Source organism: Mycolicibacterium obuense (assembly GCF_055397605.1).
Genome location: NZ_AP043663.1, coordinates 2784404 through 3696703, shown reverse-complemented (window position 1 = coordinate 3696703; position 912300 = coordinate 2784404). Strand labels below are relative to the sequence as shown.

849 protein-coding genes, 9 tRNA genes, 1 other RNA gene and 7 pseudogenes (2 of these 866 only partly in view) are annotated in these 912300 nt (G+C 68.3%); 498 read left to right on the top strand and 368 right to left on the bottom strand.

Annotation, left to right across the window (positions count from 1 at the left end; translation table 11 throughout):
* The 3 genes in view from ACZ50N_RS17535 to ACZ50N_RS17525 are tightly spaced (at most 15 nt apart) and all read left to right on the top strand, a layout consistent with a single transcriptional unit that may run on beyond the window.
* On the top strand, positions 1 to 150 hold the end of the coding sequence (locus ACZ50N_RS17535; protein WP_464473417.1) for an acyl-CoA dehydrogenase family protein. Its footprint begins 2091 nt before the window's first position; only the last 150 of its 2241 coding nucleotides appear in the window; its start codon lies beyond the left edge, outside the window; its stop codon occupies positions 148 to 150.
* Between the two features lie 15 nt (positions 151 to 165).
* Positions 166 to 1374: a thiolase family protein gene (locus ACZ50N_RS17530; protein WP_046364598.1), complete on the top strand. Its 1209-nt coding sequence runs from the start codon at positions 166 to 168 to the stop codon at positions 1372 to 1374.
* Positions 1375 to 1379: 5 nt separating this feature from the next.
* The gene (locus ACZ50N_RS17525; protein WP_046364597.1) at positions 1380 to 1787 is read left to right on the top strand and encodes a Zn-ribbon domain-containing OB-fold protein; all 408 of its coding nucleotides are present in this window, start codon (positions 1380 to 1382) and stop codon (positions 1785 to 1787) included.
* On the opposite strand, the gene ACZ50N_RS17520 is transcribed toward ACZ50N_RS17525, so the two are convergent.
* Complete coding sequence (locus ACZ50N_RS17520; protein ID WP_046364596.1) at positions 1759 to 3087, bottom strand: MFS transporter; 1329 nt, start codon at positions 3085 to 3087, stop codon at positions 1759 to 1761. The genes ACZ50N_RS17525 and ACZ50N_RS17520 overlap by 29 nt on opposite strands.
* A 70-nt stretch (positions 3088 to 3157) precedes the next feature.
* Between ACZ50N_RS17520 and ACZ50N_RS17515 the strand changes: the two genes are divergently transcribed.
* On the top strand, positions 3158 to 4303 hold the full coding sequence (locus ACZ50N_RS17515; RefSeq protein WP_048423777.1) for a thiolase family protein: 1146 nt from the start codon (positions 3158 to 3160) through the stop codon (positions 4301 to 4303).
* Positions 4304 to 4307: 4 nt separating this feature from the next.
* On the opposite strand, the gene ACZ50N_RS17510 is transcribed toward ACZ50N_RS17515, so the two are convergent.
* A complete protein-coding gene (locus ACZ50N_RS17510) occupies positions 4308 to 5606 on the bottom strand; it encodes an acyl-CoA dehydrogenase family protein (RefSeq protein ID WP_048423776.1) in 1299 nt (432 codons plus the stop codon).
* A 94-nt stretch (positions 5607 to 5700) separates the two neighbouring features.
* Here ACZ50N_RS17510 and ACZ50N_RS17505 point away from each other — a divergent pair, with 94 nt between their 5' ends.
* Complete coding sequence (locus tag ACZ50N_RS17505) at positions 5701 to 6378, top strand: IspD/TarI family cytidylyltransferase (protein WP_464473416.1); 678 nt, start codon at positions 5701 to 5703, stop codon at positions 6376 to 6378.
* Here the strand turns inward: ACZ50N_RS17505 and ACZ50N_RS17500 are convergent.
* Positions 6344 to 7060 (bottom strand): IspD/TarI family cytidylyltransferase, encoded by a 717-nt coding sequence (locus ACZ50N_RS17500; RefSeq protein ID WP_464473415.1) that lies wholly within the window; start codon positions 7058 to 7060, stop codon positions 6344 to 6346. The two genes, ACZ50N_RS17505 and ACZ50N_RS17500, sit on opposite strands and share 35 nt — an antisense overlap.
* 116 nt (positions 7061 to 7176) lie before the next feature.
* On the opposite strand from ACZ50N_RS17500, the gene ACZ50N_RS17495 reads away from it, so the two are divergent.
* A complete protein-coding gene (locus ACZ50N_RS17495) occupies positions 7177 to 8394 on the top strand; it encodes a low temperature requirement protein A (RefSeq protein ID WP_052765141.1) in 1218 nt (405 codons plus the stop codon).
* Here the strand turns inward: ACZ50N_RS17495 and ACZ50N_RS17490 are convergent.
* Positions 8384 to 9640: an MFS transporter gene (locus ACZ50N_RS17490; protein WP_046364590.1), complete on the bottom strand. Its 1257-nt coding sequence runs from the start codon at positions 9638 to 9640 to the stop codon at positions 8384 to 8386. The two genes, ACZ50N_RS17495 and ACZ50N_RS17490, sit on opposite strands and share 11 nt — an antisense overlap.
* A 353-nt stretch (positions 9641 to 9993) precedes the next feature.
* Between ACZ50N_RS17490 and ACZ50N_RS17485 the strand changes: the two genes are divergently transcribed.
* The 4 genes from ACZ50N_RS17485 to ACZ50N_RS17470 all read left to right on the top strand — a co-directional run bounded on the left by ACZ50N_RS17485 (position 9994) and on the right by ACZ50N_RS17470 (position 22329).
* Complete coding sequence (locus ACZ50N_RS17485) at positions 9994 to 10725, top strand: MerR family transcriptional regulator (protein ID WP_046364589.1); 732 nt, start codon at positions 9994 to 9996, stop codon at positions 10723 to 10725.
* 538 nt (positions 10726 to 11263) lie between these two features.
* The gene (locus tag ACZ50N_RS17480; protein ID WP_464473414.1) at positions 11264 to 20530 is read left to right on the top strand and encodes a fatty acid synthase subunit beta domain-containing protein; all 9267 of its coding nucleotides are present in this window, start codon (positions 11264 to 11266) and stop codon (positions 20528 to 20530) included.
* 22 nt (positions 20531 to 20552) lie between these two features.
* Complete coding sequence (gene acpS / locus ACZ50N_RS17475) at positions 20553 to 20945, top strand: holo-ACP synthase AcpS (protein WP_110797910.1); 393 nt, start codon at positions 20553 to 20555, stop codon at positions 20943 to 20945.
* Between the two features lie 19 nt (positions 20946 to 20964).
* Positions 20965 to 22329 (top strand): dipeptidase, encoded by a 1365-nt coding sequence (locus tag ACZ50N_RS17470; RefSeq protein ID WP_048423770.1) that lies wholly within the window; start codon positions 20965 to 20967, stop codon positions 22327 to 22329.
* On the opposite strand, the gene bcp is transcribed toward ACZ50N_RS17470, so the two are convergent.
* Positions 22306 to 22779, bottom strand: a complete 474-nt coding sequence (gene bcp / locus ACZ50N_RS17465) for a thioredoxin-dependent thiol peroxidase (protein WP_048423769.1) — start codon at positions 22777 to 22779, stop codon at positions 22306 to 22308. The genes ACZ50N_RS17470 and bcp overlap by 24 nt on opposite strands.
* Before the next feature lie 110 nt (positions 22780 to 22889).
* On the opposite strand from bcp, the gene ACZ50N_RS17460 reads away from it, so the two are divergent.
* The 3 genes from ACZ50N_RS17460 to htpG all read left to right on the top strand — a co-directional run bounded on the left by ACZ50N_RS17460 (position 22890) and on the right by htpG (position 26020).
* Positions 22890 to 23114 (top strand): DUF3618 domain-containing protein, encoded by a 225-nt coding sequence (locus ACZ50N_RS17460; protein ID WP_048423768.1) that lies wholly within the window; start codon positions 22890 to 22892, stop codon positions 23112 to 23114.
* A gap of 520 nt (positions 23115 to 23634) precedes the next feature.
* Positions 23635 to 24018 (top strand): hypothetical protein, encoded by a 384-nt coding sequence (locus ACZ50N_RS17455; RefSeq protein WP_046365966.1) that lies wholly within the window; start codon positions 23635 to 23637, stop codon positions 24016 to 24018.
* Between the two features lie 46 nt (positions 24019 to 24064).
* Positions 24065 to 26020: a molecular chaperone HtpG gene (gene htpG, locus ACZ50N_RS17450; RefSeq protein WP_464473413.1), complete on the top strand. Its 1956-nt coding sequence runs from the start codon at positions 24065 to 24067 to the stop codon at positions 26018 to 26020.
* 46 nt (positions 26021 to 26066) lie between these two features.
* Here htpG and ACZ50N_RS17445 read toward each other — a convergent pair.
* A tRNA-Lys gene (locus tag ACZ50N_RS17445) sits at positions 26067 to 26142 on the bottom strand.
* 192 nt (positions 26143 to 26334) lie between these two features.
* On the opposite strand from ACZ50N_RS17445, the gene ACZ50N_RS17440 reads away from it, so the two are divergent.
* Positions 26335 to 27555, top strand: a complete 1221-nt coding sequence (locus ACZ50N_RS17440) for a L,D-transpeptidase (RefSeq protein WP_046365968.1) — start codon at positions 26335 to 26337, stop codon at positions 27553 to 27555.
* Between the two features lie 57 nt (positions 27556 to 27612).
* Here ACZ50N_RS17440 and ACZ50N_RS17435 read toward each other — a convergent pair whose 3' ends face one another.
* A complete protein-coding gene (locus ACZ50N_RS17435; RefSeq protein ID WP_048423766.1) occupies positions 27613 to 27804 on the bottom strand; it encodes a hypothetical protein in 192 nt (63 codons plus the stop codon).
* Between the two features lie 246 nt (positions 27805 to 28050).
* Here ACZ50N_RS17435 and ACZ50N_RS17430 point away from each other — a divergent pair, with 246 nt between their 5' ends.
* Positions 28051 to 29259: an IS110 family RNA-guided transposase gene (locus ACZ50N_RS17430; protein ID WP_464473412.1), complete on the top strand. Its 1209-nt coding sequence runs from the start codon at positions 28051 to 28053 to the stop codon at positions 29257 to 29259.
* 184 nt (positions 29260 to 29443) lie between these two features.
* Positions 29444 to 30625, top strand: a complete 1182-nt coding sequence (locus ACZ50N_RS17425; protein WP_083614603.1) for an ATP-binding protein — start codon at positions 29444 to 29446, stop codon at positions 30623 to 30625.
* Positions 30626 to 30693: 68 nt separating this feature from the next.
* On the opposite strand, the gene ACZ50N_RS17420 is transcribed toward ACZ50N_RS17425, so the two are convergent.
* A tRNA-His gene (locus ACZ50N_RS17420) sits at positions 30694 to 30766 on the bottom strand.
* A gap of 28 nt (positions 30767 to 30794) precedes the next feature.
* Positions 30795 to 31430: an oligoribonuclease gene (gene orn, locus ACZ50N_RS17415; protein ID WP_046363925.1), complete on the bottom strand. Its 636-nt coding sequence runs from the start codon at positions 31428 to 31430 to the stop codon at positions 30795 to 30797.
* Between the two features lie 43 nt (positions 31431 to 31473).
* Here orn and ACZ50N_RS17410 point away from each other — a divergent pair, with 43 nt between their 5' ends.
* Entirely contained in the window at positions 31474 to 33066 is a 1593-nt protein-coding gene (locus ACZ50N_RS17410; protein WP_073683421.1) for a helicase HerA-like domain-containing protein, read from the top strand.
* An 8-nt stretch (positions 33067 to 33074) separates the two neighbouring features.
* Here ACZ50N_RS17410 and cmrA read toward each other — a convergent pair whose 3' ends face one another.
* Positions 33075 to 33881, bottom strand: a complete 807-nt coding sequence (gene cmrA / locus ACZ50N_RS17405; RefSeq protein ID WP_046363921.1) for a mycolate reductase — start codon at positions 33879 to 33881, stop codon at positions 33075 to 33077.
* A 26-nt stretch (positions 33882 to 33907) separates the two neighbouring features.
* Between cmrA and ACZ50N_RS17400 the strand changes: the two genes are divergently transcribed.
* Positions 33908 to 35227, top strand: a complete 1320-nt coding sequence (locus ACZ50N_RS17400) for an MFS transporter (protein ID WP_464473411.1) — start codon at positions 33908 to 33910, stop codon at positions 35225 to 35227.
* On the opposite strand, the gene ACZ50N_RS17395 is transcribed toward ACZ50N_RS17400, so the two are convergent.
* Positions 35224 to 36003 (bottom strand): MmpS family transport accessory protein, encoded by a 780-nt coding sequence (locus ACZ50N_RS17395; RefSeq protein WP_464470427.1) that lies wholly within the window; start codon positions 36001 to 36003, stop codon positions 35224 to 35226. The two genes, ACZ50N_RS17400 and ACZ50N_RS17395, sit on opposite strands and share 4 nt — an antisense overlap.
* A gap of 123 nt (positions 36004 to 36126) precedes the next feature.
* On the opposite strand from ACZ50N_RS17395, the gene ACZ50N_RS17390 reads away from it, so the two are divergent.
* From ACZ50N_RS17390 to ACZ50N_RS17380, 3 genes are all read left to right on the top strand, one after another.
* Positions 36127 to 37953 carry an alpha/beta hydrolase family protein gene (locus ACZ50N_RS17390; RefSeq protein WP_048423761.1) on the top strand — a complete coding sequence of 609 codons (1827 nt, stop codon included), beginning with the start codon at positions 36127 to 36129 and terminating at the stop codon, positions 37951 to 37953.
* 99 nt (positions 37954 to 38052) lie between these two features.
* Positions 38053 to 38256, top strand: a complete 204-nt coding sequence (locus ACZ50N_RS17385) for a hypothetical protein (RefSeq protein ID WP_046363917.1) — start codon at positions 38053 to 38055, stop codon at positions 38254 to 38256.
* A 29-nt stretch (positions 38257 to 38285) separates the two neighbouring features.
* Positions 38286 to 38441, top strand: a complete 156-nt coding sequence (locus ACZ50N_RS17380) for a DUF6131 family protein (RefSeq protein ID WP_162938518.1) — start codon at positions 38286 to 38288, stop codon at positions 38439 to 38441.
* Positions 38442 to 38444: 3 nt separating this feature from the next.
* Here ACZ50N_RS17380 and ACZ50N_RS17375 read toward each other — a convergent pair whose 3' ends face one another.
* Entirely contained in the window at positions 38445 to 39101 is a 657-nt protein-coding gene (locus ACZ50N_RS17375) for an SACE_7040 family transcriptional regulator (RefSeq protein WP_464473410.1), read from the bottom strand.
* A 99-nt stretch (positions 39102 to 39200) separates the two neighbouring features.
* Between ACZ50N_RS17375 and ACZ50N_RS17370 the strand changes: the two genes are divergently transcribed.
* The 5 genes from ACZ50N_RS17370 to ACZ50N_RS17350 are packed head-to-tail and all read left to right on the top strand — an operon-like array spanning position 39201 to position 45231.
* The gene (locus tag ACZ50N_RS17370) at positions 39201 to 40751 is read left to right on the top strand and encodes a carboxyl transferase domain-containing protein (RefSeq protein ID WP_464473409.1); all 1551 of its coding nucleotides are present in this window, start codon (positions 39201 to 39203) and stop codon (positions 40749 to 40751) included.
* 7 nt (positions 40752 to 40758) lie between these two features.
* Positions 40759 to 42750, top strand: a complete 1992-nt coding sequence (locus ACZ50N_RS17365) for an acetyl/propionyl/methylcrotonyl-CoA carboxylase subunit alpha (protein ID WP_464473408.1) — start codon at positions 40759 to 40761, stop codon at positions 42748 to 42750.
* The gene (locus ACZ50N_RS17360) at positions 42747 to 43907 is read left to right on the top strand and encodes an acyl-CoA dehydrogenase family protein (protein WP_464473407.1); all 1161 of its coding nucleotides are present in this window, start codon (positions 42747 to 42749) and stop codon (positions 43905 to 43907) included. The genes ACZ50N_RS17365 and ACZ50N_RS17360 overlap by 4 nt, the downstream gene beginning before the upstream one ends.
* A complete protein-coding gene (locus ACZ50N_RS17355) occupies positions 43904 to 44386 on the top strand; it encodes a MaoC family dehydratase (RefSeq protein ID WP_046363912.1) in 483 nt (160 codons plus the stop codon). The genes ACZ50N_RS17360 and ACZ50N_RS17355 overlap by 4 nt, the downstream gene beginning before the upstream one ends.
* Positions 44386 to 45231 carry an HpcH/HpaI aldolase/citrate lyase family protein gene (locus tag ACZ50N_RS17350; protein WP_046363911.1) on the top strand — a complete coding sequence of 282 codons (846 nt, stop codon included), beginning with the start codon at positions 44386 to 44388 and terminating at the stop codon, positions 45229 to 45231. The genes ACZ50N_RS17355 and ACZ50N_RS17350 overlap by 1 nt, the downstream gene beginning before the upstream one ends.
* Here ACZ50N_RS17350 and ACZ50N_RS17345 read toward each other — a convergent pair.
* On the bottom strand, positions 45216 to 45596 hold the full coding sequence (locus ACZ50N_RS17345) for a hypothetical protein (RefSeq protein WP_048423756.1): 381 nt from the start codon (positions 45594 to 45596) through the stop codon (positions 45216 to 45218). The two genes, ACZ50N_RS17350 and ACZ50N_RS17345, sit on opposite strands and share 16 nt — an antisense overlap.
* 105 nt (positions 45597 to 45701) lie before the next feature.
* Here ACZ50N_RS17345 and ACZ50N_RS17340 point away from each other — a divergent pair.
* From ACZ50N_RS17340 to ACZ50N_RS17325, 4 genes and pseudogenes are all read left to right on the top strand, one after another.
* A pseudogene (locus ACZ50N_RS17340) lies at positions 45702 to 45815 on the top strand (CoA ester lyase); the annotation flags it as partial.
* A 100-nt stretch (positions 45816 to 45915) separates the two neighbouring features.
* On the top strand, positions 45916 to 46995 hold the full coding sequence (gene pdhA / locus ACZ50N_RS17335) for a pyruvate dehydrogenase (acetyl-transferring) E1 component subunit alpha (protein WP_464473406.1): 1080 nt from the start codon (positions 45916 to 45918) through the stop codon (positions 46993 to 46995).
* A 1-nt stretch (position 46996) separates the two neighbouring features.
* Positions 46997 to 48016 (top strand): alpha-ketoacid dehydrogenase subunit beta, encoded by a 1020-nt coding sequence (locus tag ACZ50N_RS17330; protein WP_464473405.1) that lies wholly within the window; start codon positions 46997 to 46999, stop codon positions 48014 to 48016.
* Entirely contained in the window at positions 48013 to 49146 is a 1134-nt protein-coding gene (locus tag ACZ50N_RS17325) for a dihydrolipoamide acetyltransferase family protein (protein WP_464473404.1), read from the top strand. The genes ACZ50N_RS17330 and ACZ50N_RS17325 overlap by 4 nt, the downstream gene beginning before the upstream one ends.
* A gap of 3 nt (positions 49147 to 49149) precedes the next feature.
* Here the strand turns inward: ACZ50N_RS17325 and ACZ50N_RS17320 are convergent, their stop codons facing one another.
* Together ACZ50N_RS17320 and ACZ50N_RS17315 are read right to left on the bottom strand one after the other, a co-directional pair.
* Positions 49150 to 49902, bottom strand: a complete 753-nt coding sequence (locus tag ACZ50N_RS17320; protein WP_046363907.1) for an enoyl-CoA hydratase — start codon at positions 49900 to 49902, stop codon at positions 49150 to 49152.
* A gap of 4 nt (positions 49903 to 49906) precedes the next feature.
* Positions 49907 to 50437, bottom strand: coding sequence for a hypothetical protein (locus tag ACZ50N_RS17315; protein WP_464473403.1), 531 nt, complete (start codon positions 50435 to 50437; stop codon positions 49907 to 49909).
* Between the two features lie 94 nt (positions 50438 to 50531).
* Here ACZ50N_RS17315 and ACZ50N_RS17310 point away from each other — a divergent pair, with 94 nt between their 5' ends.
* The gene (locus ACZ50N_RS17310) at positions 50532 to 51611 is read left to right on the top strand and encodes an acyl-CoA dehydrogenase family protein (RefSeq protein ID WP_464473402.1); all 1080 of its coding nucleotides are present in this window, start codon (positions 50532 to 50534) and stop codon (positions 51609 to 51611) included.
* Positions 51612 to 51618: 7 nt separating this feature from the next.
* Here the strand turns inward: ACZ50N_RS17310 and ACZ50N_RS17305 are convergent, their stop codons facing one another.
* The 5 genes from ACZ50N_RS17305 to ACZ50N_RS17285 all read right to left on the bottom strand — a co-directional run bounded on the left by ACZ50N_RS17305 (position 51619) and on the right by ACZ50N_RS17285 (position 56805).
* Entirely contained in the window at positions 51619 to 52473 is an 855-nt protein-coding gene (locus tag ACZ50N_RS17305; RefSeq protein ID WP_236694275.1) for an IclR family transcriptional regulator, read from the bottom strand.
* A 109-nt stretch (positions 52474 to 52582) separates the two neighbouring features.
* Positions 52583 to 53869, bottom strand: a complete 1287-nt coding sequence (locus tag ACZ50N_RS17300) for a histidine phosphatase family protein (protein WP_464473401.1) — start codon at positions 53867 to 53869, stop codon at positions 52583 to 52585.
* A 93-nt stretch (positions 53870 to 53962) separates the two neighbouring features.
* Positions 53963 to 54715, bottom strand: coding sequence for an acyl-[acyl-carrier-protein] thioesterase (locus tag ACZ50N_RS17295; protein ID WP_464473400.1), 753 nt, complete (start codon positions 54713 to 54715; stop codon positions 53963 to 53965).
* 168 nt (positions 54716 to 54883) lie between these two features.
* On the bottom strand, positions 54884 to 55480 hold the full coding sequence (locus ACZ50N_RS17290; protein ID WP_464473399.1) for a class I SAM-dependent methyltransferase: 597 nt from the start codon (positions 55478 to 55480) through the stop codon (positions 54884 to 54886).
* 5 nt (positions 55481 to 55485) lie between these two features.
* Positions 55486 to 56805, bottom strand: coding sequence for a PE-PPE domain-containing protein (locus ACZ50N_RS17285; RefSeq protein WP_464473398.1), 1320 nt, complete (start codon positions 56803 to 56805; stop codon positions 55486 to 55488).
* A gap of 273 nt (positions 56806 to 57078) precedes the next feature.
* Between ACZ50N_RS17285 and ACZ50N_RS17280 the strand changes: the two genes are divergently transcribed.
* The gene (locus tag ACZ50N_RS17280) at positions 57079 to 59667 is read left to right on the top strand and encodes a CocE/NonD family hydrolase (protein WP_464473397.1); all 2589 of its coding nucleotides are present in this window, start codon (positions 57079 to 57081) and stop codon (positions 59665 to 59667) included.
* Between the two features lie 13 nt (positions 59668 to 59680).
* Here the strand turns inward: ACZ50N_RS17280 and ACZ50N_RS17275 are convergent.
* Positions 59681 to 59753: transfer RNA gene (locus tag ACZ50N_RS17275), tRNA-Arg, on the bottom strand.
* Between the two features lie 81 nt (positions 59754 to 59834).
* On the opposite strand from ACZ50N_RS17275, the gene ACZ50N_RS17270 reads away from it, so the two are divergent.
* The 5 genes from ACZ50N_RS17270 (at position 59835) to ACZ50N_RS17250 (ending at position 67922) form a co-directional block, all read left to right on the top strand.
* Positions 59835 to 60269, top strand: a complete 435-nt coding sequence (locus ACZ50N_RS17270; RefSeq protein WP_046365315.1) for a group I intron-associated PD-(D/E)XK endonuclease — start codon at positions 59835 to 59837, stop codon at positions 60267 to 60269.
* A 91-nt stretch (positions 60270 to 60360) separates the two neighbouring features.
* A complete protein-coding gene (locus ACZ50N_RS17265) occupies positions 60361 to 61851 on the top strand; it encodes a wax ester/triacylglycerol synthase family O-acyltransferase (protein WP_464473396.1) in 1491 nt (496 codons plus the stop codon).
* A 17-nt stretch (positions 61852 to 61868) separates the two neighbouring features.
* Positions 61869 to 63518, top strand: coding sequence for an HAD-IB family hydrolase/lysophospholipid acyltransferase family protein (locus tag ACZ50N_RS17260; protein WP_464475666.1), 1650 nt, complete (start codon positions 61869 to 61871; stop codon positions 63516 to 63518).
* On the top strand, positions 63515 to 65863 hold the full coding sequence (locus tag ACZ50N_RS17255) for a glycerol-3-phosphate 1-O-acyltransferase (RefSeq protein ID WP_046365318.1): 2349 nt from the start codon (positions 63515 to 63517) through the stop codon (positions 65861 to 65863). Before ACZ50N_RS17260 ends, ACZ50N_RS17255 begins: the two co-directional genes overlap by 4 nt.
* A 34-nt stretch (positions 65864 to 65897) precedes the next feature.
* Positions 65898 to 67922, top strand: a complete 2025-nt coding sequence (locus ACZ50N_RS17250; RefSeq protein ID WP_464473395.1) for a bifunctional copper resistance protein CopD/cytochrome c oxidase assembly protein — start codon at positions 65898 to 65900, stop codon at positions 67920 to 67922.
* A gap of 9 nt (positions 67923 to 67931) precedes the next feature.
* Here the strand turns inward: ACZ50N_RS17250 and ACZ50N_RS17245 are convergent, their stop codons facing one another.
* Positions 67932 to 68822, bottom strand: coding sequence for an allophanate hydrolase-related protein (locus ACZ50N_RS17245; protein ID WP_464473394.1), 891 nt, complete (start codon positions 68820 to 68822; stop codon positions 67932 to 67934).
* A 167-nt stretch (positions 68823 to 68989) separates the two neighbouring features.
* Between ACZ50N_RS17245 and ACZ50N_RS17240 the strand changes: the two genes are divergently transcribed.
* The 5 genes from ACZ50N_RS17240 to ACZ50N_RS17220 all read left to right on the top strand — a co-directional run bounded on the left by ACZ50N_RS17240 (position 68990) and on the right by ACZ50N_RS17220 (position 77281).
* Positions 68990 to 69478, top strand: a complete 489-nt coding sequence (locus tag ACZ50N_RS17240) for a single-stranded DNA-binding protein (RefSeq protein WP_464473393.1) — start codon at positions 68990 to 68992, stop codon at positions 69476 to 69478.
* A gap of 99 nt (positions 69479 to 69577) precedes the next feature.
* On the top strand, positions 69578 to 71251 hold the full coding sequence (gene ettA, locus ACZ50N_RS17235) for an energy-dependent translational throttle protein EttA (RefSeq protein WP_046365896.1): 1674 nt from the start codon (positions 69578 to 69580) through the stop codon (positions 71249 to 71251).
* Between the two features lie 88 nt (positions 71252 to 71339).
* Entirely contained in the window at positions 71340 to 76208 is a 4869-nt protein-coding gene (locus ACZ50N_RS17230; RefSeq protein WP_464473392.1) for an NAD-glutamate dehydrogenase, read from the top strand.
* A gap of 18 nt (positions 76209 to 76226) precedes the next feature.
* Positions 76227 to 76643, top strand: coding sequence for an acyl-CoA thioesterase (locus tag ACZ50N_RS17225; protein WP_073684810.1), 417 nt, complete (start codon positions 76227 to 76229; stop codon positions 76641 to 76643).
* Entirely contained in the window at positions 76631 to 77281 is a 651-nt protein-coding gene (locus tag ACZ50N_RS17220; protein ID WP_464475665.1) for a DUF8010 domain-containing protein, read from the top strand. The genes ACZ50N_RS17225 and ACZ50N_RS17220 overlap by 13 nt, the downstream gene beginning before the upstream one ends.
* A gap of 15 nt (positions 77282 to 77296) precedes the next feature.
* Here ACZ50N_RS17220 and ACZ50N_RS17215 read toward each other — a convergent pair whose 3' ends face one another.
* From ACZ50N_RS17215 to ACZ50N_RS17205, 3 genes are read right to left on the bottom strand one after another with little or no spacing between them, the layout of a single operon-like run.
* Positions 77297 to 77686 (bottom strand): globin, encoded by a 390-nt coding sequence (locus ACZ50N_RS17215; RefSeq protein WP_046365899.1) that lies wholly within the window; start codon positions 77684 to 77686, stop codon positions 77297 to 77299.
* 39 nt (positions 77687 to 77725) lie between these two features.
* Positions 77726 to 80320 (bottom strand): helix-turn-helix transcriptional regulator, encoded by a 2595-nt coding sequence (locus tag ACZ50N_RS17210; protein ID WP_464473391.1) that lies wholly within the window; start codon positions 80318 to 80320, stop codon positions 77726 to 77728.
* Positions 80321 to 80372: 52 nt separating this feature from the next.
* Positions 80373 to 81539, bottom strand: coding sequence for a catalase family protein (locus ACZ50N_RS17205; protein ID WP_073685219.1), 1167 nt, complete (start codon positions 81537 to 81539; stop codon positions 80373 to 80375).
* Positions 81540 to 81829: 290 nt separating this feature from the next.
* Between ACZ50N_RS17205 and ACZ50N_RS17200 the strand changes: the two genes are divergently transcribed.
* The 3 genes from ACZ50N_RS17200 to ACZ50N_RS17190 are packed head-to-tail and all read left to right on the top strand — an operon-like array spanning position 81830 to position 83085.
* Entirely contained in the window at positions 81830 to 82363 is a 534-nt protein-coding gene (locus ACZ50N_RS17200; protein WP_464475664.1) for an HNH endonuclease, read from the top strand.
* A gap of 25 nt (positions 82364 to 82388) precedes the next feature.
* On the top strand, positions 82389 to 82622 hold the full coding sequence (ctaJ, locus tag ACZ50N_RS17195; protein WP_236694132.1) for an aa3-type cytochrome oxidase subunit CtaJ: 234 nt from the start codon (positions 82389 to 82391) through the stop codon (positions 82620 to 82622).
* Complete coding sequence (locus ACZ50N_RS17190) at positions 82609 to 83085, top strand: DUF5130 domain-containing protein (protein WP_464473390.1); 477 nt, start codon at positions 82609 to 82611, stop codon at positions 83083 to 83085. Before ctaJ ends, ACZ50N_RS17190 begins: the two co-directional genes overlap by 14 nt.
* 17 nt (positions 83086 to 83102) lie before the next feature.
* Here the strand turns inward: ACZ50N_RS17190 and ACZ50N_RS17185 are convergent, their stop codons facing one another.
* Both ACZ50N_RS17185 and pepN read right to left on the bottom strand, forming a co-directional pair.
* Positions 83103 to 83492 carry an HNH endonuclease gene (locus tag ACZ50N_RS17185; protein WP_073685221.1) on the bottom strand — a complete coding sequence of 130 codons (390 nt, stop codon included), beginning with the start codon at positions 83490 to 83492 and terminating at the stop codon, positions 83103 to 83105.
* A 56-nt stretch (positions 83493 to 83548) separates the two neighbouring features.
* The gene (gene pepN / locus ACZ50N_RS17180) at positions 83549 to 86134 is read right to left on the bottom strand and encodes an aminopeptidase N (protein WP_464473389.1); all 2586 of its coding nucleotides are present in this window, start codon (positions 86132 to 86134) and stop codon (positions 83549 to 83551) included.
* Positions 86135 to 86219: 85 nt separating this feature from the next.
* Here pepN and ACZ50N_RS17175 point away from each other — a divergent pair, with 85 nt between their 5' ends.
* From ACZ50N_RS17175 to ACZ50N_RS17145, 7 genes are all read left to right on the top strand, one after another.
* Positions 86220 to 86828, top strand: a complete 609-nt coding sequence (locus ACZ50N_RS17175) for a mycothiol-dependent nitroreductase Rv2466c family protein (RefSeq protein ID WP_046364514.1) — start codon at positions 86220 to 86222, stop codon at positions 86826 to 86828.
* Between the two features lie 66 nt (positions 86829 to 86894).
* Positions 86895 to 88280 (top strand): purine-cytosine permease family protein, encoded by a 1386-nt coding sequence (locus ACZ50N_RS17170; protein ID WP_046364515.1) that lies wholly within the window; start codon positions 86895 to 86897, stop codon positions 88278 to 88280.
* Positions 88277 to 88720, top strand: a complete 444-nt coding sequence (locus ACZ50N_RS17165) for a nucleoside deaminase (protein ID WP_046364516.1) — start codon at positions 88277 to 88279, stop codon at positions 88718 to 88720. The genes ACZ50N_RS17170 and ACZ50N_RS17165 overlap by 4 nt, the downstream gene beginning before the upstream one ends.
* On the top strand, positions 88717 to 89676 hold the full coding sequence (locus ACZ50N_RS17160) for an isopenicillin N synthase family dioxygenase (protein WP_464473388.1): 960 nt from the start codon (positions 88717 to 88719) through the stop codon (positions 89674 to 89676). Before ACZ50N_RS17165 ends, ACZ50N_RS17160 begins: the two co-directional genes overlap by 4 nt.
* 15 nt (positions 89677 to 89691) lie before the next feature.
* Positions 89692 to 90165, top strand: a complete 474-nt coding sequence (locus ACZ50N_RS17155; protein WP_073683550.1) for a ribose-5-phosphate isomerase — start codon at positions 89692 to 89694, stop codon at positions 90163 to 90165.
* 100 nt (positions 90166 to 90265) lie between these two features.
* Positions 90266 to 91066 carry an Fpg/Nei family DNA glycosylase gene (locus ACZ50N_RS17150; protein WP_464473387.1) on the top strand — a complete coding sequence of 267 codons (801 nt, stop codon included), beginning with the start codon at positions 90266 to 90268 and terminating at the stop codon, positions 91064 to 91066.
* A 42-nt stretch (positions 91067 to 91108) separates the two neighbouring features.
* On the top strand, positions 91109 to 92797 hold the full coding sequence (locus ACZ50N_RS17145; protein WP_073683548.1) for a cation:proton antiporter: 1689 nt from the start codon (positions 91109 to 91111) through the stop codon (positions 92795 to 92797).
* Here ACZ50N_RS17145 and ACZ50N_RS17140 read toward each other — a convergent pair.
* From ACZ50N_RS17140 to ACZ50N_RS17130, 3 genes are all read right to left on the bottom strand, one after another.
* Positions 92794 to 93627 carry a DUF1542 domain-containing protein gene (locus ACZ50N_RS17140; RefSeq protein WP_464473386.1) on the bottom strand — a complete coding sequence of 278 codons (834 nt, stop codon included), beginning with the start codon at positions 93625 to 93627 and terminating at the stop codon, positions 92794 to 92796. The genes ACZ50N_RS17145 and ACZ50N_RS17140 overlap by 4 nt on opposite strands.
* Positions 93628 to 93737: 110 nt before the next feature.
* Positions 93738 to 94784, bottom strand: coding sequence for a hypothetical protein (locus tag ACZ50N_RS17135; protein ID WP_464473385.1), 1047 nt, complete (start codon positions 94782 to 94784; stop codon positions 93738 to 93740).
* Between the two features lie 236 nt (positions 94785 to 95020).
* Positions 95021 to 96214, bottom strand: coding sequence for an FAD-dependent monooxygenase (locus ACZ50N_RS17130; RefSeq protein WP_464473384.1), 1194 nt, complete (start codon positions 96212 to 96214; stop codon positions 95021 to 95023).
* Between the two features lie 72 nt (positions 96215 to 96286).
* On the opposite strand from ACZ50N_RS17130, the gene ACZ50N_RS17125 reads away from it, so the two are divergent.
* The 4 genes from ACZ50N_RS17125 to ACZ50N_RS17110 all read left to right on the top strand — a co-directional run bounded on the left by ACZ50N_RS17125 (position 96287) and on the right by ACZ50N_RS17110 (position 100318).
* Entirely contained in the window at positions 96287 to 96850 is a 564-nt protein-coding gene (locus ACZ50N_RS17125) for a TetR/AcrR family transcriptional regulator (RefSeq protein WP_464473383.1), read from the top strand.
* A gap of 91 nt (positions 96851 to 96941) precedes the next feature.
* Complete coding sequence (locus tag ACZ50N_RS17120; RefSeq protein WP_464473382.1) at positions 96942 to 98255, top strand: DUF1800 domain-containing protein; 1314 nt, start codon at positions 96942 to 96944, stop codon at positions 98253 to 98255.
* Positions 98256 to 98266: 11 nt separating this feature from the next.
* Entirely contained in the window at positions 98267 to 99454 is a 1188-nt protein-coding gene (locus tag ACZ50N_RS17115; RefSeq protein WP_464473381.1) for a DUF1501 domain-containing protein, read from the top strand.
* A 15-nt stretch (positions 99455 to 99469) separates the two neighbouring features.
* On the top strand, positions 99470 to 100318 hold the full coding sequence (locus tag ACZ50N_RS17110) for an NAD(P)-dependent oxidoreductase (protein ID WP_464473380.1): 849 nt from the start codon (positions 99470 to 99472) through the stop codon (positions 100316 to 100318).
* 17 nt (positions 100319 to 100335) lie between these two features.
* On the opposite strand, the gene ACZ50N_RS17105 is transcribed toward ACZ50N_RS17110, so the two are convergent.
* A tRNA-Gly gene (locus ACZ50N_RS17105) sits at positions 100336 to 100409 on the bottom strand.
* A gap of 152 nt (positions 100410 to 100561) precedes the next feature.
* Here ACZ50N_RS17105 and ACZ50N_RS17100 point away from each other — a divergent pair.
* The 4 genes from ACZ50N_RS17100 (at position 100562) to ACZ50N_RS17085 (ending at position 103510) form a co-directional block, all read left to right on the top strand.
* Positions 100562 to 100638, top strand: a tRNA-Pro gene (locus tag ACZ50N_RS17100).
* A gap of 40 nt (positions 100639 to 100678) precedes the next feature.
* On the top strand, positions 100679 to 102121 hold the full coding sequence (gene tig / locus ACZ50N_RS17095) for a trigger factor (protein WP_464470459.1): 1443 nt from the start codon (positions 100679 to 100681) through the stop codon (positions 102119 to 102121).
* Positions 102122 to 102236: 115 nt separating this feature from the next.
* Positions 102237 to 102848 carry an ATP-dependent Clp protease proteolytic subunit gene (locus ACZ50N_RS17090; RefSeq protein ID WP_111509492.1) on the top strand — a complete coding sequence of 204 codons (612 nt, stop codon included), beginning with the start codon at positions 102237 to 102239 and terminating at the stop codon, positions 102846 to 102848.
* Positions 102845 to 103510, top strand: coding sequence for an ATP-dependent Clp protease proteolytic subunit (locus tag ACZ50N_RS17085; RefSeq protein ID WP_046364528.1), 666 nt, complete (start codon positions 102845 to 102847; stop codon positions 103508 to 103510). The genes ACZ50N_RS17090 and ACZ50N_RS17085 overlap by 4 nt, the downstream gene beginning before the upstream one ends.
* Positions 103511 to 103513: 3 nt before the next feature.
* Here the strand turns inward: ACZ50N_RS17085 and ACZ50N_RS17080 are convergent, their stop codons facing one another.
* A complete protein-coding gene (locus ACZ50N_RS17080; protein WP_464470461.1) occupies positions 103514 to 103957 on the bottom strand; it encodes a TIGR03618 family F420-dependent PPOX class oxidoreductase in 444 nt (147 codons plus the stop codon).
* A gap of 95 nt (positions 103958 to 104052) precedes the next feature.
* Here ACZ50N_RS17080 and ACZ50N_RS17075 point away from each other — a divergent pair, with 95 nt between their 5' ends.
* Entirely contained in the window at positions 104053 to 104322 is a 270-nt protein-coding gene (locus ACZ50N_RS17075) for a hypothetical protein (protein ID WP_046364530.1), read from the top strand.
* A gap of 272 nt (positions 104323 to 104594) precedes the next feature.
* Positions 104595 to 105875 carry an ATP-dependent Clp protease ATP-binding subunit ClpX gene (gene clpX / locus ACZ50N_RS17070; protein ID WP_046364531.1) on the top strand — a complete coding sequence of 427 codons (1281 nt, stop codon included), beginning with the start codon at positions 104595 to 104597 and terminating at the stop codon, positions 105873 to 105875.
* 71 nt (positions 105876 to 105946) lie between these two features.
* Here the strand turns inward: clpX and fdhD are convergent, their stop codons facing one another.
* A complete protein-coding gene (gene fdhD, locus ACZ50N_RS17065; RefSeq protein ID WP_464470462.1) occupies positions 105947 to 106771 on the bottom strand; it encodes a formate dehydrogenase accessory sulfurtransferase FdhD in 825 nt (274 codons plus the stop codon).
* A gap of 191 nt (positions 106772 to 106962) precedes the next feature.
* On the opposite strand from fdhD, the gene ACZ50N_RS17060 reads away from it, so the two are divergent.
* Entirely contained in the window at positions 106963 to 109140 is a 2178-nt protein-coding gene (locus ACZ50N_RS17060) for a glutamine synthetase III family protein (RefSeq protein ID WP_046364533.1), read from the top strand.
* An 83-nt stretch (positions 109141 to 109223) separates the two neighbouring features.
* On the opposite strand, the gene ACZ50N_RS17055 is transcribed toward ACZ50N_RS17060, so the two are convergent.
* A complete protein-coding gene (locus ACZ50N_RS17055; protein WP_464473379.1) occupies positions 109224 to 110312 on the bottom strand; it encodes a Vgb family protein in 1089 nt (362 codons plus the stop codon).
* 123 nt (positions 110313 to 110435) lie between these two features.
* Here ACZ50N_RS17055 and ACZ50N_RS17050 point away from each other — a divergent pair, with 123 nt between their 5' ends.
* Entirely contained in the window at positions 110436 to 111461 is a 1026-nt protein-coding gene (locus tag ACZ50N_RS17050; protein WP_464473378.1) for a Gfo/Idh/MocA family oxidoreductase, read from the top strand.
* Positions 111462 to 111484: 23 nt separating this feature from the next.
* Here the strand turns inward: ACZ50N_RS17050 and ACZ50N_RS17045 are convergent, their stop codons facing one another.
* From ACZ50N_RS17045 to iolC, 5 genes are read right to left on the bottom strand one after another with little or no spacing between them, the layout of a single operon-like run.
* Positions 111485 to 112984 carry a CoA-acylating methylmalonate-semialdehyde dehydrogenase gene (locus tag ACZ50N_RS17045; protein ID WP_464473377.1) on the bottom strand — a complete coding sequence of 500 codons (1500 nt, stop codon included), beginning with the start codon at positions 112982 to 112984 and terminating at the stop codon, positions 111485 to 111487.
* 19 nt (positions 112985 to 113003) lie between these two features.
* Entirely contained in the window at positions 113004 to 114956 is a 1953-nt protein-coding gene (gene iolD, locus ACZ50N_RS17040; RefSeq protein WP_464473376.1) for a 3D-(3,5/4)-trihydroxycyclohexane-1,2-dione acylhydrolase (decyclizing), read from the bottom strand.
* Positions 114957 to 114959: 3 nt separating this feature from the next.
* Positions 114960 to 115829, bottom strand: coding sequence for a 5-deoxy-glucuronate isomerase (gene iolB, locus ACZ50N_RS17035; protein WP_464473375.1), 870 nt, complete (start codon positions 115827 to 115829; stop codon positions 114960 to 114962).
* Positions 115826 to 116707, bottom strand: a complete 882-nt coding sequence (locus tag ACZ50N_RS17030) for a Cgl0159 family (beta/alpha)8-fold protein (protein ID WP_464473374.1) — start codon at positions 116705 to 116707, stop codon at positions 115826 to 115828. The genes iolB and ACZ50N_RS17030 overlap by 4 nt, the downstream gene beginning before the upstream one ends.
* The gene (iolC, locus tag ACZ50N_RS17025; protein ID WP_464473373.1) at positions 116700 to 117683 is read right to left on the bottom strand and encodes a 5-dehydro-2-deoxygluconokinase; all 984 of its coding nucleotides are present in this window, start codon (positions 117681 to 117683) and stop codon (positions 116700 to 116702) included. Before iolC ends, ACZ50N_RS17030 begins: the two co-directional genes overlap by 8 nt.
* 151 nt (positions 117684 to 117834) lie before the next feature.
* Here iolC and ACZ50N_RS17020 point away from each other — a divergent pair, with 151 nt between their 5' ends.
* On the top strand, positions 117835 to 118566 hold the full coding sequence (locus ACZ50N_RS17020) for a GntR family transcriptional regulator (RefSeq protein WP_046364021.1): 732 nt from the start codon (positions 117835 to 117837) through the stop codon (positions 118564 to 118566).
* 1 nt (position 118567) lies between these two features.
* Here the strand turns inward: ACZ50N_RS17020 and ACZ50N_RS17015 are convergent, their stop codons facing one another.
* On the bottom strand, positions 118568 to 119350 hold the full coding sequence (locus ACZ50N_RS17015; protein WP_464470469.1) for a TIM barrel protein: 783 nt from the start codon (positions 119348 to 119350) through the stop codon (positions 118568 to 118570).
* A 174-nt stretch (positions 119351 to 119524) separates the two neighbouring features.
* On the opposite strand from ACZ50N_RS17015, the gene ACZ50N_RS17010 reads away from it, so the two are divergent.
* The 4 genes from ACZ50N_RS17010 to ACZ50N_RS16995 are packed head-to-tail and all read left to right on the top strand — an operon-like array spanning position 119525 to position 122923.
* Entirely contained in the window at positions 119525 to 120514 is a 990-nt protein-coding gene (locus tag ACZ50N_RS17010) for a substrate-binding domain-containing protein (RefSeq protein WP_046364009.1), read from the top strand.
* Entirely contained in the window at positions 120514 to 121572 is a 1059-nt protein-coding gene (locus ACZ50N_RS17005) for an ABC transporter permease (protein WP_464473372.1), read from the top strand. The genes ACZ50N_RS17010 and ACZ50N_RS17005 overlap by 1 nt, the downstream gene beginning before the upstream one ends.
* A 4-nt stretch (positions 121573 to 121576) precedes the next feature.
* Entirely contained in the window at positions 121577 to 122401 is an 825-nt protein-coding gene (locus ACZ50N_RS17000; protein WP_046364007.1) for an ATP-binding cassette domain-containing protein, read from the top strand.
* Positions 122402 to 122443: 42 nt separating this feature from the next.
* On the top strand, positions 122444 to 122923 hold the full coding sequence (locus ACZ50N_RS16995; RefSeq protein ID WP_046364006.1) for an SRPBCC family protein: 480 nt from the start codon (positions 122444 to 122446) through the stop codon (positions 122921 to 122923).
* Positions 122924 to 122935: 12 nt separating this feature from the next.
* Here the strand turns inward: ACZ50N_RS16995 and ACZ50N_RS16990 are convergent, their stop codons facing one another.
* Complete coding sequence (locus ACZ50N_RS16990) at positions 122936 to 124201, bottom strand: DUF445 domain-containing protein (RefSeq protein ID WP_073683557.1); 1266 nt, start codon at positions 124199 to 124201, stop codon at positions 122936 to 122938.
* A 10-nt stretch (positions 124202 to 124211) separates the two neighbouring features.
* Positions 124212 to 124910 carry an Abi-alpha family protein gene (locus ACZ50N_RS16985; protein ID WP_046364005.1) on the bottom strand — a complete coding sequence of 233 codons (699 nt, stop codon included), beginning with the start codon at positions 124908 to 124910 and terminating at the stop codon, positions 124212 to 124214.
* Between the two features lie 137 nt (positions 124911 to 125047).
* Here ACZ50N_RS16985 and ACZ50N_RS16980 point away from each other — a divergent pair, with 137 nt between their 5' ends.
* Positions 125048 to 125197 carry a hypothetical protein gene (locus ACZ50N_RS16980; RefSeq protein WP_157850923.1) on the top strand — a complete coding sequence of 50 codons (150 nt, stop codon included), beginning with the start codon at positions 125048 to 125050 and terminating at the stop codon, positions 125195 to 125197.
* Positions 125198 to 125222: 25 nt separating this feature from the next.
* On the opposite strand, the gene ACZ50N_RS16975 is transcribed toward ACZ50N_RS16980, so the two are convergent.
* The 4 genes from ACZ50N_RS16975 to ACZ50N_RS16960 are packed head-to-tail and all read right to left on the bottom strand — an operon-like array spanning position 125223 to position 129218.
* Positions 125223 to 126185 (bottom strand): Gfo/Idh/MocA family protein, encoded by a 963-nt coding sequence (locus ACZ50N_RS16975; protein WP_073683533.1) that lies wholly within the window; start codon positions 126183 to 126185, stop codon positions 125223 to 125225.
* Positions 126182 to 127054, bottom strand: a complete 873-nt coding sequence (locus ACZ50N_RS16970; protein WP_048422770.1) for a sugar phosphate isomerase/epimerase family protein — start codon at positions 127052 to 127054, stop codon at positions 126182 to 126184. Before ACZ50N_RS16970 ends, ACZ50N_RS16975 begins: the two co-directional genes overlap by 4 nt.
* On the bottom strand, positions 127051 to 128067 hold the full coding sequence (locus ACZ50N_RS16965; protein WP_073683532.1) for a Gfo/Idh/MocA family protein: 1017 nt from the start codon (positions 128065 to 128067) through the stop codon (positions 127051 to 127053). The genes ACZ50N_RS16970 and ACZ50N_RS16965 overlap by 4 nt, the downstream gene beginning before the upstream one ends.
* On the bottom strand, positions 128064 to 129218 hold the full coding sequence (locus ACZ50N_RS16960) for a phytanoyl-CoA dioxygenase family protein (protein WP_073683531.1): 1155 nt from the start codon (positions 129216 to 129218) through the stop codon (positions 128064 to 128066). The genes ACZ50N_RS16965 and ACZ50N_RS16960 overlap by 4 nt, the downstream gene beginning before the upstream one ends.
* A 174-nt stretch (positions 129219 to 129392) precedes the next feature.
* Here ACZ50N_RS16960 and ACZ50N_RS16955 point away from each other — a divergent pair, with 174 nt between their 5' ends.
* The 6 genes from ACZ50N_RS16955 (at position 129393) to ACZ50N_RS16930 (ending at position 136387) form a co-directional block, all read left to right on the top strand.
* Complete coding sequence (locus tag ACZ50N_RS16955) at positions 129393 to 130403, top strand: LacI family DNA-binding transcriptional regulator (protein ID WP_046364000.1); 1011 nt, start codon at positions 129393 to 129395, stop codon at positions 130401 to 130403.
* Positions 130404 to 130665: 262 nt separating this feature from the next.
* Entirely contained in the window at positions 130666 to 132690 is a 2025-nt protein-coding gene (locus tag ACZ50N_RS16950; RefSeq protein WP_236728534.1) for a 2-oxoacid:acceptor oxidoreductase subunit alpha, read from the top strand.
* A complete protein-coding gene (locus ACZ50N_RS16945) occupies positions 132687 to 133763 on the top strand; it encodes a 2-oxoacid:ferredoxin oxidoreductase subunit beta (protein ID WP_046363999.1) in 1077 nt (358 codons plus the stop codon). The genes ACZ50N_RS16950 and ACZ50N_RS16945 overlap by 4 nt, the downstream gene beginning before the upstream one ends.
* Before the next feature lie 46 nt (positions 133764 to 133809).
* Positions 133810 to 134433 carry a molybdenum cofactor guanylyltransferase gene (gene mobA, locus ACZ50N_RS16940; protein ID WP_464473371.1) on the top strand — a complete coding sequence of 208 codons (624 nt, stop codon included), beginning with the start codon at positions 133810 to 133812 and terminating at the stop codon, positions 134431 to 134433.
* A gap of 860 nt (positions 134434 to 135293) precedes the next feature.
* Positions 135294 to 135629: a transglycosylase family protein gene (locus tag ACZ50N_RS16935; protein WP_046363998.1), complete on the top strand. Its 336-nt coding sequence runs from the start codon at positions 135294 to 135296 to the stop codon at positions 135627 to 135629.
* A 224-nt stretch (positions 135630 to 135853) separates the two neighbouring features.
* Positions 135854 to 136387: a transglycosylase family protein gene (locus ACZ50N_RS16930; protein ID WP_464473370.1), complete on the top strand. Its 534-nt coding sequence runs from the start codon at positions 135854 to 135856 to the stop codon at positions 136385 to 136387.
* A gap of 6 nt (positions 136388 to 136393) precedes the next feature.
* On the opposite strand, the gene ACZ50N_RS16925 is transcribed toward ACZ50N_RS16930, so the two are convergent.
* Positions 136394 to 137554, bottom strand: a complete 1161-nt coding sequence (locus tag ACZ50N_RS16925; protein WP_464473369.1) for an FAD-dependent oxidoreductase — start codon at positions 137552 to 137554, stop codon at positions 136394 to 136396.
* A 39-nt stretch (positions 137555 to 137593) separates the two neighbouring features.
* On the opposite strand from ACZ50N_RS16925, the gene ACZ50N_RS16920 reads away from it, so the two are divergent.
* The 12 genes from ACZ50N_RS16920 (at position 137594) to proB (ending at position 153134) form a co-directional block, all read left to right on the top strand.
* The gene (locus ACZ50N_RS16920) at positions 137594 to 139573 is read left to right on the top strand and encodes a prolyl oligopeptidase family serine peptidase (RefSeq protein WP_464473368.1); all 1980 of its coding nucleotides are present in this window, start codon (positions 137594 to 137596) and stop codon (positions 139571 to 139573) included.
* An 11-nt stretch (positions 139574 to 139584) separates the two neighbouring features.
* The gene (locus tag ACZ50N_RS16915) at positions 139585 to 140841 is read left to right on the top strand and encodes a saccharopine dehydrogenase family protein (protein WP_464473367.1); all 1257 of its coding nucleotides are present in this window, start codon (positions 139585 to 139587) and stop codon (positions 140839 to 140841) included.
* A 45-nt stretch (positions 140842 to 140886) separates the two neighbouring features.
* A complete protein-coding gene (locus ACZ50N_RS16910) occupies positions 140887 to 141480 on the top strand; it encodes a DUF937 domain-containing protein (RefSeq protein ID WP_464473366.1) in 594 nt (197 codons plus the stop codon).
* A gap of 27 nt (positions 141481 to 141507) precedes the next feature.
* Complete coding sequence (locus ACZ50N_RS16905) at positions 141508 to 144174, top strand: valine--tRNA ligase (protein ID WP_464473365.1); 2667 nt, start codon at positions 141508 to 141510, stop codon at positions 144172 to 144174.
* Positions 144171 to 145589 (top strand): bifunctional tetrahydrofolate synthase/dihydrofolate synthase, encoded by a 1419-nt coding sequence (gene folC, locus ACZ50N_RS16900; protein ID WP_464473364.1) that lies wholly within the window; start codon positions 144171 to 144173, stop codon positions 145587 to 145589. Before ACZ50N_RS16905 ends, folC begins: the two co-directional genes overlap by 4 nt.
* Entirely contained in the window at positions 145586 to 145984 is a 399-nt protein-coding gene (locus ACZ50N_RS16895) for a DUF4233 domain-containing protein (RefSeq protein ID WP_046363991.1), read from the top strand. The genes folC and ACZ50N_RS16895 overlap by 4 nt, the downstream gene beginning before the upstream one ends.
* A gap of 32 nt (positions 145985 to 146016) precedes the next feature.
* The gene (ndk, locus tag ACZ50N_RS16890) at positions 146017 to 146427 is read left to right on the top strand and encodes a nucleoside-diphosphate kinase (RefSeq protein ID WP_046364016.1); all 411 of its coding nucleotides are present in this window, start codon (positions 146017 to 146019) and stop codon (positions 146425 to 146427) included.
* A gap of 310 nt (positions 146428 to 146737) precedes the next feature.
* Positions 146738 to 149731 (top strand): ribonuclease E, encoded by a 2994-nt coding sequence (rne, locus tag ACZ50N_RS16885; RefSeq protein ID WP_464473363.1) that lies wholly within the window; start codon positions 146738 to 146740, stop codon positions 149729 to 149731.
* Positions 149732 to 149891: 160 nt separating this feature from the next.
* On the top strand, positions 149892 to 150215 hold the full coding sequence (rplU, locus tag ACZ50N_RS16880; RefSeq protein WP_046366659.1) for a 50S ribosomal protein L21: 324 nt from the start codon (positions 149892 to 149894) through the stop codon (positions 150213 to 150215).
* A gap of 17 nt (positions 150216 to 150232) precedes the next feature.
* Entirely contained in the window at positions 150233 to 150499 is a 267-nt protein-coding gene (gene rpmA / locus ACZ50N_RS16875; RefSeq protein ID WP_043410731.1) for a 50S ribosomal protein L27, read from the top strand.
* Between the two features lie 95 nt (positions 150500 to 150594).
* On the top strand, positions 150595 to 152037 hold the full coding sequence (obgE, locus tag ACZ50N_RS16870) for a GTPase ObgE (RefSeq protein ID WP_046366658.1): 1443 nt from the start codon (positions 150595 to 150597) through the stop codon (positions 152035 to 152037).
* Positions 152034 to 153134 carry a glutamate 5-kinase gene (gene proB, locus ACZ50N_RS16865; protein ID WP_464473362.1) on the top strand — a complete coding sequence of 367 codons (1101 nt, stop codon included), beginning with the start codon at positions 152034 to 152036 and terminating at the stop codon, positions 153132 to 153134. The genes obgE and proB overlap by 4 nt, the downstream gene beginning before the upstream one ends.
* On the opposite strand, the gene ACZ50N_RS16860 is transcribed toward proB, so the two are convergent.
* The 3 genes from ACZ50N_RS16860 to ACZ50N_RS16850 are packed head-to-tail and all read right to left on the bottom strand — an operon-like array spanning position 153131 to position 155164.
* Complete coding sequence (locus ACZ50N_RS16860; protein ID WP_236694156.1) at positions 153131 to 153754, bottom strand: hypothetical protein; 624 nt, start codon at positions 153752 to 153754, stop codon at positions 153131 to 153133. The two genes, proB and ACZ50N_RS16860, sit on opposite strands and share 4 nt — an antisense overlap.
* Positions 153751 to 154587 (bottom strand): NAD-dependent protein deacetylase, encoded by an 837-nt coding sequence (locus ACZ50N_RS16855; protein WP_464473361.1) that lies wholly within the window; start codon positions 154585 to 154587, stop codon positions 153751 to 153753. Before ACZ50N_RS16855 ends, ACZ50N_RS16860 begins: the two co-directional genes overlap by 4 nt.
* Positions 154588 to 154621: 34 nt before the next feature.
* On the bottom strand, positions 154622 to 155164 hold the full coding sequence (locus tag ACZ50N_RS16850; RefSeq protein WP_073684746.1) for a cysteine hydrolase family protein: 543 nt from the start codon (positions 155162 to 155164) through the stop codon (positions 154622 to 154624).
* 54 nt (positions 155165 to 155218) lie between these two features.
* On the opposite strand from ACZ50N_RS16850, the gene ACZ50N_RS16845 reads away from it, so the two are divergent.
* A complete protein-coding gene (locus ACZ50N_RS16845) occupies positions 155219 to 157261 on the top strand; it encodes an NAD(+) synthase (RefSeq protein WP_464473360.1) in 2043 nt (680 codons plus the stop codon).
* Here ACZ50N_RS16845 and ACZ50N_RS16840 read toward each other — a convergent pair.
* On the bottom strand, positions 157258 to 158115 hold the full coding sequence (locus ACZ50N_RS16840) for a ribokinase (RefSeq protein WP_464473359.1): 858 nt from the start codon (positions 158113 to 158115) through the stop codon (positions 157258 to 157260). The genes ACZ50N_RS16845 and ACZ50N_RS16840 overlap by 4 nt on opposite strands.
* 23 nt (positions 158116 to 158138) lie before the next feature.
* Between ACZ50N_RS16840 and ACZ50N_RS16835 the strand changes: the two genes are divergently transcribed.
* Genes ACZ50N_RS16835 through ACZ50N_RS16825 form a run of 3 tightly spaced genes read left to right on the top strand, consistent with a single transcriptional unit; the run spans position 158139 to position 161749 of the window.
* A complete protein-coding gene (locus ACZ50N_RS16835) occupies positions 158139 to 159410 on the top strand; it encodes a glutamate-5-semialdehyde dehydrogenase (protein WP_464473358.1) in 1272 nt (423 codons plus the stop codon).
* Between the two features lie 15 nt (positions 159411 to 159425).
* Positions 159426 to 160313 (top strand): AAA family ATPase, encoded by an 888-nt coding sequence (locus tag ACZ50N_RS16830; RefSeq protein WP_046366644.1) that lies wholly within the window; start codon positions 159426 to 159428, stop codon positions 160311 to 160313.
* Positions 160313 to 161749 carry a vWA domain-containing protein gene (locus tag ACZ50N_RS16825; RefSeq protein ID WP_048422786.1) on the top strand — a complete coding sequence of 479 codons (1437 nt, stop codon included), beginning with the start codon at positions 160313 to 160315 and terminating at the stop codon, positions 161747 to 161749. The genes ACZ50N_RS16830 and ACZ50N_RS16825 overlap by 1 nt, the downstream gene beginning before the upstream one ends.
* Before the next feature lie 3 nt (positions 161750 to 161752).
* On the opposite strand, the gene ACZ50N_RS16820 is transcribed toward ACZ50N_RS16825, so the two are convergent.
* From ACZ50N_RS16820 to ACZ50N_RS16805, 4 genes are read right to left on the bottom strand one after another with little or no spacing between them, the layout of a single operon-like run.
* Complete coding sequence (locus tag ACZ50N_RS16820) at positions 161753 to 162991, bottom strand: NAD(P)/FAD-dependent oxidoreductase (protein ID WP_464473357.1); 1239 nt, start codon at positions 162989 to 162991, stop codon at positions 161753 to 161755.
* Positions 162988 to 164373 carry an NAD(P)/FAD-dependent oxidoreductase gene (locus ACZ50N_RS16815; RefSeq protein ID WP_464473356.1) on the bottom strand — a complete coding sequence of 462 codons (1386 nt, stop codon included), beginning with the start codon at positions 164371 to 164373 and terminating at the stop codon, positions 162988 to 162990. The genes ACZ50N_RS16820 and ACZ50N_RS16815 overlap by 4 nt, the downstream gene beginning before the upstream one ends.
* Entirely contained in the window at positions 164370 to 165791 is a 1422-nt protein-coding gene (locus ACZ50N_RS16810) for an FGGY family carbohydrate kinase (protein ID WP_464473355.1), read from the bottom strand. Before ACZ50N_RS16810 ends, ACZ50N_RS16815 begins: the two co-directional genes overlap by 4 nt.
* The gene (locus ACZ50N_RS16805; protein WP_464473354.1) at positions 165788 to 167317 is read right to left on the bottom strand and encodes an amino acid permease; all 1530 of its coding nucleotides are present in this window, start codon (positions 167315 to 167317) and stop codon (positions 165788 to 165790) included. Before ACZ50N_RS16805 ends, ACZ50N_RS16810 begins: the two co-directional genes overlap by 4 nt.
* A 111-nt stretch (positions 167318 to 167428) precedes the next feature.
* On the opposite strand from ACZ50N_RS16805, the gene ACZ50N_RS16800 reads away from it, so the two are divergent.
* From ACZ50N_RS16800 to ACZ50N_RS16775, 6 genes are read left to right on the top strand one after another with little or no spacing between them, the layout of a single operon-like run.
* Positions 167429 to 168157 carry a GntR family transcriptional regulator gene (locus tag ACZ50N_RS16800; protein ID WP_046366204.1) on the top strand — a complete coding sequence of 243 codons (729 nt, stop codon included), beginning with the start codon at positions 167429 to 167431 and terminating at the stop codon, positions 168155 to 168157.
* A gap of 33 nt (positions 168158 to 168190) precedes the next feature.
* On the top strand, positions 168191 to 168835 hold the full coding sequence (gene nadD / locus ACZ50N_RS16795) for a nicotinate-nucleotide adenylyltransferase (protein ID WP_073685540.1): 645 nt from the start codon (positions 168191 to 168193) through the stop codon (positions 168833 to 168835).
* Positions 168819 to 169190, top strand: a complete 372-nt coding sequence (rsfS, locus tag ACZ50N_RS16790; protein ID WP_046366207.1) for a ribosome silencing factor — start codon at positions 168819 to 168821, stop codon at positions 169188 to 169190. Before nadD ends, rsfS begins: the two co-directional genes overlap by 17 nt.
* A complete protein-coding gene (gene gpgP, locus ACZ50N_RS16785) occupies positions 169187 to 169864 on the top strand; it encodes a glucosyl-3-phosphoglycerate phosphatase (protein WP_464473353.1) in 678 nt (225 codons plus the stop codon). Before rsfS ends, gpgP begins: the two co-directional genes overlap by 4 nt.
* Positions 169854 to 170606, top strand: a complete 753-nt coding sequence (octT, locus tag ACZ50N_RS16780; protein ID WP_464473352.1) for a diglucosylglycerate octanoyltransferase — start codon at positions 169854 to 169856, stop codon at positions 170604 to 170606. Before gpgP ends, octT begins: the two co-directional genes overlap by 11 nt.
* Positions 170603 to 171457 carry a DegV family protein gene (locus tag ACZ50N_RS16775; RefSeq protein WP_464473351.1) on the top strand — a complete coding sequence of 285 codons (855 nt, stop codon included), beginning with the start codon at positions 170603 to 170605 and terminating at the stop codon, positions 171455 to 171457. The genes octT and ACZ50N_RS16775 overlap by 4 nt, the downstream gene beginning before the upstream one ends.
* Here ACZ50N_RS16775 and ACZ50N_RS16770 read toward each other — a convergent pair.
* Positions 171435 to 172484 carry an NAD(P)H-dependent amine dehydrogenase family protein gene (locus ACZ50N_RS16770; RefSeq protein WP_464473350.1) on the bottom strand — a complete coding sequence of 350 codons (1050 nt, stop codon included), beginning with the start codon at positions 172482 to 172484 and terminating at the stop codon, positions 171435 to 171437. The two genes, ACZ50N_RS16775 and ACZ50N_RS16770, sit on opposite strands and share 23 nt — an antisense overlap.
* Positions 172485 to 172515: 31 nt before the next feature.
* Here ACZ50N_RS16770 and ACZ50N_RS16765 point away from each other — a divergent pair, with 31 nt between their 5' ends.
* Positions 172516 to 173328 carry an SDR family NAD(P)-dependent oxidoreductase gene (locus ACZ50N_RS16765; RefSeq protein ID WP_048422792.1) on the top strand — a complete coding sequence of 271 codons (813 nt, stop codon included), beginning with the start codon at positions 172516 to 172518 and terminating at the stop codon, positions 173326 to 173328.
* Here ACZ50N_RS16765 and ACZ50N_RS16760 read toward each other — a convergent pair.
* Genes ACZ50N_RS16760 through ACZ50N_RS16750 form a run of 3 tightly spaced genes read right to left on the bottom strand, consistent with a single transcriptional unit; the run spans position 173318 to position 176114 of the window.
* Positions 173318 to 174310: an acyl-CoA dehydrogenase family protein gene (locus ACZ50N_RS16760; RefSeq protein WP_464473349.1), complete on the bottom strand. Its 993-nt coding sequence runs from the start codon at positions 174308 to 174310 to the stop codon at positions 173318 to 173320. The genes ACZ50N_RS16765 and ACZ50N_RS16760 overlap by 11 nt on opposite strands.
* Positions 174307 to 175446: an acyl-CoA dehydrogenase family protein gene (locus tag ACZ50N_RS16755; protein WP_464470496.1), complete on the bottom strand. Its 1140-nt coding sequence runs from the start codon at positions 175444 to 175446 to the stop codon at positions 174307 to 174309. Before ACZ50N_RS16755 ends, ACZ50N_RS16760 begins: the two co-directional genes overlap by 4 nt.
* Positions 175446 to 176114: a hypothetical protein gene (locus tag ACZ50N_RS16750; protein WP_464473348.1), complete on the bottom strand. Its 669-nt coding sequence runs from the start codon at positions 176112 to 176114 to the stop codon at positions 175446 to 175448. Before ACZ50N_RS16750 ends, ACZ50N_RS16755 begins: the two co-directional genes overlap by 1 nt.
* Before the next feature lie 109 nt (positions 176115 to 176223).
* On the opposite strand from ACZ50N_RS16750, the gene ACZ50N_RS16745 reads away from it, so the two are divergent.
* From ACZ50N_RS16745 to holA, 3 genes are read left to right on the top strand one after another with little or no spacing between them, the layout of a single operon-like run.
* Positions 176224 to 177069 carry a ComEA family DNA-binding protein gene (locus tag ACZ50N_RS16745; RefSeq protein WP_464473347.1) on the top strand — a complete coding sequence of 282 codons (846 nt, stop codon included), beginning with the start codon at positions 176224 to 176226 and terminating at the stop codon, positions 177067 to 177069.
* A gap of 12 nt (positions 177070 to 177081) precedes the next feature.
* Positions 177082 to 178545 (top strand): ComEC/Rec2 family competence protein, encoded by a 1464-nt coding sequence (locus ACZ50N_RS16740; protein ID WP_464473346.1) that lies wholly within the window; start codon positions 177082 to 177084, stop codon positions 178543 to 178545.
* On the top strand, positions 178542 to 179495 hold the full coding sequence (holA, locus tag ACZ50N_RS16735) for a DNA polymerase III subunit delta (RefSeq protein ID WP_073683995.1): 954 nt from the start codon (positions 178542 to 178544) through the stop codon (positions 179493 to 179495). Before ACZ50N_RS16740 ends, holA begins: the two co-directional genes overlap by 4 nt.
* Before the next feature lie 35 nt (positions 179496 to 179530).
* Here the strand turns inward: holA and rpsT are convergent, their stop codons facing one another.
* Entirely contained in the window at positions 179531 to 179791 is a 261-nt protein-coding gene (gene rpsT / locus ACZ50N_RS16730) for a 30S ribosomal protein S20 (protein ID WP_046364935.1), read from the bottom strand.
* Positions 179792 to 180004: 213 nt separating this feature from the next.
* Here rpsT and ACZ50N_RS16725 point away from each other — a divergent pair, with 213 nt between their 5' ends.
* The 3 genes from ACZ50N_RS16725 to ACZ50N_RS16715 are packed head-to-tail and all read left to right on the top strand — an operon-like array spanning position 180005 to position 183492.
* A complete protein-coding gene (locus ACZ50N_RS16725) occupies positions 180005 to 181663 on the top strand; it encodes a circularly permuted type 2 ATP-grasp protein (RefSeq protein ID WP_464473345.1) in 1659 nt (552 codons plus the stop codon).
* 12 nt (positions 181664 to 181675) lie between these two features.
* Positions 181676 to 182650: an alpha-E domain-containing protein gene (locus ACZ50N_RS16720; RefSeq protein ID WP_046364936.1), complete on the top strand. Its 975-nt coding sequence runs from the start codon at positions 181676 to 181678 to the stop codon at positions 182648 to 182650.
* Positions 182651 to 182652: 2 nt separating this feature from the next.
* Positions 182653 to 183492: a transglutaminase family protein gene (locus ACZ50N_RS16715; protein WP_046364937.1), complete on the top strand. Its 840-nt coding sequence runs from the start codon at positions 182653 to 182655 to the stop codon at positions 183490 to 183492.
* On the opposite strand, the gene ACZ50N_RS16710 is transcribed toward ACZ50N_RS16715, so the two are convergent.
* Together ACZ50N_RS16710 and ACZ50N_RS16705 are read right to left on the bottom strand one after the other, a co-directional pair.
* Positions 183476 to 184336 carry a ribonuclease Z gene (locus ACZ50N_RS16710; RefSeq protein WP_464473344.1) on the bottom strand — a complete coding sequence of 287 codons (861 nt, stop codon included), beginning with the start codon at positions 184334 to 184336 and terminating at the stop codon, positions 183476 to 183478. The two genes, ACZ50N_RS16715 and ACZ50N_RS16710, sit on opposite strands and share 17 nt — an antisense overlap.
* 41 nt (positions 184337 to 184377) lie before the next feature.
* A complete protein-coding gene (locus ACZ50N_RS16705) occupies positions 184378 to 185385 on the bottom strand; it encodes an aldo/keto reductase (protein WP_464473343.1) in 1008 nt (335 codons plus the stop codon).
* 115 nt (positions 185386 to 185500) lie between these two features.
* On the opposite strand from ACZ50N_RS16705, the gene ACZ50N_RS16700 reads away from it, so the two are divergent.
* Both ACZ50N_RS16700 and ACZ50N_RS16695 read left to right on the top strand, forming a co-directional pair.
* Positions 185501 to 185929 carry a CBS domain-containing protein gene (locus ACZ50N_RS16700; RefSeq protein ID WP_046364953.1) on the top strand — a complete coding sequence of 143 codons (429 nt, stop codon included), beginning with the start codon at positions 185501 to 185503 and terminating at the stop codon, positions 185927 to 185929.
* Positions 185930 to 185947: 18 nt separating this feature from the next.
* Positions 185948 to 186553 (top strand): GNAT family N-acetyltransferase, encoded by a 606-nt coding sequence (locus tag ACZ50N_RS16695; RefSeq protein WP_464473342.1) that lies wholly within the window; start codon positions 185948 to 185950, stop codon positions 186551 to 186553.
* 13 nt (positions 186554 to 186566) lie between these two features.
* Here the strand turns inward: ACZ50N_RS16695 and ACZ50N_RS16690 are convergent, their stop codons facing one another.
* Positions 186567 to 187178, bottom strand: a complete 612-nt coding sequence (locus ACZ50N_RS16690) for a type II toxin-antitoxin system PemK/MazF family toxin (protein WP_464473341.1) — start codon at positions 187176 to 187178, stop codon at positions 186567 to 186569.
* Between the two features lie 68 nt (positions 187179 to 187246).
* On the opposite strand from ACZ50N_RS16690, the gene lepA reads away from it, so the two are divergent.
* The 6 genes from lepA to ACZ50N_RS16660 all read left to right on the top strand — a co-directional run bounded on the left by lepA (position 187247) and on the right by ACZ50N_RS16660 (position 191940).
* Positions 187247 to 189133 carry a translation elongation factor 4 gene (gene lepA, locus ACZ50N_RS16685; RefSeq protein ID WP_464475663.1) on the top strand — a complete coding sequence of 629 codons (1887 nt, stop codon included), beginning with the start codon at positions 187247 to 187249 and terminating at the stop codon, positions 189131 to 189133.
* A 9-nt stretch (positions 189134 to 189142) separates the two neighbouring features.
* Positions 189143 to 189781: a sensor domain-containing protein gene (locus ACZ50N_RS16680; RefSeq protein ID WP_464473340.1), complete on the top strand. Its 639-nt coding sequence runs from the start codon at positions 189143 to 189145 to the stop codon at positions 189779 to 189781.
* 148 nt (positions 189782 to 189929) lie between these two features.
* Positions 189930 to 190226, top strand: a complete 297-nt coding sequence (locus tag ACZ50N_RS16675) for a WhiB family transcriptional regulator (protein ID WP_464473339.1) — start codon at positions 189930 to 189932, stop codon at positions 190224 to 190226.
* Positions 190223 to 190390 carry a hypothetical protein gene (locus ACZ50N_RS16670; RefSeq protein ID WP_464473338.1) on the top strand — a complete coding sequence of 56 codons (168 nt, stop codon included), beginning with the start codon at positions 190223 to 190225 and terminating at the stop codon, positions 190388 to 190390. Before ACZ50N_RS16675 ends, ACZ50N_RS16670 begins: the two co-directional genes overlap by 4 nt.
* A 98-nt stretch (positions 190391 to 190488) precedes the next feature.
* Positions 190489 to 191214 (top strand): sensor domain-containing protein, encoded by a 726-nt coding sequence (locus tag ACZ50N_RS16665; protein WP_464473337.1) that lies wholly within the window; start codon positions 190489 to 190491, stop codon positions 191212 to 191214.
* An 18-nt stretch (positions 191215 to 191232) separates the two neighbouring features.
* The gene (locus ACZ50N_RS16660) at positions 191233 to 191940 is read left to right on the top strand and encodes a sensor domain-containing protein (protein WP_464473336.1); all 708 of its coding nucleotides are present in this window, start codon (positions 191233 to 191235) and stop codon (positions 191938 to 191940) included.
* Positions 191941 to 192220: 280 nt separating this feature from the next.
* Here the strand turns inward: ACZ50N_RS16660 and ACZ50N_RS16655 are convergent, their stop codons facing one another.
* Positions 192221 to 194239, bottom strand: coding sequence for a glycoside hydrolase family 15 protein (locus ACZ50N_RS16655; protein WP_048422814.1), 2019 nt, complete (start codon positions 194237 to 194239; stop codon positions 192221 to 192223).
* Between the two features lie 78 nt (positions 194240 to 194317).
* Between ACZ50N_RS16655 and ACZ50N_RS16650 the strand changes: the two genes are divergently transcribed.
* The 6 genes from ACZ50N_RS16650 to ACZ50N_RS16625 all read left to right on the top strand — a co-directional run bounded on the left by ACZ50N_RS16650 (position 194318) and on the right by ACZ50N_RS16625 (position 198635).
* Positions 194318 to 194533: a hypothetical protein gene (locus ACZ50N_RS16650; RefSeq protein ID WP_464473335.1), complete on the top strand. Its 216-nt coding sequence runs from the start codon at positions 194318 to 194320 to the stop codon at positions 194531 to 194533.
* A 121-nt stretch (positions 194534 to 194654) separates the two neighbouring features.
* The gene (locus tag ACZ50N_RS16645; protein WP_353960632.1) at positions 194655 to 194747 is read left to right on the top strand and encodes an Ms4533A family Cys-rich leader peptide; all 93 of its coding nucleotides are present in this window, start codon (positions 194655 to 194657) and stop codon (positions 194745 to 194747) included.
* A 127-nt stretch (positions 194748 to 194874) separates the two neighbouring features.
* Positions 194875 to 195903: a sulfate ABC transporter substrate-binding protein gene (locus tag ACZ50N_RS16640; protein ID WP_464473334.1), complete on the top strand. Its 1029-nt coding sequence runs from the start codon at positions 194875 to 194877 to the stop codon at positions 195901 to 195903.
* Complete coding sequence (gene cysT, locus ACZ50N_RS16635; RefSeq protein ID WP_048422817.1) at positions 195900 to 196748, top strand: sulfate ABC transporter permease subunit CysT; 849 nt, start codon at positions 195900 to 195902, stop codon at positions 196746 to 196748. The genes ACZ50N_RS16640 and cysT overlap by 4 nt, the downstream gene beginning before the upstream one ends.
* Entirely contained in the window at positions 196745 to 197557 is an 813-nt protein-coding gene (gene cysW / locus ACZ50N_RS16630; RefSeq protein WP_464473333.1) for a sulfate ABC transporter permease subunit CysW, read from the top strand. The genes cysT and cysW overlap by 4 nt, the downstream gene beginning before the upstream one ends.
* A 31-nt stretch (positions 197558 to 197588) precedes the next feature.
* On the top strand, positions 197589 to 198635 hold the full coding sequence (locus ACZ50N_RS16625) for a sulfate/molybdate ABC transporter ATP-binding protein (RefSeq protein WP_046363766.1): 1047 nt from the start codon (positions 197589 to 197591) through the stop codon (positions 198633 to 198635).
* Here ACZ50N_RS16625 and ACZ50N_RS16620 read toward each other — a convergent pair whose 3' ends face one another.
* From ACZ50N_RS16620 to ACZ50N_RS16585, 8 genes are all read right to left on the bottom strand, one after another.
* Positions 198636 to 198911 (bottom strand): metal-sensitive transcriptional regulator, encoded by a 276-nt coding sequence (locus ACZ50N_RS16620; RefSeq protein WP_464473332.1) that lies wholly within the window; start codon positions 198909 to 198911, stop codon positions 198636 to 198638.
* 41 nt (positions 198912 to 198952) lie between these two features.
* Positions 198953 to 199810, bottom strand: coding sequence for a sulfite exporter TauE/SafE family protein (locus ACZ50N_RS16615; protein WP_048422819.1), 858 nt, complete (start codon positions 199808 to 199810; stop codon positions 198953 to 198955).
* 3 nt (positions 199811 to 199813) lie between these two features.
* On the bottom strand, positions 199814 to 201214 hold the full coding sequence (locus ACZ50N_RS16610) for an MBL fold metallo-hydrolase (RefSeq protein ID WP_464473331.1): 1401 nt from the start codon (positions 201212 to 201214) through the stop codon (positions 199814 to 199816).
* Positions 201215 to 201305: 91 nt separating this feature from the next.
* Positions 201306 to 202310 carry a hemolysin family protein gene (locus ACZ50N_RS16605; RefSeq protein ID WP_464473330.1) on the bottom strand — a complete coding sequence of 335 codons (1005 nt, stop codon included), beginning with the start codon at positions 202308 to 202310 and terminating at the stop codon, positions 201306 to 201308.
* A complete protein-coding gene (locus ACZ50N_RS16600; protein WP_464473329.1) occupies positions 202303 to 203685 on the bottom strand; it encodes a hemolysin family protein in 1383 nt (460 codons plus the stop codon). Before ACZ50N_RS16600 ends, ACZ50N_RS16605 begins: the two co-directional genes overlap by 8 nt.
* 93 nt (positions 203686 to 203778) lie before the next feature.
* Positions 203779 to 204498, bottom strand: coding sequence for a sirohydrochlorin chelatase (locus ACZ50N_RS16595; protein WP_464473328.1), 720 nt, complete (start codon positions 204496 to 204498; stop codon positions 203779 to 203781).
* Positions 204495 to 205190, bottom strand: coding sequence for a phosphoadenylyl-sulfate reductase (locus ACZ50N_RS16590; RefSeq protein WP_464475662.1), 696 nt, complete (start codon positions 205188 to 205190; stop codon positions 204495 to 204497). Before ACZ50N_RS16590 ends, ACZ50N_RS16595 begins: the two co-directional genes overlap by 4 nt.
* A gap of 18 nt (positions 205191 to 205208) precedes the next feature.
* Positions 205209 to 206894: a nitrite/sulfite reductase gene (locus ACZ50N_RS16585; RefSeq protein WP_464473327.1), complete on the bottom strand. Its 1686-nt coding sequence runs from the start codon at positions 206892 to 206894 to the stop codon at positions 205209 to 205211.
* A 311-nt stretch (positions 206895 to 207205) separates the two neighbouring features.
* Between ACZ50N_RS16585 and hemW the strand changes: the two genes are divergently transcribed.
* Positions 207206 to 208396 carry a radical SAM family heme chaperone HemW gene (hemW, locus tag ACZ50N_RS16580; protein ID WP_464473326.1) on the top strand — a complete coding sequence of 397 codons (1191 nt, stop codon included), beginning with the start codon at positions 207206 to 207208 and terminating at the stop codon, positions 208394 to 208396.
* 12 nt (positions 208397 to 208408) lie between these two features.
* Here hemW and ACZ50N_RS16575 read toward each other — a convergent pair whose 3' ends face one another.
* A complete protein-coding gene (locus ACZ50N_RS16575; protein ID WP_464473325.1) occupies positions 208409 to 209269 on the bottom strand; it encodes an LLM class F420-dependent oxidoreductase in 861 nt (286 codons plus the stop codon).
* Between the two features lie 84 nt (positions 209270 to 209353).
* Here ACZ50N_RS16575 and ACZ50N_RS16570 point away from each other — a divergent pair, with 84 nt between their 5' ends.
* On the top strand, positions 209354 to 210223 hold the full coding sequence (locus ACZ50N_RS16570; protein ID WP_236694159.1) for a 1-acyl-sn-glycerol-3-phosphate acyltransferase: 870 nt from the start codon (positions 209354 to 209356) through the stop codon (positions 210221 to 210223).
* Positions 210224 to 210227: 4 nt separating this feature from the next.
* Here the strand turns inward: ACZ50N_RS16570 and ACZ50N_RS16565 are convergent, their stop codons facing one another.
* Positions 210228 to 210542, bottom strand: coding sequence for a type II toxin-antitoxin system VapB family antitoxin (locus tag ACZ50N_RS16565; protein ID WP_046363794.1), 315 nt, complete (start codon positions 210540 to 210542; stop codon positions 210228 to 210230).
* Between the two features lie 154 nt (positions 210543 to 210696).
* On the opposite strand from ACZ50N_RS16565, the gene hrcA reads away from it, so the two are divergent.
* The 14 genes from hrcA to ACZ50N_RS16495 all read left to right on the top strand — a co-directional run bounded on the left by hrcA (position 210697) and on the right by ACZ50N_RS16495 (position 223389).
* Positions 210697 to 211728: a heat-inducible transcriptional repressor HrcA gene (gene hrcA / locus ACZ50N_RS16560; protein WP_046363776.1), complete on the top strand. Its 1032-nt coding sequence runs from the start codon at positions 210697 to 210699 to the stop codon at positions 211726 to 211728.
* Positions 211729 to 211780: 52 nt separating this feature from the next.
* Positions 211781 to 212923, top strand: a complete 1143-nt coding sequence (dnaJ, locus tag ACZ50N_RS16555; RefSeq protein WP_048422824.1) for a molecular chaperone DnaJ — start codon at positions 211781 to 211783, stop codon at positions 212921 to 212923.
* A gap of 8 nt (positions 212924 to 212931) precedes the next feature.
* Complete coding sequence (locus ACZ50N_RS16550) at positions 212932 to 213672, top strand: 16S rRNA (uracil(1498)-N(3))-methyltransferase (protein WP_464473324.1); 741 nt, start codon at positions 212932 to 212934, stop codon at positions 213670 to 213672.
* A 51-nt stretch (positions 213673 to 213723) separates the two neighbouring features.
* Positions 213724 to 214761, top strand: a complete 1038-nt coding sequence (locus ACZ50N_RS16545) for a PhoH family protein (protein ID WP_464473323.1) — start codon at positions 213724 to 213726, stop codon at positions 214759 to 214761.
* An 8-nt stretch (positions 214762 to 214769) separates the two neighbouring features.
* On the top strand, positions 214770 to 215324 hold the full coding sequence (ybeY, locus tag ACZ50N_RS16540; RefSeq protein ID WP_048422827.1) for an rRNA maturation RNase YbeY: 555 nt from the start codon (positions 214770 to 214772) through the stop codon (positions 215322 to 215324).
* Positions 215321 to 216625 (top strand): hemolysin family protein, encoded by a 1305-nt coding sequence (locus ACZ50N_RS16535; RefSeq protein WP_046363781.1) that lies wholly within the window; start codon positions 215321 to 215323, stop codon positions 216623 to 216625. Before ybeY ends, ACZ50N_RS16535 begins: the two co-directional genes overlap by 4 nt.
* Positions 216618 to 216935, top strand: coding sequence for a cytidine deaminase-like protein (locus ACZ50N_RS16530; protein WP_046363782.1), 318 nt, complete (start codon positions 216618 to 216620; stop codon positions 216933 to 216935). The genes ACZ50N_RS16535 and ACZ50N_RS16530 overlap by 8 nt, the downstream gene beginning before the upstream one ends.
* Positions 216932 to 217843, top strand: a complete 912-nt coding sequence (era, locus tag ACZ50N_RS16525) for a GTPase Era (protein ID WP_046363783.1) — start codon at positions 216932 to 216934, stop codon at positions 217841 to 217843. Before ACZ50N_RS16530 ends, era begins: the two co-directional genes overlap by 4 nt.
* 36 nt (positions 217844 to 217879) lie before the next feature.
* Positions 217880 to 218557, top strand: a complete 678-nt coding sequence (locus ACZ50N_RS16520; RefSeq protein WP_046363795.1) for a TetR/AcrR family transcriptional regulator — start codon at positions 217880 to 217882, stop codon at positions 218555 to 218557.
* A gap of 103 nt (positions 218558 to 218660) precedes the next feature.
* Positions 218661 to 219554 carry an ABC transporter substrate-binding protein gene (locus ACZ50N_RS16515; RefSeq protein WP_236694160.1) on the top strand — a complete coding sequence of 298 codons (894 nt, stop codon included), beginning with the start codon at positions 218661 to 218663 and terminating at the stop codon, positions 219552 to 219554.
* 6 nt (positions 219555 to 219560) lie between these two features.
* Positions 219561 to 220361: an amino acid ABC transporter permease gene (locus ACZ50N_RS16510; protein WP_046363784.1), complete on the top strand. Its 801-nt coding sequence runs from the start codon at positions 219561 to 219563 to the stop codon at positions 220359 to 220361.
* Positions 220358 to 221122, top strand: a complete 765-nt coding sequence (locus ACZ50N_RS16505) for an amino acid ABC transporter ATP-binding protein (protein WP_046363785.1) — start codon at positions 220358 to 220360, stop codon at positions 221120 to 221122. Before ACZ50N_RS16510 ends, ACZ50N_RS16505 begins: the two co-directional genes overlap by 4 nt.
* A 9-nt stretch (positions 221123 to 221131) precedes the next feature.
* Positions 221132 to 222727 (top strand): gamma-glutamyltransferase family protein, encoded by a 1596-nt coding sequence (locus tag ACZ50N_RS16500; RefSeq protein ID WP_464473322.1) that lies wholly within the window; start codon positions 221132 to 221134, stop codon positions 222725 to 222727.
* Positions 222724 to 223389, top strand: coding sequence for a YoaK family protein (locus tag ACZ50N_RS16495; RefSeq protein WP_236694161.1), 666 nt, complete (start codon positions 222724 to 222726; stop codon positions 223387 to 223389). Before ACZ50N_RS16500 ends, ACZ50N_RS16495 begins: the two co-directional genes overlap by 4 nt.
* 4 nt (positions 223390 to 223393) lie before the next feature.
* Here ACZ50N_RS16495 and ACZ50N_RS16490 read toward each other — a convergent pair whose 3' ends face one another.
* Positions 223394 to 224893: an amidase gene (locus tag ACZ50N_RS16490; RefSeq protein WP_048422882.1), complete on the bottom strand. Its 1500-nt coding sequence runs from the start codon at positions 224891 to 224893 to the stop codon at positions 223394 to 223396.
* Between the two features lie 63 nt (positions 224894 to 224956).
* On the opposite strand from ACZ50N_RS16490, the gene recO reads away from it, so the two are divergent.
* Genes recO through ACZ50N_RS16470 form a run of 4 tightly spaced genes read left to right on the top strand, consistent with a single transcriptional unit; the run spans position 224957 to position 227216 of the window.
* Positions 224957 to 225781, top strand: coding sequence for a DNA repair protein RecO (gene recO / locus ACZ50N_RS16485; protein WP_133413908.1), 825 nt, complete (start codon positions 224957 to 224959; stop codon positions 225779 to 225781).
* Positions 225726 to 226610 carry a decaprenyl diphosphate synthase gene (locus ACZ50N_RS16480; protein WP_048422831.1) on the top strand — a complete coding sequence of 295 codons (885 nt, stop codon included), beginning with the start codon at positions 225726 to 225728 and terminating at the stop codon, positions 226608 to 226610. Before recO ends, ACZ50N_RS16480 begins: the two co-directional genes overlap by 56 nt.
* The gene (locus ACZ50N_RS16475; RefSeq protein ID WP_048422832.1) at positions 226610 to 227020 is read left to right on the top strand and encodes a hypothetical protein; all 411 of its coding nucleotides are present in this window, start codon (positions 226610 to 226612) and stop codon (positions 227018 to 227020) included. Before ACZ50N_RS16480 ends, ACZ50N_RS16475 begins: the two co-directional genes overlap by 1 nt.
* Positions 227021 to 227030: 10 nt before the next feature.
* Complete coding sequence (locus ACZ50N_RS16470) at positions 227031 to 227216, top strand: hypothetical protein (protein ID WP_073685469.1); 186 nt, start codon at positions 227031 to 227033, stop codon at positions 227214 to 227216.
* On the opposite strand, the gene ACZ50N_RS16465 is transcribed toward ACZ50N_RS16470, so the two are convergent.
* Positions 227213 to 227611, bottom strand: coding sequence for a Fur family transcriptional regulator (locus ACZ50N_RS16465; protein ID WP_046366633.1), 399 nt, complete (start codon positions 227609 to 227611; stop codon positions 227213 to 227215). The two genes, ACZ50N_RS16470 and ACZ50N_RS16465, sit on opposite strands and share 4 nt — an antisense overlap.
* Complete coding sequence (locus ACZ50N_RS16460; RefSeq protein ID WP_046366634.1) at positions 227608 to 227973, bottom strand: ArsR/SmtB family transcription factor; 366 nt, start codon at positions 227971 to 227973, stop codon at positions 227608 to 227610. The genes ACZ50N_RS16465 and ACZ50N_RS16460 overlap by 4 nt, the downstream gene beginning before the upstream one ends.
* Positions 227974 to 228060: 87 nt before the next feature.
* On the opposite strand from ACZ50N_RS16460, the gene ACZ50N_RS16455 reads away from it, so the two are divergent.
* On the top strand, positions 228061 to 229449 hold the full coding sequence (locus ACZ50N_RS16455) for a glycine--tRNA ligase (RefSeq protein WP_464473321.1): 1389 nt from the start codon (positions 228061 to 228063) through the stop codon (positions 229447 to 229449).
* A 90-nt stretch (positions 229450 to 229539) separates the two neighbouring features.
* On the opposite strand, the gene ACZ50N_RS16450 is transcribed toward ACZ50N_RS16455, so the two are convergent.
* Positions 229540 to 230421 (bottom strand): type IV toxin-antitoxin system AbiEi family antitoxin, encoded by an 882-nt coding sequence (locus ACZ50N_RS16450; RefSeq protein ID WP_046366636.1) that lies wholly within the window; start codon positions 230419 to 230421, stop codon positions 229540 to 229542.
* A 144-nt stretch (positions 230422 to 230565) separates the two neighbouring features.
* The gene (locus ACZ50N_RS16445) at positions 230566 to 232551 is read right to left on the bottom strand and encodes a TPM domain-containing protein (protein WP_464473320.1); all 1986 of its coding nucleotides are present in this window, start codon (positions 232549 to 232551) and stop codon (positions 230566 to 230568) included.
* Positions 232552 to 232593: 42 nt separating this feature from the next.
* Between ACZ50N_RS16445 and ACZ50N_RS16440 the strand changes: the two genes are divergently transcribed.
* The 3 genes from ACZ50N_RS16440 to ACZ50N_RS16430 are packed head-to-tail and all read left to right on the top strand — an operon-like array spanning position 232594 to position 236161.
* On the top strand, positions 232594 to 233862 hold the full coding sequence (locus tag ACZ50N_RS16440) for a deoxyguanosinetriphosphate triphosphohydrolase (protein WP_046366749.1): 1269 nt from the start codon (positions 232594 to 232596) through the stop codon (positions 233860 to 233862).
* Between the two features lie 4 nt (positions 233863 to 233866).
* Positions 233867 to 235813: a DNA primase gene (gene dnaG / locus ACZ50N_RS16435; protein ID WP_277242621.1), complete on the top strand. Its 1947-nt coding sequence runs from the start codon at positions 233867 to 233869 to the stop codon at positions 235811 to 235813.
* Positions 235814 to 235873: 60 nt separating this feature from the next.
* Complete coding sequence (locus ACZ50N_RS16430) at positions 235874 to 236161, top strand: DUF7155 family protein (RefSeq protein ID WP_046363588.1); 288 nt, start codon at positions 235874 to 235876, stop codon at positions 236159 to 236161.
* Here ACZ50N_RS16430 and ACZ50N_RS16425 read toward each other — a convergent pair.
* Positions 236158 to 236421 carry a hypothetical protein gene (locus ACZ50N_RS16425; RefSeq protein ID WP_046363587.1) on the bottom strand — a complete coding sequence of 88 codons (264 nt, stop codon included), beginning with the start codon at positions 236419 to 236421 and terminating at the stop codon, positions 236158 to 236160. The genes ACZ50N_RS16430 and ACZ50N_RS16425 overlap by 4 nt on opposite strands.
* A 179-nt stretch (positions 236422 to 236600) precedes the next feature.
* Here ACZ50N_RS16425 and ACZ50N_RS16420 point away from each other — a divergent pair.
* Positions 236601 to 236673 (top strand) — tRNA-Asn (locus tag ACZ50N_RS16420).
* Position 236674: 1 nt separating this feature from the next.
* Here the strand turns inward: ACZ50N_RS16420 and ACZ50N_RS16415 are convergent.
* The gene (locus ACZ50N_RS16415; protein ID WP_464473319.1) at positions 236675 to 237634 is read right to left on the bottom strand and encodes a hypothetical protein; all 960 of its coding nucleotides are present in this window, start codon (positions 237632 to 237634) and stop codon (positions 236675 to 236677) included.
* A 107-nt stretch (positions 237635 to 237741) separates the two neighbouring features.
* Between ACZ50N_RS16415 and ACZ50N_RS16410 the strand changes: the two genes are divergently transcribed.
* Both ACZ50N_RS16410 and ACZ50N_RS16405 read left to right on the top strand, forming a co-directional pair.
* Positions 237742 to 238314 (top strand): dihydrofolate reductase family protein, encoded by a 573-nt coding sequence (locus tag ACZ50N_RS16410; protein WP_464473318.1) that lies wholly within the window; start codon positions 237742 to 237744, stop codon positions 238312 to 238314.
* Positions 238315 to 238324: 10 nt separating this feature from the next.
* Positions 238325 to 238789: an LppP/LprE family lipoprotein gene (locus tag ACZ50N_RS16405; RefSeq protein WP_464473317.1), complete on the top strand. Its 465-nt coding sequence runs from the start codon at positions 238325 to 238327 to the stop codon at positions 238787 to 238789.
* Between the two features lies 1 nt (position 238790).
* On the opposite strand, the gene ACZ50N_RS16400 is transcribed toward ACZ50N_RS16405, so the two are convergent.
* Positions 238791 to 240752, bottom strand: a complete 1962-nt coding sequence (locus ACZ50N_RS16400; RefSeq protein ID WP_046363583.1) for an acyl-CoA dehydrogenase family protein — start codon at positions 240750 to 240752, stop codon at positions 238791 to 238793.
* 114 nt (positions 240753 to 240866) lie between these two features.
* Between ACZ50N_RS16400 and ACZ50N_RS16395 the strand changes: the two genes are divergently transcribed.
* Positions 240867 to 241589, top strand: a complete 723-nt coding sequence (locus ACZ50N_RS16395; RefSeq protein WP_046363598.1) for a VIT1/CCC1 transporter family protein — start codon at positions 240867 to 240869, stop codon at positions 241587 to 241589.
* 4 nt (positions 241590 to 241593) lie between these two features.
* Here the strand turns inward: ACZ50N_RS16395 and ACZ50N_RS16390 are convergent, their stop codons facing one another.
* Entirely contained in the window at positions 241594 to 242808 is a 1215-nt protein-coding gene (locus ACZ50N_RS16390) for an MFS transporter (protein WP_464473316.1), read from the bottom strand.
* A gap of 101 nt (positions 242809 to 242909) precedes the next feature.
* On the opposite strand from ACZ50N_RS16390, the gene ACZ50N_RS16385 reads away from it, so the two are divergent.
* Together ACZ50N_RS16385 and ACZ50N_RS16380 are read left to right on the top strand one after the other, a co-directional pair.
* Complete coding sequence (locus tag ACZ50N_RS16385; protein ID WP_464475661.1) at positions 242910 to 243695, top strand: recombinase family protein; 786 nt, start codon at positions 242910 to 242912, stop codon at positions 243693 to 243695.
* 29 nt (positions 243696 to 243724) lie between these two features.
* Positions 243725 to 244138, top strand: coding sequence for a hypothetical protein (locus ACZ50N_RS16380; RefSeq protein WP_464473315.1), 414 nt, complete (start codon positions 243725 to 243727; stop codon positions 244136 to 244138).
* A 10-nt stretch (positions 244139 to 244148) separates the two neighbouring features.
* Here the strand turns inward: ACZ50N_RS16380 and ACZ50N_RS16375 are convergent, their stop codons facing one another.
* Positions 244149 to 245522, bottom strand: a complete 1374-nt coding sequence (locus ACZ50N_RS16375; protein ID WP_464473314.1) for a hypothetical protein — start codon at positions 245520 to 245522, stop codon at positions 244149 to 244151.
* A gap of 106 nt (positions 245523 to 245628) precedes the next feature.
* Here ACZ50N_RS16375 and ACZ50N_RS16370 point away from each other — a divergent pair, with 106 nt between their 5' ends.
* The 3 genes from ACZ50N_RS16370 to ACZ50N_RS16360 all read left to right on the top strand — a co-directional run bounded on the left by ACZ50N_RS16370 (position 245629) and on the right by ACZ50N_RS16360 (position 247866).
* On the top strand, positions 245629 to 246432 hold the full coding sequence (locus ACZ50N_RS16370; RefSeq protein ID WP_464473313.1) for a hypothetical protein: 804 nt from the start codon (positions 245629 to 245631) through the stop codon (positions 246430 to 246432).
* Between the two features lie 322 nt (positions 246433 to 246754).
* Positions 246755 to 247213, top strand: a complete 459-nt coding sequence (locus ACZ50N_RS16365) for a hypothetical protein (RefSeq protein ID WP_464473312.1) — start codon at positions 246755 to 246757, stop codon at positions 247211 to 247213.
* A gap of 47 nt (positions 247214 to 247260) precedes the next feature.
* Complete coding sequence (locus tag ACZ50N_RS16360; RefSeq protein ID WP_464473311.1) at positions 247261 to 247866, top strand: hypothetical protein; 606 nt, start codon at positions 247261 to 247263, stop codon at positions 247864 to 247866.
* A 220-nt stretch (positions 247867 to 248086) separates the two neighbouring features.
* Here ACZ50N_RS16360 and ACZ50N_RS16355 read toward each other — a convergent pair whose 3' ends face one another.
* On the bottom strand, positions 248087 to 248263 hold the full coding sequence (locus tag ACZ50N_RS16355) for a hypothetical protein (protein WP_464473310.1): 177 nt from the start codon (positions 248261 to 248263) through the stop codon (positions 248087 to 248089).
* 212 nt (positions 248264 to 248475) lie between these two features.
* On the opposite strand from ACZ50N_RS16355, the gene ACZ50N_RS16350 reads away from it, so the two are divergent.
* From ACZ50N_RS16350 to ACZ50N_RS16340, 3 genes are all read left to right on the top strand, one after another.
* On the top strand, positions 248476 to 249525 hold the full coding sequence (locus ACZ50N_RS16350) for a hypothetical protein (protein ID WP_464473309.1): 1050 nt from the start codon (positions 248476 to 248478) through the stop codon (positions 249523 to 249525).
* A 70-nt stretch (positions 249526 to 249595) separates the two neighbouring features.
* Entirely contained in the window at positions 249596 to 250681 is a 1086-nt protein-coding gene (locus tag ACZ50N_RS16345) for a hypothetical protein (RefSeq protein WP_464473308.1), read from the top strand.
* Between the two features lie 499 nt (positions 250682 to 251180).
* Positions 251181 to 251711, top strand: coding sequence for a hypothetical protein (locus ACZ50N_RS16340; protein WP_464473307.1), 531 nt, complete (start codon positions 251181 to 251183; stop codon positions 251709 to 251711).
* A 183-nt stretch (positions 251712 to 251894) separates the two neighbouring features.
* Here ACZ50N_RS16340 and ACZ50N_RS16335 read toward each other — a convergent pair whose 3' ends face one another.
* Entirely contained in the window at positions 251895 to 252344 is a 450-nt protein-coding gene (locus ACZ50N_RS16335; protein WP_046363582.1) for a MarR family winged helix-turn-helix transcriptional regulator, read from the bottom strand.
* Between the two features lie 65 nt (positions 252345 to 252409).
* Between ACZ50N_RS16335 and ACZ50N_RS16330 the strand changes: the two genes are divergently transcribed.
* The 8 genes from ACZ50N_RS16330 (at position 252410) to ACZ50N_RS16295 (ending at position 262531) form a co-directional block, all read left to right on the top strand.
* Positions 252410 to 254479, top strand: a complete 2070-nt coding sequence (locus ACZ50N_RS16330) for an ATP-binding cassette domain-containing protein (protein ID WP_464473306.1) — start codon at positions 252410 to 252412, stop codon at positions 254477 to 254479.
* Positions 254476 to 255312 (top strand): CbiQ family ECF transporter T component, encoded by an 837-nt coding sequence (locus ACZ50N_RS16325; RefSeq protein ID WP_464473305.1) that lies wholly within the window; start codon positions 254476 to 254478, stop codon positions 255310 to 255312. The genes ACZ50N_RS16330 and ACZ50N_RS16325 overlap by 4 nt, the downstream gene beginning before the upstream one ends.
* 18 nt (positions 255313 to 255330) lie before the next feature.
* Entirely contained in the window at positions 255331 to 256848 is a 1518-nt protein-coding gene (locus tag ACZ50N_RS16320) for a TldD/PmbA family protein (RefSeq protein WP_464470529.1), read from the top strand.
* Positions 256849 to 256879: 31 nt separating this feature from the next.
* Positions 256880 to 258253, top strand: a complete 1374-nt coding sequence (locus ACZ50N_RS16315; RefSeq protein WP_046363579.1) for a metallopeptidase TldD-related protein — start codon at positions 256880 to 256882, stop codon at positions 258251 to 258253.
* A gap of 10 nt (positions 258254 to 258263) precedes the next feature.
* On the top strand, positions 258264 to 259106 hold the full coding sequence (locus ACZ50N_RS16310; RefSeq protein WP_073682207.1) for a carboxymuconolactone decarboxylase family protein: 843 nt from the start codon (positions 258264 to 258266) through the stop codon (positions 259104 to 259106).
* A gap of 30 nt (positions 259107 to 259136) precedes the next feature.
* Positions 259137 to 259210 (top strand) — tRNA-Ile (locus ACZ50N_RS16305).
* Between the two features lie 97 nt (positions 259211 to 259307).
* A complete protein-coding gene (locus ACZ50N_RS16300; RefSeq protein ID WP_046363577.1) occupies positions 259308 to 259907 on the top strand; it encodes a molybdopterin-dependent oxidoreductase in 600 nt (199 codons plus the stop codon).
* Positions 259907 to 262531 (top strand): ATP-binding protein, encoded by a 2625-nt coding sequence (locus ACZ50N_RS16295; RefSeq protein ID WP_464473304.1) that lies wholly within the window; start codon positions 259907 to 259909, stop codon positions 262529 to 262531. The genes ACZ50N_RS16300 and ACZ50N_RS16295 overlap by 1 nt, the downstream gene beginning before the upstream one ends.
* Here ACZ50N_RS16295 and ACZ50N_RS16290 read toward each other — a convergent pair.
* The 4 genes from ACZ50N_RS16290 to ACZ50N_RS16275 form a co-directional block, all read right to left on the bottom strand.
* Positions 262507 to 263283, bottom strand: coding sequence for an ABC transporter permease (locus tag ACZ50N_RS16290; RefSeq protein ID WP_464470532.1), 777 nt, complete (start codon positions 263281 to 263283; stop codon positions 262507 to 262509). The two genes, ACZ50N_RS16295 and ACZ50N_RS16290, sit on opposite strands and share 25 nt — an antisense overlap.
* A gap of 74 nt (positions 263284 to 263357) precedes the next feature.
* Positions 263358 to 264122, bottom strand: coding sequence for a malonate transporter subunit MadM (gene madM, locus ACZ50N_RS16285; protein WP_073682210.1), 765 nt, complete (start codon positions 264120 to 264122; stop codon positions 263358 to 263360).
* A gap of 1 nt (position 264123) precedes the next feature.
* Positions 264124 to 264525 carry a malonate transporter subunit MadL gene (gene madL / locus ACZ50N_RS16280; protein ID WP_073682229.1) on the bottom strand — a complete coding sequence of 134 codons (402 nt, stop codon included), beginning with the start codon at positions 264523 to 264525 and terminating at the stop codon, positions 264124 to 264126.
* A gap of 25 nt (positions 264526 to 264550) precedes the next feature.
* The gene (locus ACZ50N_RS16275) at positions 264551 to 267361 is read right to left on the bottom strand and encodes an AMP-binding protein (RefSeq protein WP_464473303.1); all 2811 of its coding nucleotides are present in this window, start codon (positions 267359 to 267361) and stop codon (positions 264551 to 264553) included.
* A 149-nt stretch (positions 267362 to 267510) separates the two neighbouring features.
* Between ACZ50N_RS16275 and ACZ50N_RS16270 the strand changes: the two genes are divergently transcribed.
* Positions 267511 to 268173: a GntR family transcriptional regulator gene (locus tag ACZ50N_RS16270; protein ID WP_073682231.1), complete on the top strand. Its 663-nt coding sequence runs from the start codon at positions 267511 to 267513 to the stop codon at positions 268171 to 268173.
* Between the two features lie 34 nt (positions 268174 to 268207).
* Positions 268208 to 268984: an SDR family NAD(P)-dependent oxidoreductase gene (locus ACZ50N_RS16265; protein ID WP_464473302.1), complete on the top strand. Its 777-nt coding sequence runs from the start codon at positions 268208 to 268210 to the stop codon at positions 268982 to 268984.
* On the opposite strand, the gene ACZ50N_RS16260 is transcribed toward ACZ50N_RS16265, so the two are convergent.
* The 3 genes from ACZ50N_RS16260 to ACZ50N_RS16250 are packed head-to-tail and all read right to left on the bottom strand — an operon-like array spanning position 268965 to position 271331.
* On the bottom strand, positions 268965 to 270152 hold the full coding sequence (locus ACZ50N_RS16260) for an MFS transporter (RefSeq protein ID WP_464473301.1): 1188 nt from the start codon (positions 270150 to 270152) through the stop codon (positions 268965 to 268967). The two genes, ACZ50N_RS16265 and ACZ50N_RS16260, sit on opposite strands and share 20 nt — an antisense overlap.
* Before the next feature lie 2 nt (positions 270153 to 270154).
* On the bottom strand, positions 270155 to 270757 hold the full coding sequence (locus tag ACZ50N_RS16255; RefSeq protein WP_464473300.1) for a phosphatase PAP2 family protein: 603 nt from the start codon (positions 270755 to 270757) through the stop codon (positions 270155 to 270157).
* A gap of 28 nt (positions 270758 to 270785) precedes the next feature.
* Positions 270786 to 271331: a Chromate resistance protein ChrB gene (locus ACZ50N_RS16250; RefSeq protein WP_046363570.1), complete on the bottom strand. Its 546-nt coding sequence runs from the start codon at positions 271329 to 271331 to the stop codon at positions 270786 to 270788.
* A gap of 128 nt (positions 271332 to 271459) precedes the next feature.
* Here ACZ50N_RS16250 and ACZ50N_RS16245 point away from each other — a divergent pair, with 128 nt between their 5' ends.
* The 4 genes from ACZ50N_RS16245 (at position 271460) to ACZ50N_RS16230 (ending at position 275477) form a co-directional block, all read left to right on the top strand.
* A complete protein-coding gene (locus ACZ50N_RS16245) occupies positions 271460 to 271672 on the top strand; it encodes a heavy-metal-associated domain-containing protein (RefSeq protein ID WP_046363569.1) in 213 nt (70 codons plus the stop codon).
* Positions 271673 to 271683: 11 nt separating this feature from the next.
* Entirely contained in the window at positions 271684 to 273735 is a 2052-nt protein-coding gene (locus ACZ50N_RS16240) for a heavy metal translocating P-type ATPase (protein ID WP_464473299.1), read from the top strand.
* Positions 273736 to 273876: 141 nt separating this feature from the next.
* The gene (locus tag ACZ50N_RS16235; protein ID WP_052765236.1) at positions 273877 to 274551 is read left to right on the top strand and encodes a hypothetical protein; all 675 of its coding nucleotides are present in this window, start codon (positions 273877 to 273879) and stop codon (positions 274549 to 274551) included.
* A gap of 281 nt (positions 274552 to 274832) precedes the next feature.
* On the top strand, positions 274833 to 275477 hold the full coding sequence (locus ACZ50N_RS16230) for a DUF305 domain-containing protein (protein WP_464473298.1): 645 nt from the start codon (positions 274833 to 274835) through the stop codon (positions 275475 to 275477).
* Here ACZ50N_RS16230 and ACZ50N_RS16225 read toward each other — a convergent pair.
* The 5 genes from ACZ50N_RS16225 to ACZ50N_RS16205 all read right to left on the bottom strand — a co-directional run bounded on the left by ACZ50N_RS16225 (position 275374) and on the right by ACZ50N_RS16205 (position 279821).
* Entirely contained in the window at positions 275374 to 276582 is a 1209-nt protein-coding gene (locus ACZ50N_RS16225; protein ID WP_082133389.1) for a sensor histidine kinase, read from the bottom strand. The genes ACZ50N_RS16230 and ACZ50N_RS16225 overlap by 104 nt on opposite strands.
* A gap of 20 nt (positions 276583 to 276602) precedes the next feature.
* Positions 276603 to 277328 (bottom strand): response regulator, encoded by a 726-nt coding sequence (locus ACZ50N_RS16220; RefSeq protein ID WP_046363565.1) that lies wholly within the window; start codon positions 277326 to 277328, stop codon positions 276603 to 276605.
* A gap of 94 nt (positions 277329 to 277422) precedes the next feature.
* Entirely contained in the window at positions 277423 to 278076 is a 654-nt protein-coding gene (locus tag ACZ50N_RS16215; protein ID WP_464473297.1) for a DedA family protein, read from the bottom strand.
* 7 nt (positions 278077 to 278083) lie between these two features.
* Positions 278084 to 278881, bottom strand: a complete 798-nt coding sequence (locus ACZ50N_RS16210) for a L,D-transpeptidase (RefSeq protein WP_464473296.1) — start codon at positions 278879 to 278881, stop codon at positions 278084 to 278086.
* Positions 278882 to 278993: 112 nt separating this feature from the next.
* The gene (locus ACZ50N_RS16205; RefSeq protein WP_464473295.1) at positions 278994 to 279821 is read right to left on the bottom strand and encodes an adenylate/guanylate cyclase domain-containing protein; all 828 of its coding nucleotides are present in this window, start codon (positions 279819 to 279821) and stop codon (positions 278994 to 278996) included.
* Positions 279822 to 280046: 225 nt separating this feature from the next.
* Between ACZ50N_RS16205 and ACZ50N_RS16200 the strand changes: the two genes are divergently transcribed.
* The 6 genes from ACZ50N_RS16200 (at position 280047) to ACZ50N_RS16175 (ending at position 284470) form a co-directional block, all read left to right on the top strand.
* On the top strand, positions 280047 to 280343 hold the full coding sequence (locus ACZ50N_RS16200) for a hypothetical protein (protein ID WP_464470541.1): 297 nt from the start codon (positions 280047 to 280049) through the stop codon (positions 280341 to 280343).
* Between the two features lie 108 nt (positions 280344 to 280451).
* Positions 280452 to 281987 carry a S53 family peptidase gene (locus ACZ50N_RS16195; protein WP_464473294.1) on the top strand — a complete coding sequence of 512 codons (1536 nt, stop codon included), beginning with the start codon at positions 280452 to 280454 and terminating at the stop codon, positions 281985 to 281987.
* Positions 281984 to 283177 carry a zinc ribbon domain-containing protein gene (locus ACZ50N_RS16190; RefSeq protein ID WP_464473293.1) on the top strand — a complete coding sequence of 398 codons (1194 nt, stop codon included), beginning with the start codon at positions 281984 to 281986 and terminating at the stop codon, positions 283175 to 283177. Before ACZ50N_RS16195 ends, ACZ50N_RS16190 begins: the two co-directional genes overlap by 4 nt.
* Complete coding sequence (locus tag ACZ50N_RS16185; RefSeq protein ID WP_046363560.1) at positions 283174 to 283893, top strand: hypothetical protein; 720 nt, start codon at positions 283174 to 283176, stop codon at positions 283891 to 283893. The genes ACZ50N_RS16190 and ACZ50N_RS16185 overlap by 4 nt, the downstream gene beginning before the upstream one ends.
* Positions 283823 to 284125, top strand: coding sequence for a DUF7160 family protein (locus ACZ50N_RS16180; RefSeq protein ID WP_423797674.1), 303 nt, complete (start codon positions 283823 to 283825; stop codon positions 284123 to 284125). The genes ACZ50N_RS16185 and ACZ50N_RS16180 overlap by 71 nt, the downstream gene beginning before the upstream one ends.
* 72 nt (positions 284126 to 284197) lie before the next feature.
* A complete protein-coding gene (locus tag ACZ50N_RS16175) occupies positions 284198 to 284470 on the top strand; it encodes a DUF732 domain-containing protein (protein WP_048422857.1) in 273 nt (90 codons plus the stop codon).
* Between the two features lie 25 nt (positions 284471 to 284495).
* Here the strand turns inward: ACZ50N_RS16175 and ACZ50N_RS16170 are convergent, their stop codons facing one another.
* Positions 284496 to 284987 carry a DUF427 domain-containing protein gene (locus ACZ50N_RS16170; RefSeq protein ID WP_464473292.1) on the bottom strand — a complete coding sequence of 164 codons (492 nt, stop codon included), beginning with the start codon at positions 284985 to 284987 and terminating at the stop codon, positions 284496 to 284498.
* 24 nt (positions 284988 to 285011) lie between these two features.
* Here ACZ50N_RS16170 and ACZ50N_RS16165 point away from each other — a divergent pair, with 24 nt between their 5' ends.
* Positions 285012 to 286466, top strand: coding sequence for a peptide MFS transporter (locus ACZ50N_RS16165; protein WP_464473291.1), 1455 nt, complete (start codon positions 285012 to 285014; stop codon positions 286464 to 286466).
* Here ACZ50N_RS16165 and ACZ50N_RS16160 read toward each other — a convergent pair.
* Complete coding sequence (locus ACZ50N_RS16160; protein WP_464473290.1) at positions 286438 to 288099, bottom strand: alkaline phosphatase D family protein; 1662 nt, start codon at positions 288097 to 288099, stop codon at positions 286438 to 286440. The two genes, ACZ50N_RS16165 and ACZ50N_RS16160, sit on opposite strands and share 29 nt — an antisense overlap.
* A gap of 69 nt (positions 288100 to 288168) precedes the next feature.
* Here ACZ50N_RS16160 and ACZ50N_RS16155 point away from each other — a divergent pair, with 69 nt between their 5' ends.
* Positions 288169 to 290277, top strand: a complete 2109-nt coding sequence (locus ACZ50N_RS16155) for a M4 family metallopeptidase (RefSeq protein ID WP_464473289.1) — start codon at positions 288169 to 288171, stop codon at positions 290275 to 290277.
* On the opposite strand, the gene ACZ50N_RS16150 is transcribed toward ACZ50N_RS16155, so the two are convergent.
* Entirely contained in the window at positions 290263 to 291252 is a 990-nt protein-coding gene (locus ACZ50N_RS16150; RefSeq protein ID WP_464473288.1) for an alpha/beta fold hydrolase, read from the bottom strand. The genes ACZ50N_RS16155 and ACZ50N_RS16150 overlap by 15 nt on opposite strands.
* Positions 291253 to 291300: 48 nt before the next feature.
* Between ACZ50N_RS16150 and ACZ50N_RS16145 the strand changes: the two genes are divergently transcribed.
* From ACZ50N_RS16145 to ACZ50N_RS16135, 3 genes are read left to right on the top strand one after another with little or no spacing between them, the layout of a single operon-like run.
* Complete coding sequence (locus ACZ50N_RS16145) at positions 291301 to 291960, top strand: AzlC family ABC transporter permease (RefSeq protein ID WP_048422861.1); 660 nt, start codon at positions 291301 to 291303, stop codon at positions 291958 to 291960.
* Positions 291953 to 292282: a branched-chain amino acid transport AzlD family protein gene (locus tag ACZ50N_RS16140; protein WP_464470551.1), complete on the top strand. Its 330-nt coding sequence runs from the start codon at positions 291953 to 291955 to the stop codon at positions 292280 to 292282. Before ACZ50N_RS16145 ends, ACZ50N_RS16140 begins: the two co-directional genes overlap by 8 nt.
* A 45-nt stretch (positions 292283 to 292327) precedes the next feature.
* On the top strand, positions 292328 to 293752 hold the full coding sequence (locus ACZ50N_RS16135) for an HNH endonuclease signature motif containing protein (protein WP_464473287.1): 1425 nt from the start codon (positions 292328 to 292330) through the stop codon (positions 293750 to 293752).
* On the opposite strand, the gene ACZ50N_RS16130 is transcribed toward ACZ50N_RS16135, so the two are convergent.
* On the bottom strand, positions 293731 to 294951 hold the full coding sequence (locus ACZ50N_RS16130) for a cytochrome P450 (RefSeq protein WP_464473286.1): 1221 nt from the start codon (positions 294949 to 294951) through the stop codon (positions 293731 to 293733). The genes ACZ50N_RS16135 and ACZ50N_RS16130 overlap by 22 nt on opposite strands.
* Before the next feature lie 187 nt (positions 294952 to 295138).
* Between ACZ50N_RS16130 and ACZ50N_RS16125 the strand changes: the two genes are divergently transcribed.
* Entirely contained in the window at positions 295139 to 295699 is a 561-nt protein-coding gene (locus ACZ50N_RS16125; RefSeq protein WP_464473285.1) for a TetR/AcrR family transcriptional regulator, read from the top strand.
* Here ACZ50N_RS16125 and ACZ50N_RS16120 read toward each other — a convergent pair.
* From ACZ50N_RS16120 to ACZ50N_RS16100, 5 genes are read right to left on the bottom strand one after another with little or no spacing between them, the layout of a single operon-like run.
* The gene (locus tag ACZ50N_RS16120) at positions 295666 to 296406 is read right to left on the bottom strand and encodes an SDR family NAD(P)-dependent oxidoreductase (RefSeq protein WP_464473284.1); all 741 of its coding nucleotides are present in this window, start codon (positions 296404 to 296406) and stop codon (positions 295666 to 295668) included. The genes ACZ50N_RS16125 and ACZ50N_RS16120 overlap by 34 nt on opposite strands.
* Positions 296407 to 296428: 22 nt before the next feature.
* Entirely contained in the window at positions 296429 to 298033 is a 1605-nt protein-coding gene (locus ACZ50N_RS16115; RefSeq protein ID WP_464473283.1) for an ABC transporter ATP-binding protein, read from the bottom strand.
* On the bottom strand, positions 298030 to 298908 hold the full coding sequence (locus tag ACZ50N_RS16110) for an ABC transporter permease (RefSeq protein WP_464470557.1): 879 nt from the start codon (positions 298906 to 298908) through the stop codon (positions 298030 to 298032). Before ACZ50N_RS16110 ends, ACZ50N_RS16115 begins: the two co-directional genes overlap by 4 nt.
* Entirely contained in the window at positions 298905 to 299873 is a 969-nt protein-coding gene (locus tag ACZ50N_RS16105; RefSeq protein ID WP_464473282.1) for an ABC transporter permease, read from the bottom strand. The genes ACZ50N_RS16110 and ACZ50N_RS16105 overlap by 4 nt, the downstream gene beginning before the upstream one ends.
* Entirely contained in the window at positions 299870 to 301411 is a 1542-nt protein-coding gene (locus tag ACZ50N_RS16100) for an ABC transporter substrate-binding protein (protein ID WP_464473281.1), read from the bottom strand. The genes ACZ50N_RS16105 and ACZ50N_RS16100 overlap by 4 nt, the downstream gene beginning before the upstream one ends.
* A gap of 103 nt (positions 301412 to 301514) precedes the next feature.
* On the opposite strand from ACZ50N_RS16100, the gene ACZ50N_RS16095 reads away from it, so the two are divergent.
* Positions 301515 to 302036 (top strand): hypothetical protein, encoded by a 522-nt coding sequence (locus tag ACZ50N_RS16095; protein WP_052765228.1) that lies wholly within the window; start codon positions 301515 to 301517, stop codon positions 302034 to 302036.
* Positions 302037 to 302106: 70 nt separating this feature from the next.
* On the top strand, positions 302107 to 303135 hold the full coding sequence (locus ACZ50N_RS16090) for an NAD(P)H-dependent amine dehydrogenase family protein (RefSeq protein WP_464475660.1): 1029 nt from the start codon (positions 302107 to 302109) through the stop codon (positions 303133 to 303135).
* A 2-nt stretch (positions 303136 to 303137) separates the two neighbouring features.
* On the opposite strand, the gene ACZ50N_RS16085 is transcribed toward ACZ50N_RS16090, so the two are convergent.
* Complete coding sequence (locus ACZ50N_RS16085) at positions 303138 to 304220, bottom strand: class I SAM-dependent methyltransferase (RefSeq protein WP_048424038.1); 1083 nt, start codon at positions 304218 to 304220, stop codon at positions 303138 to 303140.
* Between the two features lie 79 nt (positions 304221 to 304299).
* Between ACZ50N_RS16085 and ACZ50N_RS16080 the strand changes: the two genes are divergently transcribed.
* Positions 304300 to 305040, top strand: a complete 741-nt coding sequence (locus ACZ50N_RS16080; protein WP_464473280.1) for an SHOCT domain-containing protein — start codon at positions 304300 to 304302, stop codon at positions 305038 to 305040.
* On the opposite strand, the gene ACZ50N_RS16075 is transcribed toward ACZ50N_RS16080, so the two are convergent.
* Positions 305034 to 305657, bottom strand: coding sequence for an MBL fold metallo-hydrolase (locus ACZ50N_RS16075; protein WP_464473279.1), 624 nt, complete (start codon positions 305655 to 305657; stop codon positions 305034 to 305036). The genes ACZ50N_RS16080 and ACZ50N_RS16075 overlap by 7 nt on opposite strands.
* A complete protein-coding gene (locus tag ACZ50N_RS16070; protein ID WP_464473278.1) occupies positions 305654 to 306739 on the bottom strand; it encodes an S-(hydroxymethyl)mycothiol dehydrogenase in 1086 nt (361 codons plus the stop codon). Before ACZ50N_RS16070 ends, ACZ50N_RS16075 begins: the two co-directional genes overlap by 4 nt.
* Before the next feature lie 49 nt (positions 306740 to 306788).
* Here ACZ50N_RS16070 and ACZ50N_RS16065 point away from each other — a divergent pair, with 49 nt between their 5' ends.
* Positions 306789 to 307613 (top strand): serine hydrolase domain-containing protein, encoded by an 825-nt coding sequence (locus ACZ50N_RS16065; RefSeq protein ID WP_464473277.1) that lies wholly within the window; start codon positions 306789 to 306791, stop codon positions 307611 to 307613.
* Between the two features lie 119 nt (positions 307614 to 307732).
* The gene (locus ACZ50N_RS16060; RefSeq protein ID WP_046363431.1) at positions 307733 to 308245 is read left to right on the top strand and encodes a DUF3145 domain-containing protein; all 513 of its coding nucleotides are present in this window, start codon (positions 307733 to 307735) and stop codon (positions 308243 to 308245) included.
* Here the strand turns inward: ACZ50N_RS16060 and ACZ50N_RS16055 are convergent.
* Positions 308226 to 309128, bottom strand: a complete 903-nt coding sequence (locus tag ACZ50N_RS16055) for a diacylglycerol kinase (protein ID WP_046363411.1) — start codon at positions 309126 to 309128, stop codon at positions 308226 to 308228. The genes ACZ50N_RS16060 and ACZ50N_RS16055 overlap by 20 nt on opposite strands.
* Positions 309125 to 310705 (bottom strand): FAD-binding oxidoreductase, encoded by a 1581-nt coding sequence (locus ACZ50N_RS16050; protein WP_464475659.1) that lies wholly within the window; start codon positions 310703 to 310705, stop codon positions 309125 to 309127. The genes ACZ50N_RS16055 and ACZ50N_RS16050 overlap by 4 nt, the downstream gene beginning before the upstream one ends.
* Before the next feature lie 53 nt (positions 310706 to 310758).
* Here ACZ50N_RS16050 and ACZ50N_RS16045 point away from each other — a divergent pair, with 53 nt between their 5' ends.
* Both ACZ50N_RS16045 and ACZ50N_RS16040 read left to right on the top strand, forming a co-directional pair.
* Entirely contained in the window at positions 310759 to 311337 is a 579-nt protein-coding gene (locus tag ACZ50N_RS16045) for a TetR/AcrR family transcriptional regulator (protein ID WP_046363409.1), read from the top strand.
* Positions 311334 to 312878 carry a glycerol-3-phosphate dehydrogenase/oxidase gene (locus ACZ50N_RS16040; protein ID WP_464473276.1) on the top strand — a complete coding sequence of 515 codons (1545 nt, stop codon included), beginning with the start codon at positions 311334 to 311336 and terminating at the stop codon, positions 312876 to 312878. Before ACZ50N_RS16045 ends, ACZ50N_RS16040 begins: the two co-directional genes overlap by 4 nt.
* Positions 312879 to 312885: 7 nt before the next feature.
* On the opposite strand, the gene ACZ50N_RS16035 is transcribed toward ACZ50N_RS16040, so the two are convergent.
* The 7 genes from ACZ50N_RS16035 to aceE all read right to left on the bottom strand — a co-directional run bounded on the left by ACZ50N_RS16035 (position 312886) and on the right by aceE (position 322422).
* Positions 312886 to 314316: an acyl-CoA carboxylase subunit beta gene (locus ACZ50N_RS16035; protein WP_464473275.1), complete on the bottom strand. Its 1431-nt coding sequence runs from the start codon at positions 314314 to 314316 to the stop codon at positions 312886 to 312888.
* 15 nt (positions 314317 to 314331) lie between these two features.
* Entirely contained in the window at positions 314332 to 315585 is a 1254-nt protein-coding gene (kasB, locus tag ACZ50N_RS16030) for a 3-oxoacyl-ACP synthase KasB (RefSeq protein WP_464473274.1), read from the bottom strand.
* A 36-nt stretch (positions 315586 to 315621) separates the two neighbouring features.
* Positions 315622 to 316872, bottom strand: a complete 1251-nt coding sequence (kasA, locus tag ACZ50N_RS16025) for a 3-oxoacyl-ACP synthase KasA (RefSeq protein ID WP_046363405.1) — start codon at positions 316870 to 316872, stop codon at positions 315622 to 315624.
* On the bottom strand, positions 316869 to 317165 hold the full coding sequence (acpM, locus tag ACZ50N_RS16020) for a meromycolate extension acyl carrier protein AcpM (protein ID WP_046363404.1): 297 nt from the start codon (positions 317163 to 317165) through the stop codon (positions 316869 to 316871). Before acpM ends, kasA begins: the two co-directional genes overlap by 4 nt.
* 70 nt (positions 317166 to 317235) lie before the next feature.
* Entirely contained in the window at positions 317236 to 318159 is a 924-nt protein-coding gene (locus ACZ50N_RS16015) for an ACP S-malonyltransferase (protein ID WP_464475658.1), read from the bottom strand.
* Between the two features lie 143 nt (positions 318160 to 318302).
* Positions 318303 to 319592 carry a PucR family transcriptional regulator gene (locus ACZ50N_RS16010; RefSeq protein WP_464473273.1) on the bottom strand — a complete coding sequence of 430 codons (1290 nt, stop codon included), beginning with the start codon at positions 319590 to 319592 and terminating at the stop codon, positions 318303 to 318305.
* Positions 319593 to 319632: 40 nt separating this feature from the next.
* Positions 319633 to 322422 carry a pyruvate dehydrogenase (acetyl-transferring), homodimeric type gene (aceE, locus tag ACZ50N_RS16005; RefSeq protein ID WP_048424047.1) on the bottom strand — a complete coding sequence of 930 codons (2790 nt, stop codon included), beginning with the start codon at positions 322420 to 322422 and terminating at the stop codon, positions 319633 to 319635.
* A 176-nt stretch (positions 322423 to 322598) separates the two neighbouring features.
* Between aceE and ACZ50N_RS16000 the strand changes: the two genes are divergently transcribed.
* From ACZ50N_RS16000 to ACZ50N_RS15985, 4 genes are all read left to right on the top strand, one after another.
* Complete coding sequence (locus ACZ50N_RS16000; protein ID WP_046363401.1) at positions 322599 to 323177, top strand: Rv2240c family protein; 579 nt, start codon at positions 322599 to 322601, stop codon at positions 323175 to 323177.
* Between the two features lie 114 nt (positions 323178 to 323291).
* Positions 323292 to 323720, top strand: a complete 429-nt coding sequence (locus ACZ50N_RS15995; RefSeq protein WP_046363400.1) for a DUF3052 domain-containing protein — start codon at positions 323292 to 323294, stop codon at positions 323718 to 323720.
* A 6-nt stretch (positions 323721 to 323726) separates the two neighbouring features.
* Entirely contained in the window at positions 323727 to 324188 is a 462-nt protein-coding gene (locus ACZ50N_RS15990) for a peroxiredoxin (RefSeq protein WP_048424048.1), read from the top strand.
* A 47-nt stretch (positions 324189 to 324235) separates the two neighbouring features.
* Positions 324236 to 324310: transfer RNA gene (locus tag ACZ50N_RS15985), tRNA-Val, on the top strand.
* A 3-nt stretch (positions 324311 to 324313) separates the two neighbouring features.
* Here the strand turns inward: ACZ50N_RS15985 and ACZ50N_RS15980 are convergent.
* Positions 324314 to 325564 carry an MgtC/SapB family protein gene (locus ACZ50N_RS15980; RefSeq protein ID WP_048424049.1) on the bottom strand — a complete coding sequence of 417 codons (1251 nt, stop codon included), beginning with the start codon at positions 325562 to 325564 and terminating at the stop codon, positions 324314 to 324316.
* A 16-nt stretch (positions 325565 to 325580) separates the two neighbouring features.
* A pseudogene (locus ACZ50N_RS15975) lies at positions 325581 to 327251 on the bottom strand (amidohydrolase).
* A 75-nt stretch (positions 327252 to 327326) separates the two neighbouring features.
* Here ACZ50N_RS15975 and ACZ50N_RS15970 point away from each other — a divergent pair.
* Positions 327327 to 328292: a cobalamin biosynthesis protein gene (locus ACZ50N_RS15970; RefSeq protein WP_464473272.1), complete on the top strand. Its 966-nt coding sequence runs from the start codon at positions 327327 to 327329 to the stop codon at positions 328290 to 328292.
* Here the strand turns inward: ACZ50N_RS15970 and ACZ50N_RS15965 are convergent.
* From ACZ50N_RS15965 to ACZ50N_RS15955, 3 genes are read right to left on the bottom strand one after another with little or no spacing between them, the layout of a single operon-like run.
* The gene (locus tag ACZ50N_RS15965) at positions 328246 to 329052 is read right to left on the bottom strand and encodes an SURF1 family cytochrome oxidase biogenesis protein (protein ID WP_046366446.1); all 807 of its coding nucleotides are present in this window, start codon (positions 329050 to 329052) and stop codon (positions 328246 to 328248) included. The genes ACZ50N_RS15970 and ACZ50N_RS15965 overlap by 47 nt on opposite strands.
* 3 nt (positions 329053 to 329055) lie before the next feature.
* Positions 329056 to 329550 (bottom strand): low molecular weight protein-tyrosine-phosphatase, encoded by a 495-nt coding sequence (locus ACZ50N_RS15960; protein ID WP_046366447.1) that lies wholly within the window; start codon positions 329548 to 329550, stop codon positions 329056 to 329058.
* Positions 329543 to 330220: an HAD-IA family hydrolase gene (locus ACZ50N_RS15955; RefSeq protein WP_464470725.1), complete on the bottom strand. Its 678-nt coding sequence runs from the start codon at positions 330218 to 330220 to the stop codon at positions 329543 to 329545. Before ACZ50N_RS15955 ends, ACZ50N_RS15960 begins: the two co-directional genes overlap by 8 nt.
* A gap of 88 nt (positions 330221 to 330308) precedes the next feature.
* Between ACZ50N_RS15955 and ACZ50N_RS15950 the strand changes: the two genes are divergently transcribed.
* From ACZ50N_RS15950 to ACZ50N_RS15940, 3 genes are read left to right on the top strand one after another with little or no spacing between them, the layout of a single operon-like run.
* On the top strand, positions 330309 to 331439 hold the full coding sequence (locus ACZ50N_RS15950) for a Nif3-like dinuclear metal center hexameric protein (RefSeq protein ID WP_464473271.1): 1131 nt from the start codon (positions 330309 to 330311) through the stop codon (positions 331437 to 331439).
* Positions 331429 to 332166, top strand: coding sequence for a zinc ribbon domain-containing protein (locus ACZ50N_RS15945; RefSeq protein ID WP_464470573.1), 738 nt, complete (start codon positions 331429 to 331431; stop codon positions 332164 to 332166). The genes ACZ50N_RS15950 and ACZ50N_RS15945 overlap by 11 nt, the downstream gene beginning before the upstream one ends.
* The gene (locus ACZ50N_RS15940; protein WP_464473270.1) at positions 332163 to 333224 is read left to right on the top strand and encodes a bifunctional RNase H/acid phosphatase; all 1062 of its coding nucleotides are present in this window, start codon (positions 332163 to 332165) and stop codon (positions 333222 to 333224) included. The genes ACZ50N_RS15945 and ACZ50N_RS15940 overlap by 4 nt, the downstream gene beginning before the upstream one ends.
* On the opposite strand, the gene ACZ50N_RS15935 is transcribed toward ACZ50N_RS15940, so the two are convergent.
* Positions 333215 to 333799 (bottom strand): helix-turn-helix domain-containing protein, encoded by a 585-nt coding sequence (locus ACZ50N_RS15935; protein ID WP_046366452.1) that lies wholly within the window; start codon positions 333797 to 333799, stop codon positions 333215 to 333217. The genes ACZ50N_RS15940 and ACZ50N_RS15935 overlap by 10 nt on opposite strands.
* A 47-nt stretch (positions 333800 to 333846) precedes the next feature.
* On the opposite strand from ACZ50N_RS15935, the gene ACZ50N_RS15930 reads away from it, so the two are divergent.
* The 4 genes from ACZ50N_RS15930 to rnpB all read left to right on the top strand — a co-directional run bounded on the left by ACZ50N_RS15930 (position 333847) and on the right by rnpB (position 337253).
* Entirely contained in the window at positions 333847 to 334764 is a 918-nt protein-coding gene (locus ACZ50N_RS15930; RefSeq protein ID WP_464473269.1) for an NAD(P)/FAD-dependent oxidoreductase, read from the top strand.
* On the top strand, positions 334761 to 335399 hold the full coding sequence (locus ACZ50N_RS15925) for a class I SAM-dependent methyltransferase (protein WP_464473268.1): 639 nt from the start codon (positions 334761 to 334763) through the stop codon (positions 335397 to 335399). Before ACZ50N_RS15930 ends, ACZ50N_RS15925 begins: the two co-directional genes overlap by 4 nt.
* Before the next feature lie 46 nt (positions 335400 to 335445).
* Positions 335446 to 336756: an HNH endonuclease gene (locus ACZ50N_RS15920; RefSeq protein WP_464473267.1), complete on the top strand. Its 1311-nt coding sequence runs from the start codon at positions 335446 to 335448 to the stop codon at positions 336754 to 336756.
* Positions 336757 to 336824: 68 nt separating this feature from the next.
* Positions 336825 to 337253, top strand: an RNA gene (rnpB, locus tag ACZ50N_RS15915) — RNase P RNA component class A.
* A 12-nt stretch (positions 337254 to 337265) separates the two neighbouring features.
* Here the strand turns inward: rnpB and ACZ50N_RS15910 are convergent.
* Complete coding sequence (locus ACZ50N_RS15910; protein WP_464473266.1) at positions 337266 to 338747, bottom strand: CYTH and CHAD domain-containing protein; 1482 nt, start codon at positions 338745 to 338747, stop codon at positions 337266 to 337268.
* Between the two features lie 152 nt (positions 338748 to 338899).
* Here ACZ50N_RS15910 and ACZ50N_RS15905 point away from each other — a divergent pair, with 152 nt between their 5' ends.
* Together ACZ50N_RS15905 and ACZ50N_RS15900 are read left to right on the top strand one after the other, a co-directional pair.
* The gene (locus tag ACZ50N_RS15905) at positions 338900 to 340681 is read left to right on the top strand and encodes a fatty acyl-AMP ligase (protein WP_464473265.1); all 1782 of its coding nucleotides are present in this window, start codon (positions 338900 to 338902) and stop codon (positions 340679 to 340681) included.
* A gap of 25 nt (positions 340682 to 340706) precedes the next feature.
* Positions 340707 to 341486 carry an enoyl-CoA hydratase/isomerase family protein gene (locus ACZ50N_RS15900; RefSeq protein ID WP_464473264.1) on the top strand — a complete coding sequence of 260 codons (780 nt, stop codon included), beginning with the start codon at positions 340707 to 340709 and terminating at the stop codon, positions 341484 to 341486.
* 3 nt (positions 341487 to 341489) lie between these two features.
* Here the strand turns inward: ACZ50N_RS15900 and panB are convergent, their stop codons facing one another.
* Positions 341490 to 342332 (bottom strand): 3-methyl-2-oxobutanoate hydroxymethyltransferase, encoded by an 843-nt coding sequence (gene panB, locus ACZ50N_RS15895; RefSeq protein ID WP_073682966.1) that lies wholly within the window; start codon positions 342330 to 342332, stop codon positions 341490 to 341492.
* 157 nt (positions 342333 to 342489) lie between these two features.
* On the opposite strand from panB, the gene ACZ50N_RS15890 reads away from it, so the two are divergent.
* The 8 genes from ACZ50N_RS15890 to ACZ50N_RS15855 all read left to right on the top strand — a co-directional run bounded on the left by ACZ50N_RS15890 (position 342490) and on the right by ACZ50N_RS15855 (position 353436).
* Entirely contained in the window at positions 342490 to 343887 is a 1398-nt protein-coding gene (locus ACZ50N_RS15890) for a WS/DGAT/MGAT family O-acyltransferase (protein WP_464473263.1), read from the top strand.
* 56 nt (positions 343888 to 343943) lie between these two features.
* A complete protein-coding gene (locus ACZ50N_RS15885) occupies positions 343944 to 345479 on the top strand; it encodes an alpha/beta hydrolase (RefSeq protein WP_464473262.1) in 1536 nt (511 codons plus the stop codon).
* Positions 345473 to 345919 carry a GNAT family N-acetyltransferase gene (locus ACZ50N_RS15880; protein WP_464473261.1) on the top strand — a complete coding sequence of 149 codons (447 nt, stop codon included), beginning with the start codon at positions 345473 to 345475 and terminating at the stop codon, positions 345917 to 345919. Before ACZ50N_RS15885 ends, ACZ50N_RS15880 begins: the two co-directional genes overlap by 7 nt.
* Before the next feature lie 107 nt (positions 345920 to 346026).
* Entirely contained in the window at positions 346027 to 347481 is a 1455-nt protein-coding gene (locus tag ACZ50N_RS15875) for an alpha/beta hydrolase (protein WP_464473260.1), read from the top strand.
* Positions 347482 to 347526: 45 nt separating this feature from the next.
* Positions 347527 to 348867 (top strand): type I glutamate--ammonia ligase, encoded by a 1341-nt coding sequence (gene glnA, locus ACZ50N_RS15870; protein WP_464473259.1) that lies wholly within the window; start codon positions 347527 to 347529, stop codon positions 348865 to 348867.
* A 30-nt stretch (positions 348868 to 348897) separates the two neighbouring features.
* Positions 348898 to 351882 carry a bifunctional [glutamine synthetase] adenylyltransferase/[glutamine synthetase]-adenylyl-L-tyrosine phosphorylase gene (locus ACZ50N_RS15865; protein ID WP_464473258.1) on the top strand — a complete coding sequence of 995 codons (2985 nt, stop codon included), beginning with the start codon at positions 348898 to 348900 and terminating at the stop codon, positions 351880 to 351882.
* Positions 351883 to 351940: 58 nt separating this feature from the next.
* The gene (locus ACZ50N_RS15860; RefSeq protein WP_046362826.1) at positions 351941 to 352579 is read left to right on the top strand and encodes a PaaI family thioesterase; all 639 of its coding nucleotides are present in this window, start codon (positions 351941 to 351943) and stop codon (positions 352577 to 352579) included.
* Positions 352576 to 353436, top strand: coding sequence for a TIGR03619 family F420-dependent LLM class oxidoreductase (locus ACZ50N_RS15855; protein ID WP_046362827.1), 861 nt, complete (start codon positions 352576 to 352578; stop codon positions 353434 to 353436). The genes ACZ50N_RS15860 and ACZ50N_RS15855 overlap by 4 nt, the downstream gene beginning before the upstream one ends.
* Here ACZ50N_RS15855 and ACZ50N_RS15850 read toward each other — a convergent pair.
* The 4 genes from ACZ50N_RS15850 to ACZ50N_RS15835 form a co-directional block, all read right to left on the bottom strand.
* A complete protein-coding gene (locus ACZ50N_RS15850) occupies positions 353425 to 355971 on the bottom strand; it encodes a cadherin-like domain-containing protein (RefSeq protein ID WP_464473257.1) in 2547 nt (848 codons plus the stop codon). The two genes, ACZ50N_RS15855 and ACZ50N_RS15850, sit on opposite strands and share 12 nt — an antisense overlap.
* A gap of 160 nt (positions 355972 to 356131) precedes the next feature.
* Positions 356132 to 356581, bottom strand: a complete 450-nt coding sequence (locus ACZ50N_RS15845) for a DoxX family protein (protein ID WP_464473256.1) — start codon at positions 356579 to 356581, stop codon at positions 356132 to 356134.
* Positions 356582 to 356590: 9 nt separating this feature from the next.
* Complete coding sequence (locus tag ACZ50N_RS15840) at positions 356591 to 358744, bottom strand: MDR family MFS transporter (RefSeq protein ID WP_464475657.1); 2154 nt, start codon at positions 358742 to 358744, stop codon at positions 356591 to 356593.
* Positions 358745 to 358839: 95 nt separating this feature from the next.
* Positions 358840 to 359823, bottom strand: coding sequence for an NAD-dependent epimerase/dehydratase family protein (locus tag ACZ50N_RS15835; protein WP_464473255.1), 984 nt, complete (start codon positions 359821 to 359823; stop codon positions 358840 to 358842).
* Between the two features lie 65 nt (positions 359824 to 359888).
* Here ACZ50N_RS15835 and ACZ50N_RS15830 point away from each other — a divergent pair, with 65 nt between their 5' ends.
* Positions 359889 to 360737, top strand: coding sequence for a carbon-nitrogen hydrolase family protein (locus tag ACZ50N_RS15830; RefSeq protein WP_464473254.1), 849 nt, complete (start codon positions 359889 to 359891; stop codon positions 360735 to 360737).
* 55 nt (positions 360738 to 360792) lie between these two features.
* Here the strand turns inward: ACZ50N_RS15830 and glnA (ACZ50N_RS15825) are convergent, their stop codons facing one another.
* Positions 360793 to 362229: a type I glutamate--ammonia ligase gene (gene glnA, locus ACZ50N_RS15825; RefSeq protein WP_464473253.1), complete on the bottom strand. Its 1437-nt coding sequence runs from the start codon at positions 362227 to 362229 to the stop codon at positions 360793 to 360795.
* 144 nt (positions 362230 to 362373) lie between these two features.
* Between glnA (ACZ50N_RS15825) and ACZ50N_RS15820 the strand changes: the two genes are divergently transcribed.
* The gene (locus ACZ50N_RS15820) at positions 362374 to 362838 is read left to right on the top strand and encodes an RDD family protein (protein ID WP_464473252.1); all 465 of its coding nucleotides are present in this window, start codon (positions 362374 to 362376) and stop codon (positions 362836 to 362838) included.
* On the opposite strand, the gene ACZ50N_RS15815 is transcribed toward ACZ50N_RS15820, so the two are convergent.
* The 6 genes from ACZ50N_RS15815 to sucB all read right to left on the bottom strand — a co-directional run bounded on the left by ACZ50N_RS15815 (position 362835) and on the right by sucB (position 369865).
* A complete protein-coding gene (locus ACZ50N_RS15815) occupies positions 362835 to 364658 on the bottom strand; it encodes an amidohydrolase (protein ID WP_464473251.1) in 1824 nt (607 codons plus the stop codon). The two genes, ACZ50N_RS15820 and ACZ50N_RS15815, sit on opposite strands and share 4 nt — an antisense overlap.
* Positions 364659 to 364740: 82 nt before the next feature.
* A complete protein-coding gene (locus tag ACZ50N_RS15810) occupies positions 364741 to 365493 on the bottom strand; it encodes a DUF4191 domain-containing protein (RefSeq protein ID WP_046362832.1) in 753 nt (250 codons plus the stop codon).
* 13 nt (positions 365494 to 365506) lie between these two features.
* Positions 365507 to 366451, bottom strand: a complete 945-nt coding sequence (gene lipA / locus ACZ50N_RS15805; protein ID WP_046362833.1) for a lipoyl synthase — start codon at positions 366449 to 366451, stop codon at positions 365507 to 365509.
* On the bottom strand, positions 366448 to 367134 hold the full coding sequence (gene lipB / locus ACZ50N_RS15800; RefSeq protein WP_048424066.1) for a lipoyl(octanoyl) transferase LipB: 687 nt from the start codon (positions 367132 to 367134) through the stop codon (positions 366448 to 366450). The genes lipA and lipB overlap by 4 nt, the downstream gene beginning before the upstream one ends.
* Positions 367135 to 367144: 10 nt before the next feature.
* Positions 367145 to 368056, bottom strand: coding sequence for a TIGR01777 family oxidoreductase (locus tag ACZ50N_RS15795; protein ID WP_046362841.1), 912 nt, complete (start codon positions 368054 to 368056; stop codon positions 367145 to 367147).
* Positions 368057 to 368068: 12 nt separating this feature from the next.
* Positions 368069 to 369865: a 2-oxoglutarate dehydrogenase, E2 component, dihydrolipoamide succinyltransferase gene (gene sucB / locus ACZ50N_RS15790; RefSeq protein WP_464473250.1), complete on the bottom strand. Its 1797-nt coding sequence runs from the start codon at positions 369863 to 369865 to the stop codon at positions 368069 to 368071.
* A gap of 166 nt (positions 369866 to 370031) precedes the next feature.
* Here sucB and ACZ50N_RS15785 point away from each other — a divergent pair, with 166 nt between their 5' ends.
* Both ACZ50N_RS15785 and ACZ50N_RS15780 read left to right on the top strand, forming a co-directional pair.
* Positions 370032 to 370382 (top strand): hypothetical protein, encoded by a 351-nt coding sequence (locus ACZ50N_RS15785; RefSeq protein WP_046362842.1) that lies wholly within the window; start codon positions 370032 to 370034, stop codon positions 370380 to 370382.
* A 4-nt stretch (positions 370383 to 370386) separates the two neighbouring features.
* Complete coding sequence (locus ACZ50N_RS15780) at positions 370387 to 371742, top strand: SDR family oxidoreductase (RefSeq protein ID WP_133413865.1); 1356 nt, start codon at positions 370387 to 370389, stop codon at positions 371740 to 371742.
* 21 nt (positions 371743 to 371763) lie between these two features.
* Here ACZ50N_RS15780 and ACZ50N_RS15775 read toward each other — a convergent pair whose 3' ends face one another.
* Positions 371764 to 373284 carry a leucyl aminopeptidase gene (locus ACZ50N_RS15775; protein WP_464473249.1) on the bottom strand — a complete coding sequence of 507 codons (1521 nt, stop codon included), beginning with the start codon at positions 373282 to 373284 and terminating at the stop codon, positions 371764 to 371766.
* 40 nt (positions 373285 to 373324) lie between these two features.
* On the opposite strand from ACZ50N_RS15775, the gene gcvT reads away from it, so the two are divergent.
* Positions 373325 to 374422: a glycine cleavage system aminomethyltransferase GcvT gene (gene gcvT, locus ACZ50N_RS15770; RefSeq protein ID WP_464473248.1), complete on the top strand. Its 1098-nt coding sequence runs from the start codon at positions 373325 to 373327 to the stop codon at positions 374420 to 374422.
* A gap of 32 nt (positions 374423 to 374454) precedes the next feature.
* Positions 374455 to 375558, top strand: coding sequence for a branched-chain amino acid aminotransferase (locus ACZ50N_RS15765; RefSeq protein ID WP_046366479.1), 1104 nt, complete (start codon positions 374455 to 374457; stop codon positions 375556 to 375558).
* Here ACZ50N_RS15765 and ACZ50N_RS15760 read toward each other — a convergent pair.
* The 3 genes from ACZ50N_RS15760 to ACZ50N_RS15750 are packed head-to-tail and all read right to left on the bottom strand — an operon-like array spanning position 375555 to position 378021.
* Entirely contained in the window at positions 375555 to 376286 is a 732-nt protein-coding gene (locus tag ACZ50N_RS15760; RefSeq protein ID WP_048424069.1) for an adenosylcobinamide-GDP ribazoletransferase, read from the bottom strand. The two genes, ACZ50N_RS15765 and ACZ50N_RS15760, sit on opposite strands and share 4 nt — an antisense overlap.
* 2 nt (positions 376287 to 376288) lie before the next feature.
* On the bottom strand, positions 376289 to 377332 hold the full coding sequence (cobT, locus tag ACZ50N_RS15755) for a nicotinate-nucleotide--dimethylbenzimidazole phosphoribosyltransferase (protein ID WP_464473247.1): 1044 nt from the start codon (positions 377330 to 377332) through the stop codon (positions 376289 to 376291).
* Positions 377333 to 377340: 8 nt separating this feature from the next.
* Positions 377341 to 378021 carry a DUF3043 domain-containing protein gene (locus ACZ50N_RS15750; protein WP_464473246.1) on the bottom strand — a complete coding sequence of 227 codons (681 nt, stop codon included), beginning with the start codon at positions 378019 to 378021 and terminating at the stop codon, positions 377341 to 377343.
* A gap of 80 nt (positions 378022 to 378101) precedes the next feature.
* Between ACZ50N_RS15750 and ACZ50N_RS15745 the strand changes: the two genes are divergently transcribed.
* Together ACZ50N_RS15745 and ACZ50N_RS15740 are read left to right on the top strand one after the other, a co-directional pair.
* A complete protein-coding gene (locus ACZ50N_RS15745; RefSeq protein ID WP_464473245.1) occupies positions 378102 to 379187 on the top strand; it encodes a glycerate kinase family protein in 1086 nt (361 codons plus the stop codon).
* A gap of 108 nt (positions 379188 to 379295) precedes the next feature.
* Positions 379296 to 379673 carry a HesB/IscA family protein gene (locus ACZ50N_RS15740; protein WP_046366532.1) on the top strand — a complete coding sequence of 126 codons (378 nt, stop codon included), beginning with the start codon at positions 379296 to 379298 and terminating at the stop codon, positions 379671 to 379673.
* A 1-nt stretch (position 379674) separates the two neighbouring features.
* Here ACZ50N_RS15740 and ACZ50N_RS15735 read toward each other — a convergent pair whose 3' ends face one another.
* Positions 379675 to 380319 (bottom strand): Rv0361 family membrane protein, encoded by a 645-nt coding sequence (locus ACZ50N_RS15735; protein ID WP_046366533.1) that lies wholly within the window; start codon positions 380317 to 380319, stop codon positions 379675 to 379677.
* 192 nt (positions 380320 to 380511) lie between these two features.
* On the opposite strand from ACZ50N_RS15735, the gene ACZ50N_RS15730 reads away from it, so the two are divergent.
* Entirely contained in the window at positions 380512 to 381486 is a 975-nt protein-coding gene (locus ACZ50N_RS15730) for a carbohydrate kinase family protein (RefSeq protein WP_046366534.1), read from the top strand.
* Here the strand turns inward: ACZ50N_RS15730 and asnB are convergent.
* Positions 381483 to 383414, bottom strand: a complete 1932-nt coding sequence (gene asnB, locus ACZ50N_RS15725; protein WP_464473244.1) for an asparagine synthase (glutamine-hydrolyzing) — start codon at positions 383412 to 383414, stop codon at positions 381483 to 381485. The two genes, ACZ50N_RS15730 and asnB, sit on opposite strands and share 4 nt — an antisense overlap.
* 168 nt (positions 383415 to 383582) lie before the next feature.
* Here asnB and ctaC point away from each other — a divergent pair, with 168 nt between their 5' ends.
* From ctaC to ACZ50N_RS15705, 4 genes are all read left to right on the top strand, one after another.
* Positions 383583 to 384617: an aa3-type cytochrome oxidase subunit II gene (gene ctaC / locus ACZ50N_RS15720; RefSeq protein WP_046366536.1), complete on the top strand. Its 1035-nt coding sequence runs from the start codon at positions 383583 to 383585 to the stop codon at positions 384615 to 384617.
* Positions 384618 to 384625: 8 nt separating this feature from the next.
* Positions 384626 to 385045 carry a cytochrome c oxidase subunit 4 gene (locus ACZ50N_RS15715; RefSeq protein WP_046366537.1) on the top strand — a complete coding sequence of 140 codons (420 nt, stop codon included), beginning with the start codon at positions 384626 to 384628 and terminating at the stop codon, positions 385043 to 385045.
* 178 nt (positions 385046 to 385223) lie between these two features.
* Positions 385224 to 386090: an MmpS family transport accessory protein gene (locus ACZ50N_RS15710; protein WP_073685412.1), complete on the top strand. Its 867-nt coding sequence runs from the start codon at positions 385224 to 385226 to the stop codon at positions 386088 to 386090.
* A gap of 5 nt (positions 386091 to 386095) precedes the next feature.
* Positions 386096 to 386701, top strand: coding sequence for a DUF2561 family protein (locus tag ACZ50N_RS15705; protein WP_464473243.1), 606 nt, complete (start codon positions 386096 to 386098; stop codon positions 386699 to 386701).
* A gap of 86 nt (positions 386702 to 386787) precedes the next feature.
* Here ACZ50N_RS15705 and qcrB read toward each other — a convergent pair whose 3' ends face one another.
* From qcrB to ctaE, 4 genes are read right to left on the bottom strand one after another with little or no spacing between them, the layout of a single operon-like run.
* Positions 386788 to 388497, bottom strand: a complete 1710-nt coding sequence (gene qcrB, locus ACZ50N_RS15700; protein WP_046366382.1) for a cytochrome bc1 complex cytochrome b subunit — start codon at positions 388495 to 388497, stop codon at positions 386788 to 386790.
* Positions 388494 to 389714: a cytochrome bc1 complex Rieske iron-sulfur subunit gene (qcrA, locus tag ACZ50N_RS15695; RefSeq protein WP_046366381.1), complete on the bottom strand. Its 1221-nt coding sequence runs from the start codon at positions 389712 to 389714 to the stop codon at positions 388494 to 388496. The genes qcrB and qcrA overlap by 4 nt, the downstream gene beginning before the upstream one ends.
* Positions 389711 to 390523, bottom strand: a complete 813-nt coding sequence (gene qcrC / locus ACZ50N_RS15690) for a cytochrome bc1 complex diheme cytochrome c subunit (RefSeq protein ID WP_046366380.1) — start codon at positions 390521 to 390523, stop codon at positions 389711 to 389713. The genes qcrA and qcrC overlap by 4 nt, the downstream gene beginning before the upstream one ends.
* A 47-nt stretch (positions 390524 to 390570) precedes the next feature.
* A complete protein-coding gene (ctaE, locus tag ACZ50N_RS15685; RefSeq protein WP_073685159.1) occupies positions 390571 to 391182 on the bottom strand; it encodes an aa3-type cytochrome oxidase subunit III in 612 nt (203 codons plus the stop codon).
* Between the two features lie 68 nt (positions 391183 to 391250).
* On the opposite strand from ctaE, the gene trpD reads away from it, so the two are divergent.
* Positions 391251 to 392333, top strand: coding sequence for an anthranilate phosphoribosyltransferase (trpD, locus tag ACZ50N_RS15680; protein WP_236694067.1), 1083 nt, complete (start codon positions 391251 to 391253; stop codon positions 392331 to 392333).
* Here the strand turns inward: trpD and ACZ50N_RS15675 are convergent.
* Positions 392271 to 394073, bottom strand: a pseudogene (locus ACZ50N_RS15675) (DEDD exonuclease domain-containing protein); the annotation flags it as partial. The gene trpD and the pseudogene ACZ50N_RS15675 sit on opposite strands and share 63 nt — an antisense overlap.
* Before the next feature lie 117 nt (positions 394074 to 394190).
* Between ACZ50N_RS15675 and ACZ50N_RS15670 the strand changes: the two are divergent.
* The 4 genes from ACZ50N_RS15670 (at position 394191) to ACZ50N_RS15655 (ending at position 397696) form a co-directional block, all read left to right on the top strand.
* Positions 394191 to 394472: a hypothetical protein gene (locus tag ACZ50N_RS15670; protein ID WP_046366377.1), complete on the top strand. Its 282-nt coding sequence runs from the start codon at positions 394191 to 394193 to the stop codon at positions 394470 to 394472.
* 152 nt (positions 394473 to 394624) lie between these two features.
* Positions 394625 to 395767, top strand: a complete 1143-nt coding sequence (gene ripC, locus ACZ50N_RS15665) for a peptidoglycan hydrolase RipC (protein WP_464473242.1) — start codon at positions 394625 to 394627, stop codon at positions 395765 to 395767.
* Entirely contained in the window at positions 395736 to 396554 is an 819-nt protein-coding gene (locus ACZ50N_RS15660) for a peptidase (protein WP_464473241.1), read from the top strand. The genes ripC and ACZ50N_RS15660 overlap by 32 nt, the downstream gene beginning before the upstream one ends.
* Positions 396551 to 397696 carry a glycosyltransferase family 4 protein gene (locus ACZ50N_RS15655; RefSeq protein ID WP_464473240.1) on the top strand — a complete coding sequence of 382 codons (1146 nt, stop codon included), beginning with the start codon at positions 396551 to 396553 and terminating at the stop codon, positions 397694 to 397696. Before ACZ50N_RS15660 ends, ACZ50N_RS15655 begins: the two co-directional genes overlap by 4 nt.
* On the opposite strand, the gene ACZ50N_RS15650 is transcribed toward ACZ50N_RS15655, so the two are convergent.
* Positions 397693 to 399492: an AMP-dependent synthetase/ligase gene (locus ACZ50N_RS15650; RefSeq protein ID WP_464475656.1), complete on the bottom strand. Its 1800-nt coding sequence runs from the start codon at positions 399490 to 399492 to the stop codon at positions 397693 to 397695. The two genes, ACZ50N_RS15655 and ACZ50N_RS15650, sit on opposite strands and share 4 nt — an antisense overlap.
* A 95-nt stretch (positions 399493 to 399587) precedes the next feature.
* Here ACZ50N_RS15650 and ACZ50N_RS15645 point away from each other — a divergent pair, with 95 nt between their 5' ends.
* The 5 genes from ACZ50N_RS15645 (at position 399588) to ACZ50N_RS15625 (ending at position 402973) form a co-directional block, all read left to right on the top strand.
* The gene (locus ACZ50N_RS15645) at positions 399588 to 399977 is read left to right on the top strand and encodes a polyketide cyclase / dehydrase and lipid transport (RefSeq protein WP_046365843.1); all 390 of its coding nucleotides are present in this window, start codon (positions 399588 to 399590) and stop codon (positions 399975 to 399977) included.
* 99 nt (positions 399978 to 400076) lie between these two features.
* Positions 400077 to 400514, top strand: a complete 438-nt coding sequence (locus ACZ50N_RS15640) for an SRPBCC family protein (RefSeq protein WP_046365842.1) — start codon at positions 400077 to 400079, stop codon at positions 400512 to 400514.
* Complete coding sequence (locus ACZ50N_RS15635) at positions 400507 to 401784, top strand: ArsA family ATPase (RefSeq protein ID WP_082133517.1); 1278 nt, start codon at positions 400507 to 400509, stop codon at positions 401782 to 401784. The genes ACZ50N_RS15640 and ACZ50N_RS15635 overlap by 8 nt, the downstream gene beginning before the upstream one ends.
* Positions 401781 to 402170 (top strand): hypothetical protein, encoded by a 390-nt coding sequence (locus tag ACZ50N_RS15630; protein WP_048422723.1) that lies wholly within the window; start codon positions 401781 to 401783, stop codon positions 402168 to 402170. Before ACZ50N_RS15635 ends, ACZ50N_RS15630 begins: the two co-directional genes overlap by 4 nt.
* Before the next feature lie 77 nt (positions 402171 to 402247).
* Positions 402248 to 402973, top strand: coding sequence for a lysophospholipid acyltransferase family protein (locus ACZ50N_RS15625; protein WP_046365840.1), 726 nt, complete (start codon positions 402248 to 402250; stop codon positions 402971 to 402973).
* Positions 402974 to 403025: 52 nt separating this feature from the next.
* Here the strand turns inward: ACZ50N_RS15625 and ACZ50N_RS15620 are convergent, their stop codons facing one another.
* On the bottom strand, positions 403026 to 404297 hold the full coding sequence (locus tag ACZ50N_RS15620) for a glycosyltransferase 87 family protein (RefSeq protein WP_048422628.1): 1272 nt from the start codon (positions 404295 to 404297) through the stop codon (positions 403026 to 403028).
* Between the two features lie 95 nt (positions 404298 to 404392).
* Between ACZ50N_RS15620 and ACZ50N_RS15615 the strand changes: the two genes are divergently transcribed.
* Genes ACZ50N_RS15615 through ACZ50N_RS15605 form a run of 3 tightly spaced genes read left to right on the top strand, consistent with a single transcriptional unit; the run spans position 404393 to position 407162 of the window.
* The gene (locus ACZ50N_RS15615) at positions 404393 to 405265 is read left to right on the top strand and encodes a hypothetical protein (protein WP_464473239.1); all 873 of its coding nucleotides are present in this window, start codon (positions 404393 to 404395) and stop codon (positions 405263 to 405265) included.
* Complete coding sequence (locus ACZ50N_RS15610; protein ID WP_046365837.1) at positions 405265 to 405753, top strand: polyadenylate-specific 3'-exoribonuclease AS; 489 nt, start codon at positions 405265 to 405267, stop codon at positions 405751 to 405753. Before ACZ50N_RS15615 ends, ACZ50N_RS15610 begins: the two co-directional genes overlap by 1 nt.
* A 20-nt stretch (positions 405754 to 405773) precedes the next feature.
* Positions 405774 to 407162 (top strand): class II 3-deoxy-7-phosphoheptulonate synthase, encoded by a 1389-nt coding sequence (locus tag ACZ50N_RS15605; protein WP_046365836.1) that lies wholly within the window; start codon positions 405774 to 405776, stop codon positions 407160 to 407162.
* On the opposite strand, the gene ACZ50N_RS15600 is transcribed toward ACZ50N_RS15605, so the two are convergent.
* Entirely contained in the window at positions 407159 to 408373 is a 1215-nt protein-coding gene (locus ACZ50N_RS15600; RefSeq protein ID WP_464473238.1) for a protein kinase domain-containing protein, read from the bottom strand. The genes ACZ50N_RS15605 and ACZ50N_RS15600 overlap by 4 nt on opposite strands.
* 84 nt (positions 408374 to 408457) lie before the next feature.
* Here ACZ50N_RS15600 and ACZ50N_RS15595 point away from each other — a divergent pair, with 84 nt between their 5' ends.
* Positions 408458 to 408862, top strand: a complete 405-nt coding sequence (locus ACZ50N_RS15595) for an Rv2175c family DNA-binding protein (RefSeq protein WP_046365834.1) — start codon at positions 408458 to 408460, stop codon at positions 408860 to 408862.
* On the opposite strand, the gene ACZ50N_RS15590 is transcribed toward ACZ50N_RS15595, so the two are convergent.
* From ACZ50N_RS15590 to ACZ50N_RS15575, 4 genes are all read right to left on the bottom strand, one after another.
* Positions 408783 to 410333, bottom strand: a complete 1551-nt coding sequence (locus tag ACZ50N_RS15590; RefSeq protein WP_464473237.1) for an alpha-(1->6)-mannopyranosyltransferase A — start codon at positions 410331 to 410333, stop codon at positions 408783 to 408785. The two genes, ACZ50N_RS15595 and ACZ50N_RS15590, sit on opposite strands and share 80 nt — an antisense overlap.
* A gap of 2 nt (positions 410334 to 410335) precedes the next feature.
* A complete protein-coding gene (idsA2, locus tag ACZ50N_RS15585; RefSeq protein ID WP_046365833.1) occupies positions 410336 to 411448 on the bottom strand; it encodes a bifunctional (2E,6E)-farnesyl/geranyl diphosphate synthase in 1113 nt (370 codons plus the stop codon).
* A gap of 78 nt (positions 411449 to 411526) precedes the next feature.
* Positions 411527 to 412216, bottom strand: coding sequence for an LppM family (lipo)protein (locus ACZ50N_RS15580; protein ID WP_046365832.1), 690 nt, complete (start codon positions 412214 to 412216; stop codon positions 411527 to 411529).
* A gap of 38 nt (positions 412217 to 412254) precedes the next feature.
* Complete coding sequence (locus ACZ50N_RS15575) at positions 412255 to 412839, bottom strand: GNAT family N-acetyltransferase (protein ID WP_046365831.1); 585 nt, start codon at positions 412837 to 412839, stop codon at positions 412255 to 412257.
* 229 nt (positions 412840 to 413068) lie between these two features.
* On the opposite strand from ACZ50N_RS15575, the gene ACZ50N_RS15570 reads away from it, so the two are divergent.
* From ACZ50N_RS15570 to ACZ50N_RS15470, 21 genes are all read left to right on the top strand, one after another.
* Positions 413069 to 413485, top strand: coding sequence for an SCO2097 family morphological protein (locus ACZ50N_RS15570; RefSeq protein WP_046365830.1), 417 nt, complete (start codon positions 413069 to 413071; stop codon positions 413483 to 413485).
* Between the two features lie 305 nt (positions 413486 to 413790).
* Positions 413791 to 414225 carry a division/cell wall cluster transcriptional repressor MraZ gene (locus ACZ50N_RS15565; RefSeq protein ID WP_046366858.1) on the top strand — a complete coding sequence of 145 codons (435 nt, stop codon included), beginning with the start codon at positions 413791 to 413793 and terminating at the stop codon, positions 414223 to 414225.
* On the top strand, positions 414200 to 415300 hold the full coding sequence (rsmH, locus tag ACZ50N_RS15560) for a 16S rRNA (cytosine(1402)-N(4))-methyltransferase RsmH (RefSeq protein ID WP_082164008.1): 1101 nt from the start codon (positions 414200 to 414202) through the stop codon (positions 415298 to 415300). The genes ACZ50N_RS15565 and rsmH overlap by 26 nt, the downstream gene beginning before the upstream one ends.
* Before the next feature lie 5 nt (positions 415301 to 415305).
* The gene (gene ftsL, locus ACZ50N_RS15555) at positions 415306 to 416313 is read left to right on the top strand and encodes a cell division protein FtsL (protein WP_277242737.1); all 1008 of its coding nucleotides are present in this window, start codon (positions 415306 to 415308) and stop codon (positions 416311 to 416313) included.
* A complete protein-coding gene (locus ACZ50N_RS15550) occupies positions 416310 to 418283 on the top strand; it encodes a peptidoglycan D,D-transpeptidase FtsI family protein (RefSeq protein WP_464473236.1) in 1974 nt (657 codons plus the stop codon). Before ftsL ends, ACZ50N_RS15550 begins: the two co-directional genes overlap by 4 nt.
* 52 nt (positions 418284 to 418335) lie before the next feature.
* On the top strand, positions 418336 to 419880 hold the full coding sequence (locus ACZ50N_RS15545) for a UDP-N-acetylmuramoyl-L-alanyl-D-glutamate--2,6-diaminopimelate ligase (protein ID WP_464473235.1): 1545 nt from the start codon (positions 418336 to 418338) through the stop codon (positions 419878 to 419880).
* The gene (locus ACZ50N_RS15540; protein WP_464473234.1) at positions 419877 to 421352 is read left to right on the top strand and encodes a UDP-N-acetylmuramoyl-tripeptide--D-alanyl-D-alanine ligase; all 1476 of its coding nucleotides are present in this window, start codon (positions 419877 to 419879) and stop codon (positions 421350 to 421352) included. The genes ACZ50N_RS15545 and ACZ50N_RS15540 overlap by 4 nt, the downstream gene beginning before the upstream one ends.
* On the top strand, positions 421349 to 422428 hold the full coding sequence (gene mraY / locus ACZ50N_RS15535; protein WP_046366717.1) for a phospho-N-acetylmuramoyl-pentapeptide-transferase: 1080 nt from the start codon (positions 421349 to 421351) through the stop codon (positions 422426 to 422428). The genes ACZ50N_RS15540 and mraY overlap by 4 nt, the downstream gene beginning before the upstream one ends.
* 1 nt (position 422429) lies before the next feature.
* The gene (murD, locus tag ACZ50N_RS15530; protein ID WP_464473233.1) at positions 422430 to 423872 is read left to right on the top strand and encodes a UDP-N-acetylmuramoyl-L-alanine--D-glutamate ligase; all 1443 of its coding nucleotides are present in this window, start codon (positions 422430 to 422432) and stop codon (positions 423870 to 423872) included.
* Positions 423873 to 423881: 9 nt separating this feature from the next.
* Positions 423882 to 425411 (top strand): putative lipid II flippase FtsW, encoded by a 1530-nt coding sequence (gene ftsW, locus ACZ50N_RS15525; RefSeq protein WP_464473232.1) that lies wholly within the window; start codon positions 423882 to 423884, stop codon positions 425409 to 425411.
* Positions 425408 to 426532, top strand: a complete 1125-nt coding sequence (murG, locus tag ACZ50N_RS15520) for an undecaprenyldiphospho-muramoylpentapeptide beta-N-acetylglucosaminyltransferase (RefSeq protein WP_464473231.1) — start codon at positions 425408 to 425410, stop codon at positions 426530 to 426532. The genes ftsW and murG overlap by 4 nt, the downstream gene beginning before the upstream one ends.
* Positions 426529 to 427941 (top strand): UDP-N-acetylmuramate--L-alanine ligase, encoded by a 1413-nt coding sequence (gene murC, locus ACZ50N_RS15515; RefSeq protein WP_464473230.1) that lies wholly within the window; start codon positions 426529 to 426531, stop codon positions 427939 to 427941. Before murG ends, murC begins: the two co-directional genes overlap by 4 nt.
* A complete protein-coding gene (locus tag ACZ50N_RS15510) occupies positions 427938 to 428801 on the top strand; it encodes a cell division protein FtsQ/DivIB (RefSeq protein ID WP_464473229.1) in 864 nt (287 codons plus the stop codon). The genes murC and ACZ50N_RS15510 overlap by 4 nt, the downstream gene beginning before the upstream one ends.
* A gap of 184 nt (positions 428802 to 428985) precedes the next feature.
* Complete coding sequence (ftsZ, locus tag ACZ50N_RS15505) at positions 428986 to 430152, top strand: cell division protein FtsZ (RefSeq protein ID WP_464473228.1); 1167 nt, start codon at positions 428986 to 428988, stop codon at positions 430150 to 430152.
* 19 nt (positions 430153 to 430171) lie between these two features.
* Positions 430172 to 430885 carry a peptidoglycan editing factor PgeF gene (gene pgeF / locus ACZ50N_RS15500; protein WP_464473227.1) on the top strand — a complete coding sequence of 238 codons (714 nt, stop codon included), beginning with the start codon at positions 430172 to 430174 and terminating at the stop codon, positions 430883 to 430885.
* Positions 430882 to 431706 (top strand): YggS family pyridoxal phosphate-dependent enzyme, encoded by an 825-nt coding sequence (locus tag ACZ50N_RS15495; RefSeq protein WP_464473226.1) that lies wholly within the window; start codon positions 430882 to 430884, stop codon positions 431704 to 431706. Before pgeF ends, ACZ50N_RS15495 begins: the two co-directional genes overlap by 4 nt.
* On the top strand, positions 431703 to 432371 hold the full coding sequence (locus tag ACZ50N_RS15490) for a cell division protein SepF (protein ID WP_464473225.1): 669 nt from the start codon (positions 431703 to 431705) through the stop codon (positions 432369 to 432371). Before ACZ50N_RS15495 ends, ACZ50N_RS15490 begins: the two co-directional genes overlap by 4 nt.
* Before the next feature lie 93 nt (positions 432372 to 432464).
* Positions 432465 to 432755 (top strand): YggT family protein, encoded by a 291-nt coding sequence (locus ACZ50N_RS15485; protein WP_046363238.1) that lies wholly within the window; start codon positions 432465 to 432467, stop codon positions 432753 to 432755.
* Between the two features lie 167 nt (positions 432756 to 432922).
* On the top strand, positions 432923 to 433747 hold the full coding sequence (wag31, locus tag ACZ50N_RS15480) for a DivIVA-like cell division protein Wag31 (protein WP_046363239.1): 825 nt from the start codon (positions 432923 to 432925) through the stop codon (positions 433745 to 433747).
* Positions 433748 to 433758: 11 nt separating this feature from the next.
* Entirely contained in the window at positions 433759 to 434079 is a 321-nt protein-coding gene (locus ACZ50N_RS15475; RefSeq protein WP_464473224.1) for a DUF308 domain-containing protein, read from the top strand.
* A gap of 111 nt (positions 434080 to 434190) precedes the next feature.
* A complete protein-coding gene (locus ACZ50N_RS15470) occupies positions 434191 to 435552 on the top strand; it encodes a TIGR01777 family oxidoreductase (protein ID WP_464473223.1) in 1362 nt (453 codons plus the stop codon).
* Here the strand turns inward: ACZ50N_RS15470 and ACZ50N_RS15465 are convergent.
* Together ACZ50N_RS15465 and ACZ50N_RS15460 are read right to left on the bottom strand one after the other, a co-directional pair.
* Entirely contained in the window at positions 435522 to 436253 is a 732-nt protein-coding gene (locus ACZ50N_RS15465; protein ID WP_464473222.1) for a type 1 glutamine amidotransferase, read from the bottom strand. The two genes, ACZ50N_RS15470 and ACZ50N_RS15465, sit on opposite strands and share 31 nt — an antisense overlap.
* Positions 436253 to 436864 carry a TetR/AcrR family transcriptional regulator gene (locus tag ACZ50N_RS15460; protein ID WP_464473221.1) on the bottom strand — a complete coding sequence of 204 codons (612 nt, stop codon included), beginning with the start codon at positions 436862 to 436864 and terminating at the stop codon, positions 436253 to 436255. Before ACZ50N_RS15460 ends, ACZ50N_RS15465 begins: the two co-directional genes overlap by 1 nt.
* 120 nt (positions 436865 to 436984) lie before the next feature.
* Here ACZ50N_RS15460 and ACZ50N_RS15455 point away from each other — a divergent pair, with 120 nt between their 5' ends.
* Entirely contained in the window at positions 436985 to 438040 is a 1056-nt protein-coding gene (locus ACZ50N_RS15455) for an MBL fold metallo-hydrolase (RefSeq protein ID WP_464473220.1), read from the top strand.
* On the opposite strand, the gene ACZ50N_RS15450 is transcribed toward ACZ50N_RS15455, so the two are convergent.
* The gene (locus tag ACZ50N_RS15450; protein ID WP_464473219.1) at positions 438027 to 438983 is read right to left on the bottom strand and encodes an amidohydrolase family protein; all 957 of its coding nucleotides are present in this window, start codon (positions 438981 to 438983) and stop codon (positions 438027 to 438029) included. The genes ACZ50N_RS15455 and ACZ50N_RS15450 overlap by 14 nt on opposite strands.
* Positions 438984 to 439008: 25 nt before the next feature.
* Positions 439009 to 440319, bottom strand: coding sequence for an amidohydrolase family protein (locus tag ACZ50N_RS15445; protein WP_464473218.1), 1311 nt, complete (start codon positions 440317 to 440319; stop codon positions 439009 to 439011).
* A gap of 28 nt (positions 440320 to 440347) precedes the next feature.
* Between ACZ50N_RS15445 and ACZ50N_RS15440 the strand changes: the two genes are divergently transcribed.
* The 3 genes from ACZ50N_RS15440 (at position 440348) to ACZ50N_RS15430 (ending at position 443090) form a co-directional block, all read left to right on the top strand.
* On the top strand, positions 440348 to 440500 hold the full coding sequence (locus ACZ50N_RS15440) for a hypothetical protein (RefSeq protein ID WP_464473217.1): 153 nt from the start codon (positions 440348 to 440350) through the stop codon (positions 440498 to 440500).
* Between the two features lie 385 nt (positions 440501 to 440885).
* Positions 440886 to 442403, top strand: a complete 1518-nt coding sequence (locus ACZ50N_RS15435) for a GMC family oxidoreductase (protein WP_464475655.1) — start codon at positions 440886 to 440888, stop codon at positions 442401 to 442403.
* A 15-nt stretch (positions 442404 to 442418) separates the two neighbouring features.
* On the top strand, positions 442419 to 443090 hold the full coding sequence (locus tag ACZ50N_RS15430) for a GntR family transcriptional regulator (protein ID WP_048422646.1): 672 nt from the start codon (positions 442419 to 442421) through the stop codon (positions 443088 to 443090).
* Here the strand turns inward: ACZ50N_RS15430 and ACZ50N_RS15425 are convergent.
* Entirely contained in the window at positions 443072 to 443740 is a 669-nt protein-coding gene (locus tag ACZ50N_RS15425) for a response regulator (RefSeq protein WP_464473216.1), read from the bottom strand. The genes ACZ50N_RS15430 and ACZ50N_RS15425 overlap by 19 nt on opposite strands.
* On the bottom strand, positions 443733 to 445289 hold the full coding sequence (locus ACZ50N_RS15420; protein ID WP_464475654.1) for a sensor histidine kinase: 1557 nt from the start codon (positions 445287 to 445289) through the stop codon (positions 443733 to 443735). The genes ACZ50N_RS15425 and ACZ50N_RS15420 overlap by 8 nt, the downstream gene beginning before the upstream one ends.
* Positions 445290 to 445486: 197 nt before the next feature.
* Between ACZ50N_RS15420 and ACZ50N_RS15415 the strand changes: the two genes are divergently transcribed.
* From ACZ50N_RS15415 to ACZ50N_RS15400, 4 genes are read left to right on the top strand one after another with little or no spacing between them, the layout of a single operon-like run.
* A complete protein-coding gene (locus tag ACZ50N_RS15415) occupies positions 445487 to 446428 on the top strand; it encodes a Bug family tripartite tricarboxylate transporter substrate binding protein (protein WP_464470730.1) in 942 nt (313 codons plus the stop codon).
* Complete coding sequence (locus ACZ50N_RS15410; protein WP_464473215.1) at positions 446425 to 446952, top strand: tripartite tricarboxylate transporter TctB family protein; 528 nt, start codon at positions 446425 to 446427, stop codon at positions 446950 to 446952. Before ACZ50N_RS15415 ends, ACZ50N_RS15410 begins: the two co-directional genes overlap by 4 nt.
* On the top strand, positions 446953 to 448494 hold the full coding sequence (locus tag ACZ50N_RS15405) for a tripartite tricarboxylate transporter permease (RefSeq protein ID WP_046363248.1): 1542 nt from the start codon (positions 446953 to 446955) through the stop codon (positions 448492 to 448494).
* Positions 448491 to 448883: a universal stress protein gene (locus ACZ50N_RS15400; RefSeq protein WP_464473214.1), complete on the top strand. Its 393-nt coding sequence runs from the start codon at positions 448491 to 448493 to the stop codon at positions 448881 to 448883. Before ACZ50N_RS15405 ends, ACZ50N_RS15400 begins: the two co-directional genes overlap by 4 nt.
* Positions 448884 to 448887: 4 nt before the next feature.
* Here the strand turns inward: ACZ50N_RS15400 and ACZ50N_RS15395 are convergent, their stop codons facing one another.
* From ACZ50N_RS15395 to ACZ50N_RS15380, 4 genes are all read right to left on the bottom strand, one after another.
* Positions 448888 to 450537: an HNH endonuclease signature motif containing protein gene (locus ACZ50N_RS15395; protein WP_464473213.1), complete on the bottom strand. Its 1650-nt coding sequence runs from the start codon at positions 450535 to 450537 to the stop codon at positions 448888 to 448890.
* Positions 450538 to 450666: 129 nt separating this feature from the next.
* On the bottom strand, positions 450667 to 450972 hold the full coding sequence (locus ACZ50N_RS15390; protein WP_073682315.1) for a Rieske (2Fe-2S) protein: 306 nt from the start codon (positions 450970 to 450972) through the stop codon (positions 450667 to 450669).
* A gap of 28 nt (positions 450973 to 451000) precedes the next feature.
* Positions 451001 to 453466, bottom strand: coding sequence for a nitrite reductase large subunit NirB (gene nirB / locus ACZ50N_RS15385; protein ID WP_464473212.1), 2466 nt, complete (start codon positions 453464 to 453466; stop codon positions 451001 to 451003).
* 3 nt (positions 453467 to 453469) lie between these two features.
* On the bottom strand, positions 453470 to 453823 hold the full coding sequence (locus ACZ50N_RS15380) for a molybdopterin oxidoreductase (RefSeq protein ID WP_073682317.1): 354 nt from the start codon (positions 453821 to 453823) through the stop codon (positions 453470 to 453472).
* Positions 453824 to 453976: 153 nt separating this feature from the next.
* On the opposite strand from ACZ50N_RS15380, the gene ACZ50N_RS15375 reads away from it, so the two are divergent.
* The 7 genes from ACZ50N_RS15375 to ACZ50N_RS15345 all read left to right on the top strand — a co-directional run bounded on the left by ACZ50N_RS15375 (position 453977) and on the right by ACZ50N_RS15345 (position 463300).
* Positions 453977 to 455425 (top strand): nitrate/nitrite transporter, encoded by a 1449-nt coding sequence (locus ACZ50N_RS15375; protein WP_464473211.1) that lies wholly within the window; start codon positions 453977 to 453979, stop codon positions 455423 to 455425.
* A 2-nt stretch (positions 455426 to 455427) separates the two neighbouring features.
* On the top strand, positions 455428 to 459363 hold the full coding sequence (locus tag ACZ50N_RS15370) for a bifunctional nitrate reductase/sulfite reductase flavoprotein subunit alpha (RefSeq protein WP_464473210.1): 3936 nt from the start codon (positions 455428 to 455430) through the stop codon (positions 459361 to 459363).
* Between the two features lie 21 nt (positions 459364 to 459384).
* A complete protein-coding gene (locus ACZ50N_RS15365; RefSeq protein WP_110797965.1) occupies positions 459385 to 459750 on the top strand; it encodes a (2Fe-2S) ferredoxin domain-containing protein in 366 nt (121 codons plus the stop codon).
* 221 nt (positions 459751 to 459971) lie between these two features.
* On the top strand, positions 459972 to 460121 hold the full coding sequence (locus ACZ50N_RS15360) for a hypothetical protein (RefSeq protein ID WP_464473209.1): 150 nt from the start codon (positions 459972 to 459974) through the stop codon (positions 460119 to 460121).
* Positions 460105 to 460329: a ribosome modulation factor gene (locus tag ACZ50N_RS15355; RefSeq protein WP_464473208.1), complete on the top strand. Its 225-nt coding sequence runs from the start codon at positions 460105 to 460107 to the stop codon at positions 460327 to 460329. The genes ACZ50N_RS15360 and ACZ50N_RS15355 overlap by 17 nt, the downstream gene beginning before the upstream one ends.
* A 110-nt stretch (positions 460330 to 460439) precedes the next feature.
* Positions 460440 to 462218 carry an Eco57I restriction-modification methylase domain-containing protein gene (locus ACZ50N_RS15350; RefSeq protein ID WP_464473207.1) on the top strand — a complete coding sequence of 593 codons (1779 nt, stop codon included), beginning with the start codon at positions 460440 to 460442 and terminating at the stop codon, positions 462216 to 462218.
* Positions 462215 to 463300, top strand: a complete 1086-nt coding sequence (locus tag ACZ50N_RS15345; protein WP_464469558.1) for a BsuBI/PstI family type II restriction endonuclease — start codon at positions 462215 to 462217, stop codon at positions 463298 to 463300. The genes ACZ50N_RS15350 and ACZ50N_RS15345 overlap by 4 nt, the downstream gene beginning before the upstream one ends.
* Before the next feature lie 21 nt (positions 463301 to 463321).
* Here ACZ50N_RS15345 and ACZ50N_RS15340 read toward each other — a convergent pair whose 3' ends face one another.
* The 10 genes from ACZ50N_RS15340 to ACZ50N_RS15295 all read right to left on the bottom strand — a co-directional run bounded on the left by ACZ50N_RS15340 (position 463322) and on the right by ACZ50N_RS15295 (position 468508).
* Positions 463322 to 463837 (bottom strand): hypothetical protein, encoded by a 516-nt coding sequence (locus ACZ50N_RS15340; protein ID WP_464473206.1) that lies wholly within the window; start codon positions 463835 to 463837, stop codon positions 463322 to 463324.
* Between the two features lie 652 nt (positions 463838 to 464489).
* Positions 464490 to 465272: an aldehyde dehydrogenase gene (locus tag ACZ50N_RS15335; protein WP_464473205.1), complete on the bottom strand. Its 783-nt coding sequence runs from the start codon at positions 465270 to 465272 to the stop codon at positions 464490 to 464492.
* Positions 465273 to 465305: 33 nt separating this feature from the next.
* The gene (locus tag ACZ50N_RS15330) at positions 465306 to 465599 is read right to left on the bottom strand and encodes an RNA polymerase subunit sigma (protein WP_464469561.1); all 294 of its coding nucleotides are present in this window, start codon (positions 465597 to 465599) and stop codon (positions 465306 to 465308) included.
* Positions 465596 to 465985 (bottom strand): hypothetical protein, encoded by a 390-nt coding sequence (locus ACZ50N_RS15325; protein WP_464469562.1) that lies wholly within the window; start codon positions 465983 to 465985, stop codon positions 465596 to 465598. Before ACZ50N_RS15325 ends, ACZ50N_RS15330 begins: the two co-directional genes overlap by 4 nt.
* Positions 465982 to 466317: a hypothetical protein gene (locus ACZ50N_RS15320; RefSeq protein ID WP_464473204.1), complete on the bottom strand. Its 336-nt coding sequence runs from the start codon at positions 466315 to 466317 to the stop codon at positions 465982 to 465984. Before ACZ50N_RS15320 ends, ACZ50N_RS15325 begins: the two co-directional genes overlap by 4 nt.
* The gene (locus ACZ50N_RS15315; protein ID WP_464473203.1) at positions 466314 to 466985 is read right to left on the bottom strand and encodes a hypothetical protein; all 672 of its coding nucleotides are present in this window, start codon (positions 466983 to 466985) and stop codon (positions 466314 to 466316) included. Before ACZ50N_RS15315 ends, ACZ50N_RS15320 begins: the two co-directional genes overlap by 4 nt.
* 2 nt (positions 466986 to 466987) lie before the next feature.
* Positions 466988 to 467236 (bottom strand): hypothetical protein, encoded by a 249-nt coding sequence (locus tag ACZ50N_RS15310; RefSeq protein ID WP_464473202.1) that lies wholly within the window; start codon positions 467234 to 467236, stop codon positions 466988 to 466990.
* Complete coding sequence (locus ACZ50N_RS15305; protein WP_464469566.1) at positions 467233 to 467907, bottom strand: hypothetical protein; 675 nt, start codon at positions 467905 to 467907, stop codon at positions 467233 to 467235. Before ACZ50N_RS15305 ends, ACZ50N_RS15310 begins: the two co-directional genes overlap by 4 nt.
* Before the next feature lie 182 nt (positions 467908 to 468089).
* Positions 468090 to 468305, bottom strand: a complete 216-nt coding sequence (locus tag ACZ50N_RS15300) for a hypothetical protein (protein WP_464473201.1) — start codon at positions 468303 to 468305, stop codon at positions 468090 to 468092.
* On the bottom strand, positions 468302 to 468508 hold the full coding sequence (locus tag ACZ50N_RS15295; RefSeq protein WP_055580690.1) for a helix-turn-helix transcriptional regulator: 207 nt from the start codon (positions 468506 to 468508) through the stop codon (positions 468302 to 468304). Before ACZ50N_RS15295 ends, ACZ50N_RS15300 begins: the two co-directional genes overlap by 4 nt.
* Before the next feature lie 30 nt (positions 468509 to 468538).
* Between ACZ50N_RS15295 and ACZ50N_RS15290 the strand changes: the two genes are divergently transcribed.
* Both ACZ50N_RS15290 and ACZ50N_RS15285 read left to right on the top strand, forming a co-directional pair.
* Positions 468539 to 469252, top strand: a complete 714-nt coding sequence (locus tag ACZ50N_RS15290) for a hypothetical protein (RefSeq protein WP_464473200.1) — start codon at positions 468539 to 468541, stop codon at positions 469250 to 469252.
* Positions 469239 to 470387: a site-specific integrase gene (locus ACZ50N_RS15285; RefSeq protein ID WP_464473199.1), complete on the top strand. Its 1149-nt coding sequence runs from the start codon at positions 469239 to 469241 to the stop codon at positions 470385 to 470387. The genes ACZ50N_RS15290 and ACZ50N_RS15285 overlap by 14 nt, the downstream gene beginning before the upstream one ends.
* A gap of 23 nt (positions 470388 to 470410) precedes the next feature.
* Here the strand turns inward: ACZ50N_RS15285 and ACZ50N_RS15280 are convergent.
* Positions 470411 to 470499, bottom strand: a tRNA-Leu gene (locus tag ACZ50N_RS15280).
* Between the two features lie 75 nt (positions 470500 to 470574).
* Between ACZ50N_RS15280 and ACZ50N_RS15275 the strand changes: the two genes are divergently transcribed.
* On the top strand, positions 470575 to 471909 hold the full coding sequence (locus ACZ50N_RS15275; protein WP_048422655.1) for a M20/M25/M40 family metallo-hydrolase: 1335 nt from the start codon (positions 470575 to 470577) through the stop codon (positions 471907 to 471909).
* Between the two features lie 26 nt (positions 471910 to 471935).
* The gene (locus ACZ50N_RS15270; protein WP_048422656.1) at positions 471936 to 472475 is read left to right on the top strand and encodes a YbhB/YbcL family Raf kinase inhibitor-like protein; all 540 of its coding nucleotides are present in this window, start codon (positions 471936 to 471938) and stop codon (positions 472473 to 472475) included.
* Here the strand turns inward: ACZ50N_RS15270 and ACZ50N_RS15265 are convergent.
* Genes ACZ50N_RS15265 through ACZ50N_RS15255 form a run of 3 tightly spaced genes read right to left on the bottom strand, consistent with a single transcriptional unit; the run spans position 472472 to position 474877 of the window.
* Positions 472472 to 473545, bottom strand: a complete 1074-nt coding sequence (locus ACZ50N_RS15265; protein ID WP_048422657.1) for a quinone-dependent dihydroorotate dehydrogenase — start codon at positions 473543 to 473545, stop codon at positions 472472 to 472474. The two genes, ACZ50N_RS15270 and ACZ50N_RS15265, sit on opposite strands and share 4 nt — an antisense overlap.
* Positions 473545 to 473808, bottom strand: coding sequence for a DUF5703 family protein (locus tag ACZ50N_RS15260; RefSeq protein ID WP_046363262.1), 264 nt, complete (start codon positions 473806 to 473808; stop codon positions 473545 to 473547). Before ACZ50N_RS15260 ends, ACZ50N_RS15265 begins: the two co-directional genes overlap by 1 nt.
* A gap of 28 nt (positions 473809 to 473836) precedes the next feature.
* Entirely contained in the window at positions 473837 to 474877 is a 1041-nt protein-coding gene (locus ACZ50N_RS15255) for a YncE family protein (protein ID WP_419196960.1), read from the bottom strand.
* A gap of 132 nt (positions 474878 to 475009) precedes the next feature.
* On the opposite strand from ACZ50N_RS15255, the gene ACZ50N_RS15250 reads away from it, so the two are divergent.
* The 10 genes from ACZ50N_RS15250 (at position 475010) to ACZ50N_RS15205 (ending at position 483772) form a co-directional block, all read left to right on the top strand.
* Entirely contained in the window at positions 475010 to 475321 is a 312-nt protein-coding gene (locus tag ACZ50N_RS15250; RefSeq protein ID WP_046363275.1) for a hypothetical protein, read from the top strand.
* A gap of 44 nt (positions 475322 to 475365) precedes the next feature.
* On the top strand, positions 475366 to 476196 hold the full coding sequence (locus ACZ50N_RS15245) for an undecaprenyl-diphosphate phosphatase (RefSeq protein ID WP_048422659.1): 831 nt from the start codon (positions 475366 to 475368) through the stop codon (positions 476194 to 476196).
* Positions 476193 to 476903, top strand: a complete 711-nt coding sequence (locus ACZ50N_RS15240) for a histidine phosphatase family protein (RefSeq protein WP_046363265.1) — start codon at positions 476193 to 476195, stop codon at positions 476901 to 476903. The genes ACZ50N_RS15245 and ACZ50N_RS15240 overlap by 4 nt, the downstream gene beginning before the upstream one ends.
* Before the next feature lie 27 nt (positions 476904 to 476930).
* Complete coding sequence (locus tag ACZ50N_RS15235) at positions 476931 to 477518, top strand: Rv2134c family protein (protein WP_046363266.1); 588 nt, start codon at positions 476931 to 476933, stop codon at positions 477516 to 477518.
* Positions 477502 to 478317 (top strand): Rv2133c family protein, encoded by an 816-nt coding sequence (locus ACZ50N_RS15230; RefSeq protein ID WP_046363267.1) that lies wholly within the window; start codon positions 477502 to 477504, stop codon positions 478315 to 478317. Before ACZ50N_RS15235 ends, ACZ50N_RS15230 begins: the two co-directional genes overlap by 17 nt.
* On the top strand, positions 478317 to 479102 hold the full coding sequence (locus ACZ50N_RS15225; protein WP_046363276.1) for a 3'(2'),5'-bisphosphate nucleotidase CysQ: 786 nt from the start codon (positions 478317 to 478319) through the stop codon (positions 479100 to 479102). Before ACZ50N_RS15230 ends, ACZ50N_RS15225 begins: the two co-directional genes overlap by 1 nt.
* Positions 479103 to 479172: 70 nt before the next feature.
* Positions 479173 to 480411, top strand: a complete 1239-nt coding sequence (gene mshC, locus ACZ50N_RS15220) for a cysteine--1-D-myo-inosityl 2-amino-2-deoxy-alpha-D-glucopyranoside ligase (RefSeq protein WP_046363268.1) — start codon at positions 479173 to 479175, stop codon at positions 480409 to 480411.
* A gap of 40 nt (positions 480412 to 480451) precedes the next feature.
* Positions 480452 to 481333, top strand: a complete 882-nt coding sequence (locus ACZ50N_RS15215) for an SDR family oxidoreductase (protein ID WP_048422661.1) — start codon at positions 480452 to 480454, stop codon at positions 481331 to 481333.
* On the top strand, positions 481330 to 482769 hold the full coding sequence (locus ACZ50N_RS15210; RefSeq protein ID WP_464473198.1) for a DUF1254 domain-containing protein: 1440 nt from the start codon (positions 481330 to 481332) through the stop codon (positions 482767 to 482769). Before ACZ50N_RS15215 ends, ACZ50N_RS15210 begins: the two co-directional genes overlap by 4 nt.
* Positions 482770 to 482779: 10 nt before the next feature.
* Positions 482780 to 483772, top strand: coding sequence for a patatin-like phospholipase family protein (locus tag ACZ50N_RS15205; protein ID WP_082164012.1), 993 nt, complete (start codon positions 482780 to 482782; stop codon positions 483770 to 483772).
* Positions 483773 to 483775: 3 nt separating this feature from the next.
* On the opposite strand, the gene ACZ50N_RS15200 is transcribed toward ACZ50N_RS15205, so the two are convergent.
* The gene (locus ACZ50N_RS15200; protein ID WP_464473197.1) at positions 483776 to 484654 is read right to left on the bottom strand and encodes a PAC2 family protein; all 879 of its coding nucleotides are present in this window, start codon (positions 484652 to 484654) and stop codon (positions 483776 to 483778) included.
* Positions 484655 to 484901: 247 nt separating this feature from the next.
* On the opposite strand from ACZ50N_RS15200, the gene metH reads away from it, so the two are divergent.
* On the top strand, positions 484902 to 488687 hold the full coding sequence (metH, locus tag ACZ50N_RS15195; RefSeq protein WP_082164014.1) for a methionine synthase: 3786 nt from the start codon (positions 484902 to 484904) through the stop codon (positions 488685 to 488687).
* 4 nt (positions 488688 to 488691) lie between these two features.
* Positions 488692 to 489267 (top strand): pyridoxamine 5'-phosphate oxidase family protein, encoded by a 576-nt coding sequence (locus ACZ50N_RS15190; protein WP_133413830.1) that lies wholly within the window; start codon positions 488692 to 488694, stop codon positions 489265 to 489267.
* On the opposite strand, the gene ACZ50N_RS15185 is transcribed toward ACZ50N_RS15190, so the two are convergent.
* From ACZ50N_RS15185 to ACZ50N_RS15170, 4 genes are read right to left on the bottom strand one after another with little or no spacing between them, the layout of a single operon-like run.
* Positions 489255 to 489920, bottom strand: coding sequence for a nitroreductase (locus tag ACZ50N_RS15185; protein ID WP_269083508.1), 666 nt, complete (start codon positions 489918 to 489920; stop codon positions 489255 to 489257). The two genes, ACZ50N_RS15190 and ACZ50N_RS15185, sit on opposite strands and share 13 nt — an antisense overlap.
* A gap of 8 nt (positions 489921 to 489928) precedes the next feature.
* Positions 489929 to 490351 (bottom strand): cupin domain-containing protein, encoded by a 423-nt coding sequence (locus tag ACZ50N_RS15180; RefSeq protein WP_464473196.1) that lies wholly within the window; start codon positions 490349 to 490351, stop codon positions 489929 to 489931.
* 53 nt (positions 490352 to 490404) lie between these two features.
* Positions 490405 to 491853: an ATP-binding protein gene (locus ACZ50N_RS15175; RefSeq protein ID WP_464473195.1), complete on the bottom strand. Its 1449-nt coding sequence runs from the start codon at positions 491851 to 491853 to the stop codon at positions 490405 to 490407.
* Positions 491850 to 493025: an NAD(P)/FAD-dependent oxidoreductase gene (locus tag ACZ50N_RS15170; protein WP_464473194.1), complete on the bottom strand. Its 1176-nt coding sequence runs from the start codon at positions 493023 to 493025 to the stop codon at positions 491850 to 491852. The genes ACZ50N_RS15175 and ACZ50N_RS15170 overlap by 4 nt, the downstream gene beginning before the upstream one ends.
* Before the next feature lie 167 nt (positions 493026 to 493192).
* On the opposite strand from ACZ50N_RS15170, the gene ACZ50N_RS15165 reads away from it, so the two are divergent.
* The 8 genes from ACZ50N_RS15165 to ACZ50N_RS15130 all read left to right on the top strand — a co-directional run bounded on the left by ACZ50N_RS15165 (position 493193) and on the right by ACZ50N_RS15130 (position 500216).
* Complete coding sequence (locus ACZ50N_RS15165) at positions 493193 to 493870, top strand: HAD family hydrolase (protein ID WP_046365501.1); 678 nt, start codon at positions 493193 to 493195, stop codon at positions 493868 to 493870.
* A gap of 88 nt (positions 493871 to 493958) precedes the next feature.
* Positions 493959 to 495431 (top strand): sugar porter family MFS transporter, encoded by a 1473-nt coding sequence (locus ACZ50N_RS15160; protein ID WP_046365502.1) that lies wholly within the window; start codon positions 493959 to 493961, stop codon positions 495429 to 495431.
* Positions 495432 to 495480: 49 nt separating this feature from the next.
* Complete coding sequence (locus ACZ50N_RS15155) at positions 495481 to 495762, top strand: phosphoribosyl-ATP diphosphatase (RefSeq protein ID WP_464473193.1); 282 nt, start codon at positions 495481 to 495483, stop codon at positions 495760 to 495762.
* Position 495763: 1 nt separating this feature from the next.
* On the top strand, positions 495764 to 496609 hold the full coding sequence (gene hisG, locus ACZ50N_RS15150; RefSeq protein WP_046365504.1) for an ATP phosphoribosyltransferase: 846 nt from the start codon (positions 495764 to 495766) through the stop codon (positions 496607 to 496609).
* Between the two features lie 38 nt (positions 496610 to 496647).
* Positions 496648 to 497136, top strand: a complete 489-nt coding sequence (locus tag ACZ50N_RS15145) for a DUF4126 family protein (RefSeq protein WP_464473192.1) — start codon at positions 496648 to 496650, stop codon at positions 497134 to 497136.
* Entirely contained in the window at positions 497133 to 498500 is a 1368-nt protein-coding gene (locus ACZ50N_RS15140; RefSeq protein WP_464473191.1) for an FAD-containing oxidoreductase, read from the top strand. Before ACZ50N_RS15145 ends, ACZ50N_RS15140 begins: the two co-directional genes overlap by 4 nt.
* A gap of 68 nt (positions 498501 to 498568) precedes the next feature.
* Entirely contained in the window at positions 498569 to 499285 is a 717-nt protein-coding gene (locus tag ACZ50N_RS15135) for a TetR/AcrR family transcriptional regulator (RefSeq protein WP_237165544.1), read from the top strand.
* On the top strand, positions 499278 to 500216 hold the full coding sequence (locus ACZ50N_RS15130) for a R2-like ligand-binding oxidase (protein ID WP_048422668.1): 939 nt from the start codon (positions 499278 to 499280) through the stop codon (positions 500214 to 500216). The genes ACZ50N_RS15135 and ACZ50N_RS15130 overlap by 8 nt, the downstream gene beginning before the upstream one ends.
* A gap of 9 nt (positions 500217 to 500225) precedes the next feature.
* Here ACZ50N_RS15130 and ACZ50N_RS15125 read toward each other — a convergent pair whose 3' ends face one another.
* Genes ACZ50N_RS15125 through ACZ50N_RS15115 form a run of 3 tightly spaced genes read right to left on the bottom strand, consistent with a single transcriptional unit; the run spans position 500226 to position 502382 of the window.
* Positions 500226 to 500651 (bottom strand): pyridoxamine 5'-phosphate oxidase family protein, encoded by a 426-nt coding sequence (locus ACZ50N_RS15125; RefSeq protein ID WP_048422669.1) that lies wholly within the window; start codon positions 500649 to 500651, stop codon positions 500226 to 500228.
* 46 nt (positions 500652 to 500697) lie between these two features.
* Positions 500698 to 501495: a thioesterase family protein gene (locus tag ACZ50N_RS15120; RefSeq protein WP_048422670.1), complete on the bottom strand. Its 798-nt coding sequence runs from the start codon at positions 501493 to 501495 to the stop codon at positions 500698 to 500700.
* The gene (locus ACZ50N_RS15115) at positions 501492 to 502382 is read right to left on the bottom strand and encodes a RecB family exonuclease (RefSeq protein WP_277242760.1); all 891 of its coding nucleotides are present in this window, start codon (positions 502380 to 502382) and stop codon (positions 501492 to 501494) included. The genes ACZ50N_RS15120 and ACZ50N_RS15115 overlap by 4 nt, the downstream gene beginning before the upstream one ends.
* Before the next feature lie 84 nt (positions 502383 to 502466).
* On the opposite strand from ACZ50N_RS15115, the gene ACZ50N_RS15110 reads away from it, so the two are divergent.
* On the top strand, positions 502467 to 503306 hold the full coding sequence (locus ACZ50N_RS15110; RefSeq protein ID WP_046365510.1) for a tRNA (adenine-N1)-methyltransferase: 840 nt from the start codon (positions 502467 to 502469) through the stop codon (positions 503304 to 503306).
* Between the two features lie 3 nt (positions 503307 to 503309).
* On the opposite strand, the gene ACZ50N_RS15105 is transcribed toward ACZ50N_RS15110, so the two are convergent.
* Genes ACZ50N_RS15105 through ACZ50N_RS15095 form a run of 3 tightly spaced genes read right to left on the bottom strand, consistent with a single transcriptional unit; the run spans position 503310 to position 504709 of the window.
* On the bottom strand, positions 503310 to 503606 hold the full coding sequence (locus ACZ50N_RS15105) for a DUF503 domain-containing protein (protein WP_046365511.1): 297 nt from the start codon (positions 503604 to 503606) through the stop codon (positions 503310 to 503312).
* A gap of 2 nt (positions 503607 to 503608) precedes the next feature.
* Positions 503609 to 504172: a lipoprotein LppK gene (gene lppK, locus ACZ50N_RS15100; RefSeq protein ID WP_464470731.1), complete on the bottom strand. Its 564-nt coding sequence runs from the start codon at positions 504170 to 504172 to the stop codon at positions 503609 to 503611.
* Between the two features lie 48 nt (positions 504173 to 504220).
* Positions 504221 to 504709, bottom strand: a complete 489-nt coding sequence (locus ACZ50N_RS15095; RefSeq protein ID WP_046365512.1) for an MTB12 family secreted protein — start codon at positions 504707 to 504709, stop codon at positions 504221 to 504223.
* A gap of 147 nt (positions 504710 to 504856) precedes the next feature.
* Here ACZ50N_RS15095 and arc point away from each other — a divergent pair, with 147 nt between their 5' ends.
* On the top strand, positions 504857 to 506677 hold the full coding sequence (arc, locus tag ACZ50N_RS15090; protein WP_046365517.1) for a proteasome ATPase: 1821 nt from the start codon (positions 504857 to 504859) through the stop codon (positions 506675 to 506677).
* Here the strand turns inward: arc and ACZ50N_RS15085 are convergent.
* The 3 genes from ACZ50N_RS15085 to ACZ50N_RS15075 are packed head-to-tail and all read right to left on the bottom strand — an operon-like array spanning position 506674 to position 509623.
* Entirely contained in the window at positions 506674 to 507285 is a 612-nt protein-coding gene (locus ACZ50N_RS15085; RefSeq protein ID WP_464473190.1) for a hypothetical protein, read from the bottom strand. The two genes, arc and ACZ50N_RS15085, sit on opposite strands and share 4 nt — an antisense overlap.
* The gene (locus tag ACZ50N_RS15080) at positions 507282 to 508427 is read right to left on the bottom strand and encodes a hypothetical protein (protein ID WP_464475653.1); all 1146 of its coding nucleotides are present in this window, start codon (positions 508425 to 508427) and stop codon (positions 507282 to 507284) included. The genes ACZ50N_RS15085 and ACZ50N_RS15080 overlap by 4 nt, the downstream gene beginning before the upstream one ends.
* Positions 508428 to 508444: 17 nt before the next feature.
* Positions 508445 to 509623, bottom strand: coding sequence for a hypothetical protein (locus ACZ50N_RS15075; protein WP_277242765.1), 1179 nt, complete (start codon positions 509621 to 509623; stop codon positions 508445 to 508447).
* A 95-nt stretch (positions 509624 to 509718) separates the two neighbouring features.
* On the opposite strand from ACZ50N_RS15075, the gene dop reads away from it, so the two are divergent.
* The 8 genes from dop (at position 509719) to ACZ50N_RS15035 (ending at position 519689) form a co-directional block, all read left to right on the top strand.
* Positions 509719 to 511227, top strand: coding sequence for a depupylase/deamidase Dop (gene dop / locus ACZ50N_RS15070; protein ID WP_048422673.1), 1509 nt, complete (start codon positions 509719 to 509721; stop codon positions 511225 to 511227).
* Between the two features lie 114 nt (positions 511228 to 511341).
* Complete coding sequence (locus ACZ50N_RS15065) at positions 511342 to 511536, top strand: ubiquitin-like protein Pup (RefSeq protein ID WP_046365221.1); 195 nt, start codon at positions 511342 to 511344, stop codon at positions 511534 to 511536.
* A complete protein-coding gene (gene prcB, locus ACZ50N_RS15060; RefSeq protein ID WP_464473189.1) occupies positions 511533 to 512471 on the top strand; it encodes a proteasome subunit beta in 939 nt (312 codons plus the stop codon). The genes ACZ50N_RS15065 and prcB overlap by 4 nt, the downstream gene beginning before the upstream one ends.
* Complete coding sequence (gene prcA / locus ACZ50N_RS15055) at positions 512468 to 513202, top strand: proteasome subunit alpha (protein ID WP_111510284.1); 735 nt, start codon at positions 512468 to 512470, stop codon at positions 513200 to 513202. Before prcB ends, prcA begins: the two co-directional genes overlap by 4 nt.
* Positions 513203 to 513294: 92 nt before the next feature.
* Positions 513295 to 514800 carry an aldehyde dehydrogenase family protein gene (locus ACZ50N_RS15050; RefSeq protein ID WP_464473188.1) on the top strand — a complete coding sequence of 502 codons (1506 nt, stop codon included), beginning with the start codon at positions 513295 to 513297 and terminating at the stop codon, positions 514798 to 514800.
* 15 nt (positions 514801 to 514815) lie between these two features.
* A complete protein-coding gene (locus ACZ50N_RS15045; protein WP_046365217.1) occupies positions 514816 to 516351 on the top strand; it encodes an APC family permease in 1536 nt (511 codons plus the stop codon).
* Entirely contained in the window at positions 516344 to 517867 is a 1524-nt protein-coding gene (locus ACZ50N_RS15040; protein ID WP_464473187.1) for a GMC family oxidoreductase, read from the top strand. Before ACZ50N_RS15045 ends, ACZ50N_RS15040 begins: the two co-directional genes overlap by 8 nt.
* Positions 517842 to 519689 (top strand): putative nucleotidyltransferase substrate binding domain-containing protein, encoded by a 1848-nt coding sequence (locus ACZ50N_RS15035; protein ID WP_046365215.1) that lies wholly within the window; start codon positions 517842 to 517844, stop codon positions 519687 to 519689. Before ACZ50N_RS15040 ends, ACZ50N_RS15035 begins: the two co-directional genes overlap by 26 nt.
* 11 nt (positions 519690 to 519700) lie before the next feature.
* On the opposite strand, the gene ACZ50N_RS15030 is transcribed toward ACZ50N_RS15035, so the two are convergent.
* The 3 genes from ACZ50N_RS15030 to ACZ50N_RS15020 all read right to left on the bottom strand — a co-directional run bounded on the left by ACZ50N_RS15030 (position 519701) and on the right by ACZ50N_RS15020 (position 523403).
* Positions 519701 to 521245, bottom strand: a complete 1545-nt coding sequence (locus tag ACZ50N_RS15030) for an LCP family protein (RefSeq protein ID WP_464475652.1) — start codon at positions 521243 to 521245, stop codon at positions 519701 to 519703.
* A 299-nt stretch (positions 521246 to 521544) separates the two neighbouring features.
* Positions 521545 to 523131, bottom strand: a complete 1587-nt coding sequence (locus ACZ50N_RS15025; RefSeq protein WP_464473186.1) for an alpha/beta hydrolase — start codon at positions 523129 to 523131, stop codon at positions 521545 to 521547.
* Complete coding sequence (locus ACZ50N_RS15020; RefSeq protein WP_464473185.1) at positions 523128 to 523403, bottom strand: DUF7162 family protein; 276 nt, start codon at positions 523401 to 523403, stop codon at positions 523128 to 523130. The genes ACZ50N_RS15025 and ACZ50N_RS15020 overlap by 4 nt, the downstream gene beginning before the upstream one ends.
* Positions 523404 to 523506: 103 nt before the next feature.
* Here ACZ50N_RS15020 and pafA point away from each other — a divergent pair, with 103 nt between their 5' ends.
* Positions 523507 to 524865 (top strand): Pup--protein ligase, encoded by a 1359-nt coding sequence (gene pafA / locus ACZ50N_RS15015; protein WP_110797983.1) that lies wholly within the window; start codon positions 523507 to 523509, stop codon positions 524863 to 524865.
* A gap of 8 nt (positions 524866 to 524873) precedes the next feature.
* Here pafA and ACZ50N_RS15010 read toward each other — a convergent pair whose 3' ends face one another.
* Complete coding sequence (locus tag ACZ50N_RS15010; protein WP_046365211.1) at positions 524874 to 525461, bottom strand: class I SAM-dependent methyltransferase; 588 nt, start codon at positions 525459 to 525461, stop codon at positions 524874 to 524876.
* A 71-nt stretch (positions 525462 to 525532) separates the two neighbouring features.
* Between ACZ50N_RS15010 and ACZ50N_RS15005 the strand changes: the two genes are divergently transcribed.
* The 6 genes from ACZ50N_RS15005 to ACZ50N_RS14980 all read left to right on the top strand — a co-directional run bounded on the left by ACZ50N_RS15005 (position 525533) and on the right by ACZ50N_RS14980 (position 532373).
* On the top strand, positions 525533 to 526534 hold the full coding sequence (locus ACZ50N_RS15005; protein ID WP_110814731.1) for a helix-turn-helix transcriptional regulator: 1002 nt from the start codon (positions 525533 to 525535) through the stop codon (positions 526532 to 526534).
* A complete protein-coding gene (locus ACZ50N_RS15000; protein ID WP_046365210.1) occupies positions 526531 to 527505 on the top strand; it encodes a helix-turn-helix transcriptional regulator in 975 nt (324 codons plus the stop codon). Before ACZ50N_RS15005 ends, ACZ50N_RS15000 begins: the two co-directional genes overlap by 4 nt.
* A 30-nt stretch (positions 527506 to 527535) precedes the next feature.
* Entirely contained in the window at positions 527536 to 527781 is a 246-nt protein-coding gene (tatA, locus tag ACZ50N_RS14995) for a Sec-independent protein translocase subunit TatA (RefSeq protein ID WP_046365209.1), read from the top strand.
* 75 nt (positions 527782 to 527856) lie between these two features.
* Positions 527857 to 528804, top strand: coding sequence for a twin-arginine translocase subunit TatC (tatC, locus tag ACZ50N_RS14990; protein ID WP_046365208.1), 948 nt, complete (start codon positions 527857 to 527859; stop codon positions 528802 to 528804).
* A gap of 1 nt (position 528805) precedes the next feature.
* Positions 528806 to 531544, top strand: coding sequence for a DEAD/DEAH box helicase (locus tag ACZ50N_RS14985; protein ID WP_236694078.1), 2739 nt, complete (start codon positions 528806 to 528808; stop codon positions 531542 to 531544).
* 49 nt (positions 531545 to 531593) lie between these two features.
* Positions 531594 to 532373, top strand: a complete 780-nt coding sequence (locus ACZ50N_RS14980) for a DUF4333 domain-containing protein (RefSeq protein ID WP_046365242.1) — start codon at positions 531594 to 531596, stop codon at positions 532371 to 532373.
* 22 nt (positions 532374 to 532395) lie between these two features.
* On the opposite strand, the gene ACZ50N_RS14975 is transcribed toward ACZ50N_RS14980, so the two are convergent.
* Positions 532396 to 533349 carry a 5'-3' exonuclease gene (locus ACZ50N_RS14975; protein WP_464473184.1) on the bottom strand — a complete coding sequence of 318 codons (954 nt, stop codon included), beginning with the start codon at positions 533347 to 533349 and terminating at the stop codon, positions 532396 to 532398.
* Positions 533350 to 533490: 141 nt separating this feature from the next.
* Here ACZ50N_RS14975 and ACZ50N_RS14970 point away from each other — a divergent pair, with 141 nt between their 5' ends.
* Entirely contained in the window at positions 533491 to 534618 is a 1128-nt protein-coding gene (locus ACZ50N_RS14970; protein ID WP_133413811.1) for a M24 family metallopeptidase, read from the top strand.
* Positions 534619 to 534622: 4 nt separating this feature from the next.
* On the opposite strand, the gene ACZ50N_RS14965 is transcribed toward ACZ50N_RS14970, so the two are convergent.
* Positions 534623 to 535036, bottom strand: a complete 414-nt coding sequence (locus ACZ50N_RS14965) for a TIGR03618 family F420-dependent PPOX class oxidoreductase (RefSeq protein WP_464473183.1) — start codon at positions 535034 to 535036, stop codon at positions 534623 to 534625.
* Positions 535037 to 535071: 35 nt separating this feature from the next.
* On the opposite strand from ACZ50N_RS14965, the gene ACZ50N_RS14960 reads away from it, so the two are divergent.
* Entirely contained in the window at positions 535072 to 535833 is a 762-nt protein-coding gene (locus ACZ50N_RS14960) for a decaprenylphospho-beta-D-erythro-pentofuranosid-2-ulose 2-reductase (protein ID WP_464473182.1), read from the top strand.
* Positions 535830 to 537017 carry a precorrin-6y C5,15-methyltransferase (decarboxylating) subunit CbiE gene (cbiE, locus tag ACZ50N_RS14955; protein WP_464473181.1) on the top strand — a complete coding sequence of 396 codons (1188 nt, stop codon included), beginning with the start codon at positions 535830 to 535832 and terminating at the stop codon, positions 537015 to 537017. The genes ACZ50N_RS14960 and cbiE overlap by 4 nt, the downstream gene beginning before the upstream one ends.
* Here the strand turns inward: cbiE and ACZ50N_RS14950 are convergent.
* The 5 genes from ACZ50N_RS14950 to ACZ50N_RS14930 are packed head-to-tail and all read right to left on the bottom strand — an operon-like array spanning position 536980 to position 542307.
* Entirely contained in the window at positions 536980 to 538059 is a 1080-nt protein-coding gene (locus ACZ50N_RS14950) for a phosphotransferase family protein (RefSeq protein ID WP_464473180.1), read from the bottom strand. The genes cbiE and ACZ50N_RS14950 overlap by 38 nt on opposite strands.
* 14 nt (positions 538060 to 538073) lie before the next feature.
* Positions 538074 to 539588 (bottom strand): precorrin-2 C(20)-methyltransferase, encoded by a 1515-nt coding sequence (locus ACZ50N_RS14945; RefSeq protein WP_046365238.1) that lies wholly within the window; start codon positions 539586 to 539588, stop codon positions 538074 to 538076.
* On the bottom strand, positions 539585 to 540211 hold the full coding sequence (locus tag ACZ50N_RS14940; protein WP_464473179.1) for a precorrin-8X methylmutase: 627 nt from the start codon (positions 540209 to 540211) through the stop codon (positions 539585 to 539587). Before ACZ50N_RS14940 ends, ACZ50N_RS14945 begins: the two co-directional genes overlap by 4 nt.
* 9 nt (positions 540212 to 540220) lie before the next feature.
* Positions 540221 to 541357, bottom strand: a complete 1137-nt coding sequence (gene cobG / locus ACZ50N_RS14935; RefSeq protein WP_464473178.1) for a precorrin-3B synthase — start codon at positions 541355 to 541357, stop codon at positions 540221 to 540223.
* A 35-nt stretch (positions 541358 to 541392) separates the two neighbouring features.
* Positions 541393 to 542307, bottom strand: coding sequence for a TauD/TfdA dioxygenase family protein (locus tag ACZ50N_RS14930; RefSeq protein ID WP_046365235.1), 915 nt, complete (start codon positions 542305 to 542307; stop codon positions 541393 to 541395).
* Between the two features lie 186 nt (positions 542308 to 542493).
* Between ACZ50N_RS14930 and ACZ50N_RS14925 the strand changes: the two genes are divergently transcribed.
* From ACZ50N_RS14925 to ACZ50N_RS14875, 11 genes are all read left to right on the top strand, one after another.
* Positions 542494 to 543150, top strand: coding sequence for an ABC transporter permease (locus tag ACZ50N_RS14925; protein WP_048422686.1), 657 nt, complete (start codon positions 542494 to 542496; stop codon positions 543148 to 543150).
* Positions 543147 to 544310, top strand: a complete 1164-nt coding sequence (locus ACZ50N_RS14920; protein ID WP_133413806.1) for an ABC transporter ATP-binding protein — start codon at positions 543147 to 543149, stop codon at positions 544308 to 544310. Before ACZ50N_RS14925 ends, ACZ50N_RS14920 begins: the two co-directional genes overlap by 4 nt.
* Positions 544307 to 545092, top strand: a complete 786-nt coding sequence (locus ACZ50N_RS14915; RefSeq protein WP_464473177.1) for an ABC transporter permease — start codon at positions 544307 to 544309, stop codon at positions 545090 to 545092. The genes ACZ50N_RS14920 and ACZ50N_RS14915 overlap by 4 nt, the downstream gene beginning before the upstream one ends.
* Positions 545089 to 546063 carry a glycine betaine ABC transporter substrate-binding protein gene (locus tag ACZ50N_RS14910; RefSeq protein ID WP_133413805.1) on the top strand — a complete coding sequence of 325 codons (975 nt, stop codon included), beginning with the start codon at positions 545089 to 545091 and terminating at the stop codon, positions 546061 to 546063. Before ACZ50N_RS14915 ends, ACZ50N_RS14910 begins: the two co-directional genes overlap by 4 nt.
* A gap of 313 nt (positions 546064 to 546376) precedes the next feature.
* Positions 546377 to 549955: a cobaltochelatase subunit CobN gene (cobN, locus tag ACZ50N_RS14905; protein WP_464473176.1), complete on the top strand. Its 3579-nt coding sequence runs from the start codon at positions 546377 to 546379 to the stop codon at positions 549953 to 549955.
* Positions 549956 to 549988: 33 nt separating this feature from the next.
* Positions 549989 to 550369 carry a PPOX class F420-dependent oxidoreductase gene (locus ACZ50N_RS14900; protein WP_464467884.1) on the top strand — a complete coding sequence of 127 codons (381 nt, stop codon included), beginning with the start codon at positions 549989 to 549991 and terminating at the stop codon, positions 550367 to 550369.
* Positions 550370 to 550372: 3 nt separating this feature from the next.
* A complete protein-coding gene (locus tag ACZ50N_RS14895) occupies positions 550373 to 550768 on the top strand; it encodes a PPOX class F420-dependent oxidoreductase (protein ID WP_046365228.1) in 396 nt (131 codons plus the stop codon).
* 33 nt (positions 550769 to 550801) lie between these two features.
* On the top strand, positions 550802 to 551311 hold the full coding sequence (locus tag ACZ50N_RS14890; protein ID WP_048422692.1) for an FxsA family protein: 510 nt from the start codon (positions 550802 to 550804) through the stop codon (positions 551309 to 551311).
* Between the two features lie 44 nt (positions 551312 to 551355).
* Positions 551356 to 552894 (top strand): amidohydrolase, encoded by a 1539-nt coding sequence (locus ACZ50N_RS14885; protein WP_464475651.1) that lies wholly within the window; start codon positions 551356 to 551358, stop codon positions 552892 to 552894.
* Positions 552887 to 554596, top strand: a complete 1710-nt coding sequence (lnt, locus tag ACZ50N_RS14880) for an apolipoprotein N-acyltransferase (protein WP_464473175.1) — start codon at positions 552887 to 552889, stop codon at positions 554594 to 554596. The genes ACZ50N_RS14885 and lnt overlap by 8 nt, the downstream gene beginning before the upstream one ends.
* Positions 554593 to 555390, top strand: a complete 798-nt coding sequence (locus tag ACZ50N_RS14875; RefSeq protein WP_046365693.1) for a polyprenol monophosphomannose synthase — start codon at positions 554593 to 554595, stop codon at positions 555388 to 555390. Before lnt ends, ACZ50N_RS14875 begins: the two co-directional genes overlap by 4 nt.
* Here the strand turns inward: ACZ50N_RS14875 and rbpA are convergent, their stop codons facing one another.
* Positions 555391 to 555726: an RNA polymerase-binding protein RbpA gene (gene rbpA, locus ACZ50N_RS14870; RefSeq protein ID WP_046365694.1), complete on the bottom strand. Its 336-nt coding sequence runs from the start codon at positions 555724 to 555726 to the stop codon at positions 555391 to 555393. It lies immediately after the preceding gene.
* A gap of 177 nt (positions 555727 to 555903) precedes the next feature.
* Here rbpA and ACZ50N_RS14865 point away from each other — a divergent pair, with 177 nt between their 5' ends.
* The 6 genes from ACZ50N_RS14865 to ACZ50N_RS14840 all read left to right on the top strand — a co-directional run bounded on the left by ACZ50N_RS14865 (position 555904) and on the right by ACZ50N_RS14840 (position 560583).
* Positions 555904 to 556209, top strand: a complete 306-nt coding sequence (locus tag ACZ50N_RS14865; RefSeq protein WP_046365695.1) for a hypothetical protein — start codon at positions 555904 to 555906, stop codon at positions 556207 to 556209.
* Positions 556210 to 556280: 71 nt separating this feature from the next.
* The gene (locus ACZ50N_RS14860) at positions 556281 to 557087 is read left to right on the top strand and encodes an ABC transporter permease (RefSeq protein WP_110798050.1); all 807 of its coding nucleotides are present in this window, start codon (positions 556281 to 556283) and stop codon (positions 557085 to 557087) included.
* Positions 557084 to 557836, top strand: a complete 753-nt coding sequence (locus ACZ50N_RS14855) for an ABC transporter ATP-binding protein (protein ID WP_464473174.1) — start codon at positions 557084 to 557086, stop codon at positions 557834 to 557836. The genes ACZ50N_RS14860 and ACZ50N_RS14855 overlap by 4 nt, the downstream gene beginning before the upstream one ends.
* Positions 557837 to 557859: 23 nt before the next feature.
* Positions 557860 to 558876 carry an ABC transporter substrate-binding protein gene (locus tag ACZ50N_RS14850; RefSeq protein WP_046365698.1) on the top strand — a complete coding sequence of 339 codons (1017 nt, stop codon included), beginning with the start codon at positions 557860 to 557862 and terminating at the stop codon, positions 558874 to 558876.
* 6 nt (positions 558877 to 558882) lie between these two features.
* On the top strand, positions 558883 to 559977 hold the full coding sequence (locus ACZ50N_RS14845) for an LLM class flavin-dependent oxidoreductase (RefSeq protein WP_046365699.1): 1095 nt from the start codon (positions 558883 to 558885) through the stop codon (positions 559975 to 559977).
* 27 nt (positions 559978 to 560004) lie between these two features.
* Positions 560005 to 560583, top strand: a complete 579-nt coding sequence (locus ACZ50N_RS14840) for a hypothetical protein (RefSeq protein WP_464473173.1) — start codon at positions 560005 to 560007, stop codon at positions 560581 to 560583.
* A gap of 4 nt (positions 560584 to 560587) precedes the next feature.
* Here the strand turns inward: ACZ50N_RS14840 and ACZ50N_RS14835 are convergent, their stop codons facing one another.
* Complete coding sequence (locus ACZ50N_RS14835) at positions 560588 to 561268, bottom strand: hypothetical protein (protein WP_464473172.1); 681 nt, start codon at positions 561266 to 561268, stop codon at positions 560588 to 560590.
* 73 nt (positions 561269 to 561341) lie between these two features.
* Between ACZ50N_RS14835 and ACZ50N_RS14830 the strand changes: the two genes are divergently transcribed.
* From ACZ50N_RS14830 to ACZ50N_RS14820, 3 genes are read left to right on the top strand one after another with little or no spacing between them, the layout of a single operon-like run.
* Positions 561342 to 562859, top strand: coding sequence for a carboxylesterase/lipase family protein (locus ACZ50N_RS14830; protein ID WP_464473171.1), 1518 nt, complete (start codon positions 561342 to 561344; stop codon positions 562857 to 562859).
* A gap of 18 nt (positions 562860 to 562877) precedes the next feature.
* The gene (locus ACZ50N_RS14825; protein ID WP_464473170.1) at positions 562878 to 564896 is read left to right on the top strand and encodes a primary-amine oxidase; all 2019 of its coding nucleotides are present in this window, start codon (positions 562878 to 562880) and stop codon (positions 564894 to 564896) included.
* A gap of 5 nt (positions 564897 to 564901) precedes the next feature.
* Positions 564902 to 565228: a YnfA family protein gene (locus tag ACZ50N_RS14820; protein ID WP_048422739.1), complete on the top strand. Its 327-nt coding sequence runs from the start codon at positions 564902 to 564904 to the stop codon at positions 565226 to 565228.
* A 4-nt stretch (positions 565229 to 565232) separates the two neighbouring features.
* Here the strand turns inward: ACZ50N_RS14820 and ACZ50N_RS14815 are convergent, their stop codons facing one another.
* Positions 565233 to 566129 (bottom strand): SCO6745 family protein, encoded by an 897-nt coding sequence (locus ACZ50N_RS14815; protein WP_046365705.1) that lies wholly within the window; start codon positions 566127 to 566129, stop codon positions 565233 to 565235.
* Between the two features lie 62 nt (positions 566130 to 566191).
* Between ACZ50N_RS14815 and ACZ50N_RS14810 the strand changes: the two genes are divergently transcribed.
* On the top strand, positions 566192 to 566935 hold the full coding sequence (locus ACZ50N_RS14810) for a DUF4333 domain-containing protein (protein ID WP_236728590.1): 744 nt from the start codon (positions 566192 to 566194) through the stop codon (positions 566933 to 566935).
* 2 nt (positions 566936 to 566937) lie between these two features.
* Here ACZ50N_RS14810 and ACZ50N_RS14805 read toward each other — a convergent pair whose 3' ends face one another.
* Positions 566938 to 567639, bottom strand: coding sequence for a FadR/GntR family transcriptional regulator (locus ACZ50N_RS14805; RefSeq protein ID WP_464473169.1), 702 nt, complete (start codon positions 567637 to 567639; stop codon positions 566938 to 566940).
* Between the two features lie 154 nt (positions 567640 to 567793).
* Here ACZ50N_RS14805 and ACZ50N_RS14800 point away from each other — a divergent pair, with 154 nt between their 5' ends.
* Positions 567794 to 568306: a gluconokinase gene (locus ACZ50N_RS14800; protein WP_111512651.1), complete on the top strand. Its 513-nt coding sequence runs from the start codon at positions 567794 to 567796 to the stop codon at positions 568304 to 568306.
* Positions 568306 to 569727: a GntP family permease gene (locus ACZ50N_RS14795; RefSeq protein ID WP_464473168.1), complete on the top strand. Its 1422-nt coding sequence runs from the start codon at positions 568306 to 568308 to the stop codon at positions 569725 to 569727. The genes ACZ50N_RS14800 and ACZ50N_RS14795 overlap by 1 nt, the downstream gene beginning before the upstream one ends.
* Before the next feature lie 13 nt (positions 569728 to 569740).
* Here ACZ50N_RS14795 and ACZ50N_RS14790 read toward each other — a convergent pair whose 3' ends face one another.
* Together ACZ50N_RS14790 and ACZ50N_RS14785 are read right to left on the bottom strand one after the other, a co-directional pair.
* Complete coding sequence (locus tag ACZ50N_RS14790; protein WP_464467892.1) at positions 569741 to 570229, bottom strand: RDD family protein; 489 nt, start codon at positions 570227 to 570229, stop codon at positions 569741 to 569743.
* Positions 570230 to 570304: 75 nt separating this feature from the next.
* Entirely contained in the window at positions 570305 to 571192 is an 888-nt protein-coding gene (locus ACZ50N_RS14785) for a DoxX family protein (protein ID WP_048422742.1), read from the bottom strand.
* Between the two features lie 70 nt (positions 571193 to 571262).
* Between ACZ50N_RS14785 and xylB the strand changes: the two genes are divergently transcribed.
* Positions 571263 to 572657: a xylulokinase gene (xylB, locus tag ACZ50N_RS14780; RefSeq protein WP_048422702.1), complete on the top strand. Its 1395-nt coding sequence runs from the start codon at positions 571263 to 571265 to the stop codon at positions 572655 to 572657.
* 4 nt (positions 572658 to 572661) lie between these two features.
* On the opposite strand, the gene ACZ50N_RS14775 is transcribed toward xylB, so the two are convergent.
* The gene (locus ACZ50N_RS14775; protein ID WP_046365621.1) at positions 572662 to 573588 is read right to left on the bottom strand and encodes a LysR family transcriptional regulator; all 927 of its coding nucleotides are present in this window, start codon (positions 573586 to 573588) and stop codon (positions 572662 to 572664) included.
* Between the two features lie 35 nt (positions 573589 to 573623).
* On the opposite strand from ACZ50N_RS14775, the gene ACZ50N_RS14770 reads away from it, so the two are divergent.
* The gene (locus ACZ50N_RS14770; protein ID WP_464473167.1) at positions 573624 to 575114 is read left to right on the top strand and encodes an FGGY-family carbohydrate kinase; all 1491 of its coding nucleotides are present in this window, start codon (positions 573624 to 573626) and stop codon (positions 575112 to 575114) included.
* Between the two features lie 6 nt (positions 575115 to 575120).
* Here ACZ50N_RS14770 and ACZ50N_RS14765 read toward each other — a convergent pair whose 3' ends face one another.
* Together ACZ50N_RS14765 and ACZ50N_RS14760 are read right to left on the bottom strand one after the other, a co-directional pair.
* Entirely contained in the window at positions 575121 to 575876 is a 756-nt protein-coding gene (locus tag ACZ50N_RS14765; RefSeq protein ID WP_464475650.1) for an SDR family NAD(P)-dependent oxidoreductase, read from the bottom strand.
* Between the two features lie 32 nt (positions 575877 to 575908).
* Positions 575909 to 576952 carry a sugar-binding transcriptional regulator gene (locus tag ACZ50N_RS14760; RefSeq protein ID WP_464473166.1) on the bottom strand — a complete coding sequence of 348 codons (1044 nt, stop codon included), beginning with the start codon at positions 576950 to 576952 and terminating at the stop codon, positions 575909 to 575911.
* A 116-nt stretch (positions 576953 to 577068) separates the two neighbouring features.
* Here ACZ50N_RS14760 and eltD point away from each other — a divergent pair, with 116 nt between their 5' ends.
* The 8 genes from eltD to ACZ50N_RS14720 all read left to right on the top strand — a co-directional run bounded on the left by eltD (position 577069) and on the right by ACZ50N_RS14720 (position 585915).
* Positions 577069 to 578157 carry an erythritol/L-threitol dehyrogenase gene (gene eltD / locus ACZ50N_RS14755; protein WP_464473165.1) on the top strand — a complete coding sequence of 363 codons (1089 nt, stop codon included), beginning with the start codon at positions 577069 to 577071 and terminating at the stop codon, positions 578155 to 578157.
* Positions 578158 to 578221: 64 nt separating this feature from the next.
* Positions 578222 to 579601 carry an extracellular solute-binding protein gene (locus ACZ50N_RS14750; protein WP_162231996.1) on the top strand — a complete coding sequence of 460 codons (1380 nt, stop codon included), beginning with the start codon at positions 578222 to 578224 and terminating at the stop codon, positions 579599 to 579601.
* A gap of 14 nt (positions 579602 to 579615) precedes the next feature.
* Positions 579616 to 580572 carry a carbohydrate ABC transporter permease gene (locus ACZ50N_RS14745; protein WP_464473164.1) on the top strand — a complete coding sequence of 319 codons (957 nt, stop codon included), beginning with the start codon at positions 579616 to 579618 and terminating at the stop codon, positions 580570 to 580572.
* 6 nt (positions 580573 to 580578) lie between these two features.
* Complete coding sequence (locus ACZ50N_RS14740) at positions 580579 to 581460, top strand: carbohydrate ABC transporter permease (RefSeq protein WP_046365626.1); 882 nt, start codon at positions 580579 to 580581, stop codon at positions 581458 to 581460.
* Complete coding sequence (locus ACZ50N_RS14735; protein WP_046365627.1) at positions 581460 to 582566, top strand: ABC transporter ATP-binding protein; 1107 nt, start codon at positions 581460 to 581462, stop codon at positions 582564 to 582566. The genes ACZ50N_RS14740 and ACZ50N_RS14735 overlap by 1 nt, the downstream gene beginning before the upstream one ends.
* On the top strand, positions 582563 to 583690 hold the full coding sequence (locus ACZ50N_RS14730) for an ABC transporter ATP-binding protein (protein WP_133413798.1): 1128 nt from the start codon (positions 582563 to 582565) through the stop codon (positions 583688 to 583690). Before ACZ50N_RS14735 ends, ACZ50N_RS14730 begins: the two co-directional genes overlap by 4 nt.
* A complete protein-coding gene (gene derK, locus ACZ50N_RS14725) occupies positions 583687 to 585438 on the top strand; it encodes a D-erythrulose 4-kinase (RefSeq protein WP_464473163.1) in 1752 nt (583 codons plus the stop codon). The genes ACZ50N_RS14730 and derK overlap by 4 nt, the downstream gene beginning before the upstream one ends.
* 6 nt (positions 585439 to 585444) lie before the next feature.
* Positions 585445 to 585915 (top strand): ribose-5-phosphate isomerase, encoded by a 471-nt coding sequence (locus ACZ50N_RS14720; protein ID WP_046365630.1) that lies wholly within the window; start codon positions 585445 to 585447, stop codon positions 585913 to 585915.
* 1 nt (position 585916) lies between these two features.
* On the opposite strand, the gene ACZ50N_RS14715 is transcribed toward ACZ50N_RS14720, so the two are convergent.
* On the bottom strand, positions 585917 to 586507 hold the full coding sequence (locus ACZ50N_RS14715) for a TetR-like C-terminal domain-containing protein (protein WP_464473162.1): 591 nt from the start codon (positions 586505 to 586507) through the stop codon (positions 585917 to 585919).
* Positions 586508 to 586589: 82 nt separating this feature from the next.
* Here ACZ50N_RS14715 and ACZ50N_RS14710 point away from each other — a divergent pair, with 82 nt between their 5' ends.
* Entirely contained in the window at positions 586590 to 587831 is a 1242-nt protein-coding gene (locus ACZ50N_RS14710) for an FAD-dependent monooxygenase (RefSeq protein WP_464473161.1), read from the top strand.
* Positions 587832 to 587840: 9 nt separating this feature from the next.
* On the opposite strand, the gene ACZ50N_RS14705 is transcribed toward ACZ50N_RS14710, so the two are convergent.
* Both ACZ50N_RS14705 and ACZ50N_RS14700 read right to left on the bottom strand, forming a co-directional pair.
* On the bottom strand, positions 587841 to 588209 hold the full coding sequence (locus ACZ50N_RS14705; RefSeq protein WP_464473160.1) for a DUF1330 domain-containing protein: 369 nt from the start codon (positions 588207 to 588209) through the stop codon (positions 587841 to 587843).
* Between the two features lie 74 nt (positions 588210 to 588283).
* The gene (locus ACZ50N_RS14700; protein WP_464473159.1) at positions 588284 to 589543 is read right to left on the bottom strand and encodes an HNH endonuclease signature motif containing protein; all 1260 of its coding nucleotides are present in this window, start codon (positions 589541 to 589543) and stop codon (positions 588284 to 588286) included.
* 174 nt (positions 589544 to 589717) lie between these two features.
* Between ACZ50N_RS14700 and ACZ50N_RS14695 the strand changes: the two genes are divergently transcribed.
* Together ACZ50N_RS14695 and ACZ50N_RS14690 are read left to right on the top strand one after the other, a co-directional pair.
* Positions 589718 to 590584, top strand: coding sequence for an EamA family transporter (locus tag ACZ50N_RS14695; protein ID WP_464473158.1), 867 nt, complete (start codon positions 589718 to 589720; stop codon positions 590582 to 590584).
* A gap of 18 nt (positions 590585 to 590602) precedes the next feature.
* Complete coding sequence (locus ACZ50N_RS14690; protein WP_464473157.1) at positions 590603 to 590959, top strand: hypothetical protein; 357 nt, start codon at positions 590603 to 590605, stop codon at positions 590957 to 590959.
* Positions 590960 to 590961: 2 nt separating this feature from the next.
* On the opposite strand, the gene ACZ50N_RS14685 is transcribed toward ACZ50N_RS14690, so the two are convergent.
* From ACZ50N_RS14685 to ACZ50N_RS14670, 4 genes are all read right to left on the bottom strand, one after another.
* Positions 590962 to 591819: an ABC transporter permease gene (locus tag ACZ50N_RS14685; RefSeq protein ID WP_048422715.1), complete on the bottom strand. Its 858-nt coding sequence runs from the start codon at positions 591817 to 591819 to the stop codon at positions 590962 to 590964.
* Entirely contained in the window at positions 591816 to 592691 is an 876-nt protein-coding gene (locus tag ACZ50N_RS14680; RefSeq protein WP_464473156.1) for an ABC transporter permease, read from the bottom strand. The genes ACZ50N_RS14685 and ACZ50N_RS14680 overlap by 4 nt, the downstream gene beginning before the upstream one ends.
* A gap of 4 nt (positions 592692 to 592695) precedes the next feature.
* Positions 592696 to 593880, bottom strand: a complete 1185-nt coding sequence (locus ACZ50N_RS14675; RefSeq protein ID WP_073684058.1) for a polyamine ABC transporter substrate-binding protein — start codon at positions 593878 to 593880, stop codon at positions 592696 to 592698.
* A gap of 73 nt (positions 593881 to 593953) precedes the next feature.
* Positions 593954 to 594982: an ABC transporter ATP-binding protein gene (locus ACZ50N_RS14670; RefSeq protein WP_236728332.1), complete on the bottom strand. Its 1029-nt coding sequence runs from the start codon at positions 594980 to 594982 to the stop codon at positions 593954 to 593956.
* A 471-nt stretch (positions 594983 to 595453) separates the two neighbouring features.
* Here ACZ50N_RS14670 and ACZ50N_RS14665 point away from each other — a divergent pair, with 471 nt between their 5' ends.
* Positions 595454 to 595882, top strand: a complete 429-nt coding sequence (locus ACZ50N_RS14665; RefSeq protein WP_046361319.1) for a type II toxin-antitoxin system Rv0910 family toxin — start codon at positions 595454 to 595456, stop codon at positions 595880 to 595882.
* Between the two features lie 11 nt (positions 595883 to 595893).
* On the opposite strand, the gene ACZ50N_RS14660 is transcribed toward ACZ50N_RS14665, so the two are convergent.
* Entirely contained in the window at positions 595894 to 597324 is a 1431-nt protein-coding gene (locus ACZ50N_RS14660) for an MFS transporter (RefSeq protein WP_464473155.1), read from the bottom strand.
* 111 nt (positions 597325 to 597435) lie between these two features.
* On the opposite strand from ACZ50N_RS14660, the gene ACZ50N_RS14655 reads away from it, so the two are divergent.
* Both ACZ50N_RS14655 and ACZ50N_RS14650 read left to right on the top strand, forming a co-directional pair.
* Positions 597436 to 598845 (top strand): purine-cytosine permease family protein, encoded by a 1410-nt coding sequence (locus ACZ50N_RS14655; RefSeq protein ID WP_046361317.1) that lies wholly within the window; start codon positions 597436 to 597438, stop codon positions 598843 to 598845.
* A 42-nt stretch (positions 598846 to 598887) separates the two neighbouring features.
* Entirely contained in the window at positions 598888 to 599367 is a 480-nt protein-coding gene (locus ACZ50N_RS14650) for a TspO/MBR family protein (protein ID WP_046361339.1), read from the top strand.
* Here the strand turns inward: ACZ50N_RS14650 and ACZ50N_RS14645 are convergent.
* Together ACZ50N_RS14645 and panD are read right to left on the bottom strand one after the other, a co-directional pair.
* On the bottom strand, positions 599364 to 600674 hold the full coding sequence (locus ACZ50N_RS14645; protein ID WP_046361316.1) for a lysine N(6)-hydroxylase/L-ornithine N(5)-oxygenase family protein: 1311 nt from the start codon (positions 600672 to 600674) through the stop codon (positions 599364 to 599366). The two genes, ACZ50N_RS14650 and ACZ50N_RS14645, sit on opposite strands and share 4 nt — an antisense overlap.
* Positions 600674 to 601081, bottom strand: coding sequence for an aspartate 1-decarboxylase (gene panD, locus ACZ50N_RS14640; RefSeq protein ID WP_046361315.1), 408 nt, complete (start codon positions 601079 to 601081; stop codon positions 600674 to 600676). Before panD ends, ACZ50N_RS14645 begins: the two co-directional genes overlap by 1 nt.
* A 216-nt stretch (positions 601082 to 601297) precedes the next feature.
* On the opposite strand from panD, the gene ACZ50N_RS14635 reads away from it, so the two are divergent.
* Positions 601298 to 602287: an iron-siderophore ABC transporter substrate-binding protein gene (locus ACZ50N_RS14635; protein ID WP_236694102.1), complete on the top strand. Its 990-nt coding sequence runs from the start codon at positions 601298 to 601300 to the stop codon at positions 602285 to 602287.
* 50 nt (positions 602288 to 602337) lie between these two features.
* Here the strand turns inward: ACZ50N_RS14635 and ACZ50N_RS14630 are convergent.
* The 4 genes and pseudogenes from ACZ50N_RS14630 to ACZ50N_RS14615 all read right to left on the bottom strand — a co-directional run.
* Positions 602338 to 627999, bottom strand: a pseudogene (locus ACZ50N_RS14630) (non-ribosomal peptide synthetase); the annotation flags it as partial.
* A gap of 42 nt (positions 628000 to 628041) precedes the next feature.
* The gene (locus ACZ50N_RS14625) at positions 628042 to 629814 is read right to left on the bottom strand and encodes an ABC transporter ATP-binding protein (RefSeq protein WP_464473154.1); all 1773 of its coding nucleotides are present in this window, start codon (positions 629812 to 629814) and stop codon (positions 628042 to 628044) included.
* Positions 629811 to 631511 carry an ABC transporter ATP-binding protein gene (locus ACZ50N_RS14620; RefSeq protein WP_464473153.1) on the bottom strand — a complete coding sequence of 567 codons (1701 nt, stop codon included), beginning with the start codon at positions 631509 to 631511 and terminating at the stop codon, positions 629811 to 629813. The genes ACZ50N_RS14625 and ACZ50N_RS14620 overlap by 4 nt, the downstream gene beginning before the upstream one ends.
* Complete coding sequence (locus tag ACZ50N_RS14615; RefSeq protein ID WP_046361310.1) at positions 631508 to 631747, bottom strand: MbtH family protein; 240 nt, start codon at positions 631745 to 631747, stop codon at positions 631508 to 631510. Before ACZ50N_RS14615 ends, ACZ50N_RS14620 begins: the two co-directional genes overlap by 4 nt.
* A gap of 141 nt (positions 631748 to 631888) precedes the next feature.
* Here ACZ50N_RS14615 and ACZ50N_RS14610 point away from each other — a divergent pair, with 141 nt between their 5' ends.
* Positions 631889 to 632833 carry a methionyl-tRNA formyltransferase gene (locus tag ACZ50N_RS14610; protein WP_046361337.1) on the top strand — a complete coding sequence of 315 codons (945 nt, stop codon included), beginning with the start codon at positions 631889 to 631891 and terminating at the stop codon, positions 632831 to 632833.
* Here the strand turns inward: ACZ50N_RS14610 and ACZ50N_RS14605 are convergent.
* The 4 genes from ACZ50N_RS14605 to ACZ50N_RS14590 are packed head-to-tail and all read right to left on the bottom strand — an operon-like array spanning position 632817 to position 636554.
* Positions 632817 to 633623 carry an ABC transporter ATP-binding protein gene (locus ACZ50N_RS14605; protein ID WP_046361309.1) on the bottom strand — a complete coding sequence of 269 codons (807 nt, stop codon included), beginning with the start codon at positions 633621 to 633623 and terminating at the stop codon, positions 632817 to 632819. The genes ACZ50N_RS14610 and ACZ50N_RS14605 overlap by 17 nt on opposite strands.
* Positions 633624 to 633626: 3 nt before the next feature.
* The gene (locus ACZ50N_RS14600; RefSeq protein WP_048424309.1) at positions 633627 to 634679 is read right to left on the bottom strand and encodes a FecCD family ABC transporter permease; all 1053 of its coding nucleotides are present in this window, start codon (positions 634677 to 634679) and stop codon (positions 633627 to 633629) included.
* Positions 634676 to 635698 (bottom strand): iron chelate uptake ABC transporter family permease subunit, encoded by a 1023-nt coding sequence (locus ACZ50N_RS14595; RefSeq protein WP_464475649.1) that lies wholly within the window; start codon positions 635696 to 635698, stop codon positions 634676 to 634678. The genes ACZ50N_RS14600 and ACZ50N_RS14595 overlap by 4 nt, the downstream gene beginning before the upstream one ends.
* A 43-nt stretch (positions 635699 to 635741) precedes the next feature.
* Entirely contained in the window at positions 635742 to 636554 is an 813-nt protein-coding gene (locus ACZ50N_RS14590; RefSeq protein WP_046361307.1) for a siderophore-interacting protein, read from the bottom strand.
* Between the two features lie 193 nt (positions 636555 to 636747).
* Between ACZ50N_RS14590 and ACZ50N_RS14585 the strand changes: the two genes are divergently transcribed.
* Positions 636748 to 637965, top strand: coding sequence for an ankyrin repeat domain-containing protein (locus ACZ50N_RS14585; RefSeq protein WP_464473152.1), 1218 nt, complete (start codon positions 636748 to 636750; stop codon positions 637963 to 637965).
* Here ACZ50N_RS14585 and ACZ50N_RS14580 read toward each other — a convergent pair.
* From ACZ50N_RS14580 to ACZ50N_RS14570, 3 genes are read right to left on the bottom strand one after another with little or no spacing between them, the layout of a single operon-like run.
* Positions 637943 to 638923 (bottom strand): SIS domain-containing protein, encoded by a 981-nt coding sequence (locus tag ACZ50N_RS14580; RefSeq protein ID WP_133414125.1) that lies wholly within the window; start codon positions 638921 to 638923, stop codon positions 637943 to 637945. The two genes, ACZ50N_RS14585 and ACZ50N_RS14580, sit on opposite strands and share 23 nt — an antisense overlap.
* Before the next feature lie 2 nt (positions 638924 to 638925).
* Positions 638926 to 640128, bottom strand: coding sequence for a glucosamine kinase (locus ACZ50N_RS14575; RefSeq protein WP_277243780.1), 1203 nt, complete (start codon positions 640126 to 640128; stop codon positions 638926 to 638928).
* Complete coding sequence (locus ACZ50N_RS14570) at positions 640125 to 641429, bottom strand: glycosyltransferase (protein WP_464473151.1); 1305 nt, start codon at positions 641427 to 641429, stop codon at positions 640125 to 640127. The genes ACZ50N_RS14575 and ACZ50N_RS14570 overlap by 4 nt, the downstream gene beginning before the upstream one ends.
* A 170-nt stretch (positions 641430 to 641599) precedes the next feature.
* Between ACZ50N_RS14570 and ACZ50N_RS14565 the strand changes: the two genes are divergently transcribed.
* Positions 641600 to 642424, top strand: coding sequence for an alpha/beta fold hydrolase (locus ACZ50N_RS14565; protein ID WP_048424303.1), 825 nt, complete (start codon positions 641600 to 641602; stop codon positions 642422 to 642424).
* Between the two features lie 31 nt (positions 642425 to 642455).
* The gene (locus tag ACZ50N_RS14560) at positions 642456 to 643172 is read left to right on the top strand and encodes an alpha/beta hydrolase (RefSeq protein ID WP_464473150.1); all 717 of its coding nucleotides are present in this window, start codon (positions 642456 to 642458) and stop codon (positions 643170 to 643172) included.
* Positions 643173 to 643176: 4 nt separating this feature from the next.
* Here the strand turns inward: ACZ50N_RS14560 and ACZ50N_RS14555 are convergent, their stop codons facing one another.
* Positions 643177 to 644001, bottom strand: a complete 825-nt coding sequence (locus tag ACZ50N_RS14555; protein ID WP_053079422.1) for a PHP domain-containing protein — start codon at positions 643999 to 644001, stop codon at positions 643177 to 643179.
* Positions 644001 to 644417, bottom strand: a complete 417-nt coding sequence (locus ACZ50N_RS14550) for a nuclear transport factor 2 family protein (protein ID WP_464467909.1) — start codon at positions 644415 to 644417, stop codon at positions 644001 to 644003. The genes ACZ50N_RS14555 and ACZ50N_RS14550 overlap by 1 nt, the downstream gene beginning before the upstream one ends.
* A 60-nt stretch (positions 644418 to 644477) precedes the next feature.
* Between ACZ50N_RS14550 and ACZ50N_RS14545 the strand changes: the two genes are divergently transcribed.
* Positions 644478 to 644618 (top strand): hypothetical protein, encoded by a 141-nt coding sequence (locus ACZ50N_RS14545; RefSeq protein ID WP_464473149.1) that lies wholly within the window; start codon positions 644478 to 644480, stop codon positions 644616 to 644618.
* A gap of 65 nt (positions 644619 to 644683) precedes the next feature.
* Complete coding sequence (locus ACZ50N_RS14540) at positions 644684 to 645004, top strand: hypothetical protein (protein WP_464475648.1); 321 nt, start codon at positions 644684 to 644686, stop codon at positions 645002 to 645004.
* Positions 645005 to 645083: 79 nt separating this feature from the next.
* On the opposite strand, the gene ACZ50N_RS14535 is transcribed toward ACZ50N_RS14540, so the two are convergent.
* Both ACZ50N_RS14535 and ACZ50N_RS14530 read right to left on the bottom strand, forming a co-directional pair.
* Entirely contained in the window at positions 645084 to 646691 is a 1608-nt protein-coding gene (locus tag ACZ50N_RS14535; protein ID WP_464473148.1) for a phytoene desaturase family protein, read from the bottom strand.
* Positions 646681 to 647160: an SRPBCC family protein gene (locus ACZ50N_RS14530; RefSeq protein WP_046361297.1), complete on the bottom strand. Its 480-nt coding sequence runs from the start codon at positions 647158 to 647160 to the stop codon at positions 646681 to 646683. The genes ACZ50N_RS14535 and ACZ50N_RS14530 overlap by 11 nt, the downstream gene beginning before the upstream one ends.
* Before the next feature lie 89 nt (positions 647161 to 647249).
* Here ACZ50N_RS14530 and ACZ50N_RS14525 point away from each other — a divergent pair, with 89 nt between their 5' ends.
* Positions 647250 to 648077, top strand: a complete 828-nt coding sequence (locus ACZ50N_RS14525; RefSeq protein ID WP_048424297.1) for a peptidoglycan recognition protein family protein — start codon at positions 647250 to 647252, stop codon at positions 648075 to 648077.
* Positions 648078 to 648083: 6 nt separating this feature from the next.
* Here ACZ50N_RS14525 and ACZ50N_RS14520 read toward each other — a convergent pair whose 3' ends face one another.
* A complete protein-coding gene (locus tag ACZ50N_RS14520) occupies positions 648084 to 649073 on the bottom strand; it encodes an NAD-dependent epimerase/dehydratase family protein (protein ID WP_046361334.1) in 990 nt (329 codons plus the stop codon).
* Positions 649074 to 649234: 161 nt separating this feature from the next.
* On the opposite strand from ACZ50N_RS14520, the gene ACZ50N_RS14515 reads away from it, so the two are divergent.
* Positions 649235 to 651214 carry a DUF7064 domain-containing protein gene (locus ACZ50N_RS14515; RefSeq protein WP_464473147.1) on the top strand — a complete coding sequence of 660 codons (1980 nt, stop codon included), beginning with the start codon at positions 649235 to 649237 and terminating at the stop codon, positions 651212 to 651214.
* A 16-nt stretch (positions 651215 to 651230) separates the two neighbouring features.
* Here ACZ50N_RS14515 and ACZ50N_RS14510 read toward each other — a convergent pair whose 3' ends face one another.
* Positions 651231 to 651836 carry a TetR/AcrR family transcriptional regulator gene (locus ACZ50N_RS14510; protein WP_464473146.1) on the bottom strand — a complete coding sequence of 202 codons (606 nt, stop codon included), beginning with the start codon at positions 651834 to 651836 and terminating at the stop codon, positions 651231 to 651233.
* A 9-nt stretch (positions 651837 to 651845) separates the two neighbouring features.
* On the opposite strand from ACZ50N_RS14510, the gene ACZ50N_RS14505 reads away from it, so the two are divergent.
* The 3 genes from ACZ50N_RS14505 to ACZ50N_RS14495 are packed head-to-tail and all read left to right on the top strand — an operon-like array spanning position 651846 to position 654760.
* A complete protein-coding gene (locus ACZ50N_RS14505) occupies positions 651846 to 653717 on the top strand; it encodes an ABC transporter ATP-binding protein (protein ID WP_464473145.1) in 1872 nt (623 codons plus the stop codon).
* Positions 653714 to 654292 (top strand): hypothetical protein, encoded by a 579-nt coding sequence (locus ACZ50N_RS14500; RefSeq protein ID WP_464473144.1) that lies wholly within the window; start codon positions 653714 to 653716, stop codon positions 654290 to 654292. Before ACZ50N_RS14505 ends, ACZ50N_RS14500 begins: the two co-directional genes overlap by 4 nt.
* A gap of 51 nt (positions 654293 to 654343) precedes the next feature.
* Positions 654344 to 654760 carry a DoxX family protein gene (locus tag ACZ50N_RS14495; RefSeq protein ID WP_464473143.1) on the top strand — a complete coding sequence of 139 codons (417 nt, stop codon included), beginning with the start codon at positions 654344 to 654346 and terminating at the stop codon, positions 654758 to 654760.
* Between the two features lies 1 nt (position 654761).
* On the opposite strand, the gene ACZ50N_RS14490 is transcribed toward ACZ50N_RS14495, so the two are convergent.
* Positions 654762 to 655385: a flavin reductase family protein gene (locus ACZ50N_RS14490; RefSeq protein ID WP_464473142.1), complete on the bottom strand. Its 624-nt coding sequence runs from the start codon at positions 655383 to 655385 to the stop codon at positions 654762 to 654764.
* A gap of 73 nt (positions 655386 to 655458) precedes the next feature.
* Between ACZ50N_RS14490 and ACZ50N_RS14485 the strand changes: the two genes are divergently transcribed.
* Entirely contained in the window at positions 655459 to 656298 is an 840-nt protein-coding gene (locus tag ACZ50N_RS14485; protein ID WP_464473141.1) for an alpha/beta fold hydrolase, read from the top strand.
* Positions 656299 to 656300: 2 nt separating this feature from the next.
* Here the strand turns inward: ACZ50N_RS14485 and ACZ50N_RS14480 are convergent, their stop codons facing one another.
* Positions 656301 to 657323 carry a zinc-binding dehydrogenase gene (locus tag ACZ50N_RS14480; RefSeq protein ID WP_464473140.1) on the bottom strand — a complete coding sequence of 341 codons (1023 nt, stop codon included), beginning with the start codon at positions 657321 to 657323 and terminating at the stop codon, positions 656301 to 656303.
* 138 nt (positions 657324 to 657461) lie between these two features.
* On the opposite strand from ACZ50N_RS14480, the gene ACZ50N_RS14475 reads away from it, so the two are divergent.
* On the top strand, positions 657462 to 658340 hold the full coding sequence (locus ACZ50N_RS14475) for an alpha/beta fold hydrolase (protein ID WP_464473139.1): 879 nt from the start codon (positions 657462 to 657464) through the stop codon (positions 658338 to 658340).
* 1 nt (position 658341) lies between these two features.
* On the opposite strand, the gene ACZ50N_RS14470 is transcribed toward ACZ50N_RS14475, so the two are convergent.
* A complete protein-coding gene (locus ACZ50N_RS14470) occupies positions 658342 to 661107 on the bottom strand; it encodes an ATP-binding protein (protein WP_464473138.1) in 2766 nt (921 codons plus the stop codon).
* Between the two features lie 96 nt (positions 661108 to 661203).
* On the opposite strand from ACZ50N_RS14470, the gene ACZ50N_RS14465 reads away from it, so the two are divergent.
* Positions 661204 to 661923, top strand: a complete 720-nt coding sequence (locus ACZ50N_RS14465) for a hypothetical protein (RefSeq protein ID WP_464473137.1) — start codon at positions 661204 to 661206, stop codon at positions 661921 to 661923.
* Positions 661924 to 661976: 53 nt separating this feature from the next.
* Positions 661977 to 662435: a winged helix-turn-helix transcriptional regulator gene (locus tag ACZ50N_RS14460; protein ID WP_277243744.1), complete on the top strand. Its 459-nt coding sequence runs from the start codon at positions 661977 to 661979 to the stop codon at positions 662433 to 662435.
* 219 nt (positions 662436 to 662654) lie between these two features.
* On the opposite strand, the gene ACZ50N_RS14455 is transcribed toward ACZ50N_RS14460, so the two are convergent.
* The gene (locus ACZ50N_RS14455; protein ID WP_464473136.1) at positions 662655 to 663278 is read right to left on the bottom strand and encodes a TetR/AcrR family transcriptional regulator; all 624 of its coding nucleotides are present in this window, start codon (positions 663276 to 663278) and stop codon (positions 662655 to 662657) included.
* A 124-nt stretch (positions 663279 to 663402) separates the two neighbouring features.
* Between ACZ50N_RS14455 and ACZ50N_RS14450 the strand changes: the two genes are divergently transcribed.
* Positions 663403 to 664140: a hypothetical protein gene (locus ACZ50N_RS14450; protein ID WP_464473135.1), complete on the top strand. Its 738-nt coding sequence runs from the start codon at positions 663403 to 663405 to the stop codon at positions 664138 to 664140.
* Between the two features lie 7 nt (positions 664141 to 664147).
* On the opposite strand, the gene ACZ50N_RS14445 is transcribed toward ACZ50N_RS14450, so the two are convergent.
* From ACZ50N_RS14445 to ACZ50N_RS14430, 4 genes are read right to left on the bottom strand one after another with little or no spacing between them, the layout of a single operon-like run.
* Positions 664148 to 665002 (bottom strand): SDR family NAD(P)-dependent oxidoreductase, encoded by an 855-nt coding sequence (locus ACZ50N_RS14445; RefSeq protein WP_464473134.1) that lies wholly within the window; start codon positions 665000 to 665002, stop codon positions 664148 to 664150.
* The gene (locus tag ACZ50N_RS14440; protein ID WP_464473133.1) at positions 664999 to 666501 is read right to left on the bottom strand and encodes a flavin-containing monooxygenase; all 1503 of its coding nucleotides are present in this window, start codon (positions 666499 to 666501) and stop codon (positions 664999 to 665001) included. Before ACZ50N_RS14440 ends, ACZ50N_RS14445 begins: the two co-directional genes overlap by 4 nt.
* Before the next feature lie 45 nt (positions 666502 to 666546).
* On the bottom strand, positions 666547 to 667170 hold the full coding sequence (locus ACZ50N_RS14435; RefSeq protein ID WP_277243737.1) for a TetR/AcrR family transcriptional regulator: 624 nt from the start codon (positions 667168 to 667170) through the stop codon (positions 666547 to 666549).
* A gap of 60 nt (positions 667171 to 667230) precedes the next feature.
* Positions 667231 to 667650 carry a hypothetical protein gene (locus tag ACZ50N_RS14430; protein WP_464473132.1) on the bottom strand — a complete coding sequence of 140 codons (420 nt, stop codon included), beginning with the start codon at positions 667648 to 667650 and terminating at the stop codon, positions 667231 to 667233.
* 1262 nt (positions 667651 to 668912) lie between these two features.
* Between ACZ50N_RS14430 and ACZ50N_RS14425 the strand changes: the two genes are divergently transcribed.
* The 4 genes from ACZ50N_RS14425 (at position 668913) to ACZ50N_RS14410 (ending at position 672816) form a co-directional block, all read left to right on the top strand.
* A complete protein-coding gene (locus tag ACZ50N_RS14425) occupies positions 668913 to 669287 on the top strand; it encodes a hypothetical protein (protein ID WP_052764966.1) in 375 nt (124 codons plus the stop codon).
* Entirely contained in the window at positions 669284 to 670432 is a 1149-nt protein-coding gene (locus ACZ50N_RS14420; RefSeq protein ID WP_464473131.1) for a PrsW family intramembrane metalloprotease, read from the top strand. The genes ACZ50N_RS14425 and ACZ50N_RS14420 overlap by 4 nt, the downstream gene beginning before the upstream one ends.
* Before the next feature lie 316 nt (positions 670433 to 670748).
* Positions 670749 to 671249: a DUF2510 domain-containing protein gene (locus tag ACZ50N_RS14415; protein ID WP_133414108.1), complete on the top strand. Its 501-nt coding sequence runs from the start codon at positions 670749 to 670751 to the stop codon at positions 671247 to 671249.
* Positions 671250 to 672285: 1036 nt separating this feature from the next.
* Positions 672286 to 672816, top strand: coding sequence for a DinB family protein (locus ACZ50N_RS14410; protein ID WP_464473130.1), 531 nt, complete (start codon positions 672286 to 672288; stop codon positions 672814 to 672816).
* A gap of 53 nt (positions 672817 to 672869) precedes the next feature.
* Here the strand turns inward: ACZ50N_RS14410 and ACZ50N_RS14405 are convergent, their stop codons facing one another.
* Positions 672870 to 673886: a hypothetical protein gene (locus tag ACZ50N_RS14405; protein WP_464473129.1), complete on the bottom strand. Its 1017-nt coding sequence runs from the start codon at positions 673884 to 673886 to the stop codon at positions 672870 to 672872.
* 139 nt (positions 673887 to 674025) lie between these two features.
* Positions 674026 to 674352: a GNAT family N-acetyltransferase gene (locus ACZ50N_RS14400; protein ID WP_464473128.1), complete on the bottom strand. Its 327-nt coding sequence runs from the start codon at positions 674350 to 674352 to the stop codon at positions 674026 to 674028.
* A gap of 252 nt (positions 674353 to 674604) precedes the next feature.
* On the opposite strand from ACZ50N_RS14400, the gene ACZ50N_RS14395 reads away from it, so the two are divergent.
* The gene (locus ACZ50N_RS14395; protein WP_464473127.1) at positions 674605 to 675120 is read left to right on the top strand and encodes an AAA family ATPase; all 516 of its coding nucleotides are present in this window, start codon (positions 674605 to 674607) and stop codon (positions 675118 to 675120) included.
* A gap of 64 nt (positions 675121 to 675184) precedes the next feature.
* Here ACZ50N_RS14395 and ACZ50N_RS14390 read toward each other — a convergent pair whose 3' ends face one another.
* From ACZ50N_RS14390 to ACZ50N_RS14375, 4 genes are all read right to left on the bottom strand, one after another.
* The gene (locus ACZ50N_RS14390; protein WP_464473126.1) at positions 675185 to 675391 is read right to left on the bottom strand and encodes a hypothetical protein; all 207 of its coding nucleotides are present in this window, start codon (positions 675389 to 675391) and stop codon (positions 675185 to 675187) included.
* Positions 675392 to 675932: 541 nt separating this feature from the next.
* Positions 675933 to 676646: a cation efflux transmembrane domain-containing protein gene (locus ACZ50N_RS14385; RefSeq protein WP_464475647.1), complete on the bottom strand. Its 714-nt coding sequence runs from the start codon at positions 676644 to 676646 to the stop codon at positions 675933 to 675935.
* Positions 676646 to 676969 (bottom strand): ArsR/SmtB family transcription factor, encoded by a 324-nt coding sequence (locus tag ACZ50N_RS14380; protein ID WP_464473125.1) that lies wholly within the window; start codon positions 676967 to 676969, stop codon positions 676646 to 676648. Before ACZ50N_RS14380 ends, ACZ50N_RS14385 begins: the two co-directional genes overlap by 1 nt.
* A gap of 128 nt (positions 676970 to 677097) precedes the next feature.
* Positions 677098 to 678060 carry an AraC family transcriptional regulator gene (locus ACZ50N_RS14375; RefSeq protein WP_464473124.1) on the bottom strand — a complete coding sequence of 321 codons (963 nt, stop codon included), beginning with the start codon at positions 678058 to 678060 and terminating at the stop codon, positions 677098 to 677100.
* A 160-nt stretch (positions 678061 to 678220) separates the two neighbouring features.
* Here ACZ50N_RS14375 and ACZ50N_RS14370 point away from each other — a divergent pair, with 160 nt between their 5' ends.
* From ACZ50N_RS14370 to ACZ50N_RS14360, 3 genes are all read left to right on the top strand, one after another.
* On the top strand, positions 678221 to 678985 hold the full coding sequence (locus ACZ50N_RS14370; RefSeq protein WP_464473123.1) for an NAD(P)H-dependent oxidoreductase: 765 nt from the start codon (positions 678221 to 678223) through the stop codon (positions 678983 to 678985).
* Between the two features lie 108 nt (positions 678986 to 679093).
* Positions 679094 to 679426, top strand: a complete 333-nt coding sequence (locus tag ACZ50N_RS14365; RefSeq protein WP_464475646.1) for a type 1 glutamine amidotransferase domain-containing protein — start codon at positions 679094 to 679096, stop codon at positions 679424 to 679426.
* The gene (locus ACZ50N_RS14360) at positions 679354 to 679836 is read left to right on the top strand and encodes a type 1 glutamine amidotransferase family protein (protein ID WP_464475645.1); all 483 of its coding nucleotides are present in this window, start codon (positions 679354 to 679356) and stop codon (positions 679834 to 679836) included. The genes ACZ50N_RS14365 and ACZ50N_RS14360 overlap by 73 nt, the downstream gene beginning before the upstream one ends.
* Before the next feature lie 275 nt (positions 679837 to 680111).
* Here ACZ50N_RS14360 and ACZ50N_RS14355 read toward each other — a convergent pair whose 3' ends face one another.
* The 6 genes from ACZ50N_RS14355 to ACZ50N_RS14330 all read right to left on the bottom strand — a co-directional run bounded on the left by ACZ50N_RS14355 (position 680112) and on the right by ACZ50N_RS14330 (position 684760).
* Positions 680112 to 680801 carry a hypothetical protein gene (locus ACZ50N_RS14355; protein WP_464473122.1) on the bottom strand — a complete coding sequence of 230 codons (690 nt, stop codon included), beginning with the start codon at positions 680799 to 680801 and terminating at the stop codon, positions 680112 to 680114.
* A gap of 429 nt (positions 680802 to 681230) precedes the next feature.
* The gene (locus tag ACZ50N_RS14350) at positions 681231 to 681446 is read right to left on the bottom strand and encodes a DUF6461 domain-containing protein (RefSeq protein WP_464473121.1); all 216 of its coding nucleotides are present in this window, start codon (positions 681444 to 681446) and stop codon (positions 681231 to 681233) included.
* Positions 681421 to 681927, bottom strand: coding sequence for a DUF6461 domain-containing protein (locus ACZ50N_RS14345; RefSeq protein WP_464473120.1), 507 nt, complete (start codon positions 681925 to 681927; stop codon positions 681421 to 681423). The genes ACZ50N_RS14350 and ACZ50N_RS14345 overlap by 26 nt, the downstream gene beginning before the upstream one ends.
* Positions 681928 to 681984: 57 nt before the next feature.
* Positions 681985 to 682407, bottom strand: a complete 423-nt coding sequence (locus ACZ50N_RS14340; RefSeq protein ID WP_464473119.1) for a RidA family protein — start codon at positions 682405 to 682407, stop codon at positions 681985 to 681987.
* Positions 682404 to 683435 (bottom strand): acetamidase/formamidase family protein, encoded by a 1032-nt coding sequence (locus ACZ50N_RS14335; protein WP_464473118.1) that lies wholly within the window; start codon positions 683433 to 683435, stop codon positions 682404 to 682406. Before ACZ50N_RS14335 ends, ACZ50N_RS14340 begins: the two co-directional genes overlap by 4 nt.
* Before the next feature lie 143 nt (positions 683436 to 683578).
* Complete coding sequence (locus tag ACZ50N_RS14330; protein ID WP_048422474.1) at positions 683579 to 684760, bottom strand: benzoate/H(+) symporter BenE family transporter; 1182 nt, start codon at positions 684758 to 684760, stop codon at positions 683579 to 683581.
* 62 nt (positions 684761 to 684822) lie between these two features.
* Between ACZ50N_RS14330 and ACZ50N_RS14325 the strand changes: the two genes are divergently transcribed.
* The 4 genes from ACZ50N_RS14325 (at position 684823) to ACZ50N_RS14310 (ending at position 691558) form a co-directional block, all read left to right on the top strand.
* Positions 684823 to 685350 (top strand): type II toxin-antitoxin system RelB family anti-toxin, encoded by a 528-nt coding sequence (locus tag ACZ50N_RS14325; RefSeq protein ID WP_046361263.1) that lies wholly within the window; start codon positions 684823 to 684825, stop codon positions 685348 to 685350.
* 434 nt (positions 685351 to 685784) lie between these two features.
* On the top strand, positions 685785 to 688916 hold the full coding sequence (locus tag ACZ50N_RS14320; RefSeq protein WP_464473117.1) for a hypothetical protein: 3132 nt from the start codon (positions 685785 to 685787) through the stop codon (positions 688914 to 688916).
* A gap of 155 nt (positions 688917 to 689071) precedes the next feature.
* Positions 689072 to 690748, top strand: a complete 1677-nt coding sequence (locus ACZ50N_RS14315; protein ID WP_464475644.1) for a GMC family oxidoreductase — start codon at positions 689072 to 689074, stop codon at positions 690746 to 690748.
* A gap of 216 nt (positions 690749 to 690964) precedes the next feature.
* Complete coding sequence (locus tag ACZ50N_RS14310; RefSeq protein WP_236694012.1) at positions 690965 to 691558, top strand: TetR/AcrR family transcriptional regulator; 594 nt, start codon at positions 690965 to 690967, stop codon at positions 691556 to 691558.
* Positions 691559 to 691650: 92 nt separating this feature from the next.
* On the opposite strand, the gene ACZ50N_RS14305 is transcribed toward ACZ50N_RS14310, so the two are convergent.
* The 3 genes from ACZ50N_RS14305 to ACZ50N_RS14295 all read right to left on the bottom strand — a co-directional run bounded on the left by ACZ50N_RS14305 (position 691651) and on the right by ACZ50N_RS14295 (position 694966).
* Positions 691651 to 692415, bottom strand: coding sequence for a hypothetical protein (locus tag ACZ50N_RS14305; protein WP_131705506.1), 765 nt, complete (start codon positions 692413 to 692415; stop codon positions 691651 to 691653).
* Positions 692412 to 694031 carry a phytoene desaturase family protein gene (locus ACZ50N_RS14300; protein WP_046362604.1) on the bottom strand — a complete coding sequence of 540 codons (1620 nt, stop codon included), beginning with the start codon at positions 694029 to 694031 and terminating at the stop codon, positions 692412 to 692414. The genes ACZ50N_RS14305 and ACZ50N_RS14300 overlap by 4 nt, the downstream gene beginning before the upstream one ends.
* A gap of 344 nt (positions 694032 to 694375) precedes the next feature.
* Positions 694376 to 694966, bottom strand: a complete 591-nt coding sequence (locus ACZ50N_RS14295) for a TetR/AcrR family transcriptional regulator (RefSeq protein ID WP_464473116.1) — start codon at positions 694964 to 694966, stop codon at positions 694376 to 694378.
* A gap of 93 nt (positions 694967 to 695059) precedes the next feature.
* Between ACZ50N_RS14295 and ACZ50N_RS14290 the strand changes: the two genes are divergently transcribed.
* From ACZ50N_RS14290 to ACZ50N_RS14280, 3 genes are all read left to right on the top strand, one after another.
* Positions 695060 to 696109 (top strand): aldo/keto reductase, encoded by a 1050-nt coding sequence (locus ACZ50N_RS14290; RefSeq protein WP_464473115.1) that lies wholly within the window; start codon positions 695060 to 695062, stop codon positions 696107 to 696109.
* Positions 696110 to 696692: 583 nt separating this feature from the next.
* Positions 696693 to 697601, top strand: a complete 909-nt coding sequence (locus ACZ50N_RS14285; protein WP_133414084.1) for an LLM class flavin-dependent oxidoreductase — start codon at positions 696693 to 696695, stop codon at positions 697599 to 697601.
* Positions 697602 to 697736: 135 nt separating this feature from the next.
* Positions 697737 to 699227 carry a multicopper oxidase family protein gene (locus ACZ50N_RS14280; RefSeq protein ID WP_464473114.1) on the top strand — a complete coding sequence of 497 codons (1491 nt, stop codon included), beginning with the start codon at positions 697737 to 697739 and terminating at the stop codon, positions 699225 to 699227.
* Here the strand turns inward: ACZ50N_RS14280 and ACZ50N_RS14275 are convergent.
* Both ACZ50N_RS14275 and ACZ50N_RS14270 read right to left on the bottom strand, forming a co-directional pair.
* Entirely contained in the window at positions 699212 to 699847 is a 636-nt protein-coding gene (locus tag ACZ50N_RS14275) for a response regulator (RefSeq protein ID WP_464475643.1), read from the bottom strand. The genes ACZ50N_RS14280 and ACZ50N_RS14275 overlap by 16 nt on opposite strands.
* Positions 699829 to 700908, bottom strand: a complete 1080-nt coding sequence (locus tag ACZ50N_RS14270) for a sensor histidine kinase (RefSeq protein ID WP_464473113.1) — start codon at positions 700906 to 700908, stop codon at positions 699829 to 699831. Before ACZ50N_RS14270 ends, ACZ50N_RS14275 begins: the two co-directional genes overlap by 19 nt.
* 119 nt (positions 700909 to 701027) lie before the next feature.
* Here ACZ50N_RS14270 and ACZ50N_RS14265 point away from each other — a divergent pair, with 119 nt between their 5' ends.
* Complete coding sequence (locus tag ACZ50N_RS14265; RefSeq protein ID WP_164481781.1) at positions 701028 to 701177, top strand: hypothetical protein; 150 nt, start codon at positions 701028 to 701030, stop codon at positions 701175 to 701177.
* Between the two features lie 39 nt (positions 701178 to 701216).
* Here ACZ50N_RS14265 and ACZ50N_RS14260 read toward each other — a convergent pair whose 3' ends face one another.
* From ACZ50N_RS14260 to ACZ50N_RS14250, 3 genes are all read right to left on the bottom strand, one after another.
* Positions 701217 to 702530, bottom strand: coding sequence for a sensor domain-containing phosphodiesterase (locus ACZ50N_RS14260; RefSeq protein WP_464467934.1), 1314 nt, complete (start codon positions 702528 to 702530; stop codon positions 701217 to 701219).
* A 193-nt stretch (positions 702531 to 702723) separates the two neighbouring features.
* Entirely contained in the window at positions 702724 to 703422 is a 699-nt protein-coding gene (locus tag ACZ50N_RS14255) for a GntR family transcriptional regulator (RefSeq protein WP_464473112.1), read from the bottom strand.
* Positions 703419 to 703892 (bottom strand): HD family phosphohydrolase, encoded by a 474-nt coding sequence (locus ACZ50N_RS14250; RefSeq protein WP_464475642.1) that lies wholly within the window; start codon positions 703890 to 703892, stop codon positions 703419 to 703421. Before ACZ50N_RS14250 ends, ACZ50N_RS14255 begins: the two co-directional genes overlap by 4 nt.
* Before the next feature lie 163 nt (positions 703893 to 704055).
* On the opposite strand from ACZ50N_RS14250, the gene ACZ50N_RS14245 reads away from it, so the two are divergent.
* From ACZ50N_RS14245 to ACZ50N_RS14220, 6 genes are read left to right on the top strand one after another with little or no spacing between them, the layout of a single operon-like run.
* A complete protein-coding gene (locus tag ACZ50N_RS14245) occupies positions 704056 to 705171 on the top strand; it encodes a TIGR03364 family FAD-dependent oxidoreductase (protein ID WP_464475641.1) in 1116 nt (371 codons plus the stop codon).
* Positions 705171 to 705854, top strand: coding sequence for a phosphonatase-like hydrolase (locus ACZ50N_RS14240; protein ID WP_046362594.1), 684 nt, complete (start codon positions 705171 to 705173; stop codon positions 705852 to 705854). The genes ACZ50N_RS14245 and ACZ50N_RS14240 overlap by 1 nt, the downstream gene beginning before the upstream one ends.
* Before the next feature lie 3 nt (positions 705855 to 705857).
* The gene (locus ACZ50N_RS14235; RefSeq protein ID WP_046362593.1) at positions 705858 to 706898 is read left to right on the top strand and encodes a 2-aminoethylphosphonate ABC transporter substrate-binding protein; all 1041 of its coding nucleotides are present in this window, start codon (positions 705858 to 705860) and stop codon (positions 706896 to 706898) included.
* A 1-nt stretch (position 706899) separates the two neighbouring features.
* Complete coding sequence (locus ACZ50N_RS14230; protein WP_046362592.1) at positions 706900 to 708069, top strand: ABC transporter ATP-binding protein; 1170 nt, start codon at positions 706900 to 706902, stop codon at positions 708067 to 708069.
* Positions 708066 to 708950, top strand: a complete 885-nt coding sequence (locus tag ACZ50N_RS14225; RefSeq protein WP_464473111.1) for a 2-aminoethylphosphonate ABC transporter permease subunit — start codon at positions 708066 to 708068, stop codon at positions 708948 to 708950. The genes ACZ50N_RS14230 and ACZ50N_RS14225 overlap by 4 nt, the downstream gene beginning before the upstream one ends.
* Positions 708925 to 709722, top strand: coding sequence for an ABC transporter permease (locus ACZ50N_RS14220; protein WP_464473110.1), 798 nt, complete (start codon positions 708925 to 708927; stop codon positions 709720 to 709722). Before ACZ50N_RS14225 ends, ACZ50N_RS14220 begins: the two co-directional genes overlap by 26 nt.
* Before the next feature lie 20 nt (positions 709723 to 709742).
* Here ACZ50N_RS14220 and ACZ50N_RS14215 read toward each other — a convergent pair whose 3' ends face one another.
* The 7 genes from ACZ50N_RS14215 to ACZ50N_RS14185 all read right to left on the bottom strand — a co-directional run bounded on the left by ACZ50N_RS14215 (position 709743) and on the right by ACZ50N_RS14185 (position 715534).
* Entirely contained in the window at positions 709743 to 710240 is a 498-nt protein-coding gene (locus ACZ50N_RS14215; protein ID WP_277243896.1) for a GAF domain-containing protein, read from the bottom strand.
* Positions 710241 to 710309: 69 nt separating this feature from the next.
* On the bottom strand, positions 710310 to 710666 hold the full coding sequence (locus ACZ50N_RS14210) for a VOC family protein (protein WP_464473109.1): 357 nt from the start codon (positions 710664 to 710666) through the stop codon (positions 710310 to 710312).
* A 111-nt stretch (positions 710667 to 710777) separates the two neighbouring features.
* A complete protein-coding gene (locus ACZ50N_RS14205; RefSeq protein ID WP_464473108.1) occupies positions 710778 to 713015 on the bottom strand; it encodes a catalase in 2238 nt (745 codons plus the stop codon).
* Positions 713016 to 713117: 102 nt separating this feature from the next.
* Positions 713118 to 713519 (bottom strand): VOC family protein, encoded by a 402-nt coding sequence (locus tag ACZ50N_RS14200; protein ID WP_464473107.1) that lies wholly within the window; start codon positions 713517 to 713519, stop codon positions 713118 to 713120.
* Positions 713473 to 714309, bottom strand: coding sequence for an AraC family transcriptional regulator (locus ACZ50N_RS14195; protein WP_464475640.1), 837 nt, complete (start codon positions 714307 to 714309; stop codon positions 713473 to 713475). The genes ACZ50N_RS14200 and ACZ50N_RS14195 overlap by 47 nt, the downstream gene beginning before the upstream one ends.
* A gap of 108 nt (positions 714310 to 714417) precedes the next feature.
* Positions 714418 to 715110 carry a helix-turn-helix transcriptional regulator gene (locus ACZ50N_RS14190; RefSeq protein ID WP_048422458.1) on the bottom strand — a complete coding sequence of 231 codons (693 nt, stop codon included), beginning with the start codon at positions 715108 to 715110 and terminating at the stop codon, positions 714418 to 714420.
* 19 nt (positions 715111 to 715129) lie between these two features.
* Entirely contained in the window at positions 715130 to 715534 is a 405-nt protein-coding gene (locus ACZ50N_RS14185) for a nuclear transport factor 2 family protein (RefSeq protein WP_073684134.1), read from the bottom strand.
* Between the two features lie 85 nt (positions 715535 to 715619).
* On the opposite strand from ACZ50N_RS14185, the gene ACZ50N_RS14180 reads away from it, so the two are divergent.
* The 6 genes from ACZ50N_RS14180 to ACZ50N_RS14155 all read left to right on the top strand — a co-directional run bounded on the left by ACZ50N_RS14180 (position 715620) and on the right by ACZ50N_RS14155 (position 721578).
* Positions 715620 to 716339, top strand: coding sequence for a VOC family protein (locus ACZ50N_RS14180; protein ID WP_464473106.1), 720 nt, complete (start codon positions 715620 to 715622; stop codon positions 716337 to 716339).
* Positions 716340 to 716370: 31 nt separating this feature from the next.
* Positions 716371 to 716721 carry a nuclear transport factor 2 family protein gene (locus ACZ50N_RS14175; RefSeq protein WP_464473105.1) on the top strand — a complete coding sequence of 117 codons (351 nt, stop codon included), beginning with the start codon at positions 716371 to 716373 and terminating at the stop codon, positions 716719 to 716721.
* Between the two features lie 337 nt (positions 716722 to 717058).
* Positions 717059 to 717868 (top strand): LLM class F420-dependent oxidoreductase, encoded by an 810-nt coding sequence (locus ACZ50N_RS14170; RefSeq protein ID WP_046362583.1) that lies wholly within the window; start codon positions 717059 to 717061, stop codon positions 717866 to 717868.
* A gap of 144 nt (positions 717869 to 718012) precedes the next feature.
* Positions 718013 to 719290: a sensor domain-containing phosphodiesterase gene (locus tag ACZ50N_RS14165; protein ID WP_048422456.1), complete on the top strand. Its 1278-nt coding sequence runs from the start codon at positions 718013 to 718015 to the stop codon at positions 719288 to 719290.
* Between the two features lie 41 nt (positions 719291 to 719331).
* Entirely contained in the window at positions 719332 to 720171 is an 840-nt protein-coding gene (thiD, locus tag ACZ50N_RS14160) for a bifunctional hydroxymethylpyrimidine kinase/phosphomethylpyrimidine kinase (RefSeq protein ID WP_073684131.1), read from the top strand.
* 120 nt (positions 720172 to 720291) lie between these two features.
* Entirely contained in the window at positions 720292 to 721578 is a 1287-nt protein-coding gene (locus ACZ50N_RS14155; protein ID WP_083614731.1) for a S1C family serine protease, read from the top strand.
* A 2-nt stretch (positions 721579 to 721580) separates the two neighbouring features.
* Here the strand turns inward: ACZ50N_RS14155 and ACZ50N_RS14150 are convergent, their stop codons facing one another.
* Positions 721581 to 722630: an alcohol dehydrogenase catalytic domain-containing protein gene (locus ACZ50N_RS14150; protein ID WP_464473104.1), complete on the bottom strand. Its 1050-nt coding sequence runs from the start codon at positions 722628 to 722630 to the stop codon at positions 721581 to 721583.
* A gap of 31 nt (positions 722631 to 722661) precedes the next feature.
* Complete coding sequence (locus tag ACZ50N_RS14145) at positions 722662 to 723126, bottom strand: SRPBCC family protein (RefSeq protein WP_464473103.1); 465 nt, start codon at positions 723124 to 723126, stop codon at positions 722662 to 722664.
* A 61-nt stretch (positions 723127 to 723187) separates the two neighbouring features.
* Here ACZ50N_RS14145 and ACZ50N_RS14140 point away from each other — a divergent pair, with 61 nt between their 5' ends.
* A complete protein-coding gene (locus ACZ50N_RS14140) occupies positions 723188 to 723745 on the top strand; it encodes an FKBP-type peptidyl-prolyl cis-trans isomerase (RefSeq protein ID WP_464473102.1) in 558 nt (185 codons plus the stop codon).
* A gap of 7 nt (positions 723746 to 723752) precedes the next feature.
* On the opposite strand, the gene ACZ50N_RS14135 is transcribed toward ACZ50N_RS14140, so the two are convergent.
* From ACZ50N_RS14135 to ACZ50N_RS14125, 3 genes are read right to left on the bottom strand one after another with little or no spacing between them, the layout of a single operon-like run.
* Positions 723753 to 724046: a DUF1905 domain-containing protein gene (locus ACZ50N_RS14135; protein WP_046362579.1), complete on the bottom strand. Its 294-nt coding sequence runs from the start codon at positions 724044 to 724046 to the stop codon at positions 723753 to 723755.
* Positions 724047 to 724056: 10 nt separating this feature from the next.
* The gene (locus ACZ50N_RS14130) at positions 724057 to 725112 is read right to left on the bottom strand and encodes an agmatine deiminase family protein (protein WP_464473101.1); all 1056 of its coding nucleotides are present in this window, start codon (positions 725110 to 725112) and stop codon (positions 724057 to 724059) included.
* A gap of 2 nt (positions 725113 to 725114) precedes the next feature.
* A complete protein-coding gene (locus ACZ50N_RS14125) occupies positions 725115 to 725885 on the bottom strand; it encodes a TetR/AcrR family transcriptional regulator (RefSeq protein WP_464473100.1) in 771 nt (256 codons plus the stop codon).
* Between ACZ50N_RS14125 and ACZ50N_RS14120 the strand changes: the two genes are divergently transcribed.
* Both ACZ50N_RS14120 and ACZ50N_RS14115 read left to right on the top strand, forming a co-directional pair.
* Positions 725879 to 727900 (top strand): amidase, encoded by a 2022-nt coding sequence (locus tag ACZ50N_RS14120; protein ID WP_464473099.1) that lies wholly within the window; start codon positions 725879 to 725881, stop codon positions 727898 to 727900. The genes ACZ50N_RS14125 and ACZ50N_RS14120 overlap by 7 nt on opposite strands.
* A 100-nt stretch (positions 727901 to 728000) precedes the next feature.
* Positions 728001 to 730883: an aminotransferase gene (locus ACZ50N_RS14115; RefSeq protein WP_464473098.1), complete on the top strand. Its 2883-nt coding sequence runs from the start codon at positions 728001 to 728003 to the stop codon at positions 730881 to 730883.
* Positions 730884 to 730898: 15 nt separating this feature from the next.
* On the opposite strand, the gene ACZ50N_RS14110 is transcribed toward ACZ50N_RS14115, so the two are convergent.
* Both ACZ50N_RS14110 and ACZ50N_RS14105 read right to left on the bottom strand, forming a co-directional pair.
* Positions 730899 to 731765, bottom strand: a complete 867-nt coding sequence (locus tag ACZ50N_RS14110) for a MurR/RpiR family transcriptional regulator (protein ID WP_048422435.1) — start codon at positions 731763 to 731765, stop codon at positions 730899 to 730901.
* Between the two features lie 5 nt (positions 731766 to 731770).
* A complete protein-coding gene (locus tag ACZ50N_RS14105; RefSeq protein WP_046362611.1) occupies positions 731771 to 732565 on the bottom strand; it encodes a class II glutamine amidotransferase in 795 nt (264 codons plus the stop codon).
* Between the two features lie 124 nt (positions 732566 to 732689).
* Here ACZ50N_RS14105 and ACZ50N_RS14100 point away from each other — a divergent pair, with 124 nt between their 5' ends.
* The 7 genes from ACZ50N_RS14100 to ACZ50N_RS14070 are packed head-to-tail and all read left to right on the top strand — an operon-like array spanning position 732690 to position 740547.
* Positions 732690 to 734015 carry a type I glutamate--ammonia ligase gene (locus ACZ50N_RS14100; RefSeq protein ID WP_464473097.1) on the top strand — a complete coding sequence of 442 codons (1326 nt, stop codon included), beginning with the start codon at positions 732690 to 732692 and terminating at the stop codon, positions 734013 to 734015.
* A 16-nt stretch (positions 734016 to 734031) separates the two neighbouring features.
* Positions 734032 to 735537 (top strand): APC family permease, encoded by a 1506-nt coding sequence (locus ACZ50N_RS14095; RefSeq protein ID WP_464473096.1) that lies wholly within the window; start codon positions 734032 to 734034, stop codon positions 735535 to 735537.
* On the top strand, positions 735534 to 736841 hold the full coding sequence (locus tag ACZ50N_RS14090; RefSeq protein ID WP_464473095.1) for an aspartate aminotransferase family protein: 1308 nt from the start codon (positions 735534 to 735536) through the stop codon (positions 736839 to 736841). The genes ACZ50N_RS14095 and ACZ50N_RS14090 overlap by 4 nt, the downstream gene beginning before the upstream one ends.
* Positions 736828 to 738003 carry an amidohydrolase family protein gene (locus ACZ50N_RS14085; RefSeq protein WP_464473094.1) on the top strand — a complete coding sequence of 392 codons (1176 nt, stop codon included), beginning with the start codon at positions 736828 to 736830 and terminating at the stop codon, positions 738001 to 738003. Before ACZ50N_RS14090 ends, ACZ50N_RS14085 begins: the two co-directional genes overlap by 14 nt.
* A complete protein-coding gene (locus tag ACZ50N_RS14080) occupies positions 737993 to 739462 on the top strand; it encodes an aminotransferase class I/II-fold pyridoxal phosphate-dependent enzyme (protein WP_464473093.1) in 1470 nt (489 codons plus the stop codon). The genes ACZ50N_RS14085 and ACZ50N_RS14080 overlap by 11 nt, the downstream gene beginning before the upstream one ends.
* Before the next feature lie 3 nt (positions 739463 to 739465).
* Positions 739466 to 739945, top strand: a complete 480-nt coding sequence (locus ACZ50N_RS14075) for an ATP-binding protein (protein ID WP_236728467.1) — start codon at positions 739466 to 739468, stop codon at positions 739943 to 739945.
* Positions 739942 to 740547, top strand: coding sequence for a hypothetical protein (locus ACZ50N_RS14070; protein WP_464467954.1), 606 nt, complete (start codon positions 739942 to 739944; stop codon positions 740545 to 740547). Before ACZ50N_RS14075 ends, ACZ50N_RS14070 begins: the two co-directional genes overlap by 4 nt.
* On the opposite strand, the gene ACZ50N_RS14065 is transcribed toward ACZ50N_RS14070, so the two are convergent.
* A complete protein-coding gene (locus ACZ50N_RS14065; RefSeq protein ID WP_048422429.1) occupies positions 740534 to 740971 on the bottom strand; it encodes a VOC family protein in 438 nt (145 codons plus the stop codon). The two genes, ACZ50N_RS14070 and ACZ50N_RS14065, sit on opposite strands and share 14 nt — an antisense overlap.
* 41 nt (positions 740972 to 741012) lie before the next feature.
* Here ACZ50N_RS14065 and ACZ50N_RS14060 point away from each other — a divergent pair, with 41 nt between their 5' ends.
* On the top strand, positions 741013 to 741783 hold the full coding sequence (locus ACZ50N_RS14060) for a hypothetical protein (protein ID WP_464473092.1): 771 nt from the start codon (positions 741013 to 741015) through the stop codon (positions 741781 to 741783).
* Here the strand turns inward: ACZ50N_RS14060 and ACZ50N_RS14055 are convergent.
* Positions 741770 to 742387: a dihydrofolate reductase family protein gene (locus ACZ50N_RS14055; protein WP_464473091.1), complete on the bottom strand. Its 618-nt coding sequence runs from the start codon at positions 742385 to 742387 to the stop codon at positions 741770 to 741772. The two genes, ACZ50N_RS14060 and ACZ50N_RS14055, sit on opposite strands and share 14 nt — an antisense overlap.
* Positions 742388 to 742457: 70 nt before the next feature.
* A complete protein-coding gene (locus ACZ50N_RS14050; RefSeq protein ID WP_464473090.1) occupies positions 742458 to 743471 on the bottom strand; it encodes a permease in 1014 nt (337 codons plus the stop codon).
* 162 nt (positions 743472 to 743633) lie between these two features.
* Here ACZ50N_RS14050 and ACZ50N_RS14045 point away from each other — a divergent pair, with 162 nt between their 5' ends.
* Positions 743634 to 744818, top strand: coding sequence for a lycopene cyclase family protein (locus ACZ50N_RS14045; RefSeq protein WP_464473089.1), 1185 nt, complete (start codon positions 743634 to 743636; stop codon positions 744816 to 744818).
* Between the two features lie 6 nt (positions 744819 to 744824).
* Here the strand turns inward: ACZ50N_RS14045 and ACZ50N_RS14040 are convergent, their stop codons facing one another.
* Positions 744825 to 746267, bottom strand: coding sequence for an HNH endonuclease signature motif containing protein (locus ACZ50N_RS14040; protein WP_464473088.1), 1443 nt, complete (start codon positions 746265 to 746267; stop codon positions 744825 to 744827).
* 44 nt (positions 746268 to 746311) lie between these two features.
* Positions 746312 to 747130: a YihY/virulence factor BrkB family protein gene (locus ACZ50N_RS14035; RefSeq protein ID WP_133414070.1), complete on the bottom strand. Its 819-nt coding sequence runs from the start codon at positions 747128 to 747130 to the stop codon at positions 746312 to 746314.
* Between the two features lie 45 nt (positions 747131 to 747175).
* Between ACZ50N_RS14035 and ACZ50N_RS14030 the strand changes: the two genes are divergently transcribed.
* The gene (locus ACZ50N_RS14030) at positions 747176 to 747865 is read left to right on the top strand and encodes a CDP-alcohol phosphatidyltransferase family protein (RefSeq protein WP_464473087.1); all 690 of its coding nucleotides are present in this window, start codon (positions 747176 to 747178) and stop codon (positions 747863 to 747865) included.
* Here the strand turns inward: ACZ50N_RS14030 and ACZ50N_RS14025 are convergent.
* The gene (locus ACZ50N_RS14025) at positions 747816 to 749312 is read right to left on the bottom strand and encodes a phytoene desaturase family protein (RefSeq protein WP_464473086.1); all 1497 of its coding nucleotides are present in this window, start codon (positions 749310 to 749312) and stop codon (positions 747816 to 747818) included. The two genes, ACZ50N_RS14030 and ACZ50N_RS14025, sit on opposite strands and share 50 nt — an antisense overlap.
* Positions 749309 to 750442 carry a glycosyltransferase family 2 protein gene (locus ACZ50N_RS14020; RefSeq protein WP_464473085.1) on the bottom strand — a complete coding sequence of 378 codons (1134 nt, stop codon included), beginning with the start codon at positions 750440 to 750442 and terminating at the stop codon, positions 749309 to 749311. The genes ACZ50N_RS14025 and ACZ50N_RS14020 overlap by 4 nt, the downstream gene beginning before the upstream one ends.
* 88 nt (positions 750443 to 750530) lie before the next feature.
* On the opposite strand from ACZ50N_RS14020, the gene ACZ50N_RS14015 reads away from it, so the two are divergent.
* The 3 genes from ACZ50N_RS14015 to ACZ50N_RS14005 all read left to right on the top strand — a co-directional run bounded on the left by ACZ50N_RS14015 (position 750531) and on the right by ACZ50N_RS14005 (position 754052).
* Positions 750531 to 751355, top strand: a complete 825-nt coding sequence (locus ACZ50N_RS14015) for a carotenoid biosynthesis protein (RefSeq protein ID WP_464473084.1) — start codon at positions 750531 to 750533, stop codon at positions 751353 to 751355.
* The gene (locus ACZ50N_RS14010; protein WP_464473083.1) at positions 751348 to 752907 is read left to right on the top strand and encodes an FAD-dependent oxidoreductase; all 1560 of its coding nucleotides are present in this window, start codon (positions 751348 to 751350) and stop codon (positions 752905 to 752907) included. Before ACZ50N_RS14015 ends, ACZ50N_RS14010 begins: the two co-directional genes overlap by 8 nt.
* Positions 752908 to 753092: 185 nt before the next feature.
* Positions 753093 to 754052, top strand: a complete 960-nt coding sequence (locus ACZ50N_RS14005; RefSeq protein ID WP_073682901.1) for an esterase family protein — start codon at positions 753093 to 753095, stop codon at positions 754050 to 754052.
* 54 nt (positions 754053 to 754106) lie between these two features.
* On the opposite strand, the gene ACZ50N_RS14000 is transcribed toward ACZ50N_RS14005, so the two are convergent.
* A complete protein-coding gene (locus ACZ50N_RS14000; protein ID WP_277244101.1) occupies positions 754107 to 754391 on the bottom strand; it encodes a hypothetical protein in 285 nt (94 codons plus the stop codon).
* Positions 754392 to 754451: 60 nt separating this feature from the next.
* The gene (locus ACZ50N_RS13995; protein WP_046364217.1) at positions 754452 to 754718 is read right to left on the bottom strand and encodes a hypothetical protein; all 267 of its coding nucleotides are present in this window, start codon (positions 754716 to 754718) and stop codon (positions 754452 to 754454) included.
* Positions 754719 to 754847: 129 nt separating this feature from the next.
* Here ACZ50N_RS13995 and ACZ50N_RS13990 point away from each other — a divergent pair, with 129 nt between their 5' ends.
* Positions 754848 to 755192: a DUF3253 domain-containing protein gene (locus tag ACZ50N_RS13990; protein WP_073683893.1), complete on the top strand. Its 345-nt coding sequence runs from the start codon at positions 754848 to 754850 to the stop codon at positions 755190 to 755192.
* A 4-nt stretch (positions 755193 to 755196) separates the two neighbouring features.
* Positions 755197 to 755742: a methyltransferase domain-containing protein gene (locus ACZ50N_RS13985; protein WP_046364215.1), complete on the top strand. Its 546-nt coding sequence runs from the start codon at positions 755197 to 755199 to the stop codon at positions 755740 to 755742.
* Here ACZ50N_RS13985 and ACZ50N_RS13980 read toward each other — a convergent pair whose 3' ends face one another.
* From ACZ50N_RS13980 to ACZ50N_RS13970, 3 genes are read right to left on the bottom strand one after another with little or no spacing between them, the layout of a single operon-like run.
* Positions 755743 to 756132 carry a DUF4267 domain-containing protein gene (locus ACZ50N_RS13980; RefSeq protein WP_048422489.1) on the bottom strand — a complete coding sequence of 130 codons (390 nt, stop codon included), beginning with the start codon at positions 756130 to 756132 and terminating at the stop codon, positions 755743 to 755745.
* Entirely contained in the window at positions 756129 to 756497 is a 369-nt protein-coding gene (locus ACZ50N_RS13975) for a SpoIIAA family protein (protein ID WP_048422419.1), read from the bottom strand. The genes ACZ50N_RS13980 and ACZ50N_RS13975 overlap by 4 nt, the downstream gene beginning before the upstream one ends.
* 55 nt (positions 756498 to 756552) lie before the next feature.
* A complete protein-coding gene (locus ACZ50N_RS13970; RefSeq protein ID WP_133414066.1) occupies positions 756553 to 757434 on the bottom strand; it encodes a TIGR03854 family LLM class F420-dependent oxidoreductase in 882 nt (293 codons plus the stop codon).
* A 69-nt stretch (positions 757435 to 757503) separates the two neighbouring features.
* Here ACZ50N_RS13970 and ACZ50N_RS13965 point away from each other — a divergent pair, with 69 nt between their 5' ends.
* Positions 757504 to 758256: an alpha/beta hydrolase family protein gene (locus tag ACZ50N_RS13965; protein ID WP_046364212.1), complete on the top strand. Its 753-nt coding sequence runs from the start codon at positions 757504 to 757506 to the stop codon at positions 758254 to 758256.
* A 50-nt stretch (positions 758257 to 758306) separates the two neighbouring features.
* On the opposite strand, the gene ACZ50N_RS13960 is transcribed toward ACZ50N_RS13965, so the two are convergent.
* Complete coding sequence (locus ACZ50N_RS13960; protein ID WP_464473082.1) at positions 758307 to 759731, bottom strand: hypothetical protein; 1425 nt, start codon at positions 759729 to 759731, stop codon at positions 758307 to 758309.
* Between the two features lie 197 nt (positions 759732 to 759928).
* Between ACZ50N_RS13960 and ACZ50N_RS13955 the strand changes: the two genes are divergently transcribed.
* Positions 759929 to 760363 carry an MOSC domain-containing protein gene (locus tag ACZ50N_RS13955; protein ID WP_046364211.1) on the top strand — a complete coding sequence of 145 codons (435 nt, stop codon included), beginning with the start codon at positions 759929 to 759931 and terminating at the stop codon, positions 760361 to 760363.
* Positions 760364 to 760367: 4 nt separating this feature from the next.
* Here the strand turns inward: ACZ50N_RS13955 and ACZ50N_RS13950 are convergent, their stop codons facing one another.
* Positions 760368 to 760862, bottom strand: a complete 495-nt coding sequence (locus tag ACZ50N_RS13950; protein WP_464470742.1) for a hypothetical protein — start codon at positions 760860 to 760862, stop codon at positions 760368 to 760370.
* A 168-nt stretch (positions 760863 to 761030) separates the two neighbouring features.
* Between ACZ50N_RS13950 and ACZ50N_RS13945 the strand changes: the two genes are divergently transcribed.
* Entirely contained in the window at positions 761031 to 761561 is a 531-nt protein-coding gene (locus ACZ50N_RS13945; protein WP_464475639.1) for a YdcF family protein, read from the top strand.
* Between the two features lie 12 nt (positions 761562 to 761573).
* Here the strand turns inward: ACZ50N_RS13945 and ACZ50N_RS13940 are convergent, their stop codons facing one another.
* From ACZ50N_RS13940 to ACZ50N_RS13925, 4 genes are all read right to left on the bottom strand, one after another.
* A complete protein-coding gene (locus ACZ50N_RS13940) occupies positions 761574 to 763394 on the bottom strand; it encodes a fatty acyl-AMP ligase (protein WP_464473081.1) in 1821 nt (606 codons plus the stop codon).
* A 55-nt stretch (positions 763395 to 763449) separates the two neighbouring features.
* The gene (ripD, locus tag ACZ50N_RS13935; RefSeq protein ID WP_046364209.1) at positions 763450 to 764079 is read right to left on the bottom strand and encodes an NlpC/P60 family peptidoglycan-binding protein RipD; all 630 of its coding nucleotides are present in this window, start codon (positions 764077 to 764079) and stop codon (positions 763450 to 763452) included.
* A 198-nt stretch (positions 764080 to 764277) separates the two neighbouring features.
* Positions 764278 to 764775, bottom strand: a complete 498-nt coding sequence (gene tpx, locus ACZ50N_RS13930; RefSeq protein WP_046364208.1) for a thiol peroxidase — start codon at positions 764773 to 764775, stop codon at positions 764278 to 764280.
* A gap of 42 nt (positions 764776 to 764817) precedes the next feature.
* Positions 764818 to 765507 (bottom strand): DUF899 domain-containing protein, encoded by a 690-nt coding sequence (locus ACZ50N_RS13925; RefSeq protein ID WP_046364207.1) that lies wholly within the window; start codon positions 765505 to 765507, stop codon positions 764818 to 764820.
* Positions 765508 to 765592: 85 nt separating this feature from the next.
* Between ACZ50N_RS13925 and tenA the strand changes: the two genes are divergently transcribed.
* Genes tenA through aceA form a run of 5 tightly spaced genes read left to right on the top strand, consistent with a single transcriptional unit; the run spans position 765593 to position 771781 of the window.
* On the top strand, positions 765593 to 766309 hold the full coding sequence (gene tenA, locus ACZ50N_RS13920) for a thiaminase II (protein WP_464467971.1): 717 nt from the start codon (positions 765593 to 765595) through the stop codon (positions 766307 to 766309).
* Between the two features lie 49 nt (positions 766310 to 766358).
* Positions 766359 to 767594: a GTP cyclohydrolase II gene (locus ACZ50N_RS13915; protein ID WP_048422413.1), complete on the top strand. Its 1236-nt coding sequence runs from the start codon at positions 766359 to 766361 to the stop codon at positions 767592 to 767594.
* Positions 767591 to 768814, top strand: a complete 1224-nt coding sequence (locus ACZ50N_RS13910) for a URC4/urg3 family protein (protein WP_464473080.1) — start codon at positions 767591 to 767593, stop codon at positions 768812 to 768814. The genes ACZ50N_RS13915 and ACZ50N_RS13910 overlap by 4 nt, the downstream gene beginning before the upstream one ends.
* Positions 768815 to 769456 carry a uracil phosphoribosyltransferase gene (gene upp, locus ACZ50N_RS13905; protein WP_046364203.1) on the top strand — a complete coding sequence of 214 codons (642 nt, stop codon included), beginning with the start codon at positions 768815 to 768817 and terminating at the stop codon, positions 769454 to 769456.
* Between the two features lie 36 nt (positions 769457 to 769492).
* A complete protein-coding gene (aceA, locus tag ACZ50N_RS13900; RefSeq protein ID WP_048422411.1) occupies positions 769493 to 771781 on the top strand; it encodes an isocitrate lyase ICL2 in 2289 nt (762 codons plus the stop codon).
* Positions 771782 to 771784: 3 nt separating this feature from the next.
* Here the strand turns inward: aceA and ACZ50N_RS13895 are convergent, their stop codons facing one another.
* Positions 771785 to 772555 (bottom strand): O-succinylbenzoate-CoA synthase, encoded by a 771-nt coding sequence (locus ACZ50N_RS13895; RefSeq protein ID WP_133414060.1) that lies wholly within the window; start codon positions 772553 to 772555, stop codon positions 771785 to 771787.
* A 35-nt stretch (positions 772556 to 772590) separates the two neighbouring features.
* Between ACZ50N_RS13895 and ACZ50N_RS13890 the strand changes: the two genes are divergently transcribed.
* Positions 772591 to 773328 carry a glutamine amidotransferase gene (locus tag ACZ50N_RS13890; protein ID WP_133414059.1) on the top strand — a complete coding sequence of 246 codons (738 nt, stop codon included), beginning with the start codon at positions 772591 to 772593 and terminating at the stop codon, positions 773326 to 773328.
* Here ACZ50N_RS13890 and ACZ50N_RS13885 read toward each other — a convergent pair.
* From ACZ50N_RS13885 to ACZ50N_RS13875, 3 genes are all read right to left on the bottom strand, one after another.
* Entirely contained in the window at positions 773325 to 773615 is a 291-nt protein-coding gene (locus ACZ50N_RS13885; RefSeq protein ID WP_048422408.1) for a Dabb family protein, read from the bottom strand. The genes ACZ50N_RS13890 and ACZ50N_RS13885 overlap by 4 nt on opposite strands.
* A gap of 20 nt (positions 773616 to 773635) precedes the next feature.
* A complete protein-coding gene (locus tag ACZ50N_RS13880) occupies positions 773636 to 774325 on the bottom strand; it encodes an Rv0518 family GDSL lipase (RefSeq protein ID WP_048422407.1) in 690 nt (229 codons plus the stop codon).
* A 63-nt stretch (positions 774326 to 774388) separates the two neighbouring features.
* Positions 774389 to 775591 carry an acyltransferase family protein gene (locus tag ACZ50N_RS13875; RefSeq protein WP_048422406.1) on the bottom strand — a complete coding sequence of 401 codons (1203 nt, stop codon included), beginning with the start codon at positions 775589 to 775591 and terminating at the stop codon, positions 774389 to 774391.
* Positions 775592 to 775861: 270 nt separating this feature from the next.
* Here ACZ50N_RS13875 and ACZ50N_RS13870 point away from each other — a divergent pair, with 270 nt between their 5' ends.
* From ACZ50N_RS13870 to yaaA, 6 genes are all read left to right on the top strand, one after another.
* A complete protein-coding gene (locus ACZ50N_RS13870; RefSeq protein WP_133414150.1) occupies positions 775862 to 777034 on the top strand; it encodes a PP2C family protein-serine/threonine phosphatase in 1173 nt (390 codons plus the stop codon).
* A gap of 31 nt (positions 777035 to 777065) precedes the next feature.
* Positions 777066 to 778640, top strand: coding sequence for a sensor histidine kinase (locus tag ACZ50N_RS13865; protein ID WP_464475638.1), 1575 nt, complete (start codon positions 777066 to 777068; stop codon positions 778638 to 778640).
* Positions 778637 to 779077: a response regulator gene (locus ACZ50N_RS13860; RefSeq protein WP_046364196.1), complete on the top strand. Its 441-nt coding sequence runs from the start codon at positions 778637 to 778639 to the stop codon at positions 779075 to 779077. The genes ACZ50N_RS13865 and ACZ50N_RS13860 overlap by 4 nt, the downstream gene beginning before the upstream one ends.
* Complete coding sequence (locus ACZ50N_RS13855; protein ID WP_464473079.1) at positions 779078 to 780223, top strand: alkaline phosphatase family protein; 1146 nt, start codon at positions 779078 to 779080, stop codon at positions 780221 to 780223.
* A 162-nt stretch (positions 780224 to 780385) separates the two neighbouring features.
* A complete protein-coding gene (locus ACZ50N_RS13850) occupies positions 780386 to 780928 on the top strand; it encodes a peptidoglycan endopeptidase (protein WP_464473078.1) in 543 nt (180 codons plus the stop codon).
* Between the two features lie 24 nt (positions 780929 to 780952).
* Complete coding sequence (gene yaaA, locus ACZ50N_RS13845) at positions 780953 to 781699, top strand: peroxide stress protein YaaA (protein WP_464473077.1); 747 nt, start codon at positions 780953 to 780955, stop codon at positions 781697 to 781699.
* 7 nt (positions 781700 to 781706) lie between these two features.
* Here the strand turns inward: yaaA and ACZ50N_RS13840 are convergent, their stop codons facing one another.
* Positions 781707 to 782204: a hypothetical protein gene (locus tag ACZ50N_RS13840; protein WP_046365786.1), complete on the bottom strand. Its 498-nt coding sequence runs from the start codon at positions 782202 to 782204 to the stop codon at positions 781707 to 781709.
* 117 nt (positions 782205 to 782321) lie between these two features.
* Between ACZ50N_RS13840 and ACZ50N_RS13835 the strand changes: the two genes are divergently transcribed.
* From ACZ50N_RS13835 to ACZ50N_RS13825, 3 genes are all read left to right on the top strand, one after another.
* Positions 782322 to 782573, top strand: coding sequence for a hypothetical protein (locus ACZ50N_RS13835; protein ID WP_464473076.1), 252 nt, complete (start codon positions 782322 to 782324; stop codon positions 782571 to 782573).
* A 72-nt stretch (positions 782574 to 782645) separates the two neighbouring features.
* Positions 782646 to 784112: an amidase gene (locus ACZ50N_RS13830; RefSeq protein ID WP_464473075.1), complete on the top strand. Its 1467-nt coding sequence runs from the start codon at positions 782646 to 782648 to the stop codon at positions 784110 to 784112.
* A gap of 31 nt (positions 784113 to 784143) precedes the next feature.
* Complete coding sequence (locus tag ACZ50N_RS13825; protein ID WP_046365798.1) at positions 784144 to 785076, top strand: alpha/beta fold hydrolase; 933 nt, start codon at positions 784144 to 784146, stop codon at positions 785074 to 785076.
* Here ACZ50N_RS13825 and ACZ50N_RS13820 read toward each other — a convergent pair whose 3' ends face one another.
* From ACZ50N_RS13820 to ACZ50N_RS13805, 4 genes are all read right to left on the bottom strand, one after another.
* Positions 785077 to 785301, bottom strand: a complete 225-nt coding sequence (locus tag ACZ50N_RS13820) for a hypothetical protein (RefSeq protein ID WP_046365799.1) — start codon at positions 785299 to 785301, stop codon at positions 785077 to 785079.
* Positions 785302 to 785311: 10 nt separating this feature from the next.
* Positions 785312 to 786580, bottom strand: coding sequence for a competence/damage-inducible protein A (locus tag ACZ50N_RS13815; RefSeq protein ID WP_464473074.1), 1269 nt, complete (start codon positions 786578 to 786580; stop codon positions 785312 to 785314).
* 22 nt (positions 786581 to 786602) lie between these two features.
* On the bottom strand, positions 786603 to 789326 hold the full coding sequence (locus ACZ50N_RS13810; protein WP_464473073.1) for a glycoside hydrolase family 2 protein: 2724 nt from the start codon (positions 789324 to 789326) through the stop codon (positions 786603 to 786605).
* A gap of 95 nt (positions 789327 to 789421) precedes the next feature.
* Complete coding sequence (locus ACZ50N_RS13805; RefSeq protein ID WP_046365790.1) at positions 789422 to 790168, bottom strand: glucose 1-dehydrogenase; 747 nt, start codon at positions 790166 to 790168, stop codon at positions 789422 to 789424.
* An 80-nt stretch (positions 790169 to 790248) separates the two neighbouring features.
* On the opposite strand from ACZ50N_RS13805, the gene ACZ50N_RS13800 reads away from it, so the two are divergent.
* Complete coding sequence (locus ACZ50N_RS13800; protein WP_464473072.1) at positions 790249 to 791322, top strand: NAD(P)H-dependent amine dehydrogenase family protein; 1074 nt, start codon at positions 790249 to 790251, stop codon at positions 791320 to 791322.
* Between the two features lie 3 nt (positions 791323 to 791325).
* Here ACZ50N_RS13800 and ACZ50N_RS13795 read toward each other — a convergent pair whose 3' ends face one another.
* A complete protein-coding gene (locus ACZ50N_RS13795; protein WP_464473071.1) occupies positions 791326 to 791772 on the bottom strand; it encodes an ATP-binding protein in 447 nt (148 codons plus the stop codon).
* A gap of 45 nt (positions 791773 to 791817) precedes the next feature.
* Positions 791818 to 792204: an STAS domain-containing protein gene (locus tag ACZ50N_RS13790; RefSeq protein WP_048422398.1), complete on the bottom strand. Its 387-nt coding sequence runs from the start codon at positions 792202 to 792204 to the stop codon at positions 791818 to 791820.
* Positions 792205 to 792407: 203 nt separating this feature from the next.
* Here ACZ50N_RS13790 and ACZ50N_RS13785 point away from each other — a divergent pair, with 203 nt between their 5' ends.
* From ACZ50N_RS13785 to ACZ50N_RS13770, 4 genes are all read left to right on the top strand, one after another.
* Positions 792408 to 793172 (top strand): HAD family hydrolase, encoded by a 765-nt coding sequence (locus tag ACZ50N_RS13785; RefSeq protein WP_073684839.1) that lies wholly within the window; start codon positions 792408 to 792410, stop codon positions 793170 to 793172.
* 53 nt (positions 793173 to 793225) lie between these two features.
* The gene (locus ACZ50N_RS13780; RefSeq protein WP_464473070.1) at positions 793226 to 794359 is read left to right on the top strand and encodes a nitronate monooxygenase; all 1134 of its coding nucleotides are present in this window, start codon (positions 793226 to 793228) and stop codon (positions 794357 to 794359) included.
* Positions 794360 to 794447: 88 nt separating this feature from the next.
* Positions 794448 to 795041: a TetR/AcrR family transcriptional regulator gene (locus ACZ50N_RS13775; protein WP_048422395.1), complete on the top strand. Its 594-nt coding sequence runs from the start codon at positions 794448 to 794450 to the stop codon at positions 795039 to 795041.
* Positions 795038 to 797287 carry a molybdopterin-dependent oxidoreductase gene (locus ACZ50N_RS13770; RefSeq protein ID WP_464473069.1) on the top strand — a complete coding sequence of 750 codons (2250 nt, stop codon included), beginning with the start codon at positions 795038 to 795040 and terminating at the stop codon, positions 797285 to 797287. Before ACZ50N_RS13775 ends, ACZ50N_RS13770 begins: the two co-directional genes overlap by 4 nt.
* A 3-nt stretch (positions 797288 to 797290) precedes the next feature.
* On the opposite strand, the gene ACZ50N_RS13765 is transcribed toward ACZ50N_RS13770, so the two are convergent.
* A complete protein-coding gene (locus ACZ50N_RS13765) occupies positions 797291 to 797806 on the bottom strand; it encodes a hypothetical protein (RefSeq protein WP_464473068.1) in 516 nt (171 codons plus the stop codon).
* 152 nt (positions 797807 to 797958) lie between these two features.
* On the opposite strand from ACZ50N_RS13765, the gene ACZ50N_RS13760 reads away from it, so the two are divergent.
* Positions 797959 to 799215: a cytochrome P450 gene (locus ACZ50N_RS13760; RefSeq protein ID WP_048422393.1), complete on the top strand. Its 1257-nt coding sequence runs from the start codon at positions 797959 to 797961 to the stop codon at positions 799213 to 799215.
* Positions 799216 to 799240: 25 nt separating this feature from the next.
* On the opposite strand, the pseudogene ACZ50N_RS13755 reads toward ACZ50N_RS13760, so the two are convergent.
* A pseudogene (locus tag ACZ50N_RS13755) lies at positions 799241 to 799522 on the bottom strand (hypothetical protein); the annotation flags it as partial.
* A gap of 85 nt (positions 799523 to 799607) precedes the next feature.
* On the opposite strand from ACZ50N_RS13755, the gene ACZ50N_RS13750 reads away from it, so the two are divergent.
* Entirely contained in the window at positions 799608 to 800384 is a 777-nt protein-coding gene (locus ACZ50N_RS13750) for an MmyB family transcriptional regulator (RefSeq protein WP_464473067.1), read from the top strand.
* Positions 800385 to 800449: 65 nt separating this feature from the next.
* Complete coding sequence (locus tag ACZ50N_RS13745) at positions 800450 to 800875, top strand: lipoprotein LpqH (protein ID WP_048422390.1); 426 nt, start codon at positions 800450 to 800452, stop codon at positions 800873 to 800875.
* Here ACZ50N_RS13745 and ACZ50N_RS13740 read toward each other — a convergent pair.
* The 5 genes from ACZ50N_RS13740 to ACZ50N_RS13720 all read right to left on the bottom strand — a co-directional run bounded on the left by ACZ50N_RS13740 (position 800860) and on the right by ACZ50N_RS13720 (position 804743).
* On the bottom strand, positions 800860 to 801024 hold the full coding sequence (locus ACZ50N_RS13740; protein WP_164481780.1) for a hypothetical protein: 165 nt from the start codon (positions 801022 to 801024) through the stop codon (positions 800860 to 800862). The genes ACZ50N_RS13745 and ACZ50N_RS13740 overlap by 16 nt on opposite strands.
* A gap of 74 nt (positions 801025 to 801098) precedes the next feature.
* Positions 801099 to 801899: a L,D-transpeptidase gene (locus tag ACZ50N_RS13735; RefSeq protein ID WP_464473066.1), complete on the bottom strand. Its 801-nt coding sequence runs from the start codon at positions 801897 to 801899 to the stop codon at positions 801099 to 801101.
* 44 nt (positions 801900 to 801943) lie between these two features.
* Positions 801944 to 802483, bottom strand: a complete 540-nt coding sequence (locus ACZ50N_RS13730) for a Pr6Pr family membrane protein (RefSeq protein WP_464470745.1) — start codon at positions 802481 to 802483, stop codon at positions 801944 to 801946.
* 52 nt (positions 802484 to 802535) lie between these two features.
* On the bottom strand, positions 802536 to 803738 hold the full coding sequence (locus ACZ50N_RS13725; protein WP_464473065.1) for a DUF7159 family protein: 1203 nt from the start codon (positions 803736 to 803738) through the stop codon (positions 802536 to 802538).
* Between the two features lie 57 nt (positions 803739 to 803795).
* Entirely contained in the window at positions 803796 to 804743 is a 948-nt protein-coding gene (locus tag ACZ50N_RS13720; protein ID WP_048422389.1) for a threonine ammonia-lyase, read from the bottom strand.
* 35 nt (positions 804744 to 804778) lie between these two features.
* Here ACZ50N_RS13720 and ACZ50N_RS13715 point away from each other — a divergent pair, with 35 nt between their 5' ends.
* On the top strand, positions 804779 to 805210 hold the full coding sequence (locus ACZ50N_RS13715) for an acyl-CoA thioesterase (RefSeq protein WP_464473064.1): 432 nt from the start codon (positions 804779 to 804781) through the stop codon (positions 805208 to 805210).
* Between the two features lie 58 nt (positions 805211 to 805268).
* Entirely contained in the window at positions 805269 to 806273 is a 1005-nt protein-coding gene (gene speB / locus ACZ50N_RS13710; RefSeq protein WP_048422480.1) for an agmatinase, read from the top strand.
* 1 nt (position 806274) lies between these two features.
* Here the strand turns inward: speB and ACZ50N_RS13705 are convergent, their stop codons facing one another.
* Entirely contained in the window at positions 806275 to 807159 is an 885-nt protein-coding gene (locus ACZ50N_RS13705) for a cyclopropane mycolic acid synthase family methyltransferase (RefSeq protein WP_046363317.1), read from the bottom strand.
* 207 nt (positions 807160 to 807366) lie between these two features.
* On the opposite strand from ACZ50N_RS13705, the gene ACZ50N_RS13700 reads away from it, so the two are divergent.
* The 3 genes from ACZ50N_RS13700 to ACZ50N_RS13690 all read left to right on the top strand — a co-directional run bounded on the left by ACZ50N_RS13700 (position 807367) and on the right by ACZ50N_RS13690 (position 809380).
* Positions 807367 to 807573, top strand: a complete 207-nt coding sequence (locus tag ACZ50N_RS13700) for an Rv3202a family protein (protein ID WP_464473063.1) — start codon at positions 807367 to 807369, stop codon at positions 807571 to 807573.
* Between the two features lie 78 nt (positions 807574 to 807651).
* A complete protein-coding gene (locus ACZ50N_RS13695) occupies positions 807652 to 808047 on the top strand; it encodes a hypothetical protein (RefSeq protein WP_046363315.1) in 396 nt (131 codons plus the stop codon).
* A gap of 19 nt (positions 808048 to 808066) precedes the next feature.
* Complete coding sequence (locus ACZ50N_RS13690) at positions 808067 to 809380, top strand: cytochrome P450 (RefSeq protein ID WP_464473062.1); 1314 nt, start codon at positions 808067 to 808069, stop codon at positions 809378 to 809380.
* 5 nt (positions 809381 to 809385) lie between these two features.
* Here the strand turns inward: ACZ50N_RS13690 and ACZ50N_RS13685 are convergent, their stop codons facing one another.
* The 4 genes from ACZ50N_RS13685 to ACZ50N_RS13670 all read right to left on the bottom strand — a co-directional run bounded on the left by ACZ50N_RS13685 (position 809386) and on the right by ACZ50N_RS13670 (position 812498).
* Positions 809386 to 809877 carry a hypothetical protein gene (locus ACZ50N_RS13685; protein ID WP_464473061.1) on the bottom strand — a complete coding sequence of 164 codons (492 nt, stop codon included), beginning with the start codon at positions 809875 to 809877 and terminating at the stop codon, positions 809386 to 809388.
* Between the two features lie 96 nt (positions 809878 to 809973).
* Positions 809974 to 810366 (bottom strand): hypothetical protein, encoded by a 393-nt coding sequence (locus ACZ50N_RS13680; RefSeq protein WP_133414042.1) that lies wholly within the window; start codon positions 810364 to 810366, stop codon positions 809974 to 809976.
* A gap of 38 nt (positions 810367 to 810404) precedes the next feature.
* Positions 810405 to 811511 carry a glycosyltransferase gene (locus tag ACZ50N_RS13675; RefSeq protein WP_046363311.1) on the bottom strand — a complete coding sequence of 369 codons (1107 nt, stop codon included), beginning with the start codon at positions 811509 to 811511 and terminating at the stop codon, positions 810405 to 810407.
* Positions 811512 to 811592: 81 nt separating this feature from the next.
* Complete coding sequence (locus ACZ50N_RS13670) at positions 811593 to 812498, bottom strand: dienelactone hydrolase family protein (protein WP_464473060.1); 906 nt, start codon at positions 812496 to 812498, stop codon at positions 811593 to 811595.
* 107 nt (positions 812499 to 812605) lie between these two features.
* Here ACZ50N_RS13670 and ACZ50N_RS13665 point away from each other — a divergent pair, with 107 nt between their 5' ends.
* From ACZ50N_RS13665 to ACZ50N_RS13655, 3 genes are read left to right on the top strand one after another with little or no spacing between them, the layout of a single operon-like run.
* Positions 812606 to 814396 carry an N-acyl-D-amino-acid deacylase family protein gene (locus tag ACZ50N_RS13665; RefSeq protein WP_464475637.1) on the top strand — a complete coding sequence of 597 codons (1791 nt, stop codon included), beginning with the start codon at positions 812606 to 812608 and terminating at the stop codon, positions 814394 to 814396.
* Between the two features lie 16 nt (positions 814397 to 814412).
* Positions 814413 to 814829: a nuclear transport factor 2 family protein gene (locus ACZ50N_RS13660; protein ID WP_464475636.1), complete on the top strand. Its 417-nt coding sequence runs from the start codon at positions 814413 to 814415 to the stop codon at positions 814827 to 814829.
* A 12-nt stretch (positions 814830 to 814841) separates the two neighbouring features.
* Complete coding sequence (locus ACZ50N_RS13655; protein ID WP_048422379.1) at positions 814842 to 816605, top strand: N-acyl-D-amino-acid deacylase family protein; 1764 nt, start codon at positions 814842 to 814844, stop codon at positions 816603 to 816605.
* Here ACZ50N_RS13655 and ACZ50N_RS13650 read toward each other — a convergent pair.
* From ACZ50N_RS13650 to bfr, 5 genes are read right to left on the bottom strand one after another with little or no spacing between them, the layout of a single operon-like run.
* The gene (locus tag ACZ50N_RS13650) at positions 816602 to 817087 is read right to left on the bottom strand and encodes an SRPBCC family protein (RefSeq protein ID WP_073684882.1); all 486 of its coding nucleotides are present in this window, start codon (positions 817085 to 817087) and stop codon (positions 816602 to 816604) included. The genes ACZ50N_RS13655 and ACZ50N_RS13650 overlap by 4 nt on opposite strands.
* Positions 817088 to 817089: 2 nt before the next feature.
* The gene (locus ACZ50N_RS13645; protein ID WP_073684879.1) at positions 817090 to 817461 is read right to left on the bottom strand and encodes an ArsR/SmtB family transcription factor; all 372 of its coding nucleotides are present in this window, start codon (positions 817459 to 817461) and stop codon (positions 817090 to 817092) included.
* Between the two features lie 40 nt (positions 817462 to 817501).
* A complete protein-coding gene (locus ACZ50N_RS13640; RefSeq protein ID WP_048422479.1) occupies positions 817502 to 818854 on the bottom strand; it encodes a type I glutamate--ammonia ligase in 1353 nt (450 codons plus the stop codon).
* Positions 818855 to 818883: 29 nt separating this feature from the next.
* Positions 818884 to 819366, bottom strand: a complete 483-nt coding sequence (locus ACZ50N_RS13635) for a carboxymuconolactone decarboxylase family protein (RefSeq protein WP_046363304.1) — start codon at positions 819364 to 819366, stop codon at positions 818884 to 818886.
* A gap of 20 nt (positions 819367 to 819386) precedes the next feature.
* Positions 819387 to 819878, bottom strand: coding sequence for a bacterioferritin (gene bfr, locus ACZ50N_RS13630; protein ID WP_046363303.1), 492 nt, complete (start codon positions 819876 to 819878; stop codon positions 819387 to 819389).
* Positions 819879 to 820084: 206 nt separating this feature from the next.
* Between bfr and ACZ50N_RS13625 the strand changes: the two genes are divergently transcribed.
* A complete protein-coding gene (locus ACZ50N_RS13625) occupies positions 820085 to 820285 on the top strand; it encodes a (2Fe-2S)-binding protein (RefSeq protein ID WP_046363302.1) in 201 nt (66 codons plus the stop codon).
* Here the strand turns inward: ACZ50N_RS13625 and ACZ50N_RS13620 are convergent.
* On the bottom strand, positions 820269 to 821018 hold the full coding sequence (locus ACZ50N_RS13620; protein ID WP_048422377.1) for an enoyl-CoA hydratase/isomerase family protein: 750 nt from the start codon (positions 821016 to 821018) through the stop codon (positions 820269 to 820271). The genes ACZ50N_RS13625 and ACZ50N_RS13620 overlap by 17 nt on opposite strands.
* A complete protein-coding gene (locus ACZ50N_RS13615) occupies positions 821015 to 821725 on the bottom strand; it encodes an EthD domain-containing protein (RefSeq protein WP_464473059.1) in 711 nt (236 codons plus the stop codon). Before ACZ50N_RS13615 ends, ACZ50N_RS13620 begins: the two co-directional genes overlap by 4 nt.
* A gap of 33 nt (positions 821726 to 821758) precedes the next feature.
* On the opposite strand from ACZ50N_RS13615, the gene ACZ50N_RS13610 reads away from it, so the two are divergent.
* From ACZ50N_RS13610 to ACZ50N_RS13580, 7 genes are all read left to right on the top strand, one after another.
* Positions 821759 to 823747 carry an FUSC family protein gene (locus ACZ50N_RS13610; protein ID WP_046363299.1) on the top strand — a complete coding sequence of 663 codons (1989 nt, stop codon included), beginning with the start codon at positions 821759 to 821761 and terminating at the stop codon, positions 823745 to 823747.
* Between the two features lie 76 nt (positions 823748 to 823823).
* Positions 823824 to 825305 (top strand): FAD-dependent monooxygenase, encoded by a 1482-nt coding sequence (locus ACZ50N_RS13605; protein WP_464473058.1) that lies wholly within the window; start codon positions 823824 to 823826, stop codon positions 825303 to 825305.
* Between the two features lie 223 nt (positions 825306 to 825528).
* Complete coding sequence (locus tag ACZ50N_RS13600; protein WP_464473057.1) at positions 825529 to 826887, top strand: HNH endonuclease signature motif containing protein; 1359 nt, start codon at positions 825529 to 825531, stop codon at positions 826885 to 826887.
* An 80-nt stretch (positions 826888 to 826967) separates the two neighbouring features.
* Positions 826968 to 827657: a GntR family transcriptional regulator gene (locus ACZ50N_RS13595; RefSeq protein WP_464473056.1), complete on the top strand. Its 690-nt coding sequence runs from the start codon at positions 826968 to 826970 to the stop codon at positions 827655 to 827657.
* Between the two features lie 64 nt (positions 827658 to 827721).
* Complete coding sequence (locus ACZ50N_RS13590) at positions 827722 to 829122, top strand: allophanate hydrolase (protein ID WP_464473055.1); 1401 nt, start codon at positions 827722 to 827724, stop codon at positions 829120 to 829122.
* Positions 829119 to 829808: a cysteine hydrolase family protein gene (locus tag ACZ50N_RS13585; protein WP_046363294.1), complete on the top strand. Its 690-nt coding sequence runs from the start codon at positions 829119 to 829121 to the stop codon at positions 829806 to 829808. Before ACZ50N_RS13590 ends, ACZ50N_RS13585 begins: the two co-directional genes overlap by 4 nt.
* Positions 829809 to 829817: 9 nt before the next feature.
* Entirely contained in the window at positions 829818 to 831401 is a 1584-nt protein-coding gene (locus ACZ50N_RS13580) for a SulP family inorganic anion transporter (RefSeq protein WP_464473054.1), read from the top strand.
* A gap of 19 nt (positions 831402 to 831420) precedes the next feature.
* On the opposite strand, the gene ACZ50N_RS13575 is transcribed toward ACZ50N_RS13580, so the two are convergent.
* Complete coding sequence (locus ACZ50N_RS13575) at positions 831421 to 831804, bottom strand: cupin domain-containing protein (protein WP_048422478.1); 384 nt, start codon at positions 831802 to 831804, stop codon at positions 831421 to 831423.
* 71 nt (positions 831805 to 831875) lie between these two features.
* Between ACZ50N_RS13575 and ACZ50N_RS13570 the strand changes: the two genes are divergently transcribed.
* From ACZ50N_RS13570 to ACZ50N_RS13560, 3 genes are read left to right on the top strand one after another with little or no spacing between them, the layout of a single operon-like run.
* Positions 831876 to 833537: a tetratricopeptide repeat protein gene (locus ACZ50N_RS13570; protein ID WP_464473053.1), complete on the top strand. Its 1662-nt coding sequence runs from the start codon at positions 831876 to 831878 to the stop codon at positions 833535 to 833537.
* Positions 833538 to 833546: 9 nt separating this feature from the next.
* The gene (locus ACZ50N_RS13565; protein WP_046363291.1) at positions 833547 to 834026 is read left to right on the top strand and encodes a nucleoside deaminase; all 480 of its coding nucleotides are present in this window, start codon (positions 833547 to 833549) and stop codon (positions 834024 to 834026) included.
* Positions 834023 to 835327, top strand: coding sequence for an alpha-amylase family protein (locus tag ACZ50N_RS13560; protein WP_464473052.1), 1305 nt, complete (start codon positions 834023 to 834025; stop codon positions 835325 to 835327). Before ACZ50N_RS13565 ends, ACZ50N_RS13560 begins: the two co-directional genes overlap by 4 nt.
* An 18-nt stretch (positions 835328 to 835345) precedes the next feature.
* Here the strand turns inward: ACZ50N_RS13560 and ACZ50N_RS13555 are convergent, their stop codons facing one another.
* Complete coding sequence (locus ACZ50N_RS13555) at positions 835346 to 835777, bottom strand: DUF1810 domain-containing protein (RefSeq protein WP_073684092.1); 432 nt, start codon at positions 835775 to 835777, stop codon at positions 835346 to 835348.
* 192 nt (positions 835778 to 835969) lie between these two features.
* On the opposite strand from ACZ50N_RS13555, the gene ACZ50N_RS13550 reads away from it, so the two are divergent.
* Both ACZ50N_RS13550 and ACZ50N_RS13545 read left to right on the top strand, forming a co-directional pair.
* Positions 835970 to 836965: an esterase family protein gene (locus ACZ50N_RS13550; RefSeq protein ID WP_046363288.1), complete on the top strand. Its 996-nt coding sequence runs from the start codon at positions 835970 to 835972 to the stop codon at positions 836963 to 836965.
* Positions 836966 to 837136: 171 nt separating this feature from the next.
* The gene (locus ACZ50N_RS13545) at positions 837137 to 837268 is read left to right on the top strand and encodes a hypothetical protein (RefSeq protein WP_464473051.1); all 132 of its coding nucleotides are present in this window, start codon (positions 837137 to 837139) and stop codon (positions 837266 to 837268) included.
* Between the two features lie 44 nt (positions 837269 to 837312).
* Here ACZ50N_RS13545 and ACZ50N_RS13540 read toward each other — a convergent pair whose 3' ends face one another.
* Together ACZ50N_RS13540 and ACZ50N_RS13535 are read right to left on the bottom strand one after the other, a co-directional pair.
* The gene (locus ACZ50N_RS13540) at positions 837313 to 838590 is read right to left on the bottom strand and encodes an ATP-binding protein (protein ID WP_046363287.1); all 1278 of its coding nucleotides are present in this window, start codon (positions 838588 to 838590) and stop codon (positions 837313 to 837315) included.
* A gap of 88 nt (positions 838591 to 838678) precedes the next feature.
* Positions 838679 to 839422, bottom strand: coding sequence for an SDR family oxidoreductase (locus ACZ50N_RS13535; protein ID WP_046363286.1), 744 nt, complete (start codon positions 839420 to 839422; stop codon positions 838679 to 838681).
* Between the two features lie 62 nt (positions 839423 to 839484).
* Here ACZ50N_RS13535 and ACZ50N_RS13530 point away from each other — a divergent pair, with 62 nt between their 5' ends.
* The 5 genes and pseudogenes from ACZ50N_RS13530 to ACZ50N_RS13510 form a co-directional block, all read left to right on the top strand.
* A complete protein-coding gene (locus ACZ50N_RS13530; protein ID WP_464468016.1) occupies positions 839485 to 839955 on the top strand; it encodes a nucleoside deaminase in 471 nt (156 codons plus the stop codon).
* 81 nt (positions 839956 to 840036) lie between these two features.
* Positions 840037 to 842358, top strand: coding sequence for an endopeptidase La (lon, locus tag ACZ50N_RS13525; protein ID WP_464473050.1), 2322 nt, complete (start codon positions 840037 to 840039; stop codon positions 842356 to 842358).
* Between the two features lie 86 nt (positions 842359 to 842444).
* Positions 842445 to 843467 (top strand): LLM class flavin-dependent oxidoreductase, encoded by a 1023-nt coding sequence (locus ACZ50N_RS13520; RefSeq protein WP_464473049.1) that lies wholly within the window; start codon positions 842445 to 842447, stop codon positions 843465 to 843467.
* A 43-nt stretch (positions 843468 to 843510) separates the two neighbouring features.
* Positions 843511 to 843843: a TfoX/Sxy family protein gene (locus ACZ50N_RS13515; protein WP_073684098.1), complete on the top strand. Its 333-nt coding sequence runs from the start codon at positions 843511 to 843513 to the stop codon at positions 843841 to 843843.
* Between the two features lie 36 nt (positions 843844 to 843879).
* Positions 843880 to 844245: pseudogene (locus ACZ50N_RS13510) on the top strand (endonuclease); the annotation flags it as partial.
* A 9-nt stretch (positions 844246 to 844254) separates the two neighbouring features.
* Here the strand turns inward: ACZ50N_RS13510 and ACZ50N_RS13505 are convergent.
* The 5 genes from ACZ50N_RS13505 to ACZ50N_RS13485 form a co-directional block, all read right to left on the bottom strand.
* Positions 844255 to 845184, bottom strand: coding sequence for a sugar-transfer associated ATP-grasp domain-containing protein (locus ACZ50N_RS13505; RefSeq protein ID WP_464473048.1), 930 nt, complete (start codon positions 845182 to 845184; stop codon positions 844255 to 844257).
* A gap of 241 nt (positions 845185 to 845425) precedes the next feature.
* Positions 845426 to 846097: a hypothetical protein gene (locus tag ACZ50N_RS13500; protein WP_464475635.1), complete on the bottom strand. Its 672-nt coding sequence runs from the start codon at positions 846095 to 846097 to the stop codon at positions 845426 to 845428.
* 52 nt (positions 846098 to 846149) lie between these two features.
* Positions 846150 to 846560, bottom strand: a complete 411-nt coding sequence (locus ACZ50N_RS13495; protein WP_464473047.1) for an NUDIX hydrolase — start codon at positions 846558 to 846560, stop codon at positions 846150 to 846152.
* Positions 846561 to 847234: 674 nt separating this feature from the next.
* Complete coding sequence (locus tag ACZ50N_RS13490) at positions 847235 to 847981, bottom strand: MBL fold metallo-hydrolase (RefSeq protein WP_464473046.1); 747 nt, start codon at positions 847979 to 847981, stop codon at positions 847235 to 847237.
* Positions 847982 to 848013: 32 nt separating this feature from the next.
* Positions 848014 to 849168, bottom strand: coding sequence for a hypothetical protein (locus tag ACZ50N_RS13485; RefSeq protein WP_464473045.1), 1155 nt, complete (start codon positions 849166 to 849168; stop codon positions 848014 to 848016).
* Between the two features lie 653 nt (positions 849169 to 849821).
* Here ACZ50N_RS13485 and ACZ50N_RS13480 point away from each other — a divergent pair.
* The 3 genes and pseudogenes from ACZ50N_RS13480 to ACZ50N_RS13470 all read left to right on the top strand — a co-directional run.
* Positions 849822 to 850082 (top strand): annotated as a pseudogene (locus ACZ50N_RS13480) (endonuclease); the annotation flags it as partial.
* A gap of 51 nt (positions 850083 to 850133) precedes the next feature.
* The gene (locus ACZ50N_RS13475; protein WP_464473044.1) at positions 850134 to 850736 is read left to right on the top strand and encodes a hypothetical protein; all 603 of its coding nucleotides are present in this window, start codon (positions 850134 to 850136) and stop codon (positions 850734 to 850736) included.
* Positions 850737 to 850750: 14 nt separating this feature from the next.
* The gene (locus ACZ50N_RS13470; protein WP_464473043.1) at positions 850751 to 851740 is read left to right on the top strand and encodes a malate dehydrogenase; all 990 of its coding nucleotides are present in this window, start codon (positions 850751 to 850753) and stop codon (positions 851738 to 851740) included.
* On the opposite strand, the gene ACZ50N_RS13465 is transcribed toward ACZ50N_RS13470, so the two are convergent.
* Together ACZ50N_RS13465 and ACZ50N_RS13460 are read right to left on the bottom strand one after the other, a co-directional pair.
* Positions 851741 to 853216 (bottom strand): acetyl-CoA acetyltransferase, encoded by a 1476-nt coding sequence (locus ACZ50N_RS13465; RefSeq protein ID WP_464473042.1) that lies wholly within the window; start codon positions 853214 to 853216, stop codon positions 851741 to 851743.
* Between the two features lie 3 nt (positions 853217 to 853219).
* Positions 853220 to 855589 carry a CaiB/BaiF CoA transferase family protein gene (locus tag ACZ50N_RS13460; protein WP_464473041.1) on the bottom strand — a complete coding sequence of 790 codons (2370 nt, stop codon included), beginning with the start codon at positions 855587 to 855589 and terminating at the stop codon, positions 853220 to 853222.
* 115 nt (positions 855590 to 855704) lie between these two features.
* Between ACZ50N_RS13460 and ACZ50N_RS13455 the strand changes: the two genes are divergently transcribed.
* Together ACZ50N_RS13455 and ACZ50N_RS13450 are read left to right on the top strand one after the other, a co-directional pair.
* Complete coding sequence (locus ACZ50N_RS13455) at positions 855705 to 858182, top strand: phosphoketolase family protein (protein ID WP_464473040.1); 2478 nt, start codon at positions 855705 to 855707, stop codon at positions 858180 to 858182.
* 51 nt (positions 858183 to 858233) lie between these two features.
* Positions 858234 to 858992, top strand: coding sequence for a CPBP family intramembrane glutamic endopeptidase (locus ACZ50N_RS13450; protein WP_073684106.1), 759 nt, complete (start codon positions 858234 to 858236; stop codon positions 858990 to 858992).
* Positions 858993 to 859008: 16 nt separating this feature from the next.
* On the opposite strand, the gene ACZ50N_RS13445 is transcribed toward ACZ50N_RS13450, so the two are convergent.
* Together ACZ50N_RS13445 and ACZ50N_RS13440 are read right to left on the bottom strand one after the other, a co-directional pair.
* On the bottom strand, positions 859009 to 859329 hold the full coding sequence (locus ACZ50N_RS13445) for a GlsB/YeaQ/YmgE family stress response membrane protein (protein ID WP_046366435.1): 321 nt from the start codon (positions 859327 to 859329) through the stop codon (positions 859009 to 859011).
* 126 nt (positions 859330 to 859455) lie between these two features.
* Positions 859456 to 860457, bottom strand: a complete 1002-nt coding sequence (locus ACZ50N_RS13440) for an APA family fibronectin-binding glycoprotein (RefSeq protein WP_464468024.1) — start codon at positions 860455 to 860457, stop codon at positions 859456 to 859458.
* 321 nt (positions 860458 to 860778) lie between these two features.
* Between ACZ50N_RS13440 and ACZ50N_RS13435 the strand changes: the two genes are divergently transcribed.
* The 3 genes from ACZ50N_RS13435 (at position 860779) to ACZ50N_RS13425 (ending at position 864016) form a co-directional block, all read left to right on the top strand.
* Positions 860779 to 861450, top strand: a complete 672-nt coding sequence (locus tag ACZ50N_RS13435) for an SDR family oxidoreductase (protein ID WP_046366626.1) — start codon at positions 860779 to 860781, stop codon at positions 861448 to 861450.
* A gap of 113 nt (positions 861451 to 861563) precedes the next feature.
* Complete coding sequence (locus ACZ50N_RS13430) at positions 861564 to 862493, top strand: LLM class F420-dependent oxidoreductase (protein WP_464473039.1); 930 nt, start codon at positions 861564 to 861566, stop codon at positions 862491 to 862493.
* 155 nt (positions 862494 to 862648) lie between these two features.
* Positions 862649 to 864016: a type II NADH:quinone oxidoreductase Ndh gene (locus ACZ50N_RS13425; protein WP_046366622.1), complete on the top strand. Its 1368-nt coding sequence runs from the start codon at positions 862649 to 862651 to the stop codon at positions 864014 to 864016.
* Here the strand turns inward: ACZ50N_RS13425 and ACZ50N_RS13420 are convergent.
* The 9 genes from ACZ50N_RS13420 to ACZ50N_RS13380 form a co-directional block, all read right to left on the bottom strand.
* The gene (locus ACZ50N_RS13420) at positions 864013 to 864870 is read right to left on the bottom strand and encodes an LLM class flavin-dependent oxidoreductase (RefSeq protein ID WP_464473038.1); all 858 of its coding nucleotides are present in this window, start codon (positions 864868 to 864870) and stop codon (positions 864013 to 864015) included. The genes ACZ50N_RS13425 and ACZ50N_RS13420 overlap by 4 nt on opposite strands.
* Positions 864867 to 865493 carry an urease accessory protein UreD gene (locus ACZ50N_RS13415; protein ID WP_464473037.1) on the bottom strand — a complete coding sequence of 209 codons (627 nt, stop codon included), beginning with the start codon at positions 865491 to 865493 and terminating at the stop codon, positions 864867 to 864869. The genes ACZ50N_RS13420 and ACZ50N_RS13415 overlap by 4 nt, the downstream gene beginning before the upstream one ends.
* Positions 865494 to 866180, bottom strand: a complete 687-nt coding sequence (ureG, locus tag ACZ50N_RS13410) for an urease accessory protein UreG (protein WP_464468028.1) — start codon at positions 866178 to 866180, stop codon at positions 865494 to 865496.
* Between the two features lie 15 nt (positions 866181 to 866195).
* Positions 866196 to 866834 carry an urease accessory protein UreF gene (locus ACZ50N_RS13405; RefSeq protein WP_464473036.1) on the bottom strand — a complete coding sequence of 213 codons (639 nt, stop codon included), beginning with the start codon at positions 866832 to 866834 and terminating at the stop codon, positions 866196 to 866198.
* On the bottom strand, positions 866834 to 868555 hold the full coding sequence (locus tag ACZ50N_RS13400) for an urease subunit alpha (RefSeq protein ID WP_464473035.1): 1722 nt from the start codon (positions 868553 to 868555) through the stop codon (positions 866834 to 866836). The genes ACZ50N_RS13405 and ACZ50N_RS13400 overlap by 1 nt, the downstream gene beginning before the upstream one ends.
* Positions 868552 to 868869 carry an urease subunit beta gene (locus tag ACZ50N_RS13395; protein ID WP_046366699.1) on the bottom strand — a complete coding sequence of 106 codons (318 nt, stop codon included), beginning with the start codon at positions 868867 to 868869 and terminating at the stop codon, positions 868552 to 868554. Before ACZ50N_RS13395 ends, ACZ50N_RS13400 begins: the two co-directional genes overlap by 4 nt.
* A complete protein-coding gene (locus tag ACZ50N_RS13390) occupies positions 868866 to 869168 on the bottom strand; it encodes an urease subunit gamma (protein WP_046366698.1) in 303 nt (100 codons plus the stop codon). Before ACZ50N_RS13390 ends, ACZ50N_RS13395 begins: the two co-directional genes overlap by 4 nt.
* A 65-nt stretch (positions 869169 to 869233) precedes the next feature.
* A complete protein-coding gene (locus ACZ50N_RS13385; RefSeq protein ID WP_046366697.1) occupies positions 869234 to 869644 on the bottom strand; it encodes a PaaI family thioesterase in 411 nt (136 codons plus the stop codon).
* Between the two features lie 180 nt (positions 869645 to 869824).
* Positions 869825 to 870643, bottom strand: coding sequence for a hypothetical protein (locus ACZ50N_RS13380; protein ID WP_048424219.1), 819 nt, complete (start codon positions 870641 to 870643; stop codon positions 869825 to 869827).
* A gap of 210 nt (positions 870644 to 870853) precedes the next feature.
* Between ACZ50N_RS13380 and ACZ50N_RS13375 the strand changes: the two genes are divergently transcribed.
* The 4 genes from ACZ50N_RS13375 (at position 870854) to ACZ50N_RS13360 (ending at position 875271) form a co-directional block, all read left to right on the top strand.
* Positions 870854 to 871270, top strand: coding sequence for a BlaI/MecI/CopY family transcriptional regulator (locus ACZ50N_RS13375; protein ID WP_046366696.1), 417 nt, complete (start codon positions 870854 to 870856; stop codon positions 871268 to 871270).
* Between the two features lie 14 nt (positions 871271 to 871284).
* Positions 871285 to 872220 carry a M56 family metallopeptidase gene (locus ACZ50N_RS13370; RefSeq protein WP_464473034.1) on the top strand — a complete coding sequence of 312 codons (936 nt, stop codon included), beginning with the start codon at positions 871285 to 871287 and terminating at the stop codon, positions 872218 to 872220.
* Between the two features lie 44 nt (positions 872221 to 872264).
* Positions 872265 to 873725, top strand: coding sequence for an NADP-dependent phosphogluconate dehydrogenase (gene gndA / locus ACZ50N_RS13365; RefSeq protein WP_046366838.1), 1461 nt, complete (start codon positions 872265 to 872267; stop codon positions 873723 to 873725).
* Positions 873726 to 873825: 100 nt separating this feature from the next.
* On the top strand, positions 873826 to 875271 hold the full coding sequence (locus ACZ50N_RS13360; RefSeq protein ID WP_464468033.1) for a GuaB1 family IMP dehydrogenase-related protein: 1446 nt from the start codon (positions 873826 to 873828) through the stop codon (positions 875269 to 875271).
* On the opposite strand, the gene ACZ50N_RS13355 is transcribed toward ACZ50N_RS13360, so the two are convergent.
* From ACZ50N_RS13355 to ACZ50N_RS13345, 3 genes are read right to left on the bottom strand one after another with little or no spacing between them, the layout of a single operon-like run.
* Positions 875224 to 876273 (bottom strand): ABC transporter ATP-binding protein, encoded by a 1050-nt coding sequence (locus ACZ50N_RS13355; protein ID WP_464473033.1) that lies wholly within the window; start codon positions 876271 to 876273, stop codon positions 875224 to 875226. The genes ACZ50N_RS13360 and ACZ50N_RS13355 overlap by 48 nt on opposite strands.
* Positions 876266 to 877798: an ABC transporter permease gene (locus tag ACZ50N_RS13350; RefSeq protein ID WP_166429209.1), complete on the bottom strand. Its 1533-nt coding sequence runs from the start codon at positions 877796 to 877798 to the stop codon at positions 876266 to 876268. Before ACZ50N_RS13350 ends, ACZ50N_RS13355 begins: the two co-directional genes overlap by 8 nt.
* A complete protein-coding gene (locus ACZ50N_RS13345; RefSeq protein ID WP_464473032.1) occupies positions 877795 to 878841 on the bottom strand; it encodes an iron ABC transporter substrate-binding protein in 1047 nt (348 codons plus the stop codon). The genes ACZ50N_RS13350 and ACZ50N_RS13345 overlap by 4 nt, the downstream gene beginning before the upstream one ends.
* 299 nt (positions 878842 to 879140) lie before the next feature.
* Between ACZ50N_RS13345 and ACZ50N_RS13340 the strand changes: the two genes are divergently transcribed.
* The 7 genes from ACZ50N_RS13340 (at position 879141) to ACZ50N_RS13310 (ending at position 889663) form a co-directional block, all read left to right on the top strand.
* Positions 879141 to 880517, top strand: a complete 1377-nt coding sequence (locus tag ACZ50N_RS13340; RefSeq protein ID WP_464468036.1) for a hemolysin family protein — start codon at positions 879141 to 879143, stop codon at positions 880515 to 880517.
* Positions 880510 to 881571: a hemolysin family protein gene (locus ACZ50N_RS13335; RefSeq protein WP_046362923.1), complete on the top strand. Its 1062-nt coding sequence runs from the start codon at positions 880510 to 880512 to the stop codon at positions 881569 to 881571. The genes ACZ50N_RS13340 and ACZ50N_RS13335 overlap by 8 nt, the downstream gene beginning before the upstream one ends.
* A complete protein-coding gene (locus tag ACZ50N_RS13330; RefSeq protein ID WP_110797960.1) occupies positions 881571 to 882482 on the top strand; it encodes a 3-methyladenine DNA glycosylase in 912 nt (303 codons plus the stop codon). Before ACZ50N_RS13335 ends, ACZ50N_RS13330 begins: the two co-directional genes overlap by 1 nt.
* A gap of 69 nt (positions 882483 to 882551) precedes the next feature.
* Positions 882552 to 884738, top strand: a complete 2187-nt coding sequence (locus ACZ50N_RS13325; RefSeq protein ID WP_464473031.1) for a malate synthase G — start codon at positions 882552 to 882554, stop codon at positions 884736 to 884738.
* A 36-nt stretch (positions 884739 to 884774) separates the two neighbouring features.
* Entirely contained in the window at positions 884775 to 886667 is a 1893-nt protein-coding gene (locus ACZ50N_RS13320) for a substrate-binding domain-containing protein (RefSeq protein ID WP_464475578.1), read from the top strand.
* Between the two features lie 40 nt (positions 886668 to 886707).
* The gene (locus tag ACZ50N_RS13315; protein ID WP_464475577.1) at positions 886708 to 888312 is read left to right on the top strand and encodes a peroxidase family protein; all 1605 of its coding nucleotides are present in this window, start codon (positions 886708 to 886710) and stop codon (positions 888310 to 888312) included.
* Positions 888313 to 888484: 172 nt separating this feature from the next.
* Complete coding sequence (locus ACZ50N_RS13310; RefSeq protein WP_046362919.1) at positions 888485 to 889663, top strand: alkane 1-monooxygenase; 1179 nt, start codon at positions 888485 to 888487, stop codon at positions 889661 to 889663.
* Here the strand turns inward: ACZ50N_RS13310 and ACZ50N_RS13305 are convergent.
* Both ACZ50N_RS13305 and ACZ50N_RS13300 read right to left on the bottom strand, forming a co-directional pair.
* Positions 889646 to 890497, bottom strand: coding sequence for an SDR family NAD(P)-dependent oxidoreductase (locus ACZ50N_RS13305; protein ID WP_046362918.1), 852 nt, complete (start codon positions 890495 to 890497; stop codon positions 889646 to 889648). The two genes, ACZ50N_RS13310 and ACZ50N_RS13305, sit on opposite strands and share 18 nt — an antisense overlap.
* Before the next feature lie 29 nt (positions 890498 to 890526).
* Positions 890527 to 891870 carry a PE-PPE domain-containing protein gene (locus tag ACZ50N_RS13300; protein WP_464475576.1) on the bottom strand — a complete coding sequence of 448 codons (1344 nt, stop codon included), beginning with the start codon at positions 891868 to 891870 and terminating at the stop codon, positions 890527 to 890529.
* 1010 nt (positions 891871 to 892880) lie between these two features.
* Here ACZ50N_RS13300 and ACZ50N_RS13295 point away from each other — a divergent pair.
* From ACZ50N_RS13295 to ACZ50N_RS13275, 5 genes are all read left to right on the top strand, one after another.
* Positions 892881 to 894089, top strand: coding sequence for a PE-PPE domain-containing protein (locus ACZ50N_RS13295; protein ID WP_046362917.1), 1209 nt, complete (start codon positions 892881 to 892883; stop codon positions 894087 to 894089).
* A 175-nt stretch (positions 894090 to 894264) separates the two neighbouring features.
* Positions 894265 to 895746 carry a flavin-containing monooxygenase gene (locus tag ACZ50N_RS13290; RefSeq protein ID WP_464475575.1) on the top strand — a complete coding sequence of 494 codons (1482 nt, stop codon included), beginning with the start codon at positions 894265 to 894267 and terminating at the stop codon, positions 895744 to 895746.
* A gap of 59 nt (positions 895747 to 895805) precedes the next feature.
* A complete protein-coding gene (locus tag ACZ50N_RS13285) occupies positions 895806 to 896468 on the top strand; it encodes a cutinase family protein (protein ID WP_464475574.1) in 663 nt (220 codons plus the stop codon).
* A gap of 191 nt (positions 896469 to 896659) precedes the next feature.
* A complete protein-coding gene (locus ACZ50N_RS13280; protein WP_464475573.1) occupies positions 896660 to 897880 on the top strand; it encodes a PE-PPE domain-containing protein in 1221 nt (406 codons plus the stop codon).
* Positions 897881 to 897908: 28 nt separating this feature from the next.
* On the top strand, positions 897909 to 898736 hold the full coding sequence (locus tag ACZ50N_RS13275; protein ID WP_464475572.1) for a class I SAM-dependent methyltransferase: 828 nt from the start codon (positions 897909 to 897911) through the stop codon (positions 898734 to 898736).
* Here the strand turns inward: ACZ50N_RS13275 and ACZ50N_RS13270 are convergent.
* The 4 genes from ACZ50N_RS13270 to ACZ50N_RS13255 all read right to left on the bottom strand — a co-directional run bounded on the left by ACZ50N_RS13270 (position 898733) and on the right by ACZ50N_RS13255 (position 904401).
* Positions 898733 to 900103, bottom strand: coding sequence for a cytochrome P450 (locus tag ACZ50N_RS13270; protein ID WP_464475571.1), 1371 nt, complete (start codon positions 900101 to 900103; stop codon positions 898733 to 898735). The genes ACZ50N_RS13275 and ACZ50N_RS13270 overlap by 4 nt on opposite strands.
* Positions 900104 to 900179: 76 nt before the next feature.
* Positions 900180 to 901664, bottom strand: a complete 1485-nt coding sequence (locus ACZ50N_RS13265; RefSeq protein WP_082133347.1) for a flavin-containing monooxygenase — start codon at positions 901662 to 901664, stop codon at positions 900180 to 900182.
* A gap of 57 nt (positions 901665 to 901721) precedes the next feature.
* Entirely contained in the window at positions 901722 to 903263 is a 1542-nt protein-coding gene (locus ACZ50N_RS13260) for a hypothetical protein (RefSeq protein ID WP_464475570.1), read from the bottom strand.
* 355 nt (positions 903264 to 903618) lie between these two features.
* Positions 903619 to 904401 (bottom strand): alpha/beta hydrolase, encoded by a 783-nt coding sequence (locus tag ACZ50N_RS13255; RefSeq protein ID WP_046362911.1) that lies wholly within the window; start codon positions 904399 to 904401, stop codon positions 903619 to 903621.
* Positions 904402 to 904479: 78 nt separating this feature from the next.
* Here ACZ50N_RS13255 and ACZ50N_RS13250 point away from each other — a divergent pair, with 78 nt between their 5' ends.
* Positions 904480 to 905661, top strand: coding sequence for an LLM class flavin-dependent oxidoreductase (locus tag ACZ50N_RS13250; protein WP_464475569.1), 1182 nt, complete (start codon positions 904480 to 904482; stop codon positions 905659 to 905661).
* 327 nt (positions 905662 to 905988) lie between these two features.
* Complete coding sequence (locus ACZ50N_RS13245) at positions 905989 to 907293, top strand: hypothetical protein (RefSeq protein ID WP_464475568.1); 1305 nt, start codon at positions 905989 to 905991, stop codon at positions 907291 to 907293.
* Positions 907294 to 907348: 55 nt separating this feature from the next.
* On the opposite strand, the gene ACZ50N_RS13240 is transcribed toward ACZ50N_RS13245, so the two are convergent.
* The 4 genes from ACZ50N_RS13240 to ACZ50N_RS13225 are packed head-to-tail and all read right to left on the bottom strand — an operon-like array spanning position 907349 to position 909875.
* A complete protein-coding gene (locus ACZ50N_RS13240) occupies positions 907349 to 907957 on the bottom strand; it encodes a maleylpyruvate isomerase family mycothiol-dependent enzyme (RefSeq protein WP_464475634.1) in 609 nt (202 codons plus the stop codon).
* Between the two features lie 21 nt (positions 907958 to 907978).
* Complete coding sequence (locus ACZ50N_RS13235) at positions 907979 to 908689, bottom strand: nitroreductase family protein (protein ID WP_464475567.1); 711 nt, start codon at positions 908687 to 908689, stop codon at positions 907979 to 907981.
* A gap of 2 nt (positions 908690 to 908691) precedes the next feature.
* A complete protein-coding gene (locus ACZ50N_RS13230; protein WP_464475566.1) occupies positions 908692 to 909201 on the bottom strand; it encodes a DUF2505 domain-containing protein in 510 nt (169 codons plus the stop codon).
* The gene (locus ACZ50N_RS13225) at positions 909201 to 909875 is read right to left on the bottom strand and encodes a flavodoxin family protein (RefSeq protein ID WP_236694311.1); all 675 of its coding nucleotides are present in this window, start codon (positions 909873 to 909875) and stop codon (positions 909201 to 909203) included. The genes ACZ50N_RS13230 and ACZ50N_RS13225 overlap by 1 nt, the downstream gene beginning before the upstream one ends.
* A 73-nt stretch (positions 909876 to 909948) precedes the next feature.
* Here ACZ50N_RS13225 and ACZ50N_RS13220 point away from each other — a divergent pair, with 73 nt between their 5' ends.
* Positions 909949 to 910773 carry a class I SAM-dependent methyltransferase gene (locus ACZ50N_RS13220; protein ID WP_048424195.1) on the top strand — a complete coding sequence of 275 codons (825 nt, stop codon included), beginning with the start codon at positions 909949 to 909951 and terminating at the stop codon, positions 910771 to 910773.
* Here the strand turns inward: ACZ50N_RS13220 and ACZ50N_RS13215 are convergent.
* Complete coding sequence (locus ACZ50N_RS13215) at positions 910770 to 912020, bottom strand: phthiocerol/phthiodiolone dimycocerosyl transferase (RefSeq protein ID WP_464475565.1); 1251 nt, start codon at positions 912018 to 912020, stop codon at positions 910770 to 910772. The genes ACZ50N_RS13220 and ACZ50N_RS13215 overlap by 4 nt on opposite strands.
* A 45-nt stretch (positions 912021 to 912065) precedes the next feature.
* Positions 912066 to 912300 carry the 3' portion of an ABC transporter permease gene (locus tag ACZ50N_RS13210; RefSeq protein ID WP_046362904.1) on the bottom strand. Its footprint extends 626 nt past the window's final position, so only the last 235 of its 861 coding nucleotides appear in the window; its start codon lies beyond the right edge, outside the window; the stop codon is at positions 912066 to 912068.

The following is a 912300-nucleotide window of genomic DNA, read 5'->3' as shown; positions in this document are numbered from 1 at the left end:
CCTGCCGGACTTCTGGAGGATGACGGAATCGACGGCGCATCGCTGATCGAGCAGTACTTCCAGCTGCCGGCCGAACTGATCGGCGGCGGTACCAAGGAGATCCAGCTCAACATCATCGCCCAGTTCATTCTCGGGCTCCCTCGTCCCTGATCGACAGGAGTGCACATGGGTCTGCGTGGCGAGGCCGCCATCGTCGGCTACGTCGAGCTGCCGCCGGAACGGATGAAGGGGGCGACGCCGGCACCGTTCATGATCGAGCAGTGGGCGGAGCTCGCCGGCGCGGCCCTGGCCGACGCCGGACTGTCCGGTGACGACGTCGACGGCATCGTCACCACCCATCTCGCCGAGTCGGAGATCTTCGTCCCGTCCACGGTTGCCGAATACCTCGGTGTACGAGCCAACTTCGCCGAGTTGGTCGACCTCGGCGGCGCGAGTGCCGCGGCGATGGTGTGGCGCGCCGCGGCCGCAATCGAGCTCGGCATCTGTGACGTGGTGGTCTGCGCGATCCCGGCGCGTTATCTGACTCCGATGTCGCAGCGACGCCCGCGACCGCTGACCGACGCCGTGTTCTTCGGCGCGTCGAGCAATCAATACGGCTCGCCGCAGGCCGAATTCGAGATCCCGTACGGCAATCTCGGGCAGAACGGGCCCTACGGCCAGGTGGCCCAGCGTTACGCGTCGGTGTACGGCTACGACGAACGTGCGCTGGCGAAGATCGTCGTCGACCAGCGCGTGAATGCCAACCACACCGACGGCGCGATCTGGAAGGACACGCCGCTGACCATCGACGACGTGCTGGCCAGCCCGGTGATCGCGGATCCGTTGCACATGCTCGAGATCGTGATGCCCTGCCTCGGTGGTGCTGCGGTCGTGGTGGCCAATGCCGACGTCGCCGCGCGCGCGGCGCGCAGACCGGTGTGGATCAAGGGCTTCGGCGAGCAGGTGCCCTTCAAGACGCCCACCTACGCCGAAGATCTGCTGCACACGCCGATCATCCGCGCCGCCGAGACGGCGTTCGCGATGTCGGGTCTGACCCGCGCGCAGATGGACATGGTGTCGATCTACGACTGCTACACGATCACCGTGCTGCTCAGCCTCGAGGACGCCGGCTTCTGCGAGAAGGGCGCCGGCATGCAGTTCGTCACCGACCACGACCTGACCTTCCGCGGTGATTTTCCGCTCAACACCGCGGGCGGACAGCTCGGTTTCGGTCAGGCGGGCAACGCCGGCGGCATGCACCACGTATGCGACGCGGCGCGTCAGATCATGGGCCGTGCCGGGGCGGCGCAGGTGCCCGGGTGTGACCGCGCGTTCGTCTCGGGCAACGGCGGCATCCTGTCGGAGCAGACGACCCTTGTCCTGGAAGGAGATTAGGGAAGATGACCTTCGAGCGGCCGATGCCGGTGAAGACGCCGACCACCGCACCCTTCTGGGACGCGTTGGCCGAACACCGGGTGATGATCCAGTACTCGCCGTCGTCTCAGTCGTATGTGTTCTATCCGCGAGTGCGTGCCCCGCGCACGCTCGCCGACGATCTGGAATGGCGCGAGATCTCCGGGATGGGCACGCTGTACACCTACACGGTTGCGCGCCGGCCCGTCGGTCCGCACTTCGCCGACGCGGTGCCCCAGCTGCTGGCAATCGTGGAATGGGATGAGGGACCGCGGTTTTCGACCGAGCTGGTCAATGTCGAGCCGACGGACATCACGATCGGCATGCGCGTGCGGCCGGTGTTCTGCGACTACCCCGAGCACGAGGTCACGATGCTGCGGTACGAGCCGGCGTGACGGCCACCTTCTGCAGCGGACGGCGCGCGGTCTCGGCCATGGTCAGCACCGTCAGCAAGGTGACCACCGCCGCACCGATCACGTAGTAGGCCGGCGCGATGTCGTTACCGGTGCGCGCCACCAGCCAGGTCGCCACATAGGGTGCGGTGCCACCGAAGAGCGCCACCGAGATGTTGTAGCCGATCGAATAGCCGCTGGATCGCACCCGGGTGGCGAACAGTTCGGCGCCGGCTGCCAGCGCGGTGGAGGCGAACACGGCCTCGATGGCCGCCAGCGCGGCGTGTGCAGTGATGGCCGCGGCCAGTGAACCGCTGGTCAGCAGCAGGAACAGCGGGTAGGTGAACACGGTGAACAGGATCGAGCCGGCGATCAGCAGCGGTTTGCGCCCGACCCGGTCCGACAGCGCGCCCAGGGGAGGGATCAGCGCGATCGCGACGAGGCTGGCCACCGTGATGGACACGAACGAGTCGGTCTTGCTGAATACCAGCGTCTTGGTGAAATAGCTGGGTAGGAACGTGAACACGACGTAGAAGCCGACGTTGTGGATGACGACCAGCCCGATGATCTGCAGAATGGGCCGCCATGCGTGGGTGAACGCCTCCCTCAGCGGTGACGACGACACCTCGCCCTCCTCGCGCAGCGCGGTGAATTCCGGCGTGTCGCCCAGCCGGGTGCGGATGTAGAGGCCGACGGCGCCGAGCAGTCCGGCGATCAGGAACGGTATCCGCCAGCCGTAGGCGTCCATCGCGGCTTCCGAGAGCAGGGCTTCCAGTGCGGTCACCGTCACCGAGCCGAGCAGGAAGCCGACGACGACGGACCAGACGAGGAAGGACACCACGAAGCCGCGATGCCGGTTGCTGGCGTACTCGGCGAGAAAGCATGCCCCACTGCCGTATTCACCACCCGCGGAGAAGCCCTGCAGGCAGCGCAGGAGCAGCAGCAGGATCGGGGCGAACACGCCGATGGTCTGGTAGCTCGGCACCAACCCGATCGCGAACGTGGACGCCGACATCACCAGGATGACCACCGCCAGCACGCGCTGGCGGCCGATCCGATCGCCCAGGGGGCCGAAGAAGAACCCGCCGAGCGGTCGCATGAAGAACGCCGCGGCGAAGACTGCGAACGTATTGAGCAGCGCGGCGGTCTCATCGCCGGGCGGGAAGAACTTCTCGGCGATGTAGGTCGCGAGGAAGCCGTAAATCGCGAAGTCGAACCACTCGACGGCGTTGCCGATCGCGGCCCCGCGCACGGCCTTGGCGACGGGGACGTGTGCGGCGGGCGCAGGGTCAGCGCTGGGCATGCGCGAGCATTCCCGTTTCCCGGCCCGAACTAACGCCGGTGGGGTCAGGCCGGGGTGTAGGTTCGAGGCCATGCGCGAGACCGTCATCGTCGGCGCGGTACGCACACCCGTCGGCAAGCGCAACGGCGGTCTGTCCGACCAGCACGCCGCCGACCTCTCGGCACTCGTGCTCAACGAACTCCTCGAGCGCACCGGTGTGGACGTCGATCTCGTCGACGACGTCGTGTGGGGTTGCGTGTCTCAGGTGGGCGACCAGTCGAGCAACATCGGGCGGTTCGCGGTGCTGGCCGCGGGCTGGCCGGAACGCATTCCCGGCACCACCGTGAACCGGGCCTGCGGATCCAGCCAGCAGGCACTGGATTTCGCCGTCCACGCGGTGATGTCCGGCCAGCAGGACGTGGTGGTGGCCGGGGGAGTCGAGGTGATGAGCCGCGTCCCGCTGGGCGCCGCGCGCGCCACCGGCATGCCCTACGGGCCCAAAGTGCTTGCCCGATACGACGACTTCTCGTTCAACCAGGGCCTCTCGGCAGAGATGATCGCCCGCCGCTGGAACCTGTCTCGCGCGCGGCTCGACGAGTACTCGGCGCGCTCGCACGCGCTGGCCGCCGCCGCGCAGGACAGCGGCGCCTTCATCGACCAGATCATGCCGGTCTTCACCGATGACGACGTGATCTCCGTCGATGAGGGCATTCGGCGTGGCACCACCGCCGAGAAGCTGTCGGCGCTCAAGCCCGCATTCGCCGACGACGGGGTGATCCACGCCGGTAACTCCTCGCAGATCTCCGACGGCGCGGCCGCATTGTTGGTGACGACGGCGGAGAACGCAGTGCACCTGGGTGTGACGCCGCTGGTGCGCTATCGCGCCGGGGCCGTCACCGGGGCGGATCCGACGTTGATGCTGACCGCCCCGATCCCTGCGACGGAGAAGGTCCTGCACAAGGCCGGTCTCGAGTTGGGCGACGTCGGAGTGTTCGAGGTCAACGAGGCGTTCGCACCGGTGCCGCTGGCGTGGTTGGCGGACACCGGGGCCGACGAGGCGAAGCTCAATCCGCTCGGGGGAGCCATCGCTCTGGGCCATCCACTGGGCGCATCGGGTGCGGTGCTGATGACGCGGATGATCCATCACATGCGCGACAACGGTATTCGCTACGGGCTACAGACGATGTGCGAGGGTGGCGGCACCGCCAACGCCACCGTGGTCGAACTCGTCCAGTGACGGTTCACAGATTCCCGATGTCGAGTTCGAGATGGTCGGCAAAGCGTGCTCGCGCCGCTTCCCGTTTGCGCGGCAGCCATTCTGACGGCCAGACGTCCTCGCTCGCGGAGTAGCCCCGCAGTATCTGCTTGGCCACGGTCGTCTTGTGCACCTCGGTCGGGCCGTCGGCCAACCCCAGTACCGCCGCGCCGGTCACCATGGCCATCAGCGGCATCTCGTTGCTGACACCCAGTGCGCCGTGCACCTGCATGGCGCGCCACGCGATGTCGTGCAGCACCGTCGGCATCACGACCTTCACCGTGGCGATGTCCTTGCGTACCACCTTGTAGTCGTTGTACTTGTCGATCTGCCAGGCCGTGTAGAGCACCAGTAGGCGGAACTGCAGCAGTTGGGCGTAGCTGTCGGCGATGTAGGCCTGCACCGTCTGTTTGTCGGCGAGCAGGCTGCCCGCGGTCCGGCGGCTCAGTGCCCGCTCGCACATCATGTCGATCGCCTTGCGGGCCAGCCCGATCGTGCGCATCGCGTGGTGGATGCGGCCCCCGCCGAGGCGGGTCTGGGCGATCACGAAGGCCTGCCCTTCGCCGCCGAGCACAGCCGAATCCGGTACGCGCACATCGCGATAGTGGATGAGCGCGTGGCCGCCCTGCCCTTCCGGTTCGCCGTGCAGGCCGACGTCGCGGACGATCTCCACCCCCGGAGTGTCGGTCGGCACCAGGAACATCGACATGCCCTGATACGGGCTCACATCCGGGTTGGTCACCACCATCACGATCAGGAACGACGCGGTGCTGGCGTTGGAGGAGAAGTACTTCCACCCGTTGATCACCCAGTGGTCCCCGTCGCGGACGGCACGGGTGGTGAACTGCGTCGGGTCGGCGCCACCCTGGGGTTCGGTCATCGAGTAGCTGGAGAACAATTCTCCGTCGAGCAGCGGACGTAGGTAGCGCTCCTTCTGTTCGGGTGTGCCGTAGTGGGCCAGGATCTCCGCGTTGCCGGTGTCGGGGGCCTGGCAGCCGAAGATGACCGGCGCCCATGACGAGCGGCCGAGGATCTCGTTGAGCAGCGCCAGCTTCAGCTGCCCGTAGCCCTGACCGCCCAGGTCCGGACTCAGATGCGTCGCCCACAGGCCTTTCGCGCGCACCCGCTGCTTGAGGTCGTCGACAACGGTGCGGCGCGCCGGGGTCAGCGGGGTGTACTGCAGGTGCGGCCAGACCAGATCGAGCGGCTCGACCTCGTCACGGACGAACTCATCCGCCCAGTCCAGCACCTGCTGGTAGTCGGGGTCGGTGGCGAAATCCCACATGCGGTCTCCTCGTCGTGAAGCGCTTCCCCCCACCCTGTCTCCGGGGGTGCTGGCGGCGGAGCGTTTTCGTGTTCTTCGGTATAGCCTCGGCCGCGTGGACGTGACCGCGATTCTTCCCGTGCCGGCTCACCTGGCCGACCGGGCCGACACCGTGCTGTCGCCCGTGGCGGGTGAGTCCGCTCTGATCCGCGGCGTGCGGGCGCTCACCGAGGTCGCGTCCGTCATCGTCGCCGCCGCACCGATGCTGGCCGGTCCGGTCCGCGAACTGCTTGTGCAGCAGGGTTTTTCGCAGACGAGGGTGGTGACGGCGACGGCGCCCGGGGATGCCGCGCGGTGCGTCGCGGCGGCACTGGCCGACGATCACGTCACCGATGAGATTCTCGTGCACGACGTCGGGTGGCCGCTGGTCGACCCCGACGTCGTGGCGCGGCTGACTGCGGCCCTGCGGGGCGGCGCGCAGTGGGTGGCGCCGGCGCGGCCGGTCACCGACAGCATCAAGGCCGTCGACGCCGACGGAGCCGTTGTCGCGACGCTGGACCGCGCGGAGCTCGAGGTGATGCAGTATCCGCGCGGTTTCGCCGCCGACGTGTTGCGGCGCGCGCTGAGCGGCGTCGCGGCCGACCGGTTCGACGATCTCGACGTCGTGCTGTCAGCCCACGCGCATCTGCAACTCGTCGCGGGAGATCCGCATGCGTTCGGCGTGGAACTGCCGCGCGACGCCGACTATCTCGCGGCGGTCATGGCGAGCCGGCAGCCCGATTCTGCGCGGTGAGCAGATGGTGGGCCACCGCGACGTCGCCGGGATAGGTCACCTTCAGGTTCGCCGCGCTGCCGGGGAAGGTTCGGACGCGGATGTCGGTGTAGCGCTCGACGCACGACGAGGTGTCCGTGCCCTCGAAGCCGTCGCGCTCGGCGAGGCGGTATGCCTCGAGCACGTCGCGGGCGCGGAACGCCTGGGGTGTCTGAACCCGCACGACGTCCTCGGTGAGCGGAGCCGCGTCGCCGCCGCTCACCCGAGCCAGACCGGTGACGGGAAGTGCGGGCAGTGCTCCACCGACGTCGCGTGCCAGGGTGATCGCCATGGTGAACATCCCGGCATCGGCGAGCGGGCGGGCGGCGTCGTGGATCAGGATCACGTCGACCGCACCGGATTCGATGTCGCCGGACAGATGGCGCAGGACGTTGCGCTCGGATTGGTGCCGGGTGGGCCCGCCCTCGACGAACTCGACAGCGGCGCCGGGCAGTTCGCGGGCGACGGTCCTGCGCGCCAGCTCGGACTCGCCTTGCCGGAACACGAGCACGGTTCGGGCCACCTCCGGTATCCGGACCGCAGTGTCGAGCGACCACACGAGCATGCTGCGGCCGTCGAGCGTCAGGTAGGCCTTGTTGCCGTCGGCGCCGACGCGGGAGCCGCTCCCTGCGGCCAGGACCACGGCCACCGCGTCGGAATGCATGCACGCACAGTAACTCCGGTACGGTCCACTCCCAGCGTCCAAGGGGGTAGCCGGTGACCGAACAGCCACATGCGCCGAGTGCCGGCGTGCAGACCGGAGCGCATCGCGTCCGGAAGATGATCGGGCGCGATCCGCATGAGTCCCATCGGGTCGCGACGCCGCTGGAATTGCTCTTCGACCTGACTTTCGTCGTGGCGTTCGGCATCGCGGCGTCTCAGCTCGCCCATCTGTTCGCCGCCGGGCATGTGCTCGCCGGACTTGCCGCGTTCTTCTTCGCGACGTTCGCGGTGAGCTGGGCGTGGATCAACTTCAGCTGGTTCGCCTCGGCCTTCGACACCGACGACTGGGTGTACCGGCTGACCACCATGGTGCAGATGGTGGGGGTGATCGTGCTGGCCCTGGGGATTCCGCAGATGTACAGCTCGATCGAGCACGGCGAGCACGTGGACAACGCCGTCGTGGTCGCCGGCTACGTGGTGATGCGGGTGGCGATGGTGACGCAGTGGCTGCGGGCCGCCCGCCAGGATCCGGCCCACCGTCGGGCGTGTCTGACCTACGCGCTGTGGATCACATTGGCGCAGGCAGGGTGGATCGCCGCGATCTTCGTCCACACCTCCCTCGCTGTCACCGCGGCGATCGTCGTCGGTCTGGTGCTGGTGGAGATGATGGGCCCGGTGCTGGCCGAGTCGAAGGGCGGCGGCACGCCGTGGCACGCGCATCACATCGCGGAGCGGTACGGGCTGTTCACGATCATCGCGCTCGGCGAAGGGGTGGTCGGCACGGTCGCCTCGCTGACGGCGGTGGTGGAGGCCCAGGGCTGGACGTTCGACGCGGCGTTCGTCGCGGTGGCCGGTATCGGGCTGACGTTCGGTATGTGGTGGACCTACTTCGCGCTGCCGCAGGCCGAGATCCTGCACGTGCGCCGGGAGCGCTCGTTCTGGTTCGGCTACCTGCACATCGTGGTGTTCGGGGCGATCGTCGCGACCGGCGCGGGTCTGCACGCAGCGGCGTATTACCTGGAGCACCATTCGGAGCTCGGTTCGGTGGCGACGGTGGCGACCGTGGTCGTGCCGGTCGGCGTGTACCTGGTGATGGTCTACGTGCTGGGGGCGGTGCTGACGCGTACGTTCGCGCTCTTCCACGCGGCGGTGATGCTGGTGACCGTGGCGGTGTTGGCGACGGCGGTGGTGCTCGCGGCGGCCGGGATCTCGATGGCCAACTGCCTGCTGATCGTGACGCTCGCTCCCGTCGTCTCGGTGGTGGCACACGAGGTCCGCGGGCACCGGCACACCGCGGCCGCGGTTGCGCAGGCCGTCGATGCGGCTAGCCGTTGATGCCCTCCAGCAGCATCCGGTCGTCCTGCTGCGCCAGCAGACGGCGGGCTTTGCGGCGGGTGATCAGGATGCCGGTGACCGCCAGCGCCCAGACCGCGTACTGAAGTGTCCAGGCCCACCGGAACGACTCGAAGGACAGTCCGCCGGTGGCTTGCAGGATCACGCCCATCATCTGCATGAGCACCAGCGAGGCCAGGAAACCGCCCATGTTGACCATGCCCTGCGCGGTTCCGAGGGTGTGGCTGGGATTGAAGGTCCGCGCGAAGTCGAAGCCGACCATGGAACCCGGTCCGCCGACGGAGATGACGACGATGAGGACCACGAGCAGCCACACCGGTGCTCTGTGGGGGAGGGCCAGCACGACGGTCCAGATCGCGGCGTTGCTCGCGATGATCCAGAGCACCAGACGTGAGCGACGGTGCGGAAACCGTCCGGTGAGCACGCCGATGACCAGTCCAGCACCGATCGCGGCGACGACCGAGATGGTCAGCAGTGTGCCCGCCGCCGTGGCGGACAGGCCCTGGGCCACCGTCAGGTAGGGCACCCCCCACATCAGCGCGAAGACCGTGACGGAGAACTGCGTGCCCATGTGGGTGAAGAAGCCGAGGCGGGTGCCCGGCCGCAGCCAGACCGTCTTGACGCTGGCCAGTGTCTCCCGTACGCCCAACGTCTGCGCGCTGACCGCGACGCCGTCGGGCGCGTTCTTGACCAGCGCCGCGACCAGCACGAGGACGAGTGCGCCCAGCGCGGCGGCGGACGTGTAGGCCGGGGTCCACCCGGACCCGGACAGCAGGGCGAGGAACGGCACCGCGCTCAGCACCTGTCCCAGTTGGCCGCAGATGCCGGTCAGTTGCGTCACCAGCGGCACCTGTCGCGCCGGAAACCACCGGGGCACCAGGCGCAGGACGGAGATGAACGTCATCGCGTCGCCCAGCCCCACGACTGCGCGCGCGGCGATGGCGAGCGGTAGCGACGTCGTCACAGCCAGCACCAGCTGGCCGGTGGCCATCAGCGTGGCTCCGGCGAGGATGAGGGCACGCGATCCGTACCTGTCGAGCAACAGCCCTGCGGGGACCTGTGCGCCGGCGTAGACGACCACCTGCAGCACGACGAACGTCGAGAGGAGGCCGGGGCCGGCAGCAAATCGCTCGGCGGCGGGCAGGCCGGAGACGCCCAGGGTGGTGCGATCGAGAACAGCCACGATGTAGGCGAGAAGTCCGGTCGCCCAGATGATCCAGGGGCGCACGATGCAACCTCTCGGTGCGAATCTCGACGGGGACGGGTGGCTCGGCGCGGCCGGACCACCCGTCCATGGTCTCGCATCACGCTGTGCCGATGCCAACCGCTTTCCTGACGATTCGGTCACTCGATCCCCGCGCGGCGGGCAAACATGTTGGCTGAAACTGCACGGCAATGACGTGTGTATTCCGTCGATGTGATCGATCGTTGCAGCTGAAGCGCCGTGTCAGGGGAACTTACTCGTCGGAAAGGTAGGGCGGGAATACTTCGCTCACGCGGTAGCCGGGCGCGTTACAGTGGAGCACGAGCTGCGCAGGCCATCGTCTGGCCTCTTACCGGCAGCGTCGAGGGGGTGTCGCTGTGGCTGAATATCGGCTCGAGGATCTGGCCCGGGAATCCGGGGTCAGTACCCGCAACATCCGCGCCTATCGGGAACGTGGGCTGCTGGATCCGCCGCGCCGGGTGGGTCGCTCCGCGCTGTACGACGACTATCACCTCTCGCAGCTGAACACGATCAGCCAGTTGCTGCGTAAGGGGTACAACTCGGCCCACATCGCCGAGTTCTTCACCAGCATGCGTGAGGGCGAGGACCTCGCCGACATCCTGGGTCTGCAACGGGCGGTGCTCGGCCCGGACGGCGACGATCAGCACGGCCCCGCCCTGCCGATCGAGCCCGACTCGCCGGAGGCGAGCGCGTTGATCGCCCACGGCCTGGCGGAGGTGAAGGGGCGCAAGCTGGTGCTCGTCGACACCGATGCCGCCGAGATCCTGGCTCGCTCCCACGACCACACCGTGTACGTCCGGACGCTTCTGCGATTCGTCGAGGCCGCTGACAAGTCGGTGGAGGATCTGGCGGAGGCGTTCGTGAACAGCCTGGTGGAGCTGTATCAGGCGGAGGTCGGACAGTCGTATCTGCCGAAGCCGGACGAGATGGGCCGGCTTCGCCAGATCGTCGAGGACTACCGCCTGCTGGGCAAGAAGGTGATGGCGTCGCGGTTCGATCTGGTGACGCGCCGGCTGATGTCCTCGTCCGGGTCGGATTACACCGCGGGCATCCTGCTCACCGGGGTCTGGGAGCGCCCGACAGGCTAGCGGTCGGGGCGCCGCCGTCAGACTTACTGATGAGTAAGGTTTTGCAGCAAACACCTGTCCAGTCCGCGAATGCGTGGCCGTACAGTTCGCGCACGACCGTCAAACCCGCCCGCCACGCCGGGACTGCATCTGAGAACTGGTGTTTTCAGATAACGATTGCATAACAATGCGGCTTTGAACTGCGCTTCTACCTTACTGAACCGTAACCACCCGCCAGCAGGACGTTTGTCCCGGAAGCCGGCCAGGCATCTTCGGCCGGGTGTTACGCGCAGTTCTGTTACCCGTGCGTAGAACTCGCCAGTAACCATTTCAGGCATCAAAATCGAGTCGTCTCTTATGACACTCTTAGTACGGCTGCAGTGTCCGCCGCAGTGCCTCGTGCGTTCGAGGCGCCGTGGTCGAGACCAGCCGGATTCGACGCCGAATCGCCCAGGCCCACGACGCGGGCTCGCCTCCCGTCGACGACGAGCTATCCGCCGCACACGCACGACGCGCCCTTCAAGAGCCGCGCAACGCACCACTGAGGAGAACACACCACGTGACGATCAACGACCAGGACCGTGCGACCACCAGTTCCGACTCCGAGGGCGGACAGACTTTCGAACCCCTCGTCGGGGCGCACGCGCTCGTCGATCGGCTGCACGCCGGCGAGCCCTATGCCGTCGCGTTCGGCGGCCAGGGCGGACCGTGGCTGGAAAATCTGGAAGAGCTGGTCAACTCCGCGGGTATCGAGTCCGAGATCAGCCAGCTGGTCGCTGAGGCCGAGCTGCTGCTCGAGCCGCTGGCCCGCGAGCTCGTGGTCGTCCGGCCGATCGGCTTCGAACCGATGAAATGGATCCGCGCGCTGGCTGCCGACGAGCCGCTGCCGTCGGTCAAGGACCTCACCACCGCCGCCATCTCCGGCCCCGGCATCCTGCTCACGCAGATGGCCGCCCAGCGCGCGCTCAAGCGCCAGGGTCTGGACCTCGAAGGACATCCGCCCGTGGCGATCGCCGGGCACTCGCAGGGCATCACCGCCGTCGAGTCGCTCAAGGCCCACGGCACGCGCGATGCCGAGTTGCTCGCGATCGGTCAGCTGATCGGCGCGGCAGGCTCGCTGGTGTCGCGCCGTCGCGGCATGGTCGGTCGCGGCGACAAGGCGCCGATGGTGTCGGTCACCAATGTCGACCCCGACCGCATCGCCGCGCTCCTCGACGAGTTCGCCCAGGACGTCCGTACGGTCCTCGCGCCCGCCCTGTCGATCCGCAACGGACGTCGGTCCGTCGTCATCACCGGCACCCCAGAGCAGCTGGCCCGTTTCGAGCTCTACTGCGAGAAGATCACCGAGCGCGAAGAGGCCGAGCGCAAGAACAAGACCCGCGGCGGGGCGATCTTCCGTCCGGTGTTCAACCAGCTCAACGTCGAGGTCGGCTTCCACACCCCGCGACTCGCCGACGGCGTCGACCTGGTCGAGGAGTGGGCAGCGCGGACCGGCCTGGACCGCGACCTCACCCGCATGCTCACCGAGCACATCTTCATCACGCCGGTCGACTGGGTCGCCGAGGTCGAAGGCCTCGCCGCAGCCGGCGCCAAGTGGATCGTCGACCTCGGGCCGAGCGACACCGTCACCCGCCTCACCGCCCCGGTGATCCGCGGGCTCGGTATCGGCATCGTCGCTGCCGCCACCCGCGCGGGCCAGCGCAGCCTCTTCACGGTCGGCGCCGCCCCCGAGGTCGCCCCGGCGTGGTCGAGCTACGCGCCGACGCCGATCACCCTGCCCGACGGTTCGGTCAAGGCGTCGACGAAGTTCACCCGCCTGACCGGCCGGTCCCCGATCCTGCTCGCCGGCATGACCCCCACCACAGTCGACGCCAAGATCGTCGCTGCCGCGGCCAACGCCGGGCACTGGGCCGAGCTGGCCGGTGGCGGCCAGGTCACCGAGGAGATCTTCGACGGCCGCATCCAGGAGCTGACGCAGCTGCTCGAGCCGGGCCGTGCCGTGCAGTTCAACTCGCTGTTCCTCGACCCCTACCTGTGGAAGCTGCAGGTCGGCGGCAAGCGCCTGGTGCAGAAGGCCCGTCAGTCCGGCGCGCCCATCGACGGCGTCGTCGTCACCGCGGGCATCCCCGACCTGGAAGAGGCCGTCGACCTCATCGAGGAGCTCAACACCGTCGGCATCACCCACGTCTGCTTCAAACCCGGCACGGTCGACCAGATCAAGTCGGTCATCAAGATCGCCACCGAGGTGCCGACGCGCGACGTCATCGTGCACATCGAGGGCGGCCGCGCCGGCGGTCACCACTCGTGGGAGGACCTCGACGACCTCCTTCTCTCCACCTACGGGGAACTGCGCAAGTACCGCAACATCACGATCTGCGTCGGCGGCGGTATCGGCACGCCGGAGCGCGCTGCCGACTACCTCTCCGGCGACTGGGCCACGCCGTACGGCTTCCCGCAGATGCCGGTCGACGGCATCCTCGTCGGCACCGCTGCGATGGCCACCAAGGAGGCCACGACCTCCCCGGCGGTCAAGCAGATGCTGGTCGAGACCACCGGCACCGACACCTGGGTGGGTGCCGGCCACGCCATCAACGGGATGGCCAGTGGCCGTAGCCAATTGGGCGCCGACATCCACGAGATCGACAACGCCGCCTCCCGGTGCGGCCGTCTGCTCGACGAGGTCGCCGGTGACGCCGACGCCGTTGCCGAGCGCCGCGACGAGATCATCGCGGCGATGGCCGGAACCGCCAAGCCGTACTTCGGCGACATCAGCGACATGACCTACCTGCAGTGGCTGCAGCGCTATGTCGAGCTGGCCATCGGTGACGGTGACAGCACCGCCGACACGGCCGCGCCGGGCAGCCCCTGGCTGGCCGACACGTGGCGGGACCGCTTCGAGGAGATGCTCAAGCGTGCCGAGGCTCGGCTGTCGGAGAAGGACTTCGGTCCGATCGACACGCTCTTCGGTGCCGACGGTGCGGCCCTGCTCGAGCAGCCGGAACAGGCGATCGCCGCACTGCTCACCCGCTACCCCGACGCCGAGGCAGTGCGCCTGCACCCGGCCGACGTGCCGTTCTTCGTGACGCTGTGCAAGAAGCCGGGCAAGCCGGTGAACTTCGTGCCGGTCATCGACAAGGACGTCCGCCGGTGGTGGCGCAGCGACTCGCTGTGGCAGGCCCACGACGCCCGCTACACCGCCGATCAGGTGTGCATCATCCCGGGCACCCAGGCGGTCGCGGGGATCACCCGCGTCGACGAGCCGGTCGGCGAATTGCTCGACCGGTTCGAGAAGGAGATCGTCGACCGCGTGCTGGCCGCCGGCGAGCAGCCGGTGCCGGTGGTGTCGCGCCGCCAGGCGCGCGCCGATGTCGGTGGCCCGCTCGCCGTGGTGCTCGATTCGCCCGACGTCCTGTGGGCCGGCCGCACCGCCATCAACCCCGTCCACCGCATCGGTGCGCCGAGCGAGTGGCAGGTCAACGACGTGCCGGGCAAGCCGAGCGCGACACATCCGAATACCGGTGCGCGCCTTGAGCAGTCGACCGACGAGACCGGCAAGGTCTCGGTGACGCTGAGCGTCCCGCTGTCCGACATCTGGATCGACATCCGCTTCACGCTGCCCTCGACCACCGTCGACGGCGGCATGCCGATCGTCACCGTGGAGGATGCGTCGACGGCGATGCGGGCGGTGCTCGCGATCGCCGCCGGCGTCGACGGGCCGGACGCCCTTCCCGCCGTCGTCGACAACACCTCGACCGTGACCGTGGAATGGGATCCGGAGAAGGTCGCCGACCACACCGGCGTGACCGCCACGTTCGGTGCTCCGCTGGCGCCCGGCCTCACCCTGGTTCCCGACGCCCTGGTCGGCCTGTGCTGGCCCGCGGTGTTCTCGGCCATCGGATCCGCCCTCACCGAGGACGGCTTCCCCGTCGTCGAAGGTCTGCTCAGCCTGGTTCACCTCGACCACGCCGCCCACCTGTTGGCGCAGATGCCCGATGGCAAGACTGAATTGACGGTCACCGCAACGACTCTCGCGGCGAACGACACCGAGGTCGGGCGAGTCGTCCCGGTCGAGGTGTCGATCGCGGACTCCGAGGGCACCGTGCTGGCGACGCTCGAGGAGCGCTTCGCCATCCGCGGCCGCACCGGTGCCGCCGAGCTGACCGATCCGCCGCGTGCCGGTGGAGCGATCACCGACAACGCCACCGACACCCCTCGCCGTCGCCGGCGTGACGTGGTCGTCACCGCGCCTGTCGACATGAGTGCGTTCGCCGTGGTCTCGGGTGACCACAACCCGATTCACACCGACCGGGCGGCCGCGCTGCTGGCCGGCCTGAAAACGCCCATCGTGCACGGCATGTGGCTCTCGGCCGCCGCTCAGCACGCGGTCACCGCCACCGACGGCCGGGCCACTCCGCCCGCGCGTCTGGTCGGCTGGACGTCGCGCTTCCTGGGCATGGTGCTGCCGGGTGACGAGATCGAGTTCCGCGTCGACCGAGTCGGCATCGACCGTGGTGCGGAGATCATCGAGGTGTCGGCCAAGGTTTCCGGTGAGCTGGTGATGGCCGCCACCGCGCAGCTCGCCGCGCCCAAGACCGTCTACGCCTTCCCGGGCCAGGGCATCCAGTCCAAGGGCATGGGTATGGACGTGCGGGCACGCTCCAAGGCGGCCCGCAAGGTGTGGGACATCGCCGACAAGTTCACCCGCGAGACGCTCGGCTTCTCGGTGCTGCACGTGGTGCGTGACAACCCGACCAGCCTGATCGCCTCCGGTGTGCACTACCACCACCCCGAAGGTGTGCTGTACCTGACACAGTTCACGCAGGTTGCCATGGCGACGGTCGCGGCGGCCCAGGTCGCCGAGATGCGGGAGCAGGGTGCCTTCGTCGAAGGCGCGATCGCGTGCGGTCACTCCGTCGGTGAATACACGGCGCTGGCATGCGTTTCCGGCGTGTACCCGCTCGAAGCTCTGCTCGAGGTCGTCTTCCACCGCGGGTCCAAGATGCACGACATCGTGCCGCGTGACGCCCAGGGCCGGTCGAATTATCGGCTGGCCGCCATCCGGCCGTCGCAGATCGATCTCGACGACGACGATGTCAAGGCGTTCGTCGCGGAGGTCTCCGAGCGCACCGGTGAATTCCTGGAAATCGTGAACTTCAACCTGCGTGGTGCGCAGTACGCCATCGCGGGCACGGTCGCGGGTCTGGAGGCGCTCGAGGAGGAGGTCGAGCGGCGCCGCGAGATCTCCGGCGGCAAGCGGTCTTTCATCCTGGTGCCCGGCATCGACGTGCCGTTCCACTCCTCGGTGCTGCGGGTCGGTGTCGCCGACTTCCGCCGTGCCCTCGAGCGGGTCATGCCGGACGACGCCGATCCAGAGCTGTTGATCGGCCGCTACATTCCGAACCTGGTGCCGCGACCGTTCACGCTGGACCGCGACTTCGTGCAGGAGATCCGCGATCTGGTGCCCGCCGAGCCGCTCGACGAGATCCTGGCCGACTACGACACGTGGCGCAACGAGCGTCCGCGTGAGCTGATGCGCAAGCTCGTCATCGAGCTGCTGGCCTGGCAGTTCGCCAGCCCGGTGCGCTGGATCGAGACCCAGGATCTGCTGTTCATCGAGGAGGCCGCAGGCGGCCTCGGGGTGGAGCGTTTCGTCGAGATCGGTGTGAAGAACGCGCCGACCGTGGCCGGGCTGGCCACCAACACGCTGAAGCTGCCGGAGTACTCGCACAACACCACCGAGGTGCTCAACGCCGAGCGTGACGCCGCGGTGCTGTTCGCGACCGACACCGATCCCGAACCCGAGATCGAGGACACGCCTCCGCCGCCGGCGTCGGCCGAATCAGCCGCAGCGCCGGTCGAGGCGGCGCCTGCTGCACCGGCACCGGCCGCTGCTCCCAGTGGCGGACCCCGTCCGGACGACATCACGTTCGACGCGGCCGACGCGACGATGGCGCTGATCGCGCTGTCGGCGAAGATCCGTATCGATCAGATCGAAGCGCTGGATTCGATCGAATCCATCACCGACGGTGCGTCCTCGCGACGCAACCAGATGCTCGTCGACCTGGGGTCTGAGCTGAACCTGGGCGCGATCGACGGTGCCGCAGAAGCCGATCTGGCCGGCCTGAAGGGTCAGGTCACCAAGCTGGCCCGGACCTACAAGCCGTTCGGACCGGTGCTCTCCGATGCGATCAACGATCAGCTGCGCACGGTCCTCGGGCCGTCGGGCAAGCGCCCGGCCTACATCACCGAGCGTGTCGCCAAGACGTGGGAACTGGGTGAGGGCTGGGCCAAGCACGCCACCGTCGAGGTGGCGCTGGGAACCCGCGAGGGGTCGAGCGTTCGTGGCGGGGCCCTCGGCGGCCTGCACGACGGTGCGCTGGCCGACGCGGCCTCGGTCGACAAGGCGATCGACGCGGCGGTGGCCGCGGTGGCGGCGCGCCGCGGCGTGTCGGTGTCGCTGCCCTCCGCCGGCGGCGCCGGTGGCGGCGTCGTCGACTCGGCGGCGCTCGGCGAATTCGCCGAGCAGGTCACCGGACCCGACGGCGTGCTGGCGTCGGCGGCCCGCACGATCCTCGATCAGCTGGGCCTGGGGGCACCGCTGGTGACCCCGGATGCAGCGGCCGACGCAGAGCTCATCGATCTGGTCACGGCCGAATTGGGTTCGGACTGGCCGCGTTTGGTGGCGCCGTCGTTCGACGCCCGCAAGGCGGTCCTGCTCGACGACCGGTGGGCCAGTGCGCGTGAGGATCTGGTCAAGATCTGGCTGATGGACGACGACGAGGTCGACGCGAATTGGGCGCGCCTCTCCGAGCGGTTCGAGGGCGCGGGTCACGTGGTCGGCACGCAGGCGACCTACTGGCAGGGCAAGGCCCTGGCCGCCGGACGTAACGTCCACGCCTCGCTGTACGCCCGTGCGGCGGCGGGCGCGGAGAACCCGGGCAAGGGCCGCTACAGCGACGAGGTCGCGGTCGTGACCGGCGCGTCGAAGGGCTCGATCGCGGCGTCGGTGGCGGCACAGCTGCTGGCCGGTGGTGCGACCGTGATCGCGACCACGTCGAAGTTGGACGATTCGCGACTGGCCTTCTACCGCAACCTCTACCGCGACAACGCCTGCTTCGGCGCCAAGCTGTGGGTGCTGCCGGCGAACATGGCCTCCTACAACGACATCGACGCACTCGTCGAGTGGGTCGGCAACGAGCAGACCGAGAGCCTCGGGCCGAAATCGATCCACGTCAAGGACGCGCTGTCGCCCACGCTGCTGTTCCCGTTCGCGGCGCCGCGGGTCGGTGGCGACCTGTCCGACGTCGGCGCGCGTGCCGAGATGGAGATGAAGGTCCTGCTGTGGGCCGTGCAGCGGCTGATCGCCGGGCTGTCCCACATCGGGGCGGACCGCGACATCGCGGCACGCTTGCACGTGGTGCTCCCGGGCTCGCCCAACCGCGGCATGTTCGGCGGTGACGGTGCCTACGGCGAGGCGAAGGCGTCGCTCGACGCGCTGGTGTCGCGCTGGAAGGCCGAGACGTCGTGGGCGCAACGGGTCAGCCTGGCGCACGCGCTGATCGGCTGGACCCGGGGCACCGGGCTGATGGGCCACAACGACGTCATCGTCGACGCGGTCGAAGAGGCGGGCGTCACCACCTACTCGACCGAGCAGATGGCCTCGATGCTGCTGGATCTCTGCGACGTCGAGACGCGGGTCGCGGCGGCGCGGGAACCCGTCGAGGCCGACTTCACCGGCGGTCTCGCCGACGCCGATCTCGACATGGCCGAGCTCGCCGCCAAGGCGCGCGAGGAGGCGACGGCCGCACCGGCCGACGACGATGCCGAGGACGAGGTTGCCGCGCAGACGATTTCGGCTCTGCCGTCGCCGCCTCGCGCGGTGACCGGTGCGCCGGTGCCGGAGTGGGCCGATCTCGACGTCGACCCGGCGGATCTCGTGGTCATCGTCGGTGGCGCCGAACTCGGTCCGTACGGTTCGTCGCGCACCCGATTCGAGATGGAGGTCGACAACGAACTGTCGGCAGCCGGTGTGCTCGAATTGGCGTGGACGACCGGCCTGATCACGTGGGAGGACGATCCGCAGCCGGGTTGGTACGACACGCAATCCGGTGATCTGGTCGAGGAATCCGAGCTCGTCGAGCGCTACCACGACGCGGTCGTGGAGCGCTGCGGCATCCGGGAGTTCGTCGACGACGGCGCGATCGATCCCGATCACGCGTCGCCGCTGCTGGTGAGTGTGTTCCTGGACAAGGACTTCCGGTTCGTGGTGTCCAGCGAGACCGACGCGCGCGCATTCGTCGCGTTCGATCCCGAGCACACCGTGGCCCGGCCGATCCCGGACTCCGGCGACTGGGAGGTGATCCGCAAGGCGGGCACCGAGATCCGCGTTCCGCGCAAGACCAAGCTGTCGCGGACCGTCGGCGCCCAGATCCCGACCGGCTTCGATCCGACCGTGTGGGGTGTGAGCCCCGACATGGCGACCTCGATCGACCGGGTGGCGCTGTGGAACATCGTCGCGACCGTCGATGCGTTCCTGTCGTCGGGCTTCACGCCGTCGGAGCTGATGCGGTGGGTGCACCCGAGCCTGGTGGCCTCCACCCAGGGCACCGGCATGGGCGGCATGACCTCGATGCAGACCATGTACCACGGCAACCTGCTGGGCCGCAGCAAGCCGAACGACATCCTGCAGGAGGTGCTGCCGAATGTTGTTGCAGCGCATGTCATGCAGTCCTATGTCGGCGGCTACGGCGCGATGGTGCACCCGGTGGGTGCCTGCGCGACCGCGGCGGTCTCGGTCGAGGAGGGCGTCGACAAGATCAAGCTCGGCAAGGCCGAGCTCGTGGTCGCGGGTGGCTTCGACGACATGACGCTGGAAGCGATCACCGGCTTCGGTGACATGGCGGCCACCGCCGACACCGAGACGATGCGCGCCAAGGGCATCAGCGACTCCAAGTTCTCCCGCGCCAACGACCGGCGCCGGCTCGGCTTCCTGGAAGCCCAAGGCGGCGGCACGATCCTGCTGGCGCGCGGCGATCTGGCGCTGCGGATGGGTCTGCCGGTGCTCGCGGTGGTCGGCTACGCGCAGTCGTTCGCCGACGGTGTGCACACCTCGATCCCGGCTCCCGGACTGGGTGCACTGGGTGCCGGCCGCGGTGGCCGTGACTCGGTGCTGGCCAGCTCGCTGAACAAGCTCGGCGTGGGTGCCGACGACATCGCGGTGATCTCCAAGCACGACACCTCGACGCTGGCCAACGACCCCAACGAGACCGAGCTGCACGAGCGCCTGGCGGCCTCGCTGGGCCGCTCGAAGGGTGCGCCGCTGTTCGTCATCAGCCAGAAGAGCCTCACCGGCCACGCCAAGGGCGGCGCCGCGGTCTTCCAGATGATGGGCCTGTGCCAGGTCCTGCGCGACGGCGTCATCCCGCCGAACCGCAGCCTGGACTGTGTCGACGACGAGCTGGCCACCTCGGCGCACTTCGTGTGGGCGCGCGAGACGCTGCGGCTCGGCGACAAGTACCCGCTCAAGGCCGGTCTGGTGACCAGCCTCGGATTCGGGCACGTGTCGGGTCTGATCGCGCTGGTGCACCCGCAGGCGTTCCTGGCGACGCTGACCCCGGAGCAGCGGGCGACCTACACCGCCCAGGCTCAGGAGCGCACGCTGGCCGGTCAGCGCAGGCTGGCCTCGGCGATCGCGGGCGGACGGCCGATGTACGAGCGGCCCGAGGGACGTCGCTTCGACCACGATCAGCCCGAGAAGGCGCAGGAGGCGGCCATGCTGCTCGACACGGCGTCGCGTCTCGGCGAGAACGGGATGTATCAGCGGTGATCCGTGGGATAGCGTGCTGGCCGTGGGCATCGTCGGGATAGGTATCGACCTCGTCTCCATTCCCGACTTCGCCGAGCAGGTGGACAGGCCGGGCACGGTGTTCGCGGAAACGTTCACGCCAGGGGAGCGGCGCGACGCCGCCGACAAGAGTTCGTCGGCGGCGCGCCACCTGGCGGCGCGGTGGGCGGCCAAGGAGGCCGTGATCAAGGCGTGGTCGGGATCGCGGTTCTCCAAGCGGCCGGTGCTGCCCGAGGCGATTCACCGCGACATCGAGGTGATCACCGACATGTGGGGTAGGCCCCGCGTCCGCTTGACGGGCGCGGTGGCCGAGCACCTCAAAGAGGTGACCATTCATCTTTCGCTGACGCACGAGGCGGACACCGCGGCCGCGGTGGCTGTCCTGGAGGAGCGGTAGCGGCACTACCCTCGTCGCTATGAGTGATCTCGTTCAGCGGGTCCGCGACGTACTGCCCTCGGTCCGGGCCGATCTCGAGGATCTGGTCCGCATCCAATCCGTCTGGGCGGATCCGCAACGCCGCGACGAGGTGACGCGCAGCGCCGACGCCGTGGCGAAACTGTTGTCGGAGGCGGGTTTCAGTGACGTCCGCATCGTCTCCGAGGGTGGGGCGCCTGCGGTCATCGCCCACCATCCCGCACCCGAGGGAGCGCCGACGGTGCTGCTGTACGCCCACCACGACGTCCAGCCCGAAGGCGATCCGGCTGCCTGGGACAGTTCGCCGTTCGAGCCGACCGAGCGCGGTGGTCGGCTCTACGGGCGCGGTACGGCCGACGACAAGGCAGGCATCGCAACGCATCTGGCGGCTTTCCGGGCGCATGGCGGCACGCCGCCCGTCGGGGTGACGGTGTTCGTCGAAGGGGAGGAGGAATCGGGCTCACCCTCGCTGTCGCGCCTGCTGGCGGCGCACAAAGACGCTCTGGCCGCCGATGTCATCGTGATCGCCGACTCCGACAACTGGAGCACCGACACCCCGTCGCTGACCGTGTCGCTACGTGGCCTGGCCGACTGCGTGGTCGAGGTCTCCACTCTCGACCACGGCCTGCATTCCGGCATGTGGGGCGGTGTGGTGCCCGACGCGCTCATGGTGCTGGTGCGGCTACTGTCCAGCCTGCACGACGACGACGGCAACGTTGCGGTCGCGGGCCTGCAGGAAGCGACGGCGGCAGACGTCGACTACACCCCCGAGCGGGTGCGCGCCGACACCGGGGTGCTCGACGGCGTCGACGAGATCGGTTCTGGCGCAGTAGCGCAACGACTCTGGGCCAAACCGGCGATCACGGTCATCGGGATAGACACCACGCCGATCGCGAAGGCATCCAACACGTTGATCCCGTCGGCGCGGGCCAAGGTCAGCATGCGGGTGGCCCCCGGCGGCGATGCCGGCGAGCACCTGGCCGCCCTGACCCGGCACCTGGAACAGCACGCGCCGTGGGGTGCCCGGGTGACGGTGACGCCCGGCGACGTCGGCCAGCCCTACGCCATCGACGCCACCGGCCCGGTCTACGACGCAGCGCGCGAGGCGTTCCTGCAGGCCTGGGGACAGGATGCGGTCGACACCGGCGTCGGGGGCTCGATCCCGTTCATCGCTGTCTTCGCCGCCGCGTTCCCCGATGCCAAAATTCTGGTCACGGGCGTCGAGGATCCGGACACCCAAGCGCACAGCGTCAACGAGAGCCTGCACCTGGGTGTGTTGGAGCGGGCCGCGACAGCAGAGGCGCTGCTGTTGGCCAAACTGGGGGTGCTGGCCGCACTGGGATCAGATGGACAGATCCCGACGTAGCTTCGCAACGTGGCCGGTGGCGCGCACGTTGTATTGCGCCACCTCGATCGTGCCGTTCTCGTCGACGACGAACGTCGAGCGGATCACGCCCTGCACGGTCTTGCCGTACATCGTCTTCTCGCCGTAGGCGCCCCACGCCTCGAGCACCTTCCGGTCGGGATCGGACAGCAGCGGGAACGTAAGGCCTTCCTTGTCCCGGAACTTCGCGAGTTTCTCAGGCTTGTCCGGGGAGATGCCGACGACGTCGAGACCGGCGTCGCCCAGCTCGGCCAAGTTGTCGCGGAAGTCGCACGCCTGTTTCGTGCAGCCGGGGGTGGAGGCGGCGGGGTAGAAGTAGACGACGACCTTTCGGCCCTGAAAGTCCGACAGCTTGACGGTGTTGCCGTCGGCGTCGGGGAGGCTGAACGCGGGGGCTTTGTCGCCCACCTCGAGGCGGGGAGTCTGCGGCATGGCTGGTGGCTCTCCTTCGATCCGTGGCATCGATGCGCGACCGGGCGCTGCGCGCAGCGCCCGCTGAACTAGGGTAGTGCGGCAGGACCGACAGACGACCGGAGGCATACGTGGCGGATCGTGATCCCGACACCATCAAGGCCGAGATCGATCAGGCGCGCGATCAGTTGGCTCTGACTGTCGACTCGTTGACTGCGCGGGCCAATCCGCGGCGGCTGGCCGACGATGTCAAAGCAGGTGTGGTGCGCTTCGTGACGAAGCCGCCGGTGATGGCTTCGCTGGCTGGCGTCGGCGTGCTGGTGCTCGTGGTGGTCGTGCGGCGCGCGCGCCGCTGACTAGTCACCGCCGGCGAGCCGAGCGGAACCAGTTCGAGAAGGAAAAACCGGGCGGGTTGGCGACGCGGCCTAGCCGGCTGCAGCTGTGGACGAGAACCGGATGCTGCGCGGCAGCGTCCGGGCCAGAGCTTTCTGTTGCTGTCGTCGTCGTCGACGGCTCCATCAGCCCTGACATCAGCTAAGTTCCTCGTTTCCCGTCACGGTCCGCGGATTTCTCGCGTTCCGTTGTGATCAGCTAACGGCACCTTAACACCCGATGTGCCCTATGCCCAGCGCAATCGTTATCCGGACGGCGAAGCGAGGAAATGTTCGGACCGATCCGAAGAGTTGACGCACCGGTCGATTTTGCTCCGAAGGGGTGTCTCGTAGCACATCATCCGGCACACGTCTTCCCGAACGCGAAAATTATGCGCGAACGTCAAAAATGTGGCCGCGACGGCGCCTGCAGACAGGGGCGGCGGCGCGGGTCCCGGGTCATCTACGCTGACGGCTGACCCACCACGAGCAAAGGAGACACGCGATGGCGTGGTTTCTCGCCCTGCAGGGCCCGTCCCAACCCAGCCACCAGGCGTCGGTGTACGAGTTGCAGGATCTGACCGACGTCGACCAGCTCGCGCAGGAACTCGTCAGCGCTGTGACGCTGGATCGCGTGGTGCCGATTCCGGCAATGCTGCCGCAGAACAACCGCAAGCGTCAGAAGGTCACGCTGTACGTCCGGCCCGCGGCCTGGGCGATGTGGACCTTCTACGAGCTCAGCGACGACGACCGCCGTGCGTTGATGAAGGAGAATCCGCTCGTGCAGGCGATGCAGGCACATCAGCAGCAGCACCATCCGGGGCAGCCCGGCGCCGGCGCCCCCAACCCGTTGATGGGTCAGCCCGGTCCAGGTGCGCCCCGGCGCTGACCCCCCCCACGATCACACTGCGCAGCCATCAGAAGGAGGAGACGTCATGAGCGCGGATGTGGAGCAGTTCGAGTTCCAGGCCGAGGCCCGGCAGCTCTTGGATCTGATGATCCACTCGGTGTACTCGCACAAAGAATCCTTTCTGCGCGAGCTCGTCTCGAACGCCTCGGATGCCCTGGACAAGCTCAAGCTCGAGGCATACCGCAACAAAGATCTCGACGTCGACACCTCGGACCTGCACATCGAGCTGGTCACCGACAAGCAGGCCCGCACCCTGACCGTGCGTGACAACGGCATCGGGATGAGCCGCGACGAGGTGGTCGAACTCATCGGCACGCTGGCCAAGTCCGGCACCGCCCGCATGCGTCAGCAGCTGCGCGAGTCCGAGGGCGGGGACGCCGGCGATCAGCTGATCGGCCAGTTCGGCGTCGGCTTCTACTCGGTGTTCATGGTGGCCGACCGGGTCGAGTTGCTCACCCGCAAGGCTGGGGAGAGCGACGCCACCCGCTGGGAGTCCAGTGGCGACGGCACCTACACGATCGCCGCGGTCGCCGATGCGCCGCAGGGGAGTTCGGTCACTCTGCACCTCAAACCCGCAGACGCCGAGGACGAGCTGGGTGACTACACCGCGGAGTGGACGCTGCGGAACCTGGTCAAGAAGTACTCCGACTTCATCTCCTGGCCCGTCCGCATGCAGGTGGAGCGGCGGGTCCCTTCCGCAGAAGGCCCAGGCGGCGAGGACGCGAAAGACTCAGTCACCATCGAGACCGAGACGCTGAACTCGATGAAGGCCCTGTGGTCACGCTCCAAGGACGAGGTGACCGCCGAGGAGTACACCGAGTTCTACCGCCACATCGCCCGCGCCTGGGACGAACCGCTCGAGGTCATCGCGATGAAGGCCGAGGGCACATTCGAGTACCAGGCGCTGCTGTTCATCCCGTCCCACGCCCCGTTCGATCTCTTCGAGCGCGATGCGCACGTCGGCATCCAGCTCTACGTCAAGCGCGTGTTCATCATGGGCGACTGCGACGAGTTGCTGCCGCAGTACCTGCGCTTCGTCAAGGGCGTGGTGGATGCACAGGACATGTCGCTCAACGTGTCTCGCGAGATCCTCCAGCAGGACCGCCAGGTGACGGCGATTCGTCGACGGCTGACCAAGAAGGTCCTCTCGACCATCGCCGAGCTGCAGACCGAACGCCCGGAGGACTACCGCACGTTCTGGACGCAGTTCGGCCGCGTCGTGAAGGAGGGTCTGCTCTCCGACGCCGACAACCGCGATGCGTTGCTGCGGATCGCGTCGTTCGTGTCGACGCGGGACGGCGCCGAGAGTGACCCGGAGCCCACCACGCTGGCCGGCTACGTCGAGCGCATGAAGGACGGGCAGGAGCAGATCTTCTACGCCACCGGTGAGACGCGGGAGCAGATCCTCAAGTCGCCGCACCTGGAGGCGTTCAGGGCCAAGGGCTACGAGGTGCTGCTGCTGACGGACCCGGTCGACGAGGTCTGGGTGCAGAACGTGACCGAGTTCGACGGTAAGCCGCTGCAGTCGGTGGCCAGGGGCGAGGTGGACCTGGAATCCGACGAGGAGCGTTCGGCGCGGGAGGCCGAGCGCGAGGAGCAGGGCAGGGCGTTCGCCGAGCTGATGGGCTGGTTGAAGGAGACGCTCGACGAGCACGTCAAAGAGGTGCGGCTCTCGGCGCGGCTGACCGAATCGCCGGCCTGTCTGATCACCGATGCGTTCGACATCACCCCCGCCCTGGCCCGGTTGTACAAGGCGTCGGGGCAGGAGGTGCCGGTCGCCAAGCGCATTCTCGAGCTGAACCCGGAACACCCGCTCGTCACCGGGCTGCGTCAGGCTCATCAGGATCGTCCCGACGATCCGGCGATCGCCGAGACAGCCGAACTCCTTTACGGCACAGCGCTTCTGGCCGAGGGCGGGGCGCTCAATGACCCGGCGCGCTTCGCCGATCTGCTCGCCGCGCGCCTGGCGCGCACGCTCTAGAGCATCAGAGACGAGAAAGGCCCCGCCGCGGCGGGGCCTTTCTTGGTGGTGCGCCGTCAGGGTTTCGAACCCCGGACCCGCTGATTAAGAGTCAGCTGCTCTACCAACTGAGCTAACGGCGCGCGTGGGAGACAATAACAGGCCCGCGGCATCGGATGGAAATCGTCTACGAAACCGCTCGTCACAGGCACTTCCCGATCGCAACGCCGCGTTCACGCGCGCACTCGAAACGCCCCGTAGAATCGGCGTCAACAATCCTGGGAATCCGCTGTCAGTATTCCTGTCAAGAGCCTGTAGAAGATGTGGAGTGACGTATGGCGCAGGGCAACACGGCGAGGCGTGCGCGGCGTGGGCGGGCCTGGTTGGCCGCCGTCGTACTCGTTCCCGCGATGGCGCTGGCGATGACAGCGTGCGGGAGCGGCACCGACACCGCGGCACCTCAGGTCATCGACGAGAAGGGCACACCGTTCGGTGACCTGCTGGTGCCCAAGCTGACGTCTTCGGTCAAGGACGGGGCGGTCGGGGTGAGCGTGGATTCGCCGGTGTCTGTGAGCGCGGAGTTCGGGGTGCTGGGCGCCGTGTCGATGGTGAACCAGAGCGGCAAGCCCGTGCAGGGCCGGTTGTCCGACGACGGCTTGACGTGGGAGACGGTGGAGCCGCTCGGTTACAACAAGCGCTACACGCTGACCGCGGAGTCGCTGGGTCTCGGTGGGGTCGCCAAGCGGCAGATGTCGTTCGAGACGCATTCACCGGAGAACCTGACGATGCCCTACGTGCTGCCCAACGAGGGCGAGGTCGTCGGAGTGGGGCAGCCGGTGGCCGTCCGGTTCGACGAGAACATCACCAATCGTCTTGCGGCGCAACGTGCGATCACGGTGAAGACCACGCCTGAGGTTGAGGGTGCCTTCTACTGGCTGAGCAATCGCGAGGTGCGGTGGCGGCCCGCTGAGTACTGGAAGCCTGGCACCAAGGTCGAGGTCGCGGTCAACACCTACGGTGTCGATCTCGGGGACGGCCTGTTCGGCCAGGAGAACGTGTCGACCTCGTTCACGATCGGTGACCAGGTCGTCACGACCGTCGACGATGACACCAAGACGTTGACGGTGAAGCGCAACGGCGAGGTCGTCAAGTCGATGCCCGTGTCGATGGGCAAGAACAGCACGCCGACCAACAACGGCACGTACATCGTCGGTGACCGTCGGGCGCACATGGTGATGGACTCGTCGACCTACGGTGTCGCTGTCGAATCACCGAACGGCTATCGCACCGAGGTGGATTGGGCGACGCAGATCTCGTACAGCGGCATCTACGTGCACGCCGCTCCGTGGTCGGTGGGCAGTCAGGGCTACAGCAATGTCAGCCACGGCTGCATCAACGTGAGCACGAGCAACGGCAAGTGGTTCTACGACAACGCCAAGCGCGGCGACATCGTCGAGATCGTCAACACCGTGGGGTCGCCCCTGCCGGGGACCGACGGCCTCGGGGACTGGAACATCCCGTGGTCGCAGTGGAAGGCCGGCAACGCCAACATCTGACGCCGATCGCCCCGCCGGCCGCCGGCGGGGTGATGTCAGGTCGATGACGGGCCGACGTCACTCCCGGGGCTGCTGCGCCTCAGAGTGATTGACGTAGCGTTGGATGAACGCTGCGAACGTGAGGCCGGCGGCGACGCCGATGACGTCCCACAGCGCGATCTGGAAGAGCAGCGAGCCGAACAGGACGTCGTAGCTCAGCGTCAGGTACAGCGAGTTGACGTGCTGCTCGAGGGCGGCGGGGAGCTTCATGGGGTGTCCTTAAGTTCGTAGGTGCAGTTACTTCGTGTTGTTACGTTGTGCTGTGACCCGGGTGGGTCGGGTGAGGCTGTGTGGGTGTAGCCGGCCCTGGTGGTGCGGCTTGAAAGGACTGGCCGCCCGGCCTGCCTGGACTTCTCTGGCCGCTGATTGAGATCTGCGATGTGATCGCTTGTTTAAGGAAATGCTGGCGGGGTTGTCCGTGGGAATGATGTTGGCAGACAAACGAAAAGAGAATCGATGACAACGGACCAGTTGTGGGCTGGTGTGGATGTCGGTAGGGAACATCATTGGGTGTGTGTGGTCGACACCACCGGGACAGTGGTGCTCTCGCGCAAGCTGGTCAACGACGAGCAGTCCATCCGCGAGCTGATCACGCAGGTCGACGGGTTGGGGCCGCGGGTGTCCTGGACGGTGGACCTGACCATGACCTACGCCACCCTGCTGTTGACGGTGCTGGCCGACGTTGGCAAGTCGGTGCGCTATCTGGCGGGCCGAGCGGTGTGGCAGGCCTCGACGGTTTATCGCGGAGGTGAGTCCAAAACAGACGCTAAAGATGCCCGCGTGATCGCTGATCAATCGCGGATGCGCGGGCAGGATCTGCCGGTCTTGCATCCCGACGACGACCTGGTCACCGAACTTCGGATGCTGACCGCTCATCGCGCTGATCTGGTGGCTGATCGCACCCGCACCATCAACAGGCTGCATCAGCAACTGATCGCCATCTGCCCAGCGTTGGAACGGGTCGCCGAACTCAGCTCCGACCGCGGCTGGGTGGTGCTGTTGGCGCGCTACCAACGACCCAAAGCCATTCGGCAGAGCGGTGTTTCGCGACTGACGAAGATACTGTCCGATGCTGGAGTCCGTAACGCGTCGACCATCGCCGCCGCTGCTGTCTCGGCCGCCAAGGCCCAAACAGTCAAGCTGCCCGGCGAGGAGGTCGCCGCCACCCTGGTCTCTGAACTGGCCCAGGGGGTGATCGCCCTCGATGACCGCATCAAGACCACTGACGCCAACATCGAGGGCCGATTTCGCCGCCATCGGCTGGCCGAGGTGATCACCAGCATGCCCGGTATCGGATTCCGACTCGGCGCCGAGTTCCTGGCCGCAGTCGGTGATCCCGCGCTGATCGATTCGGCCGACCAACTCGCTGCCTGGGCCGGCTTGGCCCCGGTGTCTCGAGATTCGGGAACGCGGACCGGAAACCTGCGCACCCCCAAGCGCTACAGCCGTCGTCTGCGTCGAGTCATGTACATGTCGGCGCTGACCTCGATACGTTGTGACGCCGACTCTCGGGCCTACTACCAGCGCAAACGAAACGAAGGAAAGCGTCCGGTCCCGGCCACCATCTGCCTGGCGCGACGCCGCACCAACGTCCTCTACGCACTCATCCGCGACAACCGCACCTGGCAACCTGATTCACCCCCCGTCACCACAACGGCGGCTTGACTTCTCCATTGAGAGTCCTTTCGACGTGTGTTCCGCGGTTGCGTTCGAGACACAGTCAAAAGCGGCGGGTGCGCTACCGATCCCGAGATCGGGGCTCGTCAGTTCGCATGCATCTGCCAGGGTCCCCCGTATGCTTCTTTATAAATAGCCCCGATAGCGCCGAAACTATAAGAAGGTATACAGCGTGGTGTCCCAGCAGCGAAGCCCGTTCACTCCGGGTTCGATCGCCCACAGTCTGCCAGGCCGCGACGTCCATCGGAATCGGATCAACGTCAGCTTGACGAATCTGAGCGTGTACCGCGAGCTCGACGGTCGCATCCACGTGTTCGTGGGGCCGCGCGGGATCGGCAAGACCAGCTTGTTGCGTGTCGCTCAAAAAGACGCAGAGACAAGAACTTTCACTACAGTGTGGGCGACCGGGGGTGACTCTGTGTCCCTCTGCGTGGATCTCGCCAACGAGCTGGGAAAGCTCGTGACGGAGAAATGGACGACCACGGCGAAGGCAGGCTTGCTGGAAACTCTGAAAACCATCCGGCTCAACTTCGGGGTCGCCTCCGTAGCGCTCTCGGCAGTCGGGGGCCAAGACACCCCCGAATTCGTCGGGGCGGCCAGGGCTCTGCAGGCAGGACTCACCGCGGCCGCTCGCGGAGTGATGGATGCAGGCGGTGTGGGGCTCGTCGTCTTCATCGACGAGTTGCAAGCCGCTGACCCCGTCGGCATTCGTGCGCTCGCGTACGCCTGGCAGCACATGCAGGCGGAGGCGGCTGACCTGCCCGCAGCGGTGTTCGCCGCCGGACTGAGCCATACGCAGGACACGGTGGCCAAGGCGGTGACCTTCGGCGAACGTTTCGAGTATCGGCACCTCAACAACCTGTCTCACGACGATGCGGTGATGGCGCTGGTCGAGCCGGCGCGAGCGTGCGGAGTCGGGTGGGAACTACCTGCGCTGGAGGCAGTGCTCGCAGAGACGCAGGGTTACCCGCATTTCCTGCAGGAGTTCGGCGACAAGATGTGGGAAGCGGCCGGTTACCCGGGCCCCGGTGGCGCACTGACCATGCACCACCATCCGGCGGCACGCGATGAGTACCGCATCGCGCGAGATGCGCTCTTTCGTTCGCGGTGGACGCAAGCGACTCGCGTCGAAGCAAAATTCATCACCGCGATGGCGTCTCTCGGGGATGGCGATGTCAAACGAAAAGACGTCGCGGCGGGAATGGGAACCACCTCGACCGCGATCAGCATGGCGCGGCAATCACTCATGGACAAGGGACTCATCGCGCCGTCGTCTCACGGAAAGATGCGCTTCACCGCGCCTGGATTCGCCGAGTACGTCCGAGAACACGCCGACATCGACGACGCCGAGTGACTCGAGACTCCCCGCGAAAGAGCATCGCCCCATCCGCGGATGCAGATGGGGCGATGTACCCAACCTCGGGTGGCTGACGGGACTCGAACCCGCGACAGCCAGGATCACAACCTGGTGCTCTACCAACTGAACTACAGCCACCATTGCCGCTTACGCGGCGTCGTCGATACTAGCCGGTGGATCCCCCGGGAGCCGAATCAGTTGTCGAATCCGGCCCCAGGGTGGCCGCGATCGCCGCGATCTCGCTGGTCGCGGGTCCGGGCGGCGGCACGAACGCGGTCTGGCGGTAGTACTTCAGCTCGCGGATCGACTCGTGGATGTCGGCGAGCGCGCGGTGCGCCAGTCCCTTTTCCGGCTGGCCGAAGTAGATGCGGGGATACCAGCGGCGGCACAGTTCCTTGATCGAGCTGACGTCGATCATCCGGTAGTGCAGGTAGTCGTCGAGCTTGGGCATATCCCGGGCCAGGAAGCCGCGGTCGGTGGCGATCGAGTTACCGCACAGCGGCGCCGTCTTGGCCTGTTTGACGTGCTCGCGGATGTAGTCCAGCGCCATGGTCTCGGCGGTGGCGAGATCGATCGTCGACGTCCGGACCTCGTCGATCAGCCCCGACTTCGTGTGCATCTGGGTGACGACGTCCACCATCGACGTGAGCGCGTCCTCCTCGGCGTGGATCACCACGTCGATCCCGTCGCCCAGGATGTTGAGCTCCGAGTCGGTCACCAGGACCGCGATCTCGATGAGCCGATCGGTGCCCAAATCGAGGCCGGTCATCTCACAGTCGATCCACACCAGTTCGTCACGCACAGCGATCCACACTAATTCCTCGCACCCCACTAAGGTGCGACGCATGGCAACGGAGTCGCCCAGCAATGCAGCGCAGCAGATCGCGGCGGGCTATGCCGGTGAGGGTCCCGCACTCGAACTCGGCTCGGTCGTCATCGACGGGGCCAGCGATCCGACCGCGCTCGTGCGGATCCCGATGGCGACGCTCAACCGCCACGGACTGGTCGCCGGTGCGACGGGCACCGGCAAGACCAAGACGCTGCAAATGCTGGCCGAGCAACTGTCGGCGGCCGGTGTGCCGGTGCTGATGGCCGACGTGAAAGGCGACCTCTCCGGGTTGTCCCGGCCGGGTGCCGTCAGCGACAGAGTCACCCAGCGCGCCGCCGACACCGGCGACGCGTGGACGCCGGAGTCTTTTCCAGTCGAGTTCCTGTCGCTGGGCACGTCGGGCTCAGGGGTGCCGGTGCGCGCGACCATCAGCAGCTTCGGACCGATCCTGCTGTCGAAGGTGTTGGGCCTCAACCAAACTCAGGAGTCGACCCTCGGGCTGATCTTCCATTGGGCCGATCAGCAGGGGCTGCCGCTGCTCGACGTCAAGGATCTGCGGTCGGTGATCCAGTTCCTGACGAGCGAGCAGGGTAAGCCCGAACTGAAGGCGCTGGGTGCGGTGTCGACGACCACCGCCGGGGTGATCCTGCGTGCCCTGGTCAATCTGGAGGCCGACGGCGCCGACACGTTCTTCGGTGAACCGGAGCTCGAGCCCGCCGATCTTCTGCGCGTCGACCCGTCCGGCCGCGGCGTGATCTCGCTGCTGGAACTCGGCGCGCAGGCCACCCGGCCGGTGATGTTCTCGACGTTCCTGATGTGGGTTCTCGCCGACCTGTTCACGACGCTGCCCGAGGTCGGCGACGTCGACAAACCCAAGCTGGTGTTCGTCTTCGACGAGGCCCACCTGCTGTTCACCGACGCGTCGAAGGCGTTCCTGGCCCAGGTCGAGCAGACCGTCAAGCTCATCCGCTCCAAAGGTGTGGGCGTGTTCTTCTGCACCCAGCAGCCGACCGATGTGCCCAAGGACGTGCTCAGCCAGCTCGGGGCCCGCATCCAGCACGCGCTGCGGGCGTTCACCCCGGATGACGAGAAGGCGCTGAACAAGACGGTGCGGACGTACCCGAAGACCGACGTCTACGACCTGCAGTCCACGCTGACCTCGTTGGGTATCGGGGAGGCAATCGTGACGGTGCTGTCAGAGAACGGGGTGCCGACACCGGTGGCGTGGACGCGGGTGCGTGCGCCGCGCTCGCTGATGGACACCATCGGCACCGACGCGATCAGGGCGGCCGCGGCAGCGAGCCCGCTGCAGGCCGAATACGGCCAGACCGTCGACCGGGAATCGGCCTACGAGCGGCTGGCGGCGAAACTGGCCCCGCCCGCCGAAGTGCCGCAGGCGCAAGCCCCTGCGCCGCAACAGGTTCCGATGCCGCAGCCGTGGGATCTACCGCCGATGCCGGAGCCGGTGCAGCCACGCGAACCCGGCTTCCTCGACACCGTGATGGACAGTCCGGCCTTCAAGAGCGCGATGCGCTCGGCGGGCACGGTGATCGGCCGCGAGATCACCCGCAGCATCTTCGGCACCGGACGCCGCCGGCGGCGCCGCTAGTCAGCCAGCTAGTCCCCGCCGAGCTTCTTGTACACCGCACCCACGATCGGCGCGACGATCGCGCGCGGTGCGTAGCCACTGGCCGCCGACATCGCCTTCGACGTGACGCCGGGGACGACGCGCATCTTGTTGCGGTCCAACCCGTCCAGCGACACCTTCGCCGTGTACTCGGTGTCGATCCACAGGAAGTCGGGGATCAGTCGCTCGACCAGCGACTGCTCGTCCGGGTTGGGCAACTCGGTGCGCACCGGCCCGGGTGCGAGCACGGTGACGTGCACACCGGCGGATTTCACCTCGCCGCGCAGCGATTCGCTGAAGGTGTTGGCGAACGCCTTGGTCGCCGCGTAGGTGGCGTTGTTCGGGATGGGGGAGTTGCCCGCCGCGGAACCAGAGATGAGGATGCCGCCGGCGCGCCGGGCGACCATGCCGGGCAGGACCGCGAGCACCAGATCGTGCACCCCGAGCACGTTGAGCTGCACCTGTTTGCGTTCCTCGGCCGGGTCCAGCGTCACCACCGGCCCGAACGTGGCGGTGCCGGCGTTCGCGCAGAGGATCGAGATCTCGCGGTCGGCCAGCTCCGTGCAGAGCTCGGCCCGGGCGGCCGGGTCGGCCAGGTCGACCGCGCGAACCTCCACGGTGACGCCGTACTGGCTGCGGAGACGTTCGGCGAGAGCCTCGAGCACCTCTCCGCGCCGAGCGGTGATGATCAGGTGGTGGCCGCGGGCCGCGAGCTCGACGGCCAGCGCCTCGCCGATGTTCTGGGACGCGCCGGTGACGACCGCGCGCGCCTGCGCACTGGGTCCGGGAACGGGCATGGGCGCTGACTATATCGTGGGCGTCCATGAGCGAGTCGTCTCCGGTCCAGGCTCCCGTCGCCGGTCCGGTGCGCTCCCGCGTCGCGGCCTGGGTGCTGTGGGATTTCGGCGCCACCCCGATCAACGCGATCGTCGTGACGTTCGTCTTCTCGGTGTACCTGACCAATGCGGTCGGCGACGACCTGCCCGGCGATGTCAGTCCTGCGAGCTGGCTGGGTCGCGCGCTGGCGGTGGCCGGGCTGATGGTGGCGGTGTTCGCGCCGGTGACCGGGGTGTGGGTGGACGCGCCGGGCCGGCGGCGCCGGGCGCTGGCGCTGCTCACCGGGGCGATGGTGGTGCTGACCGCGTCGATGAGTCTGATTCGCGACGATCACCGCTTCCTGCTCCCCGGGTTGGTGATGCTCGCCGTCACCGCGGCGCTGAGCGAGCTCGCCACGGTGCCCTACAACGCGATGCTGCGCGAGTTGTCCACTCCGCAGACCGCCGGCCGGGTGTCCGGATTGGGTTTGGCCGCAGGCTATGTCGGCAGCGTGATGGTGTTGGTCATCGTCTACGTCGGCTTCGTGGCGGGAACCGGTGACACGCGCGGGCTGCTGGCGCTGCCCACCGCCGACGGGCAGAACGTGCGCGCTGCGATGTTCCTGGTGGCCGCCTGGTTCGCGCTGTTCGCACTGCCGCTACTGCTCCGCGGACCCGCGGGCGCGGGTGCGTTGCCGCCGCGAGTGGGCTTCGTCGGTGCGTATCGACGCATCTGGCGGGAGATCCGGCAGGAATGGCGCCGCGACCGCAACGTCATCTACTACCTGGGGGCCAGCGCCCTGTTCCGCGACGGACTGACCGGTGTGTTCACCTTCGGTGCCGTGCTGGGTGTGCAGGTCTACGGAGTCTCGTCCGCCGATGTGCTGTTGTTCGGGATCGCGGCCTGTGTGGTCGCGGCCGTCGGCGCGGTGATCGGCGGTTTCGCCGACGACCGGCTGGGTGCCAGGCGCGTCATCATCACGTCGCTGGTGGCGATGATCGCCGTCGGGCTGACGCTGCTGACGGTGTCCGGTCCGTTGGCGTTCTGGATCCTGGGACTGGCGTTGTGTCTGTTCATCGGCCCCGTGGGCGCCTCGGCGCGCACGCTGATGATGCGGATGGCGATGCACGGCAAGGAGGGTGTGACGTTCGGCCTGTACGCCACCGCCGGGCGCGCCGCCACCTTCCTCGCACCGTGGCTGTTCTCGGCGTTCATCGACATCTTCGACAGCGATCGCGCCGGCCTGGGCGGCATCCTGGTCGTCCTGGTGCTGGGCCTGGTCGCGTTCGCGTTCGTGCGGGTGCCCGGCAGGCACGTCGACGCTTAGCGCCGCCCCGCCGCGCAGACGGTGAGGCCGGCGCCGTCGCGCTGCTGCACCAGGGTGTCGTCGACGGTGATCGAGCACGTCACTCTGCGACCCACGTTGATGATGCTGACGCTGGCCGAGCGCTCGGCGGGCTCCGGCAGCGACACCTCGCGGGTCCAGGGCAGCATCACGTTGAACTCGGTCTGCAGCAGACCGCCGGTGTCGACGTAGGTGATGTTGAGGGCGCGGCCGGTGCCCGACACCGTGTAGACGACGGTGTCGGTGGCCCCGGGGGTCGCCGGCTCTGTGGTGGTCGGCAGCGAAGGCTCTGTGGGTGCCGGCAGGACCGATGTGCGTGGGGTGCGGGACGTGGTCGTCGGCGTGGGCCGGGTCGAGGTGACGGTCGGTTCCGGGGCGGCCGGTGCCGGCGCCATGACGGTGTCCTGTCGCGAGCTGTTGACGATCACGAGCGCGATGACGAGGCCGATGATCGTCAGGACGGCGAGCCCGGCGACCACCCAGAGCCATCGCGGCGGCTTGGGATCTTCCGGCGGTGGCGGTGGTTCGCTGCCGTAGGCGGTGCCGGGACCGTACTGGTGCGCACCGGTGGCGTACGGGTCGTAGCCGTAGGACGAGTACGGGGGGAGCTGCTCGGTCGGGCGCGGCGGTGGCTGGTAGGGCGGCCCGTACGGGGCCTGACCGGCGTAGGCGGGGTCGGTGTAACCGGGATAGGTGGGGTAGCCGCCGCCGAAGGCCTGCGTCGGTTCGTCACGACGTCTGTCGGGGGAATCCGTCATACCCACCTCATGGCTGCAGGGTACCTGTGGCGGCGAGCCGGTGGCCCGAGGCGCCGGCCGGGGCCGACCGTGTGAGAATCGAGCACCGTGGCACAGCAGGTTCGTCGGGTTTACGGGGCGTCGATGTCGCCCGACGCGACCGCCTTCGCTCATCTGGTCGACGACGGGGGATACCCGCGGGCGGTGCAGCGGTTCCTCCGGGGCTGGCGAGCCAGCTCGTCGCGCGACGTGGAACTGCCCGTCGACGGGCCGGTGACCAGGGTCCTGCATTCGGCCGACGGCCACTGGTTGGCCTGTCAGGTCGCACCCGAGGGTGGTACCCGAAGCCAGATCTGGGTTGTCACAACCGATCCCGACGACCGTGCGGCACGGCGCATCGATCATTGGCCGTCGGGAGCCGACGGCACCGCTGAGCTGATCAGCTGGGACGGCACCCGGGTCGCGGCGATCCTCACCGGCGAGGACGGTGTGGGCAGCTCGTGTCTGATCGATCCGTCGGACGGTTCGACGATCGTGCTCGACAGGCGCTCGGCGGGCCGCCTGGTCGACGCGTGGTGCGGCGCGTCGCTGGTGCGGGTGGGACCCCGCGGCTACCGCGATCTCATCATGCTGCGCGGACTCACCGAGACCGGCCTGCTGCCTTTCGATCCCGGCTCCACCACCGACACCGGCATCATCCTCGATGATCACAGTCCGCGGCGGCTGCGCTACGGGCCGGAGGGCGAACAGACCAAGCTCTATCACCCGGCGCGCGACTACGACGTGAACAGCACGGAAGGGTACGTGCGCGCTCTGATCCGCAGCGAGAACGGCACCGAGTACGCGCGTCTGCTCGAGGTGACCGTCACTGCCGACGGCGTCGCCTACCACGTGGTGGCCGAGCGGGCCGGCTGTGAACTCGACGAGTTCACCGTCAGCGATGACCTGTCCACCGTGGCGATGCTGTGGAATCGCCACGGCGCCAGCGAGTTACAGATCCTCGAGTACGCCGACTACACGCTCTACGATCCGATCCCGTTGCCCGGCATGGTCGCCAGTGAACTCTCGATCAGCGCCGGCGGATCGATGCTGGCGCTGACGGTCGAGGGGCCGTCGATGCCGCCCACCGTCGAGCTCGTCGATCCGCGGACGCGTGAGTGGGAGCCGGTGGACCGCCAGCCGAGCAGCGGCCCGGTGTCGGCAGACCCGACGTTGGAGACCGTCACCGCGCGCGACGGTCTGGAATTCACCGGCTGGCTGTTCCGTCCGCCGCCTGGGGTGGCGACCATCGGCGCGATGCTGTTCCTCCACGGTGGTCCCGAAGGACAGGGCAGGCCGGGCTACAACGAGTTCTTCCCCGGGTTGCTCGAGGCGGGCATCTGCGTGTTCCTCCCGAATGTGCGCGGTTCCGGCGGCTTCGGCCGGTCGTTCATGCACGCCGACGATCGGGAACGGCGGTTCGCCGCGATCGATGACGTCTCCGACGCGGTGCGCTTCCTGGTCGACCACGAGTACGCGCCCGACGGTTGCGTCGCGTGCTGCGGCTGGTCCTACGGCGGATATCTCACCCAGGCCGCGCTGGCGTTCCATCCCGACGACTTCGCCGCCGGCATCAGCATCTGTGGGATGAGCGATCTCAACAACTGGTATCGCACCACCGAGCAGTGGATCGCCTCGGCCGCCTACCCGAAGTACGGCCACCCGGTCAGCGATCAGGATCTGCTCGAACAGCTCTCGCCGCTGCCGCGCGCGGACGCGATCACGGCTCCACTTCTGTTGGTGCACGGCCTCAACGACACCAATGTGCCGCCGAGTGAGTCGCAGCAGATGTACGAGTCGTTGGTGGCGCAGGGTAAGCAGGCTGAACTCCTGCTCTTCGACGACGACGGACACGAGATCGACAAGCGCGAGAACCGTGCCGTACTGCTCAAGGCGATGACGAGTTGGTTGACGGCCGCGTTCTCGAGCTGAGCCGACCCTGAGCCGACCCGGCGGCGGTGTTTACCGTAATTATCCGCCGGGTAAACCCGACTGCGCGCCAAGTGGGCGCGATGACGGAGGAGGCAGGGCATGCGAGGAATTCTCGGCGTCATTGTGCTCGTCTGGTTGTTGATCGGGGTGTTCGCCGCCTATCAGCGTGACTACTTCACCGGGGGCGAGGCCAACTGCGCCACCGCCGGGAGCATCGCGCTGACGGTCGTGGCCGGACCGCTCAACTACGCGGGTGTCAATCCGAAGGTCACGGATTGCAATGTGCCGCAACCGAGTCAGTAACCGCTGATCTTTCTGGGATTGGAGGAGTCATGATCGTCCTGGGCGTGATCCTGTTGCTTCTGGGCTGGTTCTTGCACATCTCGACAGTGCTCTACATCGGCGTGGTGCTGCTGGTGATCGGTGCTGTCTTCTGGGTGCTCGGGTCCATCGGTCGCCCCGTGGGTGGCCGGCGAGCCTGGTACTGACGCTCAACTGATTTCGATCTCGGCCGAGGTCAGCGCTGCGACCGTCATTGCGCGCAAGACGGTTCGCAGCGTTGCCTCGGTCGTTTTGATGGCCGATTTGGTGGTCGCTGGTTTGACGGTGTGAGCCGTCGAGTTCAGCAGGCCGAACGTCGCGTGCGCCATCACCCGGGCTGACGGCTCGGACAGGTTCGGCTGGCGGCGGCGCAGCACCCCGACCCAGACTTCCACGTACTGACGCTGCGCCCGGCGGACCTGACGCTTGGCGGTCGCGGGCAGACTGTTCAGGTCGCGATCCTGAATGCGGATCAAGTCGGACTCGCCGAGGGCGAAGTCGAGGTGGAAATCGATCAGGGCCGCCAGCGCGTCATCGGGGTCAGGTGTGGCGTCGGCGACCTCGGACGCACCCGCCAGTAGCCGGGTGCTGATGCCGACCAACAATTCGGCCAGTAGCGCTTCCTTGTTGGGGAAGTGCCGATAGATGGCCGGTCCGCTGACACCTGCCTCGGCGCCGATGTCTTCCAGTCGAACCGCGAGGTAGCCGTGCTCGGCGAAGAGATGCTCAGCCGCCGCGAGCAGTTGGCTGCGCCGGTCTGACTTAGCCCGGCTGCGCCGGGAGGTGGCGTCGTTTCTGGTTGCGGCGGTGGTCGCGGCGTCGGTCATGGCGCATCCTGTCGATCCGATCGTGGACAACGCGAGTTAATTGCGATTAACATACCACCAGTTAGTCGCCATTAACTCTAGTTGAGGTGGATTCCGAGGATGCCGACGCGGACATCACATCGTGACGACCATGCCGAACTGGTCGAGCAGTTGCGGGAAAAGTTGGCCGCCGCGGCTCTCGGCGGCTCGCAGCGCGCTCGCGATCGGCACGTCGCGCGAGGAAAATTGCTGCCCCGCGACCGCGTGGACGGGCTGCTCGATCCGGGTAGCCCCTTTCTCGAGATCGCTGCGCTGGCAGCCAACGGCATGTACGACGACGAGTGCCCGGGCGCCGGCATGATCGCCGGCATCGGCCGGGTGTCCGGCCGCGAATGCATGATCGTCGCCAACGACGCCACGGTCAAAGGCGGCACCTATTACCCGGTGACGGTCAAGAAACACCTTCGCGCGCAAGAGATCGCGCTGCAGAACCGGCTACCGTGCCTCTACCTGGTGGACTCCGGCGGCGCATTCCTACCGCGGCAGGACGAGGTCTTCCCCGATCGCGACCACTTCGGGCGCATCTTCTACAACCAGGCGACCATGAGCGCCAACGGAATTCCCCAGATCTCCGCGGTCATGGGATCGTGCACCGCGGGCGGCGCCTACGTGCCGGCGATGAGCGACGAATCGGTGATCGTGCGCAACCAGGGCACGATCTTCCTCGGCGGACCGCCTTTGGTGAAGGCCGCGACCGGAGAGGTCGTCACCGCCGAGGAACTCGGGGGCGGCGACTTGCACGCCAAGGTGTCCGGGGTCGCCGACCATCTCGCCCACGACGATCGCGATGCGCTGCGCATCGTCCGCCGTATCGTCAGCACCCTGGCGCCGAAGGCCGACGCGCCCTGGGACGTCGCCGACGTCGTGGACCCGGTGGCTGACCAGACCGAGCTCTACGACGTCGTCCCCGTCGATCCCCGGGTGCCCTACGACGTCCACGAGGTGATCAGCCGCATCGTCGACGGTGGTGAGTTCGCCGAATTCAAGGCCGCTTACGGCACCACGTTGGTCACCGGCTTCGCGCGCATCCACGGCCATCCCGTCGGCATCGTCGCCAACAACGGGGTGCTGTTCGGCGAATCCGCGGTCAAGGGTGCGCATTTCATCGAGCTGTGCGATCAGCGCAAGATCCCGCTGCTGTTCCTTCAGAACATCTCCGGCTTCATGGTCGGCCGCGATTACGAGGCAGGCGGCATCGCCAAACACGGCGCCAAGATGGTCACAGCGGTCGCCTGTGCCCGGGTACCCAAGCTCACGGTGGTCATCGGTGGGTCCTACGGCGCCGGAAACTACTCGATGTGTGGGCGCGCGTATTCGCCTCGCTTCCTGTGGATGTGGCCCAACGCCAGGATCTCGGTGATGGGCGGCGAGCAGGCCGCGGCGGTGCTCGCCACCGTTCGCAGTGACATGACCGCGGACGAGGAAGAGGCGTTCAAGGCGCCCATCCGCGCCCAGTACGAGGCGCAGGGCAATCCGTACTACTCCACCGCCCGGCTGTGGGACGACGGCGTCATCGATCCCGCTGACACGAGAACGGTTGTCGGACTGGCTCTCTCGGTTGCCGCCCAGGCGCCGCTGAACCCGGTCTCCTACGGCGTCTTCAGGATGTGACCTCCCCATGACAAAAAGCTTCGATACGGTTCTGGTGGCCAACCGCGGGGAGATCGCGGTCCGCGTCATCCGCACGCTGCGGGCGATGGGGATTCGGTCGGTCGCTGTGTTCAGCGACGCCGATGCCGGTGCCCGGCATGTCGCGGAGGCAGACGTCGCGGTGCGCCTGGGCCCGGCGCCGGCTCGGCAGAGCTATCTGTCGATCGACGCGTTGCTGTCCGCGGCCGAGCGCACCGGCGCCCAGGCGGTGCACCCCGGATACGGGTTCCTCTCGGAGAACGCCGCATTCGCCCACGCCCTCGATGCCGCGGGGATCACGTTCATCGGACCGCCGACCGCCGCGATCCGCACCATGGGGGACAAGATCTCTGCGAAGGCCACGGTGTCGGCCGCTGGAGTTCCGGTGGTCCCGGGCATCTCGCGGCCCGGCCTCACGGATGACGACCTGATCGCGGCGGCCCCGCAGATCGGGTTCCCCGTACTCGTGAAGCCCTCGGCGGGCGGTGGCGGTAAGGGTATGCGCGTGGTGCACGAGGCCGGCGAACTGCCCAGCGCGTTGGCCAGTGCGCGTCGGGAGGCATCCTCGGCGTTCGGCGACGACACCCTGTTCCTCGAGCGGTTCGTGCTCAATCCGCGCCACATCGAGGTGCAGGTCCTCGCCGACACCCACGGCGGCGTCGTGCATCTGGGGGAGCGCGAGTGCAGCCTGCAACGCCGGCACCAGAAGGTCATCGAGGAGGCGCCCTCACCGCTGCTCGATGCGGCGACGCGGGCGCGCATCGGCGCTGCGGCGTGCGACACGGCGCGTAGCGTGGCTTACACCGGTGCCGGGACGGTGGAATTCATCGTCTCGGCCGATCGGCCCGACGAGTTCTTCTTCATGGAGATGAACACCCGGTTGCAGGTGGAGCATCCGGTGACCGAGATGGTGACGGGCCTGGATCTCGTTGAGCTGCAGGTGCGTATCGCCGCGGGAGAGGAACTGCCCGTCGGCCAGGACGACATCGCGATGCATGGACACGCGGTCGAAGCGCGGATCTACGCCGAGGATCCGGCTCGCGGATTCCTGCCGACCGGCGGCACGGTGCTGACGCTGCGTGAACCGGCCGGCCGGGGAGTCCGGGTGGATTCGGGGCTGGCCGCTGGCACCGTCGTCGGCAGTGACTACGACCCGATGCTGGCAAAGGTGATCGCCCACGCCGAGGACCGGACCAGCGCGCTGCGATCACTGGATGCCGCGCTCGCCGACACCGTGGTCCTGGGGCTGACCACCAACGTCGACTTCCTGCGATTCCTGGTGGCCGACCCCGACGTGGCGGCAGGCCGACTCGACACCGGGCTGCTCGATCGTCGCCTCCCGGACTACGCACCGACGCCGCCGCGGGAGGACGACCTGATCGCCGCCGCCGCGTACCGGTGGCTGACGAGCTGGCCGGCGCAGCCCGAAAGCCCCTGGGCGGTGCCCTCGGGCTGGCGCATCGCGCATCGCGCGCCGATACCGATCCGGCTGCGTGCGGGCGACCGCACCGACCACGTCTGGCTGACCGGCGTGCCGGAGGCGGCGACCGCGACCGTGGAGAACGGCGAAACCCGCTCACTACGGGCGCTTCTCGACGACTCGAGACTCGACGTCACGATCGACGGTCTGCGCGTCGAGTACCTCGTCGCCGACGAGGGCGGGTCGATATGGCTCGCCACCGAGGGCCGGGTGAGCGTGGTCGAGGAGGTTCGCGAAGAGCCGGTGCGGCCGGACGACGCACACAGCGGCGACGCCGAGCTGACGAGCCCGATGCCCGGCGCGGTCGTGGCGGTCGGCGTCGAGGACGGCGCCCCGGTCACCGCGGGCACCGTCGTCGTCACCGTCGAGGCGATGAAGATGGAACATGCACTCACCGCGCCGGTCGACGGAGTGGCCGAACTCCTCGTCGGTGCGGGCGAACAGGTGAAAGTGGGCCAGGTGCTGGCCCGTATCACGGCGACCAAGGAGCAACCGCAATGACAGACTTCCTCTCGACCGGCACGCTGCCCGACGACTACGCGCAGTTGGCCAAGACAGTCCGCGACTTCGCGCAGAGCGTCGTCGCTCCCGTGGCGGCCAAGCACGACGAGGAGCACTCGTTCCCCTACGAGGTCGTGGCCGGCATGGCCGACATGGGTCTGTTCGGGCTGCCGTTCCCCGAGGAGTACGGGGGTATGGGGGGTGACTACTTTGCGCTCTGCCTCGCGCTGGAGGAACTCGGAAAGGTCGACCAGAGCGTGGCGATCACGCTGGAGGCAGGGGTCTCGCTAGGAGCAATGCCGGTCCACCGGTTCGGCACGGAAGAGCAGAAGCAGGAGTGGCTGCCGCTGCTGGCATCGGGAAAGGCGTTGGGCGCGTTCGGTTTGACCGAGGCCGGCGGCGGCAGCGACGCCGGTGCCACGAAGACCACCGCACGCCTTGACGACGGGCACTGGATCATCAACGGCAGCAAGCAGTTCATCACCAACTCGGGTACCGACATCACCAAACTCGTGACCGTCACGGCGGTCACCGGAGACAACGGCGGTAAGAAGGAGATCAGCTCGATCCTGGTGCCGGTGCCCACGCCCGGTTTCACGGCCGAACCGGCGTACAACAAGGTGGGCTGGAACGCCTCGGACACCCATCCGCTCAGTTTCGACGACGTGCGGGTGCCGCAGGAGAACCTGCTGGGGGAGCGGGGCCGCGGGTACGCGAACTTCCTGCGCATCCTCGACGAGGGGCGCATCGCGATCGCCGCCCTGTCGGTGGGTGCCGCCCAGGGGTGCGTCGACGAGTGCGTGAAGTACTCCAAGGAACGGCATGCCTTCGGGCGCGCGATCGGCAGCTACCAGGCCATCGCGTTCAAGATCGCCCGGATGGAGGCCCGCGCGCACACCGCTCGCGCGGCGTACTACGACGCGGCCGCGCTGATGCTTTCCGGCAAGCCGTTCAAAAAGGCTGCGGCCGTGGCCAAGCTGGTGGCCAGCGAGGCGGCGATGGACAATTCGCGTGATGCCACCCAGATCTTCGGTGGCTACGGTTTCATGAACGAATACCCGGTCGCGCGCCACTATCGCGACAGCAAGATCCTCGAGATCGGTGAGGGCACAACGGAAGTCCAGCTGATGCTGATCGGACGGGAGCTGGGCCTGTGAACCGGGTGGTCGTGCAGCGGGGTCTGTGGTTCGAGGAGTTCGACACCGGTGTGCTGTACCAGCATCGGCCGGGTCGCACGATCACCGAGGCCGACAACGTCTTGTTCACGACGCTAACGATGAACACGCAGGCGCTGCATCTGGATGCCGCGTTCTCCGACGCGCTGCCGCCGTTCCATCAGCGCCTGGTCAATTCGATGTTCACGCTGTCGACCCTGGTGGGTCTGTCGGTGGCGCAACTGACGCAGGGCACGATCGTCGGCAACCTCGGGTTCGGTGAGGTGGCTTTCCCGAAGCCGCTGTTCCACGGGGACACGCTGTACGCCGAGACCCAGGTGACCGACAAGCGGGAGTCCAAGAGCCGCCCCGGTGAGGGGATCGTGACGTTCGCGCACACCGGCCGTAACCAGCACGGTGACATCGTCGCCACCGCGTCACGCAAGACCATGGTGCGCAAGCGTCCTGACGGGGAGGCGTGATGCTCGCCGCTCCCGGTCCGGGCTGGCTGTTCTGCCCGGCCGATCGCCCGGAACGTTTCGAGAAGGCTGCGGCGGCAGCCGATGTCGTGATCCTCGACCTCGAGGACGGCGTCGCGGGGAAAGACCGTACGGCGGCCCGGGCCGCGCTGATCGAGACCCCACTGGATCCGGCGCGCACCGTGGTGCGCGTGAATCCGGTCGGCACGGCGGATCACGCCGAAGATCTCGCAGCGCTCGCCGAAACCGACTACAGCACCGTCATGCTGGCCAAGACCGAAACGGCCGAGCAGGTGGCCTCATTGGCGCCCCGCGACGTCGTCGTCCTCGTCGAGACGCCGCTGGGCGCCCTCGCGGTGACCGAGACCGCGCGGGTCGAGAACACCTACGCGCTGATGTGGGGCGCGGAGGACTTGTTCGCGGTGACCGGGGGAACCGCCAACCGCCGGCCCGACGGCTCCTACCGCGACGTGGCCCGCCACGTGCGCTCGCAGACCCTGCTCGCCGCCAAGGCATATGGTCGCCTTGCGCTGGACTCGGTGTACCTCGACATCAGAGACCTCGACGGGCTGCGCGCCGAGAGTGATGACGCTGTCGCGGTCGGGTTCGACGCCAAAGTCGCGATCCATCCGACGCAGGTCGCGGTCATCCGGGCGGCCTACGCGCCCACCGAGTCGCAGATCGACTGGGCGCACAGGGTCCTCGACACCGCGCGCACCCAACGCGGCGTCTTCGCGTTCGGCGGCCTCATGGTGGATGCCCCAGTGTTGCGGCGGGCGGAGCGCATCGTCGCGTTGGCTGCCCACCCCGGGGGTTCCGACGCAGGCGCCGTTCAGGGGAACGTGTAGATGCAGTGCCCGCTGCCACCGATCGGCGCAAAGGCCACGACCGCGTCGTCCAGCGTGATGGAGCAGCCCGGCCCCGGCACGTCGCGGCCGGTGGCCACTACTTGGAGCATCGTGGTGTCAGGACCGATGTCGATCGCCTGGGTGAACGGCAGCGGTGTGTGATCAGGCACCAGGCCGGTGTCCGGATCGGTGACGATGCTGAACACCTCCCCGCTGCCGAATGCGGAGAAGACCACGTGATGGGTGCCAGGGGCGTAGGGCAGGGGTTCGGCAACGGCGGGCGCCGCTAGGGCCAAGCCGAGCGCCCCGATGAGCGGCACGACTGTGGACGCCGCCAGTCTGGTCTTGTGCAGGGTGAGGATCATTCGGTGTTCGCCTTCTGAGGAAAGTGGGCTGATGGGATAGCAGTCGCCACTCTGACGGGCCGCGATGGCTGTGGCGCGAGTAGTCCACTACCCGATTGCTCGGGGGACACGGCCCGAACGCGACCGGGCGTCTTCGCTGTCGGTGGCATCATGGTGAGTGCCCCAGTGCTTCGGCGGGCGGAGCGCATCGTCGCGTTGGCGCCCCACCCCGGCAGCTGACGGACAGACCTCCCACGAGAGGTCAGCACCGACCGCCTTTGCGCTGAGCACCTCAGTCGACTGCCGGCGCGATCCGCCGGCAGTGACCCTAGGAGGCGGTATGGCCGGTGTTGTGGAACCGATTTCGCTCGTTGCGCCCGATGGCGCGCCGACGGCGGAGACCCGATACCGAAGACAGCTGCCGCCCGAGACCCTGGCCTGGCTCTACGAGTCGATGGTCGTCACTCGCGAGCTCGACACCGAGTTCGTCAACCTGCAGCGGCAGGGCGAGCTCGCGCTCTACGCGTCGTGTCGCGGTCAGGAAGCGGCGCAGGTCGGCGCGACCGCCTGTCTGCGCAAGACCGATTGGCTGTTCCCGCAGTACCGCGAACTCGGCGTGTTCCTGGTGCGCGGGATCTCCCCGCCGCAGATCGGCGCCCTGTGGCGGGGCCGGTGGCACGGTGGCTTGGGCTTCACCGACAGGTGCTGCGCCCCGATCTCGATTCCGATCGGTACGCAGGGTCTGCACGCCGTCGGTGCCGCGATGGCCGCGCAGCGGCTCGGGGAGGACAGCGTGACCGTCGCGTTCCTCGGTGACGGCGCGACCAGCGAAGGCGATGTGCACGAAGCGCTGAACCTCGCGTCGGTGTACCGAGCGCCGTGCGTGTTCTTCGTGCAGAACAACCAGTGGGCGATCTCCGTGCCGGTGCACCGCCAAGTGGCCGGGCCGTCGATCGCCCAGCGCGCCGACGGCTACGGCATGCCCGGTGTGCGCGTCGACGGCAACGACGTGCTCGCCTGCTTCGCGGTGATGGCCGAGGCGGCTGCCCGCGCCCGCGCCGGCGGGGGACCGACGCTGATCGAGGCGGTTACCTACCGGATGGGTCCGCACACCACCTCCGATGATCCGTCCCGCTACCGCGACGCCGACGAGGTGGAGCACTGGCACGCACGGGATCCCATCGCCCGGTGCGGCACCTATCTCAACGGCGAGGGCATGTGGACGCAGCGCTTGGAGGACCGCGTCGCGCACCGGGCGCAGCGGTTGCGCAGTGAGCTGCGGGAGGCCGTGCTGAGCGAGCCGGACGCCGCGATCGAGGAGGTGTTCGACACGGTCTATCACCGCATCACACCCGATCTGGCCCGCCAGCGCGACGCGTTGATCGCCGAACTGGCAGCCGACACTCTCGAGGAGGCCTGACATGACGCAGCTGATCGAGCGGCCCTTCGGGTTCGACGACGACGTGCCGGAGGTGGAGAACCTCTCGATGGCAGAGGCCATCAATCGAGCCCTGTCGGATGCGATGCTCGCCGACGACCGGGTGGTGGTGTTCGGGGAGGATGTCGCCACGCTGGGCGGTGTTTTCCGCGTCACCGACGGATTGGCCCGCAGATTCGGTGACAGCCGATGTTTCGACACCCCGCTCGCCGAGTCCGCGATCGTGGGCATCGCGATCGGGATGGCGATCCGTGGATTCGTGCCCGTGCCGGAGATCCAATTCGACGGTTTCGCCGCGCCCGCGTTCGACCAGATCGTCAGCCACCTCGCGAAGTACCGGATGCGCACCCACGGCGACGTCGACATGCCCGTGACCATCCGCATCCCGTCGTTCGGCGGAATCGGTGCGGTCGAACACCATTCGGAGTCCACCGAGACCTACTGGTTGCACACGGCCGGGTTGAAGGTGGTCGTCCCGTCCACGCCGGCGGATGCGTACTGGCTGCTGCGGTACGCGATCGCCGAACGCGATCCGGTGCTCTTCCTGGAACCCAAACGCCGCTACTGGGCCCGAGAAACCGTCGACACCCGCAATCCGGCGGAACCGCTGGGCCGCGCGGTGATTCGCCGAGCCGGTCGGGATGTCAGCGTGATCACCTACGGCCCGCTGGTCGCCACCGCGCTCACCGCAGCGGAAACAGCCACTGCCAGCGTCGAAGTCATCGATCTTCGGACGCTCAATCCCTTGGACATGGCCACGGTGGCCGCGTCGGTGCGACGGACCGGACGCGCCGTGGTGATGCACGAAGGTTCGCGCACAATGGGTTTCGGGGCCGAACTGGCGGCCCGCATCCAGGAGGAGTGTTTCTACGAACTGGAAGCTCCGGTGCTGCGTGCCACCGGATTCGACACGCCGTACCCACCGGCCCGGCTGGAACGACTGTGGCTACCCGGCGTCGACCGGCTCCTCGACTGCGTCGACGACGCGATGAGCCGGCCATGAGCACCGCGCGGGACTTCCTGGTACCCGATCTCGGTGAGGGTCTCGAGGACGCCACGATCACCGGCTGGGCCGTCGCCGTCGGCGACGAGGTGGCGCTGAACCAGACGCTCTGCACCGTCGAGACCAACAAGGCCGAGGTGGAGATCCCCAGCCCCCATGCCGGTCGGGTCGTCGAACTCGGTGGCGCCGAGGGGCAGACGCTGCCGGTCGGTGCGCTGCTGGTGCGGATCGAGACCGACGGCTCCGCGCCGAAGCGCACGCCCGTCCTGGTCGGCTACGGCGCCGATGACGCGCTCGACGGCAGTCGCCGGCGCGCCAGAGCCAAGCCGCCGGTCCGAAAGCTGGCCGCTGACCTCGACGTCGACCTCGGCCGCGTCGACGGGTCCGGACCCGAGGGCATCGTCACGCGCGCCGACGTGCTCGTCGCCGCGGGGCCGGCCGCCGATGCTCCGGTCACTGGGGTACGGCTCGCGATGGCGCGGCGAATGGCACTGTCGCGCAGTGAAATTCCCGACGCTCATGCGTCGGTGGAGGTCGACGGCACCGCGTTGCTCCGGCTGCGTGAACACTGCGTGTCCGCCGGCGCGACATCGGTCACCCCGTTCGTCCTGGTGCTGCGGCTCACCGTCGCTGCGTTGCGCAGACATCCCGAGCTCAATGCCACTTGGCTCGACACCGTCGACGGGCCCCGCATCCATACACACTCGGCGGTCCACCTGGGCGTCGGGGTGGCCGCGCCGCGCGGGCTACTGGTGCCGGTGGTTCCCGACGCCCACAACCGGACCACCCGGCAGCTCGGCGACGACGTGGCACGGCTCGTGGCGGCGGCCCGCGAGGGCACGATCGCACCGTCGCAGATGCAGGGCTCGACGTTCACGGTGTCGAACTTCGGGGCACTGGGACTCGATGACGGGGTGCCGGTGATCAACCACCCCGAAGCCGCGATCCTTGGCGTGGGCACCGTGAAGCCGCGCGCCGTGGTGGTCGACGGCGAGGTGGTGGCGCGGTCGACGATGCGACTGACGTGCGCGTTCGATCATCGGGTCGCCGACGGTGCCCAGGTGGGTGCGTTCCTGTCCGAGCTGCGGTCGTCGATCGAGACGCCGGCGACGGCGCTGCTCGATCTGTAATGGCTAGCGGCGCTTGGCGGCGGCCAGGCGTTCGGCGAACTCGGGAGACTCGATCGAGCGGGCCTGCGGTCCGATCTCGACATCCACGGCCATGTGGTGCTGATGCATGTCGGTGATCCCGGGGTTGAACGTCGCGCGCATCGACGCCTTGGTCGCGACGACCACGTCCCGCGGCGCCGCCGCCGGTCCGGCGGCCAGGGCGCGTGCCGCCGCCACCGGATCGTCAGCGATCTCGAGCGCCAACCCGTGTCGCACGGCAGTCTCGGCGTCGAAGCGCATCCCGAACAGCAGCGCGGCGCGCGCTGCCTGTGGCCCGATGGCGCGCTGCAGCATGAACGTCGCGCCGCCACCGGGATGGATGCCCAGCTTCTGGAACCGCGGATCGAACAGCGCCCCCGGGCCGGCGATCCGCACGTCGGCGGCCAGCGCGAGGTTCAGACCTGCGCCGACAGCGGGTCCGTTCACCGCGGCGATGGTCGGCAGACTGCATTCCGCGACGGCGAGAAAGCCGTCGTAGATCACCCGGAGCCCGTCCTCGGTGGCCTTGCCGAGCGCGGTCAGGTCAGCCCCCGCGCAGAACGCTTTCCCCGCGCCCGTGACGATCACCGCGTGTACACCGGGGTCGGCCTCGGCGGCCTCCACGGCGGTGCGCAACGCGGCCGAGCTCTCGGCGGTGACGGCGTTGCGGCGATCGGGGTCGTTGACGGTGATGAGTGCCACGCGGTCGGTGACCTCGCTGAGTACCAGATCGGACATCCGCTCAGCGTAGCGAGGCGGCGATGTCGTCGAACAAGTGAACGGCCAGCCGTGCACCGGCGTCCACCTCACCCCACCGCCGCGTCGCGGGGTCGTCGGCGTCGAGTGCGTGCCTGCTGTGTTCGAGTAGCCGGTCAGCGGCTGCTCGAGCGCGGGCCACGACCTGGCGGCACACCATCACGACCTGCTCGAGATCGGCGTGCGCGATGGCGAATTCGGTGAGCTGGAGTTCGGCGGCGTCGATATCGGATGCGGCCCGCGCGACCTGCGCGGCATCGGAATCCGCGGTCGTGCCGCCATGGTGGGCCGCGAGATGGCTCCGCAATTGCTCGACATGTCGAAGCCACATGCCGTGGGCCGATCCGACCACCACCGCGGTCGCCCCGGTGACGGCGCGGATCGACCGGCTGCGGTCGAGGGGACGTTCGTCGCCCGCGTCGAACGTCGCTTCGAGCCACGCTCGGGAACTGTCGGCGACGGCGAGTTCGCGGATGCGGGAGACGAATTCGCGAATGGGCCTTTCCGGACCGGTCATACCGACCTTTCTCACGGGAGGTGGTAAGCATGATCGTGGCACGAAGAACAGGTCGGTGATGTCGAGTCCACCTACCCGATCTGTTCTCGACGCGGTGCGATCTCTTCTGCCTGCCATCGCGGACGCCGCGGCCGATGTCGACCGGCACGGCGCGGTGCATTCGGATGTCATCGATGCGCTGCACGACGCGGGTTATTTCGCGCTTCTGCAGTCGCAGGCCGTCGGCGGCCTCGACGCTGATCTCGAGGTGTACCTGGCCGCGACTCGCGAACTCTCGACGGCATGTACGTCCACAGGGTGGCTGGCCGGGTGGCTCGGCGTGAACAGCTGGGGGCTGTCGATGCGCGACCCGCGAGTGCTCGGCGAGATCTGGGGAACCGATCGCCGTGCGCTGCTGTGCTCGTCGTATGCCCCGACGGGTCGTCTGCATCGGCGTGACGGCGGCTTCTGGCTGTCCGGCCGGTGGTCGAGGTGCACCGGCGCCAGACATTCGTCGTGGTTGAGCGCTGCGGCGCTGCGGGTCGGCGCCGACGGTGCGGCGCAGGACTTCATGGCCGTGCTGGTGCCCAGAGCCGACTACGTCGTCGAACCGACGTGGAACGGCTTGGGTCTGAGGGGGATCGGCGCCGACGACGTGGTGGTGGCCGGTGCCTTCGTACCGGATCATCGGGTGTTCAGCTGGCTGCACCTCGACCCCGAGGTGTCCGCGACGGCACTGGATCGGCTACCGCAGCCGACGGTGTTCACGCTCGCCGGAACCATGCCGCTGCTGGGTGCCGCCCAGCGCGCCGTGCAGAGTGTGGGAGGGGGCGAAGGACGCCCGGCGTTGAGTGCTATCGCCATGGCGGCCACGGACATCGAGCTGTCGCTGCTCCAGATCCAGCGGGATGTGGCCGATCTCGTCCGGTGTGTCGAGGACGGAGGGCAGCCCGATACCGCGTTGGTGCTGCGGACCCGACGCGATCAGGTGATGGCGTGCGAACGGGCGGTCACCGCGGTGCGAGCGGTCGTGCAGGACGTCGACCGGTACGAGGGCCACGACGAGGCGCTGACGGAACGGCTGTGGCGCGATATGCAGACGGCACGCAAGCACGTGTCGAGCAATGTGGAGCAGGTGCTGTCCGTCGCCGGCCGATCTGCGTTGGGGCTCACCGTCGATGACCTGATCTGGTGATCGGTGCTCACACCCAGTCGTCGGAGGACAGCGTGCGCAGCACGCGGGACAGCATGTCGTCGGTGACGGCGGCCAGATCTGCCTGCACACCCGTGGGGGCGACGGTGTCGCCCAGTCGGTCGGCGATCCCGCGAGCGGCGCGGGTCAAAAACGGTGCCACTCTTTTCAACCGCTCGGCGGGGGCGGGGCCGGTCAGAGAGATTCCGGCGATGTGGCCGGCCGGCGTGCGAATCGCGGCAGCGACGCTCGCCAGCCCCACCGTGAGTTCCTGATCGTCGTAGGCGAGTCCGTGCCGTGCGCGAATTCGTGTCAGCTCTTGATGCAGGGTGGGGAGGTCGCCGATGGTGGCCGGGGTGATCTTGCGGAGCGTCGCATCGAGGAGGGCATCGACGTCTTCGGCAGTCATCATCGCCAGCGCGGCCTTGCCCAGTGCGCTGGCATGGGCGGGAATGCGCCCGCCGACGCCGACGGGAACCACGACTCCGCCGCCGCCCGAGATCTTGTCGAGGCAGGAGATCTCGGCGCCGTCGAGGACGCCCAGATGCACGACCAACGTGGTGTCGTTCTGCAGGCGCTCCAGGACAGGCGAGGCCACCCGGCGCAGGGCCTGATGATCGTCGGAGACCGGCAGCGATGCGGCGGTGCGACAGTAGCCGTCGGCGCGGTGCTCCAGCAGTCCGGCGTCGTGGAGCTGAGTCAGGATGCGGTGGGTGGACGAGCGGGGGAGCCCGGTTCGGGATGCGATCTGATCGAGCCGCAGCAGAGTGGCTGCCGAGTCGAACGCGGTGAGAATCAGCGACACCCGGGCCACCATCGACGCAGGTGCACCGTCGGTGTCGATACCTGTCTGCCGCGCCACCACCTCGGTCACGGTAGCGGCGGCGGGCCGGCGGCGGTGCGGATTCGCGACACGATCAAGCCCCTCCGCTGTCCGGCGGAGGGGCTGATCGGCGATCCTTCCTAGTGGCGTGTCACGCCGCGGCGTCGTGGGTTCCTGCACCCTTGCCCGCGTTGTCTGCGCCGGCATCCGCTGTGGTGGAGGCTGTGCCGCGGCGCTTGCCGAACGGCTTCGAGGCCTTCCTGGTGGTGTCGGCCGTGGCGTCGACTGTTACCTCGTCGCGCGCCTGCGCAGCCTCGATCTTTCTGATCCGGTTGCGTTTCGGTGTCCGCGTGGCTGTGTCGTCGGACGCCTCGCTGGCTTCGGTCTTCTCGGCCTTGATGACCTGCGCCCGGGACACGTCGGACTTCTCGGCGGACTTCTCGGCGGCGGGCACGAGGGCGGGCGCCGGGTCGGCCTTCGTGCCGAGTCCTGCGATGATCTTGGCCCGGACCGCGCGGTGATACTTCGAGATCGAGAACGCCGCGTCGGTGACGCTGTGGTTGAGCGCGGTCGCGATGGTGGCGAGGTCGCGAGACTGGAACGAGGCGACGAACTCCTGTGCGCTCGCGGCGAGTTGACGATTCAACGTTCGTCTCTGGCGCTGCACCTCGGCGACGAAGGTCGGCTCCTGCGCGAACAGCTTGCCGTTCCAATTGACCAGGGTCCAGCCGTCCTCGGCGTTTCCTTCCACGATCACGTACTGGGCGTTGCCCAGAGGTGCAGTTCGCAGGAGGTCGATCTTCTGTGCGGCCGTGAGGTTCTGGGCGTTCATCATCGTCCAGAACATGATGGCGCCGCCGTGGGAGAAGACGGCAGCGTTGCGGTCGCCGTTGTCGTAGATCGTGGCGAGCGCCTGGTCGACGCGAGCATCGAATTCGTTGCCGTCGATCGAGCCGGGGATGCGCAGGTTGCGATTGCCCTGGACAGCCCAGGCCAACGGGTAGAGGCCGTAGCCGCTGGATGCCTGGCTCTCGGGCGTCCCTTCGAACACGCCCGCTTCGATCTCCTGCAGACCGGGCAGAACCTGGATGGGCAGCCTCAGGTCCCGGGACATCGGCGCCGCAGTGAGTTGCGTCCGGACCATCGTGGAGGCGTAGATGCCGTCGTAGTTGTTGTCCTCGAGCAGCGCTGCCACGGCCTCGGCTTGCAGCTGGCCCTTGGCGGTCAGCAGCGGCCCGGGCGTCGAGGTGTCGATATTGCCCGACGCATTGCCCGCCGACTCTCCGTGCCGGATGAAGGTCACCCTCATCAGTTCGGCGGCGCTCGCCGGCACTGCGGCGCCGATCAGCAGGCCGGTGACGGCCAATGCGACTCCGAGCAGGTGACGCACCGTGCGTCGCTGCCCGTGGGACGCGTCCGGAACAGACGCCTGTTTCATGAGGGGTTCCTCCCGCCGTTGGTCAAGGTCGTGTTCACCGTGATCAACGGGTCAGGTGGGAACAAGGCGCAGTCCCACTGATCGAGACCGGAGTCAGAGACTCCGAAGCAGTGCCGCGGCGCGGACCTCGTCGTCTACGGTCAGCGCGATGTGGACGTCGTCACCCTGGCGGGTCCATCCGAGGGTGACGTCTTCGCCGTACTTGATCGGCTTCCGGTACTCGACGACGGCTCGGTAGGGCGGCGCGCACACCTCTGGCGCCAGCGCCATCACCTCGTGGATGGCATGCCAGTAGGCAGTGTTGGTCACGTGCTCGAACAGGTCGATGTCCGTGCGCCGCAACGCAAATGGCGTGGTGTGTTCGATCGTCTCCGGGTTCTTCAGCCACGGCCGCCATTTGAGGCGGTGCTCGGAGGTGGTGGTGCCGAACTTCTCCAGCAGGGTGTCGGTGGCGCGCTGCGGTGTCAGCGTCTTGGCGTTCATCGCGATCCAGAAGCCCTCGGTCTCGATGCGGCCGCCGTCGCTGCCGACGAGATCCACCCGCATGGTGCACCAACGCAAAGACAGGGCCGAGCACCATCGGCTGAAGGTCACCTCGTTGGGGAATTCGATCGGTTCGATGACGTCGATGACCGTGCGCTGCACCAGCCAGTGCGGATGCTCTTCCGCTTCGCCCGCGTCGACGAGGTTTTCTGCACCCACCTCCTGGATGTAGCGGGCCACGCCGTCGAGGCGCAGGTTGAGGTCGTCGCCGACGTCGCCCGTCGCGACGCGCCACCCGGTTCGATAGACGTATCCGGACTCGGGCAGCGGGCTCAGTCGGCGGTCGACGTCTTCAGTGCTCATCGCCGGTCAGCCTACGGTCCGTGGTCGTCATCGGGCAGGAGGTGGCGTTCTCCGGTGGTGGTAGCCGTTCACGCGGCGTCGGCCGTCCCCCGCAAGCGGGTGGTGCCCCCAGTCGAGGTCGGGTGGGGGTAGCCATTCGGTCTGGCCGCGGTTCGACCCACCGACAAGTCAGGTCTCGTGTCTCTTCTGCCACCGCATCAGGTAGCGGTAATACAGCGCGCGGCGGATCCGGACGCCCGGCAGGACCTCCTCGGCCACCTGCCGGATCTCGGTCAGGCCTTCGCGTGGTTCCGCGACGGCCACGCCGATGTCCCGCGTCTCGCGGTGCCACCGCGAGCCCAGACGCACCGCGGGTAGATACAGCGCCGACCACACCCAGTCGGCCACGGTCGTGTTCGCGCTCAGTCCGACCACGGCGAGTTCGCCACCGGGCCGCAGCATGCCCTTCGCGGCAGTCAGCGCCTCGCGCAGATCCAGGTGGTGCAGGCTCGCGACGAAGGTGATGAGGTCGAATCGTGGTGTGTCCGAGGCGTAGTCGGCAAAGGTGCTCTCCATGACCGACACCCCGTCGACGTCAGACAATCGGGCGCGCGCTCGCCGAACGACCGTCGGGTCGGGATCGATTCCCACGACCGAGCGTGCGAGCGGCGCCAGGCGTTCGACGAGCAGGCCCTCACCGCACCCGACGTCCAGAACGTCGCGGCCGCGCGCGAGTGCCAGCACCCACGGGTGATATGCGGTGTTGTGGTTCCAGTAGTCGGCCATACGCCTCAGTCGGCGGTGTCGGCGCCATCCGCAGCTGCAGCGTCACGCGAGCTGTCCGAGTTCGATTCCTTCTTCTGCTCAACAGCTTTCGACTGCGAAGCCTCCTCGCGTGCGGCGGCGCGCGCCCGGATTCGCTCCTGCCGACGCTCGCGCCGCGTCTCTTTCGGAGTGGCGGCGTCGTCGGCCTTCTCGGTCTCGGCCTCGTCGGCGACCTTCGCCACCTGGTCAGCGTCAGAATCTCTGTCCGACAGCGCCTTCAGGCCGTCTCGGATGGCTCCGGGCACCTTGGACACAGTTTCTGCGAACTCACCGACCGTGGGCATCAGCCGCGCTGGGCGGTAGCGACTCGGGTCGGAAGGGATCGGGTTGTTGTCGTAGTAGGCCGAATCGACGATGACCTTCAGCAGTGGCTCGCTGACGTCGGCGATCGCGTCGCCGAACGGCACCACGTCGCGGATCAACCGCGCCAACGGCACCTCCTCCGTGGTGTAGGTGACGTAGGTGGTGTTCCCGCGGGTGGTCACGTACGCGAGCACCCGGTCACCGTCGGGAGCGTCGCACCTGGCGTCGTTGCACGGCAGCGCCTCGGCTCCGCTGGCCAGCATCGCGCACGTGTTCGCGCCGCCGCAGGAGACGGTCGGCCGGCCCTCGTTGTCGACGGGTAGATCGATCTGATCCTGCTCGCGGTAGCCGTAGAGGTACGCGACCAGAGAGTTCACGTGCGCGACGAGGTTGAGTAGATCCGCCGGCGCGTTCGAGTTGTAGTTGTACTGATACGCGATGTCGACCACCGCGGCGGCGGCCGTGTCCGTCGGCGACGGGAACGGGTTCACCCCGATCAGCGAGAACCACGGATAGCGCGTACCGAAGCCGCCGTCGGGCCGGGAGACGTTGTTGTCGAGAACGAACACGGTCGACGGCAACATCGGATCCGCGGCGCCGTCGAGGCGGGAGAGCACCAGGCTGGCGTTCGCCGCGCCCCAGCCCGACGACAGCACCGCGTTGTCCTCACCGGAGTGGGCCCGCAGCGCGGCGTCGATTGCGCGCGGCCCGCCACCGAACGGGACGCCGACCAGATCGGGACCCGGTTGGCCGCCGGGGTTGTACGGCGCCTGGTTGAACAGCCCGCCGAAGAAGTTCTCGTTGCCGCTGCCGTCGGGGTGCGTCGAGCTGCCCACCACGATCAGCGCGGACAGGTCCACCGGCAGCGCCGAAAGCGCCGTCGGCTGCACACCCGTCACCGCACCGATCGATGCGACGACGCCTGCCGCGGCTGCGCTGACGACGCTAGCCCTGGCTCGATTCGCCGTGCGATGTGTCCCCATGTTCGTCGATTCCTCCCGAGACGCTCCGGGTCACCGTAGCCCAGAGCGCGCAGCTTCGGGTTTGCGGAGAACCCCCGTCGAGGTTCGCTGTGCTCGCCGCGGCGCGAAGCACTCTGAAGCCGGCCCGCCTCAATGACGTTGCGGCCGAAGCGTGACCTGGCAGTCCCGGTCAATTGTCACCGTCAAGAATTCTTGGCCGAATTTCGCCGTGATCATGGTTTTCTCGGCGTAGTGTCTGCCCAGTTTCCGGTCGTGACGGCGGAGGTTCGGGTCATGAGTGCTGCAAGCTATATCGGTCGAGTCGGCGGGTTGGCGATCGCCCTGGGAGTGGGGACCGCGATCATCACCGGGCAGGGCGTGGCCTATGCCGACGACACCGGGACGTCCGTCTCACGCCCGTCCCAGTCCCAGACGGATTCCCCCCGTGGCGACTCGGCCACGCTCGACAAGCGGCCGCTGGGCAAGCATCGGAGCACCGAGCGCACGACGCTGTCGGACACCGTCAAAGGTATTGCCGACCGGGTGGCCGAGGAACGGCAGAAGCGCGCCGAGGCCAGAGCGGACGACGCCGACTCGGTTGACGAGTCTCCCCGTAGCAGGGCCGGTGATCGCCGCCAGAAGCGTACTGAAACTGTTGCTGGTCAACAGGACCCGGCCACGACCGAGGACGTCTCGGCGCCGGCCGCCGATCCTGAGCCTGCTGCTGCGAAGCCTCGGGTGCTGTCCTGGCTCCAGAGTCCGCGCGCAGTCGCGGGCCGTCAGCAGGCCGCCGAACCGCAGGTGCAGACCACGCTGTGGACTCCTCCCGACCGGGCAGCGCAGGATGCCCCGGCGCGCACTGTCGTGGCCGGCCTGCTGACTGCCCTCGACCGGGCGTTCAGTCCCGCGTCGTCGGGGAACGGATCGGCGCCGGTCGGTGGGTCGCTGTCGGATCTGCTGCTGCTCGCCGGCGCCCGGCGTGAATCCACACTCGCGGCCATCGACGACTACTCGGTCGGAGTCGTGCAGGGCGTGATCAGCGGCTGCGTCGTCGGCACCACATGCACGACCGCGGACGGCTCGACCTACACCGTCATCGACCGTCCCAGCAACGGCGGCAAGCTGACCCTGGATGCCACGACAGGGGCGTTCCGCTTCCTGCCCTACGCGGACGAGAACGCGACGAACGGGCCGACCGGCACCGAGACGTTCTCGGTGCTCGTCGCTCAGAACACGAAGTTCACCACGGTGATGACCGGTCTCCCGATCGTCGGATCGTCGCTGATCACACCGGTCGTGCAAAGGCTGCAGCAAGCGGGTGTCCTGTCCGGCCTTCTCGGTACCGCTGAGCTGCAGGACATTTCGGTGGACATCACCGGTTTGCGCGACGGAGCGCCCATTGCGTTCACCACGTTCGTGACGTCCTGGGACAACACGAAGATCAGCACCAATTTCTTCCCGGCGCTGGCGGGCTCTCCGGATCTCGGGAATCCGGGTTACGAGACCATCTTCAACGGGCCCGGGTTGGCGCAGCCGGGCGCGACCGATCCGGCCGATCCGTTCGTCTCGACGTTCCGCTCCTTGGGTTACAACGTCGTCACGTGGGATCCCCGCGGCGAATTCGCCTCCGGCGGTGTGTTGCAACTCGACAGCCCGCAGTACGAAGGCCAGGACGTCTCCGAGCTGATCAGCTGGGTGGCGACGCAGAGCGGTGTCCAACTCGACAAGGCCGGCGATCCCACGATGGGCATGGTCGGCGTCTCCTACGGCGGTGGCATTCAATTCGTCACCGCCGCAGGCGATGACAGGGTCGACGCCATCGCGCCGGGGTGGGCCTGGAACACGCTGCCCGATTCGCTGTACCCACACAGCGCGTTCCGCACCTCCTACGCCGGTCTGCTGCTGCTCGGACTGATCGAGACCGGGGCGCGGATCAACCCGCAGATCTACGGCGGCATCCTCACCGGCGCCTCGCTGGGCATCCTCACGCCTGCCCAGATCCAACTGCTGCAGACCAGCGGCCCGGGCCAGACGGTGCGCAACATCGACATCCCCACCCTGATCATCCAGGGCACCGTCGACGTTCTGTTCCCGCTGCATCAGTCACTCATCAACATGGGCTACATGGCCAACAATCCGAACGTGAAGCTGATCTGGTACTGCGGTGGCCACGGCACCTGCCTGCCGGGACAGGGCAACGGCGAGGCTGACGACGTGTGGTTCCTCACCGAGACCGCCGTGTGGATGCAGCGCTACGTCAAGGACCTTCCCATCCCGGCTGATCCGTATGCGTTCGAGTGGACCGATCAGAACGGCGACCGGTGGGCATCGGTCACCCGCCCCACTGCCGACGGCTTCTACGACGACGAGAGCAAGGTGCCGGCGACGGTGTGGAACACCGGCAAGACGCTGCCGATCATCCCGTTCATCGGCGGGTCGGGCCCCAGCCCGGATGTGCCACTGCCCTATGGGTTGGGTGACGGCTCGGTGGCGACCAACGCGGTCACGATCCCGCTCACCAATCCCGCGGGCGAGGCGAACGTCGTCGGCGCGCCGCATGTGGTGATCAACTACAGCGGGCTGGGCAGCAGTCGCCACATCTACGCCCAGGTCGTCGACAAGAGCACCGGACTGGTGGTCGGCAACATCGTCTCGCCGGTGCCGGTGACCCTCAACGGTCGCGATCAGGTCGCCGAGATCGACCTCGAGGACATCGCGTACACGATGACGCCCGACAGTGACCTGGAGCTGCAGATCTTCACCACCGCAACGCCGTTCCTGAACTTCACGCAGTTCGGCTTCGTGCACATCGACAGCGTGGAGGTGACGCTGCCGACCACGTCGGCGGGCGTGAACCAGGGGCCGAACCTCGTGGCGGTCTAGCAACGGCCGAGAGCGCCCCCGGCAGGGATCGAACCTGCGGCCAACCGCTTAGAAGGCGGTCGCTCTATCCACTGAGCTACGGAGGCAGTGCCCGAGGAGTGTATCGCGCGCACGCCCCAGCTCAATTGATGTATTGATGGTGCGCTGTCACCTCCTAACCTGGAGGCGTGCCCAGGCATCATACGAAGGACAAGGGCGACTTGGGAGTCGCGAAGGTTCACGCTGATCTGGCCGCGAAGGGATTCACAATTCTTTTTCCGGCTACCGAGCACGCTCCGTTCGACCTCGTGGCCTACGAGGCGGGAAAGTTCACGCGTCTGCAGGTGAAATTTCGCTCGATGCGGGCGGGCGCCCTAACGGTCAAGTTCCGATCGAGTTGGGCGGATAGGGCGGGCACGCATTCGACGCCGATCGACAAGACGTCAATCGATGCGGTCGCCATCTACTGCCCGGATACTGATCAGTGCTACTACGTCGATCCCTTGGCGCACGGATCCTCCGTAACTCTCCGCACGGTTCCAAGTAGGAACGGGCAGCAGGCCGGAGTACTAGACGCCGTCGCTTACCGCGAATTACCTCCCGCAGGGTCCCGTTCATCCTGACTCTCGCTGTCACGCTCGACTGCTGTGTGCCTGTCGCGCACACGCTCTAAAGCCGCTCCGCGTCACAGGGTGGCCGACTAGCGTGGTGGCCATGACTGATCCGCGGTACCTGGACGCGGCTGGACTGCCCGAAGAGCTCAGCCCCCTCGACCAGATCCTGCACCGCGGCGAGGCCAACCCGAGGACGCGCTCCGGCATCCTGACCGTCGAACTGCTCGACACCACTCCCGACTGGAACACCTTCCGCGCGCGGTTCGACACGGCGTCCCGCAAAGTGCTGCGGCTGCGCCAGAAGGTCGTGATACCCACGCTGCCGACCGCGGCCCCACGCTGGGTCGTCGACCCGGACTTCAACCTCGATTTCCACCTCCGCCGCGTGCGGGTGCCCGAGCCGGGCAGCTTCCGGCAGGTGATGGATCTGGCCGAGGTGGCGGCGCAGTCACCGCTGGACATCTCCCGCCCGCTGTGGACGGCCACGTTGATCGAAGGGGTGCACGACGGTCAGGCCGCGCTGATGGTGCACCTCAGCCACGCCGTCACCGACGGCGTGGGTGGGGTCGAGATGTTCGCGAATCTGTACGACCTCGAACGTCATCCGCCCGAGCAGCCGGTTCCGCCGCTGCCCATCCCGGCCGATCTGTCTCCCAACGACCTGATGCGCCAGGGACTCAATCGCCTGCCCAGCACGATCGCCGGCGGGGTGCGCGACGCGCTGTTCGGTGCGGCGCAGGCCGTCGGTCACGTCGTGCGCGACCCGGTCTCGCGGCTGGGCAGCGCGGTCGACTACGCGATGTCGGGTGCCCGCGTGATCGGGCCGGTCGCCGATCCGTCCCCACTGCTACGCCGACGTTCCCTGTCGAGCCGAAGCGAGGCCATCGACATCGCATTCGGTGACCTGCACCGCGCGGCCAAGGCCGCCGGTGGCTCCATCAACGACGCCTATCTCGCGGGTCTGTGCGGAGCGTTGCGGCTCTACCACCAGGCCATGGGTGTTCCGGTCGACACGGTGCCGATGGCTGTGCCGGTGAATCTTCGTTCCGAGGCGGACCCGGCGGGCGGGAACAGGTTCGCCGGCGTCAACCTCGCCGCCCCGATCGGACGCACCGACCCGGCGGTGCGCATCCGTGACATCAGGACGCAGATGACCCGTAAGCGCGACGAGCGCGCGCTCGACATGGTCGGTGCGATCGCACCCGTCGTGTCCCTGCTGCCCGACAGTGTGCTGGAGTCGATGGCCGGGTCGATCGTGAACTCCGACGTGCAGGCCAGCAACGTGCCGGTCTATGCGGGCGACACGTTCATCGCCGGGGCTCAGGTGCTGCGCCAGTACGGCCTCGGCCCGCTTCCCGGAGTGGCGATGATGGTGGTGCTGATCTCCCGCTCCGGCTACTGCACGGTCACCGCGCGCTACGACCGCGCCGCGATCACCGATCCGGCGCTGCTGGCGCGATGTCTGCTGGCAGGCTTCGATGAAGTCCTCGCACTCGGCGGCGACGGACGTGCCCACCCGGCAACGTTCACCGCCGAGACCTCGACGCCCCTGTCCCATGCCGTCTCGACGAAGGGAAGTGCCGCACAGTGAGCCCTGACAACCCCCAGATGCGCCTACCGGGTTCGGTCGCCGAGATCGAGGCGAGCCCGGAAGGGCCCGAGATCGGCGCGTTCTTCGATCTCGACGGCACCCTGGTCGCAGGGTTCACCGGGGTGGTGATGACGCAGGACCGGCTGCGTCGGCGCCAGATGTCGGTCGGTGAGTTCATCGGCATGGTGCAGGCCGGGCTGAATCATCAACTGGGGCGCTCGGAGTTCGAAGACCTCATCGGCAAGGGTGCCCGGATGCTGCGCGGCAATTCCGTGGACGACATCGACGAGCTGGCCGAACGGCTGTTCGCGCAGAAGATCGTCGGCCGCATCTATCCCGAGATGCGCCAGCTGGTGCGGGCCCACATGGCGCGTGGCCACACCGTGGTGCTCAGCTCGTCGGCGCTCACGGTGCAGGTGGAGCCCGTCGCCCGGTTCCTGGGCATCGAGAACGTGCTGAGCAACAAGTTCGAGACCGACGAGGACGGCTTGATCACCGGCGAGGTGGAGCGGCCGATCATCTGGGGACCGGGGAAGGCCCGGGCCGTGCAGGAGTTCGCCACCGCCAACGGTGTGGACCTGTCGAAGAGTTACTTCTACGCAGACGGGGACGAGGACGTCGCGCTGATGTACCTCGTCGGCAACCCTCGGCCCACCAACCCCGCGGGCAAGATGGCCGCCGTGGCCGCCAAGCGGGGCTGGCCCATCCTGCGGTTCAGCAGCCGCAGCGGCGCCAACCCCGTCGCACAGGTGCGGACCGTGGCCGGCATCGCGTCGATGGTGCCGGTGGCGTGGGGAGCGCTCGGCGTCGGACTGCTGACCCGCAACCGGCGTAGCGGCGTCAACTTCTTCACGTCCGTGTTCAGCCGGACATTGATGACTGCGGTCGGTATCAACATCAACGTGCTCGGTGAGGAGAACCTGACCGCGCAGCGGCCGGCGGTGTTCATCTTCAACCACCGCAACCAGGCCGACCCGATGATCGCCGGGCGGCTCGTCAGCGACAACTTCACCTCGGTCGGCAAGAAGGAACTCGAGAACGATCCGATCGTCGGGACGATGGGCCGGATCATGGACGCCGCGTTCATCGATCGCGACGATCCGCAGAAGGCCGTCGAAGGTTTGAAGAAAGTCGAAGATCTGGCCCGCAAGGGCATCTCCATCCTGATCGCGCCGGAGGGGACACGGCTGGACACCACCGAGGTGGGGGAGTTCAAGAAGGGGCCGTTCCGTATCGCGATGTCGGTGGGCATCCCGATCGTGCCGATCGTGATCCGCAACGCCGAGGTCATCGCGGCCCGCGACTCCAGCACCTTCAACCCGGGCACCGTGGATGTCGTTGTCTATCCGCCCATTTCGGTCGACGGGTGGACTCACGACAACCTGACCGAGCGCATCGCCGAGGTGCGTCAGCTCTACCTGGACACCCTCAAGGACTGGCCGTACGACGAGTTGCCCGAGCCCGAGCTGTACCGCCGCCAGGGCACGTCGGACAAGGCTGCCACGAAGGCGCCGGCCAAGAAGGCGCCCGCCAAGAAGGCCCCGGCGAAGAAGGCCCCGGCGAAGAAGGCCCCGGCGAAGAAGCAACCGGCGAAAAAGGCGGCAGCCGAGGAATCTCCGGCCGCGAAGCAGCCCGCGAAGAAGACCGCCGCAAAGGGCCGGCCGTGAAGGTCCGCGCCGCCGACATCACGGCGTTCACCGCTGTCGACGACACCCTGGTCCTCGCGTCGGTGTCGTCGCCGGCGGAAGAGTCGCTGCTCGCCGATTGGCTGCACCAGCAGCGCAGTGCGCACCCGGAGAGCAAGATCGAGGTGCTCAAGCTCCCCGCCGACGACGATCCGCCACCTGCTGTCCTCGCCCGGCTCGTCGAGATGCTCGAAGCCGACGAGGACCGCTCGGTCGTCCCGGTACGCGTCTTCTGGGTGCCCGGCGGGTTGCCGACCCGCTCGAAGGTGGTGGCGCTGGTCTCGGGACGAGACACGTACTGCCCGCCGCGGGTGCTGCAACGCAGCATCCTCAAGCGTGACCCGTCGCGCGCCCGCGTGGTCGCCGGCGAACCGGCGAAGGTGTCCGAGCTGCGGCAGAACTGGAGTGAGAACACCACTGCCGAAAACCCCAGAGAATTCGCGCGTTTCGTGCTTCGACGGGCGATCCTGGCCATCGAGCGCGTGGAGTTGCGGCTGCTCGGACCCGAGTACAAGTCGCCCCGGCTGATCAAACCCGAGGTGCTCTCGTCGGCGCGGTTCCGGCAGGGGCTCGAGCAGATCCCCGGCGCCACCGTCGAGAAGGCCGGCGAGATGCTCGACGAGTTGGGGACCGGGTGGAGCCGTTTCTCGGTCGACTTGATCCCGTCTCTGGGTAGGGCCATCTTCAGTCGGGGCTTCGACCCGAACATCGACTACGACCGCACCGAGGTCGAGGCGATGCGTCATGCGCTCGAGGCCCACCCGGCCGTCCTGCTGTTCTCGCACCGCTCCTATCTCGACGGTGCGATCGTGCCCGTCGCGATGCAGGAGAACCGACTCCCGCCGGTGCACACCTTCGCGGGCATCAATCTGTCGTTCGGCGCGATGGGACCGCTGATGCGCCGCTCCGGCGTGATCTTCCTGCGCCGCAAACTCGACGACCCGCTGTACAAGTACGTGCTGCGTCAATTCGTCGGCTACATCGTCGAGAAGCGGTTCAACCTCGCCTGGGCGATCGAGGGCACCCGGTCGCGCACCGGAAAGATGTTGCCGCCCAAGCTCGGTCTGCTCGCCTACGTCGCCGACGCGTACCTCGACGGCCGTAGCGACGACATCTTGCTGCAGCCGGTGTCGATCAGCTTCGACCAATTGCACGAGACCGCCGAGTACGCGTCCTATGCGCGGGGCGGGGAGAAGACCCCCGAGGGGCTGTCCTGGCTCGTCAATTACATTCGCGCGCAAGGGGAACGCAACTACGGGAAGATCTACGTCCGATTCCCGCGCGCAGTGTCGATGCGCGAGTACCTCGGCGAGCCGCATGGCCCGATGACCACCGACGAGGCCGCCAAACGCCTTGCCCTGCAGAAGATGGCGTTCGAAGTGGCGTGGCGCATCGTGCAGGTGACCCCGGTCAACGCAACGGCCTTGGTGTCGGCGCTGCTGCTGGCCACCCGCGGTGTCGCACTCACCCTCGACCAGTTGCACCACACGCTGGGCGATTCGCTGGACTACCTCGAGCGCAAACAGACCCCGATGACCAACAGCGCGTTGCGGTTACGTACCCCCGACGGCGTCCGTGCCGCCCTGGACGCGCTCTCGGGTGGGCACCCGGTGACTCGCGTGGACGGTGGCCGCGAGACCGTGTGGTACATCGCGCCGCAGGACGAGCTCGAGGCGGCGTTCTACCGCAACTCGCTGATCGACGCGTTCCTCGAGACGTCGCTGGTCGAACTGGCCTTGGCGTATGCCGCCCGCAGCGACGGCGATCGGGTCCAGGCGTTCTGGACGCAGGTGATGCATCTGCGCGATCTGTTGAAGTTCGACTTCTACTTCGCCGACTCGGCGGCGTTCCGCGCGCACGTGGCGGAGGAGATGTCCTGGCACGACGACTGGGAGAGCGACGTCGCCGCGGGCGGCGAGCGGATCGACGCCGTGCTGCGGGTCAAGCGGCCGACGATCGCCGGCCCGCTGCTGCGGCCCTTCTTCGAGGCGTACCAGATCGTCGCCGACGCGCTGATCGACGCCCCTGCCGACATCTCGGAGAAGGACCTCACCGCCAAGGCGCTCGGGCTCGGCCAGCAGTACGTGGCGCAAGGCCGAGTCCAGAGCAACGAGTCGGTGTCGGCGCTGCTGTTCACCACCGCGCGCCAGGTCGCTGCCGACCACCATCTGCTCGAGCCGGCTGCCGATCTCGAAGACCGGCGCACAGCCTTCCGTAACGAGCTGCGCGGCATCCTGGCCGACATGAACACCGTCGACCGGTACGCCCGCAAGCAGTTCGTCGCGCGGGAGCGCAGCCGCCGCCAGCTGCGCGAGCGGGCGGTGTGATGGGTCACCCGCGGGCAGGTCATACGCTGGACGCATGACTCTTGCCGGCTCCGCCGCGCCCGTGCGGGCGCGCCGCGCTGCGGTGTGGCCGCTGCTCTACGGTGTCGCGGTGCTGGCGGGTCTGACCGCGGCAGCGCTGTCGGCGCTGTCGCTGGCCGAGGCGCTCACCGCGACCGGCCTGCCCGACCCGGGTCCCGTGACCACCTACGGACTGCCGTTCGTGAAGGCGGCCGGCGAGATCGCCGCAGTGGTCGCTACCGGGTCGTTCCTGTTCGCGGCGTTCCTGGTGCCGCCGCAGACGACCGGGGTCCTCGATGTCGACGGGTACCGGGCGTTGCGGGTCGGCACCGCCGCGGCGGGGTTGTGGACCGTGTGCGCGGTGCTGATGGTTCCGCTGACCGTCTCCGACATCAGCGGTCAGCCCCTGGTGACGCGCCTGAGCCCGGCCGACATCTGGTCGGTGGCCGACCTCATCGACATCGCAGGTGCCTGGCGGTGGACGGCACTGTTCGCTGCTGTCGTGACCGTGGTCAGCATCCCGGTGTTGCGCTGGTCGTGGACGCCGGTGCTGTTCGCCGGGTCGCTGGTGACGTTGCTCCCGCTGGCCCTGACCGGACACTCGTCCTCGGGCGGATCACACGACGTCGCGACCAACAGCCTCCTGGTGCATCTGATCGCCGGCGCGGTGTGGGCCGGCGGACTGCTGGCGCTGCTGGTGCATGCGCTGCGCGGCGGCACCGGAGCGCACGATCACCTGGCCGCGCGACGCTTCTCGACCGTGGCGCTGTGGTGCTTCGTCGCGATGGCGTTCAGCGGTGTCATCAACGCGCTGGTGCGGGTGCGGCCGGAGGACCTCGTCCACACCCGGTACGGCTGGTTGCTGCTCGCCAAGTCAGCCGCACTCGTGACCCTGGGAATCCTCGGGTGGCAGCAGCGTCGCCGCGGAGTCGCCGCGTTGGCCGGGGATCGGCCGGAGCGCGGCGCGCTGATCCGGCTGGCGCTGGTGGAAGCGGTGGTCTTCGGGCTTACCTTCGGGGTGGCCGTCGCCCTGGGCCGGACTCCACCGCCGCCACCGCTGGAGACCAATCTGTCCATCCCCGCGGTCGAGATCGGCTACGACCTGGCCGGCCCGCCGACGGTGGCCCGGCTCCTGTTCGACTGGCGGTTCGACCTGGTCTTCGGCACCGCCGCGGTGCTGTTCGCCGCGCTGTACCTGGCCGGGGTCCGGAGGTTGCGCCGGCGGGGCGACGCGTGGCCGGCCGGCAGGGTGGTGGCCTGGCTGCTGGGCTGTCTGCTGCTGCTGTTCACGACGTCGTCGGGTCTCGGCCGCTACATGCCGGCGATGTTCAGCATGCACATGATCGCGCACATGCTGCTGTCCATGCTGGTGCCGATCCTGTTGGTGCTCGGCGCCCCGGTCACGCTGGCGCTGCGCGCGTTGCCGGCCGCCGGCCGGGGTGCCCCGCCCGGCCTGCGGGAGTGGCTACTCGCGGCGCTGCATTCGCGGGTGTCGCGGCTGCTGACCAATCCGTTCGTGGCGACAGCTCTGTTCATCGTCGGCTTCTACGGGCTCTACTTCGGCGGCATCTTCGACGCCGTGGTCGGCAGTCACGCCGCGCACCTGGCGATGAACGTGCACTTCCTGCTCAGCGGCTACCTCTTCTACTGGGTCGTGATCGGCGTCGACCCGACGCCGCGGCCGTTGCCGCCGATCGCCAAGCTCGCCATGGTGTTCGCCTCACTCCCGCTGCACGCGTTCTTCGGCGTCGTGCTGATGGGGACCAACACCGCGATCGGGGGCGACTTCTACCGCTCCCTGGCCCTGCCGTGGCACACCGACCTGCTGGCCGACCAACGTCTGGGCGGGGCCATCGCCTGGGCGGCCGGCGAGGTGCCGCTCGTGGTGGTGTTGATCGCGCTGTTCGTGCAGTGGCGGCGCACCGACGACAGGACCGCACGCCGTCTCGACCGCGCCGCCGACCGCGACGACGACGCGGACCTGGCCGCCTACAACGCGATGCTCGCCGAGCTGGCGCGCCGCGACCGCGCCGACAGCTGACGCGCGCGACTACACCGCCCCGGCGGCGACCGCGGCGGGCCAGCTTCCGTACGCGGTGACGTCCACGCCGGCGGCGGCGGACGCATCGCAGCCGAATCCGGTGCGCCAGGACCCGTCGGCGCACTCGACCTTGCCCAGCTGCATCGGCGGCGGCAGCGCCACCAGGAATCGGCCCAGCGCGGCCGCCGACATCAGCCACCGCTGCCCGTACAGCGCCGCCCCGGTGGCGCCCTCGGCCACCCGACTCACGGCGGGCTTGGTGGGGGAGGACGGCACCACCGTCATGCGGTAGCGCGGGGCAGTGGTGATCTCGCCGGCCCAGCGCGCGCCGAGGTCGGTCAGCTGGTGGGCCAGCGGTCCGCCCCGCAGATGTGCGCCGAAGACCACCAACTCGACCGGGCCTGCGACGGCGAGCGGCCACACGTCGGTCCACTCACGTCCCAGCAGTGTGGCGGCGAGGTCGAGCGCGACGGCGTCGTCGAAAGGACGGGCCAGCACCCAGACAGAGGTGTCGGCCACGCGTACCGCGACGCCGCAGAAGTCACCGCGGCGAAACTCGGTCGTCACGATCGCGTCCACCCCGTCGGGCACGGCGGTCGGCACTTCGGGCAGTGAGTGGATCGTCGGTAGCGCCCGGCGCACCTCGGCCGGCAGCGCCGAGCCGGCGCCGATGACCGCATGCGGGGGCGCGGCGAACCGGACGTCGGTCGGCCACCGACCGCGGTGCGGGTCCCCCGCGAGTGCCGGCATCGCCCGGTCGGCGGTGTCCAGGTCCGGCGCCAGAACCACGACCGGGTCGGGAACCACCGCCGCGGTCGGCATGATGCCGACGGCGTCCGGCGGTACCTGCGTACGAGGAACGAGGCGTACCCCGGGCAGCGAGGTCAGGTCGGCGGCCATCCGCCCAACTTAAGGGCCGTCATCCCCAGAGCGCGTTTCATCCACAGCCTTGCCGCTCGGCGAGCCCGGGAGCGGCTGCGGTGTCGGTACCTCCGCCGTCAATGGACGTGTCATCGACGGCGCGGGCGCCGTGCCCGTGCCGCAGCCTAGAGAGAAAGAGAACCACCATGTTCGAGACACCGATCACCGTCGTCGGCACCATCGTCACCAGCCCCGAGCGCCGCTGGGTGGGCGATCAGGAGCTGTTCAAGTTCCGCGTCGCGAGCAACTCGCGCCGCCGCACCGCCGACGGCACATGGGAGCCGGGCAATTCGCTCTACGCGACGGTCAACTGCTGGGGGCGCCTGGTCACCGGTGTCGGTGCGGGCCTGGGGAAGGGAGACGCGGTGATCGTTGTCGGCAACGTGTACACCAGCGAATACGAGGACCGCGACGGCAACCGCCGCTCGTCGCTGGAGATCAGGGCCACCTCCGTGGGTCCGGACCTGGCGCGGTGCATCGCCCGCATCGACAAGCGCAGGCACTCCGAGCAGCCCGCCGAGGCCGGCCCTGACACCAGTCCCGACACCGACACCGACACCGTCACCGCGAACAGCGACGGGCCATCCACGGAGGCGAGCGTCGACGACAGCGACGCACTGGCGCTCAGCGCATAGCGCCGAACGCCGCCACCCTCACCCGGCATCGTGGCCGCGCCTAGGATGGGCCCGGGCTCTCGCAGATCGCGACGACCTGAGAAAGGCGATATCAGAGGCATGGCCGAATTCATCTACACGATGCGGAAGGTCCGCAAGGCGCACGGCGACAAGGTCATCCTTGACGACGTCACCCTGAATTTCCTTCCGGGCGCGAAGATCGGCGTCGTCGGCCCCAACGGGGCCGGTAAGTCGAGCGTCTTGCGGATCATGGCCGGTTTGGACCAACCCAACAACGGCGACGCGTTCCTGGCGCCTGGCGCCACCGTCGGCATCCTCATGCAGGAACCCCAGCTCGACGAGACGAAAACCGTTCGCGAGAACGTCGAAGAGGGCGTGGCCATCAAGGCCAAACTCAACCGGTACAACGAGGTCGCCGAGCTGATGGCGACCGACTACACCGATGAGCTCATGGAGGAGATGGGCGCGCTGCAGGAGGAGCTCGACGCCGCCGACGCGTGGGACATCGACAGCCAGCTCGAACAGGCGATGGACGCGCTGCGCTGCCCGCCCGCCGACGAGCCGGTGACCCACCTCTCCGGTGGTGAGAAGCGCCGCGTCGCGCTGTGCAAGCTGCTGCTGTCCAAGCCGGATCTGCTGCTGCTCGACGAGCCGACCAACCACCTCGACGCCGAGAGCGTGCTGTGGCTCGAGCAGCACCTCGCCGAGTACCAGGGCGCGATCCTGGCCGTCACGCACGACCGGTACTTCCTGGACAACGTCGCCGAGTGGATCCTCGAACTCGACCGCGGCCGCGCCTACCCGTACGAGGGCAACTACTCGACCTACCTGGAGAAGAAGGCCGAGCGCATCGCCGTGCAGGGCCGCAAGGACGCCAAACTGCAGAAGCGACTCAAGGACGAACTGGAGTGGGTGCGTTCGGGCGCCAAGGCTCGCCAGGCCAAGAGCAAGGCCCGTCTCTCCCGGTACGAGGAGATGGTCGCCGAGGCCGAGAAGACCCGCAAGCTCGACTTCGAGGAGATCCAGATCCCCGTCGGCCCGCGGCTGGGCAACGTCGTGGTGGAGGTCGAACACCTCGACAAGGGCTTCGACGGCCGACAACTGATCAAAGACCTGTCGTTCACCTTGCCTCGCAACGGCATCGTCGGCGTGATCGGACCCAACGGTGTCGGTAAGACCACGCTGTTCAAGACGATCGTCGGGCTCGAGCAGCCCGACAGCGGGACCGTCAAGGTCGGTGAAACGGTCAAGCTGAGCTACGTCGACCAGAGCCGCGCCGGTATCGATCCCAAGAAGACCGTCTGGGAGGTGGTCTCGGACGGCCTGGACTACATCGAGGTCGGCCAGAACGAGATCCCGTCGCGCGCCTACGTGTCGGCCTTCGGCTTCAAAGGCCCGGACCAGCAGAAGCCCGCGGGCGTGCTCTCCGGTGGTGAACGCAACCGGCTGAATCTGGCGCTGACGCTCAAAGAGGGCGGCAACCTGATCCTGCTCGACGAGCCCACCAACGATCTCGACGTCGAGACGCTGAGCTCGCTGGAGAACGCGCTGCAGCAGTTCCCCGGGTGCGCCGTGGTCATCTCCCACGATCGGTGGTTCCTGGACCGCACCTGCACGCACATCTTGGCGTGGGAGGGCGACACCGACAACGAGGCCAAATGGTTCTGGTTCGAGGGCAACTTCGGCGGTTACGAGGAGAACAAGGTCGAGCGGCTCGGCGCCGAGGCGGCCCGTCCGCACCGGGTCACCCACCGCAAGCTCACGCGGGGATAGTCTCGTCGTGCGGACCACGTGACCGACCGCTCCTGCGGCCGGTCGCAGCCAACGGCGGCCGGTGCGCATGTGACTGGAGGAGCGGCGGATGTCGTTGAATCCCGGTGCGATCGGGGCGGCGGAGAAGCACCTGACCCCTGAGGTGATCGATCGTCTGATCCCCGCGTACCTGCAGACCTATCGTGGTCCTCACGGCGGTGCGCCCGGCTCGGAAGGCGCCGTCACGGGCCCGTTGCGGCGCCCGTCGGACGGCTCCGAGGCGATGGTCGAAGCACAGTACCGGTTGGGCCGGCAGCGTTCCGCCGGAGCGACGCTGGTCGCCGTCTACGGCGCCGACGAGCCCGGCGGGTTCGGTCCGGCGCTGCAGGTGATCACCGACAACGCGGCGATGCTGATGGACTCGGTGACGGTGCTGCTGCACCGCGTCGGGGTCGCCTACAAGGCGATCATGAACCCGGTTTTCCGGGTGCGCCGCGGCGCGGGCGGCGAACTGCTCGACATCGTGCCGTCCTCGGAGGCGACGTTCGGCGACGGTGTCGACGAGACGTGGGTGCACGTCCAACTCTCCAGCGCGGTCGATCGGCGGGCGCTCGCCGAGGCCGAACGCCTGCTGCCGCGCGTGCTGGCCGACGCTCGCCAGGTAGCGCTGGACTCGCAGAGCATGGGCGCGACGCTGCGCGGGCTGGCCGCCGAACTCGACAGCGACACCGGTCGGCGCTTCCGCAGTGCCGACCGCAAGGACGTCGCGGCGCTGCTGCGCTGGCTCGCCGATGGGCACTTCGTGCTGCTGGGCTACCAGCGCTGCCCCGTGCGCGACGGGCAGGCCACCGTCGATGCTGCGAGCCGGCTCGGAGTGTTGCGGTTGCGCCAGGACGTGCTTCCGCAGCTGACCAACAAGGACGAACTGCTCGCGTTGGCTCAGGCGACGATCCCGAGCTTCCTGCGCTACGGCGCCTACCCGCAGATCGTGGTCGTGCGGGAGCAGGCGGGGGACGGCGCTGAATCCAGTGCCCAAGACGGGGCGATCGAGCACCGCTTCGTCGGACTGTTCACCGTCGCCGCGATGAACGCCAACGTGCTCGAGATCCCGTTGATCTCGCGGCGGGTCAACGACGCGCTCGCGATGGCGCACCGCGACCCCAGTCACCCGGGTCAACTGTTGCTCGACATCATCCAGACCATCCCGCGCTCGGAACTGTTCGCGCTGTCGGCACGCGCGCTGCTCGACATGGCGATGGCGGTCGTCGACCTCGGCTCGCGCCGACGCACCCTGCTGTTCATGCGGGCCGATCCACTGGCTCACTTCGTCTCCTGCCTGGTGTATCTGCCGCGAGACCGCTACACCACCGCCGTGCGCCTGGAGATGCAGGACATCCTGGTGCGCGAGCTCGGCGGGGTGAGCATCGACTACTCCGCGCGGGTCAGCGAATCACCCTGGGCACTGGTGCATTTCACGGTCCGGCTGCCCGAGGGATCGCGCGTCGCCGATGTCGACGTGTCCGACGAGAACGAATCGCGCATCCAGGATCTGCTCACCGAGGCCGCGCGCACCTGGGCCGACCGGATGCTCGGCGCGGTCCGGACGGCGTCGACCGACCAGACCATCGCCGAGCACTACGCCGCATCCTTCCCCGAGGTCTACAAGCAGGCCGTCACGCCGCTGCACGCCCTGGCCGACATCGAGATCATCGAGCAGTTGGAGGACAACTCCGTCAAGCTGGTGCTCGACGACACCGAGAACACGGCCGTCGACGGCATCTCGACGTTGATCTGGTACCTCGGCGGGCAGTCCGCGTCGCTGAGCCGATTGCTCCCGATGCTGCAATCGATGGGCGTGACGGTGCTCGAGGAGCGCCCCTTCACCGTCACCCGGCCCGACGGCCTGCCGGTGTGGATCTATCAGTTCAAGGTGTCGCCGCACCACGGCATTCCGATGACCGGCCCCGGACCGGAACGGCACGCCACGGCAGAGCGGTTCGCCGACGCCGTCACCGCGATCTGGCATGGCAACTGCGAGATCGACCGGTTCAACGAGCTGGTGCTGCGGGCCGGTCTGACGTGGCAGCAGGTGACAGTGCTGCGGGCGTACGCGAAATACCTGAAGCAGGCCGGCTTCTCGTACAGCCAGTCCCACATCGAGGACGTGCTGAACAACAACGCGGGTACGGCCCGTTCGCTGGTCGAACTGTTCGAGGCCCTGTTCTGTCCGTCCGAGAACCAGACGGGCGTCCGCCGCGACGCCCAGGCTGCCGCCGCCGCGGTGGCGGCGGACATCGATGCGCTGGTCAGCCTCGACACCGACCGGGTGCTGCGGGCGTTCGCCTCGATGATGCAGGCGACGTTGCGCACGAACTACTTCGTCACCCGCGCGGGATCGGCGCGGGAACGCAATGTCCTGTCACTGAAGATGAACTCAGAGCTGATCGACGAATTACCGCTGCCGCGGCCCAAATTCGAGATCTTCGTGTACTCGCCGCGGGTCGAGGGTGTGCACCTGCGCTTCGGGTTCGTCGCCCGTGGCGGGCTGCGCTGGTCGGACCGGCGGGAGGACTTCCGCACCGAGATCCTCGGCCTGGTGAAGGCGCAGGCGGTGAAGAACGCGGTGATCGTACCGGTCGGCGCCAAGGGCGGATTCGTGGTCAAGAGGCCGCCGGCGCCCACCGGTGATGCCGCCGTCGACCGCGACGCCACCCGCGAGGAGGGCGTGGCCTGCTACCGCTTGTTCATCGCCGGGCTGCTCGACCTGACCGACAACGTCGACAAGTCGTCGGGGGCGATCGTCACCCCCGAGGGTGTGGTGCGCCGCGATGGCGACGACGCCTATCTCGTCGTCGCCGCCGACAAGGGCACCGCGACGTTCTCGGACATCGCCAACGACGTCGCCAAGTCCTACGGCTTCTGGCTGGGTGACGCGTTCGCGTCGGGCGGCTCGGTCGGCTACGACCACAAGGCGATGGGCATCACCGCCAAGGGTGCCTGGGAGTCGGTGAAGCGCCACTTCCGCGAGATGGGAGTCGACACTCAGAGTGAGGATTTCACCGTCGTCGGCGTGGGGGACATGAGCGGCGATGTGTTCGGCAACGGCATGCTGCTCTCCGAGCACATCCGACTGCTCGCCGCGTTCGACCATCGGCACATCTTCATCGATCCCGACCCCGATGCCGCGCGGTCGTGGCAGGAGCGCAAGCGCCTGTTCGATCTGCCGCGATCGTCGTGGGAGGACTACGACGCCTCGCTGATCAGCCGCGGTGGCGGCGTCTACAGCCGCGAGCAGAAGTCGATCCCGATCAGCGCGGAGGCTCGCGCGGCGCTGGGCATCGACGACGGCGTCACCGAGTTGACGCCGCCCGCTCTGATGCGGGCGATCTTGAAGGCGCCGGCGGATCTTCTGTTCAACGGGGGCATCGGCACCTACGTCAAGGCCGAAACCGAGTCCGATGTGGGCGACCGGGCCAACGACGCGGTGCGCGTCAACGGAAACCAGGTGCGCGCCAAGGTGATCGGCGAGGGCGGCAACCTCGGTGTGACGTCGCTGGGTCGTATCGAGTTCGATCTCGTCGGTGGCCGGATCAACACCGACGCGCTGGACAACTCCGCGGGCGTCGACTGCTCCGACCACGAGGTGAACATCAAGATCCTCATCGACTCGCTGGTCACCGCCGGCCAGGTGAGCGCCGAGGATCGCACCGACCTGCTGCTGTCGATGACCGACGAGGTGGGCCGACTCGTCCTGGTGGACAACGAGAGTCAGAACGATCTGATGGGCACCAGTCGCGCGAACGCCGCCAGCATGCTGTCGGTGCACGCGCGGATGATCAAGGACTTCGTCGACGAGCGTGGCCTCAATCGCGAACTGGAGGCGCTGCCGTCGGAGAAGGAGATCCGGCGCCGCGCCGAAGCCGGGATCGGGCTCACCTCACCGGAATTGGCGACGCTGATGGCGCACGTCAAGCTCGCACTCAAAGACGATCTGCTCGCCGGTGATCTGCCCGATCAGGAGGTGTTCGCGTCTCGGCTGCCGTCGTACTTCCCGACGACGCTGCGGGAGCGCTTCGCCACCGAGATCCGATCCCATCAGCTGCGCCGCGAGATCGTCGCGACGATGCTCGTCAACGACGTGGTCGACACCGCAGGCATCTCGTTCGCCTACCGCGTCGCCGAGGACGTGGGGGTCTCGTCGGTCGACGCGGTGCGCAGCTTCGTCGCCGTCGACGCGATCTTCGGGGTCGGGCAGGTGTGGCGGCGAATCCGCGCCGCCGGCGTCGACGGCGTGTCAGTGGCCGTGACCGACCGGATGACACTGGACCTGCGCCGGCTGATCGACCGTGCCGCCCGCTGGCTGCTGAACTACCGGCCGCAGCCGCTGGCGGTGGGTGCCGAGATCAACCGCTTCGCCGACAAGGTCTCGGCGCTGACCCCGCAGATGTCGGAGTGGTTGCGTGGCGACGACCGGGCGATCGTGATGAAGGAGGCCGGCGAGTTCAGCGGGCAGGGCGTGTCCGAGGAGCTGGCGTTCCAGGTGGCCACCGGCCTGTACCAGTTCAGCCTCCTCGACGTCATCGACGTCGCCGACATCGTCGACCGCGACCCGGCGGAGGTGGCCGACACCTACTTCGCGCTGATGGATCATCTCGGTACCGACGGCCTGCTCACCGCGGTGTCCCGGCTCTCCCGGGATGATCGCTGGCATTCGTTGGCGCGGTTGGCGATTCGTGATGACATCTACGGCTCGCTGCGCGCGCTGAGCTTCGATGTCCTGGCCGTCGGCGAACCCGAGGAGAACGGCGAGGAGAAGATCGCCGAGTGGGAGATGACGAACAACAACCGGGTCACCCGCGCCCGTCGCACGTTGACCGAGTTGTACGAAAGCGGTGAGCACGACCTGGCGACGCTGTCGGTGGCGGCTCGCCAGATCCGCAGCATGACCAGGACGAGTGGAACGGGAACTTCGGGGTGATTCAGGGATGACACAGAGGTGACACAGCAGGGCTTCACAGCGCCGGTGCACGTGCGCTGGTCGGACATCGACATGTACCAGCACATCAACCACGCGACGATGGTCACGATCCTCGAAGAGGCGCGAATTCCGTTCCTGCGGGAACCATTCGAAGCGGACATCACCACGATCGGTCTGCTCATCGCCGATGTGAAGATCGCCTACAAGGCGCAGCTGCGGCTGATCGACTCGCCTCTGCAGGTGACGATGTGGACCACCCGGGTGCGCTCGGTCGATTTCACGGTCGCCTACGAGGTGCGCAGTGTCGGCGCCGCGCCCGATTCCCGACCCGCCGTCATCGCCGAGACCCAGCTGGCCGCGGTACACATCGAGGAGCAACGGCTACAACGACTCTCGGCTGCGCAGCGGGAGTATCTGCAGCACTGGGCCCGATGAGCGAACGCGGTCTCTGGCTCGACCCCGCGCACCGGGACGACCTCGCGGCCTTCGCCGAGCGGGCCCGCAGCGTGGACGAGGCCGCGGTGGTACGGCTACGCGAGCGCCCCGGCGGTCTGGTGGCGGCCTGGGTCTCCACCGGGTTCGACGTGCTGGCCAGCCGGACGGTCAGGGGACGGCTGCGGCCGGCCGACCTGTCCGTCGCGGCCGACGCGCTGCTGGCCGGGCTCGCGGCGATGACGCCGGACGGCCACGTGGATCCGGGGTTCGCGATGGACTCGGCGTGGCGGGGCGCCCTGCCCCCGGAGGCCGGGTTCGTCCACCTCGATGACGTCCCCGCCCGCGAGGTGTTCGCGCTGGCCCAGCGCGGCACGGCGCTGGCCCGCGAGCACACCGGCGGGCACGGCCCGCCCACGTCGCTGCTCGACCAGGACGTGGTCGAGGTTGCTTCGGGGGAGCAGCGGGTCGGCGTCCCGATGCGCTGTGTGTTCGCGCTGACCGCGATGGGCTTCGTTCCCGACGGTGCGGGTGACGACGAGGTCGTGCGGGTGCGCACGACGGCGACGTGGTTGCGGGTCGACGCGCGCTTCGGCACGGTGTACCGCCGGCGCGGCGACCCCGCCGTGGTCCTGCACTGACCTCTGCCGCTGGAGTCAGAAGGGGGAGTTCACCATCGACTGGGCGGCCATCTCCAGGTAGGCGAGGAGTTCGCCGCGATGCGCGTCGTCGAGGGTCTGCGAATCGATCTCGGCGACCGCGGTGTGCATACAGCGCAGCCAGGCATCACGCTCGAGATAGCCGATCCGGAACGGCGCGTGCCGCATCCGCAGCCGGGGATGGCCGCGCTGCTCGGAATAGGTGCGTGGCCCGCCCCAGTACTGCTCGAGGAACAGCAGCAACCGCTCCTCGGCCGCCTCCAGTTCGTCTTCGGGGTAGAGCGGACGCAGGATCTCGTCGTCGCGCACCTGCTCGTAGAACCGTGACACGATCCGCTGGAACGTCTCGTGGCCGCCGACCGCGTCGTAGAACGATTGTTGATCCATCACCGCCCATTGTGGGCCATGCCCGAGGGTGGCCGACGGTCAGGACTTCCTGCGGATCAGCCGGGCCAGTTCGTCGCGGTCGGCGACGTCGAGTTTGAAGCAGGCGCGGTACACGTGGCCCTCGACGGTGCGCACCGACAGCGTCAGCGCCTCGGCCACCTCACGGTTGGACAGGCCCGCCGACACGAGCTCGGCGATCTCGCGCTCCCGCGGGGTCAGGGGTAGGGGGCGGGCCGCGGTCTTGATGGCGGGAGTCGATGCCCCGCCGCACGCCTCGGCCAGCCTCAGCGCGGCAGCCCCCGATTCGGTGGTCCGTCGCCGATCGCCTGCGGCGTCGTGCAGAGGTGCGGCCTGTGCGGCCGCGTCGGCGGCCGACAGCATCAGGCCGGCACGCTCGAAGTCGGCGCTGACGGCGTCCAACGCTGCGGCATCACCGGCGGCGACGGCCGCGGCGTGGCGGGCGAACAATGGCACCAGGGTTCCGTGCACGAGTTCGGCGAGTTCGGCGAGTCGATCGGCCGTGCTGCGATCCCCGAACCGGGTGGCGTGGTGCAGCGCCTCGGCCTCCAGCGCGAACTGGCCGGATCGCCGCGCGTTGTCGGCGGCGGCCCTGGCCAGTTCGACGGCATTGCGCTCCATGCCTTTGGCCGCGGCGTACCAGGACCGCGAGATCAGCCGCTGCGGTTCGTGCAGCGCCATCGACGGGCCGGAGTGCTCGGCCGCGTCGGTGAGGACGCGCTCGGCCTCGCCGACGCGTCCGAGGGCGGCGTAGGCGCGGGCCAGCAGCAGCCGTCCGGGCAGCTGCCAGGGGAGTGGGCTCTCCGCCGACAGCGCCGCCAGCGCCTGCTCGATCGACGACACCACCTCCGGGAAGTCGCCGCGCGCGGTCGCGACGACTCCGGCCATGATCTTGGCGATCGCCCAGGCGAGGAACTGGCCGACGGAAGAGAAATCCGCGTAGCGCAGCGCGCGTTCGGCGGCGGTCTCGAAGTCACCCATGTGGGTCAGCGCCAGCACGTCGCAGTAGCGGACCATCACGCGGATCATGCCGTCGGTGTGCTTCTGATCGGCGCGGCAGCGCGCGGCGATCGGCTCGAACTCGTCACCCCGTCCCGCAACGGGCATCGCCAACCCTGCGGCGAAAGCGGCGAACTCGACCGCCTGCTCGGGGGCCTGCGGGTCTGCCAGCACCGCCAGCGCCTCGTCGATGCCTTCGCTGATCCTGTTCTCGTGCACCGCCATTGCCGCGGCGGTCGCGCGCAGGATCAGCTCGAGGATCGGAATCCGCACCCGCTCGCGGACCAGTGCAAGTACTTCGTGTGCCTTGGCCACCTCGCCCATCGACCAGAACAGCGTCGACAGCCGCGGCACACCCCACTGCACCAGCTGCACCTCGTCGAGCTCGTCCGGGGTGAACTGGGCGAGAATCGCGTCGGCGTCGGCGGGCATGCCCTGCCAGAGCAGCGCCCGAGACAGCAGCGCGCCGGAAGCGAGGCTGCCGGTCCGTTCGAATGCGCTGCGGGCCAGCCGTTCTCCGAGAGGCAGGTTGGACAGGAAGATCGCGTCCTTGGCGGCCGCGGTGAGCAGGTCGATGTCGACGCTCTGATCACTGTCGATCGACAGGTTCGCCATCCGGATCCGGCTCGCGGCGGTGGAGAGTTCGCGGCGCCGCAGGATCTGCACCACCTGGCCCTTGAGCCGACGTTCGGCGGCCCGGCCGATCTTGGTCCGCACGACGTCACCGACGAGCGGGTGGCTGAAGCGGGCGTTCAGAGTGGGGCCGTCCTCGGTGAAGCGGATCAGCCCTCGCATCTCGGCCTCGTCGACCGCGGCGTCGCCGACCAGTTCGGTGAGCGCGTCGGAGTCCAGCGGTTCGCACAGCGCCAGCAGCTTCAGCGCGGTCATGACCCCGTCACCGGCGGTGTCCAGTCGCGTTTCCAGCAGCGCGACCAAACCCGACGGTACGGCCGTCGGGCCGCGCAGCTGCCACACGTCGCCCGTTCTGCGCAGCGTCCCCGCATCGATGGAACCTTCGACCAGATGGCGCAGGAACAGTGGATTGCCGCCCGAGGATTGCCACATCAGGTCGGCCGACAGCCCCTCGAGCCGTCCGCCGATCACCGATTCGACCAGCTTGATGCTCTGGGCCTTGGTGAACGGCTGCAGTTCGATGCGGCGCAGATAGCCGTCCTTCCACAGCGAGGTCACGGCGTCGGGCACCGGCTCTCCGCTGCGCACCGTGGCCAGGATTCGGCCGGACTGGTCGACGGCGAGCTGGTGCAGCAGCGTGGCCGAGAGCTCGTCGAGCAGATGCGCGTCGTCCACGCCGACGATGCTGTTACCTTGTGCGACAAGCGATTCGCGGGCACAGGCGAGGAGCGCAGTGGCGTCGCGGGATGTACTGGAACCCACCAGGTGGGCGAAGACGCCGAGCGGAATGCTGCGCGACGACTGCGTCGACGCCACCCAATGCACTTCTGAGCGCACCGATTCCGTCACCATCCGGGCGAGCGTGGTCTTGCCGACGCCGGCATCGCCGACGAGTACAGCGCCGTACGAATCGGCTCCCGTCAGCGCGGACCGCACGGCGTCGAACTCCGCAGGACGGTCGAGCAGCTGCCAACCATGCGGCATGTTCGGTGAGTCTAATGGGCAGAGACCGCCAGTTCTCGCTAATGGCGCTCAGTTAGCGGGCGGGCGCGACCCCCTCGAATGCCGACAGGTCGGTCGGTTCCGTGGGGGGAACGCCGTTCTTGGCGTGCCGGTATTCGCTCGAGGCCTCGTACACGCGCAGCTTCAAGCGGTTGATCGACCCGAGCGGGCGGTGCTCGGCGATGCCGCGCCATGAGTTGAATGCCAGTGCGTCGTCGGCGAAATCACGCAGGACCTCGTCGTATCCGGTTTGCTCGGGAAAGCGGATGGTCGCCACTGGCCGATACGGTGAGACGGCCTCGGGCCACTCCACCGTGGCATCTTCGAGCGGCATTCGGGTCTCGTCGGTGCACAGCTGCACCGCCACCTCGTACTCGGCTGGTTTGCTCGCGAAGTACGACGCGACCGCCCGCGAGGCGGCGTCGTAGTGGCCGTCGTCGATCGTCGCCGGAACCGCGCCGGCAACGGTGGCCGGCGTCGGGGCCACCCGCAGCTTTGCCACGTGATCACCGAACCGCACCGGCGCGGCGGTGTAGAACGTCTGCCGCAACGGGTGGTGATTGGGTTCGGCGAACACGCGCAGCTTGGCGGGCAGGTCACGTCCGGCGCGCTGCGCGACGCGTCGCACCGCCCGCAGCACACGATTGATCGCCAGCATCCCGGGGTCGGGCAGCGCAGTCAGGATTCGGGCGGTCCGCATGCCGGCCTTCGCGTAGTCGGCGGCGTCGCGGAACAGGAACGCCGGTTCGGTCACGAACACGAAGTCCTGGTTGTCGTCGGGGAAGCGGGCCTCGGCGCGCTCCCCGCTCGGGCCCCTCACGCCGAGGATCTTCAGCCCGAGGCCACGCACGCCGCGCACCTGGTCGGAGCGGATGGCCCCCGAGGTCTGGGAGATCCGGGCGATCACGTCGAACGTCGCTCCCGGTTCGGCGAACATGCCCTGGCGCAGGGTCGGGTCGAGGTCGGAGTGCACGGTCAGCTGCCCGGCCAACACCGCGCAGCTCTTGGCGTGCGCGTCGCGGATGGCGTGCGGTCGGCCGTGCCTGCGGTACTTCGCGAAGCAGCGGCTCTTCAGGTACTGGAACTGGTTGTTGCGGTGCAGATCGGCCACCAGGGCCGAGATCAGCTGCTCCTCGCCCGGTGGAAACGCGGCCAGGGCGGGCTCGTAGCGCAGAAAAGTGTGTGTTCCCCCGTCGGTCATGGGCCCAGTCTGAAGCCATCGGCCGATACCGGCACGAGTAATGCGCTACCTGCAATCAGCGGGCGGTCACGAGATGTTCACCGGACTGACCAGCGAACACGACCAGAATTGTCGTGCGATCTCCGGTGATCCGTGGTGGACTGTCGAGCGGAGGACGTATGGCGCAGCGCAGAAATGTTCGCGGCCACCGGCACCACGGGACCGCGACGAGTTCTACCGGGTCGATAGCGACTGCCCCTGCGCGCGCTCTGCACAGCCTCACCGCGGGGGCGGACGCCCTGACCCCGGTGATGCCGGAGCCGTCGATCTGGGGTCGCCGCCGGGTCCTGCTCCTCAACTCCACGTTCGAACCGTTGACCGCGCTGCCGATGCGGCGGGCCGTCGTCATGCTGATGTGCGGCAAGGCCGACGTGGTGCACGACGATCCGCTGGGGCCGGTCATCCACTCGGCGAGCCGCACGATCGTCGTCCCGTCGGTGATCCGGCTGCGCACCTACGTGCGGGTGCCGTACCGGGCGCGGGTGCCGATGACGCGGGCAGCGCTGATGCACCGCGACAGGTTCCGGTGCGCGTACTGCGGCGCCAAGGCGGACACGGTCGACCACGTGATTCCGCGCAGTCGCGGCGGCGGACACTCATGGGAGAACTGCGTGGCGGCGTGCTCGCCGTGCAATCACCGCAAAGCCGATCGGCTGCTGAGCGAGCTGGGCTGGACACTGCGCGCCACCCCGGTACCGCCGAAGGGGCAGCACTGGCGATTGCTCTCCAGCGTCAAAGAACTCGACCCGGCGTGGGTGAGATACCTGGGTGAGGGCGCGGCCTGACCGGCGCGTGCGTTACGGTTTGCCCGTGAACAACACTGCTCTGTTGCACGCGAGCTTCCTGCTGATTCCGCTCGCTCTCGCCGGCATCCTGGCGTTGTTGATCTACCGCAAGAAGGGGCCGCACCCCGCGACGTACAACCTCGCGGAGACGTGGACCCACGAGCCCATCCTGTGGGCGGCGGACGAACCAGCGGACCACGGCCACGGTGGCCACGGTTCGCACGTGACGATCGGAGGCGGCGCAAGTGGCAACTGGTGAGATCACCCGGGCCGGAGCCCTCGACCTGGCGGAGCTTCCGTACGGCTCGGTCGTCACCGCGAGCGGACGGATCTCCGGGGTCACCGAGCCCGGCGAGCTGTCCGTGCACTACCCGTTCCCGACGCGGGACCTGGCGGTTCTCGACAATGCGCTGAAGTTCGGGTCGCGGGCGGCGAAGGCCCGGTTCGCGGTCTACGTCGGCGACCTCGGCGCGGACACCGCTGCGACGGCGCGGGCGATCCTGGGCCGCGTGTCGACCCCCGACAATGCCGTGCTTCTCGCGGTGTCGCCTAACCAGCGGGCCATCGAGGTCGTCTACGGCGCGAAGGTCAAGGGCCGGGGCATCGAAGAGGCCGCCCCGCTGGGCGTGTCCGCGGCCGCCGCGTCGTTCCGCGAGGGCAACCTGATCGACGGCTTGATCAGCGGCATCCGCGTGCTGTCGGCGGGCGTCTCCCCGCGCTGATTTTCACGAAAGTGCACTCACGGTAGTTGAGCCGCGTCAGCGACTACGGTGAGTGCACTTTCGGCGTTTGCGGCCAGGAGGGTGGCGCGGATCGCCACGTAGCGCTCCAGGAACAGCCGCTCGTCGAGCCGCTTGCGACGCAGCCAGCCGGTCACTTCGTCGTTGCACTTGCTGGCATTGCACGGCCCGCACGCGGGGACCACGTTGTCCACGGTGTAGCGCCCGCCGCGCGAGATCGCCATCACGCAGTCCCGCTGCAGCGAGGCCGTCGTCGCGCCGCAGTAGGCGCACCCGTTCCAGGCCGCCTTGATCGCCGTCCACTGGGCGTCGGTGAGGTCGTTCACGACGGCAGCGACGCGGCGCTTGCGCCGACGCGCCGCCCTCGCCCTGCGACTGTTGACCGCCACCGCGTGAGCGTATGCGCGCGAGTGGGCGCGGAGTCCCGTCCGCGAGCGGCGTGTCGCTACCCGGCGTCGAACTCGCGGGCGCGCAGCGACCGCTCCACCCCGGCCCGGCCTTCGAGCACCAGCCGGCGCAGCGCCGGCGGCACCTCGGGATCGGACAGGAACCGGTCGGCGGCCTCGAGCGCGTCGTCGCTGATGTCCCACGATGGGTACAACCCGACCACGACCGTCTGCGCCACCTCGCTGGACCGCCGCTCCCACACTCCGGAGATCGCCTCGAAGTAGCGGTCCCGGAACGGAGCCAGCACCTCACCCTGCCCGAGGCCGGCGAAACCGCCGATGATCGCCCGCGCGGTGATGTTGGCCAGCGTGTCGTCCTCGACCACCTGCTGCCACGCCGCCTCCTTGACCGCCGCCTGCGGGCGCGCCGCCGCGGCGGCAGCGGCCTGGCGCCGGCCCGCGGCGGTCGGATCGTTCGCGGCTTCGGCGTCGATCATCGGGGTCTCCGTGCCGTCGGCGTCGAGCACGCCGGCGCGCGCCAGCGCGGTCACCACCCGCCACCGCAGATCGGTGTCGACCACCAGACCCTCGAGGTTCACCGCGGCCGGCTCGTTGTCCAGCAGCGTCTCGAGTACCGCGACGTGGTTGGGGGCGAGCACCGACGAGCACAGCGCGTTGACGAACGCGAGCTGGTGATCTGAGCCGGGCGCCGATTCGCGGGCCAGGTCCAGCAGTGTGTCGCCGAAGGCGGGCCAGCCGTTCTCCGCGGCCCACTGCGGGTTCGCGTAGGACGCCAGAGCGGTCTGCGCCTGCAGCACGAGCCGTTGCGCCACACCGACTTCCGATTCTGCGTGCAGGCCGCTCATCACCAGTGCGACGAAGTCGCGGGCGCGCAGCTCGGCGTCGCGGGTCATCTCCCACGCTGCAGACCAGGCGAGCGTGCGGGGGAGTGGTTCGGCGATGTCGGCAATGCGGGCGAGCACCGTCTGCAGGGAGTCGGGGTCCAGGCGCAGTGAGCAATAGGTGAAGTCGTCGTCGTTGACCAGGATCAGCTTCCCGCGCTTCACGCCGGTCAGGCCGGGCACCTCGGTCGTCGACCCGTCGACGTCGAGCTCCTCACGGTGCACCCGGACCAACTTGCCCGACGCGTCGTCGTCGTAGATGCCCACCGCGAGCCGGTGCACCCGGGTCTCGCCGGCGCCAGGTTTGGCGCCACCCTGTTCGATCGCGAACCGGGTGAACGTGCCGTCGGCGTCGACGTCGAAGTCGGGCCGCAGCGTGTTCAGGCCGGTTGTCTTGAGCCACTGCCGGCCCCAGCCGGACAGATCGCGGCCCGACGACTTCTCCAGCGCGCCCAGCAGATCACCGAAGGTCGCGTTGCCGAAGGCGTGGTCGCGGAAGTAATCCCGCAGGCCTGCGAGGAACGCCTCGAGACCGACGTAGGCCACCAACTGCTTGAGCACGCTGGCGCCCTTGGCGTAGGTGATGCCGTCGAAGTTCACCTCGACGGCGTGCAGATCGGGGATGTCGGCGGCCACGGGGTGGGTCGAGGGCAGCTGATCCTGACGGTATGCCCAGGACTTCTCGACGTTGGCGAACGTCGTCCAGGCCTGGTCGTACTCGGTGGCCTCGGCCTGGCACAGCACCGAGGCGAACGTCGCGAAGGACTCGTTGAGCCACAGGTCATCCCACCACTGCATGGTGACGAGGTCGCCGAACCACATGTGCGCCATCTCGTGCAGCACGGTCTCGGCGCGGCGCTCGTAGGAGTAGCGGGTCACCTTGGACCGGAACACGTAGTCCTCGAGGAACGTCACCGCACCGGCGTTCTCCATGGCGCCCGCGTTGAACTCGGGGACGAACAGCTGGTCGTACTTGCCGAAGGCGTACGGGACGCCGAAGTTGTTGTGGTAGAAACCGAATCCCTGTTTGGTCTCGGTGAACAGCCGGTCGGCGTCCATGTACTCGGCGAGTGACTTGCGGCAGAAGATGCCGAGCGGGATGTCGCCGTGGTCGTCGGTGTACACGTCGTCCCAGCGGGCGTAGGGCCCGGCGATCAACGCGACCAGGTAGGTGCTCATCCGCGGGGTGGCCTTGAACGTGTGCTTCTTGGCGCCGTCCTCGTCGGTGGTCTCGACGGTCGCCCCGTTGGAGATCACCTCCCAGTGCGCGGGTGCGGTGACGGTGATGTCGAAGGCGGCCTTGAGGTCGGGCTGGTCGAAGCAGGCGAACATCCGCTTCGCGTCGGCGGTCTCGAATTGCGAGTACAGGTACACCTCGTCGTCGACGGGGTCGACGAAACGGTGCAGTCCCTCACCGGTGTTGGAGTAGCGGCAGTCCGCGTCGACGACGACGACGTTGTGCTCGGCGAGACCGGTGAGTGGGATTCCGGTCGACTCGTCGTAGCCGGACACGTCGATCTCGGTGCCGTTGAGCGTTGCGCTGCGGATCGAGGCCGCGGCCAGGTCGAGGTAGGTGTCGGCGCCGGCGGTTGCATCGAATTCGACGGTCGTCATCGAGCGGAAGGTCGTCTCGCTGGGTGAGCCCTCGCCGTCGGTCAGGTCGAGGGCGACGCGGTAGCTGTCGACGGTGATCAGGGCGGCGCGTTCGGCAGCTTGGTCGCGCGTGAGATTAGGAAGGGCCACGCTCGTCAACACTAGTCTCAACCCGGGAAGACACGACGGGTCCAGTTGGTTGACCCGGTCAACACCGACTCGAAGAGGAGACCTCATGGCCGAGAAGTCCCGCGCCGATTTCTGGTTCGACCCGCTGTGCCCCTGGTGTTGGATCACCTCGCGCTGGATTCTCGAAGTGGAGAAGGTCCGCGACATCGACGTCAACTTCCACGTGATGAGCCTCGCGGTGCTCAACGAAGGCAGGGACCTGCCCGAGGAGTACCAGGAGATGATGAAGAAGGCGTGGGGTCCGGTGCGCGTCGCGATCGCCGCCGAGCAGGCCCACGGTGCCGACGTGCTGGGGCCGCTGTACACCGCGATGGGTACGCGGATCCACAACCAGGACAACAAGGACTTCGCCGTGGTGATCGCGGAGTCCCTGGCCGAGGTGGGGTTGCCGGCCGAACTCGCCGAGGCCGCCGACTCCGACGCCCATGACGAGGCGCTGCGCAAGAGCCACCACGAGGGTATGGACGCCGTCGGCGACGACGTCGGTACGCCCACCATCCACGTCAACGGGGTGGCGTTCTTCGGACCGGTGCTGTCGAAGATCCCGCGCGGGGAAGAGGCCGGAAAGCTGTGGGACGCCTCGGTGACGTTCGCGGCCTACCCCCACTTCTGGGAGCTCAAGCGCTCCCGCACCGAGGCGCCGACGTTCGACTGAGGGCTGTTTGTTTCCGGCAGGTTGCCTCCGGTTGCGCGGTGACGACGGCACCCTCACCGTAGATCGGTGACAGTCACCGAACGCAGCACCGATGGCTCCTACCGGGACCGTGTGGTCGCCGTCGAGCCGGGCGGCACCGAGTACATCTCCGAGGCCGACCGGCACGGGAAACCGAGCCAGCTGTTCTGGACGTGGACGTCGCCGAACCTGGAGTTCGCGACGATCTTCGTCGGCATGCTCGCGGTGCTCGCGTTCGGGATGACGTTCTGGCAGGCCGTGGCGGGCATCGTGCTCGGTACCGGCCTGGGCGCGATCGCCCACTACTTCTTGTCGGCGCGCGGTCCGTTGCACGGTGTGCCGCAGATGGTGTTGGGCCGCTTGGCGTTCGGTTTCAAGGGCAACGCGGTGCCTTCGGTGCTGATGTCGGTCACCGCGGGGGTGGGCTGGTTCGCGACCAACAGCGTCAGCGGCGCTTTCGCGCTGTCCACGCTGTTCGGTATCGGGCCGCTGCTGGGCCTGGTGATCATCGTGGCCGCGCAGACGGCATTGGCGTTCTTCGGCCACAACCTGGTGCAGGCGTTCGAGCGGTATTCGTTCCCGGTGCTGGCGGTGGTGTTCCTCGCGGCCTCGGTGGCGATCTTCGCCCACGCCGACATCGGGAACGCCGCACCGGCCGCTGACGGGGTGGGCGGCCTGGGTGGCTTCCTGCTCACTGTCGGCACATCGTTCGGCTACGCGGCCGGCTGGACGCCGTACGCCGCCGACTTCACCCGCTATCTGCCCGCGACGGTGTCCGGGCCGCGCACCGGATTCTTCGCTGCGGCTGGGCTTTTCACCGCATGCGTGGTTCTCGAGGTGGTGGGCGCGGCGTCGGTGACGACGGGGGAGGCGTCGCTGGCCGATCCGACCGGCTCGTTCACCGCCGAGCTGGCCTCTCCTCTGGCCAAGGCCACGCTGCTGGCGATCGCGGTCGGGGCGATCGCGGCCAACGCGATCAACGTCTACTCGGGTGCGATGGCGTTCGTCTCGACTGGCATCACCCTGCCTGCGCATGTGGCGCGGGCGCTGGTGACGGTGTTCTTCGGCGTCGCAGGCTTCCTCGTCGCATGGTGGGCGTTGCCCGACGCCGCGCACAGCTATGAGGCGTTCCTGCTGATCATCGCCTACTGGGTGGGGCCGTGGCTGGGTGTGGTGTTCGCCGATCAATATCTTCGGCGCGGACGGCCCGTCGCGCATCTGCTCTACGACCGCTCGTACACGAACTGGGGCGGGCTCGTGGCGTTCCTGATCGGGCTGGTCGTCTCCGTGGTGCTGTTCGCCAATCAGGAGAAGCTGGTCGGTGTCGTCGCGGCGGCCGCGCCGCAGCTGGGTGACATCACGTTCTTCGTCGGTTTCGTGCTCGCCGGGGCCGCATACTGGGTGCTGTGCCGACCAGCGATCACCAAGCAATGACATCAGCGCAGGACATGCTCGACACGGCCGTCGAGGAGGCGCGAAAAGGATTGGCGGAAGGCGGCATACCCATCGGTGCTGCCCTGTTCGCCGCCGACGGGACGCTGCTGGGCAGCGGGCACAACCAGCGGGTGCAGCGCGACGATCCGTCGATCCATGCGGAGACCGACGCGTTCCGCAACGCGGGCCGGCAGCGCGGCTACGCCTCGACGACGATGGTGACCACGCTGTCGCCGTGCTGGTACTGCAGCGGACTGGTACGGCAGTTCAACATCGGGGCGGTGGTGATCGGCGAGAGCACGACCTTCACCGGTGGGCACGAGTGGCTGGCCGAACACGGCGTGAAGGTCACCGTGCTCGACGACGAGAGGTGCGTGTCGATGATGACGGACTTCATCGCGGCGCATCCCGAACTGTGGGCGGAGGACATCGGCGAGTGAGTGTGATTGCCAGCATCGATCTTTCACGATGGCGACAGGGTGGCGCCGACGCCGAGGCGGTGGCTGCCGAGGTGGACGAGGGTCTGCAGCGGGCCGGTTTCATCCTGGTGACCGGGCATGGCGTCGACGCCACACTGGCAGCCGACGTGCGGGCTGCGGCGCGGGAGTTCTTCGCGTTGCCCGCGGCAGTGAAGAGTCGGTACGCCGTGCCGGTCGGCGGGCACGGATGGATAGGTCCGGGCGCGGAGGCCAACGGTTACGCGGAGGGCACCGAGACCCCGCCCGATCTGAAGGAGAGCTTCAGCCTGGGCGCGGAGACCGCCACCGGGGACCCCGAGGTCGATCGAATCTGGTTCGCGCCCAACGTGTGGCCGTCCGAGGTCCCCGCACTGCACCGGCTCGTCGACGAGTACACCGCGCAGATGCGCCGTGTCGCCGATGATCTGCTGGCGCTGTTCGCGCACGCACTTCGCCTGCCGCTCAATCCTTTTGCCGAGCTGGCGAGTATGCCGACGTGGACGATGAACATCAACCACTATCCGCCCGTCAGCGTGGTCGGGGAACCGGAGCCGGGGCAGTTCCGCATCGGCCCGCACACCGACTTCGGCACCGTGACGATCCTCGATCGCGAGCCGGGCGCCGGCGGTCTGCAGGTCTACAGCGAGCAAGGCGGCTGGGAGGACGCGCCCTACGATCCGGCAGCCTTGACCGTCAACATCGGCGATCTGCTCGAATACTGGAGCGGTCGGCGCTGGCCGTCGGGCCGGCACCGGGTGCTGCCACCGCAGCCGCACGCTCCCGAAGAGGATCTGGTGTCGCTCATCTACTTCTACGAGGCCAACCACGATGCGGTCGTGACGCCGCTCGCACCGCCCGTCGGCCGGGTGGCGGGGCTGACCCCGGTGACGACGTCGGACTTCATCAAGGAACGCCTCGACGCGATCACCATCGGCTGAGCTACGGTATCGGCCATGCGTGTCTACCTCGGAGCCGATCATGCCGGATACGAGCTCAAGCAGGCCGTCATCGAGCACCTGAGCGCGGCCGGGCACGAGCCCGTCGACTGCGGCGCCTTCACCTACGACGCCGAGGACGACTACCCGGCGTTCTGCATAGCCGCGGCCGAGAAGACCGTCGCCGACCCGGGAAGTCTCGGCATCGTCATCGGGGGCTCCGGCAACGGTGAGCAGATCGCCGCGAACAAGGTGCCCGGCGTCCGGTGCGCGCTCGCGTGGAGCACCGAGACGGCCCAGCTGGCCCGCGAGCACAACAACGCCCAGGTGATGGGCATCGGCGGCCGTATGCACACCACCGAGGACGCGCTCGCGATCATCGACGCGTTTCTGGCGGCGAAGTGGTCGGAAGCGCCGCGTCATCAGCGCCGTATCGACATCCTCGCCGAGTACGAGAAGACGCACATCTCGCCGCCCGTTCCCGGAGCCTGAGCCTCGAGGATGTGACGAATCGGGCGCAAGCGCCGATGTCAGTCATTACGGCGTCCGGCCGGTTGCGCGCGCCGCAGGTACTGTGCCGCAGACTTGTCCGATGCCCGAAGGTCACACCATTCACCGCCTGGCGCGGCAGCACCAGCGGATGTTCAAGGGTCAGCGCGTAGCGGTCAGCAGTCCGCAGGGTCGGTTCATCGAGGGTGCCGATGCGGTCAACGGCAAGATCTTTACCAAGGCCAGCGCCTACGGCAAGCACCTGTTCCACCACTACGACGGCGGCCGTATCGTGCACGTGCACCTCGGTCTGTACGGCAAGTTCGGGGTGTTCGATGCCACCGACGGTGTGCCCGATCCGGTCGGCCAGGTGCGGATGCGCATGATCGGCACGCAGAAAGGCACCGATCTGCGCGGCCCCACGGCCTGCGAGGTGGTCACCGAAGCCGAGGTCTCGGAGATCCTCGCCCGGTTGGGTCCCGACCCGTTGCGCAAGGATGCCGACCCCGGCGCGGCGTACACGCGAATCCACAAGTCCCGCAGGGTGATCGGGGCACTGCTGATGGACCAGTCGGTACTGGCAGGTGTCGGCAACGTGTACCGCAACGAACTGCTCTACCGGCACCGCATCGACCCGCACCGCCCGGGGACCAAGGTCGACGAAGCCGAATTCGACGATGCCTGGACCGACCTCGTCGAGTTGATGAACGTCGGGGTGCGCAAGGGCCGCATCATCACGATCCGCCCCGAAGACGACCACGGTCTGCCCTCGTACGGGGCGCGGCGGCCGCGCACCTACGTGTATCGCCGCGCGGGCGATCCGTGCCGGATCTGCGACACACCGATCCGCACCGAGGTGCTCGAAGGGCGCAACCTGTTCTGGTGCCCCACCTGCCAGACCTGATTCCGGCGGGCGCCCGGCCCGCCCACCCGGGAGAATCACCGGGTGGAATTGATCCTGGTCGTCGTCGGAGCCATCGTCGTCACCGCGGTGGCGCACCGCCGTGGGCTCGAACCCGCCCTGATCATCGTCGTCGTCGGCATCGCTGTGTCGTTCCTGCCCGGTTTCCGAGCACCTGAACTCGACTCCCACATCCTGCTGTCGGTGGTGCTGCCGCCGCTGCTGTATTCAGCCGCCCTGGACTTCTCGTTCCCGACGTTCCTGCGCAACATCAAGCCGATCCTCGGGCTCGGGGTCGGTCTGGTCGTCGTCACCGCGTTCACCGTCGCACTGGTGTCGTCGTGGCTTGTCGTCGTGCCGTTGACGTTCGGCACGGCGCTGGTGCTCGGTGCCGTCGTCGCCCCGCCGGATGCGGTGACCGCCGTGGCGGTCGGACGCAAGCTCGGACTCCCCAAGCGAGTCATGTCGATCCTCACCGGGGAGAGCCTGATCAACGATGCGGCCGCGCTGGCCCTGTTCTCCGTAGCGGTCGCGCAGGTCGCAGGCAGCCACACCTTCATCGAGAACCCGGTGTTGCTGTTCGGCTACAGCGCGGTCCTCGGGCCGCTGGTCGGGGCGGCGCTCGGTTACATCACGCTGTGGATCCGGCGGCGCCTGGCCAACCCCGCCTTGGAGACGGTGCAGGGGCTGATGGTGCCGTTCGCGGCGTTCATCGTCGCCGAGGAGCTGCACGCCTCAGGAGTGCTCGCCGTGGTGGTGGCCGGGTTCGTGGTGGGCAGCGGAACCGTGGACGCGGGCTACCAGACCCGCCTGCAGGAGCGCTACGTGTGGAATTCGGTGGACGTGCTGCTCGAGGCGTTCGTGTTCGCCTACATCGGGCTGCATCTGCGCTTCGTGCTCGAGGATCTGCGCCAGGCCCACGAATCGCTGATCGAGGTCGCGGTCGCGTCGGCGATCGTGCTGCTGATCGTGCTCGTCATCCGGCCGCTGTCGGTGTTCGCGATGTTCAGCAGGGGAGTGCTGTCCCGGCAGGTCGAGAAGCGGCTCAGCGTGCCGGTTCCCGAGCAGGGTGGACGTGGCGCACTGGGCACCCGGCGGCGTGCCGCGGTCCCGCCGCGATGGCGGTCGCGCATCGACAACCGGGCGCTGAGCTGGCAGGAGAACGTCGTGGTGTCGTGGACCGGCATGCGCGGGGTGGTCACCCTTGCGGCGGCTGCGGCGATTCCGCTGACGACGGCGGCGGGTGACCCGTTCCCGGAACGGGCCACCATCCAGGCCATCGCCTTCGTCGTCAGCGTCGGAACGCTTCTGCTGCAGGGGGCTACGCTGCCGCTGCTGATCCGCCGCCTCGAGCTGTCCGCCGACGCCGATCAGGCCTACACCGCGGCCGAGACCGAGAAGGCCGAGCAGGTGGTGCATGCCGCCGCAGCGTCGGTGCTCGGCGAATTCCGGGCGAACCCGCCCGCCGGTCTCGATCCGCGGATGCTCGCCGAGATCCGCGGGGTCGTCGCCAGGCATGCCCAGGACGCCGACGAGATGCCGGACCCGGATGCCCACACGCCGCGGGCCGAAGTGTTCGCCCAGCTCTACCGCGACGTGCTCTCCGCTCAGCGGCACGCGCTGATCGCCGAGCGCGATGAGGGGCGTATCGACGACGAGGCGGTGCGGGCGATGCTCGAACGCCTCGACCTGCAGGAGGCCGGGGTGTCGGCCCGTCTGGAGAGCCGGTTCTAGAAGTCGAACCCGCCGCCGCCGAAATCGCCCCCGCCGAAATCGCCGCCGCCCCAGTCTCCGCCGCCGTTGTCCCAGCCCCCACCGTCCCAGCCGCCGCCGGTGTCGGCTCCGTCGAAGCCCCCGCCGTCTGCGCTGCCGCCGTCGAGCTGGCCCTGTTCCATCCCGTCGGCGAACCCGTCGCCGTAGCCGTTCTCGAAAGCGTTCGCGTCATAGCCGACTCCGGCCATCCCGGAGAACAACGAGCTGAACAGCAATGCCGAGCCCACGCCCCAGGCGCCCGCCACCAGCGCCGGCTTCCACCACGGCTCGGAATACCAGCCCGCAGGCACCGGACGTCCGGCGACCCGGCCACCGGGGTAGTAGTTGGGCGTGCGCTGCGATGGTGTCGGCGATGCCTCGATCTGCCGGCCGTCGAAGTCGACGCGGCGATCCTCGGTGACGGCACCGGCCGATCGCTGACCGGACAGCGTCTCCAGATCCGGCCCCGGGTCCATACCCATCGCGGTGCGCGCCGCGCGCACGTAGTACAGCCCTTCGACGGCGCTCTCCTTGGCCAGTGCCGCCTGCTTCACGGTGGTGGCCTGGTCGATCTGCGAGGACGCCGCGGTGTACCGCTCGGATGCGTCGGCCAGCGCTTGCTTCGAGGCGTCCTCGGTTCCGCTCAGCCCGTACACCTGCCCGCCGAGACGCTCGATGAGACGACGGGCGTCGGCCTTGGCGTCGGCCAGTGAGGCAGCGCTGCGCTGACCGGACGCCTTGGACGATGCGTACACGGCGGTGCCGATCGCCGCGACCACCAGCACGATGAGGAGTAGGAGAACGCCTTCCATGGTTCACAGCGTACCGACAGGCCGCCGGTGAGCCCGGTGTCGTTTCAGGCCCTCACTGCGGCTGGTGAGGTGTCGACAACGGACCGTGCAGTGGAGACGGTCCGCAGCTCCTAGTCGTCCGATTGCGCCGCGGCGCGCTTGGCCTTGCGCTCGGAGACCTTGTCGCGCAGGGCTGCAAAGGGTTTCTTCTTCGCGGTCGGCTTGTCGGCGGTTGTGCTGGCGCCGCTGTCGGCAGCCGTACCGGCTGCTGTGTCGGCGCCTGCCTTCTCGGACTGGGCCGCCTGCTTGCGCTCTGAGATCTCGGCGAAGACCTTCCGCAGACCCCGCGGTGAATCTGTGGTGGCGGCTGTCTTGTCCACCGTGGCGGTCGCGGTGGTCGACGGTGCCGGGTAGGTGGGCGAGGGGAGGACCACCGGCCGCTGGACCTTGCCCGGCACGTAGTACTGGCTCTCGATGCCCGGTCGCAGCGCCTTGTCCTGGGCAGCGATCTGCTCCGGTGTCTTCCAGCCCGGGTTGATCAAGGGCAGCGGATAGGTGAGGAAGTACTGGGTGGTGGACCCGGTTCGCGGGTCCGTGTAGGAGACCGCCGGGTTGGAGAGGTCGAGGCCGTTGTATCCGTCGCGGTGGACTCTCTGACTGATGTTGTACCGGGCGAAGTTCCTGGTCCCGGCCGGAACGTCGGCGACGATGTCGTACTGCCGCAGGACGAAGGTCGCGTTGGCGCCGACGCCGTCGGCCAGCGTTGGATGGCGACTGAAGAAGCTGAAGGGGCTGAAGTTGCCGGGCGTACTCGGTGCGCCGAGCAGATAAAACCGAGTGGTGGTGTCCTCGGGGTGGGTGTTCAGATACTCGATGGCGGCGTCGGTGGAGTCGGAGTAGGTCCAGATCGTGTTCTCACCGGGGTGTGCGGCGACGTAGTCCTCGATCGCTTGGACACCCCGCCGCAAGCTTGCCGCGTTGACGCTGAAATTGGCGTACGGAATCAGATCGCAGCCCGCGCCCGGATCGCAGCCCTGCCCGGCCGGCGCGTTGATGCTGGCGTAGTCCACAGTGGCGCCGAACAATCCGGTCATGTAGGCGACGTCTGCGACAGCAGGTGTCGCGGACAACACCGCTGCGGCCGCCACCATCGGAACTGCGGCGATCAGTTTGTTCATGGTTGCCCCCTCGTGGCTGTGCGCTAGCGGCACCCACCGCTCGAGCTGGAGGTTTGCCCGATTTGCTCAGGTCTAATCCGTTTTCGCGCGACATTCGGAGCCCGCGCAGTTGCTCGGCGACAGATGGTCCCCCCATTGGACGTTCGCGACGCTACCCGTGCGGCGAGGAAGTGTCACCGGTAATCCCGGAAGTGTCCGGCGCCCGTAATGATTTGCTGTCTTTGCGGCGATATCGATCAGGCCGCCGAGAGCGCTGCGCGCGCGACGCTTTGCGCGTCGTAGGAGTTCACGGCGATCCGGTCGAAGATGGCTTCGATGCGGTCGGCCCGCTCGTGCGGTGTGAGCTCAGTCGAGCGGTAGGTGCGTCCTGCTTCCCGGGCGCCGTCTCGGACCTGGCGGGTTCGTGCCAACCGGAGATCTTGGTAGAGCCGGAGCCGGGAAGGCAGATCGGCTCGGGAGCATCCCTGCAACACGGTCGCCAGCGTGGCGGCGTCTTCGACGGCCTGGTTGGCGCCCTGGCCCAGGTGGGGGACGACGGCATGGGCTGAATCGCCGAGCAGGGTGACGTGACGTCCCGACCAGTTCGCGAGCGGCTCGCGATCGTAGATGCCCCAGCGGAACGTCTCGTCCATCCTGCCGATGATGTCGAGCACGGGTTGGTCCCACCCGGCGTAGGCGGCGGCGAGTTCGCGCACATCGCCCGGTGCGGTCCACGATTCGGTGACATCGAGGTCGGTCGGCACGAAGGCGACAACGTTGAGCAGTCGGCCCGCGGAGACGGGATAGACCAGGAAGCTGCGGCCCGGGCCCATCCACATCGCGCAGGCATTCATCGCGGCGATCGGCTCGATGCCCTCGAGTCGGTCGGCCGGAATCAGCCCGCGGTAGGCCATGATTCCTTCGCTGACCGGCTGGGCTGGTTCACTGACCAGGCCTTGCAGGCGCGAATGGATTCCATCCGCGGCGACCAGCAGATCAGCGTCGACGGTACTGCCGTCGGCGAACCGCACCGTCACCCCGTTGTCGCCATCGCGCGCCTCGATCACTTTGTGCCTCAACCGGATTGCCGAGTCGGGGAGTGCGCCGGAGAGCACCGCCTGGAATTCGCCGCGGTGCAGGAACATCGTCCGCTGCGGATCGCCGAAGGAGAGGCGGGACGGCTCACCGGCGACGGGCCGGCCGTCGGCGGTGCGGAACACGTAGTGCGAGTAGTGACCGGCGACTGCGCGCAACCGCTTTCCGACGCCGAGGCCGTCGAACACCCTCGCTCCGTTGGGGGCGATCGACACCCCGGCGCCGAGGGCGCGCAGTTCCGTTGCCTGCTCGTACACCCGCGCATCGATTCCCTGGGCGCGCAGCGCCAGGGCTGCCGTCAGTCCGCCGATGCCGGCTCCGACGATCGCGACCCGCAGTGTCTTCCCATCCGTCATCGTCCACTCCTTCATTCGTGTACCGATCGGCACACCATTGACGATAGACGTACCGATCGGTACGTTCAAGTGATGCCGCGCACTGCCGATCCCCAGCGTCGGGCCGAGCTGCTCCGCGCCGTCGTGGCCTACCTCGAGGAGCGGGGAGTCGCCGACATCTCATTGGCGCCCATGGCCGAGGCGCTGGGGACGAGCAAGCGCATGCTGCTCTACTACTTCGGCGATCGCGGGGAGCTCGTGGCGCAGGCGATGGCCGCGAGCCGTCCGAACGCCGGCGAGATCTTCGACGGGGTGGCTTCTGCGGACGACTTCGTCGTCGCTGCACACACCCTGTGGCGAGCCATCACCCGCGGGCGGCAGCGCCGCAGTGTCGCACTGCTGTTGCAAGTGCTGAGCCTGGCGATCACCGATCCGGACACCTACCAGCCCTACGCCGACGATGCCGTGACCGTGATGCTCGACCCGATCGCCGCCGCACTGATGGGTCTGGGCTTCGAGAAAGCCGACGCCAGGGCACGGGCGACGCTGGTCGTGTCCGGGTTGCGTGGACTGTGCCAGGACGGACTTGTCACCGGTGACCGGTCGCGCGTCGACGCCGCGGCAGAGCGCGTGATCGCGGCGGCCGTCGCACCGTGAGGATGCCGAGCGTGTTCTGACCGGCGACTCAGCACATCTCCAGGTTCTGCGGTGACAGTGGGTACATGTCCGAGTCTCGCGGAGCCTGACCATGCCGAGTCAATCCGCGCAGTGGGTCGTCACGGCCCGCCTGCTGCGGCGGATGGGCTTCGGCGTCACCGGTGCCGCGGTGGACGCCGCTGTCGGCGACGACTGGGCCACCCACGTCGAGCGCGCGCTCGCGGCCGATCCGGAGGCCGATCCTGGTGCGGTGACCACCCCGATGCCGATGTTCGACACCCCTGAGCCGCCGGGGAAGTCGGCATCGGCGAACGCGCACAAGCAGTACCAGCACGCCCTGAGTCGGCAGCTCGACCAGCTCGCTCAGTGGTGGCCCGCCCGTATGGCCGCGGTCCACGAGCCCGTCGTGGAGAAGCTGACCCTGCTGTGGCACAACCACTTCGCCACGTCGGCGCAGAAGGTGCGCATCGCGGCCTGGATGGCCGCGCAGAATCAGACGCTGCGCACGTTGTGCCTCACCGACTTCCGGACGCTGTCCTATGCGATGTTGACCGATTCGGCGATGATGCAGTGGCTCGACGCGCAGACCAACACCGCCCGCTCGGCCAACGAGAACCTGGCGCGGGAGTTCATGGAGCTGTTCGCGCTGGGCCACGGCAACGGCTACACCGAAGACGACGTGCGCTCTGGTGCGCGGGCATTGACGGGTTGGGTACTGAACCGGGGCGGGCCACCGTCTCTGGTGGCCAAACGGCACGACGGCGGGGTCAAGACCTTTCTCGGCGTCACCGGCAACCTCGACGCCGCACAGTTCTGTGATGCGGTTCTGGCGCAACCTCGTTCGCCGGCCTATGTCGCCGGGCGGTTGTGGAGTCAGCTCGCCGGAAGCGAGCCCTCGCCGGCGGCCTCAGCGCGGCTGACGGCTTCCTACGGGCAGGCGCGCGATCTGCGTGCGCTCACCCGGGCCGTTCTCACCGACCCAGAGTTCGTCAGCGCCCCGCCCGCCAAGGTGAACACTCCCGTCGAGTGGCTGGTAGGGGTGGCGCGGTCACTCGGGGTATCACTGGCGACGGAAAAGACAGCTGCGCACACGAGATCGGCGTTACGGACACTCGGCCAGCAGCCCTTCTTCCCGCCCGATGTCGGGGGATGGCCGCACGGTCAGGTGTGGCTGTCGACAGCCAGCACGTCCGTGCGGTTCTCGACGGCGGAGGCCCTGGCGGCAGGCGCCGACCTGTCGACCGTCGAGCAGGCCGCACCCCGCGACCGGCTCGACGCGGTGGGCTATCAGATCGGCATCGGTGACTGGACCGACAGGAGTGCCCGTGCTCTGTCACCGCTGACGGTGAACCCGCGCCGGCTCGTCGCGGCCGCGGTCAACACCCCCGAATACCTGACGTCCTAGGGAAACCGGAGATGCCTGACATCAACCGCAGGAAGTTCCTGCTCGCGAGCGCCGGCGTCGGTGCGCTGGGGCTGCTGTCCGGAGCGGCGGCCGTCGACTGGCCCGACCTGATGGCTGCGGCACGCCGCCAACCGCTGGCGCAGGGGAGCGGCATCGCCGTTATCGTGACCCTCTACGGCGGCAACGACGGCATCAACACGCTGATCCCGTACGGCGACAACGCTTATCACGACGCACGGCCTGAGCTGGCCTACGCGCCGGCCGACGTGCTGCACCTCGATGATCGGCTGGGCCTCAATCCCGCGATGACCGGTCTGCACGGCCTGTGGCAGGACGGTCGCCTCGCGATCGTGCGCGGCGTCAGCTACCCCAAGCCCGACCACAGCCACTTCCGGTCCATGAACATCTGGCAGACGGCCTCGCCAGACGAACCGGTGAGCACCGGGTGGGTGGGTCGCTGGCTCGACAGCACCGGCGACGACCCGCTGCGGGCCGTCAACGTCGGCGCGGTCCTTCCGCCGATGGCCGTCGGGGAACGAACCACCGCCGCGGCGCTGACCACGACACGGTCTCGCGGCGGCGACATCGACTCCGTCGTCGCCGCGTTGAGCGCACCCGATCCCCGCGACACCGACGTCATGGCCGCAGTGGCTGCCTCCTACCGCGCGACCGGCACGGCGGACCGGACCTTCACCCATCTCGGTCACACCCGCTCCGCAGACGGTTCTTCGCTGGGCGCTCAACTCGACACGGTGGCCGCAGCGATCAGCGCCGGCGTCCCGACCCGGCTCTACATGGTCTCGCTCGGCGGGTTCGACACGCACGCCGATGAGCGCGGCACCCAGGAGCGGCAGCTGCAGACCCTGGACCGGGCGCTGACCCCGTTCTTGCGCCGGATGTCCTCCGACCAGCACGGCCGCAACGTCGTGGTGATGGCCTACTCCGAATTCGGGCGTCGCGTCCGCGCCAACGCATCACAGGGCACCGACCACGGAACCGCTGGACCGGTGTTCGTCGCCGGCGCGCCGGTCCGCGGTGGCTTCTACGGCGACGAACCCAGCCTGACCGACCTCGATGACGGAGATCTCAAGTACACGACTGATTTTCGAGACATCTACCAGGATCTGCTGGTCCGTGTCCTCGGCGCCGACCCGACGCCGGTCATCGGCGGCGGGCGCAGCGGCCTACGGCTCGTATGACGCAGAATGGCCACCATGCGGATCGCGGTGTTGGGAACGGGCGCCATGGGCGCCGGGATGGCGCAGTCACTGCTGCGCGACGGCTTCGACGTCACGGTGTGGAACCGCACGCCCGAACGGGCCGAGCCGCTGACCGACGACGGTGCCGTGGTCGCGCTCGACCCGGTGGCGGCGGTCGCCGATGCGGACGTCGTGATGGCGATGCTCTTCGACACCGAGTCGACGCTGTCGGTGATGGAGACCGCGCTGCCGCACCTCGGCGACGGCGCCGTGTTCGTGCAGTGCGCGACGGTCGGGGTAGAAGGTGCGGCGCAGACCGCGTCGCTGGCCGCCACGCACGGGGTGGCGTTCCTCGACTGCCCGGTGCTGGGCACGAAGGCGCCCGCGGAGCAGGGCAAGCTCGTGATGCTGGCCTCTGGCGACCCCGCCCTGCGGGACCGGGTGCAGCCGGCCTTCGACGCCGTCGGGTCCAAGACACTGTGGGTCGGCGAGGAGCCCGGGGCGGGCTCGCGACTGAAGCTGGCGTGCAACGCGTGGATCGCCTCGATCGCGGCGGCGACCGCGCAGTCGATGGCCCTGGCCAAGGGTCTCGGCGTGGATCAGCGCCAGGTGCTGGAGGCGCTCGACGGGTCGGCGGCCAACTCGGCCTACCTGCAGATGAAGGGCGCGGCGATCATCGAGGATTCCTACGCGCCGCAGTTCAGCGTGGACGGCGTGCGCAAAGACACGGGTCTGATCCGGACCGCACTCGCCGACGCCGGGGTGTCGACGGACCTGATCGACGGCGTCCGCGCGGTGTTCGACAGTGCGAGCTCAGCCGGCCACGGCGGCGACGACATGGCCGCGGTGTACTTCGGGTTCTGAACGGTGGCCCGAGTGGGTGGAGCGGGCGACGGGAATCGAACCCGCGTAATCAGTTTGGAAGACTGAGGCTCTACCATTGAGCTACGCCCGCGTGTCGCTGCAGCGCCGCTGCAGTACCGCCAGAGGATACCGGCCCCGCCCCCCGAGAATCCAATCGCCATCTGGATGTGGCTTCGCTGAGGTCAGGACGTAGGATCGCCGGTGGTCTGACGCTGCGCGTGAGCGTGAGGCGGCAGCGACGACCGGGGTGTAGCGCAGCTTGGTAGCGCATCCGCTTTGGGAGCGGAAGGCCGCAGGTTCAAATCCTGTCACCCCGACCAGTTCGACCCATCAGACGAAAGCAATAAGAGGAGTACCGAAGTGAAGAGCACCGTCGAGAAGCTGAGCCCGACCCGGGTGCGCATCAACGTGGAGGTGCCCTTCACCGAACTCGAGCCAGAGATCGACAACGCCTTCAAGCAGCTGGCCAAGCAGGTCCGGCTGCCCGGCTTCCGCCCGGGCAAGGCGCCGCGCAAGCTCCTCGAGGCGCGCGTCGGCCGCGGTGCGGTGCTCGAGCAGGTCGTCAACGACGCGCTGCCCACCCGCTACAGCGAGGCCATCACCTCGGAGTCCCTGCAGCCCATCGGCCAGCCCGAGATCGAGGTGACCAAGCTCGAGGACAACGAGGAGCTGGTGTTCACCGCCGAGGTCGACATCCGTCCCGAGATCGACCTGCCCGACCTGAGCACCCTCAAGGTCACCGTCGACCCGATCAGCGTCGAGGACTCCGACGTCGAGGCCGAGCTGGACTCGCTGCAGAAGCGCTTCGGCACCCTGACCGGTGTCGAGCGCGCCGCGGAGAACGGCGACTTCGTCTCCATCGATCTGTCGGCCACGGTCGACGGCGAGGACGTGCCGGAGGCCAAGACCGAGGGCCTGTCGCACGAGGTCGGCTCCGGTCAGCTCATCGACGGCCTCGACGAGGCGATCGTCGGGCTCAAAGAAGGCGAGTCCGCGACGTTCACCACGACGCTGGTCGCCGGCGAGCACGCCGACCGGGAGGCTGAGGTCACCGTCACGGTGAAGTCGGTCAAGACCCGTGAACTGCCCGAACTGGACGACGAATTCGCGCAGCTGGCAAGCGAATTCGACACCATCGACGAACTCAAGGCCGACCTCCGCGAGAAGGTGGCCCGCGTCAAGCGCGTGCAGCAGGCCGAGGCCATCCGCGACAAGACCATCGAGGAGCTGCTCACCCAGGTCGAGGTGCCGCTGCCCGAAGCCGTCGTGCAGGCCCAGGTCGACGACACGCTGCACAACGCCATCCACGGCCTCGACCATGACGAGGACAAGTTCGCCGAGTCGCTGGCCGAGCAGGGCAGCAGCCGCGAGGAGTTCGACACCGACAACCGCACCAACGCGGAGAAGGCCATCAAGACCCAGCTGCTGATGGATGCGATCGCCGACAAGCTGGACATCCAGGTGGGGCAGAACGACATCACCGAGCGGCTGGTGCTGATGTCGCGCCAGTACGGCATCGAGCCCCAGCAGCTGATCCAGATGCTGCAGCAGAACAATCAGCTGCCGGCGATGTTCGCCGATGTGCGTCGCGGTCTGACCGTCGCGGCCGTCGTGCACGGGGCGACCGTGACCGACACCGACGGCACCGAGATCGACACCACCGAGTTCTTCGGGCCCACCGGTGACGCGGCTGTCGTGGACGACGAGATCGAGGCCGGCGACGAGGCAACTGCCGAGACAGACACCGAGAACGCCGACAACACCGACGCCGCCGAGACATCCGGGGACGACGACACCAAGTGATGCTCTGAGCGAACGCGCGGCGTCTGGGGACTCCCCAGCGGCGCGGGTTGGTTAGTGTCGTCCGTAAGACCGGTCACCGCGTCGGAAGTACACAGAAGAAAGCAGGTATCCAGTCGTGACTGACATGCGTGGCGCCTCCTCGGGCCTCAACCTTGTCGACTCGGTGTATGAGCGATTGCTGGCCGAGCGCATCATCTTCCTGGGCTCCCAGGTCGACGATGACATCGCCAACCGGCTGTGCGCCCAGATCCTGCTGCTGTCGGCCGAGGATCCCACCAAGGACATCCACCTCTACATCAACTCGCCCGGCGGCTCGATCAGCGCCGGCATGGCGATCTACGACACCATGGTGCTGGCCCCGTGCGACGTGGCGACCTACGCCATGGGCATGGCCGCGTCGATGGGCGAGTTCCTGCTCGCCGCCGGCACCAAGGGCAAGCGCTACGCCCTGCCGCACGCCCGCATCCTGATGCACCAGCCGCTCGGCGGCATCACCGGCGGCGCCGCGGACATCGCGATCCAGGCCGAGCAGTTCGCCAGCATCAAGAAGGAGATGTTCCGCCTGAACGCGGAGTTCACCGGGCAGAGCATCGAGCGCATCGAGGCCGATTCGGACCGTGACCGATGGTTCACGGCGCAGGAAGCACTCGAATACGGCTTCGTCGATCACATCATCACCAGCGTCACTCTCAACGGCGACGGACCAGGAGCAGGAATCGACAAATGACCGATAACTCGTCTATTCACCCGTCGCTGGACTCCCGCGTGCAGCCGCAGGCCCGCTACATCCTGCCGTCGTTCATCGAGCACTCCAGCTTCGGCGTCAAGGAGTCGAACCCGTACAACAAGCTGTTCGAGGAACGCATCATCTTCCTCGGCGTGCAGGTCGACGACGCGTCGGCGAACGACATCATGGCCCAGCTGCTGGTGCTCGAATCGCTCGATCCCGACCGCGACATCACGATGTACATCAACTCGCCGGGCGGTTCGTTCACCTCGCTGATGGCGATCTACGACACCATGCAGTACGTGCGCGCCGACATCCAGACGGTGTGCCTCGGGCAGGCCGCCTCGGCCGCCGCGGTGCTGCTGGCCGCGGGCACTCCGGGCAAGCGCCTGGCCCTGCCCAACGCACGCGTCCTGATCCATCAGCCCGCCCTCGGCGGCGTGATCCAGGGCCAGTTCTCCGATCTGGAGATCCAGGCCGCGGAGATCGAGCGCATGCGCACGCTGATGGAGGAGACCCTGTCGCGGCACACCGGCAAGCCTGCCGACGTGATCCGCAAGGACACCGATCGCGACAAGATCCTCACCGCCGAGGCAGCCAAGGACTACGGCATCATCGACACGGTGCTGCAGTACCGCAAGCTCTCCGCGCAGAACGCCTGACGCTCAGCCGTTGCTGTAGACCCTTGTCGGGGTCACCAGCACGGCTGTGCGGCGCTGCTCGCGCATCGTCGCGTCGTAGGCGTCCCAGTCGTCGTGGGTTCCGCCCGCCGCGGTGAAGATGTCACGGAGCAGCTGCGCGAGCATCTGCTCCGACTCCAGCCACGGCTGCGCGTCGTCGGGTCCGGCCAGCTCGGCCCGCCCCTCCACTGTCGCCCACTGCCATCCCTTCCTGAAGGTGATCGCAGTCTGCGGGCGGGCCCGCAAGTTGGCCAGCTTCACTCGTCCGTAGGTGACGTAGCCCAGGACCGGCTCGGTGGAGGCGGGGTGCGGGAGGACGCCGGCGTTGATCAGCGATGCCTGAATGGTGTGGTCGGCCCGCAGCGTCGACACCACCGCGAGCCCGTTGTCCGACTGGGCCAGCGCGACGGCGTCGGTGAGAGAGGTCACCCTCGAAGGCTACGGCGAGCAAAAGAACCACGGGTCGATCGCGGACGTGCCACGCTCTTGATCTACGTGGTCGTCAATATTCGAGGAGGATCGCCATGGGGAAGATGCTGTTGCTGGCCGTGGCCGCCGCGGGGGCTGCCTTCACGTATGGCGTCGCGCACGCCCAGGAACCGGTGTGCCCGGCGGGCACGTACTGGGACGCCGCGACCGTCCAGTGCGTCGCGGTGAACGTCTACGTCAACCCACCCAACCCGGTCGTCGGACCCGTCGGGCCCGTCGGGGTGGGTGGCGTCGTCGGGCCCGTCGGACCCGGTCCGGTCGGGCCCGGACCTGTCGGACCCGGGCCTCTCGGTCCCGGTCGCTGACGACACAGACGGCGCGCCGACCGTCCTTCCCACGGATAGGTACTCTCGGTCGAGTAACAGCGGCGACACGCCAGAGACTCGGTGGTGCGTTCCAGGGCCATCGGCGCGCGGTCAGGCGATATGTTGTCGCAACCACACGTGAATATCAGCGGCGCTATTCGGCCTCATCGGTCGCCCCGGGCCGGAAGATGCGGGTAGCGTCGGAAACGTTGCGGTGCGACCCACCGAATCGATCGATGTGCAACAGCAACAGGAAGTAGGACCCCTGCACCATGGCACGCATTGGAGACGGCGGTGACCTGCTGAAGTGCTCGTTCTGCGGCAAGAGTCAAAAGCAGGTGAAGAAGCTCATCGCGGGACCGGGCGTCTACATCTGCGACGAATGCATCGATCTGTGCAACGAGATCATCGAAGAAGAACTGGCCGACGCTGACGACGTCAAGCTCGACGAGCTGCCCAAGCCTGCGGAGATCCGCGACTTCCTCGAGAGCTACGTCATCGGTCAGGACACCGCGAAGCGCACGCTCGCCGTCGCGGTCTACAACCACTACAAGCGCATCCAGGCGGGGGAGAAGAGCCGCGATTCGCGCTCGGAGCCCGTCGAGCTCGCCAAGTCCAACATCCTGATGCTCGGGCCCACCGGCTGCGGCAAGACCTACCTCGCCCAGACGCTGGCCAAGATGCTCAACGTCCCGTTCGCGATCGCCGACGCCACGGCGCTGACCGAGGCCGGCTATGTCGGCGAGGATGTCGAGAACATTCTGCTCAAGCTGATTCAGGCCGCCGACTACGACGTCAAGCGCGCCGAGACCGGCATCATCTACATCGACGAGGTCGACAAGATCGCCCGCAAGAGCGAGAACCCGTCGATCACCCGCGACGTCTCCGGGGAGGGTGTGCAGCAGGCGCTGCTGAAGATCCTCGAGGGCACGCAGGCGTCGGTGCCGCCGCAGGGCGGTCGCAAGCACCCGCACCAGGAGTTCATCCAGATCGACACCACGAACGTGTTGTTCATCGTGGCCGGTGCGTTCGCGGGGCTCGAGAAGATCGTCTCCGACCGGGTCGGTAAGCGTGGTCTGGGATTCGGTGCCGAGGTGCATTCGAAGGCCGAGATCGACACCCAGGATCACTTCGCCGAAGTCATGCCCGAGGACCTGATCAAGTTCGGGCTGATCCCGGAGTTCATCGGTCGTCTGCCGGTGGTCGCCTCGGTGACCAACCTGGACAAGGAATCGCTGGTGTCGATCCTGTCGACGCCGAAGAACGCCTTGGTCAAGCAGTACACCCGGTTGTTCGAGATGGACGGCGTCGAGCTCGAATTTGCCGAAGACGCGCTGGATGCGATCGCCGATCAGGCCATCCACCGCGGTACCGGCGCTCGTGGCCTGCGCGCCATCATGGAAGAGGTCCTGCTGCCGGTGATGTACGACATCCCCAGCCGCGACGACGTCGCCAAGGTGGTCGTGACCAAGGAGACCGTCGAGGACAACGTCCTGCCGACGATCGTGCCGCGCAAGCCTTCTCGCACGGAGCGCCGCGACAAGACCGCCTAGTTTTTTCGCCACGAGAGTGCCCTGGCGGTTGTTCGATCAGCTGATTGGCGACCGCCAGGGCACTTTCGCGGTCAGTTGATGACGCGGTCCGGGCGGGTGTAAACGTTCATCGACTCACCCCGCAGGAAGGCCACCAGGGTCAGCCCCGACTGCGCGGCCAGATCCACCGCCAGTGACGATGGCGCCGACACCGCAGCCAGCATCGGGATGCCGGCCATCACCGCCTTCTGCGTGAGCTCGAACGACGCCCGACCACTCACCAGCAGCACCGTGCCGCCCAGCGGTACCCGATGCTGTTCGAGCGCCCAGCCGATCACCTTGTCGACGGCGTTGTGCCTGCCGATGTCCTCGCGGACGACCAGCGCATGGCCGGCGGCATCAAACAGTCCCGCGCCGTGCAGGCCTCCGGTGGCGGCGAACACCTTCTGCCGGCGGCGCAGCTCCGCGGGCATCTCCGCCAGCACGTCCGCCTCCACTGTCAGCGGGTCGTCACCGGGGGCGTGCTTGCTGACCAACCGCACCGCCTCCAGCGAGGCCTTACCGCACACCCCGCACGACGAGGTCGTGTAGAAGTTGCGCGTCGGATCGACGTCGGGCGGCGCGACGCCGGGTGCCAGCGTCACGTCCAGGACGTTGTAGGAGTTCACCCCGTCCTCGTCGGCGCCGCGGCAGTAGCGCACCGAGGCGATGTCTTCTCGGCCCGCGACCACGCCCTCGGTGAGCAGGAAACCCTGCGCGAGCTCGACGTCGGAGCCGGGGGTGCGCATCGTCACCGTGAGGGGGTGGCCGTCGACGCGGATCTCCAGCGGTTCCTCGACGGCCAAGGTCTCAGCCCGGGCGGTCGCACCCCCGGCCGTCAGATGGTGCGCTCGTCGACGGGAGGTCACTCGGCCCACGGAAACGCCTCTCGTCGCGACATCTGTCCCATTGTGGTCTGTTCGGCCGTCGGCGGCCACGACGGCTGCCCGTAACCCGCGTCTTGCGACGTTGACGCTCGCGTAACAGGATCGGCATCGGATGTTCCTACTGTTGGCCGGTCAATCGTCTGTGAAACAGAAGCGGACGACGCAGCGGATAAGGAAGTCCAGTGAGCGGTAACTCGGTACGCCTGCAGGCGATCAACAATGTCGAAGCGTATGTCCCGCCGGCAATCAGCTTCGATCCGACGGAGGCACCCGGTGAGGTGTTCGGCTCGAACGTGTTCACCAAGGCGGAGATGCAGTTGCGGCTCCCCAAGTCGGTGTACAAGTCGGTGGTCGCCACCATCGAGAAGGGCGCCAAGCTGGACCCGGCCGTGGCCGACTCGGTCGCCTCGGCGATGAAGGACTGGGCGCTGTCCAAAGGCGCCACCCACTACGCGCACGTCTTCTACCCGATGACCGGGCTCACTGCCGAGAAGCACGACAGCTTCCTCGAACCCGTCTCCGACGGCCAGACGCTGGCCGAGTTCGCCGGCAAGACCCTGATCCAGGGCGAGCCCGACGCGTCCAGCTTCCCGTCGGGCGGTCTGCGCAGCACGTTCGAAGCGCGCGGCTACACCGGGTGGGACGTCACCAGCCCGGCCTACATCTTGGAGAACCCCAACGGCAACACGCTGTGCATCCCCACGGTGTTCGTGTCGATGACCGGTGAGGCGCTGGACTACAAGACGCCGCTGCTGCGCAGCCAGCAGGCAATGGGCACTCATGCCGAGCGGATCCTGAAATTGTTCGGCCACAAGAACTTCGACCACATCGTGTCCTTCTGCGGTCCGGAGCAGGAGTACTTCCTCGTCGACCGGCACTTCTTCCTGGCCCGTCCCGACCTGATCAACGCGGGCCGCACCCTGTTCGGCGCCAAGCCGCCCAAGGGGCAGGAGTTCGACGACCACTACTTCGGCTCGGTGCCCGAGCGGGTGCTCGGCTTCATGATGGACACCGAGCGTGAGCTGTTCAAACTCGGCATTCCGGCCAAGACCCGGCACAACGAGGTCGCCCCCGGACAGTTCGAGATCGCGCCGATGTTCGAGCGGGCCAACATCGCCGCCGACCATCAGCAGTTGCTGATGACGATCTTCCGCAACGTCGCCAAGAAGCACGGCATGGAGTGCCTCTTCCACGAGAAGCCGTTCGCCGGCGTCAACGGTTCGGGCAAGCACGTCAACTTCTCCATGGGCAACTCACAATTCGGCAGCCTGCTGGTGCCCGGCGACACCCCGCACGAGAACGCCCAGTTCCTGGTGTTCTGCGCGGCAGTCATCCGCGCGGTGCACAAGTTCGCGGGCCTGCTGCGGGTGTCGGTTGCCTCGGCCACCAACGATCACCGGCTGGGCGCGAACGAGGCTCCGCCGGCGATCATCTCGATCTTCCTCGGTGCACAGCTGGCCGACGTGTTCGAGCAGATCGCCAAGGGCGCCGCGACGTCGTCGAAGGGCAAGGGGTCGATGATCATCGGCGTCGACACCCTGCCCGAATTGCCGACCGATCCGGGTGACCGCAACCGCACCAGCCCGTTTGCGTTCACCGGCAACAGGTTCGAGTTCCGTGCGCCGGGCTCGGGCCAGACGATCAACGTGCCGATGATCATCTTGAACACCATCATGGCCGATTCGCTGGACTACATGGCGACGGTGCTCGAAAAGGCAGTCGGCGAGGGCGAGGACTTCGACCAGGCCGTGCAGAAGTTGCTGACCGAGATCATCACCGATCACGGCGCGGTCGTGTTCAACGGTGACGGCTACTCGGAGAACTGGCAGATCGAAGCCGCCGAGCGTGGCTTGCCGAACCTGAAGACCACGCTCGACGCGATCCCGGAGCTGATCAAGCCCGAGGCCGTCGAGGTGTTCGAGCGCTACGGGGTGTTCAACGAGCGGGAGTTGCACAGCCGCTACGAGGTTCGACTCGAGCAGTACGCGCTGACGATCGGCGTCGAGGCCAAGCTCGCGCTGGAACTCGGCACGACGGTGATCCTGCCTGCCGCGGTGCGCTACCAGACCGAGCTGGCACAGAACGTGGCCACACTGAAGGCCGCGGGGGTGACTGCCGATACGACGATGCTGGAAGCGGTGTCGGCTCCGATCGCCGACCTGACGGCGGCGTTGGCATCGCTGAAAGCGGGTCTGGCGGATCATTCCGCGGAGTCCGCGCTCGACGAGGCCACGCATGCGCAGACGGTGCTGCTCCCCGCGATGGAGGCCGTGCGTGCGGCCGCCGACGCTTTGGAGGGCGTGGTCGCCGATGACCTGTGGCCACTGCCGACCTACCAGGAGATGCTCTACATCCTCTGAAGCCGGTCGCGATTGTGCGGTTTCATCCGCAATACGCCGCGTGGCGCGGATGAGATCGCACAATCGGGGCGGCCCCGGGTGGCTCAGCCGGGGTCGATGATCTGCACGACCCCGGCGGTCGCGCCGGCGACGAAGAGCCGGCCGGTCTTCGAGTCCACGCCGAGGGTGTACGGATTCTGCACCGTCGCAAACCTTTTGACTTCGCGGGGCATCGGGTTGGCCATGTCGTAGCCGACGACTTCGTTGGTCCCCGACGATGCGACCCACAGCACGTCGCGCGTGGAATCGTAGGTGATCCCGTAGGGGCCACCGGGCTGCGCGATCTCCGCGAGCTGGCGGGGCGAGGTGTCGAAGACGCGGACCGCATTGCCGCGGGTGTCGGCAGCGATCATCCGGCCGTGCTTGTCGGCGACAAGGTGCGTGGGACCTTCTCCGGCGGGTGTCGAGCCCACGATCGTCAGATTCGCGGTGTCGTAGATCGTGAGGTCGTTCTTGCGGACGTCGAGCAGGCCCATCCGGTCGCCGACCGGCGCCAGGCCGGCCGGTTGCACGCTGTCGGTGAACACCTTGACGATGTCGTCGCCCCGAAGCGCGGTCACCGTCCCTCCGAGCTCGTTGGCGACGAACACGGTGCCGTCCGGCGCCTCCGACGCGTCGTGAGGAACGGTGCCGGTGACGATCTGGGCTTCGGCGCGTCCGTCGGGAAGGTCGACGCGCACCAGCGCGTTCGCACTCTCCACCGGAACCAAGACGGGCCCACCCGGTTTCGCCAGCTGCAGATGCCTGGCGACGCCCGGTAATGGTGTGCGCCCGGTGATCTCGCCGGTGTCGACGTTGATCAGCACGAGTTCGTTCGGTCGGCGAGCCGCAACCGCCACGGTGCGGGTCACTGCGTCGACGACCACGCCTTCAGGCGCCGACCCCACCCGGATCTGACGGCCGGGCGGCGGTTGCTGAGGCGCCGGAGCGTTCTGGGGTTCCGCTGCGGGCGGCAGGCTGTCAGTGGGTGGGCGGGTGCCTTCGGTCGGAGCGCCAGGGGGGATCAATCCCGTCGTCGTCGGGGTGCTCGTGGGCGCCGAGGGCGTGGTCGACGGGGCGGCCTGATCGGGTGGTCTGCTCTCGCACGCCGCGACAAGACACGTCAACGCCAGGACCGCCCACAGTTTGTTCACGGTGACCGGGTACCCGCTGCGACGGCCAGCGTACATACCGTCATAACAGCTGTTCAGAGATTTTGTCTTGACGTATGCACAAAGCCTTTACACCGGTCTGGGCGGATCGTAGGCTCGGCCTTCGTGACCGCCTCTGACCTCGGGTCCTATGTGCCGCACTCTGACGTGATTCGTGTGGGTGTGATCGGCGTCGGGGTGATGGGGGCGGATCACGCCCGCAAATTGTCGCGGGTTGTCTCGGGGGCGACGGTGACCGCGGTCGCCGACTTCGATTCCCGGGTCGCGGCCACACTTGCCGACGAGGTGGGAGCGACGGCTCTCGAGGACGGCGTCGCCGTGATCGACCATCCGGCGGTCGACGCGGTCGTCGTCGCCACCCGCGATGACACCCACGCCGATCTCGTGCGGGCGGCGATCCGTGCACGCAAGCCGGTGCTGTGCGAGAAGCCGCTGGCGCCAACGGCTGCCGAGTGTCGCGAGCTCGTCGGCGAATGCGCTTCGGCCGGTGCGTCCGATCTCGTCACGCTGGGTTTCATGAGGCGGTTCGACCCGTCCTACGTCGCGCTGCGCGATCGCATACGCGAAGGAGATTGCGGCGCACCGCTGCTCGCCCACTGCGTCAGTCGGACGGTGCAGAGCTACCCGGGCGGGGATTCGGCGGCCACGATCACCAATTCGGCTGTCCATGAGCTCGACGTCATGCCGTGGCTGCTCGACTCGCCGATCGTGGAGGTCAGTTGGCAGCACGGCCGGTCAGCCGCGCATGTGGCCGATCGGCAGGACCCTCAGCTCTATCTGCTGCGCACTGAATCCGGTGTGCTGATCACCTCGGAGCTGTTCCTCAACGCCCGCTACGGCTACGACATCCGGTGCGAGGTGGTGATGGAGACCGGTGTTTGTGCGCTGACGCAGCCCACGCACATCGTCTCGGATTCGCAGCGCACGCGTTCGGTTGACTATGCGGCGGATTGGATTCCGCGGTTCGGCGACGCCTACCGGCTCGAACTGCAGGAGTGGATCGACTCGTTGCGCCTCGGCCGGCCGTCGACCCTGGCCGGCGTGACCGATGGTCTGCGGGCGGCCGTTGTCGCCGACGCCCTGATCGCGTCGATGAACTCCGGTGGAGCCTGGGTCGCAGTACCGGACTGAGGGACTCCGCAGTCTCGGTGGAGTCAGTTGGTGGGGAAGCCGAGGTTGATGCCGCCGTGGCTGGGGTCGAGCCAGCGGGTGGTGATGGCTTTTTGGCGGGTGAAGAAGTGGACGCCGTCCATGCCGTGGGCGTGGCTGTCGCCGAAGAGGGAGGCTTTCCAGCCGCCGAAGCTGTAGTAGGCCATGGGGACCGGGATGGGGACGTTGATGCCGACCATGCCGACTTCGACTTCGTTTTGGAAGCGGCGGGCGGCGCCGCCGTCGTTGGTGAAGATCGCGGTGCCGTTGCCGTAGGGGTTGGAGTTGATCAGGTCGAGGGCTTGGTCGTAGGTCTCGACGCGCACGACCGACAGGACGGGTCCGAAGATCTCGTCGGTGTAGACGCTCATGTCGGGGGTGACGTTGTCGAGCAGGGTGGGGCCGAGCCAGAAGCCGGCTGGATCTCTTTCCGAGCCGACCTCGGCTGCTACCGTGCGTCCGTCGACGACGACCTTCGCGCCGGCATTCTCGCCGGCGTCGATGTAGGAGGCGACTTTGTCGCGGTGGGCTTGGGTGACTAGGGGGCCCATGTCGGAGTCCTTGGTGCCGTCACCGATCTTCAACGGTGTTGTGCGTTCGGCGATCTTGGCGACCAGGTCGTCGGCGATGGGGCCGACGGCCACGCATGCGGAGATGGCCATGCAGCGTTCGCCGGCGGAGCCGAAGCCGGCGTTGACCATGGCGTCGGCGGCCAGGTCGAGGTCGGCGTCGGGCAGGATGACGGCGTGGTTTTTCGCGCCGCCGAGGGCTTGGACGCGTTTACCGGCGGCGGTGCCGGTGGCGTAGACGTACTGGGCGATCGGGGTGGAGCCGACAAAGCTGACGCTTTTGATCTTGGGGTTGGTGAGCAGTTCGTCGACGGCGGTCTTGTCGCCTTGGAGGACGTTGAACACTCCGGCGGGCAGGCCGGCTTCGGCCCACAGCGCGGCCAGCCACAGGGCGGCTGAGGGGTCCTTTTCGGAGGGCTTGAGCACGACGGTGTTGCCGCAGGCGATGGCGACGGGGAAGAACCACATCGGGACCATCGCGGGGAAGTTGAACGGGGAGATGATGCCGACCGGACCGAGGGCCTGGCGGATGGAGTGCACGTCGATGTTGGTGGAGGCGTTCTCGGTGAATCCGCCCTTGAGCAGGTGGGGGATGCCGCAGGCGAACTCGACGACTTCCTGGCCGCGGGCGACTTCGCCCAACGCGTCGGAGACGACTTTGCCGTGTTCGCTGGTGATGATCTCGGCGAGTTCGCCCTTGCGGTCGTTGAGCAGTTCGCGGAACCGGAACAGCACCTGGGTGCGCTTGGCCAGGCTGGTGTCGCGCCAGGCGGGGAACGCCGCAGTCGCGGCGTCGATGACCGCACGGGCGTCCTCCACAGACGCCAACGCGACCTGACCCGTCACCTCACCCGTCGCCGGATTCGTCACCGGCGCCGTGGAACCACCGGCGCCGCTGAAGATCTCGTTGTTGACCCAATGCGAAATGGTGTTCATGTGCGCTCTTTCTCGGTGTTCAGGGGCGGTCGGACGGAGTGATCAAGGGACGCTGGACCTTCTTCCAGTCCGCGTAGCGCTGATAGGCCTGCTGTGTCGAGTCGAGCGTCGACACCTCGCTGACCGGAACGTCCCACCACGAGTGGCTGTCCGGTGCGTAGACACGAGGGTCGGTTTCGACATAGATGACCGTGGTGCGGTCGCTGGCTTTGGCGAGTTTCACCGCATCGGTGAACTCCGCAGCCGTGGTCGCCCGGATGACGTCGGCGCCCAGACTCGCGGCGTTGGCTGCCAAATCGACGGGAAGAGTGTCGCCGTCGAGCCGGCCGTCCTCACTGCGGTACCGGTACGCCGTGCCGAAGCGTTGCGAGCCCAGCGATTCCGACAGCCCGCCGATCGAGGCGAAACCGTGGTTCTGCACCAGCACCGGGATGACTTTGACGCCTTCCTGCACGGCAGTCACCAGCTCGGTGGCCATCATCAGGTACGAGCCGTCGCCGACCATCACGAACACGTCGCGGTCAGGAGCGGCCATCCGTACGCCGATGCCGCCGGCGATCTCGTAGCCCATGCACGAAAAGCCGTATTCGACGTGATAGCCCTTGCGGTCACGCATGCGCCACAGCTTGTGCAGGTCGCCCGGCATTGATCCGGCCGCGCACACGACGACATCGCGCGGATCGGAGAGCGAGTTCACCAGACCGATGACCTGGTTCTGGTTCAGCGGGTCACCGTCGTCGGTGCGATACGCCTGCGACACGGTGTCGTTCCACTCCGCCGCGAGATCAGCTGTGCGCTGACGGTATTCGTCACTGACCGTGTAGTCGCCGACCGCGCGGGCCAGCTCCTCGAGCGCCTCACGCGCATCGGCGACCACGCTGATCCCGCCCTGCTTCACAGCATCGAAGGATGCGACGTTGATGTTGACGAACCGGACATCGGGGTTGTTGAACGCGGTGCGCGACGCCGACGTGAAATCGCTGTATCGCGTACCGATCCCGATGACCACGTCGGCCTCGCTGGCCAACGCATTGGCCGCTGTCGTGCCCGTCGAACCGACCGCGCCCACGGATTGCGGGTGCTCGTGCAGCAGGGAGCCCTTGCCGGCCTGGCTCTCACACACCGGGATACCGGTCTGGGAGGCGAACGCGGCGAGCGCATCGTTGGCGCCGGAGTAGATGATGCCGCCGCCGGCGACGATCAGCGGCGTGCGCGCCGACCGGACCACCTCAGCGGCGCGGGCGATCACCGATCGCTCGGGCAGGGGCCGTGCGATGTGCCAGGTGCGTTCGGCGAACAGCGATTCCGGCCAGTCATGAGCCTCGGCCTGCACATCCTGGGGCAGCGAAACGGTGGCGGCGCCCGTCTCGGCGGGATCGGTGAGCACCCGCATCGCACCCAGTAGTGCGGCGGGCAACTGCTCGGGACGCCACACCCGGTCGAAGTACCGCGACAGTGGCTTGAATGCGTCGTTGACCGTCACGTCGCCGCTCGAGGGCAGCTCGAGTTCCTGCAGCACAGGCGAACTCACGCGGGTCGCGAAGGTGTCGGACGGCAACAGGAGAACCGGCAACCGGTTGATGGTGGCCAACGCCGCGCCGGTGAGCATGTTCGTCGATCCCGGACCGATGCTGGCGGTGACGACCCAGGTCTGCAGACGATCCTGTTGGCGGGCATAGGCCACCGCGGTGTGCACCATGGCCTGCTCGTTGCGGCCGAGCACGTACTTCAGGCCGGGGTCGACACCGGCGGCGTGCGCGTCGACCTCGTCCTGAAGCAGGGCTTGACCGACGCCGGCGACGTTGCCGTGGCCGAAGATGCCGAGGCACCCGGCGAAGAACCTCTGCCGCTGCCCATCCCTCTCGACGTACTGGTTGGCCAGGAACCTCACCGTCGCCTGCGCGACGGTGAGCCGCACCGTCGGTTCGGTGTCGGTGAGCTTCTCGGTGGACTTCGGTGCAGTGGAAACCACGGGTCACTCTCCTCGACTCGGGGTGAACGGCAAGCGGGGATCGATCTGCTGGTGCTCCCAGCTCGCGCGCAGCCAGGTGTGGGCAGGGTCGTCGCAGATGAGCCAGGCGCGGTTCGGGCCCGAGCCGGCCATCACGTTGAGGTAGTACATGTGGTGGCCGGGCGCTGCGATGGACGGGCCGTGGTAGCCGTGCGGTACCAGGACGACGTCGCCGCTGCGGACTTCTTCGAGCACCTCGATGGGACGCTCCAGGGTGCCGTAGACCCGGTGGTAGCCGAAACCTGGTGTGCCGGCCGGACTGTCGTCGATCTCGAAGTAGTAGATCTCTTCCAGCTGGGTTTCGACGTCGGTGTTTTCGTCGTGCTTGTGCGCCGGATAGGACGACCAGTTGCCGCCGGGAGTCAGGACTTCGCACGCGATCAGGGAGTCGGCCTCGAATGTCGTTGCTGTGCCGAAGTTGTGGACCTGTCGGCTGCAGTTGCCGGCGCCCCGCAGCTCGACCGGTACGTCGGAGGCCGCCACCCGACGGTTCGGGAAGGACGTCGCTGCCCGGGCTCCGCAGATCGCGATCCGGCCGCGGCCCGACAGCGTGTAGTGCTGCCCGATACCCAGATAGACCATGTCGGCGGGCCCGTCGAACACCGAGACGCGAGGCGACAGCGCAAATGCCTCACCGCCGCACTCGACGGTGGCGGCACCGGCCAGCGGAAGGATCATCACCTCGGTCTCGCCGGTGCTCATCGACACCTCGTCGCCATCGCCGAGATCGACGACGTGCAACGATGATTCGCTCCATCCGGCATCCTCCGGCGTGATCGCGACGGTGAACGGTGCGGGGGCACTGCCCGCGGGCACGTACAGCGTGGAATTCATCGGACCATCGCCACCGCGGTCGCGACGGCCGAGGCGACGTCGTCGTCGGGCGGATAGAGCAGGGCGCGGCCGACGATCAGACCGCGCACCGAGGGCAGGGCCAACGCCTTCTCCCAGCTGGCGAACGCTTCGTCGGGATCTGTCGGATCTCCGCCCAGGAGCAGGGTGGGCATCGTCGTGGATTCCATGACGCGGTCCATCTCGTCGACGACGGGCAGCTTCATCCAGGTGTAGGCCGACGTCGAGCCCAGTCCCTGTCCGATGTGCACCGACTTGATGACCGCATCCGGTGACAGATCGTTGCGGACCTTGCCGTTCACCCGAGACGACATGAAGGGTTCGAGCATCGCGATCAGGCCGTGGGCGGCGAGTTCGTCGACGGCCTGGGCGCAGGCGGCGAGGGTGGCGACGGTGCCCGGATCGTCGAGATCGATGCGGCACAACATCTTTCCGCCGTTCATCCGGGCCGCCGCGGTGGAGGCTGCGGTGGCGCCGGTCATCCGGTCGTCGAGCTCGAACGACGATCCCGCCAGCCCGCCCCGGTTGAACGAGCTGAACACCACCTTGTCCTCGAGCGCGCCGAGCAGCAGCAGGTCATCGAGAATGTCGGCGGTCGCGAGTACCCCGTCCACACCGGGGTCGGCGAGCGCGGCGCAGAGCCGGTCGAGGAGATCGGTGCGGCTGTTCATCGCGGTCGGGCGGGTACCGACGGCGAGCGCGCCGCGAGCCGGGTGATCGGCGGCCACGATCATCAGGCGGCCGTTACCGCGGATCGTGGGTCGGGTGGTTCGGTTCTGCCAGGCACGCGCGACGGCGCCGGGATCGGTGGCCCGCAGATCGGTGATCGCCGCGTGATCCCGGCACAGTGCATCAGACATTGACGGCCTCCACAGCGGTCTGTTCGGCCAGTTCGGCGACCTCGCTGGCCGTCGGCATGGCGGTCGAGCATTCGAGTCGTCCGGCGACGATGGCGCCGGCGGCGTTCGCGTAACGCAGCGTCTTTTCCAAGGGCCAGTTGTGCAACAGTCCGTGGCACAGGCTGCCGCCGAACGAGTCGCCCGCACCCAGGCCGTTGACGACGTCGACCTCGTTGGGAGGCACGGTCACCGATGATCGGCGGCTCTTGCCGAGCACACCGCGCGGACCTTGCTTGACGATGGCGAGTTCCACGCCCAGATCGAGCAGCGCGTCAGCGGCTTTGTGGGGGTTGGACTCGCCGACGGCGATCTCGCATTCTTCCCGGTTTCCGACGGCGACGGTCACGTGCGCAAGTGCCTTGCGGACCTGCTCGGTGGCCGCGGCGGGGGAGTCCCAGAACATCGGCCGGTAATCGAGGTCCAACACGGTCAGCGGTCTCCGCTCTCGTGCGTGCCACGCCGCGAAATGCGCACCGCGGCTTGGCTCTTCGGACAGCCCGGTGACCGTCGCCCAGAACAGCCGGGCATTGCGCACTGCGTCGGCGTCGATGTCGTCGACGGTGATCTGCAGATCGGGCGCGCTCGGCTTGCGGTAGAAGTACAGCGGGAAGTCGTCGGGCGGGAAGATCTCGCAGAACGTGACCGGCGTCGGGAACTCGCCATGGGTCGCGACGTAGCGGTTGTCCACGCCCAGGCGTTCGAGTTCATTCCGGACGAACCTGCCGAACGGGTCGTCGCCGGCGCCTGAGATCAACGCGGTGCGGTTGCCGAGCCGGGCCGCGGCGACGGCGACGTTGGCCGCACTGCCCCCGAGGAATTTGCCGAAGGTCTCGACGTCCTCGAGACCGACGCCGACCTGCAGGGGGTACACGTCGACACCGCTGCGCCCGATGGCGAGGACATCGTATTGCAGGACATCGTATTGCTCAGAATTCATCACAAGTCATTCCGACGAGAAGGGTGTGGGTGGCTGCCTCTGACTGTGCCCCTGGACACATTGCAATGTCAAGACTTTGTCCTGACATTCTATCTTTGTGCCATTCGGTGTTAGGCTGCAACGGTCCGGCAAACTCGAGATCGGAGCCGACGTGCCGCTGACCGTGGAGCTCGACAGGTCAAGCCCTGTGCCTCTCTACTACCAGCTCGCGCAAGCAATCGAGGCTGCGATCCGCGATGGCGAACTGGCTCCGGGGGACCGCTTCGAAAACGAACTCGCGCTCGCCAAGCGGCTGGCGCTGTCGAGGCCGACGACGCGGCGAGCCATCCAGGAGCTCGTCGACAAGGGCCTGCTCGTCCGCAAGCGCGGCGTCGGCACGCAGGTGGTCCAGAACCCTGTGCATCGGCGCGTCGAGCTGACCAGCCTGTTCGACGACCTCGCGCGAGCCGGACAGGAGCCGACCACCACGTTGCTCGACTACCGGGTCGGGCCGCCCGACGAGGACGTCGCGCGCGAGCTGAACCTGGCCCTCGATCGCGAGGTGGTGTCGATTCACCGGCTGCGGTGCGCCAACGGCGAACCACTGGCGGTGATGACCAACCACCTGCCCGTCGAAATCGCGCCGGACGCAGAGGAATTGGAGAAGAACGGGCTCTATCAGTCGCTGCGGGCGCGAGGCGTTCACATTCGGCTGGCGCGCCAGCGGATCGGGGCGCGCGGCGCCACCCGCGCCGAGGCGCACCTGCTCGACGAGAAGCCGAACGCGCCGCTGCTGACGATGGCGCGCACCGCATTCGACGATTCCGGCGCCGCGGTCGAGTTCGGCATCCACGGTTATCGCGCGTCGCGCTACTACTTCGATACGACGCTGGTCGACCGCTGACTCAGGCGAACGCTGCGCGGAACGCGTCGAGCGCCATCTCGCTCCCGGTCTCGCCTGCGCCGGACGCCCACGCTTCCATGCCGACCGTCCCGGTGTAGCCGTTCTCGCGCAACGCCGCTGCGACCGCCGGGTAGTTGATCTCGCCGGTACCGGGCTCACACCGTCCCGGTACGTCGGCCACCTGAATTTCGCCGATCGCATCGCCGCAGCGGCGCACGAGCTCGATCAGATTCCCCTCGCCGATCTGGGCGTGGTAGAGGTCGAGCATCATCTTCACGTTCGGATGCGCGACGCCTTCCACCAGTGCGAGAACATCTTTGGCGCGGGCCAGGGGTACTCCGGGGTGATCGACGATGGTGTTCAGGTTCTCCACCACGAAGGTCACGCCCGCCGCCGCGCCCAACTCGCCGAGGCGTGCCAAGGTGCGTGAGGCGGTCAGCCACATCTGACCCGAGGCCCGCCCGCGGGGACGTGCGGCCTGCCCGTCGACCAGTTCGGCGGTGTGCAGGTTCAGCCGTGTGATGCCGAGCGCCGCCGCGGCGTCGAGGCTCTGTTCCGCGGTGCGCACGACGTCGTCGCAGCTCGCCGGATCGACCAGATCACCGCGCAGGTAGCCGGTCATCGACGTGAACGTCGCACCGGTGCGGGCCAGTGCTGCGAGATCCTTGTCGTGCCAACTCCAGATCTCCACACCGAAGCCACGCTCGTGAATCCGCTTGACACGCTCGATGATCGGCAGGTCGCGGAACACCATCTCGGCGCACACGGACAGCTGGAAGGTCATGGCGGTACCCCTCTCCTCGTACCGACACTATGACATGCAGTCCTAATGTCAGGACAAAGTATTGACTTTCCGCTGTGAGCCGTATTACATCGACTCTGAGGCGTGGCGCCAGGCACATCTTCACAGATGTCCGGCTCCGCATGGTCTCCACGACCTGAACAGCAAGGAGATGTGATGACGTTCAAGCGGCTCGCGACGCTGGCCGGAACCGGCGTTCTGGCGATCGGACTCGTAGCGTGCTCGTCGACGGGCGGAAAGCCTGCCGGCTCGGGCGAGGGCGGTGGAGGCGGAGGCACCGTCGACACCCCGCGCAAGACGATCGCGATGATCACCCACGAGGTCCCGGGCGACTCGTTCTGGGACCTGATCCGCAAGGGTGCCGAGACCGCGGCCAAGAAGGACAACATCGAGCTGCGCTACTCCAACGACCCGGAGGCGCCCGGTCAGGCCAATCTCGTACAGACCGCGGTCGACAGCGGCGTCGACGGGATCGCCGTGACACTGGCCAAACCCGACGCCATGCAGGCCGCGGTGAAAGCAGCCGAAGCCAAGGGGATTCCGGTCGTGGCGTTCAATGCCGGCGCGGATGCCTGGAGCGCGATGGGTGTCAAGGAGTTCTTCGGGCAGGACGAGTTCATCGCGGGTCAGGCCGTCGGTGAGCGTCTGACCGGCGAGGGCGCCAAGAAGGCGATCTGCGTGATCCAGGAGCAAGGGCATGTCGGGCTGGAATCCCGCTGCGCCGGAGTCAAGGACAAGTTCCCCGCCACCGAGACCCTCAATGTGAACGGCAAGGACATGCCGTCGGTCGAGTCCACCATCACCGCCAAGCTGCAGCAGGACCCCGCCGTCGACTACGTCGTCACCCTGGGCGCCCCGTTCGCGCTGACCGCCGTACAGTCGGCCGGCAATGCCGGCAGCAAGGCGAAGATCGGCACGTTCGACACCAACGCCGCCCTGGTGGGAGCTATTCAGGACGGCACCGTGCAGTGGGCCATCGATCAGCAGCCCTACCTGCAGGGCTACCTCGCCGTCGACTCGCTGTGGCTGTACCTGACCAACGGCAACGTGATCGGCGGCGGGCAGCCGACGCTGACCGGGCCCGCGTTCATCGACAAGTCGAACATCGACGCGGTGGCCGACTATGCCAAGGGCGGTACGCGCTGATGACCACTCAAGAGGCGCTCGACGTCGGCAACCACAAGGTGGTGCGCGACGAACGGGTCAAGGAACGGAACCGGCTGCAACGCATCCTGATTCGACCGGAGATGGGTGCCGGCATCGGCGCGATCGGCATCTTCGTGTTCTTCCTCGTCGTCGCCGCACCGTTCCGCGAGGCGGCGTCGCTGGCCACGGTCCTCTACGCCAGCTCCACGATCGGGATCATGGCGTGCGGGGTGGCACTGCTGATGATCGGCGGCGAGTTCGACCTGTCCTCAGGTGTCGCCGTCACGTTCAGCTCGCTGGCGGCCTCGATGCTGGCCTACAACCTGCACCTCAACCTGTGGGTGGGTTCGGCCCTGGCGCTGCTCCTTTCGCTGGCCGTCGGCTTCTTCAACGGCTGGCTGGTCATGCGGACCAAGATCCCCAGCTTCTTGATCACGCTGAGTACGTTCTTCATGCTGGCGGGCATCAACCTGGCCGTCACGAAGCTGGTCGCCGGCCAGGTGGCCACCCAGAGTGTCAGCGACATGGCCGGTTTCGCTTCCGCGCAGAAGGTGTTCGCGTCGTCGTTCACACTGTTCGGCGTCAGCATCCGCATCACCGTGGTGTGGTGGCTGATCTTCACCGCGATCGCGACCTGGGTCCTGTTCAAGACGAAGGTCGGCAACTGGATCTTCGCCGTCGGTGGTGATGCCGACAGTGCTCGCGCCGTGGGTGTTCCGGTCACCAAGGTCAAGATCGGGCTGTTCATGTTCGTCGGTTTCTGCGCCTGGTTCGTCGGCATGCATCTGCTGTTCGCCTTCAACACCGTGCAGTCCGGTCAGGGCATCGGCAACGAGTTCTTCTACATCATCGCCGCCGTCATCGGTGGCTGCCTGCTCACCGGCGGCTACGGCACGGCCATCGGCGCCGCGATCGGCGCGTTCATCTTCGGCATGACGAACCAGGGCATCGTCTACGCCGGCTGGGACCCCGACTGGTTCAAGTTCTTCCTCGGCGCGATGCTGCTGTTCGCGGTCATCGCCAACAACGCCTTCCGCAACTACGCCGCAAAGAAGTGATGAGATGACCATCTCCATGGAGAAGCCCAGCAGCGAGACCCCGTCCGGCGGAAAGGTGCCGCTGGTCGAGTTGCGAAACGTCGGCAAGTCCTACGGCAACATCACCGCGCTCAAAGACATCTGTCTGCGCGTGCACGCCGGCGAGGTGACCGGCATCCTCGGTGACAACGGTGCCGGAAAGTCGACGCTGATCAAGATCATCGCCGGGTTGCATCAGCAGACCGAAGGTGAACTGCTCGTCGACGGTGAGCCGACGAAGTTCGCGTCACCGGCCGAGGCGCTGGGCAAGGGTATCGCCACGGTGTACCAGAACCTGGCGGTCGTGCCGCTGATGCCGGTGTGGCGCAACTTCTTTCTCGGCCAGGAACTGCGGCGCAAGACGTTCCCGTTCTCGTTGGACGCCAACGCGATGCGGGCGACCACGCTGACCGAGCTGTCGAAGATGGGCATCGATCTGCCCGATGTGGACGTACCCATCGGCTCTCTGTCGGGCGGGCAACGCCAGTGTGTGGCGATCGCTCGTGCGGTCTTCTTCGGAGCGCGGGTGCTGATCCTCGACGAGCCGACGGCGGCGTTGGGCGTCAAGCAGTCCGGAGTGGTGCTCAAATACATCACCGCGGCCAAGGAGGCGGGCTTCGGCGTGGTGTTCATCACGCACAACCCCCACCACGCCCACATGGTCGGTGACCACTTCGTCCTGCTCAACCGTGGCCGGCAGAAGCTCGACTGCACGTATGACGACATCACACTCGAGCACCTGACCCAGGAGATGGCGGGCGGTGACGAACTCGAGGCGCTGTCGCACGAGCTGCGTAGCGCCAAGGGCTGACCTGACCGATTGACCACCCCGTGCCGTGGGTATGACGCCGACATGGCTACGACGACACCGGTCAAGAAAGAAGACGCCGGCCCCCACACGGTGAGCCGCAGTGTTCAGGTCAGCGCCCCGGCGGCGGAGATCTTCGCGCTGCTGGTGGACCCGCACCGGCATCACGAGGTCGACGGGTCGGGCACCGTGCGCGACGCCGAGGTGAAGGGGCCGCACCGGTTGAGCGCGGGCGACAAGTTCACTGTCGGGATGAAGCAGTTCGGCGTGCCCTACCCGATCACCTCGACCGCCACCGCGGTCGAGGATGATCATCTCGTCGAATGGCAGCATCCGCTCGGTCACCGCTGGCGCTGGGAACTCGCCGCAGTCGGGCCGGGAGTGACCAAGGTGACCGAGACGTTCGACTACTCCACCGCCAAGCTGCCGATCGTCATCGAGTTGACGGGCTACCACAAGAAGAACGCCCAGGGCATCGAGTCCACGCTCTCCGGGCTGGCCGCCCGGTTCGCCGACCGTCTCTGACTCACCTGTGGTTCAGCGGGTGACGAGTTCGATGATCTGAACCTGGAGTTCGCCGACCACGCCGCCGAGTACGGCACCGACTGCGATCATCAGGGGCTCGTCGTCCTTGAACACCGGCCGCAGGATCGACTCGTATTCCTCGTTGGTGAGCCGACTCATCTTGTCGACGATCGTGTTCTCCAGATCGATGACCTCGGCCGCATATCCTTGCGCCTCGGACAGCGTCGACGGGAGGCGCTCGAGGACGAGCGTCACCACTCTGTCTTTCATGGCTCGGTACCGCTTCGTGCCGACGGCCAGTGCGACGATGGGTGCGGCTACCCCGCCGGCCTGCCTGTCGATCGCCGCCTCGATTTCGCGGGTGACGAGCGCGAAGAGTTTGTCCGAGCCGGGCCCCTTGATCAGTGCGTCGAAGAGGAGGTCCGGCGCGAACAGATCGTCGGCCAGGATCTTTGCGTAGTCGCGGGTGATCTTCTCTCGCTGCGCATGAAGTAGCCCCTGGAAGGTGAAGAAGCCCAGATATTTTCGTGGATAGATGGGCCGGAAGAGCATGTTCAGGGCGATGTAGTCGCTGATGAATCCGACCGCGAACCCGAAAGCCGGCATGATCCAGGGGTTCTGGAACAGCGCCCAGGCCACCATCTGGACCAGGCCGATGACGAAGCCGAAATAGATGCCGCTGCGGCGGACGAACGCCATGGCGTCGGTGCTGACGCTGCGCATCAGCTTGACCAGCTTCTCCTTGTTGCGCACCAGAGTCGTCACAGAGAGGAACTGGATGTCGAGGTACCGGGGGAGATCGGACTTGATCTCGGTCATCAGATTCTGGGTGAGCGCGGGGATCTGAGCGACGATCCGATCGCGCACAGCGCGGCGACCGGCCTCGGGCAGGCTGTCCCAGAGTCCGGGCCGTACCTCTTCGGCCAGGTCCCGGATGATCTCTTCGATCGCCGCGTTGAGTGGCTCCTGCAGTCGATCCAACGCGTCGTCGACATCGAACCGGTCGAGGAGTTCTTCGGGCTTGAGCAGATTGGAGGTGAGCAACTGGATTGTCGTCGAGCCGACCTTGCCGGCTCGACGTGGCACGATGCCCTGCCAACCGAAGATTCCCCAACCCTTGAAATCCAATGGCCGGTAGAGCATCTCGACGGCGACCAATTTCGTGCTCCAGCCCACGAAAGCCGCGATGAGTGGCATCGACAGATAGATCCACCAGTAGGTCGAGACGTCGGTGGTGATCTCGCTCCAGCTCGCGATCGCCTGATGGGTGGTCGTCATCGCCGGCACATCACCGGCCCTCGCCGGTCGCCGCTGCCCAGAACTCGTTGCCCAGGGCGGACATCGACAGGGTTGCCCGCTCGACCTTGGCCGGGATCGGCCCACGGGCACCGCTTTTGACCGCGGCCAGTACCGAGGTCTCCGCCATCAGCAGTTCGTACTCCGTCTCCAGTTCGCGATCCTCCGGTCCGATGTCGACCAGGCCCAGCGACAGCAGATGAGTGACGTACTGCGGAACCATCTCCGGCAGCGCGACATTGGCCGTCCGGCCGATCAACGACGCGTTCTGCAGCACGGGGCGCGACGATGCACGCGACTGACCCCACACCGAGATGGTGACGACCGGTGACCGTGACCCGTCCGAGAGCGCGCCGAGGATCCGTGCCTCGTCGGCGACCAACTGGTCGAGGAGCCGGTGGAAGAATTCGGTCCGGCTCCCGCGGGTGTTCTGATCCAGGGCGCGCTCCAGCAGATGGCTCAACTTGCCGCCGAGCGAATCCGGTGAGGATCTGGTGGTGTCTGCCGAGGTGTTCTCTTCGGCGGCCGGTGGTGTCGTCGTCGGTGTCGAATCGGTTCCGTCGAGGGCGTCGAGGCTGTGTCGTAGCGCCTCGACGATCTGCTTCTCGGTCCAGCTGTAGACGTCGAGTCCGACACGAACCGCGCCGACGGCGTGGCTCAGCAATTCTCGCGGGTCGTACGGCTTGGGCATACGGAGAAACTAGTCGTACCGCACAGCGCTGAACTCAGGGATGGCCAAAGCCCGTCTGCCAACATTCACATGATCGACACCGTTTCGCCGCTCGCTGCGGCGAGCCCCTACCGATTCATCGGAGCACAATGGTGGGTATGGACAGGGAACTCGAGGCACCGGCGGGCGTTCCGGCGTGGCGCGATCCGCTGTCGGCGGGATGGCGTGCGCACCGCGGTCTTCTGATCTTGCGTCTGCGCTGGTACGAGCGCCGCGGCACCGCGGCCGATCGCGCCGGCGCCGCCTGACTGCGTATTCCGCTATCGACGTCGTTCAGCGCGGTGTCATGCCCGCCGCTCGGTAGGTGTCGTCGATCAGAGCCATGTTCGCCACCGCGTCGGCGAGGTCCAGCAGCAGCGCGTCGCCGCGTTCGACGTGGGCGGCGAAGGCCTCCAACTGGTAGGTGTAGGACGCGCGGGTGCCCAGGTGTTCCACGGTTTCGCCGCGTGCGGTGGTGATCGTCAGCCGGTCGTCGCGGCGCGGGTTGATGAAATCGTGCACCAGCACCTCCCCGTGTGACCCGACCACCCGCAGAGTGAACGAGTACTCGTCGTCGACCATCGAGTTCGTCGTAGATGCTGTTGCGCCCGAGTCGAACACGAACTCGGCATCGAAACGCTCGTCCACTCCCGGCGCGCGCTCCACGGCCGTTGCCGACACCACGCGCGGGGTCCCGAAGCGCCGCATGATGTGCAATGCGTAGCACCCCAGATCCATCAACGCCCCGCCGGCCATGTCCAGTGACCACCGCGGATCCCCCGGTGCCGGCTCGGGCATGCCCATGGCGACCTCGATCCGCGCGAGCTCACCGAGGGTGCCGTCGCCGGCCAGCTCGAGCGCCCTGCGCATCACCGGGTGGAACAGGTAGTGGAAACCCTCCATGACGGGCACGCCCGCCGCTTCGGCTGCCGCCGCGACCTTGGCTGCTTCGGCACGGTCGCGAGCGAACGGCTTCTCGGTGAGCACCGGCTTGCCCGCGGCGATCGCGGCAAGATTCCACGGCGCGTGCAAGGCGTTGGCCAACGGGTTGTAGACGACGTCGACGTCGGGATCGTCGATCACATCCTGGTAGGAGTCCAGGACCCGCTCGACGCCGAATTGCTCGGCGAACACGCGGGCACGCAGGGGATCCCGGGCGGCGACAGCGACAAGGCGGTGTCCCAGTTCGCGGGCCGGGCCGACGATCGCGTTCTCGGCGATCCGGGACGCGCCGAGAACGCCTATCCGCAGGCTCACGCCGTGACGCCCGCGACGACCCCCGTCACGAAGGCCACGCTGGCGCGGACATCGGCAAGCGGTCCTTCGCCCTCGGGTTCCCCGGTGAGTATGGTGTCCTGCTCCATCACGTACCAGCCGTCGAAACCGCTGTCCTGCAACGCCGTGACGATGCCGGCGATGTCGACGTCGCCCTGCCCCAGCGGCACGTACATGCCGGCGGCGACGGCCTCGGTGTAGGTCAGCTCGCCGGCCTGGACCCGCGCTGCCAATGCCGCGTCGACGTCCTTGAGATGGCAGTGCTGGACGCGTTCGGGGACCTGGCGGGCCAGCTGCAGCGGGTCCGTGCCACCGATGAGAAGGTGTCCGGTGTCCAGGCACAGCGGGATGCGGGAACCGGCGAGCACTCGATCCACCTCGGCGCGGTTCTCGACCATGGTTCCGACGTGCGGATGCAGCACAGCTTTCAGGCCCCGTTCGGCGACCACCTCGGTCAGCCGGTCGAGGTTCGTCAGCAGTGTCTCCCACTGCCGCTCGGACAATTCCGGGCGGGCGTCGTACCCGTCGGCTCCGGTGGCCGCGGCGAGCACGACCACGCCCGCTCCGGCGGCAACCAGGGAATCGAGGGGGCCGGCGAGGTCGTCGACCGGGTCGTGGCTCTCGTCGAACAGCACCACGGGCACGAAGCCGCCGACACACCGAAGGCCGAACCGGTCGAGGGTGTCCACGAGCTCCGCGGTGTCCGACGGGAGGAATCCCTCGGGGCCGAGTTCTGTGGCGGTCAGACCCGAGCCGGCCATCTCTGCGAGCACTCGCTCCGGCGGGAGTTGATGACCCCAACCGGGTACCTCACACACGCCCCAGGAGATCGGGGCTCCTGCGAGTTTCACTGCTGTGCCTCCTTTTTCACGGTGTCGATGGCGACCGGGACGCCGCGGCGCAGCGACTCCGTGGCCGCCTCCGCGATCCACGCCACCTCGACGGCATCGGCGACTGTTGCCCCTCGGATCGGCGCGCCACCCACGACGTCGACGAACGCGCTGAGCTCGGCCTGGAACGCCTGAGTGAACCGGTCCATGAAGAAATGGTGCGGCTGTCCGGTCGGGAACGACGTGTTCGGATCACCGTTGAGGACCGGGGCGCCCTCGTCCCAGCCGGCGACCATGGTGTCGTCGAAACCGTGCACCTCGAGTCGGCAGTCGTAGCCGCGGCCGTTGTAGCGGGCGGCGGACACCACGCCGAGCGCGCCCCCGTCGAAGCGCACGGTGATGACGGCGGTGTCGACGTCCCCGTACTCGGCGAACAACGGGTCGCCCTGGACGCTACCTGTGGCGTACACCTCCACGACCTCCTGACCGGTCACCCAGCGGATCGCGTCGAAATCATGCACGGCGCAGTCCCGGAAGATGCCGCCGGACCCGCGGATGTAATCCATCGGCGGGGGAGCGGGGTCCATCGTGGTGCTCCGCACCGTGTGCAGCCGTCCCAATGTGCCGGCGTCGACACCCTGCTTGACCGCGGCGAACGCGGCGTCGAAGCGTCGCTGGTACCCGACCTGTACCGGGACTCCGGAGCGGGCGATGATGCCGGCGACCCGGGCGCTCTCGGCCGCGGTGGACGCGATGGGCTTCTCGCAGAACGTCGGCAGGCCCGCGTCGACCGCCGCCAGTGCGAGCTCGGCATGGGCCGGTGTCGCCGCGGCGACGACGACGCCGTCCACTCCCGCCGACAGCAGGTCGGCCACTGAATCTGCCGGCGTGGCACCGTATTTGGTGGCGACTTCGGCGACGACGTGGGGCCGCTCGTCGGTGACGACGAGACGCTCCACATTCGGCAGGTTCGTCAAGGTCTCGGCGTGGAAGGCGCCGATGCGGCCGAGGCCGATCAGACCCAGGGTGGTCATGGCATTCTCCGATCGTGGTGGTCGTTCAGCGCGGATTCGAGCTGTTCGTCGGTGAGGTCCTCGTGCAGGGCGTCGATCACGATGTCGACCTGGCTGCGCGGCGCCAGACTGCCGACCGGGGGATCGCTGTCGAGGTTGGTGGGGAACGCGTAGCCCTCGGCGGTGGCGACCACGACGTTGCGCACCTCGTGGGCGGGCCGGCCGGCGGCGCGCATCCGGCGCAGTGCCGGGTAGACCGCGCGCACCATCGCAGTGCGGTCGAGCACCTCCATGGCCCGCCCGAACGGTGAGCTGACCTGCAGCAGATTGGCGATGCGCCGGATATCGCGCGAAACATTGGCTCCCGCGCCGTGATAGAGGGCGGGGTTGAAGAACACGGCGTCGCCGGTGCTCAGCGGGATCTGCACGTGATGGCGCGTGAAGTAGTCGATGAACTCCGGTCGGTGGAACGCGAGGTAGCCGCCGGCGAAGCGTTGCGAGAACGGCAGCAGCATGGTCGGACCGCTGTCGATCGGCATGTCGCAGTGTGCGACGGCGCCCTGCAGCGTCAGGGCCGGCGACATGCGGTGCAGGTGGGCCGGATACTGCTCGAGCTGCTCGACGGGAACGAAGCCGAGGTGGTAGTCCCGGTGCGGAACCTGCGCTGCGCCACCGGGGTTGACGATGTTGACCTGCGAGGTCACCTGGTAGCGAGGTCCGAGCCACGCCTGGCACACCAGCGCCAACGTGTCGTTGGCGTAATAGTCGGCGTATGTCTGCGGATCGCGGAGCGCGAGCTTCTGGGCTGCGTTCCAGATGCGGTCGTTGGCTCCCGGCGCGCCGAAGTGGTCACCGGCGGTGCGGTCGTCGCCGCGCTCGTGTTCGACGATCGCGAAGAACGCGTCGTTGGCCTTCGTGACCACCTCGCCGCTGAAGGCCCCGGTGAACACGACGACCCCGGGCCCGTCGGTGAGGGCGCGGATCACCTCGGCCTGCAGGGCCCGCCGATCGCCGGACACGGCTTCTGCGGCGTACACGAGGACATTGCTGCGTACCTCGGCGGCATGCGGGTAGTCGGCCGGGTCGGTCTGCTGCTCGACACATGCGCGGAACTCGTCGAGGTCGCAGTCCGCCTCGCCGAGCCATGCGGCTGGGTGCAGGGAGGTGGCCATGTCGTTTAGTCTTGCTGTGATCGGCACCGCAATCAACGGCAAAAAACCATCAAAAACACCTCACGAAATCCGGTGACCGAACGCAAACTCGAGCAACACGCCGCGGATTCACTCGAGATCACGTCTGTCCCCTACTTCGTGGGGGCCCACGCGGGGAGGAACAGGGGCACTTCGGTGGCGCATCGGTACAAGATCCGGGAGATCGCCCAGCAGAGCGGGCTCAGCGAGGCGACGGTCGATCGCGTGCTCAATCGGCGACCCGGCGTCCGGGAGACCACCATCGCCGAGGTCGACCAGGCGATCGCCGACCTCGACAAGCAGCGCGCCCAGCTGCGGCTCAACGGTCGGCGCTACCTGATCGACGTGATCATGCAGACGCCGCGGCGGTTCTCCGACGCGTTCCGCGCCGCGGTCGAGGCCGAGCTGCCGGCGTTCGCGCCGGCGATGCTGCGGGCACGCTTCCATCTGTGGGAGGCCGGCTCCACGGCGCAGATGGTCGACACCCTGGGTCGGATTCGCGGCAGCCACGGGGTGATCCTCAAGGCGCAGGACGAGCCGCACGTCGCCGAGGCGGTCGATCGGCTGGTGGATTCCGGGGTCCCCGTGGTGACCTACACGACCGACATTCCGGCCAGCACGCGCAGCGCCTACGTCGGCATCGACAACCACGGCGCGGGCGTCACGGCGGCCTATTTGGTGCAGCAGTGGTTGGGCGACTCGCCGTCGGGCGTGTTGATCACCCTCAGCCGTGCGGTGTTCCGTGGCGAAGGGGAGCGCGAGGTGGGCTTCCGATCCGCCCTGCGGGGATCCGGCCGGACGATCGTCGAGGTCAGCGGCAGCGACGGCATCGACGCCAGTAACGAGCGGTTGGTGCTCGACGCGTTGGCTTCCAACCCCGGAATCGAGGCGGTGTACTCCGTCGGAGGTGGCAACGTGGCGACGGTCGCGGCGTTCGAGAAGCTCAACCGCCCGTGCCGGGTCTTCGTCGCACACGATCTCGACGCCGACAACCGCCGCCTGCTGGGCGAAGGGAAGCTGTCGGCGGTGCTCCACAACGATCTGCGCGCCGACGCGAGGCTGGCGCTGCGGCTGATCCTGCACGAGCGCGGTGCTTTGCCGGCCGAAGCCGCCCGGCCGGTACCCATCCAGGTGATCACTCCCTACAACCTGCCCGCGCAGGGGTAGCTGATCGCTACTGATGAGTAACCTTTCTTAAGAGACTGGCCGGCGGTCGAATCGCCCTGAATGACGTGACCAAGACCACATTCGCCGATGGTCAGTGCGCTTGAGATCCTGTCTGAGCTGTGCGTTCGCCGGGCCGCAACCTGCACGTCATCTGCGGACCTGGTGTAGGCGGCCCTAAGAGAAGTGCCATAATCGGTACTGCCAGTGACACCAACTTCTTGACAGGTGTCCATTGACGGCGCACCGCATCGGTGGCGACTCGATGGACATTCGCCCGAAGCCTCACTGGAGTGCGGACGAGAAGGCCGACGAGAAGGACACGGAAGGCGAGCGAGTGGCAGACAACGGCATCGAGACCGGCCCGGTGAGTGCGAGCGCGTCAGGCGCGCCCCGGCAGAAGCTCGAAAAGGTCGTCATCCGTTTCGCCGGTGACTCCGGCGACGGCATGCAGCTGACCGGCGACCGATTCACCTCGGAAGCCGCCCTGTTCGGCAACGACCTTGCGACGCAACCGAATTACCCCGCCGAGATCCGGGCCCCCCAGGGCACGCTGCCGGGGGTCTCGTCGTTCCAGATCCAGATCGCCGACTACGACATCCTCACCGCGGGCGACCGGCCCGACGTGCTGGTCGCGATGAACCCGGCGGCCCTCAAGGCCAACGTGTCCGACCTGCCGCGCGGCGGGCTGATCATCGCCAACTCCGACGAGTTCACCAAGCGCAACCTGGCGAAGGTCGGGTACGACGCCAACCCGCTCGAGACCGACGAACTGTCCGACTACGTGGTGCAGGCCGTGGCGATGACCACGCTGACGCTGGGTGCCGTCGAGTCGATCGGAGCCAGCAAGAAAGACGGTCAGCGCGCGAAGAACATGTTCGCGCTCGGTCTGCTGTCGTGGATGTACGGCCGCGAGCTGGAGCACAGCGAGGCGTTCATCCGCGAGAAGTTCGCCCGCAAGCCCGAGGTGGCCGAGGCCAACGTGCTGGCGCTCAAGGCCGGCTGGAACTACGGCGAGACCACCGAGGCGTTCGGCACCACCTACGAGGTCGCCCCGGCCAAGCTGAAAAGCGGTGAGTACCGGCAGATCTCCGGCAACACCGCGCTGGCGTACGGCATCGTCACCGCCGGTCAGCTGGCCGATCTGCAGGTGGTGCTCGGCACCTACCCGATCACCCCGGCGTCGGACATCCTGCACGAGCTGTCCAAGCACAAGAACTTCAACGTCCTGACCTTCCAGGCCGAGGACGAGATCGCCGGCATCGGCGCGGCGATCGGCGCCTCCTACGGTGGGGCCATCGGCGTCACCAGCACCTCCGGACCCGGCATCTCGCTCAAGTCGGAGGCCATCGGCCTCGCGGTGATGACCGAGTTGCCGCTGCTCGTGATCGATGTCCAGCGCGGCGGCCCGTCGACCGGTCTGCCCACCAAGACCGAGCAGGCTGATCTGCTGCAGGCCATGTTCGGCCGCAACGGCGAATCGCCGGTGGCCATCCTCGCGCCCCGCTCACCGTCGGACTGCTTCGACATCGCGGTCGAGGCGGTGCGCATCGCGATCAACTACCACACGCCGGTGATGATCCTGTCCGACGGCGCGATCGCCAACGGCTCGGAGCCGTGGCGCATCCCGGACGTCAGCACCTACGAACCCATCGAGCACACCTTCGCCAAGGAAGGCGAACCGTTCCAGCCCTACGCCCGCGACCCCGAGACGCTGGCCCGGCAGTTCGCGGTACCCGGCACCCCCGGTCTGGCGCACCGCATCGGCGGGCTGGAGTCGGCCAACGGGTCGGGCAACATCTCCTACGAGCCGAAGAACCACGACCTGATGGTCCGGTTGCGCCAGGAGAAGGTGGCCGGCATCGACGTGGCGGATCTGGAGGTCGACGATCCGACCGGTGACGCCGACCTGCTGCTCCTCGGATGGGGCAGCAGCTACGGACCCATCGGTGAGGCGTGCCGGCGCGCCCGGCGCAAGGGCATCAAGGTCGCCCACGCGCAACTGCGCCATCTCAACCCGTTCCCCGCGAACCTGGGTGAGGTGCTGGGCCGCTACTCGCGCGTCGTCCTGCCGGAGATGAACCTCGGTCAGCTGGCCCTGCTGCTGCGCGGCCAGTTCCTCGTCGACGTGCAGTCGGTGACCAAGGTCGAGGGCATGGCGTTTCTGGCCGACGAGGTCGAAGGCATCATCGATGCCGCGCTGGACGGGACACTGGCCGAGAAGGAAAACGAGAAAGCCACGTTCGCGCGGTTGGCGGCGGCCACTGTAGAGACTGGAGTGAACGCATGACGGACACGATCGGTACCGACCTGGGGCTGACGCCGCTGACCAAGATGAGCCTGGTCCCGACGACGGACGAGCCGCAGAAGGCCAAGGACTTCACCAGCGACCAAGAGGTCCGCTGGTGCCCGGGCTGCGGTGATTACGTCATTCTCAACACCATCCGCAATTTCCTGCCCGAGCTGGGTCTCAAGCGCGAGAACATCGCGTTCGTCAGCGGCATCGGTTGCTCGAGCCGGTTCCCGTACTACCTGGAGACCTACGGGTTCCACTCGATCCACGGCCGGGCACCGACGATCGCGACCGGGCTGGCACTGGCGCGCGAAGATCTCTCGGTCTGGGTGGTCACCGGTGACGGCGATGCGCTGTCCATCGGTGGCAACCACCTGATCCACGCGCTGCGCCGCAACGTCAACCTGACGATCCTGCTGTTCAACAACCGGATTTACGGCCTGACGAAGGGGCAGTACTCGCCGACGTCCGAGGTCGGCAAGGTCACCAAGTCGACGCCGATGGGCTCGCTGGACTACCCGTTCAATCCGGTGTCGCTGGCGCTGGGTGCCGAGGCGACGTTCGTGGGTCGTGCGCTGGACTCCGACCGCAAGGGCCTCTCCGAGGTTCTTCGCGGCGCAGCCGAGCATCGCGGCGCCGCCCTGGTCGAGATCATGCAGGATTGCCCGATCTTCAACGACGGATCGTTCGACGCGCTGCGCAAGGACGGCGCCGAAGAGCGGCTGATCAATCTGCGCCACGGCGAGCCGATCACCTTCGGCACCGACGGTGAGTACAGCGTCGTCAAGTCCGGCTTCGGCCTCGAGGTCGCCAAGACCGCCGACGTCGCGGCCGACCAGATCGTGGTGCACGACGCAGGTCTGGAAGACCCCGCATACGCGTTCGCTCTGTCGCGGCTCTCCGAGCAGAACCTCGACCACATGGTGATGGGGATCTTCCGCAAGGTCAGCAAGCCCACCTACGACGATGCGGCGCGCCAGCAGGTCAGCGCTGCCCGCGAGGCCCGTGCACACGACACCGCGGCGCTGCAGGCACTCTTGCGCGGTAAGGACACCTGGTCGGTCGACTGATCGGTCTTCGGGCATCTGGCCGCGGTGCTGAGCTAACGTCACCAGTGTGACGTCACCGCTGCCGTTGGCCGCTGTCATCCTCGCCGGTGGGGCTTCCCGCCGCATGGGCCGAGACAAGGCCACCGTGGCCATCGATGACCCGGCTGGTCCCAGCGGGCAGACCACGCTTCTCGAGCGCGTGGTGTCGATCGTGAGTCGCCGTTGTTCACCCGTTTTCGTGATCGCGGCCCCGGGCCAGGCGCTGCCCGCTGTGGACGCCACGGTGCTTCGCGACGAGGTGCGCGGTGTCGGCCCGCTGCTGGCCACCGGGCGTGGCCTGCGGGCGGCGGCCGACGCGGGCGTCGAGCATGCGTTCGTGTGTGCGGTGGACATGCCCGACCTGACGACCGAGATCATCGACACCCTCGCCGGTCCCGCGCAACGGCTCGGTGTCGACGTCGTGCTGCCGTGGGACGGCCGGGACCACTATCTGGCCGGCATCTACCGGACGGGATTGCACGGGGTCGTCGATCGGTTGATCGACTCGGGTCAACGAAGCATGCGCGCGCTCGTGGATTCTGTCGACACCCAGCGGATCGTGATGGCGGAGCAGGCGGCGCTGACCAACGTCAACACCGAGGCCGACCTCTCAGCGCTGATTCCGCCAAAATTCTCCCAGCGAATTCAGTGAGAATTCCGTCGAATTGCGACGGGGAAACAACGTAATTCGCGGCACGCAATTCGAACGTCTTTCACTGTGAATATGCACCGCGCGTCCGTCTGCCATCTGTCGCTGTCCGGGCCGCGGCGTCGGTGCAATCGATCTCAAATATGTTGCTGTGCAGTGTGATTGGTAGTGGTAGTGCCGAGAAGCGGAGCGCCGGAACGATGTTGAGTTGAGCTAAGTACTGGCTGCGCGGCCTGCCGCAATGGCCGTCGAAATGGTCGATGCGTGTAAAAGCGTGGTCTCTCTAGAATGTGCTCGCGCTAACTCGAGTTCGGTTGTGCCGCAGCCATACCCGATACCGACTGCCGCGGGGGAGTGACGAACGGCGGGTCCGTTGCGGGCTCGGGGCTCCGGGCGGTCACGGTGCGCGCCGACGGCCGCGACGGAGGGGTTGCGGCGACGTGTCGGGGGTCACAAAAACGTCGTGATTTGGCTCACGCGATTGGCCTCTCGCGAAACTTCTGGCGTCGACGTCAAACGTCATCACTACCAGCGTGAACGCTCGGATATCGCGTCGTGATCGTTTCGTGATCTGCCGGCAATTCATCCGTCGCCGAAGATGACTTTGGGTTTCCAGGTTTGTACGGTCCCAAACAGCTTCTCAGCGAAGCCATAACTCAAAAACCACGAACCAGCGTGTGTGTGGGCCACGAGAGGCGCGTCAGCCTCTATCGGCGCCGGACATCTCCGGCGAGATCGACTCGATCTCCCCCAGTCGCACCCGACCGAGACGGTGCGACCCGACATTCCCCGCCTGTGAACAGGCAGCACAGCCGTGCCTCCGCACGGCGTGTTTCGGCGCGCGCTCGGCGAAAGGACAGAAGTTGAAGAACATCCGCAAGACGTTTGGGCTGGCCACCATCGCCGGCGCGCTCGCCGTGGCACCCATGGCAGCAGTCACGGGTTTTGGGGCCGGAACCGCGAATGCGGACAGCGTCAACTGGGATGCCGTCGCGGCCTGCGAGTCGGGCGGCAACTGGGCCATCAACACCGGTAACGGTTACTACGGCGGCCTGCAGTTCACGATGAGCACCTGGAAGGCCAACGGCGGCTCGGGCTCGCCGCACGGCGCCAGCCGCGAAGAGCAGATCCGCGTGGCTGAGAACGTGCTGCGCTCGCAGGGGATCGGCGCGTGGCCGGTGTGCGGTCGCCGCGGCTGACCGCCTTATCACGCTTCGTGCGGGGCGGTGTCGATTTCGGTCGACACCGCCCCGTTTTTCTCAGCTTTCTCACAGGTCTCTTACACCAGATAAGTAACGTCTAAAACTTCATTCTCATCGGTAACAGGTGATGTTCATCACCCGACAGACCGGGCAGCCGCAGCGTGAGACGCCTTCGTCGCATGCGGGCCTTGGGTCACAACGGTCGGGGAAGGACCGCAAAGATGAACGTTCGCAGCATTGTCAGCAAGGGTCTGATGGCCGCCGCGCTCTCCGGAGCCTTCGCCGCCGTGCCGATGGCACTCGACGGCGCCGCCGCGACGGCGCATGCCGACTCGGTCAACTGGGACGCCATCGCGCAGTGCGAGTCGGGCGGCAACTGGAGCATCAACACCGGCAACGGGGCCTACGGCGGCCTGCAGTTCAAGCAGGCCACCTGGAGCTCCAACGGTGGCACCGGGAGCCCGGCCACGGCCTCGCGCGCCGAGCAGATCCGCGTCGCCGAGAACGTGCTGCAGAGCCAGGGCCTCAAAGCATGGCCCAAGTGCGGCGCCGCGGGCATGAGCGCCGCGCAGGTCTGGGGCAACCCCGCCACTGCCGCGCCCGCACCGGCCGCTGTGCCCGCCACCGCTGTGCCCACAGCTGCTGTGCCCACAACTGCAAAGGGCTGCGCGAACCTCCCCACCTCCGCGCTGGGCGGCTTCGTCGACCTGCGCAAGATGTGCACGGCGATCTTCACCCCGCGCACCGCGCGCTGACCCCGCTCAGTCCGGCTGTGTGCAGGGGAGGGTGAACGCCGACCGCGCCGCGATCGAGGCCAGGTGAGCGGACACGACACGCTCCGGCAGCAGCGCCGTACCCCAGCTCGCGGCCGCACCCAGTGCGACGGGCCGGGCGTTCAGGACGCGTCCGATGGTCGCTGCCTCGAGAACCAGCGCGCGCACCCGCCGCCGGCGGAACGCCGCGAATGAGGCAAAGGCGCGCGAAAGATCCGGTGCCTGCGCCACGCAGCGCGCCAACACGGCCGCGTCTTCGATGCCCTGACAGCCGCCCTGCCCGAGATGCGGCCGCATCGGGTGCGCGGCGTCGCCGACGATGACCATCGGCCCGCGAGACCAATGTCGGGGTGCGGCGCGATCGTAGAGGTCGTTGCGCAGCAGGTTCGCCGGCGACGTCGCGGCCAGCAGTGCCGGGATCGGCGCTGCCCACCCGGCCAACAGGCGGGCCAGGTGGGCCTTCTCGCCGTCGGGCGCGCGACCGCCCTCCGCCGTCCGCTCCGTCGCGAACCAGTACGTGTGCTCATCACCCAGCGGTACGTGACCGACCTGCACGCCCGGGCCGAGGGTTTCGCCGGCGAGGTCTGGATCCATCGGGATGTCGGCGATACCCCGCCAGGCGGTGTACCCGACATAGCGGTTCGGCAGGTCGCCGTTGAGGGTGCTCGCGACGACTGAACGGACACCGTCCGCGCCGATCACCGCGTCGGCCTCGAGGATGTCGCCGTCAGCCGTGGTCACCGCAACGCCCGCCGCCGTCGTCGACACGGCCGTCACCGATACCCCGGTCGCGACCGCGCCCGCCGGCAGTGCCCCGGCCAGCAGGTCGGTCACCGTCGAGCGGCGCACCACCACCAGCGGCTCCCCGAGCGCGGTGACCATGCGCTGCCCGGCCGGCCGCCGCAACCACCGCCCGCTGCGCCAGCGGATCGCGCCGGCGGTGACCCTCCCGCCCGCATCGCGGACGGCATCGCCGACTCCGATCTGATCGAGTGCGGCCAGTGCGTTGGGCCAGATGCTGATACCCGTGCCCGCCCCGAGGTCGGTGCGCTGCTCGAGCACGCGGACCTCGTGACCGTCGCGGCTCAGGGCGACGGCGCTCGCCAGTCCGGCGATGCCGGCGCCGACGACGATGAATCGCGCTGGCATGGGCTGACCCTAACTGTCCGGCTGTGTTACGAAATGGGCATGGCCCCTCACACGCCGTTCGATGATCTGGACACCTATCTGTCGCTGCCTCGGGTGAGCGGCCTGGCCATCACTCCCGACGGTTCGCGCGTCGTGACGACGGTATCCCGATGCAACGACGACCGCACGGAATTCACCACTGCGATATGGGAACTGGACCCCGAGGGGCACGCCGCGGCGCGCCGCATCAGCCATGGTCGCACCGGCGAATCGGCGCCCGTCTTCACCGCGGACGGCGATCTGCTGTTCCTCGCCACACGAGCCGCCGAGGGCGACTCCAAGGATGCGGAGCCGTCCAAGGCGCTGTGGCGCCTGCCTGCGACCGGGGGAGAGGCCATCCGGGTCGCGACGTTCCCAGGGGGCGTCGATGCCGCGATGGCGGCACGCGCGGCTGACGCCACCGTCGTCACCGCACCCGTTCTGCGGTCTGCGCGCGACCTCGACGACGACCTCCGGCTGCGTGACATGCGCTCGAAAGCCAAGATCTCGGCCGTGCTGCACACGGGTTATCCGGTGCGGCACTGGGACCACGACCTCGGACCGGACCAACCCCACCTCTTCACCGGGCGCCGCGACCTGACGCCGGATCCGGGCGGCGCGCTGCGCGACGCGCACATCGACGTCTCCGCGGACGGGACCTTCCTCGTCACGACATGGCAGATTCCCGCCCCCGGCGCTGCCCTGCGAACCACGTTGGTACACATCGACATCGCCACCGGGCAGCGTTCGACGCTCGTGGACGACCCCGACGCGGACCTCGGAATGCCCGCGATCTCGCCGGACGGCTCCGCGGTCGTCTTCACTCGCGAGACGTTCTCCACGCCGACGCAGGCGCCACGAACAACGCTGTGGCTGATGCGCTTCGGGTCGCCGGCGACCGAACTCACCGGCGACTGGGACCGGTGGCCCACATCGGTCGCCTGGGCGCCCGACGGCGCGTCGGTGTTCGTCACGGCCGATGAGTCGGGCCGCGGCCCGATCTTCACCGTCGACGTCGCGACGTCCGCCGTGCGGCCGTTCGTCGCCGACGACTTCACCTACACCGACCTACGCGTCGCGACGACCGGAGTGGTGTTCGCGCTGCGCAGTTCCTATGCCGCGCCGCCACATCCGGTGCGCATCGATCCCGACGGCACGGTGCTGCCCCTGCCGTGCGTCGATATGCCCGCTCTGCCCGGCACCCTGACCGAGGTGACCGGCCACGCAGACGACGGCGTGCCGGTGCGATCCTGGCTGGTGCTGCCCGAGGGCGACACCGCCGCGCCGCTCGTGTTGTGGATCCACGGTGGGCCGCTGGCGAGCTGGAACGCCTGGCACTGGCGGTGGAATCCGTGGCTGATGGTGGCCCGCGGATACGCCGTCCTGCTGCCCGACCCAGCGCTGTCGACCGGCTACGGCCAGGACTTCATCCAACGAGGCTGGGGCGCATGGGGATTCGCGCCCTACACCGATCTGATGGCGGCGACTGACGCGGCGTGCGCGCATCCCCGCGTCGACGCGACCCGCACCGCGGCCATGGGCGGTTCCTTCGGCGGTTACATGGCCAACTGGATCGCCGGACACACCGACAGGTTCGCTGCGATCGTCACGCATGCGAGCCTGTGGGCACTCGACCAGTTCGGCGGCACCACCGACGGCGGCTACTGGTGGTCGCGGGAGATGACACCGGAGATGACCGCGGCCAACTCCCCCCATCGGTTCGTCTCCGACATCACGACCCCGATGCTCGTCATCCACGGCGACCGCGACTACCGCGTGCCGATCGGGGAGGCGTTGCGGCTCTGGTACGACCTGCTCAGCTCCTCAGGTCTGCCCGCGGCGCCCGACGGCACGACCGAGCACCGCTTCCTCTACTTTCCGTCGGAGAACCACTGGGTGTTGAGCCCGTCGCACGCCACACTCTGGTACCAGGTGGTGTTCACTTTCCTGGCTCATCACGTCCTCGGGGAGGACACCGAACTGCCCGAGGCGCTCGGGTAGCGTCGGCCCATATGAGCGCATCGGACCGCGAATACGACATCGTCCTGTACGGCGCGACAGGTTTCGTCGGCAAGCTGACCGCCCTGTATCTCGCCTCGGCAGCGGGGAACGCCCGCATCGCGCTGGCGGGCCGCTCGGCCGACCGCCTGCTCGCCGTCCGCGAGACGCTGCCGGCGACGGCGCAGTCGTGGCCGCTGATCACCGCAGACGCGTCCGACCCGTCGTCACTGGCCGCCATGGCCGCCAGCACGCGGGTCGTGATCAGTACCGTCGGCCCCTACCTGCGCTACGGACTGCCGCTTGTCGCCGCCTGCGCGGCGGCCGGCACCGACTACACCGACCTCACCGGCGAGCCGCTGTTCATCCGCCGGGCCATCGACGAGTACCACAAGCAGGCGGTCGACACCGGCGCCCGCATCGTGCACTCCTGCGGGTTCGATTCCATCCCCTCGGACCTCACGGTTTTCGCGCTGTACCGCCAGGCGGAGCGGGACGGCGCGGGCGAGCTGGGCGACACCAACTTCGTCGTGCGGCGTTTCGCCGGCGGAATGTCCGGGGGCACCATCGCGTCGATGACGGAGCTCGCCCGGGAGGCCGCCGAAGACCCGGAGAGCCGCAGGCTCCTCAACGATCCGTACACGCTCTCGCCGGACCGCGGCGCCGAACCCGAACTCGGCGGCCAGCCCGACGCACGCTGGCGGCGCGGCCGCGACATCGCCCCTGAGCTCGACGGCTACTGGGTGGGCGCGTTCGCGATGTCGGTACCCAACACCCGCATCGTGCGACGCAGCAACGCGCTGCTGGAGTACGCCTACGGCCGGCGGTTCGAATACGCCGAGCAGATGAGCCTCGGCAAGTCCCCGCTCGCCCCGCTGGCCGCGGCGATGACCACCGGCGGGAACATCGCTGCCATCGAACTGGGCAGCCGGTTCCTCAACCGGGTGCCGCGCGGCGCGCTGGAACGCATCCTGCCCAAGCCCGGCACCGGCCCCAGCGAGCAGACCCGCGAGAGCGGCCACTACACCGTCGAGACCTACACCACCACCTCGTCGGGCGCCCGCTACGTGGCGCGGATGTCGCAGCAGGGCGACCCCGGGTACAAGGCGACGTCGGTGCTGCTCGGGGAGAGCGCGCTGGCCCTGGCGCTCGACCGCGACAAGCTCTCCGACCTGCTGGGCGTGCTGACCCCGGCCTCGGCGATGGGTGACGCGCTGCTGGCCCGGTTCCCGGCCGCCGGGGTGAGCCTGGACGTCACCACACTGGCCTGACCGAACGCCGGTCGAAGCGCCCGGCCCGGGTCTACGCTGACGCTCATGAGCGGCCTCGATGACCTCTACAGCCAGATTCCCGTTCAGCAGATCGCCGGCAGGTTGGGCGTCGACGAGGGCGAGGTTGACCGCGCCGTCAAGACACTGGTGCCCGTCCTGGTCGGCGGCCTGCAGCGCAACGCCGAAGATCCCGACACCGCCCAGGGCATCGCGTCGGCTGCCGACTCGCACGCTCGCAGCGGCCTGCTCGACGGTGGGGTCAGCGTCGACCAGGTCGACGAAGCCGATGGATCCCGCGCGATCGCGAAGATCTTCAGCGGTAACGACACCGGGCAGGTGGCCTCCGCGCTGTCCGGGGGCGGGGCAGGAAACAGCGATCTGATCCAGAAGCTGCTGCCGATCCTCGCGCCGATCGTGCTGGCCTACATCGGCAAGCGGCTCTCGGGTGGCCAGGCCCAACAGGTGCCCGGCCAATCCGATGGTGGCGGCATCGGCGACATCCTGGGCAGCATCCTCGGCGGCGGCGCCAAGCCCGGCGGGAACAACCCGCTGGGCAGCATCCTGGGCTCCATACTGGGCGGCGACAAGGCCGGCGGGATGGGCGACATCCTCGGCGGGCTTCTGGGCGGGAAGAAGTAGCCCGCGGCGGCTTCCTAGAATGGCTCGGTGACCTCCCAGCCGCTCGCCAACACCGAACCCTCCGGGCTCGATGCCCTGCCCAAGTCGTGGGAGCCCTCGGCTGTCGAGAGCGATCTGTACCAGAGCTGGGTCGATGCCGGATACTTCACCGCCGACCCGGCCAGCGACAAGCCCGCCTACTCGATCGTGCTGCCACCGCCGAACGTGACGGGCAGCCTGCACATGGGTCACGCACTGGACCACACGCTGATGGATGCGCTGACCCGCCGCAAGCGCATGCAGGGCTTCGAGGTGCTGTGGCTGCCCGGTATGGACCACGCCGGGATCGCCACCCAGAGCGTCGTGGAGAAGCAACTCACCGCCGACGGGAAGACCAAAGAGGACCTCGGGCGTGAGGCGTTCGTCGAGAAGGTGTGGGACTGGAAGCGCGAATCCGGCGGCACCATCGGTGCGCAGATGCGCCGCCTGGGCGACGGCGTCGACTGGAGCCGCGACCGGTTCACCATGGACGACGGCCTCTCCCGCGCCGTCCGCACCATCTTCAAGCGGCTGTTCGACGCCGGCTTGATCTATCAGGCCGAGCGCCTGGTCAACTGGTCACCGGTGCTCGAGACCGCGATCTCCGACCTGGAGGTCAAATACTCCGACATCGAGGGCGAGCTGGTCTCGTTCCGCTACGGGTCGATGTCCGACGACGAACCGCACCTGGTCGTGGCCACCACCCGCCTCGAGACGATGCTGGGGGACACCGCGATCGCGGTGCACCCCGACGACGACCGGTACCGCCACCTGGTCGGCACGACACTGCCTCATCCGTTCCTCGATCGCCAGGTCGTCGTCGTTGCCGACCACCATGTCGATCCCGAGTTCGGCACGGGTGCAGTCAAAGTCACCCCGGCCCACGATCCGAACGACTTCGAGATCGGCCTGCGGCATCAGCTTCCGATGCCCACGATGCTCGACACGAAGGGCCGCATCGCCGACACCGGCACGCGCTTCGACGGGATGGACCGGTTCGAAGCGCGGGTGGCGGTGCGCGAGGCGCTGGCCGAAGAAGGCCGCATCATCGCGGAGAAGCGTCCGTACCTACACAGCGTCGGGCACTCGGAGCGTAGCGGCGAACCGATCGAGCCGCGGCTGAGCCTGCAGTGGTGGGTCAAGGTCGAGTCGTTGGCCAAGGCCGCAGGCGACGCAGTGCGGGGCGGCGACACCGTGATCCACCCGCCGAGCCTGGAACCGCGATGGTTCGCCTGGGTGGACAACATGCACGACTGGACGATCTCGCGCCAACTCTGGTGGGGCCATCGCATCCCGATCTGGCACGGCCCGAACGGTGAGACGGTGTGCGTGGGCCCGGACGAGACACCGCCGGCGGGCTGGGAACAGGATCCCGACGTGCTCGACACGTGGTTCTCCTCCGCGCTGTGGCCGTTCTCGACCATGGGGTGGCCCGACCGCACTCCCGACCTCGAGAAGTTCTATCCGACAACGGTTCTGGTGACCGGGTACGACATCCTGTTCTTCTGGGTGGCTCGGATGATGATGTTCGGGACCTTCGTCGCCGGCGACCCGGCCATCACCCTCGACGGGCAGCGGAGCGCCCCGGTGCCCTTCGAGAACGTCTTCCTACACGGCCTCATTCGTGACGAGCACGGCCGCAAGATGAGCAAGTCCCGCGGCAACGGCATCGATCCACTGGACTGGGTGGAGAAGTTCGGCGCCGACGCGCTGCGTTTCACACTGGCCCGTGGCGCGAGCCCGGGGAGTGACCTGGCCATCGGCGAAGACCACGCCCGCGCCTCGCGCAACTTCGCCACCAAGCTGTTCAATGCCACGCGGTTCGCACTGCTCAATGGCGCCAGCCCGGCTCCGCTGCCGCCCATCGACACGCTGACCGACGCCGACCGCTGGATTATCGGAAGACTGGAAGAGGTTCGCGCCGAAGTGGATTCGGCGTTGGACGCCTATGAGTTCAGTCGCGCGTGTGAAGCGCTCTACCACTTCGCCTGGGACGAGTTCTGCGACTGGTACGTCGAGTTGGCCAAAGTCCAGCTCGGCGAGGGTGTTTCACACACGACGGCGGTGCTCGCGGCCGTCCTCGACACGCTGCTCAAGTTGCTGCATCCGGTGATGCCGTTCGTCACCGAAGTGCTGTGGAAGACGGTGACCGGAGGCGAGTCCCTGGTCATCGCCGAGTGGCCCGCGGCCAGTGGCGTCACCCTCGACACCGCTGCAGCGCAACGGATCACCGACATGCAGAAACTGATCACCGAGGTGCGCAGGTTCCGCAGCGATCAGGGGCTGGGCGACCGGCAGAAGGTGCCCGCGCGGTTGTCCGGCATCGACACCGCCGGCCTCAGCGCCCACGTGCCGGCCGTCACCGCGCTGGCCTGGCTCACCCCGCCTGCCGACGACTTCACCGCGTCGGCGTCGGTGGAGGTCCGGCTCTCCGGCGGCACCGTGCTCGTCGAGGTGGACACGTCGGGCACCGTCGACGTGGAGGCCGAGCGGCGCCGGCTGGAAAAGGACCTGGCCGCAGCCCAGAAGGAGCTGGCCGGCACCTCGGCCAAACTGGGCAACGAGGCGTTCCTGGCCAAGGCGCCCACAGACGTCGTTGACAAGATCCGGGCGCGCCAACAGCTCGCCGGCGAAGAGGTCGAACGCATCTCGGCGCGGTTGGCCGCCCTGACGTGAGCACTCCCGAACCCGCACCCGACGAGATCGCAGCGCTGCTGCAGGTCGAGCACCTGCTCGACCAGCGGTGGCCGGAAACCAAGATCGAGCCCAGCACGGCCCGAATCTCTGCGCTGCTGGAACTCCTCGGGTCGCCGCAGAACGGCTACCCGTCGATCCACATCGCCGGCACGAACGGCAAGACGTCGGTGGCCAGGATGGTCGACTCGTTGCTCACGGCGCTGCATCGACGCACCGGCCGAACCACCAGCCCGCACCTGCAGTCGGCCGTCGAGCGGATCTCCATCGACGGGCGGCCGATCAGCCCGGCCGCCTACGTCGACACCTATCGGGAGATCGAACCGTTCGTGGAGCTGGTCGATCGGCAGTCCGAGGCCGGGGGAGGTCCGCGCTGCTCGAAATTCGAGGTGGTGACCGCGATGGCCTTCGCCGCGTTCGCCGACGCCCCGATCGACGTGGCCGTCGTCGAGGTCGGTCTCGGCGGCCGGTGGGATGCGACCAATGTGGTCAACGCGCCCGTCGCGGTGATCACGCCGATCGGCATGGACCACACCGATTATCTGGGTGACACCATCGCCGAGATCGCCGGCGAGAAGGCGGGCATCATCACCCGCCAGGCCGACGATCTGGTACCGACGGACACCGTCGCGGTGATCGGCCGCCAGGTGCCGGAGGCGATGGAGGTGCTGCTGGCCGCCGCGGTGCGCGCCGACGCAGCGGTGGCGCGCGAAGACTCCGAGTTCGCGGTGCTCGATCGCCAGGTGGCGATCGGCGGGCAGATGCTCGAACTGCAGGGGCTCGGTGGCCGCTATTCGGAGATCTTCCTGCCGCTGCACGGTGAACACCAGGCGCACAACGCCGTTCTCGCGCTCGCCGCCGTCGAGGCGTTCTTCGGCGCCGGCGCGGACCGGCAGCTCGACGTCGACGCGGTGCGCGCCGGGTTCGCGGCCGCCGCATCGCCGGGTCGGTTGGAGCGGATGCGCAGCGCTCCAACGGTTTTCATCGATGCCGCGCACAACCCGGCGGGAGCGGCGGCGTTGGCCTCCGCGCTCGCCGAGGAGTTCGACTTCCGCTTCCTGGTCGGGGTCGTGTCGGTGATGGCCGACAAGGACGTCGACGGAATCCTGGCGGCCCTCGAGCCCGCCTTCGACCAGATCGTCGTCACCACCAACGGCTCACCGCGCGCGCTGGAGACCGACGCCCTGGCCGTCAAAGCCGAGGAGGTCTTCGGCCCCGAGCGGGTCGTCATCGCGGCCACGCTGCCCGACGCGATCGAGACGGCCACCGCGCTGGTCGAGGACTCGGGTGGTGACGTCGAGGGCGCCGGCGGCATGAGCGGCGCCGGGATCGTGATCACCGGATCCGTCGTCACCGCCGGGCTGGCGCGCACGCTGTTCGGGAAGGACCCGGCATGAGCACCCCCACCCCGCCCGATCCGTGGAAGAGCTTCCGCGGCGTCATGGCCGGCATCCTCATCCTCGAGGCCATCGTGGTGCTGCTCGCGCTGCCGGTGGTCGGTGCCGTCGGTGGCGGCCTGAGCGGGCCCTCGATCGGTTATGTGGTCGGCGTGGCGGTGCTGCTGCTGCTGATGGCCGGCGTGCAGGGCCGCCCCTGGGCCATCTGGGCCAACCTCGGGGTGCAACTCCTGCTGGTGGCCGGCTGGCTCCTCTACCCGGGAATCGGCTTCATCGGTCTGCTCTTCGTGGTGGTGTGGCTGCTGATCGCCTATCTGCGGGCCGAGGTGCTGCGCCGCCAGAGGCGGGGCCTGCTGCCCGGGCAGCAGCGCGACCTCGAACACGGCACGGAGTAGATCGCCCGAGGCGTATGGGTAGGCTGTCGGCCGTGACAGAGCGAACCCTCGTCCTCATCAAGCCCGACGGCGTGGCCCGCCGGCTCATCGGCGAGATCATCAGCCGGATCGAAGCCAAGGGACTGACCGTCGCTGCGCTCGAGCTCAAGAACGTCGACGACGCGCTGGCGCGCGCCCACTACGCCGAGCACGACGGCAAACCGTTCTTCGACTCGCTGCTGGAATTCATCACGTCCGGCCCGGTCGTGGCGGCCGTGCTCGAGGGGCCGCGCGCGATCGCCGCGTTCCGTCAGCTGGCCGGTGGTACCGATCCGGTCGAGAAGGCCGTCCCGGGCACCATCCGCGGTGATCTGGGCCTGGAGACGCAATTCAACCTGGTGCACGGTTCCGATTCCCCGGAGTCCGCCGCGCGCGAGATCGAGCTCTGGTTCCCCGCCAGCTGAGCGGCTCGCCGACCCGCTGACGCCGCGTTTCGGGTTCCTCCGCAGTGATGTGGGATACTGGGCGCGAGCGACTGGCCTGACTACCCCGGGTTGGTCACTCGGATGAAGACTTCGACGACTGCGACCATCGCTACCCCGATGTGGCGCCGACCGTCCAGCCATCATTCAGACCGGCACCGAGAACTTCCCGTCGGGATGTCTCGGAGCGAGACCAACAACAGTTCGGGCTCAAGTGGCCCGGACCCAATAGTCAGAAGCCCTCGCGTGGCCGCGTCAGCAAACGACGCGCCCGGGGGCTTGAGGAGAATACGTGGCCGACAATGACCATCTGGGTGACAATCTGCACGACCCCGCCACTGCTCCGCCCGAAGAGGCGCAGCCGACCGAGTCGGCCACTCCTGCACCTCCGACACCCGAACGCCTGAGGGTGCACTCCCTGGCCCGGGTGCTGGGGACGACGAGCAGGCGCATCATCGATGCGCTCGTCGAGCTCGACGGGCGCACCCGCAGCGCACACTCGACGATCGGCCGCGAGGAGGCCGACCGGGTACGTGCGGCGCTGGCCGAGCCTGAGCCGGCAGCCGAGCCCGAGGCCGTCGAACCAGCCCCCGAACCAGCGCCGGAACCGGCCCCGGTTGCCGAGCAGCAGCCCGACGCGCCCGCCGAGGAGGAGCCGGAGTCGCGGCTGATCCTGGAGACGCCGCCCGCGGCCGAGGCCGAACCGGCCTCGGTCGAGGCCGAACCGGCCGACTACCTGCCGCTGTTCGTCGCGCCGCAACCGGTGGTGCGCGCCGCCCGCGCCGACCGCAGCAGTAGCGACGACGACGAGGACGGGGACGACACCGCCGCAGAGTACGACTCGGTGTCCGACGCGGACCAGGAATCGGACACCGACACCGACGATGACTCGTCCGGCCGGCCGTCGGCCAAACGCCGGCGCCGGGGCCGTCGCGGCCGTGGCCGTGGCCGTGGTGAACAGAACGGTGACGAGTCGGGCAGCGACGACGACGAGCCGTCGGCCGAGTCCGGGGAGACCGCCGAATCCGACGCTGACGCCGATGACGCCGACGACGACAGCGCTGAGGACGACAACGGCACGGAGGGTGCGACCCGTCGCCGCCGTCGCCGTCGCCGCCGCAAGTCCGGCGCCGACAACGACAACGACAGCAGTTCGTCGCCCGACGATCCGCCCAACACGGTCGTCCACGAGCGCGAGCCGCGCGGCAAGGCCGCGAAGGGCTCGTCGGACTCCGAGATCCAGGGCATCAGCGGCTCCACCCGCCTGGAGGCCAAGCGTCAGCGCCGTCGGGACGGCCGCGATGCGGGCCGGCGTCGCCCCCCGATCCTGTCCGAGGCCGAGTTCCTCGCCCGGCGCGAGTCCGTCGCACGCACGATGGTGGTGCGGGACAAGGTCCGCAGCGAGCCGCCGCACGAGGGTGCTCGCTACACCCAGATCGCGGTGATGGAGGACGGCGTCGTCGTCGAACATTTCGTCACCTCGGCGGCGCAGGTGTCCCTGGTCGGCAACATCTACCTCGGCATCGTGCAGAACGTGCTGCCGTCGATGGAGGCGGCGTTCGTCGACATCGGTCGCGGCCGCAACGGTGTGCTCTACGCCGGTGAGGTGAACTGGGAGGCTGCCGGTCTCGGCGGCGCCCAACGCAAGATCGAACAGGCGCTCAAACCCGGCGACTACGTGGTCGTGCAGGTCAGCAAGGATCCGGTCGGACACAAGGGTGCCCGGCTGACCACGCAGGTCTCCCTTGCCGGCCGCTACCTGGTCTACGTGCCCGGCGCCTCCTCCACCGGCATCAGCCGCAAGCTGCCCGACACCGAACGGCAGCGGCTGAAGGAGATCCTGCGCGAGGTGGTGCCGTCCAACGCCGGCGTGATCATCCGGACCGCATCCGAAGGCGTCAAAGAAGACGACATCCGCAGTGACGTCGAGCGGCTGCAGCAGCGGTGGACCGAGATCGAGGCCAAGGCCACCGAGATCACCCAGAAGAAGGCCGGCGCGGCCGTGGCGCTCTACGAAGAGCCCGACGTGCTGGTCAAGGTGATCCGAGACCTGTTCAACGAGGATTTCTCCAAGCTGATCGTGTCAGGAGACGACGCCTGGAAGACGATCAACGACTACGTCACCGGCGTCGCTCCGGAACTGCTGGCCCGGATGGAGCGTTACGAGCCGGCCGGTTCCGACGGGCCCGACGTGTTCGCGGTGCACCGCATCGACGAGCAGCTGGCCAAGGCGATGGACCGCAAGGTGTGGCTCCCGTCGGGCGGCACCCTGGTGATCGACCGCACGGAGGCGATGACGGTCGTCGACGTCAACACCGGCAAGTTCACCGGATCGGGTGGCAACCTCGAGCAGACGGTGACCCGGAACAACCTGGAGGCCGCCGAGGAGATCGTGCGGCAACTGCGACTGCGCGACATCGGCGGCATCGTGGTCATCGACTTCATCGACATGGTGCTCGAATCGAACCGTGACCTGGTGCTGCGCCGGCTGACCGAGGCGCTGGCCCGTGACCGTACCCGGCACCAGGTGTCGGAGGTGACGTCGCTGGGGCTGGTGCAGCTGACCCGTAAACGGCTCGGCACCGGCCTGATCGAGGCGTTCTCCACCACGTGCGCGCACTGCGGCGGGCGCGGCATCATGCTGCACGGCGATCCGGTCGACACCGCCTCGGGCGGCGGTCGCAGGGCGGACTCCAACGGCGGCGGCAACGGCAATGCCAATGGCAGCGGTGGCGGCGGTGGCCGGCGCGGCAAGCGTGGCAAGCGCGGTGCCGCGCAGCAGGAAGTCCAGGTCGCCAAGGTGCCCGCGCATTCGCCCGGCGAGCATCCGATGTTCAAGGCGATGGCCGCGGCCAACGGCAAGGACGACGAGCACGACCACGATCAAGACCTCGACGGTGAGGCCACCGATACCCCCGACGAGGTCGCCGAGCTCGATCCGGACACCATCCGGGCCGCGGTCGTCGACTCCGAGGACGAGGAACTCGACGACGACTTCGACGACTCGGATGATGACGAGGACTCCGAAGACGACGACATCGACGTGCTCGACGACGAAGACGATGATGACGACGACGACGAGGATGCCGACGACTTCGACGATGACTCGGATGATGACTCCGACGAGGACTCGGATGATGACGATTCGGACGACGACTCCGACGAGGACTCGGACGATGACGACTCCGACGACGAGGAGGAGCAGCCCGCTGCCGTCGCTCTCCGGCCCGTCCGGCAGCGTCGCCGCGCCGCTGCACGACCGGCGGGGCCGCCCAGTAACGACTGAGCGGTTTGACCCTCAACCCGCTGCTCACGTAACCTTGAGCAGTTGTCTCCAGGGCCTGCCCACAGCCGGCCCGAGGCAGGGATGCCAGATCCCGCACCAAGATCCGCACGCAGACCGTCAGGTGATGCGCGCCCGCACGCGAAGTAGAGGATGACCAACGATGGCAGCGCAGAAAGCCACGTACGCGATCGTCAAGACCGGTGGCAAGCAGTACAAGGTCGCCGCCGGTGACATCGTCAAGGTGGAGAAGCTCGACGTCGAGCCCGGTGGCACGGTGTCGCTGCCCGTGGCGCTCGTCGTCGACGGAGCCGATGTGACCACCGACGCGAAGGCGCTGGAGAAGGTCGCGGTCACCGGCGAGGTCCTCGAGCACACCAAGGGTCCGAAGATCCGCATCCACAAGTTCAAGAACAAGACCGGTTATCACAAGCGCCAGGGGCACCGTCAGCAGCTGACGGTTCTCAAGGTCACCGGCATCAAGTAACGACGGGAGCGACAGACATGGCACACAAGAAGGGCGCTTCCAGCTCACGCAACGGTCGCGACTCAGCCGCCCAGCGGCTCGGCGTCAAGCGTTTCGGCGGGCAGGTCGTCAAGGCCGGCGAGATCCTGGTCCGTCAGCGCGGCACTCACTTCCATCCCGGCGTGAACGTCGGCCGTGGCGGTGACGACACCCTGTTCGCGACCGCGCCCGGCGCAGTCGAGTTCGGCACCAAGCGCGGGCGTAAGTACGTCAACATCGTGCGGGTCACCCGCACCGACGCCTGACCTCTTTCTCCATCGTCGAGATCGACGTTCGGGCGCCACGCACTCGCACTTTGGCGCCCAGACGTCGATTTCGGCACTGAGAGAGGAGAACATCGATGACCCGCTTCATCGACCGCGTGGTGATTCACGCACGGGCGGGTAACGGCGGCAACGGCTGCGCATCGGTGCACCGCGAGAAGTTCAAGCCTCTCGGCGGACCGGACGGCGGCAACGGCGGACGCGGCGGAAGCATCGTGTTCGTCGTCGACCCGCAGGTGCATACGCTGCTCGACTTCCACTTCCACCCGCACGTGGTCGCTCCGTCCGGAAAGCAAGGTGCCGGCAGCAACCGAGACGGGGCCGCAGGCGCCGATCTCGAGGTCAAGGTGCCCGACGGAACTGTCGTCCTCGACGAGCAGGGGCGGTTGCTGGCCGACCTCGTCGGCCCGGGCACGCGCTTCGAGGCGGCTGCGGGTGGCCGCGGCGGACTCGGCAATGCGGCGTTGGCGTCGCGGGCGCGCAAGGCGCCCGGATTCGCGCTGTTGGGCGAGAAGGGTGAGATCCGCGACCTCACGCTCGAACTGAAGACCGTCGCCGACGTCGGCCTGGTCGGGTTTCCGTCCGCAGGCAAGTCCTCACTCGTGTCCGCGATCTCGGCGGCCAAGCCGAAGATCGCCGACTATCCGTTCACGACGCTCGCGCCGAACCTCGGCGTCGTCTCCGCAGGCGACCACACGTTCACCGTCGCCGATGTTCCCGGACTGATCCCGGGCGCCTCTGAAGGCCGCGGGCTGGGGCTGGACTTCCTGCGCCACATCGAGCGCTGCGCGGTGCTCGTGCACGTGGTCGACTGCGCGACGCTGGAACCCGGTCGCGATCCGATCTCCGACATCGAGGCGCTCGAGGCCGAGATCGCCGCCTACACCCCGACACTGCAGGGTGACACCACGCTCGGTGACCTCGCCGAGCGCCCGCGCGCGGTGGTACTCAACAAGATCGACGTACCCGAAGCCCGCGAGCTCGCCGACTTCGTGTCCGAGGAGATCGCTTCGACATTCGGCTGGCCGGTCTTCGAGGTGTCCACTGTCGCTCGAGAAGGCCTGCGGCCGTTGACGTTCGCACTGTGGGACATGGTCGCGGCCTACCGCGCGGCGCAACCCGAGGTGGTCCCTCGGCGCCCGGTGATCCGGCCCGTGCCGGTCGACGAGACCTCGTTCTCCGTCGAACCGGACGGCCAGGGCGGCTTCGTCGTCCGCGGCACCCGCCCGCAGCGCTGGGTGGCGCAGACGAACTTCGAGAACGACGAAGCCGTGGGCTATCTCGGTGACCGGTTGGCGCGCCTGGGCGTCGAAGACGAACTGCTCAAACTCGGCGCGCGGCCGGGCTGCGCGGTGACCATCGGCGACATGACGTTCGACTGGGAGCCGCAGACGCCCGCCGGCGTCGACGTGCACCTGTCCGGCCGCGGCACCGACATCCGGCTCGAACAGAGCGACCGGGTGTCGGCCGACGAGCGCAAGGCGGCGAGGAAAGCGCGTCGAGAGAGTGCTCCCGAATGAGCTTTCACCGCGAGGCGGTTCGCACCGCCCGATCGGTGGTCGTCAAGATCGGTACCACCGCGTTGACCACGCCGACAGGCGAATTCGACAGCGGCCGGCTGCATCACCTGGTCGACGCGATAGAGGCGCGGATGAAGGCCGGCTCGGATGTGGTGATCGTGTCCTCGGGTGCGATCGCCGCCGGCATCGAGCCGCTGGGCCTGACCCGGCGGCCCACCGACCTGGCGACCAAGCAGGCCGCCGCGAGCGTCGGTCAAGTGGCGCTGGTCAATTCGTGGAGTGCGGCGTTCGCGCGCTATCAGCGCACCGTCGGGCAGATCCTGCTCACCGCGCACGACATCTCGATGCGGGTGCAGCACACCAACGCCCAGCGCACCCTCGACCGGCTACGCGCGCTGCACGCCATCGCGATCGTCAACGAGAACGACACCGTGGCCACCAACGAGATCCGGTTCGGTGACAATGACCGGCTCTCCGCGCTCGTCGCGCACCTGGTGGGGGCCGACGCACTGATCCTGCTCTCCGACGTCGACGGTCTCTACGACAGTGATCCGCGAAAAGCGGACGCGCGCTTCATCTCCGAGGTCGCCGGGCCCGACGACCTGACCGGGGTCTCGGCGGGGCGCGGCAGTCACCTCGGGACCGGCGGCATGGAGTCGAAGCTGTCGGCGGCGCTGCTGGCCTCTGATGCCGGGGTTCCGGTCCTGCTGGCCGCGGCGGCCGATGCCGCTACCGCGCTCGACGACGCGTCGGTGGGCACCGTGTTCGCCCCCCGTGCCGAGCGGATGTCGGCCCGCCGCTTCTGGGTGCGCTACGCCGCCGAGTCGGCCGGGGCGTTGACGCTGGACGACGGCGCGGTCGACGCCGTCGTGCGGCGGCGCCGCTCACTGCTCCCGGCCGGGATCACAGCGGTGACGGGCCGGTTCTCCGGCGGCGACGTCGTCGAGCTTCGCAGCCACGACGCGACGATGGTGGCCCGGGGTGTGGTGGCCTACGACGCTGCCGAACTGTCGACCATGCTGGGCCGGTCGACCTCCGATCTGCCCGCCGAGATGCGGCGTCCGGTCGTGCACGCCGACGATCTGGTCGCTGTCTAGAACCGGTCCTTCAGCCAGTTCTCCAGCCACTGTGCCCGGCGCTCGGCCGCGTCGATCGCGTCATTGTCGGCGTGCCGCAGCGGCACGCCGTGCGCGGACGCGGTCTCGACGACCGCGGCGCGCACGTCCGGATCGGCCAGCAGCAGCGTGGCGATCATGCTCGCCGACAGCGTGCGGTTGCGCAGCCTGCCGCGGTAGTTCACCTCGGTGGGAACGCGGATGTCCAGGAGGCCGGACAGCGGGCCGCCGGCTGCGGCCACTGCCGCGGTAAGCACGGCATCGGAGGCCAGGCCGATGATGCGCCCGCGGAACGGAAAGCGCGGCAACGGAAGTCGGCCGACCTGTGCCTGCAACCCATCCGCCAGCAGATAGCCGACGAGGCTGTGGGTTTCGATGTCGGTGACATCGGACCAGTGGACGGAGTCGCCGTCGAACTCCACCTCGTCACCGCTGACCGCGAGCCCGCCGACATGGTTGAGCAACCGGATCACCCGTTGCAGTGGGTCGGGCAGACGGGTGAGCGCGGCCACCGCGTCGCCGACACCGAGTCCCCAGCGCTGCGACGCCGGTCCGCTCGGCGGCGGCGGCACACCCGGCAGGCGCGAGATCACCCCGCTCACACCGGGCTCGCCATCGTCGGTAACTCGTCGGCGAGCAGCGCCAGTATCGGTGAGCACCCGTTGTCGATCTTCACCGTGGCCAGGTCGTCGCCGCGGGTGCGACCCCGGTTGACGATCGCGATCGGGATGCCGCGCGCCGCCGCGTGCCGGACGAAGCGATAGCCGGAGTAGACCGTCAGCGATGACCCGGCGACCAGTAGCGCGTCGGCGTAGTCGACCATCGCGTACGCCTCGTCCACTCGCGCTTTCGGCACACTCTCGCCGAAGTACACGATGTCGGGTTTGAGCATGCCGCCGCAGCGGGGGCAGTCGATGATCCGGAACTGGGATGTGTCGCCGACAACGGCGTCGGCGTCCGGCGCGACGGCGATGCTGTCGAGCTTCGCCACCCGTTCGCGGAAACCGGGATTGGCCGCTTCGAGCATGTCGTCCAGCGCAGCGCGGGACATGCCGTGCCCGCACTGCAGGCACACCACGTGCACGTAGGTGCCGTGCAGATCGATGACGGCGCGGCTACCCGCCTTGGTGTGCAGCAGGTCGACGTTCTGGGTGATCAGACCGGTGACGACCCCGACGCGCTCCAGCGCGGCCAGCGCGCGGTGCCCCGCGTTCGGCCGGCGTTCGTCCATGTGGCGCCACCCCACGTGGTTGCGGGCCCAGTAGCGCTGCCGGTACACGGGGTCGGAGGTGAACTGGCGGATGGTCATCGGGTTGGCCGGCGGCGAATCGGGCCCGCGGTAGTCCGGGATCCCGGAGTCCGTCGACATGCCGGCGCCGGTGAGCACCGCGATGCGGCGACCGCGAAGCGCGGTGATCAGTTCGGGGGACTCCACGACACGAGGATAGGCGTATCCGAATCGGTGCTGGTCAGCGCAGACACTCCGCGGCGCCGTCGAGGATCTCGGCCTTCATGTTCTGCTCCATCATCTGCAGCGCTGCTTGGCCGAGATCCGGATCGATGTGGGCGACGGCGTCGCGGGGGACCACGACCGGGAAGTGGCGAACGTAGGCGTCGAGCGCGGTGTAGAGGACGCATTGCTCGGTGACCTGACCGGTCAGCACGAGCCGCTCGGGTTTCAACTGCGTCAGTAGATAGGCCAGCGAGGTGGCGTAGAACGCGCTGTGGCGCACCTTGGTCATCACCGGTAAACCGTGCTTCGGCACGATCGGCTCCACCAGGTCGGGGCGCTCGCCGTCGAGTGCGCTGCGGACGATGTCGCTGAACTCGGCACTGAAGTCGCCGTAGTTGTCGTTGACGTAGATCAAGTCCATGTCGTCGCGATCCTGCGCCGCTGTGACGAGTTCGCTCAGCGGCTCGACGATCGGCTCGACGTGCGGGATCAGCTTGTCGGCGTCGGGATGCCGATAGGTGTTCATCATGTCGATGACGAGGATTGCGGACGCGCTCATGGGGGCGTTGATACCCACCGATTGAACGCGGACACATCGGGGACACAATGAACCATGAACTTTTACTCGGCGTATCGGCAGGGGTTCGTCCGTATCGCCGCCTGTACCCATCACACGACGCTGGCCGACCCGGTCGCGAACGCCGAATCGGTGCTGCGCATCGCCCGCCAGTGCCACGACGGCAACGTCGGCCTCGCGGTGTTTCCCGAGTTGACGCTGTCGGGGTACTCGATCGAGGACATCGTGATGCAGGACGCTCTGCTGGAGGCCGTCGACACCGCGGTCGGTGAGATCGCGGCCGGCTCTGCGGCACTGCTGCCGGTGCTCGTCGTCGGAGCGCCACTGCGGCACCGCAACCGCATCTACAACACCGCGATCGTGATCCATCGCGGTCAGGTGCTCGGCGTGGTGCCGAAGTCGTATCTGCCCACCTACCGCGAGTTCTACGAGAAGCGTCAGATCGCCGCCGGCGACGACGAGAGCGGCGACATCCGGGTCGGGGGAGTCGACGTCCCGTTCGGCCCCGATCTCCTGTTCGCTGCGCAGGATCTGCCGAATTTTGTTCTGCACGTGGAGATCTGCGAGGACATGTTCGTTCCGGTACCGCCGAGCGCCGAGGCTGCGCTGGCCGGCGCGACGGTGCTGGCCAACCTCTCGGGCAGCCCGATCACGATCGGCCGTGCCGAGGACCGTTCCCTGCTCGCACGCTCGGCGTCGTCGCGCTGCCTGGCGGCCTACGTGTATGCCGCTGCGGGAGAAGGGGAATCGACCACGGATCTGGCGTGGGACGGACAGACCATGATCTGGGAGAACGGGGTGTGTCTGGCGCAGTCCGAGCGTTTCCCCAAGGGGGAGCGGCGATCCGTGGCCGACGTCGACCTGCAGTTGCTGCGCAATGAGCGGGTCCGGATGGGCACGTTCGACGACAACAGGCGGCACCACCTGATCGACGACGACTCCTACCGGCGTATCGAATTCACGCTGAACCCGCCCGACGGCGACATCGGGCTGCGTCGTGAGGTGCAGCGATTCCCGTTCGTGCCCAACGATCCGGCCCGTCTGGAACAGGACTGCTACGAGGCCTACAACATCCAGGTCTCCGGCCTCGAACAACGGCTGCGGGCGCTGAAGTATCCGAAGGTGGTGCTGGGTCTGTCGGGCGGACTGGACTCCACGCATGCGCTGATCGTCGCCGCGCGCGCCATGGATCGCGAAGAACGGCCGCGCAGTGACATTCTCGCCTACACCCTGCCCGGGTTCGCCACCGGGGAACGCACCAGGAACAACGCCACCCGGCTTGCCGACGCGCTCGGCGTCACGTTCGAGACCATCGACATCAGGGCCACCGCGGAGTTGATGCTCAAGGAGATGGACCACCCGTTCTCCCGTGGCGAGAAGGTCTACGACGTCACGTTCGAGAACGTGCAGGCCGGGTTGCGTACCGATTACCTGTTCCGGCTGGCCAACCTCCGCGGTGGGATCGTGCTGGGCACCGGTGACCTCTCCGAGCTGGCGCTGGGCTGGTCCACGTACGGCGTGGGCGACCAGATGTCCCACTACAACGTCAACGGCGGTGTGCCCAAGACATTGATCCAGCATCTGATCCGCTGGGTCATCTCGTCGGCACAGTTCGACGACTCGGTCAACGAGGTGCTCGCTGACGTCCTGGACACCGAGATCAGTCCGGAACTGGTGCCCGCCGGTGAGGACGAGGAGATCCAGAGCAGCCAGGACAAGGTGGGTCCCTATGTGCTGCAGGATTTTTCGCTTTTCCAGGTGCTGCGCTACGGCTTCCGGCCGTCGCGGGTGGCGTTCCTGGCCTGGCATGCGTGGCGCGACGCCGAGCGTGGGGACTGGCCGGTCGGCATCCCCGAGGACGAGCGTCCGTCGTTCGAGATCGGCGAGATCCGGCACTGGCTGGAGGTTTTCGCGCAGCGTTACTACTCGTTCAGCCAGTTCAAACGCTCGGCACTGCCCAACGGTCCGAAGGTGTCGGCCGGCGGGTCGCTCTCTCCGCGCGGTGATTGGCGGGCGCCGTCGGACATGTCGGCGCGCACCTGGCTCGACGAGATCGAGCGCTGCGTCCCGCAGGCTTAGCCCTGCAGGAGGTCGTCGATCGCCTCGCGGGTCGGAGCGCAGTCACCGGCACCGGGGACCAGCGTCGCCAACGCGCCCGCGGCGCAGGCGCGGCGCAGTGCCGTCTCGGCGCCCGTCGGCCAGGCCCCGGCCAGCACGCCGGCGAACACGTCACCCGCGCCGGTGGTGTCGACCGGCTCGACCGCCGGGGCGGGCACGTCGTGCGTCGAGCCGTCAGTCACATACCGTGCGCCGTCGGGGCCTCGCGTGATGACCAGGTGGGCCACCCCGGTGTCGTGCCAATCGGAGGCCTCGGTCGCATTGACCACGACGACGTCGGCGCGATCGGCCAGCCGCCTGCGGTGCTCTGGATCGGTGAGCGTGGGGGAGGCGTTGACCATCACGACCGCGCCGGCCTCGCGGGCCACTGCGGCCGCATCGAGGGCCGTGGCTATCGGGATCTCCAACGAGATCAGCACGACGTCGCTGTCAGCGATCACCGACTGGACGTGCGCCGGCGTCACACTCAGGTGCGCATTGGCGCCGGGGGCCACCACGATGCAGTTCTCCGCGCCGGCGTCGACGAGGATCGCGGCCGATCCGCTCGGCCCAGGCACGTCGGTCACGGCCTGCAGGTCGACGTCGTTGCGGGTCAGATGTGCGCGCAGTTCGGCGGCCGCTGCATCGGTGCCCACGGCCGCGACGAGGCGCACTGACGCGCCGGACCGCGCCGCCGCCACGGCCTGGTTTCCGCCCTTGCCGCCGGGGCTGGTCGCCAACGAGGAAGCCAGCACCGTCTCGCCGGGCTCGGGGAGCGCCTCGACGGTGAAGGTGAGGTCGGCATTGACACTGCCCACCACGCAGATCCTCGCCACCGCGGCAACGCTACGCTGGGCGAATGAGTCTGCACGCACCGGAGCGAAGTGTGGGCACGCCCGGGGCTTCCGGCGACCTGCGCGGGCAGGTACACGACGCCGCCCGCCGCGCCCGCACGGCGTCGCGCGACCTGGCGACGCTGAGCACCGAGACGAAGAACCGGGCGCTGCACACCGCCGCTGACCACCTGCTGCTGAACACCCGCGCGATCCTCGACGCCAACGAGGCGGACCTGGCCGCCGCCCGTGACGCCGGCACCCCGGACGCCATGCTCGACCGGCTGGCACTGACCCCGGCCCGGGTGAACGGGATCGCCGACGGGCTCCGGCAGGTGGCCGGGCTGCCCGATCCGATCGGTGAGGTGCTGCGCGGGCGGACGCTGCCCAACGGGCTGCAACTGCGTCAGCAGCGCGTGCCGCTCGGCGTCGTCGGCATCGTCTACGAGGGCCGCCCCAACGTCACCGTCGACGCCTTCGGTCTGACGCTGAAGTCCGGTAACGCCGTCCTGCTGCGGGGTAGCTCGTCGGCCGCCCGGTCGAATGCAGCCCTGGTCGAGGCGCTACGCGCAGCTCTGGAGGCCGAGGGGCTCGATGCCGACGCGGTGCAGTTGCTGCCCAGCGCCGACCGCGCCAGCGTCACGCACCTGATCCAGGCGCGCGGCCTGGTCAACGTGGTGATCCCGCGCGGCGGGGCCGGACTGATCGACGCGGTCGTGCGCGATGCGCAAGTGCCCACCATCGAGACCGGCGTAGGCAACTGCCACGTCTACGTGCACGCCTCGGCTGATCTGGACATGGCCGAATTGATCGTGCTCAACGCCAAGACCCGTCGGCCCAGCGTCTGCAACGCGGCCGAGACCCTGCTGATCGACGCGGCGGTCGCCGACGTCGCGGTGCCCCGCCTGACGGGTGCGCTGCAGGCCGCCGGGGTCACGGTGCACGCCGACCCGTCAGAGGACGAGCTGCGCGCCGAGTTCCTGTCGATGGACATCGCGCTCGCTGTCGTCGACGGTGTCGATGCCGCGATCGAGCACGTCAACACCTATGGCACAGGCCACACCGAGGCCATCGTGACCACGGATCTGGCTGCCGCGCAACGCTTCAGCGAACGCGTCGACGCCGCCGCGGTGATGGTGAACGCCTCGACCTCGTTCACCGACGGGGAGCAGTTCGGCTTCGGCGCCGAGATCGGTATCTCGACACAAAAGCTGCACGCCCGGGGACCGATGGGGCTTCCCGAGCTGACCTCGACCAAATGGATCGTCTGGGGCGACGGTCAGACCCGTCCGGCCTGAGCAAGGAGAACCACTGTGAGTGTCCCCGCGCGCCCGGCGCCGCTGTTCGCCGACATCGACGATGTCGCGCGCCGGCTGGCCGAGACCGGATACCTGCCCGACACGGCGACCGCGACCGCGGTCTTCCTCGCCGACCGGCTGGAAAAGCCCCTGCTGGTGGAGGGGCCCGCCGGCGTCGGCAAGACCGAACTGGCGCGCGCCATCGCCCAGGCCACCGGATCGGGGCTGGTGCGGTTGCAGTGCTACGAGGGCGTCGACGAGGCGCGGGCGCTCTACGAGTGGAACCACGCCAAGCAGATCCTGCGCATCCAGACCGGCAGCCAGGGTGGTCAGGGCGACTGGGATCAGACCAAGACCGACGTCTTCTCCGAAGAATTCCTGCTGTCCCGCCCGCTGCTGACCGCGATCCGGCGCACCGAGCCGACCGTGTTGCTGATCGACGAGACCGACAAGGCCGACATCGAGATCGAAGGTCTGCTGCTGGAGGTCCTCAGCGACTTCGCGGTCACGGTGCCGGAGCTCGGCACGATCGTCGCCGAGCGCAAGCCGCTGGTGGTGCTGACCTCCAACGCCACCCGCGAGCTGTCCGAGGCGCTCAAGCGCCGCTGCCTGTTCCTGCACATCGATTTCCCCGACCCCGACCTGGAACGTCGCATCCTGCTCTCGCGGGTGCCGGAGCTGCCCGAGCGGCTGGCCGAGGAGCTGGTGCGCATCGTCGGCGTGCTGCGCGCGATGGCGTTGAAGAAGGTGCCGTCGGTGGCCGAGACCATCGACTGGGCGCGCACAGTGCTCGCGCTGGGACTGGACACCATCGACGACGAGGTGATCGCCGCGACGCTGGGCGTGATCCTCAAGCACCAGTCCGATCAAGTGAAGGCCGCCGGGGAGCTGAGGCTCAACTGATGGCCCCGCGTCGTACGCGTCCGCCGCAACCGCTTGCCCCGCATGGGATTCCGGGGCATCTGGTCGAGTTCGTCGAGGCGCTGCGCTCTGCGGGTATTGCGGTCGGACCCTCGGAAACCGTCGACGCCGGACGGGTGATGACCGTGCTCGGGATGGCCGACCGGCCGGCGCTGCGGGAAGGTATCGCGTGTGCGGTGCTGCGCCGCCCCGACCACCGCGACACCTACGACGCGCTGTTCGATCTGTACTTCCCGGCCGCGCTGGGCTCACGCACGGTGCTCGCCGACGAGTCGGCGGACAGCCAGAGCGTGCCGCCCGACGACGCCGAGGCGATGCGGCAGGCCCTGCTCGACCTGCTCTCCGACAACGAGGACGCGGGTCAGCTCGATGACCGGCTCGCGGCGATGATCGCCCAGATCGTCGAAGCCTACGGCCGCTACAACTCCAGCAGGGGTCCGTCGTATTCGTCGTATCAGGCGCTCAAGGCGATGAGCCTCGACAGCCTCGAGGGCCGGTTGTTGGCCGGCCTGCTGGCACCCTACGGCGAGGAGCCGACACCCACGCAGGAGCAGATCGCCAAAGCTCTTGCCGCGCAGCGCATCGCACAACTGCGGAAGATGGTGGAGGCCGAGACCAAACGGCGGACTGCCGAACAGCTCGGGCGTGAGCACGTGCAGACCTACGGCGTGCCGCAATTGTCCGAGAACGTCGAGTTCCTGCGTGCCTCAGGTGAACAGCTGCGCCAGATGCGGCGGGTGGTGGCGCCGCTGGCGCGCACCTTGGCGAGCCGGCTCGCGGCTCGGCGGCGACGCTCTCGCGCCGGAGAGATCGATCTGCGCAAGACATTGCGCAAGTCGATGTCCACGGGGGGCGTGCCGATCGATGTGGTGCTGAAGAAGCCGCATCCGGCCCGGCCCGAGCTGGTGGTGCTGTGTGACGTGTCGGGTTCGGTCGCGGGGTTCAGCCATTTCACGCTGCTGCTGGTCCACGCTCTGCGGCAACAGTTCTCCCGGGTTCGGGTGTTCGCCTTCATCGACACCACTGACGAGGTGACCGAAATGTTCGGTCCCGACGCCGATTTGGCGGTGGCCGTGCAGCGCATCACCCGGGAAGCGGGCGTGTACACCCGCGACGGGCACTCCGATTACGGCCACGCGTTCGTGTCGTTCATGGACAAGTATCCGAATGTGCTCTCGCCGCGCAGCTCGCTGCTGGTGCTCGGCGATGCCCGTAACAACTACCGCAATCCCGAATCCGATCTGCTGGCTCACATGGTCAACGCCAGCCGCCACGCGCACTGGCTCAACCCCGAGCCGAAGCATCTGTGGGGCAGCGGCGACTCCGCGGTGCCGCGATACACCGATGTGATCGCGATGCACGAGTGCCGGTCGGCCAAGCAGCTGGCCTCGGTGATCGACTCGCTGCTCCCGGTCTAGCGGTCAGGCGAAGGAGACCGTGACGTCGCCGCCCTTGGGGTCCGCCTTCGCGACCAGCGACCACGGCGCCCGGTACACCCGCCCCGGCGCCGCCGGCCACGGCGTGCGGGCGGTGCCGACGACGCGACCGTCCTGCACCGCGCGCAGCGCGGGTAGCCGGCGGTACTCGTCGGTCCACAGCAGCAGATCGTCTCGCGGGGCGCTGCCGCCGGCTGTCGAGACACGTTGCGGCGCAGCCCAGGCCAGCGGGGCCTCGGCCCGGATGTGAGCCGCGCTGTGCACGGGCTCGGCCGTGCCGCCGGTGCGCAGCCAGTCCCGCACGGCCGCGGCGACGTGGCGGCCGTCCAGTGCGGCGCCGTCGGCAGTGTCCACCGGATGCAGCAGGTTGCCGACCGCGAACACGCCGGGCCGGCTGGTGCGCAACGCGGCGTCGACGGCCGGGCCGCGGGTGCCCGGGTCCATCTCGACCCCACCCGTGCGTGCCAGCTCGTGATCGGGGATCCAGTCGCCGGTGAAAACGACAGTGTCGCAGGCGATATCGTGGCGTGTGCCGTCGCGTTCGACGGTGACCGACGACACCCTGCCCTTCCCGTTGACGGCGACGACCCTGCTGTTCGTCAGCACCGGACCGGCCAGCAGCGCGCGGCCGGCAACGCGGAAGGCCGTGTAGGCCTCGGCGCGCGGATGACGGCTGACCATGGCGACCGTCGCGCAGCCTGCTTCGCGCAGCGTCAGCACTGCCGACCAGCTGACCAGTTCGGCGCCCACGATGACGGCCCGGGTGCCGACCCGTCCGTGGTGCAGGTGCACGAGGTTCTGCAGCTGCCCGGTGGTGAACACGCCGTCGGGCCGGTCACCGGGGACCAGACGTGCGGGGCGGGGCCGTTCTCGGGCGCCCGTTGCGAGGATCACCGCGTCGGCGGCGACGGTTCGCACGCCGCGTGGGGACGTGATCGCGAGGGTGCGCTCACCCGCCCAGCCGGTGACCATGGCTTCGGTCTCGAGCGTCGCACCTGCCTCGGCGGCCATCGCCGTCAGCCGCCGCGCATAGGTCGGCCCCGAGACGAACCGGTGCAGATCCCGCAGCCCGTAGCCCAGATGGTCACTGTGGCGGGGGATTCCGCCGGTGTGGCTTTCCCGTTCCAGCACCAGCACCTCGCCGTCCACGGTGGGCGCCAGCGCCGCGGCAGCGGTCAGCCCCGACGGGCCGCCGCCGATGATCGCGACCGCGACCCGGCTCATCGCGCCACCCCCTCGGCGAGCAGCTCCGCGGTGTGCGCGCCGCAGTAGAAGCCCTGGCACCGCCCGTTCATCACCCGGGTGCGGCGCCGCAGACCGTCGAGATCCGCTGGGGGGATGGGGGAGTCGAACGCATCGCGGATCTCACCGACACTCACGCGCTCGCAGAAGCAGACCAGCCGGCCGTAGTCGGGATCGGCGGCGATGCGCTGCTCGTCCTGATAGGGCCGCACCCCGATCTCGCCGATGTTCGGCATCCTCGGCGGGGGTGGCAAACCGTCCCGCTCGGCGACGTCGACACCCGCCTCGGAGAGCAGTTCGGTCACGTATTCGGCCACCGCCATGCCCGACGTCAGCCCCGTGGAGCGGATGCCGCCGACCAGGACGTAGCGCGCGGCGGCGTTGAGGTCGATCACGTAATCGTCGTGGTTGCTCGCCGCGCGCAACCCGGCGTACGTCGCGGTGACCTCTTCGTCGAACAGGGCGGGCATCAATGCCCGGCCCTTCGTCACCAGGAAGTCCAGGCCCTTCTCCGAGGTTCCGGTCGCCGTCCGGTCGGTCAGGTTCTCCGAGGTCGGGCCGACCATCACGTTGCCGTAGATGGTCGGGCTGACGAGCACACCCTTGCCCCGCGAGGACGGCACGGCCAGCACGATCACCGGCACCATTGGACGCGCGAGCTTGTCGAACACCAGCAATTCGCCGCGCCGCGGGGTGACGGTCAGTCGCCCGTATCCGAACTGCGCGTCGAGGTGATCGGCGCCGAGCCCGGCGGCGTTGATCACCCAGCGGGCTCGCATCTCGCCGGCGCTGGTGTGCAGGGTGGTGTATTCCGCGCCGGGCGTCACCGCGGTCACCCGCGCGCCCCGCACGAGCGTCGCGCCACGGGCCACCGCGTCAGTGGCCAGCGCGAGATTCGTGGTCCACGTGCAGATGATCGACTCGCCGGGAACGCTCAGCCCCGCCATCGCCCCGGGGCCGAGGGCCGGTACCCGGCGGTAGACCTCGTCGGCACTGAGTAGCTCGGTGTCGCGGTAGCCGTTGCCTTCGGCCTTGACCATCAGGCCTGGCAGCGCGTGGACCTCCTCCGTGGTCCAGGCGACGAGCATGGCTCCGGTGCGTTCGACCGGGATGCCGGTCTGTTCGGCATAGTCGCCGAGCAGGTCGTAGCCTCGGGCGACGAGCCGGGACTCCACGGTGCCGGGGGTGGCGTCGAACCCGGTGTGCAGCAGCGCGGTGTTGGCCTTGCTGGTGCCGTCGCCAACGTCGTCGCGGGCTTCCACGAGCGTGACGGACAGCCGGGTGCCGGCGAGCGCCCGGGCGATCGCCGCGCCGACGATGCCGGCGCCGACGACCACGACGTCGACGACGGTTTCGGAACTCATTTCGTGGTCTCCTCAACGATGCGGCGCCAGCGCGCCAGGAAGTCGGCGGCGCGCTCGGCCGGCCAGTGCGGATCGTAGGTGCGTTGCGGCGTCCAGGCGCCGACGGCGTCGCCGACGGCCAGGCTGGGATCGATGGCGAGGCGGGCACATGCGGCTGCGCCGAGTGCCGTGGCGTGCGCCGACGGGTAGACCTCGACCGGGAGCTGCGCGAGATCGGCCTGGGCCTGCATGAGCACCTCGGACCGGGTCAGGCCCCCGTCGACGCGCAGCCGGTTCAGTGGTCGGCCGATGTCGGCGGACACGAGTCCGGTCAGTGCGGTCACCTGTGCGGCCACGCCCTCGAGCAATGCCCGGACCAGGTGCCCGCGGGTGCTCGACAGCGTCATGCCGGTGAAGCTGGCGGTGGCCGCCGAGTTCCACCAGGGCGCGGCGAGTCCGGCGAGCGCAGGCACGCAGATCACTCCGTCGCTCGTGTCGGCGGCGACGGTGTCGAGTTGGTCGGCGGCGGGCGCCAGACCCAGCTCGACGGCCCACCGCACCGCCGACGCCGCGGTGTACACCTGGCCGTCGACGCAGAACGCGGTCTCGTCACGCAGCCGCCAGGCCACCGACGTCGTCAACCCCCACCGGGACCGGACCGGCTCGGTGCCCAGCTGGGCGAGAAGGAACGCGCCGGTTCCGTATGTGCACTTCGCCGAGCCGGGTTGCAGGCAGCTCTCGGCGAGCAAGGCGGCCTGCTGGTCGACGATCAACCCGCCGATCGGCAGCGTCGGCCCGAACACGTCGGTGTGTCCGACGATCTGATCGCAGGCCACGATCTCCGGCATCGGCTCGCCGTCGAGCCCGAACACGGCGGCGAGCTCTGAGTCCCATCCTGGCTCGTCCAGCGACGTCAGCAAGGACCGGCTCGCCGTCGCCGCGTCGGTGACGAATGCGCCGCACAACCGGTGAAGCAGCCACGTGTCGGTGGTGGTGACGACGCCGTCGCGGGTCAGGTTCTGCCGAATCCACGCCATCTTGGGCGCCGAGAAGTACGGGTCGAGGACGAGGCCGGTGCGTTCGGCGATCCGTGTGCCGTGCCCCGCGAGCGTTCCGCACAGCGCCTCGGCGCGCCGGTCCTGCCAGACGACGGCCCGGGTGAGGGGAGCTCCGGTGGCGCGGTCCCATGCCAGCACGGTCTCGCCCTGATTGGCCAGCGCCACCGCCGCGACAGGTACGCCCGCCTCGGCGAGCGCCTGGCGGCCCGCGGTGACGACGCTGGCGAACAGCGCCTCGGGGTCCTGTTCGACGCCGCCGCCGGGTAGGTAGTCGGGCCGCAATGACACCTCGGCGGTCGCGCACACGGCACCGCGGCCGTCGACGACGACGGCCTTGGTGCCGGAGGTGCCCTGGTCGATCGCCAGGATCGCTTCGCTCACTCCCGCAGCTCGGCGTCGATGGAAGCCATGTCGGGCATCGTCAACCCCGCCCGGCCGTGCCGGACCAGCAGGTAGATCAGGTAGGCCGCGCCGATGGCGACCATGGCCAGCACGTACGCCCACGCCTGCTTGAACGAGGCGTCACGGAACAGGGCCAGCTCGAAGGCCAGCCAGACGACTGCCACCACGAGGATCGGGATCTCCCACTTTCCGAGGTCGAACTTGCCGTTCACGGGAAGCGACGAGCGCTTGACCAAGTACAGCACCACTGTCGAGGCGTACATCACGGCAGGCAGCAGTGTCGCGGCGCTGAAGAGTGTGAACAGAGCGGTCTCGGAGTGCGCGAAGATCGCCAGGATCAGCTGCGCCAGCGCGAAGTACAGCAGGGTCGCCTTGAACGGGGTGTGGAAGCGCGGCGAGATCTGGTTCCACTGCTGCCACCCGGGAAAGCGCCGATCCCGGGACATCGCCCAGGTCAGCCGCACACCGGTGATCATGATGACCAGACCGCACGCGAAGATCGCGAGCACGACCATGAGCAGGAGCAGCGTGGCCACCACCGAGCCGAGCGTGGTCTTGATGACGTCGGCGATCGGGGTGCCGGATTCGGCCAGTGCGACGGGATCGCCGGCGGCCAGCGTGACCGCGATGAGGAACACGAAGCCGAGCACGCCGGAGGCCAGCACCGCATTGCACATGGCCCGCGGCACCACGCGCTCGGGGTCGTGGGTCTCCTCGGCCAGGTTGGCGGCCGACTCGAACCCGACGATCGTGAACGCGCCCAGCAGGAAGCCCAGCATCCACGGGCCGGCCGAGGTCCAGTCGCCGAAGCTCCAGAAGCCCTCGGATGCCACCGCGCCCTTGCTGAACAGGTTGCTCACGTCCATGTCGCCGCGCACCGCGGCGACGACGAGCAGCAGCACCGTCAGCAGCGCCATGCCGATCAGTTCCAGCGTCACCAGGCCGTTGTTCACCCTCTCGGCCCACGGGGTGGACAGCGCCACCAGCGCGGCCTGCAGGACCAGGACCCCGGCGGTCATGACCCACGCGATCGTCGCGGTGCTCTCGTAGTTGAGCAGGACCGGCAGGATCGTCGACGCGATCGTGTAGTCGACCGCGACCACGACGATCGCCAGGAACGTGAACGAGATCCAGCCGATGATCCAGCCGAGGATGGGGTTCGCCAGCCGTGACATCCACTGGTAGTGGTAGCCCGTGACCGGGATGCGGGAGGCGAGCGCGCCCAGCACGAACGCCACCGCCAGCTGTCCGATCACGGCGATCGGCCAGGTCCAGATGCCGACGGGGCCGGAGCTGTTCAGCACCGCTCCGTAGGTGGTGAAGATGCCCGTGGCGATCGAGACGAACGCGAACGCGACGGCGAAGGATGCGAAGCGGCCGGTCCGCCGCTCGAGCGACTGGGTGTAGCCGAATTGGGCGAGCTCAGCCGAGTCGCTGGAGTCGGGGCGGGTCACGGGGGCCTCCTGGCCGTCTGTGGGGTGCAACGGTGGGTTGGTATAGACCATGTGGTTGAACCAAAGTATCAGCGTTGATGTGACGCCCGTCAATCCGGAAACCGACTTTTTACCCGGTCGTCACACGCGTCGAAGCGCAGCTCGCGGCGCTAATCTGGCGGGATGGCTTCGGGCACGCCGCTGTACATGTCGATCGCCGCGGATGTGCGCGACCGGATCGCCACCGAGCAGTTGGGTCCACACACCCTGTTGCCATCCGAGCGGGAACTGGCCGAACAGCACGGCGTCAGCCGGATGACCGCCCGCCAGGCCTTGTCGCTGCTGGAGAGCGAAGGAGCGGTGTACCGCAAGCCGCCGCGCGGCACCTTCGTGGCCGAACCCCGCGTCCGGTTCCACGTCGGCAGCTTCTCGGAGGAAGTGGCGCGGATGGGACGACGCCCGGCCGCCAAGCTGCTGTGGGCCGAACACCAGACCGCCAAGCCTGCGGTCCGGCGCGCGCTGGACCTTCCCGAGGGCGCCGCGGTGCACGTGTTCTATCGCCTGCGCAGCGTGGATGACGTGCCGTTCGCCCTCGAAACCACCTACCTGCCGGCCGACCTGACACCGGGAATCCTGGACGAACCCGACGGCGGTTCGCTGTGGGCGCTGCTGCGCTCCCGCTACGGGCTCGACCTCGCGCGGTCCACCGCGGTGCTGGAATCGATCGTGCTCGACGACGCGTCCAGCGTGCAGCTCGGCGTGCGGGCCGGGTCGGCGGGAACGCTGCTGACCCGCAGCACCCGCGACACCGCGGGCCGGTGCGTCGAGTACGCCCGCGACGTCTACCGCGCCGACCGTGCGGCCTTCGAGGTGTCCGAGGAACTGGGCGCCCATCGACTCTCGTCCGTCTGACCGCCGCTTTTCGGTCCCGTAAGCTCGCTAGTCGTGCAAGCGCGACGGCGGCTCGGGGTGATGGGCGGAACATTCGACCCCATCCACCACGGGCACCTCGTCGCGGCCAGCGAGGTGGCCAACCTGTTCGATCTCGACGAGGTGGTGTTCGTCCCCACCGGACAGCCGTGGCAGAAGCGCAGCCGAGCCGTCACCCCCGCCGAGGACCGCTACCTGATGACCGTCGTGGCCACCGCATCGAATCCGATGTTCTCGGTGAGCCGGGTCGACATCGACCGCGGCGGACCCACCTACACCAAGGACACTCTGCGGGACCTGCGTGCGCTCAACCCCGACGCCGACCTGTACTTCATCACCGGCGCCGACGCGCTGGCGTCGATCCTGTCGTGGCAGAACTGGGAAGAGATGTTCTCGATCGCGCGCTTCGTCGGGGTGAGCAGGCCGGGCTACGAGCTGGACGGGAAACACATCTCGGCGGCCATGGCCGAGTTGCCCGACGATGCTCTGCACCTGGTCGAGGTGCCGGCGCTGGCCATCTCGTCGACCGACTGCCGCGAGCGCGCCGAAGCCTCGCGGCCGATCTGGTACCTGGTACCCGACGGTGTCGTGCAGTACGTCGCCAAACGACATCTCTATCAACCGCATTCGAAGGAGACCGCTCCTGACCGCCACACCTGAAGCCATCCACATGGCCGAGATCGCCGCGCGTGCGGCCGCGGCCAAGCTCGCCGACGACGTCGTCGTCATCGACGTGTCCGAGCAACTCGTCATCACCGACTGCTTCGTCATCGCCTCGGCATCCAACGAACGTCAGGTCAACGCGATCGTCGACGAGGTCGAGGAGAAGATGCGTCAGGCCGGCTACAAGCCTGCGCGCCGCGAAGGTACCCGCGAAGGTCGCTGGACCCTGCTCGACTATGTCGACGTGGTGGTGCACATCCAGCACCAGGACGAGCGGAACTTCTACGCCCTGGACCGCCTGTGGCGCGACTGCCCGCTGGTGCCGGTGGAGCTGACCGGAGACGACGCGTGACGGTGCGCAAGCTGGTCATGCTGCGGCACGGACAGACCGAGTACAACGCCGGCAGCCGCATGCAGGGTCAGCTCGACACCGACCTGTCGGACCTTGGCCGCGAACAGGCCGTCGTCGCGGCCGAGGCACTCGCCAAACGCCAACCGCTGCTGATCGTCTCGTCGGATCTGCGCCGCGCGCTCGACACCGCGGTCGCGCTCGGCGACCGGTGCGGCCAGCAGGTGTCGGTCGATGCCCGGCTGCGGGAGACACACCTGGGCGACTGGCAGGGGATGACCCACCTCGAGGTCGACGAGGTGGCCCCCGGTGCCCGGCTGGCGTGGCGCGACGACGCGCGCTGGGCCCCGCACGGCGGGGAGAGCCGCGTCGACGTCGCCGACCGCAGTCTTCCGCTGGTGCGTGAACTCGTTGCCGACCAACCAGAGTGGGGTGCCGACGCTGCGGACCGGCCGGTGGTGCTGGTGGCGCACGGCGGGTTGATCGCCGCGCTCACCGCGGCGCTGCTGGACCTGCCCGTCGACACCTGGCCCGTGCTCGGCGGGCTCGGCAATGCCAGCTGGGTGCAGTTGGCCGGTCACACCCGCCGCGACGGCGATCCGGCGATCCTGGCCGACATCCGCTGGCGCCTCGACGTGTGGAACGCTTCGGCGCAGGTCGCCAGCGATGTCCTCTGAGTCGCGCGCCGGGCGTACCACCCTGCTCGTCTTCTGCGACTCGCTGTCGTACTACGGCCCGACCGGCGGGCTGCCCGCCGACGACCCCAGAATCTGGCCCAATCTGGTTGCCGCTCAACTCGACTGGGACGTCGAGGTCATCGGGCGAATCGGGTGGACCAGCCGTGACGTGTGGTGGGCGGCGACACAGGACCCGCGGTCGTGGGCGGCGCTGCCCCGCGCCGGCGCGGTCGTCTTCGCGACGTCCGGCATGGACTCGCTGCCGTCGGTGCTGCCCACCGCGCTACGGGAACTCATCCGCTATGCCCGGCCCCCACAGCTGAGGCGTTGGGTGCGCGACGGGTACAGCTGGCTGCAGCCGCGGCTCTCGCCGATCGCGCGGTCGGCGCTACCCCCGCATCTGACCGTCGAATACCTCGAGATGACCCGCGCCGCCATTGATTTCAACCGCCCCGGCATACCGGTGGTGGCGTCGCTGCCCTCGGTGCACATCGCGGAGTCCTACGGCAACGCCCACCATGGCCGACCCGGTACCGTTGCCGCGCTCACCCGCTGGGCCGACGAGCACGGGGTCCCGCTGGTCGACCTCAAAGCCGCTGTCGCGGAGGAGATCTACAGCGGTCGCGGCAATCCTGACGGAATCCACTGGAACTTCGAGGCGCACCGGGCAGTCGCTGACCTGATGCTCAAAGGACTTGCCGAAGCCGGTGTCCCGATCCCGGATTCGCGCAGCCGTCCATGACAGTGGTGGTGGTCAGCGACTCCTCGGCGCGCCTGGGAGACGCGGCGGGGCGCTGGGGAATCCGCGAGGTGCCGCTGCACGTGCTCGTCGACGGCGCCGATCTCCGCGACGGCGTCGATGACGTCCCGCACGACGTGCACGACCGGCCCAAGGTCACGACGGCCGGTGCGGCGCCGGCCGAATTGGCCGAGCACTACCGCCGCGCCCTGGCCGACAGTGACGGCGCCGGTGTGCTCGCCGTGCATCTGTCGGCGGCACTGTCGAGCACCTACAGCGCCGCGGTGACGGCGGCCCGTGAGTTCGGTTCAGCTGTGCGGGTGGTCAATTCGCGCTCGGCCGCGATGGGTACCGGGTTCATCGCCCGCGAGGCCTCGCGGTGCGCCGCCGGCGGCGCTGATCTCGACGCGGTCGCCGACGCGGCTCGAGCGGCGCGGGAACGAACCCAGGTGTTCCTCGTCGTGCACCGGTTGGACAACCTGCGCCGCAGCGGTCGCATCGGCACCGCGTCGTCGTGGCTGGGCACCGCGCTGTCGCTCAAGCCGCTGCTGAAACTGGATGTGGACGGCAGGCTCGTGCTCGACCAGCGCATCCGCACCGTGAGCAAAGCGCATGCGGCACTGGTGGATCGCGTTGCCGACATGGTCGGCACGAAACCGGCCGATGTCGTGGTCCACCACGTCGACAATCACGACGGCGCAGACCAACTCGGTGCAGCGCTCACTCAGCGGCTACCCCAGTTGTCGTCGTTGAGCGTTGAGGACATGGGTCCGGTGCTGTCGGTCCACGTCGGCGGGGGAGCGGTCGGGGTGGCCGTGCAGGTCTGCGAGGTCAGCCCGCGAACCGGCCCGTGATCGGCGGCAGGTCGGCCAGCGTCACGATGCCCGGCGGCGCCGCCACCACCGCCGGCACCGCATTGGTCACCGGCAGCGCGGTGTAGATCATGCCCAGGCCCATGAATCCGGGCTCTGTCCAGTCTTTCGGCGGCAGGCAGTGCACCACGGTGCGCATGTTGGGCACCCCGAACACCTGCACGACGTGGCCGTGTTCGAGGGGCTTGGGCGGGGTGACGTGGCTGCCCATGATCCAGTTGAACCCGACGCTGACCACGTTGCGCTCACCCACCCAGCCGCGGTGGTAGCCGTGGACGCCGGCGACGGTGCCGGCGGGGATCTGCATGAACCCCAGGTCGCTGTCGCCGGTGGCGGTGGTGAAGGTGACGTCGAAGGTGATGCGATCCAGCGTCGCCCCGATCGCGTCGGCCATCATCGCCGCCGATTCGGCGAACACCTCGCTCTCGCGGCGCACGCTCTCGGCCAAGCCGGGAGTGTCGGGATCTTGTGAGAAGCCCATCGCGGTCTGCGTGCCGGCCGACTCGTAGGTCGAGCAGTCCACCGACTCGGTGATGCGGATCTCGTCGACCCGCTCGCAGGCACCGCTGAGCACCATGCCCACCAGATTCGACATCCCCGGATGGGCGCCGCTGCCGAAGATCGTCGAATTGCCTGTCTCGCAGGCTTTTCGGATACGGTCGAGATCTTCGGGCGACTGCTTGCCGCCGGTGATCCATGCCGCCGACGAGCACACGTTGATGCCGGACTCGAGCAGCCGGACCAGCTCGTCGATACTCGGCCACAGCGGGTTGTAGCAGCAGGCGTCCGGGCGCAGCGCGACCAGCGCCTCGATGTCGTCGGTCGCGGTGACCCCGGTGGCCTCGGGCCAGCCGGCCAACTCGGCGGCGTCGACGCCGACCTTGTCCGCGCCGTGGGCGTACACGCCGACCAGTTCCATGTCGTCGCGCCCGATGATCGCGTGCAGCGACCGGCGGCCGATGTTCCCGGTGGTCCACTGGATGACCCGCAGGGGATTGTCGGTCGGCATGGCGTCAACCTACCGCCTCTAAGGTGGCCGCATGGGTGAGTCGACGATGCCGGTGGCCGTGGTGACAGGCGCCAGCCGGGGAGCCGGGCGGGGTATCGCCGCGGCTCTGGCGAGTCACGGGTGGCGGGTGTACGGGACCGGCCGTGGCATCGATGCGGCGCCGGACTGGGGTGTCGGGGTGCAGGTGGATCACCGAGACGACGACGCGGTGGGTGAGTTCTTCGACCGGCTCACGCGCGACGAGGGGCGGCTGGACCTGCTGGTCAACAATGCCGCGGCGATCTCCGACGATCTCGTGGGGCCGGAACCGTTCTGGCGCAGGCCCCGTGCCCTGGCCGATGTCCTCGACGTCGGATTGCGGTCCTCCTACGTCGCGGCCTGGTATGCCGCCCCGCTGCTCGTCGAGCAGGACCGCGGCCTCATCGCGTTCACGTCCTCGCCCGGGTCGGTGTGCTACATGCACGGGCCCGCCTACGGTGCGCAGAAGGCGGGTACGGACAAGATGGCCGCCGACATGGCGGTCGACTTCGGCGGCACCGGGGTGGCGACGGTGTCCATCTGGATGGGAATTCTGCTCACCGAACGCATGCGCGACGCCTTCGACGGGGCTCCCGACGCGCTCGCCTCTTTTGCCGCGCACGCCGAAACGCCGGAGTTCACCGGTCATCTCATCGACGCACTGTTCTGTGACCCCGAGCTCCCCGCTCGCAGCGGACGCACCGTGATCGCGGCCGAGCTGGCCCGCGAGTACGGGATCACCGACGACGGCGGCCGCGTGCCACCGTCGCATCGGGACATGCTCGGCGCTCCCCGCGAACCCAGCACGGTGGTCGTCAGGGGCTGATCAGCGACCAGAGACCCTGCGGGGCGGCCTGTATCGCCATGTCGGTGAGCCGGTCGTCCCAATGCCTGGTCGAGCCGAACTCCGAACGCCACGCCAATGCCGCCCGGGTGACGTGGTGCAGGCTGTGTTCGACTGTGGTGCCGATCGCACCGTGCACCTGATGGGCATTGCGGACCACCACCGAGGTCGCATGGCCCACGCACGATCGAGCCGCGGCGACGAGGAATTCCAGATGTGGCGCCGTCCAGTCGGTGGCCGTGGCCGTCGACAGCGCCGCTTCGGTGGCCGACCGGGCCAGCGCGGCCTCGCACGCGATGTCGGACACCAGGTGCTGGACGGCCTGGAACGTGGCCAGCGGCCGGCCGAACTGGTGGCGCGTCGTCGTGTGCTCGACGCAGGACTCGAGCGCATGGTCCAGCGCGGCGCAGATCTGCACGGCGCGCACGAGCGCACCTTTGAGGCGCAGCGTGTCGACGAGCTCATCGGGGATCGCGACGCCGGAGAGCGCCGAGATGTCGGCCTCGACGGTGTCGCGGGGCTCGCCGATCATGTTGGCGCCGCCTGTGATCGACACATCTGAGGGGTCGACGTCAGACACCCGGTAGCCGTCGTCCTGCCGCCAGACCAGCACGATCCGGCGTGCGCTCGACGCCCACGGCACACCGGTGGCCCGGCCCTGATCATCGAGTAGCGCAACGGTGCGTTGCCGGGCATCGGCGGAAAGGCCTGCGGCCTCGAGAAGCCAGCAGGTCAGAAGGTCGTGCTCGGCCAACGGGATTCGGGCGCCGTGGCGCACCGCGGCCGACATCAGCTCGGCGGCCTCCGGCCATCCCGCACCGCTACCGCCGGAGTCTTCGGCACCGGTGAGCCGGACCAGGCCAAGCGCGTCGAGACGGTCCCACAGATCGCCGTCGCTGCCGTGTTCGGCGAACACGGCAGCCATCATGTCGGTCAGCGCGGGGTCGACATCGAATGTGGTCATCGCAGCCCCAATCCGCGTGCGATCACACCGCGCAGCACCTCATTGGTGCCCCCGCGGATGGTGAAGCCCGGCCGTTGGTCCACCGCGGTGTCGGCCAGCGCGGCGAACTGCGCGCCGGGTTCGGTTGCCAAATGGCCGAATTCGGCGATGTCGCCCTCGGTGGTGGTGCCCAGCACCTTCATGACGGCGGCGGGCACGTCCGGCGATTCCCCGCGTTGCAGGGCGCCGGCCACGGCGGACGACATCTGGTGCAGGCCGGCGATGCGACCCACCAACCGGCCCAGATTCGTGTCGCGCGGAATCTCGTTGTCGCTCATCGCCTGAGCCATCGCGTCAAGCAGCACGAACGTCGACAGCACCCGTTCGGGTCCGCTGCGCTCGAAGGCCAGCTCGGAGGTGACCTGCTGCCATCCCGCACCGATCTCGCCGAACACCATGTCGTCGGGCACGAAGGTGCCATCGAGGATCACCTCGTTGAAATGGTGGGCGCCGTTCATCGACGTGATCGGCCGGATCTGCACATCCGCGCCGCGCAGATCCACGATGAACTGGCTCAGTCCGGCGTGCCGGTGGGCGGGATCGACCGGCGCGGTGCGGACCAGCGCGATGAACGCGTGGGCCAGATGCGCGCCCGAGGTCCACACCTTCGTCCCGGTGAGCCGCCACCCGCCCTCGACCCTCTCGGCGCGGGTCCGGACACTGGCCAGGTCCGAGCCGGAATCGGGCTCACTCATCCCGATGCCGAAAAAGCATTCGCCGGCAACGATTTTCGGCAGGAAGAGTGCCCTCTGCTTCTCGGTGCCGTACTTGAGCAGCGATGGCACGATCTGCCTGTCGGCGATCCAGTGGGCGGCCACCGGAGCGCCCGCGGCGAGCAGTTCCTCGGTCACGACGAAGCGTTCGAGGAACGAGCGTCCTGGCCCGCCGTACTCGACGGGCACCGTCATGCCGAGCCAACCGCGGGCGGCCAGCGCCGCGGTGAACGCCTCGTCCCAGCCGGAGAGCCACACGTCGACCGACGGGCGGAAGGTGCCGGCGCTTCGCTGCTCGGCGAGGAAGCGGCGAACCTCGGCCCGCAGCTCCTCGGTGCTCGTGTCGTCGAGGCTCGACTGCGGTACCAGGCGGGGGAGCGCCATCAGTCTCCTACGGGTTCGTGGGCGTGTTCGGGGCTGTCGTCTGTGTCCGCTGTCTGTTCGGTGTCGTCACGGGCGGACGCGGTGTCCGGAGCGGCAAGGGCGAATCCGAGGCCGGCGACGAAGACCACCGACAGCAGGCCGCCGACATAGTGGTTCATCGGGCCGCCGGGGGAGATGAAGCTGCCGGGAGGTCCGATGACGGTGATGGTTTCGATCAGCTGCTCCACCGTGAACACGGCGGCGAGCACGCCGAGCCACCGCGGCAGCCGGCCCTCGTTGGCGTGCAGCAGGATCGGTGTCGCCACCAGGATGTTGGCGATGGTGGCCACGGGTAGCCACATCGCCCCGACATCCTCGATCGCGCGTGCGGTGGCGACGGCGGTCTGGCCCGGGCGCAGCGAGAGACCGCCGGCGAACCAGACCGCGACGCACAGCTGGGCCACCAGCAGGGTCGACCCGAGCGTGAACAGGCGGGCGGGTGGTCCGCTGAGCCGATCGCGCGCGACGGCCAGCACGACAGCGAGCGCCAGCGCCGCGAAGGTCAGCAGCAGCGCCTGCACCCGGGTGACGCCGGGATCAGCGCCGGGCAGGGCGTGGAGGGCGATGACGGCCGTGGCGTACAGCACCGCGAACGCTGCGCCGGCGATCATCGGGGCTCGACCGTTCATTGGCGGTCATGCTATCCCGCTGTCCCCAGAGCCGAGTTCATCCACAGGCCGGGCAGGCTGACGCGGCGCATCGCCATGTCCCGTCGGCCGGGATGCCTACGGTCGCGGTATGTCGACAGAACTGCCCGGTGAGCGGCTCCGGCGGCGCCTGGGTTCCGGCCTCATGCAGGACGACGAGGAGCTCGACGACGACGGCGCTGACGCCGCGCTGTCGCGCTGGCTGCCGGAGCAGAGCGCGGACCGGGGACCGGCCTGGCTGGCCCGCGTGCGTGCGGACCCGGGGCGCGCGGGTGTCGTCGCCCTCGGTGTCGTCGGCCTGGTCGCCGTGCTCGTCACCGTGGTCAGCCTGGTGCGTGACCAACCACCCGCCGTGGTGTCGGCCAAGCTCCCGCCTGTCGAGATGGCAGCCTCTGGGGTTCCCGCCCCGGCGCTGAGCAGCTCGGCGCCCGGCCCCGTCGTGGTCAGTGTCGTCGGACTGGTGCAACGACCCGGTCTGGTGACCCTCGCACCGGGCGCCCGCATCGCCGATGCGCTCGAGGCTTCCGGCGGTGCACTCGACGGTGCCGACGTCCTCGGGCTGAACATGGCGCGCAAGGTCGCCGACGGGGAACAGATCGTCGTGGGCATCGGGGCAGCGCCCGGTCAGCCGGCCGAGATGGGCAGCTCCGTGGTGTCGGACACGACCGCGTCACCGGGGTCGTCGGGGTCACCGGGTGCGCCCCCATCGGCCGGCGCGCCATCAGGTGAGGGCGGTGCGCAGGCGCCGGTCGATCTGAACTCCGCGACTGCCGAGCAACTCGACGCCCTGCCAGGCGTCGGTCCGGTGACGGCCGCGGCGATCGTCGCGTGGCGCGACGCGCACAGCCGCTTCGGCAGTGTCGATCAGCTCGCAGACGTGGACGGGATCGGTCCGGCGCGGTTGGACAAGCTTCGCCCGCTCGTCACAGTGAGATGACCGAGCAGTGAGATGACCGATCTTCGACTCATCCCCGCCGCGCTGACCGCGTGGGCGGTGACGGCCGCCGGGATCGGCTGGGGGTATGCGGCCGCGGGTGCTGCCGTGCTGGTCGGGGTTGCCGCGACGGTCGGGGTGGGTTGGTGGGCGAGCCGCACGCGGGTCCCGGCCGGGCGGCGTCCGATCCTGATCGCCGCGGCCGCGGTGGCGCTGGTGGGCGGCGGCTTCGCGATCGCGGTGTGCCTGCGTGTCGATGCCGTGCGACATCATCCGGTGACGACGCACGTCGGATCGGTCGTCGAGGTCGTGGTCACGCCCGACGAGACGCCCCGTGTACTCGAGGGTGGCCGCACGATGTTCCGGGCGACGCTGGCCCGCCTCGACGGGGTCCGGTCCTCCGGCGCGGTGCTCGTGTTCGCATCCGGCGCCGACTACGCCGCGCTGCAGGCAGGCCGGCCAGCGGGCTTCCGCGCCCGGGTGGGCCGCCCGAGCCGCAGCGACCTGTCGGTTGCCGTGCTGTCGGCGACCGGGAGGCCGCGCCTCGGCGTTGCGGCGCCGGTGTATCGGCTGGCCCACGGGATTCGTGCGGGGTTCGCCGACGCGGTGCGTCTCGTGCTGCCGGCAGAGCAGGCGGCGTTGTTGCCTGCGTTGGTGCTCGGGGACACCTCGGCGGTGGCGGCGCAGACCGCGAAGGATTTCCGGACCGCCGGGCTGACTCATCTGATGGCGGTGTCGGGCGCGAACATCACGATCGTCTGCGGCGCGATGCTGCTCAGCGCTGCGCTCGTGGGACCGAGGATCGCGGTCGTGCTGGCCGCGTTGACGCTGGCCGGTTTCGTCGTGGTGGTGCAGCCGTCGGCGAGCGTGCTGCGGGCCGCGGTCATGGGTGCGATCACGCTGCTGGCTGTGCTCACCCACCGACGGCGACAGGCGCTACCTGCGTTGGCCGCCGCGATCATCGTGCTGATGATCGCCACGCCACAGCTCGCGGTGGACGTCGGTTTCGCGCTGTCGGTGTCGGCCACCGCGGGCCTGATCGTGGTCGCGCCGGTGTGGTCACAACGGCTGGTACGCCGCGGATGGCCGCGCCCGCTGGCCGACGCGGTCAGCGTGGCGCTGGCGGCCCAACTGGTCACCGCGCCGCTCGTGGCGGGGGTGTCGGGATCGGTCAGTCTCGTCGCCGTGATCGCCAATCTGATTGTCGCGCCGGTCATTCCGCCGATCACGCTGATCGGGACAGCGGCCGCGGCGCTGTGTCCGCTGTGGCCGGCGGGTGCGCAGCTGCTCATCCGGTTCACCGGTCCGGAGGTGTGGTGGCTGGCCAGTGTGGCCCGCTGGGCGGCTGCGGTGCCGGTGGCGGCACTGCCCGTACCGTCGGGGCTCGCGGGGGTGGCTGTGGTCGCGGCGGGCTCCTGCATCGTCGCGGCGGTGTGGCATTGGGGGCTGTCGGGCCGGCGTGACACCATCGTCCGGTGAGCACCGGTCTGCACCTGATCCTCGGTGACGAGGAGCTGCTCGTCGAACGCGCTGTCGCGACGGTCCTGGCCCAGGCGCGCGCATCAGCGGGCACCAGCGATGTCCCGGTCGACCGCCTGCGGGCCGGGGAGGTCAGCGTCAGCGAGATCGCCGAGCTGCTCAGCCCGTCGCTGTTCGCCGACGAGCGTGTCGTCGTCCTGGAATCGGCCGCCGAGGCGGGCAAGGACGCGGTGGCCCTCATCGAGGGGGCGGCGGCTGACCTCCCCGAGGGCACACTGCTGGTGGTCGTCCATTCCGGCGGCGGGCGGGCCAAGGCCCTCGCCGATCGGCTGAAGAAACTCGGCGCCGAGGTGCATCCCTGCGCTCGCATCACCAAGGCCACCGAGCGCGCGGACTTCGTCCGCAAGGAGTTCCGCGCCCTGCGCATCAAGGTGAGCGATGACACAGTGACCGCGGTGATCGACGCGATCGGCTCGGATCTGCGGGAGTTGGCTTCGGCGTGCTCACAGTTGGTCGCCGACACCGGCGGGGTGGTCGACGCCGCAGCGGTACGGCGCTATCACTCCGGAAAAGCTGAGGTCAAAGGCTTCGACATCGCGGACAAGGCCGTGGTCGGCGATGTGGCCGGGGCGGCAGAAGCCCTGCGCTGGGCGATGATGGCGGGCGAACCGCACGTCGTGCTGGCCGACGCGCTCGCCGAGGCGGTGCACACGATCGCCCGGGTCGCGCCGCTGTCAGGAGATCCGTACCGGCTGGCCGGAGAGCTGGGCATGCCACCCTGGCGCGTGCAGAAGGCGCAGAAGCAGGCGCGACGGTGGTCGCGGGATTCCGTGGCCGAGGCGCTGCGCCTGGTGGCGGCGCTCAATGCCGACGTCAAGGGCGCGGCGGCGGACGCCGACTACGCGCTGGAGAACGCGGTGCGCTCAGTCGCCTCACTGGTGGGCGACTGACGCGGCGCGTCACACCTGGTACTGAGCTCGGCGCGTCAGATCTTGTTGAGCGCCTTGGCCAGCGCCGACTTGCGGTTGGCGGCCTGGTTCTTGTGGATGACGCCCTTGCTGGCGGCCTTGTCGAGCTTGCGGCTGGTCGCGACCAGCAGCTCGCCGGCCTTGTCCTTGTCGCCGGCCTCGACGGCCTGCCGGAATCCGCGGACCGCCGTGTGAAGCGACGACTTCACCGACTTGTTGCGCAGTCTGCGGCGCTCGTTGGTGCGGTTCCGCTTTTCCTGCGACTTGATGTTGGCCACGCGTGTAATTCCTTCGGCAATCTCGACGGGTTGGGTTGAGTCTGTGGGGCGCCCGCGGGGGGCAGCGACTGTTCAGGTTAGCAGCGAGCGAGTCCATCACCCAAAACGGAAGCCACTGGCCTGCCGAAACGACGGAAATGCTGCAGCATGGCAAGGTGCGTGTCTGGAGCGCATGCATGGTGCACGTCCGCGTACGGGAGGAGCAGGAGAGCTTTGCCGACAGAAACTGCACGGACCACACGTACGACCAAGCCGGCCCGACGGCACGAGGGCATTTTCGGCGGATACAACCGGCTCGGTACGTACGCCCAGGCGTTCGACGAGATGTTCGACGCCAACGGCAACGTGCGCGGCCCCTACAAGGGAATCCACAAGGAGCTGGGCCCTGCCGACGTTTCTGACCTCGAGGCCCGCTCCGACGCACTGGGCCGCGCCTTCATCGACCAGGGCATCACGTTCTCGCTGTCGGGGCAGGAGCGACCCTTCCCGCTGGATCTCGTCCCGCGGGTCATCTCGGCGGCCGAGTGGACCCGGCTCGAGCGCGGCATCCGTCAGCGCGTGCAGGCCCTGGAGATGTACCTCGACGACATCTACGGCGAGCAGGAGATCCTGCGCGACGGGGTGATCCCGCGCCGGCTCGTCACCTCCTGCGAGCACTTCCACCGCGAGGCCGTCGGCATCACCCCGCCCAACGGGGTGCGCATCCACGTCGCCGGCATCGACCTGATCCGTGACGCGCAGGGGACCTGGCGGGTGCTGGAGGACAACCTGCGCTCGCCGTCCGGGGTCTCCTACGTCATGGAGAACCGCCGCACGATGGCCCGGGTGTTCCCGAACCTCTTTGCCACGCACCGGGTGCGCGCCGTGGGCGACTACTCGTCGCATCTACTGCGTGCGCTGCGCAACGCCGCGGCCAACAACGTCGCGGATCCCACCGTCGTCGTGCTCACCCCCGGCGTGTACAACTCGGCGTACTTCGAGCATTCGCTACTCGCCCGGCAGATGGGCGTCGAGCTCGTCGAGGGCCGCGATCTGTTCTGCCGCGACAACACTGTGTACATGCGCACCACCGAGGGCGAGCGCCAGGTCGATGTGATCTACCGCCGCATCGACGACGATTATCTCGATCCGATGCAGTTCCAGCCGGATTCGGTGCTGGGGGTGGCGGGCATCCTCAATGCGGCCCGCGCCGGCAACGTGGTGATCTCCAGCGCCGTCGGCAACGGCGTCGGGGATGACAAGCTCGTGTACACCTACGTTCCGACGATCATCGAGTACTACCTCGGCGAGAAACCTCTGCTGGCCAACGTGGACACGTTCCGCTGCTGGCTCGACGAGGAACGTGAAGAGGTGCTCGACCGGGTCGACGAGCTGGTCATCAAACCCGTCGAGGGCTCTGGCGGCTACGGGATCGTGTTCGGCCCCAACGCCTCACCGAAGGAGCTGGCGACAATCAGCCGGAAGATCAACGCCGATCCCCGCGGCTGGATCGCCCAGCCGGTGATGCAGCTCTCGACCGTGCCGACGCAGATCGACGACGAGCTCGCCCCCCGCCACGTCGACCTGCGCCCGTTCGCCGTCAACGACGGGGACGACGTGTACGTGCTGCCCGGCGGGCTGACCCGGGTGGCGCTGCCCGAAGGATCGCTGGTGGTGAACTCCAGTCAGGGCGGTGGCTCGAAGGACACCTGGGTGCTGGCGTCGCGGACGTCGGTCGCCGACCGCGAACTGGGCGCCGCTGAAGTGGTGCGCTCCCTGCCCAAAGCGGCGAGCGCTGCCAAGAACGGCAGCCGCAACGGCAAGGCGGAGTCCAGTAACGATCAGCAACAGCAACAGCAACAGCAACAGCAGCAACAGCAACAGCAGCAGTAGAGGAGAGTGACGATGCTGGCCAGAAACGCCGAATCTCTCTACTGGATCGGGCGCTACGTCGAACGCGCCGACGACACCGCGCGCATCCTCGATGTCACGGTGCATCAGCTGCTGGAGGATTCCAGCGTCGATCCTGACCAGGCTTCACGCACCCTGCTGCGCGTGCTGGGCATCGATCCGCCCGACGAGGTCCTCGACGTGTGGTCGCTGACCGACCTCGTGGCGTTCAGCCGCGAGACCTACGGCGGCTGCTCGATCGTCGAGGCAATCTCGGCCGCACGCGAAAATGCCCGTGGCGCACGCGAAGTGACCTCGACCGAGATCTGGGAGTGCCTGAACACCACCTACAACGCACTCGCCGAACGGGAGCGCGCCGCCAAACGGCTCGGTCCGCACGAGTTCCTGTCCTACGTGGAGGGGCGCGCCGCGATGTTCGCCGGGCTGGCCGACTCCACACTGTCGCGCGACGACGGCTACCGCTTCATGCTGCTGGGTCGTGCCCTGGAACGGGTCGACATGACGGTCCGGCTGCTCTTGTCCCGGGTCGGGGACAGTGCGTCGTCGCCGGCGTGGGTCACTCTGCTGCGTTCTGCGGGTGCTCATGACACCTACCTGCGGACCTACCGCGGTGCCCTCGACGCCGGCCGGGTCGTGGAATTCATGCTGCTGGACCGGCTCTTCCCGCGGTCGATCTTCTACTCGCTACGGCTGGCCGAACACAGCCTCGACGAGCTGATGAACCGGCCGCATGGGCGCCTCGGTGCGACCGCCGAAGCGCAGCTCCTGCTGGGCCGCGCGCGCAGTGAACTGGAGTTCCTGCGGCCCGGGGTGCTGCTCGAGTCGCTCGAGCAGCGGCTGGCTGCACTGCAGACGACCGTCTTCGATGTCGGAGAATCGTTGGCGCTGCAGTACTTCCACTCCGCGCCGTGGGTGGCGTGGACGGATGCGGGACGCAACGCACTGGTGATCGAAGAAGGGGAGATTTAGGCATGTGGCGGATGCGCGTGGTCCATTCGACGGGCTATGCCTACAAGTCCCCGGTCACCGCGTCGTTCAACGAGGCGCGGCTCACCCCGCGGTCGGACTCCCGGCAGAACGTGATCCTCAACCGGGTCGAGACGGTTCCGGCGACCCGGTCCTACCGCTACGTCGACTACTGGGGAACCGCGGTGACCGCGTTCGACCTGCACGCCCCGCACACCGAACTCGAGGTGACCGCGTCGTCGGTGGTGGAGACGGACCGACCCGAGGCACCGGTAGAGAAGGTGGCCTGGGCCGACCTCGCCGGTGAGGCGGTCATCGACCGCTACGACGAGGTGCTGGCGCCCACCCACTACGTGCCGGCCAGCAAGCGGATCGAGCGCGTGGGCCGGCGTATCGCCAAGTACCACGAGCCCGCCGAGGCGGTGATCGAGGCGGCGCGCTGGGTGCAGGGCGAACTGCAGTACGTCCCCGGCACCACCGGCGTGCACACCTCAGGTGTCGACGCGCTGCGCGAAGGCAAGGGGGTGTGCCAGGACTTCGCACATCTGACCTTGATGTTGTTGCGCGGCATGGGTATTCCGTCGCGATACGTGTCGGGGTATCTACACCCGCAGCGCGAGGCGAAGATCGGCGAGACGATCGACGGGCAGAGCCATGCGTGGATTCAGGCGTGGACGGGCGAGTGGTGGCACTACGACCCCACCAACGACACCGAGATCACCGAGCAGTACATCAGTGTCGGTGTGGGCCGGGACTATTCGGACGTGACCCCGCTCAAGGGCATCTACTCGGGCGAGGGTTCCACCGATCTGGACGTGATCGTGGAGATCACCCGGTTGGCTTGACGCAGACGCCCGGGTGCACTTCGACCCGGTGCAGATCGTCGCCGAGTTCGATCTGGCGATCGAACGCCGTCGCTGCCAGCGCCCGCCACTCGTCCTCCTGGCCGGGCACCAGCGCCGGCACGTAGTGCGTCAGGATCAGGATGCCGACCCCGGCGCGCGTCGCGGTCGCGGCCGCCTGCTGCACCGAGGAGTGGTAGTCGCAGATGTCCCGGATGCGTTGCATCGGCATCGCGTCGATCAGATCTTTGCGGATCACCGTGTGCACCAGTGCGCCTGCGCCAGAGGCCAACTCGTCGAGACCCCGGCACGGCACACTGTCTCCGGCCAGCACCACCGAGGCGCCGTCGTGCTCGACGCGGAACCCGATCGTCGGGGCGACCGGGCGATGATCGGTGGGGCCCACGACGATCCGCACTCCGTCCCGGCCCCACACCACCCCGCCGGTCACCTCCTCGACCTCCACCGGCGGCGGCGCGGTCAGGTCGGCGTGGTGGGCGATGCGGTAACCGATGTCGAACTGCAACGCCTCCAGCGTCTTCTGCACCACTTCGGCCGTGCCGGGCGGGCCGACGATCGGCAACGGCGTCAGGTCCGGGGCGAAATTGCCCACCCAGCGGCTGATGAGGACGTCGCCCAAGTCGGTGATGTGATCGCTGTGCAGATGGGTGAGCAGCAGCGCGGTCAGGTTGCTCGCGCTGACCCCGACCGCCGCGGCCCGCTGCAGAACGCCACGGCCGCAGTCGACGAGAAAGGTCTGGCCGCCGGCGCGGACCAGGGTCGAGGGCCCCGCACGGCGCGGGTCGGGGATGGGGCTACCGGTGCCGAGCAAGGTCACTTCGATCATGGGCACAGGTATACCGCCAGGACCGCTCTGGCGCGGCGCAATCACGCGTCGCGGCTCGACCGTACCGCCGCGGTGTCGCCGTACCGATTGCCGGTCACGGCGTCTCCTGCGCGCCCGAGCGCACTGACCTGCTCCGGGGTCAGCTGGACCGACAGCGAGGCCAGGTTCTCGTCGATGCGCGCGGCACGCCGGGTCCCGGGGATCGGCACGCTCGCCACACCGAGGTCGTCCGCGCGGTGACGGAGCCAGGCGAGCGCCACCTGGGCCGCGGTGGCGCCGACCTCGCCGGCCACCTGCTCGACGGCGTCCACGACGCGCTGGTTGTCCTCCAGCGCTCCGTCGGCGAACCGCGGCATCGTGCGGCGGAAGTCGGTGTCGGAGATGTCGGCGGCCGAACGGACCGACCCGGTCAGGAACCCCCGCCCCAACGGTGAGAACGGGACCAGTCCGACACCCAGTTCTGCGGCCGCCGGTGCGATCGAGGCCTCGACGTCGCGGGTCCAGATCGACCATTCGCTCTGCAGCGCCGCGATCGGATGGACGGCGTGAGCCGCGCGCAGTTCCTCCGCCGACACCTCGGAGAGCCCGAGATGGCGGACCTTTCCGGCGCGCACCAGCTCGGCCATCGCGCCGACGGTCTCTTCGATCGGCACGGCCGGATCCCGCCGGTGCAGGTAATACAGGTCCACGACGTCGGTCTGCAGGCGCTGCAGGCTCTCGTCGATGCACTGCTGCACGTACGCGGCGTCGCCACGCACACCGATGCGACCCTGGGTGCCGGCCGGATTGGCGACGATGCCGAACTTCGTCGCGAGGGTGACCTCGTCGCGGCGGTCCGCGAGCAGCCGGGCGATCAACCGTTCGTTGTCGCCCGAACCGTAGATGTTGGCGGTGTCGATGAACGTGACGCCGACGTCCACGGCGTGGTGCAGCGTGGCCAGCGACTCGGTGTCGTCGACGGCGCCGCCGTACACGGGCGTCAGCGCCATCCCGCCAAATCCCAGAGCGCTGACGGTCAGATCGTCGCCCAGCAGGGTCGTGCGTGACATGGCGTTCCTCTCGGTCGGGTGTGCGTCCTGGAGTAGGCAACCGGTCTGCCGAGGCATTCTGTTCCGCCGCTTCCTGGGAGTACGCTGATGTGAGCTCCATCACAAGGAGGTGGTGATGCGGATTTCCGATGTGCTGCGCGTCAAAGGCGCATCCGTCGCGACGATCACGCCGGAGACGTCGGTGGCCGGTCTGCTGACCGAGCTGGCGGTGCACAACATCGGCGCCATGGTGGTGGTATCAGCCGACGGGCTGCAGGGCATCGTCTCGGAACGCGACGTGGTGCGCGGTCTGCACGAGGTCGGCGCCGATCTGCTGCGGCGGCCCGTGGCCGACATCATGACCACCGTGGTGGCCACCTGCGCGCCGGATGACTCCGTCGACAGCCTGAGTGCGTTGATGACGACCAACCGCGTGCGCCACGTTCCTGTCGTCGTCGACGGTCGCCTGCGTGGGATCGTCAGTATCGGCGACGTGGTCAAGACGCGGATGGAGGAGCTCGAGCGCGAGCAGCAGCGTCTGCAGGACTACATCACCCAGGGATAGCTGAGTAGCATTTCCTCGGTGCGTATCGACGTCACCGCGGCTCGCCGGGCAGAGGTCAAGTCACTGTCGAAAGTGCTCGGACGCGCGTTCTTCGACGACCCTGTGATGCAGTGGATGATGCCCGACGACGCGCGTCGGGCGAAGGCTCTGCCCCGGATCTTCGCCGCGATGACCCGCCATCACTTCCTCGCCGGCGACGCGGTCGAACTCGCCAGGCGTGACGGCGGTCTCGGCGCGGCCGCGCTGTGGGATCCGCCGGGGCGGTGGCAGACCACCACCCGCGAGGACCTGGCGATGCTGCCGACCTTTCTGCTGGCGATGCGGGGTGAGTCCAAGCGCGGCATGGAGGTCTCGGAGCTGATGAAGCGTCATCACCCGGAGGAGCCGCACTGGTATCTCGCCGTGATCGGCAGTGATCCCGACGTGCGGGGCGCGGGCTTCGGGCAGGCGCTGATGGCATCGCGGCTCGACCGCTGCGACGCCGAGGGCGCGCCGGCGTACTTGGAGTCGACCAAGGAGTCGAACGTGCCCTACTACCTGCGATTCGGCTTCGAGGTCACCGGTGAGCTCGTGGTCCCCGGCGGCGGTCCGACGATGTGGCAGATGTGGCGAGCGCCGCGCTGATGTGGTGCTGGACTCAACTCCAGCTGAAATCGGCGCGCAGGCGTGCCGCCACCGCCTCGAACGTCCCGCGTTCGAGGATCGCGCCCTCTCGCCGGATGCCTTCCTCGGGCACGTCGAGAACCCGGTCGAGCCGCACCCAGCTGGCCCGGCCCTCGTAGTCCCACGTGCCGCTGCCGATGCCGATCCAGTTCGGGTCGCCCCGGTGGTGGTCCTGGCTCGACAGCATCAGCCCGAGCAGGGTGTCGCGGTCCCGGCCGACCACCAACACCGGACGGTCCTTGCCGCGCGTCGGGTCGTCCTCGTAGACCACCCAGGTCCACACGATCTCGCCCGGATCAGCGCGACCGTCGAGATCCGGGGCGTAGATCACCCTGCGGGCGCGGTGCGCGGTCGGCACGAACGTGTTCGACACCGGCCGGCCCGCGGGGAGCGCAGGGGTCGGCGACGCCTGGGTCCCGGCGATGACCTCCAGCCCCAGGCGCAGGCCCTGCTGGAGCCCGTACTGGATGCCCTGCTGGATTCCGCGCTGCAGCGAGTCCGACCGCTGGATGTGCCGAACCAGCTTGGGAGCTTCGGAGAACACCAGCCTCTGGAACGTCTTGAAGGGCGAGGACGATGACGCCATGACCCCCACTGTAGGCGGTCGCCGCGACGCTCGATTGTGTCGCGCGGGCCGGTGCTCGTTACTCTGGACTGGCCGTTTCCGGCACCCGTATCGCGCTCACCAGGAGAAATTCCATTAGCAGCTTCGCCGACAAGACCTTCACCGCGCCGGCGCAGATTCGGAACTTCTGCATCATCGCTCACATTGACCACGGCAAGTCCACGCTGGCCGACCGGATGCTGCAGCTCACCGGCGTGGTTTCCGACCGCGACATGCGGGCGCAGTACCTCGATCGGATGGACATCGAGCGGGAACGCGGCATCACGATCAAGGCGCAGAACGTGCGTCTGCCCTGGAAGGTCGGTGATCAGGAGCACGTCCTGCACCTGATCGACACGCCCGGCCACGTCGACTTCACCTACGAGGTGTCCCGCGCGTTGGAGGCCTGCGAAGGCGCCGTGCTGCTGGTCGACGCCGCCCAGGGCATCGAAGCGCAGACGCTGGCCAACCTCTACCTGGCCCTCGACAGGGACCTGACGATCGTCCCCGTCCTCAACAAGATCGACCTGCCTGCCGCCGACCCGGACCGCTACGCCGGCGAACTCGCTCACATCATCGGCTGCGAACCCTCCGACGTGCTGCGGGTGTCCGGCAAGACGGGCGAGGGGGTGGCCGAGCTGCTCGATGAGGTCGTGCGTCAGGTGCCGGCCCCCACCGGTGACGCCGACGCGCCGGCCCGGGCGATGATCTTCGACTCCGTCTACGACATCTACCGGGGCGTCGTCACCTACGTGCGCGTCGTCGACGGCAAGATCACCCCCCGCGAGCGCATCAAGATGATGTCGACCGGCGCGACCCACGAACTTCTCGAGGTCGGCATCGTCTCGCCCGAGCCCAAGGCCTCCGACGGCCTGGGCGTCGGGGAGGTCGGTTATCTCATCACCGGCGTCAAAGACGTCCGCCAGTCCAAGGTCGGTGACACGGTGACCTCGGCGCGAGGCGGTGCCACCGATCCGCTCACCGGTTACCGCGAACCCCGGCCCATGGTCTATTCCGGCCTCTACCCGGTCGACGGCTCGGACTACCCGGTGCTGCGAGAGGCGCTCGACAAGCTGCAACTCAACGACGCGGCGCTGACCTACGAACCGGAGACGTCGGTGGCGCTGGGCTTCGGGTTCCGCTGCGGGTTCCTCGGGCTGCTGCACATGGAGATCACCCGGGAGCGGCTCGAGCGCGAATTCAACCTCGATCTGATCTCCACCTCGCCCAACGTCGTGTACCGCGTGGTCAAGGACGACGGCACGGAGATGGTCGTCACCAACCCCTCGGATTGGCCTGAGGGCAAGGTCCGCGAGGTGTACGAGCCGATCGTCAAGACCACGATCATCGCTCCCAGCGAGTTCATCGGCACGATCATGGAGCTGTGCCAGTCGCGGCGCGGCGAACTCGGCGGAATGGACTACCTGTCGCCCGAGCGCGTGGAGCTGCGCTACACGATGCCGCTGGGTGAGATCATCTTCGATTTCTTCGACTCGCTGAAGTCACGCACCCGCGGCTACGCGAGCCTGGACTACGAGGAGGCCGGCGAGCAGGAGGCCGCGCTGGTCAAGGTCGACATCCTGCTGCAGGGCGAGGCTGTCGATGCGTTCTCGGCGATCGTCCACAAGGACGGGGCGAGCGCGTACGGCAACAAGATGACCACCAAGCTCAAAGAACTCATCCCGCGTCAGCAGTTCGAAGTGCCGGTGCAGGCGGCGATCGGCTCGAAAATCATTGCGCGCGAGAACATCCGGGCCATTCGCAAGGACGTGCTCTCCAAGTGCTACGGCGGTGACATCACCCGTAAGCGCAAGCTGCTGGAGAAGCAGAAGGAAGGAAAGAAGCGGATGAAGACCATCGGTCGGGTCGACGTCCCGCAGGAGGCGTTCGTCGCGGCGCTGTCCACCGAAGCGACCGCGGACAAGGCGAAGAAGTAGGCCGGCCCGATGCGACGCTGGCTGGTTGTCGCGCTGGCTGTGCTCGTGACCGGGTGTGGTGGGGGCGTTGCGGGCACCGCGGTGCCTGCCCCGACGGGTGGATTGGACTCGGTGTTGCTCAGCGATGTGGAGCTCGATGAACTGGTGCACACCAGTGGTTTTCACAGCGATCCGGACGGTAAAGAATTCACCGACGAGCTGGCGAAGGGCACCAGGCCGCCGGGGTGTGTGCACACCGTCGACGTCGCCGATCGCAACATCTACGAGCACGCCGGCCCGACCGCGGTACTGACCCGGACGTCGGAGTCGCCCTCCGGCTCAGTGGATCAGAGCGTGGTGGTCGTCCGCTCGGTCAAAGAGGCGCAGGGCATCGTCGACATGTCGAAGCTGTCGTGGAATGCGTGCGCCGGTTTCTCGGTGACGACCGGCGGGAGTGCGCCGGCCACCTGGCGGCTCGAGCCGGTGGAGTTCGCCGACGGCATCCCCACCCAGCGCGCCACGCGCTCGGACCGTGTGGGGGAGCAGTGCCAACACGCCATGGGGGTCGCGGTCGCCACCGTGGTCGAGGCGCTGGTGTGCGGCCCCGGTGTGACCAACGAGGCGTTCACGGTGGTGGCGAAGATGGTCAGGAACGCCGACCGGACCTGAACTTGCCGCGTGGATCGCGAGCGTGCGCACAATGCCTGTACTGATCGGCGCGCCGCGTGCGAACGCGCACGTTCGCCGGGCTGACGACAATTCTTCACGGCGAGCGCATCTCTGGGCTCGACGCCGCGACGTCGGCAACCATCCGACGATGACCGCGGCACTACCGATCGACCCACCCGACGGAAACGAGTACTGGAGTTGGCAGTTTCAGGGCAGGTGCCTGGACTTTCCTTCGGATCTGTTCTTCCCCGAGAGTGAGCGGCCCTCCGTGCGCAGGCGGCGGGAAGAGGAAGCCAAGCGCATCTGCCGGACCTGCCCGGTCCTGATGCGCTGCCGCGAGCACGCTCTGAGCGTTCCCGAACGTCACGGCGTCTGGGGCGCGACGACGCCGCGGGAACGCGGCATCGCACCGGCGCATCGCAAAGTCAGGGGGAGTGTGCGATGACCCGGACAGCACCGGCCACTGCGGCCGTCGACGAACTGAACCGAGTTATCGCCGACGTCACCCTGACCGAGATCGAGGTGGCCTCAAGCGATGCTTTCAGACACGTCAGCGACTGGGAGCGCCGGCGCTACTCGAGCACCGCGCCCATCCGTCGCGTTGGGTGACGACACACCGCGTGGGAGCGCCCGGTGTGTCGATATGGGCGCAGGTGCTTCTGGGCGAACCGGTCGCGCGGGGACGCCGGCCGTGCTATCGAAGGGGGGTGTCCACCAAACTCGCGGCGGTTGCCGGCGCCTGCCTCGTTCTGGCCGGCTGCGCCGGCGCGCCGGTGGACGACAGACCCGTGGTGCGTATTGCCGAGGCGGCTGCGCCGACCCCGGCGATCCCGCTCGGTGGATTCCTCCCGACGACGCCGGAGTTGGCGGCGCACCTCGGCACCCCGCCCATCGGCTTCGCCGGCCACCTCGTCGAGGGTGGGGCGGACATGCTGCTGCGCAGTGTCGGCGTCGGTGAAGCGTCCCCGGCGGACTGCCTGGGTGCGGCGTACCGGCTGCAACAGGCGGTGTACGACGGCAGCCCCGTGCAGTCGGTGGCCACCAACTCGTGGGCGGGCGGCAGCTTTGACGGGCCACCGGTGAGCGCGTTCTTCGGTGTTGTGCAGATGAGGAACCCGTCGGCCGCGCAGATGTTCTTCGCGGCCACCAGCCAGCAGTGGCGCCGGTGCAACGGCGAAACGGTCGCCCGCGATCAGGGCGGTGCCGGCGAGCTCAGCCGCATCGCCGACGTCGCGTTCGGTGAAGATGTCGTGTCCGCCAGCGTGCTGCACACGTCGGCGGGCACCGCGTCGCCGACTGCCCAGCGGGCGGTCGCTCTGGCCGGGGACTGCATTGTCGAGGTGGAGGTCAGCGACCCCCGCCCGGGCGGACAGGCCCAGCCCGCGGTGGACGTGGCCGAACTGATCGCGAACAAGATCACCGCGCACCGCTGACGGTGCGAGAATGGCGCGGTGAAACCTGCGCCGAAGTGGTGGGTGAGCAGCCTCGCGGTCGTCGCGTCGACCGTGCTGGCCGGGTGCGTCAGCACGGTCGAGGGTGCCGCCGTCCGCGCCAGCGGGCCGGGAGGTGACCTACCCGTGCTCGACGACGCCGCGCTGGGCCGGCTTCTTCTCAACATCGGTGAGATCAACGGGATCATGGGCAGCACCGGGATGCAGGTCGCCGGCGATGTCGACGAGATGACCGACCACTCCGACAGCGTGTCCGACGTCGACTGCCTCGGTGCGGTGTACGCAGCGGAAAAACCCGTCTACGCCGACACGGGCTGGACCGCGGTGCGTGACCGGGTGGCCCGCGAACCGGGCGACGACAACCAGCACTGGGTCGAAGAGACCGCGGTGCTGTACCCGGCGGCCCGCGATGCGCAGGCGTTCTTCGACTCGTCGTCGCAGACCTGGCAGGGCTGCGCGAACCAGTCCATCGGCACCAACGACGGTGACTACAGCTGGGCGCTGGGCGACGTCGACGTCGACGTGACCGACGGCGGCGCACCTCTTCTCACCCAGGCCGCCGAGCAGGACGACTCCGGGGGCTGGCAGTGCCAGCACGCACTGTCCGTGGTGTCCAACGCGACTGTCGAAGCGTGGGCCTGCGGCTATCGCATCGATGGTGAAGCGGCCGAGATCGCGGCCGCGATGGTCGTCAAGGCCGGACCGTGATTTCTCGGAAAGGTATGTGGCGCAGAACTATTCGGCTACCTTGAGGGTGACATTCGGGCGCCTCGCCGCGATCGCCGCGCCTGCGGCGAACACCACGACGCTGGTCGCGATCAGCAGGATGCGGATGCCCACCCGGTCGGCCTAGTCGTCGAAAGTTTGCAGGGCAGAATGGAACTCGTCGAACGCTTCCGTTCGGGAATGGCCCCGTACGATGGTCAGCCCTCACGTGGTCCCGCGAAAAGCATTGCGCGCAGGCAGAAGCAAAATCGCGACCCTCTTGTTACACGGGCCCGTTCGCCGGCTGGAAGACCCCGGAGCTGTCGGCTTCCTCTTCGGCGCGGATCACGTGCACGACCGCGTTGATCAATGCCAGGTGGGTGAACGCCTGCGGGAAGTTCCCGAGGTGTCGGCCGGTGCGCGGCTCGATCTCCTCGGCGTAGAGGTGCAGCGGGCTGGCGAACGACAGCAGGCGCTCGCACAGGTGCCGGGCCTGGTGGATCTCACCGATCTCCACGAGCGCGGACACCAACCAGAACGAACAAATAGTGAAGGTGCCCTCTTCGCCGGCCAGGCCGTCGTCGGTTTCCTCGACGCGGTAGCGCAGGACGAGGCCGTCCTCGGTCAACTCCTCGGCGATGGCCAGCACGGTGGCCCGAATCCGCGGATCCTCCGGCGGCAGGAACCGGGTCAGCACCGCGAGCAGCAGGGAGGCGTCGAGTGCGTCGTCCCCGTAACGCTGGGTCAGCACGCCCCGGGAGTCGACGCCGTGGGCGAGGATGTCGTCCTTGATCTCCTCGGCGATGGCCCGCCACTGCTGGGCGTAGGACTTCTCGCCTTCCAGCTCGGCCAGTTTCGATCCGCGGTCCAGCGCCACCCAGCACATGATCTTGCTGGAGGTGAAGTGCTGCGGCTCGCCGCGCACCTCCCAGATGCCGCGGTCGGGCTCCCGCCAGTGCTTGATCGCCTCCTCGACCTGTTCTTTGAGTACCGGCCACAGTGTTTCGGGGATCTGCTCGCGGGACTTGGTGTGCAGGTACACCGAATCGAGCATGGTGCCCCAGATGTCGTGCTGCATCTGGTCGAAGGCGCCGTTGCCGATGCGCACCGGCCGGGCGTTGTCGTATCCGGAGAGGTGGTTGAGTTCTTCTTCGACGAGGCTGCGCTCACCGCCCACGCCGTACATCACCTGCAGCGGATGCCGCTGACCGTTGTTGGCACCCGACACGTCGGCGATGAACGCGAAGAAGTCGTCGGCTTCGCGATCCAGACCCAGTGTGTACAGGCCCCAGAGGGCGAACGTCGAATCGCGCACCCAGGCGTAGCGATAGTCCCAGTTACGTTCTCCCTGAGGGGTTTCCGGCAGGGAGGTGGTGGGCGCGGCGAGCAGCGCGCCCGTGGGGGAGTAGGTGAGGCCCTTCAGCGTGAGCGCGCTGCGCTGCAGATACGACCGCCACGGATGATCGGGGAAATCACCGACGTTGATCCACTGCCGCCAACACTCACTGGTCTGCCACATCTTGTCGGCGGCCTCGTCGAACGTCTGCGGCGCCGGATGACCAGACCAGCTCAGGGCGACGAACACCTTGTCGCCCTCCTTGAGCCGGGTCCGAGCGCGGGCCTCCCGGCCCTCCAGGCCGATCCGCAGATTCGTAGTCAACCGCAGCGTCGGATGAGAGTCGGGGTTCTTCGTGGCCCGGGCGATCGCCTCCCCGTAGGCCTGCGCGGAGTACTCCCAGCTGGCACTCGTGCGGTGGTAGTCAAACGACGGCTCGCAGTTCATCACCAGCTCGACGGTGCCGCTCACGCAGCGCACCGTGCGCAACAGGATGTGCTCGGCGTCCCAGTCCATCGGGGTGCGACGGTGTGTGCGCGATCGCCGTTCGAGATCGTGCCAGGGGCCCATCACCAGCGCGTCGCGCACGATCAACCAGCCGGTGTGGGTCTGCCAGGTGGTCTCCAGGATCAGGCTGCCCGGCAGATAGCGACGAGCGGCGGGGACCGACACCCCGTAGGGGCCCAGCCGGAAGTGGCCCGCTCCGCGATCGAGGAGTGCGCCGAAGACGCTCGGGGAGTCCGGGCGCGGGACACACAACCACTCCACGGACCCTGCCGACGAGATGAGGCACGTGTTCTCGCAGTCGGACAGGAAGGCGTAGTCCGCGATCGGCGGGAACGGATTGCGCAGCGGAGCGGAGCTGGCGTACGACGGCGCGGTGGCCAGGGCGAACGCTGACGACTCTCCATCGACGCTGACAGTGTCGGTCAGGGAGTCGGATACGGCCTCGCTGGGCTGGGACATTCGCTCATCATCGACTGCGCGGCGCCCTGTCGTCTACTCAAAGCCCGCTACTGAAACCGATGCGCCTAGTCTGGGCCGGTGGGCGGATTCCTCGGCTGGTGGGACGGAGTCGAACTCTGGCTGACCGGGTTGCCGTTCGTGCTGCAGACCGTGGTGGTGATGCCGGTCGTGCTGACGCTGGCCTACGGGGCGGCAGCCGCGCTCGATGCCGTGGTCGACGGCGGCACCAAACTGCGGGCCCACCTGCGCCCCCCGCCGACAGAATCGACAAACGAGAGCGAGGAGGGCCGGTGAGCGGTATGCCGCGGTCGCGGGTGACGTTGGCGCTGATCGCGCTCGTCGTGCTGGTGATCCTGATGTGGCTTCTCACCCGCTGACCACAGACTGACACGCCGTCGGTGTTATTCTTCGCGCCATGCAGACGGCGGTCGGCGTCAACGGGGGTCACATCGTGGCCCTCATCGCCGTCGGGTTCTTTGCCGTCGCTGACGTTTGTTGTTGTTGCTGACTCCTCACCCCGTTCGGCGGTCAGGTGTTCGGCAACCATGTCTCGTGCCGTTCGTGCACGGTTTGCCCCCCACCTTCCGCGTGATCGGACCCCGCCTCACGTTCGTTCAAACCCGGAAAGGTCGTCCATGAACCTCCCCACTCGATGGCGCGCGGTAGCAGCGCTGGCTCTGAGCACCTCGCTCGTCGCGGCGTGCGGCGGCGGTGGGTCCAGCGATGTCGCCGGCGACAGCGGCGGATCGAACGCGGAGACGACGCTCACGCTGGTCGGGTACGCGGTGCCCGAGCCCGGGTGGAGCAAGATCATCCCCGCGTTCGCGGCCACCCCCGAGGGCAAGGGCGTCGCGGTGACGACGTCCTACGGCGCCTCCGGCGACCAGTCCCGTGCCGTTGTCGACGGCAAGCCCGCCGACATCGTGAACTTCTCGGTCGAGCCCGACGTCACCCGCCTGGTCAAGGCTGACAAGGTGGCCAAGGACTGGAACGCCGGCGCCACCAAGGGCATCCCGTTCGGCTCGGTGGTCTCGCTCGTGGTGCGCAAGGGCAATCCCAAGAACATCCGGGACTGGGACGATCTGCTGCAGCCCGGTGTCGAGGTCGTCACGCCCAGCCCGCTGAGCTCCGGCTCGGCCAAATGGAACCTGCTCGCGCCGTACGCGGCCAAGAGCGACGGCGGCAAGAATGCCCAGGCCGGCCTCGATTTCGTGAACAAGCTGGTCACCGAGCACGTCAAGACCCGGCCCGGCTCGGGTCGGGAGGCCACCGACGTGTTCCTGCAGGGCACCGGCGACGTCCTGATCTCGTATGAGAACGAGGCGATCAACGTGGAGCGGCAGGGCAAGCCCGTCGAGCACGTCAACCCGCCGCAAACGTTCAAGATCGAGAACCCGGTGGCCGTCACCACGACCTCGCAACACCAGCAGCAGGCCAACGCTCTGAAGAACTTCATCTACACCCCCGAGGGCCAGAAGCTGTGGGCCGAGGCCGGCTTCCGTCCGGTCGATCCTGCGGTGGCTGCCCAGTTCGCCTCCGACTTCCCGACGCCGCAGAAGCTGTGGACGATCGCCGACCTCGGCGGCTGGGGCGACGTGGATCCGGCGCTGTTCGACAAGGACAACGGCTCGATCACCAAGATCTACAAGCAGGCCACGGGATGACTTCGATCGCCGTCGAGCCGGCGGCACCGGAAGCGCCCCGCCGGGGGCGTAACCGGCACGGCAGTACGTCGCTGCGCGTCGGCGCCGCGACGCTGTGGTTGTCGGTCATCGTGCTGCTCCCGCTCGCGGCGATCGTCTGGCAGTCCGCGACGGGCGGGTGGCACGCCTTCTGGCTGGCCGTCACCTCGAACGCGGCGATCGAGTCGTTCAAGGTGACGTTGACGATCTCGGTGGGCGTGACGCTGATCAACGCGGTGTTCGGGCTGATCGTCGCGTGGGTGCTCACCCGCGACGATTTCCCGGGCAAGCGTCTGGTCGACGCGGTGATCGACCTGCCGTTCGCGCTGCCCACGATCGTGGCGAGCCTGGTGATGCTGGCACTGTACGGGCCGAACAGCCCCGTCGGGCTGCACCTGCAGCACACCAAGTGGGGTGTGGGTATCGCGCTGCTGTTCGTCACCCTGCCGTTCGTGGTGCGATCGGTGCAGCCGGTGCTCCTCGAGCTCGACCGTGAGGTGGAGGAGGCGGCCGCGTCGTTGGGCGCCGACAACCGCGTCATCTTCACCAGGGTCGTCCTGCCCGCGCTGCTGCCCTCGCTGCTGTCCGGCGCGGGCCTGGCGTTCTCGCGGGCGATCGGCGAATTCGGGTCCGTGGTGCTCATCGGTGGCGCGATACCCGGCGAGACCGAAGTGTCCTCGCAGTGGATTCGCACGCTCATCGAGAACGACGACAAAGTCGGTGCCGCGGCGATCTCCATCGTGCTGCTGGCGGTCTCGTTCGTCGTGCTGTTCGTGCTGAGGGCGCTTGGGGCGCGGGCGGCCAAACGGGAGGAGCTCGCACCGTGATCCTGTCCCTGGCGGTCAAGCTCCTGCTGCGTTGGGTGGCGATCGCCTACATCGCGATCCTCGTCCTGGTGCCGGTCGGCCTGATCCTGTGGCGCACCTTCTCCCCGGGGATCGGCGAATTCTTCGCCTCCGTCGGCACGCCGGCGGCGATCTCGGCGCTGCAGCTGTCCCTGCTGGTGGTCGCCATCGTGGTGCCGCTCAACGTGCTGTTCGGGGTTCCCACCGCACTGGTGCTGGCGCGCAACCGCTTTCGCGGCAAAAGCATCCTGCAGGCCGTCATCGACCTGCCGTTCGCGGTGTCGCCGGTGGTGGTCGGCGTCGCGCTCATCCTGCTCTGGGGATCGGCGGGGCTGTTCGGCTTCGTCGAGAACGACTTCGGGCTGAAGATCATCTTCAGCTTCCCCGGCATCGTGCTGGCCAGCGTCTTCGTCACCGTGCCGTTCGTCATCCGCGAGGTCGAACCGGTGCTGCACGAACTCGGCACCGACCAGGAGGAGGCGTCGGCGACGCTGGGAGCGCAATGGTGGCAGACGTTCTGGCGCATCACGCTGCCGTCGATCCGCTGGGGCCTGACCTACGGGATCGTGCTGACCGTCGCCCGCACCCTGGGTGAATTCGGCGCGGTCATCATGGTGTCGTCGAATCTTCCGGGTCAATCGCAAACCCTGACGCTGCTGGTCGCCGACCGCTACAACCGCGGTGCCGAATACGGCGCCTACGCGATCGCCACACTGTTGATGAGCGTCGCCGTCCTCGTGCTGATAGCCCAGGTCATCCTCGACGCCCGCCGGGCCAAGGCCGCACAATGAACACCGACCACGACCCGGGAGTCACACCCTCATGACCCACGCGATCACCGTCTCCGGCGCCAACAAGCGCTACGGCGATTTCGCCGCCCTCGACAACATCGACTTCGTCGTGCCCGCCGGGTCCCTGACCGCACTGCTCGGGCCCAGCGGGTCCGGAAAGTCGACCCTGTTGCGCGCCATCGCCGGCCTCGACGAACCGGACTCCGGCACGATCACGATCCACGGCCGCGATGTCACGGACGTGCCGCCCCAGAAGCGCGGCATCGGGTTCGTGTTCCAGCACTATGCGGCGTTCAAGCACCTGACCGTGCGGGAGAACGTCGCGTTCGGGCTCAAGATCCGCAAGCGGCCGAAGTCCGAGATCAAGGACAAGGTCGACAATCTGCTCGAGGTGGTCGGACTCGCCGGGTTCCAGACCCGCTATCCGAACCAGCTCTCCGGCGGGCAGCGTCAGCGCATGGCGCTGGCGCGTGCGCTGGCGGTGGATCCGCAGGTGTTGCTGCTCGACGAGCCGTTCGGCGCGCTCGACGCGAAGGTGCGAGAAGACCTCCGCGCCTGGCTGCGCCGCCTGCACGACGAGGTGCACGTGACGACGGTGCTGGTCACCCACGACCAGCAGGAGGCGCTCGACGTCGCCGATCGGATCGCTGTGCTCAACAAGGGCCGTATCGAGCAGGTCGGGTCGCCCACCGACGTCTACGACCGGCCGGCCAACGCGTTCGTGATGGGTTTCCTCGGTGCGGTGTCCACGCTCAACGGAGCGCTGGTGCGCCCCCACGACATCCGCGTGGGCCGCAATTCGGACATGGCGATCGCCAGCAGTGACGATTCCGTGCAGTCCGCCGGTGTCACCAAGGCCGTCATCGACCGCATCGTGATGCTCGGGTTCGAGGTGCGGGTCGAGCTCACCAACTCCGCCACCCACACGCCGTTCACGGCGCAGATCACCCGCGGCGACGCCGAGGCGTTGGGCCTGAAGCCGGGCGACACCGTTTTCGTCCGCGCCACCCGCGTGCCGCAGCTGCCGGAGGAGGCGACAACGAACTCCGCAGTCGCCGAGCCCGCGCAGATCTCGTAGTCAGGCCAACGCGAGGAACAGCTTCTCGAGCTCGTCGACACCCATTTTGCGCGTGCCGCCGTCGGACGCCGTGCCCTCGGTGACGCATTCGCGCAGACCCGTCGCGACGATCTTGAACCCGGCGCGATCGAGTGCACTTGACACCGCGGCGAGCTGCGTCACCACGTCCTTGCACTCCCGGCCCTGCTCGATCATCGAGATCACACCGGCCAGCTGGCCCTGCGCGCGGCGGAGCCTGTTCAAGACAGCGCCGATGGCTTCTTCGTCACCGACCATGGTGATTCCTTTCCGCACGGTGTTCGCGAGTGTCCGCGATCTTACCCACGGGGGTATAACGCGCGGAGTGGACAGAAGTATCCCAGTCGGCAGGACGCGTAGAGGACGCCCGACAGCGCCGTGAGCGTCGCGGTCAGCGCGCCGACGAGCGGGTGGATCTCCTGGGCGAGAATGACCGATGCCATCGCGAGGACGAACCATCCGAAGCCGATGCGCAGGGCCGCGACGCTGAACCGCTCGGTCAGCCGTGCCCCCGCGAGAGCACCCACCACCGCCGCGCCGGTGACCGCCGCGGCGAGCCGCCAGTCGATCGCGGCGGCGGACAGGTGACCTGCCAGCCCCGCGAAAGAGTTCATCGCGATCACCATCAACGAGGTGCCGATCGCGGTCGCCATCGGCAGGCCGGCGAGCAAGGCCAGCGCCGGCACCACCAGAAATCCGCCCCCGGCACCGACCAGTCCGGTGACGAGGCCGACGGCCGCCCCCTGCAACACGAGGGTGACCGGCCGACCGGTGGGGGATTGCACCGAACCGACGGCCTCTGCCGTGCGGCCGCGCAGCATCGCGATGGCCGCGCTGATCATCACCGCGGCCAAGCCGACCAGCAGTAGGGACCCGGGCAGGAACTGGCTGATCCAGCCGCCGGCGTAGGCGCCGACCATGCCGGCCGCGCCGAACATCAGTCCTGTCCGCCATTGCACGTGTCCGGCGCGCGCGTGGGACACGGCACCGACGACGCTGGTGACGCCGACCACGAGCAGTGACGTGGCGATCGCGTGAGCGGCGTCGAGGCCGGCCACGTAGGCCAGCAGCGGCACCATCAGGATCGAACCGCCGCCGCCCAGCAGACCCAGCGACAGCCCGACACCGAGGGCGAGCAGGACGGTCAGCGTGATCACGGGTCAGGCGTTCTGAGTGATCTCGACCCAGGCGCCGAACCCGCCCAGGATGTCGCTGACATCGGCGAAACCGTTGCGGCGCAGCATGCTTGCTGCGACCGAGGAGCGGTATCCGCCCGCGCAGTACACCACTGTCGGCGCGTGCGAATCCAATTCGGCCAGCCGGTCGGGCAATTGACCGACGGGGATGTTGACCGCGCCGGGAATCGTGCCGGCCTCGGCCTCACCCGGATTGCGGACGTCGACGATCTGCAGACCGGGAACGCTGGCTGCGCGCTGATCGAAGTCCTTGGCGGACAACCGTGATGCGATCTGCACCTGGTCGGGGTGGGACAGCATCGCCTGCTCGGGATTCTCCAGATGACCGATCACGCGGTCGAACCCGATGCGGGCCAGTCGATTCTTGCCCTCGAGCTCGTAGCCCGGATCGGTGATCAAGACGATGTCGCTGTCGGGTGTGACCACCGAGCCCGCGAATTCGGCATAGCGTCCCTCGAGTCCGATGTTGATCGCCGCGCGAAAGTGGCCCTGCGCGAACTCGATCGGACTCCGGCCGTCGACCAACACCGCGCCGGCGGCCAGTCTGTCCATCACCTGCGGGTAGCTCAACGCCGGGGGCATCTCGTCCTCGTCGAGCAGCGCGCGGTTCTTGCGGTTGAGGGTCGCGTCGTAGGCGAAGTAGCCCGGCGCGGGAGGTTGGCCTTCGGTGACCAGGGCGATGAACGTTTCCCGGTCGGGTGCGTTCAACGCGTAGTTCCACCGCTTCTGATCACCGATCGTCGACGACAGCTCCGTGGAGAGGTTCTTGCCGCAGGCCGAGCCGGCGCCGTGAGCCGGGTAGACACGGGTCTCATCCGGCAGTGTCATCAGCTTCTGGTGCAGCGAGTCGTACAGCATCGCAGCCAGTTCCTCGCGCGAGTAGCCGATGGATGCGAGTAGGTCGGGTCGGCCGACGTCGCCGATGAACAAGGTGTCGCCGGTCAGCACGCCGTAGGGCGCCCGGCCGCATCCTTCAGCGTCCTCGGGGTGTTCGTAGACCACGACGCTCATCGACTCCGGGGTGTGGCCGGGCGTGTGCCGGAACTCGAGCGTGACGCCGGCGGTGTCGAGGGAGTACCGCTGCCCGTCCTCGACGCCGAGGTAATCGAACTCGGGCGTGGCCACCGACGAGTACACGACCGTGGCTCCGGTGGCATCGGCGAGCTCGAGATGGCCGGACAGGAAGTCGGCGTGGAAGTGGGTCTCGATCACCAGGTCGATGTGCAGGCCCAGTTCGGCTGCGTCGGCGAGGTATTCCGACACGTCGCGCTGGGGGTCGACGACGACTGCGCGGCCCGAGTTCTCGTCGCCGATCAGGTACGACGCGTGGGACAGGCAGTCGAGGTAGTACTGGATGAACTTCATCGCTCGTCTCCTTTATACCCTAGGGGGTATCTCTTCGATATCACGAAGGTATACCCCCATAGGTATGTGGTCAAGGAGGGGAGTGTGTGAGCTACGCCGCGTCGATGGCCAGCAGCCGGTGCATCACGTCGGTCAGCGTCAACACCTCGACGCCGCCATTCCCGGCCACCACGGCGAGGTGCGTGCGCGTGCTCTTCATCAGCTGCAATGCCTCGTAGATCGGCGTGACCGCCGACAGTGTCACGGCGGGGCGCATGAGATCGCGAGCGCGCGCCGTCGAGGCGAGACCGTCGCGCACATGCACGACGCCGAGCACGGTGCCGCTACCGGCATCGCCCACCAGCAGGCGCAGGTGACCGGATTCTTGTGCAGCAGAACGGATCTGCGCGGTATCGGCCTCGGGGGAGACCCAGCCGCTCGGCGATGCCGGACGAGCCAGCTGTTCGACCCGCAAGCCGTTCAACTCCAGAGCGCTCGACAGGTTGGCGTGATAGACGGCATCGAGCGTGCCTGCGGCGGCGGAGTGCTCCACCAGCTGACGCAGGGTCTGCGGGTGCTGGCTGTCGGCGAGTTCGTCGACCGGGACGACGCCGACGCGACGCAGGCACCAGTTCGCCGCCTGGTTCAGCGCGTGCAGCAGGGGGCGGGTGACGAACATGAACCCGCGCATCGGTCCGGCCAGCAGCGCGGCGGACCGCTCCGGGTGGGCGATCGCCCAGGACTTGGGCGCCATCTCGCCGATCACGAGGTGCAGGAACGTGACGATGACCAGGGCCAACATGAAGCCGCCGGCGTCGGCGAGCCAGGAGGGCGCGCCGATATCCCTCAACCACGGCGAAAGGGCATAGTGCACAGCCGGTTTGGTGACTGCGCCGAGCAGCAGGGTGCAGGCGGTGATCCCGAGCTGTGCTCCGGCCAGCACCACCGACAGCTCCGCCGCGCTCCGCAGCGCCGCCCGGGCGCCACGGCTGTCGGCGGCCGCGTCCTCCAGCCGGCTTCGCCGTACGGCGATCAGCGAGAACTCGACAGCGACGAAGAAAGCACTCAGCGCGATCAGCACCACCGTGATCGCGACGATGGACCAGGGATCAGACATCGTTCTCCACTCGTGACGTCGGTTCGGCGACGGTCACGCTCAATTGGACGCGCGCCGGCACGCGCCGCCGGACGGCGCGGATCTCGGCGTCGAGGGCCCGCTCAGCGGGCGGTTGCGCGCTCAGGAAATCGGCCGGTTCGGCGGGCAGCGGCACCGACACGCGGTCGCCGACGGCCGGCAACCCGTCGGCGTGCGCGATCACCATGCCCGCAACCGTTTCGTAGTCACCGGTCGGCAGGGTCACGCCCAGCAATCGCTCCGCCTCGTCGACGGGCAGATCACCGGCCACCAGCCAGCCGTCCCCGACCTCGGTGACGGCCTCATGCTGCTGAGCGCCGTCATGCTCGTCGTCGATCTCGCCGACCAGCTCTTCGGCCAGATCCTCCATCGTGACGATCCCGGCGAATCCGCCGAACTCATCGATGACCACGGCCATCTCTTCTCGCGAATCAGCAAGAGAACGAACCACATTCGGTAGCGGCAGGGTCTCGGGCACGACCACGGCCTGTCGGCAGTGGTCCGCGGCCGTTCCCGACGGTCCGTCGAGTGAGAGCAGGTCGTGTAGGTGGATGACGCCGACCACCTCGTCGCGGTCGGCGGCGACCACCGGATAGCGCGTGTGCGCAGACGCCATGCGCGCCAACACATCGGCGACGGGCTCGGTGTCGAGCACCGTGTCGACGCGGGCACGCGGGATCATCGCGTGCCGGGCTGTGGACGTGGGGAAGTCGAGGATCCGGTCCAACAGCGTCGAGAGTTCCGCCGGAATCTCGCCCGCGGCACGCGATGTCGCGACGATGTACTCCATGTCGCGCGGGGTGGCGGAGTGCTCGACGTCGTGCACCGGTTCGATGCGCAGCGCGCGCAACAGCAGGTTCGACGATTGATCGAACAACCAGATCAGCCAGCCGAACAGCGTCAGGTAGGCGGTGGTGGACCAGGCCAGACGTCGCGCCAGCGCTTCGGGCTTGGCGAGCGCGAGGTTCTTGGGGAACAGCTCTCCGAACAGCATCTGGATCACCGTCGAGACGCCGATCGCGGCCACGCCGCCGATCGCCACGGCGATCGCCATCGGAAGCCCCGAACCGCCCAGCAGGGTCTCGAGGCCGCGGCCGATCAGCGGTTCGGCCGCGTAACCGACGAGCAGTCCGGTGACGGTGATGCCCAACTGGGCGCCCGAGAGCATGAACGACGTTCGTCGGGTCACCGTGAGCGCGCGTTCGGCGGCGCGATCACCGGCGTCGGCGCGGGCCTTCAGGCGGGAGCGGTCCACCGCCATGTAGGCGAACTCCTGAGCGACGAAATATCCCGTCGCCACGGTGATCGCGAAAACCACGACAAGGCCCAGCAGAATTGCAGCAACGGCGGTCAACACGTGACCGCCTCGGGTCTATGGGGGTGCATCGAGTCCTTGCTCGTAAGCCGTCAGGGTGGCCCCGAGCATACCTGGCTCAAGGGTTTGTGCTGGTCAGGCCGCTGCGTGGACCGAACGAGCGGCGTCGAAGCGGTCCAACACCGTTGCTGCTACCTGGCGGTGGGCGCCCAGCGGGGCCGACATCGGGATGCCCTCCTCGCGCGCGAACGCCGCGACGCGGTCGGTGATGCGGCCCGGCGCGAGGAACCACGGGGCGATCACCAGACGCGTCGCCCCGCGGCTGCGAAGCTCGGCGACCGCCTCGGCGGGAGATGGCGAGGGGCCGGTCGCGAACGCGGTGGTGGCCGTCCATCGGGTCGTCAGCACCAGGTCGCGCGCCACGGCACCGGTGCGAGAGTTGGCCTGCGCGTGCGACGATCCGACCGCGGTGACGATCACACCGACGTCAGGATCAAGGCGCGATACGCCTGCGTGCTCGAGACGCTGCCGCAGCACCGAGATCAGTCGGTCGTCCTCGCCGAGGACCTCGGCCTGACGCGCCTGCGACCCGGACTCGGCGATCATCGCCGGGATGTCCACGCGCGCGTGATAGGCGTCGGCCAGCAGCAGGGGCACCACCACGGCACGACCCCGCGGCAGGGCTGTGAGGACGTCGACGAGATTCGGTGCGTTCTGCTCACAGAACGCAACGCGGGCGTCGAGCCCCGGACGTAGCTGGCTGATGCTGTCGACGATCGCCTGCGCCGTCGCCGCCGAGCGGGGATCGGCGCTGCCGTGCGCCGTCAGCACCAGCGAATCCGCCAGGGGAGTCACGAGGCGTGTAGCCCGCACTCCGTCTTGGACTGCCCGGCCCACCGCCCGCTGCGCGGATCGGCGCCCGCGATCGGCTTGGCCGTGCACGGTGCGCAACCGATCGACGGATAGCCCTCGTCGACCAGCGGATTCACCAAGATGCCGTGCGTGTCGATGTAGTCCTGCATCTCGTCGTCCGTCCACGCCGCCAACGGGTTGATCTTCACCAGGCCGAACGCCTTGTCCCAGCTGATCAACGGGGCATTGGCCCGCGTCGGCGCCTCGACCCGGCGGATACCGGTGACCCACGCGGAGTAGCCGGCCAACGCCTTCGACAGCGGCTCGACCTTGCGCATCCGGCAGCACTCGTTGGCGTTGCGCTCGAACAGGTTCTTGCCGAACAACGCATCCTGCTCGGCGACGGTCTTCTCCGGCCGCACGTTCACGACGTTCACGTCGTAGACCGCCTCGACCGCGTCGCGTGTGCCGATCGTCTCGACGAAGTGGTATCCGGTGTCGAGGAACAGCACATCGACCCCCGGGCGCACCGCGGCGGCCATCTCGACCAGAACGCCGTCCTGCATGTTCGACGCCACGATGTAGTCACCCGCGAAGTTCTCGTCGGTCCATCGCAGCAGGTCCACGGCCGATGCGTGCGGGCCCAACTCCGCCGCGCCACGCTCGGCCAACTGCTGCAGGTCCGTCTCTGTCATCACGTCGGTCACGTCACATCACCTCAAGTCCGCATCGTCTGCTCGTAGTGCCCACGTAGCGAAACGCTCGCCCTGCTCTCGTTGTTTCACGAAATTGCGAACGACCCGCTCGATGTAGTCACCGAGCTCCGTGGCGACCACCTTGTGCTGGCGCAGCTTGCGGCCGAAGCCACTGTCCAGACCCAGACTTCCCCCCAGGTGAACCTGGAAACCCTCCTCGGGACCGTCGCCATCGTCCACCATCTGGCCCTTGAACCCGATGTCGGCGACCTGGATGCGGGCGCACGAGTTCGGGCAGCCGTTGATGTTGATCGTGATCGGCACGTCGAGCTGGCTGTTGATGTCCTCGAGCCGCTTCTCCAGCTCCGGCACCAGCACCTGCGAGCGGCTGCGGGTCTCGGCGAAGCTCAGCTTGCAGAACTCGATGCCGGTGCAGGCCATCAGGTTGCGCCGCCAATGCGACGGGGTGGACGGAAGATTCAGCGCGTCGAGGCCGGTACGCAGCTCGTCGAGCTTGTCGTCCGGGACGTCGAGGATGATCAGCTTCTGGTACGGCGTGAACCGGATGCGGTCACTGCCCGCCGCCTCGGCCAGATCGGCGACCTTGGTCAGGATCGTGCCCGACACCCGGCCGGCGATCGGGGCGACGCCCACGGCGTTGAGCCCGTTCTTGAGCTTCTGCACCCCGACGTGGTCGATGGGACGGGTCACCGGGTCGGGAGCCGGACCGTCGAGCAGCGGTCGCTTCAGGTACTCGGTTTCCAAAACTTCCCTGAATTTTTCTACACCCCAGTCCTTGATCAGGAACTTCAGCCGTGCCTTGGCGCGCAGGCGCCGGTAGCCGTAGTCACGGAAGACGCTGACCACGCCCTCCCACACGTCGGGCACCTCGTCGAGCGGCACCCAGGCGCCGACCCGCTGTCCCAGCATCGGGTTGGTCGACAGGCCGCCGCCGACCCACAGGTCGAAGCCGGGTCCGTGCTCGGGATGTTCGACGCCGATGAACGCGACGTCGTTGACCTCGTGCACGACGTCCTGCAGGCCCGAGATCGCGGTCTTGAACTTGCGCGGCAGGTTGGAGTACTCGGGCTTGCCGACGTAACGCTTGACGATCTCGTTGACCGCCGGCGTGCCGTCGATCACCTCCACGAGTGACTCACCGGCCAGCGGCGATCCGAGAACGACGCGCGGGCAGTCGCCGCATGCCTCGGTCGTCTGGAGTCCGACCTCGTCGAGGCGGCGCCAGATCTCCGGCATGTCCTCGACGCGAATCCAGTGGTACTGGACGTTCTGGCGGTCGGAGATGTCGGCGGTGTCCCTGGCGAATTCGGTCGAGATCCCGCCGAGGGTGCGCAGCGCGGCCGCGGTCAGCGCGCCGCCGTCGCTGCGGACCCGCAGCATGAAGTACTCGTCCTCGAGCATGTCGGTGTTCTCGTCACCGGTCCAGGTGCCGTCGTAGCCGGGCTTGCGCTGGGTGTAGAGCCCCCACCAGCGGAAACGACCGCGCAGGTCACCCTTGTCGATCGACTCGAAGCCGCCCTTGGCGTAGATGTTCTCGATCCGCTCCCGAACGTTGAGCGGGTTGTCGTCCTTCTTGGCCTGCTCGTTGGCGTTGAGCGGCTCGCGATACCCGAGCGCCCACTGGCCTTCGCCGCGGGGCCGCTTGGCGGGCTTGGGTGTTGCTTTCGGTGATGCTGATGTCATCTTGGCTCCTGGATCGGAGCCGGCCTTCGTCACTGCGCGAAATCACCGGGGCTGTCCGGCGACGCAGATCCGGCGGCCAGCTGAAAAGTGCAGGTGGGCAGGTCTACGAAGTCACAGGGGACAACAACAGCTGCTGCACACACGCTTGAAGTCGACGTGACGACGAATCACCAGCGTTACGCGGGTGGGCACGATGCCGGCATCGATCACCCGGCCATTGTGCCATGAAGGGGCCCACCGGTCCCAACCGGCACAGATTTACGCTCACCGCGAGCAAAAGTCCGCCTCGCCCCACCTGGGACACTGATCGCATGCCCGTCCTACCCGCCCAGCCCGCGCAGCTCCCGGAGCTGATGCCGGCCCCGGGGGCGCCGTTCGGGCTCTACATTCACGTGCCGTTCTGCGCCACCCGCTGCGGATACTGCGACTTCAACACCTACACGCCCGCCGAGCTGGGCGGTGCTTCCTCCGGTGCCACACCGGCGGGCTGGCTGGCGGGACTGCGGACCGAGCTCGCGCTCGCCGCGGCGCGGCTCGGGACCGCCCCGCCGGTATCGACGATCTTCGTCGGCGGTGGGACTCCGTCACTGCTGGGTGCCGCCGGTCTTGCCGAGGTACTCGATGCGACCCGCGAACACTTCGCCCTCTCGAGCGATGCGGAGGTGACCACCGAAGCCAACCCGGAATCGACGTCGCCGGCGTTTTTCGACGGGCTGCGCTCGGCCGGGTACACGCGCGTCTCGCTGGGCATGCAGTCCACGGCGCCCCACGTGCTGGCGACATTGGATCGGGTGCACTCGCCGGGCCGTCCGCTGGAGGCGGCGCGGGAAGCCCGTCGGGCGGGCTTCGAGCACGTCAACATCGACCTGATCTACGGCACGCCGGGAGAGAGCGACGACGACCTGCTGCGCTCCGTCGACGCCGCGATCGAGGCGGGCGTCGACCACGTATCGGCCTACGCGTTGATCGTCGAAGACGGCACCGCGCTGGCCCGCAAGGTGCGCCGCCACGAGCTGCCCGCCCCTGACGACGATGTGCTGGCCCGCCGCTACGAGCTGCTCGACCAGCGGCTCGACGCGGCCGGGCTGCGGTGGTACGAGGTGTCGAACTGGAGCAGACCCGGCGGGGAATGCCGGCACAACCTGGGGTACTGGGCGGGCGGTCAGTGGTGGGGTGCAGGCCCCGGCGCCCACGGCTATGTGGGCGGCACCCGGTGGTGGAACGTCAAACACCCCAGCGCCTACGCGGCCGTCCTGGCAGACCGGCGCCTGCCGGTGGCCGATTTCGAGACCCTTGACCGCGACACCTCACACGTCGAGGACGTGATGCTGCGGGTGCGGCTTCGCGCCGGTCTGCCGACCGCGCTGCTGGGCGACGACGAGCGTGCCCGCGCGGCCCGCATCGTCGACGACGGCCTGCTGCGTGCCGACGGTGATCGGCTGGTGCTCACCGATCGGGGCCGGCTGCTGGCCGACGCAGTGGTGCGGGACCTGCTGGTCTGACCAGGCCGGCGCTCAGGAAAGGGCAGCTGCCAAGCGGCGCCACTGCTCCCGGGGGAACTCGCGGGCGTCGGCCGTCAGCACCTGCACGCAGACATGGTCGGCGCCGGCGTCGAGGTGTTCGTTGACCCGCCGCAGCACGGTCTCCTCGTCACCCCACGCGATCAGAGCGTCGAACAGCCGGTCGCTGACCGTGCTGATGTCCTCCTCGGTGAAGCCGCTGCGCAGGATGTTGTTCGCATAGTTCGGCAGCCCCAGGTACGAGCGCAGCCAGTCCGTGCCGATCGCGCGCGCATCGTCTCTGTTGTCGACGAGTAGCACGCTCTGCTCGGGTAGCAGCATCGGTGCGTCACCCAGCAGTTCCCGCGCCGAGCGAGTGTGATCGGGCGTGCTCAGATACGGATGCGCGCCGGCGGCCCGGGTCGCCGACAGCTCGAGCATCTTCGGGCCCAGTGCCGCGAGCACCCGATTGCCGGTGGGCACCGGGGTGGGCGATGCGTCGATGCAGTCGAGGAACGCCTTCGTGGCGGCCAGCGGTTTGCGGTAGCGCCCTGGCTCCTGCGAGTCGATGAGCGGGGCATGGCTGACACCGATGCCGAGCAGGAAGCGCTCACCATGGGTTTCGGTGAGGGTGGCGTACCGCGCGGCCACCTCGGCCGGCTCGTGCATCCACAGGTTCAGGATGCCAGTGGCGATGACTGTCTTCGACGTCGCGGACAGCAGGTTGTCGACAGCGTCGAGCACCGGCCCGCCGACGTCGGGGATCCACAGCGCCGGGAATCCGAGCTCGTCGAGCTCGGCGGCCGCCTCGGCCGCCTCCCCGGCATTGCCATACCGCAACTGCGAACTCCACAACCCGACACCTGTCAATTTCATAGCTCTACTCATACCGTGCGCGCACTCGGCTCCGCCAGCGCCGGGCGTGTGCTTCGATAACCGCGACCGGGAGGGGACGCCGCTGTGGCCGATGCGGGTGAGCGGGGACGGCTGGAAAGCCTCGCCGACGGAATCCTGTCCGCGCTCGACGGCGTCGCCGAGAGCCTGGGCGGTGAACCCGTCGTCGACGACGCGATCGCCCGCGCCATGGCGGCCGTCGCCGCCGTCGGGGACGAGTTCGTGCGGCGCTACCACCGGCTCGACATCGACTCGACGATCGAGACGCCCACCGACCCCGTTCTGTTCGTCGCCAACCACGGCTTCGGCGGCGTCGTCGACCTCAACGTCTTCGCCGTCCGGGCGGCCCTCGATGAGCTGCACCTCGATCGCCCGCTGACGATCCTCACCCATCAGCTCGCCTGGACGCTCGGGGTCGGACGCCTCTTCGAACCTCTCGGAGCGCGTCCGGCCAGCCGGGACAGCGCCGTCGAGGCCTTCGAGGCGGGCCACCACGTCCTGGTGTTCCCCGGCGGCGACAAGGACGCGGCGAAGACGTTCGAGGAACGCAACCTCGTGAAGTTCGACGGGCGCACCGGCTTCGCGAAACTCGCCCTCGAGCAGAAGGTGCCCATCGTACCGGTCGTCACCGCCGGGGCGGGGGAGTCGCTACTCGTGCTGTCCAGCGGCGAGCGGCTGGCGCGGGCGCTGCGTCTGGACAAGATCCTGCGGGTCAAGGCACTGCCGGTGAGCGTGTCGGTGCCGTGGGGCCTCAACGTCGGTGCGGTGGGCATGCTGCCCTATCTGCCGCTGCCGACCAAGCTCGTGACCCGCGTGCTCGCCCCGATGATCGCCGCCGACGACGAGACCGCCGAGCAGTTCGCGGGCCGGGTCGAGTCCGCGATGCAGGACGCGATGACTGAGCTCACCCGGGACAGGAAGCCGCTGCTGGGGTGAGCGGTCAGCCCGGCTGCGGCGCGGGCATGTCCATGTCGAACACCCGGGCATGCAACACCGTGCGATTACGCAGCGCCGCCCGCACCGCCCGGTGCAGCCCGTCCTCGAGGTAGACGATGCCGCGCCAGCGCACCGCGTGCGGGAACAGGTCGCCGTAGAAGGTCGAATCCTCGGACAGCAGCCGGTCCAGGGCCAGCACCGTCGTGGTCATCACGAGCTCGTCGAGGCGGATCTGGCGGGGAGGAATCTGAGCCCACTGCCGGTGGGACAGACCGTGGTCCGGGTACGGCCTGCCGTCGCGGACACCCTTGAAGATCATCGACGCGCCTTTGCTTGCCCACCATTGCATTTGCTTAGCCCTGCAAGGTTAACCCGACGGTCGGGGGTGCGCCGGACCGCTCGCACGAGATCGCTGCTGATGATGACCGTAAAATGGGCCGACAGGTCCCGTGCGAGATGAAGTGGGGTGAGCAATGGGCAGCGCCGACGACCGTCGATTCGAAGTGCTCCGTGCGATCGTCGCCGATTTCGTCGCGACGAAGGAGCCCATCGGCTCCAAGACCCTGGTCGAGCGGCACAACCTCGGAGTGTCGAGCGCGACCGTACGCAACGACATGGCCGTGCTGGAGGCCGAGGGCTACATCACCCAGCCGCACACCAGCTCCGGCCGGGTTCCGACCGAAAAGGGTTACCGCGAGTTCGTCGACCGCCTCGACGACGTCAAGCCGATGTCGGGCGCGGAGCGACGCGCGATCCTGTCCTTCCTCGAATCCGGGGTCGACCTCGACGACGTGCTGCGGCGCGCGGTCCGGCTGCTGGCGCAGCTGACCCGTCAGGTCGCGGTCGTGCAGTACCCGACGCTGTCGACGTCGTCGGTGCGCCGCCTCGAAGTGGTCGCGCTGACCCCGGCCCGGCTGCTGCTGGTCGTCATCACCGACTCCGGGCGCGTCGACCAGCGCATCGTCGAGCTCGGCGACGGCATCGACGATGCCCAGCTGTCGCAGTTGCGGGATCTGCTGGGTCAGGCGCTGGAAGGCAAGCCGCTCGCGGCCGCCTCGATCGCGGTGTCCGATCTCGCGTCGCACATCACCGGCCAGGGCGGACTCGCCAATGCCGTCGGCCGGGCGGCGACCGTGCTCGTCGAGACGCTCGTCGAGCACACCGAGGAGCGATTGCTGCTCGGGGGCACGGCCAACCTGACCCGCAACACCGCCGACTTCGGGGGCTCGCTGCGCTCGGTCCTCGAAGCGCTCGAAGAACAGGTCGTCGTGTTGCGGCTGCTGGCCATGCAGCAGGAGGCCGGCAAGGTGACGGTGCGGATCGGGCACGAGACCGAGGCCGAGCAGATGGCGGGCACCTCGGTGGTCAGCACGGCCTACGGTAGTTCCGGCAAGGTGTTCGGCGGCATGGGTGTGTTGGGTCCCACACGGATGGACTATCCGGGAACCATCGCCAACGTCGCCGCAGTTGCTCTCTATATTGGCGAAGTCTTAGGTAGCCGCTGATTCGTGCTGTCCTGGGTATTCAGCACGAATCGACGGGTGGGAGAGGTTGAGCGTGGCACGCGACTATTACGGCTTGCTGGGAGTGAGCAAGGGCGCCGGCGACACGGAGATCAAGCGCGCCTATCGCAAGCTGGCCCGTGAGCTGCACCCCGACGTGAACCCCGACGAAGAGGCGCAGGCGCGCTTCAAGGAGGTCAGCGCCGCCTACGAGGTGCTCAGCGATCCGGAGAAACGCCGCATCGTCGACATGGGCGGGGATCCGTTGGAGTCGGCCGGCGCCGGCGGCGGGTTCTCGGGCTTCGGCGGTCTCGGTGACGTCTTCGAGGCGTTCTTCGGCGGCGGCACCACGTCCCGCGGTCCGATCGGCCGGGTCCGGCCGGGGTCGGACTCGCTGCTGCGGATGCGCCTGGATCTCGAAGAATGCGCGACCGGGGTGACCAAGCAGGTCACGGTCGACACGGCGGTGCTGTGCGATCTGTGCCACGGCAAAGGCACCCACGGCAACTCGACGCCGGTCGTGTGCGACACCTGTCACGGCCGCGGCGAGGTGCAGACCGTGCAGCGTTCACTGCTCGGCCAGGTGATGACGTCGCGGCCCTGTCCGGTGTGCGGCGGTGTCGGCGAAGTGATCCCCGATCCGTGCAACCGGTGCGCCGGTGACGGCCGGGTGCGGGCGCGCCGGGAGATCAGCGTCAAGATCCCCGCCGGCGTCGGCGAAGGCATGCGGGTGCGGCTGGCCGCCCAGGGCGAGGTCGGCCCCGGCGGGGGGCCCGCCGGTGACCTCTACGTGGAGGTTCACGAGAAGCCGCACGACGTGTTCGTCCGCGACGGCGACGACCTGCACTGCACGATCTCGGTGCCGATGGTCGACGCCGCGCTGGGCACCTCGGTGTCGGTGGACGCGATCCTCGACGGTCCGACCGAGATCACGATCGGTGCGGGCACGCAGCCCGGGTCGGTGACCACGCTGCGCGGCCACGGGATGCCGCACCTGCGGTCCGGCGTGCGCGGTGATCTGCACGCCCACATCGACGTCGTGGTGCCGTCGCGTCTGGACCACGACGACATCGAGCTGTTGCGCACCTTCAAGGAACGCAGTCGCGACACCGCGCAGGTGCGCACCTCGCAGTCCACCGCGACCAACAACGGTGGCGGTCTGTTCTCCCGGTTGCGCGAGACGTTCACCGGTCGCTGACATCTGCCGTGCGGGCCCTCTTCTACGTCGATGCGGTTCCCCCGGTCGGTGACCTGGCCGTCGTCGACGGCGACGAGGGACACCATGCGGCGACGGTCTGCCGGACCCGGGCGGGAGAGCACCTCGATCTGTCCGACGGTGCCGGCGTGGTCGCGCACTGCATCGTCGATGACGTCGCGAAGGGACGCCTGACGGCGCGCGTCCAGGACCGTCGCGTCGTCGAACCGCCGGCGCCGACAGTGACCGTCGTGCAGGCGCTGCCGAAATCGGAACGTTCCGAGCTCGCGATCGAACTCGCGACCGAGGCGGGTGCAGATGCGTTCGTGCCGTGGCAGGCCGCACGGTGTGTCGCCCGCTGGGAAGGTGCCGCGAAGGTCGACAAGGGTCTGCGCCGGTGGGCCGCAGTGGCGCGGTCGGCAGCCCGCCAGTCGCGGCGGCCTCACATTCCCGCCGTGCACGCTGTGGTGTCCACGGCGGGGTTGGCCGACCTCGTGCGCGACGCGGCTCCCGGACCCGTTCTGGTGTTGCACGAATCGGCTGATCGACCGCTGACCGAGATTCCCCTGGCGGACTCCGCCGCGGTGACGCTGGTCGTCGGCCCCGAGGGCGGCATCACCGACGCCGAACTGGACGCGCTGACCGCAGCGGGTGCACTCACCGTGCGCCTGGGCCCCTCGGTGCTGCGCACCTCGACGGCGGCGGCCGTCGCACTCGGAGCACTCGGGGTGCTGACCCCCCGCTGGGCCTGACGCTAAACTGGTCAGCATCCATCAGCACAGGAAGCAGGCAGAAAACCCCACGTGACGCCCCGCGAGACGAACGCAGGCTCGGACAGTTCGCAGGTCCGCAGCAGCATCACCGTTCCGCCCGACCTCGTGGTGGGCCTGCTCGGCCGCTCCGACGAGAACCTTCGGGCGCTGGAATCCCTGCTCACCGCCGACATCCACGCCCGCGGCAACGCGCTGACGGTAGCGGGTGAGCCGGCCGACGTGGCACTGGCCGAGCGGGTGATCTCCGAACTCCTCGAGATCCTCGGCAGTGGTCAGCGGCTCACGCCAGACGTGGTCCGGCACAGCGTTGCGATGCTGACCGGGGCCGGCGACGAATCGCCGGCCGATGTGCTGACGCTGGACATCCTGAGCCGCCGCGGCAAGACCATTCGCCCCAAGACGCTCAACCAGAAGCGCTACGTCGACGCGATCGATCATCACACCATCGTCTTCGGCATCGGCCCCGCGGGCACCGGCAAGACCTACCTCGCGATGGCCAAGGCGGTCAGTGCGCTGCAGTCCAAGCAGGTCAGTCGCATCATCCTGACCCGCCCCGCGGTCGAGGCCGGCGAACGTCTCGGGTTCCTGCCCGGCACGCTCAGCGAGAAGATCGATCCCTACCTGCGCCCGCTGTACGACGCGCTGCACGACATGATGGATCCCGAGCTCATCCCGAAACTGATGAGTGCCGGCGTCATCGAGGTCGCCCCGCTGGCCTACATGCGCGGACGTACGATCTCAGACGCGTTCATCATCCTCGACGAGGCGCAGAACACCACCGCCGAACAGATGAAGATGTTCCTGACCCGGCTGGGCTTCAACTCGAAAATCGTTGTCACAGGCGACATCACGCAGGTCGATCTGCCCGGTGGGGCGCCTTCGGGGCTCAATGCGGCGATGCGGATCCTCGACGGCATCGACGACATCCACTTCTCCGAACTCACCAGCGCCGACGTGGTTCGCCACCGCTTGGTCTCCGAGATCGTGGACGCCTACGCCAAGTTCGAGGAGCCGACTCTGATGAACCGCGCCCAGCGCCGCTCGGGCACCGGACGGCCGAGGCGGTAACGACACCCATGACCATCGAGGTGTCCAACGAATCGGGCATCGACGTGTCCGAGTCCGAACTCGTCAGCGTCGCACGCTTCGTGATCCGCAAGATGGACGTCAACCCTGCCGCGGAACTGTCGATGGTGCTGCTGGATTCGGCAGCCATGGCCGATCTGCACATGCGGTGGATGGATCTGCCCGGCCCCACCGACGTGATGAGCTTCCCGATGGACGAGCTCGAGCCGGGCGGGCGTCCCGACGCTCCTGAGCCGGGCCCGGAGATGCTCGGTGACATCGTGCTGTGCCCCGAGTTCGCCGCCACGCAGGCCGCCGACGCGGGCCACACGCTCGGACAGGAGCTGGCGCTGCTCACCGTGCACGGCGTGCTGCACCTGCTGGGCTACGACCACGCCGAGCCCGACGAAGAAAAAGAGATGTTCGCCCTGCAGCGCGAGCTGCTCGAGGAGTGGGTGGCCGAGCAGGTCGAGGCCTACCACCAGGACCGGCAGAGCGAGAAGGACCGCCGGCTGCTCGACGAGTCGCGCTACTTCCACGAACCTCCCCGCGGCGACACTCCGTGACCGGCCTCGGCCAGCTCGTCGGGGCGATCCTGTTGATCGCCTCCGCGGGCCTCTTCGCCGCGATCGACGCCGCCGTCAGCACGGTGTCGATGGCCCGTGTCGAAGAACTGGTACGCGACGATCGCCCCGGCTCGGTCCGGCTCCTGCAGGTCATGCGGGATCGGCCCCGGTACATCAATCTCGTTGTGCTGCTGCGCATTGCCTGCGAGGTGAGTGCGACCGTGCTGCTGGCCGCCTACCTCGACGACTATCTCGGTGTGAGCGGCGGCCTGATGACGGCCGCGGCCATCATGACGGTGATCAGCTTCGTCGCGATCGGCGTGGGTCCGCGCACCGTCGGCCGGCAGAACGCCTACACGATCTCCTTGATCGCGGCGCTGCCACTACAGGCCATCTCGGTGGTGCTCACCCCGGTGAGCCGGCTGCTGGTGCTGCTGGGTAACGCGCTCACCCCCGGCCGCGGCTTCCGCAACGGACCGTTCTCTTCCGAGATCGAGCTGCGCGAGGTGGTCGACCTCGCCCAGCAGCGCGGGGTGGTGGCCGACGACGAACGTCGGATGATCCAGTCGGTGTTCGAACTCGGCGACACCCCGGCGCGCGAGGTGATGGTGCCGCGCACCGAGATGGTGTGGATCGAATCGGACAAAACAGCCGGTCAAGCCACATCTCTGGCGGTGCGCAGCGGGCATTCCCGAATCCCGGTCATCGGCGAGAACGTCGACGACATCGTCGGCGTGGTCTACCTCAAAGATCTTGTGCAGCGCACGTATTCGTCGCGTAACGGCGGCCGGGACACCACGGTGGCCGAGGTGATGCGGAAACCGGCGTTCGTGCCGGATTCCAAACCGCTGGATGCGCTGCTGCGCGAGATGCAGCTCGATCGCGTGCACATGGTGCTGCTGGTCGACGAATACGGCGCGATCGCGGGCCTGGTCACGATCGAAGACGTGCTGGAGGAGATCGTCGGTGAGATCGCCGACGAGTACGACGTCGACGAGGTAGCACCCGTCGAGGATCTGGGCGACGGGCGGCACCGGGTGTCGTCGCGGCTGCCCATCGAGGACCTCGCGGAGCTCTACGATCTGGAGCTCTCCGAAGACCTCGACGTGGACACCGTCGGTGGACTGCTGGCGCTCGAGCTCGGCCGGGTTCCCCTGCCCGACGCCGAGATCGCCTGGGACGGGCTGCTGCTGCGTGCCGAGGGCGGTCCTGACCCCCGGGGTCGGGTGCGGGTCGGCACCGTGCTCGTCAGTCCCATCGAGCCGGAACCCGAGGACACGGAGGACAGCGCGCATGAGTGAACTCGATGCTGAAGACGCCAAGTTGGTGGTGCTCGCCCGCGGTGCCATGGCTCGTGCCGAGGCCGCCAGTGGCGCGGCCGTGCGCGACGCCGACGGCCGCACGTACGCCGGCGCCCCCGTGGCGTTGACGGCTCTGGAGTTGACGGCACTTCAGGCCGCCGTCGCGGCCGCGGTGTCCAGCGGCGCGACCGGTCTCGAAGCCGCGGTGCTGGTGGGTGGCGGCCCCGACGATCCGGGTGTCGCCGCAGTGCGGGAACTGAGCGCCGATGCCGCGGTCATCGTCACCGACCGGTCCGGCACTCCGCGATGACCGACGAATTCCGCTCGGGCTTCGCATGTTTCGTCGGCAGGCCGAACACGGGCAAGTCCACGCTGACCAACGCGCTGGTCGGCGCCAAGGTCGCCATCACGTCGAACCGTCCGCAGACCACCCGGCACACGATCCGCGGGATCGTGCACCGCGACAGCTTCCAGATCGTGCTCGTCGACACCCCGGGCCTGCACCGGCCCCGCACCCTGCTGGGACAGCGGCTCAACGATCTGGTGAAGGACACCTACTCCGAGGTCGACGTCATCGGGCTCTGCATCCCCGCCGACGAGAAGATCGGGCCGGGTGACCGCTTCATCTACGAGCAGATCCGCGCGGTGGCGCCCAGGACCACGCTGGTCGCGATCGTCACGAAGATCGACAAGGTCAGCAGAGACGCTGTGGCACAACAGCTGATGGCGGTCAGTGAGCTCGTCGGTCCCGACGCCGACATCGTGCCCGTCTCGGCGACCAAAGCCGAGCAACTCGACGTGCTGACCGACGTCATCGTCTCGCATCTGCCGCCCGGCCCTGCGTTCTATCCGGACGGGGAGCTCACCGACGAGCCCGAAGAAGTGTTGATGGCCGAGCTGATCCGGGAGGCCGCGCTCGAGGGCGTCCGAGACGAGCTGCCGCATTCGCTGGCCGTCGTCATCGATGAGATCGAGGAACGCGAGAGCCGCGACGATCAGCCGCCGTTGATCGCAGTGCACGCGATTCTCTATGTCGAGCGGGATTCACAGAAGGGCATCGTGATCGGCAAGGGCGGCGCCCGGCTACGCGAGGTCGGCACCGCGGCGCGCACGCAGATCGAGAAGCTGCTCGGCACCAAGGTCTATCTCGATCTGCGGGTCAAGATCGCGAAGAACTGGCAGCGCGACCCGAAACAGCTCGGGCGGTTGGGGTTCTGATCGGGTGACCCGCTCGTGCTGTGTCAGAGTGGTTCGGTGAAGTACGGGCAGGAGTGGCAACCACCGGCGGTGGACTGGTCCTCGACCCGTGGGCGCATTCTGCTGGCGGCGTCGGTGTTGTTCGCCCAGCGGGGGTTCTTCGGCACGTCGACCCGTGACATCGCCGAGGCCGTGAACATCCGGCAGCCGTCGCTGTTCCACCACTTCGAGGCCAAGCACGAGATCTTCCGTACGCTCGTCGAACTCGATCTCGGCCCGTCGATCACGCGGATGGATCAGCGTCTGAGGGAGACGTCGAGTTGGGCCGAGAAGCTGCATCTGGCCATCGCCTGCGATGTGCGGGAGATTCTCGCGCAGCCGTTCGACGCGCGCGGGCTCTACCAGGACGCGGTGCTGGCACTCGACGAATTCGACGCGGAGCGCCACGGCATCGAGATCTTCCACCGCCAGATCGAACGCGTCGTCACCGGCGGCAGGCGTGCCGGCGAATTCGCATCGTTCGAGCCGTCGTTCGTGGTGCGCGCCACCAACGGTGTGCTGTTCGAGACGCTGCGGGAACAGGGCGGCCCCGCGGGCCCGGTGCATCGGCAGCGCCCGATCCAGGCTGCCGATTTCGTGGTCCGCTCGTTGTTGACCGACCAGGCCCGCCTTGACGACATCCGTGCCGTGACCCGGCGCCGTCTGAAGGAATTGGCCTCCTCACGCGCCAGCTGATCGCCCGGGTTCTCGACACGGTCTCTGTGACATCCAGGTAAAAGATCTCACCGATCCATCGCCTATCGATCGATAGTGTCCTATCGTCCGATAGGTAGATCGGGTGGCGTGGTCCACCCGGCACGATGTCTGGGAGGACCCGATGGCACGCTGGAAACGCTCACTCGTCGCCGTACTGGCCGCTTCGCTGAGCGCGGGGCTGGGCGCCTGCTCGTCGGATGATTCGTCGACCGCCGAGCCCACCGGACCGGCGAAAGTCCAGCCGCCCGCCATCCTGCAGGCCGGCACATTGAAGATCTGTGCCCCCAACGACGGGACACCCCCCAACGTCTACCACGACGAATCCGGGGAGTTGGTCGGCAGCGAGGTGGACCTGGGCAAGGCGCTCGCCACACAGATGGGACTCAAACCCCAATTCGTCGAATCCTCCTTCGCCGCAGTCATTCCGACGTTGCAGGCCAAGCAGTGCGACGTGATCATGGCACAGCTCTACATCAAGCCCGAACGTGAGGCTGTCGTCGACTTCGTGCCCTACGTCTATTCGGGCACGGGTATCGCGGTGGCCAAGGAGAAGCCTGCCGACGTCACCGGACTCGATGACAGCCTGTGCGGCAAGAAGGTCATGGTCGCCGTCGCGACCACGGCGGAGTCCCTGGCGATGGAGCAGTCCGACAAGTGCACGGCCGCAGGCAAGCCGGCCGTCGACGTCAACCGCAGTAATCAGGCCGACGTGTCGCTGCAGCAGCTGCAGAACGGACAGGTCGACGCGTTCATGGACACGGCCGAGACGCTCGGCTACTACCAGACGAAGACCGGCGCGAAGATCCAGACGGTCGGTGCACCGTTCGGCACGATCAAGATCGGCGCTGCCACGCTGAAGGGCAACACGGCGCTCCACGACGCGATTGCCGCGGCGCTCGGCGAACTGGAGAGCAACGGCACCTACGGCAAGATCCTCGACGAGTGGGGCATGTCCGACCTCAGCATCCAGAAGTAGACGCCGATGCAATTCGACTGGCAGTTCTTCTGGAAATCGCTGTTCACCCCGAGCGATGCGTTCCTGGAGGGGTTGACGCTGACGATCGTGGTGTCGGTCGTCGCGATGGTGCTCGCCACCGTCGTCGGACTGGCCATCGCCCTGATGCGGCGATCCCCGTACGCGGTCATCCGGTGGTGCGCCAGCATCTACATCTGGGTCATCCGCGGCACGCCCCTTCTGGTGCAACTGGTGATCATCTACACCGGGCTGGCCGCGGTGGGGCTCTACCAGTTCCACGACGTCTCGCTGCTGGGCCTGTCGGTCAAGGCCGCGGTGCAGGCTGCCATCGTCGGGTTGACGATCAACGAGAGCGCCTACATCGCCGAGATCATCAGGGCCGGACTCGATTCGGTGGCGAAAGGGCAGTTCGAGGCGGCCGCCTCCCTGGGTATGACGACGACGAAGTTGATGCGCTGGATCATCGTGCCGCAGGCGTTGCGGGTCATGGTGCCGCCGCTGGGCAACTCCTTCAACGGTCTGATGAAGACCACGTCCGTACTGTCGGTGATCGGTGTGAGCGAGATGTTCCTCGTCACCCAGTCGATCAGCTCCGCCACCTTCCACACGTTCGAGATCTTCATCGTCGCGGCGATCTACTACCTCGCGCTGACCACGGTGTGGACCTACATCCAGGCATGGATCGAGAACCGGCTGTCCCGCCAGCTCGGAATCGAGGCGCGGGTCAGCCTGACACAGCGGCTCCTGGGTGCCCGCAGGCCGGGGGCGCCGGTGGCCGAGCCGCTCGAGCTCAAGGAGGCGCGATGACGCAGTCGGCGGTTCCGGTGGTATCGGTGCGCGCGGCGTGCTGTTCGCTGGGCGGACGCCGCGTCCTCGACGATGTGAACCTCGATGTGCAGCGCGGTGAGGTGGTGGTGCTCATCGGCCCGTCAGGTGCGGGCAAGACGACACTGCTGCGATCGCTGAATCACCTCGAGACGCTGGAGCGCGGTGAGGTTCTGATCGGCGGCGAGTCGATCGCGCACGGCACGGGCGGACGTCGGATCGGCAAGGCCGAGTTGGCCCGCCGGCGGCGCGAGATCGGCTTCGTCTTCCAGCATTTCAACCTCTTCCCGCACATGAGCGCACTGGAGAACGTGTGGAACGGGCCGGTGCGCGTGCTCGGTCAGCCGAAGGCCAAAGCGGCAGAGGATGCGCGCGCCCTGCTCGAACGTGTCGGTCTGGCCGACAAGGCGCAGGCGCGACCCAGCCAGCTGTCGGGCGGTCAGCAGCAGCGGGTCGCGATCGCGCGGGCGCTGGCGATGCGGCCGAAGGTCATGCTGTTCGATGAGCCGACCAGCGCGCTCGACGTCGAGATGGTCGGCGAAGTGCTGCAGGTGATGCGCGAGCTGGCCGCAGAGCAGATGACCATGGTCATCGTCACCCACGAGATGCGTTTCGCCCGTGATGTCGCCGACCGCATCGTGGTGATGGACTCCGGCCGAATCATCGAAGACGCCGCGCCCGCCGAGTTGTTCGCCAACCCCCGCAGCGAACGCACGCGCACGTTCCTGTCCACGATTCACTAGGAGTCCTCCGTGCCCACGCCCAGCGGCCCGACATCGTCGACCGGCGCCGTCGCCACACCGCACCGGCTGGCCACCGACGCTGCCGCCGAGGTGTACCGCGACGGCGGAACCGCCATCGACGCGGCGATCGCCGCCGCTGCGGTTCTCACCGTCGTCTATCCACACAACGTCGCGCTCGGCGGGGATCTCATCGCGCTGGTGCGCACCCCCGACGGCGCCATCTCGTGCGTCAACGCCTCGGGGTGGGCCGGTGCCGCGGCGGATCCGGTCGCGATGCGCGCCGTCCACGGGGACCGGTTGCCCGACCGTGGTGTGGACACGGTGACGGTGCCGGGCGGGGTGCGCGGGTGGGAAGCGTTGCGGGGCTTCGGTAGTCGTCTGCGCTGGAGCAGGTTGCTCGAACCGGCCGAACGAGTCGCCCGCAGCGGGGTGCCGGTGGCCCCGTCGGTCGCCGCCCACCTCGACGATGCCGAGAACGCCGATCTGGCGGGCATCATCGACTTCGACAGAGTGTTCCGCCCCGGCGGTCGGTCGCTGAGGGAAGGCGAGATCTTCCGCCAGCAGGCGCTGGCCGACACGTTCGCCGCGTTGCGGTTCGGCGGACCCGACGAGTTCTACACCGGAACGCTGGGGCAGCGCACGGTGGCGTACCTGCGCTCGCGCGGGTCGGTGCTGCAGGACGCCGACTTCGCCGACTTCGCCGCCGAGGTCACCGAGCCGTTGTCCGTGCAGTTCCGCGGCCTGACGGTGTGCACCAGCCCGCCCAACACGCACGGCTTCGTGATGCTGCGGGCGCTGCGGGCTCTCGAGACGCTGGGCGTGCGTGCACCTCTCGGCGACGACCTGCCGACACTGATGCAGATCTTCGGGCACGCCAACCTGCTGCGGACCGCGCATCTGGCGGACCCTCGACAGGCCGATGTGGACGTCGCCGCCCTCGTGCACGGCGACGTGGGCGCGCGTGCGACGCTCGCGGGCGCTCGCGACATGACGGGTTCAGTGCCCGCGGGCGACACGGTCGGTGTGGCGGCGGCCGACGGGCAGGGCTTCGCCGTGTCGCTGATCCAGAGCGTGTACCACGCTTTCGGCTCGGGACTGATCGATCCGCAGACCGGCATCCTGTTCCACGACCGCGGAACGAGTTTCGACCTCACCCCCGAGTCCCCGAACGTGTTGGCACCGCGCAAGCGGCCTCGCCACACGCTGATGCCCGCGCTCACCACCGAGGACGGTAAGCTCCGGCACGTGCTGGCCACGATGGGCGGGCAGGGCCAACCGCAGATCCTCGCCGAGATCCTGCTGCGGATGCTCGACGGCGCCGCCCCAGCCGATGCGGTGGCGGCCCCGCGGGCGATCGTCGGGCGTCAGACCCATCTCGCCGGTGCCGACACGGTGTCCATCGAGGACGGCTTCGACGCATCCGCCCGGGCGGCGATGGCCCAGTCGGATCTCGACGTGATGCAGCTGCCGGCCCACAGTGAGTCCTGCGGTCAGGCGAATGTCGTTGCCGCCCATGCGGACGGATCGTTGGTGGCAGCGAGCGATCCGCGCTCGGACGGCTCTGCCGCCGTCGTACACCACGTGCGTCTTCCGGCTCGCCCGTGATCCGTCATCTGCGGGTCGGCATGATGCTGGCGCTGACCGCGGTGACGGGCGCGCTCGATGCGGTGGGCTACCTGAGTCTGGACCGGGTGTTCACCGGGAACATGACCGGCAACGTGGTGATCCTCGGGATGGGCATCGCGTCGGAGGAGGGTCTTCCCGTCGCGGGCCCGCTGATCGCACTGGGCGGCTTCACCCTGGGCGCGATGGTGGCCGGCCTGCTCACCCGCGGTCGAGCAGCCGGCTGGAATCGCGTCGTCACCCTGACCCTGTGGACCAACGTCATCATCCTCGCCGCAGTCGCGACGGTGTTGACGATCGCCGCGCCGGCCGGGGGATCGGTGGGCGGAATCGCCTGTGCGACAACGCTCGCTGTCGTGATGGGAATGCAGGCCGCGATTGCGCGATTCCTCGCCGTGCCGGACATGACCACCGTCGTCGTCACCTCGACCATCACGTCGTTCGCCGGCGAGACGCTGCTGGCGGGCGGCCTGGGGTGGGTCGCCCACCGGCGACTGTGGGCCGTCGTGCTGATTTTCGCCGGCGCCCTCGTGGGCGCGTTGCTGACCAGGGCAGGCGTCGGCGTGCCGGTCTATGTGGCCGCGGCGGTGGTACTCGTCTGCGCGGTGGTGGGGCACCGATACTGGAATCGCGTGCCCCACTGAGGCGTCATGCGACCCCGACGGCCACGGAGTCCGGAGCAGACGATCTCGCCGACGGCTCGGCGGGCAGTCGGGTGTCCCACCAGTTGTCGGGTTGAGCGGTGGCCCACCCGTTGATCGCCTCGAGTGCGGCGGCCAACGACACCAGCAACGGTTCGCTGTTCGCCGGGCCCATCAACTGCACGCCGATCGGCAACCCGTCGGAGGTGAACCCCGCCGGCACGTTGATCGACGGCCAGCCCAAGAGGTTCCACGGCCAGGTGGCCGGGCACGCCCGGATCATCGCACGGTCGGTGGCCAGCCCGCTCAGACCGTCGAACGCATCGATGCGCGGAGGGGGAAGCGCGGTGGTCGGGGCGAGCACCACGTCGGCGATGTTGAAGATCCAGCCGACCCGCTGCCGGGTGACGGCCTCGTGGGCGCGGGCCTTGCGCAGGATGTGCTCGGAGAGCACCCGACCGGTCCGCGCGTTGGCCCGCGTGCGCGGATCCCAGCGGGGGCCCGGCCCCAGCCGGTCCATCCACTGCGGGATCCCCGCGGTGGAGCGTGCGAGGAAGTTCCACGACATGCGAAGGTCGTAGTCGGGGTCCGCGGCGATGACCGTGTGGCCGAGTTCGGTGAGTTGCCGCGCGACCGATTCCATCGCCGCCCGGATCTCGGGGTGCAGGCTGGCCCGGAAGACCGTGAACGGAAACTTGGTCGACATCGCCACGCGCAGCGGCCCGGGTGCACGCGACACGTGGTCGGACACCGTCACCGGCGGCGGGGTGTGCAGGTCGCCGGGGGCGTTGCCCGACGCCGCGTCCAGCACCAGCGCGGCGTCGCCGACGGTGCGGGCCAGCACGCCGTTGACGGTGATGCCGTTGAACGCCTCGGCCAGCGGGGAGGTGGAGATCCGCCCGCGCTGGGGTTTGATGCCGACCAGATGGGTCCACGCGGCGGGGATGCGGACACTTCCCGCCCCGTCCGAGCCGATCGCGGCCGCGACCAGGCCGGCCGCGACGGCCGCTGCGCTGCCGCCCGACGAACCGCCCGGGGTGTGGTCGCGGGACCACGGATTGCGGGTGTGCCCGAACGCGGGCCCGCTGGTGAATGGCCACTGGCCCAGTTCGCAGGTGTTTGTCTTGCCGACGATCACCGCGCCTGCTGCGCGCAGCCGGCGGACCACCTCCGCGTCGGCGGTGGCCTCGGGGACGTCGCCGTCCGCGCCGAACCGGGTCGGCACGCCGGCGACGTCCACGTCGTCCTTGACGGCGATCGGGATACCGAGCAGGGGGAGGGTCGAATGATCCTGTCCCGCAGCACGTTTGCGGTCGGCGACCGCAGCTTCGGCGAGCGCGGACTCGCGCAGCACCACCCGGAAGGCGTTCAGGGTCGGTTGGCTGGCCTCGATCGCATCGAGGGAGCGCCGCACCAACTCGACCGACGTCACGCTGCCGCTGGCAAGCGCGAAGAGCTGATTGCCGAGAGTGGGAAATCGAGTACCGGGGGCGGGAGGTGCGACCATCAGTGACCAGAGTATCGGCGCTGCGAACCCGATATCCATCCCGAACAGTGGAAGACTGGTCGGATGCGTCTGTACCGGGACCGAGCGGTGGTGCTCCGTCAGCACAAGCTCGGGGAAGCCGATCGCATCGTGAGCCTGCTCACGCGCGATCACGGGCTGGTACGCGCGGTGGCCAAGGGGGTGCGGCGCACCCGCAGTAAGTTCGGGGCGCGGTTGGAACCGTTCGCGCACATCGACGTTCAGCTCTATCCCGGCCGCAATCTCGACATCGTCACCCAGGTGCAGGCGATCGACGCGTTCGCCTCCGACATCGTCAGTGACTACGGCCGCTACACCTGCGCGTGCGCGATGCTCGAGACGGCTGAGCGGATCGCCGGTGAGGAGCACGCGCCGGTGCCCGCGCTGCATCGCCTCACCGTCGCCGCCCTGCGTGCGGTCGCCGACGGGGCCCGGCCGCGCGACCTCGTGCTCGACGCCTATCTGCTGCGCGCGATGGGCGTCGCCGGGTGGGCGCCGGCACTGACCGAATGCGCCCGGTGCGCCACGCCGGGTCCGCACCGGGCCTTCCACGTCGGTGCAGGCGGCAGCGTGTGCGTGCACTGCCGGCCGTCGGGTTCGGTCACGCCGCCCCAGGGTGTGCTGGATCTGATGGCCGCCCTCTACGAGGGCGACTGGGAGCACGCGCAGACCTCCACCGCGGCGCACCGCAGCCAGGCCAGCGGACTGGTGGCAGCGCACCTGCAGTGGCATCTGGAGAGACAGTTGCGAACACTGCCCCTCGTGGAGCGGGTGGACAGAAAGAGCGGGCAGACCATCAGGCAGGATATGGCGCATGGCAAGCAAGCGAGCGGGGAAGAACAGCTACCCACAGCTGCCCCCGGCGCCTGAGGACTATCCGACGTTTCCGGACAAGTCCTCCTGGCCGGTGGTCTTCCCCGAATTGCCGCCCCGCACCAACGGCAAGTTCGCCCGCCCTCCGCAACACACGTCCAAGGAGGCCGCCCCGCAGATCCCGGCCGACCAGGTGCCCCAGCACGTCGCGGTGGTGATGGACGGCAACGGCCGGTGGGCCACCCAACGTGGACTGGGCCGCACCGAAGGCCACAAGATGGGCGAAGCGGTGCTGATCGACATCACCTGCGGTGCGATCGAGCTGGGCATCAAGCACCTCACCGTGTACGCGTTCTCCACCGAGAACTGGAAGCGCAGCACCGAAGAAGTCCGCTTCCTCATGGGCTTCAACCGCGAGGTGGTGCGGCGTCGCCGGGAGAACCTCAACGACATGGGCGTGCGCATGCGCTGGGTGGGGTCGAGGCCCCGGATGTGGCGCAGCGTGATCAAGGAGTTCGACATCGCCGAGGAGATGACCGTCGACAACGACGTCATCACGATCAACTACTGCGTCAACTACGGCGGGCGGACCGAGATCGTCGAAGCCGCTCGTCAACTGGCCCAGGAAGCGGTGGACGGCAAGATCAATCCGAGCCGGATCACCGAGGCCGGCTTCGCCAAGCATCTGCACCGCGCCGACATCCCCGACGTCGACCTGTTCATCCGCACCTCGGGGGAGCAGCGGGCCAGCAACTTCCTGCTGTGGCAGGCCGCCTACGCCGAGTACGTGTTCCAGGAGAAGTTGTGGCCCGACTACGACCGCCGCGACCTGTGGGCGGCGTGTGAGGAGTACGTCCAGCGCAACCGACGCTTCGGCAGAGCCTGATGGAGCTCGTCGAGCGGCTCCCGGTGGTGTTGGCGGACGTCCTGCCGGTGCAGCGCGAGGACGACGGCGCGGTCACCGTGCCGCACGAGCAGACGTTCGCATCGCTGCGGGTGGTGACGATCGCCGAGGGTCTCGAGCTGGTGTCCCTGACGCAGGTGCTGGCCTGGGATCTGCCGCTGACCGCCGCGGTGCGGGCCGAGGTCGCCAAGCATGCCCAGGACACGCTGCTCGGCACGGTGTCGCTGGTCGAGAAGATCGGCGCGAAGGGCGCGGGCGGCGCGCGCAAGACCGGGGACGTGCTGCTGCGCTACAACTTCCCGGCGGCCGGGCTGACCGACGACGCGCTGCGCACGCTGATCCTGATGGTGCTGGCCACCGGCGCCGACGTCCGGCGCGCGCTCGTGGCCTAGTGTCGCCTCTGTGCGCATAGTTCTGCTCTTCGTCGGCGTCGTCGTCGCGCTGTTCGGCACCCTGTTCTTCCTGCAGGGGATCGGCGTGGTGGGCGGCAGCCCGATGACCAACACCACCACGTGGTCGGTGCTCGGTCCGATCATCGCGCTGGTCGGGATCGTGATTGCCGTCCTCGGGTGGCGCCGCCGCGGTTAGCGACGGGCGGCCCGGCAGCGGTCGCACACCCCGAAGATCTCGATCGTGTGGGTGACATCGGAGAAGCCGTGGTTGCGCGCGATCTCGGCCGCCCACGTCTCGACCTCGCCCGCGGAGATCTCCACGGTGGAACCGCACTCCCGGCACACGAGGTGATGGTGGTGGTGCTGCGAGCACAAGCGGTACACCGATTCGCCGGTGTCGGTGCGCAACGTGTCGACCGCGCCTGCGGCGGCCATCTGCTGCAGCGTGCGGTAGACCGTGGTCAAGCCGACGCCCTCGCCCCGTTTGCGGAGTTCATCGTGCAGCTCCTGCGCCGATCGGAAGTCGTCGAGGTTCTCCAGCAGGGCGGCCAAGGCGGCGCGCTGGCGCGTCGAGCGAACGGCGCCGGTCACGGTGCCTGCTCCTCGTCTTCGGCCGCGTGCGTGACGGCGGCGACGACGATCTCGGCGAGATGGTCGTCGACGAGGCGGTAGAGCACCTCGCGGCCGGACCGTTCGCCGGCGACCACGCCGGCAGACTTCAGGATGCGCAAGTGCTGGCTCACCAACGGCTGCGGCACATCGAGCGCGTCGACCAGCTCGTGGACGCATCGAGCTTCTCGGTGCAGTTGCAGCACGATCGCGATACGGACCGGAGCGGCCAGCGCCCGCAGCAGATCCCCGGCCGTGTCGAGGACCGCCCGGGACGGCAGATCGGAAGGTGGGGTGCCGGTGTGGTCGTGCTGCTCACCACCGATACTGGAAACGGTTTTCATTAGGCCCCACGATACATGCAGACCCGTGCATGTCAATCGGATCCCGTCGCGCAAGGCGGGGTCCCGACCTCGCTACGCTGTGAACCCGTGGCTCCGACTTCGATCATCGACACTGTTGCAAACCTGGCCAAGCGGCGCGGTCTGGTCTTCCAGTCCGGTGAGATCTACGGCGGGACCAAGTCGGCATGGGACTACGGCCCGCTCGGCGTCGAGCTCAAGGAGAACATCAAGCGGCAGTGGTGGAAATCTGTCGTGACGGCTCGAGATGATGTTGTGGGGCTGGATTCCGCGATCATCCTGCCGCGCCAGGTGTGGGTCGCCTCCGGCCACGTCGAGGTGTTCAACGATCCGCTGGTGGAGTGCATGAACTGCCACAAGCGGCACCGGCAGGACCACCTTCAGGAGGCGTACGCGGCCAAGAAGGGCGGCTCGCCCGACGACGTTCCGATGAGCGAGATCGTCTGCCCGGACTGTGGCACCAAGGGGCAGTGGACCGAGCCGCGCGACTTCAACATGATGCTCAAGACCTACCTCGGCCCGATCGAGTCGGAGGAGGGTCTGCACTATCTGCGGCCGGAGACCGCCCAGGGCATCTTCGTCAACTTCGCCAACGTTGTCACCACCGCCCGCAAGAAGCCGCCGTTCGGTATCGGCCAGATCGGCAAGAGCTTCCGTAACGAGATCACCCCGGGCAACTTCATCTTCCGCACCCGCGAGTTCGAACAGATGGAGATGGAATTCTTCGTCGAGCCGTCGACCGCGCCCGAGTGGCACAAGTACTGGATCGAGACCCGCCTGCAGTGGTACATCGACCTCGGCATCCGGGCGGAGAACCTGCGCCTCTACGAGCACCCGCTGGAGAAGCTGTCGCACTACAGCGCCGGCACCACAGACATCGAGTACAAGTTCGGGTTCTCGGGCAACCCGTGGGGCGAGCTCGAAGGCGTGGCGAATCGGACTGATTTCGACTTGTCCACGCACGCACAGCATTCCGGTGCAGATCTGACGTTCTACGACCAGGCCAGCGACACCCGGTACACGCCGTACGTCATCGAGCCGGCAGCCGGTCTGACCCGCTCGCTGATGGCGTTCCTCGTCGACGCCTACACCGAGGACGAGGCGCCCAACGCCAAGGGCGGTGTCGACAAGCGCACGGTGCTGCGGCTGGACCCGCGGTTGGCGCCGGTCAAGGTGGCGGTGTTGCCGCTGTCGCGGCACGCGGATCTCTCGCCCAAAGCGCGGGATCTGGCCGCCGAGTTGCGGCGTTCGTGGAACGTCGAATTCGACGACGCGGGCGCCATCGGCCGCCGCTATCGCCGTCAGGACGAGATCGGCACCCCCTACTGCGTGACCGTCGACTTCGACTCGTTGGAAGACCACGCTGTGACGATCCGTGAGCGGGACGCCATGACGCAGGAACGGGTGGCGCTGTCCGGGGTGTCGGACTACCTGGCCGTCCGCCTCAAGGGCTGCTGACGCTCTTCCCGCGAGCTGGGGGTACCTCCCGCTTGCGGGGGAGCGTGTCTGCAGCCGACACACCGGCATCTTCGTGAACAACACGCACGCTCACGCCGCCTGGGCGCGCTCCAGCGCGGTGTCTATGCGCCGCAGCATCGCTGCCGGGTGTTCCCGGACATCGTCGAACACCACCGAGATCAGCGTCCACCTCATCTCGTTCAACGCGGCGCGTTTCTGCCTGTCCCGCTGGAACTGATCGCGATCGCTGTGCCAGTCGAAGCCGTCGTACTCGACCGCGACGCACTGATCGGGCCAGGCGAAATCCAGTCGCCACGTTCGGCCGTGGAGGTCGACGATCTCGTACTGCAGTTCCGGAGTCGGCAAGCCGCTGTCGTGCACCACCAGACGCACTTCGCTTTCCATTGGGGACTCGGCCCGCGGGTCGGCCAGCGGAATGAGGTCGCGCACCGCGACGATGCCGCGGCGGCCCGACTGTCGTGCCGCCGCCGTGATGAGCTGGCGGCGATCGCAGGTGCCTGTACGCAGCGCGGCGTCGAGCGTGGCCAGCGCACGCGGCCGGCGAAGTGACCTGGCCACCTCGACGGCCGTCCACGCAGGCGTCGTCGCATAGCGTCCGTCGACGATCGTGAGTGGAGCGCCGTGTCGCCGATGCACGATGAGGCCGTCGGAGTTCCGCAGCTGGTGTCCTGGCGGCGTGAGTACGTGCAGGTCGCCGGTGTCCTGAATATCGAAGCCGTAGGCCGCGGCAGCGGTGTTCAGGCAGATCGCGACAGGTGCTCCGGCGCGAAGGTCGAGGCCGCGCAGTCTCAGGATGGTGTCGGGTTCGTTGCGGCTGTAGACACCCGGCCACACCTTGATCAGGTGACCTCCGCGGATGTCGCGGTCCAATCGACTGCGACTGAGATGCTCGAGCAGTTGCGCGGACGTGGCCACGCCGCCTTGAGCAGTGAACAGAACTTCCAGTGACATGGCGACGATCGTGTCCCCGCCAGCGGGAGGGGTGATGCACCATTCGCGTCTTCTGGGGATGAACGCCGGGTTGGGGATGACGAGCGTGCGCGAAGTTGGCTCAGAACCCGGAGTGTCGGGTGCAGACACGCACGCTCGGCAGGGTCAGAAGCGGCCGCCGCCGCCGCTCATGCCGCCCCCGCCGCCGCCAAAACCCCCGCCGCCTCCAAAACCGCCGCCAAACCCGCCGCCGCCGAAGCCGCCGCGCATCGCCCCGGAGAGCACGTTGCCCAGGATGATGCCGCCGATCACCGCGCCCATCTGGCCACCGCTGCCACCGCCGCCGTAGGGCCCGTTGAAATGTTGCTGCGCGGCCAGCACATCGTTGTTCGCCAACTGCTGTGCCTGCGCGGCGAGCATCGCCGCCCCGTTCGCATGCGCGATGGCCTCGTTCAGGTTGCCGGCTCGCTTGTCCTGCGCCGCTTGCAGTTGCCGCACCGCCTCCGACAGCCGGGTGCGCGCTTCGGGGCCGATGACGCCGCGCCGGGTGTCGATGTAGTCCGACACCGCCCGCACCCGCGACTGCGCCGTGAACAGTGCCTGATCGTAGGTCCGCGTCAAGCGCGCGATGGTCTCCCGCTCCTCGGCGACGTCGGCGAGCAACCGGTCGAGTTCGGCGTCGGCCTGGGTGAGCCGGGTGAACGTGCCCAGGGGATCACTGGCGCCGTCACTCTGCGCGTGCGCCACCGCCGCCACCGCCGCGTCGCGGGCGGCACCGAGCTGGGTGGCGACAGCGATGTTGCCTTGCGCCAGTTGGGTTCCTGCAGCCGTGATGCCGTTCTGCGCATCGGCGATCGCGGCGGGCAGACCCGCCACCGCCCGGTTGATGTCGGTGGCTGCGCTGTCGACCGCATCGAGCAGTGTGCGCGCCTGGCCCAGTGCGGCCTCGGCGGCGTGTATCGCATCGACGAGCCCGCCCTGCCGGTCCGCGGGCCGGGCGACCAGGGCGCGCCCCGAGTCGATGTTCTGTTCGGCGAAGGTCAGCCGCTGTCGTGCCTCGTCGATGTTGTCGGCCACCGACGCCAGCGCGGTCTCGGCGAATTGGGTTTTCAGTCCGGTCAGGGTCTGGTTCGCCGGCTCGATGCGCGCGGTCAGATCGACCACCTGCTGGGTGAGGGTATCGAGCCGGCTGGGGGCGTTGATCACCAGATCGCGCAGCTGTGCAAACGCCTCGCGCTGGGCTTCGAGTTCGCGGTCGGCCTTGGCGGCGGCGACGACGACGCGAGTCAGTAGATCGCGCTGCTGCTGGGGCGTCTCGGGGATGGCGTCGTCGAGGATGTGGCGCACGTTGAGCGCCTGCGCCAGCGTGGTCTTGGCCGCGGCCACCGCAGCCGTGAACGCGGCGGTGTCCTGCTCGCCGAATTCCTCCACGGCGAGCGCCAATTCGCTCTCGCTGGTGCGCACGGCGTTGTCGACCTCGACCACGATGCGGCGAGACAGGTCGTCGAGTGCCTCCAGCGAGACACCGGCGAGCGCCGCCGGATCGGACGGGTCGACGCGCTGCGCGGCGGCGATCTCGGCCTCGCGACGCTTCGCCCGCCGCCTGCGCTGCCACAGCACGAGGATCACGACGCCCAGCGCGATGACGCCCAGCGCGATCACCAGGCCCAGCCAGCTGCTGCCGGAGGTGCCGCTGGCGGCGAGCCCGTTCGCGGCGGCCACCGCAGCACCGGCCCAGTCCTGTGTGCGCAGCAGCGGTTCGACGTCGTTGCGGCGCAGCGTGTCGACGTCCACGCTGCCTACCGCCTCGGTCGGGGCGAGCAGCGCGTAGGCCCGGTCTACGGTGGCCACCGCAAGAATCGCGTCGGAACTTCCCAGATCACTCTGTCGGTAGGTCGCCTGTGCCCAGCTCTGCGCGTCCTGACCCGAGAAGTTGTCGACGTAGACCACCCACAGCCGGATCCGCCGATCGTTGTAGAGCCGGTCGATCGCGTTCTGCACCTGCGTCGTCTGCGCGGGATCGAGCGCGCCGGCCTGATCGGTCAGGTAGGTCGGCAGGCGCAGCGGTGCGGTGGCGCTCGCCGCCGGCGCCAGCAGGCCCGCCGCGATCCACAGGACGGCGAGCAGGCCGAGCGAACGAGCAATGCGCATGCCCTCAATCTAGTGCTCGCAGGGCTGGCAGACTGTGGCCCGGTGAACCGAACAGAACGCTACGACGCGGCGGACCGGGAGCGGCGGGTAGCCGAGCCCGCGAAGAGCGCCGCGCTGCCCGGAACCGACTCCGAGCACCGCTCGGATTTCGCCCGCGACCGCGCCCGCGTTCTGCACTGCGCTGCGCTGCGCCGGCTGGCCGACAAGACCCAGGTGGTGGGTCCCCGCGAGGGAGAGACGCCGCGCACCCGGCTGACCCACTCACTGGAAGTGGCGCAGATCGGCCGCGGGATGGCGATCGAACTCGGCTGTGACCCCGACCTGGTCGATCTCGCGGGGCTGGCCCACGACATCGGTCATCCGCCGTACGGGCACAACGGCGAACGCGCCCTCGACGAGATCACCAAGACGTTCGGGGGTTTCGAGGGCAACGCGCAGAACTTCCGGATCCTGACTCGGCTGGAGCCCAAAGTCCTTGACGCACAGGGGCGCAGCGCCGGCCTCAACCTGACCCGCGCGTCCCTCGACGCGGTCACCAAGTATCCGTGGCCGCGGATCGGGGAGCGCCGCAAGTTCGGTTTCTACGGCGACGACATGGCCGCCGCGGAGTGGGTGCGAGCCGGGGCGCCTGCCGAGCGGCCGTGCCTGGAGGCCCAGGTGATGGACTGGGCCGACGATGTCGCGTACTCGGTGCACGACGTCGAGGACGGGGTGATGAGCGGGCGTATCGACCTGCGTGTGCTGGCCGACCCCGATGCCGCCGCGTCGCTGGCCCATGTGGGCGCGGGGTCCTTCCCGGCGCTGACGCCGGACGACCTGATGGCCGCCGCCGAGCGGCTGTCCCGGGTCCCGGTGGTGGCGGCGGTCGGCAAGTTCGACGGCACTCTGGGCGCGTCGGTGGCGCTGAAGACCCTGACCAGCGAGCTGGTCGGCCGGTTCGCGAATGCGGCCGTCACGGCCACGACGGCGACGGCGGGGCCTGGTCCGCTGCAGCGCTTCTCCGCAGATCTCGAGGTGCCTGTCCTGGTGCGCGCCGAGGTGGTGCTGCTGAAGACCCTTGCACTCCAATTCATCATGTCGGACCACCGGCATCTGCAGATCCAGTCCGATCAGCGCATCCTGATCCAGGAGGTCGCGTTGGCGTTGTGGGGGCAGGCCCCGGGCAGCCTCGACCCGCAGTTCGCCGCCGAGTTCGTCGCCGCCGACGACGACGGTGCGCGGCTGCGGGTGGTGGTCGACCAGATCGCCTCGTACACCGAAGGACGGTTGGAACGAGTGCACGAAGCCCGGACCCCGCGCCCTCTAGACTGACCGCGTGGCGGGCGACGGTACGCGGGGACGGGGCAGGATCCCCGATCGCGACATCGCCGCCATCCGGGAGCGCGTCAACATCGACGACGTCGTCGGTGACTACGTGCAGTTGCGCCGCGCCGGTGCGGACTCGCTCAAGGGTTTGTGCCCCTTCCACGACGAGAAGTCGCCGTCGTTCCACGTCCGCCCCAATCACGGGCATTTCCATTGCTTCGGCTGTGGTGAGGGCGGCGACGTCTACGCGTTCCTGCAGAAGATCGAGCATGTCAGCTTCGTCGAGGCCGTCGAACTGCTCGCCGACCGGATCGGCTACACCGTCACCTACACCGGCGCGTCGACGACCAACGTGCAACGCGACCGGGGGAGCCGCAGCAGGCTGCTGGCCGCCAACTCGGCCGCGCAGGAGTTCTACGCCGAGGCGCTGCAGAGCGCTGAAGCCGCACCGGCCCGCCAGTATCTCATCGACCGCAACTTCGACGCCGAGGCCGCCGCCAGGTTCGGCTGTGGCTTCGCCCCGTCGGGCTGGGACACGCTGACCAAGCATCTGCTGCGCAAGGGCTTCGAGTTCAAGGAACTCGAGGCCGCGGGTCTGTCGCGGGAGGGTCGCCGCGGCCCGATGGATCGGTTCCACCGCCGGCTGCTGTGGCCCATCCGCGCCGGCGGCGGGGAGGTGATCGGCTTCGGGGCGCGTCGGATCTTCGACGACGACCAGATGGAAGCCAAGTACGTCAACACCCCCGAAACCGTGCTGTACAAGAAGTCAGGCGTGCTGTTCGGGCTCGACCTGGCCAAGCGGGACATCGCGAAGGCGCATCGCGCCGTCGTCGTCGAGGGCTACACCGATGTGATGGCCATGCATCTGGCGGGGGAGACCACCGCGGTCGCGTCGTGCGGCACAGCCTTCGGCGACGGCCATCTGGGGCTGCTGCGCCGGTTGATGATGGACGACAACTGGTATCGCGGCGAGTTGATCTTCGTCTTCGACGGGGACGCGGCGGGGCAGGCGGCCGCGCTGAAGGCCTTCGACGGGGATCAGCAGGTGTCCGGAAAGTCCTTCGTCGCAGTGGCTTCCGACGGGATGGACCCCTGCGATCTGCGGTTGAAATCCGGCGACGCGGCGCTGCGTGATCTGGTGGCTCGGCGCATCCCGATGTTCGAGTTCGCGGTCCGCAGCCTGATCCCGGCGGGGGACGTGCTCGACAACGATCCGCAGGCGCAGGTCGACGCCCTGCGCCGGTGCGTGCCGCTGGTCGCCCGCATCCGGGACTACGCGCTGCGAGACGAGTACGCGCGGCGGTTGGCGGGCTGGACCGGGTGGCTCGACGAGGCGCAGGTGCTCGGCCGGGTGCGCGAGGAAGCCGCCAAGCGGGGGATGCCGGACCGGTCGCGCCGCCGCGCAGCGACGACGGCTGAGCCGGCGGCTGCGAGCCGGCCACGCCCGGCCGACGGCGCCACCCGGCCTAACCCGGCCGATCCGACGCTGTGGCCGCAGCGCGAGGCCCTCAAATCCGCACTGCAGTATCCGGCGCTGGCCGGTCCGGTGTTCGACTCGCTGGCCGCGGAGAGTTTCACCCATCCCGGGTACACCGCGGTGCGGGCCGCGATCGAGGCTGCGGGTGGCACCGCGGGTGGTCTGACCGGGGCCCAGTGGATCGAAGCTGTCCGCGAACACGCAGCCAGTCCGGCAGCGGCGAACCTGGTCAACGAGCTCGGGGTGGAGGCGATCAACGCCGACGACGAGCGGCTGCCCCGCTACATCGGGAGCGTGCTGGCTCGGCTGCAGGAAGTGTGGATCGGCCGCCAGATCGCCGAGGTCAAATCGAAACTGCAGCGGATGTCGCCGGTCGAGCAGGGCGACGAGTATCACGCGCTGTTCGGGGACCTGGTCGCGATGGAGGCCTACCGGCGCAGCCTGCTCGAACAAGCAAGTGGTAACGACCTGACTGCATGATCGGGCGCGCCGGGTTATGGTGTGTGCGTCAGCAGTCGGGGAGAAGGCGAGTTGTCTGTGATGTCCGTGCCCACCATTCGCACCCACGCAGCGCGACTGATCGTCGGCGCCGTTGCCGCCGCGGCTGTCGCCGTCCCGATGTACGCCTCGCTGACCAGCCCCGAGGCCACTGCGCAGGCCGGCCCGAAGTGTCTCGCCTGGTTCGGCAATCAGGAAGACGGCCACTGCCTCGGCTACTCGAACGGCACCCCCGCGGCGATCGGCACGCCGGGCGTCGCGTTCGGTAACGGCGGCATCACCACCGGGCCGCTGCTGCCCGGGACGTCGTTCAACTCCAACTTCGGCTAGCGCTTTTCGCCTGCCGCTCGCCGCTCGACCTGCCCCGGCCCGTACACCTCGGTGCCGGGGTCGATCGGCGTGACTTCCACCATCGTCGGATCGGGTGACACCCGTTCGGCGATCTTGCGCCGTCCCGCGTCGATCACCGCGCGGGCGGCGGGGCTGCCCGTGACGGCACGGTAGGTGCCGGCGAGCTGTTCGTATCGCTGCCGTCCGGCCTTGGTGCCCAACACGTAGCCGACGGCCGCAACGGCCACATACCCGATCACAGGACTCCTCCACAGCACTCTCGCAAGGCGGCGCACTACCCGTTCCGCGCCACTCGTCTGGTGTCCATCCTGCCTCACGAACGGGGCTGCGCGCCGGTCCGGCAACGCATTGGCAACCGCGGCCCGCCGTAGGCTAGAGTGCTCTCTGGCCCGCGGCGCACCATCTGCGGGAGGTGCAATCCCCTGTAGCTCAATTGGCAGAGCATTCGGCTGTTAACCGAAGGGTTGCTGGTTCGAGTCCAGCCGGGGGAGCTCACAGCGTCACAGCGTCACCGGTGGCCGGCTCGGATGAGGACATCTTCGCCAGCATCAGCCAGACCATCGTGGTCAACGCCATGAACACCGCCTGCAGGGTGACGGTGAATGCGACATATTCATGCCACCCGGTCAGCACATCGTCGCAGCCGCTGCCATCGAAGGGCAGCGTGGACAGCGCGAGCACCAGCGCCAGACACATCACTGACACGGTCACCAGCGTCGAGACCCGCTGCACGGGGTCCCGCAGGAAGGTGCCGAAGAAGTTGAACTCCACGCCGAGCGTCAGCAGCAGCACGGGAAGCGCCTCGGCGATGTGTTGGAAGTACGCAGGATTGACGCCTTCGGAGCACAGCTGCGCCAGCGCCGTGTGCTGCTCGTACAACGGCAACTGCGCGATCTCCCGCAGGATCTCCGGTGCCGCGACCCGCACCGCGTTCGGCTCGAAGTAGTTCGTCCAGACAGCGGCGCCAAGACAGGCGGCGCAGCTCCCGACGATCAGCGGTACGGTCGCGCTGACCCGCTGCCAGTCGGTCGGCATCGCTGCGCGAGCCCGCGAACTGAACAGCGTCCGAGGATCGGCGTTGACCGAGGACATCATCAAGACAGCCACTGCGGCCACCAAGGCCGCCGCGGATACGGCATCCACCGCCGCGGCCGCGTCGCCGACCACGATGTAGAGCCCGTCGACGCCGCACGCGATCGCGAACCCGGTCCACCACCATCCCCACAGGCGGCTCGACCCGCCCTCGATGCGTCCGATCTGACGCTTCAGCGATGCGACGCCCGTGAGGACCACGACGTCCGCGACGAGGACACCGGCTCGCCACAGGGGCGACGCGGATCTCCCGACGACGTCGAAGACTCCACCCGCGATCAGGTCGCTGCTCGCGAGGACCACGGCGAGCAGGATCACGACGCCAACCACCTCGCGGTCGATGCGTCGGGTCGTCGCCACGGCGCGACAGTAACCGGTCGGTGATCATGGCTTGCGGCTTTGTCCAAACGCGTGCACGCATGGTCGGCCTTGCGATGAATGCGGCGCCGCAGGGCAGTCTGACATCCATGGGAAAACTCATCTACGGCTTCACCGTCTCGGTGGACGGCTACATCGCCGACGCACACGGCTCGATCGACTGGAGTACGCCGAGCGACGAGCTGCACCAGTACTGGAACGACTTCGAACGCGAGACCGCACTGTCGTTCTACGGGCGACGGCTCTACGAGCTGATGTCCGCGTACTGGCCGACTGCCGACGAGGCCCCGGACGCGGAGCCTCTGATCGTCGACTTCGCCCGTGTCTGGCGGGCCATGCCCAAGGTGGTGTTCTCCCGCACCCTGGCATCCGTCGACTGGAATTCCCGCCTGGAGCGCGGTGACCCGGTCGAGGTGGTCCGCCGGCTGAAGGCGGACACCGACGGTCAGATGGAGGTCGCCGGTGCGACGCTGGCCGCGCCGGTGGTGCGGGCGGGCCTGGTCGATGAGTTCCGGATCGTCGTCGCACCCGTCGCCGTGGGCGGCGGCACGCCGTTCTTCCCGACCCTGCCGTCATGGATCTCGCTGCGGCTGCTGGAGAACCGGACATTCCCGGGCGGCACCGTGCTGCTGCGCTACGAGGCTACCGGCGACAGGCGATAACTTTGACGCCATGCGTGTGTCGACTGCCCTCGTCGTGGTGACTGCGGCAGTGACCGCCGCATGCGGCTGGAGTCCGCCCAGCCCGGCGCCGACGACCACTCAGGCCTGCGGACCCGGCCCGGACGCGCAAGCGGTCGCCACGGAGATCTCGATGTTGCCGCAGGCGTTCTGGACCGAAAGCGCGCGCGGGCACGCGGCGGACTGCCGGCTGAACTGGGTGGTGGTCAGCTCCGGCGCCGCATCGGACAGCCCGCAGCAGGTGCTGTTCTTCGATGGCGACAAGGGCATCGGATCCCCGACACCGGAGCCGCGGCCCTACATCAGCGTCGCCGCACAGGGCGATCACGATGCCCGCGTGCAGTATCAGTGGCGGCAGGGCTCCGATGCGGCGTGCTGCCCCACCGGAGTGGGGACAGCACGCGTCACGCTCGAAGAGGGCCGGCTGACGATTCTCGACCCCATCCCCGGGCCCTGACTCAGATCACGCCTGCAGACGTCGCATCCTGACGGGTGTGCTCGTCGGCGTCCGGGATGTGTTCGGGGTGCAGCATCTCGGCGTACCGCAACTGCTCGGGGATGCCGAAGCCGTCGACCAACAGTTCGGCGTAGGGCCGAAGCCGCTTGCAACGGTCGTTGATCGCGCGGGTGACGGCCTTGGCGCGTTCGGTGGACAGGTAGCGGTGCTCGACGAACCACGACTTGTCCTCTTCGATCACGGTCAGTGCGTACAGGTCGCACACCAGGCCGAGGATCTCGCGCGCGGTCCGGTCGTGGCAGGAGTCGATGCCGGCCACGAACGCTTCGAACACGATGCGGTCGATGTGGGCCTGCGCCACGTGAAGCACGTGGTCCTGCACGGAGTTGAACGCCTCGAACGCGCTCATCTCCTTGGACTTGCTCTGCAGCCGCCGCGCCACCGATGAGGTCATGTACTCCTCACGGTCCTCGAGCATCTTGGCCTGGGTGCCGCGGTTGAAGAGGCTGCCCTCTTCCTCGTTGTCTTGGCGGGAATCCAGGACTGTTTGCATGATCGTCTGTGCCGCAGTGCGTTTGAGCACCCGCTCCCCGGCGAATCGGGCCGCGAAGCCGACCCACTCGACCGGGCTCATGCCCTTGATGTCGTCGGCGTAGGCGGTCAGCAGTTCCTTGGCCACCAGCTGGAACAACACGTGGTTGTCACCTTCGAAGGTGGTGAACACGTCGGTGTCGGCCTTGAGCGCGATCAGGCGGTTCTCGGCGAGATAGCCGGCGCCACCGCATGCTTCACGCGCCTCCTGGATGGCGCGGGTCGCGTGCCAGGTGTTGGCGGCCTTCAGGCCCGCGGCCCGGGATTCGAGCTCGCGCTGCTCTTCGGGGTCCGGGTCGTCGGCGGTCTGCAGCTCGTGGCACTTGGCCACCAGCTCGTTCTGCGCGAACTGCAGCGCGTACGAGCGGGCGATCAACGGGAACAGCCGGCGCTGGTGGATGAGATAGTCCATCAGCAGCACCTCGCCGCCGTCGGGGTCGGAGAACTGGCGTCGTTGCAGCGCGTAGCGCGTTGCGATGTCGAGCGCGACGCGGGCGGCGGCGCCGGCGCTGCCGCCGACGGTCACACGGCCGCGGATCAGCGTGCCGAGCATGGTGAAGAAGCGCCGGTTCGGGTTCTCGATCGGGGAGCTGTAGGTCCCGTCCGCTGCGACGTCGGCGTACTTGTTGAGCAGGTTGTCGCGGGGAATGCGCACGTTGTCGAACTGGATGCGGCCATTGTCGACACCGGGCAGGCCGCCCTTGTAGTGGCAGTCCGACGTCGTGACACCGGGCAGGTCCTCACCGGCCTCGTCGCGGATGGGTACGACGAAGCAGTGCACGCCGTGACCTTCGCCGTCCGGGGTGATCAGCTGTGCGAAAACCGTTGCGAATCGCGCGGTTTGAGCTGCGCCGCCGATGTAGTCCTTGCGCGAGGACGGCGTGGGGGAGTCGATGACGAACTCTTCGGTGGCCGGGTCGTAGGTGGCCGTCGTCTCGAGGGACTGGACGTCGCTGCCGTGGCCCGTCTCGGTCATCGCGAAGCAGCCGAGCACCTCGAGGTCGATGAGCTTCTTGACGTAGGCCTCGTGATGACGCTCGGTACCGAGGTTTTCGATCGCGCCGCCGAACAGGCCCCACTGCACGCCTGCTTTGACCATCAGCGACAGATCGCTCATCGCGAGCATCTCGATCTGCGTGACTGCGGCTCCGACGTCGCCGTTGCCGCCGTGCTCCTTTTTGAAGCCGTCCTCGGCGGCGCCGCGCGCGGCCATGATCCGCAGCTGCTCGGCGACCTTGGTGCGAGCGATGACGGTGTTGGGGGTGTAGTGCGGTCGGAAGACGTCGTTGCTGAGTTCCTTGCGCACCTTGTTCTTGGTGTCGCGCCAGCGGCCGTCGAGGCAGTTCCGTAGATGCTCCGCAGTGGTGGTCATATGTCGACGGTAGCCCGCGAAACCGTCGGACAAACTGTGATGTCACAAACCCGTCCGAAGCCGGTCCGAACCCTCCGGTGACTCGAGCCCGGGCCGGGGCGTTCAATGGTCGCCATGACCGAGTCACCGGGGGAGCAGGCGGGAGTGCACGTCGAGGATCATCGGCACGCCGATGTGACCGGCGGGTGGCTGCGCGCCGCCACGTTCGGAGCGATGGACGGGCTGGTGAGCAACACCGCGCTGATCGCCGGTGTGGCCGCCAGCGCCTCGGCGCACACCGTCGTGATCAGCGGCGTGGCGGGGCTGCTGGCCGGCAGCTTCTCGATGGCGCTCGGCGAGTACACGTCGGTCACGACGGCCAACGAGCAGATCGACTCCGAGGTGCATGTGGAGCGGAAATCCTTTGCGCGTCAACCCGAGGCGGAGCAGGCGGAGCTGGTGGCCAAGCTCGTCGCGCTCGGGATGTCCGCCGAGACCGCTGCCAAGGCGTCGGAGGAGATCCACCAGGACGATCACAAGGCGATCAACTTCCACCTGATCCAGGAGCTCGGAGTCGACCCCCAGGACAAGCCGTCACCGTGGCTGGCGGCCGGCTCCTCGTTCGTGATGTTCGCGATCGGGGCGATCATCCCGCTGATCCCGTATCTGCTCGGCTACGAATCGCTGTGGGCCGGACTGGCTTTCGGCGGAGTGGGGCTGCTGCTGGCCGGAGCCGCAGCAGCCCGCATCACCCGCCGGTCACCGATCGTCGGCTCGGCGCGGCAGTTGACGTTCGGCGCGGTCGCGATCGGCGCGACCTACCTCGTCGGGCACCTGATCGGCGTCGCCGCGACCTGAACGCTCAGCTCTCGTTGCCTACGGTGACGGCCTGGGCCTCGTCGCGCAGCTCCTCGAGCTCGGTTTCCTCGTCGTCGATGTGGGTGAGATGCCGCCGCGATGCGGTCAGCACCAGCGCGCCCAGCAGGACCGCTCCCGCGCCGACCCAGAACGGCAGGTGCACGCTCACCTGCTCGCCGAGCACGCCGGCGAGCCACGGGGCGACGGCGGCGCCGGAGAACCGCATGAAGCTGTAGGCGGCCGACGCGACTCCGCGTTCCACCGGGGCGGCCTTCATCACGGTCTCGGTGATGAGTGTGTTGTTGATGCCGATCCACAGCCCCGCCACGACGACGCAGGCAGCCAGGACGGCCTTGTGGTCGGTCCACACCGCCATCGCGGCCAGCGTGACGGTCATCAACAGCAGGTTGACCACCAGCGTGCGCACGGTGCCGAAGCGGTGCTGCAGCCGTGGGGCCACGAACACCGAGGTGAAGGCCAGGGCTAGGCCCCAGCCGAAGAAGATCAGCCCGATCTCCTGTGCGCCCATGTCGAGGGGGAACGGGGTGAACGCCAGCAGCGTGAAGAAGCCGAAGTTGTACAGCAGTGCGGTGACCGCGACGCCGAGTAGGCCCCGGTGCGCGAGCGCCCGGAACGGATCGGCCAGCGTGGTGGCCCGGGCTGCCGGCGGCGTGGCGGGCAGCAGGAACGTGGTCACCACCAGCGCGATGGCCATCAACACCGAGACTCCGAAAAACGGCCCACGCCAGGAGATCTCACCGAGGACACCGCCCACGAGCGGGCCGACGGCGATGCCGAGACCCAGCGCCGCCTCGTAGAGGATGATCGCCTGGGCCACCGATCCACGCGCCGAGCTGACGATCGTGGCCAGCGCGGTCGCGATGAAGAGCGCGTTGCCCAAGCCCCACAGTGCCCGCCACCCGACGATGCCCATCACGGTGTCGGAGAGTCCGGCCAGCCCCGCGCCGGCGATGATGATGACCAAACCGATCAGCAGCGTGCGCTTGGGGCCGATCCGGCTGGACACCACGCCGGTGATCAGCATCGCGACACCCATCACGGCCATGTAGCTGGTGAACAGCAGGGAGACCTGGGACGGGGAGGCGTTCAGGTTGTCGGCGATGGGCTTGAGGATCGGGTCGACGAGACCGATCCCCATGAACGCGACGACGGACGCGAACGCGACGGCAAGGGTGGCGCGGTTTAGTGAATGGCGCATCCAAAAACTGTATAGAAAACCTATGGACAATCTCAAGCTGCTCAGCGGTGGCTATCGCCACCCTCGTCTGGGGAATACCGTGTGGTCTGGCATGGCTCAACATGTGGATCGCTTCAGTTATGGCCATGGGGCCGAGAATAGCCATCTACCTGCGACAATCGCATGATCACAATGATGACGAGAAGGCCGCCCGGCGTCACCGTAAAGAGTGTCGCCAACTCGCCGCTACGCGCGAGTGGGTGGACCTGGTCGAATACGTGGACAACAACACGTCGGCCAGTGATCGAAGCAAGGCGCGCCCGGCGTACCGGCGCATGGTTGTCGATATTGAGGCCGGACATGTCCAGGGCATCATCGCGTGGGATCTAGACCGGCTGTACCGCCAGCCGCCTGAACTGGAAGACCTCATCGACCTGGCTGATGATCGTGACCTTCTTTTGGTCATAGCCACCGGCGACGCGGACTTGTCGACTGACAACGGTCGAATGTTTGCGTGCATAGAGGGTGTGATGGCCAAAGCTGGAGGCGAGCGGAAAGCTGCCCGATGGAAATTGGTTCATGACGGTCACGTGTGCACGCCGCGCCGTAGCAGAGGCGGCGGGCATCTCAGAGTGGAATGCGAAGCAGGTGCTGGCTTCTCTCACCGCGAAGGGCTACCTGACCCAGGCCTCACCGGGACGAGGCGGCAGCGCAGCCAACCGCCGCGCAGCCATCTACAGGCTCGCGCCCGTCAGCCACCACCCATATACACACCGGGGGGTTTTTATGGGTGGTGGGACCGAGAAGCGTGGGGCTGGTGGCCGTTGTGGCGGCTATCGGCTCTCGTGCCAAAACCGTGTGCCGAGAAGCTTCCTGCGCTTCGTGTGCGCATCGCGTGTCGGCAGTGAAAGACATTGGCGCGCAGTAAACTCAAGCCATGGCCAGCGGCAGGGAACCGGCCCAGCCGAAGAACTCCAGGAACAACACTGTGAAGGACTTCGGCGATAAAGCTCTCGCAAAGGCGAAGAACATCAACGAGGATCGAATGATGGCGCTGGCCCTGCTGCTGCCTAGCGTCATTGGTGACGATGCCGACGACATCGTCATTGAGGTCATGAACAAGATCATCAAATCGGGGCGTGCACCGCAGGTCATGGCCAGCCTGGCCGCGCAAACTGGCCACCTCCTCCGTCTCGAATGGGGGAAGACCATGCCGAGCAGATCATGGAGGACTGGTGTAACCAGGTCTCAGAGGCAAATCGCTCAGAGCTCCTCGTTGAGCTCTTCCTGGACCGCCTGTTCTCATGACGGTGATTCTTGGACCCCTCGCGAGGCCTACGCGAACCCCTAGCCTGGGTCCGTCAAGCGCCTGGCTGCTCGTCAGGCGGTACCAAGTCCTCCACGTACCAGACGTTGTCGGACAACGGGAGTGATTTCGGGACAGTCTTCGAGCCAGATCGATCCATAGACCGCCCGACCAGCTCAATGTCGATCGTGTCCTCGACACGGGGGCCGACGATTAGAGTGATCGGACCGAAGGCGCGCGTCTCACCAGGGGTGAGATCGCCTATCCCGACGGTAATTTCGCTCCCTGTATCAGTCCTCTCGGTCCTCACCGATGGACCTCCACGCAGGGGTGGCGGCGGCAGCGCCGTCCGACTTAAGTTGGGGAGTTCGTAGGGGTCGACTGACGGTATACCCAGACTCGAGGGCCACTGCGGAAAACTGGGTAGTGACTTCGGCTCGGCGCTGTCGACGATGGCCAGACTTCCGCGAGGCACCCTGATGACCAACTGCACATCCTTCGCCGACTTAGCGGTGGTGTTCTTGACCAAGAAGCTGACCTTATTGCGGCCGGTCTCGACGATGCGGTAGGTGACGATGTCAAGGAGGCGGCGACGGGCGGTTGAGAGATGTTTCCGGACCAGCCCCTCGAACTCCTCAGCCTGACCGGGCTTTTGATAGTAGCGCCGACGAAACCATTCGTCGGCCTTCTCCTCGGTCGATAAGTCGGCTACGGGCTCATGCGTCGAGCGGTCAGGACGCGTCAGCGGAGGCTTTTCTACTGTTTCTTGGATAGCGGCCTCTCGTCGAGACATCCATTGCTGTAAGGCATCCGCGTCGATCTGGAGTCGCCACAGCAGGGGGGCGCCGGGCCTGACGTCAAGGTCCAGGTCGAACTCGGTTTCCCGGCCTCCTTTGAGCAAGCGCTTTTGGAGCATCTGCATCGCGTCGTACTTGGCCTGCTCGGTCCCCGCGTGTCGCCGGTGGAACACCGTTCCGTCCTGGGACTTGTCGAAAGCTCTCTTGAGAGCGTGGATTGGGTCTCCGTCGCGGGGTGCCTCGACCACGACCACGAGGACATGTACACCGTCATGGTCAACATCGAAGGCGGTCCAGCGGGGGCCGTCGTCAAGGTAAGCACTGAGCTTCTGGCTCAGGGTTGCGTGGTCCATCGGTGTGGTTCCCGGCGCGTTCTGCGGCTCGGCCCCGATGACCATGTACGCGACCCCCTGGCACGCCGCCGCAGCGATCTCGGGAGACCTATTACTGAAGCCGAGGATGGTCCTGGCCACGGCGTGCTTGTCCTTGGGGGTATCGAGGTCGAGCCTGACCTTCCACTCGATCCAGTTGGCCTCGTTTGTGCCCTCCGTGGCCTCAGCAACGGCTCTGACGAGGCCGGCGAGTTCATTTGGTGTCCGGAACGCGCGAGTGGTGTCGACCCTCAACGACATGACTGGGCACGTTACGCCCAGGGTGTGACGCCGTCCGGGCATCGGCTCGGGGCCGGGGGTGGAATTGTCGTTGATCAGTGCACGAGACTGCGGCACGCTGATCACCGTGGGAACACTAGACAGCGCGTACGCGAAGGCTGAGCAGGCCAAATTGCACCTCGACCGGCTGCAACAGTCGATTGAGGATTACCGCGCCGCTGACCCCTACGAGTTCACCAGCGAGGTCGTTGACCACCTCCTGCAGCCCGAGATGGTCGTGGTCAAGTTCCGCGTCAAGATCAAGCAACCCCAGCCCGGTGACTGGGGGCTGATCGCTGGTGACGTCCTGAGCAATCTGCGCGCGGCGCTGGACCACGCGCTGTTCGGCCACGCCGCCTCTCGGCAGACGTTGACTGAACCCCAAGAACGCAAGCTCCAGTACCCGTTGATCACAGATGCGACCAAGTGGCCCGCTGCGCAGGCCAGCCTCGCGACCTTCGTGGACCCGGCTGTCCTCCAGGTCATCGAGGACTCGCAGCCTTTCAAGTCCGTGGGTCAGGCGGACTGGCACTCGCTCGCCCTTTTGAACGTGCTGGTCAATCGGGACAAGCATCGGCAAGTCCGCGTGGTCAACTACAACAACGAGCTGTTTAACGTCACTGAGTCCGACGCCGACGTCGTGAGTCTCGACGATGCGCCGCGCCAGTTGGTCGACGGTGATGTAGTCGCATCCCTGGTGCTCCGCCGTCCGGATCGAGTGCCGGGCATGCCTCCTCGTGACGTGTCGTCGCGCTTGGGTGTTGAGTTCGGCTATACCGAGAACCTGGAACTGCCAGTCGTCAACGTATGGAGGTCCGTGACCGTCGTCCTACCGACTCTCCACAAGAACGTCGTTCAGGCCCTCGACGAAATGAAGCGCGTAGGTGCTTGACTTCGCGTAATCGGCTCCGGTGCAACGTCTTCCACCGCACGCGGTGGTAGTTGATAGTTAGCTAAACGATGCGTGCCGCTCTGCGCGTATCACTTGACTAACTCTCTGACCTGGTCGTCAATCGAAGACGTCTGGCAAAGCTGTGTCCAATTCCGGCTCAGGTCAGCACAATCCCTAGTGCGACGGCTTTTGCCCAAGGGGGAGAGCCTGTCTCAGCTACAGGAACTCGATCAACGCTTCAAAGGCGCTGCCGCCTCCCTAGCCAGCGCTCGGCAGCGGGGGACGGCAGGTCCCCGCCCACCACCACCTACGGAGGACGCTCATGCCTGCGCTTACCTACTTCACCGCGCGACTCATCTACCGGGCCATCACTGCCGATGCGCCGGAAAAGACTGGCGGAGACGTTAACACCGATCCGGAACCAAAGGGCATCCACAGCGGCGTCACCATCACGCTATCCATCAAGAACTCAACATCTATTGACGTCAACGACATTCAGGCCGCGACGCTTAGCCCCGACATCGCCATGCTGTTCTTGGCGCCCGTACGCGCGCGCCTCGACAACGGCCAGCTAAAGGTCGCCGCAGAGCAGCCTGACGTGCGACTCGTCGCGCAGACGCCGGTCCTGGGTCTGCCCGCAGAGGCCCTGCTGTGCTACCACTTCGACTTCTTCAGCGTCACGTTTAACGGCGGTCCCCAGGAGTTGGTGAGCTTCGCGGTTGCGACGCTCACCACTGACACCGTGCTCAATCTCGCTACCGCCACTCGCATCCCGCTGTAAACAACCTGCTCGCAGCGCGGCGGGTGGGCCGTGCATGATCCATACCCATGGCGCAGGCACAAATTAAGCGGGTGGTTCGGGGGAGCCTGCCGCTGCTGTGTGCCTACATCACCGGGGCGCTAGTTCGCTTCCGAGACGATCTGACGCCAGCGGAGTGGTCCACCACGGTCCAGCTGGTGGGGACGGTGATGACGTTCGCCGGCCTGTTGTGGGCCTACGCTCGGGCGTCGAACTTGTGGTCGCGGATCAAAGATCGGGTCCGCTACTGCATTCACGGCCCGCAGGGGCAGGTTATAACGCCGGGCGCGTACCACTTCCAGCTCACCGGTAATACTCCGAACGTCTGGGCACAAATCGGATTTCCGCCGGGCCTCTCACTCCAAGAAAAGTTCGACCGCATCGAGGAGTACCTCAACGGGTACCTGAAGAATCGGGTGACCGCTGCCGAGCAAGCCGTCGTAGAGCTCAAAGATCAATTGGCAGCAGCGCGGACCGCGTCGGAGGAGTCAGCGCGGGAAGCGCTGAACGACATGAGAGCCGAACTCGCACGCCTGACTGAGCAAGCCAACCGCACGCAGGTCTTGGACCTGCGCTTCGCCATCCTCGGTCTGGCGGTCACCGGCGTAGGTACCTGCCTGAGCTACTGGGCGTAACAGCAGACGTTCGTAAGCAGCCGATCGACCACACTTTGAGATGGGTTACCGCCAAGGGCCTTAATGGCGAGACGGACCGCGCTCAACAGCCGCAACTCTGCATCCAGCTCGCGGTTCCTTGATGCAGATCAACTCTAGATCCGCCTGTAGCGGTCCACGCTTACCAAACCCCCGGTCTGCATAGCCATGCGGGCCGGGGGTTTTCGTGCTTTTTGGGGCTCTACGAGCAGTTTTGTGTCATGGCGCTGTAGGGCAGTTTCGGCGCGGGGGTCTTGGCCTTGCTGCCGATCTCTGTCACTGACGCGGCGGTCTCGCGTGCCCGCTTGGCCGGTGCCTTCTTGGCAGGTTCAGCAACCTTGTCGGTTGCAGCGGCGCTGGCGGCTTCGGGGGTCGTCATCTCTAGCTCCTTGGTCGTGTGCTGGTCCTCTAGCTGCACGTATGCGTCAAGTTAGTGTCACGAAGCCCAGGGTGCTACATTCGTGTCGAACAAGTGTTCTGAACTACTCAGCGAACTTATGACACGCCCTAACAGATGTGTCTCAGCGCGGTGGCGTGGGGTTAGGCTCGCGGTCAACGCTTGGGGGTAGCAGTTTGACGAACTTTGAAGACATGAAATCGCAGCGGGTCTCCCCGCTGTGGCCGTTACGCGTAGGTGCCGAGCCCGATCCGAGCCTGGATGCGCTGTTGGTGGCGCTTGCGGAGCTTTCCGGGCGTCTTGGCGCCTCTGTACCCCTGAACATGCCCGCGAAAGTTGTAGAGGAAGTTAACGACGTTCAGACGCTCCTGAGAGATCTCGCAAGGATTCTTAATGAGTCCATCCGGGTGCAGGCCAGCGTTGGCAGAACGGGAGTGGTCGAATTCAAGCTCGGGCATCTAATTGATCGCCGCGAACTAGAATCTTTGCGAGAGATTGCTGGGCTAATTCAGCCGAACCCAGACGTCCAGCCGTCTCGATTCCTCGAGAACGTGCGTCAATTGATGGCCCACATCAATACTTGGCGAGACCTGAACGTCAACCAAGCCATAGACGACCTGGCCGATCTTGAGGTTAATGAACCAAACGCACTCTCCTTCTCAGAGGACGTTCGGCAAGCCATCTGGGGCAGGCGCGCCCAGCGAATGCAGAAGCTCGAAGACCGCGCCCAGAAGTCCGTTGAGAACATCAGCGAAGCAGCGCGCGAAACAGGCAAAGCCCTCCTATCCGGAACTTTCGATGACCTTGCCAACGCCGAAGCTCTGCGGGCATCCAACTGGAACAAGTTGGTGATGTTGTTCGTCGGGATCGCGGCTCTGTTGTCACTCGCAGGGGTGTGGCTCAACGAAATCGACGTCATCGACATCAACGGGGTCCCGGGCCTTCTGCAGAAAGCTCTTGTGGTCGTCCCGTTCCTGGCTCTGGCGACTTATGCAGGTCGCATCTCTGCTCAACATCGGAAGGTGGCGCAATACCTTTGGCTGCTTGGGGTCCAAGTCGATTCCATTCGCGGCTTCATAGACGGTCTCCCGCAGCGTGTTCAGGATGAGGTCATCTTGGTACTGGGACGCCGCGCATACTCAGAGCCCGGCGTTGTGAACTCAATGGACGGCTCGGTCGGGGTACCACCTGAGCAGCTCGGACCAATCATCGAGAAGGCCGTCGAGGCTGCCCGCAGATCCTAGACGACCTCCCCTTCATGAATCTCAGCGCGCGGTGGCGTGCCGTTAGGCTCAGCGGCATGCGGGGGTTGATATGACCGACGGCGGGCGAGACGCGGCAACAGATACGCCGTTGAGGCGGCTGATGCGAGGCGAGGCGGCCGACACCCAAGCCAAGGCCTACGACGCGGCGATGACGGCGCTGACCGGGCTCATTCCCGTTCTTGAGCGGGGGAGTGGTGATCAAACCCTCTCCCCACAAGAAGCGAACGCTTTCCATGGGGCTGCCGTCGGGGCTGCCGGATTGCAGGACCTTTTGAGCGAGCCCATCTATATCGAAGCCCCTGCCGGTGGAGCATCGAACGGCACCAGTATCGAGTTCGGGCTTCTCATCGACGAGGACGCTCTGGCTTCCTTGGCGAGTTTTGTGCATCGCATTTCTCCGTCATTCGAGCGGTACAACCTAGGGGCAGAGTTTTTTTCCGAAGGAGCGCTGCGTGAGGTAATCGCTTACCTCGACATGTTCAACGGACGCGCTGTCGCCGAAGCGCTGGATGACTTGGCGGCTGGGCAGCGGCGTCGGGCGTGGATTATTAGGCCTAGCGACACACTTGAAGAGCTACTTAGGTCACGACGGGCCGAGCGTTTGGCGGAGCAAGACCAAGAGGCTGATAATCTCGTTGAAGATCTCAGAAACCTCGGCAACCGAGGCGCATCGGAGCGACTCGCTCAAACCTTTTCGGACCGCGCTGACGATGAAGCATCGTCCGCTCTGAAATGGACCTGGCTGGCGATCGTCTTCGTCGTTCTCGGCATCGTCTTACCGGTCGTCGCACTCTCACTCGAAGACCGTTTCCTGGTGCAGTTGACCGGCAACACTGGGGCAGTAATCAAGGCCCTGATCGGTGCACCGTTCTTCGTGCTCAGCGCCTACTCCGCCAAAGTTGCCTCCGAGCGCCGTCGCATGTCGGCTCACATGCGCACGCTGACCAACCAGATCGACACCGTTCGGCTATATGTTGCTGCTCTACCTAAGCCGATTCAAGAAGAAATCATTGCGGCCCTTGGACGCCGCGCGTTCTCCGAACCGGGCATCACGGCCGGCGACTCGTCGGACATCTCCACTGAGAAGCTTTTAGACAAGGTGTTGGCAGTGGTAAAAGAGGTTCGAAAACCCTAGGCGTCACCTCTGGCGACGTGCAGCTCGGGGACGTCTATTGGGATGGCCGCGCATGGGTCGTCGCCGCGCCCAGCAGCTGCCCGCTAGGCCACCCACCTCGTCTCGGTCAGGCGCTCGTCGGCAACATGCCTTGCGGCTGCGAACATCGCGGCCACGTCACGTGGTCCTGCCGGCGATGTTGGAACACGCGGTATGGCCCACCGCTGCTGCCGGGTTGCACACACCTTGTTGGACCGGCTGATTGACGTGGTGACCCATGGCGGACTGCGAATCGGCGAACCTGCTGACCGGAGCCGACACCTGCGAAGTACGTAATTCGCCGTACCGCTGTTCAGAGGAGTCTTGTGGATATTGGTAGCGAATACTCAGACCTAGACGCCTGAGCGACGGCATGCCGACAGTTATCGTCCCGCCGTCATATGGTCGGCATGTGTTTCCGGAGCAGCCACCGCCAATCGAGGTAGTAGTGCAAACGACTACACCTACGTGGCTGGTTGTCTTGCCGATCGCAATCTCGCTGGTATCGCTCGCTGTCAGTCTGTCGCAATTTGCGATCAACCGAGCGGAGCGGAAGCGCATCATGCCGAAGCTCAAGATTCGCGTCGCCTTCTGGGACAAGAAGTACTTGCCCCCACGAGCCGAACGAAATCTCGATCAGCCGGCCCACCGTCTGATTCAGGTAGTAATCACCAACACAGGACGGGACTCTACAAATCTCATTGAGGTCCTCTTGCACACCGGGACGCGGTATTTCAGCCTGCGCGACCATCTCCTCGACAGGCGAGGAAACCTGGTTCATCCCGACCTAATTGCGCGGGAGATTCCCGGGTTCTCAGCACTGACCGTCCATTTCGACGCCTCGTTCCTTGCGCGCAATGACGTTGGGGTGTGCGTGGAACTGGGGCATGGTGTGAAGCAGCACTTTTACCTAGGACCCGGCGGGTCTCGGCGGATGTCGTTCTTCCGCATGTCTAGGCGTCTGCGGCGGACGAGCACCGTTTCCGACGCGTCTCTTGAGACTGCCGAGTAAAAGAGTGCGACCACCCTTCAGTAGTCGTGCACACCACAGCAAAGCGAATAATCCCAGCTAGACGGTGAAGCGTTAGGGCCGCCGTGCTGCCAACGCGACGGCCCAGACGGCCTTGGGTTGACGCCACATCGATGTATCGGCAGACACGGGTGAATCACTCCTTCGATCGGTGAGAAATCAGAATCAGTGCGACTTCTGTGCGGTGGGGGAGGCGGACGTGGCCTCGTCGATCAGACGGTGCATGACGCGGACAGCCTCGGTCAGGCAGGCGCGGTCGGCCTCGCCGAGTTGCTCGAGATAGGGGTCGACGGCCGCGCCGCGATCGGCACGCGCCTGACGCAGGGTGTTCCTGCCGTGCTCGGTGATCCGGATCAGGACGGCCCGCGCGTCGTGCGGGTCTGTGGTTCTGGTCACCATGCCGGCGTCTTCGAGACGGCGCACCTGCGTCGTCATCGTGGGCTGCGAGCAATGGTCGAGCGCGGCCAGGTCGGAAATCCGTGCCTCGCCGCGATCGTCGATCGTGGACAGCAGGCGGGCCTGGGCGAACGGGAGGGGGATGCGAACCCGCTGGTTGGCCATCCGGTTGAGCCGTGCCACCACCGAGAGCAGGTCGGAACCGAGCGTGGAGGACATCCATCCATGATTGCATAGAATCCCTATGCATTCCACCAGGGGGCACCGACTGGCAGAATCGTGAAATGACCACGGCCGCCCCGCAGCGCACGCCGCGACGGTCGGGCTCTCTCCAACCGGTCGAGCTCGCGCAGGCCGCGGTGATGGCGGCCTTGTGTGCGGCCATCGCCATCATCGCGGTGGTCGTCCCGTTCGCGGCAGGTCTGTCACTGCTCGGCACCGTCCCGATGGGGCTGCTGGCCTACCGGTACCGCCTGCGGGTCGTGCTGACTGCGACGATCGCCGGTGGGCTGGTGGCCTTCCTGATTGCCGGCATGGGCGGCTTCATGACCGTCGTGAACTGCGCCTACATCGGCGGGCTCACGGGCATCGTCAAACGGCGCGGACGCGGCACGCCCACCGTCGTGGCCGCCTCGCTCGTCGCAGGCGCCGTGTTCGGACTGTTCATCGTTGGCGCCCTGTCCGTGCTGAGCCGGCTGCGCACCCTCATCTTCGACTCCGTCACCGCGAACATCACCGGGGTCGCGGCGATCATGCGCCGGATCCCGCAACTCGAGGACGCCGCAGCGCGCCTCGAGCGGGATTTCGCCACCGCGCTGCACTACTGGCCGCTGCTGTTCTTCGTCATGGGTGTGTTCTCCATCACCTGGGTGAGCCTGGTCGGCTGGTGGGCGCTGTCCCGAGTGATGGCGCGGCTGATGGGCGTACCGGACGTGCACAAGCTCGAGACGCCGGCGGACAACGGCCCCGTCGGGCCCATCCCGTTGCAGCTGCGCGACGTCCGGTTCCGATACCCCGACACCCACCGCGACGCGCTGGGGCCGGTGTCCATGGCCGTCGAACCCGGCGAGCACGTCGCCGTGACCGGGGCCAACGGATCGGGCAAGACGACGCTGATGCTCGTGCTGTCCGGTCGCGAACCCAGCGCGGGCACCATCGAGCGGCCGGGAAGCGTCGGACTGGGCAAGCGCGGCGGCACCGCGGTCGTGATGCAGCACCCCGAGAGTCAGGTACTCGGCACCCGGGTCGCCGACGACGTGGTGTGGGGCCTGCCTCCCGGTGCGACGACCGACGTCGACCGTCTGCTCGGCGAAGTGGGCCTCGACGGCTTCGGCGAACGCGACACCGGCGGGCTGTCCGGCGGCGAACTCCAGCGGTTGGCCGTGGCGGCCGCGCTGGCCCGCGAGCCCGCGCTGCTGATCGCCGACGAGGTGACCAGCATGGTGGACCAGCAGGGCCGCGACGGCTTGATGTCGGTGCTCTCAGGGCTCACCCGCGCGCACAGCACTGCTCTGGTGCACATCACGCATTACAACGACGAAGCCGAGGCCGCCGACCGCACGGTGGCGTTGACCGGCAACGGCGCGAACGCCGACAACGTCTCCGGGCCCGAGATGGTCGAGACCGCAGAGGTGCACGCACCCCGCCCCGACGCCGAGATCGAGGCAGACCATCGCTCCGACCCACCGGTGCTCGAGCTACGCGGCGTCAGCCATGTCTACGGTGACGGAACGCCCTGGGCCAAGCCCGCGTTGACCGATATCGACTTCGCGGTGCACGAGGGCGACGGGGTGCTGATCCACGGGCTCAACGGATCCGGCAAGTCCACCCTGGCCTGGATCATGGCCGGGCTGACGGTGCCGAGCGACGGAGCCTGCCTGCTCGACGGCAAGCCGGTGTCCGAACAGGTTGGCGCCGTGGCGATCTCTTTCCAGGCGGCCCGACTGCAATTGATGCGCAGCCACGTCGCGCTGGAGATCGCCTCGCTGGCCGGGTTCTCCAAGTACGACCAGCGGAAGGTGAGCGAGGCGCTCAACACCGTGGGTCTGGACCCGACGCTGGCGGCGCGGCGCATCGATCAGCTCAGCGGCGGGCAGATGCGGCGGGTGGTGCTCGCCGGGCTCCTCGCCCGGTCCCCGCGCGCGCTGATCCTCGACGAACCGCTGGCCGGGCTCGATGCGGCCTCCGCCCAGGGCTTGGTGCGCCTCCTCGAAGATCTGCGCCGGCGGCGACGGCTGACGGTCGTGGTGATCTCCCACGATTTCGCGGGTCTGGAGAACCTGTGTCCGCGCACGCTGCACCTGCGCGACGGGCAACTGGCGACCGTGCCCACCGCGGCGGGAGGAATGGCGTGAGCACGGCCCGCCCCCGGCGTCAGGTCGTGTTGCTGCGGCCGGTGCCGGGCCGCACCGTGATCCACGACCTCTGGGCCGGCGCGAAACTCATCATCGTCGGCGCGATCGGCGTTCTGCTCACGTTCTATCCGGGCTGGCTTCCGATCGCTGCGGTTGCCCTCCTGGTCCTGGTGTCGGCCAGGCTCGCCCGCATCCCGCGCGGGGTGCTGCCGTCGGTCCCGCGGTGGCTGTGGTTCCTGCTGGCACTGGGCGGGCTGACCGCCACGTTCGCCGGCGGTAGCCCGGTGCTGTCGGTGGGTTCCATGGAGATCGGTTTCGGTGGCCTGCTGAACTTCCTGCGCATCACCGCACTGTCGATCGTCCTGCTCGGCCTCGGCGCGATGATTTCCTGGACCACCAACGTGGCCGAGATCGCCCCTGCCGTCACCGCGCTCGGCCGGCCGCTGCGGCCTCTGCGTGTTCCCGTCGACGACTGGGCGGTGGCACTTGCGCTGTCGCTGAGGGCCTTTCCGATGTTGATCGACGAATTCAGCGTGCTCTACGCGGCCCGCCGGTTGCGCCCGCCGGACGTGGACGCCCACCGTCGCGGCCGGGGAAAGCGATGGGCGGCGGAACTGATCGATCTGCTCGCCGCGGCCATCACCGTCGCGCTGCGCCGCGCCGACGAAATGGGCGATGCGATCACCGCACGCGGTGGCGCGGGCCAGATCTCGGCGGTGCCGTCGAAGCCCGCCCGCCGCGACTGGGTGGCCTTCGCGATCGTCGCCGTCGTGTGTGGCGCCGCGCTGGCACTCGAGCTGACGGTCCTTCCCACCAGTAGCGCCCGCAGCTGACCCACTACGGTGAAGGGCGTGAGCGCGCCCCGAACCATCGACGCAGACTTCCTGGCGCTGCCCCGGCAGACACTCGCTGACGCGGCACTGGCCGCAGCGGTGCAGGCCGGAGCCAGCTACGCCGATCTCCGCATCCACGCCATCACCACCGAGACCATCGCGCTGCGGGATCACGATGTGGAGAATGCTGTCGTCGACAGCGAGATCGGGCTGGCGGTCCGGGTGATCGTCGACGGCACATGGGGGTTCGCCTCACACGCCGAGCTGAGCCCGGAGGCGGCCGCGGACACCGCCCGCCGCGCCGTCCGCGTCGCGACGACGCTGGCCACGCTCAACGCCGAACGCATCGAGCTCGCACCCGAGCCCGTGTACAAGGACATGACGTGGGTGTCGAGCTACCGAATCGACCCGTTCGAGGTGCCCGCCGACGAGAAGATCGCCGTGCTCGGTGACTACGCGGGCCGGCTGCTCGCCTCCGACGGCGTGGATCACGTGTCGGCGTGGCTGCACGCCGCCAAGGAGCAGACCTTCTACGCCGACACGTTCGGCTCGGCGATCACCCAGCAGCGGGTGCGGATTCTGCCCACTGTCGAGGCCGTCGCCGTCGACACCGCGGCCGGCTCGTTCGAGACCATGTCCACGCTGGCCCCGCCGACCGCACGCGGCTGGGAAGCCGTTGCCGGCGACGACATCTGGAACTGGTCCGAGGAACTCGCCCTGCTCCCGGTGTTCCTGGCCGAGAAGGTGAAGGCCCCCACCGTGGTCGCAGGCCCCACCGATCTGGTGATCGATCCGACCAATCTGTGGCTGACCATCCACGAATCGATCGGCCACGCCACCGAATACGATCGCGCCATCGGCTACGAAGCGGCCTACGCGGGCACGTCGTTCGCGACGCCGGACAAGCTGGGCCGTATGGTCTACGGCTCGCCGGTGATGACGGTGACCGCCGATCGGACCGCCGAATTCGGTTTGGCTACGGTCGGTTTCGACGACGAGGGAGTGCGTGCGCAGAGCTGGGACCTGGTGCGCGACGGCCTCTTCGTGGGCTATCAGCTCGACCGGGTGTTCGCACCCCGGCTCGGGGTGGGCCGCTCGAATGGCTGCAGCTACGCCGATTCGGCGCACCACGTGCCGATCCAGCGGATGGCCAATGTGTCGCTGCAGCCGGCCGCCGAAAACGTCAGCACCGACGACCTGATCGCGCGCGTCGAGGACGGCATCTACATCGTCGGCGACAAGAGTTGGTCGATCGACATGCAGCGCTACAACTTCCAGTTCACCGGGCAACGTTTCTTCCGGATCCGCGACGGGAAGCTCGACGGTCAGGTGCGCGACGTCGCCTACCAGGCGACCACCACGGATTTCTGGGGTGCGATGGAAGCCGTTGGCGGACAATCGACATGGCGTCTCGGTGGCGCGTTCAACTGCGGCAAGGCCCAGCCCGGTCAGGTCGCGGCCGTCAGCCATGGCTGCCCGTCGGCGCTGTTCCGGGGCATCAATGTGCTCAACACCCGAGCGGAGGCCGGCCGATGAGCGCAGCGAAGAAGCCAATGGGGGCGGGCCGATGATCTCCGCACAGCAGGTGGTGGACACCGCGCTGGCCGAAGCGAGCCGCCTCGGTGGCGCCGACGAGACCGTTGTCATCGTGACCGACCGCGTCGACGCGTCGTTGCGGTGGGCCAACAACACGATGACCACCAACGGTGAATCCACCGGCCGCACCACCACGGTGATCTCCGTCGTACGCCGCGGCGACAACGCGCACGTCGGCTCGGTGCGCTCCAGCGCCGTGGACCCGTCGGTCATCGCCGGACTCGTCGCGGCCTCGCAGCAGGCGGCCGCGACGGCTCCACCGGCTCGAGACAACGCCCCCGCACTGCCCGCGACCGACGTGCCGGCCGACTGGGAAGCGCCCATCCCCGCCACCGGCGCCGACGTCTTCGCCGGCGTCGCGGCAGACCTGGCCCGCGGATTCCGCGGCAAGGACACCCTGTTCGGGTATGCGCGCCACGTCGTCGAGACGACGTTGGTGGCGACTTCGGGCGGGGTGCGGCGTCGCTTCACCCAGCCCACCGGCTCCGTCGAGATCAACGCCAAACGTGATGGGGCGAGCGCATGGGCCGGCGTCGGCACCCCCGATTTCGCGGACGTGTCGACCGACGCGCTGCTGGCCGAGTTGGACACCCGCCTGTCGTGGGCGCACCGCACCGTCGATCTGCCCGCGGGTCACTACGAGACGTTGCTGCCGCCGTCGACGGTGGCGGACCTGATGATCTACCTGGCCTGGACGATGGGCGGTCGAGGAGCGCAGGAGGGCCGTTCGGCGCTGTCGGCACCCGGCGGGGGCACGCGCGTGGGGGAGAAGCTGACCGATCTCCCGCTGACGCTGTTCTCCGATCCGGATGCGCCCGGACTGGAATGTGCCCCGTATGTGGCGGTCGCGACGTCGTCGGAGCGGGCATCGGTCTTCGACAACGGCATGGCGATCGATCGGGTCGACTGGCTGCGCGACGGCGTCATCAACGCGCTGGCCTACCCGCGCGCCACCGCGGCGGAGTTCGGCGCGCCGGTCGCGGTGGGGGCGGACAACCTGCTGATGACCGGCGGGACAAGCTCCCTGCAGGAGATGATCGCCGCCACCGAACGCGGCTTGCTGCTCACCACGCTGTGGTACATCCGCGAGGTCGACCCGTCGGTGCTGCTGCTGACCGGGCTGACCCGAGACGGGGTGTACCTGGTCGAAGACGGTGAGGTCACCGCCGCGGTGAACAACTTCAGGTTCAACGAGAGCCCGCTGGACCTCCTGCGGCGGGCCACCGAGGCGGGCGTCAGTGAGGTCACGCTGCCGCGCGAGTGGGGTGACTGGGCCACGCGGGCGCAGATGCCGTCGCTGCGAATTCCGGACTTTCACATGTCTTCGGTCAGTCAGGCGCAATAAGCTCACCAGCGTGAGCGACCGCGCCCTGCCCGAACGGTTGGCCGAGCTCGTCGCGCTGTCCTCGGGGGACAGCCGCGCCGACACCGTGCTCCGGCTGACGTGCGGGCGGGCGCTGTCGCTGCCGCCGTTGCCGATCCCGGTCGATCTGACCGACGGCCGCTCGGACGAAGAGGCGGTGCTGGCGGCGTTCGCCGAGCAGTTCAGCACCGACGTCACCGGAGTCGGCGACAACCAGCGCCAGTGCTTTCTGAACGCGTTCGGAGACAGAGCTTTTCGTGTCGTCGTCGCGGTATTCATCGCCGACTTCGTACCCCGGGTCTGGGCGGGCTGCGACGCGCTCGGCCTCGGTAAGCCCGGGGTGGTGTCCGAGGTGGCCTGGGACGCCGACGGCGATCCGGTGGAGAAGCTGCTGGGTGGGTTCGTCCCGGCGGTGGCTCGGCTGCGTGAACTCGACCCGGTCACCACGGAGGTGGTGCGACTGCGAGGCGCTGCCGCCCACAACTGCCGGCTGTGCAAGTCGCTGCGGGAGAGCCACGCCCTCGACGAGGGCGGTTCGGAGGATCTCTATCGCCAGATCGCAGACTTCGAGTCCTCTGAGGAGCTGACCAAGGCCCACAAGGCGGCGCTGCGCTACGTGGATGCGCTGATCTGGACGCCGTCGGACATCGGCGAGTCGGTGGTGCATGGAATCCAGAAGCACTTCTCGGAGAAGCAGGCGTTCGAGTTGACTCTCGACGTGATGCGCAACGCGGCCAACAAGATAGCCGTGGCGCTTGGTGCCGACGCACCGCGGGTCACCGACGGCACCGAGCGCTACGAGGTCGACGAGGCGGGGCAGACAGTTTTCGCGTGACCCGGCGTATGCGACCATGGTGCGGCGCGAGGGGCGGTAGCTCAGTCGGTTAGAGCCGTGGACTCATAATCCATTGGTCGCGGGTTCGAGCCCCGCCCGCCCTACTTCGACAGCCCTACCAGCACCGGTGTGCCTCGGCTGAGGCGGTTTCGGCCCCTCGAATCGGCGTATCGACGAGGCAAAACTGAGTATCGTCTCGTCATGCACAACCGTCTCGCAGTCGGTGCAGGTGGGCTGGTCGCCCTCCTTGTCCTCGCCGCATGCGGAGGCGATCCCGGCTCCGCCCCGTCCTCCCCGTCGCCGTCATCGTCTGCCGGCGCCGCCACCCAGACCGGCCCGTCCACCACAAACCCCTACGGGGCGCCCGCCATCGATCCGGCGGGACCCGATGAACCGATCCTGAAGGTCGACGGCGGCAGCACACCCCTCGCGCTGACCATGGACCAACTCAACGCACTGGGCAGTACTGAGATAACCATCGACGAACCCTTCGTCAAGAAGCGCCAGACCTTCCGCGGCGTGCCTCTGGCCACTGTCCTGCAGAAAGCGGGGGTCCCCGACACCGCGACCATCGACACGGTCGCCCTCAACGACTATCGCTACGCCAGCGCTGTCGCGCCGATGATCGGATCGCAGGCGTTGATCGCGACGGAACGTGACGGGGCGCCGATTCCCTACGACCAGGGTGGACCGATCCGGATCGTGTTTCCCGACGGGACCCCGCTGTCCACGGTCCTCGACGCGTGGAACTGGAGCCTGGCGTCGATCACCGTGGCGAATCGACCGACACCCGGATCCTGATGACGAGGACGCGGGTCGACTCGCCTGATCTGCGCCTCCGCCTCAATCGCGGACAGTGGGCGTTGGTCGCACTGCTGGTGCTGTTGATCGGCGCTCTCATCGTGAACAACTACGCCGTGACAGTCGAGCACCGCCGGTATTCCGAGGCTGTCGCCCGCACGGAAACCGCCGGCAACAACATGTTCTACACGTTGAGCGAAACTCTCAGTTACGTCGACGAATTCGATCGCTACCTGTTGGGGGTCGCATCGCGGCGGGATGTACAGGTCAAGCGCGCCCTGTTGGCGCAGCGGCTGGCAGTCGTGGGCGGAAACGGGATCACCGCCGGTGATTCCACGTCACCCGAGTACCGGGCCAAGCTGACTGAACTGGACGACGTGCTGCGGCAGGTGCCCGCCGGAGTCCTACCGGCCGATCAGCGCGACGACTGGGGCCGCGTCGTGCTGCCACGATCCGACGCCCTGTCCGAAACGTCGCGTCGCATGGCGGACAGCGCGACAGCTGAACTGCACATGGATGCGCGAAGCAGCAGCCAGAATCTCCTCGAAGGGCGGGTCATCCAACTCGGCTTGCTCCTGGCCACTCTCGCGATCGCCACGCTGCTTCTCGGCTGGGTGGCGACGAACGTCGTGCGGCAGTACCGCCATGCCCGGGATGTGCTCGATAGGGAGCGAAAAACGCTCGAGAGCACCGAAAGTGCGCTCGCGCGTGTGTCGTTTCTGGACCGCGGACAGGCTCAGGTGTTGGAGCGGATCGCCACCGGCGACGAGCTGCCGGCGGTGTTGCGCCAGATCGGAGAGCTCACCATCGGGGCATCCGGACAGAACGCGGTGCGCATCAACACGGACACCCTGTCCATCATCGTTCCCTCCGATGTCGAGGTCTCGGGGGCACCGGCGTGGAAGCAGACGTTCCAGTCGAGCACGACGGACACCGCCGGGACACTCGAGGTGTTCGGGGATCCCGACATGCTCGACGACATGGCGTGCACAGCGTTTCTGCGTTGTTGCGACCTGGCATCCCTTGCGCTCGAACACGAGGATGCCCAGCGTGCGGCGCTCACTCTTGCGGAGGAGAAGTCGAACTACGTGGCGACGGTGAGCCACGAGATCCGCGCGCCGCTGCACGCCATTCTCGGATTCTCCGAACTCACCGAGAATCAGATGTCCTCGGAAGGACGAAAGGAGATCGCGGAGTGGTCCCGCCGGGTGAGGACCGAGGCGGACCGTCTGACTCGACTCATCGACGACCTTCTCAACCTCTCGCGGCTCAATGCCGGCAGGACCAAGATCGCCTCCACGCCGTTCCGCCTACGAAAGTTGCTCGACGACGTGATCGAGAGTTCCCGCATCACGGCCGAGTCGAAGGGTTTGACGGTGAGCTCGTCGGTCGACCCGTCGGTCGCGGATTGGCGGAACGGCGATCCGGACAGAGTGCATCAGGTACTGCTGAACCTGGTCTCCAACGCGACGAAGTTCACGCGCGTGGGTCACATCGACATCGAGATATCGTCGGCTGCCACGGAGACGGCCCCCGATCTCGTGCGATTCGCCGTCAACGACACCGGACCCGGCATCCCCCGCGAGGAGATCGATCGAATCCTGCAACCGTTCGCGCAGGTGTCCGGTGCCGATTCCGACCGCGGCAGCGGGCTGGGGTTGGCGATCTCCGACGGGATCGTCAAGGCGTTGGGCGGCGACGGGCTTGCCGTGGTGAGCCTCGAAGGGCACGGTTCCACCTTCCACTTCACGCTTCCGCTGCCGGAGACGGCGCCCTCCGAGCCTGCCGCACACTCGGAGACCGAGCCCAGCGCGGCCGGTTCGTTGGCGACGATCCTGGTGGTCGACGACAATCCGACGAACCAGTTGCTGGTCGAGGCGCAACTGAAGAGTCTCGGTTATGCGTGTGAGGCCGCTTTCGACGGGGCGGAAGCGTTGCAGCGCTTGGCTTCGGCCAGGTTCGACGCCGTGTTGATGGACTGCAACATGCCGGTCATGGACGGATACATGGCGACTCGACGTATTCGGGCGGAGGAACGCGGCAGTGGCGTTCACATCCCCATCCTGGCACTCACGGCATCGACGATGGACGGCAACCGCGATGCGTGCGAGAGGGCCGGGATGGACGGCTTCCTTACCAAACCCCTTCACCTCGCCGATCTTTCGCGGGAGCTCGGCCACGTCCTCGGAGAGGACCCAGCGCGCCCGGATCGCGAAGCGTGGAGAGCCACGCCAGTCCAGACGGCGCGCGACGCTCCTCTGATCGACGACGTGAGGATCGATCGGATGCTCGCCGAACTCGGACCGGTTCCGCTGCAGAAGGTCGCCCTGTCCTTCATCGCCGAGATGCCACGACGTCTGGACGACCTCCGACGCGCGGCAGCCGAGGCAGACCGAGAGGCCGTCCGGCGCAGTGCACACGCCATTCGGTCACCCGGTGCGATGCTCGGTGCTGCCGCGTTGGCCGAACGTTTCAAGGCCATCGAGGAATCGCAGGATCCGGTCGCAAGTCTGGACGAGGAGCCCCTCGAGGACATCGTCGACGCCACGATCGAGGCTCTGCGCACGAAACTCCTCATGTCCGCGCACTCCCGGAACGGCTACGGATCAGACGCTCCCACGTGAGCCGCGGGTCGACGGCGGGCGATGTTTCCGCGAGCGACCAATTCGCCGGTGACCGCAACACCGCAGGCCTGCGCGAGGAGCAGGGCGATCAAGACCATCACCTGGACCGCGCCCGCCTGCGTCGCGGAGCCCGTCGCCAGCAGCACACCGACGAACGCGCCGGGCAGGGTGACGAGGCCGGCCGTACGCGCCTGATCCAGATTCGGGATCAGAGCATCGGCGAGTGGCCGCTCGATGACCAACAGGCGCGAGTCACGTTCAGAAATACCAAGACTCAACGCTGCCTCGACTTCGCCTACTCGCTGGGACAAGGCGTCGAGTGCGCGACGCGCAGCGACCGCCGCGGCGGTCATCGTGCCGCCCAGCACGATGCCGAACACCGGGACCAGTGCAACACCGGTCAGCGGCACCACGTGGCTCAGCAGCAGAAGTGGGATGACGGATGCCATTCCGGCCCCGAGCGACGCGGCCAGCCACAGCGAGCCGTGGTTGGCCTCGCTGCGCCGCGCCGCAGTGAAGGTGGCCACCGCGAACATCACCACCAGCACCAGCATGGATGACCACAGCCGTGACATCGCTGCTGCCAGTACGGTGGCCACCGCGGCCAGCTGAACCGCGGCGCGGACAGCGGCGCCGGGAACCGGCCAGAACGAGCCGCGCAGGACGAACCGTGAGATCAGTCCTGCCGCCACCGCCATCACGACGCACACCCCGATGAGTCCCGGGCCGAGCAGCGGTTCACTGTTGGTCACGGCCTCAGTGTCGCAGCGCCCCTCATCTGTCTGCTCAGAGCCGAATCGATTCGTGAGCTGTTAGCTCCAGGCCTCTACCCGCCGACGATGGCCCGCAGCGCCACGTAGAACAGCGACGGTCCGAGCAGGCAGCCGATTCCGGTGTAGAACGTCGCGGTCATGGCGCCGTAGGGAACCAGCCGCTTGTCGGTGGCGGCCAGCCCGCCGGCCACTCCCGACGTCGTGCCCATCAGGCCGCCGTAGGCCATCGCCGATTTCGCGTTGTTCAGACCGATGACTTTGGCGATCATCGGCGTACCGACCATCACCACCACGGACTTCACCAGCCCGGCTGCGACCGACAGCGCGATCACCTCCGACGACGCGCCCACCGCGGTTCCGGTCACCGGCCCGACGATGTAGGTAGCCGCACCCGCCCCGATGGTCGCCAGCGACTCGGCGTCGCGGTAGCCGAATGCCGCGGCCACTGCGGCTCCGACGATGAACGACACCACCACGCCGAGAATGATCGACAAGGCGCCGGCCAGTCCGGAGCGCTTGATCTCCTGGAGGTCCACCCCGTAAGCGGTGGACACGATCGCGAGGTCCCGAAGCATCGCACCACCCATCAGCGCCAGCCCGGAGAACACCGCGAAATCGGCCAGCCCGTGCTCGCCTCCCGTGGCCGCGCCGCCCCAGTAGGCCAGCGCCAGACCCAGGACGATGGCTATCGCGGAACCGTGCACCCGGCCCCGAGTCAGTGATTTCGACAGCCAACCCGACAACAGCATCAGCGCGCCGACCACGACGAAGGCGACCAGCAGATTGTTCTTCTGGAAAAGTGAGCTCAGCAGTTCCATGTCACACCGCCTGCTTCTCGTCTTCGGTCAGCGGGGGCAGCGGCTCGGCGGGTTCGCCGATCCGCGCCACCACGGGCACCAGCGCGGCCCCCGCGACCAGCGCGCCGAGGCCCGCCAGGAGTGCCATCGGCCCACCGGTGATGGCTTTGAACACGTTCTGGGTCGAGGCCATCGCGACCACGATCGGGATGTACATCGCGCTCCAGAAGAGCACACCCTCTTCACTGGGCTTGGGGAACTTGCCTTTTCGGCGCAGCCAGTCAGTGGCGACGATGAGCATGATCATCGCGAAACCGACGCCGCCGACATTGGCGTCGACGCCCAGCAGGACGCCGAGGACTTCGCCGACGACCATGCCCGTGAGCATGCAGAGCGCCAGCGCAGCAACTCCATACAGAACCATCATGTACTCCTGAGATGAGAAGGGATCACACGTCCACGCCGGTGAACAGCTCGGCGTAACGCGTGCGAAGTTCGGCTTTCTGCACTTTCCCCATGACGTTGCGGGGCAGTGCGTCGACCACGCGTACCGCGCGTGGCTGTTTGAAGCGCGCGAGGTCGCCGGCGATGTGGTCCAGCAACTCGCGTTCGGTGGGCTGCTCACCCACGCTGGGAACGACAACGGCCACCACGGTCTCGCCGAACTCCGGATGGGGCACTCCGATCACGGCGGACTCCAGGACCTTGGGGTGGTTGTCGAGCAGTTCCTCGATCTCCTTGGGGTAGATGTTGTAGCCCCCGGAGATCACCAGGTCTTTGTCTCGCCCGACGATGCAGAGGTAGCCGTCGTCGTCGATGCGGCCCAGGTCTCCGGTGATGAAGAAGCCGTCGGCTCGGAACTCCGAGGCCGTCTTCTCGGGCATCTGCCAGTAACCGGAGAACACATTGGGCCCCCGAACTTCAATGCTGCCCACGTCGCCGTCGGGCAAGGGCTCCCCGGTCTCCCGATCGACGACTCGTATTTCCGTCCCCGTCAGCGGTTTTCCGACAGTGCCGGGCTTGCGGGGTCCGTCGTCATACGGGTTCGTGGTGTTCATGCCGGTCTCGGTCATCCCGTAGCGTTCAAGAATGGCGTGACCGGTGCGGGCGGCGAAGGCCTCGTGGTCGCTCGCGAGCAGCGGAGCTGATCCCGACACGAAAAGTCGCATCGCCGAACAACTCTCGGGAGTGAGCCGGTCACTCTTGAGCAGCCGGGTGTAGAACGTCGGGACGCCCATCAGCACGGTGGCCCGCGGCAGCAGCTCGATGATCGCGTCGGTGTCGAACTTGGTCAGGTAGTACATGGACGCCCCGGCGACCAACGTCATGTTCACCGCCACGAACAGGCCGTGGATGTGGAAGATCGGTAGCGCGTGGATCAGCCGGTCGTCGGCGGTGTAGCGCCAGGCGTCCAGCAGCGCTCGGCAATTGGCGGCGAGGTTGCCATGTGTCAGCACTGCCCCTTTGGAGCGCCCGGTGGTGCCGGAGGTGTAGAGGATGGCGGCCGGGTCGGCGGCGGTGGCGTCGAAGACCTGGTCGTGGCGGTCGTCGCCGCGCAGCAGGGTGCCGTCGCCGTCGGCGCCGAGGGTCTCGATGACGAGACCGTCGGCAGAGTCGGCCTCGTCGGCCTGCCGGTCGGGCGAGCACACGAGGACCCGCGGCTTCGCATCACCGAGGAAATACCGCATCTCTGCACCGGTGTAAGCGGTGTTGAGCGGTAGGAAGACGCCGCCGATCTGCAGCGTGGCCAGATACAGCGCGACGGCCTCGGGGGATTTCGGTACCTGCATTGCCACGCGGTCCCCGGGCGTGACTCCGTCGGCAACCAGGCGGGCGGCGATCCGATGAACGGTGTCCGCGGTGTCGCGATAGGTGATCGTCCGTCCGTCCGGCAGTTCGAACAGCGCTTTGTCCGGGTGTCGTTGCACCTGCTCGGTGAACGAGCGATAGATGGTGGGGTAGGGCGCCATCGGCGGTGTTCCTTTCATGTGGTCCGGCGTGGGCAGGGACGAGGCAATGTGGCGAAGCGGCGCGCCGACGGCGACGATGCGTCGACGGACGAAGTTCTCGTGACGGCGTTCGAGCTGGCCGGGTTCGTAGAGGTAATTGACCATCGCTCCGTAGGACTGGTGCCAGGCGTCCGGCGATGTGTTTGCGGGCCAGTGCAATTGCCACACGGTGGCACCGTTGCCGAGATGGAACCGGGCCACCGGATCCAGCGGGCGCCCGTCTTCACGGCGCTCGGCGGTGAGGTACGACAGCAGCACGGGTAGCAGATGAGCGCGTAGCCGGGCCTGCGCGGCGTCGCTCCGCGTCGGACCGTGCGCAGCGTGCAATTCTGCTGTGAGACGGCGCAATTCAGCGTCATCCTGCGCTCGGGCGTCGAGCCAGCGCCGAAAACCGGGGATCGGCGAGAGCGTGACGAACTGGTGCAGATGCGGCAGTTCACGGCCGACCTGCTCGATGACCTGCTTGATCAGAAAATTGCCGAACGAGACCCCGGCCAAGCCGTCGAGCGCGTTGTTGATCGAATACAGCGCTGCGGTGTCCGCGAGCGGCGGGTCGAGCGCTGAAGCCGGCTCCAGCAGCGGGCCGATGCGATCGGGGATGCCGCGCACCAGGGCCACTTCGACGAAGATCAGCGGCACGTCACCGGTCGCGGGGTGGAAGAACGCGTAGACACGGCGATCCTCCGGTTGGACGCGGCGACGGAGTTCCGCCTCGGTCGCCATCGGATGCACCGTTTCGTGGCGCATCAGGTGCTTCAGCAGTTCGCGCGGCGAGTCCCAGGTCACCTCGGCCATCCGCAGGAAGCCCCGGTTGAACCAGGAGGTGAGCAGATGGTGGAAGTCGTGGTCGAGGGCGCGCAGCTGCGGGTGATCGCTCATCAGCCGCCGCAGATCCGCGCGCATCTCGACCAGGGCGAGGGTGGCTCCTGGGGCGTAGTTGATGCGCCGCAGCAGCTGCTGGCGCGCCGGTTCCACCACGCTGAACAGTCGGACGAGTTCATCGCCGGCGTCAGAACCCTTGTCGTGCACAGCGTCCCACTGCTGGAATGCGGCGCGCACCTGGTCGGCGTCGACATCGTAGGCGGTGAGCACGTGACGGAAGAAGCGGAGCTTTTCCTCGTCGTCGAGCTCGGCGTAATCGCTGAGCACCCGGGTGGCGACGGCGCGCATCGACGCCTCGCCCACATCGCTCATCAGGACCCCGCAGGCGTCGAGCACCCGATCCAGCGGCGGGCTCTCGCCGTATTCCATTTGATGTCTCCTCACGTCACCCGGCCTGTGGCCACTGTGGTCCAGCACATATACCTAGCCGGTCGTGATATATATAACAGCCACCGTAGTGCATTAAAGTGAGCTGCACCACCCCCCAAGCCGGATAATCGGGAGCCGAGGAGGTGTCCATGGCTCGAGTTCCAGAAGCCCAGCGCGTGCGTGACGCTCTGGAGACCGCCGTGCTCGACGGCCACTACCGGCCCGGTGAGCGGCTGGACCCGACCCAGCTGGAGAAGGAATTCGGGTGCTCACGCACGCCGATTCGCGAAGCGCTGCAGGCACTGGAACGGTCGGGACTCGTGCAGATCCGGCCCAAGCAGGGCACATTCGTCACTGAGCTCGGCATCTCGGAGGTCGCCGAGCGCTTCGAGGTGATGGCCGAGTTGGAAGGGATGGCCGCGCGGCTCGCCGCCGGTCGCATCGGCCGCGAAGCGCTGGCCGAACTGGAATCGGCGCTGCAGGAGTGCGAAAGCCACGCGGTCGACGACGATGCCGACGCCTACTACTACGCGAACGCTCGCTTCCACGGCATCGTCTACGACTCGTCCGGTAACGACTACCTGCGTCAGCAGGCCCACGCGCTCAAGCGGGTCCTGCAGCCCTATCGCCGTCTGCAGCTTCGCGTACCCGATCGGATGAGACGGTCACTCGCCGAGCACCGCATAATCGCCGACGCGATCGCCCGAGGGGACGCGCCGGTCGCCGAGCAAGCGGCGCGGGATCACGTACTGGTCCAGGTCAAGGAATTCAGTCACCTGGTGCGCACCTGGCGCCAGCTGTCGGCCAGCTGACCTTCCGTCTCACCGGCTGTCCTACACTCCGGCTGTGGACGTCAACGGAACCAGCGCAATTGTCACCGGCGGAGCCTCAGGCATCGGCGCCGCCACCTCCCGCCTCCTCGCATCGAAGGGTGCTCGGGTCGTCATCGCCGACCTGCAGGCCGAACGCGGGCAGGAACTGGCCCACGAGATCGGTGGCGCGTACGTCAGCGTCGACGTGACCGACACCTCCCAGATCGAAGACGCGGTGAACACCGCCGTCGATCTCGGCCCGCTGCGGACGCTGGTCAACTCGGCCGGAATCGGTTGGGCGCAAAGGACGATCGGTAAGGACGGCGAGTTCGCGTCGGCCCACAGTCTCGACGCCTACAAGAAGGTGCTCGCGATCAACCTGGTGGGCACCTTCGACTGCATCCGGCTCGCGGCGACGGCCATGAGCCGCTTGGATCTCACCGACTCCGGTGAGCGCGGCGCGATCGTCAACATGACCAGCGTCGCCGCGTTCGACGGCCAGATCGGCCAGGCGGCGTACTCCTCGTCGAAGGGTGGTGTCGTCGGGTTGACCCTGCCGGTGGCCCGTGACCTGGCCGCGGTCGGGATCCGCGTCAACACCGTCGCACCCGGCCTGATCGACACGCCGATCTACGGCGAAGGCCCCGAGTCGGAGGCGTTCAAGGCCAAGCTCGGCGAATCCGTCCTCTACCCGCACCGCCTCGGCAAGCCCGAGGAGCTCGCGTCGATGGTGGTCGAACTGCTCACCAACTCCTACATGAACGCCGAAGTCGTCCGCGTCGACGGCGGCATCAGGATGCCTCCGAAGTAGGCGGATCGCCGGCCTGCCCGGCCCCTGTCGAGACAACGGCCACCGCGGCCATGAGTGCCGCCGCTGCGACGCATCCCATACCGAGCGTCGCGGCGGCGGCCACCGCGCCGACGAGTATCGGGCCCCCGGCATCTCCGAGCTCGCGACCGACCTCCGCTGATCCCATCGTCTCGCCGAGTCGTTCCGGCGGTGCCGAGGCGGCCAGGGCGGCGAAACCCAGTGGTGTCAGCACACCGGCGCCCAGCCCGATGGCGATTGCGCCGACGATCAGTCCAGCCGGTCCGGCGAGCAGCCCGGCCAACAGGAAACCGAAGGCGCAGAGCGTCAATCCCACCAGGGCGCCCGCCCGGTAGGTGATGCGGCGGGCGTCCAGCGCGCGGCCCGCCCACGGTTGTGACAGTGCCGCGCAGGCGGACAGGGCCGATACCAGAGCCCCGCTGAGCAGGGCGTTGGCCCCGGCAGACGCCGCGAGGATGGGGAAGAAGCCCACGCCGATGGACAATGCGGCGGTCGACGCGGCGAGTATCACTGTGGGAACGACGAACGCGCGTCGAGTCAGGCGACGCGCCAGGTCGACCACGGTCGACCGTCGGCGCGGCAACGGTTCCGTCCGGGGCACCACCCATGCGACCCACGCCGCGACGACCAGGGCGAGCACACCCAGGCAGGTGAACAGCGTGCCGTACCCGCCGATGGTCACCAGCGCGCCTCCCAGCAGCGGTCCCAGCGTGTACCCCAACCCTTTCCACGCTCCGTAGCTTCCGAAGCGCCGCGCGTGACCGCCGGGGGACTGCAGTCGGGCGACCAGTGTGGACGCCGCGGGTGAGAACGCCGCGGCGGCCGCCCCCTGCCCGAAGCGGGCGACGCCGAGCAGTCCGGGATCTCCAGCCGCGACGAATGCCGCTGACGCGCAGGCGAATCCGATCAGACCGCCGAGCAGAACGGGCCGTGGGCCGACTCGATCGACCAGCGTGCCGAAGACGGGTTTGAGGACGACTTCGGCGGCGTCGTAGACGGCGAGCAGCAGTCCGATCGTCAGCAGACTGACGTGCTGCTGCTGTCCGTACGTACCCAGATTGGCGGCAATGGAATGCGCGCCGAACGCGGTGACGAATCCCGCGCCGTAGAGCGGCCAGTATCGGTGAGCTGGATGCTCGAGCTCCGTCATCGTCACTTCGCGGCGACGGCGTTGTGTCCGGTTGTCAGGGTGTGCAGACGTGAATTGCCAACCCGCTCAACCGCTGTGGTGAGCGGGCGGCGGGCGATGAGCCAACCGACGAGCGCGACGGTGATTCCCAACCCGAGTCCGGCAAGCACGTCGACCGGGTAGTGCGCAGCGATGTAGACGCGGGCGAACGCCATCAGCACGGCGGCGACGGTGGCGAGGTAGCCGAGCAGCAGATCGACGCCGAAGAGCGCCGCTGTCGCGGCTCCCGCCGCGACGGCGTGGTCGCTCGGAAACGACGGGTCGGTGCTGCGGTGGGCGAGAACGAGGATGCCGGCCAGGGACGTGTAGGGGCGGGGTTCGGCGACCAGGGCGGCGATGGGCTGATTGATGGTCACCGCGAGAACGGTGGCCACGGGTGCCCACAGTGCGGCGGCCATGACGGCGGAATCGGTGCGACGGCGTGCCCGCCACCATCCCAGCAGCATCAGGACCGCGAAGACCGCGATGCCGTACGTCGCCCAGGCGCTGACCACAGGCTGAAGCCAGCCAGTGGAGCGGGCGAAATCGTTGATGTGCAGGAACAGTTGCCGATCAAGAATGTTCACGGTCCGGGGTCCTCACGTGCGGCGCGTTTCAGTTGGTGTGCAGAGCGGCGAAGACTCGCTCGGTGTAGTCGGCCAGCCGCTCCTGGCAGTGCTTCAGCATGTGGTCGGCGTGCGCCGAGGACGGGGCGCCGAAGATGTCGCGCGACTTGATCGTGCGATGCCAGCGCCGTAGCCGTTCGAGGCTCTGTTCTTCCTCTTCGAGTTCGGCCATCGTGAACTTCGACTGTTCGATCTCGCGGTCGATCTCGGCGTCGAATTTGCCGCAGTCCGCGATGAACTCGGACCATTCTTCCTCGCGTTCCCCGGTGAAGAGAGCGACGAGTCGTTCGTCATCACGATCGGAGCGCGCCACCGCCGACAACACGACGACCTCACCGTCGCCGCGTTCGGCCATCTCGACGGCACGGTCGATGCCGTCGGTGAACGCGGAGACCTCGGGCACCGCCCATGACCCCTGTCCCAGGGGCATGGCGCCGGTCCGCCGCAACTCTCGCCACACCGCCACGCGATGCCGCGATGGTTCTGAGGGGAGCCGCACGAAGAGCACAAGCCACCGCACGTCGTTCTTTGCCACAGTCGGCACTGTAACAATCGTTACTGGGAAGCTGGTTCGAGCGACCTGCTAGCTATATACCCCATGGGGGTATAGACTCCGGTAGTGATACCCCGCGGGGGTATCAGGCTTGGGGGAGAGGGGCCGAGATGATTGCCAGGACCTTCCGCGTGACGGGAATGACCTGCGGGCACTGCGAGCGCTCGGTGCGAGAAGAAGTCGGCGAGGTTGCCGGGATACGGTCTGTCGATGTCGACGCCCGGTCCGGCACGCTCGTCGTGACTTCGGACGTACCCGTCGATGATGCAGTCATCGTCCACGATGTGGGCGAGGCCGGCTACTCCGCGGTTCGCGTCGCGTGATCGGGACGAACATGACCCACGATCGCGACCACGAGTCTCACGCCGCCCCTGACAGTCACACAGCTCATGGCGGACACGCCGGCCATGGCGATCATGTCGCGCAGTTCCGAAAGCTGTTCTGGGTGAACCTGATCATCGCCATCCCGGTCGTCGTGTTCTCGACCATGTTCGCGATTCTGCTCGGTTACCAGGTGCCTGATGTACCCGGTGCTCGCTGGATCGCGCCACTGCTGGGCACGATGATGTACATCGTCGGCGGGCGGCCGTTCCTCACTGGCGCGCTCAGCGAGATCCGTTCTCGCAAGCCAGGAATGATGCTGCTGATCGGCCTGGCCATCACCGTCGCCTTCATTGCCTCGTGGGGCGCGAGCCTGGGCCTGCTCCACCACGAACTGGAGTTCTGGTGGGAACTGGCCCTGCTGATCGTCATCATGCTGTTGGGCCACTGGGTCGAGATGCGCTCACTCGCGCAGACCACGTCCGCGCTGGACTCGCTGGCCGCCCTGCTCCCGGACGAGGCCGAGAAGGTCGACGGCGACAGCACTGTCATGGTCGCGCCCGCCGACCTGCGGGTGGGCGACGTGGTAGTGGTCCGACCCGGTGGCAGCGTGCCCGCGGACGGCAGGATCGTCGACGGGCGCGCGGACATCGACGAGTCGATGGTGACCGGCGAGTCGAGACCGGTGGCCCGAGCTGTCGGGGACGCGGTGACGGCTGGGACGGTAGCCACTGACTCCGGACTGCGGGTCGAGGTCACCGCCACCGGCGACGACACCGCGCTGGCCGGTATTCAGCGTCTCGTCAGTGACGCGCAGAACTCGTCGTCGCGGGCTCAGCGCCTTGCCGACCGGGCTGCCGGCTGGCTGTTCTGGTTCGCGTTGATCACCGCGGCTGCCACCGCGCTCGCGTGGTCGATCGCCGGATCCCCCGATGCGTCCGTCGTGCGGGCGATCACGGTGCTCGTGATCGCGTGCCCGCATGCGCTGGGCTTGGCTATTCCCCTGGTGGTGTCCATCGCGACCGAACGGGCCGCGCGGGGCGGTGTGCTGATCAAGGACCGTCTGGCACTAGAGGGGATGCGCACCGTCGACGCCGTGTTGTTCGACAAGACCGGCACCTTGACCAAGGGCGAACCGACCGTGACGGCGATCCAGACCGTCGCCGATGCAGACGAGGACACTGTGCTCGCTCTGGCCGCCGCTGCCGAGTCCGACAGCGAGCATCCTCTGGCGCGGGCGATCGTGAGGGCTGCCGAGGAGCGCAGCCTCACCGTGCCCCAGGCGTCGGGGTTCTCGTCCTCGCCCGCGGTCGGAGTATCGGCGACCGTCGCCGGGCGCCAGATCCAGGTGGGCGGCCCCCGCCTTCTCGAACAGGTTGGCGCACAGGAGATCGGTGCCGCCGCGGCATGGCGCGACGATGGCGCCATCATCCTGCACCTCGTCCGCGACGACGAGGTGCTCGGCGGCCTCCGCCTCGCCGATGAGATTCGACCCGAATCCCGCGACGCCGTCGATGCCTTGCACATGCTCGGCGTTGAGGTCGTCATGATCACCGGCGATGCCCACTCCGTGGCGCGCGCGGTGGGCGACGAACTCGGCATCGACCGGGTGTTCGCCGGAGTGCGCCCCGAGGACAAAGCCGCCACAGTCGCCGCTCTGCAACAGGAGGGCAAGAAAGCGGCCATGGTCGGCGACGGCGTCAACGACGCGCCCGCGCTGGCTCAGGCCGACGTCGGTATCGCCATCGGCGCCGGCACTGATGTCGCGATGGCCTCGGCCGGAGTGATCCTCGCGAGCTCCGACCCGCGCTCCGTACTGTCGGTCATCCAGCTGTCCCAAGCCACCTACCGCAAGATGAAGCAGAATCTCTGGTGGGGTGCCGGTTACAACCTTGTCTCGGTCCCGTTGGCCGCCGGCGTCCTCGCGCCGCTCGGGTTCGTGCTTCCCATGTCCGTCGGTGCCATCCTGATGTCGCTGTCGACGGTCGTCGTCGCGCTGAACGCACAGCTGTTGCGGCGCCTCGATCTCAGCCCGGAGGCGAGTACGCGCGCCGTCCTCGGGTGAGCCTCAGGCTCCGTAGCCGATCCGGCACCGGACCGTGATGTACTGCTGCTCGTCCCGTCCCCGATCCGATGGCAGTGTCAGTGTGTGGTTTCGCACCGGGCAGGCAGGACCGACAGTAGGCTCGCCGCGCGGTGCGCAGGGGTGGCCTCCGTCGGCGCGGCGGTGATCCACGTCGCCATGTCCCCGGCGCACTGGAACGACTGGATGCCGTCCGGGGTGTTCTTCGCCGCGATCGGTGCCTTCCAGCTTCTCTGGGGTTTTCTCGCGTGGTGGCGTGCGAGCACCCTGCTGCTCCTCGCAGGTGTGGCGGCCAACCTCGGGTCGGCCGCGCTCTGGGTCATGTCGCGCACGGCGGGAGCGCCGTTCGGACCCAACGCAGGCGAAACCGAGGCCGTCGAGGCGGCCGGCATCTCTGTCATGCTGCTGCAGTGCTACGTCGTCATGGGCGCAGGGTGGGCCCTCTACCGGCGCCGTCGCGCGGAGGAGGTATCCGCATTCGGGCGGTCTCTGGTCCTCATGGGCGCCACGACGATCATGGCTGCAGCGGTCACGGTCGGTCTCGCATCCGGGCTGCAGGGCCACCACCATCACCACGGTGTCGAAGTCGAAGCCGAATCGGGGCATGGCCCGACAGGGGACGATCATGGTCACGGTGATCGCGGCCAGCCCGCTTCACCCGCGCAGAGCGGGGCTACGCCCTACGGTCATCACTCGGGATCTTCGGTAGAGCAGGGGGTCGCTGCCGTGCCGCAGACGGCTCCGGCGTCCTCACCTACACCGGACGCTGGCGGTCACCAGCACGACCACCACGACTGACTCATCTCGGCGACACCGTTCAGTGTTCGTACCCCAGGAGAACAACGGTGTGTCGGCGGCCTGCTCATGGTTGAGGACTCCCGCGGAGAGGGTGATTGCCGCTACGGGCCGCACCCAGTGCCGCCAAACCTGCGAGGACCATCAGTCGGCCCGATGCTCGCACAACGAGATCGAGTGCCCGCACTTCTTCAACGAATCTTCACAGAACGACTAGAGCATGCCTACCGAACCTCGGAACGCTGGCCTGTGCAGGCAAAGACCCACCGAGGGAAGGACACGATGTGAGTAGGACAAGGGCGGTTGTCACCGGGGTGGCCGCGCTGGCCGCGGTGGCCGCCATCGGCGCGTGTAGTAACTCGGCGACTGAGCAGTCACCGTCGGCGTCGGCGTCATCGGCGGCACCGGCCCAGAGTTCGGCCGCGGCACCGGCGGCCGCGCACAACCAGGCCGACATGATGTTCGCGCACATGATGATTCCGCACCACCAGCAGGCCGTCGAGATGAGCGACATGATCCTGGCCAAGCAGGGCATCGATCCTCGGGTGATCGACCTGGCCAACCAGATCAAGGCAGCCCAGGGGCCGGAGGTCACGAAGATGCAGGGTTGGCTTCAGCAGTGGGGGATGCAGATGAGCGGTATGCCCGCGTCACCGGGAATGGGCGGTATGCCGGGAATGGACGACATGCCCGGCATGCAGGGGATGATGTCGCCGGCAGACATGCAGGCGCTGCGGAGCGCCCAGGGCGTGGAGGCCAGCAGGCTGTTCCTCACCCAGATGATCGAGCACCATCGGGGTGCGATCACGATGGCGCAGAACGAGATCAAGAACGGTCAGTCTCCTGACGCGATCGCCCTGGCCAAGTCGATAGAGACGAGCCAGCAGAAGGAGATCGACACGATGAACCAGATCCTGAGCTCCTTGTAGGACGCTCGACGGACAGCGGTTGCACCGAAGCCGCGACGGGGAACGCTGCAGTGAAGGTGCTGCCGTGACCCGGTCCGGGACTCGTCACGCCGACGTGCCCGCCGTGGGCTTCGGTGAGCGCCTTGACAATTGCCAAGCCGATGCCCGAGCCGCCCCGCATGCGGTCGCGCGCCGAGTCCGCGCGGTAGAAGCGTTCGAAGACATGTGGGAGTCGCCCCTCGTCGATGCCGTCACCGTCATCGGTGACGCTGAGTTCCACGTTGTCCTGGACGCGCGAGACCGCGAGGGTGACGTGTCCTCCCGGCGGCGTATGGCGCAGAGCGTTGTCCAGGAGATTCCCGGCCACCTGCGCCAGCCGTTGGCGGTCCGCCCACAGGCGGGTGTCCCCGTCGGTCGAGAGGTGCAACGCGACGTTCTTCGCGGCGAAGCGATCAGCGATCGCCGCGGCGGATGTCCTTCCCGCATCGCCGGCGTCGATCCATGCCGGTGCGATCGTGGCGTGCGCCTCCTCGGCTTGGGCCAGCGCGGCGGCGTCGGCCGAGAAACGCACCAGTCGGCCGGTCTGTTCGCGCAGCACCGCTATGGTGGGTGGGTCCAGCGTCTTCACGCCGTCCTCCACTGCCTCGAGGTATGCCTCCAATACCGCCACCGGAGTGCGGATCTCGTGGGCAAGATCACCGAAGAGCTGTTGTCGCGTCGACTCCACCGCCTGCAGCCGATCAGCCATCCTGTTGAAAGCCACTGCAAGGTGATCGAATTCATCACCGAGCCCGGGTGATTCGACTCGGACGTCGTAGCGGCCCTCGGCGATCTCCGCTGCGGCGGCCGACACGTCGGCGATCGAGTGTTGTAGCCGTCGACTCAACACGATGGTGACGATGAGAGCGGTGATCGCGGCGACGCTGATCGCGACCCCGATGGACAGGGCTGTGGCGTGCTGGTAGGCCTGCTCGGCGTGATACTGCTCGCTCGAGTCATGGGCGACTCCGGCCATGTGCAGGTGCTCGCGGAACAGCGGTGGGCCGACCAGCGACGCGACCACCCACGTGGTCGCTCCACCGGCGACGAGCACCATCGTCTGCGCCAGGAGCAATCGGCGCCGCATTCCGAATTTCTGGAGCACGCTCACCGGCCTGCTCCCATCCGATAGCCCACACCGCGCACGGTCAGAACGAACTTGGGATCGCCGGGATTGTCGCCGAGTTTACGGCGCAGGTGTCCGACGTGAACATCGACGAGATGATCGTTGCCCACCCAGGGTTCGCCCCACACCGCGTCGATCAGCTGGCGGCGGCTCCACACCACCCCGGGCCGTGACGACAACGCAGCGAGGATGTCGAATTCTGTGCGCGTCAAAGGAACAACGTCCGCGGCCAGCAGGACCTCGCGGCCCGCCGGGTCGATCGACAGAGGGCCGAACACCCGCCGTGGCGGCACGTCGGCCGAGGGATTCGAGGCGGCGGGCGCGCCGACGATGCGCGGACGGCGCAGCATGGCTCGGATCCGGGCGACCAGCTCGCGCGGGCTGAACGGTTTGGTCACATAGTCGTCTGCTCCCACCGACAGCCCCACGATGGTGTCCACCTCGGTGTCGCGTGCGGTCAGCATCACCACGTAGGCGTCAGAGAACGTCCTCAACTGGCGGCATACCTCCAGGCCGTCGATCCCGGGCAGGCCCAGGTCGAGCACCACCACATCGGGGTCGACCTGGCGGGCGGCGCTCAGTGCATCGAGCCCGGTATGGCACACCGTGACCTCGAAGTGCTCGCGTTGCAGGTAGCTGGCCACCACCTCGGCCAGCGGTTCCTCGTCATCGACCACCAGGGCGCGATAACCCGGGTCAGCATCCATGACTTCATCGTGCCGTGCGGGCACGTCGCCATCCGTTTTTGAGCAGATCTTCACAGAACCAACATCGGTTCTTCGTGACATTCGCGCGACCGCGCTAGTGGCGGCGCAGCGTCTCCCAGTCGTTCTCGGCCTCCAGCTGGGCGATCAGACGCGACGTCCGTTCGCGCATCAGCAGTGTCGCGCCGATGCCGATCAGGACTGCTGCGACCAGCGCGATCCACGAGAACCGGGACAGCCAGCGCTCGGCCGCCATGCCCGCGTAGTAGACGACGGCGACGGTGCCGCCGGCCCACACGATCGCGCCGCTGGCGTTGGCGGCGAGGAAGCGCGGGTAGCGCATCCGCATGGCACCGGCGAGCGGCCCCGCGAAGATCCGCAGCAGCGCGATGAACCGGCCGAAGAACACCGCCCAGACGCCCCACCGCTGGAAGAGTTGCTTCGCCAGTGCGACATGCCCGGGGCCGAAGTGTTTCGGGAAACGCTTACCGAGCCGTTCGAACAACGACATCCCGTAGCGCCGCCCGATCGAGTAGCCGATCGTGTCGCCGATGATGGCGCCGAGCGCGGCCGCCCCCGCGACACCGATCGGACTGATGTCAAGGCTGTGGCGTGACGACAGGAGCGCCGCGCTGACGAGCGCGATCTCGCCGGGCAGGGGAACGCCGAGACTCTCGATGCCGATGACCGCGCCCACCAGGATGTAGACCGCGATCGGCGGGATCGTCTGCAGGATGGCTTCGACGTCCATGCCGGGCTCAGAGCTGCCAGTCGTTGGAGCCGTCGTGGCGTGAATAGGTGCCGCCGCCGGAGTTCTTCACGACGATGGGGTCGCCGGCGCCGAAGTTGTCGTAGAACCACTGCGCGTTGGCTGGGCTGATGTTGATGCATCCGTGGCTGACGTCGCGCTTGCCCTGATCGGCGACCGACCATGGCGCGCTGTGGACGAAGTCGCCGCTGTCGTCGAAGCGGACGGCCAGCTCCACCGTGGTCTTGTACCCGTACGTCGAATCCACAGGGACGCCGTAGGTCGAGGAGTCCATCACCACCGACGGCATCTTCTCCTGCACGTAATAGGTGCCGTTCGGCGTCTGGTGGCCACCGGCGGCCATCCCCATCGACATCGGAATGGTCTTCTCCACCACCCCGTTACGGGTGACGGTCAACTGGTGGGTCGTGTCGTCCGCGGTGGCGATGAGGGTGTCACCTGTCTGAAAACTGGACACCGCGCCGCCGGCGTCGACGGTCACCGTGGTGTGCGCGGGCCAGAAATCCAGTGGGCGCCAGCGCAGCTGGGTCGGTGTCATCCAGTAGAACTTGCCGGGCACCGGCGGGACCGAAGAGACGTGCACGGCGTTCTCGGCGGCGACGGAATTGTCGACGAGGCCGGGGAAGTCGATGATGATCGGCTGCCCGACGCCGACGGTGGCACCGTTGACCGGAGCCACTTTCGGCGGACCGAACGGTGCCACCCCGACGAACGGCGTCGGGTCCTGTCCGGCGACCGGCTGGGCGAGTGCGGGTGCTGAACCCGCCATCACGACCGAGCCCGCCATCGCGGCAACACCGACTGCCCTGAGTGTTCTGAACGTCCAGTACGACATACGCATCCTTCCGTTGCGGTGACAGTGTTGCACTACGACCTGGGTTCCACGGGGACCTGGGATGTCAGGGCACGAGGCTGACCGACGACACCGACTGGGTGCCGCGCAGTCCCTTGAGTTCGACCTCGACGGGATCGTCGAACACGATGCCGTCGGCCCCGCCCGCCGACTCCCGCACCTCATCGCTGACGAGGATCTCGCCTCCCGCTGCGAGATCTGCGATGCGTGCCGCCATCGCGACGTTGCGGCCGAACAGATCGTCGCCCCGGCGCACCGACGTACCGACGTGGATGCCGATCCGCACCCGAATGGCGTCGTACCGCTCGGATTCGGACTGAAGGGCTCGCTGGATCGCCACACTGCACCGGATCGCATCGACGGGCTCGGCGAAGGCGATCATGAAACCGTCCCCCTGGTTCTTGACCACGACGCCATGGTGCTGGGCAACTTTGCGCTCCACGAGTCGGTTGTGCCGCTCGAGCAGCGACACCCAGGCCTGGTCTCCGAGCGTCTCATTGCGCTCCGTGGACCCCTCGATGTCGGAGAACATCAACACGACCCGTCCGTCGGAGGTGAGGCGCGCCAGATCCGGTCGTTCCACCCGCGCCCATGCGGCGAGGTCGTCGATCGAGCTTCGGACGGTGCCCACGGTGCCGGCAAGGCCGTGCCGGATCAGCGCGTCGGCGCTCTTGACGGTGTACGCGACAGTCCTGACCGCCAGGGGCGCAACCCCCGGCCGTCGTCTGCGCGCCCCGCGGGGAAGGCGCTCGCGCTGACGTCGCAACTCCTTTCGGGCGGTCGTGAGTTGGCGGCGCGACACGGTCAGCAGCACACCGAGGGTGATCACCGCCGCCGACAGGATCAGGGTCACGATCAGCAGCGCGGTGTCCACGCAGCCAGTATGGCCAGCGCCAGCCCGGTGTAACGCTGCACGGCTTCGCCGACACTACGCACCGTGCGGTTGTCACCGGGGCCGGCTCGCGCGTCGGACCGATTGACAGCGGCTACACAGGAAAACGCTCCTGCGCTGGTCGAGACGACGGCAAAATGTGAAGATCTAGTCGCTACCCAGGAATCTGGGAAGGCATGCGGCTCGACGAACAGATGGGAACGCAGTATGAGATCAAGGACCAGTCGCTTCTCGCTGGTTGCCGGCGGTGTCGCCCTCTCGGCGATGACGTGGCTGGCTGTGGGGTGTAGCTCCAACGAGGGCAACGCCCCGGAGACCTCCACCACCACGACGACGACCACGACGACGACCACGACGCCGCCGGCCACCACCCCGGCTACGCCGCCTCCGGCGTCGCCGACGGAGAACGTGCCCCGCACCGCCGGTGGCAATCCGTTCACCTCGATTCCGCCCAACGCCAACGACAACGGCAGGAACCCGGGGGCACCCCGCGCGCCGCACTGACAGTGGTGAGCCATCGTCACTGATGTTCGTGCGCCTGCATTCCGCGTCGCGGGCCTGACGGCACTGGTGGTGGGGGTCCTGGTACTCCTCACCACCAGTGTCGCCCCGATGCGGCCGACGTCCGCCGGTGGGCCGGGCCAGCTGATCGGTGGGCCGTACGCCGCCCTGCTGGCCCACTCGGTCGATCTCGGTCCCTCGCACGACCGCTCCGCCCAACTCGTCGTCGAGCTGCGCGATGCCGCCGAGCCCACCGCCCTGACCCGATGGGCCGACAGCCAGACGCTTTCGGTGCATTGGCAACCGGGGCAGCGCTGGGCGGTCGTCGAGGGCGGCGCCCAAGCCGTTGCCCGTGCGTTCCGCGTCGACGTGCACGACTACCGCGAGCGCCACGGCACGGTCTTCTATGCCTCCCGCCGCCAGCCTGCCGTCCCGGACGCGGTGACCGAGGACGTCGGGGCCGTGGGCCGCATCCTCGGCTACACCCCCTTCCGGGACAACCAACCTCGGCAATTGCCTCTGGACGTGCCCGAATTCGGGCTCACCCCCGCGGCCCTACGCACCACCTACGAATCCGATGGGCTCGTCTCAGACGGCTACACCGGCAAGGGTCAGACCGTCGCTATCTTCGCCTTCGGTGGATTCCGGCAGTCCGACCTCGATGCGTTCAGCACGAGCAACGACCTTCCGGCCTTCACGCCGACCGTGTTCGGCGAAGCGTTCGACGAGCCGAGCGCCGAGACCACCATGGATCTGTCGGTCGTGCACGCCATCGCCCCCGACGCGCGCACGATCGTGGTGAACGCGCGGCCCACCGTGGAAGGTGACGGCGCCTACGTCAAGATCGGGCAGCTGATGTCCGATGTCGACCAGCAGTTCCCCGGCGCAATCTGGAGTTTCTCGATCAGCTGGGGGTGCGACAAGCTGCTCACCGCAACAGATCTCGCACCGGCACAGTCGGCTTTGGTGGCCGCGGCGGCCCGCGGTACCACTGCGTTCATGGCCAACGGGGATCTCGCCGGACTGGAGTGCAAGAGTGGAGACGAGTGGTCGTCGGCGCCCGAGCAGGACAGCATCGGGCTGAATTCCGTTGCCTCCCTTCCGGAGATGGTCAACGTCGGCGGTACCACGCTGTCGACCACCGCGACCGGCGCCTGGTTGGGGGAGCAGTCCTGGTACGACGTGCCGCTGTCGCTGGGCACCAGTGGCGGCGTCTCGGAGCTGTTCGACCTGCCGCCGTGGCAGCGCGGTGTGCAGGGTGCCGTCCCGTCGGGCCGCGCCACCGGGAGGCGGCTGACACCCGATGTGTCCGCGGTGGCCGACCCCTTCACCGGGGTGAGCTTCATCCTCGACGGCCAGCCGACGATCGGCGGCGGCACCTCGCAGGCTGCGCCCATCTGGGCGGGCCTGGCCGCAGTGATGAACGACTATCTGGTCTCCACCGGCGGGCGCCCGCTCGGAGACCTCAACCCACTGCTGTATCGGATCGCCGCCGGGGCGCGGCTGCCGGCGTTCCGTGATGTGACGCTGGGCGGCAACGCCGTCGACGACGCCACGCCCGGCTACGACCTCGTCACCGGCCTGGGCACCCCACGGGCGGGCAACCTCGTGCGCGACGTCGCCGATGTGCAACAGGAGAACTCATGAGCGACGAGAGTCCCTTCCCGACCACGGAGTGCCGCATCTGCCGTATCGACGTGCCCGACGGCGAGTTCTGCGGGCTCTGCGGGTGTCATCTGACGCCTCGCAAGTTCGAAGGCCCGGACTGGTTGCGCTTCCGCAACTTCGGTGCCGCGCCGGGGGAGAACGTGCTGACCCCCTCGTTGCTGAGTTCGCTGTTCCCGCATCTGGCGCACCGCGGCGCATTCCGGGTGGCGTTGGGGGTCATGCTGGTCGCTCTGGTGGCCTTCGCGCTGCTGCGGATGCCTGCGGCCTTGATCTCGGTCGGCGTGCTGGGGCTGCCTGCGCTGTTCCTCGTGTACCTGCGCGAGGCCGACGCACTGCGCGATCTGCCGGCGCGCCTCCTCGCGCTGACGATCGGGCTCGGTGTGGTGCTCGGGGTCGGGTTCGTCCTGGTGGCCGGCGCGGCCTTTAATCGCTCCTCCGGTGCCGCCGTCGGGGTGGGCATGAGTAATGGGCAGATGATCCAGGAGGGTGCGGCGATCCCGCTCGTCGGCGCGATCCTGATGCTGGTGCCCGTCATCGTGGTCCGTCTGATAGGCCCCCCAACCCGAGAGTCGTTGGAAGGGTTCATGATCGGTGCACTCGGTGCACTGAGTTTCACCGCCGCGGCGATGATGACGCGGCTGGTGCCGCAGCTGGACACCGGCCTGGTCAGTGACGCCCCACTGACGTTCTATCTGGTCGAGGCCGGCATCCGGGGCGTCGCGGCACCGCTGATCGCCGCGGCCACCGGTGGCCTGGTGGGCGTCGCGCTGTGGTTCACCCGCCCCGAGAGCAAGAAGGATCAACGGCCCGGCCTGGTCCGATTCGTGATGGTGGCGTTCGCGGTCGCCGTACTCGCGTTGTCGATCGCGCTGGGAATGGTCGACATCTCCCGCTCGCGGCAGTTGTTGATGCTGGCCCTGTACGCGGTGGTGGCCGCGGCGGCGCTGTTCCTGCTGCGCATCAGCCTGCACTTGGCGCTGCTGCACGAGGCGCACGACGAGACGGTCGGCGACGAACCCGTCGTCTGCCAACACTGCGGCCACGTGGTGCCCGACATGGCCTTCTGTCCGGTGTGCGGAGTGGCCGCCCGGGCGTCCTCGCGGTCGTCGCGCGCGCAGCGCCGCAGTGCTCGGCCTCAGCGCATCGACACCGACGGCGAACAGTCTTGACCACCACGACGTTCTTCCCCGGCTACTCCGTCAGTGGCGGACACGCCCCGGCGGTGGGCCGGCCCTCGCACCGAATGGTGTTGCTGCTGTGGCTCATTCCGGTGATTCTGGTGGGCGCGGTGCTCGCGGTGATCTCCTCCCGGGTGACCACGCCGCCGGTCCGCTTCGTCTGTCCCCCCGACTGCGGACGCCCACCGATCGGCACCCCGGTGGCGATCAACCCGCGGTTCACCGCGCCGGACGGGTCCTTCTCGGTGTCGTATCCGGCGGCCGGTTCGTCCTACCGCATCACCACCGGCGACGACGGTGTGGTCGCCGAGTTCACCGGCGGGGAGGGCGGCACGCTGCGGCTCTCCAGCCAACCCGCCGCGGGCAGGGCGGCCCGTCAGATCGTCGACGACCTGAAGGCACAGCATGTCCCCGACGGACGTGTCGTCTACGAGATCCCCAATGCGATGGTCGGGTACCAACCCGGCTTCGGCGAGGCCATCGACTACTACCCACAGGGCTCCACGAGCAGCTACACCCGCATGCGGGTGCTGGTTCTGGCCGCGGTGAAGAACGATCTCGCGCTGATCGCCTCAGTGGTCGGCCCGTACCACCAGTTCGGGCCGGACTTCGGGCCAGGCAAACCCTCGGGAGCCAATGTGCAGCTTGCACTCGATATGGGCAAATACGTCAACAGTTTTGCGTGGCGGGGTGATCCGCCGCGCTGAGTTCTCAGGCCCGTCGAAGGCTCGTCAAAAGCTGGTCAACGGCGGTACCAGCGGTTACGTTCGACGGGTGAACGTCCCGATCGAAGCGATGTGCGGCAAATGCGGTCACTGCGCTCCGGTCGTCTCTTCCCAGCCCACGTGGTCTGCCGGCTCCGACCGCGTCACGCGCTGGTTCCTTGATGTCGACTGTGCCGACTGCGGACGGCAGTACGGCTGGCTCTCCGACAAATGACCCCCCGCGCGGTACGTCCCGCGGCATAGGATGTGCTCGACGACAGGGGGCGAGACGGTGAACCGAGCACACGTGGGTCTGAGCGTTGCCGGTGCGGTCGCGGCGATGATGACGCTGGCAGCACCCGCTACGGCGGACACGGCCGGCTATCTCGAGGGCCTGGAGCCGGTGTACACGTCGCTGACCCGCGACCAGTTGCTCACCGCGGGCTCGATGGCCTGCGCGATTCTCGGCAGCGGACAGCCGGCGCCGGTCGCGGTCAATGCGCTCTACAAGCAGATGGGCATTTCGCTGGCCGCCGGCAACAGCATCGTCACCGGAGCCGTCATCGACCTGGGCTGCTGACGGACTGGGCTGCTGAGCCCGCCCCTCACCACCCCATCGAGCCGGGCACACCCTTGAAGGGGCCGGCGATCCAGCTGGTGATCCACCCGCCGTAGAACCCGCCGGGTTGTGGGACGACCTCCTCACCGTTGACGGTGCAGCGATCCACGGCCGCCGCCATCACGGCCACCGCACCGGCGATGGCGGCGAACCCCGGGGTGGGTCGCGGGTAGGTCCACGCCGCACGCGGTGCCACCGCCGACGGCGTCACCAGGTCGAAATAGCTTGCCTGGCCCTTCCATTCGCACCACGAGGCGCCCTCGGCCTTCCGCAGCACCCCGTCGGCGAAACTGCTCGCCGGGAGGTAGTACGTCGGGGGGTGGCTGGTCTCGAGCACCCGCCAGGCGCGCTCGGTGGAGGCGATCACCTGCCCGCCGAGTTCGACAGTGATCGACCCGGCGAAGTCTTCGAGTCGGGGCGGGCGAGGGTAGTCCCACACCGATTCCTGGCCAGGTTTCGGGGTCTCGGGTACCGGCATGCAGCCGAGTGTAAGGGTGGTCCCATGACAATCCGAGACGACAACAGTGCGCGGACGTTCTTCGGGCATCCGATCGGGCTGACCAACCTGTTCGGAGTGGAGCTGTGGGAACGGTTCTCCTTCTACGGGATGCTCACGATCCTGGCCTACTACCTGTACTACTCGGTCACCGACGGCGGGCTGGGCCTGCCGCAGAGCACGGCCACCGGAATCGTCGGCGCCTACGGCGGTCTGGTGTACCTGTCGACGGTGCTGGGCGGCTGGATCGCCGACCGGGTACTCGGCATGGAGCGCACCGTGTTCTACGGCGGCGTGGTCGTGATGATCGGCCACATCGCCCTGGCGATCCTGCCGGGGCTGGCCGGAGTCGGCGTCGGCCTCGTGTGCGTCGCCCTTGGCTCCGGCGCGCTGAAAGCGAACGCCTCGTCGCTGCTGGGCACGCTCTATGACAAGGGCGACGCACGCGCCGACGGTGGCTTCACGCTGTTCTATCTGGGCATCAACCTCGGCGCGTTCATCGGGCCGCTGATCACCGGGCTGCTGCAGACCCACGTCGGCTTCCACTACGGCTTCGGGGCGGCCGCGATAGGCATGGCGCTCGGTCTGGCGCAGTACGTGGCGTTCCGTCGCAACCTCGGCGGGCACGGGCGTGAGGTCCCGAACCCGTTGCCGCGCAGCGCTGTCGGCAAGACCGCAGCCGTCATGATCGGCGCCGTGGTGGTGATCGGCGTGGCCATCGCGCTGCGGCTGGTCACCCTGGCCAACCTCTCTCAGGTGACCACCGGCGTCATCGTCGTCGCATCGGTGGCCTACTTCGCGATCATGCTGCGCAGCCCGAAGGTGGACGGCGAGGAGCGGGTCCGGGTGCGCGCATTCATCCCGCTGTTCGTCGCGAACGCGGTGTTCTGGTCCCTGTTCCAGCAGATCTTCACAGTCCTCGCCGTGTACTCCGACGAACGGATGAACTGGTCGATCTTCGGCTGGACGGCGCCGTCGAGCTGGATCGGTTCGATCGAGCCGGTGTGGATCATCCTGCTCTCCCCGCTGTTCGCGCTGCTGTGGACGCGCCTCGGCAACCGCGCGCCCACCACCCCGCGCAAATTCGCCTACGGCGTGATCGGTATGGGCCTGGCGTTCCTGTGCTTCGTACCGCTCGCCGGCGGTACCGGCCGCAGCACCCCAGCGCTGCTGGTGATGGCGATCATGGCCGTGTTCGCGGTCTCCGAACTGCTGCTGTCGCCGATCGGCCTGTCGGTGACCACCAAGCTGGCGCCGGAGGCGTTCCGCGCGCAGATGATGGCGCTGTACTTCTTCTCCGTCGGTCTGGGCACCGCGATGTCCGGGGTGCTCGCGGGCTACTACGACACATCCAACGAGGCCGCGTACTTCGGCATCCTCGGTGCGGTGGCCGTGGTGGCGGGTGTCGTGGTGTTCGTGATCTCGCCGTGGATCAGCCGCCAGATGGAAGGGGTGCACTGAGTGTACTGAGCACGATGGTTGCCGCCTCGGTCAAGGTGCCGTCGTCACGGGGCTGCTCGAACACCACGTCGGCCCCGCGGCCGACGGCGATCAACGAGGCGATCGTGTTGCCGAACAGCGGCCCGCTGAGGTTGTGCCACGACACCGGCAGCTCCGGCGAGCCCGCCCTGCGCGCCCAGCGGCGCGCGAGGCGGGCCGCTGGTGCCGACCAGCCGAGCTTGAACGCGGGTTTGACGTAGGCGGGCACGTAGTTGTGCACCGGCGAGCAGACCAGTTGGTGCACCTGCGCACCGCTGGGTTCACCGAAATCGGCGCGGGCGGCGTAGCTGTGGTGCACGTCGCCGGAAAGCACCGAGATGGTCGCCGGGCCGTCAGGGCGCGGGCGTGCGGCGTCGGCGATCATCGTGCTGAGCCGCACGAACGAGGCGAAGAAAGCCGGCCAGTGCTCGAGATCGGCGCCCTGCCTGATCTTCTCGCCGAGTCGCCCACGCAACCCCTGGCGGCCCGCGGCGATCTCGTTCACGATCTGCACATCGCCGAGGGCCGGCGGCAGCAGCCACGGCAACGACGACCCGATGATCAGGTGATCGACGCCCGACAGATCGCTGACCTGTTCCTCGACCCAGGCGAACTCGCGGTCGCCCAACATCTTTCGCTCCCCGCCGTCGAGAATGCGGGCGTTGCGTGAGTCGACCATGACGAGCCGGCTGCGGCCCAGATCCCACCGGAAGCTGAACCGCAGGCCCTTGTCCCCGTCGACCTCGCTGTCGGCCCGGTCGGCGAGCTCGGCCAGCAGCGGCCAGCAGTCGCCATCGGCGGCGAGCACCTTCTGGTAGTCGTCGTCGCTGTCCAGCTCGGTGGGGCTGAGATTGCCCAGGTGCTGATACACCCAGTACGAGGCCAGCCCGGCGCGGATGCGGTCCCGCCACCACGGCTGGGCGTTGATCTCGGCGCGCCATGTCGCCGACGTGTTCCAGTCGTCGCGGATGTCGTGGTCGTCGAAGATCATCGCCGTCGGCAACGTCGAGAGAATCCAGCGGATCTCAGGGTCACCCCAGGTGTGCCGGTAGAGGCCGACGTACTCGGAGAACGACACCACCTCGTCGGGCGGCCGGCGGTTGGCCGAGCGCTTGCCCGCCGAGCGGCGGCCGGACAGGTGTTGGCGCGCCTGCGGGGTCAGCTCGTCGGCGTACACCTGATCGCCGAGCAGGAGCAGGGCATCCGGCCATTCCGACACGGGTAGGTCGGTGAGCCGGGTCGCGTAGCAGTCCAGGGCGTCGAGCCCGAGCTTGCGATCGAGCTTCTCCTCGCCGGTTTTGGGGTAGCGGCACGAGCCGAAGATGACCCGTAGCCGATCGGCGGTCTCCGGTCCCCGCGTCCTGATGACGCTGGGTGGGAACGACGAATCCGGCTCCGGCCAGCACGTCGCGCCGTCGACACGCACCTCGTAGGGGGTGACGGTGTCGGGGGTCAGCCCGCTGACCGGGACGAGCGCGTAGTGACAGCCCTGCACTTCGAAGGTGCGGGCCCGGCAACCGAGCACCTCCACTTCGGCCGGCGCGTCGGTCTGCACCCAGACCGTCGCGGTCGTCTCACCGACATGGCGCAGCACCGGACCAAGCAGAAGACTCACCGTGCCAGCCTAGTGCGCGCGTCGGCTTGTGGTCAGTGCCGTCGGAGATGACGGTGTCGCTGCCTGTCGGTGGTAAGTTCCGGCACGAGCACCGTCGCCGAGGGGGTCACCGTGGTCAGTTGTCATCGAGCGCCCACCGGTGTGTGGACCGGGGTGGCGGTCCTGGGATTCGGTGTCGGTGTGCTGATGGCGCCGGGCGTCGCATCGGCTGCGCCCTCGGACGGGTCCGACGCTACAGCGACGCAGTCCACCGCCCGCAGTGCGAACACGGCGACGCCGCGGGAGCGGCGCGCCGCGCGGATCGAAGCGCGTCGAGAAGCGGCTCAGCAGCGCCGCTACACCCTGCACAACCGGCGGCCGACGGCAGATCCCGAGACGGCTGAGCCGACAGAGGACGGTGCCGTCCGCGGCAACCTGAATGCCTCCGACCGTGACGACACCGACCTCACCTACACCGTCAGCTCGGGCGCCGCCTGGGGATCGGTGGCCATCGATGCCGACGGCGGGTTCGTCTACACGCCGGCCGCCGGAAAAGCAGGTCGGGCAGACAGTTTCACGATTGCCGTCGACGACGCGCCGGGCAATCCCTTCCACCTGCACGGGCTGCTGGGTGGACGCCGACCGACCGAGGTGACCATCGCCGTGCCGGCGGGCGCCGCCGCCGCAGACCCCGCTGCGGATCCTGTGCGCACCATCGACGGCAGGTTCGACGATCGGGCTGTGACCGGTGTGGCCGATGCTGCGGCGGTGATGAACGGTGTCGCGCAGACGTTGGGCATCCGTGAGGGGTTCGCCGATGCACGTGGCATCACCGTGTCCACCGCCGGCAGCGGGGACGACGCCGAAACCTACTATCGCTTCGCCGAGACCATCGCCGGTGTGCCCGTGCTCGGCAGCGACGTCATCCTGGTGACCGACGCGGCCGGCGCGGTGACCGGGCTGGTCAACCACTACCGCGGACTGTCCGATTCGTTCGACGTCACGCCCGACGCTGCGCCACCGCGGTTGCGGCGGATGGCCGCCCAGCAGCTGGTGGTGTACGCCCCCGACAACAAGACGGCGCCGATCCTGGCCTGGCAGGTCGTCGGTGCGGTGCCCGGGATCCGCTTCTCCCGCCCGGGCAGCACTGTGTTGATCGGTGCCGACGGTGCTGCTGTCGGCGACGTCGTCGTCGCGCGTGCCACGGCGGACCCGGTCTCGGCCAGAGACGTCGCCAAAGACTGGCTCGGCCAGCGGCGGACCATCATCATCGACGTTCGCACCTCGCCGTGGTCCACGGTCTCGCGGTTGATCGACGCCGGCCGCGACATCACGACCTACAAGACGTCCTTCCCTTACTTGGGCCTGCTGGGTGGTTTCCTGCCGGGCACGGTGGTCAAGCGGGGGTGGCTCGGATGGAGCGACGACGCGGTGTCCGCGCATGCCAACATCGCAGAGGTCTTCGACTATTACCGCGACGTGCTGGGGCGGACATCGTTCGACGGGAGCGGGGCGCCGGTTCTGGTGAGCATTCGCTACAACCCGGGCCGACCGAACGGCGGGTATCAGAACGCGTTCTGGGATCCCAGCATCGGCCAGTTCGCGTTCGGCGACGGTGGGCACCTCGAGGCGGCGGTCGATGTCATCGGCCACGAGTACACCCACGCCGTCGTCACCTATGTGGTCGGTGGCCCGACGGGTGGCGTCTCGGTGCTGGACTACGGCGAATCCGGTGCCCTCAACGAAGCGTTGGCCGACATCATGGGGACGCTGATCGAGAACGATTCCGGAAGCGACCGTTGGCTTCTCGGTGAGGACTCCGGCCTCGGTGCCATCCGCGATCTCGCCGACCCGGCGTCGATCAGCACCTCGCTCGGGCCCCACCGTGTCACCTACGCGACTCGCTACCAGGGGACCCTCGACGATGGGGGCGAGCACGTCAACAGCACGATCTTCAGCCATGCCGCCTACCTGATGATGACCGACCCGGCGACTGCGGGAATCTCGAATGACACCTGGGCCGAGGTCTTCTACCGCGCACTGTTCCGGTTGAGTGCGGGGTCGGTTTTCAGCGACGGACGCGCCGCGGTGCAGAGCGCGGCGCAGGCGGTCGGCCTGACCGCCGCCCAGCAGGCGGCGATCGCCAAAGCGTTCGATGCCGTCGGAATATCCAGTGCTGCAACGTTAACGGTGGTCTGACTGGTCGATGAGCACCGCTCCGTCGGGGCGGTCGCCGAGCGTCTGCAGCGCGATGGCGTCCCCGGTCGAGGTGAGTCGGATGATCTGCGCGAGCTCTGCCGGTGCGTCGCACTGCACATAGTGGTCCGCGGTGGGAACCACCCAGAAGCGGTTGCGGCCGGGCTTCGACCTCAGGTAGGTCTGCCAGACGTGGGTGGCGACCCGCAGGGGCGCGACGCTGTCGTGGAGGCCCCAGATCAGCGTGGTGTCGACGTCGATCGTGGAGAGGCGCTCGAGCCAGCCCTGTTCGTCGGCGGCCCGCTCGTGCAGATAGCGAATCGTGTCGGGCAGCAAGGCGATCCCGTCGTCGTGAGCGAAACACTGCGCCAGCGCAGCGATCTCGGGGTCTGACAGATCGCGACGCGGCATGAACGTGGTCGCGCCGAGCCCGGCGGCGAGCATCTGCGGCGTCGTCGCCGCCGCGGTGGCCCGGCCGGTCGCGTCGTCGAGCAGCGCCACCTGGAACGCGGTCAGGTTGGCCAGGGGCAGGAAAATGTTGGCATTGGTCAGGAACACCTCCTGCGGCATGGGGGCGTCGGCGTCGGCGAGCATCGCCAGCGCGATCATGCCGATGCTGCTCCCTCGGTCATGGGTGATCATCCGGTAGTCGCCGAGCCCCCACACCTCGGTGATCGCGTGCATCAGTAGTCGCGCATCGTCGTAGAGGGAATAGGCGTAGGGTGCCGATGGCTTCTCCGAGAGCCCGTAACCCGGGAAGTCGAGCGTGAAGATCTCGACGTCTTCGGACAGTTCCCCGGCGAGCGCGCGGAAGTCGATGCTCGCCGTCGGAAATCCGTGCACGCAGACCAGCGCCGGTGCACCCGGTGTGCCGGCCCGGCGCGCGAACACCTCGACCTGCTGGCCGGTGTTGGCGGGCGTGGTCGATGCCCAGGTGAAAGTCGTTCCGCCGCGTCGCCATTCATCGAAGACATCCACGCATGACAAGCTAGCGTCTCGAAGACGGGTCGGAGGAGGTGTTCGGCGATGCGGCGGGTGCTGACGTTGGTCGCGCCGCTCGGTCTGGCGTTCATCCCGCTGGGCATGGCGCTGGGCTTCCTGGTGGTGCACGCCGGGTTGGCGTGGTGGTGGGCGCCGGTGTTCGCCGGGGTGATCTACGCGGGGTCGCTCGAGTTCCTGATGGTGGCACTGGTGGCGGGCGGCGCGCCGGTCGCGACCGTCGCACTGACGACGCTGGTGGTCAATTCGCGGCACATCTTCTACGCGCTGTCGTTCCCGCTGCACCGGGTTCGCGGTGTCGCGGCGAAGCTCTACAGCACGTACACGCTGTCCGACGAGGCGTATGCGGTCGGGGTCAGCCCGCAGGCGCAGGGGTGGACCACCCGCCCGATCCTGTTCATGCAGTTGATGTTCCACCTGCTGTGGGTGACCGGTGCAGCTCTGGGCGGCGTGCTGGGCGAGGTGCTGCCGATCGACCGGCTCGTCGGCCTGGACTTCGCGCTGACCGCGCTGTTCGTCGTGCTCGGCATCGAGGCGTACCGGCAGCGGCCCGATCCGCTGACGGCGGTGCTGGCGGTGCTGTGCGCCGTCGGGGCGTGGCTGGTGGTGCCGGGGCAGATGCTGGTGTGCGCATTCGCTGCCTTCACCGCGATGTTGCTGCTGCGACGACGGACCCGGCATGCCTGACACCGGGTACATGGCGCTGCTCGTCGGCGTGAGCGCCGCAGTGACGTGGGCGCTGCGCGCGCTGCCGTTCGCGGTGCTGGCGCCGATGCGCGACAGCGCCGTGGTGCGCTATCTCAGCGTGCACATGCCCGTGGGCGTGATGGCGATGCTGGCGCTGTACTCGGTGAAGACGGTCGTGGGGGACACCGCGCTCCAGCTGTTGTGGCTGGTGGTGGCCGTCGCGGTGACGGCGGGGCTACAGCTGTGGCGTGGGCGGGCGCTGCTGAGCATCCTCGTCGGGACCGCGTGCTACGTGACGCTGATGACGGTGTGGGGCGGCTGAAGTCGAGCGGCAGTCTTGTCGGACCCCACCGGTAGTATCGAACACATGTTCGAGTCCGCGGAGGCTGTCGATTGCGTCCTCGCAATGGGGTGCGCCACCCGCGCTGAGTCGCGGGCAATCGCCGAGCGCCTCGCCGCGGTGGCCCGGCTCCACGCGCTGCGTACTCGTGAACACCCGGGGGCGGAGCACTGGGTTGTCGACGTCACCGAGGCGGTGGCCGCGGAAGTGTCCGCGGCGCAGAACATCAGTCGATGGCGCGCCGGAAGCCAGGTCCGCATGGCGGTGTCGCTGCACTCACGTCTCCCCGCGGTCGCGGCCGTCTTCGCGCGCGGGGAGATCGATCTGCGCATGGTACGGATCGTGCTCAATCGGACCGACAACGTCGAAAGCGACATCATCGCCGCGCTCGATGCCACCCTCGCGCCGAAGCTGATCGGCTGGATGCGCTTGTCGGAGAACACGTTGAAAGACCGCGTGGATCAATGGGTCGCAACAATCGACCCGGCCGGGGTTCGAGTCCCGCCGGACGTCCGCGACAACCTGTATTTCACCGTCGAATCCCATCAACCCGGTACGGCATTCGCCGGCGGGTTGCTCGACGCGCTGGATGCCGCGGCGCTCGACAAGCGCCTCGACGCGCTGGCCGCCACTGTGTGCGAGGCCGATCCTCGCACCCCCATGCAACGGCGGGCAGCCGCGTGCGGTGCACTCGGCCGCGGCGAATCGACGTTGGCGTGCTGCTGTGGGTCGCAGGACTGCCCGGCTGCGGCGCTCGAGGCCTCGGCCGCCCGCGTCGTGGTGCACATCCTCGCCGAGCAGGCGACCGTCGACGGGCGCAGTGACGCACCCGGCTATCTGGACGGGTTCGGAATCCTGCCCGCCGAGTCGGTGCGTGATGCCGCTGCGGCGGCCGACATGCGTCCCGTCGACAGGCCCGGTGACGACGCGGAGTGCGGATATCGGCCGTCGCGCCGGCTTGCGGATTTCCTGCACTGGCGGGACCTGACGTGTCGCTTCCCCGGTTGTGATGCTCCGGCGCGGAGGTGCGACGTCGACCACACGACACCGTGGCCCGCGGGTCCCACCCATCCGTCGAACACCAAGCTGTACTGCCGTGTCCACCATCTGATCAAGACCTTCTACACCGGCCTCAACGGATGGCGTGACGAGCAGCGGCCCGACGGCACCGTTGTACTCATCGCTCCCACGGGGCTGGTCTATCTGACCGATCCTCATGGCGGACAACTCTTTCCGTCTCTCGCGTCGTCGACGGGCGGCCTCCCTGATCGCACGAATGCCCCGGACGGGTCGGACAAGACTGCGATGATGCCGCGTCGGACCACGACTCGCGAGCAAGATCGCCGCGACCGCGTGGCCCGCGAGCGCAGGCAGCGCGCGGAGCTCGACGCACAACGCGACCGCGAGCATCGGGCGTGGCTCGCCGAAACCTACGAACCCCCGCCGTTCTGAACTGCCAGGGGCAGCGATTCCAAGCGTCGCACCAGCAGGCTCGGCAGCCACCGGGCCGGCCCCCCGGCGCGCACGTCGTCCGTGCGTCTCAACAGGTGCTCGAGTACGAGACGAGTCTCGAGTCGCGCCAGCGACGCGCCGACACAGAAGTGCGCGCCCCGGCCGAACGCTATGTGGCTCTTCATGTCTCGGCGATCGATGCGGAATTCGTCAGGTGTGTCCACATGGTCCGGGTCACGATTGGCGGCCCCCCACAGCAGGACCAGGCGCGCGCCGGCGCGCAGCCGATAACCGTGGAGTTCGCAGTCGCGCACCACGTGGCGGTAATGCCCGCGGAACGGCGGCTCGACGCGCAACACCTCTTCGATGAATGGCGTGATGAGCGCAGGGTCGTCGCGGAGCCGGCGCTGCAGCTCGGGGCGGCTCGCCAAAACATATGCGGCCGAACCGATCAGCGATGCGGTCGATTCACCGCCTGCGCTGAACAGTGTCACCATGATCACCTGCGCGGTGACCTCGTCGACATCGCCCGCTGCGCACGCCGAAGCCAGATCCGCCAGCAGAGTGCCCGGCGGTGCGGGCCGGTCGAGCAGGCCCGCGATGTAGGCCACCAATTCTCCGACGGCCGTGCTCGCCGCGGCCAGTTCGTCAGCACCGACCAGACCTTCCAGCAACTGCGTGCTGGCATAGCCCCACTCCGTCAACCGGTCGACGTCGTCCTCGGGGACCCCGATCAGCCGGCACACCACCATCATCGGTAAACGGTTGGCGATCGCCGACATCCAGTCGATCCGGTCATGCACCAGCGTCTCGTCCCACAGCCGCGCGACCGTGTCGGTGACGAACGACTCGAGCTCACGGATGCGTTTCGCCGCCAGGTGGGGAAGCAGCAGCTTGCGGTGGGCCGCGTGGATGGGATCATCGGCGATTGCGAGCACCTGGGTCGGGCCGCCCAATTCGTCCATGTCGAACACGCCGACCGTGCCGTCGGGCCGGTACGTCATCGTGCCGGTCAGATTCGACGAGAAGTCTTCCGTCCGGCCCACCGCATCGATCACCGCATCCCACGAACAGACCGCGTGGAAATCCGAATCTCCGATTCGGTGCACCGGGCCCGCTCCGTGCATTCGGGCGTACAGCGGGGCCGGATTCTGGATTGCCTCTTCGCGCAGCAGCGCCGCGCCGAGTTCGCCAGTCACGCTGTCAGGGTGGGAGGCGGTCGGCGTGGTGGTCAAGAGCGGCCGACCAAGTCGACACGGCAGCCGGGGCTGCGCCGCCGTCGCTGTCTCACCGCGATGGCCTGACCTGCTGCGGCCCGCCAGTACGCCATCCGCTTGCGTCTCACCGTGAGACCATGACGGGCAGAACACTCACGAGGGCGGGACGATGGCGAACGACTGGCTGGTGGGCGATCGGCGTGTCGCGGCAGCCGAACGCATCTACGCCGCAGCGGCCGAGATCATCGCCGCCGACGGGATCGACGCCTTCGACATGACGGCCCTCGAGGCCCGGGTGCACTGCTCGCGGGCGACCATCTACCGCCACGCCGGCGGCAAGAACCAGATCCGGGACGCGGTACTCGCCCGCAGCGCCGAGCAGATCGTCGCGCACGTGCGGTCTGCCGTCGACGGTCTGGAGGGTGCGGAGCGCACCGTCACCGCGGTCGCCGTGGCTTTGGACCATATTCGTGCAGACCCCCTGGGGCGGGCGCTGATCGCATCGGTGGGCAACGGTGGCCGCATCGGCTGGCTCGTCGAATCATCTCCGCTGGCCGCGATCGCCGCCGAACTGACCGGCCACGCCGACGACGACGTCGCCGCCTCGCAGTGGATCGTGCGTGTGGTGCTGTCGTTCGTCGTCTGGCCTCCCGCCGACCCGGAGCTCGAACGAGAGATGCTGCGCCGCTTCCTGGCTCAGCCCGCACCCTTGCCGTTGTCGACGCGATAGACCGCGCCGTGGATCGCGGCGGCGTCGTCGCTGGCCAGAAATGCGATCACCTTCGCCACGTCTTCGGTGGCCATGAATCCGCGCGGCGACGCGATCCGCATGATCAGATCCCAGTCGGCGTTCTCGGGCGCTTCGAACTCGGTGGTCTGCGCGGTCGGCATACCGCCGGGGCACACCGCGTTGACCCGCAGTCGCTCCTTGGTGAACTCGACGGCCAATGCCCGCGTCAGGCCGACCAGCCCGTGCTTGGCCGCGCAGTACCCGGCCGAGTACACCTCGCCCTCGACGCCCGCGATCGACGACACGTTGACGATGTTGCCGCCCGACGCCAGCAGATGAGGGAGCGCGGCCCGGCACAGTGCGAACGGCGCAGTCAGGTTGACCGCCAGGTCGACGTCCCAGTCGTCGTCGGTCATCGACGCGGTGTGCCGCATCCGGTGAAAGCCCGCGATGTTGGCGAGCACATCGAGGCGGCCGAACCGCTCGACGCAGTCCGCGACCGCCGCGGCGCACGCCTCACGGGAGGAGATGTCCACCGAGGCGACCGCGCCGCCTGGGACGTCGGCGAAGACCTGCGCCATTTTCGTTGCGTCCCGGGCGATTCCGAACACCGTCGCACCCCGCTCTGCGAACAGCCGCGCGGTGGCCGCACCCAACCCCGCCGAGGCTCCCGTGACCAACGCGACCTTGCCGCTGAGCTGACTCATGATTGCACCCTCTCACGGGCGCTCACACGGCAGCGCGCGGGCGCACCGGCGGCACCGCCGCCAGCAGCGCCCGGGTGTATTCGTGCTCGGGGTTGGTGAACAACTGCTCGGCCGGCCGGTTCTCCACCACCGCGCCGCCCCGCATCACCGCGACGTCGTGGCTGAGCTTGCGAATGACCGCCAGGTCGTGGCCGATCAGCAGATACGCCAATCCGAGTTCCTGCTGCAGGCGGGCCAGCAGATCGAGAACGCGCGCCTGCACCGACACGTCCAGCGCGGCGGTGGCCTCGTCGAGGATCAGCAGATCCGGCTCGGCGGCGAGCGCGCGGGCGATGCTGACCCGCTGCCGCTGCCCGCCGGACAGTTCGTGGGGATAGCGCTGCGCGAATTCGGTCGGCAAGCCGACGAGGTCGAGCAGCTCGGCCACCCGCTTCTGGCGCGCGGCGCCACCGTCGACCAGCCGGTGCACCGTCAGTGGCTCGGCGATCGACGTCTCCACGCGCGCACGCGGATTCAGCGACGAGAACGGGTCCTGGAACACCAGTCCGATCCGCCGGCGGAGCGCCTTGACCTCCGAGCGCTTGACGTTCAGGATGTCCGCCCCGGCGAGTGTGGCGCTGCCGCTGTCGGGGGTCACGAGACCGGTCAAGGCCGCCGCGACGGTCGACTTGCCGGACCCGGATTCTCCGACCAACCCCAGCGTGGTGCCACGCCGAATCCGCAACGAGACGTCATCGACGGCGTGCACGGTGGACTTGCCCACCGGGGTGGTGACCGTAAACGAGACGTCGAGGCCGTCGACCTCGAGCAGCGGTTCGGCATCCGGATTCGCTTGCGGGCCAGCGACATCGAGGTTGGGACGCGCAGCCAGGAGGTCACGTGTGTAGTCGTCACGGGGTCGATCGAAGACGTCGAGGATCGGCGCCTGTTCCACGACCGCGCCGTCGCGCAACACGGTCACCGTGTCGGCCACCTGACCGATGACGCCGAGATCGTGGCTGATCCACACGACCGCGGTGCCGAAGTCCCGCTGCAGAGTCCGCACCAGCTCGAGGATCTGTGCCTGCGTCGTCACGTCGAGCGCGGTGGTCGGCTCGTCGGCGATGAGCAGTTCCGGGTCGCACGCCAGCGCGATCGCGATCATCACACGCTGTCGTTGGCCGCCGGAGAGCTGGTGTGGGTAGGCATGCAGACGTGTCGCCGGATCGGGCAGCCCGACGGCCTCGAGCAACTCCAGAGCCCGCGACTGCGCCTCCCGGCGCGTCACCCGGCGGTGCGTCTCGAGCGACTCGGTGATCTGACGTTCCAGCGTGAGCAGGGGATTGAGGGACGTGCCGGGGTCTTGGAACACGAACCCGATGCGCGAACCGTGCACGCGGCGAAGGTCTTTGGCGCGGGCGCCGACGAGCTGCATCTCGGGCTCACCGGCGAGCGTGCTCGATCCCGAGACGCGTGCCCCCGGCGCGTCGAGCAGGCCGGTGGCCGCCAGCACCGTCATGGTCTTGCCCGACCCCGATTCCCCGACGATGCCCACCGTCTGGTCCCGGGCCACCGAGAACGAGACGCCGTCGACGATCGTGCGCGCACCGATGCGCACGCCCAGATCGGCCACCGCCAACACGGTCATCGTTGCACCCCTCGTGCCTCGGCGCTGGTGCGGCGTTTCGGGTCGAGCACGTCCCGCAGCCCGTCCCCGAGCAGGTTGAAGGCCAGCACGATCACCACGATCGCCGCACCCGGGAACACGGCCATCCACCACGCCATCGTGACGAATCCCTGCGAGTCGAAGATCATCCGGCCCAGCGACGGCTCCGGCGGCTGGATGCCCAGACCGAGGAACGACAGCGCCGCCTCGGACAGGATCGCGAACGCCAGGGACAGCGAGGTCTGCACGATCAGCGGGCCGGCGATGTTGGGCAGGATGTGCCGGCGCAGGATCATGTGATCGGGCGTGCCCATCGCATGCGACACCGCGACATAGGGTTCCGTGCGCACGCCCAGCGTGCTGGCCCGCGCGACCCTGGCGAAGATCGGGGTGTAGACGATGCCGATCGCGAGGATCGTCGTCGTCAGTCCCGGCCCCAGGATCGCGACCACGGCCAGGGCGAGCAGCAGGACCGGGAACGCGAACATCACGTCCACCAGGCGCATGAGCACGGTGTCCAGCCAGCCGCCCCGGTAACCGGCCAGCACTCCGACCGTCACCCCGACCACGACCGCGAACGCGACACTGATCACTGCGACACGCATCGAGGCCTGCGTCGCCACGAGCACGCGGGAGAGCACGTCACGGCCGAGCTCGTCGGTGCCGAACCAGTGTGCGCCGCTCGGCGGCTGCAGCGCGTCGGGCACGTCGACATCGTTGACGCCATGCGGCGCAATCGCGTTCGCGAACACCGCGATGACGGCGACGGCGAGCAGCACCAGCGCACTGACCGCGGTGACCGGGTTGCGCGCCAGAATGCGCCAGGACGAGACGCGGGTGGGCTCGGTGGTCGTCATGCCAGCCGGATCCTCGGATCGACCACTGCGTAGAGCACGTCCACGATCAGGTTGATCGCCAGGAACAGCGCCGCGATCAGCAGCACCGCGCCCTGGATGACCGGGTAGTCGCGGGCGGCCACCGCGTTGTAGACGAGCCGGCCCAGGCCCGGCCACGCGAAGACCACCTCGACGACGATGACGCCGCCCAGCAGCGTGGCGAGCTGGATTCCGGTGATGGTCAGGATCGGCACCAGCGCGTTGCGCACCGTGTGCCGGAACGTGACGACGCGCGGCGAGAGCCCCTTGGAGCGTGCGGTCCGCACATGACCCATGGCGGCGACGTCGAGCACCGCGGCGCGCACGTAACGCGTCATGATCGCAGCGGCGACGACGCCGACGGTGAGCCCGGGCAGGATGATGTGGCTCAGCCAGCCCGCCGGATCGGTGAACAGCGGCCGGTACCCCGAGGTGGGCAGCCAGCCCAGCGTCGTCGAGAACAGGCCGATCAGCAGGATGCCCAGCCAGAAGTCGGGGATCGAGACGCCGAACTGGCTCGTGACCCGGACGATGGCGTCGCTGAGGCGGCCTTCCCGCAGCGCCGAGTACGTGCCGGCGGGCAGCGCGATCAGCGCGGCGATCACGATGCCGGCCGCGGCCAGCGACAACGTGGCGGGCAGCCGCTCCATCAGCGTCACGGTCACCGGGTCGCCGTTGCGGAAGCTGACGCCGAGATCACCGGTGAGCGCCGAGCCGACATAGCCGAAGAACTGCGAGAGGATCGGCCGGTCCAGCCCGCTGGCGCTGCGCAACGCCTCGTACGCCTCGGGGGTGTAGCGGGTGCCCAGCGCGATGCGGACCGGGTCACCGGGCACCAGGTGCACGAGCGCGAACACCACCACGGTGACGCCCAGCAGAACGATCAGCGAATACAGCACCCGGCGTGCGACGAACCGAATGATCGGATGCGACAGGACCCTCGTCATGACGCCTCCCCACCCTTGTCCAGCGCCGCGTGCCGGAATCGCACGGCGCCGTCGCGGCGGGCCTCGTATCCCGTCAGCGCCGGGTTCCAGGCCTGGATCACCGAGGAGTTGTACAGGTAGATGTAGCTGACCTTGTCGGCGATCAGCGTTGCGGCGCGGGCATAGTCGGCCTTGCGGGCGGCGGGGTCGGTTTCGACGCGGCCGGCGTCGAGCAGCCGGTCCACCTCCGGGTCGGAGAACTTCTGCGCGTTGCTCGAGCCGTCGGTGTGGTGCTGGGCGTAGTAGAAGTCGTCGGGGTCGATGTTGCCCAGCCAGCCGAGCATCAGCATGTCGAAGTTGCCGGAGTTCTGCTCGTCGAGCCAGGTCGCGAAATCGACGGTGCGGATGTTCACCGTGAAGCCCAGCGGCGCCAGGTTGTCGGCGATGATCTGCGCCGCCGTCACGGTCTCCGGATATTCGGTGGTCACCAGCATGTCGAGATCGCCCGGCGTGACGCCGGCCTCGCTCAGCAGCTCACGTGCCTTGTCCAGCCCTCCGCTGCGGTAGCGGTCGTAAGGGGTGTACCAGGGGTTGCCCTCGGGGATCGCGAGCTCGTTGACCTTCGCGGTACCGTAACTGGTCGCGGCGACGATCGCGTCGCGATCGATGGCGTACGCGATCGCCTGGCGTACCCGCACGTCGTTCCACGGTGCCTTCGCTTCGTTGAGCGCCAGATACCAGTAGTCGTTGCTCGGGGTCACTGCCAGGCGGAGCGACTCGTCATCGGAGAGTTGGCGGACACGTTGCGGCGGAATCGAATCCGTCCAGTCGATCTCACCCGCCTGCAGCGCAGAGAGCGCCGTCGACGGTTCGGAGATGAACCGGAACGTCACCCCGGGCACGCCGGGCGGGCCGTCCCAGTAGTCGGGGTTGGCGACCAGTGAGATCGAGTCGCCGCTCTTGCGGCCGGCGAAGCGGAACGGGCCGGTGCCGATGGGGTTGGTCGCGATCTGCCCGCTCTCGACGTTGCGCCGCGACACGATCGCCATGCCCTTGAAGCCGCCGATGTTGGTCAGCATGTTCGGCGTCGGCCGGCTCACGCGGAGCACCACCGTGGCCGGATCGGGGGCTTCGACCGCGGTGACCGCGCTGAATTTGTCGGAGTTGGCGAGCTTTTCGTCGATGATGCGGCGGTAGGAGAACACCACGTCGTCGGCCGTGAGCGGGCTGCCGTCGTGGAATTTGACGCCGGGGCGCAGATGGAACGTCCAGGTGCGCTGGTCGGGGGAGACCTCCCACGAGGTCGCCAGGGCGGGCCGCATCTGCAGGTTCTCGTCGGGTTCGACGAGGGTGTCGAACACGTTCTCCAACACCTCGAACGAGAAGTAGGCGGTGGTCTTGTGCGGGTCGAGCTGATCGGGCTCCCCGGCGATCGCGGCGATCAGCGATCCGGCAGCTCCTTCGCCGAGATCGACGCGATTGCCCGTCGAGCAGCCAGTCAAGGACGCGACGAGCACGAAAATGACGAGGACAGCGGTCTGCACCGCCGTCCTCGCCATATTTCACCACCCCGGATACTCGAGCCAGTTGAAGTGCGATTACCCGGTGCCGCGAATAGGCAAACCCGTGACTTTGTCTACTCCGGGCTGAAATACTCGCGGCGTGACGATGATGCGCACCCTGGCCGCGTTCCTGCTCGGTGTCTGCGCACTGGTGGGCGCCGCCGCCCCGGCTCAGGCCGACCAGGTCATGGAAGGCGTCTTCACCATCACCCCGGAAGGCGGCAAACCGGGCACCTGGACGATCTTCCCGTCGTGCGTTCCGGTGGTCGGCGACCTCCGGGAGGCGCTGTACCTTCCCGTCGGCTGCCGCATGCACGTGCAGGCGAGCGCCGGCCTCGTCGGCGGCGACGCGGTGCTCACCGGCGGTCAGTGGGCCTACACGACGCCGACCGACCGGGGGATGCAGTGCCCGGACGGCTCGTGGGCGCCGACCGTTGACGTCGTGAAATTCGACGACGTGACGATGACGGGTACCCGCCAGACACAGCACAACGGCAACTGCGGTCTGCCGCCGGGCATCATCACGACGAGGTTCACGATGGCCTACAAGGAACCGCTCGCGACCCCCGTCGACCGATATCCGCTGATCTGCGAACCCGGTGGCCTACGGCGCTGCTTCTAGCCGGGGGATCGCCGTGACACGCGAGGACGCGAAACGGATCGTCATCTGGGGGACCGGGTTCGTCGGCAAGATGGTGATCGCCGAGGTCGTCGACCATCCCGGCTTCGAGCTGATCGGGGTGGGCGTCAGCAACCCGGACAAGGTGGGTCGCGACGTCGGTGAGATCTGTGGCCTGTCGGCACCGCTGGACCTGAGCGCCACCGATGACATCGACGCGCTGGTCGCGCTCGAGCCCGACGCCCTCGTGCATTACGGCCCGACTGCCGCGCATGCCGACACCAACATCGAGGTGATCACCCGGTTCCTGCGCGCCGGGATCGACGTGTGCTCGACGGCGATGACGCCCTGGATCTGGCCGACCATGCACCTCAATCCGCCCAACTGGATCGAACCCGTCACGGTCGCTTGTGAACTGGGGGAGTCGTCGTGTTTCACCACCGGCATCGACCCCGGCTTCGCCAACGATCTGTTCCCGATGACGTTGATGGGCCTGTGCTCCGAGGTTCGCACCGTGCGCGCCTCGGAGCTTCTGGATTACACCAACTACACCGGTGACTACGACCGGGAGATGGGGATCGGCAGGCCGCCGGAGTACACGGCGATGCTGGAGAACTCCGACATCCTCGTGTTTGCCTGGGGTGCAACGGTTCCGATGATCGCCCATGCGGCCGGCATCATGCTCGACGAGATCACCACGACGTGGGAGAAGTGGGTGACGCCGGTGGATCGGCCGACCGCCAAGGGCGTCATCGCGGCGGGCAACGTTGCCGCGGTGAGGTTCACGATCAACGGCGTGTACCGGGGAGAAACGCGTATCCAGCTCGAGCATGTGAACCGGATCGGCAACGACGCCGCACCGGACTGGCCGTCGGGCACCGAGAACGACGTGTACCGCGTCGACATCGAGGGCACGCCCAGCATCAGCCAGGAGACGGCTTTCCGCTTCACCGACGGCTCCGGCCGGGACGCCGCGGCCGCCGGGTGTCTGGCCACGGGTTTGCGCGCGCTGAACGCGGTCCCGGCGGTCAATGCGCTCTCACCCGGCTGGGTGACCGCGTTGGATCTGCCGCTGATCCCCGGGGTGGGAACCATCCGCTGAACTCAGCGGCGTTTCTCGAGCACCACGTAGGCGAGCGGGATCTGGGTGCGTTCCGGGGCCGCGGCCAGCCGCTCGGCGATGCCCTTCTCCAGCCGCTCGTGCAGATCGGCGCAGCGGGGGTTCGCGAGGCCCCCGTCCAGCGCCGCACTGAGGGCGGCGAACAGCGAGGCGCGCGCGAAGCCGGCCCAGCGCGCTCCGAAATCCACGGCGTCCTTGTCGGCTTGATACCGGTCCCAGAACCGGTCCTGCGCATCGACGATCTCCAGGTGCGCGATCGACAGCCGCTCGAAGACCCCCGACGGCGCGAAGGGCGCCGTGACATCGGCGGCCGTCCGGGCCACGGTCGGGATGCACATCCGCGCGGCCTCGTCGGCGGAGATCACCCCGGCGGCCGTCACCTCGGCGAGCGCATCCGCGATGGCGGTGAGCAGCGGACGGAACCCCGCCTCGCCGTCGTCCCCGATGCCCATGGTGGTCACGACGAGCCGGCCGCCGGGACACAGCTCGCGGCCGCGGAACGCGACGAACTCGTGCCAGTCCCGCGCTGCCTGCTTGGCGTAGGCCGCCTGTAATTCGTCGTCGCCGCACGTGGCCACCTGTAAGTGCGGGCCGTGGACCGGCGCGGGCACGTGGCTCAGCCACTGGATCGCCCACGCACTCCACCCGAGATTGACGCTGTTCGACGGCAGGATCTGCGAATAGAAGGAGCGTCCGACCGCGGAGGCGAAGGCCGCCTTGTCCTTGTGCAGGTACGTGTCCGGGTCCTCCTCCAGCGTCCGGAACAGCGCCGTGAAATCGTTGTCCGGTCGGTCGGTGTGGGCGACCAGCACCGAGTGTTCCGGCCGGGTTCTGTTGCGCAGCACCGAGATCGCCGCGCCCATCGGCAACAGCGCATTGTGTCCCGTTGCCGCACCGTAGTCGGCCAGGACGATCGGCTGCGGCGGGGTGGGCAGGGGCACTGCGGCGGCGGCCTCGGCGAAGATCTCGGTGGCGCGCGTCAGCCCGGCGGCCTGCAGCCGCGACGCGGCGGTGTAGGTGCCGCTGTCGACCGGTTCCGGTCGCACCACGATGCTCGACTCGGGCATCTTCGAGACGGTAGTACCTGTGCGCGGTCCGCGCCGACGAAAAGCCCGGCGTGCAACCCGGCGTGCGACACTGACGCGCGTGACCGCTCGGACCGGCCCCAAGATCGCGGTGGTCGCCGCAGTGATGACATTGATCGCGGGCGTGGCGGGCCTGATCGTGACGCTCGTGCTCAGCGCCGTGGTGTTCGACGACTTCGACGCCTACGGCGAGATCCCGGTGCCCGGGTCGGGGCGGGTGCAGCTGCCCGCAGGTGAGGTGACGGTCAACTTCCACACGTCGGTCACGGGAGGGATCGACGGGGGATTCCCGGTGCCACCGCTCGAGATCGGTATCAACGCCCCCGACGGCCTGCCCGATCCCGTGCTGACCGAAGACATCGGATCGACGACATCGGTGAACAACGATGTGCGCGTCCGCATCTGGACCCTTCGGGTCGCCCAGAGCGGGGTGTACGACGTCCGGACGGACGGATCGGTGGGCGGCTACATCAATCCGCGACTGGCCTTCGGCAAGGACAGCTCACCCGGCTGGGTGCTGTGGGTCTGCGGCGGGCTGATCGCGCTCGGACTCCTCGAGCTCGCCGCGGCGATCACGTGGTGGGCCCGCTCCGGGCGCCGGCCCCGACCGACGCCCGGCCCGATCGTCCTCGACGACGCGCAGTGGCCCGGCCCCGTCCCGCCGCCGGTGCACAGTTACCAGCCCACTGACGAGGCGGTGCGTCTGCGGCAGCTCGAGACGCTTGCGGCTTTGCGCGATTCGGGGGCGCTGTCCGACGCCGAGTTCGAGGCCGAGAAGCGTCGGATCCTCGACACTCAGTGACCGCGGGCGACCCACTCGTCGTAGTGCACGATCTCGTCGCCCACGGTGGTCGTATCGCCGTGGCCGGTGTAGACGACGGTGTCGGCGGGCAGGGCGCCCAACCGTCCCGAGATGGATTCCAGGATGGTGGGGAAGTCGGAGAAGGAGCGCCCGGTGGCACCCGGACCGCCGGAGAACAGCGTGTCACCGCTGAACACCGCGGTCAGCTCCGGAGCGTGCCAGCAGACCGAGCCCGGGGAGTGGCCTGGGGTGTGCAGTGCGCGCAGTTCGATACCGGCCACGGTCAGTGCGAGACCGTCCTCCACCGCGCGAAAATCGCTGTCCGGGTGCGTCATCCGCCACAGGACGTCGTCGGCGGGATGCAGCAGGACCGGAGCGTCGAGAGCCTTGCCCAGCTCGGGGGCGACGGTCACGTGATCGTTGTGGCCGTGGGTGCACACCACCGCGATCACGTTCCTGCCGCCGACCGCCTCGATGATCGGCGCGGCGCTGTGCGCGGCGTCGAACACCACGACGTCGTTGTCATCACCGACGAGCCAGATGTTGTTGTCGACATCCCAGCTGCCGCCGTCGAGTTCGAACGTGCCGCTGGTGACCAGCCGCTGGATGGCGTTCACAGGACCACCACCGAGCGGAGCACCTCTCCGGCGTGCATCTTGTGAAAAGCGTCTTCGATCTGGTCGAGTCCGATCCGTTCGGAGACGAACTTGTCGAGCGGGAACCGCCCCTGCAGGTACAGCGAGATCAGCGTCGGGAAGTCCCGTTCGGGTAGGCAGTCGCCGTACCACGACGACTTCAACGACCCACCGCGAGAGAAGAAGTCGATCAACGGCATCTCCAGCGTCATATCGGGGGTGGGCACGCCGACCAGGACCACGGTGCCCGCGAGGTCGCGCGCGTAGAACGCCTGCTTCCACGTCTCGGGCCGTCCGACCGCGTCGATCACGACGTCGGCACCGAACCCGTCGGTGAGGTCCTGGATCGTTTCCACGGCGTCGAGTTCCTTGGCATTGATCGTGTGCGTGGCGCCGAATTGCCGAGCCCACTCCAGCTTTCGGTTGTCCATGTCGACGGCGATGATGCGTTTCGCGCCGACGAGCGCGGCGCCGGCGATCGCGGCGTCACCGACACCGCCGCAGCCGATGACGGCGACGGTGTCGTCGCGGTTGATCGCCCCGGTGTTGATGGCCGCGCCCACACCGGCCATCACGCCGCAGCCGAGCAGGCCTGCCGCGGCGGGGTCGGCGGCCGGATCGACCTTGGTGCACTGACCTTCGTGGACCAGGGTCTTGTCGGCGAACGCGCCGATGCCGAGCGCGGGGGTCAGCTCGGTGCCGTCGGTCAGCGTCATCTTCTGCGCGGCGTTGTGGGTGTCGAAGCACAGGTGGGGGCGGCCGCGTTTACAGGCCCGGCACTGACCGCACACCGCGCGCCAGTTCAGGATCACGAAGTCACCGGGCTCGACGTTGGTGACACCCTCGCCGACCGTCTCGACGATGCCGGCCGCCTCGTGGCCGAGCAGGAACGGGAATTCGTCGTTGATGCCGCCCTCGCGATAGTGCAGATCGGTGTGGCACACCCCGCACGCCTGGATGTCGACCACGACCTCACCCGGCCCCGGATCGGGGATCACGATGTCCACCACCTCGACCGGCTGGCCCTTCGAACGGGAGATCACGCCGCGCACCGTCTGAGTCATGCCTGAACCCTAATATGTGGCCCCGGCGTCGTCGCTAGGCTCATCACCGATGAGCGCACTCGACGCCCTGGCCGACTGGCCCGTCCCGACCGTCGCCGCCGCGGTCGTCGACCGCAATGGAACGCTGGCCCACCACGGCGACCAGACGCAGACCTTTCCGCTCGCCTCGGTGACCAAACTGCTCGCCGCGCGCGCGATCCAGATCGCGGTCGAGGAGGGCGTGTTCGACCTCGACACCCCGGCCGGACCGCCGAGCGCCACGATCCGCCACCTGCTGGCACACACGGCGGGCTACGAGATGACCTCGGAGAAGGTGCTCGCCGCACCGGGCACGCGGCGGATCTACTCCAATCACGGGTTCGCCGTCGCGGCCGAGGTGCTGGAGCGCGAGTCGGGCATCCCGTTCACGGACTACCTGACCGAATCGGTGTTCGACCCCCTGCAGATGTCGGACACCACCCTGGACGGGGGCGCACCGGCGGCCGGCTACGGCGCCACGTCGACGGTGGCCGATCTGACGGCGTTCGCCGGTGAGCTGTTGACGCCGGCCCTGGTGTCGGAGCGGATGCACGAGGCCGCCACGTCGGTGCAGTTCCCCGGCCTCGACGGAGTGCTGCCTGGCTTCGGTAGGCAGCGGCCCAACGACTGGGGACTGGGCTTCGAACTGCGGGACGGCAAATCACCGCACTGGACCGGAGCGCAGAACTCGCCGCGGACCTACGGGCACTTCGGCCAATCGGGGACGTTTCTGTGGGTGGACCCCGACGCCGCGTTGGCCCTGGTCGTGCTCACCGACCGGCCCTTCGGCGACTGGGCGCACGACGTGATGCCCGCCCTGTCTGATGAAGTTCTGAGAGATTACAGGGCGGACTAGCGCAACACGCGTCTCACAAGGCACAATTACCTCGAAATAAACAATTTCATCTGCTGACTCACTCGGAAACCACCAGGTCGTTGGGGAAGACGTCCCTCGTGGAGCCGAAGGAGCAACAGATGCGTGCAGCGAATCAATTCGCCGACACGACGACGGGTGTGGTGTACGTACATGCCTCACCCGCGGCGGTGTGCCCGCACGTCGAGTGGGCGTTGTCGTCGACCCTCAACGCGAGGGCGAATTTGAAGTGGACGCCGCAACCGGCCATGCCCGGGCAGCTGCGTGCCGTGACGAACTGGGTGGGACCCGTGGGCACCGGCGCTCAACTGGCCAATGCCCTGCGGTCCTGGTCGGTGCTGCGGTTCGAGGTCACCGAAGACCCGAGCCACGGCGTCGACGGGCACCGCTGGTGCCATACCCCCCAGCTCGGCCTGTGGAGCGGCGCGATGAGCGCCAACGGCGACGTGATGGTCGGGGAGATGCGGCTGCGCACCCTGATGGCCTCCGGTGCCGACATGCTGGCCGCCGAACTCGACTCCGTCCTCGGCACCGCGTGGGACGAGGCGCTGGAGGCCTACCGCGACGGCGGAGTGGGCGCCGAAGTCAGCTGGCTCAGCCGCGGGGTCGGGTAGCGGGTCCTGACACCCGCAACGCGCCCGGCACCACGGTGAGCTCCACGGGCAGCGGACACACGTACTCGCCGTCGGCGTAGGCAGTGATTCCTGGTGACTCGACCGTGATCGTCGCGGCCCGCCGGGTCGTCACCTCCGGCAGGTTCACATGAGTCCCCTTGAACACGGTCGGAAACAGCCGGATCAGCCGCGAGCGGGATGCTGACGCAACCATCGTGACATCGAGCAGCCCGTCGGTCGGGTCGGCGCCGGGACAGATCAGCATGCCGCCGCCGTAGCTTCGGGTGTTGCCGAACGCGGCCAGCGTGAGTTCGGTCTCGACCTCGGTGCCGTCGAAGGTGAGCCGGAACGGCAGCAACCGCAGCTGGGAGATCTCGGCCAGCATGGCCAGGTTGTAGCGCATGCGCCCGTGCGGCCAGCGCATCCGGTTGGTCCGATCGGTGACCAGGGAATCGAAACCCGCCGCCATCACCGTGCCGAACCACCGCCGGGTGCCGTCGGCGCCGGTGATCAACCCCAGGTCGTAGGTGCCGATCTCGCCGTCGACGACCGCGTCGGCGGCCGCCTCGGGCCCGGTGGGGATGCCGAACGCGCGCGCGTGATCGTTGCCGGTGCCGGCCGGGATGATGCCCAGTGGGGTCGGCGTCTGCGCGAGGATCTGCAGCGCGAGCGAGACGATGCCGTCGCCGCCGACCACCACCAGCGCGTCCATACCGCGTTCCAACGCGCCCTCGACGAGTTCGCGTGCATGGGCGGGGTCACGGCCGACGAGTGCGACGACGTCGACGCCGCGTTCCTGGAATCGGCTGATCGCCCGTTCGGCGGCGTGGCGGGCATTGCCGTGCCCGGAGGCCGGGTTGGTCAGGACGACGATCCGGTTCACGGAATCAGCTTGCCCGGGTTCATGATTCCGGTGGGGTCGAGGGTCGACTTCACGGCACGCAGCACGGCGACGCCGAGGTCGCCGACCTCGTCGCGCATCCAGGGGCGGTGGTCGGCCCCGACCGCGTGGTGGTGGGTGATCGTCGCGCCGACGCGCACCATCGCTTCCGAGGCGGCGGTCTTGGCGGCGCGCCACTGCTCGATCGGGTTGCCGCGCTGGGCGGCCACGACGGTGAAATAGAGCGACGCGCCGGTGGGGTAGACGTGCGAGATGTGGCACATCACTAGCGCAGGCGTCCCCGAATCGGCCAGCGAGCGGGTCAGTGCGTCGGTGACGGCAGCCTTGAGCGTCGGGACGTTCGACCACGTCGTCGCGGTCTCCAGCGTCTCGCACAGCGCACCCGCCGACAGCAGCCCGTCCCGCAGGTAGGGGGCGTTGAACCGGCCGTGCTCCCACGCGCGTGCCGGGCCCTCGCCCAGTGACGTTCCACCGTTGGCGCTCAACAGGTCTCGCGTCTCGGCGTGGCGGCTGACGACGTGGGCCTCGGTGCCCTCGAAGGCCGTGATGGCCAGACAGCCGCCGGTGATCTGGATCTCGCCGATGCTGTCGGCGGTGGCCAGGTTGACGCCGGTCTCCGCCTCGTCGGAAAGCCGGATCACCGTCGGTCCGGCACCGGTCTGCGCAACGGCCCGGAGCGCGGCCGCGCCGGTGGCGAAGTCGGGAAACGACCACGCCTCATAGCGCGTGGTCTCCGGCACCGGATGGACGCGCACCCGGACTTTCGTGATGACGCCGAACGTGCCCTCGGAACCGAGCAGAAGCTGCCGCAGATCCGGTCCCGCGGCCGATGCGGGTGCGCGGCCCGCATCGAACACTCCCGCCGGCGTCACGGCACGCAGGCCGCGCACCATGTCGTCGAAGCGGCCGTAGCCCGCGGAATCCTGGCCCGACGAGCGGGTCGCGGCGAACCCGCCGATCGTGGCGAAACAGAAGCTCTGCGGGAAATGGCCGAGTGAGAAGCCGCGCTCGTTCAGCAGCTGCTCGGCCTCCGGCCCGGTCAGGCCGGCGCCCAGCTCGGCCTCCCAGGAGACGTCGTCGAGCGTGTGCAGCTCGTCGAACCGGCGCAGGTCCACCGACACCACGGCCTTGAAGTCGCCCCGCAGCGGGTCCAGGCCACCGACCACGCTGGTGCCACCGCCGAACGGAACGACCGCGATGCTGTGGTCGGCGCAGAATCGCAACACGGCGGCCACCTCGTCGTCGTCGCCGGGCACCAGCACCGCGTCCGGGCCGTCCTGCACACCGAAATCCCTGCGGCGCAACAGGTCCAGCGTCGACTTACCGCCGGCGCGGAGCAGCCGGTCGCGGTCCTCGACGAGAACGTTCTCGGCGCCGACGATCGCGGCGAGCCCCTCGCGGTCACTCGGCGACAGAGCCGATGGGCGGACCCTGACCTCTTCGAGGGTGGGCTCTGCTGTCGGCTCGGCGTCGATGCCCAGGGCCTGGCTGAGAAGGGAGCGGATACCGGGCGACAGCGGCTTCGCTGCGGCGGGATCACCCCAGGCGTTCCATGCCATCGGAGGTCGTGTGGGCTGGCCAGCAAGCGAAGACATGCGTTACAGTATTACAGATGGTGTCAATCCGTAACTCCGATTCGAGTGTCGAGAAGCGCATTCTCGACGCCGCGGCGGCGTGCATCCTCGCCTACGGCGTCGAACGGACGACCATGACCGAGATCGCGCGGCGCGCCCGAGTCAGTCGCCCCACCATCTATCGGCGCTGGCCCGACATCCGCTGGGTGATCGCCGAGCTGCTCACCGTGCGCATCTCCGGGGTGCTCGAGCAGGTGCCCGATCGCGGCGCCGGCCGAGAGGCGACGGTCGAGCGCGTGGTGGCGGTCGCCGAGCACCTGCGCAATGACGACGTCGTGCAGTCGGTGATCCGCAACGCCCCCAACCTGGCGATGGTCTACATCGCCGAACGCCTGGGCACCAGCCAGCAGATCCTCATCGACGCGCTCGCCGAAGCGATCAGGGCCGGCCAGGCCGAAGGCAGTGTGCGCCAGGGTGACCCGCACGAGATGGGTGCGATGTGCCTGCTGATCACACAGTCCACGATCCAGTCCGCGCAGATGGTGGAGAAGCTGCTCGACGCCGACGCCATCAACGTCGAACTCGCCCGCGCGCTCAACGGATACCTCGCCTCATGAGCGGCTCCTCGACAACCGCGCTGAACGCCGCCCGGCGCACCGCCGAGCTACAGGAGCTCGGCGACGGCGCACCGCTGGACCTGCTCGTGATCGGCGGCGGTATCACCGGTGCCGGTATTGCGCTCGACGCTGCGACGCGTGGGCTGTCGGTGGCGCTGGTCGAGAAACACGATCTGGCGTTCGGCACCAGCCGGTGGAGCTCCAAGCTCGTGCACGGCGGCCTGCGATACCTCGCCAGCGGCAATGTCGGCATCGCCCGGCGCAGCGCGCTCGAGCGCGGAATCCTGATGACACGCAACGCCCCACACCTCGTGCACGCGATGCCGCAACTTGTGCCGCTGCTGCCCGAGATGAACCGCGCATCGCGGGCGCTCGTCCGGTTCGGTTTCGCGGCCGGTGACGGTCTGCGAGCCCTCGCGCGCACGCCCGCATCGGTGCTGCCGCGATCGCGTCGCATCGATGCCGCGGCGGCAATCGCATTGGCGCCGACGGTGCGTCGCGACGGCCTGGACGGGGCGCTGCTGGCCTATGACGGTCAGCTCATCGACGACGCGCGACTGGTCACCGCGGTGGCACGCACCGCCGCGCAGCACGGCGCCCGCATCCTCACCCGCGTCGAGGCACGTGCCGCGTCGGGAACGTCGGTGACGCTCGCCGACACGCTGACGGGGGAGACGCTCGAGGTGTCGGCACGAGCGGTGGTGAACGCGACCGGCGTCTGGGCCGGACAGGTCGACGCCTCGCTGCGGCTGCGGCCCAGCCGCGGCACCCACCTGGTGTTCGACGCATCGGCATTCGGCAATCCCACTGCGGCGCTGACGATTCCGATACCGGGCGAGATCAACAGGTTCGTGTTCGCCATGCCGGAACAGTTGGGCCGCGTCTACCTGGGACTGACCGACGAAGACGCCCCCGGGGCGATACCCGATGTGCCCGAGCCGACCGCGCAGGAGGTGACGTTCCTGCTCGACACCGTCAACACGGCACTGGCGACCTCACTCCGACCGGACGATGTCGTCGGCAGCTACGCCGGGTTGCGGCCCCTGATCGACACGGGTGCGGGTCGCACCGCGGACGTGTCGCGAGAGCATGCGGTCACCGAGTCGCCGGACGGCGTGCTCAGCGTGATCGGCGGCAAGCTGACCGAATACCGGTACATGGCCGAGGACGTCGTGGATCGCGCTGTCGCGCTGCGCGGGCTCGCCGCCGGTCTGTGCCGCACCCGTGATCTCCCGCTGATCGGTGCGCCGTCCAATCCCGGTGCGGTGCACAGTGTTTCAGGTGACCTGCCGAAGTCGCTGGTGGCCCGCTACGGCGCCGAAGCGCCCGACGTCATCGCGGGTGCCTCATGCTCACGGCCCACCGAACCCGTCGCCGAGGGCATCGATGTCACGCGCGCGGAATTCGAATACGCCGTCACACACGAGGGCGCATCGAGCGTCGACGACATCCTCGACCGGCGCACCCGGATCGGCCTGGTCGCCGCGGACCGCGAGCGCGCGCTGCCCGCGGCTGAGGAGATGCTCGCCCTCAGCCGCTGAGCGGGGCTTACAGCGGGATGTTCTTGTGGCGGCCGCGGCGCATCGGCGCCTCGGCGAGCGCCTGCGTGAGCACGCTGCGGGTGTGCGCGGGATCGATCTTCGCATCCACGACACCGATCTCGATGGCGGAATCGACACCGCCGGCGATCTTCTCGTGCTCGATGGCCAGCGCCTCGTGCAGCGACTCGCGCTCCTCGGGGGCGGCGGCAGCCAGCTTCTTCTTGTGCAGGATGCCGACGGCTGCCTTGGCGCCCATGACGGCCACCTCGGCGTCGGGCCACGCGAACACCTTGGTGGCGTTCAGGGACCGCGAGTTCATCGCGATGTACGCACCGCCGTAGATCTTGCGGGTGACCAGCGTGACGCGGGGTACCGAGCTCTCACCGAACGCGTGCAGCAGCTTGGCGCCGCGACGGACCACGCCGCCCCACTCCTGGTCCACGCCCGGCAGGTAGCCCGGCACGTCGACGACCACGACCAGCGGGATGCCGAACGCGTCGCACAGTCGCACGAAGCGAGCCGACTTCTCGGCGCTCTCGGAGTTCAGGCAGCCCCCCAGGCGCAGCGGGTTGTTGGCGATGACACCGACGGTGCGGCCGGCCAGCCGGCCCAGACCGACGACGATCGACGGGGCCCAGCGGGACTGGAACTCCTCGAACGGGACACCCTCGTCGAGCAGCGCCTCGACCAGCGGGTGCACGTCGTAGGCACGGCGCGCCGACTCGGGCAGCAGTGCCTTGAGGTCGGTGTCGCCGGCCTCGGCCTTGGTGCGGTCGAAGTGGCCCTGCTGGCAGAACAGCCCGACCAGACGGCGGCCGCGCTCATAGGCGTCGAGCTCGTCGTCGGCGACGATGTGGCACACACCGGACTTCTTGTGGTGCGCCTCGGGTCCGCCGAGCGAGACCATGTCGACGTCCTCGCCCGTGACACTGCGCACCACGTCAGGTCCGGTGACGAACACCTTGCTGTCGGGCGCCATGATGATGACGTCGGTCAGCGCGGGGCCGTAGGCGGCGCCGCCGGCGGCGAAGCCGACCACCACGGAGATCTGCGGGATGTAGCCGGACGCGCGGATCATCGCCTCGAAGACCAGGCCGACCGCGTGCAGCGCCTTGACACCCTCGGCCAGCCGCGCACCGCCGGAGTGCCAGATGCCGACGATGGGGCTCTGCTCGTCGATCGCGACGTCGTAGGCATCGACGATGTGCTTGCAGCCGTCGACGCCCATCGCGCCACCCATCACGGTGCCGTCGGTGCAGAACGCCACCGTGCGGACACCGTTGACGGTGCCGGCGGCGGCCAGCACACCCGACTTGTCGCGCTCGTGCAGCAGCTCGACGCTGCCATCATCGAAGAACGTCGCCAACCGCAGCATCGGGTCGCGCGGATCGAGGGACTCGTTGACGTTGGTGGCGGGGCGATTCTCGATGGTGGTCATAGATGTCTCCTGCTTTCAGTATTTGCCGAAGGCGAGTGCGACGTTGTGCCCGCCGAAACCGAACGAATTGTTGATGGCGTAGGTGTAGTTGCCCCGCCGAGGCTCGCCCGCGACGACGTCGAGGTCGATCTCGGGGTCGAGGTTCTTCAAATTGAGTGTGGGGGGAATGACGCCGGTGCGCAGCGCCTGGACGGTGAGGATGGACTCGACCGCGCCGACCGCACCGACCGAATGGCCGAGAGCGGACTTCGGTGCGTAGACCGCGGGCCGATGCCCGCCCATCGCCTTGTTGATCGCCTTGCCTTCGGCGACATCGCCGACGCTGGTGCCCGTCGCGTGAGCATTGATGTGGTCGATGTCGCTCGGCTGCAGCCCCGCCAGCTGGATGGCGCGCGTCATCGCATAACCGGCCTGCTCACCGTTGGGGTCGGGAGCGACCATGTGGTAGCCGTCGGAGGTGACGCTTGCGCCCATCAGACGCGCGAGGATCGTGGCGCCGCGCGCCTTGGCGTGCTCTTCGGTCTCGATGACCATCAGTGCAGCGCCTTCGCCGAACACGAAGCCGTCCCGGTCACGGTCGAACGGGCGGCAGGCGCCGGCCGGATCGTCGTTGTTGGTCGACATCACGATGCGCATCTGGGCGAAACCGGCGATCGGCACGGCTTCGATGCGTTGCTCGACGCCGCCGCAGATCGCGATGTCGGCCTCGCCGAGCACGATGTTGCGCCACGCCTGCGCGATGCCCTCGGAGCCGGACGCGCACGCCGAGACCGGGGTGACCACCCCGGCCTTGGCGCCACGATCCAGACCCACCACGGCCGACGGGCCGTTGGGCATATACATCTGCACCGCAAGCGGGGACACGGCGTCGACGCCGCTGTCCCGCATGCCGTCATAGGCGAACACCAGCGCCTCGGCACCGCCGAGGCCGGTCCCGATCGACACCATCAGACGGTTGGTGTCGACCTCGGGGGACCCGGCGTTGCGCCAGACACGACGTCCGAGCACGGTGGCCATCTTCTGCGGGTACGACATCCGACCGTTCTCGGCCTCGGTCAGTTCCCCGTCGAAGTCCTCCAGCAGATGGCCGCCGATCTTCACCGGCAGGTCGAACTCCTCGACGAAGGGGTCATCGAGACGGCGGATGCCGCTCTTGCCCTCCAGCAGCGCCGCCCACGTGCCTTCGGCATCGGTGGCGACGCTCGTCGTCATGGCCATACCGGTCACGACGACGTCGGGGAGTCCGTTCCCTGTTGTCGGTGCAGCCATGCTCAGACGCGTGTCCTCTCGGTGTTCCTGTGCGGCCTAGTAGCGGCCGAAGGCCAGAGCCACATTGTGGCCGCCGAAACCGAACGAGTTGTTGATGGCGTACTGATAGTCGCCATACCGTGGCTCGCCCGCGACGACGTCGAGATCGATCTCCGGGTCCGGCGTCTCGTAGTTGAGCGTCGGAGGGATGACACCGTCACGCAGGGCCAGCACCGTCAGTGCCGACTCCAGCGCACCCACGGCGCCGATCGAGTGGCCCAGCGCCGACTTCGGCGCGTAGACCGCGGCGTGCTCCACTCCGGCGACGCGGATGGCGTTGGCCTCCGCGGTGTCACCGATCGGCGTTGCGGTGGCGTGCGCGTTGACGTGCGAGATGTCCTTGGGGGACAGGCCCGCGGTCTCCATCGCCCGCTTCATCGCGTGACCGGCCCGGCTGCCGTCGGCGGCCGGGGCCACCATGTGGAACGCATCGGAGGTGATGCCCGCGCCCATCAGGCGGGCCAGCGGCGTGGCGCCGCGGGCCAGGGCATGCTCCTCGGTCTCGATGATCATCATCGCGCCCGCCTCGCCGAAGACGAAGCCGTCCCGGTTCTTGTCGAACGGCCGTGACGCGCGCTCCGGCTCGTCGTTGCGGGTCGACATGGCGCGCATCATCGAGAACGCCGCGATGGGCAGTGCCTCGATGCCGCCTTCCACGCCACCCACGACGGCGAAGTCCGCGTCGCCCATGACGAGCTGGCGCCAACCGTGGGCGATGGCCTCCGAGCCCGACGAGCACGCCGACACCGGGGTGATGACCCCGGCGCGGGCGCCCAGTTCGAGACCGGCGACCGCCGCCGCACCGTTGGGCATGATCATCTGAACAGCGAGCGGGGACACCTTGCGGGGCCCGCCCTCGTTCATCGCGTCATAGGTCTCGACGATCTTCTCGCCGCCGCCCAGACCGGTGCCGATGATGACGGCGAAGCGGTCCGGGTCGACCTCGGGCGTGCCCGCGTTCTCCCAGAGTCGCTTCGACAACAGCTTCGACATGCGCTGCACGTAGGACATGCGGCGCATGTCGATGCGGGTCATGTGGCTGTCGACGTCGTCAACCAGGTGACCGCCGATACGCACCGGAAGGTCCCACTTGGTGACGAACTCATCCTCGAGGACGCGGATGCCGCTGTCGCCTGCCAGCAGGCCCTTCCACGTGCTCTCGATGTCGCCCGCGAGAGACGTGGTGGCCTCGATGGCGGTCACCACGACATTCGGGAACCCGCCGTTAGCAGTGGAAGGACGTGTCATTCTGCGGAGAACTTCTCGCGCAGAGCGGCAGCAGCCTCGGGGTTCTCTTCCTCGAGCTTCTGGATGTAGGCGACGACGTCACCGACGGTGCGCAGACCGGCGAGGTCCTCGTCGGGGATCTTCACGCCGTACTTGTCCTCGGTCTGCACGGCGATCTCGACCATCGACAGCGAGTCGATGTCCAGGTCGTCGACGAAGCTCTTCTCCGGGGTCACTTCAGACGGCTCGATGCCGGTCACTTCTTCGATGATCTCGGCGAGACCGGAGATGATTTCTTCCTGAGAGGCGGGCACTGTGGCTCCTTCTATTTATCGGGTGTTACCTGGGGTGAAACGTCTTCTTGTGTGTCGCGCGGTCGTGGGCTCAGACGGCGCGCAGTGCTTCTGCCAATCCGTCGAGATCGGCCGGGCTCTTGATGGGGTGGGTCGGGGTGCCCTTGAGTTCGCGCTTGGCGATGCCCGACAGCGTGCCCGCGGGCGGGAACTCCACGAGTGCGTTCACGCCGAGCTCGCGCATGGTGGCGGTGCACAGATCCCAGCGCACGGGGCGCGTCATCTGGGCGACCAGCTTGGTCATCGCGTCGTGCGCCGAGGCGACCGGCCGGCCGTCGGCGTTGGAGAGCAGCGTCACCGACGGCTCCGCCGGGGTGATCCGGTCCGCGACGACGGTGTACTCGGCCAACGCGGGCTCCATGTAGCGCGTGTGGAACGCGCCGGCGGTGGCCAGCGGGCGGACCCGGGCGCGGGCCGGCGGATCCTCGGCGAGCTTCTCGAGCGCGGCGGTAGCGCCGGCGGCGACGATCTGCCCGGCGGCGTTGCGGTTGGCCGGAACCAGGTCGAGGGCTTCGAGCCGGGCGAGCACCTCGGCCTCGTCGCCACCCAGCAGGGCCGACATCCCGGTCGGTTCCACGGCGCACGCCTTGGCCATCTCACGGCCGCGGGTCGCGGCCAGGGACACGGCCTCGTCGGCGGTGATGACTCCGGCGATCGCATATGCCGCGATCTCACCGACCGAGTGTCCGGCGGCGACGATCTGCTCGTCGCCGGTCAGCACGTCGCGGCGCGTCAGCTCCTCGTAGGCCAGCAACGTGGCGGCGACGACGAGGGGCTGGGTCACCGCGGTGTCGGTGATCTCCTGCGCGTCTGCGGTGGTGCCCAGGCGGGCCAGGTCCAAGCCGCTGATCTCCGACCACGCTGCGATGCGCGCCGACGCACCCGGCAGCTCCAGCCACTCGACGAGCATGCCGGGAGTCTGGGAGCCCTGTCCGGGCGCGAGGAATGCAAGCACAGTCTTGTCAGGCACGTCTCTAAGAAAACATTGTGAAGACGGTTTTGCGCCGTGTAAGAGACTATGAACTCTTTCTTAGGTTTTTGTGGACTGCCCACAAATCCGCATGTGATGGGACGTCATCGAGACCCAAGCGCAACGTGTCACCTCGGCGGACGTGCGCCCGGTGTGATGGAGGCAACAGCGTCGACCTGGCCGGATCCTTGCGTCGACGAGGTGCTGGACGGGCCCTGACGGCGCAATCGGCCGACCGTCGATGCGACGCGCAGCACATAGGCGTCTCGTGGAACGGTGGCGTCACGGCCGGTGAAATCGCCGATTCGTTTGAGCCGGTAACGGACCGTATTTGGATGAACGAACAATTTGCGAGCGCACGCTTCGATCGCGCCCCCCGAGTCCAGGTAGGCGTCCAGCGTCTCCATCAGCGTGGGACCGGCATCGGCCAGCGGCCGCATCACCTCCGCTTCCAGGGCGGCCGCTGCGCTCGCGTCACCCAGCAGCGCGCGCTCGGGAAGCAGTTCGCGCGCCGCCACCGGCCTCGGCGCACCGGCCCACCCGGCGACGGCGTTCATCCCGGCGATGGCCTCGGTGGCGCTCAGATGTGCCGCACCCAGGGTGGGTGCCATTGGCCCCACCACCACGGGGCCGTCGCCGAACACTGTCATCAGCTCTGCAAGGAACCGGTCGGTGTGCGACACCCCGCCGGATACCACGGTCACCAACCAGGTGCCGTGCACGTCGGCCAGCGCCGCGCGACCGTTGCGGGCCGCGACGTCGTGCACGTCCTCGGCCGTCAGATCGAGCCGGTCGGGACGCGGCACGCCGACGATCACCGTCGCCGCCGCGGTGGCATCCCAGTTCAGCGCCGCGGCCTGCGATTGCAGGTCGGGGCCGATGTCGCCGCGCACCACGGCGTCGATCAGGTTGGCCTCCATGCGGGTGTCCCACGCCCCGCGGGCCTCGGCCTGATCGGCGTACGCAGTGGCCGCGGCGAACGCCAGGTCGCGGCTGTAGCGCAGGATCCCGGCGGTCAGCGCGGCCAACTGCTTCTCGTCGCGGGCGAGCAGCGGCACGACCTCCTCGAAGAACTCCATCGTCACCCGCACCATCTCGACCGACTGCCGCAAGGCGATGCGACGGCGCAGATCCTGCGGCACCACCTCGAATGCCTGCGCGGTGTAGCTCACGTCGCTGTCGGGGTGGCGCATCCACTCGACGAAGTTCACCACCGCGGTCTGCACCACCAGCTGCACGCTGGCGCGCTGGGACGCCTCGAGTTCGGCGAAGAAGGGCAGTCGCTCACCCAGCGCCTGCACCGCTTCGGTGGCGAGCCGGCCCGAGTACTGACTGAGCCGGCGCAGCACCGAGTCTGGGACGTTCTCCAGCACCTCGACGGTCGAGGGAGGCGGGATGAACCGATTGTTGTCGGCCATCCCTAAAACCTACGCCTCTGTTTGTAGGGAACTTCCAGATCTACGCGACTCCGGGGTCCGACGTCTGTTCCGGCGCCGCCATCACGTTGTCGATCTCGTACTTGCGCGCCGCCTCGACCGCCTTCTCCATGTCGATGTTGCCGTCGCGGGCCAGGCCCTCCAGCACCGCGACGGTGATCGACTCGGCATCGGTGTTGTAGTACCGCCGCGCCGCGGGCCGGGTGTCGGAGAATCCGAACCCGTCGGTGCCCAACGTGATGTAGGTGCCGGGCACCCAGGGCCGGATCTGCTCGGGGACCGCCCGCATCCAGTCCGACACGGCCACCACCGGGCCTTCGGCGTCGGCGAGCGCCTGCGTCACGTACGGCGTGCCGGCGGGCCGGTCCGGATGCCGCAGCGCCTCCTTCTCGATGGCCACACCGTCGCGGTTGAGCTCACCCCAGCTGGTCACCGACCACACATCGGCCGCGACATCCCACTCCTCGGCGAGCATCTCGGCCGCCTTGAGCGCCGACGGCATACCGACGCCGGAGACCAGGATCTGGGCACGGTGACTCTTCTTCTCCGACGCCTCCTGGTAGCGGTAGATGCCGCGCAACAGGCCCTCGACGTCGACGTTCTCCGGCTCGGCCGGCTGAACGTAGGGCTCGTTGTAGATCGTCATGTAGAAGTAGATGTTCTCCGGGTTCTCGCCGTACATGCGGTGCAGACCGCTCTCGATGATGTAGGCGATCTCGTAGGCGAACGCGGGGTCGTACGCGACGACGGCGGGGTTGGTCGCCGCCAGCAGCAGCGAGTGGCCGTCGGCGTGCTGCAGGCCCTCGCCGACCAGCGTGGTGCGCCCGGCCGTCGCCCCCAGCACGAAGCCGCGCGCCATCTGATCGGCCGCCGCCCACAGGCCGTCGCCGGTGCGCTGGAACCCGAACATCGAATAGAAGATGTAGATCGGGATCATCGGCTCGTTGTGGGTGGCATACGACGTGCCGACCGCGGTGAACGACGCGGTCGAGCCGGCCTCGTTGATGCCCTCGTGCAGGATCTGGCCGACCTCGCTCTCCTTGTAGGCGAGCATCAGTTCCGCGTCGACCGAGGTGTAGAGCTGGCCGTTGCGGTTGTAGATCTTGAGGCTGGGGAACCAGGAGTCCATCCCGAAGGTGCGCGCCTCGTCGGGGATGATCGGCACGATTCGCTTGCCGATTTCCTTGTCCCGCAACAGTTCCTTCAGCGTACGGACCGTCGCCATCGTGGTGGCGACCTCCTGCTTGCCCGAGCCCTTCTTCAGCGCCTTGTAGGCGTCGCGGCCGGGCAGCGTGAGCGCCTTCGTCTTGGTGCGGCGTTCGGGCAGGGAACCGCCGAGGGCGCGGCGCCGGTCGAGCATGTAGCGGATCTCGGGCGCCTCCGGGCCGGGGTGGTAGTACGGCGGCAGGTAGGGATCGTTCTCCAGCTGCTCGTCGGAGATCGGGATGCGCTGAGCGTCGCGGAAATCCTTGAGGTCTTGCAGCGCAAGCTTTTTCATCTGGTGCGTGGCGTTGCGGCCCTCGAAGTGCTTGCCCAGCGTGTAGCCCTTGATGGTCTTGGCCAGGATGATCGTCGGCTGGCCCTTGTGCTCCATCGCGGCGTGGTAGGCCGCGTACACCTTGCGGTAGTCGTGGCCGCCGCGCTTGAGGTTCCAGATCTCGCGGTCGGTCATCGGCTCGACCAGCGCCTTGGTTCGGGGGTCGCGGCCGAAGAAGTGGTCGCGCACGTAGCTGCCGTCGTTGGCCTTGTAGGTCTGGTAATCACCGTCAGGCGTCGTGTTCATCAAGTTCACCAGGGCGCCGTCGCGGTCGGCGTGCAGCAGCGCATCCCACTCGCGGCCCCACACCACCTTGATGACGTTCCACCCGGCGCCGCGGAAGAACGACTCGAGCTCCTGGATGATCTTGCCGTTGCCGCGCACCGGGCCATCGAGGCGCTGCAGGTTGCAGTTCACGACGAAGGTGAGGTTGTCCAGCGCCTCGTTCGCGGCGACCTGGATCAGCCCGCGGCTCTCCGGCTCGTCCATCTCGCCGTCACCGAGGAACGCCCACACGTGCTGGTTGGACGTGTCCTTGATGCCGCGGTCGTGCAGGTAGTGGTTGAAGCGGGCCTGGTAGATCGCGTTCATCGGACCGATGCCCATCGACACCGTGGGGAACTCCCAGAAGTCCGGCATCAGGCGCGGGTGCGGGTAGGACGGCAGGCCGCCGCCGGCGTGGCTGTGCTCCTGGCGGAAGCCGTCGAGTTGGTCGGTGCTGAGTCGTCCCTCCAGGAACGCACGCGCATAGATGCCCGGTGACGCGTGGCCCTGGATGAAGATCTGGTCGCCACCGCCCGGGTGGGCCTTGCCGCGGAAGAAGTGGTTGAAGCCGACCTCGTAGAGGGCCGCCGATGACGCGTAGGTGGAGATGTGGCCGCCGACGCCGACGCCGGGCCGCTGCGCGCGGTGCACCATGATGGCGGCGTTCCAGCGGATCCAGGCGCGGTAGCGGCGCTCGACGTCCTCGTCGCCCGGGAACCACGGCTCGAGTTCGGTGGGAATGGTGTTGACGTAGTCGGTGGAGGTCAGCGACGGGATGGCCACCCGCTGCTCCCCGGCGCGCTCGAGCAGGCGCAGCATCAGATACCGAGCCCGGGACGGGCCGGAGCGTTCGAGCAGATCGTCGAACGACTCCAGCCATTCGCTGGTCTCGTCGGGGTCGATGTCGGGCAGATACGACGCGACCCCCTCCCGGATGACACGAACACGATCGTGTTCGCCTGTGCTGCTGGAGTTTTGGGCCAGGTCCTGGCGCACGAACTCGGTGGTCAACTGCCGCTCCTTGTCAGGCGGTGGAGCACACGCGGTCCGTCGAGTGGGTCTGCTCGCTTCGCGCCGTGCACGGTGGGTTACATCCTCGTACCATCCTGCCGCAAGTGCAGGGCCGCACGCGAACGGTTGCATTTAGTACACCCAGCCCAGCGGTTGGCCGGTAACGTCTGCAGACCGTGCGTATCGGTGGGCGACGGGCTGCGCCGTTGCGGCTGTCCGCCCTCGCCATCGGCAGCGCCGCGGCGCTGGCGATGATCGTCGTCGGCTGCACCAACGTCACCTCCGGTGAGCCGTCGGCCCCCCAGGGGGAGGCGCCGCTCTATCGGGCGTCGGTGTCGGCCTCGCTCCAGGAGTCTGCGGCGAGTTCGTCGGCACGCGAGTCGGAGCGTCAGACGTCGATGACGACGCAGGCGGTGCACACGTCCTGTGAGGCGATGAGCACCAGCAGCGCTGATGCGATCGGTGCGGTCAACACCTACGTCGACGCGTTCAACTCCGATCCTGCCGGTGCGGCGGGCAAAGGTCAGGCGGCGGTCGATGCGCTCAACCAGAGTGCTGACCTGGTCTCCGGCAGCTTCACCGACACGCTGCCCCCGGAGCTGCGCGACGCGCTCAACGGGTGGGTCGACGCTGCTCGCGGGGTTGCGACCGCGATAGCGGGGAACTATGGGGCCGAGGAATTCAACGCAGCGATCGCGGCGCTGAACGACTCGAAGACCACCGCGCTGGACCGCTGCGATGCGGCGTATCGGTGACGGCTCGACATCGGATGTGCCCGGGCGGGTTGCCGTGACCCCCCGGCGTGCGACGATACTGAACAGACGTGGCACAGCGCACAGCGTGCCGACTAGGCGCAAGGAGGACTGACCGTGGTGTCGGCGGGTGACCCCCCGAACTACGCCCGCATGCTGGGCATCCAAAAAGATCAGGTTGTGCAGGAACTGGGCTGGGACTCCGACGTCGACGACGACATCCGCGCCGACATCGAAGACGAGTGCGGTGGTGAGCTCCTCGACGAGGACGCCGACGACGTGGTCGACGTCGTGTTGCTGTGGTGGCGCGACGACGACGGCGATCTGGTGGACAGGTTGATGGACGCCATCACGCCGCTGGCTGACGACGGCGTCGTCTGGGTGGTGACGCCGAAGACCGGCAAACCCGGCCACGTCCAGCCCGCCGAGATCGCCGAGTCCGCGCCGACGGCCGGGCTGATGCAGACCTCGTCGGCGAATCTGGGGGACTGGATCGCGAGCAGGCTGGTGCAACCGAAGGCAAAAGCGATCACGAAGCAGCGATGAGCGCCGGTGCTCGCGGTCGGTGACCTCGCGCCGGACTTCACGCTCGCCGATCAGAACAACCAGCGGGTGACGCTGAGCGCGTTCCGTGGCGCCAAGAACGTGCTGCTGGTGTTCTTCCCGCTTGCGTTCACGGGGATCTGTCAGAAGGAACTCGACGAGATCCGCGATCATCTCGACGACTTCGTGAACGAGACGACGGCCACGCTCGCGATCTCGGTGGGTCCGTCACCGACGCACAAGGTGTGGGCGACCCAGCGCGGGTTCACGTTCCCTGTGCTGTCGGACTTCTGGCCGCACGGCGCGGTGAGTCAGGCCTATCGGGTCTTCAACGACGCATCCGGTTTCTCGAACCGGGGCACGTTCGCCGTTGATCGTGCCGGCGTCGTGCGCTTCGCGGACTGCAAGGAGCCGGGAGAGGCACGCGATCAGGCGGTGTGGAGCGCGGCGCTGGCGACAGTTCGCGACTGAACGCGGATTTCGGGTTCGTCGCCGTCGCCGATATGCTGCCCGGGATCGGGCGCGTAGCTCAGTGGTAGAGCTCTGGTTTTACACACCAGCGGTCGGCGGTTCGATACCGTCCGCGCCCACCAGAATCAGGCCGTGACGGAACCGGCCGCCAGCACGAGGCCGAAGACCAACGCCGGCAAGGCCATCCCGGCCATGAACCGCAGGCCGAACCGACGGCCGCCGGCGGTGAACGCGAGCACGACCTTGACGAGCAGGTTCGAGCCCAGCGCGGCGGCGATCGCGAGAAGGGCCGTGTCGACGGTGACAGCTCCCTTGGCCGCGAGGCTGGCGGCGGCCACCGCGCCGGCGTGGGCGTCGGCCAGGCCCGCGGCGAACGCAGCAAGCACCGCGCCCTGGGCGCCGAGGACGGCGGCTCCCCACCGGGCAACGAGCAGAGCGGCGGTCAGCACGGCGGCCAGGATCAGGGCCGGCCGTAGGGCGAACGGTCGCGTGCGGGGCATCGCGGCGGCCTCGTCGCCGTCGCTGTTCTGCTGCGAGTGCGCGCCGCCCCGGTAGACGACTGCGGCAATCGCCACCAGCACGACTGCTGCCGCGACCATGGGTGGCCACAGACGACGGAGCACATCGACGTCGACCAGACCGATGACGATGAGCATCTGCAGGATCGTGGCGAGGCTGGCGAGCAAAGCGCCGGCCAGCGGTGCCCGGATGCCGGTGGCCGTCCGGGCCAGCCGGCCCATCGAAGCCGTTGTCGCGCTGGCAGACACGAAGCCGCCTGCGAGGCCGGCGACGAGCAGACCGCGCTCGGGCCCCAGGGCACGCACACCGACGTAACCGAGCCAACCGATCCCCGTCAGCAAGACGACGAGAAGCCAGATCTTCTCGGGATTGAGCACGCCGTACGGTCCCAGTGGCCGGTCGGGTAGCAGCGGCAGGATCACGAACGCCACGACCAGGAACTTGATCGCGTCTTCGACTTCGATCTCGCTGATGATCTGCCGGGCGAAGCGATGGATTCTGGCTTTGGACACCAGGAGTCCGGCGACGATGACGGCCAGGGCCACGGCCACCGTCGGGCGGGTGTAGGACAGCGCACCGAGCATGTATGCGAGGAGGGCGGCGATCGCCGTCGTGGTGCCCGGGTCCTCCTCGCTGGTGCGAAAGTACGCCAACGCCGAGATGGCGCTGACACCGGCAAGTCCTAGGACGACGACCCATGGGCCGAAACCGGCCGCGACGGCTCCGCCCAGCGACAGCAGTGCGAAGGACCGTGATCCGGCCGGCAGCTTGCGACGGTGGCTGCGTTCTCGCTCGAAGCCGAGCAGAAGGCCGATGGCCAGCGCCACGAGGAACGGCTGGATCTCCTGCCAGCTCACGGCGCTCCTCCTTACGTCAGCAGCAGCCGGTGGTCTTCCGCTCGGCCAGATGCGCGTGTTCGGCGTTGTCGCCGCCCCGAACCGCCGCGACGAACTCGTCGAGGTCGATGCGTCGCCCGCCCAACCAGGTGCCCGTCACCTGCACCGTGTCGATCAGCGCAGTCGGTTCGACCTGCCACGGGTCGGCCGTCAACTCCACGAAATCGGCCAGCTTGCCGGGGCTGATCGATCCGACGAGCTGGTCGCGACCGAGCGTGCGGGCGGCGTCGATCGTCTGCGCGCGCCACGCCTGGTCCAGCGAGATCGCCTGCTCCGCACAGTGCACGGTGCCGTTGCGCGTACGCCGGGTCACCGCGGTGGCGATGTTGACGATCGGCGTCGGCGGCGACACCGACCCGTCGTTGTGCAGCGACACGCACGCCCCCGAGTCGACGGCGTCGGCGAACGCCGCCCACCGCGCCCCGTGTTCGGGGGAGAACATCGCGCCGTCGAGCAAGTCGCCCCAGTAGTAGTACTGGAACGGCGCCATCGACACGTGCACCCCGAGCCGCGCCGCGCGATCGAAGTGCGCCCGGGTGCCCGCCCCGCAGTGCTCCAGCCGCCAGCGGTGATCGGTGCCGAGCAGGCCGTGGCGCGCCAGCGCGTCCTCGTAGGCGTCGAGCGCGAGATCCAGTGCCAGATCGCCGTTCGCGTGGAACGCCATCTGCCATCCCGCCGGCGCCGCTTTGTCGAGGATCGCGTCGAGTTGTTATCGGCTATAGTTCATCGAGTGCGCCCCGCCCGCCACCGCGGGATCGATGCCGGCGGTGCGGGTGGCCTCGGTGTCGAGGTAGGGAAACGAGATCGCGATGTTGCCCACCCACGGCGAGCCGTCCGTCCAGAGCTTCACCCCGGTCTTGGTCAGCCACTCCTCACCGGCAGTGAATGTGGTTGGTTCCCAATAGGTGTCGGTGACCGACATCTCCCACATGCTCACCCGCAGAGGGCACGACGGCGCGGTCGCCAGCGCCTCGTATCCCGCCGCGAACTTCGGGTCGTACGTCATGTCCGACGTCGAGGTGTAGCCGCCGCGCGCCATCAGCGCGTAGTAGCTCGCGGCCGACACCAGCGGGTCACCCATCTGCGACATCAGCGGCATGGTCACCGCGGTCACGACGGGGAGTTCGAACCCCTGCCCGTTCAGCGACCCGTCGGCGTTGCGGCCGAACTTGCCGGCGATCGGATCGGCCGGTGGATCGGCATCCCAGCCGTTTTCGCGGATCAGTGCGGAGTTGAAATACACGCCGTGCCCGGAGTTGTCGGTGACGACGGCGATGCGGTCACCGAAGATCTCGTCGAGTTCCTCGGCTTTGGGCGACGGATGTCCCTGTAGCAGTGCGTCGTAACCCGCGAACCACAGCGGGGTCTCGGGGTCGCTGTGGGTCAGCGCATCGGCGAAGATCTGCTGCACCTCGGACCACGACGCCGCGACCCACGGCGCGATCGAGCGGGCCGGGGCTTCGGTGGCGATTCCGCTGATCAGCGGATGGCTATGCGGCTCAACGAATCCCGGCGCCAACACCGCTGCGCCGGAGTCGATCTCCTCCGCTCCCGGCAGCGCGGTGCGGCACTCCTCGACGCTGCCCACCGCGACGATCCGTCCGTCGGACACCGCGACGGCCTCCGCGCGCGGCACGGCCGCGTCCATGGTGATGACGGTTCCTGCGGTCACGATCACGTCGGCCATGGGCACAGTCTGACACCGATGTGACAAGCTGCCGTGGTGTTCGCAGCAGTTCATCGGCGCCGCGCCGCCGGGATCGCGCTCGGCCTGCTCGCCGACGCGGCATTCGGTGATCCGCAGCGCGGCCACCCGGTGGCGGTGTTCGGCAGCGGCGCTGCCGCGCTCGAGCGCCGGTGCTACGCGGACAGCCGCGCCGCGGGCGTCGGGTACGCCGGCACGCTGCTCGCGGCGGTGACGCTGACGGCTGCCGGCGTGGGGCGACTGGGCCGGCGCAGCGCGCTCGCCGAGGTGGCGTGGATCGCGGCGGCGACATTCACCGCGCTGGGCGGCACGTCGCTATCCCGCACCGGAGATCGGATGGCCGACCTGCTGGGCGCGGGTGACCTGGCCGCGGCGCGCGACCTGCTGCCGTCACTGTGTGGCCGCGACCCCTCAGTGCTCGACAGCGCGGGACTTGCGCGCGCCGCCCTGGAGTCGATCGCGGAGAACACCTCCGACGCTCAGGTGGGGCCGCTGCTGTGGGCGGCCCTCGGAGGTGCTCCCGGCGTGCTGCTGTACCGCGCGGCCAACACGCTGGACGCGATGGTGGGCAACAAGTCGCCGCGGTATCGGCGATTCGGCTGGGCGGCAGCCCGATTCGACGATTTGCTGAATCTCGCCGCGGCCCGGCTGACCGGTCTGCTCGTCGTGGTGTGCGCACCGCTGGTGGGAGGCTCACCCGTCGGCGCGATCCGGGCGTGGCGCAGCGATGCCGCCCGCCATCCGAGCCCGAACGCCGGTGTCGCCGAGGCGTCGTTCGCCGGGGCGCTCCGGATTCGACTCGGCGGGCCCACCCAGTACGCCCACGAACTGGAGATCCGCCCCACCCTCGGTACCGGACGGCCACCCGGTGCCGGTGACCTCCGACGAGCGGTCAGGCTGTCGCGGGCCGTTCAGGTCGCGGCCGCGGCGGCCGCCGTCAGCGTCGCCTGCCGTATCGGTCGGCCAGTTTGTCCTCAGGCGTGACCGGCTCGGCGGGTACGGCCTTCTCCCGGCGCCTGGCCTGCACCTCGGCGTAGACGAAGTAGCCCACCCCGATGGGGGCGATGATGCCGAACGCGATCCACTGGATGCCATAGGACAGGAACGGACCGGCCTCCAGGCGCGGCAGCGGGACGACGCCGAGGCCGCCCGGTTGGTCCTCGACCAGCTGCAGATAGGCCCCGGCGAGCGGAACCCCGACCAGCGCGGAGATCTGGCCGGGATTGATCGAATACACCTGCTGCACACCGGCGTCGCGGAACGGGTCCTTGCCGACGGCGACGGGTTCGGGGTCGCGCAGCCGGGCGGTGATCGTGACGCGCCCGGTCGGGGCGGGAGCGATGTCGGGAACCGCGGAGCCGGTCGTGGGCTTCACATAGCCGCGATCCACCAGCACGGTCGGGCCGCCGTCGACGGCGAAGGGCACCAGCACCTCGAACGCCGGATCGCTGTCGATCACGCGCAGCCTGGCCACCACCTGCGCATCGGTCAGGTACCGCCCGGTCGCCGTCACGCGCTTCCACTGGTCGTCTGTGGTTGTCGAATCCTGCTGCGGCAGAAGCGTCGTCAACGGCACCGCATCGGCGTTCAGCGACGCCGAGATCTGGGCGTTCTCCCGGGACGTCTTCGTGTTCTTGTGCAGCTGCCAGGGCGCGAGCACGGTGAAGCACAGGTAGGCGAACGCGATCACCACCACGTAGAGCGCCAGCCACTGCGGGCGCAGGAGGAAGGCGAGACGGCGCATACCTCAGCCCGCCTGCCGCCGCTCGGCGAGCTGCTCGTCGACCCAGGCGTGTAGACCGGGCAGGGCGGCGTCGATCACCGCGAACACCGCCTCGAAATCGTCCTGCGTGCCGTAGTAGGGATCGTCGACGTCCAGCGCGTGCTTGCCCGAGCGCGGGTCGAACGAGCGCAGCATCCGCAGCCGGTCGGTCGGCACGCCGCGTTCGGAGAGCATGCGCAGATGGTTGCGGCCCAGCGCCACCACCAGATCGGCGTCGAGATGGTCCTCGGTCATCTGGGCGGCCCGGTGCCCGCTCGGGTAGCCGTGCTCACGCAGCGTCACTCCGGCACGACGGTCCGCCGGCTCACCCTCGTGCCAGTGCCCGGTGCCCGCGCTCGTGACCCGCACCGCGTCGGCCAGGCCGCGCTCGCTCAGTTGGTGGGCGAACATCTTCTCGGCCATCGGGCTGCGGCAGATGTTGCCCGAGCAGATGAAGGTGACGTGCAGCTGGTCAGACACCCAGCACCTCACGCAGCGCTGCGACGTCGGCCACATGGGCCAGGGCGGGGCTGGGCGAGGCCGAGAAGTCGGCGCGTCCGTAGCCCCAGTCGACGACGATCGTGCCGATTCCATGGGCGGCGGCGCCCTCGACGTCATGGGAGCGGTCGCCGACCATCACGACGCGGTCGGGGAGCGGCGCCAACTGTGCGAGTGCATGGGCCACCACGTCGGCCTTGCGGGCCCGGCTGCCGTCGACGCTGGCGCCGGCGATCACCTCGAAGAAACCGTCGAGTTCGAAGTGCGCCAGGATGCGTTGCGCGGTGGGTTCGGCCTTCGAGGTGGCCACCGCCAACCGGACACCCGCGCTGGTCAGGTCGATGAGCAGGTCGGGCACGCCCGCGAACGGACGGTTCATCGACCAGCCCCGGGTCGTGTAGTCGGCGCGGTAGGCGGCCATCGCCTCGCCGGCCTGCTCGCCCAGACCCATCGACTCCAAGGTGTGCCGCATCGGCGGACCGACGATGCGGCTCACCAGGTCGCCCTCGGGTACCGGGGCGCCGATCGCGGCCAGGGCGTGCCGGAAGCTGGCGACGATGCCCTCGGCGGAATCGGTCAGCGTGCCGTCCAGGTCGAAGATGACCAGATCGCCGCGGCGGACCCGGGTCACCCGAGCCGCGCTGTCCACCATGTCCGTCACGCGACCCATTGTCCCTGATGCCCGGAGTGGCTGGACCCGCGCACTACTGTCGTGATGTGGCATGTCCCGAGGTGATGCGATGACGGTGCGTCTCGCCGACGTCATCGAGGTACTCGACGCGGCCTATCCGCCCCGCCTCGCGCAGAGCTGGGACTCCGTCGGCCTGGTGTGCGGAGATCCGGGCGAGGTGATCGAGTCCGTCACCATCGCCGTCGACGCGACGGCCGAGGTGGTGGCGACGGTGCCGGAGCGCGGGCTGCTGCTCGCGCACCATCCGTTGCTGCTGCGCGGCGTGGACACCGTGGCCGCCGACACCGCCAAGGGATCGCTGCTGCACGCGATGATCCGCACCGGTCGCGCGCTGTTCACCGCGCACACCAACGCCGACAGTGCGGCACCGGGAGTCTCCGATGCCCTCGCCGAGGCGCTGGGTCTGACGGTCACCGACGTGCTCTCGCCCGAGCCGAAGACCCCGGCGCTGGACAAGTGGGGCGTCTACGTCCCGCGCCAGAGCGCAGCGGCGGTGCAGACCGCGATGTTCGATGCCGGGGCCGGTCAGATCGGCGACTACGCGCAGTGCAGCTGGAGCGTGTCGGGGGTCGGGCAGTTCCTGCCACTCGCCGGCGCGTCACCGGCCATCGGAGAGGTCGGCAGCGTCGAGCACGTCGACGAGGACCGCGTGGAGATGGTGGCGCCCCGCGCTCGCCGCGCGGCGGTGCTCGCCGCCCTGCGCGCGGCACATCCGTACGAGGAGCCCGCGTTCGACGTCGTCGCCGTCGCACCGGCACCCGACGGCACCGGGTTGGGCCGCATCGCGGCGCTGGCCGAGCCGGAACCGTTGAGCGTGTTCGTCGCCCGGGTGCGTCGCGGTCTGCCGGCCACCACGTGGGGAGTGCGCGCCTCCGGAGATTCGGACGCGATCGTGTCCAGTGTCGCGCTGTGTGGGGGAGCCGGGGATTCGCTGCTCGCCGAGGTCGACCGTGCGGGCGTGCAGGCGTACGTGACCGCGGATCTGCGCCACCATCCCGCCGACGAGCATCGGCGGTCATCGGGCGTCGCGCTCGTCGACGTCGCGCACTGGGCCAGTGAGTTTCCGTGGTGCGGCCAGGCGGCCGCCCTCTTGCGTCAACACTTCGCCGATCTGCCCGTCACCGTGTCCCCGGTGCGCACCGACCCCTGGAATGTCGAGGAATGTTCTCATGAAAGCTGATGTGGCACAGCAACGTCTGGTGCTCGAGCTCGCGGAACTCGACGCCGAGATCGGTCGGCTCGACCACCGACTGAAGAACCTGCCCGAACAATCCAAGCTGGAGGCCGCGCAGAGCGCCCACCACGAGGCGAACGACCGGCTGGCCGTCGTCCAGTTGGCGCTCGCCGACATCGACGCGCAGATCGCCAAGTTGGAGAGCGAGATCGACGGCGTGCGTCAGCGGGAGGACCGCGATCGTCGCCTGCTCGAGGGCGGCACCGTGGACGCTAAGCAGCTCACCGAAATCCAGCACGAACTCGACACGTTGGAGCGGCGGCAGGCCAGTCTCGAGGATTCCCTGCTCGAGGTGATGGAACGGCGCGAAGAGCTGGCCGGCGATCAGGATCGGGAACTGGCCGGGATCGACGACCTGCAGAGCGCGATGACCGATGCGCAACGCAACTGTGAATCGGCGCGCACGCATCTCGCCCAGCTTGCACATCAGGCACGTTCGCGGCGTGAGGAACTGGTCGCCACGATCGATGAGTCGCTGGTGTCCATGTACGAGCGTCAGCGCGCCCGTGGCGGGACAGGCGCCGCCACCCTGCAGGGCCGGCGGTGCGGGGCGTGCCGGCTCGAGATCGACAGGGGTGAGTTGGCGCGGATCGCCGCCGCGCCGGACGACGACGTGCTGCGGTGCCCTGAGTGCTCGGCAATCCTGCTGCGGATCAAGGGATCCGGGGCGTGAAGGTCCTCGTCGAGGCCGACGGGGGATCGCGCGGTAACCCCGGTCCGGCCGGGTACGGCGCCGTCGTGTGGTCGGCAGATCGCACGGAGGTGCTCGCGGAAGCCAAGGAGGCGATCGGTCGCGCCACCAACAACGTGGCCGAATACCGTGGGCTGATCGCAGGTCTGGAGACGGCCGCGGGTGTCGGCGCGACCGACGTCGAGGTCCGGATGGACTCGAAGCTGGTCGTGGAACAGATGGCCGGGCGGTGGCGGGTCAAACACCCCGATCTGGCTGCGCTGCACCAGCAAGCACGTGAACATGCCGCTGCGTTCGAGCATGTCGCCTACACCTGGGTTCCCCGCGAGCAGAACAGCGCCGCCGATGCGCTGGCGAATCAGGCGATGGATGCCGCGGCGGAATCGGAGGCTGTGAAGGCGAATCCGGCCGGATGGACGGGTGCGACCGGCGCGCCCACCCGCCTCCTACTGCTGCGCCACGGCCAGACCCCGCTGTCGGTGGAACGTCGCTATTCGGGGCGCGGCAACCCCGATCTGACCGAACTCGGCGTGCGCCAGGCCGCCGCCGCGGCCGGCTATCTGTCCCGCATCGGCGGGATCGACGCGGTGGTGTCCTCCCCGCTGCAGCGGGCGCGCGACACCGCCTCAGCGGCCGCGGGTGCGCTCGGCCTCGACGTCGAGGTCGACGACGACCTGATCGAAACCGACTTCGGCGCATGGGAGGGGCTGACGTTCCGCGAAGCTTCCGAGCGGGATCCCGACCTCCATCGACGCTGGCTGGCCGACACCGCCGTCGCCCCGCCGGGGGGCGAGAGCTTCGATGCCGTCGCGCGCAGGATCACCCGCGCGCAGCAGCGTCTGCTCGCCGAACGCGCCGGCCAGACGGTGCTGCTCGTCTCCCACGTGACGCCGATCAAAACGCTTCTGCGCGTTGCCCTGGACGCCGGCCCGGCGATTCTCTACCGGCTGCACCTGGATCTCGCGTCGCTGTCGATCGCGGAGTTCTATCCCGACGGTGCGGCGTCGGTGCGACTGGTCAACCAGACCGCCTATTTGTGATCGGTGTGCAGGTGCACGCGTTCGCCGTGGAGGCCGAAGAGAGCGAGTGCCTCCACCGGGCCGTCGACGGTGCCGAACCAGTGCGGCGTCCACGTCGAGAACTCCACGGCCTCACCGGGTTTGATGGTGAAATCGCGATCGCCGAGGAGTAGGCGCATGCGACCGGACAGCACGTACATCCAGTCGTGGCCCTCGTGGACCGGAAGCTGCTCCGGCGGGGTGCGCCGTCGTGCGCTGATCCGGATCTTGTAGGCGTGTAGGCCGCCGGCGGGACCCTGACCGGTCAAGGGCCAGAACGTGATCAGATGACTCGTGTGGGCGGTGCCGCGCACCCTCGGATCATCGACCTCGGGTTCGCGGAGCAACTCGTCAGTGCTGACCGAGAGCGCCCGGGCCAGCCGCGGAAGATGGTCGAGCGCCAATCGGCGCTTCCCGGATTCCAGCCGGCTCAACGTGGAGACGTCGATGCTCGACCGGGACGCCACATCGTCGAGCGTCATGCCCCGCTGGGTGCGCAGTTCGCGGAGTCGCCGCCGCACCCGGGCGTCGACCCCGTCGTCGTCTTTTGCCTGCATGGCAAAAGAGCTTGGCAGATCGCCGCCAGGGCGAGCAAGGTGGTGACATGAGTGAGAGATGGGACTGTGTGGTGATCGGCGGTGGCGCCGCGGGGCTGAGCGCCGCGCTGGTGCTGGGCCGGGCTCGGATGCGCACGCTGGTGGTTGACTCCGGGGCGCAGAGCAACCTTGCCGCGCACGGCATCGGCGGACTCCTCGGTTTCGACGGGGTGCCGCCCGCGCAGCTGTATGCGAGGGGCCGCGACGAGGTCACCCGATATCCGTCGGTCGAGGTGCTCGACGGCGAGGTCGCGTCGGTGATTGCACACGAGGGTGGCTTCACGGTCGGGCTGGCCGGCGGTCGCGCCGTCGAGGTGCGGCGGGTTCTCCTGGCGACCGGTATGCGCTACGCATTGCCCAGTGTCACAGGGCTCGACCAGTTCTGGGGTGGCTCGGTGTTCCACTGTCCGTTCTGCCACGGCTGGGAGATGCGCGAGCAGCCCCTCGGGGTGATCGCACAGGGGGAGCGGGCGGTCCACATGGCGACGCTGCTGAGTCAATGGAGTGACGACGTCGTGGTGCTGTCCAACGGGCCTGCCGAGGTGAGTCCCGCCGGCCTGGAGCGTATGACGGCGCGCGGGATCGCGGTCGACGAGCGTCAGATCGCGCGAGTGTCGGGTGCTGACGGACAGCTGGACACCGTGGTGTTCGCCGACGGCACGACGCTGAGCCGGCGGGGCTTGCTGGTGGCGAGCACGCTGTACCAGCGCAGCGGGCTGGCACGAGCGCTCGGGGTGGCTTTCGCCCCACCCAGTCCGTTGTCGGAGGAAGCCATCGCGGTGGACGCGATGTGGCAGACCTCGGTGCCGGGTGTGTTCGCGGCCGGGGATGTGAGCGTGCCCATGCCTCAGGTGGCTGCCGCGGTGGCCTCGGGGTCGGCGGCCGGCGCAGCAATTGTTCGCAGTGTGGCGGAGGGAGACGTATGAGTACCTATGACGAGCAGGACGTGAAGGCGCACTGGGAAGCCAGATACGGCGAACGGGAACGTGTGTGGAGCGGGCGGGTCAATCCGTGGGTCGCGGAGGTGGCGGGTTCGCTGCCGCCCGGCCGGGCGCTCGATCTCGGCTGCGGTGAAGGTGCAGATGCCGTGTGGTTGGCGGAGAACGGATGGCACGTCGTCGGGGTCGACATCTCCGAGACGGCGCTGCAGCGCGCGACCGAGGAAGCGGCCCAACGGGATCTGTGCGATCGGACGGACTTCGTTCAGATGAACCTCTCCAAGGATTTTCCGGAGGGGACCTTCGATCTGGTCTCGGCCCAGTTCCTGCAGTCGATGGTGCAGCTGGACAGGGAACGCATCTTCGCCGCGTCGGCGCGGGCCGTCGCGCCAGGCGGGGTGTTGATCATCGTGGACCACGGCGCAGCTCCGCCCTGGGCGAATCTGAAGCACGATCACGAGTTCCCGACGGTGGAGGGTGTGCTGGCTCAGATCGACCTGGATCCTGGGCAGTGGGAAACGCTGCGTGCGGCGCCTGTGGAGCGGAATGCGGTCGGGCCCGACGGCCAACAGGCGGTGCTGATCGACAACCTCATCGTGCTCAGGCGCCGAGCCGACGGCTGAGTTGTGGCAGGTCGAGTTGTCGGTGGCGCGGTGTAGCGTCGGGATCATGTTCGCACAGGTGTTCGATTTCGATGGTTCGGCCTCGGAGGCTGAGCTGCGCGAGATCGTGACCCGGTGCGAACAACTGAAAGCCCAAGCTGCGGCGGCGCAGGCCCGCGCGACCGCATTATGGGCCGAGAAACGCCGCGCCGCCGAGGCTGAGGCGGGGATGCCGTTGCGGCGGCGCGGCCGGGGGTTGGCTTCGGAAGTGTCGTTGGCACGGGCGGATTCGCCGGCCCATGGCGGGCGACACCTGGGGTTCGCCCAAGCCTTGGTGCACGAGATGCCTCATACCTTGGCCGCGCTGGAGGCCGGGGTGTTGACCGAATACCGGGCCACGCTGATCGTCAAACAATCCGCCTGCCTGATGGTCGAAGACCGGCGGGCGTTGGATGCCGAATTATGCGCTGATGAGGCGGCTTTGGTCGGGTTGGGCAACACCCGCATCGAGGCCGCCGCCGCGGCGATCGCCGCGCGCCTCGACGCCGCCGCCGTCGTGCAACGCAAAGAACGCGCAGCGGCATCCGCGCGGGTGTCGACCCGGCCCGCACCGAACGGCATGGTGCAGCTGACCGCGGTGATGCCGCTCTCCCAAGGCATCGGCGTGTATGCCGCCCTGCGCCGGGAAGCCGATCTGTGCGGCGACGGGCGTGCGCGTGGACAGGTCATGACCGACACCCTCTACCACCGAGTGACCGCCCGCCCGGCCGAGACACCGGTGCCGATCGCGGTCAACCTGGTGATGGCCGACACCACCCTGGTCGGTGACGACGACAGTCCCGGCTGGGTCGAGGGTTACGGGCCTGTCCCGGCCGCGGTCGTGCGGGATCTGGTGTCCGATACCGTCACCGACGAGTCGGCGAAAGCGACGCTGCGGCGGCTCTACCGGCATCCGAGTTCCGGCCAACTGGTCGCGATGGAATCCCGGGCCCGGATCTTCCCGAAAGGGTTGGCCGCGTTCATCGGGCTGCGCGATCAGACGTGTCGCACCCCCTACTGCGACGCCCCGATCCGCCACCACGACCACGCCACCCCCGCCCGCCGGGGAGGGAAGACGTCTGCTCTGAACGGGCTCGGCACCTGCGCAGCCTGCAATTACGCCAAAGAAGCCCCCGGCTGGACCGTCACCACCCGCGAGGCCGAGGGCCGCCACACCGCCGACTACACCACCCCCACCGGCGCGACCTACCACTCCACCGCACCACCCCTGCCCGGACCCTCGGTACGCCGCCGCTACAGCGTCATCGAAGGGGGGCTCAGCATCGACATCGTGGAATTGGGCGTCGAACTGAGTGCTCACCTGAAGCGGTCCGCGTGACCGAGCCTCGTCACCGAAGGCATTCGTTTCCGGAATCGCCGCGGCAGGCGCTACGTTGTCAGGGCGGATGAGCTGGCCGGGCGGCCGCGGACCACACCAGACCGGACAGGGGTACGGCCGAGGTGGTTCGAGGAAAGTCCGGACTTCGCAGAGCAGGGTGATTGCTAACGGCAATCCGAGGTGACTCGCGGGAAAGTGCCACAGAGAGCAGACCGCCACACCGGGTCTTCGGACCAGGGGTGGTAAGGGTGAAACGGTGCGGTAAGAGCGCACCAGCGCTCCGGGTGACCGGAGTGGCTAGGCAAACCCCACCCGAAGCAAGGCCAAGAATGTCGCGTGGGGGGCGCGGCAGCGCAGACGCCCGAGGGCTGCTCGCCCGAGTCTGCGGGTAGGCCGCTCGAGGCACCCGGCGACGGTGTGCCCAGATGGATGGTCGCCGCCGCCCCGCCAGACATGGTGGGGCGGAACAGAATCCGGCTTAGAGGCCAGCTCATCCGCCCCCGACGGGTTCAGGCCTTCTTGACGGCCTTCGCCAATTGCTCCAGGGCGTCGGCCACCTGATCTTCGCAGCGCACCGCCAGGTCGTGTTCCTGCTGGTACAGCAGCCCGTAGGTGAACGTGTCCTCGCCGGCGGCGTGCGCCTGCTGGGCCTGCCGGCTCAGATGGGCCCTGCTCACCACGCTGTCCTGATGATCGCCCAGCAGCGACTGGATGGCTTTCGCCCGATCGGCCACCTTGGCTTTCCCGGTGGCCGCGGCCGTGTACCGCAGCTGCTTGGCGCGCTTGCGGATCTTGTGCAACGCCTCGTCGGCGTGCTCGCCGCCCTCCTCGGCGGTCGCCTTCTTCGCCGCTTTGCGCACCCGCTTGTAGGCCGAATCGATGGTCACCTCGGCGGGTTCTTCGCCGGGTGCGAGCGAGGGCTCGGCCGTCGTCAATTCCTCCAGCGCATCCAACAACCGGAAATACCTGGGTGTGCGCATCGCCGCCAACGAGCGCTTCCACCCGGTCTCGTATCGCTTCTTCGCGCCCTCGACCAGCCGCTCGCGCACCGGTCCCCGTACGAGGTCGTCAGGCAATCCATCCAATGCGCGCTCATACCGCTCGGCCAGGACCTCCGCATCCCGCGCCACCCCGAGCACACCGGCCAGTTCGCGTAGCTCCGCGAGCACCCACGAGTCGTCGTCGATGCCGAACGCGCCCTCCGACGACTGCAGCAGGCTGCGGATCTTGCGCGTCGTCACCCGCATCTGATGCACCGAGTCGTACACGTCCGCTCGCACGGCGCGGTCCCATTCGACCAGTTGGGCGACCTGCTCAGCCACCGCGCGGTGCACCGGATCGTCGAGCGCCGCCGGATCCTCACCGGCGGGGGTCGCCAGAACCCGAGCCAACTTAGAGCCGTGCCCGGCCGCGCGGGCCCCGGCATCGAGCAGACGACGCGTCAACGGCTTGAACAATCCGCGATCTGCGCCTTCGGCGAGCTCGAGCTCCCACTCCCGCCAGTGCTGCTCCTCGCCGCCCACCGCGCCCGCGGCCACGTGGTCGTCGCAGAATTCGGCCACCTCGGTCCCGTCGGCGCCGTAGAGCGTCGTCACCTCGCGCACGGTGCTGATCCGCGCGACCGGAGCGAGCCCGTGATCCCTGACGATCGCGAGGACGACGTCGCGCAGCCTATCGGGCACCTGCGGATGCGCCGGCGTGCCGTCCTCGAGGGGAAGCCGGACCTCGGTGCGGCTGTCTGGACCTGCCGGCAGTTTCAGATGCCACCCCGCGTCCGTGCCGCCGGTGCGGCGACGCAGCGTGATGCGGTGGCGCGCCAGGTCATGGGCCGATGTGTCGTAGTAGACAGCGTCGAGAGACTGTGACGGCGACCGCTCTACACGAGACACCGCAGCCAAACCGTCGAACGACGGGGACACCGTCGCATCGTCGACGTCGAACTTGCGCTCAGTCTCGGTGTACCTGGACATATCGGACGGTCGGCCGGGCATGGACACCTTCGTTTCGGCGGGATCGGGGCCACAAGACTGCCACACGGAGGTGAACCGCAAACCCGGTCGCCGTTATCGAACCGGAACCCACTCGACATCAGACTCGCCGGACGGGTGTACACGACAACTTAAGTAACTCTTACAATTCTCTCATGAGTCCAGAGATGAGGCTCGAGGATTATCTCGACGCCGAAGGCAACATCGAGATTCCTGTCGGAGTCACGCTGACGTCGTTCATGGATCGCCACGCTGAGCAGTCGGGTGAGGCGCCGGCCTACCGCTACCTCGACTACGAGCGCGACTGCACGGTCGAGTTGAGCTGGTCGCAGATGCGCACCCGACTCCGCGCCGTCAGTGCCCGGCTCCAGCAGATCACCGACTCCGGCGACCGCATCGCGATCCTCGCCCCGCAGGGCGTCGAGTACGTGGTCGGGTTCTTCGCCGCCATCCAGGCCGGCGGCATCGCCGTCCCGCTGTTCGCCCCCGAACTGCCCGGGCACGCAGAGCGTCTCGACGCCGTACTGGGAGATGCGCAACCGACCGTCGTGCTGACCACCACTGCGGCCGCCGCGGCGGTGCGCGACTTCCTGCGCACCATCCCGCGCGACCGACGGCCGCGGATGATCGCCGTCGACGCCGTTCCCGACGCCGTCGGCGAGCACTTCACACCGGTCCACATCGACACCGACGACATCGCGTACCTGCAGTACACCTCCGGATCCACGCGCACGCCGGCCGGCGTCGAGATCACCCACCGCGGCGCCGCGACCAACGTGGTGCAGATGATCGAGTCCGTGGGACTGGACTGGAACACCCGCAGCGTGAGCTGGCTGCCGCTGTTCCACGACATGGGTCTGTTGATGATCATGTTCCCTGCACTGGTCGGCGCGCACATCACCCTGATGTCACCCGTGGCCTTCGTGCGGCGGCCCTACCGCTGGATCCGCGAGCTCGGCGCATCGGATGCGCCCACGTTCGCGGCGGCCCCGAACTTCGCGTTCGAACTCGCCGCCCAGCGCGGCCGCCCGCCGGCCGGCGAGACGCTCGACCTGACCAACGTGGCCGGCCTGATCAACGGCTCCGAGCCGGTCAGCATGGCATCGGTCGATGCCTTCGTCGACGCGTTCGCGCCGTACGGACTCGACCCCGCAGCGATCAAACCGTCCTACGGAATGGCCGAGGCGACGCTGTTCGTGTCGACCACCGAGTCCGGATCTGCGCCGAAGGCTGTGCACCTCGACCGGCAGGCATTGGGCGGGGGAGACGTCGTCCAGGTCGACGCCGATGATCCCGACGCCGTGATGAGCGTGTCGTGCGGTCAGGTCGCGCGCAGTCAGTGGGCGGTGATCGTCGACCCGCAGACCGAGGCCGAGCTGCCCGACGGGCGAGTCGGTGAGATCTGGTTGCACGGCGACAACATCGGCCGCGGGTACTGGAACCGCGCCGACGAAACCGAGCTGACCTTCCACAACAAGCTGCAGTCGCGCTTGACCGACCGGAGCCACGCCGCCGGCGCGGCCGAGAGCGCCCTGTGGCTGCGCACCGGTGACCTGGGCGTCTACATCGACGGCCAGCTGCACATCACCGGGCGCGTCAAGGATCTGGTGATCGTCGACGGTCGCAACCACTATCCGCAAGACATCGAGGCGACGGTCTCCGAGGCCTCCACAGCGGTGCGGTCCGGCTTCGTCACCGCGTTCTCCGTGCCCGGTGCGGGACGCGAAGAGGTGGTGATCGTCGCAGAACGTGCCCCCGGCGCCGGACGCGCGGACGCCGCCCCGATCGTCGAAGCCATCCGCGCTGCCGTGTCGCGACGCCACGCCATCCCGCTGGCCGACATCAAACTCGTTGCGGCAGGGGTGATCCCGCGGACCACGAGCGGTAAGTTGGCGCGCCGGGCCTGCCGGGCGCGCTACCTCGACGGCACCCTCTGAACCGCGGCGCGATAGCGTCGCCGGTGTGAGCGACTTCCACACCATCGACGTCCACCGCAGCGAGGGGCTGGTGCGGCTGACGCTGAACCGGCCCGACGCGGCCAACGGCATCAACGCCGAGATGGCGCGTGAGCTCGCGGCGGCCGCCGCCGCATGCGACGACCCGACCGTGAAAGTCGTCGTCATCACCGGCGCCGGCCGCTTCTTCAGCGCCGGAGGGGATCTCAAGGACTTCGCCTCCGCGCCGCACCGCGGCCGCCACCTCAAGGGCGTCGCCGACGACCTGCACCGCGCGATCTCGACACTGGCGCGCTGCGACGCCGTCGTGATCACCGCGGTCAACGGTGCCGCGGCGGGCGCCGGGTTCTCGCTGGCGGTGCTCGGGGATCTCACCCTCGCCGCGGAGTCGGCCTCCTTCACGATGGCCTACACCCGAGTCGGATTGACGCCGGACGGCAGCGCCACCTATCTGCTGCCGCGCCTGGTGGGGATGGCGCGCGCCAAGGAACTGATGCTGACCAATCGCAGGCTGTCGGCCCAGGAAGCGCTGCAGTGGGGTCTGGTCACCGAGGTGGTCGCCGACGACGCACTGGCGACGCGCGCCGACGAGCTCGCCACCGCAATGCTGGCCACCTCCGGCGGAGCCAACGGTGGCGTCAAGGCGCTGCTGCACGACAGTTTCGGCAACGGGCTAGAGGCCCAGATGGAGGCCGAAGGTCGGTTGATCGCCCAGCGCGCCGAGTCCGCCGACGGCCGCGAAGGTGTGGATGCGTTCCTGGCGAAGCGGACCCCCGACTTCGCCTGACGGTCAGAAGGAGTGTTCCTCGGCGGGGAACACTCCGGTGGCCACCTCGGCTGCGTATTGTGCTGCAGCGCGGCGCAATTCATCGCCCACGGCGCCGAACTTCTTGACGAACTTCGCGGTGCGGCCGCTGGTCATGCCGGCCATGTCCTGCCAGACCAGCACCTGGCCGTCGCAATTCGGGCCGGCGCCGATGCCGACGGTCGGGATGGTCAGCTTACCGGTGATCTGCGTGGCAAGCTCGGCGGGAACCATCTCCATCACCACCGCGAACGCACCGGCTTCCTGCACGGCGATCGCGTCGTGGATGGTCTGCTCGGCGCCGTCACCGCGGCCCTGCACCTTGAACCCGCCCAGGCCGTTGACGCTCTGCGGGGTGAAGCCGATGTGGGCCATCACCGGGATTCCGGCCGACGACACGGTGGCGATCTGCTCCGCCATCCGCTCGCCGCCCTCGAGCTTCACCGCATGTGCCCCGGTCTCCTTCAGGAACCGGGTGGCCGTCGCCAGAGCTTGCGCCGGACCGGCCTCGTAGCTGCCGAACGGCAGGTCGGCCACCACCAGCGCGTGCGGTGCACCCCGGACGACGCCACGCACCAGCGGGATCAGCTCGTCGATGGTCACCGGGACGGTGGTGTCGTAGCCGTACACGACGTTGGCCGCCGAGTCGCCCACGAGGAGCACCGGAATCTCGGCCTCGTCGAAGACCCTGGCGGTCGAGAAGTCGTACGCGGTCAACATCGCCCACCTGTGGCCTTCTTGCTTCCACTTGGCGAGGTGATGAGTGCGGATCTTGGTCCGCGGAGCAGCGGTGTGGGTGGCAGCCCCGTACACACTCTGTTCAGACATCGATGTCTCCAGATGGGTGGTCGTTTCGAATCCTCGAGGCCACTCGGGGTCCCCGGGTTCCGCTGACCCGTCAAGTCTGCCATCACGTCACCAGAAGTTGAACAACGCGTTAAGTGGATTTGCTCACATCCACCTGCGGCGCGCTTACGATCGGCGGATGCAACGGCTCAGCGGGCTCGACGCCAGTTTCCTGTACCTCGAGACCGCGGCGCAGCCGTTGCACGTGTGCTCGATTCTCGAGCTGGACGCCTCCACGATGCCCGGCGGCTACTCGTTCGCCAAGCTGCGTGACCTCCTGGCCGAACGCATCCGCGCGATGCCCGAGTTCCGGGAACGGCTGGCCGACAACCGATTCAACCTCGACCACCCGGTGTGGGTGGACGACAAGGACTTCGACGTCGACCGGCATCTGCACCGGATGGGCCTGCCGTCCCCGGGTGGCCCGCGCGAGCTGGCCGAGATCTGCGGACACATCGCGTCCCTGCCGCTGGACCGCACCCGCCCGCTGTGGGAGATGTGGGTGATCGAGAACCTCGGCAGCGACCCCGACGATGGCAGCGCAAGTCAGCGCATCGCGGTGATGACGAAGGTGCACCACGCCGCCGTCGACGGCGTGACGGGCGCGAACCTGATGTCGAAGCTGTGCACCACCGAGCCCGATGCCCCCGCCCCGGAGCCCGTCGCCGGTCCCGGCGGCGGAAGTGATCTCGAGATCGCCCTCAGCGGCGCCGCGCGCTTCGTGAGCCGGCCGCTGGGCCTGGTCAACGCGGTGCCGAACACCCTGACCACGGTGATCGACACCGTCCGCCGGGTTCGCAGCGGGCAGACGATGGCGCCGCCGTTCATCGCGCCGAAGACCGCGTTCAACGCCAACGTGACCGGGCATCGCAACGTGGCGTTCGCCCATCTGGATCTCGACGACATCAAGACCGTCAAGAACCACTTCGGGGTCAAGGTCAACGACGTGGTGATGGCCCTGGTCTCAGGGGTGCTGCGCACGTTCCTGCTCGACCGGGGTGAACTGCCGGACAACTCGCTGATCGCGATGGTGCCGGTGTCGGTGCACGAGAAGTCCGACCGGCCCGGCCGCAACCAGGTGTCGGGGATGTTCGCCCGGCTGGAAACCAACATCGCCGACCCCGTCGAGCGGCTCAAGGCCATCGCGGAAGCCAATACCGTTGCCAAACAACACAGTTCGGCGATCGCAGCCACCTTGCTGCAGGACTGGACGCAGTTCGCCGCGCCCGCGGTGTTCGGCGCGGCGATGAGGGTCTACGCCAGCAGCAGGCTCAGTGGTGCTCGTCCGGTGCACAACCTGGTGGTGTCGAATGTGCCGGGACCCCAGGGCAGGCTCTACATGCTGGGCTGCGGCGTGGAAGGGATGTACCCGCTGGGGCCGATCTTCCACGGGTCCGGGCTGAACATCACCGTGATGTCGCTGTCGGGCAACCTCGACGTCGGCATCGTGAGCTGCCCCGAGCTGCTGCCCGACCTGTGGGACATGGCCGATGACTTCGACGTTGCGCTCGAAGAGCTGCTCAACGCGACCAAGTAGGCGCTCCGACCGCGCCTTGCCAGCGCAGATGCCGGTTCATGGCAGCATGTGTTGCCATGAAGCTCATGACCGGGATCGCGAGATCCGGCCTCGTCCTCGCGGCGGTCATGCTGCTCGTTGCCGGTTGCAGCAAGGTGGTCGACGGCCGTGCCCTGCTCGCGGTCCCGCGCCCCGGCTCGCCGATCCAGTGGAGCGCATGTAAGGCCGTCGGGCCGTCCGATCGCTCCCGCATCCCCACCGGTGCCGAATGCGGGCTGCTCTCTGTCCCGGTGAACTGGGACAACCCCGACAGCGCCGAGGGCGCGGTCGCCCAGCTCGCCGTGGTGCGGTTCAAGGCCACCGGTCAGAAGATCGGCTCGCTGATCATCAACCCTGGTGGACCCGGTGAATCGGGGGTCAACGCCGCCGCCAACATGCTCGCGACCATGCCCGAGGCGTTGCGCGAGAAGTTCGACCTGGTGGGCTTCGACCCGCGCGGCGTCGCGAATTCCTCACCCGCGGTGTGGTGCAACAGCGACGCCGACAACGACCGGCTTCGCGCCGACAACGTGGTGGACTACACCCCCGACGGCGTGGCGCACATGGAGAAACTGACCAAGGAGTTCGTCCAGCGCTGCGTCGACAAGATGGGCAAGGACTTCCTCGCCAACGTCGGGACGGTCAGCGTGGTCAAGGACCTCGACGCGCTGCGCCAGGCCCTCGGCGACGAGAAGCTGACCTACCTGGGGTACTCGTACGGCACCCGCATCGGCGCCGGCTACGCCGAGGCCTACCCGGACAAGGTGCGGGCGATGATCCTCGACGGTGCGGTCGACCCGAACGCGGACCCGCTCGAGGCCGACATCCGCCAGGCCGCCGCGTTCCAGAAGGCCTTCGACGATTACGCCGCAGACTGCGCCAAGGACGAGAACTGCCCGCTGGGCACCGACCCGGCCAAGGCCGTCGAGGTCTACCAGTCCCTGGTCTGGCCGCTGGTCGACAAGCCCGCCGCCACCGCCGACCCCCGTGGCCTGAGCTACTCCGACGCGGTGGTCGGCACGATCCTGCCGCTCTACTCGCCGAACCTGTGGCGGCACCTGACCCAGGCGCTGACCGAGATCAAAGAGGGCCGCGGCGACACCATGCTCTCGCTGGCCGACCTGTACATGGGCCGCGACGCCCAGGGCCACTACAACAACTCCACCGACGTCCGCGTCGCCGTCAACTGCGTCGACAAACCCGCGATCACCGACCGGGCCACGCTCGTCGACCAGGACCGGCGACTGCGTGACGCCGCGCCCTTCATGAGCTACGGCACGTTCACGGGATACGCGCCGTTGGGCACATGCGCGATGTGGCCGGTGCCGCCCACCAGTCAGCGCCACGAGATCAAGGTCAACGGGCTGCCGCCGGTCCTGGTGGTCTCGACGACCAACGATCCCGCGACCCCGTACCAGGCCGGTGTCGACCTGGCCAAGCAGCTCGGCGGGAGCCTCCTGACCTATGAGGGCACCCAGCACACGGTCGCCCTGCAGGGCAACGCCTGCGTCGACGACATCGCCACCCAGTACCTGCTCGACCTGACTGTGCCGCCGGCCGGTGCCCGATGCTGACGATCACCGTCGTGGGCGAATCCGACCTGCCCGACCTGATGCCGCTGATGCGCGGGTACTGCGACTTCTACCGTGTCGATCCCGCCGACGCCGACCTCACCGCGATGATGCGGGCCCTGATCGCCGACCCGCGAGAAGGTCTGCAGCTCATCGCTCGTGACGAGGCCAGAGCCGCAGTGGGTTTCGCGACGGTGTTCTGGACGTGGCAGACGCTCTACGCGGCCCGCGTCGGAGTGCTCAACGACCTGTTCGTGACCGAGCAGACCCGGGGGACCGGTGCCGGTCGGGCGCTGATCGACCGCTGTCTGCAGCTGTGCCGCGAGCGGGGAGCCCAGAAGCTGGTGTGGGAGACGGCGCCGGACAACGTCACCGCCCAGCGTCTCTATGACGGCATCGGGGCCGAGAAGTCCAGCTGGCTGACCTACGAGCTGGACGCCTGATAACAGCCCGGTCACCGTTGGGCCCCGTCCGAAGCCGCGCGCGGCATCGCGTGACAGCATGGACTCCCATGTGGCGGGTGGGACGGGCGATAGCAGCTGTGTGCGTCATGACGGCTGCTCTGTGCCCGCCCGCGGCCGCGCAGCCATCCGCAGCGCCGGCGGTGTCGTGGGGGACGTGCGCCGACGTCGTCAAAGACGCCTCCCGCATCCCCACCGCTCGATGCACCACCATCTCGGTACCGGTGGACTACGCGAAACCCGATGGCGCACAAGCGCAATTGGCGGTCATCAAAATTCCAGCCAGCGGCCGGCGCATCGGTCCGCTGCTGGTGAACCCGGGCGGACCGGGCGCCTCTGCCGTCGACACCGTCGCCGACATGGGCGCATCCCTGGCCGGCTCGCCGATCGCGGAGCAGTTCGACCTCGTCGGTATCGACCCCCGCGGCGTCGGACACTCGACTCCGCAGCTGCGCTGCCGCACCGACGCGCAGTTCGACGCCTACCGGGCCCAGCCGATGACCGACTACAGCCCCGCCGGCGTCGCCCAGATCGAAGGCGTGCTGCGTGATTTCGCCGGCCAGTGCCTGTCCGCCATGGGCGCCGACTACCTGGCCAACATCGGCACCGCCGTCGCCGTGCGCGACATGGACACCGTCCGCGAAGCACTCGGCGACGCGCAGATCAACTATCTCGGCTTCTCCTACGGCACCCAGCTCGGCGCCCTCTACGCGGGCCGCTACCCCGACCGGGTGCGCGCCATGGTCCTCGACGGTGCGGTGGACCCCAGCCTCGATCCGATCACCGCGAGCGTCAACCAGATGGCCGGCTTCCAGAAGGCCTTCGACCGGTACGCCGCCGACTGCATGTCCGACGCCGACTGCCCGCTGGGCACCGATCCGGCTCAGGCCGTCACGCGCTATCACCAGCTGATCGACCCGCTGGCCGCCCGGCCGGCCGCCACGTCGGACCCGCGGGGACTGAGCTACCAGGACGCGTTCACCGGAACCGTCTCGGGGCTGTACTCACCGCGCTACTGGCCCTACATCACCAGTGGCCTGCTCGGGCTGTCCCGCGGCACCGACCCCGTCGACCTGCTCCTGCTCGCCGACGACTACCAGCAGCGCGACCGCACCGGCCACTACAGCAACCGGCAGGACGCGTTCACCGCGATCCGCTGCCTCGACTCGGTCTATCCGGCCGATCCGGCCGTGTGGGCCGACGCGGACAGGCGCATCCGCGCCGCGGCTCCGTTCTCGTCGTTCGGACAGTTCACCGGCTTCGCCCCGCGCAACACGTGCGCGCTCTGGCCGGTGCCGCCCACCCCGGTCGTCGGCGCCGCCACCTCACCCGGGCCCGGCAAGGTCGTCGTCGTGTCCACGACGGGCGACCCGGCCACGCCGTACCAGGCAGGGGTCGATCTGGCCCGGCAGTTGGGCGCCCCACTGGTCACCTTCGACGGCCCGCAGCACACCGTAGTGTTCAACGGCGACCGGTGCGTCGACACCACCGTCGTCGACTACCTCACCGCGCTCACGCCGCCGCCCGCCGGTTTGCGCTGCTAGCCGCGTCGTAACACAGAATTAACAGGCGGAAATTAGGCTTCGGTCATGGATCGGCAGAAGGAATTCGTGCTGCGCACGCTGGAAGAACGCGATATCCGCTTCGTCCGGCTGTGGTTCACCGACGTGCTCGGATACCTCAAGTCGGTCGCGATCGCTCCCGCCGAGTTGGAGGGCGCGTTCGAGGAGGGCATCGGCTTCGACGGATCGTCGATCGAAGGCTTCGCCCGGGTGTCCGAAGCGGACATGGTGGCCCGGCCCGACCCGTCGACCTTCCAGGTGCTGCCGTGGACGTCCAGCGCCGGTGAGCACCACTCGGCGCGCATGTTCTGCGACATCACCATGCCCGACGGATCACCGTCGTGGGCCGACTCCCGGCACGTCCTGCGTCGCCAGCTGTCCAAAGCCAGCGACCTCGGCTTCTCCTGCTACGTGCACCCCGAGATCGAGTTCTTCCTCCTCAAGCCCGGCCCCGACGACGGCACCCCGCCGGTGCCCGCGGACAACGGCGGCTACTTCGACCAGGCCGTGCACGATTCGGCCCCGAACTTCCGCAGGCACGCCATCGACGCCCTGGAGCAGATGGGCATCTCGGTCGAATTCAGCCACCACGAAGGCGCCCCCGGCCAGCAGGAGATCGACCTGCGATACGCCGACGCGCTGTCGATGGCCGACAACGTGATGACGTTCCGCTACGTCGTCAAGGAGGTCGCCCTCGCCGACGGTGTGCGCGCCTCGTTCATGCCCAAGCCGTTCGCCGAACACCCGGGCTCCGCGATGCACACCCACATGAGCCTGTTCGAGGGCGACAACAACGCCTTTCACAGCCCGGATGACCCGCTGCAGCTCTCCGAGGTCGGAAAGTCGTTCATCGCAGGCATTCTCGAGCATGCGCAGGAGATCAGTGCCGTCACCAACCAGTGGGTGAACTCCTACAAGCGGCTGGTGCACGGCGGTGAGGCGCCGACCGCGGCGTCCTGGGGCGCAGCGAACCGTTCGGCTCTGGTGCGGGTGCCGATGTACACGCCGCACAAGGCCTCGTCACGCCGCGTCGAGGTGCGCAGCCCCGATTCGGCCTGCAATCCTTACCTCGCATTCGCCGTCCTGCTGGCCGCCGGCCTGCGCGGCATCGAGAAGAACTACGTACTGGGTCCGCAGGCCGAGGACAACGTGTGGAGCCTGACACCCGAAGAGCGGCGGGCGATGGGCTACAAGGAGCTGCCCGGCAGCCTCGGCGTGGCGCTGACCGACATGGAGAACTCCGAGCTGGTCGCCGAGGCACTCGGCGAGCACGTCTTCGACTTCTTCCTGCGCAACAAGCGCGCCGAATGGGAGAACTACCGCAGTACCGTCACGCCGTTCGAGCTGAAGAACTACCTGTCGCTCTAACTGCGAACGGGCCGGGCTAGATTCACCGGTATGGCCAAACCCGCGACGCAGCGTCCCAAGCTGCCCGGTGTCGGCCGACTCGGGCTCGTCGAGAAGACCGCGCAGGCCGATCTCGATCAGCTCGGCTGGAACACCGACGCCCACGTCGAGCTGCTGTGGTCGCTCTCCCGGGCACCGGACGCCGACAGCGCCCTGCGCACGGTCGTGCGGCTCTCCGAGGCGCTCGGCCGCGACTGGGCCGAGCTCGACGCCGCGCTGCTGACCGACAAGCCGCTGCGCGGCCGGTTGTTCGCCGTGATCGGTTCCTCGCTGGCGCTCGGCGATCACCTGGTGGCCAACCCGCACTCGTGGCGCCTGCTGGCCGGCCGGGTACGTCTGCCGAGCATCGCCGAGTTGGCGCGGATGTTCGCCGACGCCTCCGAAAAGGTAAGCGGCGCAACGGCTGCTGCGCCGGCGCTGCGCACCCTCTACCGGGATCGGCTGCTCGTGCTGGCCGCCCTCGACGTGGCGCCGACCGTCGAGAACGAACCGGTGCTGCCGTTCACCGTCGTCGCAGAGCACCTGTCCGACCTCGCCGACGCGGCGTTGCAAGCGGCGCTGACCGTCACCACCCGCGCGGTGTGCGCGGAGCGAAAAGAGGAGGCCCCGCCACCGCTCGCGGTGATCGCGATGGGCAAATGCGGCGCGCGAGAACTGAACTACGTCAGCGACGTCGACGTCATCTTCGTGACCGACGACGGTTCGCACAGCCGGCTGGCGCTGGCCACCCGCATCGCCGGGGAGATGATGCGGCTCGCGTCCGACGCGTTCTTCGAAGTCGACGCCGCGCTGCGGCCCGAAGGCAAGCAGGGTCCGCTGGTGCGCACCCTGGATTCCCACGTCGCCTACTACGAGCGGTGGGCCAAGACCTGGGAGTTCCAGGCCCTGCTCAAGGCGCGGCCCGCCGCCGGTGATGCCGACCTCGGTCGCCGCTACGTCGAGGCGCTGATGCCGATGGTGTGGACGGCCAGCGAGCGTGAGGCCTTCGTGCCCGACGTGCAGGCCATGCGCCGCCGTGTCGTCGAGCTGGTGCCCGCCGGAGTGCGCTCCCGTGAGCTGAAGCTGGGCACCGGCGGGCTGCGCGATGTCGAATTCGCCGTACAACTCCTGCAATTGGTGCACGGCCGGCTCGACGAGTCGCTGCACGTGGCGTCCACCGTGAACGCGCTGGCCGCCCTCGGCGACGGCGGCTACATCGGACGTGACGACGCGGCCAACATGACGGCGTCCTACGAGTTCCTCCGATTGCTCGAACACCGCCTGCAGTTGCAGCGGCTCAAGCGCACCCACCTGCTGCCCGAGGACGACGACGACGAGGCGATGCGCTGGCTGGCGCGCGCCGCGCACGTGCGGCCCGACGGCCGTCACGACGCGCTCGGGGTGCTGCGCGAGGAACTGAAGCGGCAGAGCCACCGGGTGTCGCGGCTGCACGCCAAGCTCTTCTACCAGCCGCTGCTGGAGTCCGTCGGCGAGACGGCACTCGGACTTTCCGAGGTGATGAGCGCCGAATCGGCCGAAAGGCAGCTAGCCGCACTGGGTTACGAGGGGCCGCAGAGTGCGCTGACCCACCTGGCGGCCCTGACCAGCAGCGGCGGCCGGCGGGGCCGGGTGCAGCAGGTGCTCCTGCCGACCCTGCTGGACTGGCTCTCCGACACCCCCGATCCTGACGCCGGTCTGCTGAACTACCGCCGGCTCAGCGACCAGATGGCCGACCAACGGTGGTATCTGGCGACGCTGCGCGACGAGGGCGCCGTGGCCAAGCGACTGATGCACGTGCTGGGCACCTCGGCGTACGTGCCGGAGCTCCTCATGCGGGCACCCGAGGTGATCCAGCTCTACGCCGACGGACCGAACGGGCCCAAGCTGTGCGACGTCGACACCGACGGGGTGGCCCGCTCCCTGGTCGCCTCGGCCGCTCGGCACAGCGACCCGATTCGCGCGATCTCCGCGGCGCGCTCCCTGCGCCGCCGCGAACTGGCCCGCATCGCGTCTGCCGATCTGCTCGGCATGCTCGACGTCACCGAGGTGTGCGCGCAGCTGACGTCGATGTGGGTGGCGGTGTTGCAGGCCGCCCTGGATGCGGTGATCCGGGCGAACGCCCCCGCCGGCGGGCCGCCGGCGCGCATCGCGGTGATCGGGATGGGGCGCCTCGGCGGACGCGAACTCGGCTACGGCTCGGACGCCGACGTGATGTTCGTGTGCGAACCGCGCGACGGCGTCGAAGAATCCGTCGCGGTGAAATGGTCGGCCACCGTGGCCGAACAGGTGCGTGCCCGGCTCGGCACGCCGGGCGCCGACCCGCCGCTGGAGGTCGACGCGAACCTACGGCCCGAGGGCCGCTCGGGGCCTCTGGTGCGCACGTTGGCGTCTTATGAGGCCTACTACTCACAGTGGGCGCAGGCGTGGGAGATCCAGGCGCTGCTGCGCGCCCACCGGGTGGCCGGCGACCTGGAGCTGGGGGAGCGCTTCCTGCTGATGATCGACAAGACCCGCTATCCCGAGGGTGGCGTGTCGGCCGAGGCGGTGCAGGAGATCCGCCGCATCAAGGCACGGGTGGACGCGGAGCGGCTGCCCCGCGGCGCCGACCCGAACACGAACACCAAGCTGGGCCGGGGCGGGCTCGCCGACATCGAGTGGACGGTGCAGCTGCTGCAGTTGCGGTTCGCGCACAAGATCCCGGCGCTGCACACCACCTCGACGCTGGACACGTTGAACGCGATAGGGGCCGCTGAGCTGATCGCCGAGGGCGACATCGAGCTGCTGCGCGATGCGTGGCTGACCGCCACGCGGGCCCGCAACGCCCTGGTGCTGGTGCGCGGCAAGCCCACCGATCAATTGCCCGGGCCGGGCAAGCTGCTGGGCGCCGTCGCGGTGGCCGCCGGCTGGCCCGAGGGCGACGGCGGCGAATTCCTCGACAACTACCTGCGGGTCACCCGGCGTGCGAAGGCCGTGGTGCGCAAGGTGTTCGGGGGCTAGCGCGGCGTCTGCCCGGCCCGGCCGCTGGACACCAGTCCAGCAATGCTAAGAAACATAGATGGACTTGACGTTCGACACGATCAGCGCGGAGGAGTACGACGAACACCGCCGTCGGTTCGATCCGCTGACCGACGCGCTGCGTGCCCTCATCGACGTGGGCATCCACACCGACGTCGACGATTCGACCGTCCTGCTCGCACTCGAACACCTCGAAGAGGCGCACGCACTGCTCGAGCAGAAGGTGCGCACCACGCGATCGACGCTTCGGCACGCCGACACCGGCCGCGCCGTCGTCTGGGGCAACCCCGCGATCGGGCTCCGAAACGCCATCGCGCCACCGATGGAGGTGCACCGCGAACCCGACGGCTCCTGCTGGAGTGAGTTCACCCTCGGCCCCATGTACGAGGGTCCGCCGGGGCGGGTGCACGGCGGTATCTGCGCGCTCCTCCTCGACCATCTGCTCGGGGAAGTGGCCAGCGAGGGGTTGAACCTGCCGAAGTTCACCGGCACCATCAGCCTGCGCTACGTGCGCGGTACCCCGCTGGGACCGTTGCGGGCGGAGGGGTTCGTCGAGCGCAGCGAGGGGGCGAAGACCTTCGCCCGCGGCTATCTCAAGGACGCCGACGGGGCCACCGTCGAGGCCGAGGGCGTGTTCATCATGCCGGCCTGGGCGCGGGACGCCGGCAGATCCGCATGAAGGTATACGTGTCGATCGCCTTCCAGGAAACCTCCGACGCGATCGAATTGGCCCGCGCCGCAGACGAACTGGGGTACGACGGCATCGGCATTCCCGACCACGTCGTGAATCTGGAGACCCTGCAGACGCCGTACCCCTACACCGCGGACGGCAGCCGGCGCTGGGAGGCCTTCACCGACTGGCCCGACCCGTGGGTGATGATCGGCGCCATCGCCCTACAAACCGCTCGTCTGCGCTTCGTCACCACCGTGTACCTGCCTGCGATGCGCGACCCCTACTCGGCGGCCAAGGCGATCGGCACCGCGGCCGTGCTGGCCGGCGGCCGCCTCGAGCTCGGCATCGGAGTGGGTTGGTGCCGTGACGAATTCGAGCTGCTCGGCCAGCAGTTCGAACGACGCGGCAGACGTACCGACGAGATGCTCGAGCTGATGAAGGCGCTGTGGGCGCCCGGCTGGACCGAGCACTCCGGCGAGTTCTACACCGCACCCCGCCTCGAGATGGAACCCACGCCGCCGCCGATCCCCGTCTACGTCGGCGGGTTGTCCGACATCGCGCTGCGCCGCGCCGCGCGGCACGACGGCTGGATCGGCGATCTGATCACCACCGACCAGGCCCTCGAGCGAATCGCCACGCTGCGCCGAATTCGTGCCGAAAACGGCTCGGACATGGCCGGTTTCGAGGCGATCACCCCGCTCAGCGACGCCTTCACCCCCGAGCACTACGCGCGCGCCGAGGCGGGCGGTGTCACCGGCATCATCACGATGCCGTGGATGTTCTACAGCGGTCCGGCCGCCACGCTCGAGCAGAAGATCGACGGCATGCGCCGCTTCCGCTCGGACATGGGGCTAGAGGACTGACGTCACCGTCGTCGGTACGATCGTGACGCGCACCGTGATGTCCGACGTGCCCCCGTGGCCGTCGTCGACGGTGACGGTGAACGCATCACGGCGGTCCGACAGCGGCGCCTTCGGTGCACCGGCCGCTGCGCGCGCAGCGTCGGTCGGCACGTAGGTGAATCCGCCGGTGCTGGTGACGACCACGCTGCCCTTCTCGGTCACCGCGGTGCCCCGGTAGGTGAGCAGATCCCCGTCGGCGTCTTTGGCGGACACCTGCCCGCTGACCAGACCCGTGGCGTCGTCGGTGGTGCTGGTGTAGGACAGCTGCGACGGCGCGCGATTCGCCGACGGCTTGATCGACACCGTCACCGGGACCGCCAGGGTGCCACCGAAACCGTCGGACGCGGTGACGACGAACGTGTCCACCTTGTCCTGTTCGGTGGCGTTGTCCGCACCGGCCTGGTGACGTGCCGCAGCGCTCGGGGTGTAGGTGAACGTGCCGTCGGCGTTGACGACCACGCTGCCCTTGGGGGTGAGCCCGGTTCCGCTGTAGGACAACGAGTCCTGGTCCGGATCGGTGGCCGTCACCGTTCCGGTCACCTTGCCGGTGAACACGTTCGGTGCGCCCGCGGTGAACGTGCCGTCGACCGGCGCATGGTTGTCCCCGCCCAGCGGCGCGATGCCGACCCGTACCGTCAGCGTGGTGGTGCCGCCATGGCCGTCGTCGATGGTCACGCGGAAGCTGTCGATCTTGGCGCTGCGCGGTGCGAACGGCCGACTCGCCTGTGCCCGAGCCGCTTCCGAGGGTGTGTAGACGAACGTGCCGTCCTCGGCGACCGAGACCGTGCCCTTACGGGTCGTGGACGCAGAGCGGTAGGTGAACGAGTCCCCGTCGGCGTCGACGGCGGTGACCGCACCGGTGACCACGCCGGTGTTCGGATTGGTGAACACGTCCTTGACCGACGCCGACGTGGGTGCCACGTTGGCGGGCTTGACCGCAACGGTGACAAGGGTTTTGGTGACACCCCCGTGATCGTCGGTGACGGTGATGACGAAGCTGTCCTGCTTGTCCAGCTGCGAGGCGTTGTCGGCAGCTGCCGCATGCCGGGCCTGCGGAGACGGTGTGTAGGTGAACCGGCCCCGCTGGTCGATCACCACGGTGCCGCCCTTGTTGGTGTCGCCCACCTCGTAGGTCAGCGGATCGCCGTTGGGGTCCTTCGCGATGACCACGCCGGTCACCGTGGAGCGCAACGGCGATGTCCGGGTGCGGACCTTGACCTCGGGATCGATGTTGTCGGGCTTGATCGGCACCGTGACCGTCACGACCGTCACGCCGCCGTATCCGTCGGCGACCGTCACGGTGTAGGTGTCGGTCTTGTCCGCCTCGGTGGCGTTGGAGGCACCCGCGGCGTGCCGCGCCTCGTCGGTGGGCAGGTACGACATGTGCCCGTCCTCGTCGATGCTGACCGTGCCGCCCTTGGCCGTCGGGGACAGCGTGAACGTGTAGGCGTCACCGTCGGCGTCGCGGACGCGAATCGAGGAGCGGACCTCCGCGCTCCCGAAGGGCGACAGACGCGGCTTCGTCAGCTGGATGGTGGGCGGGGTGTTGGCCGGTGCGATCTCGACGGTGATCGGCACGGTGGTGATGTCGCCGGAGCCGTCGACGACGGTGAGCACGAAGCTGTCGGCCTTGAGCGCGGGGTCGGCCCCCACAGCGGCCGCGGCGTGGCGCGCCTGCTTGGTCGGGGTGTAGGTGAAGGACACCGTGTCGCCGCTGACCGACACCACGACGGTGCCCTTGCTCGGGCCGCTGGCCACGGCGGTGTCGGCGTCGGGGACGACGACCTCTCCGGTGACCACGCCGGCATCGTCGGGCGGGTTGACGACCGGTTGCTCTGCGACCACGGCTGATCGCAGGCTCGCCATGGTCACCTGGTCGGTCTGACCCAGTTGACGCCGCGCGGCTGCGGCCAGCAGCCACATCGCCGGCGAGGCCACCGGCGCGACCGGGGCGTCCTTCGGGTTCAGGACGGAGGAGAGCAGTTCGCCGAGCCGGACCCGGGTGGTCGCGGTGGCCCGTTGGGCGGTGTCGTTCGCTGGGGCGATGACATCGGCCGGTACGACATGGACCTCCGCAACGGCGGCGACGACCTTCGCCGGCGCCGGGGTGACCGTCGCCGCGGGGCCCGCGTCGTCGTCCGGCTCGGTACTGCGCACGCGGGTCCGTTCGACCTTCGGGGTCTTCACCGGCGCGTCCTCGCGGACCGTGCGCAGCGGACGGTGCCGCGACGGCGTATCTGCATCGGTGTCGGTATTGGTGTCGGCGTCGGTATCGGCTCTGCCGGCCCTCTTCGACTTCCGCGCAGGCTTCTGGTCGTCGGTCTTCGTGTCCTTCGCCGCCGATGCCGTCGACTCCGCGTTCGAGCTCACCGATGGCGTGCTGTCCCCGGAGTCGTCGGCCCAGGCCACGCCCGGAGTGGCGCCGATCCCGATCCCGACACCCAGCGCGAACGCGAGTGCGCCGATCCTGCCGACGTGCTTAGAAGAAGACCCCACAGTGCTACCCCCCGACAATTGCCAACACGGTCAATATCGGGTCATCCTAGGGACCTCAGCAACGAAAAAGAGTGGCGTTCAGCGAATCTTTTCCTCGTGTCTGCAAACTCGGATGCCAGCAGCGTTCGCTAGCGGGGTGCGGTCAGGAGCAAAGGCGACGTCAGCGCCGTGCGACCACTGTGCCCCGTCGTCGCCCGTCGACCGACCAGGCACCCCCGCCGGTCGTTGCCAACAGCAGGAACGCGAAGCACAGCAGCACCGCCAGTTCACCGCCGTTGCCGCCCATCTGCGGGTCGAAGGGCCAGAAACTCGCCGGCGCCCCGCTGAACAGCGCCCAGTGTTGCCAGAAGTAGGCGACCGCCATCTCGCCGGAGGCGATGAACGCGGCGATCCGCGTCAAGAATCCGACCGTGATCAGGGCGCCGAGGGCGATTTCCAGGATTCCGGCGAACCAGAACGGCCACGTGCCCGCCGGGACCGCCGTGCCCAGCGGCCAGCCGAACACCTTCATGGTGCCGTGCAGCAGCAGCACCACGCCGGTCACGATGCGGAAGATGCTCAGGACAGGGGAGGAGTACGCGGACAGTCGGGCGTCGAGTCGTTGCGTCATGCACGCAGACTAACGGAGCGGACCGCGGTCCGGATGACGTACGGGTGGGCGATCCTGCATCGTCGCGTGTGAGCGGAACGGGCGGGTGGGTGGCTCGGCCGCCGGCGGTGCCGACAGCGCACGCATCCTGGTGGTCTGCAGATCGGACACCGGCGGCCGCGGCGGTGAGCCCAACTTCATCGGACGCGTCTCCGCCCGCGGGGATTGACGTTCCAGCAGCACGCTGCGGGCCAGGCGGTCCAGCGCCCCCTGCACCTGCAGGCGATCGGGACGGCCCTCGAACTCCGGAGACTGGGCCAGCATGTCGGTGATCCACGACGCGATGACGTCGCGGGCGCTGTTCACCTCGGCCGCACCCGCGGCGGTCAGCGAGTACGCGCCGCCGACCCGGGTGGCGAAGCCGTCGGCGACGAGACGGTTGAACGTGGGTTCGAGAATCTGGGGCGGCACGCGCCGCTCCTCGGCGATGTCGTCCAGATGGGCCGCGCCCGTCGCGGCGGCGTACCGGTAGACCTGCATCGTGGCCCACAGCCGGGGCACATCGAGGCGGCTGTGTGCGGCCCGGGCCACCGCGTCGAGATCCACGCCGTGGCTGCGCTGCAGCAACCGGCCGACCGCCACTTCGAGCAGCTTCTCCGGGGTCGCGGTCGTCGGCATGCCGAACCCCTCGCCCAGGTCGGTGCTGCCGGCCGCGGCGGCGTCGCGCAGCGGCACCTGCTTGAGGAACAACGCCAGCACCAGTCCCACCACAGCGAACGGCGCCGCGAACAAGAACACGCGGCTCAGCGAATCCGCGTAGGCGTCGATGATCGGGCCCGCCACCTCCTGGGGCAACCGGTGCAACGCCTGCGGGGAGGTCGCGGCCTCCGCAGGCGCCCCGCTGCGCGCCATCGCCGCGGGCAGACGGTCGTCGAGGAAGTTCGCGAACAGCGATCCGAAGATCGCGGCGCCGAACGAGCTGCCGATGGTGCGGAAGAACGTGACGCCCGAGGTCGCGACCCCCAGATCGGTGAAGTCGACGGTGTTCTGCACGACCAGCACCAGCACCTGCATGCTCATGCCGATGCCCGCACCCAGCACGAGCAGGTACAGCGACTCCACGAGCGTCGACGTGTCGGCCTCCATGCGCGAGAGCAGCACGAAACCCAGCGCCATGGTGGCGGTGCCCGCGATCGGGAAGATCTTGTAGCGCCCGGTCCGGCCGACGATCACACCGCTGCTCAGCGAGGTGACCAGCAGGCCGAGCACCATCGGCAACGTTCGCAAGCCGGACTCGGTCGCGGAGACGCCGTCGACGAACTGCATGAACGTCGGCAGGAACGTCAACGCGCCCAGCATCGCGAAGCCGACCACGAACGACAGCACGCAACTGACCGTGAACACCGGGTTGCCGAACAGCCGGATCGGCAGTATCGGTTCGGCCGCGCGGCGTTCGACGAACACGAACGCGACCAGCGCCGCCACCGACACCACGAACAAGCCGATGATCGTCACCGACCCCCAGGCGTAGGTGGTGCCGCCCCAGCTGGTCGCCAGCGTCAATCCGGCCGCGCCGAGACCGACCAGCACGATGCCGGCGTAGTCGAGCACGGGCCGCGCGGTGCGGGCGAGCTCAGGGATGGCCACCGCCGCGATACCGAGGACCACGACCGCCACCGGCACGTTGATCCAGAAGGCCCAGCGCCAGGTGAGGTGGTCGGTGAACAGCCCGCCCAGCAGCGGGCCGATGACCGTCGTGACGCCGAACACCGCGCCCAGAGCGCCCTGATAGCGACCGCGTTCGCGTAGCGGGATGACCTCACCGATGACGGCGACCGCGGTCACCGTGATCGCGCCGCCACCCATACCCTGCAGCGCGCGCGAGGCGACGAGCATGCCCATCGACTGGGCCAGTCCGCACAGCACCGAACCGACCAGGAACAGCAGCACGGCAACCTGGAAGATCCGCTTGCGGCCGAAGATGTCGCCGAGCTTGCCGACCACCGCGGTGACGATCGTCGACGCGAGCAAATAGCTGGTGACCACCCAGGCCTGATGGCCGGCGCCGCCGAGATCGGCGACGACGGTCGGCAGAGCGGTGGCGACGATCGTCTGGTCGAGCGCAGCCAGCAACATCCCGAGGACGACCGCGGTGAACACCAGGTTGCGGGAGCGGACGTCCATCTGCTCGGGCGGACTCACCTTCTCGGCTACATCTGTCACCGCTCGGTTCTACCCGAAGCGGCTTTGATCGACACCAGATCGAGCTGTGAGGATGTTCAGCGCAGCGCGCTGGCAAGGGCTGCGAGCGTCTCCGCCGAGGTGTAGCGAGGGTGCCATCCCAGCTCCGACTTCGCCTTCTCGGTGTCCATCACCACTGAGGTGCGTCCGGCGTGCAGCCACTCCAGCGCCGAGGGCACGAAGGGCAGGGCCGAGAGGACCTCGGACGTGACGACCGCCGCGGCCCGGGGGACCTTGATCGGCAACGCGCCGAATGCCTCACCGACCTGCGACATCGACACCACACCGTCGCCGGCGATGTTGTAGGCCCCGGGCGGCGCCGTCCGCGTCGTCACCGCCAGTGCGATGGCCGCGGCGACATCGTCGTGGTGCACGAGCTGCAGCGGGGTGCCCGGATCGGGGAACGGCCGCAATACCGGCAGGGCCTGCGAGATGCGCCGGACCGGCCCGGGCAGCTTGTTCCACGGCATCGCATCAGCCAGGGCCGGCGCGTGCGGACCGGCGACGATGCACGGCCGCAGCACGAAGACCTCGAGATCGGAACCGGACGTGATCTCGGTCAGCGCCGCTTCGCACGCAGCCTTCTGCTCGGAGTAGTAGTGCTCGGCCGACCCGCGGGGCGCCACGTCCTCGGTGATCGGCACGGGGTTGTCGGCGTGGTAGCCGTAGGTGGCCACCGACGAGGTGTAGACGAGCCTGCGGGGCCGGGCGGCGGCCACGGTGGCCTCGAACACGTTGCGGGTGCCGGCCAGGTTGACCCGCGCGCTCTCGGCGCGGCTGCCCATGATGATGAAGGCCAGGTGGACGACCACGTCGACGTCGGCGACGAGCGCGTCGACGGCGTCGCGGTCGAGGATGTCGCCCTGCCGGTAGGTGGTCTTCGTCCACTGATGTGCGGCCGGATCGAAGGGACGGCGGGCCATGCCGACGATGGCCTCGACGCCCGCGTGCTCCTCCAAGGCCGCGATGGCCGCCTTGCCGATCTCACCGGTGGGTCCCGTCACGCCGACGCGCAGAGCCATGCCGGGCAGATTGCCGCTTCGTCGGGGTTCGAAACCGCATCTGAGTCACGACCACAATGGATGCCATGTCACGAGAACTGTCCCTGGCCCTCGTCCAGCACGACGCCGCAACGACCGCTGCCGACTTCGGTCGCGATCTGCGGCTGCTGACCCGCCAGTACCCGGCGACGTCGCTGTTCGTGTTCCCCGAGCAGCATCTGCTCGGAGACTGGGACCCGTGGGACCCGGCCAGCACGGAGAGCCACGCGCAACCGCTCGACGGGCCGCTGTGCCGCGCCGTCGGCGAACTGGCCGGGGAACTCGGTGTGTGGGTGGCCCCCGGCAGCATCCTGGAACGCTCCGACGACGGCCGGATCCACAACACGATGGCGGTGTTCGCGCCGACCGGTGAGCTGGCGGCCGTCTATCGCAAGGCCTTCCCATGGCGCCCTGTCGAGACCACCGAGCCGGGTCGGGAATTCGTCACCCTGCCGATCGAGCAGGGCACCGTCGGGCTGACGGTCTGCTACGACGCATGGTTTCCCGAGGTGTCGCGCCAACTGTCCTGGATGGGTGCCGAACTCCTGCTCAACGTCGTGCTCACGCCGACCGCGGACCGCGCGCAGGAAGTGGTGCTGGTCCAGGCCAACGCGATCGTGAACCAGGTGTTCGTCGCGAGCGTGAACGCGGCGACGCCACGCGGGCAGGGTCGCAGCCTGCTCGTCGACCCGCAGGGGCGCATACTCGCGGCCGCGGTGGGCGCCGAGCCGACCGTGCTCGCCGCGACCATCGACCTCGACGAGGTGGACCGCACCCGACGCCACGGCACGGCCGGGGTGACGCGACCGTGGTCACCCTTCACCGAGACAGACGTGCCGATCGAGCTGCCGGTCTACGGCGGCAGGATCGACCCGGCGACGTGGACGCCGCAATGAGAAACGCCCGCCCGGTCGGTGACCGGGCGGGCGAATCGTATTGCCTTACAACGATTTACACGTCGTAGTAGAGCGAGAACTCGTACGGGTGAGGACGGATCTGGACCGGCAGGATCTCGTTCTCGCGCTTGTACGAGATCCAGGTCTCGATCAGATCCTCGGTGAACACGCCGCCCTCGGTGAGGTACTCGTGGTCCTCTTCGAGCTTGTCGATCACCGCCGCCAGCGACGTCGGCGCCTGCGGGATGTTGGCGGCCTCCTCCGGGGGAAGCTCGTAGAGGTCCTTGTCGACCGGCGACAGCGGCTCGATCTTCTTCTTGATGCCGTCGATGCCGGCCATCAGCATCGCCGCGAACGCCAGGTACGGGTTGCCCGAGCTGTCCGGGCAACGGAACTCGAGGCGCTTGGCCTTCGGGTTGTTGCCGGTGATCGGGATACGCACGCACGCGGAGCGGTTGCGCTGGCTGTACACCAGGTTGATCGGCGCCTCGTAGCCCGGCACCAGACGCTTGTAGGAGTTCACCGTCGGGTTGGTGAACGCCAGCAGCGACGGCGCGTGGTGCAGGATGCCGCCGATGTAGTGGCGCGCCATGTCCGACAGGCCGGCGTATCCGGACTCGTCGTGGAACAGCGGCTTGCCGTCCTTCCACAGCGACTGGTGGGCGTGCATACCTGAACCGTTGTCGCCGAACAGCGGCTTCGGCATGAACGTGACGGTCTTGCCGTTCTTCCACGCCGTGTTCTTGATGATGTACTTGAACAGCAGCACATCGTCGGCCGCGTGCAGCAGCGTGTTGAACTTGTAGTTGATCTCGGCTTGACCGGCGGTGCCCACCTCGTGGTGACCACGCTCGAGCACGAACCCGGCGTTCTGCAGGTTGGTGGCCATCTCGTCGCGCAGGTCGACGTAGTGGTCATACGGGGCGACGGGGAAGTAGCCACCCTTGGGACGCACCTTGTAGCCCAGGTTCGGGCTGCCGTCGGACTCGAACGGCTCCCCGGTGTTCCACCAGCCCGACTCCGAGTCGATCTCGTAGAACGTGCCGTTGATCTTCGAGTCGAAGGTCACCGAATCGAAGATGTAGAACTCGGCCTCGGCGCCGAAGAAGCAGGTGTCGGCGATCCCGGTGCTGGCGAGGTAGTTCTCTGCCTTGCGGGCGACGTTGCGCGGATCGCGCGAGTACGCCTCACGGGTGAACGGATCGTGGACGAAGAAGTTGAGGTTCAGCGTCTTGGCGGCGCGGAACGGGTCGATCTGCGCGGTCGCGGGGTCGGGCAGCAGCATCATGTCCGACTCGTGGATGGACTGGAAGCCGCGCACCGACGAGCCGTCGAACGCGAGACCGTCCTCGAACACGCTCTCGTCGAACGCCGAGGCCGGGATCGAGAAGTGCTGGACGACGCCGGGCAGATCGCAGAACCGAATGTCGACGTACTCGACCTTCTCGTCCTTGATCAGCTTGAAGATGTCGTCTGAGGTCGTTTCTGCCACTGAGTGCTCTCCTTCACTTGGTAACCCGCTGGTGACGCTATGGACGCGATGTTGCACGGCCGTCAAGCACATGTTGCGTGGACGTTACGCGTGCCGTCTCGGCCGCCGGGGCGGTGCCTGCCGCCGCGACACTATCCTGGCGATATGGCACGCACGTCCGGTTCCGGTCTCGGCTCGTGGCTGTCCGGAGCGGGAACACCCGAGCCCGGCAGCTATCCCGGCGAGCGGTTGGGCCTGCCCAAGGACGGCCCGGGCTCGATCGCCCGCTTCGGCCGCCGCATCGCAGCGCTGATCGTCGACTGGGTGATAGCCCTCGGTCTCGCCGCTCTGGTGGTGGCAGTCGGTTCGCTCACCGTGCCGGTGCAAACGGTCCAGCTCGTTGTCTGGTTCGTGCTGGGCGTGGCCTCGGTGCGTCTCTTCGGGTTCTCACCCGGCCAGCTGGCGCTCGGCCTGAAAGTGGTTCCGGTCGACGGCCGGATGCACGTGGGCGCCGGCCGTGCGCTGGGGCGCGGTCTGCTGATCAGCCTGGTGATCCCGGCGCTGTTCACCGATTCCGATCTGCGGGGCCTGCATGATCTGGCGACCAAGACCGCGGTGGTGAAGCGCTAACCCTGGTGGACGACCTTGCCGTTCATCATCGTCATCGCGACGGTGGCGGTGTGGATGTCGTGGGGGTCGACCTCGAGGATGTTCTTGTCGAGGACGATCAGATCGGCGCGCTTGCCCACTTCCAGTGAGCCGACTCTGTCGTCGAGCCGCAGCTGGTAGGCCGCGCCGAGCGTGTTGGCGTGCACCGCCTCGGCGACCGTGAGTTTCTGGTCGACCGGGACGAGGACCGGGGCGTCCGGCTCGCCGATCAGCTGGCGCGTCACCCCGATCTGGATCGAGTCGAGTGGCTTGTAGGTGGAAAAATAGCCCGCAGCCGGCCAATCGGTGCCCAGCGAGATGCGGCCGCCAGAGCGCAGCACCTCCTGTGCGCGATACATCAGGTCAGCGCGGGGCTTGCCGTACCGGACGGCCATGTTCTGCAGAGTGTCGGGATCCCCTGACATCCAGTTCGCCGAGAACTGCGCGACGACACCGAGCGGACCGAACCGCTGATTGTCGGGATCTTGGACGTACACCAGGTGCGCGATCGTGTGCCTGCGGTCGCGCGGTGGATTGGCCGCGATCGCCGCCTCGACCGCGTCGAGCGCCGTGCGCACGGTGCGTTCACCGCAGGCGTGGACGTGCACGTCGAAGCCGGCGGCGTCGACCTCGCCCACCAGTTGACGCCACTGCGCCTCGGTGAACGGCGACGCGCCGATGGAGTCCGGTTTGTCGGCGTACGGCTCGATCAGCCAGGCCGTGTACCCGCCCTGGGTGCCGTCGCCGATCACCTTCACGACCCCGACGCTGACCAGATCGGTGGAGATGCGGTCCCGGATGCCGGTCAGCTCGGCGACCGCATTGTCGACCGGTGGTCCCTTGACGCTGTAGGAGGCCACCACCCGGAACGGCAGGTTGCCCTGCTTCTCCACGTCGGTGTAGAGCGCGATCAACGCACCCTGATCGTCGCCGATCGGCGGCACCCCGGCGTCGAACACCGTGGTGATGCCGGCGGCCGACGCCTTCGGCAGCCAGTCGATGAGCAGCGTCTTCATGGTGTCCGGCGAGATCGGTTCGATCGCGTTGACGATGCCGAGCACCGCCGTCACCTCCAGCACGTAGCCGGTCGGTTCGCCGTTCTCGTCGCGCGCGTAGTAGCTGAACCCGGGGATGGGGTCCTGCGTGTCGCGGGTCACCCCGGCGATCTCCAGCGCCTTGCTGTTCGCCCACAGGCTGTGCCCGTCGATGGCGAAGAAGAATCCCGGCCGGTCGGGCAGCACCCGGTCCAGATCGGCGCGCGTCGGCCCCTCGGGGCCGAACATGTCCACCCGCCAACCGAATCCGCGTATCGGCCCGTTGGGATGAGTCTTCGCGTAGGCGGCGATCGCGTCCAGCGCGTCCTGCCCGGTGGGCACCTGCAGGTCGACGCCGGTGGTCAGGAACGCGCCCAGGAACGGGTGGATGTGGCCCTCCACGAAGCCCGGCATGACGAACCCGCCCGCCAGGTCGACGACCGTGGTGTCCGGTCCGGCCATCGCCTTGGCCCCGGCGCTGTCGCCGACGTAGCTGATCACCTCACCGGTGACCGCGACCGCTTCGGCCCACGGCTGCGCTGTCGCGACGGTATAGATGCGGCCGTTGTGGAACACCGTGTCGGCCTTGCGCTCGGCACTGGCGGTGGTGGTGGCCGGTGCCTGGGACCCGGTCCCGCACGCGCTCGCGGTCACGGCCGCGGCCGTCGTCACCGCGGCAACGCGAAGGACCGACCGGCGCGTCAGGGACGGCGAGCTCGTCCTGCCGTACGCAGCAAAATGCGGCGCCCACTCACACGCAGTGCACATGGCCCGTCCCCCCTTGGGCGCGACGGCCCGCAGCGAATTGTCGCCGCCGTCGACGGGCGTGGCAAGTGTGGCGCGCGGGGCGTCAGCGTCGGCGCACGGTGCGCTGCACTCCGCGCATCTTCGCCTGTGCGGGCAGCGGACCCTTCGGCATCGCCGCCGGGCCGATCTTGGAGCCCAGCGCAGCCAGCCTCGACTCCAGCGAATCCATCTGCTTGACCGTGATGTTGGCCGGCAACTTGCGCATGTGGCGCTCGAGCTTCGACAGCGGCACCTCGCCGTCGCCGTTGCCGATGATCACGTCGTAGATCGGGACATCGCCGACCAGGCGGGCCGTGCGCTTCTTCTCCTGTGCCAGCAGCGGCTTGAGCCGGTTCGGTGCACCCTCGGCCACGAAGATCACCCCGGGCCGGCCGATCACCCGGTGCACGGCATCGAAGTGTCCGGTCGCGGCGACTCCGGGCGTCACCCGCCACTGGCCGCGCAGGTTGTCCAGTGCCCACGCCGCCGCCCCGGTCTGCCCCTCGGCCTTCGTGTACACCGATTTCTGCGCGCGCCGGCCGAAGATGATGAACGCCACCAGCGCGCCCAGCACGATGCCCAGCGGGATCAGCATGAACATCGTGAAGCCACCCGCATAGACACCGGCCGCCACAGACGCCGCCACGATCAGCACGAACGCGCCGATCATGTACGGCAGTAGCCGCTTGTCCTCTTTGCGCTGGATCTGGAACGCCTGCCACAGCTGGCTGCGCCGCTGCTTCGATGCGGCCTTGCGGGCGGCCTTCGCCTCCGCCTTCGCGGCCTTGACCTCAGCGGGGTTACGCGATTTCGCCATACGTTGAGGATATCTATGGCGTGGGCGTCGGTTGCGCGGACCGCGACGCAATTGTCTGCGCGTACAACTTGCCCGCCCGGTACGACGAGCGGACCAGCGGTCCGGCCAGCACACCGGCGAAGCCGAGTTCGGTGGCGAACTGCTGATGCTCGACGAACTCGTCGGGATGCACCCAACGCTCGACGGGGTGGTGCCGCGCCGACGGCCGCAGGTACTGGGTGATCGTGACGATGTCGCAGCCCGCGTCGTGCAGATCGCGCAGCGCGGTGCGCACCTCCTCCGGTGTCTCACCCATGCCGAGGATCAGGTTGCTCTTGGTCACCAGATCGTCTGCGCGCGCCATCGTCAGCACCGACAGGCTGCGCTCGTAGCGGAACGCCGGCCGGATTCGCTTGAAGATGCGGGGCACCGTTTCGACGTTGTGCGCCAACACTTCCGGCCGCGTCTCGAACACCTGCGCCAGCTGCTCGGGGTCGGCGTTGAAGTCGGGGATGAGAAGTTCCACGCCGGTGTTCGGGTTGAGCAACTTGATCTGGCGGACCGTCTCGGCGTAGAGCCACGCGCCGCCGTCGGGCAGATCGTCGCGCGCCACACCCGTCACCGTCGAATAGCGCAGCCCCATCGCCTGCACGCTCTCGGCGACGCGGCGCGGCTCGTCGCGGTCCAGATCGGCGGGCTTACCGGTGTCGATCTGGCAGAAGTCGCAGCGACGGGTGCACTGTTCGCCGCCGATCAGGAAGGTGGCTTCGCGGTCTTCCCAGCACTCGTAGATGTTGGGGCAGCCTGCCTCTTCGCACACCGTGTGCAGGCCTTCGCGGCGGACCAGAGACTTCAGCTCGGTGTACTCGGGGCCCATCTTGGCGCGGGTCTTGATCCACGGTGGTTTGCGCTCGATCGGCGTCTGCGCGTTGCGCACCTCGAGCCGGAGCAGTTTGCGGTTACCGGGATCGACACTCACTGCATCGATGCTACTGCGTGAGCCGCCACGGCGAGCCGGCCGTCGAGCACGTCACAGACCGCGTCGGCCACCGGGCTGAGGACGTCGTCGACGGCGACGCGGCGGCCGAGCTCGGCGGTCAGCGACGTGACACCCGCGTCGGCGATGCCGCACGGCACGATCGAGCCGTAGGCGCCGAGATCGCAGTCGCAGTTCAGCGCGAACCCGTGCTGGGTGACCCCGCGCGCCACCCGGATGCCGATCGCGGCGATCTTGCGCTCCGGGCGCGGCCCGTCGGCGGCCAGCCACACGCCGGAGCGACCCTCGACGCGGCCCGTCTGCAGGCCGAAGCCGGCGCACACCGTGATCAACGCCTCTTCGAGACGGCGCACGAAGTTGACGACGTCCATCGGCTCCGCGAGCCCGACGATCGGGTAACCCACCAGCTGGCCGGGACCGTGCCAGGTGATCTTGCCGCCGCGGTCGGTGTCGACGACGGGCGTGCCGTCCGCAGGACGTTCCTCGGGAAGCGTGCGCCGACCCGCCGTGTACACCGACGGATGCTGCAGCAGCAGCAACTCGTCGGGGCCGCCGTCGACCCGGGCCGCGACGATCTCGCGCTGCAGATCCCACGCCGTCTGATAGTCGAGCGTGCCGAGCTTGCGCACCACGACTGCGTCGCTGCTCGAGCGGATCGACCCCATGGAATCGACGTTACTCACGGCTGCCGGCGGTGGCGAACCGCAGTGCCTCGCCGATCGTGTTGTGGTGGAAGCGGAAGCCGGCGTTCTCGAGTGCGGCCGGGATCGCGCGCTGACCGCCGAGTACCCCCTCGTCGGCGAACTCGCCCAGCACGGTGCGCAGCGCGAACCCGGGCACGACGAACGGTGTCGGCCGGTTCACCGTGCGCCCGAGCGCCGTGGTGAACTCCGCGTTGGTGACTGGCGCCGGGCCGGTGAAGTTCACCGGGCCTGCCAGCTCGTCGTGGGTGATCGAGAACAACAGTGCGCGGATCTGGTCCTCCAGGCTGATCCACGACATGTACTGACGTCCGTTGCCCAGCCGTGCGCCCAGCCCCAGCGAGAACAGCGGCCGAATCCGCCCGAGCATCCCGCCCGACGGCGACATCACCAGACCGGTGCGGGGGAGGACGACGCGCACCCCGGCCCGGGCGGCGACCGTCGTCGCGGCCTCCCAGTCCACGGTGAGCCGCGCCAGGAACGTGCTCCCCGGCGCGTCCGTCTCGTCCACCGGCCGGGAGCCGGTGTCGCCGTAGTAGCCGACGGCGCTGGCGTTTACCAGCACGGGGACCCCCGCGTCGACGACGGCGCGCGACAGCACCTCGGTCGGGCCGATCCTGCTGTCGCGCAGGCTCTGCTTGAACGCGCCAGACCACCGCTTCTCGCCGACGTTGACACCGCACATGTTGACCACGGCCGACACACCCTGAAGGGCGCTCGCGTCGAACTCACCGGTGTCGGGGTTCCAGTACACCTCGTCGGCGTTGGAGGGGGCGCGCCGCACGATGCGGATCACCCGGTGATCGGTGGAGCGCAGCGCGTAGACCAGCGCCGTCCCGATCACACCGGATGAACCCGCGATCGCGATGACCGAATCGGGTGGCATCGACACCGTCGTCTACAGCCCCAGGTCGGCCTCGAAGGCACCTTCTTCGAGGCGACGTTTGATCGTCGTGACGAATCGGCCGGCGTCGGCGCCGTCGATGAGGCGGTGGTCGTAGGTCAACGGCAGGTAGCTGACCGAGCGCACGCCGATCGACTCGTTTCCGAACTCGTCGACGATCACCCGCGGCCGCTTGACGATCGCGCCCGTGCCCAGCATCGCCGCCTGCGGCGGCACCAGGATCGGGGTGTCGAACAGCGCGCCCTGGCTGCCGATGTTGGTGATCGTGAACGTGCCGCCGGACAGCTCGTCGGGCTTGAGATCACCCGAGCGGGCGCGGGCGGCGATGTCGGCGATCGCCCGCGCCAACCCACCCAGCGACAGGTCCCCGGCGTTCTTGATCACCGGCGAGAGCAGACCCTGGTCGGTGTCCACCGCGAAGCCGAGGTGCTCGGCGTCGTAGTAGGTGATCTGCTTGGAGTCCTCGTCATAGCTGGCGTTGACGTTCGGGTGCAGCTTCAGCGCGTCGATCACCGCGCGGGCGATGAACGGCAGGTAGGTCAGGTTGACGCCCTCCCGCTCGCTGAAGCCTGCCTTGGCCTTGGCCCGCAGCGCCACGATCTTGGTCATGTCGACCTCGTGGACCTGGGTGAGCTGCGCCGTCGTCTGCAGCGACTCCCGGGTCTTCTTCGCGGTGATCTGCCGGATGCGGTTCGCCTTCTGCGTGGTGCCGCGCAGATGCGCCAGGGCACCCTCGGGCGCCGGAGCGGGTGTGCTCGTCTTGCCGGGCGCCTCGGCGGCGGGTGCCGGCGTCGACTCCGCGGCCGGCTTCTTGGCTGCCTCCGCGGCGGCCAGCACGTCCTGCTTGCGGATGCGGCCGCCGACGCCGGTGCCCTTCACCGAGGACAGGTCGACGTTGTGCTCGCCGGCGAGCTTGCGCACCAGCGGGGTGACGTAGGGACCCGAATCGCCGGACGACGAGCCGGCCGATGCCGGCTCCGGTTCCTTCTCGGGCTCGGGCTTGGATTCTTTCTTGGGCTCCGGCTTGGGCTCGGGCTTCGATTCCTGCTTCGGCTCTTCCTTGGCCTCGGGCTCGGGCTCGGGCTCGGGTTCCGGCTCCGGCTCCGGCTCGGGCTCTGGCTCGGGCTCCGGTTCCGGCTCGCTGTCGGCCTCACTGGCGTCGCCGATCTTGGCCAGCTCACCGCCGACCTCGACGGTGTCGTCCTCCTCGGCGGTGATGGACAGCAGCGTGCCGGCCACGGGCGAGGGGATCTCGGTGTCCACCTTGTCGGTGGAGACCTCGACGAGCGGCTCGTCGACCTCCACGCTGTCGCCGACCTCCTTGAGCCAGCGCGTCACGGTGCCCTCGGTGACGGACTCGCCGAGCTCGGGCATCAGCACCGGTGTGGACTTCCCGGAGCCGCCCGAGGACTTCTTGGGCTCGGGCTTGTCCTCCGGCTCGTCCGCGGACTCCTCCTCGTCGGCGCTGTCGTCGGACTCGGCCTCGGGCTCGGGTTCTTCGGCCGGCTCCTCGGCCGGTTCCTCGTCGTCGCTACCGCTGTCATCGGACTCGTCGGCGTCACCGATCACGGCGAGTTCGCCGCCGACCTCGACGGTGTCGTCCTCTTGAGCCACGATCTTCTTCAGCACCCCGGATGCGGGGGACGGAATCTCGGTGTCGACCTTGTCGGTCGACACCTCCAACAGCGGCTCGTCCTCCTCGACCGTGTCACCCTCCTGCTTCAGCCAGCGGGTGACAGTCCCTTCGGTCACGCTCTCTCCGAGGGCGGGCATCTGGACGGAGATGGCCATAGTGTCGTGGCTCCCTTGCACGGTCGTTCGTGGTCGATTTCACGGTCTCGAGGTGTCGGTTCCCCATCCTGTCACGTCCGATGCGACGTTTCGCCGCAGACGCGTGCACCGAGCGCTCTGGCACTATCGAAGCGAGGGGTTCGGCAGTCGGAAGGAGCGACCCCAGGTGGGACTGTTCGACGCGCTCAGAGGCCGGCGTCGTGGCGGGCGTGCCGGTGCCGATCCTGCGGCGGATCTGCGCTACCTGCAGCAATGGGTCGCCGAACACGTCGGTGTCGAGGCCTTCGTGGAACCGAAGACGACGGTCACCGACGTCACCGTGGTGCTCGTCGCCGCCGACGGTGAGTGGACCAGACGCCGCGCGGGCGGTTACGCCGGCGCACGCAAGTTGTCCGACCGCTTGAAGATCCCCGTCTACGACGTGCAGAAGGTCGGCTACCCGCAGCGCATGCGGGACTACGACGAGCGCCGTCGCATCGAGCGCAAGCGCGCCGCCCGCGAGGAGTTGGACCGCTAGTAGCGTGCGGCTCGTGAACACCGACGGGCCGACCATCGTGGCGGTGCATGCCCACCCTGACTCGCCGCAGATCTGGACGAACGTGGCGGCGTTGCTCGACGGCGCGCGCGTCGTCCACACCGACCCGGCCGGACTGTCCGCCGCGCTGACCGGGGACCGCCCCGTCCACGTGGTCGCGCACGGGCCCGCGGTCGCCGCGGTGTGGGACGCGCTGACGCGGCCCGGCGCCGCCGTCGCGTCGGTGACGCTGTCACCGCCGGTTCACCGGCGACGGCGTCGGCGGCGCCCGTTCGGGCCCGCGCAGCGTGTCGACGTGCCGGTGCAGCTGATCGTCTCGTCGGATCGCGCGGCCGGCCGTCGCGACGATCTCCCCGCGACACTGCCGCGCCTGTGGCGGCGCGAGGTCGCGACCGGGCAGCCCGCCCCCGACACCCACCCGGAGCTGTACGCCCGGGCGGTGCGCCAGTTCGTCGAGCACCTCGACGGTGCCCCCGCGGCCCGGGAGTTGCGACGCGCCGAGATGCGACGGGAGCGGCGACCGTTCGGCGACACGCTGGTGTCGGTCACCGGTGCCGGCAGTGGCATCGGACGCGAGACCGCGTTGGCGTTCGCGCGCGACGGGGCCGAGCTGGTGATCAGCGACGTCGACGGCGACGGGCTGGCTGAGACCGCTCGCCAGCTCGCTGACGTGGGCGCGACCGCGCACCGCTACGTCGTCGACGTGGCCGACGCCGCCGCCGTGGAGTCCTTCGCCGAGGAGGTCTGCGGCGAGCACGGGGTGCCCGACATCGTGATCAACAACGCCGGCGTCGGGCATGCCGGCTACTTCCTCGACACGCCCGCCGACGAGTTTGACCGCGTGCTCGACATCAACTTCGGCGGAGTGGTCAACGGCTGCCGGTCCTTCGGCCGGCGCCTGGTCGAGCGCGGCACCGGCGGACACATCGTCAACATCGCCTCGATGGCGTCCTACACGCCGGTCAACATGATGAACGCCTACTGCACGTCGAAGGCGGCCGTCTTCATGTTCTCCGATTGCCTTCGCGCAGAGCTGGATTCGGCCGGCGTCGGGGTGACCACCATCTGCCCCGGGGTGATCGGCACCAACATCGTCGACACCACCCGCTTCTCACTGCCCGAGTCCAGGAACGCCGACGCCGAGAAGCTGCGGGCGCGGGCCCGCCGCGGCTTCTCGCTGCGCCGCTACGGTCCCGACAAGGTGGCCCGCGCGATCGTCAGCGCGGTGTCCAAGAAGAAGGCGGTGCGTCCCGTCACACCGGAGGCACATGTCGTCTACGCGATCGCCCACGCCGCCCCGGCGGCGATGCGCAGCGGGGCGCGCGGCGGCAAGTTCGTCTGATCCTGCTCAGCCGTTGACCGCTCAGCCGTTGACTGCGATGTCCTCCAGGACCGCGAACATCGTGCGCGTCGGCACGCCTGTGCCGCCCTTGGGGGTGTAGCCCCACGGCCCGCCCGAGTTGTAGGCCGGCACCGCGATGTCGATGTGCGCCCAGGCCACCCCGTCGGCGACGAACTCACGCAGATACGTGCCCGCGACCAGCATGCCGGCGTTGCGCGAGGCGCTGACGTTCGCCAGGTCCGCCACCGTCGACTTGAGGTCGTCCTTGAGCTCCTCGGGAAGCGGCATGGCCCAGCCGTTCTCGCCGACGGACTGCGAGATCTCGGCGACGCGGTCGCGGAACTCGTCGCTGCCCATCACCCCGGGGGTGCGCGCACCGAGCGCGACCATCTGCGCACCGGTCAGGGTCGACGTCTCGATCAGGTAGTCGGGATCGTCCTCGCACGCCCGCACGATCGCGTCGGCCAGGATCAGCCGGCCCTCGGCGTCGGTGTTGAGCACCTCGACGGTGATGCCGCCGTACTGCGTCAGCACGTCGCCCGGCCGCTGCGCGGTGCCCGACGGCATGTTCTCGGCCATCGGCACCGTCGCGATCACGTCGATAGGCAGCTTGAGGCGGGCCGCCAGCACGACGGTCGCGATCACCGCGGCGGCGCCACCCATGTCGGAGGTCATGTGGTGCATGTTCGCCGCCGGCTTGATCGAGATGCCGCCGGTGTCGAACGTGATGCCCTTGCCGACGAGCGCCACGGTCTTGGCCTTGCGGCCCTTGCCGCCGCGGTGGGCCAGGCGCACCAGCCGGGGCAGGCGCGACGAGCCCTTGCCGACGCCGATGATGCCGCCGTACCCGCCCTTGGTCAGCGCCTTGTCGTCGAGCACCTCCACCTCGAGGCCCGCATCCTCGCCCAAAGCCTTTGCGCGCTTGGCGAATTCGTCTGGGAAGAGATGGCTCGGCGGGGTGTTGACGAAGTCGCGGGCCGTGGCGACTGCCGTCGCGATGGCCTCACCGCGGGCCGCAGCATCCTTGGTGGCGGCCTTCGTGTCCGCGGTGATCGCGGTGATCTTGCGCAGGCCGGCGTCCTTGGGCGCGGTCTTGCCGCTGCGGAACTCGGTGAAGCGGTAGGAGCCCAGGATGAGGCCTTCGACGGCGGCCTCGGTGTCCAGCACCGACAGTGTGGTCAGCACCGACTCCACCCCGTTGAGTGAGCGCGCGGCCGATCCTGCGGCGCGCCGGATCGTCTCGGCCGAATACTCGTCGCGGCTCTTGCCCAACCCGACCGCGAGCACGCTGCCCACCGGCAACGACGCCACCGGCACACGGGTGACCTGCTCCGCGCCGCCCTTGGCGCCGAGCGCGGCCAGCGCGGCTTCGATCTCGGCCACCGAACCCGCGTCGAGGTGGTCCGCGGCGACCACGCTGGCCCGTGGCTCGTCGCCGACACTCACGACCGGCACGATCAGCACCGACGACTCGACTTTGCGCTTGGGCAGCGCGCTGGCGACGGTGACGGCGGGGGACTGGTAACCGGCTGGGGTGCTCACGGGGATTCACCCTAGCCACTGCCTACTAGTGTGGGTCGGCGTGAGTGACACACCGTTGACCGGCCCGCTCGAAGACCGGCACCGCGAGCTCGGGGCCACCTTCGCCGAATTCGGGGGCTGGCTGATGCCGGTGTCGTACGCGGGCACCGTTGCCGAGCACACCGCCACCCGCACGACGGTCGGTCTGTTCGATGTCAGCCATCTGGGCAAGGCGCTGGTCACCGGTCCTGGTGCAGCCGACTACGTCAACGCCGCCTTCACCAACGACCTGGGCCGCATCGGTCCGGGCAAGGCGCAGTACACGCTGTGCTGCACCGACGACGGTGGGGTGATCGACGACCTCATCGCCTATTACGTCTCCGACGACGAGATCTTCCTGGTGCCCAACGCGGCCAACACCGCTGACGTCGTCGCCGCGCTGATCGAGCGCGCACCCGCCGGGGTGACGGTCACCGACGAACACCGCTCACGCGCGGTGCTCGCCGTGCAGGGACCTCGGGCGGCCGATGTGGTCGGCGGGCTCGGACTGCCCACCGACATGGACTACATGGGTTACGCCGACGCGGTGTTCGACGGTGTCGACGTCCGGGTCTGCCGCACCGGCTACACCGGCGAGCACGGCTACGAGCTGCTGCCGACCTGGGATCACGCCGCGGTGGTGTTCGACGCCCTGGTCGAGAAGGTGCGCGACGCGGGCGGTGAGCTCGCCGGCCTCGGCGCCCGCGACACGCTGCGCACCGAGATGGGTTATCCGCTGCACGGTCACGAACTCTCGCGCGACATCTCACCGCTGCAGGCGCGCTGCGGCTGGGCGGTCGGCTGGAAGAAAGACGCCTTCTGGGGGCGTGACGCGCTGCTCGCCGAGAAGGAGGCGGGACCGCGACGCACGCTGCGCGGGTTGCGCGCCGTCGGTCGCGGCGTGCTGCGCGGCGAGCTCACCGTGCTCGACGGCGACACCCCCGTCGGTGTCACCACCTCCGGAACGTTCTCTCCCACACTCAAAGTCGGTATCGCGCTGGCGCTCATCGACACCGCCGCCGGCGTCGCCGACGGAGCCCGCGTCACGGTCGACGTGCGGGGCCGCGCCGTCGAGTGTGAGGTGGTCAAACCGCCGTTCGTGGACACCCGCACGCGATAAATCCCTTCCCAGGCGGTTATACAATCGCCTGCATGACTGAAGGCCTCTCGTTCACCGTCGATCGCGCTGCGAATCCGGCGAGCGATGAGGTACGCGCCCAGGTGCTCGGCAACCCGGGCTTCGGGAAGTTCTTCACCGACCACATGGTGTCGGTCGACTACACCGTCGACCAGGGATGGCATGACGCGCGGGTGCTGCCGTACGGACCGATCGAACTCGACCCGTCGGCGGTCGTCCTGCACTACGCGCAGGAGATCTTCGAAGGGCTGAAGGCCTACCGCTGGAACGACGGGTCCATCGTGTCGTTCCGGCCGGAGGCCAACGCGGCGCGGCTGCAGACCTCGGCGCGCCGGCTCGCGATCCCGGAGCTGCCGACCGAGGTGTTCCTCGAGTCGCTGCGTCAGCTGATCGCCGTCGACGGACAGTGGGTGCCGCCGGCCGGCGGTGAGGAGTCGCTCTACCTGCGGCCGTTCATCATCGCGACCGAGCCGGGGCTGGGGGTGCGTCCGGCCGACCGGTACCGCTACCTGGTCATCGCCTCACCTGCCGGCGCGTATTTCCCGAGGGGCATCAAGCCGGTCAGTGTGTGGCTGTCCCACGAGTACGTGCGCGCATCGCCGGGCGGTACCGGTGCGGCAAAGTTCGGTGGCAATTACGCGGCGTCGCTGCTGGCTCAGGCCGAGGCCGCCGACCACGGGTGCGACCAGGTGGTGTGGCTCGACGCCATCGAGCGCCGCTACGTCGAAGAGATGGGCGGGATGAACCTGTTCTTCGTGTTCGGCAGCGGCGGCACCGCGCGGTTGGTCACCCCCGAGCTGTCGGGGTCGCTGCTGCCCGGCATCACCCGGAACTCGTTGCTGCAGTTGGCCACTGACGCCGGCTTCGCGGTCGAGGAGCGCAAGATCGACGTCGACGAGTGGCAGAAGAAGGCCGCCGCCGGCGAGATCACCGAGGTGTTCGCCTGCGGCACCGCCGCCGTCATCACCCCGGTCTCCCACGTCAAGCACAGCGACGGCGAGTTCACGATCGCCGACGGCGAACCGGGCGAGATCACGATGGCGCTGCGCGACACGCTCACCGGCATCCAGCGCGGCACCTTCGCCGACACCCACGGCTGGATGACGCGACTGGGCTAACGGATCGCCAGGCCCACCGCCGCGATCGTCGTCGTCACCTCGACCGCGGCACCCAGCACGTCGCCGGTGATACCGCCGAACCGGCGTACGCAGTGGGCGACGAGCAGGGTGCTGCACGCGATCGCCGCCAGCACCGCCAGCGCCCCCTGCCACGGCCGATCACACACCAGCGCCGCCGCCGCGGCCGCAGCCACAGCCCACAGGCCCGGCACCCAGACTGGCTGCGTCCCCGCGACCGCGCCGCCCAGCGAGCTACCCCGCGCCGCGGGCACGCCGCGCCGGCATGCCATCACCGCTGCGACCCGGCCGGCCACGACGGCGACCAGTACGCCGGCCCACCCCGCCTGCGCGAAACCGAGCGTCTGGATCAGGACCGTCGCCGCGACCGCCGCCACCCCGAACGGACCGGCCGTACCTTCCCGCATCACGGCCAGCGCACGCTCCGGCGGGCCGTAGCACCCGAGAGCGTCCGTGGTGTCGGCCAGGCCGTCGATGTGCAGGCCGCGGGTGGCCAACAGCAGCGTCGCCACCGCCAGCGCGCCGGCGAGCGGGGCGCCCGGGCCGAACGCCCAGAATCCCGCCGCCAGCACCGCTGCGGCCACCCCGCCCAGCGCCACGCCGGCGACCGGCAGCGCGCTGACCACACCCCGACCCACGAGCGCAGTGCGCGACGCCGGCACCGGCAGTACCGTCGCGAACGCGAAAGCGCCTGCCAGTGAACGGATCACGGTCAGCCCCCGGAGATCCCGGCCTCTTCGAACGTGGCCATCGACGTGAGCGTGGCGACGGCGGCGCGCAGCACCGGCAGCGCGACCAGCGCGCCGGAGCCCTCGCCCAACCGCATCCCGAGATCGATGATCGGGGTCAACCCCAGCTCCGTGAGCGCCATCCCGTGCGCCGGCTCGGTGGACCGGTGTCCCGCCTGCCACCACAGCCGGGCGCCCGGCGCGAGCCGCTCGGCGGCCAGCGCCGCAGCGGTCACCACGACGCCGTCGAGCAGCACCGGGGTGCGTCGCAGCGCAGCCTGGGCGCAGAACCCCGTCATCGCCGCCAGATCGGCGCCGCCGCAGATGCGAAGCAGCGCAATCGGATCCGCTGACAAGCGTTTGGTGCGGTAGAGCGCGTCGCGGATCGCGGCGGTCTTGCGCTTCCAGCCCTCGTCGTCGATGCCGGTGCCCCGACCCACCACCGCAACCGGTTCGGCCCCGGTAAGTGCCGCCACCAGCGTGGTGGCCGGGGTCGTGTTGCCGATACCCATGTCGCCGGCGATCAGCAGGTCGGCGCCGGCGTCGACTTCCTCGTCGGCGATGCGGCGGCCCGCCTCGACGGCCGCGACCACCTCGTCGGGACCGAGCGCGTCTTCGACGGCGATGTTGCCGCTGGAGCGGCGCACCTTGTGGGCGCCGATGTCCGGCGACAGCGGCTCTTCGGTGTCGACGGCGATGTCGACGACGCGCACTCCCGCGTCGGCGAGCGAGGCGAGCACGTTGACCGCGGCGCCGCCGGCGGCGAAGTTGGCCATCATCGCCGCGGTGACCTCGGCAGGGTAGGCCGACACTCCCGCCGCCGTGACACCGTGGTCACCGGCGAACACGACCACCCGCGCATGCTCGAATTGCCGTGGGGGACATGTGCTTTGGCACGACGACACCCACACCGAGAGGTCTTCGAGGCGGCCCAGCGCGCCCGCGGGTTTGGTCAGCTGCGCCTGCCGGGCCCGCGCGGCGGCGGCGGCGGCGGGGTCGGGCGCGGCGATCTCAGGGAAGTAGGACACCGACGGCGTCAGTCGATTGTCGCGCCGCGCTCGACCTGCGGGCGCGGTGCGCGCATCCGCCGCAGCTGCGACGCACGGCTGGCGGCGTAGAAGCCGAGCTTCCATCCGGATTCGGTGTTGGCGGGGAACTTCTGGTCGACCCGCCGGTTCGCCCGACGCCCCAGGAAGAAGCCGTCGACGATCATGATCAAGACCAACACGAGCATCGCCGGGGAGATCAGCTGCTGCACCTGGACCGAGGGCACCGCCAGCATGACCAGGATCAGCCCCAGCGCCGACGGCATGAACAGCCCCAGCACGTTGCGCCGCGAATCGACCAGATCACGCACGTACCGGCGCACCGGGCCCTTGTCGCGCGGCAGCAGGTAAGCGTCGTCGCCGGCCATCATCTTCTCGCGGCGTTCGGACATACTGGCGCGGCGCTCGAGCTTCTCGGCCTTGCGCTCCTCACGGGAGAGCTTCGGTCCGCGCAGCTCCTTGCGGCGTCGACGCGCCTCGGCAGTGGTCATCGGCGCGGGCGCGACCGGGCCACGGCGGCGGCTCGCCTCGCTGCGCTTCGGAGTGGGCCTGCCCTTGGGCGCGGTGGTCACCCGGGCGCCGGCCGTCGCGTCATCGATCGGCTCGTCGGTGGCGGTCGAACCGGGCCGATCGTCCCCGGAGTCTTCGTTCTTGCGGCCCAGCAGCTTCACATGTGCCAGGTTACTTCCCGGCTGTGGAAACGACGCAGCCCGCCGTGCGGCACCCCCGCGTGCGACTTAATCTTCCAAAGATGTCTACGGCGAAGAACCGGACCGTCCTCATCGCGCCGGACTCCTTCGGTGACAGCCTCACCGCCGTCGCAGCGGCCCGCGCCGTCGCAACCGGGTGGGGCAGCGTCCGGCCGCAGGATCGGCTGATCCTGGCGCCGCAGTCCGACGGCGGCCCCGGCTTCGTCGACGTTCTGGTCAGCCGGCTGGGTGAGCGGCGCGAGGAGCGGGTCAGCGGACCACTGACCGCCGACGTCGACGCGGAGTGGGTGTTCGACCCGGGCCCCCCGGCGACCGCCTACATCGAATGCGCGCAGGCCTGCGGGCTGGCGCTGCTCGGCGGCGCGCCCACGGTGCGCACGGCCGTCGACGCCCACACGAGTGGGGTCGGGGCGCTGATCGCCGCCGCGCTGGACGCCGGCGCCCGCCGCATCGTCGTCGGACTCGGCGGCAGCGGCAGTACCGACGGCGGCCGCGGCATGGTCGAGGCGCTCGGGGGTCTTGCCGCTGCCCGCGATCTGCTGGCCGGCGTCGAGCTGATCGCCGCCAGTGATGTCGAACACCCGCTGCTCGGCCCGCGGGGCGCGGCGGCGGTGTTCGGGCCCCAGAAGGGTGCCGACCCCGCCACCGTCGAGGCACTCGAAGAGCGGCTGACGGCGTGGGCTCGGCACCTGGACGACACGGCTGGCCGATCGGTGCGCGACGAGCCGGGGGCCGGTGCTGCCGGCGGTCTGGGTGCGGCGCTGCTGGCTCTGGGGGCACGCCGCGAATCCGGGGCGGCAATCATCGCCGAGCACACCGGACTGGCCGACGATCTGGCCGCCGCGGACCTCGTGATCACCGGCGAAGGGCGCTTCGACGATCAATCGCTGCACGGCAAGGTGGTCAGCGCGCTGGCCGCGGGGGCGGGCCGGCGGGGCGTGCCGGTGCTGGTTCTGGCCGGTCAGGTGACCCTGTCGGAGCAGGAGCGGGCCGCCGCGGGCATCGCGGCCGCCCACTCGATCGCCGACCACGCCGGCTCGGTGCGCCGGGCCATCGACGAGGCCGACGAGCAGCTCACCAGCCTGGCCGCCGAGGTCGCGGCGGCATGGACGTGGGTGCAGGCATAGCCGGGAATGGGGTCGGACCGCGGGAATACCGTTCGAACGAGGTACCGTTGAACACGTGGGGTCACGGCGTTGTTGGCCCTACCCACGAACATCCACACAGGAGTATTCATGACTGTTCAGGACGAGTCGGCAGTGCAGGCAGGACAGGCCACCGACGCCCAACACGGCGTGATCCTGACGGAGGCCGCGGCGACCAAGGCGAAAGCGCTGCTCGATCAGGAGGGCCGGGACGATCTGGCGCTGCGGATCGCGGTCCAGCCCGGCGGCTGCGCGGGTCTGCGCTACAACCTGTTCTTCGACGATCGCACCCTCGACGGTGACCTGACCGTCGAATTCGGCGGGGTCAACCTGACGGTGGACCGGATGAGCGCCCCCTACGTGCAGGGCGCGTCCATCGACTTCGTCGACACCATCGAGAAGCAGGGGTTCACCATCGACAACCCCAACGCCACCGGCTCCTGCGCCTGCGGCGACTCCTTCAACTGAGCTAGTACTGGCCTGCCGTACGCGGCAGGTAGGAGCACACCAGCACGTCGTTGTCGACCGAGACCAGCTGAGCGATCGCTTGCTCGTCGGCGTCGGCGGGCTGTGTGCGTGAGGAACGGCTCTGCGGCGTCACTTTCATCGTGAACAGCACCTGGGCCTGCGTCGGCGACGACAACACCATCTTGTCCACCGACGTCACCTGCGCGCTGCTGTACTGCTTGCGGAACGCATCGCTGGACAGGCTCGCCAACGCGAGGTCCGAACGGCGTTCCTTCACCGCGTCGAACAATCCGCACAGGCTGTGCCGCGCCACGGTCTCGGCGTCGCCGTTGGTCAGCGCGTCGAGGTAGTTCTGGATCGCGGTGCGCGCAGACGCCTCGGTCAGCGCACCGTTGCCCGAGCTGTCAGCCTCGCCGCGGGTCAGGGCCACGGCCGTGATGACGCCGGCCACCGCGAGAACGGCGATGATCGCCACCGCGATCGCGATCCAACGACGCCGCCGCGGCGGGTAGGGCACCGGCGGCGGCAGCGTGCCCGGATAGGCGGCGGTGAACTGCTGACCGTACGGCTGTTGCCCGTAACTTCCGGGATAGTCCTGCGGTCCGGCTGGTCCAGCTCCGTAGTGGGGCGGGTAGGGACCAGTCATACATGAGCTCCCGGGCAGGTCGGTGGATTCGGGTCCGTGGATTGCGATTGTCGATTGTGTTGCCTCTACAGTGGCCCAGTAGGGGCACTCATAGGCAGGTTAGCGCACGTGCGCAGGCTGCCCCGGCCGGCGAAGAGAGCGACGGCGGGGCCCAGCTAGGGTGTCTGACGACTTCACGAAGGGTGTGACTGCGTGACCATTGCCGTGACCGGATCGATCGCCACCGATCATCTGATGCGCTTCCCCGGCCGCTTCTCCGAGCAATTGCTGGCCGACCACCTGCAGAAGGTGTCGCTGAGCTTTCTCGTCGACGATCTGGTGATGCACCGCGGCGGTGTCGCCGGCAACATGGCCTACGCGATGGGCGTGCTGGGCGGCCGCCCGACGCTGATCGGCGCCGTCGGCGCCGACTTCGACGACTACCGTGAGTGGCTGACCGGGGCCGGCGTGAACTGCGACGCGGTTCTGGTGTCCGACTCCGCCTACACCGCGCGGTTCGTGTGCACCACCGACGAGGACATGGCGCAGATCGCGTCGTTCTATCCCGGCGCGATGTCGGAGTCTCGCAACATCAAGCTCGCCGACGTCGTGACGCGCACGGGCACACCGGATCTGGTGATCATCGGCGCCAACGATCCCGAGGCGATGTTCCTGTACACCGAGGAATGCCGGGCGCTGGGGCTGTCGTTCGCCGCGGACCCGAGCCAGCAGTTGGCGCGCCTGTCCGGCGACGAGATCCGGCGGTTGATCGACGGCGCCACCTACCTGTTCACCAACGACTACGAGTGGGACCTGCTGCTGCAGAAGTCCGGGTGGTCGGAGGCCGAGGTCATGCAGCAGATCCAGCTGCGCGTCACCACGCTGGGGGAGAAGGGCGTCGACCTGGTGGGCCGCGACGGGACGTTCGTCCACGTCGACGTCGTGCCGGAGCGGCGTCGTGAGGATCCGACCGGTATCGGCGACGCGTTCCGTGCGGGCTTCCTGACCGGCCGCGACGCGGGGCTGCCGCTGGAGCGGGCCGCGCAGCTGGCCTCGCTGGTGGCGACGCTGGTGCTCGAGGCGCCCGGTCCGCAGGAGTGGACGTGGGATCGGGACGACGCGATCACGCGGCTGACCGATGCCTACGGCGACGAGGCAGGCCGCGAGATCGCCCAGGCGCTCGGCTAGAGCTGGACCGGGTAGGTCGGCTCGCTGATCGTCGGCGTCACGCTGCCCTCGATGAAGATCGCGTGCCACAGCAGGAAGATCAGCACCGTCCACAGTCGGCGGCTGTGATCGGCGCCGCCCGCGCGGTGGTCGTCGAGCATCGACCGTACTGCCACGAGATCGATCAGATCGCCGGCGCCTGAGGCCGCGATCGTCGTGTACGCCCAGTCCAGCAGCTCGCCCGCGCGCAGCCAGTGCCGGATGGGCACCGGGAAGCCCAGCTTCGGTCGGTGCAGGACATGCGGCGGGATGATCGGCTCCAGCGCCTTGCGCAGCGCGTACTTCGTCGTCGCCCGGGTGATCTTCTCCTCATACGGCAGCCGGGAGGCGACCGCGAACACCTCGGGGTCCAGGAACGGCACCCGCAGCTCCAGCGAGTTCGCCATCGTCATCTTGTCGGCCTTGACCAGGATGTCGCCGCGCAGCCACGTGAACAAGTCGATGTGCTGCATCCGCGCCACCGGATCCCAGCCCGCCGACTGCGCGTACACCGGCGCGGTGACGTCGGTGTGCGTCCACTCCGGGCGGAACCGCGCCAGCACCGCGCGCAGCTGCGCGTCGGAGAAGCTGCGGGCGTTGCCGTAGTAGCGCTCCTCCAGCGTCTGCGAGCCGCGGTGCAGCAGGCTCTTGCCCCGCATCCCCTCGGGCAGCGGCCCGGCCATCCGGCCGACCGACTTGCGCACGCCGCGGGGCAGATAGTCGAACGGCTTCAACGACAACGGTTCCCGATAGATGGTGTAGCCGCCGAACAACTCGTCGGCACCCTCACCCGAGAGCACCACCTTGACGTGCTTGCGCGCCTCGCGGGCGATGAAGAACAACGGCACCAGCGCCGGGTCGGCGACCGGCTCGTCGAGGTACCAGACGATCTCGGGCAGCGCCTCGACGAACTCGGCCTGGCTGACGACCTTGGTGACGTGCCGGGCGCCGATCGCCTCGGCCGAGGCGACCGCGACGTCGACCTCGGAGAAGCCGGCCCGCTCGAAACCCGTGGTGAACGTGATCAGCCGCGGGTTGTGCCGCATCGCGAGCGCCGCGATGGCCGTGGAGTCGATGCCGCCCGACAGGAACGACCCGACGGTGACGTCGGCGCGCATGTGCTTGGCCACGGAATCCTCGAGCACCGCGGTGATCTCGTCGTAGCGCGACTGCTCGCGTCCCGCCACGAAAGCCACCGGGGCGAATCGCGGGGTGAAATAACGCGTCACCTCGGTTGTGCCGCCGGGGCGCACACGCGCACAGCTGCCCGACTCCAGCCGGCGAATGCCGTGCTGCAGTGTCTCGGGCTCCGGCACGTACTGCAGCACGGTGTAGTGCTGAACGGCGCGCTCGTCGATGCTCAGATCGATGCCCAACTGGCCGGCGACGTCGAGCAGACACTTCTTCTCGCTGCCGACAGCGGTGCCACCCGGCCCGGTGGCCATGTAGAGCGGCTTGATGCCGAACGGGTCCCGGGCGCAGAACAGTTCCTCGCTGACGGTGTCCCACAGCGCGAACGCGAACATGCCCCGCAACCGGCCGAGAGCCTCGGCGCCCCAGTAGTGATAGGCGGCGACGATCGCCTCACCGTCACCGTCGGTGTGGAACACCGCCCCGTGCTCGGCGCGCAGCGCCTCCCGCAGCTCCAGATAGTTGTAGATCTCACCGTTGAACACCAGCGCGTAGCGCTCCGGCGCCTCGGCCGGTCCCCACCGCAGCGGCTGATGGCTGTGGGCGATGTCGATGATCGAGAGGCGGTTGAACCCCAGGACCACGCGGTCGTCGTTCCAGGTGCCGGGCTCGTCAGGGCCTCGGTGACGCATCAGATGGCTGGCGCCCGACACGGCGTCGACGAGGCTGGGGGAGACCTCATGGGCAGGATCGGTCACCAACGCCAGCAGTCCGCACACGGCGTCAGTATGTCTGATCCACCGCCGTGCCCCCGAAAGCGGCGGGAGCAACTCCTGACATTGGCCCGGTCGCATGGAACTGCTCGGGAAGCGTGGTCTACGCTGCGTAGTATTCAATGCAGCCGTCTGACCGTCCGGCGGTCGATCGACTTGGTAGGAGGCGCCAACGTGCCCGCTCGCGGCCTGAAGTTGGTGGCATTGTCCCTGCTCCTGGGAGGGACGACGGTCCTGCTCAGCGGATGCAGCTGGTCCGATGCTCTCGCCCTGGGATGGCCCAAGGGCATCACCCCGGAAGCTCACGCGAACCGTGAACTGTGGATCGGTTCGATGATCGCCGCGCTCGTCGTCGGCGCCATCGTCTACGTCATGCTGTTCTGGACCGTGGTGTTCCATCGCAAGAAGAAGGGCGAGCAGGAGCTGCCCCGCCAGTTCGGCTACAACATGCCGCTCGAGCTGGCCCTGACGGTCACCCCGTTCCTCATCATCTCGGTGCTCTTCTACTTCACCGTCGTCGTGCAGGAGAAGATGCTGCACAAGGACCCCAATCCCGAGGTCGTCGTCGACGTCACCGCGTTCCAGTGGAACTGGAAGTTCGGCTACCAGAAGATCAACTTCGGTGACGGCACCTTCACCTACGACGGCGTCGACAACGCACGCAAAGAGGCCATGACCTCCAAGCCGGAGGGCACCTACGAGAACGGCGAGGAGCGCGTCGGCGCGATCCGCGGCCTCAACCCCGAGGACCGCACCTACCTGAACTTCGACAAGGTCGAGACACTCGGCTCGTCGGAGGAAATCCCGGTGCTGGTGGTGCCGGCCGGCAAGCGCATCGAGTTCCAGATCGCCTCGGCCGACGTGATCCACGGCTTCTGGGTGCCGGAGTTCCTGTTCAAGCGCGACGTCTTGCCGGACCCGAAGGCGAACAACTCCGACAACATCTTCCAGGTCAGCGAGATCAACCAGACCGGCGCCTTCGTGGGCCGCTGCACCGAGATGTGCGGCACCTACCACTCGATGATGAACTTCGAGCTGCGCGTCGTGGAGCCCAACGATTTCAAGGCCTACATGGATCAGCGCATCGCCGGCAAGACCAACGCCGAGGCGCTGCAGGCGATCAACCAGTCACCGGTCGCGACCACGACCAAGCCGTTCGACACGCGCCGCGGTGAGCAGGCACCCATGGCGCCCCAGGCGAGCAGGTAGGACAGCAGATGCACATCGAAGCCCGGTTGTTCGAGTTCCTCACGGCGTTCTTCGCGCTGGCGACAGTGGTGTACGCGGTGCTCACCGCGCTGTTCGCCACCGGCGGGGTGGAGTGGGCCGGTACCACGGCGCTTGCTCTGACCACGGGTCTGACGCTGATCACCGGCACGTTCTTCCGCTTCGTCGCACGCCGGTTGGACACCCGACCCGAAGACTACGAGGACGCCGAGATCGCTGACGGCGCCGGTGAACTGGGCTTCTACAGCCCGCACAGCTGGTGGCCGGTGATGATCGCGCTGTCCGCGTCGATCACCGCGGTCGGCATGGCGATGTGGCTGCCGTGGCTGATCGTCGCCGGTGTCTGCTTCGTGCTCACCACGGTGTCCGGCCTGGTCTTCGAGTACCACACCGGGCCCGAGAAGCATTAGCCGCCGACGTCTGTCGGCGCCGCGGCCCGGGCAAGGTCACAATCCGGCATGAGTTGCCCGGCGACGGTCTTCCTGCCCCTGTTCGCGGCGTCGCCGTTGGGTAGTGTTGCCGGCGCACCGCGAGCCGCCATCGGCGGTGACCGGAGCCCGAGAAGCCGGCTGAGAAGGATTGACGCACATGAGCGGGCCTAGAGGCGACGAGCCGGGCGACCGGTCTCCAGCCGATGAACCGACGCAGGAGGTGTCGGGTCTCACCCCGGACAGCGACCCCGGTGCTCCCGGGACCGAGGCCACCGACCACTACTCGCGGGCGTACTCCGCGCCCGAATCCGAGCAATTCGTCCCGCCCGCGTACGTCCCCGCGGAATCGTCGCCCTACGACTACGACAACTACGACGCAGCCGCCGAGGCGGGGGAGACCCCCGAGCCGCCACGCTGGCCCTGGGTGGTCGGTGTCGTCGCGATCGTCGCCGCGATCGCGCTGGTGGTGTCGGTGTCGGTTCTGGTGACCCGCACCGACACCGACAACCTCGCGACGCCGGAGACCACCACCAGCGCGCCGCCTCCCGTCCAGGACGAGATCACCACCACGACGCCGCCACCCCCGCCGCCTCCACCGCCGACCACCGAGGAACCGCCTCCGCCCCCGCCGGAGACCGTGACGGTGACCGAGCCACCTCCGGAACCGCCCCCCAGCGAGGCGCCGCCCCCGCCGCCTCCGCCGACCACGACCGAGGCACCGCCCCCACCGCCCACCACCACCACGCGGTCGGGCCCACGTCAGGTCACCTATTCCGTGACAGGGACCAAGGCGCCCGGCGACATCATCACGGTGACCTACACCGATGCCTCCGGCCGCAGCCGCACCCAGCGCAACGTCTACATCCCGTGGTCGCTGACCGTCACCCCGATCTCCCAGTCCGAGGTCGGCTCCGTGCAGGCGTCCAGCCTGTTCCTGGTCAGCCGGCTGAACTGCTCAATCACCACCAGCGACGGCACGGTGTTGTCCTCGAACACCAACAACACCGCCCAGACCAACTGCTAGCCGGTATGACGACCTACATTCCGGACCGGACGGATCGCATCCTGCTCGGCGGCTGCGCTGCCGCCTGGCTCGCCGCGTTGGGGGCCGGTGTCGCCGCGACGGTGGCACTCGTCGACCTCGGCAGCGGCCACACCGCCTCCTCCGGGCACTCCGGCACGCCCTGGTTCCTCTATGTCGTGATCGGGGTGTCGGCGGCGGTGATCATCGCCGCGGTACCGCTGCTGCTGCGGGCCCGCCGCGACGCGCGCGGTGACGCCGCGCCCGCTCCGCGCCCGGCGGCCCCGGCCGGTGGGCAGGGGAGCGCGGCGCCGCGGGTGACCGAGGCGCCCACCGAGAAGATCCGCGCCGTCGCGCCGGCCTCGGCGGTCGCCGCCCCCAGCCGGTCCGTTTCGCCCGTCGTCGAACAGCTCACGCTGCGCTGCGCCGCCTCGATCGGCTGCGCGATGGGCGTCGCGTACGTGCTGATCGGCACGGCGACCTACCTGATGGCCGTCGACAGCGACGTGGCGTCCTGGGTCTTCTACGGCGCCGCCGGCGTCGTCACCGCCGCCATGATCGGCCTCCCGGTGTACTTCCTGCGCGAGCTGCGCAGCCATTCCGACGAAGCCTGACAGCGGCCTGACAGCGGTCTGCGAGCACACAGAAAAACAACCGCCCCGGCCGAAGCCGGGGCGGTTGTTTCTTCGTACGTGATCGGTCAGTGGTGACCGTTGTCGGATGACCCGTTGGAATGGCCGTTCGACGAACCGTGACCGTTGGAGCCGTGGCCGTTCGAGCCGTGGCCGTTCGAGCCGTTGTGGCCGACCCGCTCCCGCAGCGCGGTGATGGCCCGGTGCTCGGCCGCATGCGCCGCCTCGGCGAGCGCATCACGCTCGGACGCGGGGTCCGCGCTGAGGAAGCTGCCCGAACCGGGAGCGCCGGCCGAGCCCAGCTTGTTCATGCGCTTGGGCAGAGCTGCACCCTGGTATTCGAGCGGGATGGCGTGGCCGTGCTCGTCGACCGGACCCAACGGCTGGTGCAGCTCGATGTAGGCACCGTGCGGCAGCCGCTTGATGATGCCCGTCTCGATCCCGTGCTCGAGCACCTCACGGTCGCTGCGCTGCAGCGACACCGCCCAGCGGTAGGCGATGTAGTACACGATCGCAGGCAACACGACCATGCCGATGCGGCCGATCCACGTCGTCGCGTTCAGCGAGATGTGGAACTTCAGCGCGATGATGTCGTTCATGCACGCGAAGGTCAGCAGGATGTACAGCGAGATGGCCGCCGCCCCGATCGCGGTACGCGTCGGTGCGTCACGCGGGCGCTGCAGCAGGTTGTGGTGGGCGTCGTCACCGGAGAACTTCTTCTCCAGGAACGGGTAGGCGATCAGCAGCATGAAGATCACGCCCATGCCGACGGCCACCCACACGCCCTGCGGGATGGTGTGGCCGAACGGGTAGAACTCCCAGGCCGGCCACAGCCGGATCAGGCCGTCGGTCCACATCATGTAGAAGTCGGGCTGGCTACCCGCCGACACTTGAGATGGCTTGTAGGGCCCCAGCACCCAGATCGGGTTGATCTGCAGCAGACCGCCCATCAGGCCGAGGATGCCGACGGTGACGGCGAAGAACGCGCCGGACTTGACCGCGAACACCGGCATGACGCGCACGCCGACGACGTTGGTCTCGGTGCGTCCGGGGCCGGGGAACTGGGTGTGCTTCTGGAACCACACCAGCGCGAGGTGCACGCCGATCAGGGCCAGGATGATGCCCGGGATCAGCAGGATGTGCAGCGCGTACAGGCGCGGGATCAGGATCTCGCCCGGGAAGTCACCGCCGAACAACGCCCAGTGCATCCAGGTGCCGACGACGGGGATGCCCATCGTGATGCCCGACAGGGCCGCACGGATGCCGGTGCCCGAGAGCAGGTCGTCGGGCAGCGAGTAGCCGAAGAAGCCCTCGAACATCGCGAGGATCAGCAGCAGCGAGCCGATCACCCAGTTCGCCTCGCGGGGGCGGCGGAACGCGCCGGTGAAGAAGATGCGGGCCAGGTGGACCATGATCGATGCCGCGAACAGCAGCGCCGCCCAGTGGTGCACCTGCCGGACGAACAGACCGCCGCGGATCTCGAAGCTGATGTCGAGCGCCGTCTCGTACGCCCGCGACATACCGACGCCGCGCAGCGGCTGGTAGACGCCGTCGTAGGTGACGTGCGACATCGACGGATCGAAGAACAGGGTCAGCCACACGCCGGTGAGCAGCAGCACGATGAAGCTGTACATCGCGATCTCACCGAGCAGGAACGACCAGTGGGTGGGGAACACCTTGTTCAGCTGGCGGCGCACCGCAGCCGAGGGGTGGTACCGCGAGTCGATGGCGTCGCCCTGCTTGGCGGCGATCTCGGCCATGTTGGGTCGTGGGCTCATGACTTGCGCTCCCAGAATGCCGGTCCGACGGGTTCGATGAAATCACCGTTAGCTACAAGGTAGCCCTCTTGATCGATGGTGATCGGTAGCTGCGCCAACGCGCGGGCCGCCGGACCGAAGATGGGCCGGGCGAAGTGCAGCGCGTCGAACTGCGACTGGTGGCACGGGCACAGAATGCGGTAGGTCTGCTGCTCGTACAGCGAGGACGGGCAGCCCAGGTGCGAGCACACCTTCGTGTAAGCGAACAGCTCACCGAAGTTGAAGCTCTCCTGGCCCTGCCGCTTCACCACGCGCGACATGTCGCCGGGCCGGATGCGGATGAGCATGACCGGGTTGCGCACACCCATCGCGATCTCGGTGAGCTTGTGCTCGGACTCGACGGTGGTGCCGTCGCCGTCGGATTCGCGCCACGGGAACACGGTCTCCATGCCGCCCGCGTCGATGTCCTCCGGGCGCATCTTGACGAACGGAGACTCACCGGGCTGGCCGGTTGCGCGGGCCAGGTAGATCGTCTCGCCCGTGAAGCGCGGCGTCCAGCCCGAGGTCCACAGCACGGCCTTCATACCCTCGGCCGTCGGCACGACGGGCTTCCACGGATTCTTGATCAGACCGCCGAGGAACGCGACCAGCGTGCCGAGCCCGAAGGCGCCGAACCCGATGCCCAGCGAGAGCCCGATCAGCTTGCGCCGCTTGAGCGTCGAGCCGTCCAGCGCATCGCCGAGGTTGGCTGCCACGGTCCGGCGGTGCAGTTCGGGGGAGGCGCCGTCGTGGCGGTCCTGGATCGAGATCTCTTCGGGGATGAACTTCTTCTGGAACAGCACCGCGCCGATACCGATGGAAAGAACCGACAGGCCGAACGTCAGGCCGTACAGCGGCGTCGCCAGCGCGTAGAGCCATTCGCCCTCGGAGCCGAACGGCTTGTACTCCCACGGCCAGAACAAGAAGATCAGCAGCAGCGCCAGACCCGAAACACCGGCCAGCAGAAGCCAATACGCGACGGTGCGCTCGGCGCGCTTTTCGGCCTTGGTGCCCGGGACGGGCCAGCGGGGCTCCTTGAAGACGATCTCGACACCGTCGAGCTTGCCGCCGAGTTCGAGGAGTTCCTCCTGCGACATCTCGCGGAGCTGGGCGTCGGTCGGCTGCCCGGACTCACCTGTCTGACCCGGGGAGTCGGTGCCCTTCTCCGTGCCGGTCCCGGTTCCCGTGGCTTCGCTCATGCTCGTGCTCCGATCCAGAGGGCGGCCGCGATGATGGCCACCATGCCGACGATCCACGCGACCATGCCCTCAGAGGTGGGGCCGAAGCCGCCCAGTCCCAGACCGCCCGGCGTCGGCGTCTCGGCCGCTTCCTTGACGTAGGCGACGATGTCGCGCTTCTCCTCGGGGGAGAGCTGCCGGTCGGAGAACTTCGGCATGTTCTGCGGGCCGGTCAGCATCGCGGTGTAGACCTGCGCGGGCACCGCTGCAGCTTCACCGAGATCGGGCGCGTACTTGCCCGACGACAGGGCGCCGCCCTTGCCGGTGAAGTTGTGGCACGACGCGCAGTTGAGCCGGAACAGGTCGCCGCCGCGGGCGACGTCGTTGCCGATCAGCGACTGCGAGGCGATCGCGCCGTTCTCGTCGCGCGGGACGACGGGGCCGCCGCCGTTGGCCTGGATGTACGCGCCGAGTGCGTCGATCTGTGCTTCGTCGAAGGCCGGGTCCTTGCGCATGGCCTGGGCTTCACCGCGCATCGCGGGCATGCGGCCCGTCGACACCTGGAAGTACACGGCGGCCTCGCCGACACCGATGAGGCTCGGTCCGCGGTCGGCCACACCCTGCAGGTTGGCGCCGTGGCATGTGATGCATGCGGTGTCGTAGAGCTGCTCTCCGGTGCGCAGCATCGCCGAGGCCGACTCGTCGGCGACCGCAACCTGCGGCGTCGGCGTGAACGTGGCCGCCAGGCCGCCGGCCACTGCCAGTCCGATCAGCAGCAACAGTGCCGCCGAGACGCGCCGGCGCAACCGGCGCTTGGACTTGCTTGTCATCGAACCCCTTCTTTTCTTCGGGCTGCCCGGCGTGGTCGTCGATTCCGTCATCGGACGAAGTAGATGACGGCGAACAGGGCGATCCAGACGATGTCGACGAAGTGCCAGTAGTACGAGACCACGATCGCGGCGGTCGCCTGTGCGGGCGTGAACTTGCTCATCCGGGTGCGCAACAGCAGCAGGATGAACGCCACCAGACCACCGATGACGTGCAGGCCGTGGAAGCCTGTGGCGAGGTAGAAGACGGTGCCGTACGCGCTGCCCGGGATCGTCGTGCCCTCGTGCACCAGGTGGTAGTACTCGTAGCCCTGGCCGGCGACGAAGAAGGCGCCCATCGCGAAGGTCAGCAGGTACCAGCGGCGCAGACCGAAGACGTCGCCGCGCTCGGCTGCGAACACCCCCATCTGGCAGGTGAACGACGAGGCGATCAGCACCAGCGTCACCGGCACTGCGAGGTAGAGGTTCAGCTCGGTGGGGTGCGGGGGCCAGTCACCCTGAGCCTGGGCGCGGGCCGTGAAGTACATCGCGAACAGGCCAGCAAAGAACATCAACTCGCTGGAAAGCCACACGATCGTGCCAACACTGACCATGTTCGGACGGTTCAGCGAATGCACTCGCGATGTGATGGCGGTTCCCGAAGTCCCTACAGCGCTCGTCACAGGTGCAAGTATGACGCTTTGTAGTTGTCTAACTCCACCCGGGTCGAGCAATTCGTCATAATCGCGTCGTGACTCCTGCTTCTGCTGCGCACGACCCGTCTGTGGCCGCTCCGACGTGGTCGGTGGTCCTCGGCCGACTGACCACCAATCAGTCCCTCCTGCCGGGGCAGGCGGCGTGGGCGATGGACGAGATCATGACCGGCGCCGCCACGCCGGCGCAGATCGCCGGTTTCGGCGTGTCGATGAAGATGAAGAAGCCCACCTCGGCCGAGGTGGGTGAGCTCGCCGACATCATGCTCAAACACGCCCATCGGGTGCCGACGGAGACGTTCGGCACCGACACCGTCGATGTGGTGGGCACGGGTGGGGACGGCGCGAACACCGTGAACCTGTCGACGATGGCGTCGATCGTGGTGGCCGCCGCCGGAGTGAAGGTGGTCAAGCACGGCAACCGGGCGGCGACGTCGCTGTCGGGGGGCGCGGACACGCTCGAGGCGCTCGGGGTGCGCATCGATCTGGGGCCCGAGGACGTCGCGCGCTGCGTCGCCGAGGTCGGCATCGGGTTCGCCTTCGCCCCCCAGTTCCATCCCTCGTATCGACACGCCGGGGTGGCGCGCCGCGAGATCGGCGTCCCGACGGTGTTCAACCTGCTCGGCCCGCTCACCAACCCGGCCGGACCGCGGGCCGGATTGATCGGCTGTGCGTGGGCCGAGCTGGCCGAGGTGATGGCCGAGGTGTTCGCCACCCGCGGCTCCAGCGTGCTGGTGGTGCACGGCGACGACGGCCTCGACGAGCTGACCACCACGACGACCAGCACGATCTGGCGGGTGCAGGCGGGCACCGTGGACCGGCTGCGATTCGACCCGGCGGCATTCGGCTTCGCCCGCGCGCACATCTCCGAGCTGGTCGGCGGGGACGCCGAGTCCAACGCGGCCGAAGCGCGCGCGGTGCTGGGCGGGGCGACGGGCCCGGTGCGCGACGCCGTGCTGCTCAACGCCGCCGGTGCGCTGGTGGCTCACGCCGGCCTATCCAGCGACGCCAAGTGGGTTCCCGCGTGGGAGTCCGGGCTCGCGCGGGCCAAGGAGGCGATCGACTCCGGGGCGGCCGAACAGCTGCTCTCGCGTTGGGCCCGGTTCACCCAGGAGCTCTGAGGCGGCCAGCTGCTCGTCGAGCTGAACGGCTGCGACGCGGGCCGAGCGGGCCGACGCCGCCCACGCCGCCCAGCGCCCCGCGGCGCCGATCGGTGAGCAGTAGCCGTCCTCGGATTCGGAGCTGGTGCGCACGATCCGCACGCCCGGGTGGGTCAGCCATCGCGCGATGAGCGCGATCTCCTCGATCAGCGCGCCGCCGTGGGGCGCGGCGCTGGGCAGCACCGTCTGCGCGGCGGCGCACAGTGCATCCACCACCGGCATCGGTGGGACGCCGCGGGGTGCCACCCCGGCGGCGGCGAGTTGGCCGTGCCGGATCACGGCCAGGTGCCAGCCGCGCTCACCGTCGGGGCGGGCCGCGATCAGCTCGCCGATCACCGAGAGCGCCCGCAGCCGCTGACCGCGCCAGAGCACGTCGATGGTCGCCGACGCCCGGTCCCGCATCCGGGCCGCCGTCTCGTACCGGTGCCGCTGCGCCAGATCGTCGATGTGGGCCAGCATCGCGCTGAGTGCCTGGCCGCTGTGCCCGTCGATCAGTGCGTGAGCGGCGGCGACAGCGGCGGCGTAGTCGGCGGCGCCCAGTCCTCGCTCGGCGGGGCAGGGGGACACCTCGACGTCAGGGCATGCAGAGCCGTGCACGGCGCTGCGCGAGATCCGTTTGGTGCAGGTCCGGATGCCGGTGAACCTGGCGATCAGGGCGGCCGCGTCGAGGGCGTCGGCGCGGGCGCGGAACGGCCCGATGGCGTGCTCGGTGCGCGGGCTGCGGACGGCCGAGAAGCGGGGGAAGGCCTCGTCGGTCAACGCCACCCACCACCAGCGGTGCGGGAACTTCGAGCGGCGGTTGTACGGGGGTGCGTGGGCGGCGAGCAGGCGCAGTTCGCGGACGCCGGCTTCCAGATCGTGGGCGCACTCGACGTGGTCGACGCCCGTCGCCAGCGATGCCATCTCCTTCATCCGGGTGCGGGGGTCCGCCCCGTTGAAGTACTGGTTGACCCGGCGTCTCAGATCCTTCGCGGTGCCCACGTAGAGCACTTCCTGCGACGGTCCGCGAAACAGGTACACCCCGGGTGCGTGCGGCACAGACGTGGCCAGGTGGCGGTTGCGGCGTTGCGCAGGGGTCACGTCGGGCAGGTAGGACCGCAGCTCGGTGTAGGTCTGCACGCCCTGGTTGCCCACCCGCTCGATGAGGCCGTGCAGCACGTCGACGGTGGCGCGGGCATCGGCCAGCGCCCGGTGGTTGGGTGTGGTGGCAGCGCCGAACAGCTGCGCGAGCGCCGAGAGGCGCACGCTGGGCGCCTCGTCACGGGTCAGGACCCGGCGCGCCAACCGCACCGTGCACAGCACGGGCGGCTTGGGCCAGGCGATGTGGTTGCGCTCGGCGGCCGCACGCAGGAACCCGATGTCGAAGCCGGCGTTGTGGGCGACCAGCACCGCGCCGCGGGCGAACTCCAGGAACGCCGGCAGGACCTCCTCGATGCGCGGCGCGTCGTACACCATCGCGGTCGTGATGCCCGTCAGCGCGACGATCTGCGGTGGGATGGCCCGCCCCGGGTCGACGAGGGTGGCGAACTCGCCGAGGATCTCGCCCCCGCGTACTTTCACCGCGCCGATCTCGGTGATCTGGTCGTGCCGCTCGCCGCTGGACCGCCCTCCCGTGGTCTCCAGGTCGACGACGACGAAGGTGGTCTCGCGCAGCGTCAGGTCGGCCGCCGGATCGACGTCGGCGAAGCTCAGCTGACCCATGCGCAGACCGTAGGACGACGGGCCGACAAGTCCTCGGCAGCCACGCGGAGTCGCGCGATCAGGACTTGTCGGTCGCTGTCGATACCGTGCCCTCGACTGCGACCGAGAGGACAGAGCATGCGCTATCACGAGGCACACGACCAGGCACGACAGGACGAGGACACCGGAGATCCCGGCGCCGATACTGGCGCCGATTCCGAAACGCTGACCATCGACTGCGACGACTGCGCAGTGCGCGGACCGGGCTGTCAGGACTGCGTCGTCAGCGTGCTTCTCGGAATTCCCGAAACTTTGCTGGTAGACGAGCAACGCGCCTTGGAAGCACTGGCTGACGTGGGCCTGGCGCCGCGGTTGAGGCTGGTGCCGCTGCATCGGCACGGGACGCCGGGCGTTGCCTGAGGACACCCGGCGTCACCGCTGTCCCATCTTTCACAGGAGCAACTGTTAAATTTGCGTCTCCTGTTGGACAAGGCCGATGCCGTTTCGTAACCTGTCTGAGACCTAAGAGAGTTCGAGACGGCTCGTTACGGCAGTTGAAGGACGCATAAATCTTGACGCTCGACCGCGCGCATCGGAGCATCAGCCGTTTCTGGCGACCCGCAATCAGTGCCCTGGCCTCAGTGGCCGTCATTGGCGCCCTCGCCGCCGGTACCGGGTACGCCGACCCGGCCAGCGATGCGCTGACCAAGCTCAACGAGCTGTCGCGCCAAGCCGAGCAGACGACGGAGGCCATGCACTCTGCGCAGCTCGACCTGAACAAGAAGCTCGAGATCCAGCAGGCCGCAGAAGTCAAGCACGCCAACGATGTTGCGGCGGTGGACTCCGCGAAGACGCAACTCGCCGACTTCCAGAAGAAGGTCAACGACCTGGCCGCCGCCCAGTACATGGGTGGGCGGCCGTCCGGTGTTCAGGCCATGCTGACGGCGTCGTCGCCGCAGGGCCTGATCGACCAGCTGTCGATCCAGCGCATGATGGCCCACGAGATGTCGGCGCAGATGTCGCGGTATCTCGAGGTCGGCAAGCAGGCCGAGGCTGCCGAGCAGGCCTCCGCGGCGTCGGCCTCGGAAGCCAAGACAGCCGCCGAGCAGGCCGCCGCGGTGCGTGCCGACCTGCAGTCGAAGCAGAGCCAGCTGCAGGTGCAGATCGCCGTCGTCAAGTCCCAGTACGACACGTTGACCCCGCCTCAGCGTGAGGCGTTGGCCGCCATGCCGCCTGCCCCACCCGTTCCGCCGGCTCCCGCGGCACCTGCCCCGCCGGCACCCGGCCAGGACCCGGCCGTTCTGGCCGCGCCGCCTGCACCGCCGTTGCCAGGAGTGATCCCGCCCGGCGATGTCGCCCCGCCGGGATCTCCCGAAGCGACCACCGTGATCCAGGCGGCACTGAGCCGCATCGGCTCGCCGTACTCGTGGGGCGCTGCCGGTCCGAGCGCCTTCGACTGTTCCGGTCTGGTGATGTGGGCCTTCCAGCAGGCGGGGATCTCACTGCCGCACTCCAGCCAGGCGCTGGCCGCAGGCGGTCAGCCGGTGTCGCGCGACCAGATGCAGCCCGGCGATCTCGTCACCTACTACTCCGATGCCTCACACGTCGGCATCTACATCGGTGACGGCATGATGGTGCATGCGTCCACCTACGGCACGCCGGTGCGAGTCGCTCCGGTGGACAATGCGCCGATCTACAACGTCCGCCGCTACTGATCGGGCCCGCTCCCGGCATCGCCTCGCCGCGCTGCTGGGCGCCGAAGCTCTCTGTGCCGTCCTGGTGATCGGCGGTGCCTACCCGACCGCTCCCGGTGCGCCGGCATTGGCGGCTGCGCCCCAGCAGACCGCCAGCGAGCCCTCGGCCGGCGCCCCGGCGCTGCGCACTCTCACCACGCCGGACGGTCGCCGCGCCCAACTGATCGACCTCGGCGGCAGCGCCGCATCGCTGCTCGACCGGATCTCCGCCGAACTCCCCGCCGCCGAGCAGGCCGTGACGGCGTTCTGGGGGCCGCAGTGGCCCAGGGACATCCCGGTCGTCGTGACCAGCTCGCCGGAGCAGTTCGCCGCGCTGGCCGGGGCGGGGTCCGACACCGCTGCCACCACCACCGCCGAGCGCATCACGTTCTCCCCGGCGGCGAGCGCCATGGACGCCGATGATCTGCGAATCGTGCTGCGCCACGAACTCTTTCACTACGCGGCGCGTGCAACGACGGCCGCGGATGCGCCGGTGTGGCTGACCGAGGGCGTCGCCGACTATGTCGGGCGGCCCGCTCCGGCCGGCAGGGTCGAGGTGCCCGCGCGGTTACCCACGGACACGGAGCTCGCCACGCCGGGCCCCGGGCGGTCACAGGCGTATGACCGGGCATGGGAATTCGCCACGTTCGTCGCGCAGACCTACGGCCCACACCGGCTGCGGGAGCTCTACGTCACGGCGTGCGCGCCCGGCCATCCGGACGCCGCCACCGCGGTGCGCACAGAGCTCGGGATCGACCTACCCGGATGAGCCGGGTCCTGCTCGTCACCAATGACTTTCCGCCGCGTCGCGGGGGCATCCAGTCCTACCTGGAGGCGCTCGTCGACCATCTCGTCGCAACGCCCGGGTCCGCCGTGGACGCGTTGACGGTCTACGCCCCCACCTGGAAGGGCGCCGAGGACTACGACGCGGTGGCCGCGGCGTCGGGCTACCAGGTGGTACGTCACCCGACGACGCTGATGCTGCCCGAGCCGAGCGTGGCGTGGCGGATGCGCCGCCTGATCGCCGAGCGCGACGTCGACACCGTCTGGTTCGGTGCGGCAGCACCGCTCGCGCTGCTCGCGCCGTTGGCGCGCGCCGCCGGGGCACGCCGCGTCATCGCCAGCACGCACGGACACGAGGTCGGCTGGTCGATGCTGCCGCTGGCGCGAACGGCATTGCGCCGCATCGGAAACGACACCGATGTGGTGACCTACATCAGCTCCTACACCCGACGCAGGTTCGCCTCGGCATTCGGCCGTGACGCCGCCCTCGAACACGTACCGCCCGGTGTGGACGTCGAGCGATTCGCCCCGAACGAGGTGGCCCGCGCCGAACTGCGCGCGCGATACGGCCTCGGCGACAGGCCCGTGGTGGTGTGCGTCTCGCGACTGGTGCCGCGCAAGGGGCAGGACATGCTGATCCGGGCGCTGCCGACGATCCGGGACCGGGTTCCCGGCGCTGCACTGGTGATCGTCGGTGGCGGGCCCTACCGCACCTCGCTGCAGCGGCTGGCCCACAGCTTCGGGGTGGCCGAGCACGTGGTGTTCACCGGCGGGGTGCCGGGGGAGGAACTGCCCGACCACCACGCCATGGCCGACGTGTTCGCGATGCCGTGCCGCACCCGCGGTGCCGGCCTCGACGTCGAGGGGCTGGGCATCGTGTACCTCGAAGCATCCGCGACCGGCGTGCCGGTCGTGGCCGGCCGCTCGGGTGGGGCGCCGGAGACCGTCGTCGACGGCGAGACCGGGCTGGTCGTCGACGGCCGGGACGTCGGTGCGATCGCCGCGGCGGTCGGGGATCTGCTCGCCGACCGCACCAGGGCCGCGGCGATGGGCGCCGCCGGCCGCACCTGGGCCGTCGAGAACTGGCAGTGGCAGATGCAGGCCGCGCGCCTGGCGCGGCTGCTCTAGTCCTTGGAGTAGAGCGCCTCGATCTCCGCGGCGAACTTGTCGGCGACGACCTTGCGCTTCACCTTCAGCGTCGGGGTGAGCTCACCGGTCTCGACGGTGAAGTCGACCGGCAGGATCGTGAACTTGCGGATCGCCTCGGCCTTCGACACCGCCTTGTTGGCGGTCTTCACCGCGGCGTCGATCTCGGCGGTCAGGTCGGGGTCGTGCGCCAACTCGCCCACCGACGCCCCCGCCGGCTTGCCGCGATGCTGCTTCCACCCCTCGAACGCCTCGGGATCGATCGCGATCAGCGCCCCGATGAACGGCTTGGCGTCGCCGACGGCCATTGCCTGACTGATCAGCGGATGGGCACGGAGTTGATCTTCGAGCACCGCGGGGGCGACGTTCTTGCCGCCGGCGGTCACGATGATCTCCTTCTTGCGGCCCACGATCGAGAGGAACCCGTCACCGTCGACGCTGCCGAGGTCCCCGGTGTGGAACCAGCCGTCGACGATCGCCTCGGCGGTCGCGGTCTCGTTGCGCCAGTAGCCGTCGAACACCACTCCGCCGCGCACCAGCAGTTCACCGTCCTCGGCGATCGCCATGCTGTTGCCGGGCAACAGCTTTCCGACGGTGCCGACCTTCAACTGACCGATCCGGTTGGCGGTGATCGCCGCGCTGGTCTCGGTCAGGCCGTAGCCCTCGTAGATCGTCAGACCGATGCCGCGGTAGAAGTGGCCCAGTCGCGCTCCCAGGGGTGCACCACCGGAGATCGACGCCGTGCAGTCCCCGCCCATCGCCGCCCGCAGTTTCCCGTAGACCAATCGGTCGAACAGCGCGTGCTTGGCGCGCAGCAGCAGGCCGGCCCCGCCGGTGTCCTGCGCTGTGCTCCACTCGATCGCGGTTTCGGCGGCACGGGCGAAGATCGCGCCCTTGCCGCTGTCGCTGGCGTTGAGTTCAGCGGTGTTGTAGACCTTTTCGAACACCCGGGGAACCGACACGATGACCGTCGGCTTGAACTGGCCGAACATCGGCACCAGGTTCTTGATGTCGCTGGTGTAGCCGATGGTGACACCGTTGGCGAAGGCGGTCATCGACAGGGCCCGCGCCAGCACGTGAGCCAGCGGCAGGAACACCAGCAGCCGGCCGCCCTTGCGCAGCAGGCTGGGGAAGCAGTGGGTCGCGCCTCGCGTCTCGGACAGCAGGTTGGCGTGGGTGAGTTGGCAACCCTTGGGTCGGCCGGTCGTGCCCGACGTGTAGATCAGCGTCGCGGGATCGCTGGAGGCGATGGCGTCGCGCCGGCGATCGACCTCCGCGGCGTCGGTGGCCGCGCCGGCCTCGGCCAGTGCGTCGAGCGCCGACGGGGCCGCGTCGATCGTGAAGACTGTCCGTAGGTCGGGGAGGCCGGCATGCAGCTCCTTGACCATCTGCGCGTGCGCGTCGGTCTCCACGAAGGCCAGCACTGCACCGGAGTCCTCGAGCACCCAGCGCACCTGATCGGCGGACGACGTCTCGTAGATGGGAACCGTCACCGCGCCGATCGACAGGATCGCGTAGTCGAGGATCACCCACTCGTAGCGGGTGGCCGACAGCACCGCGACCCGGTCGCCTGGCTGCACGCCCTTTGCGATCAAACCCCTTGCGGTCGAACGGATTTGATCGGCGGCCTGGCGGCAGGTCACATCCGTCCACCGACCGCCGACCAGACGCTGGAAGATCACGTGGTCGGGGTCGCTCTTCTCGTGCGCGTAGACGGGGGCCGCCACGTTGTCGTGTTCGCCGATGGTGAACGATGCCGGTTCGGTGTACTCGCGCACGATGAATGCCCTCTCGCTTGACACGCCGCTATGCCGTGTACAGCGTAGTCGGCCCGACTGCGGCGCAACCGGAGCATGTGTGAAGGTAAGCAGTCATGAACAGCATCCAGATCGCGGACGAGACGTTCGTCGCGGCGGATCCGGCGGCAGTGGGTGCCGCGGTCGCCGATCCGGCGAGCTGGGCCCGCTGGTGGCCGGATCTGCGACTCACCGTGGTCGAGGATCGCGGCGAGCTGGGGCAGCGCTGGACAGTGACGGGCGCGCTCGCGGGGTCCATGGAGATCTGGCTGGAGAAGGTGCTCGACGGCGTGGTTCTGCACTACTTCATGCATGCCGAGCCGTCCGGTGTGGCGGCCTGGGAGTTGAAGAAGATGAACCTGGCGAAGATGAATCATCGCCGGCGCGTGGCGGGCAAGGCGATGGCGTTCGAAGTGAAACAGAAGCTGGAGTCCGGCCGCCCCGTCGGCGTGTCGCGGTTGGCCTGAGCGATACCGGCTATACCAGGCGCCAGGAGGGTAGATTCGCCGCCAACAGCGGGGGATGTGCGGCTCGGCTCAGCACGGGAAGGACTGGAGAAGACTTCAGTGGCGGACAAGACGGCTCAGACGATCTACATCGACGCCGATCCCTCGACGGTGATGGATGTCATCGCCGACATCGGGTCCTACCCCGACTGGGTGAACGAGTACAAGGAAGCCGAGATCCTCGAGGCCGACGACGAGGGGTATCCCCTGGTGGCGCGGCTGGTGCTCGACGCCGCGGTGCTCAAGGACGCGATGGTGCTCGCCTACCGGTGGCCGGCCGACCATGCGTCGGTCACGTGGTCGCTGGTGTCGAGCACGCTGCTCAAATCGCTGGAGGGTGCATACCGATTGGCGCCGAAGGGATCCGGCACCGACGTCACCTATGAACTGTCCGTCGATCTGATGATCCCGATGATCGGTCTGCTCAAACGCAAGGCCGAACGCAGGTTGACCGACACCGCCCTGAAGGATCTGAAGAAACGAGTCGAGGCTGACTGAGCGCTCGGACGCCACCCCGGCGTCCGGGGCGACCCGGATCAGTCTGTTCGTCGGCAAGGGTGGCGTGGGGAAGTCGACACTGGCGACCGCGACGGCTGTGCGCGCAGCGCGGGCGGGGCTGCGCGTGCTGATCGTGTCGACCGATCAGGCGCACTCCACCGGCGACGTGCTCGGCGTGGCGATCACCCCCACGGGCGAGCGGGCTCCCACTCGAGTGCTCGCCGACCTCGACACCGCCGATGGAGGCGGAGGGGTGCTCGACGCACTGGCACTGGACACGCTGGCGCTGCTGGCGGCCCACTGGCGGGAGACAGCCGGTCTGCTCGCGGGTCGCTTCCCGGAATCGGATGTGAGCGACCTTGCGCCCGAAGAGCTTTCGGCCCTTCCCGGAGTGCAGGAGGTGCTCGGCCTGCATGAGGTGGCCGAACTGGCCGACTCCGGGCGCTGGGACCTGGTCGTCGTCGACTGCGCCTCGACCGCCGACGCGATGCGCATGCTCACCCTGCCCGCCACGTTCGGGCTGTACCTCGAGCGGGCCTGGCCCCGGCACCGCCGGCTGTCCACGTTCGACGATCCGCGGTCGGTGGCGGTGGTGGGACTGCTGGAGCGTATCGGTGCGAGCACCGATCGGCTGGGCACGATGCTGACCGACTCGGCGCGGGTCGGCGCGCATCTGGTGATGACGCCGGAGCGGGTGGTGGCCGCCGAGGCGGCCCGCACGCTCGGTTCGCTGACCCTGATGGGTGTCCAGGTCACCGAGCTGATCGTCAATCAGGTTCTGGTGCAGGACGATTCGTTCGAATACCGCAACCTGCCGGAGCATCCCGCGTTCGACTGGTACGCCGAACGCATCGGGGAGCAGCGCGCGGTGCTCGACGAACTGGATCGGGTGATCGGCGACGTCGCGCTGGTTCTGGTGCCGCACCTGGCGGGTGAGCCGATCGGTCCGAAGGCGCTCGGCGAGCTGCTCGACAACGCGCGCCGGCGGGACGGTTCGCCGCCGCCGGGTCCGCTGCGGCCGGTCGTCGACAGGGAGTCCGGCACCGGTGTGGATGCGGTGTACCGGCTGCGGGTGGACCTGCCTCAGGTGGATTCGACGTCGCTGTCGTTGGGTAGGGTCGATGACGACCTGATCATCGGCGTCGGCGGGATGCGGCGCCGGGTGCGTCTGGCCTCGGTGCTCCGCCGGTGCATCGTCGTCGACGCCCAGCTTCGCGGCACCGAGCTCACGGTGCGTTTCCGACCCAACCCGGAGGTGTGGCCAGCATGAGTGGCACTCACCCTGACCCGGGCCCGGAACTGCGGGCGCTCGCCCAGACGATCCTCGACCGGCTGGAGCCTGCCATCCGGTTGGCCGCAGCGCGTGCGGCCAGTGCCCCCGACAACCCCGGTCGCTGTCAGCAGGTGTGGTGCCCGGTGTGTGCACTCGCGGCGCTGGTGTCCGGCGAGCAGCACCCCCTGCTCTCGGTGGTCGCCGAGCACAGCGTCGCGCTGCTCACGGTGGTGCGCGCGATCGTCAACGACCAAGCCGAGCGGGCCGAAACAGCCGATCAGGCCGGTGCCGGTGGCGGTGCCGCCCCCGATCCCGAGCCTCCGCCGGACGCGCCGCCGCCCCCGGGCCGCTATCAGCACATCCCGGTCACAGTCGAGGAGTAGGCGTCAGCTGTGGTCGGCGGCACACGGCGTGGGTAAGGTTGGCGCAGAGCGTCGCGGTCGGGTGAACTGGAGGGTCCATGTGGTACTGGCTGTTCAAGTTCGTCTTCATGGGGCCGTTGTTGACATTGCTCGGCCGGCCCAAAGTGGAAGGCTTGGAGCATGTTCCGGCCAACGGTGCGGTGATCCTGGCCAGTAACCACCTGGCGGTGGCGGACAGTTTCTACCTGCCCCTGGTGGTGAACCGGCGGATCACGTTCCTCGCCAAGGCCGAGTACTTCACCGGAACGGGGCTCAAAGGGTGGTTCACCCGCTGGTTCTACACGGTGGCCGGGCAGGTGCCGATCGACCGCACCGACGCCGACAGCGCCCAGAGCGCGCTGACCACCGCCGAGCGCATCGTGAGCCAGGGCAAACTGCTCGGTATGTATCCGGAGGGCACGCGCTCGCCAGACGGCCGGCTCTACAAGGGCAAGACGGGTCTGGCCCGGCTCGCGCTCGAGACGCAGGTGCCCGTGATCCCGGTCGCGATGATCGGTACCGACGTCGTCAACCCGCCGGGCAGCAAGATGTGGCGCTTCGGCCGGGTGACGGTTCGCTTCGGCGCCCCGATGGACTTCTCCCGCTTCGAAGGTCTTGCCGGTAACCGGTTCATCGAGCGTGCGGTGATCGACGAGGTCATGTACGAGCTGATGCGCCTGTCCGGCCAGGAGTACGTCGACCTCTATGCGGCCGACATCAAAGAGGGAAAAGGTGAGGCGGCCGGGAAGCCGCCGACCCGCCTTCCGGAATCTGCCGCCGGCTGATTCCGGCGTGTCGCGCGCCCGGTGAGAAGCCGTGGCTGCGATCGGCGTCAGATCACAGCCCGGAATGCGCTTCCGCGGTCAGTGGGCTCACGGCAGCCGTCCGGCTACGCGCCGCGGCGGTCGTGATGGTCCCGGCGACGACGATCGTCGCCAGCGCCCACCACAGATAGGACGCGCCGGCCAGCTGCCGCCACAGCGAGGCCGTGGTCTCACGGTGCTCGGGCAGCAGCGTGATCGGCGTCCACACCATCAGCGGCAACCCGACCACGAACACCGCCGCCAGACCCACGTGCCGCAGCCGCACCGCGAGCACGGCCGTCGTCACCATCACCGGAAGCGTCCACACCCAGTGGTGTGACCACGACACCGGGGACACCGCCAGGCCGAACATCGCCACGCACATCAACGCCAGGACGGGCTGCTCGGCGCGCAGCGTCCGGCGCACCGCCCACACCGTCAGCGCCAGCACCGCGAAGCACAACACCGTCCACAGCACGAAGCGCACGTCCTCGCCGAGGCCCAGCCGGGCCAGCGCGCCCGCGATGTTCTGATTGGTGTTCAGCGTCGCGGTCCCGATCCGGTCGGTGTTGCGCACGGTTTCGGTCCAGTACTCCCACGAGTCCCGCCACGCGAACGCGAAGCCCAGCAGCGTCGCCCCGATCGTCGAGGCCACGGTCACCAGCAGCGCCCGGGTGTCGCGGCGCAGCAGGAAGTACAGCAGGAACACCGCAGGGGTGAGCTTGAGCGCGATCGCCACGCCCAGCAGCAGACCCCGCGGCCAGGGGGTGCGCCGCGGCACGCAGTCGGCGATCACCAACGTCATCAGCACGACGTTGATCTGGCCGAAGTCGAAGTTGGCGCGGATCGGCTCCAGGTAGATCACCGCGGGCGCGACGATCGCCGCGGCCAGCCACGTGCGGCGCAGCCAGGCCGGCTCACCGGTGAGCTGCGTCGTCGGCCACACGTCGAGGCGCGTCAGCAGGATCACCGTCGACACCACCAGCAGGATCAGCGTGGTCACGGTGATCGCCACGCTGGCGGCTTCCAGGCTCAGCAGCGCGAACGGTGCGAACACCACGGCGGCCAGCGGGGGATAGGTGAAGGGCAGGTCGATGCCGCCGCGGGTGTGGAACATCGCGCCGTCGGCGTAGAGGGGTTGGCCGTCCAGCCAGGCCCGTCCGCCCATGCGGTACACGTCGATGTCGATCCGGTACGGGGTGTGGCCGAGCAGCCGCCAGGCCACCCCGACCAGCGCCATCACCGCCAGCAGGCAGAACAGCCGCCAGGCCAGCGTCGGCATCCAACCCGCCCGCAACGTCCTCATATCGCCGACCAGACTATCGGTGCGCACCGCGGCGCAGGCGCGACCCCGGGCCCGACACGCGCAGGTCGACGGGACTTTTGGCGTACGTTCTCCTCGTGCACCCGACCCTGGACATCGACTTCGGGTTACCCGATGGCATCCCGTACTCCCGGTTACCGCTGGTGTGCTGCCTGGTCGCGTTCATCCTGACGTTCTTCGTGACCCGCACGATCGTGCGGTACATCCGCAGCCACGCCGACAGCGATGCCCCTCGTAAGTGGTGGCAGCCGCGCAACATCTCCGGCGGCGGCGGGCTGCACATCCACCACGTGGTGATCGGTGTGATCCTGGTCATGGTCTCCGGGGTCGCGATGGTCACGTTGGCTGTCGACGGCGGTGTACCCGAGTTCACCGCGGCGTCGATGGTCTTCGGGATCGGCGCGGCGTTGGTGCTCGACGAGTTCGCGCTGATCCTGCACCTGTCCGACGTCTACTGGTCCGAAGACGGCCGGGCATCGGTGGACGCGGTGTTCGTCGCCGTCGCGGTGGCGGGCCTGCTGATCCTGGGCTTCAATCCGCTGTCGTTCTTCGACGTCACCATCTGGCGTGACGACGACTCCGTGGCGGCGCGCGTGCTGGTGATCGGCACGGCGGTGCTGACGTTGGCGCTGGCAGTGATCGTGCTGCTCAAAGGGAAGGTGTGGACGGGGTTGGTCGGCATGTTCATCACCCCGCTGCTGGTCGTCGGTGCGATCCGGCTCTCGCGCCCCCACGCGCCGTGGGCCCGGTGGCGGTACACGAACCGGCCCCGCAAGATGCATCGCGCGCTGGAGCGGGAACGCTGGCTACGCCGGCCGGTCATCCAGGCCAAACTCTGGCTGCAGGACGCGATCTCGGGCATGCCGAAGTTCCCGGACGACAAGCTGGTGGATCAGGAACTCGATCGCGAGATCCACGCTGCGCCCGCGCCCAGCAGGGACGTCGCGTAGTGCGCTACTTCTACGACACCGAGTTCATCGACAACGGCCGCACGATCGAGCTGATCTCGATCGGCGTCGCCGCCGAGGACGGCCGCGAGTACTACGCGATCTCGACCGAGTTCGACCCCGAGCGGGCCGGCCGGTGGGTGCGCAAGAACGTGCTGCCCAAGCTGCCGTCGCCGGCGTCGAAGCTGTGGCGGTCCCGGCGCCAGATCCGCTCGGAGCTGGAGGATTTCTTCGGCGTCGACGGTGACGAGCCGATCGAGCTGTGGGCCTGGGTCGGCGCCTACGACCACGTGGTGCTGTGCCAGCTGTGGGGTCCGATGACGGATCTGCCGCCGGCGATGCCGCGGTTCACCCGGGAGTTGCGCCAGTTCTGGGAGGACCACGGCAGCCCGCGGATGCCGCCCCGGCCGCGGGACGCCCACGACGCGCTCGTCGACGCCAAGCACAACCTGGTCCGCTACCAGCTGATCACCGGCGAAAAGCGGTTTTGACCCGCCGTTACCATGGGTGGGTGAACTGGACCGTCGACGTACCCATCGACCAGCTGCCTCCGCTGCCTCCGCTGCCCGAGGATCTGCGTGCGCGCCTGGATGCGGCGCTGGCCCGCGAGGCGCTGCAGCAGCCGAGCTGGGACGCCGGGCAGGCTGCCGCGATGCGGACCGTGTTGGAGAGCGTGCCCCCGGTGACCGTGCCCTCGGAGGTCGAGAAGCTCAAGGCCCAGCTGGCCGATGTGGCGCGGGGTAAGGCGTTCCTGCTGCAGGGCGGCGATTGCGCCGAGACGTTCGTCGACAACACCGAACCGCACATCCGCGCCAACATCCGCACGTTGCTGCAGATGGCGGTGGTGCTGACCTACGGCGCGAGCATGCCCGTGGTGAAGGTGGCCCGTATCGCCGGCCAGTACGCGAAGCCACGGTCGTCGGACACCGACGCGCTGGGTTTGAGGTCCTACCGCGGCGACATGGTCAACGGGTTCGCCCCCGATGCTGCGGTGCGCGAGCACGATCCGTCGCGACTGGTGCGCGCGTACGCCAACGCTAGCGCTGCGATGAATCTGGTGCGGGCGCTGACCTCGTCGGGGATGGCGTCGCTGCATCACGTCCACGAGTGGAACCGCGAGTTCGTCCGCACCTCGCCCGCCGGGGCGCGCTACGAGGCGCTGGCCGGCGAGATCGATCGTGGGATGCGGTTCATGAGTGCCTGCCGGGTCGACGACCGCAACCTCGACACCGCCGAGATCTTCGCCAGCCACGAGGCGCTGGTGCTCGACTACGAGCGCGCGATGCTGCGGATGGACACCGAGTCGACCACCGGGCCGAAGCTCTACGACCTGTCCGCGCATTACCTGTGGATCGGCGAGCGCACGCGCCAGCTCGACGGCGCTCATGTCGCACTCGCAGAGGTGATCGCCAACCCCATCGGCATCAAGATCGGGCCGTCGACGTCGCCGGAGCTGGCCGTGGAGTACGTCGAGCGGCTGGACCCGAACAACGAGGCCGGCCGTCTCACGCTGGTCAGCCGGATGGGCAACCACAAGGTCCGCGACGTGCTGCCGGCGATCATCGAGAAGGTGCAGGCCTCGGGCCATCAGGTGATCTGGCAGTGCGATCCGATGCACGGCAACACCCACGAGTCGTCGACGGGGTACAAGACGCGGCACTTCGATCGCATCGTCGACGAGGTGCAGGGCTTCTTCGAGGTGCACCATGCGCTGGGCACCCACCCGGGCGGCATCCACGTCGAGATCACCGGCGAGAACGTCACTGAGTGTCTCGGTGGCGCGCAGGACATTTCGGACACCGATCTGGCCGGTCGCTACGAGACGGCGTGCGATCCGCGACTGAACACGCAGCAGTCGCTGGAGCTGGCGTTCTTGGTCGCGGAGATGCTGCGCGATTAGAGCAGATTGTGCAGGTTGGTGCCGAGCGTCCACGCGCCGGCACCGGCCAGCGCCGCCAGCGTCAGCACGGCGATGACCCAGAACAGCAGCACGCGCCGGGCACGCTGGCGGGCCCAGTAGAACTCCTCGAGGTCGATTCCGGCGAATCGCCCTGTCGCCGGCCAATGTTCGTCGTCGAAATCTGAGTCGCCGTCCGCGTCATCGGGTTCGGGTGCGGGCGCCTCGTCGCGTTCCATGACTCGGGTGTGCCGCGGGCCGGCGACGTTCGTCGTCGGTGCGTCGACGACGGACGCCGACTGGTGCATCGCGGAGTTGCGCGGGGAGGGCACCGTGAATCGGGGTAGCCCGAGTTGGACGGCGATCGCGTCGAGTTCCTCGCCCATCTCGGCCGCGTCGGCGAAGCGGCCCGCCGGGTCGCGCGATGTTGCGCACGCCACGAGTTCGTCGAATTGCCGTGGCACACCGGCGATCCGGCTGCTCGGCGGGGGTACGTCGTGGTCCAGCCGCTGGTAGGCCACGGCGAGGGGGTTGTCGCCGGTGAACGGTGTGCTGCCGGTGAGCAGTTCGAAGACCAGGACGCCGGCGGCGTACACGTCGCCGCGGGCGTCGGTGTCGCCGGCCGACACCTGCTCGGGCGCCAGATACGCGGCGGTGCCGAGGATCACACTGGTCGCGGTGATCTTGGCCTCGGCCAGGGCTCGCACCAGGCCGAAGTCGGCGATCTTGACCTCGCCGTCGTCGCTGATGAGCACGTTCTCGGGTTTGACGTCGCGGTGCACCAGTCCGGCCCGGTGGGCGGCGGCCAGCCCGGACAGTACGGGCCGCAGCACCGCGGCCACCGCGTGCGGCGGCATCGGGCCGCGCTCCCGCAGCAGCTCGCGCAGCGTGCCGCCGTCGACGAGTTCCATCGCCAGGTAGGGGGGTTCGCCGCCGCGGGTGCCGCCGCCCTGGTCGTACACCGAGACCAGGCCGGGGTCCTTCAACCGGGCGACGGCCCGGGCTTCACGCTGGAACCGGGTGAGGAACTGTTCGTCGCCGGCGTAGCGGCTGTCCATGACCTTCAACGCCACCGGGCGGTCCAGCCGCATGTCCACGCCGCGGTACACCGCGGACATGCCGCCGGTGGCGATCAAGGCGCCGACGCGGTAGCGGCCGTCCAGCACTGCGCCGGTGAGCCCGCCGGTCGGCTGGAAGGTTTCCATCGGACTCATGGTACGAGCCAGTGGTACGAGCCAGGGCGCTGCCGACCCGCCAAGCGGCGTCGCCCGGTGCTGCGACCGCCTAGACTCTGTGCGATGAGCAGCATTCCGACTGCCGAGGACGTGTTGTCTCCCGATGAGGACGTCTACGACCTGCCCACAGTCGCCCGCCTGTTGAAGGTTCCGGTCAGCAAGGTGCATCAGCACCTGCGGGAAGGACAGCTGGTCGCCGTGCGCCGCGGCCGGGAGGTGGTGGTCCCCAAGGTCTTCTTCGACGAGAAGGGCCACGTGGTCAAACCGCTGCCGGGTCTACTCGTCGTGCTGCGCGACGGCGGGTATCACGAAACCGAGATCGTGCGGTGGCTGTTCACCCCGGATTCGTCGCTGACGATCCGGCGTGATGGGGCGAGCGACGGGCTGGCTAATGCGCGCCCGGTGGACGCGCTGCATTCGCATCAGGCTCGAGAGGTGGTTCGCCGAGCGCAGGCGATGGCGTACTAGACGGTGCGCGGTGCAGCCAGTACCAGGCACCCACCGCGCAAGCGGTCGCGAGCGCGACGTGGAACCACGAGTACATGCCGTGGGCGCCGTCGGGCCGCCAGATCACCGTGATCCACGTCGAGAAGCCGGCGATCAGCGCGATGGCCCGTGGCGACTGGGCGAGGGCGGCCATCACCGCGAGCGGCCAGGTGTAGTACCACGGCAGCGCCGCAGGCACGAACAGCACCACGATCACCATCAGCATGGCGATGCCCATCAGTGCGTCGCGATCGGTGCGCCGGTATCTCCACCACAGCACCGGCGCCGACACGGCGATGATGCCGATCCCGATGATGCGCAGGATGTCCAGCACCGCATAGAAGTTCACGGGGATGACGAGCCCGATCACCGCGTTGGTGAAGTTCGCGATGGCCGTGGGGATCGTCAGCCAGTTGATGATCTTGACCGACCCGGCCAGCGCCGTCAGCCAGCCCAGCCCCACACCGGCGGCCAGGGACAGTACTGCGAACACCGCCGCGAACACGACCACACACGAGGCGGTGGCGACCAGGAACGCCTTGCCCGGGGAGAAGCCGCGTCGCTGCTGCAGACCGCGCGCCCACACCCACACCATGAACGGAAGGGCCAGGCCTGCGGTGGCTTTCACCGCGACGGCGACCCCGATCAGGGTCACCCCTGACACGCAGCGGCCGCCGAAACACAGCGCGATGCCGGCCATCATCAGCCCCACCATCAGCATCTCGTTGTGCACGCCGCCCATCAGCTGGATGATCACCAGCGGATTGAGCACGCAGATCCACAGGGCGGCAGCTGTGTTCGCGCCGACATGGCGGGCCACCCGCGGGACCGCCCAGATCAGCAGGGCCAGGCCGGGCAGCATGCACAGCCGCAGCAGCATGGTGCCGGCGACGACGTCGTTGCCGACGAGCATCGTGACGAACTTCGCGACCAGGATGAAGGCGGGCCCGTACGGGGCCGTCGTCGTGGTCCAGATGGGACTCACGTTGTCCAGCAACGAGTTCGGATTGTCGATCGGTCCGACCAGATACGGGTCGAACCCGTCGCGCAGCAGCGCGCCCTGGGCGAGGTAGGAGTAGGTGTCGCGGCTGAACAGCGGAACGCTGAGCAGCAGCGGCGCCAGCCAGAAGCCGGTGGTGACCACCATCGTGTAATGCGTTGCGGTCCGTGCGATCACGTGCCGGCCGAGCCAGAGCCAGGCGAGCAGCATCAGGGCCACACCGCTCCACAGCAGCAGCGACGAGAGCACCAGGCCGTGCCCGAACCTCAGCCACGACAGGTGCATCGACTCGAGTACCGGGTCGTGCAGCCGGGTGCTGCCGGCGCCGAGGCCGCCAGCGGTGACGAGGACCGCCCCCAGGGCCCCGACCCAGGCGGGTTTGGCCGCCGGTGATGCCGCGAAGGCGCGGAACCGCGGCAGCGGCGGTGCGGGGGAGAGCGCGGGTGTCGTCATGCCTACGCGGTACGGTTCGCGGCCAATCTGGCGAGCTCGGTGAGCCCCGCACGGGCCTGCGCGTCGATGGGTGCGGAGTCGAGAGTGCCGATCGCGGTGGCGGTCAGCGTCTCGATGCGATTCTCGACGGCGGCCAGCGCTCCGACGGATTCGATGAGGGCGCGCAGCTCGGTGACGGCGTCGTCCGAGAGATCCGTCCCGATGGAGGTGCGCAGCAGAGTGGCGCCCGCAGGGTCCCGCTGTTCGGCCAGCGCGATCGCCTCGGCCAGTAGCACGGTGCGCTTGCCGGAGCGCAGATCGTCACCGGACGGTTTTCCGGTGACCGCCGGATCGCCGAACACGCCGAGCACGTCGTCGCGCAGTTGGAATGCGATCCCGAGGCCGGTGCCCACCTCGTGGAAGGCGTCCTGGATCTCCGGGCGGTCCGCGGCGGCCGCGGCGCCGAACTGCAGCGGTCGCGAGATGGTGTAGGAGGCTGTCTTGTAGGTGTTGACGGTCAACGCCGCGGCCACCGTGTCGGCGCCGCTGGCCTCGTTGACGATGTCGAGGTACTGGCCCCCGAGTACTTCGGTCCTGATCGCGGCCCACACCCGCTGCACCCGGGCCCGCGCGTCGGCTCCGATGGGTGCTGTGGTGACGATGTCGTCGGCCCACACCAGGGACAGATCGCCGAGCAGGATGGCCGCTGACAGGCCGAACTGGTCGGGGGAGCCGTGCCAGCGCTGCTCGCGGTGCCGGTCGGAGAAGATGCGGTGGACGGTGGGCAGTCCGCGCCGGGTCGCCGACGCGTCGATCACGTCGTCGTGCACCAGCGCGCACGCATGCAGCAGTTCCAGCGCCGAGAACAGGCGGAGCACCGTGGCATCGGGCTCGGTGCCGGCCACCGCGCGCCATCCCCAGTACGCGAACGCCGGGCGCAGCCGCTTGCCGCCGCGCAGCACGAATTCTTCGAGTGCTTCGGTCAGTACCGCGTAGTCGGCGCCGATGTAGGCCGCGTCACGGCGCCGCTCCTGCAGGTAGCCGCGGAGCTGTTCGGTGACGGCCGCGGCCAGCTCGACCGCTGACGGTGCCGCAGCGCCGTCGGCGGTGGCACTGGAACTGGCATTGGCATCCACGCTCAGCGGGCGCCCCTTTCTTCCGTTGGTCCGGTGCTCAGCGTAGAGCCTGCCTCCGGTCGATGGTCGTTGCAGCGCCTAGCGGGGCTGTTCTTCGGGTTGCCCGGGCTTGGCCGTCTGGTCGCGGGTGCGGTAGGCCAGCCATCCGATGATGCCGGCGACGACGAGCGATGCGACGCCGAGCCAGATGGCGGCGCCGGTGAACGAGCGCGCGCTGGGGTCGGTGTAGCGGGCCTGGGCGTTCATGGTGCTGACCACGCCGGGCCGCAGTTTCCATTCGACCACCTCGGAGGACACCCGATCGCCGTTGGTGGAGGTGACCTCACCGGGGAACGACACCGACAGAGAGACGTCGGCTTCCGGATCGCTGAGTGAGGTGAGGTCGGCGCGGCCCTCGAGGATGACCAAGTCGCCGGCGCGGCGTAGTGAGATGTCGACGCCGGCGGCGTCGCGGTTCATCCCGGCGAGCTGGGGCAGCTCGGCGAAGGTGAGGTCGGAGAAGACGGCCTGGGAGCCGACGTAGTCGTCTCGGTCGTAATCCGACACCGCGACCTTCTGCGCGAACGGCAGGTTGTTGAGCAGTTGCGGACCTCGGTCGCTGTCGTCGCGCGGTTTCGCCGCCGCGACGATCTGGCCGGACACCCGGTCGTCGGGGGAGACCGTCAGCGAGGTGCGCACCCGGACGCACCCGATCAGTGACGGCGCCAGCACCAACAGCAGCAGCAGTATCGTGAGGACACGCCGGGAGGTCCGGTGGCGGTTGAGCACCCGGTCATCGTGCCAGACCTCACATCGGCGCAGGCGTTCTACAGCGGAAGGGCGCGGCCGAGGATCGCGAAGGCCCGCGGATCTCCGGAGAAGTGGTAGCCGCGGATGACATCGCTGAACCCGAGCCGCCGGTAGAGCCGCCAGGCCCGGTTGGCCTCTCCGTTGATCTCCGGAGTGGACAGCAGCACGTGGTCTTCGCCGCGGCCGGCCAGCAGCTGGCGGATCAGCGCCTCGCCCAGCCCGCGGCCCTGGGCCGGTGGCAGGATGTGCAGCTCGGTCAGCTCGAAGTAGCTGGTCATCAGCGCTGTGATGTGGGCGGCGTCGGCGCCGCTGCGGCGCAGTCCGGCGACCACCTGCTGCTGCCACCACTGATCGGGTGCCCCGCAGTATCCGTAGGCGATACCGACCATGGGCGCCTCGGTCGGATCCTCGCCGGGCTCGTCGCTGGTCTGGACGGCGGCCACCGCTTTCCAGCCGTGTCTGCGGGTGTGCTCGACCCACATCGAGGCGCGCTGCTCCTCGGTGCCTCGGGGGTAGTGCATGGCATCGACGTAGATGGACAGGGCGTCACTCAGACGGCGCTGCATATCGACGGGCGACAGCTCGATCAGATGCGTCGCCAAGTATCTGCCTTTCCCTGCGGGGACCCGGTGGCCGCCACCATTATCGGACTGAACGCAGCGAACCATGACGCGCGGCATCCGCCGACAGCCCCTCGTCATAGAATCAGGGACCGAAGTAGGTGGTACGGCTCAGATTCTGCTCGTATCATTGACGTTGCGTGCCCGTCCACACGGGCACACCCTGATGTTTGAACGACTGAGACGCCCCCACGGCAAGAGGGAGGGACGAATGCCACTCTCCGATCATGAGCAGCGCATGCTCGATCAGATCGAGAGCGCGCTCTATGCCGAGGACCCCAAGTTCGCGTCCAGCGTTCGTGGCGGGACCCTGAGGGCGCCGTCGACGCGGCGCCGGCTGCAAGGCGGCGCGCTGTTCGTGGTCGGCCTCGCGATGTTGGTGTCGGGTGTGGCGTTCAAGGCGACGATGATCGGCAGCTTCCCGATCCTGTCGGTGATCGGCTTCATCGTGATGTTCGGCGGTGTCGTCTTCGCGATCACCGGTCCGCGGGTCGGTGTGGCCGGGGAGCGCCCGGCGGCCGGCAGTGGCCCCGGTGGCGCGGCGAACAGGCAGAAGCGCGCCAAGGGTGGCGGTGGTTCGTTCACGAGCCGGATGGAAGACCGGTTCCGCCGCCGCTTCGACGAGTAACGGTCCGCAGTTTCAGGGGCAGCCCGCCAGGGCTGCCCCTCTTTTTTTGCCCCACCACCCCCCACCGTGCTCCCGCAGGACGGATGTCATGCGGTTGAGCTCGGGTTTCATCGGTTCTTGTGAGGCCTTCGTCGGCTTCCGTGCGCCTTCTTCTCGGCGTCTTCTCGTTGACGACCTGCACGTCGTGGGGGACGCGCGCGAAATGCCAGCGGTGGTTCGGCGCAAAGTGGGGGATTGTGGGGTAAAGTGGCGGACAACGGAGCGACCGGAGTTCCGCCAGGGCGAGGTCTGAGCGAGGTGGCGAGATGTTCTTCGGCACCTACACGCCCAAGCTCGATGACAAGGGGCGGCTGACGCTGCCCGCCAAGTTCCGCGACGCACTGGCAGGAGGATTGATGGTCACCAAGAGTCAAGATCACAGCCTGGCTGTCTATCCGCGGGCGGAGTTCGAGGAGATGGTCACCGAGATCTCCGGCCGGGCCAAGCGGGGCAATCCGCAGGCACGCGCATACCTGCGCAACCTGGCCGCCAGCACCGACGAGCAGTATCCGGACGCCCAGGGCCGCATCACGCTGTCCGCCGAGCACCGCCGCTACGCGAACCTCAGCAAGGAGTGCGTGGTCATCGGCTCGATCGAATTCCTCGAGATCTGGGACGCCCAGGCATGGCAGGACTACCAGGAGCTTCACGAAGAGAACTTCTCCGCGGCCAGCGATGAAGCACTCGGCGACATCATTTGACCTGGCCCCGCAGGCCCGTGCGGCGCGGCCTCTGTCCGAACCGACCCTGACGTACTTCCCCGACGTCAGGTCCGGGCTCTCGGACAGGGACCACGCCGCAGGGGCCGCCCCGATCGCTGAGGCTGCTGCGATGACCCAAGAGCCCCACGTTCCGGTTCTGCTGGACCGCTGCGTCGAACTTCTCGCCCCCGCATTGACCCGGCGCGGTGACGACGGTGCCGGCGCGACGCTCGTCGACGCCACCCTGGGTGCCGGCGGGCACACCGAACGCTTCCTGACCGATTTCCCCGCGCTGCACGTCGTCGGGTTGGACCGCGATCCCGCAGCCCTGCGGATCGCCGGCGAGCGGCTCGCGCGCTTCGGCGACCGGTTCACCGCGATACGCACCCGCTACGACGGGTTCGAGCTGACCGACATCGATGCGTTCCTGTTCGACCTGGGCGTGTCCTCGATGCAGCTCGACCAGCCGGAGCGCGGGTTCTCCTACTCGACGGACGCACCGCTGGACATGCGGATGGATTCCGACGCCCCGCTGACCGCCGCCGACATCCTCAACACCTACGAGGAGAAGCAGATCGCGCGGATTCTGCGCGAGTACGGCGAGGAGAAGTTCGCCGGACGCATCGCCGCGCACATCGTGCGTCGCCGCGCGGTCACGCCGTTCACGACGACGGGCGAGTTGGTCGAGCTGCTCTACCAGGCGATCCCGGCGCCGGCGCGGCGGACCGGCGGGCACCCCGGCAAGCGGACCTTTCAAGCGCTGCGCATCGCGGTCAACGCCGAGCTCGACGCGCTGCGGCTGGCCATCCCGAAGGCGTTGCGTGCGTTGCGATCCGGTGGGCGGATCGCCGTGATGGCCTACCAGTCGCTGGAAGACCGCATCGTCAAGGGAGAGTTCGCCGCGGCGACTGCGTCGCGGACCCCCGCCGGTCTGCCGGTCGAATTGCCCGGCCATGGGCCGGAATTCGTCGCCCTGACCCGGGGTGCTGAACGCGCGAGTGCGCAGGAGATCGATCGCAATCCCAGAAGCGCTCCGGTTCGGTTGCGCGCGTTGGAGAAAGTTGGGGGGCAGTAGCACTCATGAAGACCCAGAGGACACCCAAGGCCGGCCCGAAGGCAGGCAAGAACGAGAAGGCTCGCACCTCGTCCCGCGCAGCGGCGGGCAAGCCGAAGAAGGCCGGCCGCCGCCCGGTGCGCGACGCCGGCCGTGCGCCCGTCGACGCCTCTCCGCGCGCACGTGCCGCCGACCGGAGCAGGCCCGCCCCGCGCACCACACCGATCCAGCGGCTCACCGACACCCCGGCCCGGCCGAAGACCGCGAGCCAGGCCAAGGCCCGCGCGAAGGCTCGGAAGGCCAAGGCGCCCAAGATCGTCCGGCCGCCGCTGCGGGAGCGCCTCCTCGTTCGCCTCGCGTCGATCGATCTCAACCCGCGCCGGCTCGTCGCCCGGGTCCCGTTCGTGGTCCTCATCATCGGCTGCCTGGGCCTGGGATTGGGCGTCACGCTGTGGCTCTCCACCGACGCGGCCGAACGGTCGTATCAGCTGGGCCATGCCCGCCAGATCAATCAGGCCCTGCTGCAGCAGAAGGAAGCGCTCGAGCGCGATGTGCTGCAGGCGCAGGCGGCGCCCGCACTGGCCGAGGCCGCCCGCAATCTCGGCATGATCCCGTCCCGCGACACGGCCCACCTGGTGCAGGACGCCTCGGGCAACTGGGTCGTCGTCGGCACCCCCAAGCCTGCCGAGGGCGTACCGCCGCCCCCGCTCAACGCGCCGCTGCCCGAGCCGGCTCCGCCCGCGCCGCCCGCCCCGCGCGTCGTAACGCCGTCCGAGGTCCCGGTCCGGCTACCGTCGCAGACCATGCCCCTCACCGCGCCGCTGCTCCCGGGTCAGGCGCCGCTGCTCCCGGGTCAGACACCCATGCTCGCGGGCCAGGTGCCCGGCGCTCCCCAGCCGGCCGAGGTGCCGCATGCGGTCGCCGGTGCGCTGCCCGGCCCGATTCCGGCGCCCGTTGATCCGGCCGCCCCCGTCGTCCAGCCCGCCCCTGCTCCCGTCGATCCCGCCGCACCGGTGCCGGGCCCGCCGGCATGAGTCGCAAGGCGCAGCCTGCGCGACGGACCACGCGCGCGGCCGGTGCCGAACGCTCGGCCCGGTCGCGCCGGGTGCGTCAGCCCAGTCAATCCACGGCGAACAGCGGGCTGCGCAGCGCGTCCTTCGTCTTCCGGCACCGCACGGGCAACGCGGTGATCTTCCTGCTGATCGTCCTCGCCGCAGCCCAGCTGTTCACACTGCAGGTGCCGAAGGCCGACGGGCTGCGTGCCGAAGCCGCCGGGCAGCTCAAGGTCACCGACATCGATGCCGCGCTGCGGGGCTCGATCGTGGACCGCAACAGCGACAAGCTGGCCTTCACCATCGAGGCCCGCGCGCTGACGTTCCAGCCCGTGCGGGTGCGCAAGCAGTTGCAGGAGGCCTACGAGAAGGCCACCGAGAAGGCCACCGAGAACGCCAAAGCCGCGAGCAATGAGACCGGCGATGCGGGCGATGCGGTGCCGGCACCCGATGCGCGCCTGCAGCAGATCGCCGACGGTGTGGCGAAGCGTCTGGGCAACAAGCCGGACAGCGCCACCGTGCTCAAGAAGCTGCGCAGCAACGAGACGTTCGTGTACCTGGCCCGCGCGGTCGATCCCGCGATCGCCGACGCGATCACCACCGATTTCCCGGAGGTCGGCGCCGAACGTCAGGATCTGCGGCAGTATCCGGGCGGGTCGCTGGCGGCCAACATCGTCGGCGGCATCGACTGGGACGGCCACGGCTTGCTCGGCCTGGAGGACTCGCTGGACTCCGTGCTCGCCGGCACCGACGGTTCGGTCACCTACGACCGCGGCTCCGACGGCGTCGTGATCCCGGGGAGCTACCGCAACCGGCATGACGCGGTGAACGGGTCGACGGTGATGCTCACCCTGGACGACGACATCCAGTTCTACGTCCAGCAGCAGGTCCAGATGGCCAAGGAGGCCTCGGGCGCCAAGAACGTCTCCGCTGTCGTGCTCGACGCCAAAACCGGTGAGGTGCTGGCGATGTCGAACGACAACACGTTCAACCCCGCGCAGGACGTCAGCAAGCAGTCCACTCGCGAGCTGGGCAATCTGTCGGTGTCCTCGCCGTTCGAACCGGGTTCGGTCAACAAGATCATCACCGCTGCGTCGGTGATCGAGAACCACCTGTCCACCCCGGACGAGGTGTTGCAGGTTCCCGGTTCCATCGACATGGGCGGGGTCACCGTCCGCGACGCCTGGAACCACGGCACGATGCCGTACACCACCACCGGCGTGTTCGGGAAGTCCTCCAACGTGGGCACGCTCATGCTGGCGCAGCGCGTCGGGCCGCAGAAGTATGCCGAGATGCTGCGCAAGTTCGGGCTCGGTCAGCGCACCGGCGTCGGCTTGCCCGGTGAGAGTGCGGGTCTGGTTCCTCCCATAGACCAGTGGTCGGGCAGCACGTTCTCGAATCTTCCGATTGGCCAGGGTCTTTCGATGACCCTGCTGCAGATGTCGGCGATCTATCAGACCATCGCCAACGACGGGGTACGCATCCCGCCGCGCATCCTCAAGGCGACGATCGCCGCCGACGGCACCCGCACCGACGAGCCGCGGCCCGACGGCATCCGGGTGATCTCCCCGGAGACGGCGCGCACCGTGCGCGACATGTTCCGCGCGGTGGTGCAGCGCGATCCGATGGGGATCCAGCAGGGCACCGGTCCCGCCGCGGCGGTCGAGGGATACCAGATCGCCGGCAAGACCGGCACCGCCCAGCAGATCAACCCGGCCTGCGGCTGCTACTACGACAACGTCTACTGGATCACGTTCGCCGGCATGGCCCCGGCCGACGATCCGCGCTATGTGGTGGGCGTGATGATGGACGCGCCGCACCGGGCCGCCGACGGCTCGCCAGGGTCCTCGGCCGCGCCGCTGTTCCACAACATCGCCTCGTGGTTGCTGCAGCGGGAGAACGTGCCGCTGTCCAAGGATCCCGGAGCGCCGCTGACCCTCCAGGCGGGGTGACGCTCGCGGGCGGCCACGGCCTGGATGCGGGGCTGGGTACTGTGGCATGGCCATGAATCTGCGCCCCCATCACCCCGAAGGCCTGTCGCTGGAGGACGTGGCCCGGCTGATCTCCGCCGTGCACGCCGAGGTCGAGCCGCTCCCGCAGGTGCATCTGACGGGAGTGACGCTTCGGGGCCAGGACGCCCAGCCGGGTGACCTGTTCGCTGCCCTTCCGGGTGCGCGCTCTCACGGGGCCCGCTACGCCGCCGACGCGGTGGCGCGGGGTGCTGTGGCGGTGCTGACCGATCACGACGGGCTGGCTGAACTCTCGGCCGCCGGTGGGGTCGGTGTGCCGGTGCTGCTGCACGCGCACCCGCGCACGGTGCTCGGCGAGGCGGCCGCCGCGGTCTACGGCCATCCGTCGCGTCGGCTGCGTGTCATCGGCGTCACGGGTACCTCCGGCAAGACCACCACCACCTACCTGATCGAGGCCGGTCTGCGCGCGGCCGAGCGGGTGGCCGGGTTGATCGGCACCGTCGGGGTGCGCATCGACGGCCGCCCCGAGGCAGGCAGCCTGACCACTCCCGAGGCGCCCGACCTGCAGGCGCTGTTCGCGGTCATGCTCGAACGCGGGGTCGACACGGTGGTGATGGAGGTGTCCAGCCACGCGCTGACGCTGGGCCGGGTGGACGGCACGGCGTTCGCCGTCGGCGGTTTCACCAATCTGTCGCGGGACCATCTCGACTTCCATCCCACGATGGAGGACTACTTCGACGCCAAGGCCAAGCTGTTCGATCCCGCCTCGCCGACGCATGCCGCGCAAGCGGTGATCTGCGTCGACGACGAATGGGGTCGCGCGATGGCGCGTCGCGCCGACACCGCGGTCACCGTCGCGGTCGAGGGCACCGCCGACTGGACGGTCGAGCAGGTCCGCTCACAAGGTGACGGGGTGCAGGATTTCGTGGCGATCGACCCCGCGGGGGTGCACCACGGCATCGAGATCGGCCTGCCGGGCCGCTACAACATCGCCAACGCGGCGTTGGCGCTGGCGTTGCTCGATGCGGTGGGGGTCTCGCCCGAGCAGGCGGTGCCCGGTCTGCGGGCGGCGACGGTGCCGGGCCGGTTGGAAAAGGTGGACCGCGGGCAGCCGTTCCTGGCGGTCGTCGACTATGCGCACAAACCGGGAGCACTGAAGGCTGTGCTGGACACGCTGCGCAGCCAGTGCACCGGCCGGGTCGCCGTGGTGTTCGGTGCCGGCGGAAACCGGGATGCCGGCAAGAGAGGGCCGATGGGGGAGGTCGCCGCGGAACTGGCCGACCTGGTGGTGGTCACCGACGACAATCCGCGCGACGAGGAGCCGGCCGAGATCCGGGCCGCGATCGTGGCCGGTGCGCGGGGCGCGCAGGACAACCGTGCCGAGGTGGTCGAGATCGGGGAGCGCCGCGCTGCCATCGACCATGCGGTGTCATGGGCACGCGAGGGCGATGTGGTGCTGATCGCCGGTAAGGGCCATGAGACGGGCCAGACCAGCCGGGGTGTCACCCGGCCGTTCGACGACCGCGCCGAGCTCGGCGCCGCGCTCGACGCGCTGACCGCGGAGACGGAGAGCCGATGATCGATCTGTCGCTGGCCCAGATCGCCGAGATCGTGGGTGGCCGGCTCGCCGATGTGAGCGCCGAGGAGGCGGCGGCCCTGCGCGTCACCGGAACGGTCGAATTCGATTCGCGCGCAGTCGGTCCGGGCAGCCTGTTCCTCGCGCTGCCGGGTGCGCGGTCCGACGGGCACGACTTCGCGGCGGCGGCGGTCGACGCGGGCGCGGTCGGGGTGCTCGCCGCACGCCCGGTCGGGGTGCCCGCGGTCGTGGTGGACCCGGTCGCCGCCGAGGACGGTGCGGCCGGCGTGCTCGAGCACGACACCGACGGCTCCGGCGCGGCGGTGCTGGCGGCTCTGGCGAAGCTGGCGGCTGCGGTGGCCACCGAGCTGGCCGCCGGTGGCCTGACGATCATCGGGATCACCGGCTCCTCGGGCAAGACATCGACCAAGGACCTGATCGCCGCGGTCCTCGCCCCGCTGGGCGAGGTGATCGCCCCGCCCGGGTCGTTCAACAACGAGCTCGGTCACCCCTGGACGGTGTTGCGGGCGACCGCCGACACCGATTTCCTCGTCCTGGAGATGTCGGCGCGGCACCGCGGCAACATCGCCGCGCTCGCGCGGATCGCGCGGCCGTCGATCGCTGCGGTGCTGAACGTCGGCACCGCCCACCTCGGCGAGTTCGGCTCCCGCGAGGCGATCGCAGAGACCAAATCCGAACTGCCGCAGTCGGTTCCGGCATCCGGGGTGGTGATCCTCAACGCCGACGACTCGGTGGTGGCGAAGATGGCCGAGGTGACAGAGGCGCGGGTCGTGCGCGTCGGGCGGTCCGCATCCGAGCGCGACGTGTGGGCCGATGACGTGAGGCTGGACGAGCTGGCGCGCCCGGAATTCACGCTGCACACCGCCGACGGGCAGATCGGGGTGTCGCTGTCGGTACACGGTGACCATCAGGTCTCCAACGCGCTGTGCGCGGCCGCCGTCGCGCTCGAGTGTGGCGCCACGCTGGAGCAGATCGCCGACGCGTTGGCCAACGCCGGACCGGTGTCGCGGCAGCGGATGGCCGTCACCACCCGCGCCGACGGCGTGACGATCATCAACGACGCCTACAACGCCAACCCCGACTCGATGAGCGCGGGCCTCAAGGCGCTGGCGTGGATGGGCCGTGAGGGGCGCACCTGGGCGGTGCTCGGCGAGATGGGCGAACTTGGCGAGGACTCGATTACCGAGCACGACCGCATCGGTCGGTTGGCCGTGCGCTTAGATGTCTCTCGACTCGTTGTCGTCGGAACCGGGAGGCCTATGAGCGCCATGCTGAACGGGGCCGTGATGGAGGGCTCCTGGGGTTCGGAGGCCACGCCGGTCGCCGACGCCGATGCCGCACTGGAGCTGTTGCGTGCGGAACTGCAGCCCGGCGACGTCGTGCTGGTCAAGGCGTCCAATGCCGCCGGCCTCGGCGTGGTCGCCGACGCGCTGATCGCCGAGGACGGCGCATGAGGCAGATCCTGATCGCGGTCGGGATCGCTCTGGCGGTGTCGATCCTGCTCACCCCGGTGCTGATCCGGCTGTTCACCCGGCAGGGTTTCGGCCACGAGATCCGCGAGGACGGCCCGCCCAGCCACGCCAAGAAGCGGGGCACCCCGTCGATGGGGGGCGTGGCGATCGTCGCCGGCATCTGGGCCAGCTACTTCGGCACGCATCTTGTCGGGGTGGTGATCGACGGCAAGGGGCCATCGGCGTCCGGGCTGCTCGTGCTCGGACTGGCCACTGCGCTCGGCGTCGTGGGGTTCACCGACGACCTCATCAAGCTGCGCCGGGCCCGCAACCTGGGGCTCAACAAGACCGCCAAGACCGTCGGCATCCTCGTCGCCGCGGTGCTGTTCGGTGTGTTGGCGCTGCAGTTCCGCAACGCCGACGGGCTGACCCCTGGCAGTGCCGAGCTGTCCTACGTGCGCGAAATCGCGACCGTCACGCTGGCGCCGTCGATCTTCGTGCTGTTTTGCGTGGTGGTGGTCAGCGCCTGGTCCAACGCGGTGAACTTCACCGACGGCCTGGACGGGCTGGCCGCCGGCGCGATGGCGATGGTGTGCGCCGCCTATGTGCTGATCACGTTCTGGCAGTTCCGCAACGCGTGCGCCACCAGCCCCGGCCTCGGCTGCTACAACGTCCGGGATCCGTTGGATCTGGCGATCATCGCCGCGGCCACCGCCGGCGCCTGCATCGGCTTCCTGTGGTGGAACGCCGCGCCGGCCAAGATCTTCATGGGTGACACGGGGTCGCTCGCGCTGGGCGGCGTCATCGCCGGACTGTCGGTGACCAGCCGCACCGAGATGCTCGCCGTGGTGCTCGGCGCGCTGTTCGTCGCCGAGGTCACCTCGGTGGTGGTGCAGATCATGGCGTTCCGCACCACCGGGCGGCGCGTGTTCCGGATGGCGCCGTTCCACCACCATTTCGAGCTGGTGGGGTGGGCGGAGACCACGGTGATCATCCGGTTCTGGCTGCTGACCGCGATCGCCTGCGGCCTCGGGGTGGCGCTGTTCTACAGCGAGTGGCTCACGACCGTCGGTGCGTGACGTGAGCGACGTGATCGCGCCCGGCGCCGCCGTGCTGGTCGTCGGGGCCGGGATCACCGGACGGGCGGTGCTGGCCGCGCTGACCCCGCTGGGCGCGCGGGCCACCCTGACCGACGACAGCCCCTCGGCGCTGACGGCCTACGCCCAACAGGGTGGCGCGGTGATCGACCCGGCGGGTGCCGCCGCGACGATCGCCGGGTTCGACCTCGTCGTCGTGAGCCCCGGTATCCCGCCCGATGGCGCGGTGCCCACCGCCGCCGCGGCGGCCGGCGTGCCGGTGTGGGGGGACGTGGAGCTGGCCTGGCGGCTGGACCGGGCCGGGCACTACGGGCCGCCGAAGACGTGGCTGGTGGTGACCGGGACGAACGGAAAGACCACGACGACGTCGATGCTGCACGCGATGCTGTGCGCGGCGGGCCGACGCGCGGCGCTGTGCGGCAACATCGGCGAACCCGTGCTGGCCGTGCTGGACCAGCCGGTCGACGTGCTGGCCGTCGAGCTGTCGAGCTTCCAGCTGCACTGGGCGCCGTCGGTGCACCCGGACGCCGGCGCGGTGCTCAACGTGGCCGAGGACCATCTGGACTGGCACGGTTCGCTCGATGCGTACGCGGCGGACAAGGCCCGTGCGCTGACGGGCCCGATCGCGGTGGGCGGCGTGAACGATCCGACCGCGGCTGCGCTGCTGGCCGATTGCGCCGCACCGACCCGGGTCGGCTTCCGGCTCGGCGAGCCGGGCCCCGGCGAGCTGGGCGTGGTCGACGGCCGGCTGATCGACAACGCGTTCGCCGATGGGCTGGTGCTGGCCGAAACGGCAGGGGTTCCGGTGGCAGGTCCGGTGGGTGTGCTCAATGCGCTGGCAGCCGCCGCGCTGGCGCGTGCCGTCGGGGTGCCCGCCGATGCGGTGGCGGGTGCGCTCGAGTCGTTCGCGGTGGGCCGGCACCGGGCCGAGGTGGTCGCCGCTGCCGACGGGGTGACCTACGTCGACGATTCGAAGGCCACCAACCCGCATGCCGCCCGCGCATCGATCAGCGCGTACCCGCGGGTGGTGTGGGTCGCGGGCGGTCTGCTGAAGGGCGCGTCCGTCGATGATCTGCTGGTCGCGGTGGCGAACCGCCTGGTCGGCGTCGTCCTGCTGGGCCGCGACCGGGCGGTCGTGGCCGAGGCGCTCGCACGACACGCACCGGATGTCCCCGTCGTCGAGGTGCTGACGGGGGAGGATTCTGGGGTGGTTGAGAAAGCTGTGACAGGTGTGACTCACGCTCGGGCGGGTGACGGTCCGGTGGCCGACGCCGTCATGGCGGCCGTCGTCGACGCTGCACGCGGCCTCGCCGGGCCCGGCGACACGGTGCTGCTGGCACCGGCAGGCGCCTCCTTCGACCAGTTCCGCAGCTACGGGCACCGGGGCGACACGTTCGCCGCGGCCGTACGCGCAGCGATCCGGTAGCGGTCACCGATGAGCACGATCCTCGCCCGGCTGCGCCACCGGCGCGCCAACCCCGCGGCCGATGACGCCGGGGCCGCGCTGCCGGCCCTGACCTCGTCGTCGAAGTCGTCCTCACATGACTCCGGCGGCGCCGCGACCGCCCCGCGCACCCGTGTCGGGGCCTGGCTCGACCGACCGATGACGTCGTTCCACCTGATCATCGCCGTCACCGCGCTGCTCCTGACGATGGGCCTGACGATGGTGCTGTCGGCGTCCGGCGTCTACTCCTACGACATGGACGGCTCGCCGTGGGCGGTCTTCGGCAAGCAGGTGCTGTGGACGTCGATCGGCCTGCTCGCGTTCTACATCGCGATGCGTACGCCGGTCGCGCTCATGCGCCGCTTCGCGTTCAGCAGCTTCGCGTTCACGATCGTGCTGCTGGTGCTGGTCCTCATCCCCGGGATCGGCAAGGAGGCCAACGGTTCGCGCGGCTGGTTCGTGATCGCCGGGTTCTCCATGCAGCCGTCGGAACTGGCCAAGATCGCGATGGCGGTGTGGGGCGCGCACCTGCTGGCGGCGCGCCGCATGGAGCAGGCCTCGCTGAAAGAGATGCTGGTGCCCCTGGTGCCGGCCGCGGTGATCGCGCTCGCCCTGGTGGTGGCCCAGCCCGACCTCGGGCAGACGGTGTCGATGGGCGTCATCCTGCTCGGTCTGCTCTGGTACGCCGGTCTTCCGCTGCGCGTGTTCCTCACCTCGCTGGGCGCGGTGGTGGTCTCGGGTGCGATCCTGTCGGTCTCGGTCGGCTACCGGTCGGCGCGCGTGCAGGCCTGGCTCAACCCGGGCGCCGACGCGCAGGGCATGGGGTACCAGTCCCGGCAGGCCCGGTTCGCGCTCGCCAACGGCGGTGTCTTCGGTGACGGTCTGGGTCAGGGCACGGCCAAGTGGAACTACCTGCCCAATGCCCACAACGACTTCATCTTCGCGATCGTCGGCGAGGAACTCGGGTTCATCGGGGCTGCCGGGCTGCTGTGCCTGTTCGGGCTCTTCGCCTACACCGGCATGCGCATCGCCCGGCGGTCCGCCGATCCCTTCCTGCGGCTGCTCACCGCGACCGCCACGCTGTGGGTGCTCTCGCAGGTCTTCATCAACGTCGGCTACGTCGTCGGCCTGCTCCCGGTCACCGGGTTGCAGCTGCCGTTGATCTCCGCCGGCGGTACCTCGACGGCCACCACGCTGCTGATGATCGGGATCATGGCCAACGCCGCGCGTCACGAACCGCAGGCGGTCGCCGCGCTGCGCGCCGGCCGCGACAACCGAGTGAACCGGCTGCTGCGCCTCCCGCTGCCCGCCCCGTACGTGCCGACCCGCGCGGAGGCGGTGCGTGACCGGCTGAAGACCCGCTCGAACCGGGCCGCCACGGTCGACACCAAAGCCAAGCCCGCGCGGTCGCGTTCGGGCAAGCGCCCGGTGCGCTCGGCCACCCCACCCGTCGGATATGGTGCTGGCCAGCGCAATCAGGGCCGACGGGCCCGCACACTGGAAGGTCAACGTCACGGGTGAGCGGTATCTCGGTCGTTCTCGCCGGTGGAGGCACGGCCGGTCACGTCGAACCCGCGATGGCCGTCGCCGATGCGCTCACCGCGCTCGACCCGAACGTCCGGATCACCGCGTTGGGTACGGCACGCGGCCTGGAGACCCGGCTGGTCCCTGAGCGTGGCTACCGGCTCGAGCTGATCACCCCGGTGCCGCTGCCCCGCAAGCCGTCGCCCGATCTGGCGCGGCTGCCGTTGCGCGTGCGCCAGGCGGTCCGGCAGACCCGGGCGATCTTCGACGACGTCGCGGCCGATGTCGTCGTCGGCTTCGGCGGCTACGTCGCCGTCCCGGCCTATCTCGCGGCGCGCAGCGTGCGTCCGGGACGGCGTATCCCGGTCGTCGTGCACGAGGCCAACGCGAGCGCGGGCTGGGCCAACAGGGTCGGCGTCCGCTCGGCGGCCCGTGTCCTCGCCGCGGTGCCCGACCCGGGGCTGGGCCCCGTCGAGGTCGTCGGGGTGCCGGTCCGCGACACCATCACCTCGCTGGATCGCGCGGCCGTGCGTGCGCAGGCGCGCGCGTTCTTCGGCTTCTCCGACGACGACACGGTGCTGCTGGTCTTCGGGGGCTCGCAGGGCGCCCAGTCGTTGAACCGCGCGGTGGCCGGGGCTGCGGAAGCTCTTGCCCACCAGGGGATTGCGGTGCTGCACGCGCACGGACCGAAGAACACGCTCGAACTACCGGCCCCGGCGCCCGGGGCTCCGCCGTATGTCGCGGTGCCGTACCTCGACCGGATGGATCTGGCGTATGCGGCCGCCGACCTGGCGATCTGCCGCTCGGGGGCGATGACGGTCGCCGAGGTCAGCGCGGTCGGCCTGCCTGCCGTGTACGTTCCGCTGCCGATCGGCAACGGGGAGCAGCGGCTCAACGCGCTGCCCGTGGTGACCGCCGGTGGCGGACTGCTGGTCGAGGACCGCGAGCTCACCCCGGATCTGGTCGCCACGACGGTGGCCGGCCTGCTCACCGACCGGACCCGGCTGGCCGCGATGACGGCGGCGGCGAAACTGGCGGGTCACCCGGACGCAGCGCGGAGGGTCGCCGAGGTCGCACTCGAGGTGGCCTCGGCAGGGCTCGGGCGGGCACGGCGATGAGCTCCGAGCAGCTGCCCGCCGAGCTGGCGCGGGTGCACATGGTGGGCATCGGTGGGGCCGGCATGTCGGGCATCGCACGGATTCTGCTGGACCGCGGCGGCCTGGTGTCCGGGTCGGACGCCAAGGAGTCGCGCGCGGTGGTGGCGTTGAAAGCGCGCGGCGCCCAGGTGCGCATCGGGCACGACGCGTCGGCCCTGGACATGCTGCCGGGCGGCCCGACCGCGGTGGTCACCACGCACGCCGCGATTCCGAAGACCAACCCGGAGCTGGTCGAGGCCCGCAGGCGCGGGATTCCGATCATCCTGCGCCCCGCCGTGCTGGCCGAGCTGATGGCCGGGGACACGACGCTGATGGTGACCGGTACCGCCGGGAAGACGACGACGACGTCGATGCTCATCGTGGCGTTGCAGCACTGCGGATTCGATCCGTCGTTCGCCGTCGGCGGCGACCTCGGCGAGCCCGGCACCAACGCCCACCACGGCAGCGGCGCCTATTTCGTCGCCGAGGCCGACGAGAGCGACGGCTCGCTGGTGCAGTATCGGCCCGATATCGCCGTGGTCACCAACATCGAGGCAGACCACCTGGACTTCTTCGGGTCCGAAGAGGCCTACGTCGCGGTCTTCGACGCGTTCGCCGAACGGTTACGCCCCGGCGGGGCGGTGGTGGTCTGCACCGATGATCACGGTGCCGCGGCGTTCGCCGAACGCACTGAGGCGCTGGGCATTCGGGTGCTGCGCTACGGCTCGGGAACTACCGACGACCTGGCCGGGGCACTGCTGGAGTGGCAGCAGCGCGGCACGGGCGCGGTGGCCACGGTGGCGCTGGCGGGGGAGAGCGGGCCGCGGACCATGCGGCTGTCCGTACCGGGCAGGCACATGGCCCTCAACGCGCTGGCCGCCCTGCTGGCCGCCACGCACGTGGGTGCCGACCCCGACCAGGTTCTCGATGCACTCGCCGAATTCGAAGGTGTGCGGCGGCGTTTCGAGCTCGTGGGCACCGCGGCCGGGGTGCGCGTCTTCGACGACTACGCCCACCACCCGACCAAGGTGACGGCGGCGCTCACCGCGGTGCGTGCGCTGGTGGACGAGGCCGGCGGCCGCTCGGTGGTGGTGTTCCAGCCCCACTTGTATTCGCGTACAGCCACTTTCGCACGCGAGTTCGGTGAGGCGCTGAGCCTCGCCGACGAGGTGTTCGTGCTCGACGTGTACGCCGCCAGGGAGCAACCCCTGGCCGGGATCAGCGGCGCGACGATCGCCGAGCACGTCACCGTGCCGGTGCACTACCTGCCCGACTTCTCCACCGTCGCAGCGGCGGTGGCTGCGGCCGCCCGGCCCGGCGACGTCGTCGTCACCATGGGCGCGGGTGACGTGACGCTGCTGGGTAACGAGATCCTGGCCGAACTGCGATGACCGAGCCGACCGACGACGAACCCGCCACGCCCGAACCCGCCGACGTCGAGGGACCGCGCCGGCGCGCCCGCCGTGAGCGCGAGGAGCGTCGCGCGGCGCAGGCGCGGGCCACGGCCATCGAGGAGGCCCGCCGCGAGGCGAAACGGCGCACGCTCACCGCGTCGCCGGCCGAGACCACCACGTTGGGCCGCGGCACCGTCCGCGGGCTCAAGCTGCTGCTGTGGAGCGCCGGCGTCGCGGTGGTGGTCGTCGGCATCGGCCTGTTGCTGTACTTCACGCCCATCATGTCGGCGCGCGACATCGTCGTCGTCGGGTTGGGCGCGGTGACCCAGGACGAGGTCGTCGCGGCGGCCGGGGTGCCGCCGGGCAGGCCGCTGCTGCAGGTCGACACCGACGCGGTGGCCGAGAAGGTCGCCGAGATCCGCCGGGTCGCCAGCGTCCGGGTGCAGCGGGAGTATCCGTCGACGCTGCGGATCACCGTGGTCGAGCGCGTGCCGGTGGTCGTCCGTGACTATCCCGACGGGGTGCACCTGTTCGACAGGGACGGCGTGGACTTCGCGACGGGTCCGCCCCCGCCGGGCATCCCGTATCTCGACGTCGAGAACCCCGGGCCCGACGATCCGGCCACCAAGGCAGCGCTCGAGGTGGTGACGTCGTTGCGTCCGGAGGTGGCCGCCCAGGTCGGCCGGGTGTCGGCACCGTCGGTCGCCGCGATCACGCTGACGCTGATCGACGGGCGCACCGTGGTGTGGGGGACCACCGACCGCACCGAGGAGAAGGCCCTCAAACTCGGGGCGCTGCTCACCCAGCCCGGCAAGACCTACGACGTGTCGTCGCCGGACCTGCCCACGGTCAAGTGACGCCGGCGGCGAAAATTCGTTTCCGACACGCGGCGCGCCTGCTCGGCATGTGCGTGACCCGGCCCTACCGTTCTGCATGTACGGAACAACTTGACATAACTCTAAGCCTCTAGTTGAGATTGAGGGTTTGTCGCAGCGGTTATCCGTGTCAGGACAGACGACAAGGGCAGGAAAGGGCGATGCGATGACCCCCCCGCATAACTACCTCGCTGTGATCAAGGTGGTCGGCATCGGTGGTGGCGGCGTCAACGCCGTCAACCGGATGATCGAGCAGGGTCTCAAGGGCGTCGAGTTCATTGCGATCAACACCGACGCGCAAGCGCTGTTGATGAGCGATGCCGACGTGAAACTCGACGTCGGGCGCGATTCGACGCGCGGACTCGGCGCGGGGGCGGACCCCGAGGTCGGCCGCAAGGCCGCCGAGGACGCCAAGGACGACATCGAGGAGCTGCTGCGCGGCGCCGACATGGTGTTCGTCACCGCGGGTGAGGGCGGCGGTACCGGCACCGGCGGCGCGCCCGTGGTCGCCTCGATCGCCCGCAAGCTCGGCGCGCTGACCGTCGGTGTGGTGACCCGTCCCTTCTCCTTCGAGGGCAAGCGGCGCAGCAACCAGGCAGCCGACGGCATCCAGTCGCTGCGGGAGAGCTGCGACACGCTCATCGTGATCCCCAACGACCGGCTGCTGCAGATGGGCGACGCTGCGGTCTCGCTGATGGATGCGTTCCGCAGCGCCGATGAGGTGCTGCTCAACGGTGTGCAGGGCATCACCGACCTGATCACCACCCCCGGTCTGATCAACGTCGACTTCGCCGACGTCAAGGGTGTGATGAGCTCCGCGGGCACGGCCCTGATGGGCATCGGTTCGGCTCGCGGTGACGGCCGCGCGCTCAAGGCCGCGGAGATCGCGATCAACTCCCCGCTCCTCGAGGCATCGATGGAAGGCGCCCAGGGCGTGCTGCTGTCGGTTGCCGGTGGCAGCGATCTGGGCCTCTTCGAGATCAACGAAGCGGCCTCGCTCGTGCAGGAAGCCGCCCACCCCGACGCGAACATCATCTTCGGCACGGTCATCGACGACTCGCTGGGCGACGAGGTGCGTGTCACGGTCATCGCCGCGGGCTTCGACGCCGCCGGCCCGGGCCGCAAGCCCGTCACCGGTGAGACGGCCGCCGCGGCAGCGGCCCAGCCGATCGCACCGGGCAAGGCGGGCCGCGTCGGTTCGTCGCTGTTCGACACGGCCGATCCGGCGAGTGTCCCCGCGGCGCACACCAACGGCGCGACGGTGCGCATCGGCGGCGGCGATGACGGCATCTCCGACGACGATGTCGACGTGCCGCCGTTCATGCGTCACTGACCCGACGTACGTTTCGCACGTGATGTTCCGTGTGCGTCGTGTCACCACCACGCGAGCCGGTGGGGTGTCCAAACCGCCCTATGCCACGTTCAACCTGGGTGACCACGTCGGCGACGATCCCGCTGCGGTGGCGGCGAACCGCCGCCGGTTGGCCACCGCCACCGGACTGGGCACCGACGGCGTGGTGTGGATGAACCAGACGCACAGCACTCGGGTGGCCGTGGTGGATCACGGTGGCGACATCGTCGACGACACCGACGGGCTGGTGACGACGACGCCGTCGCTCGGCCTGGCGGTGGTGACCGCCGACTGTGTCCCGGTGCTGATGGCCGATGCCCGGCACGGGGTGATCGGGGCCGTGCACGCGGGGCGGGTCGGTGCTGCGGGCGGCATCGTGCCGCGCGCCGTGCAGGTCATGGTCGATGCGGGCGCACAGGTCCCTGACATCTCGGTGCTGCTGGGGCCTGCCGTGAGCGGGCCGAATTACGAGGTGCCCGAGCAGATGGCCGACGAGGTGGAACGGCTGCTGCCCGGCAGCCGCACCCGAACCCCCCGCGGTACGTCGGGCCTGGACCTGCGGGCGGGCATCGCCCGGCAGCTGCGCTCGCTCGGGGTCACCGCGATCGACGTCGACCCGCGCTGCACGTATGCCGATCCGAATCTGTTCAGCCATCGCCGCGGCGCGCCGACGGGTCGGTTGGCGTCGCTGATCTGGCTGGAGCCGGCGCCGTGACCGTCGACCGCGAGCAGCAGCTCCATGACAACCTCGCGCAGCTGCGAGACAGACTCACCCGTGCCGCGGAGGCGGCGGGCCGTCGATCCGATGAGATCGAACTGCTGCCGGTGACCAAGTTCTTCCCGGCCTCCGACATCGCCACGCTCTATCGCCTGGGCTGCCGGTCCTTCGGCGAGTCACGCGATCAGGAGGCCACCGCCAAGATCGCCGAGCTGGCCGAGCTGTCGGAACTCGCGGGGGACATCCGCTGGCACATGATCGGCCGCATCCAGCGCAACAAGGCCCGCTCGATCGGCACCTGGGCTCACACGGCGCACTCCGTGGACAGCCCCAAAGTGGTTGCCGCACTGGCCCGCTCGGCGCAGGAGTCGCTCGACAACGCGGCGCGCAACGCGCCGCTGAAGGTGTTCGTGCAGGTCAGCCTCGACGGCGACGAGAGTCGGGGCGGTGTCGACGTCGACGCGTCGGAGCGGCTCGATGCACTCTGCGCGGCCGTCGAGGACGCGCCGGCGCTGACGCTGGTGGGCCTGATGGCGATTCCGCCGGTCGACGCCGACGCCGACGCCGCCTTCGCGCGGCTGGCGCAGGAGCGCGAGCGGGTGCAGCAGTGGTGCGGGCGGCAGCTCGAGCTGTCGGCGGGCATGTCCGGCGACCTCGAAGCCGCCGTGCGACACGGATCTACGTGTGTGCGTGTCGGTACCGCGCTCATGGGCGCCCGACCGCTAACGTCACCACCAGAAGTCACACGAGTCACACCTTCATCACAGACAACAAAGCCCGGCCACAGGTCATCACCGCACGAGGGGTCCTCACAATGAGCACACTGCACAAGGTCAAGGCCTACTTCGGTATGGCCCCGATGGACGATTACGAGGACGACTACTACGAGGACGACGAGCGCGGTCCCGCCCGCAGCTACCGTCGCCCCCGCGAAGACCGATTCGAGGACGAGGGCTACTCGCGCGGCTACGACGACCTGCCCGAGGGTCGGCGCCGCGAGTACGACGAGCCGGCGGCCTACCGCGGTGGCATGCCCGGCGGTTTGCCCGGCGGCTTCGACGACGGCCGGTTCGAGCCCCGGATGCGCTCGCCCCGCGAGTTCGACCGCACCCCACCGCGTTTCGGTGCGACGCGGGGTTCGACCCGTGGCGCGCTGGCAATGGACCCGCGCGGTATGGCCGAGTTGTTCGAGGCGGGAAGCCCGCTGGCGAAGATCACCACGCTGCGTCCCAAGGACTACAGCGAGGCCCGCACGATCGGTGAGCGGTTCCGCGACGGCACCCCGGTGATCATGGACCTGGTCTCGATGGACAACGCCGACGCCAAGCGGCTGGTCGACTTCGCCGCCGGCCTCGCGTTCGCTCTGCGCGGTTCCTTCGACAAGGTGGCCACCAAGGTCTTCCTGCTGTCCCCGGCCGACGTGGATGTCACCGCCGAGCAGCGTCGCCGGATCGCCGAGGCGGGGTTCTACGCCTACCAGTAGGCGCGGGTAGGCTGGCGGCGCCGGTTCGCTCTCGTCATCTGCGACTGCAGACCGGCTCTTTCCGTCACATCTGCCTAGTGAGGTCACCTTCCGTTGGGGCTCTTCTTCGAGATCCTGGGTTTCGCGCTGTTCGTGTTCTGGCTGCTGCTGATCGCCCGGGTCGTGGTCGAGTTCATCCGCTCGTTCAGCCGGGACTGGCATCCCCGCGGGGCGACCGTGGTGGTGCTCGAAGTGATCATGACGTTGACGGACCCGCCGGTGAGGTTGTTGCGCCGCATCATCCCGCAACTGACGATCGGGGCGGTGCGCTTCGACCTGTCCATCATGGTGCTGCTGCTGGTGGCGTTCGTCGGCATGCAGCTGGCATTCGGCGCGGCGGTCTGAGGTCCGCCGCAGGCCTGGTCGCCGCAGGTGAAGGTGGAGATTCGATGTATTTATCGCCCTCGACTGCAACCGCAGGGTCTGGTGTGACAGGATGGACGCCAGTTACCTTCAAGCCAGGCTTTACACTGTGAGATCGTTCTGACGATCCAGACTCAAGGGGGCAGACGATGCCGCTCACTCCTGCCGACGTGCACAATGTTGCCTTCAGCAAGCCACCCATCGGCAAGCGCGGCTACAACGAGGACGAGGTCGACGCGTTCCTCGATCTCGTCGAGAACGAGCTGTCCCGCCTGATCGAAGAGAACGCCGACCTGCGGCAACGGGTCGCCGAGCTCGACTCCGAGCTGTCGTCTTCGCGCTCGGGTGGGGCTGCGGCCGCCGCCCAGCCGACTCAGACGCTGCCGGTGTACGAGCCGGAGCCCGAACCCGAGCCCGAGCCGGCTCCGCAGGCCGTGTACGAGGCGCCCGCCCCGCAGCAGGCCGCGCCTGCCTCCGAGGATCAGCACCTGCGGGCGGCGAAGATCCTCAGCCTGGCACAGGACACCGCGGATCGCCTGACCGACGGCGCGAAGGCCGAGTCCGAGAAGATGCTCTCCGATGCGCGCTCGCAGGCGGACGCGATGGTCGCCGAGGCGAGGCAGACCGCGGAGACCACGGTCACCGAGGCGCGTCAGCGTGCCGACGCGATGCTCGCCGATGCGCAGAGCCGCTCGGAGGCGCAGCTGCGTCAGGCGCAGGAGAAGGCCGACGCCCTGCAGGCGGACGCCGAGCGCAAGCACTCCGAGATCATGGGCACGATCAACCAGCAGCGCACCGTGCTCGAAGGCCGGTTGGAGCAGCTCCGGACGTTCGAACGCGAGTACCGCACCCGCCTGAAGACGTACCTGGAATCGCAGCTCGAGGAGCTCGGGCAGCGCGGTTCGGCAGCACCGGTCGACTCGGGCGCTAATAGCGACGGCGGATTCAACCAGTTCAACCGGGGTAACAACTAACCTCGCATCTCATGCTCATCGTTGCGCTCGTCCTCGCCGTCATCGGCCTCGCAGCCCTGGTGCTCGCGGTGGTCACCAGCAATGCGCTGATCGCCTGGGTCTGCATCGCGGCCAGCCTGATCGGGGTGATCCTCCTGATCGTCGATGCGCTGCGGGATCGGTCGAAGGGCTCCGCCGAGGAGGAGGCCGATCAGCTCGACGAGGATTCCGCGCAGGAGGATGTCGAGGACTATCCCGACGAGTCGCCTGTCGCGTCCGGGGCCGACGACCTCCCCGACGAGGAATCCGTCCCAGCCGCCGAGCGCTCCGACGAGGGTCCGGCCAAGAGCTGAATCGCGTTGTCCTACAGCACTCCTCGCCGCGCTGATCATGGGTGACCGAGCGGGGCAATCCGGACCCGCCACGGCGCCGAATCACTGATCGACGACGAGGCAGGGAGGGTCATGGGCATCGACTACGAGAGCGTGGTGGAGCATCCGCTGCGTGACGTGTGGCAGTGGCATGCGCGACCGGGTGCGATGCGTCGCCTCGTTCCGCCGTGGCAGCCGATGACCGTGGTCTCCGAAGCGCAGTCCCTGGCCGACGGCGTGGCGGTGCTGGGTCTGCCGGGCGGTCTGCGCTGGGTGGCCCGCCATCAACCCGACGCGTACGTCGACGGTCACCGCTTCGTCGATGAGCTCTCCTCCGACGGCGTGACGTCCTGGCCGCCGCGTCTGGCCGGGCCGTGGCGGCACACCCACACGTTCGAGCAGGATGGTTCCGGCACGCGCATCCACGACCGCGTCGAGGCGGCGGTGCCTGCAGCATTTCTGCGTCCGATGTTCGCCTACCGGCATCGGCAGCTGATCGGCGATCTCGCGGCGCACCAGCGCGCGGAGGTGGCCGGCGTACAGCCGCTCACGGTTGCCGTCACCGGCGCGTCGGGACTGGTCGGCGCGGCTCTGTGCGCCTTCCTCACGACCGGCGGGCATCGGGTGATCCGGCTGGTGCGGCGGCCCGCCCAGAACGCCGACGAACGCCAGTGGGATCCGGACGCCCCCGCCGCGGATCTGCTGCGGGGCGTCGATGCGGTCATCCATCTCGCCGGTGAATCGATCGCCGGCCGCTTCACCGACTCGCACCGAAAGGCCATCCGCGACAGCCGAATCGAGCCGACTCGCCGGCTGGCCGAAGCGGCTGCCACGACCGAGGGCGGCCCGTCGACGTTCATCTGCGCGTCGGCCATCGGCTACTACGGCTACGACCGGGGCGATGTCACGCTGACCGAGGACGCGTCACGCGGCGACGGTTTCCTGGCCGAGGTGGTCACCGACTGGGAGGCTGCGACTGCGCCTGCCGCCGATGCCGGGCTGCGTGTCGTGCTCGTGCGCACGGGGATCGTGCAGGCCGCGGCGGGCGGGACGCTGAAGCTGCTGCGGCCGCTGTTCGCGGCGGGCCTGGGCGGGCGACTCGGTGACGGGAAGCAGTGGCTGTCGTGGATCGGGTTGGACGACCTCGTCGACGTCTACCACCGGGCTCTGTACGACCCCGAGCTCCAAGGACCCGTCAACGCGGTGGCGCCGGAGCCGGTGCGCAACACCGAGTACACGAAAGAGCTTGCGCGCGTGCTGCATCGGCCCGCGCTGCTGCCGGTGCCGAGTATCGGGCCCCGCGTCCTGCTCGGGGCACAGGGCGCCCGCGAACTCGCCGAGGCGAACCAGCGGGTACTGCCGACGAAGCTGCTCGCCGCAGGGCATCCGTTCCGGCACACCCACGTCGCCGAGGCGCTGGCCCATCAGCTGGGGCGCGATGTCCCCACTACGTGAGTGACGAACCCGGACACCAACGCCCGGATTCGTGGGGCGACGTCACCGGCGAGATCGGTTGTGCGCGCCAGTAGTTGGTCGTGATCGAGGCCGGCGGCCGCGACATCACCGTCGCGGTCGTCAGCCAGCCATCCCCGCAGCAGATCGGTGTCGATCTCGGGGTGGAACTGCAGGCCGAGTGCACGGCCGAGGACGAACGCCTGCGAGGCATTCGGCGTTCGGGCCAGTTCGGTGGCGCCGGGTGGCAGCGTCCAGCGGTCGAAATGCCACTGGAACCACGGCCCGCCGGGCACGATGTCGGGGCGATCGCTGAGGACGTCGTACCAGCCGATCTCCGGCCGCGGGGAGCGCGCCACCGAGCCGCCGAAGGTCTGTGCCAGCAGCTGACCGCCGAAGCACACGCCGAGCAGCGCAACCCCGGCGTCGGCGGCATCGCGCAGTAGCGCCATCTCGGCCCCCACCCAGGTCTCGCGCAGTGCCGGGTCGTAGACCGGCCACCGGGCGCCGAGCGGCACGATCACGTCGTATGCGGTCGGGTCGGGGAAGGCGACCTCGACGGCGGGGGAGTCCACCTGGTCAGGGGGCACCACCTGGAAGTGCTCGACGTCGAAGCCGCTGTCGGTGAACGCCTCACCGAGGAGTGCCTCGGTGGCCATGTGCTCGTTGCGCAGAAACAGAACCTTGGGTGCCACGCCGGTCATTATCTGCTGCGCTGGGTCCGTGCGCGACGTTTGACGGGGGTTGGCGAGACCCTGACGGAGCGAAGTGCCTCGAATGCGTCTCGCAACGTGGTGGTTTCACCGTCGAAGCGGCGGTGGATGTTGAGGCCCAGTGTCAGCGCACGCAACGCAGTGGCGGCGTCGGCGGGGTCGGTTCCGTCGGCCACCAGACCGTGGTCGGTGATGTAGGCGGCATAGAGGTCCCGGATTCTGCGGTGACCCCCTGCGAAGGCCACCGCCACGGGCCCGTGGTCGGCGACGGTCTCCAGCGCGAGCGTTCCGAAGATGCGGAACCGCTCATCGCTGAGTACCACCGACTGCGCGCTCAGCACCGCATCCCAACCGGGCACATCTGCCGAATCGAAAGCAGCGCCGATGTTCTCCGCGAGTACATCGAAGGCGCTCGTGACCACGGCGACGATCAACCCCTCCTTGGAGCCGAAGTGCCAGCTGATGGAGCCACGGCTGATGCCGGCGCGTTCGGACACCGCTTGCACCGTCATTGCCCTGGTGCCGCCTTCGGCGAGCAGTTCCCAAGCAGCCGTCAACAACCGGGCGCGGCTCTCGGCGCTGATCTCGGCTTGACGGCTCATAGGGCAACCCTAGCGGAGTGCGGGCGCAAATCCGGTGATCGGACTGTCGTCCTGTGCCGAACGTCCAATGTTATGATGGATGTACTAGTTCTCTGGTGCGAGTGGCGAGGGAGTGACAGCATGCCGGTGACGTCATGGAGGGCTCGTGCGCTGGCCGGCGGGGTGGTGCTCGGCGCAACGATCGTGGTGGTCGGAGTGGTCGGATATCTCAACCAGGACTGGTTGATCGACCGCGCCATCCGTCATCGGTTGGCCCACGTCTCCGACCACTCGTTCGTCAACGATCCCGCGCAGTTCCAGGTTCTGTTGTGCGGGACGGGTTCTCCTGAGCCCAGTGCTGCCCGAGCGCAGGCCTGCACCATGGTGTCGGTCGGTGGAAAGTTGTTCGTCTTCGATGCCGGGGAAGGTGCCTCGAAGTCCCTATCGGACTGCGGTGTCGCCCTCGACGACATCGAGCGGGTGTTCCTCACGCATCTGCACTCCGACCATTTCAACGGGCTCGGCGCGTTGATCAATCAGGGGTGGATCTGGGGGCGATCGCAACCTCTTGATGTCGCAGGCCCCACCGGCACCGCGGCGGTCGTCGGGGCGCTCAACGACGCCTACGCGATCGACAACGGGTTCCGGATGGCGAACATGCCGGAACTCGATTCGAAAAGAGCTGCAGCGCGGGCTGATCCGGTGGACATCGTCATTCCGCTGCAGGCGCCGTCGGTGCGGGTCTACGACGCCGGCGGTGTCACCGTGGATGCGTACCGCGTCGTCCACGATCCGGTCGAGCCCGCATTCGGTTACATCATCCGAAGTCACGGCAAGAAAGTGTTCATCAGCGGTGACACCGAGGTGAGCCCATCGAACCTGCCGGCGATGCAGGACGCCGATCTCGTGGTGCACGAGGCATACGCATCTCATCTGGTGCGTCGCGCGATCCCGATCATGCGTGAGGCGGGCATGCAGCACGACGCTGAGATCGCCGAACGAACCATCGCCTACCACGCCGACACGATCGCTTTGGCGAAACAAGCTGAGCAGGCAGGAGTCAAGCATCTCGCGCTCACCCACCTCACCCCGTATCCCGACACTGCGATCAAGCGACACGTCTTCAGCAAGGGGATGAGCGAGTACTACGGGGGCAGGCTCACGGTGGGGACCGACGGCTTGGTCATCCTCGTGTGAGTCTGGGGAACAGGGATGCACCTGCTGAACCGGGTGCGAGGGTGAAGTCGGCCGTCCTAGCTGCCGGATCGCCGTCGAGCGCATGCGCCAGCGCGGCCACCGCGGGTGCGGGGGTGAACGGAAAGTCGCTGCCGTAGAGGAGATGATCGGACGAGACGACCTTCACGAGCGCGTCGAGGGCGACTGGTAGCGGGAGGCCGGCGACGTCGTAGTAGAGCGTGGCAAGCGCCCCGGGCACATCTACCATCGGGCCGGTAGCCGCCGAGATCGCTGCGACCCGGTGCGCGACGACGGGCAGCACCGCCCCGGCGTGCGGCACTATCCAGCGGATCGACGGATGCCGGGTCAGCGTTCCGGTGAGGATGAGATCGAGGACGCATCGGGTGGTGTCGAAGAGAAACTCCACCATCGGTCGAGGCCGTCCGAATGCGGTCGCCTGCCAGTCCGGTGGAGACGTCGGATGCAACAGAACAACGGCGGCGCGCGCGTCCAGTTCCTCCAGAACCGGGGCGAATGCCTGATCCGTGAGGTACCTGCCGTGATAGTTAGTCAGCAGTGCGACGGCATCGGCACCGAGATCGTCGCCAGCACGGGCCAATTCGGCCAGGGCTCCGTCCACATCGGTGAGCGGAAGGGCTGCCGCGAACCCGAACGTCGCGGGCCGGTCGGAAACCAGCTGTGCACCGAAATCATTGACATGGGCGGCGAGGGCGCGGGCTGCGGCGTTCGCCCCCAGCGCGTCATCGCCGAAGTGAACGCCCGGTGAGGACACCGACAACACCGCGGCCCTGACGCCGGTGCGGCTCATCACGTCGAGCGCCGCGTCCACGCTCCAGCCGGGCAGCCCCGGCATCCCGTCCGGGCGAACATGCCCGGCGGCAACACATTCGCCGCGGTACCTCGTCGTCACGTAATGCGCATGAACGTCCAGCCAGCCTGACATCACGACACCTTTCCGAGGGCGGCACTCATTGTGCGAGCTGATCGATCACCGATCGAATCTCGTCCCCGGCGATGAAATGGCCGTCTCGGACCACCGCGGCGACACGCGTCAGGTGCTCGACCGATGTGAGTGGGTCTGCGTCCAGCAGAACGACGTTCGCCGACATCCCGGTGTCCACGGCTCCCATTGTCCCCGTCCGACCGAGGTAGGACGCGGGAACGGTCGTCGCCGAGCGCAGGACCTCGAGCGGTCCGAGTCCTGCCGCCGCCAGTTCGCGGAATTCCGACGCCAGGTCCTGCCCCGGTGTCGCACCGGTGCCGTCGGTGCCTGTCATGAGCGTGACTCCGGCGGCGTGCATCATCCCCACCAGTCGCAGCGACATGTCGTAGCAGTCGTGGTAGGTCGCTCTGGTCGCGTCCGGCAGGTCGAGGAATCGCTGTCGTGTGTCGTCGTAGTCGCGGCGGTCGTTCTCGCGCAGGAGCGACACCCAGGGATGTGTGGCGTAGGCAGGGTCATCGGCGCGGTACTGCGTGCGCAGACGCACGAGAGTCGGCGTGTGCCAGGTATTCTGCCGAGCGAACGTCTCGACGAGGCGATGGGCGGCATCGTCGTCGAAGGTGTCGATCGCCCGCCGCAGCCGTGAGACGGCCTCTGTTGAGTCGGAGAGCACTGGGTTCAGAAGCATCTTCTTGACGCGCGTCTGGACGAACGTGGTCGAGAAGAGCTGCTCGGCGAACGGAAGGTGACCGAGCCATCCGGCAGTCGGGCTCGAATCGGAATTCAGCGCCTCGGTACGCAAAGCTGCACCGTCGGTGGATGTTTCGAACCACACCCGACCGCCGGCACCCAGGTGCTCAATGCAGTCCATGCCTGCGTCGGCCGCCTCTTCCAGAGTGACGGACGGAGGAAGGTGGCCCGCGATCCGCAATGTGTTGTCGTGTGCGGCATCGACCGCGGCGAAGAACACCTCGCGATCGAGGTCGATCACCTTGATGAAGTCCGCTCCCTGATGCTTCTGATCCGCGATCAGGCGGTGGACGTCGGTCACACTGCGTGCGGTGAACGGCATCAGCGGTGATCCGGGCATCTCGAGCAGCGTGGGCGCGTGCAGCGGCACACCGAGCCGCGACTGCGCTCGGGCCACGAGCAAATCGGGGCTGCCGGCCATCTGCCGCATGCCCGTTGTTCCCTCCGAGAGCATCATGGCGAGGGGCATATCGGGTCCGTCGGACTGCAGCGCATGAGTGTGCATGTTGTTGTAACCGGGCACGGCGAATCGGCCGCGCCCGTCGATCGCCCACTCGTCGAAGTCGGGTGGACGTTCGTTTGCGGTCACGGAAACGATGTTCCCGTCGCGTATCCGGATGGACACATCTTCCCGCCGACTTCCGTCCCGGGGGTCGATCACGGTGACATGGTCGATTCGCAACGGCGCCGCGATGGGTATGGGTGGGGGGGCGTCGAACCGGCTGCTCGCGTGCCGACTGCGTCACGGCGACCGCACCACCGAGAGCTGAGAATCCGGCGACCCCCATTCCGAAGCGTCGCAAGATCGAGCGCCGCGTCATCCCCGGCCGCGCTTGCTGCTCGTTCGGCACCTCTTCGTCCACAGACTCACCCACTCGTCGGAGCGCGCACCGGCAGTGCTTTTGCACAGCCGGACATCGCCAACGTACCAAACCTATGCTGAGCGTCCAATTGTAATCCGGTCTGCCAAGAGCGCGCGCGTCTCGGCGTTGACCTTGCCCCTAGGGGAATCGTCACCATCGAGTGGCGTTCGGCGATCACTTGTCGATGGGCAGTTGCCATGTCCAATGTGCAATATATTGCGGTTCGTCAGTGTTGTGCCCTCCGGTGGAACGCCACCGATCGCACGACATCGAGATGAAGTGAGGGCACGTGATGGAGAACTACGACTACATCGTGGTCGGTGCGGGATCGGCAGGATGCGTGCTCGCCGCGCGCCTGTCCGAGGTTTCGGGTGTGCGGGTGCTGGTGCTGGAGTCCGGTGGCGAGGACAGCCACCCGCAGATCGCGACCCCGCCGCTGTGGCCCACCCTGTGGGGCAGCGACGTCGACTACGCCTACGACACCGTCGCCCAGCGCGGCGGCCTGCGTCACGCATGGCCACGCGGGCACACCCTCGGTGGCAGCGGCAGCATCAACGCAATGGTCTATCTGCGCGGACATCCGAGCGACTTCGACCACTGGGCTGCGCAGGGGTGTACGGGCTGGGATCACGCATCGGTGCTGCCGTACTTCATGCGGATGGAGAGCGTTCCGGCGGGCGATCCGGATCATCGCGGGCGGGGCGGACCGCTGCGTCCGGCACCGGTCGCCCGGGCGGAGGCAAACCCGCTGTCGGAGGTCTTCGTCCACGCCGCCGCCGCTGCCGGCCATCCGGTGACCGAAGATTTCAACGGTGCCCGGTCCGACGGTGCTGGCTGGCATGACCTGTCGATCACCGATGGTCGACGGCAGAGTGCCGCGCTGGCGTATCTGCACCCGGCGCGAACCCGGAACAACCTCACGGTGGCGACGGGAGCGCGAACGCACCGACTCCTCTTTCGGGGACACCGCTGCGTCGGTGTCGAATACCGGCAGGGTGGCCGCACGCACCGCGCCCATGCGGGCGCGGAGGTGATCCTGAGCGCCGGAGCGGTGGACTCGCCCCGATTGCTTCTGCTCTCGGGGGTAGGTCCGGCCGCTGAACTGGCCGAGGTCGGAATCCCGGTTCACCACGATCTTCCCGGCGTCGGGCGCAACCTGCACGACCACCCCCTGTGTGGCGTGGTGTGCGAGGCCGCGCAACCGATTCCCGCGGGGCGGACCAACCTCGCGGAGACCTCGATGGCCTTCCGTAGCGATCCGGCCCTCGACGGCCCCGACATGCAGCTGATGTTCATTCACGTGCCATTCCACCTACCGCATCTGGCCGCGCCGGCCAACAGCTTCACCGTGGCCGTGACGATGGTGCCGGATTCCCGCGGGACCATCCGGCTCGCGGGACCGGACCCGCAGACCCCGCCGCTGATCGACCCCGCCTACCTCGCCGAGGAATCGGACGTCGAGAGGATGCTGTACGGCCTGGATGTCGCGCGTCAGATCCTTGCCACGACACCGTTTCGTGACTGGCATGCCGGCGAGATACTCCCCGGCGCTGCCGTCGTCGATCGGAAAGAGCTGCGCGACCATGTGTTTCGAGCCACCGGTACCTACTACCATCCGGTCGGCAGCTGCGCGATGGGCACCGGCGCCGAGGCGGTGGTCGATCCCGAGCTCGCCGTGCACGGGCTCGAGGGGCTGCGCATCGCGGACGCGTCGATCATGCCGCGCATCGTCGGCGTCAACACCAACGCCGCGACCATGATGATCGCCGAGAAGGCGGCCGCGATGATCACGGAGGCTGGCAAAGGCTGATATACGATACTTCGCATGCCGGTACCGGTCGAGCGAGGGAGACACCGCCGATCGCTGCTGCGTGAGCAGGCCTACGAGTCGTTGCGTGACGCCATCGTCGACGGCACGCTGGCACCCGGAGAGAAGCTGCGGGATCCGGAACTCGAAGAGTGGCTGGGGGTCAGTCGGACGCCGATCCGGGAAGCGCTGGCCCGGTTGGAAGCCTCGGGACTGGTGCACACGGTCCCCGGTCGGTCGACGGTGGTCTCGGCGATCGAAGATCGTGCGGTGCTCAACGCCCAGGACGTGGCGGCCGCAATGCATGCACTCGCGGTACGCACCGCGGTCCCGCTGATGGGCAAGGCCGACTACACCCAGATGGCCAGGGCCAACGAGGATTTCGCGGCGGCTCTGGCGACGGGGGATGCCGATGCGGCGATTCGCGCCGATGACGAGTTCCACGGGGTCGCGGTGCGCGCGAGCGCCAACCCGGTGATCGCCCAGGTCCTCGACCAGGTGACCCCGGTGCTGCGGCGTCTGGAACACCTGCGCTTCTCGTCACTGTCGGGCCGGAACTCGATCGCCGAACACAAGCGGATCCTCGCGCTGTGCCGCAAGGGCGACGCCGACGGTGCGGCCGCGGCGACCCAGCACAACTGGCTGACGCTCTCGCAGGTGGTCGACGCGGCTCACCGAGCGAGCCGGTAGCGCCGCTCCGGGCGACCCACGCCGTACTGCAGCCGCAGCTCCACCGTCCCGGCGCTCAGGTAATGCTCGAGGTAGCGTCGCGCGCTGACCCGCGAAATGCCCACCACATCAGCGCATTCGGCGGCGGAGACCTCGCCGGCGTCGCGCACCGCGGCCAGGACCAGCTCGCCGGTCTCCGCGCCGAGGCCCTTCGGCAGCACCTTCGTGGCGGGGGTTGCCGCTTGTCCTCCGAACAGCGAATCGATCAGCGACTGGTCCACCCCGGCCGCGGATTCCAGTGCGTCGGCGCGTGCCGCGAACGCGAGCAGCTTGGTCTGCAGCTGATCGAACTCGAAGGGTTTGATCAGATAGTCGGCGGCACCGCCGTCCAGCGCGCCGCTGACGGTGTCGAGTTCGCGCGCCGCGGTGATCATGATGACCCCGACCCTGTCGCCATCGGCCCGCAGCCGCTGCAGCACCTCCAGACCCGTCATGTCCGGCAGGTAGACATCGAGCAGGATCAGGTCGGGGCCGAGTTCATGCGCGGCGGTCAGCGCCTCGCCGCCGGTGCGCGCCACTCCGACGACTCGGAAGCCGTCCACCCGCTCGACGAAGCGGCGGTGGATCTCGGCGACCATGAAGTCGTCGTCGACGACCAGCACGTCACGCATCGGTGCGGACCCCCTGCAGGCGCACGGTGAACTCGGCGCCGCCGTCGGGAACATCGCTGACGCCGACGGTTCCGCCGTGCGCGGCGGTGACCAGGCGCACCAGAGCCAGGCCGATACCGCGTCCACCGGGGACGTCGGGTTTCGAGGTGACTCCGCGGGCGAAGATCGCTTCCCGAAGGTGTTCGGGCACTCCGGGTCCGCTGTCGCGCACGATGATCTCCAGTCCGTCGCTGTCGTCGATCTCCACCGTCACACCGGGCTCTGGTGCTCCGACCGACACGTCGACCGCGTTGTCGATCAGGTTGCCCAGCAGCGTGATCACATCGGTGGCCAGTGCGGGGTCCAGCGGTGCCAGGTGCGATTCCGGGGCCAGCGCGAGCGCGACTCCGCTCTCGGCGGCCAGTGAGGTCTTGGCGATCAAAAGTGCCGCCACCGCGGGGTCCGAAATGCGTTGCGTCACCGCGTCGCTGATCTCCGCCCGGCGGCGAGTCAACGTGCCGACGAGGTCACGCACGGCGTCGTACTCGCCGAGCTGGACCAAGCCGGAGATCGTGTGCAGCTGGTTGGCGAACTCATGGGTCTGCGCCCGCAGAGTGTCGGTGACGCTCTTGTGAGAGGACAGCTGCCCCTGCAGCGCAGCGAGTTCGGTGCTGTCACGCATCGTGGTCACCGTACCGATCCGCTCGCCGCCGCTGGTGGCGGCGCGACGGCTCAACGCCAGAACTCGAGTCCGCGTCGCGATCACTCGATCTTCTGCGGATCGGCTCGCCCCGCCCGGGACGAGCAGCGCCACCACCGCAGGATCGATCCCCACCCGGTCCACCCGCTTGCCGACCGCGTCGGCGCCCACCCCGAGCAACTCCTGGGCGCTGTCGTTGAGGACGGTGATCTCATCGTCGTTGTTGACCGCGATCACGCCTTCTCGGATGCTGTGCAGCAACGCTTCCCGGTGATCGGCGAGGCTCGCGATCTCCGTCACCTCCAGGCCGCGGGTGTGCCGCTTGATCCGGCGGGACAACAGATAGGAGGCGATCAGGCCGAGTCCGGCGCCGAGGCCGAGGTAGATCAGCAGCCGTTCCCCCGCGCCGGACAGCAGCGCCCACACCGAGGGATAGCCTTCGCTGACCGAGGCGACGGCCAGGACGTCACCGTCGGGGGACAGGATCGGCACCTGCCCGACCAGGCTGTGCCTGGCGTCGACGTCCGCGTCGCCGTACCAGGCCCGGCCTTCGTCGGCGCGGCTCGGCCCGAGATCCACCCGGGCCCCGACTCGCGAGGGAGCCGAGGACACCCACACCGTGCCGTCCGGGGCGAGGATCTCGGCCAGTGTGGCGCCCGAGAGGGCGACGGCGCGGTCGACCTCGGGAGCCAGGATGCGGCTGGCGAACGGATCCGCAGGCGCGCGCTCGATGCGTTCCCGCACGATGGGGGTGGAGGCCATGTTCTCGGCCACTGCGATCATCCTGGTTCCGCGCGCCTCCCGGAACTCGCTGGTCGACTGGGCCACCGAGACCGCCGCCACCGCGATCAGCACGACCGCGACGACCATCAGCTGGAACGCCAGGAACTGCGCGGCGAGGCTGCGGGCGAGCGGGATGTTCTTAATGACCAGAATTTCCTTTGCGTTCTTATGCGTGACCTGAGTCACTGCCGGGGTCCAGTATTGCTGAGCATCACAACCAATTGATGGGGGACGACATGTTCGCATCGGGCCGGCGCACGCCGGTCGCCGGCATCGTCCTCGCCATGATCGCCGCACTGCTGCTCTCAGCGTGCGGTGTGACCCGCGGCGAGGACTCCGGGCTGCACCGGCTCCGCATGATGGTGCCCAACAGCCCGGGCGGCGGATACGACCTGACTGCACGCACCGCGGTCAAGGTCATGGAAGACGAGAAGATCACCGGCCGCGTCGAGGTCTTCAACGTGATCGGCGCCGGCGGCACCGTCGCGATGGCCCGCCTGATCAACGAAAAAGGCAACGGCGACCTGATGATGATGATGGGTCTCGGCGTGGTGGGCGCGACGTTCACCAACGGTTCGAAGGCCCGGGCGTCCAACGCCACCGCGCTGGCCAAGATGGTCGAGGAGCAGGAGGGCATTTTGGTCCCAGCGTCCTCACCGTTCAAGACCGTCGCCGATTTCATCGCGGCGTGGAAGGCCGATCCGGCCAAGGTCACCGTCGGCGGCGGCTCGAACCCGGGCGGTCCTGACCATCTGTTCCCGATGGAGACCGCCAAGGCGGCCGGCGTCGATCCGACGAAGGTCAACTACGTGTCCTACGACGGCGGTGGTGATCTGCTGACGGCGCTGCTGGGCAACAAGATCGCCGCGGGCACCTCCGGTCTCGGCGAGTACGTCGATCAGATCGAATCAGGCCAGGTGCGGGTGCTCGCAGTGTCGGGTGACGAGCGGGTGGAGGGTGTCGACGCACCCACGCTGAGGGAGGCGGGGATCGACCTGACTTTCACCAACTGGCGCGGAGTGCTTGCCCCGCCGGACATTTCCGACGAGGACCGGGACGCGATGATCAAGGTGCTGGAAGAGATGCATGCCACCGACGCCTGGAAAGAGGCGCTGGTGAAGAACGGGTGGACCGACGCCTTCATGACCGGGCAGCCGTTCGAGGACTTCCTCGACGAGCAGGACCGGCGGGTGGAGACGACGCTGACGGATCTGGGGCTGGTATGAGCGACACCGGACAGACAGAACAGAACACGACAGCGCCGGCTCGCCCGGACTACGCGCAGTACGTCGTCTGCGCGGTGATGGTGGTCGTCGGCGCATTCCTCGTCTTCAACGGCGTGACGATGCCGGGCGGCTACGCGAAGGTCGATCCCGTTGGGCCCCGGCTGTTCCCGATCGCCATCGGGATCGGGCTGCTGGTGATGGCGGTGGTGCTGGCCATCGCCATTCCCCGCGGGTCCCGCGGTGAAGCCGATGCGGGTGAGGACATCGACCCGGACATGCCCAGCGACTGGCGCACGGTCGGGCTGCTCGTCGGTCTCTTCATCCTGCTGATCCTGCTCGTGCAGCCGCTCGGCTGGGCTGTCGCCGGCGCCCTGTTCTTCGCCGGGTGCGCCACCGTGCTCGGCAGCAAGCATTACGTGCGCAACATCGCGATCGGTGCCGTACTGGCCGTCGCCAGCTTCTACGCGTTCTACTCCGGGCTCGGAATCCCGCTGCCCGCAGGCGTTTTGGATGGGATTCTGTAAATGGGAAACTTCGACTGGCTCCTCCAGGGCTTCGCCGAGGCCGCCACCCCGATGAACCTGCTGTACGCCGTGATCGGCGTGCTGCTGGGCACTGCGGTCGGCGTGCTGCCGGGCATCGGGCCCGCCATGACGGTGGCGCTGCTGCTGCCGATCACCTACAACGTCAGCCCCAGCGCGGCGTTCATCATGTTCGCCGGCATCTTCTACGGAGGCATGTACGGCGGCTCCACCACCTCGATCCTGTTGAACACCCCGGGCGAATCGTCGTCGGTGATCACGGCGATCGAGGGCAACAAGATGGCGAAAGCGGGGCGGGCGGCGCAAGCCCTTGCCACAGCAGCGATCGGATCGTTCGTCGCGGGGTCGATCGGTACCGCGCTGCTGGCCGCGTTCGCGCCGGCGATCTCGCGCTTCGCGGTCACGCTCGGCGCGCCGTCGTATCTCGCGATCATGCTGTTCGCGCTCGTCGCCGTCACCGCGGTGCTCGGATCATCGAAGATGCGCGGGTTGATCTCTCTGTTGCTGGGCCTGGCGATCGGCATCGTCGGCATCGACTCGCTGACCGGACAGCCGCGCGCCACGTTCGGCATCCCGCTGCTCGCCGACGGGATCGACATCGTCGTGATCGCGGTCGCGGTGTTCGCCCTCGGCGAGGCGCTGTGGGTGGCCGCGCATCTGCGTCGCCGGCCGGCCGATGTGATCCCGGTGGGACGTCCGTGGATGAGCAAGCAGGACTGGGGCCGCTCGTGGAAGCCGTGGCTGCGCGGCACCGCGTTCGGGTTCCCGTTCGGTGCACTGCCCGCCGGTGGTGCCGAGCTGCCGACGTTTCTGAGCTACATCACCGAGAAGAAGCTCTCCAAGCATCCCGAGGAGTTCGGCAAGGGCGCCATCGAAGGCGTCGCCGGGCCGGAGGCGGCCAACAACGCTTCGGCGGCAGGCACGTTGGTGCCGATGCTGTCTCTCGGGCTGCCGACCAACGCCACCGCTGCGGTGATGCTGACGGCGTTCGTGTCCTACGGCATTCAGCCGGGGCCGACGCTGTTCGAGAAGGAGCCGCTGCTCATCTGGACGCTGATCGCCAGCTTGTTCATCGGCAACTTCCTCCTGCTGGTGCTGAACCTGCCGTTGGCGCCGCTGTGGGCCAAGCTGCTGCGCACGCCGCGGCCGTACCTGTACGCCGGCATCCTTTTCTTCGCCACGCTCGGTGCTTTCGCCGTCAATCTGCAACCGCTGGATCTGGTTCTGCTGCTGGTGTTCGGCTTGATGGGTCTGATGATGCGGCGCTTCGGTCTACCGGTGCTGCCGCTCATCATCGGGGTGATCCTGGGGCCGCGTATCGAACGCCAGCTCCGGCAGAGCCTGCAGCTGGGTGGCGGTGACTGGGGCAATCTGTTCACCGAGCCGGTCGCGATCGTCACCTATGTGCTGATGGCGCTGCTGCTGCTGGCGCCGCTGGTGCTGCGGCTGATGCACCGCAGCGAGGAGACGCTGCTGGTGGTCGAGGACGACAAGGACCAGAAGGAAAAGGCGGGTCAGCTGTGATCGTCGTGGGATACACCGCGGACCGGTTCGGCCAGGCGGCGCTCGAGCACGGCATCTCCGAGGCCGAGCTGCGCGGCACCGACCTGTTCGTCATCAACGCGACATCCGGTGAGTCCTACGTGGATTCGCGGTTCGCCGGCGAAGAGCAGGTGCACGATGTCGAGGCGCGGCTGCAGGAGTGCGGCCTGGCCTACCAGCTGACTCAGCCGGTGGGTGTCGACGCCGCCGACGAGCTGCTGTCCGCCATGGAGCGCGACGACGCGCAGTTGCTCGTGGTGGGCATCCGCCACCGCAGCCCGGTGGGCAAGCTGCTACTCGGCAGCGTGGCCCAGAAGCTGATCCTGGAATGCCCGAAGCCGGTGCTGGCGGTCAAGCCTGCCGAGGAGTGATCCGCTAGAACGCCGGGACCGACTCTCGCACATACTGCTCGGCCCACGGCGCGTTGCGTTGTCGCTCCGCTTCGACGCGTTGTCGACGCGCCTGCATGCGGGTGATCCGCCGCTTCGGCATCGTGAGGCTGGCGCTCAGCTTCGGGGGCGGGGCGGCGCACACGCGGACCGGCGCGGTGGGTTCGGACAGCTCAGGGAACAGCAATCGGCTGCCCGGGTAGCTCGTCGAGGCCTGGCCGTCAGGATCGGTGACCACGATCGTCCCGTCGGGATACTGCACGGTGGACCAGCCCGGCCAGAAGGTCTTCAGCAGGTGGTGGTGACGGCAGTAGCCGGCCAGGTTCGACGCGCACGTCGGTCCCCAGGGGTAGGGGATCGTGTGGTCGAGGTCGTCGATCGGCCGGGTACAGCCGGGGTGACGGCAGGTCAGGTCTCGGGACCGCACGAAGTCGGCCAACGTTCGCGAGGGCCGGTAGCGCGGTTCCGGTGAAGTTTGGCCCGGAAGGATCAGCCTCGTGCTCCAGGCGTGCATCGCGAGTTGAGCGACGACTGCCGCGGGCAGCACCGGTCCGCCGACGATGATTCCGGGCGACGCCGCACTGAACTCGCCGGGGCCGGCGCTCAATTCGGCCATGAGCTCAGCAACAGTGTGATCGCGCAATGGTTTCGACAACAGCGGCGGCGGCTCGCCCGTCAGGGCACGCCGTTGCGCGAAGAGATGGCCCGTTGATGGCTTCGGCGGCGGCGAGACCGCAACGGCGGCGGGCCCCCGTTGGGGATCTGGTGGTGCCAGCGGTCTGGACTCTTGGCCCGGATCCGGCGTCGCGGCACCTGCAGCACAGTTCATTCCGTCCCCGACCGCGTCCTCACGGGCGATGACGTGAATGACGACCCCACCGACCGGCGGTCTGGCGGCGGCGTCGCAATCGGCACCCTCACACATGCAGGGCAACCGGTCCCAGCCGAAGCCCATCGCTCCCAACGCGGCCGCGCGGCGCTGATCCAGCGTGCGCGGATCCCGATCGCACACCGTGCGTGCCAGCAGGTCGGCGCGCCGGTCGAATGCCGCACCATCCGTGGCGGTGACGGTCGCGTCCACATGTGCGACTCCGGTGGCGCCATCGGTGTGCACGGTGACTCCGGTCGTGCGCACCACTTCCTCGGCCCGGCGCACCGCATACGGGTCGTGGCGCAGCACAAGCGTGTCGATGTCAGCATCGGTCTGACTCAGCGACTTCGCACCCCACGTACGTAGCTGCTCAGCCAACTCGGCATCGATTGCCCGCAGCGCGGCGGCATCCTGCACCAGCGCGGTCCGTTGACAGATGGTGCGCACCAGCAGGTAGGTGATCAGCCCCTCGGCGAAGACCGCAGCGACCTTGGGCAGCCGATCCCGAAGGACCACCGCGTTGGTCAACAGCGCGTTGACCATTCCGTTGGTCAATGTCTGTGCCGCACCGATCTGCGCGCACACCGAGGACCAATTGTCGCAACGCCACTGCTCCCGTTGGGCCGAGCCCGACGCGGCGTAGGCCCGCTCGAGCAGATCGGCCATCGCCGACAACCGGGCTGCGCAAGCGGCGTTCTCGACACGTGCATACGCCCGCACCCGCTCGCCGGGGGTCGTGGCGCCGGTGACGAAACGTTCGAACATACCGTCGAATCTATGCGTCTACCGCTGCTCTCCGCCGCGGCATCCCCGGTCACCTGTGGATAACGGCCACGCTGTGAATAAACCTATCGCACAGCATGATTTGTGTCAGACCCGTGTGGTAGCCCGCCGCTACAGCGTGACCTGGATGGCCCCGTCGACTGCCTCCACCACATAGCTTCGCACCGCGAAGTCGGCGCCGGACACCTCGGTGCCCGTCGACATGTCGAAGGTGTGCCCGTGCAGCGGGCACACCACCACACAGTCGTCGGTGAGCCCGTCCGCGAGTGGCCCACCTCGGTGCGGACACACCGCGTCGAGCGCGCGCAGCGAGTCGTCACGCAGCCGGAACACCGCCACCTGGCGCCCGTCGACCGCGAAGGTGCGTCCTTCGCCGACCGGGATCTCGTCGAGCCTGCCGACCTCGCAAGCGCTCATCGGTGGACTCTGCTCTTCGCGCAAGCGCTCATCGGACGGGCACCTGGGGGAGCGGCAGCAGCGGCAGCGACGTGCGAAACTGACCCTCCGTCTGAGGTTCTCGGCCGTCGCTCCACGGATCGCGATAGGCGGCAACCGACTTCTGCATCCGCTCGTCCAGCCCCGCGGCCAACCCGTCGGCGTCCTCGACCACCACCGCCCGGATGTGCTCGATCCCGAGCCGCGGCACCCACTTGTACGTGCGTTCCAGCCAGTTCGCGCTCTCCCGGTAGTACTGCAGAAACCGGCCCGTCAGCGTCATCACCTCCTCGGCGGAATCCACCGTCGCCAGCAGGTCACCCTTGCGGATGTGCGCCCCGGCCGCCCCGCCGACATAGATCTCCCAGCGGCCGCCGTCCACGGCGACGACCCCGAGGTCCTTGCACAGCGACTCGGCGCAGTTGCGCGGACAGCCTGTGACGGCCAGCTTCATCTTCGCCGGGCTGGCCAGCCCCTGGTACCGCTCTTCGATCGCGATGCCCAGCGCTGTGGAGTCACCCACGCCATAGCGGCAGAAGTCGCTGCCCACACAGGTTTTCACGGTCCGGAAGCTCTTGCCGTAGGCGTAACCGGACGGCATGTCCAGATCGGCCCACACCGCGGGCAGATCCTCCTTGCGCACCCCGAGCAGGTCGATGCGCTGACCACCCGTGCACTTGATCATCGGGATCTCGTACTTCTCTGCCACGTCGGCGATCTTGCGCAGTTGCGCGGCGCTGGTGACCCCGCCCTTCATCTGCGGCACCACCGAGAACGTGCCGTCACGTTGGATGTTGGCGTGCACCCGATCGTTGATGAACCGGGCGTCGCGCTCGTCGACGAATTCGTCGGCCCACATCATCTCCAGCAGCGACGCCAGCGCCATCTTCGAGCCGGCATCGGGCTTGCCGTCGGGGGCCAGGGCGGCGAACACCGATGAGACCGAATGCAATTGGAGCTCACGAATGTGGTGCATCAGTGTCGGTTTGTCATAGGGGACGGCGGGCACATACCAGGACGCCGACGTGTCCTCGGTGACGGCGCCACCGGCGGCCCACTCCACGACCTGGCAGACCAGCTCCTTGCAGGAGCCACATCCCTTGCCGGCCTTGGTCTTCGCCATCACGCCCGCCACCGAAGTCTCGCCGTCGCGCACGCACGCCACGAGCGCGCCCTTGGAGACGCCGTTGCAGTTGCAGACCTGCGCATCGTCGGCCAGTTCGCTGATACCGACGCCGACGTCGGGGGTCCCGATGTCGAACATCAGCGCCACCCGTTCGTCGGGCAGCGGGAGCCCACTGTCGAAGGCCTGGGTCAGGAACGACACCTTCGAGACGTCACCGACGAGCGTGGCGCCCACCAGCTTGCCGTCCCGGATCACCACCGTCTTGTAGACGCCGTGCTTGGGTTCGCTGTACTGCACGAACTCGTCGTCGGGGTGCTCGGGTGCCTTGACGCCCATCGAAGCGACGTCGACGCCGGCGACCTTGAGCTTCGTCGCCACCCGGGACCCGTGGTAGGCGGCGGTGACGTCCGCACCGGTGAGGTGGTCGGCCAGCACGCGCGCCTGCTCCCACAGTGGTGCGACGAGGCCGTAGACCTGGCCGCGATGCTGGGCGCACTCACCGACGACGTAGACGTCGTCGTCATCCACCGACCGCATGTGGTCGTCGGTGACGACGGCGCGTTCCACCGTGAGCCCGGCCCGTTGGGCCAGGCCGACATTCGGCCGGATACCCGCCGCGATCACCAGCATGTCGCAGTCCAACTGGGAGCCGTCGGCGAACCGGATGCCCGTCAACCGGCCGTCGGTCACCAGCACCTCGCTGGTGCGCTTCTCGGTGTGCACACCGATGCCGAGTGACTCCACCGACGCCCGCAGGATCGCCCCGGCGGGGTCGTCGAGTTGAGCGTTCATCAGAGTGGGTCCGGCGTGCACGACATCCACTGTGAGGCCGCGGTTCTGCAGTCCGCGCGCAGCTTCCAGGCCCAGCAGACCGCCCCCGACGACGACCGCCGTCGTGCGGTGCGCCGCTTCGGCGATCATCGCCGCGGTGTCGTCGAGCGTGCGGAACCCGAACACACCGTCGGCCAACGTCTTGTTGTCCGCCCACAGCCCGGCCATCGGCGGGAAGAACGAGCGACTGCCCGTCGCGAGGATGAGTTTGTCGTAGTGCAGGGTGGTGCCGTCGTCGGCGTGCACCAGGTGGGCGAACGTGTCCAGCCGCACGACGCGCACCCCCGCGCGCAACTCGATGTCGTTGTCGGCGTACCAATCCAGCGTGTTGAGGTAGATGTCGGTCGGATCGTCGGCGCCGGCCAGCACATTTGACAGCAGGATGCGGTTGTAGTTGCCGTACGGCTCGTCGCCGAACACGGTGATCTGGAACTGGTCCCTGCCGCCGCGAGCGAGGATCTCCTCCAACGCGCGAATGCCGGCCATTCCGTTGCCGACGACGACGAGCCGCTGCGCCACCGTCTACACCTCGACCAGACCGAGATCGACGACGACCGTGCCCTCTAGCCCGTCGGGTGCGGCCACGTAGATCTCGAGCACGGTGTCGGCGAGCAGATCCTCGACCACCCGCAGCGCCACGTGGGTCGCTCCCTTGGCGGCGATCGGGAAGTACCGCATCGGCGCTCCGTCGCGGAACAACACGACGCTGACCATCTCGTCGGCCGAGTTGCCCCCGCGGAAATAGACCGGCTGCGCGATGGCGCCCGCGGGCACCTGATATCTGAGCGAGGCGTCCACGGGCAGGGGCGCGTCGTAGCCCTTGCCCACGAAGGTGAAAGTGCCTTGCAGGAATTGCGGACTGCTTCCGTCGGACATGCTGGGAAAGGTATGAGCCGCGTGTTTCCGGGCGGTTTCGTCGATGCTGCGCCCATGGATACCCCCGCTCACATCGCGGCTGCCTCACGGTGAGCCGGCCCGCGCTGTGAGGGTGAGTTTTCACTTGCGTCATCGAGGTGCAACGGGTCGGGAATGACCGGCGCTTTCACTGGGTGCATGGCAACAGGGACAGCGGGCACGCACGACATCGAGCATTGGGACCCCGAAGACGTCGAGGCGTGGGAAGCAGGCGGCAAGACCGTTGCCCGCCGCAACCTCATCTGGTCGGTGATCGCCGAACACGTCGGCTTCTCGGTGTGGTCGATCTGGTCGGTGATGGTGCTGTTCATGCCGCAGAACGTCTACGGGATCGACGCCGCCGGCAAGTTCTACCTGGTCGCGGTGCCGACGCTGGTCGGCGCGTTCATGCGCATTCCCTACACGATCGCACCGGCCCGGTTCGGCGGACGGAACTGGACGATCGTCAGCGCGCTGCTGCTGCTGATACCCACCCTGCTGACGCTGTACTTCATGAAGAATCCCGCGTCCTACACCACCTATCTGGTCGTCGCCGCGTTCGCCGGTCTCGGCGGCGGCAACTTCGCCTCGTCGATGACGAACATCAACGCGTTCTACCCGCAGCGGCTCAAGGGCTGGGCGCTCGGGCTCAACGCCGGCGGCGGCAACATCGGCGTCCCCGTCATCCAGCTCATCGGCCTGCTCGTGATCTCCACGGCGGGGAACATGCGGCCCGAGATCGTCTGTGCCGTCTACCTGGTGGCGATCAGCGTGGCGGCCGCGGGCGCGGCGGTGAAGATGGACAACCTGCGCAACCAGAAGTCGAACCTCGGTGCGCTGGTGGAAGCCCTGCGGTTCAGGCATTCCTGGGTGATGAGCTTCCTCTACATCGGGACCTTCGGCTCGTTCATCGGGTTCTCGTTCGCATTCGGCCAAGTGCTGCAGATCAATTACCTCGCCGGTGGTGACACCCCGGCGCAGGCATCGCTGCACGCCGCCCAGATCGCCTTCCTCGGGCCGCTGCTCGGCTCCATCGCGCGTCCGTTCGGCGGCAAGCTCGCCGACCGCATCGGCGGGGGCAAGATCACGCTGTACACGTTCATCGCGATGATGTTCGCCGCCGGCATCCTCATCGTGGCGGGCACTCTCGACGACGCGCAGGCCGGCGCGGCCACCGGCGGTCAGATGGCCGGCTTCGTCATCGGATTCATCCTCCTGTTCGTGCTCTCGGGCATCGGCAACGGCTCGACCTACAAGATGATCCCGTCGATCTTCGAGGCCAAGGCGCAAGGCCGCGACGACCTCGACCGAGAGCAGAAGGCCGCCTGGTCTCGGTCGATGTCGGGTGCGCTGATCGGATTCGCCGGTGCGGTCGGCGCGCTGGGCGGCGTGTTCATCAACATCGTGCTGCGGGCCTCCTACGTCGGCGACGCGAAGTCGGCGACCAACGCCTTCTGGGTGTTCGGGCTGTTCTACGTGGTGTGCGCGGTGGTGACGTGGGTGGTGTTCCTGCGGCTGCGGGAGCATCAGGCGCGTAGCGGGGAACACCTGGGGCGGTCGGCCACCCCGGTTCCCACCGGATAGCCATGACGCGTACAGCCTGTTCGTACTGCGGTGTCGGGTGCGGGATCTCGGTCCAGACCCGCTCCGACCCCGCGACCGGTGCGCCGGTCATCGTGACGGTGTCCGGGGACACCCTGCACCCGACGAACGCGGGCCGGCTGTGCACGAAGGGAGCGACGCACGCGGAGTTGATGGCCGCCACCGACGGTCGGCTGACGACGGCGCTGCTGCGACCTTCGCGAGGGGCCGATCCGGTGGCCGTCGACGTCGACGACGGGATTGCCGAGGCAGGTCGCCGCTTGCGGGCGATCGTCGACGAGCACGGACCCGATGCCGTGGCCATCTACGTGTCCGGTCAGATGTCGATCGAATCGCAGTACCTGGCCACCAAACTCGCCAAGGGTTTCCTGCGGACAGTGCATCTGGAATCCAATTCGCGGCTGTGCATGGCCAGCGCCGGTGTCGGCTACAAGCAGTCGCTGGGCGCCGACGGACCCCCGGGGTCCTACAGCGACTTCGATTGCACCGACCTGTTCTTCGTGATCGGGTCCAACATGGCCGACTGCCACCCGATCCTGTACCTGCGAATGGCCGACCGCCTCAAGGCCGGTGCGAAGCTCATCGTCGTGGATCCGCGTCGCACCACCACCGCGGACCGGGCCGACCTGTACCTGCAGATCCGGCCGGGCACCGATCTCGCCCTGCTCAACGGCATCCTGCACCTGCTCGTCACCGACGGTGCGATCGACCAGCAGTTCATCGCCGAGCACACAGATGGCTGGGAGGCGATGCCGGCCTTCCTCGCCGACTACCCGCCGCACCGTGTCGCCGAGATCACCGGGCTCTCCGAATCCGACATTCGCACCGCCGCGACGATGATCGCCGAGGCGGGGGAGTGGATGACCTGCTGGACCATGGGTCTGAACCAGAGCACCCACGGAACGGCCAACACCACCGCGATCTGCAACCTGCATCTGGCCACCGGCGCGATCTGCCGCCCCGGCAGCGGACCCATGTCGCTGACGGGACAGCCCAACGCCATGGGCGGGCGGGAAATGGGCTACATGGGGCCCGGTTTACCGGGGCAGCGCGCCGTGCTGTCTCCGCGGGACCGCGCATTCGTCGAGGAGCAGTGGGGACTCGAGCCGGGCACCATCCGCACAGACGTGGGTCCGGGCACCGTCGAGATGTTCCGCAGGCTGGCCGACGGCCACATCAAGGCCGTGTGGATCATCTGCACCAATCCCGTTGCCAGCGTTGCGAATCGCGCGACGGTGCTCGCGGGACTGGAGGCTGCCGAGCTGGTGATCGCGCAGGACGCGTACGCCGAGACGGCCACCACCCGCCACGCCGACATCGTGCTGCCGGCCACGCTGTGGGCCGAGGCCGACGCGGTGATGGTCAACTCCGACCGCACGATGACGCTGCTGGCACAGACCATTCCGCCGCTGGGGCAGTCCCGACCGGACTGGGAGCTGATCTGCGGGGTGGCCCGCCATCTCGGCTTCGGCGACGACTTCGACTACAAGTCCAGCGAGGCGATCTTCGACGAGATCCGCCGATTCTCCAACCCGGACACCGGCTATGACCTACGTGGCATCACCTACGAACGCCTGCGCGACACGCCTGTGCAATGGCCGTGCCCGCCCGAGGACACCGCCGGCGGATCGCCGGACCGCAACCCGATTCGCTACGTCAACGACGGTGTCTCACAGACCCTCGTCGTCGACACGAACGGTCACCGACCGCGCCTGGCCTTCCCGACGCCGTCGCGGCGCGCCGCGTTCCATCCGCGGCCGCACGTCGACGCCGCGGAACAACCTGACGGCGACTACCCCGCGGTGCTGAACACCGGCCGGCTGCAGCACCAATGGCACACGATGACCAAGACCGGCAAGGTCGCCAAGCTCACCAAGCTGAATCCGAAACCGTTCATCGAGATCCATCCCGACGACGCGGAAGCCGCGCAGATCGCGAACGGCAGCGCGGTCGAGGTGGTGTCCCGGCGGGGCCGTGCGGTGCTGCCCGCCCTTCTCACCGATCGCGTCAGACCGGGGAACACGTGGGTGCCGTTCCACTGGAACGACGAACACGGTGAGGATCTGACCGTCAATGCTCTCACCAACGACGCAGTCGACCCCTTCTCGCTGCAGCCGGAGTTCAAAGTCAGTGCGGTGGCCTTGCGGCCGCTACCTGCTCAGGAGCTGACCGAGCACGAGAAGCTCTATGTCCAAGGCTTTCTGGCCGGCGTCGAGCAGGGGAGACCAGGCATTCCGGTACTGCCCTCTGACGCTCCGCTCGGTATGCGGACCCGGCTCCTCGTCGAGGGCATGCTGGCCGGCCGCTACTCCCGCGCTCCTGAGACGTCAGCTCCGGCAGGGCGGTTGGTGCTGTGGGCATCGCAGACCGGGAACGCCGAGGAGTTCGCGGGCAAGATCAGTGGGCGGCTCGGCGAGGCGCGTCTGGCGGCCATGGACGACGTCGACGTCGGAGAGCTGTCCGATGCGGGTGAGGTCGTCATCGTCACCAGTACGTTCGGCGACGGGGGCCCACCCGACAACGGTGCGGTGTTCTGGGAGCGGTTGGCCGCCGAGGATGCGCCGGCGCTCACCGGCGTGCGCTATTCGGTGCTGGGGCTCGGCGATCGCTCGTACGGCAACTTCTGTGGGCACGCGAAGTCTCTGGATGCGCGGCTGACCGCGCTCGGTGCGACGAGGGTGCTCGACCGCGCCGACTGTGAAGTGCACGACCAAGCGCCGATGACGCGGTGGGCCAACGCGGTCGTCGAGACACTGACCGGTGCGGCTCCGGAAACCGAGGCTGCGCCACCCCCCGATCCGGCAGCGTTCACGCGCGCGCAGCCGATATCGGCGCCACTGTGCCGCAATGTGCTGCTGACGCCGTCGGGCGCCGCCAAGGAGGTGCGTCAGTTCGGCTTCGACATCAGCGCCTACGACGTCTCCTACGCGGCGGGTGATTCGCTGGGTGTCTATGTGCGCAACACGCAGGGTGCTGTCGAGACATGGCTGCAAGCAACGGGATTCGGCGGCGATGAGGTCGTCGTCGTCGACGGTGTTCCGATGTCGCTGCGGGAAGCTCTAGCTGGGCGTTACGACGTGTGCAAGGTCACCGCAGACCTGGTCGACTTCGTCGCCGAGCACAGCCGAGACGGTTCGTCGGTGCGGCGGCTGCGCACGGATCGGCGCGAGCTGGACAGGTGGCTCGCCAACCGGAACGGCCTCGATCTGGTCGCAGAATTCGGCGCCCGTGCCGACATCGAGTCGTGGCAGGAGGTGTTGGTGCGGCTCACCCCGCGGCAGTACTCGATTTCGTCGAGCCCGCTGGTGAGTCCCCACGAGGTGCAGCTGACGGTGTCGGTGGTGCGCTATGCGAACCCGGGCGGTGAGCCGCGCGGCGGGGTCGGCTCGACCCATCTGGCCGATCTTGCCGACGGCACAACGGTTCCGGTGTTCCTGCAGAGGTCGCCGCACTTCCGGCCGCCGACGGACCCGCAGACGCCGATGATCATGGTCGGCCCGGGAACCGGTGTCGCGCCGTTCCGCGCCTTCCTGCAGGACCGTCGGGCACGCGGCCACACCGGGCCGAACTGGCTGTTCTTCGGCGATCAGCACCGGGCGCAGAACTTCTACTATCGAGAAGACCTGCAGGACATGGTGTCTGACGGATTCCTGAATCGGCTCGATCTCGCATTCTCCCGCGACCAGGCCCAGAGGATCTACGTGCAGCACAAGATGCTCGACTACGGCGCTGACGTGTGGCGGTGGCTCGAGGACGGCGCGCACGTCTACGTCTGTGGGGACGCGACGCGGATGGCCAAGGACGTCGACGACGCGCTCACCGTGATCATCCGGACGCACGGCGGCATGAACGACGAGGCCGCGCGGGCGTACAAGCGAGAGCTGGTGGGGGAGAAGCGCTACGTGCGCGACGTCTACTGATCACCTGGCAGGATCGCGACCGTGGCCCTCGACCGAACGAAACCCACCGTGACTCTGTGCCGTGGGTGCTGCTGCGGCACGTCCAAGAAACACCCCGACTATGACCACGACGCTCAGGTCAGCTCGCTGAGCGCCCTGTTGGTCGGCGTCGCCGACCTCCGGATCACCGACTGCCTGGGACCCTGCGAGCGGTCGAATGTCCTGGTGGTCACACCGTCAGCGGATGGGCATCGGGGCGGCGGACGATCGACCTGGCTCGGGTACGTCTTCGACGAGACGGCGGGATCGGCCATCGCGGAGTGGCTGTGCGACGGTGGGCCCGGCGTGTCGGAATTCCCGCGCAGCCTCCGGCGGCACCGCTTCAACCGGCCGAGAAAGCGACGCTGAAATCTGTCGGTGGTCGAATCGATGGGCGACAGATGGGCGACAAGGACCCGCCGAACGAAAAGATCCCGGCCGAAGCCGGGAACCGTGCTGAGTGTCCGAGGGGGGACTTGAACCCCCGCAGACCTCCCAGGTCAGGGCACCGAAACCGGTTTGAGCTGCTGAAATACATCACGGTAGTTCACGCGAAGTAGCTGCAACTGGTGGAAGTTTGTGTCCAAACGGTGTCCACGGCCGTCGGGCAACCGGCGCGCGGACGGGCCCGCCGGCCGGCCGGCCGCGGCGACGTCGTGGTCCTGGTCCTCGCGCTCGGCGTGGGTCCGACGTTCCGGGCGTCCGCGGCTGCATGCTTGGCCGGTGTCAAAGCGCTCTGAGTACATGTTCGCGCTCTACTCGGGCTCGCTCGCCGAGCCGGGGGACCGCAACCCGTACGCCGGCGGCGAGTCGCTGGTGCTGCCGAAGCTGTGGCTTCGCGGGTACCAGCGGATGATCCGCGTTCGGACCGAGACCGGGCCGGCCATGCAGAGGTACCGCGAGGCGCGCGGCGCCGCTGACGGTGCGCGGGGCGCGTCAACGAACTGACCGCGGGGTTTCCCAGTGCCGGCCGACAAATCGGGCCCGCGTCGGTGTGTGGCGAGCGCGTCTGACAGACGTGTTTGCGACACTGTGCGCATGACTTTCGGGGGGATCAGGTGACGGCGCTCCCGGAGCCCATGCCGGCGCGGTCGACGCGTCTCAACCGGGCCGCGGCCAGTCCCGACCTTCCACGCGCGCTCACGCCGGCGGCAGCGTCGGTGCTGGCCGGCGTCCCGGAGTGGTGGGCTGCTCGCGCCCGCGCGGCCGGCCTGTCGGGGCAGTGGCTCGAAGTCGACTGGGCGATCGCCGGCGCCGTGATGCCGGACTGGATCGGCGCGACGTCGCAGCTGGACTTGGCCGGCGCCGCGGCCGAGGAACTGGGCATGTTGCCGTTGAACCTGGCCGGCACGACGGCCGGCACGACGGCTGAGGAACTGGGCATGCTCTACGTGTCTCAGCTGGACCCGAGGGAGCGCGCGCAGCATGGCCGGCACTACACGTCGAAGGTGCTCGCGGAGAACCTGTGGGCGATGACGAAGCGGGCCCTCGGGTGGAAGCGTCCGCAAGCGCTGAGCGGGCTTGTGCGTGACCCGGCGTGCGGCGCCGGCGCGCTGCTGCTGCCGATCCTGCGCGAGCACCTGGGCGCCGCTGCCCGCGTGGACGCGCAACTCGCGCTCGCCGGCCTGCCGAACGTGATCGCCGGCACCGACACCGACGAGAACGCCGTCTGGCTCGCGAACGTCCTCCTTGCGTCGGAGATGCTGCCGATCCTGGCTCGCACGCCGCGAGCGCGCCGGCGCCCGCTGCCCGCCCTGGCCGCGGTCGGTGACGGGCTGGCGCCGGCCGACGTTCCGACGCTCGCAACGGTGATGAATCCGCCGTACGGCCGCGTCCGGCTCGGGCCCGCCGAGCGGGAGCGCTTCGCCGCGTCGCTCTACGGGCACGCGAACCTGTACGGCCTGTTCATGGCGACCGGGATCGACGCGATCGCCGGCGACGGCGTTCTGTCCGCTCTCGTCCCGACGTCGTTCCTGGCCGGCCGCTACTTCGAGAACCTGCGCCGGGTGCTCGCCGAGCACGCGCCGCTGCGCGAAATCGCGTTCGTCGCCGACCGCAGCGGATCGTTCGGCGGTGTCCTGCAAGAGACCTGCCTCGCGACGTTCAGCAGTAAGCGGGTCCGCCGCGTCACCATTTCGACGATCGGGCCGCAGACCAGCGAGGTCGCGACCGTGCGATCCCCTCGCGGGGTGCTGCCGTGGCTGCTGCCCCGTCACTCCGACGACGCGCCGACCGCGGCGGCGGCTATCGGCATGCAAACGAACCTCCGATCGGTCGGCTGGCGGGTGTCGACGGGCCCGCTCGTCTGGAACCGGCGCAAGACCGACCTCGGGCCGCGACCGGGCGCCGGCCGCGTGCCGGTGCTCTGGGCCGCTGACATCGACGGCGGCAAGGTTCATCGCGACCAGGCGCGGGATGCGACGCGGTACCTGACGCTGCGCGGCAACGACGAACACGTGATGGTGCTTACCGAGCCGGCCGTGCTGGTGCAGCGCACGACGGCGCCCGAGCAGACGCGCCGGCTGGTGACGGCCCACTTGACCGCGGACGTGCTCGCCGAATGGGGCGGTCGCGTCGTCGTCGAGAACCACGTGAACGTGATCCGCGCTGCCCGCGGCCAGTCGCAGGCGGTGCCGGCCGAACTGCTCGCCCGCCTGCTCGCGACCGTCACGACGGACCGTGTTCTTCGGTGCCTGTCCGGCAGCGTCGCAGTGAGCGCGTACGAGCTGGAAGCCCTGCCGCTGCCCGACCCCGACGTCGTGACCGGATGGGCAGACCTTGGCGACGCTGAGTTCGACGCCGCGGTCGCTCGCGCGTATCGGCCGGTGACGTCGTGACCACGCTGCGCCCGGTCCTCGATCGCGAAGCGGTGCGCGAACGGCTGGTGAAAGTGTTCCCGCCGGACGCGTTCGACGCGGTGCTGTCCAACCCGCTCGCCGCGGCCGGCGTCGCCGCGATGATCTACGTCGGCTCGGTCGTCGCCGACGAGGGCGACCCGGAACCGGAGAACGTGTGGAGCCGGCCCTCGACGGTCCTGTGGCTGTCGGACGTGATTCACGCTCACGCCGCCGACGACGAGCGCCTGGCCTACGCCACGGCCGCAGCGGTCAGCAAGAAGCGGATCGAGCAGCTGCTCGAAGGGTGGGGCGCCAGTCACCATCCCTGGTACGCCGATACGACCCGCGAGACGCTGCGCGATGAGATTTGGCCGAAGTGGAGGGAGAACGGCGCCGCCCGCATGCGAGCAGGGATCGCGACGAGCAGTTCGGCGCCGCGGTGGGCTCTGACCGCATCGTTCGCGGACCTGTTTGATCCCGCGCTCGACGGCGACGAACTCGACGCTGCGATCGCCGACTGGCAGGACGCACACCTGAACCCCGGCGCGAAGCTGAAACTTCACTACGCGAGCCAGCTCGCCGGCGCGGAGCACGAAGTCACCGTGCAGCTTCCGGGCTACGGACAACGGGTGCTCGACCCTGGCGTGTCGTCGATGATCCTCAAGGGCGTGATCGAGCAGTGGGCGCCCGCGCGCCTGGACACGCCGGTCGTGCTCGCGATCAGCCAGTCCGGCGACAAGCTGTACGTCGTGGATCAGGCCGTATTGACATCGATCGGCATCTCGATCAACGTCTCGTCCGTACTGCCCGACGCGATCGTGGTCGACGTCGGCGTGACGCCGGCGACGTTCTGGATCATCGAAGCAGTCGCGACCGACGGCGAAATCAGCGAGGCGCGCAAAGAGAACCTGATCGCGTGGGCGGTCGAGCAGTACATCGCGCCCGAGCAGCTGCAATTCCTGTCCGCGTTCGCGAGCCGCAACGCACCGACGATCCGCCGGCGCCTGAAAGACATTGCGAGCGGGACGTATTGCTGGTTCCTCGACGAGCCCGGAAACGAACTCTCCTGGCGTGAGATTTGACGCCGGACGCTTCGTGACCCGTCAGCGCTTCGGATGCGAGTTCGGGTGGGCGTCGATCCACTCAAGGTAGGCCGGGATCACATCATCGGGAGTGTCGCCGACGGGCTTGACGAGCCGGCGCAGCATGCGGGCGTCGTTGGTCGAGACTCTCAGCGCTGGTCGCCGCATGAACCACGACCACGCCCGCTTGTTCGGGAACGCGTCCAATTCCTCTACAAGCGGCGGCAGCTCGACTCCAACGCGGAACGGTGCCAGCGTCTCGATGTCGAGGTCGAAGCCGCGATCGAAGGTCCGGCCGGCGAGTTTCAGCGGCTTCTCCAACCGAGCCACGGCCGACCCGGTGCGAGCGATTCCGACTATCCGACTGCGATCAGCAGATGGATTGCCGAAGCAGTTACGCGTTGTCACGAAGAACAATTCGTCGCCTTCGTCGATATCGGCCTTGCGACTTCGCGCGGGGAACGCCATCTTTCGTTCCCGCAATATCCACGCGAGCCCGCGAGAGTCACCGATTATCAGCAGGAAGGACGACGCCACTCCGAGAGAGTAGCGATCGGATGCCCTGTGGGCCGGACGGCGCGGGCTTTGCTCAGTCGCTCGACTCGTTCGACATCGCGGCGATCGCGTCCCGCGTGCCGCGGCCGTACTTCGAGCGCAAGCCGGTACCAGTGCGCTCACGGTACGCAGCCCGATAGGCCCGAGCCTCGGCCGCAGCCCACGCGCGGCACCTGTTGCAGCGACAGCGCTCCCGCTCGTATCCCGTCCGGGTGCCGTGGTCCCACCGCGCCGCGTCGGCGTGGACGCAGGATCGGCAGCGGCGCCGACCTGGCGGCGCGCTATCGCGATACGTCGGCACCAGCCGGCCACAACGGATGCACGGAACGTCAGCACGACGGGGCACGCGCAGCTCCTTTCAGCCGAGTTTTTTTGTGAAAACCAAACCGGAGGGGGACACGCATATGCCGTGAGGGGCGCTGCGGTACCCCCCGATGGGCACCCCGCCCTGGGTGCCTGTGCGCCACATGGCGGGCAGGTGTGGGCGGCGTCGCGCGTCGCGTTGTCGGCGCTGGGCTCGCCCTGCTCGATCACGGCCTGGTCCTCGTCGTCGTGGTGGTGGGCCCTCGGCCGGCGCGCCAGGAAGGTACCGGGACTTCCGTCCCGCGCCGGCCGAGGGTGATCGTGGGTCGCGCTACCGCCGGTTGAAGCCGGCAGCGTTCGCGCGTGCAGCGTGCTCGCGTGCCGCGGCTTGGGCGTCCGCCTTCATCTGCTCGGCCCGACGGGTGAACTCGTCGAGAGTGGCGAGCTTCAACGGAAGGCCACTGCGCGCCAGAATCCACACGCCGACCTCGCGGGCGCGTTCGTCGCGGGCCAGCTCGTACGCGGGTGCCAGGTCGGCGAGCCGCGCGGGCGTCAGGACGGTCGCCGAGTCCGCATTGATCCTGACGCCGGCGGCGGCAGCCAGCGCGTAGAAGCCGTTCGTCGCCGTGTTCCACGCCCTGATGGCGACCTGCGCGTTATGCAGGTGGGTCATCATGGCGCCGCCGCGGGCGACCGCGCCGGCGGCATCGTTCAGATTCACGCCGGCGTTTGCGGCGGCGGCGAGCTTCGCTGAGTGCTCATCGAGCGCGTCGGCCCACCCGTCGAGAATGTCGCCGGCGTGGTCTGCGAGTGCGGCAAACATCAGCTGCTCGCTGCGGCTGCGTGCGGAGGCCAAGATGTTCTGCGACGTGAGTTGCGCATTGAGCGCCATCCGCTGGATCACCGGGTCGGCGAGGTAGTCGCGGCCCTCCTGGATGGCGTCGAGAACGACACGGTGCAGGGTTTCCTTCTGGCAGACCGTCTGGTTGGCCGCTTCTGCGAACGCTTCGGCCTCGGCGAACTGTTCGACGTAGGCGGGGGGCAGCGCGACGTGGAGCGTGTCGGCGGCGTTGGTGACGGCTTGGGCGCGGGTGCGCGCCGAGATTCGCATCATGAGGGTGGATTCCTTTTCGTGTGTGGGTGGCGGTCAGGGTGTCGTGCGGAAGGTGTTTCGGCCGTTCGAGAGGCCGGCGAAGCCGTCGTTCTCGTCGTCGAGGGTGGCGAAGAGTTCTCGAGCCCATTGCCGCTGTTCGTCGGTGTACTCGCCGTCGTCCTGGTCGTCGTCGTCCTGGTCGCTGGCGTCGTTCGATCCGGTGAACAGGTTCTTCGCGAACCGCTTGTCGGCGTCGCGCGCGCCGGGGTCTTCCATGCGTCCGCGGAGTTGTCGAAGCTCGTCGTCGGTCAGGCTCGCGATGAAGCGGGCGCGCTCTTGTCGGTTCATTTCTTCCCTTCGGTGTGTTGGCGTAGCGCCAGTTCGTCGACGAACCAGCGGCCGGCGATCAACCGGCCTCCGAGCTTCGGAGCCAGTCGGCGCGCCTGCCTGACCGAGATACCGAGGCGGGCAGCGGCTTCGGTGATCGGCACGGTCGGTTGTTCATCCACGCCGGCAGCCTTGCCGACGGCCGGTGAGGGGACGTCCGATTGACCGGCTGCGGCCATCGTTGCGTTGAGTTCGCAGGCCAGGGCTTCGTACGCCTGGTACGGAACGCCGGACAGTTTGCGGTGCTTGACCGCGATCAGGGCGCAGTCACGCGCCGCTCGCAGCGCCGCCCCGGAGAGGACCACGACGCCGCCGGCTCGAATCAGGCCGGACTCTGCGGCGGTCATGATTCCGCCCCGGAGGAGGGGAGCGTGGCCGGCGTCGCGGTCTTCGCCGGCGTCCCGCCGGCCGTGATCACCACGCCGGCGACGACGCCTGCTGGGCGCCGTGTGACCCCTAACCCGTCCAGCCATGTCCGACAGGCCATGAGTGCCGGACAGACGCGGCAGACCCGGAGAGCTTCGCGGCGGGCGTCGTCGACTTCGGTCTTGGTCAGCCGGCCGGTCATGCGGTGCTCGCCGACGGTCCGCTCGAACAAATCACTGCGCCCTTTGCACCGCGCACCCGGCAGCGCGGGGATGCCGGCGAGCAGCGCTCGCATGGTCGACCAGTCGCTCATGCTTCGGGCTCCCGGTGGTGTCCCTGGCCGGCTTCGAGCGCCGTCGCGGCTTCGAGCAGAGCCGCGGCGACTCGGCGCGCGTCGTCGGCTGTCATCGCGTCGAGGTCGGGACCGTCGAGTTCGATGCGCCACTCGCGAAGTGCGCCGGTCTCGGTCTGCACGACGTACAGCTCGACCGTGGAGCCGCTGCCGCCGCCTGGCCTGTCACCGGCCGCGTCCCAGCCGCCCATCGTGAGGTAGCGCGTGTACATGCCCAGGTCGCGGTCCCAATCCCATTCGCTTGGGTCACCGATGACTCCTGGCGGTGCGGGGATCAGGGCGAGCCGTGCGTCGTCGGCGGCTTGAGCGGCGAGAGCGGCGTCGTCGTCGGCCAGCGTCCAGTACGGGCGCATGGTCGCCAGATCGAACGCGTCACACGCGCCGTCCTCGTCGAGGGCGCACCCGGTGTCGGCGGGGCAGCGGCACACCCAGAAGGTGTCCCAGGCGCGGACGCGCTCGGCGAGTACCCGCGAAATCATCTCGTCGGCGAGGCCGAGGGCCCCGGATTCGTCGAGGGGGTCGTCGGTGCCGAACACGCAGGCGGGTCCGGTGCCGGGGCCGTCGGCGAAGACATGCCAGTGCGCAGGCTGGCTGGTCGCGGGCTGGTCGGTGAACGGCTCGATCGTCATGGTCACTCCTGGTCGTCGTCGGGTTGATAGATCGGCTCGCTGAACGAGCGGGTCGGCTGGGCCGGCGCGGCGTGGTGCGCGACCTCGGGCGGGCTCGGGCTCGGTGGGCAGCGGCGGACGCATGGCACCCGTCGCCGTCGCGGGCCGTGGCGGTCGTCGTCGATGAGGCAGAACTCGCCCGGTTCGGCGCCGCACGTCGGGCACGGTGATTCGATGGCGTCGCGGTACGCCGCTGGGATCGGCCGGCTCATGCGGACTTCCTGGCAGCGATCGCGGCGTCCTGGCAGCGTTCGCACTCGGCGGGTGCGGTCTTGTGGTGGCCGTGGGCCCGACAGCGCGGCCCGAAGGGTCCGCGAATCCACGACGGCGGTTTGCGGTTCGCCGGTTGCCGATCCGCCGATTCCGTCGTCTCGTCCGTCGACTGGTCGCGCAGCCCTGGTGACGTACCCGGCTGAGGCGACAACCCATTGGTATTACTGGATTGGTGTTCTGGATTGGTGGGCTGCACGGTGGTGCGGGTTGAAAGCTCGTGTCGTGCGGGTAGAAACGCCGATTCGTGCGGGTTGAAATCTGTGTTTGTCGGAGTGTCTACCCGCACGGTGGCGCGGGTTGAATCGGTTTCAACCTGCACGGTGGTGCGGGTTGAAAGTAGGCAATAGCACGCTGCGAGTCCCGCTTTTGGGTTTGCTCGGGAGGTCTGATCAATGAGCTTGAGTTGCCTTCCGAGAGCCAGTGCCTCCTCGACGATTCGCGTCTTGAGGCCGCACATTTCGGTCAGATTCTTGACACCCGGTCGAGCGTTCGTCCCGGCCGGATAGTCGGCGTACGTTTCCAGCGCCAGGAGGACGAGCTTCACGGCTGGCGACAGGTCGGGGTGGCCGAAAACTTCGGTGCGCCAGGCACGGCGCTGCGCGGGCGTCATGGTGCGCTCGCTCTATCCCGGTGGTGCCGGGTCCGCTCGCCCGCGCGTGTGTCAGCGACCGCGACCCAGCAGCCGGCGCTCCGTACCCAGTCGACCGGGACGAACACGTCCCACTCGCCGCCTGCCATCACGCACCCTTCGCTTCATCGTTCGTAGAAATCTGATCCCGGTGGCCGCGGCGCCTACGGGCCCGCGGCGACCTGTTGAAGGACGGCTCGGTATTCGCGCTTGGCTCGGCCCATGTGGTCCGTCACTACGACGGTGATCACGTCGCCGTCCGCGGTGACGCGTGCGGTCGAATCCCAGTCGTCGGCCTTCTGGATCGGGAACACTTCGCTCGCTCCCGCGAGGCGTGCGGCGATCACGTGCGCTTCGATGACGAGCGGCGTCGGAGTCACGCTCCGACGCCGGTCTGAGTGGTGGTGTTCGCGTCGAGATAGGCGTTGACGTCCGACCAGCGGTACAGCACCCTTCGGGCGCCCACGCGGGTGAATTTCGGGCCGGTCCCGCGGTAACGGAGTTGAGCCAGCGCCTCTTCCGACATGTACAGGGCCGCGGCAACCTGCTTCGGAGTGGCGGTATCGGGTGGCAGTTCGGACATCAGATCTCCTCAAGCCTCGGAATTACAAGCATGGGATTCAGTCTGAACATTACGGGCGGCTGCTGTCAAGCCTTGTTAAATCGAGTACAGTCATGTGCCGTGACTGATGCAGACGACGCGGTGCCGCTGCGCAACGTGATCGGCGAGAACGCACGGCGATTGCGCGGCGACGCCACGGCCGATGACGTCGCGAAGGCTGCACGCCGGTACGGGCTGAATTGGGGGACCGGCCGGATATCCGACCTAGAGCACGGCCGAGTGTCGCCGACGCTTCCGACACTGGCGGCGCTGGCCCTGGCGCTCGGCGACGTCCGCGACGCAAAAGTCACACTCGGCGAACTCATTGCTAGCGACGAAACCATTTCCCTTACAACAGCTTTGAACATCACCAGCGATCAACTTCGGCGCTTCCTTGCCGACGGAGACATGTTCGAGTTCGCGCTCGCCAGTCCGAGAGATTGGATCGCGGGACTACGCGACCAGTGGCCGGTTCGGCTGCGCGAAGTGCCCGCCGGCGCAATCATGCGACTGCTCGGCGACTTCGGAGAACCGGAGGAAAGACTCGCGCGCGACTTCGGGCTCGACCGCGAACGGCTCGCTGCCGAGATGGCGGCGCTGTGGCGGCGCTCGTATCACGCTGAGCGCGACCGGCGCGCGGGTGTCGACGCGAACCCACAGAAGAAGGGCCGCGTAGCCCGCGAACTCAAAGCCGAACTGAGGACGGTGCTCGATGGCGACGATTAAGCGCTACCCGACGGCCGCGGGCGAACGGTGGGAAGTCCGCTACCGGCAGCCGAACGGCGCCACCAGTCGCAAGCGTGGGTTCACGACGAAGCGTGACGCGTCGGCGTGGGCGTCGAAGGTCGAGACGACGAAGGCCGAAGGCGCCTACGTGTCGCCGGCGCGCGGCCGGGTGACGGTCGGCGACCTGTCAGTCGGATGGCTGGCACGGCAGGAACAGACGCTCTCGCCGTCGTACTACCGGACCATCGCGTACGCCTTCGGCAAACACATCGAGCCGAAGTGGGCTGGCGTCCCGGTGGGCAAGGTCGACACTCTGGACGTGAAGGCGTGGGCCGCGGCCATGACCCGCGACGGGTCCAGCGCGACCGTCGTCAACCGCGCGGTCGGCATCCTGGCCGGCATCCTCGACGACGCGATCGAGCACCGTGCGCTCGCGTTCAATCCGGCCCGCCGGTTCAAGCGCGGCGAGAAGCCGACGAAGGCGCCGAAGCGCCACGTCTACCTGACGGAGGCGGACGTGTGTCGGCTCGCCGAAGAGTCCGGCCGCTACGCCGATCTGGTGCTGACGCTGGCGTTCACCGGCCTGCGATGGGGTGAGGCGATCGCGCTGACTGTCGCCGACGTCGAGTTCTTGAAACGTCGAATCTCGGTGCACCGCAACGCAGTTCAGGTCGGGCAACAGTTCGAGGTCGGGCAAACGAAGGGCAAGGAGAACCGGATGGTGCCGGTAGCGGCGTCGGTGCTGTCTCGGCTGGCGGTCCGGTGCGAGGATCGCGGCGCCGACGATCTGCTGTTTCCGGCGCGCGGCGGCGGCTACTTGAAACGGCCAAGCTATGACACGACGGGATGGTTCAACAGAGCCGTCGAGCGCGCCGAAGTGCAAACCATCACGCCGCACGATCTGCGGCACACGTGCGCGAGCCTGGCCGTCAGTTCCGGCGCCAACGTGCTGGCGGTGTCGCGGATGCTCGGCCACAAAGACCCGAGCGTCACGCTGCGCATCTACGCCGACCTGTTCGACAGCGACCTCGACGCGGTGGCCGTCAATCTGGACGCCAGAATTTCGGGGAGTGTCCAAACCGTGTCCAAGGCGCCCGTCGACCGTCGCCGACCGCGCCGCATAACCGCCGTCTAGCTGCGGCGATGCGTACTGCTGTGTGGTGTCCGAGGGGGGACTTGAACCCCCACGCCCGTTAATAGGGCACTAGCACCTCAAGCTAGCGCGTCTGCCATTCCGCCACTCGGACCTGTTCGAAGGCAGCTTAGGTTAACGGATCGGTGGCCTCGGACCCAAACCGGGAGCGGGTGGTAGGAAAGGGAGCGTGAGCGGTCCCCTGACACCCAGCGACGAGGTCGTGGACCTCGTCAGTTCCCTGATCCGCTTCGACACGTCGAACACCGGTGAGCTCGCCACCACCAAAGGGGAGGCCGAGTGCGCCCGCTGGGTCGCGAGTCAGCTCGAAGAGGTGGGCTACACCTGCGAGTACATCGAGGCAGGTGCGCCGGGCCGGGCCAACGTGTTCGCCCGCCTCGAGGGCGCCGACCGCTCCCGGGGCGCCCTGATGCTGCACGGGCACCTCGACGTGGTGCCGGCCGAGGCGTCCGACTGGAGCGTGCACCCCTTCTCCGGCGCCGTCGAGGACGGCTACGTGTGGGGCCGCGGTGCGGTCGACATGAAGGACATGTGCGGGATGATCATCGCGGTCGCCCGCCACTTCAAGCGGGCCGGCATCACCCCGCCCCGCGACCTGGTGTTCGCGTTCGTCTCCGACGAGGAGGCCGGCGGCAACTACGGCTGCAAGTGGCTGGTGGAGAACCGCCCCGATCTGTTCGAGGGCGTCACCGAGGCTGTCGGCGAGGTCGGCGGCTTCTCGCTCACCGTGCCGCGCCGCGACGGCGGCGACCGCCGCCTCTACCTCATCGAGACCGCCGAGAAGGCGATGATGTGGATGCGGCTGACCGCCCGCGGCCGCGCCGGGCACGGTTCGATGGTGCACGACGACAACGCCGTCACCGCCGTCGCCGAGGCCGTCGCCAAACTCGGCCGCCACCAGTTCCCGATCGTGTTGACCGAATCGGTCGAGCAGTTCCTCGCCGCTGTCAGCGAGGAGACCGGCTACACCTTCGACGCCACGTCGCCCGACATCGAGGGAGCGGTGGCCAAGCTCGGCGGCATCGCCCGCATCGTCGGCGCCACACTGCGCGACACCGCGAACCCGACGATGCTCAAGGCCGGTTACAAGGCCAACGTCATCCCCGCCACGGCCGAGGCCATGGTCGACTGTCGCGTGTTGCCCGGGCGGCTCGCCGCGTTCGAAAAAGAGGTCGACGAGATCATCGGCCCCGACGTCAAGCGTGAGTGGGTCACCGAATTGCCTTCGTACGAAACACCGTTCGACGGTGAGCTGCTCGAGGCGATGAACGGTGCCATCCTGGCCACCGATCCTGACGCGCGCACCGTGCCCTACATGCTCTCCGGTGGCACGGACGCCAAACACTTCGCCCGGCTGGGCATCCGCTGCTTCGGGTTCGCGCCGCTGCGGCTGCCGCCGGATCTCGATTTCGCCGCGTTGTTCCACGGCGTCGATGAACGGGTACCCGTCGACGCGTTGACCTTCGGCGCGCAGGTGCTCGAACACTTTCTCCTGCACAGCTGACAACCGACTGAAAGGACGCCTCTCGCATGGCTTTTGACTACGATCCCTACTCGTTTCTGCCTGAGCTGCCCACCTTCACGCTCACCTCGCAGTCGTTCCGAGACGGCGACACCTGGGGAAACGATCAGGTCAGCGGGATCATGGGCGCCGGCGGTGACGACGTGTCGCCCCAGCTGAGCTGGTCCGGCTTCCCCGAGGAGACCCGCAGCTTCGCGGTCACCGTCTACGACCCCGACGCGCCGACGGGCTCGGGATTCTGGCACTGGGCGGTGTTCAACCTGCCCGCCACGGTCACCGACCTGCCCGCCGGTGTCGGCGACGGCAGCAGCCAGGGTTTCCCCGGCGACGCGGTCACGCTGTCCAACGACGCCGGCCTCAAGCGCTTCATCGGTGCCGCCCCGCCGCCCGGACACGGACCCCACCGCTACATCGTCGCCGTGCACGCCGTCGACGTCGAGAAGCTCGATGTGCCCGAGGACGCCACGCCCGCCTATCTGGGCTTCAACCTGTTCAGCCATGCGATCGCGCGCGCGCTGATCACCGGCACCTACGAGAACGAGGGCTAACCCGTCCCTGAGTCGGCCCCAGAGCCGACGGCCTCGCTGAGGCTGCTGAAACCGTTGCGATGCAAGCGTTCTGCAACCCCGCGGTTGACCGATGCGGCCCACGAGCCGCCGCCGTAGACGAAGCCGGTGTAGCCTTGCAGCAGCGAGGCGCCCGCGGTGATGCGCTCCCACGCATCGTCGGCGGTCTCGATCCCGCCGACGCTGATCAACACCAGGGACTCGCCGACCCGCCGGTGCAGCCGCCGCAGAATCTCCAGAGAGCGGTGTGCCACCGGCGGTCCGGACACCCCGCCGGCTCCCAGCTCCGCGACCCCGGGCGTGCGCAAGCCGTCGCGCGAGATCGTGGTGTTGGTGGCGACGATCCCGGCGAGGCCGCAGGTCACGGCCAGATCGGCGACGGCATCGACGTCGTCGTCGGCGAGGTCGGGCGCGATCTTGACCAGCACCGGCGTCGACGTGGCGGCGACGACCGCGGTCAGGATCGGGCGCAGCGACTCGACCGACTGCAGGTCCCGCAGCCCGGGTGTGTTCGGTGAGCTGACGTTGACCACGAGGTAGCTGCCCAGCGGCCCGAGCAGCCGCGCGCAGTCCGCGTAGTCGTCGACCGCCTTCTCCGGCGGCGTCGTCTTGTTCTTGCCGATGTTGATCCCGATGGGCACCTGCGGGGTGGCCCGCGCCAGGGTGCGCACCAGTGCCGAGGCCCCCTGGTTGTTGAAGCCCATGCGGTTGAGCAACGCCCGATCCTCGGGCAGCCGGAACAGTCGCGGCGCCGGGTTGCCCGGCTGCGGTCGCGGCGTCACGGTACCGAGCTCGGCGTGGCCGAACCCCAGCGCGCCCCACGTGTTCGCGCCCAGCCCGTCCTTGTCGAATCCGGCGGCCAGCCCGAGCGGCGCGGGGAAGCGCACCCCGAACACCGTGCTCGCGAGTGCGGGATCATAGTCGGAGTACTTGCGCGCCACCATGTGTCGAGTGGCGCGAGGGGTGGTGGCGGCTCGGAGTGCGGCGAAGACGACGTGGTGGATCCGCTCGGGCGGAACCAGGAACATCGCGCGCCGCAGCGCTGCGTACATCACAGGGCCGGCTGATCGGGATTCTGCGTGGCGTCGCCACGCTTCTTTCGGCGCAGCAGCACTCGTCTGCTGCCGTCGGTGTAGAGCCGCACCCGGGTCAGCTCCCACCCGCGGTACTCCGCCTCGATCGACAGCCGCACCGACGCGCTCACCCTGGTCACATCGGGTGGCAGTCGCAACGGAATCCATTCGTATTCACCGGAATCCTCCGCGACGGCTTGACGCCACGTCGCCGGCATCCTGCCGCGTGAACCGGTGCTCATCGCTGCCCTCTGCTCTTCGCGCAAGCGCTCATCGCGCCGCCCCCGGGATCACCTGGACACCGCCACCCGTGCCGGACACCACGTAGAGGGTGTCCGACGCATCGTCGAAAGCCAGCGTGTTCGGTTGCTGCACGGTTCGATATCGCACCTTCTCGACGGGAATCCCAGTCGCCAGATCGTATCCAACGACCGTGTTGGTCGCCGTCTGGGCAACCCACGCGAGTCCCACTTTCTTCCCGCCCGACGCGGTCAGACCGTAGGGCGAGTCCGGCACCGGATAGCGCTGCCGCAACATCAGCGGGTCGACCCCGTAGACGAGCAGCTCGCCGCCCCGGGTGTCGGCGACCAGGACCCGACCGTTGGGGTCGGCGACCATCGTGGTGGCGCCGTCGCCGGCCCGCAGGGCCAGGTCTGCGCTGGTTCCCTCGGCGTTGAGACTGGTCACCGAGGTCTGCCCGCGGTCGAGCACCACCGCGGTGTCACCCTGGGTGACGATGCCGTCCACCCGGGCGAAGATCTTCAGCGACGCGGCGACCGTGTTGTCGGCGGCCAGCGTGTACACCGTCCCGCCGGCATCGCCGAGCACCATCCGGCCGTCGCCGCGCCGAGCGATCGCGGTGAACTCCGCGTCCTCGCGGCCGCTGACCGCGACGCGGGACAGCGCACGCGCCGCCACGTCCAGTACGGCGTAACCCCCGCGCACTGCCACCGCCACCCGCCCGGGTCCGTCGGCGGTCATCGCGGTGGCCCCACCGGGGAGCGGAACCGGGGCCTGCGCGCCGTTCGGGTCGATGATCGTCACCGTCGCGTGGTCCGGACGGTCGGCGCTCAGCACGACCAGCGCCCGAGTGGCCGGGTCGACGACGGCGGCAAATGCGCCGACAGGGGACGGCCGCACGGTGCCCGCGGGGGCTGCGGTCACGGTGGGCGAGTCGGCGGCGGCGGCCGGTGCGATGGTCGGCGGGGGCGCCTCCGACTTGTCGGACGAACATGCGGTGACCAGCAGGATTGCCAGCGTCACCACTGCGTGACGAAACGGCTGAGAAAGACGGTTTGAACGGCGCTGCAAGGGGTAGCTCTCCGTGGTGCGTTCAGATCTTGATCGAACAGCCAGTGTAGGCGCCGAGAAATTCGGGCCCGAAAAGGACTTTCGGCCCTATCCGCACGGTGCGAACGGCTCGGCGAGCGTATGGTACAGACCATGACGCTGGCCATGGATCGCGATGCGAGCCTTGACGGCTTCGTGCTCGAGGACATCATCACCGGGGTGCACGCCAGTGGCTACGGCCAGGTGGGCGACGGGCGCACCTTCTCGTTCCACCTCGAGCGCCTGTGGCTGGTCGTCGAGGTGTACCGGCCGCGGTTGCGCGGTCTGGTCCCGTCGAACGACGACATCGTCGCGATGGCCACCCGCAAGCTCACCGACATCGATCTGACGGATGAGCGGAGCATGACCGCGGCGGTGCGCGACGCCGTAGCCGGAGCGCGCCCGGTGGCGCGGAACGGACGCTGAGCCCGCTCCACGGTACGGTCTTCGACGTGACTGACGTCCCCGCCATGTCGTGGCTTCAGGTCGTTGTCCTCTCGGTCCTGCAGGGCCTGACGGAGTTCCTGCCGGTCTCCTCGTCGGGGCATCTGGCCATTGCGTCCCGGGTCTTCTTCGACGACGACGCCGGCGCCTCGTTCACCGCGGTGAGCCAGCTCGGGACCGAGGCGGCGGTGCTGCTGTACTTCGCCAAGGACATCGGGCGCATCCTGAAGGCCTGGTTCAACGGCCTCTTCGTCGCCGCGCATCGCAGCGCTGACTACTGGCTCGGCTGGTGGGTGATCATCGGCACGCTGCCGATCGGCATCATCGGCCTGCTGTTCAAGGACCAGATCCGCACCGGGGCGCGCAACCTCTGGCTGGTCGCCACCGCGCTGATCGTCTTCTCCGTCGTGATCGCCGCGGCGGAGTACTACGGCAGGCAGACCCGGCGGGTGGAACAGCTCACCTGGCGCGACAGCGTGATCGTCGGTCTGGCCCAGTGCCTCGCGTTGGTGCCGGGTGTCTCGCGCTCCGGTGCGACCATCAGCGCCGGCCTGTTCCTCGGGATGGACCGCGAACTGGCCGCGCGCTTCGGCTTCCTGCTCGCCATCCCCGCGGTGTTCGCCTCCGGGCTGTTCTCGCTGCCCGACGCGTTCGAGCCGGTGAGCGAGGGGATGAGCGCCACCGGCCCGCAGCTGCTGGTCTCCGTCCTGATCGCGTTCGTGGTCGGGTTCGCCGCGGTGGCCTGGTTCCTGCGGTTCCTGGTCCGCCACAGCATGTACTGGTTCGTGGGCTACCGCGTGGTGCTGGGCACGGTGGTGCTGATCCTGCTCGGTACCGGGGTGGTGGCAGCGACATGACGGTTCTGCTGCTGCGGCACGGGCGATCGACGTCGAACACCGCGCACACGCTGGCCGGCCGGTCCGAGGGCGTGGATCTCGACGATCGTGGCCGGGAGCAGGCGCAGGCGCTGGTCGAGCGGCTCGGTGAGCTGCCCATCCGCGCGATCGTGCGCTCGCCGCTGCTGAGGTGCGAGCGCACCGTCGAGCCGCTGGCGGCCGCGTTGGGCCTCGAGCCGGTCGTCGACGAGCGGATCGTCGAGGTCGATTACGGCTCCTGGACGGGGCGCACGATCGGCGAACTGGTCAAGGAGCCGTTGTGGGCGGTCGTGCAGCAGCAGCCCAGTGCGGCGGTCTTCCCCGACGGGGAGGGTCTGGCGTCGGTGCAGGCGCGCTCGGTGGCCGCGATCCGGGACCACGATCGCCGGCTGGCCACCGAGCACGGCGCCGACGTCCTGTGGGTGGCCTGCACGCACGGTGACGTCATCAAGTCGGTGTTGGCCGATGCGCTCGGCACGCACCTGGACAGCTTTCAGCGCATCAACGCCGACCCCGCGTCGGTCAGCGTCGTGCGGTACACGACGATCCGGCCGTTCGTGATCCACGTCAACCACACGGGCCCGGCGTTGAACTCGACGCTGACGGCGCCGCCGGCGTCGGACAAAACCGACGGGGAGAAGCCCGACGTCCCCAGTGGTGACGCCGTGGTCGGCGGTTCAGCGGGATGACCCGCGCAGGGTATTTTGGGCAGAGACATGTCCCGTGAAATCCACGTCTTCCGCACCCCCGACCGCTTCGTGGCCGGGACCGTCGGCGAACCCGGAAACCGGACGTTCTACCTGCAGGCGGTGCACGACACCCGTGTGGTCTCGGTGATGCTGGAAAAGCAGCAGGTGGCTGTGCTGGCCGAACGGATCGCGGCACTGCTGCTGGAGATCAACCGCCGCTTCGGCACGCCGATCCCGCCGGAGACCGGTGAGGTCGACGACCTGAGCCCGCTCGTGACGCCGGTGGATGCCGAGTTCCGGGTCGGCACGATGGGGTTGGGCTGGGATTCGGAGGCCCAGACGGTCGTCGTGGAGTTGCTCGCGGTCTCCGACACGGAGTTCGACGCGTCGGTGGTCCTCGACGACGCGGAGGACGGACCCGACGCGGTGCGGGTCTTCCTGACCCCCGAATCGGCCCGCCAATTCGCGGCCCGGTCGAATCGCGTCATCTCGGCGGGCAGGCCCCCGTGCCCGCTGTGTGACGAACCACTGGACCCCGAAGGCCACATCTGCGTCCGCACCAACGGCTACCGGCGCGGCGCGCTGGCCGGGTCCGACGATGACGACGACCTCTGAGGTCCTCGAGCGTGGTGAACTGAGTGTCCTCGGCCGCATCCGCTCCGCGAGTAACGCGACGTTCCTGTGCGAGGCGACGCTGGCCGAAGACGTGGTGCACTGTGTCTACAAGCCGGTGCGCGGTGAGGCTCCGCTCTGGGACTTCCCCGACGGAACCCTGGCCGGCCGCGAGGCGTCGTCGTATCTGATCTCCGAAGCGTTGGGCTGGAACCTGGTGCCGCACACCATCGTTCGCGACGGTCCCGCGGGCCCCGGCATGGTGCAGCGGTGGGTGGATCAGCCAGAGGACGGTGACGGGGACGCCGAGGCCGCGGAGCGCAGCGGTCCCGACCTCATCGACCTCGTCCCCGCAGGCAAGGTGCCGCCGGGGTTCCTGCCCATCCTGCAGGCCTACGATTACGCCGGCGACGAGGTCACCCTGGTGCACGCCGACGACGACCGGCTGCGCCGCCTCGCGGTGTTCGACGTGCTGATCAACAATGCCGACCGCAAGGGCGGGCACGTGCTGAGCGGTACAGACGGCCGCGTGTACGGCGTCGACCACGGTGTCACGCTGCACACCGAGGACAAGCTGCGCACCGTGCTGTGGGGATGGGCGGGCAAGCCGGTCGACGATGAGGCGCTGGCCGACATCGAGGCGCTCGGCGAGGCCCTGCGCGGCGATCTGGGTGCCGAGCTGTGCTGCCACGTCACCCCGCGGGAGGTTGCCGCGCTGCGCGCCAGAGTGGTTGCGCTGCTCCGTAATCCGGTGATGCCGACACCGGACCGGCGCCGCCCGATCCCGTGGCCGGCGTTCTGATGCGGTCCACTGATCCGGTGGAACCGACCGACGCAGCACTGGCCGCGACCGTGGCCGCCGAAGCCGGTGAGCTGCTGCTGTCGATGCGCACGCAGTACGGGTTCTACGACCCCTATGAACTCGGCGACGCCGGTGACAGGCGGGCCAACACGCTGATCCTGGATCGATTGCGCCGCGCCCGCCCCGGCGATGCGGTGCTCTCCGAAGAGGCCGCCGACGACGTCTCCCGCGTCCACGCCGACCGGGTGTGGATCGTCGACCCCGTGGACGGCACGCACGAGTACTCGATGCCGGGCCGGGCGGACTGGGCCGTCCACATCGCGCTGTGGCAGCGCACGTCCGATGGAGAGGGGGCGATCACCGATGCCGCGGTCGCCCTCCCCGCGCGTGGCGAGGTGTACCGCACGGACACCGTCACCGCGCCGCCGCCCCGCGCCGACGGACCGATCCGGATCACCGCCAGCGCCAGCCGGCCGCCGGCGGTGCTGTGGCGCATGCGCGACGAGCTCGACATCCAGCTGGTCCGGATCGGCTCCGCGGGCGCCAAGGCGATGGCCGTGGTTCGCGGCGACGTCGACGCCTACATCCACGCCGGTGGGCAGTGGGAGTGGGACTCGGCCGCGCCTGCCGGCGTGCTGTGGGCCGCCGGGCTGCACGCCACCCGTATCGACGGCTCGCCGCTGATCTACAACCGCCGTGACCCGTATCTGCCCGACCTTCTGATGTGCCGACCCGAAGTGGCCGGGCCGCTGCTCGGGGTCATCCAGTCGGCGCGCCGGCTCTGAACCGGTGACGAACCGGGGAATGAAACAGCCGGCGGCGTTGTCGCACACCCTGATGTCTAGAGTCGATGCCATGCAATCGTGGTCGGCGCCGAGTGTTCCGGTGCTCGCAGGTCGGGGTCCGCAGCTGCGGCTCTACGACAGCGCCGACCGTCAGGTGCGGCCGGTCAGCGCCGGTGACACCGCGACGATGTACGTGTGCGGGATCACCCCGTACGACGCCACGCACCTGGGCCATGCGGCCACGTATCTGACGTTCGACCTGGTGTACCGCGTCTGGCTCGATGCCGGCCACGACGTGCACTACGTGCAGAACATCACCGACGTGGACGATCCGCTGTTCGAACGCGCGGAGCGGGACGGCATCGGCTGGCGTGAGCTCGCCGACCGCGAAATCGACCTGTTCCGTGAGGACATGGCCGCGCTGCGCGTGGTGCCGCCCCGCGAGTACGTGGCCGCCACCGAAGCCGTCGACGAGGTGGTCGAGGTCACCGAGAAGCTGCTGGCCTCGGGTGCGGCCTACGTGGTCGACGATGCGCAGTACCCCGACGTCTACTTCCGGGCCGACGCCACGGTGCAGTTCGGCTACGAGTCGGGATACGACCGCGACACCATGCTGACGCTGTTCGCCGAGCGCGGCGGCGATCCCGACCGGCACGGTAAGGCCGATCCGCTCGACGCTCTGCTCTGGCGGGCGCAGCGGCCCGGGGAGCCCAGCTGGCCGGCGCCGTTCGGGCCGGGCCGGCCGGGCTGGCACGTCGAGTGTGCCGCGATCGCGCTGAGCCGCATCGGCACCGGGCTGGACATCCAGGGCGGGGGGAGCGATCTGATCTTCCCGCACCACGAGTTCTCCGCCGCCCACGCCGAATGTGTCACGGGGGAGCGACGATTCGCCCGCCACTACGTGCACGCCGGGATGATCGGCTGGGACGGTCACAAGATGAGCAAGAGCCGCGGCAACCTGGTGCTGGTGTCCCAGCTGCGCCGCGACGGGATCGACCCTGCTGCCATCCGGCTCGGCCTGTTCGCGGGCCACTACCGCGAAGACCGGTACTGGAGTCCCGCGGTCCTGGAGGAGGCGCAGCAGCGCCTGCACCGGTGGCGCAGCGCGACCGCGCTCGCCGGCGCGCCGGACGCCGCCGATGTCGTCGCTCGTGTCCGGCAATACCTCGCCGATGATCTGGACACCCCCAAAGCCCTTGCGGCTCTTGATGGTTGGGCAACCGATGCGCTGTCCTACGGTGGCCACGACGCCGCGGCGGGCGGCACGGTCGCGACGGCGGTCGACGCCCTGCTGGGCATCTCCCTGTGACATCCGCTGTTCTCTGACGCCCGTGGAGTAGGTTGCCGCCATGGGATCGGTGGCGGGTAAGACGGCGTTCATCACGGGCGGAGCACGGGGCATCGGCGCGGAAGTGGCGCGCCGGCTGCATGCCAGGGGTGCGAACGTGGTTCTCACCGATCTCGACGAAGGTCCGCTGACCGCGCTGGCCGCAGAGCTGGGCGGCGCGCGCGTGCACACCGAGATCGCCGATGTCCGCAGCCTGCCCGCGATGGAGGCCGCCGCCGCCGCGGCGATCGAGACGTTCGGCGGCATCGACATCGCGGTGGCCAACGCGGGCATCTCCGCCTACGGGTCGGTGTTGCAGGTCGATCCCGAGGCGTTCCGCACGTTGATGGATGTCAACGTGACCGGCGTCTTCTACACGGTGCGCGCGACGCTGCCCGCGGTGTTGGAACGGCGCGGCTACGTGCTGATCGTGTCGTCGCTCGCCGCCTATGCGGCCGCGCCCGGGCTGGCGCCGTACAACGCGTCGAAGGCCGCCGTCGAGCACTTCGCCAATGCGCTGCGCCTCGAGGTGGCCCACCGCGGCGTCGATGTCGGGTCTGCGCACATGTCGTGGATCGACACCCCGCTGGTGCAGGACGCCAAGAAGGACCTCTCGACCTTCGGGGAGATGCTGAGCAAGCTGCCGTATCCGCTCAGCACGACGACGTCGGTCGAAGCGTGCGGAAAGGCGTTCGTCGCCGGTATCGAGGGACGCAGACGCCAGGTGAACTGTCCCGGCTGGGTCGGGGCGATCCGACTGCTCAAACCGCTGCTGTCGACTCCGCTCGGTGAGCAGCCCGTCCGCAGGTTCGTCCCCGGCCTGCTGCCGCGGATGGATGCCCAGGTCGCGGCGCTCGGCCGGTCGATGAGCGCCCGCACCGAAGAACTGGAGACCCCGAGATGAAGATCAGAGCCCTGCTCACGATGGTCGCGATGATTCTGGTCGCCGGGTGCAGCGGAACCGCGAGCGACCAGCCGCAGTCGTCGTCGTCCTCGGCCGCGTCGACCCCGGCACCGGTGACCCCCGAGGAAGCCCGCGCGATCGCCAAGGAGGCCTACATCTACGGCTTCCCGATGGTCGACAACTACCGGGTGCAGTACACCTACTTCGTCGACAAGCAGAACCCGCAGTACAAGGGCGGCTGGAACGAGATCCACAACACCGCCCAGGTGTTCACACCGGCCGACACCACGATCCAGACACCCAACTCCGACACCCCCTACTCGGCCGTCGGGGCCGATCTGCGCACCGAGCCGCTCGTGCTGACCGTTCCGCCGATCCAGCAGGATCGCTACTACTCGCTGCAGTTCGTCGACGGCTACACCTACAACTTCGCCTATGTCGGCAGCCGCACCACCGGCAACGGCGGGGGCAAGTACCTGCTCGCCGGCCCGAACTGGAAGGGCGAGAAGCCCGCCGGGATCGACGAGGTGATCCGCTCGGACACCGAGCTCGCCATGGTGCTCTACCGCACGCAGCTGTTCGGACCGTCCGACATCGACGAGGTCAAGAAGATCCAGGCCGGCTACCAGGTGGCGCCGCTGTCGGTGTTCCTCAACCAACCCTCTCCCGCACCGGCGCCGGCGATCGACTTCGTGCCGCCGCTCACCCCCGATCAGCAGCGCACCTCGCCGCAGTTCTTCGAGATCCTGAACTTCGCGATGCGCTTCGCGCCGACGCTGCCCGAGGAGAAAGAGGTGCGGGAACGCTTCGCCCGCATCGGGATCGGACCCGCCGGCGACTTCGACGCGGAGAAGCTGAATCCCCAGATGCGCAGCGCGATCGAGGCAGGCATGGCCGACGCCTGGACGCAGCTCGACGCGTTGAAGAAGAACGACGTCGACACCGGCAAGGTCGGCTCTGCGCAGTTCTTCGGCAGCCGTCAGGACCTCAACGGCAATTACCTGTACCGAATGGCGGGCGCGGTGTTCGGCATCTACGGCAACACCGCCGCCGAGGCGCTGTATCCGAGCTTCACCAACGACTCGACCGGCGCCCCGCTGACCGGAGCCAACAATTACACGTTCCGCATCCCGAAAGGCCAGCTCCCGCCGGTCAATGCGTTCTGGTCGCTCACGATGTACGAGCTGCCGCAGAGTCTGCTCGTGGCCAACCCGATCAACCGCTATCTGATCAACTCGCCGATGCTGCCGTCGCTGGTGCCCGACGCCGACGGCGGCTACACGTTCTACGTGCAGAACGGTTCCCCCGGACTGGATCGCGAGTCGAACTGGCTGCCCGCGCCGAAGGGACCGTTCTCGCTGGTGCTGCGGCTGTACTGGCCCAAGCCCGACGCCCTGAACGGCACGTGGAAGCCGCCTCAGCCGGTGAAGGTCTAACCTGGCGGCGGTGAAACAGGCCGATCTGGTCCTCTCCGGTGGCGGAGTCAAGGGCATCGCGCTCGCCGGCGCGGTGGCGGCACTGGTCGAGGCGGATTACACCCCGCAGCGAGTGTCGGGCACGTCGGCCGGCGCGCTGGTCGGCTCCCTGGTGGCCGCGGCCGCCCAGCGCGGCGACCTGTCCTCGGCCCTGCTGGCCGACCTCGCCGTCAGCATCGACTACCGGCGGTTTCTGGACCCCGGCCCGATCGAACGCATCCCGGTGCTGGGTCCGGTGGCCGGCGTGCTCAGCGGCGACGGAATCTATCGTGGCGACGCCCTGCACCGCTGGATCGGTGAGCAGCTGGCCCGCTACGGCGTCGAGACGTTCGCCGATCTCGCGATCGACGATCCCGAGCTGCCACCCGAACGGCGCTATCGACTGGTGGTCACCGTCGCCGATGTCACGCGGGGCCTGCTCGTGCGCCTGCCCTGGGACTACCGGCGCGTCTACGGCCTCGACCCGGACCGACAGTCGGTCGCCGATGCGGTACGTGCCTCGACGGCCATCCCCTTCTTCTTCCGGCCCGCGACCGTGACCGCAGCCGACGGGCGTGAGTCGACGCTCGTCGACGGCGGGCTGCTGTCGAACTTCCCGATCGACTCGCTCGACCGCACCGACGGCGCGCCGCCGCGATGGCCGACGTTCGGGGTGACGCTGCTACCCACGCTGCCCGCGGACAACGAGCAGGTCATCCCGGCGCTGCGGCCGGTGCACCTGTTCGGCGGGCCGACCCTGCTCGAACAGGTGATCACCACGACCCTGGTCGGTCGCGACCAGGCTTATCTGGATCAGCCGTGGGTCAGCGCCCGCACGATCCGCATCGACACGGCCGACATCGGTGTGCTGGATTTCGGGCTGTCGACCCAGCAGAAGTCGGCACTCTACGACGACGGTGCACGGGCCGGCCGCGCCTTCCTGACCAGATGGAACTGGTCGGAGTACCTGGCGCGCTTCCGCTGAGTGCTACCGCCCTCGTCTGCGTAGATAGCGCTCGAACTCAGCGGCCAGCGCGTCACCGTCGATCTTGCCCAGCGCCTCGTTCATGTCGACCTCGGCGTCGCCGCGCTCTTCGAGGGACTGCACGTACTCGGCGATCTCGTCGTCCTCGGCGGTCATCTCACTGACCGCCTGCTCCCATTCCTCGGCCTGCGCGGGCAGGTCGGCCAACGGGACCTCGATGTCGAGGACGTCCTCAACGCGGCGCAGCAATGCCACGGTCGCTTTCGGATTGGGTGGCTGCGACACGTAGTGCGGCACTGCGGCCCAGAACGTCACCGCCGGGATTCCGGCCTGCACACAGGCGTCCTGGAACACGCCGGCGATCCCGGTCGGCCCCTCGTAGCGGGTCTCCTCGAGGCCGAACGTCTTCGCCGAATCGGAGGAGTAGGCCGCACCGGACACCGGGACCGGGCGGGTGTGCGGGGTGTCGGCGAGCAGCGCGCCCAGGATCACCACGGTCTGCACGTTGAGCTTGTCGGCGATCGCCAGCAGTTCCGCGCAGAAGGTGCGCCACCGCATGTTCGGTTCCACACCGTGCATCAGCACGATGTCGCGATCCGCGCCCGGCGGCCGGCAGTGCGAGATCCGCATCGACGGCCACACCAGCTCGCGGGTCACGCCGTTGACCTGGCGGATCACCGGCCGGTTGACCTGATAGTCGTAATAGGACTCGTCGTCGATCTCGACGATCGTGTCCGCTTCCCAGATCGCGTCGAGGTGTTCGACAGCATCGCTGGCCGCGTCACCCGCGTCGTTCCAGCCCTCGAAGGCAGCGACGACGATCGTGTCGCGCAGGTCGGGCAGGTCAGGTCGCTTGGGACCGCCGAAATCCGGGTGGGTCACCAATCCAGCCTAAGCCCTCCGGGGGCCAGATGACGGGCATCGACCCGCCCCCGGCGCCTGCCTGTGGGCCGATGAGGAAATAGGCTCGTCGGCACACGGGTTGATCCCCTGCAGGCCACCGCCCACAGGCGTCCAGAAGTCGGTTGAACGACGACGTAGACTCATCCAGGTCGAGAGGCGTTGCAACGGGTCCGGTCTCCTGCGCCGGTATCCGCCACGCTCGGCAGAGTCAAGGACGCCTTCCGTCATGGAAGGAGTGCACGTGACCGCTGTGACATCAGAGACGACGAGCACTGCAGCATCCGAGTTCACGCCGAACATCCGTCCGGACTGCACCGAAGAACTGCAGGCTGCGCTGCGCGAACGCATCCTGGTGATCGACGGTGCGATGGGTACCGCGATCCAGCGCGACCGGCCCGACGAGGCGGGATACCGCGGTGACCGGTTCACCGAGTGGCCGACCGCGCTGCAGGGCAACAACGATCTGCTGACCCTGACGCAGCCGCAGATCATCGAGGGCATCCACCGCGAGTACCTGGAAGCGGGCGCCGACATCCTCGAGACCAACACGTTCAACGCGAACGCGGTATCGCTCGCCGACTACGACATGTCGGACTTCAGCTACGAGCTGAACTATGCGGGCGCCGCTCTGGCGCGGGCGGCCGCCGACGAGTTCAGCACCCCGGAGCGGCCCCGTTACGTGGCCGGCGCGATCGGGCCGACGACGCGGACCGCGTCGATCTCGCCCGACGTCAACGACCCCGGCGCACGCAACGTCTCCTACGACCAGCTGGTCGCCGCGTACCTCGAGGCGGCCAACGGCCTGGTCGACGGCGGTTCTGATCTGCTGATCATCGAGACGATCTTCGACTCGCTGAACGCCAAGGCCGCGGTGTTCGCCGTGGAGACGCTGTTCGAGCAGCGCGGTCGCCGCTGGCCGCTGATCATCTCGGGCACCATCACCGATGCGTCCGGCCGGACGCTGTCCGGTCAGGTCACCGAGGCCTTCTGGAACGCGATCCGGCATGCCCGGCCGCTCGCGGTGGGGTTGAACTGCGCGCTGGGTGCCCCCGAGATGCGGCCCTACATTGCCGAGGTGGCCCGCATCGCCGACACGTTCGTGTCCTGCTACCCGAACGCCGGTCTGCCCAACGCGTTCGGTGAGTACGACGAATCGCCCGAGCGACAGGCCTCCTACATCGCCGAGTTCGCCGAGGCGGGCCTGGTCAACCTCGTCGGCGGCTGCTGTGGCACCGCGCCGCCGCACATCGCCGAGATCGCGAAGGTCGTCGACGGCAAGGCGCCTCGTCAGCTGCCCGAGATCCCCGTCGCGACCCGGCTGTCGGGCCTCGAGCCGCTCAACATCAGCGAAGACTCGTTGTTCGTCAACATCGGTGAGCGCACGAACATCACCGGCTCGGCCCGGTTCCGCAACCTGATCAAGGCCGAGGACTACGACAGCGCGCTGTCGGTGGCGCTGCAGCAGGTCGAGGTCGGTGCGCAGGTCATCGACATCAACATGGACGAAGGCATGATCGACGGCGTCGCCGCGATGGATCGCTTCACCAAGCTGATCGCGGCCGAACCCGACATCAGCCGGGTGCCGGTGATGATCGACTCCTCGAAGTGGGAGGTCATCGAGGCGGGCCTGAAGAACGTGCAGGGCAAGCCGATCGTGAACTCGATCTCGCTGAAAGAGGGCGAGGAGAAGTTCGTCCGCGAGGCGCAGCTGTGCCGCAAGTACGGCGCGGCCGTGGTCGTGATGGCCTTCGACGAGCAGGGCCAGGCCGACAACCTGGAGCGCCGCAAGGAGATCTGCGGGCGCGCCTACCGCATCCTGACCGAGGAGGTCGGCTTCCCGGCCGAGGACATCATCTTCGACCCGAACTGCTTCGCGCTGGCCACCGGCATCGAGGAGCACGCGACCTACGGCATCGACTTCATCGAGGCGTGCGCCTGGATCAAGGAGAACCTGCCGGGCGTGCACATCTCCGGCGGCATCTCGAACGTCTCGTTCTCGTTCCGAGGCAACAACCCGGTGCGCGAGGCGATCCACGCAGTGTTCCTGTTCCACGCCATCAAGGCCGGTCTGGACATGGGCATCGTCAACGCCGGTGCGCTGGTGCCGTACGACTCGATCGACCCCGAGCTGCGGGACCGGATCGAAGACGTCGTGCTGAACCGGCGCGAGGACGCTGCGGAGCGGCTGCTGGAGATCGCCGAGCGGTTCAACAAAACGGAGAAGGGTGAGGACCCGGCAGCGGCGGAGTGGCGCTCGTTGCCGGTGCGCGAGCGCATCACCCACGCTCTGGTCAAGGGCATCGACGCCCACGTCGACGATGACACCGAGGAGCTGCGCGCCGAGATCGACGCGGCCGGCGGACGGCCGATCGAGGTCATCGAGGGCCCGCTGATGGACGGCATGAACGTCGTCGGAGACCTCTTCGGCTCCGGCAAGATGTTCCTGCCCCAGGTGGTGAAGTCGGCCCGCGTGATGAAAAAGGCTGTCGCCTACCTGCTTCCGTTCATCGAGGCGGAGAAGGAAGCCAACGGTGCCGCGGCCGCGAAGGACACCAACGGCACGATCATCATGGCGACCGTCAAGGGCGACGTCCACGACATCGGCAAGAACATCGTCGGGGTGGTGCTGCAGTGCAACAACTACGAGGTGATCGACCTCGGCGTGATGGTGCCCGCGGCCAAGATCCTGGAGGCCGCGAAGGAACACGACGCGGACATCATCGGGCTGTCGGGACTGATCACGCCGTCGCTGGACGAGATGGTCAACTTCGCCGTCGAGATGGAGCGTGAAGGCCTGGAGATCCCGCTGCTGATCGGCGGGGCCACCACGTCGCGGGCGCACACGGCCGTCAAGGTCGCGCCGCGGCGCAGCGGTCCGGTGGTGTGGGTGAAGGACGCGTCGCGGTCGGTGCCGGTGGCGGCCGCGCTGCTCGACGACAAGCAGCGGCCGGCCCTGCTCGAGGCCACCGCCAAGGACTACGCCTCACTGCGTGAGCGGCACGCCCAGAAGAACGAGCGGCCGATGCTGACCCTGGAGAAGGCGCGTGCCAACCGGACGCCGATCGACTGGGACGGGTACACGCCACCGGTCCCGGCGCAGGGCCTCGGGGTGCGGGAGTTCCTGGACTACGACCTGGCCGAGCTGCGCGAGTACATCGACTGGCAGCCGTTCTTCAACGCCTGGGAGATGAAGGGCCGGTTCCCCGACATCCTGAACAACCCGGCGTCAGGTGAGGCGGCCCGCAAGCTGTACGAGGACGCCCAGGAGATGCTCGACACCGCGATCAAGGAGAAGTGGCTGACCGCCAGCGGGGTCATCGGCTTCTTCCCCGCGAACGCCGTCGGTGACGACGTCGAGGTCTACACCGACGACACCCGCACCGAGGTGCTGACCACGCTGCGTAACCTGCGTCAGCAGGGTGAGCACCGCGACGGGATCCCGAACCGCAGCCTCGGCGACTTCATCGCGCCGAAAGACACCGGGTTGGCCGACCACGTCGGTGCGTTCGCCGTCACCGCCGGGCTGGGCAGCGGGGACAAGATCGCCGAGTTCAAGAAGGCCAACGACGACTACAGCGCGATCCTGCTGGAGTCGCTGGCCGACCGGCTCGCCGAGGCGTTCGCCGAGCGGATGCATCAGCGGGTGCGCCAGGAGTTCTGGGGCTACCAGCCCGACGAACAGCTCGACAACGCCGATCTGATCGGCGAGAAATACGTCGGAATCCGTCCCGCGCCAGGCTATCCCGCCTGCCCGGAGCACACCGAGAAGGTGACGCTGTTCGATCTGCTCGACGTCACCGCGCGCACCGGTATCGAGCTGACCGAGTCGATGGCGATGTGGCCCGGCGCCGCGGTCAGCGGCTGGTACTTCTCGCATCCGCAGTCGCAGTACTTCGTGATCGGTCGGCTGGCCCAGGATCAGGTCGCGGACTACGCCCGGCGCAAGGGCTGGACGCTGGCCGAGGCCGAACGCTGGCTGGCCCCGAATCTGGGCTACAACCCGGAGGACTGATCAGGTGGCGAAGGTGTTCGCCGGGCTCGACGAGTCGCTGCGCGAGTTCATCGCCGCCCAGGCGATGTTCTTCGTGGCGACCGCGCCGTCGGCGGAAGGTCGGATCAATCTGTCGCCCAAGGGATATCGTGACACGTTCGCGATCCTCGACGACCGGACCGTGGCGTACCTCGACCTGTTCGGCAGCGGTGCCGAGACGATCGCCCATCTGCGGGACAACGGGCGCATCACCGTGATGTTCTGCTCGTTCACCCGGCAGTCACGCATCCTGCGGCTGTACGGCACCGGGCGGGTGGTGCGTCCGGACGATGCCGAGTTCGGGCGCGTCGCTTCGTGTTTCGACGGGGAGCATCCAGGGGTGCGATCCGCCGTCGTCATCGACGTCGAACGCATCGCCGACGCGTGCGGATTCGCGGTGCCCTACTACGAACTCGTCGGCGAGCGGCCGGTCCTCGACGACTACCACGCGACGGTGACCGAGGAGAAATTCGCGCGGCGCATCGCCGGGGACAACGGCCGCAGCATCGACGGCCTCCCGGCGCTGGAGCCCGATCATCCGCTGCCGCGTCAGTCGTCGTAGCTGGTGACGTTGTCGGTGACGGCGTTGCGGGGGATGTCGAGGAAGTTGGCCGCAAACGTCGGGTCGGCGTAACCGATGCAGATGCCGCACAACAGGTCCAGATCATCGGGGATGTCGAGGACCTCACGTGTGACATCCGGGTACAGCGCGGTGGAGACCTGCACGCACGAGTCGATGCCGCGGTCGGTGAGGGCCAGCAGCAGGGTCTGCAGGAACATCCCGACGCCGAGCGCGTCGGGCAGCCCGAGATCGCGGTGCATGCAGACGATTCCGGCGACGGGGGCACGAAAGAAGTCCCAGTTGCGCAGCTGCGCGTTCCAGCGGCCCTCGGCGTCGTCCCGTGCGACCCCCATCGCGCCGTAAACCAGTGCACCGAGTTGGCGGCGCAGGTGGCTGTGCGACTCGGGGATGCCCATCGTGGGCGGACGGCTCTGCCGCACCGCGGCGGCGAGTGCCGCGGCGAGGCGGTCGCGCCGGTCGCCGGTGGCCAGGAACAGCCGCCACGGCTGCACATTCGAGTTCGACGGCGCCCGCATCGCGAGGGTGAGCGCCTCGTCGAGCAGCTCGCGCGGAACAGGTTTGTCGGGCAGGAACATTCGGGTCGAGTGTCGGCGCCGGATGATCTGGTCGAGTGGAGAATCGAAGGGGGACACGGTGCCTACTAGGAGATCGCGGGCACGCGGCGGTCCTTGCGTGCCTCGAGTTCGGCGTCATCGACCAGCACGAACATCTCGACCCCGGTGCGGCACAGCATGGTGACCAGGAACCGTAGCGGCGTGTCGTCGCGATGGTTGCCGTCGGAATAGTGGATGACGTCACCGCCGGGTTCCCAGAATGCCTCGCCGGCGGTGATGACGCGCGGTGCCTCGCCTTCGAGTTCGAACCACATCTCACCCTCGAGGACGTACCCGAAGCACGGGCCGCCGGGGTGGCGGTGCGGCGGTGCGCCCGTGTCGCCGGGTCCCCATTCGATGACGGCGGTCATCGCCTCCGCGCCGTGTGGGATCTGTGGCGGCGTGACCGACTGCACGACCGTCATCGCGGTCATGAGTCTCTGTATCTGGTCGGATTTCTGGTCGGACATGCTGGCCTCTTTCGCTGTCGTCGGTCTCTGATTCGAATCCGCGGTGGCGGGTGTCAGGGGGCAGGGGCGTGCCGCGGAAGGCAGACGGTGACGCGGGTGTCTCCCGGTGCCGACTGCACCTCGATGTGGCCGCGGTGCTGGTTGACGACGATGTCCCAGGCCAGGTCCAGTCCCAGTCCGGAACCGGAGCCGACCGGCTTGGTGGTGAAGAACGGGTCGAACACCCGCCCGATGATCTCGGCGGGGATGCCCGGGCCGTCGTCGCAGATCTCCACCCGGAGCCTGTCCTCACTGTCCGCGCGCGTCCGCACCGTCAGCGTGCCCTCGCCGCCCATCGCATCGATGGCGTTGTCGATGATCGTGGTCCACACCTGATTGAGATCAGCGGGATAGCAACAGATCTCGGGCAGGCTGAAGTCGAGGTCCTTCACCAGGGTGATCGATGCCCCCTTGCCCGCCATCGCAATCCGGTCGCCGAACATCACCATCGTGTTGCGCAGCATCTCGTGCACGTCGATGCACTGGTACGGACCGCGATCGAGCTGGGAGTAGGTTTTCGCGCCGTCGACGAGCGCGGCGATGCGTCGGCCGGCCTCGGTGATCTCCCGGATCCGCAGCTCCACCGCGGCGACGGACTGCAACCAGGGCACGGCGTGGCGCAGGGCATCGTGATCTCCGGCGAGTCGCCGCGCGAGCTCCGACAACCAGTCGACGTCGAACCCGGCCTCGACGAAGGTGGCGGCGCGATCCCAGCTGTCGTCGATGTCGTGATCGTCGAGCCACGCGCCCACGGCGTCTTCGGTGTCCGCGACGCTCAGCGCCGTGGCGGCCGGCCGGTCCGGTCTGTTCGCGTGCTCGACCACTTCGTCCTGCAGCACCGTCAGTGACTGCAGTGTGTCGGCGGCCGGCCCGGTCTGCACCAGGTGGGCCAGTCCGCGCCGCATCGCGGCCACGTCGTCGTGCAGATTCGCCGCGGCGCGCAGCACCGCGGCGGCCGGATTGTTGAGCTGGTGGGTCAGCCCCGCGGTCAGGGTGCGCAAGGCCAGCAACCGCTCGCGATGCGCGAGGAGTCGCTCCTCCCGGTCACGGCGGACCCGCTGGCCCGCGACGAGATGGATGGCCATGGGGAACTGGGTGGTGATGAAGTGCGCGAACACTTCGGCGCTGAGCACCAGCAGACGCGACGGGCGCGTCAGCCGCGCCGAAACCTCATAGGACTGGTCGACGTCGGGGATGTGCGCCGACCATGCTCCGAAGAATGCGCCGCGCTGGGTCGTGCGGTGTGTCTCGACGTCGACGCCTGCGGACTGCCGGGACAGGACGACCTCGCCGTCGAGCAGGACGTAGAGGCAGGAGGCGGGCGCCCCCTCGACGCACACGGGGCCTGCGGGCAGTGTGGTGACACGTCCACCGCGGCAGAGCATCTGCAGCTGATCGTCCGACAGGTGCTCGAACAGGAACAGGTCTCGCACTTCGTCGAGGACGATTGCACCGCCTGTCATCTCGCGGCCTGCGCCTCGTGCGCCGCGCGGGCGATCCTGCGGCGCCGACCGCCGCCTCGGGGCCAGAAGTAACTGCCCGGGCTGCGTGCCTCCTTGCGCAGGAACGTGACGGTGCCCGCGCACACCGCCTCCTTGATCGCGGCGGCAGCGCGGCCACCGAGATGCGCGGGCACGGCGATGTCGTCGAAGCGAGACAGCTGGATCGTGCCGGCGCGACGGCCCACGCTGATGCACTGTCCGACGGAAGCCGGGTTGATGGCGCGTGGCGTGGCCCCGTCGAGACGGGCCAGCACCGTGTCCGCGGCACAGGCCGCCAGCGGCATGGCCAGCTGGCAGCTCATCCGCAGCGGCACCCCCGAGGGGCTGGCCGCATCGCCGGCGGCGACGATCGACGGATCGTCCATGCAGGTGAGCGTTTCGTCGGTCAGCAACCGGCCGAGCCGGTCGGTACGCAGCCCGCTCGCGGCGGCCAGCCCCGGCACCCCGAAACCCGCTGTCCACACCGTCGCGGCACTCGGAAGGCGACGGCCGTCGCTCAGGACGACATGATCGGCCGCCACCGCCGCAACCGCGGCGCCGTCGACGACGGTCACGCCGAGCCGGGTCAGGCGCTTGGTGACCGATCGGCGTCCGCCCCTTGCCAGCGACGGGCCGACGACGTCGGTGACGAGGGTGACGTGCCGGCCGGTCTCGGCGAGTTCGCCGGCCGCTTCGATGCCGGTGAGGCCACCGCCGACGACGACGATCGGCGCGTCCGTCGGCGTCTCGGCCAGCCGCGCGGTGAGGTGCCGGGCCGTCTCCCATTCGCCGAGGGGATAGGCGAACCGATCGGCGCCGGGCACTGTCGCCGGAACCGGTGCGGTGCTGCCGACGGAGTAGACGAGGTAGTCGTAAGTCAGGGGCTCGCCCGAACGCAGGTGCACCTGATGCGCGTCGGCGTCGATCCGTTCGGCGGTGTCGACGACCAGCCGGACTGTCTCGGCGAGCACCGAGGCGAATTCATCGGTGGCAGAGTGGTTTCCGACGATGAGCTGATGCAGCCGAATGCGCTCGACGAACATCGGCCGCGGATTGACCAGCGTGATGTCGACATCGCCGCGCTGGCTGAGGCGGTTGGCGGCAAGCACGCCGGCGTAACCGCCGCCGATCACGACGATGCGGGTCGCGGTCATTCTGTCTCCTCGGGTGGTGGGGCATCCCTGACTCTGGCACCGTCGCCATCGGGCGGGACCCTGGAAAACCCGTAGTCCTCGCGCAGTGCTGGTGCTGCGATGTGATCGTCGCCTCGGTGGGGTTCGCAGATTGGCTCGTGGCCCCGCTCGCGTGACACAATTGCCGGGTGCAAGCGGTGCTGTGGGACATGGATGGCACGCTCGTCGACTCCGAAAAGCTCTGGGACGTCTCGCTGTCTGCGCTCTACGAATCGTTCGGCGGCGAGATGAGTCGCGAGACCCGGACCGCGCTCGTCGGTGCCTCGGCGCAGGAGACGATGGTCACGGTGTATGCCGAGCTCGGTCTCGACCCCGATCCGGACGCGATGGCGGATTCGATTCGCTGGCTGCACACCTACACCGGTGAGCTGTTCGATCGCGGTCTGCCGTGGTGCGACGGTGCCCGCGAGATGCTCGATTCACTTGCCGCCGCCGATGTTCCGATGGCTCTGGTGACCAACACGCAACGTGCACTGACCGAACGGGCGCTCAACAGCATTGGGCGGGACTATTTTTCGGTGACCGTGTGCGCTGACGAGGTCGCCAGTGGCAAGCCCGAGCCCGATCCGTATCTGCGCGCGGCCGAGTTGCTCGGCCTGCACCCCGCCACATGCCTCGCTGTAGAAGATTCGGTGACCGGTGCGGCAGCCGCGGAGAAGGCCGGCTGCGCAGTGTTGGTGGTACCCAACGACGTCCCCGTCCCCGGCGGGATCCGGCGCCGCCATGCCGATTCGCTGGCGGGGCTCGGCGCGGTGGATCTGCGCCGCATCCACTCCGAGATCGATCGCGAGCTGCACAGCGCATAAACCCCCGCACTTGTGGGAATGCCCCCGACCGTCGGTCACGAGTGATTGAATGTGACGGGTATCACGCGAGGGTGCGGAAGGGTGTCTGATGGCCGGTCAAGGTGGTCCAGTCGGGGAAGGCCCCGAGATTTTCGCCGAGGGTGAGGACTTCTCCTCGGGCAAGACCGCGATCCGCATCGCGTCGGTCGCTGCGCTGGGCGGATTGCTGTTCGGCTACGACAGTGCGGTCATCAACGGGGCGGTCGACTCCATTCAGGAAGACTTCGGCATCGGTAACGCCGAGCTGGGCTTCGCGGTGGCCTCGGCGCTGCTCGGTGCGGCCGCGGGAGCCATGACAGCCGGCCGGATCGCCGACAAGATCGGCCGCATCGCGGTGATGAAGATCGCCGCGGTGCTGTTCCTGATCAGCGCCTTCGGTACCGGCTTCGCGCACGAGGTGTGGACGGTGGTGCTGTTCCGGATCGTCGGCGGCATCGGCGTCGGAGTCGCCTCGGTGATCGCGCCGGCCTACATCGCCGAGACGTCACCGCCCGGCATCCGCGGCCGGCTCGGCTCGCTGCAGCAGCTGGCCATCGTGTCGGGCATCTTCGCCTCGTTCGCGATCAACTACCTGCTGCAGTGGCTGGCCGGCGGACCCAACGAGCCGCTCTGGCTGGGCCTGGATGCGTGGCGGTGGATGTTCCTGGCGATGGCGGTGCCCGCGGTGCTCTACGGCGCGCTTGCGTTCACCATTCCCGAATCACCGCGCTATCTCGTTGCCACGCACAAAATCCCGGAGGCACGCCGGGTGCTGACCCGGCTGCTGGGCCAGAAGAACCTCGAGATCACCATCAGCCGGATCCAGGAGACGCTGGAACGCGAGGACAAGCCGTCGTGGCGGGACATGAAGAAGCCGACCGGCGGGATCTACGGCATCGTCTGGGTGGGCCTGGGGCTGTCGATCTTCCAGCAGTTCGTCGGCATCAACGTGATCTTCTACTACAGCAACGTGCTGTGGCAGGCCGTCGGGTTCAGCGCCGACGACTCCGCGATCTTCACCGTGATCACGTCGGTGATCAACGTGCTGACCACGCTGATCGCGATCGCGCTGATCGACAAGATCGGCCGCAAGCCGCTGCTGCTGATCGGGTCGACGGGCATGGCGGTCACGCTGGTCACGATGGCTGTGATCTTCGGTCAGGCGACGCTCAACGCCGACGGCACTCCCAGCCTGCCCGGCGCATCCGGGACGATCGCACTGATCGCGGCCAACCTGTTCGTCGTCGCGTTCGGCATGTCCTGGGGCCCGGTGGTGTGGGTGCTGCTCGGCGAGATGTTCCCCAACCGCATCCGCGCCGCCGCGCTGGGTCTGGCCGCTGCCGGTCAGTGGGCGGCCAACTGGCTGATCACCGTCACCTTCCCCGGCCTGCGGGAGCACCTCGGCCTGGCCTACGGCTTCTACGGCCTGTGCGCGGTGCTGTCGGGTCTGTTCGTCTGGCGCTGGGTGATGGAGACCAAGGGCGTGTCGCTGGAGGACATGCACGGCGAGATCCTGCAGCAGGACAAGACCGCCGCCGGGTAGGGGCTTGGCACTGCTCGGGACCGGCCGATCGCGGCTTTTCCCGCGCGACATGACAGAATCGGCCAACGTGAAGACCTTCGACGCCCTGTTCGCCGAGCTCAGCGAGCGGGCCCTTACGCGGCCCACAGGCAGCGGCACCGTCGCCGCGCTGGACGGCGGGGTGCACGGTATCGGCAAGAAGATCCTCGAGGAAGCCGGCGAGGTGTGGCTGGCCGCCGAACACGAGAGCGACGAGTCGCTGGCCGAGGAGATCAGCCAGCTCCTCTACTGGACGCAGGTGCTGATGCTCTCGCGCGGTCTCACCCTCGCCGACGTGTACGGGAAGCTGTGACATGCTGCGCGTCGCCGTCCCCAACAAGGGTGCGCTGAGCGAATCAGCCTCGGAGATCCTGTCCGAGGCCGGCTATCGCCGCCGCACCGATCCCAAAGACCTCACCGTCGTCGACCCGGCCAACAACGTCGAGTTCTTCTTCCTGCGGCCCAAGGACATCGCGATCTACGTGGGTTCGGGGCAGCTCGACCTCGGTATCACCGGACGTGATCTGGCCGCCGATGCGGACGCCCCGGTGCAGGAGCGCCTCGCGCTCGGCTTCGGCGCGTCCACCTTCCGCTACGCCGCGCCCGCCGGCCGTGACTGGCAGGTGTCCGACCTGGCGGGTAAGCGCATCGCGACCGCCTATCCGAATCTGGTCCGAAAAGATCTGGCCGACAAGGGGATCGAAGCGACCGTCATCCGGCTCGACGGTGCCGTGGAGATCTCCATCCAGCTCGGGGTGGCCGATGTCATCGCCGACATCGTCGGATCGGGCCGGACCCTCGGGCTGCACAACCTGGTGGCCTTCGGCGAATCGCTCTGCGATTCCGAGGCGATCCTGATCGAGCGTGCCGATTCGGCCCCGAACCCGGCGCGCGATCAGTTGGCCGCGCGGGTGCAGGGTGTGGTGTTCGGCCAGCAGTACCTGATGCTCGACTACGACTGCCCCCGTACGGTTCTCGAACGCGCCACCGAAGTCACCCCCGGCCTCGAATCGCCGACCATCGCACCGCTGGCCGATCCCGCCTGGGTCGCGGTCCGGGCGCTGGTGCCGCGCCGCGACGTCAACGCGATCATGGACGAGCTCGCCGCCATCGGCGCCAAGGCGATCCTGGCATCGGACATCCGGTTCTGTCGCTTCTAGCGTGTTAGCGTCGCGGTGTCCAACCACGGAGGTCTCCGATGACGCAGGTCGTTGTGCTCGTGCTCGCACTGTTGATCGGGGTGGTCGCGGGGTTGCGCGCCATGACCGCCCCCGCCGTCGTCGCCTGGGGGGCGATGCTCGGCTGGATCGACATCGACGGCAAATGGTCGGACTGGATGGCCCGCCCGATCACGGTCACGCTGTTGACGGTCCTGCTGGTGGTCGAACTGATCACCGATCAGCTCCCGAAGACGCCGAGCCGAAAAGTGCCGCCGCAGTTCATCGCTCGCATCCTCACCGGCGGCTTCGCCGGCGCGGTCATCGGTAGCGCCTCGTTCCACACCTTCATCGGGACCGGGGCCGGCATGATCGGCGCCGTGCTCGGCACCCTCGCCGGCGCCGAGCTCCGCAGCCGGGTCGCCGCGGCCCGCGGCGGCAATGACCGTCCCGGCGCATTCGGTGAGGACGCTCTCGCTGTCGTCGGCGGTGTCGTGGTCGCCTTCCTCGTGAGCCTGGTCGCGGCATGACGCAGAAGTTCGACGCGATCATCGTCGGCGCCGGACAGGCTGGTCCGCCGTTGGCCGGCCGGCTCACCGCCGCGGGCCAGAAGGTCGCCGTCATCGAGCGCAAACACGTCGGCGGAACCTGCGTGAACACCGGGTGCATTCCGACCAAAACGCTCGTCGCCAGCGCGCATGCCGCCCACATCGCCCGACGCAGCGCCGACTTCGGCATCGGCACCGGGGACGTCACCGTCGACATGGCCGCGGTCAAGGCTCGCAAGGATCGGATCAGCCTCGGCGATCGGGAGGGCGTCGAATCCTGGCTGGACGGCATGGACGGTGCCACGCTGATCCGCGGTCACGCCCGTTTCGAGGATCCGCACACCCTGCGCGTCGGCGACCAGGTGCTCGAAGCCGACCGCATCTTCCTCAACGTCGGCGGCCGCGCGGTCGCCCCGGACATGCCCGGGCTGGCCGACGTCGACTACCTGACCAACGTCGGCATCCTCGAACTCGACGTGGTGCCCGAGCATCTGGTGATCATCGGCGGCAGCTACATCGCACTCGAATTCGCCCAGATGTACCGGCGTTTCGGCGCCGAGGTGACCGTCATCGAGAAGGGTCCACGGCTGACCTCCCGGGAGGACGAGGACGTCTCCGCAGCCATCCGGGAGATCCTCGAAGGCGAGGGCATCCAGGTCGTCACCGGAGCCGATGGCATCTCATTCGCCAAGGACAACGGTTTCACGGTCACGCCTGGCGCCGACGCCGATCCGATCGCAGGGTCACACCTGCTGGTCGCCGTCGGGCGCCGACCCAACACCGACGATCTCGGACTCGACGCCGCCGGCGTGGAGACCGACAAACGCGGCTACATCACCGTCGACGACCAGTTGCGCACCAACGTCGCCCACATCTGGGCGATGGGGGACTGCAACGGCCGCGGTGCGTTCACCCACACGTCGTACAACGATTTCGAGATCGTCGCCGCCAACCTCCTCGACGACGACCCGCGCCGGGTCAGCGACCGGGTGCCCACCTACGCGCTCTACATCGATCCGCCGCTGGGTCGCGCCGGCATGACCGTCGACGAGGTGCGTCGTTCGGGACGCAAGGCCCTGGTCGGCAAGCGACCGATGACGCGGGTCGGGCGCGCGGTGGAAAAGGGGGAGACGCAGGGCTTCATGACGGTGGTCGTCGACGCCGAGACCGAACACATCCTCGGCGCGGCGATCCTCGGCGTCGGCGGCGACGAGGTGATCCACGACATCCTCGACGTGATGACCGCCAAGCTGCCCTACACCGCGATCTCGCGCACCATGCACATCCACCCGACGGTCAGCGAACTGCTGCCGACGTTGCTGCAGGAGCTGACCCCGCTGGAGTGAGAGCCCCCTTGACTGTGGCTTGAGTCACAGTAATATGACCAGTGGTCATATCAAGCCTGGGAGGCGCGATGCCCACGGTCACCTGGTCCCGTCTCGGCGGTGAACGCCGGGCCGCGGTGGTGGCCGCCGCGGAGGCCGAGTTCGCCGCGCACGGCTTCTCCGGCGGCAGCCTCAACGTCATCGCACGCCGTGCGGGCGTGGCCAAAGGCAGCCTCTTCCAGTACTTCGCCGACAAGCGCGACCTGTACGCCCACATCACCGACGTCGGCAGCCAACGCGTGCGGACGTACATGGAAGACCAGATCCGCGAACTGGATCCGGCGCGGCCGTTCTTCACCTTCCTCACCGATCTGCTCGACGTGTGGGTGGCCTACTTCGCCGAACATCCCCGCGAGCGGGCGCTGCACGCCGCGGCCAGCTTCGAGGTCGACACCGATGCGCGGGTCAGTATCCGCGCGGTCGTGCATCGGCATTACCTGGAGGTACTGCGGCCGCTCGTGCACAACGCTCGCGAGCGCGGCGACCTGCGTCCCGACGCCGACATCGATGCGCTGCTGTCGCTGCTGCTCATGCTGCTACCGCACCTCGCGCTCGCGCCCTATGTGCGCGGCATGGACCCGCTGCTCGGCCTCGACGAACTCTCGCCGGACCAGCCGGCGCTGGTCGTCCGCCGCTACGTCGCGGTGCTCGGCTCCGCTTTTGGTGTCACCCGCACCGCTTGTGGATCCCCCACACATCAGCCCCCGCCCATCGCAACGCACGAAGGAGTGACTGCACATGAATAGGACACGATCGGATTCGCTGGCCGCCGGCGGCCTCAACTGGGACAGCTTGCCGCTCAAGCTGTTTGCCGGGGGCAACGCGAAATTCTGGAACCCCGCCGACATCGACTTCTCCCGCGACCGCGCCGACTGGGAGGCGCTGACCGACCTGGAGCGCGAATGGGCCACGCGGCTGTGCGCCCAGTTCATCGCCGGCGAGGAGGCGGTCACCCAGGACATCCAGCCGTTCATGGCCGCGATGCGCGCCGAGGGCCGCCTCGGCGACGAGATGTATCTGACCCAGTTCGCGTTCGAAGAGGCCAAGCACACGCAGGTGTTCCGGCTCTGGCTCGACGCCGTCGGGGTCACCGACGACATGCAGGTCTTCCTCGACGATCTGCCGACCTACCGCACGATCTTCTACGAGGAGCTGCCCGCCTCGCTCGACGCGTTGGTCAGCGACCCGTCGCCGGCCGCACAGGTACGTGCGTCGGTGACGTACAACCACGTCATCGAGGGCATGATGGCGCTGACCGGATACTATGCGTGGCACCGTATTTGCGTCGACAACAACATTTTGCCGGGCATGCAGGAGCTGGTGCGCAGGATCGGCGACGACGAGCGGCGGCACATGGCCTGGGGCACGTTCACCTGCCGGCGCCACGTCGCGGCCGACGACAGCAACTGGGCGGTGTTCGAGAGCCGGATGAACGAGCTCATTCCCTTGGCACTGAAGAACACCGACGACGCGTATGACCTCTACGACGAGATCCCCTTCGGCTTGGAGAAGGACGAGTTCCAGGCCTACGCCGCCGACAAGGGGATGCGCCGGTTCGGCACGATCAGCAGCGCACGCGGCCGTCCGCTGGGTGAGATCGACGTCGACTACTCACCGCTGCAGCTCGAGGACACCTTCGCCGACGAGGACGCCAGGGCGCTCGCCACCTCCGCCTGAACGGTCTGCCTACAGCTCGTCGGAGAAGTCCGCGGTGATCCAGCGGTCGGGCCGCACGAGGAAGATCACGCTGTGGCTGTCCTCCATGGCTGCCACGAACGCGCGCCCGCCCTCGTCGCCGAGGTAGCGGATCGCGATGGTCTCCGCGATGTCCCGCGGCGCCGGGTCGAGGGTGTCGACCACGCTGCCCTCGACGGTGACGTACTGGTACGGCGGCTCCTCGCGCTGCACCACCAGGCTGAGCGCGCCGGCCTCGCGGATCAGCCGCGCCTTACGTGACGATGATCCCGTGTTGATGCGGATGAGTCCGTCGACGTAGTCGTACCAGATCGGGACGCTGGCCGGCGGCCGACCATCCGAGGTGGCCACCGACAGCACGCCGACGTGCAGATCGGTGAGGAACTTCTGCCGCTCTTCGTCCGAGAAAGCCTTCATGGTCAGCCCCAACAGTGCCGCAGATCACTGTTATTCCCGGGTGGCGTCAGGATTGTCGCTGCACGAGAAGCGTCTGCGCCGACGTACCGATGAACCCGCTGCGATCGAAGATCTCGGCGGTGGTGACCCCGATGCCGTCGCGGCCGATCGAGGCCCGCGCGCGCAGGCCGAAATCCTGTCCGACAGGAAGTCGATGCAGGTGCACGACGGTGTCGGTGTTCATGAACACGAACTGCGCGGGGTCGAGGACCGCGCCGGTGCCATTGGCGCAGTCCACCACCATCGCGAGCCGTTGCAGCGCCGTGGTCGGCTCCGAATCCACCAGCGGCACAAGCGGAGTCAGCCACGCTTCGAAGGCCGCGTCAGGCGAGGTCCGTTGCCGGCGCCACTCGACTGTCTCCAGATAGCCGGTGGCGCCCTCCCACGCGTGGGTCGCGCCCGCCGTCTCGCCCTCGAGCATCGGTGGGTGGCGGTCCTGCGCGGCGTCCGCTGTCTCACTCGTCGCGAGCAGCCAGGCGGTCAATCGCGCGACGGTCCGGGAGCTGCCGTCGGGGCGGTCGACCACCATCTCGGCGACCAGCAACGCGATGCGGGCGCCCGGGCGATCGACCCACGCTCGCACCTTCACCGTCGCCACCGGGATCGCGCCGAGGATGTCCAAGCTCAGGCGTCCGACCCGCATCCCGGTGTCCTCGGCCAAGCGCTCGATTGCTCTGGTGAGCAGCGCCAGCGGTGGCGAGCCGTGCTGGATCTGCGGGCCCCAGTTGCTGCGGGTGCCGTCGGTGGACTCGAACACGTCGAACCCACCGTCGACGCCCCGGGACCGGAAGAGGCAGTCGATCACGCTGCGGCTCCGGGGGCGCGCAGCACCGCATCGGGATCGCCGTCATCGGGAGCGTCGGCCGGGACCTGCGGCCAACCGGGATACGGCGGCGGGGTGCCGCCGAACGCCGGGCAGAACGACTGGTAGGCGCACCAGTTGCACAGCCGCGACGGATTCGGCCGGAAATCGCCTGTGACGCCGGCAGATTGGATCGCCGTCCAGATGGCCATCAGCGTCTTCTCGAACCGCAGCAATTCGTCGAGATCGGGGCTGTAGTCGAGCAGCTGGCCGTCGGCCAGATAGATCAACCGCAGCCGCGTCGGCTGTACCCCGCGGGACCGCAGCAGCGCCACCGCATAGAACTTCATCTGGAACATCGCCTTGAACTCGGCCAGCGCGCGAGCCGCCGGCGGCGCCTTGCCGGTCTTGTAGTCGACGACGCGCATCTCCCCGGTGGGCGCGACGTCGATGCGATCGATGAAGCCGCGCAGCAGCGTCCCGTCGGCCAGCTCCACCTCGACGCGCTGTTCACATGCCTGCGGATCGAACCGGGTCGGGTCCTCGAGCCGGTAGTAGCCCGCCAGCAGCGTCCTGGCCTCCTCGAGCAGAACGGACCGCATCTCGGGATCGATGTCGTCGGCCAGCGCCGGCTTGTCGGCGAGCACGCGCTCCCATGCCGGGGACGCCAGTGCGAGCGCCGTCTCCGGGACCCGCTCGGCGGCAGGCAGCAGGTACAGCTGCTCCAGCGCGGCATGTACCAGGGACCCACGCACCTGTGCGGTCGACGACGGCTCGGGCAGACGGTCGATCGCACGGAACCGGTACAGCAGCGGGCACTGCTTGAAATCGCTGGCCCGCGACGGGGACAGCGCCGGCCGGCGTATCTCCCGCTCAGGCTGCCCGTCCACGGTGCCCACCCTAGAACCGGCCGCCGACAGATCGGGGCAACCCGGCCGTAGCCGGCGCCGCCGGTGCTGGCAGGCTGATCAGCTGTGCCTGGACAGAAGCGGACCGGTCCGTTCGACGTGGGTGACCGCGTGCAGCTCACCGACGCCAAGGGCAGGCGCTACACGATGGTGCTCAAGCCGGGCGGCGAGTTCCACACCCACCGCGGCATCATCTCGCTCGATCAGGTGATCGGACAGCCCGAGGGCAGCGTGATCAAGTCCACCAACGGCGACCAGTTCCTGGTGTTGCGGCCGCTGCTCGTCGACTACGTGATGTCGATGCCGCGCGGAGCGCAGGTGGTCTATCCGAAGGATGCCGCGCAGATCGTGCACGAGGGCGACATCTTCCCCGGCGCACGCGTGCTCGAGGCGGGCGCCGGATCGGGTGCGCTGACGTGTTCGCTGTTGCGTGCCGTCGGCCCCGAGGGCCGCGTCACCTCCTACGAGGTGCGCGAGGACCACGCCGAGCACGCGCTGCGCAACGTGACCACGTTCTTCGGTGCTGCGCCGGACAATTGGGAGCTCGTCACCGCGGATCTGGTCGACTACGCCGGGCCGGAGGTGGACCGGGTGGTGCTGGACATGCTCGCGCCGTGGGAGGTGCTCGGCCGCGTCGCCGAGGTGCTCGTCGCGGGCGGTGTGCTGATGATCTACGTCGCCACCGTCACGCAGCTGTCCAAGACGGTCGAGGCGCTGCGCGAGCAGCAGTGCTGGACCGAACCGCGCGCCTGGGAGAGCATGCAGCGCGGGTGGCATGTCGTGGGTCTCGCGGTGCGGCCCGAGCACACGATGCGCGGCCACACCGCGTTCCTGATCAGTGCGCGCAAACTCGCACCCGGCGCGATCGCGCCGATCCCGCTGCGTAAGAAGCGCCCGACCGTCTGACGTTCAGTCGTCGTCGCTGCGGCGCAGGTCCCGCCGGACCGCGAGCAACTCCATCTCCGGACGCGCCGCGACCAGACGTTCCGCCGCGTCGAGAACCGACACCACGTGGGCGCGGTCACCGGATACGACGGCGATCCCGACGCCGGCCCGCCGGTACAGATCCTGGGCTCCGGTCTCGGCGGCCGACACCGAGAAACGACGGGCCAACTCGGCGACCAGCGGCCGCACCACCGAGCGCTTCTCCTTGAGCGAATGCACGTCCCCGAGAAGGAGGTCGAACTCCAACCAGCCGATCCACATGCTCAGCGTGGCGGAGCGGGCGGGGGTGGGGGAGGCGCGGCTGGTGCGGCCGGCGGTGCGTCCAGCGCCAGCAGCTGGTCGGCGGTCTGACGCGTCAGCTGCCACGAGCCGGCCTCCGGCGCGAACTGCATGGGATAGGTGAACTGGGAGCCCGGCGGGTTCGCCAGCGTGATCGTCACGGTCGCGACGACATCGCCGTCGCCGTTCTGCGTCCATCCCAGGTCGCGCGCGTCGAACGTCAACGGCAGTGCGCCGTTGTCGCGCAGCGCTGCGGCGAAGCGGTCCAGGGCGGCAGCCTCGCTCGGGGTGCCGTTTTCGATCAGCGAGATCTTCTGATCCCCGGGGACGGCAGGATCGGAGAGGCGAGACAGAACGTCGGTCAGCGCGGAGGGCTGGGGCAGCGGCGGACCGCCCGGCGCGGGCGGCGCAGGCGCGGGGATGCCCACCGACGGAGTGGGCGACGTCTCGATGGTCGTCGCGGCCGGAGGGGCCGGTGCCGGCGCGCACCCACCCAACGCGAACGCCGCCACAATCGTGGCGGCGCCGCGGTGAAGAGGGTGACGCACCGGCGTCATCGATCGGTAAGGATCAACGCTCGAGCTGATCTGGAGGGATCAGCCGAGCATTCCGGCGAGGGTGAACAGCGAGGACTGCGAGAGCTGCCAGCCGGTCGGGCTCGGGCCCTGCACAAAGCTCAGCGGCATCGTCCGGCTCTCGCCGGTCGGCAGCGTCGCGGTGACGTTCGCCGTCGCGACATTGCCGTTGACATCGACGTCGGCGACGGTCGCGGTCAGCGGCAGATAGCCCTTCTGCACCGCGCTGTTGTATTTCGCGGAGACGCCGATTCCACCGATGCGGCCCAGGTCCTGCACGTACGCCTGCTTGCCGGAGAACGAGCCACCCGAACCGAGGACGTTGACGGTCTGCTGCAGCGGACCGGCGAGCTCGGGCGCCGGCGCCAGCGGCGCATTGACCACGACCGGGTCGGCGGCGGCCACGCCGGCGCCCACTGCAATCGAGGTCACACCCACGGCCGCGGCGCCCGCGAGGGCAGCTGCTGCGGTCCCAGCGGTCACGCTGGTAAAGAGGGATTTGAGGGTCACGACGGTCCTTCCGTTCGGACGAACTGATGTACAGAGGCTAACAGTGTTGCTGGTGTGTCGAATTCCTAGAGCACACACAATGGCTGAATCGCCGGTAGCGTTGAAGTTGTTACCGCACCAACTGCAGGTGTGGGGAAGGAGCTCAGCATGAGTGAGTCCGAGCGTTCCGGAACATCCCCCGAAAGAAGGCTGTCCGCCGAGGACGCTGCCGAGTTGGAGCAGCTCCGTCGGGAAGCCGCCATCCTGCGCGAACAACTCGACGGTGCGGTGGGTCCGCAGAGCGGCGCGCGCGCCGCCCGCGACGTCCACCAACTGGAGGCGCGCATCGATTCGCTGGCGGCCCGCAACGCCAAGCTGATGGACACGCTGAAAGAGGCTCGCCAACAGTTGCTGGCGCTGCGTGAGGAGGTCGACCGGCTCGGTCAGCCGCCCAGCGGCTACGGCGTCCTGCTGGGGGTCCAGGACGACGACACCGTCGACGTGTTCACCTCCGGTCGCAAGATGCGCCTCACCTGCTCACCGAACATCGACACCAAGGTGCTCAAGAAGGGCCAGACGGTCCGCTTGAACGAGGCACTGACCGTTGTCGAGGCCGGCCATTACGAATCGGTCGGAGAGATCAGCACGCTGCGTGAAATCCTGTCCGACGGCCACCGTGCCCTCGTCGTCGGCCACGCCGACGAGGAGCGCATCGTGTGGCTGGCCGAGCCGCTCGTCGCGGCCGAGCACCTGCCCGAGGTCGAGGATCCGAGCCTCGGCGACGATCAGCCGCGCAAGCTCCGTCCCGGCGATTCGCTGTTGGTCGACACCAAGGCCGGCTACGCCTTCGAGCGCATCCCCAAGGCCGAGGTCGAGGACCTTGTCCTCGAGGAGGTGCCCGATGTCAGCTACCTGGACATCGGTGGCCTGACCCGCCAGATCGAGCAGATCCGCGACGCTGTCGAGCTGCCGTTCCTGCACAAGGACCTGTACCGCGAGTACGCGCTGCGGCCGCCCAAGGGTGTGCTGCTCTACGGGCCTCCCGGGTGCGGTAAGACGCTGATCGCCAAGGCGGTGGCCAACTCGCTGGCCAAGAAGATGGCCGAGCTCCGCGGCGAGGACTCTCGCGAGGCGAAGTCCTACTTCCTCAACATCAAGGGCCCCGAGCTGTTGAACAAGTTCGTCGGTGAAACCGAGCGGCACATCCGCCTGATCTTCCAGCGGGCCCGCGAGAAGGCGTCCGAGGGCACGCCGGTGATCGTGTTCTTCGACGAGATGGACTCGATCTTCCGCACCCGCGGGACCGGCGTGAGCTCCGACGTGGAGACCACGGTGGTGCCCCAGCTGCTCAGCGAGATCGACGGTGTCGAAGGCCTGGAGAACGTCATCGTGATCGGCGCCTCCAACCGCGAGGACATGATCGACCCGGCGATCCTGCGGCCCGGCCGCCTGGACGTCAAGATCAAGATCGAGCGGCCGGATGCCGAGGCGGCGCAGGACATCTTCAGCAAGTACCTCACCGAGCATCTTCCGATCCATGCCGACGATCTCTCGGAGTTCAGCGGCGATCGCCGGCTGACCATCAAGGCGATGATCGAGAAGGTCGTCGAGCGGATGTACGCCGAGATCGACGACAACCGCTTCCTGGAGGTGACCTACGCCAACGGGGACAAAGAAGTCATGTACTTCAAGGACTTCAACTCCGGGGCGATGATCCAGAACGTCGTCGACCGGGCGAAGAAGAACGCGATCAAGTCCGTGCTGGAAACCGGTCAGCCGGGTCTGCGCATCCAGCACCTGCTGGACTCGATCGTCGACGAATTCGCCGAGAACGAGGACCTGCCCAACACCACCAATCCCGATGACTGGGCCCGTATCTCGGGCAAGAAGGGCGAGCGGATCGTCTACATCCGCACGCTGGTCACCGGAAAGTCGTCGAGCGCGAGCAGGGCGATCGACACCGAGAGCAACCTCGGGCAGTACCTCTAACTCGACACCAGCGAGTAGCTGTTGGTCAGGCCGTCCTGGAGCACCTGGGCGGCCTGACTGCTCGTGTCCACGCGCAGGTCGGTCTCGAGCGTGCGGGTCCGGAAGCTCCAGCCGTCCGGAAGCGTCAGCCGCTCCGCGAGCCCCGGCAGGTCGTCGTAACTCAGTTCAGGGTCGACGATCTGGCTCCACGTCTGCATCACCCATGCCCTGCCGTCGGCGTCGACGAGTTCGAACACCGGTGCGCCGGCGTCGAACACGAACACCGCGTTGCGCGCCACCGTGTTGGGCACGTACGGGGCCGGATTCATCGACGACAGCGTGACGGTGGCCTGGCGGTACATGTCCAGCCCGCCGAAGGTGACGATCTCGCGCTCGGTGCCCATGTCCTTCTCGATGGCGTCCATCAGCCAGTAGCGCGGACCGTTCAGCAGGGCCGCCAGCGCACCGTGCTCGGTGGCCAGCGCCTGGGCGTCGAGCCGGGTCCACAGCTCGGGCGGGCAGTCGTTGAGCGGGTAGGTGTTGTAGACGGTCGCCGTGGGGCCGTCCGCTCCGGCGCTGACCAGCAGCACCTCGCCGTAGCGCCCACCCCGCAGCCCGGTGTTCTTCATCGGATCGGCTCCTCTCGGTGCATCGCCAGATAGGTGTCGCGGCCGGCCAGGCTGACCGCGACGTCGGAGATCAATGGTTCGAAGAAGCGCTCACGGTAGAGCGGGTCGACGCTGGTGCTGACGGTGAAGTACAGACCGGAGAGCACGGCTACGAACAGCGACATGTGCACGACGGTCTGCGGTACGGGCACGTGGACGCCGAACCATGTGCCGTCGCAGGGCGGCACTCCGACGGGGCAACTCTGTTCACCCGACCACAGCACGAGCACGTCCGGGGGCACGGCGACGAAGCCCAGGGCGATGAAGAACAGGAACAGTCCGGTGGTGAACAGCACCACCTGGATGGCCTGGGCGACCACCATGACGGCGACGACGTTGACCCGTTCGGGCCGTGAGAGCGGTGTCGGTGTGCCGGGCGCGAGCCTCGCCAGAGGGGTCTCGGCGAGCAGTGCCCCGGGGTCCGACTGCCGGGTCCTGTCCTGCCGCAGCGCGCCGACCTCGTCGCGGATGGTGGCCACCATGAAGGCCAGCCCCACCGCGGCCAGGAATCCTATTGTCTGCCAGAGCCTTTCGCGGGTCACCCGGGCTGACAGCTGCCAGAGTTCGCCGGTGAAGTACACCACCACGGTGAGCATCAGCAGCGGCAGCGCCCGACTCAGCAGCGTGCCGAGCGCGCCGACCTGCTCCCAGGCGAAACGAAAGGCCCACAGCGCGATCGAGCCCAGGCCGATGTAGGTCAGCCAGATCGTCACTACGGTCACCGTCAGGAACACCGGCATCTCTGCGAGTGCTGCAGCCGAGAGGCCGGACACCGCGAACGGCATCACCAGGACGAAGATCCCCATCACGGCCAGCGCCGTGGTCCGGCGACCCAGTCGCGCTGCGGTGGTGGATCTGCGATGCAGCACCTCGAGGGCGACCGGCGCCGCCGCCAGCACGGCGGTGATGCCGGCCAGTCGCAGCAGAACCACCACCTGCGGATCGCCTCCGGTCCATTCGGCCAGCAGCAGGACAGCCGCCGTCAGCGCGCCGACCCCCGCCACCGCCGGCGCCGCTCGGGCCATCAGGGCCCGCGACCGTACCCGCCGGGTCAGCACCAGGGGCAGCCCCCGGTGCAGGAACCATTCGTGGACCTGCCGCATGTCGACAGCCGGTGCGCTCACCGGGATTCGCCCTGCGCCGTCGTCGCGGTCACCGTCGCGGTGCGGTAGCGGTCGCGCGCCACCAGGGTGAGCAGCAGGTCCTCGAGCGACGGGTCGACGAACTGGCGGCGGTACTCCTTGTCGGTGACCGCCCGCGCCGCCAGGTACATGAACGTCAGCGCGGTCAGGAACATCGCGAGCTGGATCAGAGCGTCGGGGATCGGCAGGGTCATCCCGAGCAGCTCGCCGTCACCCCGGCTGCCGCGGGTCAGCGCGGCGAGCAACTCGGGGCTGATCAGGATCAGCCCGAGAACGACGAACAGCCCACCCGTCACCACGGCCACCGTCAACACCTGGATGATTTGCGAGAGAGCGAGAACGACGACGACATTCGTTCGTTCTGGCCGCGACAGCGGCTTCCGCCGGGGCCGGTCCGGCATCGACTCGAACGGGGTGCCGACCAGCATCTGGGCATGCTCGGGCCGCTTTGCCTCCGGCGTCAGGATGGGACGCGCCAGGCCGAGCGTGCTCGACACCAGGAACGACGCGGCGATGGCGAACAGGAACAGCATGCCGAGCCACAACCGGCCCCGGCTGATCGTCGACGCCATGGTCCACACCGGGCCGTTGAAGAACACGAGCACGGTCAACAGCATCACCGGCAGCGCCCGCAGCAGCAGGCTGCCCACGGATGCGAGGTTGCGCAGCGTCACGCTCGCAGCCCAACCCAGCACCGACCCCAGTCCCGTCGCGGTGGCCAGCAGGATCCCCACGATCACGGCGCCTTCGACCACGACGTCGACGAGAATCCGCGCGCTCGGCCCGCCGAACACCGCGGCCAGGCCCGCCACGGCCACCGAGGCCGCCGACACCGCTTCCCGCCGCCGGCGATGCGCGATCCGCGACACCACCCGGCCCACCGTGACGGCCGCCGGCGCCACCAGCACCACGATCACGAGGACGAACCACTCGGTGCGGGTCGGGGTGCCGTCGATGTCGATCGTGTGCTTACCCGTCACCGCGACGATCACGATCGAGAACGCCATACTCACCGCGAACGCGGCCAGCGCCGGCGCCGACCGGGACCACACCCCGCGCACCAGCGTGCCGGGCCGCAGCACCGCGGGCAGACCGCGGCGCAGGAACCACTGTTCTGCAGCCGAGCGCAGGTCGGAGTCGCCGGAACGGGTGATCATGATCGCCCTCATCTCACCACGCCGCCCAGCTCACCGACGGTATTCCGCACCGGGGCGCTGTGAGCCGTTCTGGGCGCACCTCTACGCTGGACGGCATGCAACGGATCATCGGAACGGAGGTCGAGTACGGCATCTCCTCGCCGTCCGATCCGACCGCGAATCCGATCTTGACGTCCACCCAGGCCGTGCTGGCCTACGCCGCGGCGGCCGGTCTGCAACGGGCCAAGCGCACGCGCTGGGACTACGAGGTCGAATCCCCGCTGCGGGATGCCCGGGGCTTCGACCTGAGCCGCTCGTCGGGGCCGCCACCCATCGTCGACGCCGACGAGGTCGGTGCCGCGAACATGATCTTGACCAACGGGGCCCGCCTCTACGTCGACCACGCCCACCCCGAGTACTCCGCGCCCGAAGTCACCGACCCGATGGATGCGGTCATCTGGGACAAGGCAGGTGAGCGGGTCATGGAGGCCGCGGCCCGCCACGTGGCGAGCGTGCCCGGCGCGGCCAAGCTGCAGCTCTACAAGAACAACGTCGACGGCAAGGGCGCGTCGTACGGCACGCACGAGAACTACCTGATGAGCCGCCACACGCCGTTCTCGGCGGTCATCGCCGGCCTGACGCCGTTCCTGGTGTCGCGGCAGGTGTTCACCGGTAGCGGCCGCGTCGGGATCGGCCCGTCGGGGGACGAGCCGGGCTTCCAGCTGTCGCAGCGATCGGACTACATCGAGGTCGAGGTCGGCCTGGAGACGACGCTCAAGCGCGGCATCATCAACACCCGCGACGAACCGCATGCCGACGCCGACAAGTACCGCCGGCTGCACGTCATCATCGGCGACGCGAATCTGGCCGAGACGTCGACCTACCTGAAGGTCGGCACCACCGCGCTCGTCCTCGACCTGATCGAGGAGGGGCCCCAACTCGGCCTCGAGCTGTCCGACCTCGCGCTGGCTCGCCCCGTGCACGCGGTGCACGTGGTGTCGCGCGATCCGTCGCTTCGCGCCACCGTCGCGCTGGCCGACGGGCGTGAACTGACCGGCCTTGCGCTGCAGCGGATCTACCTCGACCGGGTGGCCAAGCTCGTGGACAGTCGGGATCCCGATCCGCGCGCCGACCACGTCCTCGAGACGTGGGCGCACGTACTGGATCTGCTCGAGCGGGACCCGATGGAGTGCGCCGACCTGCTCGACTGGCCGGCCAAGCTGCGTCTGCTCGAGGGTTTCCGCCAGCGGGAGAACCTGAGCTGGAACGCGCCGCGGCTGCACCTGGTGGACCTGCAGTACTCCGATGTGCGGCTGGACAAAGGGCTCTACAACCGGCTGGTGGCCCGCGGCTCGATGCAGCGGCTGGTCACCGAGCAACAGGTGCTCGACGCCGTGGACAATCCGCCCACCGACACCCGGGCGTACTTCCGCGGGGAATGCCTGCGCCGCTTCGGTGCCGACATCGCGGCCGCCAGCTGGGATTCGGTGATCTTCGATCTCGGCGGTGACTCGCTGGTGCGCATCCCCACCCTCGAGCCGCTGCGGGGTAGCAAATCCCATGTCGGTGCGCTGCTGGACTCGGTGGACAGCGCGGTCGAGCTGGTCGAACAACTCACGACCTGATCGGGCTATCCCCGGCAATCGGACGGCTGACCGGTAGTGTGGGGGAACGGCGAGCTGGGACATCTCGACATATCGCGGTGTCACCACTCGGAGTGAGAGACGCAGGAGGCAGCGATGGCGCAGGAGCAGACCAAGCGCGGCGGCGGAGGCGGCGAGGACGACGATCTCACCGGCAGCACGGCGGCCGGCCAAGAGCGCCGCGAGAAGCTGACCGAGGAGACCGACGATCTGCTCGACGAGATCGACGACGTCCTGGAAGAGAACGCAGAAGACTTCGTGCGTGCGTACGTGCAGAAGGGTGGACAGTGACCTGGCCGCATCGCGATCAGACCTCTGCCAACCCGGTACCGGGAGCCTTTGACGCCCTACCCGCAGGGCTGTCGCATGGCGGCGTGAACCCGTCGTCGTTCTCCGACTTCCTGCGTCATCAGGCTCCGCATCTGCTGCCGGGCGCCGGAGGCTCAGGTCTTCAGGTACCGGCGGCAGTGCCGACCGTCTTGCCGACCGACGCGGTGCCGCACGGCACCACGATCGTCGCGCTGAAGTTCCCCGGCGGTGTGCTGATGGCCGGAGACCGGCGCGCGACCCAGGGCAACATGATCGCCAGCCGGGACGTGCAGAAGGTGTACATCACCGACGACTACACGGTCACCGGCATCGCCGGTACCGCGGCGATCGCGGTCGAATTCGCCCGCCTCTACGCCGTCGAGCTCGAGCATTACGAGAAACTCGAGGGTGTCCCACTGACCTTCCCGGGCAAGGTGAACCGTCTCGCCACGATGGTGCGGGGCAACCTGGGGGCCGCGCTGCAGGGCTTCATCGCGCTGCCGCTGCTGGCCGGTTACGACCTCGATGATCCGAATCCCGACGCCGCGGGCCGCATCGTGTCGTTCGACGCGGCAGGTGGCCACAATCTCGAGGAAGAGGGCTACCAGTCCGTCGGCTCGGGTTCGATCTTCGCCAAGTCGTCGATGAAGAAGCTCTACTCCCGGGTACGTGACGCCGATTCGGCGCTGCGGGTCGCGATCGAGGCGCTCTACGACGCGGCCGACGACGATTCCGCCACCGGTGGTCCGGATCTGGTGCGCGGCATCTATCCGACCGCCGTCGTCATCACCGCCGACGGCGCGGTCGAGGTGACCGAGCAGCAGATCGCCGGGCTGGCCCGCGAGATCATCGACAACCGTTCGCGGACCGACACTTTCGGCCCCGACGCTGAGCCTGTCCGGGGTGACGAGCTGTGAGTTTCCCGTATTTCATCTCGCCCGAGCAGGCGATGCGCGAGCGTTCCGAGCTCGCTCGCAAGGGAATCGCCCGCGGTCGGAGTGTCATCGCGCTGGCCTATGCCGACGGCGTGCTGTTCGTCGCCGAGAACCCGTCGCGCTCACTGCAGAAGGTGAGCGAGCTCTACGACCGCGTCGGCTTCGCCGCCGTCGGCCGCTTCAACGAGTTCAACAACCTGCGCAGCGGCGGGATCCGGTTCGCCGACACGCAGGGCTACGCGTACTCCCGCCGTGACGTGACGGGACGCCAGCTGGCCAACGTGTACGCCCAGACCCTCGGCACCATCTTCACCGAGCAGGCCAAGCCGTACGAGGTGGAGCTGTGCGTGGCCGAGGTGGCCCACTACGGCGAGACCAAACCGCCCGAGCTGTACCGGATCACCTACGACGGGTCGATCGCCGACGAACCGCACTTCGTGGTGATGGGCGGGACGACCGAGCCGATCTCGACGGCGCTGACCGACTCGTATTCGGAGAACCTGAGTCTCGGCGAGGCGGTGTCTGTCGCCGTGACCGCGCTCGGCGCGGGCGGAAACGGCAGCGAGCCGCGCGTGTTGGGCCCAGGCACCCTGGAGGTCGCGGTGCTCGACGCCAACCGGCCGCGGCGCGCGTTCCGGCGCATCACCGGCACCGCGCTCGAGGCGTTGCTGCCTGCCTCGGACACACCGGCTGCCGACACCGCCGAAAGCTGAACTCCTACCCGTTCTCCGCGCACGTGGTGCCCTGACTGGGTAGTGTCCCCGCTGGCGACGTCGAGACACCAGGCGAGGAGGCCGCAGCGGGCATGGACGGTCAACCTGACCTCTGTATCGGGGGTACCTGGCGGCACGCTTCCGACGGCGGCACCCGCGAGATCGTCAACCCCGCCGATGGCAGTGTGGCGGCCGTGGTCGACGAAGCCACCCCTGACGACGCGCTCGCGGCGGTCGCGGCCGCCCGCGCCACGTTCGACGACGGGGCCTGGCGCGCCACCACGGCGTCCGAGCGCTCGGAGCTGCTGCACCGCATCGCGGAGTTGCTGCAGCGAGACAAAGAAGACCTCGCGCTCCTGGAGACGCGTGACACCGGAAAGACGTTGGCGGAGAGTCGTATCGACATCGACGACGTCACCTCGGTGTTTCGCTACTATGCCCGCCTGATCGGCGTCGAGACGGACACGCTCGTCGACGTCGGCGATCCGACGGTGATCAGCCGCGTGGTGGCCGAGCCGATCGGCGTGTGCGTGCTCATCGCGCCATGGAACTATCCGCTGCTGCAGATGTCGTGGAAGATGGCCCCGGCCCTGGCGGCCGGGTGCACCATGGTCGCCAAACCCAGTGAAGTCACCCCGCTCTCCACCATTGCGTTCGTCCGTTTGCTCGACGAGGCGGGCGTGCCACCCGGTGTGGTGAATCTGCTGCAGGGCAGCGGCGCAACGTTGGGCGCGGCGCTCACCGACAACCCGGACGTCGACTTCATCTCGTTCACCGGCGGCCTGTCGACCGGGCGCACCATCGCCGCGACCGCCGCCGCGCACGTCACCAAGGTGGCCCTCGAACTCGGCGGCAAGAACCCGCACATCGTCTTCGCCGACGTCCGCGACAGCGGTGACTGGGATGCTGCCGTCGACCACGTCCTCACCGGGGTGTTCCTGCACTCCGGGCAGGTGTGCTCGGCGGGGACCAGGGTCATCCTCGAAGAGTCCATCGCCGACGACTTCGTCGCCGCGCTCGCCCAGCGCGCCGCGACGATCCGCGTCGGCAACGGAATGGACCCGGCCAGCGAAACCGGGCCGCTGGTCTCCGAACAGCATCGCGCCAAGGTCGAAAGCTATGTGGCGCTAGGAATTTCCGAAGGCGCGACGCTGGTGTGCGGCGGCGCACGGCCGTCCGATCCGGCCCTTGCCGACGGCTACTTCTATCTGCCCACGATCTTCGACCACTGCGACCGGTCGATGCGCATCGTCACCGAGGAGACCTTCGGGCCGATCCTGACCGTCGAGCGGTTCGCCAGCGAGGACGAGGCCATCATGCTGGGCAACGACACGCGCTACGGGCTGGCCGCCGGTGTGCGCACGTCGGATGCGGCGCGCGGCGAGCGTGTGGTGCGCGCCCTGCGCCACGGCACCGTGTGGCTCAACGACTTCGGCTACTACACCGCTGCCGCGGAATGGGGCGGCTTCGGCGCCTCGGGGAACGGACGCGAGCTCGGGCCGTCCGGCTTGGCCGAATACCAAGAGCTCAAACACATCTGGCACAACACGGCCCCCGCTGCCGCGGGCTGGTTCACGAACTCCACAGCAGTCCGGTAAGAGAAGGGCACTCTCATGGTGATCAAACAGCCCCACCACGACAGCGGCATGGAGGATTTCGGCTACAAGGAATCCCTGGATCGCAGTATCGGCAAGTTCGCCAGCTTCGCCGCCGGCGTCAGCTACATCTCGATCCTGACCGGCACGTTCCAGCTGTTCTACTTCGGATTCTCCAGCGCCGGACCGGCGTACCTGTGGTCCTGGCCCATCGTCTTCGTCGGCCAGATGGCCGTCGCGCTGTGCTTCATGGAGCTCGCGGCCAAGTATCCGGTCGCCGGGTCGGTCTACAACTGGAGCAAGAAACTGGCCAGCCGGGTCGTGGGTTGGACATCGGGATGGCTGATGCTCACCGCATCCATCGTGACCATCTCGGCGGTCGCGCTGGCCTATCAGCTCAACCTGCCCCGGCTGTGGAGCGGATTCCAGATCATCGGTGACGGCACCGGTGAGTACGACTACGCCGCCAACGCGGTGCTGCTCGGCACGATCCTCATCGCATTCACCACGCTGGTCAATGCGCTCGGGGTTCGGCTGATGGCGATGATCAACAGCGCGGGCGTGTTCATCGAGCTGATCGCGGCCGTACTGATCGCGGTCCTGCTGGCTGTGAACATCGAGCGCGGTCCCGACATCTTCTTCTCCACCAACGGATACGGCGCCGGGGAGTCGATGGGGTACCTGGGTGCGTTCCTGGTCGCGTCGCTGGCATCCGGATACGTGATGTACGGCTTCGACACCGCGTCCTCACTGGGTGAGGAGACGGTCGAGCCGCGCCGCACCGCGCCGAAGGCGATTCTGCGGGCCATTCTCGCCTCGTTCGTGATCGGCGGCGCGATCCTGGTGTTCGCGGTGATGGCCGCGCCGAACCTCGAGGATCCGAAGCTGGGGGAGAGCTCGGGCGGACTGCAGTACATCGTTGAATCGGTGATGTGGGGTCCACTGGGCAAGATCTTCCTGATCTGCATCGTGGTGGCGGTGACCGTGTGCACGCTGGCCGTGCACACCGCGGCGATCCGGCTCACCTTCGCGATGGCGCGGGACAACGCGCTGCCCTTTGGTGAGCGGTTGGCCACGGTGCATCCGAAGACCCAGACCCCGATCGTTCCCGCGGTGACGATCGGCGTGATCGCGGTGATCATCCTGGTGATCAACATCGAGCAGCCCAAGATCTTCACTGTGCTCACCTCGATCGCGATCATCATGATCTACCTGGCCTATCTGATGGTGACCGGTCCGCTGCTGAAGAAGCGGCTGCAGGGGCAGTGGCCGCCCGCGGATCTCAAAGAGGGCGGGTACTTCACGATGGGTCGCTGGGGTCTGCCGGTCAACATCGTCGCGGTGGTGTGGGGTGTCGGGATGGCGCTCAACCTGGCCTGGCCGCGCACGGCGGTCTACGGCGAGCCCTGGTACAACACGTGGGGCGCCTTCGTCTACATCGGCGTCATCCTCGGTGCCGGTCTGCTGTGGTACGCGGTCAAGGGCCGCAACCACATCGGCACGCTCGAGTCGCACGCCGCGGCGACGGTCGCAGAGGCGCGCACCGATGGCTGAGACGGGTGTGTTCGACTACGTGATCGCCGGGGGCGGTACCGCGGGCTGCGTGCTCGCCGCCCGGTTGTCCGAGGATCCCGACGTGACCGTGTGTCTGCTCGAGGCAGGTCCGTCCGACGTCGGCGACGACAACATCTTGGTGCTCTCGGAGTGGATGCACCTGCTGGACTCCGGATACGACTGGGACTACCCGGTCGAACCGCAGGAGCGGGGTAACTCGTTCATGCGGCACGCGCGCGCCAAGGTGCTCGGCGGGTGTTCGTCGCACAACTCCTGCATCGCCTTCCATCCGCCGGCCGAGGCGCTCGACGAGTGGGCGGCCATGGGTGCGACGGGTTGGGCAGCGGCCGACGTGCTCCCGCTCGTCGACCGGCTCACCCAGACGGTGACGCTGCGCGACGTTCCACCCGACGATCCCTGCGGCGCAGCGGTTCTCGACGCCGCGGCGATGGTCGGAATGCCCACGGTGTCGTTCAACCGCGGCGAGACGGTGCGCAACGGCGCCGGTTGGTTCCAGATCAACGCCGGGGAGGACGGCATCCGGAACTCGACGTCGCACGCGTTCCTGCACCCCATCCTGGGCACGCGCAAGAATCTGGAGGTCCGGACCGACACCTGGGTGTCGGAGATCCTGTTCGACGACGCGCTGCGGGCGACGGGGGTGCGCTACCAGCGGCCGGATCTGACCGGCTACGACACCGTCGCCGCCCGCCGCGAGGTGATCGTCACCGCCGGCGCCATCGACACGCCGAAGTTGTTGATGCTCTCCGGAATCGGGCCAACTGCGCATCTGCGCGAGATCGGCATCGACGTCCGTGTCGACTCGCCGGGAGTGGGCGCCAATCTCGACGACCACGTCGAGGGACTGGTGTTCTGGGAAGCCGCCCAGCCGATGGTGACCACGTCGACGCAGTGGTGGGAGATCGGGCTGTTCACCACGATCGACGACGGTGTGACCCAGCCCGACATGATGATGCACTACGGCAGCGTGCCGTTCGACATGAACACGCTGCGCCGCGGATATCCGACCACCGACAACGGATTCTGCTTGACGCCCAACGTGACTCAGGGCCATTCGCGCGGAACGGTGCGCCTGAGCACCCGCGACTTCCGCGATCGCCCCCGCGTCGATCCCCGCTATTTCACCGACCCGGACGGTTACGACGACCGGATCATGCTCGCCGGAGTGAAGCTGGCCCGCCTCATCGCCGAACAGTCGCCGCTGGCGCCCTGGGTGGCGCGTGAGCTCGCGCCCGGGCCCGACGCGACGACCGACGACGAGCTGCTCGACTACATCCATCAGTGCCACAACACCGTCTATCACCCGGCCGCGACTGCTCGCATGGGTGCGCCGACGGACCCGATGGCGGTGCTGGACCCGCAGTTGCGGGTCAAGGGGGTCACGGGGCTACGGGTGGTGGACGCGTCGGCGATGCCGAAACTGCCTGCGGTGAACCCGAACATCACGGTGATGACGATGGCGGAGAAGTGTGCCGACCTCATCCGAGCGGGCTGATCGCGCCGCGCTGCCCCAGTTCCTGGCCGAGCACACCCCGTTCCAGGCCGCGACCAGCGACGAGCTGACCGCCCTGGCCGACGGTGCCGCGATCGAGACGTTTCCCGCCGACGTCGTGGTGGCCGACTACGCGTCCCGGGTGCCCGATGCGGTGTGGATGGTGCGCGACGGGCTGGTCACACTGCGGGCCAGCGGCGACGGCGCGTTGATCGACGTCGTCGGTCCGGGCGGGATCTTCGGGTACCTGCCGCTGCTCAGTGGTGCCGGAATGGATTTCCGGGCAACGACATCGGCGCCCAGCACGCTGATCCGATTACCGGGTGCCCTGGTACAGCAGCAGTTCGCCAAGCCCTCGGGTCTGGCCTTCCTCGCCGCCTCGGGCTGGAACCGGGCCGCCGAGCGCGCGACCATCGCGCCGGCCACCGACGCCCGTCCGGTGGCCGAGCTCGTCCACGGCGATGTCCTGCTGGTCGAGCCCGGCGAGACGGTGCGCGACGTGGTGATCGAGATGACCGGGCATCACGTGTCCTACGCCCTGATCCGGTTGCCCGACGGGGGTCTGGGGATCTTCACCGACCGCGATCTGCGGACCCGGGTGGTGGCCGCCGGGCGGTCGGTCGACGTGCCCATCGCGTCGGTGATGAGTGCACCGGCCCGCACCGTCACCTCCGATCTGACGGCCGACAGCGTGCTGATGGAGATGTTGGAGTGCGGGCTGCGGCACATGCCGGTACTCACACCGCGCGGGGAGGTGCTCGGTGTTCTCGAAGACGCCGACCTGCTGGCCGCCTCGGCGCGTCAGAGCTTCCTGCTGCGACGCTCGATCGCGCAGGCCGACGATGCAGCCCAGCTGCGCGAGGTGGGCCGGCAGGTCACCGGGACGGCGGTCGACCTGTTCCGTAGCGGCACCAAGGCGGTTGCAACGAGCGCCATCCTGTCTGTGGTCGTCGACAGCCTCGTGCGGCGGGCCCTGGAAATCGTTGTGGCACAGGCAGAGCGCCAGCCGCCGGACGGATTCGCCTGGCTCACCCTGGGCAGCGTCGCGCGCCGGGAGGCGATGCCGTCCTCCGACGTCGACAGTGCGGTGTCGTGGCGCGACGACCTCGACGCGCACGCCGGCCTGTTCCGGCACACCGCCGCCGCGGTCCACGAGCTACTCGCGCAGGCAGGTCTGCCGACCGACCGCAACGGGGCCACCGCAGACAAGCCGAAATTCTCACGCTCGCAGTCGGAGTGGCGCACCGCCGCGCAGGGCTGGCTGGCCGAACCGCTTCAGGGCCGAGGGTTGATGTTCTCCTCGCTGCTGATCGACGGCCGCGTCGTGTGGGGCGATCCGGGTCTGCACACCGTGCCGTCGGCCTACCACCGCATCCGCGAGCAGTACCCGGAAGCCCTGCGCCTGCAGCTGCTCGACGCTCTGTCGGGTCGGATGCGGACCCGCTCCCTGCGGGACGTACTGTCGCGGCGCGGAGGCACATTCGATCTGAAGAACCACGCCGTGACCCCGATCGTGAACCTCGCGCGCTGGGGCGGGCTGATGGCCGGGGTCACCTCGGCAGCGACCCCGACCCGCCTCTCCGCGGCCGCCCAGGCAGGGGCCCTGACCGAACGGGACGCCCGCACACTGACCGAGGTGTTCACGATGCTGCAGCGCATGCGAATGGCGCATCAGGTCGAGCAGATCACCGCCGGCCGCCCGCCTGGAGACATCGTCGCGTCCTCGGAACTGTCCCCGCTGGACCGCAGCCAACTCGGTGACGGGTTACGCGAGATCGCCGCCGTGCGACGCCGTGTGGGCACCGTCGGGCTGTCCGGGCGGTAGGGCTGAAGCCGTCAGCGCACGCAGGGGATGCCGGCGCCGGACATCTCGGTCAGATCGGTCGGCGTGGGTGCGTGAGTTCCGGTAGCGGTCGCATCGACCGCCGTGACCTTCGCAGGAGCGGCCGTGCTGCCTACGCTTGGTGATCTTTCGGTCTCATGGCCGTTCACGGGGTAGTCAGAGCCGATGGTGACGACGACGGTGTTGAGCGGCACCGCGGAGGACGATTCGGACGTCACGGCGATGGGCAACTCAGCTGCGACCGCGGCGGCTGTGTGCTCGGCGCCGGGGCCGTACTCGACGACGGTGGTATCCGAGAGCCCGTCGGCGGTGCCGATGTCACCGCGGGTGAAGCCGTGGGCACTCAGTTCGTCGGCGACGCTGGTCGCCAGTCCCTTGTGTCCGGTCGCGTTGACGACGTGAACGATCGACGGCTCGTCGGCTGACGGCGAAGGGGCCGCGGTGACAGTCGGGTTCAGTGAACCGGTCTCGAACAGGTTCCGCACGATCGATCGGATCGTCGCGACGTCGACGATGTTCACGTCTTGCCCTAGTGAGTCCTGACCGAATTCTCCGATTGGCAGTGTGTACAGCGACATTGGCTTGTCGCTCAGCGCCGACGCCTGCCCGAGGAATTTCATGATGTCGAATCCGGCGTCGACGGCCAGGTTCTGCATGGCCACGTCCGCGAGATGTCGCAGCGCGATGGGGTTCGACAGGGCGCCGCCGTCCCGCACGGCCCTCACCAGCGAGACGATGAACGCCTGCTGGCGGCGGGTGCGGTCCAGGTCGGTGAAGAGGTCGTTGTTGAGGTCGCGCCGCTGCCGCACGAAGGCCATGGTCTGGGCGGCATCGATCTGCTGAATCCCGCGGTGGAAGTCGGCGCCGGAGAAGTCGTCTGCGGTGTCGTCGCTCAGGCACACCGTGATCGGCTGAACGACTTGCGCGATCTGGAAGAACGCGCCGAGGGTGACCTCGATGAAGTGGTCGACGGGAACGCGCAGCAGGTCGCTGACCGTGTTGATCTGCGCCTTGCGACCGGCCTCGCGGGCCGCGTGCTCGTTGGCCTCGGGATCGGCGGACATCGACCCGCTGGTGGCGAGCGAGTTCATCGTCTCCTGGTAGGCCAGACCGTAGGCCTGCTTGATCTTGCCCTGGCACTCGCCGCTAGGGCAGCCGTGCAGATGTACGAAGTCGTCGCGTGGGATCGACACCGCGGTCACCGGACCGTTCCCGCCCGGCACGTGCACGAGGATCAGGACGTTGGCGTTGTAGCCGCCGACCGTCTCGTCGCCGGCGTGCAGGGCGTCGTACACGTCCTTGGGGAGCGGGTTGCCGTGCTGGTCGAGGCGGCTGTCGAGACCCATGATGAGGATGTTCTGGTCTCCGCCAGTCGATGTCGCCGCACCGGCCAGCGCTTCCGAAGTGGTGATCCCGACAGCGATGTTGCGGTACACCGACCAACCGATGCCAGTGGTCACCACCGTGGCGACCGCCAGCAGTGCGGTGATCGCGCGCAGCACCACCCGCCCGCGGCGCCACGCAGTCGGCCGCGGCATGCGGTGTCGCGGGCCTCTCACCTGCGGCAGCACATCCGTGACCAGCTCAGCAGGCTCGCGTTGTGTCATGACGGTTCGAAATTATCTGCGGCCACTCTGAGAAACGCCTGATAGCAGACCTGGGGCAACGGAGTTCAGTCGAGTGACGTCGCACACGACGTGCTGACCCGGCGTGATGCCCGACGGCGGGCGGAATCAGAGACCGTTGAGCTGAGAAAGGCAAATCGCCGACACGATAGCCCACCCCTTTTCCACGGGTTCTTGCTCTGTACAACCGGCGGCGCGCCTACGGCGGGGTGTCAGTCGATGCGCGCGTGCTGCCAGGTCTCGGCGTCTCCGGTGATGACCGCCAGGATCGTGCGCCACGAGTCCGAGGGCCGGTTCAGCATGCCGCTGTGGGCGCCGAACCCGGCCACGAAACCGCCGTCGTCGTACCGGCCGGTGGCCAGCGGGATCACCCCGGCCATCTCGTCGGGGTCGGCGCCGTGCGGCCCGCCCGGGATGCCCTGGACCATCTCGATGAAATCGCCCGGCGCGGTCATCGAGAACCGCACGACGGCGGGGTTGCGGTTGTGCCACTCCGACGCGTCGTCGACGCCGACACCGGCGCCCGCCGCGGCCAGGAACAGCGTGCGATCCGAGGTCATGCCCATCGTCTCGGCCGTACCGACGATCGAGCCGCCGTAGGAATGGCCGATGACCGTCACGGGCACGCCCGGGGCCACGGTGCGCTCGACGTCCTCGCTGAACGCGACCAGGCGCGGCGCCATGTCCTGCGCCTTGTCCGGATCGGCCGCGTCGAGCAGGACCGCCAGCGGGTTGTGGACCTGCGGGAACGGGCCGCCCAGATAGGTGATCATCGCGACGTCGCCCTCGGATCCCGTCACGAATCGACGCGCTGTCGCGGCGTTTGCGGCCGAGCCCTCCATCGTGGTGTTGACCCCGGGCACCAGGACTGCGACGCCGCGCGCAGAGGCAAGGTCGCCGTGCAGTTCGATCAGCGACGCACGGGCCGGGTCGAAGCCGAGAATCTGGCGTCGGATGCGGCCGCCGGCATGGTTCGGGTCATCGACCTCGGCGAGAAGGTCGCGATAGAGCGTCAGCCGACGCCGCGAGCCGTCGTCGCCGCCGGATTCGGCGAGGATCGCCTCGGCGATGTTGACCCGGTTCGCGGCCACCCGCAGCGGCCAGGGCACTCCGTCGGTGTTGCCCACCTCCCGGGGGAACTCGTGCACCAGCCGGTCGCGCTGGTCGGCCGTCATCGCCGCGATCTGTGCCGCGATCGCCTCCTGACCCATCCGCGGCCACGCACGCACCATGCCATCCGGGTCGGCCGGCGCTGTCGGGGCCGGATCGGTCGCGCCCAGCGCGCTGGTGATGTCGGCGGCGGCGTCCTCGTCGGCAGTGGCCAGTCGGGCCAGAGCCGCGGCGATCTGACTCTGCAGGTCGGCGCCGCGCACCTCGAGCATCTGCGCAGCCGCGCCCCCGTCGCCACCGGCCAGCAGGACCAGCATGGGGTCCGCGGTACCGGTGTGGCGCACCGAACCGTCGTCGGCGACCACGAAGCCGTCGCGCCGGGCGGTCTCCACGAGCTCGAGCAGATCGCCTCTGGCCGTGGCGATCTGGCCGGCGCCATCGTGGGACGCGACGGATGCCGCGATGAGCGCCCGGGCCCGGTCGGCGCCCACGGCAGCGACTCGGCGGGCCTGCTCTGCCGCGGCGTCGGCCGCGCGTCCCGCCCAGTGCTCGCGGCTGGCCTCGGTCAACGCGACGACGGCGTCCGCGGCCTCGTCGACTCGCCGCGCGGCAGCATCCCAGGCCTGTGCGAGCTCGGCGAGTGCTCCCGGCCGCCACGCCTGCGCTTGCGTCAGCGTCGGAGCGCTCACCCGCCCAGCCGGTCGCTGCCGGCACGGTCCGCACTGTCGAACGCCTCGGCTGACCGGCGGGCCGCCAGTGCCCACCCCCGCAGCCCGGCGACCATGTCGTCGAACTCGTCGACGAGTGCCGCAGCGCCGGCCACGTCGGCCACCGCCGACCCTGGCAGTGCCGACGGGTGCAGCGTCGGGCACCGCAGCGCCTCGATGTCGTCGGCGATGCCGGTGATGCGGTCGGCGAGCTCGATCAGGCGCTGCAGGTCGACCCGCGTGATTTCCCCCATGGCTCATGCTGGCACTCCGGCACCCCTGGTCCCCGGGGTTATCCACAGGTGTCTTGGGCGTGGGCGCCCACGCATGCGCCGACCAGCTTGTAGTCTCGATGAGGTGCAGCGACGGATCATGGGCATCGAGACCGAATTCGGCGTGACCTGCACGTTTCACGGGCATCGCCGGCTGAGTCCGGACGAGGTCGCCCGCTACCTGTTCCGGCGGGTGGTGTCGTGGGGCCGCAGCAGCAACGTCTTCCTCCGCAATGGCGCGCGCCTGTACCTGGACGTCGGCAGCCACCCCGAATACGCGACGGCCGAATGTGACAACCTCACCCAGCTGGTCACTCACGACCGCGCCGGTGAGCGGGTGCTCGAAGACCTGCTGATCGACGCCGAACAGCGCCTGGCCGACGAGGGCATCGGCGGCGACATCTACCTGTTCAAGAACAACACCGACTCTGCGGGCAACTCCTACGGCTGCCACGAGAACTACCTGATCGTGCGGGCCGGCGAGTTCTCCCGGATCTCCGACGTGCTGCTGCCGTTCCTGGTGACCCGCCAGCTGATCTGTGGCGCCGGCAAGGTCCTGCAGACACCGAAGGCGGCGACGTTCTGCCTGTCGCAGCGCGCCGAGCACATCTGGGAGGGCGTCTCGAGCGCCACCACCCGCTCGCGCCCCATCATCAACACCCGCGACGAGCCGCACGCCGACGCAGAGAAGTACCGGCGCCTGCACGTCATCGTCGGCGACTCCAACATGTGCGAAGCCACCACGATGCTCAAGGTCGGCTCGGCATCGTTGGTGCTGGAGATGATCGAAGCCGGCGTGGCATTCCGGGACTTCTCCCTCGACAACCCCATCCGGGCGATCCGCGAGGTCAGCCATGATCTGACCGGCCGTCGTCCGGTGCGGCTGGCCGGCGGCAGGCAGGCCAGCGCGCTCGACATCCAGCGCGAGTACTTCGCACGCGCTGTGGAGTACCTGCAGACCCGCGAACCCAACACCCAGATCGAGCAGGTCGTCGATTTGTGGGGCCGCCAGCTCGACGCGGTCGAGAGCCAGGACTTCGCGAAAGTCGACACCGAGATCGACTGGGTGATCAAGCGCAAGCTGTTCCAGCGCTACCAGGATCGCTACAACATGGATCTCTCCGACGCCAAGATCAGCCAGCTCGACCTCGCCTACCACGACATCAAGCGCGGCCGCGGCGTGTTCGACCTGCTGCAGCGCAAGGGCCTGGCCACCCGGATCACCACCGACGAGGAGATCGAGGCGGCGGTCAACACCCCGCCGCAGACCACCCGGGCCAAGCTCCGCGGCGAATTCATCAGCGCCGCACAGGAAGCCGGCCGCGACTTCACCGTCGACTGGGTGCACCTCAAGCTCAACGATCAGGCGCAGCGCACGGTGCTGTGCAAGGACCCGTTCCGGTCGGTGGACGAGAGGGTCAAGAGGCTCATCGCTTCTATGTGATGGAGCTTCTATGTGAGCTCGTGTACCGACACGGCGTAATCGCCGCCGTCGAACGGTGCCTGCTCCCAGGTCGCCCAGCGGTGCACCAGCCTCAGACCCGCTGAGGTCGCGATGTCGTCGTAGCGCTGCAGCGTCAGCCGGCCGGCGAGCAGTTGGAAGCCGGCCACGAGCACTCCACCGGGCGTGAGCCGATCCGCGAGCTGCGCGACGACCGTGGACTCGGTGCCCTGGTCGAGGAAGATCATCACGTTGCCCGCCAGCACCACCACGTCGAACTCGTCGGGCACCGCCGTGGCGGTATCGACGAGATCGGCCTGGACCCACCGCAGTTCGGGGGCCTTGTCGCGGGCGACGGTCAGCATCGCGGGATCGGCGTCGACGCCGACCACGGAGAAGCCGCGGCCCGCCAATTCGATCGCGACGCGCCCGGTGCCGCAGCCTGCGTCGAGGACCCGGGTGCCACCTGAGGCGCGCAACAGCGATTCGACCAGGTCGGCCTCGCCGTGCACGCTGCGACCAGCGGCCTCGAGCTGTGCCCATCGCGCGTCGTAGTCGGCGCCGCGGGGCCGGTCGGAGGACTGCCAGCGGCTGCTCATCGGCCCATGCTGTCATGGCGCGCCGCGACAGCCGTCCGAGCCCACCGCCGATTCGTCCTAAGCTCTACGCCGTGGGGATCTCGAAAGTCGAACGGTTGATGAACCTCGTCATCGCGCTGCTCTCGACGCGCACGTTCATCACCGCCGACCGGATCCGCGACACCGTCTACGGCTACTCCGACGGATCCAGCGACGAGGCGTTCTCCCGGATGTTCGAGCGCGACAAGAACGAACTCCGCGACCTGGGCATTCCGCTGGAGACGGGCCGGGTGTCGTCCACTGATCCCACGGAGGGGTACCGGATCAACCGCGAAGCGTATGCGCTGCCGGCCGTCGAACTGACCGCCGACGAGGCCGCTGCCGTCGCGGTGGCCACCCAGCTGTGGGAGTCACCCGAACTGATCACCGCCACGCAGAGCGCCCTGCTCAAACTGCGGGCCGCGGGAGTCGACGTCGATGCACCCGACGGCGACGTGACGATCACGTCGACGGCGGCGCTGCCCGGGTTGCGCGGCTCCGAGGACGTCCTCGGAATCCTGTTGTCCGCCATCGATTCCGGCCGCGCGGTGCAGTTCCCGCACCGGCCGTCGCGCAGCGAGCCGTACACGACCCGCACCGTCGAGCCGTGGGGTGTCGTCACCGACCGGGGCCGCTGGTATCTGGTCGGCCACGATCGCGACCGCAACGCCGTGCGGACGTTCCGGCTCTCCCGTATCGGCGCCGAGGTGACCCCGATCGGCGAGCCCGGCGCGGTGGCGCGCCCGCCCGAGGTCAACCTGCGCGAGATCGTCGCGCGGGTGGTGGGGGACTGGCCCGGTGCCGGGCAGGCCCGTGTCTGGGTCGCCGACGGACGGGCGACCGCGCTGCGCCGCCAGGCCACCGTGGTCGGCGCGAAGACGCTCGGCGGACGGCTGGGGCAGGAGATCACCGTGGACGTCGGCATGTTCGACCGGCTCGCCCGCGAGATCGCCAGCTATGGCGCCGACGCCGTGGTGCTGGAGCCCGCGTCCCTGCGCGAGGACGTCATCGCACGTCTGCGGGCCCAGGCCGGCGTCCAGAAGGTGCAGGCATGACCGCGCTGAGCACCCGGCTGGTCCGGCTGCTGAACATGGTCCCGTACTTCCAGGCCAACCCGAGGATCACCTACGACGAGGCCGCCGCGGACCTGGGGGTCAGCGTCAAACAGCTGCGCGACGACCTCAACCAGCTGTGGATGTGCGGCCTGCCCGGCTACGGGCCCGGCGACCTCATCGACTTCGAGTTCTCCGGCGACACCATCGAGGTCACGTTCACCGCGGGCATCGACCATCCGCTGCGGCTCACCTCGCCCGAGGCCACCGGCATCCTGGTGGCCCTGCGCGCCCTGGTCGACGTGCCGGGCATGGTCGATCCCGAGGCCGCCCGCAGCGCGATCGCCAAGATCGAATCCGCGGCCGGCAGCGCTTCAGTGGAGGGCACCGCGGTCGACGAGCCGGCGCCGGTGGAGAGCGACGCGGCGGCGGCCGTGCGGACCGCGGTGCGCGGCGACCGGGCCCTGGCCATCGAGTACTACTCGGCCTCCCACGACATGCTCTCAGCCAGGGTGGTCGACCCGATCCGCGTGGTGCTGGTCGCCGACCACAGCTATCTCGAGGCGTGGTGCCGCACCGCCGAGGCGGTCCGGTTGTTCCGCTTCGACCGGATCGTCGACGCCCGGGTGCTCGACGAACCGTCGGCGCCCCCGCCGCCCGCCGTGCAAGCCGGCCCCGACACGTCGCTGTTCGACCCCGACACCGCGGACCCGTCGCTGCCCACCGCGACGCTGCGCGTGGACCGGTCGGCGTCGTGGATGTTCGACTACTACCCGCTGAGGGTGCTGCGCGAGTATCCCGACGGATCGTGCGACGCCGCGATGACCTACGCCTCCGACGACTGGATGGCCCGATTCGTGCTCGGCTTCGGCTCCGCAGTGCGCGTTCTCGAGCCGCAGCCGCTCGCCGAACGGGTGCAGCGCGCGGCCGTGGCGGCGCTCGACGCCTATCGGGTGGGCACCGACGGCGGGTAGACTCGACCGCAACGTCTGGAGGTAACCAAATTGGGTGGTCTACAACCCTGGCACTGGATCATCGTCATCGCTGTGTTCGTGCTGCTCTTCGGTGCCAAGAAGCTGCCGGACGCGGCCCGCTCCCTGGGCAAGTCGATGCGCATCTTCAAGTCCGAGATCAAGGAGATGCAGGCCGACGGGAAGTCGGACCAGCCGACTCAGATCTCGTCGGAGCGGATCGACGCCGAGCGGCCCGTCGGGCACACCGAGCCGTCGTCGGACAAGCGCCCCGCCTGAATCGTCACCTCGGCACGACGCGGGCAGCGTCCGCGTCGTGCCGTAATGCCTGTTGACAGGTAGGCCATTTCGAACGTGCAGATTCCCGGACTCTTCAAGAAGCTCGATCCTCGCCGGCGCCGATCCCGGGTCAATCCCGACGGCACGATGTCGTTGGTCGATCACCTCACCGAGCTACGCACCCGTCTGCTCATCTCGGTCCTCGCCGTGCTGCTCACCACGATCCTGGGCTTCGTCTGGTACAGCCACGGCGCGTTCGGCCTGCCCAGCCTCGGAGATTGGTTGCGGGGCCCCTACTGTTCGTTGCCGTCGTCGGCGCGCGCCTCGATCGCGCCGGATGGCGAGTGCCGACTCCTTGCCACGGCACCGTTCGACCAGTTCATGCTGCGGCTGAAGGTCGGCCTCACCGCGGGTCTGGTGATGGCCTGCCCGGTGTGGCTCTACCAGCTGTGGGCGTTCATCACTCCGGGCCTCTACAGCCGCGAACGCCGGTTCGCGATCGCCTTCGTCACGATGGGGGCGGCCCTGTTCATGACCGGCGCGGTGCTGGCCTACGTGGTGCTGTCCAAGGCGTTGGGATTCCTGCTGACGGTCGGCAGCGACGTTCAGGTGACGGCTCTGTCGGGCGACCAGTACTTCGGCTTCTTGATCAACCTCCTGCTGGTGTTCGGGATCAGCTTCGAGTTCCCGCTGCTGATCGTCATGCTCAACCTGGTCGGCGTGCTCACCTACGAGCGGCTGCAGGCGTGGCGGCGCGGGCTGATCATGGGCCTGTTCGTGTTCGCGGCGTTCGCCACCCCCGGCTCGGACCCGTTCTCGATGCTCGCCCTGGCGCTGGCGCTCACGGTGCTGCTCGAGGTGGCGATCCAACTCGCCCGCATCAACGACCGCCGCAAAGCGCGGCGCGCCCTCGACACCGTCGGTGACGACGAAGCCGCCCCGATCGGCGCGGCCGAGCCGGTGGAAGCGCCGTCACCGGTGCCCGCGCCGTCGCGGTTGTCGATCGACGACGATGCAACCTGAGGTGACCGCTGACTCGGTCGCGGCGTTCACCGAACTGATCCCGTTCGCGCTGGACGGGTTCCAGCGCCGCGCCTGTGACGCGCTGGCCCACGGCCACGGGGTCCTGGTGTGCGCGCCCACCGGCGCTGGGAAAACGGTTGTCGGCGAATTCGCTGTCCATCTCGCGCTCGCAGCGGGCCGAAAGTGCTTCTACACCACGCCGATCAAGGCTTTGAGCAACCAGAAGCACAACGACCTGGTGCGCCGCTACGGCCCGGAGCGCATCGGTCTGCTCACCGGCGACCAGAACATCAACGGCGACGCGGACGTGGTGGTGATGACCACCGAGGTGCTGCGCAACATGCTCTACGCGGATTCGCCTGCCCTGCAGGGACTCTCGCACGTCGTGATGGACGAGGTGCACTTCCTGGCCGACCGGATGCGCGGCGCGGTGTGGGAGGAGGTGATCCTGCACCTGCCCGACGACGTGCGGCTGGTCAGCCTGTCGGCCACGGTGAGCAACGCCGAGGAGTTCGGCGGCTGGATTCAGACCGTGCGCGGCGACACCACCGTGGTCGTCGACGAGCACCGACCGGTCCCGCTGTGGCAGCACGTGATGGTCGGCAAGCGCCTGATGGATCTGTTCGACTACCGAGCCTCGGGTCCGCCGCGTGGTGGCCGGGACCTCCTGGTCGATCCTGAGTTGTTGCGCCACATCGCCCATCGCCGGGAAGCCGACCGGCTCACCGACTGGCAACCCCGGGGCCGCGGCGGTCGGGGTGGGCGGCCACCGATCTACCGCACGCCCGGCCGTGCCGACGTGATCAGCGTGCTCGAGCAGCGCGATCTGCTGCCCGCGATCACGTTCATCTTCTCCCGGGCCGGCTGCGATGCCGCGGTCAAGCAGTGCCTGCGGTCGTCGCTTCGGCTGACGACCGACTCGGAACGGGCGCGCATCGCCGAGATCGTCGACCGCCGTACCGTCGACCTGAACGACTCGGATCTGATCGTGCTCGACTTCCACGAGTGGCGCGAGGGGCTGCTGCGCGGCCTGGCCGCCCACCATGCCGGCATGCTGCCGGTGTTCCGCCACACCGTCGAGGAGCTGTTCACCGCGGGCCTGGTCAAGGCGGTGTTCGCGACCGAGACCTTGGCGCTGGGCATCAACATGCCGGCCCGCACCGTGGTCCTGGAGCGGTTGGTGAAATTCAACGGCGAGCAACATCTGCCGCTCACGCCCGGCGAGTACACGCAGCTGACCGGGCGGGCCGGTCGGCGCGGCATCGACGTCGAAGGCCACGCGGTGGTGCTGTGGAATCCCGACATCGACCCGGCCGAGGTGGCCGGGCTGGCCTCGACGCGGACATTCCCGCTGCGCAGCTCGTTCGCCCCGACCTACAACATGACCATCAATTTGGTGCACCAAATGGGTCCCGAGCAGGCCCATCAGCTGCTCGAGCGGTCGTTCGCGCAGTACCAGGCCGACCGGTCCGTGGTCGGGCTGGTGCGCGGCGTCGAACGGGCCGAGAAGCTGCTCGACCAGCTCGCCGCCGAGTTCGGCGGCCGAGAAGCACCGATCCTCGACTACGCGCGGCTGCGGGCGCAGATCGGTGAGCGGGAACGCGCCCAGTCGCGGGCATCCCGGCTGCAGCGCAGGCAAGCCGCCAACGACGCGCTCACCGCGCTGCGGCGCGGCGACATCATCACGATCACCCACGGCAGGCGCGGCGGGCTGGCCGTCGTCCTCGAGCCAGCCCGTGACGACGACGACCCGCGCCCGCTGGTCCTGACCGAGACCCGCTGGGCGGGCCGGATCTCCTCGGCCGACTATTCGGGGGCGATCGGCCCGATGGGCCGCATGACGCTGCCGAAACGCGTGGAACACCGCAACCCGCGGGCGCGCCGCGATCTGGCCTCGGCGCTGACGTCGGCCGCGGCGGGCCTCGACGTCCCGTCGGCCCGCAGGCGTCGCAGCGGTCCCGCCGACGAACCCGACGTCGACCCCGAGCTGGCCGCGCTGCGGGACCGGATGCGAGCCCACCGGGCCCATCAGCTTCCCGACCGGGAGGACAAGGCGCGCCTGGCCGAGCGCTACCTGAAGATGGAACGCGAGAACGAGGCGCTGCGCCGCAAGATCGCGACCGCGACGAACTCGCTGGCCCACACGTTCGACCGGATCGTCGTGCTGCTCACCGAGCGCGGTTATGTCGCCGGGGACGGCGAGAGCCGTTCGGTCACCGCGGACGGTCGCCTGCTGGCCCGCATCTACAGCGAGGCGGATCTGCTGGTCGCCGAATGTCTGCGCACGGGTGTGTGGGACGACCTCGATGCGCCGGAACTCGCGGCGGCCCTGTCGTCGGTGCTCTACGAGTCGCGGCGGGACGGGCACGGACCCACAGATGGGTCCGGTGTGCCGACGGGCCGGCTGAGGCGCGCGCTGAACCGGACCCGCCGGCTGTGGACCGAGCTGCGGTCCGACGAGCAGCGACACCGGCTGGCGCCCAGCCGTGAACCCGACGACGGTTTCGTCGCGGCGATCCACCGGTGGGCCAGCACGGGCGACCTCGCCTCCGCGCTGGCCGCCAGCGATCCCGGCACCGGGGTCACGATGCCGGCGGGCGATTTCGTGCGGTGGTGCCGCCAGGTGCTCGATCTCGCCGATCAGGTCCGCATCGCCGCGCCGTCGCAGGCTTTGCGAGCGACCGCGAAACGCGCCATCAACGACGTTCGGCGCGGCGTCGTGGCCGTTGACGCCGGGTAGTGTGTGGCCAGCTACACCACCAGACCGCCGCGCACGACCGAGGAGAGAAATGAGCGGACCGCAGGGATCTGATCCGAACCAGCAGTGGCCGGGTCATCAGCCTGAGTCTGGCGCGGAGCAGCAGCCGTCGAGCGAGGCAGCCGCCAACCAGGGTTGGCAGCCGCCGTCAGGGTCGCAGCAGCCGCAGGCGCCGGACCAGCAGTCCTGGCAGCCGCCGGCCTACACGCCGCAGCAGTACCCGCAGTACCAGCAGCCCACGTACCCGCCGCAGCAGTACCCGCCGACGGAGCAGTACGGGACCAGTCCCACCGGATACCCGCCGCCGGGACAGTACGGTCAGCCCGGCGCCTACGGTCAGCAGCCGCAGTACGGGCAGCCCGGCGCCTACGGCCAGCAGCCGGGGCAGCCCGGTCAGTACGGACAACCGGGTCAACCCGGGCAGTACGGCCAGTACCCGAACTACCAGGCCCCGGGCGGCGAAGAAGGCTCCAAGAAGTCGATGGCCGTCGTCGGGACCATCGTCGGCCTGCTCGCTGCGATCATCGTCGCGGTCGTGCTGGTCCTCGGATTCTGGAAGCCGGGCTTCTTCGTGACCACCAAGCTCGACGTCAACGCCGCGCAGACCGGTGTGCAGCAGATCCTGACCGATCAGACCAATGGCTACGGCGCCAAGAACGTCAGCAACGTCAAGTGCAACAACGGCGTCAGCCCGACGGTGAAGAAGGGTGACACCTTCAACTGCGAGGTCAGCATCGACGGCACCAAGCGCCAGGTCACCGTCACTTTCCAGGACGACAAGGGCACCTACGAGGTGGGCCGACCCAAGTAGTTCGGCCCGTCAGCCCGGCTCGTCAGGGCAGGCCGTCGAGCGCCTTCTGCAGGCGGCCGATCGACGACGACACGCCGTAGCGTTCGGCGAGTTCGACGACTTTGCGCGGGTGCTCGGCGGCCAGCGGTAGCGTGTCGTCGGGCCGGGAGAACGTGACCGGTGCGTCGGTGGCGACGCGCACCACCGGTTCGGCGGCGGCCAGGTACTCGGCGGCCGAACGCAGCTTGGTGCGCTGCGCCTTGGCCAGTTTCGACGCCGGATCCTCGATGGCGCCACGCAGTTCCGCCAGCGATCCGTACGTCGTCAGCAGGGTCGAGGCGGTCTTCTCGCCGATGCCCGCCACACCGGGCAGCCCGTCGGAGGGGTCGCCGCGCAGCAGCGCGAGTTCGGCGTAGGCCGGGCCGGCGCGGTCGATCGGCACGCCGTAGTTCTCGGCTACCTCGGCGGGCCCGTACTTCGTGGCCTTGGCCAGGCCGCGGCCCAGATAGAGGACGCGCACCGGGGTCGGCTCGTCGCGGACGACCTGCAGCAGGTCGCGGTCGCCGCTGACGACCACGACGGGATCGCGGGTCTCCCGGCTGGCCAGGGTGCCCAGCACATCGTCGGCTTCGTGGTCGGGCGCGCCGGCGGTCGCGATACCGAACGCGTCGAGGATCTCCATGATCATGTCGACCTGCGGAGTCAGCTCGTCGGGTACTTCTTCGACATCGGGTTCGTCGCCGGGGTTTTCCTGCACCACCCGGTGGGCCTTGTACGACGGCACCAGGTCGACCCGCCATTGCGGGCGCCAGTCGTCGTCGCGGCACACCACCAGGCGGCGGGGCTGCTCGCGGGTGATCACGGTCGCGACGGCATCGAGGAAGCCGCGCAGCGCGTTGACCGGACGGCCGTCGGGTGCGGTGATCGACGACGGCACACCGAAATACGAGCGGAACCACATGCTCGCACCGTCGAGCAGCACCAGGGGAGCAGTCACCCCGCCATCCTGCCAGGCCCGTTTCTCCGGCGACCGGACGCGAACTCGAGTGTTCTGCCCGGCGTGTCGCTCGAGTTCGCGTCTGTCCCCTACTTCGTGTGGGCCCTCGCGGGAAGGAACCTGAGCACTAACCTGGTGGGCATGAGCGCCCAGTCCCGATTCGGCACCGACGTGTACGCCCACCGCCTGCATGCCGCGGCCCGCGCCGCGGCCGACGCGGGACTGGCCGGTCTGGTCATCACCCCCGGCTACGACCTGCGCTACCTGGTGGGCTCGCAGGCCCAGACCTTCGAGCGGCTGACCGCGCTGGTGCTCCCGGCCGACGGCACGCCGACGATCGTGGTGCCCCGCATGGAGCTGGCCTCGCTGAAGGAGTCGGCGGTGCCCGACCTCGACGTGACCGTGCGTGACTGGGTCGACGGCGACGATCCCTACGCTCTGGTCGCCGATGCGCTGGGCGGTGCCCCGGTGAGCGTGGCAGTGACCGACGCGATGCCCGCGCTGCACCTGCTCCCGCTGGCCGGGGTGCTCGGCGCGACGCCGGTGCTCGCCACCGATGTGCTGCGCACGCTGCGCATGCTCAAGGACCCGGCCGAGATCGACGCGCTGCGCAAGGCCGGAGCCGCGATCGACCGGGTGCATGCGCGCGTGCCCGACTTCCTCACACCCGGCCGCACCGAGGCAGACGTCGCCGCTGACATCGCCGAAGCCATTGTGGCTGAGGGACATTCAGAGGTGGCGTTCATCATCGTCGGTTCCGGACCGCATGGGGCCGATCCCCACCACGAGTGCTCGGACCGCGCACTGCAGGCCGGTGACATCGTGGTCGTCGACATCGGCGGCCCGTACGAACCCGGCTACAACTCCGACTCCACTCGCACGTACAGCATCGGCGAACCCGACCCGGAGGTGGCTCGCCGCTATGCGGTGCTCCAGCGGGCCCAGCAGGCCGCGGTGGCAGCTGTGCGTCCCGGTGTCACCGCCGAACAGGTCGACGCCGCGGCGCGCGACGTGCTGGCCGCCGAGGGACTCGCAGAGTACTTCGTGCACCGCACCGGACACGGCATCGGATTGTCGGTGCACGAGGAGCCCTACATCGTCGCCGGCAACGACCTGCCGCTGCAGGAGGGCATGGCCTTCTCCGTCGAGCCGGGCGTCTACTTCCCCGGGCAGTGGGGGGCGCGCATCGAGGACATCGTCATCGTCACCGCCGACGGCTCGGAGTCGGTGAACAATCAGCCCCACGACCTGGTCGTGGTGCCGGTGTGAGCGGCTAGCTCTCGCCCCGGTCCAGCAGACCCGACGAGCCGAGCACCCGCTCCACCCGCACCTCGATCACGACCCGCTTGGGGTTCGGCCGCGGCGTCCGATAGCGCTGCGCATACCGCCGTTCGGCGTCGCGCACCTCGTTTTCCTCGGTGTGGACGGTGGACGAGCCCTCCAGCGAGAGCCAGCGTGCACCGTCGACCTGGCTGAGCACCGCGACGCCGCGCTGGTCGGCGTTGACGGCCTTCTGCGAGCCGCCGGTGGTGATCACGCGCGCGATGTGGGTGACCGGGTCGAAAGTGAACCCGACGGCGACCACGTGGGGAGAATTGTCCGACCGCAGGGTCGTGAGCATCGCCAGATGCCGCTCCGTCAGGAATGCGATCGCATCGGTGGTCAGCCGCGTGGTTGCCTTGCCCATCGGGCTCCACGCTAGCGCAGGACATAATCGCAGCCATGAAAGACACGGCTCAGACGGCCGACACCGACCTGGTCGTGGTGTTCGGAGGCCGCAGCGAGATCGGCATCGAGGTGGCGCGCCGGCTGGCCCGCGGCGCCACGGTGGTGCTGGCGGCGCGCCGACCCGACGATCTCTTCGCCCAGACCACGGCGCTGCACGACGCCGGCGCCCGCGAGGTGCACACGATCGCCTTCGACGCCGACGACCTGGGCTCCCACGCGGGCGTCGTTGCCGACATCGTGGCGCGCCACGGTGCGATCGGCGCCGCGGTGCTGGCCTTCGGCATTCTCGGCGACCAGGCACTGGCCGAGCGGGACGCCGCGCACGCGGCCGCGATCGTGCACACCGATTACGTCGCGCAGGTCAGCCTCCTGACGGTGCTCGCCGAGACGATGCGGGCGGCCGGGCGTGGGACGATGATCGCGTTCTCGTCGGTGGCCGGGGTGCGGGCGCGGCGGGCGAACTACGTCTACGGGTCGGCCAAGGCCGGTCTGGATGCGTTCTGCAGCGGGTTGACCGACGCCCTGCACGGCACCGGCGTGCGGCTGCTGCTGGTGCGGCCGGGCTTCGTGATCGGTCGGATGACCGAAGGCATGGCGCCCGCGCCGCTGTCCAGCACGCCCGGGCAGGTCGCGGACGCCACTGTGGCCGCGCTGCGGCGCGGTCGCAGCGTGGTGTGGGTGCCGGCCCCGCTCGTGGCGCTCGCCGCGGCGTTCCGGGTGACCCCGCGGCCGGTGTGGCGGAGGCTGCCCAGATGATCGTCGTCGTCGGGATCGGCGCCGACGGGATGGCCGGCCTCGCCCCGCCTGCGCGCACCGAATTGGCCAGGGCCACGGTCATTTACGGATCTCAGCGTCAACTCGCTCTGCTCGACGACAGTGTGCGGGCGGTGCGGCGGCCGTGGCCGAGTCCGCTGTTGCCCGCGATCGACACGCTGCTCGACGGGGCGGACGCCGATGTCCACGTGATCGCCAGCGGTGACCCGCTGCTGCACGGCATCGGCAGCACGCTGATCCGCGCCTACGGGGCAGACCGGGTCGCGGTCCTGCCGCACGTGTCGTCGGTGACGCTGGCATGCTCACGGCTCGGGTGGGCGGTGCAGGACACCGAGGTGATCAGCCTGGTCACCGCGGACACGGTCAGTGCCATCCGGCGTGGCGGGCAGGCCGTGGTGCTGTCGAGGGATCGCACCAGCCCCGTCGAATTGGCGCGCCTGTTGACCGCAACGGGCCGTGGGGATTCCGAGGTGACGATCCTCGAACAGCTCGGCGGGCCACGGGAGTTGCGCCGCTCGTCGACGGCGCGGGAATGGGTCGCGCGCCCGCCGGGTGACGTCGACGACCTCAACGTCGTCGCGGTGCGATATCTCCCTGACGATCGCCGCTCTGGCGCGCTGCCGAACGATCTGTTCGACCACGACGGGCAGCTCACCAAGCAGGGGATGCGGGCCGTCACCCTGGCCGCGCTGGCGCCGCGCCCGGGGGAGTTGCTCTGGGACGTCGGTGCCGGATCGGGCAGCGTCGCGATCGAGTGGTGCCTGACCGGAACCGGTTGTCGCGCCGTTGCTTTCGAACGCGACAGCGAACGGCGCCGCCGGATCGCCGACAACGCGCGGACATTCGGCGTGGCCCTCGACATCCGCGGCAGCGCGCCGGCCGAGCTGACGGACGCACCCACGCCCGCGGCGATCTTCGTCGGCGGCGGGGTCACGAACCCCGGCCTGCTGCAGGCCTGCTGGGAGCGGCTGCCCGCCGGTGGCCGGCTCGTCGCCAATGTGGTCACGGCCGAGTCGGAAGCCGTTCTCGTCCAGTGGTATTCACAACACGGGGGAGAGCTGGCGAAATTTCAGCACTACCGCGGCGAGCCGGTCGGTGCGTTCACCGGGTGGCGGCCCGCGATGCCGGTCACGCAGTGGTCGGTGACGAAGCCTGATACGACCTGATCAACTCGATCGTGCCGAGTTCACGCACCGCCCGGCAGCCCCGGCTCAGCATGGTGAGGATCATCTCGTCCCCGCGGTCGGTGGACGCCGAGAACGCGAACCCCAGCGCCGTCAGGAACGGAGCCTGCAGAGCTCCGAGACGGTAGTCCTGCCAACAGGTGTCGAGGTCGTAGTCGGTGACGCCGTACCCCGACACCGCGGCGTGGTAGCGCTGCACGAGGTCCCGTTCGACCGTGGCGCGGGTCTCGGGCGCCAAGCTGGTCGCGGTGAAGTAGGCGAGGTCGCGGGCCGGCAGTCCGAGCCCGATGGTCTGCCAGTCCACGACGGTGACCCGCGTGCGCTGCGGGTCGAACAGCAGATTGTCCAGCCGGAAGTCGCCGTGCAGCAGTGAGAACCGGTCTTTCTCGGCCGACAACCACGGTGTCACCAGGTTCATCGACGTCGTCAGGGTCTCGCGATCGGCATCGCTGATCCGCGCGCCGAGGCGGTCGAGGGTGATGGTGGCCGCCATCGCCGACACCTCGCCCATGCCGGCGGCCGCGGCCTCGTCGCCCGGCTTGGGCATGATGATCGAGGTCAGCTCGTACCAGCGCGCCTGACACCAGCTGGGGCCGTGCAGGTCGGCCAGCGCGTCGACGGCCAGCGCCGCCTCCTCCGGCGTGCAGCCCGCGAGCTGATCGCCCTGTTCGGCCGGCGCCATGTCGGCCAGCACGAGTACGAAATCCGTTCCATCGGAGGAGATGTCGCTGTGCACACAGGCCGGCACCGGCACGGCGACCTCGGCGCTGACCGCGGCGTAGAACTCGACCTCCGACTTGTATCCCAGCGCCACCCGTTCGCGCACCGCGTCGTCCTGGGCGGGCAGCTTCACCGCGAAGGTCGCGGGCAGGCCCGTCGCGCCGGCGTAGCTCACGCTCACCCGGTAGGTGGCGCCGGTCTGCCCCGTCCCGATCGGGGTCACGTCGGCATCGGTGACAGCAGCGCCCAGCGTCGAGCTCAACCAGGCGGCGGTGATGTCGGCCGGCGTGCGGGGAATGGTCATGGCTGCGCCCTCCGTCACTGCTGGGGGTAGTACCGCGGCGTGAACACCCGATCGGGGTTCGGCTCCGCCGAATACCACTGGGTCTGCGACGATCCCACGATCAGCAGGCACCGCATGTCGACGTCGGCGGGATCGAGGTCGGCCAGGCGCACCACGCGCACCGACTCTGTCGGCCCGGCGATGTCGCGACCGATCACCACCGGCGTGCCGGCATCGCGATGGGCCAACAGGAGGTCGCGCATCGCACCGACCTGCCAGGTCCGCGTCTTCGACGCCGGGTTGTAGATCGCCAGCACCATGTCGGCGCGCGCGGCCGCGTCCAGCCGCGCCGCGATGATCTCCCACGGCTTGAGGCGATCCGACAGTGAGATCACGGCGTAGTCGTGCCCGAGCGGGGCTCCCACCCGACTGGCCACCGCCTGCGCGGCCGTCATCGCCGGGATCACCCGAACGTCCACGCCGGGCCATTGCTTGGCCTCTTCGAGAACCGCGGTCGCCATCGCGAACACCCCCGGGTCTCCGGAGGACACCACAGCCACGGCGTGGCCCTGCTCGGCCAGTGAACAGGCGAGGCGGGCGCGGGCCGGTTCGTCGGTGTTGTCGCTCGGGTGCCGGCGCTGGCCCTCGCGTACCCCGACGCGGTCCAGGTAGGGCCCGTAGCCGATGAGGTCGGTGGCCGCGGCGAGCTCGCGGCGACTCTGCGGGGTCATCCAGGCTGTACCGCCGGGACCGAGCCCGACGACGGTGACCGATCCGGTGGCCGTCTCGGAGGTGGCGTCGAGGGCCGAACCCGGGGCGTCCGGGTCCTGCATCGGACCCGGCAGCATCGTCAGCGCGAAATAGGGCACCGAGTCGTCCTCGACATCGGCGGCGGGCAGCACTCGCTGGCGCGAGGTGCTGGCCCGTTCCACGTAGTAGGTGTCCTGCAGCCGACCGGCGGCCGAGAGTGCTTGCCGCACAGCAGGATACGAGCGGCCGAGTTTCATGATGATGGCTGCGTCGGTGTCGGCGAGGCGGCGTTCGAGCTCGGCGGGCGCCATGGTGCCCGGAAGGATGGTGAGCACCTGATCGCCCTGGACCAGCGGCGTGGACACCGCCGCCGAGGCCGCGCTCACCGACGTCACCCCGGGCACGATCACCGCGTCGAAGCGCTGCGTCAGCCGGGTGTGCATGTGCATGTACGAGCTGTAGAACAGCGGGTCGCCCTCGGCCAGCAGCGCAACGTCGCGCCCGGCGTCGAGGTGCGCCGCGATACGGGCGGCCGCCTCGCGGTAGAAGTCCTCCATCGCCCCCGCATAGCCCCCGGGATGTTCGGAGGTCTCGGTGGTGACCGGGTAGACCAGATGCTCCTCGATCTGACCGGCGCGCAGATAGGGCTCGGCGATGCCGCGCGCGATGCTGCGGCCGTGCCGGGCGCTGTGATAGGCCACCACGTCGGCCTCGCCGATCACCCGGGCTGCCTTGACCGTCACCAGTTCGGGGTCACCCGGTCCCAGGCCGACCCCCCACAGCGTGCCGCGCTCGCTCATTCGGCAGTCGTCGCAATCGCGTTGACGGCGGCGGCGGCCATCGCGCTGCCGCCGCGCCGGCCGGTGACCACCAGATAGGACATGCCCCGCGGGTCGTCGATGAGTTCCTGCTTGGACTGCGCGGATCCGACGAAGCCCACCGGGCCGCCGAGCACCGCTGCTGGCGGCGCGACCCCGCCGTCGACGTGCTCGAGAAGCCGGAACAGGGCCGTCGGGGCGTTGCCGATCGCCATCACGGCGCCGGGCAGCCGGTCGGCCCACAGGTCGACCGCCGCCGCGGAGCGGGTGGTGGCGTGCTGGGCTGCGAATGCCGGTGCCCGCTCGTCGGCGACCAGGGAGACCACCTCGTTGTCGGCGGGTAGCCGCGAGCGGGTGATGCCGGCGGCGACCATCGACGAGTCGCACAGGATCGGGGCACCGGAGGCCAGCGCCTCGTAGGCCCGGACGACGACGTCGGGGGTGTAGGCGACATGCTCGGGCACGTCGGTCTGGCCGCAGGTGTGGATCAACCGGACCACGACCCGGGCGACGTCGGCGGGGAACCCGGACAGGTCGGACTCGGCACGGATCGTCGCGAACGACTGCCGGTAGATCTCCCCGGCATCGCGGATGTAGTCGAGCACCCGATCACCCTACGGGTGGGCCCGCCGCGGTTGGTAGCCATCTCCGGTGGCGATCAGCACGTCCGCGTCCGGGGGGCTGCCGCACGCCCTGTCGCAGCCGACGAAGTGCCGGTGACGTGGCGCTGCGTCGTCGAGTGCGGCGGAGTCGGTGAGCGCAGCCGCGGCGTCGGCGCGCACGTCGGCCAACGCGTGTGCGCAGCCCGGCCGGCCCGTGCAGGCCGACACGGACAGCCACGGCGACGCCTCGTCGAACACGAATCCCAGGGGTGCCAGCACGCGCAGCGCCGCGTCGGCCACCCCGTCGTCGAGGTCGGCGATCAGCACCGATCGCCAGGGCGTGATCACCAGGGGCGCCTGCACCGCGGCCAGGTAGCGGGCCAGCTCGGCATCGAGCACACCCAGCGGCACGGCCGCGCCGAGAGTGATCCGGCCGTCGTCCTGAGTGAGCCATCCGACCGGGGGACGGGTTCGCGCCGGCCATGTCCGGCCGGGCGGCGCCGTCGCGCCGAACCCGTCCACAACGACCTCGGGTGTCGTCAATTCCTTGATTCGCCACGCCTTTCCCCGCACCGAGACGAATCGGCGCGCGACGGCCAGCAGAGTCTCGACAGCGTCACCGGCAAGCACGCGGACCCCGGTGTCGGTACCGGACAGCGCGAGAGCCACGGTGTCCCCGTCGACGGCGCACACAGCGACGTCGGCGCCGAGGCCGGCGATGTCGCCGCGACCGTCGTCGATACCGAACAGGAAGCGCCCCGGCAACTCGGTCAGTGTCGGGTCCTGCTGCAGCGCATCATCGAGCGCGTGCACCATCGCGCGGACGTCGAGCAGACCGCCCTGGCGCCCCGACAGCGGCGACGCCACGATGTTGCGGATCTTCTCGCGGTCCGGCGACGGCAGCAGACCGGCTTCGGTGAGTCGACGGCCGAGTTCCGCCACGTCGCGGATACCGCGGATCTGCACGTTGCCCCGGGACGTGAGCTCCAGCGCCGGTGCGGCGAGATCGAGAGCGGCGGTGGCGATGGCCTCCATCTGCTCCGCGGTCAGCATTCCCGCCGGTAGCCGAACGCGGGCCAGGTCGCCGTCGGCGGCGCGGTGCGTCTGGAGCGCGCCGGGACAGGCGTCGGTGTCCCGGGTTCTGGCCATCCGACCACGGTACGCGGACGGTCCTGCCGCCGTTCTCAGCTGACCAGCCGCACCGGCACGACGATGTCGGAGTATGTCGATGCGTCACCGGCGATCACCCGGCTGCGCTGGCCGTGGACGTCGACGGGAACGTCACCGGCCAGCGTCACCCGCGTCAGGCGGCGGAACTGGTCGTCGTAGTCCGCGATCGCGTAGTGCTGAGTGGCACGGTTGTCCCACACGGCCAGATCGCCGAGCTCCCAGTTCCATCGCACCGTGTGCTCCAGCTTGGTGATGCGCGTCTGCAACAGGTCGAACAGGGCCGCCGACTCGGTGCGTCCGAGGCCGACGAAGCCCTTGACGAAGTTGCCCAGCAGCAGCACCCGCCGCCCCGTCTCGGGGTGGATCCGCACCACCGGGTGTTCGGTCTCGTAGTAGTCCGAGACGAATTCCTCGCGGTACTGACGTTCGGTGTCGGCCAGGGCTTCTCGCCGGCCGTCGATGTCCTTGGCGTAGTCGTAGGTGTTGGTGTGAACAGCCCACAGGTTCTCGGCCAGCGCGCGCAGCGGCTCCGGAAGCCGGTCGTAGGCGGCTTCCGTCGACGCCCACGTGGTGCTCCCGCCGTAGGGCGGCAGCGTGACCGCGCGCAGGATCGACGCCTTCGGGATCCGATCGACGAACGTGACGTCGGTGTGCCAGCTGTTGGCCTTGTCGTAGCGGGAGTCGATCGGCAGCACCTTCGTCCCGCGCGAGGTCACCGTCGGGTGCGCGATCGTCGGGGTGCCCAGCGACCGCGCGAAGGCCAGCTGACCGTCGTCGTCGAGATCGTGCTGGCCTCGGAAGAAGATCACCTTGTGTTCGAGCAGGGCGTCGTTGATCTGTGCTGCCGTGGCGGCATCGATACCGCGGGCCAGGTCGACGCCCTCGATGCGCGCGCCGATCACGGCACCCAGTTTGACCACTCGAACCATCGACTGCCTCCTCGTGACGTTCTCGCGCGACTGTCCTCCGCGAGAGGGGCACCCGCCCAGCCTTAGGTTCACTGAGAGTCGAACCCGTGCCGTTTCGCGCGGGTGAAGATCGGGTAACGCAGCACGACCGGAACGCAACGAGTCAGCAAAGGCGCAGAAAATCGAGGGGGCTGTGGGAGTGACGCGGTGACCTCGAATTCCACGGTGTGGGGGTATGTCTCCACCCACTACGAACAGCTGCTGTTCGACTCGTATCAGCACGTCAGTGCCGTCGTGCAGAGCGTGCTGATCGCGACGGTCATCGGCGTGGTCATCGGGGTGCTGACCTACCGCAACACGCTGGCGGCAAACCTCGCGACGACGACGTCGAGCGTGATCCTGACCGTTCCGGCGTTCGCTCTGCTCGGTCTGCTGATTCCGCTGTTCGGGCTCGGGGTGATTCCCAGTGTCGCGGCGCTGGTGCTGTATTCGCTGCTGCCGATCATCCGCAACACGATTGTCGGGCTGAATTCCGTCGATCCCGCGCTGACCGATGCGGCGCGGGGCATCGGGATGAGCCGGCTGGGCACGCTGACGCGCGTGGAGCTACGGCTCGTCTGGCCGGCGATCCTGTCGGCGATGCGGTTGAGCACGCAGATGTCGATGGGTGTGCTCGCGATCGCGGCCTACGTCAAGGGGCCAGGTCTGGGCAACCTGATCTTCGCCGGGCTGGCGCGGGTGGGCAGTCCCACCGCGTTGCCGATGGCGTTGACCGCGACGCTGCTGATCGTCATCCTCGCCCTCGCGCTCGACGCCGTCCTGGTTCTCGTCGGGCGCCTGACCACATCGAAAGGTGTTCGATGACAACCGATGTCACCGGGGTTCGCATCGAACTCGACCACGTCTCCAAGGTCTATCCCGGGGCAAAGCAGCCCGCGGTCGACGATGTGTCCCTCGACATCCCGGCCGGCGAGATCGTCGTGTTCGTCGGGCCGTCGGGCTGCGGGAAGACCACCACGATGCGCATGATCAACCGGCTCAGCGAGCCGACGTCCGGCCGCATCCTCATCGGCGACGACGACGCCCTGTCGATCGCACCGACCGAGCTGCGCCGCTCGATCGGTTACGCGATCCAGCAGGCAGGTCTGTTCCCGCACATGACCATTCGGCAGAACGTCGCGCTCGTACCCGGTCTGCTCAAGTGGGACCGGCAGCGCATCGCCGCCCGGGTCGACGAACTGCTCGACCTGGTGGGGCTCGAACCGGGCCAGTACGCCGATCGCTATCCCCGCCAGCTCTCCGGTGGTCAGCAGCAGCGAGTGGGCGTCGCCCGCGCGCTGGCTGCCGATCCGCCGGTGCTGCTGATGGACGAGCCGTTCGGCGCGGTGGACCCGATCACCCGCAGCACGCTGCAGGACGAATTGCTGCGGCTGCAGGACGAACTGCACAAGACGATCGTCTTCGTCACCCACGACTTCGGAGAGGCGGTCAAGCTCGGCGACCGCATCGCCGTGCTCGGCCAGCAGTCGGCGGTGCTGCAGTACGACACCCCGCAGAACATCCTGGCCAGCCCGGCCGACGACACCGTGGCGGGCTTCGTCGGCTCCGGGGCGTCACTGCGTCAACTCGGACTGTTGCGGGTCAAGGACGTGGCACTGGAGTCGCGGCCGTCCGTGCGCCACGACGACACCGTCGACCAGGCGCGCGCGACCATCGCCGAGAGCGACTGTGACTGGGCGGTCGTGCTCGACGACCGCGGACGGCCCGTCAGCTGGGTGCGCGCCAGCCGGTTGCGGCATGCCGGCGCGCTCGCCGATGCCGCAGAGCACCTCGACGTGGTCAGCACCCAGGCGACGCTCGAGGACGCCCTGGAGGCGATCCTGGCCGAACAGCACGCCTCGGCCGTCGTGACCGGCCCCGGAGGCCGGTACGAAGGCGTGGTCACCCTCGACACCCTCATCGACACCATCACGCGGTTGCGTCGCGAGGCCGAGGAGCCCGCCGACGGAGACGGCCCGTCGTGACCACTCAGACCGCCAACACCGGGACGGCCACCGGCGGCGCGCCGGCGCGCACGGCCGCCGAGCGGCTGCGGTTGTTCATCCAGCCCGTGCTGGTGCTGATCGTCGCGGCCGCCGTGGTGTTCTGGGCGTTCGATCGCGACCTGACCGCCACCCAGCGCGAGAACATCAATCCCGCCAATGTGGCGACGCTGATCTGGCAGCACCTGCTGATCACCGCGGCGGTCACCGCCATCGTCGTGCTGGTCGGGGTGCCGCTCGGTGTCCTGGTCACACGGCCGGGAGCGAAAGTGTTGCGACCCTTCGTGATCGGCATCGCCAACGTCGGTCAGGCCGCTCCCGCGATCGGCCTGCTGGTGCTGCTGTTCCTGCTGACAGCGCGTACCGGCTTCTGGATCGGTGTACTGCCGATCGCGCTGTACTCGCTGCTCCCGGTGCTGTCGAGCACGATCCTCGGCATCGACCGCGTCGACCGGGCACTGATCGATGCCGGTCTCGGACAGGGGATGTCGCGCGCCGCCCTTCTGACGCGCGTCGAACTCCCGCTCGCGGTGCCGTTCATCCTCGCCGGGCTGCGGACGTCCCTGGTGTTGGCAGTGGGCACCGCCACGCTGTCGTTCCTCGTCAATGCCGGCGGGCTGGGCATCCTCATCGACACCGGATACAAGTTGCAGGACAACGTGACCCTGATCCTCGGCAGCGTGCTCGCGGTCTGTCTGGCGCTGCTGGTGGACTGGCTCGGCGGGCTCGCCGAGTTCTACGTCGGCCCCAAGGGTCTGCGATGAGCCGCCGCGGGCTGGCTGCGCTCGCCGCCGTCGTCCTACTGGTGACGACCGCCTGCGGGCTGGGGTCGGGCAGCGCGGTTCCGCTGCAGGTCGGGCCGGGCTCGATCAAGCCCACGCCGGGTCTGGAAGGGGTCCAGATCACCGTCGGCTCCAAGGAGTACACCGAGCAGGTCATCCTCGGCTACATCTTGGAGTACACGCTCGCCGCTGCCGGCGCGCAGGTACGCGACCTGACCGGCATCGTGGGCAGTCGCAGCACCCGCGGCGCCCAGCTGTCCGGTCAGGTCGACGTCGCCTACGAGTTCACCGGTAATGCCTGGATCAACTACCTCGGCCACGAGAAGCCTCTGCCCGACACCCGCAAGCAGTACGAGGCGGTGCGCGACGAGGATCTGGCCCGCAACGACATGGTGTGGCTGGAGCCGGGGCCGATGGACGACACGTACGCGCTGGCTGCCAGCACGCGCACCGTCGAGCGCACCGGCGTCCGGACGCTGTCGGACTACGCTTCGCTCGTCGAGCGCGATCCTGCCGCCGCGCGCACGTGCGTCGACACCGAGTTCCGGGCCCGGCAGGACGGTTTCCCGGGCATGGCGTCGGCGTACGGTTTCGATCCGGCCCGCGCGAACACCCCCATCCTGCAGGTCGGGATCATCTATCAGGCCACGGCCGACGGCACGCAGTGCGACTTCGGGGAGGTCTTCACCACCGACGGCCGGATCGTCGCTCTGGATCTCACGGTGCTCGAAGACGACAAGCAGTTCTTCGCGCACTACAACCCGTCGGTGACGATGAAGCGGAGCTTCTTCGAGGCCCATCCCGAGATCGCCGAGGTGACCGCGCCGGTCACGGCGGCGATCACCAATGAGGTCATCACCGAGCTCAACAAGCAGGTCGACGTCGACGGCCTCGACCCCAGCGTGGTGGCCCGCGACTGGATGGTGTCGCGGGGCTTCGTGACGGCCGGCTGAGACTTTCGACGTATCGAGATGTGACGGCTGTCACACAATTGCGGCATGAGTTCCGTGCCGCACCTTTCCTGCTGAGAACCCGGTACCGGCGGTACCGTCTGCGCTCAGTGGCCTCGTGCTCATCGGGGTCGCGGGAAAGGAACAACGATGTTCACACTCATCGCATTCGCCATCGTCATCGGCGGTCTCGCCGTAGTCGCGGGCACGCCCTACCGGCAGACCTGGTACGGCCGCTGGAACCGCTGACGGTTCGAACCCGGCCACTGACCACGCCGAGGTCACGGAGTTCACCCCCGTCCGGTACGAATGGGGGGTGACGACCGTTCTCCTGCTGTCCACGTCGGACACCGACCTGATCACCGCCCGCGCGTCCGGCGCCGGCTTCCGCTGGGCCAACCCGGCGCGCCTGGTCGACGGTGAGCTCGAAGAACTGCTGGCAGACGCCGACGTGGTGGTGGTCCGGATCCTCGGTGGCTACCGCGCATGGGAAGACGGTATCGACGCGGTGGTCGCCAGCAGGGTGCCTGCCGTGGTGGTCAGCGGCGAGCAGGCGCCCGACGCCGATCTGATGAACCGTTCGACCACGCCGGCGGGCGTCGCATTGCAGGCGCACGTGTATCTCGCCCAGGGGGGCGTCGAGAACCTCGCGAACCTGCACGCCTTCCTGTCCGACACGCTGCTGATGACCGGCTTCGGTTTCGCGGAGCCGGCCAGCACCCCGGCCTGGGGTGTCCTGGACCGGGTCGCAGGCCGAACCGAAGGGCCCGTCGTCGCCGTGCTGTTCTATCGGGCTCAGCAGCTCGCCGGAAACACCGCGTACATCGAGGCTCTGTGCGAGGCCATCGAAACCGCTGGGGGAGTGGCACTTCCGGTGTTCTGTGCCTCGCTGCGCACTCCGGAGCCCGCGCTGATCGAACTGCTCGGCACCGCCGACGCGATGATCACCACGGTGCTCGCGGCCGGTGGCGCGACTCCGGCGGCGGTGACGGCAGGCGGAGCCGACGACACCTGGAACGTGGCTCACCTTGCAGCCCTTGACGTCCCGATCCTGCAGGGCCTGTGCCTGACGTCGTCGCGCGCCCAGTGGGACGCCAACGACGACGGGATGTCGCCGCTCGACGTGGCCACCCAGGTCGCCGTGCCCGAGTTCGACGGCCGGATCATCACAGTTCCGTTCTCGTTCAAGGAGATCGACGACGAGGGGCTCATCACCTACGTCGCCGATCCCGAACGCTGCGCGAGGGTCGCCGGACTGGCCGTGCGGCACGCCCGGCTGCGATCGGTCGCCCCCGCCGACAAGCGGGTCGGCCTGGTCTTCTCCGCCTACCCGACCAAGCACGCCCGCATCGGCAATGCCGTGGGCCTGGACACGCCCGCCAGCGCGATCGCTCTGCTGGACGCCATGCGCGATGCCGGCTACGACGTCGGCGAGATCCCGGGACTGGACGCCGGCGACGGCGACGCGCTCATCCACGCGCTCATCGAACGCGGCGGCCAGGATCCCGATTGGCTCACCGAGACCCAGCTGGCCGGCAACCCGATCCGGGTGTCGGCCGCGGACTACCGCGCCTGGTTCGCCACGCTGCCCGGCGAGCTCGCGGACGCGGTGGTCGAGCACTGGGGTCCGCCGCCGGGGGAGTTGTTCGTCGACCGCAGTCGCAATCCCGAGGGCGACATCGTCATCGCAGCAATGCAATCGGGCAATGTCGTGATCCTGGTTCAGCCTCCCCGCGGGTTCGGGGAGAACCCGGTGGCCATCTACCACGACCCCGATCTGCCGCCCAGTCACCACTACCTCGCGGCCTACCGCTGGTTGGATGGCGCGTTCGGCAACAGCTTTCGCGCCGATGTCGTCGTCCACCTGGGCAAGCACGGCAACCTGGAATGGTTGCCGGGCAAGACGCTGGGCATGTCGTCGTCGTGCGGCACCGACGCCGCGCTGGGCGATCTGCCGCTGGTCTACCCGTTCCTGGTCAACGATCCGGGGGAGGGTACCCAGGCCAAGCGGCGTGCCCACGCGACGCTGATCGACCATCTGATCCCGCCGATGGCACGGGCCGAGACCTACGGCGACATCGCGCGTCTCGAGCAGCTTCTCGACGAGCACTCCACCATCTCCGCACTCGACCCCGGAAAGCTCCCCGCGATCCGTCAGCAGATCTGGACGCTGATGCGGGCGGCCAAGATGGATCACGACCTCGGGCTCGAGGACCGCCCCGACGAGGATTCTTTCGACGACATGCTGCTGCACGTCGACGGATGGCTGTGCGAGATCAAGGACGTCCAGATCCGCGACGGTCTGCACATCCTCGGCCGACGACCTGCCGACGAGAGCGAGCTCGACCTCGTACTGGCGATCCTGCGGGCCCGGCAGCTCTTCGGTGGAGAGCAGACCGTTCCCGGTCTGCGTCAGGCGCTCGGACTGGCCGAAGACGGCAACGACCAGCGGTCGGCCGTCGACGAGGCAGAGGGCAGGGCCCGGGAACTCGTTGCCGCACTGCAGGACAGCGGCTGGAACGCCGACGTCGTCGACTCGCTGACCGACAACTCCGACGTCGCCGCGATCCTGCGGTTCGCCGCCACGGAGGTGGTGCCGCGGCTGAGGCAGACGGCCGGTGAGATCGACCAGGTGTTGCGCGCTCTCGACGGCCACTTCATCCCGTCGGGACCGTCAGGATCGCCGCTGCGCGGACTGGTCAACGTGTTGCCGACCGGACGCAACTTCTACTCGGTCGACCCCAAGGCGGTGCCGTCGCGGTTGGCGTGGGAAACCGGTGTGGCGATGGCGGATTCGCTACTCGAGCGCTACCGGGCCGATCACGGGCGCTGGCCGGAGTCGGTCGGGCTCTCGGTGTGGGGGACGTCGGCGATGCGCACCTCCGGTGACGACATCGCCGAGGTGCTGGCACTGCTCGGAGTGCGTCCGATCTGGGACGATGCGTCGCGTCGCGTGGTGGATCTGGAACCCATCCCACTGGCCGAGCTGGGCCGGCCGCGCATCGATGTGACCGTCCGGATCTCGGGGTTCTTCCGCGACGCGTTCCCCCACGTGGTCGCGATGCTCGACGACGCGGTACGACTGGTCGCGAGCCTGGACGAGTCCGACGAGGACAACCTGGTGCGTGCGCACGCCCAGGTGGACCTGGCTGAGCACGGTGACGACAGACGCGCCACGACAAGGATTTTCGGCTCCAAGCCGGGCACCTACGGAGCCGGCCTGCTGCAACTCATCGACAGCCGCAACTGGCGCGACGACGCCGATCTGGCCGAGGTATACACGGCGTGGGGTGGGTTCGCGTACGGCCGGGGCCTCGACGGTGCGCCTGCCACCGACGACATGAACCGGGCCTATCGTCGAATCGCGGTGGCTGCCAAGAACACCGACACCCGCGAGCACGACATCGCCGACTCCGACGACTACTTCCAGTATCACGGCGGCATGGTCGCCACGGTGCGCGCGCTGACCGGCACCGCGCCCGCGGCCTACATCGGCGACAACACCCGGCCCGACGCGGTGCGCACGCGCACCCTGTCGGAGGAGACGACGCGCGTGTTCCTGGCCCGAGTGGTCAACCCGCGCTGGATGACCGCGATGCGGCGGCACGGGTACAAGGGCGCATTCGAGATGGCCGCGACGGTCGACTACCTGTTCGGCTACGACGCCACCGCGGGAGTGATGGCCGACTGGATGTACGAGCAGCTCTCGCAGAGTTACGTGCTGGACGACGAGAACCGCAAGTTCATGAACGAGTCCAACCCCTGGGCACTGCACGGGATGGCCGAGCGGCTGTTGGAGGCGGCGGGGCGCGGGATGTGGGCGGCGCCGGAGCAGGCCACCCTCGACGGCTTGCGGCAGGTACTACTGGAAACCGAGGGGGATCTCGAGGGCTGACCTGCGCGCGCGTACACCAGCTACATTTGTGCCATGCCCGTGACGTTCGCCGAGGTCGCCAAGTCCGAGTACATCCTTCTCACGACGTTCACCAAGGACGGCCGGCCCAAGCCGACCGCGATCTGGGCGGCGCCGGCAGGGGACAAGCTGATCGCCATCACCCAGGAGAAGTCGTGGAAGGTTAAGCGCATCCGCAACACCTCCCGGGTGACCATCGCACCCTGTGACCGAGGCGGTAAACCCAAGGGCGAGGCGGTGGAGGCGACCGCCCGCATACTCGACAAGTCCGCCAACGGCGCGACCTACGATGCGCTCGGCAAGCGCTACGGCCTGCTGGGCAAGGTGTTCAACTTCTTCTCCAAGTTGCGCGGCGGCATGGACAAGAACGTCACCATCGAGCTGACGGGGAACTGAGCCGTGGCACCCACCTTCGCCGACGTCTACCGCGAGAAGTACCTGCTGCTGACGACCTTCACCAAGGACGGCAAACCGAAGCCCACCCCGGTGTGGGGTGTTCCCGACGGCGACAAACTGCTGATCATCACCGACGACGGGTCGTGGAAGACCAAGCGCATCAACAACACTCCGCGGGTCACGATCCAGAAGTGCGGCGTGCTCGGCAAGGTCAAGGGTGAGCCGGTGGAAGGCGTGGCCCGGATGCTGCCGAAATCGGAGACCCGCCGGGTGTTCACCATGATCATCAAGCGCTACTGGAATCACGCCTGGTACTTCATCCCCCAGGCGATCCTGCGCGGCGGTATCGACAAGGTGCACGCCGCCATCGAGGTGACGGCCCCTCCTGCAGGTAGCTAGGAACCGAACGCGTGCCCCGGACGTTGACCGGACATGGCGATGAGGCTCTTCGTGCTCTACGTGGTGGTCGAGATGGCCGTGTTGGTCGGATTGACCGCGACGATCGGTTTCGGCGCGACCTTGCTGGCGGTCGCGGGCATGTTCCTGCTGGGCCTCGCGCTGGCCGGGTCTCAGCTGCGCCGGCATCTGCGTCGGCTGCAGTCCGGGCTCACCGCTGACAACGCCGCCGGGGTGGTCACCGACAGCGCCCTGGTGGCGCTGGGTACGGTGCTCGTCGTGATTCCCGGGCTGGCCAGTTCCGTCGTCGGCGCACTGCTGCTGCTTCCCCCCACGCGCACGCTCGCGCGTCCCGTCGTCACCGCGATGGTCGCCCGCCGGGCGCCGCTGATCGTCGGTGCGGGCACCGCCTCGAGGTTCGGCGCACAGCGGTTCGCGTACCGGCCCTCTCGCGGTGAGTACATCGACGGTGAGGTGATCGACGTCGTCGATGCTCCTGCCGACCCGGCAGGCAGCCAGGCCGAACCGCGCCGTCTGCCGGAGTGAACGCCACCCGCCTCCTGCTCGGCGGGCGCATCCACAGCCCCGCCATGCCCGACGCCACCGCGATGGCGGTCCGTGACGGTGTCGTCGCCTGGCTGGGCAGCGACGACGTCGGCCGGGCGCAGTTCCCCGACGCCGAGATCGTGGACCTGGGCGGCGGGTTCGTCGCCCCGGCCTTCGTCGACAGCCATGTGCACGTCACCGCCACCGGTCTGAGCCTGACCGGCCTGGATTTGAGGGCGGCGACGTCCCGTCAGCACTGTGTCGACCTGCTCGCCGGCTACGCGCGGTCCCATCCCGACGGTGTGCTGTGGGCCCACGGCTGGGACGAATCGGGCTGGCCCGACCCCACCCCACCGACGGTCGACGACGTCGACGCCGCGGTCGGCCCGGGCCGAATGGCGTACCTGGCCCGGGTGGACGTGCACTCCGCGCTCGCCTCGACGGCGCTGCAGCGCGCCGCGGGTGTCGCGGGACACGGCCCCTTGACCGCAGACGACCACCATCGGGTGCGCCGTGTCGCCCGCGAGCGCCTGACCGTCGCCCAACGTGACGAGGCTCGCCGGGCCGCGCTCGACCTCGCGGCGTCGCGCGGCGTCGTCGCGGTCCACGAGTGCGCGGGACCGGAGATCGGTGGCCTCGACGACTGGCGGGAGCTGCGCGCGCTGGATCACGGCGTGGACGTGGTGGGCTACTGGGGTGAGGCGGTCGGCAGCGCCGACGCCGCCCGGGCCCTGCTCGCGGAGACCGGCGCGCAGGGGCTGGCCGGCGATCTGTTCGTCGACGGCGCCCTCGGCTCGCGCACCGCCTGGCTGCACGAGCCCTATGCCGACGCACCGGCGGGATGCACCGCGCCGCACGGCAACGCCTACTTGAGCACCGACGCGATCACCGCGCATCTGATGGCCTGCACCGAGGCCGGTATCACCGCCGGCTTCCACGTCATCGGCGACGCCGCCGTCACCGCGGTCGTCGAGGCCCTCGGTGTGGTGGTCGATCAGCTCGGCAGCGTCGCGGTCGCCCGCTGCGGGCACCGCCTCGAACACCTCGAGATGGTCACTGACGAGCAGGCTGCGGCACTCGGCCGCTGGGGTGTGATCGCGAGCATGCAGCCCGCCTTCGACGCGCTGTGGGGCGGCCCGCACGGAATGTATGCCCAGCGTGTCGGGCCGACGCGGGCGTCAGGGATGAACAATTTCGCGCTGTTAGCATCCCAAGGCGTGCCCCTCGCTTTCGGTTCCGATGCCCCGGTGACCGACCTGGACCCGTGGTCTGCGGTGCGCGCAGCGACCGCGCATCGAAGCGTCGGCAGCGCCGTGTCGACCCGGGCAGCCTTCGCGGCCGCCACCCGCGGGGCCTGGCGGGCCGGCGGCGTCCGCGACGGGGTGACGGGCACCCTCGTACCGGGTGCGCCTGCGTCCTATGCCGTGTGGGATGCCGACGAATTCGACGTCAACGCCCCCGCCGACGCGGTGCAGCGCTGGTCCACCGACCCCCGCTCCCGCGTTCCTGTGTTACCCCGCCTGGACGGCGAAGCGCCGCGGTGTCGGCAGACGGTGCATCGAGGCGCGATCCTGCATGGCTGAGGCCGCCGAACACGAACCCGATACCGAATCAGACACCGACGCGCCGCCGTCGCGACGACAGCGGATCGGCCGCGCCGTCCTGAACCGGCTGCCGCAGCTGACCGTGGCGCTGCTCGGCGGTCTGATGCTGTGCCTCAGTTTCCCGCCGTTCGGCTGGTGGTTCCTCGCCTTCCTGGCCTTCGCGGGGTTGGGCTGGCTGCTGACCGTGCCGTCGGTGACCGCGAAGGGCGGGTTCGGCTACGGGCTGTTGTTCGGCCTGGCGTTCTACATCCCGCTGCTGCCCTGGATCAGCGGGCTGGTGGGCCCGGTGCCGTGGCTGGCGCTCAGCGCGGTCGAGGCGCTGTTCCCCGCGCTGTTCAGCCTCGTCGCCGTCCTGGTGCGCAGGGTGCCCGGCTGGCCCCTGTGGTTCGCCGGTCTGTGGTCGGCGCAGGAGTGGCTGAAGTCGACGGTGCCGTTCGGCGGATTCCCGTGGGGGGTCGTCGGTTACTCGCAGACGCAGAGTCCGGCGTTGCCGCTGGCGTATTTCGGCGGCGCTCCGCTGGTGTCGTTCGGCGTCGCGCTGGTCGGCTTCGCTCTCGCAGCGCTGACGATCGAGGTGATCAGGTGGTGGCGCAGCGACCGCGCCGCGCGCGTCGCCGCGCCGCCTGCCGTGGTGCTGCCGGGCCTGTGCGTGGCCGTGGTGCTGCTGATCGCGGCACTGGCCTGGCCGCATGTGCGCACCTCCGGTGCCGGCGTCGGTGACGAACCGCCGGTCACCGTCGCCGTGGTGCAGGGCAACGTGCCCCGGCTGGGTCTCGAGTTCAACGCCCAGCGGCGGGCGGTGCTCGACAACCACGTCAACGAGACGATGCGACTCGCCGATGACGTGCGGGCGGGTCGAGCGCCGCAGCCGATGGTGGTGATCTGGCCGGAGAACTCCTCGGACATCGATCCGTTGGCCAACGCCGACGCCGCGAAGGAGATCTCCGCGGCGGCCGCCGCGATCCGGGCGCCGATCCTGGTGGGCGGCGTGCTCGCCGCACCCGGTTACCGACGCGACAACCCGGTGTCGACGAACTCGGTGATCGTGTGGAACCCCGACACCGGTCCCGCCGACCGCCACGACAAGCAGATCATCCAGCCGTTCGGCGAGTACCTGCCATGGCGCAGCTTCTTCAGCAAGCTCTCGTCCTACGCCGACCGTGCCGGCTACTTCGTCCCGGGACACGGTGACGGCGTGGTGCGGGCGGCAGGGGTGCCGATCGGTGTCACCACGTGCTGGGAAGTGATCTTCGACCGGGCCGCCCGGGAGGCGGTGCGCAGCGGCGCGCAGATGCTGGCCGTCCCCAGCAACAACGCGACGTTCGACGAGTCGATGAGCGAACAGCAACTCGCATTCGCCCGGCTGCGGGCGGTCGAACACGAGCGCTACGTCGTGGTCTCCGGGACCACCGGGATCAGCGCTGTGATTTCGCCCGCAGGCCGCGAGCTCGCGCGCACACAGTTCTTCGAGCCGGCCTACCTGGACCAACAGGTCCGGCTGCGGACGTCGCTGACCCCGGCGACCCGGTTCGGTCCCTACGTCGAGGCGCTGCTGGTGGGCATCGGCGTTGCGGGACTTCTCGCAGCCATGCTGCACAATGATTTCTTCGTGGGCCGCTTCGGGCCACGAAGAACGACGCGTCGCACATCGACGTCCGAGAACGGCAAAGGAGCCGCATGAGCGTCCCCGGTAGTCCCGGTGGCCGGGAAGCCGGCCAGGAAGCTGTGGCGAAACCCAGCGCACGCACCCTCGTGATCATCCCGACCTACAACGAGCGCGACAACCTGCTCAAGATCGTCGGCCGGGTCACCGACGCGGCGCCGCAGGTCCACGTGCTGATCGTCGACGACGGCAGCCCGGACGGCACCGGCGCGCTGGCCGATGAGCTCGCGCTGGCCGATCCGGACCGCGTCCACGTCATGCATCGCACCTCCAAAGACGGGTTGGGCGCGGCCTACCTGGCCGGCTTCGCATGGGGATTGAGCAGGCAGTACACCGTGCTGGTGGAGATGGACGCCGATGGCAGCCACGCTCCCGAGCAGCTGTACCGATTGCTCGACGCGGTCGATGCGGGCGCCGATCTGGCGATCGGCTCGCGCTACGTCGATGGTGGCGAGGTGCGCAACTGGCCGCGGCGCCGCATGGTGCTGTCGAAGACCGCCAACGGCTACTCCCGCATTCTGCTGGGCGTGGGCATCCACGACATCACCGCGGGCTACCGTGCCTATCGGCGCGAGGTGCTCGAGAAGATCGACCTGGCGGCCGTCGATTCCAAGGGCTACGGATTCCAGGTGGATCTGACCTGGCGTTCCATCAACGCCGGTTTCACGGTCGTGGAAGTGCCGATCACGTTCACCGAACGCGAGCACGGCGTCTCGAAGATGGACGGGTCGACCATCCGCGAGGCCATCGTCAAGATCGCCCAGTGGGGCATGCGGGCCCGGCTGGACCGGGCCCGGGGCACCGCCCGCTGATCAGCCCCGACGGCGGGTCTTGATGATGTCGAGGCGCTCCTTGAGGAGCTCCTCGAGTTCCTCCACCGAACGCCGCTCAAGCAGCATGTCCCAGTGGGTGCGCGGCGGCTTCACCTTCTTGGGCTCCGGCACGTCACCTTCGATGAGCGTGCCCTCCATGCCGTTGCGGCACAGCCACGTACCGGGGATCTCGGCATCGTCGGCGAACGGGACGTCGAATTCCTCGCCGTTGTCCGTGCGGTAACGGGCGACCTGACGCGGCGCCAAGTCGTGATTGCGGTCCGTCTCGTAGCTCACGGCTCCGAGGCGGCTGCCCCTCAAGACACGATCAGCCATCGTCAACTCCTCTTCAGCGCTTTTGGTCCGGGGTATTCAACGCAGATCTCTTCCGCGGAGTTCCCGACTCGGCCCCCGATGATACCGGGATCCGAGTATCGGTCGGTTTAGAGTCGGCCCGTGACCGCCTCCCCGGACCGGCTGGCTCCCCCTCGCAGATCGCGCACGCGCCCGCAAATGTGCCGCTGGTGTGGCCGCGAAGTGGCCGACGCCGGGCTCGGTCGCCGACGTCAGTACTGCCGGCAGTCCTGCCGTCAGCGGGCCTACGAGCAACGCGCCCTGGTGAAGGGGTCCGCGGTGGCCGAGGACGCGGTGGTCCTCAGCGCCGAAGAGGCTTCGGTCCTGTCCGACCGGGTCTATGAGGTGCGCTGCGCTGCCGAGGACATGGCGACCGCTCTGGAGGAGGGCGCGGAGGCCAGTGAGCTGCGTGAACTGTGTGACGCGGTGATGCGCGCGGCCCGTGCGGCCGACGGCTGGCGCTGACCCGGACTCTTTCCCTCACGCGGAATCAAACGCTTCATCGGCGGGGCGACCGGCCGTAACGTCGCCTGACCGTGACCAGTCCCGCCGATCTGGCCGTGCCGTCGGCCCCTACCGCCCCGCGCCCACGAGGTCAGCGCAGGTGGGTGCTCATCCGGCTCGCGTCGCCGTTCGTGCTGTTGGCGCTGTGGCAGATCGGCAGTGCGATCGGGCTCATTCCTCAGGATGTGCTGCCTGCACCGTCGCTGATCGCCGAGGCCGGGGTCGAGCTGCTCAGAACCGGCCAGCTGGCAGATGCCCTCGCCGTATCGGGGGTCAGGGTTGTCGAAGGGCTGCTTCTCGGCGGCGTGGTCGGCATCTCTCTCGGCATCGCCGTCGGCTTGTCGAAGTGGTTCGAGGTCACCGTCGACCCGCCGATGCAGATGATCCGCGCCTTGCCGCACCTGGGGTTGATCCCGCTGTTCATCGTCTGGTTCGGCATCGGTGAGCTGCCCAAAGTGCTGCTCGTCGCGCTCGGGGTCAGCTTCCCGCTCTACCTCAACACCTTCTCTGCCATCCGCCAGGTCGATCCGAAGTTGCTCGAGACCGCGCAGGTGCTCGGCTTCTCGTTCTGGCAGAAGCTGCGCACGATCATCGTCCCGAGCGCGGCGCCTCAAGTTCTCGTGGGCCTTCGGCAATCGCTGGCGATCGCCTGGCTGACCCTGATCGTGGCCGAACAGATCAACGCGGACAAGGGAATCGGCTTCCTGATCATGAACGCGCGGGACTTCCTGCGCATCGACATCATCATCTTCGGGCTGATCATCTACGCCCTGCTGGGCATCGGTACCGACGCGCTGGTCCGCGCGCTCGAGAACAGGGCGGCGAGGTATCGGGGATGACTTTGACGTCTGACACATCCAGCCGAGCGACCGGTCGACGGGCCGAGAGTGCCGGCGAATTGCGCACCGTGAACAAGTGGTACGGCTCTCGCCACGTGCTGACCGACCTGTCCGTGCGCATCGGCCACGGCGAAATCGTCGCGCTGATCGGCCGCAGCGGCTCGGGCAAATCGACCGTCCTGCGAGTGCTCGCGGGATTGTCGAGCGATCACACCGGCGACCGCGCCGTCGCCGGCGCGCCGGCGGTGGCCTTCCAGGAGCCGCGGTTGTTCCCATGGCGCGACGTACGCACCAACGTCGCCTACGGGTTGACCCGGACCCGATTGCCGAAGGCCGAGGTGCTCACCAGGGCCGAACAGGCGCTGGCTGACGTGGGCCTGGCCGATCGCGCCGCGGCGTGGCCGTCGACGCTGTCCGGCGGTCAGGCGCAACGGGTGTCGCTCGCCCGAGCCCTCGTCGCCGAACCGCAACTCCTGCTCCTCGACGAGCCGTTCGGCGCCCTCGACGCGCTGACCCGGCTCTCGATGCGCGCCCTGCTGCTCGACCTGTGGCGCCGACACGGCTTCGGGGTGCTGCTGGTGACCCATGATGTCGACGAGGCTGTCGCCCTGGCCGACAGGGTGCTCGTGCTGGAGGACGGTGCGATCGCGCACACGCTCGACATTCCCGATCCGCGGCGGGTGCCCGGCGAAGGCCACACCGACCGCTACCGCGCCGAGCTGCTCGACACGCTCGGCGTGCAGTCCTGACCATCGTCGACGAGAGGGCCCTCATGTCCAGGGTTGTTGCTGTGATCGCGGCCGTGAGCCTGTTGCTGGCGGGTTGCGTTTCGCGCCAGGAGGTCTCGGGCGCCCAGGAGGCTCCGGAGACGGTACCGCTGTCGGAGTTGGCCGGGCTGACGTTGCAGGTGGGCGATCAGAAGGGCGGCACCGAGTCCCTGCTGCGCGCCGCAGGTGCGCTCGACGGCCTGCCCTATCGAATCGCCTTCTCGACGTTCACCTCTGGGCCACCGCAGATCGAGGCCGCGACGGCGGGCAAGATCGATTTCGCGATCACCGGCAACACGCCGCCGATCTTCGGTGCGGCAGCGGGGGCGAAGGTCAAGGTCGTCTCTGCCTACGACGGTGGCGGCAACGGCGATCAGGTTCTGGTGCATCAGGATTCGCCGATCACCTCGATCGCCGATCTGCGCGGGAAACGGATCGCCGTGGGGAAGGGTAGCTCGGCGCACGGGCACATCCTCGCGCAGCTCGAGAAGGCGGGACTGACCCCGGACGACGTCACGCTGGTGTTCCTGCAACCGGCCGACGCGCTGTCCGCGTTCTCGCAGCGCCAAGCCGACGCGTGGGCGATCTGGGACCCGTACACCGCGCAGACTGCCGCGCAGCTGCCGGTGCGCTCCATCGGGCAGGCCCGCGACGTCACCAACGGCTACTGGTTCGGGGTGGCATCCGATCAGGCGCTGGCCGACCCCAAGCGCAACACCGCGCTCGCCGACCTGCTGGTGCGGTTCGAGAAAGCCGCGCGGTGGGCGCAGGACCATCGCGAGCAGTGGGCCAGCAGTTACGCCCAGGCCGTCGGGCTGAGCCCGGAGGTGGCGACGGTGTCGCAGTCCCGAAGCCTGCGGTTGCCGACCGAACTCGACGACGCCGTGGTGGCCTCCGAGCAGAAGATCGCCGACCTGTTCGCCAAATCGGGTCAGATCGCTTCTCCCGCACCGGAATTCGACAAGTGGGTGGACCGTCGCTACAACGACGTGCTGCGCCCGTTGCTCGCCGCGACGAGTTAGGAATCCATGCCTTCCGCGAAATTCTTCTGGTTCCTGCCCACCAACGGGGACAGTCGCTCCATCGTCGGCGCGTCCCACGCATCGTCGCATCACACGGTGCCGCCCGGTTATCGGCCACCCACGCGGCGTTACCTCGCCGAGGTCGCACGGGCGGCGGACCGGCTCGGCTACGAGGGCGTGCTGACCCCGACCGGCACCTGGTGTGAGGACGCCTGGCTGACGGCGTCGGCGCTACTCGCCGAAACCGAACGCCTCAAGTTCCTCGTGGCGTTTCGTCCCGGGCTGATCCCACCGACACTGGCCGCCCAGCAGACGGCAACGCTGCAGCGGTATTCCGAGGGCCGCGTGCTGCTCAACATCGTCAGCGGCGGAGACGATCGTGAGCAGCGCCGCTTCGGAGACTGGCTCGATCACGATCAGCGCTACACGCGCACCGGTGAGTTCCTGCACATCGTGACGTCGATCTGGCGGCAAGAGCACCTGGATTTCTCGGGTGCCCACTACGAGGTCGCCGACGCGCGGGTGTCCGCACCGCCGGATCCATTGCCGCAGATCTACTTCGGGGGCTCGTCAGCGGCGGCGCTGCCGATCGCGGCCGAGTACGTCGACGTGTACCTGACGTGGGGTGAGCCGCCGCAGGACGCGGCCGCCAAGATCGCGAAGGTGCGGGCGCTGGCCGAAGAGCGCGGCCGCCGGGTGCGCTTCGGTATTCGGCTGCACACCATCAGCCGCGACACGTCGGAGGCGGCGTGGGCGGTCGCCGATGACCTGCTCGCCCAGCTGAGCCCTGAACAGATCGCCAATGCCACGGCGCTGCATGCGAAGTCCGAATCCGAGGGCCAGCGGCGCATGACTGCGTTGCACGGCGGGCGCATCGACCAGCTCGAGATCTACCCGAATCTGTGGGCGGGGGTGGGTCTGGTGCGCGGGGGCGCGGGCACGGCCCTGGTCGGATCCCACGAGGAAGTGGCGAACCTGATTCTCGAATACCACTCCCTGGGTTTCGACGAGTTCATCCTGTCCGGCTACCCGCATCTGGAAGAGGCGTACTGGTTCGCCGAGGGCGTGCTGCCGATCCTGAAGCGCAAAGGTGTCGCCTGATCGGTCCCATCTGATACAGCTTGCGGGATGGACGAATGGTTCGAGCGCAGTCCGTTCGTCGGGTTCGTCCCGTGGATCATCTACTGGGTGGTGGCCGACGGCCCGAGCACGTGGCTCTTCGGTGCGATCTGCGCGGTGCTCGCGACGCTGATCCTGGGGGTGTCGGCAGGGTTCGCGGGGGTGCGCCTGCTCGACATCGTCACGGTCGTGTTCTTCACCGGGGTGACCGTGGTGGGTCTGGTCATCGGCGCCGAGGATCGCGACTGGATGGACACCTACGCCACCACGTTGTCCAGCGGGGTGCTGGCCGCGATGTCGCTCGGTTCCCTCGCGTTCGAACCGTTCACCGCCCAGTACGCGCCGGCGGCCGCGCCCCGGCAGGACTGGGAGCAGGCCGCGTTCCGCCGCACCAACCAGGTCCTGACCCTGATGTGGGCGCTCGTGTTCGCGTTGATCGCCGTACTCGGCTACCTCGCGGCGACGGCCCCGTCCACGGTGCACCTGACGAAGGCGGTCATTCCGGTCGTGGTGATCGTCGGTGCGGTGGGCATGACGCAGGCCTATCCCGGCAGAGCTCGCGAGAAAGCGCGGCAGCAGAACCTCTGACAGGTCAGCAGCGGTACGCCGTTCCGACACCCGCGGGTGGCGCCACAGGCTGCAGACACCCGAACGGGCGGACACCGTCGGCGCTGATTCGCACGGCCGATCGGTGCGCGTAGTTCACGCAGTAGAGGCCCGTGGCGTCGCTGCGGCATCGGGTGTCGCCGATGCTCAACGTCTGGCCGTCGGGCAGCTCCGGCCCGGAGCCGGCGATGAACGGCCCCGGATCTCCACGCAGCGCCCCGACGCGCAGCTCGGCTCCCGGGAAGTCCGTCCAGCCGGCCTTCCACACCCCCTCGGCGTCCACCGGCGGGGGCGGCGGTGCGGTCAGCTCGAGCAGGCACGTCAACCCGTCCGCCGCGGTCATGCACTGGGTGTTGCCCGACGGCGCTCCGGAGGGTGCGGTGAAGGCGACGTCGTCACCCAGCCGGGTGGTGACCCCGTCGCGGAAGGCGACGTGGAAAGTGGCAACGTCTGCCGCAGTGCCCTCCTCGATGAACGCGATCACCTCGTCGATCGTGGCGTTCTCGCCCGGGGCCTCTGCAGGGCGTGTGGTCGAGGGAGGGGCAGCGGTGCTGGTGGTGGCCGTGGGGCGAGTGGCATCCGCGGATGCCGACTCCGCCTGACCGTCGGTCGACTGCGCGCAGCCGGCCGCCAGGATCGCCACCGCGAGCAGGCCGACCTTGCGCATTCCGCCAGGCTAACCGCCCGACACGAGGCGGTCGGCGCGGCGGGCCCGCCGCTCAGCCGCTACCGTCGGAAAGATGCACGAGCACACCGTGCGGGTCAGAACCGCATCCGGGGTCGTCGAAGGGTTCACGCGCGACGGCGTCCACCGCTGGCGATCGATCCCGTACGCGAAACCCCCTGTGGGCCCGCTGCGCTACCGCGCGCCCGTCCCTGTCCAGCCCTGGTCGGGGGTGCGGCACTGTCACGGCTTCGGCCCCTGCGCACCGCAGCAGCGCATGTACACGCTCCTGGCACCCGGCAAATACCAGCCGACGAGCGAGGACTGCCTGACACTCAACGTGGTGGCTCCTGCCGAACCCCACGCCGGACCTGACGGCGGGCCACTCCCGGTCATGGTGTTCATCCACGGCGGTGGCTACCTGCTGGGAAGTTCGGCCACGCCCATCTACGACGGTGCCTCGCTGGCGCGGCGCGGGTGCGTGTACGTGTCGGTGAACTACCGGTTGGGGCCGCTGGGATGTCTGGAGCTCTCCTCCCTGTCCACCCCTGACCATCCGATCGACGACAACCTGTTCCTGCGTGACCTGGTGGCGGCGCTGCGTTGGGTGCGCGAGAACGCCGCGGCGTTCGGTGGCGACCCGGACAACGTGACGATCTTCGGAGAGAGTGCCGGAGCGCACGCAGTGGCGACGCTGCTCGCCACCCCCGATGCGGCCGGATTGTTCGCGCGCGCGATCGCGCAGAGCCCCAGCAGCGGCATGACCCGCAGCGCCGACATCGCCGAGCAGTACGCCCAGAGGTTCGCCCGCACCCTCGGCGCGGGCGCATCCGATGCCGCCGAGGTGCTGATGCGCACCCGGCCCGCCGATCTGGTGAGGGCGTTGGAGCAGCTGATCGTCGAGGGGCAGCGGGAGATGCTGGGCGCCTTCGCGATCGGACCGACGTACGACACCGACTATCTGCCGGTGAATCCGGCGCAGGCGATGGCCGACGGGGCCGCGCACCGGGTTCCGCTGATCGTGGGGACCAATGCCGACGAGGGCAAGTTGTTCACCCGCTTCCTGAAGCTGCTGCCGACCACCGAACCGGCCATCGAGCGCCTGTTCTCACAGGCCGAACCAGGTGTGCGCGAACGCATTCTGGCCGCGTACCCGGGGTATCCGAAGCCGTCCGCATGCGTGCGGCTCGGCGGCGACTTCATCTTCGCCTCTGCGATGTGGCAGATCGCCGAGGCCCACGGCCGGCACGCGCCGACCTACGTCTACCGCTTCGATTACGCGACGCGGGCGCTGCATCTGTCGGGGCTCGGCGCCACGCACGCGATGGAATTGCTGGCCGTCTTCGACGTCTATCGGTCCCGGTACGGCAAGCTGCTGGCCGCCGGCATCGACGCGCGCACTGCGGGCAGGGTCAGCGACGACGTCCAGAAGCGCTGGCTGGCCTTCGCCGCCGACGGGATTCCGGGCGAGGACTGGCCACTCTACGACGACGACGAGCGTGCGGTCATGGTGCTCGACAAGCGCCGCCGAGTCGAACACGATCCGCACGCGGAGCGCCGAGAGGTGTGGAAGACGTTCGAGTTCGCGCAATAGCGTGCTGACGGCTGCGCGGTGTGGTTGCGTGGACGGGTGTCTGATGCGCTGCCCACATCCACCGCCCATCCGCTCGACCCGCTCGACGACGCCGAATTCCGCGCGGTGGCCGCGGCATTGCGGCGCGAACGCGGGGTGCAGGCCACGCCATCGGACGGCGAACACAAGGGCTGGCGGTTCGCTTCGATCGAGCTGATCGAACCGTCCAAGGCCGAGCTCGCCGCGTTCGACGCAGACGGACTGCGGCCCGCGCGGCGCGCGTGCGTGGTGTGTTTCGACCGCAGCACGAACGCGACCTACAAGAGCGTGGTCTCGCTGACCGACGATCGCGTGGAAACCTTCGAGCACATTCCCGGCGTCCAGGCGAACTTCACCGTCGACGAATTCGCCGAGTGCGACCGGCTCCTGCGCAGCCATCCCGATGTCATCGCCGCGCTACGAGCCCGTGGCGTCACCGACGTCGACCTCGTGTTCTTCGACACCTGGACCTACGGCGACGCGGTGGCCCCGGAGGAGTACCGCGACCGGCGCATCGGCTGGTCGGACAGCTGGGTCAAGGCTGGGCCCGGTGCCAACCCCTACGCACGACTGCTCAGCGGTCTGCACTGCGTGATCGATCTCAACGCGATGGAGCTCCTGCGCGTCGAGGACGTCGGACCGTTCTCACCCTCCGGCGGTGCGACGGCACCGGAGGTCATGGGGGAGTACGTGCCGCGTCACATCCCGGACCGGGTGCTCGCACGCGGCCAACGGGAACCACTCAAACCGTTGCACATCACCCAGCCCGAGGGGCCGTCGTTCACCGTCGACGGCAACCTGGTGACGTGGCAGAACTGGTCGCTGCGTGTGGGTTTCAATTACCGCGAGGGCATGACACTGCACACCGTGCGGTATCGGGACGGGGACCGCTACCGGTCGATCGCGCACCGGATGTCGTTCGCGGAGATGGTGGTGCCCTACCGCGACCCGTCACCGGATCACTACCGGCGCACCGCTTTCGACATCGGGGAGTGGGGGTTGGGCTTCATGACGACGTCGTTGGAGCTCGGCTGCGACTGTCTGGGGGAGATCCGCTATCTGGACGCCGTGCTGCACGACAGCGCCGGCGAACCGTACCGGATCACGAATGCCATCTGCCTGCACGAAGAGGACAACGCCGTGCTGTGGAAGCACGTCGACCACGAGATCGGCGCCGAGGTGCGCCGTATGCGCCGGTTGACGCTGTCGTTCCACGTGACGGTCGCCAACTACGAGTATCTCGTGTACTGGCGGCTCTACCAGGACGGCAACATCGAATGCGAGGTCCGTGCGACCGGCATCATGGTGACCACGCCGCTGCCCCCCGGCGCGCCCAGTCCGAACGGCACGATCGTCGACGAGCGCACGTATGCGCCGTTCCACCAACACTTTCTGGTGGCGCGCCTCGACATGGATGTCGACGGAACGGACAACACCGTCGTGATGAGTGAATCGGCCGCCGAACCGATCGGGCGCGACAACCCTTACGGCTTGTCGCTGGTCACCCGCAACACCCCGCTGCGCACCGAGAGCGAAGCCCGCCAAGATGTCGACTTCAGCACGCAGCGGGCCTGGAAAGTGGTCAACCCCAACGTGGTCACCGGAATCGGTGCCCATCCGGCGTACAAGCTGGTGCCGTCCGGCGCCATCCCGCCGATGTTCGACCCAGCCTCACCGGTGCTACAGCGCGCCGGGGTCATCGCCCACACGCTCTGGGTCACCCCGAATCGACCCGACGAGCGTTGGCCTGCAGGAGAATTCGTCAACCAGTCGGTGCGTGACACGGGTCTGACACAGTGGACGGCTGCCGATCGTCCGATCGAGAACACCGATGTGGTGCTCTGGTACGTGTTCGGCATCCACCACATCACCCGGCCCGAGGACTGGCCGGTGATGCCGGCCGACATCGTGTCGTTCTGGCTCAAACCCTTTGGGTTTTTCGACCGCAACCCTGCACTCGACGTCGTCGACACGCCGCCCCAGGCGTGCCACACGCCGAGTACCAGCGCCCACCACTGAGCCTCGTGGTTGTCAGATCCGCTCTACTGTTCGTCCTGGCAGCGGTTCTCGAGATCGGCGGAGCCTGGCTGGTGTGGCAGGGCGTCCGCGAGCACCGCGGCTGGTTGTGGATGGGAGCCGGCGTGATCGCGTTGGGCGCCTACGGATTCGTCGCTGCGTTCCAGCCCGATGCGCACTTCGGCAGGGTGCTCGCCGCCTACGGCGGCGTGTTCATCGCCGGCTCCCTGCTGTGGGGGATGGCGCTGGACGGCTTCCGGCCGGATCGGTGGGACGTGGCCGGTGCGCTGATCGCTCTGCTCGGCGTGGCGTTGATCATGTACGGCCCGCGCTGAGCGCTCACCCGAGATGGGCGCTCGCGTCGTCGAGATCGTCGCGGCTCAGCCCCATCGGCGTGCCCGCCGGAACGTCACCGGCCGCGATCACGGCGCGGGTGATCGGTGTCAGGCTCTGGAACAACGCTTCGACCTCGTCGTCGTCGAGCGCGTCGAGGGCGGGCAGGGCGAGCGCATCGGTCCTGTCCTCAATGTGCTGCTTGAGCGAACGGCCCCGGTCGGTGATGGCGCCGTCGGCGTCGAGTAGTCCACGCAGGTGCAACGCCTCGGCGTGCGCCGCCCACTGCTCGTCGTCGTAGTCGCGGCTGCGCTTGATCATGTCCGCGGGAACACGTCCGGCGGCGGCGTGCAGCACGTTGCATTCGCGGCCGGACAGGCCCTCGGCGGTGAGCACGGCGACATGGCCGTCGCCGCGGTGCTCGCGCAGCAGGGTGGCTGCGTGCCACAGCCGCGGCAGCGGTTCACCCGGCCAGCTCAGTGCGCGGTTCGCCGCGTAGAGCACCCGGCCACTGACATCGGCATCGGAGGCGGCGCGGGCCGCCAGTTCGGCTGCGCTCTGCGCATCGGCGTCGGTGACACCGCACCGGCGCAGGGCTGCCACCGCGGACTGTTCGCGGGCGCGCAGCGCGTCGGCGGGTGGGGCGACGTCCCATGCCGCGGGAAGAGCCTTCGCGACGCGGCTGGGTGCGAAGTTGTAGAACGCCGCGGTCACCACGTCGGCAGGCACGATGCCGAGCGGGGCTGAGCGGGCGGCGAAGTACCCCATCCAGAACCCGCGATAGCCGAGGCCGTCGAGGGCGGCCCGCGCCTCCGGCGCGAAGTAGGTGACGGCGTGTACGGGCTCGATCCGATCGAAGAAGCGGCGGGCCAGCGTGATCGGGCGGCGACTGCGGTTGTCCACCGTCGCAGTCAACCACCCGGCGAGGGCAGGTCTGCTAACGTCCCCACCACCGTGGGTCGGGGGTGACGGGCAAGCACATGGCCAAGCTGATCGGGGTGGTCGTCGAGCTGGCTGTCGGTTGCAGCGTCCTCCTGGCGTGCAGCTCGCCGGTGAGTTCCGATGCAATTCCCGCAGTGGCGCCGGAGGATCTGCAGGCCGACATCGCCGCGCGGCTGGCCACGGCCGGGGAGAAGCCGCAGTCGGTGGTCTGCAAGGACCCGTTGATCGGTGAGGTCGGGCAGTCTGCGCGGTGCGACGTGACGATGGGCCCCACCAACAGCTTCGAGCCGGTCGTCACCGTGACCGACATCGACGGCGCGTCCATCGTCTACGAGATGATTCCCGCGCTGTCCCGACCGCAACTCGAACGTGCGGTGGCGCGGCTGGTGTCGAGTCCACCGGAGGCGGTGGCGTGCCTGGCGGGGCTGCCGGGTCGTACCGGCGCGGAGGCGCAGTGCGATGTGACGTCCGGCGGCCCCCCGCTCCGCCGGACGGCGACGGTGACGAGTGTGCGCGGGCTGACGATGACCTTCGATGTGTTACCGCTGCTGACGAAGGCGGAGCTGGAGGCGTCGCTGCTCGATGAACTCACCGGCCGAGTCAACAGGCGACCCGACTCCGCGCTGTGTACCGGCAACCTGGAAGGCAGGGTCGGCAACACCGTGGACTGCACCGTGGTGTCGGGTGCGGAGCGCGCCGAGCTCGTCCTCACGGTGACCGAGGTGGACGGCACCAAGATCGACTACTCCTACGCGCCGCGCCGGTGAGGTCAGTCCTCCGGCGCGACCGCTGAGGCGGCCTCGTCGATGATCGCCCGCATCGCCTTCTCCGCAACGTCGGCGTCGCCCAGTCGGACCGCGCGCGCCACCTCGTCGTGGAGTGCGATCGCCGCGGGGTTGGGGGTCGCGGGCATCATGCCGTGATGCGTGCGGCCGGCGAGCACCTCGGCGACCACGTCATAGAGGGCGCGGAACATCTCGTTGCCGCTGGCCTCCAGCAGCGTGCGGTGAAAGACTTTGTCGGCCAACAGGTATGACTCGAGATCGCCGGACCGTCCGTGCATCACCATGTCGGAGACGGCCGCAGCCATGATGCGGCACTGGTGTGAATCGGCACGGTGCGCGGCCAGTGCGGCGGCCGCCGGCTCGAATCCACGCCGCAGTTCTGACAGTGAGGCCAGCTGCCTGGCGCGATCGTCGGAGTCGAGGCGCCATCGGATCAGCCGCGGATCGAAGACGTTCCAGGCGGTGGCCGGCTGGATCGTGATGCCCACGCGACGTCGGGAGGCCACCATGCCCATGGATTCGAGAACACGGATGGCTTCCCGGGCGACGCTGCGCGACACCCGATAGCGGGCGCAGACGCCGTCGAGGGTCACCACGTCGCCGGCGGCGTGAGTGCCTGCCACGATCGCCATGCCCAGAGCGGTCAGCACGCTGCCGTGGAGCGCGGCAGACGGCGTCTCGGTCACCGATTGATCCTGTCATATGCGGGTCGAACATCGAATAAACGGTGCAATATCGTCACCGTCTTGCAATCGTATGCCTATTGAGGCATGGTGTGTGACGGCAAGCACAGCAGGGAAATCGGGACGCGGTGGTCGGCCCCGGCAGGAGGAGGACGAGGTGGCAGCACCCGTGGTGGTCATGGGCGTATCGGGCTCGGGGAAATCGACGGTCGGTGCCGCACTGGCACAGCGGCTGCGGGTGCCGTTCGCCGATGCCGACGACTTCCATCCGGCCGCGAACATCGCCAAGATGACCGCCGGCCACCCCCTGGATGACGATGACCGCTATCCCTGGTTGGAGGCCATCGGCGACTGGTTGGCCCAGCGCTGTGACACCGGTGGTGTCATGAGTTGCTCGGCCCTCAAGCGCACCTACCGGGAGCAGCTGCGGCGACACTGCGCGGGAGTGCTGTTCCTGCACCTCGAAGGGACGCCGGATGTCATCGCCCGCAGGCAGGCGAGCCGGCCGGGTCATTTCATGCCCGCGTCTCTGTTGGCCTCGCAGTTCGCGACCCTCGAACCGTTGGCCGCCGACGAGCCGGGCACCACCATCGACGTCGATCAGAGCATCGACTCGATCATCGACACCTATTGCGATACAACCGGTCTCGCCATCGAACAGGAGAAGTGATGAATTCGTCCGTGCTCACCGTCCTCGCGGCGGACACCGAGCTACCGGAACCGGTGGCGTCGGGCTGGCAACTGGTGCTCGCGGCGCTGGTCGGTATCGCGCTGATCGTGGTGCTGATCACTGTGGCGAAGCTGCACCCGTTCCTGTCGCTGATCTTCGGCGCGCTGGCCGTCGGGATCGTCGCCGGCATGAACGTCGGCGACGTCCTCGAATCGTTCTCCGACGGATTCGGCACCACGGCAGCAGGTGTCGGCATCCTGATCGCGCTCGGCGCGATGTTCGCCAAACTGCTCGCCGACTCCGGGGGAGCCGACGAGATCGTCGACACCATCGTCGGCCGCGCCTCGCCGCGGGCGCTGCCCTGGGCGATGGCCGTGGTCGGCGCGATCATCGGTCTTCCGATGTTCTTCGAGATCGGCGTCGTGCTGCTGATGCCGGTCATCTATCTGGTGGCCAAGCGTTCGGGCCTCTCACTGATCACCATCGGAATCCCGGCTCTGGCAGGACTTTCCGCCATGCACGGGCTCGTCCCGCCGCATCCGGGTCCGCTCACCGCGATCGACCTGCTCGGTGCCGATCTCGGCGTGACGCTGGCCCTGGGTGTGGCGGTGGCGATTCCGACGGTCATCGTCGCCGGCCCGCTGTTCGGGAAGCTGGCGGGCCGCTGGGTCGTCATCGACATCCCGGACCGCTTCACCGCCGACGACCTCCGTGGCGATGGGGGTGGCACGCAGGCTGTCACACAACGCACCCGCCCGAGCTTCGGCATCACCATCTTCTCGGTGTTGCTGCCGGTCGCGCTGATGATGGGCAAGGCCCTGGTCGACATCTTCATCGACGACGAGAACAACGTGCTCCGGCAGACGTTCGACATCCTGGGTCGTCCGCTCATGGCGCTGCTGATCGCCGTCATCGTGGGAATCTTCACGCTCGGCCGGGGTGCCAGGATGACCCGCGATCAGATCGTGAAGTGCGTCGAATCGTCGCTGCCGCCGGTCGCCGGCATCATCCTCATCGTCGCCGCGGGCGGCGGCTTCAAACAGCTGCTCGTCGACACCGGCATCGGGACGTTGCTCGCCGACTGGGCCAAGGGCGCCAACGTCTCGGTGATCCTGCTGGCGTGGACTCTGGCCGTACTCATCCGGCTCGCGACAGGCTCGGCCACCGTGGCCACCATCACCGCATCGTCGCTGATGCTCGGGCTGGTCGAGGGTATGAGCACCGGCGAGGTGTCGTTGGTCGTGCTCGCCGTGGGCGCGGGTTCGCTGTTCTTCTCCCACGTCAACGACGCCGGCTTCTGGCTCATCAAGGAGTTCTTCGGCATGAGCGTCGGACAGACCATCAAGAGCTGGTCGGTGATGGAGACGGTCCTGTCGGTGACGGGTCTGATCCTGGTGCTGCTGCTCGGGATCGTCATCTGATCCCTGGCGAACGTCAGGCTTTGAGCACCTGGGTGCCGCCGGCGAGCTCGTCGTGCTTGCCCTGCTTGGTCGGGCTGCTGTTGATCGTCACCGCGATCACGACGATCGCCACCACACCGAGCAGCCCGCCGATGAACGGGATGATCGGCAGTAGCGTCCAGGAGTTGCGGATGGCGGACTGCGCAGCGGTCGGTTTCGGTGCGCCGCCGGGGCCGTGAACCCGCAGACCCAGCACTTTCTTGCCCGGGGTCCAGCCCTGCGTCACCTCGAACGCGACGTAGTAGATGAAGCTCAGTGCGCCGGTGAACAGCCCGGTGATCCAGACGTTCGACGTCGCGCCGATCGCGAACACGATGATGCTGCCCACGATGCCGACGATCAGACCGTCGATGAACCGTGCGGCGAACCGCACGCCGAGGCCGCCGGGCTGGGCGCCCCCGGGTGGCGGATAGGAACCCGGGTAGCCGTACTGGCCGGACTGCGGGGGATAGTCGCTGCTCATCGGTGCTCCTTCTCGCGGCGGCTGGCTACGAGATTCACCGTACCGATCAATGCACCCCGGCGGGCGGCTTCAAGATCAGCGGAGCTGCTTGCGGCGCTTCTTCACCTCGGAGCCTGCGGTGTCGGCCAATTCAGCGGCCCGCTCGCGGGCGATCTCGGCCGAACGCTGGGCGCGCTCGCGAGCGGCGTCCGCGAGGTCCGGCGCGCGATCCCGGGCCGCGTCGGCGAACTCCTCGCCACGCTTGCGGGCCAGCACAGCCCACTCGCCGCCGCGTTCCCGAGCGACCTCGGCGAGTTCGCCGCCGCGTTCGCGTGCGACCTCGGCGAGTTCGCCGCCGCGTTCGCGGGCGACCTCGGCCAGCTCGCCCCCGCGTTCCCGCGCGATGTGCGCGAACTCGCGACCGCGCTCGGCGCCTGCCTGCAGACCGTGGCCCACCTTCTCGGCCAACTCGCTGTCGGCCAGTGAGCCGCCCGCGGCTGCGCCGACGGGAAGTGCGGCCGTCACGGCGTCGGCGGCCTTACGTGCCGCGCGCCGGCCACGCCAGCCCAGCGAAGGCTTCCCCTCGGTGTCGACGGCCGCGATGATGAGGCCGCCGATGAGGCTGATGTCGGTGACGAACGCGCGCCGCTCCTCGGCCTTGCGCTGCGGGTCGGTCTGATTCCAGAAGTTGTGGCCGCCCAGGGATCCCGGCACCACGGTCAGGGCCAGCGCCGCCGATGCGACGCGGGGGAGCTTGCCCGTCGCGAGCAGGAGACCGCCGCCGATCTGGACGGCCGCGTTGATGCGGGCCACCGTCTCGGCGTCAGACGGCAGATTGGTGCTGACCGGATCGGGCAACTTGCTGAGTCCGTCGAGGGTGTTCTGGGTGGATTGAGCTGCGGGTTTGGGGCTTCGCAAGGCCTCCACCCCGCGGGAGATGAACACGGCGGACAGCATGGGGCGCGCGACGCGACGGATCAACATGCGGGTCATGTTCCCACGCGGTTGGGCGACCAAACCCGACGGGTCGCCGCGTCGGGGTAGCTTCTCAGGCGTGCCACTCGTCGCGGGAATCGACTCGTCCACCCAGTCGTGCAAGGTGCTGATCTGTGATGCCGAGACCGGCCGACAGGTGCGTTCGGCGGCGAGTCCACACCCGGGCGGCACAGAGGTGGCGCCGGCGCACTGGTGGGAGGCCCTGACGGCGGCGGTCGACGAGCTCGGCGGCATCGATGACGTCGCCGCCGTGTCGGTCGGTGCGCAGCAACACGGCATGGTGTGCCTGGACCAATCCGGTGACGTCGTCCGGGACGCACTGCTGTGGAACGACACCCGCTCTGCCGGGGCGGCGGCTGACCTCGTCGACGAACTCGGCGGTCCGGACGGGTGGGCGCGGCGCACCGGCGTCGTGCCGGTCGCAGCGATCACCGCCACGAAATTGCGGTGGCTGGCCGATCACGAACCGACCCATGCCGATGCGACCGCTGCGGTCTGCCTACCGCACGACTGGTTGACGTGGCGGCTGTCCGGCTCGGCCGACATCGGCGACCTGACCACGGATCGCAGCGATGCCAGTGGCACCGGATACTTCTCGGCGGCAACGGATTCCTACGACGTCGAGTTGCTCGAGTTGGCGCTGCGAGGGCGCCGCCCGGCGCTGCCGACCGTCGTCGATCCCGCCGGTTCGGCGTTGCAGACCGCCCACGGCGCGCTGCTGGGGGCCGGAGCGGGCGACAACGCGGCAGCGGCCCTGGGCCTGGGTGCCGGACCGGGCGACTGTGTGGTCTCCCTGGGCACCTCGGGTGTGGTCAGTGCGGTCGGGTCGACCGCTCCGTGTGACCCCGAGGGCATCGTCGCGGGGTTCGCCGATGCGACGGGACGGCAGCTGCCCCTGGTCTGCACGTTGAACGGAGCACCCGTGCTCGCCGCTGTGGCGCGCATGCTCGGTGTCGACTTCGACGAGTTCGACAGGCTCGCGCTCAGCGCTGCCGTGGGGGCCGACGGGGTGACGCTGGTGCCGTACTTCGACGGGGAGCGCTCGCCCAACCTGCCCGATGCCGCCGGCGCTCTGCACGGCATCACCACGCGAAACCTGAACTCAGCGAACATCGCCCGGGCGTCTGTGGAGGGACTGCTGGCGTCGATGGCCTACTGCATCGACAAGATCCGCGCGCACGGCGTCGCGGTCGACCGCATCATCCTGATCGGCGGCGGGGCCCGCTCCGCGGCGGTCCGGCAGGTGGCGCCGGCAGTGCTCGGCGCGCCCGTCCACGTCCCCGCGCCTGCCGAGTACGTCGCGCTCGGCGCCGCACGCCAGGCGGCCTGGGCGCTCGCGGGCGGGAAGAATCCGCCGTCGTGGTCCCTGGCGGACACCACCGTGTTCGAGGCAGATCCCACCCCCGAGGTCCTCGATCGCTACCGGTCGGCCGAACAGTTGACCTTCCGCTGACGCCTCAGCCGGGCCGTGCCGCCTCGGGCCGGGGCCATCCTGGCCGCGGCAGGGGAGGGCCGGGCGGTGGTCGCATCGCGTCCAGCACGGCCCGCAGCGGGGGCCAGTCCGCGCGACCGATCCTGGTCACGGCATACGCGGTGAGAACGACGTCGGGGTCGGTCAGGGGTAGCACCGTGACTCCCGCCGCGGTGGGGCGTTCGATCGGCAGCAGTCCCACGCCGTAGCCCGCGGTGATGAGTTCCTCCACCAGATCCAGGCTGTCGATCTGATGGGCGATGCGCGGGGTGAACCCGGATAGCGAGGCCAGGGTGCGGACGGCGTCCTCGTCGGCGGTGTTGCGGGAGTTGACGATCCACGTCTGCGCGGCGTAGTCGCCGAGCGCGGTGGAGGTGCGGCCGGTGTCCGTCGGCACCCCCAGGCCCCAGCGGATGGACCACAGCGGCACCGTCTCCAGCAACGGTCCGGGTGAGGCCGGGGCGAGGTTGTAGTCGTAGGTCAGTGCCAGGTCGAGATCGTCGGCGGTCAGCAGCCGAAATGCCTCCACCGGCTCGTACTCGCTGATGACGAAGTCGACCTGCGGCAGCCGTGTCCGGAAGTCGGTGACGATCGGCAGCAGCGACACCCGGATTCCGGTGGCGAACCCGCCGATGCGGACGGTGCCTGCGGGATCGGCATCGGCGTCCAGATCCAACCGAGCGCGGTCGACGGCCGCGAGGATGGTCACCGCGTGATCGGCCAGCCGGCGCCCGGCCGGGGTGAGGCGCACCCGCCGGCCTTCCGGTTCGATCAGCTGGACCCCGGTTTCCCGCGTGAGGGCGGCGATCTGCGCCGACACCGTGGAGGTGGTGAGGTGGTGTTCGTCGGCCACCGCCCGCATAGAACCCAGGCGCGACAACGCGAGCAGGAGCTGCAGTCTGCGGAAGTCCACGCCAGCGATTGTGCTCCTCCACGTAGGGTTGGGCCGTGGACACGCTGCTCGGCATCGACATGGGAACAGGGAGCACCAAGGGTGTTCTGGTCGACAGCTCGGGCACCGTGCTCGCCACAGAGACCATCAGCCACGGGATGGACCTGCCGCGGCCGGGCTGGGCCGAGGTCGACGCCGAGGCGGTGTGGTGGCGCGAGGTGTGCGCGATCAGCACCGCGCTGATGGCGCGCCAACCCGCGGGCGCGACCCTGGCCGGGGTGTGCGTCAGCGGAGTCGGTCCGTGCCTGGTGCTCTGCGACGCGGGTCTGCGGCCGCTTCGCCCGGCCATCCTCTACGGCATCGACACCCGCGCTCACGCCGAAATCACCTCGCTGACAGCGGAACTGGGTGAGTCGGCAATTCTCGAGCGCGCCGGTACGCTGCTGTCGAGTCAAGCTGTCGGGCCGAAGATCGAATGGGTGCGCAACCACGAGCCGCAGGTGTTCGACGCCGCCGCGGGCTGGTACGGCTCCAATTCCTATATCGCTGCGAAGCTCACCGGCGAATACGTGATGGACCACCACACCGCGAGTCAGTGCGATCCGCTCTACGCCACCCGGGATTTCACGTGGAACAAGGACTGGGCGGAGCGGATCTGCGGGCACCTGCCGCTGCCGTCGCTGGTGTGGCCGAGCGATGTCGTCGGTCAGGTGAGCGTCGAGGCCGCCCGCGAGACCGGGCTGCCGGCGGGCGTGCCGGTCGCCGCGGGCACCGTCGACGCGTACTCGGAGGCCTTCTCGGTCGGGGTGCGCCGGCCCGGCGACCAGATGCTGATGTACGGGTCGACGATGTTCCTCGTTCAGGTGATCGACGAGTACCACAGCGATCCCACGCTCTGGACCACCACGGGCGTCGACCCTCACACACTGGCGCTGGCGGCCGGCACGTCGACAGCGGGCACGATGATCAACTGGCTGCAATCACTCACGGGGAAGCCGTCTTTCGAGGAGCTCACCGCCGAGGCGCTGGCGGTGCCCGCAGGTAGCGAGGGCCTGCTGATGCTGCCGTACCTCGCGGGTGAGCGCACCCCGGTGTTCGATCCGAACGCCCGCGGTGTCCTCGCCGGCCTCACGCTGCGGCACGGGCGCGGGCATCTGTTCCGGGCGGCCTATGAAGGCATCGCCTTCGGCATCCGGCAGATCCTCGAGCGATTCGACGACGCCCACGAGGCGAGCCGCACCGTCGCGGTCGGTGGCGGCTTGAAGAGTCCGGTGTGGGCGCAGGCGATCAGCGATGTGACCGGCCGTTCGCAGCTGGTGCCAGCGCAGGCCATCGGCGCGAGCTACGGTGACGCGCTGCTGGCCGGTATCGGGGTGGGGCTGCTGCCCGCCGACACGGACTGGGCGACGATCGAGCGCGAGATCACGCCTGACCCGCGCAACCGGGAACGCTACGAGGAACTCTTCGCCACCTGGGCGCAGCTGTACCCCGCGACCCGCGAGCAGGTGCACCGGCTGGCGGCCGCAGACTCCTACTCGGCCGATTGAGCCGGCTCAGCCCATCGTGTAGCCGCCGTCGATCGGGAGGTCGACGCCGTTGACCATGCTCGCCGCGTCCGAGCACAGCCACACGACTGCATCGGACACCTCGTGCGGGACCGCGAAGCGCCCTAGCGGGATTCGGGCGATCATCGGCGCGGCCTTGGCTTCCTCACCCCAGACCCGCTGACCCATCTCGGTCAGTACCACCGTCGGGCACACCGAATTCGCTCGGATGCCGTGCGGCCCGAGTTCCTGGGCCAGGACCTTGGTCGCCATCACCAGACCGGCCTTGGACGCACAGTAGGCGTAGTGCTCCGGTAGCGGGGCCAGCGCCGCGGCGGAGGCGACGGTGACGATGGCGCCGCCCGTGCCCTGGTCGACCATCGCCGCGCCGACCTGCGCGGCCAGCAGCGCGGGAGCCCGCAGGTTCACGGCGAGGGTGGCGTCGAAGTTCTCCGCGGTGGTGCCGACGACGGGTTCGGGTAGCGAGATCCCCGCGTTGTTGACCAGGATGTCGAGGCCCCCGAAGGCCTCGGATGCCGCGGTGGCCAACGCCATCGGTCCGTCAGAATCGGCGAGATCGACGACAGCAGAATGCACTTCGGTGCCGAATTCGTCGCCCAGGGCCTGTCTGGCCTGCGCCAGTTCGGTCTCGTCGCGCCCGCTCAACACCAGGCGGGCGCCCGCGGCGGCGAACGCACGCGCGATGTCGGCGCCGATGCCCTTGGTGGCGCCGGTGATGAGTGCGCGTTTGCCGTCGAGCCGCATCACCCCGGAGTATCTCTTCTCGGTGGTGCTGGTCACGAAACCTCCTGTTGTGCAGCGTTATCGGTGGCCATCAGCAGGGCTTCGGCGGTGGCGGGATCGGTGACGAGCCGGTTGAAGTAGCCGCCGCGGGCGCCGGCGGTGATGGATTCGAGCTTGTCCTTGCCGATCGCCACCGCGATGGTGACGGGGATGTGGCGCAGCGTCTCCAATTCCAGCGCGATGAGGCGTTCCGCTCCGTCGAAATCGACGGGGGCGCCGTTGCGGTCGTAGAAGCGTGAGCACACGTCGCCCACGGCGGAACGCAGCGACGTCGAGCCTGTGGGCACGAACTGGGGGATGTCCGAGCGGGTCAGCGGTGGGGCGCCGACCCCCATCAGCGCGCACCGGGCATGTGGCCACTGGTGGAGCACGCGCTGGATGCTCGGGTCCTCCACCAGGGAGTCGTAGAGCGCGGGTCCCGGCAGCGCCGGTGCGAACAGGTAGTTCGCGCGTCCGCCGACGCGGTTGGCGACCAACCGGGTGATCTCGTTGGTCTGGTACCACTCGTAGGGCTGGTCGTTGCCGCCGACGGTGGGCGCCACCACGACGCCGGGCAGTGAGGTCAGTTCGTGCTGGGCCAGCTCGTAGACCGTGCGGCCGGACGACACCAGCAGCACGTCGCCCGGGAGCAACCCTGCCTCAGCCAGTGCCCGGGCCGTCGCCGGCGCGAGTACCCGGCCCATGATGTCGACGACGCTGCGGCCGGGCCCGGGTGTGGGCAGGGGTGGCGACAGGTACACGGTGTTCAAATTCAGCGCCCGGGCTACCCGGTCGGCCAGTTCGGTAGGGCGGACATCGGCCGGTGGGACCACCTCGATACGTACCACCCCTTGACGTTTCGCTTCGGCGAGGAGCCTGCTGACCGTCGCTCGACTGGTGCCCAGCTTCTCGGCGATCTCGGCTTGAGTGGCCTCGTCCTCGTAGTAGAGCCGCGCCGCGGTGTAGAGCAGGGTGGGGGAGAAGTGACTGCTCTCGGTATCGGGCGCGACACCATCCGATTTCGCGGATGAGGCGGCGGGCACGGACGGCCGAGGCATGCGCAGAAGTATGACACCGAACGCGTGTCCTGGAAAGAATTTCACTGAACAGATGTTCTGGACAAATGTGCACCGGCTCGCTACTGTGACTCCGACCACAGAGGGAGGAACTCAGGATGTCCGCTCAGATCCCCGAGAAAATGCAGGCAGTCGTCTGCCACGGGCCCCACGACTACCGGCTGGAGGAGGTGGCGGTTCCGCAGCGCGGCCCCGGCGAGGTGCTCGTGAAAGTCGAAGCGGTCGGCATCTGCGCCAGCGACCTGAAGTGCTACCACGGCGCGGCCAAGTTCTGGGGCGACGAGAACCGGCCCGCCTGGGCGGAGACCATGGTGATCCCCGGACACGAATTCGTCGGTCGCGTCGTCGATCTCGACGACGCCGCCGCCTCCCGCTGGGGTATCGCAGTCGGTGACCGGGTGGTCTCCGAGCAGATCGTGCCGTGCTGGGAATGCCGGTTCTGCAAGCGCGGTCAGTACCACATGTGTCAGCCGCATGACCTGTACGGCTTCAAGCGCCGCACCCCGGGCGCGATGGCCAGCTACATGGTGTATCCCGTGGAAGCGCTGGTGCACAAGGTGTCCGCTGATGTCGCACCGCACCACGCCGCGTTCGCCGAACCGCTGTCGTGCTCGCTGCACGCGGTGGAACGCGCGCAGATCCTGTTCGAGGACGTGGTGGTGGTCGCCGGCTGCGGGCCCATCGGCCTGGGGATGGTCGCCGGTGCCCGCGCCAAGAACCCGATGCACGTCATCGCACTCGACATGGCGCCCGAGAAGCTCGAGCTCGCCAAGCTCTGCGGTGCCGACATCACGATCAACATCGCCGAGCAGGACGCGGTGGCGATCGTCAAAGAGCTCACCGACGGCTACGGCGCAGACGTCTACCTGGAGGGCACCGGACATCCGTCGGCAGTTCCGCAGGGGCTCAACCTGTTACGCAAACTCGGCCGGTACGTCGAATACGGCGTCTTCGGCAGCGACGTGACCGTCGACTGGAGCATCATCAGCGACGACAAGGAACTCGACGTGCTCGGCGCACATCTGGGCCCGTACTGCTGGCCCGCGGCGATCAAGATGATCGAGTCGGGCGTGCTGCCCATGGATCGGATCTGCACCCACCAGCTTCCGTTGACCGAGTTCCAGCAGGGGCTCGACCTCGTCGCCAGTGGCAAGGAATCGGTCAAGGTCTCCCTGATCCCCGCCTGAGATAAGGACCCTGATGAGCTTGTTCTCGAATGCCCCCATGGGGCAGCAGTTCTCGCGTAGGAAGATGCTCGCTGCCCTCGGTGTGGCCGGTGCCGCGGCAGCCAGCGTGCCGGTGCTGAGTTCGTGCGGGGTCGGCGGCAAGGCGAGTATGCCCAATGGCGCCGACGCGGTGACCGGTGGGTTCGACTGGCGCAAGGCGGCCGGCTCGACCATCAACATCCTGCAGACCCCGCACCCCTACCAGCTGTCGTATCAGCCGCTGCTCAAGGAGTTCACCGAGTTGACGGGCATCAACGTCAACGTGGACCTCGTGCCCGAGGCGGACTACTTCACCAAGCTCAACACCGAACTGGCCGGCGGCTCCGGCAAGCACGACGCGTTCATGCTCGGCGCGTATTTCATCTGGCAGTACGGACCGCCCGGGTGGATCGAGGATCTCAACCCATGGCTGGCCAACAGTGCGGCCACCAACGCCGAGTACGACTTCGAGGACATCTTCGACGGCCTGCGCACCTCGACGCGGTGGGATTTTCAACTGGGCCAGCCGCTGGGAACCGGTGGGCAGTGGGCGATCCCGTGGGGCTTCGAGAACAACGTGGTTGCCTACAACAAGCGCATCTTCGACGAGAAGGGCATCACGCGGCTGCCCGACAACCTCGACGATTTCATCCAACTGGCCATCGACCTGACCGATCGTTCGCAGAACCGCTACGGCATCTCCACCCGCGGTTCGAAGTCGTGGGCGACCATCCACCCCGGTTTCATGACGCAATACAGCCGCGAAGGTGCCGTCGACTACACGTGGAACGGCTCGGAGCTCATCGCCGAGATGGACAGCGACAAGGCGATCGAGTTCACCAAGAAGTGGATTGCGATGCAGCACGAGGCGGGCCCGACGTCGTGGACCACCTACGACTATCCCAACGCCACCGGCGATCTCGGTGACGGCAAGGCGATGATGGTGTTCGACGCCGACAGCGCCACCTACCCGAAGAACAAGCCGGGTGCGAGCAAGGAGGCCGGCAACATCGCGTGGTACGCCGGTCCGGCGGGTCCGGACGGCAACTACAAGACCAACCTGTGGACGTGGAGCTGGGCGATGAGCGCGAACTCGCGCAACAAGCTGCCGGCCTGGTTGTTCATCCAGTGGGCCACGGGCAAGGAGTCGATGAACAAGGCGGTCGAGGGCGGCACGTATGCCGACCCGGTCCGGAAGTCGGTGTTCGACACCACCTTCAAGCGGGTCGCCGCGGATCAGTTCGGATATCTGGAGGCGTTCGAGACAGTGATCGGGCAGTCCAAGATCCAGTTCACCCCGCAGAAGAAGTTCTTCGACACCACCCAGAACTGGGCGGTGGCGTTGCAGGACATCTACGGCGGTGAAGACGCGGCGTCCCGGTTGCGCAGCCTCGCCAAGACCAACACGTCCAAGGTCAACCTCTAGGAGCTCTGGCATCGATGACGACTCAGACATCCAAGGCGCCTGCGGCGTCGCCACGACCGGACGCTGCCGGCGGTGGCCGTAAGCTCCCGGAAGTGCCGACGTGGCGGCGCAAGTTCCGCCCCTACCTGCTCTCGATCCCCGCCCTGGTGATCGTGATCGGCATCCTCTACCCGTTCGCCGTGGGGGCGTACTACGCCTTCCTCAACTATGCCGCGGTCAACCCGAACCCCCACTTCATCTGGTTCGACAACTTCGCCTCTGTCCTCGGTGACCGGGTGTTCTGGCAGAGCGTCAAGGTCACCGCGATCTTCGCGATCGCCGCGACCGCGGTCGAAACGGTGCTCGGCGTCGGGCTGGCCCTGCTGCTCAACCGCTCCAGCATCATCGGCAAGATCTTCGAGAAGGTCCTGATCCTGCCGCTGATGATCGCCCCGGTGATCGCGGGCGTGATCTGGAAGCTGATGTTCAACCCGCAGTTCGGCATCCTTAATCACGTTCTGGGCCTGGGTAACACGTTCGACTGGCTTTCGGCGAACAACGCCCTGTTCTCGGTGATCCTGGTCAACGTGTGGATCTTCACCCCGTTCGTGGCGATCCTGGTCCTCGCGGGGATCCGCTCGCTGCCCAAGGAGCCCTTCGAGGCATCAGATGTCGACGGGGCCAACTGGTTCTACATGTTCCGCAAGCTGATGCTGCCCATGCTGTGGCCCTACATCCTGGTCGCGGTCATCTTCCGGTTCATGGACAACCTCAAGGTGTTCGACCACATCTTCGTGCTGACCGCGGGCGGCCCCGGTGTGGCGACCCGCACCCTGCAGATCGGCGCCTTCGAGGATTCGATCATCAACCTGGACTACTCCCGCGGCAGCACCTACATGCTGCTGCTGTGGATCATCGTGTTCATCACCGCGCGCTACCTGGTGAGCGTGCTCGGAAAAGCGCAGCGCCGCGCTGCCGGAGCGGAGTCGTAGAAGATCATGGCCCTCAACCTCTCCCGAGCCGAATTGCAACCCGGTCAGCGGCGCTGGTCCATCGGCGCCGTCGCCGCCGACGTCGGTCTGATCATCTGGTTCGTCTTCTCGCTGTTCCCGATCTTCTGGATGCTGATGCTGGCACTGAAGAACGCCGAACAGCAGACCACGACGTATTTCTCGTTCAGCCCGACGTGGTCGAATTTCGCCACGGTGGTGTCCGACAAGGGCACCCAGATGACGAGCGTCGACTTCAAGGCCTCCCTGCTGACCAGCCTGCTCAACTGTGGCGGTGCGGTGATCGTGTCACTGGTCATCGGTATCCCGGCCGCCTACGCCGCCGGACGCTGGCAGTACCGCGGCAGTAACGACCTGATGTTCCAGATGTTGTCGTTCCGGTTCGCTCCCGAACTGATGGTGATCGTGCCGCTGTTCGTGATCTACAACCAGATCGGCCTCTTCGACACCAAGGTCGGGATGATCTGGGTGCTGCAGCTGGTCACCATGCCGCTGGTGGTCTGGATTCTGCGGTCCTATTTCCAGGATCTGCCCGAGGATCTCGAGCAGGCCGCGCTTCTCGACGGCTACACCCGCCGGCGAGCGTTCGTGATGGTGGCGCTGCCGATCGTGCGGCCCGGTATCGCCGCCGCGGCGCTGCTGGCGTTCATCTTCGCCTGGAACAACTACGTGTTCCCGCTGATCCTGGCTGACAGCAACGCCGGTACGGTGACCGTCGCCATCACCAAGTTCCTCGGCGGCGGCGGCCAGGCGTACTACAACCTCACGGCCGCCGCGGCGTTGATCGCCGCGCTGCCACCACTCGTCCTCGCGCTGACCATTCAGCGGTACCTGGTGCGGGGCCTGTCATTCGGGGCGGTGAAAGCCTGATGGCCACAGTCAAGGTCACCGATATCTGCAAGACCTACGGCAAGGATGTCCGCGCAGTAGACGGCATCTCTCTCGACATCGCCGACGGCGAGTTCTTCGTGATCCTGGGCCCCAGTGGCGCCGGCAAGACGACCACGTTGAAGTCGATCGCCGGCTTGGTCGACGTCGACTCGGGGTCGGTGTCCATCGGCGGGGTCGACATGACCGCGGTGGAGCCGTATCACCGCAACGTCGCGATGGCGTTCGAGAGCTATGCGCTGTATCCGCAGAAGACCGTCGCCGAGAATCTGGCGTCGCCGCTGAAATCGGGCCGCACGGGCAAGTATTCGGAGTCCGAGCGCGCCAAGCGGATCGATCAGGTCACCACGACGTTGGGCATCGACCACCTGAAGAACCGGCTCCCCCGGGAACTGTCGAACGGTCAGCGGCAACGTGTGGCGCTGGGCCGTGTGCTGGTCCGCCCGGCCGACGTGTACTTGCTCGACGAGCCGCTGAGCCATCTCGACGCCAAGCTGCGCGCGTCCATGCGCGCTGAGCTCAAGCAGCTCGGCGCGATGTCGAACACCACGACGATCTACGTCACGCACGACTACCAGGAGGCGCTTGCGCTGGGTGACCGGATCGCGGTGATGCGCGAAGGCCGGCTCATGCAGATCGGGACGCCCGAGGAGATCTGGCGCCGGCCCGCTGACACATTCGTCGCGCGGGCCCTGGGTCAGCCCGAGATCAACCTGCTCGACGGTGTCGTCGACGACGGTCGCATCCGGTTGGGTGACGGTTCCCTCGACGTGCCGGTGCCTGCCGACGTGCGCTGCGAACGCGGCACCCGGGTGCGAGTCGGCCTGCGCCCCAGCGATATTCACGTGACCAGCCGGGAGGGGTCGCTGCGCGGCCGCGTTATGCTGGCCGAACGGCTCGGCCGCAACATCGAGCTGACCGTCGACGTGGGCGGGGCGCAGCTGATCGCGCTCACCTCCGGACGTCACGGTGTCGGGGAGGGGGACGAGGTCACGATGCGCATCGCCGAGTCCGACGTGCATGTGTTCGCCCCGGGCGACGGGGACACCAGCCGGTTCAGTGATCAGACCCTGGAGGCAGTGCAGTGAGCGTCGCGACCAATGACACCGCTCGGCAGAGCGCGCAGAGCCTGACCCTGCGCGACCTGGTCAAGACCTACTCGTCGCGGGGCCGCGATGCGGTGACCGCGGTCAAGGGCATCGACCTCGACATCCGGCCGGGGGAGTTGGTGGCCTTGCTCGGCCCGTCGGGCTGCGGGAAGACCACGACGTTGCGGATGATCGCCGGACTCGAGACGGTCACCAGCGGTTCGATCAAGATCGGCGAGCGCGAGATCTCCCAGCTGCCGGCCGCCAAGCGCGGGATCGGCGTCGGCTTCGAGAGCTACGCGCTGTATCCGCCGCTGTCGGTGCGCGACAACCTGCTGTACGGGCTGAAGGCGCGCAAGGTCAAGGGCGCCGAGAAGATGGTCGAGTCGATCAGCGATCGGCTCGAGATGAACGATCTGCTGTCACTGCGGCCGGCCAGCCTGTCCAGTGGACAGAAGCAGCGCGTCGCGTTGGCCCGTGCCCTGGTGCGCAATCCTCCGGTGCTGCTTCTGGACGAGCCGTTGAGCCACCTCGACGCGTCCGCCCGCAACCGGGTGCGCCGCGAACTCAAGGTGCTGCAGCGCGAATTCGGCTACACGACGATCGTCGTCACCCACGACCAGGTGGAGGCGCTGTCACTGGCGGATCGGCTCGCTGTGATGGACGGTGGCGTTGTCCAGCAGTTCGGCACGCCCGACGAGGTGTTCGACGATCCGGCCAACCTGTTCGTTGCCGGCTTCGTCGGAGAGCCCGCGATCAATGTGCTGCCCGGTGTGGCGCGGGTGCGTGACGGCCGTGTTCACGTCGAGATCGGTTCCGGCGTGGGGTCTCTGGCGACATCGGCCACCACTGTCGCTGATGGCACCGCGGTCACGGTCGGCGTCCGTCCGCAGGACTGCGCGCTCTCCGATCGGGGAGACGAGGGGCTCGCGGCCACCGTCGCCTACTTCGAGCACCTGCTGGAGTTCGGCCTGGCGACCACGACGGTGGCGGGTATCGAGGACGGTATCGTGGTGCAGACCCCGGCCGAACAGAGCCATGAACCCGAGCAACAGGTCTCGGTGACCGCGCCGGCCGAACGGGTCTACCTGTTCGATGCCGAGACCGGAGAGCGACTGCGATGACGAAGCTCTACAACGACCCTGCCCGATTCACCGAGGACATGCTGATCGGATTCCTCGACGCCAACGCCCGTTACGTCGCCGGAGTGCCGGGTGGTGTGGTGCGCGCCCACCGGACCCGCCCGGGCAAGGTCGCGGTCGTCATCGGCGGAGGATCGGGTCACTACCCGGCGTTCTGCGGAACCGTCGGCGTCGGATTCGCCGACGGCGCCGTCGTCGGCAACATCTTCACCTCGCCGTCGGCGGAGGAGGCCGCATCGGTGGCGCGGGCCGCGCACGGTGATGCCGGCGTGCTGCTGACCACCGGCAACTATGCCGGAGACGTGATGAACTTCGGCCTCGCCGTGACGCAGCTGCGGGCCGAGGGCATCGACGCCGAGTATTTCGCCGTGACCGACGACATCGCCAGCGCGCCGAAGGGCGAGGAGGCGAAAAGACGCGGCATCGCAGGCGATTTCACGGTGTTCAAGTGTGCCAGCGCGGCCGCCGAAGAGGGACTCGATCTCGCCGGCGTGGTCCGGGTCGCCGAGGCGTCGAACGCGGCGACCCGCACGCTCGGTGTGGCGTTCGACGGCTGCACGATGCCCGGCGCCGACCACCCGCTGTTCACGGTGCCCGAGGGCAAGATGGGCGTCGGCTTGGGCATCCACGGCGAACCGGGGGTCGCCGACGAACCGATGCCGACCGCCGAGGCGCTCGCTGAAACACTCGTCGATGGCGTGCTGGCCGATCGTCCCGACGCGACATCGAAGCGGATCGCGGTGATCCTCAACGGCTTGGGCCGCACCAAATACGAAGAGCTGTTCGTGGTCTGGGGCACGGTGGCCCGCCTGCTGAAAGAACGCGGCTTCGAGATCGTCGAACCCGAGGTCGGCGAACTCGTCACCAGCCTCGACATGGCGGGCTGTTCGCTGACCGTGATGTGGCTCGACGAGGATCTGGAACGCTACTGGACCGCTCCGGCTGATTCCCCGGCTTACCGCAAGGGTGCGCCGGCCGACTCAGCGACCACCGGGGAACGCCGCAGTGCGCAGGAACTCGAGGCCGGTTCGGCGGCGCCTGCGCTGAACGAGCTCGCCGACGACGACGGACGCCGTGGCGCGGAGGTGGTCCTGCGGGCGCTGACCGCGATGGCCGGTGTGCTCGCCGATGCGGAGGACGAACTCGGGCGCATCGACGCGGTCGCCGGGGACGGCGACCACGGCAGGGGCATGGTGAAGGGCTCGTCTGCGGCCTGTTCGGCAGCGCAGCGGGCGGTCGACGCGGGCGCTGGTCAGGGATCGGTGCTCGCAGAGGCGGGCAAGGAGTGGGCGGCCAAGGCCGGCGGCACGTCCGGGGTGCTGTGGGGTGCGCTGCTGTCCGCCCTCGGTGCTCGTCTGGGAGACACCGGTCGGCCCGACGGAGACGCGGTCTCCGGCGGAATGCGCGACGGTTACGACGCGTTGGTCTCTCTCGGTGGCGCAGCACCCGGCGACAAGACGATGCTCGACGCCCTCCTCCCGTTCGTCGACGACTTCGAGCGACGGGTTTCAGACGGGACGCCGTGGCAAGCGGCGTGGCAGGAAGCCGCCGCTGTCGCGACAGAGGCGGCGCAGGCTACGGCCGACATGCGACCCAAGGTGGGTCGGGCCCGTCCGTTGGCAGAGCGCAGCGTCGGTACTCCCGACGCGGGTGCGACGTCACTGGCCATGTGCCTGCGTACTGTCGCCGACACGCTGAATTCGACTCGCACAACAGCGAAAGGGGAGTGACCCGCGATGGCAGGGCTCCGCATCGTCGTCGGCTCTGATGACGCCGGCTTCGACTACAAGGAAGCACTCAAGAAAGATCTACAGGCCGACGAGCGGGTGGCCGACGTCACCGATGTCGGGGTGGGTGCGGACGAGAACACCGCCTACCCTCACGTCGCGGTCGCTGCGGCGCGCATGATCGCTGAGGGAAAGGCCGATCGCGCGCTACTGGTCTGCGGAACCGGCCTCGGGGTCGCGATCAGCGCCAACAAGGTGCCGGGCATCCGCGCCGTCACTGCGCACGACAGCTTCTCGGTGGAGCGCTCGGTGCTCTCGAACAACGCCCAGGTGCTGTGTTTCGGCCAGCGGGTGATCGGTCTGGAACTCGCCCGCCGGCTCGCCAAGGACTGGCTGGGCTACGAGTTCGACCCGCAGAGCGCCTCGGCCGACAAGGTGGACGCGATCTGTTCGTACGAGCCGGCGCAAGCCACCAGCTGAGTCAGCTCGGTTTCACCAGCGGCAGGAACACGTCGTCGACGATCTCGGTGATGGTGTCCTGCGGTACGGCAGCCATGGTCATGAACAGCTCGTGGCGCAGCAGATCGGCCGGTAGGTTGAGCACGCGTGGCGGCGGAAGCGTCGCCAATTCGCCCCGTGCGACGGCACGTTCGGCGATCTGGCTCATGATGCTGGGCCCGTCGGGCACGAACAGGGCACGTAGTTTCGCCGGTGACCCGCCTGCCTCGTCGTAGTAGGCGCCCAGCAGTGCGGCGAACAATCCCATCGTGCCCGCCCGGCGGGCGTTGAAGTCGGTGAGGACCGCCAGCACGTCGCCGCGCAGCGTGCCGGTGTCGGGGACATCGATGACGTCGATCTCGCCGCGGCGCCGGATCACGGCTTCGAGAAGCGCGAGCCGCGTCGGCCAGCGGCGGTAGAGCACCGAGCGTGCCGATGCCGACCGGGCAGCCACCGCGTCGATCGTGAAGCCCGCATAGCCGGCGTCGAGGAGTTGCTCCCAGCCTGCGTCGAGGATGGCGGAGTCCAGTTCAGCCCCGCGGCGTCGATGAGCGGAGACACCTTTAGAGGACACTTGCGTAGCTTAACGCACGCCACTACAGTCGCGGATAAGCAACAGTCAAGTAGCTTATTTCTCCGAGATTTGTGGGGCATCCATGACACGCAGAGCTGTGATTTCCGGTGCCAGCATCGCCGGCCCCGTCCTGGCCTTCTGGCTTGCCGAAGCGGGCTGGCAGGTCACGGTCATCGAACGAGCTGACCGGCTGCGCACCAGCGGTTATCCGGTCGATGTCCGTGGCGCCGCTGTCGAGGTGGTGACCCGTATGGGCCTGCACGAGCAACTGGCCGAGAGTCGCTACCGGCATGTCCCGGTGTCCCTGCTGAGTCCGAGCGGACGCCGCTTGTGCACGCTGGACTACGGGAATCTGCTCGGCTCCTCGGGGGAGGGGGACGTCGAACTGTCGCGGGGGGCGCTCAGCGCCGTGCTCCATCGCGCGACCGAGAACCGCGTGGAATACGTGTTCTCCGAATCGATCACCGCCATAAGGGAACTCGATGCCGGGGTGGAGGTGTCGTTCGAGCGCCGACCCGCGGAGATCGTCGACGTGGTCATCGGCGCGGACGGAATCCATTCGAACGTTCGCGCGCTCACGTTCGGCCCCGAGGAGCATTTTCTGCGTCACCTCGGGCCCTACGTCGCTGTCTGGGATCTGCCGCGTGATGCGTTCGCGCCGGGGAGTGGCTACTTCTACTCGCATCCGGGGCGCACGGTGCTGGTCGAGCGACTGGCCGACGGGACGCCGGGCCGGGCGTTCGCCACGTTCGTGCATCCGACGCCGGGAACTGTGGACCGGCGAGATCGCGCCGCGGTGACGGAAGCATTCCGTGAAGCGTTTGCCGAGGATCGTTGGCGCACACCCGAAGTCATCGACACGATGGGCGACTCCGACGACCTCTACGTCGACACGGTCAGTCAGGTGCGCATGCCGCGCTGGAGTTCGGGGCGCGTCGCGTTGGTCGGCGACGCGGCCTACGCGCCGGCGTTCCTGTCCGGACAGGGCACCAGCATCGCGATCGCCGGCGCCTACGTGCTGGCCAGTGAGCTGTGTGCACAGGAGAGCCCGCGGGGTGGCTTCGCTGCCTACGAGATCCGTATGCGTGACTACGTGACGAGGAATCAGGATCTGGCACTGCGCACCGACGGGACGGTTCTGGTCCGTACGTCCGGTCAGCTCCTGCGCCGCAACGTCAAGCTGTGCGCCGTGCCATGGCTGCAGCGGCTCGGCCTGCTCGGACTGCTGCAAGCGCCGCTACGCAGTGCCGCGACGGGCCTGGAGTTGCGCGACGAGGATCTACGGCGGTCGCCGGAGTCGTTGCAGCGCAACGCCCGTCGTTAGATTAGCCGGCTACGCGGCTGCCGGCGTGGTCGCCTGGAGTACCGCTTCGACGAGCGCCTCGGCGCGCAGGTGTTCGAAACGCTGATACTCGGGGTCGTTGATCATGTCGACGAAGTGCTGCCGGCTTGGATAGCGCACGAGTGCCACCATGTCCCAGTCCTGCCCTGGTTCTGCTGACAGCGCGACGCCACCGCTGCCGACGTAGAGCACATCGACGCCGTACTTCGCTTGCACGCCGGTGCTTTCGAACGCGGCGATGTACTCGAGGTAGGTGTCCCTGCCGCCATCGGGTCGGAAGCGAAGCAGATTCAGCATCACCACGGGCCCGCCGTCCTCGCCCAGATACGGGTCGAGCGCTGCGGTGTCGAGCGCGATCATCGTGTCTCCTCAATTGTCTGGCGTTGTCTGCCCCCTCTCGGCACTCTAGGGAGGGGTACCGACAACAACGCGCTTCACTCAGTAGGTGGGCGGGGTTCGTAGGGTTGATACCACCACCAGTTCGCGCGTTCCCCGGTCGGGCCGGGGCATGGTGCGACATCGGGCGGCGGACGGGTGGGTGGTCGGGCCAACGAGGCGGAGGTCAGGTCGTTGCCGGCGGCGTCGGTGACGACGAGCTGGTCGGCGGGGCCGGTGATCGTGATCAGGCCGCGGTGGTGGGCCCGATGGTGATACGGGCAGACCAGCGCCAGGTTCCACAGTTCGGTGGGGCCGCCGTCTTCCCAGTGCACCAGGTGGTGGGCGTGCAGCGCCCGGGTGGACCCGCAGCCGGGCACCACACACGCCCGGTCGCGATGCTCGAGCGCCCGGCTCAACCGCCGATTCACCGTGCGGGTCGACCGGCCGGCCCCGATCACCTGCCCGTCGCGGGAAAACCACACCTCGCAGGTGGCATCACAGGTCAGGTAGCGGCGATCATGCTCGGGCAGAACAGGTCCCAAATGTAATGCTGCCAGGCGGGTTTGGATGTCGACGTGGACGACGACGGTGGTGCGCTGCCCGTGCGGGCGCGCCGCTGCCTCGGCGTCCCACCCGGCATGCACCAGCCGGAGAAATGCCGCTGCGGTGCTGGGGATCGGCCCCCGTCCGTCCGGATCGCCGGTGCTCCACTCGGCCACCAGCGCATCGCGATGCGACGCCAGCGCGGCTTCGAACGCCGCGTTCTCGACGTGAGGGAGCGCGATCTGCCAGTACGTGAACTGCTCATCGCTGTGCGACGTGATCGAGGGCACCGGCCCCGGATCTGTCACAGGCGCCGGCTCGTCCTCGTCCGCCAGCTCGGGCTCGGGTTCCGGCTCGCGCTCCGGTTTGGGTTGCATCTTCAGCGCGGTCCGCAGCTGGCTCACGGTGGCGCACCGGGCCATCGTCGCGAAATGCGAATCCGAGCCGGGCAGGCCATGCTCGGCGATCACCCCGACCTGATCCACCGAGAACCGGCCTTGCTTCAGTCCTGCGATGCAGGACGGAAATTCGTCGTAGCGGTGCGCGATCGCGGCGATCGTCTGCGCCCGCGACGGCGACACCCCGGCCTTCCACGCCAACCACCCCGCCGTCGACCGGGCTCCGGCGGCCGCCCACAACTCGTCGCGGTCGATCTCCGCAGCGATCTCCACGATCCGCGCGTCGATCGCATTCCGCTGGCCCGTCAGCTCCGCCAACTCCTCATGCAGCACCGACAACCGCTCATCGATGGCGAGGGAACTGACCGGGGACATGCCCCCAATCTGCCGACGACCCCCGACATCTCAACGCGAAACAGCCGACCCCGTGCGCAGCCTGTGGATGACATCGGCTCTGGGGACAACTCGTGAAACCGTCCGGAGAAGTCGAACGGTATGTCCGTGAATATCACGTGGACCGCAACGGTCGGCGTCCCGTTCAATGCAGACATGACATCGGATCTGGCTCGCTCGGGCGCCATGATGGCGGTCGGCGCAATGGCGTGCGTGCAGCTCGGTCTGGCGTTCGCCGTGACGTTGATCGACGACATCGGCGTCGAGGGAGTCGCCTGGCTACGGCTGATGTGGGCCGGCGTCCTGCTGCTCGTCCTGGTGCGTCCGCGGTGGACGGCGTTCACCCGCCGGTCCTTCGTCATGTGCGTCGTCCTCGGCATGTTCACCGCCGGCATCACTCTGCTCTACATGGCTGCTGTCGACCGCATTCCGCTCGGGACGGCCAGTGCGCTGGAATTCCTCGGCCCGCTCTCGGTCGCCGTGGCCCGCGGACACGGCCGCGGACGCCTGCTGTGGCCGGGCATCGCGGCGGTCGGCGTCGTCCTGCTGACCGAGCCCTGGAGCGGCACCGTCGACCAGGTCGGCGTCGCCTACGCACTCGGCTCCGCAGTGTGTTGGGCCGCCTACATCCTGCTCACGCAGAAGGTGGGCGACGAGGTCGCCGGGATCGCGGGGCTGGCGGTGTCGATGCCGGTTGCTGCCCTGTTCGCCACCGCGGTCGTCGGCCCGACGGTGATTCCCCGCATCGATTCCCACATCCTGCTGCTGGGTCTCGGACTGGCCATCCTGCTCCCGGTCGTGCCCTTCGCCCTCGAACTGTTGGCGCTGCGCCGTCTCACCACGGCCGCGTTCGGCACCCTGATGAGTGTGGAGCCGGCGTTGGCGATGGTGGTGGGGCTGGTCATCCTCCATCAGGTGCCGGGACCGCTGAGCGTGTTCGGCATCGCGTTCGTGGTCGCGGCCGGCGCCGGCGCGGCCCGTTACGGTGCCCGCTCACAACCCGTACCCCTCGAGGTCGGCTGAGCGATTACCGTGTCAGCCATGGGCAGAGGAATTTTCGGCTCACCCGTGGTGGGCCTCGTCAACGCCGGCGCAGCTCGACTGATCCACGCCCCGGTCATCGGTCCGCTCGTGAGGCGCAGCATGGTGGTCATCCGCTACACGGGACGGCGTTCGCAGCAGACGTTCGAAACCCCGGTCAATTATCAGCGTTCGGGTAGCGAGGTCGTCATCCGGGTGATGGCACCCGATCAGAAGACCTGGTGGCGGAACTTCACCGGCGGCGGCGGCGCCTTGACACTCACCGATTTCGACGGCGTCGATCGCACCGGTCACGCGGTCGCGCAGCGCGACGACCGTGGCCGCGTGACGGTGCGGGTGCGGCTCGACGCGAGCTGAGCTCAGGTCTCGAAACGCTTGCGCCGGTACAGGGTGCCGATCGCGAGCAGGATCAGGCTGATCAGCAGGATCGCGGTGGCGAGCACGTTGATCTGCGGGGGGACGGCAGCCTTGACCGCGGCGTTGACGTACAGCGGATACGTCACCGTCGAGCCGCTGACGAAGTAGGTGATGATGAAGTCGTCGAGCGACAGCGCGAACGACAGCATCGCCGCAGCGATGATGCCGGGCACGATGAGCGGCAGGGTGACCTTGAAGAACGTGCGCGCGGGGCTGGCACCGAGATCCAGCGAGGCGTCCTCGAGGGTCCAGTCGAATCCGCGCACCCGCGCCCGCACGGTCATCGCGATGAAACTGACCTCGAAAGCGATGTGCGACAGCAGGATCGTGGTGTAGCCGGCGGCCCAGCCCAGGTCGAGGAACAGCGTCAGCAGCGCGGCACCCATGACGACCTCGGGGGCGGTCAGCGGGAGAACCAGGAACGTGTCGACCGCGCCCTGGCCCCGCCAGCGCTGCCGTACCAGCGCGATCGCGACCAGCGTGCCGAGGACCAGCGCGACCGCCGTCGACACCGCGGCCACGTTGAGGCTGAGCTTGAGTGCCTCGGTCAGCGGCGGATACTTGAACGGGTGCGCCCAGTTGTTCAGTGTGAAGCCCTGCCAGCTGTAGTTGAACTTGCCGGCGGGCTTGTTGAACGAGAACAAGATGATCACGAAAATCGGCAGGAACAGGTAGAGCAGCACCAGTCCGGCGACGATCCGCAACAGCAGATCGCCCCAATTACGCCGTGCCCTCACCTTTTTGGCGGTGGGCGGTTGCTGTGCCGCGGTGGCGATCGCGGCGCCGGCCTGGGTCGTCATACCAGGTCCTCCGTCCCCAGTGCACGGGTGTACAGCAGGACGCCCACCAGGATCAGAAGCATCAGGCCAAGGCTCAGAGCTGCGGCCGCGGGGTAGTCCTTGACCACCAGGAACTGCTTCTGGATCACGTTGCCGATCATCGTGGTCTGCGTGCTACCCAGATAGTCGGCATTGATGAAGTCGCCGACCGCGGGGATGAAGACGAGCATGCTGCCCGCCAGCACGCCTGGCATGGACAGCGGCAGGATGACTTTGCCGAAGCTGCGCCCCGCCGAGGAGTACAGGTCCTTGGACGCTTCGAGCAACCGCGGGTCTATCTTCTCCAGGCTGACGTAGAGCGGCAGGATCATGAAGATGATCCAGTTGTAGGTCAGGCCGCCGATCACCGCCCAGCTCGTCGAGAGCAGTCGTCCCTCGCTGGGCAGCAGACCCACCGCACCCAGCGCGCTGACCACCCATCCTTCGTCGGCGAGGATCGTCTTCCATGCGATCGTGCGGATCAGGAAGGTCACGAAGAACGGCAGGATCACCAGGCCCAGGATCAGGTTCTTGTAGCGACCTGCTTTGAACGCGATGACGTAGGCCAGCGGGAACGCCAGCAGCAGGCACAGGATCGTCGCTGCGAACGAGTATCCGAAGGACCGGAGGATCTGGTCCTTGTAGAGCACGAACGCGTCGGTGAAATTGCCGAAGTTCCAGGCGAACTCGAGTGTCGGCATGAACACCGAGCCGCCGGTCGTCGACAGTGAGGTGCGCGCGAGGGAGAAGAACGGCACCACGAAGAACACCGCGAGGTACACGAGCGCGGGCAACACCATGAGATACGGAGCGATCTTGCTCCGCTGCCTGCTGCTGCTGGCTACACCGGCCATCGGCTCAGCCGCCGGTGACGGCGGCGTAGGCGGTGTTGTACTCCTGCGTCTGCTCGTCGGTCAGCGGAGCCCAGCCCTTCGATTTGGCCAGCGTCTCCTTCGACGGGTTGATCAGCGGGTTCTTCGCCGCCGCGGGATCGACCTTCTCGAGCTCCTCGGTCATGTCTGACAGCACCGGGACGTATTGGACGAAGGCGACCAGCTTGGCGTAGTTCGCCCGGTCGTAGACGTAGTTGATCCACGCCTCGGCGGCCTTCTGGTTCTGGGTGGTGTAGGGGATCACCATCGTGTCGACGAACGTGGTCGCGCCGGACTCGGGAACCACGAACTGCAGGTCGGGGTTGTCGGCCTGCAGCTGCACCACGTCACCCGAATATGCCTGCGCCACAGCGATGTTGCCTGCGGCGAGATCGTCGGCGTAGTCGTTTCCGGTGAACCGGCGGATCTGACCCTTGTCGTTCTGCTCGCGCACCAGATCGATGGCCTTGGTCACGCTCTCGGTGCTGGGGTTCTCCGGTGAATTGCCCTGAGAGAGCATGATCATGCCCAGCGCGTCCTGCGAATCGGAGAACAGGCTGACCCGACCCTTGAACGCCGGATCCCACAGGTCGTTGATGGACGTGATGTCGCGGCCCGTGGCTGCGCGGTTGTAGGCCAGCCCGACGAGCCCCGACATGTAGGGCGCGGTGAACTTGCGGCCCGGATCGACACTGGCCTCCAGTAGGTCGGGGCGAATGTTCTTCTTGTTCGGCACACCCTCGTCGCTGATGTCGTTGAGCCAGCCCAGCTGGTGCAGTCGCGTCGCCATGAACGAGGTCGGCACCGCCAGGTCGCAGCCGATGTCCTGCTTGCGCGACAGCGGCTCCTTGACCTTGGCGAACCACTGTTCGTTGTCGTTGAAGTCTTCCTTGTAGTCCACCGTGATGCCCGACGCGGTCTGGAACGCCGCGACGAACCCGTCGGCCATGTACAGCGGCCAGTTCGAGATGCGCAGCGTGCCGCTCGCCGGACCGCTGTCCTGGCTGCTCGAACTCGCGGTGTTGCTGTCGGAGCCGCCGCAGGCGGCCAACACGGACGAGCCCAGGCCCAGGGCCGCAGCGGCCGCGGCACTGCCACCGAGGAAACGGCGGCGCGACGTGCGGCTGGCGGTCAGACGGGCGAGCATGCGGGGATCGAACTCGGGGGACATGGCGAGGCGTACCTTTCGTCGGGTCCAGAGATGGGGAGGGGGTCGAATCGGGGGCGTCGGCCCGTGGGCACGATCACGAGTCGTCGAGCATCTCCTCGAGATCCTCGGTCGTGGGGATGTCGTCGCCGGGCAACACCAGCGAGGCGTCGGGGGCCCACCCGACGTACACCTCGTCACCGGGGCGCAGCATCGGCAGATCCTGCTCGGGCCCGACGTGGGCGATCACCGTGGACTCGTCGGGCGCGGCCAGCGACAGTCGCACCACGGGACCCTGGAACGTCAGATCGGTCACCGTGGCGCGCACCGAGGCCACCTCGCCGGCCGGGGCGTCCATCGACACCCGGACGCGCTCGGGGCGCACCATCAGCGTGGCGTTACCGCCCGATTCGATGGTCGTGTCGCCCGGGCGGGCCTTGAGCGTCGAGCCGAGCACGTCGATCTCGACGTAGTCGCGGTTCACGCGGCCCGTCTGCCGTCCCGCCCAGAGGTTGGCCTGGCCGATGAAGCTCGCCACGAAAACCGTCGAGGGCCGGTCGTAGATCTCGGTCGGAGAACCGATCTGATCGACGTTGCCGGCGTTCATGACCGCGATGCGGTCACTCATCGTCAACGCCTCTTCCTGATCGTGCGTGACGTAGATGAACGTGATGCCGACTTCGCGCTGAATGCGCTTGAGCTCGAACTGCATGGCGTGGCGTAGCTTGAGGTCCAGGGCGCCGAGCGGCTCGTCGAGCAGCAGCGCACTGGGGTAGTTCACCAGCGCCCGCGCGAGTGCGACGCGCTGCTGCTGTCCGCCGGAGAGTTGAGAAGGCTTGCGCTCGGCGAAGTCGGTCAGCCGCACGATCTCGAGCAATTCGTCGACGCGCTTGCGGACTTCCTGCTTGTCCTTCTTCGCACTGCGCGGTCCATACGCCACGTTGTCCCACACCGTCATGTGGGGGAACAGCGCGTAGTGCTGGAAGACGGTGTTGACGTTGCGCTTGTTCGGCGGCGTCTTCGACACGTCGCGACCTTCCAGGCGGATGGCGCCTGCGGTCGGGGTCTCGAACCCGGCGATCATCCTCAGCGTCGTCGTCTTACCGCACCCGGACGGGCCGAGCATGGAGAAGAACTCGCCCTGGGCGATCGTGAAGTCGGCGTCGGAGACCGCGACGTAGTCGCCGAAGCGTTTCGTGACGTGGTCGATCTCGATGACGGGTCCGCCCTTGGCGCGGGCCGCCTCGCGTCCCGCAGACCCGGACGTCTGGTCTGCAGCGGTGGTGTGTGTGCCGGTCAGCGGGGATCCTCCTCGAACAGCGGCCTTCGTGGCCGTAGTAAACCTTCGCGGATCCCACCGTCGTCCGCAACCGTTTCCGCAACGATTTTACATTTCAACAATGGAATCCTTCGCCAAACCTGTCATTGGTTGCGAGAATCCGCGAGATTCGGCCGTCGGCGGCGTGGGGCATCAGCACCTGACCGGGGGGGGGGGGGGCTCTCGGCCGGTGAATTTTCGTTATCTGTATGAGTCTGCCGCCTGACTGCAGCCGACGTCACCGTTTACCCCTCCGATCCGGCGGGGTAGTGAGAGGCCATGGCCGCAGTCGACGTATCCGTGACCTCGGACCTCAGCCCTGAGCGGGCGTGGGGCCTGGCGTCAGACCTGAGCCGCTTCGACGAGTGGCTCACCATCTTCGGTGGGTGGAAAAGCCCCGTCCCCGACGTGATCGACGTCGACACGCAGGTCTCCTCGTTGATCAAGGTCAAGGGATTCCGCAACATCATCCACTGGCGGGTGACGCGATACGACGAACCCAAAGAGATCGAGCTCATGGGAAACGGCCGTGGCGGCGTCAGTATCGCGCTCAGTCTGCAGGTCGCATCGCACGATGAGGGCTCGTCGTTCCGCGTGGTGGCCAACCTGTCAGGTGGACTGTTGAACACACCCGTCGGAAACGTCGTCGCCCGCGTTATCAAAGGCGATGTACGACGTTCGGTGTGCAACCTCGCCGAACTCGGCTAGATGTAGACCCGTCAGCCCCACTCGTGGTTCATCGCCCGCGTCTCGTACCGAGAGTCCGGCGCAGGTGGCTCTGCTCGGGGCCGGGACAGGGCGATCAGGACCATCGCCAGCAGCGCGGTCCCCGCGCCCGCTGAGAAGATCGCGACGAAGCTGCTCTCCAGCGGTACGCCGGCCGCGTCGGTGCGGCCCAGCAGCTTCGCCACCACCGCGGCGGCGGTCGAGCTGCCCACGGTGCGCGCGATCGCGTTCATCCCCGTCGCGACTCCTGTTTCACCGGCATCGCAGTCGGCGACGACGAGCGCCGGCAGCGCACCGTAGCCCAGGCTGATGTAGCCGTTGGCCAGCACGCTGGCGATGATGACCTGCCAGGACGTGGAATGGACGAAGGCGGCCAGCACGAACCCCACGATGCCGGCGACGGCCGCGGCGACCAGGACCGGTCGCGCGCCGAAACGGTCGATGAACCGGCCGCTGACCAGGGCGACGACGAATCCGGTGACGGCGCCGGGGAGGAGATAGACGACGCTGGCCTGCAACACGGTCGCACCGAAGCCGTAGCCATCCGGACCGCCCGGCATCTGGACGAACTGCGTCAGGCCCAGGAATGCGAAGTACAGGCCCATGCCGACGAACGCGGTGGCCACATTGGTCAACAGCATCGAGCGTCGGGCCAGCATGCGGGTCGAGACCAGCGGCTGGCTCACCCGCCGCTCCCACTGCCACCACCCGACGAGCACGACCAGGCCGCCGACCACGCAGGCCACGGTCCGCGGCGATCCCCATCCCCACGAATGTCCCTGCGTGATGGACAGCAGTACCGCTGACAGGCCCACACCCAGACCGAGCGCGCCGATCCAGTCGATCGTGCCCGCGGTGGCGCGTTCCCTGTTGGGCACCACGGTGAGCACGATGGCGAGGACCAGCACCGTGAATCCGGTCGTCAGCCAGAACACCCGGTGATACCCGGCGTCTCCGGTCATCAACAGCCCCACCACGACCAGGCCTGCGCCGCCGCCGAACCCCAGCGTGCCCGACAGCACCGCCATCGCTGACCCGATGCGGTCCTCGGGCAGCTCTTCGCGCAGGATCGCGATGCTGACCGGGTACAGCGCGAACGACGCCGCCTGTAGGACGCGGGCCAGCACGAGCAGCGGCAATGACGTGGTCGTCGCCGCCAGCACCGACCCCACGAGCACCACGGCGAGGACCGCCACCAGTACGTGTTTTTTGCGGTACAGGTCGGCGAGACGTCCGATCAGCGGGGTGGCCGCTGCCGCCGCGAGCAGATTGGCTGTCACGACCCAGCTGGCCGCGACCACCGACGCGCCCAGCTGATCGGCGATCACTCCCAGCACCGGCACCACCGCGGTCTGCAGCACGGCGACGGTCAGGACGACGACACTCAGTCCGATCACCAGCAGGCGGGGCTGCCTGTGTGCCACGCCCACTCCGATCGTTAGGACATCTCGGTTTGTGCTCGATTATGGACTCCCATCCGGCGGCGTCGGCAACCCGGGCCGCCGCGGGTGAGCTCTGCGTGGTCGAATGTGGCCATGGCTCAACGAGGCTCGTCGCAGGTCCGATCCGCCGCGCTGACCGGGCCGGTCTTCACCGGCCATCGGCCGTCCGGCGCGGGCGATCTGTCGGTGGAGACGCACGGCATCGCGCCCATTCCGACAGACCAGCGCTACGGCGGCCCCGGCCGGCTCTTCACCGTGTGGTTCGCGCCGCAGGTGAACATGACGGGCGTCTTCACGGGCACGTTGGCGATCGCACTCGGCCTCGGTTTCTGGCTGGGGCTGCTCGCGATGGTGATCGGCACGCTGCTCGGGTCCCTGGTCGTCGGTTACCTGTCCACCTGGGGCCCGCGGACCGGTGCAGGGCAGCTGCCCAACGCACGCATGGCTTTCGGTGGGACAGTCGTCGTTCCCGCGGCGCTGCAATGGATCTCGTCGATCGCGTGGGACGCGCTGGTCGGATTGTTCGGGGGCGAGGCGCTGTCGGTGCTCCTCGGGATCCCGTTCTGGGCCGGGGTGCTGATCGTGCTCGGCGTGCAGGGCGTCGTCGGTGTCTTCGGCTACGAGGTGATCCATCGGCTACAGGCGGTCCTCACGGTGGTGCTCTTCGTGACGTTCGTGGTGTTCACCGTCAAACTGATCGGCGGTCACGAGATCGCGGCGCCGGCCACCGCGGCCGGACCGGACCTGGTCGCGGCGTTCGTGCTCGAAGTGACGATCGCGTTCAGCTTGGCGGTGTCGTGGGCGACCTACGCCGCCGATTTCAGTCGCTATCTGCCCGCCGACGTCTCCCGCGCGAAGGTGTTCGCGTTCACGGCCTCGGGTTTGCTGCTGGCGTATGCGTTCGTGCAAGGCATCGGGATCGCGGCGGCGGAGTTGGTCGGTGAGCAGACCGCCGAGGGTGTGCGCTCGGTGATGGGCGGAGGCGTGTTGGGTGCCGTCGCATTGCTGGTGATCGCGATCGCGTCCATCGGATCCGGGGTGATGAACGACTACAGCGGATCACTGGCCCTGCAGACCGTCGGCGTCCGGGTGCGCAGGCCCGTCTCCGCCGTGATCGTCACGGTCCTCGCTTTCGCGCTGATCCTGTGGCTGCACGCGGCCGACACCGCGCAACGCTTCACCGACGTCCTCCTGCTCGTCAGCTACTGGATTCCGGCGTTCGTCGTCGTGCTGGTGATCGACTGGCGTATCCGCATGGCAGGGCGCGACACCGTCGATCCGGCGCAGGAACCCACCGATCGCCGCGACGCCGTTGCTGCGCTGATCGTCTTCGGACTCGCCTATGTGATCGCGGTGCCGTTCATGAACACCACGCTGATCCAGGGTCCGATCGCGACCGCGTGGCACGGCGCCGACATCGCCTACTTCGTCAATGCGGCGGCCGCCGCGGTGCTCTACGGCGGCTACCGAATCGTCACCGGTCGAGGTGCTGTTGTTCGGTAGCGTCGGATGCACGAACGCCGCCGCCAGGAAGGACTGACACAGATGCCCTCGAAGACTCTCGCCAAGACCGCCGGTGCCGCACTTGCCACCGCCGTGGTCGGTGGGCTGGCCAGCCGGCCCGCTCAGTCGCCCTGGTACACGCGGCTGAAGAAGCCGTCGTTTCAGCCTCCGGCACAGGCGTTCCCGATCGTGTGGCCGATCCTCTACACCGATATCGCGGTGGTGTCGGCGTCGACGATCGACGCCCTGCACGAGCAGGGCAGGCATGCCGAGGCGCGGTCCTACAGCCGCGCGCTGGCGGCCAATCTCGTCCTCAACGCCGGGTGGAGTTGGATCTTCTTCAATCAGCGCCGGCTCGGCACGGCGGCGGTCGCGGCCGCGGCACTCGCCGCCAGCAGCACCGATCTGGCCCGCAGGGCCGCGTCGGTGCAGCCCGCGGCCGGAGCGGCGCTGGCTCCGTATCCGCTCTGGTGCGGTTTCGCGACGGCGTTGTCGACCCGCATCTGGCAGCTCAACCGTTAGGGACGGCTGAGCTCGACGTGTCGGCGCGGGGGCGACGACGTCCGGGTCGTGTCGATCGACGCCAGGATCTCCCCGCTGCGGATCGCGATGTTCGACAGCAGCGACGAGGTCAGACCGTGGGTGTGTTCGGTGTTGCCCTGGACGTAGAGCCCACCTGCGGTGGACGGTTCGGTGATCAGCCGGTAGTCACGTGACACCGCGGGGCGTCCATCGTGGTAGACCAGGTCGGCGTGCAGGGGTCCCAGGATCGCGCCGAGCGCGGCAGGGGTGAATCCGGTCGCGTAGATCACTGCGTCGCAATCGATTCGGGTGATGTCGCCGGTCGGATGGTGCCGGATGTCGACGGAGATGCCGTCGTCGTGCTCGTCGGTGCCGCACACGCTCGAGGCCCCCCGCAGGTACAACCGCCGCTCTCCGGTGACCCGCTCGGCGTATTCGCGTGCGTAGAGGTCCTCGATGAGCGGCATGTCCACCGCCGAGTAGTTGGTGCTGCGGTGGTAGTCGAGCAACTGGCGCCGCACCGGCGGGCTGGCGCTGTAGAAGTCGTCGACGGCGTCGGGATCGAACACCCGATTGGCGAACGGGCTGTCGTCGGCGGGGCTGTAACCGTATTTGGCGAAGACCCCGTGCACCTCGATCGAGTCGAGATCGTGCAGATAGGCGCACACCTCAGCTGCGCTCTGCCCAGCACCGACGACGACGAACCGGTTGTGGCGTCTGGTCGGGAGGCGCTCGAGATCGTGAAGGAAGTTGTGGTTGTGGATCTTTCGTGCCGACGGGGTGACATCTGGGGGCAGCTGCGGTTGTAGCCCTCCCGCGATCACCACGTTGCGCGCCCGCAGCACTCCGGCGTGCGCCCCGGTGACCTCGATCTCGAAGAAGTCGCCGGCATCGCGCACTGCGGTGACCCGCGATCCGTAGCGCACCGGGGCAGCGACTTTCTCGGCTGCCCAACGCAGGTAGTCGTGGAACTCCACACGTGTGGGGAAGAACGTCTTGTAGTTGATGAACTCGGTCAGGCGGCCCCGGTCGGTCAGATAGTTCAGGAAGGTGAACTCACTGGTCGGATTACGCTGGGTGGCGAGATCTTTGAGGAACGAGATCTGCATCGTCGCGCCGGGGATCAACATGCCGGTGTGCCAACCGAACTCCGATTTCGCCTCGACGAACGTGGCCGAGAGCGGCGCGGTGGCGGTCTCGTTGTGCTCGTGAAGGGCGATCGCCAGCGCGAGGTTGGACGGCCCGAAACCGACGCCCACGAAGTCGAGCACCTGGTCGGCGGCGGCCGGTGGGTCGAACGTCGTCATCACGCTCCCGCCATCTGATCGACGGCGCCGGGAACAGGCTCCGACGGATCCGCCCCCAGGCCGACGATCCGATTGGCGGCGTCGACATGGACGACCGCGCAGCGATGACGCGGCAGGTCGGACTGCTGCACTCCGATGAACGACATGATGATCACCAGGTTTCCGGGCGAGATCAGATGTGCTGCGGCACCGTTGATTCCGATCACTCCCGAGCCGGCACGCCCGGTGATCGCGTAGGTGATCAGGCGTGCGCCCGAGGTGACGTCGACGATGTGCACCTGCTCCCCGTCGACGATCCCCGCGGCGGACATCAGATCCGCGTCGATGGTGACCGAGCCCACGTAGTGCAGATCGGCCTGGGTGACCGTCGCTCTGTGGATCTTGCCTCCGAGCATTGTGCGCAGCATTCCACCTCCAGTTGTTATGGTAAGGCTAGCCTATGTTTGAAGCTGTGCAAGGCCTACGTCGGTAGGTGTGCGACATCCAAAATCGTTGGCCACCAACGGGGTCGATCGTCGAGCCGGCGGAGATCGTCGTCGGGCGCTTCCTGCTGACGCTAGTAAGTTATGCGAGCCTAAGCTAATCTGCTCGCGCGAACCATACCGAACGAAGGGGACAGCAGCGTGATCGAGCAGCAACATCGAAGGCGCAGACGAGGGCGAGCGGCCGCGGCAGTACTGGCAGCGTTGCTGCTCGTTGCCGCGCTGGCGGGTTGTGGGTCGGCGTCGACCGAGGCGCCGCAGGCGCAGACGGTGACGATCGCCCACAAATTCGGCGAGACGAAGGTGCCGGCGGACCCGAAGCGGGTGGTGACGGTCGGCTGGACCGATCAGGACTTCGTGTTGCCGTTCGGTGTGGTTCCCGTCAGCACGCGGGAGTTCTTCACCGAGTACAACGGCTATCCCTGGGTCAAGGCCGCGACGGACGGCAAGGGTGTGACCACGTGGGGTGCCGACACCATCGACTTCGAAGCGATCGCCGCGCAGAAGCCGGACGTGATCTTCGCGATCTACGAGACCATCGACCGTCAGACCTACGACAGATTGTCGTCGATCGCGCCCACGGTGATCCAGTCCGGCGACTACGCCGACGAAGAGACGCCCTGGGACGTCCAATTGCTGACAACAGGTACCGCGCTCGGCAAGAAGGACCAGGCCGAGAAGCTCGTCGCCGAGGTCAAGGGAAAGATCGCGGATGCTCGGGCGGCCCACCCGGAATTCGAGGGCAAGACACTGGTCGTGGACTTCGGACCGGAGAACGGCGGTCACTATCTCCTCCCCGAGAACGACCCTCGGCGTTCGCTGTTCACCGCGCTCGGGTTCACGACCCAGGATGTCCACGGTGACGTCAGCGAGGAGAGGCTCGACCTGCTCGACCGTGACGTGCTGTTCGTCAACGGGGCCACGCGCGAGCAGATGATGGCGTCGCCGGCGTTCTCCCGGCTGGGCGTGGTCCGCGACGGTCGCACCCTGTACACCACGTTCGAGTCGAACCTGAGCGGTGCGCTGACCTACAGCGGCCCCCAGGCGCTCATGTATGCGCTCGACGTGCTCACCCCGCAGTTGGCCAACGCCCTGGCAGGACGGCCGGTCGCCGACCTCGCCACCGCCTGACACCGATACCGTCACACCCCGCCGGCGCCATGCCGGCGGGGTGTGACGTGTCAGGACTTCTCCTCGCGCATCAGCATCTCCACCAATGCAGGTCCGTAGTGCTCCAGCGCGGCGATGTCGAGCAGGTCGGAGTGCCGGAACGGCGCCGAGACCGTCGTCATCTCGCCGCCGATGTGCGGCCGCCAGGCCGGCGATGCCGTTCCCAAGTGATCCACCTCGTGCGCCGCGTCGACGAAGAACACGTCGCCGTCGTAACGGCCGTAGTCGGCGCCCACAGTGAAACGTTCTGCTGCGATGTAGTTTTCGATCGCCGACGCGATGTGCTGGTCGTCCAGCACGGTGATCGCATCGCCCTGTTCCTTCATCAGCTCGATCGCCTGCTCGACGGTCAGACGATCGACGGGGTCGACCGGGAAGCCCATCTCCGCCAGCACACGTGCCAGCACGGCATCGCGATCGAGGAGGTGGTCGGCCCCCGAATCGGCATCCGCCACCTCCGGGTAGGAGTCCAGCATCGCGACCGTGCCGATTCGCCGGCCGCGGCGCAGCAGCTCCTGTGCGGTCAACAGCGCGAGAACCCCGCCGAACGACCACCCGAGGAGGTGGACCGGACCGTCGGCGGCAACCACCTCGATGCCGTCGGCGTAGTCGGATGCCAGCGCTGCAAGGTCGCCGGACAGCCGACCGCCTGAGAACAGCGGGGATTGCAGAGCATAGAGCGGAACATCGACCGGGAGAACATGTTTTAGTGCTGCGTAGGGCCAGCCCAGGCCGCTGGCTGGGGGAAGGCAGAACAGAGGTGCTGCGGATCCGGCGGAGCGCAACGGCAGAACCGGTGCGAAGCTCCCCGGCCCTGCGTCCGACTGTCCCGACAGCAGTGCATCCACCGCGGTGACGGTCGACGCGATCATCAGGTCCGCGACGGACAGGTGATCGGCCACATCGGCGAACTCGCGGCGCAGGATCGACGCGAGCCGGACCAGCAGCAGAGAGTGGCCGCCCAGCTCGAAGAAGTCGGTGTCGATGGAGTCCACCGGGGTGCCCAGGATGTCGCCGAACAGCTCGCACAGTCGACGCTGCCGCTCCGTGCTCGGCGGACGGCCCCCAGTGGCGGAAAGGACGGGGTCGGGCAGTGCGTTGCGGTCGAGCTTTCCGCTGGGGGTGAGGGGGAAGGCGTCGACCTTGACGAAGGCAGCCGGGACCATGTGGCTGGGCAGCGTCGCTGTTGCGTACGCGCGCAGCGCGTCGGCATCGACGTCGGTATCGCTGAGGTAGTAAGCGATCAAGCGACTCCCGCGTACTGCCACGCGTGTGGTGGTGATGGTGGGGTGTCTGGTGAGGGTGGTTTCGATGTCGGTGGGTTCGATGCGGATGCCGCGGAGTTTGATTTGGTCGTCGGTGCGGCCGAGGTAGTGCAGGACGGGGGTGTCGTCGGGGGTGTGGGTGTGCCAGCGGACGAGGTCGCCGGTGCGGTACATGCGGTGGCCTGGTTGGTGGGGGTTGGCGATGAATCGGGTTGCGGTGGTGTGGGGTTGGTTGAGGTAGCCGTGGGCGAGTTGGGGGCCGGCGAGGTAGAGCTCGCCGGGGGTGTTGTCGGGGACGGGGTTGAGGTGGTCGTCGAGGACGTGGGTGGTGATGTTCCAGCCGGGGGTGCCTAGGGCGACGGGGGTGTCGTGGTCGGTGTTGTGGGAGGTCCAGCCCAGGACGTCGACGGCGGTTTCGGTGGGTCCGTAGAGGTTGTGGAGGGGGGTGTGGGGGAAGTGGTGGTGGTAGCGGCGCAGGAGGTCGGGGGTGAGGGCTTCGCCGCCGACGGTGACGCGGGTGAGGGTGGTGATGTCGGTGATGGTGGGTTCGTCGAGGAAGGCGTCGAGCATGGAGGGGACGAAGTCGATGGCGGTGATGTGGTGGTTGGTGATGGTGTGGGCGAGGTAGTGGGGGTCGCGGTGGCCGCCGGGTCGGGCGATCACGGCGGTGGCGCCGGTGGTCAGGGGCCAGAAGACTTCCCAGACGGAGGTGTCGAAGCTGATGGGGGTTTTGACCAGCATGCGATCAGAAGTGTTGAGAGGGTAGGCGTGCTGTAGCCACAGGATGCGATTGACGATGCCGACGTGCGGCACGGCAATGCCCTTCGGAACGCCCGTCGACCCAGAGGTGTACAGGATGTAGGCCACGGACTCGGGATGTACCGGCGCCAAGGGCGGTGGGACCGAATCCTGCTGTGCCATGGCGACGTCGCGTGATTCGTCGACGACGATGGCCGGTGCGGCGTCGGTGATCATGTGGTCCAGGCGGGCGGCAGGGTAGTCGGGGTCCAGGGGCAGGAACGCGGCGCCGGTTTTGGTGGTGGCGATCAGGGCGACGATGAGTTCCAGGGAGCGGGGCAACCGGATACCGACCACGGCGCCGGGGGCGGCGCCCTGATCGCGTAGCCGTGCGGCGAACCGATCCGACCACGCCTCGAGCTCGCGATAGGTCATCTCGACACCCTCATAGGACAACGCGACAGCGTGCGGTGTCCGGGCAGCCTGGGCTGACACCAACGCCGCCAGACTTGTCCGCGGCACCGGATGGGCGGTGTCGTTGCGTGCCGCCAGCGCGGCCCGTTCGGAGGCCGTCACGATCTCGAGGTCACCGACTCGGATCATGCGGTCTCGGGCAATCTGAGTGAGCAGCGATACCAGTCGCCTGGCGAGGGTGTGCACGGTCTCCCGGTCGAACAGGTCGGCGCTGTACTCGACGGTGAGTGTCGCTGCGTCGCCGGCGTGTTCGGTCAAGGTCAGGCCGAGGTCGAACATCGCGGTCGTCGCCGTGTGCTCGTGCCAGCGGACGGGGAGGCCGAACAGAGTGGTGTCGTCGTCGGTGTCGCGGTGGTGGGCGATGAAGACGTTGAACAGCGGGTTGCGGCCGGGAACCCGCGGCGGGTTCAGCGTGTCGACGATGCGGTCGAAGGGCAGATCGGCGTGGGCGAACGCGGCGAGATCCGCTGTGCGGACGCGGGTGAGCAATTCGGTGAAGGTGGGGTTGCTCGACACATCGGTGCGCAGCACCACGGTGTTGACGAACAGGCCCACCACGTCATTGAGGACGTCGTCGTCGCGGCCGGCGACCGGGGTTCCGACCACGATGTCGGTGCCTGCACCCAGACGGCGCAACAGGACCGCCACCGCGGCGTGCAACACGGCGAGCATGCTGGCGTGATGTGTTGCCGCCAGGTCGCGCAGCGCGAGGGTGGTATCGGTGCTCAGCTCTACGGCGATACTGCCGCCGGTGCCTGATGGTGTTGTGGGGCGGGGTCGGTCGGTGGGTAGGGGGGTTTCGTCGGGGGCGTCGCGCAGGGTGTCGGTCCAGAAGTGGAGGTGTTCGTCGGCGGCGTGGTCGAGCAGGGCGTGGTGCCACAGGGCGTAGTCGGCGTACTGGACCGGGAGTGGTTTCCAGTGGGGTGGGTGGCCGGCCAGGCGTGCGGTGTAGGCGTGGTGGAGGTCGGTCAGCAGGGGTGCGTCGGACCATTCGTCGGTGGTGATGTGGTGCAGCAAGAGCACGACGGTGGTGGTGTGGTCGGGGTGGCGAATGATGGTGATGCGCAGGGGTGTGTCGTGGGTGAGGTCGAAGCGGTGTGCGGTGAGCCGCTCGATCTGCTGGTCCAGGGGTGTGCCGTCGTCGTCGAGGATGTCGATGGGGGCGCTGGTGTCGGGGTCCAGGATGTGTTGGGCGAATCCTGTGTCGTGTTCGGTGAACACGGTGCGCAGAGATTCGTGACGGGCCACCACATCCCGCACGGCAGCCGCGAACGCCTCAACGTCGAAGTCGGCGAGCACGGTGAACGCCAGCGGATAGTTGTAGGCGACGCCGGTTTCGGGAAGCTGGTCGACGATCAGCATGCGTTCCTGGGCCGCCGAGACCGGGACGAGTTCCGGGCGTTGGCTCGCAACCAGTTCAGGGCGGGCCAGCGTCGCAGTAGGAGCGCCGTCGACGAGAGCGGCCACACCCGCCACCGTCGGGTGATCGAACACGTCCCCCAGCAACAGGTTCACGCCGAACGTCGATCGCACCCGGCTGATCAACCGGATACTCGACAACGAATGCCCGCCCAGGGCAAAGAAGTCGGCATCGATGTCGGCGACCTCACGGTCGAGAACGGCACCGAAGAGGTCGCACAGCTGACGCTGAGTGTCGGTGATCGGAGCACGTCCGGTGACAGCCACCGGCGCCGGGTCGGGCAGTGCGTTGCGGTCGAGCTTTCCGCTCGGTGTGAGGGGGAAGGCGTCGATGGCGACGAAGTCCGTCGGCACCATGTGCGAGGGCAGAAGGCGTGCGGCGAAGTCGCGCAACGATTCCTGCGCCGGCTGTCCGTTCGACATGTAGTAGGCGATGAGTCGTTGGTTGCGGACGATGACGCGTGTGGTGGTGATGGTGGGGTGTCTGGTGAGGGTGGTTTCGATGTCGGTGGGTTCGATGCGGATGCCGCGGAGTTTGATTTGGTCGTCGGTGCGGCCGAGGTAGTGCAGGACGGGGGTGTCGTCGGGGGTGTGGGTGTGCCAGCGGACGAGGTCGCCGGTGCGGTACATGCGGTGGCCGGGTTGGTAGGGGTTGGCGATGAATCGGGTTGCGGTGGTGTGGGGTTGGTTGAGGTAGCCGTGGGCGAGTTGGGGGCCGGCGAGGTAGAGCTCGCCGGGGGTGTTGTCGGGGACGGGGTTGAGGTGGTCGTCGAGGACGTGGGTGGTGATGTTCCAGCCGGGGGTGCCTAGGGCGACGGGGCTGTCGTGGTCGGTGTTGTGGGAGGTCCAGCCCAGGACGTCGACGGCGGTTTCGGTGGGTCCGTAGAGGTTGTGGAGGGGGGTGTGGGGGAAGTGGTGGTGGTAGCGGCGCAGGAGGTCGGGGGTGAGGGCTTCGCCGCCGACGGTGACGCGGGTGAGGGTGGTGATGTCGGTGATGGTGGGTTCGTCGAGGAAGGCGTCGAGCATGGAGGGGACGAAGTCGATGGCGGTGATGTGGTGGTTGGTGATGGTGTGGGCGAGGTAGTGGGGGTCGCGGTGGCCGCCGGGTCGGGCGATCACGGCGGTGGCGCCGGTGGTCAGGGGCCAGAACACTTCCCAGACGGAGGTGTCGAAGCTGATGGGGGTTTTGACCAGCATGCGATCAGAGGTGTTGAGAGGGTAAGCGTGCTGTAGCCACAGGATGCGGTTGGTGATGGCGGTGTGGGGGATGACCACGCCTTTGGGGATGCCGGTGGTTCCGGAGGTGTAGAGAATGTAGGCCACAGAGTCGGGATGCACTGGTGGTAGGGGTGTGGGTGGTGGATCGTGTTGTGCGGCAGTGATCTGCGCGGGGTCCTCGAGGATGACCGCCGGTGCGGCGTCGGTGATCATGTGGTCCAGGCGGGCGGCAGGGTAGTCGGGGTCCAGGGGCAGGAACGCGGCGCCGGTTTTGGTGGTGGCGATCAGGGCGACGATGAGTTCCAGGGAGCGGGGCAACCGGATACCGACCACGGCGCCGGGGGCGGCGCCCTGATCGCGTAGCCGTGCGGCGAACCGATCCGACCACGCCTCGAGCTCGCGATAGGTCATCTCGACACCCTCATAGGACAACGCGACAGCGTGCGGTGTCCGGGCAGCCTGGGCTGACACCAACGCCGCCAGACCTGTCTGCGGCACAGCATGTTTCGTGTCATTCCGGTCGACGAGGATGCGCGCGCGCTCCTGCGGGGTCAGGATGTCGACGTCGCCGACGCGAGTCCCTCCGTCGGATGCGACGGCATCGCACACCAGGCTCAGTCGCTGACCGAGCGCGGCCGCCGACTCCCGGTCGAACAGGTCGGCGCTGTATTCGACGGTGAGCGTTGCGGTGTCGTCGGGGTGTTCGGTCAGCATCATGCCGAGGTCGAACATCGCCGCTGTGGGCGCGGGCTCGTGCCAGTGGGCAGGGAGGCCGAACAGAGTGGTGTCATCGTCGCTTCTGCGGTAGTGGGCGATGAAGACGTTGAACAGCGGGTTGCGGCCGGGAACCCGCGGCGGGTTCAGCGTGTCGACGATGCGGTCGAAGGGCAGATCGGCGTGGGCGAACGCGTCGAGATCGTCGGTACGGATGCGAGTGAGCAATTCGGTGAAGCTGGGGTTGCCCGAGACATCGGTGCGCAGCACCACGGTGTTGACGAACAGGCCCACCACGTCATTGAGGACGTCGTCGTCGCGGCCGGCGACCGGGGTTCCGACCACGATGTCGGTGCCTGCACCCAGACGGCGCAACAGGACCGCCACCGCGGCGTGCAACACGGCGAGCATGCTGGCGTGATGTGTTGCCGCCAGGTCGCGCAGCGCGAGGGTGGTATCGGTGCTCAGCTCTACGGCGATACTGCCGCCGGTGCCTGATGGTGTTGTGGGGCGGGGTCGGTCGGTGGGTAGGGGGGTTTCGTCGGGGGCGTCGCGCAGGGTGTCGGTCCAGAAGTGGAGGTGCTCGTCGGCGGTCTGGTCGAGCAGTGCGTGCTGCCACAGGGCGTAGTCGGCGTACTGGACCGGGAGTGGTTTCCAGTGGGGTGGGTGGCCGGCCAGGCGTGCGGTGTAGGCGTGGTGGAGGTCGGTCAGCAGGGGTGCGTCGGACCATTCGTCGGTGGTGATGTGGTGCAGCAAGAGCACGACGGTGGTGGTGTGGTCGGGGTGGTGAATGATGGTGATGCGCAGGGGTGTGTCGTGGGTGAGGTCGAAGCGGTGTGCGGTGAGCCGCTCGATCTGCTGGTCCAGGGGTGTGCCGTCGTCGTCGAGGATGTCGATGGGGGCGCTGGTGTCGGGGTCCAGGATGTGTTGGGCGAATCCTGTGTCGTGTTCGGTGAACACGGTGCGCAGAGATTCGTGACGCGCCACCACATCGGCCACCGCTGACCGCAACGCCGCGACGTCCAGACCCGCGCCGACCGTCACGATCAGCGGATAGTTGTAGACCGTCCCGGTCTCGGCGAGCCGGTCGACGATCAGCATGCGTTCCTGGGCCGCCGACACCGGGACGAGTTCCGGACGCTCGCGCACGACCAGAGCCGGGCGGGTCAGCGACGGGGTCGAGGCGTCATCGATGAGGTCGGCCAGTCCTGCCACGGTGGGATGGTCGAACACGTCGCGCAGCGAGAGGTCGACGCCGAAGATCGATCGCACCCGGCTGATCAACCGGATACTCGACAACGAATGCCCGCCCAGGGCAAAGAAATCCGCGTCCACGCCGGTCACCGGGACTCCCAGCACGCCGGCGAAGACGTCGCACAGGCTGCTTTCCGTCGGCGTGTCGGGCGCACGTCCGGAGTCGACGTCGATGTCCACCTCGGGCAGCGCGCGGATGTCCAGCTTTCCGTTGTCGGTCAGCGGCAGCGCATCCAGCACGGCGATCGCTGCGGGCACCATGTGCGCCGGCAGTGCGGATGTCAGGTGGCGCCGAAGGTCCGCGGGGACATCGGCGCCGCCGGTTGCCACGACGTAGGCCTGCAGCCTGTGTGAACCGGCCGGATCGGGAACGGCGATCACCGCGGCCTGCGTCACCGCGGGGTGGTCGTGCAGTGCGGCCTCGATGTCGCCGAGTTCCACCCGGTGGCCACGGATCTTCACCTGGTCGTCGGATCTACCCAGGTAGTCGATGTTGCCGTCCCGGCGCCGTCGGACGACGTCGCCGGTGCGGTACATCCGCTCACCGGACCGGAACGGGTTGGCGACGAAGCGCTGGGCCGTCAACTCCGCTCGGCCCCGGTACCCGTGCGCCAACCCGGCTCCGGAGATGTACAGCTCCCCGGTGACCTCGTCGGGCACCGGCCGCAACCAGGCGTCCAAGACGTACACGCGGGTGTTCCAGATCGGTGCGCCGACGGTGGGCGTCGCGCTGTCGTCGGTGCCCGCACCCAACGTGTTGATCGTGTACTCCGTCGGCCCGTACAGGTTGTATCCGTAGGTGGTGTCGCTGTCGCGCAGTCGATTCCACACGCTCGATGACACCGCTTCGCCGCCCAGCAACACCAGGGTCGGAGGATGCGGGGGATCGAGGAGACCCTCCTCGAACAACACCGCGGCGTAGGTCGGCGTGACGTTGACGACGTCGATCTGGTGGTCCTGGCAGTAGGCCACCAGCGCCACGGCGTCGCGGCGCAGTTGCTCGTCGCAGATGTGCACCTCGTGACCTTCGATCAGCCACAGCAGCTCTTCCCACGACATGTCGAAGGAGAACGACACGGTGTGGGCGATCCGCATGCGACGACCACCGGCCCGCTCGATCGCGGGCCCGAAGATCGCCTCCCGGTGGTTGAGGTGCATGTTGGTCACGCCGCGGTGCGCCGTGCAGACACCCTTCGGTGTGCCGGTGGAGCCCGAGGTGTAGATCAGGTAGGCCAGCGCGTCGAGCGGCGGCGCATAGCTGTCCCATTCCGGCGATGCGGCCGCAACCGTCGCAGCGACACCGGCATCATCGAGGACCAGCGCTCGGCTGTCTCCCGACAGCGCGCCGACGCGCTCGGCGACGGCACTGGTGGTGAGCACGCATGCCGGTTGGGCATCGGCGAGCATCACCCGCAGCCGCTCGTCCGGATAGTCCAGTTCCAGCGGCAGGTACGCCGCACCGGCGCGCAACACGGCGAACAGGGCGACCACCGCGTCGATCGAGCGCGGAATGGCCAGCGCCACCGTCGCGCCCTCACTGACACCGGTGTCGCGTAGGACCCAGGCCAGCCGATTGATCGACGCCTGCAGGGTGGCGTAGTCGACACGCTGGTTCCCGCAGACCAGTGCGGTCATCTCGGGTGAGAGCTGTGCGCGCTCGGCGAGCAGGTCGGTGACCGGCGCCGGTGGCAGGGATCTCTCTGTCGCGGTGTCGGCGGTTGCGAGTTGCCGGTGCTCGTCGGCCAGGGCGAGCGGAATGCTGCCCAGCAGGTCGGCCCCTCGTGCCAGCGCCATGAATTCCAGCACCTGCTGCAGTCGGTCGAGAAGGCGCTGCGCGCGGGCGCGATCGACGACGTCCGGGCGATATTCGAGCTTGACCCACAGCCGTCGGCCCGGCGACGCGACCCAGGTCAGGGGATAGTGCGATGCATCCACGGAATCGTGGCCGACGATGCCGTGCTCGGTTTCCAAGTCGGTGAAGGTGTCGTCGTCGAGGAAGTTCTGCAACACGAACAGGCTGTCGAAAAGCGGTGCACCGGCGGGACATCCGGCGTCATCAGCCAGTGCGCGCTGGATGTCGCCGAGTCCGAGGTACTCGTGGTCCATCATGGCCAACCGATCGGACTGCACGGCGCGCGCGGTGTCGTCCAGGCGGTGGGCGGGGGAGAGCCGGACCCGGGTGGGAACCGTGTTGAGGAACAAGCCGATGACATCGGCGATCCCGTCGATCTCTGTGGGCCTGCCCGCCACGGTCGATCCGAAGACCACGTCCGAGCCGGCTGTTTCATAGCCGATCACCATCGCCAACGCGGTGCTGATGATCGCGTTGAGCGTGACACCGCACTCCCGGGCTCGTGCTCGCAGCGCGCTGGTCTGATCGGGCGTGAGCAGGAATTCCAGTCGCAGCGCAAGTGTCGGTTCGGTGCCGACCGCAGACGGTACGAGCAGCGTCGGACTCGCGAGCCCGGCGAGAGCCTCGGCCCATCGGCGTGTGGATTCCTCGCGGTCGCGATCGGCGAGCCAGGTGAGGTAGTCGGTGAAGTCCGCGGTCGGTGCAGGGAGATCGACCGGTTCACCCTGACGGGCAGCGGAATACGCGGTGAACAGCTCACCGAGCAGCTGCTCGCGCGACCAGCCGTCGAGCAGCAGGAAGTGGTAGCTGAAGATCAGCCGGTCGCACCGCCCGGTGCGCACCACGGTGAAGCGTGCGAGCGGCGGTGACGCCAGGTCGAAGGTTCGCTCCCGGTCGGCGTGGGTGACGCGGTCGAGCTCGGCCTCGAGCGCCCCCGCGTCGGCGAGGCCGGTGAGATCGACAGTCTCGACGACCACCGGCGGCTCGACGGCAATCGCGGCGACCGGTTCCGGTGTCCCGTCCGCCCAGAACGCCGATCGCAGAACGGGATTGCGTGCCATCACCAAGGTGTAGGCGCTCTGCAGCGCTGCGACGTCGACGGGTTCACTCATGTCGAACACGTTCTGCACGATGTACACGGCGGCTGGTGAGTAGCGCGCCTGGAAGTACACCCCCTGCTGCAGCGGTGAGAGCGGCCAGATCGTCTCGACCGGGACGGGTACGGCGGCCAGCACCGCATCGATCTGGCCCTGGTCGAGGGTGACCAGGGGGAGATCCGACGGGGTCATACTGCGTTCCGCGGTTCCGGCCGCCGTCGCGAGTTCCTGCAGGACATTCACCCAGTGGCCGGCGATGTCGGTGGCGTCGGGTTCGGCGAATTCTCCGTCGGCATAGGTGAACACCGCGCGCAACCGCGGGCCGTCCGCGGTGTCGTCGCAGGCGGCGTTGACCTCCAACAGGTATGGCGTCCCGAGATCGGGGTCGGGGTCGGTGCGCAGCGGTTCCGGCGCCGGCTGCCAGTCCGCGTCGCCGGCAGACCATCGCCCGAGATAGTTGAACAGCAGCTGCGGTGCCGGCAGCCGGCCGAGCGCCCCGGCGGTCCGTGGATTGCAGTAGCGCAACAGCCCGAACCCGATGCCGCCGTCAGCGCCGGCCCGCACGGCTTCCTTGACTGCGCGCAGTGCCGTCACCAGATCGGTGTCGTCGCAGGGCAATCGCACCGGGGAGATGGCGGTGAACCACCCGACGGTGCGGGACAGGTCGACGTCCTCGCCCCACCGGTCACGTCCGTGACGTTCGATGTCGACGACCAGTGGGGCGTCAGCGGCCCGGCCGGCGCCGCGGCGCCACCGGTTCACCGCGATGCTCAGAGCGGTGAGCAGTGTCTCGGTGACGTCAGCGTTGGCGAGCGCGGGAACCGTGGTGAGCAGCGCGGTGGTGTCGGCCACGTCGAGGACCACTTCGTGGTCGCGCGTCGCACCCACCGTCAGCCCCACCGTGAGCGCATCCGCGTCGAGTTCCCCGCCGGGCGCCAACGTAGCCGACCAGTGCTCGAACTCCGCGAGGCGCGACGCCCGCTGCGCCTCCTCGTTGACCGCGCGTGCGTAGGCCCGATACGAGGTCGGAACCGGTTGCAGCACAGCAGAACCGGAGTCACGTTCGACCTGGCGACATACGTCGGCGAGATCGTCGATCAGAATGTGCCAGGACACCGCGTCGACGGCGAGGTGGTGGATCACCAGGATCAGCCGGCCCTGCGCGTCGGGGCCACGGTCGAACCAGACCGCCTGCAGCATCTGCTGCGATTCGGGGTCCAATCGGCCAGCCGCGGCGTCCGACTCGACGGCTATCGCCTCGGCCAGCTCGTCGTCGCTCAGGTCGGCTGCGTCGATACGGGTGAGCGGCGCCGCCCCGGCGGTGACGGTTTCCAACGTCCACAGTGTCGGCACCGGACGCACGAGGCGCATCCGAAGCGCGTCGTGGCGCTCGACGACGGCCCGCACCGCTGATTCGAGGACGTCGACGGTGAGTCCCGGCGGCGTGCGCACTACCTCGCTCTGGTTGAACCGTGTGATGGTGCCGCCGAGTTCGGCCTGGCGCGAGACGATCGGGGGAAGCGGAACTTCGCCGGCGGCGGCGGCCGCGTCGACGACCGTCGTGGAGACCGCATCCGCATCGGCCAGGTCGGCGAGTGCGGCGGGCGTGCGAGCGGTGAACACCTGCTGCGGTGTGATCCGCAGCCCGGCGCGCCGGGCGAGGTTGACGAGCTGGATGGCCACGATGCTGTCGCCACCCATCGTGAAGAAGTCGTCGTCCACCGCGACGGGGACACGCAGGATCTGGCTGCACAGTTCTGCGATCTGTGCGGCGGCACCGCCCGGCTCCGGATCGGCGATCGCGGTGGCGCGGTAGGGCGCAGGCAGCGCGGCCCGGTCGAGCTTGCCGTTGACCGTCAAGGGTAGTTCCTCCAGTAGCACAAAGGTCGCCGGCACCATGTAGGCCGGGATACGTTCTGTCAGAGCGTGTTTGATGTCCGCGGTGGCGAGGGGCCGGCTGGTGACCAGGTATCCGACCAGCGTGATGCGTCCCACGTCGTCGGTGTGCGTCGCGGCGGCGGCGTTGCGGACGTCGGGCAGGGCCGCCAACGCCGCTTCGACCTCACCGAGTTCGATGCGATAGCCGCGGACCTTGACCTGGTGATCGGAACGGCCGACATAGATCAGATCCCCGGTGGAGGTCCATATCGCGGTGTCTCCGCTGCGGTAGAGCCGGCGTCCACCCGGGTCGTTCGGGTCGGCGACGAATCGGCCGGCGGTCAGCCCGCGCTTGCCGATGTAGCCGCGGGCGACCTGGTCACCCGACACGTAGATCTCGCCCACCACACCCACGGGTACGGGCCGCAGCCGCTCGTCGAGCACGTGCACGGCGAGACCGGGCAGTGCGCCCCCGATCACGCCTCGCTCGCCGGCGTCCCGCGACGTCAGCGGGCGGTGGGAGACGTGCACGCAGGTTTCGGTGATGCCGTACATGTTGACCAGCTGCGGGCCGGCAGGTCCGCGGTCGAGCCAGCCGTCGAGTCGGGACGCATCGAGCGCCTCCCCGCCGAAGATCACGTAGCGCAGCGCCAGCTCGGGACGCAGTCGGGCATCGGCGTCGACGAGTGGGTAGAACGCCGAGGGCGTCTGGTTCAGCACGGTCACCCGCTGCGCGGCCAGCAGCCGCAGGAAACGTTCGGGGTCCCGCGCGTCGGCGCCGCCGACCAGCACCAGGCGCGCACCGTGCAGCAGCGCCCCCCACATCTCCCAGACGGAGAAGTCGAACGCCGCGGAGTGGAACATGGTCCAGGTGTCGTCGGCGGTGAAGGCGAAACGTTGTGCCGCGGCGGCGAACAGGGCCGCGACGTTGCGGTGGCTGACCGCCACCCCCTTGGGCACCCCGGTCGATCCGGAGGTGTAGATCACGTAGGCCGTGTGGTCGGCCAGCGCGGGTTGCGCGCCCGTGCTCTGCGGAGATGCGGCGTTCTCGGCGTCGGCGAGCGCGACGACGGGCACGTCGACGTCGGGCAGCCGATGCTGCCGATCGGTCAGTACGCACACCGGCGCTGCGTCGGTCAGGATGTGGCGTAGCCGCGCCTCCGGGGAGTCCGGATCCAGCGGAACGTAGGCGCCGCCGGCCTTGACCACACCCAGGATCGCGACGATCAGATCGAGCGAGCGGGGCAACGCGACTGCCACCCGTGATTCGGGGCGCACACCGAGTGCTCTGAGGGCGTCCGCGACCCGGGTCGCCAACGCGTCCAACTGGGTGTAGGTCAGCGAGCCATCGTCGCCGGTGACGGCGACGGCGTCACCGTGCCGCGCGACCACATCGGAAAAAGCCTGCGCGAGAGTCGTTCCCGTCGATGCGACCGGTACGGCCGCTGCGTCGCCCGCGACCCCGACGTTCAGCGCGCCGATCGTGGTGTCGGCGTCGGTGGCCACCGCGGTGAGGATCTGCTCGAGATGCTCGGCGTAGCGGTCGGCCTGTCGGCGGTCGAGCACAGTGGCGTCGTAGGAGATCTCGATGACGAGTTCATCGCCCAGGTAGGCGATGACGGCCACCGGATAGTGCGGGGCGTCGGTGCCGACGAAGCCGTCGAAGGACAGAAGGTCCGGACGCCGCTCCGAGGACGTGGTGGGGAAGTTCTCGACGACGACGAGGGTGTCGAACAATTCGCGAGTCCCGGCGAGACGGGAGAGCTCGGTCAGTCCGAGGTGGTGGGCGTCCAGCACGCCGCTCTGCCGGTCCTGCAGCTCGGTCAGCGCAGCGCCGAGCGTGGTGTCGTGCTGCCACGACATCGCGACGGGGATCGTGTTGATCAGCAGCCCGACCACGCTCTCGACGCCGGGCAGGTCGCCGTCGCGCCCCGAGACAGTGGACCCGAACACCACCTGGCGGCGGTCGAGCAGGCGGCCCAACAGGATTCCCCAGGCGCCGTGCACGATGGCCGACATCGTCAGGCCGCGGTCGCGACCGACACCTGTCAGCACGGAGGTCAGTTCGGTGGACAGTCGCCGGGTACTGCTGCGATGTTCACCGGCCGCCGCTGCGCCGCGGTCACCGTGCAGAAGCGTGGGTGTCGCGTCACGGAGTGCTTCGCTCCACACGGCGATCGCCGCGTCGTGGTCGCGGGCGAGTACCGACTCGACGTGATCGCGCAGCGTCGCAGGCACCGGGGCGAGCTCGGCCCGGCGGCCGACGGCGGCGTTGTACGCGGCCACGATATCGCCGAAGATGACCGGGTAGGACCAGCCGTCGGCGATGATGTGGTGCATCGTCTGGATCAGCCGGTGATCGTCCTCGGCCAGCGACACCAGGGTGTAGCGCACCAGCGGCGGCCGTGACAGGTCGAACGGGCGGGCCAGCTCCCGGCACGCGATCTGGTCCAGATCGGTTGTCTGCGAGGCGGTCTCGAAGCGGATGTCGAGCTCGACCTCGGACCAGATCACCTGTGCGAGGCGGCCGTCCTGCAGTTCGGTGAAACTCGCGCGCAGCGCCTGGTGCCGGTCGACCACGCTCTGCACCGCGCGAACCGCGGCGGCCGGATCGAGCGGTCCGGACAGGGTCGCGATCTGCTGGATGCGATAGGTGTCGGTGAAGGTCTCGGCACCACCGCCGAACATCGCATGGAAGTACATACCCTGCTGCAGGGGGAGGAGCGGGAGAAGCTCCTCCACCCTGCCGGTCCGCTCCAGGATGTCCACATCGGCCTGACTGAGCTGCACCAACGGAAAGTCGGACGGGGTGCGGCCCGTCAGCGCCGCGCAGCGAGCGACCGCCTCCAGCGCCGCGCGCCAGAGGTCGGCCAGCTCGCCGACCGCGTCGGCGTCGAGCAGTTCCTGCGGAAAAGCGAGCGTGATGCCCAGTGTCGGGCCGTCGCTCGACTCCTCGGCGAGCGCAGTGATCTCGAGCGCCACCGCGGGGTTCGCGGGGTCCACACCCTCGCGTAGCGCACCGATGGTCGGCACCGGGTCCCAGTCCCGTCCGGTGCCCCCGGCGAACCGGCCCAGATAGTTGAACAGGATCTGCGGGGCCGCCGCGGTCAGATCCGGATCGACGGCGAGGTGCCGCAGCACGCCATAGCCGATGCCCCGATCCGGCACCGTCCGCAGTTGCTCCTTGACCGTCTTCACCGCGGCGGCCAGTCGGCCACCGGCAGCCAGCACGTCGGCCCAGGGCAGACCGCCCGGATCGAGGCGCACCGGATAGATCGAGGTGAACCAGCCGACGGTGCGGGACAGATCCAGCGGAAGGCCGACGGTGTCGGCTTCGCGGCCATGTCCTTCGACGTTGACGACGGTAGCCGTCCCGGTCACGCGGCCGCGGGTGCGCCGCCACTGGTGCAGTGCCATCGCCAGCGTCGCGAGCAACGCGTCGTCGGCCCTGCCGTGGAATGCCGCAGGGACGGCGGACAGGACCGCGGCACTGGTGTCCGGGGACAACGAGAAAGACCGTGTCGCAACGGTGCTCGCGAGATCCACGGCCGGATCGAGCGGACGTGCGCCCAGATCGGGGTCGGGCGTCGCCAGGACGTCCGCCCAGTACGGCGTCTGATCCACGAAACGCGCTGAGGCGCGCAGCGCGTCCGACCAGACGCGGAACGGGATCGGTTCGGCCTCGAGGTGCGGATGAGAACCGGAACTCACCTGCGCCCACGCCCGTCGCAGATCGTCGGCCAGGATCCGCCAGGACACGCCGTCGATCACGAGGTGGTGGATGACGATGAGGAGTTGCCCCGGTGCGTGCGGTGCGCTCCACCACACCGCATGCATCATCACGCCGTCGGCGGGGGACAGCCGGGATGCGGCCTGCGCCGTCGCCGCCGCGACCGTGTGTTCGTCGAGTTCGGCGGTGGCCCGGGTGAGGATCGTGGCCGGATCCGGCCCATGGTCGGGGATGGTCAGCCGCCAGCCGTCGGTGCCGCTGCGGAGCCGGGCTCGCAACATGCCGTGGGCGTCCAGCAGCGCGGCGAGCATGTCGCGCACGTTCGCTTCCGTGAGCGCCGCCGGCGTCGTCAGCACCATCGCCTGATAGAAGTTCGCCAACGGCGTCTGTGCCGCAGCGGTTTCGGCGAGCATCGGAGTCTGTGCGACATCACCTGCGCCCGCGACGTCGAGTGCACCGAGGGGGTCGACGGCCCGCGGCGCCGAATCGGCGAGTGCGGCCAGTGCCGCGACGGTGCGGCGCCGGAACACATCGCGCGGGGTGATGTGCAGTCCCGCCGAGCGGGCCCGTCCGCACAGCGCGATCGACGAGATGCTGTCACCGCCCAGGGTGAAGAAGTCGTCCTCCGGGCCGATGGCGTCGAGATCCAAGACGGCCGAGACGATGTCGAGCAGCTGCGCCTCCCGTTCGGTGCGCGGCGCCCTGGTCTGCGTTCGGGTGGGAGCGACCGGCTCGGGCAGGGCCGTCACATCCAGTTTGCCGTTGACCGTGAGAGGCAGCGTGTCGACCACCCCGTAGCGGGTCGGCACCATGTAGGCGGGCAGCGTCGAGGAGAGCTGCTCGTGCAGGCGTCCCGCGAGTTCGGTCGCGGTGCTCGGGGCGGAGGTCGGAATCAGGTACGCCGCCAATGACTTCACCGGCGGATCACCGGCGAGGGTGCGGACCACGACCGCGCACCGGCTGACATCCGGCAGTGCAGCCAATGCGGCCTCGATCTCACCCGGTTCGATGCGGTAACCGCGGATCTTCACCTGGTCGTCGGCGCGGCCCAGATAATCGAGCAGTCCGCTGTCGGGACGACGTCGCACCAGGTCCCCGGTGCGGTACATCCGCCCACCGGGAACACACGGGTCGGCCGGCATCGTGGCGGAAGTCAGCGCCGGGCGACGGTGGTAGCCACGCGCCAAACCGGTTCCCGCGATGTAGAGCTCGCCGACGGTGCCGTCGGGAACCGGCCGCAGCGCCCGGTCCAGGACATAGGCCCGGGTGTTCCAGATCGGCCTGCCGACAGTCGGGGTCGTGCTCTCGTCGGTTCCGCCGCCCAGGGTGTTGATGGTGTACTCGGTCGGACCGTAGAGGTTGTAACCCGCCGTGGCGGGGTGCTCGCGCAGTGCCGACCAGACGTGCTCGCTGACGGCTTCGCCGCCGAGCAGCACCAGTGCCGGGGCGCGCGTGTCGAGCAGCCCGGCGTCGAACAGGTGGTGGGCGTAGGTGGGCGTGACGTTGACGACGTCGACGGCGTGGTCGCGGCAGTAGGCGACCAGTGCGGGCGCATCGCGGCGCAGATCCTCGTCACAGATGTGCACCCGGTGGCCGTCGACGAGCCAGAACAGCTCCTCCCACGACATGTCGAAGGAGAACGAGACGGTGTGGGCGACGTCGAGCCGGTCCCTGCCGGCGCGGCGAACGGTCGGGGCGAAGATCGCCTCACGATGGTTGAAGTACATGTTCGTCAGGCCCGCGTACCCGGTGATCACGCCCTTGGGGGTGCCGGTGGACCCCGACGTGTAGATCAGGTAGGCCGGATGCTGCAAACGGTCGGCGCCGGCGGCGAAGTCGCCGAGTTCGGCACTGGTCAGCGGGTCCGTGGGGGTGGCGGCGAGCTCGTCACCGAACGTCTCGGCGTCGACGACGATGACGTCGGCGCCGTGCTCGCGGCCGCACTCTGCCAGCTCGTGCTGGGACGAGGTGGTGAGCAGCAGGGTGGGCCGGGCGTCGCTGATGATGGTGCGCAGTCTGCTCAGCGGCAGGTCGAGTTCCAGTGGCAGATACGCCGCGCCTGCGCGCAGCACCGCGAACAACGCGACCACCATGTCGATCGACCGCGGAAGCGCCAGCGCGACAAAGGTTTCGGTGCCGGCACCATGCCGGCGCAGCACACGCGCCAGCTGATTGACTCTCTCGTCGAACGCGCGGTAGGTCAGCTCGACGTCGCCGAAGACGAGCGCGACGTCGTCGGGGCGACGGTTGGCCTGCTGCGTCAGCAGTTCGGCGATCGTGACCGGTTCGACGGCCCGCGGCTCGTCATGGTGCGGCGGCGCGGTCGTCACCGGTACCGCGCCGAGCACGGTGGCCGGTGAGTCCGCGAGCGTCTGCAACACCGCCAGCAGACAGGTCACCATCTCCTGGGCGCGCTCGTCGCCGACCACGCGGTGCTCGAGTTTGACGGTCAGGCGGCGCCCCGGCGTGAGCACCCAGGTCAGCGGGAAATGGGTGGTGTCGTGGTAGTCGACGTCGACGATGCCGTGCGCGGCGTCCAGATCGGCGAAAGTGCCCTCGCCGAGGAAGTTCTGCAGCACGACCAGCGAATCGAACAGGGCGGCACCGGATTGGCCTGCGGCACGTTGGATCTGCCCCAGCCCGAGGTGGTCGTGGGGCATCATCGCCAGCCGCTGCTGCGCGACAGCGCCGACCACGTCGGCCAGTGACGTCGCCGGCGGCAGGTCGACCCGGACCGGCACGGTGTTGAGGAACAGCCCGATCGTCTCGTCGATCCCGGCGAGCTCACCCGGGCGTCCCGCCACCGTGATGCCGACGACGGTGTCGGTGGTGCCGGCGTACAGCCCGGTCACGACGGACACCGCCGTCGTGACGACAGCGTTGAGGGTCACCCCGAGCGCCGCGGCGGTATCGCCCAGGCGTGCGGTGGTCGGCCCGTCGACCGCGACGACGATGCGGCCGGGTTCGGTGTCGACGGGCGCCTCGGTGGGCCGGTGTCCGCTCGCCGAGGTGGGTCCGTCGAGCCCGGCGAGAAGGTCGGTCCAGGCGGCGAGCGCGTCGGCCTCGCCGGTGCGTTCGATCCAGCGCAGGTAGTCGGTGACCACGCCCGGTCGCGGCACGATCGCGCCCTGCCGGCCGCCAGAGGCGTAGAGCGCGAACAGCTCTCGCAGCACCAACTCGCGTGACCAGCCGTCGAACAGCAGGAAGTGGTAGGTGAGCAGCATCCGATCGCGGCCCTCGGGGAGCCGGACCACGGTGAGCCGCAGCAGCGGCGGCGCAGCGAGATCGAAGGGTGTGGTCCGGTCGTCGTCGACGACGGCCTGGAGCGCCGCGGCGGCCTCGTCCGCGGGACGATCGGAGAAGTCCAGCACCGTGATCGACGACGGCGGTGCGGTGAGCACCACCTGGACGACCGCGCTGGCGTCGGCGGCCGGGTGGGGCTCGGCGTGCTCGACACCGCGGAACCCGGCACGCAATTGGGGGTGGCGAGCGAGCAGCGCGGTGAACGCGGCCTGCATCGCCGCGGCGTCGACGCGACGGTCGACCGTGAAGACGTTCTGGGCGATGTAGGTGGTCGTGGGGGCGTCGCCGAGGGTGCACTGGTAGTAGACACCGTGTTGGAGCGGCGACAGTCCCCAGATGTCGTCGAGCGCCTCTGCGGTGGTCAGCCGCTGCAGCGTCGCCGGCGACAGCCGCACCGTCCCGAACCGGGACACCGACTCCTGCCGGGCCGTCGGGTCGTCGGCGGCCAGCGCGGCGATCCCGATGGCGGTCCGCCCGCGGAACACGTCCTCGGTGGTGATCGACAAGCCCCGGCGGGCGAGTCTGCTCGTCAGCCGGATCGCGGCGATGCTGTCGCCGCCGGTGGCGAAGAAGTCGGTGTCCGCTCCGATCTGACCCGGCTCGGCGCGGAGGACGGCGATGATCGTCTCGACGATCACCTGCTGCCGATGGTCGCCTGGGGCGGCCTGCGCGACCGTCCGCGATGGCGCCACCGCAGCCCGGATCGCTGCGGTATCACGTTTACCGTTGGGCAGCAACGGGATCGACGGTGTGATGGTGATCGTCGCCGGCACCAGGTGGGCGGGCAGCTCACGGCGCAGCGCCCCGCGCAGGTCCTCGGGGCTCGGGCCGTGCGCGTCCACCACGACCACCGCGGCCAGGGTGGCGTCGATGCCGACGACCGCAGCGTCGACCACGCCGGGCTGCCGGACCAGTGCGGTCTCGATCTCGCCGGGTTCGACCCGATGGCCGTTGACCGTCAGCTGGTCGTCCGTGCGACCGGCGAACACCACGGCGCCGTCGGACTGCCAGGCACCCAGATCGCCGGTGCGGTACATCCGTGCACCACCCGGCGCGGCGATGAACCGAGCCGCGGTCTGTGCCGGCCTGTCCAGGTAGCCGCGGGCCAATTGCACTCCACTGACGTAGATCTCGCCGATCGCTCCGGTGGGCAGCTCACCCAGGTGCCGATCGAGGATCCGGACGTGGGCGCCGGGGACGGGCGCGCCGAGAGTGACGGCGGTGTCTCGCTGGAGCCCGGCGAGCACGTCACCGGTGACCTCGGAGCTGCCATAGGAGTTCACGACCGCCGCACCGCGCTCCCGCAGCGTGGCCAGATCAGCCGGGGTCAGCGGCGCACCGCTGACGATCCAGCGGCGCACCATCGCGACGTCGTCGCCGTACTCGTCGGCCAGGGCGGCGGCCAGAGACGGCACAGCGAGCACCTGGTCGACGTCGTGGTCGGCGATCAGGTCAGCCAGGGCTCGCCCGTCGTGGCTGGCACGGTCGTCGGCGAGTACGGTGCACGCGCCGGCCGCCAATCCGGCGAGCAGCTCGGTGGTGCCGTCGATGAACGACAGCGAGCTCTTGGCCAGCCGGCGGTCTGCCGGCCAGGCGGTCAGCGCCCACCGCAGCCGGTTGGCCAGCGCCCCGTGGGTGCCGATGACCGCCTTGGGTTCCCCGGTGGAGCCCGAGGTGTACAGCACCGACACGGCGTCGTCCGGGCCGACCGGCACGGGCGTGACGTCACGGTCGGTCGAGGCGCCGACGTCGACCAGCGCGGTCTGCTCGGGCAGCGCGGGCCGTACGACGGCGCGGCCTGCGGCGTCGACCAGCGCGACGCGGGGTCGGGCGTGGCCAAGCATGAAGGAGATGCGCGCTGCGGGGTAGCCGAGGTCGACGGGAAGGTACGCCGCGCCGGTGAGCGTGATCGCCCACAGGCTCGCCACCAGGTCGGTGGATCGCGACATCGCCAGAGCCACCACGTCACCCCGCTGCACGCCTGCATCGAGCAGCTGTGCAGCGATGGCGCCGGCGCGCTCGCGCAGCGCACCGAACGTCACCGCCTCGTGTCCGGTGCGTATTGCGATCTCCGTTCGATGCGTGTGTGCGGCGGCCTCGAGGATCTCCGTGAGGGTGCCGGCGTCGAATCCGGGTCGCGGGTCGGCGGAATCGGCGATCGGGACGCGGGCACAGAGGACGTCGAGGTCGGTTGCCAGCGCCGACAGCACGTCGGCGAACACGCGTGCCACGGTGTCGGCGAAGGCGTCGGAGACGTGGTTGCGTGCGTTCGTGATCGTCAGCGACAGCTCGTCGCGCACCGTGACCATGACGGTCAGCGCGTAGTGCGGGGCTTCCACGACCCGGATGTCGCCGAAGCGGAGGTCCCCGGCGGAAACGTCTGCAGCACCCAGGTTCTCGATGACGACGAGGGTGTCGAACAGCTCGTCGAGGCCGGCGATCCGATGCGCCTCGGGCAGAGGCAGGTGATGGTGGCCGAGCAGATCCGCCTCGCGCTGGCCGAGTCGGGCGGCGACTGTCCGTGCCGGCTCGTCGGGTGACCAGGGGACCCGCACGGTGACGGTGTTGACGAGCGGCCCCACCATCTGCTCGATGCCGTGCACCTCGCCGTCGCGGCCCGACACCACCGAGCCGAACGTGACGTCGGTGCGCCCGGTGAGCCGTCCGACAGTCAGTGCCCACGCCGTGTGCAGCAACGTGCTGACGGTGACGCCGGCAGCCGCAGCGGCGGCCGCCACGGCCCCGCGATCGGCGAGCGTGCGTTCGCGGCGGCCGAATCCCGCCGTACGGTCGACCCCAGTGCCATCGACCCCGGTGCCGTCGACCGCTGCGAGTCGGGTCGGTGCGTCGATTCCAGCCAGAACCGGCGCCCATGCGGCACGGTCGGCGACGGTGTCGCGCGTGCCCAGCCACTCGAGGAAAGCGTCGAAAGACGCCGCCGTTCCATCGAATTCACCTACGGTGTAGGCGGTCAGAAGGTCCTGCAGCACCACGGGCACCGACCAGCCGTCGGCCACGAGGTGGTGCACGGTCTGCACCATCGTGGTCCGTTCTCCGTCGCGGCGCACCAGCGAGTACCGGCTCAACGGAGGGCGGGTCAGATCGAAGCCGCGGCGCCGGTCGTCAGCCGCGCACCGCTCGACGACGGCCTCGGCGTCTGCGCCGTCTCTGGCGTCGATCACGCGAAAATCCGGCGCGGGGGTGGGCGCGTGGACGGCGACGGGCGTGCCGTCGGCCAGGGTGACGAATGCCGCGGTCAGCGCGAGATGGCGGGCGGTGACGATGTCGGTGGCCCGCTGGAAGCGCTCGACGTCGAGCGGACCGTGGATGTCGACGATCTGCTGCACGATGTAGGGGTCGGCGTGTCGGCGGAACGTCGAATGAAAGTAAATGCCCTGCTGAACTGGGGTCAGCGGCAGCACCTCGTGGACACCGGGATAGCGCTGTTCCACTTCGACGACGTCGGTGTCATCCAACGAGACCCGGTCGAAGTCCGAAACGCTGTGTCCGCGAACATCATCGCTGTCGGCGATCAACTCCAGCAGGGCAATCCACCGGGCGGCCAGAGCAGCTACGTCAGCGGTGGGCAGGAGTTTGCCCGGCCAGCTGAACGTGGCGCGCAGCACCGATCCGTCCCCGGTGTCGGCCGCTTCGGCGTTGATCTCGAGCAGCCGCGGCAGCGGCATCGCGGGGTCACGGCCTTCCAGCACCCCGTGTTCGTCGAATGCCCACGGCCGGTCTGTCGCGTCGAAGCGGCCGAGATAGTTGAACAGCACCTGCGGCGCGACAGCGAGCTCGGTGTCACCCCGGAGATGGCGCAGCACCCCGTGACTCAGGCCGTGCGCGGGCACGGTACGCAGTTGATCTTTGATCGAGCGCACGAGCGCGCCGAGATCGGGGCCGCCGGCCAGCGCTGCGCGCCAATCGATCCCGTTGTCCCGCAGCAACACCGGGTACAGCGTGGTGAACCAGCCCACGGTGTCGGAGAGGTCGATATCTGCGACCCGGCCGGTCTCGCGGCCGTGCCCTTCCATCTCGATCGTCAGCGCCTCGCTGTCGGTGACCCCGCGGTCGGCGTACCACCCCCGCAGCGCGAGGTACAGCGCGGCCACCAGCGCGTCGTTGACATGGCCGTGGATGCGCTCGGGCACCGCGGACAGCACCGCGTCGGTGGCGGCGGGGGACAGCGCGACCGTGAGGCTGGACTCGGTGGCCACGGTGTCGCGGTGCGGATCGAGAGAGGCGGCGAGAAGGCATGTTTCGGTCGTGGCAACATCACGCCAGTACGCGCGATCGTCGTCGAACACCCCCTGCCCGGCGGCGTCGGCGAGCTGCGTCGCCCACGAGCGGAACGCGGTGTGTGCGGGCGGGAGGGCGAGTTCGGCCCCGGAGGCCAGTTGCCGATGACCGGCGGCGAAGTCGTCGGCCAGGATGCGCAGCGAGATGCCGTCGACGACGACGTGGTGGGCGACGACGACGAGTCGTCCCGTCGCTGTGCCGCCGCTCAGCCAGCCGGCGGCCACCATGATCCCGGCCGCGGGGTCGAGAAGGGCGACCAGGCGGTCGCGCATCGCCGGAACACCCTCGGACAGAGGCGAGGTCAGGAGCGGAGTGCGCGGCGGGGCGGCTGGAATGTGCAGCTGCGCAGCAGGCCCCGGTGTCGTCGCCCACAGCACGGGGTGCCGGGCCACCACCGCGTCGACGAGTCGGCGCACGGTGGGTTCGTCGAGGTCGGGCGGGGTGACCAGGGACATGCCCTGGTAGAACCCCTGCATCGTCGATGTTCCGGACCCGCCGGTGTCGGCCACCTCGTCGAGCCACCGCAGGATCGGCGTCGCGGGCACCGGTCCGGTCGGGTCGACCATCTCCTGGTCCGCAGGCACCGGTGCGGCGTCGACGAGAAGCGGTGCGAGTGCGGCGACCGTCCGGTGGGCGAACATGTCGCGGGGCCGCAGCGAGAAGCCCAGCGCCCGCACGCGACCGACGACACGGATCGCGACGATGCTGTCCCCGCCGAGGCCGAAGAAGTCGTCATCGATGCCGAGATCCGCCTCGTGGAGCTCCAGAGCCTCGGCGAACGCTCGGCACAGCACCTGCTCGCGCGGGTTCCGGGGCGCCCTCCGCTGATCGCCCCCGCGGGGCGCCGGCGGTGCGGGCAACGCCGCGCGATCGGCTTTTCCGTTCGCAGTCAACGGAATCGAGTCGAGCGCGACGAAGTCGGTGGGCACCATGTAGTCGGGGAGCCGTGACGCCGACCAGCGGCGGACCTCGTCGTGGAACGCGGTGTCGTTGACCACACCTGGCGCGGCGAGAAGGTACCCGATGAGCCGATCCGCAGTGCCCTGTCGGTGCACCGTGACGACGGCCCGCCGGACCTCGGGATGGTCGGCGAGGTGAGCCTCGATCTCCTCGAGTTCGATGCGGCGACCGCGGATCTTGACCTGGTTGTCGGCACGCCCGAGGAATTCCAGCGTGCCGTCGTCGGTCCACCGGGCCAGGTCGCCGGTGCGGTACATGCGAGTCCCTGTGGTGTCGAACGGGTTCGCGATGAAACGTGATGCGGTCATCGCCGGAGCGTTGACGTATCCGCGGCCCAGCAGGAACCCCGCGGCATACAGCTCCCCGCCGACGCCGGGCGGGACAGGTCGCAGCGCGTCGTCCAGGACGTAGAGCTGGGTGTGGGGGTTGGGGCGCCCGATCGAGGTCGCGATCCGCTCGGCCGTGTCGCGATAGATCACGTGGGAGACCCCGATGGTGGCCTCGGCGGGTCCGTACCCGTGATAGAGCGTCGTGTCGAGCTGGCGCCGGAATCGGGCGAACAGACCGGGGGTGAGAACCTCGCCGCCGCACCACACGTGACGCAGCGACGTCAGCGCGCCGGGAGCGCCGGCGGCGATGGCGAGCCGGTCGAGTTCGAGAAGCGTGTCCAGCATCGAGGACACCAGATAGACGAACGTGACCCGCTCGGTGGCAATGGTGTCGAGCAGGTAGTCCGGATCCTTCTCGGCGTCCGGGGCAGCCACGACGACGCGTCCGCCGCTGATCAGCGGTAGCAGGATCTCGTTGACCGAGATGTCGAAGGACAGAGGTGCTTTGAACAGGGCGGCGTCGTCGCGGCCGAAGCCCAGGATGTGGTCCCGCTGCCAGAGCAGACGTTCGGCGATGGCCTCGTGACGGATCATGGCCCCCTTGGGCGTTCCCGTCGATCCCGAGGTGAAGATCACGTAGGCGAGCGCGCCGGGCGCAATCGTCACCTCCGGCACCGTGGTGGGCTCGGTGTCCAGCCGCCAGTCGTCGAGGTCGACCGCGACGGTGTCGACAGCCCAGTCGCTGTCGTCGGTGGGTGTGACGACCGCGCACCGCACGCCCGCGTCGGCGAGTACCTGCCGTCGGCGGTGCACCGGCCAGGTGGGGTCGACGGGGACGAACGCGGTGCCGGCCACCATCGTGGCGAGCACGCAGACCACCATCTCCGCCGAACGCGGAAGACCGACGGCGACAACGTCTTCGGCGCCCATACCACGAGCGATCAGGGTGTGCGCCAATTGTGCGGTGCGGGCTTCGAGCTCGCGGTAGGTGAACCGCCGTGTACCGTCGACGACCGCGATGGCATCGGGAGTCCGCCCCCACTGTGCAGTCAGTATCGCGGGCACCGTCGTGCGCCGATGCGGCGTCGAGTGGTTGTTCCACTGGTCGAGCAGATCGACGACGTCCAGCGACTCGGCGGTCACGAGGGGAACCTCTTCTTGTGTCGGTGATGCGGGCGGGATGGTCTAGCTGTGTGCTCGCCAGGCGCGCCAGAGCCGGGCGTAGCGGCCGGCACGGTCCAGCAGTTCGGCGTGGGTACCGCGCTCGACGATGCGTCCGCCCTCCATCACCAGGATCTGGTCGGCGGTGGCGGCCTGGGAAAGGCGATGCGCGACAACGAGGGTGGTGCGACCCTCGGTGGCGGCCAGCGCGGCCGCGTCGAGCTCGCCGGCGGCGGTGCTGCCGGCTTCGGCGGTGGCTTCGTCGAGGACGACGACGCGCGGGTCGGCCAGTACGAGCCGCGCGAGCGCCAGGTGCTGCGCCTGCGCTGCGGTCAGGTCGATTCCGTGTTCTCCGACGGGGGTGTCCAATCCGTCGGCGAGACCGGTGACCCAGTCTCGAGCACCGACTCGAGCCAGGGCGTCGAGAACGTCGTCGCGGGACGCCTGGGGGGCGGCCAGGCGCAGGTCGTCTCCGACGGTGCCCGAGAACACGTGAACCTCCTGGGTGACCGTGGCCACCCAGTGCCGCAGCCGATCCTCGGCGATGTCGGCGACGCACACTCCACCGATGAGGGTCTGCCCCTGATTCGGCACGAAGAGCCCTGCGATGACAGCGGCCAGGGTGCTCTTCCCCGCACCTGTGGTGCCCACCAGCGCGCATCGCGTACCGGCCGGGATCGAGAGCGAAACATCCTGCAGCACAACCGGACCGGACCCGTACCGGAACGACACGTTGCGCACCTCGACATCGGCCGAGGCGGGTTCGGCAGTCGGGGGCGGCGGTCCGTCTGTCGGCGCGGGCCGCAGGTCGAGCACGCCGACGAGACGGGCGAGGCACGCGGCGCCCGCCTGGATCTCGTCGAAGTTGTACATCATCATCCCGATCGGGTTGAACAGGCGATGGAACATCAGCGCCGCGGCGGTCGTCTGTCCGACCGTGACGGCGCCGCTGCGGACCAGGAGGAAGCCGACGACCAGCGTGGCGGCCAGACCGATGAACTCGGCCCGGTTGACCCGGCCGACGAACCGGGTGAACAGACCGAAGACCGTGATCTCACAGTCGCGGGCCCGTGCCGACGCGTTCTCGATGCCACGGAGGTGCTCGGCATGCACCTCGTAGGCGTCGATGGTGCGTGCGCCCTGGATGGACTCGACGGTGGCCTGCGCACGTTCGGCGAGCGCGACGCGCTGTTGCGCGTACAGCGGCGCCGATCGGGGCAGGTACCAGAGCAACCCGGCGACATAGGCCGGGATGCACAGCGCGCCGGCGAGTCCCAGCCGCCAGTCGATGCCCGCCATCCCGACCACGGTGACGATGCCGAGGAAGAATGCGTTGAGCATGTCGGGCAGCACCTGGGACACCGCTTTGGCGACCGCGGCGACATCGGCACCGACGCGCGACAGGAGATCGCCGCGGCCGCTCTCCTCGATCGTCGTCGCCGGCAGATCCAGGGCATGGCGCAGTACGTCCTCGCGGAGGTCCGCGACCGCGGACTCACCGAGACGGGCGATCAGGAACGCCGACAGTCCCGTGCCGAGCCCGCCGATCACCGCGCTCACGCCGATCACCACAGCCAGCCCGACCAGCCCGGCGGAGCGGCCGTCGTCGATGCGATCGACCAGCGAGCCGAGCAGGTAGATCGGCACGGTGGCCGCCGCCGCGGCGGCCAACCCGACCACGAGCGCTGTGGCACTGGCCATTCTGCGGCGACGCGCTTCGCCGGTGAGCCACCGCCACGTTCGCCTCATCGAGGCGACGGGCAGCACGGGTGGAGTCGTCGACGTGCTGATCGTCATCGCTGAACCAGCTCCCGGTATCCGTCATCGGAGGTGACGAGGTCGTCGTGGGTGCCTTCGCCGCGGACCCGACCGTCGTCGACGACGATCACGCGGTCGGCGGCGGCGAGCAGCGCCGGGCTGCTGGTGAACACGATCGTGGTGCGACCGCGCGCGACCCGCAGGCCGCGAATGCCCTCGGCGATCGCTTGTTCGGTGACGGCGTCGACGGCGGTGGTCGGGTCGTGCAACACCAGAACGTGCGGATCGGCGGCCAGTGCGCGGGCCAGCGTCCACCGCTGGCGTTGTCCACCGGACAGACTGGCTCCGCGCTCGATGACCCGGTGCTCGAGTCCGTCGGCGTGCTGTTCGACCACGTCGAGCGCACATGATGCGATCAGCGCCGCGGCGATCGCATCGGACTCGGCGCCCGACATCGAGAGATTGGATTCCAGGGTGCCGCTGAACAGGTCTCCGCGATGGGCCTCGACAATCAGGGCCTGACGGCGTCGCCCGTACGGGATGTCACGCAGCGCCAGGCCGCCGATGCGCACACTCAGGCCGGTGTCGCGGTCGCGATCGGCCAGCGCCTCCATCAATGTCGTCGCGTCCCGGGGGTCGGCGGTCAGCACAGCCACCATCTCGCCGGGGTGGGCGCAGAACATCAGGTGGCCCGACGCGTCGAGGACATCGAGTGAGGGTGCCGAGGGTGCGGCCGAGGCGTTCGACACCGGGTGGTCAGAGCGACGCGCGGGCGCGGACAGCACATCGGCGACGCGGTTCGCCGAGGCGCGCGCTTCGGCCACCGAGCTGGGCAGGGTCGCGAGCACGGTGAAGGGCTCGGCGAGGAACTGCGCGAGGCCGATCACGGTGATCAGCTGGCCGAGGGTGAGGTCACCGGCAAGAGCGAAGTACGCGGCTGCCACCGCGACCGCCATCGCGCTGAGCGCGCCCGCGGCGGCGGCGGCCCCGGCGTGGGCGCTCTCCATTCGAGACGCGTGCAGCGTCGCGGCCAGGGAGCGCCGGCTCGCGACCCGGTAACGATCCGCGGCATGCCGCTGCGCGCCGATGCCCTGCAATGGCCGCTGACCACTGATGAGGTCGGTGGCCAGCGCGGTCGCGCGACCGATCTGCGACTGCTGCTCCTCGACACGGCGCGCGATGACGGGCGCGGTGAGCTGCAGGCCGATCATCACCACCGGCACGCCGACGAGGACCATGACGCCCAGGGGCGCGTCGATGTGGAGCAGGACCGCACCGCACGCGACGGTGGCCACCGCCGCGCCGACCATCCGGGGAACGTAGTCGAGTAGATAGGCGGTTTCCTCGGCGTCGGTGGAGGAAATCGAGAGCAGTTCTCCCGCTTGGTAAGTCGTGACCATGCCGCGGGGGTCGAGAATCCGCCGGCACAACTCGACCCGCAGCAGGTGGCCCTCCTCGGCGATGGCAGCCATCAGCATGCGGGCCCCGAAGCGATAGACGACCGTCAGGACCACGAACAGGGCGGCCAGGGCGCAGATCCAGGTGGCCATGGCGGTGATCGAGCCGGTGGCCACTGCGCGATCGACGATGACGCCGATCAGGATCGGGACGGCGACCTCGCAGAGCTGGTGGGCGGCGATGAGGACAGAGCCGCCGGCGAGCCGGGTGCGCTGTCGCGCAACGGCGCGGCGCAGCACCGCCGTCCCGGACCAGCCGTCACGCGACGGCGTACTCACGCCTGCGCGGATGCGGCGGTGTCCATCTGCTCCCGCAACGATTTCGGCCGCATGTCGGTCCAGTTCTCCTCGACGTAGCGCAGCGCGCTGTCGCGGTCGGTGCCGTCGGGTCCGCCGTACACCGTGCGCCACCCGGCCGGCACCTCGGCGAACGTCGGCCAGAGGGAATACTGCTCCTCGTCGTTGATCAACACCACGAATCGGCCGTTCGGATCGTCGAAAGGATTGGTGGACAACGTGTTCTCTCTCTCTGCGAAGATCCCGTGAGCGTCGGTCCCCCCGCGACAGGGTGCGGGAGCGGACCGTGGGGATGCTATCAAAGGTTAGGCTAACCACAGGCGGCTACAGTGGGCCGGTCGGGATACTGGAGGTTCTTCGTGCGCGTGGTCATGTTCGGATACCAGACGTGGGGCCATCGCACCCTGCAGGCGCTGCTGAAGTCGCGTCATGACGTCGATCTGGTGGTGACGCATCCGGCCAGTGAGCATGCCTACGAATCGATTTGGGCCGACTCGGTGGAGGATCTGGCCCGCAGCGAGGGGATCGAGGTGTACCTGGCCAAACGTCCCGACGCCCAGCTGATCGACCGGGTCCGTGCGGTGGCCCCGGACGTGATGGTCGCCAACAACTGGCGGACCAAGCTGCCGCGTGAGCTGTTCGGCGTTCCCCGGTTGGGCACCGTGAATCTGCACGATTCGCTGCTGCCGAAGTTCACCGGCTTCTCGCCGGTCATCTGGTCGCTGATCAGCGGTGCCACGCACACCGGTCTCACCGCGCATCTGATGGACGACGAATTGGACACGGGCGCGGTGCTGGTGCAGCGCGCCGTGGAGATCACCCCGTCGAGCACCGGCACCAGCCTGGTCTACGACACCCTCGACCTCGTGCCCGAGGTCCTCGAGGCCGCGCTCGACGGACTGGAGCACCAGACGCTGGAACCGGTGCCCCAGAACCTCGCCGATCGCACCTTCTTCCACAAGCGATCCGAGCAGGACAGCCTCATCGACTGGCAGTGGCCGGCAGCCGACATCGAGCGCCTGGTCAGGGCACTCTCCGACCCGTATCCCAACGCCTACACCTACTTTCGCGGTGAACGGCTGCGCGTCATCTCGTCGCGCGTGTCGCGCTGCATCTACGGCGGCACCCCGGGGCGGGTCTTCATCGAGGAGGACGGCGGCATGGTCGTCGTCGCCGGTGCCGATGCCCACCGGGGGCAGTCCCATGGTCTGGTGCTCGATGTCGTGCGCACCGACGACGGCGTGAATCACGCCGCGTTGGACTTCTTCGGTAGGGGCGGGGGATATCTCACCTGCCTGCCGTGAGGTACGGGGAGGCGCGCGGCACGATGAGCGGCGTGCCGGTCTCGGGATCGTCGATGATCTGACAGTGGAGCCCGTACACGTCCGCGAGCAACTCGGCCGTCACCACCGTGCCCGGTTCTCCGTGCTCGACGATCCGGCCCGCCTTCATGACGACGATCTCGTCGGCGTACCGGCAGGCGTGGTTCAGGTCGTGCAGCACGGCAACCACCGTGTGGCCGTGCGATCTGTTGAGCATCGCGAACAGATCGAGCAACTCCACCTGGTGGGCGATGTCGAGATAGGTCGTCGGTTCGTCCAGGAGCAGGACCGGTGTCTGCTGCGCGAGCACCATCGCGACCCACACGCGTTGCCGTTGCCCGCCGGACAACTCGTCGACGAGTCGGTCGGCCAGCTCGCTCACCCCGGTCAGGGTCATCGCCTCGGTGACCGCCTTTTCGTCGGCAACGGACCACTGCCGCAACAGTTTCTGGTGGGGGAAGCGACCTCGGGCCACCAGATCGGCGACCGTGATGCCCTCCGGTGCGATCGACGTCTGGGGGAGCAAGCCCAGGCGGCGGGCGACCTCCTTCGTGTGCAGACCGGAGATATCGGTGCCGTCGAGGACGACCCGGCCGGCTCGGGGGCGCAGAAGCCGGGCCAGTCCGCGCAGCAGTGTGGACTTGCCGCAGGCATTGGGGCCGACGATCATCGTGATGCGTCCGTCCGGGATCGCGAGGGTCAGATCGGCGACGATCGCGGTGTCGCCGTACCCCAGCGACAGGAGTTCGGCGCCCAATCGGCTGTCAGTCATGGTTCATCGCTTTCGTGCCTGCGTGGCGAGGAGGTAGATGAGATAACAGCCGCCCAGTGAGACGGTGACCACGCCCACCGGTAACTCGTTGTCCGAGAACAGCTGCTGGGCGATGACGTCACTGACCAACAGCAGCGCCGCACCCATGACTGCGGCCGGCAGCAGCGCCACGCCCGGACTGGCCGTCAAACGACGGGCCAGTTGCGGCGCCGCCAGCGCGACGAAGGTGATCGGCCCGGCCGCCGCGCACGCGACGGCAACCAACCCGACGCCGACGACGAGATACGCGGCCCGCGCCCGGTCGGGTCGCACCCCGAGGGCGCCCGCGGCGTCGTCGCCGAGCTGCAGGACCGGTAGCTGCGGGCCCAGAGCGACGAGCGCCGAGACCAACAGCGCCACACAGACGGTCATCGGAATCACCTGCGTCCACGTCAGTCCGCTCAACGTGCCTTGCTGCCAGACGGCTGCGGTGACCGCGGTGTGGTGATCGAGTTTGATGACGATCCACTGGTTGACGGAATTCAGCACAGCCCCGACCGCGATGCCCACGACGATCAACCGATAGCCGGCGACGCCGCGGTGGAACGACAGTGCGTAGACCACCACCGCCGTCACCAGTCCGCCCAGCAACGCGCCGGCAGCCACCGCGTAGTAGCCGCTTCCGAGGGTGGCGAGGACGGCGAGTGCGCCGGTGTAGGCGCCGAAGTTGACACCCACGATCTCCGGGCTGCCGAGCGGATTACCCGTGATCGCCTGGAAGATGGCGCCCGACAGGCCAAGTGCCGCACCGACCAACAGCGCCATCAGCATGCGCGGTAGCCGCCATTCGAGAACCACCACCCGGTCGAATGACGTGTTGGAACCGGTCAGCACCGACACCACGTCCAGCGGCGCGACGTGGTACTTGCCCAGACCGACGGCTAGTAGCGCGGTCAGCAGCATGCCGGCCAGCAGGACAGCCACGACGACCACGGCCCGTCGAGATGTGCGCACCGCGATGCCGCCCACGCGCAGCACATGCCGGCGCCGGCGCACCGGGCTCGTCGTCGCCGTCATGCGCCGACCGCCCGTCGGCGGATCAACCAGATCAGCACGGGCGCCCCGACGAAGGCGGTCACGATGCCGGCCGGCAACTCTGACGGCGCGATCACCTTGCGACCGACGATGTCTGCGGCCAACAGCACCGCCGGTGCGACGACGACGGCATAGGCCAGGATCCAGCGCCAATCGGGTCCGGTGAACCGGCGCACCGCATGTGGCACCATCAAGCCGACGAAACCGATCGGTCCCGCGCCGGCGGTGGCGGCGCCGGCCAGCAGCGTCACCGCGACGAGGCTGAGCACCTGGGTACGAACGACGTTGCCGCCCAGGCTGGTTGCCAGATCGTCTCCGACGGCGGTGACGTTCAGTGAGCGGGAGACGACCAGGCACAGGATCGCGCCGAGGGCGACGAACGGGCCGATTGCGGCAGCGACTTCGAGCGGGCGGCCGTCGAGCGCGCCGGCGTCCCAGAACCGCATGTTGTCGAACGCCCGCGGATAGCGCAGACGGACCGCGAACCCGAGACCGTCCATGACGGCGCCGATCGCGACGCCGGCGAGCAGCACGCGCACCGGCGTCGCGGACGCGCGGCCGGCCATCCCGATCAGGTAGACCAGGAGCATCGAGAACAGGGCACCGGCGAATCCGAACCAGATGTAGGTCCAGATACCCTGCAGGCCGAGCAGTGCGATCGCGGTGACGATGAAAAGCCCAGCGCCCGCGTTGATCCCGAGTACCTCCGTGTCGGCCAGCGGATTCCGCCCCACGCCCTGGATGAGGGTGCCGGACAGCCCGAGTGCGACACCGACGACGACGGCCAGCACCGTGCGCGGGATGCGCAGGTCGCGCACGATCCACTCGTCGCCGGTCGCGGAGCCGGCCCCCGAGACGGTAGTGGTCAGTGCCTGCCACACCGTCGACAGGGACACGTGCTGGGTGCCGATCGCGAGGCTCGCCACGCACAGCGCGGCGAGCAGCGCGGTCGCGGCGACGAGCCCGACGGTGTTGCGCCGTACCGAGCTTCGGCGCGGGATCGACGGAGACGCGGGGCGCGCCGGGACATCGACGACCACGCGGCTAGAGCCCGATCCGTTCGCAGATGTCGTCGAATTCTTCGAAGGCGAGTTTCTCGTCTTTTCCCGCCGCCAGCGCACGCTCGTAGACGACCATCGCCTCCTCGCCGGTCTCGGCGAACCGCGCGTCCCAGGCCTCGGAGTCGACCCGCCAATAGCCGGTGATGTCATAGCGGTCGCGATGCCATCCCCGCGCGCGCAGGTCTTTGCGTACTGCCCGGGACTCTGCGGCTTCCCCGGCGAACCAGCAGTATCCCGGCCCTGCTGGCATCGCCACGTCACGTACCGCGGCCGCCAGCGCGCTGGGGCGCGTCCCGTTGCCGGTGCCGATGAGCGGCAGGACGGAGACACCGTCGCGCCGGGGCAGGTAGTCGAGATCGTCTGCGGCCGGCACCTCGGCGATGACGATCGCTGCTCCACCGGTGGGCATTTCCTCGATGATGCGAGCCGCCGCCGGAAGTCCGGACAGATCGGTGACCACGAGCTGCCACCGAGTGTCCGCCGGCGGCCGGTACCACGCCCTGGCGTGATCGAGAACGACGCGATGGCCGGGAGCCGCGGTCTCGGCCCACGATGAGCCGGGGCCCTGACGGTGCAGGGCGATGTCGAGAGTGAGCAGGGCACCGTCTCGGTGGCGGACGGAGTAGTTGCGTCCTTCACCGTGAGGGTGGTCTCCCGGGGAGAAGTAGACCCCGACCGCGGAGTCGGCGTCGGGCCTGACATCGAGGGCGTCGGGGTCGTCGACGTGCAGCACGACGCGCCGCAGCCGGCTGCTCAGCGTCCGCGTGTCGACGACGGAAGCGTAGGAATGCGACACATAAGTGAGGCTAACCTATGTTTCGCGCCCGGTGGTGATCCGGTGCAGGGCGGCGGTAGGCTGACGGCCGGCGCGCAGGACCGCCCGGTGTCCGCCCGAAGAGGCTCAGCCTCCCTGCAGAGCGACCAGTCTCGGCCCACCTCTTCTCTGTGCCCGACCTCGCGGACGCCGGGCCTCTCGAGAGGAGGCTGCCATGGCCAGCGCACTGCCCGACAATCCCTCGTTGCCCCGACTGCGCTCGGACGCCCGCGACCTGCAACGGCGCGCCCGCGCGGGCGATGCTGACGCAGAGGCGTTCATCCGCCGTCACCATCCGCGTCCCGACGTCGCGTTGCCGCATGTGGCGCTGCACGACGCGCAGTTGGCGCTGGCCCGCCGGTACGGATTCCCCGGATGGCCGGACCTGGTCCACTACCTCGAGGCGGCCGGCGCCTTGGGTGTCGATCCCAGCGGAGTCGACGACAGCTCTCTCGATGCGGCCGACCGTTTCTGCGCCATGGCGGTGCTGATGTACACCGCCGACGATGCTCCGCCCCGGTGGGCGCAGGCGGCCGACATTCTCGCAGCTGCGCCCGCGATGCCGGCCGAGCACGTGTGCGCCGCGGCGGCGGCAGCAGACTGCGACGCGGTACGACGCCACCTGCGCGCCGATGCCGCTGCGGCCCGCGAGGCCGGGGGACCACTGCGCTGGACGCCACTGATGTATTTGTGTTACTCCCGACTCCCGGCGGACCGGACCCGCGAAGAGATCCTCGCTGCCGCAACGCTGTTGCTCGACGCAGGCGCGGATCCGAACACCGGCTACCTGTGGCGGGGAATGGCGCCGCCGTTCACCGCGCTCACCGGTGTCTTCGGCGAAGGGGAGCAGGGGCCGCGACGGCAACCGCGTCACCGGTACGCCACCGAGCTCGCCAGGCTGCTGCTGGAGCGTGGCGCCCATCCTGCTGATCAGCAGGCGTTGTACAACAGGATGTTCCGGCCCGACGACTCGCACCTGGAGGTGCTGTTCGATCACGGCCTGGCCACCTCGGGTCCGAGTCCCTGGGAGCGTCGGCTCGGGGTCGCCATGGAGTCGCGAGAGCAGATGTGGCGCCGTCAGGTGCACTGGGCAGCCGACCACGGCTTCACCGACAGGCTGGCCCTTCTCGAGCGTCACGGCATCGACGTCTCCGGCGTCGAGATAGCCGACCAGCCGTTTCCCGATGATCCGAACGGTCGAGACGAGTCCGGAGCCACACCGCTGCACCACGCCGCCTGGGAGGGGGATCTCGCACTCATCGAGCGGCTACTCGCCGCCGGCGCCGACCCGTCCGCAATCGACGACCGCTTCGGGACCACGCCGTTGCAGTGGGCGGAGCACGGGTTTCAGTCGGAGGCTGTGGCTCTGCTCAGCCAATGGTCTCCTGAGTGATCTGCTGCCATCGACGGCCCGCGACCATCTCGGGCACCAGTACTTCGGTGAGCAGAGCGACGTCGTCGTCAGAGTCGCCCGGGTAGCGGAGCACATACCGAGCGCCGGGGACGTCCCCACCGACCCCGACCACTGTGCTGCCCCGGGCGGTGGTCCACTCGGCCAGCTGCGCCTCCCACGGGGAACCGGCGAAGACCAGCAGCCGGTAGTCGGTGGTCTTGGTGAGGTAGACGTCGACGTGGCTCCAGTCGCCGGTCTCGCACGCCGCGCCGGGCAGACGCGGTCCTTCGCGCACCATCAGCGCGCCCTGCTGGGCGGAGCACAAGCGGTGCACGGGCGCGGCGAGGTATGTACCCGACGGGCCGAGGAGCAGCTCGGAAACCTCAGGAAGCCAGGAAGATTCACTGTCCAGGAGGTAGGTGCTCGCGGCGGCGGCACTGTCGATCGTGGCCGCGAGCGCTGTCGTGTCGGTGCCGAGCAGGTGACATTCGAGGGCCAGCAGCACGGCCAGGGTGTGCTGATAGCTGCGGCATGCCACTCCACCGTGCTCGACATCGGCCTCGAGAGTGACGACCGCATCGCAGCGCTCGGTGAGTGGGGAGCCCGGTGTGTTCGTCAGCGCCACGGTGGCGGCACCTTCGGGTAGGCGTGTCAACGCATCCAGCGTCTCGGCGGATCCGCCGCTCGCTGACGTCGCGACGACCAGCGTCCGCGGGCCCCAGTCGGGCAACAGTGCCGACGATGCGAGTTCGGCGACTGCAATGATGCCGCGCGCTCGCAACCGGGCTGCGGCCACCGCGCCCGCGTAGTTCGACGAACCCATTCCGATGAACACGACCCGTTCGGTATCGGCGGGGACCACGCGCGCCCACGGGTTCCCTTCCGCCAGCATCAGGGCCAGGCGCGCCAGGACCTCGGGTTTGCGCGTCAGATCGGTCATGAAGGCATCGGGTTTCACAGTCACTCCTCGTCGTCGAGCAGGGCGGGCAGGGCGGCATCGGGGACATACATCCAGCGCGGAAGATACTGTGCCGCATAGATCATCTCCCGCATGACCTGCACCAGGCGCAGCGCGCGCAGTGGGCGCGGTTCGAAAAGATGTCCGTGCCCGCCGGCGGTCAGCCGGGCGGTGTAGGCCTGCACGAAGACGCGTCGTGTCGCCGCTTCCACCGCGTGCAGCGCGCCGGGGTCCAGCGCGGTGTATCGACGGGCCACGATGGCGACGTGGACCAGCGACTGGACCATTCCTGCGACGTCGACGACCGCCGGAATGGGGTGCATTCGCTCCGCGGCGGTGAGCACAGGGTTGCCGTCGAAATCGGTGACGAACAGCTTCCCGTCGCTGCGCAGCACTTGGCCGACGTGGAGATCGCCGTGCCCGTCGAGTACCGCAGCGCCCGTCAGTGACGCGAGGAGCGCGAGCTCTTCGACCACCTGCGCTCGATGTGCCCGCAGCACCTCAGCACTCGCCGATCCGGTGATGGCACAGGCGGTTTCGAGGAGCGCGGTAGCGGCCATGTGCCACCGGTGCGCATCGGCGGAGGAGGCAGTCGACGCGGTGGCGGCGAGCGCGGAATGCATGTCGGCGACGAGCACCCCGAGCTGACGAGCCGTCGCCGCCGTCGCGTCCGGGTCGGCGGCGAGCGTTGCGGCGGTCATCATCTCCACCGCCCAGGTCCATCCGTCCACCGCGCCGGGCAGGTACTCGTCGACGTACGCGGTCACCGTCTCCTCCCCGTTGGGAGCCTGCCAGGTGATCACGCCCCACGGCTGCGGTATTCCCGTGAAGCCGGCGTCCCGCAGTGTGGTGATGCGCTGGGGCGCCGGATGTGGGCCCTCCTGTAGGTGCACCGCCCACTTCACCACAGCCTGATCACCGACGATCACGGACTCGTTCGTCTGGTCCACGTTCATCGCGCGTTCGCCCTCGAGTGGGCGAGCCGCCCACGATCGGACGTGGAAACGTCCGATCTGACGGTCCCCCGGTTGTGCGGCAAGCACTCTCAGCAACGCCGTAGACGCGCCCTCGCCGGGGCGCGCGCGGTGCCAACCGCCACGCCGGGCCATCGGGAGCGCCGAGCGGGCGGACCCGGCAGCCACGATGGCGAGTCGATGCTCGTTCGACAGGTCCAACCAGTCCACTGGGTCCGGCAGTGTGGTCACCGGTGGGCGTTGCCTACCTGTTCGATGGCATCCGCGCCGACCCGCAACCCGTCCCGCTGCCGTATCGCGGCGCCGAGCCCGGCGAGGCGCTCCCGCAGCGCCGTGTTGTCGAGAAGGCGCTCCACGGCGTCGGTGAGCTCGTCGTCGGCGAAGCCATAGGTGTCCAGTCTGACGCCCCAGCCGAGTTCGTCGATGCGCTGGGCGTTCTCGTACTGGTCCCAGAACAGGGGGAGCACGATCAGCGGCTTGCCGAAGTGCAGCGTCTCTGTCACGGTGTTGTTCCCGCCGTGTGAGATGACGAGGTCGACCTGGGGGATGACCTTGGTCTGCGGCAGCATCTGCGCACCGACCATGTTGTCGGCCAATGCTATTCGATCGGCCTGTGGGCCCTTGCTGACGATGTAGCGGTGGCGGGTGGTGCCGAGGACGTCCACGAGCCGCTGCATGAGGGCGACATCAGCACCGCCGAGAGACCCCAGGGACAGGTAGATCAGTGCACTGTCGGCCGGCCGGTCGGCCACCTCGGCAGGCACCGCGTAGGCCTCGTCGGTTTCGCGGACGCTGGAGTCCATGCGCGTCCAGGTGTCACCCAGCGGGCGCAGATCCACGTAGTTGGCTTCGGCCGGATAGACGTACAGGTTGGCCGCGTTGTCTCGCGGCATGAACTCCAAGTCTGGCAGGCCCGCGGCGCCCTGCTCCCGTACCCAGGCGTCGAAGTCGGCCCACATCGGGCGCAACGTTCTCTCGAATTCCTCACGGTAGGAACGCCATTGCGCGGGATCGCCGCTCGGCAGCCCCGAGAAGGGGGGCGGTACGTCGGGACCGGGAACCTCCAACGGGCTGCACGACACGACCCGGACGAACGGAACGCCCGCGGTGGCCAGCGCCGGGAAGAGCACGACGTTGTCCTCCACGATGACGTCGGGCCGGTGCGCGGCGATGATCTCGCGCAATCGTGGTTCGCAGTACCGGGCGCCGTCGATGAGGGCCTGGAACGTGGGCTGGATGAAGCTGGCGAGCTGTTCGATCGTGGGCTTGCGGAACTCGGGCGCCGTCTCGGCGATGAACTGGGTCCAGAAGGCGCCGGCGTCCTCCTCGGCCGCATCGGGCGAGGGCTCGGCCAGGTCGACGAGCTCCTCGACGAAGCCGAATGGCGCGATCTTTCCGGCCCACGACGATTCGGCGGCGAAGACGATTCGGTGCCCGCGATCGCGCAGGATCGACGCCAGGCCGATGCACTGATTGGTCGGTCCGTAGGCCGACTCCGGCCAGAACATGATCGTCAACGGGTGCGATGCCATGTCAGAGAAGGTACTCGGGGTGCCCGCCGAAGGTGGGTGAGGTGATCCTGCGGTCATAGATCGCCGCCGAGGTTCCCATAGGAATCGTCAATGAGGAGCTCGCAGCGTGCCGAACTCAGAAAGGGTTTAATGCAGAAAGGCCATCGACCACACCGACGAAATGGACGTCAATGCCGATCATCACCACATCCGATGGAGTCGACATCTTCTACAAGGACTGGGGGTCGGGGCAGCCGATCGTGTTCAGTCACGGCTGGCCACTGTCGGCGGACGACTGGGACGCCCAGATGATGTTCTTCCTCGGCCACGGTTACCGCGTCATCGCACACGACCGCCGTGGGCACGGCCGCTCGAGCCAAGTCGGCGACGGTCACGACATGGACCATTACGCCGACGATCTCGCGGCTGTCGTACACCATCTCGACCTGCGCGACGCAATCCACGTCGGGCATTCCACCGGCGGCGGCGAAGTGGTGCGCTTCCTGGCCCGCCACGGTCAGGACCACGCGGCGAAGGCGGCGTTGATCGCCGCGGTCCCGCCGCTGATGGTGCAGACCGAGGCCAACCCCGGCGGGTTGCCGAAGTCGGTGTTCGATGATTTCCAGACACAGGTCGCGACCAACCGATCCGCGTTCTACCGGGCAGTGCCCGAAGGCCCGTTCTACGGGTTCAATCGCGATGGAGTGGAACCGATCGAGGCGGTGATCGCCAACTGGTGGCGGCAAGGCATGATGGGCGGCGCGATCGCCCACTACGACGGCGTGGTCGCCTTCTCCCAGACCGACTTCACCGAGGATCTGCGGCAGATCACACTGCCCGTACTGGTCATGCACGGCGATGACGACCAGGTGGTGCCCTACGCCGACGCGGGGCCCCTCTCGGCCGAGCTTTTGCCCAACGGAACCCTGAAGACCTACGCGGGGTATCCACACGGTATGCCGACCACCCATGCCGACGTCATCAACGCCGACCTGCTGGACTTCATCCGGTCCTGATCGCGCACGTCCACGATCCCAGGAGGTTCGGTTGTCCACTCCCACAGCTGTTCTCGTCCACGGTGCATTCGCCGACGCATCGAGCTACTCGCCCGTCACGAGCGCTCTGCTCGCGAAGGGTCTGCCGGTACTCGCGGTGGCAGTGCCCAACCGCAGCCTGCTCGGTGACGCGGCGTCGGTTCGGGCCGTGATCGAGAGCATCGACGGCCCAGTGCTTCTGATCGGTCATTCCTACGGTGGTGCGGTCATCACGGTGGCCGGTGACGCCGAGAACGTGGTCGGACTGCTGTATCTGGCGGGCTACGCACTGGAGGAAGGGGAGAGCCTCGCGCAGCTGCAGGGCGGCTTCCCGGATTCCGAGCTGCCGGCGGCGCTGGTGCAGCGGCCCTTTCCGGCGACGGGGAACAGCTCCGACGGAATCGATGTCACGGTCGACCCGGACCGATTCGCAGCGGTGGTCGGTGCGGACGTCGATCCGAAGCTGATGGCGGTGCTCGCCGTCTCCCAGCGTCCGCTGGCCGCGGTGGCATTCAGCGAGGCCGCGCCGGTGGCCGCGTGGCGGTCACGGCCCACCTGGGCGGTGGTCTGCACATCGGATACCGCGATCAATCCCGACGTGCAACGATTCGGATATCAGCGGGCAGGCGCGACCGTCATCGAGATCGACTCTTCCCATTTGGTGATGCTGTCGCGTCCCGACGACGTCGTCGACCTGATCGAGAGCATCGTCGCCGTGCTGACACGCTGACCGGTCAGCGCCGCCAGAAGTCGAAAGGGTCGCGTCCGGGCCGGAATCCGGCTGCCTCCACGATGTCGACCGCGACGTCGAAGCGATTACCGACGTGTGCGGGTTGATGGGCGTCGCTGCCGAACGACACCGCGTCGCCGCCTTCCTGCCACCACCACCGCACGAGATCGACGGACGCCAAAGGCGACTTGGTGTTGATCTCCAACGCGCGACCGGTGCCGGCAAGGGTACGAAAGACCGTCCGGTAGTGCTCTTCGAAATCGTTCTCGCGGTAGGCGCCCACCCGGTCGGCGGGCCAGTAACGGCGCGGATAGTCGCAGTGGGCGAGCACGGTGAACACATCTGAGCGCTCGATCAGCGTGACCATGTCGGCGAAGTACCGTCGCACCAGGTCGTGAGGGTCGTGCTCGGCGAACAACCGTCTGGTGATCCCCTCGAGGCGCCCGGCCACCGGGATCCCGTGCAGACTTCCCAGCACCCGATCGAATCGACCGGCGGCGAGGACAGCGGCGACACTGCCGGAAAACCGATGCGGCTCACCGGCTTCGATCCCCGACAGGATCCGCAGATCGGGAAACATCTCGCGGCACCCCTCGATGTCGGCGAGGTATCCGTCGACGTCGAGCGGCACGACGCGGGGTCGGTCACCGACCGCCATCCCCGGGGTCGCCGCGTCGTCATCGCCCCACTCGGTGAAATCCACGTGCTCGGTGAACGCGACCGCGGGCAGGCCCAGCTCGACCGCTCGGCGGCAGGTGGCCTCCATCGTCGACGTTCCGGCGGTGTCCCAGGACCACCGGGTGTGCACGTGATTGTCGGAGGGCAGCATCAGTTCGTGTGGTTCGCGGCCTCGGCGGCCTCGGCGGCCTCGCGTTGGATGCGGTCGAACTGTGCACCCATCGCTTCGGCCAGCGCGGTGGCGCCCGAGAGCGGTCGCACCATCACCATCAGATCGTCGATCAGACCGTTCTCGTCGACGTGGATGAAGTCGCAGCCGGTGATCTTCTTGCCGTCGACCGTGGCCTCGAACAGGAGCGCATGATCAGAGCTGGTGGCGTCGCCGATCTCCCTGATGTAGCGGAAGTCGACGAACACCCGCATCACCGCGCGCAGGATCGCCGCGGTGATCGGCTTGCCGGGGTAGGGCTTGAACGCGACTGGGCTGGTGAAGACGACGTCGTCGGCGAGCAGCGCCTCGATGGCGGCCGCGTCGCGTGCCTCGACGGCCTGGCGGAAGGGATGCATACCTTCAGACGGTAGCCAACGCGCGATACGCGACGACGATCACCCGCCGAGGAGAGCGTGATGGGTGAGCTCGAGGACGCCATCGATCCGGACAACACCTCGCGCCGACATGCGCGCCTGGCGCTGAGCTGCAACGAGTTTCAAGCGCGCGGTTCCCGGCTATCGCTGGGGGACGCGACAGTGAGAGGAGATCACCGGTGAGCACCGACGATGCCACGGGGACCACAGCCAACGATCTGGGCGGCAGCGACGATCTGCTCAGCCCGATGGAGGGTACCGATTCCGACGACGTGCACAACGACGACGGAGACGAGGTCGTGGACCCGCCGGAGGGCTGGAGCGGCGTCGACAAGTTCGGTATGTCGGCCGAGGAGCAACGTCAGGGCGAAAGCCTGGACCAGCGGCTCGCCGAGGAGATGCCTGATGTGGATGAATCAGACATCGATCTGCGCGATGCAGCAGATGGTGTCGGTGGTGACGAGCCATTGCTCGGGAGCGACGCTGCGCCCGTCGAGCCCGGTGAGCACGACGGGCAGGTCGACGGGACCCCGGAAGATGGCGACTCACTGTTTCCCGTTGTCGAGTAGGCATACCACCCGCGGAATATTGTTCCAGGCTGTGAAATCGGCGGTTCCACAGCCGTGGCTTCTCACGGGCGGGCGGGCTTCAGCCGAGCAGGAGCCGGCTCACTGCCCGGTTGAGCCGTCGGCGTGGCCAGCCCACGGCCCCGTCGGCGGCCAGGGCCGCCCGCGCGGCGTTGCGGCCGCAGACGCCGTGCACGCCGCCACCGGGCGGAGCGCCCGCGCTGCCGAGGAAGACGTTGTCCAGTGGCGTGGTCGGCCCGCCCTGCCCGGGAATGGGTCGGAAGATCAACTGCTGGAACAACTGTGACGTGCCGCCGTTGACCGCTCCGGCGTGCAGGTTCTCGTCGCTGTGTTCCAGATCCGATGGCCGCTGGATCACTTTCCCGACGACATGGCCGGTGAAGCCGGGGGCGTGGCGTTCCAGGACGGCGTCGACGGCCTCGGCCAACCGTTCGGCGCTGCGATCGTCGCTGCGGCCCCGAGGCAGATGGGTGTAGGCCCAGGCGCTTTCGGTGCCCGTGGGAGATCGGGTGGGATCAGCGGTCGTCATCTGACCGAACAGCATGAACGGCTGGGTCGGCACGGTCGAGGTGTTCAAGTCGGCCATCCAGCGGATGAGGCCGTCGTGGTCGGCGCCGAGGTGGACCGTGCCCGCTCCGGCGAGGCTGCGCGATCGCCACGGGATCGGCGCGTCGAGCGCGTAGTTGATCTTCAGAACCGGGGTGTCCCAGACGAAGCGATCCAATTGTCGTTGCGGCCCGAGCGGCAGGACGTCCGCCGGGAGGAGACGCCGATACAGTTGTGGCGCTGAGGTGTTCGCGACGACGGCGCGACGGCAGCGGATGAAACCACCGTCGACGAGGTTCACCGCGGTCGCGCGATGTCCGCGCACGTCGATGCTGTCGACTTCGCGACCGCAGTACACGCGCGCTCCTGCTGACTCGGCCCGCCGCACCAGTGCCTCGGTCAGCTGACCCGCACCACCGACCGGCACAGGGAACCCGCCGTCCTGGGCCAGCATCAGCAGGAGGTATCCCATCACACCGCTGGCGGGCGCATCGACGGGCACGTCGGCGTGCATCGCGTTGCCCAGCAAGAGCAGCTGGGCCGCCTCGCCGTCGAACAGCTGTCGCGCCATCTCGCCCGCGGGCAACAGCAGCAGGTGCAACAGCCGTAACGCCTCGGCGGTGCCGAGCCGGCGCAGCAGCCCAGCGGGCCCGCGCACCGGCGGAAACGGTGCGAACAACGTGTCCAGAAGTGGTTTCTTGATGCGCTGGTACTGCTCGCAGACGGCGATCCAACGGTCCCCGTCCCCACGGTGATGCCGCTCGAATTCCGCTGCAGTACGGTCGATGTCGCGGTAGAGAACCGGAGCGTCGTCATCGTCGGCGCTGCGAGCGTGACCGACGACGGCCGGCGCGTGACTCCAGCGCAGGCCGTGATCTTCGAGAGCGAGGTCAGCGAGTGCGGGGGAGGCGACGGACAGCGGATAGAAGGCGCTGTAGAGATCGCTGATGTACCCCGGGGTCAACTCGGCGCTCTTGACGGCGCCGCCGGGCCGGTCCTGCGCTTCGAGGACGACGACGTCCCATCCCGCGTCAGCGAGCATGGTCGCGGCGACGAGCCCGTTGTGGCCTGAGCCGATGACGACGGCGTCGGCGGACTCCGATCGCGGGAGTTCAGCGCTCATCGCGGGTGCGGCGCTCGGCCACCGCAGCCAGCCGCCAGGTGGTTTCTCGGTTCCGGGGGAATGCCGCGGTCAGTGCCACCTGTTTGGGCAGCCAGCTCAGCGGCGGCGATACCGGTACCTCGGCCATCTCGATCCGGCAGCCCCCGCCGTCTACATCGGCCAGGCGGAGGGTGATCCGCGCTTTACCGAATGGACGTCCGTTGGCGATCAGGACGAGTTCCCTTTCGGGCTCGCATGATTCGACGACGGTGCTGTCGTTGAGCACGACCGGCCAGATGCCGATGGAGTGATGGATGGTGCTGCCCGGCGCGGGCCAGGTGGCGTCGACGGCGCGCATCCGGCTGTTACCGACCACCCATTGTGAATACGTCCACCCGTCGGCGATCACTGCCCACACCTGGTGGCGGGATGCCGAGGTGTCACGCGCGACGACCGGCGTGCTCTCGATGTCTTCGGGTTCTGTCGTCACCGGGTCGAACTACCCGCGCCCTCTCTGGCCAAACGTGGGACGTCTGGTTGCATAGGGGCGCTGTCGACAGGGAAGGGGAGGTGCCGCCGATGCCCGCGGTGTGGAGCGGTGATCCGCTGTGGCTCGCCGATGTGTTGCGAGCCGCAGGCCTCGACGTGCGCGAGTTGCCCGGCTGGCGCGACCGCGGTCACGGCGATTTCGCCGACATCCGCGGGGTGATGGTGCACCACACGGGGTCCGACGGTGCCACCGCGGAGTCCATCGCACGCGGTAGGCCCGATCTGCCGGGCCCGCTGTCAGCGCTGCACATCGCGCGCAGCGGAGCGGTGACGGTCGTGGCGGCGGGCGTCTCCTGGCACGCCGGCGAGGGCTCCTATCCCTGGTTGCCCGTCAACGGTGCGAACCGGCACATGATCGGCATCGAGTGTGCCAACAGCGGCACGAGCCCGTCGGCGCCGCATCGCACACACTGGCCGGACGCGCAGTACGTCGCCCTGGTACGAAGCTGCGCCGCTATCTGTCGACGCTTGGGTCGATCGGCCGACAGGGTCATCGGGCACAAGGAATACGCCGGCCGCGCTCAAGGCAAATGGGATCCCGGCGCCATCGACATGGACATCCTGCGCCGAGACGTCGCCGACGATCGCGGCGTACCAGAACCGCCCGACGACGACTACTCGGACATACTGCTGAAGCGGGGATCTCGCGGCCCGCAGGTGGCCGAACTACAGCGGCGTCTGAAGGCGGCCTATGCGAGCTACGCGGGCAACCTCGTGGTCGACGGTGTCTTCGGCCCCGACACCGAGGCGGCTGTCAGGGAATTCCAGCGCCGCACACCCGGTCTGGTGGTCGATGGGATCGTCGGACCTGCGACTGCGCGGGCCCTCCGGCTGCGTGTGGTCAGCGCACGAGCCTGACCCCCCTCAGAGCCGCCCGACCTGACGCAGTCCTTCGGCGGTGTCGGCGATCGTCTCGGCCGGATCGCGCCAGTGCAGTCCGAAATCGCGCGTGCTCGGTGCGTCGTCGGAGGCCGGCATCTGTGTGTAGTACTGCATGGCGGCGGAATTGATCGGCGTCTCGAACGGCAGAAACGGTCCGACGACGTCGAAGATGCGGCCCGCGCTGCGCAGCGCGACATCCGGCACCGGGACCACCGCGAGTGTGCGGTTGGTGGCGCGGCCGATCATCTGTGCGAGCTGGTCCACCGAGACCCGCTGGCCGCCGGCCATGTAGCGGCGCGGTCCCCGGCCCGGTTCGAGGAGCGCGACGTGCAGGTCGGCGAGGTCGCGCACGTCGATCACGATCCAGCCGGCGCCTCGACCCGGCACGGCGTGCATCTTCGCCGACGCCTCGACACCTTCGGCCGCCTCGCCGAACTGATCACCTGCGGGCGGACCCAGCACCATGCCGGGATAGGTGATGTTCACCGGCGCGCCGGCGTCCTGCAGGCCCCGCGCGTACGCCTCGACGGCTGCCTTCGAGCGGCCGTAGCCGTCGCTGCCGCCGACCACCGGGAGATCGGCGTGCAACACGTCGAGGTCGGGGCGGAACAGTGCCGTGAAGCTCGAGACGTGCACGATCGGATCGATCCCCGCGGCCGCGGCGCCACCGAGGACGTTGCGCGCGCCTTCGAGGTTGGTGTGCAGCATCTCGTCAGCCCGGCTGGGATCGGTCGAGACCATGGCCGCGCAGTGGATCACGGCATCGCATCCCTCGAGGGCCGCCGCGGTGCTCTCGCCATCGGCGATGTCACCGAGCACGTGATCGCCGATGTCGACGCCGATCTTTCCCGCGCTGGTGGCCAGCCGGCCTGCGTTGCGCACCAGGAAGCGCACCTGATGCCCGGCATCTTGCGCCGCCTTCGCCGTCCACGCACCGACGAAGCCGGTGCCGCCGGTGATCAATACCTTCATTTGCCCTCCGGTTCCACGACGCGCCCTATACCCGTTTTCGACCCGCGCGCCCCGGGTGATCATGATCAGGTTGCCACAGCTGCCCGTCATCGAGTTGACGGCCGTCAATTTGTTTGTCGGATGTGCTCTTCGCGACTGCCCCGCTGCTATACGTTGGCCGGGTGTCGACCTCGCAACCGCTCGTGGAAAGCCCTGCCGATCTGACCGTCGACTGGCTCAGCGCCGTCCTCGGGCGGGACGTGTCGAGCTTCTCGGTCGCCCGCATCGGTACCGGGCAGATGAGTGAGTGCTACCGGCTGCAGTTGGAGTACGGCGATGGTGAGCACGGGCCGCGGTCGGTGGTCCTGAAGGTCGCCGCCGCCGACCCGAGCAGCCGCCAGACCGGCCTGGCGATGGGGCTCTACGAACGTGAGGTGCGCTTCTACACCGACGTCGCACCGGGCCTGGGCGGCCCGGTCGCGTCCTGCCATCACGCGGCGTATGACGGCGCGACGGGCGTGTTCGATCTGCTGCTCGACGATGCCGCTCCGGCAATCGTGGGGGACGAGATCCAGGGTGCCACAGCGGATCAGGCGGAGTTGGCGATGCGACAACTCGGTCTGGTGCACGGTCCGCTGTTGGGTGACGAGGCGCTCGCCGATGCGGCATGGCTTAACCGGGAATCACCCGTGAACCAGGGCCTGATGAGCGCGCTGTACGCGGGCTTCATCGACCGCTATGCCGACCAGGTGGCGCCAGAACATCGCGAGGTCTGCGAGCGCTTCGTCGCGGCATTCGATGCGTTCATGGCCGGCGAGGGTGCAAGCGGTCGGCGCGGACTGGTGCACGGTGACTACCGGCTCGACAACATGCTTTTCGGCGAGCCGGGCGCAGATCGGCCGTTGACCGTCGTCGACTGGCAGACGGTGACCTGGGGGCCGGCGTTCACCGATGTCGCCTACTTCCTCGGCTGTGCGCTGCCCGTCGAGGAGCGTCGCGCGCGCTACGACGGGCTGCTCGCCGCCTACCACGATGCCCTCGGCACATCCTCCGGCGTCTCGCTGGACGATGTGCGCGAGGGGGTGCGGCGGCAGAGCTTCTTCGGGGTTCTGATGGCCATCGTGTCACCGATGCTGGTGGAACGGACCGCCCGTGGTGACGAGATGTTCATGGCCATGATCGCCCGGCACTGCCAGCACGTGATCGACGCCGATGCGCTCTCCCTGCTGCCACCGCCGTCGACGCCGGAACCATTGCAGCCGAACGCATCCGACGAGGACCGGCACACGCCGACAGATGAGCCGTTGTGGAGCGAGAGCTGGTACTTCGACTTCGCCGACGCAGACCAGAATGCAGGTGGCTGGTTCCGGCTCGGCCTCATCCCCAATCAGGGCCACGCCTGGGTCAACGGTCTGCTGTGCGGCCCGGGCCGGCCGACCATCGCCGTGCTCGACTTCGAGGCGCCGCTGCCCGACAGTCACACCCGGGTCGCTGCCGACGGTGCGCAGCTCACGATGGAGATCGCTGAACCGCTGGTCCGCTTTCGTGTCTCGCTCCAGGGCCACGGACAGGCCCACGACGATCCGGCAGCGCTGCTGCGCGGCGAGGCGGGTCGAACCGTCGATGTCGCCGTGGACCTGGACTGGACCAGCGACGGAACGCCCTTCCAATACCGGGTGTCGCCGCGGTACGAGATCCCGTGCCGGGTATCGGGCACGGTCACCGCCGACGGGCACTCCTACACCATCACCGACGTCGCCGGGCAGCGCGACCATTCGTGGGCGTCACGCGACTGGTGGGGGATGGACTGGGTGTGGAGCGCGATCCATCTCGACGACGGCACCCACCTTCACGGAGTGGACATTCGCATCCCCGGCGCTCCTGCGCTGTCGGTGGGATATCGGCAGCATGCCGGGGAAGGGCTGGTCGAGCTCACCAAAGTCGAAGCGCGCGAGACGGTCTGGGATGGTGAACTCCCTGTCTCCGCAGCGGTGGACTACGACGGGTTGACTGCTACGATCACTCCGGCCGGTCACGCGCCGGTGTTGCTGACCTCTCCCGACGGGAGGCTGAGCCGGTTCCCGCGGTCGTGGGGGCCGGTCATGACCGACGACGGCCGCAGCGGTATCGGGTGGATCGAATGGAACCGCAGCCAGGGCTGATCAGCCGTCAGCTCGGTCATTTCGACGACGCTTCCGGACGTTTCGTAGCGACCTCAGCTGTCGGTGATGCGGCGAGCTTGGTCAGCCCGCGCCGACAGAGATCGCGCGTTTCGGCGCGGGACCGCTTGCCGTGGCGCACGTCGTAGTAGGCGGCGGTGAGTAGCGACCAGGTGGCACCGACCATGAAGGTCGGAGTGAACTGTGTGTCGACCGTGCCGTCCTGGTGACCCCGCTCGATGACTGCGATGATGCCTCTGTCTGCTTCGCAGTCCAGGTCGTCGAAGTCGTCATCCGCCGCTGCCCGCATCCACCAGCCCAGAGTGTCCAGGCGTTCGAGCATCTCGTCGACGATGCGAAGGTAGGCCGCCAGTCCGCTGCCCTCGGCAGTCCGCGCGTCACGGACGGCTTCTTCGTACTCGGCTTCGACGAACGCCTCGATGCCCTCGGTCAACGCTGCGCGGTCCGGGAAGTAGCGATTGAGAGTGCTTCGGGCGACGCCGGCGGCGGTGGCGATCTCGCCCATCGACGCGGCCGCGTTGTCGCTCAGCACGTCGATGGCCGCCGACATCAGCGCCGCTCGGGTGCGGTCGCGTACGCGCTGCGGACGGGTGGTCGAGACCATGGGGACATCATGCCCGCACCCTCGCAATCGAGACACTGTTTGACGAAAATAGGACATATATGTCCTAATATTCGGGTGGCTGAGCGAGCGATGTCTGACGTGCGGACGCAGTCAAGGCCGTCGAAACTGTCGATTCTGTGGGACTTTGCGCGTCCGCACCGGGGCAGGCTCGTCGTGGCCCTGCTGCTGGGCCTGGGGGTCTCTGGCGCCGAACTGGCGACCCCGCTGGTCACGCGGTGGGTTCTGGATGCCATGGGGCCCAAGGGCAGTGGCTTCGCCGCTCCAGCGCTGCTGCTGGCCGGGGTGATCGTGGTGGGCGCCGTGCTGAGCTGGCGACAGTGGGTGCTCCTCGGGACGTTGGCTGAGGACGTCGTCTTCGATGCCCGTCGAGGCATGATCACGCAGTTTCTGAAGGCGCGATTGATTCCACTGCAGAAGCGGTCCAACGGCGAGCTGGTGACCCGAGTGACCAGCGATACGGTGTTGCTGCGGGAGGCCACCTCATCGAGTGCCGTCGGACTCGTCAACGGCTCGATCACGGTGATCGGCACGCTGGTGCTGATGGTCTACTTGAGCCCGGTCCTGGCATCGGTCACGATCGGGACGATCGCGCTGATCGCCGTCGTCTTCGCCGTACTCATGCCGGCGATCGGTCGGGCGCAGGAGAGCGCGCAGAGGTCACTCGGTGATCTCGGCGGCCACCTGGAGACGACACTGCGTGCCGTCAAGACCGTCAAGGTGGCCGGAGCCGAGGACCGGCAATCCGGTTCCCTCGTCGCGCTCGCGCAGCAATCGAGAGAACACAGCCTGCGCGCAGTTCGGCGCGAAGCGCTGACGTGGAGCGTCGCGTTTTCCGGAATCCAAACCGCCACACTCGTGATCGTCTGTGGTGGGGCGTATCTCGTGGCCAATGGGCAGCTCACCATGCCGACGTTGGTGGCCTTCCTGCTGTATGCGGTCGGACTGCTCGGTCCGACCATGGAACTCAGCCACCACCTCACGACCTTGCAGGCAGGCGTCGCGGCCGCGGCCCGGATCCGAGACGTGCGATCGTTGGAGCTCGAGCGCTCGGCTCCCGGTGCCGCCGCCGCCACGCGGGCCGGCGACTCACCGGCGATCGTCTTCGACCGGGTCACCGCGTGCTATTCGGAATCCGGCCGGCCGGTGCTGCGCGATGTGTGTCTCGAGATTCCGGCGACAGGGCACACGGCTATCGTGGGCCCCTCGGGCGCGGGGAAGACCACGCTTTTCGCGTTGATGCTCAGGTTCATCGAGCCCCAGGCCGGAGAGCTGCGGCTGGGTTCGACCGCCTATCGCGACGTGGACATCTCAGCGGTCCGCAGACGGTTCGGCTATGTCGAACAGGACAGTCCGTTGCTGCCGGGAACACTGCGCGAGAATCTGGTCTTCGCGAATCCGGCTGCGTCGCAACGTGCTATTGACGACGTGGTCGCGCGACTGCAGCTCGATGATCTGGTCGACGGTCTCGAACACGGGCTGGACACCGACGTCGCTGCGGCGACGATCTCGGGCGGACAGCGGCAACGCGTTGCGCTCGCCAGGGCTCTGCTGGCCGAGCCGGACGTGCTGCTGCTCGACGAGGTCACTGCGCAGATCGATGGCATCTCCGAAGCGGCTGTGCACGAGGTCCTCCGGAGTCAGGCGAAGCAACGCTCGGTCGTCACGATTGCCCATCGCCTGTCGACCGTCATCGACGCCGACACCATCGTCGTCACGGAACGCGGGCGCATCGTCGACCGGGGACGTCACCAGGAACTGATCGAGCGCTGCTCACTGTATCGGCGGCTCGTCGAGGCCTTGCGGCTCGACATCGACGCCGAGTCCGCGCGCACGGGCATACCGGAAAGGATTGCACCATGACCCATCTGCAGGTCGAGCAATCGAAGACCACGCCTGTCGCGAAATCGCCTCGCGGACAACAGGAAGCGCGGCGGTGGAAGCCGTCGACGAACAGTGTCTACGGCGGTGTCGTCGGAACCGTGTTCGCCAGTGCCACGCTGGCGGCCATACCCATCGGGCAGTCCGCCGGCTACTCCGCGGCCTGGGTGGCCGCCAGCGTAGGTATCGCCGCGGTGACGCGCAGCTATGGGCAGCACGTGTCGGCCCACCAAGTGAGTGCGGCGACCGGATTCTGGAAGGATCTGCGTTCGTTCATGCTGACGGGCATCCCCATGGTCGTCGCGTCGGTGCCGACGCTTCTTCTGCTCTGGGCGGCCCATGTGGTGGGGTGGCGTGACGACGCAGTGCGCGCAGACGGTTCCCTGGCTATCGGCTACACCTCCTGCGCGCTGCTCATGAATGCGCTTCTGCTGTTCGGCTGGGGTGTGACGGCAGGACGAATCAGCGGCTACTCGCGCTTGGGCGCCTGCGTCGTAGGCCTCGGTAACACCGCGCTGGGCGTGGCCGTGATCATCCTCAATCTCGCCATCAAGTGAGCGAGGCTCATGCGAAACCGTCTGAGAAGAATCTGCACGAAGGGAAAACCGATGGCTCTCTCCACTTTCGACCAGACGATCGGCGGTCGTCTGAACCCGCTGACCCCCTACGCACTCGCCGTCTTCCGCATCGTCTTCGCCGCGCTGCTGCTCTGTCACGGCACCACCGCACTGTTCGGCTGGCCCGCTCCAGACGCCGCTCAGTTCGGCGTCTGGCCCTACTGGTACGCCGGTGTGATCGAGCTGCTCTGCGGCGCTCTGCTGGCCGTGGGTGCGCTGACTCGCCCCGCCGCGTTCTTGGCCTCGGGCACGATGGCGTTCGCGTACTTCATGGGTCACGCCGGTCTCAGCTTCTGGCCCGTCGTGAACCAGGGCGAGCCGGCGGTGATGAACTGCTTTGCGTTCCTGCTGCTGGTCTTCACCGGACCCGGCGCGTTCGCCGTCGACACGGCTCGCAGCACCGGGTAGATCAGCCGGGGCGGCGCATCTCGAATCGGGCGTCGGCGGGCACGTCGAAGTAGGCTGCCGGTCCGCCGGCGCGCAGGATGGGGCGAGCGGCCGCGGTGTCGTAGACGCCGTCGACCAGGTACTGCTGGTCGATGTGAACGGCGACGACCTGACCCAGCACCATCCAGCTCTCGAGCAACCCACCGGCTCGGTCCTGAAGCTGGATCAATTGTGTCAGTACGCATTCGAAGTTGACCGGGCTTTCCGCGACCCGGGGTGGTGTGACGTCGACGGAGTCCACCGGAGTGAGGCCCCCGAGGGTGAACTCATCGATGTCCGGGTCCGCGCTGGCCGCGGTTTCGTTCATGGCCTCGGCGATCGGCCGGGTGGCGAGATTCCACACGAACTCGCCGGTGGCCTCGATGTTGGCGACGCTGTCCTTCCAGCCGATCGAAGCGAACCCGATCACCGGAGGGTGGTAGTTGAAGCCGTTGAAGAAGCTGTAAGGAGCCAGATTTCGTGTGCCGTCGGCGCTCACGGTGGAGATCCAGCCGATCGGTCGCGGCCCTACGATGGCGTTGAACGGATCGTGGGGGAGCCCGGTGCCGTCGGCGGGCCGATAGAAATGCGCGTCAGACGTGGCCATCGCAGCAGTCAATCACACGATGGCAGTCATCGTGCTGATGGCTTCGACGTGGGCCGGTCGCCACGATCGAGGGATGTCTCAGCTTCTCTCGGCCGATGCCGACACCCAGTACATCGACGCACCGAGCGCTCGTTTCGCCTATCGCCGATTCGGCGTCGATGGCGGAACACCGCTGCTGCTGGCCCTCCGCTTTCGCGGCACGATGGACCACTGGGACCCGGAGTTCCTCGATCGGCTGGGTGCAGAACGCGACGTGATCATCTTCGACAACGTGGGCCACGCGAAGTCAAGCGGAACCGCGCCGACGACCATGAAGAGCTTGGCGGGTGGGCTCGTCGAGTTCACCGAGGCGCTGGAACTCGGAGAGGTCGACCTGCTCGGTTGGTCCTTGGGAGGCGTCGTGGTTCAGGCCGCGACGCTGCAGCGTCCTGATCTGGTGCGCCGGTTGATCGTCGCCGGCAGCTCGCCCGGTGGCGGCGTGCCGGGCATGCCTGCGGCTGATCCGCAGATCTGGCAGGTGGCCACCAAACCGGTCAACGATGACGACGACTTCCTCTACCTCTTTTTCCCTGACGCAGGTCCCGGCCGCGCGCTGGGGGTGGAGTCGCTCCGGCGGTTGGACGCGCGCACGCTCACACCGGATCACACGCCGGTCTCCGCGGACACCGTGCGCGCACAACTCGCGGTCATCGGCTCGACAGGGTCCTCGGTGTGGGATCGCCTCGGCGACGTGACGATCCCCGTGCTCGTGGCCAATGGAGCCCACGACCGGATGATCGACGCCTACGCGAGCTATGCGATGGCGGGTCGGTTGCCGAACGCGAAAGTCATTCTGTACAGCGATGCCGGACACGGTTTCCTCTTCCAGCACATCGACGACTTCACCGGCGAGGTTCTGCGGTTCCTGTCCTGATGTCAGCGGCGGGTGAAATCCAACACGATCCGGAACCGGGCCTCACCGGCCATCATCCGCTCGTAGGCCTGCGGCGCTGCCTCGAACGGCATCGTCTCGATCATCGGCGCGATCTGGTGTGCTAGCCCGAAGTTCAGACTGTCTTCGTTGTCCGCCGCCGTCCCGGTCAGACTGCCGACGATGCTGCGCCCGCCGAAGATGAGATCCGAGGTCTGCACCGGGATCGGCTCCGGCGAGGCGCCCACCACGACCAGGCGGCCACGCGGCCGCAGCCCCCCGACGAGGCCGGCCATCGACGCACCGCTCGCGGCGGTGGCGACGACGGCGGTGGCGCCACCGAGCTCGTTCAACGCCGAGGTGGTGTCCTCCCGTGAACTGTCGATGTAGTGGTCGGCGCCCAGAGTTTCGGCCAGAGAACGCTTCTCGTCACCGCGCGCGATCGCGACGACGCGGTAGCCCAGGCTCTTCGCGTACTGGATTCCCAGATGGCCCAGGCCGCCGACGCCCTGGATCGCGACCAGGGTGTTCACGGGCGCACTTGCAGCGCGCAGCGCGTTGAACACTGTCACACCGGCGCACAACAACGGTGCGGCGGTCAGCGGATCGAAACGCTCGGGCACACGCACCAGCCCGGAAGCGCGCGCGTAGGTCATCTCGGCGTACCCGCCGTCGACAGTCGTGCCGGGCTGGGGCTGATCGGTGCAGTTGACGAAGTCGCCGTGTCGGCAGAAATCGCAGCGACCACACTGTCCGCCGAGGAACCCGACGCCCACGCGGTCACCCACCCGCCATCGAGCGTCGACGTCGGCGCCCACCGCGTTGATCTCGCCGACGATCTCGTGTCCGGGAACGACAGGATGCGAGGAATCGTCGCGCTGACCTTCGACTGCCAGCGCATCGCTGTGACACACGCCGCATGCCAGCGTTCGGATCCGGACGTGACCGCGATCGGGATCGCGCACCTCGCGATCGACGAGGCTGAAGGCGCGCTTGCCGGTGACCTGATAGGCCCGATAGGACGTCATGGATAGAGCGCATCACATGACGGGGTCCGGCGGCATCTGCACTTTGACCATGGGTCGCGCGCGGTAGTCACGCGACGGATTCCCCAGCGGCCGGATCGGTGTCACGGTCGATAGATCACGCAAACCTGAAGGAGCCCCGTGACACGAGCCGCTGCCACACCCGCGCCAGACCTCGATTCCTCAGCTTTCGCTTCCACCCGCAACATCGACGTCGCCGGTGACGTACTGCGCTACCGCCGTGTGGGATCGCCCTCAAAAACGGTTCCACCCGTACTGATGTTGCAGCATTTCCGCGGCAATCTGGACTACTGGGACCCCCTTCTGCTCGACACGCTGGCCACGCACCGCGAGGTCGTCACCGTCGATCTGGCCGGGGTGGGAAGCTCGACGGGGCGCACACCGGACAATGTCTCGGACATGGCACGCAATGCGCTGGCTTTCGTCGATGCCCTGGGGTTGAAGGAAATCGACATCGTCGGATTCTCGCTGGGAGGCCATATCGCTCAGGAGATCGCATTGATCCGGCCGCGATTGCCGCGCCGGTTGGTTCTGGCGGGAACCGCGCCTCAGGGCGCGTCCGACCTGCATCGGTGGAGCGACGATGTCTACCGGTGGGCGGCGGGCGATGTGACCACGCCCGAGGACTTCATCTCACTGTTCTTCTCCGGTTCGGCCGAGGGCACCCGATTGGCCTGGGAGTACCTCAGCCGCACCCACGCCCGCACGGAGGATCGCGACCCCGAATCGTCCCTGGACTGCCGAGACGCCCAGTATCAAGCGTTGATGACGTGGGGTATCCCAGAATCCTCGAAGTTGGAAAGACTTTCGGCGATCACTCAACCCACCCTGGTCGCCAACGGCGACAACGACACCATGATGTACACCAAGAATTCAGTACTGCTGGCCGAGCACATTCGTGGTGCGCAACTTCGGATCTATGCCGACGCCGGGCACGGGTTCCTCGATCAGTACCCAGTCGAGTTCGGCCAGCACGTCGTACAGTTCCTGGGTCGATGACTCAGGTGATGTGCTCGCCACCGACACTGTCCCGCAGCTGATTACGACTGGTGATGCCGAGCTTCGGGAAGATCTTGTAGAGATGGGCGGCGACTGTCCGGTGGGAGACGTAGATCTGGTCGGCGATCTGGCGGTTGGTCAACCCCGACGCGGCGAGGCGAGCGATCTGCAGCTCCTGGGGCGTCAAGTCCGGACCTTGCCTCTCTGCTCGGGGGCCGGCCAGGTTCACTCCGGCGGCGCGCAGCTCGGCGCGCGAACGGTGGGCCCACATCTGGGCGCCGCGGGCTTCGAAGATGCGCAGCGCCGCAGCCAGCTGGACACGGGCGTCGATGATTCGTCGCCGCCGGCGCAGCCATTCGCCGTACGCCAGGTGGGTGCGGGCGTACTCCAGAGCGGCGGTTTCAGCGGCTTCCGTCTGCTGGAGCGCGGATTCGAAGTGGCCCTCGGCAGCTGGGTGCCCGCCGGCGAGCATCGCCCGGCTCCGCCGCACCAGCATGTCAAGGTGGGCTGAGCCCAATATCATTGCCTGCGTTTCGGTTTCGTCGAGCAGATCGGTGGCACCGACGTCAACGATGTCTGCTGCCGCGGCGGCTTCGGTGAGATCGGCGATCGACCATCGGCGGGCACCTCGATCCTTCGTGATCTGGGACAGCTCCGCGAAGGCGAGCTCGTGGTCGTGCGTCGACAGCGCGAGCAACCCCTGCGTCCAAGCTAGTTCGTCTCGCCACATCAGCGTCGTGCCGGCCGACAGGTGTTCTCGGGCGACGTGTATGGCCTCCTGCGCCGCCCGGACGTCACCGCGCCACACGTGGGCGCGGCCCACGAGCGCGGCCGCCGCGCCGACGCTGATGCGCAGGTTGGCATCGGTGGCCAACCGGAGCGCCGTCTGTGCGTGGATCAATGCTTCGGTGGGACGTCCGGCGACCAGGTGGGCACGAGCGGAACCGCGCAGTGCTTCGCACTCGATGGCAGGCGCACCCATGTCGTGCGCGAGGCCGATCGCAGTGGTCCAACAGCGCTGCGCCGTCTCGAGGTCGGACACCGACTCCGCGGCCAGGCCCATCGACATCACCGCGGTGAGATCGTCGGCCACGTTCGCATGCAGTCGGCCGGCGTCGCCACGGAAACGCTGTGCCTCCTCGAGGTCACAGATCGTCGCCAGGGCGATGTCGACAATGGGTTCGCGAGGGCGGTCACGGGCGCGCAGGCGGGCAGCGACTGCCGACCTGTCCCCATCTGACGACCCGTGGAAGCGGCAGTGGGCAGCCGCCGCGGCGAGCAATCGCACTTCGGCCCGCTGGTGTGCGGGCGATGGAGACTCGCCGAGACGGTCGGCCAGCGACAGCAGGTCGGCGACGCGTGGCGCCCCCGCACCGGTGGTCACGCCGAGGGTGAAACGGGCGAAAGCGATGGTGAACAGGTCGTCGAGATCGGTGGCGAGCGGTTCGGCCTCGGCGAGGATGTCGATCGCCTCGTCTGTGAGGCCCGCCTGGTATGCGGGTTCGATGGCCCGCACCAGCCGGCGGACCCGCTCGTCGATGCCGGGGGAGAGGGCCGCGGCTCGCCGCCACCCGGCGGCGGCCTCGGCGCTGGCGCCGCGGCTCTGCGCCTGAAACGAGGCCCATTCGAGCTCGGCGGCCACGTTCTCGTCGGGCCCGTAGGCGGCGGCGGCGCGCTGCCATGCTGCGCGCATCGGATCCGCGGCCGCGGCGGCCAGAGCATGGTGGAATGCCGATCTCCGGGAGAGCCCGACCGACCGATATGCCACTGTCCGAATCAGTGGGTGGCGGATGTGCACTTCGCCGCCGCCGACCGTCACCAATCCAGCCCGCTCGAGCGAGTCGACGTCGCCGTGATCGAGCCCCACGTGGCCTGCGGCTTCGATCAATTCGCCGAGGCCGCTGTGATCGGCCGCTGCGATCAGTGCGAGCAGCTGACGGCTGGCGCTCGGGATGGCGGCGAGCTGATCTTCGAATGACGCCTCGATGCGCCGCGTCGTCGGTAACGGTGTTCGAGCCGCCACGGTGTTGAGACGTCCGCGCGAGATCACGGCCTTGGTCAGTTCGACGATGGCCAAGGGATTTCCGGCTGCCTCATCGAGCAGCCGGCGCCGATCAGTCCCACTGAGTGGGTGATCGCCCGCCGCGCGGGCGAGAAGTGCCGCCGACGTCGTATCGTCGGCCGGACCCAGAGGTAGCCGCGGTAGGGATGCGAGGGTCGGCATGCGGTCGTCGAACCGGGACCGCGCTGCACACAACAGCAGTACAGACGCAGCGCTCACCCGTCGTCCCACGAATGTCACGGCATGTAACGAGGATTCGTCGAGCCACTGAGCGTCGTCTACGAGCAGCAGTAGAGGTCGCTCTGCTGCCGCCTCCTCGATGAGGCCCAGGAGCGACACCCCTGCGAGCAACGGAGGAGGCGACTGCCCCTCGGCCAGCCCGAAGGCGGTGAGCAAAGCGGCCTTCTGGTGCGCCGGAAGCGCCTCGACATGCTCGAGAATCGGGTGCACCAACTCGTGAATCCCGGCATATCCCACAGATGCCTGACTCTGGACGCCCGCGCAGGACAAGACGCGAAAGTCGTTGTCGCCCGCTAACTCTGCCGCTGCGGCGAGCAGCGTCGTCTTCCCGATGCCGGGCTCACCCTCGATCACCAGGGCGCTTCCGCGCCGTTGTGCGTCATGAGCCGCGGTGGTGATCGTCGCGAGTTCCTCGGCGCGGCCGATCATCCCGGAAACACGATCGACCGTGTACGCGAGCGCCACGGTGCGACCGTAGCACCCCTGGATTGGCATGGCAAACCCAGTTGCATGGTCATCTGACGGATGCCCGACGCTGCCCTGGGTTGTCACGCTGTTTCCGTGCACACACTGATCGACGACATCGTGGACGCCTACGGAGGCGCGCAGCGCTGGGCAGACGTCACCGCGATCTGCGCGTGCAAGCACTTCGGCGGTGCCATCTGGGGTCTCAAGCATGTCGCCGGCATCGTCGAGGACGGTGAGGTCACCGTGTGGGTTCAGCGGCAGCACACATCGTTGCGGCCGTTCACCGGTGACGACTTGAGAAGTGATTACACGCCGGACAGGGTGGCGATCGAACGCATCGACGGCCCGACCCTCGAGTCGCTGGACGGCCCGCGAAGCTCCTTCGACGGCCACACCCTCGAAACACCCTGGAGTGCACTTCAGTTGGCATACTTCACCGGCTACGCGATGTGGACCTACTTGGCCGAGCCGATCAATCTGACGGTGCCGGGTGTCGTCATCGAACAGGGGACGGACTGGGTCGAGGGCCATCAGGTGTGGCGGCGACTGCACGTCACCTACCCCGACTCCTTCGCCACGCACAGCCCGCATCAGGTGCTCTACGTCGACGACGAGGGTCTGATCCGTCGGCGCGATTATCAGGTGGACATCGCCGGCGGCTCTCCGGCAGCGCATTACGTGTCCGACTTCGAACGTGTGGATGGAATCGTCATACCGGCGCGACGGATGATCTACGTTCGCGATGAACACAACAATCCGATTCCGGATCAGCTGGTGGTGTCCATCGAGCTCACGGACATCCGAGTCGTGTGAGAACCCCGCCGACATCGTCAGAGCTGCAGGCGTTCACCGCCTAGGATGTGACGATGCGCACCGACCCGTGGCTGGACGATTCCTGCCCGATCGCCAGAGGCATGGCGGTGATCGGACAGCGGTGGGCGGTACTGATCGTGCGCGAGGCCATGCTCGGCCGGACCCGATTCTCGGAGTTCCGCGAACAGCTCGGCATTGCCTCGGACGTCCTGAGCGCGCGGCTGGGTGAGCTCGTTGCCTCGGGGGTGCTCGAGCAGGTGGAGTATCGCGAGCCGGGGGATCGGACCCGTAGTCGCTACGAGCTGACCGCGGCCGGCCGGGACCTCGGTGTGGTGCTTGCCGCTATCGGGCAGTGGGCCTACCGGCATGGCGATCCCGCCAAGGGGGCGAGCCACCGTTTCGTCGAGGCGTCGACGAACCAACCGGTGATCGCGGGTTTCCGGCGTAAAGACGGCACGGCCGTGGCGGATGTCGACGTTCGGCTCATCGAACGCCCCGTCAAGCGGCGCTGACGTCAGGGGTACTGCGACGACGCTGCCGCGATCAGCGTGTACCGGTTGCCGAAGTCCGGGTAACGGCGCAGCATGGTGTCGATCACCTCTGTTGCGGATGACGACGAGGGCACCGCGTCATCGAAGTCGAACCTGCCCGGGGGCCGTCGTCGTCGGGTGCGTCCGGGTCTCGATGGGCCGAGTACTGGCCGGTAAGAGTTTCCGTCGGTGCAGCAGTGGTTACGGTGAGTCCGCCCGCTTGGGGATGCCCACCGACTGAAGTGCGCCCAGCACGATGTGGACCGACGAATCGACGAGCTCCTCGTCGAGCGGGCGATTCTCCAGAAGCGCACGCATGTATGACGGCGCGACCAGTGCCTCGATGAGCAGGTGGGCGTCGGTGTTACTCGCGATCTCTCCGCGGTCGATCGCCCGTTCGACGATCAGCCTGGCGTCAGTGAAGCGTGCGTCGAAGAATGCGGACTTTCCAGCCTTCACCGAGCCGTCCTCATCGTGATCGATGGCTGCGGCACTTCGAACCACGCGCAGCACTTCAGGCCTGTTCAGTAGTGTGACGATCTGCGTCAGCAGCGCGCGAAGGTCGCCGTCGAGGGTTCCCGTATCGGGCAACGGGTTATCGGTCTGCGTCAGCTTGAGCAGTGCGGCTGCGGTGAGGTGGTTGATGGTAGGCCAGCGGCGGTACACCGTGGTCTCTGCTACACCGGCGGCCTGGGCGACGCCGCGGATGGTGAGCCCCTGATAGCCGACGTCGAGCAATTGTGTCAGGGCGGCTTGGGCGACAGCATCCTGGACGCGGGCAGACCGACCGCCTGGGCGTCGCCGCGGATTTCTCGATCCGTCCACGCCTGCATCCTTTCTGACTCGAGGCCGCCCTGCGGTGTCTGCATTGAGGTTGCGGACGTTGACGGGCATGCCGGCGTGACCTACAGTTTCTAACGCTAGACACCATAGCGTTAAGGAGCTGGTGATGCCGGTGGCCGAATTGGCGATAGCCGCGAATATCGGCGGTGAGAAGTTCTCGCGTTCTGACGTACTGGCATGGGAAGACAGGCGAATCGACGCCGCAGCGAAGAAGATCGGAGTGGTAGCACCCTCGCCCGGTGAGGTGGCCGCCCGCCGCGAGGAGTTCGTTCAGATCAAGCGGGCGCTCGGCAACGATGAACTACACCGGCGCCTGACCCGCAACGCCACGATCGCGAACCGGATGGCGACCGTGCTGGCCAGTCTCAGCGGTCGGCGGCGCCTGTGCATGACCGAGCTGTTCGTGCCAGGGGGTTCGGCTGAGCAGTTCACCGCATGGTTCAACGACATCACCTTTTCCTCCAACGAGTACGAGCTGGTCCGTGCGTGTCCTGACCACTTCGTGCTCCGGTTCGTCGGAGGCAGGCAGGAGGTGCTGGAGACCAACGGGGGCAGCCCGTTGACCGCACTTTTCGACATCGACTACGGCGACGTCTCCTCCATCACCACACCCGTGGACCCGGCATTTCCCTATCGGCTCGACGGGGTGGCGGTCGGGTCCAACGGCAAGCCGATCGGCGGCGTTCGTCACCAGTTTCGAGACACTCCCGACGGCATTCACGCGCGTCTTCTCGTCGAATTCCCCCTGGCCATGATCGGAACGGTCATCCGTGGCCATCGCTGGCACCTGGCGTGCGAGTTCTCCAACTGGATCGAAGCCGCGCTCGCGGCGAACAAGGCCTGATCGAGTCTCAGCGCTCGTCGAGCCGACGCACCCGTTCGGCGATGCCCTGATCTCGTTCCATGCGCAGGTCGAACAGCGGGTTGACCAGACCCCGCAGCGCCGCCACCGGGATCCAGCGTCGGGGCACCTGGATACGGGGCGACCGCCGTTCGATGCCGTCGGCCACGGCTCGTGCAACCCGTTGCGGCGCGATGGGTTTGCGTAGGGGAGACGGTGTGGCGCGGTGCACGAGTTCGGAGGCGATCTCGTCACCGCCGAACGCGACGTCAGCGATGGGGGTGGCGATCCACCCCGGGTACAGGACGCCTGCCGAAGCGCGGTACGCGGCGAGTTCGGTCCGCAGGGACCGACCGAGCGATTCGACGGCAGCCTTGGACGCCGCGTAGGGCGCGTTGGCCAAGCCGTTGACGTAGGCGTAGGTGGACGAGGTCAGCAGGATGTGACCGCGGCTGTCGATCACCGCAGGCAGGCTGGACCGAACCGTGTTCCACACCCCCTGCAGGTTCACACCTATGACCCGTTCGAAGACACCGTCTGGAGCGCCGGAGATTGTGAATGCTTGTGCGCCACTCGAGATCCCGGCGTTGGCGATCGCGATGTCGAGGGCGCCGAAGGTGTCTCGGGCGGCGGCGACCGCGGTGAGCATCGCATCGGGGTCGGTCACGTCGGCGCCGAGGGCGAGGGTCCGCTCGGCGCCCAGGCGGCGAGCAGCGGCGTCGACACGGTCCTGCTCCAGGTCGACGAGCACGACCGCCGCGCCGCGGCGGTGCAATTCTTCGCACACCGCCGCGCCGATGCCGCCGGCGGCACCCGTGACCAAGGCGACCGATGCGCTCAGATCGATACGTTCGGAGCGGGTCATCGGATGATGTGGTGCTCGGGCCGAAACCGGCGTGCCAGCCGGCGAAAGGTGAACGAGAAGCCGGGGAACATCGCGATCACGTGGCCGGACTTCGACTTGTACCAGGACTGGCAGCCGCCGGTGTGCCAGACGGTCCGTGTCATCTCGCGGTGGACCATCGCTGTGTAGTCGTTCTCGGCAGTATCGGTGACCTCGATCGTGGTCGCCCCGGTGCGTTCCACCGCGGCGATCGCGCGCCGGATGTACTCCATCTGCGCTTCGATCACGAATACCGCACTCGTGTGGCCGATTCCGGTGTTGGGTCCCGTGACGACGAAGAAGTTGGGGAATCCCGGCATCGTCGTGCCGAGATATGCGCGCGGGAACTCCTGCCACAGGTCGGTCAGCTTCACGCCACGCGCCCCCACGACCGGATAGGAGATGACCCCGTCGGTGGCGTCGTATCCCGTGGACCACACGATCAGGTCGAGATCAACGTGGTGACCGCCGGTGGTGACGATGCCGGTCTCGGTGATCCGGTCGATCCCGTCAGTACGGTCGTGCAGGGTGGTGTTCGGTGCGCCGAGGGCGGGATAGAGCGTGTTGGACAGGATGATTCGCTTGCAGCCGATGGTGTAGACGGGGGTCACGGCGGCGCGCAGGGCGGGGTCGGTGACCTGTCGGTCGATCAGAGCGCGTGCCTTGTCCTCGGCCACTTTCTTGAGCGCCCAGCGCGAGTACTTGAATCCGATCATTCTCGTCTCGAGGCCCCAGTAGATGGCGGTGCGGACGATCCTGTGGACGAGGCGGTTTCCCAACAGTCGGCGTTGCCGGGGCGTGAACACGCGGTCGTGGCGGGGCATGACCCAATGCGGTGTGCGCTGGAACACGTGCAACTCTGCCGCGTCGGGCTGGATCGCGGGGATGACCTGAGCGGCGCTCGCCCCCGAGCCGATGACCGCGATGCGCTTACCGCGGTGGTCGTAGGTGTGATCCCAGTCGTTGGTGTGGAAAGCCCTGCCGCCAAAGAGTTCCCGGCCGGCGAAGTCGGGAACGACGGGCGTGCTGAGCGGACCGGATGCGTTGATCAGGTACCGTCCGCGGAACTCTCGTCCATCGGCGGTCGAGACCGTCCAGCCGTTGTCGATCCACCGCGCCTCGGTGACCTCGGCGCCGGTGCGTATTTTTGCCCGCAGGCCGTGCTTGTCCAGAACGTGATTGGTGTAGGTCTGCAGTTCAGCTTGCTCGGCGAACATCCGCGACCACGAGTACGGCTCTGAAGCAATGGAATACAGCGGCGACTGCACGTCCACTGCGGCGCCGGGATAGGAGTTCTGACACCACGTTCCCCCGGCGAAGCTGCGCCGTTCGAGCATGACGAAGTCGTCGATGCCGAGTCGGCGCAGGGTCATCGCCGCGCACTGCCCACCGAAACCACTGCCGATGATGATGGCGCGATGCTGCTGGAGATCTGCGTTGATCGAACTCACCCCCGAGGTGAAAGTGATGTTGATTGTCATCACATTAGCGGCTGCGCGGGGCAGGTCTACCGAAGGTGACTCAGATTACGTGTCCTCGGGGCTGATCCTCGCGGCCACGCTGTCGAGGAAGATCTCGAGCGCATCCAGGACGTCGTCGCGGGGCGCGGCGAGACCGCCGGCCACCCATGTCATCACGACATGGCTGATCCCACCGATGAGAGCACTGCCGACCCACGGTTCCAGCGCGCGGGGGAGAGCGAGCGGATGGAGCGAGGCGCCGACCAGCAGTTCCCCGAAGCGTGCCATGCGACCCAGGTACGTCTGCTCGACGATGGGGCTCACACCGAGGACTTCGAACCACACCACACGGGCCAGGCGAGGGTCGTCGGCGACGACTGTCAGGAAGGATTCCAGGCCAGGGCGCACCTTTTCGCTCAGGGCGTCTGAGCTGCCGAGTGTGTCGGCCACCGCGGCCTCGAGCCGGTCGAGGCATTCGGTGTAGACGGCGATGAGCAGTTCCTCCATGCCGTGAAACTCGTCGTAGAAGTACCGATCGGCGACCTTGGCCTCGCGACAGACCTCACGGACGGTCGCCGTCCGATAGCCCCGCGAGCCGAAGATGGACAGCCCCGCGTCGAGCAACTGGCGGCGCCGCCGGGCCGCTCGTTCGTCGCCGCTGACACCCCCGTACGATCGCTGCCCCTGCATGGAACCCATTGTGGCCATCCGCCATGCGCGGCGTTGCCCAACCCCCGTCAAGCCCTGGAATCAGGCGCTGGTGATGCGCGGCTTCCTGCCGGTGCAGGGAGCCGCCGATTCGTCTGCGGTGTCCGCGTCGTAACCGACGAACGTCGATTGGAAGAGGCCCTGGGCAGCCCGGGGGCCGAAGCTGAGTTGCCATCGCGATCGACCGCCGCCGACGACCAATGGCGTCGGATAAGCGATTGACAACGTAGCCGCTTGCGGCACCAAAAGCCGCGCGATGATTTCCGTGTTTCCGTCGCAACTGATCAGGATGTCGAAGTACGAAACGCCGCCCTGATTGGACAGCTGGATGCTGCTGATGCAACACGTCCGACTCGATTCGTCCTCGAGGCTCGCGAACGGAGCGCCCGGGCCCCATTCGTTGAACCACCAGAATGGTCGTTCCGGCCGATTCGGCCAGTGCGTGGTGTTCGGACCGCTCATAGGTCGTGAGGCTATGCCGTCAGGGATCGCGCCGCAGAGATTCAGTCTCCAACCCCTGCAGCACAATACGTCACAGTGACGAAAAAGTCGCCAGCAGGCGGGAGGAGCACACGGCAGAAAGCGGCGCCGCCTCAACGACTTTGGGCTGGTTCATCACACGCACGCCAGAGTCAGATCAACGCCGGGCCCGCCGAGGGCGAGAGAGCCTTGCCGGCGATCGCTCATCAGGGCGATGGCGACGTCGGGTGTCGGACGGAGTGTGACGGTTCACCAAGACCTAACACAGCTGCCGGAGCACTCATCAACACCAGATCCTGGGCCCTTTGCGCCTTTCCCTGCCGCGGACGATGTGTCCGCTAACACTGCCCACTTATTGGGCAAATCCGAATCAACATAACTGACGGTGTTGCCAATAGCTAGTGGCGAAATGTGACATCGCCCGCCAAGGCCGACGCAACTCTGGCGCGGTAGGGACGTTGCGAGCACTTCTATCCGGCGCGGCCTCTCGGGCGCGCAGAGTTCCCGGTGCGATGCTGCGATCTCGGGCCTGGGCTGACCGGGTAGTAAAAACATTGGGGGAGAGGCATTACCGAGCATCTCGTCACTGGCGTGATAGTGCGATGTCACGCCGAGATCGGCTAGGTTTCGGGGCACGGTCGCTCGCGGAACCCGCATTGCGTGTGAACAAGTCAGTCCTGCAGAGAGCCAACAATCGTAGGAGGCTCCGAACCCTCAAAACCACTCCTTGGCAACTAGATACAAGAAGGTCACCATAAACTCGCGTAAGAATCACACCGAAATGCCAGTACAGGTTGCTGACCACGCGCGTGCAGATGTACTGTCTGTTCAGCTGTCACCGCAGTACGCGTCTGTTCCGGCGAGCAATCTTGTCAAAATGTGTCAGCAAAGCTGTTGGACTTACGTATGTGCCTGTGCTGAGCCCGAGTCGGGCGACTGCCGACGAGGTTTGGGAATTGGGTTTGGCGAGAGGGGTTGGTGTCGGGGGCATCGTCGTCACCAGTTCCGCCCACTGTCACACAGAAGGATCAGATTATGGCCGCAGTCTGGCAGACACCTCCCCACATCCGACGGCGATGACAGCGATGCGTCAAAAGCGCGCAGCCGCAGCCCTTGTCGCCGGATACATCGTGTTGGTGTCGATACCTGACATCGTCAAAGCCAGTGTGCCAAGCCCCCCGGTAACAGCCTCCTCGGATCGCTCTACAGCGACCGTGCAAATATTCACCGACCAGGGAGCAGGCGTGAGTATCACAGCACCCACGGGCTGGGACATCGACAACTCCGGCAACAGCGCAACCCTGCGCAACGGCGACGCTGTCTCTATTCTCGAGATCTTCGACCGCGACGGACGGGAACCCGACGCCGTCACCGAACGGCTTATTCGCGCCCACCACGTCTCCGGCATCTCTTCGGTCCTCGACGGCGGCACCATCGCCACCCGCGGCGGAAACCTCACGGGCAGCACTTGCGTCGCGGTCACGACAGGGCGTTTTGGTACCTGCGCCGTCCTCGCCGATGACGATGTCATTGTGTCCGTCATCGCCCTGGGCAACGCGACACAGCCGGCCCCGTCCCTGGCTGATCTCACCTCCACCTTGACCAGGCAGACCTCATGACCGCCGACATCTCCGCATCGACCCTGCGGGTGCGGCCACCGCTGTATCAGCCTGACTCCGCTGTGTTCTGGCTATTCGTTGCCCTGCTGACCGCCTCGACCATCGAGCTGGTGGTCCACGACGGCCCCTCCATCGCTGAGACCATCAACGCCGAGGCAGCGCTGTCGGGGTTATGGCTGGCGTTTACCGCATTCCTCGTATGGCTGCTCCTGCGGTTCGACCCCTTCCGCAGCGTGCGCGCCTACCCACAGGTGCTCGCTGCCGGCTGCGCACTCGGTGGCACCGTGGCGATCGGCATGGCACGCGAGGGCAACGCCACGTTGTCTACGATGTGGTCCCGAGTTCTGCCGCCCGACATCGCCTCCGCTTGGGATGCGGCGCTGTGCGCCCCGTTCGTCGAGGAAACCGCCAAGGCCTTTTGTGCTGCAGTGATTCTGGTTCTCGCGTCCTCAGTCTTCAACCGCATCTCACACGCCCTGCTTCTGGGCATGTTCGTCGGTCTGGGCTTCGGAATCATAGAAGACCTCGAATACAATGTCGACGAGGCGATTTCGAGCTTGGACTCTGATATCGCCGGAGCTCTCATCAGCCTCGCGCTGCGGGCATTGACCGCCGTGCCCGCGCACTGGGCCTACACCGCATTGGCGACGGTCGGAGTGCTCCTCCTTCTACCCACATTCGCACAACGCCAGACCTGGTCGGTGGGCCGGCGCACAATTACCGCCGTCTTACTGATAAGCGCCGCCATGTTCATGCACTTCTTCTGGGACTCACCGCTGCTGGGCGGTCTCGGTCTTGTGTCGATGGTTGTGAAAATGGGCGTCAACCTCGCCATCTTCCTCACGGCCGTTTTCCTGCTACTGCGCAGCGAACGAGCGTGGATCCGCTCGACAATCCGCACTCGCACCGACGTGTCTTACCCCCGAGAACTCGTCAATTCGCTGCCCACGCTGAGGCAACGACGGGCCTACCGGCGCGCCCAACGTAAAGAGCACGGTCGGGCCGCGGGCCGCGCCGCGCGCCGCGACCAAAAAGCGGCCCTCGACGCGCTTCAAAGGCCCCCCGCACCTCAACCCCACGCCACGAACGGCACCGCAACGTCGCAGAATGGCTCCGACACAGCACCACTCGCCAACAGGCAATGATGGGCATCTCCGAATCGCACGGAATCCTCGTCATCGAGCCGCTCAATTCTCCGTCGCCGCGAGACAACCGCCCCAGGATTCTCGAGTCAGCGAGTGGCGCTAGACAAGCTGGGAAGCTTTCGCCCTGCTTTCACACTCAACATTCAGCACATAGAAGCTGTTGACGCACTCGCTCACTGCCGCAGCACATCTCGCCCCGTCGCCGTTGGAGTTGCGGCGGGTCAATCGGCTAACCCGCTGATCGCCGGCGCACCGTAGTGGCCGGTGGTGGAAACTTCTGCGCGAGAGGTGGTCCGTTTCTGGTTACGCTTTCTCGGTGACACAGCACGGCAACGCTCCCGCGGGCTGGTACGACGACGGCACCGGTACAGGCGCACAGAGGTGGTGGGACGGGCAGCGCTGGACCGAGCACCACACCCCGCCGCCGCATCGACCCGCGTCCTACCCGGGCCACCCGGTCGCGCCGGCGCAGCTATCGTCGCCGTGGGCCAGCTACCCCGGCGCGCCCGGCCCGGAGCGCGCCCGCTCGCGGAGGATTCTCCCGATCGCGCTGGCGGTGGTCGCAGTGCTCGTCGTCGCGTTCGTCGCGTACAGCTTTTTCGCCCCCGGCGACGGTAGGACCCAGTGGTACGACGAGGGCTACGCCGCAGGCCGCGACAGCGCCGTCAGCCTTTACACCTTCAGCGGCAACGCCGAATCGGCGTGTAATTTGGCGTTGATCGACAAGATCAAATTAGGCGACTCGAAGAGGACCTGGCGAGCCAAGGAGCTCAAACGCGGGTGCCTGCAGGCGGTAAAGGACTTAGGGGATAAGTAGGATTCGGTGCGCTGCGAGACCGCCGGCGCCGTGTGGTGATTGAAGCGGACCAACCGCTCCGTGCGGCGACGGCGACTGGTGAGACGCAATCCTGGCTGGTGTCGAAATTGGCCTACATGATTCAGGATCCTCTGACCAATTACTCTGCGATCAACACTCATTCGTTTGAATGAACTTTTCGCGGGGTGACTGCTCCAATGACATGGTGGTGTCGGCCCTTACACGCAATGATCAACGCTTTCATAGCGTCCGGATTCCGCGTGCCACCTCTTGGTGAACCGCAACCGGTCCCCGCCGCCAGGGACCGGTTCCCAAACGACTTCGAGGCCTTGGCAACCCAGCCGAACTTCCTGTTGCAGTTGGCGTCGCCGCTTTGTCCCGCGGTCAGACACCAACGGCGACGACAGGACGTAGGCGGCGGCCTGATCAGGCGTTAGCCGGCCGCCCGCGGCCAGCGATTATGCGGCAGGGCAGTGCGCCCCTATGAGGTGTCTCGTTTCTCCAGAACTGAGACACTCCCACTGTCTGTGCAATGCTGCGGGCATCGAGAGTCGAGTTAGCAGGTCCGCTACCCGCTACGATCATCGGAACGGCAGCAGTTCTCGCAGCGCGATCGAGCTGTCCACGCCGATCATCACGAGAGTATTTGCGTTGGCCGCATCGAGCTGGATGACAAACTCTCGGCAACGCCCACACTGTGCGCCAGTACCGTGCCGTGCCGGTTCACCGCCACCATTCGCACAATCTCGCTCTGACCTGCGGTAAGCATCGCGGCCGCGGCTGAATGCTCAGCGCAGAAACCCAGCGATGACGCAGTGTCCACGCACATACCCACGAACACATCGCCGTTAGCCGCCCCAATCGCAGCACCGACAGAGCCGCACGCAGCGGACTCAGTTAACTGACGCGGCGCGACCACGGGCCGTGCCGCGGCGAGCAGCGCCTCGAAACCACTCACCGCCTGAGGAGGCACCTACTACCACCGTGTCACCAAACCCCTGTCCAACACCTGAACAAAAGAAAGTGAGTAAATCCCATGCCCGACAACCAAATACGTAACGGCACCGAGCGGTTGATCATCGAGAATCTACTGGACCACAACCGCACGGCACTCATCGAGACTGCCCGCGGCCTCTCCGAAGCCCAAGCCCGACTCCGACTTGTTGCATCGCTGACAACGCCCATCTCCCTGATCAAGCATGCCGCTGGGGCAGAAAGGATTTGGTTTCAGAGGTTCTGGGCGGGACTGGACGAATCCGAGTGCGATGGATACTCACGCCGTGACGAAGGCACCTTCGCGGTGACCGACGACGAATCGCTGGCCGACGTCATCGCCGAGTTCGAACGCGCCAGCCAAAAATCACGAGAGATCGCGGCCAGATTCGACCTGGACGACACCAAAGACAACCCTCGAGAAGGGACCGTCACCATGCGGTGGACTCTCCTGGCCATGATTCAGGAATTAGCCCGCCACGCCGGACACGGAGACATCCTGCGCGAGCAGATCGACCGACCCATCCCCACGGAACCCTGGCGTCGAGGTGGCGACACCATCCCCGCTACCTGAGACAGGAAGTGATTGATCGCAGATCTCTAGAAATGAGACGGCCCCACAGCCGTTCAGCAGTCGTGTGTGGCCGGTCGCACGTCGTGCGGTCGGAGCCTTTCACGCATCAATGTTCTGTGGGCTGCCAGTAGTAGAAGGATGGCGCCAGCACCGAAGATTAGGTTGCTGATCAGGTCGACAGAGGGGGAGGCTCCGTCGACGGGGACCGTGGGGAAAGCCATCCACACGTAGGTCAACGTGGCACCGGCGGCGACTCCGAAACGATGTTGTGCATCCCAGCCGCGTTGCCGCGACCACCGAGACAGCACGGGGATGCCGGCGCCGACGACCAGGCACCAGATTGCGACGCCCGCCCATTCCTGCCATCGGCCGCCACCGAGGCCGGCGACGGCCCAGTACGCGCTGGTGGCGCCTAGTGCCGCTAGCCCGGCCAGCCTAGGGGCCGGGGCGTCGGAACCGACAGCGGGCAGCCGTCGAGACCGGATCGCGAAAGCGGCCATGATTAATGTGGCAATTGCTGCACCGATCAGGACTTGCGGTAGGGCGGGCCCTAAGAAATGGGATTCGTGATAGTTGCCCCAGAACACGAAGGCGGCACCGAGAAGGTAGATCGCACCGACGACGACGAGTCCGGTTGGGCTCAGCCACGGAGTTTCTCGGCGTCGCGGCTCGACGAGGGTCTCGACGAGCGCGATGGGGACGCAGATGCTCCACACCGCGTGCAGCGCCAGCACCGTTTGGATGAGCGCGACACTAGTTCCTAGTGCGGGAACGTAGGTGGCGGTGTGGATGCCGCCGACACCGGGATAGGACTCGTTCCACAGGAGCTGGTCGAGCGGCCCCTCTTCAATGAGGGCGTAGGCGCAGGCGAAGAGCGCGATGGTGGGCCATCCGCTGCCGTAGCGGCGGCCCAGTTCTCGGATGAGGACGGCGCCGCCGCCGTACATCGGGGCGAGGGCGATCCCGTAGAACAATCCGGCGATCGAGATGTTGCCCAGCACAAATTCCCCGACGAAAGGCGCCAGGAAAAACAGGCCTACGACCGGAGCGAGCCGCCGCCACCGAGACATACCGCAGACTTTACTGAAGAGCATCTAGGCGAGACGGCACCTGCGATGAGCTGGCGAAGTTCGCTCAACCGCAATTTTTCGCTGCTACGCCGAGACAAGAACTGAGCTGTCTACATTTTCTAGAAACGAGACAGGCCAGTCATCGGAAACGTTTGATCAGTGCGAGCCCTAGCGGCCCGTTGCCTTGTCCGTCGGGACGGAAACCTTTGCGTTCGTAGAGGCGCTTGGCGGGATTGCGGACGTGGACGTTGGTGCACATCGCGTCATGATCTTTGGCGAGATCAGCGAAGAGCGCGTCGAGCAACATGCGGCCGATACCGACACCGCGGTGTCCTTGTGCAACGGCGATGCACAGCTCGGGTAGCGGCACACCCGCCGCGTCGCAACGCAATGGCAGGCTTCCGTGATAGGTCCACACCGCACCAAGACGTGTACCGCTGCAATCCTCGGCGATGATCGGCGTCACCCCGGCAGGCGGGAGCACCTCAAGCACCTGACCGTCGTCGGGGGTCGGGAAGGGGCCGGTCCTCGATGACGCAGGCGTGGCGTGCCATCTCGCCGACGAACGATTCATCATCGGGAGTCGCTGCGCGAAGAACCCTGCGCGGAGGTGTCATTGCCGGATTGTGGCAGACGCCGCGTGCAGCTCACACCTTGTTTAGCAGGGCGAACGCCTTGTCCGCGGGATCGGCAGTGGCCTTACTGTCGGTGTGTGATTGTGTGGATCAACGGCACCCATGGTGCCGGCAAGACGACGACCAGCACTTTGGTGCAAAGGCTGCTGTCAGACTCACGGGTGTTCGACGCCGAGACGGTCGGAGAGGTCTTGATGGACATCACGCCGGGGCTGCCCGAAACCGACAACTTCCAGCACTGGCCGCCCTGGAGGCCACTCGTTGTGGAGACCGCTCGCCGGGTCCTCGAATACACCGCGGGCACCCTGGTGATTCCCATGACGGTGCTCATCGAGCAGTACTGGCGAGAAATCCACTCAGGACTCACCAACTATGGAATTCCTGTACAGCACTTCGTTCTTCACGCCGACCAGGACACACTTCGCCGACGCATCGAGGGCGACATCGAGATGGGCCCCTCATCTTTCCGTCTAGACCACCTGCCGGTGTACGCCGAGGCGGCTCGGACCTGGCTACACGCCGAGGCCCACGTCATCGACACCCAAGACACGACCGCCGAACAAGTTGCCCGAACCATCGTCGACGCCGTGAAGATTTGAGACAGGATGTGATCGACCTCGAAACTCTACAAACGAGACACGGCACCACGTCGATAGGCGGCGCTTAACGTGCGGCTTTGAGGTTGCGCACTGATGGAGCAGCGAGTGCGCCGAGGGTGAGTACGGCCCACAGGATTGCGCCTGCGATCGCGACATGGGTGGTGCAAAATGCAGCGGCGATGGGGACTACGGCTAGTTGGCCGAGCGGGACGGTGGCGAACGAGCCGAGGTTGTCGACGAGCTGCGGCAAGATTCCGCGCAGTGCTGGCATGGTGAACGCGACGCTGCACCAGTAGCCAGGGGCCGGCGGGGGACTGTCGAACCGCTAGTTCGACTGCTTCGGCGCGGTGGGAGGCGAGCAGGTTCGCCCTGAGACGGACCGGCTCACCACCGGTAAGTAGTCGATACATCACCTACATAACGTCACAGTGACGAATTATACGATTCACGTTGGGGACCCCGAAGGCGCGGAGCGTCCGCCGCTGTCAGGTAGTTCTGGACTGTCGATCGAATTGTCCGGCGCTATCAGGTAGGTCGTGACTTTTTGACTCGGCCCCTGGGGGTGCGCCCGCGAAAAGCCTGCAGGTGCATGCACGGAGGCCTTGGGTGGGCGGAACAGCAGGTAGTTCTCGAACCTTGGGCGAAAGATCAGACACGCAGGAAGCAATGCCGGATCCGGGTGGAGCCAAATGACCTGTCGTCGCAGAACTTCTACCGATAAGCCACATTATGTCAACTCGTAAACTTGTTATTCCTATCCGCAGTGCCAATGGCTACCTACCCCGCAATCAACCGACCACAGCACAGCGCCACTAGAACCAACGCGGGCCACTAGTCACACACTCGCAATCATGTTGAGCTGCAACAGTTTCTTTCGTCGGCGGTGTCGTGCAGCAGGTGTCACCCTTCCAGGCGTTGATACCTTCTTTGGTGGCGATGACGGCGATGACGAGCGCCGCAACCGGGTCAGCCCAGGACCAACCGAGAAGGCTATTCAGCAGCAGTCCCACCAGCAGCACCGCCGACAGGTAGGTGCACAGCAGAGTCTGTTTGGAATCGGCAATCGCAGACAGCGATCCGAGTTCACGCCCGGCGCGACGCTGCGCCCAGGACAGCACCGGCATTACAGCGAGGCTGACCCCAGCTAGCACGATGCCGATGATCGAATGGTGGGCCTCCCCCATGCCGAACAGTGACCGGGCCGCATCGACGGTCACGTAGAGGGCCAACCCAAAGAAAGAGAACGCGATGATGCGCAAGGCAACCTTCTCGCGAGCCTCGGGATCGGCTCCCTTGAACTGCCAGGCCACCGCCGCTGCGGAGGATACCTCGATCACCGAGTCCAAGCCGAAACCGATCAGCGCCGTCGACGAGACCCGGCTGCCCTCGGTGAGGGCTACTGCGGCCTCAATGACGTTATAGCTGATCGTCGCCGCCACGAACCACCGGATCCGACGCGAAAGTAGTTGGCGCCGTTGCTTACTCAGGGTGGGGCGCACACTGGGCAGCCCAAGCTCGGAGGCCATCAGCAGGTGCATCCGTGCTCGGCGCAGCAGGACGGATCGACCGCGAGAACCAAACCCAGGAGATCATCCAGAGCATGCCCGATGCGCGAATCGGCCAGCTCATATCGGGTCCTACGACCCTCGGGCACCGCGACCACCAGCCCGCAACCACGCAGACATGCCAGATGATTGGACATCGTCTGACGCGAGACCCCGATCGCCTCGGCTAAATCAGAGGGATGCTGCGGCGCTTTACGCAAAGTCAGCAAGATCTGCGTGCGAGTGGCATCGGAGAGGGCATAGCCGAACCGGGCCAACGCATCGGTGTGCACCAAGGTCTCCACGCCGACGACGATACATCAAACGCTGTACTCACAGGAAGTTGCATCCTGACCAGACCCTAGGAATACAACCGTTCTTGATACGGAAGATATCCAGTGCCTTTCGCGCCAGGGATACAGCAATGTAGGGGTCAGTTTTCAGCCGATGCGGACACCTCGGATCTCGCCGCAAGAAACGCGGTTCGGTATCTGCCCGGTGGAACGCCCTGCGACCGAGCGAAGGTCCGATTGAACGCATATTCCGAGGTGTATCCGACGTCACGGGCTATACGTGAGACCGGTAGCGCGGTGAGCCGAAGTTTGTTCGCGGCCAGTTCCATTCGCCATTTCGTCAGGTATTCGGCCGGCGGGCACCCCACCTCCGTGGTGAAGCGGCGCACGAGCGTCGCACGAGAAACTCCGGCGGTTCTGGCGAGAGTTTCGAGCGTCCACGGATGCGCCGGATCACGATGAATCGCCGTGAGCGCCGCGGCGGCGACAGGATCAGTTAGTCCGCGTAGCCAAGACGGCGGGTGTTCGGCCTCGCGACTCGATTCGAGCCAAACCCGCAAAAGCTGAATGAGCATGATGTGCACGATGTGGTCGAGGACCGCGCTGGCACCTGGCCCGGGGTGAGCCAACTCGTCACCTAGCAGCTGCAGCGCACTTCGCAGAGGCGGCGGCGCTGTTAGCGCTGGAACGTGTACGACATCCGGCAACAGGCCGAATGCATTGAACGCCGTCGCCGGATCGTGTCGGAAAGCCGCGCACAAAATGCGCGTAGCCGCCGGCTGACTGCCCACCGGTAGGTTCTCGCCGGCCCTGACCGCTGCCGCCGCGCCGTCGTGGTCGAAAGGTAACACCGGAGCGCTGGGGTCACTGGCCAGCACATGGGTGGCGCCGCTCGGCAGCAGCACCAGATCGCCGGACACAAGAGATAGCGGGCCACGACCGTCCATCAACAAACACGCGGCACCTGCCGTGACCGCGTGGAATGCTGCGCCGGGCATGGCATTTGCATCCATGAGCATCCCCCAGCGCCCCCCGGCGACCACGCTGGCAGCCACCGAACCGCGAACGGACGCCCGCTCGAGGACGTCGGTCAACGTGTCCATCGCTCGAGGGTATTACCGAAAGCTTCAACGAAACGGAGTTTTCGATCCGATCAGACAAATAAATGAGCTCGTCAGTCATCGCGGAGATCTGCGCTGCGCTATAGCGTCAACGGGGCCGCAGATCGGCAGAAGAATACCCAGCGCTTCACAAGGAGAATCAGTGCGAGTTCTCATCGTCTTTGCCCACCCGAACCCGACGTCGCTGAACGCAACGCTGCGTGACCACGCTCGCAGTGTGCTGCAGCGCGAAGGGCACGACGTCCAGGTATCAGACCTCTACGCGATGAAGTGGAAAGCCGTCGCCGACGCCGACGACTTCCCGTCCCGAGACAGCTCGGCGCCACTCGACCTCGTTTCGGCGTCCGGCGAGGCCTACCTCGCCGGTTCCCAGACGCATGACGTCGCAGCCGAACAGGAAAAGCTGCTGTGGGCGGACGCCATCGTCTTCCAATTCCCCATCTGGTGGTACGGCGTTCCGGCGATCCTCAAGGGCTGGGTCAACAGGGTGTACGCGTACCACTTCGCATATGGTTACAAGGACGGAACCAACGCCTATCGCTTCGGTGAAGGCATCCTCGCCGGAAAGCGAGCATTGGTTTCAGTGACCGCAGGCGGGCCCGCCGCCGATTACGGGCCCCGCGGAATCAACGGCCCATTGGAAGAACTCCTGTTCCCCTTCACGCACGGCGCACTGTTCTACCCCGGGATGGATGTGTTGCCGATCTTTGCTGTGCATGGCGCGATGTTTCTTGACGATCACGGGGTTCAGCGCGCCCGGGAGGCGCTCGAGCAGCGGCTCACGGGGCTGTTCACCGACACACCCACCCCCTTCCGCCGCCAAAACGGTGGCGACTACCCCGATAGGCACACGCTGGCAGCGGATGTCGCTCCCGGGGTCTCCGGTCTGGCGGCCCATCTGGCGTAGATATCGCTGCCCGAATTGGAAAGCCGCTGCTACCCGTAGGAAGCGCCGCGGTTCGAGACTCCCGTAAACGTAGGGGCATTCATGATTGATGGAAGGCGTCGCGTCGTGATGCCATTGCCGGACAACGACTTCGACACCACCGAAGCCGCCGTATCGTGGAAGGCATTCGTACAAAGTGGCTGTGAGGTGATTTTTGCCACCGATTACGGGCGCGTGCCTGCGTGCGATCAGCGGCTGCTGTCGAGTGGCTGGTTCCATCCTCTGCCGGCGCAAGAGGAAGCCGTAGTGGCCTACGACGAGATGGTCCAGACGGCAGCGTTCTTGTCGCCGATCACTTATCGCGCGATCGAGCCGACGATTTCGATGCGATACACCTTTCGGGTGGGCACGCCAAGGGAATGCGGCAGTATCTCGACAGCACGGTGCTGCAGAAGAAGGTGATCGATTTCGTGCGGGCCGACAAGTTGGTCGGTGCGGTGTGCCACGGAGTGCTGGTGCCCGCCAGGGCCATCGACCCTGCCACGGTGCACCGGCGGCGCCGGTCGCGCCAGATTTCCCGGTCGCTCCGGCGGTGCCGACGTTCCCGGCGGCTCCGTCACGGCCTTTTTGTCCTTGGGTGCCGTCGGCGCCGGTACTGCCGTCGGCCCCGCGGGTTCCGTTTGCGCCGCGTTCACCGTCAGCAACGCGCCCGAACAGGCCACCGCGCCCGCCTAAGCCGGCTGCCCCGCGCGTGCCGCCGGCCCCGCCGGCGCGGCGGTAAAGGAGGAGAGGGCGGAAAGAATGAGTACCGCCCCGTTCCCGTTAACGGCAAACGCGGCGCCGATGGCCGAGTAATCATTTCCCCCGCGTGAAATCAGCCGAACGACACATCGATTGAGCATGCGACGTCATCATCCGTCCTACGGCAACCCCATGTCCGCGCGCACCCGACAAGGGCCAGCTCGAACTGCCCCTCGATGTAGGGGCGAAGCACGGGTTGCGATCAGTAGGTCAGCCTCGCCGACAGCACGATGACGACCGGTCCATGCGGACTTCTCTTTCGAACGCTGCATATTCGTGTGCACATTGACGTCCTCGAGCGGTGCCCGATGGGCGTTGGGCCGCTCGACGTGCCGATAGACGCCTACTAGGGGACGTTCTCGATTAATTTTGATTCATACGCCCCCGCCGTGACATAGAACTTCGTTGAAGCTCCTCCCGCCCAGCTGGCCCCTGTCCCGAGGATGCCGGTAATCGGTGCAGCGATCGCGTAGATGACGCCGGCTGCTCGCGGCCTCGTCTCGGAAAATTGCGAAACCAACGCCGATTCAAGAGTGAAGACGCCTTGCGCGGCGACGTTGAGGCCCCGCGCCACCACATTCGACACCTGCGCAAATTCGTAGAGCGCCCCCGAGGTCGTGCCGTAGAAGATCTCCGCGGTGACGAATCGCGGAGTGACGTCGGGCGAGTTCTGGACAACCTTGACGGATTTCCACACTTCGGCGACGAACTCTTTCTCGTCGGCGGCAATCGACGCACCGCGGTTCACGATCGCCTGGTTCTGCGCCTTGATCGCTTGCTCCTGTGCGGCAAGCTTCGCCGCGAAGTCAGGAGTGTCGTCGGCGGCTGCGGCCAGCCGAATGGCCCTATCCTTCAGACGTGTAATGGCATTGGACGCGATGCGCGGCTTGGGCGATGATCTCCGGGACGCCGCTATCGATCGCGATGTTGCGGCCGGGTTGCGGCTCTGCCTGGACGCAACCGGTGATTCGGATTGTGCGTCCGCGGTTCCCGCCTGGTCAGCGGCGGCAGTGGTGTTGGATGTCTTGCCCCGCACTCGCGTAGGCGCACCCGATGCCTTGTGCGGCTTTTGTGACGATCTCGAGGGCTGTGCGGTCGCGCGCGACGGCGCAGCCGCTGCTCGGTGGTGAGCCGGCCCGGGTGAGCCCGGGGAATGCGCTGTGGTGTCTGCATGAGCGACACCCTCCCCGCCGGCCAACGCAGCGCCGATGCCCAATGCCAGGGCGCCCGCAGCCATCCAGGAATATGCCCGCAACTGCCGCTCGGCTGGCATGCACAACCCCCCCCAGGAACTGCAGCGCAGTTCGCTACAGAGTCTGGAACGTAACACGTCAAGCAGGAGCGAGAGGGGCTCTTGCCAAGCCTGACGTGGTCGCCGCCGCGAATCTTTCGGAGTCGCACGGTGCGCGCTGCTCCCCCGCCGGCGTTGCCTTGGCCGTTGCCGCCCCGCGGCAGCCGACGTCGCCTACCACGCGGTCGGGTTGCGCCAGGTCTGGTGCAGGGCGTGTCGGTAGCGGTGCTCGTCCTCGGGGCTGGGTGTCGCGACGCAACCGGTGGTGAATTCGCCGTGCTCGAACAGCGCCGCTGTGCATGCGACGCCCGTGATCCGTTGTATCAGGGCAAATCCGGCTGCGTCATGGTCGACGTCGGCGGGTTCACCGTCGGGGTTGTTCAGCGACACCCCCCACGTCGTCGATGTCGGCGAGCAGCTTGTCCGGGTCGGCGCCGAATCTGTCGTGGTGAAACAACAGGTCGATATCGATGAGCAGTGCTCCGTCGAGCCACCAATGAAAACGGTAGGCGGCGTTGACGTTGCGGAAGTGCGAGACAATGGTCCGCCCTGGGGAAAGCGGTCCGATCAGTCGTTCGGTCACCCCGATGAAGCCGTTGACTTCGGCCATCACGACCCAGCCGTCGCCCACGCCGATGAGTCCCACGAGGGTTTCGACCGGATCGTAGGCCTCAACGGCGCGAGCGTGGAACGCGTCGAACCCGTGCGCGACGTCGATCTTCGTGGCGCTCAATGAGGTGAGGACCCGCTCGACGGTGGTGTCGCTCAACGCCGTCACGCAATATGCCTGAGCCCATTCCGGGCGCCAGTCACGCCACCACGCGAAGTCCGCCGACGTCGTGCTAACAGGTGTGTTCCTCGCTTCTCTCATCATGGGGTGCTGAACCAAGCGGCCGCCGCGGGCCGCCGATCCAGGCCGTCCCGAACCTCAGGTTGAACCCCAGCCGCCGCTGCGCCAGCACACCCAGTCGATTTCGACGCGCGCATCGACCGCCAGGCCGGTCACCCCGACACAGGTCCGGGAGGGCAACCGGTCCGGAAACCAGGCGGCATACGCAGCGTTGAACGCCTGGTACTCGGACCAGTCGGTGAGATATGCCCGCACCGAGACCACATCGGCCAGTCCCCCGCCGCACAGCTGTGTCACCCGCAGAAGATTCCTCAGCACCTGGTCGGTCTGAGCGGCGATGTCCTGACTGACCACCGATCCCGTTGTGTCCGTCGGCATTTGGCCCGTCACGTACAGTGTCTCGCCGGTAGCGGTGGCGTGCACGAAAGGGGCCACTGACGGCGGAACTCCGTCAGCGGGGGTGAACGCGAAGGGGCGAATCCCACCACCCGTGGCGTTCACGCCGCGCTCCCCCATTTGCCGGTGAAGGACCGCTTGTCGATACGCGCATGCACGCCCTGGCGCTGATCGACGACCTGCGTGACAGTGAAGTCCACCGCCACCGACATGTACGAGTACGCGTCGGCGCGGGAGAGGCCGTACAGCTGCTGCAAAAGGTCGAGCGCGCGCACCGCCGCCGCACGCATCGCTTCGTCGAGGCTGTCGCCGAAGCCATGGACCAGCAGTTCGGTCGACGTCTCCAGCACCGGCACCGTGAACGGCAGGTCGCGGCGCACAGTCAGGCGCAGCAGCCCGTTCAACGACGCCTCCAATGCGGTGCCGCTGATTTCGCCGTCACCTTGAGAAACATGTGGGTCACCGATCGACAGTAATGCGCCGGCGACGTTCACGGGGTAATACATCCGGCCGCCGACGCCGATTCGCCAATTGTCGATGTTTCCTCCGTGGTCGCCGGGCGGCACTGACGACACCCGTCCGGGGGTTGCCGGTGCCACCCCCATCGTGCCGAAGTGCGGTCGCAGTGCGACCGTGACGCCAGGCAGCGCCGGTTCTCTTGTGACGCTTCTCGGTTCGACGACCGTTCCCGGTTGGTCGGCCAGCGCCGTCGTGGTCCAGTCGTAGCCAAAGAGCGCCCGTCCTTTCAGCGCCGCGGTGTCGAGCTCGTAGACGGTCACGCGTTCGGCGCCCGTGAGGTCGTAGAGATACCCCCAGTGCGCCGCCAGATTGGAGCCGTAGGGCAGGCGCGGAGTGGCTTCCAAGATGTCGACCTGCAGCACGTCGCCGGGGCGGGCGCCGGTGACCGCGACGGGACCGGTCAATAGGTGCGGCCCCGGTCCGCGATCGCAGACCTGATCGAAGACGGCTCGAATCTCGCCGTCCATCAGGAGATCTGGCGCGTCTCCGGCATGATGGGTCAATGCTTCGACGGCCACCAGGTCGCCCGAGTTCACCGCGAGCACTGCAGGCAGAGCCGAGTCGAAGTACCCCCAGTGCACGGTCGCCGGAGTGGCTGGCAGGACGTGATACATCGGCACATCATGCCAGTGGAGCCGGTGTGTCGCACGGCGAGCGAACCACCGCGCCTTGCCGGAACATCAGGTGGCAACGATACTAAAACGTCTGTGCCTCAATAGTTCACGATCGCCGCCTGACCTGCAGTCGATGTCGAGAATCAGGCTCGGGTGCGCAGTGTCCGGCGGAACAACCGGTGCACGATCACCCCCACCAGCAGCGCCCAGAATGCCGCGCCGACCCCGGCTACGGTTGCTCCCGATGCGGCGACCACCAGCGTGACCGCAGCCGGCAGGCGTGCCGACTCGTCGGACATGGCGCCGGCGCACGCGCTGGCGAATGCACCCAATAGCGCCACCCCCGCAACCGTCTGCACGAGCCCGGCCGGCGCGGCGAGCACGACGGCCGTCAATCCCGTCGAGACCAGACCCAGTGCGCAATAGACCGTTCCGGTTGTGACGCCGGCTATCCAGCGACGCCGGGGATTGGGATCGGCGTCCGGCCCGGCGGCCAACGCGGCGCTGATGGCGGCAAGGTTGACGGCGTGACCGCCGAATGGCGTCGCCAACAGGGAGGCGACTGCTGTGACCGTCAGCGCCGGGCGCCAAGGAACGTGGTAACCGAATCCCGCCATGACGGCGACGCCCGGGATGTTCTGCGCGGCCATCGTGACGATGTACAACGGTAGCGCGATGCCGATGAACGCCGACACCGTGAGGCTCGGCGCGGTCACCTGCAGGTGCGGGGTCCACGACGATGCGGCGGGCACCGCGTGGTCTCGCGCCAACGTCACCGCCAGCACCAGGAGCGCGACGCCGAACGCCGCCGGTACGGCCCAGCGTGGCCGGGTCGCCGATACGATCAGCCATGCCACCAGCACCGGCGCAATCACCACGGGATCGCTGGCCAGTGCGGTGACCGGAGCGATGCACAGCGGCAGCAGTACCCCCGCCAGCATCGCCTGGGCAACGGAATGGGGAATGCGGGCCACGGCGCGGGCCAGCATCGGCCACAGTCCGGTGGCGAGCAGCAGCACGGCGGTGACGGCGAAAGCGCCGACGGCAGCTGGCCACCCCCCAGCCGCCGCGCCGGTGCTGATCAGCAGTGCAGCCCCCGGCGTCGACCACGCACACGTGATCGGCATGCGAAATCTCCACGACAGCAGGACCGATGCCGCGCCCATCGCCAAGCTCACCGCCATCAGGCCCGACGCCGCCTGCTCCTGATCGGCCCCTACCGCACGCAAACCTGCGAGCACCACCGCGAACGACGAGGTGAAGCCGACGAGCGCGCACACCACGCCGGCGCCCACCGGCACCGCCTTCGAGACGTCCTGATCCACTCTCGCAACCCCTCGTTCTGTTTACGGAACGAGTTCCGTGAACAGAACGTAGCATCGGTGAGGTGGATGCGGGAGACGTCGGTCGCCGGCTGCGCGAGCTACGGTCTGAGCGCGGACTCAGCTTGTCTGAACTCGCCCGTCGCGCCGGTGTCGGCAAGGGCTCGCTATCGGAAATCGAAGCAGGAAAACGGAATCCCACGGTCGAGACCCTCTATGCGCTGTGCGCACCCCTGGACGTGCCTCTGACCGCGCTCGTCGGCGAGACGCCCGGCGCCCGCTCGGCAGCAGACGGCGGAATGCGCACGGTGTTGCTGTCTGTGCGGCACTTGCCCCGGGTCACCGTCGAGGTGTTCCGACTCGAGTTCCCCGTCGGCGCAGATCATGTCTCGCCATCCCACGGCGCGCGCACCCGCGAACATCTCACGGTGGTGGACGGGCGGGTGCTGGCCGGACCCGTTGGCGAGGAGACCGTAGTCGATGCGGGGTCGACTCTGAGTTGGTCGAGCGGTCGACGCCACCGGTTCGCCGCCGTCGACGGCGCCGCTGAGGCGGTAGTGGTGATCACCACCCCGCGGGCACACCCGAAGTAGTCCCGATGGGGACGCATGGCAGCCCGAGGTCTTCCTCGAAGGACTGGTGAAGCGCGACTGGACCCGGCTGGTAAACCGCTTTGCCGCAGGACGCAGCGGATCAGTGGATGGCGTCAAATGCCCGGCATCTTAGGTACGTTGCCGACGAGAATTTCCAGTACCCCATCTTTGCAAATTTGCTGACAAGAAATTTTCCCCATCGTAAAGTCGACCGGGTTCGAGGCGCGCGGCTGTCGTCGACCGGTGTCGGTCACGAACAACGGCGTCCACATCACTGATGATTTCGGGGGGTCTCCATGTCCGTTGCTGCTGCGCCGAGTACGGCCGACCGCGGCGATCTTTCTTCCCTTCCGCGGCGGACGAAAGGTGCGCACCGACGGTCGGAGAGTTTCGCGGTCCGGAGGTGGTTGCTTGCCGGAGTCGCGTCCGCGGGCATGGGCACTGCGTTGTTCCTGGCCGTGCCCCAGGCGGCTGCCCATGCCGACGAGGGCACCTCGGCATCGTCGGACAGTCACGTTTCTTCTGCCACGTCGGGCAGTTCGGCAACGACGCGTGACCGCGCGTCGACCACTGCGGCCGACCGACGTACTGCCGCGAAACAAGAACGTGCAGAACGCATCTCGGGCGCAGCTGAGCGCCGCGCGGAACGACGCAACACACTGAACTCGACCGCGGAAGACAGCGCGGCCAACCCCGCTCCTTTCTGGCGATCCACGGCAACCGCACCGACACCGCGTCAGCCCAAGGTCGTCCTCTTCGGCGACGGCACCGCCGAGCGTCCCAACGGCGGTCTCATCGTCGGCGACGGCTACTCGTGGACGTCCGAGACCTGCACCGGTGTCTCTGCGTGCGACGGTGGTCGAGGCGGGTTCTTCGGCGACGGCGGCGCCGGATACAACGGCGGCAAGGGCGGATCCGCCGGTGCTTACGGCGACGGTGGCGCCGGCGGCAACGGAGTCGCAGGGGTCAACGGCGGCGATGGCGGCGACGGTGGCGCCGGCGGCAAGATCCGCGGCAACGGCGGCGAGGGCGGAGACGGCGCCACGACGGTCGGCGGATCGCGCGGTGGGCGCGGCGGATCCGCGGGCGTGAACGGTGATGGTGGAAACGGCGGTGCGGGCGGCACGTCGACGGGCGCCTCGACCGGCGGCGCGGGCGGCGCAGGAGGGACCGGCGGCCTCGTTCACGGAGACGGCGGTGCCGGCGGTGTCGGCGGGAACGCGGTCCTCAACGGCCAGACCGCAGGTGCCGGTGGCCGAGGCGGCGACACCGGCACATTCTCGGTGAGCGGCTACGCCGGCGCGGGTGGCACCGGCGGCAAGGCCACCTACGGAGGCCGGGGCGGGGACGGTGGCGATGCCGGCCTGCTCGCCCTGTTCGCCATGGGCGGCGCCGGCGGTAACGGCGGCAACAGCCCCGATGAAGGTTTCGGATCCGACCACGGCGGCGACGGCGGCAATGGTGGCCGTGGCGGCAGGATGAGCGGCAACGGCGGAGACGGCGGCGCCGGAGGCGAAGGCGGCGGCGACGGCGGCAACGGCGGCAACGCGGGCAGGTTGTCGTTCCTCGGACGTGGCGGCGACGGCGGTGACGGCGGTATCGGACAGACAGGCATCGTCGGCACCAACGGCTCGGCGACCCAACTCGACGGCGGAAACGGCCAGGCCGGTGGCCAGGGCGGCGCCGGCGGTGACGGCGGCAACGGAAGCATGCTCATGGGGCTCGGCGGCAACGGCGGGGCCGGCGGTACCGGCGGCACCGGTGGCCAGGGCGGCCAGGGCCGCCGGGGGTCGGACACCAACGCAGGCCCCGGTTCTGACGGCGGCAAGGGCGGAAACGGCGGTTCCGGCGGCGCAGGCGGTTCCCTCGGCGGCGCGGCGGGGACGGGTGGAATGTTCTTCGTCATCCGCACCAACGGTGAGGCCGGCGCCAGCGGCGCAGGCGGCCAGGGCGGTGCCGGCGGGGAAGGTGGCAGGGGCGGCTGGACGACGGCCGCCGGTGAGAACGGCGGCACCGGTGGAGCCGGCGGCAATGGTGGCGCCGGCGCTGCCGGCGGAGCCGGCTCTAGCGGCGGCAACGGTGGCGCCGGTGGGCTCGGCGGCAACGGTGCGTACGGGGCTGACACCGGGGGGCGCGGCGGGCGCGGCGGCGACGGCGGCACCGGCGGGACCGGCGGACTCGGAACGGCGACGCTCGATCCGGGCGATGGTGGGACCGGTGGCGCGGCAGGCGACGGCGGAGCCGGAGGAACCGGGTTCGTCACCCCCGGCGACGGCGGTGACGGTGGCGACGGCGGAACCGGTGGAACGGGCGGAACGCCCGGCGGTGCGGGCGGCGCGGGTGGTCAACTCGGTTCGGGCGGCGTCGGTGGGACCAAGCGCGATGACCCGACGGTTCAGGGTGACAGTGGCTCGGACGGCAGCGCGGGCGCCCAGGGCGCCACAGGTGTCAGTGCGGCCACCGCGAACGTGGTTGTGCCGTCGGCGAAGCCGCTGTCACCGTTCGCCGAACTCGCCCGTCGGTGGGCCTATGTCTACTTCAACCGGGCACCATCGGCGTCACCGGAGACGGGACCGCAGACGGGTGACAACAAGCAGATCGTCATCGACATGAACGGGCAGAGCAACAACGGATACGACGTCACTTACACCGTGACGAGCGGGCCGCGTTACGGCACGCTCATCGCCGGCGACGAACCCGGGACGTACACCTACATCGTCGATCCCGCGCTGGTCCGGCCGGGCATGCAGGACAGCTTCGTGATCACACTCGACAACGGCGCCCAGGCGGTTCGACCAGGACTCGCCGGCGTGCTGCAGAAGCAGCGCCACGACCGGGCCGTCGAGAAGGGATTTGCGCAGGCGGACACGGTCGAACAACTGGTCACGATCAGGGTCCTCGGTGACGGTGTCTTCGGCGACGTCGACGAGGGCAGCAAGTACTGGGTCAGCCAGAGCTTCTCCAACTGCGCCCTCCAGGCCAGCGCGTCCGCGATCGGCATTGCGACCAAGACGACCCCGCCGACCGAGGCCGAGATGGTGTACCTGGCCAAAACCACCGGCAGCGTGTACCGGCCGGGAAGCATGATCTTCCTCGACGAGAACATCGACGAGGGAGCCGCTACCCAGGACCTGCCCACCCTGATGGAGCAGTACTTCAACGTCACGGCGACCTACTCCACAGGCGCGACGGTCGACGAGAACGGCGACACCGTGCTGCCGACGACACTCGATGCCCAACGGCAGCTCCGCGACCTCGAAGCCGCTCTCGCACAGGGTAAGTCAGCCGTGGTGATCTACTCGACGAACATCGTCTGGACGGCCGTCGCCGGCAGTGCTCCAGAAGGCCAGGACGGCTACTTCACCCTCGATCACGCCGCGGTGGTCACCGAGGTCGATCTCGCCAACGGCGTCGTCTACGTCAATGACAGTTCGATGACCGACGACGACGGACAGCTGATCGGCCGAGGCAAGAAGCTCCCGATCGGTGTGTTCCTCTCAGGCTGGCAGGCGAGCAACTACGACATGGTCATCGTCGCGGCGCGCACGCCCTCGGTCGACGTCTGAGGGCCAAACCGCCGGGCCCGCCAGGGTCCGGCGGTGTGACCCCCCGCGGACACGCAACCGAACGACTCCGCCTGCAGCCCTGTCTCGGGCAGCCATCGCGCACACTGGGACGCGCAATGGAGCGCAATGGAGGACCGGTGCCCGAAACAAGCCCTGTGGCCGAATTCGACTATGTGATCGTGGGAGCAGGCAGCGCGGGTTGTCTGCTCGCCAATCGACTCAGCGCCAACCCCGACCACCGGGTGCTCCTTGTCGAGGCCGGCGGCAAGGACAACTGGTTCTGGATCAAGGTCCCGGTCGGATACTTGTACACGATCGCCAACCCGCGCACCGACTGGTGCTTCACCACCGAGCCCGATCCAGGTCTGGCCGGCCGCAGCATCATCTACGCGCGCGGCCGCGTCATCGGCGGCTGCTCATCGATCAACGCAATGATCCACATGCGTGGCCAGGCCAGCGATTACGAGCTCTGGGCGAAAGCCACCGGCGACGATCGGTGGCTGTGGGGTGGCCCAGGCGGTCCCGGCGAAACACTGCAGATCTACAAGGAGCTGGAGAACTACTTCGGCGGAGCTGACGAGTGGCATGGCGCCGGCGGTGAGATTCGGGTGGAGCGGCCACGTGTGCGCTGGAAAATCCTGGACGCCTGGCAGGCCGCCGCGGCCCAAACGGGCATCGAGCCCATCGAGGAGTTCAACCGTGGCGACAACTCCGGCAGTGCGTATTTCCACGTCAATCAACGGCGCGGCCGGCGATGGTCGATGGCGGACGCGTTCCTGCACCCCGTCGCCCACCGATCCAATCTGACGGTTTACACCCAGACCCAGGCGCTGCGGGTGCTGACGAACGACCAGGTTCGTGACGATCAGCGGCGCGGTGCGTGGACCGATGCGCGGCACCGCGCCACCGGGGTGCGGCTGCTCAAAGACGGCCAGATCGTCGACGTCCGGGCCCGCCGCGAGGTGATCCTCAGTGCCGGGGCCATCAGTTCGCCTCACCTGATGCAGGTTTCGGGTCTGGGCCCGGCCGAGCTGCTCACCCGACACGGCGTGCCGGTGGCGGTCGATCTGCCCGGGGTGGGTGAGAACCTGCAGGACCATCTGCAGATTCGCTCCGTCTACCGCGTCCAGAACGCCCGCACCGTCAACACGCTGTACCGGAACTGGATCACCAGGGCGGGCATGGGACTCCAGTACCTGCTCATGCGGTCAGGACCCTTGACGATGCCGCCGTCCACGCTGGGCGCATTCGCCAAGAGCAAGCCCGCGACGGCCACTCCCGATCTGGAGTGGCATGTGCAGCCCTTGTCGTTGCCGAAGTTCGGAGAACCTCTGCACCCGTATGGCGCCATCACCCCCTCGGTCTGCAACCTGCGGCCCACCTCACGCGGCCATGTGCGTCTGGCCGATGCGGACCCGCTGACCCACCCGAGGATCTCCTGCAACTATCTGTCCACCGACGCCGACCGCGATGTCGCCGTTCGTGGATTGCGGATGACCCGCGAGATCATGGCATCCCCGGTCCTCGCCCGCTATCAGCCGCAAGAAGTACTTCCCGGCCCACAACGGATCAATGACGACGATCTGCAGGCCGCGGCAAGTGAATTGGGAACCACCATCTTTCATCCGGTCGGCACGTGCGCGATGGGTGAGTTCGATGCACGCGGTGTACCGCGGTCGGCCGCCACGGTCCTCGACACCGACTGTCGCGTCCACCGCGTCGCCGGCCTCCGGGTCGTCGATGCCTCGGCAATGCCGACGATCACGTCGGGCAATACCAACGCCCCCGTGATGCTGATCGCCGAGCGCGCAGCGCGGGCAATCCTGAAGTAGGTCGACATACCCCGAGATATTCAGTCCGCGGGTCTGGATGCCGACATGGTTTGCGCCCGCCGAGACGTGTTGTCGCGGCTGCTGGACCGGCTGGTCCGGATCGTGGACGCTGTTCAACTTCGCGGTCCGTCGGAGATACTGGGGTGATGGACGGATTCGCGAACGTTGAGCGCTGACGCGATCCCGTCGGGCCGAAGGGCCCGACGGAAGGCTGAAGTGCGACAGCGCCTGTTGGCGGCAGCGCGGTCGACGATCGCCGGATCAGGGATTGATGCTCTGCGCATCAGCGACGTAACAGCGCGCGCGGACGTGGGATTCGGAACCTTCTATTCCTACTTCGAGAACAAGGATGCGCTTGTCGAGGCCATCGTCGCGCAAGCTCTGGAGTCTTTGGCGTCGATGATCGGCCAAGCAGCGCAGGACGAGTCGGACCCCGCGGTGGCCGCTGCGGCCGCATATCGCCGCTTCTTGCGCTTCGGCTGGAAGGAACCCGAATTGGCGAGTGTTCTCGTTGACCGTTACCACGCGGAGGGTCAGTTCGAACAAGCCGTGCAGCCGTGGGCTATGGACACACTGAGACGAGGGATCAGCTGCGGTCGTTTTGACATCACGAACATCGAGTTGTGTCTGTCATCGGTGGCCGCCTCGGCGGTTGCCGCCATCAGGGCGATCCTGTCTGGTCGTCTGGAGCCTGGTCCCGCTGTCGAAAGTGCCGGGGCAGAAATGATGCTGCGTTCGTTCGGAATCGACGCCGATGAGGCGCGATCGATCGCGAATCTTGATCTGCCGGCGCTCGCAGCGCATACCTGAAGACCTCCCCCCGTTGCGGAGGAAGGTGCAGAACCTTGTGACTCGCTTGGAGTCTCGACGTTCAACGGCATCTCGCCGACAAGCATTCCGCCCTAGACGGAGACGCCGCTTCCATACTGTTGCCGTATCGCACGTAGCAGCGCCCAGGTCATGACCGGATACCAGATGCCGAAGGCCGCCGCCGGGATCCAGAATCCGATCAATCCCGTCCACGCCATCAGTCCGTCGCGAAAGAAGATGATCATATTCGCCGGCAGCAGCAAGACACCCACCCACAAAGTGAAGAATCCAACCCACCGCGGAAACACCTGTACAGCTGGCCGCCGTCGTAGCGTCGTGATGACGATCGCTGCGATCTGACCGATGATCGGTGGCCACGGCAGGATGAGCATGATGTAGCTCATGTCGTTGAGCATCTGCGACAGCTCTGGCGAGCGTTCTGGTCGGAAGGCCGTGACGATGAAGATCAACATCGGAATCAGCAGAACGGCGGTGATGATGATGCCGCAGATCATCTGCAGCGCAGACATGAGCGGCTGCCCTGGCTCGGCCCGGCGCATCTGGACGCTGATGACGAGATAGAAAGGCAACGTCAGGGTGATTCCTACCATGCCCAAGCTGAGGCCGACCTTGTGTAGCACCGGATTCTGTGCGAGCGCAGCCGCTATCTCCGCGGGCGAGTCCGCAGCGGAGATGAGTGGGATGAAGCCGCCCATGATCCCCCACCCACCGAAGAGCAGAATGACGAAGGCGACCCCGCACCACGCACTGAATATCTGGAATCGTCGCGACAGTTCTGCGTCCGCGATCAACATCTCCTCATCGAAAGTCGCGCCACGACGCGTGGGTACCGTCACTTCGCGAGTCGCTGTTCGCGCAGCGCCGTCTGGGCGGCGAGCTTTCCGGGAAGTGCACAGACCCCGCCGACAGGATGCGTGCCTGCCCCGCTGAGGTAGAGGCCGTCGATCGGTGTGCGGTAGGCGCCCAGGCCGGGCGCCGGCTTCATCGGTCCGAACCGAGTGATCAAGGGGTCGACGTGATAGACGTTGCCCGCTGGAGCGTTGAATCGCTCTTCGATATCGGGCCCGCCGAGCACTTTTCGGTCGATCTCCAGATCATCGAGTCCGTCGTAGTACTCGGCACAATTGCGCAGCACGGAGTCGCCGACCTTGTCGCGCACGTCTTCCCACGGTTCATTGGGTGTCACCGGAATGACTCCGGACCAGAGGTAGAAGGTACTTTGGCCCGTGGGAGCCTGTGTGGGGTCAACGGCTGACGGGATCATCGCGCAGCTCACAGGCACCGGGTCCGGCCACTCCCCGCGGACGACGGAGTTCCATCCCGCGTCTTGCTCCTTGAGCGTGTGCCAAGCAACGAGATGGCGCCGTAGATCGATGTCGTTTCCGCGCCACTTCTCATGGCGCGCCATCGAAACCTCACCAGACAGCGCGACGTTGATCTTCAACGACGTCGCGTGAGTCTTGCGAATGGGAATGTCGTGTGCCCGAATCGACATCTTGCGGTCCAAGGTGCCCTCGGGCAGCAGCTCGTTCAGCGTGATCACCGGGTTGCAGGTGCTGATGACGCCGACCCGCGGACGCACGAGCCTGTCGTTGTCGAGTCGCAGCGCTGTGACGCGGTCATTGCTGACGACGATCTCGTCGACCCGAACACCGGTGTGGATCGTGCCGCCATGAGCGAGCAGACAGCGGCTCATGGCGGCCGGAAGTGAGCCGGTACCGCCGATGGGCATGAGGTTCGGCGTCTTCTGGACGATGCCGAGGTAGATCATCGCCCACGCGGTCATATCAAGTCGCATCTGAGAGAACGCTGCCATCGCGGCCAGCGCGCCTTTGGGAAGTTCCGACTCGAAGGTCTCGTCGAGGAACTCGGTGTGCGATGCCGTGGCGAAATGGCGAAGGGACCACAGGCGTTTTGGGTGACGGGCAGCTCGGGCTACTGCCGATGCCATCTCTTTCGTCCAGGGGCGGAGGGGATGTGCCTTCATGTACGCCACGACGAGATCCATCGCCGGGTCCAGAGCATTCGCCAAGTCGAGCCAGGCTTGCGCATCCTTCTTCGAGAACCTGCGCAGTTCGTCGGCAGTCCTGCTCGCGTCTTTCCAGATCGCCAGCGAGCTACCGTCGGGCGCTAGCTGTACGTGGGCTGGGTCGACAGGAACCATCCGCAGCCCGTATCTGCCCAGCTCGAGCTCCTCAGTGACACCGGAGAGGCCGAAGATTCCGGTGGCTTGGATGGCACCCTCATTGAACAGGTGCCCTGGCGCATCGGCGAAGAGTGGGTTGGTCGTCGTCATGCCCCCGATCCCCGATGACGCCTCTAGCACGGCGACGCTGTGGCCCGCCTTCGCGAGGTAGCAGGCCGCAGTCAGTCCGTTGTGGCCTGCGCCGATGACGACGTAATCGGGCGAGTGAGGTAAGTCGGTGCCGGCCGAGGGTGTGATCGGTTGCATAGGCCGATTGTTGGTGAAAATGAATTAAAAATCAATATTGATTCGTCAATCGATTTCCTGCGTTCGTCGTCGAGAGCATGGCTGTCGTCGCGCAGGGACTCGGCCGTCATCGAGTACATCGGTGACCAGCACGTCGTGCATCACGGCCGCTGATTCACGGCGGTGACAAATGGCGCCACTTGCGATGAGAAGCCTGAATTGCTTCTGCGGCATGACTTTTCGCATCCGAGTGATCCCACGCCGCTAGCCGGCAACATCAGCGCGATCGACCGTTTCCCGCGCTCGGCGTACTATTCGGCCCTGCTGCCCATGCCGAAGACGCAGCGGCAGGCGGTGGCCGTGCGTTATCCGGTGAACACGCCGGCGGCGATCGCGGCGAGTGCGGCCCGCGCCGCGCGGTTCGCGTCGCGGTCGTCGGGCGCTCCGTTGCCGGTGAGCAGCCGGTAGTAGAGAGGTGCAGACAGGTAGCGAATGGCGTCAGAGGGGTCGGTACCTGGCGGTGCCTCGCCGCGGGCGATGGCGTCGTTCACGGTTCCGGCGAACTCCTCCAGGCGGACGCTGTAGAACGTGGCGAGAGCCCTGGCGGTGTCGGGACTGCACGTTGCCGCCGCGATGATCGCCGCAAACAGCGGACCCTGCCGGCGATCGGCCAGTGTCCGCTGAATCAGGTTGGCAATACTGTGGAAGTCCTCGGCGAGGCTCCCGGTGTCGGGACGAGGAAGTGATGACTCGGCCATGTCGGCGAGCAAGTCGGTCACGAGCGCCGACACTGTCCCCCAGCGGCGATACACCGTGGACTTGCCGACGCCTGCGCGCCGGGCCACCTCGGCGAGGTCCACGCCCTCCAGGCCGGACTCGACCAGCAGGTCGGCGGTCGCGCTGAGTACTGCGGCGCGAACGTTCGCTGTTCTGCCACCAGGTCGAATCGGGGTCACCTCCTGATCTTAACGGGACTTCGGTCGCGTTAAGAGGCCAAACGCGATAGCGTCATGATCTTAAGGGGATAATCGTCCAATTAAGGAGATGTCGTGGATTACCGCCAAGTGGGCAGCTCAGGGCTGGTCGTATCCGAGTTATCCTTTGGTGCAGCGACTTTCGGTGCGTACGGTGATTTCTTCGGCGCCTGGGGTGATACCGGCGTGGACGAGGCGCGCGCAATGGTCGACCTGTGTCTGGAATCGGGGATCACGCTGTTCGACACCGCCGACGTGTACTCGGCAGGCCGCTCCGAGGAAGTTCTCGGCTGCGCTTTCGAAGGTCGACGCGATGAGGTGATTATTTCGACAAAGGCGGCACTGCCGATGGGTGACGGGCCCGCCGACGCGGGCACCTCGAGGGGCCGTCTGATCGGCGCCGTCGAGCAGGCGTTGCGACGCCTGAAAACTGATCGCATCGATCTGTTCCAGCTCCATGCGTTCGATGCGTTCACGCCTGTGGAAGAGGTTCTCGACACCTTGGAGACCCTCGTCGACCACGGCAAGATCCGCTACACCGGGGTGTCGAACTTCGCGGGCTGGCAGCTGATGAAGTCACTGGCTGCGGCCGATGCTGCGCACCAGCCGCGCTACGTTGCCCACCAGGTCTACTACTCGCTGATAGGCCGTGATTACGAGTGGGAGTTGATGCCACTGGGTCTGGACCAGGGTGTGGGGGCACTGGTGTGGAGCCCGTTGGGGTGGGGCCGGCTCACCGGGCGTATCCGACGCGACTCCCCGCTACCTCCCGTGAGTCGACTGCACAAGACCGCCGATGCCGGCCCGCCGGTCGATGACGCGCTTCTGTTCGACGTCGTCGACGAATTGGGCGTTATCGCAGGCGAAACCGGCAAGACCATCGCACAGGTCGCCCTGAACTGGTTGCTGCGCCGGCCCACAGTGTCATCGGTGATCATCGGCGCACGCAATGCCCGCCAGCTGAGCGAGAACCTGGGCGCCGTCGGATGGGCACTCGACGACGAGCACATCGCCCGGCTCGACGCAGTCAGCCAGCGCGACCAGCCTTACCCTCACTTTCCCTACTATCGCCAGGACGGCTTCGCCCGCGTCAACCCACCTTTGTTCCCCGCGTCAGCAACCTGACCGTCGGCGTCACCTCAACGGGTATCGGTGGCCCATTGGGACGGCGCTGCCTCACAACGGGTTTCGCTGGTGGGCGTTAACACGATGATCACGGGGCGGGTGCCCGATCACGATGGCATACAACGACATCCATGACACCCGTACCACAGAGTCCGACCACCACAGCAATGTTGCCACCGTGCCGGGGATCAGCCACACCAGCAGCGAGGCCACGTGAAACCACACCGCGTATTCGGGCTTGGTGACAACCTTGGTGAGCCTCGTAGCGCCGACCGATCGCTCAGCGGGGCGGACAACGTCGGCTTCTCGGCTGGCATCTCGCTGTGACTGTCAATCCGCAGACCAGCCTCCATGTGTTCTCCCGCCCCTGTAGCGCCTTACCGGTCCGTGGTCCTCACTCCACTCTGCTACGGCACGCGGGTCCCGTGAACGGATCCAGCGCGCCGAAGCTGGAGGCAACAATTCGGCCTGTGAGGACACGCTGTCTTCGCATTCCGTTCCGAGCCCCGATGTCGCTGTTCAGCGGTGCATCGGGACACAGCACGATCCCGCTGGCGCGCATGCGGGGCCCTAGACTGATCGAGTGCGCTTCTCCGTGTGGCCGTCGACAACTCAACCGTGGAACGAAGTCCTCGAACTTGCGCAGTTCGCTGACGACGGGTTCTGGCATTCGGTCTATGTAGCCGATCACTTCATGTCCCCCGGCGACGAACCTGGCAAGACGAGCGACTGGCTCGAAGCCACCGCCGTGATGGCCGCGCTGGCTACTGCCACGACGAACATTCGGTTGGCCAACCTGGTGCTGTCGATGACGTTCCGGCACCCGGCAGTGGTGGCGAACCTCGCGGTGACGATCGACCGGATCAGTGGGGGCCGCTTCACGCTCGGGCTCGGTGCGGGCTGGCAGGACACCGAGCACGAACAGTACGGCTTGCCGCTGGGCGAGCCCAAGGAGCGGGTCGACCGTTTCGCAGAAGGGCTCGCGGTCATCTCGGGGCTGCTGACGCACGAGACGACGACGTTCGACGGGCAGTACTACCACCTGGCCGATGCCCTGTGCGAGCCCAAGCCGACACAGTCCCCGCTGCCGTTGCTTGTCGGCGGGACGGGTCCACGAATGCTGCGGCTGATCGCGCGGCACGCCCACGAATGGAATCAGTGGTCGTCACCGAGCGGATTCAGCGAACGATCGGCGGCGCTGGACGCGGCGTGCGAGAAGGAGGGCCGTGATCCGGCCACGGTGTGGCGATCCACCCAGGCCCTCGTGATGGTCACCGATTCGCCCGAAGCGGAGGCCAAGGCCAAGGCTGCAGCCGAGTCGACGCCGCAACCGGTGGTCTACGGGCCGCCGGAACGGATCGCCGAGGCCGTGGGCACCTGGCGCAGCGAGGGTGTCGACGAGGTGATCGTCCCGGACTTCGCGATGCCGCGCGGTCCGGCGCGGCTGGACACGTACCGGGCGTTGGCGGAGGCTTTCGCGCCGCTGTCCTGACGCACTCAAGGGCGACTGGTGCACGGTGGTGGACCCCCCTAGCAGGCTGCGAACCTCCGCGCAAGGACCTGTGGGCCGGAAACATGCGGCCTCACGGCTGAATTGTGCTGCGGGCCGGCCCAGCAGACTCGTGAGGTGTCGTCCCTTTCCCGTCGTCAACTGCTGTTCGGTCTCGCCGCGACCCCTGTGCTCCTCAGCCTGGGGTGCTCGCGTACCGCTGTTGCGCAGCGGTCCACCCGTCCGCTTCCCATCCCGCCTCTGGCCGAAGGGATGCTCGGCTCAGATGGCGTTCGCACCTTCACCCTGAAGGCCATGACCGGCGAGACCGAGATGCTGCCAGGCGTACGCACCGCCACCTGGGGTTTCAACGGTCCCGTGCTCGGGCCGACTCTGCGCGCGCGGCGCAGTGAACGGGTGGCGGTGCGGGTCGAGAACGCATTGGACGAACCGACTACGGTGCACTGGCACGGAATGCACGTGCCCGCCCGATGTGATGGTGGCCCACACCAAACAGTGCCCGTAGGCGGGCATTGGCAGCCGCGGTGGATGATCGATCAGCCAGCCGCGACGCTGTGGTATCACCCGCATCCGCACGGTGCCACGGAGAAGCACGTGTACCGGGGTCTGGCCGGAATGTTCCTGATCGACGACGAGATCGCGACGGGTTTGCCCCAGGACTACGGAGTCGATGACATCCCGCTGGTCATCCAGGACCGCCGCTTCACCGCGAGCGGCGCACTCGACGAAGCCGACCCGACCGACGTCGGGCTCCTCGGGGACACCATCGTGACCAATGGCATTGTGGGAGCACATCTCACGGTCGGTACGCAGCGCACACGGCTCCGCATGCTCAACGGGTCAGGCGGGCGACTCTACAACCTGGGGTTCGCCGACGGGCGGACCTTCCACATCGTCGCCGGCGACGGCGGTCTCCTCGCGGAACCGGTGCCGGCAACCCGGATCCAACTGAGCCCGGGCGAACGCGCCGAGATCGTCCTGACCTGTGAACCCGGTGAATCCGCTGTCCTGCAGTCATTTCCGATCGAGAACCGGGCCGGTCTGGAGTCCGAGGAGGCCGACCGCTTCGGTGTCGATGACACCTTCGTCATCCTGGAGGTGCACGCTGAACAGAATCTTCGACCGGGCGGCACTCCCCCGGCTGCACTGGCCACGCTGCCCCCACTGCCGGACGTGGATGCGGCGGTCAAGCGAGATTTCGAGCTGCAGTGGTTCATGATCAACAGACAACGGATGGACATGAATCGCATCGACTTCCACGCTGTGGTCGACACCGACGAGATCTGGACGGTGCGCAATGTCGACAACTGGCCACACAACTTCCATGTACACGACACCCAGTTCCGGATCGTCGACATCGACGGTGCGCCACCGCCGCCGCACCTCGCCGGGTTCAAGGACACCGTGTACACGCCGCCGGGGCAACGGATTCGGCTCGCCGTCCGATTCTCCGATTACACCGATCCCGTCTGGCCCTACATGTACCACTGCCATCTCGCCCTGCATGAGGACCAAGGCATGATGGGCCAATTCCTGGTGCTGAACCCCGGGCAGCAACCCGGCGGAGCGCGGGCGACGGGCGCGATGACGGGTCACGCCATGCGCTGATAGCCGAACACCGCGAGTTGCACCCTGTTTCCGGCGCCCAGCTTGTCCATCAGATTTCCCACATGGGTCTTGACCGTGGTGACGCCCACGTGCAGGCGGTCGGCGATCTCTTGATTCGACAGGCCCTCCACCACCAGAGGGAGCACATCCGCCTCTCGCGCCGTCAGTTCCACCGGGTCGCGACGTCCGAAACTGCGCGCTGACACGGCCTGAGATACCACGCGTTGCAACACATGCGGTGACAGGACGAAGTCGCCGTCGGCCACCCGGCGCACGGCGCCGATCAGCTCGTCGGGATCAGTGTCCTTCACCAGGAAACCCGCGGCTCCGGCCGACAGCGCCGGGTACAGGTGATCATCGTCGTCAAAGGTGGTGAGCACCAATATCTTCGTGTCTGCCCGAGCGGAGAGCACGAGCTCGATGGCCGTGATGCCATCCACGCCAGGCATCCGCAGGTCCATCAGGATGACGTCCGGTCGTAGCTCCGCAGCCAAGCGAACCGCCTCCGCGCCATCGGCCGCCTCGCCGACCACATCGATGTCGTCGGTCGACTCGCAGAGCATTTTCAGGCCGGCTCGGATCAGGCGCTGGTCGTCAGCAATCAGGACACGGGTAGCCATGCCCGCACCTCCCAACCCCGTTCACCGCGGCCCGCAGCGAATCTGCCGCCGACGATGGCCATTCGCTCCGACATTCCGATGAGCCCGAGGCCGCTGCCCGGTTCGTCGCCCCCGACACTGTCGACGGCGATCTCCACGCCACCGTTGTCGAGTCCGATCGTGACCATCACCTGGCCTTCTGGGTCGGCATGTTTCATCACATTGGTCAGCGCTTCCTGCGTCACCCGCAGCACCGTGAGACGCGCCATCGCGTCCAGTCCAGCGATCGTGCGATCGATCTCGGTCTGCACCATGAAGCCCGCCGCGCGGGTGCGCCGCACCGATGCGTCGACCTCGTCCCAGAGAGCACCGGGTTCCACCATCGGCACCTCGTGCAATGCCGGGTCCCGCAGCGCCGTCTGCCAACGGCGGATATCGGTGAGTGCGTCGGTCGCGGTGCGATGCACATCGTCGAGCACTTCGATGACCCGCGAATCAGCGTCAGCCAGGACGTGCTCGGCGACGCCGGCTCGCAACGCGATGGACGCCATGTGGTGGGCGACCAGATCGTGCAATTCGCGGGCCATCGCGCCGCGTTCCTGCGCTCGGATCTCCGCTTCCGCGGTAGCCCGGATCTCACGTTGGCTGCGCAGGAAGAGCCCGAGGAGTAGAGGCAAACCGAAAGCCGCGATCACCGTCGTGATGTCGGCGGCGCTCCAGCGTTGTGCGTGATCGTCGAGCGCGACACCGAGCACCAAGGCAGTCAGCCATCCGAGGGCGCCGACAGCCACCACTGCATCACGCTCGGTGCGAGCGGTCAGTTCAGCGAGCGCCACCGCCCCGAGGTAGGGCACCAGCCCGGACAGCCCCCAGGCCTGAGCGGCGAACATGGGAACCGCCAGCGCCGAGAGAATGAGCGTCACCGGCAGCGGCCACCGCGCCCCGAAGAGGAAGACCACTGCCGAAAGACAGCTCAGCAGCCAGAAGGACGGCGCGACCCGGAACTCACCGGGGAATGTGCTCACCCCCAGCAGCACCGGCGTCACCAGCAGCGGCGCGCTCCGAAGCAGAAGGGAATGCACGCGCCCAGGCTATCGCGGTGATGGCGCGTGGATGAGCGATGACTGTTCGCCTTGATCGTTGCTGACTCGGGTCCGCGGGTTTCCGCTCGGCTCGTGCCTCGGAGGTGGAGAATGAGGGCATGTCCGCTGTGGTCTGGGTCATCATCGGGGTGATTGCTGTCGGTACTGTCGCGGCGGGATTGGTGCGGATGCGGGCATGGCTGCAGAAGCCGGTTCCGCCCGAAGTCATCGAAGCCGCGCACCGCGACGATGACAAAGACACGGCGTAGCTTCTCGCGCGGCACTCCCCCGTGCTCTGGGCGAATGAGCTATGACCCGGGCCGAACCCGTCGCTTGATCTCGGACGAGGACTGTGGACGACCCAGGAAATATCCCTGGCCCAGCGAGACGCCCAATTGTTGCAGTGCGAGCAGCTGATTGTTCGTCTCTATGGCCTCAGCTACTGTGACGGCGCTGATTTCGCGGGCGAGTTGGACAATTGCTGCGGTCAGCACGCGGCGCGCTCTGTCGTTGTGCACGTCGGCGGTGAACTCGGCATCGATCTTGACGATGTCGGGACGCAACCGCAGAATCTGGAGCATGGTCGAGTAGCCGGCGCCGACATCGTCGATGGCGAGATCGATTCCCGCCTTGCGCAACGGCGCCAGTGTCTCGAGAGCATCGTCGGGGAACCGTTCGTGTTCGGTGAGTTCGATGACCAAGGGGCGCCCGGCGGATAGCAGGATGTCGTGGACCTCGGCGTCAGCAGCCGCGAACGGACTGAGATTCACCGCCAGAGGCAGGTTCTCCGGGATGGCGTCGTCTGCTGCGAGAATCGTTCGAAGAGCATGGAGCTCGAGTTCGATTCCCCGTCCGGCGTGGCGTGCGAAGTCGAACCATTCCTGGACATTGCGTTCGGACGCCTCCGGGAATCGACTCAAGGCCTCGTAGCCCACGACCTTTCGGGTGCGCAGGTCGACGATGGGCTGGAAGGCCGGTATCAGCGCGCCCGGGGCGAACAGGTCGTCGATTCGGTGAGCGGTCGCGTCCTCCTCGATCCTGTCCGGATAGAGCAGCTTGGCCACGAAGCCCTCCGTGCTCGCGACGAATGAACTCGATGACCGCCCGCTGTCTTGCTGTGCGTACAGATCGCCGAAGAGGGCGGCCAACTCCGACTGGCTGTTGATGAGGGCACCGACGAAGTTGCTCAGTGATGTGATCGCCTCGATGGCCGCGCTGTCGAAAGCATCGGGTTCGCGCGCAACGACAGACATCGCCCCTATCGCAACATCGTTGTGTAGCAGCGGCGTCACGATCCATGAGCGGATATCGAGTGCTGCGGCAATGGCTCTCGTGTTCAGCGACACTCGGCAGTCGGTCGCGATATCGTGAGTCAGCTCGGTAGCCCTTGACAGCATCGACCTGTCCAGAAACGTTCCCGAGCGGGGAATGACATGGCCCAGAAGGCTGGACACGGATCCATGGGCGGCGACAAATCGCAGTTGGTCGGCGTCAGCGGGATCGCAGAGCGCGATCCCGGCCCCGGACGCGGCCGGGGTGTACAGACACATCTGCTCCGCGGCGCGGCGCACGAGTGAGACAGGGTCGAGCGACGCGGCCAATGTCTCGATCAGCCTGAGCACCGACCTCTCCCTCCATGCCTGCTGACCTGGTACGGCGCACCGGGGATGCGTGGTGCCCCGTGCGCTCCCGAGCCTAGGGCACAGAAGATGGATGTTCCGGCAACCGACGAAGAGACGTCAGCGGATGTAAAGTCCTACCTCCGCAAGTTTTTTAGCGTGTTCGGCAAATAACTTCATGGAGGCCTCGCACCGCTCACCGATCAGTGAGCGTCGCCTCGAAGGCAACCCGGTCGCCGCGATACAGCGCCCGCACGACCTCGATCGGACAGCCGTCGGTGTCCACCGAGCGGCGGTTGAGGAGCAACATCGGCATCGCCGTGGTGGACTCCAGCAGCCCTGCCTCACGCGGCGTCGGCAGCACCGTCTCGATGCGCTCGGTCGCCTCGCCGAACACCACTCCGCGCTCGCGGATCGCCGCGTACAGAGAGGTGGTCGGATCGAAAGTCTGTAGGAGGGAGGCGAATCGGTGCAAGGGTAAGTAGCTGCTCTCCAGGCCGATCCGCGCACCATCGGCGAGCAGTACCCTTTCCAGATGCATGACCCGCGCGGTCGGTGCGACGTCGAGCGCGGCAGTGATCCCGGCGTCGACGGTGACCCTCTCGCAGCTCACCAGCAGACGCCCGGGGACGCGGCCCATCCGCTGCGCGCCTTCGGTGTAGGACTTCAACGACAACGGCTGGACGAGTTTGGGTCTCGAGACCACCGTGCCTCGGCCGCGTCGTTCGATGCGGCCCTCGACGAGGAGTTCGTGCACGGCTTGGCGGACCGTGTCGCGGGCGACGCCGAACCGCAACGCCAATTCGCGTTCTGGCGGGAACGCGTCGCCTTCGCTCAGGCCGGCAAGGATCTCGTCAAGGCCCGTACGTACGATATACGGCTTCGGCAGGCTCATCGTGCCAGCCGCCGTGCGATAGCCAGGACAGTGTCGAGCGACGCGGTGCGGGCACCGGGAACTTTCGCGGCGTCGTCGAATCTCCTGAGTTGCAACGCATCCGCGCACCACGGGTGCGCGGCGAACGCGGGGTCGACAGCGGAGCCCCCCTGCTCACACAGCGACATCTTGGACACCGGACTCAGAGCGGCGCCGTAGTCGGCATCGACCGCCGCGAGGTGACGCTTGGCGGCTACGTGAGCACCGGCGAGCCAGGCCACCCGCTCTCCGAAACGTGGCCGCAGCCAATCGCCGGCCAACTTCGAGTGATCTGCCACCCACGGCCCGCCCAGCAGTGGGCTGTGGCCGATGTCGTGCAGCGCGGCGGCGAGAACCAGCTCGTCGTCCGCGTCGTCGTCCAGTGCACGAGCTGCGCACTGCAAGGCGTGGTCCCATTCGTCGACGTCGACCTCGTCCCACACCCCGCGCATCGACCTCAGGAGGTCGGCGACTTCCGCACTCACCACGTCGGGTCCGCTCGTCACACCCAGACCATACCCTAGATTGGTCTATACCAATTGTTCATCTTCTGTACCCGCCGCCTTTGTCGGCGGGCTGTGATGGCGACGCCAACGAAAGGTTGTCTCGATGTCCATGCGGGTCACGATCATCGGCGGAGGAGTCCTCGGGACATCCCACGCCTGGCACGCGGTCCGCCGCGGTCACGAGGTCGTTCACCTCGAACGGGAGGCCGAGGCGCGCGGCGCAACGGTGCGCAATTTCGGTCTGGTGTGGGTCTCTGGCCGATCGACCGGCGAACTCGAGGCCAGTCTGAGATCCCGCCAGCTGTGGGAAGAGATCGGGGCGCGAGTGCCCGAGGTCGGGTTCCGCCCGTGCGGATCGCTGACCCTGTTGCGAACCGACGCTGAAGTGGCCGTCGCCGAGGAGGTCAGCGCCCGTGTCGATGCGCGGCAGCGGGGTTTTCGGCTGCTCGATGCCGATGCGGCCCGCGCGATCAACCCGGCGCTGCGCGGGAAGTTCCTCGCGGCCCTGCACTGCGAGCGCGACGCCGCAGTGGAATCCCGTCAGGCCCTGCCCGCGCTGCGTGAGCGTCTACAGGCCAGTGGCCGCTACACCTTTCACCCGGCCACCGAGGCCCGCGCCATCATCGGTACCCGCACGGTCGACGACCGGGGTGGTGTGCACGACGCCGACCTCGTCATCGTGTGTGCCGGGGCCGCCCACGGGGGCCTCGTCCGCGAGCTGGTCGGGGACTTGCCGGTGCGTCGAGTGCGGCTGCAGATGATGCAGACCGATCCCCTCGACGAGCCTTTGACCACCGCGATCGCCGATGGTGACAGCTTCCGCTACTACCCCGGATTCGCTGGCCATGCGCTGGAGTCCCTACGGCGCAGCGAGAGTCAGCACCCGGTTGCCGCAGAGCACCACATGCAGCTGCTCTGCGTCCAGCGCACGCACGGTGGTCTCACCATCGGCGACACCCACGAATACGCGGAGCCGTTCTCGTTCGACGTGGACGAGGCGCCTTATGCCTATCTCGTCGACGTCGTCGAAGAACTCCTCGGTCGGCGACTGCCGCCCGTGCGCCGGCGGTGGGCCGGCGTCTACAGCCAGTGCCTCGACCCCGACCAGCTCGTCCAGCGAAGCCGCTGCGACAGCGACGTCTGGGTCGTGACGGGACCCGGCGGCCGAGGGATGACCCTCGGTCCCGTGATCGGCGAACAGACCGCAGACGAGATCGGATTATGATGAACAACAACACTATTCAACTAGCCGTCATCGACATGGCGGGTACGACTGTAGCCGACGACGGCCTGGTGATCGAAGCCTTCGAGGCGGCTGCCGAGGCCGGCGGCCTGCCTGCCGACGGACCGCGCCGGGAGCATGCGCGGCAGTACGTGCTGGACACGATGGGCCAATCCAAGATCACGGTGTTCCGCGCCCTGTTCGACGACGAGGCCACGGCCCAACGTGCCAACGTGGCGTTCGAGCAGGCCTACGCGTCACTCATCGCCGCCGGGCGCGCCGAGCCGATCCCCGGTGCCGCGGACGCTCTCGGGCGGCTTCGTGACGACGGCATTCGGGTCGCGCTGACCACCGGCTTCTCCCCCGACACCCAAGCCGCACTGCTCGAAGCACTGGGGTGGCAGGATATCGCCGACCTCGTGCTCGCCCCCGGCGACGGCGTCCGCGGCCGGCCCTTCCCCGACCTCATCCTCACCGCGTTGATCCGCACCGGCGCCGACAGTGTGCAGGCTGTCGCAGCGCTGGGCGACACCGCGAACGACGTCGAAAGCGCCTTGCGTGCCGGATGTTCCATCGCTTCCGGCACGCTCACCGGTGCTCACGACGAGCGCCGCCTCGTCGCCGCGGGCGCCACCCACGTCGTCGCCACCGTGTCCGACTTCGCCGACCTCCTCCTGAAAGGCTGATCCATGACACTGCGCACCACTGCGACGGCGCTGCTCGCCGCCACCCTCACGCTGCTCACCGCGGCATGTGGCGGAACGGGGTCCTCCGGATCGGGCGGCGGGACGACGGTGACGGTCTACAGCGCCGATGGGCTGGGGAGCTGGTACGACAGCACTTTCAGGGCATTCACCGACCAGACCGGCATCAATGTCAACGTGGTCGAGGCCGGCTCCGGCGAAGTGGTGTCTCGAGTGGAGAAGGAGCAGTCGAACCCGCAGGCCGACCTCCTCGTCACACTGCCGCCGTTCATCCAGCGGGCCGCCGCGTCGAAGCTGTTGCAGCCCAGCGGCGTCGACACCGCGGGTATCGCCGCGGACCAAGTCGGGCCGCAAGCCCAGTACGTACCGATCGTCGACAATGCGCTGAGCTTCATCGCCAACCCGGACGCTGATCCCAAGCCGGTCGCCTGGGATGATCTGCTACGTCCTGAATTCAAGGGCAAGCTGCAGTACTCCACGCCGGGGCAGGCCGGCGACGGCACCGCTGTGCTCGTGCTGCTTCAGCACCTGCGCGGCAAGCAAGCCGCTCTTGACTACCTGAAAGCGCTGCAGGCCAACAACGTTGGCCCGTCCTCGTCGACGGGCAAGTTGCAGCCGAAGGTGAGCAACGGTGAGCTGTTGGTGGCCAACGGCGACGTGCAGATGAACCTCGCCTCCATCAAGGACGACAAGTCGCGCTTCGAGATCTTCATTCCCGCCGACTCGGAAGGACGGCGGACGACGGTGTCGCTGCCCTATGTCGCCGGGGTCACCGCGGGCGCCCCACATGCTGACGACGCCAAGAAGCTGCTGAGCTTCCTGATCTCGGACGACATCCAGAAGACGGTGCCGACAGATGCCCTGGGCATGCCGGTGCTCGACGCGCTCAAGACCTCCGGCGGAGCCGGGCCGGACACCCCCGCAGGCGTCCTCCAGGGCGTCGACGTATGGGTGCCCGACTGGAACACCGTGCTCGCCGACCTCGACGCCGACGTCGCCGCGTACCAGAAGGCGACGGGCAGCTGACATGGCCCAGACCCGTCTGGGTCCGCTCGGACGCCGCACGCAGACGCCGCGGGCAGATGCGACGACGCCGGCGATCGTGTTCGACCGCGTCGGTGTGACGTACGGCCGCGGCCGCAAGGCCACCACCGCCTTGGTCGACTTCTCGTTGCGCGTCGCGGGCGGGGAGACGATCGCGCTGCTCGGCCCGAGCGGATCGGGTAAGTCGACCGCGCTGGGGGCGCTCGCCGGCTTCGTGCGCCCCACCTTGGGTTCGGTACGGCTGGCCGGCCGTGACGTCACCGACCTGCCGCCGGCGCGGCGCGGGATCGGCGTAGTGCTGCAGTCCTACGCGCTGTTCCCCCACATGACCGTCGCCGACAACGTCGCCTTCGGGCTGCGGGCGCAGCGGACGACTCGTCGGGAGATCGCGCCGCGAGTGGCCGAGGTGTTGGAGATGGTCGGCATGGGCGGCTTCGGATCGCGGCTACCGCGCGAGCTCTCGGGGGGACAGCAGCAGCGCGTGGCGATCGCCCGCGCGCTGGCGATCCGACCGGCCGTGCTCCTGCTCGACGAACCGTTGGCGGCGCTCGACGCAGCGCTGCGCCAGTCGATGTTGACCGAACTGCAGCGGCTCAAGGAGGCGCTGCCCGAGACGGCGATGCTCTACGTCACCCACGATCAGTCCGAGGCGCTCGCGCTGGCGGATCGCATCGTGGTGATGAACAACGCTCGTCTCGTCGACGTCGACACCACGGAGAACCTCTGGAAGCGTCCGCCCAGCAGCTTCACCGCAGCCTTCCTCGGCGGGGCGAACCTGTTGCCGTGCACCGTCGGACGCGTCAGTGGTACCTCAGCCCTGGTGAGCGTGGGTTCGCGCACCGTCAACGCTGAAGCGCCGTATCCCGAGATCGGCCAGCCCGAATGGGCGCCCGGCTCGCCCGCCCTGCTGTGCGTGCGGCCGCACGCCCTCCACGTCGTGTCCACCCGCGAACGCAACGCGCTGACCGCCACGGTGTCGGCCGCGGTGTGGCGCGGTGCCGTCACCCGCTTGGTCCTGGCGCTCGACTCTCTCCCCGACGTCGCGGTGCAGGTGGACGTGCCGGGCCACACGCCGTTCGAACATGGCAGTGTCGTCGGACTGCGGCTGCCAGAGCCCGCCGGTGTGCTGGTCTCATCGGGACACTCGGCGTGACAACAATTCTCGAGGTAACGGACACTACGACCCGGCCGGCGCCACAGTCGCGCGCATGGCTGTGGCTACTGCCCCCGCTGACGCTGGTGCTGATGATCGCCTGCTACCCGCTGGTGCGGGTGTTCTCCGAGTCCCTCAGTGGATCGTGGAGTGACGTACTCGGTTCGCAGCTGTTCCGCGACGCTCTGTGGCGGACCATCGCCATCGCGACGGCGTCGACGGCCGGCTGCCTGGTGCTCGGTCTGTTCGTGGCCGTAGTGCTCGCGTTCGTTCCGTTTCCCGGTTCGACGGTGGTGGGCCGGCTCATCGATACGGTGCTGGCGCTGCCGTCGTTCTTGATCACGCTGGCGTTCACATTCCTCTACGGCACGGCCGGTGCCGTCAATGCGGCGGTGTCAGCGATCGCGGGCGAGTCACCCGAGCCGTTGCTCGACTTCTTGTACACGCCGGCGGGCGTAATCGCCGCAGAGATCACCTTCTTCACGCCGTTCGTGGTGCGCCCACTGCTGGCGGCGTTCTCGCTCATCCCCCGGGCTCACCTGAACGTGGCAGCGAGCCTGGGGGCGTCGCCATGGACGGTGCTGCGATCGATCGTGCTGCCCGAGGCCTGGCCCGCGCTCGCCGCCGGCGGGAGCCTTGTTCTGTTGTTGACGCTCAACGAATTCGGCATCGTGTTGTTCACCGGAGCCAAAGGTGTGATCACACTCCCCGTGCTCGTCTACACCCGTGGCATCGTGACGTTCGACCTTCCGGGAGCTGCGGTGATCGCCTCAGTGCAGGTGATGGTGTCGCTGGCGCTGTACGCGCTGTACCGCATCGTGTTCGCCCGGCTGACCGCGCGGAGGGGGGACGACAATGCTGCTGTGGAGCGCGCGCAGTAGGCGCCTGACACTCGCGCTGTTCGGGCTCGTCGTCGCCGTGGTGTTCGTGCTGCCGCTCGGGACGGTCGTGGTGGCCGGCCTGGCGGGATCATGGACCGGCCCGCTGCCGTCGGATCTCGGATTCGCGAGGTACGGCACGGCACTGTCCGGCGAAGACCTCGCGAGCCTGTCGGTGAGCCTGCAGACGGCGGTGCTCGCCGGTGCCCTTGCCGTGACGGCCGGGACGTGGGCGGCGCTGGCCGCCCGGGACGTGCCGTCATGGCTACGACGGATCACCGATGCGGTGTTCCATCTGCCCATCGCCGTGCCGTCGGTCGCCATCGGGCTCGGTGTACTGATCGCTTTCAACGAGCGGCCGCTGCTGCTCGGTGGAACGAAGTGGATCGTCATCCTCGCGCACACGGTGCTGGTGCTGGCGTTCGCCTTCAGCGCCGTATCGGCGGCGCTCGATCGCCTCGACCCCGCGTACCGACAGGCGGCTGAATCACTCGGTGCGGGTCCAGCGCGCGTTCTGCTGCAGGTGACGCTCCCCCTGCTTCTGCCGGCACTCGGTGCGGCGGCCGGACTCGCGGTGGCCCTGTCGATGGGTGAGCTCGGCGCCACCGTGATGGTGTATCCCGCGACCTGGAAGACGTTGCCGGTGACCATCTTCGGGCTGACTGACCGCGGTCAGGTCTTCGAGGCCGCGGCGAGCACCACGCTGCTGCTCGCGGTCACGCTCGTGACCCTCGTGATTCTCGGCCGCATACGGGGTCGCGCGTCGGTGCGGTAGTCGCCGTCGGCCGTGCGACCTCAGCTCAGTGCACCGCCGTCCTCCTCGACGATCCGCTCCACCTCTGACGCCAACTCCGAGAGCTGCGCGCGTTCCTCGTCGGTGTAGTCACGCGAGTTGTCGTCGAGCACACAGACGGTTCCGACGACGTGTCCGGCACCATCGTGAACGGGCACACCGAGATAGTTGTGCAGTCCGAACTCCACTTCGTCCTCGTTACCGGCGAAGGTGGCATCGTCGCGGGAGTCACGGACGAACACGGCGCGGTCGCCGTCGACGACCCGCTCGCAATACAACGGAACGCGCGAAGCGTCATCCAGCGCCTTCTTCCCGGCCGCGCCGACGGTGTAATGCTGGGTGGCTTCCCCGGCCGTGGCGGCGACCACCATCGAGTCGGCCTCTGAGCGCATCACCAGAACCGATTTCACGCCCAGTCGCTCTGCGACCTTCTCGAGGTGGTCGGCCAAAGGGGCCAGTCCCGCGGTGGTGTCCGTGTTGTGGGCTTTTGCATCAGGCATGGGTCCACTCTCCCGGTGACCGGGGCGGCGAGCAACCGTTTCGATCACCCAAAACCGTGTTCCTGCACATCACTCAGACGGCGGTTCGTACACCTGTAGATCGTTGCCCTCAGAGTCTTTGAACGTCGCGATCCGACCCCACGGGTGATCGCTGATATCACCGGCAAAGGAAACCCCTTCGCCCCTCAGCCGAGAGACCTCATCCTCGATTCCGCCGTCGGGTTGGAAAGTGAGCAGCGCGCCGCCACTTCCGTCCGCTCCGGACGACTCACGGGCGTTCAGACCGATCATCAGTCCGTTGGCATCCAGCTCAGACCACTCGTCCGTTTCCTTCTTCACCTCGAGACCGAGTGTGTCACCATAGAAGCTCAACGCGCGCTTCATGTCCTTGACCGGTAACCACACCGTTGCCACGCCTGACGCCATGTCCCGCCTCCTTCATCTGTAAGCCGCTGTACACAGGGTGCGATACCCGGTGAGGTCTCCTTGAGACTCGGAAATTTGTGACGTCTGAGGGAATGTCGGTGATCCGACTCCTCAGCTGAGAATGATGGCGCGATCCCACACGCGGTGTTCGCCCATGCTCTCGATCAGGGAGGCCGCCAGCGCTGACGCATCCGATCCGCTGAGCACGCCCTCGGCGCCGTCGGTAGCACCCGCGCGGACGAGCAGGTCGGCACCCTGCGGCAGCACGGCAATTCCCTTGAAGTGTCGGAACGCCTCATCGACAAGGATCTTGGCCTGCACTGCTGCCGCCGAACCCGCGATCACCACGGCGTCGAACTCGATAGACCGCGCGGTGGCATACGTCCGCGAGATCGGCACGCTCTGATCACCATTCGTCAGCGCACCGCCGTGCGGGGCGATCACCAGGGGCACCAGTTTCGCTGCCCCGAGCGCCTCGACAACGGTCGACACATCGCTGATGTCGGAGTCCGGACCAACGAGGATGCCGACGTTGCGGCCCTCCACCGGCCAGCGCTCCCCCACCTGCGACACTGCCGGGCTGAGCTGCGACGGCGCAGCGGGCGGCGTGGTGGCGGCCGGCGCCTCCAAGCCAAGTTCCGCCGCGACGGTCGCGCACAGATCGGCGTCGATGTTCGCCAGCACCGCCAGCTGTCGCTCCTTGATCGCCTGCTCGTAGCATTTGCCGAGCTCGAAGGTGTAGGCCTCGGCGATGTGTGCCTGCTCGACGGGAGTGAGGCTCCGGTAGAACAGTGTGACCTGGCTGTAGTGGTCGTCGTAGGAGGCCGGTGCCGCACGGACCTTCGTCGACTCGGCCACGACCGCGGGCGCCTCGATGAACGCACCGGTACCTGCGCCGGCGAAGAACGGGCACCCACCGTCGAGTGAATTCGGTTGGTAGGGAGCCACTCCCGGATGTACACCGTGCTGGTGAAAGCCGTCGCGAAGCATGTCGTTGACCGGTGCATGTGGGCGATTGATCGGAATCTGGCCGAAATTCGGCCCACCGAGGCGGCTCAGCTGGGTGTCCAGGTAGGAGAAGAGCCGGGCCTGCAGCAGCGGATCGTCGGTGACGTCGATGCCGGGCACCAGATGTCCGGGATGGAACGCCACCTGTTCGGTTTCTGCGAAGTAGTTGGTGGGGTTGCGATTCAGCTCCATCGTTCCGATGATCTGAACCGGCGCGAGCTCCTCGGGCACCATCTTCGTGGGGTCGAGCAGGTCGATTCCCTCGAACATCTGGTCCGGGGAATCCGGCATCACCTGCACGCCGAGATCCCACTCGGGGTAGGCGCCCTTCTCGATCGCGTCGGCCAGGTCGCGGCGATGCAGATCGGGATCCATCCCGGCCGCGATCTGTGCCTCTTCCCACACCAGGGAGTGCACGCCGAGCCGTGGCTTCCAGTGGAACTTCACCAGCGACGTCGAACCATCGGGGCCGGTCAACCGGAAGGTGTGGACACCGAAACCCTCCATCATCCGGTACGACCGCGGAATGCCTCGGTCGGACATGTTCCACATGGTGTGCGCCTGGGCCTCGGTGTGCAACGACACGAAGTCCCAGAAGGTGTCGTGTGCGCTCTGCGCCTGCGGGATCTCGCGGTCAGGGTGCGGCTTGGCGGCATGGACGACGTCGGGGAATTTGATGCCGTCCTGGATGAAGAAGACCGGGATGTTGTTGCCCACCAGGTCGAAAGTGCCCTCGTCGGTGTAGAACTTGGTGGCGAAGCCACGAGTGTCCCGCACGGTGTCGGCCGAACCGCGGGAACCCAACACCGTCGAAAAGCGCACGAAGACATCGGTTTCCGCACCCGATCTCAAAAAGGCCGCCGGGCAGATCTTCTCGGCGGCGCCGTTGCCGCGGAACAAACCGTGCGCCGCCGCGCCGCGGGCGTGCACCGCACGCTCGGGAATGCGCTCGTGGTCGAAATGGGTGATCTTCTCTCGCAGGTGGTGATCCTGTAGCAGCGTCGGCCCGCGTTGCCCTGCCTTGAGCGAGTGATCGGTGTCGTAGAGACGGGCACCCTGCGCGGTCGTGAGGTACTCGCCCTGCTGCCCGCGTGCTGTCTGGCCGCCGCCGACGGAAAGGCCCGTCGCAGTGCGTAACTCGGGCCCACCCTGGTCCGGTTTCGGCGGTAGCGGTTCGCGAACGTCGGTCGGCTCCTCGAACGGCGCCGGTTCCGGGCCGGGCGCGCCGGGAATGTACTTCGGGCTGTGCTGCTGTAGCCGCTCGGCGGCTTCGACCACCTTGTCCTTCGCGTCCTTGACGACGCTCTTGATGGTTTCCTTGGCTCCACGGTCGGCTGCCATCGCATCCCCTCGTCGACGAACGAGCCCGTCGGTCGGGCTCATTGGTTCGACCGCCCGGCTTCCCGGTACGGACGCACCTAAACGGGATGGCTGCGTTCGGTCTCAGCTCTGCCGTGGTTCACCGGCATAGGTGCCGAAACTCCACAGGTTGCCCTCCGGATCCCGAACGGCGAATTCTCGCGATCCGTAATCCGTGGAGCCGAGCGGTCGCGTGACGTCGGCGTTGTGGGCCTGCACCCGCGCATACAGTGCGTCCACGTCCGCGGTGACGATGTAGGCGCCAGCGCTGCCGGGTTCGCGGCACCAGTCGTTGCCCGGTTTGTAGCTGCCCATCATCAGCCCGCCGGTGCCCTCCGGCCAGTTCAACTGTGCGTGGTCCACGCGGTCGCCGTCGCCGTAGCGGGCGCCCACGACAAAGCCGAAGGTATCCACGAGATAGTCGATCAGCGCGGGTGCGTCATGGGCTTGCAGTGTCGGCCAGACGGCCGGATTCGACAGGGTCATGGTTGTCAGGATCGGACATCCGGTGGCCGCCGTCTTGGATGTTTCGGAACTCCGCGCCGATCCACTTCCGCGGCGGCAGGCCGGTGAACGCGACGAACTCGGCGCTCAGATGCGCTTGATCGGAGAACCCCGTGCTGGTTGCGACGCCGGCGAGGTCGACGCAGCCGCCTTCGGCGACCCGTCGAGCGATCCGTGCCGTCGCCGTTTCGAAGCGCATCAACCGGGCGACGGCCTTGGGGGCGAGCCCGACCTCGCGGCGGAACAACGTGCCCAGGTGTCGGGGCGTCAGACCGACCTCGGCGGCCACCGTGGCCACCGACACCCGTCCACCGCTGCATCGCAACATTCGCCAGGCATGGTGCAGTTCCGGTCGCACGTCGTCCCGGCCATCCGAGCGGCGCTGCACGAAGTCGGCGACAACACCGAAGGCCCGTTGCCAGGATGTCGCCTCGGCCACCCGATCACTCAGCTCGGTTGCCACCGCGCCGAGGACGGCCGACCCGTCGAAGTCATCGACGCTGAGTTCGGCGGCCGGAACACCGAACAGGGCGCGCGCCGCCAGCGGGTGCACCGCGAGCTGGACGCCGGCCTGCCCGCGACGCTGTCGAACATGGCTGGCGCGCACGTGCAGTCCGCCGAGTATCACGCGCTGCGGGCGAGCCAGCGGCAGCTGGCCGGCATCGGCAGCGGCCTCGACACCGTCGTCGGCGCTGACGATGAATGTCAGGCTCGCCGAGGGCATGCCGAGGTGCGTGCCATCCGGTACGTCGACGGCCCGGTAACCCATCATCGAGCTCACCCCGGGCAGCCGAGCGCAGGGCGCCGAAGCCATCTCCCAGCACGGCGTCTGCTCGGTCACGCGCCCGATTCTAGTGGTCAGAGCGACGATGCGACGTCCTCACCCGAGCCGCCGAGTGCGCCACCGCGACAGGTCGGCCTCGAGCACAGCGGGGTCCCGCTCGGGAAAGTTCTCGTCGGTGATCTGCAGGTGCCGAATGCGGTCGAGGTGAAAGCCACGAATTCCGTGCCGCAGCCGGCACCAGCCGACGAACAGCCAGGAGTCGCCCCCGCGCAGCAATCCCATCGCCTCGACGTCTCGGCGAGTGTGAGTTTCACCGTCGTCGGCGATGTACTCCAGCCGTACCACCCTACGGGCGGCGATCGCTTCGGGAACGAGGGCGATGGCCGCCTCGGTCGGAGGTCCGGAATCGATGACGAACATGGTGGCCAACGCTTCGTCGACCGGCGCCAATTGATCCTCCCGGCTGATCGCGAGGACCTTGGCCCGCGCCCGTCGTGCTGCCGCGGCATAGGGTGAGGTCTCCAGTAGAGCGAGCCCGGCGAGCACTGCCAGCGATTCGGTGACCGTGAGGTTCAACGGCGGCAAGGAATGCTCTCGAAGGATCGAATATCCCCCTGCCACACCGCGATCGGCGTAGATCGGGACACCGGCGAGTTGCAGCGACTGGATGTCTCGCTCGATCGTCCGCTTCGACACCTCGAACTCGTCGGCGAGACGTGCCGCAGAGATGGGTCGGCGCGATCCCCGCAGGAGGTCGACCAGTGCATACAACCTCTCCGCACGTCGCATGGCGCAAGTCTTCCCGATCTCAGGGACGATGTGGCCGCGTTCCGCCCACCGACCAGACCTCTCGGATCAGACCGTCTTCGGTGACGTCGAAGACGTCGACCCCGCCGGCTGCATTCCCGTCCGCGCGAACATCCCACAACAGTCGCCCGTGTAGACCATCGGTGGCCCGAGCCACCTCGGTGAACACCACATCCGGGTGCCGTTGGCGATAGGCATCGAGGTACTCGGCGAACTGGTCAGCACCCACGACGTCATCGCCGGGATTCGAGCCGTCCGCCTCGGAGTTCAGAAAATGAATTCGGAAGTCGTCAGTGCAGATTCGACGGGCGATCTCGCCGTCGCTGTTCCACATCGTCAGCCACACCGCCAGCGCAGCGTCGCCGGCTGCTCCGCTCGTCGTCATCGTGTCTCGGTTCTCGGTCATATCGACAGCATCGGAGAGCGGCGCGACAACAGTATGTCGGCATTCGGGCTGCCATTTCAGGAGAGAGCGAATTACCGTCGGGGGCGTGGGCGCCAACCGCATTGCCGTGGTCGTGGAATCGCGGGACCCGCTGCGGCTCGGTGATTTCTGGGCGCGAATGGTCGAACGTCGTCTGACCGTCGACTCCACCGCCGGGCGCTGCGCGATGGACATCGGTCGCAACACCGACGTGCGGTTCGTCCCGGCGGTGCAGTCGCACAGCGGCGCGAATCGACAGCACATCGACCTCGCCTCCGACTCCCCGGAGCATCAGGCGGCCCTGATCGAGCGCGCCCTCGATCTCGGCGCGCTGGATGCCGATGTCGGTCAGGGGAACGTGCCGTGGCGGGTGATGGCCGACCCCGAGGGAAACGAGTTCTGCATCCTGGAACCGCGCCGTGAGTACCGCCAATCTGGTTCTCTCGCAGCGGTGGTCACGCACGCAGAGGACCCGCTGACCGTCGGACGATTCTGGTCCGCACTCGTCGGCGCTCCGCTGATCCGCAAACATCCTGAGTACACGTCCGTGCGTTACGGCGGCACAGCTGACCCCGCCCTCGAGTTCGTCAGACATCCGAACCCGCCGGAGGGCCGGGGACGACTGCACCTCCAGCTGCTCGCCAGGGATGGGTTCGTCCCCCGGACGGTTGTTCCCGATGCGCTGCGGCCGTGCCCGGTCTGCGGAGAACCCAGCGCCGCACTGACGGATCCCGAACACACTCATCTCTGCGTGTCTGTCGGCTGCTCGCCGGCAGAAAACCGATAGACGCCCGAGTTTCGGCTCGTTAGCGTGTCGCATGCCAATCGATGTCGCAACGTTCAGCCAGCGATGGGTCGACGCGTGGAACGCCCACGACGTCGAGGCCGTGCTCGACCATTTTGCCGACGAGGTCGTCTTCACCTCCCCGATCGCCGCGCAGGTGGTACCGGCGAGCAGCGGTCGGATCGAAGGCAAGGCGGCGTTGCGCGACTACTGGATTCGCGCGCTGAGTCAGCGCCCCGATCTGCACTTCACCGTCGAGGCCGTCTATGAAGGGATCGACGTCGTCGTCATCAACTACCGCAACCAGCGAGGTCACCTCGTCAACGAAGTTCTCTGCTTCGCCGACGGCCTCGTCATCGAGGGACACGGGACGTATCTGACGTAGCCGGAAGTGGCGAGAGTCAGCGCCCTTCGTTGGCCTCACCGGGGTGGGGAACGTTGTTTTCGTCCACGTACGCGGAGTGCTCGGTGTCTCTCTCCTCACCACTCGCGTGATCGCGCGGCCCGTCGTTCGAGCCGACCGACTCGACGGAATCGGCAGCGTCGCTGGGCATCGTCATAAGCGCGGAGTCCTCTCTCGACACGGGTCGCCGCGTCGGCGATCCGCTGCCAGGGTGCCCCTTCTGCGCGAAGCCGAACCCCGCATCGCCGGGCCGAGCGGAATAAAGTCGGCGGCCGGTCGATTGGCTCAAGAGTCGCCCCTCCCCGACCCAGGAGCAGCCATGACCCGTCCCGTTCGCGTCGCCGTGCAGATCCAGCCCGGCGGTGCCCCTGACTACCGCACGTGGCGTGACGCCGTGGTCGCGGCCGACGACCTCGGTGTCGACGTGATCTTCGGCTACGACCACTTCCACCGCCCGGTGATGGACGCTCTGATCGACGGCAAACCCGTGCTGGCCGAGGTTCAGCCCGACGTCGCCAACTTCGAAGGGTGGACTGCGCTCGCGTCATGGGGCGAGATCACCTCACACGCCGACATCGGGCTGCTCGTCACCGGTGTCGGTTACCGCAATCCGGATCTGCTCGCCGACATGGCCCGTACCGTCGATCACATCAGCGGAGGCCGGCTGATCCTCGGGCTCGGCGCAGGATGGTACGAAAAGGACTACACGACTTACGGATACGACTTCGGTACCTTCGGATCCCGGTTCGATCTGTTCGACGAAAGCCTGGTCCGCATCGAGAACCGGCTTGCTGCGCTCAATCCTCCGCCGGTACGCACGTTGCCGATCCTCATCGGCGGCACAGGCCCGAAGCGCTCCCTGCCGGCCGTCGCACGACATGCCGACATCTGGCATGCGTTTGCCGAACTCGACACCTTCCGCAGGCTCAGCGAGCGGGTGGACGAACTGGCGGCGTCATTCGGTCGCACCGGCGCCGACATCGAACGCTCGACGCTGTGGCAGAACAGGCTCAGCGCCGACAGCTTCCGCGAGGCCGGAGTCACGCTGTTCCAGACAGAGCTGACCGCCGACGACGGGTACGACCTCGGCGCACTCAAGGATGTGCTCGCCTGGCGGGACACCCAATGACACGAACATGACATTCGTGCATCTCGTCGTTTGGGCCACCGCTCGCTGCTATTTTGGCCCCAGCCGGCTCCACCTGCTGGCCAAGGGGAGGTAGCCAAGGGTGCGCATCAACCACGAGAATCCGGGACTTCTCTAGGCCCGACGTTGCAGAACCTCGTCGCGGCGATCAACGCGTCCATCGATCCTTCGGCGCTCATGCAGAGGATCGCCGAGCAGATGTGCCTGCTCACGCCGAAAGCCGACGGCGCGGCGGTCAGTCTGCTGACTCCCGAGGACACCTTCGTGGTCGTTTCTGCCCACGGACTGGTGGAGTCACTGCTGGGCCTCACGTTGACGCGAGAAGGCACGTTGCAGGGCCGGGCCATCGCGACGGGGCAAGCGCAAGTCAGCATGGACCCGCTGGCGGATCCAGACCTCACCGACCAGGTTCGAAGCATCGGTGCGAGCCTGGGTGTCGGGTCGCTCGTCGTGATTCCGCTGATGCACCACGGCACGGGGATCGGGGCACTGAGTCTCACGGCTGCCGAGAAGGGGAAATTCAGCGACCGCGACGTGGCCGCGATGGAGGCAACCGCGCGCTTCATCTCGGCGCTGATCGGATCCCACACCGAACTGTCGTCGATGCTCGACGACTTCCTCGGCGATCCCCACCACGAGGGTCGTGATCTGGCCGCACAATTCCTGGCCTCCGTGCTGCTTCCCGACATGGCCCGCGAAGACGCGCTCCACAAGCATGTGAGCGATCTCCTGGCTGAGCCGTCACCACTGTCGGCCGCGTACCAGCCGATCGTCGACCTCGCGTCGGAAGCCGTGGTGGGCTTCGAGGGGTTGTGTCGATTTCCCAGCGACATAGAAGGATCCCCCGCCTACTGGTTCGAAGTCGCCCGTCGCCTGGGACGCGGAGTGCCGCTCGAACTGGCCGCCCTGTCCCGGGTTCTCGTTGACGCCGGCCATGTGCCCGCTCACTGCTTCCTCGCGGTGAACGCCAGCCCCTCGGCGGCCACCGACGAGCGGTTACACGAGGCACTGCTGACGGTGCGCACGCCGGTGGTGCTGGAGATCACCGAGCACGAGCCCTTCCCGGACGGCTTGGCTGATGCACTGAAGCCCCTGCGCGACAATGGCATTCGGTTGGCAATCGATGATGCCGGAGCGGGCTATGCGAGTTTCAAGCAGATGCTGCAGCTGCGGCCGGACATCGTCAAGATCGACGGATCGCTGACCTCGGGGATCGACCGCGATCCGGCCAAACGCGCCCTGGTGACCGCCATCGTGCGGCTCTGCGCCGAGACCGGGGCCACCACCATCGCCGAGGCCATCGAGCGACGCGACGAACAGGCGATGCTGACCGAGCTCGGCGTCGGATGGGGTCAGGGCTATCTCTTCGGTAGGCCGGGCGACCTCCGGCGTGCATCGTCCTAGAACGACGTCGAGGGTCGCACACCCATTTACAATCACCCGTGATGACAAACCGTCTCCCGCTGACCGCCCCCGGGCACACGCCGCGCCGGGTGATGACGATTGCGGGCTCCGACTCCGGAGGCAGCGCCGGTCTGCAGGCCGACATGCGGACCTTCGCGATGCTGGGCGTGCACGGATCCGCTGCCGTGACCGCAGTAACCGTACAGAACTCGTTGGGTGTCAGAGCTTTTCATGAGGTACCTGTGGGGGTGGTCGCCGCCCAGATCAGCGCGGTGGCGTCCGACATCGGAATCGAAGCAGCCAAGACCGGCATGCTGGCCTCGACGGACATCATCCGGGCGATCGTGGCCACCTGGTCGGCGGAGAAGCTCACCGGCAGGGTCCCCTTCGTGGTCGATCCGGTGTGCGCGTCCAACGCCGGCGAGCCGTTGCTGCACCCCAGTGCGCTCGATGCCATGCGCGATGAATTGATTCCGCTGGCCACCCTGGTGACGCCCAACCTCGACGAAGTACGGCTCCTCGTCGGCATCGACGTCGTGGACGTCGCGACCCAACGCGACGCCGCCCGCGCGCTGCATGCGCTCGGGCCGCAGTGGGCCCTGGTCAAGGGTGGCCATCTGCGGACCTCCCGCATCAGCTCGGATCTCCTGTTCGACGGTTCGGAGTTCCACGAGTTCGCAGCGGCCCGGGTGGACACCCGGGATGACCACGGCGCCGGTGACACCCTGGGCGCAGCGATCACGGCCGCACTGGCGCACGGCTATCCCGTTGCCGACGCGGTGGCATTCGGCAAGACGTGGGTGACCGAATGCATCCGGCAGGCCTATCCCCTCGGCCACGGCCTCGGCCCCGTCAACGGAATGGCCGGCCTCTACCGCTGAGCGATCTTCTCGGTCTTTGCTGAGTGTGCTCTCAGTCGAGTCTCAGTTGCGGTGGGCAACCTGAGATCAACCACGTCGGACCCGCCGACGTCCCCTGCCCACTCGAAGGGAACACCACCGATGGCGACCCCGCCCCCACCTCCTCCGCACAATCACGACTGGTCGCGCGGAAGCTGGCCCGCTCCGCCGAACCCATTGCCGGGCAACTCCGCACCGTGGCCGCACCACCAGCCCGTGCCTGGTGGCCCGACCACCCCACGCCGAAGCAGCCGCTCGCGCACCCCGCGTGGGCTCGTGCTCGCGGGTGCCGCCGCCGTGGCCATTGCCGGTGGTGGCGTCGGAGCCGCGGCAGCGGTAGCTGTGACTGATCACCAGCACCCGGCCGCCACACCAGCGACAGCCGCGCAGGCCCAGCCGGTGAAGCCGGCTGCCAGCGCTGCGCCCGGTTCGGTGGAGCAGGTCGCCGCCAAGGTGATGCCCAGCGTCGTCAAGTTGCAGATCACCGCAGGGCAGGGCATGGCCGAAGGGTCCGGCATCGTTCTCAGCCCGGACGGACTGATCCTCACCAACAACCACGTGGTCGCGCCGGCGGTTCAGGGCGGTGCGGGGGCGCAGCCCGCGGCCTTCGACGGCGGCGACTCCCCCGCAACCGTCACGTTCTCCGACGGGCGCAGCGTGCCCTTCACCGTCGTGGGCACCGACCCCATCGGTGACCTGGCGGTCGTGCGCGCGCAGGGGGTCAGCGGACTCACGCCGATCACCATCGGCTCGTCGAAGGACGTGAAGATCGGCCAAGAGGTCGTCGCGATCGGATCCCCGCTCGGCTTGCAGGGCACGGTGACCAAAGGCATTGTCAGCGCGCTGAATCGGCCTGTGACCGCCGGCGACGGTGAGGGCACTTCGCCCGTCGTCCTCGACGCGCTGCAGACCGATGCCGCCATCAATCCGGGCAATTCGGGTGGACCGCTGGTGGACATGAACGGCGACCTGATCGGTGTCAACTCAGCGGGTGCCAGCATGGGTTCCGGATCCAGCGGCGGCTCCATCGGGCTCGGTTTCGCGATCCCGTCCGACCAGGCCAAGCGCATCGCCGATGAGCTGATCTCCTCCGGCACCGCCAGTCACGGCTCGCTGGGCGTGCAATTGGGCACCCAGGGCGGTGATTCCAGTGACTCCGGAGACGCTGACGGCGCGGCGATCGCGCAGGTGGCGGCCGGAAGCCCGGCCGCGCAGGCCGGCCTGTCCAGTGGGGCGGTGATCACGAAGATCGACGGCCAGGTCATCGACGGGCCCGAAGCGCTCGCCGCTGCGGTGCGGTCCAAAGCGCCTGGCGATCAGGTCTCGGTCACCTATCGGGACGACACCGGCGCGACGCAGACCGCGCAGGTCACTCTCGGCAAGGCGTGATGTCAGATGCTCGGGTCGATGATGGTGACACCCACCGGCGACGCGGTGTCGACGGTGGGGAGAGCCGCTGCCGCCTCTCCGAGGCCGATGGTGCGCTCGATCAGGTCTTGCGGCCGGAGATCTCCCCGTTCGATCATCGCCATCATCGGGGGGTAATCCGCTGCGGCCATCCCGTGGCTGCCCAGGACGGAGATCTCCCAGGCGATCACCCGATCCATGGGTAGGCGCGGATGCCCGTCGACCGGCGGCAACAGGCCCACCTGGACGTGCCGACCGTGGCGGCGCAGGCTCAGGATGGACAGCTCGCTGGTCGCTTCGTGACCGACCGCATCCACGCCGACATCGCCACCGCCGCCGGTGATTTCGTGAACATCTGCCGCCGTGTCCGCCGCGGTCCGGCCGTCGCCGGCGACCAGAGTGTGGTCGGCGCCGAGCGCCAAGGCGGCGGCCAGTGCGCACGGATTGCGGTCCACGGCAATCACGTTGGCGCCCAGCGCTTTGCCGATCATCACCGCGCTCAGGCCGACCCCGCCGGCGCCGACCACCGTGAGCCACTGCCCAGGCTCGACGCGGCCCACACCCGTGAGTGCGCGGAAGGCCGTGGCGAATCGGCATCCCAACCCGGCCGCCGCGGCGAACGACACCGACTCGGGAAGGCGCACCAGATTGGTGTCGGCAGCAGGCAAAGCAACGTATTCGGCGAACGAGCCCCAGTAGGTGAACCCGGGCTGCTCCTGCCGCGGACAGACCTGGGCGTTACCGGTGCGGCACCATGAGCACGTCCCGCAGCCGCACACGAACGGTACTGTCACGCGATCGCCGACCGCCCACTCATGCACGTCTAGGCCGACCGCCTCGACGACTCCGGCGAGTTCGTGGCCCGGGACGTGAGGAAGCCTCAGAATTTCATGGCCGGCCCATGCGTGCCAGTCGCTGCGGCACAGACCGGTGGCCCGCACCGCAACGACGACGCCGTCGCGCGCAGGTGTCGGGTCCGGGACTGTCCGGACCTCGAGGGGGCCGCCGATGCGGTCCATCACCACAGCACGCATCAGCCCATTCTGACGCGTGCCGTGGGGTCTCTCAGGATGAGGTTTCGGCCGCCAAGCGAGACAGCGTGTCGCTCAGCTGATCCTCGGTGACCAACGGGAACTTCACCTTCTTCAGCAGATCCTTGTCGGTGACCTTGGACCAGTCGTAGGTGTGCCGAACCAGCGTGGCGTTAGGACCCTGAGCTTCCAGCTCCCACAACCACTCCCAGCCGGGCGGTTCGGTTCCCGCGGGCGCCGTCTGCCAGGCCAGCAGCTTGTCCTTGACGTATCCGGTCACGTGATTGTCGGTCTTGTACTCCCCGCTCATGTGATCGCCGCTCATGTTCATGGTGAACACTTCGCCGACCTTCTGGATGCGGTCGGCGTGGTCGATACCGCGCACGAATCCCGACCCGTCGAGGGCAGGGTGGCGGTGCGGGTTGGACAGGACATCGAAGACCGCGTCGGCGGATGCATCGATGGTGCGTTCCACGGTCACCTTGTTGTCGTCGCTCATGATGTCTCCAGTGCCCAGACCCACCACGAACTCAAACCTGTGGGCAGGTAGCGTGGCGCGGGTGCTGCTACGTCGCGTGCCGTCTGCCCTCGCTCTCGCCGTCTGTGCCGGTTCCGCTCTGGCTCTGACAGCCTGCGGGTCCTCCGAGGCGCAGGCAGCAGCCTGTCCGACTGCCGCTCCGAGTGCCGCAACAGCTCCCGAATGGACCCTTCCCGGGGCGACCGGCAGCGTCGCCGTGACCGGCTCCACGGACACCGCGGCACCCCTGATCACCGTGACCGCGCCGTTTACGGTCACCGACACGCAGGTGCACACGCTGCACGCCGGATCGGGCGCCGTCGTCGGCGACGCTGCGACCGTGTCCGTCTGCTACCAGGGCGTCAACGGGCGCGACGGCTCCGTGTTCGACAGCAGCTACCAGCGCGGCACCCCGGTGGACTTCCCGCTGGGTAGCGTGGTGCCCGGCTTCCAGAAGGCCATCGCCGGTCAGCACGTGGGCTCCACCGTCGCGGTCGCGATGACGTCGGCGGACGGTTATCCGAACGGTCAGCCCGCCGCCGGCATCCTGCCCGGTGACTCCCTCGTCTTCGCGATCAAGATCCTCGACGCCACCGGCTGAGCCTGTGTCAGCGTCCCGCGGCCACGGTCAATCGGATGCGCACCGTGTCGCCGTCGTCGACGTCCTCGGCGCGGCGCAGCGCGACTTTCAGCGGAACCAGGTAGACGTCGTCCCGCGGGATCAGTGACGTCGTCACCTCGGTGTCGCCGATGCGCACCCGGGCGGGAATGACTCCCCACCCGTAGGTCAGCTCGCCTGACCGTGCGTGCAGGAAATCGTCGATGTCCGGCGGTGTCTCGACGAAGAAGTACGGTGCCGGGCCGCGCCACTGGAAAACCTCGGCCACGAACTCCCACTCCACATCGATCAGCCTATGGGTGCGCCCTCGGGGGTGCTCCCTCAACACTCGGCTGCTGCGCAGTGATGCAGTGGACGCCGCCGCCGCGCGCGAAGATGGGGCGCGCCTCGACGGTCACGACCCGGCGGCCAGGGTAGGCATCGGCGAGGATCTCGCGAGCGCGTGCGTCGGCGATGTCGTCGCCGAAACCGCACGCGATGACACCCTCGTTGACGACGAGATGGTTGATGTAGCTCCAGTCGACGAAACCGTGTGCATCGCGCACCGTCGAGGGCGCCGGCATCTCGGTGATCTGCCAGCTTCGTCCCGCAGCGTCGGTGGTGTTCTCCAGCATTGCGCGGATCTCTCGGGCGACGTCATGGTCGGGGTGTTCGGGGTCGGGTTGCGCGTGCACGAGCAGGCGGCCCGGCGACGGGATGGTCGCGACGATGTCGACATGTCCGTTCGTACCCAGGTCCTCGTAGTCGCGAGTCAGGCCGCGCGGCAACCAGATCGCGTGCGTGGCGCCGATGGTGCGCGCCATCTCCGCCTCCACGCGCCTCTTGTCCGCATAGGGGTTGCGGCGCGGATCGAGCTGCACCGTCTCGGTCAGCAGCACGGTTCCCTCGCCGTCGACGTGAATACCGCCGCCTTCGTTGACCAGGCAGGAACTCACGATCTCGGCCCCGACGTGGGGAGTGATCAGCCGGGTGACCTCCGCCGACTTCGTCCACTCGGCCCACTCCGGTGATCCCCAGCCGTTGAACGTCCAGTCGACGGCGCCGAGCACCCCTGGCCGTTGGTCGTCGAGCACGAAGGTCGGGCCGAAGTCACGCATCCAGAACTCGTCGAGCGGCGCCTCGACGATCTCGATGTCTGCGGACAACATGCGTTGCGCCCGAGACGTTTCGGAGGGGTCGACCACCATGCTGACCGGCTCGAACTCTGCGATCGCGTGCGCGACCTCGGTCCAGGACGCATAGCATTCCGCGCGTGCGGCATCGGTGTCGCCCATTGTGCGACCCTCGCGCGGGAAGGCCATCCACGTCCTGTCGTGGGTGGCTGTTTCCGCGGGCATTCTCCAGGACATCGTTACCGTGCTTTCTGAGATGGTGATCGGCGCGACGAGTGGACCTTCGGAGGTCTCGCCGAGGAAACGAGCATCGCCAGCCCGCGCTCGAATGCGCGTGTCGCGATCGGGTCGGCCGCGTCATGGTCTTCCAATGTCGCGTAGGCCGCGGTGAAGCGGGGGAACTGTTCCTCCTGCCCGGTCGGATCGAAGACGACAGTGGGGCCGGACATGTCGAGCACGCTGCCGAGGATGAACGACTCGAACGCGGTCAACAGTGGGAGGACGTCGTCGGTGGGCCATCCTGCGGCCTCGGCGGCCACCGCGAAATCCTCGTATTCGGCGAGCAGCACCGGTGTCGAGGCCCGGGTGGTCATCAGCAGGGGAATCGCGCGGGGGTGACGCGCGAAAGCCAGCCGGTAGGAGCGGGCCCACTCGAGTAGGCCCTCTTCCCAGGTGCTTTCGCGCAACGGGGCCGAGTCGATACGCGCCGACACCAATGCGCGGACGTCTTCGATCATCGCGGCACGGTCGGCAACATGGTTGTACAGCGAGGTGGGGTTCACGTTCAGTTTCTGGGCCACCCGCCGCATGCTCGCGCCCTCGGCGCCATGGCGGTCGATGAGCGCCAGTGCGGTGCGGGCGATCAGATCCCGGTTGAGTATCGGACGGGGTGGGCGTGCGATGTCGGTCTCCTCTGAAGAATCGACGACGGCGTTCTGACGACAAGCATAAACCGACAGTGTATGTTTTAGCGCGTGTCGGTCGAATTCCCAGCGTCCTGCCCATGACATCCGGTGATCTCACGGTCGTCGAGGCCGATCTCGACCTGCTGAGCCGTGCTCTCGAGAGTGGTGCCGTGACGAGTGTCGAGCTCGTCGCCCGGTATCTGAACAGAATCGGGCACTACGACCGGTCCGGCATCATGCTCAACTCCGTGCCGGTGCTCAATCCCGCGGCGTTCGACGAAGCGCGGGCCTCGGATCGGCGCCGGGCGAGCGGTCGGTCCCTCGGGCCGATGGACGGGATCCCGTTCACCGCCAAAGCGAGCTACAAAGTCCGCGGCCTGCCGGTCACCGCGGGCTCGCCGGCGTTCGCCGACCTCGTCGCCGACGATGACGCCTTCGCGGTCGGCCGGCTGCGCTCCGCAGGTGCCATCTGCCTCGGACTGACCAACATGCCCCCGATGGCAGCCGGAGGTATGCAACGCGGACTATACGGTCGCGCCGAAAGTCCCTACAACAGTGAGTATCTGACGGCAGCGTTCGGCTCGGGATCGTCCAATGGGTCAGGAACCGCCACCGCCGCGAGCTTCGGCGCCTTCGGCCTCGCCGAGGAGACCTGGTCATCCGGCCGCGCCCCAGCCTCGAACAACGGTCTCGTCGCCTACACTCCCTCCCGCGGCGTGATCTCCGTCCGTGGCAACTGGCCGCTGGTCCCGACCATGGATGTCGTTGTCCCCCACGCGCGTTCGGTGGACGACCTGCTGCACCTCCTCGACGTCGTCGTCGACGACGATCCGGTGCGGGACGGAGATCTCTGGCGGCTGCAGGACTGGGTCGACATCCCCGCCGCCTCGGCTGTGCGGCCGGCCTCGTTCACCGATCTCGCACCCCAGCCCCTGCAGGGGCTGCGCCTCGCCGTCCCCCGCCTCTACATCAACGGCGATCCGGACAGCGCGCTTCCGATTCGCACCCGCGATTCGGTGATGGCGCTGTGGCGGGCCATCGCCGACGACCTTGTCGCGGCCGGCGCCGAGGTCGTGGAAGCCGACTTCCCAGTCGTCGAGAACTACGAAAAGCTGCACCATGATTCGCACACGATGGTCGAGCGGGGCCTGGTTCCGGCCGAGTTCCTCGAGCGTGAGCTCTCGGATCTGTCGATATGGGCCTTCGACGCATTCCTGCGGTCGGTCGACTCCGGGCCCGGAGCTCTGGCGGCGGTGGATGGATCTCTGATCTTCCCCGAGCCGACCGGCGCCCTCCCGGACCGCTACGGGATTTTCCCGTTCGACCTCGCCTACGACCTCGCGGAGTACGTCGAGCACGCCCGCGCCGGCGTCATCCCCTTCGACCAGATCCCGTCGATCGAAGCGGGGATGCGCGGGCTGGAGGAGACACGACGCGCCGACTTCGAGAAATGGTTGTCCGACAACGGCTTCGATGCGGTGATCTTCCCAGCTGCAGCAGACGTCGGCCCCGCCGACGCTGATACGCGGGCTGCGTCGGCCGACATCGCCTGGCGAAACGGCGTCTGGGTGTCCAACGGCAACCTCGTGCCCCGCCACCTCGGTATCCCGACGGTCACCGTGCCGATGGGCACGATGGAGGACATCGGCATGCCCGTCGGCCTGACACTGGCGGGCCCCGCGTACTCGGACACGACGCTGTTGCAGCTGGCCCGTTCGGTCGAGAGCCTCCGGAAGCGACGCACCACTCCCTCGCGCACACCCGCGCTGCCCGACGAGGCCGTGTTCGCGGCGCCGTGCGGTGCGGCCGACGGGGACCTGCGCCTGCAGGTGTCGGACGTGCACGTCCGCCAGAGCGATGACGGTGCGACGCTGACGTTCGACGTGCTCGTCGAGGGCGACCCCGCCGTGGAGATCGTCGCCTTCGTAGACGGCGAGCGGGTCCCGGTGGAGGGCTCACAGCACGCGAAGACGGGCACCTGTGTGCTCCCCGCCGGCAAGCACGACCGCGTCCACAGTGAATGGCGGCCGCCCTACGGGCCGCTGATCGTCGTCGTCGCCCGCGGTGACGGAGGTGCCGTCGCCGGCGCGGTGGCGACCACCGTCGGCTCGCCACTTTGATGTGCGATCACCTGCATAAACGGACTCTAGTGCCCGCAAAACCTTCCGTGTATGTTCTAGTCGCCCCAGGTGGCGACACCCCGTCGAGACGAGGCATCTGATGATCGAAACCGAGGTTTTCGACTTCTTCGCACGCACCGAATTGCCCGCCCCGGCTCTCGGTGCCGACGAGGTCCGACGTCACCTGCACGAGACCTTCTCCATGACCGGCGATCTCAAAGAGTTGGGAAGTCAGCAGGATCAGAACTTCCTGGTGACCGATCACGACACCGGTGAACCGCTCGGGGTTCTGAAACTGACCAACCCGGTCTTCTCCGAAGCGGAGATCGAGCTGCAGGGTCTGGCCGCCGACACCGTGGCCGAACGCGAACCCGCACTGCGCATCCCCCGGGTCGTCGTCGGCCCACAGGGGCCGATGTCCGCGTGGTGGGACACCAGTGCGGGCCGGCTGCACGCCCGTGTCCTCGAGTTCATCGGTGGTAGGACGCTGATGGGATCGGGGTACCTCTCCCCCGCGACGGTCGCACGACTGGGTGAACTCGCCGGGAAGGTGAGCGTGGCCCTGTCCGACATGACCCACCCGGCGTCGACCCGCGTCTTGCAGTGGGACCTGCGCCATGCTGACCGGGTCATCGAGGCGCTGCTGCCCGACGAACCGGACTCCCGCATCGCAGACCTCGCCCGCTCTGTCGCAGAGCGGGCGACGCAACACCTCACGCCCGTCATGTCCCGACTTCCCCTGCAGCTCGGGCACTTCGACCTGACAGACGACAACGTCGTCGCGCCGCACGGACCATGCGCCGTGCCCGACGCCGTCATCGACTTCGGCGACGTCGCCGAATCGTGGGCAGTCAACGAGATCGCCATCACCGTGTCCTCGCTGCTACACCACGACGGATTCACGCCGGTCGACGCGTTGACCGCGATCCGGGCGTTCCATGCTCTGCGCCCGCTGACCGAGGACGAGGCCGATGCCCTGTGGCCGCTGGTCGCGCTGCGCGGGGTGGTGCTGGTGCTCAGCGGTCGTCAGCAGGTGCGCATCGACGGGCAGAACGACTACGCCGATTCCGCACTCGACCGTGAACTCCGCATCCTCGAACAGGCCGCGTCGGTGCCTTTCCCGGTGATGACCACACTGATCCGCGACGGGTTGGACATGGCCGTCCGGCCCGGACCGGTGTGGAGCGGAGCCCCCCTGATTGCCGAGGTCGCCAACGCGGTCGTGCTCGACACCGGCACGACGGCGCCGCTCAACGACGAGGGCCGCTGGTCGGACCCGACAGCACTGGCCGATGCAGCGGTCGCCGCGCTGGCCGCGGGGAGTTCGGCTGTGGTGCTTCCCGCATGGCATCCGCGCCTCACCGGTGCTCCGATGCGCACCCCTGCCGCCCCGGCGACGGTCCCCACCGCGCTGACGGTCTGGCTGGCGCGCGACACCGACCTCGACGTCCCCGCCGGCGGCGAACTCGAGCCGGCCGGTGACGGTGTCGCGATCGCGGTTGCCGACCAGGTGGTCCGCCTGACCGGCTTCTCCCCCGACGGAGTGACGCTGCCGGCACGTACGCCGATCGAGATCCAGCTCACCCGTGCGCACGAGGACCCGGTGCCGCTGCTGGTCGATGCCCGCTACGCCCACGCCTGGCGCCGCGTGGCCGGCGACCCTGCCCCGCTGATCGGACTGCCACCGCTGGCCGCCGAGCGCCGCGACGACACGCTCGTCCGCCGGCATCAGGTCCTCGCCGAGGTCCAGGAGCACTACTACGCGGAACCGCCCCGCATCGAACGCGGGTGGCGGGAGTACCTCGCCGACACCGATGGTCGCGTCTATCTGGACATGGTCAACAACGTCACGTCCGTCGGGCATGCCCATCCGAGGGTGGTGGAGGCCGCCCACCGGCAGATGCGCCTGCTGAACACCAACTCGCGCTTCAACTATCGCGGGATCGCCGAGTTCGCCGAACGCGTCTCGGCCACCCTGCCCGACGAACTCGACACCGTCTTCTTCGTCAACTCCGGTTCCGAGGCAACCGATCTCGCGATCCGGATCGCGATGGCCGCCACGGGCCGACCCGACATCGTCGCGATGCGCGAGGCCTACCACGGCTGGACGTTCGCCAGTGACGCGGTGTCGACGTCGATCGCGGACAATCCGAATGCGCTGGCCACCCGGCCCGAGTGGGTGCACACCGTCGATGCGGCGAACGGCTACCGAGGAGTGCACCGCGGCGCCGACGCCGAGAAGTACGCACCGGAGGCAGTGGCGGTGATCGACGCGCTCGCCGAGGCCGGGACGCCGCCGGCCGGTTTCATCTGCGAGTCCTACTTCGGCAACGCCGGCGGTGTGGCCCTACCCGACGGATACCTGGAGCAGGTGTACACCGCGGTTCGGCGGCACGGCGGCATCGCGATCGCCGACGAGGTGCAGGTCGGGTACGGGCGCCTCGGCGAATGGTTCTGGGGATTCCAGCAGCAGAACGTGGTCCCCGACGTCGTGGCCGTCGCGAAATCGGTCGGCGCGGGACAACCCATCGGCATCGTCGTGACCCGCCGCGCGATCGCGGCACGCTACCGGACCCAGGGTTATTTCTTCTCCTCGACGGGTGGGTCCCCGGTGTCGTCGGCGATCGGCCTCGCCGTCCTCGACGTGATCCAGACCGAGGGCCTGCAGGAGAACGCCCGTATCGTCGGCGCGCACCTGAAGAACCGGCTGATGGGGTTGGCCGAGTCGCACCCGATCGTCGGCACCGCGCACGGCTCGGGTCTGTATCTCGGGCTCGAATTCATCCGCGACAGAAGGACACTCGAGCCTGCGACCGAAGAGACTGCGGCGATCTGCGATCGTCTTCTCAGCCTCGGGGTGATCATGCAGCCCACCGGCGACTACCTGAACGTGCTGAAAATCAAGCCGCCCCTGTGCGTGACCAAGGAGTCGGCGGACTACTTCGTGGACTGCCTGGACCACGTCCTGACGACGGGCTGGTGACGGCAGAGCTGCCGCTCAGCGCTGATCCAGCACCTCTCCACGCCGCCGCTCCTCCCACAGCGCCATCCGCGTGCGCGCCGGCTCGCCGATCGTGTCCATCACCAACGGGATCAGCAGCTCGGTGAGCAGGAAGCCCGCCGACATGCTCTGGTAGACCGTGCCGACCGTGCTCGATGCGGCCAGCACTACCTCGGCATCCGGCGCCACCGGACAGGCCATGTCGTCGGTGATGAGCAACAGCGTCGCCCCGGCCCGGTGCACATCGGCAGCGAGTTCGGCGGCGCTGCGGTGATACCGGTGATAGTCGAAGAGCACCACCACGTCTCGCCGGCTGAGGTCCATCATCGTGCCGAGATCGGCGCCCTTGGGATCCGAGAGCAGCCGCACGCCGGGCCGCAACTGTTCGAGATGGGCGGCGAGATAGACGGCCAGCAGATGGGAGAACCGGCCGCCGTGAAGATGCAGCGGCCGCGTGACATCGGCCAGCAGCGACACCGCGGCCTCCAGCATCGCCGCCGGCAACTGCGCCAATGTCTGTTCGGCGCACTCGTTCTGGGTGCGCGCCTGATGCAGAAGACGATCGAGGTGGCTACCCGCCGGCGGAGCGTCGGCGAGTCGGGTCAGCGGCCCGCTGGACTGCTGCGTCAGTTCGGCGCGCAGCGCCACCTGGAGGCCGGCGAACCCGTCGTACCCCAGCGACTGTGCGAAACGCAGCACCGTTGGCGGGCTCACCTCGGCCCGCTCGGCGAGCCGGGCCGCACTGCTCAGACCCGCGCTGGGATAGTCGGCCAGCAGGGCCCGGCCCACCCGACGTTCGGCACGGCTCAGTCCGGCCAGTGCGGCACTGGTCCGCGCCGCCACCGACTCGCTGTGTTCGGTCATGGTGGTCAATCTGCCATGATCGGCCGCACCGTCATCGACAGGTCGCTCAGCACGACTTCCACCACACTCTCGGGTGGCAACGGTTGCCAGTCCAGGTCGCCGAATCCGGTGGAGCCGATCACCACGGTGCCGTCGTCGAGACGGGCGACCCGTAACGAGAAGTAGTCCTCAAGGTGTTCGGCGGGCAGATCGGTGGCGCTGATCTCCTCGATGTCCTCGTCCAGCAACACACTTCGGGCGTGAGCGTGCACCGCGATGAGCCGGCCTTCACCCAGCACCAGGGCGTTGAGGCTGGCATCGGCGTAGATGCCGCGCAGTTGGGCGACGGCCCGCCGCACGGCCTCGGCGAGGTCGGGAGACGCGGGGCGATGCTGGCGGATCAGGGCGAAGTAGCGCTCGCTGTCGGTGGTCCCCCGCAGCGTGGCGGCGATCGCAGGATCGAGCAAACCGTCCAGTGCGGCCATCGGCTTGATGGAGCCGTTGTGCGCCATCGCCACCCCGTCGGCGCCGAACGGATGAGAATTCTCCGGCCGGACCGCCAGCCCGTTGGTCGCCCAGCGCAGGTGCACCACCGAGGCGCGCGCGGATTCCTTGACCGCCGTGCCGAAGCGCGGATCGCCGATCGCACTGTCGGGTGAAACCTCCACGCGAGGAACATCATCGGGCTCCGACACCGATGCCACTCCCCAGCCGTCGCCGTGGATCTTCGTCAGCGCCAGGAAATCGGTGAGCACCGCGTCCCCCACGGTGTCGGCCACCGACGTCGGTTCGGCCGACGCGACACCCAGCAGTCGGCACATCCGCATCCCCGTTCGTCGAATCTAATGAATCAATCATAAACAGAGAAAGTTAAAGACTCTGAAACATTTATGACATAGCGTGAACCCGACCGCCCGCCCACGAGGTTCGAGGAGTGCGCTGCCCATGGGGGATCCCGACCTGCCCGCCGTCGACATCCTGCGTGAGGAAGGCGTTGCGATCGTCGCCGGCTCGGTGACGGACCTGGCGGGCGTGACCAGAGCCAAGTACGTACCGCTGTCGCGGCTGGGAGCGTTCACCCGATCCGGGATGGGAGTCTCCCCCTCGTGGAGCGTGTTCTGCGTCGACAGCGGCATCGCGTTCACCCCCACGATCGGGGTGGCCGGCGATCTACGAATCCGCATCGATACCGAGGATCTGCGCGTCATCGAGGCCGGGGTGGCCTGGGCGCCCGGCGTACTGGCCGACCAGTACGGCGAGCCCGCAGCGCTGTGCACCCGCACCCGGCTCGCGGTGGCCGAACGCGCCGCTGCTGATCGCGGCCTTGCGGTGAAGATGGGCGCGGAACTGGAATGCACGATGCTGGCCGCCGACGCCGGCCCCGCGACCAGCGAGCCGTGGTCGCCGTACGGCATCAGGACGTCGCTGGACCGATCGGCCTTCCTGGTCGACCTCGCCACCAGCGCGGAACGTGCCGGCCTGTCCGTCGAGCAACTGCACACCGAATACGGGCACGACCAACTCGAAATGTCGTTGGCCCCGGATACCCCCGTCGCCACGGCGGACGCCGTCATCCTCGCGCGGATCGTGCTCAGTCGCGTCGCCTCCCGTCACGGTCTGCAGATCTCGTTCTCACCGGTGCCATTCGACGGCGCCGCCGGCAACGGGGCGCACCTGCACCTCTCCCTGTCCGACGCGGACGGCCCACTGCTGTCGGGAGGTGACGGCCCGCACGGCCTGCGCGCCGACGGCGCACACGCGATCGCGGGCGTCCTCGACACCCTGCCCGACCTGATCGGCGTCTACGCCGGGTCGGTGGCCTCACCCCTGCGACTCAAGCCGGGCAACTGGGCCGGCGCGACCGCCTGTTGGGGATTGGAGAACCGCGAAGCCGCAGTGCGATTCGTCGCCGCCACACCGGGAAATCCGCACGGGGCCAACATGGAGCTCAAGCTCATCGACCCGAGCGCGAACCCCTACCTGGCCGCCGCGGCCTTCCTCGGTAGCGCACTGCGCGGAATCGACCGGGCCATGGACCTGCCGGAGGAGATCCCGGAGAACCCGGCCCAGTCGGACATCGCGACCCGCCCGCTGCCCCTGGCACAGCCGGAGGCACTCGATGCGATGGAGACCTCACAGGTCGCAGCAGAGCTGCTGACCAGCGACATCGTCGACGCCCTCGTGGCCGTGCGGCGATACGAGCAGAAGACCTACGGCGACCAGCCGCCCGCACAGATCTGCGACGCCGTCCGGCTCGCGTGGACCTGCTGAGATGAAGGAGACACCCGTGACCGCAGGACCATCGGATGCACCCGATCAGATCCCGCACCGCCGACTCCCGTTCTGGGTCGCGCTCGCGCTGTCCGTTGCGCTGGTCGGGCCAACACTGGCCATGTCGGGCAACGGGCAGGGACTGATCGGAACCGTCGGCAAGTCGATCCCGCTGGTGTTCCTCATCGGCCTGGTCGGCGTCTCGCTGGTCGGCTACAGCTTCGTGCGCCTGACGCGGCACCTCAACCACGCCGGCTCCGCGTACGGACTGGTGGGCGGCACCATCGGCCCGCGTGCCGGGTTCTTCTCCGGCTTCGCCATGCTGGGCGCGTACTGCGGGTTCTCCATCGGGACGCTCGCGCTCACCGCGGCGTTCGTCAACTCGTTCATCGCCGCGCTGCAACCAGGCACCGACAACCCCTACCAGGTGCCGTGGCTCGTGATCGTCGTCATCGGTGCGGTCATCTCGTTCCTGTTGTCCGGCAGAGACATTCAACTGCTCGCGAAGATCCTGCTCGCGATCGAAGGCATCGGCATCCTGGCGATGATCGTCCTCGTGGTGGCCATCTTCGCCCAGGGTGGTGCCCCCACCACGGGGATCGACTTCTCCGTGTTCTCCTTCTCCGGCGGTGACGTCTCCGGATCGGCGGTGCTCGCCGGCGTCGTGGCCGCATTCCTGTCCTGGGCCGGATTCGAGGCATGTGCCTCCATGGGCGAAGAAACCGACGACCCCAAGCGCAACATCCCCCGAGCACTCGCCGGGACACTGATCCTCACCGGCGTGCTCTTCGTCGTTGTCATGTTCGCCCAGGTCGTCGGATTCGGCACCGATGCAGCAGGTTTGGAGGCGTTCCAGAGCTCCGGCAACACCCTCGGCGATCTGGGCGGCACCTACATCGGCCAGTGGTTCAGCCTCGTCATCATCTTCACCGCGATCGTCTCCGCATTCGGCTGCCACCTCGCCACGTCAGCGACCTCGGGCCGGATGCTCTACGCGTTCGGCCGAGACGGATTCGGGCCGAAAGCATTGGCCCACATCCACGCCGACACCGGCGGGCCGCGGCGCGCCACGTGGCTCGTGGTCATCGTCGCCCTCGTCGTCGACCTGATCTGCGGGGCCACCGGCTGGCCGGACATGGGCACCGGAAACGATGCGATCGACGCCTACTTCCTGTTCGCCGTCGCAGGCTCGGTGTGCCTGATGGTGTGCTACCTGCTCGTCGAGCTCGCCGCCGCCTACTTCATCGGCGCGCCGAAATTCATGCGCGTACACAACGGCGCGGGCAAGATCGCAGGCCTCGTCCTGCCCCTGCTCGGCGCGGTCGTCATCGTCACCGTGCTCTGGTTCAACGTCAAAGACGCCGACAGCTGGTCGGCGGCACCGCTGCTCGGGCTGTACTGGTGCGTCCTCGGCCTGATCATCGCGGTCGCCCTCTCGGGAATCGCCAAGCGGGTCGGTGAATCGCTGGCGCTCGAACTCGACATGACACCACGCACCGCTGACCCGACCCGATCAGCGTGAGCACGCTCTACGCCCGCGACGAGGCCGTCATCGCCGGCATCGAGAAGCTGCGCTTCTTCCCCCTGGAAGTGCAGTCCGGGCACGGCTGCACCCTCGTCACCCCCGACGGCCGCGAACTACTTGACCTGTCGGCGACGTGGACGGCGTCCGGGCTGGGGCACGGTCACCCGGCGATCGCCGACGCGGTCAGCCGCGCCATCCGCACGGCACCGGGATCGGGCGGGCTCTCGGCCGTCCACCCCGATTCGGTGGGGCTGGCCGAAGACCTGCTCGCGCTGGTCCCCGGTGACGGTGAGCGGCGCGTGTATCTCGGCCACGCCGGGTCCGACGCCAACGATGTCGCGCTGCGGGCCTGCCGACACGCCAGCGGGCGGCCCACCGTGGTGGCGTTCGAACACAGCTATCACGGCGGCGTCGGTGTCGCGATGGGCGTCTCCGGGGTGCACGTCGACGCCGGTGTACCCGCCGATCCGGAGGCGGTGTTCCTGCCCTACCCCAACCCGTTCCGGCCCGGACCGGACGGTGTCGACGCCGATGTGGCGCACTGCCTTTCGCTGGCTGAGCAACACCTCGCCGGCGGACGGGTGGCCTGCCTGATCGTCGAACCCATCCTGTCCGACGGCGGCCTCGTGGTACCCCCGGACGGGTTCCTCGCCCGCCTGCACGAGCTGTGCCGACGCCACGACGTCCCGATGATCTGCGACGAGGTGAAGATGGGGCTGGGCAGGCCCGGCACCCTGCACGCCTTCGACCATGACGGCGTGGTGCCCGACATCGTCACCTTCGGCAAGGTGCTCGGCGGCGGCCTACCGCTGTCCGCTGCGGTCGGACCCGCCGCGATCCTCGACAATCCGCCCGCCGCAGCGCTGCTCACCACCGCCGGCAACCCGGTGTGCACCGCGGCCGGGCGCGCCGTGTTGAAGACGTTGGTGGAGGACGGGCTCATCGACAACGCGGCGACGGTCGGAGCTGTGCTCGCCGACGCCCTGCGCGCGCTCGCGTCGGCCCCGGGCGGTGACCGCATCGGCGACGTCCGGGGTCGCGGCCTGGCGATCGGGCTCGAGCTCGTCGACCCCGCGACCGGCGACCGCGACGCCCGGCTGGCCGCCTCGGTGGTCTACCGTGCGTGGGAGCTGGGTGCGGTCGTCTACTACGTCGGCGGCAACGTCCTCGAGATCACCCCGCCACTGGTGCTCACCGAAGCGCAGGCAGCAAGGGCGGCAGAGATCCTCGGGGCGGCCATAGCCGACGCGGCCGCGGGAAAGGTCGACACCGAGGAGGTCGCGAAGTATGCCGGGTGGTGAGCTGCACGACGTGTTCGACGGGATCGAGGCGCAGGTGCCCGAGGGACTCGCCGAGCATCTGCGCACCGCGGCGCTGATCGATCACCACGTCCACGGGACGTTCAGCGAAGACATCGACCGGTCCACCTTCGAGTTCTCGATCAACGAAGGGTCCAACGACCCGGTGCCGCCGTGGATGACCAACTTCGACTCCCCGCTCGGGCTGTCGATACGGCGTTGGTGCGCACCGCTTCTCGGCCTGCCGGCGCGTGCCGACGCCGAAGACTACTGGAAACGCCGCTGTGAGTTCGGCGCCGACGAGCTCGCCACGATGATGCTGCGCGCCGCAGGCGTCACGCACTGGATCGTCGACACCGGTTTCAAAGGCGACCAGATCACCACGCACCAGCGGCTCGCCGAACTCGCGGCGGGACACTCGTCGGAGATCGTGCGGCTCGAGCGGGTGGCCGAGGACCTGCTCGACGGAGGCACTTCACCCGAGGACTACCCCGCAGCGATGCGGGCGGCGCTCGCGAGCGCGGCGGCCGATCCGACCGTGGTGGGCACCAAGACCATCGTGGCGTACCGGACGGGGTTCGACATCGACTGGACCCGACCGGCCGACGCCGACGTCGTCGACCGCGCGCGAGCGCTGGCGGCGCGCCCGGGGTCGGCGCGTATCGACGACCCGGTCCTCATCTCGTTCGGCGTGCACGAGGCAGCCGCGCACGGCCTGCCCATCCAGGTGCATGTCGGCTTCGGTGACCGTGACCTCGATCTGCACCGGTGCGACCCGCTGCTGCTGCTTCCGCTGCTGCGCGCCATGCCCCCGGTGCCGGTCCTGCTGCTGCACTGCTACCCCTTCCACCGCCAAGCCGGTTATCTGGCACAGGCTTTCGATCACGTGAACTTCGACGTCGGGCTGTCCATCAACTATCTCGGCACGCGGTCGAGCGGCCTGGTGGCCGAGGCGCTCGAGGTCGCCCCCTTCGCCAAACAGCTGTACTCCTCGGACGCATTCGGTCCGCCCGAGCTGCACGTGCTGGGGTCGGTGCTGTGGCGGCGGGCCATGGGTGTGGTGCTCGGCGACTGGATCCGCTCCGGCGACTGCGCAGAAGCCGACGCCATTCGCATTGTCGACATGATCGGGGCGGCGAACGCGCAGCGTGTCTATGGGATCTGAGGTCATGGGTGCAGAGCACAGCCGGGCGCCGATCGTCGAATCGCTGCGGTCGTTCGTCGAACGCGATCAGGCACCGTTCTACTCCCCCGGCCACAAAGGTGGCCGGACCCTGGACCCGTGGCTTCGCGACAACATCGCGGCCGTCGACCTGAACAACCTGCCCGACACCGACACATTGCATTGCCCCGAGGGGCCGATCCTCGCGGCCGAGCAGCTGATCGCCGACGCCTGGGGCGTGCCACAGAGTTTCGTGATGGTGCAGGGCTCGACCGGAGGCAACATCGCCGTGGCGCTCACTGCACTGCGCCCCGGCGAACAGGTGCTCGTCGCGCGCAATGCCCACAAATCGGTGTTGGCCGGGCTCGTCCAGGTCGGCGCCAGGCCGGTCTGGCTGGAACCCCGTTGGGACGCCGACTTCGGCGTCGCCCACGGGCTCGATGTCGCCGTCGTGGAGAAGGCCCTCGCCGACACCGAGGCGCGTGCCCTCTGGGTGCTGCACCCCACCTACTACGGAACCACCGGGGACATCGCCGCCCTCGCCGGGCTGTGCCGCGACCGAGGGGTGCATCTCCTGGTCGACGGAGCACACTCTCCGCACTTCGCATTCCATCCCGAACTGCCAACGCCCGCTGAGCGATTCGGGGCTGCAGCCACTGTCCAGTCGATACACAAGGTGCTGTCGGGACTGAGTCAAGCCGCGGTGCTGCACGTCGACACCAGCCAACTCGACGAAGCATCGGTGCGGCGGTCGCTGCAACTGATCCAGACCACGAGTCCCCACTTCGCGATCATGGCGTCGATCGACCTGGCTCGCCGGCAGATGATGACCGACGGGCGTGCCCTGCTCGACAGCGCGCTGAGTCGGGCGCGCGAGGCCGCGGAGAAGCTCGCCCGAATTCCGGGACTGACGGTGCTGCGGCCTGAGCATCTAGCGGGCGCCGGCACGGGACTGCACCAACTCGACGAGACCAAACTGTTGATCGGGGTGAGCGGCCTCGACGCCGATGCGCGCGAGATCCTGGCCCGGCTCAACAGCGTGCACGGTGTGCAACCCGAACTGGCCGGTACCGGACATGTGTTGTGCATCAGCACGATCGGTAACACGGACACTGACTTTGATCGGCTCACCACAGCCTTCGCTGAGGTGTCCGCGCACGTCGGTCGGCGTCGCGGCGAGGCCGGCCGCACCTTGACCAGCGACCTCCTCGCGGTGCGGCCCGAGGTGGTGCTGACCCCGCGTGAGGCGTTCTTCGCCCCCGCGGAGACCGTCGCGCTGACCGATGCCGCGGGCCGCATCGCCGCCGAAGCCATCACGCCGTATCCACCCGGCATCCCGCTGGTGATGCCCGGAGAGCGACTCGGCACCGACGTGATCGACCTGTTGATGGCATTGCGGGCTGCCGGCAACCCGATCAGCGCCTCCGACCCCACGCTCACCTACGTCAAGGCGGTGCGCTGAGCGGTGCGAGACCATGCGGCGATCCTGATCACCGGTATGTCGGGAGTCGGGAAAACGACTGCTCTCGATGGTCTTTCACGACAGGGATTCGCCACCGTCGACACCGACGAGGGCGACTGGATCGATGTGGTCGACGGTGAACCGCTGTGGCGCGAGCCGCTGCTGGCCGCGCTGTTGTCTCGACCCCGCCCGACGGCGCTGTTCGTCGCCGGCACGGTCGTCAACCAGGGAGTCTTTTACGACCGCTTCGACGCCGTCGTCCTTCTCAGCGCCCCGAGTGCGATCGCCTTCCAGCGCATCGCCGAGCGCACGAACAACCCGTTCGGGAAGAGCGACTCCGAGCGCCGGCAGATCGCGCGGGACATGGCCGAGATCGAACCGCTGCTGCGACAGGCGGCGACGCATGAGATCGTCACGGTGTGTCCGCCGGAGGAGGTCATCGCCGAGCTGCTCGCTATTGCACGAACGGTGCACATCCCATGATCGGCCGCCCACTGAGTTCATCCGACGCCGACAAGCATTGGGCGCCATGGACTCCCACTGAGATCGCGCAGCGACTCGCCGGCGTCGAAGCGCCGTGGTGCATCGCCGCCGGGTGGGCGCTGCACCTGTTCACCGAGGCCGCTGCACGCGACCATTCGGATCTGGAGATCGCGGTGCCCCACCATCGGTTCAACGAGATCGCCGCCGCGCTACCCGGTTTCGCGTGGGACGTGGTCGGCGACGGGCGCGTGTGGCCGTTCCCCGAGCTACTGGCCGAGCACTTCCAAACGTGGCTCCGCGACCCCGCCACCGATGAGTACCGGCTCGACGTATTCCGTGAACCCGCTGTCGACGGGCGCTGGGTGTGCCGGCGAGACACTTCGATCACACTGCCCTACACCGACTTGATCCAGCACACCGTCGACGGTATCCCCTACGCGATTCCGGAAGTGGCGTTGCTGTTCAAGGCCAAGCGCGTGCGCCCGAAGGACCAGGTCGACTTCGACAACGTTGTCCCGCAGCTGAACCGATCGCGGCGGCAGCGCCTGCGTGACTGGTTGCTGCAGGTTCACCCCGGCCATCCGTGGATCAGCCGGCTCTGAGCGCCTCGGCCAACATGACGATGATCCCGCTGGGCCCGCGCAAATACGTCAGCTTGTAGACGTCCTCATATGTGGCCACGCCGCGGAGCGGATGGCACCCGTGCCGTGCCGCGATGGCGAGCGCCTCGTCGATGTCGTCGACGGAGAACGCCACGCGGTGCATCCCGATCTCGTTGGGCTGTGTCGGCTCGGTCTCGATGGCGGCCGGGTGGAGGTATTCGAACAGTTCGAGGGTGCCGTGACCGTCGGGCGTTTTCAACATCGCGATCTTCGCGTGATTTCCGTCGAGTCCGACCGCGGTGTCGGCCCACTCTCCGCTGACGGTGTCGCGACCGACGACCGAGAGACCGAGGTCGGTGAAGAAGGCGACGGCGGCGTCGATGTCCGACACCGCGATGCCGACGTTCTCGAGCCTGATGGCCATGCTAGGCATGCTACGGCGACTGACTGGCGAAGGGAGAGCGTGTGCGCCGCATCGTGTCCCTTACGGTCCTCGCCGTCGTCCTGCTCGCGGCGTTCCTTGTCGCTCCGGCGCTGTTGGTGGGCAACGGACTCGCCACACTGAGCGACAACGCGCCACTCGCCCGCGCGTTCGCCACCGAGTTCACGGTCTTCTGGAACGCGCCCCGCTCGGGTGTGACTCCCGGCCTTGTGGAACTGGTCGACCTCTGGCGACGCTGGCACGCGCTCAAGATCGCCATCTCGCTGCTGTTCGCCGTGACGACGGTCGGCTTGTCCGCGGCACTGTGGGGGCGGTTCCTTGCTCCCGGTCGATCACGGGCCGGCCGCGTCGGCACCGGGTCGGCGGCCGTGGCAGCCACGGTGTCGGTCCTCGGTGGCCTGATGGCGATCGCGGCCAACATCCAAGCAACTGCGGCTCCACTGTCGGCTCTGCTGCCGCTGCTGCCCGCCGATCCACCTGCCGGTGACCTCCGGCTGGCCATGAGTCAGATTCACGATGGACTCGTCAACGCGGACAGTGCATTTGCCGGGAGGCCGGCGCTCGCGGTGCTGATCGACAGCCAGCGCACGTACCTCACGGCACTTGCCGTCACGGCCACAGTCGTGGCGATCGGCTGTGCCGTGGGCACGGGGTGCGCCGCGCGTCGGCTCCCGCGGGGCGTCGGGATCGCCGGGGCAGTGATCACCGCTGCCGTCGTTGTCGCGGCGGTGGCGGCGTGGGTCTCGGCCGCGGACCCGGTGGGCTCGCTGCTGGGGATTTTCAGCCTCGAATGACCCGAAACCGGAGGTGGGCCACGCCCGGTGCCTCGAGCACCCGTTCGAGATGCATGTCGGGCCGGCCGGCCTCGAAGCCGTCGAAAAGCCTTTCGCCGGCGCCCAAGAACACCGGGTTGAGCTGGATGTCGATCTCGTCGACGAGGCCGGCGCTGATCGCCTGCCGCGCGCACGATGCACCCCCGGCGATCGAGATGGCCTGATCGCCGGCGGCCGCCTCGGCCTGCGCGTAGGCCGCCTCGACACCGTCGGTGACGAAGTGGAATGTGGTGCCGCCCTCCATCTCGACGGGTTCCCGGGCATGATGCGTCAGCACGAACACCGGGCAGTGGTACGGCGGCTCGTCTCCCCACCACCCCCGCCAGCCGGCGTCCGCCCAGGGACCGCGTATCGGACCGAACATGTTGCGGCCCATGATCACCGCGCCCATTCCGTCCATCATGTCCGACACCACCTGCCGGTTCACCGGATGGTCTTTCTCGGGCCCGAGATGCCACGCGTGCAGCCGCTCGCCGCCGATACCGAGCGGATGATCGCTGCCCTGGTGTGCGCCCGCGACGAAGCCGTCGGCGGACATCGACATCGAGAGATGGGTTCGAGGCACAGCTCCTCCGATCAGTGTGGGGCGGACGTCATGGTGACTCGTCGACAGGACAGAATTCATCGACACCGGCTCACGCGATGCTCAGCGCGAGAGCGCCCACCAACCCGGCACCCACCACCACCGCACTGATCACTGCGGTCGCCCGTCGCCCGAACGTCTGCACCACCATCGCGATACCGGGCAGACTGACCGCCGGCAGCGTGATCAGCAACGCGCCGAGCACACCGGACGACGCTCCGAGAAGCGCCAACCCCTGCAAGATCGGGATCTCCCCTGCTGTCGGTATCACGATCAGCGTGCCGACGATCGCCACTGCGACGATGACCAGCAGGCTTCGGTGCTCGGGAGCAGTGATCGTCAGCAGCCAGCCGCGGAATGCGCCGATCGCCAACACCATGACGAAATACTCGGGAATCAGCACCACACAGAGCCGCGCGAGTGAGGCCAGGAAGCGGACACCTGCCGGTCTGGTATCGGAAAGCGGCTGTGCCGCAGCACTGTTGGGCTGAACGGCCGCAGGCGCCAGGCGCGCCACCAGCACCGCCGCGCCGATCACCGCGCCCACCCCGACGACCAGACGGGTCACCGTCCACTGCCAGGGCGCGACCAGAGCGAGAAACACCACCACGGCCGGGTTCAGCAGCGGGTTGCCCAACCAATAGGCCACCGCAGCCGCCTGATCGACACCGCTGCGCCGCAACGTGACGGCGACCGGCGCCGAACAGCAGGCGCACATCATCGACGGCATCCCGGCAGCGGCGCCCGCCGCCGCACTCGATACCGCACGCCGCCGGTTCAGTAGCCCCGTGAGCCACGATCGAGGAAGGAACGCCTGCACGCACGCACTGAGCACGACCGCGACCACCAGCGCGGGCCAGATCGCACCGACGTACGCGGTGAGGAACGCCGTCGCCGCATGCCAACTCGGCCCGTCACCCGCCGCCACCCCGCCGGTGCGCAGGATGTCCGAACCCGACCACTGGCCCGTCCGCGCCGCGTGCAGGGCCTTGCCGACGTAAGGCACCCACTTGGCCCACGTGAGACCGGCCACCGCGACGAACAGTGTCACCACGATTCCGGTCACAGTCGCTCGTCGGGAGCTCGGCATCTGTCCAGAGATAGTCCACCTGGTGGCGCGGCCATCACGCGGGGCAGGACACCGCGGTGATCGACAGCATCCGTATTTCGGCGACGCGTCACCGGTTGCGGCTGACAGCGCGGTGGCCGGACCGGCACGATAGGACCAATGGACGTGTGCGTGGTCGGGGCCGGCCCGGCAGGAGCGGCATTGGCCGGGGCGTGCCAACTCCTGGGGCTGGCCACGGCGCTGGTCGATGTGGCTCCTGACCGGCCGTGGTCGGCGACCTACGGCATGTGGACGCCGGAGCTGCCGCCCGACCTCCCGGCCGGCGTCGTCGCAGCACGCGCAGAGGGCAGGGTGGTGGCGCTGACCGACCGCCTGCTCGGGTGGGAGTACGCGGTCCTCGACGTGCCCGCCCTCCAAGCTCATCTGTCCGAGGGGCTGAGCGGGGTGCGCGTGTATGCCAGTCGCGCCGTGGGATCGCCCCGACCGGGCCTGCTGGCGCTCGCCGACGGGACCGAGCTGCAGGCCTCGATCATCGTCGACGCCGGCGGGCAGGCGCGACCGCTGAACCTGCGGCGCAGGGGTCGCGAGCGGGCCGCCCAGACCGCCTACGGAATGTTCCTCGATGAGCAGCTCGCTGCCCCGCTGATCGAGGCCGGCGAAGCGCTCTTCATGGACTGGCGTCAGGAGCATGGCGAAGACGGTTGGCCGACGTTCCTCTACGTCATTCCGCTCGGTGGCGGCCGCGTTCTGGTCGAAGAGACCTCGCTGGCCCGCAGGCCCGGTCTGCCGCTGCCCACCCTGCACCGTCGACTGTGCACCCGCCTCGCCCGGTACGGCATCGTGCCGCCGGCTGACGCCGCGGTGGAGCGGGTGGCGTTCACCGTCGACCATCCGCGCCACCGCGCGTCGGGCGTGCTCGGGTTCGGCGCCGCCGCACCGCTGATCCACCCGGCGACCGGATTCAGCCTGGCCACGTCACTGCGCCTCGCGCCCCAGGTGGCAGCCGCGCTCGCAGCCAACCTGCCGCGGGGCCCGAAGCCTGCGCTCACCGCTGCCCACGACACGGTGTGGCCGCGAAGCGCCCGGATCGTGCACCACCTGCGCCGCGTCGGGCTCGAAGCATTGCTCCGGATGCCACCCGCCGACGTGCCCGCATTTTTCGAGCAGTTCTTCGAGCTTCCCGAGCGGCATCGCTGGACCTACCTGACCGCGCGCGACGACGTCGCCGGCAACGTCGCAGCGCTCACCCATCTGTTCCGGGCGTCGAATCGCCGCCTCCGCGGACACCTCGTGCGACCTGCGCTGCTTCCGCCGTTGCCCAGCAACGAGCCCGTCCTCAACTAGAGGCGCTCAGGCGACCTGGTTGTCGGGGGGTGCGGGTCCGCCGGGTTCTGATGGGTCGGCCGTCTCCCGTGTGGGCTCCTCGTCCTCCGGCTGGCGGAGGAGTCGTTCGGGGGTGTGGTGGGTGTTGATCCGGGTTTGTCCGGTGTCCAGGTTCGGTGGCGGCGTCCATTCCACCTCGTGGCGGGTGTTCATCGATGTGGTCCAGCCGCCGGGTGCGACGGCGCGGTTGTCCGGTGGGCAGGCCAGGCCGAGGTCGTCGATGTTGGTCAGTCCACCGTCGGCCCAATCTTGGGTGACGTGGTGGACCTGGCAGCCGTAGGCGCCGACGGGGCAGCCGGGTTTGGTGCAGCCGCCGTCGCGGGCGATCAGCATGACCCTTTGCGCGGCCGAGGCGACCCGTCTCGTGCGGAACAGGTCGAGGGCGGAGCCGGTGGCGCGGTCGAACACCGCCAGGTAGTGGCTGGCGTGCGCGCCCATGCGGATCATGTCCCTGATGGGCAGCCGGGTGCCGCCGCCCGTTGTCCCGATCCCGGCGCGCGATTCCAAGTCCTGCAGCGTGGTACGCACAATGACGGTGACCGGTAACCCGTTGAGCTGGCCGAGTTCGCCGCTCATCAGGGCGATGCGGCCGACCGCGACCAGGGCGTCGTGCTGGCGTTGGGCGAGGCTGCGGTGGTCGTTGTCGATCTGCGCCTGCGTCGGCGTGCCGGAGGTGCACGGTTCGTCATCGTCGGGGTTGCACATGCCCGGGGCGGCGTATTTGGCGAAGATCGCCTCCCACACCGCCGCCGCTTCCGGGGTCAGGTCGGCCCGCCACTGCGTCATCGCATCCCGACCCTGCCGAGATTTCGTGAGCGAACGTTTGCGGACGCGGTCGGCATCGTCGGGTTCGGGCCCGTCCTGATCGAGCAGGAACAACTCCAACTCCGCGGCATCGCGGGTGGCCTTCGGACCGGCGCCGGTGGCGATGCGCACCACCTCTGCTTCGAACTGCTCCCGCGTGGTCGCATCGACAAAGCTCGGGAGGTCGTCGACCGCTTTCCGAATGACGTCGACATGTTCGGGGGTGATGCGGCCCTCGGCTTGGGCGGCCGCGGTCGCGGGCAGCACCGGCGGTAGCGGCTCTCCGGTCATCGACTGCCGCGGCGCCAGCAGCGCCGCCTCACTCAACCGGCGGTGAGCCTCCGACCCGCTGATCCGGTAGCGGATCGCCAGCACGTCTTTCCAATTCTTGGCCCCCATCTGCAGCGCAGACGTCTCCACCTGCAAACGGGCCAACGCCCGGTGCTGCGCCGCGGGCAGCCGGCAGCCCGCGTTTTCGAGCTCGTCGAGCAGCTCCACCACCTCGGCAGCAGTGGACCGATCCAGGCTGCAGGCCAGCACAGTTTCGACCGCGGCGCGTAACCCCGCGACTGCCTGCTGCACCTCCGACATGGTTCGAACATACATTCGACCACCGACAACTTTTCACGCGTGGAACTGACGGCCTGCCGTCAGCTCTCTCGGTGAGAGGCCCGGTTCATCTGGTCGAGCACCACCGTGGCCCGAAAGCCACACAGCACCAGGATGTGCATGATGTAGAGCCACAGCGCCAACGCCGTCACCGCGCCGACGATCGGCAGACCACCGAACGGCGCCGACCACGGGATCGGGATCGCCAGGAACAACACGAAGCCCTGCAGAAAGCCCGACAGAATCGATCCGGTGGCAAACGCGCCGATCGCCAACGCCCGCCACCCGATACGGCCGGGCCCGATGAGCCCGAAGACCCCGAGCAACGCCGTCGACACGGTCACCCACACGATGTGGAAGGCGACGAACACACCCCACACCAGCGACCATCCGCCGGCTGTGTACAGCGGCCCGACATAGGGCGCCGACAGCAACACCACCAGCACCAGAAACGGAGCCACCGCCGCCACACCCAACAACCCGGCCCGGCCGCGCCACCCCGTCAGCGAATCCGGTTCCGCAGACATCTGCACGAACGCGCGACGCAGCCCCTCCCCGTACAGACTCGCCGGGAACAGCACGACGAGCGCCTGCACCCAGGACATCGACAGCGCCACCCGGGTCAGCGTGCGCAGCGCCTCCGGGGTGCCGTGACCGCCGGGCAACCCGTCGATCGCCGCGCTCATCGCCGCGGTGACCGTGTCGTGCCCCGCCAGCGCACCCACCGCCCACAGCGCCGCCAGCGCCAGCGGCACCAGACCGATGACGCCGAAATAGGTGGCGCCGGCTGCCCACAACGCGAGATCGCTGCCCGGAAACGTCGTTCGGACGCCGGAGGCGAACTGTCGCAATCGACTCACGGCATGTCACCCACGGGTCCCGGGCAGCGCTGGCAGGCTGAAAGCATGGTCTCTGACATACCCGCTGGGCGCGGCGGCGACGACGCGGGGTGGTCAGATCTGCACGGCGGCGTGCAGCCCTCGCGGGTGGTCCGCGGTTGGCTGCGCATCATGCGTGCGCTGTCGGGCGGGCCCGTCTCCCGGATTCCGCCCGACGTCCTGTCGCTGGCCGGCGCACTCGCGCTGGCCGCGGCCTGGGGGGTTGTCGTCGGACCCGGCTGGCCGGCGCTCGTCGTCCCACTAGTGCTGGTCGCCGGCGTGTTGGACGGCCTCGACGGCGCGGTCGCACTACGCACCGGACAGGCCCGTCCGCTGGGCGCGCTCGTCGACTCGGTTGCCGATCGCATCGGCGATCTGCTGCTCGGCGCGGTGCTTCTGGCGCTGGGTGCCCCGCTCGGCTGGGTGCTCGCCGCGGTGACGTCGGTGCTCCTGCTCGAGTACGTGCGGGCCCGCGCGCAGGCCGTCGGCATGCCGGGTGTCGGGGCGGTCACCGTCGCCGAACGTCCGACTCGCCTGATCGTGGTCGCGATGGCGGCAGGTGCGGTCGCGGTGTTGCCGGGTGGGACGCCGGGGCCGGGCTGGCAGTGGGCCAGCGTCTTCACGATCGTGTGGACCGCGGTCGGCGTGGTCGGGATGGTGCAGCTGCTCAACGGAATCCGCCGGTCGATGCCCGCGTCGTTCCCGCCGGGCCGATGAGTCCCGCGACGATCTCGGCCGACATCAGCACCAGCGGGATGCCGCCGCCCGGATGTGCCGACCCCCCGACCAGGAACAGGCCGGGAATCGGGCTGCGGTTGGCCGGCCGACGCAGCGCGGCCCGCGGACCGTGGGACGCGGTGCCGTAGATCGCCCCGCCGGGAGCGCCGGTACGGCGTTCAAGATCGGCCGGCGTGATGACCTCCGAGAAGCGCAGTCGCGGCCGAACGTTCACGCCGCGCTCGGCGAGGACATCGAGTATTCGCTCGGCGTACCTCTCGGCAAGCCCCGGCGCGTCCCAGTCCACCCCGCCCCTCGGATCATGCGCCGGCGCATTGACCAGCACGAACCAGCCTTCGGTGTCATCGTCGGGGCGCAGCGCCGGGTCGTCGGGGGCGTGCACGTACACCGTCGGATCCGCGACCGGCGCCGGACGCCTGCCGAAAATCGCATCGAACTCGGCGTCATAGTCGGCGGGGAAGAAGATACGGTGGGCGGCGCCCGGCTCCCGACCGGACAGCCCCAGCATCATGACGAAACCGGCCATCGAGCGCGGCGTCCGGCGCAACCGCCGGGCGAGCCGCCCCGGCGCAGGGGCCAGCGTCTCGTACAGCACTCCGGCGTCGGCGTCACTGACCACCACATCGGCCGGCACGGTCGTGCCGCCGGAGCGCACGCCGTACACCCGCCCGCCGCCGGTGACTACTGCGTCGACGCGGCAATCGGTCCGGATCTCGACACCGAGCTCGGCGCAGCGTCGAGCGAGCGTCTCGATGATCCGGCGCAGGCCACCCGGGACGTACCAGGCGCCGAACTCCTGCTCGACGAACGACGTGACCGCCAGCACCGACGGGGTGCGCCGCGGGTCGGACCCGGAGTAGGTCGCGTAGCGGTTCAGCCACATCCGCAACCGCGAATCGGCGAACGCGGCCCGACCCAGGCCGTCGATCGTGCGCCACGGCGCAACCGCCTTCAAGTCGGCCGGCCGCACGCTCATCCTGGCCAGGGCTGGCAGTGAAATGGGTTGGCGCAGAACAGGTTCCCCGACCAATTCCCACAGCCGCCGGGCTCGTCCGTGCAGACACCGCCAGGACTCCCCCGCCTCCCGGCCCAGTGCGTCGTCGATAGCGGTCTGCACCGCTGCCGGGTCGTGAGGCAGCGTCAGCTCGGTGCCGTCGGCGAAGCGGTACGCACACGCCGGGTCGACGCGCTCGACGGGCAGGTCCGACGGGCCGCCGGTGGCGGAGAACAACTCGGTGAGCAGATCCGGCATCGTCAGCAGGGAGGGGCCGGTATCGAAGGTGAAGCCGTCGCGCTGAACGACCCCCAGCTTGCCGCCGACGGTCCCGGCGGCCTCGCACACCGTGACCTGATGGCCGAGCGCGGCCAACCGTGCCGCTGCGGCCAACCCGCCCAAGCCGGCCCCGATCACGACCACGCGACTCATACGGCCCGGCCCTTCCACCGCAGGGTGCCGCGCCGCCGGCCGACCCACGACGCCATCACCAACCCGAGCAGAGCCAGCACCGACGCCGGATGACCGGCGGCGTCGAGCACATCTCCCGCGCCGCCGCGGCCGCACCAGCGCCGGGCCGGGAACCGGCCGGCGACGGCAGCCATGTAGCCGAGCGCCCCGATCCTCGAACCGGTGAGCGCTGCGGCAGGAGGCAGGACGTACACCAGGCACAGTGCCGCCCCGACGGCCGCGGCACCGGCCGGCGATCCGAACGCGGCCCACAGGGATTTCCGGTAGCCCGCGCTCAGTTCGCGTCCCGTGGCATACATCCGGCACGTGGCGACAGCGGAGCCGTCGACGACACCGGTTCGCCCGCCGCTGATCCGCACCGCGCGCGCCAGTCCGATGTCGTCGAGCACGGCGTCGCGCACCGCGGCCCAGCCGCCCGCGCAGGACAGCGCGTCCGCCCGCATGGCGAGGAACTGCCCATTGGCCACCGCCAGGGATGGCCGCCGCGACCGTTCGGCGATCCGCAGCGGCACGGTGGTCAGCCACGACCACGCGAGCAGCGGTTGAACGAGATGGCCCAGCGCGCCTGCGGCGACCTGCCGTGGCCACACGCTGACCAGATCCGGGGCGTGCGGCCCCCGCAGCATCGCGGCGGCCCCCGCGACGGCCGTCGGCGCGAGAACCACATCGGCGTCGACGTAGACCAGGATGTCGCCGCAGGCCGCCTCGGCCAGCTGCGCGCACGCATGCGGCTTGCCCAGCCAGCCGAGCGGCGGCACCGAACCCGTCAGCACCTTCACCCGGGGATCACCACCGGCGGCGCGATGCACGACATCGGCCGTGCCGTCGGTCGACCCGTCGTCGAGCACCAGGATCTCCACGTTCGGCAGGTTCAGCTGCGCGAGAACCGAGCGGACCGTCGGAGCGATGCGGTGCGCCTCGTCGCGGGCCGGGATCAGCACCGAGACAGCCGACGCCACCGGTTCCGGGTGATCGCTCGGCCGGCGCAACACCCGCAGATTCACCAATTCGTGCATCGTGCCCACGACGGCGAGCGCCGATCCGAGCGCCGTCGCGGCGCGTAGGATTTCGGCAAGGCGCGCATCGGGCACCTGCAAACTCTACGCAGTTCGGCGGTGGCGCAGCGGCGGCGGCACGGGCCGCACGGTCAGACAGACTCTCGAGGCGGAGGTTCGGCGGGTGGCGGTAGCGGTGCCCAGCGCCCACGCTTCGCCGGTGCGCTGGGGACCCGCGGTGTGGGCACTCGTCGCATCCGCGGTCGTCGTCCAGATCGTCTATCCGCTGATGCCGGAGGCCTGGCGCACCCCGGTGACAGTGGGCAGCGTCGCGATCTTCTTTCTCGCCTCCCTGGCCGACGTCGGGCGCGTGCACGGAATGCGCGGCGCGCTGACGCTGGCGGGCGTGGCAGGCGGAGGCGGCCTCATCGCCGAAGCAGTCGGCGTCGCGACCGGAATTCCGTTCGGCCGCTACACCTATACCGGCACCCTGGGGCCAGAAGTCCTCGGCGTCCCGGTGATCGTGCCGATGGCCTGGGTGATGATGGCGTGGCCGGCTCTGGTGGTGGGCCGCACCCTGGCCCGGCGGGGCCCCGCCGTCGTGGCCGTGGCCGCATACGCGCTGACGGCATGGGACGTCTTCCTCGATCCGCAGATGGTCGCGGCGGGCCATTGGCGATGGTTCGACGCCACCTACACGCTGCCGCTGATTCCGGGGATACCGCTGACCAATTACGGCGGCTGGCTCCTGGTCTCCACGGCGATGATGGTGGCTCTGCACGTGCTTCTGCCGTCGCGCGACCGCTCGTCGGATTCGCGGCCCGCGGCGGCGCTCTACCTGTGGGTCTATTTCTCGTCAGTGCTGGCGCACGCGGTGTTCTTCGGCCTGCCCGGCTCGGCGATCACCGGCGGACTGCTGATGGGGGTGGTCGCGGTGCCTTTCGCGGCCCGGGTAATCAGCCGGGCCCGCGCAGACCGATCGACGGCAAGGAGCCGCCCTGATGAGTGACGTCATGACCAGTCGTGCTGCGCCGCTGCGCATGCGGCCCCGCCGCCTGGTGGTGCCGGATCCGTTGCAGCCGAAGCAGGTACCCGCCGGCACCGAGGCAGTCGTCGTCGGCGGGGGTATCGCCGGTGTCTCGGCTGCGGTGGTGCTCGCCGAGCGCGGTGTCACGGTCACTCTGCTCGAGGCGACCGGCCACCTGGGTGGCCGGCTGGGGGCCTGGCCGGAGCGGCTACCCGACGGTGCCGAGCAGATCATCGAGCACGGTTTCCACGCCTTCTTCCGGCACTACTACACGTGGCGGGCGATCCTGCGGCGTGCCGATCCGGCGCTGTCATTTCTCGCGCCGGTCAAGAGTTATCCGGTGATCTCGGCCGAGTGGCCCGCCGAAGACCTTTCCGGGCTGCCCGCCGCTCCCCCGCTGAATCTGTTGGCTCTCGCGCTGCGGTCCAAGAGCCTGACGCGCCGTGAGCTGTTGCGCGCCGACGCCGATACCGGCCGGGCGCTGCTGGCATACGACCGCGCCACCACCTATGCCGAGTTCGACGACGTCGACGCCGCGGCGTTCCTGGATGGCTTCGGGATGACCGCGCGCAGCCGCAGCATGCTGTTCGAGGCCTTCGCGCGATCGTTCTTCTGCAATCAGGGGCAGCTCTCCGCAGCCGAGCTGATCGCGATGTTCCATTACTACTTCCTCGGCAACCCCGAAGGAATCGGCTTCGACGTCCCGTCCACCGACTACGCCACGGCGATCTGGGATCCGCTACACCGCCACCTGGACCGCCACGGCGCCGACGTCCAGATGAGTACCGGGTGCGTATCCGTCGAACCGAACGGCCACGGTTGGCGGGTCACCACGACGGCGGGAACCATCGACACCAGGCACGTCGTCATGGCGCTGGATCCGGGCGCCCTCAAAGACGTCGTGGGCCGGTCGCCGGGCACCGCGGCGGCTGCTCCGCTGTTGGCCCAGGCGTGCGAAAAGCTAACGGTGGCACCGCCTTTCGCCGTCAGCCGCATCTGGTACGACCGTGACGTCGCCGCGGACCGGGCGCCGTTCAGCGCCGTCAGCGGACAGCCGACGCTCGACTCGATCGCCGTGTACTCGCGTCTGGAGGAACCGAGCGTGGACTGGGCACGCGCCACCGGCGGGTCCATCGTCGAACTGCACTCCTATTCGTGCCAGATACCCGACGCCGCGGCCGCCGCAGCCGCGCTGCGCAAGGAATTGGCGGCCCTGTGGCCCGAGACGGCCACGGCGCGAATCGTGCACACCCACGACCGACTCGAAGCGACCGCGCCCGCGTTCCCACCCGGCTCTGCCGGCACCCGACCCACGGTGCGCACCGACGCACGAGGCCTGCGGGTGGCCGGCGACTACGTCGACACCCCCTACCTGTCCGGGCTCATGGAACGCTCCGCGATGTCGGGTGTGTTGGCAGCCAACGACGTGCTCGCCGAACTCGGCGCCGCGGCCGAACCGATCCTCGGTGTGCCACAGCGTGGCTTGCTCGCCGGCGTGCCGCAGTTCGGCGCGAAAGCGCGCGCGTCGGGCTGACCGCCCAGCCGGTCGAGATCTATGACGAAAGCGTCACTCCGGTAACGCCGATACGTCACGTGACGAACTAGTCCACGCGGGTGCGGTGTGAAGCAACAGCACCGCCTCGGCTTGCATGCCGACCGCGCACAGTTCCCGTGACGCGCGCCGCAGGGCGCGCGGTGGAGAGGACGGCACACGAACACATGAGGTATCTGCTCGCATTCAGACGTCGGCTGCTCGCCGGCGCGATGGTGGCGCTTCTGCTGCCAGGGCTCGTCGCAGTTGTCGGCGGATCCGCAACCGCCGCGGCCTACTCTCGGCCGGGCCTGCCCGTCGAGACGCTGATGGTTCCGTCGGCGGCCATGGGTCGCGACATTCCGGTCAAATTCCAGGGCGGCGGCCCCAAGGCGGTCTATCTGCTCGACGGGCTACGCGCCCGCGACGACAACAGCGGCTGGGACATCGAGACCGCGGCATTCGAGAACTACTACGAATCCGGCCTCTCGGTGGTCATGCCCGTCGGCGGCATGTCCAGCTTCTACACCAACTGGCAAGGCCCGGCGGTCGGTAACGGCACCACGTACAACTACCAGTGGGAGACGTTCCTGACCTCGGAACTGCCCGCCTATCTGGCAGCCAACAAGGGAATCTCGTCCAGCGGCAACGCTGTCGTCGGTCTGTCGATGTCAGGCAGTGCCGCGCTGATCCTCGCCGCATATCACCCCGGCCAATTCAGTTACGCCGCATCGCTGTCCGGGTTCTTGAACCTGTCACAGGGGCTGTGGCCGACGCTTGTCGGCTTCGCGATGCGTGACGCAGGTGGGTTCGACGCCACCGCGATGTGGGGCCCCGGCGGAGGTCCGGCATGGCAGCGCAACGACCCGACACTGCAGGCGGGGCGGCTGGTCGCCAACGGCACGCGGCTGTGGATCTACACCGGCAACGGACGGCCCGGTGACCTCGGCGGCGGCGGTGACATCCCCGGTCAGGTGCTGGAGAGCATCACCGGCGACAGCAACCGCGCGTTCCAGAAGGCCTACGTCGGCGACGGTGGCCGCAACGCGACGTTCAACTTCCCGGCCAACGGCACTCACGGCTGGGGCTACTGGGGCGCGCAGTTGAACGCCATGAAGCCCGATATCCAGCGCACTCTGGGAGCCTGAGGCGCAGGTCGAAAATGACCGGCCGCAACGGGAAACCGTTGCGGCCGGTTCGTCTCATTCGGGCCCTTCCACCGGAGCCTCCCACCGGGCGCGGCGTTCATCGGCGGACTGTTCCCACCACGGCGGCGAACCCCGCTCGCCCAGAGCCACTTTGGTTGCCTGCACGCCCGCGCGCGCAGCGGCTTCCTGCGCTGTTCCCAGCGTGCGCCGCACCTCGCGGCGCCACGCCATCAGAATGTGGGTCAGCTCGTCCCGGCGGGGTTCGGGGATGGCGGGGTCGGTGGCTCGCCACCTCCTGCCCTTGATGACGACGTAGTGCCCGTCGTCATCGGTGCTCATGACAGCAGACCGCCGCGGACCCGTGGGATCCGCGGCGGCCATCGCATCGTGCCCGGTCGATCAGTACGTCGGAACGAAGACGCCGTTCAGCCACACACCCCAGTGCTGCCAGCCCTCATCCCACACCTGCGGATTGCCGGCGGCCCAGGTCGGGTCGACCGGCTTCGGCGGGGCCGAGGCCGGTGCCGTACCGGCGTCGGGGCCGGCGGGCGGGACCGGCGGCGGCGTCCAGCCCGGCTGCGCGGCGGCAGAACCGGCGACACCCAGGGCACCCGCGGTGAGGCCGCCGAACACGGCTGCGCTGGCAAGAACGTGAGTCAACTTCATCGGTGTAACTCCCCTTTCGGGCCTGGCCGGCCCTCCGACACTGAGTACGGCTGATTACTAGCCTCTCTCCGCCGCGGTTAAACGCCTGGTGTGGCAGACCTCACAGGATGCACCTGCTTCACTGGAGCGATGTCCGACCGGCTGCGCACAGAGCTGGAGACCATCGCAGACGGGCCAGGGCCGCACGCCGGTGTCGCCCGCGTCGCACTGGACGAGGGTCCACTCGAGCGTCGACTGGAGGCTGCGATCTGCGCTCTGGCCGGTCACCGCGGGGCGGGCAGCAGCACCTGCCCGTCAGATGCGGCCCGCGCGGTCGGCGGCGCGGACTGGCGAGCCGCCATGGATGCCGCCCGCGACATCTCCCGCAGCCTCGCGCGCCGCGGACTCGTGCAGATCACCCAGCGCGGCGAGGTTCTCGATCCCGACGGCGAGTGGCGCGGCCCGATTCGCATCCGGGCGGCCGACCTACCATGACGGCGTGTCCGAGGACGATCGGCTCCGCTGGGAGCAGCGCTACCAGTCGCTACCCCCGCTCCGCGCCGACGAGACCGGGCTGCCCGCCTCGTTCCGCCCCTTCGCCGACCTGATGCCGTGCTCCGGTACGGCGCTCGAGCTCGCGTGCGGGCGTGGCACCGCCGCCGTGTGGCTGGCGCAGCACGGACTGACGGTTCACGCCTACGACGTGTCCTGCGCCGCGGTGGAGGCGGCGCGGGCGTTGGCCGCTTCCGCCGGCTGCCTGCAGCGTTGTCACATCACGGTCGCCGATCTCGACGATGGCCTGCCGCCCGGCGACGCCGTGGACGTGTTGCTGTGCAACATGTTTCGTGCGCCCGCGCGGTACGAGGCGATGGTCGATCGAGTGGCGCGCGGCGGGCTGCTCGCCGTCAGCGTGCTCAGCGAGGTCGATGCAGCCCCGGGCCGGTATCGGGCACCGGCCGGCGAACTCACCCGTGCGTTCGCCGATCTCGATGTGATCGCCGCCGGTGAGGGCGACGGTCAGGCGTGGCTACTGGGCCGGCGCTGATCACTCGCGGGAACGGCGGGGCCGAAGTGCTCCCCACGCCCCGACGCCGATACCGGCCACCGCGCCGCCGAGGCCGATCAGCCTCTGCGAGCGGCTCAGATGATCGTGCACACTGATCCCGCCGAGCAGATCGGCCGCGTCGGCGCCTCCCGAGGCGAGGAACCAGCCGCGAGTATCGCGCCCCGACACCGCCGCGGAGACCAGCAGCGCGCCGATCAGGGCATCGCGATAGCCCATCGAGCGCAGCAGCAACCGCGCGGTCGGCGGCGGATCTGCCGGATCGCCCCAGAAGCGGTTCGCCCGCAGCGGGTCGACCAGAAACCAGACGCCCGAGGTGAGACGTATGCCGCCCGCGACCACGGCGGCGCGGTCGAGTGTTCGGCGCGTCATGCGGCGGCCCACCTGGCGGCCGCGTCCAGCTCCGCGAGCGGAAAGAGCGCGACCTCGCCGGGAACCATCCACGCGAAGGCGTGCAGTGCATGCACCACCCAGTCCTTGTCGGTGACCACGGCGATGCGGCGGAACGCACCGTGATGATGCATCACCACATCGAGCCCCAGCCGCAGATCCTGCGCCAGACCACCCGGCCCGAATCCCTCGTAGTCATCGGCCACGACCTCGACGAGCCGAATCTCCCCCGCTGCCAGCATCTGCTCGAGCAGGGGCTGCACGTGACGTAGTTCTGCACCGTCGAGGCGGCCCGACACCCGGAATCCCACCACGCCCGGCGGCAGGTCCGAGAGAAACTCGATCACAGTTGGCAGTGTGGCACGTGCGGCGTCCCGCCGGGTGCATTCACCGTTTGTGGCATCAATTCTGGCGCGGCAGAAGCTCTTTGACGAACCTGTCCAGGAAGCCCGCCGTGCCGGTCGAGCCGAGCGGGCGGATGACGAACTTCGTCAGGCCCGCGTCGATGTAGGCGTCGAGCATCGCGTGCAGCGCAGGCCAGTCGGGGGCGACCAAGTCCGCAGGATCGACATCGGGCCGTCGCGCCTGGACCGCCGCGCGCACCGAGCTCGGAAGGTCGCCGGTGCCGACCGCCACGTTGATGCCGAAGTGGTCGTCGGGAACGTGCCGCCCGGCTTTCTCTGCGGCCGCGCGGATCTCCGCGAGTGCAGCGCGCGTCTCCTCAGGGGTGAGGAAGCTACCCAACCACCCGTCGGCGTGGGTACCGATGCGTCGATACCCCGCCGGCGACGACCCGCCGAGCCATACGTCCACTGGCGCAGCAGGTTTCGGCGCGATCTCGACGTCGCGAACCGAGAAGAACTCCCCGGAGAACGAGACGACGTCCTCGCGCAGCACACGTCGCAGCAGGATCAGCGACTCGTCGAACACCGCGCCGCGCTTGCCGTCGGGAACGACGAAGAGGTCACGCTCGACCGGTAGCGCCGAGCGCAAGCCGAACACCGGTAGCACCCGTTTGGGAGCCAGCGCTGCCATCGACAGCAACTGCTTGGCGACCAGCACCGGATGACGGCCGGGCAGGACCGCCACCGACGTCCCCACCTTGAGGTGCCGGGTACGCGCCAGGGCGAACGCCATGCCGACCGTCGGATCGATCGCCGGTGAGTACACCAATTCGGAAAACCACAGGGAATCGACCCCCTCGTCCTCCAGACGGTCGACGACATCCGGCAACGCCTCCGGGCCCACATCGGTGCCCATGCTGACTCCGAACCGCACCTTCATCGTCAGGTCTCCTCCCGTCGGCAGTCCCTCACCAGGATGCGTCACCGAATGAACTGACAGGATGACGGCGTGGCAGAACGCGTGAAGTTCCCCAGCAGCAGCGGTCCGGCACTGGCCGGACTGATCGACGCTCCAGAAGGCGAGGTCCGTGGCTGGGGCGTCTTCGCGCACGGGTTCACACTGGGCAAGGACTGCCCGGCGGCCAGCCGCATGTGCAAGCAACTGGCCGGCGAAGGCATCGGGATGCTGCGCTTCGACAATCTCGGCCTCGGCCATTCCGAAGGTGACTGGGGTGACGGGTCGTTCTCCCACAAGGTCGCCGACACGGTGCGCGCGGTCGAGTTCATGAACGACAGCGAGCGCGAGGTGCGGTTGCTGGTCGGCCACTCCTTCGGCGGTTCGGCCGCGATCGCGGCCGCCCACGAGTGCCCGACGGTGACGGCGGTCGCGAGTGTCGGCGCTCCGTTCCAGCCGGCCCACGTGGAACACATCTACGACGCGCTGGTCGAACGCATCGAATCCGACGGTGAGGCTCCGCTTCTCATCGGCGGAAAGGCGCTCACCCTGCGACGGCACTTCATCGAGGACGTCCGCGACGCCGACCTACGGGAGCGGATCAAGACCCTGAAACGCGCGCTGCTGGTCATGCATTCGCCGACCGACAACACCGTCGGCATCGGCAACGCCAGCGATATCTTCCGTGCCGCACGGCATCCCCGCAGTTTCGTCTCTCTGGAGGGTGCCGATCACCTTCTGACGGAGAAGAACCAGGCGGCCCGTGCCGCACGGATCATCAGCGCCTGGGCCGACCCCTACCTCTGAGCGTGGTCGCGGGCGGGCGGCGCTCGTCACGCCGCCCGCCCCCGCCGCGATCAGTCCTCAGAACCGCCCTTGGCCGAGGAGCCGCTCTTGGCGCTCGACGTGGAGGTCGACCCGGTCTTCGATTCGCTCTTCGACTCGGTCTTCGATTCGGTGGCCTTCGGCTTCTTGGTGAGGCTGTCGCTCACCTTCGAGACGGTGGTGTTGATCGAGTCCCGCACCTGCTTGATCGTCGTGCTGGTGGCAGTGGGCTTGCGGTGCTTGGCGCCCGACGTGGTGCTCGTGCTCTCGGTCGTGTCCGACGCAGCTTCTGTCGTGTCCGCCGCGGCGGGGGTTTCGGTGGCCGTGTCGTCTGCCTTCTCGACGGACTTGGTGGCTTGCGTGGTCTCGGGCGCGGCGGTCTTCTCACCGGCCGCGAGCGTCGTCGTCGTCGAAGCGTCGGGATCGGTGAACACCGGCCCCGGGATCGGCTTGTTCTCCGGGTTGGGCACGAACGGCGCACACACAGCGCACTGCGTGCCCAGGACGAACGGATTGAAGTCGGTGTTGAGGCCGTTCGCGAGGCTGGTCAGGCTGCCCGCGACGAATTGCGGTGTCACCGGCTTGATCTCGGAGAAGTCGGGTGTCTTGGTCAGGCTGTTGTAGAAGCTGGTGAACGGTGCGGTGGCGTCCAGCTTGACGGTCTGGCCGGACCAGGGCACCTCGGGGCCGTCTTCGTCCTTGACGTAGCACTGGCCGTCAGCGCTGCAGGTGATGCCGGCCCGCGTCTCGGGATAGGTGTAGCCATCGGGCGAAAACAGTGCGACCACGTGACGAAGATCGAACATTTTGCTGAGAATGGCTTCGGGATGATCACACGCCCCGGGGCCGGTTCCCGTGCACCCGGTGTCCATGGGTAGCTGCGAGGCTGCGATCGCGGCGACCATGTTGCCCAGCGGCACCGACAGTGCCGGGAACGGCACGAGCACGTTGGTCAGCGCCTGGTACCGCGACGGATCCGCCGGGTCGGTGCCCAGGATGTTGGTCTGGCTGTACACCCACCAGTTCCCGGTGTAACGCAGATTTCGGCCGAGGCCGACGACGCTGCCCTCCGGCTGGGTCAGCGTCACTCCCTCGTAGGTGGGCTGGAAGCTGAAGTCACCGTTGGGATCAGAGCCGAGTGCGACGTCACCCTCGCCCAACGCGTTGAAGAAGTTGTACGGCGTATTCGCCAGTGCGATAAAGAGGTTCGCCGGAATGTTGAGAATGTTCGTGCTGTCGGTCGTGGTGGCGAACGTCGTCGCCGACGGAATCCCGGCCGGTGTCGCGCACAGGGCGCTCGCACTGCCCGCGGCGCAGCTCTGCGTGGCGGCCACGAGCCCCACGTCGTAGCTCTTCATCTGCAGGTCGAGGTTCGGGGTGACCGGCGTCGCGGAGATGACTCCAGCCCCCATCAGGGCTACGCCGGCGGTGACATAAGAACGTGCGGTAGTGCGCATGACGCGACCCTCCAAGTTGCTGTGTGTGGCCCCGACCGCGAGAAACGTATCCAGAATGTGATGAATTGTCCACTGAAACGCAAGGAAATGTCGTGACTCATACATTTGCTGACGGGTACGTCAGTTAATTCAGGGTCAAATGTGAGCAAATGATGACGCCATTCCGAGCCGCATGGCGGTGCGTAGGCTCCTCCACCGTGCACATCGTCGAGATCCACGTGGCGCCCGGGCGGCGCATCCCGACACGGTCAGTGCAGTCGGTGACCGCAGATGAGGGCAAGGGGCTGGTGGGTGACCGCTACCACGGAACCCGCCACCGGCACGTGACACTCCAGTCTCGCGAAGCGCTCGATGCCGCCGCCGCTCAACTCGGTCGGCCCGTGGACTCCGGCGCGACCCGTCGCAACATCACCGTCGACAGCGGTGACATCCCGACCAAACCCGGCACCCGCATCCGGATCGGAGATGTCGATCTCGAAGTCGTGCGGCTCAGCGCGCCGTGCAGGCTGCTCGACGACTGGATCGGCCCCGGGGCGGCAGCGGCAATGTCCCGGCGCGGTGGGTCCGTGTGCCGGCTACTGAGCTCCGGCACGCTGCGCGTCGGCGACGAGGTGACGATCCTGCCCTCCTAGCCTCTCAGCTGCCGTCGCCGCCCACCTCGGCAGGCAACGGTGGCGGCAAGGGCGTGCTCGAGGTCTTCGGTGCCTGCGTCGCGGCGGCGGAGCCGGGTCGGTGGAAGTCCAGCATCTCTTCGTCGCGGATGACCTTCTCGCCGGCGCTGATGACCAACGCGTCGGAGGTGACCATGTACTCGATGCCGTCCCGGGCCGCGGTGAACGCGCCGTCCGCGGACTGGGAGGCCGGGGCGATCAGTCTGGCGCCGTCGCGGACGCGCACGCCCCGGTACTCGAGGTCGCCGTCCGCGCTCCTGCAGATCGCCACGCGAGAACCCGAGGTGCTGCCGAACACGACGACGGTCGCCGGGGCCGCGCACCGGGCGGTGGAGTCGACGTAGCCCTGACTGTCCGACGCAGGGGCCGAATAGGCCGACGGCGCGGCCGCGAGCAGGGCCGCAGCGGCGGCAGTGGTGGCGAGAATCGCACGCGCGGAGGTGCCGGGAGACAAAGACATCATCTTCCACCAGAGCACGTCAGCGGTGATCACGCCAACGAGGACGGCAGATCGTCGGCGCATCGTTGGATCATCGAGACCAGACCGTAATACCCGGAGGCTGCGCGGCGATGAACCATCGTGACCACTTCTGGCGCCGCGGCGCGACTGGCAGTCGCGCTCACGGCGATGCTCGCGGCGCTGCTCGGCGTGGCCCCGAGCGCGCAGGCGGCCCCTCCCCTTGTGGCCAAGGACTTCTCGAGGCCGGCGATCGTCATCCTGGGGTACGGGCTCAAGGACAACGGCACGATGCGGCCCATCCTCTACACCCGTGTGCTCACCGGGCTCGCGGTGGCGCAGATGTTCCCGCAGTCACCGGTGATCGTGACCGGCGGCAACCCGCACAACGGGCGGACAGAGGCCGGCGAGATGCGCAAGACCCTGCGCGTTCTGGGGCTCCCCGACGACAGGATCATCGTCGAGGATCGAGCCAACAGCACCGTGCAGAATGCGCAGTTCTCGGTGCCGTTGGCCCGTGACGCCGGCACCTCCGGGATCATCCTGGTGACCTCCTCGTCGCACCAGGACCGCGCCGACGGCAATTTCGCCGATGCGGGTGGCAATGTGCTTGCCACGGTGAGCTTTCCGGACAGCAATCCGAAGACCAACGTCACGCAGTTCGTCAGGGATGTCCTGAGTCCCTTCGTCGCCGTCACCTAGCCGGGGGGCCGTTCAGTCGATCTCGCCGGCGAGATAGGCGTCCCGACACGCTCGCCGGGCCAACTTGCCGCTCGTGGTGCGCGGGATCGTGCCCGCCGGGACAATCCGGACATCGCTGACCGTCGCTCGATGACGTTGCAGTACAGCGGCCGTGACGGCCTCGGCGGCGGCCGCCGGGTCGCTGCGGCCGAGTCCCGTCGCGCGCTCGGCGACGATCACGAGACGATCGCCGGGAATCGCGAACGCGGCGACGTATCCACGCCGCACCATCGGTGAGGCATCCGCGGCGGTCGCCTCCAGATCCAGTGGTGAATAGCGCCGGTCGCCGAGCACGACGACGTCGGCGATGCGGCCGACGACATACAGCTCACCGTCGAGATAGAACCCCAGATCGCCCGTGCGAAGCCACGTTCGGCTGAGATCGGCGCCGGTCGCGTGACTGCCCGTGGCGAGGGTGGACGCCAGGTGCGCGCCGAAGGCGCGGCGGGTCTCGTCGACGCGGTTCCAGTACCCGCGGCCGACGTTGTCACCCTGCACCCACGGCTCCCCGACGCGTCCGTCGGGGACCTCGCCGGCGGTGTCCGGGTCGACGATCACGCACCACTGGCTCCGGGCCACCTGCCCGCACGACACGTGCGTCACCGCCCGCTCGTCGTCGGCCGGGACCGGGATCGCGACGCCGCGGGCCAACTCGTCGCGATCGACGGCGAGAGCGCGGGGAGCGGCTGTGGGCGCGGTCGTCGCGACGAGCAGCGTCGCCTCGGCGATCCCGTAGGAGGGCTTGAAAGCCGTGGCGGGCAGGCCGAACCCGGAGAACGCCGCGGTGAAGGCGTCCATGGCAGCACGGCTGACCGGTTCGGATCCGATGATCAGCACGACGTTCGCCAGGTCGACGTCCGAGCCGGGGGCCGGTACGCCCCGCGCCGCGGTCCACTCGTAGGCGAAGTTGGGCGCGGCGGTGACCACGCGGCCGGTCGCGGACCCCGCCGACAGCGCCTCCACCCAGCGAAGGGGTCTGCGCAGGAAGGCAGTCGGCGACAGCAGCGTCGAATGGCCGCCGTAGACGGCGGGAAACCCGATCATCGACAGACCCATGTCGTGGTAGAGCGGCAACCAGCTGACCCCGTGGGTGTTGCGGTCCAGCAGGTCGATCGAGAGGATCATCTGCACCAGATTGGTGCCGACCGCCCGATGGGTGATCTCGACACCGACCGGCGCGCGGGTGGCCCCGCCGGTGTACTGCAGGTGTGAGACATCGTCGACCCCGATGCTCGTCGGGACGAACTCGGTTGCCGCGCTGTCGGGTACGTCGTCGATGGTGATGATCGCGGGCCGGTCCAGTCCCGTCACCCGGTCCAGGAACGCGACCACCGATTCCCGTGCCGCCCGGGTCGTCAGGACGGTGGTCGGGCGGGAATCGCGCAGTGCCACATCGAGACGTTCTGCGTGGCCGGGCAACTCGGGCGCGAACAGCGGAACGGCGACCATGCCGGCCTTGACCGCGCCGAAGAATCCGGTGATGTAGTCGAGTCCCTGAGGGGCCAGGACGGCCACCCGCTCCCCCGCGGCGGTCACGCGCTGGAGCTGCGCGGCGATCGCGGCCATCCTCACACCGAGCGTGCTCCAGGTGATTTCGCGGACCTGCATGGCGGGGCCGGAGAAATCCAGGTACCGGTAGGCGACCTCGTCACCGACGTGGGCGACGTTGCGGTTGATCAGCGAGACGAACGTGATGTCGTCGGGGAGGTCGATACTGCCGTCAGGAGCCAGGCAGTCCTCAATCTGCAGCAAGCCCGCCTCGATCGGGACGGACCGTCCGGGTCGTAGGCTCATGCCCGTATCCTAGGCGTCCTGCCTGCGGGTCCGAATCCCTCTGTCGCGCAATCGGTCAGGCGATGATGCGGACCAGGTAGGGGGCCATGTCCTTGGTACGCACCTGCGAGACGGCGACGCCGGAGTCGGTGGTCTCGACCATCTTCCCGTTGCCGATGAACAGGGCGACGCTCTGGGTGCCGTCCGGACCGTAGAAGAGCAGGTCACCGGGAAGTGCCAGCGACGGCATCACCTTCTGGCCGACCTTGTACATCTCGCCCGACGAGCGCGGCAGCTTCACGCCCACTCCGGCGTAGGAGTACACCATCAGGCCGGAGGCGTCGAAGCCCACCACCTCGACCCGGGGTGCCGGCGTCGGGGTGGCGGCGGGCAGGTTGAGTCCGGGCGTGGTCAGGTCCAGTGCCGAAGCGTCGGCCGCAGCCTGATCGGGGACGGCCTGATCGGGGACTGCCGGATCGGCGGGTGCGGCGGCCGTGCCCTTGCTGGGCCCGGACGCGCCGCCGCCGCCGTAGGCGAAGGGCACGCCACGCTGTGACAGCGCGCGGGCGATGACGACTTCCACGGCTTTCTGGTTCGTGGCCGAGCGCGTCGGCTGAGCCGCTGCCAGGCCGGGCGTCCCGACCGCCAGCGCAAGACTCAGCGCCAGCCCGAGAACTCCGACGACAAACCCACGAACCGCTCGCATGACACTTTCACCGCTTTCCGAGGCGCCAGCACCAGGGGATGGCACTGATCACATTGATAACAACAGTCACTATGACCACTTCTACACCACCTGAGCGGGTGTTTTTACGTCGTCGCAGGACTGCGGATCAATCAGATGCCCGACCGGAATCGAACGGTGACCTATGCCGGCGTCTCGCCGCCTAGGGTGTGTCGCGCGTCACGCGCCCAGGGCTGCCAGCGCCGCGTCGTAGTCGGGCTCCTGGCCAATCTCGGGCACCAGCTCGGTGTAGGTGACGTTGCCGTCGGCGCCGACCACCACGACCGCGCGCGCCAGCAGGCCGGCCATCGGTCCGTCGGTGATCTTCACGCCGTAGTCATCGCCGAAGCTGTCGCGGAACGCCGATGCCGGGGTCACGTTCTCGATGTCCTCGGCGCCGCAGAACCTCTTCTGGGCGAACGGCAGATCGTTCGACACGCACAGCACGGCGCCGCCGGCCGCGGCCGCGCGCTCGTTGAACGTGCGCACGCTCGCCGCGCACACGGGGGTGTCGACGGAGGGGAAGATGTTCAGCAGCACGGGCTTACCGCGGAACTGATCGTCACCGACGGTGCCGAGATCCGTTCCCACGAGGGTGAACCCGGGTGCCGGCGATCCGACAGCGGGAAGCTCTCCAACGGTGTTGATCGGGTTTCCGCGCAAAGTTATCTGTGCCATGCGCACAGTCTGCCAAGCGGCGTGGGTTCCGTCGCGCCCGGGTCAGGCCCCCGGATCCCCGTAGATGGCCCCGATGTCGGGCGAATCCAGCCATCCCGCATACGTCGGCCGCTGCGGCCAGCCTTCGGGCGAGTCCTGCCACACCTCCTGGCGGCCCCACGGCAGGATGTCGAGCAACGCGAACGAGTGGCTCAGCGCCTCGGTGCCCCGGCCGTTGGTGTGCCAGGTGCGGTAGACGCGATCCCCGTCCCGCAGGAACACGTTGACCGCGAACCCCGTCCCCGGCGCCGCGTCGACGTCGGCGGCGAAGGAACTCTGCGACGATGAATACCACTCCATCTGGTTCCCGACCCGTTTCTTGTAGGCCAGCGCCTCGGCGATGGGGCCGGCCGTGACGATGACGAACCGGGCGTCGTAGCTGTCGAGGAACTCCAGCCGGGTGAACTGGGAGGTGAACCCGGTGCAGCCGCCGCACTGCCAGGTCTGCCCGTCGCTCCACATGTGGTTGTAGACGATGAGTTGTGAACGGCCGTCGAAGATGTCGGCGAGCCGGATCGGGCCGTCCGCGCCGATCAGCGTGTAGTCGTCCATCTCGACCATCGGCAGCCGACGGCGCTGTGCGGCGACGGCGTCGAGTTCGCGCGTGGCGGCCTTCTCGCGGGCGCGCAGCTCGTCGAGCTGCGCACGCCACGTGGCGGCGTCGACGACGGGGGGAAGGGCGGGCTGGCTCATCTGACCATCCTGTCAACGGTGGGGCAACGGGTCAGCGGTGTTGACCGGACGGGCGCGCAGAATTCATCGCTGACAGGATGACGCCATGACAGCGCGCATCGGTTCTGGTGACCCCGATTCCTGGAGCACGCGACTGTGGGCTGAGATCGCCCCGATCTTCGAGGCGATCATCGCCCACCCGTTCCTGACCGGGCTGACGGACGGCACCCTCGACTCGGCGGCCTTCGCCCACTACGTGGCCCAGGACGTGCACTACCTGCGCGCGTACGCCCGGGCGCTCGCCGTGGTCGGCGCCAAGGCCGGCACGCTCGCCGATACCGCGATGTTCGCCCGGCACGCGGCCGAGGTGTTCGACGTGGAGCTCGAGTTGCACGGTGAGCTGCTGCCCGCGCTGGGTTTGTCGGCCGACGCGGTGGACGACGTTACCGTCGCGCCGACCACGCAGGCGTACAACAGCTACCTGATCTCGACGGTGTACGGGGGCTCCTTCGCCGACGGGCTCGCCGCGGTCCTGCCCTGCTACTGGATCTACGCGGAGGTGGGGGCCGAGCTGGCTCACCGCGGATCGACCGATCCGCGTTATCAGCGCTGGATCGACAGTTACGGCGGCGACGAATTCGCCGCGACCGTCACCGAGGTGATCGCGCTCGCCGACCGGGTGGGCGCGACACTGACCGATGCCGACGAAGCCGTCGCGCGCGCGCATTTCGTGACCACCTCCCGGTACGAATGGATGTTCTTCGACGCCGCGCACCGTCGGGAGACGTGGCCGCAGGAGATCTCGGGCGCATCCGCGCCGTAGTGACTAAGCTGGCGGATTCTCTCTCGGACCGACCAACCGAAGGACACCGATGCGCACCGGACACGTCCGACTGACGTCGCACAGCGGGGGCACCGACGCGCCCGCGGTGCACTGGGGCGCGCCGACGGCCGCCGAGCGCGGACCGATCGTCGGGACCACCGCTCGCACGCACCGCAACGTCATCGGCGCGCACAGCGGCGCCTACGGCGTGTACCGGGCGCTGGCCGTCGCCGCGGGCAAGCTCTCCGCCGACCACCGCGCGGACCTGACCGACACCGCGCCGACGGATCGCATCGGCCCGTTCCCGCAGTGGACCGATCCGACGACGATCGTCAGCCTGGACCCCTGGGGAGCGATGGTCACCGACGCGTTCGCCGACCAGATCGCCGCCGGCATCGACATCAGGCCCACGATCGCGGTGACCAAGGCGCAGGTCATCCTGCCCGAGATCGCCGACGCGCTGGCCAAGGGCCGGCTGGTCCCCGACGGCCGCATCCTGCTCGACACCGGCGCCGCTCAGGTCACCAAGGCCGCCGTCGAACCCGTGTGGCACCTGCCCGGCGTCGCCGCCCGCTTCGGCTGCAGCGAAAACGATTTGCGCCGTGTGCTTTTCGAAGAAACGGGCGGCATGTATCCCGAACTGGTGACACGCCCCGATCTCGAGGTCTTCCTACCGCCGATCGGCGGCCAGACGGTCTACATCTTCGGTGCGCCCGAAGACCTGGCCGACCCGACCGTCGAACTCACTGCGCGCGTGCACGACGAGTGCAACGGCTCGGATGTGTTCGGCTCCGACATCTGCACCTGCCGCCCGTATCTGACCCACGCCATCGAGGAGTGCATCAACGGCGCGCAGCGCGGCGGGGTGGGACTGGTGGCGTACTCGCGCAAGGAAGGTCGCGCGCTGGGCGAGGTGACCAAGTTCCTGGTGTACAACGCGCGCAAACGCCAAGCCGGCGGCGACACCGCCGATCAGTACTTCACCCGCACCGAATGCGTTGCGGGCGTGCAGGACATGCGGTTCCAGGAACTGATGCCCGACGTTCTGCACTGGTTCGGGGTGACGAAGATCCACCGCCTGGTGTCTATGAGCAACATGAAGTACGACGCGATCACCGGCGCGGGTATCGACGTGGGTGAACGTGTCTCGATTCCCGACGAGTTGATCCCTGCCGACGCCCGTGTGGAGATCGACGCCAAGATGGCAGCCGGCTACTACACGCCCGGCGAGGTCCCCGATGCCGAAGAACTCAAGCGGCCAAAAGGCAGGGGGCTACAGGGGTGACGGCTCCTGCCGAGGCCGCTGAGGCCGCGGGGGTGCTGCGCACCACGACGGCGGTGCGGACGCGGTCGACGTCGCTGCTCGACCGTGCCCGGGCGGGCGACTCCCCGTGGTTCACGGTTGATGACGACGCCCTGGAGCGGACGGCCGGCGCGGTGGCGACGCTGACCCGCAGCAGGTTCCCCGATCTCGACATCCCCCCGCACAGCCGATGGCGCCACTTCGGCGTCGGTGGTGTCGACCGCGCCGGCGCGCTCACCGAGCGACTCGACGATGCGGCCGCCGCTGATCGCGCCCGCGCCATGATCGACCTGACCGTGGTGAGCGTGCTGCTCGACGCCGGAGCCGGTGCGGACTGGGGATTCCTCGAGGACGGGGTGCGCTATCAGCGTTCCGAAGGTCTCGCGGTGGCCAGCTGGCACGGCTTCGTCGACGGCGCGTTCTCCAGCGACCCGGACCACCCGCTGCAGGTCGACGCCCACGCGCTGCGAGCTCTGACCGTCGACGACCTCGCCGCCGTGCTGCAGGTCTCCCCCGACAATCCGCTGGTGGGTCTCGCGGGCCGGGTCCAGTTGATGCGCAGCCTCGGCGATGCACTCTCCGCGCAACCCGAGTTGTTTGGGCCGGCCGGCAGACCCGGTGGGCTGTTCGACGCCTCCTCGGCCTCCTCCGGTGTCGTCGACGCACACGACATACTGGTCCACCTCCTCACCTCGCTGTCACGAATCTGGCCGTCCGGCAACGTGATCGACGCCGAACCACTCGGTGACTGCTGGCGACACGGCGCGGTCGACGGCCCCGGCGCGACCGCCGGCTGGCTGCCGCTGCACAAGCTCTCGCAGTGGCTCACCTACTCGCTGATCGAACCGCTGCAGTGGGCGGGAGTGACGGTCACCGGGATCGACACTTTGACCGGGCTGCCCGAATACCGCAACGGCGGACTGCTGCTCGACAGTGGCGTGCTGCGGCTTCGGGACCCCCAGTGGGCCGAGAAAGATTGGGCGCCGGGCGATGAACTGGTGGTCGAGTGGCGTGGACTGACCGTCGCCCTGCTCGACGAGATCGCCCCGCTGGTGCGTGCGCTCCTCGGCGTCGACGAGGCGGCCATGCCGCTGGCGTGTGTATTGGAAGGCGGCACCTGGGCGGCCGGGCGGGACACCGCGCAGCGGTTGCGAGGCGGACTGCCTCCGCTCAACGTGCTCAGTGACGGGACGGTGTTCTAGATGACTTCCTCCACATCCGGGGTGACCCTGGTCGACCATCCGCTGGTGCAGCACAAGATCACGCTCATGCGCCGCCGCGACGCATCGACCAACACGTTCCGCCGCCTGGTGCGCGAAGTGTCGGCGCTCATGGCGTACGAGGTGCTGCGCGATGTCGCGCTTCACGACGTCGAGGTGGACACCCCGATGGAGACCACCACCGGCAAGGTCATCGACGGCAAGAAGGTGGTGTTCGTCTCGGTGCTGCGGGCGGGCACCGGCATCCTGGACGGCATGCTCGACGCGGTGCCGTCGGCTCGCGTCGGCCACATCGGGCTCTACCGCGAGCCGAAAACGCAAGTGACGGTTGAGTACTACTTCAAGATGCCCAGCGACCTGGCCGAGCGCGACGTCGTCGTGCTCGACCCTCTGCTGGCCACCGGCCACTCGGCGACCGCCGCGGTCGAGCGGGTCCGCGAGCTCAACCCGAAATCGGTCAAGTTCGTCTGCCTGGTCACCTGCCCGGAGGGGATCGCGGCGATGACGCAGGCTCATCCCGACGTGCCGATCTACACCGCCGCCATCGATCGGGAGCTCGACAGCAACGGCTACATCCTGCCCGGCCTCGGCGACATCGGGGACCGCATCTTCGGCACCAAATAGGCCCCCGTCTCCAGCGGCCCCGCTCTAGGGTGGGTCATGGCCATCACCGAAGCTGACCTCGCGCCGCAGACACCGTTCGAGCGCGATGTCGTCGACACCCAACGCTATTTCGACAGCCCTCGGTTCGAGGGCATCATCCGGCTCTACACCGCGCGTCAGGTCGCCGAGCAGCGCGGCACGATTCCCGCCGACTACCCGGTCGCGCGCGAGGCCGCCACCGCGTTCCACCCCCACCTGCGTGAGTTGTTCGCCCAGGGCAGGAGCATCACGACGTTCGGCCCCTACTCCCCCGGCCAGGCCGTGGTGATGAAACGGATGGGCATCGAAGGGATCTACCTCGGCGGCTGGGCCACCTCGGCGAAGGGGTCCATCAGCGAGGATCCGGGACCCGACCTGGCCAGCTATCCGCTCAGCCAGGTGCCCGAGGAAGCGGCCGGCATCGTCCGCGCGCTGCTGACCGCCGACCGCAACCAGCAGTACCTGCGGCTGCAGATGACCCCCGAGCAACGCGCAACCACGCCGGAATACGACTACCGGCCGTTCATCATCGCCGACGCGGACACCGGCCACGGCGGAGATCCCCACGTGCGCAACCTGATTCGGCGTTTCGTCGAGAACGGGGTGCCGGGCTACCACATCGAGGACCAACGGCCGGGCACCAAGAAGTGCGGCCACCAGGGCGGCAAGGTGCTCGTGCCCTCGGACGAGCAGATCAAGCGGCTCAACACCGCGCGCTTCCAGCTCGACATCATGCGGGTGCCGGGCATCATCGTCGCGCGCACCGACGCCGAGGCGGCCAATCTGATCGACAGCCGGGCCGACGAGCGTGATCAGCCGTTCCTGCTCGGCGTCACCAACCTGAAGATCCCGTCGTACAAGTCCTGCTTCCTGGCGATGGTGCGCCGCTTCTACGACAAGGGCGTGACCGAGCTGAACGGCCACCTGCTCTACGCGCTCCCCGATGGCGAGTACGCCACCGCCGAAGCGTGGCTGGGTCGCCAGGGCGTGCTGGACCTCATCGACCAGACCGCGGCGGCGTGGCAGGACGGTGCCGAGCAGTCGTTGGATGCGGCGTTCGACACCGTCGAGTCCCGCTTCGTCGACGCCTGGCAGGACGACGCCGGCCTCGACACCTATGCCGGCGCGGTGGCCGACCTGCTCGAGTTCCGCGAGCGGGAAGGCGAATCGGCGGCGATGAGCGCCAGCCAGTGGCGCTCGTTCGCCGAACGTGCGCCGCTCTACGTCGCCCGGGAGAAGGCCAAGGAACTCGGGGCCGATGTCGCGTGGGACTGCGAGCGGGCCAAGACGCCCGAGGGGTACTACCAGGTGCGCGGCGGGATTCCGTACGCGATCGCCAAGTCCCTGGCCGCGGCCCCGTTCGCCGACATCCTGTGGATGGAGACCAAGACCGCCGACCTGGCCGACGCGAAGGAGTTCGCCGACGCCATCCACGCGGTGTATCCCGACAAGATGCTGGCCTACAACCTCTCCCCGTCGTTCAACTGGGACACCACCGGGATGACCGACGAGGAGATGCGGGCCTTCCCCGAGGAGATCGGGAAGATGGGCTTCGTCTTCAACTTCATCACCTACGGCGGCCACCAGGTCGACGGCGTGGCATCCGAGGAGTTCGCGACCTCGCTACGCCAGGAGGGGATGCTGGCGCTGGCCCGGTTGCAGCGCAAGATGCGCCTCGTCGAATCGCCCTACCGCACCCCGCAGACACTCGTCGGTGGCCCCCGCTCCGATGCCGCACTGGCGGCGTCGTCCGGCCGCACGGCGACGACGAAGTCGATGGGCAAGGGGTCCACGCAGCACCAGCACCTGGTGCAGACCGAGGTGCCCAAGAAGCTGCTCGAGGACTGGCTGGCGCTGTGGAGCGAGCACAACAAGCTGCCGGAGAGGCTGCGGGTGCAGCTGCGGCCGCGGCGTGCCGGCTCGGACGTGCTGGACCTGCAGATACTCGGTGAGGGTGAAGAGCCGCTGGCCAACGTCGTCGTCGACCCGATCAAGGACCGGCACGGCCGCAGCATCCTGACGGTGCGTGACCAGAACACCTTTGCCGAGCAGCTTCGGCAGAAGCGGTTGATGGACGTGATCCACCTGTGGCTGATCCACCGCTTCAAGGCCGAGATCGTGTACTACGTGACGCCGACCGAGGACAACATCTATCAGACCGAGAAGATGAAGAGCCACGGCATCTTCAGCGACGTCTACCAGGAGGTCGGCGAGATCATCGTCGCCGACGTGAACCAGCCGCGCATCGACGAGCTGCTCAATCCCGATCGCGAGGCGTTGACCCGCCTCATCGCCAAGCAGGACTGAGCGCTACAGCAGCGCGGCGGCGCGGCGCAGAAGGTCGCGCCACTGCGCGACGACGGCCGCGTCGGTGACGAGGCACTGCCCCAGCCGGGCCGCGTCGGGCCCGGCGGGCATCGGCGCGGCCGGCAGGTAGCCGTCGGAGGTGCCCAGCGATCGTGCGCTCGACACGACGTCACCGTCGCGCAGCCACTGCGGCACCGGGCCGCAGGCGTAGGGCAGGTCGGGCAGCGCGGCGGCCAGCGCGACATCGGCGGCCACCCCGATGCTGCTCGTACCGCTGAACACCACCAGTGCCGGAAGCCCGAGCCGCTCGGCGCGACGCATTGCGCGACGCACCCCGCCGAGGCGACCGCACCGCAGTACGACGACGTCGGCGCACTGCGGATCTGCGGCGAGCACGTCAGCGTCGACGGCGACCGGGAGGTCGACGCGGCGCCGGATCGCGGCGGCCTGCTCGGCGGTGCAGTCGATGAGGTGCGCCACGTCCGGTGCGGCCTCCCGGATCAGCGTCACCGCAGCGTCGATGTCTCGGCCGACCGCCACCGTCGGGCGAGCGGCGTCGACCGGCACCCGCCCCCGCAGCGCGTCGGGCCAGCCGACGGTGCTCGGCTCCATGGCCGCGGTCAGCCAGCGAGCCGCCAGCTCGTCGGAAGCGCCAGGGGGCGGGCTGAATTCACCCCACCCCTGCGGCCCTTCCACCAGGACCCCGTAGCGGGGGCCGCCCGCAGCGGGGATCGCGAACACGGGCGCGTCATCGAGATCGATCCAAGTTCTCACTGACCGACAAGCTAGCCCGTGACTACGCTGGTCCGGTGGCCGGTGCCCCGTTCCTGCTGTTGTCGATTCGCGGCGAGGACGACGCGGCCGCCGACGAGTACGCCGCGGTCATGCGGTTCGCCGGGCTCGACACGCAGAGCCTGCACCGCATCGGGCTCACCCATCAACCGCTCGGCGACCTCGATCTGGCGGACTGGTCGGGCATCATCCTCGGCGGCGGCCCGTTCACCGTCAGTGACGATCCCGCCACGAAATCACCGGTGCAGCAGCGCGTCGAGGACGAGCTCGCTGACCTCGTCGCCTCGGTCGTCGCCTCGGACTTCCCGTTTCTGGGGTGCTGCTACGGCATCGGCATCCTCGGTGCCGCGGTCGGGGCGAGCATCGACCGCTCACACAGCGAACCGGTCGGGCCGCTGACCGTCGAGCTGACCGACGAGGGGCGCGCCGATCCCCTCTTCGCAGGCCTGCCGGACAGTTTCGACGCGTTCGGCGGTCACAAGGAGGCGGCCTCGGTGCTGCCGGACCACGTGACCCGGCTCGCCCGCTCCGCCGACTGCCCGGTCCAGGCGTTCCGCGTCGGCGCCAACGTGTATGCCACGCAGTTCCATCCGGAGCTCGACGCCGACGGGCTGTGCACCCGCATCGACGCCTACAAGAACGACGGCTACTTCGCGCCCGACACCGCCGAGACGCTCAAAGATGCCGCACGCCGCCGCCCGGTCACCCACCCGATGGCGATTCTGCGCGCGTTCACGCAGAGGTATGGCCGCTAAGCCGGCAGGTCCATCTGTGCCCGTGCGATCTGCTCGACCATCGGCGCCAGGCGCGCCCGCAGCGCATTGTGCTCCGCATCGGCGTCGTATCCGCGATAGGCGTCGACGTCGGTGAAGTCGGCCACGATCACGAAGTCCCAATTGCCCTCGCGCAGGCCCGCATCCGAGCCCACCGAGTACGCCACCGTGCCGGGGCAGTTCAGTTCGCGCAGGCCCTGCTGGATCTGCGCGAGTTCGGCGGCGTCGTAGCCGTCCTTGAGCTTGGCGAGCACCACGTTGCGGATCACCCGCGCACGGTAGCAGCTGTTCAGTACGGCGCGAGTTGAGTGCCGATCAGCGGCGCGATCTTGTCCGCCATGTACGTGTGCCCGGCGTCGGTGGGGTGTACGCCGTCGGCGCCGATGAGGTCGGGCCGGCCGACGAACCACCGGGCGGCGATCGGATCGACGAACGTCGCCCCGGCCAGCTGGGCCTGATAGCCCAGGATGTCGCGGATCCGCACGATCTCCGGCGGCGGATCGGCCGTCGGCCACGGCGGGCCGATGACCAGCATCTTCGCCGACCTGGCGATCTGGCGAGCCAAGTTCAGCGTGCCGTACATCGCGATCGACAGGCGGGTCGGTTCGACCTTCATGTCGTTGCGCGACCCGAAGAACACCACGAGCGTGTCGTTGGGTTTGACGGCCCGCACCGTGAGGTCTTCGAAGACGCTGCCGCGGTTGCCGCGGGTGCAGTATCCGGCGCCGCCCTCCGCGGCCACGGTGGGTGTGACCGGGATGCCGTGACTGCTCAGCGCCTGCCACACCTGCGGCGCCCAGCCCTGCGGACCGTTACCGCCCTGATCGCTGCCCGTGGTGTACGAATCGCCGATCACGGCGACTCGGTTGACGGCGTAATCGAGGGCTTGCACCTGGCGGTGGGTGACGGCAGGAGCGGGTGCACTGAAGAAGCCGAACAGCATGGCGGCAGCGAGGATCCACGTCAGCACACGACTCACTGGACCAGCCTAGGGTCGGGCCCGCCGGGCCGGCGCGCCGACTCGCCGCGCATCACGATGTCGTCATCCCGCCCGCGCGGTGACCGGCTGCAGCCGTCCCTGGGGCGACGCCGAGAGGCCGGCCGGCGGCGTGCGGGGCTCGATCATCCGGCGCATCCAGCGGCGCGCCGGTTCCTCGACGACGTGGTAGAGCAGGGCGGCCAGGAGGCCGGACACGAGCACCAGGCCGAGCACGGTGAATTTCGCCGACCAGCTGGGCACCAGCGTGATCGCGAACTGCTGGACCGCCCAGTTCCACATCGTGTGCACGATCTCGTGGATCATGTACAGCCCGAAGGAGATGTGCCCGAGATAGACCATCACCGACGTCGACAGCAGCGCGGGAAGCGTGCCGGCTCCGATGGACAGCGTGATCACCAGAGGGACGAATAGCACGTCGACGAGCCCGCCGGCGTCGAGCATGTCCTGAGGCGGATAGGCGTCCAGGAGATAGAGGCCACCGATGATCGTGGCGCCCAGAGCGAGCGCGCCCAGGCCGGCGGCCTGGCGGGCCCGATCGGACAGCTGAAGGCGGCGGACCGCGGCACAGGCCAGCGCCCCCGCGGTGAACTGCATGATGATGCGGGGCAGCCAGCTCCACGGGGTGTAGAAGACGCCGTGGGCCAGCAGCAGCAGCGTGGGCGCCAGGGCGGCCGCGACCGCCAGCCACATGAGCCCCCGCGCGCGGGTCACCCCGGCGATGCGGAACACCACCAGCACCAGTCCGCCGAAGAGCAGGTAGGCGAGCCACTCGGCACTGATCGACCAGGCCGGACCGTCCCAGCTGGAGCCGTCGAAGTACGGCTGGAACCACAGCTGAACCAGGAACACCTGTTTGAGCCAGCTCAACGCGTTCAGTGATGCGATGACGTCCGGCGGCAGCGGGAACCGCCCCACGTAGAGGGTGAACACCGCGAACGCCGCGGCCAGGTGCATGGTCACCAGGTACACCGGCCACACGCGGGCCAGGCGTAGCCACAGGAATCTCAGCGTGGCGCGCGTCGACCAGGACTCGCCCATCCGATCGAGGTAGTTCCACGTCAGCACGAAGCCGCTGAGGATGAAGAAGAGGTCGACGCCCTGGGCGCCGGCGTTCAGGATCGGCGCCAGCGCACTGCGCACTCCGGGCGACGCTTCGGCCAGCAGCGGCCGGAAGTGGAAGAGCACAACCCACAGCGCAGCCACGATGCGCAGGCCCGACAGGGCTCTGATCTCACCGGTGCGCACACGACTCTTTTCGGTCTCGACGAACCACCTCGACGAACCTCGAAGCAGTGCCGACGGCGTCGATCCTCGGGGCCACGCACAGGTCGCCTCCCCGAGGCGACGACGCCGGCGACCGGTGGGAGGTTACCAGCGGAACCTGGACGTGGGAGCGCCGCAACGCCGCCGCAACCCGGTTCTGACGAACCTGTGAACGCCCGGGTAGTGTCTTCCAGATCGTCAATCGAAGATGCCGCCGTGCGTGACCAGTCGTACGCCGACCTACCCGGCCAGCTGACCGTCCCGGGCGACACGGGGCCGCTGCAGGTCCTCCTCGTCGAGGACGATCGGGGCGACGCGATCCTGGTCGAAGAACTGATCGCCGACGCCGGCGTCGACATGGCAGTGGTGTGGGCCGAGACGATGGCCGACGCCGAAAAGGCGATCGACGGATCGCGCCCGGACTGCGTGCTTTTGGATCTGCACCTGCACGACATCGAGGGCGTCGCCGGCCTGGCACGCATCGCCGCCCGCGACGCGACCGTCCCCGTCGTGGTCCTGACCGGCCTTAACGACGAGCACGTCGCGTCGGCGGCCGTCGCCTCCGGCGCGCAGGACTACCTGGTCAAGGGCAGGGTCGACCCGGAAACCCTGCGGCGCGCCGTGCTCTACGCCATCGAGCGCAAGCGCGCCGAACTGACCGCCGTCGACCTGCATGCGACGCGCTCGCGAGAGCAGGAGAACGCCCGGCTCGAGCGCGGGCTGCTCCCCTCGCCGCTGCTGCTCGACGACCCCGGCGTCAGCATCGTCACCCAGTACCGACCGAGCCGGCAGAACGCGCTGCTCGGCGGCGACTTCTTCGACATCGTCCAGACCCCGGACCACACGGTGCACGTGATGATCGGCGATGTCGCCGGGCACGGCCCCGACGAAGCCGCGCTGGGCGTTGCGCTGCGGATCGCGTGGCGGGCGTTGACCTTCGCCGGGCTGCGCGGCGCCGAGCGCATGCGTCAACTCGAGCGCATCCTGCGCGCGGAACGGGCCGGCCGGGGGACGTTCGCCACGGTGCTCAGTGTGGCGATCCCTCCCCAGGGATCGGCGGTCACGGCGGTGCGGGCCGGTCATCCCGGCATGTTGCTGCACGGCGGGGGCACGGTCGACTGGGTCGAGCCGGCCGGCGGCCCGGCGCTCGGGCTGCACGTGGGTGACTGGACGCCGCAACCGGTGGAGTTGCCGCCCGGCAACGGGCTGGTGCTGCTCACCGACGGCCTGTTCGAGGGGCACGTTGGCCGCGGCAACGAGCGGCTCGGAGAGGACGGGCTGCTGCAGCTCGCCCGCTCGCTGGCTCACCTGCCCGGGCCGCAGTTCGTCGAAGCCCTGATCGACGCCGTCGAAAAACAGGCGCAGTCGCACGGCGGGATGGCCGACGACATCGCCGTGGTGCGAGTGGAGAGGACATCGTCGTGAGGATGTCGGCGTGAGCCCCGATCAGCGCGGGATGCGCGCTCTGACCGTCGAGGGCTGGCAGTACCTGGTGCTGTCGATCATGGCGATCGTCGTCCTCGCCGGCGCCGTCACGACCGCGGTGCTGCTCGCCCGGACCGACAGCGTGTCCAACCAACTCACCAGCAATGTGGGGCCCGCCCGGGTCGCGGCCTACCAGCTGCAGGCGGCGCTGCGCGACCAGGAGACCGCGGTCCGCGGATACGTGATCTCCTCCGATCCTCAATTCCTCGCACCCTTCGACAACGGCCGGCAGACCGAATCGAGGGCTTCGGCCGACCTGCGCCAGTTCGAGCAGAAGCGGCCTGATCTCCTCGCCGACCTCGACGAGATCGAGCAGGCGGCGGGATCGTGGCGGGACAACTACGCCGAACCCGTCATCGCCGCGGTGCAGCCGGGGATGCGCAACGCGATCTCCCCCGCGCTCACCGAGATCGGCAAGTCGGAGTTCGACCGGCTACGTGCGCTGTTCGATCAGCAGAACACCCATCTCGCCGAGGCGCGCAGCGACGGTATCGCCGAACTCGCCTCCATCAGCGCGTGGCGTAACGGCGTGCTGATCGCGATGCTCGCCGCGTTCCTGGTGACGATGGTGGTGCTGGGGGTCGTGTTGCGGCGCGCCCTGGTGAGGCCGCTGGGGCGGCTGGCCGAGGCGTGTCGTCGTGTCGCCGGGGGGAACTTCGGCGAGAAGATCGTGCCGCAGGGTCCGCGGGACATCCGTTTGATCGCGATCGACGTCGACAACATGCGCCAGCGGATCGTCGATGAGCTGGAGGCGTCTCGGGCGGCCACCGAGGCGCTCGATGAGCAGGCCGACGAGTTGCGCCGCTCCAACGCCGAACTGGAGCAGTTCGCCTATGTGGCGTCCCACGACCTGCAGGAGCCGCTGCGCAAGGTCGCGTCTTTCTGCCAGCTGTTGGAGAAGCGCTACGGCGACAAGCTCGACGAGCGCGGCACCGAATACATCGGGTTCGCCGTCGACGGTGCCAAGCGGATGCAGGTACTGATCAACGATCTGCTCACGTTCTCCCGGGTGGGCCGTCTCAACGCGACCGAGACCTCTGTCGATCTCGATACGGTTGTCGACTCTGCGATGGCCAATGTCGCCGCGGCGATCGAGGAGACGGGCGCGGTGATCGAGCGGCCCGTCGGTGGCCTGCCGACGATCATGGGCGATCCGACGCTGCTGACCATGCTGTGGCAGAACCTCATCGGGAATGCGGTGAAGTTCCGCCAGGAGGGCGTCGCGCCGCGGGTCGTGATCGAGTGTGGATCCGGCGAGCCCGGCCAGTGGCTGTTCTCGGTGAGCGACAACGGGATCGGGATCGCCGCGGAGTTCTCGGAGAAGGTTTTCGTGATCTTCCAGCGGCTGCACGGACGCGATGCCTACACCGGAACCGGCATCGGTCTGGCATTGTGCAAGAAGATCGTCGAGCACCACGGCGGCACGATCTGGATCGACAACGACTACACCGACGGCACCCGCTTTCTCTTCACGTTGCCCACCGCGCACGCCGAGACGGCAGACACCGACACCGCAGCACCCCTGATGGAAGGATCGTCGTCATGACCCCCGCTGAACGTGCCATCGACGTGCTGCTCATCGAGGACGATCCGGGAGATGAGCTGATCACCCGGGAAGCGTTCGAGCACAACAAGATCAAGAACAATCTGCACGTCGCTCACGACGGTGAGGAAGGCCTGGACTTCCTGTATCGGCGAGGCAAGTACGAAGGCGCGCCGCGGCCGGACCTGGTGCTGCTCGACCTGAACCTGCCCAAGTACGACGGGCGGCAGCTGCTCGAGACCATCAAGAGCGACCCCGAGCTCAACCACATCCCGGTCGTGGTGCTCACCACCTCCTCCGCCGAGGAGGACATTCTGCGCAGCTACAAATTGCACGCCAACGCCTATGTGACCAAGCCCGTCGATCTCGACCAGTTCATGAACGCCGTCCGGCAGATCGACGAGTTCTTCGTCCAGGTGGTCCGTCTCCCCCACTCGTAGATGGAGCTGCCCCGGCCGGATCCCCAGGCGGCCCACCTCGCCGACGTGGCGCCGTCGCTGCTGGCGGCCATGGGGGTCGCCGGGTTCTCGGCGCGGCTCGGCGACCGGTTCGGCGCCGCCGGCGAGGCTGCCGGTGCCTGCCTGCTCCTGGTGGACGGCCTCGGTGCCGAGCTGCTCGACGCCCACCTCTCCGACGCGCCGTTCCTGGCGACGCTGCGCGGGCCGACCCTGACGGCCGGATATCCGGCGACGACGGCGGCCGGGCTCGCGGCCGTGGGCACCGGCTGCCGTTCCGGAGAGCACGGCGTGGTGGGCATGACCTTCCGACTGCCGGACCTCGGCGTCATCAACGCGTTGCGTTGGCGTCCCCACCCCTGGGGGGACGATCTGCGGGAACGGGCGGTGCCCGAGCACGTCCAGCCGCGGACCACGACGTTCGAACGTGCCGCCTCAGCAGGGGTGTCGGTGCGGGTGATCTCCGGCGCGGAGTTCGCGGGCTCCGGCCTGACCCGGGCGGTGCTGCGCGGTGGCAGCTATGTCGGGGTGCACGCGGTCGGCGACCTGGTCGCGGCCGTCGGCACGACACTCGCCGACAGCGGGTTCTGCTACGCCTACCACGCCGATCTGGACCTCGTGGGTCATCTGCACGGTCCGGGCAGCCCGGCCTGGCGGTGGCAGCTGCGCCAGGTGGATCGGATGGTCGAGTCGATCGCCGAGGCCTTGCCGCCAGGAGGCGTGCTGGCGGTGGTCGCCGACCACGGCATGGTGAGTCTCGGCGCCGACGTCACCGATGTCGATGCCGAGCCGCTGCTGCACGACGGCGTAGCCGCGATCGGCGGCGAGGTGCGCGCCCGCCACGTGTATGTCGACCGCGGCGCTCGTGACGACGTGCTGGCGGCGTGGGGCGAGGTACTCGGAGAGCGGGCCTGGGTCGTCGCTCGGGACGACGCGGTGGCGGCGGGCTGGTTCGGGGAGCGGGTCACCGACGATGCCAGGGAGCGCATCGGAGATGTGGTGGTGGCCGCACGAGGGACCTCGGGTGTGGTGCGGCGCACAGTCGAGCTGATCGAATCCTCGCTGATCGGTCAGCACGGCTCGTTCACAGCGGCCGAACAGCGAATCCCGTTACTCGTCGTCCGTCGCTGATCGAATAGCGTTGTTGTGCAGGTGTTTTCTGCAGATTCAGGCTGGCGCTGAAAACGGCTCTGCCACATCTGTTTTCGTGACACGATCTCTCTGTAAACGTGTAATGTGCCCGCTGTCACACATTTTGGCCGTATTAGAGACCCTCTGCTAGCGTCCGGCCGCATGTATGAACTCGCCACACTCTTGACGCTCGTCAACCAGGTGTCGGGAACTCCGTACATCAGCGGCGGAGATTCACCGACCGGAACGGACTGCTCCGGTCTCGTATCCTGGGTGACCAACGCGGCGACCGGTCGACCCGTGTTCGGGGACCGCTTCAACACCGGCAACATCGAAGGCGCGCTGAAGGCTCGTGGGTTCCAGTACGGGACGCAGCCCGGCGCGCTCGTGGTCGGCTGGAACGGCGGGCACACCGCGGTGACGCTGCCCGACGGCACGCCTGTCTCCTCCGGAGAGGGTGGCCGCGGCGTCAAGGTCGGCGGCGGTGGCGCCTACCAGAGCCAGTTCACCCACCACATGTTCCTGCCCGCGCCGGCCGCTGCCGACGTGCCCCCGCCCGTCGACCCGCAGTTGGCGCCGCCTGTGCCCCCGCCGCCGGCCCCCGTGGTGCTGATGGGTCAGGAATCCCCGGCTGATCCCGCGCTGCCGCCCCCGCCGCCGCCCGCGGACCCGGCTCTGCCGCCCCCGCCGCCTCCGGCGGGGTGATCCGGAGGCGCTACCGTCACTGCCGTGATCGTGCTGCTGCCCCCGTCGGAAACCAAACGCGGCGGCGGTGACGGACCGGCCCTGGCTCTGGACTCGCTGAGTTCACCGGCATTGGGCGACGTACGCGCCGAACTCGTGGACGAGCTCATCGCACTGGCCGCGGATCCGGCGAAAAGTCGCGCCGCGCTGGGCCTGTCAGCGAGCCAGGACAGCGAGATCGACCGCAACGCGGCGCTGAGGTCGGCGCCCACGATGCCGGCGATGCACCGCTACACCGGCGTCCTCTACGACGCGCTCGACGTCACCTCACTGCGCGGCACTGCGGCCTCCCGTGCTGCCGCCCGCCTGATGGTGGTCTCGGCGTTGTTCGGAGTCCTGCGCGCCGACGATCTCATCCCGGCCTACCGCCTCTCGGCGGGCTCCAAGCTGCCGGGCCGCCCGACGCTGGCGTCCACGTGGCGGCCGGCGTTGGAGCCGGTGCTGGCAGAACTCGCTGCCGGCGACTTGATCGTCGATCTCCGGTCGGGGTCCTACGCCAACCTCGGCAAGGTTTCCGGCGCGGTGACGGTCGACGTGATCGCCGAACACGAGGACGGCCGTCGCACCGTCGTCAGTCATTTCAACAAAGCTCACAAAGGCCGGCTGGCCCGCGCCCTGTCCACGAGCCGGTCGGACCCCGCTGACGCCGCCGCGGTGGCGGGCATCGCCCGGCGTGCCGGGATGCGCGTGGAGCGGCGCGGAGACCACCTCACCATCGTGGTCGCCGCGTGATCGGTTGTCAGGCAGCCGATGACAGGGTGGCGATGAGATCGGTCGTGTAGAACTCGTCGGGCTTCTGGCTGAACGTCCCGGGCCGGGTCATCTCCAGCCACGCGCCGGTGGCGCCAGGCATCAACGGTCCACGCACTGTGGCATGCCCGGTACCCACGCCGTCGGTGAACAGCGTCGTCGCGGACACTCCCGGTGCTCCCGCGCCGCAGTCGGCCGCCGAGGACCGCGGCAGTTGGATCAGCCGCAGGTCGTATGCCGTGTTGGGGACACCGGTGAAGAACTCGACATCGGCGATCACCTCGCCGCCCTGGACGCGCAGCTGGGCCGACGGGCGACCGTAACCGCTGCCGCCCACGTACTTGACCTGGGTGAAGTCGCAGCGGCGCAGCTTCTCGGAGAACGGCATGCTGACCACCGAGTCGTCGGCAGTCGCCACAGCGGCGAACAGGGGTGCGGCGATCAGCAGTGTCGCGGTCGCCACCGCTGCTCGTGTCGCTCGGTACATCACGTCACCTCATCTGGGAATCGACAGTTCCGTCAAGATTAGTTTGTCTCAGTTTCTCCTGTGCCCGTAGGGCCGACCGTTGACGCACAGGTGGGCCGAAGGTCACACTGTCGCGCGATGTCGAGTCTGTGGGTCTACGTGCGCATACAGCTGACGATGTTCGTGTTCGGGATCGTCGGCCCGATCTTCCTGTTCGTGTACTTCGCCGCGCAGCCCGACCTGACGATCCGCTGGATGTACTGGTGGGGGCTGGCCATCACCGTCGGCGACATCCTGCTCGCACTCGCGGTGACCGACACCATCCTGGGCAGGCAGCGCGAGCAGTCAGTCGGGCGAGCTACCCCGGGGGCAAGTGACCGGACACCGTGACGTGTCTGCCGCCGCAAGCGGCTGAGCCCGCTCGGGTTGCCGGGGCGCGCCGCGGACCGGAAGGATTCACGCATGGATCCACGTACCGCGGTCGAACTCGCCGACATCGACGCCGTCGGCCAGGCCGCCCTGGTCGCGGCCGGCGAACTGAGCGCCACCGAGCTGCTCGAGGCCGCGATCATCCGCCTCGACGCAGGGCGTGCTCTGAACGCCGTGATCACCGACCTCTTCGAGCACGGTCGCGACGCCGCAGCCGCCCTCGACGCATCGGGTGAGCTGCGCAGCGGACAGGCGGGTCCGCTGGGCGGCGTCCCGTTTCTGCTCAAGGATCTGGGTGCATCGCTGGCCGGCGCACCCGAGGCGATGGGCTGCCGTGCGCTGCGCACCCACGTCGCTGCCGACACCGCCTGGATCGTCCAGCGCTACTCCGACGCCGGCCTGGTGATCTTCGGCAAGACCAACACCCCCGAGTGGGGCAATCACTGCACGACCGAACCGTCGTTGTTCGGCGCCACCGCCAACCCGTGGGGGCCGGGGATCACGCCCGGCGGGTCCAGCGGCGGCTCGGCCGCTGCGGTCGCCGCCGGCATCGTGCCTGCCGCCTCCGGCGGTGACGGCACCGGATCGATCCGCGTGCCCGCGGCGTGCTGCGGTCTGGTCGGACTCAAACCGCGGCGCGCACGCACCTCGTTCGCCCCGGGTGCCGGCCACGGCCTCGAAGGTCTGGTCAACGAGCACGTCCTCACCCGCACCGTACGCGACAGCGCGGCGCTGCTCGACGCCGTCACCGGCACCGGCGTCGGCGATCCCTATTCGGCGCCGCCGCCGGTCGAACCATTCCTACGGATCATCGCCAAAACCCCTGCACCGCAACGCATCATGATGGCCACGTCATCGCCGTTCCCCGGTCCGGCGACCGACCCCGCTGTCTCCTCGGCCGTCGAGCGAACAGCGGCGGTGCTGGCCGAGCTCGGTCACCACGTCGAGGCGGGCGCCCCGACGATCGACGCCGACGCCGTCGCCGACGCCATCGCCGTCCTGCACACCGTCAGCAACGTGGAATTGTTCGCGACGGCGCGCGCACATCTGGGTCGCGAACCACGTGAGGACGAATTCGAGCCGAGTTCCTGGGTGATGATCCACGAGGGTTTCCAGACCACCGGGGTCGCCTACGCCGAGGCGATCGCCGCGATCCACGCGCAGACACGTCGGTTCGCCACTCAGATGCTCGACCACGACGTGCTACTGGTGCCCACACTGCTGACTCCCCCACCGCCCTACGGACTGCTCGATCAACCCCGCGGCACCACCCGCGCGTTCTTCGATGTGGAGTTCGCCACCACCGGTTGGACGGCCTTGGCCAACGTGACCGGGTGGGCAGCGATCTCGCTGCCCCTCGGAACGACGTCCGACGGGCTGCCGATCGGGGTGCAACTGATGGCGCCCGGCGAAGAGGTGTTGCTGGCACTGGCTGCGCAGTTGGAAACAGCCGTGGGGTGGGCCGATCGCCGGCCACCGGGCTGGGTCGGGGTCGGCTGACATCGTCGGCTGCCATGCGACACTGACGCGCATGTCCAACGACATCTCCCGTCCCAAACTCGAGGGCAACGTCGCCGTCGGCCCGGACCGCGCCGGCCGCCGTCTCGGGTTCGCCGAATTCGGCGATCCGCAGGGCACACCGTTGTTCTGGCTGCACGGCACCCCAGGCGCGCGCCGTCAGATCCCGCAGGAGGCCCGGCTCTACGCCGAGCACAACGGCATCCGGCTGATCGGCATCGACCGACCCGGTATCGGCTCGTCCACCCCGTACGCCTACGGGCGGGTCATCGACTTCGCCGACGACCTCCGCGTGCTGGCCGACGCGCTGGGCATCGACAAGATGATGGTGATCGGGCTGTCCGGCGGTGGACCGTACACACTGGGCGTTGCTGCGGCGATGCCCGACCGGGTGGTCGCGGCCGGCGTCCTGGGCGGCGTCGCCCCCACCAAGGGGCCCGACGCGATCGGAGGCGGGGTGATGGGCACCGTCGGGGTGCCCGCGGCACCGGTGCTCGCGCGTGTGGGCGGGACGTTGAGCATGGTGGCCACTCCACTGATCCGCCTGGTGAAGCCCATCGCCACGCCGATCATCGGGCTCTACGGTGCGCTCTCCCCTGAAGGTGACCGCAGGCTCCTGGCACGACCGGAGTTCCGGGCGATGTTCCTCGACGACCTGCTCAACGGCAGTCGCAAGCAACTCGCCGCTCCGTTCGCCGATGTCGTGGTGTTCGCCCGCGACTGGGGCTTCCGGCTCGCCGATGTCACGCAGCCGGTGCGGTGGTGGCACGGCGATGCAGACCACATCGTGCCGTTCGCACACGGCCGGCACGTGGTGTCGCGACTGCCCGATGCCGAGCTCTACACGCTCTCGGGGGAAAGCCACCTCGGCGGGCTCGGCGAGGCCGAGGCCATCCTCACCGCGATGACGAAGCTGTGGGACGCCTCCACGACATCAGACGCGTGATCAGCGCCTGAGCCAGCTCTGCACTGTCGGCAGCTCGCGCGTGTACGACGTCAGGAGATCGTCGTGGTAGAGCGTGCCGCCGTTGACCACGCTGTCGTCCTGCCACACCACGTGCACCCGGACCGAGCCCTTGGCGAAGTAGTCGTTGCGCTCGGAACGGCGGTGCGCCCAGCCGGTCTGCTCGGCGAGCGCCGAGAACGCCTGCCGCTCGTCGGTGTCAACCATGGTGCACACCCTAGCGGGATGCGCTCAGCACCCTGCGCAGCATGTGCATGGCGATGGTGGTGGAGCGGTCGCGCACGTCCGAGCGCCCGCCGGGCATCGTCGTCGTCCGGGTGACGACGGTGCCGTCGGCCAGGGCCACGGAGAAGCACACGGTGCCCACCGGTTTGGCCTCCGTGCCGCCCCCGGGACCCGCCACGCCGGTGATCGCCACCGCGGTGTCGGCCCCGAAGCGGGCCAGTGCGCCGCGGGCCATCGCCTCGGCGACCGGTTCCGACACCGCGCCGTGCGCCTCGATCAATTCGGGGTCGACGCCGAGGACCTCGGCCTTCGCACTGTTCGCGTAGGCGACGACACCGCCGCACACATACGCCGACGATCCGGGCCGCTCGGTCAGCCGTGCGGCGAGCAGGCCACCGGTGCAGCTCTCGGCTGTCGCGATCGCGCGCCCCGTCAGCAGCGCCGCCACCTGGTCGTCGACCAGAGCCCCGTCGGTGGAGAAGATCTCCTGGGCGTGCCGATCCGACAGGGTGGCCAGCAGCGCGTCGTAGACCGGCGCATCCTGCGGTTCGAACCGGGTGACGATCTCCAGCTCGCCGCGGCGCAGACACGTGGTGATCTCCAGCCGGTCGAAACCGTCGACGTCACGCTGTGCCTCGCGCAACGTCTCGGCCAGACCGGATTCGGGCAGCCCGAACATCCGCACGGTTTCCTGCTCATAGAGCGTCCGACCGGCCAGCGCGTCGGCCACCGCGTCGGTTGCTGCCGCCGCCTGCCACATCGGCTGCAACTCGCGAGGCGGCCCGGGGAGCACCACCACCGTCGGGTGCCCGGGAACCACGACACCGGGCGCGGTGCCGACCGGGGTCAGGATCGTCGCGCCGGCCGGCACCAGCGCCTGCTTGCGGTTGGCGGCATGCACGGCTTCGGCGTCCACGCCGGGGTACCGGGACATCAGGTTGCCCACGATGCGCCGGATCGTCGTCTCCAGCTCTGTGTCGAGCACCAGCTCTCGGTCGCAGAAGCGGGCGACCACCTCAACGGTCATGTCGTCGGCAGTGGGGCCGAGCCCGCCACTGGTGATGATCAGATCCACGTCCTGGTCGGCGAGGAATCTCAGCTGCGCCTCGATGTCGGCGGGGCGGTCGCCGCACAGTGTGATGTGGGCGAGCTCGACACCGAGTTCGAGCAGGCGATCAGCGAGATACGGACCGTTGAGGTCGGCCACCCGGCCGGTGAGGACCTCGGTCCCGGTGATGACGATGCCCGCCCGTGCGCTCACACCTGACGACACTACGCATCGGTCAGCGGACCGCAGCGGTGACGGGTGCGGTGTTGTAGCCGGTGACGCGCACCCAGTCCGCGCGGGGAGCGTCCGACAGAGGCTCTGCCCGGATCTCGACGGTCTCGCCGCCGTAGACGGTCACGTAGTTGTCGGTGTAGGTGATCGGCAGGATCTCGTCGGCGTCAGGGCCGGAGGTGAGCTCGGCGCGGGCGAAGAAGGCGACTCCCGGGCCGGGATTGTGCAGCCGGATCGCGACTCCGTCTGCGGTGTGCCTCGCACTGACCTCCAGCCTGCCGCGTGGCATGGTGTTGAGCGCGGTCATGTCGGCCCAGCGGGCGGGCCTCAACTCGAACGCCTGGTCGTTACCCGGGTCACCCACGTCGTCGCGGCGCTGCGACTGCCAGTAGGTACTGTCCGTGACGAGATGATCTGCGGCATCGCGTAATTCGACGCGGACGAAGAACACCGGGGAATCCGGTGCGACACGGGGCAACCACAGCGCCGTCGCGGTCCCGCCGGATGCGACGTCGACGGGCGGGCTCGTACGGTCGTCGCGGACCCGGCCTGCCAGGTCGTACACCCGCACCCGCACCCGCAGGTCACGCTGGTCGGTCATCGTCTGGTTGACCACGGTCACGGCGGCCCGGCTGTGATCGCCGGTGGCGTAGGCGTCGAAGACGGCGGACAGCGGACGCAGCCCGGTCTTGGCGCCGAAGTAGGCGCCGCCCGGGCGCAGGTAGTAGTCGAAGAGGTGACCGAAGAACGAGGGCCAGTGATTGTTGAGCATCCAGTAGATCGTCATCTTGTGTCTGTCCCAGCCGCCCGCGGCGAATGCCTCGAACTGAGCGCGCGTCGATTCATAGTGCGCCAGTTGAGCTTTGGTGGTGAACATCTCGGCGCTCGAGGACGGACCGTAACGTCTGTCGACAGCGCGGCGGATCGTTGTCAACGCCGAGTTGCTGGTGTTGGCACCGGCGTGGAAGTACCAGGTGTCGTTGATCGGCCACAGTTTGTCGGGCGGGATGAAGCGGCGCAGGCTCGCCATCGGCGGGATGTGTTCGTTGTCGCCCTGCTCGGCGTTGGCGCCCCGCGCGGCGCCGTACCGGCCGGCGAACCAGTAGCTGGGCGGCCGCCAGCTGTACGGTCCGGCCATGTGGATCCCGTCCCAAAGCACGGTGCCCTCGGCGTCGCGGGCGAAGCTCGACACCGTGTCGACGATGGCGTTCGGCCAGTGCAGGTCCCCGAGTATCCGGCGGTAGTCAGCCAGCAGGTCCGGCGGTGGCGTGCCGTCGCTTCCGTTGGCCCACACGAAAGCCGAGGGGTGAGAACGCAACATGGTGATCTGTGAGGTGAGGCTGTCCCGGGCGACCCGATTGTCTTCGGCGTCCCACTGCGACCACTTCTCCCACTGGTTGCAACACATGAAGCCCAGCATCAGCGGGATGCCGAGTTCGTCGGCCATCTGCACCAGCCGCTCGCCGGGGAACTTGCCCTCCATGCGCAGCATGTTCAGGCCGAGGTCGCGCACGTAGCGCAGCGTGGCGGTGTCGCGCGCCGGGTCGTCGGCGTACAGCAGATCGGGTGTGTAGGCGGCGCCACGCACCGGGAAGTCGCGGCCGTTGACGGTGAGGTAGAAGTTGCCCCCGCCGCCGAGTTCGGGGTGGCTGGTGTCGCCGTCGCGGTGCTGGGTGACGCTGCGGATACCGAAACGCTGTGTGCGGTCGTCGGATACGTGCCCGAAGCGACGGAACTCGGTGTGCAGGTCGTAGAGCGCGGGCTCGCCCATGGTGTAGGGCCACCACAGATCGGGGTGGTCGAGCGTCAACTCCGGATAGCGGTCGGTGGCGAAGCGCACCTCGCGACTCTCCCCCGGCGCCAACGTCACTCGCTGATCGAGCGTCACGGTGGGCTTTGCCGCTCGGCTGATGGTCACGCGCACCACGCCGCGCACGCTTTTCGGCGAATAGTTGCGAACTGTCGTGTACACCGTCAGTGTGGCCGAATCCGTCGGAGGCAGTGGCAGTTCGGAGGTCACGGCGCTCTCGCCGAGCGAGACGTCTTGAGACATCTGCAGGGTCACGGGCTTCCAGATGCCGGCGTTGCGATCCGGGACGAAGGAGTTGTTGACGGGCGAGGCATTGGGTTGAGCGCGATACCCGAGATAGCGCCAGTTGATCCAGTCGTACCAGCTGTCGGCCAGTTCGACGCCGTCGACGTCTTGCAGTGCCTGTTCGGGAGTCACCTTGACCGCCAGCACATTCGTGCCGTCGCGGTGAATCCACGGCGTCGCGTCGACCTGGTGTGCGGCGTGCATGCCGACGATCTGGTCGGCCGTGGCGATGCGGTGGCCGTTGAGCCAGATCTCGGCGCGATAGTTGATGCCCGGGAAGTCCAGCAGATAGGTCGCGTGCCCACCGGGTGCGTGAAAGGTTGTGCGGTACCACCAGTCCTGTCGGTACAGATCCCAGGGCACATCGTCGCGCAGCCGGGTGCCGACGTAGAGATCGGGATAGCTGCCGTCGGCCTGCAGCGTCTGCAGCACGGTGGCCGGCATGTGTGCGATCGGGTGCCACCCCGCCTGGGCGGCCCCCGGTGACGACACGGCCGCGCCGTCGTCTCCGATGACGCGCGCCGACGCGAGGCTCCAGCCCTCGGCCAGCTCGACGCGTGCCGGGGCAGGAATGGGGCGGGCGAACTCGGGGAGATCGGCGACGCCGAGCACTGCCACCAGGGCGGCCAGCACGACGACGATCAGGGTGGTGCGTATCCCGCGAGGACGCCGATCGTCGACGGCACTGCTGTTAACGGCGCGCTCCGTCGCCGCCGGAGAGTGTGGCGCTACTTGTGCGGAACGTCGTTGACCAATCCGCCGTCCATGACGAACTCGGCTCCGGTCGAGTACCGCGATTCGTCACTGGCCAAGAACACCACGAAACTCGCGACCTCGTCGGGTTGGCCCGGCCGGCCCAGCGGAATTCGCAGCATGTCGTCAGGGAAGAACTTGGTCATCGGCGTGCGGATGAAGCCGGGATGCACCGAGTTCACCCGGATGTTGTGGGGGCCCAGTTCCAGCGCCGCCGACTTCGTCAGCCCGCGCACCGCCCACTTCGACGCCACGTACGGGTGCACCATCACCGCGCCGCGCAACCCCTCGATGGACGAGATGTTGATGATCGACCCGCCGCCCGCCTGCTTCATCGCCTCGACCGAGGCCTGCATGCCGAGGAACGTTCCGGTGAGGTTCACGTCGATGACCCTCTGCCACTTGACCATGTCGAACTCACCGATCTTGCCGAGTGCGACGGTGCCGGCGTTGTTGACCAGAACGTTCAGCGTGCCGAAGGCCTCGAGCGCGGTGGCCACCGCGGCGTCCCACTCGTCGGCCTGGGTGACGTCGAGGTGCACGTAGCGAATGGAATCCGGGGTCTGGGCGTTGATCTCCTCGGCCAGCGCCTGACCCTTCTCGTCGAGGATGTCGCCGATCACCACCTTGGCGCCCTCGGCGATCAGCGCCCGGGCGTCCTCGGCGCCCATCCCCTGTGCGCCACCACTGATCAGTGCCACTTTTCCGTCCACGCGTCCCATGGGGCGTCAGGCTACCTCACCCTCTCCCAACGAATTAGAACCTGTTCCAATTCGGTGGCGCAGCACGCATACTGCTCGCCATGACGATTCGAGTGGCGCAGATCGGGACCGGCAACTGCGGCAGCTTGACGCTGCGCCAGCTGATCGAGGATCCGCGTTTCGAGCTGACCGGCGTCTGGGTGTCCTCGGCGGACAAGCTCGGCAAGGACGCCGCAGAACTGGCCCACCTCGACGGCGCGACGGGCGTGCGTGCGGTCGGCGACCTCTCGACGATCATCACCGACGCGCCGGACTGCGTCGTCTACTGCGCGATGGGCGACATCCGGCCCAAGGAGGCGCTGGCCGACGTCCGCGCCTTCCTGGAGGCCGGCATCAACGTCGTTGGCTCGTCACCAGGCTTCCTCGCCTATCCCTGGGGTGTCATCGGCGACAGGGCGATCGAGAGGGTGGAATCCGTTGCCCGCCAGGGCAATGCCAGTGTGTTCGTCACCGGGGTCGACCCCGGCTTCGTCACCGATCTGCTGCCCCTGGCGCTGGCGGGCACGTGTGCGCGCGTCAGTCAGATCCGCACGATGGAGATCGCGGACTACGCGACCTACGACGGCGCCACCGTGATGTTCGACGTGATGGGCTTCGGGAACGAGATCGGCGACCTGCCGTTCCTCTACCAGCCGGGCGTGCTGAGCGCTGCGTGGGGCGTGGCGATCCGTCAGTTGGCCGCCGGCCTGGGCGTCGAGATCGACGAGATCACCGACAGCGTCGAGCAGGAGCCCGCACCCGAGGACTTCGACGTCGCCGTCGGCACGATCAAGAAGGGCACCGTCGCGGCGGTGCGGTTCCAGATCCAGGGCCTCGTCGGCTCCGTACCGGTGATCGTGGTCGAACACATCACGCGGCTCCGCAACGATCTGCGACCCGACTGGGCGCAACCCGCGCAAGAGGGCGGGTCCTACCGGGTGGAGATCACCGGCGAGCCGTCCTACGTGATGGACATCTGCCCGACCAGTCGCAACGGAGACCACAACTACGCGGCGATCCTGGCCGCCGCCGGCCGGATCGTCAATGCGATCCCCGATGTGGTGGCCGCCGAAGCGGGTGTCCGCACGACGCTCGACCTGCCATTGGTCACCGGCACCGGCACGTACCGGAGGTGAAAGTCAGAGGCGGGTGACGCCGTGCCACTCCAGGCGCACATGGGTGCCCTGGGTGGAGGGCTCGATGATGGCCCGGTCGGACAGGGTCTCCATCAGCGGGATGCCGCGGCCGCGGGTGCGCGGCACCGGGTCGGTCTGCGGCGTACGCCACGTGCCCCGGTCGGTGATGTCGACGGTGAGGATCTCGCGCTCGGCGTCGTACAGGGCGCAGATGTCGATCGTGCCGGGTCGCTCGGCGAGCCGGTAGGCGAACTCCGCAGAATTCGCCAGCGCCTCGTTGATGGCCAACACCAGATCGCTGCTCCGCTCCTCGTCGAGAGCGAAGAAACGGTTCAGCCACGCGGCGAACTCGCGACGCGCCCTCGCGACCGTTCCGGCGTCGGCGTCAAGGCCGAATCGCTCGAAACGCTCTGCGTTGGCAACTTCAGCCGGCGGCATGGAATCGATCATGGCAAGCGGTGGCTACCCCAAGACGCACGTTTCTACGCGGCTTTCCTACGCGTCACGCGCCGCCAGTGCCTCATCCAGGCTCGGATAGAGGCTCACGATCTCCGCGATGCCCACCAATTTGAGGGGCCGGCTGGTTGCCGGACCGTCGGCTACCACGCTGAATGCGACCTCAGAGCCGGCTTTGTCGTGTGCGGCGACCAGAACGCCCATCCCGGCCGAGGCCAAGAACTCCACGTTGGTGAAATCGATCACCACGGCCGACGGCTTCTGCGCGAGTGCGGCGTCGATCGCGGACTCCAGCTGCGGTGACGTGAGCATGTCGACGACGCCGGAGACCGCCACGATGGCCACCCCATCGACCCATCGTTCGGCAACGTCGCAGTTCGAAGCCCCTGCTGAGGCGGCTGTGCCGTCGGCTGCTTGCTCGTCCAAGGTTCACCTTCCATGTCAGGCCGCTGTGCGCCCACTGCGAGAGCGAAAACTCTCATTCACCTCTCGCACAGGCTGCTTCCTGAACCCGGCTACCAAACTACCGTGGCCGTTTGCGGCGACCGGCACAGATTAAACCAGGAGTGTCGGCGCGGCCCGTAGCATGGCGAGTCAACGCTGCCAGACCGGCCAGATGCGAGGAGATCGTGACCGTCGAGCCCGCTCTCCCCGCCGAGCTGCCGGCGGCGATCGCGGCGAGCCCGCGGGGTTCCCAGGTCGGCGCGTTCTTCGATCTGGACGGGACGTTGGTCGACGGCTTCACCGCCACCGCGCACGCCGGGGACCGGATTCGGCGCCGGCAGGCGCGGCTCGGCGAGGTGACCGGTGTCATCGAGGCGGCGATGCGCTACCGCTTCGGCCGCGTCGACTTCGCCAAGCTGCTCGAGCGTGCGGCCGGATATCTGCGCGGGGAGTCACTGGCCGAACTTGACGAGATCGGTGAGCGGTTGTTCCGCGAGCGTGTGCGGTCACGTCTCTTCCCTGCCATGCACGAGGTGGTGCTCGCCCACCAGCGCCGCGGCCACACTGTCGTGATGTGTTCGTCGGCGCTGACCATCCACGCGGAGCCAGTCGCGAGGTTCCTCGAGATCGAGCACGTGGTCTGCAACCACTTCGAGGTCGACGCGGACGGCCGCCTGACCGGCCGGATCCAGCGTCCGGTGATCTGGGGGCGGCGCAAGGCCGATGCGGTGGTGGCGCTGTGCGAACGCCGCGACATCGCGTTGGCCGACAGCTGGTTCTATGCCGACGGCAACGAGGACATCGCGCTGATGTCGCTGGTGGGTCAGCCGCGTCCGGTCAACCCGCGCCGCGAGCTCGCCGCTCGCGCGGCGGCCGAGGGCTGGCCGGTGCTGCGGGTCACCACACCGGGCCGGGGTAGCCATGACGGTCTTCGCGGTGTACTAAAGTAGAACACGTTCTAATTTCCGACGCGTTCGGCCCATGAGCCCACCAGGAGCGGACTATGCATACTCCCCTGTGCGATCAACTCGGCATCGAATTCCCGATCTTCGCCTTCACTCACTGCCGTGACGTCGTCGTCGCGGTGAGCAAGGCCGGCGGCTTCGGCGTGCTCGGCGCAGTCGGCTTCACCCCCGAGCAGCTCGAGATCGAGCTGAACTGGATCGACGAGCACATCGGTGATCACCCCTACGGGGTCAACATCGTGATACCGAACAAGTACGAGGGCTCCGACGCCGCCGACATGGACCCCGAGGTGTTGAAGAAGACGCTCAACGATCTGGTGCCCCAGGACCACATCGACTTCGCCAAGAAGATCCTCTCCGAGCACGGGGTGCCCGTCGAGCACAGCGACGACGACGCTCTGCAGCTGCTCGGCTGGACCGAGGCGACGGCGACCCCGCAGGTCGAGGTGGCGTTGCAGCACCCGAAGGTGACGATGATCGCCAATGCCCTCGGCACACCGCCGGCCGACATGATCGCGCACATCCACGAGCAGGGTCGTGTCGTGGCGGCGCTGTGCGGATCGCCCTACCAGGCGCGCAAGCACGCCGACGCCGGCGTCGACATCATCATCGCCCAGGGCGGCGAGGCCGGCGGGCACTGCGGTGACATCGGGTCGATCGTGCTGTGGCCGCAGGTGGTCAAGGAGGTCGCGCCCGTGCCGGTGCTCGCCGCGGGCGGCATCGGCAGCGGTCAGCAGATCGCCGCGGCGCTCGCGCTGGGCGCCCAGGGCGCCTGGACGGGTTCGCAGTGGGTGATGGTCGAGGAGTCCGAGCACACGCCCGTCCAGCACGCCGCGTATGCAAAGGCGACCAGCCGTGACACCGTGCGCAGTCGGTCCTTCACGGGCAAGCCGGCCCGCATGCTCAAGAACGACTGGACCGAAGCCTGGGAAAACCCGGAAAACCCCAAGCCCCTGGGCATGCCGTTGCAGTACATGGTGTCGGGCATGGCGGTGGCCGCGACGCACAAGTACCCGAACGAGTCGGTCGACGTCGCGTTCAACCCCGTCGGTCAGGTGGTCGGCCAGTTCACCAAGGTCGAGAAGACCGCCACGGTGATCGAGCGGTGGGTGCAGGAGTACCTGGAGGCGACGGGCAGGCTCTCCGAGCTGAACGAGGCCGCCGCGGTGTAGCGATTTCGGCGTGGTTGTCTGCGCTGGGCGAAGGCAACCACGCCGAAATCGCTTCCTTCCTGGGTCAGCGTTATGTAGGTTTGCATACATGACGAGTCCTCGCGACCGCATGGTCGCCTCGGCCGCGCTGCTGATCCGGGAGCGCGGCGCCCAGTCCACCGCGATCGCCGACGTTCTCGAGCACAGCGGCGCCCCGCGCGGGTCGGCCTACCACTACTTCCCCGGCGGGCGCACCCAGCTTCTCTGCGAGGCGGTCGACTACGCCGCAGACTTCATGGTGCGCCAGCTCGACGCGGCGCCGTCGTGTCTGGATGCCGTGGACCAGTTGTTCACCCGGCAGGCGCAACTGTTGCGCGACAGCGATTTTCGAGCGGGTTGCCCGGTGGTCGCGGTGTCCGTCGAGGCCGGTGATCCCGGCGCCGACGAGCGGCCCGTGCTCGACCGTGCCGCTGCGGCCTTCGCGCGGTGGCGCGAGGTGCTGGCCGCGCGGCTGCGTGCCGACGGTGTCGCAGGCGAGCGCGCGGACGACCTCGCGGTGTTCGTGCTGTCGGCGTTCGAGGGGGCGATCGTCATCGCACGGGCGCAGCGCGACGACGAACCTCTGAACCGGGTGCACGAGCAGCTGGCAGAGGTGATCCACGCGGCACTGCCCGCCGGCACGAGAAAGCGAACCGCGCGATGACCGACACGACCGATGACTGGCAACCCACCGCGTGCATCCTGTGCGAATGCAACTGCGGCATCGTCGTGAAGGTCGACGACCGCAGGCTGGCCCGGATCCGCGGCGACAAGGACCACCCGGCGTCGCAGGGCTACACCTGCAACAAGGCGCTGCGACTGGACCACTACCAGAATCAGCGCAACCGGCTGACCTCTCCGATGCGCCGCCGTCCTGACGGCTCCTACGAGGAGATCGACTGGGACACCGCGATCTCGGAGATCGCCGCGGGCTTCAGGGCGATCGCCGACACGCACGGCGGCGACAAGATCCTCTATTACGGCGGCGGGGGCCAGGGCAATCACCTCGGCGGCGCCTACAGCGGTGCCTTCCTCAAAGCACTGGGCTCCTACCACCGGTCCAACGCGCTGGCCCAGGAGAAAACCGGAGAGCACTGGGTCGACGCCCACTTCTACGGCGGTCACACCCGGGGCGAGTTCGACCACGCCGAGGTGTCGGTGTTCGTCGGCAAAAACCCGTGGATGTCGCAGAGCTTCCCGCGTGCCCGCGTCGTGCTCAACGAGATCGCCAAGGATCCGGCGCGCTCGATGATCGTGATCGATCCGGTGCTCACCGACACCGCGAAAATGGCCGACTTCCACCTTCGGGTGCGGCCCGGCACCGACGCGTGGTGCCTGGCTGCGCTGGCGGCGGTGCTGGTCCAGGAGAACCGTTGCGACGAAGCATTTCTCGCCGAGCACGTCAACGGCGCCGAGGACGTTCGCGCGGTGCTGGCCCAGGTTCCCGTCAGCGATTACGCCGCGCGGTGCGGAGTCGACGAGGACCTGCTCCGGGAGGCGGCCCGCCGCATCGCCCGCGCCGACAGTGTGGCGGTGTTCGAGGACCTCGGAATACAGCAGTCGGTGAACAGCACGCTGTGTTCCTATCTCAACAAGATGCTGTGGATTCTGACCGGCAACTTCGCCAAACCCGGCTCGCAGCACCTGCATTCGTCGTTCGCGCCCCTGTTCCGGCCTGGCGGGGTCGGCCGCACGCCGGTCACCGGCGCCCCGATCATCGGCGGGTTGATGCCGAGCAACGTGGTGCCCGACGAGATCCTGACCGACCACCCCGATCGGTTCCGCGCGCTGATCGTGGAGAGCAGCAACCCGGCACATTCGGTCGCCGATTCGGCCGCCGTGCACGCGGCGTTCGAAAGTCTGGAATTGCTCGTGGTCGTCGACGTGGCGATGACCGAAACGGCTCGGCTGGCACACTATGTGCTGCCCGCGGCCAGCCAGTTCGAGAAGGCCGAGGCCACGTTCTTCAACCTCGAGTTCCCCCGCAACACCTTCCATCTGCGCCACCGGCTGATGGAGCCGTTGGAGGGCACGCTGCCCGAGCCTGAGATCTGGGCCCGCCTGACCCGCGCCCTCGGCGTCGTCGACGACTCCGAGCTCGCTCCGCTGCGCGACGCCGCCGAGCACGGTCTCGACGAATTCGCCGCGGCCTTCCTCACCGCGGTGGGCGCCAATCCTGGCCTGGCGAAAGTGCTTCCGTTCGTGCTGTACGAGACGCTCGGGCCGACGCTGCCCGACGGCTTGGCCGGCGCTGCGGCGCTGTGGGGGATGGCGCAGAAGACCGCGATGACCTATCCGGAGGCGGTGCGGCGCGCCGGCCACGCCGACGGAAACGCCTTGTTCGAGGCGATCCTCACCGGACGCTCCGGGATCACCTTCACCGTCCACGAGTACGACGACGACTTCGCGCTCATCACGCACGACGACCGCAGGATCTCGATCGCGATACCCGAGATGCTGGCGGAGGTGGAGAAGCTGACCGAGACACCGGCGGCGCTGACGTCGCCCGAGTTCCCGATCGTCCTCTCGGCCGGCGAGCGCCGCGCCTTCACCGCCAACGACATCCTGCGTGACCCGAATTGGCGCACGCGGGATGCGCAGGGGGCGCTGCGGGTCAGCCCCGCGGATGCGGCCGCGCTGGGACTCTGCGACGGTGGACGGGCCCGCATCAGCACCGCTGCCGGCACGGCCGAGGCCGTCGTCGAGATCAGCGACGCGATGCTGCCCGGGCATGCCTCACTGCCCAACGGGTTCGGGGTCGACTACGTCGATGCGGAAGGCCATGTCGTGGCGCCGGGCGTGGCGCCGAACGCGCTCACGTCGAGCCGATGGCGGGATGCCTACGCGGGTACGCCGTTGCACAAGCATGTGCCGGCCCGCATCGAGGCAATGGCCGACGCGGCGCTCTAGAAGCTAGGGGGCCAGCGGCGCGGGTTCCGGCGCCGGCGCCGGGGCGGCCGGTGCGGGCGGGGTCGGCTGCATGCCGGGCGTCGCTGACATCGGGCGCTGGGTCAGCAGCAGCAGTGCGTCCGACCCGGACACCTCCTGGGTCTGCATCGAGTGCCAGAGGTCCCGGAGATAGCCGAGGCGGGTCTGCGGCGCCGGTGTTTCCGTGGTGCCCGGCGGCAGGTTCTCGGGGCTGGACAGGTGCGGCACGCCGGCGGGAGGTGCCGCTGCCGCGTCAGCTGGGCCACCGGCCAACGCCTGGACCGGCGCACCGGGGCCGGCGACCGGATCGACGGGCGGCTGGACGGGGCCAGGAGCCGGGGCCGGCAGCGGAACCGCCGGGTCGGGATCGGCGGCTGCCAGCGGTGCGCACACCAGCAGTCCGGCGATTGCGGCGGCGCCCACGGCAGAGGCGGTCTTGAGATGCCATCCGATCATCACCGGTGCCCCCTTCGGGTGTGCGGCCACTGCTGCGGGCCGCATCGGATCATTGTCACCCTGTGCTTCTCCCCGGGAGTCACATTCGTTACAGCCGGGTGCGAAGAAGTCTGCGAAGTCGGCGCAAGGACCCCCGCCCGTGGTGTAGGTATCGATAAGAGCCCCATGACGGCCCCATGACGGCAAGGAGCCCCCGTATGCCGACTCCGGTTTTCCCGCCAGGTTTCGACTTCACCGATCCCGACCTCAATTGCGAGCGCCTGCCGGTCGAGGAGTTGGCCGCACTGCGGCGCAGCGCACCGATCTGGTGGAATGAACAGACCTCGGGTGGAGCGGGCCCCTTCGGGGACGGCGGCTTCTGGGTCGTCACCAAACACCGCGATGTCAAAGAGATCTCGAAGCGCAGTGATGTCTTCTCCAGCCTCGTGAAGACGGCGCTCCCCCGTTACCCCGAGGGTTCGACCGGAGAGCAGATCGAGACCGGCAAGTTCGTGTTGTTGAACATGGACGCGCCGCACCACACCCATCTGCGCAAGATCGTCTCCCGCGGCTTCACCCCCCGCGCGGTGGAACGGCTGCGCGCCGACCTCGATGCCCGTGCCCACGCCATCGCCGAGACCGCGGCGTCCGCCGGGGCCGGCGACTTCGTCGAGCAGGTGTCGTGCGAACTCCCGCTGCAGGCCATCGCCGGTCTGCTGGGCGTGCCGATCGAGGACCGTAAGAAGCTGTTCGACTGGTCCAACCAGATGGTCAGTGACGACGATCCGGAATTCGCTCATTACGACAACCGCAATGCCGCAACGGAATTGATCATGTATGCGATGCAGCTGGCGGCCCAGCGCGCCGAGCAGCCGGGTGAGGACATCGTCACGAAGCTGGTGGAAGCAGACGTGGACGGCCACAAGCTCTCCGACGACGAGTTCGGCTTCTTCATGGTGCTGCTCGCCGTCGCAGGCAACGAGACGACCCGCAACTCGATCACCCACGGCATGATCGCGTTCACCGAACACCCCGACCAGTGGGAGCTGTTCAAGGCCGAACGCCCGGCGACCGCGGTCGACGAGATCGTGCGGTGGGCGACCCCGGTCACGTCGTTCCAGCGCACCGCGCTGTGCGATTACGAACTGTCCGGCGTGCCCATCAAGAAGGGCCAGCGCGTCGTCATGTCCTACCGGTCGGCCAACTTCGACGAAGAGGTGTTCGACGACCCGTATTCGTTCAACATCCTCCGTGACCCGAACCCGCACGTCGGGTTCGGCGGCACCGGGGCGCACTACTGTATCGGCGCCAACCTGGCCCGCATGACCATCGAGTTGATGTTCAACGCCATCGCCGACCACATGCCCGACCTGCAGTCGATCGGCACTCCCGAACGTCTGCGCTCGGGGTGGCTCAACGGGATCAAGCACTGGCAGGTCGATTACACCGGCTCGGGGTGTCCGGTCGCCCACTGAGTGACGGCGTGCGATCGGTGTCGGGCGCGGTCGGAAGGTCGATGACCGAGCGCCAATAGTCGTCCCCGATCTCGCTGCCGGTGCGCAGCACCATCGCCAGGCCGGTGGCCATCGCCAGCCCCAGCAGTCCGAGCCACAGCCCGGCCAGTCCGATCATCACCCACAACGCCGCCGTCACGCCCGGCCACGGCGACAGCACGGCCAGGATCGGTGCGAAGAAGAAGCCCGTGCCCACATACCACGCGGAGCCGGTCCGGTCGCAGATCAGGACGATGCGCAGCCATCGCGGAGTGTTGTTCTCGGCCATGCCTTCACGATTCGCGTCAGAGGTTAGGTCGGCAATTACCTGTGAGGTAGTGGTGATGCCTACCCGGGGCCGCCACACTGGCGTGATGGCGATTCAGGACACCGCGCCGCGCACGGTCGGCGTGATGGTGCGGCGCTGGCGGATGCGGCGCCGGCTCAGCCAGCTCGACCTGGCGCTGGAGGCCGAGGTGTCTGCGCGGCACATCAGCTTCGTCGAGACGGGCCGCGCGACTCCCAGCCGGGCGATGGTGCTGCGGCTGGCCGGCGTTCTCGACGTGCCCCGACGCGAGCAGAACCACATGCTGGTCGCCGCCGGTCACGCCCCGGCGTACAGCGAGCGTCCGCTGGACGCGCCGGACATGGCGGCGGTGCAGGCCGGTCTGGCGCGCGTGCTGGCGGCCTACGAGCCCTACCCCTGCATCGTCGTGAACCGGGTCTGGGACCTGGTCAGCGCCAATGCGGGGACGAGCGTGCTGCTCGCCGGTGTCGCACCGCATCTGCTCGACCGGCCGAACGCGCTGCGCATCGCGCTGCATCCGGAGGGTCTGGCGCCGCGCATCCGCAACCTCGGTCAATGGCGTGGGCATCTGATCGAGCGGTTGCGGCGGGAGGTGGCAGCCGACGACACCGGGGAGCTGACCGCTCTGCTCGACGAGGTCGGCGGATATCCGGGCGCCGAGGACTGCTTCCCCGATCTGGGCGGGGTGGCGGTTCCGCTGGAGCTGACGACGCCCGACGGTGCCGAACTGCGACTGCTGTCGATGGTGACGACGTTCGGGACCGCGCTCGACCTCACTGCCGCGGAACTGAGCATCGAGGCGTTCCTGCCCGCCGATGCCGCGACGGCCGCCCTTCTGCGATGACGTCCGCAAAGATTGCGTTCCGAAGTCCCCGGGCAACGGCCGATGACCGCATAGAGTCGAGCGCCATGGAGACTCGACATCTCGCCGCGGTCATCGCGGCCGGCGGCGCCGTCCTCGCGTTGACGGCGTGCTCGTCGCCCGAGCCCGCCCTCGGTGGCACCACGGCCACCGTCGCGATCGACGGCAACGACGCCGGCGGGGCGTTCCCGGTGACCTGCCAGCAGACGGGCTTCACCTGGTACATCCAGACACCAGGCAAGGACAAGGGCTTCACCGCGGTCTTGGCGATGGACGGGCCGCCGAAAGCGCAATCCGTCGAATTCCGCGACATCGGAGGCTTTTCCGGCAATTTCTGGCAGGGCAACATCGGCGAGGCGCAGGTCACCGGGCAGCAGGGCCGGTACACGATCACCGGCACCGCTGACGGCAACTTCACCGGGACGCCGAGCGACGCCGCGACGGCGAAATTCCGGATTCAGACCAACTGCTGAACGAGCCGTTCCTCGTAGCGGGCGATCTCGACGAGATTGTCGTGCGCCTCGACGCTGATGTGTTCCCCGCTCATTGCCCGCAGTAGCGGCGAATCCCCGATCTGGGACACGTCGGCAAGGCTGGCTGTCTCGTGTGCGTGCTCGGGCATGGTCGCACCTCCGTCTTCAGTGACAGACGGTTACCCCTCGACCGCGCAGCAAATATGACGGTGTGATGACTCCGTCACGCCTGCACGATGATCGGATCGCCGACGCTGACGGTGTCGAAGTACCAGGCGGCGTTGTCAGGGCTGAGGTTGATGCAGCCGTGGCTGACGTTGGCATACCCCTGCGATCCCACCGACCACGGAGCGGAGTGCACGTAGACCCCGCCCCACGTGACGCGCACGGCGTCAGCGACGGTGAGCTTGTAGCCCTCGGGATCCGACAGCGGGATGCCGATGGTCCGCGAGTCCATGACCACTGACTTCTGCTTTTCCAGCGCGGTGAAGCTGCCGATCGGGGTGGGGTGCTTCGGCTTGCCCATCGATGCGGGCATCTCCCGGGCGACGACGCCGTCGATGCTGACGGTGAACGTGTGGGCGTCGAGGTCGGCGACGCCGACGACCGAGGACCCGGTCTCGAAGCTGGTCGCGAAGCCGCCGACCGAGACGTCGATGGGTGCGTGCGCCGGGAAGAACTGCGTGGGCGTCCACTGCATGGTCCGGTCATCGAGCCAGGTGAACGTGCCCTGCGCGGGTGTGGCATCAGCCGGCCGCACCGCGAAGGAGTCCTGGACCGCAGCCCGGTCGGGCACCGGTGCGGTGAAGGTGACCGTGACCGGGTGGCCCACGCCGACAGTCTGACCGGGCGACGGTGACATCTCGCTGATCGTCGACGGCAGCGTCGGCACCGCGGAGCCGATGGCGCCGATCGCTGACGGGCCGACCGTCAGGCCGGTCATGACTGTCACGGCTCCCAGCACAGCCGCGATGCGGCCGATCGAGGAACGACGTCGGGTGTGTTCACGTGAGGCGCTCGCCACGGTGCCATCCTAGGTAATCGGCGGGGTTCTCCCCTGTTGAACGACTATCGGGGTAATGCGGGCGAACGTTTCACACCGCCGCCCACGGCCAGCAGCGCATACCCCAGCGCCAGCACGCCGAGGGCCAGCGCCGCGACGTTGGCGGCGACCGCGCCGGCTCCCACGCTGTCGACGTCGAGGAAGAAGTAGGGCGCCCGACGGCCCAGGTCGTTGAGGACCAGAAGCGCCAGCACCAGGTACGCGGCCGGGAACGCCAGCCAGGCGATCGGATGCCACCACGCCAGTTTCGGCCGGTCCGCCAGCACCCAGTCGCACAGCGCGAGCACCGGTACGACACAGTGCAGCAGCAGGTTGGCGACCGTGTACCCCATGCTGCGCTCGACGAGGAACAGATTCCACACCAGGCCGGCCATGGCGAGGTAGAGGACCACCGCGCCGCGCAACGCGGCGCGCTCGTCGGCCCGGGGCCGGACCAGCGTCCACAGGTAGTAGGCGGCGGCCGCGACGTTGACCTGGTAGGTGAACGTCACCAGTCGCCACCAGAGGCCACGTTCGGAGGTCACACCGACGACGAGCAACGCCATGGCGACGGCGCAGATGATCCCCACGCGCAGGACGATCCGGAGGGTCACATCCTCAGGGTAGAGGCGGTGGCGGCGGAGGTGCCGGCTCGACGACCGGTGGCTGCTCGCCACGCACGCCGGCGAGCCGGTCGCGGATGCGCTGCAGCAGACCTGGCTGCTGTTCGGGCACCGGCGGGGGTGCCACGATCGGCGGGACCGCATCGACCGCGGGCGGCGGGGCCGCGTCGACCGGCAGCGGGTCGGTGCTCTCGATCGGCGCCGGCTCGGGTGCCGGCGCTTCCTCCACCGGGGCGGGCTCGGGCGCCGGGTCCTCGGTGGCGGGGGCTTCCTCGACCGGCGGCGGGGCGACGGGAGGTGGCGGCGGGGCGACGGGTGCGACGGGTGCGACGGGGGCTGCCGGGCCCGCCTCGGCCGCCGGGCGCACCGTTGGCGTGGGCCGCTCCGGGACGAACTGCATCCCCAGCGCCGCGGAGACCGACACGACGAACGCGACCAGGCCGCCGGCCAGCATCAGCGCCGGTCCCGCCCGCCGCAACCGCTCCGTCGCGGGCCGCGGCTCCGCCGGGACCGGAGCCCGGGTCGATGCGAGGTCGTCGTCGAGCCACCACTCGTCGACACTCGGGGTGCACGCCAGCGCCGCTCCCCTGGCCAGTGCCAGCTGGGCTTCCGCGGGTGAGAACACCGGCACTGCGAGCGCCTCCTCGAGCACCGGGGCGATCCCGTCGAGGTCCTCGGCCGAGCCGACGAGTACGAGCGCCTCGGGTTCCCAGTCCGCGCGGGCGAAGACTGCACTCAACCACCCGATCAGGTCTTCCTCGGTGATCACGGAGGTGTTGACGGCGGTCTGCACGGCGCCGTCGTCGGGGGTGACGACGAGGGCGATCAGCTGCCCCGGCTCGACCACACAGACCGCGGTGGTGTGATAGCCGACCACCTCGGCGATGCCGCGGGCCAGCGCATCGGTGGCCTCGGAGAGTTGCACGGGCACGATGTTGTGGCCGGATTCGGTGAGCTCCTTGAGCAGGAGCGACGCCTCGGTTCGGGCGTCGTCACTCCACGTCACGCCGATCGACTGCACGCGCTGGCCGCGCTGCGCGGCGAGCGCCTCCGTCTGGCGCACCGCTTCGGCGGCATCCTGCGACGTCGCCACCTCGACACCGGTGCCCGTCATCGCGTCGCCATCCGCGACCTGCCCCTCCACCAGGACCAGCCCGACGGCGGTTGACGTCACCGACAGCCCGAGTACTGCGTCCACGAACCACTCCTTCGTCGCGGCGACCTTACCTGCAGCGCCGCTGGTCACGCATGTCCGTCAGGCGAGCGCCTGCGCCAGCAGCCGCGGCTCGATGTTGCCACCGGAGAGAATCACGACGGTCGGACCCGGTGGCGTCGTGTGCTGGCGGTAGGCGGCCAGCGCCACCGCGCCGCTGGGTTCGGCGACCAGATGGCCCCGCTGCGCGAATTCTCGGACGGCAGAGAGTATGTCGTCTTCTGTCACGGTCAGCATCCCGTCGAGGACCTGACGGAGGTGGGCGAACGTCAGCTCAGAGGGCTGCGAACGCAGTCCGTCGGCGACGGTGCGATTGCGCAGGCTCACCGACCAGTCCACGCGCTCGCCGGTGCGCAGACCCTCGGCGGCGTCGGCGGCCAGCTCGGGTTCCACACCGAGAACCACGGCTCGTGGGCAGAGCGCTTTGATGGCAACCCCGATGCCCGAGGCGAGTCCGCCCCCGCTGACCGGCACCAGCACTGTGGCCACCTCGGGGAGGTCGTCGGCTATCTCAGCGCCGATGGTGCCCTGACCAGCGATGATGTCGGGGTGGTCGAATGGCGGGATCATCACCCCGCCGGTGTCGGCGGCCACGTCGGCGGCGACGGCCTCGCGTTGGCCGGCGCCGCACAGCACCACCCGCGCGCCGTGCGCCCGGGTGGCGGCCACCTTCACCTCCGGTGTCTCCTCCGGCATGACGATGTGCGCCCGCAGACCGAAGGTGGCTGCGGCGTAGGCGACGGCCTGGGCGTGGTTACCGCTGCTGTAGGCCACCACGTCGGTGATCGATCCCGACCGCTCTCGGACAGCGGTCAGAGCGTTGAACGCGCCCCGCACCTTGAACGCGCCGATGGCCTGCAGGCTCTCCGGCTTCACCCAGAGCGGGCGCTCGGGATCCCCCCACGGCGCAGGCACGAGCGGAGTGCGCAGGACGTGGCTGCGGATGCGCTGGGCGGCGGCGCGGATGTCGTCGATCGTCACGAGCTGCATGGCTCGAGTCTGCCGCACCCCTACAGTCGTCGGTGATGTCCGGATACTCGCTGCCCGTGGTGCCCCGCTACGCAGAGATCGACCAGCAGGGAGTCGTGTTCAACGGCCACTACCTGACCTGGTTCGACGAGGCCCTCACCGGATTTCTCGAGCATTGCGGATTCACCTATGCCGACATCATCGACAGTGGCTACGACTTCCAGGTGGTGCACAGTGAGATCGATTTCGCCGCCCCGGTGCGCTGGCGCGACATCGTCCGGGTAGGAGTGGCGTGCGCCCGGGTGGGCACCACGAGCTTCACGCTCGAGTTCACCGTGCACCGACGGGCGGTCGACGGCACGGAGGACGCCGAACAGGTCGCGGTGCGCGGCGCCAACACCTACGTCGTGGTGTCGACCGACGACTGGGCCAAACGGCCTGTGCCGGATGAGCTGCGCGCCGCATTGACCGGCCACGGCGGCGGATGACCGGTACGGTCCCCCCATGGGTCATGAGCACGGACATCAGCGCGATCTCCCACCCGGCATGGTCGAACAGCTGGAGCTGGCCTACGCGGGTGTGGCGTCCTTCGGGCACCGACCGTTTCTGACCGAGACCAGCCAGCTCGACTCGTGGAAGCCCGACGTCGCCATCGTCGGCGCGCCGTTCGACATCGCGACGACGAACCGGCCCGGCGCCCGCTTCGGCCCGCGCGCGATCCGCGCGACCGCCTACGAGCCGGGCACCTACCACATGGACCTGGGCCTGGAGATCTTCGACTGGCTCGAGGTCGTCGACTTCGGCGACGCCTACTGCCCGCACGGGCAGACCGAGGTGTCACACCAGAACATCAAGGAGCGCGTGGCAGCGATCGCCAGCCGCGGCATCGTCCCGGTGATCCTGGGCGGTGACCACTCGATCACCTGGCCGGCCGCCACCGCAGTCGCCGACGTGCACGGCTACGGCAACGTCGGCATCGTGCACTTCGACGCGCATGCCGACACCGCCGACGAGATCGAGGGCAACCTGGCAAGTCACGGCACCCCGATGCGACGGCTGATCGAATCGGGCGCGGTTCCCGGCTCGCACTTCGTGCAGGTGGGTCTGCGCGGCTACTGGCCGCCGCAGGACACCTTCGAGTGGATGCAGGAACAGAAGATGACCTGGCACACCATGCAGGAGATCTGGGAGCGCGGTTTCAAGGCGGTGATGGCCGACGCGGTCGGTGAGGCGCTGGCCAAGGCCGACAAGCTCTACGTCTCGGTCGACATCGACGTGCTCGACCCGGCGCACGCGCCCGGTACCGGCACCCCGGAGCCGGGCGGCATCACCAGCGCCGACCTGCTGCGGATGGTGCGTCAGCTCTGTTACGAACACGACGTGGCCGGCGTCGACGTCGTTGAGGTGGCACCGGCCTACGACCACGCCGAGTTGACGGTCAACGCCGCGCACCGGGTGGTGTTCGAAGCGCTGGCCGGTATGGCGGCCCGGCGGCGCGACGCGGCCGGCGGCGAACCGGGCCAGCCGGCTAAGTCCTACCTCAAGCCCTGACTCAGCCCTTCGTGAGGGTGAACTGGCAGATGTCGGTGTAGCCGTCGCGGAACAGATCGGCGCATCCAGTCAGGTACTTCATGTAGCGCTCGTAGACCTCTTCGGACTGGATCGCGATGGCCTGGTCCTTGTTGGCCTCGAGCGCGGCGGCCCACAGGTCCAGCGTGCGGGCGTAGTGCAGGCGCAGCGGCTGGACGAGCCCGACGCCGAACCCGGCCTTGGTCGCGTGGCTCTTGACCTTCACCGGCTGCGGCAGATCACCGCCGGGGAAGATTTCGTCCATGATGAACTTGAAGAACCTGATCTTGGTCATCGTGACCGGCAGGTTCCTGGCGGTGAACTCCTCGTCGTCCGGCTTGACGATGGTGTGCAGCATCATCACGCCGTCGGCGGGCAGCACGTCGTAGGCCCGGCTGAAGAACTCGTCGTAGCGGTCACGGCCGAAGTGCTCGAAGGCGCCGATCGAGACGATGCGGTCCACCGGCTCGTGGAACTGCTCCCACCCCTGCAGCAGCACGCGCTTGGTGCGCGGGCTGTCGAGGCCGTCGAGCACCTTCTGCACGTGGGCCTGCTGGTTGCGGCTCAGCGTGAGTCCCACCACGTTGACGTCGTATTTCTCGACGGCCCGCTTGATCGTCGCGCCCCAGCCGCAGCCCACGTCGAGCAGCGTCATGCCGGGCTCGAGGCCCAGCTTGCCCAGCGACAGGTCGATCTTGGCCAGCTGTGCCTCTTCGAGGGTCATGTCGTCGCGCTCGAAGTACGCGCAGCTGTAGGTCTGCGTGGGGTCCAGGAACAGCCGGTAGAAGTCGTCCGACAGGTCGTAGTGCGACTGGACGTCCTCGAAATGCGGAGTCAGGTCCTGGGTTCCGTTGGTGGTGTCTGGCAAATCACTGACCTTTGAATCTCGAGTGCTTGCGAGGGTGGCCCCACCGTCTTCGAGGGCCTGTCTCGTCCGGGGCGAAAGTTGCTACGCAGAGTACCCGAGCACGCCCGATGATCGTGAATCGCCGGGCGGGCAGGCATGCCGCGAAATCGGGAGAACTATCGTGGGGAGACCGCCGAACCGCCCATCGACCCTCGGAGGTAATCCGCTGTGACGAGTCCCCAGGACAACCCGTTCCATGACGCTCCCGAGGCCGACGTCGCCGAGCAGCGCACGCCGGTCGATCCAGATGAGGCCGCAGACGGAACCCTGCTCGACGCCGACCGGGTGGCCGGCGAGCGGGACTGGCAGGCCAGCGAGGCCGATCTGATCGAGCAGACGATCGACGTCCCGATCGACGACGACTTCGACCGCTGACGGTGCTCGTGCCGGCCACGTCAGGTTCTCGACATCATCGTGACGATTTCACGACCGCGAGACGGGTACTTCGCGGGCGTGACTGATGCAAGCGATGCCACGGTCGAGGCCGTCGGCAAGGTGACAGAAGCGCTGGAGTGGGTGGAACGCGCACGGGGACACCTCTATTCGTTCCACCAGCTGATGGGCCACGCCGACCTGCTGCTCGGCGAGGCGTGTGACGCGCTGCGGGAGGCGGGCCACGACGACGTCGCCGACCGTATCGAAACCGAGCTCGTGGGCCGCAACGTCATCCAGGGGCGGTGGACCTTCCAGGTCGTCGAAGAGTTCGACGACTCGTACTGGAGTGTCGTGCGTGACCACGAGAAGGGCGTTCGCGACGAGCTGGTCGGCGGGCAACGCCATCTGCACGAGGCGCGGATGAAAGAGGACCGCCGCACTCACGGCAGAAAGGGCCATGAGGCGCGGCCCTGACCGGCTACGCTCGGAGTGCATGAACAGCCCGGAACTCGACACCGAACTCACGGACGTGACCCGGGTGAACGGGACTCCCCCGCCCGTCGTTGCGCTCGCCGACGCCGACCTGGCGTCCTGGGATTTCTGGGGTCTCGACGACGATATCCGCGACGGCGCGTTCGCCACCCTGCGGCGGGACGCGCCCGTCAGCTTCTTCGACGCCTTCATGTCGGACGGAACCGACGGGGAGGCCACGGTGGCCGGTCACTGGGCGCTCACCCGCTACGACGACGTGTTCTACGCCAGCAGACATCCCGAGATCTTCAGCTCGGCCGGCGGCATCGTGATCGGTGACCAGTCCCCCGAGCTGGCCGAGTACTTCGGCTCGATGATCGCGATGGACGATCCCCGGCACACCCGGCTGCGCAACATCGTGCGCAGCGCATTCACGCCGAAAGTGCTTGCGCTGATCGAAGATTCGGTGAGGGTGCGGGCTGCGCGGCTGGTGTCGGACATGGTGACCGGACACCCCGACGGACGGGCTGACCTGGTGGCCGAGTTCTCCGGCCCACTGCCGCTGCAGATCATCTGCGACATGATGGGCATTCCCGAGTCGGACCATCAGCGGGTTTTCCACTGGACCAACGTGATCCTCGGCTTCGGCGACCCCGACATCGCCACCGACTTCGAGGAGTTCGTCTCGGTCGCGATGGCGATCGGCGCCTATGCCACCGCGCTCGCCGATGACCGGCGCGAGCATCCCGCCGGCGATCTGACCACCGCCCTGGTCGCCGCCGAACTGGACGGCGAACGGCTCACCTCCGCGGAGGTGGCGTCGTTCTTCATCCTGCTCGTGGTGGCCGGCAACGAGACGACCAGAAACGCGATCAGCCACGGCGTGCTGGCGCTCAGCCGCTATCCGGAGCAGCGGGATCTCTGGTGGGCCGATTACGAGGCCATCGCCCCGACCGCGGTCGAGGAGATCGTGCGGTGGGCGTCACCGGTGGCCTACATGCGGCGTACCGCCACCCGTGACGTCGACCTCGGGGGCGTGCGCATCGCGGCCGGGGACAAGGTGACCCTCTGGTACGGATCGGCGAACCGCGACGAGTCGAAGTTCGCCGACCCGTGGACGTTCGACGTCCGTCGCCACCCGAACCCGCATGTGGGGTTCGGGGGCGGCGGCGCGCATTTCTGCCTCGGGGCCAACCTGGCCCGTCGGGAGATCACAGTCGCGTTCGAGGAACTCCACCGCGCGGTGCCTGACTTGCGGGCTGTGGGTGAACCCGACCGCCTGCAGTCGGCGTTCATTCACGGCATCAAGCGACTGCCGGTCGCCTGGACCGTGTAGCGGAGTCAGTTCCGTCGGGCGTCGGGTGCCACGCGGTGGGTGTCGCGCTCGACACCCCGGTCGGCGGCGTGGTCGATGCCGTCATGGCTGCTGTGCCGTCCCCCGGACACTGCGGTGTCGTCGGCCGGGCGGTCGCTGTCCGACCGGCGGACGCGCGGGTCGAGCTTGTCGGCGTGCTCGCGGCGCTCGTCGAGGTGCTGCTGAGAGCTGGTCAACGCGTCGCGACGGCCAGCCGCGGTCTCGGCGAGCCGCGCGGCCTCGGCGGCCTTGGCGTCGGCCTCGGCCTGTGCGGCGCGGGCCTTGGCTTCGGTCTCTTCGACGAGCGTCGCCTGGCGCTGGACTCGCTGGCTGTCGTGGTGGACCTCTTCGCGGATGCGGTCGGCCTCGGCCGCGCGGCGCTTGTTGCGCGACTTTCGTGCGGCGAACACGATCAGTGCGATCACGACGATCGCGGCGACGGCAGCCACCACGATCCAGACGGTGTTGTTGCTGTCCATGACGGCTCCTCGGCTCGTGCGGGGCCGCGTCTTCGTTGACGACCCCATCAATATGCGCTCGGATGCCCGGGTGGTCGCGGCGCTAAACCGCGGCGGTCAGAGCGTGGCGGTGAGGGGCCCGATCGTCCGGCACGACGCCGCGGGAGGGTTACCCGCCGACGCGCAGCCCTTGCCGGTCGCGGTGTACTCGGTGCCGGGACGGTAGGGCTGGAACAACACCTGCGCGGGCAGGATTCCGCGCCCCTGGCTGCACTGGCCTGGTCCCGACTCGCCGGCCATCTGCAGACAGGCGACCGTCTGGAAGGTGACTGCACCGGCACACGCCCGCGGAGACACGGTGGCCGTCACCATCGTCGTGCCCGATACCGTGACCAGCGTCGGCGGGGAGAGCTCGTAGTCACACGTGCCGTCCTGGGGTTGGGCGTGCGCGAGCGCCGACAGCCCGAGGGTCAACGCGAGGGCCGGGATCACGGCGAGCGTGCGCAGCATGGTTGGGATCGTAGGCCTTCGCGGCCGCGGCGAACGGGCTATTGCACGCGCAGCGCGCTGAGCATCCCGGCCGCTGAGCGTGGCCAGGTGAACTGTTCGGCGCGGCGACGGGCACTGTGCCTGCGGTGGCCTTCCGGTCGGCTGATCACCGTGGTGACGGCGTGCGCGATGGCACGCGGATCGTTGTCGGCGACGGCGCCGCTGTCCTGCGTCAGGAGCTCCGCCAGCGCGGAGGTGCGCGAGACGACCGCGGGCGTACCGCACGCAAGCGCCTCCAGAGCGGCCAGGCCGAAGGTCTCGTGCGGGCCCGGGGCGAGGGCGACGTCCGCGCTGGCGAGGATCGCCGCGACGGTCTCGCGGCATCCGACGTATCCGGTGAAGTCGACCGGGAGGCCGCGCGCCTGCCGCTGCAGACGCGATCGTAGCGGGCCTTCTCCGACCACCACGAGGCGTGCGTCGACACCCGAATCGCACAGGGTGGCAACGGCATCGATGCTCCGGTGGGGATGCTTCTCGATCGAGAGCCGACCGCAGTGCACGAGCAGCGTCTGTCCGGGACCGGCCCATTGCGCCCGCACCGTCGCCGAGCGGTGGCGCGGATGGAACTGGTCGAGATCCACGCCCAGGGGCACGGTCACCACGTTCGCCGCGCCGACCCGGTCGAACTCCTCGCGCGCGAACGCCGTCGTGCACACCACGACGTCGTAGTTGTCGGCCGTTCGGCGGTTGGCGGTGTCAGCCACTGCTTCGGCCCAGCGCGCGGGCAACATCTGGCCGGCCAGCCTGTCGAGCCTCTCGTGGGAGATCATCACCGTGGACACGCCGCGGCGGCGGCCCCACGGTCCCAGGGAGCGCAGCGTCAACCGGTCGGACACCTCGAGCGCATCGGGGCGCAGCGCCTCGAGCAACGCTGTCACGGGGCGGGGAGACACCGCGCGGTAGCCGCCGGTGAACGGAATCTCGACGGCGGGCAACGTAATTCGTACGACACCGGTGGCGGTGGTGGTCCATTCGCGGCGAGATCCGGGCACGACGAGGAACACGTCGTGTCCGGCGGCGCGGTATTCCGCGCCGAGGCGATCGACCGCGGTCCGCAGGCCTCCGGATCGGGGCCCGTAGAAGTTGGCCACCTGGACGACCCGCATGGTGGCATCAGAGCCTGCCCGGATGTGCGGAAGTCGACGGTGAGGTGGCGGGTCGCCGAACAGCCGGTGGCTGTGGCCTCCTCAGCCGACGTGGACGACGAGCCAGTCCAGCGTGCGGCGCCAGGCGTCATCGGCCGCGGTCTGATCGAAACGCTCTCCCGTGTCGTTGAAGAAGGCGTGGTTGGCGCCCGGCTCGGTGACGAGTTCGTGGACCAGGCCGGCCTTGTCGAGGGCGGCGCGCGCGGCCGGTTCGGTGGCGTTGACCCGCTGGTCGAGCGCGCCGTAGAAGCCGAGGACGGCGACCCCGGCCGACCTCGAGAAGTCGGGGTCGTCTGGGGTGGGCCCGTAGAAGGGGAACGCCGCCGCGAGTTGCGGGACTCCGGTGTCGAGCAGCCGCCACACCAGCCCGCCGCCCATGCAGAACCCGATCGCGGCGAGTTTGCGCCCGGGGGTCCTGCGGGCCACCTCGGCGATGCCGGACTGCAGGTCGGCCACCATGTCGGCGGGGGGACGTTCGCCGAGTGCGGCCGTGGCGGCCGCGGGGTCGGTGAACGTGGCGGTGCCGCCGCGGCCGGACAGAAGGTCCACGGCGAGGCTCGAGTAGCCGGCGCCGGCAAGCCGGCCGGCGACCGACCGCACCCAGTCGGTGAGGCCTTTGTTCTCGTGGATGACGAGGATGCCGCCGCGCGGGTTGTCGGCCTGCGCCCATGCGCCCTGGAGTTCCCCGGCGGGGCCGGCCCAGGTCACCGGCGTGGTGGGCAGTGCGCCGGCCTGACCAGGGGGTGATGGCTGCGCCGACGGAGCCGGGGTGGACGAGCTGCTCGGGGCCCGGCTCGCGGTGTCGGCGCAGGCGGCGATCAGTGCCGAGGCGCCGGCCGCGCTCACCCCGAGGAGGGCGAGCCGGCGCAATGCCTCCCGGCGGGACAGCAGACCTTCGACGTGGTCGGTGGCGATCTCTTCGGCGATGTAGCGCTGTAGCGGCGTCACCTTCTCGATTATGCGCCCGCGGTCGGCGTAGACATTTCCAAGAAAGTGTTCACAATGTCGTTGACACCTGTCGTGACGCCCTGTTCGATGAGGACGTGAGCAGCACTGTGAGCTACGACACGATCATCCGCAACGGCCGCTGGTTCGACGGCACCGGCGCCCCGTCTGCCGTGCGCACGATCGCGATCAAGGACGGCCACGTCGCGGCGATCACGGAGGACGACCTCGCCGAGGCCGACTGTGAGCACGTGATCGATGCATCCGGGAAATGGGTGCTGCCCGGCATGCTCGACATCCACACCCACTACGACGTGGAGGTGCTCGGCGGACCCTCGCTGTCGGAGTCCCTGCGCCACGGAGTCACCACCGTGTTGCTCGGCTCGTGCTCGCTGTCGACCGTCTACGTCGACGGCGGCGACGCCGGAGACATCTTCGGACGGGTCGAGGCGATCCCCCGCCAACACGTGGTCGCGGCGATCGAACAGCACAAGACCTGGCGCAACGGCGAGGAGTACATCGCCGCGCTGGAGGATCGCCCGCTGGGGCCCAATGTCGCGGCGTTCATCGGCCACTCGGACATGCGCGCCGCGGTGATGGGGCTGGACCGCGCGACCCGCTCCGAGGAGCGCCCCACCAAGGCCGAACAGGCGCAGATGGAACGCATGCTCACCGAGGCGCTGCGTGCAGGGTTCGTCGGAATGTCCTCGCAGCAGCTGCTTTTCGACAAGCTCGACGGCGAGGTCTGTCGCTCGCGGACCCTGCCCTCGACGTACGCGAAGCCGCGTGAACTGCGCCGGCTCAAGGCGCTGCTGCGGCGCGCGGGTCGGGTCCTGCAGTCGGGACCCGACATCGAGAACCCGTTCGACATCGGCTCGCAGGCGTTCCAGTCCCTGGGCATCATCCGCAATCCGCTCAAGACCAGCCTGCTCTCGGCCGCCGATGTGAAGTCCAACCCGGTGGCGGTCAAGATCCTCGGTCCGCTAGCCCGACTGGTCAACGGGCTGGGCGGCGATTTCCGCTGGCAGCACCTGCCGGTCCCGTTCGAGGTGTACGCCGACGGCATCGATCTGGTGATCTTCGAGGAGTTCGGCGCCGGCGCGGCGGCCCTGCACCTGCGCGACGAGGTGGAGCGCAACGCGATGCTGCGTGACGAGAACTATCGGCGCCGGTTCCGCCGCGACTACGACGCGAAGTTCGGCATGCGGGTGTGGCATCGGGACTTCTTCGACGCCGAGATCGTCGACTGCCCCGACGCCTCGGTGATCGGCAAGTCCTTCGGTCAGGTGGGCCAGGATCGGGGCGGGCTGCACCCGGTGGACGCCTTCCTGGACCTGGTGCTCGACCACGGCGCGGCGCTGCGGTGGCGTACGACGATCTCGAATCACCGGCCGGAAGTGCTCAAGGCGTTGGCGCGCGATCCCGGTGTGCAGATGGGTTTCTCCGATGCCGGCGCGCATCTGCGCAACATGGCGTTCTACAACATGGGGCTTCGACTGTTACGGCACGTCCGCGACGCGCAGCAAGTAGGCAAGCCCTTCATGAGCATCGAGGCCGCGGTGCATCGCCTCACCGGTGAGCTGGCCGACTGGTACCGCATCGACGCCGGGCACCTGCGGATCGGCGACCGTGCCGACGTCGTGGTCATCGATCCCGAGCGTCTCGATGAGTCGCTGGACCGTTACGCCGAATCGCCGGTCGAGCAGTACGGCGGCCTCCCCCGCATGGTCAACCGCAACGACGACACCGTGGTCGCGGTACTCGTCGGCGGACGCGCGGTGTTCCGCGACGGTGCGCTCACCGACCTCGTCGGTGCGCAGCGCACCGGCCGGTTCCTGCGCGCCGCGCACCGCGTCCGGGCCCTGGCATCCTCGTCCGACGTGTTGACCCGTGTCGGCTGAGCACACCGTCGCGGGCATGTGGGCGGCGCTGTCGGCCCGCGACTGGGAGGCGCTGAAGACCTTCCTGGCGCGCGACTGCATCTATCTCGACATGCCGGTCGGTCCCGCGGCGGCGGCGCGCGGTCCCGACGACATCGTCAAACGGCTCAAGATCGGTCTGGAACCGCTGGCGTCCTATGAGAACTTCCCCGGCCTGATGGTCAGCAACGGAACCGACCTGATGTACGAACACCACGAGGAATGGCACTGGGCCACAGGCGAATCAGCGGTGCTGCAGTTCGTGACGGTGCACCGGGTGATCGACGGCAAGATCTCGCTGTGGAAGGACTACTGGGACATGGGGGCGCTGGCCAACCACGCCCCGCCCAGCTGGCTGGAGGACTTCGCGACCGCCGACATGTCCTGGGTGTTCGACGCGACCGGACTCGTGTAGAGGAGATCGGACATGCTGGACCTCAAGATCACCGGCGGCACCGTCGTCGACGGCACCGGAGCGCAGCGGTTCCGCGCCGACATCGGGGTCAAGGACGGCCGGATCGTCGAGGTGCGCCGGCGCAGCGGCGACGACGAGGGGCTGACGACTGAGGCCGCCGAGCACCTCGACGCGACGGACCGGTTCGTCACGCCCGGGTTCGTCGACGTGCACACCCACTACGACGGCCAGGTCAGCTGGGACGACACGTTGGCCCCGTCGAGCCTGCACGGGGTGACGACCGTGGTCAGCGGCAACTGCGGCGTGGGATTCGCTCCCGTGCGCCCGGGTCGCGAACAGTGGTTGATCGAGCTCATGGAGGGTGTGGAGGACATCCCCGGCAGCGCGCTGGCCGAAGGCATCACCTGGCAGTGGGAGAGCTTCCCGCAATACCTCGATGCCATCGAGAAGCGCCGTCTGGCAGTCGATTACGGAACCCAGGTGGCGCACGGGGCGGTGCGCGGGTACGCGATGGGCGAACGCGGCGCACGCAACGAGGAGGCCACCGCGGACGACATCGCCGCGATGGCGCGCATCGTCACCGAGGCGATCGAGGCCGGCGCGCTGGGGTTCTCCACGTCGCGGACGGAGGCGCACCGCGCCATCGACGGCGAGCCGGTGCCGGGCACCTATGCCGCAGAAGCGGAACTGTTCGGGCTCGGTCGCGCGATGGCCGCAGGCGGTCCCGCCGTGTTCGAAGTGTCGCCGCAGGGCACTGCCGGCGAAAGTCCCGCCGAGGCGACGATGCGCGAACTCGACTGGATGACCAAGCTGTCCGCCGAGATCGAACGCCCGGTGTCTTTCACGATGATCCAGACCGGTGGCGCACCCGATCTGTGGCGCCACCAACTCGACCGGGCCGGAGCTGCGCTGGACCGAGGCATCCAGCTGGTCGCGCAGTTCGCCGCCCGTCCGTTCGGAATGCTGTTCGGCTTCACCGGATATCACGCATTCACCCACCGCCCGACCTATCGCAGGCTCAAGGCCGAACTCGGGCACGACGAGCTGATGGCCCGCCTCGCCGATCCCGCGGTGCGGGCGGCCATCCTGTCCGAGACCGACCTGCCGCCGCAGCCGGTACCGATGTTCGACGGGCTGTACGCGCTGATCCAGTACAGCGTCGACAAGATCTTCCCGATCGGTGACCCGCCGGACTACGAACCGACCCCGGACATGACCGTCGCCGCGATCGCCGCGCGCCGCGGTGAAGACCCGCTCGCGACCATGTACGACCTGATGCTGGAATCCGGCGGCGCCGCGATGCTGATGCTGCCCTTCTTCAACTACGCCGAGGGCAATCACGACGCGATCTACGAGATGATGACCCATCCTGCCGCGGTGTCGGGCCTGTCCGACGGCGGGGCGCACTGCGGACTGATCTGCGACGCGTCTTACCCCACGTTTCTGCTCACGCACTGGGCGCGTGACCGCCACCGGGGGCCTAAGTTCTCGCTCGAGTACGTCGTGCGTAAGCAGACCCTCGATACGGCAACGCTTTTCGGGCTCTCCGACCGCGGCGTGATCGCCCGGGGACGCAAGGCCGACCTCAACGTCATCGACATGGACGCGCTGCGCCTCGACGTGCCACGCATGGTCCACGACCTGCCCGCGGGCGGCCGCCGGCTCATCCAGGGCGCCTCGGGCTACGACGCCACTGTGGTCAGCGGTGTGGTGACCCGCCGCCACGGCGCCGACACCGGCGCGCGGCCGGGTCGGCTCCTGCGGGGTGTGCGCTAACCGCCGATCAGGGCGTCGATCTGGTTGATCGCCGACGTTGCGCCCTCGGTGACGCCCATGTCGAGCACCTGCTGCAGCGCCTCAGCCGAGGCGTAGGTGCTGACATAGGTCGCGCGAGTGCCGCCGTCATGGCCGGTGAACGTGAACACGTTCTTCGACACCGGCAGATCCGGGTTCGGGGTGAACTGCAGATCGGCGAAGCCGTCGTCGAAACTGAATCCGTGGGGTTCGTCGACCGTCGTGACGTCCCAGTAGCCGGCGTGCTTGTCCCCGGTCGGGCCGGTCATGTAATAGGTCACCCGCCCGCCCGGTCGCAGATCGTGATCGACCACGGTCGCCGGGTATTCCGGTGGCCCCCAGATCTTCTCGAGCTGACGCGGATCGGCGTAGATCTGCCAGATGCGTTCGACGGGCGCGGCGAAATCGGCGACGATCGTCAGGCTGCGGGCTTCTGAATCGTGGTGGACATCGGTGACGGGCATGGTCATTCCTCTCGGGTGTTCTCGGATACCGCGTTGTCGGATGCTGTGTTCTCGGACGCGAGGAGGTCGTCTATGCGGGCGACGCGGCCGCGCCACACCTGTTCCAACTCGGCCAGCAGTGAGGACACCGACCGGATCGCGGTGACCTCGCCGCTGGCCAGTTGTTCGCGACCGTGCCGACGCTTGGTGATCAACCCGGCCCGATCGAGCACCGCGACGTGTTTCTGCACGGCGGCAAAGCTCATGTCGTAGTGGGCCGCGAGCGTGGACACCGAGTGCTCCCCCGCCAGGACGCGACGCACGATGTCGCGCCGAGTGCGGTCGGCCAATGCATGGAACAACGCATCAGCACGGTCTTCGTCAAGCACGTCCACCCGGACAACATACAACCAATTGGTTGTATATTGTCAAGACTCACACGCTCCAGGCCAGACGGAACTTCTCGGCAAGCTCTTCAGGGCTCAGGTGCCCGTACGTCTCGTTCTCGTAGCGCCGCACCGCAAGCACCGCGTCGACCACCGGATCGCCGAGGACGGTACGCAGCGTCGTCGAGCGGTCCAGGGCGTCGAGCACGGCACGCTGATCGGTCGACAGCACCGTGATGCCTGCTTCCGCGCGGTGCGCCTCGGACAGCGACGACGGATCCACCGTCACCTCCGCAGGCAATTGCCGGCCCTGTTCGATGCCGTCGAGCGCAAGGCCCAGAATCGCCGCCGAGGCCAGGTAGGGATTCGCCGATGGGTCGACGATCTTGACCTCGACGTTGGCGCCGTAGACGTTGGCCGGCCCTGCGGTCATGAAACGCACTGCAGCTTCGCGGTTTTCGGTGCCCCAGCACGCGTACGCGCCGGCCCAGCTCCCCGGCTGCATCCGCAACCCCGACAGGATCGACCCGCTCAGCACCCCCTGCGCCTCGGCGAGGCCCGCGAGCACGCCTGCCACTGCCGACGCCCCCTCATCGGTCATGCCGCCGGGGCCGTCTCCGCCGGACAAGAGTGGGGCGCTGTCGCGGGTCAGTGAAAAGTGTTGATGGGCGCCGGATCCCACGCTTCCGGCGAACGGCACCGGTGACAGGCTGACGCGCACACCGTATCTGCGCGCTGCTCGACCGATGATGATGCGCATCAGACTGACCGCGTCGGCCGCGGCGACCGGCGGCAGCGGAGCCAACGAGATCTCGAACTGGTTCGCGCCGTACTCGGGATGGAATTGTTCGATGGCCACTCCGGACGCCGTCGCGGCTGCCGTGACGTCACGCACGAAGCCCTCGAATTCGAGCACTCCGGCCAGCCCGTACTGGGCCCACAGATCGGCAGGCAGCGCGGCACCGTCGGGTCCGACGAGCAGGAACTCGATCTCGTGACCGACCAGCGCATCGAGCCCGGCCCCGGCGAGACGGTCCTCGATGCGACGCAGTGTGCCGCGTGTGCAGAAGGGATCAACGGTGCCGTCTTGGCTGTGGAAATCGCCGGGCGCCCAGGCGAATCCGTCGCCGAGGATGCGAAGCGCGCCGAGATCGATCCGGATCCGCTGATCCCCCACCACGCCGGTGGCCGGGCTGAACGCGATGCCGACCTTGTCGATGGTGAACACATGCCACACCGGGCTGGCGCCGAGCCCGGGATCGGCGAACGACCCCATCCGGCGCAGCGGCACGGTCTTGGCGTGCATCAAACCTGCCGGGTTGACGACGGTGCCGATCAGCGTGGCGACGCCGTCGGATTCGAGCTGGGCGATCGCAGCGGCGGCGAGCGGTTTGGCGGCCATGCGGTCATTGTGCCGCCGGGCCGCCGCGTTCACAGTGTGATCGCGCAGGCCTGTCCGATGTCGAGCGTGCGCAGCATGCGACCCATGCCGACCCACATCGCACACGAGATCGCCAGATCGGTGAGCAGCTCGTCGTCGAAGTGCTCCTTGGCCCTGGCCCAGAAGTCCTCGTCGTCGCGCAGTCCGGTGTGGTCGGTGGCGAACCGGTGCGCGAATTCCATCGCGATGCGTTCGGAGTCGCTGTACCCCGGCCACGTCCGCCACTGCGTGGCGTAGTCGTAGAACTCCTCGGTGATGCCGTTGGCCTCACCCTCGCTGTCGCGCGTGTTCTGGCACGTGACGCACTCGTTGGCGTAGGCGATCACGATGCGCGCGGCTTCGCGGGTACGCATCGGGAGCCGATTCTTGGTGTACACCGCGTTGCTGAAGCGGGCCATCGCCGCTCCGAGCTCGGGCGACGTGACCGCGAAGCCGGTCACATCGTCGTCGGCAAAGTCCCCGATTCGGCTCATGGCCGAAAGTGTAACGCGTTCTAGTTCGTGCCGACGCCGGGCGGACGAGACACGCACTGCGCCAGGTAGAGCTCCTCGCCCAGCTTGCCCATCAGCTCCAACTGCGTCTCGAGGTAGTCGATGTGCAGTTCCTCGTCGGCCAGGATCTCTTCGAGCAGGGTGGCCGACGTCGCGTCACCCTTCTCGCGGCACATCATCACGCCGGGTCGCAACCGTGCGACCACCTCGTACTCGATCGCGAGGTCGGCCTCGAACTGCTCCCGCACGGTCTGACCCACCCGCAGCGAGAAGAGTCGCTGATAGTTCGGCAGACCGTCGAGGAGCAGGATGCGGTCGGTGATCTTCTCCGCATGGACCATCTCTTCGAAGGATTCCTTGCGGGTGTGCTCGGCCAGCTCGGTGAAGCCCCAGTTGTCCTGCATCTTCGAGTGCAGGAAGTACTGATTGATCGCCGTCAGTTCGCTCGTCAGCTGCTCGTTGAGCAACTTCAGAACCTCGGGATCCCCTTGCATGGCTAGCTCCTCAACCGGGTCAATGTCGCGCACGGACTGTCGTGCAGGCACGTTCAATCTAGTGCACCGCCGAGCTCGACTGCCGCAACTCCGGCCGCCGCGGCGAGATGGGCCTGGACCGATCTCGTGAAGTAAGGCTAGACTTCGCTACTGAAGGTAAGGCTGCACTGACCACATGGCCACGACAGTGAGGATGGGCGTAACGGATGTTCGTCTGCCTGTGCACCGGTACCACCAGCCACGTCGTCGGTGAGCTCGTGGCCAACGGCGCCCGCACGTCGCGCGACGTGGCCGAGGCCTGCGGTGCCGGCGGTGACTGCGGCCGATGCCGTCGTAATCTCCGGGCGATCATCGAAGCGCATTTCGCCCAGTCAGCTGCCGTGCAGGCAGTCAGCGTCGCTGGCTGAACTGATCCAACGCGGCCGCATTGGCGGCCCCGCCGAGCAGGTCGGCGAACTCGGCGTTCTCCCGCGCGGTCGCGTCGGCGATCCCGGCCCGGTAACTCTGCGCGATCGTGCGCTTGACCGCCGTCAGGCTCGAAACAGGCCGCGCTGCAAGCACATCGGCGTGTCGCCGGGCGTCGGCGAGTAGCTCCTCGGGCGCGCACACCTTCCACGCGATGCCCATCCGGTGCGCCTCCTCGGCGTCCACCCACTCCGAGGACAGCAGCATCCACGCCGCGTTCTGTCTGCCCATCAGCTGCGGCAAGAGATACGACGACGCCGCCTCCGGTGCGACGCCGAGGCTGGTGAACGGGCATTTCAGACGCGCCGTGGCCGACATGAACACGAGGTCGGCGTAGCCCAGGATCGTGGTGCCGATGCCCACCCCGACGCCGTTGACCGCGCAGATCAACGGTTTGGTCAGGTCGGCGAGCGCGGTGATCATCCGGGGGAAGTTGCTGCCACCGCTGTAGGAACCGTCGGCGATGCGCGCCTGCATTTCCTTGAGATCGTTGCCTGCGCTGAACGCGCGGCCCTCGCCGGTCAGAAGCACGACGGCGACGTCGGGGTCCGCGGATGCCTCGTCCAGCGCCGTCGCCGTGGCGAGGTAGAGCTCTTCGGTGAACGCGTTCAGCGCCTCGGGCCGGTCCAGCGTGAGCGTGCGGACTTTGTTGTCATCACTGATCCGAAGAGTCACCGCAGCAGCGTAGCGAACGGGTCACGCACCACGTAGCGACTGCTCGGCACGGTGTCGACGTTCTCGTTGGCGCCGAAGGCCGAGGTGCTGGCCATCATTCGCGTCATGCGGTCGGAGAGGTCGTCGTCGTCGGCCGCACCGAAGAAGGCGTGCAGATCGGTGGTCGCCGCCAGCGGGAAGAGCTCCTCGACGATCGCGGAGATCGGTTCTGATCCTGCGGTGAGTGCGCGCACGACCGTGTTCTGGGTGTAGCCGAACGTGGCCTGCGTGTCGATCGCCACCTGCGTGTGGTCGCGGTGCCAGCGGCTCAGCCACGTCGCCTCGTCCATCGCGGCCGGGCGGCGCAGCAGCGCGACGTTGGCCAGGCCCGGGGTCCGTTCTCCAGGTGGGGTCGGCGGCGGTTTCAGCGGAACGGACTCGGTGACCAGATAGGCCGCGAGCTCCTCGCAGTGTGCCGTCAGGATCTCTGTGGCAGCTGCGATCTGGCTGCCGTAATACTGGTCGGTCCAGATGTTGACGACACCGACGACCGGCGGGTCGAGGGTGGTCAGCGTCATCAGCGAGTCGGTGACGGCTGCGTCGCGGACGTTCACCGTGAGGCCGGCGACGCCGGTGTCGGCCAGCTGCTGGGCGACGTCGGTGCGCAATCGGGTGCACCACGCCTCGTCGCCGGGCGCGCCACGCAACGTCAGGATGACTTTCTCCACGCTGCGACGATAACCCCGGGCCAGAATGGGGAGATGATCACGGGCGAGACGGTGCGCGCGGCCCTTCCGGAGGCGGCTCCGGTGCTGCGGAGCGTCGTGGTCACCGTGGTGGCCGCGCTGTGTGCGATCCAGTGGGGCCCGGCGGGTTCCGCGACCGCGGTGGCTGGAACAGCGGCGATCGCCGGAGTCGTGGCGCTGCAGCAGGATCCGCGCGGACGAACCCTGCGGGTGTTGTTCACCTCGGTCGTGATGGGCGTGGCGATCCTGGTGGGCACCTCGACGTCGACCTTCTTCTGGCTTGTCGTCGCCGCTGCCGGTGCCTGGTGCGCGCTCGCCGCGCTGGCCTGGGTGTGGGGCACGTCTGCCGGGCTGATCGCCGGCGCATCGGGAGCTCTCCTGCTCGCCACCGCGTCGACGGCGCCGACCTGGGCGTCGACTGTCGGGACCGCGGCGTTGGCGGTGTGCGCGGGTGCGCTGCAGGCCGCGGTGACGGCGGCCTGGCCGCCGCGCCGCTGGCGGATTCAGCGCGAGGCACTCGTCACCGCGTACCGCTCGCTCGCCGACGACGCGACGCGGCTGGCTGCCCGTGCCGAGGAGTCGGTGGGCAGTACCGAGCCGATGATCGCCCTGCGCGCTGCGTTCACCGCCGACACGGCCCACCCGACGCGCCGATCCGCCGGCTACCGCAACTGGTATGTGGTGCCCGGGCGCATCGGCGCCTCGCTGGCCGACCTCGGGGCGAGCGGCGGCGCAGCCGATGTGCTGCATGCGACCGCAGCAACCCTGACTGCGTTGGCCGATCCGGACCGGTCGGCGCGCGCTGCGGTCGATGCCGCGCTGCACCGGCTGGACGCCGCCGTCGCCGCGGCCGGTGATGACGCACAGGCCGCCGCGCAACGACTGTCCACCTATCTGCACCTCGCTGCCACGAGGCGACCGAACGACCGACTCCACGCCACGCCGGCGGATCTGCGGACGCGGGTCCAGTGGGCGTCCGCCGACCTGCGCGACAGGATCGACCGGCACTCCCCTGTGCTGCGCCACGCCGCTCGCCTCGGTGTCGCCGTGGTCCTGGCGTGCGTGCTGGGGCGCGTGTTGGCAGTGGGCGACGGGGTCTGGATCGCGCTGACGGTGCTGATGGTGCTGCGCCCCGAGACCGCGCACACCTACACCCGCTGTGTGGGCCGCACTGCGGGCGTCGCCGCGGGTGCGCTGCTGGTCTCGTGCGTCGCCGTCGTGGCGCACGCCGCGCCGGCGGTGTTCGCCGTGCTCGCCGGTGCCGCCGTGGTCGTCGCCCATGTGGCAACGCGGTACGGCTACCTGGCGATGGCCGCTGCCGTCGCGGCCACGACCGCGTTCATCCTCGGGATCGATCACGCAGCGGTCCTCGTCGACCCGCGCGACGTGCTGATCGCGACGTCGGTCGGCGGAGCGCTGGCCGTGCTGGTTCATGTGCTGATGCCTGACGACCCGCTGACCCGGCTCGCGCAGCGGGCGGGTGAACTCCTCGAGACCGAGATCGACTACGCCGCGACGGTCGTGAAGGTCTACCTACACGAGATCGACAGTGCGACAGAGGTCCGCGCCGCAGCGTGGGAGCGCACGTTTCGGGCTCGGGCGGCGTTCGAGGCCGCCTCCGGCGCGGCCCGGCTGGTCTCGGCCGAGCAGCGTCGGTGGTTGCGGTGCTATCGCGCGGTATTGAACTCGATCACCAGTTCGTGCGCGACGCTCGAGGACAATCTGCCCGTCGATGCGTTCCCGCAACCGCACCGGCCGTTCGTGCGCGCGGTCGATGAGTTCGTCGAGGTGGTGTGTGGTGAACCGGTGACGGTCACCGGTCCGTGGAGCGTCGACACCGAGGAACTGACGGCCGCCGCCGAGCGGGTGCGCCGCTCGGTCCCGGGGCACGAGTCGGTCGAGGGATCGGCTCGGGTGCTGGTGTCCGAGATCGCCGCGATCACCCGCGCGCTGTGTCTGGTCGCCGATACGCCGTGGCCTGCGGCGAGGTCCTCGACCGAATAAGTCATCATCTGTTGACATCGTGCCGGATCGGCCTACAGTCAAAGTCATCAGTTGTTGACTTATCTGAGGAGTTCCGATGACCGCTCCGACACGCATTCCCGTCCTCGTCGTCGGCGCCGGGCCCACCGGTCTGGCGGCGGCGCTCGAACTGTCGCGCCTCGGGGTCGGCGTCCGCATCGTCGACCGGGCGTCACATCCGTCGCCGGAGTCCCGTGCCCTGGCTGTGCAGGCACGCACACTCGAGTTGCTCCGGGTCCGCGGCGTCGGAGAGGAGATGCTGCCCCTCGGCAACACGGTGCGCGCAGCGGCGCTGCACGCCGATGGGCATGATCTGGCGCGCGTCGAACTGAGCCGAATGCCCAGTGCGTTCAACGGCATCCTGATGCTCGCCCAGTCGGAGACCGAACGCCTCCTGACCGAACAGCTCGGGCGCCAGGGTGTGAAGGTGGAACGCGGAGTCGACGTCGTGTCGGTACGCGATGACTCCCGGTCTGTCTCGGCGACTGTGCGTTCCGCCGCAGGTGAGGACGAGTGCATCGAGGCGCAGTATCTGGTCGCGGCCGACGGGCCGCACAGCTCGATCCGCAAAGCGCTGGGGGTGCCCTTCCCGGGGCGCACTTTGCCGCACGACTACGTGCTGGCCGACCTGCACATCGATGGCTCACTGCCTGAAAATCAGGTGTCGATCTTCCTGGCGCGCAGCGGTTTCGTCGCTGTTTTCCCCATGGGCCACGGACGCTTTCGCATGATGGCGACCGACCCCACCGGCGTACTGGCGGCGCACGGGACCGCGCCGACGGTCGCCGAGATGCAGGAGCTCTTCGATCGCACGGTCGAGGTGCCGGCGCGGCTGCACGGGCTGAACTGGAGTTCGCAGTTCCGGATCAACAGCCGCGCGGTGCCGAATCTGCGCTCGGGCAGGGTGCTGTTCGGCGGTGACGCTGCGCATGTGCACAGCCCGGCGGGCGGGCAGGGGATGAACCTCGGCATCCAGGACATGATCAACCTCGGTTGGAAACTCGCGATGGTGCTCGACGGACGTGCGCGACCCGATCTCCTCGACACCTACTCCTCCGAGCGTCTTCCGGTGGTCCGAAAGGTGTTGCGCTTCACCGAGATCGGCACTCGGGTGTTCAACTCGACCAATCCCCTGGTGCATGCGCTGCGTGTCCGGATGGCGCCGCGGGCGCTGGCGCGTGACGCTGTCCAGAACGCGGCGGCGTCGATGTTCGGGCAGCTGTCGGCCGGCTACCGAGGCGGCGAGCTTGCGCTGGGAGCGGGCGATCTCGGTGCGATGCGGGCGGGTGACCGCGTGCCGGATACCGACGGTCGCTACGACGCGCTCGACCTCGGCGCCTTGACGCTGTTCGCCGGTCCTGACGCTGGCGCGGTGGTCGACGTCGCGCGGGACTGGGAGGGGATCGTGAGCGTGGGCGGTGGGGGCGTTTCGTCGGGCTGGCTGCTGGTCCGGCCGGACGGTTATCTCGCCGCGGCCGGCGGGCCAGGCGACGGGGCATCGCTGGAGCGCTGGCTGCAGAAGTGGTTCTTGCGACCGTGACCCGTCGGCGGATCGGAGCGATCGGCGAATCCTGTTGTCTCCGGACGGTCCACGGGCTCGAGGCCGACGTGAAGCTGGCCGAGCCTGGCCGAGGCGTAGGTCTCGGCGAGCGCATGCGGTGAAATAGCCTGCCCAGGAGAATCTTTGACCTCGTTCGTACCGTGCGTTCCTCTAGTCACGCGGCGGGGCCAGTTTGTCGGACCCTCGAACTAGTGTTCGATGTGTGGATGCGGTCGCGGGTGCGGTGGAGGGGTTGCGGGCTCAGCTCGCGATCCTGCACGACGCCTGCGACACGCTGACCCACCCGGAGTTGGTCTCGCTGCTTTCCGAGGTGACCACGGTGGTGCGGTCGGTGCCGGCGCTGGAGCATCAGATCCTGGCGCGGCTCACGACGGAGACGGAGCCGCGCCGGCTCGGAGAAGCGTCGTGGAAAAAGGTGCTGACGACAGCGCTGCGCGTGTCGGAGCGTGACGCTAAGCGCCGACTTGCTGATGCCGCGCACCTGGGTCCGCGGCAATCTCTGACCGGGGAACCGCTGGCGCCGGTCTGGGAGGCGACCGCCGCTGCGCAGGCCGCCGGCACCCTGGACGGCGAGCATGTCGCGGTGATCGCGACGTTCCACAAGGACCTGCCCATGTGGGTCGATGTCGACACCCGCGCTGCCGCGGATCGCCAGTTGGCCTCGCTCGGTGCCGGTCTGACACCGGAGGATCTCAAGAAATCGGCGGATCGGTTGGCGGCGATGATCGACCAAGACGGTCCCCAGCCCACCGATGCCGATCGCGCCCGCAAGCGCGGGATCAGACTGGGTGAGCAGCAGGCTGACGGGATGAGCCGCCTGTCTGGCTGGATCACCCCGGAAGCGCGCGCTACTTACGAAGCCATCCAGGCCAAGCTCGCGGCGCCGGGGATGTGCAACCCCGACGACGAGACACCCTGCGTCGACGCCGAACCCGACCTAGAACAGCAGCGTCGCGATACCCGTGGTGCGGCCCAGCGCAACCACGACGCGTGGCTGGCCGTCGGCCGGATGGCTCTGAGCTCCGGGGACCTGGGCTCGCACAACGGATTACCGGTCACCGTGATCGTCTCCACAACTCTGCAGGAGTTGGAGAAGGATGCGGGGGTGGCGGTCACCGGCGGCGGCAGCCTCTTGCCGATGGCCGATCTGATCCGGATGGCCACCCATGCCCATCACTATCTGGCGGTGTTCGACCGCCACACCAGTCAGCCGCTGTATCTGGGCCGGACGAGACGGCTGGCGTCGGCGGCACAAAGAATCATGCTGCATTCCTCCGCGCGGGGCTGCACTCGGCCCGGCTGTACGGTGCCCGGCTACTGGACCCAGGTCCACCACGTCGACGACTGGAAAACCGGCGGGGCCACCGACATCACCAACCTCACCCTCGCCTGTGGGCCCGACAATCGCATGATCGAACAGACCGGCTGGACCACCACAGTCAACGACCGCGGCCAGACCGAATGGCTACCCCCACCCGACCTCGATACCGGCCGACGCCGCGTGAACGGCTACCACCACCCCGAACGCCACCTCGTACCCGAAGATGACCACGATCCATAAGTGCTGTCGGACAATGCATTTCGTCGTGGTGCAGGGGCTGTCGCTGCACGCGCCGCCAATTGTTCCTACCATTGTGTGCCATGGCAGCGCCCAACGGAGTTCCGTCGCGGCCGGTGCTGCCCGCGACACTCGTCGAAGTGGCCGGCCACCGGCTGCGCGATGCGATCCTGTCCGGACAGCTCGCGCCGGGCCAGAAGATCGTCGAGGAACAGCTGTGCGCCGATCTCGGCATCAGCCGGGCGCCCTTGCGCGAGGCCCTGCGCCTACTCGCCCAGCAGGGGCTGGTCGAACATCTCCCGCGGCGCGGCTCGCGGGTGAGCGAGTGGTCGCCCAGCGACATCCTGCAGCTGTTCGAGCTGCGGCACGTCCTCGAGCGGCACGCCATCGAAACCGCGCTCCCCCTGAGCGATCCAGACCGTCAGCTCGAGCCGATCCGCGCTGCGCTGGACCGAATGGACAACGCCGAGGACGCACTCGACCGCGACGACGCGCACCGGGACTTCCACGCGGCCGTGGTCACGTTGGCCGACAACCGCCAACTGGACATCGCGCTCGCGCCGATCCTGCTCAAACTGCAGCTGCCGATGGCGAAGAACCTGCGCGAAGAGGCGCACCAGCGCGACGCTGCGGACGGCAGGCAGCGGCACCGCGCGATCCTCGAAGCGCTGGAGTCCAATCGGGCCGACATCGTGGTGGCGGCGCTGCGCGAGCACGGCCATCTCGACTATCTGGGGCTCGACACGGGTGCCGCCCCGCCGGCAGATTCCTGAGCGCTTACACAAACGACACATTCCCGACCCGCGGTCGCCATGATTCTGTCGACAATCGACAGACATGGAAGAACACCGTGGGCCGTCGATCGGGCCGTCCGTGGCCGAGATCCTGGCCTCCCATGCCGGCGGAACCGGATCGCCCGTCAAGACCGCAGCCCGCGTCGCCGACGCGATCGAGGCCCGCGGGGACGACGGCACCTGGCTGTCGACCGTCCCCCGCGATGAGCTGATCGCTGCTGCCGAAGCCATCGAACGCCGGCCCGGTGCCCGGACGCTACCGCTCTACGGCGTGCCCTTCGGCGTGAAGGACAGCATCGACGTCGCCGGAGTGCCGACCACGCTGTCGTGCCCTGATTTCGCCTACGTCGCCGACGCGACAGCACCCGCGGTGCAACGCCTCCTCGACGCAGGGGCGCTGTACGTGGGCAAAACCAACCTCGACCAGTTCGCCACAGGCCTCAACGGCACGCGGACGCCGCACACCATCCCCCGCAGCGTGTACGGCCGCGGCATCATCTCGGGCGGCTCCAGCTCCGGCTCGGCATTGGCGGTGGCTCTCGGTCAGGTGCCCTTTGCCGTCGCCACCGATACCGCCGGGTCCGGTCGGGTGCCCGCCGCGCTCAACGGCGTCGTCGGCGTCAAACCGTCGCGCGGGCTGATCAGCACCGTCGGACTGGTACCGGCGTGCAAGTCTCTCGACTGCCTCACCGTCATGGCCGGCTGCATCGACGACGCCGACCGCGTGCTCGACATCATGATCGCCCGCGACGACGGCGACCCCTGGTCGCGTGACCGGGGTCCCCGCGTCAAGAATTCCCCCGTGCGCGTCGGGCTGCCGCCCGTTGAGGAACTCGAATTCTTCGGCGACACCGCGATGCGCACGGCCCACCTGGCCTTCCGGGAGCAGCTCGCCCGTCAGCACACGATCGTCGACGTCCCCCTCGAACCCTTCCTGGCGGCAGGATCCCTGCTCTACCAGGGACCCTGGGTGGCCGAACGCCTCGTCGAGTTCGGCGACTTCCTCGCCGAGCATCCCGAATCGATCCACCCCGTGGTGCGCGAGATCTTCGCCAGCGGACACCGCTACACGGCAGTCGACGCGTTCGCCGCACTACAGCGCCTGCAGGAACTCAAAGCGCACGTGAACCGACTGTGGCAAGGCCTAGACGTCCTCGTGCTACCCACGATCGGTACCACGTTCACCGTCGACGAGGTCCAGGCGGACCCGATCCGCACGAACACGGCGCTCGGCCATTACACCCACTTCGGCAATCTGCTCGATCTGTGCGGTGCGGCGATCCCGATCGGTCTCACCGAAGACGGAAGGCCCTGCAGCGCCATGCTTCTCGGTGCCGCGCTCAGTGACGACACCGTGCTGCACCTCGCCGCGCAGCTCCTCGACGAATCGCGACCCGTCCGCCATCCCTCCCCCGCCCCGATCCCCACCGAGGAGCTGCTGTGAACCCGATCCCGATTGCGGCGGAGCCGTCGCCGTTCCCTCTCATCGCCGGCAAGACCGCGCTGGTCGTCATCGACATGCAGCGAGACTTCCTGCTGCCGGGCGGTTTCGGCGAGAGCCTCGGCAACGACGTCGCCCGCCTTGCCACGGTCGTCCCGCCGCTGGCGGCGCTGCTGGCAGCAGCGCGCTCTGCCGGTCTGATGGTGATCCACACCCGCGAAGGCCACCGGCCCGACCTGTCGGACTGCCCACCCGCGAAGCTCCGCCGCGGCGCGCCGACCCAGCGCATCGGCGATCCCGGCGCCTTCGGTCGCATCCTGATCCGCGGCGAGTACGGGCACGACATCGTCGACGAGCTGGCACCGATCGACGGTGAGGTGGTGATCGACAAGCCCGGCAAGGGTGCGTTCTACGGAACCGACCTGTCCGAGGTGCTGACCGACGCCGGCATCACCCAGTTGCTGATCACCGGTGTCACCACCGAAGTCTGCGTGCACACCACGACCCGTGAGGCGAACGACCGCGGTTATGAGTGCCTCGTGGTATCCGATTGCGTCGGTTCGTATTTCGATGACTTCCACCGCGTCGGTCTGCAGATGATCGCCGCGCAGGGCGGCATCTTCGGCTGGGTCGCCGACACCGCAGCCGTCATCCCCGCACTGCAACAACTGACCACCACGGCCGCCTGAGGAGACCTTGTGAGTACCGACGTCACCACTCCCGCCCCCACCGAGAAGCCGGCGTCTGTGGCCTGGTGGACCCGCGGCGATCTGAACGCGTTCTTCGGCCTGGGCTTCAACATCCTGGTCAACGTCCTGACCTTGACCGGCCTGATGATCGGCGTGGTCAAGATCCCTGCCGGTGACGTGCTGGGCACCGTATTGCCCGCACTCGGCGTCGCGCTGATCCTCGGCAACCTGTACTACACCTTCCTCGCCCGCCGACTGGCCAAGCGAGAGAACAGATCCGATGTCACCGCGCTGCCCTACGGGCCCAGCGTGCCGCACATGTTCATCGTTGTCTTCGTGGTGATGCTGCCGGTGTACCTGAACACCGACGACGCGATGCGGGCCTGGTCGGCCGGGCTGGCGTGGGCGTTCATGATCGGTGTGATCGTGATGATCGGGGCGTTCGTCGGACCGCACATCCGCCGGCTCACCCCGCGGGCGGCGATGCTCGGCACCCTGGCGGGCATCTCGATCACGTTCATCTCGATGCGGCCCGCGGCGCAGATGTGGGAAGCGGCGTGGATCGGGCTGCCGGTGCTGGCGATCATCCTGATCGGCTTCTTCACCGATGTGCGGCTGCCGTTCGGCGTCCCGGTGGGGCTGGCGGCGCTGCTCGTCGGTACCGCGATCGGCTGGCTCGGCGGCTACATGTCCGCCCCCGACGTCGGTCAGGCCGTCTCCGACATCGCGATCGGCGTGCCGGATCTCCGCGTGGACATGCTGTTCTCGGGTCTGTCGAACCTCGCGCCGTTGCTCGGGACCGCGATCCCGCTGGGCGTCTACAACTTCACCGAGGCGATGAGCAATGTGGAAAGCGCCGCTGCCGCCGGCGACAACTACAACCTGCGTAGCGTGCTGCTCGCCGACGGCGCGGGCGCGGTCGTCGGGTCGGCGTTCGGATCTCCGTTCCCGCCCGCGGTGTACATCGGGCACCCGGGTTGGAAGGACGCCGGCGGCCGGGCGGGCTACTCGCTGGCCAGCGGCATCGTCATCGGAATACTCTGCTTTCTCGGCCTTTTCGGGGTTCTCGACGCGCTACTCCCTGTTCCGGCGATCGTGCCGATCCTGCTCTACATCGGACTGCTGATCGGCGCCCAGGCGTTCCAGGCGGTGCCGCGGCTGCACGCGATCGCGGTGGTGGCCGCGATCCTGCCCAACCTGGCGCAGTGGGCCAGCGGCCTGATCGACAATGCGCTCAACGCGGCGGGCACCTCGGCGTCGAAGGTCGGACTGGAGGCGCTGGGCAATGCCGGCGTGGTCTACGACGGGCTGCTGACGTTGGGTGAGGGCGCGGTGCTGGTCGGGTTGATCCTGGGCACGATGGTCACGTTCATCCTGGAGAAGAAGTTCGTCTACGCTGCGATCGCCTCGGCGGTGGGCGCCGTGCTGTCCTTCATCGGCCTCATTCACGCACCGCAGGTGGCCTGGGCGGCGAATCCGCAAGTGGCACTGGGCTATGCGCTCTTCGGGGTGGTCTGCCTGGCGTACTCACTGCTGCCGGGGGCGAAGGAGCCCGTCGTGGTCGACGAAGCCGACATCGTCGCGGGACACTGAGGGTCGCGGGCCACTGACGTCAGTCGGCCACGAACGGCACCGCCGCGTCCTGCCCCAACACGACGTACATCCGCCGCCACGGATCGTCGCCCTCGAGGCGCCACTGGTGACCGGACCCCGTGGTGTCCTCGGCGAGCAACACGTCGCCGGGTGAGAGGCGGAAGGACTCACCGTCGCGCGTGGTGAACAGCAGCGTGCCCGCGAGGGTGACGACGAGTTGGCGGACCGGCGCGGTGTGCCACGCCAGCGTGCCGCCCGTCGCCGTCTCCTCCACCGTCACCGACGCCGCGGTGACGCTCGACGAGACCAGGTCGTCGTTGCGACCCGGCTGCATGTCCAGGCGCCCGATCTGGACGTGAGAGGTGTCGTCGGCGCCGGTCCACAGTCGTACGCAACGGATCATGCGCGTCACCGTAACCGCCGGGTCCGGCCTCTGCACACCTCATCGAACGGTTCTGAATTATCGTGCCGGGTGTGAGCGCATCGCCGATCGAGCCCTACTACGACCTCGGCTCCTACCGTCGGCCGACGGACACACCGTCGGCCGACGCACAGGTCTGGTTCGACCGGGGCATGGTGTGGGCCTATGCCTTCAACCACGACGAGGCGATCGCGTGCTTCGAGCGAGCGCTGGCCCTCGACCCCGATTTCGCGTTGGCTCGATGGGGCATCGCCTATGCCGTCGGGCCCAACTACAACAAGGCGTGGGAGGCGTTCGACCCTGTCGACCTCACCGCCTCCGTGACGCGGGCGCGGGCCGAACTCGCCCAGGCCGCGCGCGGGCGCGCCGACGCGGTCGAACGTGGGCTCATCGACGCGCTGCTGGCACGGTTCCCGACCGACGATCCCGACGAGACCGCCGCGCTGCAGGCCGGCCACGCCGCCTACGCCGACGCGATGACCGCCCTGGCGCAGGCTCATCCCGCGGACGTCGACGTCGCAGCGCTGACCGCCGACGCGCTGGTCAACATCACCGCATGGGCGCTGTGGGACAGCCGCACCGGTGAGCCGGCGCCGGGCTCGCGCGTCGTCGAAGCCATGCAGATCCTCGACGCGGCACTCACGACTGCGGCCGGCCGCGCCCACCCCGGCATCCTGCACCTCTACCTCCACGCGATGGAGATGTCCACGACGCCCGAGAAGGCGCTGCCCGCCGCCGACCTGCTGCGCGGCCTGGTGCCCGATGCGGGCCACCTGCAGCACATGCCCAGCCACATCGACGTGCTGTGCGGGAACTACCACGACTCCGTCGTCGCCAATACCGCTGCGGTGCAGGTGGATCGGCGCTTCGTCGAACGCTCGGGCCCGCTCAATTTCTATTCGCTCTACCGCGCCCACAATCTGCACTTCGTGGTCTACTCGGCGATGTTCGAGGCCAACTACGCCACGGCGCTGGGGGCCGCCGACGAGCTCTCGGCCCAACTGACCCCGGAGCTGCTGCGCATTCCGTCACCACCGATGGCGGACTGGCTGGAAGCGTTCGTGCCCCTGCGGGTGCACGTGCTGATCCGCTTCGGCCGGTGGGACGATCTGATCGCCACGCCGTTGCCCGATGACCCCGAGCTCTACTGCACCACCACCGCGACGATCCACTACGGCCGCGGCGTCGCCTACGCGGCGACTGGGCGGCTCGCCGAGGCGCACGCCGAGCGGGAGGCCTTCACCCGGGCCCACGCGCGGATCCCGGAGAGCCGGTACCTGTTCAACAACACCAGCCGGGACATCCTGGCGGTCGCCGCGGCAATGCTGGACGGTGAGATCGCCTACCGCGCAGGTGACTTCGAGGACGCGTTCGCGCATCTGCGCCGGGCGATCGCGCTCGACGACGCCCTCCCCTACGACGAACCGTGGGGCTGGATGCAGCCCACCCGGCACGCCTACGGTGCCCTGCTGCTCGAGCAGGGCCGCGTGGAGGAAGCCGCGGGCGTCTACGCCGCCGATCTCGGCCTCGACCCGACGCTGGCCCGGTCCTGCCAGCACCCGGGCAACGTGTGGAGCCTGCACGGTTACCACGAATGCCTGACGCGGCTGGGCCGTGAGGCCGAAGCGGTCATCATCGCTCGGCAGCTGGAGCTGGCCGGCGCCCGCGCCGACGTGCCGATCCGCGCGTCGTGTGCCTGCCGCATGGATGCGTAGACTTCGCCTGTGTCTCTCAGCGCGGCGGACGTCGAGTATCTGCGCCGCTGCGTGGACCTCGCCCGGCAGGCGCTCGAGGCGGGCGACGAACCCTTCGGCTCGCTGTTGCTCGATGCCGACGGTGCGGTGCGTTTCGAAGACCACAACCACGTTGCCGGCGGGGACGCCACCCGGCATCCGGAGCTGGCGATCGCACTGTGGGCCGTCGAGCATCTCAGCCCCGAGGAGCGTGCCGCGGCGACCGTCTACACCAGCGGTGAGCACTGCCCGATGTGCGCGGCCGCCCACGCCTGGGTCGGGCTGGGCCGCATCGTCTACGCGGCGTCGTCGGCGCAACTGACGGGCTGGCTGCAGGCATGGGACGCGCCGGCGCCCCCTGTTGCCGCTCTGCCGATCAGTGCGGTCGCGCCGGGCGTGCCCGTCGACGGTCCGGCGCTCGACCTGGCTGAAACCATGAAAGCGTTGTACGAGAGGGCTTTTCGTCGATGAGCGAGCCGGATTGGGTCACCCACGCCATCTGGTGGCACCTCTACCCCCTGGGCTTTGTCGGCGCACATCCAGCCGACCCGCCCCCAGGACCGGCTGAGCATCGGCTCCGGCGGATCGTGGACTGGCTCGACTACGCCCGTGATCTCGGGACCTCCGGCATCGCGCTGGGGCCGGTCTTCGCCTCGCAGACCCACGGCTACGACACCACCGATCACTACCGCATCGACGGGCGGCTCGGTGACGACGGCGACCTCGACCACCTGATCACCGAGGCCCACGCGCGAGGGTTGCGCGTCCTGCTCGACGGGGTGTTCAACCACGTCGGCACCGACTTTCCCCGCTACCGCGACGCTGTCGCCGGCGGTGACACGTCGTGGTTCAGGGTCCGGCGTGGGGAGTTCGCCACGTTCGAGGGTCACGGCGGACTGATCGCGCTCGATCATCGCAACCCGGAAGTGGTCGACTACGTCGTCGACGTGATGTGCCACTGGCTCGGCCGCGGCGCCGACGGCTGGCGCCTGGACGCGGCGTATGCGATGCCCGATCGCTTCTGGGCGCAGGTACTGCCGCGGGTGCGCGAGCAGTTCCCGGACGCGTGGTTCGTCGGCGAGGTCATCCACGGCGACTACGTGGCGCGCGTGACCGAGTCCGGCTTCGACTCGGTGACCCAGTACGAGCTGTGGAAGGCGATCTGGAGCAGCCTCAACGACGCGAATCTTCACGAACTGGACTGGGCGCTCAAGCGGCACAACGACTTTCTGGACACCTTCGTGCCCATGACGTTCATCGGCAACCACGACGTGACCCGCATCGCAAGCCAGCTGGACAACCCCGATCACGTCGATCACGCGCTGGTGATCCTGATGACCACCGGCGGCACTCCGAGCATCTACGCCGGCGACGAGGTCGCCTACCGAGGGGTCAAAGAGGAGCGTTTCGGCGGCGACAACGCGGTGCGGCCCGAATTCGGTTCTCCGCTGGACGGAGTGGGCGAGCACGGCCACCAGGTGCTGCGCGCCCACCAGCATCTGATCGGGTTGCGCCGCCGTCACCCGTGGCTGCACACCGCGCGTACCGCACCGCTGCAGGTCACCAACACCGGCTACGTCTACGCCTCCCGAGCCGGTGAGGACACGCTGCTGGTCGCCCTCAACGTCGCCGACGAACCGTTACCAGTGTCGTTGCAGGAGCACGGGTTCGGTGCTGCCGAGGTGGTCGCCGGGTCGGGCGCGCCGCCGGCGGAGACGGTCACCGAGATTGTGGTGCCTCCCCACGGCTGGCTCGTCCTCGCGCCGCGCTGACTCAACCCCGCGCTGATCTCAGCGCAACAGCTCCAGCGTCGCCGCATCCTCCTCGCCGCCGTAGAAGGCGTCCAGCACCTCAGTGAACACCGACCCGCCACCGGCGCGGGCGAACAGCGTCATCGACGACCGCACCTTCAGATCGTCTGGATATCCCAGGATGTCGCGGGCTGCGCGGCCGCGGTGGGCCAGCAGCGCTGCGACACACTCGTGCAGACGCGGCCCGAGCACCGGATGGTCGAGGTAGGCCGCGGCTTCCTCGAGCGAGGTCAGTCCGAACCGGTACGCCGTCGCGCTGTGCCCGAGACCCCGCATCTGCGGGAAGACGAACCAGATCCAGTGTGTGCGCTTGCGGCCCGCGCGCAGTTCGGCGAGCACCGTGTCATAGACCGCGGCCTGAGCGTCGGTGAAGCGCGCCAGGTCGAACGTGTCGGATTCAGGAGTGGTCATGGTCAGGTCTCGAGTGTGGCAGGCCCGCGGCGTTGGTCACTGCGCCGAGTCGTAATCGTTAGCCAACCGCGACCACGAATGTCTGTGTCGGACAGCGGTTCGAGAACGCCCACCGTGTTCCATGGCGGATGCACACGACGGCACGTTTGCGCGACATGTGGACTTGTAATGAAAGGTGGGTTGGTTGCCGTTATGAAGTTGAGAGAGAAGTTTCGAGGTCGGTGGGCACGCCGGATGGCGGCCGTCGCCCTGGCCGTCACCACGCTGCCCGGGCTGATCGGCTTCGTTGGGGGATCGGCGACTGCCAACGCGTTCTCCCGGCCGGGCCTCCCGGTCGAGTATCTGGACGTGTTCTCCCCGTCCATGAATCGCAACATCCGCGTGCAGTTCCAAGGTGGCGGCCCGCACGCCGTCTACCTGCTCGACGGACTGCGCGCCCAGGACGACTACAACGGCTGGGACATCAACACCCCGGCGTTCGAGTGGTACTACCAGTCGGGCCTGTCGACGATCATGCCGGTCGGCGGCCAGTCCAGCTTCTACAGCGACTGGTACCAGCCGTCGCGCGGGAACGGCCAGGACTACACCTACAAGTGGGAGACGTTCCTGACCCAGGAACTGCCCGCGTGGCTGGAAGCCAACCGCGGCGTCTCGCGCACAGGTAACGCGGTCGTCGGTCTGTCGATGGCCGGTAGCGCGTCGATGACCCTGGCGATCTACCATCCGCAGCAGTTCATCTACGCGGCAAGCCTTTCCGGGTTCCTGAACCCGTCCGAGGGCTGGTGGCCGATGCTGATCGGGCTGGCGATGAACGACGCGGGCGGCTTCAATGCCGAGAGCATGTGGGGACCGTCTTCGGACCCGGCGTGGAAGCGCAACGACCCGATGGTCAACATCAATCAGCTTGTGGCCAACAACACCCGGGTCTGGGTCTACTGCGGCACCGGTACCCCGTCGGACCTCGACTCGGGTACGGCCGGACAGAACCTGATGGCGGCGCAGTTCCTCGAGGGCTTCACCTTGCGGACCAACATCAGCTTCCGCGACAAGTACATCGCGGCCGGCGGCACCAACGGGGTGTTCAACTTCCCCGCCCAGGGCACGCACGCCTGGGGTTACTGGGGTCAGCAGCTTCTGCAGATGAAGCCGGACATCCAGCGGGTGCTCGGAGCGCAAGCTTCCGCATAGCCCCCACACTCAGAGAGCCTGCCGTTTCCCCCGAGCGGCAGGCTCTCTGCCGTGTGCGGGGCAGGTAAAGGTGACAGGGATGTGACCAACGGCGGTCGGCTGGCTCCGTCGCGTTTGATCCGCTACCACCGGGGGGTATCTCGGGCGTGGTCGGATGCGACGGTCGCGCCGATGTCGATAACCCCTCTGGAGACAGCCGTGATCCCCTTCATCTGCCCCGCTTGCGGTTCGGTCGACATCGACACCGACTTCGGCACGTCGGACTGCAGCTCGTGCGTCAGCGGCAAGGACGCCGCCGCCTGAGGGCGGCAATTCGGCTGAAGCTGCCTGAAGCCGCTCGAGCGCGGCTACAACCGGGTCTGCTGCTCGATGTCGGTCGTGAACTCGTCGAGCATCGCCTGCGTCAGCGTGGGCCGTGTATCGGCGATCGCCGCGAGGTAATCGTCGGTGCAGGCTGGTTCGCCCCGCCGTGACTCCACCTCTCGCTCGAACGCCGACAGCGCGCCTTTACGCGCTGCGAACTCGATGTCTGCCGGGGTGAACATGTCTGATGCCTCGACGAGCTTGTCGACCTCGACCGTGTCGGCGTTGCCGGCCAGATAGCGGGTCCAGATCGCTTTGCGCGCCGCCTCATCGGGCGGTCCCACGGGAATGATGTAGTCGAACCGTCCGGGCCGCAGGAACGCCGAATCCAACGAGCTGACGGAGTTGGTCGCACAGATGAGCAGCCGCTCGTCGTTCTGACGGAACGCCGGGATCAGCTTCAACAGCTCGTTGGTGACGCCGTGTGACGGGTCTGACGGCACTCCGGAGCGTGAGCCCGCGATCTCTTCCACCTCGTCGATGAACACGACGGCGGCGTCCAGATCGGTCAGATCGGCGAACACGTCGCGCAGCGCGGCGGGCATGGCCACCCCGGGCGCCGCGAGGCGGGACGGAAAAATTTCCACGAACGGCCAACCGAGCCGTCCGGCAACCGCTTTCGCGAAGCTGGTCTTGCCCGTTCCCGGCGGGCCGAACAGGATCACCGCCTTGGGCGGCGACACACCGTATCGGGCAGCGAGATCGGGTCGCGCCAGCGGCGCGACGATGCGCCGCTCGATCATCTGCTTCTCGACGTCCATACCGGCCATCTCCTGCCATCGGCCGGGGTTGATCAGCTGGCCGCCCAGCGCGGAGAGCAACCCCGTATCCGACGCGCCGACGTGATCGATCTTCTCGAAGTACCGCAGGTCGGCCCGCTCGGTGTACCCCGAATTGCGCAGCGCGGCGGCCCCGGTGGCGTCCTCGGGAAGCAGCACGCTGATGCGCCGGGCGCCGAGGCCCCGCAGCCGCAGCTCCAGCTCGGCCAGCAGCGCGCTGCCGATCCCGCGGTGCCGCCAGCGGTTCGACAGCGCGACCATCGAGATCCAGGCGCGGTCCGCGGCGACGTGCGCCACCGCCATGCCGACCAGCTGTTCACCCACCACGGCCACCACGGCGGGCTGTCCGGACCGTGCGGCGGCGACCACCTCGGACACCGGAAATGCCGGCGGGGCCTCGCCGGGCTCTCGGCTCTGGTCCCAGACCGAGATAGCCTGATCGAGGTCGTCGTCGTGGAAGTCGCGTAACCGCCAAGGGGGCATAGGGCTAGGTTCTAGCCGCGGCGCGCACGTCCCCGCATCGCCCCGACGGGTGGTCGGCCCGGGGGATCACCCTCTCCCCCACGCGGTGTCAGTTCTGCCGTGTCGGCCGGATCGTCAGGTCCCCGATCTCCACGTCGTGCGGCTGTTCGATCGCGAACGCGATGGCTCGGGCCACCGCATCCGGCGGCAGACCGAACTCGTCCATCTGGGCCCGGATCCGGGCGGCCAGGTCGGAATCGTCGATCGAGCCGTCCAACTCGGTGTTCACGAAGCCCGGCGAGATCGACGTGGTCCGCACGACGCCGTCCGTCGACTCCTGACGTAGCGCCTCCATCACGGTGCGCACCGCGTTCTTGGTCGCCGCGTACACGCCCATGGTGGGCACGATCTTGAGGCCGGCGGTCGACACCGTGGTGACGATGTGGCCGCGCCCCTGACGGCGGAACACCGGCAGCGCGGCGGCAATCCCGTACAGCACCCCGCGCACGTTGACGTCGATCATCGCGTCCCAGCCGGCCACGTCGCCGTCGGCCATCTCCCCGATTGTCGCGATTCCGGCGTTGTTCACCAGCACGTCGAGCCGACCGAAGCGCTCGACCGCAGTGTCGACGATCCGCGTCACGTCCTCGGGCACGGTGACGTCAGCGGGGACGGCGACCGCGTCGTGCGGTAATTCGTCGACCAGCGTCGTCAACCGGTCGGTGCGGCGGGCCGCCAACACCACGTGCGCCCCCCGGGCGGACAACAGGCGCGCCGTCGCCTCGCCGATGCCGCTGCTGGCCCCGGTGATGGCGACGACCTGGCCGGTGATCGGATCGCTCGCATTGCCCATGAGGAGTACGACCCGCGAAGGCTCAGGACTATTCCGCGCCGCAACCGGCTATCAGTCACCTCATGGATTTCGCGCAGCGCACCGTCGACATCGCCCGCCAGAACGTCATGGAGGGAGGCAGACCTTTCGCCACCGTGATCGCACGTGACGGGCAGGTACTAGCGGAGAGTCCGAACCTGGTGGCGCAGACCAACGATCCCACCGCCCACGCTGAGATCCTGGCGATCCGGGCCGCCTGCACGGCCGTGGGGTCCGAGCACCTCACCGGCACCACCATCTACGTGCTCGCCCACCCGTGTCCGATGTGTCTGGGGTCGCTGTACTACTGCTCCCCCGACTCAGTCGTGTTCCTCACCCAGCGCGACGAGTACGCGACGTACTACCAGGACAACCGCAAGTACTTCGAGCTCGCGACGTTCTACGACGAGTTCGGCAAATCGTGGCAGGACCGGCGCCTGCCGATGCAGCACCAGCCCCACCCTGACGCCATCGGCGTCTACCAGCTCTGGCAGGAACGCAACCCGGACGCCTGATTTCAGGTGTTCCACGCGTAGGCCGGGAACAAAGTCCCTCACCCCAGGGTTGAGCGCATCAGGTTCAACTTTGGAGGATTGATGGCTGAAGCCTTGCAAGTCCCGGTCTTATTCGTCAGCGAGCCGATCGTGCTGCCCGGAATGGTGGTGCCGATCGAACTCGACGACGCTGCCCGGTCCGCCGTCGACGCAGCCCAAGCCAGTCAGACCGGCAAGCTGCTGATCGCGCCCCGGCTCGACGACCGCTACCCCACCTACGGCGTGCTCGCGTCGATCGTGCAGGTCGGTCGTGTGCCCGGCGGCGGTGCCGCCGCGGTGGTGCGCGGTGAGAAGCGCGCCCACATCGGTACCGGCGCCACCGGCCCCGGCACCGCGCTGTGGGTCACCGTCGACGAAGTCGCCGACCCGGAGATCACCGACGAGACCCGCGCGCTGGCCGCCGAATACAAGAAGCTGCTGCTCGCGATGCTGCAGCGCCGCGAGGCGTGGCAGATCGTCGACGTGGTCAACAAGATCACCGACCCGTCGGCGCTGGCCGACACGGCCGGATACGCGTCCTACCTGTCGGACGTGGAGAAGCGCGAGCTGCTCGAGACCGAGGACGTGGCCGCCCGGCTGCGGCTGCTGATCGGCTGGACGAGCGACCACCTGGCCGAGACCGAGGTCAACGACAAGATCGCCGAAGACGTGCGGGCCGGAATGGACAAGCAGCAGAAGGAATTCCTGCTGCGTCAGCAACTGGCCGCGATCCGCAAGGAACTCGGCGAGGGCGAGCCCGAAGGCTCCGATGACTACCGAGCCCGCGTCGAAGCGGCCGATTTGCCCGAGAAGGTGCGGGAGGCCGCGCTGCGCGAGGTCGGCAAGCTGGAACGCTCCAGCGATCAGAGCCCCGAGGGCGGCTGGATCCGGACCTGGCTCGACACCGTGCTGGACCTGCCGTGGAACGTCGCGACCGAGGATTCGACGGATCTTGCTGCGGCACGCGGCATTCTGGACGCCGACCACCACGGTCTCGACGACGTCAAGGACCGCATCGTGGAGTACCTGGCCGTCCGGGCCCGTCGCGCCCAGCGCGGCATGGCCGTCGTCGGCGGGCGCGGCTCCGGTGCGGTGATGGTGCTTGCGGGCCCTCCCGGCGTCGGCAAGACGTCTCTGGGCGAGTCCGTCGCGCGGGCGCTGGGCCGCACGTTCGTGCGCGTCGCGTTGGGCGGCGTGCGGGACGAGGCCGAGATCCGCGGACACCGCCGCACCTATGTCGGCGCGCTGCCCGGCCGCATCGTGCGTGCGATCGGCGAGGCGGGATCGATGAATCCCGTTGTGCTGCTGGACGAAATCGACAAGGTCGGTTCGGACTACCGCGGTGACCCGTCGGCGGCACTGCTCGAGGTGCTCGACCCCGCACAGAACCACACGTTCCGGGACCACTACCTGGACCTGGATCTGGACCTGTCCGACGTCGTGTTCCTGGCGACGGCCAACGTGATCGAGAACATCCCGCAGGCGCTGCTGGACCGCATGGAGCTGGTGCAGATCGACGGCTACACCGCCGACGACAAGGTGGCCATCGCCCGGAACTACCTGCTGCCCCGGCAGGCCGAGCGTGCCGCGCTGACCGTCGACGAGGTGACGGTGACCGACGAGGCGCTGCACAAGATCGCCGCCGATTACACCCGCGAGCCGGGCGTGCGTCAGTTCGAGCGTCTGCTGGCCAAGGCGATGCGCAAGGCGACCACGAAGCTCGCGGCCGACCCGTCGCCGATCGTCATCGACGAGCCGGATCTCGTTGCCTACCTTGGCCGCCCGCGCTTCACGCCGGAATCGGCCGAGCGCACCGCGGTGCCGGGTGTCGCGACCGGGCTGGCCGTGACGGGTCTCGGTGGCGACGTCCTCTACATCGAGGCAGGCTCCACCGACGGCGAGTCGGGGTTGGCGCTGACCGGTCAGCTGGGCGACGTGATGAAGGAATCGGCGCAGATCGCGCTGTCCTACGTCCGGGCCCACGCCGCCGAACTGGGCGTCGACCCGGCGGCGCTGGACCGCCGGATCCACGTGCACGTGCCCGCGGGCGCAGTGCCCAAGGACGGCCCGTCCGCGGGCGTCACGATGGTGACCGCGCTGGTGTCGATGGCGACCGGACGCAATGTGCGTTCCGATGTCGGCATGACCGGTGAGGTGACGCTGAACGGGCGGGTGCTGCCGATCGGCGGGGTCAAGCAGAAGCTGCTGGCCGCGCAGCGGGCCGGGCTCTCGACGGTGTTCATCCCGCAGCGCAACGAGCCCGATCTGGACGACGTGCCGGCCGAGGTGCTCGACGCGCTGGACGTCCGACCGATGACCGACGTGGCCGAGATCGTCGCGCTGGCGCTGGAGCCGGCGGTCGACTCGGTGACCGCGGCGGCCTGACAACCGATAAGCGCGAGCAGACGCGAACTCGCACGGAATCACATGAATCCGTGCGAGTTTGTGTCTGTTCGTCGGAAGGAGTAGCCGTGCCCGTACGCGGTGTGCCGCTGCGCAAGCTGGGATTCCTGACCATCGGACGGTTCGACGTCGACAACCCGGGACCGGGCATCGAGGAAACCCTGACGGTGATCGAACGGGGCGAGGCCCTAGGCTTCGACAGCGTCTGGCTGCGTGACAGGCATCTGCAGCCCGGCATCTCCTCGCCCGTGGCGATCATGGCGGCCGCCTCGCAGCGCACCAGCCGCATCGAGATCGGCACGGCGGTCATCCCGCTGGGCTTGGAGAACCCGTTCCGGCTCGCCGAGGACCTCGCCACCGTCGACATCCTCTCGGGCGGGCGCATCAATCCCGGGGTGTCGGTCGGCACACCGATGATGTACGACCACTACAAGACCGCCCTCTACCCGGAATCAGCTGACCTGCAGGACTTTTCGAAAGACCGCGTGCTGCGCCTGCTGCGGTGTCTGCGCGGCGAGCCCGTCAGCGACTTCTCCGGCACGGTGGGCATCGAGCAGTACACCGACCACATCCAGCCGCACTCGCCCGGCTTGGCCGAGCGGGTGTGGTACGGCGGCGGGCTGGCATCGGCCATCTGGGCTGGGCAACAGGGGATCAACTATCTGACGAGCTCGGTCGTCACCGTCGAAGGCTCCGCGTCACGGGATTTCGCCACCATCCAGGCCGAGCAGATCGACGCCTTCCGGGCAGCTCACCCCCACCCCGAGCAGGCTCGAGTGTCACAGGGTCTCGTCGTCATCCCCACGGACTCGGCCACCGAGGACCAGATTCGCCGCTACCGCGAGTTCGCCGCCAGCCGCTACGAACGCACCACGGCACCGCAGGGAGTTCGCGGCATGCTGTTCTCCCCCGACTACGTCGGCACCTCTGACGAACTGGCCGACCAGCTCTTCGACCATGCCGGGTTCCAGCGCGCCGACGAGGTCGCCTTCGCGTTGCCGTTCACGTTCGAGGCCGAGGACTACGCCCAGATCATCACCGACCTCGCCGAAAAGCTCGGGCCGGCGCTCGGGTGGACGCCGGAGTTCTGACCGCGTGGGCCCCACGAAGTCTGGCCGCCGGGAGAATGGACCCATGGCCTACGACACCGACCTCGCCGAGCGGGTGCGGGAGCACATCAGCGCCGAGCGCGGCCTCGACGAGAAGCCGATGTTCGGCGGCTTGGCGTTCCTGCTCAACGGCAACATGGCGGTCTGCGTGAGCGGCAAGGGCGGCCTGATGGTCCGAGTACCGCCGGAGCACACCGACGAGTTGCTCGCCGACGACCATGTCGAGCCGATGATCATGGCCGGCAGGCCCACCCGCGGCTGGGTGCGCGTGAGCGCCGACGGGGTGACGGATGAGGCGGCGCTGCGCGGCTGGGTGCGCCGCGGCGTCGACTACGCGACCAGCCTGCCGTCGAAGTAGAGGTTCTGCCCGGCGCGCCGCGGGTAGCCGACGGCCATGAGCGAGAACGACCGCAACAAGGACACCGTGCGTCGCCTTCTTTCCGAAACCGGACAGACGTTCGCCGAGCAGGCCGGCATCACGCTCGCCGACAAACCCATGCCGCTGTTCGAGCTCCTGGTGCTGTGCATGCTGGCGAGCAAGCCCATCGATGCGACCATCGCGACGAAGGCGGCCACAGAGCTCTTCAGCGAGAAGCTGCGCACCCCCGATGCCGTTGTAGCGGCGAAACGCCGGACCGTCATCGCCGCCTTCGGCCGGGCCGGATACGCCCGCTACGACGAGAGCTCGGCGACCCGCCTCACCCAGATCGCCACCGCGGTCAAGGAGGACTACCACGGCGATCTCCGGGGTCTCGCCGAGCTGGAAGTTCTAGTTCCAGCGCTCACGCGGATTGCACTTCTGAAATGTTCGTAGCAGCGGTAGGCCCGGGAAGAACTGTGGAACTCCCATACCCCAGTTCGCGTTGCCCTCAATTAGCTTTGGACCTAACGAAGAGAGACCTACGTCCCAACCGACGGAGCCTACGCATGGGAAGCAGTCGTGAGCTTTAATGCACAGTCGTTCAATCTCATTTAGCAGATCTTGACCTAACATCACAGGGCTGAAACCGTTCACGGCTCCCGCATGATCGTAACCAATCCCGCACGTGCCGTCTGGTCGGATTTCGTAAGCGAATCCTCCTCGGCGCCAGTTCGATACAATGGAGCCACGTGAGCCCCTGAACAGTACGCGGGCTATAACCGTTGTTGTCTCGTGCGCAATGGTCACTATCCGAACTGTCGGTAGGGCGGTGTCCCCAGAACACGCAAACATCTCGCTAGGAAGCAGTCGCTCCTCCACAACAACATCACCAAGTCTCAACGCCTCGGCGAGGTCGGACGGCAACGGTTTCACAGTGCGGAGGCCAGCGTAAAGACGCCCGAACGTTCTAAAACCCAATGACTTGGCGAGCCAGATCTGTTCGCCCTGCATCCCGTGAATTCCTTTGAGGATCCACTGTCCCGGGGGAACGTCTGGATCGTCGATTACTATCAGACCATCCGACTCAGCCCAGATACTAAGACGACGACTGGGGATCGAGATTTGTCTTGGAGCCGCCAATCCTGCTTCGCAAACGATGGTGTTGAACGCACGTTTGTCATTAAGGATGTGACTTCCAACACGGCAGTTGTTCCAATCGCGATGTTCGCTCCGCCTCGGCCTTACGACAATCTTCCGCAGGTGATCTACTGGCAGCTCAGCAGGACTGCGACGCAGCGATTCCACGTCACGGTGATCGTGACCCGTGAACAGCGACATCGCTAGCAGGCGACGGCCGTTGCGGGAGCAACATAACCTGGGTTCGCGAATGAAAAGGTCAGCGAACCCGTGAAGACCGAATGCGACAGCGCGAAGGTGTCCGCACAAAGGATCGCCCACGCGAGAGAAAGCTATGATTTCCGAAAGAGCCACGGGCTCGCCGTCGAGCTCTTCAACACGGTCCTGATGCCTTTTACACGTGAGATAGCAACGCAAGCGCCTTCTCAAGGAGGCGCGAGGGTCATACGGTGTAGGTAGCAAATAATCCATCCCACGTCCGTATTACAGGATTGCGAACGGTCGTATCCAATGCGGTTCGGTAGCGTTCTATCAGCTCAATTAACCGGGAGCTAGCGGGTTCAAGGTCATGCTCCAGAAACATCTGGAGCTCCTTACACTCGTCCCATGACAGTTCACTTCTTCTGAAAGCCTCATAATTCCAGCGCAGATGCCTGGCTGGTGTCCCGACAACAACGGAGCCGACGCCCACGTTGGTGGTGACAACTGAACCCATGCCGGCATGCGCCCACGGTCCCACAACAGTGCGGGGGTGGACGCTTACCGACATTCCCAGGTTGCAGTAGTTCAACAGGGTCGAATAGCCACCAATACTGCAGTTAACCGAAATGGTGATGTTCGAACCCAGCTGACAGTCGTGCCCTACATGAGTGCCAGCCCCTATGGATAGGTGCGAGCCGAGCTCGGTTCTACCACGCACTGGTCCGTGGATTCGCGACGACTCCCCAAAGTAGTTCCCGTCTCCGATTATCAGCTCTGCGGTCGTCACGACCGTTTTGCTTCTTTGACGAGGCGGTGCGCCCACGACCGCATTAGCGCCAAAATAATTGTTGCTACCAATTATTGCTGGCCCGTACACAACGACACCCGGCTCGAATACATTCTGCGAGCCCATCACCACATCGCCTCGAATTATGCGATTCCTGTTGGCGTTTGTCATGGAACACTCATTCTGAACCAGCTACACGCAGTCCAAGGTCGAAAGCCAATGCGCTTGCGTCCGCTAGTAGTCCCGGATACGCGTCACGGCGGACCCACTTGATCTCGGCGATCTCGTTTGACGCGATGGGGTCCATCAATCCCCCGTAGCCGTAACAGTGCATCACTACCGTCTGGCCGCGCGGTCGCGCATCTGCCTGTGCCTGCACCGTGCCGAACCATCTGATTGCAGTTCGGTCGAGTCGAACACTTAGTTCTTCCCGAACTTCTCGAATTAGAGCATCCAGTCGTGATTCGTTGGCCTCCATTTGTCCGCCAGGGCAGTAAAACAGCTGCCTGTTATGGGCCCGAACCGACAGCATTTTATGCCTAACGATATAAATCAAAGCAACGCGGTGCAGCTCCGGCAGGACCGCCATTCTAAATCCATACCGGGACACGTAATTGCGCCCGCACGTCTAAAGTTAACGTCTGCATAAGCTCGACCGTCTGCTCGTCGAGGAAATCTCCGGAACCGGTTTGAGAGGGTTGCCATGAACCGAAAATTCTGTCGAACCCGTCTCCTATCGCCGCTGCGCTTAGCGTCTCGTAAGGCCACAGACTCACGGGCCATCCTAGCTCCTTCATTCGTAGGTATTGCGATGCAATGCTTATCCATCGGGTGGCCACCATCACAGCAAACCAGCTATTCGGACCGCCATATCTGAGAGCATCGTCTCTATGGCGATGCACTTCGCAAAGTGACCGATATGCAGCGACGGGATCGCGTAGTATAAACACAATTCGACGCGCACCACAGGCGCTCAGAATATTCTGTTCAGCCCACGTGTTTAGTACGCCGACTGTATCCGGATGTGAGCTTAGATGATTAAGGTACTGCGTTATATCGTCGATACTCGGCCTTGATTGCAAGCGGTAGCCGTGCGCGCGGCGTGAGAATTCTTTTTCCTGTTCGGATGCTCCCCGCATTACCCACTGGCGCCTAAAGGCTGTGTCGGGTTTGTCATGCACCGCCAGACCATGCTCTGCCAGTAACCGTCGCAGGTAGGTCGATCCAGAGCCGCCCATGGTGCAGAAAATGACGTTCGCGACGCTAGAATTCAATTAAGTCTCCATCTTTCAGGACCTTCACCAACCGCCCGCGTGAGCAACATACTTTGGAGAGCTCGTCATCCGATGTCGATGGATGAATATGAGTGAGGAATACCTGCTCGATCTCGGAATGGGCGGACATCAACTCAACGACTTGTTTAGCCCCAGCGTGCCCCGAGGAGCCGTCGACCCCACCGCCGCAATCCATGAACACCGACTTAATTCCCGCCGCCGCACGATCTAGTCGCGCATCGTAGATGCAGTCACCTGTAAACAGAACCGACCCAAATTGATAACCGACTGCTTCGCAAGTGCCGTGGGTGAGCGGATGAACGACCGCGTCAAGGGTGGATGTCAGTGCGAGCTCGCCGGACCTCTGCGAACCTAAGGGTCGCCAATCTATTCTGACTGCATTTTTCCGCGATTCGAGACTAAAAATTCCGAGCAATGTCTTCGCTGTTTCGATGGCCGCGTCCGGTGCGTATACGGGTAAAGGCTTGTCGCGGTAAGCGCCGACGCCCCATAGGCTGTGAATAAGGCTCGGCAGCGCATAAATATGGTCAACGTGTGCATGGGTGATGAAAACACCACGAATGTCTGACAAGTCGTACCCGAGGGCCAGTATAGAGTGCGCCGGACTTCCGCTGCAATCGATTAGTCGAAGACCTTCTGTTACAACCAAATAACTGCTGTTGGCTCTAACTGCTGATGGGACTGACGATCCAGACCCGATTACGTGTATCTTCATTCACACTCCCATCTGACACCGACCGCTCGAGCTTAATGACTGAGGCTTTGCCAATTTTTGACGCGCCTATCTCGGCTCGCAAAGAGGTCGCTCACATTCAATCCGCTGCGCCCGGCCGATGCAGCTTCACGTATGGCTCGGACCCGCCGTTCGATGTCTTTTTTCGCCGTACCCGCCCGAAAAATGGGCGTCATCGTATGCAGCACGTATGGGGTGTCTAGTTTGGTTGCGTAGTCGTAAGCGACTTGGGGCTCAATTCCGCCAGTGAAGGCCGGTAGGGAAGTGTTCCCGTAGTCGGCGCACGAGGTGGCTGAAGCGGCCTCGTGGAGGGTGCCCGCATTCATATTGGCCAAGCTCAGCAATCCCACATTCGATATATCGGCACCAAACAGCGTCACCAACGATATGTAAGCTGGCTGGCTCCACCCCCTAGGTTCGGTTGGGAGCGGCCCTAGTGTGTATGCAAAGATCGGCACACGCATTGATCTGATTGTTTCCAACGACGCGAAACCGACCGATATTGGGCAAAGCCGTATCCCTACTGTGACATTCTGGGAACGCGATTGTAGTCCGGTTGCGATTTGTTCTACCAAATACTGTAAGTAACTGAGTCGGCCAGTTCCATTGAAGAAGAGCGTAGTGTGGCCAGTAGCATTTTGCGCAATCGCATCGACACGGCGTTTGAGTTCGTCAGCAGACAGATTCAAGCTCATATCTGTTACAAAGGTGACGCCTGCCCCGGCGAGTGTAGTGGAGACATCGGCCCATTCCGCGCTTGCTACCTCGCGAGGCACCGGTACTGATATCCATGGAAATTGCTGATTGTAAGGGGCTGCGAGATTGCTGCCGAATGCTGGCCCGGGAAGATAGTTAGCCTCGTTGCTGACATCTAAACTATCCAGTCTGGCGGAAGCAATAGTTGCATCGCGGAATGCATTTCCGCTAATGAGCATTATTAATCCAGCGTAGCCTCGATCGACTAGACCTAATTCCTGCGCTGCACCTGAAATCTTTAACTGCATGATTTTATAGTTGGAGTACGAATGCGAGCTGTAGGATAATTTTGGCTCCAAAGAAGCGCGCGGGATAGGTCCATATCGTCGAAAGCCTTCTTTAATTGCCTTGAAAGCGTCGTCTGGCGTGGAGTTTACCGTTAACTGAACGCTATAGCACAAGTTAATCGTCATGTCCGCCAGCGCCTTCTAACAGAACCCAAACCAGGAAAATGATGACCACGATGTTTGCGGCGGTGGCCCAGGCTCCGGCGCCCGTGTGATGGACGGCAACCGTAGACAAGATGAAGCCCGCGAGCGCCACAATGCCGGCAAATCTCAGGTGTAATTGTCGCCTTCGGGCGAGTGATCGTGCAACTACGCCAGCTTTGCGAAATTCGACCGCAGATAGGGCGGCGATCACTGAAACGGCAGTGCCGTCGAATTGAGATAGCAATCCGAGATACGACGAATCTCTCGCCATATCGCTATCCCGCAGCAGGTATGCACAAGCGCAAATTGCGACGGCAGTTAGAGCGGCCTTCTTCCAGAGAGCTAATAGTGCGACCCTCATCTCAACCCCCCGGCCACTGCGTCCACGCACACAAGTGAGATGTGCCTGACCTCATCCTCGTGTTTTCAGCGAGTGCTAGCAGCAGGCCAACTACGTGCATCAAGATCATAGTGTACGAGCAACCCTGCCCTGTTGGCTTCGGTAGTGACCTCGAAATTGGTCTGCGGCATCGTGACGTCGGAGGCCTGCCGTGGTGGCAACGTTCCTTAACCACCCAAACTTCTTTCGGGGCGCGGAGTCGGGCGTTATTGGCAAATCTGGGCAAGGCGGACTCGCCGCGGCCAAGGACCTGCTGAAGGGGTTCACCGGCATCGGCGACACCGGCGCCGGCATCTTCCTGCGCGAGGTGCAGGACGTGTGGACCTGGGTGCGGCCCTACTTCGACGACCGAGCCCGCGCCGCTGCGAAGGACCTCGGGCTCCCCGACAGTCCTGAGGAGCTCGGGAAGCTGGGCGGTGACGCCTGTGCGCCTCTGGCGGCGGCGCTGGTCCGGGTGTCTTTGGACCGTGTCGTGCGTGATGCCGTGGTGAGCTGACCTCCGTGTGAGCACGCGAGACAAACCGGGGTGGCATGCTGGTGCACCGACATGCCTGTGATCACCCGACTCTGCGCTGTGGCAGCGCTCGCTCTGTCCGTCGCCGCCTGCACCGGGCCGACCGTCGTCACCACTGACGACACCGTCGCCCCGCCTCCTGCCGCGGCCCCGCCGCCCGAAACCACCCGGCCGAGCAACGTCCACCTCGCCAACGCCTTCGCCTACGCCATCCCCGGACCCGAATCCGCCGGTGGCGCGACCGTGTACGCCTTCACCACCCCGAGCGGTCGCTGGCAGTGCCAGATCACCCCGCGCACGCAGGTGTCCTGCGGTAAGGCAGGCGGCACCGCGACCGCGATCGGAATCACCGGCGCCCCCGACGAGGTGACCGATCCCGACGGCGGCACCACCACCCCGACCGCGATCCTGGTCGACCGCACTGCGGACCCGCAGTTCGCGGCGCTGCCCGCATCCGAGGTCGCCGACCCACCGGTGCTGCCGTTCAACCGCATCCTGGCCGTCGCCGGTTTCCGCTGCAACGTGCAGGAAGCCTCCGGGGTGTCCTGCCTGTCTGAACTGTCGGGCAAGGGCTTCACGTTCTCCGCCGACGGCTTCACCACCGCCTACACCGACGTGCCCGCCGACGCACCCTGACCAAGGAGAACCCCATGCCTGCACGCCCGGTCACCGTCACCGTCACCGGAGCCGCCGGGCAGATCGGCTACGCCGCGCTGTTCCGCATCGCTGCCGGCGCGATGCTCGGCCACGACACCCCCGTCGTGCTGCGACTGCTCGAGCTGCCCGACGCGGTGCGCGCCGCCGAGGGCGTGGTGATGGAACTCGACGACGGCGCCTTCCCTCTGCTCGCGGGCACCGAGATCCACGACGACCCGGTGCGCGCCTTCGACGGTGTCAACGTCGCGCTGTTGATCGGCGCGAAGCCGCGCACCAAGGGCATGGAACGCGCGGACCTGCTGGGTGCCAACGCGGCGATCTTCGCCACCGCCGGCCGGGCGCTCGGCGCCGGCGCGGCGTCGGATGTCCGCGTGCTGGTGGTCGGCAACCCGGCCAACACCAACGCGCTCGTCGCGGCCGCGCACGCCCCCGACATCCCCGCCGAGCGATTCACCGCGCTGACCCGCCTCGACCACAACCGGGCCGTCGCCGCGATGGCGCGACACGCCGGAGTGCCCGTCACCGAGATCCACCGGATGACGATCTGGGGCAATCACTCCCCGACCCAGTACCCCGACATCTTCCACGCGACCGTCGGCGGCCGCGCCGGGGCCGATTACGCCGCCGACACCCGTTGGCTCACCGACGAATTCATCCCGACGGTGGCGCGGCGCGGCACCGCGATCATCGAGGCGCGCGGCGCGAGTTCGGCGGCCTCGGCGGCCAACGGCGCCATCGACCACATCGACGACTGGATCCACGGCACCCCCGAGGGCGACTGGACGTCGGTCGCGATGCCGTCACCGGGCGCCTACGGCATCGACGAAGGGCTCGTGTGCTCGTTCCCGTGCCGATCGGTCGACGGGCGCTGGGAGATCGTCGACGGCCTCGACGTCAATCCCTTCTCGCGCAGCAGGATCGACGCCTCGGTCGCCGAACTGCGGGCCGAACGCGACGCGGTCGCCGCACTCGGCCTGCTGTAGTCACTCCAGCGTCGCGGTGCCGTCGGCGTGTACCCGCACGGCCGCACCGGCGATGTCGTCGGTGATCGTGGTCCGGGCCGCGTCGGCGTCGGTGATCACGGCCAGCACGCGGTCGTCGCTCGGGGTGCGGACCGCCAGGAACGCCTTCTCGGGTTCCCCGTCGCGATCGAACGGCGTGGTCCAGGTCTCCACCGTGCCCACCCCGGTCCAGTCCACGAGTTCCGTGCGGGTCGGTTCCCGGTCGACGGTGTCTTGCACGTCCTCCCAACGGAATTCGTGCTGGGGCGGCTCGGTGCCGTACACGCCGAAGCTGTGCTTGGTCAGGTAGCCGCCGTTGGCGGTGATCAGGCCGCGCGTGCCGGGACGCGCGGTGAGTTGCTCCGCCATGGTCGCGATGGAGTGCGTGACGTAGTTGTTCCAGGGTCCGCCGGCGAACGTCAATCCGCCGGTGACGGTCAGCGGCCTGTCGGCGTCGTCGACCGGGAGCCCCAGTTCGGCGGCCGCCACCTGGACCGCCGACGGGAAGCAGGAGTACACGTCGATGAGGTCGAGCTCGTCGACGCCGGTGCCGGCCAGCTCCAGCGCGCGCCGGCCCGCGATGCGGATCGCCGGCGAGGTGTGGAACTCGGCGCGCTCACCGATGGCGTAGGTGTCGTGCGCGTCGGCACCCGCATACGGGAAAACCCAACGCTCCTGCGGAATCTGAAGGTACTGCGCCTTCTCCGCGGACGCCACGATCAGCACCGCACCCTGATCGACCATGTTGTTGGAGTTCATCAGCTTGGGGTAGGGCCAGCTGATCATCCGGTTCTGGGCCGACGGCTCATAGATGTCCTCGGCGCTGTAGGTCTGCCGGTTCCAGGCGTGCGGGTTCTGCGCCGCCACCGCCGAGAACTGCGCCCACAGCGCGCCGATCCGTTCCCGGTGCTCCTGCGTGGACTCCCCCGCGGCGATCCGGACGGCCTGATCGAACATCGGGTACACGAACGACGGGCGGTCCAGGTGGATCTTCAAGTCGCCGGGTCCGGCCATCGGCATCATCTCGTCGGAGCCCGGCGCCAGCGGCACCGTGTCGTCCTGCTTCGTCCAGTCCGCCTTGGCGCCGGTGGCCCGCATCTTCGTCCTGGTGCGCCACGTCTCGGCGCCGGCGATCAGCACGACATCGGCGCGACCCTGCTGGATGTCCAGGCAGGCCAGGTTCACCAGCGTCTGCGGCACGTTGCCGCCGATCCCGGTGTAGCGGGTGGCCGCCTTCTCCGCCCCGATCCGCTGCGCCACCAGCAGACCGGCATCCCGGTACCGCCAGGAGAGCAGGTTGACCACCCGCACCGCATCCACTGCGGCCAGCACCCGCGGATCGGCGGCCTCCCGCGCCGCCGCGACCATCAGATCGACAGGCTCGACGTCCGGATTCTCGGTGTGCTGGTTGACCTGGCCATAGCCGACCAGCACGGGCGTTCTCGGATCGAGGGACATGGGTCAACCTTCCTGGTGGTAGTCGAACAGCACACCTGCGTCCAGCAGCGCGTCGATGCGCTCGGACGTCAGGCCGAGCACCCGGGTGCAGATCTCGCGGGTGTGCTCGCCCGGCATCGGCGCCGGACGCAGAGGAGCACGGGGAATACGACGATAGGGCGCGGGCGCGGTCTCCGCGGGAATCGGGCGCTCCAGCAGCGGATGCACCGACTCTCCGAACACGTTGCGATGCAACACCTGCGGATCGGTGGGGACATCGGCGGCGCGGTTCATCGGCGCCGCGGGCACGCCGTGGTGCTGGAGAAGCTCGGCGACGTCGACCTTGTCGCGCCCGGATGTCCACGCCCCGAGGGCGGCGATCATCGCGGTGCGCTCCTGCGGCAGGTCCTGCGCCATCAGTGTGGCCACGGTGGCGCGCTCGGCGCTGCCGGGCAGCGAGATCACGCACCACTCGTCGTCGCCCGCGCAGGGGCACACCGCGTGCACGGTGTCGTCATCGACGACGGGGAGACCCGCTGCGCGGGCTGATTCGATGACGTAGCGGTCGGCGAGCTGGTTGATCGCCACCTCGGCCTGCGACAGGTGCAGGTGTGCGCCTGTCCCGCTGCGGTCCCGACGGATCAGTGCGGCGACCGCCGCGACCGCGGTCAACCGTCCGACGACGTGATCGGGGAAGATGGTCGTGGCATCGAAGAACTGGCCGGTCGGCGCATCCGGGGACCTCCACAACCGGGTGATGCCGGTCGAGGCGCGCACCAGCGGACCGTAGCCCATCTGGTCGCTCCACGGCCCATGGTCGCCGTACGCGCTGCTCTCGGCGAGCACGATGTCGGGATTTATCTCGCGCAGCCTCTCGATCGAGAAGCCCAGCGCAGCAAGGGTTCCCGGCTTGAAGTTGGCGAACACCGCATCGGCGGTGGCGACGAGGTCGGCGAAGATCTGCGCGCCGCCGGGATCACGCAGATCCAGCCCGAGGCTGTACTCGTTGCGGTGGGTCAGAGCCCACGATCGGCTCAACTTCATCCCCGCGGGCGCCTGCCGCAGCCCATCCGGATAGGCGGCGCTCTCGATCTTGATCACCTCGGCGCCGAGGTCGGCGAACAGGCGGCCCAGCTCACCGCCCGCGACGATCACCCCGAGGTCGAGGATGCGCAGACCGGCGAAGGGATACTCAGGCGGGGGCAGCGTGGGGGGCATCGTGGGTGTACCCGACGCGCCGGGATGCAGCCATTCGGCGTCGTCAGCGGCGGAACCGGGAGCTGGAGAACGGAATCCGAGATGTTCGCCCTCGAGGGTCACCGGCCCGATCGGCACGGTCACCGTCGCGCCCGGGATCAGTGGCGCCTCGACCAACGCCCCGGTGCAGCGAAAGTGCTCTGCCCGCAACGCTTCTGCCGGCGTGCGAACCGCCGCGATCGGCACCCCGAGCTCCCGGCCCCGCGCGACGAGCTCGTCCATCGACTGCGCGGCGAACACGGCGGCGATCGCCTCGTTCAGCTCAGCCGAGGCCGCGTACCGCGCGGCGATCGTGTCGAACTCCGGACCGGCGAAGCGCGCCGGCTCGCCCAGCCACGCCCGCATTCCGCGCCACTGCCGCGGGGACAGCAGACAGATCCGGACATGACCATCGCGGCATCCGAAGATCGGATAGATCTGCTGGTTGCGGGGGCGACCACGCCACAGCGCCGTCGGCGGTTTCAGCCCGACCGCCGCCTGCCCCTCCGACCCGTACGGCGGATCGAGGGCCTGCAGAACCGCCTCGAACCGGGAGAAGTCGATGAAATCCCCTCTGCCGCTGCGGGTCCGGTCGTAGTAAGCGGCGAGCACCGCCCACGCCGCCTGCACCGTGGCGGTCGCCGATCCGACTCCGACGGGCGGGAGGACCGGTGTGCCGGTGGTGGGCCCGGTCCGCGACAACGCCGAGGACAGGGCGTAGAACACCGCATCGTTGCCACGCCATGATGCACGCGGCCCCGTCAGGCCGAAATCGGTGACCGACAGCACGACGAGATGGTCGAACCGGTCCGCCAGGTCCAGGGTAGAAGTCCCGAAAAGTGCTGCGCCACCCGGGTTTCCGCTGTCGATCACGATGTCTGCGCCCGCCGCGAGCTCCTGCAGCCGATCGCGGTCGGATGCCGCGGCCGGGTTCAGCGACATCGCTCGCTTGTTCGCGTTGTCCAGCGCGAAACCGATTCCCACACCGGCGATCGTCGGCACCGCCGTCCGTGCCGCGCTGCCCCCGGGGGGTTCCACCTCGAGCACGTCGGCACCGAGATCGGCCAGTATCCGGCCCACGCCCGCACCGGCCCCGTCGCCGGCAACAGAACACAGGTCGAGCACGCGCACGGACGTCAGCAGTCGCGCCTCGCCCATCGATGGTGCCCGCCCTCCTGTGGTGCCCGTCGGGGCAAAGATTAACCCGGCGCTCATCGGGTACGGGTTGACGGTCCGCCGATCGCGAGTTGGATGGGGATGTGGGAAGGGGATTATGACGACAGCCTGGACGACCGTGGACCGCCAGCCGATCAGCGACGAGACGGTGGCTCGGCTGGACCGCTGGTGGCGCGCGGCGAACTATCTGTCGGTCGGGCAGATCTATCTGCTGGACAACCCGTTGTTGCGCACCCCGCTGGCGCGCGAGAACGTCAAGCCGCGCCTGCTCGGACACTGGGGCACCACCCCGGGTCTGAACTTCCTCTACGCCCACCTCAACCGGATCATCGCCGAACGTCAGCAGTCCACGATCTACCTGACCGGGCCCGGCCACGGCGGGCCCGGGCTGGTGGCCAACGCCTACCTCGACGGCACCTACAGCGAGATCTACTCCGACATCACCGCAGACGCCGAGGGCATGCGACGACTGTTCCGGCAGTTCTCGTTCCCCGGTGGCATCCCGTCGCACGTGGCGCCGGAGACACCGGGCTCCATCCACGAAGGCGGCGAGCTGGGCTACGTCCTGTCCCACGCCTACGGCGCCGCGTTCGACAACCCGGATCTGCTGGTGGCCGCGGTCGTCGGCGACGGTGAGGCCGAGACAGGACCGCTGGCGACCAGCTGGCATTCCAACAAGCTGGCCAACCCGGCTCACGACGGCGTGGTGCTGCCGATCCTGCACCTCAACGGCTACAAGATCGCCAACCCGACCGTGCTGGCCCGGATCCCCGAAGACGAGCTGCGCAGCCTGCTCGTCGGTTACGGGCACACGCCGTATTTCTTCGAGGTGCCCGACGACGCGCCCGAGGGACAGGAAGACGACCACGCGGATGCGCACCGGCGCTTCGCCACCCTGCTCGACGACGTGCTCGATGAGATCGCCGCGATCAAGGCCCGGGCCGCCGACGGCGACGATGCGCGACCCGCGTGGCCGATGATCGTGTTCCGCACCCCGAAAGGCTGGACCGGTCCCGCCACGATCGACGGTAAGAAGACGACCGGTTCGTGGCGCGCGCACCAGGTGCCGCTGGCCAACGCGCGCGACACCGCCGAGCACCTCGCGGTCCTCGGGGACTGGCTGGCCTCGTACCGCCCCGAGGAACTGTTCGACGACGACGGCCGCCTGCACGACGACATCGCCGCTCTCGCGCCCGAGGGTCCGCTGCGGATGAGCGACAACCCGCACGCCAACGGCGGTCTGCTGCTCAAGGATCTGCGGCTACCCGACTTCCGTGACTTCGCCGTCGACGTGCCCGCACCCGGCGCCACCGTCGCCGAGGCCACCCGCGTGCTGGGTCAGTGGCTCACCGAGGTGATCCGGCTCAACCCGCAGAATTTCCGCATCTTCGGCCCCGACGAGACCGCGTCGAACCGACTGCAGGCCGTCTACGACGCCACCGAGAAACAGTGGAACGCCGAACTGGTGGGGCCGCAGGTCGACGAGCACCTCGCCCGCGTCGGCCGGGTGGTCGAGATGCTCTCCGAACACCAATGCCAGGGGTGGCTCGAGGGGTACCTGCTGACCGGCAGGCACGGCCTGTTCAACTGCTACGAGGCGTTCATCCACATCGTCGACTCGATGCTGAACCAGCACGCGAAGTGGCTGAAGGTCACCGACAAGATCCCGTGGCGCCGGCCCATCGCGAGTCTGAACTACCTTCTGTCCAGCCATGTCTGGCGCCAGGATCACAACGGGTTCTCCCACCAGGACCCCGGATTCATCGACCACGTCGTCAACAAGAGCGCCCATGTGGTGCGCGTCTACCTGCCCCCGGACGCGAACACCCTGCTGTCCACCTACGACCACTGCCTGCGCTCACGCCAGTACGTCAATGTCGTCGTCGCGGGTAAGCAGCCCTCCCCCACCTACCTGACGATGGAGGAGGCGATCGCGCACTGCACCCGCGGGGTCGGCATCTGGGAGTGGGCCGGCTCCGAGGAACTGGGCAGCGATCCCGACGTCGTCCTCGCTGCCGCCGGCGACATCCCGACCCTGGAGGCGCTCGCGGCGGCCGACATCCTGCGTCAGCACCTGCCGGATCTGAAGGTGCGGTTCGTCAACGTCGTCGACCTGATGCGGCTGCAGGACGACACCGAGCATCCGCACGGGTTGTCCAGTCGAGAGTTCGACATGATCTTCACCAGGGACCGGCCGATCATCTTCGCCTACCACGGCTATCCCTGGCTGATCCACCGGCTGACCTATCGGCGCGCGGGCCACGACAACCTGCACGTGCGCGGTTACAAGGAGGAAGGCACCACCACGACGCCGTTCGACATGGTGATGCTCAACGACCTGGATCGCTACCACCTGGTGATGGACGTCATCGACCGGGTGCCCTCGCTCGGGTCGCGATGTGCGACGCTGCGCCAGCAGATGGCGGACAAGAGGATCGCCGCGCGGGAGTACACCCGCGCGCACGGCGACGACATCGGCGAGGTCAAGGACTGGGTGTGGCCCGCTGCCCGCGAATCCGGGTTCGGCAACGCCGGCGCCGACTCCCAGACCGATACCGGTGGCGACAACGAATAGCTGACCTGCGAAGATCGCCGGCTTCGGTAGTCTGAGCCGGTTATGACGGTGATGACCGAGGCCAGCGCTTCTCCTGAGCCCCACCCCCTGGTGGAGCAGTTGGCGGCGCTGCACCACGCCCGCGCCTATGTCGACGTCGGTGTCGTCGTGGTCGTGCTGGCGGTGACGAACCTGATCGCGCACTTCACCACGCCGTGGGCCAACGTGGCCGTGGTACCGGCCGCCGCAGTGGGCCTTGTCGCTCTCGTGCGGTCACGCGGACTGGGCTGGCACGAGCTCGGGTTGGGTCGGGAACACTGGCGCTCGGGCGCGGGCTATGCGCTGGGCGCCGTCGCCGTCGTCGGCACCGTGATCGCGGTCGGGGCACTGCTGCCCTGGACCCGGCCGATGTTCCTGAACAACCACTACGCGACGCTCTCGGGCGCGCTCCTCGCCTCGATGATCATCATCCCGCTGCAGACCGTGATCCCCGAGGAACTCGCGTTCCGGGGCGTCCTGCACGGCGCACTCGACAGGGCCTGGGGATTCCGCGGGGTGGCGGCCGCGGGCTCCCTGCTGTTCGGGCTGTGGCACATCGCCACCTCCCTGGGACTGACCGCCAGCAACGTCGGGTTCACCCGCATCCTGGGCGGTGGCCCCGTCGGCATGATCGCCGGCGTCGTGGGCGCCGTCTTCGCCACCGCCGCAGCGGGATTCGTGTTCACCTGGTTACGCCGGCGCAGCGGCAGTCTGATCGCGCCGATCGCGCTGCACTGGTCGCTCAACGGTCTGGGGGCGCTAGCTGCGGCGCTGGTCTGGCACCTCAGCTAGACGCCCCTGCCGACCGCTAGGTGCGGCGGCCCTGCACCATCCCGACGATCCACAGCAGGATCACCGAGCCCAAGACCGCGGTGAACAGCGTGAACCACCAGCCGCCACCCGCGGTGTCGAGGAAGAAGCTGAGTAGGAAGCCGCCGATCAACGCACCGATCACGCCGATGACGATGTTCATCAGGATGCCCGAACCCGAACCCTTCACGATCTTGCCGGCGATCCAGCCGGCGATCGCGCCGATGATGATGTAGCCGATCCAGCCCACGCTGGTCTGCGTCGTCGAGCGCGCCAGATACTCCGTGGCCGCCACGATGTCAGTGGAGGTGGTGAACATGTCGATCTCCTGCCTGTCGCAGTCCGGCCCGGCTGCGGTGGCAACCGGGCCAGACTCCGGTATAGCCCGGACAGGTAACGATTAGTCGACAGGATGGGACACGATCGTGTGCCCATCGCCACTGTGTCAGGCGGGCGGCAGCATCCCCGGTGCGGTGTTCGGGTCGACCGGCACCGGCTGGCCGACGGCCGGCCGAGGCGGCGGCGCGTTCGGATCCGCGGGCGGCGGCGGGGCACCCGGATCCGCCGGCGGCGGAGGTGGCGGGGGTGTCCAGGGCCGGATCGAGTTCGCCAGCGTGACGGCCTCAGCCTGCGGGATCGGGCTGGTCGCGGTGCCCAGCCAGACGACGAACCACCGCTCCGGGGCGCGCTGACCGCGCGGGGTTCCCGGCGCCGTCGGGGCGCCGACCACGCCGGCCCAGATCTGGCCGTTCGGCTTGTTGGTGTCGGTGAACTTGACCTCGTAGGACGACGCGACGCCGGTCATGCCATTGGCGTTCAGCGGGACGGTCTGCTGGTTGATGCGAGTCCCGGGGAAGGGCATGAAGAACTCGCCCATGTCCGAGGCGAGGCGCTGGGCCGCCTTCGTGTTGTCCGTCTCGGCGCCGGCGAACAGCTTCAGGTCCAGACGCCCGAGCAGCACGCTGGTGTCATTGGGCGCCGGGGTGTCCGGCGGGGACCCGGCCGGCGGGAGCTTGTTCAGCAGTGCCTGGCCGTAGGACAGCGAGGCAGCATCGGCGACCTTCCAGCCGGCGGGCACCACGTAGCTGAAGCCGCCGGCGGCGTTGTCCACGCGGCCGGGCTCCGGCGCGGGTGCCGGGGCGGGGGCCGGGGCGTTCGGATCGGCCGGGGCCGGCGGCGGCACAGGCGCGTTCGGATCCGCGGGCGGCGCGGGAGCGGGCGCGGGCGCGGGAGCGTTCGGGTCCGCAGGCGGTGCCGCCGGGGCCGGCGCTTCCGGTGCCGCCGGAGCTGCCGGGGCCGGAGACGGCGGCGGCGGTGTCGGCGCGGGCTGCGCTGTCGCCACGGCGGGCAGCGTCAACGCGGCGACGGTCGCGCCGGTCAGGGCGGCGAGCCCGATCGACGTCGACAGGCCTCTGCGGCGGGGTGACGACATGTCTGGATCACGCATGCCGAAGAAACTACCGTGTTACTGGCGTGACGCAAGTGTGTGCAGCTGAGAATGTACTGAATTGTGACATTGCTATCTCCCCGGTAAGCCCAGGAGGGCGCGGTAAATGAAGTTTGCTGACATGACAAGCGCCCCGGCGCGTGGCGCGGGGTGCGGTGAGCTGCTCGAACGTCGTGACCTCGGCGCGCTCACGGGTTTGATCGCAGGGCCGCGTGCCGCCGTTACCGACACGCCCGCGTCGATTGCCGCAGGCTAGCTACCCTCCAGTAACATGGGCGGGACTCGCTGGGGTTCAGCGCCGAACACAACAGGAGGCCGATGATGGATGTGCTGATCACGGGATGTGACACCGACCGGGGACGCGCCATCGCAGAGCACTTCAGCGCCTCCGGACACCGCGTGATCGTCGCCGGCCGGCGCGCCGACGACGTCGAGCTGCTGGCCAAGGAACTCGAGACCGACGCCATCGTCGTCGACACCACCGACCCCGCATCGATCGCCGCCGCGAACGATCAGCTGCCCGCGCATCTGGACACCGTGATCAACGTGCCCGCGCCGCAGTCCCCCGCCGGCGATCCACGGACCTACACCCTTGCCGACCATGCCACCGAGTGGCGCGGACTGTTCGACGCCGGCCTGCTCTCGGCGGTGCTGACCGTTCAGACGCTGGGCGACCAACTGCGGTCCGGCGGCTCCATCATCACCGTGATCGACGACGCAGGGGCCGAAGGCGGCGCCGCGGCATCGGTCAAGGCGGCCGTCACCACCTGGACGGCTGGGCTGGCGCACCACTTCGGCATCCGCGGCATCACGGTCAACGCGGTGGCGATCGGCCGCGGCAGCGAGCCCGGATACGTGGGCCTGGGTTCCGCCTCGCCGACCGTGGACGCCGAGATCGCCCGGCTCTCGCTGTTCCTCACCACCCCCGCGGCGCGCCACATCACCGGCCAGACCCTGCACGTCAGCCACGGCGCGCTGGCCAACTTCGGCTGAGCCGCAACGGTTCTGCGCCGCGTTTTATTCCGGGATGTCCCGCATTTCTCGTGGCTTCCGCCAGCAGTGAAATGAGCTAGAACGCGCTGTGCGCGCTGCGTAGGGTCGGGCGCGTGACGATTCGACTCGGTTTGCAGATCAACAACTTCTCGTACGGGACCGGCGTGGATCAGCTCTTCCCCACGGTCACCGCACAGGCCAAGGAAGCCGACGAGGCCGGCTTCGACTCGGTGTTCCTGATGGATCACTTCTATCAACTGCCCGGCATCGGCACCTACGACCAGCCGATGCTCGAGGCCTACACCGCGCTGGGTGCACTCGCCGCCGCCACCCAGAACGTGCAACTCGGCACGCTGGTCACCGGCAACACCTACCGCAATCCCACGCTGCTGGCGAAGGCGATCACGACGTTGGACGTGATCAGCGCCGGGCGCGCGATCCTGGGCATCGGCACCGGATGGTTCGAACTCGAACACGACCAACTGGGGTACGACTTCGGCACGTTCACCGACCGCTTCGAAAAGCTCGGTGAGGCACTGCAGATCATCCTGCCGATGCTGGCCGGCGAGCGGCCCACGGTCACGGGCAAGCACTACCGCACCCAGGAAGCGCTGGCCAATCCCCGCTTCCGCGACCACATTCCGCTGATGATCGGCGGCAGTGGTGAGAAGAAGACCATTCCGCTGGCGGCCAAGCACTTCGACCATCTCAACGTGATCGCCGGCTTCGACGAGCTCGCGCGCAAGGTCGAGGTGGTCCGGCAGCGCTGTGAGGAGATCGACCGTGATCCGGCGACGCTGGAGACATCGATGCTGATCGGTGCGCTCGTCGGCGATGGGGTGACCCCGGACATGATTCCCGACGATTTCAGGCAGCGCATGGTCGCCGGCAGCCCCGAACAGATCGCCGAGCAGGTCCAGAGCAAGGTGCTCGACGCCGGCATCGACGGCGTGATCCTGTTCGTGCCCACCCAGGTCGTCGGGTACCAGCCCGGTCACGTCACGGTCCTCGGCGAGGCGCTCAAACCGCTGGTCACGGGGTGAGTTCTGGCGGTGGGGTATCTCACCGCGCCCGCCGGAAGCCTGACGACTAAGGTTCTGGTTGTTCTGAATGGGTACAGACGGACCGACAGTTTCACCGGCCGGCACCGTCGGCACTCATGTCAGACGTCTGAAGAGCACCGCGCTGAGGAGAAGCCATGAACCATCCCGGAGCCACCGCATCCGACCGCCACAAAGTGGTGATCATCGGATCGGGATTCGGAGGGTTGACCGCGGCCAAGACGCTCAAGAAGGCCGACGTCGACATCAAGCTGATCGCCCGCACCACCCATCACCTGTTCCAGCCGCTGCTGTACCAGGTGGCGACGGGCATCATCTCCGAAGGTGAGATCGCACCCGCAACCCGGGTGATCCTGCGCAAGCAGAAGAACACCCAGGTCCTCCTCGGCGATGTCACGGGCATCGACCTGAAGACGAAGACGGTGCGTTCGGAACTGCTCGGCCACACCTACGTCACCCCGTTCGACAGCCTGATCGTCGCTGCCGGAGCCGGACAGTCGTACTTCGGCAACGACCATTTCGCCGAGTGGGCGCCGGGCATGAAGACCATCGACGATGCCCTCGAACTGCGGGGCCGTATCCTCGGTGCCTTCGAGCAGGCCGAGCGGTCCAGTGACCCGGCCCGCCGGGAGAAGCTGCTGACGTTCGTCGTCGTCGGCGCAGGCCCGACGGGCGTCGAAATGGCCGGGCAGATCGCCGAATTGGCCGACCAGACGCTCAAAGGCGCGTTCCGCCACATCGATTCGACGAAGGCACGGGTGATCCTTCTTGACGCGGCGCCGGCAGTGCTGCCGCCGATGGGCGAGAAGCTGGGCAAGAAGGCCCAGGCCCGGCTCGAGAAGATGGGCGTGGAGATCCAGCTCAACGCGATGGTCACCGACGTCGACCGCAACGGCATCACGGTCAAGGATCCCGATGGCAAGATCCGCCGCATCGAGGCGGCCTGCAAGGTGTGGTCGGCCGGTGTGTCGGCCAGCCCGCTGGGCCGGGACCTGGCCGAGCAGTCGGGCGTCGAACTCGACCGCGCGGGCCGCGTCAAGGTCCTGCCGGACCTGTCGATTCCCGGCCACCCCAACGTCTTCGTCGTCGGCGACATGGCCGCGGTCGACGGCGTGCCCGGCATGGCGCAGGGCGCCATCCAGGGCGCCAAGTACGCCGCCAAGGCCATCCTCGCCGGACTGAAGGGCGCCGACCCGTCCGAGCGGGAACCGTTCAGCTACTTCGACAAGGGTTCGATGGCCACGGTGTCGAAGTACAGCGCGGTCGCCAAGGTCGGGCCGATCGAATTCAGCGGATTCATCGCCTGGCTGTCGTGGCTGGTGCTGCACCTGGTCTACCTCGTCGGGTTCCGGACCAAGATCGCGACGCTGCTGTCGTGGACGGTCACGTTCCTCGGCCGCAACCGCGGCCAGCTCACGATCACCGAGCAACAGGCGTATGCACGAACGCGCATCGAGGAACTCGAGGAGATCGCGGCCGCCGTGGACCAGAAGGCGGCGAGTTAGCGACGCTGCAGGGACTCGATGAACTCCAACGGGTCCGGGTCCGTGCCGATCGGCTGGAACACCACGGTGTCGATGCCGGCGGCACGGTAGGCCGCGGCGCCGTCGCGGATCGCCTCTGCTGAACCGCCGACGCCGAAGTCCGTCTCTGGCGTGACATGCCACCGCTGCGCCTCTTCGACCAGCCTGCTCCGCACATCGGACGATGACGGCGCGCAGGCGAGATACATGATGCGGCGGAACGCGTCGAGGTCGCGGTCTGCGCCGCCGCGCGCAACGTGTTCAAGTGCCGCCCGCACGCTGGCCGCAGTGTGCTGGCAGTCGAGCAACACCCCGTCGGCGATCGCCCCGGCCAGCGCGAGCGTCTTCGGCCCCGTGCCGCCGATGAGCACGGGCACCGCCACGTCGGGAACCCGGTCGAGCCGCACCCCGTCCAAGCGGACGTAGTCGCCGGCCACGCTCAGCGTCTGCCCCGCCAGCAGGGCGCGCAACGCCGTGACGTACTCGCGCAACAACGTCAGCGGAGAGGCCACCGCGACCCCGGATTGGCGCATCCAGTCCTGCACGCCGTGCCCGATGCCGACCCGGACACGCCCGGGGAACAGCGTGGCCAGCGTCGCGACCTCCAGGGCCGTCGCCACCACGCCGCGCAGCGGTGCGGGCAACACGCCGATCCCCACCACCAGCGACCGGGTGGCCATCAGGGCGACCGCGGTCTGCGCGATCCCGCCGTGCAGGAAGCAGTCCTCCCAGAGCCACACCTCGTCGACTCCGGCGCTCTCCGCACGTTCGCAGAACGGCGCGAGTGTCCGCGGATCCGCATCCGGGCGCCACACCACGCCGCGGCGGTCCGTCACAGCCGATCCCCCTGCCACGTGGTCAGGCAGCCGCCGCCCGCCAGCGCGAGCGTGACCCCGGCGGAGTCGACATCGCTTGCCGGGTAATGCAATTCGGCCTCGTAGGCGCGCGGGGCGGCGATCGCGTCGTCGGCGACCGAGCCGGCGCCCACCTCGATCCGGTGGCGCAGCAGCGCTGCGCCATCCACGTCGGCCCGCAGCGCTCCCGACCAATACCCCGCCCGCTCACCGGATCTGCCGATCTGGACGCGCTCCCGCACCCGCACCGATGCGTCGGCGGTCAAAGACAGCGCCGTGTGCACCGTGTGGCGCGCAGGCCCGGCCACGATCGTCGGCTCCGGATCCAGGTCCAGGCTCCCGGCCACCTCGACCGTCCAGCACGCGTGCGACTCGGTGGTGGCCGCACCGGGCAGCACGACGGTCGCCGCGACGGTGCGGACCTGTAATCGCGCACCGTCTTCGACCACCACGCGCAGCCGCAGAGCATCACCGCCCAGCGGGGTGGCCGCGGCCGACACCAGGTGCACGGTCTCCGGTCCGGTCCGGCGCACCGCGATCGCGCCGGTGCTCTCCGTGTGCGGGGAGCGTCCCGGGCGCGCCACGATCAGCACATCGGAGCGCACCTAGACCTCCTGCGTGACCCGCAGCTGCTCCCGAACCCAGTCCAGCACCGGCGTCGCCGCGGGGTCGGCGGTCAGGGAGATCAGCGCGAACGGGCGATCCGAGCGCACCGCAGCCGCGTCGCGGCGCATCACGTCGAGATCCGCACCCACCATCGGGGCGAGATCGGTCTTGTTGATCACCAACAGGTCCGAGAACGTCACACCCGGACCCCCCTTGCGCGGCACCTTGTCTCCGCCCGCCACGTCGATGACGAAGATCTGGACGTCGATCAGGCCCGAGGAGAACGTGGCGGTCAGGTTGTCCCCGCCGGACTCGACCAGGATGAGATCGAGATCGTCGTGCGCGGCGATCAGATCGTCGATGGCGTCGAGGTTGGCGGTGATGTCATCCCGGATCGCGGTGTGCGGGCAGCCGCCGGTCTGCACCGCCGCGATGCGGTCGTCCGGCAGTACCGCGTTGCGGCGCAGGAAATCCGCGTCCTCGGTGGTGTAGATGTCGTTGGTCAGGACCGCCAGCGACAGCTCGTCGCGCAACTGACGGCACAGCGCGGCGACCAACGCGGTCTTGCCCGAGCCGACCGGCCCGCCGATGCCGATGCGCAGCGGCTCGCCCGGCCGCCGCACCCGGCGGGGTCGGTCGGGGCGGTCGTGGGAGTGTCCGACACCGTCGATGAGATGGGGTGGCATACAAGCTCTTTCCGGTCAGGACGCGAACAGGGGTCGGTCACGGTCGAGGTGGCGCTGCGCGAGCACGTCGAGCAGCGGGTCGGACAGGTCGGCCGGCCCGAGCATGGCCTCGGCCGCAGTGTCCTCACACACGGGGGCCAACGCGAACGTCACTGCGGCGACGTCGCCCGGGTCCAACGCCAACAAGCGCTGGGCGGCGGTGGCCGACCCCGTCATCGTGGTGTAGACGATCGACAGTGCGGTGTGCGCCGCGGCGATCCCGCTGGCCTGCCCGACGACGCCGGCCGTGACCGCCAGATGCGGGGTGGGTCCCAGGGCGGCCCAGTCGGTGTCCGGCCAGACGCGCCGTGCCAGCCGGACCAGTCCCCTACCCTGCGCCCGCGACGCCGCGCGCGCCGCGGGAGCCGGTGTGCGGGCGTCGGTTTCGGCCTCCCCGGATCCACCGGCCGCCGGCGAGAGCGCGCCGACGTGCACGGCGGCGGCCAGCGACGCGGTGACCAGGCCGGTGGTGCGGATGCGGCGGTGCAGGTACGCCTGCAGCGTGGGGAGGTCGACGACCAGCCCGCTGGTAACCGCCTCTTCGACACCGCCAGAGTGGACGTGCCCACCGGTGGGCAGCCGCGAATCCGCCAGTGCGAGAAGCGTGGTGATCATCAGAACAAGAAGAAGCGTTGCGCCATGGGCAGTTCCACGGCGGGTTGCTCCTGCCACACGTCGCCGTCGATGCGGACGGTGAACGTGTCGGGATCCACCTGGATGTCGGGCAGTGCATCGTTGAGCGGCATCTGCGCCTTGCCGACTGCGCGCACGTTCTCGACGGCGACGAGCCGGCGCGCCACCGAGAGGCGCTCGGCCAGGCCGTCCTCGATCGCCTGCGGTGCCACGAAATGCACCGACGTCGCGGCCGCGGCCGCAGGCGCCGCACCGAACATGGGCCGTGGCAGCACCGGCTGCGGCGTGGGTATCGAGGCGTTGGCATCACCCATGGCCGCCCACGCGATCATGCCGCCCTTGAGCACAGCGTGCGGACGCACGCCGAAGAACGCGGGCTCCCACAGCACCAGATCGGCGAGCTTGCCCACCTCGACCGAGCCGATCTCGCGATCCATGCCGTGGGCGATCGCCGGGCAGATCGTGTATTTGGCGACATAGCGCTGGGCCCGGTTGTTGTCGGCCTTCGTGTCACCGGGCAGGAAGCCGCGGCGGCGCTTCATCACGTGCGCGGTCTGCCAGGTCCGCAGCACCACCTCCCCGATGCGGCCCATGGCCTGGGCGTCGCTGCCGATCATCGAGATCGCGCCGATGTCGTGCAGCAGGTCCTCGGCCGCGATCGTCGACGGGCGGATGCGGCTCTCCGCGAACGCCAGATCCTCGGGCACGCTCGGGTTGAGGTGATGGCACACCATGAGCATGTCGAGATGCTCGTCGAGGGTGTTGACGGTGTGGGGGCGCGTCGGATTCGTGGAACTGGGAAGCACATTCGGCTTACCCGCCACCGTGATGATGTCGGGTGCGTGGCCGCCGCCCGCGCCTTCGGTGTGGTAGGCGTGGATCGACCGGCCCTTGATCGCGGCGAGAGTGTCCTCGACGAAGCCGGCCTCGTTGAGGGTGTCGGTGTGGATGTTGGCCTGCACGCCGGCGGCCTCGGACACCGTCAGGCAGGCATCGATGGCCGCCGGAGTGGTCCCCCAGTCCTCGTGCAGCTTGAATCCTGCTGCCCCGCCCCGCAATTGCTCCCACATCGCCTCGGCGCTGACGGTGTTGCCCTTGCCCAGCAGCGCGACGTTGAGCGGCCACGTGTCGAGCGCTTCGAGCATGCGGGCCAGGTGCCAGGACCCGGGTGTGACGGTGGTGGCCTTGCTGCCCTCCGCGGGGCCGGTGCCGCCCGCGACGATCGTGGTGATGCCGCCGCCGAGTGCCTCCTCCATGATCTGCGGGCAGATCAGGTGGACGTGACAGTCGATGGCACCGGCGGTGACGATGCGGCCATTGCCCGAGATGATCTCGGTCGACGGCCCGACCACGAGATCGGGGTGCACTCCCGACATGATGTCGGGGTTGCCGGCCTTGCCGATCGCGACGATACGACCGTCGCGAATGCCGATGTCGGCCTTGATGATTCCCCAGTAGTCGAGGATCACCGCGCCGGTGATGACGGTGTCGGGAGCGCCGTCGGCACGGGTGGCACGTGACTGCCCCATCGACTCACGCAGCACCTTGCCGCCGCCGAAGACCGCTTCGTCACCGGCCAGGCCCGGTCCGCTGCTGCGATCCTCGGTGATCTCGACGAACAGATCGGTGTCGGCCAACCGGATGCGATCACCTGTCGTCGGACCGTAGAGCGCGGCGTAGCGCGCGCGGGACAACGCCGTCATGCGTTCGTATCCAATCTGCCCGGGGGATCCAGGCTCAGGCCGTGCACCTCACGACTACCGCGCAGCGGCACCAGACTCACGCGCTGCGCGATGCCGGGCTCGAACCGGATCGCGGTGCCCGCGGGAATGTCGAACCGGTAGCCGTGTGCGGCGGCGCGGTCGAAGTCGAGCGCCGAATTCGCCTGTGGCACATGCACGTGGCTCCCGACCTGCACCGGCCGGTCGCCGGTGTTGACGATGTCGAGCTCGAGGCGCTCGGCACCGACGTTGAGCTCGATGTCGCCGTCGTCGAAGACGATCTCGCCGGGAATCATGCGATCGGATCGTGGACGGTGACGAGCTTGGTGCCGTCGGGGAACGTCGCCTCGACCTGGACGTCGTGCAGCATCTCGGGGATCCCGTCCATCACCTCGTCGCGGCCGAGCACAGCGCGGCCGCTGACCATCAGCTCGGCAACGGTGCGTCCGTCGCGAGCACCTTCGAGGATGTGGTCGGTGATCACCGCGACGGCCTCGGGATGGTTCAGCCGCAGCCCGCGCGCCTGGCGGCGGCGGGCGAGGTCGGCGGCATAGGAGATGAGCAACCGCTCCTGCTCATGCGGTGTCAGGCGCATAGTGGGCGATCCTGCCACGAGCAGCGGCGCTCAGCAGCGCACACGTTCGGCGGGCTACGCCCGGGTCATTCGGCGGCCATGTTCTGCAGCCGCACCTGGCCGCGGGCGACCAGACGGCCCGACGGCTCGGCGCCCTCGGTGATCGTGACCAGCCACAGCTGCTGGCGTCGGCCCCGGTGGATGGGCGTCGACGTGGCCGTCACGGTGCCCGACCGGATGGCGCGCAGGAAGTCGGTGTTGTTGTTGACGCCCACGACGTGGCCGCCGCCGTTCTCGGTCAGCCAGACGTGGCCGGAGACGCTGGCCATGCTCTCGATCACCGCGCAATAGACGCCGCCGTGCACGATGCCCCAGGGCTGAAGGAGCTTGTCGGTGATCTCGAGGGTCGCGCGGCCCCCGTCCACAGACATCTCCTCGTAGCGCAGGCCGAGCACCGAGTCGAAGCCGTCACCGAGTCCTTCGGGAAGATCAGTCACGGATCGTGTCTACACGCCGTCGGTGGCGCCCCGAAGAATGGGCCCGAGTAGACGGGCCGAGCGAACGGGCCCCACGCCATGCGGCGTGGGGCCCGTTCTGTGGTCGGACCGGGGGTCTCTGCAGCCCTCAGGACTCCGGCGCGGTCCGGGTGGTACCAGATCAATATAGGCAAGGCTGCCCTAATTAAGCAAGAGCTTCGTCGCGGTCGGTCGATGGCCGCCCCGGACCGGCAGGCCGAAGCTCACCAATGCGTCGAGCACGGCCTGGGTGCGGCGCATGCTCACGGCCTCACTACTGCCCGCCAGCAACGGGATCTGCGTTGCGGCGCTGACTGCCGCGGCGCCCACGGCGTGCCACATCGCCGATACCGGGGTCGCCTCGTCCCCTTCTGCGCTGAGCCGGGTGAACAGCGGCCCCAGCGCGCGATGGCTGCGGTGCGCGACCCAGGTCGTCAACGCCGCCTCGCTGGGCAGCGCGAGGATGCCCTCGCGGCGGCGGGTGTGCCGTCCGGCCAAGGCCGGATCGTCGGGTGTTCCGGCGAAGGCCGGATCGTCGGGGCCTCCGGCGAAGGCCGGATCGTCGGGTAGGGCCCGCAGCGTCGGATCGACCACACCCACCCAATCGATCGCCCCCTCGGAGTCCACGTGGACCCACAGATTCTCCGGCCCGGTGTCCCAGGCGCGCCCTTCCAGGACCAGCAGGGGGATCACGCGACCGACGACGACGTGGGCGAACGTCGCCGCCAGTTGCTGGGTGACCGTGGCCGGGTTGCCGATCTCGGCCAGTCCGGCCGCGAACATCCGCGACAGCCGATCGGTCGTCATGAGCTCGGTCAGCGGCCACCACCGGCGCCGCGACAGGTCGCCCATCACGGCGACGCCGTGCACCCGGGGGCAGTCCGGATCGAGCGCTCGCAGCCGGCTGCTCGATGCGTGGATCGGCATCGGAGTCCTGATCGTCATGCTCGCGATCAGCGGATCGTCGACGAGAACCGGCACGGCCACCTCCAGTGAGTTAGGTTAGCCTTACTATAACCACGAGCAGCATCCACTCCGCAGGAGGTCGCCACTGTGATCGGACTCACCACGCCGCCCGGAACCGGTGCTCGCCGTCGCAGTGTTGGCCTGGACAGGGTTGCCGCAACTGATACGACGCGCGGTAGTAATCCCGTAGTAGGCTCGCAACAACCGCCGGTAGGAGAGAGGACCATGCCCAAGTTGACACGGCTCGGAGAGCTCGAGCGCTCCGTGATGGACCACCTGTGGTCCGCCGGTGAGCCGCAGACGGTGCGGCAGGTCCACGAGACACTGTCGGCCGAACGCGACCTCGCGTACACAACGATCATGACCGTGCTGCAACGGCTGGCCAAGAAGAACCTCGTCGTCCAGCATCGCGACGACCGCGCCCACCGCTACGCCCCCACCCACGGGCGCGACGAGCTGGTCGCAGGCCTGATGGTCGACGCCCTCGACCAGGCCGCCGACTCCGGCAGCCGGGAAGCGGCACTGGTCCATTTCGTCGAACGCGTCGGCGCCGACGAAGCCGCGGCACTGCGTCGGGCCCTGGCCGAACTCGAAGAAAAACACCGCTACGACACACCCAGTGGCGATCACGGCATCAGCTGAGAGACACTGACAGCGTGTCCGCGCTGGCCTTCACCATCGTCGCCCTGATGCTGTCGGGGCCGGTGCCTGCATTGCTGGCCCGCGCATCATGGCCGTTGCGTGCCCCCAGGGCGGCGATCGTGCTGTGGCAGTCCATCGCGATGGCCGCGGTGCTGTCGTTCTTCTCCGCCGGGATCGCCATCGCGAGCAGGCTTTTCGAGCCCGGTCCGGACGGTCGGCCCACGGCGACGATCGTGACCGCGCTCGACGATCTCGGCTGGCCGCTGTGGATCGCCTACATCGTGGTCTTCGCGCTCACGCTGATCGTCGGGGCGCGGCTGATCGCATCCGTCCTCCAGGTGGCGATCGCCACGCGGCGCCGGCGCGCCCACCACCGGATGATCGTCGACCTCGTCGGCGCCCATCCCACCCGGCCGATGGCCGCACACGGCGTCCGCATCCTCGACGTCGCCCAACCGCTGGCCTACTGCCTGCCCGGTGTGCGCAGCCGCGTCGTGGTCAGCGAGGGTGCGCTGAACACGCTGTCGGACAACGAGATCTCGGCCATCCTCTCGCACGAACGAGCACACCTGCGGGCGCGCCACGATCTCGTGCTCGAGATGTTCACCGCGGTGCACGCAGCGTTCCCGCGCGTCGTGCGCAGCGGCCACGCCCTCAACGCTGTGCGGCTGCTCATCGAGGCGCTCGCCGACGACGCCGCGGTGCGCCACACCGGACCCACACCGCTCGCGCGGGCGCTGGTCGCCTGCGCTGCCGGACGCACCCCGCGCGGGGCGCTCGCCGCCGGCGGGCCGACGACGGTGGTCCGGGTACGTCGCCTCGGCGGGGCGCCGAACAGCCGCGCTCTCGCCGCGGCCGCCTACGTCGGTGCCGCTGCCGTGCTCGTCGTCCCGACGATCGCGCTGGCCGTGCCGTGGCTCACCGAGCTGCACCGGCTGTTCACCGCTTGATGCTTGCCTGACCTCAAACAACCGCACAACGAAAGGCGCCCTGCATGACCGACTCCGCCAACTCGACGACCGGTACCGCGCAGATCGGAGTGACGGGCCTCGCGGTGATGGGGTCCAATCTGGCGCGCAATTTCGCCCATCACGGCTACACCGTGGCGCTGCACAACCGCACGACCGCCAAGACCGACGCATTGCTCGCCGAGCACGGCTCCGAGGGGACGTTCGTGCGCAGCGAGACCATCGAGGAGTTCCTCGATGCGCTGGAGAAGCCGCGGCGCGTGATCATCATGGTCAAGGCCGGTGATCCCACCGACGCCGTCATCAACGAGCTCGCCGACGCCATGGAGGAAGGCGACATCATCATCGACGGCGGCAATGCGCTCTACACCGACACCATCCGTCGGGAGAAGGCGATCCGCGAGCGTGGGCTGCACTTCGTCGGTGCCGGCATCAGCGGCGGCGAGGAGGGCGCGCTCAACGGGCCGTCGATCATGCCGGGCGGGCCCGCGGAGTCCTACAAGAGCCTGGGCCCGCTGCTCGAGGAGATCTCCGCCCACGTCGACGGTGTGCCGTGCTGCACCCACATCGGCCCCGACGGCGCAGGCCACTTCGTCAAGATGGTGCACAACGGCATCGAGTACTCCGACATGCAGCTCATCGGCGAGGCCTATCAGCTGCTGCGTGACGGCCTGGGGATGTCCGCACCCGAGATCGCCGACGTGTTCGCCGAGTGGAACAACGGCGACCTGGACAGCTTCCTGATCGAGATCACCGCGACGGTGCTGCGCCAGACCGACGAGAAGACCGGCAAGCCGCTGGTCGACGTCATCCTCGACGAGGCCGAGCAGAAGGGCACCGGGCGGTGGACGGTGAAATCGGCCCTCGACCTGGGTGTGCCCGTCACCGGCATCGCCGAGGCCGTGTTCGCGCGCGCCCTGTCCGGATCGGTCGCCCAACGCGAGGCGACCACCGGCCTGGCGTCCGGGGAATTGGGCGACAAGCCCTCTGACGCAGCGCAGTTCGTCGACGACGTCAGCAAGGCCCTGTACGCGTCGAAGATCATCGCCTACGCCCAGGGCTTCAACCAGATCCAGGCCGGCAGCGCTGAGTACGACTGGAACATCAAGCCCGGCGACATGGCCAGGATCTGGCGCGGCGGCTGCATCATCCGGGCCAAGTTCCTCAACCGGATCACCGAGGCCTTCGACGAGGATCCGGAGCTGGCGACGCTGATCGCCGCGCCGTACTTCCGCGACGCCATCGAGTCCGGCATCGACAGCTGGCGCCGCGTCGTGGTGAAGGCCACCGAGCTGGGCATCCCGATTCCGGGATTCGCCTCGGCGCTGTCCTACTACGACGCCCTGCGCACCGAGCGGCTGCCCGCGGCCCTGACCCAGGGGCTGCGCGATTTCTTCGGTGCGCACACCTACGGCCGCATCGACGAGGACCGCGACAAGCGCTTCCACACCCTGTGGAGCGGGGACCGCAGCCAGATCGAGGCCTGATTTCTTCCCGCGAGCAGACGCGAACTCGAGTGTTTCGGGCCCCGACAGCTCGAGTTCGCGTCTGCTCGCCGGGTGAGGTGACCCCACTAGACTCGCGGGCGTGAAGTTCCTCGAGGGCCACCGACCGCCGTACGACCTGACCTACAACGACGTGTTCATCGTTCCGGGTCGCACACAGGTCGCCTCCCGCTTCGACGTCGACCTGTCCACCGTCGACGGCTCGGGTACGACGATCCCGGTCGTCGTGGCCAACATGACCGCCGTGGCCGGCCGCCGGATGGCCGAGACCGTCGCCCGCCGCGGCGGCATCGTCGTGCTTCCCCAGGACCTGCCGCTCTCGGCCGTGGAACACACCGTCGACTTCGTCAAGAGCCGCGACACCGTCGTGGACACCCCCGTGATCCTCTCCCCCGACGACTCGGTCTCCGACGCGTGCGCGCTGATCAACAAGCGGGCGCACGGTGCCGCGGTCGTCGTCGCCGACGGCCGCCCGGTCGGCCTGGTCACCGAGACCGCCTGCAGCGGCGTCGACCGGTTCACCCGGGTCCGCGACGTCGCACTGTCCGACTTCGTCACCGCGCCGGTGGGCACCGACCCCCGCAAGGTGTTCGACCTGCTCGACCACGCACCGACCAAAGGCGCCGACGTCGCGGTGCTCACCGACGGCGACGGCGCCTTGGCCGGCGTGCTCACCCGCACCGGCGCCGTCCGCGCCGGGATCTACGCCCCCGCCCTCGACGCCCAGGGCCGGCTGCGCATCGCTGCCGCCGTCGGCATCAACGGCGACGTCGCGGCCAAGGCGCGCGGACTGGCCGACGCAGGCGCCGACCTGCTGGTGATCGACACCGCCCACGGCCACCAGGCCAAGATGCTCGACGCGATCGCCGCCGTCGCGGCGCTCGACCTCGGACTGCCGCTGGTGGCCGGCAACGTCGTCTCCGCCGACGGCACCCGCGACCTGATCGCCGCGGGCGCCTCGATCGTCAAGGTCGGCGTCGGCCCCGGCGCGATGTGCACCACCCGGATGATGACCGGCGTCGGTCGCCCGCAGTTCTCCGCTGTCGTCGAATGTGCCGCTGCGGCAAAGGAACTCGGCGGTCACGTGTGGGCCGACGGTGGCGTGCGCCATCCCCGCGACGTCGCGCTGGCGCTGGCCGCGGGCGCCTCGAACGTGATGATCGGCTCCTGGTTCGCCGGCACCTACGAATCCCCCGGCGATCTGCTCCACGACCGCGACGACAGGCCGTACAAGGAGAGCTACGGCATGGCCTCCAAGCGTGCCGTCGCCGCCCGCACCGCCGCCGACAGCGCCTTCGACCGGGCACGCAAGGGTCTGTTCGAGGAGGGCATCTCCACCTCGCGGATGAACCTCGATCCGGCTCGCGGCGGCGTGGAGGACCTGCTCGACCACATCACCTCCGGCGTGCGCAGCACCTGCACCTACGTCGGGGCGCGCACGCTGCCCGAGCTGCACGAGAAGGTGGTGCTCGGGGTGCAGTCAGCCGCCGGCTTCGCCGAGGGCCACCCCCTGCCGACCGGATGGTGACGGGTAGGCCAGTACCGGCCCGTCGACCTCGATCGTGACGCTGTCGCCGGGCGTGACATCCACCTGACCCGGCGTGCGCATCCGCACCGCGGTGCCGTCGGCGAGCACGAGGTCGACGGCGGTGTCCGGGCCGTAGAAGCGGCACGCCGTCACCTGCGCCGGCACCCCCGCAGGGCGCAGACGTAGCTGGTGCGGCCTGAGCACCACCACCGCCGGGCCGTCGGCAACCGGCAGCGACGCGGGCAGCGGACCCAGAGCTGTGCGCACCACCCCCGCGTCCGCGGTGCCGGCCACCTCGATCGTCGCGCCGACGAACCGGGCGGCCGCCAGCGTGGCCGGACGCTGGTACAGCTCGGCCGGGCTGCCGTGCTGGGCCACCGACCCGTCGATCAGCAGGGCGACCGAATCCGCCAGGGACAGAGCCTCGGTCTGGTCGTGGGTGACCAGGATCGACGTCGTCGCGGTGTCCCGCAGGATCGTCGCGATGTCTTCGCGCACCCGGGTGCGCAGCCCGGTGTCCAGCGCCGCGAACGGCTCGTCGAGCAGCAGCACCCGCGGCCGGGCCGCCAGCGCGCGGGCCAGCGCCACCCGCTGCTGCTGCCCGCCGGAAATCTCGTGCGGCCGGGCATCGGCGAGCCCCTCGAGTCCGACGACGTCGAGCCAGTGCTCGACGCGCTCACCGCGCGGCATTCCGAACGCGACGTTGCCGCCGACACTGAGGTGCGGGAACAGCGCACCCTCCTGCGGCATCAGCCCGACGCGGCGGCGATGCACCGGCACCGGTGACGGCCCACCGGCCACCAGCTGACCCGCGATGCGGACCGTGCCGGCATCGGGATCGGTGAACCCGGCGATGATGCGCAGCAGTGTCGTCTTCCCGCACCCCGACGGCCCGAGCACCGCGGTCATGGTGCCCTCGGGAACCACCAGATCGGCTCCGGCGAGCACGCGCCGCGAGCCGAACGACTTCTCGATGCCGTGCGCGGCCACCCCATCAGTCACCGCGCACGCTCCACGCGCCCAGCAGCGCGGTCGGCACCGCGGCGAAGGCCAGCAGGGCGGCGGCGTACGGCGCGGCGGCGGCATAGTCGCTGACCGAGCTGTAACCCCACAACCGCGTCGCCAGCGTGTCCGTTCCGGTCGGATGCAGCAGCAGCGTCACCGGCAATTCCTTCATGCACGTCAAGAGAACCATCGCCGCGCCCGCCGCGATGCCGGGCAGCGCCACCCGCGCCGTCACCGCGGTGAACGCGCGCACCGGGGGGCGGCCCAGCGACCGCGCCACCTCCTCCAGACGGATCGGCGACGATTCGACCGCCGCGCGCACCGAACCGACGGCCAGGGGCACGAACAACACCGCGTACGCCAGGATCAACAGCGGTTCGCGCTGGTAGATGGGGCGCAGCAGCAGCACCCCGAGCGACACCATCGAGATCGCGATCACGATCGCCGGCAGGCCGTGCGCGACATAGCTCGCCCCCTCCAACGCCCGGGTGGCGCGATCGCGATGCCGCGCGGCAAGCACCCCGAGCGGCAACGCCGCGAGCGTCGACACCACCGCGGCGGCCGCCGACAGCCACAGCGTGGCCCCCAGCGCGGCGCTCCACAGCCCGCCGTCCCAGCGGGTTCCGGCGGTCATCAGCCAGTCCGCGAGTTCCGCGCCGGGCACAGCGACCGCAGCGGCCAGCACCGCGACCGGCACGACGAGCGCCGGGCCCTGCCACCCGCCGAGCCGGCTGACCGGCGCGGGCCGCGGGGCACCCGAGCCGATGCGCGACGCCGCTGCGCGTCCCCGGACTGCATGCTCGGCGACCACCAGTGCCACCGCGAACACCAGCAGTACCAGCGACAACACCGCCGCGCGCGCCGGATTGAACCCCGAGCGGTAGGCGCCGTAGATCACCCAGGTGAAGGCCTCGTAGCGCATCGCGGCCACCGCGCCGAAGTCGCTGAGCACGTACAGCGCCACCAGCAGCGCACCCGCGGCGATCGATGCCCGCGCCTGGCGCAGCGTCACGCCGAACAGCACCGCCCAGCCTCCCCGGCCCAGCGACCGCGCCACCTCCTCCTGCGCCGGATCGACCCGGGCCAGCGCTGCCGTCGTCGTCAGCAGCACCAGGGGGTAACTCACCAAGGTCAGGACCAGCACCGCACCCCAGAACCCGGCGATCGACGGCACCGCCGACACCCACAGGTAGGCCAGCAGATAACTCGGCATCGCCAGCGGCAGCGTCAGCGCGACACTCCAGATCCGCCGGCCCGCCAGATCGGTGCGGGTGAGCAGGACCGCCAGGGTCACGCCCAGCAGGACGCAGGCCGCGGTCACCGTGCCCACCAGGAGCACGGACCGGCCGATCAGTGCGGCCGTGCGCGGCTGCACGACCTCGTCCACGACCGCTGCCCAGCCCCGCGACAGCGCGCGATCCCCCAGATACACCAGCGGGATCAGCGTCGCCGCGGCCACCAGAGCGGCCGCGGCAAGCAGCAGCGCCGGCGGTCGGGCCGCCCGGACCGAGCCAGCCGTCAATTGGTGAGCAGGCCGGTCTTGACCAGCAGCTCCTGCGTGGTCTCGATGTCATCGAGCTGCGACAGGTCGACCGCGGGCGGCTGCAGCTGGCTCAGCGGCGGCATCTGCGCCGACGGTGCCACCCCGGCGGCCAGCGGATACTCCTCGGTCTCCTGGGCGAAGTACTTCTGCGCCGACTCGCCGACCAGGTACGACGCAAACCGTTGCGCCCCTTGCGGATTCGGGGCGGCCTTCAGTATCCCGACGCCCGCCACGTTGACCAGCCCGCCGGGGTCGCCGGCGGCCATGAACTTGTTCTGCGCCGTCACCGCATCGGCGCCCTTGGCGTCGATGAGCTCGTAGAGGTAGTAGTGATTGACCAGGCCGAGGGGCACCTGGCCGGCGTCCACCGCGTCGCGCACGGCGACGTTGTTCTCGTACGGCTTGGGATCCTGGGCCTTGAACGCGCGCAGCCACTGCTCGGCGCCCTCCTCGCCGCGCACCACCCGGAGCCCGGTCACGAACGCCTGCCAGGACGCATTGCTCGGCGCGAACCCGATCTTGCCCTTCCATTCCGGAGCGAGCAGTCCGTCGATGGTGTCGGGCGGCGTGGGCACCAGCGTCGGATTGAACACCACGACCCGCGCGCGACCCGACACGCCGACCCAGGTGCCGTCGGCGGCGGCGTACTGCGCGGGGACCGCCTCGAGCGTCGCGGCGTCGACGGGGGCCAACAGCCCGGCCTTCGACACCGCGCCCAGCGCGCCGGCGTCCTGCGAGAGGAACACGTCGGCCGGGGACTTGTCACCCTCGGTGATCAGCTGCGCAGCCATCTCGCCCGACCCGGCGTAGCGCGCCTCGACCTCGATTCCGGTGTCGGCGGTGAACTGGTCGAGCAGCGGCGCCACCAATTCCTCGCTGCGGCCCGAGTAGACGACCACCTTCTCCGCGTCGTCGGACGAGGTGGTCGACGACCCGCAGGCCGTCAACGACACCAGCGCGGCGACGGTGGCGATCGCACCCACCCACCGGGAGGGCTTGCTGACCGACTGAGCGAGCGACATGCGGGTCCGCCTTTCCTGATCGTTGGCTGTGAACCTACCACCTGCTAAGGCGAGCCTAACCAGACCGACCGTGCCGGTCGGCGGGCGCGCCGGCGGCAATGAGCTGTCGGTTAGCATGGACGAGCACATCGTCACTGCGCCGAAAGGGATCAGGTGCCGCAGGCACTGGATGGACGCCCATCCGAGCCGGCCATACTCGCCGAGCGGCCCGAACGGGAGCCGGCAGACGTCGAGCCTTCCCCTAGACAGCCGGGCCACGAGCCCGGCTCCCCGAGTTCCGCCGCCCCAGGCGGCCGCCGATGACCGTCGCCACCTCACTGCTCTCCCTGCTGGCGATCGTGGTGCTCACCGCGGGCACCGCGGTGTTTGTCGCGGCGGAATTCTCGCTGACCGCACTGGAGCGCAGCACCGTCGAGGCCAACGCGCGCTCCGGTAACCGTCGCGACCAGATGGTTCAGCGCGCCCACCGCACCCTGTCGACCCAGCTATCCGGTGCGCAGGTCGGTATCTCGATCACCACCCTGGCCACCGGCTTCCTCGCCGAACCCGTCGTGGCCCGGCTCATCGAGCCCGGACTTGCCGCGCTGTCGCTGCCGAAGAGCGCCGCCACCACCCTGGCGTTGATCCTGGCCATCCTGATCGCCACGTCGGTGTCCATGGTGTTCGGCGAGCTGGTGCCCAAGAACCTCGCCGTCGCCCGTCCCGCACCGACGGCCCGGTTCGCCTCGGGTCCCCAGCTGATGTTCTCGTTCCTGTTCACCCCGCTGATCCGGATGACCAACGGGACCGCGAACTGGATCCTGCGCAGGGTGGGCATCGAGCCGGCCGAGGAACTGCGCTCGGCGCGGTCTCCACAAGAGCTGGTGTCGCTGGTGCGCACATCCGCAGAAAGCGGCTCACTCGATCCGGTGACCGCTGTGCTGGTCGACCGGTCCCTGCAGTTCGGCGATCGCACCGCCGAGGAACTGATGACACCGCGGTCGAAGATCGACACCCTCGACGCCGACGACACCGTCGTGGACTTGAGCCAGGCCGCAGTCCGTACCGGACACTCCCGGTTCCCGGTGATCCGCGGCGACCTGGACGAGACCATCGGCGTCGTGCACGTCAAACAGGTGTTCGCGGTGCCGCGCGACCAGCGGTCGACCACGAAGCTGTCGGACATCGTGCAGTCGGTCGCGCGGGTGCCGTCCACCCTCGACGGTGATGCGGTGATGTCGGAGGTCCGGGCCAACGGACTGGCCACCGCCCTCGTCGTGGACGAATACGGCGGCACCGCGGGCATGGTGACCGTCGAAGATCTGATCGAGGAGATCGTCGGCGACGTCCGCGACGAGCACGACGACGAGCCGCCCGACGTGGTCCACGCCGGCGAAGGCTGGCAGGTCTCGGGGTTGCTGCGCATCGACGAGGTCGCCGAGAACACCGAATTCCGGGCTCCCGAAGGCGATTACGAAACCATCGGCGGCCTGGTCCTCGAACAGCTCGGCCACATCCCCGACGAAGGGGAATCGGTGGAACTGATCGCGTTCGACCCCGACGGGCCGATCGACGACCCGATCCGGTGGCGGGCCACCGTCGTGAAGATGGACGGCCGACGCATCGACCAGCTGGAGCTGACCAAGCTCGGCCGTGCCGACGACGAGGCGGAGAGCGGCGAGGAATCCGATGGGTGACGTCTTCGGTGTGCTGCTCACCTTCGTGCTGCTCGCCGCCAACGCCTTCTTCGTGGCCTCGGAGTTCGCGCTGATCTCCGCGCGCCGCGACCGGCTCGAGGCGCTCGCCGAGCAGGGCAAGAACAGTGCGGTCACCGTGATCAGGGCCGGGGAGAACCTGTCGCTGATGCTCGCCGGCGCCCAGCTCGGCATCACCGTGTGTTCGATCCTGCTGGGTCGCGTCGCCGAACCCGCCGTGGCACATCTGCTGGAGAAGCCGTTCGAGCTGTTGGGTATCCCCACCGCGCTGCTGCACACCGTTTCGTTCCTCGTCGCGCTGTCGATCGTGGTGACGCTGCACGTGCTGCTCGGGGAGATGGTGCCCAAGAACATCGCGATCGCCGGCCCCGAGTCCACGGCGATGCTGCTGATCCCGATCTACCTCGTGTGGATCCGCGCCGCGCGGCCGTTCATCGCGTTCTACAACTGGTGCGCCAACGCCACCCTGCGGACGTTCGGCGTCGAACCCAAGGACGAACTCGACGTCACGGTGTCGACGGTCGAGCTGTCGGAGATGATCGCCGAATCACTGTCGGAGGGCCTGCTCGACCCCGAGGAGCACACCCGGCTGACCCGTGCCCTGCAGATCCGGAACCGGGTCGTCGACGACGTCGCACTGCCGCTGCACCAGATCCGCGCGGTTCCCGCCGCGCGCTCCGGGGCGGGGCCGACGATCGGCGCGCTGGAACAGGCACTCAAGGAGACCGGGTACTCGCGCTTCCCCGTCGCCGACCCCTCCGGCGCGTACGCCGGCTACCTGCACATCAAGGACGTGCTCCCGCTGCTCGACGGTCCGAACGACGATTCGGTGGTCCTGGAATCGTCGATGGTGCGACCGCTGCCCCGGGTACCGGCCTCGATGCCGCTGCCCGACGCGCTCACCCGGCTGCGCCGCACCAACAGCCACCTCGCGCTGGTCACCGCCGGCGACGGCACGATCACCGCGATGGTGGCTCTGGAGGATCTCGTCGAGGACCTGGTCGGGACGGTCCGGGACGGCACCCACCGGGTGTGATGTCGATGGCAGCGCCGACGATGTGGCAGGACGGTGACTGGCGCGATGTTGCCGCCGCGCATCGCGACCGCGCCGACGCCCTGCTCGCCCCGCACGTCGAGCGTCGGCAGACCGGCGTGCCCCATCCGGTGTTCGACTTCCTGTTCACCTACTACCGGCTGCGGCCACGGCATCTGCGCGTGTGGCATCCCGGCTACGGTGTCGTGCTGACCGGAGCGGGCGCCGAGACCTACCTGACCCGGGCCGGCTATCAGCGCGACGGCGCCGGGGTGGCCGTCGGGCACGACCATCTGATGACGCGAGCGGACACGGTGAGGTTCATCGCGGATCTGCTGACTGCGACGGCGTCGAGGCCCCCGAGGTTCGGCTGTTTCGGCATGCACGAGTGGGCGATGGTGTACCGAACCCCCGACGTGCGCCACGGCGCGGTTCCGCTGCGCCTGGGGGCGGCAGGCACGGATGCGGTGGTGGAGTCGATGCCGTTGCGCTGCAGCCATTTCGACGCCTACCGCTTCTTCACCCCGGCGGCTGCGCCGCGCAACGCCCGTCCACTGGCCCGCGCCACGCAGATCGAGGAGGAACAGCCGGGCTGCGTGCACGCCGGCATGGACCTCTACAAGTGGGCGGCCAAGTTGGGCCCTCTGATCGAATCCTCGCTGCTGCTGGATTGTTTCGCTCTCGCCGTCGATGCGCGGGTGCTCGACATGCGGGCCAGCCCGTATGATCTGCGCGACTTCGGCTTCGCGCCGATCACGGTCGAAACACCAGCGGGCCGAGCGCAATACGTCGCGGAGCAGGAGACGATCAGCCTCCGTGCCGCCCCGCTGCGGGCACGGCTCATCGAGGCCTGCGTCGCGCTTGCCGAAGCGGCCGCCCTCACCGGGACGGGTCGGGCGATTACCGGCGGGTAAGCTGGATCGACGGATTTCACGACAGGCAGCGGGCGCTCACAGCGTGCGTATGCCGCCGAGGGAGGAATCATGACCGAACGCGTGACGGTGGGTAACCTGCGCGTTGCCCCGGTGCTGTACGACTTCATCACCAACGAGGCGCTCGCGGGTACCGGTATCGATCCCGACACGTTCTGGTCCGGCGTGGACAAGGTGGTCGCCGACCTCACCCCCAAGAACCAGGAACTGCTCGCCCGCCGCGACGAACTGCAGGCCCAGATCGACCGGTGGCACCGGGCCCGCATCATCGGCGGGTTCGAAGCAGAGGAATACAAGCAGTTCCTCACCGACATCGGCTACCTCGAGCCCGAGCCGGCCGACTTCACGATCCGCACCGCAGGCGTCGACGACGAGATCACCAGCACCGCCGGCCCGCAGCTGGTGGTGCCGGTGCTGAACGCGCGATTCGCGCTCAACGCCGCCAATGCCCGGTGGGGCTCGCTGTACGACGCGCTCTACGGCACCGATGTGATCTCCAGCGAGGACGGGGCCGAGCCTGGCACGTCGTACAACAAGGTGCGCGGCGACAAGGTGATCGCCTACGCACGGAAGTTCCTCGACGGCGCTGCGCCGCTGGCGCAGGGCTCCTGGGCCGACATCACCGGACTGGCCGTCACCGACGGCGCCGTCACCGTCACGCTGGACGACGCCGAGGATGCCCTCGAGGACCCCGCGCAGTTCGTCGGCTACCTCGGCGAGCACGATGCCCCCACCGCGGTGCTGCTGGTGAACAACGGCCTGCACATCGAGATCCTCATCGACGCCGACTCCCCCATCGGGTCCACCGACAAGGCCGGCATCAAGGACGTCGTGCTGGAGTCGGCGATCACCACGATCATGGACTTCGAGGACTCGGTGGCCGCCGTCGACGCCGACGACAAGGTGCTGGGCTACCGCAACTGGCTCGGCCTCAACCGCGGTGACCTCTCCGAAGAGGTCAACAAGGGCGGCAAGACGTTCACCCGCGTGCTCAACGAGGACCGCACCTTCACCGGGCCGGACGGCGAAGAGATCTCGCTGCCCGGCCGCAGCCTGCTGTTCGTGCGCAACGTCGGTCACCTGATGACCAATGACGCGATCACCGATGCCGACGGCGCGGAGGTGCCCGAGGGCATCCAGGATGCGCTGTTCACCAGCCTGATCGGGATCCACGGCCTCCGCGACGACGACGGTAACGGCCCGCTGCTCAACAGCCGCACCGGCTCGATCTACATCGTGAAACCCAAGATGCACGGACCCGACGAGGTCGCCTTCACCTGCGAGCTGTTCAGCCGGGTCGAGGACGTGCTCGGCCTGCCGCAGAACACCATCAAGGTCGGCATCATGGACGAGGAGCGGCGCACCACGCTGAACCTCAAGGCCTGCATCAAGGCCGCCGCCGACCGGGTGGTGTTCATCAACACCGGCTTCCTGGACCGCACCGGCGACGAGATCCACACGTCGATGGAAGCGGGCCCGATGATCCGCAAGGGCGCGATGAAGTCGACCGCGTGGATCCAGGCCTACGAGAACCAGAACGTCGACATCGGGCTGGAGACCGGGCTCTCCGGTCGGGCGCAGATCGGCAAGGGCATGTGGGCGATGACCGATCTGATGGCCGACATGGTCGAGCAGAAGATCGGCCAGCCGAAGGCAGGCGCGACCACGGCCTGGGTGCCGTCGCCGACCGCGGCGACCCTGCACGCGATGCACTACCACGCCGTCGACGTGTTCGCGGTGCAGAAAGAACTGGAGGGCACGCGCCGCTCCAGCATCGACGACCTGCTCACGGTGCCGCTGGCCAAGGAGCTGGCGTGGGCGTCCGACGAGATCCGCGAGGAAGTGGACAACAACTGTCAGTCCATCCTCGGCTACGTGGTGCGCTGGATCGACGCGGGCGTCGGCTGCTCCAAGGTGCCCGACATCCACGACGTCGCGCTGATGGAGGACCGGGCCACGCTGCGCATCTCCAGCCAGCTGCTGGCGAACTGGCTGCGACACGGCGTGATCACCGCCGACGACGTCAAGTCCAGCCTGCGCCGGATGGCAGCCGTGGTCGACGAGCAGAACGCCGAAGACCCCGACTTCCGGCCCATGGCACCCGACCCGGAGGGCAGCATCGCGTTCCAGGCCGCCCAGGAACTCATCCTCGACGGCGGCGCGCAGCCCAACGGCTACACCGAGCCGATCCTGCATCGCCGCCGGCGCGAGTTCAAAGCCGCCGACGGCGCGCACTGATCTCCCGCGACAGACCAGGTCAACCACAAGGCAGGTATGGGACGTCACAGCCTCCCCGATCCCGACGACTCCGATTCGACCAGGCGCGGAGGACCTGCGCCCGACGAGTCGCAGACCGAACGCTTCGACGCGGCATCGCAGCCGGACGGACAGCGACCCGACGGACAGCGCAGCGGCGGCTGGGACAACGGTGAGTGGACCGGTAGCCACCGGGCCATCACCCCGGGTCGCCGCGGCCTCTCGGTCGGCGTCATCGTCGCCCTGATCAGCGTGGTGGTCATCGTCGGCGCCGTGATCCTGTGGCGCTTCTTCGGCGACGCACTGTCGAGCCGGTCGGACACGGCGGCCGCCCGCTGTGTCGAGGGCGAGGTCGCGGTCGCGGTCGTCGTCGATCCCGCGATCACCGAGCCCGTCACCGCGCTTGCCCAGCGATACAACGACACCGCCGAGCCCGTCGGCGACAAATGCGTGAAGGTCAACGTCACCGCCGGCGACTCCGACCAGGTGTTCAACGGCCTGTCCGGGGACTGGCCAGGCGACCTGGGGCAGCGCCCGGCCCTGTGGATCCCCGCCAGCTCGGCCTCTGAAGCACGGTTGGAGGCCAAGACCGGCCCGCGCACCGTCAGCGACAGCCGCTCCCTCGTCACGTCGCCGGTCGTGCTGGCCACCTCGCCGCAACTCGTGGACGCGCTCAAAGACCAGAACTGGGGCACGCTGCCGCGTCTGCAGACCGATCCTGCCGGCCTGGACGGGCTGGGGCTGCAGGGCTGGGGCGGACTCCGGCTCGCCCTGCCCCTGGGCCAGGACAGCGACGCGTCGTATTTGGCCGCCGAGGCGATCGCCGCCGAATCGGCACCCGCGGGCTCTCCGCCCAGCGCGGGGCTGGGCGCCGTCAGCACCCTGATGGCCGCGGCCCCCAAACTCGACGACGCCAACGTCGGCACAGCGCTCGACGCGCTCGTCGGCGCCGACAACGCGGCCACCGCGCGGGTGCACGCCGTGGTGACCACCGAGCAGGGACTGTTCCAGAAGGCCGCCGGCCTACCCGACGCCAAGACCAAGCTGGCGGCCTGGCTGCCGCCGGGGCCCACCGCGGTCGCCGACTTCCCCACCGTGTTGCTCTCCGGCGACTGGCTGGCCCAGGAGCAGGTATCGGCGGCCAGCGAGTTCGCCCGCTTCATGCGCAAGCCCGATCAACTCGCCGAGTTCGCCAAGGCCGGGTTCCGGGTGGACGGACAGCAGCCACCGGCCAGTGACGTGGTGGACTTCGTCCCGATCGGGACGCCGGTCGACCTGGGCGACAATGCGCTGCGCGCCACCATCGCCGACACGCTGGCCAGCCCGGCCGAGAGTCCGACCGTCACGGTGATGCTCGACCAGTCGATGCCCACCGACGAGGGCGGCAAGGCCCGGCTGAGCAATGTCGTGGACGCGCTGAAGGCGCGTCTGCAGGCCCTGCCCCCCGATTCCGGCGTGGGGCTGTGGACGTTCGACGGGGTGTCCGGACGCTCGGAAGTGCCGCTGGGTGCGCTGACCGACCAGGTGGACGGCCGGTCCCGCTCGGCAGCGTTGACCGCCGCGCTCGACGAGCAGTCGCCGTCGAACGGCGGTGCGGTGTCGTTCACCACGCTGCGGCTGGTCTACACCGATGCGTCGGCGAAGTACCGCCAGGGGCAGAAGAATTCGGTGCTCGTGATCACGGCCGGCCCGCACACCGACCAGTCGCTGGGTGCCGACGGGCTGCGGCAGTACATCAGCGGCGCGTTCAATCAGGCCACGCCCGTCGCGGTGAACGTGATCAATTTCGGCGACGACCCCGACCGGTCGACCTGGGAGGCGGTCTCTGCGACGACGGGCGGCACCTACCAGAACCTGTCCAGCTCGTCGGGTCCGGAACTGGCGTCGGCCATCGCGGCGATGATGGGCTGAGAACCTCCCGCACGCGCGGTCGGGCCGTATATTGACGTCCGTGACCAGGGGGTTCTGGCGTAAGAACGGCGTCTCGCACGGTGTCCGGATCCTGGCCACCACGAACTTCGCGCCGGTCTGGCGCGCGCTGCGCGCGAGGCCGCGGGTGTCCGAGCTGGTCAACCGGTGGCTCATCAACTCGCTGATCTACACGATGCCCACCCGAACCGGTGCGTTGAGCACCATGCAGGAGTGGATTTCCTGGGAGTCGCTGCACGACCGCGAATTCAGCCAGCGTCATCTGCCGCCGCTGCCCAGCTGCCCGGCCGACCTGCCCGCGCCGGCCACGGTGGCTCAGCTGTTCGCCCGTCCAGGCACGCAGTGCCCGGAGTCGCCGAAGTCGACGCTGCTCTTCCCGATCTTCGCGCAATGGTTCGTCGACGGATTCCTGCGCACCGACCCGTGCGACGACTTGCGAAACACCTCCACGCACGACATCGACCTGAGCCAGCTCTACGGCCAGACGTCCGACGTGACCCGGCTGCTGCGCGAGGGCACCGGCGGCCGGCTGAAGAGCCAACACATCCGCGGCAGGGAGTTCCCGCCATACCTGTGCGACCCCCACGGCACCGTGAGGCCCGAATTCGAAGGTCTGCACACCGAGTTCCGGGGGCGAGACGTCAAAGCCGAAGGTGGCGGCCGGGTCCCGGATGAATTGAAGCCGAAGCTTTTCGCGCTCGGGATCCCCCGCGGCAACATCCACTACGGCTTCGTGATGATGAGCACGCTGTTCCTGCGCGAGCACAACCGCATCGCCGGCCTGATCAGCGAGCGACACCCGGACTGGACCGACAACCAGGTGTTCGACACCACCCGCAACACGCTCACCGTGGTGCTGCTGAACATCGTCATCGAGGACTACATCAACCACATCACGCCGATCAAGTTCCCGCTGTTCGTGAAGCCCGGGATCGGCGCGAAAGAGAGGTGGTACCGGCAGAACTGGATGTCGGTCGAGTTCAATCTGCTCTATCGATGGCACTCCCTCGTGCCGACCGAGGTCACCGTCGGCGGGCAGCAGCGGCGCTTCGCCGACATGTGGTGGGACACCCGCCCGGTCACCGAGCACGGGCTGTCCGCGCTGTTCGACGAGGCGTCGCGGCAACCCTGCAGCACGATCGCCCTCGGCAACACCGACCCGAGCCTGCTCGCCATCGAGGAGAAGTCGATCAGGATCGGCCGCGACACCAGGCTGCAGCCCTACAACGCCTACCGGGAACTGTGTGGCTTCCCCGCGCTGACAACCATCGACGATCTGACCTCGGATCGGCGGATGCGCGAGCAGTTGACGGCGTGCTACGGCACCGATGGCACCGACGGGATGGACCGTGTCGAGCTGTTCGTCGGATTGTTCGCCGAAGACATCCGGCGCGGCAGCACGCTGCCGCCGCTGATGAGTGCAATGGTGGCCGTGGACGCCTTCTCCCAAGCGCTGACCAACCCATTGCTGGACCCCGGCGTGTACCGTGAAGCAACGTTCTCCACGGCCGGGTGCGAGGTGATCGACTCGACGACGACGCTGTCGGACGTCGTGCTGCGCAACATCTCCGGGGAAGCGTCCGCGCCGCGGGTGAGCCTGGAGCGGCACGGCAGGCACCCAAGCTAAGTTCGGTAGCGAGCAACTGCTCGAAAGGGGTCGGTGAGTAGTCTGACACGACTCGCTTCGCTCCCGAGATTGCCCACTGACGAGCAACAATGATATGACGGCGTTACCCGATCGACGCGTGGGGATGCGAAGATCAGCTAACAGTACGGCGATGAGGGGGAGCAAGCGCACGATGCCGACCCAACGGCCCGGCCACACCCGATCCACCGCTGCACCGCGCGACTGGCGCGACCGCAAGCGATACGTCTGGCTGCTCGGAATCGTGATCCCGATTCTGGTACCCGCCTCGTGGGCGGCCGTTTTGCTGACCGGCTCAGGACTGTTCTGGTGGTCGGGTCCGGCGATGATGCTGGTGATCATCCCCGCGATGGACTACCTGGTCGGACCGGACTCGGAGAACCCGCCGGACAGTGTGCTGGCGTACCTGGAGCAGGACCGCTACTACCGGTGGGCCACCTACCTCTACCTTCCCGCCCAATACCTGTCGCTGATGCTGGCGTGCTGGTTGTGGACCGGTGGTGGCGGCGTGACGATGACGCCGCCGGACAAGGTGGGATTGATGCTCACCGTCGGCGGGATCGGCGGTGTCGCGATCAACACTGCCCACGAACTCGGCCACCAGCGCGCCCGCTCGGAACGCTGGCTCAGCAAGGTCGCGCTTGCGCAGACCGGCTACGGCCACTTCTTCGTCGAACACAACCGGGGCCACCACGCGCGGGTGGCAACACCAGACGATCCGGCGAGCGCGCGCCTCGGCGAGAACGTCTACGCCTTCTACTGGCGCTCGATCCTGGGCAGCCTGCGATCGGCCTGGTCGCTGGAGAGCCGGCGGTTGCGCCGCCACGGGCGCCGGGTCTGGACGCTGCACAACGACGTGCTCAACGCATGGGTGATGACCGTCGTGCTGTTCGGCGCGCTGATCGCCGGTTTCGGGGTCCAGGTGGTGCCATGGCTGATCGGTCAGGCGCTGCTGGGCGTCTTGCTGCTCGAGACCATCAACTATCTGGAGCATTACGGCCTGCGCAGGCAGCGCCGCCGCGACGGCTGCTGGGAACCGGTGCGCCCGTCGCACAGCTGGAACAGCAACTCGGTGATCTCCAACGTGTTCCTCTTCCACCTGCAGCGGCACTCCGACCACCACGCCAACCCGCATCGCCGCTATCAGGCGCTGTGCCATGCCGACGAGGCCCCGCAGCTGCCGGCGGGTTACGCGGCCATGGTGGTGCTGGCCCTGTGCCCGCCGCTGTGGCGGTGGGTCATGGACCGCCGCGTGCGAGACCACTACCGAGGCGACATCCGACTGGCCGCGTTGCGGCCGCGCCAGGCGCAGCAGTTACTGCAGCGGGGCTGAGGCCACGTCGCGCGTGCGCTTGAGGGCGACTGCGGCCGTCTTCATCGACAGCGTCGGCGACAGACGCTCCAAGTACCACAGCGCTTTCCACCACCGCGGTACGACGATGATGGCCTGGTTGCGCAGCACACCGCGCAACGCCGCAGAGGCGAACTGGTCGGGTTCGATGGGCCGGAGCGCCTCACCGAGCTTGATCAGGCTCTCCCGGCTCAGCGTGCGATTGCGGCCGTATTCTCCGCCGGACAGGATCGGCGTGCGCACCACACCGGGGCACAGCACCGACACCTGCACGCCATGCGCGGCCGCTTCGACCCGCAACGTCTTCGACAGTGCGACGACGGCGTGCTTGGTGGCCGCGTAGCCCGCCTGGGCGGACGTGGTGATGAGGCCCGCCATCGAAGCCGTGTTGACGATGTGTCCGCTGCCCTGCGCGATCATCGTCGGGTAGGCGGCCTGCACGCCGTGGACGACTCCGCGCAGATTGACATCGATGATGTCGGTCCAGTCCTCGAGCGTGAGTGCGTCGACTTCGCCGCCGATTCCGATGCCGGCGTTGTTGAACAAGAAGTCGATGCGTCCACTGGTGCGTACGGTCTCGGCGATGGCGGCCTCGAACGCGGCGGCATCGCGGATGTCGAGCGCCACCGCGTGTGCGTTCGCGCCCGTGCTGCGCAGACGCTGGGCCACGTTTTCGGCGGTCTCGACCTGCCGGTCCGCGATCCACACGTCGGCACCCGCGGCGGCAAGCGCTTCCGACAGGGCGGCTCCGATTCCTGAAGCGCCGCCGGTGATGAAAGCGACCTTGCCCGTCAGCGCCGTGCCGTGTGATGCCACGCCCGAAGGATAACGGCCACGGCCCCGCGTCAGTCCGTCGAGTCGGTGCCGCCCCCGGTGGACGCCGAGGATGCCGCGCCCGCCTTGGCGGTCTCGCCCTTGTCAGACGCGCCCGCCGTGGCAGCCTTGTCCGCCTTCTCGGCCGCGGCGGCCTTGAGGATGCCGCGCAGCGGCATGCGGTGCTTGGCCCGCGGCGCGGCGGCACTGTCGGTGTCCCCACCCGCGTCAGACGCCTGGGTCGGCGAATCCGGTGACGTGTCCGGGGTGGTGGTCTCCCCCGCCTCGTCGTTGGGGGTCACCTCCGGCGCCGTCTCGGGCTGCGCGGCCCCGTCCTCGCCTGTCGCCGGCTTCTCGGTGGCTGTCTTGCCGGTGTCTGTCTTGCCGGTGTCGGCTGTTTCGGTGTCTGTCGTACCGGTGTCTGTCTTCTCGGCGTCGACGGCGCGGACCAGCGGGCGAGCGTCGGCGGTCGCGACGGACGGGGAGGCCTTTTCCGTCGCACCCGCCGCCACTTCGCCCAGCGTGGGCTTGCCCTCCAGCCAGGTCCGGTCGTAGGCCTTGTCGACGATCGCCCGTAGCTTCGGCTCGATGTCCGCCACCAGTGAGCCGAGCCCCATGTCGTAGAAGCCCTGGAGTAGCGGCAGATGCTCGGTCGGCACGTAGACGTAGGTCGTCTTGCCCTCTTTCCAGACGATGTTGTCGGGATCGTCGAGATCGACCTGGTCGTAGCGCAGGTGCACGTAGACGAACGCGGCGACTCCGTTGGCCACTGCGAGCAGGTTGAACGGGTTCGTCGGGAAGTCGGCGATCGGGTCGTATTCCCCGGCGACGTCGATGACGTCGTACTGCGTGTCGGTCGGGGTCCGCAACAAATCACCCCAGAACCAGCCGTTGACCCCGCCGTACTTACGTCCGCCGTTGCCGAGCAACACGAACGACAGATCCTCTGGCGCGGGCGCGTCCTTGTCCTTGGCGTGATCCTGCAACCACACCGACGCGATGCGCGCTCCCCCGCTGAAGGCGTACACGATCTTGGGGTCGGTTCCGACGTGGTCGATCGCCCAGTCCAGGCGCGCGACGTTCTCCTTCACGCCGAATTCGATCGGGCCGTAGGGCTGAATCCAGTCGTAACGGACCTCTTTGCACACCTTCGGCGCCTCGCAGAGGGCACCGCCGAGATTGTCGGCCATGTCCCAGGGCGTGGGTCCGTGATGCAGGACTGTGGCGGGTCCCGGCGGGATCACCGAGGACGCGACCGACTCGGCTGCCGCCGCTGCCGCCGCGGCGGGCATCGCCCCGCCGCCGAACGTCAGCGGTAGCGTTGCCGCGATCGGCAGTGCCGCTGCGGTCATCACTGCCTTGGTCGTTCGTTTCACGCCACGTTCCTTCCAGAGAAGACGGCCATGCGGTCGCCAGATGACGGGACAAGTGCTGGGGGGTGGAGCGGTACAACCGAGTGGTCGAGCGACCGGAGCGCGGGGGTTCGTGGCCATTGCCTGAGGGCCACGACGGCGCTTCTGCGCTGACAGGTACCGGCGCGTCGACCGCCGCGGACGTTACCGTATGCAACGACTTTTTGCGTGGCTACACAGCAAACTCAGCACCAATGAAATCGGGCCGCTGGCTGCATTTTGCGCCAACGTGGCTATCCCGATGTCGTCACCGTGCCGGGTGTAGCCGCCGCGCGGAGCCCGTGACCGTACCCGGCTCCCACGCCGCTGGCTTGCTCAAAAGCACTGTCGGACAGCAGATTTGAGCGGCAGACGAGACCGTCGCGGTCGGAGTCGCTGGCCGCCGCGAAACCGCCCGGCAAGCTCGCGAACGGTTGCTGGCTGGCAGGACCTGTCACATGGGTTTGCTCTCCGGGCCGAGTTTCTTACTCCGAAGTCAGTTCTGCCATTCGCGTTCGCATCCGTGGTGCCGAACGCGCGGACGGGCCGCGAGGCAATGTTCACCAGCCGGCCAACTGCCCGCAAAGGTGTGCTGGAGGTGATGGTACAGACCAAAAATTTTTTTTAGCCACTCAGGTGTCAGCTACGTCTCGAAGCCATTCTCTACAAAAACAGAGATTGCGCAAGTTACGCTATTGTGATTTTTGCCGACACCGTCAGTGTTTCTCCTGTCAATCCCAAGAAAGTCGAGTAAAGAGGCAATAAGCTAACTCTGTGGTCTGAACCGGAGCCTTTTCCTGACGTCGCTGATATAAATTCTCTACTTTGGTAGAGAACAGATAAATGGTTGGTAACAGCAATACAACTGCACTTTGCTTGAATTGCGTTTGTTGGAAATATGCCGTTTTTGCTACGAAGTGGTTTACGGACGCGCAATATGCTCATGTCGCGCCGATCACGGCGAGTCGAGAATCGTTTCAATTCGGGGAGATGTCATGAAGAACACCATTCGCAAAGCCGGTGTTGCCTGTGGCACCGCTTTTGCCTCTATCGCGATAGCGCTGACCACCGCCACCGGAGCCAGTGCGGTGAGCACCGCGGTGATCATCGGCGGGATCAAGATCAAGTCGATGGACGACACGTTGATGAAGCCGCTGCTCGAGGGCGCGTTCAAAAACGATGTTCGAACGTCGGTGACGTGGCCGGCCGAGGCCGGGCCCTACTCGGGCAAGGGCGACATGACACTCGGTGCGTCCATTCGCATCGGCATCCCGAATCTGGACGCTGCAATCGACACCGCCGTCGGCAATCTGTCGGCTCCCGGCGACAAGGTCACCGTCGTCGGACTGTCGGCCGGCTCGCTCGTGGTCAACGAGGTGATGCGCCAGTGGATGGAAGAGGGCACGATGCCCGATCCCTCGAAGGTGACGTTCATCGTCGTCGAGGATTCCAGCCGCCAGCAGCTGATCAAGGACGCCAAGTACAGCTCCAAGTACGACTACACCTACCAGCCTCCCCCCGTCACACCGTTCAACGTCCTCGTGATCACCGGTGAGTACGACGGCATGGCCGACATGCCCGATCGCCCGTGGAATTTCCTGGCGATGGCCAACGCGATGGCCGGCTCGATCGTCGTGCACGTCCCCGTCATGTACACGACCTCGATGGCGGAGCTGGAAGCGCTCAAGGGAACCAAGTACTACACGGAGACCGTCAACGCCAAGGGCGGCGTCACCGAGCACTACCTGGTGCCCACCACGACGCTGCCGCTGGTGCAGCTGATGCCGTGGCTCAAGCCCAAGGAGGCCGAGCTCAAGGCAAAGATCGACAAGGGTTACAGCCGTAACGATCCGGTCACCCCGACGGTCAAGGTCGCCGCGCTCACCGCACCCGAGGTCACGGCTGTTGCAGAGACCTCCTCCGATGCCGGCAGCACGAAGGGTGAGGAAGCCTCAGCCGGACAGGCCCAGCCGGAGCCGAAGGTGACGGCACAGGATCGTCGCGATGCACGGGCCGAGGCTCGGGCAGAGGCCAAGGCCCAGCGGGCCGAGGCCAAGGCGGCTCGCGCCGAGGCCAGGGCCACCGCCAAGGCGGAGGCGGCTGCCAAGCGCGAAGCACGGAAGGCGGCCCGCCAGCAGGCCGCCGCGGGCGACTCGTCGTCCGATGGATCTGGGTCGTCTGACTCCTCCGGCTCCTCGGAGTAAGCCCTCCCCGGAACTCGAGGTTGCCTGAAGCTTTCAGACACCCGCCCGAAGCCCCGGCCTCACGGTCGGGGCTTCGTGGTGTCCGGGGCGGCTGCGACGACGAGCGAACCGGTGGCTGGGCGGCCTAAACTGCAGTCGCCGAAGACCCATTTGCTGTGAGGTAGCGTTGATGTCCATGGATTCCCCGCAGTACGACGCGATCGTCGTGGGCGCCGGTTTCGGCGGAATGGGTGCCGCGATCCAGCTCAAGAAGATGGGTTACGACAACCTCTTGATCGTGGATCGTGAAAACGACCTGGGTGGGACGTGGCACGTCAACCACTACCCCGGATTGGCCGTCGACATCCCGTCGCCGACCTATTCCTACTGGTTCGAGCCCAATCCCCGGTGGTCCCGGCTCTACGCTCCGGGTTCGGAGCTCAAGGAGTACGCCGACCACGTCGCCGACAAGTACGACGTGCGCCGGCACATGCGCTTCAATGCACCGGTCGACGGTGCGCGATGGGACGAGGAGAACGAGCTCTGGCAGGTCACCCTGTCCGACGGTGAGACGCTGACCTCACGCTTTCTCGTCACCGCGACCGGCTACCTGTCGCAGCCGCGCAATCCCGACATCCCCGGCATCGACGACTTCGCCGGGCGGATCCTCCACAGCATGGACTGGGATGACGACTACAACCCGGCGGGCGAGCGCATCGGTCTGATCGGAACCGGCGCCACGGCGGTGCAGCTGATCCCCGAGCTGTCCAAGACCGCGGCCGACCTGACGGTCTATCAGCGCACCCCGATCCACGTCGTGCCGAAGATGGATTTCGCGATCCCGCCGGTCGTTCGTCGACTGTTTGCCCGTGTTCCGTTGCTGCAGCGCCTGTTCCGCTTCACCACGGACGCCAATCTCGAGGTGATGATGATCCTGTCGGTCATCAACTACAAGTACTTCCGGCAGCTCAACGTCTTCGCGTCGTATCTGTCGCAATGGCATCGGTTCATGTCCATTCGCGACAAGAGCCTTCGAAAGAAGTTGACCCCCGACTACGACTTCGGATGCAAGCGGCCCACCTATTCGAACTCGTACTACAAGACGCTGGCCAAACCGCACGTACACCTGCAGACCGCCGGCATCGAACGGGTCGTCTCCGACGGCATCGTCGCCTGCGACGGCACCAAGACGCCGATCGACACGCTGGTCCTGTGCACCGGCTTCGACATCTGGGAAGCCAATATCCCGGCCATCGAACTGATCGGCCGCGACGCCCGCAATCTCGGTAAGTGGTGGCGCGACAACGGGTTCCAGTCGTATCAGGGCGTCACGGTGCCCGCGTTCCCCAACCTCTTCATGCTGGCCGGGCCCTATGCATCCAGCGGTCTGTCGTACTTCAACACGATGGAGTACCAGATGCGGCACATGGACCGGCTCTTCGGTGAACTGCAGCGGCGCGGTGCACGCGTCTTCGAGGTAACCGAGCAAGCGAATACGGAGTTCCGGGAACGGATGTCGGCGAAGTTGGGCAAGACCGTGTTCCGCCAGGGCGATTGCGCGCGGTCCCGGTCGTACTACTTCAGCCCCAGCGGGGAGACCCTCGTGCGGCCCGCGTCGACGAACGAAACCAACCGCGAGAACGAGAGTTTCCCGCTCAGCCACTACGCCTTCGCCTGACGCCGCAGGTCAGGATCGGTTTCCCCGGTTCCTGTGAACCTGTTGGCTAGCATGGCTATATGAATGTGCGGCGGGCGAAGAGCGTTCTCGGATCAGTGATTCTGGCGCCGGCGGCGCTGCTGGCCGGTATTGCCGGCGCGCCCGCGGCGCAGGCGCAACCCTGCCCCGACATCGAGGTGATCTTCGCTCGGGGCACCGGGGCAGACCCCGGCCTCGGGTTCGTCGGAGATGCCTTCGTCGACGCGCTGCGATCCAAGGTCGGCGGTCGATCCGTGAACGCTTACGCCGTCAACTATCCGGCGGGCTTCGACTTCGACAAGTCCGCTCCCGCCGGCGCTGCCGATGCCGCCGGCCGGGTGCAGTGGATGGCCGACAACTGCCCGGCCACCCGGCTGGTGCTCGGCGGCATGTCCCAGGGCGCCGGCGTCATCGATCTGATCACCGTGGACCCACAGCCGCTGGGCCACTACACGCCAACCCCCCTGCCCGCGCATCTCTCAGACCACATCGCCGCCATTGCGGTGTTCGGCAATCCGCTGCGCGACGTCAAAGGCGGCGGTCCGCTGCCCGCGATGAGCAGCACCTACGGCCCGCGCAGCATCGACATGTGCGCCCTCGACGATCTGTTCTGCTCCAAGGGGCTGAGCCTGCCGGCGCACTTCGCCTACGTCGACAACGGCATGGTCGCCCAGGCGGCCGACTTCGTCGCCGGCAAACTCTGACGGTAGAGCAAAGCCGCTACCCACTTGGGCGCAGTGTCAAACCACCGGCATTGCGCAATCTTTATTGAGTCATTTTTGACGTCTCGCGCTATTCACAAAACTCACAGCTGAACATCCCTATTGCCGTCTCTTCTACGAGTATGGTGAGCGCTACGCAGCAAATTGCAGCGCCGGGGAAGCGGGTGCGGTTCATGAGCAGGTCAGCTAAACGCCGGGCCAGCCGGTGGGTTGCGGTGGCAGCAGCGGCAGCGGTCCTGCCGGTTGGAACCTCCAGCCTCTCCGCGGCGCCCGCGGCGGCGGCCGACGTGCCCGACCCCTTCACGATGACGACGCTCGCGCTGTATCCGGGGCACAACAGCGACGACCACGGCGGCATCATGTGCACCGGAGCTCGGTCGTGCACCCGGGTGGAATATCCCTACCTCGACCGGTACACCGGATCGGCCGACCTGAACGCCGCATTGGCCGCAGCCGACCTGACCCAGCCGTTGGTGGTGTTCGGCTACAGCCAGGGCGCCCGGGTGGTCTCGCAATGGCTCGACGATCACGCCGGAACAGAGGGGGCGCCGACCCCGCAACAGGTGAGCTTCGTGCTGATCGGAAACCCGGAGAACAAGTACGGCGGCACGCATCGGCGCCTCGGCTCGATCACGCCCGTCACCGACTACGGAATCATCGACGTGTCACGGCAATACGATCGGGCGTCCGACTGGCCGGACAATCCGTTGAATCTGCTCGCGTTCCTCAACGCCAACGCCGGGTTGACCGGCATCCACACCCATTACGAGGACGTCGACATCTATGACCCGCGTAATTACGTCTGGAAAGAAGGCAACACCATCTATGTCTTCGTGCCGACGGAGAACATCCCGCTCTTGGATCCCCTGCGCAAGATGGGCCTCGACAAGCTCGCCGACGAGCTCAACTTTCCACTGAAGGCGATCATCGAAAAGGGATACGACCGGTCCTACCTGCCGGACTCCCCCGGCTGGCCGCCGGACCTGCTGCCCCCGATCGTGCCGCCGACGGAGCCGGAGCCCGAGGCCGCGACGCAGACTCTCACCGCCACGCCGCTGAAGACTGCGCTGGCCACCGCACGCACCGCGCGGGCTGCGTCCGTGGCCGCTGAGGATGAGGCGCCTGTCGCCGCCGAGGTCGTCACCGCCCCCGAGGTGTCGGAGGACGAGGCGACCGAGACGACACCCGACACGAGTGTGGCGGAGGCGACGGCAGCCGAGACCGAGAGGACCACCGAGAAGACCGAGAAGACCACCTCGAGGACCACGAAGCAGAAGACGGCCGTCGACCGGACAGAGACGCGCAAGCGGCCGTTCGCGCGGCTCTTCGACCGGCAGACCCGCGCGGCATCCCACGCCGCGGCGAGCACGGACGGCGCATCCGCACAGGAGTGACGAATCGAGCTGTGCTTGGCTCTACGTCATGGACGTCAGCCATCTCGCACCGCTCGAACAGACCGCTCTGCTGACCGAATACTGCCGTGCCCTGGACCAGCGCGCAGCCCAGTCGATCCTCGCGGATCGGTGGGCAGCCGAGACCGTCGACGCCATCGACTACGACTTCGCCAGCCTTGCCGCCACACCCAGCGTGGTGCCGCTGGTGGCCCTGCGCGCCAAAATGCTCGACGACGTCATCCGCTCCTTCCTGTCCGAGCACCGCGACGCCGTCGTCGTCGACCTGGGCGCAGGTCTGTCCTCTGCCGTCCACCGGGTGGGTCCGGGGGCCGGCGTCGACTGGTACAGCGTCGACCGTCCCGCGGTGCTGGCGGTGCGTGCCGCCGTGCTGCCGAGCCACCCGGCCGACCATCCGGTACCCGCTGATCTGACCGCGCCGGGCTGGGCCGAGCAGATCCCGGCCGACCGGCCCGCGATGGTGTTCGCCGACGGCTTGATCGCCTTCCTCGACGAATCGAGGGTGAGAGCGTTGGTGACCGATGTGACAACACATTTCGCGACCGGCGTGCTCGCGTTCAACGACTACGGCCCGGTGAGCAGGGCCAACCGGTTGCTGGGGCGACTGGCCACCTCACGTAAGACGAACTCGCCGCACAACCAGTGGAACTTCTCGGGATTCGCCGACGCCCGCCGACCGGAGTCGTGGGACCCCGCGCTGACGCTGCACGACGAGCAGAGCGTCATGCAGCGGCCCGAAGCCGCAATGTTCCCCCGGGGGCTGCGCCTGGCGGCGAAGCTCTCCCATCGCATCCCGGCGATCGCGCGCAAAGCGCGGGTGCTGTCCTACCGGTTCTAGCGGGTGTCCCCGTTGCCCGCCGAGACCGAATCGGCGGCGCGCGGTGCGCCCGGGGTGCGGCGGTGCACGACGATGCGGCCGCCCTGGGCCGGCGTGACGGTGACGCCCCGGCTGTGGGGCTTCTCATCAGCCGCGCTGGTGGGCTCGATGCGGAACTCACGCAGGATGGTGCGCAGCGTGACCTCCATCTCCATCGTCGCGAAAGAGGCGCCGATGCAGCGCATCATGCCGCCGCCGAAAGGAATCCACGCGAATGGATTGGGCGGCTTGCCGACGAAGCGATCCGGGTCGAAGCGCTCGGCATGCTCGAAGCTGTTCTCGGCGGCCATCGCGAGCTGAGTGCTCGCCAGGATCGTGGCTCCCTCGGGAATGACCCACTCCCCCAGCTGAATACGGGTACGCGCCCGACGCAGCGCGGCGGTCAGCACCGGACGGGTGCGCTGTGACTCGGCGATGGTGGCCAGCAGCAATTCGTTGCCGCCGGCATCGACCTCGTCGGTCAGCCGAACCAGCAGATCCGGATGGCGACGAATGCGCTCGATGGTCCACGCCAGCTGCGTCGAGGTGGTCTCGTGACCGGCCACCAACATGGTGAGCAGTTCGTCGACGATGTAGCTGTCCGGAAGCGGTGAGCCGTTGTCGTAGCGGGCCTGCAGCAGCAGCGACAGGACATCGCCGCGATCGGCGAAATCCGGATCCGACCGAGCTTGGCGCATCACGGATTTCAGCAATTCGTCCATCCGGCGCCGGTAGCCGGCGAACTTCCCACCCGGGCTCCAGGGCCCCATGTCCTTGCGCACGATCGACGGCATCAGCGCGATCTTCGACCCGAACTCGACGGCCTTGGGCATCAGCTCGCGCATCTCGTCGAGCTCGGCCCCCTCGGCGCCGAACACGGTACGCAGGATCGTGTTCAGCGTGATCCGCATCATCGGGTCGACGGTCGGGAACTCGACACCCTCGGCCCAGGTGCCGATCTCACGCAGCACCTCCTGTTCGGTCACGGTCTCGTAGGCGCGCATGTTCTTGCCATTGAACGGCGGCAGCAGCAGCTTGCGCCGGGCCAGCAGCTCGTCGCCCTCGAGGTTGAAGATCGAGCCGGGGCCGAGCACGTCGCCGCCCAGGTTGTTCTGCGGCCGGCCGATCAGCTCCCGACTGCTGCTGAACAGTTCCTTGACCAGCGCGGGATCACTGATCACCACCGTGGTGCCGAACACCGGCACCCGCAGGGTGAACGTGGAGCCGTACCGGCGGCCCAGGGCCGCGATCGATCCGTAGCGGGCCGCGAGCACCGCCGCGCCCTGAACCAGGCTGGGCACGGGCGGGCCGGGTGGCAGCTTCACCGGATCTGTGGTGGCCGCTGTCATGGTGTCACCTCGTCGCTTCTAGAAGACGTCGCTTTGTTCGGAGACGTCGCTTTCAGGAGACGCTGTCTGGGGAGCGTCAGGCTATCTGGTAATCGCTGAGCGGAAAATGTTCCTGCTCTTTGACGGCCTGTCGGATGGATGTGGGCCGGAACAGCGGCGCCTCGCCTGATTTGTTGAACCAGTATGAGCGCGAATTGGTGCAGTCGCCGAGTCGGAACACCGAATCGTCGAGCAGGGTCAGCATGCGGTCAAGGAACCGATCGTTGGCCTCCTCGGTGACCTCGAACGCCCGGCCGCCGCTGCGCTGCAGCTCGCCGAAGAGTCGCTTCATGTGCCGCATCTGGTACTCGACGGTGTCGAACCAGGACATGCCCACCCAGGCGTACGGGCTGGCCTGGTTGATCATGTTCGGGAACAGCGGCACGGTCATGCCCTCATAGGCTTGGAACCCGTTCTCCCGCCACCACTTTCCGAGGTCGCGGCCCTCCCGGCCGATCACCGGGATCGCGGGCAGATTGGATTCCCACACGTCGAAGCCTGTGGCGAGGACCAGGGTGTCCACGGTGCGCTTGACGCCGTCGCTGGTGACGATGCCGTCGGGTTCGATCCGCTCGATGCCCGTCGTCTCCAGGTGGACGTGCGCCTTGTTGAGCGCGCGGTAGTAGACGTTGGACAGCGTCGGGCGTTTGCAGCCGAAGTCGTAGTTCGGGGTGAGCTTTTGCCGCAGCTCGCGATCCCTGATCGACAGGAAGCGGTGCAGGGCGCCGATGGCGGCCGCAGCAGTGTTGACCGGCCGGAACTGCCGGAACTTCCACATCGCGATGGTCACCATGACGTCCATGAAAAGATCGCTGGACATCCGCAGAAGACGTTGCGCCACAGGGAATCTGGCGAACAGCTTTTGCGCGGCCGGACCGAAGGTGAGGTCGAACTTCGGCATGACCCAGATCGGGGTGCGCTGGTAGACGGTCAGCTCGGCGACGTCCTCGGCGAGCTTGGGGATCAGCTGGACCCCGGTGGACCCGGTGCCGATGATCGCCGCCTTCGTGCCGCGCAGCGAGTAGTCATCGTTCCACTCCTGGGCATGCAGAACCGTGCCGGCGAAATCCTCGATACCCGGGATGTCGGGCTTCTTCGGCTGGCTCAGGTAGCCGGTAGCCAGGATCAGGAACTGAGCCCGCAGCGTCTCGCCACCCTGCAGCGACACCTGCCAGGTCTGCGACTCCTCGTCCCAGCGTGCACCGTCCACCGTGGTGTTGAAGCGCATGTAGCGCCGCAGGTCGTACTTGTCGGCCACGTGATCGGCGTAGGTCTTGAGCTCGGCGCCAGGGGCGTAGAGCCGCGACCAGTACGGGTTCGGTTCGAACCAGTACGAGTACGTGGTGGAGGGGACGTCGACCGTCAGGCCCGGATACCTGTTGACATGCCAGGTACCGCCGAGATCGTCCTCCCTGTCGAGGAGGACGATCCGGCGGTACCCAAGCCTGTTGAGCTGGATCGCGGCGCCCATTCCGCCGAATCCCGCGCCGACGATGACAGCGTCGAATTGCTCGGTACTCACGTGGCGATACTACGGGCTTTCACAGGGGTTCTCGCAGGCGTGACCGCAGTCGCGGTCCTACTTGCTGTCACCACCGTCGGACTTGCTCGCGCTGGCCTTCGAGGACGAACCGTCGCCACCGGCGTCACGCTTGCTGAACTTCGGAGCCTTCTTGGCAGGCGCCGAGTCGTCCGATGATTTCGCGCTTCCCGCGTCCGCTTTCGTCGTGTCGGCACTCGTGTCCGCCTTCGTCGTATCGGCGGCCTTGCGGTCCTTGCCGAACGACCACTTCTTGGCGGGCTTGGCGGTGTCGTCGGACGACTTGCCGTCATCGGTCTTGTCGACGACGGGGGTGACCTCGGGGGCGGGGGTCTCTGCGACCGTGCCCTTGTCCGAGCCCTTGTCCGTCTCCGTGTCCTTGACCGTCTTGGTGTCGTCGGTCTTGGCCTGGTTGAACTTGTCGGTCAGGTTCTGGATCGCGTTGGCCAGGAAATCGTTCTTCTTGGCCGGCTTGACAGAGTCAGCCGAGGTGTCCTTGGTGGGCTCCTCGACGGCCGTCGTGACCTCGGGCGTGGTCTTGGCGGCCAGCAGCGCGGTCGCGGTCGACGTGTCTTCCTCGCCGGGCTTGGGCCCGATCCACTTGCCGTCCTCGCCGTAGTTCTTCTTGTACTTCGGCGGCACGTAGCTGTTCGGCGGGATATCGTCGCCGGGCTTCCAGTCCGTCGGCATGAACGGATCCGCCGGGTTGCAGGTCGGGCAGAGCACCTTGGCGAACGGGCGCAGCACGTACGCCGACAGCGACATCTGCGGGTTCCACAGCGTGCTCTGCGGCACGAAGGGATACCAGCTCTTCCACAGTGCCGACGTGAGCCGGACCGTGGTGTCCCAGATCTCCTTGCCGGACGGGAAGTCGACCGGCTCCGGATCGTTGAGCAGGTAGTCCCACGTGGCGTTCCAGCCAGCGTTGGGATCGAGCTTGACGGTCTCGCCCGACCAGTTGGTGGGCAACCCGGTCTCGCCGAGCTCCTGCCCCCAGTAGGTCTCGTTGGCGCTGATCGGGTTGATCACCTCGGGGAACGTGTAGCCGTTACCGAGGTAGAACTCCCATGGCGCCACGGTGAACATGTGGCTGAGGATGCTCTCCGGGTGCGGGCACGGCGGGAAGCCGGAGCAGCCCGCATCCATCGGCAAGTTGGCGGCCAGGAAGTAGAACGTCGCGATGCCGGCCTGCTCCGAGTAGGGCTTGAACGGCAGGAGCATGTCCACGAAGCCCTTGGTCATCTCCTCGTTCGGCGGATCCCACCCGAGGACGTTGACGTCGCTGTAGACCCACCAGCTCTTGCTCTCCTCCATGGCGGCGGAGAAGCGGTTGATCGCATTGATCTCGGCCTGAGGAACGCTCAGCACCGCGTTGAACAGGTTCGGAATGATGTTGGCGTAGGACTGGCCCGGCTTCAGGCCGCTGCTCGCCGCAACCAGGTCGACGTCCATCGAGGAGATGGTCCGTTCCTGGGCGGCGCTCACGGCGGCCTCGACCGGCAGTACCGACCCCGCCGCGATCAACGACGCCCCGACAAGCGCAACGCCTGTCGTGACGTACGGTCGCAACGCTGACTGCATCTGTGCATCCCTCTCGTCGGACGTGCTGTGAGCTCTCGCGTAACGGGTCACGACGAGATCACGATGACAGTACCGAAGTGTGATGCAGGTGTCCAGCTAATGAGAAATTGCTGCGCCGTCACATGCATCCGCGAAGATGTGCCCGATTCGCCCGCCTGGCGCACTCGGCGGGCGCTTCGCCATACGCGGGTCGTTCCGTCGAAATGCCCTGGCTGACCGCGATTTGCGCCTGTCGGCAGCGTCAATATGGGCGCCGCACAGACCCTCGTCAGCAATGTGAAAGCGCAAAGAGCCGCGTCGATCGTCCTACCGAGAAGGCTTTGCCGGAGGGTAGTCGGCGCCCGAGTCGGAGCTCTCAGAGGCATTCTGTGGACAACCAGGCGTCGATCCGGGTCGCCACCGCCTCCCACCCCGGCTCCACCATCATGTTGTGCCCCATCCGGGGGAAGAACTCCGGCTCGGTGCGGTAGGCCTTCGCAGTGGCCGCCACCTCGTCGCGGGTGACGGCGCCGTCGTCGGCGGCCCCCAGCACCAGCATCCGCGTGTGAATCCGGTCCGGGCGCGGCCGGTTGAAGATCCCGTCGGTACCCGACCGCGCGCTCTCCTCTCCCAGCCGCTCGATGGAGCGCCGCACCAGGTCCTCGGGGGTGTGCGGGGAGAAGAACCGCTCGCGCGCCAGCTCGGGGGTGCTGACGTAGGGCAGCGTCTTGCGCGTCACCGACATCTTCGCGAAGTGCCAGGGGTGCCGGCGCAGCCACCGCAGCCCCGAACGCAGGTAACCCTGAGGCGGCATCGAGGCCATCAGCACCGCCGCAGGCGCCTCATGGGACTCCAGGTACTTCTGCACGACGAACCCGCCCATCGAATGCCCGATCAGAACCGGCGGCGTCGCCAAGGTGGCGGCGACCGCCGCGACATCGGCCTCGTAGTCGTCGAACGTGCAGTCGTTGAGAGGTTTGTCGGTGCTGCTCCCGCCGTGGCCGCGCAGGCTCAGCGCCAGCGCGTGGTAGCCGCGGTCGGCGAACCAGCTCAGGAAGTGCTCGTCCCAGCACCACGCTGCGTGCCAGGCGCCGTGCACGAACAGCAGCGGGGCAGGATGGGCGGCGCTCACCTGCCCCCGGTCGACAACCTCGAGCATGGTCTCCTCGCATCGGGCGGGTGGGGGCAGCGTCCGCGTGGACGGGTGGGCAGCGCCCCTGATAGTACGGTTCCTGCTATGAGGTCCAGCGCCCGACGAGGCGGAACATCCACCGGCGGGCTGCGATTCGGCCTGCTCGACGGGATCGTCTACACCCGCTTCTCGCCGACGGCGGCCACCCGGTTCGCCGGCGCCACCGTCGCGCTCAACGGCGGCGATTCACTGTGGGTGGGCGATCACCTGAACTCGCTGATCCCCCGCTCGCTGGCCACGCCCGAACACCTCGGCGTCGGGGCCAAGCTGGTGCCGAGGGTCGACGCCATCCTCGAACCGTGGACGATGCTCGGCCACCTCGCGGCGCGCAACCGGCTCACCCGGCTGCGCCTCGGTGTCTGTGTCACCGACGCCAGCCGACGCAATCCCGCGGTCACCGCCCAAGCGGCGGCCACCCTGCATCTGCTCACCAAGGGTCGGGCCATGCTCGGCATCGGGGTGGGCGAGCGCGAGGGCAACGAACCGTACGGCGTGCCGTGGGAGAAGCCGGTGGCCCGCTTCGAAGAGGCGGTGGCGACGATCCGGGCGCTGTGGAACTCCGGCGGCGAGGCGATCACCCGGGATTCGGAGTTCTTTCCGCTGCACAACGCCGTGTTCGACCTGCCGCCCTACCGTGGCACCTGGCCGGAGATGTGGGTGGCCGCGCAAGGCCCCCGGATGCTGCGCATCACCGGTCGGCACGCCGACGGCTGGGTGCCGTTCACGATCTCCCGCCCGGCGGACTACGCCCGCTCGCTCGCCACCGTGCGCGATGTCGCCTCCGACGCCGGGCGTGATCCCGCCGCGATCGTCCCGGCGCTCAACCGCGCCGTCGTGGTGGGCCGCACCCGCGACGACGTGGACGAGGCGCTCGACGGGGTGATCATGAAGTCGTCGGCGCTGTCCGCGCCGGCGGAGACGTGGGCACGTCACGGCGTCGTGCACCCGCTCGGCGCGGACTTCTCCGGGGTGCAGGACCTGGTGCCGCAGACCATCGACTACGAGAGCGCGCTCGCCTACACCAAGGCGGTACCGGCCTCGCTGATGCGCGAGATCACGTTCAGCGGCACGGCCGACGAGGTGCTCGGGCAGATCGCCGAGTGGCGCGACCACGGGCTGCGCTACCTGCTGGTGATGAACGCGAGCCAGCTGAACCCGCGGTTGCGCAAGGCGGTCGCGGCGAGCGGACCGTTCGGCACCGTGCTGCGGGGGCTCAAGAAACTCTGACCACACCACACTGCGTCGGCGAGTTAGCTGACTTCGCCACAGCGGCAGTTTTCGTTACATTGCTACATGCGGTCGGCGTGACGTGGGCGGCACCGGCGCAGCCGGGGTTTATTTGCCGGCGGGTCAATTTTGCGGGACCTGCGTTCCAGGTCAGCCGCGTCCGCGCTCCCCGCGTGGTCTTATTCAACTCGTCGTAAATCTTTTCGGGGTCTTTGCACACGGCGGTGCCTATACCGTTTATCGTTGCTTTGCTACGGTCACGTTTGTCCGCCGCATACGGGGAGCGGGTACAGCGCCGTCGTCACGTCGACCACAGAAGGATTCTCGATGCACACAGCTTTGCGTCCGTATGCCACCGCGGGCGTCGCGCTGGTGGGGGCCGGCCTCATCGCCGTCGGCCCCGTCACCCCGACGCCGCACACCACCATGGTCCGCGATGCCGATGTCGCCCTGACCGGCTCCGTGGCCAACATCCCCGCCAACGCCCTCCTCGCTGCGCTCAACACCCCGGCGAACCTCGTGTTCGGCATCCAGCGCTTCGCCGACGCGATGGCGGCCAGCGGCAGCTGGGAGGTCTCCCAGCCCAACAACGTGTGGGGCTGGGACCCGGCCAACCCGGAGATGCTCGAGGGCTTCGTCGACATGCTGGTGCCGTTCCCGGCGCTGTCGACTCCGCTCGGTGAGCACCTGAACTGGTGGGCGGCGGCCAACCTGCCGATGTACGCCGGCTGCGCCTTCGAGTGCCCGGACCCCATCGGCATGCTGAAATCGATGTTCACGGTGCCGATGTGGAAGTTCTACTCCCCCGAGGGCTACACGTTCGGCGAGGTGATCAACCCCGTGGACGGCAAGCCGACCGCGTGGTCCGGGCAGACGGTGAAGCTGGACCGGTTCGAGGTGATCAAGTCCGTCGCCGACTACTTCACCGGTGAGCCACAAGCGTTCAAGCCCGTGACGATGTACGACTTCGTCACCGCCAGCGCGAATCTCGCTGCCGCGCTGCAGGTCACGGGACACGTGCCGGACTGGCTCGCCGTCCGCGAGATCGAGACCTTCGTCAAGCTGTTCATCCCCAAGCCGGCGAACCCCGTCGTCGAGGACAAGGACTACCCGGACAACCCGACGGGCTGGCCCGGCGGCGCTCCCGAGACCGCGACCACCAACGTGGTCAGCCTCGACACGGTGAAGGTCGCCAAGGCCGATGTCGAGGCCCCGGCTGAGACCGCGCCGGCGGAGACCGTCGCACCGAAGCCCGCGGTCACCGCGGAGTCGGTGGTCGACTCCGTCAAGAAGACCGTCGAGGAGACTGCTTCGGCGCCCGAGGCGACCGAGGGCACGGATGCGGCCGAGCAGGCTACTTCCGACGCACCGGCCGAAAAGCCCTCCGCCACACCGCGTCGCGCAGGGTCTTTCAGCGTGCAGGACACGGTGGCGAACCTGCAGAGGAAGTTCGCGGCCGCGACGGATAAAGCCACCGAGAAGACAGACAAGACCGACCAGACCGACAAAGCAGACAAGGCCGACAAGGGGACGGACACGACGTCGAAGCGCACCAGTGACCGCGCGGAGAAGTCGGGCGGTTCCTCGTCGTCGGCCAAGACGGCGAAGAAGGACACCGGCGGCACCGAGTAAGCCAACACTCTAAAGCGGAGGTCGTCGGTGCCCAGAAAGGCGCGGCGGTCGCGCGTCAGATGTGGTGTGCGAGTCGGTCTTTGCCCGGCCCATCGAGTTCCCGGAGGGCGTCAGACCGACCGGCCATCGCCATCAGAAGCGCTTCGCCAGGACCGCTGACCTCCTGCCCCCTGCCGTGCGACCATTCCACGTCGGTGGCGCAGAGCCGAACACCACGGGCACGCCATGCTCCTCGGATGAGCGGCACGTACCGCGCGAAGTCGAGCACAGCCGTCAGGCGCTCGGCGGGGATGACGCGCGGCATGTTCAAGGGTCGCCGGATGTCCTGCTGGTGGACCATGCCATCGACCAGAGCGATCATGCCCCCGAACCCGGCAGTCAGCCCGCGCGGACGACTGTGCTCGCGAACCAATCGGACGAGGTCTTCGGGTGGGCGAGCAGCAAGCTCGGCTGTTCCGATCGCATTGATTCGGTTGACGAGGAAGCCGCCGCGGACGAATCGGGCGGCCAGATCGGTGGTGCTCAGTTCGTCGTAGCCGATGACGTGCGCGACGACATCGCGCACCCGCCACTGGTGGCACAGGCTGCGCTCATTCCACTGCTCGGCGGAGAGTCCAGCGAGAAAGTCCGCGAAGTCGCGGCGCTCGTCACACGCCATCTCCATCGTGGTCGCCACGACGCCTCCTCAGCGCCTGCGCGGTCCGAACCACGCGCGGTTGCCGTACCGGTCGAGGTGCACCACCTCGTCCACCGGCCTGCGCGTGGTCGGGCCGTAGCGGCCCTTCGGCCAGCCGAGCGGCACCACCGCGCACGGCGTGACGTCCATCGGCAGCCCGAGGATTCGCCGCGCAGACGTCAGATTCCACAGCGGCAGCGTGATGAGCGAGGCGCCCAGTCCCATCGAGCGGGCCGCCAGCAGCAGGTTCTGCACGCTGGGGTAGATCGACCCGAAGAACGCCGAGGCGGCCGCGTGCGGCATCGGCACGAAAGGCACCTTGCCGTCGCGGCTACCCAACTTCAGGCAGGCGATCACCAGCACCGGGATCTCGGTGAAATGCTCCAGCTGCCATTCGATGGCCTTGACGCTCTTGGCCATCTCATCGTCGTAGGACGCGATGTCGCGGATCGACGTCCGGTGAAAAGCGCGCCACGCCAACCGGTATCGACGCTGCAGCTTCTTCTTGACCCGAGGATCCTTGACGACGACGAACTCCCAGTTCTGCCCGTTGGCGCCCGTCGGGGCCCGCAACGCGAGCTCGATGCACTTGAGCACGATCGCGTCGTCGACCGGATCGGGGCGCACCCGCCGAATCGCGCGCTGGGTCATCATCGTCTCGACCAGTGGCATGTTCAGCCGGGCCAGCGCCTCCTCGGCGCTCGGGATCGGTTCGGGCATCGCTATGCCTCCTCCGCGATCCACGAGGCGGTGAACTGCTGCATCTGCGGGACGTCGCGGGCGATCAGCTCGGCGACGTAGCGTTCGATGCGTCCGCCCATCATCGGGATACGCACCTCGACCGTGCCGCGTACCCGCAGCCGCGAGCCCGTCGGAATCGCCTGCAGCACCATGGTTCCCGACCCGGAGCTGGGTACCCCGCGGGCAGTGATCGCGAAGTCACCGTGCGCCTCCCCCGCGTCTCCGCCCGGCCGCCACGTCTCCCTGCGCGTGATCGAGGTGTTCCCGGGCAACATCCGCCCGATCTGACCGGGCAGCATGTCCTGGCGCAGATCCTGCGTGGTCTGCACGACGACGCCGCCGTCGGACTCGACGGTCAACGAATCCAGCGTCATCGAATCGCCACCGTAGGCGGCAAGCCGGGCCAGCCAGTACTCCCTGGTGGCGAACGCGGCCAGTACGTCGGGGACCGCGGCGCTCGCCTCGGCGCTCACGTCGAACGGACGCGCCACTACGGACGCTCCGAAGGCGCCCGGCCGAACACCTTGTCGGCGACCCGGCCCGCGAATCGCCGTGCCTCTTCGAGGTGTTCGTCGTTGATGTTGGTGGGGGGCAGCTTCATGCCGAGGTAGCGGTCCCGGTACTCCCCCGTGCCCAGGTAGCTGGTCAGCGACAGCATCGACGGCAGCTCACCGCCGGGATAGGTGAAGTGGATGCCGTCGACGTAGCGCCCGCCCTTCTTCTCGGCGAGCTTGCGCACCCCGGCCAGGTTCTTCCGCCACTTGCGCCGGCAGACGACGAACACGGCAAAACGCTTGCCGTCCAACACCGGCCGAGCCTCATGGGACATCAGGAACGTGCGCAGCGGCATCGACACGGTGTCCCACCACGTCGGCGACCCGATGCAGATCAGGTCGTAGGAACCGGTGCGCACCGCCTCCGGTGTGCGGATGTCGCCGGTGCGTTTGAGCGTCTGCGCGGGCAGCATGCCGAGGAACTCCGGCCACACGCTGCGCATCGGGAATCGGGAGAAGCGCTCGGCATACCGGGGGTCGGTGAACTCGATCGGCGCCTCGGTGACCTCGCAACCGCGCGCACGGAACACCTCGGCCGCGGCGTCGAGCACCTTTTTGGCCTGCCCGGTGTAGCTGTAGTAGAGCAGCAGCACCTTCGGTGAATCAGCCAACTCCGGCACATCCTTTCGTGGCCTGGGCAACCCGACGTGCCACGCCGGGCCTCAAGCGCATAGCCTCACACACGTGAACGACAAAGTTGCGGTCAATCTGAGCGGCCCCGCGAAGACGATGCTGTCCACGTTGTACCTGAAGGCGCTCGACGCCGACTTCGAGGCGCCCATCCTCGGCGACCGATTCGCCAAGGCCGCGATCGGCAAGCTCGACTTCGACTGGAGCGAGCTGGAGATCACCCCGAAATGGGCGCCGCTGTTCACTGTTCGCACCGCACAGTACGACATCTGGGTGCGCCAGTTCATCGCCGCGCATCCGGAGTGCACCGTCGTGCACCTGGGGTGCGGACTGGACTGCCGTGTCTTCCGCGTCGACCCCGGCCCCGGCGTTCGTTGGTACGACGTCGATTTCCCGCAGGTGATCGCGCTGCGGGAACAGATCTACCCCAGCCGGGACAACTACGAGCTGATCGCCACGCCGGCCACCGAACCGGAGTGGCTCGAGCAGATTCCCGCCGACCGGCCGACACTGCTGATCGCCGAGGGCATCAGCATGTACCTGACCGAGGAGGAAGGCATCGCGCTGCTGCGCCGGTTCATCGACCGCTTCGGCACCGGCGAGCTGCAGATCGACTTCTTCAACTGGCTGGCCATCAAATCGCAGAAGTCCCAGTCGCTGGTGCGCACCTCCGGCTCGGTGCTGTACTGGGCGGTCAACAGCCCCCAACAGATCCTCGACAAGCTGCCGGACATCCGGTTGCTCGCGGCCGCAACGTTTTTCGACGCCAGCACCTACGCCCGCACCGGCCGCGGCATGCACGCGCTCAAACGCCTCGTCGCCGCCGTGCCGCCGCTGCGGACCTCGTTGCAATACCATCGCTACGCGTACGGCGCCTAGGCGCTCGCGGCCTGCTTCGCCGCGATGCTGCGCAGCTGGGCCTCGATCGCGGCGATCGACTTGTCGCGATCTGGGCCATGGCTGTGGTACTCGATCATCAACTGCCCGTTGAAGATCTTCGACGTGTAGATCTCGATGCCGGCGCCGACCGCGAAGTAGAACTCGCCGTGGCTCGCGGCCACCTCCATGTCCGCCGGGGTGCGCAGCGGCGGCACGATGCCGTTGTCGGTGAACATCACCACATCGGGCAGGCCGGGCGGGTTGCCGACGTACTGCGGACTGAAGTGCAGGAAGCTCTGCTGGATGACGCCTTCGGCGATGTCCTTTTTGTAGGTGTCGTTGATGTCGCGGGCCAGCGCCGCCACGTCGGTGCCGGGATGGATCTCGGCCAGGTACGTCGCGATGCCCACCGGGTTGGTGCTCTCGGTCGCCGACACCGGCGGCGTCAGCAGGTAGCGCAGATCCACCGGGTAGACGTAGGGCACCGGGATGTTCGGTGTGTTGCGCACCTGCCACTCGGCCATCAGCACTGCCGCGGACAGCAGGCTGTTCAGGCCCAGCTTGTTGGCCCGGCAGAACGCGATGATGTTTTCGGTGTCCTGCTCGGAGAGCGTGCAGTACTCCATCGGGACCAGTTGCGGCAGCACCGGATTGGTCTCCGAGGGAGCCCGGCGCGACGGCGGTAGCTCGTAGGCGAACATCGCGGCGAGCAGACGCTCCAGCCCCGAGCGGGTCCTCTTCTCGACGCCGCGACTGGCCAGGATCGTCTCCAGCGGCTCGGGTGCGGGATGCACCGTGACGGGCCGGGTGGTCCCGGTGGTGACCAGGTCGGTGTAGGTGGAGAACAGTTCCTCGACGAGGCTGAACTGGTGGTGGCCGTCGGCCAGGCTGTGATGGATGTAGAGCGTCGGCTGGGCCACTCCGTCGCGGATCGTCAGGCGCAGATGCACCAGCGACTGGGTCTGGTCGAAGATCAGCGGCGGCGCCGGCTCGTCACCGGTCAGCTCGACCACCTCGATACCCGGGTGCATCAGATCGTCGAGAACGATCTCCCACTTGCTGTCGGGCAGCTGCTCGAGATGTCCGCCGAGCACCGGATGCGCCTCCAGAAGCGCGTCGAACGCATCGGAGAGCGCGTCGGCATCCATCGGACCCTTGACGTGCGCCGCCAACCCGATGAAGTTGTGCGTCTCGGCGAACATCTCCTCGCTGCGGGCGAGCTTGCGAATCCCCGAGGACGGAAACATCGGAATCAGACTCCCTCTGGAACGGATCGGACGAGCGCGGCTGGGTCAGCCACGGCGGCTGGCCTTCCGGTAGCCCAGGGCCAGCGGAACGGCGCATATCGCGAGGATGCCCACCGACCACAGCACGGCGAACAGCATCGGCCGGGCGATCGGACCCTCGATAGAGAGCCCACGCATCGCCTTGATCGTATAGCTGACGGGCTGGTGCTCGACGAACGGCTGCAACCACTTCGGATATTGATCGAGCGGAACGAACCCGATCGAGAAGAACATCAGCACC

What these genes read in the sequence shown, in the direction of transcription:
- ACZ50N_RS13820 (WP_046365799.1), bottom strand. Translation starts at nt 785,301, where the DNA reads ATGGTTGACACCGACGAGCGGCAGGCGTTCTCGGCGCTCGCCGAGCAG.
- ACZ50N_RS17075 (WP_046364530.1), top strand. Translation starts at nt 104,053, where the DNA reads ATGGGGAAGATGCTGTTGCTGGCCGTGGCCGCCGCGGGGGCTGCCTTC.
- ACZ50N_RS13470 (WP_464473043.1), top strand. Translation starts at nt 850,751, where the DNA reads ATGCCTGCACGCCCGGTCACCGTCACCGTCACCGGAGCCGCCGGGCAG.
- ACZ50N_RS14390 (WP_464473126.1), bottom strand. Translation starts at nt 675,391, where the DNA reads ATGCCAGCACTGCGCGGAATCTTGCCGCAGCTCGTCGACAACCTCGGC.
- ACZ50N_RS16755 (WP_464470496.1), bottom strand. Translation starts at nt 175,446, where the DNA reads ATGGCGCTCCCCCGCCTGGTACCGCAGTCGAGCCTCGACGACACGAGC.
- ACZ50N_RS15325 (WP_464469562.1), bottom strand. Translation starts at nt 465,985, where the DNA reads ATGACCGCCGCAGAGTCCGGCCTGATTCGAGCCGGCGGCGTCGTGGTC.
- ACZ50N_RS14965 (WP_464473183.1), bottom strand. Translation starts at nt 535,036, where the DNA reads ATGGGCAAGGCAACCACGCGGCTGACCACCGATGCGATCGCATTCCTG.
- qcrB (WP_046366382.1), bottom strand. Translation starts at nt 388,497, where the DNA reads ATGAGCCCACGACCCAACATGGCCGAGATCGCCGCCAAGCAGGGCGAC.
- cysT (WP_048422817.1), top strand. Translation starts at nt 195,900, where the DNA reads ATGACTTCGATCGCCGTCGAGCCGGCGGCACCGGAAGCGCCCCGCCGG.
- ACZ50N_RS13395 (WP_046366699.1), bottom strand. Translation starts at nt 868,869, where the DNA reads ATGATTCCCGGCGAGATCGTCTTCGACGACGGCGACATCGAGCTCAAC.
- ACZ50N_RS15130 (WP_048422668.1), top strand. Translation starts at nt 499,278, where the DNA reads ATGAATAGGACACGATCGGATTCGCTGGCCGCCGGCGGCCTCAACTGG.
- ACZ50N_RS16195 (WP_464473294.1), top strand. Translation starts at nt 280,452, where the DNA reads ATGCGGCCGACGTCCGCCGGTGGGCCGGGCCAGCTGATCGGTGGGCCG.
- ACZ50N_RS13345 (WP_464473032.1), bottom strand. Translation starts at nt 878,841, where the DNA reads ATGTCGCTCGCTCAGTCGGTCAGCAAGCCCTCCCGGTGGGTGGGTGCG.
- ACZ50N_RS16490 (WP_048422882.1), bottom strand. Translation starts at nt 224,893, where the DNA reads ATGGTCGCACCTCCCGCCCCCGGTACTCGATTTCCCACTCTCGGCAAT.
- ACZ50N_RS14835 (WP_464473172.1), bottom strand. Translation starts at nt 561,268, where the DNA reads ATGCGCAAGGTCGGCCTGCTCGCGGTGGCGATCCTGGCGGCCGGCTGC.
- ACZ50N_RS16950 (WP_236728534.1), top strand. Translation starts at nt 130,666, where the DNA reads ATGGACATTCGCCCGAAGCCTCACTGGAGTGCGGACGAGAAGGCCGAC.
- ACZ50N_RS14170 (WP_046362583.1), top strand. Translation starts at nt 717,059, where the DNA reads ATGACCCGTCCCGTTCGCGTCGCCGTGCAGATCCAGCCCGGCGGTGCC.
- ACZ50N_RS13960 (WP_464473082.1), bottom strand. Translation starts at nt 759,731, where the DNA reads ATGCGCACTACCGCACGTTCTTATGTCACCGCCGGCGTAGCCCTGATG.
- ACZ50N_RS14720 (WP_046365630.1), top strand. Translation starts at nt 585,445, where the DNA reads ATGGCAGGGCTCCGCATCGTCGTCGGCTCTGATGACGCCGGCTTCGAC.
- ACZ50N_RS13320 (WP_464475578.1), top strand. Translation starts at nt 884,775, where the DNA reads ATGGGACGTCACAGCCTCCCCGATCCCGACGACTCCGATTCGACCAGG.
- ACZ50N_RS16995 (WP_046364006.1), top strand. Translation starts at nt 122,444, where the DNA reads ATGGCTACGACGACACCGGTCAAGAAAGAAGACGCCGGCCCCCACACG.
- ACZ50N_RS16090 (WP_464475660.1), top strand. Translation starts at nt 302,107, where the DNA reads ATGGTGATCGCCGAGGTCGTCGACCATCCCGGCTTCGAGCTGATCGGG.
- ACZ50N_RS16850 (WP_073684746.1), bottom strand. Translation starts at nt 155,164, where the DNA reads ATGAGCGCGTCCGCAATCCTCGTCATCGACATGATGAACACCTATCGG.
- ACZ50N_RS17120 (WP_464473382.1), top strand. Translation starts at nt 96,942, where the DNA reads ATGCCGAGTCAATCCGCGCAGTGGGTCGTCACGGCCCGCCTGCTGCGG.
- ACZ50N_RS17430 (WP_464473412.1), top strand. Translation starts at nt 28,051, where the DNA reads ATGACAACGGACCAGTTGTGGGCTGGTGTGGATGTCGGTAGGGAACAT.
- ACZ50N_RS13950 (WP_464470742.1), bottom strand. Translation starts at nt 760,862, where the DNA reads ATGTCTTTGTCTCCCGGCACCTCCGCGCGTGCGATTCTCGCCACCACT.
- ACZ50N_RS14785 (WP_048422742.1), bottom strand. Translation starts at nt 571,192, where the DNA reads ATGTTGATCCGTCGCGTCGCGCGCCCCATGCTGTCCGCCGTGTTCATC.
- ACZ50N_RS14105 (WP_046362611.1), bottom strand. Translation starts at nt 732,565, where the DNA reads ATGTGCCGACTGCTGGGTGTCGCGTCGGCCGAACCGACGTCGGTGGCC.
- wag31 (WP_046363239.1), top strand. Translation starts at nt 432,923, where the DNA reads ATGCCGCTCACTCCTGCCGACGTGCACAATGTTGCCTTCAGCAAGCCA.
- ACZ50N_RS16270 (WP_073682231.1), top strand. Translation starts at nt 267,511, where the DNA reads ATGGCTCGAGTTCCAGAAGCCCAGCGCGTGCGTGACGCTCTGGAGACC.
- ACZ50N_RS17295 (WP_464473400.1), bottom strand. Translation starts at nt 54,715, where the DNA reads ATGAGCACTGAAGACGTCGACCGCCGACTGAGCCCGCTGCCCGAGTCC.
- ACZ50N_RS16275 (WP_464473303.1), bottom strand. Translation starts at nt 267,361, where the DNA reads ATGGAATACGGCGAGAGCCCGCCGCTGGATCGGGTGCTCGACGCCTGC.
- ACZ50N_RS16620 (WP_464473332.1), bottom strand. Translation starts at nt 198,911, where the DNA reads ATGGTCGGTGACGAAGAAGCCATCGGCGCTGTCTTGAACAGGCTCCGC.
- ACZ50N_RS17495 (WP_052765141.1), top strand. Translation starts at nt 7,177, where the DNA reads ATGATCGGGCGCGATCCGCATGAGTCCCATCGGGTCGCGACGCCGCTG.
- ACZ50N_RS13575 (WP_048422478.1), bottom strand. Translation starts at nt 831,804, where the DNA reads ATGATCCGTTGCGTACGACTGTGGACCGGCGCCGACGACACCTCTCAC.
- ACZ50N_RS17265 (WP_464473396.1), top strand. Translation starts at nt 60,361, where the DNA reads ATGACTGATCCGCGGTACCTGGACGCGGCTGGACTGCCCGAAGAGCTC.
- ACZ50N_RS16640 (WP_464473334.1), top strand. Translation starts at nt 194,875, where the DNA reads ATGAACCTCCCCACTCGATGGCGCGCGGTAGCAGCGCTGGCTCTGAGC.
- ACZ50N_RS13795 (WP_464473071.1), bottom strand. Translation starts at nt 791,772, where the DNA reads ATGATCGATTCCATGCCGCCGGCTGAAGTTGCCAACGCAGAGCGTTTC.
- ACZ50N_RS14235 (WP_046362593.1), top strand. Translation starts at nt 705,858, where the DNA reads ATGACACTGCGCACCACTGCGACGGCGCTGCTCGCCGCCACCCTCACG.
- ACZ50N_RS13655 (WP_048422379.1), top strand. Translation starts at nt 814,842, where the DNA reads ATGCTGGACCTCAAGATCACCGGCGGCACCGTCGTCGACGGCACCGGA.
- ACZ50N_RS16645 (WP_353960632.1), top strand. Translation starts at nt 194,655, where the DNA reads ATGCAGACGGCGGTCGGCGTCAACGGGGGTCACATCGTGGCCCTCATC.
- pdhA (WP_464473406.1), top strand. Translation starts at nt 45,916, where the DNA reads ATGGCCGGTGTTGTGGAACCGATTTCGCTCGTTGCGCCCGATGGCGCG.
- ACZ50N_RS14030 (WP_464473087.1), top strand. Translation starts at nt 747,176, where the DNA reads ATGGTCTCTGACATACCCGCTGGGCGCGGCGGCGACGACGCGGGGTGG.
- ACZ50N_RS15430 (WP_048422646.1), top strand. Translation starts at nt 442,419, where the DNA reads ATGCCGGTACCGGTCGAGCGAGGGAGACACCGCCGATCGCTGCTGCGT.
- ACZ50N_RS15170 (WP_464473194.1), bottom strand. Translation starts at nt 493,025, where the DNA reads ATGACCGCGACCCGCATCGTCGTGATCGGCGGCGGTTACGCCGGCGTG.
- ACZ50N_RS13840 (WP_046365786.1), bottom strand. Translation starts at nt 782,204, where the DNA reads ATGTACCGAGCGACACGAGCAGCGGTGGCGACCGCGACACTGCTGATC.
- ACZ50N_RS14790 (WP_464467892.1), bottom strand. Translation starts at nt 570,229, where the DNA reads ATGAGCAGCGACTATCCCCCGCAGTCCGGCCAGTACGGCTACCCGGGT.
- ACZ50N_RS17210 (WP_464473391.1), bottom strand. Translation starts at nt 80,320, where the DNA reads ATGCCGCATGGTTGGCAGCTGCTCGACCGTCCTGCGGAGTTCGACGCC.
- ACZ50N_RS14085 (WP_464473094.1), top strand. Translation starts at nt 736,828, where the DNA reads ATGCCGGGTGGTGAGCTGCACGACGTGTTCGACGGGATCGAGGCGCAG.
- ACZ50N_RS14865 (WP_046365695.1), top strand. Translation starts at nt 555,904, where the DNA reads ATGTGCCGCTGGTGTGGCCGCGAAGTGGCCGACGCCGGGCTCGGTCGC.
- ACZ50N_RS14245 (WP_464475641.1), top strand. Translation starts at nt 704,056, where the DNA reads ATGCGGGTCACGATCATCGGCGGAGGAGTCCTCGGGACATCCCACGCC.
- dop (WP_048422673.1), top strand. Translation starts at nt 509,719, where the DNA reads ATGCAACGGATCATCGGAACGGAGGTCGAGTACGGCATCTCCTCGCCG.
- bfr (WP_046363303.1), bottom strand. Translation starts at nt 819,878, where the DNA reads ATGCAAGGGGATCCCGAGGTTCTGAAGTTGCTCAACGAGCAGCTGACG.
- ACZ50N_RS17005 (WP_464473372.1), top strand. Translation starts at nt 120,514, where the DNA reads ATGACCACTCAAGAGGCGCTCGACGTCGGCAACCACAAGGTGGTGCGC.
- ACZ50N_RS16260 (WP_464473301.1), bottom strand. Translation starts at nt 270,152, where the DNA reads ATGACGGAGCTCGAGCATCCAGCTCACCGATACTGGCCGCTCTACGGC.
- ACZ50N_RS15935 (WP_046366452.1), bottom strand. Translation starts at nt 333,799, where the DNA reads ATGCAGGCAAAAGACGACGACGGGGTCGACGCCCGGGTGCGGCGGCGA.
- ACZ50N_RS14680 (WP_464473156.1), bottom strand. Translation starts at nt 592,691, where the DNA reads ATGGCCGGTGTAGCCAGCAGCAGCAGGCAGCGGAGCAAGATCGCTCCG.
- ACZ50N_RS15010 (WP_046365211.1), bottom strand. Translation starts at nt 525,461, where the DNA reads ATGAGCAGCCGCTGGCAGTCCTCCGACCGGCCCCGCGGCGCCGACTAC.
- ACZ50N_RS13495 (WP_464473047.1), bottom strand. Translation starts at nt 846,560, where the DNA reads ATGGCGGTCCTGCCGGAGCTGCACCGCGTTGCTTTGATTTATATCGTT.
- ACZ50N_RS14155 (WP_083614731.1), top strand. Translation starts at nt 720,292, where the DNA reads ATGGCGACCCCGCCCCCACCTCCTCCGCACAATCACGACTGGTCGCGC.
- ACZ50N_RS14565 (WP_048424303.1), top strand. Translation starts at nt 641,600, where the DNA reads ATGCCGATCATCACCACATCCGATGGAGTCGACATCTTCTACAAGGAC.
- ftsL (WP_277242737.1), top strand. Translation starts at nt 415,306, where the DNA reads ATGAAGACCCAGAGGACACCCAAGGCCGGCCCGAAGGCAGGCAAGAAC.
- ACZ50N_RS15740 (WP_046366532.1), top strand. Translation starts at nt 379,296, where the DNA reads ATGACTGTTCAGGACGAGTCGGCAGTGCAGGCAGGACAGGCCACCGAC.
- ACZ50N_RS13860 (WP_046364196.1), top strand. Translation starts at nt 778,637, where the DNA reads ATGACCCCCGCTGAACGTGCCATCGACGTGCTGCTCATCGAGGACGAT.
- ACZ50N_RS14750 (WP_162231996.1), top strand. Translation starts at nt 578,222, where the DNA reads ATGCTCGCTGCCCTCGGTGTGGCCGGTGCCGCGGCAGCCAGCGTGCCG.
- ACZ50N_RS17375 (WP_464473410.1), bottom strand. Translation starts at nt 39,101, where the DNA reads ATGACCGACGCCGCGACCACCGCCGCAACCAGAAACGACGCCACCTCC.
- ACZ50N_RS16125 (WP_464473285.1), top strand. Translation starts at nt 295,139, where the DNA reads ATGGCGAACGACTGGCTGGTGGGCGATCGGCGTGTCGCGGCAGCCGAA.
- ACZ50N_RS14710 (WP_464473161.1), top strand. Translation starts at nt 586,590, where the DNA reads ATGACACGCAGAGCTGTGATTTCCGGTGCCAGCATCGCCGGCCCCGTC.
- ACZ50N_RS15250 (WP_046363275.1), top strand. Translation starts at nt 475,010, where the DNA reads ATGACGCTGGCCATGGATCGCGATGCGAGCCTTGACGGCTTCGTGCTC.
- ACZ50N_RS14175 (WP_464473105.1), top strand. Translation starts at nt 716,371, where the DNA reads ATGCCAATCGATGTCGCAACGTTCAGCCAGCGATGGGTCGACGCGTGG.
- ACZ50N_RS14970 (WP_133413811.1), top strand. Translation starts at nt 533,491, where the DNA reads ATGAGCGCCCAGTCCCGATTCGGCACCGACGTGTACGCCCACCGCCTG.
- lipB (WP_048424066.1), bottom strand. Translation starts at nt 367,134, where the DNA reads ATGGGGTCGATCCGCTCGAGCAGCGACGCAGTCGTGGTGCGCAAGCTC.
- ACZ50N_RS14605 (WP_046361309.1), bottom strand. Translation starts at nt 633,623, where the DNA reads ATGACTGACAGCCGATTGGGCGCCGAACTCCTGTCGCTGGGGTACGGC.
- ACZ50N_RS16165 (WP_464473291.1), top strand. Translation starts at nt 285,012, where the DNA reads ATGACAATCCGAGACGACAACAGTGCGCGGACGTTCTTCGGGCATCCG.
- ACZ50N_RS15315 (WP_464473203.1), bottom strand. Translation starts at nt 466,985, where the DNA reads ATGACGATCGAGCCGTTCACCGACCAGCCCGCGACCAGCCAGCCTGCG.
- ACZ50N_RS17085 (WP_046364528.1), top strand. Translation starts at nt 102,845, where the DNA reads ATGACCGATAACTCGTCTATTCACCCGTCGCTGGACTCCCGCGTGCAG.
- rbpA (WP_046365694.1), bottom strand. Translation starts at nt 555,726, where the DNA reads ATGGCTGATCGTGTCTTGAGGGGCAGCCGCCTCGGAGCCGTGAGCTAC.
- ACZ50N_RS14795 (WP_464473168.1), top strand. Translation starts at nt 568,306, where the DNA reads ATGAATTCGTCCGTGCTCACCGTCCTCGCGGCGGACACCGAGCTACCG.
- ACZ50N_RS14520 (WP_046361334.1), bottom strand. Translation starts at nt 649,073, where the DNA reads ATGAAGGTATTGATCACCGGCGGCACCGGCTTCGTCGGTGCGTGGACG.
- ACZ50N_RS13855 (WP_464473079.1), top strand. Translation starts at nt 779,078, where the DNA reads ATGGAGCTGCCCCGGCCGGATCCCCAGGCGGCCCACCTCGCCGACGTG.
- ACZ50N_RS17385 (WP_046363917.1), top strand. Translation starts at nt 38,053, where the DNA reads ATGCGAGGAATTCTCGGCGTCATTGTGCTCGTCTGGTTGTTGATCGGG.
- ACZ50N_RS14220 (WP_464473110.1), top strand. Translation starts at nt 708,925, where the DNA reads ATGCTGCTGTGGAGCGCGCGCAGTAGGCGCCTGACACTCGCGCTGTTC.
- ACZ50N_RS14230 (WP_046362592.1), top strand. Translation starts at nt 706,900, where the DNA reads ATGGCCCAGACCCGTCTGGGTCCGCTCGGACGCCGCACGCAGACGCCG.
- ACZ50N_RS13750 (WP_464473067.1), top strand. Translation starts at nt 799,608, where the DNA reads ATGGCGATTCAGGACACCGCGCCGCGCACGGTCGGCGTGATGGTGCGG.
- ACZ50N_RS16510 (WP_046363784.1), top strand. Translation starts at nt 219,561, where the DNA reads ATGCAATTCGACTGGCAGTTCTTCTGGAAATCGCTGTTCACCCCGAGC.
- ACZ50N_RS16505 (WP_046363785.1), top strand. Translation starts at nt 220,358, where the DNA reads ATGACGCAGTCGGCGGTTCCGGTGGTATCGGTGCGCGCGGCGTGCTGT.
- ACZ50N_RS16380 (WP_464473315.1), top strand. Translation starts at nt 243,725, where the DNA reads ATGGCCAGCGGCAGGGAACCGGCCCAGCCGAAGAACTCCAGGAACAAC.
- ACZ50N_RS13715 (WP_464473064.1), top strand. Translation starts at nt 804,779, where the DNA reads ATGTCCGGATACTCGCTGCCCGTGGTGCCCCGCTACGCAGAGATCGAC.
- ACZ50N_RS15080 (WP_464475653.1), bottom strand. Translation starts at nt 508,427, where the DNA reads ATGCGGCAGGTCCACGAATGGTTCCTGCACCGGGGGCTGCCCCTGGTG.
- ACZ50N_RS13850 (WP_464473078.1), top strand. Translation starts at nt 780,386, where the DNA reads ATGTATGAACTCGCCACACTCTTGACGCTCGTCAACCAGGTGTCGGGA.
- ACZ50N_RS14100 (WP_464473097.1), top strand. Translation starts at nt 732,690, where the DNA reads ATGGGGGATCCCGACCTGCCCGCCGTCGACATCCTGCGTGAGGAAGGC.
- ACZ50N_RS15125 (WP_048422669.1), bottom strand. Translation starts at nt 500,651, where the DNA reads ATGAAGGCTTTCTCGGACGAAGAGCGGCAGAAGTTCCTCACCGATCTG.
- ettA (WP_046365896.1), top strand. Translation starts at nt 69,578, where the DNA reads ATGGCCGAATTCATCTACACGATGCGGAAGGTCCGCAAGGCGCACGGC.
- ACZ50N_RS14545 (WP_464473149.1), top strand. Translation starts at nt 644,478, where the DNA reads ATGGGTGAGCTCGAGGACGCCATCGATCCGGACAACACCTCGCGCCGA.
- ACZ50N_RS13740 (WP_164481780.1), bottom strand. Translation starts at nt 801,024, where the DNA reads ATGCCCGAGCACGCACACGAGACAGCCAGCCTTGCCGACGTGTCCCAG.
- cobG (WP_464473178.1), bottom strand. Translation starts at nt 541,357, where the DNA reads ATGGCCAGAACCCGGGACACCGACGCCTGTCCCGGCGCGCTCCAGACG.
- ACZ50N_RS17175 (WP_046364514.1), top strand. Translation starts at nt 86,220, where the DNA reads ATGGCCGAGAAGTCCCGCGCCGATTTCTGGTTCGACCCGCTGTGCCCC.
- ACZ50N_RS17360 (WP_464473407.1), top strand. Translation starts at nt 42,747, where the DNA reads ATGACAGACTTCCTCTCGACCGGCACGCTGCCCGACGACTACGCGCAG.
- ACZ50N_RS16675 (WP_464473339.1), top strand. Translation starts at nt 189,930, where the DNA reads ATGACCGCGGCACTACCGATCGACCCACCCGACGGAAACGAGTACTGG.
- clpX (WP_046364531.1), top strand. Translation starts at nt 104,595, where the DNA reads ATGGCACGCATTGGAGACGGCGGTGACCTGCTGAAGTGCTCGTTCTGC.
- ACZ50N_RS14535 (WP_464473148.1), bottom strand. Translation starts at nt 646,691, where the DNA reads ATGAGCGCTGAACTCCCGCGATCGGAGTCCGCCGACGCCGTCGTCATC.
- ACZ50N_RS17150 (WP_464473387.1), top strand. Translation starts at nt 90,266, where the DNA reads ATGCCCGAAGGTCACACCATTCACCGCCTGGCGCGGCAGCACCAGCGG.
- ACZ50N_RS16980 (WP_157850923.1), top strand. Translation starts at nt 125,048, where the DNA reads ATGGACAGGGAACTCGAGGCACCGGCGGGCGTTCCGGCGTGGCGCGAT.
- ACZ50N_RS15510 (WP_464473229.1), top strand. Translation starts at nt 427,938, where the DNA reads ATGACCGAGCCGACCGACGACGAACCCGCCACGCCCGAACCCGCCGAC.
- ACZ50N_RS14625 (WP_464473154.1), bottom strand. Translation starts at nt 629,814, where the DNA reads ATGACGATCAGCACGTCGACGACTCCACCCGTGCTGCCCGTCGCCTCG.
- ACZ50N_RS14960 (WP_464473182.1), top strand. Translation starts at nt 535,072, where the DNA reads ATGAAAGACACGGCTCAGACGGCCGACACCGACCTGGTCGTGGTGTTC.
- ACZ50N_RS16225 (WP_082133389.1), bottom strand. Translation starts at nt 276,582, where the DNA reads ATGCGGCGCCGATTGCTCCTGGCGCAGACGATGGTGCTCGTCGCCGGT.
- ACZ50N_RS16895 (WP_046363991.1), top strand. Translation starts at nt 145,586, where the DNA reads ATGAGCACCCCCACCCCGCCCGATCCGTGGAAGAGCTTCCGCGGCGTC.
- ACZ50N_RS15645 (WP_046365843.1), top strand. Translation starts at nt 399,588, where the DNA reads ATGAACAGCATCCAGATCGCGGACGAGACGTTCGTCGCGGCGGATCCG.
- ACZ50N_RS16115 (WP_464473283.1), bottom strand. Translation starts at nt 298,033, where the DNA reads ATGACCGTGTTGGCGGTGGCCGATCTGGGCGTGCGCATCGGTGCGCGC.
- ACZ50N_RS14300 (WP_046362604.1), bottom strand. Translation starts at nt 694,031, where the DNA reads ATGCAACCGATCACACCCTCGGCCGGCACCGACTTACCTCACTCGCCC.
- ACZ50N_RS14345 (WP_464473120.1), bottom strand. Translation starts at nt 681,927, where the DNA reads ATGAGAGAAGCGAGGAACACACCTGTTAGCACGACGTCGGCGGACTTC.
- ACZ50N_RS17525 (WP_046364597.1), top strand. Translation starts at nt 1,380, where the DNA reads ATGACCTTCGAGCGGCCGATGCCGGTGAAGACGCCGACCACCGCACCC.
- ACZ50N_RS15160 (WP_046365502.1), top strand. Translation starts at nt 493,959, where the DNA reads ATGGCCGGTCAAGGTGGTCCAGTCGGGGAAGGCCCCGAGATTTTCGCC.
- ACZ50N_RS16450 (WP_046366636.1), bottom strand. Translation starts at nt 230,421, where the DNA reads ATGTCACTGGAAGTTCTGTTCACTGCTCAAGGCGGCGTGGCCACGTCC.
- thiD (WP_073684131.1), top strand. Translation starts at nt 719,332, where the DNA reads ATGACAAACCGTCTCCCGCTGACCGCCCCCGGGCACACGCCGCGCCGG.
- ACZ50N_RS13685 (WP_464473061.1), bottom strand. Translation starts at nt 809,877, where the DNA reads ATGGACAGCAACAACACCGTCTGGATCGTGGTGGCTGCCGTCGCCGCG.
- ACZ50N_RS17380 (WP_162938518.1), top strand. Translation starts at nt 38,286, where the DNA reads ATGATCGTCCTGGGCGTGATCCTGTTGCTTCTGGGCTGGTTCTTGCAC.
- ACZ50N_RS15855 (WP_046362827.1), top strand. Translation starts at nt 352,576, where the DNA reads ATGAAGGTATACGTGTCGATCGCCTTCCAGGAAACCTCCGACGCGATC.
- ACZ50N_RS14450 (WP_464473135.1), top strand. Translation starts at nt 663,403, where the DNA reads ATGCCGGTGGCCGAATTGGCGATAGCCGCGAATATCGGCGGTGAGAAG.
- ACZ50N_RS13330 (WP_110797960.1), top strand. Translation starts at nt 881,571, where the DNA reads ATGTCGATGGCAGCGCCGACGATGTGGCAGGACGGTGACTGGCGCGAT.
- ACZ50N_RS15620 (WP_048422628.1), bottom strand. Translation starts at nt 404,297, where the DNA reads ATGAGGACGTTGCGGGCGGGTTGGATGCCGACGCTGGCCTGGCGGCTG.
- ACZ50N_RS13285 (WP_464475574.1), top strand. Translation starts at nt 895,806, where the DNA reads ATGAATGTGCGGCGGGCGAAGAGCGTTCTCGGATCAGTGATTCTGGCG.
- ACZ50N_RS14890 (WP_048422692.1), top strand. Translation starts at nt 550,802, where the DNA reads ATGGCGATGAGGCTCTTCGTGCTCTACGTGGTGGTCGAGATGGCCGTG.
- ACZ50N_RS16480 (WP_048422831.1), top strand. Translation starts at nt 225,726, where the DNA reads ATGGCAAGCAAGCGAGCGGGGAAGAACAGCTACCCACAGCTGCCCCCG.
- ACZ50N_RS13925 (WP_046364207.1), bottom strand. Translation starts at nt 765,507, where the DNA reads ATGAGCCAGCCCGCCCTTCCCCCCGTCGTCGACGCCGCCACGTGGCGT.
- ACZ50N_RS15310 (WP_464473202.1), bottom strand. Translation starts at nt 467,236, where the DNA reads ATGAGCCGGCCGATCCCAGCGGCGTACCGCGACGCCATCGAATCACCG.
- rplU (WP_046366659.1), top strand. Translation starts at nt 149,892, where the DNA reads ATGGCAGCGCAGAAAGCCACGTACGCGATCGTCAAGACCGGTGGCAAG.
- ACZ50N_RS14495 (WP_464473143.1), top strand. Translation starts at nt 654,344, where the DNA reads ATGGCTCTCTCCACTTTCGACCAGACGATCGGCGGTCGTCTGAACCCG.
- speB (WP_048422480.1), top strand. Translation starts at nt 805,269, where the DNA reads ATGGTCGAACAGCTGGAGCTGGCCTACGCGGGTGTGGCGTCCTTCGGG.
- ACZ50N_RS16355 (WP_464473310.1), bottom strand. Translation starts at nt 248,263, where the DNA reads ATGACGACCCCCGAAGCCGCCAGCGCCGCTGCAACCGACAAGGTTGCT.
- ACZ50N_RS15630 (WP_048422723.1), top strand. Translation starts at nt 401,781, where the DNA reads ATGAGTGGCACTCACCCTGACCCGGGCCCGGAACTGCGGGCGCTCGCC.
- ACZ50N_RS14115 (WP_464473098.1), top strand. Translation starts at nt 728,001, where the DNA reads ATGATCGAAACCGAGGTTTTCGACTTCTTCGCACGCACCGAATTGCCC.
- ACZ50N_RS13640 (WP_048422479.1), bottom strand. Translation starts at nt 818,854, where the DNA reads ATGGCCGCCAAACCGCTCGCCGCCGCTGCGATCGCCCAGCTCGAATCC.
- ACZ50N_RS16590 (WP_464475662.1), bottom strand. Translation starts at nt 205,190, where the DNA reads ATGACAGAGACGGACCTGCAGCAGTTGGCCGAGCGTGGCGCGGCGGAG.
- ACZ50N_RS13650 (WP_073684882.1), bottom strand. Translation starts at nt 817,087, where the DNA reads ATGCCCGTCACCGATGTCCACCACGATTCAGAAGCCCGCAGCCTGACG.
- ACZ50N_RS17135 (WP_464473385.1), bottom strand. Translation starts at nt 94,784, where the DNA reads ATGAACAAACTGATCGCCGCAGTTCCGATGGTGGCGGCCGCAGCGGTG.
- ACZ50N_RS16190 (WP_464473293.1), top strand. Translation starts at nt 281,984, where the DNA reads ATGAGCGACGAGAGTCCCTTCCCGACCACGGAGTGCCGCATCTGCCGT.
- ACZ50N_RS13530 (WP_464468016.1), top strand. Translation starts at nt 839,485, where the DNA reads ATGGATTTCGCGCAGCGCACCGTCGACATCGCCCGCCAGAACGTCATG.
- kasB (WP_464473274.1), bottom strand. Translation starts at nt 315,585, where the DNA reads ATGGCTGCACCGACAACAGGGAACGGACTCCCCGACGTCGTCGTGACC.
- sucB (WP_464473250.1), bottom strand. Translation starts at nt 369,865, where the DNA reads ATGGCCATCTCCGTCCAGATGCCCGCCCTCGGAGAGAGCGTGACCGAA.
- ACZ50N_RS14695 (WP_464473158.1), top strand. Translation starts at nt 589,718, where the DNA reads ATGACATCGGATCTGGCTCGCTCGGGCGCCATGATGGCGGTCGGCGCA.
- ACZ50N_RS14700 (WP_464473159.1), bottom strand. Translation starts at nt 589,543, where the DNA reads ATGTCCCCGGTCAGTTCCCTCGCCATCGATGAGCGGTTGTCGGTGCTG.
- ACZ50N_RS15845 (WP_464473256.1), bottom strand. Translation starts at nt 356,581, where the DNA reads ATGACGCAACGACTCGACGCCCGACTGTCCGCGTACTCCTCCCCTGTC.
- ACZ50N_RS17200 (WP_464475664.1), top strand. Translation starts at nt 81,830, where the DNA reads ATGCCGGAGCCGTCGATCTGGGGTCGCCGCCGGGTCCTGCTCCTCAAC.
- ACZ50N_RS16920 (WP_464473368.1), top strand. Translation starts at nt 137,594, where the DNA reads ATGGCCCCTCACACGCCGTTCGATGATCTGGACACCTATCTGTCGCTG.
- ACZ50N_RS14485 (WP_464473141.1), top strand. Translation starts at nt 655,459, where the DNA reads ATGTCTCAGCTTCTCTCGGCCGATGCCGACACCCAGTACATCGACGCA.
- ACZ50N_RS15265 (WP_048422657.1), bottom strand. Translation starts at nt 473,545, where the DNA reads ATGTACGCAGCGCTGCGGCGCGCGATGTTCCTGGTTCCGCCCGAGCGG.
- ACZ50N_RS16300 (WP_046363577.1), top strand. Translation starts at nt 259,308, where the DNA reads ATGCACAACCGTCTCGCAGTCGGTGCAGGTGGGCTGGTCGCCCTCCTT.
- qcrA (WP_046366381.1), bottom strand. Translation starts at nt 389,714, where the DNA reads ATGAGCGAAGCCACGGGAACCGGGACCGGCACGGAGAAGGGCACCGAC.
- ACZ50N_RS16820 (WP_464473357.1), bottom strand. Translation starts at nt 162,991, where the DNA reads ATGAGCCGGGTCGCGGTCGCGATCATCGGCGGCGGCCCGTCGGGGCTG.
- ACZ50N_RS15655 (WP_464473240.1), top strand. Translation starts at nt 396,551, where the DNA reads ATGAGCCGGGTCCTGCTCGTCACCAATGACTTTCCGCCGCGTCGCGGG.
- ACZ50N_RS14930 (WP_046365235.1), bottom strand. Translation starts at nt 542,307, where the DNA reads ATGGTTCGAGTGGTCAAACTGGGTGCCGTGATCGGCGCGCGCATCGAG.
- ACZ50N_RS14320 (WP_464473117.1), top strand. Translation starts at nt 685,785, where the DNA reads ATGGGCACTGCGTTGTTCCTGGCCGTGCCCCAGGCGGCTGCCCATGCC.
- ACZ50N_RS16170 (WP_464473292.1), bottom strand. Translation starts at nt 284,987, where the DNA reads ATGCCGGTACCCGAGACCCCGAAACCTGGCCAGGAATCGGTGTGGGAC.
- ACZ50N_RS14420 (WP_464473131.1), top strand. Translation starts at nt 669,284, where the DNA reads ATGACCGCCGACATCTCCGCATCGACCCTGCGGGTGCGGCCACCGCTG.
- ACZ50N_RS17110 (WP_464473380.1), top strand. Translation starts at nt 99,470, where the DNA reads ATGCGGATCGCGGTGTTGGGAACGGGCGCCATGGGCGCCGGGATGGCG.
- ACZ50N_RS15180 (WP_464473196.1), bottom strand. Translation starts at nt 490,351, where the DNA reads ATGTCCGACCAGAAATCCGACCAGATACAGAGACTCATGACCGCGATG.
- ACZ50N_RS14130 (WP_464473101.1), bottom strand. Translation starts at nt 725,112, where the DNA reads ATGTCCTGGAGAATGCCCGCGGAAACAGCCACCCACGACAGGACGTGG.
- ACZ50N_RS13340 (WP_464468036.1), top strand. Translation starts at nt 879,141, where the DNA reads ATGACCGTCGCCACCTCACTGCTCTCCCTGCTGGCGATCGTGGTGCTC.
- ureG (WP_464468028.1), bottom strand. Translation starts at nt 866,180, where the DNA reads ATGCCACCCCATCTCATCGACGGTGTCGGACACTCCCACGACCGCCCC.
- ACZ50N_RS15705 (WP_464473243.1), top strand. Translation starts at nt 386,096, where the DNA reads ATGACGACCTACATTCCGGACCGGACGGATCGCATCCTGCTCGGCGGC.
- ACZ50N_RS16575 (WP_464473325.1), bottom strand. Translation starts at nt 209,269, where the DNA reads ATGAAATTGACAGGTGTCGGGTTGTGGAGTTCGCAGTTGCGGTATGGC.
- tpx (WP_046364208.1), bottom strand. Translation starts at nt 764,775, where the DNA reads ATGGCACAGATAACTTTGCGCGGAAACCCGATCAACACCGTTGGAGAG.
- ACZ50N_RS15390 (WP_073682315.1), bottom strand. Translation starts at nt 450,972, where the DNA reads ATGAGCGCTTGCGAGGTCGGCAGGCTCGACGAGATCCCGGTCGGCGAA.
- lnt (WP_464473175.1), top strand. Translation starts at nt 552,887, where the DNA reads ATGGCTGAGGCCGCCGAACACGAACCCGATACCGAATCAGACACCGAC.
- ACZ50N_RS16070 (WP_464473278.1), bottom strand. Translation starts at nt 306,739, where the DNA reads ATGACTCAGACGGTGCGCGGCGTGATCTCCCGTTCGAAGGGCCAGCCG.
- ACZ50N_RS16405 (WP_464473317.1), top strand. Translation starts at nt 238,325, where the DNA reads ATGCGTGTGTCGACTGCCCTCGTCGTGGTGACTGCGGCAGTGACCGCC.
- ACZ50N_RS16430 (WP_046363588.1), top strand. Translation starts at nt 235,874, where the DNA reads ATGTCCGTGCCCACCATTCGCACCCACGCAGCGCGACTGATCGTCGGC.
- ACZ50N_RS15370 (WP_464473210.1), top strand. Translation starts at nt 455,428, where the DNA reads ATGACGCGTACAGCCTGTTCGTACTGCGGTGTCGGGTGCGGGATCTCG.
- ACZ50N_RS15565 (WP_046366858.1), top strand. Translation starts at nt 413,791, where the DNA reads ATGTTCTTCGGCACCTACACGCCCAAGCTCGATGACAAGGGGCGGCTG.
- ACZ50N_RS13260 (WP_464475570.1), bottom strand. Translation starts at nt 903,263, where the DNA reads ATGCAGTCAGCGTTGCGACCGTACGTCACGACAGGCGTTGCGCTTGTC.
- ACZ50N_RS15050 (WP_464473188.1), top strand. Translation starts at nt 513,295, where the DNA reads ATGGACGGTCAACCTGACCTCTGTATCGGGGGTACCTGGCGGCACGCT.
- ACZ50N_RS13730 (WP_464470745.1), bottom strand. Translation starts at nt 802,483, where the DNA reads ATGGCGTTGCTCGTCGTCGGTGTGACCTCCGAACGTGGCCTCTGGTGG.
- ACZ50N_RS13275 (WP_464475572.1), top strand. Translation starts at nt 897,909, where the DNA reads ATGGACGTCAGCCATCTCGCACCGCTCGAACAGACCGCTCTGCTGACC.
- ACZ50N_RS15670 (WP_046366377.1), top strand. Translation starts at nt 394,191, where the DNA reads ATGCGCTATCACGAGGCACACGACCAGGCACGACAGGACGAGGACACC.
- metH (WP_082164014.1), top strand. Translation starts at nt 484,902, where the DNA reads ATGGAAGGAGTGCACGTGACCGCTGTGACATCAGAGACGACGAGCACT.
- ACZ50N_RS13535 (WP_046363286.1), bottom strand. Translation starts at nt 839,422, where the DNA reads ATGGGCAATGCGAGCGATCCGATCACCGGCCAGGTCGTCGCCATCACC.
- ACZ50N_RS14025 (WP_464473086.1), bottom strand. Translation starts at nt 749,312, where the DNA reads ATGAGTCGCGTGGTCGTGATCGGGGCCGGCTTGGGCGGGTTGGCCGCA.
- ACZ50N_RS14665 (WP_046361319.1), top strand. Translation starts at nt 595,454, where the DNA reads ATGGCCGCAGTCGACGTATCCGTGACCTCGGACCTCAGCCCTGAGCGG.
- ACZ50N_RS15545 (WP_464473235.1), top strand. Translation starts at nt 418,336, where the DNA reads ATGAATCTGCGCCCCCATCACCCCGAAGGCCTGTCGCTGGAGGACGTG.
- ACZ50N_RS15735 (WP_046366533.1), bottom strand. Translation starts at nt 380,319, where the DNA reads ATGACTGGTCCCTACCCGCCCCACTACGGAGCTGGACCAGCCGGACCG.
- htpG (WP_464473413.1), top strand. Translation starts at nt 24,065, where the DNA reads ATGAGCGCGGATGTGGAGCAGTTCGAGTTCCAGGCCGAGGCCCGGCAG.
- ybeY (WP_048422827.1), top strand. Translation starts at nt 214,770, where the DNA reads ATGACCATCGAGGTGTCCAACGAATCGGGCATCGACGTGTCCGAGTCC.
- rpmA (WP_043410731.1), top strand. Translation starts at nt 150,233, where the DNA reads ATGGCACACAAGAAGGGCGCTTCCAGCTCACGCAACGGTCGCGACTCA.
- upp (WP_046364203.1), top strand. Translation starts at nt 768,815, where the DNA reads ATGACTTCCTCCACATCCGGGGTGACCCTGGTCGACCATCCGCTGGTG.
- ACZ50N_RS16475 (WP_048422832.1), top strand. Translation starts at nt 226,610, where the DNA reads ATGGAGCTCGTCGAGCGGCTCCCGGTGGTGTTGGCGGACGTCCTGCCG.
- ACZ50N_RS16625 (WP_046363766.1), top strand. Translation starts at nt 197,589, where the DNA reads ATGACCCACGCGATCACCGTCTCCGGCGCCAACAAGCGCTACGGCGAT.
- ACZ50N_RS13545 (WP_464473051.1), top strand. Translation starts at nt 837,137, where the DNA reads ATGTCGATAACCCCTCTGGAGACAGCCGTGATCCCCTTCATCTGCCCC.
- ACZ50N_RS17315 (WP_464473403.1), bottom strand. Translation starts at nt 50,437, where the DNA reads ATGACCGGTCCGGAAAGGCCCATTCGCGAATTCGTCTCCCGCATCCGC.
- ACZ50N_RS13445 (WP_046366435.1), bottom strand. Translation starts at nt 859,329, where the DNA reads ATGTTCACCACCTCCACTGACATCGTGGCGGCCACGGAGTATCTGGCG.
- ACZ50N_RS16060 (WP_046363431.1), top strand. Translation starts at nt 307,733, where the DNA reads ATGCGTGCAGCGAATCAATTCGCCGACACGACGACGGGTGTGGTGTAC.
- ACZ50N_RS14430 (WP_464473132.1), bottom strand. Translation starts at nt 667,650, where the DNA reads ATGAGCGGTCCGAACACCACGCACTGGCCGAATCGGCCGGAACGACCA.
- ACZ50N_RS17325 (WP_464473404.1), top strand. Translation starts at nt 48,013, where the DNA reads ATGAGCACCGCGCGGGACTTCCTGGTACCCGATCTCGGTGAGGGTCTC.
- ACZ50N_RS17205 (WP_073685219.1), bottom strand. Translation starts at nt 81,539, where the DNA reads ATGACCGACGGGGGAACACACACTTTTCTGCGCTACGAGCCCGCCCTG.
- ACZ50N_RS15290 (WP_464473200.1), top strand. Translation starts at nt 468,539, where the DNA reads ATGGGATTCAGTCTGAACATTACGGGCGGCTGCTGTCAAGCCTTGTTA.
- ACZ50N_RS14190 (WP_048422458.1), bottom strand. Translation starts at nt 715,110, where the DNA reads ATGCGACGTGCGGAGAGGTTGTATGCACTGGTCGACCTCCTGCGGGGA.
- ACZ50N_RS14570 (WP_464473151.1), bottom strand. Translation starts at nt 641,429, where the DNA reads ATGGCATCGCACCCGTTGACGATCATGTTCTGGCCGGAGTCGGCCTAC.
- ACZ50N_RS13550 (WP_046363288.1), top strand. Translation starts at nt 835,970, where the DNA reads ATGAAGTTGAGAGAGAAGTTTCGAGGTCGGTGGGCACGCCGGATGGCG.
- ACZ50N_RS16330 (WP_464473306.1), top strand. Translation starts at nt 252,410, where the DNA reads ATGACCACGGCCGCCCCGCAGCGCACGCCGCGACGGTCGGGCTCTCTC.
- ACZ50N_RS14510 (WP_464473146.1), bottom strand. Translation starts at nt 651,836, where the DNA reads ATGGTCTCGACCACCCGTCCGCAGCGCGTACGCGACCGCACCCGAGCG.
- ACZ50N_RS14065 (WP_048422429.1), bottom strand. Translation starts at nt 740,971, where the DNA reads ATGGCCATCAGGCTCGAGAACGTCGGCATCGCGGTGTCGGACATCGAC.
- ACZ50N_RS13475 (WP_464473044.1), top strand. Translation starts at nt 850,134, where the DNA reads ATGCCTGTGATCACCCGACTCTGCGCTGTGGCAGCGCTCGCTCTGTCC.
- ACZ50N_RS17250 (WP_464473395.1), top strand. Translation starts at nt 65,898, where the DNA reads ATGACTCTTGCCGGCTCCGCCGCGCCCGTGCGGGCGCGCCGCGCTGCG.
- ACZ50N_RS16045 (WP_046363409.1), top strand. Translation starts at nt 310,759, where the DNA reads ATGGTGTCAATCCGTAACTCCGATTCGAGTGTCGAGAAGCGCATTCTC.
- ACZ50N_RS14195 (WP_464475640.1), bottom strand. Translation starts at nt 714,309, where the DNA reads ATGATGGGTTACCGGGCCGTCGACGTACCGGATGGCACGCACCTCGGC.
- ACZ50N_RS13390 (WP_046366698.1), bottom strand. Translation starts at nt 869,168, where the DNA reads ATGCGCCTGACACCGCATGAGCAGGAGCGGTTGCTCATCTCCTATGCC.
- ACZ50N_RS15155 (WP_464473193.1), top strand. Translation starts at nt 495,481, where the DNA reads ATGACAGAATCGGCCAACGTGAAGACCTTCGACGCCCTGTTCGCCGAG.
- hemW (WP_464473326.1), top strand. Translation starts at nt 207,206, where the DNA reads ATGCCCGTCCTACCCGCCCAGCCCGCGCAGCTCCCGGAGCTGATGCCG.
- ACZ50N_RS16085 (WP_048424038.1), bottom strand. Translation starts at nt 304,220, where the DNA reads ATGCCCGAGTCGAGCATCGTGGTGCGACCGGAACCGGTCGACAGCGGC.
- ACZ50N_RS14600 (WP_048424309.1), bottom strand. Translation starts at nt 634,679, where the DNA reads ATGACGGCGACGACGAGCCCGGTGCGCCGGCGCCGGCATGTGCTGCGC.
- ACZ50N_RS15330 (WP_464469561.1), bottom strand. Translation starts at nt 465,599, where the DNA reads ATGAACCGACAAGAGCGCGCCCGCTTCATCGCGAGCCTGACCGACGAC.
- ACZ50N_RS13375 (WP_046366696.1), top strand. Translation starts at nt 870,854, where the DNA reads ATGCCCAAGTTGACACGGCTCGGAGAGCTCGAGCGCTCCGTGATGGAC.
- ACZ50N_RS15260 (WP_046363262.1), bottom strand. Translation starts at nt 473,808, where the DNA reads ATGAGCACCGGTTCACGCGGCAGGATGCCGGCGACGTGGCGTCAAGCC.
- derK (WP_464473163.1), top strand. Translation starts at nt 583,687, where the DNA reads ATGACGAAGCTCTACAACGACCCTGCCCGATTCACCGAGGACATGCTG.
- ACZ50N_RS14540 (WP_464475648.1), top strand. Translation starts at nt 644,684, where the DNA reads ATGGAGGGTACCGATTCCGACGACGTGCACAACGACGACGGAGACGAG.
- ACZ50N_RS15295 (WP_055580690.1), bottom strand. Translation starts at nt 468,508, where the DNA reads ATGTCCGAACTGCCACCCGATACCGCCACTCCGAAGCAGGTTGCCGCG.
- ACZ50N_RS14385 (WP_464475647.1), bottom strand. Translation starts at nt 676,646, where the DNA reads ATGGCCTCCGAGCTTGGGCTGCCCAGTGTGCGCCCCACCCTGAGTAAG.
- ACZ50N_RS16805 (WP_464473354.1), bottom strand. Translation starts at nt 167,317, where the DNA reads ATGGTCTATACCAACCCACCGTTGCACCCCACAGACGGCCAGGAGGCC.
- ACZ50N_RS13780 (WP_464473070.1), top strand. Translation starts at nt 793,226, where the DNA reads ATGCATACTCCCCTGTGCGATCAACTCGGCATCGAATTCCCGATCTTC.
- ACZ50N_RS13915 (WP_048422413.1), top strand. Translation starts at nt 766,359, where the DNA reads ATGCGCACCGGACACGTCCGACTGACGTCGCACAGCGGGGGCACCGAC.
- ACZ50N_RS16460 (WP_046366634.1), bottom strand. Translation starts at nt 227,973, where the DNA reads ATGAAAACCGTTTCCAGTATCGGTGGTGAGCAGCACGACCACACCGGC.
- ACZ50N_RS14125 (WP_464473100.1), bottom strand. Translation starts at nt 725,885, where the DNA reads ATGTCATGGGCAGGACGCTGGGAATTCGACCGACACGCGCTAAAACAT.
- mraY (WP_046366717.1), top strand. Translation starts at nt 421,349, where the DNA reads ATGAGGCAGATCCTGATCGCGGTCGGGATCGCTCTGGCGGTGTCGATC.
- ACZ50N_RS16925 (WP_464473369.1), bottom strand. Translation starts at nt 137,554, where the DNA reads ATGCCAGCGCGATTCATCGTCGTCGGCGCCGGCATCGCCGGACTGGCG.
- madL (WP_073682229.1), bottom strand. Translation starts at nt 264,525, where the DNA reads ATGGTTCTGTATGGAGTTGCTGCGCTGGCGCTCTGCATGCTCACGGGC.
- bcp (WP_048423769.1), bottom strand. Translation starts at nt 22,779, where the DNA reads ATGCCGCAGACTCCCCGCCTCGAGGTGGGCGACAAAGCCCCCGCGTTC.
- ACZ50N_RS13610 (WP_046363299.1), top strand. Translation starts at nt 821,759, where the DNA reads ATGATCACGGGCGAGACGGTGCGCGCGGCCCTTCCGGAGGCGGCTCCG.
- ACZ50N_RS17410 (WP_073683421.1), top strand. Translation starts at nt 31,474, where the DNA reads ATGGCAACGGAGTCGCCCAGCAATGCAGCGCAGCAGATCGCGGCGGGC.
- ACZ50N_RS14900 (WP_464467884.1), top strand. Translation starts at nt 549,989, where the DNA reads ATGCCCGTGACGTTCGCCGAGGTCGCCAAGTCCGAGTACATCCTTCTC.
- ACZ50N_RS13440 (WP_464468024.1), bottom strand. Translation starts at nt 860,457, where the DNA reads ATGCGTGATCCAGACATGTCGTCACCCCGCCGCAGAGGCCTGTCGACG.
- ACZ50N_RS17400 (WP_464473411.1), top strand. Translation starts at nt 33,908, where the DNA reads ATGAGCGAGTCGTCTCCGGTCCAGGCTCCCGTCGCCGGTCCGGTGCGC.
- ACZ50N_RS15420 (WP_464475654.1), bottom strand. Translation starts at nt 445,289, where the DNA reads ATGGTCGTCGCGGTCGTGCTGATCGCGGTGGCGGCGGTCTCGGTGGCC.
- ACZ50N_RS15595 (WP_046365834.1), top strand. Translation starts at nt 408,458, where the DNA reads ATGAGCAGCATTCCGACTGCCGAGGACGTGTTGTCTCCCGATGAGGAC.
- ACZ50N_RS13240 (WP_464475634.1), bottom strand. Translation starts at nt 907,957, where the DNA reads ATGGAGATGGCGTGTGACGAGCGCCGCGACTTCGCGGACTTTCTCGCT.
- ACZ50N_RS17510 (WP_048423776.1), bottom strand. Translation starts at nt 5,606, where the DNA reads ATGTGGGATTTCGCCACCGACCCCGACTACCAGCAGGTGCTGGACTGG.
- ACZ50N_RS15210 (WP_464473198.1), top strand. Translation starts at nt 481,330, where the DNA reads ATGAAGATCAGAGCCCTGCTCACGATGGTCGCGATGATTCTGGTCGCC.
- ACZ50N_RS15910 (WP_464473266.1), bottom strand. Translation starts at nt 338,747, where the DNA reads ATGCCCGGCCGACCGTCCGATATGTCCAGGTACACCGAGACTGAGCGC.
- gndA (WP_046366838.1), top strand. Translation starts at nt 872,265, where the DNA reads ATGACCGACTCCGCCAACTCGACGACCGGTACCGCGCAGATCGGAGTG.
- ACZ50N_RS14855 (WP_464473174.1), top strand. Translation starts at nt 557,084, where the DNA reads ATGACTTTGACGTCTGACACATCCAGCCGAGCGACCGGTCGACGGGCC.
- ACZ50N_RS15380 (WP_073682317.1), bottom strand. Translation starts at nt 453,823, where the DNA reads ATGTCCGACGGAAGCAGTCCGCAATTCCTGCAAGGCACTTTCACCTTC.
- ACZ50N_RS16110 (WP_464470557.1), bottom strand. Translation starts at nt 298,908, where the DNA reads ATGACGACCACCGAGCCCACCCGCGTCTCGTCCTGGCGCATTCTGGCG.
- ACZ50N_RS14875 (WP_046365693.1), top strand. Translation starts at nt 554,593, where the DNA reads ATGAGCGTCCCCGGTAGTCCCGGTGGCCGGGAAGCCGGCCAGGAAGCT.
- ACZ50N_RS15305 (WP_464469566.1), bottom strand. Translation starts at nt 467,907, where the DNA reads ATGACGCCCGCGCAGCGCCGTGCCTGGCGCACCGAAGTTTTCGGCCAC.
- ACZ50N_RS16915 (WP_464473367.1), top strand. Translation starts at nt 139,585, where the DNA reads ATGAGCGCATCGGACCGCGAATACGACATCGTCCTGTACGGCGCGACA.
- ACZ50N_RS17320 (WP_046363907.1), bottom strand. Translation starts at nt 49,902, where the DNA reads ATGTCCGATCTGGTACTCAGCGAGGTCACCGACCGCGTGGCACTCATC.
- ACZ50N_RS13455 (WP_464473040.1), top strand. Translation starts at nt 855,705, where the DNA reads ATGACGACAGCCTGGACGACCGTGGACCGCCAGCCGATCAGCGACGAG.
- ACZ50N_RS14645 (WP_046361316.1), bottom strand. Translation starts at nt 600,674, where the DNA reads ATGACGACGTTCGACCCACCGGCCGCCGCCGACCAGGTGCTCGACTTC.
- ACZ50N_RS13770 (WP_464473069.1), top strand. Translation starts at nt 795,038, where the DNA reads ATGACCGACACGACCGATGACTGGCAACCCACCGCGTGCATCCTGTGC.
- ACZ50N_RS14145 (WP_464473103.1), bottom strand. Translation starts at nt 723,126, where the DNA reads ATGAGCGACGACAACAAGGTGACCGTGGAACGCACCATCGATGCATCC.
- ACZ50N_RS17455 (WP_046365966.1), top strand. Translation starts at nt 23,635, where the DNA reads ATGGCGTGGTTTCTCGCCCTGCAGGGCCCGTCCCAACCCAGCCACCAG.
- ACZ50N_RS13690 (WP_464473062.1), top strand. Translation starts at nt 808,067, where the DNA reads ATGAACAGCCCGGAACTCGACACCGAACTCACGGACGTGACCCGGGTG.
- ACZ50N_RS15470 (WP_464473223.1), top strand. Translation starts at nt 434,191, where the DNA reads ATGGGCATCGACTACGAGAGCGTGGTGGAGCATCCGCTGCGTGACGTG.
- ACZ50N_RS14550 (WP_464467909.1), bottom strand. Translation starts at nt 644,417, where the DNA reads ATGCATCCCTTCCGCCAGGCCGTCGAGGCACGCGACGCGGCCGCCATC.
- ACZ50N_RS15460 (WP_464473221.1), bottom strand. Translation starts at nt 436,864, where the DNA reads ATGAGCCGTCAAGCCGAGATCAGCGCCGAGAGCCGCGCCCGGTTGTTG.
- ACZ50N_RS13335 (WP_046362923.1), top strand. Translation starts at nt 880,510, where the DNA reads ATGGGTGACGTCTTCGGTGTGCTGCTCACCTTCGTGCTGCTCGCCGCC.
- ACZ50N_RS15945 (WP_464470573.1), top strand. Translation starts at nt 331,429, where the DNA reads ATGAAAGCTGATGTGGCACAGCAACGTCTGGTGCTCGAGCTCGCGGAA.
- ACZ50N_RS16745 (WP_464473347.1), top strand. Translation starts at nt 176,224, where the DNA reads ATGTCGACAGAACTGCCCGGTGAGCGGCTCCGGCGGCGCCTGGGTTCC.
- ACZ50N_RS14685 (WP_048422715.1), bottom strand. Translation starts at nt 591,819, where the DNA reads ATGACGACCCAGGCCGGCGCCGCGATCGCCACCGCGGCACAGCAACCG.
- ACZ50N_RS16930 (WP_464473370.1), top strand. Translation starts at nt 135,854, where the DNA reads ATGAACGTTCGCAGCATTGTCAGCAAGGGTCTGATGGCCGCCGCGCTC.
- panB (WP_073682966.1), bottom strand. Translation starts at nt 342,332, where the DNA reads ATGTCTGAACAGAGTGTGTACGGGGCTGCCACCCACACCGCTGCTCCG.
- ACZ50N_RS15465 (WP_464473222.1), bottom strand. Translation starts at nt 436,253, where the DNA reads ATGACCGGCGTGGCACCCAAGGTTCTGTTTCTGCGCAACGAGCACATG.
- ACZ50N_RS16010 (WP_464473273.1), bottom strand. Translation starts at nt 319,592, where the DNA reads ATGGCCGACAACAATCGGTTCATCCCGCCTCCCTCGACCGTCGAGGTG.
- ACZ50N_RS13835 (WP_464473076.1), top strand. Translation starts at nt 782,322, where the DNA reads ATGTCGAGTCTGTGGGTCTACGTGCGCATACAGCTGACGATGTTCGTG.
- ACZ50N_RS14440 (WP_464473133.1), bottom strand. Translation starts at nt 666,501, where the DNA reads ATGACAATCAACATCACTTTCACCTCGGGGGTGAGTTCGATCAACGCA.
- ACZ50N_RS17285 (WP_464473398.1), bottom strand. Translation starts at nt 56,805, where the DNA reads ATGGGGACACATCGCACGGCGAATCGAGCCAGGGCTAGCGTCGTCAGC.
- ACZ50N_RS16765 (WP_048422792.1), top strand. Translation starts at nt 172,516, where the DNA reads ATGGGTGAGTCGACGATGCCGGTGGCCGTGGTGACAGGCGCCAGCCGG.
- ACZ50N_RS16750 (WP_464473348.1), bottom strand. Translation starts at nt 176,114, where the DNA reads ATGAACGGTCGAGCCCCGATGATCGCCGGCGCAGCGTTCGCGGTGCTG.
- ACZ50N_RS15840 (WP_464475657.1), bottom strand. Translation starts at nt 358,744, where the DNA reads ATGGACGTCCGCTCCCGCAACCTGGTGTTCACCGCGGTCGTCCTCGGG.
- tenA (WP_464467971.1), top strand. Translation starts at nt 765,593, where the DNA reads ATGACAGCGCGCATCGGTTCTGGTGACCCCGATTCCTGGAGCACGCGA.
- ACZ50N_RS16610 (WP_464473331.1), bottom strand. Translation starts at nt 201,214, where the DNA reads ATGAAGTTCATCCAGTACTACCTCGACTGCCTGTCCCACGCGTCGTAC.
- ACZ50N_RS15235 (WP_046363266.1), top strand. Translation starts at nt 476,931, where the DNA reads ATGTCCCGTGAAATCCACGTCTTCCGCACCCCCGACCGCTTCGTGGCC.
- ACZ50N_RS15140 (WP_464473191.1), top strand. Translation starts at nt 497,133, where the DNA reads ATGACGCAGAAGTTCGACGCGATCATCGTCGGCGCCGGACAGGCTGGT.
- ACZ50N_RS14830 (WP_464473171.1), top strand. Translation starts at nt 561,342, where the DNA reads ATGCACGAGCACACCGTGCGGGTCAGAACCGCATCCGGGGTCGTCGAA.
- ACZ50N_RS14765 (WP_464475650.1), bottom strand. Translation starts at nt 575,876, where the DNA reads ATGCGGCTCGACGGCAAACGCGCACTCATCACCGGCGCCACCAAGGGC.
- ACZ50N_RS13605 (WP_464473058.1), top strand. Translation starts at nt 823,824, where the DNA reads ATGACCGCTCCGACACGCATTCCCGTCCTCGTCGTCGGCGCCGGGCCC.
- ACZ50N_RS16065 (WP_464473277.1), top strand. Translation starts at nt 306,789, where the DNA reads ATGAGCGCACTCGACGCCCTGGCCGACTGGCCCGTCCCGACCGTCGCC.
- hisG (WP_046365504.1), top strand. Translation starts at nt 495,764, where the DNA reads ATGCTGCGCGTCGCCGTCCCCAACAAGGGTGCGCTGAGCGAATCAGCC.
- ACZ50N_RS14040 (WP_464473088.1), bottom strand. Translation starts at nt 746,267, where the DNA reads ATGTATGTTCGAACCATGTCGGAGGTGCAGCAGGCAGTCGCGGGGTTA.
- ACZ50N_RS14885 (WP_464475651.1), top strand. Translation starts at nt 551,356, where the DNA reads ATGCCCGACGCCACCGCGATGGCGGTCCGTGACGGTGTCGTCGCCTGG.
- ACZ50N_RS13540 (WP_046363287.1), bottom strand. Translation starts at nt 838,590, where the DNA reads ATGCCCCCTTGGCGGTTACGCGACTTCCACGACGACGACCTCGATCAG.
- ACZ50N_RS14000 (WP_277244101.1), bottom strand. Translation starts at nt 754,391, where the DNA reads ATGAGCACCGATGACGACGGGCACTACGTCGTCATCAAGGGCAGGAGG.
- ACZ50N_RS16690 (WP_464473341.1), bottom strand. Translation starts at nt 187,178, where the DNA reads ATGGCGTCATCGTCCTCGCCCTTCAAGACGTTCCAGAGGCTGGTGTTC.
- ACZ50N_RS15225 (WP_046363276.1), top strand. Translation starts at nt 478,317, where the DNA reads ATGCGGTCCACTGATCCGGTGGAACCGACCGACGCAGCACTGGCCGCG.
- ACZ50N_RS16605 (WP_464473330.1), bottom strand. Translation starts at nt 202,310, where the DNA reads ATGTCTGATCCCTGGTCCATCGTCGCGATCACGGTGGTGCTGATCGCG.
- ACZ50N_RS15810 (WP_046362832.1), bottom strand. Translation starts at nt 365,493, where the DNA reads ATGGCGAAATCGCGTAACCCCGCTGAGGTCAAGGCCGCGAAGGCGGAG.
- ACZ50N_RS13980 (WP_048422489.1), bottom strand. Translation starts at nt 756,132, where the DNA reads ATGACGCGCCGAACACTCGACCGCGCCGCCGTGGTCGCGGGCGGCATA.
- ACZ50N_RS15815 (WP_464473251.1), bottom strand. Translation starts at nt 364,658, where the DNA reads ATGTGCACTGCGTGTGAGTGGGCGCCGCATTTTGCTGCGTACGGCAGG.
- ACZ50N_RS13940 (WP_464473081.1), bottom strand. Translation starts at nt 763,394, where the DNA reads ATGAGCCTACGACCCGGACGGTCCGTCCCGATCGAGGCGGGCTTGCTG.
- ACZ50N_RS14240 (WP_046362594.1), top strand. Translation starts at nt 705,171, where the DNA reads ATGAACAACAACACTATTCAACTAGCCGTCATCGACATGGCGGGTACG.
- ACZ50N_RS14405 (WP_464473129.1), bottom strand. Translation starts at nt 673,886, where the DNA reads ATGTCTCGGTGGCGGCGGCTCGCTCCGGTCGTAGGCCTGTTTTTCCTG.
- ACZ50N_RS13560 (WP_464473052.1), top strand. Translation starts at nt 834,023, where the DNA reads ATGAGCGAGCCGGATTGGGTCACCCACGCCATCTGGTGGCACCTCTAC.
- ACZ50N_RS13555 (WP_073684092.1), bottom strand. Translation starts at nt 835,777, where the DNA reads ATGACCACTCCTGAATCCGACACGTTCGACCTGGCGCGCTTCACCGAC.
- ACZ50N_RS16120 (WP_464473284.1), bottom strand. Translation starts at nt 296,406, where the DNA reads ATGAGTCAGCTCAGCGGCAAGGTCGCGTTGGTCACGGGAGCCTCGGCG.
- ACZ50N_RS15270 (WP_048422656.1), top strand. Translation starts at nt 471,936, where the DNA reads ATGGCTTTTGACTACGATCCCTACTCGTTTCTGCCTGAGCTGCCCACC.
- ACZ50N_RS17240 (WP_464473393.1), top strand. Translation starts at nt 68,990, where the DNA reads ATGTTCGAGACACCGATCACCGTCGTCGGCACCATCGTCACCAGCCCC.
- ACZ50N_RS16845 (WP_464473360.1), top strand. Translation starts at nt 155,219, where the DNA reads ATGAACTTTTACTCGGCGTATCGGCAGGGGTTCGTCCGTATCGCCGCC.
- ACZ50N_RS16655 (WP_048422814.1), bottom strand. Translation starts at nt 194,239, where the DNA reads ATGTCCCAGCCCAGCGAGGCCGTATCCGACTCCCTGACCGACACTGTC.
- ACZ50N_RS13290 (WP_464475575.1), top strand. Translation starts at nt 894,265, where the DNA reads ATGGATTCCCCGCAGTACGACGCGATCGTCGTGGGCGCCGGTTTCGGC.
- ACZ50N_RS13505 (WP_464473048.1), bottom strand. Translation starts at nt 845,184, where the DNA reads ATGTCGCTGTTCACGGGTCACGATCACCGTGACGTGGAATCGCTGCGT.
- ACZ50N_RS17245 (WP_464473394.1), bottom strand. Translation starts at nt 68,822, where the DNA reads ATGGCCGCCGACCTGACCTCGCTGCCCGGGGTACGCCTCGTTCCTCGT.
- ACZ50N_RS16390 (WP_464473316.1), bottom strand. Translation starts at nt 242,808, where the DNA reads ATGCGCCATTCACTAAACCGCGCCACCCTTGCCGTCGCGTTCGCGTCC.
- ACZ50N_RS15175 (WP_464473195.1), bottom strand. Translation starts at nt 491,853, where the DNA reads ATGACAGGCGGTGCAATCGTCCTCGACGAAGTGCGAGACCTGTTCCTG.
- ACZ50N_RS13595 (WP_464473056.1), top strand. Translation starts at nt 826,968, where the DNA reads ATGGCAGCGCCCAACGGAGTTCCGTCGCGGCCGGTGCTGCCCGCGACA.
- ACZ50N_RS14760 (WP_464473166.1), bottom strand. Translation starts at nt 576,952, where the DNA reads ATGCCTCGGCCGTCCGTGCCCGCCGCCTCATCCGCGAAATCGGATGGT.
- ACZ50N_RS17330 (WP_464473405.1), top strand. Translation starts at nt 46,997, where the DNA reads ATGACGCAGCTGATCGAGCGGCCCTTCGGGTTCGACGACGACGTGCCG.
- ACZ50N_RS14185 (WP_073684134.1), bottom strand. Translation starts at nt 715,534, where the DNA reads ATGACCGAGAACCGAGACACGATGACGACGAGCGGAGCAGCCGGCGAC.
- ACZ50N_RS15105 (WP_046365511.1), bottom strand. Translation starts at nt 503,606, where the DNA reads ATGTGGATCGGCTGGTTGGAGTTCGACCTCCTTCTCGGGGACGTGCAT.
- ACZ50N_RS16445 (WP_464473320.1), bottom strand. Translation starts at nt 232,551, where the DNA reads ATGCGCATTGCTCGTTCGCTCGGCCTGCTCGCCGTCCTGTGGATCGCG.
- ACZ50N_RS14070 (WP_464467954.1), top strand. Translation starts at nt 739,942, where the DNA reads ATGATCGGCCGCCCACTGAGTTCATCCGACGCCGACAAGCATTGGGCG.
- ACZ50N_RS16140 (WP_464470551.1), top strand. Translation starts at nt 291,953, where the DNA reads ATGCCTGACACCGGGTACATGGCGCTGCTCGTCGGCGTGAGCGCCGCA.
- ACZ50N_RS15950 (WP_464473271.1), top strand. Translation starts at nt 330,309, where the DNA reads ATGACGGTGCGTCTCGCCGACGTCATCGAGGTACTCGACGCGGCCTAT.
- ACZ50N_RS16220 (WP_046363565.1), bottom strand. Translation starts at nt 277,328, where the DNA reads ATGGATGCTGACCCGGGTTATCGCGCCCTGGTGGTCGATGACGAGGAA.
- ACZ50N_RS14445 (WP_464473134.1), bottom strand. Translation starts at nt 665,002, where the DNA reads ATGACCCGCTCCGAACGTATCGATCTGAGCGCATCGGTCGCCTTGGTC.
- ACZ50N_RS15930 (WP_464473269.1), top strand. Translation starts at nt 333,847, where the DNA reads ATGAGTGAGAGATGGGACTGTGTGGTGATCGGCGGTGGCGCCGCGGGG.
- ACZ50N_RS16215 (WP_464473297.1), bottom strand. Translation starts at nt 278,076, where the DNA reads ATGGACGTCGAAGCCATCCTGCAGACGATCCCGCCGATCGCGGTCTAC.
- ACZ50N_RS15880 (WP_464473261.1), top strand. Translation starts at nt 345,473, where the DNA reads ATGCTGACGATCACCGTCGTGGGCGAATCCGACCTGCCCGACCTGATG.
- ACZ50N_RS15455 (WP_464473220.1), top strand. Translation starts at nt 436,985, where the DNA reads ATGCCGGTGACGTCATGGAGGGCTCGTGCGCTGGCCGGCGGGGTGGTG.
- ACZ50N_RS13760 (WP_048422393.1), top strand. Translation starts at nt 797,959, where the DNA reads ATGCCGACTCCGGTTTTCCCGCCAGGTTTCGACTTCACCGATCCCGAC.
- ACZ50N_RS15865 (WP_464473258.1), top strand. Translation starts at nt 348,898, where the DNA reads ATGGCCAAACCCGCGACGCAGCGTCCCAAGCTGCCCGGTGTCGGCCGA.
- ACZ50N_RS15425 (WP_464473216.1), bottom strand. Translation starts at nt 443,740, where the DNA reads ATGCGTGACGTGCTGGTCGTCGACGACGACTTCATGGTCGCCGAGATC.
- ACZ50N_RS13830 (WP_464473075.1), top strand. Translation starts at nt 782,646, where the DNA reads ATGGATCCACGTACCGCGGTCGAACTCGCCGACATCGACGCCGTCGGC.
- ACZ50N_RS17030 (WP_464473374.1), bottom strand. Translation starts at nt 116,707, where the DNA reads ATGTCTGATGCACTGTGCCGGGATCACGCGGCGATCACCGATCTGCGG.
- ACZ50N_RS13490 (WP_464473046.1), bottom strand. Translation starts at nt 847,981, where the DNA reads ATGAAGATACACGTAATCGGGTCTGGATCGTCAGTCCCATCAGCAGTT.
- ACZ50N_RS16180 (WP_423797674.1), top strand. Translation starts at nt 283,823, where the DNA reads ATGTGCAGCTTGCACTCGATATGGGCAAATACGTCAACAGTTTTGCGT.
- ACZ50N_RS17370 (WP_464473409.1), top strand. Translation starts at nt 39,201, where the DNA reads ATGCCGACGCGGACATCACATCGTGACGACCATGCCGAACTGGTCGAG.
- ACZ50N_RS16365 (WP_464473312.1), top strand. Translation starts at nt 246,755, where the DNA reads ATGCCTGCGCTTACCTACTTCACCGCGCGACTCATCTACCGGGCCATC.
- recO (WP_133413908.1), top strand. Translation starts at nt 224,957, where the DNA reads ATGCGTCTGTACCGGGACCGAGCGGTGGTGCTCCGTCAGCACAAGCTC.
- mshC (WP_046363268.1), top strand. Translation starts at nt 479,173, where the DNA reads ATGCAATCGTGGTCGGCGCCGAGTGTTCCGGTGCTCGCAGGTCGGGGT.
- ACZ50N_RS15600 (WP_464473238.1), bottom strand. Translation starts at nt 408,373, where the DNA reads ATGAGTCCGATGGAAACCTTCCAGCCGACCGGCGGGCTCACCGGCGCA.
- ACZ50N_RS14735 (WP_046365627.1), top strand. Translation starts at nt 581,460, where the DNA reads ATGGCCACAGTCAAGGTCACCGATATCTGCAAGACCTACGGCAAGGAT.
- ACZ50N_RS14505 (WP_464473145.1), top strand. Translation starts at nt 651,846, where the DNA reads ATGCCCGCACCCTCGCAATCGAGACACTGTTTGACGAAAATAGGACAT.
- ACZ50N_RS16720 (WP_046364936.1), top strand. Translation starts at nt 181,676, where the DNA reads ATGCTGGCCAGAAACGCCGAATCTCTCTACTGGATCGGGCGCTACGTC.
- ACZ50N_RS13405 (WP_464473036.1), bottom strand. Translation starts at nt 866,834, where the DNA reads ATGATCACCACGCTTCTCGCACTGGCGGATTCGCGGCTGCCCACCGGT.
- ACZ50N_RS14205 (WP_464473108.1), bottom strand. Translation starts at nt 713,015, where the DNA reads ATGGCAGCCGACCGTGGAGCCAAGGAAACCATCAAGAGCGTCGTCAAG.
- ACZ50N_RS16035 (WP_464473275.1), bottom strand. Translation starts at nt 314,316, where the DNA reads ATGACCACCATCGAGAATCGCCCCGCCACCAACGTCAACGAGTCCCTC.
- ACZ50N_RS14850 (WP_046365698.1), top strand. Translation starts at nt 557,860, where the DNA reads ATGTCCAGGGTTGTTGCTGTGATCGCGGCCGTGAGCCTGTTGCTGGCG.
- ACZ50N_RS16565 (WP_046363794.1), bottom strand. Translation starts at nt 210,542, where the DNA reads ATGATCTTCAAGGGTGTCCGCGACGGCAGGCCGTACCCGGACCACGGT.
- ACZ50N_RS13270 (WP_464475571.1), bottom strand. Translation starts at nt 900,103, where the DNA reads ATGACAGCGGCCACCACAGATCCGGTGAAGCTGCCACCCGGCCCGCCC.
- ACZ50N_RS16770 (WP_464473350.1), bottom strand. Translation starts at nt 172,484, where the DNA reads ATGCCGACCGACAATCCCCTGCGGGTCATCCAGTGGACCACCGGGAAC.
- ACZ50N_RS15145 (WP_464473192.1), top strand. Translation starts at nt 496,648, where the DNA reads ATGACGCAGGTCGTTGTGCTCGTGCTCGCACTGTTGATCGGGGTGGTC.
- ACZ50N_RS13775 (WP_048422395.1), top strand. Translation starts at nt 794,448, where the DNA reads ATGACGAGTCCTCGCGACCGCATGGTCGCCTCGGCCGCGCTGCTGATC.
- ACZ50N_RS14585 (WP_464473152.1), top strand. Translation starts at nt 636,748, where the DNA reads ATGGCCAGCGCACTGCCCGACAATCCCTCGTTGCCCCGACTGCGCTCG.
- ACZ50N_RS17345 (WP_048423756.1), bottom strand. Translation starts at nt 45,596, where the DNA reads ATGATCCTCACCCTGCACAAGACCAGACTGGCGGCGTCCACAGTCGTG.
- ACZ50N_RS17440 (WP_046365968.1), top strand. Translation starts at nt 26,335, where the DNA reads ATGGCGCAGGGCAACACGGCGAGGCGTGCGCGGCGTGGGCGGGCCTGG.
- ACZ50N_RS17435 (WP_048423766.1), bottom strand. Translation starts at nt 27,804, where the DNA reads ATGAAGCTCCCCGCCGCCCTCGAGCAGCACGTCAACTCGCTGTACCTG.
- ACZ50N_RS15830 (WP_464473254.1), top strand. Translation starts at nt 359,889, where the DNA reads ATGTCACGAGAACTGTCCCTGGCCCTCGTCCAGCACGACGCCGCAACG.
- ACZ50N_RS17300 (WP_464473401.1), bottom strand. Translation starts at nt 53,869, where the DNA reads ATGAAACAGGCGTCTGTTCCGGACGCGTCCCACGGGCAGCGACGCACG.
- ACZ50N_RS17125 (WP_464473383.1), top strand. Translation starts at nt 96,287, where the DNA reads ATGCCGCGCACTGCCGATCCCCAGCGTCGGGCCGAGCTGCTCCGCGCC.
- ACZ50N_RS14045 (WP_464473089.1), top strand. Translation starts at nt 743,634, where the DNA reads ATGGACGTGTGCGTGGTCGGGGCCGGCCCGGCAGGAGCGGCATTGGCC.
- ftsZ (WP_464473228.1), top strand. Translation starts at nt 428,986, where the DNA reads ATGACCCCCCCGCATAACTACCTCGCTGTGATCAAGGTGGTCGGCATC.
- ACZ50N_RS16990 (WP_073683557.1), bottom strand. Translation starts at nt 124,201, where the DNA reads ATGACGACCACCCATCAGGCGATCGCGAGCTGGAGCGAGATCACCACC.
- ACZ50N_RS16360 (WP_464473311.1), top strand. Translation starts at nt 247,261, where the DNA reads ATGGCGCAGGCACAAATTAAGCGGGTGGTTCGGGGGAGCCTGCCGCTG.
- lon (WP_464473050.1), top strand. Translation starts at nt 840,037, where the DNA reads ATGGCTGAAGCCTTGCAAGTCCCGGTCTTATTCGTCAGCGAGCCGATC.
- ACZ50N_RS16740 (WP_464473346.1), top strand. Translation starts at nt 177,082, where the DNA reads ATGACCGATCTTCGACTCATCCCCGCCGCGCTGACCGCGTGGGCGGTG.
- ACZ50N_RS16100 (WP_464473281.1), bottom strand. Translation starts at nt 301,411, where the DNA reads ATGGCGAGGACGGCGGTGCAGACCGCTGTCCTCGTCATTTTCGTGCTC.
- ACZ50N_RS14525 (WP_048424297.1), top strand. Translation starts at nt 647,250, where the DNA reads ATGCCCGCGGTGTGGAGCGGTGATCCGCTGTGGCTCGCCGATGTGTTG.
- ACZ50N_RS17350 (WP_046363911.1), top strand. Translation starts at nt 44,386, where the DNA reads ATGCTCGCCGCTCCCGGTCCGGGCTGGCTGTTCTGCCCGGCCGATCGC.
- ACZ50N_RS15030 (WP_464475652.1), bottom strand. Translation starts at nt 521,245, where the DNA reads ATGCCGCGGCCGACTGCGTGGCGCCGCGGGCGGGTGGTGCTGCGCGCG.
- ACZ50N_RS15135 (WP_237165544.1), top strand. Translation starts at nt 498,569, where the DNA reads ATGCCCACGGTCACCTGGTCCCGTCTCGGCGGTGAACGCCGGGCCGCG.
- ACZ50N_RS16335 (WP_046363582.1), bottom strand. Translation starts at nt 252,344, where the DNA reads ATGTCCTCCACGCTCGGTTCCGACCTGCTCTCGGTGGTGGCACGGCTC.
- ACZ50N_RS15625 (WP_046365840.1), top strand. Translation starts at nt 402,248, where the DNA reads ATGTGGTACTGGCTGTTCAAGTTCGTCTTCATGGGGCCGTTGTTGACA.
- ACZ50N_RS13280 (WP_464475573.1), top strand. Translation starts at nt 896,660, where the DNA reads ATGAGCAGGTCAGCTAAACGCCGGGCCAGCCGGTGGGTTGCGGTGGCA.
- ACZ50N_RS15065 (WP_046365221.1), top strand. Translation starts at nt 511,342, where the DNA reads ATGGCGCAGGAGCAGACCAAGCGCGGCGGCGGAGGCGGCGAGGACGAC.
- hrcA (WP_046363776.1), top strand. Translation starts at nt 210,697, where the DNA reads ATGGGCAGCGCCGACGACCGTCGATTCGAAGTGCTCCGTGCGATCGTC.
- ACZ50N_RS14840 (WP_464473173.1), top strand. Translation starts at nt 560,005, where the DNA reads ATGGACGAATGGTTCGAGCGCAGTCCGTTCGTCGGGTTCGTCCCGTGG.
- ACZ50N_RS16145 (WP_048422861.1), top strand. Translation starts at nt 291,301, where the DNA reads ATGCGGCGGGTGCTGACGTTGGTCGCGCCGCTCGGTCTGGCGTTCATC.
- ACZ50N_RS15715 (WP_046366537.1), top strand. Translation starts at nt 384,626, where the DNA reads ATGCACATCGAAGCCCGGTTGTTCGAGTTCCTCACGGCGTTCTTCGCG.
- proB (WP_464473362.1), top strand. Translation starts at nt 152,034, where the DNA reads ATGAGCTTTCACCGCGAGGCGGTTCGCACCGCCCGATCGGTGGTCGTC.
- ACZ50N_RS16350 (WP_464473309.1), top strand. Translation starts at nt 248,476, where the DNA reads ATGAAATCGCAGCGGGTCTCCCCGCTGTGGCCGTTACGCGTAGGTGCC.
- ACZ50N_RS14980 (WP_046365242.1), top strand. Translation starts at nt 531,594, where the DNA reads ATGAGCGGACCGCAGGGATCTGATCCGAACCAGCAGTGGCCGGGTCAT.
- ACZ50N_RS15590 (WP_464473237.1), bottom strand. Translation starts at nt 410,333, where the DNA reads ATGACGACACCCGCGCTCTCCCCCGCACCGCCGCTGCCGCGGTTCCGC.
- ACZ50N_RS16815 (WP_464473356.1), bottom strand. Translation starts at nt 164,373, where the DNA reads ATGAGTTCCGAAACCGTCGTCGACGTCGTGGTCGTCGGCGCCGGCATC.
- ACZ50N_RS15435 (WP_464475655.1), top strand. Translation starts at nt 440,886, where the DNA reads ATGGAGAACTACGACTACATCGTGGTCGGTGCGGGATCGGCAGGATGC.
- ACZ50N_RS16705 (WP_464473343.1), bottom strand. Translation starts at nt 185,385, where the DNA reads ATGTCACGCACGACCCTGCTGGGCGACGATCTGACCGTCAGCGCTCTG.
- ACZ50N_RS14335 (WP_464473118.1), bottom strand. Translation starts at nt 683,435, where the DNA reads ATGTATCACGTCCTGCCAGCCACTCCGGCGACCGTGCACTGGGGGTAC.
- ACZ50N_RS13625 (WP_046363302.1), top strand. Translation starts at nt 820,085, where the DNA reads ATGTTCGTCTGCCTGTGCACCGGTACCACCAGCCACGTCGTCGGTGAG.
- ACZ50N_RS14910 (WP_133413805.1), top strand. Translation starts at nt 545,089, where the DNA reads ATGAGCCGCCGCGGGCTGGCTGCGCTCGCCGCCGTCGTCCTACTGGTG.
- ACZ50N_RS16945 (WP_046363999.1), top strand. Translation starts at nt 132,687, where the DNA reads ATGACGGACACGATCGGTACCGACCTGGGGCTGACGCCGCTGACCAAG.
- ACZ50N_RS15045 (WP_046365217.1), top strand. Translation starts at nt 514,816, where the DNA reads ATGGTGATCAAACAGCCCCACCACGACAGCGGCATGGAGGATTTCGGC.
- ACZ50N_RS16395 (WP_046363598.1), top strand. Translation starts at nt 240,867, where the DNA reads ATGACCGAGTCACCGGGGGAGCAGGCGGGAGTGCACGTCGAGGATCAT.
- ACZ50N_RS14080 (WP_464473093.1), top strand. Translation starts at nt 737,993, where the DNA reads ATGGGATCTGAGGTCATGGGTGCAGAGCACAGCCGGGCGCCGATCGTC.
- ACZ50N_RS13450 (WP_073684106.1), top strand. Translation starts at nt 858,234, where the DNA reads ATGACCGAGGCCAGCGCTTCTCCTGAGCCCCACCCCCTGGTGGAGCAG.
- ACZ50N_RS14265 (WP_164481781.1), top strand. Translation starts at nt 701,028, where the DNA reads ATGTCCGCTGTGGTCTGGGTCATCATCGGGGTGATTGCTGTCGGTACT.
- ACZ50N_RS13990 (WP_073683893.1), top strand. Translation starts at nt 754,848, where the DNA reads ATGTCCGACCGGCTGCGCACAGAGCTGGAGACCATCGCAGACGGGCCA.
- ACZ50N_RS14010 (WP_464473083.1), top strand. Translation starts at nt 751,348, where the DNA reads ATGAGTGACGTCATGACCAGTCGTGCTGCGCCGCTGCGCATGCGGCCC.
- ACZ50N_RS15415 (WP_464470730.1), top strand. Translation starts at nt 445,487, where the DNA reads ATGATCGCCGCACTGCTGCTCTCAGCGTGCGGTGTGACCCGCGGCGAG.
- ACZ50N_RS14650 (WP_046361339.1), top strand. Translation starts at nt 598,888, where the DNA reads ATGCCCTCGAAGACTCTCGCCAAGACCGCCGGTGCCGCACTTGCCACC.
- ACZ50N_RS16800 (WP_046366204.1), top strand. Translation starts at nt 167,429, where the DNA reads ATGGCTTCGGGCACGCCGCTGTACATGTCGATCGCCGCGGATGTGCGC.
- ACZ50N_RS13465 (WP_464473042.1), bottom strand. Translation starts at nt 853,216, where the DNA reads ATGTCCCTCGATCCGAGAACGCCCGTGCTGGTCGGCTATGGCCAGGTC.
- ACZ50N_RS13245 (WP_464475568.1), top strand. Translation starts at nt 905,989, where the DNA reads ATGCACACAGCTTTGCGTCCGTATGCCACCGCGGGCGTCGCGCTGGTG.
- ACZ50N_RS16760 (WP_464473349.1), bottom strand. Translation starts at nt 174,310, where the DNA reads ATGACCACATTCGATGTCGACCCCGCGCTGACCGACATGATGGCTGCC.
- ACZ50N_RS13250 (WP_464475569.1), top strand. Translation starts at nt 904,480, where the DNA reads ATGAGGTCCAGCGCCCGACGAGGCGGAACATCCACCGGCGGGCTGCGA.
- ACZ50N_RS17045 (WP_464473377.1), bottom strand. Translation starts at nt 112,984, where the DNA reads ATGAACACCATTTCGCATTGGGTCAACAACGAGATCTTCAGCGGCGCC.
- ACZ50N_RS15905 (WP_464473265.1), top strand. Translation starts at nt 338,900, where the DNA reads ATGAGTCCAGAGATGAGGCTCGAGGATTATCTCGACGCCGAAGGCAAC.
- ACZ50N_RS14120 (WP_464473099.1), top strand. Translation starts at nt 725,879, where the DNA reads ATGACATCCGGTGATCTCACGGTCGTCGAGGCCGATCTCGACCTGCTG.
- ACZ50N_RS15450 (WP_464473219.1), bottom strand. Translation starts at nt 438,983, where the DNA reads ATGTCAGGCTGGCTGGACGTTCATGCGCATTACGTGACGACGAGGTAC.
- ACZ50N_RS13295 (WP_046362917.1), top strand. Translation starts at nt 892,881, where the DNA reads ATGAAGAACACCATTCGCAAAGCCGGTGTTGCCTGTGGCACCGCTTTT.
- ACZ50N_RS13500 (WP_464475635.1), bottom strand. Translation starts at nt 846,097, where the DNA reads ATGGGCTCGCAGAATGTATTCGAGCCGGGTGTCGTTGTGTACGGGCCA.
- ACZ50N_RS13745 (WP_048422390.1), top strand. Translation starts at nt 800,450, where the DNA reads ATGGAGACTCGACATCTCGCCGCGGTCATCGCGGCCGGCGGCGCCGTC.
- ACZ50N_RS17280 (WP_464473397.1), top strand. Translation starts at nt 57,079, where the DNA reads ATGAGTGCTGCAAGCTATATCGGTCGAGTCGGCGGGTTGGCGATCGCC.
- ACZ50N_RS14460 (WP_277243744.1), top strand. Translation starts at nt 661,977, where the DNA reads ATGCGCACCGACCCGTGGCTGGACGATTCCTGCCCGATCGCCAGAGGC.
- ACZ50N_RS15320 (WP_464473204.1), bottom strand. Translation starts at nt 466,317, where the DNA reads ATGAGCGACTGGTCGACCATGCGAGCGCTGCTCGCCGGCATCCCCGCG.
- ACZ50N_RS17115 (WP_464473381.1), top strand. Translation starts at nt 98,267, where the DNA reads ATGCCTGACATCAACCGCAGGAAGTTCCTGCTCGCGAGCGCCGGCGTC.
- ACZ50N_RS17165 (WP_046364516.1), top strand. Translation starts at nt 88,277, where the DNA reads ATGACATCAGCGCAGGACATGCTCGACACGGCCGTCGAGGAGGCGCGA.
- cmrA (WP_046363921.1), bottom strand. Translation starts at nt 33,881, where the DNA reads ATGCCCGTTCCCGGACCCAGTGCGCAGGCGCGCGCGGTCGTCACCGGC.
- ACZ50N_RS15955 (WP_464470725.1), bottom strand. Translation starts at nt 330,220, where the DNA reads ATGGTGGACAGCGCGGCTCGGGTGACCCGGGTCCGCCGCGGCGATCTG.
- ACZ50N_RS13675 (WP_046363311.1), bottom strand. Translation starts at nt 811,511, where the DNA reads ATGCGGGTCGTCCAGGTGGCCAACTTCTACGGGCCCCGATCCGGAGGC.
- ACZ50N_RS17010 (WP_046364009.1), top strand. Translation starts at nt 119,525, where the DNA reads ATGACGTTCAAGCGGCTCGCGACGCTGGCCGGAACCGGCGTTCTGGCG.
- ACZ50N_RS14675 (WP_073684058.1), bottom strand. Translation starts at nt 593,880, where the DNA reads ATGTCCCCCGAGTTCGATCCCCGCATGCTCGCCCGTCTGACCGCCAGC.
- ACZ50N_RS17390 (WP_048423761.1), top strand. Translation starts at nt 36,127, where the DNA reads ATGTCGCCCGACGCGACCGCCTTCGCTCATCTGGTCGACGACGGGGGA.
- ACZ50N_RS15875 (WP_464473260.1), top strand. Translation starts at nt 346,027, where the DNA reads ATGACGGCTGCTCTGTGCCCGCCCGCGGCCGCGCAGCCATCCGCAGCG.
- ACZ50N_RS16105 (WP_464473282.1), bottom strand. Translation starts at nt 299,873, where the DNA reads ATGACGAGGGTCCTGTCGCATCCGATCATTCGGTTCGTCGCACGCCGG.
- ACZ50N_RS16585 (WP_464473327.1), bottom strand. Translation starts at nt 206,894, where the DNA reads ATGACATCAGCATCACCGAAAGCAACACCCAAGCCCGCCAAGCGGCCC.
- ACZ50N_RS16710 (WP_464473344.1), bottom strand. Translation starts at nt 184,336, where the DNA reads ATGATCGAAGTGACCTTGCTCGGCACCGGTAGCCCCATCCCCGACCCG.
- ACZ50N_RS15920 (WP_464473267.1), top strand. Translation starts at nt 335,446, where the DNA reads ATGTTCGCACAGGTGTTCGATTTCGATGGTTCGGCCTCGGAGGCTGAG.
- ACZ50N_RS15410 (WP_464473215.1), top strand. Translation starts at nt 446,425, where the DNA reads ATGAGCGACACCGGACAGACAGAACAGAACACGACAGCGCCGGCTCGC.
- ACZ50N_RS14950 (WP_464473180.1), bottom strand. Translation starts at nt 538,059, where the DNA reads ATGACCATTCCCCGCACGCCGGCCGACATCACCGCCGCCTGGTTGAGC.
- ACZ50N_RS13660 (WP_464475636.1), top strand. Translation starts at nt 814,413, where the DNA reads ATGTGGGCGGCGCTGTCGGCCCGCGACTGGGAGGCGCTGAAGACCTTC.
- ACZ50N_RS17520 (WP_046364596.1), bottom strand. Translation starts at nt 3,087, where the DNA reads ATGCCCAGCGCTGACCCTGCGCCCGCCGCACACGTCCCCGTCGCCAAG.
- ACZ50N_RS15745 (WP_464473245.1), top strand. Translation starts at nt 378,102, where the DNA reads ATGTCTACGGCGAAGAACCGGACCGTCCTCATCGCGCCGGACTCCTTC.
- ACZ50N_RS16715 (WP_046364937.1), top strand. Translation starts at nt 182,653, where the DNA reads ATGTGGCGGATGCGCGTGGTCCATTCGACGGGCTATGCCTACAAGTCC.
- ACZ50N_RS17470 (WP_048423770.1), top strand. Translation starts at nt 20,965, where the DNA reads ATGAGTGATCTCGTTCAGCGGGTCCGCGACGTACTGCCCTCGGTCCGG.
- ACZ50N_RS14250 (WP_464475642.1), bottom strand. Translation starts at nt 703,892, where the DNA reads ATGCGCGGGGTGTGGGACGAGGTCGACGTCGACGAATGGGACCACGCC.
- ACZ50N_RS13800 (WP_464473072.1), top strand. Translation starts at nt 790,249, where the DNA reads ATGACGATTCGAGTGGCGCAGATCGGGACCGGCAACTGCGGCAGCTTG.
- iolB (WP_464473375.1), bottom strand. Translation starts at nt 115,829, where the DNA reads ATGAATTCCACGCTGTACGTGCCCGCGGGCAGTGCCCCCGCACCGTTC.
- ACZ50N_RS15795 (WP_046362841.1), bottom strand. Translation starts at nt 368,056, where the DNA reads ATGCCACCCGATTCGGTCATCGCGATCGCGGGTTCATCCGGTGTGATC.
- ACZ50N_RS17015 (WP_464470469.1), bottom strand. Translation starts at nt 119,350, where the DNA reads ATGACCTTCCAGCTGTCCGTGTGCGCCGAGATGGTGTTCCGCGACCTG.
- ACZ50N_RS14745 (WP_464473164.1), top strand. Translation starts at nt 579,616, where the DNA reads ATGACGACTCAGACATCCAAGGCGCCTGCGGCGTCGCCACGACCGGAC.
- ACZ50N_RS15440 (WP_464473217.1), top strand. Translation starts at nt 440,348, where the DNA reads ATGGACACATCTTCCCGCCGACTTCCGTCCCGGGGGTCGATCACGGTG.
- ACZ50N_RS15475 (WP_464473224.1), top strand. Translation starts at nt 433,759, where the DNA reads ATGCTCATCGTTGCGCTCGTCCTCGCCGTCATCGGCCTCGCAGCCCTG.
- ACZ50N_RS14555 (WP_053079422.1), bottom strand. Translation starts at nt 644,001, where the DNA reads ATGCTGCCCTCCGACAATCACGTGCACACCCGGTGGTCCTGGGACACC.
- ACZ50N_RS15835 (WP_464473255.1), bottom strand. Translation starts at nt 359,823, where the DNA reads ATGGCTCTGCGCGTCGGCGTGACGGGACCCACCGGTGAGATCGGCAAG.
- murC (WP_464473230.1), top strand. Translation starts at nt 426,529, where the DNA reads ATGAGCTCCGAGCAGCTGCCCGCCGAGCTGGCGCGGGTGCACATGGTG.
- ACZ50N_RS16400 (WP_046363583.1), bottom strand. Translation starts at nt 240,752, where the DNA reads ATGACCACCACTGCGGAGCATCTACGGAACTGCCTCGACGGCCGCTGG.
- ACZ50N_RS13995 (WP_046364217.1), bottom strand. Translation starts at nt 754,718, where the DNA reads ATGAAGTTGACTCACGTTCTTGCCAGCGCAGCCGTGTTCGGCGGCCTC.
- era (WP_046363783.1), top strand. Translation starts at nt 216,932, where the DNA reads ATGACCGACGAATTCCGCTCGGGCTTCGCATGTTTCGTCGGCAGGCCG.
- ACZ50N_RS16835 (WP_464473358.1), top strand. Translation starts at nt 158,139, where the DNA reads ATGAGTCTGCACGCACCGGAGCGAAGTGTGGGCACGCCCGGGGCTTCC.
- madM (WP_073682210.1), bottom strand. Translation starts at nt 264,122, where the DNA reads ATGGAACTGCTGAGCTCACTTTTCCAGAAGAACAATCTGCTGGTCGCC.
- ACZ50N_RS14210 (WP_464473109.1), bottom strand. Translation starts at nt 710,666, where the DNA reads ATGGCGTCAGGCGTGGCAACGGTGTGGTTACCGGTCAAGGACATGAAG.
- ACZ50N_RS16910 (WP_464473366.1), top strand. Translation starts at nt 140,887, where the DNA reads ATGAGCGGCCTCGATGACCTCTACAGCCAGATTCCCGTTCAGCAGATC.
- ACZ50N_RS13825 (WP_046365798.1), top strand. Translation starts at nt 784,144, where the DNA reads ATGTCCAACGACATCTCCCGTCCCAAACTCGAGGGCAACGTCGCCGTC.
- ACZ50N_RS14435 (WP_277243737.1), bottom strand. Translation starts at nt 667,170, where the DNA reads ATGCAGGGGCAGCGATCGTACGGGGGTGTCAGCGGCGACGAACGAGCG.
- ACZ50N_RS14490 (WP_464473142.1), bottom strand. Translation starts at nt 655,385, where the DNA reads ATGGCCACGTCTGACGCGCATTTCTATCGGCCCGCCGACGGCACCGGG.
- ACZ50N_RS13805 (WP_046365790.1), bottom strand. Translation starts at nt 790,168, where the DNA reads ATGGGACGCGTGGACGGAAAAGTGGCACTGATCAGTGGTGGCGCACAG.
- obgE (WP_046366658.1), top strand. Translation starts at nt 150,595, where the DNA reads ATGACCCGCTTCATCGACCGCGTGGTGATTCACGCACGGGCGGGTAAC.
- ACZ50N_RS14365 (WP_464475646.1), top strand. Translation starts at nt 679,094, where the DNA reads ATGCCATTGCCGGACAACGACTTCGACACCACCGAAGCCGCCGTATCG.
- ACZ50N_RS15335 (WP_464473205.1), bottom strand. Translation starts at nt 465,272, where the DNA reads ATGATGCGAATCTCGGCGCGCACCCGCGCCCAAGCCGTCACCAACGCC.
- ACZ50N_RS13720 (WP_048422389.1), bottom strand. Translation starts at nt 804,743, where the DNA reads ATGCAGCTCGTGACGATCGACGACATCCGCGCCGCCGCCCAGCGCATC.
- ACZ50N_RS14150 (WP_464473104.1), bottom strand. Translation starts at nt 722,630, where the DNA reads ATGCGTGCTGTGGTGATGGACCGCATCGGCGGCCCCCTCGAGGTCCGG.
- ACZ50N_RS16040 (WP_464473276.1), top strand. Translation starts at nt 311,334, where the DNA reads ATGAGCGGCTCCTCGACAACCGCGCTGAACGCCGCCCGGCGCACCGCC.
- ACZ50N_RS15490 (WP_464473225.1), top strand. Translation starts at nt 431,703, where the DNA reads ATGAGCACACTGCACAAGGTCAAGGCCTACTTCGGTATGGCCCCGATG.
- ACZ50N_RS13235 (WP_464475567.1), bottom strand. Translation starts at nt 908,689, where the DNA reads ATGCCCGAACCGATCCCGAGCGCCGAGGAGGCGCTGGCCCGGCTGAAC.
- ACZ50N_RS17130 (WP_464473384.1), bottom strand. Translation starts at nt 96,214, where the DNA reads ATGACGGATGGGAAGACACTGCGGGTCGCGATCGTCGGAGCCGGCATC.
- kasA (WP_046363405.1), bottom strand. Translation starts at nt 316,872, where the DNA reads ATGACACGTCCTTCCACTGCTAACGGCGGGTTCCCGAATGTCGTGGTG.
- ACZ50N_RS14255 (WP_464473112.1), bottom strand. Translation starts at nt 703,422, where the DNA reads ATGAGCCTGCCGAAGCCGTATATCGTACGTACGGGCCTTGACGAGATC.
- ACZ50N_RS15660 (WP_464473241.1), top strand. Translation starts at nt 395,736, where the DNA reads ATGCGCCGATCTACAACGTCCGCCGCTACTGATCGGGCCCGCTCCCGG.
- ACZ50N_RS14740 (WP_046365626.1), top strand. Translation starts at nt 580,579, where the DNA reads ATGGCCCTCAACCTCTCCCGAGCCGAATTGCAACCCGGTCAGCGGCGC.
- cbiE (WP_464473181.1), top strand. Translation starts at nt 535,830, where the DNA reads ATGATCGTCGTCGTCGGGATCGGCGCCGACGGGATGGCCGGCCTCGCC.
- ACZ50N_RS13680 (WP_133414042.1), bottom strand. Translation starts at nt 810,366, where the DNA reads ATGCTGCGCACGCTCGCCGTGATCCCGGCCCTCGCGTTGACCCTCGGG.
- ACZ50N_RS16680 (WP_464473340.1), top strand. Translation starts at nt 189,143, where the DNA reads ATGCGACGCTGGCTGGTTGTCGCGCTGGCTGTGCTCGTGACCGGGTGT.
- ACZ50N_RS15230 (WP_046363267.1), top strand. Translation starts at nt 477,502, where the DNA reads ATGACGACGACCTCTGAGGTCCTCGAGCGTGGTGAACTGAGTGTCCTC.
- ACZ50N_RS16200 (WP_464470541.1), top strand. Translation starts at nt 280,047, where the DNA reads ATGAGATCAAGGACCAGTCGCTTCTCGCTGGTTGCCGGCGGTGTCGCC.
- ACZ50N_RS15240 (WP_046363265.1), top strand. Translation starts at nt 476,193, where the DNA reads ATGACGGTTCTGCTGCTGCGGCACGGGCGATCGACGTCGAACACCGCG.
- ACZ50N_RS17515 (WP_048423777.1), top strand. Translation starts at nt 3,158, where the DNA reads ATGCGCGAGACCGTCATCGTCGGCGCGGTACGCACACCCGTCGGCAAG.
- ACZ50N_RS13460 (WP_464473041.1), bottom strand. Translation starts at nt 855,589, where the DNA reads ATGGGCGAGGCGCGACTGCTGACGTCCGTGCGCGTGCTCGACCTGTGT.
- ACZ50N_RS13215 (WP_464475565.1), bottom strand. Translation starts at nt 912,020, where the DNA reads ATGTTTCCGTCCTCGGGGATTCGCAAGCTCGCCCGCAGCGAGGAGATG.
- ACZ50N_RS14005 (WP_073682901.1), top strand. Translation starts at nt 753,093, where the DNA reads ATGAGGTATCTGCTCGCATTCAGACGTCGGCTGCTCGCCGGCGCGATG.
- ACZ50N_RS14500 (WP_464473144.1), top strand. Translation starts at nt 653,714, where the DNA reads ATGACCCATCTGCAGGTCGAGCAATCGAAGACCACGCCTGTCGCGAAA.
- ACZ50N_RS13945 (WP_464475639.1), top strand. Translation starts at nt 761,031, where the DNA reads ATGCTCGCGGCGCTGCTCGGCGTGGCCCCGAGCGCGCAGGCGGCCCCT.
- ACZ50N_RS14920 (WP_133413806.1), top strand. Translation starts at nt 543,147, where the DNA reads ATGACAACCGATGTCACCGGGGTTCGCATCGAACTCGACCACGTCTCC.
- panD (WP_046361315.1), bottom strand. Translation starts at nt 601,081, where the DNA reads ATGCTGCGCACAATGCTCGGAGGCAAGATCCACAGAGCGACGGTCACC.
- ACZ50N_RS16410 (WP_464473318.1), top strand. Translation starts at nt 237,742, where the DNA reads ATGGGAAAACTCATCTACGGCTTCACCGTCTCGGTGGACGGCTACATC.
- ACZ50N_RS16775 (WP_464473351.1), top strand. Translation starts at nt 170,603, where the DNA reads ATGACAGTGGTGGTGGTCAGCGACTCCTCGGCGCGCCTGGGAGACGCG.
- ACZ50N_RS15890 (WP_464473263.1), top strand. Translation starts at nt 342,490, where the DNA reads ATGCAACGGCTCAGCGGGCTCGACGCCAGTTTCCTGTACCTCGAGACC.
- ACZ50N_RS13865 (WP_464475638.1), top strand. Translation starts at nt 777,066, where the DNA reads ATGCGCGCTCTGACCGTCGAGGGCTGGCAGTACCTGGTGCTGTCGATC.
- ACZ50N_RS14275 (WP_464475643.1), bottom strand. Translation starts at nt 699,847, where the DNA reads ATGGCTACCCGTGTCCTGATTGCTGACGACCAGCGCCTGATCCGAGCC.
- ACZ50N_RS14200 (WP_464473107.1), bottom strand. Translation starts at nt 713,519, where the DNA reads ATGACCCTGTCGAATCCGGCCGTCTGGCCGACACTGCAAGCCCATGAC.
- ACZ50N_RS13515 (WP_073684098.1), top strand. Translation starts at nt 843,511, where the DNA reads ATGGCCTACGACACCGACCTCGCCGAGCGGGTGCGGGAGCACATCAGC.
- ACZ50N_RS15215 (WP_048422661.1), top strand. Translation starts at nt 480,452, where the DNA reads ATGGGATCGGTGGCGGGTAAGACGGCGTTCATCACGGGCGGAGCACGG.
- ACZ50N_RS16530 (WP_046363782.1), top strand. Translation starts at nt 216,618, where the DNA reads ATGAGTGAACTCGATGCTGAAGACGCCAAGTTGGTGGTGCTCGCCCGC.
- ACZ50N_RS16295 (WP_464473304.1), top strand. Translation starts at nt 259,907, where the DNA reads ATGACGAGGACGCGGGTCGACTCGCCTGATCTGCGCCTCCGCCTCAAT.
- ACZ50N_RS15765 (WP_046366479.1), top strand. Translation starts at nt 374,455, where the DNA reads ATGACTGAAGGCCTCTCGTTCACCGTCGATCGCGCTGCGAATCCGGCG.
- ACZ50N_RS13485 (WP_464473045.1), bottom strand. Translation starts at nt 849,168, where the DNA reads ATGACGATTAACTTGTGCTATAGCGTTCAGTTAACGGTAAACTCCACG.
- ACZ50N_RS16700 (WP_046364953.1), top strand. Translation starts at nt 185,501, where the DNA reads ATGCGGATTTCCGATGTGCTGCGCGTCAAAGGCGCATCCGTCGCGACG.
- aceA (WP_048422411.1), top strand. Translation starts at nt 769,493, where the DNA reads ATGGCCATCACCGAAGCTGACCTCGCGCCGCAGACACCGTTCGAGCGC.
- ACZ50N_RS15285 (WP_464473199.1), top strand. Translation starts at nt 469,239, where the DNA reads ATGGCGACGATTAAGCGCTACCCGACGGCCGCGGGCGAACGGTGGGAA.
- ACZ50N_RS15405 (WP_046363248.1), top strand. Translation starts at nt 446,953, where the DNA reads ATGGGAAACTTCGACTGGCTCCTCCAGGGCTTCGCCGAGGCCGCCACC.
- ACZ50N_RS13400 (WP_464473035.1), bottom strand. Translation starts at nt 868,555, where the DNA reads ATGACGGCGTTGTCCCGCGCGCGCTACGCCGCGCTCTACGGTCCGACG.
- ripD (WP_046364209.1), bottom strand. Translation starts at nt 764,079, where the DNA reads ATGCGAGCGGTTCGTGGGTTTGTCGTCGGAGTTCTCGGGCTGGCGCTG.
- ACZ50N_RS13765 (WP_464473068.1), bottom strand. Translation starts at nt 797,806, where the DNA reads ATGCGGCCCGCAGCAGTGGCCGCACACCCGAAGGGGGCACCGGTGATG.
- ACZ50N_RS14375 (WP_464473124.1), bottom strand. Translation starts at nt 678,060, where the DNA reads ATGGACACGTTGACCGACGTCCTCGAGCGGGCGTCCGTTCGCGGTTCG.
- ACZ50N_RS16245 (WP_046363569.1), top strand. Translation starts at nt 271,460, where the DNA reads ATGATTGCCAGGACCTTCCGCGTGACGGGAATGACCTGCGGGCACTGC.
- rsmH (WP_082164008.1), top strand. Translation starts at nt 414,200, where the DNA reads ATGAAGCACTCGGCGACATCATTTGACCTGGCCCCGCAGGCCCGTGCG.
- ACZ50N_RS16385 (WP_464475661.1), top strand. Translation starts at nt 242,910, where the DNA reads ATGTGGATCGCTTCAGTTATGGCCATGGGGCCGAGAATAGCCATCTAC.
- ACZ50N_RS17000 (WP_046364007.1), top strand. Translation starts at nt 121,577, where the DNA reads ATGACCATCTCCATGGAGAAGCCCAGCAGCGAGACCCCGTCCGGCGGA.
- ACZ50N_RS13255 (WP_046362911.1), bottom strand. Translation starts at nt 904,401, where the DNA reads ATGCTCGAGGTTGTCGACCGGGGGCAGGTGAGCGCCGCCCATCCTGCC.
- ACZ50N_RS16375 (WP_464473314.1), bottom strand. Translation starts at nt 245,522, where the DNA reads ATGTCGTTGAGGGTCGACACCACTCGCGCGTTCCGGACACCAAATGAA.
- ACZ50N_RS14215 (WP_277243896.1), bottom strand. Translation starts at nt 710,240, where the DNA reads ATGCCTGATGCAAAAGCCCACAACACGGACACCACCGCGGGACTGGCC.
- ACZ50N_RS13325 (WP_464473031.1), top strand. Translation starts at nt 882,552, where the DNA reads ATGACCGAACGCGTGACGGTGGGTAACCTGCGCGTTGCCCCGGTGCTG.
- ACZ50N_RS15550 (WP_464473236.1), top strand. Translation starts at nt 416,310, where the DNA reads ATGAGTCGCAAGGCGCAGCCTGCGCGACGGACCACGCGCGCGGCCGGT.
- ACZ50N_RS15570 (WP_046365830.1), top strand. Translation starts at nt 413,069, where the DNA reads ATGCCACTCTCCGATCATGAGCAGCGCATGCTCGATCAGATCGAGAGC.
- iolC (WP_464473373.1), bottom strand. Translation starts at nt 117,683, where the DNA reads ATGAATTCTGAGCAATACGATGTCCTGCAATACGATGTCCTCGCCATC.
- ACZ50N_RS15540 (WP_464473234.1), top strand. Translation starts at nt 419,877, where the DNA reads ATGATCGATCTGTCGCTGGCCCAGATCGCCGAGATCGTGGGTGGCCGG.
- ACZ50N_RS16135 (WP_464473287.1), top strand. Translation starts at nt 292,328, where the DNA reads ATGTTCGAGTCCGCGGAGGCTGTCGATTGCGTCCTCGCAATGGGGTGC.
- ACZ50N_RS15860 (WP_046362826.1), top strand. Translation starts at nt 351,941, where the DNA reads ATGGACTTGACGTTCGACACGATCAGCGCGGAGGAGTACGACGAACAC.
- ACZ50N_RS15020 (WP_464473185.1), bottom strand. Translation starts at nt 523,403, where the DNA reads ATGGGGGAAATCACGCGGGTCGACCTGCAGCGCCTGATCGAGCTCGCC.
- ACZ50N_RS13425 (WP_046366622.1), top strand. Translation starts at nt 862,649, where the DNA reads ATGAACCATCCCGGAGCCACCGCATCCGACCGCCACAAAGTGGTGATC.
- ACZ50N_RS14945 (WP_046365238.1), bottom strand. Translation starts at nt 539,588, where the DNA reads ATGAGCGAGCGCGGCACGCTGTGGGGGGTCGGCCTGGGACCGGGTGAC.
- ACZ50N_RS15965 (WP_046366446.1), bottom strand. Translation starts at nt 329,052, where the DNA reads ATGCGCCGTCTCGCCTTCCTCCTGCGCCCGCAGTGGCTGGCGCTCTAC.
- ACZ50N_RS17365 (WP_464473408.1), top strand. Translation starts at nt 40,759, where the DNA reads ATGACAAAAAGCTTCGATACGGTTCTGGTGGCCAACCGCGGGGAGATC.
- ACZ50N_RS17155 (WP_073683550.1), top strand. Translation starts at nt 89,692, where the DNA reads ATGCGTGTCTACCTCGGAGCCGATCATGCCGGATACGAGCTCAAGCAG.
- ACZ50N_RS15925 (WP_464473268.1), top strand. Translation starts at nt 334,761, where the DNA reads ATGAGTACCTATGACGAGCAGGACGTGAAGGCGCACTGGGAAGCCAGA.
- ACZ50N_RS16965 (WP_073683532.1), bottom strand. Translation starts at nt 128,067, where the DNA reads ATGACCACCCTGGGTCTGATCGGCCTCGGCCGCATCGGCGCCTTCCAC.
- ACZ50N_RS17260 (WP_464475666.1), top strand. Translation starts at nt 61,869, where the DNA reads ATGCGCCTACCGGGTTCGGTCGCCGAGATCGAGGCGAGCCCGGAAGGG.
- ACZ50N_RS16670 (WP_464473338.1), top strand. Translation starts at nt 190,223, where the DNA reads ATGACCCGGACAGCACCGGCCACTGCGGCCGTCGACGAACTGAACCGA.
- eltD (WP_464473165.1), top strand. Translation starts at nt 577,069, where the DNA reads ATGTCCGCTCAGATCCCCGAGAAAATGCAGGCAGTCGTCTGCCACGGG.
- ACZ50N_RS16050 (WP_464475659.1), bottom strand. Translation starts at nt 310,705, where the DNA reads ATGGCATGGAACGCCTGGGGTGATCCCGCCGCAGCGAAGCCGCTGTCG.
- ACZ50N_RS14690 (WP_464473157.1), top strand. Translation starts at nt 590,603, where the DNA reads ATGGGCAGAGGAATTTTCGGCTCACCCGTGGTGGGCCTCGTCAACGCC.
- ACZ50N_RS14705 (WP_464473160.1), bottom strand. Translation starts at nt 588,209, where the DNA reads ATGATCGCGCTCGACACCGCAGCGCTCGACCCGTATCTGGGCGAGGAC.
- ACZ50N_RS14655 (WP_046361317.1), top strand. Translation starts at nt 597,436, where the DNA reads ATGGCTCAACGAGGCTCGTCGCAGGTCCGATCCGCCGCGCTGACCGGG.
- ACZ50N_RS16240 (WP_464473299.1), top strand. Translation starts at nt 271,684, where the DNA reads ATGACCCACGATCGCGACCACGAGTCTCACGCCGCCCCTGACAGTCAC.
- ACZ50N_RS13635 (WP_046363304.1), bottom strand. Translation starts at nt 819,366, where the DNA reads ATGAGCCGAATCGGGGACTTTGCCGACGACGATGTGACCGGCTTCGCG.
- ACZ50N_RS14670 (WP_236728332.1), bottom strand. Translation starts at nt 594,982, where the DNA reads ATGCTCGGCCCGTCCGGGTGCGGTAAGACGACGACGCTGAGGATGATC.
- ACZ50N_RS17530 (WP_046364598.1), top strand. Translation starts at nt 166, where the DNA reads ATGGGTCTGCGTGGCGAGGCCGCCATCGTCGGCTACGTCGAGCTGCCG.
- ACZ50N_RS15245 (WP_048422659.1), top strand. Translation starts at nt 475,366, where the DNA reads ATGTCGTGGCTTCAGGTCGTTGTCCTCTCGGTCCTGCAGGGCCTGACG.
- ACZ50N_RS14110 (WP_048422435.1), bottom strand. Translation starts at nt 731,765, where the DNA reads ATGACCGAACACAGCGAGTCGGTGGCGGCGCGGACCAGTGCCGCACTG.
- qcrC (WP_046366380.1), bottom strand. Translation starts at nt 390,523, where the DNA reads ATGACAAGCAAGTCCAAGCGCCGGTTGCGCCGGCGCGTCTCGGCGGCA.
- ACZ50N_RS17500 (WP_464473415.1), bottom strand. Translation starts at nt 7,060, where the DNA reads ATGCATTCCGACGCGGTGGCCGTGGTCCTGGCCGCAGGGAGCGGCTCC.
- ACZ50N_RS17290 (WP_464473399.1), bottom strand. Translation starts at nt 55,480, where the DNA reads ATGGCCGACTACTGGAACCACAACACCGCATATCACCCGTGGGTGCTG.
- ACZ50N_RS15885 (WP_464473262.1), top strand. Translation starts at nt 343,944, where the DNA reads ATGAAGCTCATGACCGGGATCGCGAGATCCGGCCTCGTCCTCGCGGCG.
- ACZ50N_RS15710 (WP_073685412.1), top strand. Translation starts at nt 385,224, where the DNA reads ATGAGCGGGCCTAGAGGCGACGAGCCGGGCGACCGGTCTCCAGCCGAT.
- ACZ50N_RS15395 (WP_464473213.1), bottom strand. Translation starts at nt 450,537, where the DNA reads ATGTTCGAACGTTTCGTCACCGGCGCCACGACCCCCGGCGAGCGGGTG.
- ACZ50N_RS15000 (WP_046365210.1), top strand. Translation starts at nt 526,531, where the DNA reads ATGACCGCGCTGAGCACCCGGCTGGTCCGGCTGCTGAACATGGTCCCG.
- ftsW (WP_464473232.1), top strand. Translation starts at nt 423,882, where the DNA reads ATGAGCACGATCCTCGCCCGGCTGCGCCACCGGCGCGCCAACCCCGCG.
- ACZ50N_RS15085 (WP_464473190.1), bottom strand. Translation starts at nt 507,285, where the DNA reads ATGAAGAACACCGGGCTGCGGGGTGGGCGCTACGGCGAGGTGCTGCTG.
- ACZ50N_RS17230 (WP_464473392.1), top strand. Translation starts at nt 71,340, where the DNA reads ATGTCGTTGAATCCCGGTGCGATCGGGGCGGCGGAGAAGCACCTGACC.
- ACZ50N_RS15075 (WP_277242765.1), bottom strand. Translation starts at nt 509,623, where the DNA reads ATGATCACCCGTTCCGGCGACTCCGACCTGCGCTCGGCTGCAGAACAG.
- ACZ50N_RS15820 (WP_464473252.1), top strand. Translation starts at nt 362,374, where the DNA reads ATGGCACGCACGTCCGGTTCCGGTCTCGGCTCGTGGCTGTCCGGAGCG.
- ACZ50N_RS16315 (WP_046363579.1), top strand. Translation starts at nt 256,880, where the DNA reads ATGATCTCCGCACAGCAGGTGGTGGACACCGCGCTGGCCGAAGCGAGC.
- ACZ50N_RS16825 (WP_048422786.1), top strand. Translation starts at nt 160,313, where the DNA reads ATGGCCCCGCGTCGTACGCGTCCGCCGCAACCGCTTGCCCCGCATGGG.
- ACZ50N_RS16210 (WP_464473296.1), bottom strand. Translation starts at nt 278,881, where the DNA reads ATGGCGGGCTCGGTCGTGATGGCGGGTTCAGCACCCGCACTCGCCCAG.
- ACZ50N_RS13435 (WP_046366626.1), top strand. Translation starts at nt 860,779, where the DNA reads ATGGATGTGCTGATCACGGGATGTGACACCGACCGGGGACGCGCCATC.
- ACZ50N_RS15375 (WP_464473211.1), top strand. Translation starts at nt 453,977, where the DNA reads ATGACCGGCGCTTTCACTGGGTGCATGGCAACAGGGACAGCGGGCACG.
- ACZ50N_RS16985 (WP_046364005.1), bottom strand. Translation starts at nt 124,910, where the DNA reads ATGCCCAAGCCGTACGACCCGCGAGAATTGCTGAGCCACGCCGTCGGC.
- octT (WP_464473352.1), top strand. Translation starts at nt 169,854, where the DNA reads ATGTCCTCTGAGTCGCGCGCCGGGCGTACCACCCTGCTCGTCTTCTGC.
- ACZ50N_RS14410 (WP_464473130.1), top strand. Translation starts at nt 672,286, where the DNA reads ATGCCCGACAACCAAATACGTAACGGCACCGAGCGGTTGATCATCGAG.
- arc (WP_046365517.1), top strand. Translation starts at nt 504,857, where the DNA reads ATGAGTGAGTCCGAGCGTTCCGGAACATCCCCCGAAAGAAGGCTGTCC.
- ACZ50N_RS14480 (WP_464473140.1), bottom strand. Translation starts at nt 657,323, where the DNA reads ATGACGTCCTATCGGGCCTATCAGGTCACCGGCAAGCGCGCCTTCAGC.
- ACZ50N_RS14845 (WP_046365699.1), top strand. Translation starts at nt 558,883, where the DNA reads ATGCCTTCCGCGAAATTCTTCTGGTTCCTGCCCACCAACGGGGACAGT.
- ACZ50N_RS17215 (WP_046365899.1), bottom strand. Translation starts at nt 77,686, where the DNA reads ATGGATCAACAATCGTTCTACGACGCGGTCGGCGGCCACGAGACGTTC.
- ACZ50N_RS13310 (WP_046362919.1), top strand. Translation starts at nt 888,485, where the DNA reads ATGCCGACCCAACGGCCCGGCCACACCCGATCCACCGCTGCACCGCGC.
- ACZ50N_RS17140 (WP_464473386.1), bottom strand. Translation starts at nt 93,627, where the DNA reads ATGGAAGGCGTTCTCCTACTCCTCATCGTGCTGGTGGTCGCGGCGATC.
- ACZ50N_RS15040 (WP_464473187.1), top strand. Translation starts at nt 516,344, where the DNA reads ATGGCTGAGACGGGTGTGTTCGACTACGTGATCGCCGGGGGCGGTACC.
- ACZ50N_RS16345 (WP_464473308.1), top strand. Translation starts at nt 249,596, where the DNA reads ATGACCGACGGCGGGCGAGACGCGGCAACAGATACGCCGTTGAGGCGG.
- ACZ50N_RS17395 (WP_464470427.1), bottom strand. Translation starts at nt 36,003, where the DNA reads ATGACGGATTCCCCCGACAGACGTCGTGACGAACCGACGCAGGCCTTC.
- ACZ50N_RS16960 (WP_073683531.1), bottom strand. Translation starts at nt 129,218, where the DNA reads ATGGCCACCTCCCTGCACCCAGCCGCATGGCTCGGCGAGGCGGACTGC.
- glnA (WP_464473259.1), top strand. Translation starts at nt 347,527, where the DNA reads ATGGATCGGCAGAAGGAATTCGTGCTGCGCACGCTGGAAGAACGCGAT.
- ACZ50N_RS13590 (WP_464473055.1), top strand. Translation starts at nt 827,722, where the DNA reads ATGGAAGAACACCGTGGGCCGTCGATCGGGCCGTCCGTGGCCGAGATC.
- ACZ50N_RS13970 (WP_133414066.1), bottom strand. Translation starts at nt 757,434, where the DNA reads ATGAAGGTGCGGTTCGGAGTCAGCATGGGCACCGATGTGGGCCCGGAG.